The sequence below is a fragment of the Collinsella sp. TM04-29 genome (assembly GCF_003466565.1).
GTDB lineage: Bacteria > Actinomycetota > Coriobacteriia > Coriobacteriales > Coriobacteriaceae > Collinsella.
In genome coordinates, this window is sequence record NZ_QSPW01000001.1 from 375,753 (window position 1) to 1,228,892 (window position 853,140).

General features: G+C 59.3%; 748 protein-coding genes, 20 tRNA genes, 1 other RNA gene, 10 pseudogenes and 2 riboswitches. Of the genes and pseudogenes, 393 read left to right on the forward strand and 386 right to left on the reverse strand.

Features of this window, described 5'->3' with window-relative positions; genetic code table 11:
* Nucleotides 1–376: 376 nt before the first annotated feature.
* From rpsL to rpsJ, 4 genes are all read left to right on the forward strand, one after another.
* On the forward strand, nt 377–754 hold the full coding sequence (gene rpsL, locus DXD39_RS01670; RefSeq protein WP_006235012.1) for a 30S ribosomal protein S12: 378 nt from the start codon (nt 377–379) through the stop codon (nt 752–754).
* A gap of 73 nt (nt 755–827) precedes the next feature.
* Nucleotides 828–1,301, forward strand: a complete 474-nt coding sequence (gene rpsG, locus DXD39_RS01675) for a 30S ribosomal protein S7 (protein WP_006235013.1) — start codon at nt 828–830, stop codon at nt 1,299–1,301.
* Nucleotides 1,302–1,320: 19 nt separating this feature from the next.
* The gene (gene fusA, locus DXD39_RS01680; RefSeq protein WP_022094183.1) at nt 1,321–3,420 is read left to right on the forward strand and encodes an elongation factor G; all 2,100 of its coding nucleotides are present in this window, start codon (nt 1,321–1,323) and stop codon (nt 3,418–3,420) included.
* A gap of 60 nt (nt 3,421–3,480) precedes the next feature.
* A complete protein-coding gene (gene rpsJ, locus DXD39_RS01685) occupies nt 3,481–3,789 on the forward strand; it encodes a 30S ribosomal protein S10 (RefSeq protein ID WP_022094184.1) in 309 nt (102 codons plus the stop codon).
* 116 nt (nt 3,790–3,905) lie between these two features.
* Here the strand turns inward: rpsJ and DXD39_RS01690 are convergent, their stop codons facing one another.
* On the reverse strand, nt 3,906–4,682 hold the full coding sequence (locus DXD39_RS01690) for a biotin--[acetyl-CoA-carboxylase] ligase (RefSeq protein WP_117635351.1): 777 nt from the start codon (nt 4,680–4,682) through the stop codon (nt 3,906–3,908).
* 174 nt (nt 4,683–4,856) lie between these two features.
* On the opposite strand from DXD39_RS01690, the gene DXD39_RS01695 reads away from it, so the two are divergent.
* The 25 genes and pseudogenes from DXD39_RS01695 to rplX all read left to right on the forward strand — a co-directional run bounded on the left by DXD39_RS01695 (nt 4,857) and on the right by rplX (nt 23,499).
* Nucleotides 4,857–5,816, forward strand: coding sequence for a 3-oxoacyl-ACP synthase III family protein (locus DXD39_RS01695; protein ID WP_117802939.1), 960 nt, complete (start codon nt 4,857–4,859; stop codon nt 5,814–5,816).
* A 52-nt stretch (nt 5,817–5,868) separates the two neighbouring features.
* Nucleotides 5,869–6,105, forward strand: a complete 237-nt coding sequence (locus tag DXD39_RS01700; protein WP_006235019.1) for an acyl carrier protein — start codon at nt 5,869–5,871, stop codon at nt 6,103–6,105.
* A 2-nt stretch (nt 6,106–6,107) separates the two neighbouring features.
* Nucleotides 6,108–7,052, forward strand: coding sequence for an enoyl-[acyl-carrier-protein] reductase FabK (gene fabK / locus DXD39_RS01705; protein ID WP_117563768.1), 945 nt, complete (start codon nt 6,108–6,110; stop codon nt 7,050–7,052).
* Nucleotides 7,040–7,966 carry an ACP S-malonyltransferase gene (locus tag DXD39_RS01710; protein ID WP_117802940.1) on the forward strand — a complete coding sequence of 309 codons (927 nt, stop codon included), beginning with the start codon at nt 7,040–7,042 and terminating at the stop codon, nt 7,964–7,966. Before fabK ends, DXD39_RS01710 begins: the two co-directional genes overlap by 13 nt.
* A 30-nt stretch (nt 7,967–7,996) precedes the next feature.
* Entirely contained in the window at nt 7,997–8,770 is a 774-nt protein-coding gene (fabG, locus tag DXD39_RS01715) for a 3-oxoacyl-[acyl-carrier-protein] reductase (protein ID WP_117759506.1), read from the forward strand.
* Between the two features lie 39 nt (nt 8,771–8,809).
* On the forward strand, nt 8,810–10,057 hold the full coding sequence (gene fabF, locus DXD39_RS01720) for a beta-ketoacyl-ACP synthase II (protein WP_117802941.1): 1,248 nt from the start codon (nt 8,810–8,812) through the stop codon (nt 10,055–10,057).
* Nucleotides 10,058–10,060: 3 nt separating this feature from the next.
* Nucleotides 10,061–10,534 (forward strand): acetyl-CoA carboxylase biotin carboxyl carrier protein, encoded by a 474-nt coding sequence (gene accB / locus DXD39_RS01725; protein WP_117802942.1) that lies wholly within the window; start codon nt 10,061–10,063, stop codon nt 10,532–10,534.
* A 9-nt stretch (nt 10,535–10,543) separates the two neighbouring features.
* Nucleotides 10,544–10,966, forward strand: a complete 423-nt coding sequence (gene fabZ / locus DXD39_RS01730; protein ID WP_099432064.1) for a 3-hydroxyacyl-ACP dehydratase FabZ — start codon at nt 10,544–10,546, stop codon at nt 10,964–10,966.
* A 10-nt stretch (nt 10,967–10,976) separates the two neighbouring features.
* Nucleotides 10,977–12,320 carry an acetyl/propionyl/methylcrotonyl-CoA carboxylase subunit alpha gene (locus DXD39_RS01735; protein ID WP_117802943.1) on the forward strand — a complete coding sequence of 448 codons (1,344 nt, stop codon included), beginning with the start codon at nt 10,977–10,979 and terminating at the stop codon, nt 12,318–12,320.
* A complete protein-coding gene (gene accD, locus DXD39_RS01740) occupies nt 12,313–14,031 on the forward strand; it encodes an acetyl-CoA carboxylase, carboxyltransferase subunit beta (RefSeq protein WP_233541075.1) in 1,719 nt (572 codons plus the stop codon). The genes DXD39_RS01735 and accD overlap by 8 nt, the downstream gene beginning before the upstream one ends.
* A 40-nt stretch (nt 14,032–14,071) precedes the next feature.
* Nucleotides 14,072–15,286, forward strand: a complete 1,215-nt coding sequence (locus DXD39_RS01745) for a PTS fructose transporter subunit IIB (RefSeq protein ID WP_147347860.1) — start codon at nt 14,072–14,074, stop codon at nt 15,284–15,286.
* Nucleotides 15,287–15,436: 150 nt separating this feature from the next.
* Entirely contained in the window at nt 15,437–16,591 is a 1,155-nt protein-coding gene (locus DXD39_RS01750; protein ID WP_117802946.1) for a cation diffusion facilitator family transporter, read from the forward strand.
* Nucleotides 16,592–16,630: 39 nt separating this feature from the next.
* Entirely contained in the window at nt 16,631–17,251 is a 621-nt protein-coding gene (locus DXD39_RS01755; protein ID WP_117802947.1) for a histidine phosphatase family protein, read from the forward strand.
* Between the two features lie 459 nt (nt 17,252–17,710).
* Entirely contained in the window at nt 17,711–18,331 is a 621-nt protein-coding gene (gene rplC, locus DXD39_RS01760; protein ID WP_089572481.1) for a 50S ribosomal protein L3, read from the forward strand.
* Between the two features lie 46 nt (nt 18,332–18,377).
* Entirely contained in the window at nt 18,378–19,004 is a 627-nt protein-coding gene (gene rplD / locus DXD39_RS01765; RefSeq protein ID WP_006235032.1) for a 50S ribosomal protein L4, read from the forward strand.
* Nucleotides 19,005–19,292 carry a 50S ribosomal protein L23 gene (gene rplW / locus DXD39_RS01770; protein WP_022094197.1) on the forward strand — a complete coding sequence of 96 codons (288 nt, stop codon included), beginning with the start codon at nt 19,005–19,007 and terminating at the stop codon, nt 19,290–19,292.
* Nucleotides 19,293–19,471: 179 nt separating this feature from the next.
* Entirely contained in the window at nt 19,472–20,302 is an 831-nt protein-coding gene (rplB, locus tag DXD39_RS01775) for a 50S ribosomal protein L2 (RefSeq protein ID WP_117583062.1), read from the forward strand.
* Between the two features lie 32 nt (nt 20,303–20,334).
* Nucleotides 20,335–20,595, forward strand: coding sequence for a 30S ribosomal protein S19 (gene rpsS / locus DXD39_RS01780; protein WP_006235035.1), 261 nt, complete (start codon nt 20,335–20,337; stop codon nt 20,593–20,595).
* A 14-nt stretch (nt 20,596–20,609) separates the two neighbouring features.
* Nucleotides 20,610–20,981, forward strand: a complete 372-nt coding sequence (gene rplV, locus DXD39_RS01785; RefSeq protein WP_006235036.1) for a 50S ribosomal protein L22 — start codon at nt 20,610–20,612, stop codon at nt 20,979–20,981.
* A gap of 6 nt (nt 20,982–20,987) precedes the next feature.
* Nucleotides 20,988–21,698 carry a 30S ribosomal protein S3 gene (gene rpsC / locus DXD39_RS01790; protein ID WP_006235037.1) on the forward strand — a complete coding sequence of 237 codons (711 nt, stop codon included), beginning with the start codon at nt 20,988–20,990 and terminating at the stop codon, nt 21,696–21,698.
* Nucleotides 21,698–22,093: pseudogene (gene rplP / locus DXD39_RS01795) on the forward strand (50S ribosomal protein L16); the annotation flags it as partial. The gene rpsC and the pseudogene rplP, both read left to right, overlap by 1 nt.
* 107 nt (nt 22,094–22,200) lie before the next feature.
* A complete protein-coding gene (rpmC, locus tag DXD39_RS01800) occupies nt 22,201–22,416 on the forward strand; it encodes a 50S ribosomal protein L29 (protein ID WP_006235039.1) in 216 nt (71 codons plus the stop codon).
* Nucleotides 22,417–22,432: 16 nt separating this feature from the next.
* Nucleotides 22,433–22,693 carry a 30S ribosomal protein S17 gene (rpsQ, locus tag DXD39_RS01805; RefSeq protein ID WP_117802948.1) on the forward strand — a complete coding sequence of 87 codons (261 nt, stop codon included), beginning with the start codon at nt 22,433–22,435 and terminating at the stop codon, nt 22,691–22,693.
* Between the two features lie 118 nt (nt 22,694–22,811).
* Entirely contained in the window at nt 22,812–23,180 is a 369-nt protein-coding gene (gene rplN / locus DXD39_RS01810; RefSeq protein WP_006235041.1) for a 50S ribosomal protein L14, read from the forward strand.
* A gap of 13 nt (nt 23,181–23,193) precedes the next feature.
* Nucleotides 23,194–23,499 (forward strand): 50S ribosomal protein L24, encoded by a 306-nt coding sequence (gene rplX / locus DXD39_RS01815; protein ID WP_117802949.1) that lies wholly within the window; start codon nt 23,194–23,196, stop codon nt 23,497–23,499.
* Between the two features lie 768 nt (nt 23,500–24,267).
* Here the strand turns inward: rplX and DXD39_RS10290 are convergent.
* Nucleotides 24,268–24,369: an IS3 family transposase gene (locus DXD39_RS10290; RefSeq protein WP_233541117.1), complete on the reverse strand. Its 102-nt coding sequence runs from the start codon at nt 24,367–24,369 to the stop codon at nt 24,268–24,270.
* A 292-nt stretch (nt 24,370–24,661) separates the two neighbouring features.
* Nucleotides 24,662–24,769, reverse strand: a pseudogene (locus tag DXD39_RS10295) (hypothetical protein); the annotation flags it as partial.
* Here DXD39_RS10295 and DXD39_RS01825 point away from each other — a divergent pair.
* From DXD39_RS01825 to DXD39_RS01860, 8 genes are all read left to right on the forward strand, one after another.
* Nucleotides 24,726–25,043: a 5'-methylthioadenosine/S-adenosylhomocysteine nucleosidase gene (locus tag DXD39_RS01825; RefSeq protein ID WP_158555296.1), complete on the forward strand. Its 318-nt coding sequence runs from the start codon at nt 24,726–24,728 to the stop codon at nt 25,041–25,043. The pseudogene DXD39_RS10295 and the gene DXD39_RS01825 sit on opposite strands and share 44 nt — an antisense overlap.
* A gap of 226 nt (nt 25,044–25,269) precedes the next feature.
* Nucleotides 25,270–28,011, forward strand: a complete 2,742-nt coding sequence (locus tag DXD39_RS01830; RefSeq protein WP_117802950.1) for a PRD domain-containing protein — start codon at nt 25,270–25,272, stop codon at nt 28,009–28,011.
* A 123-nt stretch (nt 28,012–28,134) separates the two neighbouring features.
* Nucleotides 28,135–28,608 (forward strand): PTS sugar transporter subunit IIB, encoded by a 474-nt coding sequence (locus DXD39_RS01835; protein WP_117736586.1) that lies wholly within the window; start codon nt 28,135–28,137, stop codon nt 28,606–28,608.
* A gap of 9 nt (nt 28,609–28,617) precedes the next feature.
* Nucleotides 28,618–29,403 carry a PTS sugar transporter subunit IIC gene (locus tag DXD39_RS01840; protein WP_117563755.1) on the forward strand — a complete coding sequence of 262 codons (786 nt, stop codon included), beginning with the start codon at nt 28,618–28,620 and terminating at the stop codon, nt 29,401–29,403.
* Between the two features lie 2 nt (nt 29,404–29,405).
* The gene (locus tag DXD39_RS01845) at nt 29,406–30,239 is read left to right on the forward strand and encodes a PTS system mannose/fructose/sorbose family transporter subunit IID (RefSeq protein WP_117563754.1); all 834 of its coding nucleotides are present in this window, start codon (nt 29,406–29,408) and stop codon (nt 30,237–30,239) included.
* A gap of 26 nt (nt 30,240–30,265) precedes the next feature.
* The gene (locus DXD39_RS01850) at nt 30,266–30,664 is read left to right on the forward strand and encodes a PTS sugar transporter subunit IIA (RefSeq protein WP_117629220.1); all 399 of its coding nucleotides are present in this window, start codon (nt 30,266–30,268) and stop codon (nt 30,662–30,664) included.
* 12 nt (nt 30,665–30,676) lie between these two features.
* Entirely contained in the window at nt 30,677–31,801 is a 1,125-nt protein-coding gene (locus tag DXD39_RS01855; RefSeq protein WP_172676343.1) for a glycoside hydrolase family 172 protein, read from the forward strand.
* 79 nt (nt 31,802–31,880) lie between these two features.
* A complete protein-coding gene (locus DXD39_RS01860; RefSeq protein WP_197032763.1) occupies nt 31,881–32,765 on the forward strand; it encodes an ROK family protein in 885 nt (294 codons plus the stop codon).
* Nucleotides 32,766–32,880: 115 nt separating this feature from the next.
* Here the strand turns inward: DXD39_RS01860 and DXD39_RS01865 are convergent, their stop codons facing one another.
* A complete protein-coding gene (locus DXD39_RS01865; protein ID WP_117839653.1) occupies nt 32,881–33,123 on the reverse strand; it encodes a hypothetical protein in 243 nt (80 codons plus the stop codon).
* Between the two features lie 626 nt (nt 33,124–33,749).
* Here DXD39_RS01865 and DXD39_RS01870 point away from each other — a divergent pair.
* Nucleotides 33,750–34,829: a Gfo/Idh/MocA family protein gene (locus DXD39_RS01870; protein WP_117802952.1), complete on the forward strand. Its 1,080-nt coding sequence runs from the start codon at nt 33,750–33,752 to the stop codon at nt 34,827–34,829.
* Nucleotides 34,830–34,832: 3 nt separating this feature from the next.
* The gene (locus DXD39_RS01875) at nt 34,833–35,579 is read left to right on the forward strand and encodes a DeoR/GlpR family DNA-binding transcription regulator (RefSeq protein ID WP_117802953.1); all 747 of its coding nucleotides are present in this window, start codon (nt 34,833–34,835) and stop codon (nt 35,577–35,579) included.
* A 395-nt stretch (nt 35,580–35,974) separates the two neighbouring features.
* On the opposite strand, the gene DXD39_RS01880 is transcribed toward DXD39_RS01875, so the two are convergent.
* Both DXD39_RS01880 and DXD39_RS01885 read right to left on the reverse strand, forming a co-directional pair.
* Nucleotides 35,975–36,634, reverse strand: a complete 660-nt coding sequence (locus tag DXD39_RS01880) for an RluA family pseudouridine synthase (RefSeq protein ID WP_233541076.1) — start codon at nt 36,632–36,634, stop codon at nt 35,975–35,977.
* Between the two features lie 15 nt (nt 36,635–36,649).
* The gene (locus DXD39_RS01885) at nt 36,650–39,145 is read right to left on the reverse strand and encodes a U32 family peptidase (protein WP_117802955.1); all 2,496 of its coding nucleotides are present in this window, start codon (nt 39,143–39,145) and stop codon (nt 36,650–36,652) included.
* A gap of 298 nt (nt 39,146–39,443) precedes the next feature.
* On the opposite strand from DXD39_RS01885, the gene DXD39_RS01890 reads away from it, so the two are divergent.
* Nucleotides 39,444–39,821, forward strand: a complete 378-nt coding sequence (locus tag DXD39_RS01890) for a RidA family protein (protein ID WP_117802956.1) — start codon at nt 39,444–39,446, stop codon at nt 39,819–39,821.
* 112 nt (nt 39,822–39,933) lie between these two features.
* Here DXD39_RS01890 and DXD39_RS01895 read toward each other — a convergent pair whose 3' ends face one another.
* Nucleotides 39,934–40,590, reverse strand: a complete 657-nt coding sequence (locus tag DXD39_RS01895; RefSeq protein ID WP_233541077.1) for a transcriptional regulator — start codon at nt 40,588–40,590, stop codon at nt 39,934–39,936.
* Nucleotides 40,591–40,942: 352 nt separating this feature from the next.
* On the opposite strand from DXD39_RS01895, the gene DXD39_RS01900 reads away from it, so the two are divergent.
* The 5 genes from DXD39_RS01900 to xdh all read left to right on the forward strand — a co-directional run bounded on the left by DXD39_RS01900 (nt 40,943) and on the right by xdh (nt 50,317).
* Entirely contained in the window at nt 40,943–42,337 is a 1,395-nt protein-coding gene (locus DXD39_RS01900) for a uracil-xanthine permease family protein (protein ID WP_055252519.1), read from the forward strand.
* Nucleotides 42,338–42,532: 195 nt separating this feature from the next.
* Nucleotides 42,533–43,888 carry a putative aminohydrolase SsnA gene (gene ssnA, locus DXD39_RS01905; protein WP_117802957.1) on the forward strand — a complete coding sequence of 452 codons (1,356 nt, stop codon included), beginning with the start codon at nt 42,533–42,535 and terminating at the stop codon, nt 43,886–43,888.
* A 148-nt stretch (nt 43,889–44,036) separates the two neighbouring features.
* On the forward strand, nt 44,037–47,036 hold the full coding sequence (gene ygfK, locus DXD39_RS01910) for a putative selenate reductase subunit YgfK (RefSeq protein WP_117802958.1): 3,000 nt from the start codon (nt 44,037–44,039) through the stop codon (nt 47,034–47,036).
* 11 nt (nt 47,037–47,047) lie between these two features.
* A complete protein-coding gene (locus DXD39_RS01915) occupies nt 47,048–47,527 on the forward strand; it encodes a 4Fe-4S binding protein (protein ID WP_117802959.1) in 480 nt (159 codons plus the stop codon).
* A 12-nt stretch (nt 47,528–47,539) separates the two neighbouring features.
* Nucleotides 47,540–50,317 (forward strand): selenium-dependent xanthine dehydrogenase, encoded by a 2,778-nt coding sequence (gene xdh, locus DXD39_RS01920; RefSeq protein WP_117802960.1) that lies wholly within the window; start codon nt 47,540–47,542, stop codon nt 50,315–50,317.
* 715 nt (nt 50,318–51,032) lie between these two features.
* On the opposite strand, the gene DXD39_RS01925 is transcribed toward xdh, so the two are convergent.
* Nucleotides 51,033–52,031, reverse strand: a complete 999-nt coding sequence (locus DXD39_RS01925; protein WP_117757090.1) for a hypothetical protein — start codon at nt 52,029–52,031, stop codon at nt 51,033–51,035.
* 842 nt (nt 52,032–52,873) lie between these two features.
* Here DXD39_RS01925 and DXD39_RS01930 point away from each other — a divergent pair.
* From DXD39_RS01930 to DXD39_RS01940, 3 genes are all read left to right on the forward strand, one after another.
* Nucleotides 52,874–53,485, forward strand: coding sequence for an ATP-binding protein (locus DXD39_RS01930; protein ID WP_233541078.1), 612 nt, complete (start codon nt 52,874–52,876; stop codon nt 53,483–53,485).
* Between the two features lie 462 nt (nt 53,486–53,947).
* The gene (locus tag DXD39_RS01935; protein ID WP_158565391.1) at nt 53,948–54,682 is read left to right on the forward strand and encodes a 3'-5' exonuclease; all 735 of its coding nucleotides are present in this window, start codon (nt 53,948–53,950) and stop codon (nt 54,680–54,682) included.
* A 363-nt stretch (nt 54,683–55,045) separates the two neighbouring features.
* Nucleotides 55,046–56,356, forward strand: coding sequence for a hypothetical protein (locus DXD39_RS01940; RefSeq protein WP_117802962.1), 1,311 nt, complete (start codon nt 55,046–55,048; stop codon nt 56,354–56,356).
* A gap of 29 nt (nt 56,357–56,385) precedes the next feature.
* On the opposite strand, the gene DXD39_RS01945 is transcribed toward DXD39_RS01940, so the two are convergent.
* From DXD39_RS01945 to DXD39_RS02025, 16 genes are all read right to left on the reverse strand, one after another.
* Nucleotides 56,386–58,089, reverse strand: a complete 1,704-nt coding sequence (locus DXD39_RS01945) for a DUF262 domain-containing protein (protein WP_117802963.1) — start codon at nt 58,087–58,089, stop codon at nt 56,386–56,388.
* Nucleotides 58,090–58,356: 267 nt separating this feature from the next.
* Complete coding sequence (locus DXD39_RS01950) at nt 58,357–58,659, reverse strand: hypothetical protein (protein ID WP_117802964.1); 303 nt, start codon at nt 58,657–58,659, stop codon at nt 58,357–58,359.
* The gene (locus DXD39_RS01955; protein WP_158565393.1) at nt 58,643–59,158 is read right to left on the reverse strand and encodes a hypothetical protein; all 516 of its coding nucleotides are present in this window, start codon (nt 59,156–59,158) and stop codon (nt 58,643–58,645) included. Before DXD39_RS01955 ends, DXD39_RS01950 begins: the two co-directional genes overlap by 17 nt.
* A 496-nt stretch (nt 59,159–59,654) precedes the next feature.
* Nucleotides 59,655–60,932: a tyrosine-type recombinase/integrase gene (locus tag DXD39_RS01960; protein ID WP_071441245.1), complete on the reverse strand. Its 1,278-nt coding sequence runs from the start codon at nt 60,930–60,932 to the stop codon at nt 59,655–59,657.
* Nucleotides 60,933–61,011: 79 nt separating this feature from the next.
* A complete protein-coding gene (locus DXD39_RS01965; RefSeq protein ID WP_009296579.1) occupies nt 61,012–61,215 on the reverse strand; it encodes an excisionase in 204 nt (67 codons plus the stop codon).
* A gap of 433 nt (nt 61,216–61,648) precedes the next feature.
* Complete coding sequence (locus DXD39_RS01975; protein ID WP_004611627.1) at nt 61,649–61,891, reverse strand: helix-turn-helix domain-containing protein; 243 nt, start codon at nt 61,889–61,891, stop codon at nt 61,649–61,651.
* 6 nt (nt 61,892–61,897) lie between these two features.
* On the reverse strand, nt 61,898–62,329 hold the full coding sequence (locus tag DXD39_RS01980) for a sigma-70 family RNA polymerase sigma factor (RefSeq protein WP_015554803.1): 432 nt from the start codon (nt 62,327–62,329) through the stop codon (nt 61,898–61,900).
* 563 nt (nt 62,330–62,892) lie between these two features.
* Complete coding sequence (locus tag DXD39_RS01985; RefSeq protein ID WP_071441246.1) at nt 62,893–63,150, reverse strand: sugar ABC transporter permease; 258 nt, start codon at nt 63,148–63,150, stop codon at nt 62,893–62,895.
* 574 nt (nt 63,151–63,724) lie between these two features.
* On the reverse strand, nt 63,725–64,348 hold the full coding sequence (locus DXD39_RS01990) for a VanZ family protein (RefSeq protein WP_025580950.1): 624 nt from the start codon (nt 64,346–64,348) through the stop codon (nt 63,725–63,727).
* An 80-nt stretch (nt 64,349–64,428) separates the two neighbouring features.
* On the reverse strand, nt 64,429–64,608 hold the full coding sequence (locus DXD39_RS01995; RefSeq protein WP_074021989.1) for a cysteine-rich KTR domain-containing protein: 180 nt from the start codon (nt 64,606–64,608) through the stop codon (nt 64,429–64,431).
* A gap of 128 nt (nt 64,609–64,736) precedes the next feature.
* Nucleotides 64,737–65,387 carry an ABC-2 transporter permease gene (locus DXD39_RS02000; protein ID WP_015542934.1) on the reverse strand — a complete coding sequence of 217 codons (651 nt, stop codon included), beginning with the start codon at nt 65,385–65,387 and terminating at the stop codon, nt 64,737–64,739.
* On the reverse strand, nt 65,380–66,240 hold the full coding sequence (locus tag DXD39_RS02005) for an ABC transporter ATP-binding protein (protein WP_004611597.1): 861 nt from the start codon (nt 66,238–66,240) through the stop codon (nt 65,380–65,382). The genes DXD39_RS02000 and DXD39_RS02005 overlap by 8 nt, the downstream gene beginning before the upstream one ends.
* Nucleotides 66,233–66,616 (reverse strand): GntR family transcriptional regulator, encoded by a 384-nt coding sequence (locus DXD39_RS02010; RefSeq protein WP_015564335.1) that lies wholly within the window; start codon nt 66,614–66,616, stop codon nt 66,233–66,235. Before DXD39_RS02010 ends, DXD39_RS02005 begins: the two co-directional genes overlap by 8 nt.
* Nucleotides 66,564–68,117, reverse strand: coding sequence for a hypothetical protein (locus tag DXD39_RS02015; RefSeq protein WP_117802966.1), 1,554 nt, complete (start codon nt 68,115–68,117; stop codon nt 66,564–66,566). The genes DXD39_RS02010 and DXD39_RS02015 overlap by 53 nt, the downstream gene beginning before the upstream one ends.
* Nucleotides 68,118–68,119: 2 nt before the next feature.
* Nucleotides 68,120–71,182: a type III restriction-modification system endonuclease gene (locus tag DXD39_RS02020; protein WP_117802967.1), complete on the reverse strand. Its 3,063-nt coding sequence runs from the start codon at nt 71,180–71,182 to the stop codon at nt 68,120–68,122.
* 1 nt (nt 71,183) lies between these two features.
* Nucleotides 71,184–71,834: a hypothetical protein gene (locus DXD39_RS02025; RefSeq protein ID WP_199572099.1), complete on the reverse strand. Its 651-nt coding sequence runs from the start codon at nt 71,832–71,834 to the stop codon at nt 71,184–71,186.
* Nucleotides 71,835–72,514: 680 nt separating this feature from the next.
* Here DXD39_RS02025 and DXD39_RS02035 point away from each other — a divergent pair.
* Together DXD39_RS02035 and DXD39_RS02040 are read left to right on the forward strand one after the other, a co-directional pair.
* Nucleotides 72,515–72,628 (forward strand): annotated as a pseudogene (locus DXD39_RS02035) (GTP-binding protein); the annotation flags it as partial.
* A gap of 84 nt (nt 72,629–72,712) precedes the next feature.
* Complete coding sequence (locus tag DXD39_RS02040; protein ID WP_117802968.1) at nt 72,713–73,207, forward strand: nucleotidyltransferase domain-containing protein; 495 nt, start codon at nt 72,713–72,715, stop codon at nt 73,205–73,207.
* Nucleotides 73,208–73,278: 71 nt separating this feature from the next.
* Here the strand turns inward: DXD39_RS02040 and DXD39_RS02045 are convergent, their stop codons facing one another.
* Nucleotides 73,279–74,361, reverse strand: a complete 1,083-nt coding sequence (locus DXD39_RS02045; RefSeq protein ID WP_158565395.1) for an IS1595 family transposase — start codon at nt 74,359–74,361, stop codon at nt 73,279–73,281.
* Nucleotides 74,362–74,436: 75 nt separating this feature from the next.
* On the opposite strand from DXD39_RS02045, the gene tet(W) reads away from it, so the two are divergent.
* Together tet(W) and DXD39_RS02055 are read left to right on the forward strand one after the other, a co-directional pair.
* Nucleotides 74,437–76,272, forward strand: coding sequence for a tetracycline resistance ribosomal protection protein Tet(W) (gene tet(W) / locus DXD39_RS02050; protein ID WP_369832121.1), 1,836 nt, complete (start codon nt 74,437–74,439; stop codon nt 76,270–76,272).
* Between the two features lie 107 nt (nt 76,273–76,379).
* Nucleotides 76,380–76,979 (forward strand): annotated as a pseudogene (locus DXD39_RS02055) (DUF4368 domain-containing protein); the annotation flags it as partial.
* Nucleotides 76,980–77,032: 53 nt separating this feature from the next.
* On the opposite strand, the gene DXD39_RS02060 reads toward DXD39_RS02055, so the two are convergent.
* From DXD39_RS02060 to DXD39_RS02085, 6 genes are all read right to left on the reverse strand, one after another.
* Complete coding sequence (locus DXD39_RS02060; RefSeq protein ID WP_197702168.1) at nt 77,033–78,268, reverse strand: site-specific DNA-methyltransferase; 1,236 nt, start codon at nt 78,266–78,268, stop codon at nt 77,033–77,035.
* 11 nt (nt 78,269–78,279) lie between these two features.
* Nucleotides 78,280–79,074: a hypothetical protein gene (locus DXD39_RS02065; RefSeq protein ID WP_033499420.1), complete on the reverse strand. Its 795-nt coding sequence runs from the start codon at nt 79,072–79,074 to the stop codon at nt 78,280–78,282.
* Nucleotides 79,058–79,840, reverse strand: coding sequence for a DUF4391 domain-containing protein (locus DXD39_RS02070; RefSeq protein WP_033499419.1), 783 nt, complete (start codon nt 79,838–79,840; stop codon nt 79,058–79,060). Before DXD39_RS02070 ends, DXD39_RS02065 begins: the two co-directional genes overlap by 17 nt.
* Entirely contained in the window at nt 79,837–83,082 is a 3,246-nt protein-coding gene (locus DXD39_RS02075; protein WP_117802970.1) for a helicase-related protein, read from the reverse strand. Before DXD39_RS02075 ends, DXD39_RS02070 begins: the two co-directional genes overlap by 4 nt.
* 4 nt (nt 83,083–83,086) lie before the next feature.
* Nucleotides 83,087–83,299 (reverse strand): YlcI/YnfO family protein, encoded by a 213-nt coding sequence (locus tag DXD39_RS02080; protein ID WP_233541079.1) that lies wholly within the window; start codon nt 83,297–83,299, stop codon nt 83,087–83,089.
* A 180-nt stretch (nt 83,300–83,479) separates the two neighbouring features.
* Nucleotides 83,480–83,902, reverse strand: coding sequence for a hypothetical protein (locus DXD39_RS02085; RefSeq protein ID WP_117802972.1), 423 nt, complete (start codon nt 83,900–83,902; stop codon nt 83,480–83,482).
* Between the two features lie 8 nt (nt 83,903–83,910).
* A riboswitch (SAM riboswitch) is annotated at nt 83,911–84,001 on the reverse strand.
* Between the two features lie 268 nt (nt 84,002–84,269).
* On the opposite strand from DXD39_RS02085, the gene DXD39_RS02090 reads away from it, so the two are divergent.
* The gene (locus tag DXD39_RS02090) at nt 84,270–85,592 is read left to right on the forward strand and encodes an ATP-binding protein (protein ID WP_117802973.1); all 1,323 of its coding nucleotides are present in this window, start codon (nt 84,270–84,272) and stop codon (nt 85,590–85,592) included.
* A 37-nt stretch (nt 85,593–85,629) separates the two neighbouring features.
* On the opposite strand, the gene DXD39_RS02095 is transcribed toward DXD39_RS02090, so the two are convergent.
* Both DXD39_RS02095 and DXD39_RS02100 read right to left on the reverse strand, forming a co-directional pair.
* The gene (locus tag DXD39_RS02095) at nt 85,630–86,613 is read right to left on the reverse strand and encodes a hypothetical protein (RefSeq protein ID WP_117802974.1); all 984 of its coding nucleotides are present in this window, start codon (nt 86,611–86,613) and stop codon (nt 85,630–85,632) included.
* 122 nt (nt 86,614–86,735) lie between these two features.
* Nucleotides 86,736–87,389: a transcriptional regulator gene (locus DXD39_RS02100; protein WP_117802975.1), complete on the reverse strand. Its 654-nt coding sequence runs from the start codon at nt 87,387–87,389 to the stop codon at nt 86,736–86,738.
* A gap of 277 nt (nt 87,390–87,666) precedes the next feature.
* On the opposite strand from DXD39_RS02100, the gene dpaL reads away from it, so the two are divergent.
* From dpaL to hydA, 5 genes are all read left to right on the forward strand, one after another.
* Entirely contained in the window at nt 87,667–88,881 is a 1,215-nt protein-coding gene (dpaL, locus tag DXD39_RS02105; RefSeq protein ID WP_117802976.1) for a diaminopropionate ammonia-lyase, read from the forward strand.
* A 232-nt stretch (nt 88,882–89,113) separates the two neighbouring features.
* On the forward strand, nt 89,114–90,499 hold the full coding sequence (locus DXD39_RS02110) for a YgeY family selenium metabolism-linked hydrolase (RefSeq protein WP_099432046.1): 1,386 nt from the start codon (nt 89,114–89,116) through the stop codon (nt 90,497–90,499).
* 201 nt (nt 90,500–90,700) lie between these two features.
* Nucleotides 90,701–91,903, forward strand: a complete 1,203-nt coding sequence (gene ygeW, locus DXD39_RS02115) for a knotted carbamoyltransferase YgeW (RefSeq protein ID WP_055252229.1) — start codon at nt 90,701–90,703, stop codon at nt 91,901–91,903.
* Between the two features lie 150 nt (nt 91,904–92,053).
* Nucleotides 92,054–92,668, forward strand: a complete 615-nt coding sequence (locus tag DXD39_RS02120) for a nucleotidyltransferase family protein (protein ID WP_158565397.1) — start codon at nt 92,054–92,056, stop codon at nt 92,666–92,668.
* A 9-nt stretch (nt 92,669–92,677) separates the two neighbouring features.
* Complete coding sequence (gene hydA / locus DXD39_RS02125; RefSeq protein WP_117802978.1) at nt 92,678–94,045, forward strand: dihydropyrimidinase; 1,368 nt, start codon at nt 92,678–92,680, stop codon at nt 94,043–94,045.
* A gap of 79 nt (nt 94,046–94,124) precedes the next feature.
* On the opposite strand, the gene yqeC is transcribed toward hydA, so the two are convergent.
* A complete protein-coding gene (gene yqeC, locus DXD39_RS02130; protein ID WP_117802979.1) occupies nt 94,125–94,862 on the reverse strand; it encodes a selenium cofactor biosynthesis protein YqeC in 738 nt (245 codons plus the stop codon).
* Nucleotides 94,863–94,964: 102 nt separating this feature from the next.
* Here yqeC and yqeB point away from each other — a divergent pair, with 102 nt between their 5' ends.
* The 23 genes from yqeB (at nt 94,965) to DXD39_RS02245 (ending at nt 109,551) form a co-directional block, all read left to right on the forward strand.
* Nucleotides 94,965–95,759, forward strand: coding sequence for a selenium-dependent molybdenum cofactor biosynthesis protein YqeB (yqeB, locus tag DXD39_RS02135; protein WP_117802980.1), 795 nt, complete (start codon nt 94,965–94,967; stop codon nt 95,757–95,759).
* Nucleotides 95,760–95,768: 9 nt separating this feature from the next.
* The gene (locus DXD39_RS02140) at nt 95,769–96,812 is read left to right on the forward strand and encodes an XdhC family protein (RefSeq protein WP_117802981.1); all 1,044 of its coding nucleotides are present in this window, start codon (nt 95,769–95,771) and stop codon (nt 96,810–96,812) included.
* A gap of 325 nt (nt 96,813–97,137) precedes the next feature.
* Nucleotides 97,138–97,695 carry a 50S ribosomal protein L5 gene (gene rplE, locus DXD39_RS02145; protein ID WP_006235260.1) on the forward strand — a complete coding sequence of 186 codons (558 nt, stop codon included), beginning with the start codon at nt 97,138–97,140 and terminating at the stop codon, nt 97,693–97,695.
* A gap of 79 nt (nt 97,696–97,774) precedes the next feature.
* Nucleotides 97,775–97,960, forward strand: a complete 186-nt coding sequence (locus DXD39_RS02150; RefSeq protein ID WP_022094280.1) for a type Z 30S ribosomal protein S14 — start codon at nt 97,775–97,777, stop codon at nt 97,958–97,960.
* 119 nt (nt 97,961–98,079) lie between these two features.
* On the forward strand, nt 98,080–98,478 hold the full coding sequence (rpsH, locus tag DXD39_RS02155; protein ID WP_006235262.1) for a 30S ribosomal protein S8: 399 nt from the start codon (nt 98,080–98,082) through the stop codon (nt 98,476–98,478).
* A 33-nt stretch (nt 98,479–98,511) separates the two neighbouring features.
* The gene (rplF, locus tag DXD39_RS02160) at nt 98,512–99,048 is read left to right on the forward strand and encodes a 50S ribosomal protein L6 (RefSeq protein ID WP_117564182.1); all 537 of its coding nucleotides are present in this window, start codon (nt 98,512–98,514) and stop codon (nt 99,046–99,048) included.
* Between the two features lie 75 nt (nt 99,049–99,123).
* Nucleotides 99,124–99,492: a 50S ribosomal protein L18 gene (gene rplR, locus DXD39_RS02165; protein WP_006235264.1), complete on the forward strand. Its 369-nt coding sequence runs from the start codon at nt 99,124–99,126 to the stop codon at nt 99,490–99,492.
* Nucleotides 99,493–99,506: 14 nt separating this feature from the next.
* Nucleotides 99,507–100,031, forward strand: a complete 525-nt coding sequence (rpsE, locus tag DXD39_RS02170) for a 30S ribosomal protein S5 (protein WP_055252236.1) — start codon at nt 99,507–99,509, stop codon at nt 100,029–100,031.
* Between the two features lie 2 nt (nt 100,032–100,033).
* Nucleotides 100,034–100,216, forward strand: coding sequence for a 50S ribosomal protein L30 (gene rpmD / locus DXD39_RS02175; RefSeq protein ID WP_006235266.1), 183 nt, complete (start codon nt 100,034–100,036; stop codon nt 100,214–100,216).
* A 3-nt stretch (nt 100,217–100,219) separates the two neighbouring features.
* The gene (rplO, locus tag DXD39_RS02180; RefSeq protein ID WP_006235267.1) at nt 100,220–100,669 is read left to right on the forward strand and encodes a 50S ribosomal protein L15; all 450 of its coding nucleotides are present in this window, start codon (nt 100,220–100,222) and stop codon (nt 100,667–100,669) included.
* The gene (secY, locus tag DXD39_RS02185) at nt 100,663–101,949 is read left to right on the forward strand and encodes a preprotein translocase subunit SecY (RefSeq protein ID WP_089573561.1); all 1,287 of its coding nucleotides are present in this window, start codon (nt 100,663–100,665) and stop codon (nt 101,947–101,949) included. The genes rplO and secY overlap by 7 nt, the downstream gene beginning before the upstream one ends.
* 18 nt (nt 101,950–101,967) lie before the next feature.
* Nucleotides 101,968–102,594, forward strand: a complete 627-nt coding sequence (locus DXD39_RS02190) for an adenylate kinase (protein WP_055252238.1) — start codon at nt 101,968–101,970, stop codon at nt 102,592–102,594.
* Nucleotides 102,591–103,379: a type I methionyl aminopeptidase gene (gene map / locus DXD39_RS02195; protein ID WP_006235270.1), complete on the forward strand. Its 789-nt coding sequence runs from the start codon at nt 102,591–102,593 to the stop codon at nt 103,377–103,379. Before DXD39_RS02190 ends, map begins: the two co-directional genes overlap by 4 nt.
* Nucleotides 103,380–103,483: 104 nt before the next feature.
* Complete coding sequence (gene infA, locus DXD39_RS02200) at nt 103,484–103,702, forward strand: translation initiation factor IF-1 (RefSeq protein ID WP_035137443.1); 219 nt, start codon at nt 103,484–103,486, stop codon at nt 103,700–103,702.
* 150 nt (nt 103,703–103,852) lie between these two features.
* A complete protein-coding gene (rpmJ, locus tag DXD39_RS02205) occupies nt 103,853–103,966 on the forward strand; it encodes a 50S ribosomal protein L36 (protein WP_006363204.1) in 114 nt (37 codons plus the stop codon).
* 14 nt (nt 103,967–103,980) lie between these two features.
* On the forward strand, nt 103,981–104,355 hold the full coding sequence (gene rpsM / locus DXD39_RS02210) for a 30S ribosomal protein S13 (protein WP_022094275.1): 375 nt from the start codon (nt 103,981–103,983) through the stop codon (nt 104,353–104,355).
* 14 nt (nt 104,356–104,369) lie between these two features.
* Complete coding sequence (rpsK, locus tag DXD39_RS02215; RefSeq protein WP_006235274.1) at nt 104,370–104,774, forward strand: 30S ribosomal protein S11; 405 nt, start codon at nt 104,370–104,372, stop codon at nt 104,772–104,774.
* A gap of 19 nt (nt 104,775–104,793) precedes the next feature.
* Entirely contained in the window at nt 104,794–105,390 is a 597-nt protein-coding gene (rpsD, locus tag DXD39_RS02220; RefSeq protein WP_006235275.1) for a 30S ribosomal protein S4, read from the forward strand.
* A gap of 32 nt (nt 105,391–105,422) precedes the next feature.
* Nucleotides 105,423–106,364, forward strand: a complete 942-nt coding sequence (locus DXD39_RS02225; protein WP_117802982.1) for a DNA-directed RNA polymerase subunit alpha — start codon at nt 105,423–105,425, stop codon at nt 106,362–106,364.
* A 30-nt stretch (nt 106,365–106,394) separates the two neighbouring features.
* Nucleotides 106,395–106,862 carry a 50S ribosomal protein L17 gene (rplQ, locus tag DXD39_RS02230; RefSeq protein WP_006235277.1) on the forward strand — a complete coding sequence of 156 codons (468 nt, stop codon included), beginning with the start codon at nt 106,395–106,397 and terminating at the stop codon, nt 106,860–106,862.
* 92 nt (nt 106,863–106,954) lie between these two features.
* Nucleotides 106,955–107,779 carry a tRNA pseudouridine(38-40) synthase TruA gene (truA, locus tag DXD39_RS02235; protein WP_117802983.1) on the forward strand — a complete coding sequence of 275 codons (825 nt, stop codon included), beginning with the start codon at nt 106,955–106,957 and terminating at the stop codon, nt 107,777–107,779.
* 203 nt (nt 107,780–107,982) lie between these two features.
* Complete coding sequence (locus DXD39_RS02240) at nt 107,983–108,981, forward strand: glycosyltransferase family A protein (protein ID WP_147347863.1); 999 nt, start codon at nt 107,983–107,985, stop codon at nt 108,979–108,981.
* A gap of 132 nt (nt 108,982–109,113) precedes the next feature.
* Nucleotides 109,114–109,551: an arginine repressor gene (locus DXD39_RS02245; RefSeq protein WP_006235280.1), complete on the forward strand. Its 438-nt coding sequence runs from the start codon at nt 109,114–109,116 to the stop codon at nt 109,549–109,551.
* 184 nt (nt 109,552–109,735) lie between these two features.
* Here DXD39_RS02245 and DXD39_RS02250 read toward each other — a convergent pair whose 3' ends face one another.
* Complete coding sequence (locus DXD39_RS02250) at nt 109,736–111,928, reverse strand: transglycosylase domain-containing protein (RefSeq protein ID WP_117802985.1); 2,193 nt, start codon at nt 111,926–111,928, stop codon at nt 109,736–109,738.
* A 162-nt stretch (nt 111,929–112,090) separates the two neighbouring features.
* Here DXD39_RS02250 and DXD39_RS02255 point away from each other — a divergent pair, with 162 nt between their 5' ends.
* From DXD39_RS02255 to DXD39_RS02270, 4 genes are all read left to right on the forward strand, one after another.
* Nucleotides 112,091–114,067 carry a U32 family peptidase gene (locus DXD39_RS02255; protein ID WP_158565399.1) on the forward strand — a complete coding sequence of 659 codons (1,977 nt, stop codon included), beginning with the start codon at nt 112,091–112,093 and terminating at the stop codon, nt 114,065–114,067.
* A gap of 97 nt (nt 114,068–114,164) precedes the next feature.
* Nucleotides 114,165–115,376, forward strand: coding sequence for a tyrosine--tRNA ligase (tyrS, locus tag DXD39_RS02260; RefSeq protein WP_035137437.1), 1,212 nt, complete (start codon nt 114,165–114,167; stop codon nt 115,374–115,376).
* A 222-nt stretch (nt 115,377–115,598) separates the two neighbouring features.
* A complete protein-coding gene (locus DXD39_RS02265; RefSeq protein ID WP_117773365.1) occupies nt 115,599–117,419 on the forward strand; it encodes an adenine deaminase in 1,821 nt (606 codons plus the stop codon).
* A gap of 209 nt (nt 117,420–117,628) precedes the next feature.
* The gene (locus DXD39_RS02270) at nt 117,629–118,423 is read left to right on the forward strand and encodes a Cof-type HAD-IIB family hydrolase (protein WP_117802986.1); all 795 of its coding nucleotides are present in this window, start codon (nt 117,629–117,631) and stop codon (nt 118,421–118,423) included.
* Nucleotides 118,424–118,539: 116 nt separating this feature from the next.
* On the opposite strand, the gene DXD39_RS02275 is transcribed toward DXD39_RS02270, so the two are convergent.
* From DXD39_RS02275 to DXD39_RS02300, 6 genes are all read right to left on the reverse strand, one after another.
* On the reverse strand, nt 118,540–119,382 hold the full coding sequence (locus DXD39_RS02275) for a Cof-type HAD-IIB family hydrolase (protein ID WP_117802987.1): 843 nt from the start codon (nt 119,380–119,382) through the stop codon (nt 118,540–118,542).
* 87 nt (nt 119,383–119,469) lie between these two features.
* Complete coding sequence (locus tag DXD39_RS02280) at nt 119,470–120,888, reverse strand: citrate synthase (protein WP_117802988.1); 1,419 nt, start codon at nt 120,886–120,888, stop codon at nt 119,470–119,472.
* A gap of 77 nt (nt 120,889–120,965) precedes the next feature.
* A complete protein-coding gene (locus tag DXD39_RS02285) occupies nt 120,966–121,253 on the reverse strand; it encodes an ACT domain-containing protein (RefSeq protein WP_006235289.1) in 288 nt (95 codons plus the stop codon).
* A 396-nt stretch (nt 121,254–121,649) separates the two neighbouring features.
* Entirely contained in the window at nt 121,650–122,357 is a 708-nt protein-coding gene (locus DXD39_RS02290) for a site-specific integrase (RefSeq protein WP_255413113.1), read from the reverse strand.
* An 18-nt stretch (nt 122,358–122,375) separates the two neighbouring features.
* Complete coding sequence (locus DXD39_RS02295; protein WP_006235292.1) at nt 122,376–122,627, reverse strand: helix-turn-helix transcriptional regulator; 252 nt, start codon at nt 122,625–122,627, stop codon at nt 122,376–122,378.
* A gap of 9 nt (nt 122,628–122,636) precedes the next feature.
* Complete coding sequence (locus tag DXD39_RS02300) at nt 122,637–123,149, reverse strand: DUF2975 domain-containing protein (protein WP_006235293.1); 513 nt, start codon at nt 123,147–123,149, stop codon at nt 122,637–122,639.
* Nucleotides 123,150–123,700: 551 nt separating this feature from the next.
* Here DXD39_RS02300 and DXD39_RS02310 point away from each other — a divergent pair.
* The 19 genes from DXD39_RS02310 to DXD39_RS02400 all read left to right on the forward strand — a co-directional run bounded on the left by DXD39_RS02310 (nt 123,701) and on the right by DXD39_RS02400 (nt 147,949).
* Nucleotides 123,701–125,923 carry a hypothetical protein gene (locus tag DXD39_RS02310; RefSeq protein WP_147347865.1) on the forward strand — a complete coding sequence of 741 codons (2,223 nt, stop codon included), beginning with the start codon at nt 123,701–123,703 and terminating at the stop codon, nt 125,921–125,923.
* A gap of 5 nt (nt 125,924–125,928) precedes the next feature.
* Nucleotides 125,929–126,669 carry an ATP-binding cassette domain-containing protein gene (locus DXD39_RS02315; protein ID WP_158565401.1) on the forward strand — a complete coding sequence of 247 codons (741 nt, stop codon included), beginning with the start codon at nt 125,929–125,931 and terminating at the stop codon, nt 126,667–126,669.
* Nucleotides 126,670–126,948: 279 nt separating this feature from the next.
* Complete coding sequence (locus tag DXD39_RS02320) at nt 126,949–128,631, forward strand: ATP-binding cassette domain-containing protein (RefSeq protein WP_158565403.1); 1,683 nt, start codon at nt 126,949–126,951, stop codon at nt 128,629–128,631.
* A gap of 186 nt (nt 128,632–128,817) precedes the next feature.
* A complete protein-coding gene (gene rpmE, locus DXD39_RS02325) occupies nt 128,818–129,243 on the forward strand; it encodes a 50S ribosomal protein L31 (RefSeq protein ID WP_006235303.1) in 426 nt (141 codons plus the stop codon).
* 308 nt (nt 129,244–129,551) lie between these two features.
* Nucleotides 129,552–132,359 carry a preprotein translocase subunit SecA gene (secA, locus tag DXD39_RS02330; RefSeq protein WP_117802992.1) on the forward strand — a complete coding sequence of 936 codons (2,808 nt, stop codon included), beginning with the start codon at nt 129,552–129,554 and terminating at the stop codon, nt 132,357–132,359.
* Nucleotides 132,359–133,507: a peptide chain release factor 2 gene (gene prfB, locus DXD39_RS02335; protein ID WP_117802993.1), complete on the forward strand. Its 1,149-nt coding sequence runs from the start codon at nt 132,359–132,361 to the stop codon at nt 133,505–133,507. Before secA ends, prfB begins: the two co-directional genes overlap by 1 nt.
* A gap of 166 nt (nt 133,508–133,673) precedes the next feature.
* Nucleotides 133,674–134,564, forward strand: a complete 891-nt coding sequence (locus DXD39_RS02340; protein ID WP_117641060.1) for a YitT family protein — start codon at nt 133,674–133,676, stop codon at nt 134,562–134,564.
* Nucleotides 134,565–134,771: 207 nt separating this feature from the next.
* On the forward strand, nt 134,772–135,602 hold the full coding sequence (locus tag DXD39_RS02345) for a transketolase (RefSeq protein WP_117802994.1): 831 nt from the start codon (nt 134,772–134,774) through the stop codon (nt 135,600–135,602).
* A 1-nt stretch (nt 135,603) separates the two neighbouring features.
* Nucleotides 135,604–136,587, forward strand: a complete 984-nt coding sequence (locus DXD39_RS02350) for a transketolase family protein (protein WP_117802995.1) — start codon at nt 135,604–135,606, stop codon at nt 136,585–136,587.
* Nucleotides 136,588–136,995: 408 nt separating this feature from the next.
* Nucleotides 136,996–138,216 carry a cell division ATP-binding protein FtsE gene (ftsE, locus tag DXD39_RS02355; RefSeq protein ID WP_117735981.1) on the forward strand — a complete coding sequence of 407 codons (1,221 nt, stop codon included), beginning with the start codon at nt 136,996–136,998 and terminating at the stop codon, nt 138,214–138,216.
* Nucleotides 138,203–139,123, forward strand: a complete 921-nt coding sequence (gene ftsX, locus DXD39_RS02360; protein WP_117735980.1) for a permease-like cell division protein FtsX — start codon at nt 138,203–138,205, stop codon at nt 139,121–139,123. The genes ftsE and ftsX overlap by 14 nt, the downstream gene beginning before the upstream one ends.
* A 123-nt stretch (nt 139,124–139,246) precedes the next feature.
* Nucleotides 139,247–141,382 carry a ribonuclease R family protein gene (locus tag DXD39_RS02365; protein WP_117802996.1) on the forward strand — a complete coding sequence of 712 codons (2,136 nt, stop codon included), beginning with the start codon at nt 139,247–139,249 and terminating at the stop codon, nt 141,380–141,382.
* Between the two features lie 174 nt (nt 141,383–141,556).
* A complete protein-coding gene (locus DXD39_RS02370) occupies nt 141,557–142,162 on the forward strand; it encodes a recombinase family protein (protein WP_117802997.1) in 606 nt (201 codons plus the stop codon).
* 120 nt (nt 142,163–142,282) lie between these two features.
* Complete coding sequence (locus DXD39_RS02375; RefSeq protein WP_147348095.1) at nt 142,283–142,849, forward strand: VanZ family protein; 567 nt, start codon at nt 142,283–142,285, stop codon at nt 142,847–142,849.
* 204 nt (nt 142,850–143,053) lie between these two features.
* Entirely contained in the window at nt 143,054–143,905 is an 852-nt protein-coding gene (locus tag DXD39_RS02380; RefSeq protein ID WP_117802999.1) for a MurR/RpiR family transcriptional regulator, read from the forward strand.
* Between the two features lie 10 nt (nt 143,906–143,915).
* On the forward strand, nt 143,916–144,839 hold the full coding sequence (gene murQ, locus DXD39_RS02385) for an N-acetylmuramic acid 6-phosphate etherase (protein WP_117803394.1): 924 nt from the start codon (nt 143,916–143,918) through the stop codon (nt 144,837–144,839).
* A 57-nt stretch (nt 144,840–144,896) separates the two neighbouring features.
* Entirely contained in the window at nt 144,897–146,327 is a 1,431-nt protein-coding gene (locus DXD39_RS02390) for a PTS transporter subunit EIIC (protein WP_117803000.1), read from the forward strand.
* A 117-nt stretch (nt 146,328–146,444) separates the two neighbouring features.
* Complete coding sequence (locus DXD39_RS02395) at nt 146,445–147,497, forward strand: MupG family TIM beta-alpha barrel fold protein (RefSeq protein WP_117803001.1); 1,053 nt, start codon at nt 146,445–146,447, stop codon at nt 147,495–147,497.
* Between the two features lie 92 nt (nt 147,498–147,589).
* Entirely contained in the window at nt 147,590–147,949 is a 360-nt protein-coding gene (locus tag DXD39_RS02400) for an arsenate reductase family protein (RefSeq protein WP_117803002.1), read from the forward strand.
* Nucleotides 147,950–148,021: 72 nt separating this feature from the next.
* On the opposite strand, the gene DXD39_RS02405 is transcribed toward DXD39_RS02400, so the two are convergent.
* Nucleotides 148,022–148,432: a hypothetical protein gene (locus tag DXD39_RS02405; protein ID WP_117629499.1), complete on the reverse strand. Its 411-nt coding sequence runs from the start codon at nt 148,430–148,432 to the stop codon at nt 148,022–148,024.
* 276 nt (nt 148,433–148,708) lie between these two features.
* On the opposite strand from DXD39_RS02405, the gene DXD39_RS02410 reads away from it, so the two are divergent.
* From DXD39_RS02410 to DXD39_RS02435, 6 genes are all read left to right on the forward strand, one after another.
* Nucleotides 148,709–148,782, forward strand: a tRNA-Gln gene (locus DXD39_RS02410).
* Between the two features lie 17 nt (nt 148,783–148,799).
* Nucleotides 148,800–148,876, forward strand: a tRNA-Glu gene (locus tag DXD39_RS02415).
* A 97-nt stretch (nt 148,877–148,973) separates the two neighbouring features.
* Nucleotides 148,974–149,891, forward strand: a complete 918-nt coding sequence (locus tag DXD39_RS02420) for a hypothetical protein (protein ID WP_117803003.1) — start codon at nt 148,974–148,976, stop codon at nt 149,889–149,891.
* The gene (gene smpB / locus DXD39_RS02425) at nt 149,881–150,351 is read left to right on the forward strand and encodes an SsrA-binding protein SmpB (protein WP_006235325.1); all 471 of its coding nucleotides are present in this window, start codon (nt 149,881–149,883) and stop codon (nt 150,349–150,351) included. The genes DXD39_RS02420 and smpB overlap by 11 nt, the downstream gene beginning before the upstream one ends.
* A 155-nt stretch (nt 150,352–150,506) precedes the next feature.
* The gene (locus DXD39_RS02430) at nt 150,507–151,010 is read left to right on the forward strand and encodes a flavin reductase family protein (RefSeq protein ID WP_117803004.1); all 504 of its coding nucleotides are present in this window, start codon (nt 150,507–150,509) and stop codon (nt 151,008–151,010) included.
* Between the two features lie 88 nt (nt 151,011–151,098).
* Nucleotides 151,099–151,242: a rubredoxin-like domain-containing protein gene (locus DXD39_RS02435; protein WP_006235327.1), complete on the forward strand. Its 144-nt coding sequence runs from the start codon at nt 151,099–151,101 to the stop codon at nt 151,240–151,242.
* 467 nt (nt 151,243–151,709) lie between these two features.
* Here DXD39_RS02435 and DXD39_RS02440 read toward each other — a convergent pair whose 3' ends face one another.
* On the reverse strand, nt 151,710–152,981 hold the full coding sequence (locus DXD39_RS02440; protein WP_233541082.1) for an Nramp family divalent metal transporter: 1,272 nt from the start codon (nt 152,979–152,981) through the stop codon (nt 151,710–151,712).
* A gap of 508 nt (nt 152,982–153,489) precedes the next feature.
* Here DXD39_RS02440 and gltB point away from each other — a divergent pair.
* The 5 genes from gltB (at nt 153,490) to DXD39_RS02465 (ending at nt 163,940) form a co-directional block, all read left to right on the forward strand.
* The gene (gene gltB, locus DXD39_RS02445) at nt 153,490–158,187 is read left to right on the forward strand and encodes a glutamate synthase large subunit (RefSeq protein WP_117803006.1); all 4,698 of its coding nucleotides are present in this window, start codon (nt 153,490–153,492) and stop codon (nt 158,185–158,187) included.
* A 5-nt stretch (nt 158,188–158,192) separates the two neighbouring features.
* Complete coding sequence (locus DXD39_RS02450; RefSeq protein WP_117803007.1) at nt 158,193–159,674, forward strand: glutamate synthase subunit beta; 1,482 nt, start codon at nt 158,193–158,195, stop codon at nt 159,672–159,674.
* 352 nt (nt 159,675–160,026) lie between these two features.
* Nucleotides 160,027–160,734: a hypothetical protein gene (locus DXD39_RS02455; RefSeq protein ID WP_147347866.1), complete on the forward strand. Its 708-nt coding sequence runs from the start codon at nt 160,027–160,029 to the stop codon at nt 160,732–160,734.
* 351 nt (nt 160,735–161,085) lie between these two features.
* Nucleotides 161,086–162,162, forward strand: coding sequence for a hypothetical protein (locus DXD39_RS02460; protein ID WP_117803009.1), 1,077 nt, complete (start codon nt 161,086–161,088; stop codon nt 162,160–162,162).
* Nucleotides 162,163–162,569: 407 nt separating this feature from the next.
* Complete coding sequence (locus tag DXD39_RS02465; protein ID WP_117803010.1) at nt 162,570–163,940, forward strand: amidohydrolase family protein; 1,371 nt, start codon at nt 162,570–162,572, stop codon at nt 163,938–163,940.
* Nucleotides 163,941–164,048: 108 nt separating this feature from the next.
* On the opposite strand, the gene DXD39_RS02470 is transcribed toward DXD39_RS02465, so the two are convergent.
* The 4 genes from DXD39_RS02470 to DXD39_RS02485 all read right to left on the reverse strand — a co-directional run bounded on the left by DXD39_RS02470 (nt 164,049) and on the right by DXD39_RS02485 (nt 167,698).
* Nucleotides 164,049–164,510 (reverse strand): hypothetical protein, encoded by a 462-nt coding sequence (locus DXD39_RS02470; RefSeq protein ID WP_233541083.1) that lies wholly within the window; start codon nt 164,508–164,510, stop codon nt 164,049–164,051.
* Between the two features lie 158 nt (nt 164,511–164,668).
* The gene (locus DXD39_RS02475; protein WP_117629570.1) at nt 164,669–164,941 is read right to left on the reverse strand and encodes a metal-sensing transcriptional repressor; all 273 of its coding nucleotides are present in this window, start codon (nt 164,939–164,941) and stop codon (nt 164,669–164,671) included.
* A 48-nt stretch (nt 164,942–164,989) separates the two neighbouring features.
* Nucleotides 164,990–165,211, reverse strand: a complete 222-nt coding sequence (locus tag DXD39_RS02480; RefSeq protein ID WP_006235338.1) for a heavy-metal-associated domain-containing protein — start codon at nt 165,209–165,211, stop codon at nt 164,990–164,992.
* A 147-nt stretch (nt 165,212–165,358) separates the two neighbouring features.
* On the reverse strand, nt 165,359–167,698 hold the full coding sequence (locus DXD39_RS02485; RefSeq protein WP_117803011.1) for a cation-translocating P-type ATPase: 2,340 nt from the start codon (nt 167,696–167,698) through the stop codon (nt 165,359–165,361).
* 560 nt (nt 167,699–168,258) lie between these two features.
* Here DXD39_RS02485 and DXD39_RS02490 point away from each other — a divergent pair.
* From DXD39_RS02490 to DXD39_RS02540, 11 genes are all read left to right on the forward strand, one after another.
* The gene (locus DXD39_RS02490) at nt 168,259–170,523 is read left to right on the forward strand and encodes a DEAD/DEAH box helicase (protein ID WP_117803012.1); all 2,265 of its coding nucleotides are present in this window, start codon (nt 168,259–168,261) and stop codon (nt 170,521–170,523) included.
* 335 nt (nt 170,524–170,858) lie between these two features.
* Nucleotides 170,859–171,371: a PTS glucose transporter subunit IIA gene (locus DXD39_RS02495; protein ID WP_158549076.1), complete on the forward strand. Its 513-nt coding sequence runs from the start codon at nt 170,859–170,861 to the stop codon at nt 171,369–171,371.
* Nucleotides 171,372–171,389: 18 nt separating this feature from the next.
* Nucleotides 171,390–172,244 (forward strand): PRD domain-containing protein, encoded by an 855-nt coding sequence (locus DXD39_RS02500; RefSeq protein ID WP_233544294.1) that lies wholly within the window; start codon nt 171,390–171,392, stop codon nt 172,242–172,244.
* Nucleotides 172,245–172,343: 99 nt separating this feature from the next.
* Nucleotides 172,344–173,960 (forward strand): PTS transporter subunit EIIC, encoded by a 1,617-nt coding sequence (locus DXD39_RS02505; RefSeq protein WP_117803013.1) that lies wholly within the window; start codon nt 172,344–172,346, stop codon nt 173,958–173,960.
* Between the two features lie 3 nt (nt 173,961–173,963).
* A complete protein-coding gene (locus DXD39_RS02510) occupies nt 173,964–175,346 on the forward strand; it encodes a 6-phospho-alpha-glucosidase (protein WP_117803014.1) in 1,383 nt (460 codons plus the stop codon).
* A 256-nt stretch (nt 175,347–175,602) separates the two neighbouring features.
* Complete coding sequence (locus DXD39_RS02515; protein ID WP_117803015.1) at nt 175,603–177,435, forward strand: NAD(P)-binding protein; 1,833 nt, start codon at nt 175,603–175,605, stop codon at nt 177,433–177,435.
* Between the two features lie 50 nt (nt 177,436–177,485).
* Nucleotides 177,486–179,240 carry a [FeFe] hydrogenase, group A gene (locus DXD39_RS02520; RefSeq protein ID WP_117803396.1) on the forward strand — a complete coding sequence of 585 codons (1,755 nt, stop codon included), beginning with the start codon at nt 177,486–177,488 and terminating at the stop codon, nt 179,238–179,240.
* 2 nt (nt 179,241–179,242) lie between these two features.
* Complete coding sequence (locus tag DXD39_RS02525) at nt 179,243–180,298, forward strand: ABC transporter substrate-binding protein (protein ID WP_117803016.1); 1,056 nt, start codon at nt 179,243–179,245, stop codon at nt 180,296–180,298.
* A gap of 24 nt (nt 180,299–180,322) precedes the next feature.
* The gene (locus tag DXD39_RS02530) at nt 180,323–181,681 is read left to right on the forward strand and encodes an ATP-binding cassette domain-containing protein (RefSeq protein ID WP_117803017.1); all 1,359 of its coding nucleotides are present in this window, start codon (nt 180,323–180,325) and stop codon (nt 181,679–181,681) included.
* Nucleotides 181,682–181,896: 215 nt separating this feature from the next.
* Entirely contained in the window at nt 181,897–182,097 is a 201-nt protein-coding gene (locus tag DXD39_RS02535; protein ID WP_117583961.1) for a hypothetical protein, read from the forward strand.
* A gap of 83 nt (nt 182,098–182,180) precedes the next feature.
* Nucleotides 182,181–183,092, forward strand: a complete 912-nt coding sequence (locus DXD39_RS02540) for a CPBP family intramembrane glutamic endopeptidase (RefSeq protein ID WP_158565405.1) — start codon at nt 182,181–182,183, stop codon at nt 183,090–183,092.
* On the opposite strand, the gene DXD39_RS02545 is transcribed toward DXD39_RS02540, so the two are convergent.
* Nucleotides 183,089–185,227 (reverse strand): YgiQ family radical SAM protein, encoded by a 2,139-nt coding sequence (locus tag DXD39_RS02545; RefSeq protein WP_233541085.1) that lies wholly within the window; start codon nt 185,225–185,227, stop codon nt 183,089–183,091. The two genes, DXD39_RS02540 and DXD39_RS02545, sit on opposite strands and share 4 nt — an antisense overlap.
* Nucleotides 185,228–185,480: 253 nt before the next feature.
* Here DXD39_RS02545 and DXD39_RS02550 point away from each other — a divergent pair, with 253 nt between their 5' ends.
* The gene (locus DXD39_RS02550; RefSeq protein WP_117803020.1) at nt 185,481–186,200 is read left to right on the forward strand and encodes a YoaK family protein; all 720 of its coding nucleotides are present in this window, start codon (nt 185,481–185,483) and stop codon (nt 186,198–186,200) included.
* A 79-nt stretch (nt 186,201–186,279) separates the two neighbouring features.
* Here the strand turns inward: DXD39_RS02550 and DXD39_RS02555 are convergent, their stop codons facing one another.
* Nucleotides 186,280–186,816: a hypothetical protein gene (locus tag DXD39_RS02555; protein WP_117757906.1), complete on the reverse strand. Its 537-nt coding sequence runs from the start codon at nt 186,814–186,816 to the stop codon at nt 186,280–186,282.
* A gap of 415 nt (nt 186,817–187,231) precedes the next feature.
* On the opposite strand from DXD39_RS02555, the gene fucO reads away from it, so the two are divergent.
* From fucO to DXD39_RS02570, 3 genes are all read left to right on the forward strand, one after another.
* Nucleotides 187,232–188,398 carry a lactaldehyde reductase gene (gene fucO / locus DXD39_RS02560; protein ID WP_022094861.1) on the forward strand — a complete coding sequence of 389 codons (1,167 nt, stop codon included), beginning with the start codon at nt 187,232–187,234 and terminating at the stop codon, nt 188,396–188,398.
* A 274-nt stretch (nt 188,399–188,672) separates the two neighbouring features.
* Nucleotides 188,673–189,692 (forward strand): M42 family metallopeptidase, encoded by a 1,020-nt coding sequence (locus DXD39_RS02565; RefSeq protein ID WP_117803397.1) that lies wholly within the window; start codon nt 188,673–188,675, stop codon nt 189,690–189,692.
* A gap of 138 nt (nt 189,693–189,830) precedes the next feature.
* Nucleotides 189,831–191,204 carry a DNA-binding protein gene (locus DXD39_RS02570; RefSeq protein WP_117803021.1) on the forward strand — a complete coding sequence of 458 codons (1,374 nt, stop codon included), beginning with the start codon at nt 189,831–189,833 and terminating at the stop codon, nt 191,202–191,204.
* Nucleotides 191,205–191,212: 8 nt separating this feature from the next.
* On the opposite strand, the pseudogene mnmA reads toward DXD39_RS02570, so the two are convergent.
* A pseudogene (mnmA, locus tag DXD39_RS02575) lies at nt 191,213–192,316 on the reverse strand (tRNA 2-thiouridine(34) synthase MnmA); the annotation flags it as partial.
* A gap of 178 nt (nt 192,317–192,494) precedes the next feature.
* Nucleotides 192,495–193,433, reverse strand: a complete 939-nt coding sequence (cysK, locus tag DXD39_RS02580; protein WP_117803023.1) for a cysteine synthase A — start codon at nt 193,431–193,433, stop codon at nt 192,495–192,497.
* A 253-nt stretch (nt 193,434–193,686) separates the two neighbouring features.
* Here cysK and DXD39_RS02585 point away from each other — a divergent pair, with 253 nt between their 5' ends.
* The gene (locus DXD39_RS02585; protein WP_117803024.1) at nt 193,687–194,115 is read left to right on the forward strand and encodes an Rrf2 family transcriptional regulator; all 429 of its coding nucleotides are present in this window, start codon (nt 193,687–193,689) and stop codon (nt 194,113–194,115) included.
* 135 nt (nt 194,116–194,250) lie between these two features.
* Here DXD39_RS02585 and DXD39_RS02590 read toward each other — a convergent pair whose 3' ends face one another.
* Complete coding sequence (locus tag DXD39_RS02590; RefSeq protein ID WP_022094856.1) at nt 194,251–194,616, reverse strand: phage holin family protein; 366 nt, start codon at nt 194,614–194,616, stop codon at nt 194,251–194,253.
* A gap of 324 nt (nt 194,617–194,940) precedes the next feature.
* Here DXD39_RS02590 and DXD39_RS02595 point away from each other — a divergent pair, with 324 nt between their 5' ends.
* The 12 genes from DXD39_RS02595 (at nt 194,941) to DXD39_RS02650 (ending at nt 217,699) form a co-directional block, all read left to right on the forward strand.
* Nucleotides 194,941–195,240, forward strand: a complete 300-nt coding sequence (locus tag DXD39_RS02595) for a YerC/YecD family TrpR-related protein (RefSeq protein WP_022094855.1) — start codon at nt 194,941–194,943, stop codon at nt 195,238–195,240.
* 157 nt (nt 195,241–195,397) lie between these two features.
* Nucleotides 195,398–198,496, forward strand: a complete 3,099-nt coding sequence (locus DXD39_RS02600) for a PD-(D/E)XK nuclease family protein (RefSeq protein WP_117803025.1) — start codon at nt 195,398–195,400, stop codon at nt 198,494–198,496.
* 3 nt (nt 198,497–198,499) lie between these two features.
* Complete coding sequence (locus tag DXD39_RS02605) at nt 198,500–202,135, forward strand: exodeoxyribonuclease V subunit beta (protein ID WP_117803026.1); 3,636 nt, start codon at nt 198,500–198,502, stop codon at nt 202,133–202,135.
* 174 nt (nt 202,136–202,309) lie between these two features.
* Nucleotides 202,310–206,113: a DNA polymerase III subunit alpha gene (gene dnaE / locus DXD39_RS02610; protein WP_117803027.1), complete on the forward strand. Its 3,804-nt coding sequence runs from the start codon at nt 202,310–202,312 to the stop codon at nt 206,111–206,113.
* 38 nt (nt 206,114–206,151) lie between these two features.
* Nucleotides 206,152–209,616, forward strand: a complete 3,465-nt coding sequence (locus DXD39_RS02615; RefSeq protein WP_117803028.1) for a DEAD/DEAH box helicase — start codon at nt 206,152–206,154, stop codon at nt 209,614–209,616.
* A 150-nt stretch (nt 209,617–209,766) separates the two neighbouring features.
* Nucleotides 209,767–210,129 (forward strand): desulfoferrodoxin family protein, encoded by a 363-nt coding sequence (locus tag DXD39_RS02620; protein WP_117803029.1) that lies wholly within the window; start codon nt 209,767–209,769, stop codon nt 210,127–210,129.
* Nucleotides 210,130–210,246: 117 nt separating this feature from the next.
* A complete protein-coding gene (locus tag DXD39_RS02625) occupies nt 210,247–212,232 on the forward strand; it encodes a hypothetical protein (RefSeq protein WP_117803030.1) in 1,986 nt (661 codons plus the stop codon).
* 280 nt (nt 212,233–212,512) lie between these two features.
* Nucleotides 212,513–213,034 (forward strand): crossover junction endodeoxyribonuclease RuvC, encoded by a 522-nt coding sequence (gene ruvC / locus DXD39_RS02630; RefSeq protein WP_035137351.1) that lies wholly within the window; start codon nt 212,513–212,515, stop codon nt 213,032–213,034.
* Nucleotides 213,034–213,654, forward strand: coding sequence for a Holliday junction branch migration protein RuvA (gene ruvA, locus DXD39_RS02635; protein ID WP_055310211.1), 621 nt, complete (start codon nt 213,034–213,036; stop codon nt 213,652–213,654). Before ruvC ends, ruvA begins: the two co-directional genes overlap by 1 nt.
* The gene (gene ruvB, locus DXD39_RS02640; RefSeq protein WP_022095140.1) at nt 213,654–214,721 is read left to right on the forward strand and encodes a Holliday junction branch migration DNA helicase RuvB; all 1,068 of its coding nucleotides are present in this window, start codon (nt 213,654–213,656) and stop codon (nt 214,719–214,721) included. The genes ruvA and ruvB overlap by 1 nt, the downstream gene beginning before the upstream one ends.
* Before the next feature lie 144 nt (nt 214,722–214,865).
* Nucleotides 214,866–216,533, forward strand: a complete 1,668-nt coding sequence (locus DXD39_RS02645) for a formate--tetrahydrofolate ligase (RefSeq protein WP_117803031.1) — start codon at nt 214,866–214,868, stop codon at nt 216,531–216,533.
* A gap of 176 nt (nt 216,534–216,709) precedes the next feature.
* The gene (locus DXD39_RS02650) at nt 216,710–217,699 is read left to right on the forward strand and encodes a hypothetical protein (protein ID WP_117803032.1); all 990 of its coding nucleotides are present in this window, start codon (nt 216,710–216,712) and stop codon (nt 217,697–217,699) included.
* 12 nt (nt 217,700–217,711) lie between these two features.
* Here the strand turns inward: DXD39_RS02650 and DXD39_RS02655 are convergent, their stop codons facing one another.
* On the reverse strand, nt 217,712–218,893 hold the full coding sequence (locus DXD39_RS02655) for a cation diffusion facilitator family transporter (protein ID WP_117803033.1): 1,182 nt from the start codon (nt 218,891–218,893) through the stop codon (nt 217,712–217,714).
* Nucleotides 218,894–219,110: 217 nt separating this feature from the next.
* Here DXD39_RS02655 and DXD39_RS02660 point away from each other — a divergent pair, with 217 nt between their 5' ends.
* Complete coding sequence (locus DXD39_RS02660; protein WP_117803034.1) at nt 219,111–220,094, forward strand: hypothetical protein; 984 nt, start codon at nt 219,111–219,113, stop codon at nt 220,092–220,094.
* A 47-nt stretch (nt 220,095–220,141) separates the two neighbouring features.
* Here DXD39_RS02660 and DXD39_RS02665 read toward each other — a convergent pair whose 3' ends face one another.
* From DXD39_RS02665 to DXD39_RS02695, 6 genes are all read right to left on the reverse strand, one after another.
* Nucleotides 220,142–221,788 (reverse strand): recombinase family protein, encoded by a 1,647-nt coding sequence (locus DXD39_RS02665; protein WP_199572093.1) that lies wholly within the window; start codon nt 221,786–221,788, stop codon nt 220,142–220,144.
* 80 nt (nt 221,789–221,868) lie between these two features.
* Nucleotides 221,869–222,171, reverse strand: coding sequence for a hypothetical protein (locus DXD39_RS02670; protein WP_033121834.1), 303 nt, complete (start codon nt 222,169–222,171; stop codon nt 221,869–221,871).
* Nucleotides 222,172–222,189: 18 nt separating this feature from the next.
* Nucleotides 222,190–223,479 carry a plasmid recombination protein gene (locus DXD39_RS02675; RefSeq protein ID WP_117803035.1) on the reverse strand — a complete coding sequence of 430 codons (1,290 nt, stop codon included), beginning with the start codon at nt 223,477–223,479 and terminating at the stop codon, nt 222,190–222,192.
* Nucleotides 223,480–223,827: 348 nt separating this feature from the next.
* Nucleotides 223,828–224,043: an LLM class flavin-dependent oxidoreductase gene (locus tag DXD39_RS02680; protein WP_117803036.1), complete on the reverse strand. Its 216-nt coding sequence runs from the start codon at nt 224,041–224,043 to the stop codon at nt 223,828–223,830.
* 399 nt (nt 224,044–224,442) lie between these two features.
* Nucleotides 224,443–225,816, reverse strand: a complete 1,374-nt coding sequence (locus DXD39_RS02690; protein ID WP_117803038.1) for a phage/plasmid primase, P4 family — start codon at nt 225,814–225,816, stop codon at nt 224,443–224,445.
* Nucleotides 225,791–226,411, reverse strand: a complete 621-nt coding sequence (locus tag DXD39_RS02695) for a CHC2 zinc finger domain-containing protein (RefSeq protein WP_117803039.1) — start codon at nt 226,409–226,411, stop codon at nt 225,791–225,793. The genes DXD39_RS02690 and DXD39_RS02695 overlap by 26 nt, the downstream gene beginning before the upstream one ends.
* A gap of 221 nt (nt 226,412–226,632) precedes the next feature.
* Here DXD39_RS02695 and DXD39_RS02700 point away from each other — a divergent pair, with 221 nt between their 5' ends.
* The 7 genes from DXD39_RS02700 to DXD39_RS02730 all read left to right on the forward strand — a co-directional run bounded on the left by DXD39_RS02700 (nt 226,633) and on the right by DXD39_RS02730 (nt 234,584).
* Complete coding sequence (locus DXD39_RS02700) at nt 226,633–227,736, forward strand: DUF6076 domain-containing protein (protein WP_117803040.1); 1,104 nt, start codon at nt 226,633–226,635, stop codon at nt 227,734–227,736.
* Nucleotides 227,737–227,761: 25 nt separating this feature from the next.
* The gene (locus tag DXD39_RS02705) at nt 227,762–228,706 is read left to right on the forward strand and encodes a DUF3658 domain-containing protein (protein ID WP_110442444.1); all 945 of its coding nucleotides are present in this window, start codon (nt 227,762–227,764) and stop codon (nt 228,704–228,706) included.
* A 64-nt stretch (nt 228,707–228,770) separates the two neighbouring features.
* Nucleotides 228,771–229,958, forward strand: coding sequence for a hypothetical protein (locus DXD39_RS02710; protein ID WP_033121506.1), 1,188 nt, complete (start codon nt 228,771–228,773; stop codon nt 229,956–229,958).
* A 77-nt stretch (nt 229,959–230,035) separates the two neighbouring features.
* The gene (locus tag DXD39_RS02715) at nt 230,036–230,803 is read left to right on the forward strand and encodes an ABC transporter ATP-binding protein (RefSeq protein WP_033121505.1); all 768 of its coding nucleotides are present in this window, start codon (nt 230,036–230,038) and stop codon (nt 230,801–230,803) included.
* A complete protein-coding gene (locus tag DXD39_RS02720; RefSeq protein ID WP_055228677.1) occupies nt 230,793–232,865 on the forward strand; it encodes an ABC transporter permease in 2,073 nt (690 codons plus the stop codon). The genes DXD39_RS02715 and DXD39_RS02720 overlap by 11 nt, the downstream gene beginning before the upstream one ends.
* A gap of 19 nt (nt 232,866–232,884) precedes the next feature.
* Complete coding sequence (locus DXD39_RS02725) at nt 232,885–233,562, forward strand: response regulator transcription factor (protein WP_055228678.1); 678 nt, start codon at nt 232,885–232,887, stop codon at nt 233,560–233,562.
* Nucleotides 233,559–234,584 (forward strand): HAMP domain-containing sensor histidine kinase, encoded by a 1,026-nt coding sequence (locus tag DXD39_RS02730; protein WP_055228679.1) that lies wholly within the window; start codon nt 233,559–233,561, stop codon nt 234,582–234,584. Before DXD39_RS02725 ends, DXD39_RS02730 begins: the two co-directional genes overlap by 4 nt.
* Nucleotides 234,585–234,633: 49 nt before the next feature.
* On the opposite strand, the gene DXD39_RS02735 is transcribed toward DXD39_RS02730, so the two are convergent.
* The gene (locus tag DXD39_RS02735) at nt 234,634–234,882 is read right to left on the reverse strand and encodes a DUF6061 family protein (protein WP_033121501.1); all 249 of its coding nucleotides are present in this window, start codon (nt 234,880–234,882) and stop codon (nt 234,634–234,636) included.
* 158 nt (nt 234,883–235,040) lie between these two features.
* Here DXD39_RS02735 and DXD39_RS02740 point away from each other — a divergent pair, with 158 nt between their 5' ends.
* From DXD39_RS02740 to DXD39_RS10400, 3 genes are all read left to right on the forward strand, one after another.
* Nucleotides 235,041–235,388, forward strand: a complete 348-nt coding sequence (locus DXD39_RS02740) for a hypothetical protein (RefSeq protein WP_117803041.1) — start codon at nt 235,041–235,043, stop codon at nt 235,386–235,388.
* A gap of 116 nt (nt 235,389–235,504) precedes the next feature.
* Nucleotides 235,505–235,876 (forward strand): hypothetical protein, encoded by a 372-nt coding sequence (locus tag DXD39_RS10220; protein WP_147348094.1) that lies wholly within the window; start codon nt 235,505–235,507, stop codon nt 235,874–235,876.
* On the forward strand, nt 235,803–235,973 hold the full coding sequence (locus tag DXD39_RS10400) for an SHOCT domain-containing protein (RefSeq protein ID WP_117735942.1): 171 nt from the start codon (nt 235,803–235,805) through the stop codon (nt 235,971–235,973). Before DXD39_RS10220 ends, DXD39_RS10400 begins: the two co-directional genes overlap by 74 nt.
* A 513-nt stretch (nt 235,974–236,486) precedes the next feature.
* Here the strand turns inward: DXD39_RS10400 and DXD39_RS02750 are convergent.
* The 4 genes from DXD39_RS02750 to DXD39_RS10405 form a co-directional block, all read right to left on the reverse strand.
* Nucleotides 236,487–236,708 carry a hypothetical protein gene (locus DXD39_RS02750; RefSeq protein WP_055250924.1) on the reverse strand — a complete coding sequence of 74 codons (222 nt, stop codon included), beginning with the start codon at nt 236,706–236,708 and terminating at the stop codon, nt 236,487–236,489.
* Nucleotides 236,709–236,740: 32 nt separating this feature from the next.
* On the reverse strand, nt 236,741–237,529 hold the full coding sequence (locus DXD39_RS02755) for an ADP-ribosylglycohydrolase family protein (RefSeq protein ID WP_117803042.1): 789 nt from the start codon (nt 237,527–237,529) through the stop codon (nt 236,741–236,743).
* A 143-nt stretch (nt 237,530–237,672) separates the two neighbouring features.
* A complete protein-coding gene (locus tag DXD39_RS02760) occupies nt 237,673–238,125 on the reverse strand; it encodes a helix-turn-helix domain-containing protein (RefSeq protein ID WP_117803043.1) in 453 nt (150 codons plus the stop codon).
* A gap of 45 nt (nt 238,126–238,170) precedes the next feature.
* A complete protein-coding gene (locus DXD39_RS10405) occupies nt 238,171–238,341 on the reverse strand; it encodes a type II toxin-antitoxin system HicA family toxin (RefSeq protein ID WP_084591772.1) in 171 nt (56 codons plus the stop codon).
* Between the two features lie 243 nt (nt 238,342–238,584).
* On the opposite strand from DXD39_RS10405, the gene DXD39_RS02770 reads away from it, so the two are divergent.
* A complete protein-coding gene (locus DXD39_RS02770) occupies nt 238,585–238,854 on the forward strand; it encodes a hypothetical protein (RefSeq protein WP_117803044.1) in 270 nt (89 codons plus the stop codon).
* Between the two features lie 94 nt (nt 238,855–238,948).
* On the opposite strand, the gene DXD39_RS02775 is transcribed toward DXD39_RS02770, so the two are convergent.
* Both DXD39_RS02775 and DXD39_RS02780 read right to left on the reverse strand, forming a co-directional pair.
* Nucleotides 238,949–239,539, reverse strand: coding sequence for a hypothetical protein (locus DXD39_RS02775; RefSeq protein WP_117803045.1), 591 nt, complete (start codon nt 239,537–239,539; stop codon nt 238,949–238,951).
* Nucleotides 239,540–239,782: 243 nt separating this feature from the next.
* A complete protein-coding gene (locus DXD39_RS02780) occupies nt 239,783–240,382 on the reverse strand; it encodes a hypothetical protein (protein ID WP_147347870.1) in 600 nt (199 codons plus the stop codon).
* Between the two features lie 377 nt (nt 240,383–240,759).
* Here DXD39_RS02780 and DXD39_RS02785 point away from each other — a divergent pair, with 377 nt between their 5' ends.
* The 7 genes from DXD39_RS02785 (at nt 240,760) to DXD39_RS02815 (ending at nt 250,933) form a co-directional block, all read left to right on the forward strand.
* Nucleotides 240,760–241,392, forward strand: coding sequence for a cyclodeaminase/cyclohydrolase family protein (locus DXD39_RS02785; protein WP_158565407.1), 633 nt, complete (start codon nt 240,760–240,762; stop codon nt 241,390–241,392).
* Nucleotides 241,393–241,394: 2 nt separating this feature from the next.
* Nucleotides 241,395–242,249 carry a bifunctional 5,10-methylenetetrahydrofolate dehydrogenase/5,10-methenyltetrahydrofolate cyclohydrolase gene (locus DXD39_RS02790; protein ID WP_117803048.1) on the forward strand — a complete coding sequence of 285 codons (855 nt, stop codon included), beginning with the start codon at nt 241,395–241,397 and terminating at the stop codon, nt 242,247–242,249.
* A 99-nt stretch (nt 242,250–242,348) separates the two neighbouring features.
* Entirely contained in the window at nt 242,349–243,872 is a 1,524-nt protein-coding gene (locus tag DXD39_RS02795) for a C69 family dipeptidase (RefSeq protein WP_117803049.1), read from the forward strand.
* 99 nt (nt 243,873–243,971) lie between these two features.
* Nucleotides 243,972–244,388, forward strand: a complete 417-nt coding sequence (locus DXD39_RS02800; RefSeq protein WP_117803050.1) for a hypothetical protein — start codon at nt 243,972–243,974, stop codon at nt 244,386–244,388.
* 8 nt (nt 244,389–244,396) lie between these two features.
* Nucleotides 244,397–246,160, forward strand: a complete 1,764-nt coding sequence (locus DXD39_RS02805; protein WP_117734461.1) for an AarF/ABC1/UbiB kinase family protein — start codon at nt 244,397–244,399, stop codon at nt 246,158–246,160.
* A gap of 432 nt (nt 246,161–246,592) precedes the next feature.
* A complete protein-coding gene (locus tag DXD39_RS02810; RefSeq protein WP_158565409.1) occupies nt 246,593–250,015 on the forward strand; it encodes a DUF4430 domain-containing protein in 3,423 nt (1,140 codons plus the stop codon).
* Nucleotides 250,016–250,024: 9 nt separating this feature from the next.
* Nucleotides 250,025–250,933 carry a DUF4430 domain-containing protein gene (locus DXD39_RS02815; RefSeq protein WP_233541086.1) on the forward strand — a complete coding sequence of 303 codons (909 nt, stop codon included), beginning with the start codon at nt 250,025–250,027 and terminating at the stop codon, nt 250,931–250,933.
* Between the two features lie 159 nt (nt 250,934–251,092).
* On the opposite strand, the gene DXD39_RS02820 is transcribed toward DXD39_RS02815, so the two are convergent.
* The 3 genes from DXD39_RS02820 to DXD39_RS02830 all read right to left on the reverse strand — a co-directional run bounded on the left by DXD39_RS02820 (nt 251,093) and on the right by DXD39_RS02830 (nt 254,110).
* Nucleotides 251,093–251,500, reverse strand: coding sequence for a GtrA family protein (locus DXD39_RS02820; protein ID WP_022095123.1), 408 nt, complete (start codon nt 251,498–251,500; stop codon nt 251,093–251,095).
* 219 nt (nt 251,501–251,719) lie between these two features.
* Nucleotides 251,720–252,115, reverse strand: a complete 396-nt coding sequence (locus DXD39_RS02825) for a GtrA family protein (protein WP_117786421.1) — start codon at nt 252,113–252,115, stop codon at nt 251,720–251,722.
* A 78-nt stretch (nt 252,116–252,193) separates the two neighbouring features.
* Entirely contained in the window at nt 252,194–254,110 is a 1,917-nt protein-coding gene (locus DXD39_RS02830) for a fructose-1,6-bisphosphatase (RefSeq protein ID WP_117803052.1), read from the reverse strand.
* A gap of 320 nt (nt 254,111–254,430) precedes the next feature.
* Between DXD39_RS02830 and DXD39_RS02835 the strand changes: the two genes are divergently transcribed.
* Nucleotides 254,431–255,321: a DegV family protein gene (locus DXD39_RS02835; protein ID WP_117803053.1), complete on the forward strand. Its 891-nt coding sequence runs from the start codon at nt 254,431–254,433 to the stop codon at nt 255,319–255,321.
* 107 nt (nt 255,322–255,428) lie between these two features.
* Here the strand turns inward: DXD39_RS02835 and DXD39_RS02840 are convergent, their stop codons facing one another.
* Nucleotides 255,429–256,520, reverse strand: a complete 1,092-nt coding sequence (locus DXD39_RS02840; RefSeq protein ID WP_117803054.1) for a hypothetical protein — start codon at nt 256,518–256,520, stop codon at nt 255,429–255,431.
* 191 nt (nt 256,521–256,711) lie between these two features.
* On the opposite strand from DXD39_RS02840, the gene DXD39_RS10120 reads away from it, so the two are divergent.
* A complete protein-coding gene (locus DXD39_RS10120; protein ID WP_158565411.1) occupies nt 256,712–256,882 on the forward strand; it encodes a hypothetical protein in 171 nt (56 codons plus the stop codon).
* Between the two features lie 24 nt (nt 256,883–256,906).
* On the opposite strand, the gene DXD39_RS02845 is transcribed toward DXD39_RS10120, so the two are convergent.
* Together DXD39_RS02845 and DXD39_RS02850 are read right to left on the reverse strand one after the other, a co-directional pair.
* The gene (locus tag DXD39_RS02845) at nt 256,907–258,010 is read right to left on the reverse strand and encodes an RsmB/NOP family class I SAM-dependent RNA methyltransferase (protein ID WP_117803055.1); all 1,104 of its coding nucleotides are present in this window, start codon (nt 258,008–258,010) and stop codon (nt 256,907–256,909) included.
* 59 nt (nt 258,011–258,069) lie between these two features.
* Nucleotides 258,070–260,220, reverse strand: a complete 2,151-nt coding sequence (locus DXD39_RS02850; protein WP_117803056.1) for a methionine--tRNA ligase — start codon at nt 260,218–260,220, stop codon at nt 258,070–258,072.
* A gap of 132 nt (nt 260,221–260,352) precedes the next feature.
* Between DXD39_RS02850 and DXD39_RS02855 the strand changes: the two genes are divergently transcribed.
* From DXD39_RS02855 to queA, 3 genes are all read left to right on the forward strand, one after another.
* Nucleotides 260,353–260,922, forward strand: a complete 570-nt coding sequence (locus DXD39_RS02855; RefSeq protein ID WP_117803057.1) for a DUF3267 domain-containing protein — start codon at nt 260,353–260,355, stop codon at nt 260,920–260,922.
* A gap of 62 nt (nt 260,923–260,984) precedes the next feature.
* On the forward strand, nt 260,985–261,560 hold the full coding sequence (locus tag DXD39_RS02860) for an epoxyqueuosine reductase QueH (RefSeq protein ID WP_117803058.1): 576 nt from the start codon (nt 260,985–260,987) through the stop codon (nt 261,558–261,560).
* 70 nt (nt 261,561–261,630) lie between these two features.
* Nucleotides 261,631–262,842 carry a tRNA preQ1(34) S-adenosylmethionine ribosyltransferase-isomerase QueA gene (gene queA, locus DXD39_RS02865; RefSeq protein ID WP_117803059.1) on the forward strand — a complete coding sequence of 404 codons (1,212 nt, stop codon included), beginning with the start codon at nt 261,631–261,633 and terminating at the stop codon, nt 262,840–262,842.
* A gap of 332 nt (nt 262,843–263,174) precedes the next feature.
* On the opposite strand, the gene DXD39_RS02870 is transcribed toward queA, so the two are convergent.
* On the reverse strand, nt 263,175–264,938 hold the full coding sequence (locus DXD39_RS02870) for a hypothetical protein (protein WP_117803060.1): 1,764 nt from the start codon (nt 264,936–264,938) through the stop codon (nt 263,175–263,177).
* Nucleotides 264,939–265,232: 294 nt separating this feature from the next.
* On the opposite strand from DXD39_RS02870, the gene DXD39_RS02875 reads away from it, so the two are divergent.
* The 5 genes from DXD39_RS02875 to DXD39_RS02895 all read left to right on the forward strand — a co-directional run bounded on the left by DXD39_RS02875 (nt 265,233) and on the right by DXD39_RS02895 (nt 269,306).
* Nucleotides 265,233–266,033: an SDR family NAD(P)-dependent oxidoreductase gene (locus tag DXD39_RS02875; protein WP_006235414.1), complete on the forward strand. Its 801-nt coding sequence runs from the start codon at nt 265,233–265,235 to the stop codon at nt 266,031–266,033.
* A gap of 436 nt (nt 266,034–266,469) precedes the next feature.
* The gene (tgt, locus tag DXD39_RS02880) at nt 266,470–267,609 is read left to right on the forward strand and encodes a tRNA guanosine(34) transglycosylase Tgt (RefSeq protein WP_055250876.1); all 1,140 of its coding nucleotides are present in this window, start codon (nt 266,470–266,472) and stop codon (nt 267,607–267,609) included.
* 214 nt (nt 267,610–267,823) lie between these two features.
* Nucleotides 267,824–268,582 carry a TIGR00730 family Rossman fold protein gene (locus tag DXD39_RS02885; protein WP_117639724.1) on the forward strand — a complete coding sequence of 253 codons (759 nt, stop codon included), beginning with the start codon at nt 267,824–267,826 and terminating at the stop codon, nt 268,580–268,582.
* 113 nt (nt 268,583–268,695) lie between these two features.
* Nucleotides 268,696–268,995, forward strand: a complete 300-nt coding sequence (locus DXD39_RS02890) for a type II toxin-antitoxin system RelB/DinJ family antitoxin (RefSeq protein ID WP_055250873.1) — start codon at nt 268,696–268,698, stop codon at nt 268,993–268,995.
* A 2-nt stretch (nt 268,996–268,997) separates the two neighbouring features.
* Nucleotides 268,998–269,306, forward strand: a complete 309-nt coding sequence (locus DXD39_RS02895; protein WP_055250871.1) for a type II toxin-antitoxin system YafQ family toxin — start codon at nt 268,998–269,000, stop codon at nt 269,304–269,306.
* Between the two features lie 93 nt (nt 269,307–269,399).
* On the opposite strand, the gene DXD39_RS02900 is transcribed toward DXD39_RS02895, so the two are convergent.
* Nucleotides 269,400–270,260: a DegV family protein gene (locus DXD39_RS02900; RefSeq protein ID WP_117803061.1), complete on the reverse strand. Its 861-nt coding sequence runs from the start codon at nt 270,258–270,260 to the stop codon at nt 269,400–269,402.
* A gap of 156 nt (nt 270,261–270,416) precedes the next feature.
* On the opposite strand from DXD39_RS02900, the gene DXD39_RS02905 reads away from it, so the two are divergent.
* The 9 genes from DXD39_RS02905 (at nt 270,417) to DXD39_RS02945 (ending at nt 279,979) form a co-directional block, all read left to right on the forward strand.
* Nucleotides 270,417–271,079: an HAD hydrolase-like protein gene (locus DXD39_RS02905; RefSeq protein ID WP_117803062.1), complete on the forward strand. Its 663-nt coding sequence runs from the start codon at nt 270,417–270,419 to the stop codon at nt 271,077–271,079.
* A 54-nt stretch (nt 271,080–271,133) separates the two neighbouring features.
* Nucleotides 271,134–272,570, forward strand: coding sequence for a M20 family metallopeptidase (locus DXD39_RS02910; protein WP_117803063.1), 1,437 nt, complete (start codon nt 271,134–271,136; stop codon nt 272,568–272,570).
* A 319-nt stretch (nt 272,571–272,889) separates the two neighbouring features.
* Nucleotides 272,890–273,828, forward strand: a complete 939-nt coding sequence (locus DXD39_RS02915) for a phosphate ABC transporter substrate-binding protein (RefSeq protein ID WP_117629065.1) — start codon at nt 272,890–272,892, stop codon at nt 273,826–273,828.
* 25 nt (nt 273,829–273,853) lie between these two features.
* Entirely contained in the window at nt 273,854–274,762 is a 909-nt protein-coding gene (gene pstC, locus DXD39_RS02920; RefSeq protein ID WP_117803064.1) for a phosphate ABC transporter permease subunit PstC, read from the forward strand.
* The gene (gene pstA, locus DXD39_RS02925) at nt 274,755–275,681 is read left to right on the forward strand and encodes a phosphate ABC transporter permease PstA (RefSeq protein ID WP_117803065.1); all 927 of its coding nucleotides are present in this window, start codon (nt 274,755–274,757) and stop codon (nt 275,679–275,681) included. The genes pstC (DXD39_RS02920) and pstA (DXD39_RS02925) overlap by 8 nt, the downstream gene beginning before the upstream one ends.
* Entirely contained in the window at nt 275,678–276,550 is an 873-nt protein-coding gene (pstB, locus tag DXD39_RS02930) for a phosphate ABC transporter ATP-binding protein PstB (RefSeq protein WP_117803066.1), read from the forward strand. The genes pstA (DXD39_RS02925) and pstB (DXD39_RS02930) overlap by 4 nt, the downstream gene beginning before the upstream one ends.
* 205 nt (nt 276,551–276,755) lie before the next feature.
* Nucleotides 276,756–278,615, forward strand: coding sequence for an ABC-F family ATP-binding cassette domain-containing protein (locus DXD39_RS02935; RefSeq protein WP_117803067.1), 1,860 nt, complete (start codon nt 276,756–276,758; stop codon nt 278,613–278,615).
* Nucleotides 278,616–278,621: 6 nt separating this feature from the next.
* On the forward strand, nt 278,622–279,392 hold the full coding sequence (locus tag DXD39_RS02940) for a Cof-type HAD-IIB family hydrolase (RefSeq protein WP_117803068.1): 771 nt from the start codon (nt 278,622–278,624) through the stop codon (nt 279,390–279,392).
* A 209-nt stretch (nt 279,393–279,601) separates the two neighbouring features.
* Entirely contained in the window at nt 279,602–279,979 is a 378-nt protein-coding gene (locus DXD39_RS02945; protein ID WP_117735915.1) for a metal-dependent transcriptional regulator, read from the forward strand.
* A gap of 222 nt (nt 279,980–280,201) precedes the next feature.
* Here DXD39_RS02945 and DXD39_RS02950 read toward each other — a convergent pair whose 3' ends face one another.
* The 5 genes from DXD39_RS02950 to DXD39_RS02970 all read right to left on the reverse strand — a co-directional run bounded on the left by DXD39_RS02950 (nt 280,202) and on the right by DXD39_RS02970 (nt 285,829).
* Nucleotides 280,202–282,154 (reverse strand): heavy metal translocating P-type ATPase, encoded by a 1,953-nt coding sequence (locus DXD39_RS02950; protein ID WP_199572090.1) that lies wholly within the window; start codon nt 282,152–282,154, stop codon nt 280,202–280,204.
* Between the two features lie 99 nt (nt 282,155–282,253).
* Nucleotides 282,254–282,472: a cation transporter gene (locus DXD39_RS02955; RefSeq protein ID WP_055252067.1), complete on the reverse strand. Its 219-nt coding sequence runs from the start codon at nt 282,470–282,472 to the stop codon at nt 282,254–282,256.
* Nucleotides 282,473–282,535: 63 nt separating this feature from the next.
* A complete protein-coding gene (locus tag DXD39_RS02960; protein ID WP_233541087.1) occupies nt 282,536–282,901 on the reverse strand; it encodes a helix-turn-helix transcriptional regulator in 366 nt (121 codons plus the stop codon).
* Nucleotides 282,902–283,320: 419 nt separating this feature from the next.
* Entirely contained in the window at nt 283,321–284,511 is a 1,191-nt protein-coding gene (locus tag DXD39_RS02965; RefSeq protein WP_117803069.1) for a hypothetical protein, read from the reverse strand.
* 349 nt (nt 284,512–284,860) lie between these two features.
* On the reverse strand, nt 284,861–285,829 hold the full coding sequence (locus DXD39_RS02970) for a 3'-5' exonuclease (RefSeq protein ID WP_117766893.1): 969 nt from the start codon (nt 285,827–285,829) through the stop codon (nt 284,861–284,863).
* 171 nt (nt 285,830–286,000) lie between these two features.
* Here DXD39_RS02970 and DXD39_RS02975 point away from each other — a divergent pair, with 171 nt between their 5' ends.
* Nucleotides 286,001–287,089, forward strand: a complete 1,089-nt coding sequence (locus tag DXD39_RS02975) for a putative manganese transporter (RefSeq protein WP_117803070.1) — start codon at nt 286,001–286,003, stop codon at nt 287,087–287,089.
* Between the two features lie 164 nt (nt 287,090–287,253).
* Here the strand turns inward: DXD39_RS02975 and DXD39_RS02980 are convergent, their stop codons facing one another.
* Nucleotides 287,254–287,736 carry a DUF188 domain-containing protein gene (locus DXD39_RS02980; protein WP_117803071.1) on the reverse strand — a complete coding sequence of 161 codons (483 nt, stop codon included), beginning with the start codon at nt 287,734–287,736 and terminating at the stop codon, nt 287,254–287,256.
* A complete protein-coding gene (locus DXD39_RS02985; protein WP_117773002.1) occupies nt 287,737–288,339 on the reverse strand; it encodes an HdeD family acid-resistance protein in 603 nt (200 codons plus the stop codon).
* A gap of 234 nt (nt 288,340–288,573) precedes the next feature.
* Between DXD39_RS02985 and DXD39_RS02990 the strand changes: the two genes are divergently transcribed.
* The 3 genes from DXD39_RS02990 (at nt 288,574) to DXD39_RS03000 (ending at nt 290,523) form a co-directional block, all read left to right on the forward strand.
* Complete coding sequence (locus DXD39_RS02990; RefSeq protein ID WP_158563751.1) at nt 288,574–289,245, forward strand: nitroreductase family protein; 672 nt, start codon at nt 288,574–288,576, stop codon at nt 289,243–289,245.
* An 82-nt stretch (nt 289,246–289,327) separates the two neighbouring features.
* Nucleotides 289,328–289,870, forward strand: coding sequence for a histidine phosphatase family protein (locus tag DXD39_RS02995; protein ID WP_055252053.1), 543 nt, complete (start codon nt 289,328–289,330; stop codon nt 289,868–289,870).
* A gap of 17 nt (nt 289,871–289,887) precedes the next feature.
* Entirely contained in the window at nt 289,888–290,523 is a 636-nt protein-coding gene (locus tag DXD39_RS03000; RefSeq protein ID WP_117803072.1) for a histidine phosphatase family protein, read from the forward strand.
* A gap of 128 nt (nt 290,524–290,651) precedes the next feature.
* Here the strand turns inward: DXD39_RS03000 and DXD39_RS03005 are convergent, their stop codons facing one another.
* Nucleotides 290,652–291,335 (reverse strand): DUF1015 family protein, encoded by a 684-nt coding sequence (locus tag DXD39_RS03005; RefSeq protein ID WP_117803073.1) that lies wholly within the window; start codon nt 291,333–291,335, stop codon nt 290,652–290,654.
* A 39-nt stretch (nt 291,336–291,374) separates the two neighbouring features.
* Complete coding sequence (locus DXD39_RS03010) at nt 291,375–292,595, reverse strand: M20 family metallopeptidase (protein WP_117803074.1); 1,221 nt, start codon at nt 292,593–292,595, stop codon at nt 291,375–291,377.
* A 751-nt stretch (nt 292,596–293,346) separates the two neighbouring features.
* Between DXD39_RS03010 and DXD39_RS10125 the strand changes: the two genes are divergently transcribed.
* On the forward strand, nt 293,347–293,799 hold the full coding sequence (locus tag DXD39_RS10125; RefSeq protein WP_147348092.1) for a hypothetical protein: 453 nt from the start codon (nt 293,347–293,349) through the stop codon (nt 293,797–293,799).
* A 347-nt stretch (nt 293,800–294,146) separates the two neighbouring features.
* Here DXD39_RS10125 and DXD39_RS03020 read toward each other — a convergent pair whose 3' ends face one another.
* From DXD39_RS03020 to DXD39_RS03030, 3 genes are all read right to left on the reverse strand, one after another.
* Nucleotides 294,147–295,310 carry a phosphoglycerate dehydrogenase gene (locus DXD39_RS03020; RefSeq protein ID WP_117803076.1) on the reverse strand — a complete coding sequence of 388 codons (1,164 nt, stop codon included), beginning with the start codon at nt 295,308–295,310 and terminating at the stop codon, nt 294,147–294,149.
* Between the two features lie 72 nt (nt 295,311–295,382).
* Nucleotides 295,383–296,507, reverse strand: coding sequence for a 3-phosphoserine/phosphohydroxythreonine transaminase (serC, locus tag DXD39_RS03025; protein WP_117803077.1), 1,125 nt, complete (start codon nt 296,505–296,507; stop codon nt 295,383–295,385).
* Nucleotides 296,508–296,733: 226 nt separating this feature from the next.
* A complete protein-coding gene (locus tag DXD39_RS03030; RefSeq protein ID WP_117803078.1) occupies nt 296,734–298,335 on the reverse strand; it encodes a potassium/proton antiporter in 1,602 nt (533 codons plus the stop codon).
* Here DXD39_RS03030 and DXD39_RS03035 point away from each other — a divergent pair.
* Both DXD39_RS03035 and DXD39_RS03040 read left to right on the forward strand, forming a co-directional pair.
* Entirely contained in the window at nt 298,334–298,519 is a 186-nt protein-coding gene (locus tag DXD39_RS03035) for a hypothetical protein (RefSeq protein ID WP_117803079.1), read from the forward strand. The genes DXD39_RS03030 and DXD39_RS03035 overlap by 2 nt on opposite strands.
* A 69-nt stretch (nt 298,520–298,588) precedes the next feature.
* Nucleotides 298,589–299,428 carry a metallophosphoesterase family protein gene (locus tag DXD39_RS03040; RefSeq protein ID WP_117803080.1) on the forward strand — a complete coding sequence of 280 codons (840 nt, stop codon included), beginning with the start codon at nt 298,589–298,591 and terminating at the stop codon, nt 299,426–299,428.
* 195 nt (nt 299,429–299,623) lie between these two features.
* On the opposite strand, the gene DXD39_RS03045 is transcribed toward DXD39_RS03040, so the two are convergent.
* On the reverse strand, nt 299,624–301,198 hold the full coding sequence (locus DXD39_RS03045; RefSeq protein WP_233541088.1) for a lipopolysaccharide biosynthesis protein: 1,575 nt from the start codon (nt 301,196–301,198) through the stop codon (nt 299,624–299,626).
* A 378-nt stretch (nt 301,199–301,576) separates the two neighbouring features.
* Between DXD39_RS03045 and pckA the strand changes: the two genes are divergently transcribed.
* The 5 genes from pckA to DXD39_RS03070 all read left to right on the forward strand — a co-directional run bounded on the left by pckA (nt 301,577) and on the right by DXD39_RS03070 (nt 306,188).
* Complete coding sequence (gene pckA, locus DXD39_RS03050) at nt 301,577–303,247, forward strand: phosphoenolpyruvate carboxykinase (ATP) (protein ID WP_199572088.1); 1,671 nt, start codon at nt 301,577–301,579, stop codon at nt 303,245–303,247.
* 224 nt (nt 303,248–303,471) lie between these two features.
* Nucleotides 303,472–304,191: a B3/4 domain-containing protein gene (locus DXD39_RS03055; RefSeq protein ID WP_117803081.1), complete on the forward strand. Its 720-nt coding sequence runs from the start codon at nt 303,472–303,474 to the stop codon at nt 304,189–304,191.
* Nucleotides 304,192–304,364: 173 nt separating this feature from the next.
* The gene (locus tag DXD39_RS03060) at nt 304,365–304,814 is read left to right on the forward strand and encodes a MarR family winged helix-turn-helix transcriptional regulator (protein WP_117803082.1); all 450 of its coding nucleotides are present in this window, start codon (nt 304,365–304,367) and stop codon (nt 304,812–304,814) included.
* 119 nt (nt 304,815–304,933) lie between these two features.
* The gene (locus DXD39_RS03065) at nt 304,934–305,788 is read left to right on the forward strand and encodes a DegV family protein (protein WP_117641033.1); all 855 of its coding nucleotides are present in this window, start codon (nt 304,934–304,936) and stop codon (nt 305,786–305,788) included.
* A gap of 79 nt (nt 305,789–305,867) precedes the next feature.
* Complete coding sequence (locus tag DXD39_RS03070) at nt 305,868–306,188, forward strand: MGMT family protein (RefSeq protein WP_089572047.1); 321 nt, start codon at nt 305,868–305,870, stop codon at nt 306,186–306,188.
* Nucleotides 306,189–306,523: 335 nt separating this feature from the next.
* On the opposite strand, the gene trpS is transcribed toward DXD39_RS03070, so the two are convergent.
* Nucleotides 306,524–307,573, reverse strand: coding sequence for a tryptophan--tRNA ligase (gene trpS, locus DXD39_RS03075; protein ID WP_117800442.1), 1,050 nt, complete (start codon nt 307,571–307,573; stop codon nt 306,524–306,526).
* Between the two features lie 161 nt (nt 307,574–307,734).
* A complete protein-coding gene (locus tag DXD39_RS03080; RefSeq protein WP_117803083.1) occupies nt 307,735–308,934 on the reverse strand; it encodes an MraY family glycosyltransferase in 1,200 nt (399 codons plus the stop codon).
* 525 nt (nt 308,935–309,459) lie between these two features.
* Here DXD39_RS03080 and DXD39_RS03085 point away from each other — a divergent pair.
* The 5 genes from DXD39_RS03085 to proB all read left to right on the forward strand — a co-directional run bounded on the left by DXD39_RS03085 (nt 309,460) and on the right by proB (nt 313,924).
* Nucleotides 309,460–310,398, forward strand: a complete 939-nt coding sequence (locus DXD39_RS03085) for a radical SAM protein (protein WP_117803084.1) — start codon at nt 309,460–309,462, stop codon at nt 310,396–310,398.
* A gap of 151 nt (nt 310,399–310,549) precedes the next feature.
* Nucleotides 310,550–310,622 (forward strand) — tRNA-Ala (locus DXD39_RS03090).
* Nucleotides 310,623–310,686: 64 nt separating this feature from the next.
* A complete protein-coding gene (locus DXD39_RS03095) occupies nt 310,687–311,127 on the forward strand; it encodes a hypothetical protein (protein ID WP_117803085.1) in 441 nt (146 codons plus the stop codon).
* 84 nt (nt 311,128–311,211) lie between these two features.
* Nucleotides 311,212–312,717 (forward strand): nicotinate phosphoribosyltransferase, encoded by a 1,506-nt coding sequence (locus DXD39_RS03100; RefSeq protein ID WP_117583751.1) that lies wholly within the window; start codon nt 311,212–311,214, stop codon nt 312,715–312,717.
* Nucleotides 312,718–312,796: 79 nt separating this feature from the next.
* On the forward strand, nt 312,797–313,924 hold the full coding sequence (gene proB, locus DXD39_RS03105; RefSeq protein WP_117803086.1) for a glutamate 5-kinase: 1,128 nt from the start codon (nt 312,797–312,799) through the stop codon (nt 313,922–313,924).
* A gap of 314 nt (nt 313,925–314,238) precedes the next feature.
* On the opposite strand, the gene DXD39_RS03110 is transcribed toward proB, so the two are convergent.
* On the reverse strand, nt 314,239–315,657 hold the full coding sequence (locus tag DXD39_RS03110; RefSeq protein WP_117803087.1) for an alpha/beta fold hydrolase: 1,419 nt from the start codon (nt 315,655–315,657) through the stop codon (nt 314,239–314,241).
* Nucleotides 315,658–315,769: 112 nt separating this feature from the next.
* Here DXD39_RS03110 and DXD39_RS03115 point away from each other — a divergent pair, with 112 nt between their 5' ends.
* The gene (locus tag DXD39_RS03115; RefSeq protein WP_117803088.1) at nt 315,770–317,056 is read left to right on the forward strand and encodes a glutamate-5-semialdehyde dehydrogenase; all 1,287 of its coding nucleotides are present in this window, start codon (nt 315,770–315,772) and stop codon (nt 317,054–317,056) included.
* A gap of 70 nt (nt 317,057–317,126) precedes the next feature.
* Here DXD39_RS03115 and DXD39_RS03120 read toward each other — a convergent pair whose 3' ends face one another.
* Together DXD39_RS03120 and DXD39_RS03125 are read right to left on the reverse strand one after the other, a co-directional pair.
* Nucleotides 317,127–317,726 carry an HD domain-containing protein gene (locus DXD39_RS03120; RefSeq protein ID WP_089572031.1) on the reverse strand — a complete coding sequence of 200 codons (600 nt, stop codon included), beginning with the start codon at nt 317,724–317,726 and terminating at the stop codon, nt 317,127–317,129.
* A 117-nt stretch (nt 317,727–317,843) separates the two neighbouring features.
* A complete protein-coding gene (locus tag DXD39_RS03125) occupies nt 317,844–318,329 on the reverse strand; it encodes a CarD family transcriptional regulator (protein ID WP_089572030.1) in 486 nt (161 codons plus the stop codon).
* A gap of 342 nt (nt 318,330–318,671) precedes the next feature.
* On the opposite strand from DXD39_RS03125, the gene argS reads away from it, so the two are divergent.
* The 4 genes from argS (at nt 318,672) to DXD39_RS03145 (ending at nt 325,772) form a co-directional block, all read left to right on the forward strand.
* Nucleotides 318,672–320,525: an arginine--tRNA ligase gene (argS, locus tag DXD39_RS03130; protein ID WP_006235481.1), complete on the forward strand. Its 1,854-nt coding sequence runs from the start codon at nt 318,672–318,674 to the stop codon at nt 320,523–320,525.
* Nucleotides 320,526–321,054: 529 nt separating this feature from the next.
* Nucleotides 321,055–323,601, forward strand: a complete 2,547-nt coding sequence (gene rho / locus DXD39_RS03135) for a transcription termination factor Rho (RefSeq protein ID WP_233541089.1) — start codon at nt 321,055–321,057, stop codon at nt 323,599–323,601.
* A gap of 313 nt (nt 323,602–323,914) precedes the next feature.
* Complete coding sequence (locus tag DXD39_RS03140; protein WP_117803089.1) at nt 323,915–325,315, forward strand: hypothetical protein; 1,401 nt, start codon at nt 323,915–323,917, stop codon at nt 325,313–325,315.
* Nucleotides 325,316–325,322: 7 nt separating this feature from the next.
* Nucleotides 325,323–325,772: a VanZ family protein gene (locus DXD39_RS03145; RefSeq protein WP_117803090.1), complete on the forward strand. Its 450-nt coding sequence runs from the start codon at nt 325,323–325,325 to the stop codon at nt 325,770–325,772.
* A 114-nt stretch (nt 325,773–325,886) separates the two neighbouring features.
* On the opposite strand, the pseudogene DXD39_RS03150 reads toward DXD39_RS03145, so the two are convergent.
* Nucleotides 325,887–326,777, reverse strand: a pseudogene (locus DXD39_RS03150) (ROK family protein).
* 141 nt (nt 326,778–326,918) lie between these two features.
* Nucleotides 326,919–328,100: a pyridoxal phosphate-dependent aminotransferase gene (locus DXD39_RS03155; RefSeq protein ID WP_117803091.1), complete on the reverse strand. Its 1,182-nt coding sequence runs from the start codon at nt 328,098–328,100 to the stop codon at nt 326,919–326,921.
* Between the two features lie 166 nt (nt 328,101–328,266).
* Between DXD39_RS03155 and DXD39_RS03160 the strand changes: the two genes are divergently transcribed.
* The 3 genes from DXD39_RS03160 to DXD39_RS03170 all read left to right on the forward strand — a co-directional run bounded on the left by DXD39_RS03160 (nt 328,267) and on the right by DXD39_RS03170 (nt 328,557).
* A tRNA-His gene (locus DXD39_RS03160) sits at nt 328,267–328,343 on the forward strand.
* Between the two features lie 22 nt (nt 328,344–328,365).
* Nucleotides 328,366–328,441, forward strand: a tRNA-Lys gene (locus tag DXD39_RS03165).
* Between the two features lie 43 nt (nt 328,442–328,484).
* Nucleotides 328,485–328,557: transfer RNA gene (locus tag DXD39_RS03170), tRNA-Lys, on the forward strand.
* 374 nt (nt 328,558–328,931) lie between these two features.
* On the opposite strand, the gene DXD39_RS10230 is transcribed toward DXD39_RS03170, so the two are convergent.
* The 4 genes from DXD39_RS10230 to DXD39_RS03190 form a co-directional block, all read right to left on the reverse strand.
* Nucleotides 328,932–329,210: a BRO family protein gene (locus tag DXD39_RS10230; RefSeq protein WP_199572084.1), complete on the reverse strand. Its 279-nt coding sequence runs from the start codon at nt 329,208–329,210 to the stop codon at nt 328,932–328,934.
* A 161-nt stretch (nt 329,211–329,371) separates the two neighbouring features.
* The gene (locus DXD39_RS03180) at nt 329,372–330,898 is read right to left on the reverse strand and encodes an FAD-dependent oxidoreductase (protein ID WP_117803092.1); all 1,527 of its coding nucleotides are present in this window, start codon (nt 330,896–330,898) and stop codon (nt 329,372–329,374) included.
* Between the two features lie 256 nt (nt 330,899–331,154).
* Nucleotides 331,155–332,159 carry a GGGtGRT protein gene (locus tag DXD39_RS03185; RefSeq protein ID WP_117563906.1) on the reverse strand — a complete coding sequence of 335 codons (1,005 nt, stop codon included), beginning with the start codon at nt 332,157–332,159 and terminating at the stop codon, nt 331,155–331,157.
* Nucleotides 332,160–332,177: 18 nt separating this feature from the next.
* Nucleotides 332,178–332,912: an iron-sulfur cluster assembly scaffold protein gene (locus DXD39_RS03190; protein WP_006235554.1), complete on the reverse strand. Its 735-nt coding sequence runs from the start codon at nt 332,910–332,912 to the stop codon at nt 332,178–332,180.
* Between the two features lie 403 nt (nt 332,913–333,315).
* Here DXD39_RS03190 and DXD39_RS03195 point away from each other — a divergent pair, with 403 nt between their 5' ends.
* A complete protein-coding gene (locus DXD39_RS03195) occupies nt 333,316–334,128 on the forward strand; it encodes a transposase (protein WP_117803093.1) in 813 nt (270 codons plus the stop codon).
* Between the two features lie 658 nt (nt 334,129–334,786).
* Here DXD39_RS03195 and sufU read toward each other — a convergent pair.
* The 5 genes from sufU to sufC are packed head-to-tail and all read right to left on the reverse strand — an operon-like array spanning nt 334,787 to nt 340,032.
* Nucleotides 334,787–335,221: a Fe-S cluster assembly sulfur transfer protein SufU gene (gene sufU, locus DXD39_RS03200; RefSeq protein ID WP_117766943.1), complete on the reverse strand. Its 435-nt coding sequence runs from the start codon at nt 335,219–335,221 to the stop codon at nt 334,787–334,789.
* The gene (locus tag DXD39_RS03205) at nt 335,214–336,539 is read right to left on the reverse strand and encodes an aminotransferase class V-fold PLP-dependent enzyme (RefSeq protein WP_199572082.1); all 1,326 of its coding nucleotides are present in this window, start codon (nt 336,537–336,539) and stop codon (nt 335,214–335,216) included. The genes sufU and DXD39_RS03205 overlap by 8 nt, the downstream gene beginning before the upstream one ends.
* On the reverse strand, nt 336,536–337,807 hold the full coding sequence (locus tag DXD39_RS03210) for a SufD family Fe-S cluster assembly protein (RefSeq protein ID WP_117803094.1): 1,272 nt from the start codon (nt 337,805–337,807) through the stop codon (nt 336,536–336,538). Before DXD39_RS03210 ends, DXD39_RS03205 begins: the two co-directional genes overlap by 4 nt.
* Nucleotides 337,807–339,219, reverse strand: coding sequence for a Fe-S cluster assembly protein SufB (gene sufB, locus DXD39_RS03215; protein WP_022094821.1), 1,413 nt, complete (start codon nt 339,217–339,219; stop codon nt 337,807–337,809). Before sufB ends, DXD39_RS03210 begins: the two co-directional genes overlap by 1 nt.
* Nucleotides 339,220–339,231: 12 nt before the next feature.
* The gene (gene sufC, locus DXD39_RS03220; protein ID WP_117638112.1) at nt 339,232–340,032 is read right to left on the reverse strand and encodes a Fe-S cluster assembly ATPase SufC; all 801 of its coding nucleotides are present in this window, start codon (nt 340,030–340,032) and stop codon (nt 339,232–339,234) included.
* Between the two features lie 224 nt (nt 340,033–340,256).
* Between sufC and DXD39_RS03225 the strand changes: the two genes are divergently transcribed.
* The 5 genes from DXD39_RS03225 (at nt 340,257) to DXD39_RS03245 (ending at nt 345,291) form a co-directional block, all read left to right on the forward strand.
* The gene (locus DXD39_RS03225) at nt 340,257–340,688 is read left to right on the forward strand and encodes an Rrf2 family transcriptional regulator (protein WP_099431873.1); all 432 of its coding nucleotides are present in this window, start codon (nt 340,257–340,259) and stop codon (nt 340,686–340,688) included.
* An 8-nt stretch (nt 340,689–340,696) separates the two neighbouring features.
* The gene (locus DXD39_RS03230) at nt 340,697–340,984 is read left to right on the forward strand and encodes a nucleotidyltransferase family protein (RefSeq protein WP_089572006.1); all 288 of its coding nucleotides are present in this window, start codon (nt 340,697–340,699) and stop codon (nt 340,982–340,984) included.
* Nucleotides 340,971–341,390 (forward strand): HI0074 family nucleotidyltransferase substrate-binding subunit, encoded by a 420-nt coding sequence (locus tag DXD39_RS03235; protein WP_089572004.1) that lies wholly within the window; start codon nt 340,971–340,973, stop codon nt 341,388–341,390. The genes DXD39_RS03230 and DXD39_RS03235 overlap by 14 nt, the downstream gene beginning before the upstream one ends.
* Before the next feature lie 128 nt (nt 341,391–341,518).
* Nucleotides 341,519–343,291 carry a hypothetical protein gene (locus tag DXD39_RS03240; protein ID WP_117803095.1) on the forward strand — a complete coding sequence of 591 codons (1,773 nt, stop codon included), beginning with the start codon at nt 341,519–341,521 and terminating at the stop codon, nt 343,289–343,291.
* 101 nt (nt 343,292–343,392) lie between these two features.
* A complete protein-coding gene (locus DXD39_RS03245) occupies nt 343,393–345,291 on the forward strand; it encodes an AAA family ATPase (RefSeq protein ID WP_117803096.1) in 1,899 nt (632 codons plus the stop codon).
* Between the two features lie 20 nt (nt 345,292–345,311).
* Here the strand turns inward: DXD39_RS03245 and DXD39_RS03250 are convergent, their stop codons facing one another.
* On the reverse strand, nt 345,312–346,331 hold the full coding sequence (locus DXD39_RS03250) for a glycosyltransferase (RefSeq protein ID WP_117803097.1): 1,020 nt from the start codon (nt 346,329–346,331) through the stop codon (nt 345,312–345,314).
* A gap of 237 nt (nt 346,332–346,568) precedes the next feature.
* Between DXD39_RS03250 and DXD39_RS03255 the strand changes: the two genes are divergently transcribed.
* The gene (locus DXD39_RS03255; protein WP_117803098.1) at nt 346,569–347,909 is read left to right on the forward strand and encodes a hypothetical protein; all 1,341 of its coding nucleotides are present in this window, start codon (nt 346,569–346,571) and stop codon (nt 347,907–347,909) included.
* Here the strand turns inward: DXD39_RS03255 and DXD39_RS03260 are convergent.
* Both DXD39_RS03260 and DXD39_RS03265 read right to left on the reverse strand, forming a co-directional pair.
* On the reverse strand, nt 347,906–349,051 hold the full coding sequence (locus DXD39_RS03260) for an acyltransferase (RefSeq protein WP_117803099.1): 1,146 nt from the start codon (nt 349,049–349,051) through the stop codon (nt 347,906–347,908). The genes DXD39_RS03255 and DXD39_RS03260 overlap by 4 nt on opposite strands.
* 4 nt (nt 349,052–349,055) lie before the next feature.
* Nucleotides 349,056–350,156 carry a glycosyltransferase gene (locus DXD39_RS03265; RefSeq protein ID WP_117803100.1) on the reverse strand — a complete coding sequence of 367 codons (1,101 nt, stop codon included), beginning with the start codon at nt 350,154–350,156 and terminating at the stop codon, nt 349,056–349,058.
* Nucleotides 350,157–350,256: 100 nt separating this feature from the next.
* Here DXD39_RS03265 and DXD39_RS03270 point away from each other — a divergent pair, with 100 nt between their 5' ends.
* The 14 genes from DXD39_RS03270 (at nt 350,257) to DXD39_RS10075 (ending at nt 367,527) form a co-directional block, all read left to right on the forward strand.
* Nucleotides 350,257–351,126 carry a SatD family protein gene (locus DXD39_RS03270; protein WP_117803101.1) on the forward strand — a complete coding sequence of 290 codons (870 nt, stop codon included), beginning with the start codon at nt 350,257–350,259 and terminating at the stop codon, nt 351,124–351,126.
* Nucleotides 351,123–351,869 (forward strand): DUF3307 domain-containing protein, encoded by a 747-nt coding sequence (locus DXD39_RS03275; RefSeq protein WP_117803102.1) that lies wholly within the window; start codon nt 351,123–351,125, stop codon nt 351,867–351,869. The genes DXD39_RS03270 and DXD39_RS03275 overlap by 4 nt, the downstream gene beginning before the upstream one ends.
* Nucleotides 351,870–351,995: 126 nt before the next feature.
* Complete coding sequence (locus tag DXD39_RS03280) at nt 351,996–352,991, forward strand: FRG domain-containing protein (protein WP_117803103.1); 996 nt, start codon at nt 351,996–351,998, stop codon at nt 352,989–352,991.
* A 242-nt stretch (nt 352,992–353,233) separates the two neighbouring features.
* Nucleotides 353,234–356,173: an N-acetylmuramoyl-L-alanine amidase gene (locus DXD39_RS03285; protein WP_117803104.1), complete on the forward strand. Its 2,940-nt coding sequence runs from the start codon at nt 353,234–353,236 to the stop codon at nt 356,171–356,173.
* Between the two features lie 12 nt (nt 356,174–356,185).
* Nucleotides 356,186–357,388, forward strand: coding sequence for a lipopolysaccharide biosynthesis protein (locus DXD39_RS03290; RefSeq protein WP_147347874.1), 1,203 nt, complete (start codon nt 356,186–356,188; stop codon nt 357,386–357,388).
* Nucleotides 357,389–357,398: 10 nt separating this feature from the next.
* Nucleotides 357,399–358,463: a galactofuranosyltransferase gene (locus DXD39_RS10070; protein WP_147347875.1), complete on the forward strand. Its 1,065-nt coding sequence runs from the start codon at nt 357,399–357,401 to the stop codon at nt 358,461–358,463.
* Between the two features lie 17 nt (nt 358,464–358,480).
* Nucleotides 358,481–359,536 carry a polysaccharide biosynthesis protein gene (locus DXD39_RS03300; RefSeq protein ID WP_199572080.1) on the forward strand — a complete coding sequence of 352 codons (1,056 nt, stop codon included), beginning with the start codon at nt 358,481–358,483 and terminating at the stop codon, nt 359,534–359,536.
* A 1-nt stretch (nt 359,537) separates the two neighbouring features.
* Nucleotides 359,538–360,755, forward strand: coding sequence for an NAD-dependent epimerase/dehydratase family protein (locus DXD39_RS03305; protein WP_117803107.1), 1,218 nt, complete (start codon nt 359,538–359,540; stop codon nt 360,753–360,755).
* A gap of 55 nt (nt 360,756–360,810) precedes the next feature.
* Nucleotides 360,811–361,887 (forward strand): glycosyltransferase, encoded by a 1,077-nt coding sequence (locus DXD39_RS03310; RefSeq protein ID WP_147347877.1) that lies wholly within the window; start codon nt 360,811–360,813, stop codon nt 361,885–361,887.
* Between the two features lie 53 nt (nt 361,888–361,940).
* Nucleotides 361,941–363,107 (forward strand): non-hydrolyzing UDP-N-acetylglucosamine 2-epimerase, encoded by a 1,167-nt coding sequence (gene wecB, locus DXD39_RS03315; protein WP_117803109.1) that lies wholly within the window; start codon nt 361,941–361,943, stop codon nt 363,105–363,107.
* A complete protein-coding gene (locus DXD39_RS03320) occupies nt 363,089–364,345 on the forward strand; it encodes a glycosyltransferase family 4 protein (protein WP_147347878.1) in 1,257 nt (418 codons plus the stop codon). Before wecB ends, DXD39_RS03320 begins: the two co-directional genes overlap by 19 nt.
* 24 nt (nt 364,346–364,369) lie before the next feature.
* Complete coding sequence (locus tag DXD39_RS03325) at nt 364,370–365,071, forward strand: glycosyltransferase family 2 protein (protein ID WP_117803111.1); 702 nt, start codon at nt 364,370–364,372, stop codon at nt 365,069–365,071.
* Nucleotides 365,072–365,078: 7 nt separating this feature from the next.
* A complete protein-coding gene (locus DXD39_RS03330) occupies nt 365,079–365,435 on the forward strand; it encodes a DUF2304 domain-containing protein (RefSeq protein WP_117803112.1) in 357 nt (118 codons plus the stop codon).
* 49 nt (nt 365,436–365,484) lie between these two features.
* A complete protein-coding gene (locus DXD39_RS10075; protein ID WP_147347879.1) occupies nt 365,485–367,527 on the forward strand; it encodes a DUF6541 family protein in 2,043 nt (680 codons plus the stop codon).
* Nucleotides 367,528–367,770: 243 nt separating this feature from the next.
* On the opposite strand, the gene DXD39_RS03335 is transcribed toward DXD39_RS10075, so the two are convergent.
* Both DXD39_RS03335 and DXD39_RS03340 read right to left on the reverse strand, forming a co-directional pair.
* Nucleotides 367,771–368,133, reverse strand: coding sequence for a transposase (locus tag DXD39_RS03335; protein ID WP_233541092.1), 363 nt, complete (start codon nt 368,131–368,133; stop codon nt 367,771–367,773).
* Nucleotides 368,134–368,298: 165 nt separating this feature from the next.
* Complete coding sequence (locus DXD39_RS03340) at nt 368,299–370,170, reverse strand: glycosyltransferase (RefSeq protein ID WP_117803113.1); 1,872 nt, start codon at nt 370,168–370,170, stop codon at nt 368,299–368,301.
* 268 nt (nt 370,171–370,438) lie between these two features.
* On the opposite strand from DXD39_RS03340, the gene DXD39_RS03345 reads away from it, so the two are divergent.
* Nucleotides 370,439–372,184, forward strand: a complete 1,746-nt coding sequence (locus DXD39_RS03345; RefSeq protein WP_255415036.1) for a hypothetical protein — start codon at nt 370,439–370,441, stop codon at nt 372,182–372,184.
* A 31-nt stretch (nt 372,185–372,215) separates the two neighbouring features.
* On the opposite strand, the gene DXD39_RS03350 is transcribed toward DXD39_RS03345, so the two are convergent.
* Nucleotides 372,216–373,145, reverse strand: a complete 930-nt coding sequence (locus DXD39_RS03350; RefSeq protein WP_117803115.1) for a glycosyltransferase family 2 protein — start codon at nt 373,143–373,145, stop codon at nt 372,216–372,218.
* Between the two features lie 161 nt (nt 373,146–373,306).
* On the opposite strand from DXD39_RS03350, the gene DXD39_RS03355 reads away from it, so the two are divergent.
* The 8 genes and pseudogenes from DXD39_RS03355 to DXD39_RS03390 all read left to right on the forward strand — a co-directional run bounded on the left by DXD39_RS03355 (nt 373,307) and on the right by DXD39_RS03390 (nt 382,076).
* Nucleotides 373,307–374,152 carry an ABC transporter permease gene (locus DXD39_RS03355; protein WP_233541093.1) on the forward strand — a complete coding sequence of 282 codons (846 nt, stop codon included), beginning with the start codon at nt 373,307–373,309 and terminating at the stop codon, nt 374,150–374,152.
* A gap of 12 nt (nt 374,153–374,164) precedes the next feature.
* A pseudogene (locus tag DXD39_RS03360) lies at nt 374,165–374,929 on the forward strand (ABC transporter ATP-binding protein); the annotation flags it as partial.
* Between the two features lie 591 nt (nt 374,930–375,520).
* Nucleotides 375,521–375,597, forward strand: a tRNA-Arg gene (locus tag DXD39_RS03365).
* Nucleotides 375,598–375,711: 114 nt separating this feature from the next.
* Nucleotides 375,712–376,941, forward strand: a complete 1,230-nt coding sequence (locus DXD39_RS03370) for a polysaccharide pyruvyl transferase family protein (RefSeq protein ID WP_117803117.1) — start codon at nt 375,712–375,714, stop codon at nt 376,939–376,941.
* A 24-nt stretch (nt 376,942–376,965) separates the two neighbouring features.
* Entirely contained in the window at nt 376,966–377,877 is a 912-nt protein-coding gene (locus DXD39_RS03375; RefSeq protein WP_117803118.1) for an S-layer homology domain-containing protein, read from the forward strand.
* Nucleotides 377,878–378,015: 138 nt separating this feature from the next.
* The gene (locus tag DXD39_RS03380) at nt 378,016–378,408 is read left to right on the forward strand and encodes a hypothetical protein (RefSeq protein WP_117803119.1); all 393 of its coding nucleotides are present in this window, start codon (nt 378,016–378,018) and stop codon (nt 378,406–378,408) included.
* Nucleotides 378,405–380,396 carry an S-layer homology domain-containing protein gene (locus tag DXD39_RS03385; RefSeq protein ID WP_147347881.1) on the forward strand — a complete coding sequence of 664 codons (1,992 nt, stop codon included), beginning with the start codon at nt 378,405–378,407 and terminating at the stop codon, nt 380,394–380,396. Before DXD39_RS03380 ends, DXD39_RS03385 begins: the two co-directional genes overlap by 4 nt.
* Before the next feature lie 243 nt (nt 380,397–380,639).
* A complete protein-coding gene (locus DXD39_RS03390; RefSeq protein ID WP_117803121.1) occupies nt 380,640–382,076 on the forward strand; it encodes an O-antigen ligase in 1,437 nt (478 codons plus the stop codon).
* A gap of 67 nt (nt 382,077–382,143) precedes the next feature.
* Here DXD39_RS03390 and DXD39_RS10130 read toward each other — a convergent pair whose 3' ends face one another.
* The 10 genes from DXD39_RS10130 to aroF all read right to left on the reverse strand — a co-directional run bounded on the left by DXD39_RS10130 (nt 382,144) and on the right by aroF (nt 392,165).
* A complete protein-coding gene (locus DXD39_RS10130; protein WP_117803122.1) occupies nt 382,144–382,362 on the reverse strand; it encodes a hypothetical protein in 219 nt (72 codons plus the stop codon).
* A gap of 46 nt (nt 382,363–382,408) precedes the next feature.
* Entirely contained in the window at nt 382,409–383,533 is a 1,125-nt protein-coding gene (gene glf / locus DXD39_RS03400; protein WP_117803123.1) for a UDP-galactopyranose mutase, read from the reverse strand.
* Between the two features lie 78 nt (nt 383,534–383,611).
* The gene (gene aroQ, locus DXD39_RS03405) at nt 383,612–384,049 is read right to left on the reverse strand and encodes a type II 3-dehydroquinate dehydratase (RefSeq protein WP_117803124.1); all 438 of its coding nucleotides are present in this window, start codon (nt 384,047–384,049) and stop codon (nt 383,612–383,614) included.
* A gap of 99 nt (nt 384,050–384,148) precedes the next feature.
* Nucleotides 384,149–385,387 (reverse strand): shikimate kinase, encoded by a 1,239-nt coding sequence (locus DXD39_RS03410; protein ID WP_117803125.1) that lies wholly within the window; start codon nt 385,385–385,387, stop codon nt 384,149–384,151.
* Nucleotides 385,388–386,533: a prephenate dehydratase gene (pheA, locus tag DXD39_RS03415; RefSeq protein ID WP_117803126.1), complete on the reverse strand. Its 1,146-nt coding sequence runs from the start codon at nt 386,531–386,533 to the stop codon at nt 385,388–385,390.
* Nucleotides 386,534–386,669: 136 nt separating this feature from the next.
* Nucleotides 386,670–387,767 (reverse strand): chorismate synthase, encoded by a 1,098-nt coding sequence (aroC, locus tag DXD39_RS03420; RefSeq protein ID WP_117803127.1) that lies wholly within the window; start codon nt 387,765–387,767, stop codon nt 386,670–386,672.
* A 1-nt stretch (nt 387,768) separates the two neighbouring features.
* A complete protein-coding gene (aroA, locus tag DXD39_RS03425) occupies nt 387,769–389,088 on the reverse strand; it encodes a 3-phosphoshikimate 1-carboxyvinyltransferase (RefSeq protein ID WP_117803128.1) in 1,320 nt (439 codons plus the stop codon).
* Complete coding sequence (aroB, locus tag DXD39_RS03430) at nt 389,082–390,188, reverse strand: 3-dehydroquinate synthase (protein WP_117803129.1); 1,107 nt, start codon at nt 390,186–390,188, stop codon at nt 389,082–389,084. The genes aroA and aroB overlap by 7 nt, the downstream gene beginning before the upstream one ends.
* Nucleotides 390,189–390,224: 36 nt before the next feature.
* Nucleotides 390,225–391,139 (reverse strand): prephenate dehydrogenase/arogenate dehydrogenase family protein, encoded by a 915-nt coding sequence (locus DXD39_RS03435; RefSeq protein WP_117803130.1) that lies wholly within the window; start codon nt 391,137–391,139, stop codon nt 390,225–390,227.
* 3 nt (nt 391,140–391,142) lie between these two features.
* Nucleotides 391,143–392,165, reverse strand: a complete 1,023-nt coding sequence (gene aroF, locus DXD39_RS03440) for a 3-deoxy-7-phosphoheptulonate synthase (protein WP_117803131.1) — start codon at nt 392,163–392,165, stop codon at nt 391,143–391,145.
* Nucleotides 392,166–392,369: 204 nt separating this feature from the next.
* Between aroF and DXD39_RS03445 the strand changes: the two genes are divergently transcribed.
* From DXD39_RS03445 to rsfS, 19 genes are all read left to right on the forward strand, one after another.
* Nucleotides 392,370–392,446, forward strand: a tRNA-Arg gene (locus DXD39_RS03445).
* A gap of 76 nt (nt 392,447–392,522) precedes the next feature.
* Nucleotides 392,523–395,240 carry an HAD-IC family P-type ATPase gene (locus DXD39_RS03450; RefSeq protein ID WP_117803132.1) on the forward strand — a complete coding sequence of 906 codons (2,718 nt, stop codon included), beginning with the start codon at nt 392,523–392,525 and terminating at the stop codon, nt 395,238–395,240.
* A gap of 103 nt (nt 395,241–395,343) precedes the next feature.
* Nucleotides 395,344–396,486, forward strand: coding sequence for a zinc ribbon domain-containing protein (locus DXD39_RS03455; protein ID WP_158565415.1), 1,143 nt, complete (start codon nt 395,344–395,346; stop codon nt 396,484–396,486).
* Between the two features lie 107 nt (nt 396,487–396,593).
* Nucleotides 396,594–397,136 (forward strand): peptidylprolyl isomerase, encoded by a 543-nt coding sequence (locus tag DXD39_RS03460; RefSeq protein ID WP_117803134.1) that lies wholly within the window; start codon nt 396,594–396,596, stop codon nt 397,134–397,136.
* Nucleotides 397,137–397,147: 11 nt separating this feature from the next.
* Entirely contained in the window at nt 397,148–398,452 is a 1,305-nt protein-coding gene (locus tag DXD39_RS03465) for a tetratricopeptide repeat protein (RefSeq protein WP_229065279.1), read from the forward strand.
* A 127-nt stretch (nt 398,453–398,579) separates the two neighbouring features.
* The gene (locus DXD39_RS03470; RefSeq protein ID WP_006236061.1) at nt 398,580–399,611 is read left to right on the forward strand and encodes a rod shape-determining protein; all 1,032 of its coding nucleotides are present in this window, start codon (nt 398,580–398,582) and stop codon (nt 399,609–399,611) included.
* A gap of 78 nt (nt 399,612–399,689) precedes the next feature.
* On the forward strand, nt 399,690–400,631 hold the full coding sequence (mreC, locus tag DXD39_RS03475; RefSeq protein WP_117742706.1) for a rod shape-determining protein MreC: 942 nt from the start codon (nt 399,690–399,692) through the stop codon (nt 400,629–400,631).
* 11 nt (nt 400,632–400,642) lie between these two features.
* Nucleotides 400,643–401,209 carry a hypothetical protein gene (locus tag DXD39_RS03480; RefSeq protein ID WP_117735138.1) on the forward strand — a complete coding sequence of 189 codons (567 nt, stop codon included), beginning with the start codon at nt 400,643–400,645 and terminating at the stop codon, nt 401,207–401,209.
* A gap of 13 nt (nt 401,210–401,222) precedes the next feature.
* Entirely contained in the window at nt 401,223–403,292 is a 2,070-nt protein-coding gene (gene mrdA, locus DXD39_RS03485) for a penicillin-binding protein 2 (RefSeq protein ID WP_117803135.1), read from the forward strand.
* 9 nt (nt 403,293–403,301) lie between these two features.
* Nucleotides 403,302–404,528: an FtsW/RodA/SpoVE family cell cycle protein gene (locus DXD39_RS03490; RefSeq protein ID WP_117803136.1), complete on the forward strand. Its 1,227-nt coding sequence runs from the start codon at nt 403,302–403,304 to the stop codon at nt 404,526–404,528.
* An 18-nt stretch (nt 404,529–404,546) separates the two neighbouring features.
* On the forward strand, nt 404,547–405,476 hold the full coding sequence (locus DXD39_RS03495) for a YcjF family protein (RefSeq protein WP_117803137.1): 930 nt from the start codon (nt 404,547–404,549) through the stop codon (nt 405,474–405,476).
* A 10-nt stretch (nt 405,477–405,486) separates the two neighbouring features.
* Nucleotides 405,487–407,364 carry a TIGR03960 family B12-binding radical SAM protein gene (locus tag DXD39_RS03500; protein ID WP_117803138.1) on the forward strand — a complete coding sequence of 626 codons (1,878 nt, stop codon included), beginning with the start codon at nt 405,487–405,489 and terminating at the stop codon, nt 407,362–407,364.
* The gene (locus DXD39_RS03505) at nt 407,361–408,173 is read left to right on the forward strand and encodes a TIGR03936 family radical SAM-associated protein (RefSeq protein ID WP_117803139.1); all 813 of its coding nucleotides are present in this window, start codon (nt 407,361–407,363) and stop codon (nt 408,171–408,173) included. The genes DXD39_RS03500 and DXD39_RS03505 overlap by 4 nt, the downstream gene beginning before the upstream one ends.
* Before the next feature lie 67 nt (nt 408,174–408,240).
* Nucleotides 408,241–408,615, forward strand: coding sequence for a 50S ribosomal protein L21 (rplU, locus tag DXD39_RS03510; RefSeq protein ID WP_035138585.1), 375 nt, complete (start codon nt 408,241–408,243; stop codon nt 408,613–408,615).
* Nucleotides 408,616–408,648: 33 nt separating this feature from the next.
* Nucleotides 408,649–408,906, forward strand: coding sequence for a 50S ribosomal protein L27 (rpmA, locus tag DXD39_RS03515; protein ID WP_006236075.1), 258 nt, complete (start codon nt 408,649–408,651; stop codon nt 408,904–408,906).
* Nucleotides 408,907–408,990: 84 nt separating this feature from the next.
* On the forward strand, nt 408,991–410,457 hold the full coding sequence (gene obgE, locus DXD39_RS03520) for a GTPase ObgE (RefSeq protein ID WP_199572078.1): 1,467 nt from the start codon (nt 408,991–408,993) through the stop codon (nt 410,455–410,457).
* 3 nt (nt 410,458–410,460) lie between these two features.
* A complete protein-coding gene (gene nadD / locus DXD39_RS03525; protein WP_117803141.1) occupies nt 410,461–411,138 on the forward strand; it encodes a nicotinate-nucleotide adenylyltransferase in 678 nt (225 codons plus the stop codon).
* A gap of 86 nt (nt 411,139–411,224) precedes the next feature.
* Nucleotides 411,225–411,758, forward strand: coding sequence for a bis(5'-nucleosyl)-tetraphosphatase (symmetrical) YqeK (gene yqeK, locus DXD39_RS03530; RefSeq protein ID WP_192924102.1), 534 nt, complete (start codon nt 411,225–411,227; stop codon nt 411,756–411,758).
* A 28-nt stretch (nt 411,759–411,786) separates the two neighbouring features.
* On the forward strand, nt 411,787–412,242 hold the full coding sequence (rsfS, locus tag DXD39_RS03535) for a ribosome silencing factor (protein ID WP_117803142.1): 456 nt from the start codon (nt 411,787–411,789) through the stop codon (nt 412,240–412,242).
* Between the two features lie 99 nt (nt 412,243–412,341).
* Here rsfS and dinB read toward each other — a convergent pair whose 3' ends face one another.
* Nucleotides 412,342–413,595, reverse strand: a complete 1,254-nt coding sequence (dinB, locus tag DXD39_RS03540; RefSeq protein WP_199572076.1) for a DNA polymerase IV — start codon at nt 413,593–413,595, stop codon at nt 412,342–412,344.
* 201 nt (nt 413,596–413,796) lie between these two features.
* Between dinB and rpsP the strand changes: the two genes are divergently transcribed.
* The 26 genes from rpsP to DXD39_RS03670 all read left to right on the forward strand — a co-directional run bounded on the left by rpsP (nt 413,797) and on the right by DXD39_RS03670 (nt 440,480).
* Entirely contained in the window at nt 413,797–414,138 is a 342-nt protein-coding gene (gene rpsP / locus DXD39_RS03545; RefSeq protein ID WP_022094749.1) for a 30S ribosomal protein S16, read from the forward strand.
* Nucleotides 414,139–414,180: 42 nt separating this feature from the next.
* Nucleotides 414,181–414,426: a KH domain-containing protein gene (locus tag DXD39_RS03550; protein WP_171021534.1), complete on the forward strand. Its 246-nt coding sequence runs from the start codon at nt 414,181–414,183 to the stop codon at nt 414,424–414,426.
* 34 nt (nt 414,427–414,460) lie between these two features.
* Nucleotides 414,461–414,952, forward strand: coding sequence for a ribosome maturation factor RimM (gene rimM / locus DXD39_RS03555; protein ID WP_226812527.1), 492 nt, complete (start codon nt 414,461–414,463; stop codon nt 414,950–414,952).
* 10 nt (nt 414,953–414,962) lie between these two features.
* Nucleotides 414,963–415,721 carry a tRNA (guanosine(37)-N1)-methyltransferase TrmD gene (gene trmD / locus DXD39_RS03560; protein WP_117803144.1) on the forward strand — a complete coding sequence of 253 codons (759 nt, stop codon included), beginning with the start codon at nt 414,963–414,965 and terminating at the stop codon, nt 415,719–415,721.
* 2 nt (nt 415,722–415,723) lie between these two features.
* The gene (lepB, locus tag DXD39_RS03565; protein ID WP_055250011.1) at nt 415,724–416,287 is read left to right on the forward strand and encodes a signal peptidase I; all 564 of its coding nucleotides are present in this window, start codon (nt 415,724–415,726) and stop codon (nt 416,285–416,287) included.
* Between the two features lie 59 nt (nt 416,288–416,346).
* Nucleotides 416,347–417,258 (forward strand): glycine--tRNA ligase subunit alpha, encoded by a 912-nt coding sequence (locus DXD39_RS03570; protein WP_006236091.1) that lies wholly within the window; start codon nt 416,347–416,349, stop codon nt 417,256–417,258.
* Nucleotides 417,259–417,261: 3 nt separating this feature from the next.
* Nucleotides 417,262–419,358, forward strand: coding sequence for a glycine--tRNA ligase subunit beta (gene glyS / locus DXD39_RS03575; protein ID WP_117803145.1), 2,097 nt, complete (start codon nt 417,262–417,264; stop codon nt 419,356–419,358).
* Between the two features lie 34 nt (nt 419,359–419,392).
* The gene (locus DXD39_RS03580; protein WP_117803146.1) at nt 419,393–420,268 is read left to right on the forward strand and encodes a pyruvate, water dikinase regulatory protein; all 876 of its coding nucleotides are present in this window, start codon (nt 419,393–419,395) and stop codon (nt 420,266–420,268) included.
* 297 nt (nt 420,269–420,565) lie between these two features.
* A complete protein-coding gene (gene ppdK / locus DXD39_RS03585; RefSeq protein ID WP_117803147.1) occupies nt 420,566–423,316 on the forward strand; it encodes a pyruvate, phosphate dikinase in 2,751 nt (916 codons plus the stop codon).
* Between the two features lie 209 nt (nt 423,317–423,525).
* Nucleotides 423,526–423,867 carry a 50S ribosomal protein L19 gene (gene rplS, locus DXD39_RS03590; RefSeq protein WP_006236098.1) on the forward strand — a complete coding sequence of 114 codons (342 nt, stop codon included), beginning with the start codon at nt 423,526–423,528 and terminating at the stop codon, nt 423,865–423,867.
* A 93-nt stretch (nt 423,868–423,960) separates the two neighbouring features.
* On the forward strand, nt 423,961–424,749 hold the full coding sequence (locus DXD39_RS03595; RefSeq protein WP_117639929.1) for a ribonuclease HII: 789 nt from the start codon (nt 423,961–423,963) through the stop codon (nt 424,747–424,749).
* Between the two features lie 189 nt (nt 424,750–424,938).
* Nucleotides 424,939–425,424 (forward strand): YraN family protein, encoded by a 486-nt coding sequence (locus DXD39_RS03600; protein ID WP_117735157.1) that lies wholly within the window; start codon nt 424,939–424,941, stop codon nt 425,422–425,424.
* Complete coding sequence (locus DXD39_RS03605; protein WP_117803148.1) at nt 425,424–426,947, forward strand: YifB family Mg chelatase-like AAA ATPase; 1,524 nt, start codon at nt 425,424–425,426, stop codon at nt 426,945–426,947. Before DXD39_RS03600 ends, DXD39_RS03605 begins: the two co-directional genes overlap by 1 nt.
* Nucleotides 426,947–427,879 carry a DNA-processing protein DprA gene (locus DXD39_RS03610; RefSeq protein ID WP_117803406.1) on the forward strand — a complete coding sequence of 311 codons (933 nt, stop codon included), beginning with the start codon at nt 426,947–426,949 and terminating at the stop codon, nt 427,877–427,879. Before DXD39_RS03605 ends, DXD39_RS03610 begins: the two co-directional genes overlap by 1 nt.
* A 14-nt stretch (nt 427,880–427,893) precedes the next feature.
* A complete protein-coding gene (gene trmFO, locus DXD39_RS03615; protein WP_117803149.1) occupies nt 427,894–429,231 on the forward strand; it encodes a methylenetetrahydrofolate--tRNA-(uracil(54)-C(5))-methyltransferase (FADH(2)-oxidizing) TrmFO in 1,338 nt (445 codons plus the stop codon).
* Between the two features lie 8 nt (nt 429,232–429,239).
* Nucleotides 429,240–430,148 (forward strand): tyrosine recombinase, encoded by a 909-nt coding sequence (locus DXD39_RS03620; protein WP_369832331.1) that lies wholly within the window; start codon nt 429,240–429,242, stop codon nt 430,146–430,148.
* A 219-nt stretch (nt 430,149–430,367) separates the two neighbouring features.
* Nucleotides 430,368–431,096: a 30S ribosomal protein S2 gene (rpsB, locus tag DXD39_RS03625; RefSeq protein ID WP_117803151.1), complete on the forward strand. Its 729-nt coding sequence runs from the start codon at nt 430,368–430,370 to the stop codon at nt 431,094–431,096.
* A gap of 45 nt (nt 431,097–431,141) precedes the next feature.
* Nucleotides 431,142–432,011: a translation elongation factor Ts gene (gene tsf / locus DXD39_RS03630; protein ID WP_022094736.1), complete on the forward strand. Its 870-nt coding sequence runs from the start codon at nt 431,142–431,144 to the stop codon at nt 432,009–432,011.
* Between the two features lie 117 nt (nt 432,012–432,128).
* Nucleotides 432,129–432,851 carry a UMP kinase gene (pyrH, locus tag DXD39_RS03635; protein ID WP_040359955.1) on the forward strand — a complete coding sequence of 241 codons (723 nt, stop codon included), beginning with the start codon at nt 432,129–432,131 and terminating at the stop codon, nt 432,849–432,851.
* Nucleotides 432,852–432,853: 2 nt separating this feature from the next.
* On the forward strand, nt 432,854–433,390 hold the full coding sequence (gene frr / locus DXD39_RS03640) for a ribosome recycling factor (RefSeq protein ID WP_006236112.1): 537 nt from the start codon (nt 432,854–432,856) through the stop codon (nt 433,388–433,390).
* A gap of 1 nt (nt 433,391) precedes the next feature.
* A complete protein-coding gene (locus DXD39_RS03645) occupies nt 433,392–434,186 on the forward strand; it encodes an isoprenyl transferase (RefSeq protein WP_117803152.1) in 795 nt (264 codons plus the stop codon).
* Between the two features lie 2 nt (nt 434,187–434,188).
* Complete coding sequence (locus DXD39_RS03650) at nt 434,189–435,088, forward strand: phosphatidate cytidylyltransferase (RefSeq protein WP_231500749.1); 900 nt, start codon at nt 434,189–434,191, stop codon at nt 435,086–435,088.
* Nucleotides 435,088–436,275, forward strand: coding sequence for a 1-deoxy-D-xylulose-5-phosphate reductoisomerase (gene dxr, locus DXD39_RS03655; protein WP_117803153.1), 1,188 nt, complete (start codon nt 435,088–435,090; stop codon nt 436,273–436,275). Before DXD39_RS03650 ends, dxr begins: the two co-directional genes overlap by 1 nt.
* 25 nt (nt 436,276–436,300) lie before the next feature.
* Nucleotides 436,301–437,662: an RIP metalloprotease gene (locus DXD39_RS03660; protein WP_117803154.1), complete on the forward strand. Its 1,362-nt coding sequence runs from the start codon at nt 436,301–436,303 to the stop codon at nt 437,660–437,662.
* A 31-nt stretch (nt 437,663–437,693) separates the two neighbouring features.
* Entirely contained in the window at nt 437,694–438,758 is a 1,065-nt protein-coding gene (gene ispG, locus DXD39_RS03665; protein WP_233541095.1) for a flavodoxin-dependent (E)-4-hydroxy-3-methylbut-2-enyl-diphosphate synthase, read from the forward strand.
* Nucleotides 438,759–440,480: a proline--tRNA ligase gene (locus DXD39_RS03670; RefSeq protein ID WP_233502546.1), complete on the forward strand. Its 1,722-nt coding sequence runs from the start codon at nt 438,759–438,761 to the stop codon at nt 440,478–440,480.
* 176 nt (nt 440,481–440,656) lie between these two features.
* On the opposite strand, the gene DXD39_RS03675 is transcribed toward DXD39_RS03670, so the two are convergent.
* The 3 genes from DXD39_RS03675 to rpmB form a co-directional block, all read right to left on the reverse strand.
* A complete protein-coding gene (locus DXD39_RS03675; RefSeq protein WP_006236119.1) occupies nt 440,657–441,421 on the reverse strand; it encodes an aminoglycoside phosphotransferase family protein in 765 nt (254 codons plus the stop codon).
* Between the two features lie 88 nt (nt 441,422–441,509).
* Nucleotides 441,510–444,158, reverse strand: a complete 2,649-nt coding sequence (gene adhE, locus DXD39_RS03680) for a bifunctional acetaldehyde-CoA/alcohol dehydrogenase (RefSeq protein WP_117758530.1) — start codon at nt 444,156–444,158, stop codon at nt 441,510–441,512.
* Between the two features lie 523 nt (nt 444,159–444,681).
* Nucleotides 444,682–444,870: a 50S ribosomal protein L28 gene (gene rpmB / locus DXD39_RS03685; protein WP_022094725.1), complete on the reverse strand. Its 189-nt coding sequence runs from the start codon at nt 444,868–444,870 to the stop codon at nt 444,682–444,684.
* A 451-nt stretch (nt 444,871–445,321) separates the two neighbouring features.
* On the opposite strand from rpmB, the gene pyrR reads away from it, so the two are divergent.
* The 42 genes from pyrR to hflX all read left to right on the forward strand — a co-directional run bounded on the left by pyrR (nt 445,322) and on the right by hflX (nt 491,113).
* Nucleotides 445,322–445,906, forward strand: coding sequence for a bifunctional pyr operon transcriptional regulator/uracil phosphoribosyltransferase PyrR (pyrR, locus tag DXD39_RS03690; protein ID WP_117654814.1), 585 nt, complete (start codon nt 445,322–445,324; stop codon nt 445,904–445,906).
* Between the two features lie 4 nt (nt 445,907–445,910).
* A complete protein-coding gene (locus DXD39_RS03695; RefSeq protein ID WP_035138537.1) occupies nt 445,911–446,855 on the forward strand; it encodes an aspartate carbamoyltransferase catalytic subunit in 945 nt (314 codons plus the stop codon).
* A complete protein-coding gene (locus tag DXD39_RS03700; RefSeq protein WP_117803156.1) occupies nt 446,839–448,128 on the forward strand; it encodes a dihydroorotase in 1,290 nt (429 codons plus the stop codon). The genes DXD39_RS03695 and DXD39_RS03700 overlap by 17 nt, the downstream gene beginning before the upstream one ends.
* 116 nt (nt 448,129–448,244) lie before the next feature.
* Nucleotides 448,245–449,012: a dihydroorotate dehydrogenase electron transfer subunit gene (locus DXD39_RS03705; protein ID WP_117637284.1), complete on the forward strand. Its 768-nt coding sequence runs from the start codon at nt 448,245–448,247 to the stop codon at nt 449,010–449,012.
* A gap of 14 nt (nt 449,013–449,026) precedes the next feature.
* Entirely contained in the window at nt 449,027–449,935 is a 909-nt protein-coding gene (locus tag DXD39_RS03710; RefSeq protein ID WP_006236128.1) for a dihydroorotate dehydrogenase, read from the forward strand.
* Entirely contained in the window at nt 449,929–450,645 is a 717-nt protein-coding gene (pyrF, locus tag DXD39_RS03715) for an orotidine-5'-phosphate decarboxylase (RefSeq protein ID WP_117803157.1), read from the forward strand. The genes DXD39_RS03710 and pyrF overlap by 7 nt, the downstream gene beginning before the upstream one ends.
* A 239-nt stretch (nt 450,646–450,884) precedes the next feature.
* Nucleotides 450,885–451,193 carry an integration host factor, actinobacterial type gene (mihF, locus tag DXD39_RS03720; RefSeq protein WP_006236130.1) on the forward strand — a complete coding sequence of 103 codons (309 nt, stop codon included), beginning with the start codon at nt 450,885–450,887 and terminating at the stop codon, nt 451,191–451,193.
* Entirely contained in the window at nt 451,194–451,763 is a 570-nt protein-coding gene (gmk, locus tag DXD39_RS03725) for a guanylate kinase (RefSeq protein ID WP_099431806.1), read from the forward strand.
* Nucleotides 451,764–451,768: 5 nt separating this feature from the next.
* Complete coding sequence (locus tag DXD39_RS03730) at nt 451,769–452,050, forward strand: DNA-directed RNA polymerase subunit omega (RefSeq protein ID WP_035138532.1); 282 nt, start codon at nt 451,769–451,771, stop codon at nt 452,048–452,050.
* The gene (thiI, locus tag DXD39_RS03735) at nt 452,051–453,295 is read left to right on the forward strand and encodes a tRNA uracil 4-sulfurtransferase ThiI (RefSeq protein ID WP_117758525.1); all 1,245 of its coding nucleotides are present in this window, start codon (nt 452,051–452,053) and stop codon (nt 453,293–453,295) included. It begins immediately after the preceding gene.
* Between the two features lie 213 nt (nt 453,296–453,508).
* The gene (locus DXD39_RS03740; protein ID WP_117564273.1) at nt 453,509–454,222 is read left to right on the forward strand and encodes a ComEA family DNA-binding protein; all 714 of its coding nucleotides are present in this window, start codon (nt 453,509–453,511) and stop codon (nt 454,220–454,222) included.
* Nucleotides 454,219–456,522, forward strand: coding sequence for a DNA internalization-related competence protein ComEC/Rec2 (locus DXD39_RS03745; protein WP_117803158.1), 2,304 nt, complete (start codon nt 454,219–454,221; stop codon nt 456,520–456,522). Before DXD39_RS03740 ends, DXD39_RS03745 begins: the two co-directional genes overlap by 4 nt.
* 79 nt (nt 456,523–456,601) lie before the next feature.
* Entirely contained in the window at nt 456,602–457,564 is a 963-nt protein-coding gene (gene holA, locus DXD39_RS03750) for a DNA polymerase III subunit delta (RefSeq protein WP_117803159.1), read from the forward strand.
* A gap of 133 nt (nt 457,565–457,697) precedes the next feature.
* Nucleotides 457,698–457,964, forward strand: coding sequence for a 30S ribosomal protein S20 (rpsT, locus tag DXD39_RS03755; RefSeq protein ID WP_117803160.1), 267 nt, complete (start codon nt 457,698–457,700; stop codon nt 457,962–457,964).
* Between the two features lie 96 nt (nt 457,965–458,060).
* Entirely contained in the window at nt 458,061–459,872 is a 1,812-nt protein-coding gene (gene lepA, locus DXD39_RS03760) for a translation elongation factor 4 (RefSeq protein ID WP_089573391.1), read from the forward strand.
* A gap of 4 nt (nt 459,873–459,876) precedes the next feature.
* Nucleotides 459,877–460,920 (forward strand): tRNA dihydrouridine synthase DusB, encoded by a 1,044-nt coding sequence (gene dusB, locus DXD39_RS03765; RefSeq protein ID WP_117803161.1) that lies wholly within the window; start codon nt 459,877–459,879, stop codon nt 460,918–460,920.
* A 2-nt stretch (nt 460,921–460,922) separates the two neighbouring features.
* Nucleotides 460,923–462,155 (forward strand): radical SAM family heme chaperone HemW, encoded by a 1,233-nt coding sequence (gene hemW / locus DXD39_RS03770; protein WP_117776230.1) that lies wholly within the window; start codon nt 460,923–460,925, stop codon nt 462,153–462,155.
* A gap of 58 nt (nt 462,156–462,213) precedes the next feature.
* Nucleotides 462,214–463,317 (forward strand): DnaJ domain-containing protein, encoded by a 1,104-nt coding sequence (locus DXD39_RS03775; RefSeq protein WP_187362361.1) that lies wholly within the window; start codon nt 462,214–462,216, stop codon nt 463,315–463,317.
* An 81-nt stretch (nt 463,318–463,398) separates the two neighbouring features.
* On the forward strand, nt 463,399–464,547 hold the full coding sequence (dnaJ, locus tag DXD39_RS03780) for a molecular chaperone DnaJ (RefSeq protein ID WP_117803162.1): 1,149 nt from the start codon (nt 463,399–463,401) through the stop codon (nt 464,545–464,547).
* 9 nt (nt 464,548–464,556) lie between these two features.
* A complete protein-coding gene (locus DXD39_RS03785; protein WP_117803163.1) occupies nt 464,557–465,849 on the forward strand; it encodes a MiaB/RimO family radical SAM methylthiotransferase in 1,293 nt (430 codons plus the stop codon).
* Entirely contained in the window at nt 465,830–466,816 is a 987-nt protein-coding gene (locus DXD39_RS03790; RefSeq protein WP_117803164.1) for a PhoH family protein, read from the forward strand. Before DXD39_RS03785 ends, DXD39_RS03790 begins: the two co-directional genes overlap by 20 nt.
* The gene (ybeY, locus tag DXD39_RS03795; protein WP_117654802.1) at nt 466,813–467,322 is read left to right on the forward strand and encodes an rRNA maturation RNase YbeY; all 510 of its coding nucleotides are present in this window, start codon (nt 466,813–466,815) and stop codon (nt 467,320–467,322) included. Before DXD39_RS03790 ends, ybeY begins: the two co-directional genes overlap by 4 nt.
* A gap of 9 nt (nt 467,323–467,331) precedes the next feature.
* Nucleotides 467,332–467,709, forward strand: coding sequence for a diacylglycerol kinase family protein (locus DXD39_RS03800; RefSeq protein WP_117639888.1), 378 nt, complete (start codon nt 467,332–467,334; stop codon nt 467,707–467,709).
* A 12-nt stretch (nt 467,710–467,721) separates the two neighbouring features.
* Nucleotides 467,722–468,789, forward strand: a complete 1,068-nt coding sequence (era, locus tag DXD39_RS03805) for a GTPase Era (protein WP_199572074.1) — start codon at nt 467,722–467,724, stop codon at nt 468,787–468,789.
* 15 nt (nt 468,790–468,804) lie between these two features.
* Complete coding sequence (gene recO, locus DXD39_RS03810; protein WP_117803165.1) at nt 468,805–469,554, forward strand: DNA repair protein RecO; 750 nt, start codon at nt 468,805–468,807, stop codon at nt 469,552–469,554.
* A gap of 138 nt (nt 469,555–469,692) precedes the next feature.
* Nucleotides 469,693–469,971 (forward strand): 30S ribosomal protein S15, encoded by a 279-nt coding sequence (gene rpsO, locus DXD39_RS03815; RefSeq protein ID WP_099431792.1) that lies wholly within the window; start codon nt 469,693–469,695, stop codon nt 469,969–469,971.
* A gap of 149 nt (nt 469,972–470,120) precedes the next feature.
* Nucleotides 470,121–472,367, forward strand: a complete 2,247-nt coding sequence (locus tag DXD39_RS03820) for a polyribonucleotide nucleotidyltransferase (RefSeq protein ID WP_089573382.1) — start codon at nt 470,121–470,123, stop codon at nt 472,365–472,367.
* A gap of 653 nt (nt 472,368–473,020) precedes the next feature.
* A complete protein-coding gene (locus tag DXD39_RS03825) occupies nt 473,021–474,691 on the forward strand; it encodes a ribonuclease J (protein ID WP_117803166.1) in 1,671 nt (556 codons plus the stop codon).
* 1 nt (nt 474,692) lies between these two features.
* On the forward strand, nt 474,693–477,470 hold the full coding sequence (locus tag DXD39_RS03830; RefSeq protein WP_233541096.1) for a DNA translocase FtsK: 2,778 nt from the start codon (nt 474,693–474,695) through the stop codon (nt 477,468–477,470).
* On the forward strand, nt 477,470–478,981 hold the full coding sequence (locus DXD39_RS03835) for a RodZ family helix-turn-helix domain-containing protein (RefSeq protein ID WP_117803167.1): 1,512 nt from the start codon (nt 477,470–477,472) through the stop codon (nt 478,979–478,981). The genes DXD39_RS03830 and DXD39_RS03835 overlap by 1 nt, the downstream gene beginning before the upstream one ends.
* A gap of 26 nt (nt 478,982–479,007) precedes the next feature.
* Nucleotides 479,008–479,505: a YajQ family cyclic di-GMP-binding protein gene (locus tag DXD39_RS03840; RefSeq protein WP_022094699.1), complete on the forward strand. Its 498-nt coding sequence runs from the start codon at nt 479,008–479,010 to the stop codon at nt 479,503–479,505.
* 27 nt (nt 479,506–479,532) lie between these two features.
* Complete coding sequence (gene rimO / locus DXD39_RS03845) at nt 479,533–480,882, forward strand: 30S ribosomal protein S12 methylthiotransferase RimO (RefSeq protein ID WP_117803168.1); 1,350 nt, start codon at nt 479,533–479,535, stop codon at nt 480,880–480,882.
* 99 nt (nt 480,883–480,981) lie between these two features.
* Complete coding sequence (gene pgsA / locus DXD39_RS03850) at nt 480,982–481,530, forward strand: CDP-diacylglycerol--glycerol-3-phosphate 3-phosphatidyltransferase (RefSeq protein WP_233541118.1); 549 nt, start codon at nt 480,982–480,984, stop codon at nt 481,528–481,530.
* A 12-nt stretch (nt 481,531–481,542) separates the two neighbouring features.
* Nucleotides 481,543–482,073 carry a CinA family protein gene (locus DXD39_RS03855; RefSeq protein ID WP_117803170.1) on the forward strand — a complete coding sequence of 177 codons (531 nt, stop codon included), beginning with the start codon at nt 481,543–481,545 and terminating at the stop codon, nt 482,071–482,073.
* A gap of 257 nt (nt 482,074–482,330) precedes the next feature.
* On the forward strand, nt 482,331–483,479 hold the full coding sequence (gene recA, locus DXD39_RS03860; protein WP_022094695.1) for a recombinase RecA: 1,149 nt from the start codon (nt 482,331–482,333) through the stop codon (nt 483,477–483,479).
* Between the two features lie 11 nt (nt 483,480–483,490).
* A complete protein-coding gene (locus DXD39_RS03865; RefSeq protein WP_117564289.1) occupies nt 483,491–484,183 on the forward strand; it encodes a regulatory protein RecX in 693 nt (230 codons plus the stop codon).
* 257 nt (nt 484,184–484,440) lie between these two features.
* Nucleotides 484,441–485,991 carry a ribonuclease Y gene (gene rny / locus DXD39_RS03870; protein WP_117803171.1) on the forward strand — a complete coding sequence of 517 codons (1,551 nt, stop codon included), beginning with the start codon at nt 484,441–484,443 and terminating at the stop codon, nt 485,989–485,991.
* Between the two features lies 1 nt (nt 485,992).
* On the forward strand, nt 485,993–487,078 hold the full coding sequence (locus DXD39_RS03875; protein ID WP_006235981.1) for an ATP-binding protein: 1,086 nt from the start codon (nt 485,993–485,995) through the stop codon (nt 487,076–487,078).
* A gap of 74 nt (nt 487,079–487,152) precedes the next feature.
* A complete protein-coding gene (locus tag DXD39_RS03880; RefSeq protein ID WP_006235982.1) occupies nt 487,153–487,470 on the forward strand; it encodes a stage V sporulation protein S in 318 nt (105 codons plus the stop codon).
* 45 nt (nt 487,471–487,515) lie between these two features.
* The gene (miaB, locus tag DXD39_RS03885; protein ID WP_117803172.1) at nt 487,516–488,886 is read left to right on the forward strand and encodes a tRNA (N6-isopentenyl adenosine(37)-C2)-methylthiotransferase MiaB; all 1,371 of its coding nucleotides are present in this window, start codon (nt 487,516–487,518) and stop codon (nt 488,884–488,886) included.
* Complete coding sequence (gene miaA / locus DXD39_RS03890) at nt 488,886–489,824, forward strand: tRNA (adenosine(37)-N6)-dimethylallyltransferase MiaA (protein WP_117803173.1); 939 nt, start codon at nt 488,886–488,888, stop codon at nt 489,822–489,824. The genes miaB and miaA overlap by 1 nt, the downstream gene beginning before the upstream one ends.
* Nucleotides 489,824–491,113, forward strand: coding sequence for a GTPase HflX (gene hflX, locus DXD39_RS03895; RefSeq protein ID WP_117803174.1), 1,290 nt, complete (start codon nt 489,824–489,826; stop codon nt 491,111–491,113). Before miaA ends, hflX begins: the two co-directional genes overlap by 1 nt.
* Here the strand turns inward: hflX and DXD39_RS03900 are convergent.
* Together DXD39_RS03900 and lexA are read right to left on the reverse strand one after the other, a co-directional pair.
* Nucleotides 491,098–491,802 (reverse strand): heparan-alpha-glucosaminide N-acetyltransferase, encoded by a 705-nt coding sequence (locus DXD39_RS03900; protein WP_117790399.1) that lies wholly within the window; start codon nt 491,800–491,802, stop codon nt 491,098–491,100. The genes hflX and DXD39_RS03900 overlap by 16 nt on opposite strands.
* Nucleotides 491,802–492,467, reverse strand: coding sequence for a transcriptional repressor LexA (gene lexA, locus DXD39_RS03905; RefSeq protein ID WP_006235988.1), 666 nt, complete (start codon nt 492,465–492,467; stop codon nt 491,802–491,804). The genes DXD39_RS03900 and lexA overlap by 1 nt, the downstream gene beginning before the upstream one ends.
* A 142-nt stretch (nt 492,468–492,609) precedes the next feature.
* Between lexA and DXD39_RS03910 the strand changes: the two genes are divergently transcribed.
* Genes DXD39_RS03910 through dut form a run of 3 tightly spaced genes read left to right on the forward strand, consistent with a single transcriptional unit; the run spans nt 492,610 to nt 494,002 of the window.
* On the forward strand, nt 492,610–493,059 hold the full coding sequence (locus DXD39_RS03910) for a LysM peptidoglycan-binding domain-containing protein (protein ID WP_158565417.1): 450 nt from the start codon (nt 492,610–492,612) through the stop codon (nt 493,057–493,059).
* A 51-nt stretch (nt 493,060–493,110) separates the two neighbouring features.
* Nucleotides 493,111–493,554, forward strand: coding sequence for a transcriptional regulator NrdR (gene nrdR, locus DXD39_RS03915; RefSeq protein WP_022093781.1), 444 nt, complete (start codon nt 493,111–493,113; stop codon nt 493,552–493,554).
* A gap of 4 nt (nt 493,555–493,558) precedes the next feature.
* Nucleotides 493,559–494,002 (forward strand): dUTP diphosphatase, encoded by a 444-nt coding sequence (gene dut / locus DXD39_RS03920; protein WP_117803176.1) that lies wholly within the window; start codon nt 493,559–493,561, stop codon nt 494,000–494,002.
* Nucleotides 494,003–494,396: 394 nt separating this feature from the next.
* On the opposite strand, the gene DXD39_RS03925 is transcribed toward dut, so the two are convergent.
* A complete protein-coding gene (locus DXD39_RS03925) occupies nt 494,397–495,698 on the reverse strand; it encodes a glycosyltransferase (protein ID WP_117803177.1) in 1,302 nt (433 codons plus the stop codon).
* Between the two features lie 118 nt (nt 495,699–495,816).
* Between DXD39_RS03925 and DXD39_RS03930 the strand changes: the two genes are divergently transcribed.
* A complete protein-coding gene (locus tag DXD39_RS03930) occupies nt 495,817–496,755 on the forward strand; it encodes an NAD(P)/FAD-dependent oxidoreductase (protein ID WP_117803178.1) in 939 nt (312 codons plus the stop codon).
* 154 nt (nt 496,756–496,909) lie between these two features.
* A complete protein-coding gene (locus tag DXD39_RS03935; protein WP_199572072.1) occupies nt 496,910–497,521 on the forward strand; it encodes a DUF1836 domain-containing protein in 612 nt (203 codons plus the stop codon).
* 73 nt (nt 497,522–497,594) lie between these two features.
* Here DXD39_RS03935 and DXD39_RS03940 read toward each other — a convergent pair whose 3' ends face one another.
* The 6 genes from DXD39_RS03940 to DXD39_RS03965 all read right to left on the reverse strand — a co-directional run bounded on the left by DXD39_RS03940 (nt 497,595) and on the right by DXD39_RS03965 (nt 502,443).
* Complete coding sequence (locus DXD39_RS03940) at nt 497,595–498,461, reverse strand: DegV family protein (protein ID WP_117803179.1); 867 nt, start codon at nt 498,459–498,461, stop codon at nt 497,595–497,597.
* Nucleotides 498,462–498,627: 166 nt separating this feature from the next.
* Entirely contained in the window at nt 498,628–499,725 is a 1,098-nt protein-coding gene (locus tag DXD39_RS03945; RefSeq protein ID WP_199576482.1) for an NlpC/P60 family protein, read from the reverse strand.
* Nucleotides 499,726–499,784: 59 nt separating this feature from the next.
* Nucleotides 499,785–500,315, reverse strand: a complete 531-nt coding sequence (locus tag DXD39_RS03950; protein WP_117803181.1) for an adenine phosphoribosyltransferase — start codon at nt 500,313–500,315, stop codon at nt 499,785–499,787.
* Between the two features lie 40 nt (nt 500,316–500,355).
* Nucleotides 500,356–501,234: a MerR family transcriptional regulator gene (locus tag DXD39_RS03955; RefSeq protein ID WP_117757797.1), complete on the reverse strand. Its 879-nt coding sequence runs from the start codon at nt 501,232–501,234 to the stop codon at nt 500,356–500,358.
* Between the two features lie 3 nt (nt 501,235–501,237).
* Nucleotides 501,238–501,672, reverse strand: a complete 435-nt coding sequence (locus DXD39_RS03960; RefSeq protein ID WP_006236002.1) for an FHA domain-containing protein — start codon at nt 501,670–501,672, stop codon at nt 501,238–501,240.
* A gap of 66 nt (nt 501,673–501,738) precedes the next feature.
* A complete protein-coding gene (locus tag DXD39_RS03965; RefSeq protein WP_089573364.1) occupies nt 501,739–502,443 on the reverse strand; it encodes a CDP-alcohol phosphatidyltransferase family protein in 705 nt (234 codons plus the stop codon).
* 396 nt (nt 502,444–502,839) lie between these two features.
* Here DXD39_RS03965 and DXD39_RS03970 point away from each other — a divergent pair, with 396 nt between their 5' ends.
* Genes DXD39_RS03970 through DXD39_RS03995 form a run of 6 tightly spaced genes read left to right on the forward strand, consistent with a single transcriptional unit; the run spans nt 502,840 to nt 507,675 of the window.
* Nucleotides 502,840–503,568 (forward strand): lantibiotic protection ABC transporter ATP-binding protein, encoded by a 729-nt coding sequence (locus DXD39_RS03970; RefSeq protein ID WP_117803182.1) that lies wholly within the window; start codon nt 502,840–502,842, stop codon nt 503,566–503,568.
* The gene (locus DXD39_RS03975; protein ID WP_117803183.1) at nt 503,565–504,335 is read left to right on the forward strand and encodes a hypothetical protein; all 771 of its coding nucleotides are present in this window, start codon (nt 503,565–503,567) and stop codon (nt 504,333–504,335) included. The genes DXD39_RS03970 and DXD39_RS03975 overlap by 4 nt, the downstream gene beginning before the upstream one ends.
* Nucleotides 504,335–505,150 (forward strand): lantibiotic ABC transporter permease, encoded by an 816-nt coding sequence (locus DXD39_RS03980; RefSeq protein ID WP_117803184.1) that lies wholly within the window; start codon nt 504,335–504,337, stop codon nt 505,148–505,150. Before DXD39_RS03975 ends, DXD39_RS03980 begins: the two co-directional genes overlap by 1 nt.
* Nucleotides 505,143–505,556, forward strand: coding sequence for a hypothetical protein (locus DXD39_RS03985; protein ID WP_117803185.1), 414 nt, complete (start codon nt 505,143–505,145; stop codon nt 505,554–505,556). The genes DXD39_RS03980 and DXD39_RS03985 overlap by 8 nt, the downstream gene beginning before the upstream one ends.
* Before the next feature lie 32 nt (nt 505,557–505,588).
* Nucleotides 505,589–506,251, forward strand: a complete 663-nt coding sequence (locus DXD39_RS03990) for a response regulator transcription factor (RefSeq protein WP_117803186.1) — start codon at nt 505,589–505,591, stop codon at nt 506,249–506,251.
* A 26-nt stretch (nt 506,252–506,277) separates the two neighbouring features.
* Nucleotides 506,278–507,675: a sensor histidine kinase KdpD gene (locus DXD39_RS03995; protein WP_117803187.1), complete on the forward strand. Its 1,398-nt coding sequence runs from the start codon at nt 506,278–506,280 to the stop codon at nt 507,673–507,675.
* Between the two features lie 606 nt (nt 507,676–508,281).
* Here DXD39_RS03995 and DXD39_RS04000 read toward each other — a convergent pair.
* The 30 genes from DXD39_RS04000 to DXD39_RS04145 all read right to left on the reverse strand — a co-directional run bounded on the left by DXD39_RS04000 (nt 508,282) and on the right by DXD39_RS04145 (nt 532,333).
* Nucleotides 508,282–508,358 (reverse strand) — tRNA-Pro (locus DXD39_RS04000).
* An 80-nt stretch (nt 508,359–508,438) separates the two neighbouring features.
* Entirely contained in the window at nt 508,439–509,653 is a 1,215-nt protein-coding gene (gene coaBC / locus DXD39_RS04005; protein ID WP_233541097.1) for a bifunctional phosphopantothenoylcysteine decarboxylase/phosphopantothenate--cysteine ligase CoaBC, read from the reverse strand.
* A gap of 2 nt (nt 509,654–509,655) precedes the next feature.
* Entirely contained in the window at nt 509,656–510,375 is a 720-nt protein-coding gene (locus tag DXD39_RS04010; protein WP_117803188.1) for a zinc ribbon domain-containing protein, read from the reverse strand.
* Nucleotides 510,372–511,181, reverse strand: a complete 810-nt coding sequence (locus DXD39_RS04015) for a Nif3-like dinuclear metal center hexameric protein (protein WP_117803189.1) — start codon at nt 511,179–511,181, stop codon at nt 510,372–510,374. The genes DXD39_RS04010 and DXD39_RS04015 overlap by 4 nt, the downstream gene beginning before the upstream one ends.
* Nucleotides 511,178–512,356, reverse strand: coding sequence for a cysteine desulfurase family protein (locus DXD39_RS04020; protein WP_117803190.1), 1,179 nt, complete (start codon nt 512,354–512,356; stop codon nt 511,178–511,180). Before DXD39_RS04020 ends, DXD39_RS04015 begins: the two co-directional genes overlap by 4 nt.
* A 6-nt stretch (nt 512,357–512,362) precedes the next feature.
* The gene (gene rpe / locus DXD39_RS04025; RefSeq protein ID WP_117803191.1) at nt 512,363–513,034 is read right to left on the reverse strand and encodes a ribulose-phosphate 3-epimerase; all 672 of its coding nucleotides are present in this window, start codon (nt 513,032–513,034) and stop codon (nt 512,363–512,365) included.
* Nucleotides 513,035–513,052: 18 nt separating this feature from the next.
* The gene (locus tag DXD39_RS04030; RefSeq protein ID WP_117803192.1) at nt 513,053–514,060 is read right to left on the reverse strand and encodes an NAD(P)H-dependent glycerol-3-phosphate dehydrogenase; all 1,008 of its coding nucleotides are present in this window, start codon (nt 514,058–514,060) and stop codon (nt 513,053–513,055) included.
* Nucleotides 514,061–514,069: 9 nt separating this feature from the next.
* Nucleotides 514,070–514,753: a glycerol-3-phosphate 1-O-acyltransferase PlsY gene (gene plsY, locus DXD39_RS04035; protein WP_117803193.1), complete on the reverse strand. Its 684-nt coding sequence runs from the start codon at nt 514,751–514,753 to the stop codon at nt 514,070–514,072.
* Nucleotides 514,746–516,080, reverse strand: a complete 1,335-nt coding sequence (gene der, locus DXD39_RS04040; RefSeq protein ID WP_117803194.1) for a ribosome biogenesis GTPase Der — start codon at nt 516,078–516,080, stop codon at nt 514,746–514,748. The genes plsY and der overlap by 8 nt, the downstream gene beginning before the upstream one ends.
* 10 nt (nt 516,081–516,090) lie before the next feature.
* Nucleotides 516,091–517,533 (reverse strand): DUF512 domain-containing protein, encoded by a 1,443-nt coding sequence (locus DXD39_RS04045; RefSeq protein ID WP_117803195.1) that lies wholly within the window; start codon nt 517,531–517,533, stop codon nt 516,091–516,093.
* Nucleotides 517,534–517,535: 2 nt separating this feature from the next.
* Nucleotides 517,536–518,432 (reverse strand): 4-hydroxy-3-methylbut-2-enyl diphosphate reductase, encoded by an 897-nt coding sequence (locus tag DXD39_RS04050; protein ID WP_117803196.1) that lies wholly within the window; start codon nt 518,430–518,432, stop codon nt 517,536–517,538.
* Nucleotides 518,433–518,434: 2 nt separating this feature from the next.
* A complete protein-coding gene (locus DXD39_RS04055) occupies nt 518,435–519,163 on the reverse strand; it encodes a lysophospholipid acyltransferase family protein (protein WP_117803197.1) in 729 nt (242 codons plus the stop codon).
* A 3-nt stretch (nt 519,164–519,166) separates the two neighbouring features.
* Nucleotides 519,167–519,853 (reverse strand): (d)CMP kinase, encoded by a 687-nt coding sequence (cmk, locus tag DXD39_RS04060; RefSeq protein WP_117803198.1) that lies wholly within the window; start codon nt 519,851–519,853, stop codon nt 519,167–519,169.
* A 66-nt stretch (nt 519,854–519,919) separates the two neighbouring features.
* A complete protein-coding gene (locus DXD39_RS04065; protein WP_117803199.1) occupies nt 519,920–520,894 on the reverse strand; it encodes a pseudouridine synthase in 975 nt (324 codons plus the stop codon).
* Nucleotides 520,881–521,609: an SMC-Scp complex subunit ScpB gene (gene scpB / locus DXD39_RS04070; RefSeq protein ID WP_117803200.1), complete on the reverse strand. Its 729-nt coding sequence runs from the start codon at nt 521,607–521,609 to the stop codon at nt 520,881–520,883. The genes DXD39_RS04065 and scpB overlap by 14 nt, the downstream gene beginning before the upstream one ends.
* Nucleotides 521,610–521,620: 11 nt before the next feature.
* A complete protein-coding gene (locus tag DXD39_RS04075; RefSeq protein WP_055287411.1) occupies nt 521,621–522,433 on the reverse strand; it encodes a ScpA family protein in 813 nt (270 codons plus the stop codon).
* 84 nt (nt 522,434–522,517) lie between these two features.
* Nucleotides 522,518–523,201 (reverse strand): site-2 protease family protein, encoded by a 684-nt coding sequence (locus tag DXD39_RS04080; protein WP_117583159.1) that lies wholly within the window; start codon nt 523,199–523,201, stop codon nt 522,518–522,520.
* 9 nt (nt 523,202–523,210) lie between these two features.
* On the reverse strand, nt 523,211–523,507 hold the full coding sequence (locus DXD39_RS04085) for a hypothetical protein (protein ID WP_233502368.1): 297 nt from the start codon (nt 523,505–523,507) through the stop codon (nt 523,211–523,213).
* Entirely contained in the window at nt 523,494–525,527 is a 2,034-nt protein-coding gene (locus DXD39_RS04090) for an ABC-F family ATP-binding cassette domain-containing protein (protein WP_117803201.1), read from the reverse strand. The genes DXD39_RS04085 and DXD39_RS04090 overlap by 14 nt, the downstream gene beginning before the upstream one ends.
* A gap of 75 nt (nt 525,528–525,602) precedes the next feature.
* A tRNA-Ala gene (locus DXD39_RS04095) sits at nt 525,603–525,675 on the reverse strand.
* Between the two features lie 371 nt (nt 525,676–526,046).
* Nucleotides 526,047–527,204, reverse strand: coding sequence for a hypothetical protein (locus DXD39_RS04100; RefSeq protein ID WP_117803202.1), 1,158 nt, complete (start codon nt 527,202–527,204; stop codon nt 526,047–526,049).
* Between the two features lie 382 nt (nt 527,205–527,586).
* Nucleotides 527,587–527,661: transfer RNA gene (locus DXD39_RS04105), tRNA-Val, on the reverse strand.
* A 240-nt stretch (nt 527,662–527,901) separates the two neighbouring features.
* The gene (locus DXD39_RS04110) at nt 527,902–528,414 is read right to left on the reverse strand and encodes a Fic family protein (protein WP_158565419.1); all 513 of its coding nucleotides are present in this window, start codon (nt 528,412–528,414) and stop codon (nt 527,902–527,904) included.
* The gene (locus DXD39_RS04115) at nt 528,414–528,599 is read right to left on the reverse strand and encodes a hypothetical protein (RefSeq protein ID WP_117803204.1); all 186 of its coding nucleotides are present in this window, start codon (nt 528,597–528,599) and stop codon (nt 528,414–528,416) included. Before DXD39_RS04115 ends, DXD39_RS04110 begins: the two co-directional genes overlap by 1 nt.
* Before the next feature lie 11 nt (nt 528,600–528,610).
* A complete protein-coding gene (locus DXD39_RS04120; RefSeq protein ID WP_117803205.1) occupies nt 528,611–529,300 on the reverse strand; it encodes a helix-turn-helix domain-containing protein in 690 nt (229 codons plus the stop codon).
* Nucleotides 529,281–529,949, reverse strand: coding sequence for a DUF3990 domain-containing protein (locus tag DXD39_RS04125; protein WP_117803206.1), 669 nt, complete (start codon nt 529,947–529,949; stop codon nt 529,281–529,283). Before DXD39_RS04125 ends, DXD39_RS04120 begins: the two co-directional genes overlap by 20 nt.
* Before the next feature lie 197 nt (nt 529,950–530,146).
* Nucleotides 530,147–530,407, reverse strand: a complete 261-nt coding sequence (locus DXD39_RS04130) for a nucleotidyltransferase family protein (protein WP_117803207.1) — start codon at nt 530,405–530,407, stop codon at nt 530,147–530,149.
* A 53-nt stretch (nt 530,408–530,460) separates the two neighbouring features.
* Nucleotides 530,461–530,739, reverse strand: coding sequence for a DUF4160 domain-containing protein (locus DXD39_RS10410; protein ID WP_117803208.1), 279 nt, complete (start codon nt 530,737–530,739; stop codon nt 530,461–530,463).
* The gene (locus DXD39_RS04140) at nt 530,739–531,005 is read right to left on the reverse strand and encodes a hypothetical protein (RefSeq protein ID WP_117803209.1); all 267 of its coding nucleotides are present in this window, start codon (nt 531,003–531,005) and stop codon (nt 530,739–530,741) included. The genes DXD39_RS10410 and DXD39_RS04140 overlap by 1 nt, the downstream gene beginning before the upstream one ends.
* 239 nt (nt 531,006–531,244) lie before the next feature.
* Nucleotides 531,245–532,333 (reverse strand): hypothetical protein, encoded by a 1,089-nt coding sequence (locus tag DXD39_RS04145; RefSeq protein ID WP_117803210.1) that lies wholly within the window; start codon nt 532,331–532,333, stop codon nt 531,245–531,247.
* 365 nt (nt 532,334–532,698) lie between these two features.
* On the opposite strand from DXD39_RS04145, the gene DXD39_RS04150 reads away from it, so the two are divergent.
* Nucleotides 532,699–533,805 (forward strand): AbiH family protein, encoded by a 1,107-nt coding sequence (locus DXD39_RS04150; RefSeq protein WP_117757183.1) that lies wholly within the window; start codon nt 532,699–532,701, stop codon nt 533,803–533,805.
* A gap of 200 nt (nt 533,806–534,005) precedes the next feature.
* On the opposite strand, the gene DXD39_RS04155 is transcribed toward DXD39_RS04150, so the two are convergent.
* From DXD39_RS04155 to DXD39_RS04165, 3 genes are all read right to left on the reverse strand, one after another.
* Nucleotides 534,006–534,284: a hypothetical protein gene (locus DXD39_RS04155; protein ID WP_199572070.1), complete on the reverse strand. Its 279-nt coding sequence runs from the start codon at nt 534,282–534,284 to the stop codon at nt 534,006–534,008.
* Nucleotides 534,285–534,505: 221 nt separating this feature from the next.
* Complete coding sequence (locus DXD39_RS04160; RefSeq protein ID WP_117757184.1) at nt 534,506–535,459, reverse strand: hypothetical protein; 954 nt, start codon at nt 535,457–535,459, stop codon at nt 534,506–534,508.
* The gene (locus tag DXD39_RS04165) at nt 535,452–535,916 is read right to left on the reverse strand and encodes a Panacea domain-containing protein (protein ID WP_117803211.1); all 465 of its coding nucleotides are present in this window, start codon (nt 535,914–535,916) and stop codon (nt 535,452–535,454) included. The genes DXD39_RS04160 and DXD39_RS04165 overlap by 8 nt, the downstream gene beginning before the upstream one ends.
* Before the next feature lie 346 nt (nt 535,917–536,262).
* Between DXD39_RS04165 and DXD39_RS04175 the strand changes: the two genes are divergently transcribed.
* Both DXD39_RS04175 and DXD39_RS10135 read left to right on the forward strand, forming a co-directional pair.
* A complete protein-coding gene (locus DXD39_RS04175) occupies nt 536,263–536,553 on the forward strand; it encodes a transposase (RefSeq protein ID WP_117803213.1) in 291 nt (96 codons plus the stop codon).
* Between the two features lie 12 nt (nt 536,554–536,565).
* Complete coding sequence (locus DXD39_RS10135) at nt 536,566–536,730, forward strand: hypothetical protein (RefSeq protein WP_158565421.1); 165 nt, start codon at nt 536,566–536,568, stop codon at nt 536,728–536,730.
* Between the two features lie 546 nt (nt 536,731–537,276).
* On the opposite strand, the gene DXD39_RS04180 is transcribed toward DXD39_RS10135, so the two are convergent.
* Together DXD39_RS04180 and DXD39_RS04185 are read right to left on the reverse strand one after the other, a co-directional pair.
* Complete coding sequence (locus DXD39_RS04180) at nt 537,277–539,583, reverse strand: S8 family peptidase (RefSeq protein ID WP_117803214.1); 2,307 nt, start codon at nt 539,581–539,583, stop codon at nt 537,277–537,279.
* A gap of 3 nt (nt 539,584–539,586) precedes the next feature.
* Nucleotides 539,587–540,684: an ATP-binding protein gene (locus tag DXD39_RS04185; RefSeq protein ID WP_158558733.1), complete on the reverse strand. Its 1,098-nt coding sequence runs from the start codon at nt 540,682–540,684 to the stop codon at nt 539,587–539,589.
* Between the two features lie 293 nt (nt 540,685–540,977).
* Here DXD39_RS04185 and DXD39_RS04190 point away from each other — a divergent pair, with 293 nt between their 5' ends.
* From DXD39_RS04190 to DXD39_RS04200, 4 genes are all read left to right on the forward strand, one after another.
* Nucleotides 540,978–541,178: a hypothetical protein gene (locus DXD39_RS04190; protein ID WP_117803216.1), complete on the forward strand. Its 201-nt coding sequence runs from the start codon at nt 540,978–540,980 to the stop codon at nt 541,176–541,178.
* Between the two features lie 28 nt (nt 541,179–541,206).
* On the forward strand, nt 541,207–541,377 hold the full coding sequence (locus tag DXD39_RS10140; protein ID WP_158564989.1) for a hypothetical protein: 171 nt from the start codon (nt 541,207–541,209) through the stop codon (nt 541,375–541,377).
* 68 nt (nt 541,378–541,445) lie between these two features.
* Entirely contained in the window at nt 541,446–542,582 is a 1,137-nt protein-coding gene (locus DXD39_RS04195) for an IS110 family transposase (protein WP_255413569.1), read from the forward strand.
* 332 nt (nt 542,583–542,914) lie between these two features.
* Nucleotides 542,915–543,529 carry a hypothetical protein gene (locus tag DXD39_RS04200; RefSeq protein WP_117803218.1) on the forward strand — a complete coding sequence of 205 codons (615 nt, stop codon included), beginning with the start codon at nt 542,915–542,917 and terminating at the stop codon, nt 543,527–543,529.
* A gap of 106 nt (nt 543,530–543,635) precedes the next feature.
* On the opposite strand, the gene DXD39_RS04205 is transcribed toward DXD39_RS04200, so the two are convergent.
* The 19 genes from DXD39_RS04205 to DXD39_RS04300 form a co-directional block, all read right to left on the reverse strand.
* Nucleotides 543,636–543,935: a hypothetical protein gene (locus DXD39_RS04205; RefSeq protein ID WP_117803219.1), complete on the reverse strand. Its 300-nt coding sequence runs from the start codon at nt 543,933–543,935 to the stop codon at nt 543,636–543,638.
* A gap of 587 nt (nt 543,936–544,522) precedes the next feature.
* Entirely contained in the window at nt 544,523–545,782 is a 1,260-nt protein-coding gene (locus tag DXD39_RS04215) for a nucleotide sugar dehydrogenase (RefSeq protein ID WP_117803221.1), read from the reverse strand.
* A 71-nt stretch (nt 545,783–545,853) separates the two neighbouring features.
* On the reverse strand, nt 545,854–546,873 hold the full coding sequence (rfbB, locus tag DXD39_RS04220) for a dTDP-glucose 4,6-dehydratase (RefSeq protein WP_117803222.1): 1,020 nt from the start codon (nt 546,871–546,873) through the stop codon (nt 545,854–545,856).
* A gap of 2 nt (nt 546,874–546,875) precedes the next feature.
* Nucleotides 546,876–547,763, reverse strand: coding sequence for a glucose-1-phosphate thymidylyltransferase RfbA (gene rfbA, locus DXD39_RS04225; protein WP_117803223.1), 888 nt, complete (start codon nt 547,761–547,763; stop codon nt 546,876–546,878).
* A gap of 178 nt (nt 547,764–547,941) precedes the next feature.
* Nucleotides 547,942–548,940 carry an NAD(P)-dependent oxidoreductase gene (locus DXD39_RS04230; protein WP_117803224.1) on the reverse strand — a complete coding sequence of 333 codons (999 nt, stop codon included), beginning with the start codon at nt 548,938–548,940 and terminating at the stop codon, nt 547,942–547,944.
* A gap of 2 nt (nt 548,941–548,942) precedes the next feature.
* Nucleotides 548,943–550,154: an acetyl-CoA carboxylase biotin carboxylase subunit family protein gene (locus DXD39_RS04235; RefSeq protein WP_117803225.1), complete on the reverse strand. Its 1,212-nt coding sequence runs from the start codon at nt 550,152–550,154 to the stop codon at nt 548,943–548,945.
* Nucleotides 550,151–551,290: a DegT/DnrJ/EryC1/StrS aminotransferase family protein gene (locus DXD39_RS04240; protein WP_117803226.1), complete on the reverse strand. Its 1,140-nt coding sequence runs from the start codon at nt 551,288–551,290 to the stop codon at nt 550,151–550,153. The genes DXD39_RS04235 and DXD39_RS04240 overlap by 4 nt, the downstream gene beginning before the upstream one ends.
* A 75-nt stretch (nt 551,291–551,365) precedes the next feature.
* Nucleotides 551,366–552,838, reverse strand: coding sequence for a lipopolysaccharide biosynthesis protein (locus DXD39_RS04245; RefSeq protein ID WP_117803227.1), 1,473 nt, complete (start codon nt 552,836–552,838; stop codon nt 551,366–551,368).
* Complete coding sequence (locus DXD39_RS04250) at nt 552,828–553,958, reverse strand: glycosyltransferase (RefSeq protein ID WP_117803228.1); 1,131 nt, start codon at nt 553,956–553,958, stop codon at nt 552,828–552,830. The genes DXD39_RS04245 and DXD39_RS04250 overlap by 11 nt, the downstream gene beginning before the upstream one ends.
* The gene (locus tag DXD39_RS04255; protein WP_158565425.1) at nt 553,879–554,967 is read right to left on the reverse strand and encodes an EpsG family protein; all 1,089 of its coding nucleotides are present in this window, start codon (nt 554,965–554,967) and stop codon (nt 553,879–553,881) included. The genes DXD39_RS04250 and DXD39_RS04255 overlap by 80 nt, the downstream gene beginning before the upstream one ends.
* A gap of 1 nt (nt 554,968) precedes the next feature.
* Complete coding sequence (locus DXD39_RS04260; RefSeq protein WP_117776506.1) at nt 554,969–555,742, reverse strand: glycosyltransferase family A protein; 774 nt, start codon at nt 555,740–555,742, stop codon at nt 554,969–554,971.
* Nucleotides 555,743–555,753: 11 nt separating this feature from the next.
* Entirely contained in the window at nt 555,754–556,539 is a 786-nt protein-coding gene (locus tag DXD39_RS04265) for a glycosyltransferase family 2 protein (RefSeq protein ID WP_117803230.1), read from the reverse strand.
* Nucleotides 556,539–557,207 (reverse strand): sugar transferase, encoded by a 669-nt coding sequence (locus DXD39_RS04270; RefSeq protein ID WP_117803231.1) that lies wholly within the window; start codon nt 557,205–557,207, stop codon nt 556,539–556,541. The genes DXD39_RS04265 and DXD39_RS04270 overlap by 1 nt, the downstream gene beginning before the upstream one ends.
* 40 nt (nt 557,208–557,247) lie before the next feature.
* On the reverse strand, nt 557,248–558,501 hold the full coding sequence (locus DXD39_RS04275) for a DegT/DnrJ/EryC1/StrS aminotransferase family protein (RefSeq protein ID WP_117803232.1): 1,254 nt from the start codon (nt 558,499–558,501) through the stop codon (nt 557,248–557,250).
* A gap of 15 nt (nt 558,502–558,516) precedes the next feature.
* Entirely contained in the window at nt 558,517–560,181 is a 1,665-nt protein-coding gene (locus tag DXD39_RS04280; protein ID WP_233541100.1) for a nucleoside-diphosphate sugar epimerase/dehydratase, read from the reverse strand.
* Nucleotides 560,182–560,477: 296 nt separating this feature from the next.
* Nucleotides 560,478–561,023: an antiterminator LoaP gene (gene loaP / locus DXD39_RS04285; protein WP_233541101.1), complete on the reverse strand. Its 546-nt coding sequence runs from the start codon at nt 561,021–561,023 to the stop codon at nt 560,478–560,480.
* Between the two features lie 786 nt (nt 561,024–561,809).
* Nucleotides 561,810–561,885 (reverse strand) — tRNA-Ala (locus tag DXD39_RS04290).
* Nucleotides 561,886–561,955: 70 nt separating this feature from the next.
* Nucleotides 561,956–562,597 (reverse strand): thiamine diphosphokinase, encoded by a 642-nt coding sequence (locus DXD39_RS04295; protein ID WP_117803234.1) that lies wholly within the window; start codon nt 562,595–562,597, stop codon nt 561,956–561,958.
* A gap of 9 nt (nt 562,598–562,606) precedes the next feature.
* Nucleotides 562,607–563,296, reverse strand: a complete 690-nt coding sequence (locus DXD39_RS04300; protein ID WP_117803235.1) for an HAD family phosphatase — start codon at nt 563,294–563,296, stop codon at nt 562,607–562,609.
* A 331-nt stretch (nt 563,297–563,627) separates the two neighbouring features.
* Here DXD39_RS04300 and glgB point away from each other — a divergent pair, with 331 nt between their 5' ends.
* The 7 genes from glgB (at nt 563,628) to DXD39_RS04335 (ending at nt 577,060) form a co-directional block, all read left to right on the forward strand.
* On the forward strand, nt 563,628–565,898 hold the full coding sequence (gene glgB, locus DXD39_RS04305; protein WP_117803236.1) for a 1,4-alpha-glucan branching protein GlgB: 2,271 nt from the start codon (nt 563,628–563,630) through the stop codon (nt 565,896–565,898).
* 93 nt (nt 565,899–565,991) lie between these two features.
* Nucleotides 565,992–568,418 (forward strand): glycogen/starch/alpha-glucan phosphorylase, encoded by a 2,427-nt coding sequence (locus DXD39_RS04310; protein ID WP_117803237.1) that lies wholly within the window; start codon nt 565,992–565,994, stop codon nt 568,416–568,418.
* 106 nt (nt 568,419–568,524) lie between these two features.
* A complete protein-coding gene (locus tag DXD39_RS04315) occupies nt 568,525–569,673 on the forward strand; it encodes a glucose-1-phosphate adenylyltransferase (protein WP_035138263.1) in 1,149 nt (382 codons plus the stop codon).
* Between the two features lie 4 nt (nt 569,674–569,677).
* The gene (glgD, locus tag DXD39_RS04320) at nt 569,678–570,805 is read left to right on the forward strand and encodes a glucose-1-phosphate adenylyltransferase subunit GlgD (RefSeq protein WP_099431724.1); all 1,128 of its coding nucleotides are present in this window, start codon (nt 569,678–569,680) and stop codon (nt 570,803–570,805) included.
* 90 nt (nt 570,806–570,895) lie between these two features.
* Nucleotides 570,896–573,223 (forward strand): glycogen synthase GlgA, encoded by a 2,328-nt coding sequence (gene glgA, locus DXD39_RS04325; protein ID WP_199572068.1) that lies wholly within the window; start codon nt 570,896–570,898, stop codon nt 573,221–573,223.
* Between the two features lie 215 nt (nt 573,224–573,438).
* Nucleotides 573,439–576,735: a 4-alpha-glucanotransferase gene (locus tag DXD39_RS04330; protein WP_117803238.1), complete on the forward strand. Its 3,297-nt coding sequence runs from the start codon at nt 573,439–573,441 to the stop codon at nt 576,733–576,735.
* 88 nt (nt 576,736–576,823) lie between these two features.
* Nucleotides 576,824–577,060 (forward strand): FmdB family zinc ribbon protein, encoded by a 237-nt coding sequence (locus tag DXD39_RS04335; protein WP_117803239.1) that lies wholly within the window; start codon nt 576,824–576,826, stop codon nt 577,058–577,060.
* A 277-nt stretch (nt 577,061–577,337) separates the two neighbouring features.
* Here DXD39_RS04335 and DXD39_RS04340 read toward each other — a convergent pair whose 3' ends face one another.
* The 5 genes from DXD39_RS04340 to gltX form a co-directional block, all read right to left on the reverse strand.
* The gene (locus DXD39_RS04340) at nt 577,338–578,738 is read right to left on the reverse strand and encodes an RsmB/NOP family class I SAM-dependent RNA methyltransferase (RefSeq protein WP_117803240.1); all 1,401 of its coding nucleotides are present in this window, start codon (nt 578,736–578,738) and stop codon (nt 577,338–577,340) included.
* Entirely contained in the window at nt 578,735–579,655 is a 921-nt protein-coding gene (gene fmt, locus DXD39_RS04345; protein WP_117803241.1) for a methionyl-tRNA formyltransferase, read from the reverse strand. The genes DXD39_RS04340 and fmt overlap by 4 nt, the downstream gene beginning before the upstream one ends.
* A 329-nt stretch (nt 579,656–579,984) precedes the next feature.
* Nucleotides 579,985–580,521 carry a peptide deformylase gene (gene def / locus DXD39_RS04350; RefSeq protein ID WP_117803242.1) on the reverse strand — a complete coding sequence of 179 codons (537 nt, stop codon included), beginning with the start codon at nt 580,519–580,521 and terminating at the stop codon, nt 579,985–579,987.
* 18 nt (nt 580,522–580,539) lie between these two features.
* A complete protein-coding gene (gene priA / locus DXD39_RS04355) occupies nt 580,540–582,993 on the reverse strand; it encodes a primosomal protein N' (RefSeq protein ID WP_117803243.1) in 2,454 nt (817 codons plus the stop codon).
* Between the two features lie 211 nt (nt 582,994–583,204).
* A complete protein-coding gene (gene gltX / locus DXD39_RS04360; RefSeq protein WP_117803244.1) occupies nt 583,205–584,680 on the reverse strand; it encodes a glutamate--tRNA ligase in 1,476 nt (491 codons plus the stop codon).
* Between the two features lie 284 nt (nt 584,681–584,964).
* Here gltX and metK point away from each other — a divergent pair, with 284 nt between their 5' ends.
* The 6 genes from metK to DXD39_RS04390 all read left to right on the forward strand — a co-directional run bounded on the left by metK (nt 584,965) and on the right by DXD39_RS04390 (nt 593,608).
* The gene (gene metK / locus DXD39_RS04365; protein WP_117803245.1) at nt 584,965–586,245 is read left to right on the forward strand and encodes a methionine adenosyltransferase; all 1,281 of its coding nucleotides are present in this window, start codon (nt 584,965–584,967) and stop codon (nt 586,243–586,245) included.
* Between the two features lie 343 nt (nt 586,246–586,588).
* Nucleotides 586,589–588,196, forward strand: a complete 1,608-nt coding sequence (gene sdaAA / locus DXD39_RS04370) for an L-serine ammonia-lyase, iron-sulfur-dependent, subunit alpha (RefSeq protein WP_117803246.1) — start codon at nt 586,589–586,591, stop codon at nt 588,194–588,196.
* 149 nt (nt 588,197–588,345) lie between these two features.
* Nucleotides 588,346–590,070, forward strand: a complete 1,725-nt coding sequence (locus DXD39_RS04375; protein ID WP_158565427.1) for a L,D-transpeptidase — start codon at nt 588,346–588,348, stop codon at nt 590,068–590,070.
* Between the two features lie 132 nt (nt 590,071–590,202).
* Nucleotides 590,203–591,624, forward strand: a complete 1,422-nt coding sequence (locus DXD39_RS04380) for an efflux RND transporter periplasmic adaptor subunit (RefSeq protein ID WP_158565429.1) — start codon at nt 590,203–590,205, stop codon at nt 591,622–591,624.
* Nucleotides 591,624–592,397, forward strand: a complete 774-nt coding sequence (locus DXD39_RS04385; RefSeq protein WP_117776489.1) for an ABC transporter ATP-binding protein — start codon at nt 591,624–591,626, stop codon at nt 592,395–592,397. Before DXD39_RS04380 ends, DXD39_RS04385 begins: the two co-directional genes overlap by 1 nt.
* On the forward strand, nt 592,394–593,608 hold the full coding sequence (locus tag DXD39_RS04390; protein ID WP_117776488.1) for an ABC transporter permease: 1,215 nt from the start codon (nt 592,394–592,396) through the stop codon (nt 593,606–593,608). The genes DXD39_RS04385 and DXD39_RS04390 overlap by 4 nt, the downstream gene beginning before the upstream one ends.
* A gap of 212 nt (nt 593,609–593,820) precedes the next feature.
* Here the strand turns inward: DXD39_RS04390 and cobK are convergent, their stop codons facing one another.
* The 17 genes from cobK to cobM are packed head-to-tail and all read right to left on the reverse strand — an operon-like array spanning nt 593,821 to nt 610,230.
* The gene (gene cobK / locus DXD39_RS04395) at nt 593,821–594,576 is read right to left on the reverse strand and encodes a precorrin-6A reductase (RefSeq protein WP_117803249.1); all 756 of its coding nucleotides are present in this window, start codon (nt 594,574–594,576) and stop codon (nt 593,821–593,823) included.
* The gene (locus DXD39_RS10235; protein ID WP_117860054.1) at nt 594,573–595,214 is read right to left on the reverse strand and encodes a precorrin-8X methylmutase; all 642 of its coding nucleotides are present in this window, start codon (nt 595,212–595,214) and stop codon (nt 594,573–594,575) included. The genes cobK and DXD39_RS10235 overlap by 4 nt, the downstream gene beginning before the upstream one ends.
* A complete protein-coding gene (locus tag DXD39_RS10240) occupies nt 595,215–595,730 on the reverse strand; it encodes a cob(I)yrinic acid a,c-diamide adenosyltransferase (protein WP_117860052.1) in 516 nt (171 codons plus the stop codon).
* The gene (locus DXD39_RS04405; RefSeq protein WP_233541102.1) at nt 595,727–597,226 is read right to left on the reverse strand and encodes a cobyric acid synthase; all 1,500 of its coding nucleotides are present in this window, start codon (nt 597,224–597,226) and stop codon (nt 595,727–595,729) included. The genes DXD39_RS10240 and DXD39_RS04405 overlap by 4 nt, the downstream gene beginning before the upstream one ends.
* Nucleotides 597,219–598,442, reverse strand: a complete 1,224-nt coding sequence (locus DXD39_RS04410; protein ID WP_158565431.1) for a histidinol-phosphate transaminase — start codon at nt 598,440–598,442, stop codon at nt 597,219–597,221. The genes DXD39_RS04405 and DXD39_RS04410 overlap by 8 nt, the downstream gene beginning before the upstream one ends.
* On the reverse strand, nt 598,439–599,413 hold the full coding sequence (cbiB, locus tag DXD39_RS04415) for an adenosylcobinamide-phosphate synthase CbiB (RefSeq protein ID WP_117803252.1): 975 nt from the start codon (nt 599,411–599,413) through the stop codon (nt 598,439–598,441). Before cbiB ends, DXD39_RS04410 begins: the two co-directional genes overlap by 4 nt.
* Nucleotides 599,413–600,414 (reverse strand): histidine phosphatase family protein, encoded by a 1,002-nt coding sequence (locus DXD39_RS04420; RefSeq protein WP_117803253.1) that lies wholly within the window; start codon nt 600,412–600,414, stop codon nt 599,413–599,415. The genes cbiB and DXD39_RS04420 overlap by 1 nt, the downstream gene beginning before the upstream one ends.
* The gene (cobS, locus tag DXD39_RS04425; protein WP_089571795.1) at nt 600,411–601,178 is read right to left on the reverse strand and encodes an adenosylcobinamide-GDP ribazoletransferase; all 768 of its coding nucleotides are present in this window, start codon (nt 601,176–601,178) and stop codon (nt 600,411–600,413) included. Before cobS ends, DXD39_RS04420 begins: the two co-directional genes overlap by 4 nt.
* On the reverse strand, nt 601,175–601,723 hold the full coding sequence (locus DXD39_RS04430; RefSeq protein WP_117803254.1) for a bifunctional adenosylcobinamide kinase/adenosylcobinamide-phosphate guanylyltransferase: 549 nt from the start codon (nt 601,721–601,723) through the stop codon (nt 601,175–601,177). The genes cobS and DXD39_RS04430 overlap by 4 nt, the downstream gene beginning before the upstream one ends.
* Nucleotides 601,720–602,862 (reverse strand): nicotinate-nucleotide--dimethylbenzimidazole phosphoribosyltransferase, encoded by a 1,143-nt coding sequence (locus tag DXD39_RS04435; RefSeq protein ID WP_117803255.1) that lies wholly within the window; start codon nt 602,860–602,862, stop codon nt 601,720–601,722. Before DXD39_RS04435 ends, DXD39_RS04430 begins: the two co-directional genes overlap by 4 nt.
* Entirely contained in the window at nt 602,855–604,237 is a 1,383-nt protein-coding gene (locus DXD39_RS04440) for a cobyrinate a,c-diamide synthase (RefSeq protein WP_233541103.1), read from the reverse strand. Before DXD39_RS04440 ends, DXD39_RS04435 begins: the two co-directional genes overlap by 8 nt.
* Entirely contained in the window at nt 604,234–605,706 is a 1,473-nt protein-coding gene (gene cbiE, locus DXD39_RS04445; RefSeq protein WP_117803256.1) for a precorrin-6y C5,15-methyltransferase (decarboxylating) subunit CbiE, read from the reverse strand. Before cbiE ends, DXD39_RS04440 begins: the two co-directional genes overlap by 4 nt.
* Nucleotides 605,694–606,437: a precorrin-3B C(17)-methyltransferase gene (gene cobJ / locus DXD39_RS04450; RefSeq protein WP_117803257.1), complete on the reverse strand. Its 744-nt coding sequence runs from the start codon at nt 606,435–606,437 to the stop codon at nt 605,694–605,696. Before cobJ ends, cbiE begins: the two co-directional genes overlap by 13 nt.
* Nucleotides 606,437–607,570, reverse strand: coding sequence for a cobalt-precorrin 5A hydrolase (locus DXD39_RS04455; protein ID WP_117803258.1), 1,134 nt, complete (start codon nt 607,568–607,570; stop codon nt 606,437–606,439). Before DXD39_RS04455 ends, cobJ begins: the two co-directional genes overlap by 1 nt.
* Nucleotides 607,571–608,260, reverse strand: coding sequence for a precorrin-2 C(20)-methyltransferase (cobI, locus tag DXD39_RS04460; RefSeq protein WP_117803259.1), 690 nt, complete (start codon nt 608,258–608,260; stop codon nt 607,571–607,573).
* Nucleotides 608,253–609,437, reverse strand: a complete 1,185-nt coding sequence (gene cbiD, locus DXD39_RS04465; RefSeq protein ID WP_233541104.1) for a cobalt-precorrin-5B (C(1))-methyltransferase CbiD — start codon at nt 609,435–609,437, stop codon at nt 608,253–608,255. Before cbiD ends, cobI begins: the two co-directional genes overlap by 8 nt.
* 1 nt (nt 609,438) lies before the next feature.
* The gene (cobM, locus tag DXD39_RS04470) at nt 609,439–610,230 is read right to left on the reverse strand and encodes a precorrin-4 C(11)-methyltransferase (protein WP_117803260.1); all 792 of its coding nucleotides are present in this window, start codon (nt 610,228–610,230) and stop codon (nt 609,439–609,441) included.
* A gap of 458 nt (nt 610,231–610,688) precedes the next feature.
* Here cobM and DXD39_RS04475 point away from each other — a divergent pair, with 458 nt between their 5' ends.
* From DXD39_RS04475 to DXD39_RS10300, 6 genes and pseudogenes are all read left to right on the forward strand, one after another.
* The gene (locus DXD39_RS04475) at nt 610,689–611,615 is read left to right on the forward strand and encodes a sirohydrochlorin cobaltochelatase (protein WP_117803261.1); all 927 of its coding nucleotides are present in this window, start codon (nt 610,689–610,691) and stop codon (nt 611,613–611,615) included.
* 145 nt (nt 611,616–611,760) lie between these two features.
* Nucleotides 611,761–612,294 carry a hypothetical protein gene (locus DXD39_RS04480; RefSeq protein WP_117803262.1) on the forward strand — a complete coding sequence of 178 codons (534 nt, stop codon included), beginning with the start codon at nt 611,761–611,763 and terminating at the stop codon, nt 612,292–612,294.
* Nucleotides 612,295–612,298: 4 nt separating this feature from the next.
* Nucleotides 612,299–613,870: an ABC transporter substrate-binding protein gene (locus DXD39_RS04485; protein ID WP_118256071.1), complete on the forward strand. Its 1,572-nt coding sequence runs from the start codon at nt 612,299–612,301 to the stop codon at nt 613,868–613,870.
* Between the two features lie 22 nt (nt 613,871–613,892).
* Complete coding sequence (locus DXD39_RS04490; RefSeq protein WP_117716073.1) at nt 613,893–614,915, forward strand: iron ABC transporter permease; 1,023 nt, start codon at nt 613,893–613,895, stop codon at nt 614,913–614,915.
* Nucleotides 614,916–616,232 carry an ABC transporter ATP-binding protein gene (locus tag DXD39_RS04495; protein ID WP_117803264.1) on the forward strand — a complete coding sequence of 439 codons (1,317 nt, stop codon included), beginning with the start codon at nt 614,916–614,918 and terminating at the stop codon, nt 616,230–616,232.
* A 29-nt stretch (nt 616,233–616,261) separates the two neighbouring features.
* Nucleotides 616,262–616,438, forward strand: a pseudogene (locus tag DXD39_RS10300) (IS3 family transposase); the annotation flags it as partial.
* Nucleotides 616,439–616,489: 51 nt separating this feature from the next.
* Here the strand turns inward: DXD39_RS10300 and DXD39_RS04505 are convergent.
* The 10 genes from DXD39_RS04505 to DXD39_RS04550 form a co-directional block, all read right to left on the reverse strand.
* Nucleotides 616,490–617,101 carry a TetR/AcrR family transcriptional regulator gene (locus DXD39_RS04505; protein ID WP_158565433.1) on the reverse strand — a complete coding sequence of 204 codons (612 nt, stop codon included), beginning with the start codon at nt 617,099–617,101 and terminating at the stop codon, nt 616,490–616,492.
* A gap of 116 nt (nt 617,102–617,217) precedes the next feature.
* Complete coding sequence (locus tag DXD39_RS04510) at nt 617,218–618,525, reverse strand: lysylphosphatidylglycerol synthase transmembrane domain-containing protein (protein WP_055250433.1); 1,308 nt, start codon at nt 618,523–618,525, stop codon at nt 617,218–617,220.
* 150 nt (nt 618,526–618,675) lie between these two features.
* Nucleotides 618,676–618,752 (reverse strand) — tRNA-Glu (locus tag DXD39_RS04515).
* A gap of 22 nt (nt 618,753–618,774) precedes the next feature.
* Nucleotides 618,775–618,851: transfer RNA gene (locus DXD39_RS04520), tRNA-Glu, on the reverse strand.
* Nucleotides 618,852–618,978: 127 nt separating this feature from the next.
* Nucleotides 618,979–620,373 (reverse strand): CCA tRNA nucleotidyltransferase, encoded by a 1,395-nt coding sequence (locus DXD39_RS04525; protein WP_117765644.1) that lies wholly within the window; start codon nt 620,371–620,373, stop codon nt 618,979–618,981.
* Nucleotides 620,374–620,537: 164 nt separating this feature from the next.
* Nucleotides 620,538–621,470 carry a 1-phosphofructokinase family hexose kinase gene (locus DXD39_RS04530; protein WP_117803265.1) on the reverse strand — a complete coding sequence of 311 codons (933 nt, stop codon included), beginning with the start codon at nt 621,468–621,470 and terminating at the stop codon, nt 620,538–620,540.
* Nucleotides 621,471–621,659: 189 nt separating this feature from the next.
* Entirely contained in the window at nt 621,660–622,592 is a 933-nt protein-coding gene (locus DXD39_RS04535) for a 1-phosphofructokinase family hexose kinase (protein WP_055250439.1), read from the reverse strand.
* A gap of 74 nt (nt 622,593–622,666) precedes the next feature.
* Nucleotides 622,667–624,370, reverse strand: a complete 1,704-nt coding sequence (gene ptsP / locus DXD39_RS04540; RefSeq protein ID WP_055250441.1) for a phosphoenolpyruvate--protein phosphotransferase — start codon at nt 624,368–624,370, stop codon at nt 622,667–622,669.
* 133 nt (nt 624,371–624,503) lie between these two features.
* Nucleotides 624,504–624,767 (reverse strand): HPr family phosphocarrier protein, encoded by a 264-nt coding sequence (locus tag DXD39_RS04545; RefSeq protein ID WP_022094575.1) that lies wholly within the window; start codon nt 624,765–624,767, stop codon nt 624,504–624,506.
* A gap of 507 nt (nt 624,768–625,274) precedes the next feature.
* Nucleotides 625,275–627,278 carry a fructose-specific PTS transporter subunit EIIC gene (locus tag DXD39_RS04550; RefSeq protein ID WP_117803266.1) on the reverse strand — a complete coding sequence of 668 codons (2,004 nt, stop codon included), beginning with the start codon at nt 627,276–627,278 and terminating at the stop codon, nt 625,275–625,277.
* 272 nt (nt 627,279–627,550) lie between these two features.
* Between DXD39_RS04550 and DXD39_RS04555 the strand changes: the two genes are divergently transcribed.
* Nucleotides 627,551–628,408: a MurR/RpiR family transcriptional regulator gene (locus tag DXD39_RS04555; protein ID WP_117806188.1), complete on the forward strand. Its 858-nt coding sequence runs from the start codon at nt 627,551–627,553 to the stop codon at nt 628,406–628,408.
* Between the two features lie 59 nt (nt 628,409–628,467).
* Here DXD39_RS04555 and DXD39_RS04560 read toward each other — a convergent pair whose 3' ends face one another.
* From DXD39_RS04560 to DXD39_RS04655, 18 genes and pseudogenes are all read right to left on the reverse strand, one after another.
* Nucleotides 628,468–630,096 (reverse strand): DNA repair protein RecN, encoded by a 1,629-nt coding sequence (locus DXD39_RS04560; protein WP_117803267.1) that lies wholly within the window; start codon nt 630,094–630,096, stop codon nt 628,468–628,470.
* The gene (locus DXD39_RS04565) at nt 630,086–630,946 is read right to left on the reverse strand and encodes an NAD(+)/NADH kinase (protein WP_117635157.1); all 861 of its coding nucleotides are present in this window, start codon (nt 630,944–630,946) and stop codon (nt 630,086–630,088) included. Before DXD39_RS04565 ends, DXD39_RS04560 begins: the two co-directional genes overlap by 11 nt.
* Entirely contained in the window at nt 630,943–631,746 is an 804-nt protein-coding gene (locus tag DXD39_RS04570; RefSeq protein ID WP_233541121.1) for a TlyA family RNA methyltransferase, read from the reverse strand. The genes DXD39_RS04565 and DXD39_RS04570 overlap by 4 nt, the downstream gene beginning before the upstream one ends.
* A gap of 35 nt (nt 631,747–631,781) precedes the next feature.
* Entirely contained in the window at nt 631,782–632,021 is a 240-nt protein-coding gene (locus DXD39_RS04575; protein ID WP_006233978.1) for an exodeoxyribonuclease VII small subunit, read from the reverse strand.
* A gap of 2 nt (nt 632,022–632,023) precedes the next feature.
* Nucleotides 632,024–632,611: a transcription antitermination factor NusB gene (gene nusB, locus DXD39_RS04580; protein ID WP_117803269.1), complete on the reverse strand. Its 588-nt coding sequence runs from the start codon at nt 632,609–632,611 to the stop codon at nt 632,024–632,026.
* A gap of 3 nt (nt 632,612–632,614) precedes the next feature.
* Nucleotides 632,615–632,977 (reverse strand): Asp23/Gls24 family envelope stress response protein, encoded by a 363-nt coding sequence (locus DXD39_RS04585; RefSeq protein ID WP_035138197.1) that lies wholly within the window; start codon nt 632,975–632,977, stop codon nt 632,615–632,617.
* Between the two features lie 24 nt (nt 632,978–633,001).
* A complete protein-coding gene (efp, locus tag DXD39_RS04590) occupies nt 633,002–633,565 on the reverse strand; it encodes an elongation factor P (protein ID WP_117757241.1) in 564 nt (187 codons plus the stop codon).
* A 160-nt stretch (nt 633,566–633,725) separates the two neighbouring features.
* Nucleotides 633,726–634,856, reverse strand: coding sequence for a Xaa-Pro peptidase family protein (locus tag DXD39_RS04595; RefSeq protein ID WP_117803270.1), 1,131 nt, complete (start codon nt 634,854–634,856; stop codon nt 633,726–633,728).
* A 132-nt stretch (nt 634,857–634,988) separates the two neighbouring features.
* Entirely contained in the window at nt 634,989–636,098 is a 1,110-nt protein-coding gene (locus DXD39_RS04600) for a hypothetical protein (protein ID WP_117803271.1), read from the reverse strand.
* The gene (locus DXD39_RS04605; RefSeq protein ID WP_117736305.1) at nt 636,095–636,628 is read right to left on the reverse strand and encodes a shikimate kinase; all 534 of its coding nucleotides are present in this window, start codon (nt 636,626–636,628) and stop codon (nt 636,095–636,097) included. The genes DXD39_RS04600 and DXD39_RS04605 overlap by 4 nt, the downstream gene beginning before the upstream one ends.
* An 8-nt stretch (nt 636,629–636,636) precedes the next feature.
* Entirely contained in the window at nt 636,637–637,134 is a 498-nt protein-coding gene (locus tag DXD39_RS04610; RefSeq protein ID WP_099431674.1) for a YqeG family HAD IIIA-type phosphatase, read from the reverse strand.
* Nucleotide 637,135: 1 nt separating this feature from the next.
* Nucleotides 637,136–638,569 carry an endolytic transglycosylase MltG gene (mltG, locus tag DXD39_RS04615; protein ID WP_231500808.1) on the reverse strand — a complete coding sequence of 478 codons (1,434 nt, stop codon included), beginning with the start codon at nt 638,567–638,569 and terminating at the stop codon, nt 637,136–637,138.
* On the reverse strand, nt 638,562–638,990 hold the full coding sequence (ruvX, locus tag DXD39_RS04620; protein ID WP_035138185.1) for a Holliday junction resolvase RuvX: 429 nt from the start codon (nt 638,988–638,990) through the stop codon (nt 638,562–638,564). Before ruvX ends, mltG begins: the two co-directional genes overlap by 8 nt.
* 17 nt (nt 638,991–639,007) lie before the next feature.
* The gene (gene alaS / locus DXD39_RS04625; RefSeq protein WP_117803272.1) at nt 639,008–641,665 is read right to left on the reverse strand and encodes an alanine--tRNA ligase; all 2,658 of its coding nucleotides are present in this window, start codon (nt 641,663–641,665) and stop codon (nt 639,008–639,010) included.
* Nucleotides 641,666–641,816: 151 nt separating this feature from the next.
* A pseudogene (locus tag DXD39_RS10380) lies at nt 641,817–641,930 on the reverse strand (topoisomerase DNA-binding C4 zinc finger domain-containing protein); the annotation flags it as partial.
* A 169-nt stretch (nt 641,931–642,099) separates the two neighbouring features.
* Complete coding sequence (gene erm(B), locus DXD39_RS04640) at nt 642,100–642,837, reverse strand: 23S rRNA (adenine(2058)-N(6))-methyltransferase Erm(B) (RefSeq protein WP_117803273.1); 738 nt, start codon at nt 642,835–642,837, stop codon at nt 642,100–642,102.
* Between the two features lie 124 nt (nt 642,838–642,961).
* Nucleotides 642,962–643,045, reverse strand: a complete 84-nt coding sequence (locus tag DXD39_RS04645; RefSeq protein WP_001865637.1) for a 23S rRNA methyltransferase attenuation leader peptide — start codon at nt 643,043–643,045, stop codon at nt 642,962–642,964.
* Nucleotides 643,046–643,117: 72 nt separating this feature from the next.
* Nucleotides 643,118–643,510 (reverse strand): hypothetical protein, encoded by a 393-nt coding sequence (locus DXD39_RS04655; RefSeq protein WP_233541105.1) that lies wholly within the window; start codon nt 643,508–643,510, stop codon nt 643,118–643,120.
* A 391-nt stretch (nt 643,511–643,901) separates the two neighbouring features.
* On the opposite strand from DXD39_RS04655, the gene DXD39_RS04660 reads away from it, so the two are divergent.
* The gene (locus DXD39_RS04660) at nt 643,902–644,141 is read left to right on the forward strand and encodes a hypothetical protein (RefSeq protein WP_117803274.1); all 240 of its coding nucleotides are present in this window, start codon (nt 643,902–643,904) and stop codon (nt 644,139–644,141) included.
* 9 nt (nt 644,142–644,150) lie between these two features.
* On the opposite strand, the gene DXD39_RS04665 is transcribed toward DXD39_RS04660, so the two are convergent.
* The 11 genes from DXD39_RS04665 to ileS all read right to left on the reverse strand — a co-directional run bounded on the left by DXD39_RS04665 (nt 644,151) and on the right by ileS (nt 656,592).
* Nucleotides 644,151–645,560, reverse strand: a complete 1,410-nt coding sequence (locus tag DXD39_RS04665; protein WP_117803275.1) for an AI-2E family transporter — start codon at nt 645,558–645,560, stop codon at nt 644,151–644,153.
* Entirely contained in the window at nt 645,557–646,348 is a 792-nt protein-coding gene (locus tag DXD39_RS04670; RefSeq protein WP_117583446.1) for an RNA polymerase sigma factor SigF, read from the reverse strand. The genes DXD39_RS04665 and DXD39_RS04670 overlap by 4 nt, the downstream gene beginning before the upstream one ends.
* Before the next feature lies 1 nt (nt 646,349).
* Entirely contained in the window at nt 646,350–646,727 is a 378-nt protein-coding gene (locus DXD39_RS04675) for an ATP-binding protein (RefSeq protein WP_117583445.1), read from the reverse strand.
* Complete coding sequence (locus tag DXD39_RS04680; RefSeq protein WP_117803276.1) at nt 646,720–647,310, reverse strand: hypothetical protein; 591 nt, start codon at nt 647,308–647,310, stop codon at nt 646,720–646,722. The genes DXD39_RS04675 and DXD39_RS04680 overlap by 8 nt, the downstream gene beginning before the upstream one ends.
* Nucleotides 647,311–647,410: 100 nt before the next feature.
* Nucleotides 647,411–648,760 carry a replication-associated recombination protein A gene (locus tag DXD39_RS04685; RefSeq protein ID WP_199572064.1) on the reverse strand — a complete coding sequence of 450 codons (1,350 nt, stop codon included), beginning with the start codon at nt 648,758–648,760 and terminating at the stop codon, nt 647,411–647,413.
* A gap of 60 nt (nt 648,761–648,820) precedes the next feature.
* Nucleotides 648,821–650,068 (reverse strand): deoxyguanosinetriphosphate triphosphohydrolase family protein, encoded by a 1,248-nt coding sequence (locus DXD39_RS04690; protein WP_117803278.1) that lies wholly within the window; start codon nt 650,066–650,068, stop codon nt 648,821–648,823.
* A 31-nt stretch (nt 650,069–650,099) separates the two neighbouring features.
* Nucleotides 650,100–650,522, reverse strand: a complete 423-nt coding sequence (locus DXD39_RS04695; RefSeq protein ID WP_117803279.1) for a prepilin peptidase — start codon at nt 650,520–650,522, stop codon at nt 650,100–650,102.
* 81 nt (nt 650,523–650,603) lie between these two features.
* Nucleotides 650,604–651,899, reverse strand: coding sequence for a glycosyltransferase family 2 protein (locus tag DXD39_RS04700; protein ID WP_117803280.1), 1,296 nt, complete (start codon nt 651,897–651,899; stop codon nt 650,604–650,606).
* Between the two features lie 82 nt (nt 651,900–651,981).
* Complete coding sequence (locus tag DXD39_RS04705) at nt 651,982–652,995, reverse strand: RluA family pseudouridine synthase (RefSeq protein ID WP_117803281.1); 1,014 nt, start codon at nt 652,993–652,995, stop codon at nt 651,982–651,984.
* On the reverse strand, nt 652,995–653,522 hold the full coding sequence (gene lspA, locus DXD39_RS04710) for a signal peptidase II (protein ID WP_233541106.1): 528 nt from the start codon (nt 653,520–653,522) through the stop codon (nt 652,995–652,997). The genes DXD39_RS04705 and lspA overlap by 1 nt, the downstream gene beginning before the upstream one ends.
* 292 nt (nt 653,523–653,814) lie before the next feature.
* Nucleotides 653,815–656,592: an isoleucine--tRNA ligase gene (ileS, locus tag DXD39_RS04715; protein ID WP_369832119.1), complete on the reverse strand. Its 2,778-nt coding sequence runs from the start codon at nt 656,590–656,592 to the stop codon at nt 653,815–653,817.
* 510 nt (nt 656,593–657,102) lie between these two features.
* Here ileS and DXD39_RS04720 point away from each other — a divergent pair.
* Nucleotides 657,103–658,185: an iron-containing alcohol dehydrogenase family protein gene (locus DXD39_RS04720; RefSeq protein ID WP_117803283.1), complete on the forward strand. Its 1,083-nt coding sequence runs from the start codon at nt 657,103–657,105 to the stop codon at nt 658,183–658,185.
* A gap of 515 nt (nt 658,186–658,700) precedes the next feature.
* Nucleotides 658,701–659,303, forward strand: coding sequence for a Type 1 glutamine amidotransferase-like domain-containing protein (locus DXD39_RS04725; protein WP_117803284.1), 603 nt, complete (start codon nt 658,701–658,703; stop codon nt 659,301–659,303).
* A 551-nt stretch (nt 659,304–659,854) separates the two neighbouring features.
* Here DXD39_RS04725 and DXD39_RS04735 read toward each other — a convergent pair.
* Nucleotides 659,855–660,316: a DUF523 domain-containing protein gene (locus DXD39_RS04735; protein WP_117800959.1), complete on the reverse strand. Its 462-nt coding sequence runs from the start codon at nt 660,314–660,316 to the stop codon at nt 659,855–659,857.
* Between the two features lie 81 nt (nt 660,317–660,397).
* A complete protein-coding gene (gene ftsH / locus DXD39_RS04740; RefSeq protein ID WP_199572061.1) occupies nt 660,398–662,290 on the reverse strand; it encodes an ATP-dependent zinc metalloprotease FtsH in 1,893 nt (630 codons plus the stop codon).
* A 92-nt stretch (nt 662,291–662,382) separates the two neighbouring features.
* Between ftsH and DXD39_RS04745 the strand changes: the two genes are divergently transcribed.
* Nucleotides 662,383–662,868, forward strand: coding sequence for a cob(I)yrinic acid a,c-diamide adenosyltransferase (locus DXD39_RS04745; protein ID WP_117803286.1), 486 nt, complete (start codon nt 662,383–662,385; stop codon nt 662,866–662,868).
* 32 nt (nt 662,869–662,900) lie between these two features.
* On the opposite strand, the gene DXD39_RS04750 is transcribed toward DXD39_RS04745, so the two are convergent.
* The 4 genes from DXD39_RS04750 to thyA all read right to left on the reverse strand — a co-directional run bounded on the left by DXD39_RS04750 (nt 662,901) and on the right by thyA (nt 666,776).
* Nucleotides 662,901–664,250 (reverse strand): MATE family efflux transporter, encoded by a 1,350-nt coding sequence (locus DXD39_RS04750; protein ID WP_117803287.1) that lies wholly within the window; start codon nt 664,248–664,250, stop codon nt 662,901–662,903.
* A 125-nt stretch (nt 664,251–664,375) separates the two neighbouring features.
* Nucleotides 664,376–665,290, reverse strand: coding sequence for an RNA methyltransferase (locus DXD39_RS04755; protein ID WP_117803288.1), 915 nt, complete (start codon nt 665,288–665,290; stop codon nt 664,376–664,378).
* Between the two features lie 109 nt (nt 665,291–665,399).
* Nucleotides 665,400–665,918, reverse strand: a complete 519-nt coding sequence (locus DXD39_RS04760) for a dihydrofolate reductase (RefSeq protein WP_117803289.1) — start codon at nt 665,916–665,918, stop codon at nt 665,400–665,402.
* A gap of 9 nt (nt 665,919–665,927) precedes the next feature.
* Entirely contained in the window at nt 665,928–666,776 is an 849-nt protein-coding gene (thyA, locus tag DXD39_RS04765) for a thymidylate synthase (RefSeq protein WP_117803290.1), read from the reverse strand.
* A gap of 166 nt (nt 666,777–666,942) precedes the next feature.
* On the opposite strand from thyA, the gene DXD39_RS04770 reads away from it, so the two are divergent.
* Entirely contained in the window at nt 666,943–667,707 is a 765-nt protein-coding gene (locus DXD39_RS04770; RefSeq protein ID WP_117803291.1) for a DUF134 domain-containing protein, read from the forward strand.
* Nucleotides 667,708–667,827: 120 nt separating this feature from the next.
* On the opposite strand, the gene ffh is transcribed toward DXD39_RS04770, so the two are convergent.
* The 27 genes from ffh to DXD39_RS04905 form a co-directional block, all read right to left on the reverse strand.
* Nucleotides 667,828–669,303, reverse strand: a complete 1,476-nt coding sequence (gene ffh, locus DXD39_RS04775; RefSeq protein ID WP_117629292.1) for a signal recognition particle protein — start codon at nt 669,301–669,303, stop codon at nt 667,828–667,830.
* Nucleotides 669,304–669,313: 10 nt separating this feature from the next.
* The gene (ftsY, locus tag DXD39_RS04780) at nt 669,314–670,231 is read right to left on the reverse strand and encodes a signal recognition particle-docking protein FtsY (protein WP_089571706.1); all 918 of its coding nucleotides are present in this window, start codon (nt 670,229–670,231) and stop codon (nt 669,314–669,316) included.
* On the reverse strand, nt 670,231–673,767 hold the full coding sequence (gene smc, locus DXD39_RS04785; RefSeq protein WP_117803292.1) for a chromosome segregation protein SMC: 3,537 nt from the start codon (nt 673,765–673,767) through the stop codon (nt 670,231–670,233). The genes ftsY and smc overlap by 1 nt, the downstream gene beginning before the upstream one ends.
* Nucleotides 673,768–673,777: 10 nt before the next feature.
* A complete protein-coding gene (gene rnc, locus DXD39_RS04790) occupies nt 673,778–674,503 on the reverse strand; it encodes a ribonuclease III (protein ID WP_117637759.1) in 726 nt (241 codons plus the stop codon).
* A gap of 3 nt (nt 674,504–674,506) precedes the next feature.
* Nucleotides 674,507–674,749: an acyl carrier protein gene (locus tag DXD39_RS04795; protein ID WP_117635126.1), complete on the reverse strand. Its 243-nt coding sequence runs from the start codon at nt 674,747–674,749 to the stop codon at nt 674,507–674,509.
* Between the two features lie 124 nt (nt 674,750–674,873).
* Nucleotides 674,874–675,893, reverse strand: a complete 1,020-nt coding sequence (gene plsX / locus DXD39_RS04800; protein WP_117803293.1) for a phosphate acyltransferase PlsX — start codon at nt 675,891–675,893, stop codon at nt 674,874–674,876.
* Nucleotides 675,894–675,980: 87 nt separating this feature from the next.
* Nucleotides 675,981–676,160: a 50S ribosomal protein L32 gene (gene rpmF / locus DXD39_RS04805; RefSeq protein ID WP_022094017.1), complete on the reverse strand. Its 180-nt coding sequence runs from the start codon at nt 676,158–676,160 to the stop codon at nt 675,981–675,983.
* A 64-nt stretch (nt 676,161–676,224) separates the two neighbouring features.
* Complete coding sequence (locus DXD39_RS04810) at nt 676,225–676,779, reverse strand: DUF177 domain-containing protein (RefSeq protein ID WP_117803294.1); 555 nt, start codon at nt 676,777–676,779, stop codon at nt 676,225–676,227.
* A complete protein-coding gene (locus tag DXD39_RS04815; protein WP_040358176.1) occupies nt 676,779–677,276 on the reverse strand; it encodes an ATPase in 498 nt (165 codons plus the stop codon). Before DXD39_RS04815 ends, DXD39_RS04810 begins: the two co-directional genes overlap by 1 nt.
* A gap of 68 nt (nt 677,277–677,344) precedes the next feature.
* A complete protein-coding gene (gene coaD / locus DXD39_RS04820; protein ID WP_117716044.1) occupies nt 677,345–677,842 on the reverse strand; it encodes a pantetheine-phosphate adenylyltransferase in 498 nt (165 codons plus the stop codon).
* Nucleotides 677,835–678,491: a 16S rRNA (guanine(966)-N(2))-methyltransferase RsmD gene (rsmD, locus tag DXD39_RS04825; protein ID WP_117765711.1), complete on the reverse strand. Its 657-nt coding sequence runs from the start codon at nt 678,489–678,491 to the stop codon at nt 677,835–677,837. Before rsmD ends, coaD begins: the two co-directional genes overlap by 8 nt.
* Nucleotides 678,488–680,665 (reverse strand): ATP-dependent DNA helicase RecG, encoded by a 2,178-nt coding sequence (gene recG / locus DXD39_RS04830; RefSeq protein ID WP_117803295.1) that lies wholly within the window; start codon nt 680,663–680,665, stop codon nt 678,488–678,490. The genes rsmD and recG overlap by 4 nt, the downstream gene beginning before the upstream one ends.
* A gap of 10 nt (nt 680,666–680,675) precedes the next feature.
* Nucleotides 680,676–682,337, reverse strand: a complete 1,662-nt coding sequence (locus DXD39_RS04835; RefSeq protein ID WP_006234030.1) for a DAK2 domain-containing protein — start codon at nt 682,335–682,337, stop codon at nt 680,676–680,678.
* Between the two features lie 27 nt (nt 682,338–682,364).
* Entirely contained in the window at nt 682,365–682,754 is a 390-nt protein-coding gene (locus DXD39_RS04840) for an Asp23/Gls24 family envelope stress response protein (RefSeq protein ID WP_187361832.1), read from the reverse strand.
* Between the two features lie 161 nt (nt 682,755–682,915).
* Nucleotides 682,916–682,990, reverse strand: a tRNA-Asn gene (locus DXD39_RS04845).
* A gap of 33 nt (nt 682,991–683,023) precedes the next feature.
* Nucleotides 683,024–683,098 (reverse strand) — tRNA-Asn (locus DXD39_RS04850).
* A 187-nt stretch (nt 683,099–683,285) separates the two neighbouring features.
* Nucleotides 683,286–684,635 (reverse strand): RNA polymerase sigma factor RpoD, encoded by a 1,350-nt coding sequence (gene rpoD / locus DXD39_RS04855; RefSeq protein ID WP_117798136.1) that lies wholly within the window; start codon nt 684,633–684,635, stop codon nt 683,286–683,288.
* A 110-nt stretch (nt 684,636–684,745) separates the two neighbouring features.
* Nucleotides 684,746–686,854 (reverse strand): DNA primase, encoded by a 2,109-nt coding sequence (gene dnaG, locus DXD39_RS04860; RefSeq protein WP_117803296.1) that lies wholly within the window; start codon nt 686,852–686,854, stop codon nt 684,746–684,748.
* Nucleotides 686,847–687,854: a riboflavin biosynthesis protein RibF gene (gene ribF, locus DXD39_RS04865; RefSeq protein WP_233541107.1), complete on the reverse strand. Its 1,008-nt coding sequence runs from the start codon at nt 687,852–687,854 to the stop codon at nt 686,847–686,849. The genes dnaG and ribF overlap by 8 nt, the downstream gene beginning before the upstream one ends.
* Nucleotides 687,851–688,783, reverse strand: coding sequence for a tRNA pseudouridine(55) synthase TruB (gene truB / locus DXD39_RS04870; RefSeq protein WP_117803297.1), 933 nt, complete (start codon nt 688,781–688,783; stop codon nt 687,851–687,853). The genes ribF and truB overlap by 4 nt, the downstream gene beginning before the upstream one ends.
* A gap of 15 nt (nt 688,784–688,798) precedes the next feature.
* Nucleotides 688,799–689,842: a bifunctional oligoribonuclease/PAP phosphatase NrnA gene (locus tag DXD39_RS04875; RefSeq protein WP_099431635.1), complete on the reverse strand. Its 1,044-nt coding sequence runs from the start codon at nt 689,840–689,842 to the stop codon at nt 688,799–688,801.
* Entirely contained in the window at nt 689,835–690,245 is a 411-nt protein-coding gene (gene rbfA / locus DXD39_RS04880; RefSeq protein ID WP_117803298.1) for a 30S ribosome-binding factor RbfA, read from the reverse strand. The genes DXD39_RS04875 and rbfA overlap by 8 nt, the downstream gene beginning before the upstream one ends.
* A gap of 11 nt (nt 690,246–690,256) precedes the next feature.
* The gene (gene infB / locus DXD39_RS04885) at nt 690,257–692,971 is read right to left on the reverse strand and encodes a translation initiation factor IF-2 (RefSeq protein ID WP_117803299.1); all 2,715 of its coding nucleotides are present in this window, start codon (nt 692,969–692,971) and stop codon (nt 690,257–690,259) included.
* 91 nt (nt 692,972–693,062) lie between these two features.
* Nucleotides 693,063–694,310 (reverse strand): transcription termination factor NusA, encoded by a 1,248-nt coding sequence (gene nusA, locus DXD39_RS04890; protein ID WP_022094169.1) that lies wholly within the window; start codon nt 694,308–694,310, stop codon nt 693,063–693,065.
* 1 nt (nt 694,311) lies between these two features.
* Nucleotides 694,312–694,806: a ribosome maturation factor RimP gene (gene rimP / locus DXD39_RS04895; protein WP_117803300.1), complete on the reverse strand. Its 495-nt coding sequence runs from the start codon at nt 694,804–694,806 to the stop codon at nt 694,312–694,314.
* Nucleotides 694,807–695,063: 257 nt separating this feature from the next.
* Entirely contained in the window at nt 695,064–697,640 is a 2,577-nt protein-coding gene (gene leuS / locus DXD39_RS04900) for a leucine--tRNA ligase (protein ID WP_117803301.1), read from the reverse strand.
* Between the two features lie 258 nt (nt 697,641–697,898).
* A complete protein-coding gene (locus DXD39_RS04905; protein ID WP_117803302.1) occupies nt 697,899–699,410 on the reverse strand; it encodes an IMP dehydrogenase in 1,512 nt (503 codons plus the stop codon).
* Nucleotides 699,411–699,603: 193 nt separating this feature from the next.
* On the opposite strand from DXD39_RS04905, the gene DXD39_RS04910 reads away from it, so the two are divergent.
* Nucleotides 699,604–699,951 carry a winged helix-turn-helix domain-containing protein gene (locus tag DXD39_RS04910; protein WP_117803303.1) on the forward strand — a complete coding sequence of 116 codons (348 nt, stop codon included), beginning with the start codon at nt 699,604–699,606 and terminating at the stop codon, nt 699,949–699,951.
* Nucleotides 699,952–700,176: 225 nt separating this feature from the next.
* Here DXD39_RS04910 and DXD39_RS04915 read toward each other — a convergent pair whose 3' ends face one another.
* The 8 genes from DXD39_RS04915 to DXD39_RS04950 form a co-directional block, all read right to left on the reverse strand.
* Complete coding sequence (locus tag DXD39_RS04915; protein ID WP_158565435.1) at nt 700,177–701,169, reverse strand: PLP-dependent transferase; 993 nt, start codon at nt 701,167–701,169, stop codon at nt 700,177–700,179.
* A gap of 147 nt (nt 701,170–701,316) precedes the next feature.
* Nucleotides 701,317–701,823 carry a hypothetical protein gene (locus DXD39_RS04920; protein ID WP_117765733.1) on the reverse strand — a complete coding sequence of 169 codons (507 nt, stop codon included), beginning with the start codon at nt 701,821–701,823 and terminating at the stop codon, nt 701,317–701,319.
* A 99-nt stretch (nt 701,824–701,922) separates the two neighbouring features.
* The gene (locus tag DXD39_RS10365; RefSeq protein ID WP_255413223.1) at nt 701,923–702,048 is read right to left on the reverse strand and encodes a hypothetical protein; all 126 of its coding nucleotides are present in this window, start codon (nt 702,046–702,048) and stop codon (nt 701,923–701,925) included.
* Between the two features lie 110 nt (nt 702,049–702,158).
* Nucleotides 702,159–702,611 carry a hypothetical protein gene (locus DXD39_RS04925; RefSeq protein ID WP_117765735.1) on the reverse strand — a complete coding sequence of 151 codons (453 nt, stop codon included), beginning with the start codon at nt 702,609–702,611 and terminating at the stop codon, nt 702,159–702,161.
* Complete coding sequence (locus DXD39_RS04930) at nt 702,608–702,997, reverse strand: helix-turn-helix transcriptional regulator (protein ID WP_117758172.1); 390 nt, start codon at nt 702,995–702,997, stop codon at nt 702,608–702,610. Before DXD39_RS04930 ends, DXD39_RS04925 begins: the two co-directional genes overlap by 4 nt.
* Nucleotides 702,998–704,123: 1,126 nt before the next feature.
* The gene (locus DXD39_RS04935; RefSeq protein WP_158565437.1) at nt 704,124–705,479 is read right to left on the reverse strand and encodes an SIR2 family protein; all 1,356 of its coding nucleotides are present in this window, start codon (nt 705,477–705,479) and stop codon (nt 704,124–704,126) included.
* A gap of 747 nt (nt 705,480–706,226) precedes the next feature.
* On the reverse strand, nt 706,227–707,636 hold the full coding sequence (locus DXD39_RS04940; RefSeq protein ID WP_117803305.1) for a hypothetical protein: 1,410 nt from the start codon (nt 707,634–707,636) through the stop codon (nt 706,227–706,229).
* Between the two features lie 483 nt (nt 707,637–708,119).
* Nucleotides 708,120–708,938 carry a hypothetical protein gene (locus DXD39_RS04950; protein ID WP_117635105.1) on the reverse strand — a complete coding sequence of 273 codons (819 nt, stop codon included), beginning with the start codon at nt 708,936–708,938 and terminating at the stop codon, nt 708,120–708,122.
* Nucleotides 708,939–709,146: 208 nt separating this feature from the next.
* On the opposite strand from DXD39_RS04950, the gene DXD39_RS10370 reads away from it, so the two are divergent.
* On the forward strand, nt 709,147–709,278 hold the full coding sequence (locus DXD39_RS10370; protein WP_255413169.1) for a hypothetical protein: 132 nt from the start codon (nt 709,147–709,149) through the stop codon (nt 709,276–709,278).
* 224 nt (nt 709,279–709,502) lie between these two features.
* On the opposite strand, the gene DXD39_RS04955 is transcribed toward DXD39_RS10370, so the two are convergent.
* The gene (locus DXD39_RS04955; protein WP_117803306.1) at nt 709,503–710,957 is read right to left on the reverse strand and encodes a reverse transcriptase domain-containing protein; all 1,455 of its coding nucleotides are present in this window, start codon (nt 710,955–710,957) and stop codon (nt 709,503–709,505) included.
* Between the two features lie 770 nt (nt 710,958–711,727).
* Here DXD39_RS04955 and DXD39_RS04960 point away from each other — a divergent pair.
* From DXD39_RS04960 to DXD39_RS04970, 3 genes are all read left to right on the forward strand, one after another.
* On the forward strand, nt 711,728–712,978 hold the full coding sequence (locus DXD39_RS04960) for a transglutaminase domain-containing protein (RefSeq protein ID WP_117803307.1): 1,251 nt from the start codon (nt 711,728–711,730) through the stop codon (nt 712,976–712,978).
* A 164-nt stretch (nt 712,979–713,142) separates the two neighbouring features.
* The gene (locus DXD39_RS04965) at nt 713,143–713,340 is read left to right on the forward strand and encodes a hypothetical protein (protein ID WP_117803308.1); all 198 of its coding nucleotides are present in this window, start codon (nt 713,143–713,145) and stop codon (nt 713,338–713,340) included.
* 60 nt (nt 713,341–713,400) lie between these two features.
* Complete coding sequence (locus DXD39_RS04970) at nt 713,401–713,646, forward strand: hypothetical protein (protein ID WP_117803309.1); 246 nt, start codon at nt 713,401–713,403, stop codon at nt 713,644–713,646.
* A 98-nt stretch (nt 713,647–713,744) separates the two neighbouring features.
* On the opposite strand, the gene DXD39_RS04975 is transcribed toward DXD39_RS04970, so the two are convergent.
* The 6 genes from DXD39_RS04975 to DXD39_RS04990 all read right to left on the reverse strand — a co-directional run bounded on the left by DXD39_RS04975 (nt 713,745) and on the right by DXD39_RS04990 (nt 719,356).
* Nucleotides 713,745–714,263: a hypothetical protein gene (locus DXD39_RS04975; RefSeq protein ID WP_117803310.1), complete on the reverse strand. Its 519-nt coding sequence runs from the start codon at nt 714,261–714,263 to the stop codon at nt 713,745–713,747.
* An 81-nt stretch (nt 714,264–714,344) separates the two neighbouring features.
* A complete protein-coding gene (locus tag DXD39_RS10080) occupies nt 714,345–714,794 on the reverse strand; it encodes a hypothetical protein (RefSeq protein WP_147348089.1) in 450 nt (149 codons plus the stop codon).
* Nucleotides 714,795–714,961: 167 nt separating this feature from the next.
* Entirely contained in the window at nt 714,962–715,108 is a 147-nt protein-coding gene (locus DXD39_RS10145) for a hypothetical protein (protein WP_158565439.1), read from the reverse strand.
* A gap of 147 nt (nt 715,109–715,255) precedes the next feature.
* Entirely contained in the window at nt 715,256–715,960 is a 705-nt protein-coding gene (locus DXD39_RS04980; protein ID WP_117803311.1) for a hypothetical protein, read from the reverse strand.
* A 1,307-nt stretch (nt 715,961–717,267) separates the two neighbouring features.
* Nucleotides 717,268–718,158, reverse strand: a complete 891-nt coding sequence (locus DXD39_RS04985) for a hypothetical protein (protein ID WP_158565441.1) — start codon at nt 718,156–718,158, stop codon at nt 717,268–717,270.
* A gap of 151 nt (nt 718,159–718,309) precedes the next feature.
* A complete protein-coding gene (locus DXD39_RS04990) occupies nt 718,310–719,356 on the reverse strand; it encodes a hypothetical protein (RefSeq protein ID WP_117803313.1) in 1,047 nt (348 codons plus the stop codon).
* Between the two features lie 201 nt (nt 719,357–719,557).
* Here DXD39_RS04990 and DXD39_RS04995 point away from each other — a divergent pair, with 201 nt between their 5' ends.
* The 3 genes from DXD39_RS04995 (at nt 719,558) to DXD39_RS05005 (ending at nt 721,409) form a co-directional block, all read left to right on the forward strand.
* On the forward strand, nt 719,558–719,812 hold the full coding sequence (locus DXD39_RS04995; RefSeq protein WP_117803314.1) for a hypothetical protein: 255 nt from the start codon (nt 719,558–719,560) through the stop codon (nt 719,810–719,812).
* Between the two features lie 138 nt (nt 719,813–719,950).
* Nucleotides 719,951–720,229, forward strand: a complete 279-nt coding sequence (locus DXD39_RS05000; RefSeq protein ID WP_117803315.1) for a hypothetical protein — start codon at nt 719,951–719,953, stop codon at nt 720,227–720,229.
* A gap of 79 nt (nt 720,230–720,308) precedes the next feature.
* Nucleotides 720,309–721,409, forward strand: coding sequence for an ImmA/IrrE family metallo-endopeptidase (locus DXD39_RS05005; protein ID WP_117803316.1), 1,101 nt, complete (start codon nt 720,309–720,311; stop codon nt 721,407–721,409).
* Nucleotides 721,410–721,844: 435 nt separating this feature from the next.
* Here the strand turns inward: DXD39_RS05005 and DXD39_RS05010 are convergent, their stop codons facing one another.
* The 18 genes from DXD39_RS05010 to DXD39_RS05095 form a co-directional block, all read right to left on the reverse strand.
* Complete coding sequence (locus DXD39_RS05010; RefSeq protein ID WP_199572059.1) at nt 721,845–722,090, reverse strand: type II toxin-antitoxin system YafQ family toxin; 246 nt, start codon at nt 722,088–722,090, stop codon at nt 721,845–721,847.
* Between the two features lie 3 nt (nt 722,091–722,093).
* A complete protein-coding gene (locus tag DXD39_RS05015; RefSeq protein ID WP_199572057.1) occupies nt 722,094–722,372 on the reverse strand; it encodes a type II toxin-antitoxin system RelB/DinJ family antitoxin in 279 nt (92 codons plus the stop codon).
* Nucleotides 722,373–722,415: 43 nt separating this feature from the next.
* Nucleotides 722,416–723,711, reverse strand: a complete 1,296-nt coding sequence (locus tag DXD39_RS05020) for a hypothetical protein (RefSeq protein WP_147347887.1) — start codon at nt 723,709–723,711, stop codon at nt 722,416–722,418.
* Nucleotide 723,712: 1 nt separating this feature from the next.
* Nucleotides 723,713–723,946 (reverse strand): RhuM family protein, encoded by a 234-nt coding sequence (gene rhuM / locus DXD39_RS10415; RefSeq protein ID WP_082437733.1) that lies wholly within the window; start codon nt 723,944–723,946, stop codon nt 723,713–723,715.
* A 411-nt stretch (nt 723,947–724,357) separates the two neighbouring features.
* The gene (locus tag DXD39_RS05030) at nt 724,358–725,821 is read right to left on the reverse strand and encodes a lipopolysaccharide biosynthesis protein (protein ID WP_055309539.1); all 1,464 of its coding nucleotides are present in this window, start codon (nt 725,819–725,821) and stop codon (nt 724,358–724,360) included.
* Between the two features lie 86 nt (nt 725,822–725,907).
* Nucleotides 725,908–727,167, reverse strand: a complete 1,260-nt coding sequence (locus tag DXD39_RS05035) for an O-antigen ligase (RefSeq protein WP_082437724.1) — start codon at nt 727,165–727,167, stop codon at nt 725,908–725,910.
* Nucleotides 727,168–727,218: 51 nt separating this feature from the next.
* A complete protein-coding gene (locus DXD39_RS05040) occupies nt 727,219–727,878 on the reverse strand; it encodes a DUF1919 domain-containing protein (RefSeq protein ID WP_055309541.1) in 660 nt (219 codons plus the stop codon).
* Entirely contained in the window at nt 727,875–728,942 is a 1,068-nt protein-coding gene (locus DXD39_RS05045; RefSeq protein ID WP_199576483.1) for a glycosyltransferase, read from the reverse strand. Before DXD39_RS05045 ends, DXD39_RS05040 begins: the two co-directional genes overlap by 4 nt.
* Nucleotides 728,943–729,036: 94 nt before the next feature.
* The gene (locus DXD39_RS05050; protein WP_055309543.1) at nt 729,037–729,894 is read right to left on the reverse strand and encodes an SDR family NAD(P)-dependent oxidoreductase; all 858 of its coding nucleotides are present in this window, start codon (nt 729,892–729,894) and stop codon (nt 729,037–729,039) included.
* An 8-nt stretch (nt 729,895–729,902) separates the two neighbouring features.
* Nucleotides 729,903–731,687, reverse strand: a complete 1,785-nt coding sequence (gene menD / locus DXD39_RS05055; protein WP_199576484.1) for a 2-succinyl-5-enolpyruvyl-6-hydroxy-3-cyclohexene-1-carboxylic-acid synthase — start codon at nt 731,685–731,687, stop codon at nt 729,903–729,905.
* Entirely contained in the window at nt 731,680–733,191 is a 1,512-nt protein-coding gene (locus DXD39_RS05060; protein ID WP_147347889.1) for an AAA family ATPase, read from the reverse strand. Before DXD39_RS05060 ends, menD begins: the two co-directional genes overlap by 8 nt.
* Before the next feature lie 55 nt (nt 733,192–733,246).
* Nucleotides 733,247–734,275 (reverse strand): hypothetical protein, encoded by a 1,029-nt coding sequence (locus DXD39_RS05065; protein ID WP_117803320.1) that lies wholly within the window; start codon nt 734,273–734,275, stop codon nt 733,247–733,249.
* A gap of 3 nt (nt 734,276–734,278) precedes the next feature.
* Complete coding sequence (locus tag DXD39_RS05070; protein WP_055309547.1) at nt 734,279–735,418, reverse strand: polysaccharide pyruvyl transferase family protein; 1,140 nt, start codon at nt 735,416–735,418, stop codon at nt 734,279–734,281.
* Nucleotides 735,415–736,227, reverse strand: coding sequence for a glycosyltransferase (locus DXD39_RS05075; protein WP_117803321.1), 813 nt, complete (start codon nt 736,225–736,227; stop codon nt 735,415–735,417). Before DXD39_RS05075 ends, DXD39_RS05070 begins: the two co-directional genes overlap by 4 nt.
* A 38-nt stretch (nt 736,228–736,265) precedes the next feature.
* Complete coding sequence (locus DXD39_RS05080) at nt 736,266–737,066, reverse strand: sugar transferase (protein ID WP_304485475.1); 801 nt, start codon at nt 737,064–737,066, stop codon at nt 736,266–736,268.
* An 82-nt stretch (nt 737,067–737,148) separates the two neighbouring features.
* Nucleotides 737,149–737,739 (reverse strand): hypothetical protein, encoded by a 591-nt coding sequence (locus tag DXD39_RS05085; protein ID WP_147347890.1) that lies wholly within the window; start codon nt 737,737–737,739, stop codon nt 737,149–737,151.
* A 324-nt stretch (nt 737,740–738,063) separates the two neighbouring features.
* Nucleotides 738,064–739,827: a threonine--tRNA ligase gene (gene thrS / locus DXD39_RS05090; protein WP_117803324.1), complete on the reverse strand. Its 1,764-nt coding sequence runs from the start codon at nt 739,825–739,827 to the stop codon at nt 738,064–738,066.
* A gap of 252 nt (nt 739,828–740,079) precedes the next feature.
* The gene (locus DXD39_RS05095; protein ID WP_089571655.1) at nt 740,080–740,511 is read right to left on the reverse strand and encodes a zinc ribbon domain-containing protein; all 432 of its coding nucleotides are present in this window, start codon (nt 740,509–740,511) and stop codon (nt 740,080–740,082) included.
* A gap of 787 nt (nt 740,512–741,298) precedes the next feature.
* On the opposite strand from DXD39_RS05095, the gene DXD39_RS05100 reads away from it, so the two are divergent.
* The 4 genes from DXD39_RS05100 (at nt 741,299) to DXD39_RS05115 (ending at nt 746,079) form a co-directional block, all read left to right on the forward strand.
* On the forward strand, nt 741,299–742,762 hold the full coding sequence (locus tag DXD39_RS05100; RefSeq protein WP_117803325.1) for an NAD(P)/FAD-dependent oxidoreductase: 1,464 nt from the start codon (nt 741,299–741,301) through the stop codon (nt 742,760–742,762).
* A gap of 1 nt (nt 742,763) precedes the next feature.
* Nucleotides 742,764–744,110: an NAD(P)/FAD-dependent oxidoreductase gene (locus DXD39_RS05105; RefSeq protein ID WP_117803326.1), complete on the forward strand. Its 1,347-nt coding sequence runs from the start codon at nt 742,764–742,766 to the stop codon at nt 744,108–744,110.
* Nucleotides 744,111–744,113: 3 nt separating this feature from the next.
* The gene (locus tag DXD39_RS05110; RefSeq protein WP_089571652.1) at nt 744,114–744,512 is read left to right on the forward strand and encodes a DUF1667 domain-containing protein; all 399 of its coding nucleotides are present in this window, start codon (nt 744,114–744,116) and stop codon (nt 744,510–744,512) included.
* 478 nt (nt 744,513–744,990) lie between these two features.
* Complete coding sequence (locus DXD39_RS05115; protein ID WP_199572053.1) at nt 744,991–746,079, forward strand: Xaa-Pro peptidase family protein; 1,089 nt, start codon at nt 744,991–744,993, stop codon at nt 746,077–746,079.
* 239 nt (nt 746,080–746,318) lie between these two features.
* On the opposite strand, the gene DXD39_RS05120 is transcribed toward DXD39_RS05115, so the two are convergent.
* The 29 genes from DXD39_RS05120 to glp all read right to left on the reverse strand — a co-directional run bounded on the left by DXD39_RS05120 (nt 746,319) and on the right by glp (nt 792,643).
* Complete coding sequence (locus DXD39_RS05120) at nt 746,319–747,662, reverse strand: folylpolyglutamate synthase/dihydrofolate synthase family protein (protein WP_117803327.1); 1,344 nt, start codon at nt 747,660–747,662, stop codon at nt 746,319–746,321.
* Between the two features lie 246 nt (nt 747,663–747,908).
* Nucleotides 747,909–750,605 (reverse strand): valine--tRNA ligase, encoded by a 2,697-nt coding sequence (locus DXD39_RS05125; RefSeq protein ID WP_117803328.1) that lies wholly within the window; start codon nt 750,603–750,605, stop codon nt 747,909–747,911.
* 287 nt (nt 750,606–750,892) lie between these two features.
* Nucleotides 750,893–752,305, reverse strand: a complete 1,413-nt coding sequence (clpX, locus tag DXD39_RS05130) for an ATP-dependent Clp protease ATP-binding subunit ClpX (protein ID WP_117803329.1) — start codon at nt 752,303–752,305, stop codon at nt 750,893–750,895.
* Nucleotide 752,306: 1 nt separating this feature from the next.
* Nucleotides 752,307–752,927: an ATP-dependent Clp protease proteolytic subunit gene (locus DXD39_RS05135; protein ID WP_022095182.1), complete on the reverse strand. Its 621-nt coding sequence runs from the start codon at nt 752,925–752,927 to the stop codon at nt 752,307–752,309.
* A gap of 162 nt (nt 752,928–753,089) precedes the next feature.
* Entirely contained in the window at nt 753,090–754,391 is a 1,302-nt protein-coding gene (gene tig, locus DXD39_RS05140; protein WP_233541108.1) for a trigger factor, read from the reverse strand.
* An 88-nt stretch (nt 754,392–754,479) separates the two neighbouring features.
* A tRNA-Leu gene (locus DXD39_RS05145) sits at nt 754,480–754,563 on the reverse strand.
* Between the two features lie 140 nt (nt 754,564–754,703).
* Nucleotides 754,704–757,535 carry a molybdopterin cofactor-binding domain-containing protein gene (locus DXD39_RS05150; RefSeq protein ID WP_117803331.1) on the reverse strand — a complete coding sequence of 944 codons (2,832 nt, stop codon included), beginning with the start codon at nt 757,533–757,535 and terminating at the stop codon, nt 754,704–754,706.
* Complete coding sequence (locus tag DXD39_RS05155) at nt 757,535–758,449, reverse strand: xanthine dehydrogenase family protein subunit M (RefSeq protein WP_117803332.1); 915 nt, start codon at nt 758,447–758,449, stop codon at nt 757,535–757,537. The genes DXD39_RS05150 and DXD39_RS05155 overlap by 1 nt, the downstream gene beginning before the upstream one ends.
* 140 nt (nt 758,450–758,589) lie before the next feature.
* Nucleotides 758,590–759,945 (reverse strand): NADP-specific glutamate dehydrogenase, encoded by a 1,356-nt coding sequence (gene gdhA / locus DXD39_RS05160; protein WP_117803333.1) that lies wholly within the window; start codon nt 759,943–759,945, stop codon nt 758,590–758,592.
* A 262-nt stretch (nt 759,946–760,207) separates the two neighbouring features.
* Nucleotides 760,208–760,304: transfer RNA gene (locus tag DXD39_RS10150), tRNA-Sec, on the reverse strand.
* A 214-nt stretch (nt 760,305–760,518) separates the two neighbouring features.
* Nucleotides 760,519–762,534 carry a selenocysteine-specific translation elongation factor gene (selB, locus tag DXD39_RS05165; RefSeq protein ID WP_147348088.1) on the reverse strand — a complete coding sequence of 672 codons (2,016 nt, stop codon included), beginning with the start codon at nt 762,532–762,534 and terminating at the stop codon, nt 760,519–760,521.
* Nucleotides 762,486–763,943: an L-seryl-tRNA(Sec) selenium transferase gene (gene selA / locus DXD39_RS05170; protein ID WP_158565443.1), complete on the reverse strand. Its 1,458-nt coding sequence runs from the start codon at nt 763,941–763,943 to the stop codon at nt 762,486–762,488. Before selA ends, selB begins: the two co-directional genes overlap by 49 nt.
* A gap of 186 nt (nt 763,944–764,129) precedes the next feature.
* Nucleotides 764,130–764,966: a formate/nitrite transporter family protein gene (locus DXD39_RS05175; RefSeq protein WP_117803336.1), complete on the reverse strand. Its 837-nt coding sequence runs from the start codon at nt 764,964–764,966 to the stop codon at nt 764,130–764,132.
* Between the two features lie 308 nt (nt 764,967–765,274).
* Nucleotides 765,275–765,348 (reverse strand) — tRNA-Gly (locus tag DXD39_RS05180).
* Nucleotides 765,349–765,354: 6 nt separating this feature from the next.
* A tRNA-Pro gene (locus tag DXD39_RS05185) sits at nt 765,355–765,431 on the reverse strand.
* A 91-nt stretch (nt 765,432–765,522) separates the two neighbouring features.
* Complete coding sequence (gene brnQ / locus DXD39_RS05190) at nt 765,523–766,881, reverse strand: branched-chain amino acid transport system II carrier protein (RefSeq protein ID WP_117736417.1); 1,359 nt, start codon at nt 766,879–766,881, stop codon at nt 765,523–765,525.
* A 119-nt stretch (nt 766,882–767,000) separates the two neighbouring features.
* Nucleotides 767,001–779,924, reverse strand: a complete 12,924-nt coding sequence (locus DXD39_RS10155; protein WP_158565445.1) for a leucine-rich repeat protein — start codon at nt 779,922–779,924, stop codon at nt 767,001–767,003.
* A gap of 126 nt (nt 779,925–780,050) precedes the next feature.
* Nucleotides 780,051–781,193, reverse strand: a complete 1,143-nt coding sequence (locus DXD39_RS05225) for an aminotransferase class V-fold PLP-dependent enzyme (protein ID WP_117803337.1) — start codon at nt 781,191–781,193, stop codon at nt 780,051–780,053.
* Nucleotides 781,190–781,441: a DUF3343 domain-containing protein gene (locus DXD39_RS05230; protein WP_117765837.1), complete on the reverse strand. Its 252-nt coding sequence runs from the start codon at nt 781,439–781,441 to the stop codon at nt 781,190–781,192. The genes DXD39_RS05225 and DXD39_RS05230 overlap by 4 nt, the downstream gene beginning before the upstream one ends.
* Before the next feature lie 19 nt (nt 781,442–781,460).
* Nucleotides 781,461–782,087 carry a sulfurtransferase-like selenium metabolism protein YedF gene (gene yedF / locus DXD39_RS05235; protein WP_117803338.1) on the reverse strand — a complete coding sequence of 209 codons (627 nt, stop codon included), beginning with the start codon at nt 782,085–782,087 and terminating at the stop codon, nt 781,461–781,463.
* A gap of 60 nt (nt 782,088–782,147) precedes the next feature.
* On the reverse strand, nt 782,148–783,197 hold the full coding sequence (gene selD, locus DXD39_RS05240) for a selenide, water dikinase SelD (RefSeq protein WP_117803339.1): 1,050 nt from the start codon (nt 783,195–783,197) through the stop codon (nt 782,148–782,150).
* Nucleotides 783,198–783,267: 70 nt separating this feature from the next.
* Nucleotides 783,268–784,032: an acyl-CoA dehydratase activase gene (locus tag DXD39_RS05245; protein WP_117803340.1), complete on the reverse strand. Its 765-nt coding sequence runs from the start codon at nt 784,030–784,032 to the stop codon at nt 783,268–783,270.
* A gap of 154 nt (nt 784,033–784,186) precedes the next feature.
* Nucleotides 784,187–785,350, reverse strand: coding sequence for a double-cubane-cluster-containing anaerobic reductase (locus DXD39_RS05250; RefSeq protein ID WP_117803341.1), 1,164 nt, complete (start codon nt 785,348–785,350; stop codon nt 784,187–784,189).
* 150 nt (nt 785,351–785,500) lie between these two features.
* Complete coding sequence (locus DXD39_RS05255; RefSeq protein WP_117803342.1) at nt 785,501–786,784, reverse strand: double-cubane-cluster-containing anaerobic reductase; 1,284 nt, start codon at nt 786,782–786,784, stop codon at nt 785,501–785,503.
* Between the two features lie 429 nt (nt 786,785–787,213).
* Nucleotides 787,214–788,284: a sulfate/molybdate ABC transporter ATP-binding protein gene (locus DXD39_RS05260; RefSeq protein ID WP_117803343.1), complete on the reverse strand. Its 1,071-nt coding sequence runs from the start codon at nt 788,282–788,284 to the stop codon at nt 787,214–787,216.
* A 3-nt stretch (nt 788,285–788,287) separates the two neighbouring features.
* The gene (modB, locus tag DXD39_RS05265) at nt 788,288–789,730 is read right to left on the reverse strand and encodes a molybdate ABC transporter permease subunit (RefSeq protein WP_233541109.1); all 1,443 of its coding nucleotides are present in this window, start codon (nt 789,728–789,730) and stop codon (nt 788,288–788,290) included.
* Between the two features lie 68 nt (nt 789,731–789,798).
* Nucleotides 789,799–790,671 (reverse strand): molybdate ABC transporter substrate-binding protein, encoded by an 873-nt coding sequence (modA, locus tag DXD39_RS05270; RefSeq protein WP_117803345.1) that lies wholly within the window; start codon nt 790,669–790,671, stop codon nt 789,799–789,801.
* Nucleotides 790,672–790,875: 204 nt separating this feature from the next.
* Nucleotides 790,876–791,355, reverse strand: a complete 480-nt coding sequence (locus DXD39_RS05275) for a molybdenum cofactor biosynthesis protein B (protein ID WP_117758703.1) — start codon at nt 791,353–791,355, stop codon at nt 790,876–790,878.
* Between the two features lie 10 nt (nt 791,356–791,365).
* The gene (gene glp, locus DXD39_RS05280; RefSeq protein ID WP_233541110.1) at nt 791,366–792,643 is read right to left on the reverse strand and encodes a gephyrin-like molybdotransferase Glp; all 1,278 of its coding nucleotides are present in this window, start codon (nt 792,641–792,643) and stop codon (nt 791,366–791,368) included.
* Between the two features lie 196 nt (nt 792,644–792,839).
* Here glp and DXD39_RS05285 point away from each other — a divergent pair, with 196 nt between their 5' ends.
* Both DXD39_RS05285 and DXD39_RS05290 read left to right on the forward strand, forming a co-directional pair.
* Nucleotides 792,840–794,261 carry a chloride channel protein gene (locus DXD39_RS05285; RefSeq protein WP_199572047.1) on the forward strand — a complete coding sequence of 474 codons (1,422 nt, stop codon included), beginning with the start codon at nt 792,840–792,842 and terminating at the stop codon, nt 794,259–794,261.
* A gap of 86 nt (nt 794,262–794,347) precedes the next feature.
* A complete protein-coding gene (locus DXD39_RS05290) occupies nt 794,348–795,310 on the forward strand; it encodes a diacylglycerol kinase family protein (RefSeq protein ID WP_117803346.1) in 963 nt (320 codons plus the stop codon).
* A gap of 21 nt (nt 795,311–795,331) precedes the next feature.
* On the opposite strand, the pseudogene DXD39_RS05295 reads toward DXD39_RS05290, so the two are convergent.
* The 4 genes and pseudogenes from DXD39_RS05295 to DXD39_RS05310 all read right to left on the reverse strand — a co-directional run.
* A pseudogene (locus tag DXD39_RS05295) lies at nt 795,332–795,640 on the reverse strand (peptide chain release factor-like protein); the annotation flags it as partial.
* Between the two features lie 153 nt (nt 795,641–795,793).
* Nucleotides 795,794–796,372, reverse strand: coding sequence for a xanthine phosphoribosyltransferase (locus DXD39_RS05300; RefSeq protein WP_117803347.1), 579 nt, complete (start codon nt 796,370–796,372; stop codon nt 795,794–795,796).
* A 158-nt stretch (nt 796,373–796,530) separates the two neighbouring features.
* Nucleotides 796,531–797,835 carry an MFS transporter gene (locus DXD39_RS05305; protein WP_117803348.1) on the reverse strand — a complete coding sequence of 435 codons (1,305 nt, stop codon included), beginning with the start codon at nt 797,833–797,835 and terminating at the stop codon, nt 796,531–796,533.
* Nucleotides 797,836–797,976: 141 nt separating this feature from the next.
* Complete coding sequence (locus DXD39_RS05310; RefSeq protein ID WP_117803349.1) at nt 797,977–799,260, reverse strand: O-acetylhomoserine aminocarboxypropyltransferase/cysteine synthase family protein; 1,284 nt, start codon at nt 799,258–799,260, stop codon at nt 797,977–797,979.
* A gap of 234 nt (nt 799,261–799,494) precedes the next feature.
* Between DXD39_RS05310 and DXD39_RS05315 the strand changes: the two genes are divergently transcribed.
* Nucleotides 799,495–799,941: a C-GCAxxG-C-C family protein gene (locus DXD39_RS05315; RefSeq protein WP_117635734.1), complete on the forward strand. Its 447-nt coding sequence runs from the start codon at nt 799,495–799,497 to the stop codon at nt 799,939–799,941.
* 67 nt (nt 799,942–800,008) lie between these two features.
* Here the strand turns inward: DXD39_RS05315 and DXD39_RS05320 are convergent, their stop codons facing one another.
* The 3 genes from DXD39_RS05320 to rpsA form a co-directional block, all read right to left on the reverse strand.
* Nucleotides 800,009–800,647, reverse strand: coding sequence for a YigZ family protein (locus DXD39_RS05320; RefSeq protein WP_199572043.1), 639 nt, complete (start codon nt 800,645–800,647; stop codon nt 800,009–800,011).
* 81 nt (nt 800,648–800,728) lie between these two features.
* An RNA gene (gene rnpB / locus DXD39_RS05325) (RNase P RNA component class A) lies at nt 800,729–801,090 on the reverse strand.
* A gap of 323 nt (nt 801,091–801,413) precedes the next feature.
* Entirely contained in the window at nt 801,414–802,580 is a 1,167-nt protein-coding gene (gene rpsA / locus DXD39_RS05330) for a 30S ribosomal protein S1 (RefSeq protein WP_022095232.1), read from the reverse strand.
* Nucleotides 802,581–802,895: 315 nt separating this feature from the next.
* On the opposite strand from rpsA, the gene DXD39_RS05335 reads away from it, so the two are divergent.
* Nucleotides 802,896–803,654, forward strand: a complete 759-nt coding sequence (locus DXD39_RS05335; RefSeq protein WP_117803351.1) for an HAD family hydrolase — start codon at nt 802,896–802,898, stop codon at nt 803,652–803,654.
* Here DXD39_RS05335 and DXD39_RS05340 read toward each other — a convergent pair.
* Complete coding sequence (locus DXD39_RS05340; protein WP_117803352.1) at nt 803,651–804,970, reverse strand: serine dehydratase subunit alpha family protein; 1,320 nt, start codon at nt 804,968–804,970, stop codon at nt 803,651–803,653. The genes DXD39_RS05335 and DXD39_RS05340 overlap by 4 nt on opposite strands.
* Nucleotides 804,971–805,242: 272 nt before the next feature.
* Between DXD39_RS05340 and rpiB (DXD39_RS05345) the strand changes: the two genes are divergently transcribed.
* The gene (gene rpiB / locus DXD39_RS05345; RefSeq protein WP_055251633.1) at nt 805,243–805,710 is read left to right on the forward strand and encodes a ribose 5-phosphate isomerase B; all 468 of its coding nucleotides are present in this window, start codon (nt 805,243–805,245) and stop codon (nt 805,708–805,710) included.
* A gap of 183 nt (nt 805,711–805,893) precedes the next feature.
* On the opposite strand, the gene ndk is transcribed toward rpiB (DXD39_RS05345), so the two are convergent.
* The 4 genes from ndk to DXD39_RS05360 all read right to left on the reverse strand — a co-directional run bounded on the left by ndk (nt 805,894) and on the right by DXD39_RS05360 (nt 809,862).
* A complete protein-coding gene (ndk, locus tag DXD39_RS05350; protein WP_055251725.1) occupies nt 805,894–806,298 on the reverse strand; it encodes a nucleoside-diphosphate kinase in 405 nt (134 codons plus the stop codon).
* Nucleotides 806,299–806,682: 384 nt separating this feature from the next.
* Nucleotides 806,683–808,113 (reverse strand): argininosuccinate lyase, encoded by a 1,431-nt coding sequence (argH, locus tag DXD39_RS05355; protein WP_117803353.1) that lies wholly within the window; start codon nt 808,111–808,113, stop codon nt 806,683–806,685.
* 118 nt (nt 808,114–808,231) lie between these two features.
* On the reverse strand, nt 808,232–808,402 hold the full coding sequence (locus DXD39_RS10160) for a hypothetical protein (protein ID WP_156058436.1): 171 nt from the start codon (nt 808,400–808,402) through the stop codon (nt 808,232–808,234).
* Between the two features lie 233 nt (nt 808,403–808,635).
* Nucleotides 808,636–809,862 (reverse strand): argininosuccinate synthase, encoded by a 1,227-nt coding sequence (locus tag DXD39_RS05360; RefSeq protein WP_035138001.1) that lies wholly within the window; start codon nt 809,860–809,862, stop codon nt 808,636–808,638.
* Nucleotides 809,863–809,998: 136 nt separating this feature from the next.
* Between DXD39_RS05360 and DXD39_RS10165 the strand changes: the two genes are divergently transcribed.
* Both DXD39_RS10165 and DXD39_RS05365 read left to right on the forward strand, forming a co-directional pair.
* Entirely contained in the window at nt 809,999–810,310 is a 312-nt protein-coding gene (locus DXD39_RS10165) for a hypothetical protein (RefSeq protein ID WP_147348087.1), read from the forward strand.
* A 106-nt stretch (nt 810,311–810,416) separates the two neighbouring features.
* Complete coding sequence (locus DXD39_RS05365) at nt 810,417–811,244, forward strand: Cof-type HAD-IIB family hydrolase (RefSeq protein ID WP_117800343.1); 828 nt, start codon at nt 810,417–810,419, stop codon at nt 811,242–811,244.
* Between the two features lie 153 nt (nt 811,245–811,397).
* Here DXD39_RS05365 and rpiB (DXD39_RS05370) read toward each other — a convergent pair whose 3' ends face one another.
* Both rpiB (DXD39_RS05370) and rpe (DXD39_RS05375) read right to left on the reverse strand, forming a co-directional pair.
* Nucleotides 811,398–811,862 (reverse strand): ribose 5-phosphate isomerase B, encoded by a 465-nt coding sequence (gene rpiB, locus DXD39_RS05370; RefSeq protein WP_117800344.1) that lies wholly within the window; start codon nt 811,860–811,862, stop codon nt 811,398–811,400.
* 68 nt (nt 811,863–811,930) lie between these two features.
* On the reverse strand, nt 811,931–812,584 hold the full coding sequence (rpe, locus tag DXD39_RS05375) for a ribulose-phosphate 3-epimerase (protein WP_117803354.1): 654 nt from the start codon (nt 812,582–812,584) through the stop codon (nt 811,931–811,933).
* A gap of 231 nt (nt 812,585–812,815) precedes the next feature.
* On the opposite strand from rpe (DXD39_RS05375), the gene DXD39_RS05380 reads away from it, so the two are divergent.
* A complete protein-coding gene (locus DXD39_RS05380; RefSeq protein WP_158565447.1) occupies nt 812,816–813,799 on the forward strand; it encodes a LacI family DNA-binding transcriptional regulator in 984 nt (327 codons plus the stop codon).
* 130 nt (nt 813,800–813,929) lie between these two features.
* Here the strand turns inward: DXD39_RS05380 and polA are convergent, their stop codons facing one another.
* On the reverse strand, nt 813,930–816,674 hold the full coding sequence (polA, locus tag DXD39_RS05385) for a DNA polymerase I (protein ID WP_117803356.1): 2,745 nt from the start codon (nt 816,672–816,674) through the stop codon (nt 813,930–813,932).
* A 166-nt stretch (nt 816,675–816,840) separates the two neighbouring features.
* Here polA and DXD39_RS05390 point away from each other — a divergent pair, with 166 nt between their 5' ends.
* Together DXD39_RS05390 and DXD39_RS05395 are read left to right on the forward strand one after the other, a co-directional pair.
* A complete protein-coding gene (locus DXD39_RS05390; protein ID WP_117655131.1) occupies nt 816,841–818,238 on the forward strand; it encodes an aminopeptidase in 1,398 nt (465 codons plus the stop codon).
* Between the two features lie 103 nt (nt 818,239–818,341).
* Nucleotides 818,342–819,151 carry a YaaA family protein gene (locus DXD39_RS05395; protein ID WP_117803357.1) on the forward strand — a complete coding sequence of 270 codons (810 nt, stop codon included), beginning with the start codon at nt 818,342–818,344 and terminating at the stop codon, nt 819,149–819,151.
* A gap of 23 nt (nt 819,152–819,174) precedes the next feature.
* Here the strand turns inward: DXD39_RS05395 and DXD39_RS05400 are convergent, their stop codons facing one another.
* The gene (locus tag DXD39_RS05400) at nt 819,175–819,696 is read right to left on the reverse strand and encodes a hypothetical protein (RefSeq protein WP_117803358.1); all 522 of its coding nucleotides are present in this window, start codon (nt 819,694–819,696) and stop codon (nt 819,175–819,177) included.
* A 62-nt stretch (nt 819,697–819,758) separates the two neighbouring features.
* Nucleotides 819,759–819,875, forward strand: a riboswitch (TPP riboswitch).
* Here DXD39_RS05400 and thiC point away from each other — a divergent pair.
* Entirely contained in the window at nt 819,867–821,201 is a 1,335-nt protein-coding gene (thiC, locus tag DXD39_RS05405) for a phosphomethylpyrimidine synthase ThiC (RefSeq protein ID WP_117803359.1), read from the forward strand. It overlaps the preceding riboswitch by 9 nt.
* A 180-nt stretch (nt 821,202–821,381) precedes the next feature.
* Nucleotides 821,382–822,212: a bifunctional hydroxymethylpyrimidine kinase/phosphomethylpyrimidine kinase gene (thiD, locus tag DXD39_RS05410; RefSeq protein WP_117803360.1), complete on the forward strand. Its 831-nt coding sequence runs from the start codon at nt 821,382–821,384 to the stop codon at nt 822,210–822,212.
* A 145-nt stretch (nt 822,213–822,357) separates the two neighbouring features.
* On the opposite strand, the gene DXD39_RS05415 is transcribed toward thiD, so the two are convergent.
* From DXD39_RS05415 to DXD39_RS05435, 5 genes are all read right to left on the reverse strand, one after another.
* Entirely contained in the window at nt 822,358–822,963 is a 606-nt protein-coding gene (locus tag DXD39_RS05415) for a pentapeptide repeat-containing protein (protein WP_233541111.1), read from the reverse strand.
* Nucleotides 822,964–823,048: 85 nt separating this feature from the next.
* Nucleotides 823,049–823,708, reverse strand: coding sequence for a GDSL-type esterase/lipase family protein (locus tag DXD39_RS05420; RefSeq protein ID WP_117803361.1), 660 nt, complete (start codon nt 823,706–823,708; stop codon nt 823,049–823,051).
* 78 nt (nt 823,709–823,786) lie between these two features.
* A complete protein-coding gene (locus DXD39_RS05425) occupies nt 823,787–824,917 on the reverse strand; it encodes a TIGR02452 family protein (protein WP_117803362.1) in 1,131 nt (376 codons plus the stop codon).
* A gap of 137 nt (nt 824,918–825,054) precedes the next feature.
* On the reverse strand, nt 825,055–825,750 hold the full coding sequence (locus tag DXD39_RS05430) for a Bax inhibitor-1 family protein (protein ID WP_117803363.1): 696 nt from the start codon (nt 825,748–825,750) through the stop codon (nt 825,055–825,057).
* Nucleotides 825,751–825,834: 84 nt separating this feature from the next.
* Entirely contained in the window at nt 825,835–826,173 is a 339-nt protein-coding gene (locus DXD39_RS05435) for a hypothetical protein (RefSeq protein ID WP_117758724.1), read from the reverse strand.
* A 249-nt stretch (nt 826,174–826,422) separates the two neighbouring features.
* Between DXD39_RS05435 and DXD39_RS05440 the strand changes: the two genes are divergently transcribed.
* The 3 genes from DXD39_RS05440 (at nt 826,423) to DXD39_RS05450 (ending at nt 828,978) form a co-directional block, all read left to right on the forward strand.
* Nucleotides 826,423–827,472 (forward strand): inorganic phosphate transporter, encoded by a 1,050-nt coding sequence (locus DXD39_RS05440; protein WP_117803364.1) that lies wholly within the window; start codon nt 826,423–826,425, stop codon nt 827,470–827,472.
* 67 nt (nt 827,473–827,539) lie between these two features.
* Complete coding sequence (locus DXD39_RS05445; protein WP_055251695.1) at nt 827,540–828,163, forward strand: DUF47 domain-containing protein; 624 nt, start codon at nt 827,540–827,542, stop codon at nt 828,161–828,163.
* Nucleotides 828,164–828,447: 284 nt separating this feature from the next.
* Nucleotides 828,448–828,978, forward strand: coding sequence for a nitroreductase family protein (locus DXD39_RS05450; protein WP_117803365.1), 531 nt, complete (start codon nt 828,448–828,450; stop codon nt 828,976–828,978).
* 165 nt (nt 828,979–829,143) lie between these two features.
* Here the strand turns inward: DXD39_RS05450 and DXD39_RS05455 are convergent, their stop codons facing one another.
* From DXD39_RS05455 to DXD39_RS05565, 23 genes are all read right to left on the reverse strand, one after another.
* Complete coding sequence (locus DXD39_RS05455) at nt 829,144–829,818, reverse strand: DivIVA domain-containing protein (protein WP_006234242.1); 675 nt, start codon at nt 829,816–829,818, stop codon at nt 829,144–829,146.
* Between the two features lie 61 nt (nt 829,819–829,879).
* The gene (locus DXD39_RS05460; RefSeq protein WP_369832332.1) at nt 829,880–830,167 is read right to left on the reverse strand and encodes a YggT family protein; all 288 of its coding nucleotides are present in this window, start codon (nt 830,165–830,167) and stop codon (nt 829,880–829,882) included.
* A gap of 15 nt (nt 830,168–830,182) precedes the next feature.
* Nucleotides 830,183–830,905 (reverse strand): cell division protein SepF, encoded by a 723-nt coding sequence (locus tag DXD39_RS05465; RefSeq protein ID WP_055251691.1) that lies wholly within the window; start codon nt 830,903–830,905, stop codon nt 830,183–830,185.
* A 60-nt stretch (nt 830,906–830,965) separates the two neighbouring features.
* On the reverse strand, nt 830,966–831,703 hold the full coding sequence (locus tag DXD39_RS05470; RefSeq protein WP_089571590.1) for a YggS family pyridoxal phosphate-dependent enzyme: 738 nt from the start codon (nt 831,701–831,703) through the stop codon (nt 830,966–830,968).
* A 119-nt stretch (nt 831,704–831,822) separates the two neighbouring features.
* Complete coding sequence (locus DXD39_RS05475) at nt 831,823–832,680, reverse strand: PhoU domain-containing protein (protein ID WP_055251687.1); 858 nt, start codon at nt 832,678–832,680, stop codon at nt 831,823–831,825.
* A gap of 92 nt (nt 832,681–832,772) precedes the next feature.
* Entirely contained in the window at nt 832,773–833,576 is an 804-nt protein-coding gene (pstB, locus tag DXD39_RS05480) for a phosphate ABC transporter ATP-binding protein PstB (RefSeq protein ID WP_089571588.1), read from the reverse strand.
* A 12-nt stretch (nt 833,577–833,588) separates the two neighbouring features.
* On the reverse strand, nt 833,589–834,494 hold the full coding sequence (gene pstA, locus DXD39_RS05485) for a phosphate ABC transporter permease PstA (protein WP_055251684.1): 906 nt from the start codon (nt 834,492–834,494) through the stop codon (nt 833,589–833,591).
* A 3-nt stretch (nt 834,495–834,497) separates the two neighbouring features.
* Complete coding sequence (pstC, locus tag DXD39_RS05490; RefSeq protein ID WP_117564650.1) at nt 834,498–835,424, reverse strand: phosphate ABC transporter permease subunit PstC; 927 nt, start codon at nt 835,422–835,424, stop codon at nt 834,498–834,500.
* A gap of 1 nt (nt 835,425) precedes the next feature.
* Entirely contained in the window at nt 835,426–836,262 is an 837-nt protein-coding gene (locus DXD39_RS05495) for a phosphate ABC transporter substrate-binding protein (RefSeq protein ID WP_117803367.1), read from the reverse strand.
* The gene (locus tag DXD39_RS05500; RefSeq protein ID WP_117803368.1) at nt 836,259–837,059 is read right to left on the reverse strand and encodes a polyphenol oxidase family protein; all 801 of its coding nucleotides are present in this window, start codon (nt 837,057–837,059) and stop codon (nt 836,259–836,261) included. Before DXD39_RS05500 ends, DXD39_RS05495 begins: the two co-directional genes overlap by 4 nt.
* A 211-nt stretch (nt 837,060–837,270) precedes the next feature.
* Nucleotides 837,271–838,425 (reverse strand): cell division protein FtsZ, encoded by a 1,155-nt coding sequence (gene ftsZ / locus DXD39_RS05505; RefSeq protein ID WP_055251674.1) that lies wholly within the window; start codon nt 838,423–838,425, stop codon nt 837,271–837,273.
* 199 nt (nt 838,426–838,624) lie between these two features.
* On the reverse strand, nt 838,625–839,662 hold the full coding sequence (locus DXD39_RS05510; protein ID WP_233541113.1) for a cell division protein FtsQ/DivIB: 1,038 nt from the start codon (nt 839,660–839,662) through the stop codon (nt 838,625–838,627).
* 175 nt (nt 839,663–839,837) lie between these two features.
* Complete coding sequence (gene murB / locus DXD39_RS05515) at nt 839,838–840,749, reverse strand: UDP-N-acetylmuramate dehydrogenase (protein ID WP_117803369.1); 912 nt, start codon at nt 840,747–840,749, stop codon at nt 839,838–839,840.
* 5 nt (nt 840,750–840,754) lie between these two features.
* Nucleotides 840,755–842,173, reverse strand: coding sequence for a UDP-N-acetylmuramate--L-alanine ligase (gene murC, locus DXD39_RS05520; protein ID WP_117803370.1), 1,419 nt, complete (start codon nt 842,171–842,173; stop codon nt 840,755–840,757).
* Between the two features lie 97 nt (nt 842,174–842,270).
* On the reverse strand, nt 842,271–843,386 hold the full coding sequence (murG, locus tag DXD39_RS05525) for an undecaprenyldiphospho-muramoylpentapeptide beta-N-acetylglucosaminyltransferase (RefSeq protein WP_089571582.1): 1,116 nt from the start codon (nt 843,384–843,386) through the stop codon (nt 842,271–842,273).
* Nucleotides 843,376–844,737, reverse strand: coding sequence for a putative lipid II flippase FtsW (gene ftsW / locus DXD39_RS05530; RefSeq protein WP_158565449.1), 1,362 nt, complete (start codon nt 844,735–844,737; stop codon nt 843,376–843,378). Before ftsW ends, murG begins: the two co-directional genes overlap by 11 nt.
* A 168-nt stretch (nt 844,738–844,905) precedes the next feature.
* Complete coding sequence (murD, locus tag DXD39_RS05535) at nt 844,906–846,312, reverse strand: UDP-N-acetylmuramoyl-L-alanine--D-glutamate ligase (protein ID WP_089571580.1); 1,407 nt, start codon at nt 846,310–846,312, stop codon at nt 844,906–844,908.
* 9 nt (nt 846,313–846,321) lie between these two features.
* The gene (mraY, locus tag DXD39_RS05540; protein WP_089571579.1) at nt 846,322–847,341 is read right to left on the reverse strand and encodes a phospho-N-acetylmuramoyl-pentapeptide-transferase; all 1,020 of its coding nucleotides are present in this window, start codon (nt 847,339–847,341) and stop codon (nt 846,322–846,324) included.
* Between the two features lie 3 nt (nt 847,342–847,344).
* Nucleotides 847,345–848,769: a UDP-N-acetylmuramoyl-tripeptide--D-alanyl-D-alanine ligase gene (murF, locus tag DXD39_RS05545; protein ID WP_117803372.1), complete on the reverse strand. Its 1,425-nt coding sequence runs from the start codon at nt 848,767–848,769 to the stop codon at nt 847,345–847,347.
* A gap of 127 nt (nt 848,770–848,896) precedes the next feature.
* On the reverse strand, nt 848,897–850,597 hold the full coding sequence (locus DXD39_RS05550; RefSeq protein WP_369832001.1) for a peptidoglycan D,D-transpeptidase FtsI family protein: 1,701 nt from the start codon (nt 850,595–850,597) through the stop codon (nt 848,897–848,899).
* Nucleotides 850,598–850,779: 182 nt separating this feature from the next.
* The gene (locus DXD39_RS05555; RefSeq protein WP_022094483.1) at nt 850,780–851,250 is read right to left on the reverse strand and encodes a hypothetical protein; all 471 of its coding nucleotides are present in this window, start codon (nt 851,248–851,250) and stop codon (nt 850,780–850,782) included.
* 90 nt (nt 851,251–851,340) lie between these two features.
* Nucleotides 851,341–852,306 (reverse strand): 16S rRNA (cytosine(1402)-N(4))-methyltransferase RsmH, encoded by a 966-nt coding sequence (rsmH, locus tag DXD39_RS05560; RefSeq protein WP_117803373.1) that lies wholly within the window; start codon nt 852,304–852,306, stop codon nt 851,341–851,343.
* Between the two features lie 20 nt (nt 852,307–852,326).
* Nucleotides 852,327–852,761, reverse strand: coding sequence for a division/cell wall cluster transcriptional repressor MraZ (locus DXD39_RS05565; protein ID WP_006234269.1), 435 nt, complete (start codon nt 852,759–852,761; stop codon nt 852,327–852,329).
* Nucleotides 852,762–853,140: the final 379 nt, after the last annotated feature.

Consider the following 853,140-nt stretch of genomic DNA (forward strand, 5'->3'; position numbering starts at 1 on the left):
TGGCAGGTAACGTTGCCCCGACGAGCACGTCGGATCCCCGGCCCGGGCGGCACAGGGGTTAAGTTTGTCGCGAGTTCCGCACGAGCCGGAGGCCACTTAATGTGGCCTCCGTGCGAGCCAGGACTGTAGAGCAGCAAACTTAACCCCTGTGCCGCCCGGGCCGGGGATCCGCCCCCGCGCACAGGAGGGGATTCCTTTTGTGTAGGCTTTGCGGAAATATAGCTATTTTGGGATACGCCCGGCGGCGTGGTCTGTTGACGACACAGCTAACGGCACGTATCCTATCGAACTGCGTGTTTCGTAGGGGGATGCTGACCCCTCGATTCAAGCCGTTGCACTTTACAGAAAGCTGGAATCATTCGAGAAGGAGTACGCTTTGCCTACTATTAACCAGCTGGTTCGCCAGGGCCGTCGTTCCGTGCCCAAGAAGTCCAAGAACGCTGCTCTGCAGCACAACTCCCAGAAGCGCGGCGTGTGCACCCGCGTCTTCACCACGAGCCCCAAGAAGCCGAACTCGGCTCTTCGTAAGGTTGCCCGTGTTCGCCTTGTCAACGGCATCGAAGTTACTGCTTACATCCCGGGTGAGGGCCACAACCTGCAGGAGCACTCCATCGTGCTCGTCCGCGGCGGTCGTGTCCGTGACCTCCCTGGTGTCCGTTATCACGTCATCCGTGGCGCCTACGACGCTGCTCCGGTCCAGAACCGTATGCAGGCCCGTTCCAAGTACGGTGCTAAGCGCCCCAAGGCTAAATAAGCCAGATAACGTTTTGATACTTTCGCCGTGTGCCGCCTAAGCGCCGCACGGTAGACACTTAAGGAGATTTCACATGCCGCGTCGTGCAGCAGCTAATCGTCGTGAGGTTCAGCCTGACGCCGTTTACAACAACCGCCTGGTGACTCAGCTCATCAACAAGGTCCTTCTTGACGGCAAGAAGGCCACCGCTGAGCGCATCGTTTACACCGCTTTCGAGATCGTTGCCGAGAAGTCCGAGGGCGGCGACGCTCTCGCTACCTTCAAGAAGGCTATGGACAACGTCAAGCCCACGCTCGAGGTTAAGCCCAAGCGTGTCGGTGGCGCTACCTATCAGGTCCCGATGGAGGTCAACTCCCGTCGTTCCACCGCTCTGGGCATCCGCTGGATCGTCAACTTCTCCCGCGCTCGCAAGGAGAAGACCATGGCCGAGCGTCTCGCCAACGAGATCCTCGACGCCTCCAACGGCCTGGGCGCTTCCGTCAAGAAGCGTGAGGACGTCTTCAAGATGGCCGAGGCCAACCGCGCGTTCTCTCACTATCGTTGGTAAGTTAAGGTAAGGAACTAACATGGCTAAGCCTAAGTACAAGCTTTCCGATACCCGTAACATCGGCATCATGGCTCACATCGATGCCGGTAAGACCACCACGACCGAGCGTATTCTTTACTACACCGGTAAGACCCACAAGATCGGTGAGGTCCATGAGGGCGCTGCCACCATGGACTGGATGGTTCAGGAGCAGGAGCGCGGCGTAACCATTACCTCCGCTGCTACCACGTGCTTCTGGAACAAGGACGGTAAGGACTACCGCATCCAGATCATCGACACCCCGGGCCACGTTGACTTCACCGCCGAGGTCGAGCGCTGCCTGCGCGTCCTCGATGGCGCTGTCGCCGTCTTCGACGCCGTTGCCGGCGTTCAGCCCCAGTCTGAGACCGTTTGGCGTCAGGCTTCTACCTTCAACGTTCCCCGCATCGCCTTCATCAACAAGTATGACCGCGTGGGCGCTGACTTCTTCAACGCTATCGAGACCATGAAGGATCGTCTCGACGCTAACGCCGTGGCCGCTCAGGTCCCGATGGGCGCCGAGGACAACTTCTGGGGCGTCATCGACCTGGTCACCATGACTGCATGGGACTTCAAGGCCGACGAGAAGGGCATGACCTACCCCGAGCCGATGGACGAGATCCCGGCTGAGTTCGCCGACATCGCTGCCACCAAGCGCGAGGAGCTCCTCGACGCTGCTGCCAGCTTTGACGACGAGCTCATGGAGAAGATCCTCATGGAGGAGGACTTCACCGTCGAGGAGCTCAAGGCTGCTCTGCGTAAGGGCGTTCTGGCCAACGAGCTCAACCTCGTCTTCGTGGGCTCCGCCTACAAGAACAAGGGCGTCCAGGAGCTGCTCGACGCTGTCGTCGACTACCTGCCCAGCCCGCTCGACGTTGAGGCCGTCACCGGTACCGATCCGGACACCGGCGAGGAGATCCAGCGTCATCCTTCCTTCGACGAGCCCTTCTCCGGCCTGGTCTTCAAGATCATGACCGACCCGTTCGTCGGTAAGCTCACCTACGTCCGCGTTTACTCCGGCCGCGCCGAGTCCGGCTCCTACGTTGTCAACGCTTCCAACGGTCAGCGCGAGCGCCTCGGCCGCATCCTCGAGATGAACGCCGCCGAGCGTATCGACCGTGACGACGCTGCCGCCGGCGACATCGTCGCTTGCGTCGGATTCAAGAACTCCACCACCGGTGACACCCTGTGCGCCGAGGGCAAGGAGATCGTCCTCGAGAAGATCGAGTTCGCTAAGCCCGTTATCGACGTTGCCATCGAGCCCAAGACCAAGGCCGAGCAGGACAAGATGTCCCTGGCTCTGACCAAGCTCGCCGAGGAGGACCCGACCTTCCAGGTGTCCACCAACCACGAGACCGGCCAGACCATCATCGCCGGCATGGGCGAGCTGCACCTCGAGATTATCGTCGACCGTCTGCTCCGCGAGTTCAAGGTTGACGCTAACGTTGGTAAGCCCCAGGTTGCCTACCGCGAGACCGCTGGTCACGACGTCGAGAAGGCTGAGGGCAAGTTCGTCCGTCAGTCCGGTGGTCGCGGTCAGTACGGCCACGCCGTCATCAAGCTCGAGAAGATGGAGGAGGGCTTCGGCTACGAGTTCGTCAACGCTATCGTCGGCGGCGTCGTGCCCAAGGAGTACATCCCGTCCATCGACAAGGGCATCCAGGAGGCCCTGAACACCGGTGTTATCGCCGGCTTCCCGGTCCTCGACGTTAAGGTCACCCTGTTCGACGGTTCTTACCACGAGGTCGACTCCTCCGAGGCCGCCTTTAAGATCGCCGGTTCCATGGCTATCAAGGACGCCCTCAAGAAGTCCGACCCGCAGCTGCTCGAGCCGATCATGGCTGTCGAGGTCGAGACCCCCGAGCAGTACATGGGCGACGTTATGGGCAACCTCTCCGGTCGCCGCGGCAAGATCGAGGGCATGGAGGATCGCAAGAACAGCAAGCTCATCCGTGCCAAGGTGCCGCTGGGCGAGATGTTCGGTTACGCTACCGACCTTCGCTCCCAGACCCAGGGCCGTGCATCCTACACGATGCAGTTCGACTCTTATGAGCCCGCGCCCAAGTCCATCGTGGACGAGGTCATGAGCAAGAACGCCTAAGTTCGAGCTCCCTGTTACGTAATCCGCGAGAGCATCTCTCGCACTCTTTGGAGGTTTAAGTTGGCTACCCAGAAGATCCGCATTCGCCTCAAGGGCTATGATCACGAGGTCGTCGATCAGTCCGCGAAGCTCATCGTCGAGACCGCTCAGAAGACCGGCGCTCGCGTTTCCGGTCCTGTCCCCCTGCCCACCGAGCGCAACCTGTACACGGTTATCCGCTCGCCGCACGTGAACAAGGACTCCCGTGAGCAGTTCGAGATGCGCACCCACAAGCGCCTCATCGACATCCTCGACCCCACCTCGGGCACCGTTGATTCGCTTATGCGTCTCGACCTCCCCGCTGGCGTCGACATCGACATCAAGCTCTAAGCGATATCGCTCATAGCTTAAAGGGCCCCGCTGCCGTTACGGTAGCGGGGCCCTTTTGTTTTGCATGATGGGTTTGGATCGCCGGGTAAGGCTGCCGAGCGGCTGGCTGTGGCGACCTACTCACTCAAGGGGCGCAATGACGCTTCCTCAAAATGGAAGGATCGCAAGCCGTCTTCTGTTTCGATGCACGCACGACCAAAGCCATCGACCGTTTTAAAGATGCCTCGCGCCAGCTCGTCACCGGCAGGGGAGCGGGCGATAACGTGCTTTCCAATCCAATTGAGGTGAGCGACATATTCGCCGTGGACGGGCGCGAGCGGTCCGGTGTTTTCTTCCATGGCGTTGAGGCGTTCTGCCCAGGCATCTATAGCGTCTATAACTGCGTGATAGACCTCATCGAGGAGCATGTCGACAGCTGGAACGTTCTCGTTAAGGTCCGAGAGACCGATTGCCGGCAGGCCGCCATCGGGCACCTCTTGGGGCGCATAGTTCACATTGACACCAATGCCACAGACGGCGAAAGGTTTGCCTTCGTTATCGCGTGCGGCCTCGACCAGAATGCCGCCGAGTTTGCGTCCACGCGCGACCAGGTCGTTGGGCCATTTGAGGCCAATCTCGTTTGCAAGACCCTGTTTTTCGAGCGCCTCGAGCACCGCTAGGCCGCTGACGGCAGCAAGACCAGAGTACTTCGCAGGATTAACGCATGGACGCAGGACAATCGAAAGCAATAGGTTGCCGGCGGTTGAATCCCACTTGTGGCCGCGCCGGCCGCGTCCTGCTGTCTGAGCCCGGGCGGCAAGTCCTGTGCCGTGCGGCGCTCCCTGTTTTCCTGCTTCGAGCAGGTCATCGTTGGTCGATCCGGTTACGTCGACTATCGTTAATTTGGCATCCATAACGGCTGCTACCTCCTTAATGAATAAGTGAATAACGCAATGGTGTCGAGAGAGACACAATGTGAAGCCTTTGTCGCATTTGGACAATTTAATGTTAACACGTTAACAACGACCGAAATGCGCTATCCTCTCTTGGTCGATGTAAACACGTCAACAACTCAAAGGAGGTTAGTGATGGGTTTCACGATTCTTGGAACAGGCTCGGCGCTTCCTAAGCGCAGTGTTTCCAATGACGAGCTGTCCGAGTTCCTCGATACCTCGGATGAGTGGATTTTTACCCGCACAGGTATTAAGAGTCGCCACGTCTGCACCACCGAGTCACTTGACGACCTTGCCGTAGCGGCGAGCGAGCGGGCACTTCAGGTGTCCGGAATCGACGCGAGCCAGTTGGATCTGATCGTCTGCTCGACGACGACGGGTGACCACCTTGTTCCCGCCGAGGCGTGTGCCGTTGCTGAGCGACTGGGCGCGACGTGCCCTGCCTTCGATGTCTCGGCTGCCTGCGCCGGCTTCGTATTTGCGCTCGATGTTGCCGAGGGCTATATCGCCCGAGGACGAGCCAAGCATGTGCTTGTCGTTGCCGCCGAGCAGATGACGCGCGCGCTCGACTGGACCGACCGCGCCACCTGTGTGCTCTTTGGCGATGGGGCAGGCGCCGCGGTGATTGAGGCTGGGGGAGACAGCCCCCTTGCCGTTGAGCTTTCGACGGCGCCCGACGTCGAGACGTTGTGCGTTCCCGGTCTGGTCGGCACCTCGCCGTTTAAGGCCTCCGCAGATAGCGAGAGCGTGCTGTCCATGAATGGCCGCCGCGTGTTCAAGTTCGGCGTCAACGCGATTTGCGACACGGTCCATAAGCTTGCGAGCGATGCGGGCATTTCGGTCGAGGACATCGACCATTTTGTATTCCATCAGGCTAACGAACGAATCCTGAGTCAGGCGGTCAAGCGCCTCGGTGTGCCAGACAAGCGCGTGGTTCGAACGCTGCGCGAGACCGGCAACATTTCGAGCGCATGCATTCCGCTTGCTCTCGATCGACTGGCAAATACCGGCGCGCTGCACACGGGCGACACCATCGCCCTCGTTGGATTTGGCGCCGGTCTGGATATAGGTGGCTATCTACTTCGTTGGAAGTAGTCGCACATAGGAAATAAAAACGCCCCTAGGGCACAAACAAAGGAGAACTACCATGGCAGATCAGAAGACCTTCGAGCGCGTTTGCGACGTGATCCGCGAGACCGCTGGTCTTGACGACGTCGAGATGAAGCCCGAGTCCACGCTCGAGGAGATTGGTCTCGACAGTCTGGGCACCGTCGAGATCCTCGTCGCCGTTGAGGACGAGTTTGGCATCCAGCTCGATACCGAGGAGAACCCCAAGACGGTCGGCGAGTTCGCCGATACGGTCGAGGCGGCATTGGAGAAGTAGAGATGCTCAAGACTCCTCTCTGCGATCTGCTCGGCATCGAAAAGCCCGTGTTCCAGGGCGGTATGGCCTGGATCGCCGACGCCTCGCTGGCGTCCGCAGTGTCCGAGGCGGGCGGCTTAGGGATTATCGCGGCCATGAACGCCGACGCCAACTGGCTGCGCGACCAGATTCATGAGCTGCGCGCCAGGACGGATAAGCCCTTTGGCGTCAACGTCATGCTCATGAGCCCGTTTGCCGACGAGGTCGCGCGGGTCGTGATTGACGAGCGGGTGCCGGTCGTCGTGACGGGTGCCGGCAATCCCACCAAGTACATGAAGGCGTGGAACGAGGCGGGCATCAAGGTCATCCCGGTCGTTGCCTCGGTGGCGCTGGCGCGCCTCGTGGCGCGTCGTGGAGCCACTGCCGTGGTTGCCGAGGGTACCGAATCAGGCGGCCATATTGGCGAGACCTCGACGATGGCACTGGTGCCGCAGGTTGTAGATGCGGTCGATATTCCCGTGGTTGCGGCTGGCGGTATCGCCGATGGCCGCGGCGTGGCGGCCGCCTTTATGCTGGGCGCCGCCGGCGTGCAGGTGGGTACGCGCTTTCTGATCGCAGATGAGTGCACCGTATCGGAGCAGTACAAGGAGATGGTCCTGAAGGCCAACGACACCTCGACGCGTGCGACCGGCCGCTCGACGGGACACCCGGTGCGTGCCCTCAAGAGCCCCTTCACCAACGCCTACGCCAAGAGCGAGGCGGCGGGCGTAAGCGTCGAGGAGCTCGGGGCCATGGGCACGGGCGCCCTTCGCAAGGCCGCCAAGGACGGCAATTACGAAGAGGGCTCGTTTTTGTGTGGACAGATTGCCGGCATGGTCAACGAGCGCCAAAGTGCACGTGAAATCGTTGACGACCTGGTCGATGGCGCCGAGCACGTCCTGAAGGGTGCGTGCGCATGGGTGGCGTAGCGTTTCTGTTTGCCGGGCAGGGCGCCCAGCACCCCGCGATGGGCGTCGACCTGATCGAGGCATCGCCGGCGGCCGCCGAGGTGTTCGCCATTGCCGACGAGGTGCGCCCGGGGACCAGTGAGCAGTGCCGAAGCGCCTCCAAGGAGGAACTCTCGCAGACCGAGAACACGCAGCCGTGCGTGTTCGTTCACGATCTGGCAGCGGCTGCCGCCCTGCGTGAGCGCGGCGTGGTACCTGCCGCCTGTGCGGGTTTTTCGCTTGGCGAGGTCGCCGCGCTCACCTTTGCGGGGGCGTTCGATACGCGAGCGGGCTTTGAGCTCGTGTGCGAGCGCGCGGCGCTGATGGCCGCGGCTGCCGAGCGCCATCCGGGCGGCATGCGCGCCGTCATCAAGCTCGATGCGGCGCAAGTCGAGAACCTGGCAAAACAGGCCGGCGAGGACTGCTGGCCGGTCAACTACAACAGTCCGCAGCAGACGGTTGTTGCCGGAGCGCCCGATGCGCTGCAGGAGCTCGACGTCCTAGTAAAAGAGGCTGGCGGCCGCGCTATGAAAGTCGCGGTGTCGGGCGCATTTCATAGCCCCTATATGGCCGAGGCGACTGAGGGGCTGGCGACGTATATCCAAGCCGGCCACGCGCCGTCACCGCTGCTGATTCCGGTCATGGCAAACATGACGGCGGCGCCCTATCCGGCGGACCCGCGAGCGGCATCGGATGTCTTGGCCAATCAGGTGAGTCATGCCGTTCGTTGGGTCGACACGCTGCATGCTCTGCAGAATCAGGGCATCGACACGTTTATTGAGGTCGGCCCTGGCAAAACGCTGTCCGGCTTGGTCAAGCGTACGTTGAGCGACGTTCGCGTGTATTCGTGCGAAACGGCAGAACAGGTCGCAGCTATTGCCAACGAGCTCGCATAGCCCATAGGGCTGTAACCCGAAAGGAATGACATGGGCAACTTGAACAACGGCGCGCTCGAGCGCATCGACTCGCGTCGCGTGGCGCTGGTCACGGGCGCCTCGCGCGGTATCGGTCGCGCTTGTGCCGTGGGCCTGGCGGAGGACGGCTTTGATATCGCCGTCATCTATGCCGGAAGCGTCGATGCGGCGCGTGAGACGTGCGAAGCCTGCGAGGCGGCTGGCGCCACGGCGCGCGCATATCAATGTGACGTGGCCGAGCCCGATGCCGTCAACGCGTGCGTGGAGACGGTCCTCAACGACTTTGGCTCCATTTGGGCGCTTGTCAACAACGCCGGCATCACCCGCGATGGCCTGCTCATGCGTATGGGCGACGATGCCTTCGACCGCGTGCTCGATGTCAATCTCAAGGGCACGTTCAACACGACGCGCGCGCTCACCAAGACCTTTATGCGTCAGCGCGGCGGTTGCGTCATCAACATGAGCTCGGTCGTGGGCCTAATGGGCAATGCCGGGCAAGCCAACTACGCTGCCTCCAAGGCGGGCGTGATAGGGCTTACCAAGGCGGTGGCACGCGAGCTTGCGCCCCGCGGCGTGAGGGTTAATGCGGTCGCTCCCGGGTTTGTCGAGACAGATATGACGGCAAAGCTCTCGGAGAAGGTGCGTGCGGCAACCGAGGAACAGATTCCCCTTAAGCGCATGGCACGCCCCGAGGAAGTGGCCGGCGTGGTGCGCTTTTTGGCGAGTGATGCGGCTGCCTACATTACGGGTGAGGTCGTGCGCGTCGACGGCGGAATGGCGATGTAGAAACCAGGGCCGAAGAACGGCTTGAATGAGGAGAGCATGATGGAACAGAGAGTTGCAATCACCGGCATCGGTGCCGTGTCGCCGCTTGGCAACACCGCGCTTGCCACCTGGGCGGCCATGTGTGCCGGGACCTGTGGCATCGGCCCGATTACGCACTTCGATACGGATGCGTTTGCCGTCAAGGTGGCGGCCGAGGTCAAGGGCTTTGACGGCAACGACTACTTTGGCAAGCACGATGCCAAGCACTTAGACCCCTGCGTTCAGTTTGCACTGGCGGCGTCGGACGAGGCCATGCACGATGCGGGCTTTGATGTCGAAGGCGCCATCGATCGCGAGCGCCTGGGCGTCTACGTGGGTTCAGGCGTGGGCGGCATGCAGACGCTTGTCGACAACGTCCATACGATTGCCGACCGTGGGCCCCGCCGCGCATCGCCTTACATGATTGCGATGATGATTCCCAATATGGCTTCGGGCAATATCGCGATCCGCCACAAGGCAAAAGGCCCGACCCTGCCCGTGGTGACCGCGTGCGCGACCTCGGCTCATGCCGTGGGCGAGGCGTTCCGCGCCATCAAGCATGGCTATGCCGATGCGATTCTCGCCGGCGGTGCCGAGGCGGCCATCATCCCCGATGCCGTTGCGGGCTTTACGTCCTGCCGTGCACTCACTACCAATCCCGATCCTGCGACGGCTTGTCGTCCGTTCGATGCGAATCGCGACGGCTTTGTGATGGGCGAGGGCGCCTGCGTGCTCGTGCTCGAGAGCATGGAACATGCGCAGGCGCGCGGTGCGCACATTTATGCCGAGGTCGTGGGCTACGGCAACACCGATGATGCCTATCACATCACGAGCCCCGATCCCGAGGCTGCCGGCATTGCCCGTGCGATATCGCTGGCGGTGGCCGAGGGCGACGTTAAGCCTTCCGAGGGCCTCTACATCAACGCTCACGGCACCTCGACTAAACTCAACGATTCGTCCGAGACGGCGGGCATTAAGCGTGCGCTCGGCGAGGACGCGGCGCGCGCGGCGCACGTCTCGTCGACCAAGTCGATGACCGGCCACATGATCGGTGCTACGGGTGCCATCGAGGTCATGGCCTGTGCCATGGCGCTCGAGCAGGGCGTGGTGCCCCCGACCATTAACTACCACACGCCCGATCCCGCCTGCGATCTTGACTACACGCCTAATCGAGCGGTTCGCGCCGACCTTACCTGGGCGCTTTCGACCAACCTGGGCTTTGGCGGGCACAACGCCGCCATTGCGCTGCGTAGATATACGAGGAGCTAGAGCATGGATTCCAAAAGACTTGCCGAGATAGCCGATGTTATGGAGGACCGCGGCCTCACGCGCGTACGTGTTGAGGAGCCCGATGGCACCGCGGTCGAGCTCGAGCGCGCGAGCGCCGCGCAGCCGGTTGCCGTGCCCATGCCCATGCCGAGCGCCATGGCCGCTCAAGTTGCAGCTCCCACAGTCGCGCCTGCCGCACCGGAACCTGCCGCGCAGGCACCTGCCGCCGCGTCGGAGCCTAAGGGCACCGAGGTGACTGCTCCCATGGTCGGCGTTTTCTATGCTGCCCCGGCGCCGGGCGACGAGCCGTTTGTGCACGTGGGCTCCAAGGTCAAAGCCGGCGAGACCCTCTGCATCATCGAGGCCATGAAGGTCCTCAACGAGGTGACGGCGGAGGCGGATGGCGAGGTGCTCGAGATCTGCGTGGCCGACGGCGACCTCGTGGAGTTTGGCAGCTGCCTCATGAGGATCGGATAGGTGATATCCATGAACAAAGAGGAGCTCAAGAAGCTGTTGCCGCATCGCGAGCCGATGCTTTTGCTCGACGAAGCCGAGCTGGTGGGCGACGAGGCCCACGGCAAGATCACGATTACGGGCGACGAGTACTTTTTGCAGGGGCATTTTCCGGGAAACCCGGTCGTTCCCGGCGTGATTCAGTGCGAGATGCTCGCCCAGAACTGCTGCGTACTGCTGATGGGCGATGAGGAGGCGCGCGGCGCGACGCCGTTCTACACGAGTCTGGACAAGGTGCGCTTTAAGCGTCCGGTGCGCCCGGGCGACACGGTGGATCTGGTGTGCTCCATCACGCGTGCGCGCGGGCCGTTCCGCTTTGCGACGGGTACTGCGAGCGTCAACGGTGAGGTGTGCTGCCGCGCCGATATGTCTTTTGCACTCATGCACGAAAGTTAAGGAAGGCTTCATGTTCGACAAAGTGCTCATCGCCAACCGCGGCGAAGTCGCGGTCCGTGTTATCCGCGCGTGCCGCGATATGGGCATCAAGACCGTCGCCGTATATTCCACGGCCGATGCGGACGCGCTACACGTGCAGCTTGCCGACGAGGCGTATTGCATCGGCGGCCCGCGTCTTGCCGAGAGCTACCTCAACGACGATGCTGTGCTCACCTGTGCCGTGAAGTCGGGGGCAAAGGCGATCCATCCTGGCTACGGTTTCTTTTCCGAGAAGGCGAGCTTCGTGCGCGACTGCGACAAGTACGGTCTGGCGTTTGTTGGTCCCTCGGCCGAGGTCATCGACAGCATGGGCGACAAGGATGCCGCACGTAGAACGGCTGCCGCGGCGGGCGTGCCCATCGTGCCGGGCTGCGATTTGCTCAAAAGCCCCGAGGAGGCGACGGCCGAGGCCGAGCGCATTGGCTGCCCCGTGCTTATTAAGGCGCGTGCAGGTGGTGGCGGTCGCGGCATTCGCAAGGTCGAGCGCGTGGAAGATGCGGCAAAGGCGTTCATCGAGGCGCGTGCCGAGGGCGAGGCCGTTTTTGGCGACGGCGAGTGCTACATGGAGAAGTTCGTCGCGCCGGCGCACCACGTTGAGGTGCAGATTATGGCCGATAAGCAGGGCCATGTGTTTTCGCTCGGCGAGCGCGAGTGCTCGGTGCAGCGCCGCAACCAAAAGCTGATCGAGGAGAGCCCCGCGCCGTGCCTCGACGGACGCGATGATATTCGCGCGCGCATGCACAAGGCCGCGCGCGACCTGGCTCGTGCCGTTGGCTATGAGGGCGCTGGCACCATCGAGTTTCTGTACTCGGACGACGGCAATTTCTACTTTATGGAAATGAACACGCGTTTGCAGGTTGAGCATCCGGTTACGGAGTTTGTGACCGATACCGACCTGGTTAAGTGGCAGCTGCGCGTGGCTGCCGGCCAGCCTCTGCCCTTTGAGCAGGAGGACATACCAGTCCGCAATCATGCCATGGAGTGCCGCATCAATGCCGAAACACCGGACTTCCTGCCGTCATGCGGAACGGTCACTGCGTTGCGTGTACCGGGTGGTCCGCGTGTGCGCTGGGATTCGGCCATGTTTACCGGTGCAAAAGTTCCGCCGTACTACGACTCCATGCTCGGCAAGCTCATCGTGTGTGCGCCCACGCGCGACGGCGCCATTCGCAAGATGCGCTCGGCCCTGGGCGAGCTCGTGATTGAGGGCGTAAGCGAAAACAGCGAGCTTCAGCTCGACGTGCTGGCAAACGACGAGTTCTTGTCGGGCATGTATCACACCGATCTGATGGGGCATCTCTATGCTGATGAATAGAAAAGCGAAGACGGTCAATGTCCTTGAGGGGCCGATAACCGAGTCGTGCGCCGAGTTTCCCGCGCGCCACGTGTTTATCAAGTGCCCGGAGTGCCGCCGCGTGATCGATGAGGCGCGCCTGCACGACAACCTCGAGGTCTGCCCTCGCTGCGGTAAACACTTTCGCGTGAGCGGTCGCGCGCGCATGCGCATGACGGTCGACGAGGGCACGTTTGAGGAGTGGGATGCCGAACTGGCGTCAGAGGACTTCCTCTCGTTTCCCGGTTATGCCGACAAGCTTAAGAGCGCTTGCGAACGTTCGGGCGAGCGCGATGCCGTTGTGTGCGGCAGGGGCAAAATCTGCGGCTGCGATACCGCGCTCTTCTTTATGGATGCCAACTTTATGATGGGCTCGATGGGTTCCGTGGTGGGCGAAAAGATCTGTCGCGTCTTTGAACGCGCGATCGAGCTGGGATTGCCGGTCGTCGGCTTTACCGTTTCGGGCGGTGCGCGCATGCAAGAGGGCGTGACATCGCTTATGCAGATGGCCAAGATTTCTGCGGCGGTTAGGCGCCACAGCGAGGCGGGCGGCCTGTATATCACGGTGCTCACCGATCCCACGACCGGAGGCGTAACCGCGAGCTTTGCCATGGAAGGCGACATTATCCTGGCCGAGCCCGATGCCCTGACGGCATTTGCCGGCCCGCGCGTGATCGAGCAGAACATGCACAAGCGTCTGCCCAAGGGATTCCAGCGCTCCGAGTTTTTGCTGGAGCACGGCTTTTGCGATGCCGTTGTTCCGCGTGGCGAGATTGCGCTCACGGTAGGCGAGCTGCTGGCGCTGCACGAAGGGCACGCGCCTGGCCTGGGGGCACCGCATGAAATCGTGCATGCGGGTCGCCGCGGCAAAAAGTTGGGACACTTGTTTAAGCGCTCGGCGGCACCAAAAACCGCGCTCGAGATTGTCAAGCAGACCCGCTCGGCAGATCGCGCCACGGCGGGTGAGATGGTCTCGCTGGGCCTGGATGGATTTGTGGAGCTGCACGGCGACCGTTACTTTGGCGACGACGCCGCTGTGGTGGCTGGCATTGGCTGGAAAGACGGACGCCCCGTAACGGTCATCGCCATCGAGCGCGGCACCACGACCAAAGAGCGCATGCGCCGCAACTTTGGCATGGCGCATCCCGAGGGCTACCGCAAAGCGCGTCGCCTGATGCGCCAGGCCGAAAAGTTTGGTCGACCGGTTCTGTGCCTGGTCGATACTTCGGGCGCGTTTTGCGGCATCGGTGCCGAGGAGCGCGGCCAGGGCGAGGCGATTGCCCAGAATCTCATGGAGATGAGCGGCCTTAAGACGCCGATTGTCTCGGTGGTGACAGGCGAGGGCGGCTCTGGTGGCGCGCTGGCGCTGTCCGTGGCCGACCGCATCCTGATGCTCTCGAGCTCGGCCTATTCGGTCGTGAGCCCCGAGGCCTGTGCGTCGATCCTGTGGAAGGATACCGAGCGCGCGAATGAGGCCGCCGAGGCGCTGAAGCTCACAGCCCCCGATCTGTTGGCACTCGGCATCATCGACGGCATTGTTGACGATAGGGGCCTGTCGCATGAGGAGATCGCCGGTGCCGTCATGTCCTCGGCATTTGATGCCTTCGATACGCTTGAGCAGCTCGACGACGCGACCCTCACGAACCTCCGCTACGAAAAGTACCGCGCAATCGGTCAGTACCGCACGATGTGACAAAGGGACAGTCCGCATGTCACATTGGGAAAGGCGTTCCATGCCACAAGTTTCTAACACCTCGTTTACAACGACGGTTTCATCAAACGCCATGGCCGTGGTGGACTATCTGTCCAAAAGCATGATGTCGGCTCTGCCGTTTATTGTCTGCGCGGCATTGTTCCGCACCGTCGCCGTCATTATGGGCGAAGGTATGCTGGGCCTGTGGTCTGCCGATTCCGAAATCTATCGCCTGTTCTACAGTTGGCTCTACAACGCCGGCTACTACTTTTTGCCCATTTATCTTGGTTGGGCGGCCGCCCGCCAGCTCGGTTGCTCGGAGCAGCTGGGTATGATGCTGGGCGGCGTATTGATTGCACCCGATCTGCTTAAGCTTGTCGATGCCGCATCGACGGCGGGGGCATCGATGACTTATGTGTATGGTCTGGTTCCCGCGCCGGTCAACGATTACACGACGACTGTTATTCCGGTTCTCATCTCGGTGCCCGTGCTGTGGCGAGTGGAGTGTTTCTTTCAGCGCATTATCCCCAAGGCCATGGCGTTTTCGTTCGTTCCGTTTGCGACCATGCTTGTCATGGTTCCGGTTTCGCTGTGTATCACGGCGCCGGCGGGCAGCTATCTGGGCATGCTGCTGGGCCAGCTTATGTTTATGCTTGGCAATTCCGGTGGCGTCGTGTCGCTGCTCACGCTCATGGGGCTTGCCGCGGGTTGGGAGTTCCTAAAGATCGCGGGCGTCAGCAACGTTGTCCTATCGCTCGCCTATGCGCAGTTTATGAGTGCGGGAACGGATTCGTGCATCCTGATCGCCGCGACGATGGCAACGTTTGCCGTTTGGGGCATGCCCTTTGGCGCGTCGCTCCGCGTTGCGGATAAGGACGAGAAGGCGCTCATGCTGGGCTATTCAATCTCGGGTGTTCTTGGCGGTGTAAGCGAGCCGGCGCTGTACGGTTGCGGCTTTAAATATGGCAGGTGCCTGACGTGCATGGCCATTGGCGGCGCCGTCGGAGGCCTTGTTGCAGCCGTGGGCCACGTTACGGCCTATACCATCGGCATGACGAATGTCCTCATGGTCATTGGCTTTGCCACGGGCGGCATCTCGAACCTGCTGTGGTGCTGCGCTGCCGGCGGTGTGGCATTTGCGGTGTCTGCGGCGCTGAGCTACTGCTTTGGCGTGGTGCCGGCGAAGGGGCAGGCGGCAGAAGACGGAGCCGATTCACCCGAAACCTCGAAGAGCGTGGCCGAAGCAAGCGCGTAAACCTGTGCGACACAAGGACGATTCCTTTGCCACATTCCAAGGCCGTGGTCCGTGTGGGCTGCGGCCTTTTTGTATCTGGAGGACAAAGTGGCTACACTACAATCCGTTTGAGCAATAGATATATAGGTAGTACCGTGGGGGCGGATATAGATGGTCGAGTGGATTGTTAAGCGTGCGCAGGGCGACCGTGCGCGCGTGGGCACGTTGACGGGCGTGGTGTGTATTCTCGCCAATGTGGCGCTATGTGCTGCGAAGGGTGCAATTGGCGTGCTGTCGGGATCGGTTTCGATCGTGGCGGACGCTATGAACAACTTATCCGACGCAAGCTCAAACATCGTGAGCGTGCTGGGCTTTAAGCTGGCGAGTAAGCCCGCCGACCCCGAGCATCCTTACGGCCACGGTCGCTACGAGTACCTCTCTGGTCTAGTCGTGGCGGCGCTCGTGCTGCTCATTGGCCTCGAACTGGTAAAGTCCTCGGTGGAGCGCATCATCCACCCCGAACCTGTCGAGTTCTCGCTTGCCCTGGTGGCAGTCCTTGCGCTTTCGATGGTCGTTAAGCTGTGGATGGCGGCCCTCAACCAAAAGCTCGGCGATCGTATTGAGTCCGAGACGCTGCATGCGACCGCTCAGGATTCCAAGAACGATGTCCTTGCCACAGGCACCGTGTTAGCGTGCGCAATTGTTTCGCAGGTGACGCACATCAATCTTGACGCATGGGTCGGCCTTGCCGTTGGCGCCTATATTGGCTGGAGCGGCTTTGAACTTATTCAAGATACGGTGAGCCCGCTTTTGGGCCAGGCGCCCGACCCCAAGTTGGTCAAGCACATTCGAGACAAGATCATGAGCTACCCCGGCGTCTTGGGCGTCCACGACCTGATGGTCCACGATTACGGCCCGGGCAGGAAGTTTGCGAGCGCTCACGCCGAGATGGCAGCCGAGACCAGCCCGCTGGAAAGTCACGACACGCTCGATAACATCGAGCAGTCGTTTAGGAACGAAGACGGTATGATCGTCACGCTCCATTACGACCCCATCGTGACCGACGATCCAAAGGTGGCGAGCATGCGTCTGCGCATCAACGCTATGGCTCAAGAGGTCGATAGCCGCCTCTCGATCCACGACCTACGCTGTGTTCCGGGCCCCACGCATACCAACGTGATCTTTGACTGCGCGCGGCCCTCGGATTTGACGATGAACGCCGAGGACCTAAAGAGCGCGTTGGCGAAACATGTCGAATCCGAATATCCCAAGTCGATTGCCAAGATCACGATCGACGAAGACTATGTCGGCCATACCCACGAGTAGGGCCGAGCCGATAAAGCAACTGATGCAGAAGGGGAGAGCATGAAGCGCCTATACCTACTCCGCCACGGTCAGACGGAGTTCAACGTCAAAAAGCTGGTCCAGGGCCGCTGCGATTCACCGTTGACCGACCTGGGCCGCAAACAAGCGGGAATGGCAGCCGCATGGCTCAAGGCCCACAACGTCGTTCCCGACAAAGTGGTCTCTTCGCCCTTAGGCCGAGCCATGGACACGGCAAGTCTCGTCGCAACCGAACTCCTCGGCCCGGATGCAGCAGTCGAGCCCTGCGAAGGCATCATCGAGCGCAGCTACGGCACCTTCGAAGAAGGCCCCCACGACGCCCTGCCCACCGACGTCTGGGACCCGGGCGAGGACCTGGTCCCCTTCGGAGGAGAAGGAAGCCGCGCACTGCAAGAACGCATGGTAGGTACCCTCACCAATCTCATGGGCGCCGAGGGCATCGAAACCCTCCTAGCAGTAAGCCACGGCAGCGCCAGCCGCCAATTCATCAAGGCTGCAGCCCCAGAGGGTTTCGAGCTCCCAGCAAAACTCCCCAATTGCGCCATCATGATTTTCGATTTTGATGATGCGCGAGAAGAGGACGATGCGCCCCAATGCAAGTTCACCTTGCAGCAAATTGTGGACCCCCAACAAAGTCATTAGCCTGAACGAGCAGAGTTAAGCAGACATCAACGTGGCGTTCCCAGTGTGCGGCGGAGGGGGCGGGCCTGAGACATATTAAGGTTGTCGCGAGTTCCGCACGAACAGGAGAGCACTTAATGTGCTCTCCGTCGTGAGCAGGACTGTAGAGCAGCAACCTTAATATGTCTCAGGCCCGCCCCCTCCGCCGCACACTGGGAACGTGCCACGCACTTTACCTGCGTAAACAATGTGAGTGAAATATGAATCTCGATGGATACGCCCGCAGCCGTGTATACTAAACAGCTGTGTGTAACCAGGGGAGTATTCTGGCTGGACAAAATGCCTGCTTAATAGGGTTGTCAGGTAGTCCGGGCGAAATACAAGGCTGGGGAGCACGTCGTGTAAGTAGTGGTCCTCTAGGGGCGTACGCTCGGTGGTGTACGCATTGTCCCAAGACCACGCGAGAGTTGGGATCATATCTTGATCAGCATGATTCTCGGCCGCAAGATTGGCATGACCCAGGTTTGGGACGAGAACGATAACGTCGTTCCCGTCACGGTCATCCAGGCTGGCCCCTGCGCTGTCTCGCAGGTTAAAACTCAGGCAACCGACGGCTATGACGCCGTCCAGATCGGTTTCGGCGACATCAAGGCCAAGAACGTGAACAAGCCCATGGCTGGTCACTTCGCCAAGGCTGGCGTCGAGCCTGTCCGCTTCCTTCGTGAGGTCCGCGTCGAGAACGGCGAGGAGCACAAGGTCGGCGAGGTCGTCACCGTCGCTGATTTCGCTGATGTCGAGAAGGTCGACGTCATCGGTACCTCCAAGGGTAAGGGCTTCCAGGGTCGCATCAAGCGCTGGGGTCAGCGCCGCGGTCCTATGACGCATGGTTCTCACTTCCAGCGTCACCCCGGTTCTATCGGTCAGTGCGCCTATCCTGCGCGCGTCCTCAAGGGCGTCAAGATGGCCGGTCACATGGGTAACGAGCGCGTTACCGTCAAGAACCTTTCCGTTGTCCGCATCGATGCCGAGCAGAACCTCATCTTGGTCAAGGGCGCTGTCCCGGGTGCCAAGAATGGTCTCGTCGCCATCCGTATGGCCTAAGGGCCCAGCCCATTTAGCCCAGCGTCATACCAAGGAGAACACTTAAATGGCAAAGTTTGAAGTAAAGAACAGCGAGGGCAAGAAGGTCGCCGAGGCCGAGCTCGCCGCTGAGGTGTACGGCATCGAGCCGAACATCCACGTTATGCACCACATCGTCAAGTGCCAGATGGCCTCTTGGCGTCAGGGCACCCAGTCTGCTAAGGGCCGCTCTGAGGTTTCCGGTGGCGGCAAGAAGCCTTGGCGTCAGAAGGGCACCGGTCGTGCCCGCCAGGGTTCCATCCGTGCTGCCCAGTGGCGTCACGGTGGCGTTGTCTTCGCCCCCAAGCCCCGTTCCTACGCTAAGCGTATGAACAACAAGGAGGTCAAGCTGGCTATGCGCTCCGCGCTGTCCGCCAAGCTGGCCGATGGCGAGCTCGTGCTCGTCGACGACTACGGCTTCGAGAAGCCTTCCACCAAGGCTGCCGTCGCCATGCTCAAGGCTCTCGGCCTTGAGGGCAAGCGTCTGACCATCATCGTTCGCGATGAGGACGTCAACGCCTACCTGTCGTTCCGCAACATTCCCAAGACGTTCATCATCACTGCCGACGAGGCCAACACCTACGATCTCGTCAACAACAACGCTGTGCTGATGCCCGCCGACATCGCCGCTCACTTCGGGGAGGTGCTTGCATAAATGACCGCCCACGAGATCATCATCCGTCCGATCGTGTCCGAGCGTTCCTTCTCCGGCATGGAGCTGAACAAGTACACGTTCGAGGTCGCCAAGGATGCTAACAAGTATCAGATCAAGGACGCTGTCGAGGAGATCTTCGGCGTCAAGGTCGTTCGCGTGAACACCCTGACGGTCAAGCCCAAGACCAAGCGCGTGCGCTATGTCGCTGGCAAGACCCGTTCTTGGAAGAAGGCCATCGTCACGCTGGCCGAGGGCGACACCATCGAGGTCTTTGGCAACCAGGCCTAAGACTCGCTGCTGTTGAGTGAGCTCATGCCTCCCAAATAGGGGAGGCGAGAGCTCAAGGTTTCGGGCGTATAAAATGGACACGCCCGGAACCGTGTATACGTCCGGTGTCATCGCACCCGAGGCAGAACCTCGAATCCCTGTCTGCGATGGCTAACGGATTCCTATTGAAAGGGATTGTAATGGCTGTAAAGCACCTTAAGCCGACCTCCGCTGGTAGGCGTTGGCAGACGATCTCCGATTTCTCTGAGATCACCTGCACCAAGCCCGAGAAGTCTCTTCTCGAGCCCCTGCCCAAGAAGGCCGGTCGTAACAACAACGGCCGCATCACCACCCGCCACCAGGGCGGCGGCGTGAAGCGTCGTTACCGCGTGATCGACTTCAAGCGCAACAAGGACGGCGTGCCCGCCAAGGTTGCCACGATCGAGTACGATCCGAACCGTTCCGCTCGCATCGCTCTGCTGCACTACGCTGACGGTGAGAAGCGCTACATCCTGGCCCCCAAGGGCCTCGAGGTCGGTCAGACCGTCATGTCCGGTTCTGACGCCGACATCAAGCCGGGCAACGCTCTGCCCCTCGCCGACATCCCCGTCGGTACGCTCATCCACGCCGTCGAGTTCCAGCCGGGCAAGGGCGCCGCTATCGCCCGTTCCGCCGGTAACTCCTGCCAGCTGATGGGTAAGGAGGGCAAGTACGCTATCGTCCGTATGCCTTCCTCCGAGATGCGCCGCATCCTCGTTACCTGCCGCGCCACCGTCGGTGAGGTCGGCAACGCCGATCACGCCAACATCGTCATCGGCAAGGCCGGCCGTAAACGTCACATGAATGTGCGCCCGACCGTCCGCGGTACCGTCATGAACCCTGTCGACCACCCGCACGGCGGTGGCGAGGGCAAGAACCACACCTCTGGTCGTCCCTCTGTTACCCCCTGGGGTAAGCCGACGAAGGGCCTTCGTACGCGCAAGAAGAAGAAGGTCTCGAACCAGCACATCATTCGTCGCCGTAAGAAGTAATTTCGGATACCGAGTTTTAGGAGAAAGCACTTATGAGCAGAAGTCTCAAAAAGGGCCCGTTCGTGGAGACTCGCCTTCTCTCGCGTATCACCGCGATGAACGAGGCTGGCAAGAAGGACGTCGTGAAGACCTGGTCCCGCGCGTCCACCATCTTCCCCGAGATGGTTGGTCACACCATCGCCGTCCACGACGGCCGCAAGCATGTGCCCGTGTATGTTACCGAGTCCATGGTTGGTCACAAGCTCGGCGAGTTTGCGCCGACTCGTACGTTCCGTGGCCACAAGGCCAAATAGGGGGTTAACCGTAAATGGCAACTAAGTCTATTGAAACTGAGGCCACCGAGGTTCGCGCCGTCGCTAAGTACGTGCGTGTTTCCCCCAGCAAGGCCCGCCTGGTGGTCGATCTGATCCGCCGCAAGCCTGTCGCTCAGGCCTTCGACATCCTCCACTTCTGCGACCGCGCCGTCGCCGTGGATGTCGAGAAGGTTCTCCGTTCCGCCGTTGCGAACGCCGAGAACAACAACGGTCTGCGTGCCGACAACCTGGTTGTCGCCGCTGCCTATGTTGACGAGGGTCCGACGCTTAAGCGCATCCGTCCCCGCGCCAAGGGTTCCGCTTCTCGCATTCTGAAGCGTACTTCCCACATCACCGTCGTCGTTGCTCCTCGAAAGGAGGCGTAAAGCTGTATGGGTCAGAAAGTCTACCCCACCGGCTTCCGTCTTGGCATCACCGAGAACTGGCGCTCCCGCTGGTTCGCAGAGAAGGATTACGCTAAGACCCTCGGTAACGATCTCGAGATCCGCAAGTACCTCGAGAAGCGTCTTTCCCGCGCAGCTGTCTCCCGCGTCGAGATCGAGCGCGCTGGCGACAAGGTGAAGGTCATCATCCTCACCGCTCGCCCCGGCGTTGTCATCGGTAAGAAGGGTGCCGAGATCGATACCCTCCGCACCGAGCTCGAGAAGGTCGCTGGCGTCTCCAAGGGCCAGCTCTCCGTCGACGTTGTCGAGATCAAGCGCCCCGAGCTCGACGCCAACCTCGTTGCTCAGTCCATCGCTGAGCAGCTCGAGGGCCGCGTTGCCTTCCGTCGCGCCATGCGCAAGGCTGTCCAGTCCGCCCGCAAGGCCGGCGCTAAGGGCATCCGTATCCAGTGCTCCGGTCGTCTCGGCGGCGCCGAGATGGGCCGTCGTGAGTGGTACCGTGAGGGTCGCGTGCCTCTGCACACCCTCCGTGCCAAGATCGACTACGGCACGGCTGTCGCCAGCACCACCATGGGCGCTTGCGGCGTGAAGGTCTGGATCTACCTGGGCGAGAAGCTCCCGGGCCAGCCTGTTCCCAACCCTGCACTCGAGGGCTCTTCCCGTCCTCGTCGTCGTAACTCCGAGAGGAGGGGTCAGTAGTGCTTGCCCCTAAGCGTATTCTTCACCGCAAGGTGCAGCGTGGCTCCATGAAGGGCCAGGCCAAGGGTAATACCGAGCTGCATTTCGGCGAGTTTGGTATCCAGGCTCTCGAGGCCCATTGGATCACCAACCGTCAGATCGAGGCCGCTCGTATTGCCATGACCCGCTACATGAAGCGTGGCGGTCGTGTCTACATCACGATCTTCCCCGATAAGCCCATCACCAAGAAGCCTGCCGAGACTCGCATGGGTTCTGGTAAGGGTAACCCCGAGGAGTGGGTGGCCGTCGTCAAGCCCGGCCGCATCATGTTCGAGGTCAAGGGCGTGCCCGAGGAGGTCGCTCGCGAGGCTCTGCGTCTTGCTCAGCACAAGCTCCCCATCAAGACCAAGATTGTGGTTGCCAAGAACGCTGAGCAGCGCATCGAGAAGGAAATGGCTGAGGAGGCCGCTCTCGAGGCCAAGTGGGCTGCTGAGGACGCCGCCGCCGCCAAGGAGGAGAACTAATGAAGCCCGCAGAGATTCGTGAGCTCTCGGACGCTCAGCTCGTTGAGAAGCTGAAGGAAATGCGCGCCGAGCTCTTTAACCTTCGTTTCCAGATGGCCACTAGCCAGCTGGACAACACCGCTCGCGTCAACACCGTGAAGAAGGACATCGCTCGCGTCCTCACGGAGCAGCGCGCCCGCGAGATCGCAGCGGAGAAGTCCGCTGTCGCCGAGTAGGACCTAAGGAGAGAACATGACTGATTCGCGTAACACGCGTAAGGTCCGTACGGGTGTCGTTACCTCCGTCTCCGGTGCCAAGACCATCGTTGTCACCGTCACCGAGCGCAAGCGTCACGCCAAGTACGGCAAGATGATGACCAGCTCCAAGAAGCTGCACGCTCACGACGAGGAGTGCACGGCTGGCGTGGGCGATACCGTCCGCGTTATGGAGACCCGTCCTATGTCCAAGATGAAGCGTTGGCGCCTCATCGAGGTCGTCGAGCGCGCTAAATAAGCAGTCGCTCTTACGACTTGTACGTTTCCGAAGATGTGCGTATGCCTGGCTTGCATACCACAGGCCGTATAAAGGCTGCGCACCTCTCTTCGGTTCTTAGTTCGGAGGAACATCTACCATGATTCAGATGCAAACCATGCTGAACGTCGCCGACAACTCCGGCGCTCGCAAGATTCGCTGCATCAAGGTGCTTGGCGGTTCCAAGCGTCGTTATGCAGGCATCGGCGATGTGTTCATCGGTGCTGTCCAGGAGGCTACCCCTGGCGCCAACGTCAAGAAGAAGGACGTTGTCCGTTGCGTCGTCGTTCGCACCGTTAAGGAGATCCGCCGCAAGGATGGCTCCTACATTCGCTTTGATGAGAACGCCTGCGTTGTCATCAACAACGATGGTTCGCCCGTCGGCACCCGTATCTTCGGGCCCGTCGCTCGCGAGCTTCGTGACAAGAAGTACATGAAGATCGTCTCGCTCGCTCCCGAGACCCTGTAGTTAGGGGAGATATATGTATATCAAGAAGGGCGATAAGGTCCAGGTTCTCTCTGGTAAGGATCGCGGCAAGCAGGGCGTCATCCTGCGTGCTTTCCCCGCCGAGAACAAGGTCGTTGTCGAGGGCGTTTCGGTCGTCAAGAAGGCCGTCAAGCCCAACGCTGCCAACCAGCAGGGCGGCATCGTTTCGCAGGAGGCTCCCATCGATGCCTCCAACGTCAATCTCGTCTGCCCCGAGTGCGGTAAGGTTACCCGCGTCGGTCACGAGAAGGACGGCAAGAACAAGCTGCGCGTCTGCAAGAAGTGCGGCCACAAGTTCTAAGCTGCCCGCAACATCAAGTTGCTAGCAAAGGCCCGGATGCCCCACGGCACCCGGGCCTTTTTCTATCCCCACTCGATGGATTCGGTTCTGCCGTCCCGTCATTCCGGTTGCCCCACTTTTCGGTGCCGTCTCGAATCGAGTGCCGCCAGGTGACACCCTGTCGTGTTTCGTCGGCTTCGGGGACAAAAGTCGGGACAACTCCAAAAACTATTTTCGAATTCAGGGCTTTGAGTTTTTGTTTTTGTCCCAAAGGGCGCGGCGGGATGCCTTTGGAGGCTCGATAGCGCCGAAAACGCCCGTTTTGAAACTCAAATGCCTTTTCGCGCGCAAGCCGCCAGCTGCAATAGGAAGTGAATCAACGCAGGCGGCTTTCAAGCAGTTTGCAAAACTGCAGGTCGCAGGTCTTCATTGCCAGTAGGAGAAATGAGTAGTCTCAGGTGGCTTGCCCATGAGTTGACGAACGGGATTTGAGATTACGCTGACGTCCGGAAACGCTTCGAGCACGGCGTTACGTTTTTGGGGTTTGGGCGTAGCCCCTGCACCCGCGAGCGCGGGCCTTAAGCCCGCCGAGAGGGTGACGCGTCGAAAACGAAAGGGAAAGAGAGAAGGGGCCGTCCCTATCATTCAGGTTGCGACCGAAGAAGACAAGGAGATCCCCTGAGCCTGAATGATGCCCCACAGACCGCGTCCGACCGAGCTCAAGCCGAGCTTTTCCTGACGTCCGCCTTCGCGGAGATGATGGCTGGATTGGCTATGGATTGGCAACACTTATTTGGACGATTCCGGGAGGGACGGCCCCGCCTCCCTGAACTCGACCGGCGACATGTAGCCCAGCGTCGAGTGGGTCCTGAAGTTGTTGTACCAGTGCACGTAATCCAAGAGCTTGGCTCGGAGCTCGCGCGTCCCTCCTCAGTCCTTCGGAGTGGCCGACGATCTCCCCGTTGCAGAGGTCGACGAGCAGGCAGACGTAGTTCCATGACGCCCCGACGCGCACGCAGGCCAAGTCGCTGCTTATATGGGTGCACGGCGCCCTGCCGCCGAAGCCGCGCGCGACGACGTTGGGCACGTCGGCCTCGTTGACCGTCCCGGGGTGCACCTTGAACCTCTTCCTGCCGTATGCGCCGGCCAGGCCGTTCTCCCTCATGATGCGGCAGACGCGGCGCCGGCTGACGGTAACGCCCGACCTCCCGGGCGACGCCTTGATCTTGCGCGATCCGTTCCGGCCCTTGCTGGCGGCGTGCGCCGCCGCGGCCGCCGTCGCCCCCGACATTAAGGTCCTCAAGGGCCGTGTCGTCTCCGGCGACCAGTTCGTCTCGCCCGCGGGACAGAAGGAGCGCATCCTCGCGACCTTCGGCGACCTGTGCTGCGAGATGGAGGGCTGCACCATCGCGCAGGCCGCCTATCTCAACGGCGTGCCCCTCGTCGTCGTGCGCGCTATCAGCGACAAGCCCTGCGCCGAGGGCCAGGTTGTCGACTACAACACCTTCGAGAAGAAGGCCGCCTGCGACTGCGCCCGCATCGCCGCACGCATGGTTAAGCTTTAGGCCCTGCGCACCGGGGCCCTTCTTTATGTTGGGACCCCGGCGCGCAGGGCCCTTTCCAAAGCGAAGTGTCGAGCCGAAGTGTTGAGCGTCGGCCCTGAATGTTCAATGGCCGTTGTTTTCTGCCCCTCAAGTGGTGGACTTTTCCTCGGAGCTGTTGATTCCCCCACGCGCCCCCTTCCGTTCTCTGTTCTCCCCTTATACTCCTTGTACGAGGAGGTAAGAAGTCATGGACAAGACCACACAGGACAGCTTGGCAAAGAAACCCGTCGACATGAGGGACAGGATTCTCGAGCATCTCGAGGCCCTCACCTCTGCCGTCTCACTCGACGACCTTGCCCGTCTGTCCACCTCCGACATCGCCGAGACGCTCATCATCTCCAGGAGCCTGGCGAGCCAGTACCTCAACGACCTTGTTCGCGCCGGCCTTGTGGTTAAGGTGGCGGGCAGGCCTGTCCGTTATTTTCATCGCCGCGCGTTCCAGAAGCGTTTTCAGGTAAAGCTCTCTGCAAGTGAGTACGCCTCGCTCGCCGACCTCATCCAGGCGACGGGAATCGCCGATCACCGCGACTTCGCGCGTGCCGTGGGCTTCGACCTGAGCCTCAGCTCCGTTGTCGAGCAGTGCAAGGCTGCGGTTCAGTACCCTCCGTTTGGCCTGCCCATCCTCTTGAGCGGCGGCGTGGGTGTCGGTAAGTCTTTCCTTTCTCGCCTTGTGTACGAGTACGGCAAGAACCAGGGCTTGCTGTCCCGCGACTCCTCCTATGTGCGCATCGACTGTGCCGGGGTCCCGGACGCCGCCTCGTTCAACGGGCTTCTTGACGAGTCGATCGCGAAATCGCACGGGGGTGTGGTCTTTGTCAACGGCATCGAGACACTCTCTCCCTCTGCGATGGAGCACTGCCTTGCGACGGCCCTCGGGCTCGATGCCTCCCAGGATGCGCCGCGCGCTCGCCTCGTTCTTTCGACGACGCTTTCCGCCGATGACCTGAAGGTTTCCTCGGCCTACAGCAAAATGCCCATCTGTGCCCGCGTCCCCTCACTCAAGGAGCGGACCCCCGAGGAGCGCGAGGATCTCATCTTGAGCTTCCTGCGCAGCGAGGGGTGCCGAATCGGTTCTGATGTGAAGATCAGCCGCGGCGCATACCGTTGCCTTGTGAACGCGGACTTTTCCGATAACATCGCCGGCTTGCGCGCCTGCGTGACGAACTGCTGCGCCAAAGCGTTCCTCAATCGCGAGGGCGACTACGTCGTCGTTCGCCCGTATCTTCTTCCCAGTGGGCTCCTCTCCTCCGCGCAGATCGATCAACAGCCCGACGATGGCGTTCTGATCGACGCGTCTCTGGATGCCGCCGAGAGCACAGGGCCGGTCGAGCAGGCGCTCGATGCCCTGTGCTCCCTCGATGAGCGATTCTGCGCCGGGGAGCTTTCTGTCTCCGAGCTCGTCTCGCAAGCTGTCTCCGCTGTGCGCGGCGTTGAGGATCACTTGATCTTCGGCCGCGGCGTTACCTCCTCGAGGTCGCGCGCCTTCGAGCGCGTCGTGGGCGCGGTCCTTGCCGACGCAGGCTCTTCTTATGGCATCGAGCTTTCGAGGAAGGTCGCTTTTCTACTGGCCCAGGAGATTTGCCTGCAGTTGTGGCCGGGCATCGGCCTGGCTAAGCGAAAGTCTGCCTGTGCGGAGCAAATCTCCCATCTCCTCGGTGCCGTGACCTCCGAATTGCCGTTTGCCTCGAGTGTCTCCGATCAGGTCGCCGCAGACGTGGAAGGGGCGCTTGGAATCTCGCTCGATCACTTCACGAAGACGCTTCTGACGCTGTGCGTCGCATCGGAGTCTCGCGATGCGAAGGCCCTTCGGACGCTCTGCGTCATCTTGTCCCACGGCTACTCAACGGCGACGAGCATCGCCGACGCGGCGAACCGTATGCTCGGCATGCATGTGTACGAGGCGGTCGACATGCCCTACGACCAGCAGCTGAAGGACATCGTCGGTCCGCTCCAGCGCCTCGTCGACCGCCATTCCTACTGCACCGGGGTCGTGTTCCTCGTCGACATGGGCTCCTTGGAGGAGGCCTATAAGGCCCTCGAAAACGTTACCGACTCCACTATCGGCGTGGTGAACAACGTCTCTACCGGTCTTGCGCTCGAGATCGGGGTCGGGCTGCTCGGCGGCAAGTCCGTCGCCGAGGTTCTTGGCGACGCGACCGCCGCGTGCGTGACGCACTGCAAGGTGATCGAGCGCGTCAACCGTGAGGACGCCATCGTCTTCTGCTCCGAGTCCGGGGTCGACGCCGCGGAAAGGATACGCCAGCTCGTCTCGCAGAGCCTCCCGCGCACCATAGGCGCGCGCCTGCTCACGAGGCCCTTCAAGCAGCTCGTCGCGAACGGGTCGAACGACGCCGTTTTCTCCGAGCACCGCGTCTGCGCCGTCATCGGCACGGGAGACCCCGGGGTCGCCTCCGTTCCCTTCGTCGCCCTCGAGGACATCATGTCGACGGCGTCCGCCTCTAAGGTTGATGCCGTGTTCGGCAGGTGGCTTGACGCTTCCGAGCTCTCTTCTTTCCACGAGAAGTTGCTCTCGAACATGACGCTGCAGAACGTCATCCGCTCCATCACCATCCTCGACCCGGAGCGGCTATTCCACGAGATCGAGAGCGCCGTGCACGAGCTTCAGCGCAGGACAGGCGAGAAGATCGGCAGCAACGCCATCATTGGGCTCTACGTCCACCTCTGCTGTCTCGTCGAGCGCCTTGTTACCAGAAACCCCATTGAGACCTACGTTGGCCAGGACCGCTTCGAGGAGGAACGCGCCGATTTCATCGAGTCCTTCAGGCAGAGCTTCTCGAGCATCTCGACGCGCTATCGCGTAGAGGTTCCCGTAAGCGAGATCGCATATGTCTTCGACTACATAAGCGTGAGCGCCGCCCCGGCGCGAGAAGAGCGCCTCGGCTCCTCGGACCTCCTGCTCGACGAGTGACCTTCCCCGCGCCGCCGCGAGCTGACCGCGCGTCCTCAATAATTCGATAACCCCTTGCCCCGCGCGAATCCGGATAGCGCCGAGGCAGTACCGAACGTAAAACTTCATTTGATAGGAGCAAACATGAGTGTTGTTATGGCACGAATCGACAATCGCCTGCTTCACGGCATCATCGTGACGCAGTGGGCCCCGGTGTCGGGCGCGACCCGAGTCATGGTCATCGACGACAAGGTCGCCGGCGACGAGGTCCTGAAGTCCACCATGAGGATGGCGCGCCCCGCGGGCATGGCCGTCTCGATCATCTCCGAGGAGACCGCGCTCAAGAACTTCGCGGCGGGCAAGTACGACCGCGAGAAGGTCTTTGTCATCGCCAAGGAGCCCGAGACGATCCTTCACCTGGTCGAGTCGGGCATCGAGCTCCCGTCGCTGATCGTCGGCGGCTCTCTTGTCAAGGAGGGCGGCGTCCAGCTCACCCAGCGCGCCTATGCCTCCGCCGAGAACGTCCAGAGCTACAAGGCGCTCATCGCCCGCGGCGTCAAGGTGACGGCACAGTTCGTGCCCGCCGACAAGCCCGTCTCCGTCGCCGACCTCATCTAAGGAGGGATCATGGTCAACTTCACTATCCTGCAGGTCGTCCTTTTGACCCTGCTGGCCTTCATCAAGCACGTGGACTACTACGGCATCCCGATGATCTTCGTCAACTATGCCGTCTTCTGGGGCCTTATCACCGGTGTCGTCATGGGCGACTGGCAGACCGGCCTCGTCATCGGCGGCACCATCCAGCTCATGCAGCTCGGCGTCGCGGGCTTCGGCGGCTCGTCGATTCCCGACTACGGCACGATGGCCATCATCGCCACAGCCTACGGCGTGACCCTGGGCGCGGACACGGGCCTCGCCATCGGCCTGCCGGTCGGCATGCTCGGCATCCAGCTCGACGTCATCGTCAAGATCCTCAACGGCTTCGTCGTCGAGAAGTCCCAGAAGTTCTGCGACGAGGGCAAGTTCAAGCAGATGAACGCCATCCTGTGGGTCTGCCCCGTGCTCTTCGGCCTGTGCGCCGCCCTGCCCGTCTTTGTCTCCGTGACCCTCGGCCAGCCCGCCGTCAACTGGCTCCTCGAGGTTATGCCCCAGTGGTTCCTTTCCGGCCTCACCCTCGCCGGCAAGATGCTCCCGGCCGTCGGAATCGCGATGCTGCTGCGTTACATGCCCACCGGCAAGTACTTCCAGTACCTGCTCGCCGGCTTCTTCCTCTCGGCCTTCCTGAACGTGCCCATCATCGGCGCCGCCATCGTCGGCTTTGCCCTCGCGATCGCGTTCTACCAGCGCGCCGAGAGGGACACCGAGCTCGCCGCCCACGCTTCCGCAGACGCCTTCATCGGAGAGGATGAGTAACCATGGAAAACGAGAACATCACCGCCGTCGCCAAGGGCAAGCCCTCCGGCTACAAGGTCACCAAGAAGGACCTGCGCAACGCGAACTGGCGCTGGCTCATGAGCGTGTGCACCTTCAACTACCAGACCCAGCAGGGCGCCTCAGTCGCCTACGCCCTCTCGCCGGTCCTGAGGAAGATCTACACGAACGACGAGGACTATAAGCAAGCGCTCAACAACCACTTCCGCTACTACAACACCCAGCCTTGGCTCGCCGCCATCATCCTTGGCGCCTGCGTGGCCATGGAGGAGCGCGACGGCCTAGCGGCGGCGGACGCCGTCCAAGACCTGAAGATCGGCACCATGGGACCGCTCGCCGGCGTCGGCGACTCCCTGCTCATGACCATGATCCCGACCATCATGGGCTCCATCGCCGCCTACATGGCCATCGAGGGCAACCCCGTGGGAGCCGGCATCTGGTTCGCGCTCATCCTGGCCATCTTCTGGGTCCGCATGCACGCCCTCGAGTTCGGCTACAAGCAGGGCGTGAAGCTCGTCACCGACTTCAGCGAGAAGCTTCCCAACCTCACTGCCGCCGCCTCCGTGCTCGGCCTCACCGTGGTCGGCTGCCTCATCGCCTCGGTCATCGGCGTCACCTGCCCGATTAGCTTCAGCTTCGGCGACGTCGCGATGGAGATTCAGCCGCTGCTCGACAAGATCCTGCCTGCCATGATCCCCGCCGCCATCACGGGAAGCGCGTATTACCTTCTTACCAAGAAGAACGCGAGCATGACGGCCCTCATCCTCGTGGTGATTGTCCTCGCGATGGTCGCCTCCGCCGCCGGCATCCTCGCTTAGCTTCGACCCAAGAGATTGGTGAATCAATGAGAAAGATAGTTGTGGCGAGCCATTCCCTTCTCGCCCAGGGCTTCAAGGACACCCTCGAGTTCCTTACGGGTAAGGGCGACGCCGTCAACGCCGTGTGCGCCTATGTGAACGACAACGGCGAGGGGCTCGACGCGGCGGTCGAGGCGGCTCTTTCGGGCACTGACGAGGTCGTCGTCCTTACCGACGCGTTCGGCGGTAGCGTGAACCAGCGCTTCTCCCGCTTCGCCTCCGACCGGATCCACGTGATCGCGGGTGTCAACCTCCCGCTCGCCATGACGGTCGCGCTCGCGCGCCCCGACGAGAAACTCGACTTCGATGCCCTCGTCAACGAGGCGCGCCAGCAGATCATCTACGTGAACGGTGTCAGTTCTGCCGAGTGCGACGACGACGAATAGAGGAGGTCAACGATGAGAGAGTTCCTTAAGGACGTGTGGATGCACGGCGGTGAGGAAAGCCGCGCCATCACCCCCGAGAACATCACGGGCGAGAAGGGCCGCGCCGCCATGTCGGCCAGCCACCTCGGCGTCGGCCGCAAGGGCTCGTGCTGCGTGCCCCTTGAGTCCGGCGAGACCATCACGCTCGCGGACATCGAGGGCCCCGGCATCATCCGCCACATCTGGATGACCGTCCCCGACAAGACCGCCGCCGGCAGCTTCGTCATGCGCGACCTCGTGCTGCGCTTCTACTGGGACGACGAGGAGACCCCCTCGGTCGAGTGCCCTGTCGGCGACTTCTTCTGCAACGGCTTCGGTGAGCGCGCCATCGTCAACTCAATGCCCATCTGCGTGAACCCGACGGGCGGCATGAACTGCTACTTCGAGATGCCCTTCAGGAAGCACGCCAAGGTCACGCTTACGAGCGAGCACCCCGGGTTCATTAAGTACATCTTCTACACGTTCAACTACGCGCTCACCGACGTGCCGGACGACGCCATGTACTTCCACGCCCGCTTTAACCGCGAGCGCAGCACCCGCAGGGGCGTCGACTACACCGTGCTCGACGGCGTGCGCGGCAAGGGCTACTACGTCGGCACCTACATGGCCCTGTGCGCCCTGGAGCGCTATTGGTGGGGCGAGGGCGAGATGAAGTTCTTCCTCGACGGCGACGAGGAGTTCCCCACGGTCACCTCGACGGGAGCCGAGGACTACTTCGGCGGTGCCTGGGCCTTCCTCGACAGGCCGCCCCACGCGCTGCCCGAGGCGCAGTGCTTCAACACGCTGTTCGCCGGCTACCCGTACCGCTCGACGCGCGACGCCACGCGCGATCGCTTCAGCGCGGGCAAGCCGAACCCGAATCCGATGCTCGCGACTAACGACGACGCGCTGCCCAGGCACGGCCTCTACAGGTGGCACCTTCCCGACCCGATCTCGTTCAAGGAGGACCTGCGCGTGACGTTCCAGGACCTCGGCAACGATGACATCAAGCTCTACGAGCGCGAGGACGACATCTCCACCGTCGCCTACTGGTACCAAAGCGAGCCGCACGCCGTGCTCGCCCCGTTTGCCGCAAGGCAGGACCGCGTGCCCAGGTAGGGTCGCCTCGAAACAAGCCAACGTTATGGGCGCCCGCGGTTGACCATGACTGCGGGCGTCCCTTTGTAAGGAGGATCACATGAGCGAAAAGCAAATGAGGCTCGGCGCCCTCGAAGCCGGCGGGACCAAGATGGTCTGTGCCGTGGTGTCCGGCGACGGCGAGGTCCTCGACCGTATGGAGACCCCGACGCTTACGCCCGCCAAGACCGTCCCGCAGATGATCGAGTGGTTCACCGCCCGCGATGTGGACGCGTTGGGCATCGGCGCCTTCGGCCCGACCTGCGTCGACCCCAACGACGAGCGCTACGGCTCCATCCTCCAGACGCCCAAGCTCGCGTGGCGAGGCCATGGTCTTCGCGCCGCGTTCGCCGACGCCCTCGGGATTCCGGTGGCCTACGACACGGACGTGAACGTTGCCTGCCTCGGCGAAGTGGTCTTCGGCTGCTGCAAGGGGCTCGAGGACGCCGTCTACGTGACCATCGGCACCGGCGTGGGCGCGGGCGTCATGTGCGCGGGCAGACTCCTTCACGGCATGCTGCACCCCGAGGCCGGTCACATGCTGGTAAGGACCCGTCCCACCGAGGAGGGACGCTGCGTCTGCCCGAGCCACGCGAGCTGTCTCGAGGGGCTCGCCTCCGGCCCCGCCATCGCCGCGCGCTGGGGAAAGCCCGCGGCCGAGCTCGCGGACAACGATGAGGTGTGGGCGCTCGAGGGGGATTATCTGGGGCAGATGTGCGCGAACCTCGTGCTCATGTACTCGCCTCGCCGCATCGTCCTCGGCGGCGGCGTGATGCACCAGGAGCAGCTCTACGGCATCGTCCGCAAGAAGACCCTCGAATATCTGGGTGGCTACATCCAGACCGCCGAGCTTAAGGACATGGAGAGCTACATCTGCGCCCCGGGCTGCGGCGGCGACCAAGGAATCCTCGGCGCGGCCGAGCTGGCAAGAAGGGCGCTCGCGTAACTTGCGCTCTCTCCGCCATACAACGCGTTAAGAAAAGACGAGCGCTTCTTGCCAATTGAGCGGCAAGAAGTGCTCGTCTTTTGCATTTGTTTTTGGGCAGGACGCCCCGCCTCCACTAGAGTCCCTGGACCGCCACACCCACGAGGTTTGGACCGGTGTGGACAAGAAGCGCGGGGCTGATGTCGGAGCGGACGACCTCCACCGCGTTGGCCACGCGCTCGCACAGGGCCTGCTCCATGCGGTCGTAGAGGTCGGCGTGGGCCGAGGTGCGGCTCGCGGCAAAGCGCACCTCGGGGTGCTTCTCGACGATGGCGGCGATGAGCTTGACCTCGGTGCGATGCGGTACTTGCACAGCCATTTCGTGTGCGCGAGGCTGTTGGCTTTCTGGGCCACAGCAATCACCTTCCCCCTAGTATGATGACCTGAACAATCCTCATGCTAGGGGGAAGGTTTTTGTCGCGTAGCGGAAATTGGCCTCCACCCGCTGAGCGGGTGGCTTTCTATGCCGCGCGTGCCGCGCGGCACGGACTAAAGTCCATGAATAAAAACGAGGAAGGCCACGTCCGGCCTCCCTCGCAAAGGGTCTCTGATTACTCCCACTCATTGGGGACAGACTTAAATGAGTGCTCTTGAAATGCCGGCGCCTGGGGACGTTCTTTTTCTGTCTGCAGTTTGGAACGTTCCTTTTCTGTCGGCAGTTTGGGACGGTCCTTAGAGCTGCAGCGCGCCATGAGCGACGAGGCGAAGCGGATCATCCTGTCTTTTGAGTTCTAAGCATAAGCCCCTGTCTCTGAGCAATGACCGGTTCGCATTTGTGCGTATTTGCGTGCGTGGGATTGCGTGAATATGCGTATAGATGCGCCGTTTACGGGATAAAAATGACCGTTTAGCGGTTAGATACGCAAAAACGCGCACAGAAGCGCGTGTTTGTGCGAATATAGAGCTGTCAGAAAGCAAGGCGTTCTATGACACAGGAGGCACATAATGGCAGATTCCAAGCAGGCTCCGCTCGACGCCGCGGCAGCCGCCAAAGCAGCGTTCGCTTCGGTCCAGGACAAGCCGTTCCCCGACGATATTTTTACGGCTCCCGAGCTCCATTGGGCCGTCATCGGTTGCGGCGTTATCGCCAACCAGATGGCTCAGTCCCTTGCTCTTGCCGGTCGCAAGCTTGCGGGCGTCGCCAACCGTACGCTGTCCAAGGCTCAGGCTTTTGCCGAGCAGTATGGCATCGAGAAGGTCTACGACACGGTTGAGGACCTCTACGCCGATCCTGGCATCGACGCCGTCTACATCACTACCCCGCACAACACTCATATCACCTATCTGCGCGCTGCCCTGGCAGCCGGCAAGCACGTGCTCTGCGAGAAGGCCATTACCCTCAATTCCGCTGAACTCGATGAGGCCCGTGCCATTGCCGCCGAGCACAACGTGGTCCTTATGGACGCTACCACGGTGCTCCACATGCCCTTGTATCAAGAGCTGCGTCGCCGCATGGATGCCGGCGAGTTCGGCCGCATGAACCTCGCTCAGCTCAACTTTGGTAGCTACAAGGAGTACGGCGACCTGACCAACCGTTTCTACAATCGCAACCTTGCCGGCGGTGCCATGCTCGATATTGGTGTGTATGCCCTGTCCGTCATGCGCCTGTTTATGGCGAGCCAGCCCGCCGAGGTCGTGTCTCTAGGCAACACCTGCGAGACTGGCGTCGATGTTGCGGGCGGCATCGTCTGCCGCAATGCCGAGCAGCAGCTGGGCGTCGTGAGCCTTACGCTTCACTCCAAGCAGCCCAAGCGCTCGGTCATTAGCTTCGACAAGTGCTATATCGAGGTCAACGATTATCCGCGTGCCGATCACGCGACCATCGTGTGGACTGCAGACGGTCACCGTGAGGAGGTCCACGCTGGCACCGAGGCATACGCTCTGTGCTACGAGATGGCCGACCTGGAGAGGGCCGTTGCCGGCGATGATTCGAAGCGTGAGCTGCTGGATTATGCTTCTGATGTTATGGAGCTGATGACCAAGCTACGCGCCGACTGGGGAGTCGTGTACCCCGAGGAGGAGTAAGCGATGCTAGCGGAAGATAGGCTCAACGCGATCGTGTCGATGGTTCAGCAGACCGGCTCGGTTACCGTGTCGGAGCTTGCCGAAGCCCTGGGCGTGACGGCGTCTACCATTCGGCGCGACCTGCAGACGCTCGACCGAGCACACCGTATCGCCAAGGTGCACGGAGGCGCGACAAGTCTGGAGCGCGCGCACGTGACGCGCGACCTAACGCTTAATGAGCGCAGCGACCTCCATAACGATGACAAGGAGCGTATCTGCGCCCGTGCGGCGGCGCTTGTGGAGCCTGAGAGCTTTGTATACATCGACTCGGGCTCGACGACGCTCAGGCTCATCGAGCATCTTCCCCACCTTGAAGATGTCACCTACGTGACCGATTCCGTGCTCCATGCTCAGCGCCTTGCTTTGCGGGGTATGCGTACCGTGGTGCTGGGCGGCGAGCTCAAACCCGAGACCGAGGCGCTCGTTGGCCCCGATGCCTTGGCAACCTTAGATCGCTACAACTTCAACTGTGGCTTTTGGGGCTCTAATGGCATCGCCGCCGAGCAGGGCTTCACGGCGCCCGATATCGAGGAGGCCCAAGTAAAGCGCATCTCGATGCGTCATACGGCCAAACGCTTCGTAATCTCGGACGCCAGCAAATTTGGCATGGTGGCGCCCGTCAAGTTTGCGGACTTCCGCGACGCAACGATTATTACCGCAGGCGAGGTCCCCGCCAAGTACCGGACAATGGACAACGTCGTCACGGTCTAGCGACGGGAAGGCCAAAACCACCACAAAGGGGACAGGCACCTTTGTGGTGGGTCAATGGAAAAGCGGCAACGACCATCCCGGGCGCTGCCACTTTTGTTGTCTACCGGTTTATCTAAATCTGTAACAACCAGACCGTTAAAAGCAGGCTAGATGTTACAGATCGAGATACTTACGAACCGCGCCGTCCCTTTGTCTCAATCTGTAACATCTGGGACTGATTTTGCCGAGTTACTGTTACAGATTGAGATTATTCCCTTGAGGGGATTCGAATGTCTCGATCTGTAACAGATGGACCGCAAAATGGGCTTTAGCTGTTACAGATCGAGATGTTTGGGAATCCGGCAGAGCCATCGCGGCAAAACCACCACAAAGGTGCCTGTCCCCATTGTGGTGGTTTAGGGCTCCCAGGGGCACGGGGCTTCGATGTGGATGTGCTCGCCGGTTACGGGATGCGTGAAGGACACGCTGTGGGCGTGGAGCATCAGGCCGCAGGGATGTGGCGTGCCGTAAAGGTCGTCGCCTACCAGGGGATGACGCTCGCTCGCCAGATGCACGCGAATCTGATGCTTGCGGCCGGTGAGTAACTCGACATCGATATACGAGCGCGTGGGCAGACCACGACGGCTCTTAAGACGCTTGAGCACCTTCACGCGCGTTTGAGACGGCTTGCCGCTGGCGCCGACGCGCATCTTTCGGCTGTCGTGCCGGTCGCGGGCGATGGGCTTGTCGATGAGCTTCTCGTTCCAGTCGATCTTGCCCTCGGCCAGCGCCAGATAGTGCTTTTCGAAGGCGTGGTCGATGATCATCTGGTCAAAGGCGGGCTGCGTCTGCTTGTCGAGCGAGAACAGCACCACGCCGGTGGTGTCGCGGTCCAGGCGGTTGAGCGGCTGCATGTCGGTCGCGGCAAAGCCGTCGCCCATCGCCAGCAGCAGGTCGCTGGCGTAGTCGGTGAGCGTGCGCTCGCCGGTGCCGTCACCGTGGACGATCATGCCGGCGGGCTTGTCGATGGCCATGAGCCAGGCGTCGCAGTAGAGGACTTGAGGTTCTTCGTTCACGTGTAAGCCTTTCGGTTAGCTAATTCCCACAAACATGCAGCCCGAGGTCGCCCCGCGTAGGCGGGCGGCGGGCTTGCGACTGGCATACGCTGCTTCGACGGCACGACGGACGCGGGCGACGGCACGGCCCACCTCATCCGTCTCGAGCAGCGTTCCGTCCACCATGAGACGACGCACGCCGGCATCGAGCAGCTGAGGGACCTGCGGCGTGAGGTCGATGGGGTAGGCGTCGTACAAGCGAGAGCGGCCGTGGATGTCGGTGCGCACCGGCATGACCTTTCCGTCGATATTCTTGAGCGAGAGCTTGCGGGCACGCAGGCGGCAATTGGCGCAATCGTGGATGCAGCCGTTGGCAACCTGCAGAATGCAATGCTCGCTTGTCATGACGCGCGGGCGGCCAAAGACGGTGATGCCCAGAGCCGCGGGCGCGGTGGCGCCGAGCGAGACAATCTCGTCGAGCGTGATCTCGGGCGAGAGCCAAAACGCACCGGCTCCGCGCTCGGCAAGCGCCTCCATGCAGGGCGTGTTGTGCACGGGCAGACAAGAGCGGACCTCCGCCGTGGCGCCGGCCTGCGAAGCTACGGCGAGCTCGGAGATATTGCCGACGGCGACGGTGGCTCCGGCATTGATCCAGGGATCGACGCGCTCGTGGTCAACGGCACGGCAGATCTCATCGAGCACGGGTACGATGCCCTGCTCAAACGTATCGGCGGGGGAGAGCTTGGCCGCATCGAGCGCGTCGGTGGTCATGTAGATGCGCGTTGCACCCTCCGCCCGCGCTGCCTCGGCGGCCTCGAGCGAGGTGACGGTGGCGCAGATCTGCGGCTCGTCGCGGTAGTGCTCGGGCGCGGGGCGGGAATCACTGGTGACAATCGCCGGCAGCTCGAGCGTTTTTGCGCGCTCCGCGTACGGCGCCAGAATGGCCTCTTCCAGCGCCTTGCAAGCGGCGGCGCGCACCTTATGTACGGCGGAGAAACCCATGCCACAGCCCTCATCGAGCGCCACCTCAAAGCTCGCAGCCTCAAAGGGAGAGGAACCCATGCGGCCGACGTGCTCAACCAGATCGGACGCCTCGACCGCACGGGTCTTGGCGGCTTCGACGGTGAAGCCCGTGGCGGTGGCGGTGAGCGCGGGGTCGTCACAGCAGGTGAGTGTGACAGTAAACGGCTTGCCCAGGCGCGCCACGACGGACACATCAACAGCGCGGCGGCGCAGCACATCGCGCTTGAGCGCGGCGCCGGCGGCGTCGATGGCACGCTGGCTGCGAATCACGCGGACGCGGCAGCCCTCGGGCATGCTACGGGGCACGCGACACTCGATAACATCGCCGGCAGCGGCATCATCGGCGGCAATGGTGGTCAGGAACTGGTCAAACTCGTTATCGTGGCGAAGCTCCAGCAGGTCGCCCTTGCCCACGGGCTCAAACAGCTCAATGCGGGCGATGGCGGCGCGGCGACGGCGGTCGTCGGGCTTGAGGCCGCGCACATCGCGGTTGGCCGGGCGGCTGCCCAGCACCGTGCCCACGATCTGTCCGCGGTTGTTGGAACGCTCATAGCTCATCATCTCGTCGCCCGAGGTGCCGTCCTGATAGGCGTGCGTAAAGTCGCGGTTAAAGCAGCGCTTGAGCTGGCGCTGGCGGGCGGCATCCTCATCCTTAGAGGTCGAAACATCGGCCAGCATATCGTCAATCTGATGACGATACACGTCGACGATGGAATACACGTAATCGGGAGCCTTCATGCGGCCCTCGAGCTTGAGCGATGCGGCGCCGGCGTCATACAGACGGCGAACAAGCTGCGAAGTGTTGGTGTCGCGCGGGCACAGCGCGCGCTCGCGACCGGCAGGGGAGAGCGCGCGGCCGTTCTCGTCGATCAGCTCGTAGGGCAGGCGGCAGGGCTGGGCGCACATGCCGCGGTTGGCCGAGCGGCCCGCCATGGCAAAGCTCGAAAGCAGGCACAGGCCCGAGTAGCAAAAGCAGATGGCACCGTGGCTAAAGACCTCGAGGTCGACATCGGGCGCGGCGTCGTGGATGGTGGCGATCTCGTCAATGGAGAGCTCGCGCGAGAGGGTCACGCGGTCGGCACCCTGCTCGCGGCACCAGATGGTTCCGCGGTCGTCATGGATGTTCGCCTGGGTCGAGATGTGTGTCTCGATGCCGGACATCGTGCGCTTGACCTCAAAGAACAGGCCCCAGTCTTGGATGATAAAGGCGTCGGCGCCCAGCGTGGAGCAGCGATGGATGAGTTGCAGCGCATCGCTCATCTCAGACTGCTTGATGACGATGTTGACCGTGACGTAGACGCGCGACCCGGCTAGATGCGCGGCGCGGCAGGCTTGCTCAAAGGCCTCGTCGGTAAAGTTGGTGGCCTTGCGGCGGGCGTTGAAGCTGCCCATGCCGCAGTAGATGGCGTCTGCCCCGGCAGCGAGTGCGGCGGCGAAGGGCTCGGGCCCTCCGGCGGGCGCCAAAAGCTCGGGTCTGCGGTTGGTGGTTCGACTGGCGGTTGCGGTCATATCCTGCCTTTCAAAATGCTCAGATACTTAAAAGTATAGTGGTGCCGTCGCGGCAGGCGATGCCCGTGCTCTAAGCGGGATAAAGTCTTCAGCAGCTTGGACTGGCTGCTTCACATGAGAACCGTTCAGCGGTCTGGGGAAACCGTTGGGCGATAAAATATTCTCGAAAGCTGATAATTATCTTGCATCGGGCAAACTCATCCCCTACTATCCCAATCAAGCGCGGTGTTCAGACCGAACTGTGCCTCCCGGTGTGAACGCCGCGCTCCCGTTCCCTTTTACTTGTAAGGAGAAAAACATGAGCAAGACCGTCGTGTCTTCCGATAACGCACCCGCGGCCATCGGCCCGTATTCCCCTGGTATCCAGACCGGCAACATGGTGTTCCTGTCCGGCCAGCTGGGCATCGATCCCGCAACTGGCAAGATGCCCGAGGGCGTCGCGGCCCAGGCCAAGCAGTCCCTTGCTAACGTCGAGGCCCTGCTGACCGCTGCCGGCGCCACCTTTGCCGATGTCGTCAAGACCACAGTCTACCTGGCTGACATTGCCGACTTCGCTGCCGTAAACGAGATCTACGCCTCCAAGTTCGAGGCCCCGTTCCCCGCGCGCAGCGCCTTCCAGGTTGCTGCCCTTCCGGCTGGCGGTCTGGTCGAGATCGAGGTCGTCGCCGCCCTCTAAGGCGTTGGCAACAACTAAACATGACATGCAAAAAGACCCTGCAGCGCGTGCGAGCTGCAGGGTCTTTTGTCAAGTGACGGATCGCTTATGGAGCCGCGCTCCATTTTGCTTGTTAGCCTTCCTTGCGAACTTTTTGTAGGTAGCGGTAGACGCTGGGCTCCGAGATGCCGAGTGCGGTCGCGGCGCAGGCAACAGCGCCCTTGAGCATAAAAACGCCGTTGCCGTTAAGGTGGCGAATAACGTCCACACGATCGGCCTGCCCGAGCGAGGCGACATCCTGCCCGCGGCTTTCGAGCAGCTCGGAAATACTGCGGTCGATGAGCTCCTGTGTAGACTCCGAAAGACTTTCAACCTCGATAGACGCGGGCTCCGCCTGCCTTGGCACAGCGTCGAAGCATGCCATGAGCTGCTGCGCCATGGCGTTGATGGAGCGCACGGTCGAGAGGTCGGTGTTGACGCAGAGCATACCGACGATCTCGTTATCCTCGCGGATAAAGTACGTCGCGGACTCCAGTGTCTTGCCACCGGCACCGCGCCCCTCGTAGCCCGTAATAAACGGCAGGTCGCGATACTTGGGGTCGTGCATGATCTTGAGCGCCAGATCGGTGGCGGGACCGCCGACCTTACGGCCGCTTACGATGCCGTTGCGAATATCGACGATGGCATGGTCGGGATCCGAGAAATCGTGCAGCACGATTTCGCTGTTTTTGCCGAGTGTCTGCTCAAGGAAATCGACCATCGGCAAAAAGCGACGTACGGTCTCGTTCACGGGCAACTCCTTGGGATGAAATCGGAAATGTTCATAACAATTTTTTCTCATGGTAACACGGTGTCTATTGACTCGCATATTCGCAGGTACATTGCGTAATACGGACGAGCGGTAGGAATTTGGCGGTAAACGGTCGACCAAAAGAAAAGTTAGATGTTATTTTGACAAGACACTTTCCTGACCTGCGGAAATGCATAATCCCAGCTCAAGAACAGTCTGATAACAAAAAATTATTATTGAGAATGAGAAAAATCTTTAATACGATATGCAACGAAGGCACAACCTCACCCCCGCACTGCGTCACAATAGAGCGTTAGATGCGAAAACAACTACTTCGAGGATTGGTGGTCAAATGGCCCAGGAGACGGTTACGAACGGCACTGAAGCCCTGTTCACTCGCGAAGGCATGCCGCCCGTTAAGGAAATGATCCCGTGTGCCCTTCAGCACGTACTGGCATCGTTTGCCGGCATCATTACCCCGGCGGTCATCATGGCCGGCGTCTACGGCTTTAATAGCCAGCAGAGCACCGACATCATTCAGGTTGCGCTCATTCTTTCGGCGATCGACACGGCCCTTCAGGCCTTCGCTCCCTTCCGCCGCATCGGCGGCGGCCTGCCCATCGTCATGGGCGTCTCGTTCGCGTTCCTGCCGGCCCTGCAGGCCATGGGTGCCTCGGGCTTTAGCTTTGGTGCGCTGCTGGGCGGCGAGATTGTCGGCGGTGCCGTCGCGGTCCTCTTTGGTCTGGCCTACAGCAAGATTAAGTGGCTGTTCCCGCCCGTCGTGACCGGTACGGTCATCTTCTCCATTGGCGTCTCTCTCTATCCCACGGCCGTCAAGTACATGGCCGGCGGTATGGGTACGCCGCTGTGGGGCACTCCGCAGGCCTGGTGCGTCGCTCTTATCACCTTCGCCGTGGTCTTTGCGCTCGCCAACTTTGGCAAGGGCACGCTCAAGCTGGGATCCGTGTTCTTTGGCATGATCGTTGGCATGATCGTTTCGATCCCCTTTGGCATGATCGACTTCTCCAGCGTCGCCACCGCTCAGGTCTTCGCCCTTCCCAAGCTCATGCCCTACGCGCTCGAGTTTGACCCCGAGGTCTGCATCACCCTCGCCGTCGTGTTCCCCATGGTTGCCATCCAGGTTATCGGCGACGTCTCCGCCGCCTGCCTGGGCTCCATCGACCGTATGCCCACCGAGCGCGAGCTCTCCGGCGCTATCGTGTCCCAGGGCCTCACCTCTATGGTCGGCGGCCTGCTGGGCGGTCTTCCCACCAGCGCCCTTGGCCAGAACGTGGGCATCATCTGCTCCAACAAGGTCGTCAACAAGTGGGTCTTTGTGATCATTGCGGCCGTCTTTGCCATCGCCGGTCTGTTCCCGCAGCTCTCTGCCGTCCTTTCCGCTATCCCGCAGCCCGTCATCGGCGGTGCTACCGTGGGCGTGTTTGGCACCATCACCATGAACGGCGTGCGCATGTTCACCCGCGAGGGCCTCACGCAGCGCACTACCACCATCGTCGGTACCTCCGTCGTCTTTGGCCTGGGTATCTGGATGGCCAGCGGTTGCCTTGCCGGTGAGGGTATGCCCGCCTGGGTGTCCACCGTCATCGGCTCCAATGCCGTAACCCCCACCGCCATCATGGCCATCGTCCTTAACCTGATTCTTCCGCAGACGCCGGTCGTGGCTCAGCACATCGATGCTGCCAAGGACGCTGCCGTGGATCTGGTCTTGCCCGAGAGCAAGAAGTAGCCAATTCGGTGCTATTCGTCGGCGGGCGCATCGCCTCGTCCGCCGACGTCATGCGGCGCCAAGCCGCACTTCAAAGGGTTTGTCCCTTTGGTGAAGCGTTGACGGGAGAGGGCCCGTTTCCGGTGTAGGCCGGCGCTTCGCACTCCGCCATGTCAGAGGTGTCAAACCCCGCCCCTGATGTTGAAGGGAGCATTCATGCTTCTGGTCGCTAACGGTTCCGTCTTTACTCGCAACGCTCAGACCCCGTTCATTCCCAACGGTGCGGTCGCCATTGACGGAGATACGATCGTCGAAGTGGGCCCCGAGTGCGAGCTCAAGGCCAAGTACCCGGATGCCGAGTACGTCGACGCCCAGGGCAACCTCATCATGCCCGGACTCATCAATTGCCACACCCACATCTACTCGGGTCTGGCCCGCGGCCTTGCCATTAAGGGCTGCAACCCCACCAACTTCCTGGAGAATCTTGAGCAGCAGTGGTGGAAGATCGACGACAACCTGACGCTCGACGGCACCAAGGCCAGCGCCTATGCCACGATTCTTGACTCCATCCGCGATGGCGTCACCACGATCTTCGATCACCATGCGAGCTTCTGCGAGATCCCGGGAAGCCTCTTTACCATTAAGGATGCAGCTCAGGAGCTGGGCATGCGTTCGTGCCTGTGCTACGAGGTCTCCGATCGCCGCGGCCAGGAAAAATGCGACCAGGCCATTGCCGAGAACGCCGAATTTGCCCAGTGGGCCGCCAAGGAGCGTCGCGATAACGACAACCACATGATCGCCGCCATGTTTGGCGGACATGCCACCTTTACGCTTTCGGACGAGACCATGGACAAGATGGCCGAGGCCAACAACGGTCTGACCGGCTTCCACATCCACGTGTGCGAGGGCATGAACGACGTGTGGGATTCCCGCCTCAACCGCGGCGGCATCAGCCCCGTCGAGCGCCTGCTGCAGCACAACCTGCTGGGTCCCGACACCATGCTGGGCCACTGCATCCACGTGACGCCTGCCGAGATGGATATCGTCAAGGAGTCCGGCACCTGGCTCGTCAACAACCCCGAATCCAATATGGGCAACGCCGTGGGCTGCGCCCCCGTGCTCGAGTTCTTCCGCCGCGGCATCCCCGTGTGCATGGGCACCGACGCCTACACCCACGATATGCTCGAGAGTCTCAAGGTCTTCCTGATCATTCAGCGCCACAACGCCGCTATGCCCAACGTGGGCTGGTGCGAGGCCATGACCATGCTGTTCGAGAACAACGCCAAGATGGCCAGCAAGTACTTCGATCGCAAGCTCGGTGTACTCGAGGCCGGCGCTGCCGCCGACGTCATCGTCATGGACTACAAGCCCTTTACGCCGCTGAGCGAGGAGAACATCGACGGCCACATGCTCTTTGGCATGATGGGCAAAAACTGCCGCACCACCATCATCAACGGCCGCGTCCTGTACAAGGATCGCGAGTTCGTTGGCATTGATGAGGACAAGATCAACGCGTGGACCATGGCTGAGTCCAAGAAGCTCTGGAGCACGCTCAACGATCGCGCCTACTAATTACAAGTAGATTCGCGCGCGTCGGATGTTTCGCCGCATCCGACGCGCGTATAGGCGACCTCCGCGGGGTCGCCGGCGCTGTGCTAGCGCTACACCGTATTTGCGCCCGCCGCGCGGTCTCGCCGGGCGTTACAGAGAGGAGCTCACTATGAGCGACATCATGAGGCCGATCCCGTTTTCGCAGCTGATGAACTGGATCATCGAGGAGCACAAGACCCAGGACGCCATCTTTGGCGTGCGCAAGATGGTCACGACCAACCAGGAGGGCGCGCTTCCCATTTTTGACGAGCGCATCGAGACCCCGTTTGGCCCGGCCGCCGGTCCCAACACGCAGCTTGCCCAGAACATCGTGGCATCCTACGTGGCAGGCTCCCGCTTCTTTGAGCTCAAGACCGTTCAGGTTATGGACGGCGAGGAGCTCTCCAAGTGTGTCAACAAGCCCTGCATCGTGGCACAGGACGAGTGCTACAACTGCGAGTGGTCGACCGAGCTCGAGGTTCCGCAGGCCTTTGCCGAGTACGTGAAGGCATGGTTCGCCTGCCACCTGATCGCTCGCGAGTACGGTCTGGGTAGCCCGGACGGCTTTGTCTTTAACATGTCCGTGGGCTATGACCTCGAGGGCATTAAGAGCCCCAAGGTCGATGCCTACATCGAGGGCATGAAGGACGCCAGCGGCTCCGACGTTTGGAACGAGTGCCGCACATGGGCGCTCGCCAACCTGGACAAGTTTGAGCATGTCGATGCCGCATTTGTCGAGTCCATCCCGGCGCGCGTCTCCAACTCCATCACCGAGTCCACGCTGCATGGCTGCCCGCCGGCGGAGATTGAGCGCATCGCGGCTTACCTCATCACCGAGAAGGGCCTCAACACCTACATCAAGTGCAACCCCACGCTGCTGGGCTATGAGTTTGCACGTCAGCGCCTCAACGAGCTGGGCTTTGACTACATCGTCTTCGACGATACGCACTTCCGCGAGGATCTGCAGTGGGTCGACGCCGTGCCCATGTTCGAGCGCCTGATCGCCCTGTGCGCCGAGCGCGGTCTTGAGTTTGGTGTCAAGCTGACCAACACCTTCCCCGTCGACGTGACGAGAAACGAGCTGCCCTCCACCGAGATGTACATGTCGGGCCGTTCGCTGTTCTCGCTGACCATCGAGGCTGCCCGCCGCATTACCGAGCAGTTCGATGGCAAGCTGCGCATCAGCTACTCCGGTGGTGCCACGGTCTACAACATCCGTGCCCTGTATGACGCCGGCATTTGGCCCGTCACCCTGGCGACCGACGTACTCAAGCCCGGTGGCTACGAGCGCTTTAGCCAGATGGCCGGCGAGTTTGCCAACCTGGATGGCAAGCCGTTCACGGGCGTCTCTCTCGAGGCCGTGACCGCGATCCAGACCGACTCGCTCACCAACCCGCTCTACAAGAAGCCGCTGCGCCCGCTGCCCGACCGCAAGGTCGCCGGCAAGAGCCCGCTTTCCGACTGCTTTACCACGCCTTGCCGTACGAGCTGCCCCATCCAGCAGGATATTCCCGCCTACCTGGCGGCTGTTGACGAGGGACGCTACGAGGACGCACTCAACATCATCATCGAGCGCAACGCCCTGCCGTTCATTACTGGCACCATCTGCCCACATCCCTGCGGCCGTGCCTGCGAGCGTGCATTCTACGAGCCCGAGGGCGCTCAGATTCGCGCTAGCAAGCTCAAGGCCGCCCGCGAGGCAATGACCGCCGTGCTGCCCAAGCTGCGCGCCCAGGCCATCGCCAACGACGGCGAGCACAATGTTGCCGTTATCGGCGGCGGCCCTGCCGGTCTGGCGACGGCGTTCTTCCTGACGCGCGCCGGCGTGCCCGTCACCATCTTCGAGGCCCGCGACTCGCTCGGCGGCGTGGTCCGTCACGTGATCCCCGAGTTCCGTATCGCCAGCGACGATATCTCCCACGATGCCGAGCTCTGCCTGGCCTTTGGCGCCAAGGTTCAGCTCAACGCCCGCGTGGAGTCCATTGACGAGCTCAAGGCCCAGGGCTTTACCGACGTGGTCGTGGCCACCGGTGCCTGGATGCCCGGCTCTGCGGGCCTGGGCGAGGGCGCCGAGCTCGATGTGCTGGAGTTCCTCGAGGCAGCCAAGAAGGGCGAGAAGCTCGAGCTGGGCGAGGACGTCGTGGTCATTGGCGCCGGCAACACCGCCATGGACGCCGCCCGCGTGGCCAAGCGCCTGGCCGGCGTGAAGAGCGTGCGCCTGGTGTATCGCCGCACCAAGAAGCAGATGCCCGCCGACGAGGAAGAGCTCGATCTTGCCCTTGCCGACGGCGTTGAGTTCTGCGAGCTGCTGGCGCCCAAGGCACTTAACGGCGCCGTGCTGACCTGCGACGTTATGGAGCTTGGCGAGCCGGATGCAAGCGGCCGTCGCAGCCCCGTCGCCACGGGCGAGACTGTTGAGCTTCCCGCCACCACGGTGATCTGCGCCGTGGGCGAGGGCATCGATGCCAGCCTGTACGATGCCGCGGGCGTCGAACACGACCGTCGCGGCCGTCTTGCCGCCACCTCCACCGGTGTTGAGGGCGTCTGGGCTGCGGGCGACTGTCGCCGCGGTCCCGCCACCGTGGTCGAGGCTATCGCCGACGCCGCCGAGGTCGCCCATGCCATTGCCGGCGTGGACTTTAACAAGTACGTCGACTGCAACGAGCAGGCCGGCCGCGAGGACACCTGCTACGAGCGCAAGGGGTCGCTATGCCGTGACAAGCGCAACTGCACCAAGACCCGCTGCCTGGGCTGCGGCTCGGTGTGCGAGGTCTGCTGCGATGTGTGCCCCAACCGCGCCAACGTGGCAATTAAGGTGCCGGGCCTGGCCAAGCATCAGGTCGTCCACATCGACGGCATGTGCAACGAGTGCGGCAACTGCGCCGTGTTCTGCCCCTACCAGGAGGGTCGTCCCTACAAGGACAAGCTCACCCTGTTCTGGAGCGATCAGGACATGGAGAACTCCGAGAACGAGGGCTTCCTGGCCGTGGACGAGGACCACTTTAAGGTCCGCGTCGCCGGCACGGTCCGCACCGTCTCGGTCGATGCCGTCAACACCGGTCTGCCCGAGGCCGTCCGCCTGACCATCAGGGCTGTGCGCGACAACTATCCGTACCTCCTTAAGAAATAGGCGAGTCTCTTATGGCCAAATCCATTCAACATAACGTGGCCTACGTTGCCTGCGGAAGCGGTTGCGCCTCCGCAGGCGGCGACGCCCGCTGCAGCGAAGGCTGCATTGGCTGTGGCGCCTGCGTCACGGCCTGCCCCTACGGTGCCATTGCGCTGGTCGATGGCATCGCCCGCGTGGACCGCTCAAAGTGCACGGGCTGTGGCCTGTGCGGCATGGCGTGCCCGCAGCGCGTGATTGCCTTTGTTCCCGGCTACCAGAACATTCTGGTGCGCTGCAACAACACCGACAAGGGCGCCATCGCCCGCAAGATCTGCGACACGAGCTGCATCGGTTGCGGCATGTGCGCCAAAAAATGCCCTGCCGGCGCTATCCGCATCGAGGACAACTGTGCCCACATCGACGGTGCGGACTGCCTGTCGTGCGGCATGTGCGCCGTCGTTTGCCCGCATGGCGCCATCCACGACCGCACCGGCATCGCCGCCGGCGTGTAGAAGGGAATCACCATGGCACAGGAATTCACTTTTACCGTTAACGGCGTCGAGCACACGACGACCCAAAACAAACCGCTGCTGCGCTACCTGCGCGACGACCTGCACATCCATTCCGCCAAGGACGGCTGCTCCGAGGGTGCTTGCGGCACCTGCACCATTCATGTGGACGGTGCGGCCGTCAAGGCCTGCGTGCTGACCACCGCCCTTGCCGCCGGCCGCAACATCGTGACTGTCGAGGGCCTGCCCGAGGACGTGCGCGAGGCCTTTGTGTACGCCTTTGGCGCCGTGGGCGCCGTGCAGTGCGGTTTTTGCATCCCCGGTATGGTCATGGCAGGCGCGGCGCTGATCGCCGAGGACCCCGAGCCCACCGAGGAGCAGATCAAGTACGCCATCCGCGGCAACGTCTGCCGCTGCACCGGCTACAAGAAGATTATTGAGGGCATTTCGCTGGCCGCTGCGGTGCTCCGCGGCGAAAAGCAGATCGACGAGGACCTGGAGCGCGGCGACGACTACGGCGTGGGCAAGCGCGCCTTCCGTATCGACGTGCGCAAGAAGGTGCTCGGCGAGGGCAAGTACCCCGATGACATCGACGAGCTCGATCAGCCGGGCCTGACCTATGCCAGCGCCGTGCGCTCCAAGTATCCGCGCGCCCGTGTGCTTTCCATCGACACCTCCAAGGCCGAGGCCCTGCCCGGTGTGGTGGGCATCCTGCGCGCCGAGGATGTGCCGGTCAACCAGGTCGGCCACCTTATCCAGGATTGGGACGTCATGATCGCCCAGGGCGATATCACCCGCTGCGTGGGCGATGCCATTGTGCTGGTGGTTGCCGAGGACGAGGCGACGCTCGAGAAGGCCAAGAAGCTCGTAAAGATCGATTACGAGCCGCTGGAGCCCGTGCGTAACATTGTCGAGGCCAGGGCTGCCGACGCCCCGCGCCTGCACGACAGTTTCTTTGCCTTTGGCAACACGGTGGAGCTCAAGGACAACGTGTGCCAGAGCCGTCACGTGACGCGCGGCGACGCCGCCAAGGCGCTGGCAGAGAGCGCGTTCACCGTGACGCAGCGCTTTACCACGCCCTTTACCGAGCATGCCTTCTTGGAGCCCGAGTGCGCCGTCGCCTTCCCGTACAAGAACGGCGTCAAGGTGCAGTCGACCGACCAGGGTGCCTACGATACGCGCAAAGAGTGCGCCCACATGTTTGGCTGGGATAGCGAACCCGAGCGTGTGGTCGTCGAGACCATGCTCGTGGGTGGCGGCTTTGGCGGTAAGGAGGACGTTTCGGTCCAGCACCTGGCCGCGCTCGCCGCATATAAGTTCCAGCGTCCTGTGAAGTGCAAGCTCACGCGTGCCGAGTCGCTCGCTTTCCATCCCAAGCGCCATGCCATGGACGGTACCTTTACGCTGGGTTGCGACGCCGAGGGCAACTTTACCGGCCTGGATTGCGAGATCAACTTTGACACCGGCGCCTACGCGTCGCTGTGCGGCCCGGTGCTCGAGCGCGCCTGTACGCATGCCGTCGGCCCCTACAAGTACCAGAACACCGACATTCGCGGCTTTGGCTACTACACCAACAACCCGCCCGCCGGCGCGTACCGAGGCTTTGGCGTTTGCCAGTCCGAGTTTGCGCTCGAGAGCCTGATCGACCTGCTGGCAGAGAAGGTTGGCCTGGATCCGTGGGAGATTCGCTACCGAAACGCCATCGAGCCGGGCGAGGTTCTGCCCAACGGTCAGATTGCCGACTGCTCCACGGCGCTTAAGGAGACGCTGCTCGAGGTCAAGGATGCCTACTACGCGCATCCCGGCCACGCCGGCATTGCCTGCGCCATGAAGAACGCCGGCGTGGGCGTGGGTCTACCCGATGCCGGCCGCTGCAAGATTCGCGTCGAGGATGGCCGCGCCGTGGTCTACGCCGCCACGTCCGACATCGGCCAGGGCTGCAACACGGTCTTTTTGCAGGACGTTGCCGAGGCCTGCGGTCTGCCGCTGAGCTGCATCGCCAACGGCGAGTGCTCCACCGAGAACGCTCCCGACTCCGGCACCACGTCTGGCTCGCGTCAAACGGTCGTGACCGGCGAGGCCGTGCGCGGCGCCGCCTTCCTGCTGCGCGATGCTATGGTTGGCATCGAGGCCGGCAAGCCTGCACCCGATGCTCCCGTGAGTGCGCACGGCGACGGCGTCAAGATCGAGTATGACGACGGTCGCGCCTACCAGCTGCGCACACAGGAACTCGTCGCCGGCCAGGGTATGCATCCTCAGGACCCTGCGGCCACCATCAAGGCGCTCGAGGGATGCGAGTTTGGCTACGTGTATCTGGAGCCGACCGACAAGCTGGGCGCCGATGTTCCCAACCCCAAGAGCCACATCTGCTACGGTTTTGCCACACATGTGGTCATTCTGGATGATGACGGTCGCGTGAGCGAGGTCTATGCCGCACACGATTCCGGCAAGGTGGTCAACCCCATCTCCATCCAGGGTCAGATCGAAGGCGGCGTGCTCATGGGTATGGGCTATGCGCTGACCGAGGACTGGCCGCTCAAGGACTGCGTACCCCAGGCAAGGTACGGCACGCTCGGACTGTTCCGTGCGCCCGAGATTCCGGATATCCACGCCATCTACGTGGAGAAGGACGAGCTGCTGCCCGTGGCATATGGCGGCAAGGGCATCGGCGAGATCGCAACGATCCCCACGGCGCCCGCCGTACAGAACGCCTATCGCGCATTTGACGGCAAGCTGCGTCCAAATCTGCCCATGGTGGATACGCCCTACAGCCGCGTCCGCAACCGCGGGTAGGGTAGGGCGCGGACGGTCATTGCTGACGGGCCGTTCGCGCTCAACATCAACTGCATAAGCTGTGCCTTTGGCTCCGGCTCCATCGCGAGCCGGAGCCTTTTGTTTGGAGCGGAAACTGCGACCCGGAATTGGCGCTCAGAATGGGATGCAGTTTCTGGATCGGCTCTCAGGCGGAAACTGCGACCCGGAATCGATGCTCAGAATGGGATGCGCTTTCCGGTAGAGCCTCTGGCGGAAAGCGTGTCCCGGAATTCGGCTCCAGAGTGGGACGCGCTTTCCGGTTGGAGCTTCAAACGGAAAGTGCGTCCCGGAATCCGCGCCTGGAATGGGACACACTTTCCGGAACAGCCCTCAACCGGAAACTGCGTCCCAGAATTTTGCTTCAGAGTGGGATGCCGTTTCCGGCTGAACCCTCTGGCGGAAAGTTCATCCCAGAATTGACGCTCGGAGTGGGACACGGTTTCCGGATCGGCCCTCAGCGGAAAATGTATCCCAGTTTGAGCGTCTATTCCGGGATGTAATTTCCGCTGGGCGTTCAACCGGAAAGCGTGTCCCGTTCTAGGCCTTGATTCCGGGATACGCTTTCCGCTAGGCATGCCATCTGGAAAGCGCGTCCCGTTTTGAGCACTCAGTCTGGGACATGGTTTCCGCGGGTGCTGCCAACCGGAAAGCGTGTCCCGGTTTGGTAGGCAGGCGGGCATAAGCTCGGTAGCCCCTACAGCTCAATATCGTTGAGCCATGTCGGCAGCGCGGTCTGCCGGATGCCTGCCGTCTGCAGCTTTTTCGCGAACATGCCTGCCGAACGGACTTCGTTCATGGTAAAGCGCAGCAAGGGATGACCGTAAAGCGATAGATGCGCCTCACGCTGTCGTTCGGCAACGAGCGCCTCGGCGGTGGTGCGTCCGGCCAGCATGGTCTGGTCGGTATATTTGATGAGCCCATCGAGTTCGCCCAGCGTGAGCTCCCTGGCTTGACGCTCCCAGGCAAAATCCGTTCGCATGCTTTCGGTCGAATCGAAGGGATCCGTCAGCTCGTATTGAAGTTGGTCGGGTGCAAAGCCGGTCTCGATCATGACGGCTCGGGCGACCGATTCCCCGCCGCTCTCGGCGCGGGCGTCGGCATATCGAAGCGTTGTGAGGGCGGTGCGAATCGCGCGACCATTGCGGGCAGTCGCTCGTTGCTCAACGGCCTCCATCAGCTGTTCCGGCGCAAGGCCGAGCTTTGAGATCGCCGAATCGGCAATGGGCATGCCGTCGGCAAAACCGGTCTGCAACAGACAATCCGTCACCGTTTGAATGGGCGGCGTTACCGATATGCCGGACAGGCGGATTGCTCCGACCGGCTCGATCTGATGCCGCTGAATATGCGCGCCCGGGCGAGCCGACGGCTTGGTGGCGCTGCAGACATGCACGACATTCAGGTGTCGCCACGAGACCTCGAGCCCCAGCAGACAGGCGGCCGAAAACGAGCAGAACGTCCAATCGGGGTGGATGATCGCAAGGGCGCGGAGGATTTCGCAATGGCGTTGCGCTCGGTTGAGTTCATTCCAGCGCGTTTTTCGCGCAAACAACCCCGGCATGGGCGAGACAACCGTGCCGCCGGTGCGCCGAAGGAGCGCTTTTCGGATCGCCGAGCTCGGGGGAATCAGACAGCGCCCCTCTTGTTCGGCTTGAGTGAGCAGTTGGTCGATGAGCTGGTCATTGCAATGGGTCATGAGCTACCGCCTCCTTTTGGGTAGCAAAAACGTATCAGCTGGAACTTGCCGCTCAGCTGACCAAAAGCTGACCAAAATCTAACCATGCAGGTAGATGACCTGCTTTTGGCGACATATTTCTTGTTTGAATCGGTGGGCGGTAATCGGCGACCGTGAACGGTAGCTAGATATGAAACCTTGGTAAGTTTAGGGACGTGTACTTTTTTAAAAAAGAGCATTCTATCTGCTGTTTTGTGTTTCTGGATCGCATGTTTGAAGGCATGTGATAAGGGCGGCGGACTGTCGCCTTGTATCTGCGGAAACTGTGACCAGGAATTGCCACTCGGAATGGGACGTGCTTTTCGGATCGCCCTTCAAGCGGAAACTACATCCCAGATTTCGGCTCCAAACCGGGATGTGCTTTCCCGGCGGCGTCTCTGGCGGAAATTGCACCCCGGAATGAGCGCTCAGAGTAGAACATGCTTTCCTAACGAAGCCGCATGCGGAAACTACGTCCCGGATTCGATGCTCAGGACGGGATGCCGTTTCCGATAGAGGCATGGGGTGGAAAGTCTCCCATTTCTAATGTTCAAGAAATGGGAGGCAGCTCATCGCGAGCTGGGCCTTTTGTTTGGAGCGGAGGCAGCATCCCGGAATTCGGACAATCCGGTGGTCAGGGGTTGAGCGAGCGTCGCGCTAAGGATGCCAAGCGTAAAACCTTCAATGAACATAGCGTAAAAACTACATCCGCAACGGCGTAAAAACTACATTGGAAGTAGCGTAAAATCCGCATTGAGAATGGCGTAATTTCGTATATCGCATGATCGCCCGAGCTTGCACACGGCCTTTTGCGAGCTCTTGCCATGAACGAGAGCCAGGCTGTCACGTACAAGACGCTCATAAAGGACGCCTCGTACGGTGAGGCGGGCCCCGATGAGAGGACCATCGCTTCGTACTTGGACCTCTTCAACAGGCTCAAGCTGACCGAGGACCTGTGCGGATGGGAGCCGCCCATGCGCTCGAAGGCCCGCGTTCGCGTGCGCCCCAAGCGCTACTTCTGTGACCCGTCACTTGCGGCGGCGTTGCTGGGGGCTACCCCTGAGCGGCTGCTTGGCGATATGCAAACGCTAGGGATGCTCTTTGAGAACCTCGTTCTGCGCGACGTGCGCGTGTTCCTTTCCACCTACGGCGGTGTCGACAACAGTGTCCATTATTTCCGAGATGAGAAGGGCCTTGAGGTCGATCTGATCGTTGAGCACGACGGGCGCTGGGGAGCCATCGAGGTCAAGCTGAGTGATGCGAAAGCAGACGATGGAGCGAGAAATCTCAAGGCGCTGGAGAGGAAAGTGCTCTCCAATCCTGCCGCCCAGAATGCCGCGCCGGCGTTTTTGGCGGTCGTGGTTGGAAAGGGGAGCATTGCCTACACACGCGACGACGGCGTGGCGGTGATCCCCATGGCGGCACTTGGGGCGTAGTGGTCTTGCGGGGCGTGCCGTGCTTCCTTTACCGAAAATCCATTTGGTAAACCAGATACTCGCGGATAGAATAAAGTCGACGGCAGCCCAAGGGTGATAGCTGGGCAGCGCCGTTACTTAGTTCAAGGGGTCAATGCCTTAACGGCGTCGACCCCTCTTGTTTTGCTTCGAATGCTGCTTGAGTGCCTCGGAAAGTTCGATAAGCGCCGTGAAGAGCGAGACCAAAGCAACCAAGAGCTCTACGAGCTCTGATGGGCCCGGGATGACCTCTGATTCAAGTCACCGGGCCTAAATCTTCTTCATGCATTTGAATAGAGCGGGCGACTCTCTTGGGGTCGTTTGCATGGCGTGTGCTTGGCGCATGGTATTGCGCCCCGCTTTCATGTCCGCACGGGCGCCTATCCTTACGGCAATGTAGCCGCCTATGTAGCAAGCGGCAGGCAACGGAGAAAGGCCCTAACCGTGTCAGCTGAAAAGACGCCGGGTATCTCGGCTATCGATACGACGAACTTTGCGCGCCAGATTGTGCTGGACTTTGAGTTTGCGCTGGTGCCAAAGCAACGCCAGCGCCGTGGGCTGCGCAATGAGATTATCGAGGTCGGCGCCGTCAAGCTCGATTACCACGGCAACGTTATGGGCGAGTTCTCGCAGTTTGTGCAGACGGAATTTACCGAAGGCGTTGCGTTTCCCGTCCGCGAGCTTACGGGGATATCGGCTGTGGACACCGCGATGGCCGATCCGCTCTATGTGGTGATCAAAAGGCTCAGCGATTGGATCGGCCGCTACTCCGCCCAGGTGGTCTGCTGGAGCGGGGCGGACCGTCGACAGCTTTTGACCGAGTGCCAGGCAAAGCACATCGATCTTTCCGCATTTCCTACGGACTGGGCCGACCTGCAGGCGTTTTACACCTCGATCATGGACGTGGGCAGCCACGGGTGCGTCTCTTTGAGTGACGCGGCGACGTGGTTTGGCATCGAGTTTGACGAGTCGACGGGCCACGCCCACAGCGTCCTAGCCGATGCGCGCGTGACTGCCAAGCTGCTCAAGCAAGTGATGGACGGGGACTACCGCGTGAGCCCGCGCGCTCAGGAGATCCGTCAACGGTGGGGGATGGGCGAGCAAGCCCAGACGTGCCTCTCCAGCAAGTGCCCCGAGCTGGGAGACCTGCTGCTGAAGCTGAAGGCAGAGGGGAGGTAGGCAGGGCTCCGGAATGAACTCTGACTCAAGTCATCGGGCCCAAATTCTTTTTGCACGCCATTTTCATGGGCTGAATAGTGCCGAGATTCAATCGCCGAAGGCGCTGTTAGTGGGCTTGCGGGGCCAGTTATCTTATTTGCCTGCCATTTCCATGCTGCCCTACCTGTAGGCTTAATTAGCTTTGGTCCCTCTCCGACATCAAGATGGACTTAACCCTGGTGTCAGGTATGGATACCGCTCTCGTTTGTTTGACCTTCGCCGCGCGCTCTGCCGCCACGAGAGCCGATGCGTTCTCCCGCCTTCTGACCTCGACGGCGGTGGGATAATAACCGCAACTACATCCGTCCCATTAGGAGCTGCCTCATGTCTTTCCTAGACCGCCTCTTCGGTACCGAAGAGGCCGATGAATCCGCCAATGACGTTGCCGCCATCGCGCTCGCACAGGAGCAAGCTCTCTCGAGGATATCCGAAAATGAGTTGGTGGCTCTCAAGGGTTCTGCAGTGAGGACCGCTAGGCTTCCTGTAGGAAGCAAGGCTGCTATCGCGGCAGATGCTCTCATACCGTTTGGCGCCAACGTCGCACAGGGCGTTAACGAGATCGGCATGGCGATGGTCAGGTTCCCAGAGGGCGTGGGCTGGGCGGACCTCTGCTCACGCAAGGCACCCGAATGGGATGGTTATAAGCTCCTTTCCAGTTTTGGCAGTGACGGTAAGTTCAACGAGATGGCTGGTATCAAGCAGGCTGGTCTTCAACCCGCTGCGGTGGCAAACCTTGCGCTTCAGGGTGCCGCGGTGGCGGTGGGCATGGCGTATATGAACCAGATAAACGAGAAACTTGACGGTCTTCAGTCCGGCATCGAGGCGATTCAGCGAGATATGCAGCGCGAGCGCGATGCCGAGCTCAAAGCGGCATATGACGCCCTTGATCGCCTTACTCTCAAGTGCCAGGAGTACGGCGCCAGCGCCGAGAAGCGTCAAGTCGCGCTGCAGATTATTGAGGACGCACAGCGTGAGGCAAACAAGGCGTGGAACTATGAACTCGAGTGCATGAAGGACTTTTCAGCCGAGGTGCGGGCAAGGAAGCGCCTCTCGGCGGAAAAGATAGCCGAGGAGGCGGAGAAGCTCTCCGCGATGGAAACGCGAGCCGCCGTGGCATTCCAGCTTTTCGTTATGGCTCAGCAGATAGGCATGCGTTTCGAGGGCGACTACACGAGGCAGAGAATTGAAACCGACGGGCAGATAACAAGACGGATGGCGGACGGGTTTTCTTCCGTTCGAGGGGAAGCGAGGCTCGCTCTTTCGGAGAAAATCTCCAAAGTGGGAGGAAAACCGCTCGCTATCGCTGAGCGCTCGGAAGACGACCGTGAGGTCGAGAATGTTGTCCTGGGGCTGCTCCGCAAAGCGGGAAAAAACGTGAACCGCCTCAACCCGATGCGCATGCGCGCTAAGGCGAAGGCGGACATCTCTGAGAAGCGCGCAAAGCTGCAGGATGTGGTCTCAAACGAAAACGTTGTCCGAGAAATTGCCGAACGAAATGAAGGGGAGCTCGAAACGATAAACTTCGCCTTCAATGAGGCTGACACGATTGTCATCGGACCCGACAACGCCACAATTTTCAAGGTGGTAGAGGAGAATGCCGAGACGGGCGATGATTCTGAGGAAGTGATTGTGTAGATATCTTCGAGATGGGGCGCATGTAGGGCTTAGCGCCAGACCTCCAACGCCTTGTCCGCAAGCCATTCTGCGCGTTCGGCGATGTCGTCCTCGTCCCAAGACTCTTTCTCCAAGGCGCCGGCCATTGTCGCAAGGCCGGCGGCGCAAAGGACAAGGCCGTCCTTGTTTCCCTTTCCTTGCTTCTTGGTGGTCCAATCGGCGTCACGGATGGAGGCGTTGAGCGAATTCGTGATGATGGCGAGGTTGCCGAGCGTGAGGAGTTTCTTGTCCCTTCGCGCCGCGGCCTCCTCGTCTAGGGCTCCCCATTTGTTGCGCCACTTCTTGGGCATCATGTGCTCGAGGGTGTACTGGTTGAACCCGAGTAGGGCCGTGCTGCTCATGCCCGGGCGTATGGCGCTTTCCAACAGATAGAGGACGCCCTTGGACTGGATGTTGTACAGGTGCGATTTCTCGAACGCCGTCCGAACCTCGTCATCGCTGGGCATGCACGTCGTCGCCTCGTCATTGGCTCCGAGAGCTTTCCTTAGTGCCTCCGCGTCCTTCACCTCGTTCAGGATCAACGAGGTGAACAGCTTGTTGTAGTTCTTCGTGGTCGCCTGAACCAGCATTCGGCGGACGATGTAGCTCTCAAGCAGGGCATAGACCTCAGACTCCTTGTTCGGAGACTCCGCGTTCTTGCGAACATAGAGCACGTATGGGATGAGCGTTGAGTTCTTGAGGCCGAATATCAGCACGTTCAGGCGCTTGACGCCGGGGGCGGAGGGGATGTCCGCGTCGCAGCAGCTTGGGTCAAAGGTGGACTCGAACACCTTGGCATACGCCTTCATGCTGTCGAGTATCTCGTCCTTGTCGCCGTTGCAGTACTTGCCGATGAAGTCCTTGTAGGACTGGAAGAGGTTAGACGTACGCGAATAGAAGAGCTTGTCCTCGGTCGTGACGCCGCGATTCTTGTCTTGAACCAGGATCTGGAGGAATGCGTCGAAGAACAGGTCGATGAGCGTGCGCTTGATGCGTCCGGTCACGACTTCCTGCTCCCAATACTCCCTCTTCTCCGCTGTGGGTTCGAAGACGTCTTCCCAGCACTCCTTGAACGCCTGCTCGTTCTCGCAGTTGAAGAAGTAGTTCTTGAGGAGCTCTGCCGTCGTCAGGCGCATCCCGAGCGAGTTGATGGTGTCGAATATCTGCTGCTCGTCCTCGCCTTCGGTGAGGTCGATGCAAACGAACTGGACATTCGACTTGATCGTGTTCCTGTCGATTTTCTTTGGGTCGATGTTCTTGAGGAAGTAATTGTAGGCAAGGATGATGGCCGAGGAGCCCTCGAGGGGCTTGCAGCTTGCGGCGCTGACGACCTTCTCGAAATCCTCCCGGTCGTACTTGCCATGTCTCAAGGCGACTTTGCCGGTTTCCAGGACGAAATCTCGCTCAAACAGCCTGTCGGCGTCGATTTTCGCGCAGAGTGCCTTGAAGAAGATGACCATGGTCGTGAGGCGCTGCTGGCCGTCGATGACGGTGCGAACCTCGGAGACCTCGGACCAGGTATTGCCGGAGGAGGCTTGCTTCAGAATGATGGAGCCAAGAAAATAGGGTCGCTTCGAGGCGGTGACGAACTCCATGTCGCCGAGGAAACGCTCCCATTGCTCTTCCCCCCAGACGTACGCCCTTTGGTAAAAGGGTATTTCGAGCAGGCGCGATCCGTTGAACACGCCACTTATCGTAGATTTTCCTGCATCCATCCTTAAAAACCTATCTATCCTTTGCGGTTATTGTTGGCGGGTCAATTTCGTCAATACACCGCTTTGCCTCTTAATGCTCCAGACCCTTAGCATCGGTAACGTTGAACGCAACCAACTCGGCTGCCGATGCCGACAACGCAAGTATCTTTGGAATGGGGAGAGCTTAACGTTTCATTCTTAGTGTTTCGAACCAAAGGCGGTTTCATCAACGCGCTTGAAAAAAACAGCTTTCTGTCATGTCTTCAGGCATGATGGAGTCAGGTTCTTTTAGTCAGGCATAGACTCTTCACTCGAAAGCTTGGTGACAGTTTCATCGGATGAATCGCTAATCTTATTAATGCCTTGAACTATATCTTCAATTAGTCCGCAAAAACCATCGAAGGCGCCAGGAGCAAGCTCACCAGAAGCACCACACTCAACCTTGTATTGGCAGCCTCGATGGAAATCGAGCGCCTTAAACAACTCCGTTGCCTTTATGTCATCCGCCAGCGGAAACACAGTGGGAGCGTTGCTTTCGACCTGCATCGAAATGCCGCCGCCAATGCCCTCAAGTTTAATCAATCGCTTCATATGCTCTCATCCTTTTGCGTATGGCCTCTTTGCCGCCGTCCATAATGTCGGCAACTTCTTCAAGAATCACCCCTGTGTCGTTCGACTCGAGACAACCAAAAGAAACATCTAAAGGTTTATCTGTCCCTTGCTTTAGAACGATTACATTATCAGCGTCCTGGTTGACTACGAGAAGAGGGCTGTGTGTGACAATGACGACCTGGGATCTAGAACGGAGGTCGTTAAAATAATCTGTTAGGTAGGAACTGACTCTATTGTTTGAGATGTTATCCTCCGGCTGATCGGCCATGAAGACAGATAGCGATGCCTGGGCGCTTGTAGCGTATCTGTAGTACGTTAACGACATCTCGCCAAGAGTATTTCCCATCTTTGCGCTTTCGACGTCCATAATTGTGTCGGTTACGCATTCCTGGGCTTTTATGAACTTATCGACCATGGCATCGAATGACGTTTCCCAAGGCTTTGCACAGCTTGGTATCGCGCTAGTTATATCTTCCACAGACTGGATTGAAAGCAGTTTGTCTATATTTTGGTACGCCTTGTTGAAGCATTGGAGGAAATCGCCCAAGAGGTCCGAAGAGTCGGAATACTTCGCACGCCGAACGAACTTAAATCCTTGACTCGGCTTTTGGGAAACTCCTGCGCCATTGTCTAGCACCGGAAAGACGGGCGGATTCTTTTCGACACTGCTTTGTTGGGCAAGCCAAACAACGTCGTCAACAAAAGAGCGCTTCGCCTTTTTATAAGCAGCCTTTTCGTTATCTTCTTCGCTGCTACGTTGTTCGGTTCGTTGATCGTAGGCCTTGATGGAGTTTGATATAATAATTTAATAGATTTCTAATTATCTCTTTAGATGTTCTTATATGCCGGTATAGCCCGTTACTTCGGGCTTTTCCGGCACTTTTCATATCGGAAGAACCTCACAAATCTTTTTATTACCCCTCATGTTTTCACTCTCAAAAGTAGTAAAAGTAGTAGTAAATTCTGCGTACTACTTATGCCGCCTTGGTTTCCTCGGCGTTTTCCGCCGCAGTTTCCGGCTTGGCCTCTGTGGTGGTTTTTGCCTTGGCTTGCAGCCGTTCCATTTCCTCCTGTGCGGAATGGAAAGTAGCGTGGGCGTAATAGTTCAGCGTCATTACAATGTTGGCGTGTCCCATGATGTACTGCAATGCTTTGGGGTTCATGCCCGCGTTTGCCATTCTGGTACAGAATGTATGCCGCATGGTGTGCGGCGTCATCACATCGGGCAGCGGCTCCTTGTGGCACTTGTTGTACTTCTTGGCAAGGCACTTGAACATGGCGTCATAGTTGACGGCGGTTTTGGGCAGGCCATCCCGGTTCAGGAACAGGAAGTCCTTATAACCATCAACCTTAATGCACCTGCCGTCCCTGCGCTTCTTCAACACGCGCTCAAACGCTTCATAGGCGGCTGCGCTCATCGGCACTTGACGGAATCCGCTTTCTGTTTTTGGCGCTTCGATATAGTAGCCGTCCTCGGTGCTTCTCAAAAGCTGGTGGTCTACATTCACAAAGCGCTTCTCAAAATTCAGGTCGGCTGGCGTCAGGCCGCAGAGTTCGGAAATACGAAGCCCGGTTTCCAGCAGGATCACCACCTCGTCATAATACTTGGCATAGACAGGATCGTTCTGCATGAAGTCCAAAAGCTCGTTTTCCTGTGTAGGGGTAAGCGGCACCTTTGGTACGGTATCGTCGTTGATAACCTCATTGATCTGGAAGTCAAAAGGATTCTTGCGGAGGCAATCGTCCTGTACGGCCATATAAAAGATGGCTTTTAAGGAACGCTTGCTGTTGCAGATGGTGTTGTAGGCAACGCCCTTTTCCTGCATACGCAAGGCCCATTCTTTTGCGTCGGACAGCTTCACGCTGTCAATGCTGGCCGCGCCCAGCTTATCTTCGGACAGAAGTTTCATTAACTGCTGGCGGCTCTTTTGGGTTCCTTTCCGCACATTCCCGCGCTGCCGGGTGTACTTTTCATAAAGCTGGCACACGGTCATTTTCTTGCCGATGGTGTCTATCCCGTCGTCAAGGTCTTTCTGTATCTGCTTGATCTTCTCGCGCAGGGAAAGACAGGGCCGTTTCCCGGCAGGTACTTTGTCGGTAGGTACTAACTTCCATGAGTAAACAAACTGGGTTTCTCCAAAGGTGTCAATGTATTTGTAAGCGTATCTTCCATCTGATCGCTGGCTCTCTCCAGACTTCAAAAGGCGGCCTTTGTTGTCCCGTCTTTTTTCATCTCGTTCTTTTCTTGGCATTTCGTCATGCTCCTTTCCATGACGGAAAGAGCCTTGACACGCTTATAACCTATTATAACACGAGCAAGGCCCTTTTTCACTATATTGTGTCAAGGGAATCAATAATTTTTTCAAACTGCTTCCGTTTGATCTGGATGCGGTTGCCGTTCAGGATCACCCAGCCAGCGGTGGGGTTTTCCTCGGCAAGCCGACGCAGTTTGTTTTCCCCGATCCGAAAATATTTAGACGCTTCCTCAATGGTGAGCGTGTATTTTTCCCAAATAGGCACATCGTTATTACTCATAACATGGCCCCCTTTCTTTTCAAAACAAAGGTTATTGTTGTGAAAGTGGGCAGAAAGTAACGGACGGCTGCTGGCACAGCTCCACGGGAATCTCACCCCTGCGTGGTTCTCACGCGGCCCTGCTCGTTGCCTGCGACGCTTCAAACGCTCGGACTACGACGGCAAGGGAGTATCATTGTCCTGTCTGCGCGTCGTCGCCCGCAGGCTGCCACACCTGCTTTACGGCCCGGTAAAATCGCTCCGCTTATCCCAATGAGGGAAAACCTCTTGGCGCACCTGCCGCCCGGCTCGGCGCAGACAGAATGTATCCGTCTGCCCTATGACGCGCCGCCATTGTCCTGCGGGCGTATTTGTCAAGGAGCAAAGGGGCCGCCGGGAAAACAGGCAGGCGGGGAAAGGGAAAGCCGCCTGTCTATGGCCGGGGCCTTAACCGTCAGTCGCCAATGGGACTAACGATGGAATGGATCAGCTTGATTTGCAATCGGCGCTTCATATACTCGTCAATGCAGATATGAGGCTGACCGCTGCCGTCATAGAGCGTCCGGGTACACAGCTTATTGATATAGCCGTCATAATGCTGCAAGACACGCTCCACGGCTTCGGCGTTACCGGCGCAGGCCGCGTCGATCACAAAATCAGGCAGAGGGCTTTTGCCCTTGTAACTGGATTGCTTCATCCGCGTTTAACCTCCCTCCGGCATGAACGCCATCAATTTTACACGCAGGTCTTTTAAGGTGCTTGTCCTGTGGCGCTGTACTGCGCTGCGGGACATTCCCATCAGGCGGCCAATTTCTTCGTCAGTCAAATCCAGAACAAAGCGGAGAATCAAAATACTCTGCTCGTCTTTTGGCAGGCTGGCAAACGCTTCGGCCACAAGCTCGTTGTCGATATGTAGGTCATAGCCATGCGAACTGAATGTAAAGCTGTCGCAGGAATACCGATCTACGGTCGAGAGCTTGTCCCAATCAGCCGGGGAAAGAGCGTCCAGCGACACTTCACGGTCGCGGCGGCACTTCATTTCCCGCAGATAATCTATCGCCTCATGGTACAGAACCAGCTTGCAGTAGCGGTCAAACTGGCCCCATTCACCGTATTTGCGGGGGATCGCTTCCATCTTCTCACCCCCTTTCTATGGGGGATGTGGTGGTTCTCTCCCTTTCCGCCAATAGAGCGAATGGAATCTCTCTGGCTGCCCGCTAAACGCCTCCTTTTTTCACTTTTTTGAAATTTCTTTTTGCGCCGGATAGCAGACCGCAGGAAATAACAAAATTCGCCCGGCAGATCAAAGACCCGCTGGGCGAAACAAAAAGCAATATGTTCTTTTCCTACATAGTATAGTACATACGCACAGCCGCTTGTCCCCGCTGCCGGGGGACGGCTTTTTTTGACAGGCTAACCCCTGTCGGAATTTGTCGAAGTAGTTTTCGTTGCATGGCGGCTCCCTCCTAAAGCCGCCATGCCAGAACACGGTGCAGGGGTCGTCGAAGCAAAAAGAAACGGCGGCCTTGATCTACTCAAAACCGCCGTATCCGTCAGTGATACAGGAAAGCGCACGAAATCCTCTGCCCGTCAGCGGTTTTTTTCTTTTCCCCGCTGTGGAGGCAGATGTTTGAATATGCAGGTATGTTTCATGCCGCAAAGGCCACAAAACATACCATGTTAGTCATTCAATTTGAATTAGAGTTCAATTCTTGCTTTCGATGGCTTATCTTCACAATAGATAACTTTAATCGTTGTTCCCTTGTCAGGGACTTTGTTTCCTGCGCCAATCCATTTTCGGCAGATGTAATCTTTGCCGTCTATCGTATATTTGACCTTGATAGTATGCGGAAAGGCTGCGCCATCCATCGCATGAACGCGGGCAGGTTTACGATTCACTTTTAACCACCATTGTTTTATAACTGAAATTACAGTTCCCATTGTTTCTTTTTCCATAAGTTATACCTCCAATGATATTTTTGATTGATGATACCTATTTTCTATTCAGCCTTTTCTTTGTTTGTAGTAAAAGCGGAACGCTGCTGCGCCGGTGGCCGCCAACTGTACCAGAATCAGCACAGCAAACAGACCGAAGCTCTCATAGTAGAACAGTTCATCCCAAAAATATAGTCTGTTCAAATGATGCCATTTATTGTATTCTAAATTTGTAGGTAAGCTGAACGGGTAACTTACCAAGGGATAGCGGCAACAGATGTCTATCTAACCATACTACCATTGAGATCGAAAAGTATGAATTGAAGAGTACAATAATAGGGTTGATTGAGGATCAACTTTTATTTTTTGTACCTTCATGTTAGAAGCCGTTGTGGACTATTACCTAAAAATAATAGATATAACACAAAGAGAATTATTCAATCTGTCCAAGCATAACAGGAAGGAAAAGATTGAAATTCCATAGGTAGTGGCTTCGTTGACGCGACTAAGTTCAATACGGAAAAATCGGTCTGCAGGTGTGTCAAACAGAAGACACTATTTTTTTATATCTGAGACCGATTGTTTCCGATACAATTTATGGAACATTCAGCACATCATGGACAAACCAAGTCTGAGCCGTGACCATAATGGCAAATGTGCAAATAGCAAAGAGAAGTACTTCAGCCACAGCATTGACACGGCTGGATTGAAGTTGCTTTTTCAGATTGGCAGGCAAGATTCTTGACAGCAGACAATAAACTAAAAATCCAATACAGGCTCCAGCGGTATTTGTCATCAAGTCATTGATGTCGGAAGAACCCCAGCCAAACATCTGGACAATTTCAACAGCCAAAGAAAACAGAAAGCCAGTCAATGCAACCGTCTTCATGTGATGATATTTCTTGTACAGCAGCGGCAGGAAAAATCCCAACGGGACAAACAGAATAATATTCAGAATGGTATCAATTGGCCCAGTTATCATACCGATAAATGGAGTCCAAGAAATGTTCGGGCGAAAGGTCATTGTGCTTGTAAAGCCGATGCCTGTGACGGTCAAAAGTCCGAATAAATAATAACCAAAAACAAACACTGCAGCGGTATGGAGAAAACTTTGTGTTCTCCCCAATTTTTTGAGCCACAAGAAATACAGTACGAAGACTGGAACCATAAACACATACCCACTAATTGAGCGGATGAGAATATCAGAAATTGGTATCATTATTATCTCCTTGTCAAATTCAAATTTATTGCCCATTCCAGCATTGAGCATTTTCTCATAAAGCAAACAGAATACTGTCATTAGTAACGACGGTATTCCCATAATGCTAATCGTAAGTCTAATTGTTCAATGTCGATTAGACATTCACTTTTACATTTTGGACAAAAGAGAGGAAAATTTTTAAGTACGGTATCTTCCCGAATTTTGTCGCGTGTTTTATTCCCGCAGACTGGGCAGCGGATGAACTCTGTTTTCTCCATATTGTTCACTCCGAATTGCGATCATTCTTTTTCTTATCCCGATATTTCCGTATGAGTTTATTACGGATAGGAACGCCAACACCAATCAAAAGCACAACTGCCAAAATTGTGAAATCCATACAATCACCTCACATTTCCTTATTCTTCATAACCCGAATGGACAAGAAGATTGAAACCGCATACATCACGACAATAGCAAAAACCGCAAGGAAAACGAGAAGTATCGGAGAAGATTCAACGACTGAAATAATTGAGTTCCCGATAGCTGGCATTTTAGAGAGAAGAAGTAAAGTCACCAAAAAACCGGCCACTGGAATATACATAAATACCCGTCCTTTGATTGAGCCGTACTTGTAATATCCCGGAATCTGGAACACGGTATAGAGTGCAAATAAGAATACTCCTGCAATAGCGGCAGTTACAATATCAAATACGCCAACTGTTTCACCCAGCACTTTCAAGACAAGCGGCTGTGCAATCAAAGAAATAATCAAGGAAAGAAGCCCCATTGCAAGGACAAAAACATAGCGTCCGATCACAAGCTCGCTTTTACGAACAGGTAAAATACCAAACAGACGATCCATGCTGTTTTTTTCTGTGATGGAAAAGGTATATCCCGTCGTCATGGCAATAAAGCACATAGCAAATGATACCCCTGTCAGCAAAGAACGATTGATTGCGGCAAACACAATCGGCAGGAGCAGGGTAAAGCAAATCGTCTTAAAATATGGTTTTACCAATGCAATATCTAATTTTGTGGATTTCAAAATATTACTCATAATCGTCACCTTTCTTGCTTGTAAACACTACAATTTCATCAATGGTGGCAGGATCAACGGTCAGGTTAGGGAAACCGCTAATATCTTCGGTTTTCATCAGAGCCTCAAATCCCGTAGGGAATGTACGAATACCAGCCGCCTTATTTTTCAGATCATCGGACAGTTCCTCAATTCCACCTTTTACAATGCGGAACATATCTACAAAATCATCTTTGCTGCCAGTAAAGTACAGCTCGCCATAACTGATGTAGGTAATATAATCGGCTGCACGCTCCAAATCGCCTGTGATATGGGTGGAGAACAAAACACTATGCTCGCCATCTTCAATATACTCTGAAAGAATTTTCAAAAGTTCATCTCTGGAAACCGGATCAAGTCCACTGGTCGGCTCGTCGAGGATCAGCAGCTTGGCGTCGTATGAAAACGCACAGGCAAGCATTAACTTCATCTGCATACCTTTGGAAAGTTCTTTTACCTTTTTGGTTGGTGCAATGTGAAATTTCCGTAACATATCCGCAAATTTCTGGCTGTCCCAATTTGGATAAAATACCGAAATGGATTTTTCAACCTGCGACACTTTCCAATCATCACTGAAATAATTTGTATCGAAAACAACGCCCAGCTCTGATTTTACTTTTTGTTCTTCTGCGATATTATCCAGCCCCATCACTTTGACTGTGCCACCGGTGCGCTTGAGCATATTCAAAATCAGTTTGATTGTCGTTGTTTTGCCAGAACCATTCGGGCCAATCAAGCCCATAATATATCCCTTTGGCAAAGTAAAGCTGATATTGTGAAGCTGAAAAGAATCAAAAGATTTTGAAAGATTCGTTACCTCTAAATAATTAGTCATCTGTTTTTACCTCCGTTAAAATGTCCAAAAGGCGATGTAATTCCTCTGTGGATAGATTTGCCATTCTTGCAGCTTTTATTGCTTCGGTGAGATTGTTTTCTACTTTGCAAATAAGCTGCTCCTTAATCAGTTCTGAACCAGACCCCATTACGAAACATCCACGCCCCTGCACATTTTTAACAAAGCCCTCTTGCTCTAATTCTGTGTATGCCTTTGTCACTGTTAAGACGCTGATCTTTAAGTCTTTGGCAAGTGTTCTAAGGGAGGGCAAAGTTTCTTCGGCTTGAAGCTCGCCAGATAAAATAGCCGCCTTGATCTGCTGTTTAATCTGCTCGTATATGGGGATGCCAGATACATTTGAAATAATCAGTTTCATTGCTACATCCTCCGTGTGTTTTAACTGTTATGCTGTTTATAATAACACCTTTAACCAACGCTTCCGAATTGACTTCCTCGAAGGAATCCTTGACTCTCGAGGATACGATTTCAAGCTGGCGCTTTGCCTCTTGCAGGTGTTTTATCTCTTCATCGGTGTAGTAGTTGGATCCCCTTCCAATTTCGGTGTCGATCTTGGTTGTGATGGTGGACAACGATTGGTTGGGTGCAGTCCATTTGTTTGTCACATTGGTGAAGTCTTCTGGGCAGGAAACGACGAATGAGTAAGTTGTACCTTCCAGGCTTGGCTGCAATGTAAGCGCAGATTCTCCGACAGCAGACATCTTCGTTGCAGCATTGATGTTTGCCGCAATTCTTGATTTCAGACTAGAAGAAAAATTGCGAACCGCATCTTCGAACGAGCTGTTAGAGACCTCCTCAAATAGACTGTCGTCGAACACCTTGCCGTTTTTGTTGTAATCACCTTGAAGCTGACCTTGCGAAACGAATTTAAGGTTTGCCTTATCCGGATGTCTGTTGCAGGAAAACTCAGTTCTGCTCTTGAGCGTTTTCACCCATTTTTGCTTCGGAGATTGCTCGGCCAGAAGTGTCAGCAGAGACGATTTACCTATTCCGTTTTCACCTATTATTACGTTAATCCCAGGACTCATTGGGATGGTAGCCCCACATAGCTTGATCTCAGAAATGTAATCGGGGCGCATGTCGTAGGCACCTGCCCGCAAGCGCGTATGCGGAGACGTAAGCGCCATCAGCAAGCCTTTGAAGGTTGGCAGCGCTCGCATTTTAGTGCAAAAGGCTTCCTTGGCTTCTGCCGCTTCATCATGCTTTGGATAGCAAGACCATTGATGGCAGTCGCTGCCAATCACCATCCGTGCCGGAAGCTCTAAATTGGAAAGCTCGCTTCGAAGGATCCCCTGGACAACGGGTTTGTTGTATTCAAGCGCGTCAATGTATCCGAACTTATAGGCGTTTAAACCATTGGTCGCTCTGCCGAGCGATCTCTTTTTCTGGCTGCCATTGAAGCCTGAATGCTGATGAGCAATCAGGATCGTATTCAGTTTTATCTGCTTAAGAAGCGCCTCGAATGATGGGATGTCGTAATAGCCGCCCTTATCTTTAATCAAGTTCTTTTCTATGGCCCTTTTGATACGAAGCCGATCATCAGCCGACTTCGCATCAAAAATCGTTATAACATGCGCGATGTCGCGATCTGGTTCGAACTTAACATCAAATTCAACGCCAGCAAGCAGGGACAGCCCGAGGTGGTCTGATTCGATTTTCGAATACAAAGCCTCATACAGCTGATCGTCGAAACGATTATGGTCGGTTATGGAGAACAACGTAATGTCGTTTTCCCTGAGCGCGGATAAAAGCACATGACTGTGCTCGCTATCGCATTCGCTAACCAAACCTTTCGGCTCTTTATATGCACTCGCTTTTGAGTGTATATGCAAGTCAACGTTAATGAGCTGATTAAGCATCTCTAAGCCTTCACCGCCTCGTACTGGTACGTTGTGCGCACGTTGTAGTGGAAGTCGTTTCCAAGATCAAGCGCCTCGAAATGCTTCTTGGCGCAGCCGATCTTGATCTTCTCCGCGTCGCGCAAGGCAGGCTCGCCGTTCTTGCCGCCCTTGGTCTCGGTCACGAAGTAAACACGGCGCTCGCCGTCGGACTCCTCGACATACGCCCAGTCGGGGTTGTAGCTGCCGAGCGGCGTGTCGATCTTGAACGCCGAAGGGAGCTTCGCGAACACGAGCACCTCCTCCTGCTTGTCGAGCGCCTCGGCAAAGGAACGCTCGACCCCTGCCGAGTCGTAGACCACGTAGTTGTACAGGCTCTTGCCAGCCATATCCGGCTTCCATGCGTTCTGCCCGAGATAGGCCGTGTAGTCGTCGAGCTCGAGGTCGCGCATGGTGTACCACTCGTCCTCGGGAAGGCGCACGTACTTGATGCCCTGGGCGATGAGGTCGTTCTTCACGCGGTTGATCTTGTCGCCGACCTGCGCGAGGAAGGTCGCGGGGTCGACCTCGAACTCGTCGAGGCGGCTGCAGCCCTCGAGAATCGCCTTGATGGTGCCGCGGGTGAGCCCGACGGCGTCCTGAAGTTCCGCGATCGGGTCGGGAAGATCGTATTTCACTTTGCCGGCAACGGAGACCACGGAGGTGCCCGTGCCCTCGGCGCTCACGCCCGCGTCGTCGATGCCCAGCGAGGCGCGCTCGCTCGTCACCTGGGGCGGGCGCACGGCGAGCATGCCGTCGACCGCCTCGATGGAGCGCTCGATGAGCTTGTCGGAGTCGACCTCCACCTGGAAGCGCGTGCGCTGGCGGATGCGGTCCCACAGGGCCTGGAACGCAGGGTCGAGTGTGACGTCCTTCTGCAGCTCGACCGAGACCTCCTTGGCCTTGTCGCGGATCTGGACCCTCTGGGACTTGTGGATGATGATCGCCTCGACCTGTTCCTTCGCCGGCTCGAGCTCGGCGGGAAGCTCGACCTTGCCCTCCTCGGCCGCGGCCTTCAGCTCGGGCGTCACCGCGCCCTTGCCGTCGACCATGCCGGTCGCGACGAGGTGGTCGAAGACCCGCTTCGACTTCTCGTAGCCCAGGCGCTCCTCGACGCCCTCTGGGCTCTTGACCGTGACCTTCGTGAAGCTCTCCGGCGTGATGACGCCGAACCTGAAGTCATCGGCCTCGAGCTCCTTCTGCAGGCCGTTGGCGAACTCGTCGTAGCTCTCGTTTGCAATGACGGTGAGCACGTTCGCCTCGGGGTCGTACAGGCGCTCGCCGTCCTGGTTCACGCACAGGCGCAGGCCGCGGCCGATCTTCTGGCGCTTGGTAAGGTTGTCCTTGGTCTCGACGAGCGTGCAGATCTGGAACACGTTGGGGTTGTCCCAGCCCTCCTTGAGCGCGGAGTGGCTGAAGACGAACGAGACGTCCTTGTCCGCGTCCTTGCCGTCCGGGAAGGAGATGAGCGTCTCCTTCTTCTGCATGATGAGCTCGAAGGCCCCGGCGTCGTCGGCGGTGCCGACGGCTCCCTTGGAGTCCTTGAACTTGCCCTTCTTGTCCTTGGCGAAGTATCCCTGGTGCACGGCGTGGGGGTCGCGCACCAGCGGGGCGCCGACGGCTTCGTAGCACTCGAGCCACGTGCCCTTGCCGATCCCCGCCGCCTTTGCGATGCGACGAGGCGCCTTCGAGTTCAGGGCACCTGCGTACTCCTCCTCAAACATCAGGGCGTACAGGCCGCCGTGGACTTCGGGCTCGTAGACGCGGTATCGGTCGACGCGGTCGATGGAGAAGAGCGAGAGCACCTTCACGCCGCGCGGCCACAGCTCGAACTGGCGGGCCAGGTGGTCCTCGATGGTGCGGCGGATCTGCGCGCGCTTGACGACCTCCTCGTTGACGTCGCCCAGCGCCTCGCCGAGCTCGAGCACCTCGCCGTTCTGGAACTCTATGAACTCGTCGCCCACTGCGGCGCCGATGTTGTTGACCACCCAGCCGCTCTCGTAGTCGCTGTTCTCGCCGCTCTTCTGGTAGAGGTCGTTGCCGGTCTTCACCGTGACGGCCTTGCGCTTCTGCGTGCCGTCGGCCTGGCGCACGTCGATGGACACCTTGGCGGAGAACGGGTCGGACTTGACGGACTCGAGCCTCACGTACGCGCCGTTGAGGTTCGCCTCGGCCTTGATCGAGTCCACGCAGATGCCCTTCACCAGGTGGCGCTCGAAGGCGTCGACCGGCGTGAGGCGGTAGATCATGTTGTAGGCCTGCTTGTGCGTGGCCGAGTAGCGCAGCACGAACAGCGGGTTCAGGCTCTTGATGGCGGCCTTGGCCTGCTTGGTGTTGTCGACGCTCTGGGGCTCGTCGATGATGACGACGGGCTTGCAGGCGCTCACGAGCTCGCGAGGGCTGAAGCCGCCGGTGAGCTTCTCGCTGGGACGGTGGAAGAGGTTGCCCTCCTTCGCGGTGCCATCCTTCTCGAGGCCCTTGTTGAACGCGTCGATGTTGATGACCATGACCTGGATGGAGCTCGACGTGGCGAAGTTACCCACCGGCCCCATGTCCTTCGAGTCGTACACGAAGTAGTCGAGCGGCGTGCGGTCGTAGAGCGTCTCGAAGTGCCTGCGGGTGGTCTGGAGGCTCTTGAGGACGCCCTCGCGGATGGCCACGCTCGGCACGACGATAACGAACTTGGTGATGCCGTAGCGGCGGTTTAGCTCGTAGATGGAGCGGATGTAGACGTAGGTCTTGCCGGTGCCGGTCTCCATCTCGACGGTGAAGTCTCGCAGGCGCCCATCGGTGAGGACGTCGGTTGCCGGGAGGCAGCCCTCCTCCTGCACGGCGTGCAGGTTGTCGAGGAGCTGGCCCGGCGCCACGCGAAGCTCGTTGCCGTGGCCGACCATGAGCTCGCCGATTGCCGTCTGGCCTTTGCGGCCGGAATCGGCGGAGAATACGCTGCCAATAAATTGTTGTCCGCGGAACAGGTCGCAGGTTGCTTCGATGGCCTCCAGCTGGTGCTGCTGGTCGGATGAGAACTTGAACTCGAGCGCCGCCATGCTAGACCGTCCTCAATTCGATCTCACAGCCCATGCGCTCGCCGGCGTGCTTGAAGATCTGCACGGCGTTGAGCTTGAGGGTGTCGTCGAGGACGGAATCGAGGATGAGAACGCGCCTGGGCTCCATGTCGGCGATGGCCTCGAGCGCCTCAATGGTGAGGCCTCGGGACATGCAGCAGACGAGCTCGTCGCAAGCGACGGACCAGATGGGATAGCCCGCGGCTTCAGACTTCTCGACGGGCAGCGTGAGCTCGAGGCCCCATTTGAGCATCATCTCGAAGACGATATCCATATCGGAGCGATCGGGCTTGACCACGTCGAAGAGGAGCTGACCGGGCTCGGGCTTCTCAATGCCGGACTCATCGAGCTCGAACACACGGAAGCCGATGTCGGGAAGCTGCTTGGGTCCCTCGCCAAGCTTGAGTTGACGGTTGGATTCCTCGAGCTCGGTTTTGATTTTGTCGCCTGCGCGGCGAATGCGTCCTTCGCCTATGTCGCAGAGAGTCTCATACCCGTCCTTGTAGGCGTCGCGTTTCGGGTCACAAGGCTCTGGAAGCTGGACAAGGATAAACTGATAGCGTTCATCTTTTCCGAGCTCCTGCAGGAACATGGCATGGGCGGTCGATGCTGAGCCTGAGAAAAAATCAAGCACAATATCACCCGTGCTTAAATGCTCATGTACGGTAAAGAAGCAAGCAACCGAAAACAATAGATAGACCGCCAGCACTACACTATTCCGAACCAAAGACCAAAAGATAAGCATTTTGAGAAAATCTAAACTTTTGGATTTTCCTACAATGCCGACTACGGCGGAATCCCTCCCACTCCTTATATATTTCTTTCTGTATACATTGAATTTGTATTTAGTAAAATGCAGACAACACCACGGATCGGCTTTTGGCTGGACAATTCCAACCAAACACCGCAGCAGACAGTAGAAACCATTCTGAACGTTAGGAAGCCGGTATGATTGTTACATATAAGGGGAAGAAAAATTTCTTTTAGATACTTGTTTTCCTAAAACTGATGTGATATAATAATTCAAGTCCAGAAAAGGAGTAAAAAATATGCGGCAAGGTATTCTTAAATAAAACTATAATCAAATAGTGGGAACAAAGGATTATGATAGTCCTTTTTGTAGGGGCTTAGTTTTTTGTACCCAATTTAAGAATACTTTTGCCTTATCAATTTTGACATATCCCCAAAAACAGCACTCACAAACAGGTGTATGCTGCATATGTGTATGTCCGCAAATTATCATCCCCAGTGGTAAAAGTATTTTACTGCTGGGGATTTTTATGCCCTTCGGGGCAGTAAAGGGAGGACAATCACATGAAAATAATCAATATTGGAATTCTTGCCCATGTAGACGCTGGAAAGACGACCTTGACGGAGAGCCTGCTATATGCCAGCGGAGCCATTTCAGAACCGGGGAGCGTCGAAAAAGCGTTGTGTTAGACCGCTTTGGATACTGGGACTTTTCCTATAATCTTTCTTGATTAAATAGCAGGCGAAAGCGAAGGAGCTCCTATGTTCACCAAGGATGATGCGTGTTGGATAATCGGCCTTTCCGCAGGTGCGGGCATTGGCGTATATCTTGATGGCGGCTGGGGCGTCGATGCGCTTGTCGGGCGTGAGACCAGGGCTCATAACGACATCGACCTGTTCGTTCAGCGCGGGGATTGCCAAAGGTTCGTGGATCTAATTGCTGATGAGGGGTTTTCCGAGGTGGCTGCATCTTTCACCACCGAAGATCACACGGTGTGGCAAGACGAGGCGGGGCGCATCGTCGACCTGCATTGCTTCGATTTCGCCGAGAATGGCGATATTCTGTTTCAGGGAGATCGTTTTCCCGGGGAGGTCTTTTCGGGGAGGGGGCGCATCGGCGAGGTGGAGGTGTCGTGCATCGACCCCGAAAGCCAGCTGTTGTTTCACTTGGGCTATCAGCATGACGAGCACGACGTCCACGATGTCATGCTCCTATGCCGTGAGTACGGTTTCGACGTTCCCGAAGAATATCGCTAGCTGTTGCTTTTTGCATCGGGGCACGACTTCAGCGCTTGCCGCAGATGCGCTGCGCCAGACCGCCCTGGACATCACGCCACGCCGTATATGGCCCTCCGCGCACGCGAGTCCCATTTCGCCTGCTTGATCCAGTACTCGTAGAACGGATAGGGGGTCACCTTGTACTGGCGCCAGGTCTTCTCGTACGTGCCGCGGGCCGCCTGCCTCACTATGAGCTCGGCGAGCTCGTCCGCGCTCCTGCGGACCTTGAAGCACCACGTCCACTTGAACCAGGCGAGGTAGTTCTCGAGGCGTCTCGTGGAGACGCCCCGGAACCTGCCGATGAAGCGCCTCATCTGGGAGTGGAGGCTGTTCACCCTGTTGATGGCGTGCTCCTCCCTCTTGCTGGCGATGTGCTCGCCGACGCCGAGGGCGGGCAGGACGCGGCGGTACACGTGCGCACGGTCCGTCGAGATTATCGCGCCGACCGCGAGCTTGTCGGCGAGCAGCTCCCTGGCTGCCGCCTCGTCGAGGCCGCCCCTCCCCGCGATCTCGTAGAAGATGTCGCCGGCGTCGTTGATGCCGGTGAGCACGCATATCCTCTCGTGCCCGTCGGTTCCCTGCGACCTCGCGCGGGGTCCTCTGGGCACGCCGGACTCCGACCTGGAGCGGTTCCCCTTGAAGCTCTCCCTGAAGAAGCACTCGTCGAGCTCGGCCCCGCCGCCGGCCTCCACGCGGAAGGCGGGCATGCGCTTGGCCATGGCCTCGAGCAGCCTGTGGCGCATGAAGAACGCCGTCTTGAGGCACACGCCGCACTTTTCCGCCGACTCGCGCAGCGGGAGCATGTCCACGTGGCACTCCGCGAACCTCATCCAGGCCGACCTGTCGAGCTTGGTGGTGGAGAAGATGCGCATGGTGGCGTCGGTGAAGGTCCTGGCGCACCCTCGGCAGAGGAACCGCTGACGGCCGCGCCCGTCTCGCCCCCTCTTCACGTAATGCGGGGAGCCGCACCAGGGGCAGGCTCTGTCGGGATCGTCTTCCGCCCCCTCGCTTGCCGCGAGGTCGAAAAGCTCCGCGTCTATCAGAGCCTTGAGCGATCTCAGGGCCCTGCTCTTCTCGGCAGCCGTCATCTGCGGGAGGAACTGCCTCGTCAGCTGGGTGAGCACGTCTTCCATTGCAACCTCCATCTCTCCTGATGATGGAATTGTCGCAACCGGGGCCCCGTCGCGTGTACTGCGTGCAGGACACTTATCCAAAGTGGTCTAACACAACGCGAAAAAGGGACAACGAGGACGGACACTATGTTTTTGGAGCGGCAGCGTGGGATTACCATTCAAGCGGCAGTCACTTCCTTCCAGTGGCACAGATGTAAAGTCAACATTGTGGATACGCCCGGCCACATGGATTTTTTGGCGGAGGTGTACCGCTCTTTGGCTGTTTTAGATGGGGCCATCTTGGTGATCTCCGCTAAAGATGGCGTGCAGGCCCAGACCCGTATTCTGTTCCATGCCCTGCGGAAAATGAACATTCCCACCGTTATCTTTATCAACAAGATCGACCAGGCTGGCGTTGATTTGCAGAGCGTGGTTCAGTCTGTTCGGGATAAGCTCTCCGCCGATATTATCATCAAGCAGACGGTGTCGCTGTCCCCGGAAATAGTCCTGGAGGAAAATACCGACATAGAAGCATGGGATGCGGTCATCGAAAATAACGATAAATTATTGGAAAAGTATATCGCAGGAGAACCAATCAGCCGGGAAAAACTTGTGCGGGAGGAACAGCGGCGGGTTCAAGACGCCTCCCTGTTCCCGGTCTATTATGGCAGCGCCAAAAAGGGCCTTGGCATTCAACCGTTGATGGATGCGGTGACAGGGCTGTTCCAACCGATTGGGGAACAGGGGAGCGCCGCCCTATGCGGCAGCGTTTTCAAGGTGGAGTATACAGATTGCGGCCAGCGGCGTGTCTATCTACGGCTATACAGCGGAACGCTGCGCCTGCGGGATACGGTGGCCCTGGCCGGGAGAGAAAAGCTGAAAATCACAGAGATGCGTATTCCATCCAAAGGGGAAATTGTTCGGACAGACACCGCTTATCCGGGTGAAATTGTTATCCTTCCCAGCGACAGCGTGAGGTTAAACGATGTATTAGGGGACCCAACCCGGCTCCCTCGTAAAAGGTGGCGTGAGGACCCCCTCCCCATGCTGCGGACGTCGATTGCGCCGAAAACGGCAGCGCAAAGAGAACGGCTGCTGGACGCTCTTACGCAACTTGCGGATACTGACCCGCTTTTGCGCTGCGAGGTGGATTCCATCACCCATGAGATCATTCTTTCTTTTTTGGGCCGGGTGCAGTTGGAGGTTGTTTCCGCTTTGCTGTCGGAAAAATACAAGCTTGAAACAGTGGTAAAGGAACCCACCGTCATTTATATGGAGCGGCCGCTCAAAGCAGCCAGCCACACCATCCATATCGAGGTGCCGCCCAACCCGTTTTGGGCATCCATCGGACTGTCTGTTACACCACTCCCGCTTGGCTCCGGTGTACAATACGAGAGCCGGGTTTCGCTGGGATACTTGAACCAGAGTTTTCAAAACGCTGTCAGGGATGGTATCCGTTACGGGCTGGAGCAGGGCTTGTTCGGCTGGAACGTAACGGACTGTAAGATTTGCTTTGAATACGGGCTTTATTACAGTCCGGTCAGCACGCCGGCGGACTTCCGCTCATTGGCCCCGATTGTATTGGAACAGGCATTGAAGGAATCAGGGACGCAACTGCTGGAACCTTATCTCTCCTTCACCCTCTATGCGCCCCGGGAATATCTTTCCAGGGCTTATCATGATGCACCGAAATACTGTGCCACCATCGAAACGGTCCAGGTAAAAAAGGATGAAGTTGTCTTTACTGGCGAGATTCCCGCCCGCTGTATACAGGCATACCGTACTGATCTGGCCTTTTACACCAACGGGCAGAGCGTATGCCTTACAGAACTGAAAGGGTATCAGGCCGCTGTCGGCAAGCCAGTCATCCAGCCCCGCCGTCCAAACAGCCGCCTGGACAAGGTGCGCTATATGTTTCAGAAGATAATGTAACGTCTTGCGCAATGCAAGCGTTCATTGCTGGCTATTGCGAAATATCATTGATAAAATCAGTATCAGAGAGGAGAAACTATTTTGAACCAGGAACAGACGAATAGAACCGCAAGCAGGACTGTTATATCTGCGGCAGCTACAAGAAGCGTACCCGTGACTGTACGGCACACTTTATCCGCACCGACCTTTTGACGGCGGGCGTGCTTTCCAATCTCCGGCAAGTGACGGAATACGCCGCCAGGCATGAGAGCCGCTTTGTAAAGCTGCTCATCCAGCAGAACGAAATCGGCGGCAAGAGAAAGACCGCCGCAGCCACGAAGCAGCTTGAACAGGCCCAGACACGCATTGCCGAAGTGAACCGCATTATCAAGCGGCTGTATGAGGACAATGTAAGCGGCAAAATCAGCGACGAGCGTTTCATGGAGCTGTCGGCGGACTATGAGCAGGAGCAGCGGGAACTGAAAGACCGGGCTGCCGCTTTGCAGGAGGAACTTTCCAAGTCGCAGGCCGCCACCGTCAACGCCGAGAAATTCATGGGGATTGTGAGAAAGCACCTTGCTTTTGAAGAATTGACCCCCACCCTCTTGCGGGAAATGATTGAGAAAATCGTCGTGCATGAGTGCAGCTATGACGAGAACGGCACCCGCAGGCAGGACATTGAGATTTATTACAGCTTTGTCGGCAAGATAGACTTGCCGGAAGCCTAACGCCTGACCTATCCGACACAGCCCTAAGTGCCGGATAGGAACGGCAAAATTTTTTACACTTCTATTACTTCTTTATCGCACATTAGCAGATTCGCAAGGGTTATCAGGCGCTGAAGTAGTTTCGTCGGTTTCGGTCCATCGAAATAGCCCTTTCCGTCAAATAGAGATACGAGCTCCTTGGCGCCTTCCTGGCTGTGACCCACTTCTTTGTAAAACATGATTGAAGTTGGAGCCATTCCATCATATTTGAGCTCTGTTAGGAAACGCTTGATGCAAGGGACGCTGTCGCCGTTTGGGCCAAACCAAATGCGGTTATCCTGGAGTCTCTCGCGAAACGCGTTTCGCGAGAGCCTCCAGCAGCGTCCTGCTGGAGGCTCTACAACACGCCCCGAGGGCGTTGTGATTGGATAGTCGGAATCTGGGCTGTAAGTCTTTACACTGAGGTCGCTTGGCTTCCAAACGCCTCGAGGGTCGTTGTCTGGATTCTTGTAGCGGGCGTTTGCCTCGTCTGTTCTCGGCAGGCGTCCAATCACAAAGCGCTCAATGGATTTGGCGTATACGAGAACATAATCATGGCTATTTGAAACGTATTTGGCGTCATTCTTGGGCGAGTAAGCTCGTTCCCAGATTAGCTGAGAAACGAAATTTGCCTCTCCGAACACCTCGTCACAGAGGATGCGCAAATTGCGGTCTTCGTTATCGTCAATCGAAATGAAAATGACGCCATCGTCGGTTAGGAGCTCTCGAGCCAGTCTCAACCTAGGGTACATCATCGAGCACCAGTCGCTATGGTAGCGGCCACTTGTGTCGGCGTTGGACTGGCCGGCGAGTCCCGCCTGCTCCTTATAGTTATCGACAGAGTTGCCGAAATTGTCCTTGTAGACAAAGTCGTGACCCGTGTTGTAGGGTGGGTCGATGTAGATCATCTTGACCTTGCCGTGGTAGCCGCGCTGTAGGAGCTTCAGCACCTCGAGATTGTCGCCTTCGATATAAATGTTGTCCGAGTCGAAGGACCCATCCTCTCCATCGCGGCTGCGGCTTTTCTCGATACGGGGACGCAAAGTAGCAGTGCTGGACATCTGCGACTGGCGGATGGCATCGGCCTTGCCGGGCCACGTGAACGCATAGCGCTCCAGGCCCTCGTCTACCTCGTCGCCAAGCTCCAGCCGCAGTTTGTCGAAGTCGATTCCGCTCTCGGAGAACACTTCGGGCATCAGCTCCTTGAGCTTATTCAGGCGGTCGTCAATAAGACTCTCCGATTCAAGAGTCATCTTTTCTATCTCGCCCATGAGGTCTCCTCCTAGGAAAGTTGAGATTTGATTAGTTGAACTATGTAGGGCATGGCGGCAATAAAAACGTCGGTGCCCTTGCCGGCAAGCCAGCTCAGGAGTTTGTCAAGCTTGCTGCCCCGTTTGCTTTTATCTTTTGTGTTGAGATCGCCCATCATCCCTTTGAGCAGCGTCTTCTCGTCATCGGAAAGCGTTGTCTCTGGCAATTTGTCAATCTGTTCAAAGGTTGCCTCTAACGTGACCTGTACGTTGCTCGTGGCGGATGCCGTGAGGCTGACGCTAGCGCCCTGCGCTTCGGCGATTTTCAGCTTACGGAGCTCCTCATCACGGAAATGCTTCAGTTTGTCGATACGTAGTTGCGTCTGTTCATCGTTGAAATCATTGCGATTGGAAGACCCATAGGAATAGGAGGCTAGTCCGTCCGTGTAGGAGTCGTAGCCCCTCGCGTTTGCGTAGACGTAGTCGATTGAGTCGTATACGGCTTTGAGCTCGTCGTCTTTCACGCCCTCTTCAAGAGCTTGCTCCAGTCTCCTGATATGCTGCGTTATAGTTGCGCAGAATGCGGCACCGAACGCTTTGTCGTCTGAGTCTTCCCGCTTTAGGCGCAGCTTCTGGAGAATCATCCCTAGGTCGCTTTTCGAGTAGCGAAATGAGCTTGAGGAATTGATATATTTTAAAGCCTCGGGGTTAGTGTAGTCGAGGTCGAAGACCTGCATGATTTCACGGCAGAGCGCATCAACATCCTCATCTGCAGCATCACTCAAAAGGCGCGCCGCTCGCAAAATATACTCATCTAGAACGGCCATTGCAGATCTCCTTTATCTCATCGGCGACCGCCCTCAGGCGTCGCTCCTCTTCCTTCATTTCCATCCTCAGCTTCGCGGACTCGTTGAGCGTTATGTCCTTCGACCGCCGCTGCTCCTTCAGCCGCTTGACGGAGGCTCCCATCTCATCGTAGCGCGACGTGAGGGCGATCAGCTTTTCCCGGTCTCGAGCGGGGCATACGGGGTAGAACCCCAGGCCGCCAATCGCGCGGGACAGCGCTACGGTGCGCGACAGGTCGACCAGGTACTCCCAGAGGTCGCCCTGCGAGAGCCGCCCGAATGCCAGCGCGCCTAGGAAGTCCGCGTATTCTGAACGGCCAGGATCGAACGCGCCCGTCGACTCGACTCGGTCGACGACCGTCGCGCCCTGCTCGGCCTGGCTCCTCCGCGTGAGGGCGACCGATATGCACGCGCAGCCGCCCGCCTCGACCAGGAGCACCGTCGGGTTCGGGAAGCACTTGTGCACGAGCTCCGCCACCTCGGCCACCGCCATGGTCCCGGCTGTCATCTCGCAACGGAGGAAGACGACGCTCTGCACGTTGCGCTCGTCGTCCTCGTACGGCGGGATGCGCGTCGTGGACTTCTGGACCGTGGCGAAGTGCTCGAGGCGCGCGACCTTGTCGAGCCTCTTCTGCTCGGTCTTGGTGAGCATGGCCTGCTTGACGAGCACCGTCTTGGGAATGCGGCGGCATCCCGCGAGCGCCGCTTCGGGCAGGCGCAGGATTCCGTTCCAGTCGATGCCGCTCATCGCAGCACCGCGAAACATACCAACGAGTAGTCGTTGAAGCCCATGACGGTGCCGCTGCCGACCTCTCCCAGGCTGAACAGGCTCTCGATGCCTTTGTCCTGCTGCGTTCCGGTGATGGCCGCAACGACATCGTCAAGCAGGTCGGTGTAGGCGTCCATCCTCGTCCCGTCGCGGGTCTCGCGGTTGAACTCGCGGCACAGCTTAGCGATGGGCTCGGGATGCCCAGAGCAGACGGCGCGCATGATGTCGAGCGCCGGCTTGGGCTGGGTGTGCTTCGTCATGACCTCGCCGTCGGCCGACACGTACACCACGTAGTACGGGAAGACAGGGTTCGTGTCCCTGGGATCGTTGCCCTCGTCGTTCTGCTTGAGGCAGAAGACCACGCCTGGCTTCACGTCGCTGCGAAGCTCGTCGGGGATGGGGGCCACGGCGTGCAGTCCCGCCGGCGAGTTCTCCAACGCGCCGGGATGCTCCTTGGCGTAGCGCTGGAGCTCCACGCGGAAGTCGTCGAAGGCGAAATCCGTGATCGAGATGCCGCCCGAGATGTCCTCGAGGTCGAGCACCTCGCTCTTGAGCTGCTGGAGCTGCCGGCGACGGTACTTGAGGTCGTTCATCTCTCCATTGCCCTTGGCCTCCAGCACGTTCTCCTCGCCGGTTGCCGACGCGTCGAGCAGCGCCATGCGCCCCTTCACGCGGCCCTCGAGCTGGATGTACTCGTCGAGCGCGATGTCCGGCCAGAAGTTGACCAGCTGGATCTGGGAGTTCTTCGATCCCAGGCGGTCGATGCGGCCGAAGCGCTGGATGATACGCACGGGGTTCCAGTGGATGTCGTAGTTCACCAGGCAGTCGCAGTCCTGCAGGTTCTGGCCCTCGGAGATGCAGTCCGTCGCGAAGACGACGTCGATCTCGCCGAGCTCCCGCTGGCTCTCCGGCAGCTCCTTTGAGACGGGAGAGAACCTCGCGAGGATGTTCTCGAAGGTGGTCCTGGGAAGCTTCAGCGAGTAGGTCCGGTTGGAGCTGCCCGCCACCTCGGCGCACTCGATTCCGAGCTCGCGCTTCAGCCAGGGCGCCAGCTGCTCGAAAAGGTACGCCGTCGTGTCGGCGAACGCGCTGAACACCAGCACCTTGCGGTTGCCGGGGTTGTACGGCTCGCTGACCTTGCCCGCGATGAAGTCGCGCAGCTTCACGAGCTTGGCGTCGCGCTCGGGCGTCACCGCGTCGGCATAGGTTAGCAGGGCCCGGAGCACCTGGATGTCGAAGTCGAGGTCCTGGCCCAGGCGCAGGGCGTCGACGTCTCGCAGGTCGACTCGCACCTTGCCGCCGGCCTCGAACTCCTCGGCATCGTCGTCGTCGAACCCGTCCTCGAGGCCCTCGGTGCCGTAGGCGACCCCCGACGCGTCGGCGTCGAGCCTCGCGCGCAGGTCGACGCAGCCGTCGAGGATTCGTCGCAGCGTGATGCGGAAGCTGTTCACGGAGGACTCCATGCGCTTGAGGACGTTGACGCGCATGAGGTTGGCCACCGCCGTCGTGCGGTGGACCTGGCTCTCGAAGTCCTTGCCCCACGTGTCCCCGTAGCGGTCCTCGTACTTGCGGCGCTGGTCGGCGCGCACGTAGGAGAGCACCTGGTACTGGGCGAACGTGAGCTGGGCGATCATGTCGTTGAGCACGGCAATCGGCGGCAGCTCGCCTTCTAGGTCAATGGGCGTCTGAAACGACAGGGGCGGCCGGCGCGCCGGGAAGGTACCGCTCGCGGCGCCGTAGTACTTCGTGATGTGCTTGCGGCTGCGCGCGATGGTCAGCACGTCGAGCAGCTTGAAGTAGTCGGCGTTCACCGCGTTCACGAAGCTCTCGGTCGTGCGCTCGGAGTCGGAGAGCTTGCTCCACTCGTTGAACCTCTGCTGGGCGACGCGCGTCACGTGGGTGATCGACGGGATGCCATCGGTATCGGCGAGGTACGCGTCGTCTCCCTCGGTGATGAGCTCGATCTGGTTTCGCAGGTCGAGCAGGCGGTTGTTCACCGGGGTGGCAGAGAGCATGAGCACCTTCGTGCGCTGGCCCGACTTGATGACGTCCTCGATGAGGCGCGTGTAGCGGTCGGTCTTGTCCGCGTCGGTGCTCTTGTTCCTGAAGTTGTGGCTCTCGTCGATGACGAGGAGGTCGAAGTGGCCCCAGCGCAGGTGCTCGAGGTCCACCTCGCCGCTCATGCCGTGGTAGCGCGACAGGTCGGTGTGGTTGAGCACCGTGTAGCTGAAGCGGTCGTCGGCCAGCGGGTTGCGGTCGTCGTTGTCCTGCGTCCACAGGGTCCAGTTGTCCCGCAGGCGCTTCGGGCACAGCACGAGGATGCGGTCGTTGCGCTCCTGGTAGTACTTCATGACGGCGAGCGCCTCGTAGGTCTTGCCCAGGCCCACCGAGTCGGCGATGATGCAGCCCTTGTACTTCTCCAGCTTGCGGATGGCGCCCACGACGGCGTCCTTCTGGAAGTCGTAGAGCTTGCTCCAGACCACGGACTCCTCGAACTTGAGGCCGGGGCGGATGCCGTTGTCCTCGTCGTCCTCCATGAAGTCGCGGAACAGGTGGTACAGGGTCAGGAAATAGATGAACTCGGGCGGGTTCTCGCGGTAGAGCGTCTCGACCTGGGCGGCCACCTGCGCGGTGACCTCCTCGACCATGGCAGGGTTGTCCCAGACCGACTCGAACATCATCTTGAGGCCAATAGCCTCTGTAGCGTTTTCGAAATGGCTCACGCAGGTCACGGTTCCCGGGCGGCGCTCGTAGCCGAGGCCCTCCTGGGTGAAGTTCGCGGCGGCGCCCATGAAGGCGTGGTCGTCGCCGGAAGGGTTCTCCACAACGTACGTGCCGCCCGGCTGGATGGCGCCGGACATCTTGGCGGACTTGAAGACGCCCTTCTCGCGGATCCACTCGGCGCATTCTCGGGCGAGCGCGCGCTGGTTGAGGTTGTTGCGCAGCGTGAGCTCGAGCCCCGAGCCGCCGACGCCGACCTCGCGCGCGCGGCGGGCTACCTCGAACTCGCGCGGCTCCTTCGAGTCGGCCATTCGCTTGATGAAGGTGGGCTCGCTGAACAGGAAACGCACCTCGTCGACCTTGGAGAGCTCCTCTTTGAGCTCCCCGTAGGCGAACACGGTGAAATAAGAGCTGATTATCGACAGCTTCGCGCCGTCGTCGATGGATTCGCCGAGGGCGTCTCCCAGGCGCTCGGCGCCGACGTTGTTTAGCGACTTCACGCCTCTATGCCCCCTTCTTCGCGAGCTCTTCGATCATGCAGGTGCGCACGAAGGCGGAGAAACTCATGCCCCGCAGGGCCGCCTCCTCCTTCGCCGCGTCACGCAGGGTGTCGGGGATGCGCAGGGTCACGGAGACTTGGTCGCCGTTCACCAGGAAGCTCCTGATCTCGGTCTCGTCGGGGCTGCTCTTGATGAGCTCCTTGTAGCTGTCGGGCATCTGCGCTCCCATCGCTCGAAATGCAATACAAATGCGTTTGCAGCATTATAGCGTTGCATTGCTGGCGACTGTTGAGGCGAATGGGTGAACGGCAATATGGTCAGGCGTGGAATCAAAGAGTCAGGCAGGGACAATCCTGCCAACAACCCTGTCGCGGTTTCGCGTGGCGGGTGCGTTCGTCTACGCACCCACGATCCCACGTGCCACGCTCAGCAGCTCGTACTCCCTTTGGCTCCACTGGTACAGCTCAGCAGTGTTGATGGCGTCGCGGCACAAGTCCAGGAATACCCCGGCGCCCTCGCAGAAGCACTCGCGGGCAAAGGCGCCGGATCCGTCTGCAGCGCACACGCCGTCGGCAAACAGCTTCCAGCTGGACGGCTCGCGCGAGTCATCTCCGAGCAGCTTGATCTGCAACACATGTGGATTGCCGGCAGCGCAGAGCTCTTCCTCGAGCTTCTCCACCGTAAAGCGCATCTGGTGGGAGAGACGGCTCTTGACCATGGCCGAGGCGTAGCCATTTGGCTTATCCAGAAGATGCATGTGATTCGGTTTGACAACCAGGTTGTGGAAGTTGCGCTCGCTGCGCACGGAGAAATTGTCCATACGGACTCCTTTCATCGATGTTGGCAGGGCCACCGTGCCTCTTGGCCGGTTGGCGTCGGGATCGTGGAGCCAACTCTCTACCCCGACTCTGGATAAAACGCGCCCGCTCCTTGCGGGCACGATGGAGTCTATCAGCGTGCGCGGACAGAAATCAAGCGCGCTTGCGAAATGACGCGCGGGCGGCGCTTGATTTCGCCGGCTGCTGCTAGGCTTAAATCCGAAAAAGTGTCGAAATCTCACGTGTAAAAGTACGGAAAAGTGTCGTAATACATACTTTAATACCTCGAAAAAGTGTCGAAATTAGCACCTAACAACCACGGAAAAGTGTATCCTAGTGCTAAAACAGCACGTAATAAGGGGTACGCTTATGCTGCAGAGAAAAGCGAAAGCACGGTTTGAATCTTGGCTTGCCTCGTCGCCTAACAAAGCTCTTTTGGTCAAGGGTGCCCGACAGGTGGGAAAGTCATATTTGGTCAACGTCTTTGCAAGCGGATCGTTCGAAAATGTCGTGACGTTCGACCTTATCGCCGACGCGTCCGTGCGCGATTCGTTTTTGGCGGCAAAAAGCGCGGATGACCTGCTTATGCGCATGTCCATCGCTGCGACGCAGCCGATGGTCGCCAACAAGACCGTTGTGGTTATCGACGAGGTGCAGCGATGCCCCAACGTGGTGACGTTTATCAAATACCTGGTCCAGCGCGGCGACTTTCGATACATCCTTACCGGATCGCTCCTTGGCGTTGAGCTCGAGGGCATCGATTCCCTGCCAGTGGGGTATGTCGAGCAGGTCCAGATGTACCCGCTCGACTTTGAGGAGTTTTGTTGGGCAAATGGCGTTGGTGCCAGCGTGTTTGACATGCTCAGGGGCTGTCTGAAGGATGAAGGGGAGCTCCCCGGCTACCTGTATGACCGCTTGCTCGATCTGTTCCATCAGTATGTGGTGGTGGGAGGCATGCCCGACGCGGTCAATTCCTTCTTGGCGACGCGCAATGTCGACGAGGTTCGAAACATCCACCGCGATCTTCACGCCCTGTATCGCGATGACATCGCAAAGTACGCTCCGCCCGAGTTACGCTTGGTTATTCGCGATATCTATGATTTGATTCCCAGCGAGGCCGGCTCCAAAAACAAGCGATTCAAGCTGTCATCGATTAACGGTGTCAAACGTTTTTCGCAGGTGACAGACCATTTTCTCTGGTTATCGGAGGCGGGTGTCGCGCTTCCCGTGTATAACGTAACGGCGCCCGTGGCACCCCTTTTATTGGGAGAGCAACGAAATCTGTTCAAGCTGTTTTACTTGGACACCGGAATGCTCATGTCGTCGTATTCCAAAAGGGTCGCCCAAGGCGTTTTTGATGGGGAGGCGGAAGACGCCTTTGGCATGAACATGGGGGCGGCGTTTGAGGGCTTCGTTGCCCAAGAGCTCAAAGCTCATGGATTCAGATTGCGCTACTTTACATCGAAAAAGGTTGGCGAGCTCGATTTTGTTGAGGAGACGCTCGATGGGGAAGTGTTTGCTATCGAGGTCAAATCGGGCAAGAGCTTTAAGTCCCATGCCGCGCTCGATAACGCACTGGCAACGAAGGGCTACGGAATCGATCGCGCCCTGGTACTTGCGGAATGCAATCTTCACCGCGATGGTGACGTGCTGTATCTGCCCATCTTTATGGCAGGGCTTTTGGAGCTGTAACGTGCCGCCGGCTCTTCCGGCCCTCCCTTAACCCTCGCTACTCGTCTCCGTCGTTGGGGTCGCCCTTGAGGGTGTTGATGTCCAGGTGCTGGTTGTCGTCCTCTTTTTGCTGGGTCTCCGACTCCGCTTGGGTGGGGCCGCGGAACAGCTGGAATCCCTCAAACGCAATGACGCCGAGCAGGGCAATGACAATGGCGATAAAGGCAACCTTGACTGCCTGCGGAAACTCCGAGAAACGCAGCGCCTTTTCCGCGGCGTGATAATCGGCGAAGCGCTCTTCGCCCGTGCTTTTGGTATACGCCGGCGCGGACGCGGCCTCCGGGTCATATTCCGGTGCAGGCGTGGCGGCGTACGGATCGTTGAGATAATCGCTCGATACGGTGCCATAATTCTCGGTCTCGATGCGACCGGTGTCAGCATGGCCATCGGAATAATCGGAATATGCTGCACTGCTCTCATAGTCCGCGGCGCTCGTGTTGGCGGCAAAAAGCGGGTTGACTGGAACGTCGAGCGCCGGCATGCCGGTAGAGGTCTCATCCAGATCGGCTGCAGCCCAGGAATCGTAGGCAACCTGATGGGCAACGGGCTCATCGAGCCTTGTGACCGGAGGCTTGCGTACCGCAGGAACAGGCAACTGCTGGGCGCTGTACATAACGGTGCTGTCGGCCGATTTGCCCTGCGTCGCTGCAGCGAGAAATGCCGCCGTCTCGGACGGGTCGCTTGCGGGGCGGGGGGCGGGCGTGGGCGCCGAAGCGGGTGCGGGCGTAGGCGCGGGCGTCGAAACAGGCGACTGCGCGGGAGTCGGCGCAGATCCGGGCTTAGGCGCAAGCGCGGGCTTTGCACTTGTCGGGCGAGTTCCGCCGCCCATGAGTTCCTCGGCGGTCCAGGGGCGGTCGCTCATCACGTCGTCCAGGCTCAACGCAAACAGATCGTCTTCGCCCTCGTCAAATGCGCGTTTCGCATGCCTGACGGCAGAAGCGGTGACTCCGCGGCCGTTGCGTGATGCGTTGCTCGACCCCATCTTGTCCCATCCTTTCGAAATACTCACATTCATCGATTATATGGAACTTGCCTTGCGGCCGACTCTCGGATTCGTGCATTCCAGAACTCGCGCTCAAAAGGGGAGAGGTGCAGGCGCGCTGACTATTTGTCGCCGGCGGCAGCCTTTGCCTCGTTGAGGTAGCTATAGAAGCTGTACTTAGAGATGCCAAAGAACTCGCAGGCGCGTTCGCTCGACTTGGAGATGAGAAAGGCGCCGCGACGGTCGAGGTAGCCAACGGCGCGAATGCGCTCGTCTTTGGTCATGAGCGCTGCGGGCTTGCCCACAAACTGTTCACACTCGCGTAGCAAGTCTTCGAGCAGGTCGCCGATGTTCTTGGTAATGGGCTCAGGCTCGGTGTAGTCCGTGCCGCCGGTGCCGGTAAAGGCATCGAGCGAGCGCTCAAAAGCCTTCATGAGCGTAATGTCAAAGTTAATGCCCAAAATGCCGACGGGCTTGCCTTCGTCGTTGCGGATAAAGATGGTCGAGGACTTGAGCAGCTTGCCATCGGCGGTTTTGGTGAGGTATGGTTCGCGGTCGTGCACGTCGGTGATGCCCTCGTGCATGGACTCAAACACAATATGGCTGGGGCCGTCACCCAGTTTGCGCCCACTGACGTGGCCATTTTCGATCACTACGATGGAGTGGTCCACGTCCTCGGTCTCCAGGTCGTGGACGACGACTTCGCAGTTGGGACCAAATTGGAGCGCTAAGCCGTGTGCAAGGCGCTTGTAAAACTCAATCTGTGCGGGGGTCATGGGTGCCTTCCTAAAAATTAGTTTGGGCACACTTTGCCATAAACCACACCTGTTCGCAAATATCGAAAGCGTCGCTGCGTTATGTGACCGTTCGGCGGCGAAAAGGTACCGATTACGGCAACAAACAATTTGTTTTGTTTTCCAATCAAAAAGTGTGATAGAACAGTGCTAACAAACTTTTTGTTTGGCATCCACATAAAAGTTCAGCCGCATGAACGGGAATGGGCTGGAACGCGTATGCGGGGGCCGGCAAGAGAGGACTTAAGGAGTTCACCGTATGGCCGATAAGATTCAGTGGGCGGGCAACACGATGCCCAAGAGCGATGATGAGCACTTGGGAATCATGAGCCTCGACCACGTGAAGAAGGCCCGCGCCTTCCACCAGTCGTTCCCCCAGTACACCGTCACTCCGCTTGCCCGCCTGGACGGCCAGGCCGCACGCCTTGGCCTGTCCAACCTGTGCGTTAAGGACGAGAGCTATCGCTTTGGCCTCAACGCCTTTAAGGTTCTGGGCGGCTCGTTTGCCATGGCCAACTACATTGCCGACGAGACCGGCAAGGACGTTGCCGAGTGCACCTTCGATTACCTGACCTCCGATCAGCTTGCCAAGGACTTTGGCCAGGCCACCTTCTTTACCGCCACCGACGGCAACCATGGCCGCGGCGTGGCATGGGCTGCCAACAAGCTGGGCCAGAAGGCCGTCGTGCACATGCCCAAGGGTTCCACCAAGCCTCGCTTCGATAACATCGCCGCCGAGGGCGCCACGGTGACCATCGAAGAGGTCAACTACGACGAGTGCGTGCGCATGGCCGCCGCCGAGGCCGACGCCTGCGAGCGCGGCGTTATCGTTCAGGACACCGCCTGGGAGGGCTACGAGAAGATCCCGTCTTGGATCATGGAGGGCTACGGCACCATGGCTTCTGAGGCAGCCGAGCAGCTGCGCGAGATGGCCATCAACCGCCCGACGCACGTCTTTGTCCAAGCCGGCGTGGGCTCGCTGGCCGGCGCCGTGGTGGGCTACTTCACCAATCTGTATCCCGATAACCCGCCCACCTTTGTCGTGGTCGAGTGCGCACCTGCCGCCTGCCTGTACAAGGGCGCTGCCGCCGGCGACGGCGACATGCGCATCGTGGACGGCGACATGCCCTCCATCATGGCCGGCCTGTGCTGCGGCGAGCCCAACATTCTGGGCTGGGATATCCTGCGCAACCACACCACCGCCTTCGTGTCCTGCCCCGACTGGGTCACCGCTCGTGGCATGCGCACCCTGGGCGCTCCCGAGAAGGGCGACCCGCGCGTCATCTCCGGCGAGTCCGGCGCGGTGACCACCGGCCTGGTCGAGACCCTCATGCTCGATCCCGAGTACGCCGAGCTCAAGGAGCTCATCGGCCTGGACAAGACAAGCTCCGTGCTCTGCTTCTCCACGGAAGGTGACACGGACCCGGATCAGTACCGTCGCATCGTCTGGGAGGGCGAGTACCCCACCTGCTAATTGTTGGGCGGCGCAACGCGCCGCGCCAAATTCCTATTAGACCCCCTATGTCCTGCAGATGTATGAACCCGGGAGGCGGAGCGATGCCTATTTGCTCCGTCGCGAGTTCCGCACGCAAAGGAAAGCACTTAATGTGCTTTCCGTCTTGCGCAGGACTGTCCGAGCAGCGGAGTAAATAGGCATCGCTCCGCCACCTCACAGGTAGATCCCTTCAAATGAAAGGTTAACTGTTATGACTAAGGAACTCGATTTCGACGCCATCAAGGCTGCTGCTGAGTCCCACCGTGCTGATATGACTCGCTTCCTGCGCGCCATGATTTCTCATCCCTCTGAGTCTTGCGAGGAGGGTGAGGTTGTCGCTTGCATCAAGGCCGAGATGGAGAGCCTTGGCTATGACGAGGTCAAGGTCGATGGCCTGGGCAACGTCATGGGCTTTATGGGCGAGGGCGACAAGATCATCGCCATCGACTCTCACATCGACACCGTCGGCATCGGCAACATCGAGAACTGGGATGCCGATCCCTATGAGGGCTACGAGACCGACGAGATCATCTATGGCCGCGGCGGCTCCGACCAGGAGGGTGGCATGGCTTCTGCTACCTACGCTGCCAAGATGATGAAGGACATGGGCCTCATCCCCGAGGGCTACAAGATCATGGTCGTCGGCACCGTCCAGGAAGAGGACTGCGACGGCATGTGCTGGCAGTACATCTACAACAAGGACGGCATTAAGCCCGAGTTCGTCATTTCCACCGAGCCCACCGACGGCGGCATCTATCGCGGTCACCGCGGCCGCATGGAGATCCGCGTCGACGTTCACGGCACCTCCTGCCACGGCTCCGCTCCCGACCGCGGCGACAACGCTATCTACAAGATGGCCGACATCATCGCCGACGTCCGCGCCCTCAACAACAACGGCTGCGACGAGTCGACCGACATCAAGGGCCTCGTCAAGATGCTCGACCCCAAGTACAACCCCGAGCACTTCGAGGACGCCCGCTTCCTGGGCCGCGGTACCTGCACCGTCAGCCAGATCTTCTACACCAGCCCCAGCCGCTGCGCCGTCGCCGACTCCTGCGCCATCTCCATCGACCGTCGCATGACCGCCGGCGAGACCTGGGAGTCCTGCCTGGACGAGATCCGCAACCTGCCGGCCGCCAAGAAGTACGGCGACGACGTGAAGGTCTCCATGTACATGTACGACCGTCCGTCCTGGACCGGCGAGGTCTACGAGACCGAGGCTTACTTCCCCACGTGGATCAACAAGGAGACCGCTCCGCACGTCAAGGCCCTCGTCGACGCTCACAAGGCCATGTTCGGTGACGAGCGCATCGGCTGCGAGCCCAGCATGGACAAGCGCACCGGTCGTCCGCTGTGCGACAAGTGGACCTTCTCCACGAACTGCGTTTCCATCCAGGGCCGCTACGGCATCCCCTGCGTCGGCTTTGGCCCGGGTGCCGAGTCTCAGGCTCACGCTCCCAACGAGGTCACCTACAAGGACGACCTGGTCACCGCTGCCGCCATGTATGTGGCTGCCCTGAACCTCTACGATCCGAGCCAGGCCGATGGCGACGCTACCGTGTTCCGCGCTGGTCTGACCAACAACAAGATCGACTAGTCCCATTCCTTGATCTTGTTGAGCCGGGGACAGCCTGTGTCCCCGGCACCCCCTGTTGACTTGGGGCCCGCGGTCGTTATCTCCCATGCTTCCTCAACGGTAGCGGGTCCTCGTCATAGCGCTCTGCATGTTCTAGCCACACGCGCATGCCGGAGCACATCTACTCATTGCGATCGTTTCATCTATGGAAAGGATATTTACATGGACGCCAAGTTTACCGAGCTCGTCGAGCAGCTGAACGGCCTCGATTTTAAGGGCATGTACGGCAGCGACTTCCTGCACACCTGGGATAAGACCACCGATGAGCTCAAGGCGCTCTACATCGTCGCCGATGCCCTGCGCGAGCTGCGTGAGAACAACGTTTCGTCCAAGATCTTCGACTCGGGCCTGGCCGTCTCCCTGTTCCGCGACAACTCCACCCGTACGCGCTTCTCCTTCTCTAAGGCCGCCAACCTGCTCGGCCTCGAGCTGCAGGACCTGGACGAGAAGAAGTCCCAGATCGCTCACGGCGAGACCGTCCGCGAGACCGCTACCATGATCTCCTTCATGGCCGACGTCATCGGCATCCGCGACGACATGTACATCGGCAAGGGCGACGCCTACATGGCCGAGGTCTCCGAGTCTGTCCAGCAGGCCTACGAGGACGGCGTTCTGGATCACCGTCCCACGCTCATCTCCCTGCAGTCCGACTCCGATCACCCCACGCAGTCCTCTGCCGACATGCTCTACCTCATCAACGAGTTTGGCGGTCTTGAGAACCTCAAGGGCAAGAAGGTTGCTGTCACCTGGGCCTATTCGCCCTCTTACGGCAAGCCGCTGTCCTGCCCGCAGTCGCTGATCAGCCTGCTGCCCCGCTTTGGCATGGACGTCACCCTGGCTCACCCCGAGGGCTACGACCTCATGCCCGAGGTCGTCGAGCGCGCCAAGGGCTATGCCGCCGAGTCCGGCACCACCTTTAAGCAGGTCAACACCATGGCCGAGGCCTTCGAGGGCGCCGACATCGTGATCCCCAAGAGCTGGGCTCCGTTTGCCGCCATGGAGAAGCGCACCAACCTGTACGCCGAGGGCGACGATGCCGGCATCGCCGCGCTCGAGAAGGAGCTGCTCGCCCAGAACGCTACGCATCAGGACTGGTGCTCCACGACCGAGCTCATGGAGAAGACTGCCAACGGCCAGGACACCATCTTTATGCATCCGCTGCCCGCCGACATCTCCGGTGTCTCCTGCGAGCACGGCGAGGTCAACGCCGACGTCTTCGACATGCACCGCGTGGGCATGTACAAGGAGGCCAGCTACAAGCCGTACGCCATCGCAGCCATGATGTTCCTGCAGAAGGTTGCCGATCCCGCCGCTACCCTCAAGGCCCTCGACGAGCGCAACACCGCCCGTTGGTTCCAGGCCTAAAGCTGGGTTGAGGTAAGCCATGTAAAGGGGGCGCTCTGCCAACCGGCGGGGTGCCCCTTTTTGCATCGTGGGCGTGCGGGATAAGCGCTTTCGATGTAGATGCCCCGCGACGCGAGTTATGGGTACGATGGTTTCAGGGGAGGTATCGCCATGAAACTTGGTTGCGTCATTATGGCTTCGGGCGAGGGCAAGCGGTTTGGCTCTAACAAGATGCTTGCCGATATCTATGGCAAGCCGCTGATTGCCTGGACTATCGATTCGGTTCCCCGGGGCTTTGACGTCGTGGTTTCCACGCGTTGGCCCGAGGTCGCTCAGATTTGCGAGGACAAGCATTGCCCGTGCGTGCTGCACGATGGCGAGCTGCGTAGCGAAAGCGTCCGTGCGGGCCTTTCGTGGGGGGTGAGTCGCGGCTGGAAGGGTTGCCTCTTTTTGCCGGGCGACCAGCCACTCGTGAGTTCGGATTCATTTGAGGCCATGGTTCGCGCGTTTGATGAGCGTGGCCGCAAGCATCCGGTGCGTCTTGCGTGCAACGGTGAGCCTTCGAGCCCGGTGCTCTTTCCGGCGGAACTGTTCGATGCACTTATGTGCCTTGAGGGCAAGGACGGCGGCGGTTCGATCCTCAAAGGTCGCGTCGACGTTGCGCTGGTCGAGGCGCGTGCGTACGAGTTGTGGGATGTCGACACCGCCAAGGGCCAGCGCCGTGTCTCGGAGCATATCGCGGCCTGCTCGTATTTTGATCGCGTGGCCAACTGCATCAATCAATAAGGAGCAATAATGATCATCATCAAAAACGGCGCGCTCGTGACGCCACAGGGGCTTCGTCGCGCCGACCTTGCCATGGAGGGCGACAAGATTGTGCGGATTGCCGCGGCAATCGAGCCGGGCGAGGGCGATACTGTCCAGGACGCCACCGACTGTTGGGTGTTCCCCGGCTTTATCGACGGCCACACGCACATGCAGTGCTGGACTGGCATGGATTGGACGGCCGATAGCTTTGAGACCGGTACGCGTGCGGCTGCCTGCGGCGGTACGACGACCATCGTGGACTACGCGACGGCCGATCGCGGCGTGACCATGCCCGATGCCCTTGCCGAGTGGCACCGGCGTGCCGATGGAACCTGCACGGCTAACTATGCTTTTCATATGGCACTCGCCGAGTGGAACGAGCGCAATCGCGCCGACCTTTCGGCCATGCGCGAGGCGGGCGTATCGTCGTTCAAGACCTACTTTGCCTACGATCATCTACGCCTGGACGATGCCGAGACGCTCGAGGTGCTGGAGGAGCTCAAGCGTATTGGCGGCATACTGTGCGTGCATTGCGAGAACGGCACGCTGGTGAATGAGCTGCAGAAGCGCGTGTACGAGCAGGGGATTCATGGACCCGAGGGCCATGCACTCAGCCGTCCGGATGTGTGCGAGGCCGAGGCCGTGAGCCGTCTGCTATATCTGGCGCACCTGGCCGGCGACGCACCGGTCAACGTGGTGCACCTTTCGACCAAGCTGGGGCTTGAGGCTATCCGTGCCGCCAAGGCGCGCGGGCAGAAGAACATCTATGTCGAGACCTGCCCTCAGTATCTGATGCTCGACGACACCTGCTATCTGGAGCAGGGAGAGGACGGCTTTGCGGGTGCCAAGTATGTGATGAGTCCGCCGCTGCGCCATGCTGGCGACCGTGCGGCTCTGCGCGAGGCGCTTGTGTCCGGCGAGATCGATACGATTGCGACCGACCACTGCAGCTTTAACCTGCACGGGCAAAAGGACCGCGGACGCGACGACTTCCGCGCGATTCCCAACGGCGGGCCCGGTGTGGAGCATCGCCCCGTTGCGATCGCTACGAGCTTTGAGGGACAGCTGGGTCCTGAGGATCTGTGCCGCTTGATGAGCGAGAACCCGGCGCGCGTCTTTGACATGTATCCGCGCAAGGGCTGTCTTGCCGAGGGCTCCGATGCCGACGTGTGCGTGTGGGATCCCAAGGCGCGTTGGACAATTAGTGCCGCGACACAGCATCAGGCTGTGGACTACACGCCGCTCGAGGGTTTTGAGGCACATGGCCGCGCCAAGGCTGTGTTTGTGAACGGCGTGCCGGCTGCACGCGACGGCGAGCCCACCGGAGCCCAACCCGGCCGCTACGTGCCCCGCTAACGGGAAGACCGCCGGGGTAGCTAATTTGGGAGATGATTTTTTGGGACGGGGTAGCAAAAAGAGCCCCGTCCCAAATTTGCTACCCCTGGAGGCTGGTGGCGATGAGGGGGCGGCCGAGGGCTGCCTCGAAGCAATCTGCCATCGTTGGATCGGCAAGCGTGTCGACTTGGTTGAGCATGATGCGGGCATTGTCGAGGTTCAGCATCTGCAGCTCGGCATTGAGCACCATGGCGACGCGCTCTGGGGTGGCAGCGTCGGTGGGCTCGCAGCCGCAGCGCTCGCAGAAGAGCTCGGGGCGGTGGACAACCTTGGCGACGGGCTTGCCCAGCCCTGAGGCGCCGACGACCCAGACAACGTTTGCCGTGGCGGCGGGAATTACCGGCTCCCAGGCGGCATGCGCCTTGAGCGGGAGTCGCTTGCTGCCATCTGCCTCGGCCAACACATAGTCAAAGCGCTGCGCCAGCTGGTCGAGCGGCTCGGCGGGGGCGGAGAGCTTGCCCGTCTGGGGGTTCAAGACGCCTGCCTGGCAGATGCTTCCGCGCACAAGGCCCGCGCAGGCCTCGCAGGTGCAGCCGGGGGCGTGTAAGGCACCTGGCTTCCAAGGTGCGGCGTCCAGGCGACGATTCGACCCGTCCCATGGCACGCCGGCAACGGGAAGCATATGCGTGGTGGTACAGAGGAGCACGCGGCCGCCAGCGCGCATGAGCTCAAGACCCAGCGTCTTGAGCAAGGTCGACTTGCCGCCGCTGCCGATAATCGCGGTAATGCCCGGCTCGATCCTGAGCGCCGAGGCAAGATTGCCGCTAACCGTTTCCATCTGTTCACCGCCGTATAATACTGTGATAATAAATAATCATCAGAGTAGCGGTCGAACCGCTTTTGCTCTGCTCAAACCGTAGCACAGGGAGGTGCCCCGGGAATGCTCGTTTATGTTCGCGGCGCCGGCGATATCGCCACGGGTGTCGCTGCCCGTTTGGTGCGCGCCGGCGTGTCGGTTGTCATGGCCGATATCGCGGTTCCCACGTGCATCCGCCGCACAATCAGTTTTTGCGAGGCCATTCGCCTGGGCGAGGTCCAGGTCGAGGGCATTCGCGCTCGCTTGGCACAGACGCCGGCTGAGGCGCTTGCGATTGCCGAGGCTGGAGACGTCGCCGTTGTGGTAGACCCCCAGGCCAAGATGATCGGCGAGCTGAAACCCGCGGCTGTGGTCGACGCGATTTTGGCTAAGCGCAACTTGGGCACCACGCGCGACATGGCGCCCGCCGTCATCGCCGTGGGGCCGGGCTTTACCGCGCCGGTTGACTGCGACGCCGTGGTCGAGACCATGCGCGGGCATTTTCTCGGCCGTGTCATTACCCAAGGTTCGCCCCAGCCTAACACGGGCGTGCCGGGCATTATCGCCGGCTATGGCAAGGAACGTGTTATCCACAGCCCCGCCGCCGGCGTGTTTCGGTCCGACCGCGCAATCGGCGACATCGTGAGCGCCGGAGACGTGATTGGCTACGCGGGCGATACGCCCATGTGCACGCAGATCGATGGCTGTCTGCGCGGGCTTTTGGCGAACGGCGTGCAGGTGACTGAGGGCTTTAAATGCGCCGATGTCGATCCGCGCGGCGACGCCAGCTACATCAACTATATTTCGGACAAGGCGACATCGGTCGGCGGCGGCGTGCTCGAGGCACTCGCTATGCTCACCGATGTCTTTAGAGGATAGAAGGCGGCAATGGAAAAGCTCGATGTTGTGAATGCGGCGCTTGCCGCCCTGCGTGCTGGCGAGACGTGCGAGCTCGTGGTCGTGGCCGGTACGGCGGGGTCATCACCACGCGGCGTGGGCGCCTGGATGGCCGTCTTTGCCGATGGCAGCCAAGTGGGCACCATCGGCGGCGGCAAGATTGAGCTTTTTGCGCTGGACGAGGCGCGCGAGCTGCTGGCCGCAGGGCAATCGCGTCTGGTCCGCTACACCATGGGCGGCGAGAACTCCGATACCGGCATGATCTGCGGCGGGGCCATCTGCCTGTGCTACCTGCATCTGGACTCGACCCAGGCACCGTTGTTCCAGTCGGTTGCCGACGTCTTGGCCTATCGGCGCATCGGCGACTTCGTCATCGACTTTGAGCCGTTTATCGCGAGCGCGCTCGAGGGCGATGTGGTTGAGTACCATGGCGAGACATCGCGCCATACCATTGCCGGCTGCCCCGAGCTTTCGCTGGTGGAGGAGGGGAGTAAGGTCACCTACACCAACGCCGCCTCCGAGATTCCCCCGGCGCACATCGAGACGCTCTGCCCCGAGGGCCTGACCTATATCTTTGGCTGCGGCCACGTGGGCGCTGCGACGGCGCGGGTGCTCACGGCGGCGGGCTTTGCCGTCGTGGCTTGCGACGACCGCCCCGGCACGCTGACCCCCGAATGGGTGCCCGGCGTCTACGACCGTCGTCTGGTCGATTATAAGAACCTGAGCGAGCTGTGCCCCATCGGCCCGCGCGACTTGGTGGTCGTCGCCACGGCGGGTCACAAGTCCGATATCGACGTGGTGATTCAGGCCATGCGCGCTAAACCCGCCTATCTGGGCTGCCTGGGCTCGCGCCGCAAGACCGCCTTTGTGCGCGCCCGCCTGGAGCAGGAGGGCTTCACGCAGGGCCAGATTGACGAGCTGCACCTGCCGATCGGTGTCGCCATCGAGGCCGAGGACCCCGAGGAGATCGCCATCTCCATCGCCGCCGAGATGATCCACCTGCGTCGCACCAAACTCGTCCCCCGCAAGCGCTAATCGCATCCCCATATATGAGTTGCGGTGAAATACGGACTGTTAAAGCCTGTTAAGCCGTCAAACGGTCCCTATTTCACCGCAACTGCCATTTTCCTCCGTCCCCTAGGGATCAATATGTGCGGGGGAGTTGTGGAGTTGTGCAGGCAGACGAGGTTTTTCTGGAAATACGCACCCAATGCGCGTATAGTACCGATTGTTTTGTCGGCTCCTGCTGCGTCGAGTCCAAACCGCGAAATGCCATGAGCGGCGCGGATGCAGCCAGGAGGCACGAGGACAACCCATCGTGGCCACGCCCCGTGCTTAAAACCCCAAGAAGGAGTGAACAATGGCAGAAGAGAAGTATGTGCCGCGTCTGAAGACCAAGTACAACAACGAGGTCAAGCAGCAGCTTCAGGACAAGTTCCAGTACGAGAACGTCATGATGATCCCCAAGTTTGAGAAGATCGTCGTGAACATGGGTGTCGGCGAGGCCGCTACCGATTCCAAGGCCATCGACGGTGCCGTGCGCGACCTGCGCGCCATCACCGGCCAGCAGCCGATGATCACCCGTGCCCGCAAGTCCATCGCTACCTTCCGCCTGCGCGCTGGTATGCCGATCGGCTGCAAGGTTACCCTGCGTGGCGACCGTATGTGGGAGTTCTTCGATCGTCTGACCTCCGTCGCGATTCCCCGTATCCGCGACTTCCGCGGCATCTCCGCCAAGAGCTTCGACGGCCGTGGTAACTTCTCCATGGGCGTCACCGAGCAGCTCATCTTCCCCGAGATCGACTTCGACTCCGTCGATCACCAGCGTGGTATGGACATCACTTTCGTGACCACCGCCAATACCGATGAGGAGGCCAAGGCCCTTCTGGACGCCTTCGGTTTCCCGTTCAAGAAATAGGTTCACCTGCCCTATGAGCGCCGTTCCCAGAAGGGGGCGGCGCTTGGGGCGAACAATACTCTATGTGAGGAGGATATAAGTGGCTAAGACATCGATGATCGTCAAGTGCAATCGCAAGCAGAAGTTCTCTACTCGTGAGTACACGCGCTGCCAGCGCTGCGGCCGTCCGCACTCTGTGTACCGCAAGTTCGGCCTGTGCCGTGTCTGCTTCCGCGAGCTTGCACTCAAGGGCGAGCTTCCCGGCGTTAAGAAGGCCAGCTGGTAAGTCACTACCAGCGTTTCAAGCATCCGTTTGGAACAGGGAAAACGCGCTAGTTAGGCTTTGCCGTTAAGGGCGGCGAAGAACCAAGAGCACGTGTTCATCAAGAACGAAGGAGAATCTGTATGAACCTTACAGACCCGATCGCAGATATGCTTACGCGCATCCGTAACGCTAACTCTGTGAACAAGGCCACGGTCTCCATGCCGAGCAGCAAGAAGCTCGTCGAGATCGCTCGTGTTCTGCACGAGGAGGGCTACATCGAGGGCTACGATGTCGAGGACACCGTTCCCCAGAAGACTCTGCACATCACGCTTAAGTATGGTCCCAAGAAGGCTAAGGTCATCAACGGCATCCGCCGCATTTCCAAGCCGGGCCTGCGTAAGTACACCGGCGTTGCCGACATGCCCCGCGTCCGCGGTGGCCTTGGTACCGCCATTATTTCCACCAGCCATGGCGTTATGACCGACCGCGATGCTCGCAAGCACAACGTCGGCGGCGAGATCATCGCTTACGTCTGGTAATTTGCTCGGTAGGTAGAAGGAAAGGAGATCACCGTGTCTCGTATCGGTAATAAGCCTGTCCAGATTCCCGCCGGAGTCGAAGTGGCAGTCAACGGCAACAACGTTGTCGTCAAGGGCCCCAAGGGCCAGCTCGAGCTCGATGTCTTTGAGAAGCTCGCTATCAACATCGAGGACAACGTCCTCACCGTTTCCCGTCCCGACGACGAGCGTGAGACCCGTGCCCGCCACGGCCTCACCCGTGCCCTCATCCACAACATGGTTGTTGGCGTTTCCGAGGGCTTCGAGAAGAAGCTCGAGCTCGCCGGCGTCGGTTACCGCGTGCAGCAGAAGGGCAAGAACCTCGAGTTCTCCCTGGGCTTCTCGCACCCCGTGATCGTCGAGGCTCCCGAGGGCATCACCTTCGAGGTTCCCGACAACACCCACGTGAACGTCAAGGGTATCAACAAGCAGCAGGTCGGTCAGATCGCCGCTGAGATCCGCGGCCATCGTCCTCCCGAGCCTTACAAGGGCAAGGGTATCCACTACGTTGGCGAGCACATCCGCCGCAAGCTGGGTAAGGCCGCCAAGTAGTCGTAACCGACTCACTCGCATAAGACCAGCACCCCGTCAGGTGCTGGCAAGATCAACCTTTTTAGGAGTTTACGTATGAACAAGCATAAGGCGAAGCTGGAAGGCCTCAAGCGTCGTCAGCGTCGTGTTCGCGGCAAGGTCTCGGGTACCTCCGAGCGTCCGCGTCTTCGCGTGACCCGTACTAACGCCAACATCTATGCCCAGATCATCGACGACAGCAAGGGCTCCAGCCTGACGCTCGTCTCTGCCTCGACCCTCGAGGCCGAGTTCAAGGGCACCCACACCTCGAACAAGGAGGCTGCGGAGAAGGTCGGTCAGCTCGTTGGCAAGCGTGCCATCGAGGCCGGCATCACCAAGGTCGCCTTCGATCGCGGTGGCCGTATCTACCATGGCCGCGTCAAGGCCCTCGCCGACGGTGCTCGTGCCGCCGGTCTCGAGTTCTAGGAGGTATGTAGCACATGGCTCGTAATCAGAAGCAGCAGCGCGAGGCCTCCGAGTTCGAGGAGCGCGTCGTTTACATCAACCGCGTGTCGAAGACCGTCAAGGGTGGTCGTCGCATGAGCCTCGTCGCTCTCGTCGTCGTTGGCGACGGCAAGGGCAACGTCGGCGTTGGCATGGGCAAGTCCGCTGAGGTGCCCCTGGCCATCTCCAAGGCGTCTCTCGATGCCAAGAAGAACATGTTCCACGTGCCGGTGACCGAGCAGGGCACCATCCCGCACGAGGTTCTCGGCCACTTTGGTGCCGGCCGCATCATCATCAAGCCCGCTGTCGAGGGTACCGGCGTTATCGCCGGCGGCGCTGTGCGTCCCCTCTTCGAGCTTGCTGGCATCAAGAACGTCCTGTCCAAGTCCCTCGGTACCGACAACGGCCTCAACATCATCAAGGCTGCCGTCGAGGGCCTCAAGGAGCTCTCCAGCCCTGAGGACGTCGCGGCTCGCCGTGGCCTGACGGTCTCCGAGATGTTCGTCGGTAAGGAGAACTAAGCATGGCTGACACCATCAAGATCAAGCAGGTCCGCAGCACCAACGGTTGCAAGCAGGACCAGGTCCGTACTGTCCGTGCCCTCGGTCTCCACAGGATCCGCGAGGTTCGCGAGATTGCTGACAACGAGTCCGTCCGCGGCATGATCTTCAAGGTCAAGCACCTTGTCGAGATTGTAGAGGAGTAGCAAATGCAGCTTCACGATCTTACTCCCGCGCCCGGTTCCACTAAGAACCGCAAGCGCGTCGGCCGTGGCAATTCTTCGGGTCACGGCACCACTTCTGGCCGCGGCCAGAAGGGCCAGGGTTCCCGCTCTGGCGGCACCAAGGGTGCCGGCTTCGAGGGTGGCCAGACTCCGCTGGCTATGCGCCTGCCCAAGCTTCCGGGCTTCCGCAACCCCCGTCGTATCGAGTACACCGCTGTTAACGTTGAGCGTCTCGAGCGTAAGTTCGAGGATGGCGCTGTGATCGACGGTGCCGCTCTTAAGGCCGCTCGCATCACCAAGAGCGAGTTCGAGCCCGTCAAGGTGCTCGGCAATGGTGAGCTCACCAAGAAGTTCACGGTCAAGGTCGACAAGGTCAGCGCTTCTGCGCAGGCCAAGATCGAGGCCGCCGGCGGAAAGGTCGAGCTGCCGTGCTAAATGGTCTTAAGAATGCTTTCCGCATCAAAGAATTGCGCGAAAAGATTCTTTTTACCATAGCTATGCTCGTCGTGTACCGCATTGGTGCGCACGTTCCTGTGCCCGGCATTCCCTTCCAGGGGATGCTGGGCCTTTTCTCGACCGATAACAATTCGGTCGCCGCAGGTGCTATGGCCCTCCTGAATCTTTTCTCTGGCGGCGCGTTGAGCTATGTGTCGGTGTTTTCGCTGGGCATCATGCCTTACATCACCAGCTCGATCATCCTCCAGATGCTCCAGGCCGTCGTGCCTTCCCTGCATGAGCTTGCCCGCGAGGGCGAGGTCGGTCAGACCAAGATTACGCAGTATTCGCGTTACCTCACCTTGGCTCTGGCAATCCTCAACTCCGTGGGTTACCTCTTCCTCTTTAAGAGCTTCGGCATCAGCTTTAATGGCGCCGGCGCTCCCGAGATTATCTTCGACCTCATGGTCGTCGGCACGCTCACTGCGGGCGCCATGCTGATCATGTGGATTGGTGAGCTCATCACCCAGCGCGGTATCGGCAATGGCATGTCGCTGATCATCTTTGCGAACATCATGGCCGGTCTGCCGCAGGCTATCTTCTCCAGCACCGAGGGCAATGCCGGTGGCATCATCACCATGGTGATCATCTGCGCCATCATCCTGCTGGTTATCCCGCTGATCGTTTTCCTTGAGCGCGGCCAGCGCCGCATTCCGGTCTCCTACGCCAAGCGCGTCGTGGGCCGTCGCATGATGGGTGGACAGACCACCTACCTGCCCATCAAGGTCAACACCGCGGGCGTCGTGCCGATCATCTTCGCTTCGGCGCTGCTGTACTTCCCGGCTCAGATTGCCGTGTTCTTCCCCGGCATCGGCTGGATTCAGGCAGTTGCCTCTGCGCTTTCGACCGGTTGGCTCAACTGGGTGCTTAACGTTGTCCTCATCGTGTTCTTCGCGTACTTCTACACCTCCATGGTGTTCAACCCCGATGACACGGCCGATAACCTTAAGAAGCAGGGCGGCTTTATTCCGGGCGTGCGTCCGGGTAGGGCTACCGCGGCCTACATCAAGAACGCGCTCAACAAGATTACGCTTCCCAGCGCTGTCTTTTTGGCGCTCATCGCCATCGTGCCTTCGATCATCTTCTCCTTCACGGGTAACCATCTGATCCAGGCATTTGGCGGCACGTCCATCCTCATCATGGTCGGCGTCGTGCTCGACACGGTCGATAAGCTCGAAGGCCAGATCAAGATGTATGATTACGATGGATTCTTTAAATAGGCTAGAGGAGGATTGCTCATGAACCTCGTATTGCTCGGAGCTCCGGGTGCCGGTAAGGGCACCGTCGCACAGGAGCTCGTCGCCGAGTTTGGCGTCGCTCACATTTCCACGGGCGACCTGCTGCGTGCTGCCGTCAAGGGTGGCACCGAGCTTGGTATTCAGGCTAAGAAGTACATGGACGCTGGCGAGCTCGTTCCCGACCAGCTCGTGATCGACCTTGTCAAGGAGCGCCTTGCCGCCGATGACGCCCAGCAGGGCTTCATCCTCGATGGCTTCCCGCGCAACACCGCCCAGGCTGTGACGCTCGATTCCGAGCTCTCCGCCATGGGTCGCGAGATCGACTGCGCCCTTCTGGTCGACGTGGCCCCCGAGGTCATCATCGATCGTCTGTCTTCGCGTCGCACCTGCCGCGCCTGCGGTTACACCGGCACCGCTGCCGATGCTACCTGCCCCAAGTGTGCCGGCGAGATGTATCAGCGCGACGACGACAAGCCCGAGACCATCAAGAACCGTCTCGACGTCTACGAGAAGTCCACGAGCCCGCTCGTCGACTACTATCGTGGCCAGGGTCTGCTCAAGTCGGTCAACGGTGACCAGGCTCGCGAGACCGTGTACGGGGATGTCAAAGAGGCTCTCGGTCTATGATCAAGATTAAGTCTGCAACGCAAATCGAGCAGATGAAGAAGGCAGGAGCGCTATCTAAGATGGCGCTCCGCCACGTTGGAGCCATGGTGCGCCCCGGCGTTTCGACTTTTGAGCTCGATCAGCTCGCGGAGCAGATTATCCGCATGCATGGCGGCACCCCGGCCTTTAAGGGTTACGGCGGGTTCCCGGGAACCATTTGCGCATCGATCAACGATGCCGTGGTCCACGGTATTCCCAACCCCGACATGATCCTGCGCGATGGCGATATCATTTCCATCGATACGGGAGCTGTTGTCGACGGTTGGGTCGGCGATAACGCTTGGACGTTTTTCGTTGGCACCCCAACGCCCGAGGCCAAGGCCCTGTGCGAGGTTACGCGCGATTGCCTTAAGGCTGCCATCGAGCAGGCTGTCCCCGGTAACCATATCGGGGATGTTGGTTATGCCGTTCAGTCTCTCGCCGAGTCTCACGGCTATGGCGTTCTTCGTGACTATGTTGGCCATGGCATTGGCCGCGTGATGCACGAGGACCCCAACGTTCCTAACTATGGAAAGAAGGGGAGGGGCGTTCGCCTCCAGGCCGGCATGGTCATTGCCATCGAGCCGATGGTTACGATGGGTTCCAACCATGTGAGCACGGGCTCCGACGGTTGGATTGTTACGACCAACGACCACCTGCCCGCCGCGCACTACGAGAACACCGTCGCCATTACCAATGACGGTCCGGTGATTCTCACCACGGATGCCCAAGGTGCTTGGTGTTCGCTCCAAGGCGGAGAAATGTAACAAGTCCCGCTTAGTTGTGGAGCCATTACGAAGATATTACGATACGTGCATGAGTATTGTAAAATTCTCAATCGCTGTCGTTTTCTAGAGAAAGATGATTGCTTGTGAAGAAGGAAGACGCAATTGAGCTCGAGGGTACGGTAAAGGAACCGCTGCCCAACGCCATGTTTAAGGTCGAGCTCGAGAACGGTCATTCGGTTCTGTGCAACATTTCTGGCAAGATCCGAATGAATTACATCCGTATTCTCCCCGGTGACAGGGTTGTCGTGGAGCTTTCCCCGTACGACCTGACCCGCGGCCGCATCACCTATCGCTACAAATAGCGGCACGCATACACGCACTCCATTTCCGGCTGCAGGCTTAGCTCAACCTACGGTCGGATTGTGTGTGAAGACCAGCCATAGTTTTAAACGCCTGCGGCTGGGCGAGTAGATAGTAGGGAAGTAGTTTGAGCGCTACCGAAAGGAAGAACGATGAAGGTACGTCCTTCGGTCAAGAAGATGTGCGATAAGTGCAAAATCATTAGGCGCCATGGCAAGGTCCTCGTCATTTGCGAGAACCCCCGTCATAAGCAGCGTCAGGGTTAAGAGAGGAGACTACGTTGGCCCGTATTAATGGTGTCGACCTCCCGCGTGAGAAGCGCGTTGAGATCGGTCTGACCTACATTTACGGCATCGGCCGCACCACTGCGACGAAGATCTGCGTCGAGTGCAACGTTAACGTGGATACGCGTGTTAAGGACCTCACCGAGGATGAGGTTAACGCCATCCGTGATTATATCGACAAGAACCAGATCATGGTTGAGGGCGACCTCCGCCGTGAGCGCAACCAGAACGTCAAGCGCCTTATGGACATCGGCTGCAACCGCGGCCTTCGTCACCGCAAGGGCCTCCCGGTCCGCGGCCAGCGCACCCACACTAACGCTCGTACCCGCAAGGGCCCGAAGCGTCAGATCGGTGCTAAGAAGAAGAAATAAGGAGCGCTAGATAGATGGCTACTGCTAAGAAGAACGTTCGCGCTGCCCGTCTGAAGCGCGCGGACCGTAAGAACATTTCCGTGGGCCAGGCTCACATTCGTTCTACGTTCAACAACACGATCGTTTCGATCACCGATCCCCAGGGCAACGTCATTTCCTGGAAGTCGGCTGGCCAGGTGGGCTTCAAGGGCTCCCGTAAGTCCACGCCGTTCGCTGCCCAGATGGCTGCCGAGGCTGCTGCCAAGCAGGCCATGGAGCACGGTATGAAGAAGGTTTCCGTCTTCGTCAAGGGCCCCGGCTCCGGTCGTGAGACCGCCATCCGCTCCCTCCAGGCTGCTGGCCTCGAGGTCTCGAGCATCCAGGACAAGACCCCCATTCCGCACAACGGCTGCCGCCCCAAGAAGCGTCGCCGCGTGTAACTGAAAGGATCGTATCAATATGGCAATCGACAGGACTCCTGTTCTTAAGCGCTGCCGTCAGCTCGGGATCGATCCCGCTGAGCTCGGTTACAGCAGCAAGAAGGAATCTATCCGTCAGCCCAAGCGCCGTCGCAAGGAATCTGAGTACGGCATGCAGCTGCGCGAGAAGCAGAAGGTCAAGTTCATCTATGGCGTTCTGGAGAAGCAGTTCCACGGCTACTTCAACAAGGCCCGTAAGATGAACGGCGTCACCGGTGAGAACCTCATGATCATCCTTGAGTCTCGCCTTGACAACGTCGTCTTCCGTCTTGGCTTCGCCCGCACCCGCAAAGAGGCTCGTCAGTCCGTCCGTCACGGTCACTTCACCGTGAACGGCAAGCGCGTGGATATTCCGTCCTACCGCGTCAAGGCCGGCGACGTCGTCGCTGTCGGCGAGAAGTTCCGTGACCTCCTCCCCATCAAGGAGGCTCTGATTTCCTCCGAGCGCTTTGAGGTCCCTGGCTGGCTCGAGGTCGATATCGAGAAGCTGTCTGGTAACGTGCTCGCTCTGCCGACGCGTGAGCAGATCAGCGGTGATATCAACGAGCAGCTCATCGTCGAGCTCTACTCTAAGTAGTCCATCCGGGCTGCTGAGGCTGGAGGTAATACATGTCAGAATTCATTAGGCCTCAGGTTCAGGTCGAAGAGATCAACGAGACGTCTGCTCGTGTCTCCGTCGAGCCGCTCGAGCGTGGTTACGGCGATACGCTGGGTAACTCCCTTCGTCGCGTTCTTCTGTCCTCGCTCGAGGGTGCCGCCGTCGAGGCTATTCAGATCGATGGTGCGCAGCACGAGTTCATGACCATCCCTAACATGGTCGAGGATGTCACCGACATCGTCCTGAATGTCAAGGGTCTTGTCTTCAGGGCTCTCGGCACGACCGACGAGGCGACCGCCACCATTTCTGTTGACGGCCCCTGCGAGGTCACCGGTGCGGACTTCTTTATTCCGTCCGAGTTTGAGCTGGTCAACCCCGAGCAGCACATCGCTACGCTTACCGAGGGTGGCCATCTCACCATGAGCATGCGCATCGGCTATGGCCGCGGCTATGTCTCTGGCGAGGCTAACAAGCGCGACAACGATCCCATCGGTGTGATCCACGTCGACTCGCTGTACTCGCCGGTTTCCCGTTGCGCCAAGCTCGTTGAGGCTTGTCGTGTCGGTCAGCACACCGACTACGACCGCCTTGTCCTCGAGATCGAGACCAACGGCTCCATCGCCCCGCGCGATGCCGTGGTCCAGGCTGCCAATATCATCAACCAGCATATGGCCGCCTTTATGAACCTTGCCGAGACCCCCGAGGTCGAGGAGGAGGCTTCGATCTTCGCTCCCGAGGTCACCAACGAGAACGCCGAGCTGGACAAGCAGATCGAGGATCTGGACCTTTCCGTCCGTTCCTACAACTGCCTTAAGCGCGCCAGCATTCACTCGGTCCGTCAACTCGTTGAGTTCTCGGAGAACGATCTGCTCAACATCCGTAACTTCGGTGTTAAGTCGATCGAGGAAGTGAAGGACAAGCTTGAGTCCATGGGCCTGAGCCTGAAGGCTTAATGCTTCGCATATTTGAGGAGAAACTAGACCATGCGTCACAACGTTAAGAAGGGCCTGAAGCTCGGCACCGATGCGAGCCACACCAAGGCCATGAAGAAGAGCCTTGCTAAGGCCCTCTTCGAGAACGACCGCATCAAGACCACCGAGACCCGCGCTAAGGCGCTGCGTTCGGTCGTCGATCCGATCATCACCTGGGCCAAGAAGGGCGACCTGCACTCTCGTCGTCTGGCTATCGCCAAGCTCGGCGATAAGCAGCTCGTTGCCGAGATCTTCGACAAGGCTGCTCAGGGCATGTGGCAGGACCGCAACGGCGGTTACACCCGCATCATGAAGCTCGGTAACCGTAAGGGCGACAACGCTCCCATCGTTATCATGGAGCTCGTCACCGAGCCTTGCACGCCTAAGGCCAAGAAGGCTGCTCCGGCCCCCAAGAAGGCCGCTGCTCCCAAGAAGGTCGAGGCCGTCGAGGAGGCTCCTGCTGAGGAGACCGCTGAGTAGACATTCCGTCTGCATAGGCTATATTCGAGGGGTACGTTCGCGTACCCCTCTTTTTTTGTCGCGATACCGTTGCTTGTTTGTTGGGAGCGCCCATGACCGCGCCGTTTGATTTCAATTCGATTTCCGAGCTTGACGCTACACTCGTATTTCGCGTGGCCTATGATGGCTCGTCGTATAGCGGATTTGCCGAGCAGCCGGGACAGACGACGGTTGCGGGTGAGCTACGTCGAGCCATCGAGACGCTGCTTCGCCGTCCGGTCAATCTGACGTGCGCTGGGCGTACCGATGCCGGCGTGCATGCCGTGGCCCAGTACATCAGCGTGCCCGTAACGGACGCTGAGCTCGCTTGTACGCGCCGTAGGTGGCTGCGGGCTATGGATGCCCTGCTGCCCAAAGATATCGCCATTAACGAGGTCTACAAGGCCCGTAAAGGCTTTTCTGCGCGTTTTGACGCGCGTTCCCGTACGTATACATACCGCATTGCTGATCGAGATGCGCGCCCTGTGCTGTCCCGCGGTGCCGTGTGGTGGCATCGCTATCCCTTGGATGTTGAGGCTATGTCTGCTGCCTGCCCCGCACTGCTGGGCGAGCAGGACTTTAAAAGCTTTTGCAAGGTCGCTTCGGCCGTTGGCAAGCCCACGCATCGCTGCGTGATGCGTGCCGAATTTGGCCATGAGGTTGCGTTTGGCGAGGACATCCTGACGTTCACCATCGAGGGCAATGCGTTTCTGCATTCGATGGTCCGTACGATCGTGGGCACGCTTGTCGAGATTGGCATGCATCGCCGTGAACCCGAGTGGATGCGCGAGGTTATCGATGCTTGCGACCGCACCGCTGCGGGCCCCACGGCTCCTGCCTGCGGCCTTACGTTTATGGGCGTGGATTACGATCCCGCCGAGCTTGTCGTGCTCGACTAGGGTAGGGCTCGACGTGTCGTGCGTCGACACCTGTCATCTGTGGGCTGCGCGTGTGCAACATCTGTTCTTGGCGTGCAATGCAACCGGTGTCTCATTGCTTTTATTGCCGGGGTGTACCATGAACCACGGTTTGATTCATTGCTGTCGAGAGGACGGATAATTTGGTTCGACGTGGCTCGCATCCGCGACTTTCGGTGATTCTTGTGGTAGAAGGTTCGCCCAGCTATGCGATGCGTGCGCTCGAGAGTATCCAGAACCAAGACCTCTACGATTTGCAGATTGTCGTTGTCTGTCGCGATGCTGCGCCCGGTGTGCGCCATTCGCTTCAAGTTGCTGCTGACAGGGACATCCATATTGATTTGATTGACGTCGAGGACGCGACGCGCGGCGCGTGTCTTCGTGCCGGTTTTGCTGCCTTGCGCGGCTCTCAAATCATCGCCATGAACGCCGATGAGTGGTTTGCTCCGCAATCCCTTTCCAAGATGGTCGATATCGCGTGCGATACTGCGGCAGACATAGTGTTCCCCACGGTGTCGCTCGACCGCTATGATGCACATCGAGAGCGCCATTCGCGCGTCTTGGATGCTACTCATATTTCCATTGATAGCAAATCTTCGATGGTGGCCGGGCTGCCCCAGTTGATTTTAGGCGGCTTGGTTGCTCAAGTCTCTGGCGTGATGTATAGCCGTCCGCTGTTTGAGGCATGCCTTTTGTGCGACAAGGCGTTTCGCACAGTTGGGTTTATGGCATGCGCGCTCTCGCAGGCGCAGCGCGTCTCCGGATGCGGCGACGCTTGTTTCCACGCGGTAGCGCCTAAGCTTACAGATGCCTTTGATCCCACCATGTATGCCAGGGTATCCGATGACACCCGAGCGCTCGACGAGCTTGCGGACTCACTCTCGGAAGCAGATAGCGGTGGTCGGCTCAAGCTGGCAAGCCAAAAGTTCTACTTTGTCGGACTGGTCGCCTGCATCGAGAATTTGTGTCTGAGCCCGCATGGGGTGTCGTCAATCGAGCGTTCCGCCCGCATGCGTGATATGCTCGAGGCGCCTCGAACCCGTCAGATGGTCGCCGCGCTCAAGGACAACCATCGGGGACTGGGTCTGTTGTTTGGGCCGATCGCTAGCGCCAAGCCCGCGCGCTGCGTGATGTGTACGCATCTGGTAGCTTTTCTTAACCGGACGGGCGCAAAAACCGCCTAAACGGCTCATTACGAAACAAACTTGCATAGAATTGTTTCGAAATGCGTTCTTATACACAAAAGCCTTCAAATAGCGTTAAACTATTCAATCACTGATTGATTGTCTCCGCCATCTTTTGGAGAGAGGGTTTGTATGGCTAAAAAACGCAATGGGCGCCAGGATGCCATTAGAGATATTGTGCGCAATAAGGATGTCCGCACGCAGCGCGTGCTGGTTGATGAGCTCCGTGCTATGGGCTTTGATTGCACGCAGGCGACTGTCTCTCGCGATATTGCCGACATGGGGCTGCGTAAGCTCCCTGAGGGCATCTATGTTCTGGCAGAGGACTTGCACCTGCAGCGTATGGTTTCCGAGCTCGTAACGGGCGTTCTGCGTACCGATAATCTGGTTATGATCAAGGCTCAGCCTGGCACGGCTTCCGGCATCGCCGCCGCCGTTGATGCGGCAGAGTTGCCCGATGTGCTTGGCTCGCTTGCCGGCAACGATACGATTTTGGTTATTGCCCAGACGGCCGAGGACGGCGAGCGTCTCGAGGCGCTGATCAATAAGCTGAGCAATTCTCGCAAGTAGGCGTGCGGGTCGTGCGCTCGGCATTGTGTGCGCTGACATAGTGGCTTGTAAGGGGTATCGACGTTGGTCGGTACCCCTTTTTGTTTGCCGGTATAAAGACCGCCCACCAGGTCGCTTCAAACTAAAAGGCCCCGAGCAGTTCAATAAGCTGCTCGGGGCCTTGTTGGCTTTAGTCGCGTACTTCTTAGCCGACCGTATCGTCAGGCGTGGGCGAGGGGTCGGGAGTGGGCGTAGGCGTAGGCGTGCCGCCATCGTCGCCGGTCGAACCACCAGTGGAGCCGCCCGTCGAGCCACCGGTCGTACCGGTGCCGCCGGTGGTGTCGCCGCCCGTGGTCTCGGTGGTCGTGGTCGTCGTGGTAGTCGTTGTGGTAGTTTCCTCTTCCTCTTCGTCCTTGTCCTTGTCGTCGTTCTCCGACTTCTTGGTGTTATTGGTGCCGTAGAACTTCCAGACGCTGTTGTTCTTGTAGGTGGGCGCCGTTCCGGTCGCAAACTCCTCGCGCTCGGTACCGGTCAGAACGGTGTTCATAAACCGCTTAAAGACAGGCAGGTTGGTGCTGTCGCCCAGCAGGTCCGTGCCGTACTTTTGGATGGGGATCTCGCCCGCGGAATAGCCGGTCCACAGGGCGCACGCCAGCTGCGGGGTATAGCCGCAGAACCACAGGTTGGTGGTGTTGTCGGTGGTGCCCGTCTTGCCGGCATAGGGCTGGTTGACACTCAGGGCGCCGGCAGCACCCGTACCGCTGCCCTTCATGACGCCGGACAGAACATCGGTGACCGCGGCGGCCTCGCCCTCGGTAAGCACCTGTGAGGGATTGTCGGTGTGCTGGTACAGCACCGAACCGGTACGAGAATCAATCTCGGTGATGGCGATCGGCTGGCGATAGTAGCCGCCGTTGGCAAACGTCGCGTAGGCGGCGGCCATCTCGAGTGGCGAGATCGAGCCGGTGCCGAGCGTCATGACGGGAACGTCCTCGATGTTGTCCTTGGCGGGGTCGATGCCGAGCTTTTTGACGAGCGAGATGATCTTGCTGTTGCCGACGGCTTCCGCCACCTGGATGTAGCCGGTGTTGGAGGAGTATGCCGTCGCCTGCTTAAGCGTGATGCTGCCGTAGCTCTGGTTGGCGTAATTTTGGACCTCGGTCGTGGTGCCCTTGGCCTTGAGCGGCGAGTTGCAGTTGAGGGTGACGTTGGGGTTCATGCCGTTTTGGATGGCAGTTGCCAGCGTAAAGGCCTTAAAGGTGGAGCCGACGGGACGCTTGGCCGTGGCATGGTTTACGTGGTTCTCGTCGGCGTTGTAGTCGTAGCCGCCCACCATGCACTTGATGTAGCCGGTCTTGGGGTCGACGACGACCATGCCCATGTCCAGGCCGTCAAGCGAGAGCGTGTCGAGCTGCTCGCGGACGGCATTCTCTGCCACCTGCTGCATCGTGGGGTCGATGGTGGTCTTGACGGTCAGGCCGCCCTTAAAGAGCACGTCGGTCGAGAACTCCTGCTCCAGCAGCTGCTTGACGTAGGAGACAAAGTAGGGCTGCGAGTATACGTCGACGCCGCTGCCCGAGATTTCGGTCACATTGAGGGTGATGGGCTCGGCCTGTGCGGCATCGTGCTCCTCCTGGGTGATGTGGCCCAGGCGCAGCATGTTGTCGAGAACCTTGTTGCGGCGAGACAGTGCCAGATCGGGATTGACCGTGGGGTCGTACTGCGAAGGCGAGTTGGGAAGGCCGATGAGTAGCGCGGCCTCGCTCAGGGTGAGGTCGGCGGCGCTCTTGGACAGATAGGTCTCGGCTGCGGCCTCGATGCCGTAGGCGCCGTGGCCGTAATAGATGGTGTTGAGGTACATCATGAGGATCTCGTCTTTGGAGTACATGTCCTCCATCTTGATGGCGATGTAGGCCTCGCGCACCTTACGCTCAATGGTCGAGTCGAATTGCTCCTCCTGCAGGATGGTGTTGCGCACAAGCTGCTGGGTGATCGTCGAGGCGCCTTCGTGCCCGCCGCCGAGGGTTGCCACCGCAGCACGCGCGATACCCCACAGGTCGATACCGCCGTGCTCGTAGAAGCGCTCGTCCTCGACGTCAACGGTGCCCTGCAGCACGTAGGGGGAGACCTCGTCCTTGGTGATAGACTTGCGGTTTTGCGTGTAGAAGCTCGCGATCTTGTTGCCGTTGCAGTCGACGATCTCGGTGGGCTCGCTCACCAGATACGCGTTGGCGTCGGTGTAGTCGGGCAGATCGGACAGCCAGCGGTTGACGTTGCCGACCATGCCGATGCCAAATGCCACGCCCGCAATCAGCAGAAAGCCCAAAAACGAGAGCAGGATTATGGGCAGAGCATGCGTCTTTGAACGGCTGCGTCCCTGTCGTTGGCGAGGACCCATATATTGACCTCCAGGTATGTCGTGCCGGACGGTGGATGTGCCGTCGGGGCAGGATGGACATAAGTTATTACACGATAAACCAAACGGGGCGCGCGAGGCCTCGTGTATGCTGGAAGACGGCATTTTTCAGAGTGAATGCATACCTTGGTAAGGAGTTTGCCGATGGCGATTCGGGCGATGGGGCCGAGCGGACAATACGAGACTGGATTGGATGCTGCCGGTGCGGCGCTGCCCGAGTTGCTGGCGCCGGCGGGCGGACTCGACCAGATGCTTGCGGCCATCGCCGCGGGCGCCGATGCCATCTATGCGGGGTTGGGCGGCTTTAACGCCCGTGTGGGCGCCCATGGCTTTACGGATGACGAGTTTGCGCGCGGCTGCGCCGTGGCGCATGCCCATGGCGTGCGTGTGTACGTGACGCTCAACGTGTTCGTGTTTGACGATGAGTTGTCCGACGCGGTGGCGTTGGGAGCTCATGCACTGGAGCTGGGCGCCGGTGCTCTGATTGTCGCCGATGCCGGGTTGGCCTGCGCGCTGCGCGCGGCGATTCCCGGGGTCGAGATTCACCTGTCCACGCAGGCGGGCGCTCATAGCGAGGGTGCCGTGCGGCTTGCCGCCGATGAGCTGGGGGTCGAGCGCGTGACGACGGCACGCGAGCTGACGGTCGACGAGATTGCGGCGCTATGTGCCACGGGCGTGCCCATCGAGGTATTCTGCCACGGTGCGATTTGCATCGGCTATTCGGGGGCGTGCGAGTTCTCGGCCTTGCGGCGTGGGCGCTCGGCGATGCGCGGCGACTGCACGCAGCCGTGCCGTCTGGCGTACGACCTAGTGGACGAGGCGGGGCAGAGTGTTGTTGCCGTCGAGGGGGACCGCCTGCTTTGTCCGCGTGACTATCTGGGTATCGCGCACCTGCCCGAGCTTGTTGCCGCCGGCGTGGCATCGCTCAAGATCGAGGGGCGCATGAAGAATCCCGATTACGTATTCAACGTGGTGAGGGTGTGGCGTCGGGCACTCGATATGCTGTGCGACGGCGCGTGGGACTCCGGTGCCGTGGAAGAGCTTGAACGCGAGCTGGGAAGGTCGTTTAACCGTGGGTTTACCGATGCTTACCTGCGGGGTCGTTCGGGTGCCGAGCTCATGAGCTTTGAGCGCGCGATCAACCAGGGCGTGCGCGTGGGCCACTTGGTGGCGGTGGGTCACGAAGAGGTGACGGTTGAGCTTGATGCCGCCGTGGCGGCGGGCGATACGCTCGAAATCCGATTTTACCCGGGTGCCGACGCGCGTCCCGATGTGCCCAAGCGCTGGCCACAGGTGCCTTGCCCCGTGGATGCCGCTGCGGGGGAGCGCATCGTCGTGCATTGCAAACGTAAGGTGGACGCGGGCTGCGAGGTCTATCTGATTCGCAGCGCCGGCGTGTTGGATCAGACGGCGGCGGTGTTGGAGCGCATGCGGGCCGAGGCGGATGCGATTGCGCCCGTTGCGCGTGCCGTTGAGGTGCTGCCCTTTGAGGGCGCTGCGGTGGATGGCGGTGCGTCGACGGAGTTGGTGGGGTCGGCGGGGCCGGCAAAGCGCGAGGATTTTGCTCGTATGGTCTTTGCCTGGGAGCTGATGGATGTGGGTCCGCGCGATGAGCGAGATCTGTCCGATACAACGGTGGTGCTCGACGAAGTGTGCCGCGCGGGCGACGCCGAGCGGACTCGGGCGCTTATGCAGCGTGCCGGGCGCGTCGTCTGCCGCAATCTGGGACAAGTGGCGATGGCCCGCGAGCTGGGCACAACGTTTGACGTGGCGGCGCCGGTGTTCTGTGCCAATCGGGCCACGCTTACCTGGCTGCGCGGACTCGGTGCGGGGCGGGTGTGCTTGTCGGCCGAGTTGCTCGGCAATGATGCGGAGCGTGTTGCCGAACTTGCCGCTTGCCCCGGTGTCTTGGGGCCTGTCGATGCCGACCGTCCCGAGCTCATGGTGTGCGAGCACTGCTTGCTGACTGCCGAGGGCGCCTGCGCCACGGATGCAACGGGGCAGGTCCGTTGCCGTGACTGCTCGCGCCGTCAGCAGGCGCGCTTTTTGGTCGAACGTGACGGCACGCGTTTGCCGGTCGTTATCGACGCGTGCGGCAGGACGAGGATTTTCCTGTCGTAGGTGCCGCGTCGCGCTGTTTTGGTTATTATTAGTGGGTTTATGAACTTCCAGCACCGCCGTATCCGGTGAGGGTGCTATAGCAAAAGGAGGATACCCAATGCTGTCTGTTGACGAGCAAATGCGTATCATCACCTCGGGTGCAGCGCAGATCGTCCCCGAGGCCGACCTTCGCAAGAAGCTTGAGAAGGGCGAGCCCCTCAACATCAAGCTCGGCGTCGATCCCACCAGCCCCGACCTGCACCTGGGCCATGCCGTGCCCCTGCGCAAGATGCGTCAGTTCCAGGACCTGGGCCACAACGTCACCCTTATCATCGGCAACGGCACTGCGCTGATCGGCGACCCCTCGGGCAAGAACTCCACCCGCCCGCAGCTTTCGCAGGAGCAGATCGAGGCCAACGCCGAGACCTACGTGAGCCAGGCCATGAAGATCCTGGACCCCGAGAAGACCACCATCGTGCACAACGGCGACTGGATCCTTTCGATGGACCTGGCCGGCCTGCTGCAGGTGTGCTCCAAGTTCACCGTCGCCCGCATCCTCGAGCGCGACGACTTTACCAAGCGCTACCAGTCCCAGACGCCGATTGCCCTGCACGAGTTCCTGTACCCTGTGATGCAGGCCTTCGACTCCGTGCAGATCAAGGCCGACGTCGAGATGGGCGGCACCGACCAGCTCTTTAACCTGCTCGCCGGCCGCGAGCTCATGGAGAAGATGGGCATGGAACCGCAGATCGCGCTCACCATGCCGCTGCTCGAGGGCACCGACGGCGTCCGTAAGATGTCCAAGTCCTACGGTAACTACATCGGCCTGACCGATGCTCCCAAGGATATGTTCGGCAAGACCATGTCCATCCCCGACGAGATGATTGGCAAGTACTATCGTCTGGCCAGTTCGCTCACCCCGGCCGAGGTCGACAAGATCGATGCCGCCCTGGCCGATGGCTCCGCCGACCCCTACGAGCTCAAGCGCGCTCTAGGCCGCGACCTGTGCGACACCTACCACGGTGCTGGCGCCGGCGACGAGGCTCAGGCCGAGTTCGACCGTGTGTTCAAGGAGGGCCAGCTTGCCGACTTCCCCGAGAAGCACGTTGAGCTGACCGTCAACGACGAGGGCCAGATTTACCTCGCTGGCCTGCTCAAGGACCTGGGCCTTTCGGCCAGCGCCGGTCAGGCCCGCCGCGACATCGACGGCGGCGGCGTCAAGATCAACGGCAAGGCTGTGGCTCCCAAGAGCTACAACATCGATCCGAGCGCCCTCAAGCTGGGCGACACCCTCTCCGTGGGCAAGCGCAAGGGCTTTAAGTTGGTCTAACGAGCGAGTTGACCTCACAAGTGCAATAAGGCCGCAGCCGGGAATCCCGACTGCGGCCTTTTTGGTTGCGACGATCCCTTGGGGACGGAGGGATCATTTGGCGGTGCCGTTAAGCGGAAGGGGTGTTAGCGGGACTTTCTTTTTGGCATACAATGGCTATTGGCTTGCTGCGGTGAAGGTCTGTCCGCTCCGCAGCTTTTTTCTACGGTTAAAGGAGTATGTATGTCCGTTGAGGTCATGAGGTCTGTGATCGATGCTGCCGAGGGGCGCGTGCCCGTCGACACGCTGTTTACCAATGCGCAGATCGTCGACGTGTATGGCCAGCGTGTGGCGCCCGGTAGCGTTGCCGTCAAGGACGGTGTGATCGTCGGCGTGCTCTACGATGGTCGCGACGATGCTGCTGGCACCTACGAGGCAACTGAGGTCATCGACTGCCAGGGTCGCTATCTCGCTCCCGGTTTTATTGACGGGCATTTGCATATCGAGTCCTCGAACATCCGTCCCGCCGAGTATGCTCGCATGGCCGCGACGCGCGGTACTACCACCGCCATTGCCGACAGCCACGAGATTGCCAATGTTGCCGGTCTCGACGGCTTGCGCTTTATGATCGAGGACGGCCGCCGCGCACCCATCTCCATCAAGTACATGATGCCTTCGTGCGTGCCCGCGCTGCCCGACGAGCAGGCCGGTGCCGTTATTTCGGCTGCCGATATGCAGGCGTTTTTTGCCGAGCATCCGGGCGATGTCTTTGGCCTGGGCGAAATGATGAACCTTCCGGGCGTTTTTATGGCCGATCCCGAGACCTGTGCTCGCATCGATGCCGCTAACCAGACGCCGTCCAAGCAAGTCGACGGTCATGCGCCGCTCGTTGCCGGCAAGGACCTCAATGCCTATGCCGCGGCGGGTATTATCGCCGACCACGAGTCGACGATTCCCGAGGAGGCGCTCGATAAACTGTCCCGCGGCATGTATGTGATGCTGCGCGAAGGTACGTGTAGCCACGACTTGGCCAACCTGTCGCCGATGCTGCTAGAGAATCCCGCGCGCGCCCGCCGCTGCTGCTTCGCGACCGACGACCGCGCCCCTTCCGATGCGCTTGCGACCGGCATGATCGACAATGCCTGCCGCGCGGCTATCGAGGCCGGCATCGACCCCGTGGTCGCTATCTCTATGGCGTCCCTCTCCACGGCCGAGGCGTTTGGCCTGGACCACGGTTGCCGCGACCCACACGAGCTGCGTGGTGCGATTGCCCCGGGCAAGCGTGCCGACCTGCTGGTGCTCAATGACCTGACGTTTGCCACGGCTCCGCATCGCGTGTATGCCGCCGGCGCGCTCGTGGCACAGGACGGCACTTTTGTGGGCGAGATTGCACCCGAGATGGCCGAGGTCGCGGCCCTTGCCGATGAGCTACGCGCCTCCGTTAAGCTGCCGAAGCTTTCGCTCGACGTATTCGACTATGCCTTTAAGCCGGGCGAGGCCGTGATTGACGTGGTGCCGGGCAAGGCCATCACGGGCATGGTTCGCCCCAAGAACACCGAGGGCCTGCGCCGCATTATGCTGATTGAGCGCCATGGCCGCGGCGTGTCGCTGCAGGCCGAGGGCGCCGACGGCGACGGCCCCGCTGGCCTGGGCCTGGTCGGCAAGCATATCGGTCGCGGCTGGGTGCGCGGCTTTACCATCACCGGTGGCGCCATTGCCTCCACGATCGGCCACGACTCGCACAACGTGTGCGTGGTGGGCGACAATGCGGCGGATATGATGGCTGCCGTTGAGGCCGTGGGCCAGGGCGGCCACGTGCTGGTGCGCAACGGCGAGGTCGTGGCGCGCATTCCGCTGGCGCTCGGCGGCCTGATGAGCGAGGGCGCTGCCGAAGACGTTGCGGCGCAGCACGACGACTTTATGGTCAAGGCGCGCGCCATGGGCATCGAGCCGCCGCTCGACCCCATCATGGGCATCATCTTCCTGCCCCTGCCGGTGATCCCGACGCTCCGCATCCGTCCCGAGGGCATGTTCGACGTCACAACCTTCACCTACGCCGACTAGTCATCAGGGACGTTCTTAAACGACTAGCCGTTGGGGACACTCTTTGGCGGGCTGCCTGACGTCGCGACCGTGGGGCCTCTGGCGCGCGTGAGCTATTTGCTAGGTCCATGTAACGTTTATAACTACGGGGTCTTATTCGAGCTCCCTTTGGGTACGGTGTTTTCAGATATACATCTGTTTTCACTACTAAGCCCGAAGGGAGCTTTTCTATGTTTAAACTGATTGCATCCGATATGGACGGCACACTGCTTGACGAAAACGGCCAGGTGCCTCCCGAGACCTACGAACTGATTCTGGCGCTACACGAGCATGGCGTGCATTTCGCCGCATCGTCAGGTCGTCGCTACGATCGCCTGTGCGAGTTCTTTGCGCCCGTTCGCGACAAGATGGACTTTGTCGCCGCTAACGGCGCCCAAGTCTACGCCGACGGTAAGATGGTAGACCGTGAGGTGTATTCCCACCTGGCGATTCGAAGGCTCGCCCAGGCCGTCGCGACGTTTCCCAATTTGCATCTTGCGCTCTTTGACCGAACCAAGTCCTTTTTGCTCGATGACGAGAGCAAGTTCGTGCGCGAGGTCGATAAGGACCTTCCCAATGCCGAACGCATTTGGGAGCTGCCCGATCCCAGCGTAAATATCATCAAGGCGAGTATCTTTTGCGATGACGGTGCCGTTATGGACAGCGCCTACGTACTACAGCGCGAACTTGGTCAGCTCTTTACTTTTGCGCCTTCGGGCAACGCGTGGATCGATGCCATGCAGCCTGGTGTGTCGAAGGCCTCGGGTATCGCGCAGCTCGCGGAGCATTACGGCATTGGTCGCGACGAGGTCATGGCGTTTGGCGACTCGATGAACGACTACGAGATCATTCGCTTTGTCGGCACGGGCTGCGCGATGGAAAACGCGCGCCCCGCGCTTAAGGCGGTGGCCGATTGCGTGGTGGGTTGTAACCGCGACCACGCCGTCCAGCAGGAGCTCCGTCGCGTGCTGGAGAGTCTCTCCTAATCCGGCAGATGGGGACGTTCCTTTTCTGCCGACAGTGGGGGACGGTCCTTGCAGCTTTTTGCGAAGAGTGTCCCCAGTGACTAGTCGTTTAAGAACGTCCAATGACTGACCAATGACTAGGCGAGGGCGGCCATGATGGTGCGGGCGACGCCGTCGTGGTCGTTGTCGTATTCGGTGATGGCGTCGGCGGCCTCGCGATCTTCGGGCTCGGCGTTGATCATGGCCATGCCATGGCCCGCTGCCTGCAGCATGGGGATGTCGTTGATGTTGTCGCCGAACGCCCAGGCGTCGGCGAGACGCTCGCCCAGATGCTCACACAGCCACGTGAGGGCCGTTCCCTTGGTGGCGCCTTCGCCCATAACCTCGATATTCATGGCGTACGAACGCGTGACCTCAATGCCTCCGAGCGTGTCGAGCGCCGCCGCGATGGCGTCGCGATCGGCGGGGTCGTGCCAGTACATAGCGATGCGTTCGAGCGTCTCGACCTCGTCGATCTTGCTGTCGATATTCATGTCGATCGGCGTTCGTGTGCGCTTGAGCGAAGCCGCGATGTGGGGGTCGCCGCCACAGAACTCATCCAGGCGCGTGTAGAGCGAGCGGGGGAGGAAGCACTGCCCATCCGCGAAGATATCGAAGGTCACATCGTGGCCGGCGGCGATGCGATGGACGCGATGGGCAATGCCGCGATCGAGCGGACGGCTCAAAATGCGCGTGGCGCGCGAGGCATCGTTGGGCACATCGTCGTCGAGCTGCCAGACGCTGGCGCCATTGGCGCAGACCGCGTAGTGCACGGCAGGATGGGCGAGGATGGGCTCAAAGACGCCCGACAGCGGACGCCCCGTGCACGGTACAAACTCAATGCTGCGACGTGCGAGCTCGTCGAGCATCGCCCAGGTGGCGTCGCCCATCTGCTTGTCGCTCGTCAACAGTGTTCCATCCATATCGGAAAAAACAATCATTCGATGCAGCCCTTTCTACTGGCATAAAAAGCGTGGCCGAGGGCGGTGATGCCCTGGCCACGCTCGAGTTCTATAACGGTCCGCGTCCTAGCGGTCGGCGATCGGCTTGTACTCCAGCGGCTCGATCACCGGACGATAGGCCGGGCGAATAATACGGTGCGCGCAGAAGAGCTCTTCCATGCGGTGTGCCGACCAGCCGGCCATGCGGGCGACGGCGAATAACGGCGTAAAAAGCGTTTCGGGCACGCCGAGCATCTTGTAGATAAAGCCTGTGTACAGGTCGATGTTGGCGCAGATGGGCTTGGTCATGCCGTGGTCGCGCATGACCTGGGGTGCCAGGCGCTCGATGCGCTCGATGAGTGCGAACTCTTCGCCCAAGTCCTTCTTGGCTGCCAGCGAGCGCGCGTAACGACGGCAGACCTCGGCGCGCGGGTCGCTGAGCGTATAGACGGCGTGGCCCATGCCGTAGATGAGGCCCGTGCCGTCGAAGGCCTGCTTGTCGAGGATCTTGCCCAGGTAGGCCGCGACTTCGTCCTCGTCCTCCCAGTTGGAGACATGCGCGCGGATGTCCTCGTGCATAGACACGACCTTGGCATTGGCACCACCGTGGCGCGGGCCCTTGAGCGAGCCGATAGCCGCGGCGTAGGCGGAATACGGGTCGGTGGCCGAAGACGACAGCACGCGGCAAGCGAAGGTGGAGTTGTTGCCGCCGCCGTGCTCGGCATGCAGCATGAGCATAACGTCGAGCAGCATCGCCTCATCGCGGGTGAACGCCATGCCGCCGCGCAGGACCTGTAGGATGGTCTCGGCGGTGGAGAGACCGGGCGTAGGGTGCGGCACGTGAACCTCGGAGCCGCGAAGCTTGGCGACCGAGGCCATGTGTGCGAAGGCGGCGATGCGCGGGAGACGTGCGAGCATGGAAATGGCGACGTCGATTTCGTGCTCGGGCGTGATCACGTCTGGTTCGGCATCGAAGGCGTAGAGCAGCAGTACGGCGCGCTGGAGCACGTTCATGATGCTCGACGATACCGTGGTCATAGGGAACTCTTTAACGTACTCGTCGCTCAGATGTCTAAAGGCGCCCAGGCGCTCGCAAAAGCCGTCGAGCTCTTCCTTGTTGGGCAGCGAACCCGTGATAAGCAGATAGGCGACTTCCTCGTAGCCATAGCGATTCTCGGCCTGGGCATTGTTGACCAGATCCTCGATGCTGTAGCCGCGAAGCGTGAGCTTGCCCTGATCGGGCACGACCTTTCCGTCGACCTTGTTGTAGCCGTGCACATCCGAGATACGAGTGAGACCCGCGACCACGCCCGAGCCGTCGGCATTGCGTAGGCCGCGCTTGACATTGTGCTCGACAAACAGGCCCTCGTCATAAGGGTCGGTCGGCAGGCCGTGGTAGAGGCTTTCGCTCTCAGACGAAATCTGGCGGCTTGCTTCGTAATCCAGAACCAGTCGGCTCAAGTGGTCATCGAAGCGGTAATAGATTTTCTTGGCGTCGTAGGCCATGCGCGCTCCTCTCCGGGCCGCATCGGGGTGGCCTGCATGGGCATGCGCGTGTCAGGCTATCCCCAGCGGCTTGTTCGCTACAGGCGGTACATAAAGTTAAAGACGTCCTCGCGCTGGATGGACACGTTGACGCCCGAAAGCTCGCCGGCCTCGGCCAGGGCCTTCTGCAGCTCGGCGAAATCGAGCTTGGACTCAGCGGTGTCGGCCAGCATGGTCATGGTGAAGATGTCCTCGATAATGGACTGCGTAATGTCGCGGATGTCGACGTTGGCCTCGCCCAGGACACGGGTGACGCCGGCGACGATGCCGGGGCGGTTCTTGCCAAGGACGGTGATGACGATACGGGAGGACGAGATCTCGGCCATGGGAAACCCTTTCGCGTGGTCGCGGCGCGCGCGGGGCGCTCCGCTACGGTACAGTGTTCATCATTGTACCTGTCTGGCGCAAAAAAGGCGCGCTCGCTGCGGCGTTACATGCCTGCAACATGAGCGTAAGGGGGAAGGCCGCACGGGGAAGAGCCGTCTGGCGCGTGTCCGGCTCGTGTTGGGTTGATTTCCGATCTCAGCCGAACACATTGAGCGGACAGGCCGTTCCCGCAGTCAGCCGAACGCCTCCGACGGCTGATTCCGAACTGGAAGCGGAGGGCATCCCCGCCCTTCGGTAGGGGATACCGCTCCGCGGCGCATGCCGCGGGCGGCGCCCCTATCGGACCACCGTGACCTCAGTTGGGATGGGCCCAGCACTGCCGCGTACTCGGTGAGCTAGAGCCAACTGTTCGTCTTCACGTCGCGTATGGCGATATTTCGGTCGTCCGGCTCGGTGATGCCGTAGCCGAACGCCTGGAGCGTCTCGATGGACTCCTGGATCCTCTGTTGGAACATGGGACCCGGATCGACCCTCGGCCCGAGGTGCCCGCGCCAAAGGCACGGCGTGGCGCGCAGCATGTTATGGATTTTGGAGATGGGCTCGATGTCGGCGTAGACGTTGAGCGTCGCCATGGCGTCCTTGTGGCCGAGGATCGATTGGAGCGCCTTGATATCGCCGCCTTGGCGGATCCACTGCGTTGCGAACGTGTGGCGAAGGCCGTGGAACGTGATCAGCTCGTCGTTGGTGCCCATGAGGCCGTTGGTCTCCGAGAACGTCTTGAACGCCCTGCGGATATAGCTTGTCGTCGCGAAGGTCGCGCCCGGCTCCGACAGGATGTAGCAGTCCCCGATCTCGACCGCCCCGGTAAGGCCGCGCAAGCGCAGCTTTCCGCAGTCGATCTCGTGGGTCTCCTTCAGGATGGGGAGTAGGCCGACCGGGTCGATGGGGATACCCCTGGCGTCATGGGTCTTGGTGTCCTTGATGAACGAACCCATTCCCTTCGCGTACGCCACCGAGTGTCTGATCGAGATCAGGCCCGTCTCGAAATCCACATCGCACCACCGAAGGCCGCAGACCTCGCCGATTCGCATCCCCGTGTGCAGGGCGAGTACGACCGCCCTCTAATCCTCGGCGGACCAATCGAGTCCGAACTCCTTTCGGGCATCCTCTTCGCTCATGACTTCGAGAAGGTCTCCGGGTTGGCAACGAAGGGCGAGGCATAGCTGCTCGAGTGTGTTGAAGCGAATGCCGCGAATATGCCCTTTTTTAATACGGGACAGGTTCACGGGCGTGGTTCCAATCCTTTCGGCAAGTTCGTTCGAGGAAATCTTTCGCTCGGCCATGATCTTGTCGAGGCGAACAATTACGGGCATGGCGTTTCCTTACGCAATCTCGTCGGAGTCGAGGTACAGCTCTCGGGCGTACAAGAAGAGCTGGGAAAGCATGAACAGGACGATGCCGAGAACCAGAGAGGTCCAATCGAATGATGAAGCGATCTCTTGGGCGCCGACGGCCCCCTCGCCGCCAAACATCGAAACGGAGGTTTTGAGTGAGCCGGCGTAGAGGCTGGTGGCAGCTTGAACAACGAAGAGAATGCCGAGCACCTTCAAGCATGTCGCAGACCCTTTCTTGAAGGGGTCTCCGCTCTTGATCGTCCACACGAGAACGGCGCTGAGGATGGTCGTAGCGATACCGATGACGGCAGGGACCAATGTCGAGATCGCAAGGGCTGGATACGCGGGGGAGTCTGCAATTACAGGGTTGTCGAGCACTTCGATTGCTGGCTTTAAGGAGAACGCCACTTGTGCGATGGCGGTGGCGCAAAGGGTCGCAGAGGCTATCGCACATGCGATGCGGAAGGAATGAAGCCGGGGAGTGCGATTGTCGGAACTCATAATAACCTCCGAAGAATTTAAAAAACTCAGGTTACTTTTTAACAGTTTATGTTAAATTGACTTTGCCGGCAAGTAATCACAGCATACTGCAACCGAAACCCCTCTAGATTGGAGAGGATTATGTTCAGTACTGTTAAGTCGTGTAAGCTCTTGGTTTTCCTCGGCCTCGCTCTTTGTCTGTTGCTGCCGGGAGCCCCCGCTTTTGCGGATACCCCGATGCCTCCTTCCCAGGAGAGCAGCCAGTGTGCCCTCGTTGAGCCCCTCGGGTATACGGACGACGTCGTCGATACCTACTGGAGCTACAGCTGTCCTCGCGGCGTAAGCGGGCACAGCATCTCGATGTTCAACATCTCTTACAAGACGATCTCCTACCGAAATGGCTATCGCCGATCCGCGCATCATAGGGATCCCGCCTCGCTGCAATGTGCTCCTGTGGTGTTCTTGGCACAACTGATAAATGGCAATTTGTCTATAGCACCTACTAGATGCGAGGAAGGGCCGAGCATTTTGTTCGGCCCCTCTGTTCCGACTGGATGAGGTTAAGGTTGGCGATGAATATGCTCAAAATCTCGAAGGCGATCTTTAGGTCGCTTCTCTCCTCCAGGTCGCTCTGTGTTGTCGTTGTTGCGTTGATGGTTCTTTGTGCTCTGCCCGTCTTCAGGAGCGCGGCTGGCATCGACGGACGGGTCGAATACCTCGAGTCGGGAATAACCCGTGTTGAGCAGGAATTGTCAGCATCCTATGCGGATGCGCTTGTGAATGCGGGGGAGGACGGTGTCTACACCTCTTCATCAAGCATGCCCGCGCTTCTGTACCCTCTTGCCGCGGGACGTCTTATCTTGGCACCGCTCTCTCCCCTACTTCCGTTTCTGCAGATATCGGATGGAGAGTACACCTATTATGACGGATCGAAGGAGTACTTGCTATGGGTCGCAACGGCCGTTGCCGTCTCGTTCCTTGCCGCGCGTCTTAACAAACGTGAAAAGCTCATCATCCAGGCACCGATGGGCGAGCTGGGTAGACTTGTTGCATCGAGCGTATGGGCGAGTGTTTTTGCAATGCTTGCCGTCCTCGCCATCAATCTTCCAGGGATAATCGCCGCGCTTGTGAAGAATGGCCCGGGCTCGCCGTTCTATCCGATAGGCTACATTCAATATGCGACTCCGGTTATCAAACCGGCTTGGCTGGTGTTCGCGCAGACGGCCATCTTGCAATTCTTGGTGGCAGCGTTCATCTCGCTTGTCGTTCACCTTGCCGTGAAGATTGCCAATAACCCTACGCTTGGAATCGTGTTCGTATGTGCCCTGATGGGGGTGACGATGGTTCCCGGGTATTACGGAAGATCCATCGCTTTACGTGAGTTCGCCCTGTTGAATCCCCTTACGTATGCGAACACTGAGTTGACCGTCGGCGCCTATAGCCCGTACCCGACAACGCAGATAGTGAATCTGCCTGGACTTTGCTTCGAGCGTGGCGCGATTGCCCTCGTATGCGCAATCGGGATCGAGGTGTTGGCAATTAGCCTGCTTTGCGTTGCTGGAAAGAGCGGCTGCGCGTGCCCGATATCCCCGATTTGTCTTGAGAGAGGTTCCTTCACTGCATCGAGAACGGCAACTCGTTCGAGCGCTTGTGCCTCCGCCGTTGCATACGTAAGAACGATGGGGAAACTGCTCCTGCGTTCTCCTACCCTCGCCGTATGCGCGATTGCAATGTCGACGACGATGCTGGCCCCGGCTCTGGTCGAGATGTTTCCTGACGCTGATAACGTTTCCGCTGTTCGGTATAGGGATGGGGAGCTCCGTTCAATAGATCGGTATCTAGAGCAGAACGCTGCGAATATGGACGTCGAGGGCAAAGCGGCCCTGGAAGACATGCGGGATGCTCTTTCGGGTTTCGTGTACGCGCCTATGCCTGCGGAGGGGTTTCGAAGCCTTGCGACGTACGAGCGCGCTCGAGGTGAGCTGGGCGCGGCAGATGCGACTCTCCTGCAATCGATCGGAATCGAGCCGGAGACTCCTTCTCGTGCGGAGGCGCGCGCCCTTCTGCTTGAGTCGATCGCGAGCTTGCCGGACCCCAAGGTTTACGAGTTAAGTACGAAGATGCCCCCATTAATCCTCCTTTCGTATCTCCAGGCAGCGCTTCCCTCCTTATTTTTGCTGTTGCCCGTGGTTGTCACATCGCTCGCGTGCGCCCACCTGCAGTGTCGTTCCCTTCTGGTTCTCCAGATCCCCGCAACAGCGCATGTGCGTTTTCTGACGGCTGTTGCGCTGGCTCTCCTGCTTGGCTTGGTGCTGCTTTTGGTGTCGATGGTTCCCGCTGTCGTTGTGTCCGTGATTAAGAACGGTGCGGGTGGATCGGAGTATCCCGTCGCTCTCATTCGGGCGGGAGCTTCGACAACGTCCATGGTGGGGGAGGCGGTGTTGTGCAGTATTCCGTTGCTGGTCATGGCATACGGCGTGATTTCCGTCGTCGCTGCGTTGACAGCAGCGATTAGCCGCAACCCCGTTGTCACCGGAATGGTTTGCGCGGTTCTCTTGGTGTTGGGTTCGTTGAGCGCTCATGTTGAAAGCGTGGGCATGGGCGTCGCGCTGCTGGCTCCATTCGCCTCGTTTGATCCCGCTTCCCAGGTGGGGACGATTGGGTTCCTTGGGCGAGGGACGAACGCGATGCCTTTTGGAGAGGTCGTCGGCGCATCGGGCGCTCTGCTGGTGGTCTTGGGCGCCGTATCTCCGTTGATGGTGCGCCTGAGTGTTCCAAAGATCGAAAGGGGATGATCTCGATGATTGACCTTCAAACGCTGACGATCTCTTATGGAAAGAAGGTGCTCGTAGATTCGGTGAACGCTGAGTTTGCCCCGGGTACGGTCTACGGTCTCGTCGCTCCGAACGGGCATGGAAAGACGACGTTGCTGCGTGCGATGGCAGGTTTGCCGGGTCCTCGCGTGGACGGGAGCATCGTTCTGGATGAGGTGCAGGGTACGGGTGCGAGAGAGGTCCGTTCTATGATCTTCTATGCACCTGGTGAGGGGACGCTGCTGTATCCCGGATTGCGTGCGGAAGATCACCTCAAGATGGTTTGCGATATGTGGCCGCATGCTCGCGATATCGAAGAGATAGTGGAACAAACGCAGATGGGCGAGTTCGCGAAGATGAGGATCCGCACTCTGAGCCAGGGCATGAAGCAGCAGCTTACCCTGGCGATTGCGTATGCGACGGGCGCGCGGTACCTTCTATTAGATGAGCCCATGAACGCGCTCGACCCCAGCAGGGTGGACTTGCATTCCGAGATTCTCAGGAAGCTGGCCGATTCTGGTACGTGCATCATCATGTCATCCCACATCTTGGATTCGGTCGATAGGCTGTGCGATGAGATTCTGTTTTTGAAGGATGGGAGGCTCATTAGAAGCATTCCGCAAGATGATGCTGCGCCGAAGTCTCCTGGATCCCATTTCGCAAAGCCTGCCGGACGCGCCGAGGGTGCGCTAAGCACGTATCGGCGACTCTACGAAAAGGGCGGGTAGAAATGCAAGTTAAAAATCTATGTGGCCAATGTGATACCGTTGAACCCGCGTATCGATACCGCTCAGCCATTCGCCTCGCCCCCATCGCACGCATCTTCATTCGGTCTGTCATTATTAATCTAACAATTCTTTGAGGAACGTAGGTGCTTCTAAATGTACTGTCGACTTCTTCTCAAACTAATCCTAAGAGACAAGGCCGTATGGATTTGTACGCTCGTGCTTGCTGCAGCCTTTTCCGTCCCCATTGCGTTCAATTCACCCATCTACGGGCCCTTCTTTATGAAGCAGGGCATGCAGGGCTTTGTCGACGCATTCAATACGCGCGCACCCCAGGCCAGCGGCACAGACCTATCGCCAGAGCAGCAAGCTGACGCGGAGCTTGCAAGATACGCGAACGCCGCCCTTGCCGCTCAAACCGACGCCGCCTTTCTCGATTCTGCCGAGAGCTACTACGCGCTCATGGACGAAGGCTTCCAATCCGGGTCCATCGTGGGAGACCGAGAGACCAATGACGCAGCGCTCGCATATTGCCGTGCCCTGAGCAGCTCCGGCATCACGGATATCCCGGCCTCCGCAAACGACCTGCCATTCCTTTCCTTCCTGCCTTACGCCGTTGCCACGGCGCCGTCTTTCCTTCCCTTCATCCCCTTCCTTCTCTCGTCGATACTCGTGCTCGGCGCCACAAGGCCCGGGACCCTGGCGGCGAAGGCGCCCGTGCCCAAATTCCGGCTCCTTATCCAGATCGTGTTTTCGATAATCGCCGCGGGGACCGCGATGCTCCTCGCCGGCCTCGCACCCGGGGGCATTTACGCCTTGGCCCTAAACGGCTTCGGGCAAATTGGGTACCCGATCGCCTTCTTCCATGACGGCGCGCTTGCCACCACGACCGCGGGAAACGTCTTCACGACCCTGCTTCTCGCGCTTCTTGCGGGCGGAACCTTGATATCCGTTTGCTCCGCCGTCCTATCGACCGCAACGAGGCGCGTCCTCGCGGGCCCCCTCACCTCCGCGCTGCTTGTCGCGGCCCCGGCATTCCCGTTACTGTCCGATTCGGCACTGGGGCATAACGCCGCGCTCAATCTCCTGCCGCTGGCCGTATTCTCGCCTATCGAGGCAACGGGTTACGTAGGATGCTTCCCGACAGAATTCATTGGCTCCGGTTCAGGCAGCGCATCGATGCTTGCCGTGGCCCTGGCATACGTCGCGGTCTTTTTTGCGGTCGGCGCCGTTGCGACACGTTCGCCCAAACAGCCTGGACCCGCGAAAAAGCGCCATGGGCTCGAGCTTCTGGACGCGAGCGTGGGATACGGAAGCACGACGATACTTTCAATCGGGTCGCTTTTCCTGAGCCCGGGAACGGCGGCGGGCCTCGTTGCTCCCAACGGCTCGGGGAAAACCACCCTTCTTGAAGCGCTGTCGGGCCAATTTCCCACCCGCATCCGCTCGGGAAGCCTGGCGGCAGACGGAATCAGCCAACGTCAATCAGCCGAATTTGCAGAACTCGTCTACCTGAGCTCTTCGGGCGGCACGGATCTCTATCCCACGCTATCAGCCCTCGAGCACCTTGCTTTCGTTAGGGAGGCGTGGAAATCGGCCGCCGACATCGACTCGCTCTGCAGCTCCCTCGGAATCTCCCCATATCTCGACAAGCCGACCCGTAAACTCTCGACAGGAATGAAGCAGCAGGTAAAGCTTGCCATGGCGATATCGACCGATTGCCCGTACCTTATCCTCGATGAACCGCTGAACGGCCTCGATCCGGGAAAGCGGAAAACCTCCTGCGACGCGATGCGCAGCGAGGTGGCGCGGGGACGAAGCGTGCTCATTTCAAGCCATCTGCTCGACGACCTGGCAGACCTTACCGACTCGTTCTACTTCATCGAGGCCGGCACGCTCGTGGAAAAGATCAAGTCGTCCTCGCAGACGCTCAAGCAGGAATACCTCGATACATACGAGAGATGAATGTGGGGGAGTGTTCGGATGAAGTTGATATTCAAGGGCCAGCTCATGTTGTGCTTAAAAGACCGTGAACCTTTTGTGGGACACGCGGCGCCGTGGTACCATAGCCGAGTTTGTTGTCTTGGTCGGAAACCAAGACGCCTTATGCGCTGATCGGTAACCAGCGCCTGACCAATAAGGAGTCCTACCATGAAGCAGGGTATCCATCCCCAGTATGTCGAGTGCACGGTGACGTGCTCCTGCGGCAACACCTTCAAGACGCACGCTACCGTGTCCGAGATGAAGGTCGAGCTTTGCAACGAGTGCCACCCGTTCTACACCGGCCAGCAGAAGTTCGTCGACACCGGTGGACGCGTCCAGCGCTTCGCCGACAAGTTCGGTGGCGCCGCTGCCGCCCAGCTCAAGAAGGCTGAGGAGGCCAAGGCTGCCAAGGCCGCCAAGGCTGCTGAGGCCGAGGCTGCTCGCAAGGCCGCCGCTGAGGCTAAGGCTGCCGAGAAGGCTAAGCGTGCCGCTAAGTTTGCCGAGGAGGCTGCCAAGCAGGCCGCCGAGGCTCCTGCAGAGGCTCCCGTCGAGGAGGCCGCTGCCGAGGCCGAGACCACCGAGGCTGCTGAGTAAATAGCTCGCCGAGAGAATCGCTCGCATTCATGGCATGAGGGCCGTGCATCCATTTGGGTGCGCGGCCCTTTTCTTTTTATTGGTGCAAGCTGACCTGTCCCCGTGGCACCAAATGGCAGAGAGACGGCGTTTGCTCAGATAAAACTTGCCAAAATAAACCTGTCCCATTGTGGCAGGTTGGTCATAGTTATTACGTGGCGGTCGAGGTCGACCGTATAGGCCGCGCCTTGTTTGGCTAAAGTACAATCATCTGTGTTTAACTCGCCCGCAGCTGCACGGCGTGGGCGATGGCCAAAAAGGAAAACCACATGGGATTCATGTCAAAGCTGCTGTCCTTTGGATCAGATAAGGACCTTAAGCGCTACTACAAGATCGTCGACCAGATCAACGGTCTTGAGCCCCAGTTTGAGAAGATGACCGAGGAGGAACTCCGCGGCCAGACCGATAAGTTCCGCGAGCGTTACGCCAACGGCGAGTCGCTTGACGACATGCTCCCCGAGGCCTTTGCCACCGTGCGTGAGGCTTCCAAGCGCACCATGGGTATGCGCCACTTTGACGTGCAGCTCATTGGCGCCATGGCACTGCACGAGGGCCACATCGCCGAGATGAAGACCGGCGAAGGTAAGACCCTCGTCTCCACGTTGGCTGGCTATCTCAACGCTATTGCCGGCAAGGGCGTGCACGTCGTTACTGTCAATGATTACCTTGCCAAGCGCGACTCCGAGTGGATGGGCCGCATCTATAAGTACCTGGGCATGACCGTCGGTCTGCTCCAGAACAACATGCCGCTCGAGCTCAAGCGCCCGGCCTACCAGGCCGACGTCACCTACGGCACCAACTCCGAGTTCGGCTTTGATTACCTGCGCGACAACATGGTTACCCGTCCCGAGCAGCGCGTGCAGCGCGGCCACAACTACGCCATCGTCGACGAGGTTGACTCCATCCTGATCGATGAGGCTCGCACCCCGCTGATCATCTCGGGCGCTGGCACCAAGTCCGCCAGTACCTACAAGGACTTCGCGCGTGCCGTGCGTGGCCTTGAGCGCGGCGAGGACGTGTCGCACGACATGCTTACCGCCACCGAGGACGTTGAACCCACGGGCGACTACGTCATGGACGAGGCCAAGCACACCATCGCTGCCACCGAGCGCGGTCTTAAGAAGATCGAGCGCCGCCTGGGTATCGATGACATCTATGCCGATCTCTCCGGCCAGCTGGTCAACCACCTGCAGCAGGCGCTGAAGGCCCAGTACATGTTCCACCGCGACAAGCAGTATGTGGTCACCAACGGCGAGGTCAAGATCGTCGACGAGTTCACCGGCCGCATTATGGAAGGCCGCCGTTACTCCGAGGGCCTGCACCAGGCCATCGAGGCCAAAGAGGGCGTGCTCGTGCGCGAGGAGAACCAGACGCTGGCGACCATCACCCTGCAGAACTACTTCCGCCTGTATGACAAGCTCTCCGGTATGACCGGTACGGCACTCACCGAGGACGCCGAGTTCCGCGAGATCTACAAGCTGCCCGTCGAGGTAATCCCCTCCAACAAGCCCGTGCAGCGCGTGGACCACGAGGACCTGGTCTACCGCACCATTCAGGCTAAGTACAACGCCGTTGCCGACGACGTTGAGCGTCGTCACGCTAAGGGCCAGCCGGTCCTGGTGGGTACCGTCTCCATCGAGAGCTCCGAGAAGCTGTCCGCCGCCCTCACGAAGCGCGGTATCGCGCACGAGGTCCTCAACGCCAAGCACCACGAGCGCGAGGCCCATATCGTTGCCCAGGCTGGTCGCTATGGCGCCGTGACCATCGCTACCAACATGGCCGGCCGCGGTACCGACATCTTGCTGGGCGGTAACCCCGACGAGCTGGTGCGCGAGCGCCTGGAGTACGAGGGCCTGACCATGGAGGACGTAACGCCCGAGCAGCTTGAGCAGTTTAACGCCGAGGCCAAGGAGACTTGCAAGGCCGAGCGCGAGCGCGTTCTTGCCGCCGGCGGCCTGACCGTTATCGGCACCGAGCGCCATGAGTCCCGCCGTATCGACAACCAGCTGCGCGGCCGTTCCGGCCGTCAGGGCGATCCGGGCGAGACCCAGTTCTACCTGTCGCTCGAGGACGATCTGATGCGTCTGTTTGGCGGCGACAAGATGGACCGCGTCTCCAAGATGATGGTCACGGCTGACATGGGCGACGATATGCCCATCCAGCACAAGATCATCTCCAAGGCTGTCGAGAGCGCCCAGCACAAGGTCGAGAGCATCAACTTCTCCATGCGTAAGAGCGTTCTTGAGTACGACGACGTCATGAACAAGCAGCGCCAGGTCATCTACGCCGAGCGCAATAAGATTCTGGACGGCAAGGATCTGACCGACCACATCACCGAGGTCATGCACGATACCGTGTACCGCTGCGTGCAGGAGTTCTGCACCAAGGACAGTCACGATGGCGAGCGCGACCTGGAGGGCCTGCGCAAGTGGGTTGTGGAGCTCACCGGCCACATCGATACGCCGAAGTTCCCCGACGAGGATTATGAGGCCCTAGCTGCCGATGTCCTGGCTTACGTAGAGAAGTGCTACAACATGAAAGCCGAGCGCTTGGGCGAGGACCTGATGCGCGAGCTCAACACCCAGGTCATGCTGCGCGTCATCGATACCCGCTGGATGAACTACCTGCAGGAGATGGACTACCTCAAGACCGGCATCGGCCTGCGCGGCTTTGGCCAGCGCGACCCGCTGGTCGAGTACAAGACCGAGGCCTACGGCGCGTTCCAGATACTCGTCGACACCATGTACGAGGATTACCTGCGCACGGTTCTGCGCATCGAGATCAAGGCTGCCCCGCGTGTCGTGGAGCACAAGGAGGAGCCCGCGCTCGAGGGTGCGCACTTCTCCGGTCCTGCCGAGGTCGATGGTGACAACGGCGACTCGGTGCTGCGCAAGCAGGCGCAGGTGCAGGCCCGCACGGCTGTCCAAGGCGGACCGGCTGCCGTCAACAACGGTGGCAAGGTGACGACCTACCGCAAGTCCGAGAGCGACGATCCGTACGTCAACGTGGGCCGCAACGACCCGTGCCCCTGCGGTAGCGGCAAGAAGTTTAAGTACTGCCACGGCAGGAATCGTTAATGGCTGAGGCTTTAGAGGTAACGCCCGCCGAGCTGGACGCGTTTGCGGACCGGCTCGGCGAGGTCGAGTCGTATCTCCACTTGGACGAAAAGCGCACGCGCGTGACCGAGCTCGAGGCCAAAAGCGTGGCCCCCGGCTTTTGGGACGACGCCGATGCCGCTCGCGCCACGATGGAGGAGATCGCGCGCACCAAGGAAGATATCGCTGCCGTGGACACCGCGCGCGGCGAGCTTTCCGATGCCCGCGCTGCGCTGGAGCTTGCCGAGGAGATGGGGGATGACCCCGACGCCGTCGCATTGCGCGAGGAGGCTGCCGCTACGGCAGAACGCCTGGCCCGCGCCATCGACGAGCTTGAGCTTGCGAGCTGGTTTACCGGGGAGTTCGACCATGGCGACGCGATTGTGACCATCAAGCCCGGGCAGGGTGGTTTGGAGGCCCAGGATTGGACCTTCATGCTCTTTAAGATGTACATGAAGTACTGCCAGCGCCGCGGTTGGAAGGTCACCATCAACGATTGCCCCGCGGCCGAGGTCATTGGCATTGATCGCGCGACCTTTACCGTCGAAGGCAAGGATGCTTTTGGCATGCTTCGCGCCGAGGCCGGTGTCCACCGCCTGGTGCGCATTAGCCCCACCGACGACAAGAAGCGCCGCCAGACCACGTTTGCCGGCGTCGAGGTCATTCCGGTGCTGCCCGACGATATCGATATCGAGATCAACCCCGACGACATCCGCGTCGACGTGTACCACGCAAGTGGCCCGGGTGGCCAGGGCGTAAACACCACCGACTCCGCCGTGCGCGTGACGCATTTCCCCAGCGGCATTGTGGTTACCTGCCAAAACGAGCGCAGCCAGATCCAGAACAAGGCCGCGTGCATGCAGATCCTCAAGGCTCGCCTGTACGAGATTGAGCTCGAGAAGCGTTCCGAGGCCCTGGACGAGATTCGCGGACCCAAGACCACGATTGGTTTTGGCAACCAGATCCGCAGCTACGTGCTCTACCCGTACCAGATGGTTAAGGACCTGCGTACGGGCGTGGAGACCAGCAACGTCGAGGCAGTTCTTGACGATGGCGACCTGGACCCGTTTGTTATTGGCTACCATCGCTGGGCCACTGGCAACGCTGACGCGGAGATCCCATCTGCATAAACCGCCCGGTTTATGTGGAAATGGATAAAACCCTCCGAGCAGGGTGGTTTTGTATCCAAAGCAAACCCTGCGCAGGGGTGGTTTTTGTTCGGCGAATCGGTAGAATCGAATACAGCAAGAAGTTCGAAGCGCATCCGTTTGGGTGCGCTTTTTTGAGGGAGGTAGCATGGCATATCGTCTGGACATCAAGCGCATTCTATCGATGAACTTCTTTCACGACCTGCCCCAGATTATGTTGGGGTGCGCTCTGGCCGCTATTGCGACCGACCTGTTTTTGATTCCCAACGGCCTTGCTGCCGGCGGTGTTACGGGCCTTGCCACCATTATCCAGGCGGTCGGCGCATCGCGCGGCATATCGCTTCCCGTTGGTATTCAGACGATCGTGATGAACGCCTTGCTGTTGCTGGTCGTTATGCGCGAGGGCGGCATGTTCTACGTGGTGCAGACCGCGACGGGCTTTGTGCTGCTGGGCTTCTTTACCGATCTGTTCGCCCCGTTTGTAGCACCTCTGGCGGATGCGGACCTGATGCTCCCTGCCATGTGGGGCGGCATTATTACAGGCATCGGTTACGGCATGGTGCTGCGCGCCGGCGCCAACACCGGCGGCTCGGACACGATTGGCCAAATCATCTCGCGTAATACCTCGCTGCCCGTGGGCTCGACCGTCATGGCGATCGATGTTGCCGTATGCGCGCTGTCGGCTCCGGTCTTTTCAGTCGAAAATGCACTATATGCAGGCCTTTCGATGGTCATTAGCGGCTACGTGATCGATGCCGTGGTCGATGGTGGCAACAAACGCCGTATGGTACTCATCATCTCGGACAAGTTCCCTGATATCGCTGCCGATATCATGTATGGCCTGGGTCGTGGTTGTACCAAGTTTAAGGCGACTGGCATGTATTCGGGTGCCGAGAAGCCGGTGATCATGGTCATCGTGAGCCGTCGAGAGCTCAATACCCTCAAGACGATCGTGCGCGAGCGCGATCCTCACGCCATTGTGACGGTCGCCGACGTTACGGAAGCTTTCGGCGAGGGATTCAAGGACATTAGCGCGTAGGGCCGACCGCGTCCCATCCAAAAGACGTTCACATTGATAAACCGTTTCATCAGCGGTTCTGCCTGCTCAATTGCTCAAATAATGATAAAAAGTCTGGTAAAGCCATCAGTTTCCAGCATAATGAAGGACGTACGTGCATCGCGGCTGGGTTGGGATTACCTTCGGTGCCGTGCGCATCTTGTCTAAAGAGGATGAAAGGAAGGCACAATGAGCGACGAAGAGCTCAAAAAGGTTGCCAACGAGGTAAGGAAGGGCATCGTCACCGGCGTGCACGCTGCCAAGTCCGGCCATCCGGGCGGTTCGCTCGGCGCTGCCGACATCATGACCTATCTGTACTTTGAGGAAATGAACGTCGACCCGGCCGATCCCCGCAAGGCCGACCGCGATCGCTTCGTGCTTTCCAAGGGTCACTGCGCGCCTGGTCTGTACGCCGTGCTCGCCGAGCGTGGGTTCTTCCCCAAGGAGGATCTTGAGACGCTGCGCCACATCGGCAGCCACCTGCAGGGCCATCCCAACATGAACGACACTCCGGGCGTCGACATGTCCACCGGCTCGCTCGGCCAGGGCATCTCCGCCGCCGTCGGGATGGCGCTCGCCGCCAAGCACTGGAGCGATACTTATCGCACGTACGCCCTGCTGGGCGATGGCGAGAGCGAGGAGGGCCAGGTCTGGGAGGCCGCCATGTTTGCCGGCAACCAGCAGCTCGACAACCTCTGTGTGATCGTCGACCACAACGGCCTGCAGATCGACGGTCCCGTCGAGGAGGTCAACGACCCCATGCCGCTCGCCGACAAGTTCCGCGCCTTTAAGTTCCACGTGGTGGAGCTTGCCGACGGCAACGATTTCGATCAGATCCGCGCCGCCTTTGCCGAGGCTCGCGCTACCAAGGGCCAGCCGACCGCCATTATCGCCGAGACCCTGAAGGGCAAGGGCGTGTCCTTTATGGAGAACCAGGTTGGTTGGCACGGCAAGGCCCCCAACGATGAACAGTTTGAGCAGGCCATGGCAGAGCTCACGGCCGCCGGAGAGGAGCTCTAGGATGGCAGACGTCAAGAAAATCGCCACGCGCGTAAGCTACGGCGAGGCCCTCGTCGAGCTCGCCAACGAGCACGATGACTTTGTGGTCCTCGACGCCGACCTGGCCGCCGCCACGCAGACCGGTAAGTTCAAGGCGGCCTGCCCCGACCGCTTCTTCGATGTGGGCATTGCCGAGAGCAACCTGATGGGCGTCGCCGCCGGTATCGCGACCACCGGTCGTGTTGCCTTCGCGAGTACCTTTGCCATGTTCGCTGCCGGTCGCGCCTTTGAGCAGGTTCGTAACTCCATCGGCTACCCGCACCTCAACGTTAAGATCGGTGCCACGCACGCCGGTATTTCGGTCGGCGAGGACGGCGCCACGCATCAGTGCTGCGAGGATATCGCCCTCATGCGCGTCATCCCCGGCATGACCGTGATCGTTCCCGCCGACGACGTCGAGGCCCGCGCCGTGACGCGCGCCGCCTACGAGTGCGACGGCCCGGTGTACATGCGCTTCGCCCGTTTGGCCTCGCCGATTATCAACGACCCCGAGACCTACAAGTTCGAGTTGGGTAAGGGCATTGTCATGCGCGAGGGCGCCGATGTGACCATCATCGCTTGCGGTCTGATGGTCGGCGAGGCCCTCGAGGCCGCCGAGCAGCTCGCTGCCGAGGGCATCGACGCCGAGGTCATCAACATGCACACCATCAAGCCCATCGACGCCGACCTGGTCGTCAAGAGCGCTACCAAGACCGGCCACGTCGTGACCGTCGAGGAGCACTCCGTGATCGGTGGTCTGGGCAGTGCCGTCGCCGACGTCCTGTGCGAGCAGTGCCCGACGCCGCTCAAGAAGATTGGCGTCAACGACACCTTCGGCGAGTCCGGCCCGGGTGCCGAGCTCCTGCACAAGTACGGCCTGGACGCCGCCGACATCGTGGCGACCACCAAGGAGTTCTTGGCAGAGAGCAACCACCGCTCAAATCGGCCACAAGCCAATAGCAAATAGACGTAGACAGGGACGCCCTCAAAAAGAGGACGCCCCTGTTTTTATATTTCAGCAAAATCAGTGCCGCATCAAGCAAGGCCTTCTTCGGGAAAAGGGCCCAGTACGGCAACGTGCAATTCAGCCCTCCCAACTTTGTATGTGCAGCACCCCAAGATCACGCGGCGACCCCATAGTAGCCACAGGCCGTGCACAGGGTTACCTCCCAAATCTTTCCGCAGGACGGAGGAGCCACCGCAGCGCGAAGCGCGCAGCGGGGGCTCCGACATGTCCGAGGACGATTTGGGAGGTAACCCTGTGCGCGGCCGGACAGATCCCAAAGCCCGCCATGCTTCTTATGTGCAGCAAAGGCAATCCTGCTAAAATACAAAGCGCTCATGTAGTTTAAACGCACGACGATAAGGAGCACCAGTGGGTAACCACTTCCGTACCTCCGGTGCGGGCGATGAAGCCCCCAAGACGCAGCCGAGCGTCGCGGGCAGTCGTTTCGCCACTCCGGATTCAGAGGATCAGCTGTTTAGCCCGATCCCCGCACAGCCGGCAGATCAGGCACAGCCGGCGGCAGATCCCTTTGCCTACAACCCCAACAACGATGTTGCGCTTTCCGGCACGGCTGGCTTTGAGCCCGTTCAGACGGTGACCGCCCGCGTGGCTCAGCCTCAGATGAGCGCCGCCACGCCGCAGCCTACCATGGCCGGCATCCCCGATCCTATGGCCCCTGCGGCTCCCGCGCCGCAGCCCGCGCAGTCCGGTCTTTTTGCCGGCATTCCCGACCCCACGCAGCCTGCGGCTCCCGTGGTCGAGCGCGATCAGGCGGCCGAGGTCGCAAGCCTCGACAACGCGCTCAACAACCCCGACTTCACGTCGGTGTTTGCGCCCGTCGACCCGCAGGCCAGCCGCAAAAAGATGGCCAAGCAGGCCGGTGTCGAGCCCGTCATCCTTATGGAGCACGTCACCAAGATCTATCCGGCGCAGCCCAACAAGCCCGCACTCGACGACATCAACATCGAAATCTATCCGGGCGAGTTCGTCTTTTTGGTCGGTCACTCCGGCTCGGGTAAGACCACGCTGCTGTCGACGCTCAACCGCGACGTCAAGCCCACAAGCGGTCGCATTTTGGTCGCCGGCCAGGATCTCATGAAGATCAAGAACCGCAAGGTTCCGTTCCTGCGTCGTCAGATTGGCGCCGTGTTCCAGGACTTTAAGCTCCTGCCGCAAAAGACCGCCTACGAAAACGTGGCGTTTGCCCTGCAGTGCATCGGCAAGCCCAAGGGCGTCATTCGCAGCCAGGTGCCCGAGGTGCTGCGTCTGGTCGGTCTGGCCGATCAGATGGACTCGCTGCCCGATCAGCTTTCCGGTGGCGAGCAGCAGCGCGTGGCTGTTGCCCGCGCTATGGTCAACCGCCCGCCGCTGCTTATCTGCGACGAGCCCACGGGCAACCTCGACCCGGCGATTTCGCTGGGCATCATGAAGCTGCTCGAGCGCATTAACCGCACCGGTACCACCGTGATCGTCGCTACGCACGACCGCGAGATGGTCGATAGCATGCACCGTCGCGTGATCGCCCTCGAGGGCGGCCACGTAATCCGCGACCAGGAGAGGGGAGGTTACGGCAACTATGGCACCAACTAACGTGGGCTACTCGCTCAAAGAGGCAATCAGCCACTTCTTCCGTAACTGGACCACCTCGCTCGGCGCCGTCATCACGATTTTCCTTTCGCTGTTTATCATCGGCCTGTTCATTATGGGTTCCGCGATGCTGAACTCCGTGATCGGCACCGTCGAGGATCAGGTCGTCATCAACGCCTTTATTAGCGATGACGCCGATCAGGCAGATGTTCAGGCCTTTGAGGCCGAGCTCAAGACGTGGAGCAACGTCAAGTCCGTGACGTACAAGGACAAGGACGACGCGCTGGCCGAGTACACGAGCAAGATGTCGGGTAACGCCGACGCTACCATGAGCGCGCTCGACGGTCAGAACCCGCTGCCGGCTTCGTATGCCATCGAGATGGACGATCCGTCCATGGTCGAGAGCACGGCCCAGAAGCTCAAGAAGAACGCCGATTTTCAGAAGATCGCGGACGACGGCGACGTTAACGCGAGCGTTCTGTACGGCCAGGAGGAAGTGAGCCGTCTGTTCCAGGTGACGAACTACATCCGTATCGCCGCTGTGGTGCTCGTCGGCCTGCTGACCTTTATCGCGTTCATCTTTATCAACAACACGATTCGCCTGTCCATTACGGCGCGTCGTCGTGAGATTGCGATCATGCGTCTGGTGGGCGCAAGCAACGGCTTCATTCGCGGGCCGTTCATTACCGAGGGCGTGCTGCAGGCCATCTTGGGCTCGCTGCTTTCCATCGGTGTGCTGGAGCTGCTGCGTAACCTGATGGTTCCGCGTCTGCAGGAGAGCATCGGCTGGATGTCGTTTGCGCTGCCGATGCAGTACTACCTGGTGACCTACGCCGCGCTGATTTTGGTCGGCGTCATTATCGGTCTCTTTGGTTCCGCCATCGCCATGCGCCGCTATCTGCGCGTGTAGGCGCTGCGGATATGCCGTCTGCAACGGGTCGTTCCTTTCCAGGGGCGGCCCGTTTTTTGTCCCCTAGGGATCATTTGGGTAGACTCTTGGGGTGTAAGCGGCCATCGATAGTAAGGAGGCGCCATGGGGCGCAATAACAAGCATAAGCGTGGAGCTCGCAATAAGCGCGGGCCGGTGCGCAGCGAGCGTCGCCCGAGTCTGACCGGACGCGTGCAGCTCCATGAGCATAGCGCCTATGTTGTAACCGAAAACGGCGACTACAAGGTCATGGGCCGCGGCAAGCGCGAGATTATGGACGGCGATACCGTTGCCGTAAGCATTAAGAACAGCCCGCATGGCGAGCGGCGCGCCGTAATTGAGGGCGTCGTTGAGCGTGCGGCCATTAGTGTGGTGGGCACGTACCAGACCGCCGGCCCGCTCGGGGTGATCGAGCCGCTTGATTCTCGCCTTAAGGCCGATTTCTTTATTCTGCCGGAGGACACCTCGGCGGAGCGCTTGGGTGTTCATCCGGGCGATGCGGTCGTCGCGCGCATTCTGACATATCCGACGCGTCTGGAATCGGGCACCGTGACGATTGAGCGCCGTATTGGCGGCGACGATGCGCCCGATTTGGGCGTTCAGTATGTGATGGCGCGCTATGGCTATACCGATACTTATCCCGAGGCCGCGCTAGCCGAGGCCGAGGCACTTTCGCTCGATGTGGCCTCGGCGCTTAAGGACCCGCTCCGCCGAGACCTGCGCGACCGCTTTGTCATTACGATTGACCCGGTCGACGCGCGCGACTTTGACGACGCCATCTCGCTGGAGCGCACGCCCGAGGGCGGCTACAAGCTGGGTGTCCATATTGCCGACGTTTCGCACTATGTTGCCTGGGACGGACATATCGACCTGGAAGCCCGCCATCGCACGACGTCGGTGTATCTTGCCGATCGCGTGTTGCCCATGTTGCCCGAGCGCCTGTCGAACGATTTGTGCTCGCTGCGTCCCGACGAGGACCGCTTGGCGTTTACCGTCGACATTGAGCTCGACGCGCAGGGTCGCGTGCGCCATTACGATCCCTATCCCAGTGTGATCCGCTCGCGCGTGCGCATGGACTACGACGGCGCCGAGGCGCTGCTGGTACGTGCCGGTGCGGTGGAGTATTCGGTGCTGGAGGGTGCCGCCGAGGATGTTGCCGCGGTTGAAGCCTCGCGCGAGGAAGCGCTCGAGCGCGGGCTTGCGTGCGAGGAAACCGCTCGCGGCTATAACGTCGACTTGGGGGATTTCCTCGTAGCTGCCAACGAGCTCGCCGAGCTTCGCCGTCGTATTCGTCGCGCACGCGGTTCGGTCGACTTTGATACGGCCGAGATCCGTGCGCTGTTGGATGAGGACGGTGTGCCCGTGCAGATCGTGGCCCGTGAGCGCTCGTGCGCCACGTCGCTGATTGAGGAAGCCATGCTGCTGGCCAACGAGTGCGTGGCGGAGTGGCTGGCCGACCGCGATATCGAGGCCTGCTATCGCGTACACGACGATCCCAGCCCCGACAGTCTGCACGGTGCCGCCGTGGCGCTGGCACAGCTGGGTATCATCGATGACCGTCGCTCGGCAGGCATTGCTCTGGGAAGCCCCGACGAGCTGCAGGCGGCGGTTGATGCCGCAGCCGGTACGGCCAACGCGCCGCTCGTCAACACGTTGCTACTGCGCAGTATGCAGCGCGCACTGTACAAGCCGCGCAACGAGGGTCACTTTGCACTTGCCGCGCCGTGCTATTGCCACTTTACGAGTCCCATTCGCCGCTATCCCGACCTGGTGGTGCATCGCGTACTCAAGCTGCAGCTGGCCTACGAGCAGCTGGGCGGCAAGGACGCCTTGGTGCGTACGCCGCGGCTGATCGGTAAGGGTCGCGAGTCCCTGCCGCGCATCTTGCCGCAAATCTGTCGCGCGTGCAGCGATGCCGAGCGTGCGGCCGACGCCGCCAGCCATGCGACGCAAAAGATCAAGATCGCCCAGTACTACGAGGACCGCCTGGGCGAGCGCTACGCCGGAACGATCTCGTGGGTCAGCAGCATGGGCCTCTTTGTGCGCCTTGATCTGACACAGGTTGAGGGTTTGGTTTCGATCAAGAGTCTGGGCAACGAGTGGTTCGAGTTTGATGAGGACGCGCTCACGCTCACGGGCGCCGACACGGGGACTCGCTACGAGTTGGGGCAACGCGTGATCATCGAGGTCTCGCGCGTCAACACCACGCGCGGGCACTTGGATTTTAGGCTTATTCATTAGCCGGAATTTGGTGATTCATAGAAAACGGGGCGGTCTTTTGGGGCCGCCTTTTTTGTGGCGCATCAATCGTCTTGCCGCTCGCGCGCTTGCGCCTTCCGCCTGCTATAGGGGAGATAAAACCTACCAAAATAAACCTGTCCCTTTTTGGGAGGTTTACGAGAGAGCGGGGATGAGATGGCAACGGTGTACGGGTATGCGCGGGTGAGCTCGCGTGATCAAAATCTGAATCGGCAGCTGGATGCGCTGGGCGCCTATGGCGTGGAACCGGCGAATATCTTTGCCGACCATGCGAGCGGCAAAGACTTCGATCGACCGCGGTATCGCGAGCTGCTGTGCGCGTTGGATTCCGGTGATGTGCTGGTGGTACTTTCCATTGATCGGCTGGGCCGTAACTACAGCGAGATCCTCGAGGAATGGCGGTGCATAACCAAAGAGCTCGGTGCCGCCATCGTGGTGCTGGACATGCCATTGCTCGACACGCGCTCCAGAGACTGTGGTGGGTCGGACGTGACGAGTGCGTTGATTGCCGATATTGTTTTGCAACTGCTGAGCTATGTGGCGCAGGTGGAGCGCGAGAACATTCACCGGCGCCAAGCCGAGGGCATTGCGGCGGCGCGAGCGCGCGGCGTGCGCTTTGGCCGGCCCCGCAAGCCCTGTCCCCCGCAATTCGAGCTGGTGCGCGATACCTACGAGGCGGGTGATATCACGCGGAGTCAGGCGGCAAAGCGGCTAGGCGTGTGCGTGGGGACGTTTGATCGCTGGATGCGCGAGATGGAGTAGGGGCGCCACGGTCCTTTGGCGCCCCGATTCGAACATTTTGGATTTCGCTACGGCGGCAACTGCATTTGGGGGTACACTCGCTGCTGCTCAAAAAATGACGGAGGTTAGCCCTTGGCGCGTGTGAAGCACATAGTCGGATGGATTTCGGTTGTCCTGCTGGCCGTGACGCTGGCAAGTATTTGGATGCTGACGGAGCAGAACGTGGAGCAGACGTCGTCGCTCAGCGAGTCCACTGCGCGCGCGGTGGAAGGACGGGCCGCGGACGTGCGGTCCGATGCCGCGCAGGAGTCCCAGGCGGGGGATGCCGCCGAGGGCGCGGATTCAACGATTGCCACCGTTCATCCCGACCCGCTTGCGCCCGTTCGGCTGTGGATGGGTGCCAACATTCGTCGCGTCGCACATACCGTTGAGTTCTTCTTTGTAGGACTGTTTGCCTCGTTGGCGGCGGTGTGCTTGGATAAGCGTGTGTCGCCCACTCGATTGCGGTGCGTGCCCCTCCTGGCCTTTTGCGCCGTCTGCTCTGTCGGTGACCAAGTGCACAAGATCTTTGTTCCTGGCCGTCATTTCGACATGATCGACCTGGGCTTCGATGCCGCGGGTTACGTTGTCGCCATGCTGTTGGTGCTGTTGGTCTCCGCATGGGTGCACCACGTGACACGCCCCATTGGCGCCCATGCGAGGCGCTAGCCGGTAACAAACCCGTTTCTGATAATGCGACCTTGTTGAATTATTTTGTGTCGCGCGTATTTCCGAGCGGTCGGATTTGAGGGGCGAGCGGTAGAACGCTCGCCCTTTGTGCGCCACGATGCGGCACAATGTACCGCAAAAGCTGTTTGTATCCGGTACGAATCGTTCGTTGGTCTTTAATTCTTCTCAACGGAGGTGTTTGAGATGGCAAACGGATTGCTTTTGCGGCTTCGCGAGCGTGAACTCAGCGCGAGCCCGGCGGAACGCAATGTCATCGCATATGTAAGCGCTCATCCGCATGAGGTGGTCGGGCTGTCCGTCCGCAGTCTTGCCGATGCCACGTTCTCCTCGCCCTCGAGCATTTTGCGTTTTTGCAAGCGTTTGGGTTTTGCGGGCTACAAGGAGTTCCAGCGCGAACTGATTGCTGAATTGGCGCTCTTGGGTGACAAGAAAGACGTTGCCCTCGAGGACATCTCCATGGATGACAGCGTCGAACGTATCGTGGGGAAGGTGATGAAAAGCAACGTGCGTACGATCGAAGCGACGGCGCGAACGCTCGATTACACCGTTTTGGAGCGATGCGCGGCCCATCTTAAGCGGGCACGCGCGGTCAATCTGTTCGGTATCGGTGCCTCTCGTTTGGTCGCGCACGATCTGGCGCAAAAGCTCATGCGTGTCGACAAAGAGTGCCATCTGTACGACGACTGGCATGATCAGCTCCTGTGTGCCAAGAACATGCATGAGGGCGATATGGCAATCGCCTTTAGCTACTCGGGCTTGACGCAAGAGGTGCTGGACTGCACTGCTGAGGCTCAACGTCACAACTGTCTCGTTGTGGCCGTTACCAAAGTAGATGGATCGTCCAAGCTTGCCACCATGGCCGATGCCGTGCTCGGCGTTGCTGCAAGCGAGCCCTTGGTCCGCAGCGGTGCCATGGCCTCGCGTATGGCCCAGCTTATGGTTGTCGATGCCCTGTACGCTGCTTACGTTGCCAGCGACTACGAGCGGGCGACGCATGTCATTAAGCAAAACTACATCGAGAAACAGGAAAGATGAGGTGAATGAAATGCTCGATTTAACAAAATTCACGACCGAACAGCGTAATCAAAGGTCAATGGACCTCGATACGATGACATCGCTGCAAATCGTCACGACGATGAATGATGAGGATCTTCGTGCCGTCCAGTCGGTCACGAAAGTGTTGCCCCAGGTTGCCACAGCAATCGACTGGGCTGCTGAGGCACTCGAGCGCGGCGGGCGCGTCTTTTACATGGGCGCAGGCACCAGCGGTCGTCTGGGCGTACTCGACGCTTCGGAGTGTCCGCCCACGTTTGGCGTGTCACCCGATCTGATCGTCGGGCTCATTGCCGGAGGCGAGACGACGTTTATCAAGGCCGTCGAAGGCGCCGAAGACAGCGAGGAGCTTGGCGTGAGCGACCTGCGGGAGCGTGGACTCTCGGATAAGGATCTTGTCGTTGGCCTGGCGGCAAGCGGTCGTACTCCCTATGTGGTGGGCGGCCTTGTGTACGCCAAAGCAACTGGGTGCAAGACCATCGCAATTGCCTGTAACCAAGGGTCGAAGATCGGGGAGAGCGCGGATCTTGCCATTGAGCCCGTGCCCGGTCCCGAGGTGCTGACCGGCTCAACGAGGCTCAAAGCGGGAACGGTCCAAAAGCTCATTCTCAATATGATTTCGACCGGTGCCATGGTCAAGATTGGCAAGGTGTACCAAAACCTGATGGTCGATGTACAGCAGACGAACGAGAAGTTGGTGGTGCGCGGCCAGAACATCGTGATGGAGGCGACCGGCTGCACGCGCGAGCGCGCTGTTCAGGCGCTTGCAGATGCCGGCGGCCACGTAAAAACCGCTATTGTCTCGGTGCTGCTGGACTGCGATGCCGAGCAGGCTGCGGTAGCTCTTGAGCGGGCGCGCGGCCATGTCCGTGCTGCGGTGAGGGGCCATGAGAAGAGCAATGCCGATGCCCAATAGGTGTGCGGCGTGAGCTGATATGACATCCAGACGAGATACCCAATACAAGGAGGAGTTATGACGAACAAAGAGCTGGCTCAAAAGCTGCTGGACCTTTTGGGCGGTAAAGACAACGTGCTCGCAAACGCGGCGTGCATGACGCGCCTGCGCGTGACCGTCAAAGACACGGGCAACGTCGACACGGAGGGCATTAAGGCACTCGACGGCGTGATGGGCCTGGTCGAGGACGACACGATGCAGATCGTGCTGGGTCCGGGCAAGGTGAATAAGGTGCTCGAGGAGTGCTCCAAGCTCACCGGCCTTGCGAAAGGCGTTGCCGACGAGAGCGTGGTTGACGCTGCGGCCACAAACAAGGCCGCGCAGAAGGCCAAATACGAGTCTAAGCCGGTTCAGGCCTTCCTCAAGAAGATTTCCAATGTCTTCGTCGCCCTGCTTCCCGGCATCATTGCGGCTGGTCTCATCAACGGTATCTGCAACGTCATTAACGTCTCGACGGCAGGCGCGCTTGCAGGCGAGTGGTGGTACCAGGGCATTCGTTCCATGGGCTGGGCCTTGTTTGCCTATCTGCCCATCTTGGTGGGCTATAACGCGGCACGTGAGTTTGGTGGCTCCGCTGCGCTGGGCGGCATCGCCGGCATGATGTGTATCGCCAACAGTGCTATGCCCCTGCTTGCGCCTGGTGCGGCTGATCCTGCCACTGCCATTCTGCTGCCGCTCACCAATGCGCAGTACAACCCCGCAGCGGGCGGCATGATCGCGGCTCTTATCGCTGGCGCATTTTTTGCCTGGATGGAGCGTCAGATTCGCAAGGTTATGCCCAACGTACTCGACACGTTCTTGTCCCCGCTGCTGGTGCTCATCATCGGCGCCTTTGCTCTGATGCTCGTCATCCAGCCGGTTGGCGCATGGCTGACGACTGCCATCTTTAGCGTTTTGACCTTTATCTTCGAGAAGCTGGGCGTCCTGGGCGGTTATATCCTGTCGGCAGGCTTCTTGCCGCTGGTTTCCGTCGGCCTGCATCAGGCGCTCACGCCGATCCACGCTATGCTCAACGATCCCGACGGCGCTACCAAGGGCATCAATTACCTGCTTCCCATCCTTATGATGGCTGGCGGCGGTCAGGTCGGTGCCGGTCTGGCGCTGTACTTTAAGACCAAGAACGTCAAGCTCAAGAAGTACGTCGCAGAGTCCATTCCCGTTGGAATCCTGGGTGTGGGCGAGCCTCTGATGTATGCTGTTACGCTGCCGCTCGTTCGTCCGTTTGTGACGGCCTGCCTGGGTGCCGGATTTGGCGGCGCGCTCGCGGCGCTGCTTCACATCGGCACGGTTTCTCAGGGCGTTTCCGGTCTGTTTGGCTTGCTGATCGTCGTTCCTGGCCAGCAGCTCGGCTACGTTGCCGCTATGCTGCTTGCCTATGCCGCCGGCTTTGTCCTGACGTGGTTCTTTGGCGTCGACGAGCAGAAGATCAACGAGTTCTTTGGCGAGTAGTTTGATATCGCGAGCCGTGTTGCTCAGGGCTCGCGGCGCGCGGCAGATTTCTTGATGCTATGGTTGTGCCGGCGGGGCTAACTGCTCCGCCGGCCTTTTTTAAAGGAGCGTTGTAGCGTGAAAACGGGTATTTCGATTTATCTTTCCAGCCCTCTGCAGGATATTGAGCGGACAATTGAGCGTGGTGCCGCGGCGGGTGCGCGCTATGCGTTCACCTCGCTGCATATTCCCGAGGATGGGGGAGCGGCATATGCCGATAAGGTCCGTCATGTGCTGTCGCTGCTTTCCGCCCGCGGCATTGCGCTCATTGCCGATGTGGGGCCTCGCACGTGCGATTTGCTCGGGCTTGAGCGCATCGAGGACCTGCGCGATCTGGGGTTGGAATACCTTCGTTTGGACTATGGCTTTAGCGCCCAGCGGGTCGCGGAGCTGTCCGGTGTATTTCGCATTGTGGTCAATGCATCGACGGTGAGTTCTGATGAAATCGCATCGTGGCGTGAGGCCGGTGCCGATGTGACTCGTTTTGCCGCCTGCCACAATTTTTACCCCAAGCCTTATACCGGTTTAGCTCTGGAGGACATTGCTCGGATGAATCTTCGTCTTGCGGCGCTTGGATTCGAAATCATGGCTTTTGTGCCGGGTGATGCTAACGTTCGCGGGCCGGTATTCGAGGGACTGCCGACGGTCGAGGCGCAGCGCGGTCGCGCGTCAAAGGTTGCCCTCAACATGCTTGAGCTTGCACATGGCGCCGATTGCGACATTGTGTTGGTCGGCGACCCCGATCTTTCCGATGCGGGCTGGGCGCAGTTTGCTCAAGTTTCCGCCGGATACGTGGACTTGCAATGCGAGCTTGAGCCCGGTTATGCCTATGTACGTGGGCAGATTCATCACGACCGGCCCGATTCGAGCACCCTCATCTTTAGGTCTCAGGAGTCGCGTACGACGCTTAAGCCGGATTCCGTGCCGACGGATGCCGGTGCCGGCCTGTTTCGAAAGGCGGGGTCGATCGCTGTGAGCAATAGCGGCTATGGGCGCTACGAAGGCGAGCTTGAGATTGCGCGGGTCGATCTTCCCGGTGACGAGCGCATGAACGTTGCGGGTCATATCACGCCCGAGGCAATGGAGCTGCTGCCGTTCATCAAACGCGGATTCGGGGTACGGTTCGTTTAGTGTGTGACCCGTGGGCTACAATTGGCCCATCATGCGAAGGCGCCTCGTGTGGCGTGTGCCTGCGTTGGCCGATCTATATTCGGAGGATTCCCATGACCGTACTGTTTGTTGAATATCCCAAGTGCTCGACCTGCAAGAAGGCCAAGGCATGGCTGGACGAACACGGGGTAGAGTATATCGACCGCGATATCGTTTTGGACAATCCCACGGACGATGAGCTTGCGACCTGGATTGCTCGTTCGGGGCTGCCGGTGCGGCGCTTCTTTAATTCGTCGGGCATGAAATATCGAGAGCTGGGCCTGAAGGCGCGTCTAGATGTGGGCATGACGGATCGGGAGTGCTACGAGCTGCTGGCGACCGACGGCATGCTGGTCAAGCGTCCGCTGTTGGTGGGCGACGACTTTGCGATTCCCGGCTTTAGGGAAGCAGCTTGGACCGAGGCGCTGCTGTAGCGGCTGCGGAAAGTGCGACCCGTTTTGAGCGCTCGGGGTGGGACGTGTTTTCCATCGGAGGGCTCGCTCGGCTCAATCCTTGAGCTGTGCCCATTCGTGCGGACCGTAGACCTTTACGTGCTTGTTGGGCTTGCCGCTCCAGTACTCCTCGTCCATAAAGGGCAGATATGCCTGAACACCGGGGCAGATAAAGGGAATCCGCTGCTGTTGCAGTCGCTCGCGTTGGCGCTGCTCCAGGTGCGCCTCGGATATGACAGTCGGCATACCGGACAGCTCGACGAGGCTTGCCTGGATTCGCTTAAGGTCGGGGAGTCCCGCGTGCCATGACATCCGCATGATCAAAAAGGATGCACGGCGGTATTTTGCCTGCATCACCGTGATGGCGGGGCGCAGGGTGGGATGGATTTTGTCCCGTTCGGGCCAAAGGTCAGCAGTGATCTCGAGGCCCAGGGTCTCCCATAGGTAATCAAGCTCTTCGTCCATGGCGCCTCGATATCTACGCGATCATTGATACTTCGATTGTGTTGTCTGGTGCTATCGTTTTCGCGGTAGAATCTGCCAACGGTTGACGGTTACCGCTCGCGGCGTTTTGTCCTTCGTGTACAGCGGTCGGCTTCACAGGTCCTTCACGGGTTGGACGAAATTAGGCCAATTTGACTGAATTTCAAAAAAGTCAAAATTGGGGCTTGCGTCATGGCGGGACTTCCCGTATATTTCTTTCTTGCGCAAAGGCACAGCCGAGCGCAGCGATGCAGTCATTGGGATGTCGTCTAATGGCAGGACAGCGGATTCTGGTTCCGTCAATGGGGGTTCGACTCCCTCCATCCCAGCCATTGCATTTGCTACATATGGCCCGTTCGTCTAGCGGTTTAGGACGCCGCCCTCTCAAGGCGGAGATCACCAGTTCGAATCTGGTACGGGCTACCAAAATTGAACGCCCGGGCCTCGTAAGAGACCCGGGTTTTGTGTATTGACTGATATTTAAGGCGCGCGTTGAGTCTGCCGCCCGGACCGAGGAGTTGTCATGGACCTGCCTATCAGCTTGGAAGACATCACGTATGCCGAGAACTATCTGGCGCAGGGCGACCTGGCTACGGCGACGCCGCTGCTGGAGCGTCTGGTGGAGCTCGCCGAGGAGTATATCGACGCTGAGTGCAAGACGGAAGAGAACCGTCAGTACTTTAGCTTCGATAGCAAGTTTGAGCGTCTGGCCTACCGTCGCGTGGAAAAGGATCCGCGCGAGCTGGTGCAGGTCGAGGTGCCCTTTGACCGCCTGTACTCCGACATGGCGTTTGCCTACATTCGCCAGCAGGATTATGTGAGTGCTCGGAATGCCCTGATGCAGGCCGTGCGTTGGGATCCCATGAACTGCAACTATCGCTTGGACTTGGCCGAGCTGTTCCGCGCGCTCGAGGACAAGCAGGAGTGGGCATCGCTCTCGTTCTCGGTGCTGGAGCGCGCGAGCGACGGTAAGTGCGCCGCACGCGCCTACACCAACTTGGGTCAGTACTTCTTGGAGCCCGAGACCGAGAACATTTCGGCTGCCGTGGGCTGCGCGCGTCTGGCGCTGCGCCTGGCGCCCAATGATGCGCATACGACGCGCCTGCTCAATAAGATCCATACCACCTATCCGGATGCCGCCGATGAGAGCGACGACCACGTGATGGGTGAGCTCGCCCTGCAGGGCGTGCCGACCTCACCTTCGGCCGAGATCGCCATCTGCCTGATCATGTGCGCGACCGATGCTGCAAGCGACGGCGACAAGCAGGAGGCTACGCGTCTGACGGTCCGTGCCCGCGACCTGGTGGGCGAGGAGGCATGCGCGGCGATCATTAAGCTGGTGCGCGAGAGCGACGCCGAGCTCAACGCCGAGCGCAAGGCTAAGCGCGAAGCTACGGGCAAGGGTTCCGATGGCGCCAAGGAGGCCGGCGATGCCCAGTAAGCGTGAACGCAAGCTCATTTCCAAGAATCGCTCGGCACATCACGAGTACTTTATCGATGAGACTTTTGAGTGCGGCATTGAACTGAGCGGCACCGAGGTCAAGTCGATTCGCGAGCGCGCCTGCCAGATCACCGATACCTTCGCGCTGATCCGCGGCGGTGAGTGCTGGCTCGTCGGCCTGCATATCCACCCTTATAGCCATGGTGGCGTGTGGAATCGCGATCCCGACCGTCGGCGTCGTCTGCTGCTGCATCGCAAGGAGATCGACTTTCTCGACGGCAAACTTCGCAACCGTGGTTATGCGCTGGTTCCGTTGGAGCTCTACTTTAATACCGACGGCCGCGTAAAGTTGCTGCTGGGCCTGGGCCGAGGCAAGAAGCTCTACGACAAGCGCGAGGACATGGCCAAGCGTGATGTCCAACGCGAAATCGATCGCGCGCTCAAGGAGCGTAATCGCTAGGAGCGAATTCTCCGGGAGGTGCTCTGCTGCGCCCGTCCCGTCTTCCTAACTGTTTTGACACATATGCCCCAAAGGCGGCGTCCGTTATGGGCGCCGCCTTTTTTGTGGGTACATACAACCATGAGGTTCGATTCCGGGTTAGGGGAGTGATCGTTATGGACAAAACTGCGTTCTTTACGATGCCGAGCGGGCTCTATGTGGTGAGTGCTGCGGCCGACGGGCTGCGTGCCGGCTGCGTCATCAACACCGCGGTGCAGGTGACGTCCATGCCGCCGCGCATCTCGGTTGCCGTGAACAAGGAAAATGTCACGTCTGGTGTTATCGCGTCTGCCAAGGCCTTTGCGCTGACCGTGATCGATCAGACGGCCGATATGCTCTACATTGGCAACTTTGGATTCCGTACCAGCAGCGACTATGACAAATTTGCCAAGTACGAGACGCGCGAGACCGCACTGGGCATGCCCTATGTTCCCGAGCATGCGGCGGCCTTGTTTAGCTGCCGTTTGATTGACACTGTTGACGTGGGCACACACCTGCTCTTTATTGGCGAGGTCGAGGATGCCGAGCGTCTGAGCGGCGAGACTCCGTTGACCTATGACTACTACCACAAGGTGCTGAAGGGCAAGACGCCGCCCAAGGCGTCTTCGTATCAAGGATAGAAATGGTGTAAAACTACTTGCATTATATTATTGAGAATATATACTAATAAGCAAGTACACCAGCAGTCACGTTCGAGAGGAGAACATCATGGCTGAGGAGAAGAAGACGTACAAGTTCGTGTGCACCGTTTGCGGTTACGAGGTTGAGGTCGACACGCCCGAGCTGCCCGAGGACTACGTGTGTCCGGTCTGCGGCGTCGGCCCCGATGAGTTTGAGCTCGTCGAGGAGTAACTCGTCGACATACGGCGAAAGCCGAACATAGCTCTGTCCAAGGGTCCCGATCGGATATTCCGGCCGGGGCCCTTTTCCTCCGTCTCCAAGGGATCACGGCTGCTGTTAGCCGATTCTGCCTGTCGTGAGTCCGGCCGACCGTTTGTCTCAATCTGTAACATCTAACGGCTCAAAACGGGTGTTCCTGTTACGGATTGAGACAAAAGGTTGGAGCTGAAGAAATGTCTCGATCTGTAACATCTAGAAGTGGAAATTGGGGCCACTTGTTACATATCGAGACAAACCAAAACCGTCCGGCAGAAGATCTCAATCTGTAACATCTAGCAGTGAAAACGGGGTCTACGTGTTACAGATTGAGACAAACGGAGCTGTCCCTCGGAATGATCTCGATCTGTAACATCTAGACATCAAAAGCGGGTCTTTCTGTTACAGATCGAGACGTTTGTCTGGGTAGGAGCCCCGCCCCATTACATCCCGGTCAACAGCACGACATCGAGAATCGTCACGATGGCACCGATCCCTACGAGCAGCGCGTTGAGCGGGCGCGAGTTGGCGTATTTGCCCATGACGCGGCGTGAGCTGGTGAGCCGTATGAGCACAAAGACCGTAATCGGCAGCTGAAGCGACAGCAGTGCCTGACTCCAGATGAGACCTTCAAAAGGATTTGGGACGACCAGGCACGTCGCCACAGCGCCGGCGAAACAGGCCGCCACCCCGATCGAGGAATGTCGGTCGTGGATGTCGTATTCCTCGTCGAACATGCCCGCGGTGATGGTTCCCGCCGCCATGCCCGCCGTCACACTACTCGAGAGGCCCGCAAACAGCAGCGCCACGGCAAAGATGGCCGAGCTCGCCGGGCCCAGAATGGGGGAGAGCGTGGCCGCTGCGACGGCGAGGTCGTCTACGACCATGCCGTGCGCAAAGAAGGTCGTTGCGGCCAGGATGACCATGGCCGAGTTGATTGCCCAGCCCACGCCCATCGAAAAGAGCGTGTCGAAGAGCTCGTAGCGCAGACGTTCTTCGATAACTTGCTCGCCTTGGCCTTCGAAGTGCATGGATTGGATGACCTCGGAGTGTAGAAAGAGGTTGTGGGGCATAACGACCGCACCCAGGACACTCACGATAATCGCGGCAGAGCCAGTGGGCATACTGGGCGTGATCCAGCTTGTGGCGGCTTGCGGCCAGTCGACCTTGACCAGTGCAAGCTCGGCCAAAAACGAGAGTCCTACCGCGCCTACGAAGGCGATGATCCAGCGTTCGGCACGCTTGTAGGAGTTCGTCATGAGCATCGTCATCGATACTGCCGCCACGATAACGCAGCCCGCACGCACGGGCAGCCCAAAGAGCATTTGAAGGGCGATCGCGCCGCCCAGGACCTCGGCCATGGCGGTGGCGATGGTCGCGAGATAGGCACTGCCGAGTACCGCGCGCCCAACGAAGCGGGGGAGGTGGCGTGTCGTGGCCTCGGCAAGACAGGCGCCCGTGGCGATACCCAGGTGTGCCGCGTTGTGCTGCAGCACAATGAGCATAATCGTGGACAGCGTGACGATCCACAGCAGCGCGTAGCCAAACTGCGAGCCCGCGGCCATATTGGAGGCCCAGTTGCCCGGGTCGATAAAGCCGACGGTCACGAGCAGCCCGGGGCCGATATTCCGTGCGATGTCGAGTCCTCCGTGACCACCGCTGCGTCGGGAGCCAAAGTGTTGTTTGAGATGGTTGATCATGGTGCGCTCCTGCATGTCGTTTGTTTGACGCCGCAAAGGATACCCGTTTTAGGCTCGAAAGTTAACCAAGACTAACAAAATTGCCGTATTTGAATGGGATGGTGAAAGGGGGCTGCCGAAATGTCTTGGTCTGTAACAACTAGGGATGGAAATTGGGCCTAGGTGTTACAGATCAAGACAGGAAGAAATGGTCCTATGGAAAATCTCGATCTGTAACAGTTGGCTGCAAAAACCGGCCCCTCGTGTTACAGGTTGAGACATTCGGAACCGTCTCTCGAAAACATCTCAATCTGTAACAGTAAGTCGTCGAAATTGGGTCTTCCTGTTACAGATTGAGATGTTTGAAGCGGTGAGCTTACAGGCCGAACTTGGGGTCCCTGCTGTCGCCCTTGAGGTCGGCGGTGTCCACTCGTAGGACGTGCGTTACGCGATTGTTTCGAAACGGGCGGGAAACACAATGGGCCGGCGATGCTCCTAGTATGCCTATTCAACTGACTGTCTAAATATCTAGGGGAGGATCGCGATGCAGGCAGATTCCGCTCAGCAGCAGGGCCTTTATCGCCCCGAATTCGACCACGATGCATGTGGCATCGGCGCGCTTGCCGATATCAACGGCGAGCGCCATCACCAGATTCTGGACGACGCGCTGTCCATTCTGGTCAACTTGGAGCACCGCGGCGGCACGGGACTCGAGAAGAATACCGGCGACGGCGCTGGAATCTTGTTCCAGGTTCCGCATCACTTTTTCCGTAAAGAGGCTCAAAAGTGCGGTCAGATTCTGCCGGCAGAGGGCAACTATGGCGTGGCCATGCTGTTCTTCCCGCAGGACGACAAGGGCGTAGAGGATGCCCGCCGCGTGTTTGAGGAGGGCTGCGCCGAGGCCGGCGTGCCGCTGCTCTTTTGGCGCGAGGTGCCGGTCGATCCGCACGATCTGGGCGAGACGGCCCGCGCCTGCATGCCTACCATCCTGCAGGCCTTTCTGGGTCGCCCCGACGACACGCCCGCCGGCGATGCCTTTGAGCGTCGCCTGTACGTGTGCCGCCGCACCATCGAGAAGAAGGCCGACGCCGAGTTTGCTCTGCACGACAAGATCTTCTATGTGTGCTCCATGAGCTCGCGCACTATTGTGTACAAGGGCATGCTGGTCGCCACGCAGATGCGCCGCTTCTTCATCGACCTCAACGACGCCGCCGTCAAGACGGCCGTGGCGCTCGTCCACTCGCGCTACTCCACCAATACCACGCCCAGCTGGGAGCGCGCGCACCCCAACCGCTTTATCATCCACAACGGCGAGATCAACACCCTCAAGGGTAACGTCAACTGGATCCGCGCCCGCGAGCCCAATCTGTATAGCCCCGTGCTGCAGCACGATCTTGAGCGCGTGATGCCCATCATCAACCGCGAGGGCTCCGATTCCGCGATTCTGGACAATGTGCTCGAGTTCCTGGTCATGAACGGCCGTCCGCTTACGCGTGCCGCATCCATGTTGCTGCCCGAGCCGTGGGACCACAACGACAGCCTGAGTGAGGAGCGCCGCGCCTACGACGCTTACCAGTCCATGCTCATGGAGCCGTGGGATGGCCCGGCGGCCATCGCCTTTACCGACGGCCGTACCCTGGGTGCCGCCCTCGACCGTAACGGCCTGCGTCCCGCCCGCTACTATGTGACGCGCGACGGTCGCTTTATGCTGGCAAGCGAGGTGGGCACCATCGAGGTGAGCTCCGAGAACATTCTGACGAGCGGTTGCCTGGGACCGGGCCAGATGCTCGAGGTCGATTTTGCCCGCGGCCGCGTGATCTACAACGATGAGCTGCGCGCCCGCTATGCCAAGGAAAAGCCCTACCGCGATTGGATTGCCGAGGAGACGCTAACCGTTGACGCGCTTGATGAGCCCGTTGCGGCAACGCCCGCCGAGGACGCCGAGGTGCCCGCCGCCGTGCGTATGGCCAAGCTCGGCTACCACTGGGATGACGTCGACGAGGTCGTGCGTCCCATGGCCCAGCAGGGCAAGGCCCCGCTCGCCTCGATGGGTATCGATGCGCCGCTGGCCTGCCTGTCCAAGAAGACGCGCTCGTTCTTCGATTACTTCTATCAGCTGTTTGCCCAGGTCACGAACCCGCCGATCGATGCCCTTCGCGAGCATATGGTCACCTCGACCACGCTCTACCTGGGCAACCACGGCAACCTGCTCGAGGACTCCCGTACGGCCTGTCAGCTGGTTCGCTTGGAGCGCCCGTTGCTCAACGAGGAGGAGTTCGAGCGTATCTGCGCCATCGACCGCGTGGGCTTTAAGACCCGCCGTTTCCGTGCCGTCTACCGCCGCGATGCCGGCGAGGGCGCGCTGCAGGCTGCGCTCAAGCAGCTTGCAGAGGACGTTGAGGCTGCGGTCCGCGACGGTGTGAACATCGTGGTGTTGAGCGATCGTGCCGCTGCGGGCGAGGTGCCCGTGCCGTCGCTGCTCGCCGTGGGCTGCGTGCACAACCACCTGATCCGCGCCGGCGTTCGTACCTTTGCCGACATCGTGGTGGAGTGCGGTGACGCCGTATCCCCGCACGACTTTGCGGCACTGGTGGGCTACTCCGCGAGCGGCATCTATCCGTACAACGCACATGCGTGCATCCGCGATCTGGCGGCACGCGGCGACCTGGACGTGACGGCCGAGCAGGGTATCGCCAACTACAACAAGGCCGCGACTGCCGGCATCGTTTCCATCATGTCCAAGATGGGCATCTCCACGGTGCAGAGCTACCATTCGGCGCAGATCTTCGAGGCCGTGGGCTTTACGCCGGAGTTCGTCAACGCGTACTTCGCCGGCACGGTGAGCCGTGTGGGCGGTATGGGCGTCGAGGACGTTGAGCGCGAGCAGAATGAGCGCTACGACGCCGCGCTTGCTATCCTTAAGAGCCCGGCTCCCGATCAGCTGCCCACGCTGGGTCTGACCAAGTGGCGCCCGCTCGGCGGCGAGGAACACCTCATCGACCCCCAGACCGTCCACCTGCTGCAGACCGCCTGCCGTGAGGACAGCTACGACACCTTTAAGGAGTACAGCGCTCGCCTGCACCGCACCGGCCGTGCCGTGCGCCTGCGCGACTTGCTCGACTTTAATGCCAGCGGCCGCACGCCGGTTTCGCTCGACGAGGTGGAGCCCGCGCTCAACATCGTCCGTCGCTTTAACACCGGCGCCATGTCGTACGGTTCCATCAGCAAAGAGGCACACGAGTGCATGGCCATCGCCATGAACCGCCTGCACGGCCGTTCCAACTCCGGCGAGGGCGGCGAGGACCCGCGTCGCGAGACCCCGCTAGCCAACGGCGACTCCAAGAACTCCGCCATCAAACAGGTGGCAAGCGCGCGCTTTGGCGTGACGAGCCGCTACCTGTGCAGTGCCTTCGAGATTCAGATCAAGATGGCCCAGGGCGCCAAGCCCGGCGAGGGTGGCCACCTGCCCGGCAAGAAAGTCTACCCCTGGATCGCCGAGGTTCGTCAGTCCACACCCGGCATCGGCCTGATCTCGCCTCCGCCGCATCACGACATTTACTCCATCGAGGATCTGGCAGAGCTGATCTTCGATCTTAAGAACGCCAACCCCGGCGCACGCGTGTCGGTCAAGCTGGTCAGCGAGGCCGGCGTCGGCACCATCGCCACCGGTGTGGCCAAGGGTGCTGCCGACAAGATCTTGATCAGCGGTCACAATGGCGGCTCGGGTGCCGCGGCGCGCGACTCTATCTGGCACGCCGGCCTGCCGCTGGAACTTGGCCTTGCCGAGGCCCAGCAGACGCTGCTGCAAAACGGCCTGCGCTCACGCGTGGTGCTCGAGGCCGACGGCAAGCTCATGGACGGCACCGATGTTGCCGTCGCCTGCCTGCTGGGTGCCGAGGAGTTTGGCTTTGCGACCATGCCGCTCATCTCCATGGGTTGCCTCATGCAGCGCGACTGCCAGCAGGACACCTGCCCGGCCGGCATCGCGACGCAAAACTGCCGCCTGCGTCGCGGCTTCCGCGGCAAGCCCGAGCACGTTGAGCACTTTATGCTCTTTGTTGCCGAGCAACTGCGCGAAGTCATGGCGAGCCTGGGCTTCCGCACCGTCGACGAGATGGTTGGCCATCCCGAGTGCTTGCGCCAGATTGAGGTCCCGGGCAACCGCAAGGCTAACCTGCTGGATCTGTCGCCCGTGCTGGCGAGCGCGACCTGTGAATTTGGTGCTCATATCCCGGGTGCCGACGGTCTCCACTTCCTGCCGCAGATGGCCGCGGACAGTGAGCTCGACAAGACGCTCGACTCCACGTTGTTTGTGCCCTATACGGCCGATGCCCGTGCGCACCTGCGTCCGATTCGCTTCCGCGCCGATATCGCCAACGTCAACCGCTGCGTGGGCACCATCCTGGGCAACGCGGTGACCAAGGCGCATCCCGAGGGCCTGCCCGCCGGCTCCATCACCATCGATTGCGATGGTTCGGCCGGTCAGAGCTTTGGCGCCTTCTTGCCGCGCGGCATTACGCTCAACGTGTGCGGCGATGCCAACGACTACTTTGGCAAGGGCCTTTCGGGCGGCGAGGTGTCGGTGCGCCCCAACCCGCATGCGACCTACAAGTTCGACGAGAACATCATCGTGGGCAACGTTGCGTTCTTTGGTGCCACGAGCGGCCGCGGCTTCATTAACGGTCTTGCCGGCCAGCGCTTTGGTGTGCGCAACTCCGGTGCCACCGTGGTGGTCGAGGGCTGCGGCAACCATGGCTGCGAGTACATGACGGGTGGTCTGGCGCTCGTCCTGGGCGAGGTCGGGCAGAACTTCGCCGCCGGCATGACGGGTGGCGTGGCCTATGTCTTTGACCAGTACGGCACGCTCGATGCCCGTGTGAACCACGAGAGCGTTGAGCTCAAGGCCCCGACGGCCGGCGAGCTGGCGCAGATTCGAGAACTCATCCAGGAGCACGTGGACGCGACGCAGAGCCCGCGCGGCATTAAGCTGCTCTATAGCTTCGACTCGATGAGCAAGCACTTTGTGAAGGTCATTCCGACCGAGTACGAGCGCGTGCTGGCGATTGTCGCCGCGGGCGAGGCTGCCGGCAAGACGCATGCGCAGGCCGAGGAGTTGGCGTTTGACATCGTGACCGGTCGCGCGAGTGCCGCGGATGTCACTCGCTTTGATGTCGCGGGTGGTGCGGCGGGCACTGCGCCCGTGGTTGCCAGCCCTGCTGCTTCGACCAAAAAGGAGGCGTAAGTGCCATGGGTAAGCCCGGTGCTTTTCTTGATATCGATCGCGTGGCCCACGAGCTTCGTCCCGTGGAGGAGCGCAGTCACGATTTCGACCCGCTGTACGTGGAGCTCGACGACGACGCGCGCCGCGCCCAGGCGAGCCGCTGCATGATGTGCGGCGTGGCATTTTGCCAGATGGGCGCGAGCTTTGGCAAGGCACGTCCGAGCGGTTGCCCGCTGCATAACCTGATTCCCGAGTGGAACGAGCTGGTGTACCGCGGCCGCTGGGACGAGGCTGCCGAGCGTCTGTCGCTCACCTCGCCCATGCCTGAGTTTACGAGTCGCGTGTGCCCGGCACTGTGCGAGGCCGCGTGCAACCTGGGCTCGGTCGACGGCCAGCCCACGACGATTCACGACAACGAGCGTGCGATCAGCGACCATGAGTGGGCCAACGGCGGTCCGCGTCGCTTTGAGCCGGCAGGGGAGGGCGCACCCACGGTTGCCGTGGTTGGTTCTGGACCGGCTGGTCTGGTGGCTGCATGGGAGCTTGCGCGTCGCGGCGCCCGCGTGACGGTGTTTGAGCGCGACGACCGCCCGGGCGGTCTGCTCATGTACGGCATTCCCAACATGAAGCTCGAGAAGTCCGTGGTCGAGCGTCGCGTGGCACTTATGCGCGAGCTGGGTATTGTGTTTGAGCTGGGTGCTGATGTGAATGACCCTGCGGTGGCGGCCAAGCTCAATGGCTTTGACGCCGTCGTGGTGGCTGCTGGTGCCCGCGCTCCGCGTGGGCTTTCGGCTGCGAACGTGGATGCTCCCGGCGTGGTGTATGCCGTGGACTACCTGACGGCTTCGACCGTCTCGGTGCTCGACGGCGGCGAGCCCGCGGTGAACGCGCGCGGCTTGGACGTCGTGGTCATTGGCGGTGGCGATACGGGCAACGACTGCGTAGGTACCGCGGTGCGCCAGGGTGCGCGCAGCGTGCGCCAGTTTGAGTTCTTGCCGGCTGCGCCCGATAAGCGCGCGGCAAGCAACCCCTGGCCGCAGTGGCCCAACGTTAAGAAGACCGACTACGGCCAGCAGGAGGCTATCGCTGCGATGGGTGGTGAGATGCGTGCCTGGGGCGTGGATACGCTCGAGGTGCTGCTGGACAAGAAGGGTGCGGCTGCGGGTCTGCGCGTGGTCGATCTGGACTGGTCGGCGGGAAAGCCCGAGCGCATCGCGGGTTCCGAGCGCGAGGTGCCGGCGCAGCTGGTGCTCATCGCCTGCGGCTTTACGGGCCCGGAGCACGGTGTGTTCGACGCCGTTGGCGTGTCTGTTGCCACCGCTGGTCGTCCGCTGCCGGTGATGGCTGCCGAGGGCTCGCACCTCGCGGCTCGCACGGAGGGTGTCGCCGCGGATGCCGCGCCGGTGTATGTGGCGGGTGATGCCCGCAACGGCAGCTCGCTCGTGGTGAACGCCATGGCCGATGCCCTGGCCTGCGCTGCCGAAGTCGCAGACGCGCTGGAGCTGTAAAGTAGTCATTTAAGAACGTCCCCAATGACTGGTCATTTTTGTCTAGTCGTTGGGGACACTCTTTGCGAGCGATTTGCTCGTTTGTCGACGTGTGGGTGCTCATTTGCCGACTTCTTGGGCTGTGGCCACCTGTTGTTTCTGTGGTGGCTGCGGGCATCTGGCTCAAAAGGGCGAGTTGGCTGTCTATGTTTACCTGCTGTTTTGTTGCGGTGTGCATTTTCGGTCAAGCTTTTCGTCAAGTGTTTGGTCAGCATCTGGTTTGCAGCCGGAGGCCTATTTTGCCCGCGCTAGTCGTGGCTGCCCACCCTCCTCGTAAGCTCAAATTGAGGTTCATCAGTTTGAGGAGGATGCCATGACTGACCACGCTTTAGATCGAGTGCAGCTGTCCGAAGCCGTCGGCAACGATATTGCCGACATGGCCCATTTTTGGATGCTGCGGAAGTTTCAGTTTCTGGAGCCGGCGCGCGAGCAGTTCGAGATTATCGTCGATCCGTGGCTCAGCTATTGCGAGGAACCTTCTCAAAACGAAATCATGGCCTACAACATGGCGTTTACCGATTGGCTGCTGTTTGAGCGCCCCTATCGCCATGGCAAGACGCTGCTCGAGCTATATGTTGACGAGCCGCCGGCATCGCTTTCGCCTGCCTCGCTCAAGCGGCTCGAGCAAGTGCACGACACACAGTATTTCTCGCGCTTTGGCATTTTGGACAAGGATCCTGCGACTGGTATGGTCGCGCTGAAGGACGCGCGCACCGACCGTCGCTTTGACGTCTACGACCCACATATCGTGCAAAAGGAGCACTGGAGCGACGGCGCGATTGCGGTGCGCCTCGCCTGCGTCGACGATGTCTGGCTTGCGGCGGGACAGCTCTACCTATATGACATTGCGCGCCTGAACGACACGGCGGTCGACGGGCCGGGCGCGGTGCATCCCGAGGATTTAGAGGACGGTTTCGACACCTCGCGCATCAGCTTCTTTTTACGCCTGGTCCGCGACATCATGGGCGCCCAGGGGCGGTACGTGAAGTCCCTCAACATCTACGAGCAGGAGTGGGAGTAGGGGATGTGGCTGGTGTCGCCTGCTGCCCTGACTTTGTCTCAATCTGTAACGTTTAGGGACAAAAAACCGGTCTATCTGTTACAGATCGAGACGAACGCTTGGGCGCCGCTGGTTTGTCTAAATCTGTAACGTTTGGGGCCTGGAGAACGTCTAACTGTTACAGACCGAGACGTTTGGCACCTGGTTGGGGGGATGTCTCAATCTGTAACATCTACAGGCCAAAACTCGACCTATCTGTTACAGATTGAGACAAAGGTTGGACGCACGACTGAAAATCTCGATCTGTAACAACTAGAGGCTCAAAGACTGTCTTCCTGTTACAGATCAAGACATTTTTCAGCGGAGGCAACGGTGACGATGGTCCTTTTGTCTGACGTGGTGGTGATGGAAGTGTCTAATACCGTTTTCAAACACAAGCATACGACTCGCAACACGTTGGCGCGGAACAGGATGCTCGCGCGGCTCACGGAGGCGACCGAGCAAGGTGCGCTGCTCGCAACGCATGACAATACCGAGCTCATGTGGTTGCGACGCCATGTTGGAACCGACGATATTGCGGAGCCCGAGCCGTACCTGTTCTGTTTTCAGCATGATTGGGATACGTTGACACCGGCAGAGCGAGCGCTGCGTACCATCAAAGGGCTTGCGGAGTTTCATCCCGATTGGGCGTTTTGGGGTTATGACGCGGCACTTTTGTGGGGTCTGGAGGTGCCGAATGATCTGCTCGGGCCGCGCTTTCTTGTTAAGACGGGTTGTTCAGTGACGTTGAGCAGCGGGTGCAGGTTGTTGCGTCCACAGATGGCGGGCGCGCTCGAGCGCGTTGATGGCGTGCGGGTGACGTCGTTTTGGCGCACGGTGGAGGATTGCCTGCTGCGTGCGCCGTTCTCCTACGGGTTGGCGATTGCCGATTCTGCACTGCGGGCGAAAGGTGTATCACGTGGGGATTTGTGCGAGCGCCTCCGCGCCGATTGCGAGGGCAGGCGCGGGTATCGCAGAGCGCAGGTGATCGCGTCATATGTGGACGGGCTGTCCGAAAACGGCGGCGAGTCTCGTTTTCGGGCGTTCTTTATTGCGTGCGGCTTTCCGGTTCCGGAGCTGCAGGTGGAGTTTCGCGACCCGCTCGATCCGAGCCAGGTGTTTCGGGTCGATTATTTCTGGAGACTCGAGGACGGGACATGTGTCATCGGCGAGCTCGACGGGAAGGGAAAGTATACCCTGCAGGATGGTGGGGATTGGGAGTCGGTCGACCCATTCGTGGCAGAACGTCAGCGAGAGTCCCATCTGACGATGCTCGGATATAAAGTACTGAGGTTTACGTTTGATGAGCTCAAGAATCCGGGGAAGCTGGCTGAAAAGATGAGACTGGCGGGCATTCCGCAGTGGGCCGATTTGGCTGAGGGATGGAAGCGCCAGTGGTATGGGCGCTAAGGGGTGCAACTGACGCGGAGGTGGTTGTTCCTGCCGAGTTTGTCTCAATCTGTAACAACAAGGGACCGTTTGGCCTCGTAACTGTTACAGATTGAGACGGAAGGTTGGCTACCGCTAAAAGATCTCAATCTGTAACATCTAGAGGCCGAAAACCTGTCTATCTGTTACAGATTGAGACAAAGGTTGGACGCGGTGCCGAAAGATCTCGATCTGTAACATTTGGAAGGTTAAAGACGGTTCACCTGTTACAGATCTAGACATTTCCCGGATGTCGCTGGGATGGGGCTGCAACGCATTCCATTCTCCGCATCTCCTCCTTTCTCCGTTAACCGATATGTCCGCAGCAATCCTGCCGAACTGGGTAATAATGGACAAATGTTGAAGTTTCTAAGGGGGAGGAGCTCGATATGGCGTCTGCTGATCGTCCCACGTTGTTTATCAATGCGACCGTTTTGGATGGCTCGGAGCATATGGAGCCGCAACCCGATATGGCCGTGACTGTTGAGCGCGGTGTCATCACCTGGATGGGGCCGAGTGCTGTGGCGCAGGCGCCTGCAGGTGCCGAGGTCATCGACCTGGCCGGCGCGTACCTCATGCCCGGTCTCATCAATATGCACGTGCACCTGTGCGGCTCGGGCAAGCCTGTCTCGGCCGGCGATGCGGGAGCGCTGATGAAGAAACTCGATAATCCCGTGGGCCGTGCCATCGTGCGCTGCATCCTCAAGGGCAGTGCCCAGCAGCAGCTGGCAAGCGGCGTGACCACAGTGCGCGGCGCGGGCGACCCGCTGTTTGCCGACATTGCCGTGCGCGACGCTATCGACGCCGGCAAGTATCAGGGTCCGCGCCTGGTAGCGCCGGGAACGGGCGTCACGGTGCCGGGCGGCCATGGCGCGGGCTTGTTCGCCCAGGTGGCCAACAGCCCCGTCGAGGCAGCCGAGCAGGTGCGAGACCTGTATGCGCGCGGCGCCGACGTCATTAAGCTGTTCGTAACGGGCGGTGTGTTCGATGCGACCGAGGTGGGCGAGCCGGGCGTGCTGCGTATGCCGGTGGAGGTTGCCGCGGCGGCGTGCAAGGCGGCGCACGAGGTGGGTCTGCCGGTTATGGCTCATGTCGAGAGCACCGAGGGCGTGAAGGCCGCGCTTGAGGCCGGGGTCGACACGATCGAGCACGGTGCCCCGATGACGCCCGAGATCCTGGAGCTGTATCGCGGCGCCGCGGGCACACAGCTCGAGGGACGCGCGCCGAGCGTGACCTGCACGATCAGCCCGGCGCTGCCGTTTGTATTGCTCGACCCGGAAAAGACCCATTCGACCGATACACAAAAGAAGAACGGCGACATCGTGTGCTCGGGCATCATCGAGAGCGCCCGTGCCGCACTGGAAGCTGGCATTAAGGTGGGCCTGGGCACGGACTCAAGCTGCCCGTTCGTGACGCAGTACGACATGTGGCGTGAGGTTGCCTATTTTGCCAAGTATGTCGGTGTGAGCAACGCCTTCGCGCTGCATACGGCTACGCAAGTCAACGCCGAGCTGCTGGGGCTGGGCGGCGAGACCGGTACGATCGAGTGCGGCAAGGCCGCCGATATCCTGGTGACGCGCAAGAATCCGCTCGATGACCTGTGCGCTCTGCGTGAGCCGACGCATGTGATGTGTCGCGGTGATCTGGTACGCAAGCTCAAGGTGAAGCGTATTCCCGAGGTGGACGCCGAGCTCGACGCGATTATGGCCATGCCTGCCGAAGCGCTGGCTGAGGAGCTGGCCCGCGACGGTGTGGCGTAAGCGCGCGATATGGCGATGCGACAAGGGGGGCAATCCTTTTGTCATAATTAGAAAAAGCCGAGGTCCCAGTGCGAGACCTCGGCTTTTATTTGTCCCATGGTATGGCGGCTAGGAGCGCGTCTCCATCTTGGCATGGCACTTGGGGCAGGTGACGCGGATCTTGCCCTTGCCCTTGGGGACGGACAGCATCTGACCGCAGTTAGGGCACTTAAGGTAGGCCGTGGTCTTGCGGCCCTTCCACATCTTCTTGGCCGTTCGCTTGGCGCGCTCAAAGTCTTCCTTGCTGGTGCCGGCCGCGCGCGAGGCGTTGGCAGCCGCGGCGCCGCCACCCAAGCTGGCGACGAACTTACCTAGGCCGGGGACGTTTGCGGTCGCCGTGACAAAGGCATCGTTCTCCTTGCGGCGCGCGTCGATGTTTTTGGACAGACCGCGCAGCACGCCGAGCGCGATCACGGCGATGGCGATCCAGCTGAGCCACTGGATACGGGCCATCGACCCGATCATCGCGATGATAATGCCTGCGAAGCCCAACACGACGGTGAGCTCATCGGCGCCGTTGCGACCCTTCATAAAGTCATTCATGCGAATTGCCTTTCGTTCGATATACTGCACGCCTTTATACCCGATTTAGAGCAAGGGGGACAGGTTAATCTGCGCCAGTGTGGTGCAAGCATACCTGTCCCCAGAACACCAAGACGGTGCAAAGAAGATTGTTCCCAATGCCCCAATTACTTGGAGAGCTTGTCGACGACGCGTTCAATCTCGGCAAGCTTGGCGGCCTTGAGCTCCTCGTCGCCCGATTCGATTGCCGAAGTCACGCAGCCTTCGATATGCGCCTTGAGCACGTCGGCGTTGATGCGCGCGAGGAGCGCCTGTGTGGCCATGAGCTGCGTAGAAATATCGACGCAGTAGCGGTCCTCATCGACCATCCGCAGGATGCCGTCGATCTGACCGCGTGCCGTCTTGAGCATGCGGGTCACCGATTTATGGTCTGCCATCATGGCGGGTCCTCGTTTCTGGTCGATGGGGTCGAATGCTTCTGGTAGCTGCTACGCGGCGGTCACGGACAGGGCGTGGAACTTCTCGCCGGCGCCCTCGACGGCGGCAGCGAGCTGCTCGGCGGTCACGGTGTCGGCGCACTCAACCTGGACGGTCTGGGTCTCGTGATCGGCGTCGGCGTCGGTCACGCCGGCAACGTTGAGCAACGCCGTCTCGACGGTGGCGTCGCAGTGGCCGCACATGAGGCCGGAAGTCTTGATTGTGTATCGCATCGGTATTCCTCTCTGTTGTGTCGGCTTTCCCAGGCACCCGACCTTGGCCTTCAAGCCGTCGCTCGCGTACCAAAGTACGCGTCGCTCCTCTTTCAGGTCAATCTCGGGCACCTGGAAAACCCGTTCTAAATGGACTTAAGGGTGAACCTATTTTGCCACTTTAGGCTTAAAGGTTCGTAGGCGCAGCGCATTGCTTACGACGCACACGCTCGACAGGCTCATGGCCGCGGCGCCGAACATCGGCGAGAGCTGCCAACCGGTGAGGGGGAAGAACACGCCTGCCGCCAGCGGAATGCCGATGCCGTTGTAGAACAGCGCCCAGAACAGGTCCTGCTTGATGTTGCGGATCGTGGCGCGCGAAAGCTCGATGGCGCGCGCAACATCCATGAGGTCGCTGCGCATGAGTACCACGTCGGCGCCCTCCTTGGCGATGTCGGCGCCGGTGCCGGTCGCAAGGCCCACGTCGGCGCGCGCCAGGGCGGGGGAGTCGTTGATGCCGTCGCCCACCATGGCGACCTTGCCGCCCGCATCCTGCAGTTCGCGCACGTGGCGTTCCTTGTCGGCGGGGAGGACGTCGGCGATGACCTGTTCGCTGGTGAGTCCCACGCGGCGGGCGATAGCCTCGGCCGTCACGCGGTTGTCGCCGGTGAGCATGCGCACGTCGACGCCGAGCTTGCGGAGCGCGGCGATGGCCCCGGCGCTCGTCTCTTTGACCTCGTCAGCCACGGCGATGGTGCCGACAAGCTCGCCGTTCTTGGCAAAGAACAGCGGTGTTTTGCCCTCGGCGGCAAATTGCTCGGTAAGACCCGCGGGCACGGTAACGCCCAACTCGTTCATCAGGCGTACGTTGCCGGCGGCGATGACATTCTGCCCCTCGCGCGCCGTTACGCCACGACCGGGCACGGCGGCAAAGTCCTCGACCATGCGCGCGACAATTCCGCGTGCCTCGCACTCGGCCATAATCGCCTCGGCCAGCGGGTGCTCGCTCGAGCGCTCCAACGCGGCGGCCAGCTTGAGCAGCGACTTTTCGCTCATGGCGGGCGAGCCGTCGGCGCGCACGGCAACCACAATGTCGGTCACGGCCGGCTTGCCGCGGGTGACGGTGCCGGTCTTATCGAGCACCACGGTGCCCACGTTGCGCAGATTCTCCAGCGCCTCGGCGCTCTTAAACAGAATGCCCATCTCGGCGCCCTTGCCGGTGCCCACCATAATGGCGACGGGCGTGGCCAGGCCGAGTGCGCACGGGCAGCTGATCACCAACACGGCCACGGCGGAGGTGAGCGCCTCGTTTATGCTGCCGGTCAGCGCCATCCATACCGCAAAGGTCACGGCCGAGATCACGAACACCACGGGCACAAACACGCCGGCGACCTTGTCGGCCAGGCGGGCGATGGGCGCCTTGGTGGCGTTGGCGTCCTCGACGAGCTGGATGATTTTGGCAAGCGACGTGTCGGCGCCCACGCGTGTGGCACGGAAGGTAAACGAACCGGTGCGGTTGACGGTGGCGGCGTTGACGGTGTCGCCGGCGGTCTTTTCCACGGGGATGGACTCGCCGGTGAGCGCACTCTCGTCCACGGCCGACGCGCCCTCGAGTACCACGCCGTCGACGGGGATAGACTCGCCGGGGCGCACGCGCAGGACCTGGCCGGGAAGGATACTGTCGACGTCCACCGTGGTCTCGGTGCTGTCATCGGCAACGACGGTCGCGGTCTTGGGCGCCAAGTCGATGAGCGCCTCGATGGCGCCGCCGGTCTTGGACTTGCTGCGCGTCTCGAGGTATTTGCCCACGGTGACGAGCGACAGAATCGTGCCCGCGCTCTCAAAATAGAGGTTGTCCATGCCCGTCATCATGGCCTCGTGCACCTGACCTGCGGCTAGCTGGTCGGCCATGATGAACATGGCGTAGAGCGACCAGGCAATGGAAGCGGTGGTGCCGACGGCGATGAGGGCGTCCATGGTGGGCGCGCCGTGCGCGAGCGACTTGAAGCCGTTGATAAAGTACGCGTCGTTGACGTAGACGATGGGGATGAGCAAGACGAGCTCGGTGAGGGCGAGCGTCATGCTGTGGGTGTGGTCGGTGAAGACGCCGGGCAGTGGCCAACCGAGCATGTGCCCCATGCCTATGTAGAACAGCGGGATGAGGAAGACGATTGAGACGATGAGGCGGGTGCGCATGGCAGAGGCGGCGGCCTCCAACTTTTTGGTCGGCGACTCCATATGGGCGGCGCCGGACCTGGCTTGCGTACTGCCGCTTTGGGCGGCGTCGGTGCCCGTGCTGACGGGTGAGGCCGAGTAGCCAGCGCGGTCGACGGCGGTGCAGATATCGTCGGGGGAGACCTGCGCAGGGTCGTAGTCCACCAGCATAGAGCCGGCGAGCAGATTGACCGCGACGCTCTCGACGCCGTCGAGCTTGCTCACGGCGCGGTCTACGTGCGCCTGGCAGGCGGCGCACGTCATGCCACCCACATCGAATTTATCTTGAGCCATGGCTTCTCCTTTCTGTAGTTTAGTGTTGGAATTGTTAACCAACCGATACTATACACCCATACCCCCTGGGGGTGTCTAGTAATAGTTGGAATGTATGACTTTTCATTACAGATGAGGGCGGCTGCTCAATCGTTGGCAGTCCCTGCCAAACATCTCAATCTGTAACATCTAGCAGGGAAAATGACCTCTAATTGTTATAGATCGAGATTTTGTTTTGCGAGGTTTGAGTTTGTCTCGATCTATAACAGCTGGACCGGTTTTTGCTGAGTATCTGTTACAGATTGAGACAATTGGCCCAGGTCCGCCCCGTCCGCCTCGTCATCTGTGGTTTACGTGGGGGCATACGGAGTGCGGGTATACTAACCGGCGGCGAATCTGCTCCATCGCTTAGAGCTGCTGCGTCTGGACGGCGCGTGATAGGGCTGCCAAAGCGATCGCCAGCGTGCTGAGCAACGTCCTCTCTGTGCGCACCTGTTTTTGTATGTATTAGCGCACTACCAAGCACGCCCGCGCGGCCGCATGCCGTGTCCATTGCGCGTGCAGATAAGGAACAACAACATATGCGTAATTCTGTATCCGACGTCACCGACGCCGAGATCCTGGACGAGACCCGTGAGGCCATGACCCAGGCTGCCTTCGATGCCGCCGATGAGGCCAATGCTGCCCAGGCCGTCGAGTCCGCTACCGAGAGCCTGCCCGCCTTTGACGAGCTGGGCCTTTCCGACGAGATGCTTCGTGCCATCGAGAACCTGGGCTACACGGCGCCGACGCCCGTGCAGGCCGGCTCGATCCCTGTGGTGCTCGAAGGCCGCGACCTGCTTGCCGCCGCTCAGACCGGCACCGGCAAGACGGCCGCCTTTTTGCTGCCGACCATGAACAATCTGGAGCACATCGCTCCGCCCAAACCCGTGCGTGAGCGCGGCGGCCGCAACCGCCGTCGCGGTGCCAAGAAGCCCGAGGGCAACGGCCGTGGCCCCGTGATGCTCGTCATCACCCCTACGCGCGAGCTTGCCCAGCAGATCGACGAGGTCGCGAGCAAAATCGCCGACGTCACGGGCCACGTTGCCGTGACTGTCGTGGGCGGCGTGAGCTACAAGCCGCAGACCGCGGCACTTAAGTACGGTTGCGATATCCTGGTTGCCACGCCGGGCCGTCTGGTCGATCTGATCGAGCAGGGCGCTTGCCACCTGGACGAGGTCAAGGTCCTGGTGCTCGACGAGGCCGACCGCATGCTCGACATGGGCTTTTTGCCCGCCGTCCGCCGCATTGTGCGCGAGACGCCGGCCGAGCGCCAGACGCTGCTGTTCTCGGCGACGCTCGACGAGGAGGCCGTGGGTGAGATCACCGACCTGGTGAGCGACCCGGCCCGCGTGGAGATCGCGCCCGCCACATCGACCGCCGACACCGTCGACCAGTTTGTGTTCCCGGTGTCCATCGAGGCCAAGAACAACTTGCTGTCCGAGTTCCTCAAGAAGGAGGGTCCGGAGCGCACCATCGTCTTTATGCGTACCAAGCATCGCGCCGACAGCTGCTGCCGTCGTCTGGAGCGTAAGGGCATCAAGGCCGCCGCGATTCACGGCAACCGCAGCCAGGCCCAGCGCGAGCGTGCCCTTTCGGCCTTCCGCGACGGCACCGTCGACGTGCTGGTGGCAACCGACGTGCTCGCCCGCGGCATCGACATTAGCGACGTGCGCTACGTTGTGAATTTTGACGTGCCGGCCGAGCCGACTGACTATATCCACCGCATTGGCCGTACGGGCCGCGCCGGCGAGCTGGGCTGGGCCATTACGTTTGTGACCGAGCAGGACGTGGACGAGTTCTACGAGATCGAGAAACTCATGGACAAGACGGCCGATATTTACGAAGCGGGCGACCTGCACGTGGGTCCCAACCCGCCCGCCGTTGACCCCGAGCGCGATCCTGCCGCCTTTAAGGTGAAGAAGAAGACCAAGCGCGGCAAGTCCAAGAGCAAGAAGAAACTCGAGCAAGCGCGTCGCGACGGCAAGCGCAACGGCGACGATTACGGCGATGTGGCCGGTCGTTCCAACCGCGGTCGCGATGAGCGTCGCGGCGACGGCGAGCGTCCGAGCCGTCCCAAGCGCGGCGGCAAGACCCGCGTGCGCGAGGGCGTTCAGGCTCGCGTGGACGAGGCTGTGGAGAGCGTGGCCCGCGAGGTAGCTGCCGAGGAGCGGGCCGGTGCTGTTGAGCAGGGACCGCGCGGCAACCGTGCCGAGCGTCGTGCCAAGCAGTTCCAGGGCGAGGCACACCGCCGTCGCCGTGAGGACGAGGACCGTGGCGGTCGTCGTCGTGTTGAGCGCGAGGACGAGGGCCGTGGTTCGCGCGGCGGCAAGCGCGGCTCGGGTGACCGTCGTCGCTCCGGTCGCGATGGCGAGCGCGGCGGGCGCGATGAGCGTCGCGGCGGCGAAGGCCGTGGTTCGGGTGACGAGCGTGGTACCCGCGGCGGCGAGTCCCGCGGCGGCAAGCGCTTTGACGAGCGCGGAGGCCGCGAGGGCGGCCGCGGTGGTGAGCGTCGCGAGGGCGCTCGTGGCAACGGTGGCCGCAGCGGCGCCGGTCGTTCGAATGAGTCGCGCGATTGTCGCGACCCGCGTGCCAGCCGCGATCGTCGCGATGACTGGCGCAACTACGACGACACCCGCGATGAGCGTCGTGGCGGCTATCGTGGCGGGCGTGGCGGCAACCAGGCCGGCTCCCGCGGCGGCCGTGCCGGCGGTCGCGATAATCGTGGCAGCTATGGCAACAGCCGTGGCGGCAAGCGCGGTGGCAGCTCCCGTCGCCCCGGCGACGGCGGCGGCAAGCGCAAGTAGCATACGCGTTGCGCGGTAAGGCGAGATGAGTTTGGGCCCCGAGCAGACTATGCTCGGGGCCCTTTTTGGTGCAAAGTAACCTGTCCCCAATGCACCAAACAAGAATCGTCCCCAAGTGCTGCCTAAATACCGTTTATCGGAGAATAAATACCGTTCACCGGTCATAATGATTGTTCTGGCTTTGGGCTTATCTACAATAGGTCCCGTAAAAAGAAATGCGGAAGGTTACCGAGTCCCTCGGACGTGGGCCTAACCAAAGTCTTTGAACGGGTGTGTCTCTATGGATGCATTCGCTTGATTTTGGTTGGGCTATATTTATGAAGGGACATGCCACCATGGGTTTCTTTTCTCGCCTGATGGGCGGTTCGGATGAGCAGAAGACTGCAGCTTCCGAGTTCGAAATCCTCGCTCCCGTTTCCGGCGAGCTTGTTCATCTAGAAAATACCAATGACCCCGCTTTTAGCAGCCGTGCCGTGGGCGATGGCGTTGCCGTGGTTCCCCAAGAGGGAACGGTGTGCGCTCCTGTTTCCGGTACCGTCGCGGCGCTGTTCCCGACCGAGCATGCACTGGGCATCATGTCCGACGACAGCTCTGCTCAGGTGATGCTGCATATCGGAATCGACACTGTTAAACTTGAGGGCAAGGGCTTCCATGCGCTTGTTGCCCAGGGTGACCATGTCGACGCGGGCCAGCCCCTCGTTGAGGTCGATTTTGACGCGGTCCGCGCCGCCGGCTTCGATCCCACGGTCTTCGTTATTGTATGCGAGCGTTCGGAGAACTCGACTCTTCGTGAGCATGCTTCCGGCCCTGTTGCTGTTAAAGAGCCTGTCGTCTGGCTTTCCGAGTAAATTCTTGTGGTGGGTACCGTGGTTATCAAGCGAGTTTTCAACAATAACGTCGCAATGGTCACTTCGGACGATGGCTCCGAGCTTATTGTCATCGGTCGAGGCCTCTGCTTTGGCCGTCATGCCGGCGACGCTATCGATGAAGCATCGGTCGAAAAGACCTATGCGCTGCAGGAGGGCACTTCTCAGGATTCGCGTACGATTGACCGCTTGGCACATCTTTTGGAGTCCATTCCCACCGTCAACCTCGTGATTGCCGAGGACATTGTTCAGATGCTCCGTCGAGAGCTCAATGTTGATGTCAACGACAAGATTCTCATTGCTCTTGCAGACCATATCAGCCTTGCTTTGGAGCGCGAGCGCAAGGGCGTCTCCTGCGAGAATCCGTTGCTGCTCGAGATCCAGCAGTTCTATCGCAAGGAGTATGCGCTTGCGGGCCGTGCGCTGCAGATTGTCAAGGAGTATATGGGCTTCCAGATGAGCGAAGAAGAGCAGGGTTTTATTACGCTGCATATCGTCAACGCCACCATGCCGCAACGCTCCGACCGTCTCATCATCTCGGTCCAGCTTGTTCGCGACGTGCTCGCGATTGTTTCCGAGCGCTATGCCACGACCCTCGATGACACCTCGCTGCCTTACGAACGTTTCGTTCGTCACCTGCAGTTTTTCGCGCAGCGAGCGCTCGATCCTGCGGCCGGGCAAATCAATGGTGACGCGCTGTTCCGAATCGATGAAACGGTGTACCCGTGCGCATTCTCGTGCGCGGACGCCATAGCCGCCCACTTGTCGTCTACCTATAACGTTGTCGTTACCAATGCCGAGAAGAGTTATCTCGCTTACCACATTGTTAACCTGCTTGGAGAACCTGGTCTCTAGGCATAACGTGCCCACACATCGATTGATATGAGGCAGGGCTTATGGCCTTGTCCAGGGCACATCTGTCTTAATTTGCGGAAAAGGAAGGGGAGTACCGCTATGACCGCAAAAAAGAAGTTCAATTTCAAAGCGCCGTTGGAGGTGTTCGCGAAGTCGATCGTTCAGCCGATGATGTATCTCTCGGTTGCCGGCATTCTGCTCATCGTGGGCATTATTCTGACCAACAAGACCATTTGCGCCTTGATCCCCGTACTGGGCTCCGGTCCGTTCCAGCTTGTGGGCGCCGTTGTCTATCAGTCGCTGATGTTTATCATCAACAATCTCTCGATTCTGTTCTGCGTGGGCATCGCCGGCGCCATGGCAAAGAAGAACAAGGGCCATGCTTCGCTGATCGCCCTGATGTCGTTCTTCCTGTTCCTGCAGGCTAACAACATCGTGCTCAACGCCACCGGCGCTCTTGCCGAAGCGAGCGGCATGCTCGGTCTTACCGGAACCGGCCAGAGCACCGTTATGGGCATTCAGGTGCTCGATACCGGCGTGTTTGGCGGCATCATTCTTGGTTGCATCACCGGTGCCGTGTTCAACAAGTACTCGAACAAGCAGTTCCCCATTGCTCTTTCGATGTTCTCGGGCGTTCGCTTCCCGTTCCTGATCATGATCATCATCTCCTGGATCATGGGCGCTGGCTTCTGCATCGTTTGGCCTCCGGTTCAGGGTGCCATCTCCTCCGTTGCCGGCATCATTAAGGAGTCGGGCAACATCGGTCTGTTCATCTACGGCATGCTCAACAAGCTGCTCGTTCCCACCGGTCTGCACCACCTCATCTACACCCCGTTCCAGTTCTCCGATGTGGGTGGCACCCTGACGCTGGGTGATCAGGTTATCGCCGGCGCCTATCCCATCCGTGTCGCCGAGATGGCAATGACGGGCCAGCCCTTCTCTGATAGCACCTACTTCAACAGCTACACCTTCAACAACCTGTGGCCCTACATCGGTATCGGTCTCGCCTTTATCTTCACCGCTTACAAGGGGAACAAGGATAAGACCAAGGCCGTTATCATCCCGCTGATCATCACCGCCGTGCTCTCCTGTGTCACCGAGCCCATGGACTTCCTCTTTGTCTTTGCCGCTCCCGTGCTCTTTGTCGTTCACTCGGTTCTTTCCGGTATCTTCCTGGTCCTGCTCAAGGTCCTCTCCGTGCCCGCTTCGACGGCAGGCGGCATCATCAACATCGTGGTTTCCAACCTGGTTCTTGGTGTCGATAAGACCAACTGGCCGATGATGCTCGTGCTCGGAGTCGTCAACGCCGCTCTGTACTTCTTCCTCTTCACCTTCCTTATCAAGAAGCTCAACCTCCACACGCCTGGTCGCGAGGAAGAGTCCGAGCTTGCTGAGTCCGTTGCCGAGGGCGAGGCCGCCGCGTCTGTCGCGGTGAAGCAGGGCGCTGTTGCCGCGGCCCCCGCAGAGGGCGTCGATGCAGGTATTGCCGACCTGGTCGCAGGTCTTGGCGGCAAGGACAACATCGAGGAGCTCGAGAACTGCTTTACACGTCTTCGCGTGAACGTTAAGAACCCGGACCTCATCGATGAGAACCTCATCAACCACGTGCCCAACAGCGGCATCAACCGCAACGGCAACAATATCCAGATCATCTTTGGCATGAAGGTCGCCGAGATGCGCGACAAGGTCGAAAACGCAATTGAGAAGGAGCAGTAAACAATGATCATTACTCTGTGTGGTGGCGGATCCACCTTTACCCCCGGCATCGTCAAGTCCATTGCCCTGCGCAAGGACGAGCTCGACGTTGACGAGATTCGTCTGTACGACATCAACGAGGAGCGCCAGCGCAAGATCGGCGTGCTCGTGGACTGGATTCTGCACGAGGACCTCGGCCTGGACATCAAGCTCACGGTGACCACCGACAAAAAGACGGCTTTTACCGACGCGAGCTTCGTGTTTGCCCAGATGCGCGTGGGCGGCTATGCCATGCGCGAGCAGGACGAGAAGATTCCGCTGCGTCACGGCTGCGTGGGTCAGGAGACCTGCGGTTGCGGCGGCCTTGCCTACGGCATGCGCACCATCTTCCCCATGGTCGAGCTGATCGATGACGTCGAGAAGTACGCCAAGAAGGACTACTGGATTCTCAACTACTCCAACCCTGCTGCCATCGTCTCCGAGGGCTGCCGTGTGCTGCGTCCCAACGCTCGCATCATCAACATCTGCGACATGCCGATCGCGATCATCGACGTGGTTTGCGCCGCACTCGATATCGACAAGAAGGATGTCGAGTACGATTACTTTGGCCTCAACCACTTTGGCTGGTTCACCTCGATTCGCCACAAGGGCGAGGAGGTGCTCCCGCAGCTGCGCGAGTACATCAAGGAGCACGAGATTCTGCTGCCCGATTCGTACCTCAAGGGCATGGGCTCGCTGATGTCCAAGAAGCCCGAGGAGGCCACTGACGAGCACCCCGAGCAGAACCGCCACACCAAGGGCAGCTGGTACTACGTCTGGAAGGGCGAGTACGAGATCATGGAGTGCTTCCCGGAGTACCTGCCTAACACGTATCTGAACTACTACCTGCAGCAGAAGGAGTTCGTCGAGCATTCCAACCCCGAGCGCACCCGTGCGAATGAGGTTGAGGAGACGCGCGAGAAGAACCTCTTCGACGGCATCGACCACTACGAGAAGACCGGCGAGATCGACGAGAGCACGTTCTATGCGGGCAGCCACGGCGACTGGATTGCCGACCTGGCTATCGCTCTGAAGAACGATACCAAGCAGCGCTTCCTGGTCATTTGCGAGAACAAGGGCGCTATCCCCAACATGCCCTACGACGCCATGGTCGAGCTGCCTGCCTACATTGGCAAGAACGGCCCTGAGGTCATCAGCCGCGACAACATTCCGCTGTTCCAGCAGGGTCTTATGATGCAGCAGCTGAACTCCGAGAAGCTCGTGGTCGAGGCCACGATCGAGGGTTCTTACGAGAAGGCGCTCAAGGCCTTTACGCTCAACAAGACCGTGCCTTCGATGAAGGTCGCCAAGGAGGTTCTCGACGACATGATCGAGGCCAACAAGGACTTCTGGCCCGAGCTTAAGTAAAAGCAACAGGGTCGCTGGCCGCATACCATGAGCAATGCCCCGTCCACGTGATTGCGTGGGCGGGGCATTGTCATTTGGTAACGCGTTTTATCAAATATGGCATTTATCTGCGGTAAAGGTGTTTAGCACCGCTGAGGGCCGCGTTTTATACCGCCTGCCGAACTGTGTTGTTGCCAAACAACTTATTAGGCCAGTGTGTTGCATGTAGCATTTTCGCCCGGCCTCGCCTCCGGGCTGCCATGTGAGAGGGGATCTTATGGCACGACTGCATGTAATGGAGCGCAGCCACGCCCAGGCCGTTATGGACGACCTGCATGATGCGCTTGGACGTCGTCTGGCGGTGAGCTCGCTTGCCCCGTGCCCCGTCGAGTTTACGGCGGCGCTCGTCAACCTGTGCTCCACCCAGAGCTGCGGCAAGTGCACACCCTGTCGTGTGGGCCTGAGCGCGCTGAGCGACCTGCTCGCCGACGTGCTCGAAGGACGCGCCGGCGATTCCACGCTCAACCTCATCGAGCGTACGGCCCGCACCATCTATCTTTCGAGCGATTGCGCCATCGGCTACGAGGCTGGTGCCATGGCGCTCACCGCCATTCGCGGCTTCCGCGACGACTTTGAGCACCACATCCGCGAGCATTCCTGCGGCTTTGATCGCGAGGCGCGCGTTCCGTGCGTCTCGGGCTGCCCGGCGCACGTCGACATCCCCGGGTACATCTCGCTCGTCGAGGCAGGCCGGTATGCCGACGCCGTCAAGGTCATCCGCAAGAACAACCCACTGCCGCTCGTCTGCGGCTTGGTGTGCGAGCATCCCTGCGAGATGCATTGCCGCCGCGGCATGGTCGACGACCCCATGAACATCCTCGCCCTCAAGCGTTTTGCCGTCGAGCATAGTGACCTCAACGACCACAAGCCGCATGTCGTGGACAATACCGGCAAGCGTGTCGCTGTGGTCGGCGGCGGCCCGGCTGGCCTCTCCTGCGCCTATTATCTGGCCGTGATGGGCCATAAGGTGACGATTTTTGAGCAGCGTCACCACCTGGGTGGCATGCTACGCTACGGTATCCCCAGTTATCGTCTGCCGCGTGAGCGCCTGCAGGCCGAGATTGACTGGATCTTGAGCGCCGGCATCGACGTTGAGCTCGATCACTCCGTCAACGGCGAGGAGCTTGCCCGCCTGCGTGACGAGTTCGATGCCGTCTACCTGGCCATCGGTGCCCATAGCGACAAGAAGCTCGGCCTTCCGGGCGAAGAGGCGCCCGGCGTGGAGTCGGCCGTCAAGATGCTGCGCGCCATCGGTGACGACGAGCTGCCCGACCTGAGCGGCCAGCGCGTGTGCGTCATCGGCGGCGGCAACGTGGCCATGGACGTGGCTCGCTCTGCCGTGCGCTGCGGTGCCGAAAAGGTGAGCATCGTCTACCGCCGCCGCATCTGCGATATGACGGCTCAGGACGCCGAGATTGCCGGTGCCCAGGCCGAGGGCTGCGAGGTGCTGGAGCTGACGGCGCCGCTCGCCATCGAGACGGGCGAGGACGGTCGCGTGAGCGGCCTGCGCGTGCAGCCGCAGATTATCGGCGAGCCCCGTCGCGGTCGTCCGGCCCCGCGTGCCGCCGCGACGCCCGAGCGCGTCATTCCCTGCGAGCGCGTGTTCGTGGCCATTGGCCAGGACATCGATTCCAAGCCGTTTGAGGACATGGGTATCGCCTGCAAGTGGGGCTGCGTCATCACCGACTCGGACGGCGCCGTGCCCAACTTCGATGGCCTCTTTAGCGGCGGCGACTGTCAGACCGGCCCCGCCACCGTTATCCGCGCCATCAACGCCGGCCGCGTGGCCTCGGCAAATATTGACCGTTATCTGGGCTTTGATCATAAGATCAAACTCGAAGTCGAGCTGCCGACCGTCCAGTTTAAGGGCAAGCACGAGTGCGGCCGCTGCGAGCTGGGCGAGCGTGAGGCCGGCGAGCGTATCCACGATTGGAATCTGGTCGAGCAAGGTCTTACCGAGCAGGAGGCGCGCCAGGAGGCGAGCCGCTGCCTGCGTTGCGATCACTTTGGCTTTGGCGCGTTCCGCGGAGGGAGGAACTTGGAATGGTAGAGCCCAACAAAACCACCGTCAGCGACAACACCGAAAACGGAGCGCACAACATGGTCAGGCTCATTATCGATAACTGCGAAGTCGTGGTGCCCGAGCACACCACGATCCTGGACGCAGCCAAGTCCGTCGGTATCCAGATTCCCACCCTGTGCTATCTGCGCGATCTGAACGAGATCGGCGGCTGCCGCGTGTGCGTGGTCGAGGTTGAGGGCTGCGACCAACTGGTTGCCGCCTGCAACAACTACGTGCTCGACGGCATGGTGGTCTACACCAACAGCCCCAAGGCGCGCGAGGCCCGTCGCACTAACGTTCAGCTGCTCCTGTCGCAGCACGACGCGCAGTGCGCGAGCTGCGTGCGCAGCGGCAACTGCAACCTGCAGACGATTGCCAACGACCTGGGCATTTTCTATCTGCCGTATCAAAAGCACCTGGCGCGCGAGGCGTGGGACTTCGACCTTCCCATCATTCGCGACAACGACAAGTGCATTAAATGCATGCGCTGCATCAAGGTGTGCGAGAGCGTCCAGGGCCTGGGGATTTGGGACCTGACCAACCGCGCCACGCATACCGCCGTGGGCACCCGCGGGCGTGCGCCGATCGGCAAGACCGATTGCGTCGCATGCGGCCAGTGCATCACGCATTGCCCGACGGGCGCGCTGCGCGAGCGCGACGACACCGAGACCGTGTTCGACGCTCTCGCCGATCCCAATAAGATCGTGCTGGTGCAGATTGCGCCGGCCGTGCGTAGCGCTTGGGGCGAGGAGCTTGGCATTCCGCGTGAGGAGGCCACCGTTGAGCGCCTGGCCTGCGCGCTGCGCCGCGTGGGCTTTGAGTACGTGTTCGATACCGATTTCTCGGCCGACCTCACCATTATGGAGGAGGGCTCCGAGCTGATCGAGCGCCTGGGCGCCGCCGCCAAGGGCGAGGGCTATAGCCGCGGCTGGCCCATGTTCACGAGCTGCTGCCCGGGCTGGGTGCGCTTTGTGAAGGCACGTTACCCCGAGTTTGTCGACAGCCTGTCCACGTCAAAGTCGCCGCAGCAGATGTTCGGCGCCATCGCCAAGACCTACTACGCCAAGGTGCTGGGCGTGGAGCCCGAGCGTCTGTTCGTGGTGTCCGTTATGCCGTGCACGGCCAAGAAGGCCGAGTGTGCGCTGCCGAGCATGATGGGCGAGGACGGTACGCCCGACGTTGACGTTGCGCTGACGGTACGCGAGATGGTGCGCATGATCCGCGCGAGCCACGTGAGCGTTGATACGCTGGTCGAGGAGCCGCTCGATACGCCGCTGGGCTTTGGCACGGGCGCAGGTGTGATCTTTGGCGCCACGGGCGGCGTGATGGAGGCCGCCGTGCGCTCGGCCTATTACCTGGTGACGGGCGAGAATCCCGACGCCGACTTCTTTACCGACGTGCGTGGCCTGGACGGCTGGAAGGAAGCCGTGGCCGATATCGATGGCACCAAGGTGCGCGTCGCCGTGGCGCACGGGCTGGGCAACGCCGCCCGCCTGCTCGACGCGATTCGCGCCGGCCGCGTGAGCTATGACTTCGTTGAGGTCATGGCGTGCCCGGGCGGCTGCGTCGGTGGCGGCGGCCAGCCCATCCATGACGGCTGCGAGCTGGCGGAAGAGCGCGGCCAGGTGCTCTGGGGCCTCGATGCGGCGGCCGACATTCGCTTCTCGCACGAGAACCCCGATGTTCAGGTATGCTATCGCGAGTTCTTGGGTGCGCCGCCCTCGCCGCTGGCCGAGGAATTGCTGCATACCGATCATCACGCATGGACGATGCCTAACGAGGGGACGTGCTAGCGATGCGCGCGTTTGATTTTGAAATGTCGCGCCGGGGGTTTGCCTCGGCGCTCGCCGCGGGCGCCCTGTCACTTGCGCTCGCGGGCTGTGGCGGCGGGGGTGCCGGTGCCGGGTCCGCCGCGGGCTCGGCTGCCACGGACGGCGCCGGTGCTGCCGCAGAGCCGGTCGAGGTGCACGTCGCCTCGCTCAAGGGGCCAACCTCGATTGGTCTGGTGCAGTTTATGGACCGGGCGGCCGATGGCGAGACGGACAATGAGTTCGACTTTGCGATCAATACTGCCGCCGATGAGATTGTGCCCAAGGTCATTCAGGGCGATATCGACATTGCCCTGGTGCCCGCCAACGTGGCGAGTGTGCTCTACAACAAGACCGAGGGCGCGGTGCAGGTCATCGACATCAACACGCTGGGCGTGCTGAATGTGGTGACGGGCGACGCGAGTGTGGCCTCGTTTGGCGATCTGGCGGGCCATACCGTCTATATGACGGGCAAGGGCACCACGCCGGAGTACGTCATGAACTACCTGCTGGAGCGCGCAGGCCTGACCGGCCAGGTGACGCTCGAGTTTAAGAGCGAGCCCACCGAGGTGCTGTCGGCCCTGCTTGCCGATTCGTCTGCCGTGGGCGTGCTGCCGGAGCCGTTCAAGACCGCTGCCATCGCCAAGAGCGAAGGCAAGCTGTCGGCGCCGGTGAGCCTGACCGATGCGTGGGACGAACTGGCGGGTGACACGGACTCCCGTTTGCTGACGGGCGTGACCGTGGTGCGCCGTGCCTTTGCCGAGGAACATCCCGAGGCCGTGGCGGAGTTCTTGAGCTGCCATGCGGCGAGCGTTAAGGCTGTCAATGCGGCGCCGGCAGACTGGGCGCAGGCCGTGGCCGATGCCGGCATCGTGGACAACGCCAAGATCGCCGAGAAGGCGATTCCCGGGTGCATGCTTGTCTGCCAGACGGGCAAGGATATGAAGGCGGCGCTTAGCGGGTATCTGCAGGTGCTGTCCGACGCGGACGCGAGCGCCGTGGGTGGTAAACTTCCGGCTGACGATTTCTACTACTTGGAGTAGCCCGTGCGTGCGTTTGCTCGACAAATGACAGAGCGTATGAAGGCGGTGGCGGCAGCAGGTGCCGTCGCCGCCTTTTGGCTTGCCGCGTGGATGCTGGTGGCGGCGCTGGTGGCGCAGCCGTTGATTTTGCCGGGGCCGGGCGCCGTCGTGGTGGCGTTGCTGCGACTGGTATGCGATGCCAGCACATGGGCGATTCTGGCAGGCTCGGGTGCGCGTATCTTGGGCGGGCTGGCGCTTGCCGCGGTGTGCGGCGGCGTACTGGCGGGAGTCTCGGTGCGATCGCTGACGTTTGCCCGCTTGGTGGCGCCGGCGCTTTCGTTTGTTAAGGCGACACCGGTTGCCTGCGTGGTGGTCCTGCTGCTCATTTGGTTGGGGTCGGCGCGCGTGAGCATTGCAGCGGTCTTTTTGATGGCTCTGCCGGGCGTGTATTTTTCGTTGGTCGAGGGCTTGATGCAAGCGGATAAACCGCTGGAGCAGATGTTTCGTCTGCATGGCGTGCGGGGCTGGCGACTGTTTTGTGCCCACACCTGGCGCGAAGTCCTGCCGTTTGTGCTTTCGTGTGCCCGCGCCGTGATTGGCATGAGCTGGAAGGCCGGTGTGGCGGCGGAGCTGATCGGCATGGCGACGGGCACCGTGGGCGAGCGCATCTATCAGGCGAAGCTTTTGATTGAGACTGCCGATTTGCTGGCCTGGACCGTGCTGGTTGTTATGGCTTCGTGGGCATGCGAGCGCGTGCTGGTGTGGCTGCTGCGGGCTTCGGGGCCAGCGGCGTGGCGTGCGGCGGTGCTGTCGCATGGACGCGGCTTGCACGGGCGTGCGGGCGGTTCTGCTGGCGGCGGGGTTGCGGCGGAGCTTGCGCTTGCTGCGGGCGATTGTGCGCCCTGGGCGCCGGCGCTCGACGGTCTGGTGCTCAACGTGCCCGCGGGCGGGCGTATCTGTGTGATGGGTGCTTCGGGCATGGGCAAGTCGACGCTGCTTTCGTTGGCAGCGGGGGAGTGCGCGCCGTGCTCGATGGTGTTTCAGGACGCGCGCTTGGTCGAGTCCGCCTCGGCGCTGGATAACGTGCTGGTGTGCGCCGATGCGCGTGCGGATGCTTCGAGCGCCGCGGCATTGCTGCGCCTGCTGGTGCCGGGAATCGATGTGAATGCGTGCATGGCCGAGCTTTCGGGCGGGCAACGCCGTCGCGTCGAGATTGCCCGCGCCCTGCTGTGCCCAGGCGATGCGGTGATTCTGGACGAGCCCTTTACCGGTCTAGATACCGCTGCGCGCGACGCATGCGCCGAGGTCGTGCTCGACTTGCTCGACGGTCGCATGCTGCTGCTCGCCACGCACGATGCCGCCGACGCTCAGGCTCTCGATATCTCTGACATCATCACGCTCTAAATACTAATTCAGCAACAAAATGATCCGTTTTCCTCCGTCCCCATGGGGTCGGCTGTGGTATTCTATCTGCGGGGTAATACTTAGGAATACCAAGTAATACCAACGCCGCAGAAACAAACTCCAGATGCGGGCCAATCGGGTTGCCTTCACAGCCCGTCGCCCAGCCGCGTGGCCCGCATCTATCCGCACCACCGTCGTTTCAAAAAGGAAGCGCCATGGCAGAACACATGACCCCGGTTGTCGCGAAGGTCTTGCCCGAGGAAAAGGCGGCCTTCGCGGCGGCAACCCAGCTCGTGGGCACCACACCGTCCAACGCCATCCGCATGTTTATCGCCGCGTTTAATCGCTGCGGCACCTTTCCGTTCGACATTTCGCCCAACGGGGCCTTTGGCACTGCGCCTGATTCTCATCAATAAGTGATCCGTTTTCCTCCATCCCCATGGGATCAGCTCTCTGCCGAGTTGTGGTAGAACTAGGGAACGGTTTTGAGGAGGTTGGCATGCTCAATGCGATGATTTGGGCGCTTGCCTGTTTTGGCGTCGTCGCTGCCGATATAGCCCTGAGCGTCGTTTTGTTCTCCGCCCTTGGCGTCGCATCGGTGTTCATGGGTTTTTCAATCGATGACCTCGACATTCAATTGCTTCAGGCCGTCGCGCAGACGGTATCGTTTTTGATGGCGCTGCTGTGGTGGCGTTATCTGTGGCCGCGCTCGTTTATGGTGCGCTGGCAGGGCGAGCGCCCGCTTGGCGGGGGAGCAGGCAAAGCATGGAGGCGCATCGCCTGCGTTATCGTGATCGGCCTTGCCCTGCAGGTGGTCGTTGGCTACGTGACCGACGCCGTGCTGTCGCTGTTGCCCGAGGCGGCGGCCGATTACAGCGAGCTTGTCGAGGAGACGGGCATGGGCGACACGAGCTATCTGGCCGTCCTGACCACGGTGCTCGGCGCTCCGTTTTGCGAGGAACTGCTGGTGCGCGGTATCATTTTTGAGTTTTCGCTCCGAGCGTTTAACCCGCAGTGCCGTCCGCTCTGGAAACGCCGGCGCCGCGCGAACGCGCAAGACGGCGCCATGGTGCCCTGGGCGGCCCCGAGTACCTGGGGCATCGCCGCGGCGATTGTGCTGCAGGCGGCAATCTTCGGCTTTATGCATATGAACTGGGTGCAGGGCTGCTACGCCGGCGCCGCCGGTCTGGTCTTTGGCTGGGTGCTCGTGACCACCGGAAAGCTCCGTTACACGATCCTGCTGCACTTTGCCTTTAATGCCGGGTCGTATCTCATGGGCCTGCTGTGGTTTGTGAACACGCCGCTCGACGTGATAATCACGGTCGCGATCGCCGGCGTGATCCTGGTGGAGGCAATGCGCTCGCTGCGCCAAGCGTGTGGGATGGACGCAGCGAGTGCACCACTTCGCTAGTTGCGGCGACCGCCTCCGTTGGCACCCTGACGCCCCTGAGCTGCGCGGTTGCGGCCTGCGGTGTTCTGCGCGCGCGACATGCCGCCGTGACCCTTGCTGCCCTTAGGCCCCTTGCCAGCGCCGGCGTCACCGTGCGGCTTGCCGCCCTTCTTGCCGGTGCCATGCCCACCGCCAGCAGACGTCTCGCCCGGGCGCGGCGGTACGGGACGGATCAGGCAATGCTTGGTGTAGCCGATCAGGTCACGACGCCCGGCTTTTTCCAGCGCCTCGCGCACGAGCTTGTAGTTCTCGGGCTTGCGATACTGGATGAGCGCGCGCTGCATGGCCTTCTCGTGCGGGTCGCGCGCTACATAGATCGGCTTCATGGTGCGCGGGTCCACGCCGGTGTAGTACATGCAGGTCGACATGGTGGACGGGGTGGGGTAGAAGTCCTGCACCTGCTCGGGCATGTAGCCCATGTCGCGCACGGCTTCGGCAAGGTCCACGGCTTCCTTCATCGTCGAGCCGGGGTGGCTCGAGATCAGATACGGCACTACGTACTGCTTGAGTCCGTATTCGCGGTTCAAGCGCTCAAATTTGCGACAGAACGCATCGTAGACGGCGCGGCTCGGCTTGCCCATCACGGAGAGCACCGCGTCGCTCACATGCTCGGGCGCCACGCGTAGCTGGCCCGAGACATGGTGCTCCAGCAGCTCGCGCAAAAACTCGTCCGAGGCATCGGCCATGGTGTAGTCAAAACGGATGCCGCTGCGGACGAAGACCTTCTTGACGCCCGGCAGCTGGCGCAGGTCGCGCAGCAGCTGCGTGTAGCCGCTCTCGTCGACCACCATGTTCTTGCACACGCTCGGCCATAGGCAGCGCTTGTTCTTGCACACGCCATGTTTGAGCTGCTTGTCGCAGGCCGGGCGGCTAAAGTTGGCCGTCGGTCCGCCCACATCGTTGATGTAGCCCTTAAACTCGGGGTCGTGTGTGAGCAGCTCGGCCTCGCGCATGATCGAGTCGTGGCTGCGCATCTGCAGCACGCGGCCCTGGTGGAAGGTCAGCGCGCAAAACGAGCACTCACCAAAGCACCCGCGGTTGGAGCTGATTGAAAACTTGATCTCGGCAAAAGCTGGCACGCCGCCCGCTGCGTCGTAATCGGGATGCCAATCGCGTGCGTAGGGGAGTTCGGCCACCTCGTCCATCTCGTCGGTGGTGAGCGTGGCCGACGGTGGGTTCTGCACCACATAGACGCTGTTGGGGTAGGGCTCTACCAGACGATGCCCGGTGATGGGGTCCATATTTTGCTGCTGCACGTTAAAGCTGCGGGCGTAGTTGAGCTTGTCAGCGGCAAGGTCGTCCCAGCTGGGCAGCAGGTCGTAGTCGTAGACCTCGTCGAGCGAACCCGTGCGGTAAACGGTGCCGTTGATATAGGTGATCTGATCGACGGGCAGCCCCGCGTCGAGCGCGTCGGCGATCTCGACAATCGCGTGCTCGCCCATGCCGTAGATGAGGATGTCGGCGCCCGAGTCGAGCAGCACCGAGCGCTTGAGCTTGTCCTGCCAGTAGTCGTAGTGGGCCAGGCGGCGCAGGCTCGCCTCGATGCCACCGATGATGATGGGGGCGTCCTTGAACGTCTGACGGATGAGATTGCCGTAGACCGTGACGGCACGGTTGGGGCGGTGACCTTCCTCGCCGCCGGGGGTATAGGCGTCGGTGTGGCGGCGGTGCTTGGTCACCGAATAGTGGTTGACCATGGAGTCCATGTTGCCGGCACTGACCAAAAAGCCCAGGCGCGGCTCACCGAGCACGGTGATGCTGGCGGGATCGGTCCAGTCGGGTTGGCAGATGATGCCCACTTTGTAGCCGTGCGCGTCGAGTACGCGGCTGATGATGGCCATACCAAAGCTAGGGTGGTCCACGTAGGCGTCGCCGCAGATGTAGACGAAGTCACACTGGTCCCAACCGCGCGCGTCCATATCGGCGCGGCTGACGGGGAGGAACTTATCGCGGCCCGGGCGCCAGGGACGGGCGGGCGCTGCCGGGGTATGAGCGGCGTGGCCGCCCTGGGCCTTGCCGCCGCGCTTTTGCTGCTGGCCCTGTTTGCCCTGCTGACTGCGCTGGTTATTCTGAGCGTGCTGAGGCTTTTTTGCCACGATCCCTCCCGGTGTTTGTATGCTGCACGTAATTGTAACCAGTCTTTTTGGGACGGGGCTAAAAAGACTGGTGGAGTACATGGGCTGGCGGATCGGCGTGTCGATGCGGATGCCGTTTGTTTCCAGACTGTGTATCCCCGTGTCGAAGGGGCCGTCTCGCGCGCACGCCATGTTGTCAATGGGTTACAGTATGAACGGCGGCTATGTTTCCGCCAACGCACGAGAGAGTCGTCAACAAGGAGGATGCACGACGATGCAGCGTGCCAAACAGATATCGGAGTCCATCGAACTGGGCATTATCCTGGCGCTCGCCGGCGGCTTTATGGATGTGTATTCGTACATTGGGCGCGACCATGTTTTCGCAAACGCGCAGACGGGCAACATCCTGCTTGTGGGCGTGAGCATCTCGGAGGGCAATTGGGCACTTGCGGGGCGCTACTTCTTCCCTGTGGTGTCGTTTGCCGTGGGCATTATGCTTGCCGACCTGGTACACGAGCGTTTTGGCAGCGTGATTCACTGGCGCCAGGTGACGGTGTTCTTTGAAGCCGTCATCTTGCTGGGCGTGAGTTTTATTCCCGGTGGCGATTTCAACCTGCTCGCCAACTGCCTTACCTCGTTTGCCTGCGGTATGCAGGTCGAGAGTTTCCGCAAGATTCATGGACACGGCATCGCCACGACCATGTGCATCGGCAACTTGCGCAACGCACTGCAAAACGTGGACGATTACATCATCACCCACAAGCGCGGCTTTTTGGAAAACGGCCTGCTGTACTTTGGCGTGATCTTCACCTTTGTGTTTGGCGCCGTGCTGGGCAACTGGTGCATCGAGCGCATGGGGCTGCACGCCATTGCGGTGGCGAGCATGCTGCTGTTTATCGCGTTTGCCATCATGTTTATCGATCGCGAACGCGACTTGCACAGGAAATGGGTCCGCATCGTAGCTGACTGGCAGACCACGAGTCTTAAGCGCTAAGGTGCATGTTCGTAACAACATTCAGGAGCCAGAAAAACTATCTAGCTCCTGAATGTTGTTACGAACTGCTTTTTGCGATTTATTCGAGATGCTCTTCAATCCGAGCCCTAAGAAGGGCAATGGCTGTAGGTATTCCAATTGCGGCGGCTAATTCGGCTTTATCCAAAACCTGTATGCTAAAGCACGATTGTTTATCACATTGAAGGACGATAACTGAAGATAGCTTCACTTCCTGTTGGCTGAATATATCGTAATCTCCAAATAGGAAGTTACCTTTTATTGCGTAATTCGGTATGTTCGTTACGCACTTCATCTCAAGTCTGTTTAGACCATAATCGAACACCGCAACTTCCTTGTGTTCGATGATGAGCGCAACCCTGGGCATGTTGCTAAAGCCACCGTCGACGACAGTGAAGAGTTTTTCATTCGCATCGTCATAAACGGTATATTTAAGACTCGATAGCTGTCCTAGTGGACCCGTGAACCCATGTCTTTTGATGTTGAGGTTGTCTCCCGCTGGGTTGATGAGAGCCAGAGTATGCGGATAAGGATTACCTTCAATTGAGATTCGATATTCGTTTGTAGCCGTCTTGCTCGATTTGGGACCAGTAGCCATCACGCGTCATCGCCTCGATCGAATTGGAACCGTCTTCTACTTCGTGCGGAGAATTGCGCTGTACGTTGCGGTACATGCAGCTGCAATAACCGCATGGGCAATTTCTAACAAAATGAATGACGCTATTTGCTGCATGCATTTTATTTACTATAAAGTATCCTTTTATAAACGTATTGTCAAACATATATTGCTAAAACAGAAACAATTTATAGACTGAGTTGGTCGTATTCTTTGGGCGATTGCTCCTATAATCTAGCCTTCGCTGCTGTCGGGAGGGAAGGACTGGGGCTCCGTTATTATGTTGAAACGCTTTAACACTTTTGACGTTCTCACGCGTTTTTTGTTTCAAAAGCGTTAGGATGGAACTTGTAGCGCGGGGCGTAATGGGTGCCCCGCACACGATGGGAGGCTATCAATGGCTAATCGTTTCGTTCTCAACACCATCTCTTATCATGGTTCCGGCGCCATCAAGGAGATCCCCGGCGAGCTCCAGCGTCGCGGCTACAAGAAGATCTTCGTCTGTTCCGACCCCGATCTGGTCAAGTTTGGCGTTACCGCTAAGGTGACCGACGAGCTCGACGCCGCCGGCATCGCTTGGAGCCTCTACTCCGAGATCAAGCCCAACCCCACTATCCAGAACGTCAAGGACGGCGTTGAGGCCTTCAAGGCCGCCGAGGCTGACGCTATCGTGACCATTGGTGGTGGCTCCTCCATGGATACCGCCAAGGCTATCGGCATCATCATCAACAACCCCGAGTTCGCCGATGTCCGCAGCCTCGAGGGCGTTGCTCCCACTAAGAACCACGCCGTATTCACCATCGCCGTGCCGACGACCGCCGGTACCGCTGCCGAGGTGACCATCAACTACGTCATCACCGACCCCGAGAAGGTCCGCAAGTTCGTGTGCGTCGACACCAACGACGCCCCCGAGGTCGCCGTCGTCGACCCTGACATGATGGCCTCCATGCCCGCCGGCCTTACCGCTTCCACTGGCATGGACGCTCTGACCCACGCCATCGAGGGCTACACCACCAAGGGCGCCTGGGAGCTCTCCGACATGTTCCACTTTGAGGCTATCAAGCTGATCAGCGAGAACCTGCGCGACTCCGTCGCCGAGGCCAAGTCCGGCCAGCCCGGCTCCGGCCGTGAGGGCATGGCTCTTGGTCAGTATGTCGCCGGCATGGGCTTCTCCAACGTTGGCCTGGGCATCGACCACGCCATGGCTCACACCCTGTCCGCTCACTACGACACCCCGCACGGCGTCGCTTGCGCCATGCTGCTGCCGATCGCCATGGAGTTCAACAAGCCGGTTTGCGCTGAGCGCCTGGCCAAGGTTGCCGTTGCCATGGGTGTTGACACCACGGGCATGAGCACCGACGAGGCTGCCGACGCCGCCATCGCCGCCGTCAAGCAGCTCTCCGCCGACGTGAACATCCCGCATGTCTGCGAGGCCATGAAGGCCGACGAGATCGAGGTCCTGGCCAAGGACGCCATGGCTGACGCCTGCTTCCCGGGCAACCCGCGCGAGGCGACGCTCGACGACGTCATCGAGCTCTTCAAGAAGATCTGCCCGGCTGCCTAACCTGGTTCGGCGGGCCCCGCCCGTTAGCCCCAGAATCGTCCTCGGACATGTCGGAGGCCCCGCTGCGCACTACGTGCGGCGGGGCCTCCTTCTGTCCTGCGGAAAGATTCTGGGGCTAACGGGCGGGGCCCGCCGGCTCGTTGTCGTGGCGGGCGCTGTTCGGAAGAGCTCGATGGGTCATCTCGCTGGGTAAATATTTGTGCGTGATGGTATCGTTGTTGGGGCTTTTACTGATTACGGGATGTTGACTTTGGAGTTGTGGATGGTGTCCCAAATGGATTCTACGCTTGGTTTTATTACTGACCAGTTGAAGGCGCTTACCTCGATTGCTTCGCCTACGGGCTATACCCGTGCGGCGACTGATTATCTGATGGAGACCCTGCGCGATATGGGCTTTGGCCCCGAGCGCTCCAATAAGGGCAATGTGCTTGTTGAGCTTGGTGGCGAGGGCGAGCCGCTCGTATTGGCGAGCCATGTCGATACCCTGGGCGCCATGGTGCGCTCCATCAAGGACAATGGTCGCTTGCGTCCCACGACGCTCGGCGGGCATCAGTGGTCTACGGCCGATGGCGAGAACTGCACCGTTTACACGCGCGATGGCAATGTCTACACGGGTGTGGTTCTCAACACCGAGCCTTCGGCGCATGTGGCCGATGAGCCGGTCAAGACCATCGAGAAGAACATGGAGATCCTGCTCGATGAGAATGTCGACAGCAAGGACGACGTACTTGAGCTGGGCATTCAGACTGGTGACATCATCGCTATGGATCCGCGCACCACGGTGACGGAGAGCGGCTACATCAAGAGTCGCTTCTTGGACGACAAACTGTCCGCGTCGATTCTGCTGGGCTTGGCGCGTGCCGTCGCCGCTGGCGAGGTGACGCTCTCGCGCAGGGTGTCACTGCTCTTTACCGTGTACGAGGAGGTCGGCCACGGCGGCGCCTTCGTGCCGGCCGATACGCGCGAGATGATCAGCGTTGACATGGGCTGCGTGGGCGACGATCTGGGTTGCACCGAGCGCATGGTGTCGATTTGCGCCAAGGATTCGGGCGGTCCGTACAACTACGACCTGGTGAGTGCACTGTCCAACATCGCGCGCGAGCTTGAGCTCGACTATGCCATCGACGTGTATCCGCATTACGGTTCGGACGTCGAGGCCACGCTCTCGGCCGGCTATGACATTCGCCACGGCCTGATCGGCCCCGGCGTGTATGCGAGCCACAACTATGAGCGCAGCCACATCGACGGCGTGCGTAACACCTACGAGCTGGTCCGCGCCTACGTTCAGCGCTAGGGGAGCAGCTTGCGACTCGGCTGACCAATCGCTAAGGCCCGATTTCTCGGGCCTTTTTTCGCTTTGGGTCGTTTAGCATTATGATGTCTGTAATCTATTAACTAAACGTGTAAATTACTTAACGAGGTGATGCGGTGTATGGATACGTTTGAGTACTTGTCTATGGGTGATGCTGCCCGCCTGTTGGGCGTTACGAAAGCCCGCATATCTCAACTTGCCGCATCGGGAACGCTCGCGTGCGATATTGTGGGCGGACGGAAGATGGTTGAGTATGATTCTGCGCTCGCTTATCAAAAGGTCCGCAAACGTGGACGCCGTCCTGCGGTCGATGTGGGGCGCAAGTTTACGCTGATGTCGGCCGACCATGAGGTCGCTCATGTCTCATTTGATCCGACGCGCGAGTTTCCCTTCGAAATCGCCGAGGTCCTCGATGCGCAACGAATGCCGTTTGGCACATGCTCGAGCTCTTCTCCAACGGTGAATAAGCGGGAGCTCAACGCGTGGTGGGGGCATCGGTCGGTGCCCGATGTTCGCCCTGGGCTTATCTCGCGCTACCGCGAGCTGGGAATTGTCAACGGCGTTGAGGTGCCGGTTCAGTGTCTGGGTCTCTCGCTTTCGGATTGCTATTGGCTGCGGCCGGCAGAATGCGACGGGCTCGAATGGCGAAACCTCAATTACTTCGAGAATGATTTTGAGCGATCGGCGCCCGAAGAGCGCTCGGGTTGGCTGGAAGGTATCGGTCTTAAAAATCCCGACAACACATCCGAGGGCGAGCTTCCTAAATCGTGGATGATCCGAAACGGCATTCGCGTTTTGGCTAAAGGGTGCGGGATGGACGATCAGCGTCCCTTTAACGAGGCGGTTGCAACGGCTCTGCATCGTCGCTTGCTTCCCAAGGGGGAGTTTGTTCCTTACACGGTTGAGCGCATGTTCGATGGCCCTGTGTGCTTGTGCGAGGATTTTCTTGACGGCCGCGAGGAATATGTTCCGGCTGTTTACGTTAAGAACGCCCTTGGCGGCCAGCGAGGAAGCTCGACGTACGACCGGTACTGCCGCTTTCTTGGTAAGCATGGAGCAGACGAGGCTGTCGTGAGAAGGTCTATGTCGCAGATGATCGTTTGCGATGCCCTTTTGGCCAACAGCGATCGCCATTGGCGAAACTTCGGTACCATCCGCAATGTCGATACCCTGGAGATAAGGCCTGCACCGCTGTTCGATAGCGGCAACTGTCTGTGGTATAACGTGCCAACTGTCGTGCTCGCAGCTGGGGAGTTTGGGTTTTCCGCTAAGCCGTTTGGGCCCGACCCTTCCGTCCAGTTGGCGCTTGCGGATTCGCTCGATTGGTTCGATTCATCGCGGCTCAACGGATTTGTTGATGAGGCGATCGAGATTCTTTCGCAGAGCGAATGGGCCACGGCGGAGGGTCGACTCGAGGCCATCCGCCGCGGCCTCGAGCGTCGCATAATCGAGGTTGGTGCCGCTGTTGAGGTACTTCGACACGTGCAGCGATAAACCCGCGGCTACTTAAGTGCGCCGGTCACCGTGCCGCCGCCCAAGACGACATCGCCACGGTAGATGACGACGGCCTGGCCGGGGGCGATAGCTCGCTGCGGCTCGTCAAAAGTCAGCAGCATTTGCCCATCGGTGCCACGCGTGAGGGTGGCCGTCTGATCCTTTTGGCGGTAGCGGTACTTGGCGCCCACGCGAATGCCGCCGGCGTCGAGCTCGGCCTCCATGCGTTCGGCCGGGGCGCTCCAGATCCAGTCGTTGGCCGTGAGCGCGGTGGCCGTCAGGTCCTCTGCCTCACCCAGATGTACGGTGTTGTCGGTGGTATCGACACCCGTTACGTACACGGGATGCGCCATCGCGACGCCCAGACCCTTGCGCTGACCGATGGTGTAGCGCAGCGCGCCGTTATGGCGTCCGACCACGCTGCCGTCGCGCCATACGATGTCGCCCGGCTCGACGGCATGTCCGCAGCGGCGCTCGATATAGCCCGCGTAGTCGCCGTCCGGGATAAAACAGATATCCTCGCTTTCGGCCTTCTTGGCGTTGGTAAAGCCCTGCTCGGCGGCTATGCGGCGCACGTCGCGCTCTTTGTCTAGGCCTGCCAGCGGAAAGATCGTGTGTGCCAGGCGTTCCTGCGTAAGCGAATACAAAAAGTAACTCTGGTCCTTTTTGGGATCTTCGCCGCGATGTAGCTGCCAGGTGCCGTCTGCCGCCTGGCTTGTTTTGGCGTAATGTCCCGTTGCGATGTAGTCGCAGCCCATGTCCAGCGCCGCATCGAGCAGCGCGCCAAACTTAATGTGGCGGTTGCAGATAATGCACGGATTGGGCGTCAGCCCCTCCTGGTAGGCGTTCACAAAGAGCTCGATAACGCTGTGGTCGAAGGTCTGCTGCAGGTCGAGCGCATGGTGCGGAATGCCTAGGCGCTCGGCGACGGCCTTCGCGTCGGCGATGTCGCGGTCGACCTTACTCATGCCCGTGACGGGATCGGGTGCGGGGCAGGTGAGGCGCATGGTGGCACCGACACATTCGTAACCCTGACTTTTGAGCAGATACGCGGTCACGCTGGAATCGACGCCGCCGCTCATGGCGACGAGCACGCGCTTATTGTGCATGGGGAGGTTCTCCTTGGTGGCATGTGGCCAAAAAAGAAAAGCGGCGCGGGAGGCTGGTTCCGCGCCGCAGACATTGTAGCAAGTTCGGGCGTCGTGTGGGACACCCTAACGAGATGGGCTCAGGCTGCCAGAAGAGAGGGAAGAACGGCGTGCCTTGGGCCTATCGACAAGTGACGGGCCCTTAGTCCTGGAAGAGCGCCGTGGACAGGTAGCGCTCGCCGGTGTCGGCGAGCAGCGCCACGATGGTCTTGCCCTCGTTCTCGGGGCGCTTGGCCAGCTGCAGTGCGGCCCACACGGCGGCACCGGACGAAATGCCCACGAGCACGCCCTCCTTGTGGCCCACGGCGCGGCCGGTGGCAAAGGCGTCCTCGTTCTCGACGGGGATGATCTCGTCGTAGACCTGGGTGTCGAGGACGTCGGGCACAAAGCCGGCGCCGATACCCTGGATCTTGTGCGGGCCTGCCTGGCCCTTGGAGAGCACCGGGGAGGTGGCGGGCTCGACGGCGACGACCTTAATCTCGGGGTTCTGCTCCTTGAGGAACTCGCCCACGCCGGTCACGGTGCCGCCGGTGCCAACGCCGGCGACGAAGATGTCGACCTTGCCGTCGGTGTCGTCCCAGATCTCGGGGCCAGTCGTGGCCTTGTGAATGGCCGGGTTCGCGGGGTTCACAAACTGGCCGGCGATGATGCTGTTGGGAGTCTCCTTCTGCAGCTCCTCCGCCTTGGCGATAGCGCCCTTCATGCCCTTGGAGCCGTCGGTGAGCACGAGCTGCGCACCGTATGCCTGCATCAGCTTGCGGCGCTCGACGGACATGGTCTCGGGCATAGTGATGATCACCTTGTAGCCGCGGGCCGCCGCCACCGAGGCGATGCCGACGCCGGTGTTGCCGCTCGTGGGCTCGATGATGGTGTAGTCGCCACCGCGCACGAGCTTGCCGGCCTTCTCGGCCTCGTCAATCATGTTCTTGGCGACGCGGTCTTTGACGGACCCGGCGGGGTTGAAGTATTCCAATTTGACGAGCACACGGGCCTTGAGGTCCTCGTCGGCCTCAAAGTGGGTGAGTTCCAGAAGCGGGGTGTGGCCGATAAGCTGATCGATGGACGTGTAAACCTTGCTCATGGTGAACCTCCAAAGTGTTCAAGTTGCTGGATGCCGTGTGGTTTCACGGTGCGTATGGCAGCTAAACCCATAAACCTTATAGGTTGTTCGTTTAGCTGCTGGCAAGCATAGTAGACAGTAAAGCCTAGTAACGCAATAGGAAATAGAAGATTATTGCAAGTCGATTAACCATCTTGACCGGAACGGGTATTTTCAAAGCCAATTTTTCGGCTAGAATTTCAACGGACTAAAAGACCGAAAGGCAGCACTAGATATGTTGGTTTCCACTAAGGGCAGGTACGCCCTGCGCGTTATGGTTGACCTGGCCGAGCACCAGGCGGCCGGTCGCATCCCGCTCAAAGAGATTGCGGCGCGACAGGGGATTTCCGAGAAATATCTCGAGAACATCTTGGCTACGCTCGTGCGCGCCAACATGCTCTCGGGCATGCGCGGCAAGGGTGGCGGCTATGTGCTCACGCGCCCGCCCGAGCAGTACACGGTGGGCGAAATCTTGCGCCTGACCGAGGGCAGTCTGGCGCCGGTCGCCTGCCTGGATGGCGACTGCAAGGGTTGCTCGCGATCTGATAAGTGTCCCACGCTCGACGTGTGGAAGAACCTGGACAAGCTCATCAACGATTACCTCGACGGCGTGACGCTCGACCAGCTCGTCGCCCCCAACGAAGGCTACGACTACATCATCTAACCCCACTTGCCATGTGGGGGCAGGGTGGGAATGGTAGATTTTCTTGCCCTTTGAGACTTGGCAAATTAGAAGGCCGCCCATTTTGCGATGGGCGGCCTTTGATTTGGTCCGATGCGTTTGTGCGTCGGGGGCGTTCTACTCTTCGGCAATACTATCGAGGATACTGCGCATGATGGACACTAGGATGCTGCCCATAAAGGCCGAGCCAAAGCCGGCGATGGAGATGCCGACGCCCAACAGGTTGACCGACAGGTAGCTGGCGAGCTCCAGCATAAAGCTGTTGAGCACGAGCTGGAAAATGCCGAGCGTAATGATCGTGAGCGGCAGCGAGATGACCGTGAGGAACGGTTTGACGAACGAATCGACGATGTTGAGGAACAGCCCCACAAAGGCAAAGCAGACCCAGGCCTCGGCAAAGCCGAAGGGTTGGATGCCGGGGACGAGGAACGTGGCGATCGCGATGGCGATCGAGGTGAAGAGCCAGTTAAGCATAAAGCGCATGGCGTGAATCCTTTCTTGCGCCGGGGTTGCTGGCGTCGCGTGAAGCGGCTTGCGGTGGCGACTTGGATGGTTGCGCGGGCACGCCGCGGTGTTTGGACGCCCATTGTCTCAAATATTCGTGGAGCTTACGTGCACATTCGGTTTCTAAACGGCGTTCGTCCTGAAAAACGCGCCGCTGACAGAGAGTCTTGTCGCTTTAGTTTGGTGGTGTGCTACACTGCTACGGGCAAAAGCCACAGGCGTTGCCCTATTGCATAGAACGGGCGAACGATGCCCGATGTTAGTATCAACTTCGATGCCTTTTGGCGGGTTTGGCGGTGATCGATGAATATCGAGAACATGTTTGACAAGCCTGATGTCAAGCAGCTGGTCCACGCATTTAGCCTCTTGGACGACGAGAAAGATATCCAAGCGTTTTTGACCGATATCTGCACGCCGCGCGAGATTTGCGATCTATCGCAGCGTCTGCAGGTCGCGCGTTATCTGGATGAGGGCGAGCCCTATGTTGAGGTTCAGGCCCGCACGGGCGCTTCGTCCACCACGGTGAGTCGTGTTTCCAAGGCGCTCAACGGCGAGTACGGTGGCTATCGCAAGATCCTCATCAAGCTGGAGGATGGCGAGTAGGCCAACGGCAACAAACGAATTGCGCAGAACCGTCCCTTCGGGGGCGGTTTTTTGATCCCTTGGGGACGGAGGAAATCTGTTGGCGTGGGGCAAATCTGTCCGCGTGGGCGGGTAGGATGGATGCATCGATTATTGCGAACGGTTTGAGTGGAGGACCATGCCTGTTCGAATCTATACCACCAATACCGGTACGGACTTGAGCGATGCCGAGGTGGCGTTGCTCGCCGACCTGGTCGCCCGCCACGGGCGTGCCGTTTTGCTGGTGCCTACGTTTGCCGAGCTCGATCTGTGCCGTCATGATGCGGCGGAAGCTGGGATTTCACTGGGTATCGATTACAAGACCCCTTCGTCGTGGCTCCGTTCGCTGTGGGAGCTTATGGGCGATGGCCGCAGCTTTGTGGATAACCTTCAGCGCCAGATGCTGTTCTCGGACATGATCGACCGCCGCGACGACGCTGCTCTGCAGCCGCTCTCGCGCAGCCAGGGCACGGTGCGCATGCTTGCGCGTATGGCCCGCGATGTGTTGCCGGGCGTGGCGGGGGCGGGCGACGAACGCTGCCGCGGCGACGTTTGCCAGCCAAAGCCCAAAAGCGACGCCGAGGCCCGTGTGTTCGAGCTTCTGTGCGCCTATGCGAGCGGTTTGGACCGCCGAGGCATGGTCGAGCCTTGCGAGGCGGCTGGCATGATGGCCGGTGCCCTGGCCGATAGCCTGCCGGGGTGCACCCGTGCCGTTTGCGTGCGCGGCGTCACGTCATTTACGTATAGCCTGCTCGAGCTGCTGTCCGCCGTGGCAAACAACGGGGGAGAGGTTGTCGTGCTGCTCGCCCGCGAGCAAGCGGCGATGCGTGAGGAGCTGGCCACGGCCCTTGATGCCTGCGGCGTGCTGTTTGAGGTTGCACCGCTGGATGAGGATGCCGGCGCTCCCGCGACTGCTCCAAAGTCCGTCGCACGTCCTGCCTTTGTGGAAGTCGCCGGGCCCCACGCCCGTGCCCGTGTCTATGCGGACGTCATCGATAAGATGGTGAAAGCGCACGAGGAGTCCAAGGTCAACGATGCCGCCTCCGCACCCGCCGATCCCGTGCGCGTGCTCGTGGTGTCCGCCCGGGCGCCCCAGCTGTTCGGCGAACTCGCTGCCCGTTTGGCGGCGCGTCACATTGCGGCCGAGACGACTGAGTTCACGGCGTTTTCCCAGTCCATCGCAGGTAGGCAGTTTACGGCGCTCGCCAACCTGATCGAGCGTATGAAGGCCGCCGACGAGGGCACCGCCTCCAAGACCGAGTGGTGGCCCGCCCCGGAGCTTACTGACTGGATCTACAGTCCGCTTTCAGGCGCCGATGCCGCCAGCGCGCGAACCTTCGATAAGAACATGCGACTGTCGCGCAGCAAGACCACTGCGGGCGTCAAGAGCCTGCTGCAGAGCGTGCAGGGCCAGGTGAGGGGCGCGCGCAAGGCGGCGAGCGACGAGAACTGGTTTAAGAACGTGCCGTGCGTGGTCTCGGACGTGTTCCAGGCGCTGTGGCGCGACAAGCCCGTGACGGCGCTCAAGGCCATGCTTGCCGTTGCCGAGGCACTGCCCGATCGCGCGCTTGGTGGTCTCGACGGTCAGGCCCGTCGCCAGGCGGAGGTGGCCCTGCTGCGCCACGCGATCGACATCCTTATGAACGATGCTCGCGCGCTCGACGTGTCGCAGGCCGCGACCGTGCCCGTGCTCGATGGCATTCGCACCAAGGTGGACAAGCGTAGCACCGCCTACGATTACGAGACCTACGAGGTTGACCGTGCGCCACGTGCCCAGGTTCGCTTTACTTCGCTTGCCGATGCGGCGGCCCTGCGCCCCGGTAGCTATGATGCCGTCCTGTTTGCCGATGTCGATCTGGACAGCTATCCGCTCTCGCATGAGGAGGGTCCGCTGGCCACGCTGACGGCGAGCCTTGGTCGCGAGGGCGTGACGCTTGAGCCCGCGGCCTTGCTGCGCGTGCGCTTTGGCCACGCGATGCAGGCGGCGCGCGGCCCGCTTGCGCTCGCCCGCGTGACGCACGATCGCCAGGCGCGCGAGTGCTATCCGGCTGCCGTGTGGACCGAGTTGCGGGCGCATGCCGAGGCCGCTGATGCTGCTAAGCCCACGCGCGTGGGCGAGGGCGATATCGTAAGGGACTTCGATCCCGCGGCAGGCGAAGGCCTCAAGCGCGAGCGCGTGACCTGTGAAGCCCCTCAGCATCTGAGTGCCGAGGCCGTGCCATATCTGGTCCTGCGCCGTCGCGATGGCGAGGGCGAGGACGCGCCGCTCGTGCCGCGCCTGACGTCCGCCTCGCAGATCGAGGCCTATTCCACCTGCCCGCTATGCTGGTTCGTGTCGTATCGCGTCAAGCCCCAGTCCATCGACGCGGGCTTTGGGAACATGGAGAAGGGCAACTTTGTTCACGACGTGCTGGAACACCTGCACGCCCGTCTGCCCCAGGAGGGCATGGAACGCGTGACGCCCGAGAACCTGCCACGTGCTCAGGAGCTGCTGCGCGAGGTCTTTGACGAGACCTTGGCCGAACATGCCTCCAAGCGTGGCAACGAGGGCCCGCTTGTGCCGCTCTCTCCGGTAGAGGAGCGGCAGGTGGCCGAGATTTTGCCGCAGCTGGAGGGCGTGCTTGCCTATGAAGCCGAGGCGCTGACCCCCTTTGCTCCGCGCTACCTGGAGTTTGCCTTTAACGATCTTAACGTTGAGTATGCCGGCTGGCCGCTCGGCGGGCGCATCGACCGTGTGGACGTGGATGCCGAGAAACGCGCCGTGGTGATCGACTATAAGCACCGCACGGGCGTTGAGGAGTTTAAACTCGCCGACCCTACGGTGCGCGACGAGGAATCGGGTGAGGCCGCCATCGACGACCCGCGGTGGCTACCGCCACATACCCAAACGCTCATCTACGCCCAGGCCATGCGCCGGGCGCTGGATCTGGATACCCGTGCGGCGCTCTATTTTTCGACCAAGGGCGGCAAACCGGCGCTGCGAGGCGCCGCGAGTGCCGAGCTGCTCGAGGAGGAACGTGGTGACGGCCGCATTCCGGGGCTTAAGAAGGGTTTTCCCGGCGAGGGCGGCAACATGGACTTCGATGCCCTGCTCGACCGCGTGGAGGCCGGTATCGCCGAGCGCCTGCATGAGCTCGAGGCGGGCGACGTCGCCGCTGTCGACCCGGCGTCGACGCAGGCCGCGCATGCGCGCTGCTCGTATAACCATGAAGGAACGTTTGTAAGGAGGGACGTGTAGACCATGGATCTTTCGACCTTGATGCCGCAACAGCTGCAGATCGTCAAGACGCTCGACCGTCCGCTGTTTGTCTCGGCGGGCGCCGGTTCGGGCAAGACCTTTACCCTCACGCGCCGCATCGTCTACGCGCTCTCGCCCGAATCCGGTCCGTTCGTTGAGCATCTGGACCAGGTGCTCGCCATCACCTTTACCAAAGATGCCGCGGCCGAGATTCGCGACCGCGTGCGCCGTGCGCTTATCGACGAGGGCATGGACGAGGAAGCACTGACCGTCGACGACGCGTGGATCTCGACCATTCACGGCATGTGCTCGCGTATCCTGCGCGCACACGCGTTGGAGCTGGGCATCGATCCCGAGTTCACGGTGCTCACCGATACCGACGAGCTCATGGATCAGGCTGTTGAGCATGTGTTGGGTCGCGCGACGGCGCCCGATGCCGCCCCCGAGCTCGCGGCATCGCTCAAGGCCCTCTACGCCTGGTATCCCATGGCGGGCGAGGGCGGTCCCTTTGGCGCCGGCACGACCGTCAAAGGCCTGGTGCGCGATCTGTTGGAGCTATCGAGCCAGCTGCCGGGCGGTATGGACGACGTGTGCGTGGCGCGCGGCCAGGCCGATACCTCGGCACTCGCCGATGCCTATCGCGCGGCGTTGGGCGCAAGCAAGGCCGCGACCGAGAAGGCACAGACGGCGCTCGATGCCATCGACGCGTTCGAGGCGAGCGGCAAGACCATGACCGATGCGGCGCGACTCATGATGTCGTGTACCATGCCTCGGGCGAGTAAGGCATTCCCTAAGGAGCAGGTGGAGCTGCTCAAGGCCGAGGCGGCCGATGCGTTTATCAATATCGTGCTTGCCTGCGGCGGCCCGGCGCTCGATGCGCTGGTGGGCCTGGCTCGCTCCGTCGAGGCCGAGTATCGCGCACTCAAGGCCGAGCAGTCCGCCCTCGATAACAACGACCTGCTGCGCATGGCCTATGAGGCGCTGCGCGATTACCCGGCCATTCGCGCCGCGTACGAGGGCCGCTTTAAGATGGTTATGATCGACGAGTTCCAGGACACCGACCAGATGCAGGTCGACCTGATCCGTTACCTGACCGGCGCGGGTGAGCGTGCGCTGTGTACCGTGGGCGATGCGCAGCAGTCCATCTATCGCTTTCGTGGGGCAGAGGTCGAGGTGTTCCGTCGCCAGGAGCGCAAGGTGGGCTCCTCTGCTGCGCCCGAGACCTCCGTCGCATCCGATGCCCCTGCCGGCGAGCTCGTCAAGCTCGTGCGCAACTTCCGCAGCCACGACGAGGTGCTGCGCTATGTGGCACGCGTCTTTGACGGCGATACCGGTGGTTTGATGCAGGGGTTCTTGGATCTTGAGCCGAGTGACGATCGCGAGGACAAGCTCGAGGCAAAGGCTTCGCGCCGCCAGGCGCTGCTCGTTGCCGGCGGCAGCACCCAGGAGCGAACGCAGGCGAAAGCTCGTGCGATTGCGGAGCGGTTCCAAGCGCTCGTTAAAGTGGGCCAGCCCCAGGGCGGCATGGTGCTGCTACTGGGCCGCATGACCAACGCCGACGTCTACGCCCAGGCCTTCCGCGACCAGGGGCTCGACTGCGTGATCGCAGGCGGTTCGGTCTTTGCCCAGGCTGCCGAGGTCCAAACGGTGCGTGCCCTGGTGTGCGCGCTTGCTAACCCGGCCGATACGGCGCAGGGTCTTATGCCGCTGCTGGCCTCACCGATGTTTGCGCTCGGCGCTCAGGAATTCCTGGCGCTGGCGACCAAGCTGGACGAGCAGACGGGGGAGACGTCGCGCCGCAACATCGATGCGGGCATCATGAGCGATTCCGATGTGCCCGGCTTGCAGGGCTTGCCACTGGTGACGCGCGCCCGCGAGGTGCTGCGCTATGCGCTGCGCCGCGTGGGACGTGATTCGTTCGCCAACATCGCGCGCGACGTGGTCAATGCTTCCGGCTGGTTCGTGCGACTGGCGAAGCGCGGCCCCGAGGGCAAGGCCATTGCCGCCAACGTGCTCAAGGCGCTCGATGCTGTGGTTGAGGCCGAGGCCGAGTTCGGTAACTCGCCGCGCTCCATTGCGCTGGCCTTTGACCGCTTCCTGGCGGGCAAGGAAGCCCCGGGCGCGCTCAACGAGGAGGGTGACGGCGCGGTACGCATCATGACCGTGCATGCATCCAAGGGTCTGGAGTATCCGGTCGTCGCGGTGTCCGAGTGTTTTGGCGTGCGCAAATCGTCCGGTGCGGCACAGATGGGCCGCGTCGACGGTGGGGTGCAAGTCGTGGCGCTGCCGGCTCGTTTTGATGGCGTTAAGCTTGCCGATGGGACCTTCGTGAAGGGCGATGACGTCAAAAAGCAGTTTGAACACGCGTTTAAGGGCAAGGGCACGTCACTGTGGTTGCCGCCAGAGCTCATGGAGGATGTCTGCGCGACGGGTTCTCCCGCCGAGGCATTTGCTCGCCTGCGCAACGACGACCTGCAGCTTTCGCTCGAGGAGCGGGCTCGTTTGCTCTATGTCGCCATGACGCGAGCGCGAGAGCTGGTGATCTTGGCGATGGATGCCGGCGTGAGCCGCGGCAAGCTGTGCGCGCCGACCTTCGACGTCGAGACCGATCTGACCTACGACGTGCTGCGCCGTATTCTGCCGACGGACGGCCTGGACATGCCACAGCTCGATGCCGACCGCCTGGTGTTCGACAGCTCCCAGCCGGGCGACTACGAGCTCATCTCGCTCGCGGACTTTACGTTTGGCGAGCAGGCGTTTGAGGCCAACGCTTCACTGGATGCCGAGGGTAGGCTCGTTCGCGGTGATGCGGAGGCGGAGGGTGCCGATGCTGCCGCCGATCGCCCGGTCGCGCCCGGCCCCGCCGACCCGTCGCCCGATTCGTTTGAACTCGTATATCCCCAGGCGGCGGGCGTGCGCATGGGCACGTGTCCGTTCCCGGCGCGTGATTCGTACAGCTATTCGTCGATTGCCGCGGCGCTGCATGCCGAGGCCGAAGACCGTGCCGCCGTGACGCGGGTGCCCATGGACGAGGCTGGCGACGATGCGGAGTCGGATGGTTCCGAGATGACGGATGCGGACGTGGCTGCTGTCGAGCCCGCCGGCAATCCCATGGCGCTGGGCTCGGCCTTCCATGCCGCCTGCCAGTGGCTGATCGAGATGGGTGCCGATACGCTGCCCGCTGAGCGTGCCGATGCGCTGGCGCGCCTGTGGTGCCTGACGCCGGATCAGCGCGAACGCTTCGACGTTGCCCTGGACCGCTGGCTCAAGTCGGCTGTTCGTGCCGACCTGCTCGCGTGGTCGTGCGTTCGCGCCGAGGTGCCGTTCTTTTCGCTGGGCTGCGAGGACGAGGACATCGCTCGCTACGGTGAATATGCCGAGGGCGCCATCGATGCGCTAGCGACCGACCCGGCGGATTCGTCGCGCGCGCTGGTCATCGACTACAAGACGGGCGGCACACCGGACGAGACGCCGGAACAGCTGCAGGAGAAGCACGCCCTGCAGGCGCGCGTCTACGCTGATGTTCTGCACAAGGCGGGCTTTGAGGTCGTGACCGTCAAGTTCGTCCGCGTGGAGCAGCCCGATCCAGCCATCTTCGTCGAACCCGCCGAACCTCAAGTAGTCACCTACAACTTCTAGCCCTCAATAACTTGCGGTGGAATATGGACTGTTTTGGCCAAAAAAGCCGCCAAACAGTCCGTATTTCACCGCAACTCAAGAGGAGCCGTGTTGGTTTGGCTAGGTTCGGGTGCTGTCCGTGCCGTGGGGTAAAATCGTTCAGTCAGAACACGAACCCGCATCGGAGCTCATCACATGGCATTCGTCCATCTGCACAATCACACTGTTTTCTCCATGCTCGACGGCGCAACCCGTATCCAGGATATGGTCAACCGTGCCGTTGAGCTTGGCATGCCCGCCGTGGCCATTACCGACCACGGCTACATGTATGGCGTGCCCGACCTAGCGCTGGCCTGTGACGCCGTTAACCACAACACGCCCGAGTACAAAACCTGGAGCCACGACAAGGCCTTCTTGGAAAAGGACCGTCGCGACGAGCTGGTGGAGCCCGATCCCGAGGCAAACCCGCGCGAGCATGCCCAGTATGTGAAGGACATGGCCATGTGGGACGAGAAGGGCAACATCGACGAGCTCAAGCCGCCCCTGGTCATCAAGCCCATCTTTGGCTGCGAGGTCTACTTTACGCCGGACGAGACGCTCGCCCGCGACCATAAGCCCGAGCTCTACCACATGATCCTTCTGGCCAAGGACCAGGAAGGCTACGTCAACCTGATGCAGACGGTTTCCGAGGCCGCCGTGCAGGGCTTTTACTATAAGCCGCGCGTGACGCTCGACAACCTGCGCCGCCACGCCAAGGGTATGATCTGCACGAGCGCCTGTATCGCGGGCATCATCCCCAAATACATCGACCGCGGTGACATGGAGGGCGCCATCAAGTGGGCCGAGACCTTCCGCGACACCTTTGACCCCGGCGACTTTTACATCGAGATCCAGGAACACGGCATCACCACCGACAACGGCCTGACCGACGAGCAGATGGACCGCACGCTCATCGATATCGCCAAGCAGGTGGGTGTCAAGGTCATCGCCACCAACGACTTCCACTACCTGCGTCGCGAGGACGCGCCCGTACAGGACGTCATTATGTGCATCGGCATGAACGCCAAGGTCGACGACCCCAACCGCATGCGCATGACCGGCTCGGAGTTCTATATGAAGACCGAGGAGGAGATGCGGGCGATGTTCCCGTATTGCCCCGAAGCCTGCGACAACACGCTCGAGATCGCCGACAAGTGCTACGTGGAGCTGGACTGGGACTCCATCATCCTGCCGCGCTTCCCGTTGCTCGATCCCGGCGAGACGCACGAGAGCCAGTTCCGCCGCGAGTGCGAGAAGGGCCTGCGCCAGCACTACGGTGACGACTGGGCCACGCGCGAGATCGGCGGCGTCAACATCAAAGAGCGCTTTGAGTACGAATACAAGGTCATCTGCGACAAGGGCTTTGCCGCCTACTTCTTGATCGTCGCCGAGTACGTGCAATGGGCTAAGGACAACGGCATCGGCGTCGGCCCCGGCCGTGGTTCTGCCGCCGGCGCTATCGTCGCCTACGCCATGAACATCACCGCGTTCGACCCGCTCGAGAACGGCCTGATGTTCGAGAGGTTCCTGTCTCCGCAGCGTACCGAGATGCCCGATATCGATATGGACTTCGACGATGAGCGGCGCCTCGAGGTCGTGGAGCACGTCCGCCAGCTCTACGGTCCCGAGAAGGTCACCCACGTCATCACCTACTCGACCATTAAGGCCAAGCAGGCCATCAACGACGCCGCGCGCGTTCTGGACTACCCGGTCTACATGGGCCAGCGCCTGTCCAAGATGGTCTCGAGCGACCCCAAGGTCAAGCTCAAGCAGGTGCTCGAAAAGCAACCCGGCAAAGAGGATCTGTTTAACCCCGATTTTGCCGAGGCATATAAAAAGGACGACGACGCCCGCCGCATCATCGACACGGCGCTCTCGATCGAGGGCCTCACCCGTGGCGAGGGCGTGCACGCGTGCGCCGTTCTGATCTGCCGCGACCCCGTCAACGAGCACGTGCCCACCAAGCTCGATACCAAGGGCGGCGTCGAGATTACCCAGTACGAGGGCCATACCGTCGCCGACATGGGCCTGCTCAAGATGGACTTCCTGGGCCTGCGCACGCTGACGGTTATCTCCAAGGCCAAGGCAAACATCAAAAAGAACTTTGGCATCGACATCAAAGAGGAAGAGATTCCCTTTGACGATCCCGAGATCTTTAAGCTCATGGGCTCCGGCCACACCGCCGGCGTCTTCCAGGTCGAGTCCGCCGGCATGACGGCCACGATCAAGAACATGAAGCCCACCGAGTACAAACACGTCGTGGCATTGATCGCCCTGTACCGCCCGGGCCCGCTGGGCGCCGGCATGGTCTCGTCCTACATCAACCGTATGAACGGCAAGGAGCCGGCCGTCTCCTACGACGACCGTCTGGACGACATCCTGGGCGAAACCTACGGCACCATGGTCTACCAGGAGCAGGTTATGCTCATCTCCGTCGAGATGTGCGGCTTCTCCAAGGGCGAATCGGACTCGCGTATCCGTAAGCCCGTGGCTAAGAAAAAGATCAAGCTGCTCACGTCGACGGTGCTGCACTGGGAGGATGGCTCGGACGAGACCACCTACGACCACTGGATGAACGGCGCTATCAAGAACAACTACACGCGCGAGGTCGCCCAGAAGATTTGGGACGATGTTCTCGAGTTCGCATCCTACGCCTTCAACAAGTCGCACTCCGCCGGCTACGCCATCCTGGTTATGCAGACGGCGTGGCTCAAGGCGCACTATCCGCACGAGTACATGGCGGCCGTTCTGACGTCCTACACGGGCAAGACCGACAAGATCGTGCACTACGTCTCGGCATGCCGTCACGACGGCATCCCCGTGCTTTCGCCAGATGTCAACGAGTCCGGTACCGAGTTCACGGCTACCAAGGAGGGCGTGCGCTTTGGTCTGGCCGGCATCCGCGGCGTGGGCACCGGCGTGGCGCAGGCGATTATCGCCGAGCGCGAGGCGGGCGGTCCGTTTAAGACGCTGCACGATTTTGTCGAGCGCGTGGACTCCAGCCAGGCAAACCGTCGCGTAATCGAATCGCTGATCAAGGCAGGCGCCTTCGACTCCACGGGGTATCCGCGTCGACAGATGATGCACTTTGTGGATAAGAACAACCCCGAGAACATCATCGACGCCGCGGTGAAGCGCCAGAAGGATCGCGCGAGCGGCCAGACCTCGTTCTTCGATATGTTTGGCGACGTTGAGGGCTCGGGCTTCGAGGTCAGCGTGCCCGATCCGGATGGCCAGGAATGGGACCGCCACCTCAAGCTGAGCCAGGAGAAAGAGGTTCTGGGCATCTATGTCTCGGACCACCCGCTGCGCCCGTTTGAGTATGCGCTAGCCAAGGCGCGCGACTTTTCGTTCTCGCAGATCGACACCGGCTACGAAGTTCAGAACCCCACGGGCGGCACCATCAACCAGGAGATTCCCGAGGGCAAGGCGCTGTGGTGGGCCGGCATGGTCTCGAGCGTGTCCAAGCGCGTGACCAAAAACGGCGACCCCATGGGTATCGTGCAGCTCGAGGACATGGAAGGCGAGGCCACCGTCGTGGTGTTCCCCAAGACCTACAAGGAGGCCGAGGGGTATCTGTACGGCGAGGTCGATCCCGAGACAGGCGCGCAGCTGTCCGACGCCTTTGTGCGCATTAAGGGCAAGCTCGAGCGCTCGGACCGCGGCGACCAGATCATCGCGCAGGAGATTGTGCCACTGGAGCTTAACGAGGAGAACAACAAGCCCAAGGTGTTTGAGGTCATGGTGCCCAACAGCCGCTTTAGCCAGGGCAATATGGCGCGTCTTGCCACGGTGCTCACCTCCAACCCGGGCGGCGACCGTGTGGAGATCTTTATCGAGCAGGTGGACGGGCGCGTGCTGCGTGCCGAGGTACCTGCCAAGGTCAACGCGCGCTCGATTCCGCTGCTGGCCGAGGCCAAGGCTATCGTTGGTAACCAAGGCAGAGTGACGGTGATCTAAGGGCGACCTTGCTGGTCCGCGCGAGATTGGAGGAAGTGATGGCGCAGGGGACGTTCGTGCAGGCGCTCCGGAAAGAGGCGGCGTTGAGCGGCACCTTTATGAAGGGGCGCTCGCTCATGCTTAACGGTGCCGTGCTGTCGATTGAGGACAGCGGCTCGCGCTTCTCCAAAAACGTGACGGTTGAGGGCTCGGTGCGCGGCTCGCGCGGCGACCTGTACAAGACGCACGTGGCGCTCGACATGGACGAGCACGAGGTGATCGACTACGACTGCGATTGCCCTGCTGCCTATCGCTACCCCGGCATGTGCAAGCACGCCATTGCCACAGCGCTGGCGTACCTGGACGCCAGCGGCATTGAGCCTGTTGAGGGGCTGCGCACACCGGTTCGCACGTTTACGGCGCAGCCGAAACAGCCCGCGCGCACCGCGCCCAAAGCGCCGGCCGTCAACCCCAACTTTCCCTTCCCGGCGCCCGTTCCCACGAGCCCCAGCCTCATGGCGGCGCTCTCCGATCTTTCGGACGCGCGCATGAATGAGCTGGCGAGCATGCGCCGCAAGCTTGCCGGTGCCGTCGATCCCGACGCCCCCAAAGCGGCGTTGGAGCCCTCGTTGGTGCCGTACTACAATCCGCTGTTCGCCGACCGCTTTAGCTGGGCGCTCGAGTTCCGCATTCGCTGCGGTTCGGTGTCCTACGTGGTCAAGGATATCGACGGCATGGCCGACGCCTATGTCCGAGGCGGCACCTTCTCGTACGGCAAGAAGCTCACGTTTGTCCATACGCCCGAAGCCTTCGAAGGCGTTTCGACAAAGCTGCTCAACCTTGTTGTGACGACAGTTGCCTATCTCGATGACATCACAAGCTCGCGTTCGGCGTCGTACGACTTTGCCCGCAACGGTTTTGTCGCCGAGCGTCAGTTGCCGCTGTCCGAGCATAGCATCGTATATGTGCTGGACCTGCTACGCGGCCAGACCATCTCTTTTGAGCCCGCCTGGTCGCGGGGGACGACGACGCATCGCACCTATGACGTGGCGGTTGAACTGCCTCCGGAAGGGGAGGACGAGGCGCTGTCTAAGCGCCCACCGCTCCTTGCCGCCAAAATCGCGCCGGCGGCCGGTGGCAGCTATGATCTGCGCCTGCCGGCCGATGCATACTGCTTTGCTTCGGACGACGTTGCCTATCTGGTCGACACCCGCCGTGCGCGCCGCACCGATGTGGCGTTTGCTCAGCACGCGGCGCCGTTCCTATCACGCTTGCTGCCCTGTCGCACGCCGGTCCATATTGCCGCCGAGCAGGTGGGCGAATTCTGCCGCATGGCACTGCCCATTTTGCGCGACTACACCGATCTTACCGCTCCCGCCGTGCTCGACACCGTGGCGCCCGAGCCGAGCTTTGCCATGGCGATCGGCGTCGACGATGGGCTCGTGACCTGCAAAATTACGGTTACCTACGGCGACTGGTCGGCAGATCTCTTTAGCCTGGGCGCTCCGGGCAGCCCCTTCGAAGAGCGGCGCCCGGGCGTGCCGCCGCGCGACGAGGTGGCAGAGTTTCGCGTTATGGACACGGTGGCCCTGTATTTCGACTTTTACGAGGGCGGCCTGGCATTTGAGGAACGCGATGACGAGAGCCTGTTCCACTTGCTGACCGAGGGCCTGTCCGCCCTGTCCGAGCTGGGCGAGGTCATGCTCAGCGACCGCCTGCGCCAGGTCTCGGTCCGCCCTGCGCCCAAGCTTTCGGTGCGTGCAACCGTCAAGAGTAACCTGCTCGACGTCGAACTGGGCGCGAGCGGCCTTTCGGCGGCAGACCTTGCCATCTACCTCGACTCCTACAAGCGTCACCAGACGTTTGCGCGTCTCACGTCGGGCGACATCATTCGCCTGGACGAGGGCGCCCGCGCCGCGTTTGGGCTTGCCGAGGACCTGGGGGTCGATGCTGTCGACCTGCTCGACGGCGTGTCGCTTCCCGCGTCGAGTACCCTGTTCGTCGACAGCATGCTCGCGCGCACGCCGGCGCTCGAAGCCGATCGCGACGCTGCGTTCCGTCGCACCGTCGAGCGCCTGGACACGCTCGGCAAGATGGACTTTACGGTGCCGGTCTCGCTCAAGGCCACACTGCGCGGCTACCAGGTCGACGGCTACCAGTGGCTCGGCTCGCTCGAGCACCTGGGCCTCGGCGGTATTTTGGCCGACGATATGGGCCTGGGCAAAACGCTGCAGATGATCGCGCATGTCCTGGCGCGCGTGGAGGCGGGGGATGCCAAGCCCACGCTCGTGGTGTGCCCTGCGTCGCTCGTGTACAACTGGACCGCCGAGCTGGAGCGCTTTGCCCCGTCGCTCGACGTGTGCGCCATCGTGGGCGCCAAGGCTCAACGCCGCGTGCAGATCGCTGGCGTGGCCGAGCATAACGTGGTCGTGACGTCATATGACCTCATGCGCCGCGATATCGACGAGTATGCCGAGCAGGACTTTACCCGCGTGGTGCTCGACGAGGCCCAGTACATTAAAAACCCGCTCACGCAGGTGGCGCGCGCCGCCAAGCGCCTGCCGGCCGGTGTGCGCTTTGCCCTGACGGGCACGCCCATCGAAAACCGCCTGTCCGAGCTCTGGAGCATTTTCGACTTTTTGATGCCGGGCCTGCTTGGCACGCGCGAGTCGTTTGCCAAGCGCTTCGAAAGCCCGGTCGAGCACGCCGAGGGTGACAGCGCCGCTCGCTTGCAAGCGCTCGTGTCGCCGTTTGTGCTGCGCCGCGTTAAGGAAGACGTGGTGGCCGACCTGCCCGAGAAGATCGAAGACACCGTCATGGCACAGCTCACCGGCGAGCAGCGCAAGCTCTACCTGGCCAACCAAGACCGTATCGCCCAGCAGGTGCAGCATCGCGAGGCATCCGAGTTTAAGAAAGACAAGCTCAAGGTGCTCGCCGAGCTCACCAAGCTGCGCCAGATCTGCTGCGACCCGCATCTACACTACGAGGACTACAAGGCAGGGAGCGCCAAGCTCGACGCTTGCATGGAGCTCGTGCACGGTGCGCTCGACGGCGGGCACCACATTCTACTGTTCAGCCAGTTCACGGGCATGCTCGATATCATTGGCAAGCGCCTGGCCAAGGAGGACATCGGCTTTCTTAAGCTCACGGGCGCTTCGTCCAAGGAGAGCCGCGCCAAGATGGTCGCGCAGTTCCAGGCGGGCGAGGTGCCGGTGTTTCTGATCTCGCTCAAGGCGGGCGGCGTGGGCCTCAACCTGACGGCGGCCGACGTGGTCATCCACTACGACCCGTGGTGGAACGTGGCCGCGCAGGACCAGGCGACCGACCGCGCGCACCGTATTGGCCAGCAACATACCGTGACCGTGTACAAGCTCATCGCCAAGGACACGATCGAGGAGCGCATCATGCAGATGCAAGAGTCCAAACGCGACCTGGTCAACAGCGTGCTCGGCGGCGACGGCATCTCCTCGGCGCTGTTTACCCGCGAGGATGTTCTGGCACTGCTCGGCGGCGACGGGCGCTAACCCGCTCGGGTGGGGCCGCCAGGGCGGATAGCGCACGTTGCCCCATCGTCCCCGCTCGTTATGTGTTCATTTGCGATGCCGTGGATGGTTCGCGCGCCTTTGGGCATAAGAAGCATCGAGAACATCGGCACATCAGCAAAGGAGAACATCATGGCGAAATTCTATAAGGACCCCGACGGCAAGCTCATTGCCGCCCTTGGCAACGACGTTGCAACCCCTGCCGGCTGCACGGAGCTGACCGCGAACACCGAGGACGCGGCGCACGAGAAGCACGTGCCCGTCGTTGAGAGCGAGCGCGACGGTCACGTGATCCGCGCACGCGTGGGCTCGGTCGAGCATCCTATGGTGCCCGAGCACTACATCGAGTGGATCGCCCTTGAGGCCGAGGGCCGTCTGGAGGTCCATTACCTCCAGCCCGGCATGAAGCCCGCGACGTTTTTTGCCGGCGGCTCCAAGACCGGCACCGTCTATGCCTATTGCAACCTGCATGGGCTGTGGTCCGCGACGTTCTAGGAGCGCGTCCCCGCTCGGGGTATCATAGCTAGCATATGCACATGCGAGCGCCGACTGCATCATGCGGCCGGCGCTTTTACTACGACAACGATGGTTTACGACGGAAAGGGCTGAGCCATGAAGCTCGCACTTGCACAGATCGATATGCGCCTGGGTGATATTGAGGGCATTTGCGGCCGCATCGAGGACCAGGCTCGTCTGGCCCACGAGCGCGGGGCACGCGTGCTGTGCGTGCCGGCTCCGCTCTTTATGGGCGCCATGCCCGGGGGCCTGGTGGGCACTGCCGACTTTGAGCACGACATGTTGACAGGCCTGACCGGTGTCGCCGAGCGTATCCAAGAACTCGATATGATCTGCATCGTGCCCGCGGCGGTTTCGTTTGAGGGCCAGCCCCTGCTCGACTACATGATGCTCAAGGACGGCCATGTGGTGCCGGCCCGTTCGAGCATTGCCCTGCAGCGTGGTGGGAACGGTGATGCCCGTTGGGCGCCGCCGGTCTTCGACGTGGACGGCGTGCGTATCGCCGTGATTTTCGACTTGGACCGCGAGCTCGAGATGCTGCCGACCGGCGTCGACCTCATCGCCTATTTTCAGTTCAACGCGTTTGACATGACCGACCGCGAGACGGCCGCCATTGCCGCCGTTCGCAGCGGTGCCTACCGCAAGATCGCATCTAAGCGCAGCGTGTGGTTTGCCTGCATGGCGCCGGTCGGTGCCTATGACGAGTCGGTGTATACCGGCGGATCGTTTGTGCTCGACGACTGCGGGCGCGTGGTGGCCCAGGCGCCGTGTTTTGAAGAGAGCCTGCTGGTTCAGGAGATCCAGCGCGGTGTGATGCTCGATGCCTTGGAGGACCACGAGCTGCCCGAGTTTCGCTCCGAGGAATGGCTGTGGCAGGCGCTGGTGCTCGCTGTGCGCGATAACGCCCGCGCCCGCGGTACGTCGCGCGCCGTGGTGGCGCTCGAGGGCGACTTGCCGTCGTCCCTGCTGGCGGCGCTTGCCGTCGACGCCCTGGGTCCGCGCAATGTGGTCGGCCTGGTGCTGGGACGCAACCGCATCTTTACGTCGGCGCAGGAGGAGGCCGAGGCTGCTCGCTGTGCCGCCGTTCGCGCCATTGCCGAGCGCCTGCATATTCGCACGGTTGAGCGCGATGCCCCGGATGCCGCGCGTGTGCTCGACCGCGATGTATCGGCGGGCGACGCCGAGCGCCTGCGCTCTCGCACGCTGGGCCTCATGCTGGAGGATACGGCGCTCGAGCTGGGGGCGATGGCGTTGAGCCCGCTGTCCAAAACTGAGTACGCGCTGGCGGCGCCCGCGCTTTGCGGTGGCTACCAGGGCGATTATGCGCCCTTTGGCGACGTATACCTGTCGACGCTCGAGTTTGTGGCGCGCGTACGCAACCGTACGTCTGCCGTGGTGCCGCAGGAGCTCGTGACACTCAACGCGGTGGAGGATTGCATGGAGCGCGTGCTGGCGCAAGCGCTCTCGACGCTTGATGGTCCGGTTGACATGCTCGACCGCGCGGCACAGCTGCTCGGCGGGCTTGAGCCGGGCGAGGTCGATGGCACGCTCGAGTCGCACGTCGACCGCAATCGTCCCTTCGACGACATTCCGATGGCCACCGGCAAGCCCGAGGCTTGCTCGCTGCTGCTGATGCTCGTGCGCCAGGGAGAGGCGGCTCGCCGCCAGCTGCCGACGGCGCCGATCGTCTCGGCCCGTTCGTTTGTCGAGCGCGCCTGGCCGTATATGCTCGCGTGGTCCGATCTTGGCCTGAGCGGTAAAGAGCGCATGACGGTCGATGCGCTGGCGCGCGCCGAGGTGAACCGCTTTGCCGACGAGGATACAAGCGAGCGCATGCGTGGCGAGATGATGGGCATACTGGGTGAGCTGTTGGGTATTTCGCCCGAGCAGATGGAGGAGCTGCGCTCCGAGGACGGCCAGCGCCGCCTGCACGAGGGTATGAAGAAGTTTGAGGGCGAGGTCCAGGACGCCATCGATAAGATGATGGGCGGCCAGGGTGGCCCGCAGGGTGGACCCCAGGGTGGCCCGATGCCGCATCCGCCGGTTGATCCCCGACAGTTCCCGTTCTTCTCGCAGAACTAAAAAGGTTACGCGGTTTTGCCAAACCGCGTAACGAGTCGACGCTGCGCGAGCCCCTGCCGGGCAATCTGCCGCTCAAACCGTCGCTTGCGTACAAAAGTACGCGGCGCTCCTCTTTCGCGACACCTTGCCACGGCAGGGACTCGCTCGCTGACTTATGCTCAACCTATGGTTCAACCTTGCTTGCTAGATGCGGCCGCTATTGTGTTATTCTAGAACAGACGTTCGTGAATGATGCGCGGGGCCTTGCCTTGCGCTTGGTAAAAGACGAGGGGAGGTTGGTTTGGTTATCTTGGGCATTGACCCCGGTTTGGCTCATACGGGTTGGGGGATTATCGAGGAGCGGCGTGGCGAGGTTCGCTGCCGTGCCTACGGCTGCATCGAGACCAGTGCCGGAAGTCCGCTCGCGGTGCGCCTGTCGCATATCGCCCGCGACCTCAAGGGTGTCGTGGAGCGTTATCGACCCGATACCGCTGCCATCGAGAGCATTTACTTTGGCGCCAACGTTCGCTCGGCCATCCCTACGGCGCATGCCCGCGGCGCTGCGCTTGTGGCGCTTTCGGAGTGCGCGCTCGAGATTGGCGAGTACACGCCTATGCAGATTAAGCAGGCTGTTGTGGGCACCGGAGCCGCAGATAAGCGGCAGGTCGCCTACATGGTGCGCACGCTCACGCAGCTCGATCACGACCCGCATCCTGACCATGCCGCCGATGCCCTGGCCTGCGCCATCTGCCACGTTAACCTCAGCCGTACCCGGGCGCTTACCGGCGGCGAGTTCTATCAACAGAGAGGAACCGGATACTGATGATCTCCCAGCTCCACGGAACGCTTGTCGAGGCCACGATGAGCTCTGCTGTCGTCGATGTGTCGGGCGTTGGCTTTGAGCTCGGCATCTCGGGCAGCACTGCGGCCACGTTGCCGACGCCCGGCGGCGAGGTCCGCCTCTACACGCGTATGCAGGTGCGCGAGGACGCCATGACACTTTTCGGTTTTTCCTCTAAGGATGAGCGCACGATGTTCGATCGGCTCGTGTCTGTCTCGGGCGTTGGCCCGCGCTTGGCGCTCGCCGTGCTTTCCACCTATACCGTGGGGCAATTGTATTCGCTGGTGATGGCCGAGGACGACAAGGGCATGGCCAAGGTGCCCGGTGTGGGCAAAAAGACAGCTCAGCGTCTGATCCTGGAGCTCAAGAGCACCTTTGCCAAGGACAAGGGCTTTGTGCCGGTCGACGTGATTCCCGGCCAGGTTGCGATGCCCGTGCCCGCTGCCGCTCCCTCGGCCATCGATGACGCCCGTGCGGCGCTCCTTTCCATGGGCTTTAGCCCGCAGGAGACCGATGTTGCCCTGAGCGGGTATGATGGGCAGAATATGCGTGTCGAGGATCTGCTCGGCGCGGCGCTTAAGCGACTCGGAATGGATGCGTGATGTGGGAAGCCGATGACTCTCAGGACCTGTGGGCGACGCCCGGCAACTCGCCGGCGGCATCCATGGCGCACGGCGAGCGCATGGTGGGCTCGGAGCTGACGGCCGAGGACCTCGATGTCGATCGCACTTTGCGCCCCCAGCGCCTGGACGATTACTGCGGCCAGGAGCATATCAAGCAGAGCCTGCGCGTGTTGATCGAAGCGGCGCAGAGCCGTGGCGAGACGCTCGACCACGTGATTTTCTCGGGTCCTCCGGGCCTGGGCAAGACCACGCTGGCCACCGTTATCGCCAACGAGCTGGGCGCTCAGATCAAGACGACGAGCGGCCCCGCTATTGCGCGCACCGGCGACCTGGCGGCCATCCTTACTAACTTGCAGCCGGGTGACGTGCTGTTTATCGACGAGATCCACCGCCTCAACCGTTCGGTCGAGGAGGTACTGTACCCCGCGATGGAGGACTTTGCCCTCGATATCGTGATTGGCAAGGGTCCGGCGGCGCGCTCGATTCGCCTGGATATTCCCAAGTTTACGTTGGTAGCGGCAACGACCCGCTCAGGCATGTTGACAGGCCCGTTGCGCGACCGCTTTGGCATTTCATATCGCCTGGATTACTACACGGTCGAGGAGCTCGCGCAGATTGTGACGCGCTCGGCGACTATCCTGGGCGTGACGATCGACCACCCCAGTGCACTCGAGATCGGCTCGCGTTCGCGCGGCACGCCACGTCTTGCCAACCGCCTGCTCAAGCGCGTGCGCGATTACGCACAGGTGCGCGGCAACGGTCCCATTGAGCTCGATATCTGCCGTCAGGCACTCGAGTTCTTTGAGATCGACGAGCTCGGTCTGGACTGGATGGATATTCGCATTTTGGAGACGCTCGCCAAGACGTTCTCCGGTCGTGCCGTGGGACTTACGACCCTTGCCAGCGCGGTGGGCGAGGACCCGGGCACGCTCGAGGATGTCTATGAGCCCTATCTGCTGCAGTGCGGGCTGATGATTCGTACACCGCAGGGCCGTCAGGCAACCCTTCGCACCTTTGAGCACCTGGGGATTGAACCTACCGTTTAGGGCGCTTTGTTTTGGCGGGCTGTTGGGCTATCGCTGGGCATCGGGTAAACATATCGCCGTTTGTCGGTTGCGGGTGTTTTACTATTGCACGCCCGTGCTATGCTGGATTGGTCTTTTTCTCATCCGGTAACGAAAGGACCGCCCATGCCTACTGACATCGAAATCGCACGTTCTGTTACGCCGCTGCCTATTACCGAGGTGGCCAAGAACGCCGGCGTCGACGTTAAGCACCTTATTCCGTACGGCTTCGACAAGGCTAAGGTCGATTATTCACTGCTCAACGAGCCGACTGATCACCAGGCCAAGCTCGTCCTCGTGACCGCTATCAACCCCACGCCCGCCGGCGAGGGTAAGACCACTACGACCATCGGTCTGGCCGATGGCCTGCGCCGTCGCGGTGTCAAGAGCGCCGTGGCCCTTCGTGAGCCTTCGCTCGGTCCCGTCTTCGGCGTCAAGGGCGGTGCCGCCGGCGGTGGCTGGGCGCAGGTCATCCCCATGGAGGACATCAACCTGCACTTTACTGGTGACTTCCATGCTATTGGTGCCGCCAACAACCTGCTGGCCGCCATGCTCGACAACCATATTCAGCAGGGCAACCAGCTCGGTATCGATGTTAAGCGCATCACCTGGAAGCGCGTTGTCGACATGAACGACCGTCAGCTGCGCCATGTCATCGACGGCATTGGCGGCAAGGCCCAGGGCGTGCCGCGCGAGGATGGCTTTGACATTACCGTTGCCTCCGAGGTCATGGCGATCCTGTGCCTGTCTACGAGCATCAACGATCTTAAGGAGCGCTTGGGCGAGATCGTTGTCGGCTACAGCTATGCCGGCGAGCCCGTCCGCGCACGCGACCTTAAGGCCCAGGGAGCTATGGCCGCACTGCTCAAGGATGCGCTCAAGCCCAATCTGGTGCAGACGCTTGAGGGTACGCCCGCGTTTGTCCACGGCGGTCCCTTCGCCAATATTGCCCACGGCTGCAACTCCATCATGGCCACGCGTATGGCTATGCGTTTTGGCGATGTCGCCATTACCGAGGCCGGTTTTGGTGCCGATCTGGGTGCCGAGAAATTCCTGGACATCAAGTGCCGCATGACGGGCGTTCGTCCCAACGCCGTCGTGGTCGTCGCGACCGCTCGCGCCCTTAAGTACAACGGCGGTGTTGCCAAGGCCGACCTCAACGAGGAGAACCTCGAGGCACTCAAGGCTGGCATGCCCAACCTGCTGCGTCATGTCGACAACATCCAGAACGTTTATGGTCTGCCCTGCGTGGTCGCCATCAACCGTTTCCCGACGGACACCGAGGCCGAGCTCGAGCTCATCGAGTCCGAGTGCCAGAAGCTGGGCGTCAATGTGAAGCTGTCCGAGGTCTGGGCCAAGGGCGGCGAGGGCGCACTCGAGCTGGCCGATGAGGTCATGCGCTTGGTTGAACAGCCGAGTGAGCTCAAGTTTGCCTACGAGGACGGCGCTGATGTCGCTGATGCCCTCGAGGCCGTTGCCACCAAGGTCTACCGCGCCGACGGCGTTGACTTTACGCCGGCCGCCAAGCGCCAGCTCGCCGAGCTGCGCGAGAACGGCTTTGGCAACCTGCCGGTGTGCGTCGCCAAGACGCAGTACAGCTTTAGCGACAACGCCAAGGCCCTGGGCGCTCCCGAGAACTTCCGCATCACCGTGCGTGAGCTCAAGGTTTCTGCCGGCGCCCACTTTGTGGTCGCGTTGACCGGCAGTGTTCTGACCATGCCGGGTCTGCCCAAGGTGCCCGCGGCCGAAAACATCGACGTCGACAACGACGGCAACATCACCGGCCTGTTCTAAGCTCGCTGCTCATAGCTGCTTGCCCGCCCCGCCGTGCTCACAAGGCACGGCGGGGCTTTTGTTTTCTAGTCGCGCTTGTCTTGTAGATACCGACGGCCTTTGCCCATCATAGGCTTTTGCGCGGGTAGAATGCATGCATAACTTGATGCTTACGGGCGACGGAAAGGAATCGTTGCATGGATCAGGACAAGACAACCGTGATGGGCGGCTACGGTTCCACGCAGGCTGGCGATAGCGCCGATGCGACCCGCGTTGTTCCCAACCCCGGTTATACCGACCCCGCCGCGACACAGCCTTCTGCCGAGCCCACCCGGGTTATGGGCTATGGCGACTCGGCGCAGGATTCTTACGCTGCATCTTCGCAAGGCCCCTATGGCAACGCAGCTCCGGACCCGTTTGATTACGCGCCGCAGGATTCTTATGCCGCCTCGACACCGAATCCCTATGATGACCTGCCGCAGAATCCTATTCCGCAGCCTCAGCAGACGACGTATATGCCTCGCACGGCGCAGCCTCGCTACGAGTCGCGCGAGCCGTATCGCGAGTACCCCAAGTCGATTCCGCAATATGGCGAGGACGAGGAGAAGAAGCCGTCGCGTTCGTCGAGCGTGATCAAGAAGATCCTCATCGTGCTGGCGATCTTCTTTGCGCTGTCGGTTGTGTTTGCCATTGTGTCGGGCATGCTCAACAAGCGAGGGAGTTCAACGGCCGATACCGCTGCCGAGCAAACCGAGTCCGCCTCGTCTAGCACCGTCGATCTGAGCGATATCCCGGGGCAGTACTGGTCCAACGCCAAGAAGCTCCTTAAGTCGCGCGGCGCCGATCTTTCGAATGCCGTGGTCCTGACTGATGATGGCTCAACGCCCGTCGTCGATGCCAACTGGATCGTTACTTCTGCTTACTATAACGACAGCGGCAACCTCGAAATTCAGCTCACGCACAAGAACAGCTCGGGCAAATCGTCCGACGGCCAAAGCGGTACCGACGGCTCGAGCTCCAATACGCTGGAGGACTTGAGCAACAAGGCACAGGAGCTTGGGGATAAGGCCCAAGAGCTGGGTGATACGGCTCAGAACCTGGGCGACACCGCTCAGAACTTGGGCGACATGGCGACGGATGCCTGGAACGCCCTACAAAACGGCATCTCGGGCGCGCAGGGAAACTAGCTGTTAAGCGGGCTACAGCTGCTCGGCCGGACGCTCGGGCGAGCTGAAGCCCGAATCAAATGTGACGACGCACGAGACGTTGGGCCGGCGCTCGTGCACGATGCGCGTGACGAGCTCCAGCAGCTCCTCGTCGGATATATCAAAGCCGTCGGGACGCACCAGGTCAAACGAAACGAACCCGTCGTGCTCGTGCAGGTCGTGGATGGAGAGTGCGGGGTCGATCTGCATGATGCCGCGCTTGACCCAGCCGCGCAAATCATCGCCGGTTGTCGCGATGGGGTCGCAGTGCAGCGTGATGTCAATGCCCATCTGGCGCTTGATGTCGTGCTCGATGGTGTCCAGGATCTCGTGATGTTCAAACGCGTCGCCCTCGCCGGGCATCTCCACGTGGGCGCTGGCAAACTGACGACCGGGGCCGTAGTCGTGCACCATCAGGTCGTGTGTGCCCAAGACCTGCGGATAGGACATGATCTTGTCGCGGATTGCCTGGACGAGCTTGGGGTCGGGCGCTTGCCCCAGCAACGGGCTGATGGCGTCGCGCACCAGGCCCATGCCACTGATGCAGATGAAGACGCCCACGCCCAGGCCCGCCCAGCCGTCGAGGTCAAAGCCGGTCGTCTGCGAAATAAGCGCTGCGGCCAGGACCGATCCCGAGGTGATGACGTCGTTTTTGGAGTCCTGTGCTGTGGCGATGAGTGTTTCGGAATCGATACGGTTGCCCAGCGCACGGTTGAATGCGGCCATCCAGAATTTGACGAGCATGGACAAGACGAGAGCGGCTAGGGAGACCAGCGTGTAGGCGGTGGGGGAGGGCTTGATGATCTTAGTGACCGACTCGAGAATCAGGTTGATGCCGACGGCGCAAACCAGGACGGCGACAAACAAGCCGGCTAGGTACTCGTAGCGGCCGTGGCCATAGGGGTGGCCTTCGTCTGCAGGGCGGCTGGCAAGGCGGAACCCGAGCAGGCTCACGATGTTGCTCGAGGCATCGGAGAGGTTGTTGAAAGCGTCGGCGATGAGGGAGACGGAGCCGGCGAGCAGGCCTGCGATGCCCTTGGCCAGGCACAGGGTGATGTTGAGGCCAATGCAGATGAGGCTTGCGGCGAAGCCCGCGTTGGTGCGGCAGGAGGCATCGACCGGCTCGCCCTCGCTGCCGGGAACAAGCGTATGTACCAGCCGATTTACAAATAGCATAGCGGTCGTCCTCACAATCATGTTTAAGGGGATAGTGTAGCTCGCACGGGGGCGCCGTGCACCGATGCTCAGAAAATGCAGCAATAGTCTGCCGGTGCTAACGAGCGAGCCTTCTCGTCTGCCTGGGTGGTCCATTTTGGGCCACATGGGTATGGGCATGTGCCTGTTTGCTCGACATACTTAATGTCGACAGCTTTGTGCAAAGGAGGACGTTTCCATGGACGAGATGTTTGCCATTAAATGTCAAAACTGCGGCGGCCCTATGTACTCGCACCAAGCTAAGCGCAGCTTTGAGTGCGCTTATTGCGGTGCGGTCATTCCGTGGCAGGCGGACGCCGGAGAGCCCAAGAGCGCTTTGGGCATTCGCCATACGCCGTTGACGGTGGTGGATGGACTGCTCAAGCTCACGCATGTGTCGCAACTCGAGCGCCCGGAGGACCCGGACTGGTATTTCTTCAATTCGCACTGGCGCAATCAGTCGGTTCTGGAACATCTGCTGTGGGAGGATCGCGGCACGGCGCAGGAGTTCCAAGAGGCCACGCATGTGAGCATTCCTTGCCCCTTCTGCGGAGCGTCCTTTGAGGGCGAGTCAACGCAGCGTGTGTTTGAGTGCCCGTCCTGCGGCAACAAGATCGGCATTGCCGACCTGTTCAAGCCGGGGACGTTTAGCAAGCGCCTGACCATGGGCGTTGGTGCGGAATATGTGCCCGAGCAGGGTATTCCCTGCGAGATAACGCCGCAGCAGGCGCGCGCCAATGCGCTTGAGCTGGTGCGCCGATATCCAGACGCCTTTGCCGGTCACGATGTGGAAGACGCGATTCAAAACGACATGATGCTCTTCTACTTCCCCATGGCGCTCGCGGACCTACGCATGATGGCGTCCTTCCCGGGCAAGGGCCTGAGCAGGGAGACCCTGGTGTACTACGAGGTGCTCGACTGGGCATATCCCAGGGCAAACTACCTGGACGTTCGCCTTATGGGCATTCTGGAGCCATGGGACTTTGCCAAGGTTGGGTCGTTCGACCCGGCCATGCAGGAAGGCGACTTCCGCGTTGTCTCCGTCGACGCGTCCACCAAGGACCAGGTGGTCATTGACAAGCTGGCGCTCGACATTGTCGGCAACGATGCCGAGACTTTCCTGGGACTCAATAAAAAGAGCATCCGCACCTGGGCGCGCAAGGCCCGCAAGCACAAGGCTTAATAGTGACAAGTAACTATTTTGTCGCAGAGAACGGTGTGACCCGAAGGTCACGCCGTTTTTCTGTGTTCATAGGTTGTTTGCGTGATGATAGGCTCGGAAATAACGGGAATATCTACATCGTCCACGAAGTTGAAGAAAATCTTCACTTTCTGCTTGCGCTTGCCGCTGGATTTGTCCGGGGCATAGACGATGATTTTCTTGATATACTCGTTCACGATGGTCTGTGTCAGCTCCTCCACATCCACATATTTCTGTGTCAGGGCGATAAAGGCATCCAGACCGTCGTTCATTTCTTCCCGCTGTTCCACCCATTCTTCGATAACTTCAATTTCGAGCTTTAACCGTTCCTGCTCCGCTTCATAGTCCGCAGACATCTTTCTGTATCTGTCCTGATTGAGATTTCCAAGAACATAGTCCTCGTACAGCCGGGCGATGATGACATCCAGATCGGCAAGGCGTTTCTTTGCCTGTTCCAGCTTCTTTTTGTCATCCCGGATGCTGCGCTCCTGGTCAGTCCTGCGGCATTGCAGCCATTCCTCCTGAAAACCGTCCACATCGCTTCGGATATACTCATTGACTGCCCGGATGCGTTCCAGAACGATTTCACGAAGCACATCTTCCCGGATATAGTGGGCAGTACAAGTACCACGGTTGCTCTTGTAGTTGTTGCAGACGTAGTGATCCTGCTTGCCCTCAAAGCTTTTGCTTGTGGCAAAGTGGAGCTTGCCGCCGCAATCGGCACAAAACAGAAGCCCGGAGAACAATCCCTGCCGTTCCGCTTTTGCGGGGCGGCGTTTGTTTTTCCTCAGTTCCTGCACCCTGTCAAACTGTGCCTGAGATACAATCGCTTCCTGTGTGTCCGGCAGATAAAACATATTCTCCGGCTCATTGGGAATCCGCTTTTTCAGCTTGTAGGACTTGGAATAAGTCTTGAAGTTGCAGGTACAGCCTGTGTACTCCTGCCGTTCCAAAATCCCTGCAATGGACTGGTTGCCCCAGTGGTACGGTCTTTCCGGCATCGGCTTTTTCTTTCGCTTGGCATAGAGTGCCTTTGCGGTCATAATCTGCTTTTCTTCCAGAATCCTTGCAATCTGCTCCGGGCCTTTGCCGTCAATGCAAAGGTCGAAGATGAGCTTGACTACCGGAGCCGCTTCTTCATCCAGAATCCAGTGATCCTTGTCCTCCGGGTCACAGCGGTATCCGTAGGGCGGTTTGCCCATGTGCTTCCCACTGGTTCCTCTCTGCCGCAAACTGACACGGACTTTCTTGCTGGTATCACGGGGATACCACTCGTTGAACAGATTACGGATTGCGGCGAAGCCCTCGCTGTCTCCCCGGTTGCTGTCTACGCCATCATTTATAGCGATAAAGCGGACATCATAACTCGGAAAGATAATATCCGTATATTGTCCAACAGTCAGATAGTCACGACCAAAGCGGCTGAGGTCTTTGACCAGCCAGCAGCCCACAAGCCCCTGCTTGACAAGCTCAAAGCCTTCCTGCACACCGGGACGATTGAAGTTCGTCCCCGTATAACCGTCATCCACCAGAATTTTCAGGTTTGTATACCCGTGGTCACGGGCATATCGGGTTAAATACTCTCTCTGATTTGCGATACTGTTACTCTCGCCTTCCTGGGCATCCTCGTTGCTCAGACGGCAATAGAGAATGGTAATTTTCTGCTGATCCAACATAATATCCTCCTTCGGTGGTTGGTCAGCCGACAGTACCGTTGTGCATATTGGAATTATATCATGCTTTTGTGTCGCAGTCATTAACAAATCACCCCCTTGTCAGAAAAAATGAGCCGTTTTACCTTGTCGGTAAGTGGCTCATTTCCATCACACTCCGTTTCAATCACATACCATGTGTTTCCGATCTTGCACTCAATGGTTTTGCAGAAAGAGGACTGTGCCGCTTCCCAACGCTTGCGGCATTCTTCCAGAAAATCAATAGGCGGCTCAAAAATCGGATCGAAGCAGGAGCAAATATCAATATAGCCGATGGCATCGTTGATTTCTTCCATCGGGGCATCTTCCATAATCATCTTGTTAATTTCATCTACGGTTTTCTTCATAGGCAAATAGTTCCTTTCTTAAATTTCCATGTCCTGTCCACGATTGCGGGCAGGGTGTTTGTGTTCATACAGTTCCTTTCCCCTGGCGAGGATGGCATTGATAAAAGCCCAGACCTTTTCAGATGCAATCTCAATCGCATCCAGGAAAGGCTGGGCTTTTTGTTTCAGCTCCTCATAGTCTTTGTTCAGTTTTTCAAAACGGTCTTTCCATATCTTTGCGTTTTTATCTGCCTGCTCGAATTTCTGCTTGTATTTCAGCTTCTCAGACTTTTCCGCAAAGCTGCTGACCGCATAATCCTTTAGCGTGCGGCACTCATCCGCCGTCATGGTAACATTTCCCGTAATGGGATTTTTCTTGCCCATCGACTCAATCTCATGTGCAGTCATAGCAACAGACTTAGCAGCCTGAGTTTCCTTTTTCAGAGCTTCCAGTTTCTTTTTCTGCTTCTCCGTGGCAGCTTTGGCATCCGCTAAGCTCTGCTCGGCCTGTGCCACCTGTCCGGTCACAGCTTCCAAACGCTGCTGTTCGGCCTGTACCTTGAACTGTGTCACCGTCAGATGTTCTTCGGTGCTGCCACATTCTCCACGCTCCACATCGGTATATCCGGCAGAGCGCATAGCATAAAAAAAGTCATCCTGCAACACACTGTAGGATGACTTCAAAATCTTTTTCCCTTTTGCGTTCAGCATTGGATTTCCCTCAGCATCCAAAACGGGCTTGGACTCCCATTTCTTACTGCGGCTGACCTGCATAATCATTTCTTTCACAGTTCCACGGAGGGCTTCATCTTTGCACCGCTTCGACCACAGGATTTGCTTTTCCACCACCGGAATATAAACCACATGGAGGTGGTAGTGATATACATCCTCGCCCAGAGCTTCAGACATTGCCCGGTTGCGTTCGTCAGCGTGCATGACGGCAGAGAGAATATACTGCTCACCGCCCACGATCTCCACGGCGGCTTTATAGGCATCGGCATAAAACTGTTTCGCAAATTCATAGCCGCCGTGGTTGTAGAAATAAGCGGAGTTCACATCGAAGATCAGCTCACCGCATTTGACGGCATCCGGTTTCAGACCTCTGGTGGAAATCACTCCGTCCTGTTCCATCTGCTCAAACATTTTTACATAATCGTCTGTGGGTGCTCTGAAATGAACATTCAGCGAAGTACGACCTGGTACGATGTCCTGATTGCTGTAGCTGTCCTTTTCACGCTCATTGTGTTCCTGTACCTTAGCCACATCTGCCGGGTTTCCCAAGTCCTGATTTCTGGCTACGGTACGGTCTATTCCATCATTTCTTGCCATGGATTTTTTGTCCTTTCTTTGGAATTTGCAGACAGCGGGGAGCTACGGAGAGGCACTTTTTCAAAGTGTAATAACCCACTATGACACTTTCATCCATACTGGCTGCAAAGTGCCGTGGGCTCTCCGAGGGCTCCTCCGGAGGGGGTATGCGGTCACTGCGGTGACCTCTGCTGACCAAGGCAAAATGTCTGCGCCTTTTCCCATGGTCAACCCGTCTGCATGAAGCTGTTCTGCAGAACATTTCATACAGACGGCGGCAGCGAAAACCGTATATTTCGCTGCCATCCATAGGCAGCACTGCGGTGTGCCTATGGGGACGGGAGATGCGAGGGGGCTGTTGCCGGGGCATTACTTCTCCCGTCTTTGCTGCCATACGATGTCGTATCCCAGCGCAGCGGCAAGCTCCAATACTTCCTTGTATCGGATACTTTCCCGCTGTAATTTTGCGGACAGGTTGGAAACGCTGTCGCTCCAACCGTATTCGTCTGAGAGCAGGTCAACTACTTCCTGCATGGTCATTCCGGCACGGATGATCTGTGCCTTTATTTCGTTGCGTACATTCATATTGAAAAATCCTCCATAATTCTGTTTGTGGTTCGGTGCAACCTCTGCACTCCAAAACGGAGCAGATACACCGAACAGCGAAAAACCTGCAATCTCTGAAATTCATTCAGAATTTCTTCCGTGATTTCCTGTCCATATATGACCATATCCCGCTTTTCTGTTTCGTGCGGTTTGATCTGGAATAGTGAAAACACCCATTGTTCCGTGAACAGGGTACACGGTTCAGAGAAGCACGATTTCGTGAAATGGTTTCGTCCTGCGGTCAAAAACTTTGCTGTTTCCATTACCATTGATTTTTAATGCCCGAAAACAGGTCAGCTTTGAAAGCTGCTGTTTCCTATAACGGAAGAAAACAGGGGTAAATGCTGCGTACATACGTACAGAGCATGACTGGCAAAATCAATCCCGCCAGTCCTCCGGTACGTACGTACACGGCGAAACATCGTAAAATCCATTTATATGAGGTCTTGCCACAGCTTCCACGCCCATAAAGCCCCACACCCGCCGTCCGGCAGAGTTGGTGATGTTGTTGCAATGCTCCAGATTGAATCTCCCGGCATTGGCAATCATGGCATCGCTGAAGCTACGGGCTTTCAGCGGTGCAAGGGAGTTTTCCTCACACCACATCCGGTAGATTTCATAGAAATCTTTAGAGCTGATGGAAGCATCCGCTTTCAATCGGATGTATCCCTCCGACTCCATGAAATCAAAGATATTGTTGTTGTCACGCTTGACCGCTTCCCGGTTTTTCCGGATACGGTCACTCTCCGTAAACTTAAAGTTGTTGGCAACAAGCCGCTGTAAGCCTTCAAATGCCCACAGGAAGATACCCTCGGCTTCAGCTTTCATCTTCTCTGCAAGGTCAGGATCATCGGCTCTGTCCATGGGCTTTTCTTTGGTGGTCAGCACAAGCTGTCTGCGGTAAAAACCATCGCTGCGATCATATAGGGCTTGCAGATCACCATTGCTGAATGCCAGCAACCGGGCAAACATCCAGCCCTGATAACTCTGCTTGCCCTTGCGTTCCAAGTCCATTTTGCCCTGTGCTGTCACGATGGATTTTACATAGTTGGTCTGGCGCAGAGCTTCCATCCGCATATCATCATCTACGCACAGCAGAATGTGCTCCAGATCGGCACGGGCGAAGCGGTTTTCAGAAATCTTGCCGATGCTGCCGTCTTTCATGTTCGTGCCAAAGATAGCAGAAAGCACAGCTCCGATTTGGGATTTGCCCTCGCCGCCATTGCCCTTAATCACCATCATACGCTGTCCCTTGTTGGAAGGAATCAGACAGTAGCCGATAAACTCCTGCAAAGTGGGGATGTCCTCCGCATGAAGCAGCCCATCCAGAAATTTTAGCCAGGACACAGGTGTAGGTGCATGAGGATTGTAAACAACAGGCAGACGGCTCCGCACGATAGCCGGTCTGCCCTCGGTAAATGTGCCGTTCAGCAGCAGCGTACCGTTGGACACATGGATGCGATCCTGTTCCGGCGGGAAGTCAGGCTCTTGCGCTTCCAGTTTCAGCACTTCCAGAATGTTGGTGATCTTCCGGGGGATATTGTTTACGGCACAGAATTTCAGCTTGTCGTAAATCTCCCCACGCAGAGGAAGATCGTCCGTCACTCGACCATCGGGCGTGAAAAAAGCTCCGTTTGCGAAGATGATCCTGCGCTCTTGCAGAAATTCTTCACAAAACAGAGCTTCGTTGATGTTCTGCCCGTCAAACCACATGGGCAAGTTCATATCAGGCGTTTTCCGGTTCTTCGCCATGGTGCGCCACCTCCTTTTTCTTTCGTGCGGTATACTCTTGCAGAAAAGCAATTTTGCCGTCCTGCATCAGCTTGTCCACCAATGCCACCCGTTCTTCCAGATCACCCACCGTCAGCACATCTGCCATATATTCGATATGGCAGTGCATCTGGCAGGCTTCCACAAAACGGTCATCCAGAGCATCTTCCGGTGTCTTGGGAGCATAGCGCACTTTCCAATCTTCCAACAGATGCAAATAATCCGTCAGCACCCGGAAGCACAGCATTTCATCCTCCCGGAACTGACGGATATAGGGACGCTTCGGCTTGACCATAGCTGCGGCAGTGGGCGGTTTCGGGTCAAGCCCGAAGTCCAAAGCCAGCTTTTGCGCTGCTTCATAACTGCTCAGATTGAACAGCCTTGCCACAAGGTCGATCACATCCCCTTTGGCTCCGCAGCCGAAGCAGAAGAAATAATCCTCGTTCAGCTTCAAGCTCGGATGCCTGTCATTGTGGAACGGGCAGCAAGCCATGCCGTTTCGGTTGACTTTCAGCCCGTAGTGTTCGGCGGCTTGCTTTACGCTGATTGCCACCTTGATGGTTTCATAGATTGTCATAGAAAACCTCCGTTCATAGTATTCAGAAAGCACGAAACACCCGCCGTGATTGGCAGGTGCTTCGCTCCGTCTACTATTGTTATGCCGGATTTTTCAAAAAACAGGCTAATCGGAGGACAACCCCGTTTCAAAAAACAGGACAACTTATGGATAGATGTAGATTTCTTTACATTAGCATGATAGAATTAAGAAAATGAAAAAACAGGACAGGAGGGGCAAGCATGAACCAAGAACTGATGACATTGGATTTTTGGCAGGATACGGTCATATATGAGGGAAAAACACTTCCTGTCGGCGCTCTTGCCTGTGATGCGCTGAATGTCCCTGCGGATACCATCGCAAAGATGAACGAGCAATGCGAGAAAATCAATCTGCTGCTTGGAATATTAAACGCCGGACAGGATGCTTCTGCACTCTGTCCTATTGCAACGGAAGCTGCTCTGACGATGCTTGATATTCTCAGTCAAACACCGCCGTTCTCCTATATGAATATCTCAAAGCACAGAGAACGGATTGAAAAAGTCTTTACTGTGGACAATGCGCTGAAATATGTGGAGTTTGCCATAAAAGCCGCAACCAATTCTTTGCAATTTGAAGAAATCCAGAACTTTACCGATGCGATGATGCTCCAACGCTATACCGCAGTTTTCGGGCATCTGGCATACTCCCTTGGGGAATACCAAACGGCCATGCTTGATTTTGCAGAAAAAACAGACGGCAACGAAGCAGACCGCACCGCAGAGGGTTTTGCAAAAATGTTCGGCAGCTATTTCCCGCCGGAGTTTTCCATCACGGAAGGCAATGCCTGGATGTCTACCCTGAACAATTCCGTTCAGTATGTATCCGTCATCCGTCACGGCGAAAAAGTTGCGAAGCTGGTCAAGCGGATGCACTATGTATCCTTTGTAGGGATGTTCCGGTCTGATCTTTTTGAGGGCTTATGTGTTGGTCATGCCCCGAAAAAATGCAAAATCTGCGGCAAGTGGTTCCTCACCACCAACGCAAGGCACACCAAATACTGCGGCGGCTATGCACCGGGGGACAAGCTGCACCGCACTTGCCGGCAGATCGGCAATCTAAAAGGCAGAGAACAGCGGGAACTTGCGGACGATCATCCGCTGAAACAGATTTATGAGAAGCGACTGAATACCATAAACCGCTATGTGAAGCGTGGCGCTCTGGACGCTGATCTTGCAGAGGTTATGAAAAAACTGGCGAAAGATAAGATGCTTCGGGCGCTGGGCAATGTCGCTTACGCCAAGGGTGATTATGAAAAAGAAATGGGACAGGCTGCGTTGAAGAAAGAAGCAATAAAAAGAATTTGAATTTAGCTAAGAGGTGAGCAACGTTATGTTAGAAGTAGTATTTAGCGACAGTGCCGCAGGGACTATGGCGGTTGCGATTGGACATAAGGGTTTTTTAGGCGGAGCAACCAGTGTAATTATCTCTGATGGGACAGTTTCAAAAGAAGAAATAGAAAAGTTCCAGCATCAAGCAGAAGAACGGGAGCGTTCTGGTTGGGAGAATGCTATACCGTTGGAAGGAAATCGTAAGGACATAGTTAATCTTCCGCTGGCATTGTCTGTGGGCAACATCTCCGAAGCAGGAATTTGTTTGGAGCGTGAGTCGGCATTATCTTTGCTACTAAGCATACTGCCCGATATGGCATCTGAAATCGTAACTGAACTTCTCAATACATCCCGAAAGAACTATGCTACACTACTGGAAAAAGCACAAAACGGAGAGCCGATTCGTGTTTGGGTCGGACGAGACCCAGATGATGTGTGCGGATTGTATTGGCTTCTGGAACAACTACGACCAATCGGCTTTGAAAAATTGGATATTACCATTGTGGAGCTTCCAATGTGGGAAACAAGACCAGATGGATGCATTGTCCAGTATAACGGTTGGGGAGAAGTTGAACCTTATCACTTGGGACGGATGGCATCTCTTGGGAAGAAGTTGCCAACAAATTACCTTCGTAGTTTGGCTAACCGCTGGAGAGAACTCCAACAGGAAAATTCTCCTCTTCGTGCTGTTATAAACGGCAAACTGGTCAGCGTATCAGAAACTCTGTATGATACATTTATTCTTCGAGAATTGGATACACTGGACGACGAGTTTAGGGAAAGCGTGCTTGTTGGACAGGTTCTTGGAAAGAATCAATTAGGGATCGGTGATGGGTGGATTGCTTTGCGTGTGGAACAATTTATCAAAGAGGGACTTCTGCTCCCAATCACAACTCCTGCACCAAATGCACCTATTTATCACCGTATGTTAAAGAAAATAAAGTAATAAATAACCCATTAGTTGATCACGGGATATTTATGAGTATTACTAAACTGGAAGGAGGTGCGCTATGCTAAATGATTTTTCGTGGAACATGACCGGATACATACCGAAGCACCAAGTTAATCCACACGGTGACGGCATCATCCCCTATGTGGCAGAGCGCATCTTCCAACTGGAACCGGAACCGCCAGCGGTGGACAGTCTGAATGAATATATCCTGTCTGCTTTGCGGGAAAAGAATTTGCTATATTTTTCGTTCTTTCTGCACCACTACGAAACGCAGCTCAACAAGCGCATCAAAGGCTTTCTCAGTGTGGACGGCGGCAATCTGTACGACACAGACCGATTTATCGATATAAAGATCTCCTGCCGGGAGCAAATGCTCCAAAAGCTGATGGACTATGATCCTGCCAAGGGTGCGGAGTATGCTACATACATCTATCCGTTCATCTGGGATTCTATGCTCCGTTTCCGCATGGGCGAAGAAAAATGGTCGGTATCCTCTCTGACCAATTACAAAATGGTGCGATCAATGGCGTGGCTGTACCATAACACCAAAGATGCGGTCAACCAGTTTTCCAAGAAGTATAACTGCGACCTTGCTCTTGCGGAAGAATATCTGAAAGTTGTCCGTGGAATCCGCAACCAGCAGCCGTTCTATATAACGGACGAGGACGGCGAGGAAACAGGCGAGGATATAGCCCTTGACGATAGCTGGAACTATACCGACATCCTCTGGAACGGCATACAAGCAGAAAAGGTACAGCGGGCATTTGAGAAGCTGAATTACCGGGAACAGACCTTGCTCGAAAAACGGTTAGCAATCTGTATGACCTGCGGGCGAGTTGGCTCATGGAAGAACCGCCCCACTTTTGAAGAATTGGCGATTATGTTTGAGGGCAGCACAGCCAGCGGTGCAGAGCGAGCCTACCGGAAAGCGGTGGACAAACTGACAGAACTGCTGGTTGCCGAAGGTGCGCTCCATGCTGTCCGGCTGAAACAGAAAACCAAAACCAAGCGCAAAAAGAAAATCGCCGCCGCAATCTACGAATATCAAGCAGACTGCGACGGCGAATGGGGCGAAATTTCAGTTGATTTTGAGAACGGCACAGCAGAGATTATCCGACTTGCTGATTGGGATACAATTAAAACGAACTGGTTTGCCAAGGAGGCGATCCGGTATATTTTATCATTGTCGCCTGATGCTCTTACAAAATATATGCTCGTCCCCCTTGAGCCGCCACTTATATCTTGAATCCTTACAACCACTGTAAGTGGTATTTGCTGTGTTCCCATGCTATCATTTTATTACAAATGATAGGAGGTATTCACATGAAACCCATTTTGAATATTGAAAATTTAACAAAAATCTATGGCAATGTGCCAAGTCAAACAAAGGCACTGAATGGGATCACCTTCCAGGTGATGCCGGGAGAGTTTCTCGGCATTATGGGAAGCAGCGGTTCCGGTAAATCCACACTGCTCAATTGTATTGCGACTGTGATTCAACCCACAGGTGGAAGCATTCAGGTGGAAGGCGATACTCTGCAATCCCTCAAGGGAAAGGCTCTTGCAGAGTACCGTGGCAAAAAAGTTGGTTATCTATTCCAGAACTTTGAATTGCTGGACAACCTGACTGGCAGGGAAAACATCCTGCTCCCGACTTCCTTGCATGGGGTATCCGAAGCAGAAAGCAGCCAGCGGCTGAAGCAGTTGGCTGACTATCTGGAAATCACTGATGTTCTGGATAAGTTTCCGTCCAAGATGTCCGGCGGCCAGCGTCAGCGTGTTGCGGCAGCAAGGGCTCTGATCTTACATCCCCAAATGATCCTTGCCGATGAACCGACGGGTGCGCTGGATTCTAAGAACGCAAGAAGTCTTATGGAGAAGCTGTCCGGCCTGAATCGTGACGAACAAGCTACGATCCTGATGGTAACCCATGATTCCAATGCCGCCAGCTTTTGCAAGCGCATTCTGTTCATCCAGGACGGCGTGATCTTTCATGAGCTTCGGCGTGGAGACGAAAGCCAGCAGGAGTTCTACGGGCGCATCCTGAAGGTGATGGCGCAACTGGGAGGGGGCAGCGCAAATGTTCTCTAATCTCATTCTTCGGAACAGCCACCGCAGCCGAAAGGAAAACGGTCTGTTTTTCAGCTCCCTGGTGATTTCTATTGTTGCCTTTTACATGATTCTTTCCATCTCCACTCAAGATGTGATGCTCTTTTTGCAGAAAATGGAGAGTGACGCAGTTGACAAACTCCTGCTTCTGATTCCTGCGTTTTATGGGATGACCCTCGGTATTCTGTTCTTTTTGATCTATTTTGCCTGCAAGTATCAGTTCGAGCGCAGACGGCATGAGTTTGGTGTTTATCTAATGTTGGGGATGCGTAGAAGTAAACTGTTTGGTATGCTTCTGGCGGAAGATTTCCTGACCAGTATTCTTGCCATGCTCATAGGCTTACCTGTGGCTGTGGTGCTTTCAGAAATTGTCAGTCTTGTCACCGCCAAGCTGGTAGGCATGGGGATCATCGGTCATCAGTTTTCTTTATCCTGGTCTGCAATTGAATGGACGCTGGCAGGATTTCTGGCAATTAAGCTGACGGCACTTCTGATTTTGAGTGGACGAATCAGCCGCCAGGAGATCGGTACTTTGCTATCCCAGCCAACGAACCGCCCCAAAAAGCAAATGCCATCTGTTATCTATGGACTGGCTGCTATATGCGGAAGTGTGATGTTGGCAGTGGCTTACTACATGGCGATTCAGGGAATTGCATGGACAAAGGTAAGTATGATGGGACTGACTTTGCTGTTGGGCATAGTTGGTACGATGCTGCTTTTCTATGGGATGCGTGCGCTGATTGCTTTGATTGTTAAGAAAGGAAAAGGAAATAAGCAGCTTCATGTATTTACCTTCCGGCAGATTCAGGAGAATGTTATTCATCAGTCAACCTCCATGGCCATCAGCTCCCTGCTGATTCTGGCGGCGCTGTGTTGTTTTGGTGCGGGCGTAGGAATTGCAGGAACGAATAGCCTGTCTTCTGGCCATGTAATCGACTATACTTTTGAAGATCATACTGCAGAAGATTCATCGCAGGTTCTTCCGAATATAAAGGCAGCCCTGAAAGAAAACGGTTTGGAAAATCAATTTTCAGAGCTTTTTGAAATGAGGGTTGGGCGTATTCGCACCACAGAAGATTATGATAATGCCTACAGCATGGACGCTGTTATGGACTCTCTTCGGAGCCTGCCCCAGTCGGAAGACCGGGATGTCCTTCTGAACAATCTTGGTTATGCCACATACCCATATTTGATTTGTTTATCGGACTATAATCGTTTGTTGGAATTGTCCGGCAAACCGGCTCTCCAATTAGGCGAAAAGGAGGCCGCTGTCTATATTGATACAGAGTTTACTACGGTAAGTCGTACCGCAATGCTGAACCAAGTATTGGCCGGACAGCCCAAGGTGGAACTGGATGGTAGTCCGATTCATCTTACAGGAGAGGTTCAGTCTGTGAATTTGGTCACGGACCGTTCTATAACCTTGTCCTTTGCATTGATTCTTCCGGATGAAGCATTCCTATATTATAGCCAGGGAATGTATGATACCTATGTCAATGCGGTGCTCAGTGAGCAGGCTCTGGATGGAAATAGCCTTATGACTGCATATTTGGATTTGAACGAGAAGCTGGACGAAACTGGCATTGAATATGAAAGCTATCTTCAGAATATAGGTCGTCAGCTTTTCTACACCATAGCATCCAGTTATATTACCCTCTATCTTGCGATTGTTTTCCTGGTAGTTGCCAACACCATCGTGGGTGTTCAGTTCCTGATGAGTCAGCAGAAAACCGGGCGCAGATACCAGACCCTGATCCGCCTGGGAGCTACTTACGAAACCCTTTGCCAGTCTGCTGGAAAGCAAATTACCTGGTTTATGGGACTTCCTGTATTGGTTGCGGCTGTCAGCAGTCTGTTTGGAGTCAGGGCGTTATTTACAGGGATACTCTCGTCCCGAACCCGTGGGACAGTGTCTGAAATGCTGCTTGTATCTGCTGCTATGATTTTACTACTTTGCGTGATAGAATATATTTATATGAGAGTGGTCAAGCGCTCCAGTGATCGGTATTTGCTGACACTGATGCAGCCGCAGAGAGAAGAATAATTTGGAAGGAGGTGCTGTCATGAAAAGAATTGCTGTTGTGGAAGATGAAGTCTATATGCGGGAAGAACTCTGCGATATGCTCCAAAAGGACGGCTATCTTGTGGAGGCAATTACCGAGTTTGAAGATGCCGCTCGGCTCTTGGCAGCCCTCCGCCCTGACCTTGTGATCTTAGACCTGAACTTGCCGGAGATCAGTGGCTTTCAAATCTGCCAGGAGCTAAAGAATAAAACTGCTATCCCCGTCCTGGTGCTGACTTCCAGAGATCAGGTAAAGGATGAACTGCAAGCGTTCCAGTTGGGTGCCGATGAATATTTGACGAAGCCGTGCAGAAAAGATCGACTTCTTGCCAGGGTATCCAATATTCTCAAAAGGTATGAAGGCCGTACCAATCTCATAGAGGGACCAGATTTCCTGTTAGACCAGCAGACCTACACGCTTTATATTCATAATACCTCTGTGGTGCTTCCAAAAAATCAGGGAAAACTGTTGGTCGCTCTTTTGTCCGGCGGCGATGCTCTGGTCACGACGGAGCAGCTTTGCATGGCACTATGGGGAACCACGGAATACATAGATGAAAATGCCTTGCAGGTTAACCTAACCCGGCTGAAAAAAACGATGTCCGCCCTTGAAATGAAGCAGCGAATCGTTGCAGTTCGAGGAATGGGCTACCGTTTGGAAGCGGAGGTGTCTCTATGAAGCAGCTTTGGCACATGATAGAACGGTACTACCCCTGGCTTCTGTTGCTGCTGGGCGTGGATTGCTTTTGCGCTGTCATTCTTTGGATTTCTGACATTCAGGTATTTCAAACCTTGATCGGGTTAGTAGTTCTGACGAGCATCCTTTTGTTTTCAGCGATTCTGTTTGTACTAAACAAGAGGGAGAACACCCACATGGAACTGTTCCGAGATTTCCTCAGTGATCCTACCATCTGCAATGAAGAACGGCTGCTCAGTGCCATTAGTCAGAAAGAAGGAGAATCTGTCCGATTTTTGGCTTCGGTTTTACGGGAATACAAAAACGAGAGTAACAATATGGCGGATGCCCTACGGGACTATGAAGAATACGTGGAGGGCTGGGCACATGAAGCGAAAACGCCCCTATCGTTGCTGACCATGCTCTTGGATAACCGGAACGATGAAATCTCTCCTTCCCTGCAAGCAAAGCTGGATTATGTCCGCAGTCAGCTTCAGGAGGATGTCACGCAGATGCTGTACTATGCCCGGTTGAAGAGCAGTACAAAGGATTACCGATTTGAGGATGTCAATTTGAATGACTGCTTGGGTGAAGTTCTGGAGGACTATGCCCCACTTCTTGAAGAGAAGCATTTTGTCATTCTCAACAAACTGCAATCTGAAACAGTCTATACAGACCGTAGAGGACTTCAGTTTATGTTGGGACAAATCGTTAGCAATGCCATCAAATATAGCAGCGATAGTCCCATGCTTACAATTTCCGTGATACATTCGGAGACTGCAGATATCCTTTCTGTTGAAGATAACGGCATTGGCGTAAAAAAATATAATCTGCCGTACATTTTTCAAAAGGGCTTTACCGGGGATTCTACTGACAGCAGAAAGAAGGCTACCGGTATGGGACTTTACCTGGTTAAGAAGATGGCCGACGATCTAAATCTTCATCTGGAAGCAGCTTCCCAGTGGGGAAAGAGCTTCAAGATTGTCATCTTCTTTCCTAAATTGAGATCCAACGGAGGGAAATAATATAAACAGAAAAACGCCCGCAGGATTTTCTCCTGCGGGCAGCGTGTTGTCAGCTATCCCAAGGCTTGTATTCTGTTACAGTTTTCAAATAGGTTTCGGGATCGCCGTTCAAGATAAGGTCTGCATACTCCAAAGGAGCGTTGTAGATCAAATAATCCAGCTCTGACCGCTGATACATATTGTCAGCAATCTCGTTCTCAACGACGATAGTGTCAATCGCAATCATACTGCCGTCGCTGAATTTCACTTCCACACAGCAATTATCCATATTGTAGGCACAAGATATTAAGGTTTTCATGGTATGTCCTCCATAATTCGTAATATAAAGCGAAAATCCCGTCTGACTTCCTGTTAGAAATCAGACGGGATTTGTCCGTATGCACCCCGGAAACCGTCAGCTAACAGTTGATAAGTAAATTAGTTCCTTATCACTGTTAAGCCAAGGACGGCCTGGTTATGGTGCCGGTCTACTTTGTCGATCGTCCCGCGTCGGATGGACGTAATGGCGAGCAGGTGCGCATTGCCGTGAACGGCCAGACGAGCCGCGCGGCGGCGGTGGTGTTTAGCGACAAGTGCGAGACGCATATTGTGGCGCCGCTCAATCCGAGCCTGCATCTGTCCGGCGAAAGCACCGTTCACGCCACGCCCGTCGAGGTCAAATACATCAAATCGCCATTCCTGTACCAAATTGTGCGCCGTGGAGGCGACGAGCAGCCACGTCAGGTGGCAGCGGCTGCCGAGGGTTCCTACCGAGAAGAAAAACCCAAGCGCAAGGGATTGTTCGCTGCGATCTTTGGGAAGTAGGGAAGCGGAGCCGGGGCGTCGGGCTGCATCGCAAGGTCATGAGACGAATTTAAGACTGCTGGGAACGTGCTACCATTGCCGATAGCCTTAATCTTGTAAGAAGCGGAGGCCAGATTATGGGTTTTGCGGATCAGCAGCTTCAGCTTCAGGTACCGTATTCTCCTGACGACACGTTTAATGCCTTGAAGGCAGCTATGGAAAAGCTGCCTAAAGTAAAAGTTGATAGTGCATCGCCCGCAACAAGAACAGTTGCAGCCGAGATTGGTATGAGCCTTTGGTCTTGGGGCGAAAATATCGGTATTTCGGTTGTTCCAGTTGAAGGCGGATCTGGCGTTACTGTCAAGTCGTCATCTAAGGTCAGGGCAAACGTATTAAACGGGGGCAAAAATGCAAAGAATATTGCCGAGATAGTCGATGCCCTATCGAAGGAGCTTGAGCGGTATCCGCAGGTTTCACAGACTATTGAGACGCTGGCGGATAGTGGTTGATGTAGTTGCAAGGCTTGAGAGGCTTGCAGCACTGCGTGAGAGTGGAGTACTTACCGAGGAAGAGTTTGCTGCAGAAAAGGCAAAAATCCTTTCGTAATCAGACACGATGGTTGGATTTGCATTCTATTATTGAACTTGTTTATACCAGGCTGAAAACATCGTGTGTAATAAAGGTGCGTAGTAGCCTCGTCTTGATTGGCGGATGTAAATAAACGGTGGAACGGCTGTAAAAGAGCCTTGCCACTGGGTAAAATCAGGATGTGCCGCGGAACCCGCTCCTCAGTCGGTCAACTTTGGAAGCGCGGGCAACGCAGGTACTATCGTCTAAAGGGCCGGGTGCGACCGGCCCTTTGCATGACTCCCTTCGCTATCCGTTACTGCTTATATTCCCGCCAGATCGAGTAGAGGTTCCGGACGATGCCGGTTACATACATCGAGAGGCGCAGGATTTCAAGAAACAAGTTCATAGGCTTCACCCCAATCGGAGATCGGAGCGTTGCCCGCAGGCGGATTCCGCGGCAGTCGTAATTCTACCTCACAGGCCGCGGCGGGAGACATCCTACCCGCCCCATGGCTTGGAGCAGTGTCGATCTAACGGGCAATCAAGCCTCTAGTTCTCTTTGAATTGAGCAAGCATCTGCCCGAAGAAGCTTAGTTCGGATGGCTCATAAATGATCGAACCGCCGTCCGCGGTCCTGTAGACCCCGCAGGGGAGGTAACGCCCGTCGGGGAGGACATAGAGGCTGGCTTCCTCCTTCAGTCCTACTGGAAATAGCGGAATCCCGTTTTCGTCCACTTGGAACTCGTCTATATTTGCGATCTTCCTCTCCATGATGCCTCCTGCCTTATTTCTTGAATGGCGCCTTAAAACAGGCAGCTCTCAATCAGCTCTTTGCCGCGCAGAGTGCCGATCCACTCCTGTGGGATGGCTTTGAGACCGTATGCCGTGCCGGCGAGGGCGCCGGCGACGGCTGCGGTGGTGTCGGTGTCGTCGCCTAGGTTGACGGCGGCAAGCACGCAATCTTCGTAGCTGTTAGTGTTGACGAAACACCAGGTGGCTGCCTTAAGCGTGTCGCGCACGAAGCCACCCGACCTGATCTCCTGCTCAGGCACGCCTTTCAGATGGAGCGCCCACGAGGGGAGCACGTCGTTCATCACATCCCTCATCAGCTCGACAAATATGATGCATGCGTCGGTCGACGTTCTGTGGGCGTGCGTAATCGCGGAGACCTTGCTGACCTCTTCGTCTGTCGCATCGGTGAACGCCAGGGGAGCGATGCGCATGAGCGATCCGTTGCCGTTGTCGCGCTCGCCGGAGCCTCCTTTGCCGGTGCGCAGGGCGCGGGCGGTCGTACCGCCGTAATCGAAAACGCCGTCGATCGTATACTCGCCACGGGCAATCCAGCTTACGAACTTGTCGCGCATGTCCGCGGTGTCGATGTGCCCGAGCTCCCTAATCGAGTCGCAGGTAGCAAGCGTCATAGATGTGTCGTCGCTCCAGGTGCCGGCGGGCTGCCCATGCGTGCCGTAGCCGATCATGTCCGTGCATTCGAACATGCCGCGTGGCCTGAACTCGTAGGGAACGCCCAGCGCGTCGCCGACGGCAAGCCCATAGATGCAGTCGCGCAGTGTCGTTTTCGGTCTGTCTGTCATGGGAAACACCTCTTGTACTTTGGATTGAGGATGCGCGGCTACCTGCGGTAATGTGTCCAGCCCAATTCGGGACGCAGTGAGTCCCGAATTGGGAGAGCTTTTCAGCTAATCTGACAAATGAAAAAACCAGCAACGCTATTGATTTATACAGCAATAGGGACCTCTTTTGGGCGTCCTGCCTTCGGTGCGTCGGCGAGTCGTGCCTCGATGGAAGCTTTGGACACCATGCGCTTGGTGCCATCCTTCCATGAATCCAACAGTCCTGCATTTATCAGTTGCGATACCCGTGCTGAGCTAACACCGAGCATACGCGCGGCATCCGCTGCAGTGACGGCGGGGATGTCGCCGAGTTCGCGACTGACGGCCACGGCGATAATCTTGCCACCGTGCTGCGGCTCGTGGCCAAAGTCCGGCGCAGGCAGGTCGACGCCGCCCATTAGGTGGTCATCGACCATGCATGCGAGAAAATCAGCGGCGCTTTCGACAGCGTCGTTTAGGTCGGATCCGAACGTTCCACCTCCGCCCAGCGAGCCACATGGCACAGCGTCGACAACGCCGTCCGAATCAAAGAACTCGAATTCCCATACGTAAACCATGTAAGACCTCCTTTAAAAAGTGATGCGAAATGTGATGAGGATGAGCTATCGAAGCCCTGCCTGCCTTAGGATTCTTTTGGCAATTTGATCCTCGATCTCTCGGTGGCGTTTTACGAGCACGAGCTTGTCGCCTTTGACGAACTTCTCGTGATTAGTGCCTCCTTTCGAGATGAAGCCGGCTTCTTCGAGGATACGGATCAATTCGCGTCTCTGCATCTCAGCCTCTTTCAATAACTATATATTAGCACTTCCTAAGGGTTTTAGGCTTAAATCTTAGCTATTGCTAATCCTTTGTTTTGCGGCGCCATCCTTGGATAACGGCTTATAAACCTTGTCGTATTAGTCTATTTGCTCGTGCGGACACGATTTTGGTGCTCTGCGCACGACTGCGAAAAGGGTTTGCGGTGGCTAAAATGTGACCCTAAGACAGTTTTAGCGAACCCCACGGGAGCGACGGGCATGGACAACAACACTTTGCTATTCCAGGACAAAGGTTCGGGCAGGTTTAAAGACGTCAAGATCAACCCTAACCGTATCGAGGTGCTCAAGAAGGGAACGTTTGGCGGCAAGCACACCGAGATCGTCTACCTTAAGGACATCACGGGGGTCAACAGGGTCAAGGGCCGCGACGTTTTCCTGCGCAGCAGGTTGTTGACTGCTTGTGTCTTTAGCCTCAGCAGTCACGCGAGGGCGCAGGAATTCGTCAACGTGCTCAATATGGTGATGTGACCGGGCGCTTTCGAACACAAAAAACCGGGATGCAAGGAGTCGCACCTTGCATCCCGGCTGAGCTAAAACGGCGCTGCTGCATGCCGTTGGAGCTTTAGCGCTTAATCTCGATATCGTCGAGCTTGACGTCCATGGCCTCGGTCTTTGCCTTGGCGATATCATCGGCAAACTCCAGAGACTTCATCATGGTCTCGACGGCGTCCTTGTGCTCCTCGACGTTGTCGATGCTCACGTAGACGCTGCCGCCGCCTGCTTCGGTGAAGTACTCGGTCGTCACGCCGCCCGAGTGTGTATAGGAAGCGTTGCGCCATGTCTTGCCGTTGTACTTGACGGGGTCATTTTCGGTCCACTCAAAGTTGGCCTTCCATTTGGCCTCGTAGTCGAACAGCTCGTCGGCGTTCTTGTCAGAGTCGAAGACAGGGATGAAGCGGTCGCTGGCGTGCTCGCTCTCGGTGAACTTAAACTGGGCCCTGTCGGCGGTGTCGCCTGCGACGTCGGTGATCTCGACGCCCTCGGGGACCTCGACCTTAAACCAAATGAAGTCGGTCCTCATATCCACGGCTGGCTTTTCTGCTCCGCCGCCACCACCACTGCCGGTAGCGCCGCTGCCACCGCAGCCCACCAGGGCAACTGCGGCAAAGAGACTCATGCAGAGGGTGAGAATCGCAAAGGCCTTCTTTTTCATGGTCGTGTCCTCCTCGATCTGTAACCGCCCATGGATTACCTGTCTTTACTGTACGCGCGAGCGGCTCGCTAGGGTGGGCCATGTGTCCCATTCTGGGGGCCGGATTTGCGCCGATAAGTGGCAATATATCCGGGCGTAAGGGAGGGTAGGGTCGATGCTGTCGACCCTACCCGGGGGCTGGGTGCCCGTTGTTTTAATGGGGCGCATGTGCACGGGTGCGCGTAGGCGCGTGCAGGTGTCCCGTTACTTGATCTCGATGCTCGAAATCTCGACTTCGCGTGCCTCGGAAACTGCCTCTGCCATGTCATCGGGGAACTCGATGGAGTTGAGGAGCGCCTCGGCTTCTTTCTTGTGCTGGTCGAAGTTCGAGATGAGGACGTAGACGCTTCCCGGCTCAACGTCGGTAAAGAGGAGGGTTGTGATGCCACTGTTGTCCTCGTACGTTCCGACGAGCCACGTCCTGCCGTTATACTCGACGGACCCGCCATCCTTCCACTGGAACGTATCCCCCTTCTTTTCCGCCTGGTCGGCGTGGGATTCCTCGGCAGTCAGCGCTTTTTTCCAAACGGGGATAAAACGATCGGCCGAGGCGTTCTCGTCTTCGGGGAAGGTGAGCTGGACCCTGTCGGCATTCTTGCCGGCGGAGTCGCTTACGCCGACGCCCTCGGGCATCTCGACCTTAAACCAGATAAAGTCGGTCTTCTTGGCGACGGGGACCTTTTCCTTGCTCTCGCTCTTGGAGGCGCTGCCGCCGCCCGATGCGCTCCCGCCGCAGCCGACAAGGGCAAACACGGCAAAGAGGGCGATGCAAAGGGAAAGGATCGATAGGGTCTTTTTCTTCATGGTGGCGTCCTCCTTGTCTGCCAGGGACATCGTGTGCCGCGGATCGCTGGGGCGGCGGTTACGCATGCACATGATGCCTTTGTTTGCTGTGCGGTTATTCCTCCATTCGTCGTCCGGTGTCGTGGCGAGCGTTGCCCCAACATAGGGCTCCTTACCTATATGTATGCCCCAGTTGCCGCTGCCCGGGAGTCTCGAAACGTGGGCCATGTGTCCCATGTTTGTGTCGCTGCCGCCTATCGTGTGCCATAGAAATCCGCGATGGCCAGGTGCGCTGACGCCCATGTGCTTATGGGCTAGACTTAGCACCATTATGTGATCGATGCGGTCGGTCGGCGGTTGCCGCTCGACCGATGTATATGACTTGAAGGTGCATGTGTATGAGCCAAGAGATGATGGACAAGACCTGCCGCGGGTTTGCCGAGGCGCTTGCCGCGCGCGAGCCGGTGCCCGGCGGCGGCAGCGCGAGCGCCTTTGTGGGTGCGCTGGGCGCCTCGCTGTGCGGGATGGTCGCGCGCTACGGCGCGACCAACCCCGCGCTTGCCGATCGCGTGGACGATTTGGAGCGTGCGTTTTCCCAGGCGGACGAGTTATCGCAGGAACTTGTTGGTTTGGTTGCCGAGGATGTTCGTGCGTACGGCCAGGTGTCTGCGGCATACGGTATTCCGCGCGATGATCCGGCTCGACCCGCGGCGATTCAAGATGCGTTGCACGTGGCGGCCATGCCTCCGTATCGAATCATGGATGCCTGCGGGCGCGCGCTGGCGCTGCTCGAGGACATGGCCGATAAGGGCTCGCGCCAGCTGCTGTCCGATGTGGCATGCGGCGCTGTGTTCTGCCGTTCCGCTATGCAGGGCGCGAGCTTGACGCTCTTTGCGAACACCACGTCTATGAAGGATCGCGCTCGTGCTGAGGAGCTCGAGACGGCGTGTGATGAGTTGCTCGACATGTGGTTGCCGCGCGCCGATGCGCTGGCGCGCCGCGCCGCCGACGCCGCAAGGAAGAGGGGATAGCCATGGCTGAACTGCTGAAGGGTGCCCCCGTTGCTCGCGCTTTGACTGAGGAACTTGCTGCTCGCTGCGTGGCTTTGCGCGAGCGCGGCGTTGTGCCGACGCTGGCTATCGTGCGCGTGGGTGAACGCGAGGACGACCTATCCTACGAGCGCGGTGCGCTCAAGCGCTGCGAAAAGGTTGGCATTGAGGCTCGCCGCGTTTTGCTTCCCGCCGATGTTTCGCAGGACGAGCTGTTGGCGGCCATCGAGGACATCAATTCCGACCCCGCTGTTCATGGCTGCCTGATGTTCCGCCCGCTGCCCGCCGGCCTTGACGAGGACGCGGTTGCCGCGGCACTCGATCCTGCCAAGGATGTTGACTCCATGACGCCGGCCTCGCTGCTTACCACGCTTTCGGGGCGAGGCGAGGGCTTTGCTCCTTGCACAGCCGAGGCCGTGCTGGCGTTGCTGGACCATTACGGCGTTGAGCTGGATGGGGCCAAGGTCGCGGTCGTTGGTCGGTCGCTGGTGATCGGTCGTCCCGTTGCCGCCATGCTTACGGCTCGCAATGCGACCGTGACGACGTGCCATACGCATACGCGCGACCTTGCTGCCGAGTGCCGTGCTGCCGACATTGTGGTTGCCGCCGTTGGACGCGCGCGTACGATTGGCGTGGATGCGGTTCGCGAGGGCCAGACGATCATCGATGTTGGCATTAATTGGGACGAGGCCGCTGGCAAGCTGGTCGGGGACGTCGATTTTGATGCTGCGGAGCCGGTTGTTAACGCCATCACGCCCGTGCCGGGCGGCGTGGGCGCTGTGACGACGGCGATCCTCGCCAAACACGTGATCGAGGCGGCCGAGCGCGCATCGAAATAGGTTTTTGACCACAAGGGCTGCCGAGGCCGTGGTTTCGCCCTTTTTGCGCCGAAGCGATACACTGTTGCCGTTTGATTTCTTCGCTCAAGGAGGATGCGCATGCCGTGCACAACGATTTTGGTTGGTAAGAACGCGAGCTACGACGGGTCGACGCTGGCCGCCCGCAATGAGGACTCGTCCAACGGGGTGTTTGAGCCCAAGCGCATGCGCGTGGTACATCCCGACGAGCAGCCGCGTGTCTACACGAGTGTCCTGAGCCACCTGACCGTTGAGCTGCCCGATAACCCCATGCGCTACACAAGCGTCCCCGACGTTGTCCCGGGTCATGGCATTTGGGCCGAGGCCGGCTTCAACGAGCTCAATGTTGGCATGTCCGCAACCGAGACGCTCACCACCAACGAGCGCGTTCGCGGCGCCGATCCGCTCGTCGACTACGTGCCCGCCAAGGGCAACGAGGGCGAGGACGGCTATGTTCCGGCGCGGCCTGGCGGTCTGGGTGAGGAGGACATGGTGACCCTGGTGCTGCCGTACGCCAAGTCTGCCCGCGACGGCGTGCGCATTCTGGGTGACCTGCTCGAGCGTTATGGCACCTACGAGAACAACGGCATCGCCTTTAGCGACGTGGACGAGATCTGGTGGCTCGAGACCATCGGCGGTCACCACTGGATCGCCAAGCGCGTGCCTGACGACGCCTATGTGACCATGCCCAACCAGCTGGGTATCGACAGCTTTGACCTGGATGACGCCGAGGGCGCCCAGGCCGATCACATGTGCTCCGCCGACCTGCGCGCTTGGATGGCCGAGTGGCATCTGGACCTGACGCTGGGCGTCGAGGGCGACGGTCCGGCCGCGGTCTTCAACCCGCGCGAGGCCTTTGGCTCGCACAGCGACAGCGACCACGTCTACAACACGCCGCGCGCCTGGTATATGCAGCGCTGCCTTAACCCCAGCGATGTGTGGGACGGTCCCGAGGCCGACTACACGCCCGAGAGCGACGATATTCCCTGGAGCCGCGTGCCCGAGCGCAAGGTGACCATCGAGGACATCAAGTACGTACTCTCGAGCCACTACCAGGGCACGGAGTACGACTGCTACGGCAGCAAGGGCACGCCCGCCACGCGTGGCGCCTATCGCCCCATCGGCATCAACCGCAACAGCCAGCTCGCTGTGCTGCAGCTGCGCCCCTATGCGCATCCGGCCTACCGCGCCGTGCAGTGGATGGCCTTTGGCTCCAACTCGTTTAACGCGCTGGTTCCGCTGTACGCCAACGTCGAGACCATGCCCGAGTACTTTGCCGACACGCAGGCTCGCGTGACGTCCGAAAACTTCTACTGGGCCAACCGCCTGATCGGCGCGCTGGCCGACGTCCGCTTCCATGAGTGCGGCCGCGCAGTCGAGGATTATCAGGAGAAGGTCGGCGGCATGGGCCACAAGCAGATTCATGACGTCGACGCTGCCGTAGCCGTTCTGCCCGAGGCCGAGGTGCCTGCCGAGCTTGCACGCGCCAACGAGGAGTTTGCCGAGCTCGTGCGCGTGGAGACCGATGCCCTGTTGGGCAAGGTGCTCTACACCACGAGCTGCGCCATGAAGAACTCTTTCGCGATGAACGACAACGTGAGATAGGGATTTCCCGTCGATCGAATAGCGCTTAAACGCTTTGTCGCTTTCACTCAATCTTGGGTACAAGAACGCCAATGCAGTTGTTTGTGATTGGAGACAACCATGGTTATGAAACTCGATCAGCTTGTTAACGGCGCCATCAACGTGGGCTTCGGCGCCGCCGCCGTTGCCGTCGAGGGCAGCAAGAAGGTTCTCGACGACCTTAACACCAAGGGCGAGCAGGTGCGCAAGGACGCAGGCGCCCCCGGTATCGCCCGCAGTGTGTCCGACATGTTCGAACAGGCCGGCGGTACCATCTCCGATCTGACCGAGCGCTTGGGCATGCAGGGCGAGACCGCGGCCCAGCGCGTGCTCGACGAGCTCATCCTTGCCCGCGTCCGCGTTATGACCGCTCCCGAGCGCACGGCCTTCCTGGCCCATGTGCGCGACATCGTCGATTCGGTCGAGGACAACGTGACCTCGGTGCCCGTCGAGTCCGTTGAGCCCGACGATGCGAAGGATACCGAAGAGGTCGAGTAGCAGCGCAGATGGCAGATTCCACCACCGATTACAACAATCTAGATCCCTTGGGTGACGAGGCGGCGGTTGTCGATGAGGTCGACGCCGCCGTCTCGGGCGCTCGCAAGAAGCCGCGCGCTGTCGATATGGTCCCCGAGGAGCCCGAGGCGATGGCGCCGGATGAGGAATACCAGCTCACGCCGGCGGGTCGCCGCGAGCGCATCGGGCAGATTGTTCGCCTGGTCAAAAAGTACCGCGTGTGGGATAACCTCACGCCGGTTCGTTTGCGCCGCCTGCTCGAGGAACTCGGCCCCATGTTCGTCAAGATGGGGCAGATTCTGGCCAACCGGTCCGAGATTCTGCCGCAACGCTTTTGCGACGAGCTGCGTCGTCTGCGCTCCGACGTGGAGCCTGTGCCGTACGAGGTCGTACTCAGTTGTCTGGAAGAAGAATACGGCCTGCGCCTGGGGGAGATGTTCGATGCGATCGACCCCAATCCGCTCGGTAGCGCGTCGCTCGCGCAAGTGCACCGCGCTCGTCTGGTGACGGGCGAGGACGTGGCCGTCAAGGTGCAGCGCCCCGGTGCGCAGCAGGTTATGGCGCAGGACATCGATATCATCCGCTCGGTGGTGCGTATCGTTTCCAAGTTCGTCAACACCGATCAATTCGTTGACCTGCACGGTGTAGTCGAGGAGTTGTGGACCTCATTTCGCGAGGAGACCAACTTTTTGGCCGAGGCCAAAAACCTCAACGACTTCTACGAGTTCCATAAGAGCGTCCATGGCGTGACGTGCCCTAAATCCTATCTGGACCTGTGCACCGAGCACGTGGTGGTCATGGATTACGTCGACGGCATTTCGATCGCCGATCCTGAACGCTTGGTGGCCGAGGGCTATGACTTGGAAAAGATCGGTGCCGCAATCGTCGAGGACTACTCGACGCAGGTGCTCGATGACGGCTTTTTCCATGCGGACCCGCATGCGGGAAACATCATTCTCAAGGACGGCATCGTTTACTTTATCGACTTGGGCATGGTCGGACGCATGTCGAGCCACGATCGCGGTATCGTCAAGGACATGATTTTCGCCGTGGCCGAGGGTGACGTGCCCAAGCTCAAGGATTCGCTCATGCGCTTCGCCGTGACGCGTGGCGACTCGGCCGAGCTCGATCATTCGGCCTTTTTGTCCGATTTGGACTTTATCGTCGCAGACTTTGCGGGCCTTGACCTGAAGGATCTGGATATCGGCGAGTTTTTGACCTCGCTGCTAAACCTGGCGCGCAAAAACGATGTTGAGCTGCCGAGCGTGGTAACGATGTTCGCGCGCGGCATGGTGACGCTCGAGGGTTTGCTGACCGAGTATATGCCCAACGTCAACATGATCCAGATCATCCAGACGCACATCAAAAACGAAAAAAGCACCTATGCGCGCGTGCGTGATATGGGACGCGATCTGGCCGCGAGCAGCTATCGCGCGGCAAAAGGCTCGCTCGAGGCGGCCGAGTATTTGGGCTTGGCTTCGCGTATGCTCACGCGCGGCCAGCTTAAGGTGAACACGCAGATCATGAGCAGCGATAAGGCGCTGCGACAGCTGGGCGGAATTATCGACCGCATGTCGATGGCTATCGTGATCGCCGGTCTGTTTATCGGTTCGTCGGTGGTGTACTACGCACGCATCGAGCCGGTTGTGTTTGGTATCCCGGTCATTGGCTTTATGGGCTACGTGAGCGCGCTGGTGCTGGCGCTTATGCTGGGCCGCAATATCTGGCTCAACAGTCACGGCGGCAAGCACTAGAGGCCGCGACCGTCACCGCATTTTCCTATCGCAAACAATAGCTTTTACCTTGGGCTTCGCCTGCGTGCGAGGCTCTTTTGCGTGATACCATTTTGACGGTAATAATCGATGGCCTAGATGGTGGTGCGGAGACGCATGAATGCGCGGTTTACCTGCGCGTTTGGGAGAATTGGGGTGCAAGTCCCCGGCTGTACCAGTAACCGTAATTCCTCTTGGCTCGGGATGTTCGCGTCGCAGATCGGACGACGTGCCCGAGTCGTTAAGGTTAAGTCGGATCGCCTCCCATCTTGCATGCGGCTGCGGCGTATTTCGCCGGTGTGCATAGGGCTCTGGAGGGAAGGGGGACCCCGATGGGGGAACTCGAACGCAACATGCGCGATGACGTGGGGCAGCCTCAAGGCAACGCTCCGAGTACAGACAATGGGGGGACAAATGGATATGTTTGAGGACGAGCGCGAGCGCGCCTCGTTGCATCGCCGTGGCGCGATTGCACGCGGTGTAGCCAAGCGCTGCCTGGTGGCATTCCTGGCCTTCGCGATGGCCTTTGGCACCACACCGGCTCAGCTGTGGGCCGAGGGCGCCGAGGGCATTGCCGAGGCTGTGGCTCAGGCTACGACGCCGAGTGAGGGCACGGGTGCCGCGGACGGTGCTGCCGACGGTGTCGTTTCTGAAACCGGCTCTAACGCGAGCGATGCGTCGGTTAACGATGGCGCTTCGGCGAATGTCGCAGATAGCAACGGCGTAGCGTCGGACGATTCTGCCGCAGTCGAGGCTCCTACTGCTTCGCCGGATTCATCCGAACAGAACGTCAAAAGTGTTGTAGCCGCTTCCGATGAGGCTGAATCTCAACCTACCGAAGCCGCAAGCCAAGAGGTCGCGGCCACGTGCTCCGTCGTCGGCACCGACGCCAAGGGCGCCCAGCAGACCTGGGCCGCCGCGCAGCAGATCGCTCTGAAGGAGGGCTCGACCGCGGCCGACCTCTCCGAGCAGCTCTTCAGGCAGGCCGGCCTCAAGGCCGACTACGACCCCAACGGCTCCTGGGGCTGGGCGCTCAACTCGATCACGTCGCCCTTCGACGCGGGCCGCACGCTCGCCTACGACCCGGCGACCGGCGCGTACTGGCAGCTGTTCGTCAACGGCAGCGCCTCCGCGGTCGGCGCCGGCGGCTACACGCTCAAGGACGGCGACTCTGTTGTCTGGTGCTACTCGAAGTACGGTGACCCCGCGCCCGCCAATCAGATTTCCGTTAGCTGCACCGTTGTCGGCCAGGACGCCTCGGGCGCTCAGCAGACATGGGCGCAGCCCACGACAGCTTTGGTGGAAGAGGGCGCGACCGCTGCTGATCTTTCCGAGCAGGCCTTTAAAAAGGCCGGCATTGGCGCCAAAACGGGGAAAGGCACGTACGGCTGGTATCTCGAGTCGCTGACTTCACCGTTCAACAAGACCGTGACGCTTTCGAGCGAGAAAGTTAACGAAAACACTTGGAAATTCTGGCAGTTCTTCGTTAACGGTCGGGCGGCCAATGTCGGCGCGGGCAATTACACACTCAAGGCCGGGGACAAGGTTACCTGGGTCTATGGCTTTGATGGAACCATGCCCGGCCAGGTTTCCGTTTCAATGGAGATCATCGGTAAGAAGGATGAGAAGGCGCAGCGCTGGACCGATCCTTCGACGCAGGTGTTTGTCGAGGGCACGACGATCAAGGACGCTTCCGCTGCCTACTTCGATGCCATTGGCATTGAGTCCAAGATGTACGACCAATTTGGTTATTGGGGTGTTCATAGTCTTGTCTCCCCGCTTGATGGCACCGAGCTGTCGGGTGCATGGTCGTTCTTTGTCAACGGCGTTCCCGGGCCTCAGCTCGATAGCGATTACGTGCTCAAGTCGGGCGACAAAATCGTCTGGGCTTACGCCCCTGGCGACACCGTTCCTAATCCCGATGAAGTCGTAATCGATCCGAGCGCTTCGCGCCCGACCGATTGGAAAGCCGACTGGAGTGGCAATTCCAATGCGGTGGTCAAGAACGTGTCCACGCCTACGGGCGCGCTGGCAAGCTCTTGGACGTTCGATTGGAGGGCCTACTCGGGTGCCGCGTATCCCAATGCGAGCGAGCCTATTGTCGTGAACGGCAACGTTTACCTTGCCGTGAACAAGCGTTTGCTTAAGATCGACGCCGAGTCGGGCAAGGTGCTTGCCGAGTCGAACCTTCAGACTGCGATTGGCTACACCACGCGTCCGATTTATACGAAAGGCTTGGTCATCGTCCCGCTCGACGGCGGTGCGGTCCAGGCTCTGACGGCCGATACGCTGACGACGGTTTGGGTCACTGACTCTGTGAGCAAATCTGCCCAGTCAAATTCCCAGTTGACGGTCGATGGCAACTATCTCTACGTTGGCACCGTTGATGTCGACTATGGAACGAGTACGTACAATAACGGTCATCTGACGCGTATTAATATACTGACCGGCGCTGTTTCTTGGCAGCATGTTAATGCTGATGAGGGCTACTACTGGACGAGCGCTACAGTGGGCGACGGCTATATTCTGGTTCCGACGAGTGCAGGTACCGTTGAGATGCTGAGCAAGTCGACGGGTGATGTGCTCGGCAGCGTTTCGGTTGGTGCCATCGTCAACTCCGGCTGTGTACTGTCCAAAGACGGCAAGCATGCCTATGTGATCTCGCGTGACGGCAAGCTCCACGTGCTGGCACTGTCGGACGCAAACGCAAGGGCCTCTTCGCGCATTTCCGAAGAACGCGTCATCGATCTTGGTCTTACGGGTTGTGCCTGCATGCCCACGCTGTATGGCAATAAGCTGATTGTCGGTGGCGAGGTTTCTGGCGGTTCGGCGCTGGCGATTGTCGACCTTGATAATGACTTTGCTACGACGTTGGTTTCGTCTGCCGATGGCTCCGTGCTTCCTGCCGGTGGCATTAAGGGCGCACCGCTCGTGAGTGTCCAGGCGGATGACACGTACGTTTATTTCACTGTCAACTATGGTGCGACTTCCGACTATGTGAACTACACCTCGGGCGGTGGCGTGTATCGCTACAAGATGGGTGACGCACAGGCGACCGGTGCGTTTAGCGCGGCGGGACACAACAATTACTGTGACTCGCCGATTGCCTGCGATGCCAAGGGTAACCTCTACTACATCAACGATTCCGGCACGCTTTTCAAGCTGAGTGGTGGCGTTAAGGTCTCGTTTGAGACTGGCGAGGGTTCTAAGGTCGACTTCCAGACTACGGCCGATGGCAAGCTGGTCAAGCCGGCCGATCCGACGCGCGATGGCTACACTTTCGGCGGTTGGTTCACCGATGAGGCTTGCACGCAGGCGTATGACTTCAGTACGCCGGTGACGGCCGATCTGACGCTGTATGCCAAGTGGACCAAGAATGCCGTTAACCCTGGCGGCAATGGCGGTTCTGGCACTAATGGTGGCAACGGTGGCGCTGGCAACGGTTCCGGTGCTGGCACGGGCACGGGTTCCGGCTCCGGCACGAAGGGCCAGCAGGCCGGCGGCGCTATCGCCCCGGGTCATAAGCCGACGACCAAGACGACGGTGTCGACCAAGACCGAGACCAAGGACAACAAGTCCGACAAGAAGGACACCGATAAGTCCGATAAGAAGGACGAGAAGAAGTCTGACAAGAAGTCTGACAAGAAGGACAACAAGTCCGACAAGAAGTCCGATTCCAAGTCCGATACGGGTGCTGCTTCCACGACCACTGCTAAGAAGTCCTCTAGTGCCTCCGAGCAGGAGACTGGCACCAACCCGCTCGCCATCGTTGGCATCGCCGCTGGCGTCATCGGTCTCGCCATCGTCGGTGTGTTCGTGTTCACCAAACGTCGGTAGGTGAGGGCTGTGTCCAATAAATCCAAGGACGCTGACCCCAAGCAACCAGATTCCTCGTTTATCCAGCTTGACGATGCAAAGCAAAAGGGCGCCGCTTCGGCGGCGTCCGCCCCTCGCTGCAAGGCGCTCCTCGGCGTTCTGACTGCCGCGTGCACCATTCTGATCGTCGTCTCGCTGGGTTTCGTCCATCCTTCCACAAGCGGTGCCTGGTCCATCGACTGGATCATTCAGACCGTGACGGGGGAGAGCGTCGTCGCGAAGGACGCCAAGGGGTCTGACTCGACTACGACTTCGGGCGAGGCCAGTTCCAAGGATTCCAAGTCATCGAATGACGCAAAAGATGAGTCCAAGCATTCTGATGAGTCCAAGTCCAAGGATGATTCCGAGTCTTCAAACAAGGAATCGGACAAGAACTCGGATAACAAGAAGTCCGAGGACCAGGACGGCAAGAAGTCTGGAGATAAATCCGCTGCCCAGAATAGGGGAGCCGGCGATACTTCCAATGCGTCTGGCGGTGCTTCTTCGGGCGGTGGCCAGTCGTCTGATGGAGCCTCCAGCTCTAATGGCGGCAGCGCTCCCTCGGGCGGACAGGGCGGTTCGCAGGAGTCCAGCTACGTAACGGTGACGGTTTCGGTCACATCGAGCGCTGTGGGCAATCCTGTGTCTTCTGGTGGCACCTTTACCTTTAACGAAGGCGCTAGCGTCTACGATGCCCTGTGCGCGTTGGGCCTTTCTGTCAACGCACACGGCTCATCGTTCGGCACGTATGTCTCCGCGATTGGTGGTTTGGCCGAGAAACAGTACGGCGGCACGAGCGGCTGGATGTACTCCGTCAACGGCACAACGCCTATGACGGCCTGCAGCAACTACGTTCTCTCCAACGGCGACAACGTGGTCTGGTATTACGTTACAGGCTAGAGGCCTCGACATAGCGCGCCAGACGGGCGGTTCGGACAAACATCCGGGCCGCCCGTTTTTCATGCGAATGGGATTGGGTTGCCGGGTCTCTCGGCAAACAAAAAACCGGTTGGAATGGGAATTCCAACCGGTTATACATTCAAGCAAATAGTGAATCGACTACGACCGTGCGCCCTCGAGGAAGAAGCGGCGGCTAAAGTAGTTGTACCAGGTGACCAAGAACGTGGCGATGGCTTTCATGGCCTGGTAGCCGATGCTCAAAAACGTGACGCCCACAAACATATACAGATCGTTGAGGCCCAAGCCAATCACCGACAGGATGGTGAAGATCGTGAACTCGCGCTTGCGGCTCATGCCCTCGCGATGGTCGAACACGTACTTCATGCTGAGCCAGTAGTTGACCACGACGGACGTGATGAACGAAACCGTGGTGCTCATCAAAAAGTCGAGGTGAAACAGCTCGACGAGCGCAATGAGCATACCCCAGTCGATGCCAAAGGAGATAAGACCCACGACAGCGAACTTGAGGAACTGCTTGGTATGAGGTTGTGCCAGTGCCTTGCGCACGTAATCACATCCAATGCGTTGATGAATCGAGCAGAGGATACTTTAGAGCTTTTGCAAGGGAAACGTAAGGTCTTTGCCAAGAACTATACGAACTCGCCAAATTATCAAGTGCTAATCCGCAAACGTTGAAAATTTGCCCGTAAACGAGCGGCACCCACGGACGATACTGCGCTGAGCGCGCGTCGTCCATGGGCGCCGTAATGCTGCAGGGGTGTCGAGCTATTTGGTCTCGTCGCCCTCCAGGAAGATCTTTCGGGTCACAAAGTTGTAGACCATGACAAGCGCGGTGGCGCAAATCTTGGCGATATTGGCTTCGAGCCCCAGGCCGGCGTTGAGCGCCAGCACGATACCGTCGTTGAGCACCAAACCGATCACGGACAGCACGACAAAGATAATGAACTCGCGGCGGCGGCTCATGCCCTCCTTGTGCGCAAACACGTACTTCATGCTGGCGACGTAGTTAAAGATGAGAGAGATGATAAAGCCGCTGGTGTTGGCGATTAGGATGTTGAGGCCCAGTCCGTAGTGGAGCAGATTCATAATGCCAAAGTCGATAACCGTGGCAATGACACCGACGACGCCAAACTTCATGATCTGCGCGAGGAGCTTTTGCATGGTACCTGCCTTAAGGTGGCGCCGAAGCGCCGCGGGGATGACAAACTCAGCAAGTTTAGCCAATCCCCGCGGGTGGTGCTAGGCGCGCTCCTCGATAGCACCGTTTCTATATGCATCGAGCAGTTGACGCAGGTCCTGGATTTGGCTGCGGATCTTGGCGCCAGTATCGGTGTCGCTCACCATGCGGCGACGGTCTGCTTGGTCAAAGCGGTTAGTCTCGCTCTCGATGTCGACATTGCGGGTAAGCGCCTCGGCAACCGTGGTAAAGGCTTGGTGCGACTTAAGGCGGCATCCGCGCGAACTCGAGATAAGTGTGTAGCCGGCGATGCCCGTTTTGGGGTGGTAGGCGCGGCAGAAACCGCCATCGATGACCAGCAGCTTGCCGTTGGCGCGGATGGGCTGCTCGCCCTTGGTGGTCTTGACGGGCGTATGGCCGTTGATGATGTGGCCCGTCGGCGAGCAGGCCATGGCAGCGACGTTGAACTCGCGCATGATATCGTCGCAAACGGACGAGGACGTGGTGAGCGTGTAGTACGGGTCCATCGGCTCGACCCACGTGCTCTTGTCGGCGATGTAGGCGCGCTCAAAGGTGCGTACCACGCGTCCGCTGGCAGGTGAGTTAAAGCCAATCCACAGGTACCACATCCAGTCGAGGGCGTCTCGGTCGCCCACGCGCCAGGCACGGCGTGCAATGTAATCGCAAAAGTCGAAGTAATCGCGGCCAGCGTGCCAGGTGCCCAGGCAGTTCATGCTGCTAAAGGTACCATCCTCGTTGAGCGGCACGCAGCCATGGAACAGCAGATTGCCGTTGGCGACCTTATACATCGAGCCGTGGGTGTAGAGGAAATCGATATGGCGATGCAGGTGGTCGGCGGTGACAAACTCGGACACGAGCTTGTCGATGATGTGTTGCTCCTGGAGCGTGAGCATGTAGGGGTCCGTCGGGTCGACGGTGGGGAAGTCGCTGGTCGTGAGCGGCCACACGCTGCCGTCGGCAAGCGTGACTGTGCCGGCGTCGTGATCGATTTTGTCGAGCAGCAGGCGGTTAGTCATGTCGAACTCGGGGTGGCGCTGGATAATCTGGCCCTCGAGCTTAAAGAGCAGGACGTTGATGGCTTTAATCAGCGGGCTGATGGACTCACCGGCGGTGTAGGTGGCATCGGCAAAGGCGACAAGCTCGCGCAGCGAGATGCCATAGTCGTTCTCGAGGATCTCGTAATTGTCGTAGCGCAGGTTGTTGCGCAGCACCGTGGCGATGCAGGCAGGCTCACCGGCCGCAGCGCCCATCCACAGTAGGTCGTGGTTACCCCACTGAATGTCGAGCGAATGGTAGGTGAGCAGGCGGTCCATAATCTTGGCAGCGCCGCCGCCACGGTCGAAGATATCGCCCACCAGGTGCAGGTGGTCGACGGCCAGGCGCTTGATGAGCGAGGCGAGCGACTCGATAAAGTCGTCGGCGCTTGCGGTCTCTAGGATGGACCCAACGATGCGCTCGTGATAGCGCACGCGATAGTTGTTCTCGTCCGGATGCGTGTGCAGCAACTCGTCGATGATGTAGGCGTAATCGCGCGGGATGGCCTTACGCACCTTGGAGCGCGTATAGCGGCTCGAAAGCGAGCGGGCAACCACAATGAGTTGGTCGAGCATGGTCTTGTACCAGGTGGGCGAGTCCTCGCGCTTGCTGCGGACCAGCTCGATCTTCTCGCGCGGGTAGTAGATGAGCGTGCACAGCTCGCCCTTTTCGTCAAAGGAAAGCGTGTCGCCAAAAATCTCGTCGACATGTTCGCGCACGACGCCCGAGCAGTTGTTGAGGATGTGCATAAAGGCTTCGTACTCGCCATGCACGTCGCTCATAAAATGCTCGGTGCCTTTGGGCAGGTTGAGAATGGCCGAGAGATTGATAATCTCGGTAAACGCGGATTGCTCGGTGGGAAATTGTCTCGACAACAGACGCAGATATTTAAAGTCTTGCGGATTGCGATCGAATGCGACCATGAAACACCTTCCGATATGGATGGTAAAACTGATAAAACAGCGTCAAGCGTTTACCAGTATGCGCCGGCTTTGTTTCGATTTTGCGCCGGCGGCTGAATTGTCGGCTGAACGGTTTGGTAAATCGATTTAGTTGAGGTAGATATGGCGGTTGAGTGGAGACGAAGCGGGTGATTTTGCCCACGTTGGCCCATGGCGGGGATGAGGATGTTCATGATAAAGATAATCAATACAAATGGTTCGCATTGGTAAATAGTGGACATTTGTATTGTATTTAGGCTTGCTGTGCGATAATTTGCACAGCAATACTTAAGGAGCCTCATATGAGTGATTTTGTCCTGACCTGTGAATCCGCCGCCGATCGAACCCGTGAGTTCTTTGCGTCGCGCAATATCCCTGTCGTGTGTTTTCATTACGAGATCGACGATGTTGTCTATACGGACGATCTGTATCAGTCGATTACGCCGGACGAGTTTTTTGCCCAGATTGCCGCGGGCGCCATGCCCAAGACGTCTCAGGTGAGCGTGGGTGAGTACGAGGAGTTTTGGGAGCCGTTTGTTGCCGAGGGTAAAGACGTGCTGCACCTGACGTTGTCGTCGGGTATTTCGGGCACGTATGGATCGGCCTGCGTTGCGGCACAGATGCTCGCGGATCGCTATCCTCAGGGCGGCAAGGTGCGCGTCATCGATTCGTTGGCGGCGTCTTCGGGCTTTGGCCTGCTGGCGGAATGTGCCGCCGACGTTCGCGATGGCGGCGCTTCGCTCGACGAGACGGCCGCTTGGATTGAGGAGCATAAACTCAACCTTCACCACTGGTTCTTCTCGACCGATCTGTCGAGCTACCTACGAGGCGGTCGCATTTCGGCCGCAAGCGCGATCATCGGCACGGCGCTTAAGATTTGCCCACTTATGACGGTCGATTGCGAAGGTGGGCTGTCGCCACGTGAGAAGATTCGCACTAAGAAGCGCGCGATTTCCGAGATGGCTAAGACCATGATGGCACACGTGCAGGACGGTGCGGAATATTCGGGTAAGTGCATCATGTCGCACTCGGCGTGCCGCGAGGATGCGGAGGCAGTTGCGGCGCTGATTGAGGAACAGGTTCCGCAGCTTAAAGGCAAGATCGAGATCAATAACATCGGTACTCTGATCGGTTCGCACACCGGACCTGGTACGGTGGCGCTCTTCTTTATGGGCGACAAGCGCGTGGATTAGCGTTCGTGCGCTGACTGTCAGTTTTAACAGCTGCGCTTGTCACTCCTGACATTCGAAAACAGAAAAGGCCCGTCCCGTTGTTTGCGGGGCGGGCCTTGCTGTTGCGGTTAGCGTTTCTTTCCGCGGAAGAAGAAGCCGTGCAGCGAGGGCTTGAGTCCGCGGTTGGCGCGACGTTCCTCGATATGATCGTGGATCGAAGCGACGCGCTCGATGACCTCGTCGGGAATCGGCACGTCGGGATTCATATTCTCGACCTGGCTGACCTCGGCGGCGGCGACCTGGTCGATAATGGGCACATCGTCGCGCGAGATGACAGGCGTGGCGTCTTCCTTCATCTTGCGGTAGCGCTGCATCATGTCGGTCTGCAGCTGCTGGGCCGAAGGCGGCGTCCAAATGATGGCGTTGGCGCCGGCGGCGATGGTCTCACGGATGCTCTCGGGCGTCTTGCCGCCCGGTGCGATGAGCGGCAGGTTGGGATAGTGCTCGCGCAGCTCGCGCAGGACCTGGGGCGTGTTCTTGCCGGCCGCGATGTTGAGGATCTTGGCTCCGGCGCGCACTTTGGCGTGAGCATCGTCGTCGCAACGTACGACCGTGGCGATGACGGGGATGTCGGCGATGTTGGTGATGTGCTCGATCATTTCGGCAGTGGCAGGGGAGTTGACCACACAGCCCGCCGCGCCCTGCATCTCGGAGACGGCTGCCATCTGTACGGAGCGCTTACCGGTCGTAGTTCCGCCGCCCACGCCTACAAAGACCGGGCACTCGGCAACGGTCAACAGCGCCTGCGTAATGGCCGGCTGTGGCGTGAAGGGGTAAACGGCAAAGACGGCATCGGCGTTGGAGTTGCGGATGACCGCGACGTCGGTGGTGTAGATAAGCGACTTGATGCGACGACCGAAGAGCGTAAAGCCGCTGGCCTCCTCGATCTCATCGGGCATGCGGAGAGCCGCCTTGCGCAGACGCCCGTCGATGGGCAGCGGCTCCATGGGCAAAAGGCCGTTGGGAGTTACGGCCACCTGGGGCTCGGTAAATTCGTCTGCAAGTTCTACCTCGGAGAAGTCGACCGAGGCGACAATGTCCTCGTGAACCTCGGCGGGAACATCGATGGGGGCTTGGTCGTTTGCCGTGACTGATGTGTCGAAGGAGCTGGTGCCGACAAAGGCGTCGACGCGCTCGTTTAGGTCGTTGAGGGTATCCATGGAGGCTCGATTCTATGTGATGACGGCCGGCAGGGTGCCGGCAGCATTGTACTTGCTAAATCGTTTGACGAGTTGATTTTTCCCCGCCGTGCCATCCGTTAGACCGAAGGGCCGGCGAACGTGAAGGAGCTGTGGTGGCGGGTATTGAGGTGCTATCTTGAAAGTCCCGTTTAAAAGAGAGGTGACGCGGAATGGAATTCACAGCAATGTTGGGCTCGATTGGCCTATGCGTGGGCGCAATCGTTGCCGCCGCGGTCATCTATTTTGTGGTTACGGCCATTAAGGGCAAAAGAGCCGAGCGCAAGGAACGCGAGGCGCTTAAGCAGCACCGTGACCAGCAGGACAAGCGCGCACGGGAATAGCTTGTTGAGTTTTGAATCCGTGCGCTAGCCGCGTTTTCGGACCAGGGCGATGTAGAAGCCCTCAAAGTCGCGGCTGGGCGGGATGGTGAGCGTGCCGGGCATGCCGTTGGTGATGGCCGATACCTGACCCGCGGCGATTGCCTCGGTGAGAGCGTTGGACTCGATGCGCGGCTCCTCGCCGGCATCCTGGGCGCGGCGTGCTTCGCTTTTGCTCGGCGTGCCGTCGAGGGGGATGAGCTCGCAGTCCATGTGCTTGTCGAGGGCCTCTTGCAGGGCGTCCTCGTTTTCCTGCGGCAAGATCGAACAAGTCGAATAGACGAGCGTTCCGCCCGGTTTGAGGGCTCCCATGGCGCGGTCCAGAAGTGCTCGCTGCGAGCGGGCGCACTTGCCGAGCAACTGCTCGGTGAGGCCGCGCAGGCTCTTTTCGTTGCCGCTGATGACGGTGCCCGTGCCGGTGCAGGGAGCGTCGAGCAGGATGCGGTCAAAGCGGAAGAATTCGTCGAGCTCGCGTGCGTCGATGCGCATGACGGGCACGTTTTTGGCGCCCTGGCGGTGGAGGTTGGACTCAAGCTTTTCGGCGCGGGGAATGCTCATCTCGCAGGCCGTGAGGTGTGCCTGGCCCTGGGTGAGGGCGGCGATCTGCGTCGTCTTGCCACCGGGGGCTGCGCACATGTCCAGGATGTCCTCGCCTGCCTGGGCGCCCAGGACCAACGGCGGCATCATGGACGACAGGCTTTGCAAGTAGATTTTGCCGTCGCGGTAGATGTCGAGGTCCCATAGGTCGGAAACCTGGGCCTCGGGCAGGATGAAAGCGTCCGGGTACCATGCGACGGGGCGGTGGGCGATGCCGGCTGCGTCGAGTGCGGCGGCGATGTCCTCGGCGGTCGCCTTGAGCGTGTTGGCGCGCAGCGTGACCGGGCGCGTGGCAGCGGCACCGAAGCCCTCGATCATGAGCTGAGCATCGGCGGGTGCATAGGCGCCGGCGACCGTGTCGACCATAAAGCGCGGCAGGTCGGCGGCGGAGTGTTGGGCGGCAAGCTGGTCGGAAAGCTCGGTAGCGGCAAACTGCCTAAGCTTGAGCTCGGCCTTGACCTGCTTTTTCTGCTTACGACGACGCGGCTTGGACATCCGTCTTTCCTTCCCGTCCCAAATAGACTACTTTCCGGGCACGCCGCTGCTGGCGTGCTTTAGTACTGGCTCTCGTGCTTGCTGAAGAAGTCGAAGCGCGGGGGCAGCGGCTTCACGCGGTGCTCGCCGGGCTTCTCGCCCAGGCTCTCCACAAACTCGTCCGTGGAGGCAAAGATGTTATCCCAACTAAAGAAGGCGACCGGATCGACGTCGAAGTACTCGCAGATGAGCTCACAGCCGGCCGGGACAATGCCGTGCATGAGCACGGTCGCCACGCGCAGCTCGGTAAAGGCGTCGACCAGGGCCTGCTTCATGGCGGCGTTTGCCGGCTCGCCCTCGAGCTTGTTGGCGGCCTTGGAGGCGTCGCTCCAGCGCTTGTTGGCGGCACGCAGGTAGTCGTCGCACACGGCGAGCGCGCGGTGCGTCTCGAACTTGTACATGGCTTGCTCAAAGGCGAGAGCTGCCTGCTCGGCGGCTTCGACCACGGTGGCGGAGGCGGCGCCGGCGGGGATGCAGCCGTTGCGATAGGGGCTCTCGTCGCCCTCTTTGATGGCGACGCCGTAGAAGCAGCTGCGGGCCAGGCGGTTGAAGACGCCGGTCAAAAGGGCGCTCTCCTTAAGGGCCGGATCGATAACGCGCTTGTCGTCGCAGGCACGTACCTCGTTGCCGTCCTTGTCCTTGCCGGTCACACGCGTGTCGTATGCCTTGGGACTAAAGCTCACCGGCTTCTCGGATAGGCCGAGCGACAGCCAGTGCGCGCGCATCTGCTCGCAGGTGTAGTGGTTGAGCAGGTCGTCTGCCGGCGGGGGAGGCGTCTGCGAGGACGAGCTCGCCTTTTTGCCCATGTAGAGCAGATGATAGCAGGCGCTGACGGTGCTCTGCGTAAGGTCCCAACCCAGGGCCTCCCACATGGCGGTTTGCGCGATGCAGTAGAAATAGATGTTGTCCTGACCGATGAACTGATAGATCTGCGCGTCGTCCGAGCACCACCAGTCGCGCCAATCGAGCGAGCTGTGCTGGTAGGTGGGCGCGGGGACCTGCGTGGAATCGGCGGCGGGCTCGCCCATGAGGGCGGCGTCCTGGGCGGCGACGCCCTCGGTTACACCGGCGGCCTTGGCATCGCGTGCGAGCACGGTGCGCGTATAGCTGATGGGCGCCCACAGGCTCTCGGGCCAGCACCAGCAGGTGACGTCGGAGACGCCATCGACCTCGGGCACCGGAACGCCCCAGTCGATGTTGCCGGTGATGCGGAAGGGCACGAGCGCCTTGCCGCTGCGGAAGCGCACGCCGCCGTTGGCGAGCACCGCGTGGGCGTCGTCGCGCTCTTTCCAGCTGGGGAAGGTGACGGTAAAGCTGCTCTTGTTGCCCTCGGGCTCCAGCACGGTGTGCTCGGGGAGCTGGTCCTCGACGGCATCGAAGGCCTCGCGGAACTTGTTCTGGATGTAGAGCTGAGCCGGCAGCAGCCACTCCTCCATGGTCTTGGAGACCACGGAGCGAACCTGCGGGTTCTGGGCGAGCTTGGCGGTGTAGGTCTTCATAAAGTCGAGGTAGGCCGGCAGGTCGAAGTAGAGGTTGTCGACCGGGCGCAGCTCGGGCACCTCGCCGGTGAGCTGGCTCTTGGGTGCGATAAGCTCCTCGGGCTCAAACTGGTGACCCAGGTCGCACTCGTCGGCATAGGCTTTCTCGGACTTGCAGCCCTGGATGGGGCAGCGGCCGATCACCTGGCGGCCGTTGAGGAATGTGCCGGCCTTGGCGTCGTAGAACTGCAGCGTGGAGCGCTTGGAGATGGTGCCCTGCTCGTGCAGGCGCTCGATAATCTCGGCGGTAACCTCGTTGTGAATCTGCGCAGCCGGCTCAAGGCCCGAGCCGCCGTAGATATCGCAGCTGATGTTGTAGTTGTTGAGGGTCGCGGCCTGGCGGGAGTGGTTGGACTCGACGTACTCGCTAATGGACTTGTCGTAGCCCTCGTTCTCCTTGAGCTTGCGGTAGCTCTCCATGATGGGCGAGCCGTAGCAGTCGGTGCCCGAGGTGAAGATGACGTTCTCGCGGCCCAGACGGTCGCGCAGGAAGCGGGCGAAGAAGTCGGCCGGGACAAAGACGCCACCAACGTGGCCAAAGTGAAGGCCCTTGTTGCCGTAGGGCTCGCCGGCGGTAACGATGGCGCGGCGAGGCCAGCTGGGACGGTCGTTCATGGAGTATTTGGATGCCATGGGACTCCTTCGCATATGGTGAGAGCGCGGCCGGGCGCAAGGCCTGGCGACGCGGTGGTCAATTCGTGCATATCGTTCGACATTATCGCACATGCGGACGGGTACGTGGCAGGGGCGCTATCCTAAGATGCTATGAATGAGATTTCCAACATACATGCGTTTGAGGACGAGGATTTTCTGCACGCCTGCTTTGTGTGGGGGATGGCAGTGCTTGGCGCATTTGTCGTGTGCCTGGTGCCGGTGTTTATGCTGCTGGGCGGGCCTGCAGACTTGGATGCTGCTGACGCGGGCGGCTGGACGGCGGTCTTGGGCTGGATAGTCGGCTTGGCGGTCGTTTCTGCTGCGTCGTTTGGTGTCCATGAGCTGGTGCACGCGGTGTTCTTTAAGCTGTTTGCGCCTGCTGGTGCTCGGGTGACCTTCGGAGCAAATCTCGAAACCTGCATGATTTACGCCTGCGCCGAGGGCGTGGTGTATTCACGCCGGCGGTATATGGCGATTTGCCTGGCGCCGACGGTTGTTTTGACGGCGGCGTTTGCCTTGGGCTTTGCGTTTTCGGGCTATCCGCTTCTGTGTTACCTGGCGGCTGGTCTGCACTTGTCGGGCTGTGTGGGCGACTGGTATTACGTGCGGACCATCCTGCTCGACCGTCGCATTGCCGCCTGCGAGGATACGTCCTTTGGCGTGCGCTTTTTCGCAAGGTAGTCTTTTTGGGATGATTTTTCTGGGACGGGGATTAAAAAATCTTTGCGGGGGAGGAGATCTTGATGAAGCCGTTGTTGTTGCACGCTTGCTGTGCGCCGTGCTCGCTTGAGCCGGTTCGCCTGCTGCGTGAGGAGGGGTTTGAGCCCACGATTTGCTGGACCAACCCCAATATTCAACCGCGCGATGAATGGCAGCGCCGCTTGGACGAGCTGCGTCGGTGGTGTGCCGATGGCGACATCGAGCTCATCGAGGCAGGGGAGGACCGCGATCGCTGGGAGACCGGCGTGGCACCGCTGGGTGCCGATCGGCCTCGTCGCTGTCGCGCGTGCTATGCCCTGCGCTTGGCCGAGGCATGCCGCGTGGCCCAGGAGCGCGGGTTTGAGTTTGTGGGCACGACGCTCGCCGTCTCGCCGTACCAGCTGTTCGATACCTGCAATGACGTGCTTGAGCGCTTGGCGGCGGCACATGGGCTCACCCCGGTGATTCGCGATTTTCGCCCGTATTACCCCGAGGCGACACGCCGTTCGCGCGAGCTTGGCATGTATCGGCAGAACTACTGTGGTTGCCGCTTCTCGGCCGTCGAGGCGGCCATGGACCGCGCCCGTATCCGCGACGAGCGCAAAGCCGCCAAAAAGTAGTTCACTTGGGACGTCAGCCTGCTAGGATGTAGAGCGGACTTTAGCTATATAAGGAGAATCCGACGTGTCTATGCGTACCGATGATTTTGACTATAACCTGCCCGAAGAGCTCATCGCCCAGGCGCCTGCCGAGCCGCGCGACTCCTGCCGCCTGCTGGTGGTTGATCGCAAAGGCTCCCAGGCGGGAACGCCGCTAGAACATGGCGGCACCGTCGAGCACCGCATCTTCCGTGACATCATCGACTATATCGAGCCGGGCGACGTGCTCGTCATCAACCAGACGCGCGTGATGCCGGCTCGCCTGATTGGCCGCAAGACGGGCTCGGGCGGCGTGGTCGAGACGCTGCTGCTCAAGCGCCGCGAGGATGTTGACCCGCTGGGTCACGTCTGGGAGTGCCTGGTCAAGCCGGGCAAGCGCCTGAAGCCCGGTGCTCAGATTGAGTATCGCGCCGGCGGCGCCCATGCGCCCGAGGGGGCTCCCGTGGTGCTGACGGCCGAGGTCGTCGACTTTGTCACCGATAGCCGCGGTGGCCGTCTGGTGCGCTTTGAGCCGGCCGGTTGCAATGCCGCCGGCGACCCGCGCACGCTCGACGAGGCCATCCATGCTGCCGGCCACGTGCCGCTGCCGCCTTACATTACCGATTACGAGGGCGATCCCGAGAAGTACCAGACCGTCTACGCCATGAAGGAGGAGCACTCGGCTGCCGCTCCTACGGCGGGTCTGCACTTTACCCCCGAGCTCATGGCCGCTATCGAGGCCAAGGGCGCGAAGTTTGCCGCCGTCGAGCTCGAGGTGGGTATTGATACCTTCCGTCTGGTGGAGGAGGACGACCCCACGCAGCACGTCATGCACACCGAGCGCTACCACGTGTCACAGGAGGTTGTCGACGCCGTGCATAAGGCGAAGGCCGAGGGGCACCGCGTGATCGCCGTCGGCACCACCGCAGTACGCTCGCTCGAGAGCGCCTTTGACGCTGAGGCACCGGTGTCTGATCCGGCCGTGACGGCGCGCTATTTTGAGGGCCGCGAGGATGGGGCCGACACGCTCGGCCGCGGCGACATCGTGGTGCGCGAGAACGCGACGACGCAGCTCTACCTCATGCCCGGCTCGACCTATCACGTGGTCGACGCGCTGATCACGAACTTCCACGTGCCGCGCTCCACGCTCATGATGCTCGTGAGCGCACTTGCCACCCGCGACCAGATCATGGATGCCTATGCCGCCGCCATCGAGGAGCGCTACCGTTTCTTCAGCTTTGGCGACGCCATGCTCATTTTGTAGGTTACGGCGTTTTACAAACGCCGTAACCGGCCGACGCTGCAAACCCCCCTAAGCGGCAATCTGACGTTCAATCGTCGGGCATGACCAGAAGGTCAATGCCCTCCTCTTTCACGTCACCTTGCTCGCTTAGGGGCGTTTTCGCTGACTTCGCCAAAGCATCGGCAGGTACTCATTGGGGACGTACTTAAATGAGTGCCTGCAGAATGAGAGTGGATAATCTCCCGTTTTTGGCCTGCTTGGGGGCTCAAAGTGGGAGATTATCCACTCTCGTCATTGGGCTAGTCGTTGGGGACGTTCTTGTTTGACTAGTCGTTTAAGAACGTCCCCAATGACTACTTGCTTGCGAACAGCCAGGCTAGGATGATCGCCAGGATTGCGGCGACGATGCAGACGATGGCGCCGGTGAATTTGATGCGTGAGTCGCGGGTACGTTCGCGCACCGCGTCCTCGGTGGCCTCGAGCTGGGCGACTTCTCGCTCGGTCTCGGCGTGTTCGGCTTTGTCTCGGGCCAAGGATCCTGCAAGCGACTCAGTGATCTCTGGGTGGTCGTGCACTTCGGTCGCCTGTTCGATGATCGACTGCGCATGTGCGGCATCTGCTTGGGCGTTGGCGATGCTCTGCTCCTGGTCGCGGCGTGCCTTGTCCTCGGCAGTGATCTTCTCGCGCAGTTCGCGCTGACGAGTCGCGGCGGCTGTCTTCGCCGTCTGCAGCTCGTCGCGCGCGGCATCGGCTTCGGTCGTCACGGCTTGGTGCGCGCGTTTTGCGTCGGCGATAGGGGCTTGAGCCTGCTCGACGGCCTGCTCGGCTGCGGCAAGCGAGTGCTCAAGGTCGGCGGTGATGCGCGGGACATCTTCTTCGGCTTTACGCAGGGCATCTGCCGTGTCGGAAATCTGCATCGAGAGCTCGCTGGTGCGCACCGTATAGTTGGCGGGATTTGCCGAGGGATTGCGTTGCAGCTCGGCATACTCATGGCGCAGCGTCTCGAGCTGGGCGCGCGTGGCGTCGACGGTTTGTTGTGCGGCCGCAATGCCGGCGTCTCGCTCGGCCTTCACCTTGTCGCGGATGCGCTTGGAATCCTCAAGACGTCGAACGAGGCGGTTGCCGGTCTCGCGAGAGCTCGCCTCGCGGGCCTCCACGGCGTCGAGCGCGGCCTTCAGGCGGAGCTCAGTCGCGTCATCCTCTGTCTTCATTTGTTCGAGCTGACCCTTGAGCTCTGTCGCTTTGGAGGCGTGGGCATCACGATCAATCTCGGCGGCCGCTGCAGTCTTTTGGGCCGTGGCAATCGCCTGGCACTGGTCGGCGACGATCTGGTCGTAGCGGCCTGCGATATCCTGGCGCGTCTCGAGTTCCTCGGCCTGATCGGCAATGCGCTGCTCAAGTTCGGCCAGGTGGGCGCGGGCATCGGCAAGTGCCTTTTTCGCGGCGTTCATCTCGCGCATGGCCGAGGCACCCTGGGCGATAAAGGTGCCCACGGCGTTCGCAGTGTTCGAGACAGCGGTCCCCAGATCGCGGCTCGCGGCGGAGGAGTGCGGGGCGGTCGGGCGAGCGGTGTCGGCAGCGTCCGCATCGGCAGTCTGCGGCACGGCGATATTGCCGGTACCGCCTTCGATCACAGAAAAGCCTGCTGCGTGCGGGTCGACCGCATCGGTGCCAATCGTGGGATGCTCGAGCTGCAGAAACGAGGGCATGGTGCTGCCCTGGTCGGCAACCGGAGTCTCGCCGGGTACGAAGGTCGAGGCTGCCTCGGCGGCCTCCTCTTCCTCGGCGTCAACGTCAGCGTCGGCCACGGCGTCTTTCATCGCTTTGACGGCATCCATCATGGAGTCCATGACGGCGTCGAGCTCTTCTTCCGAAGAAACCTCGATAGGGCCCGCAGCTTGCGGAGCAGCATCCTGTACGGGGCGGTCGTCCTGAGCGGGCGCATCGTCGTTTTGCTCGTCTGCATCTTCGGCGCCAGGGGTTTCCGCCGTAGCGCTTTCGTCCAAGAATGGGCCGTCGAGGTCAATATCATCGCAGGTCACAGCGTCGGCATCTGCAGTGACGTCTGCGGAATCATCAATATGCTGTTGAGTCTGGGGGTCCAGCTCGTCTGTCATAGGCATGTGCTCCTCATCGTTGTTTGTCACCCTATGATAAAGTCTCGCGCCGACATCCCGCGCGCTGCAGCAAAGTTTCAAAACGTGTTCGATGGCTCGCGTCGATAGCAAAAACTCGGCCACTTTATCCAGTTTGTACTTGACATTCCCTTCGCCGAAAGACGTTGCGCCGTTCGCCTGCCATGGGCTTTATTTTTCACTTGAACCCGCTAAAGTTGCATTTCAGCTTTTGGCGCGTGAAGTTGGATGCGCGCAGTCGACGGGCAGGCCCGTCGCGATTTGAAAGGACTTTATATGGGACTTTTCACTGGTAAGACCGTGATCGTCACCGGCGGCGGCAAGGCCACGCTCAAGGACGGCTCCGCTGGCTCCATCGGCTACGGTATCGATATCGCTTTTGCCAAGGAGGGCGCAAACCTCGTCATTACCGGCCGCAACGTTGCCAAGCTCGAGGCTGCCAAGGAATCCCTCGAGGCCGAGTACGGCGTCAAGGTTCTGCCTGTTCAGGCCGATGTCTCGGCTGGTCAGGACAACGAGGCCGTCGTCCAGAACGTCATCGACAAGGCCATTGAGGAGTTCGGCCGCATCGACGCCGTCGTCAACAATGCTCAGGCCAGCGCTTCGGGCGTGACGATCGCCGATCACACCATGGACCAGTTCAACCTCGCCATTTACTCCGGTCTGTATGCCACCTACCTGTACATGCAGAAGGCCTACCCGCACCTGAAGGAGACCAAGGGCTCCGTGGTCAACTTTGCTTCGGGCGCCGGCCTGTTTGGCAACTATGGTCAGTGCAGCTATGCCGCCGCCAAGGAGGGCATCCGTGGTCTGACTCGCGTTGCCGCCAACGAGTGGGGCAAGGACGGCATCAACGTCAATATCGTTTGCCCGCTTGCTTGGACCGCCGCGCTCGAGAACTTCCAGGATGCCTATCCCGAGGCGTTCAAGGCCAACGTCCACATGCCGCCGGCGGGTCACTACGGCGACGTCGAGAAGGAAATCGGCCGCGTCGTCGTTCAGCTCTGCGGTCCCGACTTTAAGTATATGAACGGCGAGACCGTCACCCTCGAGGGTGGCATGGGCCAGCGTCCTTAGGGGTTCCGCCGTTCTACCGAACGGCGGACCGGCCGACGCTGCGCGGGCCGCATTTGGACAATCTGCCGTTCAATTTCAAGGGCGCGACCAGAAGGTCAGCGCCCTTTCATTTCACGGCACCTTGTCTCAAATGCGACCCGCTCGCTGACGTTGCCAAAATATCGGCGTTGCCGTGGCTGGTAAATAGCTCCACTCATCGGGGACGTACTTAAATGAGTGCCCGCAGAATGAAAGTGGATAATCTCCCGTTTTTGGGCTGTGCTTTGGGCAAAAGTGGGAGATTATCCACGCTCATCCGGTAAGCGTCCAAAAATCCACGCTCATTTGCCGTGTCCCTGCCGTATCCTCCTCGCACCAGTTTCTGTCGAGTCGGTGCTTCTTGCGGGTTGCCCGTATAATGGTTTGCGTATGAACCGCAACCAAGGAGTTCCAGTTTATGGACCAGAACCTTTTTAAATTCGACCTGATTGCCGAGGATCCGACGACGCACGCGCGCGCCGGCGTACTGCACACCCCGCACGGCGACATCGAGACGCCGATCTTTATGCCCGTGGGCACCAAGGCAAACGTCAAGGGCATTCCTACCGAGACTGTCAAGAAGCTCGGCGCCCAGATCGTGCTCGCCAATACCTATCATCTGTCCATGCGTCCCGGCGAGGATACCATCGCCGAGCTGGGCGGCCTGCACAAGTTCATGAACTGGCACGGCCCCATCCTCACCGACTCGGGCGGTTTCCAGGTCTTCAGCCACAACGATGCCGTCAAGCTCACCGATGAGGGCGTGCGCTTTATCGTCAACGATTACGACGGCCGCCACGTGTTTTGGACGCCCGAGGACAACATGGAAATCGCCATGAAACTCGGCTCCGATATCTGCATGCAGCTCGACCAGTGCCCGGGCTATCCCGCCACGCGCGCCTACGTTGAGCGCGCCGTTGAGCTGTCGAGCATGTGGGCCGAGCGCTGCTATAAGGCGCATACCCGCGATGACCAGGCGCTCTTTGGCATCGTTCAGGGCGGCATGCACCTGGATCTGCGCCTGCGTTCGCTGCGCCATCTGGAGGAGTGCGGCGACTTCCCGGGCTATGGTATCGGTGGCTATTCGGTGGGCGAGGATCACGAGACCATGTTCGAGACCCTGGCGCCGCTCGTGAGCGAGTACATGCCCAAGCATAAGCCGCGCTACCTGATGGGTGTCGGCAACCCCACCACGCTCGTACGCGGCGTGGGCGTGGGCATCGACATGTTCGACTGTGTGCTGCCGACGCGCACCGGCCGCATGGGTACGGCGTTCTCCAGTGAAGGTCGCCTTAACTTCCGCAACGCGCGCTTTGCGCACGACGACGGCCCCATCGACCCCACCTGCACCTGCCCGGTGTGCACGGGCGGCTACAGCCGCGCGCTCATCCGTCACATGGTCACGCAGAAGGAGATGCTCGGCGGTATTCTGCTGTCGATGCACAACATCTACTACCTGCTCAACCTTATGCAGCGCGCCCGCCAGGCCATTATCGAGGGCCGCTACGGAGCGTTTGTGAGTGACTGGATGAACAGCCCTGCGGCGGTGGACTACTAAGAGCGGCGCGGGCGCTTGCAAAGCGCGGGCAACGGCAAGGGACGAGCGCCGGCCGGTCATCACGTTCGCTAACACCGTCTGCGCGACCGATGACCGATAGCTTGCAAGCACTTGATGCATCGTGGGTACCATACCGAATAGTTGATGTTCGGGCGGGTGTTTGGCGCATGGCGTCGACCTCGCCCGTTTTTCTTTTTCTCGATAGGAGTAACCCATGATTAAGAATGAGAACGTCGAGGGCGAGCCTGCCTACGACGAGACGTACCGCCGCGGCCCCGTGGTCATGCGCGGCCCCATGATTCCTAAGGACAACACCTACGCCAACCTGCTGGCGCCCGAGGACTCGACCGACTGGCTGCATACCGACCCGTGGCGCGTGCTGCGCATTCAGGCAGAGTTTGTCGATGGTTTTGGCGCGCTTGCCGAGCTTGGTCCTGCAGTGACCATCTTCGGCAGCGCCCGCACGCCCAAGACCGATCCGCTCTACAAGGCGGCGCGCACGGTCGGCCGCAAGATCGCGCAACGTGGCGTGGCGGTCATCACCGGTGGCGGCCCCGGCATCATGGAAGCGGCCAACAGGGGAGCGGCGAGTGTCAATGGCAAGTCGGTCGGCTTGGGTATCGAGCTGCCGCACGAGCACGGGCTCAACAAATATGTGAACCTCGGTATGGACTTCCGTTACTTCTTTGTGCGCAAGACTATGTTCGTCAAATACAGCTCCGGCGCTATTGTGTTTCCCGGCGGGTTTGGCACGCTCGACGAGATGTTCGAGGTGCTCACGCTGGTGCAGACGCACAAGGTAAAGCGCATGCCGCTCGTACTGGTGGGCACCGAGTACTGGCAGGGTCTGTTCGACTGGCTCAACGGCCCGGTGATGGACGCCGGTATGATTAGCCCGCTCGATCCCGAGCTCGTGCACATCACCGACGACCTCAACGAAGCCGTCGACATTGCCCTGAGCGGGCTGATGTAGATCAATCGTGCCCACGCGACATGAATACGCATGGCAATCTGATGTTATCTAACATCAGATTGCCATTTATATTGGGTATACTGGTGTAAAAGACGAGGGCGAGGAGGTCGCAAATGTCTACAGCAACAGTTAAGCCTACGACGGTTCGAATCGAAGAGGGGCTCAAGGAGCAGGCGACTGAGTTCTTGGATTCGGTCGGCCTCAGCCTCAATTCCTATCTCAATCTTGCCGTTCGGCAGCTGGTAAATCAGCGAAAGATTCCTTTTGAGATTGTAGGAAGGGCGGAGGTGCCCAACGAGGTGACGAGGCGCGCCATGGTGATCGCCGAGGCTCATGAGCTGGGGATTTTGCCGGACGATAGCCTGTCATTCAATAACGCTGATGAGCTTATGTCATTCCTCGATGAGGAATAGCGATGTTCGAGATTAAAGTCGAGGCTCAATTTAAGGTGGACTACAAACGAACGATGCGCATGCATCCGCAGCTAAAAAGTGAGTTTAAAGCGGCGGTTGCAGAGCTTGTGGCTCATGGGTCACTTCCGGCGGAGTATGGCGCCCACGAGCTCTCAAACCCGGGCGGAAACTACAACGGCCACATCGATTTCCACCTATCCGATGGCTTGGTCGATGTGGTCGTTCTTTATCTTCCCCATAAGACTAACCCAGTGATTAGGCTGGTGAGAATGGGCACTCATCAGGAACTGTTTCAGGGTCCGCTGGGCTGATCGCCGATTTCTAAGTTGCGGTGGAATAGGGATTGATTGGCGGCTAATAAGCCAAAAACAGTCCCTATTCCACCGCAAGAGGTAAAGGTGCCCCTAGTGGATGGGCTGGTAGCGGGGGCAGTAGCTGATGGCGATGGCATCGACGCCTACGTGGGTGGCGATGGTGCAGCCGATGGGGCCAGTGCCGGCGTCTACGTAGTCCTGGCCCGCGAGCGCCTCGTTGACAAGTTCCTGCTCCTCGGCGGCGCCGGTCGTGAGCACGCGCACGCTTGAGCCCGGGTGCTCGTCCAAAAACGCGAGGCAATCTGCCATGGTGTTGGCGACGATGCGCTTGGCGCCGCGGCCCTTTTTGATTGCCTTGATCTCGCCCGATTTCCACTCCGGCGAAACGGCCAGGCGAATGTTGAGCATCTGCGTCAGCTGGCCGGCGAGCTTGGGGGCGCGGCCGTTTTTGACCAGGTTCTCGAGCGTGCGGGGAATCAGCAGCAGGTGGGCGTCGGGCAGCGTCGCGCGGATCTGCGCCTCGGTCTCGTCCAAGCTGCGGCCGTCCTCGCGCATGGCAAGCGCGTACTCCACCAGCAGGCCCTCGGCGCCCGAGCCGGTGCGCGAATCGATGCAGCGCACGTCGAGCTCGTGGGTCTCGGCGACCAGGCATGCGTTGGAATAGCAGGCGGACCACTCGCTGCACAGCGAGATAAAGATCGCGCTGTCGTGGCCATCGGCGCGTACGCGGTCAAACAGCGCCTTGAACTCGCCGGCGCTCGGCTGCGAGGTGTGCGGCAGCTGCTCGGAGCCGGCCATGCGGGCGACGTATTCCTCGGCGGTAATCTGCACCTGGTCGAGCAGGTCCTCGCCCTCGATAATCACATGCAGCGGAATCACGTAAATGCCGAGCTCTTGGGCACGGGCGGGGGAGATGTCCGATGTGGAGTCGGTTATGATGGCAAAAGACATAATTGCACCTTTCGTTGGGGCGCGGCAGCGCCGCCTTCTGAAAGCAAAGTGCGACAAGTATAGTGGAGTTGCTCTACATTGCTAGGTTCAATTGTTGAATAGTCAACAGTTTGAAGCGGTGATGTGGAAATCATCAACTGGGGAAGAAGGGTGCCGATGGCGGCATTGCAACTTTGCGAGCGGCCGGTTGTGCTGTTCGATTTTGACGGCACGGTGGCCGATACGGGTCGGGCAGTGATGACCTCGACGCGCAAGACGCTGGCTGCGCGCGGGTTTTCGGAGACGCAGACGGGTGATCTGCGCCGCATGATCGGGCCGCCCCTGTGGAAGAGCTTTCACGACTTTTACGGCTTTTCCCGCGAGGAGTCGCTTGTGGTGGCCGATGAGTACCGCGCCTTTTTTGATGAACTGGGACCGGAGGAGTATCCCGTGTTCAATGGGGTCCCCGAGCTGCTGGATGGGTTGGTCGCCCAAGGCAAACGTATGGCCGTGGCGACGTCGCGCATGGAGGCCAAGTGCATCGACATGGTGCATGAGCTCGGGCTCTCTCAGTTTGAGGCGGTGATTGGCATGAATCCGCCGCAGGGACGCGAGACCAAGGCCGATTCGGTCCGCGATGCCCTGGCGGCGCTCGGCGCGACGGCCGACGATGCCGTGATGATCGGCGATCGCTTTAACGATGTGGAGGGCGCGCACGCAATGGGCGTGCCGTGCATCGGCATCTATTCGGGCGCGGCGGCGCCGGGCGAGCACGAGGCGGCGGGTGCCGATGCGGTGGTGCACTCGGTGGCCGAGCTTGCTAAACTTTTCGCTATCTAATGACGTAATGTGAGGGGCGAGCGCGCTCGCCGCTCATTGGTAAGGAGGTCGTCCATGAATCAGGTGGAGCAGAGCGTCGCCGAGTATGTCGACGAGGTCTGGGAAGATGTCGTCGCCGATATCGAGCAGCTGGTGAGCTATCCGTCCGTGGCAGTTTCTGCCGATGCAGAGCCCGGCGCGCCGTTTGGCCGCCCGGTCCGTGACGCGCTCGACTGTGCGCTCGGCATCGCGCAGAAGCTCGGCTATCAGACGAGCGACGACGAGGGCTATGTGGGCATTGCCGATATTCCTGGCCGCGGCGACAAGCAGCTCGCGACCATCTGCCACGTGGACGTGGTGCCCGCCGGCCCGGGCTGGAACACCGACCCGTTTGCGATGGAGCGTCGCGAGGGCTGGCTGCTCGGCCGCGGCGTTATCGACGACAAGGGTCCGGCGGTGCTGTCGCTCTACGCCGGCGCCTATCTGCTCAAGCACGGCATTGTTCCGCGCTACACCTTCCGCGCACTGCTGGGCTGCGATGAGGAAGTGGGCATGTCCGACGTTCACCATTATCTGGAGAACCACGCGAACCCCGACTTTCTGTTTACGCCCGATGCCGAGTTCCCGGTCTGTAATGCCGAGAAGGGCCAGTTTGGGGCGACATTTGTGAGCTCCAAGATCGACGGCGGGCGCATTGTGTCCTGGAGCGGTGCCGAGGCGAGCAACGCCATTCCGTCGCAGTCTATCTGCGAGCTTGCGATTGCCGCCGATGAGCTGCCGGCGCCGGTCGAGAACGGCGACCGCCTGGAGATCACGGCGCTCGATAACGGGCATGCGCAGATTTTCGCCCACGGCATTGGCGGTCATGCCTCGATGCCAGAGGGAACGATCAACGCCGTCGGGCTGATCGTGTCGTATCTGCGCGAGGCCGAGGACGCGTTTGGTGCACGCGACGAGCGCCTGCTGACGCCTGCCGAGCACGAGTTCGTCAAGTTCCTGGCCTTTGTGCATGCGGACGCCTATGGTCGCGGCCTGGGTATCGATGCGACGAGTCCGGCGTTTGGCCCGCTTACCTGCAACGCTGGCGTCATCCGCGTGGCGGATGGCCATATTGAGCAGGTCATCGACGTGCGCTTCCCCGACAGCACGAGTGCCGATACCATCCGCGAGCAGCTCGATCCGCTCGTGGGCCGTTTTGGCGTGACGTGCCGTGTGGGTCGTGCGAAGGTGCCGTTCTCGGTCTCTGCCGACGATCCGGCCGTGAAGGCGCTTATTGATACCTATAACGAGTTTACGGGCAAGCATGCTGAGCCCTTTGCCATGGGCGGCGGCACGTACGCACGCAACTTTGCCCGCGCCGTCTCGTTTGGCCCCGAGGAGACCGGTCTGGAGCTGCCCGAGTGGGGCGGCCAGATGCACGGTCCCAACGAGTGCGCCAACGAGGAACAGCTCAAGCAGGCGCTCAAGATTTATATCGTGGTGATCTTACGTTTGAACGAGCTTGAGCTTTAAGGCTGCGGCGTTTTAACAACTTAGCACCCCTTTCGTCCGGGCTTTTTAAGTTGCGGTGGAATAGTTCCTAGAATGGGCCATTTGATGGCCAAGCAGGAACTATTTCACCGCAACTTTGTTTTTATTGGTGTAAAAGGCGGGTCATGCTTGGTGGCGGGTTTGTTATTCGTTTGTAAAGCCGAGCCGCGCTTGCGGTAAGGGTCTATCAGATGCCCGTAATAAAGCGCAGCTGACGCGGGCGCTGCCCGATCGAGACCGTATCTTTCCAAACAGCAAAGCGGGCAGGGTGCCCGCGAGTCGCTTGTATGAAAGGAAGATCATGCTCGATCAGGCTTATTCTCGTCGTCAGTTCCTCGGCCTCGCTGGTGGTCTTGCCAGCATCGTCGGCCTCGGTCTCGTTGGTTGCGGCGGCGCAGGCGCAACCGACGCCGCCGACAAGGGTAGCGCCGCTGCTGCCGAGTCCGTCTCGGGCGAGGTAACCTACGACGGCGCCTCCTCGTTCCAGGCTCTCGTCGAGGCTGCTGCCGAGAAGTTTATGGATGCCAACCCCGACGTCTCCGTCTCCGGTTCGGGCAACGGTTCGGGCAAGGGCCTGACCGCTGTCGCCGCCGGCACCGTCACCATCGGTAATTCCGATGTCTTCGCCGAGACCAAGCTCGAGGCCGATCAGGTCAAGAACCTCGTCGATCACGAGGTCGCCGTCGTGGGCATGGGCCCCGTCGTCTCCAAGAACGTGACAGTCGACGACCTGACCCTCGAGCAGCTCAAGGGCATCTTCTCCGGCCAGATCACCAACTGGAAGGAGGTCGGCGGCGACGACGCCAAGATCGTCGTTCTCAACCGCAAGGCCGGCTCCGGCACCCGCGCCACCTTCGAGGCCGCCGTCTTTGGCGACGAGGCCGTCGACTTTAAGGGCGACGCCGAGCTCGACAAGTCCGGCGATGTCCAGACTCAGATGGGCAGCACCGACAACGCCATCTCCTACCTTGACTTCTCGCACTTCGATGACTCCAAGTTCAACGCCATCATGGTCGAGGGCGTCGAGCCCAAGAGCACAAACGTCACCGACGACTCCTTCAAGATCTGGGCGACCGAGCACATGTACTGTGCTAAGGACGCCGACGAGGCCACCAAGGCCTTCCTGGAGTTCATGCTTTCCGACGACGTCCAGGGCAAGCTCGTCGAGGAGCAGGGCTTTATTCCCGTTTCTGCCATGAAGGTCGTCAAGGACGCCAGTGGCAAGGTCTCCGCTAAATAAGTAATCGCCCCCGGAAAGGTTTGCAATGGCAAAACAGCTGCCAAAGCGCGAGCTTGAGAACGTGGGCCTGGGCGTCACGGGTGCGTGCGTAGCGCTCGTGACGCTTGTTGTTGCTGCGCTCATCTTTATGGTCGCCCAAAAGGGCCTCTCGGCTTTTTTCAAGGACGGCGTCTCGATCATCGAGTTTTTTATCGGTACCAAGTGGGACCTGGCCAACACGGCCGAAAACGGCCTGCCCTACACTGGCGCCCTGCCCCTGATCGTCACCTCGTTTGCGGTCATGGTGCTCTCCACGCTCATCGCGCTGCCCATCGCCATCGGCTCTGCCATCTTCGCGATCGAGATAAGCCCTAAGTTTGGCTCCAAGGTCTTTCAGCCGCTTATTGAGCTTTTGACCGGTATCCCCTCGGTCGTCTTTGGCCTGATCGGCTTTCACGTGGTCGTCGGCCTTATGAAGAGCGTTTTCCACGTGAGCACGGGCCTGGGCATCTTGCCCGGCGCCATCGTGCTGGCCGTCATGATCCTGCCGACGATGACCACCCTTTCGGTCGATGGCCTGCGCGCCGTGCCCGGCAGCTACCGCCAGGGCTCGCTCGCGCTGGGCTACACCCGCTGGCAGACCATCTGGCACGTGGTGCTCAAGTCCGCCATGCCGTCGCTTATGACCGCGGTCATCCTTGGTATGACCCGCGCCTTTGGCGAGACGCTTGCCGTGCGCATGGTCATCGGCGGTATCGAGGCCATGCCGACGTCGTTGCTGTCGCCGGCGTCGACCATCACCACCACGCTCACCACGTCCATGGCGGTCTATGCCGAGGGCTCGGCCCAAGACGACGTCCTGTGGGCACTTGGCCTGCTGCTGATGGGTATGAGCCTCATCTTCATCTTGATCATCCACCTTATCGGCCGCAAGGGGGCGAAGGCTCGTGGCTAGCACGCGCATCCACATCGACGAGGCAAGGCTCGGGCGCGTCCAAAAGCAGGACCGCATCGCCACGGGCGTGCTGACGGCGATCGTCGCCATCGTCATGCTCATCGTCGTCTCCATGGTGGCCTATATCCTGTTCGAGGGCATCTCGACGCTGTTCCAGCCGGGCTTTCTCACGCAGCCGTCGCGCGCCAACGGGACCCAGGGTGGCGTGCTCTACCAGCTGTTCGACTCGTTCTACCTGCTGCTGATCACTCTAGTCATCTCGGTGCCCATCAGCCTGGGCGGAGCGGTCTTCCTGGTTGAGTACGCGCCGAACGGCCCTATCCGCGACATCGCCTCCACCGCTATCGAGACCTTGTCCTCGCTGCCTTCCATCGTCGTCGGCATGTTCGGTTTTCTGGTGTTCTCGGTGCAGCTGGGCTGGAGGTACTCCATCATCTCCGGCGCCATCGCGCTCACCATGTTCAATATCCCCATTCTGGTGCGCGTGATCCAGCAGGCGCTCGAGGACGTGCCGCAGGCCCAGCGCGATGCGTGCCTGGCCATGGGCCTCACTCGCTGGGAGGCCACGCTGCACATCCTGATTCCCGAGGCCATGCCCGCCATCGTGACCGGCATCGTGCTTTCGGCCGGCCGTGTGTTTGGCGAGGCCGCGGCGTTGCTCTTTACCTCGGGCATGAGCTCGCCGGTTCGCCTGAACTTCTTGAGCTTTAACCTGTCGAGCCCCACCTGCGCCTGGAACGTGTTCCGTCCCGGTGAGTCGCTTGCCGTGCACATCTACAAGATCTATGGCGAGGGCAGCCCCGAGGCCCAGCAGATCGTCTGGGGCACCGCGGCGCTGCTGATGATCTGCGTGCTGCTGTTTAACGTAATCGCCCGTATCGTGGGCAAGCAACTGGCAAGGAGGATGACGGCCGAATGAGCGAGATGAATACAACGCCCGCAACCGAAGCGGCCACGTCCGAGACCCAGGACTTTCTGTCGAGCGTGGGACAAAGCGAAAAGCACGTGCGTGTGAGCGGCAAGGCCGTGAGCGACGAGGTCGTGCTCTCCACCAAGGACGTCAACGTGTACTATGGCGACCGCCATGCGCTACACGACACGTCGCTCGACTTTCACAAGGGCGAGATCACGGCGCTCATCGGGCCTTCGGGCTGCGGTAAGTCGACCTTCTTGCGCAGTCTCAACCTGATGAATCGCGAGATTCGCGGCTGCCGCGTGGAGGGCGAGATCAACTACCGCGGGCGCAATGTGAACACCAGGACCGAGAATACCTACGAGCTGCGTCGCTCCATTGGCATGGTGTTCCAGCAGCCCAACCCGTTCCGCAAGTCCATTCGCGACAACATCACGTTTGCGCTCAAGCGCCACGGTATCACTGACCGCGTCGAGCTCGACCGCATGGTCGAGGAGAGCTTGCGCGGCGCGGCGCTGTGGGACGAGGTCAAGGACAAGCTCGACAAGAGCGCTTATGCGCTTTCGGGTGGTCAACAGCAGCGCCTGTGCATCGCACGCACGCTGGCGCTCAACCCCGACGTGATCTTGTTCGACGAGCCCTGCTCGGCGCTCGACCCCATCTCGACGCTGGCGATCGAGGACCTTATGTCGTCGCTTGTGGCAGAGCGCGCCATCGTCATCGTGACGCACAACATGGAGCAGGCGTCGCGCGTGTCCAACCGCACGGCGTTCTTCTACATGGGCGATATGGTCGAGTACGACGAGACCGACGAGATTTTCCAACGGCCCAAGGATAAGAGGCTGAACGATTACCTCACCGGCATGTTCTCCTAGTCCGGGACATGCTTGAGGCCCGCGGCGGCCACGGTTGCCGCGGGACTGATTGGAGTGGCGGGTCATCTCTTGTGGGAGATGGCCCGCCTTTTTGCTCTACGACCGAAACGACCACCACAAAGGGGACAGGCGCCTTCGTGGTGGTTTGGGGTGGGGCTCGCTGCTATCATGGACAACGTTGAATTTCTACGAAGGAGCAGGGCATATGGCGATTCTTTTGGGATGCGATTCCGTCAGCCTAGAGTTTCCCACCAAGCATATTTTCGATAGCGTTACGCTCGGCGTGGGCGAGGGCGACCGTATTGGTATTGTCGGTAAAAACGGCGACGGTAAGTCGACGCTGCTGAGCGTGCTCGCCGGCACGTTGGAGCCCGACGACGGCCGCGTGACGCACCGCCGCGACACGACGATCGGTCTGCTCGGTCAAAAGGACAACCTGGTCGATACCGACACCGTGCATCATGCCGTCGTCGGTGACACGCCCGAATACGAGTGGGCCTCGAGCCCGCGTACGCGCCAGATTCTGGCTGGCCTTATTAGCGATGTGCCCTGGGAGGGCACGGTGGGCGAGCTTTCGGGCGGCCAGCGCCGTCGCGTGGACCTCGCGCGCCTGCTGATCGGCGACTATGACGTGCTCATGCTCGATGAGCCCACCAACCACCTGGACATGCGCACCATCAACTGGCTCGCGCGTCACTTAAAGGCCCGCTGGCAACGCGGTCAGGGCGCCATGCTCGTGGTCACGCACGACCGCTGGTTCTTGGACGAGGTCTGCACCAGCATGTGGGAGGTCCACGACGGCCAGGTCGATCCCTTCGAGGGCGGCTACTCGGCATACATCCTGCAGCGCGTGGAGCGCGACCGCATGGCCGCGGTTACCGAGGAGCGCCGTCGCAACATGGCGCGCAAGGAGCTTGCGTGGCTGAGCCGTGGCGCCCAGGCGCGCTCTACTAAGCCCAAGTTTCGCGTGGATGCCGCTCGCGAGCTGATCGCCGACGTGCCGCCCGTGCGCGACGAGCTGGAGCTCAAGCGCCTGGCGGTGAGCCGTCTGGGCAAGCAGGTTATCGATGTTATCGACGTGGATGCCGGCCATGCGGATACCGACGGCGCGCCCAAGCAGGTGCTCTCCGACGTGACCTGGCTCATCGGTGCGGGCGACCGCTATGGTCTTTTGGGCGAGAACGGCGCCGGCAAGTCCACGTTGCTCGACGTGATTCAGGGCAAGATCGCGCCCCTGCGCGGTCGCGTGAAGATTGGCCAGACGGTGCGCTTTGGCGTGCTGTCGCAGCAGCTCGAGGAACTCGAGCCCTACATGGGCGACACGATTCGCGAGGTGCTCAGCAACTATAAGAAGTACTACGTCATAGACGGCAAGGAGACTTCGCCCGAGAAGCTTTGCGAGCGTCTGGGCTTTTCGACGCAGCAGCTCTGGAGCCGCATCGGCGATCTTTCGGGCGGCCAGCGCCGCCGCCTGTCGCTGTTGCTGACGATCCTGGACGAACCCAACGTGCTCATCTTGGACGAGCCCGGCAACGACCTGGATACCGATATGCTGGCGATTGTCGAGGACCTGCTCGACGGCTGGCCCGGCACGCTGATTCTGGTGACGCACGACCGCTTTTTGATGGAGCGCGTGACTGACCAGCAGTGGGCGCTGCTCGATGGCCATCTGACGCATATGCCTGGCGGCGTCGACCAGTACCTGCGCCTGTGCAACGCCACCGCCGAGGGCGAGCCCGTGGGTGCACCGAGCGCCAAGACCGGCACGTTTGACACCGGTGCCGCGGCGGCTGCGGCCGAAAAGCCCAAGTCGAGCGGCCAGCCCAATGGCCTTTCCAACGCCGAACGCCAGAAGCTTCGCCGCGAGGTGAGCTCGCTCGAGCGCAAAATGGAGACGCAGCGCGCCCGCGTGGAGGAGGCCGAGGCCGCGATGGCTCAGGTCGACCCCACCAACTACACGGCGCTGGGCGAGCAGCAGGCAAAGATCGACGAGGCCCACGCCGCCATGGACGAGTTGGAGATGGCGTGGCTCGAGGCGAGCGAGAGGCTCGAGGGCGAGGAGTAGGCGAGGATGATCAAGGCCGCGTTTTTCGATATCGACGGCACGTTGCTGAGCTTTAAGACCCATCGGATTCCGGCGTCGGCGCAGCAGGTGCTCGACAGCTTTCATGAGCAGGGGATTGCGTGCGTGATTGCCACGGGTCGCCCGACCTATCAGATGCCCGATTGGCTGTTCGAATTGGGTTGGGATGCGTACATTACGCTCTCGGGCCAGCACTGCTTTGATGCCGAGGGGGTTTACCGCAGCTGCCCGATCGATCCGGACGACGTTGCGGTGATCGTGGACCAGGTGGCGCAGGGACGCTACGACTCGCTGTGTATGCAGGGCGAGAACTCGTTTGTGAACCGCCTGTCCGAGCGCGTGGTGACGGCCGGCAACAACGCGGGGATCGTCTACCACGAGGAACCGTTTGAGCGCGCCTTTGACGCACCGGTCTACCAGTTCTGCGCCTTTGTGGACCCGGCCGACGAGCATATCGTGACCGATGCGGTGTCGCATTCGCTCACTACGCGCTGGTGCGATCTGTTCTGCGACATTATTCCGGCAAACGGCGGCAAGGACCTGGGTGTGGCGGCGACGCTGGAGCGCCTGGGCATCGACGCGAGCGAGGCGATTGCCTTTGGCGACGGCGAGAACGACCTGTCGATGTTTGCCGCCGTGGGCACGAGCGTGGCCATGGGCAACGCGCAGGATACCGTGAAGGCCGTGGCGACCTACGTGACGACCGCCGTGGACGACGACGGCATCTACAACGCCGCCAAACACTTTGGCCTGCTGTAGCTGCGGATTCGGCATCTGGGGACGTTCCTTTTCTGCCGGCAGCTGGGGACACTCCTTGCGGGGCGTCCCCATTTTGTTTTCGTCCCGCATGTTTTGTGAAACACGGCTAACTTTTAGGCAAAGTAGTAAGACATGGGCAACTTTTGCGGTAAAGTAAATCAAGCAAAAGTATCCAAAGGCTAACTAGAAGCCATCGCGAAAGGCGGCCCATGGCCCTGCGTGAATCCGGAGAAGACTATCTCGAATCGATCTACGTTCTATCGGAACGTCAGGGCATCGTGCGCTCGATCGACGTTGCGGAGTACCTCGGCGTAACCAAGGCGAGCGTTTCCAAGGCCATGGCGACGTTGGAAAGCAACGGCTATGTCGAAATGGGCAAGCGCGACGTTCATCTGACGGAGCGTGGTCTGGAGGTCGCTCGCCAAATGTGGGAGCGTCACTGCTTTTTCGTGGGGCTGCTGGAGGATGCGGGTGTTTCGGCTGAGGTCGCGTCGCAAGAGGGCTGCCACATGGAGCACTGCCTGAGCGAGGAAAGCTTCGAGAAGCTGAGGGCGATGCTGGGACGGGACAGCGACCGGGACCAGTAGCCCCGCCAACCAAGTCCAACTCAGACAAGGAACCCCGCCAGCAAGCGATGCCCAAGAACCGCCAGCAACGTTACCGCAGGCCGGGACCGGGCTTGGTTTTTGAAAACACTCCGCAGCGCGAGGCCCGTCTTTCCGTTGCTCCGCAGGAGCAGGAAAGACGGGCCTCATGCGCGAGGACGTTTTCAAAACCAAGCCCGGTCCCGGCCGGAGGGACCACGAGCGCTACAGGTTCTTGACACCCATCGCGCGCATGGCGTTCAGGATGGCGATGATCGCCACGCCCACGTCGCCAAAGACGGCAAGCCACATATTGGCGATGCCCAGTGCCGCAAGCACCAGAATCAGCAGCTTAATGCCCAGCGCAAAGATGATGTTCTGCCAAACAATCGTCATGGTCTTGCGCGCCACGCGGATCGCGCGGGAAATGTTGGACGGCTTGTCGTCCATCAGTACCACGTCGGCGGCCTCGATCGCGGCGTCGGAGCCCATGGCGCCCATGGCAATGCCCACATCGGCGCGCGTAAGCACAGGCGCGTCGTTGATACCGTCGCCGACAAAGGCGAGCTTGCCCTTGCCACTTTCGGCCGCGAGTAGTGCCTCAACGCGCTCGACCTTGTCGCCCGGCAGGAGCTGCGCGTGGAACTCGTCGAGACCGAGTTGCTTGGCCACAGACGCTGCAACCTCCTCGCGGTCGCCCGTGAGCATGACGGTGCGGTTGATACCGGCGGCATGCAGGTCGCGAATCGTTTGCTCCGCATCGGCCTTAACGGTGTCTGCAATCACGATGTGGCCGGCGTACACGCCGTCAACGAGCACGTGGAGGATCGTGCCGACAACCTCGCAGTCCGGTGCTTCAACGCCGGCCGCGCCGAGCATCTTGGCGTTGCCAACGACGACGTGCTTGCCGTCGATGGTTGCCGTCACGCCGTGGCCCGCGTCGTTGGCGGAGTCGCTCACGCGCTTGGGGTCGACCTCGCCCTGGTAGGCGTCGCGCACGGACTGCGCGATGGGGTGATCGGAGAACGACTCAGCAAGGGCTACGACTTCGAGCAGCGACTGCTCGGTATAGCCAGCCTCGGGGTGCACCGCGACGACTGAGAACGTGCCGTTGGTGAGGGTGCCCGTTTTGTCGAAGACGATGGTGTCCACGTCGGCGAGCGTCTCGAGGTAGTTGGAGCCCTTGATGAGAACGCCCAGCTTGGACGCGCCGCCGATGCCGCCAAAGAAACTCAACGGTACGCTGATCACGAGGGCGCACGGGCAGCTGACGACCAGGAAGGTCAGGCCGCGCAGGATCCAATCGGACCAAGCGCCAGTCACCAGGCCGCCGCCAAGCGCGAGCACCGCGGCAGCGCCAGTGACGGCGGGGGTGTAGACGCGGGCAAAGCGCGTGATGAAGTTCTCGGTGCGCGCCTTCTTTTCGCTGGCATTCTCCACGAGCTCCAGAACACGCGCGACGGTTGACTCGCCAAAGGGCTTGGTGGTGCGCACGTGGATGAGGCCCGTCATGTTGATGCAACCGCTGATGATATCGTCGCCGGTCTTGGCCGGGCGGGGGACCGACTCGCCCGTGAGTGCGGCGGTGTCGAGCTGGGTTTCGCCCTCGACGATGACGCCGTCGATAGGCACGCGCTCGCCGGGCTTGACCACGATCACGGTGCCGACGGCGATGTCATCGGGAAAGACCTGTTCGAGTGTGCCGTCGGCTTGCTCGACGTTAGCGTAGTCGGGCGCGATGTTCATCATGGCACTGATCGACTTGCGGCTCTTGCCCACGGCGTATGCCTGGAACAACTCGCCGACCTGGTAGAACAGCATGACAGCGGCGCCTTCGGCCATGTGCGGGTCGGTGTCGGGGAAGAGCACCATGGCAAACGCGCCGATGGTCGCGACGGCCATGAGGAAGCTCTCGTCGAAGGCCTTGCCGCGGCGGATGTTATTGAATGCCTTTTGCAGTACGTCGTAGCCGGCAATCAAAAACGGCACGAGGAACAGCACAAAGCTGGCGTAGATGTTGCCGGGCTCCCCAAATGCGATAGTGAGGGCGCCGAGCTCGTCGAGGGCATAAACAACGGCAAAAATGCCCAGTGCTACCAGGATGCGGTTGCGCTTATGCTCAAGGGACTCTTTCTTCTTGCGCTTCTTCTTTTTCTTTTTGGGATCGGCGGCTGTCATGATTCAAACCTCTCATTTGAGTTTATGAACACTCGCTCATATAATTTCGCGAGCAAAGGCCGCGGCAAGCGCGGCCTCGCAGGTCAACGTATGCGCGGGTTAGAGAATGATCTCGCAGTCCGGCTCGGCGTCGGCGGTGAACTCAACGACGCGGTCCAGGACCTCGTCGAACTTGGCGTCGTCGGCCTCGAGCGTCAGCTTCTGGGTCATAAAGTTGACCGAAACGGACTTGACGCCATCGAGCTTAGCCAGCTCGTCCTGAAGTTCACGCGCGCAGTTGGCGCAATCGATCTCGTCGAGCTTGAACTGCTTTTTCATGGTGGGTTCCTTTCCCTGTGTTAGCGGTCTGGGTGCCGGCCGCGCTGATACCGTGGTTGATTGCTATTCGCAGATATGGCTCATGCCCTGGTTAAGCATGGTGTAGACGTGATCGTCGGCGAGCGAGTAGAGAATGTTGCGGCCGTCGCGGCGGAACTTGACCAGGTGCGACTGCTTAAGCGTGCGCAGCTGGTGCGACACCGCAGACTGCGAGGTTGCGGTCGCCTCGGCGATGTCGGCCACGCAGAGCTCGCGGCCCATGAGGGCATAGAGAATCTTGATGCGCGTGGTGTCGCTGAAGACCTTGAACAGGTCGGCAAGGTCGTAGAGAAGCTCCTCGTCGGGAAGGTCCTCGGGCGAGCAGGTGGTGGGGACGATCGGCTCGGTGGCCTCGATGCCAGTCTTTGTTTCATCAGCGTGGCCGCTCATTGCAATATCCTTTCATATGAACATGCGCTCATATAACTTACTTCCGATTATATGAGCGCATGTTCATATGTCAATGACGTTCAGGTAATTCGTCGCACAAAATGATGGGGAATAGTGGACGAGATTCCGGACTGAGCGGTTTTGATAGCCGATGCCGGGGTGGGTGCCCCCGCGCCGTGCAAAAATTGGAGTATTCTGCAACTATAGGGGGTCCGTTAATCTATTCCAGGCCAAATAAAGCCGCTCAAGAGTTATCCAAGGGCGGCAAACAGACAAGGTCTTCCTCAAATGTTGCCTAACGTTCTCGTTCGATAGCGTTTTTGTTTCTCATTTGGATTAACTTGTGGGTGCTGGAGGGCCGACCCTGCTGAATACTCGCAATTTTGCACATCACTAGGGTACCCACCTTGTTAGTCGGTCTAGCTTCCGGCCCCGAAGATTCTGCCCTCGGGCGCGAGGCTGCTTATTTGGGCAAATGATGGGCTGTCGGATTCGACAGTCTGCATGTCATCGATTGCCGGAACTTCATTTATTGTCGGGTCATCCAGCGCGATACCTTCGAGTGTTGCTTTTTCGAGGTCGATTCGTTGACGATCTTCGGAATCCTGGCGAAGCTGCTTCTGAATTCGCTTTTTCTCTTCTATAAACCTTCTGAGCACAAACTGTCTCAGGTCCTCTTGCATGATTTGAAAGTCTTTTGGCAGACGCGAGGGGCGTATGCCCTCTTTCCGTTGGATCGCCTCCATGACCCTAACGAAAGCGCTAGCATGCATAAAGGAATAACGACTGACGGTGATGATTCCGTATCCCATGGACGCAAGCGCATTCTTGCGCTCCTCATCGATGGCGCGGTCTTCTTCCGCGTCATGATAAAACCCGTTGTATTCAATGTCTGTGCGAGATTTCTTTAGATACGCATCCATAAAGAACTTATTGCGTCTCGTGAGATTCTTTGCGGCAGCGGTGACCTGCACCTCGTAATCGGTCTCAATTCCCTTAATACCAAGCCCTCCTTCGCTTTTGGGCAGCGTTAGCATCATGACAAAGGCCGTTTCCATAGGAGACCGGCATCCGTCGCGCACATATTGGATCGCCTTTCGGGCAAGGGCCAGACCGTCGCATCTGGTAATGGAATTAAAGAACTGTTTTAACCTCTCGGTCGAGGTGAGCGCGAAACGCTCGATATAGGAGGTGGAAGAGTCGGTTCCAAGGGAGTAAACGCCGCACAATTCAAAGTAGTACTCCACCAGTTCGCGAAAAGGGAGATAGGTGGCGGCCTGAAGTGCGCAAAGCTCAACGCCAACAATAAAGATGCCATCTTTGAGCTCTATAAAGCGTGAGTTCGAGAATCGTTTTGACGAAACGTGGCATTGACAGTTCAGTGCATAGCGCGCATTCCTGCGATCAAACACCATTACCTCGAGGCAATCATTTGCGTCGAGAGAAACATCGTGTTTGGTGAGCCATTCTGCGGCTGCGTCAAGGAGCGTTCCGGTGGGACATGATCCATAAATCGCGGCAGGGTTACAGGGCTCGGTGTCTTTCGCAGACGCCGAATGCGCGGCCTGGTAGACCGCTTTTGAAGTGGTATGTGACAATACGATACTCATGGTATATATCGTGTCAGCTAATGCCGTGTTGATGGCGCTGAGTGGGAAAGTCGTTTTAGGGGCCTAACCAAATGCTGTCCAAAAGCTTGACGCAATTATGGGTTGGCACGCCTAAAATCAATGTTATCGCAGCTTAGCTATAGCATATAAAAACTCAATTGCTGCACATTTGATATCGATGCATCACCATCCGACAACGAATTACGTGTCGGGAATTGGCCGAAATCGTTCAAAATGAGGGTTCAGAATTTGTGATGGCAGATCTATCTGTGGAACGTAGGGCGGCCCCGCTGCGGTGTTTCCCGCTGCGAGGCCGCTCGTGAGCAAGTAGTGTTTGTCGCAGGCGTTGCTATTTCGCGAATAGGTTCTTGAGGTTGAACTCGGCCTGTACCGTGCGGAGCATGAGGTCGGTGTCGTCCAGACCCAGATGCTGCTCGTTGGCGTCGGGCGCGAGGGTGCCGCGACGGCGTGCCCAGTTCTCGAGCGCGGCGGGGGCGGACTCGCGGGGGAGCGAGCGCACGTCGGCGTCCAGGCTGCGGCAGATCTGGCGCGAGTCGATGACGATGATCTTACCCGCGCGGCGTGCCTCGGCGTAACCGTCCAGGTGAATCTTGAACCAGCTGTCCTCAAAGGCGGCGTTATGCGCCATGTACGGGTACTTCTTCATAAGCTTGAGCAGCTGCTTTTGCAGCTCCTTGTTCTCGCGGAAGGGCGTTTTGCCGTCGATGTCGTCCCAAGTAATGTGGTGGATATTCGACAGCGGCACATCTTCGCCGCGGTAGATGTCGGGCAGGCCGCAGTAGTGTGCCTCGGCGTCATGCGGGACGGCGTCGCTGGTGAGCTCCATGATCTCCCAGCCCACGTTGATGATATAGCCGCGCTCGGGTGCACGTCCGGTGGTCTCGATGTCGATACCGAGCACGGTGCCCTGGATGGGCTTGCGGGCGTAGGCCACGCCGAGCGCGTCGCGGTCGCCGCGGATTTCGCGCATAACGGACGCGGCGGTGCGCTTTTGCATCTTGCCGATGGCGGCGCAGGTGTCGGCATCGGACAGGCCGCGCGAGAGCGTCGCGGGCGTCACGTTGCGCAGACGCGCCTCGCCAATCTGGTCGCACAGGTCGCGGTTGCGGTCGGCCAGGTCGCGCACGGTGGCAAAGTCGAAGCCGGGGTCGCCCTCGGCGGTAAAGTACTCGGTCTCGAGCACCTTGAGGGCCTCCTCGCCCTTCTGGCGCTCGGACTCCATGGCGCCGTGGTCGCCGTAGATAAACATGGGGATAAACGGCTGGCGCTCGTATTCGAGTGCTTGCGATACGTTCATATGCTACTCCTTGGACGGGCCGCGTTGTGCGGCTCGAGGTTACTGAGTTATGGCGAGATGATAGTTTACCATAGGCAACTATTGGCACCGCGCCCGGGACAACTACAATACCCTAGTTGACCGCTAGGACTTTTACAATGCTGCCGAAAGACACGAAAGGTTCCATCCGTCATGGATTTACTGATTGATATTCTGCTCGACGCCGGCAAGGACACGCTGTCGCTGCTGCCGTTTTTGTTGGTGACGTATCTTGCTCTCGAGACACTTGAGCACGTTGCGGGCGACCGCGTCAACGGCGCTATCAAGCGCGCCGGCGCTGCGGGTCCCGTGGTTGGCTCGCTGCTGGGCATGGTGCCGCAGTGCGGATTTTCGGCCATGGCAGCAACGCTGTACGCCGGCCGTGTCGTGACCTTGGGCACGTTGGTGGCGGTGTTCCTTTCGACCTCCGATGAGATGCTGCCGCTGTTGCTTGCCGAGCAGGTTCCCGTGCAGACTATGGCGATGCTTTTGGCTTCGAAAGCGCTGATCGCACTGGTCACGGGTTTTATCGTGGACGCTGCCATTCGCGGCCTGCGCCGTAACGCCCGCGCGCACGCGGCGATTCGCCGTACCGTGCTGGGAACCTCGGCCAACCCGGCCCACGTGAACTGCGCGCACGACGACCACAGCGGCGGTGACATCATCGACGAGGTGGCCGAGGCAGGCGTGAGCGCCGACCACATCCACGAGCTGTGCGAGCGCGACCATTGCGGTTGTGATGAAGACGAGGACGAGCACGAACACGGACATGGCCACGATCACGGTCATGAGGGCGAACATGAACACCATGATGGTCACGGTCACTCTCACTCCCACGAAGGGACGCCTGTCCTGTCGATCATCCGCAGTGCGATCTCGCACACCGTGCAGGTCTCGGTATTCATTTTTCTGGTGACGCTGATTCTGGTCGCCGTGCTCGAGACGTTCGGCGAGTCCGCGATCGAGCAGTTCCTGCGCGGCAACGAGACACTCGCTGTCCTGGGTTCGGCGCTTGTCGGGCTGATTCCCAATTGCTCGGCGAGCGTGGTCATTACACAGCTGTATCTGGAAGGCGCGCTGCAACTGGCGCCGATGCTCGCCGGCACGCTCATTTCCGCCGGCGTGGGTTATCTGGTGCTGTTCCGCACCAACCGCAGCGCCCGCGAAAATGCCGTGTTCCTGATCATGATGTACGTCATCGGCGCTGGCTGGGGCCTCATCCTCTCCGCCGTTGGCCTCTAAGTAGGCCTAAAAAATGGGCTTCAAATAGCCATGCTCAGCGCCTGCGCAATGCGGCGACGCATGGCATTTTGAAGCCCGTTTTTTGTTGAGCCATGGATTCCGAGCGCTCACACCGCTCAAAACAAAAAGGTAGATTTTAGGCATGTCTCAAAAATCTACCTTGGTTAGTGCAGCAACTCGGTGAGGTTGCGTTTAAAGCGGGCGCGGTCTTCGCTGGTAAATGCTGCCGGACCGAGAGTGCGTCCGCCGGCGCGGCGTACCTTCTTTTCCTCGTGGCGAATAAACAGCTGCATGTCGATAGTCGCCTTGTCGTACACGCGCCCGCGCACACCGATGGCGGCGGCATCGCGCCCGAGCACCATGCTCGCCAAGCCAATGTCCTGCGTCACGACCACGTCGCCCGCCTGCAGGCGTTCGACAATGGCAAAGTCGGCGCTGTCGGCGCCCACGCTCACGTCGAGCGTCGTGATCCAAAAGCCGCGTCGCGCGTGCTCGGCATCGCGCGGGTCGTCGCGGCGAATGTGCCGTTCCAGGTTTTGCGTGCTGTTGCCGGCGATAACAACGGCGACGCCCGCCCGCCGCGCGCAGTCAATCGACTCGCGCGTGACCGGGCAGGCGTCGGCATCAATAAAGAGCGTCTTTGGCATCTAGCGCACCAGTTTGCCAAACTGAATGGCGCGAACAATGAGCGTCACGCCAAACACCAGCAGCGCGGCACCGCTAAAGATGACGAGCATCTTGGCCGACCACAGCGGATAGATAAACACGAACATGCCGGCGATGATGGAAAGTGCGCCGCTCAGGATAGCGAGGGCGCGGTTGGACGAAAGCTCGGACTCCAGAATGGACATGACACCTTCGACAATCCAGCCAAAGCCGGCCACGATAACCACCATCGTGGTGAGCGTCGCGGTCGAGAAGGCCTGGTTGCGCAGGATTATGACGCCGCCCAAGATAATGAGTAGGTTGGAGATGATGCTCGTCACGCGCCAGCCGGTGGGCAGCAGCGGCTCAAAAATGGCAGTGAATAGTCTGATGGCAGCAGTGATTACAAAGTAAAAACCCAGGACAGTCGTCAAAAAGACGAGGGACTTGGCAGGTGCAAAAAGCAGCGCGATACCAGCAATGAGTGCTAAGACGCCCGTGATGGCGTAGATCCAGCGTACGGCCTTGACGGCTTTGCCCGCCATGCTTTTCTCGTCAAATCCAAACTGGCTCGATTTTTGATCATCGTTCTTAAAGATGCCCATAAGTCTCCTTTCCGTGCGGCGTAAGCCTTGATCGTTACAACCAGTATCCCCTAAGGGCGCTGACGTATGGGTCGGGGAGGGCGAAACGTAACCCAAAGGCCCCGAATTGTTTCCGTTGTTCCCCACGTCGCGATTTTCTATTCAACAGGTGTAGAACATTGCAGCCCTGTTCGTTATTGCCTACGTTTTAGGTTAGATTTTCCTAAGGACAATTGGCTTGTATTGGGGGTCCCTATGAACGAAGCAGTTCCCGAGGCACCGTCGAGTGTCGAATCGATGGCAAAGCAAGGTTGCGAAAAGCTTGGCCTGGACACGTTTGACGCGCTGGTCCGCCGCGCCCGTACGTGCCGCCGTTTTGACGAGTCCATGCGCGTGCCGCGCGAGTTTTTGCTCGAGCTGGCGGAACTGGCGCACCTGGCTCCCTGCGGCGCCAATGCTCAGCGTCTGCGTTTTCATGTGGTGAGCGGTGCCGAGGATTGCGCGCGTGTATTTGATGAGCTTGCATGGGCCGGCGCGCTTAAGGATTGGTCGGGTCCTGCCGAGGGCGAGCGTCCGACCGGCTACATCGCGATTCTTGCCGAGCGCGCTGTTCCGGGTAAGCCCGCCGCGCCCATCACCGAGGTCGACACGGGCATTGCCGCGCAGACGATGATGCTCGCCGCTCGCAGCGCCACGCCCGAGGTGGCAGCCTGCATGTTCAAGGCCTTTACGCCCCACGCGATCGATGCTATGGGGCTCGATAACGACAAGTATGAGCTCAAGCTGATCATGGCTTTTGGCGTGCCGGCCGAGACGCAGATGATCGATGCGATCGATTCCAACCCCGACGGCTCAATTAATTACTGGCGTGACGATGCGCAGGTGCACCACGTACCCAAGCGCCCGCTCGCCGACGTGCTGGTGTAGCTGAGCGTCACCGCGGCGTGATCAGACGGTAAACCACCACAAAGGTGCCTGTCCCCTTTGTGGTGGTACGAGGGGAGAGCGTGTGGCAGATCTGTATTTGGTGCGGCATGGGCAGACTGAGCTCAATGTGCAGAGCATTTTGCAGGGCTGGCACGATTCGCCGCTTACGGCGCGCGGGCGCGAGCAGGCGCTGACGGCGCGTACGGCGTTTGCGGCGCGTGGCGTGGCCTTTGATCATGTGTATTCCTCGCCGTTGGGCCGGGCGCGGCATACGGCCGAGCTTATCGTTGGCGAGGGCCGTTCCATTGAGCTGGTCGATGACCTGCGTGAGTGGCATTTTGGCTCGCTGGAGGGCACATCAAATCGCGAGATGCCGCCGCAGCCCTGGGGCGATTATCCGGTGGCCTTTGGCGGCGAGTCGGAAGTGCAGCTTCAGTCGCGCATGGTCGCGGCGCTGTCCCGTATTATGGCCCGGCCGCAGCACGACTGCGTGCTGGCGGTTTCCCACGGCTCAGCCTGCCAGGAGTTTCTTGAGTATGTGACTGGCGGGGGAGAGCTACCCGACAACGGTGCCGTGCTTCATTTTGGCTATTGCGACGGGGCGTTTTCGCTCTTGGGTTGGTAACGAACGAAAGGACCCCTATGAATAAAGATCTGTATCTGGTCCGTCATGGACAGACGATATACAACCTTAAGCGTATCATTCAGGGGTGGAGTGACTCGCCGCTTACGCAGTTGGGTTGCGACCAGGCGGCGCGCGCCGGCATGTTTTTACGTGCGCGCGGCATTGAGCCCGATCATGCCTACACCTCTACGCTTCATCGCACCGAGCAGACTATCGCCAACTTGTGGCCGGGCTTGGCGTACGAGCGCCTGGACGGCCTGCGTGAGTGGTTCTTTGGCGACTTTGAGGCCGAGCGCGTGATGCTTATGCCCGAGCGCCCGTGGCGCGACTTCTATCGGCAGTTTGGCGGCGAGGGCCAGATGCAGGTGCGCGAGCGCATGGTGACGACGCTGACCGATCTTATGCGACGCCCGGACCATTCGTGCGTGCTCGCGGTGAGCCACGGGTCGGCCATCAAGGAGTTTTTGGATCACGTGAAGGGCACGGAGGCCGACGAGCGCGAGCGCGTGCCGGGCAACTGCTCGGTGCTGCATTTCGTGTTTGACGATACGACCGATACGTTTGAACTGGTTGAGATCTTTACGCAGGAAGACTACGCGCGCGAGCTGGGGCTTGAGCCGCTCGTGGCTGCCGCGGGTCCGCAGCGCGGGTAGTTTGGGCGTGGCGGTGCGGGTCGCCGACTTACTTCTCGACGCAAAAGGGGCGGAGATGCATGTACCTGCTGCATCTCCGCCCCCTGTTTGTTGAGCTGCCGATTTTTGTGCTGGGCGGTCTGGTCTTGCTAGAACCGTGAGACCTGGTGAGTGAGCAGACCCGTCGGAACCTGCGGCGCGCTGCCGCTGACCTGCGCGGCGGGGAACAGCACGGCTACAGCAAAGTTGAACGGCTCTTTGCCAGAGTAGGCGCCGGCAGCGCGGGCCTCGTCGGCCAGAATCTGCGATGCCCCAGCCAGTGCGGCGACATAGGCGGAGTCACCGGCGAACACCGGGTCGGGCGCCTGATCGAGCATGGCACGGATGGCGGCAACGGCGTCCTCGCGCTTGACCTCCCACACGCGATGTGTGACGCCCGCGGGGTCGGTGACGGCGTAGAGCGACGCGCCCTCTTTGGCGGCGCCCAGGATGATATCCATGACGGGCGAGGCCTCGTAGGCGAGCGACACGGGGCGCGGCTGCACCTTGAGCTCGGCGATCGCGCGCGCGGCGGCGGCCACGTCGGCGCTGGCATCGCCCTTGCCGTCCGCAAGTACACTCGTCGGGCAGATCGCCACGACACCCGTCACGCGTCCCGGCTCGCCCGAGCATTCGTACACGTAATACGCCGCACCCGGGTCCTTGAGCATCAGGCCATCGGCAAGGGCTCCGCGCAGAGCATCGTTGCCGCTCAGGATGCTGCCCATTGCAGGCAGCGCCTCGAGTACGCGGTCCTGAGCCGGGCGGATGCAGGGAAACGGAAGTGCTTTCATGGGCGGTCCTAACGCACGAGTCGGTTTGTTCGCGGCTTATTATGCCCCAACTTGGCCGCTTGCGTCCCAGAGCACGTTATCGGCGAGCGCGATTAGCACCTGCTGACAACGAACGATATCGGCATGGGGCACATATTCGTTGGGCTTGTGTGCGAGCGCGAGCGACCCGGGACCGTAGCTCATGCAATTGCGGTTGCCTGTCTTGCCGGCAATGACGGCGGTGTCGGTGTAGCCGGTAAAGAAGCCGACGGTCGTGTCCGCGTCCGTCACGTCATCGGCGGCACGCTTGAGCGCTGCTAGAAGGGGAGGGTTCGGGTCGCGCTCGATGGCGGGGCGGTCGCCCGTCACGGTGTAGCTGCCATGGCAACCGGGAACGGCGGCTTCGGCGACGGCGATGGCCTGCTCTACCATGCGCGTCGCGGCGGCCGTATCGGTCGGCGGGGTCAGACGCATGTCGACCCAGACTTTGGCGCGGTCGGGCACGACATAGGGGCGATATCCGCCCTCGATTTGGCCAAACGTGATGGTCGAAGACCCCAGTTCATCGTGCGCGGGCAGCGCCACAAACACGCGACGGAGCGAACACACGACCTCGGCCATGGCGGCGACGGCATCCGCGCCCTTCCACGGCTGGCTCGCATGCGCCGTTACGCCAGCCATTTCAATCTCGAACCACGTGCGCCCCTTGTGCGCCACCTGAATCTGTCCGTCGGTGGGTTCGGTGTCCAGCACCCATTCACGCGAGCCGACCCAGCCGGCATCGATCGCGGCCTCTGAGCCGCGCATAAAGTCTTCCTCGTCGACCGAGCAGATGAGCGAAAAGCCGCGGCGGGGCAACGCGCCATCCGCCGCCACGCGCTCGAGCGTATGGATCAGTGCGGCAATAGCGCAGGCCAGGCCACCCTTCATATCGCAGGCACCGCGGCCATAGAGTTTATCGTCGCGCACAACCGCCCCAAGCGGTGCGATGTCTGCGTCCCAGCCATCGCCCAAGGTGACGGTATCCATGTGGCAGATATAGATCAGCCGCGGCTCGTCGCTTTGGCCCGGCACGGTGACTTTAAGGTTGCGGCGCCCGGGCAGCACTTCGAGCTCCTCAATCTGCACGGCATCGAGCGCAGAACTATCAAGTTGTGCCAGCTGCTGCTCAATGAGCCTCTTAATGAAGCGCTCAATTTCATCCTCATACGCGCCCGGGTCTGAGCTGTCGATCCGCACAAGCTCCTGCGCAAGCCGCCAGGCAAAGTCCTCATCAACCATATGCAACCTCACAATCAGTTTGCTTTCCAAACCGATTGTAAGCCTCCTGAGAGATCCGCGACGTGGGCGTGGCAGTATTTACCGTTCGCAGGCCGAGCCAGCGCGTTTGCCGTCCGAGCGGGTTCACAAGCGACGCAGCGGGTACGTACCCTTCATGGACGACATGCTGTGCGACATATCTTCCTTTCGGTATCACCGGATACCTCCACAGGTCTTGGCAATAATGCCGGACCTGCCCGATTCTGCGGACGATCCGCGCAGGGAGCACCTATGTGAGCATCCGCTCGTCACGCATTTCCTGGGCACCCCGTTACACGTGTTGGCGCAGGGCAGCTGCGGACGTAAGGGCGATCGCATTGTCAGGCATGTTTGGAACGGGGAGAGGCCGTTTGATTCCGTGCGGCAGACGGAGTTTGGCCTCGATGTTGCGTCCCCACTCTTTACCCTGCTGACTCTGGCTTCCTCGGTCTCAAACGAGCGTCTAATCATGTGCATGTATGAGATGTGCGGCACCTTTGCCGTGTGCAAGATTGCGCCTCAGGTAAAGTCGGCACTTGAGCAGGCATATGGGAGCCGATGGAGTGACGCACGGTCGGGCTGGGAAAACGTAAAGGATGTCTCGGGGAATCCAACGGACTTGTGGAAACGACCTCCCTTGATCGAGCTCTCTGAGCTTACAGAGTTCGTCGATAAGGTCCGGGGGCTCCGCGGCGCTAAAACGTTCATACGAGCCGCGAAATGCATTACGGGGGTGGCAGCATCGCCGCTCGAGGTCCAGGCTTCGATGCTGTTTGGCCTTACGAGGTTGCGCGGCGGCGAAGGGCTGAGCCTTACCAATAACGTTGAGATTCGTATGACGCGCAGCGCCCGCCTGATTTCGGGGCTTGATAGGCGCTATGCCGATATCCTGCTGGCAAATAAGGACGGCAGTCGAGAGTGTCTGGTTGAATGCCAAGGTAAAGCCATTCACGGATCCATTGAATCCAAGATCTCGGACTCCGATCGAACGACGGCCTTGCAAGCCATGGGATATCCCGTCGTTCTGATGACCTATGGTCAGCTGGCCGACTTCGATGCCTTCCGCGTGGTGATGGAGCTCATCATGTCCTATCTCGATGTGCCGCTGAAAGACAAGACGCCGCGACAGCAGGAGCTCGAACGGCGGCTTCGTGAGGAGATTTTTATCGATTGGGCAGGAATGTAGCCGCGCGGGTGGAAAACGGTCGCGCGGACTAGAGTTTTGGTCACAAAAAGACTTATATTTCGCCTTGGAGGGGCCTTAAAAATGCTATCTAGAATAAGTTGTTTCGGAAAATGGACAGTCAACTTACATTCGGCACATAGAGATCGATTTTTACCTACTAAAGTCCCTGATAAAGCTGTTTATCAAAGCGGGTGTGCTTAGCGACTTGAGCCTCACTATCGATTATCTGAAAAAACTTATTCTGGGTATCATTTTAAAGTCGTCCGGAACAACAAAATCGGCCCCCGTTTCGTGAAAACGGGGGCCGAATGGGCTTCATGGCCTGCCTGGCAGGCTTGGCACCGGCGCTATTTGATCACACGCACGCGATACATCGACGGAATCTGCTTGAGAGCCTCGATGGTGCTGCTGTCCAGGTGCTCGTCGGTGTCGAACATAGTGTAGGCGTTCTCGCCAGCGGACTCGTTGGTCATGCGCTGCACGTTGGCGTTGTCCTTGGCGAGAATGGCCGCGATCTGGCCGATCATGTTGGGCACGTTGGCATGCAGGCAGGCAATGCGGCTTGCGGCGCGCGCCTTGCCCATGCTGCAGGCGGGGTAGTTGACGCTGTGCGCGATGTTGCCGTTTTCCAGGTAATCCTTGAGCTCGCTGATGGCCATGTCGGCGCAGTTGGCCTCGGCCTCGCCGGTGCCGGCGCCCGAATGCGTGGTGATAAACGTGTTGGGCATCTTGACGGTCTTGGGCGTGGCAAAGTCGCAGCTAAACCAGCTGAGCTTGCCCGCGCGCAGGGCGGCGTCGACGGCGTCCTCGTCAATGATGGTCTCGCGCGCGTAGTTGATGAGCACGGCGTCCGGGGCCAGCAGGTCGATCTGCTCGGTGCTGATCATGCCGATGGTATCGGCCTTGCTGGGCACGTGCACGGTGAGGTAGTCGCAGCCGCGGCACAGATCCTCGAGCGTGCCCACGCGCTGCACCTCGCGGCTCAGCACCCACGCGTGCTCGACGGAAATGAACGGATCGTAGCCGTAAACGTCCATGCCCAGGTCGACACAGGCGTTGGCGACCTTGGAGCCTACGTTGCCCAGGCCGATGACGCCGATGCGCTTGCCCTTGAGCTCGCGGCCCACAAAGGCCTTCTTGGCCTTCTCGGCATCGACCTGGATCTCGGGGTCGTCGGCGTTGTTGCGCACCCAGTTCATCGACTGCACGACGCCGCGGCTCGAAAGCACCAGCATGCCCAGGACGAGCTCCTTGACGGCGTTGCTGTTGGCACCGGGGGAGTTAAAGACGACGACGCCCTTTCTGGCGTACTCCTCGACGGGGATGTTGTTGACGCCGGCGCCGCAGCGGGCGATGGCGCGGATGCCCTCGGGCAGCTCGTAGCCGTGCAGGTCGGTGGAGCGCATCAGGATAGCGTCGGCCTCCTCGGCGGTGCCCACAAACTCGTAGCCCTCGCCAAACTCGACTTTGCCGTCTTTAGTGATGTCGTCGATGGTCTTAATCTTACGCATGGAAAAACTCCTTAGCAGGTTTTGATCTAAGCAGGGTGGTTTGAAGTGGCTGGTCGGCCCGCGGGTTGCGGGCTAGTTAGATCGCGGACTCAAACTATGCTGCGCTTCGAAGTCCTTCATGTACGTGGCCAGTGCCTGCACGTCTTCCATGGTGACGGCGTTGTACACGCTGGCGCGCATGCCGCCGACGAGGCGATGACCCTTGACGTTTTGGATTTGGTGCTCTGCCGCGCCCGCAACGAAGGCCGCGTCGAGTTCGGCATCGCCGGTACGGAAGGTGACGTTGGCGATGGAGCGGCTATCGGCCTGCGCGGTGCCATGGAACAGCTCGCTGAGTTCGAGTAGATCATAGAGCAGGTTGGCCTTGGCCCAGTTGCGCTCGGCCATGGCGGCAAGTCCGCCGGTCTCCTCGACCCAGTGGAACACCTTGCCGCACACGTAGATGCCAAAGGTGTTGGGCGTGTTGAGCATGGAGCCCTTGGCGGTCTGGGTCTTAAGGTCCATGTACTGCGGCGTCTGCGCAAAGGCGGGGCCATCTGCGATGAGATCGTCGCGCACGATGACCACGGTCACGCCCGCGGCGCCGGCGTTTTTCTGAGCGCCGGCGTAGATGAGTCCGTAGCGCTCGACGTCGAGCGGCTGCGACAAAAAGCAGCTCGAGACATCGGCGACCAGCGGCACGTCGCCGCAATCGGGCAGCTCGTGGAACATGGTGCCGAAGATGGTGTTGTTCTGGCAGATGTAGACGTAGTCGAGCCCGTCGCCCGTGGCCTCGGCGGCAATGCGCGCGTTGACGTCGGCCATGGTGGGAATGCGGTCGAAATTGGTTTCCTCGGAGCTCGCGAGCAGCACCGCCTCGCCGTACTTGGCGGCCTCCTGGTACGCCTTGCTGGCGAAGTTGCCGGTCACGACGTAGCCGGCGCGGCCGCAGCGCATAAGGTTCATGGGGATGCCCGCAAACTGCAGCGTGGCGCCGCCCTGCAAAAACAGGACACGGTAGTTGTCGGGGATGCTCAGCAGGCGACGCAGGGTTGCCTCGGCGTCGTCGATGATCTGCTGGTACATACTAGATCGATGGCTCATCTCGAGCACGGACATGCCGCAGCCGCGGTAGTCCATCATCTCGTCGGCGATCTCGGCGAGCACGCTTGTGGGCAGTGCGGCCGGGCCAGCTGAGAAGTTGTGCACACGTGCCATCTTCTAGTTCCCCTCGTAGTCGTTTGAACGTTCGGGATACTTTAGCACAGTGGAGCGTCAGGCGCGACCGAATCACAGCAAAACCCGAGTGCGCCGCTATGATTTACAGGATGGTTACATGGGGGAGGGGTGCTTTACTCCTCGGGCAAATCCAAATCTGCGAGCGAAGGCATGAGGTTCTCTAGGCGCTTGATTTCTTCGTCGCAAATTAGCTAACCCCTGGCCGCTACGACGCGAGCGTGGCGATGACGGCTTCGTCGCCGGCGTATATTAGGGTGTTGCCATCGGGGATGATCGTCTGGCCTTCGCGCTTGAGCATCACCACAATAAACGGATGCTTGCCTTGCGGCACATCGCGCAGGCGCTGGCCGGCCAGGTGACCGTGGGACGTCACGGTGACCTCGCGCAGCGTAACCTCGGCACGCTCTTCGAACGTTGGGGCGGCCATCACCAGCAGATCGCCTTCCTGGATCACGGTGTCGCCATTGGGCAGTACCGGGTGCGCCCCGTCGCGCAGCACCAGGACCACGAGCATGTCGGTGGCGCTGCCAATGTCCGCGAGCGAGCATCCGGCAAACGGATGTCCAGCGCCCACCTTGAGCTTTACAAACGACATGCCGTCCTCGTCGCGGTAGTCGTTAAAGGTGCGGCGTACGTCGCCGGTCGCATCGATCATATCGAGCTTCTTCGCCACCGCCGGCAGCAGCGAGCCCTGCACCACGATGCTCGACACGGCAATCACAAACACCAGGTCAAATAGGTCGTGTCCGCCGGGAACGCCGGCCACCACGGCAAAGAGGCTAAAGACGACCGAAGCTGCTCCGCGCAGGCCCGCCCAGCTTATGAGCGCGACCTGGCGGGGGTTCGTCTTAAAGGGCGCCAGGAGCACGCCGACGGCGATGGGGCGGCTCACGAAGAGCATAAACGCCATGAGCGCCAGGCCAGGCAGCAGCATCTGCGGCAGGCGTGCGGGCGTTACGAGCAGGCCGAGTAAGAAGAAGATCGTCATCTCGGCCATCTCGGTGAGGGTGTCAAAGAAGTGCGCCAGCTCGACCTTGCCGGTGATGTCGCTCGCGCCCAGCACAATGCCGGCCAGGTACACGGCCAAAAATCCGTTGCCGCCCAGGTAGCTCGGCAGCGCGTAGGCGACGATGGCCACGGCGAACAAAAAGATGGTCTGCGCACCCTCGGCCGTTGCGTGTGCGCGTTCAATCAGGCGGCCCGCCGCCCAGCCGATGGCGAGGCCCAGGCCCACGCCCAGGATGATCTGCTTGGTCAGCAGTGCGGGAATGTTAATGTCGCCGCCGGCCGCGAGTGTGGCGAGCACGGCGGTGAGCATGTAGGCGACGGGGTCGTTGGAGCCCGATTCGACCTCGAGCAGCGAGTCAGTCCCGCCCCTCAGCGACAGGTTGTGCTCGCGCAGAACGCTAAAGACGCTCGCCGCGTCGGTGGATGCTACAACCGATCCCAGCAGCAGGCCGCCGATCCAGTCGAACCCCAGCGCGAAGTGGGCGAACACGCCGGTGATGCCGGCAGTGATGACGACGCCGAGCGTGCTCAGCAGCACCGCCGGCGCAGCGACGGGCTTGGCGCGGTCGATATTGGTGTTAAAGCCGCCGTAGAACATGATGAACAGCAGCGCCGTGCTGCAGACGGTTTCGGTGAGTGCGTAGTCGCTAAAGTCGATGTGCGCCGGGCCGTTGACGCCCAACAGCATGCCCAGCGCGATAAAAATGAGCAGGGTGGGGAAGGGGAGCTTTTTGCCGACGGGTTTGATGGTCAGGCACAAAATGATGACGAGGCCGATAAAGAGAAGGATCTGGTTCATGGATGGTGTCCGCTCCTGGGTGGTTGGCGTGGCACAGTCAGTTGTCTGCGGTTATTTGTACCCAAAGATGGTGGGTTTATGGGGTTGGATTGCGGGCGTGCGCGATATCGCCATAGACGGCTGCCGTCTTTGCCTCTGCTCGGAAACCCTTTCCAGCTTTATTGCAACGGAGTACAATGATTAACATTTAAGTTCAACTTGAAGTTTTAGTTGCGGCGCCGGGCTTCGGCCGCAATGCAAGGAGAGGCGTACCATGGCGATCTATGTGACATCTGATGCTCACGGGCATGTGCGTGCGCTTGACGAGGCCCTGTCTAAGATCTCGTTGACGTCCGACGACACGCTGTACGTGCTGGGCGACATGATCGATCGCGGGCCCGATCCGGTCGGCGTTATTAAGCTCGTGCGCTCGCTGCCCAACGCCCGTGTGCTCAAGGGCAATCACGAGCAGATCATGCTCGATGCCATCATTGGCCAGGATCCGCTCGATGCCGAGACCTGGGATATCAACGGTGGCTGGACGACGCGCGAGCAGCTTAACGACATGGAATTTGAGGCATACGAGGAGCTCGTGCGATGGATGGCCGCGCTGCCGCTCTACGCGGTGGCCGAGACCGAGGAGCGCCCGTATCTGCTGGTACATGCCGGAATCGAGATGAAGGCGGCGCGCGCGTTTTTGCTTGAGCATGGCGTCGATTGTGCCGATGGCGTCGGAGCGGTGGGTGCCGATCGCGAACTGCTGCAGCAGATGCTCGCGGTGCAGTCGTCCGATGACCTGCTGTGGATTCGTCACGGCTATTGGGATGCGCCGACCGGGCTGCTTTCTACCGAGGGTAAGGGCCCGGTCGTGGTGAGCGGTCACACGCCTACGGTATCGCTTGGGCGCTATTGCGAGGTCGGTGGTCTGGCGGGGCTCGATGAGGAATCGGGACGCGGGCAGATCGTGCGCCTGGGCGGCGAGGACACTGCCGGTGTGCCCGATCGCATCGACATCGACTGCGCCGCCGCCACCGGATCCGAGTTCGGCCGCGTGGGCATCCTGCGGCTCGATGATGGGGCGGAGTTCTACGCGAATATTCGCCCCGGGGAATAACCTTGTTTCGCCGTTCTACCGAACGGCGGTCACGTTGACGCTGCGCAGCCCCGAAGCACCCCATCTTGTCGCTCAAACCGTCGCTCGCGTACGGAAGTACGCGTCGCTCCTCTTTCGCGCCAACCTGGGGCACTTTGAGACTGCTCGCTGTCGGTGCCAAAACATCGACGTTTCTTTTCTTCAAATTGATTCGAATTAGGCGCCGTACGGGTTGCGGTCGCGTTCTATGCGCTGGCGAATGTGGGCGTATTCGATAATCAGCAGCACCAGGAGTAGGGCCATGATGGCTAGGTAGCTCACCACGGCGCCCATCAGACCCAGCAGGTTGATCAGGATCACCGGCAGCACTACGCTTACGGCGAAGCAGATCAGGTAGATTTTGGTGACGTCGCCGGCATGGCGCAGCACCGTGATGATGGCGTAGAGAAAGTCGATGGCCGCGGTGACGCCGCCGGCGACAACCATCAGCAGTGCCAGCGTGCGGTAGCGCTCAAAATTGAGGCCGTACATGAAGCTCATGAGGGGAATACCGGGACCTGCCATAAATGCGGCGCACACGCTGGTGATGACCACGATCAGTGCCATAACGGCAACAATAATCAGGTCAAAGCGACGACGCTTGCGAGGATTAGCCCAAATGCTCGACAAACGCAGGAGCTGCGGTTTATAGATAAATCCAATGCTCAACAAAATAGCCTGCGCCGGAAAGAACAGGGCATTAAAGTACAGCTGATACTTGTAGGCCAGCGTGCCTTCCATCACGAACTTGGGCATGCTCTCGATAAGGTTGAACAGGAACAGCGCGCCAAAAAGCGGGGCGCATTGGATAAACAGGTGACCGACCTCGCGCAGGCTCACGCGGCGCGATTTTTCGGTTTCGAGCAGGGCGAGCGGCGCGGTGACCAGAACGAGCGAGGCGATCGCGGTAACACCCATGGCCATGGCGGCGATGGGCATGCTGCGCGTGAGGAACAGTACCACGCTAAAGACCGCGATGACGCCGACGGATCGTAGCGTTTGGCTCATGCCGGCCAGGTAGAGTTTGTCGGCCTGCTGCAGGCGGCCCTCGTACACGTCGGCAATGCCGTCGATCACCTTATACAGGTAGACGCCCAGGCCGATTGTGGCCATCTGCGCATCGTAGCCGCGGGCGCTGCTGTATACCAGGCCGCATGCCAGCGCGAGCGCTCCGCAGATCCAGCGGTTGAGCTGGTAAGAGGCAAAGGACGTCTTTTCGTCGATGTCCGAGACCTGGAAATTGCGCACGCCGTAGTTGCACGCGATCATGATGAGCGTGCCGGTGACAAAGGCGATGGAGAACTTACCGGCTTCCTCGGCGCCCACGAGCTGCGTGGACACAATGGTGAGCAGGGGAAACGCGAAACCCCATACGGCGGTGCCCAGGGTATTCCAGAGATAGTCGCGACGGGTGGCGTGATCTTCGTACTCGGCTTCTTGCGTGGAGAAGCCGCCGCCGTAGACGGCTCCGAGCAGGCGGTTCCACCAGGCATTGACCATGCGGTGGATTGGGCCGGGTTGGCGATCGCGCTCACGGCGACGGCGTGTGGCCTGGCTGCTGTCGGGACCGCCGGCGTTACGCTGGCTTAGCTCTTGGATTCGTGCGAGCTCCTCGGCGGTGTGCGATGCGGGGAACAGGCCGTTCTCGATGCGTCCGCCCTGTCCGTGCGCCCCGCCCGATACGGTGGGGTCGGTGACGCCGCTGCGGCGGGCGATGGCGCGGCGGATGCTATCGAGGGGCGTGATGCTCAAGACGATTCCTTTCTATTGCTGTGCTCTAGTATAGCCGCGGTGGTATCGACTCGTGTTTTTGACCAGGTTGTTCATTGATTTCGGCGGCGCCATTCAGTAGTCGGCACTTAGGGACGTTCCTTATGTGCCGGCACTTTAGGAACGTCTCTAAGTGCTGGCATCCGGGGACACTCCTTGAATGTTGCCTGTTCAAGAGTGTCCCCAACGACTAGTCGTTTAAGAGCGTTCCCAATGACTAGGCCGCTTGCGTGCGATTTTTGACCGTTGGGCGGGCTTGCCGCCCTTGCCGCAAAAACGTTTTTGCATATCGGGTACAACGGGCTTTACGTGAGTAAAGTGCGCGTCGTGTCCACGTGTCGCGTTTTTAAAGGAGGCCCCATGCCTGGTGTTACCCCTGCAGATGTTTTGTCCAACTTTGGTATTACGCTGGTCGAAGATCCCGCCGAGAATCAGCCCCGTCTGCTGGTCGATCTACCCGCCGCGGAGCTCGTCGAGCACGCTATCCGCCGCGAAGAAGGCCGCATGGCATCCAACGGCGCGCTGGTGATCGAGACGGGGGAGCGTACCGGCCGTTCCCCCAATGACCGCTTTATCGTCGACACCCCCGATGTCCACGACAAGATTGCCTGGGGCGCCGTCAACCGCCCGCTGTCCGTCGAGAGCTATGAGGCCATCAAGGCCGGCATCGTCGACTATCTCAACGAGCGCGACGTGTTCGTCACCCGTGGCATGGCAGGCGCCGACCGCAACCACACGCGTCGACTGCTCGTTGCCTGCGAGCGTGCCAGCCAGGCACTCTTTATTAAGCAGATGCTCGCCCGCCCGCTCGCCCGCGAAATCGCGCGCACCGGCGAGCCCGACTTCTGCGTACTCGCAGCGCCCGGTTACCAGTGCGACCCTGCCATCAAGGGCCTCAACTCCAGCGCTGCCGTGGTCATCAACTTCCAGGAACGCGTGATTCTGGTCGCCGGCACCGGCTACTCCGGCGAGATCAAAAAGTCTATCTTCAGCGTTATGAATTATTTGCTGCCCGTCGAGGACGACGTGCTGCCCATGCACTGCTCGGCCAGCATGGATCCCGTCACGCACGAGACCGCCGTGTTCTTTGGCCTGTCCGGCACCGGCAAGACCACGCTTTCGGCCAATCCCACGCGCCTGCTGATCGGCGACGACGAGCACGGCTGGTCTGACATGGGCATCTTTAACATCGAGGGTGGCTGCTACGCCAAATGCGAGGGCCTGGACGCCTTCCACGAGCCCGAGATCTTCAACGCTGTCCGCTTTGGCGCGATCTGCGAAAACGTGGTGCTCGACGAGAACCGCAAGCCCAACTACGACGACATCTCGATCACGCACAACACGCGCGTGGCATACCCTGTGGAGCACATTCCCAACGCGTGGACCAAGGGCATGGGCACCACTCCAAGCGTCGTGTTGTTCCTGACCTGCGACGCCTTTGGCGTGTTGCCGCCCATCTCACGCCTGACGGCCGATGCCGCCATGTACCACTTCGTGACGGGCTTTACGGCCAAGATCCCCGGCACCGAGGTCGGCGTCACCGAGCCCACGCCCACGTTCTCTTCGCTGTTTGGCGAGCCGTTTATGCCGCTCGACCCCATGGTCTATGCCAAGATGCTCGGTGAGCGCATCGCCGACGGCCGCACGCGTGTGTACCTGGTCAACACCGGCTGGATTGGCGGCGGCTACGGCGTGGGCCATCGCATCGAGCTTGCCTACACGCGCGCCCTGGTGGCCCGCGCCCTCGACGGTACCATCGAGGACAGCGAATTCGTGCATGACGATATCTTTAACGTCGACATTCCCACCACGTGCCACGGCGTGCCCGACGGCATCCTGGTGCCGCGCCAGTACTGGCAGAGCACCGCGCGCTACGACGAGGCGGCGCACAACTTGGCCGTGATGTTCGAGGAGAACTTCGAGAAGAAGTACTCGCACCTGCCCGAGTCCGTGAAGGCCGCCGGTCCGCACGCTCAGGTGCACGCCGACGCCCGTCATCGCGGCCGCGGCCTGCTGGGACTCCGACACTAGCGTTGCTTCAGACCCAAAACCACCATAAAGGGGACAGGCACCTTTGTGGTGGTTTTACTCGCGCGGATGACTCGGGTTACAATACGCCTGACATATTGCCCCCTTCTCCGGATGGGGGCAGCGTAAGCGCTCTTGTGGCGGCACCGTAGGGCTTTGAAGGTGGCCGCTGTAAGAGCGCTTTTTGTTTAGACGCTCGCGTGGGGCGAATCGTGAAGGGAGCACGTATGAAGGGCTTTATTGCCGAGGATTCGTTTTGGGAGCTATTTCCGCAGGCGGCTGTCGGTGTTGTGGTCGTAAAGGGCATGAAGCCCGCGGCTCAGATTCCTCAAGAGGACGTTGATGCGATTGCCGCGTTGCTCGACCGCGCCAATATCGATGCGGAGCGTCACCTGACGAGTGATACCATCAGCGAGAATGCGCCGGTTAAGGCATGGCGCGAGGCATATCGCCTATTCAAGACCAAGAAGGGCGCGCGTTGCTCAATTGAGAACCTGCTCAAGCGCGTGCTCAAAGGCAAGCCGGTGGGCCACATTACGCCCGCGGTGGACATCTACAACACGGTGTCGCTGTCCTACGCGCTGCCCGTAGGCGGCGAGGATTTGCACGCGATTGAGGGAGACCTTTGCCTGAAGGTGACCGACGGTGGCGATTCATTTCTGCCGCTTGGCGAGGAGACAGATGACCCGACGCTTCCCGGCGAGCTCGCCTACATCGATGATGCGGGCGCCGTATGCCGCTGCTGGAACTGGCGCGATGGCGTTCGAACGGCGTTGTCCGATGATTCGGCCGATGCTTTCCTGGCGATTGAGTGCGTGGAGCCCGAGCGGATGGGGGATTGCCAGGCCGCGATCGATCGCTTAGCCGAGCTGCTCGAGCGCTATCTGGGAGCGACGGTTGTCGTTAAAACGCTTGTGACCCGCGACAATCCTTGCGTGGGGCTGTAGCGAAGTCTGCGGATCAAACTCGATGCCCCAAACCACCACAAAGGTGCCTGTCCCCTTTGTGGTGGTTTTTATGTTGATGGGTTAACAAATGGGATATTTGGGTACAGGTGTTACCTTGTGCGGCTAAGATGTTTACCCGTAAGCATTATGCAAGCGAAAGGCGGTCGTCTCCCATGCAGCAGAACGACGAGACACGTTTCGAGGACTTTGTCGGACTGATCAGCGGGCTCTACAAGGAGATCCAGCGTATCAAGACGTCCGAAGGCGCAAGGCTGGGCCTCAAGGGCTCCGACGTTATGTGCCTGTACTATCTTGAGCGCAGCAAGGACGGCCTGACTGGCGCCGACCTCGCCCGCATGGCCGGCGTTACCCGTGCCGCCGTTTCGCGCACACTGGCACATCTGGAGGAGGGCGGCTACGTCGAGGTTGACGACCCGGGTGATGCGGCCGTCAAGTATCGTGCTCCGGTGCGCCTGACTGCCCTGGGCGGCGAGAGCATGAGCGAGGCCGATCGCATCATTCGCGAGGTGCTCGATACCACCGGCAAGGCCATGGGCGTGGAGCAGCGCGAGCAGATGTATGCATCGCTGCGCACGATCCTCAACACCCTGCGCGAGATCTAGAGCCGCGCTGGCGCTAGCTTTCAGCCAAGAACTGCATCGTCCCGTTTGAGCGCGTACGCCGTGCCGGGACATTGCTGTCAAAATTCCCTGCGCGAGACCTGCGCAAGAAAGGATTCGTTATGTCCGTCCGCATTATTACCGATTCCGCAAGCGATATGTCGCCGGCGGAGCACCCCGCTCTGCGTGTTCTGCCGCTGTCCGTCACCTTTGGCACCGATGTGTATATGGATGGCGTCGACATCGATCACCAGCGCTTTTACGAGATGCTTGTGGAGCGCGATGAGCTGCCCAAGACCGGTCAGGTCAACCCGTACGCCTTTTCGCAGGCGATTGCCGAAGCGCGTGAGGCCGGCGATGAGGCCGTGATTATTACCGTGGGCGCCAAGCTCTCGGGCACCAACCAGAGTGCTCGTACGGCACTTGCCGAGGCGCCGGGCGGCGACATGTTCGTCGTGGACAGCAATAACGTGACCTTGGGCGAGCGCGTGCTGGTCGAGTATGCGCTGCGCCTGGTGGACGAGGGCCAGGGCGCGGCTCAGGTTGCGGCGGCTGTCGAGGCCGTGCGCGACCGCGTGGTCGTCATCGGCCTGCTCGAGACGTTGGAGTACCTGGTGCGCGGCGGTCGCCTGTCTGCTGCGGCCGGTGCCGTGGGTACGCTGCTCAACGTAAAGCCCGTGGTGGCTGCCGAGGACGGTCTGATCGTGCAGCTGGGCAAGGCGCGCGGTTCCAAGAACGGACGTAACCTGCTCAACCAGAAGGTCGAAAAGGCGGGCGGCATCGACTTTTCCATGCCGCTGGCGCTCGGCTATACGGGCCTTTCGGATGCGGTGCTCAAGAAGTATATCGAGGACAGCGCGGCACTGTGGGCTGGCCACACCGAGGGCGAACTGCCCGTTCACACCATCGGCGCCACCATCGGCACCCATGTAGGCCCCGGCGCCGTAGCCGTAGCCTTCTTCCAACCCGTTAACTAGCCCACCTGCCAAAACCACCACAAAGGGGACAGGCACCTTTGTGGTGGTTTATGCTATTCCGGGTGGAAGGGAGCGAGCAATGGCGTCTGAGGGCTTTTTTGAGCGGGTGTACGAGGTGGTCGAGCAGATTCCCGAGGGGATGGTCGCCACGTATGGTCAGGTGGCGCTGCTTGCTGGACGTCCACGAAGTGCGCGGTACGTGGGGTATGCCTTGCATGGCAATCCGCGCCCCGGCGAGATTCCCTGTCACCGCGTGGTGTTTGCCGATGGCCGCATATGCGATGGTTTTGCTTTTGGCGGTCCCGATGCTCAACGTGAGCTTTTGCTAGGGGAGGGTGTGGCGTTTAAGGACGACATGCACGTCGACTTGGCCGCCTGTCGCTGGCCTGCAGGGCTCTAGCGGCTCTGCCGTGGTCAAAACTACCACAAAGGTGCCTGTCTCCTTTGTGGTGGCTTTCCGTTGCAGGTTTACCTGGGCTAACTTATGGAGAAGGTGTGTTGGGGTAGTTTGACGCTAGAAAGTAAGCCACGGTGAACTATATTGGTTTCAGCAACGGAGCAGGCAATAGGCGATGAAAAAGCCTGCCCTGTTGAGTTTGATTCGCATTCCTCCCCTCTGTGCGATTCAACGGTGTACTTCGGGAACAGGCCCGCTGGCAACTATCTGCCAGCGGGCCTGTTCCTGTTTCGGTGAGGATTCAGCCTCACCGTCTATGTTGTGCGAAGGCGCTTTGCCTAGTACACCATGCCCATGGCGTCCCGAACCTCGGCCAAGGTCTGCTCGGCGATCTCGTTGGCGCGACGGTTGCCCTCGTGCAGGACGTCCTTCACATAGTCCAGATCGTTCTCGTAGCGCTGGCGACGCTCGCGGATCGGTGCGAAGTACTCGTTGACGGCCTCGGTCACGTACTTCTTGAGCTGGCCGGAGCCGCCCATGCCAATCTCCTCGGCAATCTCGAACTCGGAACGGCCGGTGCAGATGGCGGCCGTCGAAAGCAGGCCGGACACGCCGGGACGGTTCTCGGGATCGAACGTGATCATGCGCTCGGAATCGGTCTGGCTCTTCTTGATGCGCTTGGCCGTCTCCTCGGCGGTCATCGAGATGTTGATGGCGTTGCCGTAGCTCTTGCTCATCTTGCGACCGTCCAGACCGGGCAGCAGCGGGGTCTCGGACAGCAGTGCGTCGACCTCGGGGAACACCTTGCCGTAGCGGTTGTTAAAGCGTCGGGCGATGGTGCGGGTGAGCTCGATATGCGGCAGCTGGTCGCGGCCGACGGGCACCACATTGCCCTTGCAGAACAGGATGTCGCAGGCCTGGTGCACCGGGTAGGTGAGCAGAAGGCCGGTGAGCTCGTGGCCCGAGGCCTCCATCTCGGCCTTAACCGTGGGGTTGCGCGCCAGCTCGGCCTCGGACACCAGCGACAGGAACGGCAGCATGAGCTGGTTTGCGGCGGGCACGGCGGAGTGCGCGTAGATCATGGTCTTGTCGGGGTCGATACCGCAGGCAAGGTAGTCCATGACCATGTTGTACACGTTGTCCTGGATGTGCTCGGTCGTGTCGCGGTCAGTGATGACTTGGTAGTCGGCGATGAGCACGTTGGTCTTGGCGCCCATGTTCTGCAGCTCAACACGGCCCTTGAGGGTGCCGAAGTAGTGACCCAGGTGCAGACGGCCGGTGGGGCGGTCGCCGGTGAGCATGGTGAACTTCTCGGGCGTTTTGGCCAGGCCCTCGCGAATGGCGTTGCTCTTTTGCAGCGCGACTTCGTAGCTGTTCTCGTTTGGCATGATTGCTCCTAACGTATGTTCATGGGTCAAGATGATAACGCGTTTATTGGAGGGGCGGGTCGTAAGTAGGCGAGGGGCGGGAGAGCGGCGGCTTGTGCGATGGGCGCGGCGTGGCTGCACGTTTGGCCGGCGGCGTCTGGACGCATCCTCGGCAGCTTACCCTAGAGCTTGTGGTGGCGCTCTTCCTTACGTTCCTCGGCTGCCTGCTCCTCCTGCTTAAAGGCGGGATCGTCGGGGGTGACGAGCTCGTCCTCGTGCGTGCGCTTGTTGTAATGGTGGCGCAGCACGGGCTCAAACAGATGTAGATGCTTGGCAAAGGCCGCCGAGCCAATGGCGAGCACGGTAAAGATGAGCACGCGCATGGGCACCTCGACCTGGTTGATCGCGGCGGCGCCGGCCGAAAGCATAATGCACCAGGCATAGATGAGCAGCACAGCCTGCTTTTGGTTGTAGCCCTCTTGGATCAGGCGGTGGTGGATGTGGCCCTTGTCGGCCTGCCCGATGCTAATGTGGGCGCGCTTGCGGCGCACGATGGCGCTAAACGTGTCGATGATGGGCACGCCGGCAACGATGAGCGGGATGATAAGCGAGGTGAGCGCGGCGGTGCGGCTCACGTTGAGTAGCGAGATGGAGCCCAGCGCAAAGCCCAGAAGCAGCGACCCCGAGTCGCCCAAGAAGATGCTTGCGGGGTTGAAGTTGTAGCGCAAAAAGGCCAGACAGGCGCCAAAGAGCGCAATGGAGAGCGCGGCGGCGTCGATGCGGCCCGAGAGAACGGCCATCGAAAACATGGTGAACGACGCGATGCCGCAGATGCCCGTGGCTAAGCCGTCGAGGCCGTCGATGAGGTTAATGATGTTGGTGAATGCCACCAGATAGATCACGGTGATGGGGTAGGCGAGCCATCCGAGCATGATTTCGCCGGGGGCAAACGGGTTGACGATGACGCCGATGCGCAGGCCACCCACGCAGGCGATGAGCGCAGCGAGGATCTGTCCGGCCAGCTTTTGCTTGGGCTTGAGCTGGATGACGTCGTCGATAGCGCCGGTCGCAAAGATGACGGTAAAGGAGAGCGCCAGCATGGGATAGCTAATGTGAAGGCGCGGGTGCGGCACCAGGACGGGCGGCCAGCCTAGGTGCCAGGTGCCTAGGATTTGCACAATGCAGGCAACGACCAGGCCCAAAAACACCGCCGTTCCGCCCAAACGCGGGATGGGCTTGGTGTTGATGCGGCGCTTGGAAGGATAGTCGACGGCGTCGAGCTTAATTGCCAAGCGCTTGACCAGGGGCACCATGAGGAAGGTCGTGATAAAGGCCGCCGCTGCCACGCATAGGTACGGTATGTAGCTCGGGGATGAAGCCATGAATCTAAAAACCGCCAAGCGTCGAAGGGAAAGGTCAGAAGAACGCCATGCGCAAAGGGCATAGCCGAATCATGATACTCGACCAAGGGGGGTGCATGGAATTGCGCGCAGCGATAATCACGCGCTTACCAGATATTAGGGTATTGTCGATGGATTGTTGGGATGCCGGTGGGGATCCATATGGACTGTAATGGCGATTTTCGGCAAAAGAAAACCACCCCCCACGTTACGAAAATGAACCCACCTAAAACAGGTGGGTGCCCTCATCGACTGTTCCAGCGTCCTTAACAACGAAGGATACCTGTACTAGGTACGACTGTGTGGGCTCCCTAAATAAACGCGACGGTTCACCCAGTTGCTCCGCGGGGGGCGGAATACCTACATCATAAAGCGGCACTTTATCGATTCCAGTCTTGACATTACAAAAATCGTGTCGGACGATTACGGCGCCTTGGGCTCGAGCCGTCTGTGCGGTTGGTCCCTTTACGTTTGAGCTGCTGAATCGTTGTTTTGGAGCATGTTTTTATGCCGACGCCGTTGACCGAACTTTTTTCGCCCGCCTGCCATTTGTGTCCGCGTCGTTGCGGTGCGGTGCGCGACGAGGGTGCGCACGGCGTATGCGGTGCCGATGACACGCTCAAGGTGGCCCGCGCGGCGCTTCATATGTGGGAGGAGCCGCCTATCTCGGGCGAGGCCGGTTCGGGCACGATCTTCTTTAGCGGCTGCTCGCTCAAATGTATCTATTGTCAGAACCACGAGATCTCGACGGGCAATTTTGGGCTTGAGATTTCGCCCGAGCGCCTGGTCGAGATTATGCTGGAGCTGCAGGACCAAGGTGCCAATAACATCAATCTGGTGACGGCGACGCATTATGCTCACCTGCTGCCGGTCGCGATTGCCGCAGCTCGGGAGCGCGGACTGGTCATTCCAATCGTCTACAACACGAGCGGTTATGAGCGCGCGAGTGCCGTGGCGGCGCTCGGCGATTTGGTCGACGTGTGGCTTACCGACTTTAAGTATGCCAATGCGGCGCTTGCGCAGTCACTCTCTCATATTAAGGACTACCCGCGCGTGGCTGTGTCGGGTCTGGCCCAGATGGCGCGCGAGATTGAGCGCCGCGGGGGAGAGCTGGTAGACGGGGACGGGCTCATGAAGCGCGGCATAATCGTGCGTCATCTGGTGCTGCCGGGGCATGCGGACGATTCGTGCCGCGTGTTGGACCTGGTGTGGCAGACGGTGGGCGACGTGCCGATCTCGGTCATGAACCAGTACACGCCCAATGCCCTCATGCGCGAACAAGGCGGCGACCTGGCGCGCGCCGTGACGCGCGAGGAGTACGAGCAGGTGCTCGACCATGCCGACGACCTGGGCTTTACGACGATGTTTTGGCAAGAAGGCGGAGCGGTAGACGAGAGCTTCACCCCAGCCTTCGACACCACCGGCGTCCTCACCAGCGCAAAGTAGCACATTCGCCGATGATTTTTCTGGGACGGGGATTAAAAAATCATCGAGAGGATCGCCTGCTCGAAAAGTTGTCAAAATAGCCGCGTCCCAAAAAGACTGGGTATTGGGCGTTGACAGTTGGCGAGCCGTAGGTAAAATATCAACTTGTCTTGGGGACGTAGCTCAGTTGGGAGAGCGCTGCCGTCGCATGGCAGAGGCCGAGGGTTCGACTCCCTTCGTCTCCACCCTTGGATTTGATAAGCCGCTGACATTGTGTCGGCGGCTTTTTTTAAAAGAAAGGGCTGTACCATGGCCAAGCTTGAGTCCCAACCACTGTCTGCCGAGGAACGCGCCGAGTTGGAAGAGCTCCGCGCCGAGAAGGCCCGCCGCGAGGCCCAGGAAGAGGCACGTCGCGAGCGTGAGGAGCTGACCGCCCTGCGTGCCGAGCGTGCGAAGGCCGAGGAGGCCGCCGCGAACGTCGCCCCCGCGCCCAAGCCCGCCGCCGCGAAGCCCGCGCCCACCGCACCTAAACCTCAGCCTAAAAAGGTCGCTCGTTCCAAGTCCGTCGAGCCCAAGCCGAGCCGTGACGAGATGACCTTTGCCCAGCGCATGGTTACCTCCAAGGAGCCTACGGGCGAGAACGAGATCCCTGGCATGGCGCCGGCTCAAAAAATCATCATTGTCCTTGCCCTCATCGCGTTTGTCATCTTTATGGGCTACACGATCCTGACCAGCATGGGCCTGCTCTAGCCCATTCGCGCTGGGTGCCATGCCCGAACACTCTGCCCTTTTCCAACCCTCAACCTCTGCACAACGCATCCGAAAGGTCGCCCCATGGCTTTGACCGACATCTCGCATCCCACCGACATTGCAATGCTCACCGATCTGTACGAGCTCACTATGGCCCAGGGCCTGTGGGAGAGCGGTAAGGCCAATGAGCAGGGTTGTTTTACCGCGTTTTACCGCGACCATCCTTTTGGCAGCGCCTATGCCGTCATGTGCGGCACCGCCGAACTGCCCGAGCTGGTCGAGAATCTGCGCTTTACGCCCGAGGACATCGACTACCTCGCCTCGCTCCAGGCCCCGGCCGGCGGCGCGATGTTCAAGCCTGGATTCCTCGACTACCTGCGCGATTTTCGTGCGCATGTAAACATCGACGCCGTGCCCGAGGGCGAGCTCGTCTTTCCGCGCGAGCCCATGGTTCGCGTCACCGGCCCCGCGCTGGAGTGCCAGCTGCTTGAGACGGCGCTGCTCAACATCGTTGGGTTCCAGACGCTTGTCGCCACCAAGACGGCGCGCGTGGTGCTGGCGGCGGACGGCCGTCCCGTTGCCGAGTTTGGCCTGCGCCGCGCTCAGGGTCCCGATGGCGGCTTGGCCGTCGCGCGCGCGAGCTACGTTGCCGGCTGCTCCTCTACGTCCAATGTGCTCGCCGGCCGCCGCTACGGTATTCCCGTTTTTGGCACGCATGCGCACAGCTGGGTGATGAGCTTCGATTCCGAGCTCGAGGCCTTCCGCGCCTTTGCCAAGTCGAGCCCCAAGAACTGTACGCTGCTCATCGACACCTATGACGTGCGCGAGGGCTGTGAACATGCCATTACGGTTGCCAAGGAGATGGAAGCGGTGGGCGAGCGCCTGTCGGCCATTCGCATCGACTCCGGCGACCTCGCCAAGCTCTCTAAGTATGTGCGCGGCCGTTTTGATGCCGAGGGCCTGCCCTATGTGGGGATCTCGGTTTCTAACGATTTGGATGAGTACACGATTCAGTCGCTGCTCGACCAGGGCGCGCCCATCGACAGCTTTGGCGTGGGTACCAAGCTTGCGACCTGCTATGACCAGCCGGCGCTGGGCGGCGTGTACAAGCTTTCCGCCCGCCGTGCGAGCGAGGCAGATCCATGGACGCCGGTGGTCAAGCTCTCTGAGCAGCCATACAAGCGCACGATCCCGGGTGTGCAACGCGTGCGCCGTTATTACGACGGCTTTGGCGGCCCGGTCTGCGACATGATCTACGACGAGGACCATCTGGCGGGGGAGGGCGCCGCGCGCGGCAATACCCTTGTGGCCGTGAACGATGCCGCCCTGGTGACCGACGTGTCCGAACTCGAGTATCGCGAGCTGCTGGTGCCGATCGTGCGCGATGGCAGTGCGGTGGCTCCGCGTGAGAGCATCCAGGACGCGCGCGAGCGCTGTGCTTGGGCGCTCGACCATCTGGACGCAGCTTTCAAGCGCTTCCTGTACCCGCAGACCTATGTGGTGGGTATGGAGCAGGGCCTGGCTCAGGTGCGCGACGAGCTCGTGCGTAAGAACATGGCCGCGGCCTCTGCCTTTCCCTGGGCTCACTAATTCCTTGGGCGGTAGGGGCGAGTCACGCTTCCCTGGCCGCCGGCTCGGCCGTTCGCTGAACAGTTGATTGGTTTGACGTATGACGACTTCTTATAAAACGATGGTGGTAAAGATCGGTTCGTCCACGGTGGTGGGCGCCGACGGCAAGGTCAACCGCGCCTTTATCGGCGGGCTTGCCGACCAGGCCGCAGCGCTGCGCGAGCTTGGCTGGCGCCTGATCGTGGTGAGCTCGGGCGCCATTGCCTGCGGCTATCCCGTGCTGGGCTTCGACCGTAAGCCGGTCGGCGACCTGCCGAGCCTGCAGGCCTGCGCCTCGGCCGGTCAGTGCATCATCTCGTCGGCCTACGACGAGGAGTTCCATGCGCGCGACCTGCTCACCTCGCTCGTGCTGCTCACGCGTCACGACACGGCGCGCCGCACGTCCTACCTGCACGCGCGCGACGCCCTGCTTCGCCTGGTGGAGCTCGGCGTGGTGCCGGTCGTCAACGAGAACGATACCGTCACCGTCGATGAGATCAAGTTTGGCGACAACGACACGCTGGCGGCGCTTGTGAGCTGCCTGGTTTCTGCCGATCTGTGCGTGACGCTCTCGGACATCGATGGCCTCTACACCGCCAATCCGCATGAGGATCCGACGGCCGAGTTTATCCCGGTCGTGCATAAGATCGATGCCAAGATTATCGCCTCGGCGGGCGATTCTTCCACATCGGTGGGTACGGGCGGCATGATCACCAAGATTCGCGCGAGCCGCATTCTCATGACGGCGGGCATTCAAAGCGTGATTTGCTCGGGCGAGGAGCCCGATGCGCTTGTGCGTCTGGCCCGCGGCGAGAGCGTGGGTACGCTGTTCGATCCGCCAGCTGAGCGCCTGGACATCGCGCCGCGCAAGCTGTGGATCGCGCTGGGTGACAAGGCACATGGCTCGGTGACGGTCGATGATGGTGCTGCGAAGGCGCTGGTAAGCCGTGGCTCTTCCTTGCTTGCGGTGGGTATTCGCGAGGTCGATGGCGTGTTTTCCGAGGGCGATGTGCTCGACGTGTGCGACCCGAGCGGTATGGTCGTCGCCCGCGGTATCGCCGAGGCCGATTCGGACGTGCTGGAGCTTGCCGCCGGCCGCCGCCAGGACCAGATTGCCGGCAACCGTCTACTGGCAGACCTAGCCGAGAAGCCCGCGATCCATCGAGACAACTTGATTGTATTTGCTTAGGCCTCGACGCCGGGCGCCTTCGATCTGCAATGCACGTGGGGCGAAATTACCAGGGTAACTTTGCCCCGCCGCGCTTATGTCCGAGCTGGTCGCCACGAAAACGGCCCATCTACTACGTTTAATAGGCTATCGGTGACCATACCAAGAATTGCAAAAAGAAAACCGCAGGTAGAACGCCTGCGGTTTTCTTTATTTATGGCATCTGGTTGGGCCATGCGGGTGAAACGTAGTAGATGGGCCGCTTTCGTGGCGAAGGACATCATCCGGCACTTGGGGACGTTTCTATTGTGCCGGCAGGTGGGGACACTCCTTTGCTAGAAGATTCGGCGCAGGTCTCCACGGTTGAGGGCCTCGTCGAAGAGGTGCTTGAATACCACACTGCCGTGCAGGCCGTCGTGCTCGAACTCGTTGGTCACCCAGGCGTGCGAGTTGCCCACGCGGCTGAGCGTGTCGAGCTGCATGCCCGAGTCCACGTACATGTCATCGAAGTACACCGCGGCCTGCAGGGGCACCTCGTTGCACGCCAGGCGCTGCGGGTCGTAGATCTTGTCCCAGCTTGTGTCTTCCATAAGCAGATCCATGGCGGGCTTGAAGGGCTTGAGCTCGGGCATCTGCTCGAACATCCACGGGAACATGGCCTCGCCGGTAAACATGAGCGGGCGCGCGAGGGTGTCAAACTCGGCGCGGTGTGCCTTCTCTTCAGCCGCGGCCCAGCCAATGGGCATGGTGTCACCGTCGGCGTATATGAACTCCTGCAGCGTCCAGTACAGCGGATTCGTGCGCGTGTTGGTGCGCTCGAAGGCGCGCATCAAAAAGCTGTCGGATACCGAGGCGCCGCAGGTCAGCGCGCCGTCGCCGTCAACAAAAGCGTGATCGATAATCCAATGCATGCGCTCAAAGCTCGGCTTCATGCCAAAGTCGCTGCCCATGAGCTGTAGGCGCTCGACCGTCATCGGCGAGCCGTCGGGCAGCACGGGCTTCTGAGCCTCGAGCGCATCGGCCAGGGCTGCCACGCGCTCGACGTCGGCAGGGTAGCGGTCGTAATACTGCTGCGTCTTGGCGACCATGCGCGGGAAGGTGTGCGCGTAGACTTCGCTTGCGCTCGCCGGCACGTGGGGGATGCCGCCGCAGGTAAAGCTTGCCGCCACGCCCTCGGGGAAGAGCGACAGATAGCTCAGCGTCAAAAAGCCGCCGTAGCTCTGCCCGAGTGTGACCCAGGGCCTGCCGCCAAAGCCTACCAGGCGCAGGTACTCAAAATCGCGCACGATAGAGCTGGCGAGGTGACGCTTGAGGAAGTCCGCCTGCGAGCGTGCTGTATCGGCGCCGGCGGCCTCGGCGCGATCGCCCAAGGTGGCAATCGTGCGTCCGTCCACGCAGCTACTGCGTCCGGTGCCGCGCTGGTCGGGCAGGACCACGCGGAAGTGCTTGACGGCCTCTTCGATCCAGCCATCGCTTGTGGGCGACAGCGGACGCGGGCTCTCGCCGCCGGGGCCGCCCTGCAAAAACAGGAGCAGCGGCAGATCGTCGTTGATGCGGTCGGGCGCGCAAACCACGCGGTAGAAGAGCTTGATGCTCTCGGGCGCGCCGGCGATGGGCGCCGGCATAGCGCCGCGGCGCATGGTGCTGCCGACGGCCAGGAGCATCGGCTCCAGGCCGCGCCAGTCGAGGGGGACGTCGATGCTGTGGTCCTCGACGTAAAGGCCGGGGACGTGGTACGAAGTGATGAGGGCCATGTGAGTCTTCCGTTCGTTGCGGTGTTTCGGGTTGACCAATTCTACCGCCGTGGGCGAGGCCATGCGCAAATCGGCTACCATGGTTGCAAACTTCTAGGAGAAAGGGCCGCCCATGTCGGTCGATATAGCCACGTATGTCCACGATCTTGCCGTTGCCGCCAAGGCAGCGTCGGCCTCGCTTGCCACGGCGAGCGATGAACAGCGCCAGGAGGCCGTGCGCGCCATGGCCGCAGCGCTGCGCAACGGTATCGACTCCATCGTTGCCGCCAACGAGCTCGATATGTCCGCCGCGCGCGATGCGGGTACCTCGGCCGGACTGCTCGATCGTCTGCTGCTGACGCCCGAGCGCGTCGAGGGCATGGCCGCCGGCCTGGAAAAGCTCGCCGAGCTGCCCGATCCTGTGGGCCGCGTGCTCGACCACCGCGTGCTCGCAAGCGGCGTGGACCTCACCCGCGTGAGCGTGCCGTTGGGCCTGGTCGCCATGGTCTACGAGGCACGCCCCAACGTGACGGCCGACGCCGCGGGCATCTGCATCCGCACCGGCAACGCCTGTATTCTGCGCGGCGGCTCGCTGGCCTATCACTCGTGTGCCATGATTGCCGAGCTACTGGCCGATGCCCTCGAGGCCAAGGGCTTCCCGCGTGAGGCCGTCTCGATGATTGAGTCTACCGACCGCGAGGCAACCGGCGAGCTCATGAAGCTTCGCGGCATCGTCGATGTGCTCATTCCGCGTGGCGGTGCAGGCCTGATCCAGCGCTGCGTGCGTGAATCGCTTGTGCCGGTGATCGAGACGGGCACGGGCAATTGCCATATCTACGTGCATGAATCCGCCGACTTTGATAAGGCACTCAACATTATCGTTAATGCCAAGACCCAGCGCGTAGGCGTGTGCAATGCCGCCGAGTCGCTGCTGGTCGACCGTGCTGTGGCCGATGCGTTTTTGCCTGCGGTCGTTGCCGTGCTGCACGACCACGATGTGCTGATTCACGGCGATGAGGCCACGTGTGCCGCTTGCGTTGCCGCCGGTCTTGCCGAGGGCGATGCTTACGTCGCCGCGACTGAGGAGGACTGGGGCCGCGAGTATCTGGCGCTCGAGATGAGCGTGAAGGTCGTGGCAAACGAGGACGAGGCCATCGCGCACATCAACCGCTACGGCACGATGCACTCCGAGGCCATCGTTGCCGAGGACACGGATGCTTGCGAGCGCTTCCTGGACGCGGTCGATGCCTCGGCCGTGTACGCCAACGCCAGCACGCGCTTTACCGACGGCGGCGAGTTTGGCCTGGGCGCCGAGATCGGCATCTCGACCCAAAAGCTCCACGCCCGTGGCCCCTTTGCCGCCGAGGCCCTCACCACCTACAAATACAAGCTCCGCGGCACCGGCCAGGTCCGCCCCTAAACCCCTCGTAAACGAAAACCGCCACAAAGGTGCCTGTCCCCTTTGTGGCGGTTTTAGGTGGCGTGGGCGGTTAGGCCTGGAAGGTATCGCGGTCGGGGGCGAAGGACTGCATGGCCGCTATGGTGCGGTCAAAGAGCTCGGGGAGCTCCCAGCCCAACATCTCGGCGCCCTGCGAAATCACGTCGCGCGAGCAGCCGGCGGCAAAGCGCTTGTCCTTGAACTTCTTCTTGAGCGACTTGGTCGTAAAGTCCATGACGCTCTTGCTCGGGCGCATGATGACTGCAGCGCCGATCAGGCCGGTGAGCTCATCGCAGGCAAACAGGATCTTTTCCATCTGCAGCTCGGGTTTGGGCAGCGAGGTGTTGAAGTCCGACGTGTGCGTCTGGATGGCGCGAATGAGCTCGGGAGACGCACCTTCGCCCTCAAGAATCTCGGCAGCATAGATGGTGTGGTTCATGGGGTCGTCCTCATGCTCCTCCCAATCCAGGTCGTGCAGCAGACCGACGATGCCCCAAAACTCCTCGTTCTCGGGGTCGAACTCGCGCGCAAAGTAGCGCATAGTGCCCTCGACCGTCTCGCCATGGGTGATGTGGAACGGGTCCTTGTTGTGTTCGTTGAGCAGTTCGAACGCGCGGTCGCGGGTGATTCCGGCGGTAAGCGGCTCTGCCATAAGAGACTCCTTGTGCTCGTGGGTATCGATAAGAATGAATACTACTAGAACGACTAGAACGAAAAAACCACCACAAAGGTGCCTGTCCCCTTTGTGGTGGTTTTTGGCTCGGATGGGTTAGTTGAGGGCGGCTTGGGCTAGGCGGGCTTCGGCGGCCTCCTCGGTGACGCCCAATGCCACGGCGAACTCCTCGATGGAGCGGCGCTTGGCTTCCTTGAGTACACGCATATAGTAAGAGCTGGGCTTTTTATCGGCTTCCTCGGCCTGGCGAATGCGGTGCATCATGGTCTTTGCCACGCGGACCGTCTCGGGCGCGCCCAGCTTGAGCTGCTGCTTAAAGTGTGTCTCTTCAAGCGAGCTGTTGCGCTCGGTAAAGGTGTCGCACTCCAGCTCGTCATAGTGGCTCAGCAGATGCTCGGCATCTTGCTGAGAGATGGCGGCATGCAGACGGTCGGCCTGCGCCACGGGGTACATAAGGATCGTCTGCGCATGCCCCTGCTTGGCCTCGAGCAACAACATGGGCTGCGGCGTGTCGTCCCTAAAACCGACGACGGTGCAGACTCCCTGACCCGGATGAATGACGTGTTGACCGATTGAGAACATGCTACCTCCAACTTATACGAATTTACGTATGTCTAGAATAACACGCTGACGTGCGCAAATCCTCGCTTTATGCAGGAAAAGCACACAACTCTGATAGGTAAGAGTATTCGATAAAAGACACAGCTCATTCACACCTTTATGCATTTTCAACGCGTGCATAATCTGCAGGCAGACCGGCATCTTTGAGTGACTCCATACAAGCTGTAGTCAATTTTGTGCATATGCAATTTCGATTGGCTTTACCCTGCGACAGTGCCCCTCGCTTGTGATAGAGTGCTACAAACTCTGGCTTTTGCCCTACGAGTGACCAAGAGCTCGGGGGCTTTAACACAAGGAGGATCTATGCCCGAGAAGATTGAAGAGCTGGTACGCGCTGCGCTTGCTGCGGCCCAGGAGGCCGGCGACCTTTCCGCATTTGAACTTGACGATTGCGCTATCGAGCGACCGGCTGACACTTCTCATGGCGAGTGGACCTCTACCATGGCCCTGAAGTCCGCCAAGCTGGCCCACTGCGCCCCGCGCAAGATCGCCGAGGCCATCGTTGCCCATATGCCCGAGGATCCCGCGATCGAGAAGGTTGAGATCGCAGGCCCCGGTTTCATCAACTTCTACCTCTCCGTTGCCGTCAAGAATGCCATCTTTGGCGAGGCTCGCGAGAAGGGCATGGACTTCGCTAAGTCCAACGTCGGTGGTGGCCTGAAGACCCAGGTCGAGTTCGTTTCCGCCAACCCCGTCGGCCCCATGCACATCGGCCACGGCCGCTGGGCCGCGCTGGGCGACTCGCTCTGCCGTGTTATGGACCACGCCGGTTACGACATCCAGCGTGAGTTCTACATCAACGACCACGGCTCTCAGATGAACACCTTCGGCAACTCCATCAGCACGCGCTATATGCAGCTTGCCGACATCATCGCCAAGCAGGGCGTGGATATTGACGAGGCTCACAAGCTGCTGATCGCCGACCGCGACGCCTTTGTTGCCGACGAGAACGACGAGCACCCCGAGACCCATCCGTATCAGGACAACTTTGCCGAGACCTTGGGCAAGGACTCTTACGGCGGCGACTACATCATCGACGAGGCCGCCGAGTTCTGGCGCACCGACGGCGATAAGTGGGTCAACGCCGATCCTCAGGAGCGCATGGAGAGCTTCCGCGAGCGCGGCTATGTAAAGATGGTCGACAACATGCGCGACCTCTGCCACGCCGTCAACTGCGACTTTGATCGTTGGTACTCCGAGCGCTCGCTGTACGTGAAGGACACCGAGGGCGAGACCGCCGGCACCTCTGCCGTCGACCGCGCTTTTGAGAAGCTCGACAAGATGGGCTACCTCTACACCAAGGACGGCGCCCTGTGGTTCCGTTCCACCGACCTGGGCGACGACAAGGACCGCGTCCTGATCAAGTCCGACGGCGAGTACACCTACTTCGCCTCCGACGTCGCCTATCACTGGGATAAGTTCCAGCGCGTCGATCACGTCATCGACATCTGGGGCGCCGACCACCACGGTTACATCGAGCGCGTCCGCTGCGTCTGCGACGCTCTGGGTTACCCCGGCAAGTTCGAGGTTCTACTGGGCCAGCTCGTCAACCTGCTGCGTAACGGCAAGCCCGTCCGTATGTCCAAGCGCAAGGGCACCATGGTGACCCTGCAGGAGCTCGTCGACGAGGTCGGCTCCGATGCCGCTCGCTACACGCTCATCTCCAAGAGCTCCAACCAGATGGTCGACTTCGACATTGAGGCCGTTAAGAAGCGCGACAACTCCAACCCGGTCTATTACGTGCAGTACGCTCACGCTCGCGTCTGCTCCATCCTGCGCCGTGCCGCTGACGTAACGCCTGAGCAGGCCGACGAGATGGGCATGAAGGCCGTTGCCGCCAAGGCCATCGGTGAGAACGTCGATTACTCGCTGCTGACCGACCCGACCGAGCTCGCCCTTTCGCGCAAGCTCAATGAGCTTACCGACCTGATCGCCAGCTGCGCTCGCGATCGCGCCCCGTTCCGTCTGACGCACTTTGCCGAGGAGCTCGCCGGTGACTTCCACAGCTTCTACGCTGCCTGCCAGGTTCTGCCGAGCGAGGGCCGTCCCGTCGACCCCGAACTTTCGCGTGCCCGTCTGGCCGCTTGCGATGCCGTCCGCGTGACGCTCGCCCTGGTGCTCACCCTCGTTGGCGTTTCCGCGCCCGAGCAGATGTAACCTGCGGGTCATTTGACCGTGTAGGTTTGGTTTAACTGAGCCCTATAAGCCCGATCTCCCACGGAGGTCGGGCTTTTTTCGCAAATGCCGACGTATTGACGAATTTGGAACAGCTGGAAATACGAAACTATGCCGGTTTACTACGATGAATTGAGGAATTCTAACCACGCCGGCTTTTCGCAAAAAAGCGCAAGGCATCTACCTGCGGTTTTAGTTCAACATGTTTCGGAGTGGTCGCGGTTGAGAGATTCGTCGTAGTAAACCGCCATAGTTTTGGCGGAGGCAGTCTGATTTGTGGGTGGTAAACCAAAGAGTGTCCCTTTTGACTAGTCGTTTAAGAACGCCCCCAATGGCTAAGTTGCAGGTGGCGGCGGTTGTGTTACACTAACGCTGCGTAGTTGACGCAATCATCTCGATACAGATCAATGATGTCCGTCGTTTTGAACGGAACTAGACTGTTTAGCCGCCCTGAAGGTTTATGCAGGGAGCATGTGATCACAGGGCTTGAAAAGAAAGTTGAGCAAACACTGTGTCTGATCAACAGCAAGAAAACGAAATAACGACGACGCAGGCCGCTCCCGCTGCACCGGTTGCGTCGGACCAGGTCGCGGCGCCCGCGCAAGCCTCGGCTCCCGAGACGCCTAAGGCTGCTTCGACGCCTGCGCCTGCAACTGGTGAGGAGGCTGCTCCGGCAAAGCCCAAGCTCACGCGCCACACGGCCAAGCCTGCCGCTGACGGCGAGGAGGTCACCAAGCCCAAGCGCCGTACCACGCGCACGACGCGCGCCAAGCGCACCGTTGCAGCTGACTCCTCGGCGCCGATTTCCGATGAGGTCGCGCAGGCACGTGCGTTGGCGCAGATTAGCGAGGCTCAGGTGGTGCGCGCCCGCCGTCGTGCTGCCGAGCGCGAGGCCGCGGCTCTGACCGAGCTTGCAGCTCCGTCTGTGCCCGAGACGCCTGCCGCCATCGAGACCCCTGCCGCCGACCTGCCGACCGAGAAGCCGGCACTGCGCACACGCCGCCGCACGGCTGCTAAGGCCGAGCAAGTTGCGGAACAGGTAGCCCCCGAGCTCACTGAGGCTTCGGTCCGTTCCGCGGCAGGGGAGGGCACATTGCCTGTTGAGCCCGCTGTGCCTGTCGAGGCCAACGAAGTTCCCGTTGTCGATCCGGCTTTGCGCCCGCACCGTCGCGGTCGCAAGCCCAAGGCCTTTGTCGAGGCAGAGAAGGCCGCAGCAGCAGCCGCCGCCGCTCGGGATGCTGCGGCGACCGCCGAGTCTGCAACCGCTGCCGATGCACCCGTCCAGGATGCTACGACTTCCGAGGCCGCTCCCGCCGATGCCGAGCCCGCCGACGTCCGTCCCGGTCGCAGTCGTCGTACTGCTGCTAAGCGCACGTCCAAGGCCAAGGCTGCCAAGAAGGGTGCGTCCGAGGATTCTGCCGAGACGACCGCCGATGCGTCGACTGATGTCGCCAAGGCCCAGGACGTCGAACAGCCTGCGTCCGAGAAGCCCAAGCGCGGTCGTAAGAAGTCCGTTAAGGCCAAGGCGTCCGAGCAGCAGGATGTCGAAGCGCAGGTTGATTCTGGCGCCGAGGCCAATGACGCCGCCGCGGCCAATGTTGGCACCGCCGCAACCGATGGTGCCGCCCCCGCTGAGGGCGAAGACGGCACTCGTCCCAACCGTCGCCAGCACAAGCGCAACGACGAGCGCAACGAGCGTAAGGACGACCGCAACAACGACCGTCGCAACCGCCAGCGCGATCGCAAACAGCGCAACAAGGAGCGTAATGCCGCTCCCACCGAGCCCACGCTTTCGCGCGAGGAACTCGCGGCCATGAAGGTCGCTGAGCTGCGCGAGAAGGCTAAGGAGTTCGAGATCGAGACGACCGGCAAGAAGAAGGCCGAGCTCGTCGAGGAAATCTACGTCACCGCTGCGAAGGCCGAGGGCTTCCGCGACATCAAGGGCATTCTGCAGATTCGCCCGGACAGCTCCGGCATCATCCACGCCCATGGCTACATGAAGTCCAACGACGACGCCTTCGTGCCCGCCTACCTCATCCGCTCCGCGCGCCTGCGCACGGGCGACGTCATCGAGGGCTCGCTGCGTCCTTCGCGCGGCGGCGACAAGCGCGCCGGCCTCGCCAAAATCACGACCGTCAACGGTCTGGACCCCGAGCAGATTCGCAACCGTCCCAAGTTCGGCGACCTCACCCCGGTCTATCCCAACGAGCCGCTGCGCATGGAGCACGGCAAGGACTCTATTACCGGCCGCGCCATCGACATCGTGTCACCGATCGGCAAGGGCCAGCGCGGCCTGATCGTGTCCCCGCCCAAGGCCGGCAAGACCACGATCCTCAAGAAGATCTGCCAGTCTATCTCGATTAACAACCCCGAGGTGCACCTCATCTGCCTGCTCGTCGACGAGCGCCCCGAAGAGGTCACCGATATGCAGCGTTCCATCAAGGGCGAGGTTGTGGCGTCGACCTTCGATATGCCTGCCGACAACCACACCCGCGTGGCAGAGCTCGTCATCGAGCGCGCCAAGCGCATCGTAGAGCTGGGTGGCGACGTCGTGGTGGTGCTCGACTCCATCACGCGCCTCGCCCGCGCCTACAACTTGGCGGCGCCCGCCTCGGGCCGCATCCTTTCGGGCGGCGTCGATTCGGCGGCCCTATATCCGCCCAAGCGCTTCCTGGGCGCAGCCCGCAATATCGAGAACGGTGGCTCGCTCACCATCCTGGCCTCTGCCCTCATCGACACCGGTTCCAAGATGGACGAGGTCATCTTTGAGGAGTTCAAGGGCACCGGCAACATGGAGCTTAAGCTCGACCGCGACCTGGCCGACCGCCGCATCTTCCCGGCTATCGACCCCGTTGCCTCCGGTACGCGTAACGAGGATCTGTTGGTCGACGAGCAGATGCGTCCGTTTGTCTTTGGTCTACGTCGCATTCTTGCAGGCATGAACAACACCGAGCGTGCGGCCGCATCGTTTATCAAGGGTCTTAAGGGCACCAACACCAACCAGGAGTTCCTGGTGCGTTCGGCCAAAAAACACAGCGACTACGAGCAGACGTTCTAGGTTGTCATCTACGCGCAGCGATAGTCATCAATGCGATAAAGGGTCGGGGCTTTGAGCCTCGGCCCTTTTCTATAGCGCCGCTCCGCGCTTATTTTTGACCGTAAGACCGACGAGCAGCAGGTTTCCCGTTTCAATCCGACATCGTCGCTTGCAATCGGCAGGGCGGTTTCGCATAATAGCTTTTAAGCTTCGCGACGGAAAACGCAGATGAAACGAACCATATACCGTTGCTTTGGGGCATAGCCCCGCTTCATCTTCTCTCGCGCAGCCAACTGAATGATGCGATTTGGGTGCTGGAAGATGGGGAGAGCTCATGGCTTCTTCTGATGCAACACAACGAGCAGTCCTTGCCGGACTTTCCTGCGGGATCGGCCTTGCCGCCCCCGTGGTGATGTATGCCGCGACGCTGCCGTTCTCGTCGGTCAACGAGACGGTTGTCGCGGGCGCTGTTCCCTTTGCCGTCGGTGCGGTGGCGGGCGTGGGCATCTATGCCGCCTCGCTGGGTATCTCCGAGTACCGTGCGCAGCGTGAAGAGCGTCTGTTCCAGCCCGATGCCATGGGCGGTGCCGCCAATCTCAATCAGCATCAAAGCGAGTTCAAGACCGCCTCGATTCCAGCTCAGCAGCAGGATGCGACTCCATATGCTGCCGCTTCTGCTTCTCAGGCTCAGTCGGAGCAGTCTACCTCGGCATTCCTTTCCGGCCTGACTGGTGCGTTCCAGCGCCGTCATGCCGATGATGGTGTCCCTACCATCGCTCGAGCCGCAGATGCCATGGACGAGGCCGAGGCTTGGTCCATGATCGACAGTATGCTCGACGACGATTCGCCGGTGAGCTGCGACCCTGCACACTCGCGCGACGTCTATCAAGTCGCCATCGACGAGCTCACCAATGGCGGGCAGACCGGCTCCTTCAATCGCGACGACATCGCCGCCGCGGCACGCGCCGTGTCTGGCTCCCAGGCCGCCCCTGCGGGCAGCACGGCGGCTTTCGTGGCACTCGTTGCCAACGCGGCAGCCAATAACGCCTACAACGCTACCTCGGCGGACGCGAACGCTTCTGCCGACAATTCGTACGTTGATGAAGCCATGGCTGCGGACGAGGAGGCCGTTGCCGCCCGCCGTGCCGCCGAAAGCTCGCTGTGGGGCGCTCCTGCCCAGCAGCAGGCGGCCGAGGCTGCGCCGTACAATGCAAACCTCGCCAGCATGCCTATCATCTCCGGTGCCGCGGACATCGATCTCGATGACCTCGATGAGCCTGCAGCCATCACCGCATCGATTGATGCCCAAGATCGCATCGACACCGGCGACCTTCCGGACGCCTCGCTCGAGGTTGATGTCCCCATGGCCGATTACTCGGGCCACGAGGACATGTGGGCCGCCGCCATCGCGATTCTGGATGAGATTGACGAGCCTGCTCCTGTTGTAGCGCCCGCTCCCGTCGCTGCCCCTCAGCCTGCTGCCCCCGCCTATGTCGGCCGTCACAGCGCTGTGTTCCCCGAGGATACTGCCCGTATCTCGCGCGAGAGCATCGAGCGAGCCGAGGCTATTGCCGCCGGCATTATGGAAAATCGTCGTCACGAGCGCGTCAATCAGATCCTCGAGGAAGAGATCGAGCGCCTGCAGTCCTCTACCGCCAAGCGTACGGGCCGTGCCTATCTGAGCGTTATCGAGGGCGGTACCGCCAGCTTTGCGCCGCTCCGCGCGGAGGCATAACTTCTGCATGGTTAAGATCAATCAAAAATGGGCGGTCGTGACCTGCCTGATGGCGCTCTTGATCTGGGGCAATTCGCTGGTTCCTGGCTCGGGGTCGGGCTCGCTGAGCCTAACGGTCATGGAAGCTATCCGCGGTTTCCTGCACGGCGTGGGACTTCCATATGAATGGGTGACCAACTTTGTTGTTCGCAAGTGCGCGCATTTTTCCGAGTATATGGTGCTCGGCATCCTGGCTACGCACGCCTTTGATTTTGAGGGCCGGCGCACCTTTAACGTGTTGCTGCCCACGGCGGTGTTCCTGCTGCTGATTCCCTCGATCGACGAGACGATTCAGCTCTTTGTGCCGGGACGCGCCGGCATGATCACTGATGTGATGATCGACTGCTGTGGAGCGGCAACGGGCGTTGTGCTCCGATATCTCTTACGGTCGCTGATATGTGCCAAAAAAGCCGCCTAGGACGTATTGTTTGGTCCTAGGCGGCCTTTTTTATTTGAGGGCTTATATGAGGCGTGGTGGCGTCGTTTCGTAGGTCGGATTTGCCGGGCGCGCCACGCCCTGTGGGTTCATCTGCTACTGAAGCGCCTGTGCGCCCAGGGCCAGGCAGCCCATAACGCCCTGCTTGCCCTCGAGGCTGTTGTTGACGATGTAGTTATTGATGTCGTTGACCTCGGTCGTGACGATATAGCCGTTGAGCATCTCGGCACACTTTTTGCGTGCGAGCGGCACGATGGGAGTGTGGTCGGCCACGCCGCCGCCGACGATGATCTTTTGCGGCGCGTAGCACAGCGTGTAGGTCATGAGTGCCTGTGCCAGATAGCCGGCGAGCAGGTCCATGGCTTCCGGGTCATCAGCCATGTCTCCGGCGCTCTTGCCATCCCAGCGCTTTCTAACGCCGGGGCCGGCGATGAGGCCTTCGAGGCAGTTGTCATGGAAGGGGCAGGCGCTGTGCTCGCCAATGGTGTCGCGCGGGTCGCGCGTGACCAGGATGTGGCCAGCCTCGGGATGCATCATGCCGTGCACGAGCTTACCGCCCGAGAGCACGCCAGCGCCCACGCCGGTACCGATGGTCAGATACACCACGTCAGTGAGGCCCTGGGCGCAACCAAAGGTGACCTCGCCCAGGCAGGCGACGTTGACGTCGGTGTCGTAGCCGCAGGGAATATTGAGCTCGTTTTGGATGGTGCCCAGCAGGTCGAAGTAGCGCCATGCCGTTTTGGGCGTCTCCAGGATCTTGCCGTATTGGGGCGAGGCAGGGTTGACTGCGGTGGGGCCAAAGGCGCCGATGCCCAGCGCGGCGATGCCCTTGTCGGCAAGTCATGCGTTGACGGCCTCGACGGTCTCCTGCGGAGTCGTGGTCGCGATCTGCTCACGCTCCAGGACCGTGCTGTCCGCATAGCCCGTGGCGCAGACCATCTTGGTGCCGCCGGCCTCGAGCGCTCCGATAAGCTGCTGTTCTGCCATAGTATTCCTCTCTCCGGGATGAGTTGCTCCGTGACTAAAATATAGCGCTCTAAACCATTTAAGAAAGCGCTATAAAAAGAAGCCTCGCAACGCGGCGGGCGATGCGGGGCTTCTTTGGTTACTTTAGTTGCCGGGCCGTCCTTACCCGCGCGGGTTGATTTTATCACGTAGCGACTTGAGGTTCTCAAGCGCAGCGTTGAGCGTCTCGTCTCGCTTGGCAAAGTGGAAACGAATCAGATGGTTGACGGGCTCGCGGAAGAAGCTCGAGCCCGGAACGGCGCCCACGCCCACCTTGGAGGCCAAATCCTCGCAGAAGTCGAGGTCGCTGTCATAGCCAAACTCCGAGATATCCATCATCACGTAGTAGGCGCCCTGCGGCACGTTGTGCGTAAGGCCGATGCTGTCGAGTCCCTGACAGAACAGGTCGCGCTTGGCGGTGTAGAGGTCGAGGACCTCCTGGTAATAGCTGTCGTCGAAGTTGAGGGCGGTGACGACGGCTTCCTGCAGGGGAGCGGCGGCGCCTACGGTGAGGAAGTCGTGGACCTTCTTGATGCGCTCGGTGATCTGGGCTGGGGCAATGGTGTAGCCCAGACGCCAGCCGGTGATGGAGTACGTCTTAGACAGTGAGCTGCAGCTGATGGTGCGCTCAAACATGCCGGGCAGCGTGGCCATGTACACGTGCTCGTGGGGCGCGTAGACGATGTGTTCGTAGACTTCGTCGGTGATGCAGTAGGCGTCGTGCTTTTTGCAGAGGTCGGCGATAAAGGTGAGCTCCTCGCGGGTAAAGACCTTGCCGCAGGGGTTGGACGGGTTGCACAGGACGATCGCCTTGGGATCGTTGTCGCGGAAGGCTGCCTCGAGCGTCTCGCGGTCAAAGTCGAATGTGGGCGGGTTGAGCGGCACGTAGATGGGCTCGGCGCCCGAAAGGATCGTGTCGGCGCCGTAGTTTTCGTAGAACGGCGAGAAAATGACGACCTTGTCGCCGGGGTTCGTGACCGTCATCATGGCGGCCATCATGGCCTCGGTGGAGCCGCAAGTGACTACGATATTCTCGTTGGGGTTCACCGGCATGCCCATAAAGTGCTCCTGCTTGGCGGCGAGCGCCTCGCACATGGCCTGGGAGCCCCAGGTGATGGAGTACTGGTGGTAAAGCGGCTTGGGGTCGGCGGCGATGGTGCTCAGGCTATTGAGCAGCTGCGCCGGGGGATCGAAGTCAGGGAAGCCCTGCGAGAGATTGACAGCGCCGTACTTATTGGAGATGCGTGTCATGCGGCGGATGACCGAATCGGTAAACGTTGCCGTACGGTTGGAGAGTTCTTTCATGCCGGTCCTTTCGAGCATTTGCAGTGGGGCAAGTTTACTCCTATGAAACCGGTGGGAATTGCTCGAAACGCGCTTGAAAAACTCTTTTCAAAATTCTTGAAAATTGGGGCTTGCATCGCGTGGCGTTCCTTGCAATAATAGTCGAGCGCGAAGCGCACAGGACACGGTGGGTGTAGCTCAGCTGGCTAGAGCGACGGGTTGTGGTCCCGTAGGTCGAGGGTTCGAGTCCCTTTACCCACCCCAGTTCTTGCTTCGTGTTGATATCGGGTCGTTAGCTCAGTTGGTAGAGCAGGGGACTCTTAATCCCAAGGTCCAGGGTTCGACCCCCTGACGGCCCACCACACGATATCTCCTCTAAAGTCCGCCACAACGGACTTTAGCTTTGGGTCGTTAGCTCAGTTGGTAGAGCAGGGGACTCTTAATCCCAAGGTCCAGGGTTCGACCCCCTGACGGCCCACCCAAAGATGATTAAGACGGTCAACGAAGGTTGGCCGTCTTTTTTTGTTGACCTTTCATGGGGTCGAACCCGTCGGGGCGCGGAGCTGAGGAAATGCGTGAGCATTTACCAGCGCAGCGCGCAAGGCGCGAAGCGCCGCAGCGGCCGCCTGCAAAGCAGGCTGACCCCCTGACGGCCCACCAAAGCAAGTTAAGACGGTCAACGAAAGTTGGCCGTCTTTTTTGTTGACCTCGCTTGGGGTCGAACCCGAAAGGGCACAGCCGCTTTCACAGATCGAGTCTACCCTGGGGATCAGTAAAACCGGCGCGTCTGCACGGCGAAGTACGCCTGTGCGAGCGCGATTTCTTGCTTGTTTGAATCTCCGTTTTGGGCGATTAATAGCATGCATAGCGCGTAAGCTTGTAGTCTTTAACCGCGCGAGCGGCGACACCGGCAGTTATCATTTTCGTGGTGTCACGAAAATGGGAATCAACTGGAGTTTTGTTTGTTTCGCACGAGACTTTTGCCCTCTTAACAACTTCGGCGAAGTTCTCCCATCGAGTGTATCCCATGGGTTCCATTAAATCGCGTGCGAGCCAATACTCAACGCCGTCTTCCACATTGGCGTAGCTATCAAGTTCGACACGCCACTTCTCGATATCTCTACTGTCCATATCTCCTCCTCGCTGATCTATTGTCTATGCGCGCTTTGCCCGCTCTGTACTCAGAATAAGGATACGCTGCCGTGCGGACACGAATGGGCCCCGTGCCACTTCGAGGTCACGGGGCCCATAGATATCGATTAGTTGTGCTCTGCTCTAGATAGGTGTCCAGTTTAATTCGATCGATAGTGCGAACCCAGGCTTTCGGTCCGCTTGCGCATGGCTTTGACCATCTCCGTTGCCAGCTGATTCTGCGATTGCAGGCGGGCGAGGGCTGCGATCTCGCTGTCTTTGGCATGCGGCTTGCTCAGCGCCGTTGCCTCGTCTTTCAGGCTTTCAAGCTGTTGCAGGGCCTTGGATAGACCTGCTTCGGTCCTGTTGATCATGCAATAGGTACTCATCGTGTGCTTAAGGCTGTGTGTTAGGCGTTCGGCATCTGTTGTGGCAATGCCATACTGAGGGAGGGCGATATCCATCGGAGCGGCCGCCTCGGGAGCGTCCAGCGCTGCTTGGGCTGCCGATGCGCCCGCGATGCGCCCAAACACGATGCCGTTGGCGCTTGACAAGCCGCCGATGCGGTCGGCGCCGTGCATGCCGCCTGTTGCCTCACCGCAGGCGAAGAGGCCCTCAATGCCCGTGTACGCGGTCATGTCGATCTTGATACCGCCGTTAGCGGCGTGGGCATACATCGCAACGCGCATCTCGTCAGTCGGGGCGATGCCGTGCTCGTCTTGCAGCCAGGTGGCAAAGGTCTGCACAAACTCTGGGACATCCTCGCGAGGGAAGTCGTAGTGGAGTGCCAGGCCTTCGACACTTGTCTGATCGATGACGAGATCGATAGCGCGGGAGGCCAAGCGTGACGTGAAGGGACCATATCCAGAGCGCTGCTCGAGCAGGTCGTCCAGCTTGTCGTCGGCAATATCTACCGGCTGGTCTACATGTACGTAGCGCCAGGTTTTCTCGTTGAAGACCAGGTTGCGCTTGGGCTCGGTGAAGCCGGGCATCATCTGCACGAACTCTATATTAGTAAGTGTTGCGCCGTGCGCCAGCGCGATGGCCTGCGAGGAGCTGAGCACATCAGCCGACGTAAGGCTGCGCTCGAACAGGCCGCTTGTGCCACCGGCTGCGATGATCGTGGCCTTGGCGGCAAAGGGCACGATTCGATTTTCGGTGAGGTCGTAGAGCACGGTTCCGGTTATTCTGCCGTTCGTGTCCTCAACAAGGTCGATAAGCTCATGGCGGGGGAGCAGGCGAATGCCGAGCGACTCGATCCGGGCTGTCAGAGCGTCCTCAAGGGGTTTGCGGGTGAGGCCGCGCCACATGCGCGTCTTGTGGTCAAAGCAGGGGATAAACTGCTTTTGCTGGGCGCTCTCGGCGCTTTGCGGACGCTGGAGCTCAACGCCCAGGTCTTGCTCGAGCCATTCAATTGCCTGGGGAATGCCGTGGACAAACGTCTGGACAAGCTCGGGGTCGGCGACGCCGCCACCAACGGTCTGGATGGTGTCGATGAGGTCTTGTTCGTCGTCTTCGTTGACGGGTCCGATAAGCCCCAGACCCCAGGTTCCGGGGAAGAAGCTCGATCCGCTCATGGTCTTGCCGGCGCTTGCCACAGCGACGGCTGCACCCGTGCGTGCCGCTTCGATGGCGGCGCAAAGGCCCGCAATGCCAGATCCAATTACCAGTACATCAGTCGATTCCATCGGATTCCTTTCTCGTCCGGCGCATTGTCGCACGGGTGATCGGCAATGGGGCCGCAAAGACTCGGCAAATCGGTAAAGGGCACATATGGCAGGTGGGCGTCATGGACGCTCTGGCGCTCCGTCTCATCACATCTCGTATTTCGCCCCAACTGATATATCGGCATTAGCTACCCTGCGACAGCGCAAACAAAAAGAGCCGCTACCCGGGTGGGTAGCGGCTCTAAAGCTCAACTATATGAGCATCGCGCGGGCGCGATTAGGCCTTGAGGGCCTCCTCGACGGCGACAGCGCAGGCGACGGTGGCACCGACCATGGGGTTGTTGCCCATGCCGATGAGACCCATCATGTCGACGTGCGCAGGCACGGAGGAAGAACCGGCGAACTGGGCGTCGGAGTGCATGCGGCCCATGGTGTCGGTCATGCCGTAAGAGGCAGGGCCGGCGCCCATGTTGTCCGGGTGCAGGGTACGGCCAGTGCCGCCACCAGAAGCGACGGAGAAGTACTTCTTGCCAGCCTCGAGGCGCTCCTTCTTGTAGGTGCCAGCGACGGGGTGCTGGAAGCGCGTGGGGTTGGTGGAGTTACCGGTGATCGAGATGTCGACGTTCTCGTGCCACATGATGGCAACGCCCTCGCGGACGTCGTCGGAGCCGTAGCAGTTAACGGCAGCGCGGGGACCATCGGAGTAAGGGATGGTCTCGACGACCTTGAGCTCGCCCGTGTAGTAGTCGAACTGGGTCTTCACGTAGGTGAAGCCGTTGATGCGGGCGATGATCTGGGCGGCGTCCTTGCCCAGACCGTTCAGGATAACGCGCAGCGGCTTCTTGCGAGCCTTGTTGGCGTTCAGAGCCAGGCCGATAGCACCCTCAGCGGCAGCGAAGGACTCGTGGCCGGCCAGGAAGGCGAAGCACTCGGTGTCGTCGGAGAGCAGCATAGCGCCCAGGTTGCCGTGGCCCAGACCGACCTTGCGGTCCTCGGCGACGGAGCCGGGAACGGTGAAGGCCTGGATGCCCTCGCCGATGATGGCGGCAGCCTCAGAAGCAGTCTTGGCGCCACGCTTGACAGCGAGAGCGCAGCCGAGGGTGTAGGCCCACTCGGCGTTCTGGAAGGCGATGGACTGGGTGTTGTTGACGATCTCACGCGGGTTGAAGCCCTTGTCGGTGCAGATCTGCAGAGCTTCCTCGAGGGAGGCGATGTCGTTGTCGGCGAGGCACTTGTTGATCTTGTCAGCGCGGCGCTCGTAACCTTCGAACGTAACAGTCATAGTTATTTCCCTCCCTTTCTACTCGTGAACCGGGAACACGCTGGCGACGGAGTGAGTCTCCTCGTCGGTGCGCGGGTCGATGTACTTGGCAGCGTTCTCCCACTGACCATAGTGGCCCATAGCGCCAGCGATGGCCTCCTCGGGGGTCTTGCCGGCCTTGACGGCGTCGGTGAACTTGCCGAGGTTCAGGAACTCGAAAGCGATGATCTCGTTCTTGTCGTTGAGAGCCATGCGGGTGACGTAGCCCTGAGCGAGCTCGAGGTAACGAGCGCCCTTGGCCTTGGTGCCGAACATGGTGCCGACCTGAGAGCGAAGGCCCTTGCCGAGGTCGTCGAGGGAGGCGCCCACGGGCAGGCCGCCCTCGGAGAACGCGGTCTGGCTGCGGCCGTAAACGATCTGCAGGAAGATCTCGCGCATAGCAACGTTGATGGCGTCGCAGACGAGGTCGGTGTTGAGGGCCTCGAGGATGGTCTTACCGGGAAGGATCTCGGAAGCCATGGCGGCAGAGTGGGTCATGCCCGAGCAGCCGATGGTCTCAACGAGGGCCTCCTCGATGATGCCGTCCTTGACGTTCAGCGTGAGCTTGCAGGCGCCCTGCTGAGGTGCGCACCAACCCACACCGTGCGTAAGACCGGAGATGTCGGAAATCTCCTTAGCCTGGACCCACTTGCCCTCCTCGGGGATGGGTGCGGGGCCGTGGTATGCACCCTTGGCAACGGGGCACATGTTCTCCACTTCCTGTGAGTACTGCATGCCTCTCCTCTCTATCGTGTTGGCGTCCCGTCTGGGGGTCGTGGCTGGCGATTGCCGGGCGACCCTTCGAAAGGGACATGACATGCAGCCCCTATAATACCGCGAAATGCACGGAATATTCGGCGAACGGCTCAGTTTTCGTAGCGAGAAGTCCGGAAGTTTTAATTGAAACGGTTTAACTATATGTTCTGTGGTCGCGAACTTCCGTAGAGGGGGTTCGTCTTGGGCAAGCTTTTGGTCAGCTCTTGTATGCGTTGCGGGGTCTGACCTGTTGCAACGGTGCCGTTCGCCGCCCGTTTACTGCCTTTGGCCGCGCGAGTGTATTGTTTTGCGTGAATGTTTTGATGGCACGCTTCAATCGTGCTGTATTGGATGGCAATCAGATCCCGGCGAAGGGAGTGCCATGCAGCGCGTTTGGAGAACGGTTACCGGCTTTTACCATGTCTGTGCCCGCGGTGTGGGCAAGCAGCTCATCTTTGAGGGCGATGAAGACCGGTGGGAGTTTTTGGAGCTGATGCGCGAGTGCTGCCGCGAGGCGGGCGTGACGGTTATCGCCTGGTGCCTTATGGGCAATCACGTGCATCTGGTGCTTGCAGATTACGAGGACGCGATGAGCGCGGCGATGCACCGGCTGCTTTTGACGTACGCGCGGCGGTTCAATAAACGCACGGGGCGCACGGGTCATCTGTTCCAGAACCGTTTTGACCGGCGCTCGCTCGATACCGACTGGCAGGTGATGGAGGCTATTCGCTCCGTACACGCCGATCCACAGGAGGCGGGCGTTGGCCTAATCGAGCGTTATCCCTGGAGCAGCTTTGCGGAGCATCTGCGCGCTTACGACAGTGATGCGGCAGATGCCACGAGGGGATTTTCCGATCCTTCTTGCATGCTTGAGCTTTTTGGTTCTGCCGAGGCCTTTGCTGCCTATTCGCTTTCGACGCCCGAGGGCGGCGAGCCAACGCTGGGCGATATGAAAGAGACGGAGTGGGAACGCCACGCCTTTGCCGACAAGTTGGCGAAGAGCCTCGGGGTTCCGCTCCGCGGGGTTAAAGCCGCACCGCCGGCGCGGCGCGATACCGTTATTGTTGGATTACACGATGCCGGTTTCACGGTGCGCCAGATTGAGCGCTATACCGGGATTGGCAAAAGTACCGTCTCTCGTATTGTGCGTGCCCGCGCGCGGACGGCGATGCGGACTGGCGGAAACGTGATGTAGGGTCGCCTGTGCACCGCAGATGGGGTCGTCCATACGCCGCAACAAGCGTTCAAAAGCTTGGTGCGGTAACTGCACTTCTTAATATGCATAGAACAATCGCCATCTTGCATAAAATAAGGGCTCAGTCCGGGTTTGCCCGTGCCTACCCCCATCTGCGCCGTGCAAAAAACGGAGTTTTCAGCATCGCGGTACTGCCACTACCGTCGCAATTTTGCAACATACGGGCCCCGAAACTATTTATGTCTGCCGATGCACTCCCGAAGCTCATGTTTGCGCCCCTGAGACCACGATGCTTGTTCTAAAACGCACTATATATGCGCCTGGAGACGTTGATTAACGCTTTCGATGCGTATACACACAGCTTGGCGTGCTGAATACTCGCAAAAATGCACGCCGCTCCCTATGGGACCCGTCTGCAGCAGGCGCGAAGCGAATCGGAGCCCAGCTGGATGGGGCATGGGACGATGCTAGGCGTGCTCGTGGCCCTGCCGCAGGCCTTTGGTGCTGTGGAAAACGCCCGTGTTCGCGTCTGGCTGTGTGGTAAATGACAGACGGGGTGCCGGACGCGCGGACTTTGTGCGTTTGCGCTCATTAGAAAAAACAGAGCCGCCCGTATCGGGCGGCTCGGCAATCAAAAACCTTGGATTTGGGGCATACGCTACTGGTTTGCTTGCCCCTCGAGCATGCCGTCGAGGGTGCGCCAGGCGAGCTCGGCGCATTTGACGCGGGCGGGCATGTGCGAGATGTCCTGAAGCTGGGCGGCTTCGTCCAGGTCTTCCAAGTCCTCCTCGGAGAGCTTCTCGCCGCGGATCATGGCGAGGAAGAGTCCCGCCAAGCGACGTGCCTCCTCGACGGTCTCGCCGGTGATGAGGTCGGCCATGATGTCGGCACTGGCCTGGCTGATGGCGCAGCCGTGGCCGGTAAAGGAGGCCTCCTCGATCACGCCGTTCTCGACGCGCAACTGCAAGGTGAGCTCGTCTCCGCAGCTGGGGTTGATGCCGTCGTGCTCGTGCGTGGGAGCATCCATCTCGTACTTATAGTCGGGGTGCGAGTTGTGCTCCATAAATGTGGTGGAGGTGTAAAGGTTACCCATTGAACGTGCTCCAAACGTGATGCAGACCGGCGATGAACTTGTCGATGTCGGCCTTGTCGTTGTAGAAGGCCACGCTGGCGCGGCAGCAGGCAAGGTTCTCGACGCCCAGCCAGGTGAGCAGTGGCTGCGCGCAGTGGTGGCCGGCGCGGATGCAGACGCCGTCCATGTCCATGATGCTCGCGACGTCGTGCGGGTGGATGCCCTTGACGTTAAAGCTCACAACGCCGTGGTGGTTGTCCCAATAGATGGAGCCGATGATCTGGACAAAGTCGAGCTGCATGAGTTCGCCCATCAGATAGTGGACGAGTGCCTGCTCGCGGGTCTGGATGTTCTCGTAACCCACCGTGTTGACCAGGTAGTCGAGTGCCGCACCCGTGGCGAAGATGCCGGCGGCGTCCTGCGTACCCGCCTCGAACTTCTCGGGGACAGGAGCCCAGACGGCGTCCTGCTCGGTGACCGAATCGATCATCTCGCCGCCGGTTAGCATGGGCGGCATGGCGTTGAGCAGGTCCATCTTGCCCCACAGCACGCCGATGCCCATGGGGCCCATGGCCTTGTGCGCGCTAAAGGCAAAGAAGTCGGCGCCCAGATCGGCCACATTGACTGGCATGTGCGGCAGCGACTGTGCGCCGTCGACGACCAGATAGCCGCCGTACTTGTGCACGAGCTTGCCGAGGTTCTTGACCGGGTTCTCGACGCCCAGCACGTTGGAGACCTGTCCCACGGCTAGGATCTTGGTCTTGGGACCCACCTTGGCAAGAACCTCCTCGGTCGTGAGCTGGCCGGTCTTGGTGGGGTAGAGGTAGACGAGCTTGGCGCCGGTCTCACGGCAGACCTGCTGCCACGGAATCAGGTTGGAGTGGTGCTCCATGATAGTGATGACGACCTCGTCGCCCGGTTCGAGCACTGTGGGCGCAAAGCTCTTGGCGACCAGGTTGAGCGACTCGCTCGTGTTGCGGGTGAAGACGATCTCGTTGGCGTTGGGGGCGCCGATGACGTCGGCGATCTGTTGGCGCACCTTTGCGATGGCCTCGGTGGCCTCGACGGACAGCGAGTACAGGCCGCGCAGGGGGTTGGCGTTCAGGCGCTGGTAGAAGTCGCGCTCGGCATCGAGCACGCAGGCAGGGCGCTGCGCGGTTGCGGCGCTATCGAGGAACGCGATCTCGGGGTGCTGCTGGAACAGCGGGAACTGCGCCTTGTAGGGGTTGGTCTCGATGTCGATGGTAGGCCAGCCGCGCGAGGCCTCGTCACTGGCGTCGAGCTCCATAGGCTCCGGTGCGGTACAGGTGTCACATTTAACGTGCTCGGTATCGATCATGCGAGCTCCTCCTCAAAGTTGTCGATCAGGTTGTTGCCCAGGCGGACAACGGCGGCGCGGGTGCGCTCGTCGGTGGCGGAAAGCGCAGCGTCCTCCAGCTTAGCGCGGATGAACAGGTCCTCGGCTGCGTTTTGGTCAAGGCCGCGGCAGGCGAGGTAGAACAGCTGCTCGTCGCGGACGTGGCCGATGGTGGCGCCGTGGTTGCCGGCGACGTCGTCCTCGTCGCAGAGGATGACGGGAACGGTCTTGTTGTCGACGCCCTTGTTGGCCAGCAGCACGGTTTCGCGTTCGGTGCCGACGGCACCCTTGCAGCCGTGCACGAGGTCGATGGTGCCGCGGTAGACCTTCTTGGACGTGCCGGTCAGCACGCCGTTGGCGTCGATTTCGCACTCGGTCTTGCGACCGCGGTGGCGCAGCTCGTAGTTAAAGTCGCGCACCTGCTCGCGGGCGCCCAGGTAATCGGTATCGATCGTAACCTTGGCAGTGTCGCCCAGCAGGTCGCTGGCAAGGCCGGTGGCGCTGGCGCCGGCGCCCAGCACGGTATGCTGCACGTTGACGCGCGCGCCCTCGTCTAGGAACAGCCCGGTGTCGTCGAGCGAAATCCAGCTGTCGTCGAGCGTCTGCGTGCAGGTCACGTTGACGGTGGCGTACTCGTGGGCGCACACGCGTAGCACAGAGCCCACGACGCCCTCGCCCTCGGCGGGCGAGTCTAAGGCGATATGCAGGTCAAGCGTTGCCTGCGGGCGGGCGACGACGTCGATGGCGGCAATCGCAGCCGCCGCGTCGTCGCCGCTTACGCGCACGGTAACCGTGGCGTGCTGGTACGCAGGCATATCGATGACGATGCGCTTGGTAGCGTGCTCGGCCATGTAGGCGTATGCAGCCTCGCCCATGCCGGTTTCGAAGGCCTCGGCGGGGGAGAGCTCCTCTTCGAGCTTGATGGCGCCGACCTGGTAGACAGAGGTGGCGGGCACGTCGAGCTCGGTCTCGGGCGTGATACGGGCGCGGTCGGCGGCATCACCGGGGGCAGCGGTACGGCGCTCGGGGAAGCGCTCGGCCATGGCTTCCATGGCGGTGTCGAAGGCGTCGGCAGCACCGCGGAACTGCTCGTCCAAGCCCTCGACCTCGACGGCCTCGGCAGGAGCGACGGCAAGCTCGTCCGAAAGCTCAAGCTTAGTCTGGTTCATCTTGAGCCAACCCCAAGTGGCAGCCGGCATCGCATTGACCTGCTCAAGGGTGGTAGCAGCGGTGTTCGTGGTCTGTTTCATTATCCGATCGCTCCTTCCATCTCGAGCTTGATCAGGTTGTTCATCTCGACGGCGTACTCCAGCGGCAGCTCCTTGGAGACCGGGTTGGCAAAGCCGTTGACGATCATGGTGCGGGCCTCTTCCTCCGAGATGCCGCGGCTCATCAGGTAGAACACCTTGTCGTCGCCGATGCGTCCGATGGTGGCCTCGTGGCCGATATCGACGTTCTTGGCGCGGATGTCCATAGCGGGGATGGTGTCGGAGCGGCTCTGGTCATCGAGCATGAGCGACTGACAGCTCACGGTTGCCTTGGAGCCCTCGGCCTTGGGTGTCGCCACGATGGAGCTGCGGAAGGTCTGGATGCCGCCGCTCTTGGAGATGCCCTTGGTCTCGACGGTCGCCGAGGTCTCGGGCGCGTTGAGCACGACCTTGCAGCCGGTGTCGAGGTTCTGCCCGGCGCCGGCGAAGGTGATGCCGGTAAAGCTCGAGCGGGCGCGGCGGCCGTTGAGCACGCTCATGGGATAGAGGTAACCTACGTGGCTGCCGAAGGAGCCGCTGATCCATTCGATGTCGCCGTCCTCGTCCACGCGCGCACGCTTGGTGTTGAGGTTGTACATATTCTTGGACCAGTTCTCGATGGTCGAGTAGCGCAGGTGCGCACGCTTGCCCACAAAGAGCTCCACGGCGCCAGCGTGGAGGTTGGCCACGTTGTACTTGGGCGCGGAGCAACCCTCAATGAAGTGCAGGTCGGCATCGTCCTCGACGATGATGAGCGTGTGCTCAAACTGGCCGGCACCCTTGGCGTTGAGGCGGAAGTAGCTCTGCAGCGGGAAGTCGAGCTTGGTGCCCTTGGGCACGTAGACAAACGAGCCGCCCGACCATACGGCGCCGTGCAGGGCCGCAAACTTGTGGTCGGTGGGCGGGATGAGCGTCATAAACTTCTCGTGGATGAGCGGCTCCCACTGCGGATCGTGCAGGGCCTCCTCGATGCCGGAGTAGACGATACCCATCTTGGACGCCGTGTCCTGCATGTTGTGGTAGACCAGCTCGGAGTCGTACTGTGCGCCGACGCCCGCCAGATAGCTGCGCTCGGCCTCGGGGATGCCCAAGCGCTCAAAGGTGTTCTTGATGTCGTCGGGCACCGACTCCCAGTCGTGCTTTTGGTCGGTGTTGGGCTTGACGTAGGTGACGATGTTGTCCATGTCCAGGCCCTCGATGGAGGGGCCCCACGTCGGGTCGGGAAAACGGTTGAAGATCTCGAGGGACTTTAAGCGCAGGTCGAGCATCCACTGCGGCTCGTCCTTTTTGGCGCTGATCTCGCGCACGATGTCGGGCGTGATGCCGGCGTCGAGGCGCTCGAATCCCTCCTCGCCATAGGTGAAGTCGTAGAGGCTGCGGTCGATGTCCGCGACCTCGGTGCGGTTCTTGGTCATTGCGTCGCCCCTTTACGCCTGCTGCCCGGCAGCGGCGGCCTCGGCCTGGGCGCGCTGCTCGGCGGCCTCGCGCTCGAAGGTCTCAAAGCCGTTCTTGTCGATCCAGGGGATGAGCGAGGCGTCGTCCTCGCGCACGATGTGGCCCTTGACCATAACGTGGACACGGTCTACATCCAGGTGCTCCAGGATGCGCGTATTATGCGTGATGATGAGCATGGAACCGTCGCAGCTCTTGCGGTAGGCGTCCATGCCGTGGCTGACGGTGGAAAGCGCGTCGACGTCCAGGCCCGAGTCGGTCTCGTCGAGGATGGCGAGCTTGGGCTGCAGCAACAGGAGCTGGAGCATCTCGACCTTCTTCTTCTCGCCGCCCGAGAAGCCCACGCCTAGCTCGCGGTTGAGGTAGGCGGTATCCATGTTGAGCTCGGCCGCGAGCTCCTTGACGCGACGACGGAATTCCTTGCCCTTCATCTCCAGGCCGGGGCGGCCGGCGATGCTGGCGCGCAAAAAGCTCGACAGCGGCACGCCCGGGATCTCGACCGGGGCCTGGAAGCTCAGGAACAGGCCGGCGCGCGAGCGCTTGTCGGTGGTGAGCTCGGTGATGTCCTGGCCGTCAAAGACGATGCGGCCGTCGTTGACCGTGTAGACGGGGTCGCCCATGACCAGGTGGCCAAGGGTGGACTTGCCGGCGCCGTTGGGTCCCATCAGCACATGGGTCTCGCCGGCGGCGACGTTGAGGTTGACGTTGTGGAGGATGGTCTTCTCGTCCACGGAGGCGGTCAGACCTTCGATGGAAAGCAGCGGATTTGCGCTCATGCTGTCCCTCTCTGTATATGGTGTACTCATGGGTGTGCGAAACCCTAGGAATCTTCTCGGAATAAAGTTACTATGGGTTCGGCGTTAGTCAAGGGAAAACCCGACTAATCCACTCGACTTTTCAAATTCTGGGACAAAATAACCTGTTGTGTTTGTCCCACTCACTTAAGATTTGGGACAAACAAACCTGGTTATGTTGTCCCAGATGCGATGGGAGGGTAGGTATGCTCATTTCTTCTAAGGGCCGCTATGCCCTCCGACTGATGATCTATATCGCAGCGCTTGGTGACGCCGAGGGCAAGATCGCCCTGCGCGAGGTCGCCGACCGCGAGCGTATCTCGCAAAAGTATCTGGAACAGCTTGTGCGTCCGCTTATGAAGGCAGGCCTGCTTAAGAGCGTGCGCGGCAAGGGTGGCGGCTACATGATGGCCAAGGACCCGGCCGAGGTGCGTGCTGGCGACATCCTGCGCGCCGTCGAGGGCAGCACGGCTCCGGTGGCGTGCGATGGTATCGACAACAGCTGCGCCCGCAGCGATCTCTGCTCGACCGTCAAATTCTGGCGTGGTCTGGACGACGTGATCGAAAAGTACGTCGACGGCGTGACGTTGGCCGACCTGGCCGCCGTCCCCGAGATCAACTTTGACATTAAGCTGTAGGGCTGCAAATGACATCTCTCGACAAGGTGTATAAGCAAATTGAAGTTTTTGCTCGGGAATGTGACGCCGAGAAGGTTGTGCTGTTTGGTTCCCGCGCTCGAGGTGACAACTTGCCTAAGAGCGATATTGACATCGCCGTAGCAGGTTGCCGGGATTTCGGCCGGTTGTCATATTTGATCGAGGAGCGTCTTGATACTCTTTTAGATGTAGATGTCGTCAATCTCGACGAGTCCTTATCGCGTCAATTGCTCGATGAAATTGCCAGGGATGGTGTGATTCTGTATGAAAAAATATGAGAACTTTGTCAGCGCCTTGGCGAATCTTGAGGATGCGCCCAATCAGGATCTCAACAATGATTTTGTTCAGAGTGGTTTGATTAATAAGTTCAATCTTCAATTTGAACTGAGCTGGAAGCTCCTTAAGCGTCTGCTCGAGTATGAGGGCGCCACGCTTGCCGCGTCGGGGTCTCCTCGTGCCATCTTGAAGGAGTCCTACCGATTCTACGACTTTATTGATGAGGCGGCCTGGCTAGATATGCTCAAAGACCGCAATACGAACGTCCATATCTATGACAACAAGCTCGCTCAAGATTTGATTCAGCGCATCTTGAACGTATATATTCCCGCTTTTTGTCAGTTGAGGGACGGGCTGATGGAGCGATACGGCGAGCTTCTGATGGCGCCCGACGACCAGTTTGTTTAATTCCTTAAGATTTCGCGGAGGGTTGTTGCCGTTTGCCGAGCGGTTGTTGTGCAACAACGGGCGAGCTGCAATACTTAAATCTACCTTTGCAAACTGCACTTTAACTATACCAATGCAGGGAGGATCTTATGCAGCCCAAGCATTCTGCGATTGTCGCGGGCCTGACGCTGGCGCTTTCGTTTGGCGCCGTTTCCGCGCCGGCACCCGCCGCTGCCGAGGAGCCCACGCCGGGCGTTGCCTCGAATGCGACCGATATCGATAAGGGTCTCTATACCCAGCAGTCCTTCTCGGGCGTGCTGAGGTCGGTCCAGGGCGTTTCGTTTGTTAACGTGACCACCGAGATGAAGTACTTTACCAAGTACGAGAGCCATGGCAACTATAACCAGGGCTTTTCGTATGGCGACGGCTATAACGCGCTGGGCTATTACCAGTTCGACCGTCGATGGTCGCTCATTCCGTTTATGAAGCAGGCCTACAACTACAACCCCGAAAAATACAGCATGCTCAAGGATGCGATTGATCGCGGCAGCGAGATCTCCAACGCGAGCAATGCCATGTACGAGAACGGCCAGCTCACCGAGCTGGGCCATATCGCGCAAGATGCCTTCCAAGGTGCGTACAACACCGATCCTGTTGAGTTCTCAGCACTTCAAGATGCCTATGCGTACAACTCGTACTATGCGGTGACCGAGGCGTGGCTCAAGAGTGGCTTGGGCATTGATGTTTCGGGCCGCGCCGATTGCGTTAAGGGCATGGTGTGGAGTATCACCAACATGTGCGGCACCGGTGGTTGCAGGGACTTCTTCCGCTGGGCAAACCTTTCTAACAGTATGACCGACCGCGAGTTTGTGACGGCGCTCTCCAACAGCGTGGTCAATAACGTGGCGACCAAGTATTCGAGCCAGCCCCAGTATCATGAGGGCTGGAAGAATCGTTATAAGAATGAGCTGAAGGACTGCTTGGTTTATATCGCTGAGGACGAGGCTGCCGCCGCGACGCCCGTGCAGCCCGAGCCCTCGCCGGCGCCCTCGCCGACGCCTGATTCGAATGACGACTCGAGTGACGATGCCAATGATGACAGGATGGATGCGCCCTCGACCGATGCTGACGGTAATGGCTCTGCTGGTGGCACTACCAACGACGGCTCTACCTCGAACGGCTCCGATTCGAACGGCTCTGCTGCGGGCGATTCGTCTTCAAGCTCTGCCGGCAATACGGACAGCGCCGCTTCTGGTTCGACCGACGCTGACACCTCTAACTCATCCACCGGCTCGAGCGATTCGTCCGCTGACACCGACTCTAACAAAGGCTCTGGCTCTGCCGCAACCCCTGATTCCGATGTTTCCAAGGACAACTCGAATAAGGCACCGGACGCTCCCGTTGCTTCGCCGGACAAGAAGCCTTCTTTCTCCGTGCAGCTTGGTTCTACGCTGGGCTCTTCGCTGATGGCTGGTGTCAATAACGGCTCGACCCAGAACAAGGACAACTCTGATCAGGTTTCCACGGAAAAGACCGAGTCCGATAAGGGTTCTAGCTCTGATGAGAAGGGCGACAAGTCCGCTCAGGAGAAGGACGATGGCAAGAAGTCTGAATCTGAGGCGAAGGACGAGAACAAGGACAAGACCGAGGACGGAAAGCAGCAGGGCGAGGACAGCGGTAAGGGCAGCACCGACAACCAGGTCCAGGAGCAAAATGACTCCAAAACGGTGACCACCACGACCACGACGACTACAACGACCAAGTCCTCGGGCGGCAACATGCCCAAGACGGGCGATCTGATTGTGATGGCGAGCCTTGCCAGTGCAAGCTTGGCCACGCTGGGTGCCACGTCTATCGTAAGTGGTAAGCATAAGCTCGATCAGCAGAAGAAAACTTCTGGGGAGGACGGTTCGGAGGAGTAATCTTCCAGATCGTTTTCTATAAGAGTTTGGGACGGGGTCCGGTGCGGCGGCATCGGACCCCGTTTTTGTTGTGCAACGATTTGTTATGCCCCCTCGGGGGCATGTTGCTACCGTTGCCCGAAACGTTTACATGTCGATATTGTTGCGCTCTACCCGCTCGTTACAATGGGCATCGTGCTGCGTTAGAGGGAGAACTTACGGTGTCTGAACAGGCGAATTATGGTGTTGCTCATGCGTTTGGTGCACGGTTGCTCAATCATGCGGGTAACGCAGCTCTGCCGGTTGATATACACGACTTTTCCGATGCAATCAATCGGTGTTTACTCGTCGATAAGACTATGTTTATTGCCGATATATTGGACAGCGAAGCACCTGTTGCGCTTTGCTGTCGGCCCAAGGGTTTTGGCAAGAGCATGAATCTATCGATGCTCAAATGCTATTTGGAACGACCTGATCACCGGCGGCCGGATCGAAGCCCGTTCGTCGGCACTCAGATTTGGCAGGCGGGTGGCGGTCGCTATCGTGATGAGTACGCGTGTTATCCGGTCATCATGCTCGACTTTACAGCTGCCGCTTCGAGGTGCGGCGCTGATGCTGCTGCGGCTATTCGCAGCGCTGTCGTGCACGAGTGCGCCCGATTGCTTCCGCTGCTTGCCGCGCCTGATCTGTCAAGACGTGAGGTTCGTCTTATCGAGAGGACGGCGCGTGGGGTGGCCAGCGATAAGGAGATCGATGCGGCGCTTGGCGTGCTTATTAAGCTGCTCCGGACAGCTTTCGATGAGCAGGTTGTTTTCCTGATAGACGACTACGACGCGGTATGTCCAAAGCGTTTGGACGCTCAGGACGACGGTGGCGTGGATTCCCCAGAGCCGCTCATCCGAATGTTGTTCGACACCATTGCCGACGCCGGCGACTCGTTGCGATTGACGTGTCTTATGGGCGAGTGCCCCGGTCCTGCCGCGCTTGCGTTGTCCCAGCGTGGGGTTTCCTATCGGTCGGCGACGCCGCTGTCGAGTTGGTGTGATCGATGGTTCGGTTTTTCGGACGACGAAGTCCGGGTGCTGTTAGATCGCATCGGGCGCAACGGCTGTCTGGATGACGCGCGTGAGTGGCTCGAGGGCTATCTGTTTGGTGGTTTTTATTGCTCGAGCCCGGAGCGTGTGGTGGACTACGCACATCGCGGTTGCGTCGCTCCTGTTCGGGCAGATCTGTATGGTTACGCCGACCGTCTGAGCGCATGCATCGGTGACTGGAACCTCATACGCTTGTCCACATTGTTCGATTTGCTTGAGCCGCATGGGTTTATTGAGGCGCCAATACATGTGCATGCCGAGGAGGCCGATGCCGCCAAGCCCGAAGATATCTGGACTGCGCTGTATCTGTCTGGATTCCTTACGACGGACATGACGGGGCATTCGGAGGACGGCGCGTGCCTTCGTTCCCTGCGTCTGCCTAACAACGAAGTGCGTCAGGTACTCCGTCTTGTAATTCTGGAATGGTTTGAGTGCTCCGTTGAGGACGTTGGAGCTATCGACTCGTTCCATGACGGGCTATGTCGAGGAGACGAGGACGCTGTAAAGCAGGCTTTGAGCTGTGCTATCGGCGATCTAGGCATCGATGTGGGCCAATCAGATATGCCGACATCCTATCATCTGGCGCTGCAGGGGCTCTGCTTTGGCTTGCCGGGCTATGCCAATCCTGCTTCGAGGCGAAAGTGTGGCGCGGGTCGCTGGGACATCCAGGTTTTTCCTACGGGCACTGTGTTCGACGTAGCAGATACGATTGGCATGCTGGACGAGCGCCCGCTGATAACGATTAACTTGATGTACGACCCTGGCGTCGATGCCCTGGGCCTGGAACTGTTGGCGGTTCAGGCGCTGCTCGAAATCGAGCGCAACGGCATCGATGATATTCGCGTGCCACGCCCCGCCGTCGGGCGCATGCGTTGGGGCTTTGGCTTTGACGGGCAGCGTGTGTCCGTGGTGTGCCAGCGGTTATAGGGGATGGCGAAAGCCCTTTACTACTCCGCGTCCTTCAGGGGCGGCATGGGCTTCCAGTTGGGGTCCTTGACGATTTTGCGGGCGTCCTTCATGCCACGGCGCAGCGCCGGAATGCCGGTCTTAAAGCACTTGTCAACGGCGGCCAGACGAATGAACTCCTTGAAGAAGGTCGCGGCGTTGCCCAGACGGAACAGCATGGGGTGATAGTCGCCATAGATCTGCATGTAGCGGGCCAGATAACCGCGGTTGCGCATGATGTAGTAGCGGTTGGTGTCGCTCGTGGAGTTGAGCTGGCGCTTGCCGGCGATGTCCCAGTTGGAGACGGCGCGGGCGCGCTTGAGCACCACGTCGGCAACAACGGCGGCGGGGAAGTGCTGGCTGGCCACGTAGCCATAGCAGGCATCGTCGCCGTAGATGAAGAAGCGCGCATCGGGCAGGCCGATCTTGTCGACCACGCGGCGCGAGAACATGCCGCCTTCAAAGCACAGCTGGTTCATGGCGCGGTAGCCCTCGGGTCCCAGGTCCCACTTGGCGACAGGGTTGGGAATGCCGAGCGAAAGGATGAGTTGGTACTGCCAAAAGAAGGCGCCGCCGTCAAAGTCCAAGCGCGAACCCTGGATAACATCGTAGCGGTCGGTCCACTTGGCCAAGCGCTCGATGCCTTCGGGGATGACGAGCACGTCGTCGTCCATCACCCAGAACCACTGGGCGCCCAGGTCGTAGGCGCATTTAGTGCCGGCTGAGAAGCCGCCCGCACCGCCGCCGTTTTCGAGCTGCGGGGCGTAGATGACACGGTCGGTGCCGCCCTGTGCGTCGGGCTGCTCGGTGTCGATGCCCCACAGGTTGGCCAGGCGCTCGTTGAATGCGGTGCACATGGCCTCGGTCTCGCGCGAATTCTCGTTATCGACGATCACGATGCGCCAGGGCGCTGCCGTAAGCTCGGTCATGGAGTCGAACAAGTTGGCCAGGAGTTCCTGGCGCTTGTACGTAACGACGACAATGGCGAGCTTATCGATGGGAGCGGGAAGGGTTGAAGTCATGAACGAGAATATCCTTTCGCGTGGGCAGCGTATCGGCCCTGCGGAATTAACAACGTGTCCCATGGGACACGACTATTGTAAGCGTAGGCGGGCGCCCGCGGGTAATGTTCCGCTAATCACCAAGAACGTTTGCTACAAGCCTGGTTGACGTGTGGGCGTAGCGAGATTGCATGCGCGCATTGTGGTATTACATAGGTGCCGATTCCTGTGGACGCAATCTTTCTGTTTGGATGACCCGTGAATAAAACTCGTTTAACCTCCTTTGCCGATAGCCTCCCCATCAAGGCCATGTTGCTGTTTTTGGTTCTTCAGGTCGCATTTGTCTTGAGCAATACGGTGGCAAATTGTCTTCCGCGGTCCGTTATCGAGTCGCATGCGCAGGGTTCGGAGTCCTCGGCTCTGTTGTCTGACATGTATGTCTACGACCACCGTGTTGCAGCTGGTCCTGTTTGCTTTGATAACAATCGCTTTATCATTGAAGTCACACAGCAAAAGGACCAAGGTTCTCCGTTTAAGACGATGACTGTTGCCGAGATTGATGACGTTACGAAAGCCGGCGGGATTACGCATCAGCAGTACTACCGGTATTGGCATGGATGGCAGCTACTTACGAATGTCTGCCTGTATATTGGCGGTATCGATGTGGTCGTGGTGCCTGCGGCTGCTCTGGCGATTGTCGGCTCCGCTTGCGCTTACGTTGCCTTGCGGAAGCGGTTTTCAAAGCCAGTGACGTTGGGTTTCCTTGTAATCCTGTTGTTCTCGACCAATCTGTTTTTCAATTTTATCGGTGATCTACTGCTGTGCATCTCGTTCTTTGTGGCGCTCATCATGATGTCTTGTATGAGCCTTCGTTTGGAATCGGCTCCGAACGCACGGGCTTTTACAAGCCGCCTCGTCCTTTGGTCGATATCGACGGGCGCCGTGTTTTCGTTTCTTGACTTTTTAACGATTCCTGCCGCAGTTGTCGCCCTGCATTGCTTTTTCGCCTTCATTGCGCTCCCCGAGGGTGAGCGCCCCAAGCGCTGCGTCGTCACGATGATGCAGGCGCTCTTTGGGTTTGGGCTTTCGTTTGTGTTTACCTGGGCGATGAAATGGGTTGTCGCGGCATTTGTACTGGGTTGGAACGAGGTCTTTTCGAACGTTCTGGGCGAGATGGGCCTTTGGTCTGCGCATGGGGCTTCGTCACTGTTGCCCCAAGCTGACTGGCCTCAGATTTTGAAGGAGTTTTATTGCATGAGCCCGCAGCTGTTCGCCATTTGCTCAACTGCTGGTTATGCGATGATCTCGAACGTCGTTTGTCTTGTTTCGTTTGCTGCCGTATTGGTGATCTGGATTGCCGTATTCGTATGCTCAATACGGGGTGGCGCGCAAGACGGTCGCCGTCATAAGGTGTTGATCCAGTCGCTGCTCATGGTACTGCCTCTGGTGGTTGTTCTGGGTTATTTCGTTGTTATGCATGACCATGCGATCGTTCATATTCCGGTATTTGGCTGCAAGAACTGGGCGATTGTCTTTGCGATTCTATTTGTTTCGGGTGTAAGTGCACTTCGTGGCTTGCGGAGTCGGAAGGCCGCCTAGCTGCTCATGCGGGCCTTGATGGCCTCGACTACGGCTCTGCGTACGATATCCATGAGGAGCAGGGCAAGCGCGAGGCAAAGGCTCATAAGGATTCCGAGCAAAATGGCGCCGGCTGGATGAGGCTCTCCCGTTTGGATGCCTGTCGCCATGGTGTAGATTGCTTTGTCAAAGATGGGTCGCCAGACATTGCAGGTAAACGACTGTACGGCGTAGAAAGCGAGCGTTCCTGCGGCGAGGGACATGATTGTCTTGTCTGCAGCTGAGACTTCGTGGCGCGGCTGATGGAGCGCTGCGGCGGCAACGGATGCGGCGGCCAAGATAAAGGATATGACGGAAGTGGACTTGTAGGAGAGCTTCCAGAGCGCGTCGTATTGGCTGTTTGCCGATAGCAGAAGCTCGAGCGCGATGGTGACGGCAACGAGTCCGATGAGTGCGATCTTGGATTTTTGAGCGCCGGATGCGTTGCCGTGGCATTCGAGGACAAAGCGCATTTCTCCGGCTGCAATAAACGCGACCAGGTAAGTAACGGCGCTCATGAGCTTGTGCCACAAAACGATGCCGGCCGCTTTGTTTGCCGTCGCCGCGATGTAGCAGTTGATTCCAAATGTTGTGAGCACGAGGAGTGCTACGACAAACGGGGCCCTTATGCTGCCGATTTGCTGTCGTAACAACGCAATAACCGGGACGAGTAATACAGATGCCGCGTAGACCCAGATAAACTCGATGCCCAGCGTAAGCCAGCCAATCTCGTGCAGTGAGATTTCGGGCAGGGGATAGACGTACATCGAGACAAACAGACAAGCTGCGCAATAAAAGAGCGTGGGCAAGACGATCTTCTTGAGGCGCTCAAGTGATTTGAGCGTGAGGCCCCGCGCGGACGAACCGTTTTGGAGGGCGCGTACCGCCGAGGGAATAAGGAAGTACCCCGAGATCATAAAAAAGATCTCGTTGGCCCAACAGCCCAGCAGGTTAATGAATCCCGGTAGTCCCGAATAGGGGAAAGCCGCAAGCGATGCGTATTCCGGCACGCCGGTGCAGACGGCTTGGAAGGTCCATTGAAACGTGTGGAATATCGCAATCCCGGCGACCGCGACCAAGCGCAGCGCCTCGATGGAGGTATTTCTGCTTGCTTTGCTGCCCATCAGGCTATTTTCCAGCGCGTGCGTTGTACGAACCAAAGTGCGATGTGATCATTTTTAGAGTTTGCTTGGGCCCCTTGTTCCATACGTTATACAAGCCCTCTCCCACGAGGTCCTTGGCGTATGCGCAGTAGCTGATTTTAGGATTGGCAATGCCCATATACTCGGCATAGAGCCTTTTGGCCGCAGGGGTAACGCGAGGATTGGCAAATACCAGCTCTTGCGGCATGCGTTCGAACATCTTGTGGATGGCCCGCTCAATTTCGGGGTGACTGTCAATTCCTGTGTGCTCAATCATGATGCCCATATAGGTGAAGCCGCGTGTGATTTGCGGTGTCCAGACGGCGGGGTCGGTGACGTTGAGCCTCTCAAGAATATCGACCATGTCGTTCCAGCGATTAAACGGCATCAAGGGGTCACGCTTTGCCAGGGCGGCCGCCTTTTCGGGTGTTTCCTCGCGGTAGCAATAATACGGCTTGGGCCAGTAAGCGATGGCCTTTGCCTGGCAGAGCGTTTCGACGAGGAATGGATTGTCGGCCCAGCCCGCACCGGGGATTTCCTTAAACCAGATATTGTTTTGCATCAGGAAGTCGCGACGATAGATTGCCGTCCAAATGGACGGATGGTGGGCCAGCAGGTGTGGAGCGTCGTGAATGGTGAACGGTTGCCGAGGCGGTTTAATGCGACCGCGATATGCGCAATGTAGTTTGACCTCTTGGGGGGTATCGGGCTTGCGAATGATCCAATACGGGGTTTCAATAATATCGAGCTTGTTCGGATCGCCAAATTCGCGCTTGGCAAAGGCAAACATGTCGGAGTACATTCCGGGCTCGATCCAGTCATCGGGCTCGAGGATGGCAATCCAGTCGCCCTTTGCCTCGCGAATGCCCAGATTGCAGGTTGCGCCGTAACCCTGGTTTGCCTTATCAATCACTCGAACGCGTGAGTCGCGCGCAGCGAAATCTTCCATAATGGCGCGCGAGTTGTCGGTGGATCCGTCGTTGATGGCGAGGATTTCCAGTTCGATATTTTTTTCGTTTAATAGGCTGCCTATAGCCTGAGAAAGATACGGCTCGGCATTGTAAGTAGGCACGATTACGGTCAGCATTCAAACACTTTCTCTAGGCGACTTGGAAGAATTATACCCTATTGCAAAGCAACGATTTTGGTTGCATATGCTCTGAAGAAACTAAAACCGTTGCAAATGAATGAAAGCAACTAAATTAGTTGCTATAATCGCCATGAGGAAAGGAAGCCTGATGAACAATAGCTATTCGGCTCTCATGGTCGACATGAGGCATTCGAGATGTCTTTCGGACAGTAGAAGGCAAAGCGCGCAAGAAGATCTTGCGAACGCTATGGACTGCACAAACGAGCTGTTTAAAACTGAGCTCGAAATGCCGCTTATGTTTAGTGCGGGGGATGAATTGCAGGGTCTATTTCGTAGTACGGCTGGCGCATTCTTGGCATACAGATTTATTAAGATACTCGTCCAGACGGTTGATCTTAGGGGCGGTATTGGAGTGGGAGAATGGAAAACTCGGATGCAGTCCGCATTGTCGACGGAACAAGACGGGTCAGCATACCATCGTGCGCGTAGAGCAATTGCTGAGTCTGAAAAGGATAAGTACAGCGATTTAAAGATCATTGATGTTTCGGGCGTTTCGCGCGAGAAGGAACTGTGCGCGGCGGGTTGTCTAGAAATAATTGATCGCAGAAACGAGTCGCAGCGTAATTACTGTGAGGTTGTTGAATTACTGCGACCGCTTATGCTGCATGATGACAGAGACGCGACTTTGAGCAAAAGGTATGCTGAGCTAATCGAGGCGCGTATAGGCAAAAAGTACGGCGCTAAAAGCAATCCGAGCGATTGCGCGCCAGTGGCGTTGGGCAGCTCTCTCAACCTCAACGTAGATAGCATCAGGGCTAGTCATGTAGGGCTTGCGGGACAAATGGGTGTTGCGATGGGGAAGACGAGGCAGGGGCTCGAGAAAAGCCTTAGGCTCGCGAACGTTGTAAGAGAAAGAGAGCTGGCTGCTTTCGCCGTTCATTTCCTTAATGAAATGGAGCCGTCATGAGGGTGTTCGGGTGTTTCCTTCTATTCCACATGCTGTTCGATTTTTATTTTCAGACGAATAAGATGGCAGATAAGAAGGAAAGCAATAGAATTGCCCTTGGTCTGCACTGTTTAATTTACGCGGCCGGCGCCGCAGCAACAGTAGCTCTTCTGTTTGAGGCGAGTGTAGCCGCCACGGCTGCGTCCTTTACAGTATTTGCTCTTTCACACTGGTTTATCGATGGCAGCCTGAGAAGAAAGATTGCAGGGCTTGATCTCTCACCGGTTGGTAGTTTTTTGATCGATCAGATGCTGCATATTGTACTTTTGTTTATGTTGAGCGTTCTATGTTGTCACCTCTGGGTCATGCGGCCAATTGCTTCGAATCTCTTGGGCAACCGTGGAGCTGAGCTCTCTTGGGTTTCGACATTGTGCTTTTGCGGACGCCCCTGCAGCATCGCTATTGCCAAGGTCCTCCAATTTCTCCGAAACCCTGGTACGGAGCAGTCGGCGTGCACATCAAATGCACATTCAGGCAAGTGGATTGGAATATTTGAAAGACTGATTGTCGCGGCGCTTTCTCTGCTGAACCAATATTCGGCTATTGCATTTATTTTTACTGCAAAAAGTATCGCGCGCTTTAAACAGCTGGAAAGTGACAAGGATTTCGCTGAGGTTTATTTGCTGGGTTCATTGGCGAGCGTGTTTCTAGCAATGGCTTCTGCGGTCTTATTTATGTACTTGTTTAATAACGCTGGTTGCTGATGCTAATAAGGCCCCGTATGGGCATCGACTTGAGAGGTGGGCTACTTTCGATTGATGATCATCTCTTTATCCTAGGTGCATTCAGATTTGCATAATATGTTTGCCTGTATAAATTGAGTCTATTAAATGGGTTTTATCCATTTTAAGGAGTTGAAAATGACATCGGAATTAAATGGGGGTCATGTCAGACCAAATATTATTAAAAGTAACCTTACAATCTCTGGTGCACAGTTGGTCAAGAGCGAAACATATTATGCTGCTAGCCAAACGCTTGATATACCGATTTATGAAGTGTCTAGCATTCATGGTTTAAATCGTTTAATCGGTTATTCTAAATTTATGAATAAGGATGTTGGGAAAGTATTGTACCGAGGTCAAAATCGACTGTATGGAAGTCTGACCCCCTCCTTGATGCGCGGTAAGAAATACTCCGATAAGTGCCTGCATAACCTCAAGTCGCTTGTTAATAAAATAATGTTAGACTCGCTTCTGAATAAACAGTTCAATCTTCCTGCTGGTTGTAACTCAAATCGTTCTATTATTGAGGGGGCGCTGCAACACTACGGCATAAGCACTCGTTTTATTGATTTGGTTGACAATCATTGGACTGCTTTGTGGATGAGTTTATATGAGCCGGAAACTATTAAATCTAAAGAAACTTACACCCATTATAAAAGTCGGTATTTGGATAACTATGATTTGCTTTCAAACATTGCTAGAGGGGATAACGATCCAATAGGTTTCGGTTATTTGTTGATGGTGTGCGTGCCAGAAATTAAGTCTCCGATGGAAAACGGGCTTTATCGAGGCAGCGGGTTCGAATTGATAGATTTAAGAAGATCCCTTCCTTCTATCTTCCTTAGACCGCATGCGCAGCATGCCTATGTTCTGCGTAGAAGAGGACCCGATGACAATAACCCTAATTATTACGATGTGGCTTCACAGTTGATAGGCATAGCAAAAATACGATTGGACTATATCGCCAAATGGCTTGGGAACGGAGAGCTTCTTACTCAAAATAATCTATTCCCTCAACCATGCTTTGATCCTGGATATGAAATCTTGTTATCAAGAACAGATTTATTCGATTCGAAATTTGCAATGATTACAAAGTATGTTTAAACGGTCCCCCCGTTGCGCTCGAATTGCCATACAGTCGTGAGAACGAGGAAGTTCCACATATCGAGAAGGATTAGGATCAGGGAGGTCCCATGGCTGCTGTTGGAACGCTAACGTATATTTGGAGATCGATACATTGAGCGTCTTTAGGATCGTAAGTCCTTTCTCTATCAATTATTTAAATATAGGCTTGTTTAGTAGATAATCTACCACTAGTGATTATTCGGTTTGATTGAGGACGCGATATGAAAAAGGCTTTACGTCTTACAACCACTTTCTCTCTAGCTGCTCTTATGGCGTTTTCGTCATTGATAAGTCCTGTAGTTGCTGCCTATGGGTTGAGCGAGACGCAGCCTGTAAACGCCGTGACGGATGTGACCTCCACTGATGATGGAGTTGCCACTCGCGGTGATGATTCTAACGGAAGTGATGCCGCCGGCGATCAATCGCTGATTGGAGGCGATGTTGAGGTTCTCGACTCTGAAGGTCAGGATAAATCCGGGGGCTATTCTGAGGTCGAGCAGCATGCCGATTCGGTCGATTCTTCCTTCCAGTACGTTTATCTCGCATATCCGAGCCTCTCCTCTGGGACTGATCAAGTCATTGCCTTTGCTACGCCCAATGACAGTGATGTTCTTTCCTCTGCAACTCTTTATTATGTGAGTACTAATGGGGTCAGGGGCTCTGTTGACACGTCTGCCGCGGCTGGGAATTCTGCTGCTTTTATTTTTGGCGCGAACTTAAACGCAAATACTTATTTCCTCACTTCGATCTCCTATTCGCTGCAGGGTGATGAAGCAGAGCATGAGATTGATCTTTCCGGCCGAGATTATTCATTCACGGTTGTTGAGGCTTCTACGAGCTCCGAGGGCACATCTGTTTACTATGCAGATGAGGACGGAAATGCAGTCGAGGCTCAGACTATCCAGCAGGCACTGGAGTGTGCTGATTCGCCGGATGGCGTTTCTACCTATGCCGCACGTTCCGCGCGTAATGTTAGCGTAATCGCTCTCGACGCTGGCCACGGCGGGTCTGACCCCGGCGCGCAAGGTAATGGCAAAAGCGAGGCCGATCTTACCTGGAAGATTGTGGCGGCATGCAAGAATAAGCTTGAGGCATACGGTTTTAAGGTCGTTCTTGCTCGTGAACAATACGGCAATTACTCCGGTAATGATTTTCTTTATCGCGTCCAGCGTTGTATCGATCAGGGCGCGCAAGCTTTTGTGAGCTTTCATATCAATTCCGGTTCTTCCGCAGCTCATGGCGCCGAGGTTTACGCTCCCACCGCAAATGGTACAGACTATACACAGGTTTCTGTTGAGCTTGCCAATAAGGTTATGAATAACCTTGCTGCTATGGGGCTTTCGTACCGCGGTGTTTTTCAGATGCAAGTGGGAGATGAGTTTGCAGTAATCCGATGCGCCCGCGAGCAGGGGATCCCTGGCATCTTAATTGAGCATGGCTTTATTTCCAATTCCGGCGATGTCGCTAATTACTTTTCCGATGATGGTTGTCGTCGTCTTGGCGAGGCTGATGCCGCTGCTATTATTGCGCAGTTCCCAAAATCCAGCTGGTATTCGGGCTCTTTAACTGTCAAGAAGAATGCCAGGCATATTGATTTGGCTACAAAGTTTTCAGGGGGTAATCCGACTAACGCCTGCTATATGGTCAAGTCTTCTAGTGGTCGCGTCGATTGGGTTCAAGGATACGATCAGCACAATAATAGCTGGACTGGATCTTTCGATCTTGATGCAGAATACGGCGTATTTCAAGTCGAAGCATATGTTACATGTGATGGCGAGACCTTTAGAGTGGATTCTAAGTCGTTCGGAGATAATCGTGCCTCTACGAATGCTGCTATTAGCGGAAACATTGTTGACGTAACTTCATCTAATTGGGCAGTTGATCCGGACTATGTGTCGTATGAGGTCATTTCGCCTTCTGGCACGTCTTACTGGTTTTCGGGCTGTAAGTCTGGAAATGAATGGGGCTGCCAGTTTAACCTTGATGATTTAGATTCATTGTTTGGCAAGACGACCGTCCGACCGTGGTGCACGCTTAATGGCGCTTCAGCATTTCCATGTGGTTCTACAAATTATGAATTTGAACGCCCGGACGTGAGCCTGTCCCTCTCCGACGAGGGCGGCTCCCTGTCCGCCACCGCGTCCGGCCTCAAGCCCGCCCCCTCCAACGCCTGCCTGCAGGTCGTGGCGCCCTCCGGCGCCGAGCGCTGGTACCAGCTCTACCGCCAGGCGGACGGCTCCTGGACGGGCGCGGCGCCGGCGGCCGCCGACCTCGGCGAGTTCGGCGAGTACCGCGCGACCGTGTGGGCGACCTACGGCTCCAAGAGCCGCGGCTGGGCCACAGCCAAGGCCTCCGTCGCGCGCCCGGACGTGAGCCTGTCCCTCTCCGACGAGGGCGGCTCCCTGTCCGCCACCGCGTCCGGCCTCAAGCCCGCCCCCTCCAACGCCTGCCTGCAGGTCGTGGCGCCCTCCGGCGCCGAGCGCTGGTACCAGCTCTACCGCCAGGCGGACGGCTCCTGGACGGGCGCGGCGCCGGCGGCCGCCGACCTCGGCGAGCTCGGCGAGTACCGCGCGACCGTGTGGGCGACCTACGGCTCCAAGAGCCGCGGCTGGGCCTCGCGCTCCTGTTTAATAAAATCTGGCTTCCACAAAATAATGAGCTCAGGAACGTCTAATCAAGAGAAGATGGTATCTGCTTTTGTTCGGAGTGGGTTTAGTTTTCCTTCGAATGTTTACACGAAATTCGGCGCGGCATCTATAGAAGATTTTGTTTCTATAATTGCTGAAGAGGCTGCTTATGAAGGGGTTGACCCCTACGTCGTCTTTGCTCAGGCTATGGTGGAAACTGGGTGGTTAAAATTTGGAGGACAGGTCCAGCCTGACCAGTGTAATTTTGCTGGAATTGGAGCGCTTGACGGAGGAGCTTCTGGTGCATTCTTCAATTCGTTTGGGAATGACTCTGTTCGAATGGGGATAAGAGCGCAAGTTCAGCATCTAAAAGCGTATGCCTCATTTGGCCCTTTGAATAGAGAGTGCGTCGATCCTCGTTTTTATTTGGTAAAAAGGGGGTCTGCAACTACAGTAGGTGAGTTGAGCGGTAAATGGGCCTCCGACTTGGATTATGGCAACAAGATAAGTAAAGTCATTTTGTCTATTAAATAATCGTGGGTAATCATGCGATCTAGTACTTCTAACAATGTTATCTGGAATACGATTGGATCAATCGTTTATTTGGCTTGTCAATGGCTAACGACCGTTGCCGTTGTCCGAATTTCTTCAAATTATGAGTATGCGGGTTACCTGTCTCTTGCTATGTCATATAGCAATATTTTCATTCCGATTGCTCTTTATAAAATTAGGTCTTATCAGGTTTCTGATATCAATAATCAGTTTTCTTCTGGGCAGTATATCGGTTTTCGAATTGTAACCATTGCTGCGGGTTTTGGATTTGTATTTTTATATACAATCTTTACCTGCAGAAAAGAGGCAATAATAAGCGTGGTTTGTTACTGCCTTTATAAGGTAATTGAAGTCTTAGTTGATGTTTTCCATGGTATAGACCAAAAAGGTGGAAACATGATTTTTTGTGGCGTTTCGATGCTGCTGAGAGGACTTCTGTCATTGCTGGCGTTTTGTTTTATCTTAAAGCTGACAGATTCGATACCACTCTCCATTCTATCCATGTGTGCTGTTTGCGTTCCGGTTTTATTGTTGGATATATGTTGGGCGTCCAAATTCGATTCAGTCCTACCGGAATTCAACTTTGATGCAATAGGAGCATTGTTTTCAAGCTGTCTTCCTGCCGTGGTGGGTGTTGCGTGCTGTGCTTTGGTCACCTCTTCGTCGAGGCAGATATTGGCTTCAATTTTGGGTAATAGCATTTTAGGTATCTATTCCTCCGTGTGTTCTCCTGCTGCAATCGTGCAGGCGGGGGCGCTCAACGCTTATGCGCCCTTGCTTGTTGTCTTCGCGATGGCCGATTTGGAGAAGACGAGAAGGCACTTCAATCAATTATTAATTAAGGTGGCTGGCGTGACGGTTGTCATAGCTTTTGGTTGCATGCTTGGGTGTTTACTATTTGGACAATGGGCACTTGAACTTTTGTTTGGCTCAACAATCATTCGTTATTCATATTTGTTGTATGGCGCTGTTATCAGTTCGCTTGCGACTGCTTTGATTGGCGTGTTTTCTGATTTGACGATTGTTCGCCGTTCAATGAGTTCGAATCTGGCTGGTAATTTTATTGCATTGCTCCTCGTGGTTCCTTTTTCGTATCTCTTCATTAATAATCTCGGTGCAAATGGCGTTAGTGTTGCTATTTCTTTGGCGTATTTAATCGGGTGCCTAGTGATGCTTCCGTCACTTATCAGAAAGTAAGGACGTTGGTATGTTGTTTCATGTAACTGAGTCGGAGAGAAGTACTTCTGATCGAAAGAACGCCTCTATTAAGCCCCGTAGAGATGTTGTCCGCACTGTCGAACGGGTATTTTCATCTCGAGAACTGAAGTGCGAATTCGATCATCTGCGTCAAAATGCTAACCTAATTGATAAGATTATCTATCAGTTCTCAACTTATTCGATTTGGAACAGGGGCATTTCTAAGTTAGATCCTGAAGACTGTCTTCTTGTTAACTACCCTCCCGTCTATGGCTGTTTTTCATTTGGTCATGCAATTAAGAAAAGTAAGTGTCAAACAGTTCTGTTTTTACACGATCTGGAAGCATTGAGAGGTGGCGATTCATTCGTTTCCAGATTTCTAGAATCAATTATTAAGCATGAGGAAAAACTTGCTTTGGATAATTGTGATTATGTCATTTCGCATAATTCCGAAATGACAAAGGCAATTTCTCGTGTTTACGGGATTTCAACTAAAAAAATTATCGATCTTCAAATATTCGACTATTTAATTTCTAGCGATAAAGTGCCGAATAAGGCTTCTCTTGATAGGCCTGTCATTGTTGCGGGTAACTTAAGCCCAAGCAAAGCTGGCTATTTATCTTGTTTGCCTAAAGATGTTAATTTTAATTTGTATGGATCCAATTATCCCCTTGAGCAAAAATCCGTTTTTCCGAACTTGCACTATTTGGGATCCTATGATGTAGATGAACTGCCTTTTGTATTGGACGGTAGCTTTGGGCTTGTTTGGGATGGGCCTGACAGTGATTGCTGTTCTGGTTCGTTTGGCAATTATTTGAGAATCAACAATCCACATAAGACGTCTTTGTATCTTGCTTCGGGGTTCCCGGTTATTGTTTGGAAAGAGGCCGCTATTGCTCGGTTTGTTCTTGAAGAGGGCGTTGGCATCGCTGTTTCATCCTTAGACGAACTCAATTCCGTGCTTTCGGGTCTTACAGATGATGAATATTCAGACTTACTTAGGAATGTTGAACGCGTGTCGGCAAGACTTCGTCGTGGTTATTATACTGAAAAAGCGTTAAGTAACTGTTTTTAGATTAATTGAGGTTCCCAATGAGCATTTCTTCATTCAAAGACAAGACCCTCATGATCACGGGAGGCACCGGCTCGTTCGGCAACACCGTGCTCAAGCACTTCATGAACACCGACCTGGCCGAGATCCGCATCTTCTCGCGCGACGAGAAGAAGCAGGACGACATGCGCCACCGCCTGCAGGAGAGGTCCCCCGAGCTCGCCTCCAAGGTGCACTTCTTCATCGGCGACGTACGCAACGCCCAGAGCGTGCGCGACGCCATGCACGGCGTGGACTACATCTTCCACGCCGCCGCCTTGAAGCAGGTGCCCTCCTGCGAGTTCTTCCCCATGGAGGCCGTGCGCACCAACGTCATCGGCACGGACAACGTGCTGCACGCCGCGATAGACGAGGGCGTGGACCGCGTCGTGTGCCTGTCCACCGACAAGGCCGCATACCCCATCAACGCCATGGGCAAGTCCAAGGCCATGATGGAGTCCATCATCTACGCCAACGCCCGCAACGGCGCCGGCCGCACCACCATCTGCTGCACCCGCTACGGCAACGTCATGTGCTCGCGCGGCAGCGTCATCCCACTGTTCATCGACCGCATCCGCAAGGGCGAGCCGCTCACGGTCACCGACCCCAACATGACCCGCTTCCTCATGAACCTGGACGAGGCCGTCGACCTGGTGCAGTTCGCCTTCGAGCACGCCAACCCCGGCGACCTGTTCATCCAAAAGGCGCCGGCCTCCACGATCGGCGACCTCGCCGAGGCCGTGCAGGAGGTCTTCGGACACGTGGGCACCCAGGTGATCGGCACCCGCCACGGCGAGAAGCTCTTCGAGACCCTCATGACCCGCGAGGAGCGCCTGAGGGCCGAGGACATGGGCGGCTACTACCGCGTGGCCTGCGACTCGCGCGACCTCAACTACGACAAGTTCGTCGTGGACGGCGAGGTCGAGACCCAGGCCGACGAGTCCTACACCTCCCACAACACCGAGAGGCTCGACGTGGCCGGAACGATCGCCAAGATCAAGACCGCAGAGTACGTGCAGCTGGCACTCGAGGGCCGCGAGCACGAGGCGGTGCAGTAGGGTGCGCGTCCTCGTAACCGGTGCGAAGGGGTTCGTGGGCAGGAACCTCTGCTGCGCGCTGAAGAACATTCGCGACGGCAAGGACCGCCGTGCCAAATACCAGCAACTCCTTCCCCTCGAGGTCATGGAGTACGACGTGGACTCGGCGCCCGGTGAGCTGGAGGACTTCTGCTCCCGTGCCGACTTCGTCTTCAACCTGGCCGGCGTCAACCGCCCCGAGGACCAGGCGGAGTTCATGGAGGGCAACTTTGGGTTCGCCTCCACGCTGCTGGACACGTTGGAGCGCCACGGCAACAGATGCCCCGTCATGCTCTCCAGCTCCGCGCAGGCGAGCCTGTCGGGCCGCTTCGAGGGTTCGGTCTACGGCGAGTCCAAGCTCGCGGGGGAGGGCCTCTTCCGCGAGTACTCGGAGCGCACGGGGGCGCCCGTGCTCATCTACCGCTTCCCGAACCTCTACGGCAAGTGGTGCCGCCCGCGCTACAACTCCGCCGTGGCCACCTTCTGCGACGCCATCGCCAACGGCCGCCCCTACACCGTGAACGACCCCTCGGTGGAGCTGGAGCTCCTCTACATCGACGACCTGGTCGACGAGATGCTGGGGGCGCTGCTGGGCGAGGAGCACCGCTGCGGCTACGAGGGCCTCGAGAGGGTGGAGGGAGACGGGTTCTGCTACGTCCCTAACACCGACGTGAAGACACTGGGCGAGATCGTCTACCTGCTCGACAGCTTCCGAGACAGCCGCGAGACGCTCTCGGTGCCCGACCTTTCGGAGGGCTCCTTCTCCAAGAAGCTCTGGAGCACGTTTCTTTCCTACTACGAGCCGGGGCACTTTTCCTATGGCCTCAGGCCTAACACGGACGCGCGTGGCTCGTTCACCGAGTTCCTGCGCACGCCAGAGCGCGGTCAGGTCTCCATCAACGTGTCCAAGCCAGGCATCACCAAGGGAAACCACTGGCACATGAGCAAGTGGGAGAGGTTCCTGGTGGTCTCCGGCACCGCGTCGATCAAGTTGAGGAAAGTAGGGGAGGATGCCGAGGGGAACCCGTTCCCCGTCGACGAGTATATAGTTTCTGGGTCTGACATGCGCGCCGTGGAGATGATTCCCGGCTACACGCACTCCATAACCAACCTGTCCGACACCGAGGACCTCGTGACGGTCATGTGGGCAAACGAGCCCTTCGACCCCGAGGACCCCGATACTTTTTTCGAGGAAGTTTAGCTTGACGGTTTACGCTCATATAAACAGCGTTCCAGACGGATCTACGGGTAGGATTATGCTTGCTGAGCATAATTCTCTTCTGGAGAACGGCGAAGAGTCATATGCTTTTTGGGGTCGCAGAGCCAATAAGGATGTATTGAATGGTCGCCAATTTGGAACTATGATTAATTTTATTATGGATGTAATTGAGACTTTTATTGATGGAAAGTCTGGCTTTCATTCTCGCTTTCAAACTTATCGTTTAATTAAGGCTCTCGATAGCATTCGTCCGGATGTAGTTCATCTCCATAACCTTCATGGTTATTATTTAAATCTGCCTATTTTATTTCGGTGGTTGGCGAAAAATGAGTGCAAAGTGGAATGGACGCTTCACGATTGTTGGGCGTTTACGGGACATTGCGCTTATTTTTCATATGTTAATTGTAATCAATGGAAAGAGTCTTGCTGTTCCGTAGAGGCATGCCCCCAGTTAAAAACCTATCCGCCAACTTTCGCCCCTGACTCATCATGCAATTGGTGCTGGCGTGAAAAAAGACGGCTGTTTACTTCCTTGCCGGTTGACCGACTTAAGTTGATTGTTCCATCAAATTGGTTGGCAAATTTGGTTTCGGAATCTTTTCTATCGGGCTATCCCGTGGAAGTAAGGTACAATTCAATTGATAAAACTGTATTTAAGCCGACTCCAAGTGACTTCCGCAGTCATTTCGGAATCGGAAACCGTTTTATGATTCTTGGCGTTGCTAGTCCTTGGAGTGCTCGCAAGGGTCTTGATATTTTTGTCCGTCTTTCTCGTGAGCTTGACCCCAATCGCTATGTAGTTGTTCTTGTTGGTCTTAATGAGAGACAAAAGGTTCATGCGGGGGATAGAATACTGAGTCTTTCCAAGACTAGTAATGCAAGGGAACTTGCTGAAATATATTCCACTGCTGATGTATTTCTACACCCTGGTGTTGAAGAGACATTTGGCCTTACTGTTGCTGAGGCCCAGTCTTGCGGAACGAGGGCTCTTGTGATGGAGAATACCGCTTGTGCAGAAATCGCTGACGCTTCTTTGGGGACTGTTGTTCCTGCTGATTATGAGGCAATAAAGTCCTCTATTTTGGATATTTCAAGGCAGCAACCAATTAGCTAGTCCTTATGAATCTATTTGACTGTATAAATCATGGAAATCCATGGGAGAAAATAATGATTGAGTTCAAAGATGACGGCCGTCTGAAGCTCCTGATCATCGTGGGCACCCGGCCCGAGGTCATCCGCCTGTCCGAGGTCATCAAGAAGTGCCGCCGCCATTTCGACTGCCTGCTGGCTCACACCGGGCAGAACTACGACTACACGCTCAACGGCATCTTCTTCCGCGACCTGGAGCTCGCCGATCCGGATGTCTACCTGGACGCCGTGGGCGCCGACCTGGGCGAGACCGTGGGCAACATCATCGCCGCGAGTTACAAGCTGATGGTCCAGGTCCAGCCCGACGCGCTGCTGATCCTGGGCGACACCAACAGCTGCCTGTCCGCCATCGCGGCCAAGCGCCTGCACATCCCCATCTTCCACATGGAGGCGGGCAACCGCTGCAAGGACGAGTGCCTGCCCGAGGAGACCAACCGCCGCATCGTCGACGTGATCTCCGACGTAAACCTGGCCTACTCCGAGCACGCCCGTCGCTACCTCAAGGACACCGGCTGCGCCCCGGAGCGCACCTACGTCACGGGCTCGCCCATGGCCGAGGTCCTGCGAGCCAACCTGGACAAGATCGAGGCCTCGGACGTCCTGACCGAGCTCGGCCTTGAGCCCAGGCGCTACATGCTGCTCTCGGCCCACCGCGAGGAGAACATCGACACCGAGGCCAACTTCACGAGCCTGTTCACCGCCATCAACGCGCTGGCCGAGAAGTACGACATGCCGATCCTGTACTCCTGCCACCCGCGCTCCCGCAAGCGCCTGGAGGCCACCGGCTTCAAGCTCGACCCCCGCGTCCGCATGCACGAGCCCATGGGCTTCCACGACTACAACTGCCTGCAGATGAACGCCTTCGCCGTGGTGTCCGACTCCGGCACCCTGCCAGAGGAGTCCAGCTTCTTCGCGAGCGTCGGCCGCCCGTTCCCGGCTGTGTGCATCCGCACCTCCACCGAGCGCCCCGAGGCGCTTGACAAGGCCTGCTTCACGCTGGCCGGCATCAGCGAGCGCGGCCTGCTGCAGGCCGTCCGCACCGCCGTCGAGCTCGACGCCGAGGGGTCGCTGCCCGAGGCGCCCGTCCCCGACTACGCCGACGAGGCCGTCTCCACCAAGGTGGTCAAGATCATCCAGAGCTACACCGGCGTCGTGGACAAGATGGTGTGGAGGAAGATTGTTTAATGGCTTGCTCATGTGCTGGGAAAAAAATACTTGTCGTAACGCAGCATTTTTATCCAGAGACCTTTCGAGTCAATGACATCGTCAAAGGTTTTATTGAAGACGGTGCAAGTGTTGACGTCCTTTGCGGTATTCCAAATTATCCTTCAGGCGAATGGGCCGAAGGATATGGTTATTGCGGCCATCGTCACGATGATTACCATGGTGCGTCTGTCTTTCGGTCTGGTGAAATACGCCGAAAGGGAAACACTTCGGTCCGCATTTTCCTGAACTATATTAGCTGGCCGATTACTGCATCTCTCAAGGCATTGAGCCTCAAAAATAATTACGACGTTGTATTTTGCTATAACACAAGTCCTATTTTGATGATAATTCCGGCTAGGTTTGCTGCATGGCGAAATAAATGTCCTCTTGTCACGTATGTGTTGGATATTTGGCCTGAAAATTTGTATACCGTTATAAATGTCCAAAATAGCTTTCTGAGAGCTTTTGCCAAATCTTTTTGCGACAAGCAGTATGCCGTCTGTAATAAGCTGATTGCCTTGAGTGACTCTTTGGCTGACAACTTATTTCATAGGATTAAACCTTTGAATCCGGATGTTTTGATAAGTGTAATACCTCAGCACTGTGAGGAGGTTTACGAACAAAAGAGTGTTTCACAGGAGCTGAGGTCGCAATTTGGAAGTCAGTGTGTTTTCCTTTTTGCCGGATCAATAACTCCTGCACAGGGTCTTGACACAGTTATTGAGGCGTTCTCGTATGCAATCAAAAATAGTTCTGTTGAGATGAGACTGCTAATTCTTGGCGATGGCATGTCCAGAGCGGAATTGCAGAAGACCGTTGCAAATAAAGGACTGAGCGAGTTCATTTTGTTTATTGGGCGCGTAGATCCTGAAGTTGTGCCCATGTATTCAGATATTGCAACGGCAATGATTGCACCATTCGCCGACAATCCCGAGCTAGAGCTTACTATTCCGGCGAAGATTTCAAGTTGTATGGCGTCTTCGAAACCAATACTTGCTGTAATGCGCGGCGAAGGGGCCAATGCGGTCCGTTCTGCTAAATGCGGGTTTGTCTCCAATCCCTCAGATGTTAATGCGCTTGCTGCAAATATGGTAAAAATTGCCTCAATGAATAAAGATGCTACTGATGCTTTGGGATCCAATGGCTTCAATTATTATCGTGAGCATTTTTCGAGGCGTGTTTGTTTAGATAGAATAGAGCAAGTTCTATTTGATTAACCGCTCTTTGTATGGAGTTCATTGATGCTAACGGATCCACGAGTTTTGGTGATTATTCCCGCATATAACGAAGAGGCTAATATCGAGGCTGCTGTCGGTGCGGTAGTCGAAGCGGGATTTGATTACGTCGTTGTTAATGACGGCTCAAAAGACTCTACACTTGAAATATGTAAATCAAACGGTATTAATGTTCTAGATTTACCTCAGAATCTTGGTATTGGCGGTGCTGTTCAGGCTGGGCATAAATACGCTCGACGATACGGCTATGATGTTGACGTTCAGGTTGATGGCGACGGACAGCATGATCCCAAATATATATCTATGCTCGTTGAAGAGATTTCAAATGGCGCTGATTTGGTTATTGGGTCTCGGTTTTTATCTTTGCAAGATGGATTCAAGTCAACTCGACTCCGTAGAATGGGAATTAAATGGCTTTCTTTCTGGCTGCATCTATTTACTGGGCATATAATTACTGACCCAACTTCTGGTTTTCGCGCATCGGGTCCTAAAGCAATCAGCTTGTTCTGTGGGGACTATCCGGACGATTATCCAGAACCGGAATCTATTGCCACATCACTTAAAGCTGGTCTGACGGTAAGCGAGGTTCCAGTCAAAATGCGCGAGCGGCAAGGCGGTGTTTCTTCAATAGGCGGTATTTCTTCGATTTATTACATGGTAAAAGTGTCGCTTGCAATATCGATTGCTTGCTTGACTAAGCGAAATTAGGTTAATCATGAGCCTTGCACTTCGAATTGGGTCTTCTCTAATATTTTTTTCTTTGTTGCTTTACGTGTTCAATCTTGTTTCGAAGGGGAAGCTTCTTCTCAAGTACTCCTTGTTATGGATTTTTCTATGCTGTATCGCTCTTCTCTGCCTTTTGGCACCTAATTTGGTTTATCTAATTTCAGACTGGATTGGGTTTATTACGGCTTCTAACTTTGTTTTGGTAGTAGCTGTTGTTTTGCTTTTATTGATATGTCTTTCTTTGAGTATTGCGATTAGTCGTTTGGTTGTAGCTACGAAAAACCTTACTCAGCGTATCGCGCTTCTTGAAAAAGTTTTAGAGGATGCCTCAAGTCGATCAAATTGACAGTTTGTCAGGGGCAATAATCTAATGGTTTTAATCGAACTGGATTCTAATGATCAACTGGCTTTATTTTATTGTGGTGTCATTTGCGCTTACTGTTTCGTTGTATTTACCTGGTCTTATTTCTTTTTCAAAATTTGACATTCCAAATCATCTTCTTGTGGCGTTATCGCCTATTTTCTCTTTAATGGCGTTGTTTTTGGCGATGTTGCTATCCTATGTCGCACAAATATCCGTGCCCTGGTATTGGTATGTCCTTTTATTGGTGATGTTATCTTTTGTCTTTGCTATAAATAATCGTCGGTGTTTATTGCAGCGCATTAATAACGTTTCGGCAACTTCATTCTGTGTATTTGTCGTATATATGTTGGTCTCACTTATCTTGGTTGCTTGGATCTACCTTAAAAATCTTGATGGCCCGAGCTCTGTGATACCTTATTTTGATAACGCGTTTGCACTTTCCACAGTGCGATCCTTTAGCAATACCAAGTTATATGGCGTTTTGTTTAGCTCTTGTTATAGGGACAGTTCAGTTCTGTTTAATGGTACCAGCTACTATCCGACTGGTATGCACTCTATTGCGGCATTGCTCGTCGAGATATTTTCAATTTCTCCTAGTGAGGCTCTGAACATTATAATTTTTGTATCCCTATGTCCGATTTTATGCCTGTCTGTACGAAGCCTGATTTCGTCATGCTATCCAGAAGATAATGTTGCTCAGCTATCTGGCTGTGTTGTCTCATATTTTTTTGTTGCTTTTCCCTGGGGTCTAATTACATTTGGTTCGCTGTTGGCTAATCTTTTCAGCCTTGTTTTTGTGCCTGCGGCGATATCGTCTGCTATTATTCTTTCAGATCGGCTGGTAAACAGAAAAGGCAGCATTTCTCATGCCGCGATTGCCTTCATTCTCGCACTTATTCTTTTGGCTTTTACTCATCCTGGTTCCTTATTTACCGCTGGCGTAGTGATTGCTCCACTAATTGTCAAATCAGTCTATACGTGCTCTAAGTGCTCGGGTAAACAGAAATCGTGGCCCAGCCATTTATTTGTAGCGTGCATTGCGATATTAGCGGTGGTCACTGTTTGGGTTATTTGCTATTATTTGCCTCCGCTCCATGCGACCGTTTCATTTAATTGGCCAGCTTTCCAGTCTTTTGGTACTGCTGTTTCATCTTTTTTTACTCTGTCATTTTTTGATTTTCCTGCCCAGCTTCCAGTTTGCTTGCTAGTCCAGTTTGGTTTAATTTCATGTTTTCGTAGAAAAGACCAAAGCAATTGGCTCATCGCGTCTGCTATATTCGCGGGTGTTCTTTATATTGTTGATGTTTCAACGGATGGCTACTTAAAGCAATTGCTTACGGGTTTTTGGTATACAGATTCAAGAAGAATTGCTGCAATTGTTGTCATTTCGCTTATTCCCTTTGCTGCAAGAGGAATGTCTTTGCTATTTAGGCATCTATATCATTATGCTGCATCAAAACCTGATACCGGTATATCACCGCGCGTATATTCAGGTCTATGTATTTTATTACTTCTCGGATTTGCTTTTGGGCCGTCTCTCGTGGTGAACGGCTCGTTTACCCTGTCTTCTGCCTTTAGTTATTTAAGGTGCACGTTGAGTTCTATTAATGAGTTAAACGGCAAACCGTTTGTAAATGGTGCGGTTGAGACCTTGATGCTCGATAAAGATGAACTGTCGGCTGGTTCGAAAATTGCCGATATGCTTGATCGACAATATGTAGTATTGAATAACCCACTAGATGGCAGCTCTTTCTTCTACGGTCTTTTTAACGTTAATCTACTGTACAGGCAGTCCTCCGCACAGGACCCCTCGGATTCTTATACTCTTCTTCGCAAGCGTATTCATGAATACACGTCGAATCGAGCTGTAAAGCAAGAGGTTTTGGACAAGCATATTAGGTATGTTTTGCAATTAGATTCTGGTGTGAGTCCGTCAGACTCAAGTTCCTTTTACTGTGTTTATGATCCTGATTTTTGGTCAGGAATACAGTCAATAGATGCAGATACTCCTGGGTTCAAATTGATTTACAGCAAAGATGATATACGTTTATATGAATTAACTGATGTTTATTAGACGCGGGGTTTGTATCTGTATTTTCCGATAGCACGCTGCTTTGGTCTTAGGCAAGCATATCGGGCATAACGAAATTGCGACGCATTCTTTTCTTTGGGGGTAGGTATGGGCTTCCAGTTCGGCCCCATCCAGCACCGTCTCGGCCCTCGGACGGCACTTCTCGAGTATGATGGGTAGTGTCGAGAAAGTTGGTGTAAGGGCCCTTGCGGCCCCTGTGTCCGATATCCGGAATCAGTTGATATCCTAGGCCGCCTCCACGCTGTCGGCAAGTTCCAGGCTGGATTCGATCATCTTTCTGGCCGTCTTCTCCAGTTCCGCCCAGTCGTGCTCGCCCACGGCACCCATTCTGAACGCGGCGTCATGCATCTCGGCCATCTTCCTCTCCAAGAAGTAGCGCGAGCCGGACCATGTTTCGGCCTGGTCGCACATGACGGCGCCCACGAGCCTGAGCAGCGAACTCTCCGACGGGAAGACCTGCACCACGCGCGAGCGGCGCTTTATCTCCCTGTTGGCGCGCTCCTGCACGTTGTTGGTGCGCAGGCGCTTCCAGTGCGACGGCGGGAAGTCAAGGTACGCGAGCGCGTCGGGCTCCGCCTCCTTGAGCACCCTCGGCGCGCTTACACCAACATTTCCGACGCGATCGGACGCTACCAATAAAAAGGGCGCCGTGGCCCCTGCCGGCTACGGCGCACAGCATAGTATCAGCGATGAAGTTTCGCGATATTCTGTAATGCACAGGCGTGCAACTACTCAGTTGGCTTAGCCAACAAGTTAGATTCCAAGATACCTTTTCCAAAACTCGTCCGATGTAACGGTTGGCCTACTCTGAGAATAGGCTTCAGCAAGCTTTTTCTCACATTCCTTGAATTGTTTAACATCGGCTTTGTAGCGCTTAAGGAGCTTGGCGTACTCCTCGGTATCTTTTGTCCTAATACAGCCCATTCGGTTGTACCAGTCAATAACAATAATGTACCTTTTCCCTCGGATTGCTCCGGCGGGATATTCCCAACCGTGTACGGGGATGACTGCAAATCCAGAACCATCTCCTGTTAGAATTCTTTGCCTATTGTCGGTGATAAAATCGACAAATCTTTGCGAAATCGATCGTGGCTTGTCTCCAGCAATTAATTGTCTATCAATATTATCAATGGAAAAGCCTTCAATTCCTATCTTGCGAGCTTGTCTCTCTAGCTCGCTGAATGGAACCATTGCTTCCTTCTTCTTATTTGCCTCCATGAACGTTTTCTCGGCAATTCCGATTTCGCTATAGAAATCGGGTCCTTTCATGAAGTCCTCGAATGCATCAAGAACTAAGCTGGCATTTTTATAACCATACTTTTTGAGCTCGAGTCGAACGTTATTTTTTAATTCGTACATGAAATCAGAGTTTGTTCCGAATCCAGTGGTGAATTTGGCAATAAGCGTGTTCCTCGTTGTTTGGTAGCGCTCGACCGCCGCGTTGTATCTAACATGAAAACTTTCATGCCAGATGCAGATGCTGTTCATCGTCATAAAAGGTTTTTTGCATCGAACGCCGTATTCCGCATCGTCGCACCTAACAAAATAGGGAAGAGGCAATCCGTTTTCTTCTATAGCGCTCATCGGTATACAGCAATACCACCATGCCGCGTAGCGGGCGTTGGTGTCACGAATGTTTTTAGGGATTCTAAACGTCTCGTTGTAAACAATGTCTTCAAAACGGGATAGGTATAAGGGCGGTTTAGCGGGGGAGAAAGAGCCGAGAGGGGTCATATAGCCAGTGTCTTCCCACTGTTGATCAGCAATGCCGTAATTCAGCATTGCGCCGCTAATCATCGCTTCGTTATAGTCTTTGTTTACTATCCTTAGCAGGTTATAAGTTCTTTTGATGCTCTCTGGAGATACAGCTACGTCGTCGTCCATAAGCAGAACGTGCGTTGCTTTCGGTTTCTGCTCTTTGGCAAGAATCATCCCGTAAGTGAAGCCGCCTGCGCCGCCAACGTTCTGGTTAGGATGAATATGGACATGACCGTTTTCCAGGGCTGATGAATCGAGCGTTCTGCCATTATCTATTACGTGCATATTAAAGTGGTCGGCGATTGGGTCGGCGCTATCAAGGATTGCCGTTTTGACAAGCTCGATATTGGACTTAATGTACTGTTCTTTTTTGAAGGTTGTAGTAGCCAAAACAAGCTCAACGTCTTTTAGGGGCTGATCCGTCAAGACTGAGTAGTAGCTATTTCGAATTTGTACGGGTCCTGTAGTGCGAATGATAAAACCGACCAGAATTGTGTCATCGCTCGTTACCAGTTCGGTATCTAGAACAACAAAGGAGTCGGATTTCTCTATGCATCTTTTCGTGGCATCAAGAACAATTGGACATGATGAAAATCTATCAGAGGTTGTTTGCACCACCTCGCACGAAGCGCCCTTTAGTTCGAGGTGAAGATAATACTTTTGTGCGTTTGTATAAGTATTAAGTTTATTAATCGAAAGCGCGTTGAAATAAGTGCTGAAGTCAAATTCGCCTTCGCCGTTGAGTTCCCAGGCATCACTATCGGGAAGAAAGACAACGGGTTCAGTTGAACGACAATACAAAGAGGGATAATTGACTGCGCGTGCGCTGTGCTCCAAGAGTACATTTGCGAACTTCATCAGGGGCATTTAAATCTCCATTTCTTGTAAAGAATCTTGATTCATTATATAGATATACACGATGTTTCACATTATTCATAAGGTGCTGTAGATGACTGCAGGGGTGCGCGACTTACAGTCAATTTAGGCGATAATGTTATTGCTTGTATCTTCTCGAAGGTAAGTATGGGAGTTTATTTTGAAACTTAATTATAAGTTAGCCAACATAGTGTGCTGCGTTGATGACCACGCGATTTCCCACTCGGAGCTCTATTATCGGATTGAACGTGGCAGTATTGTGCGCTCCCTTCCCGGGAATCGCTTGCAGATTAACGGAACCGTTGACTTTATGACGTATGTCAACGGATTTTCCGCTTTGAAATGGAGTCAATACGCGCAGCTCGATGAGGTCTGTCTGAATTTGGTTCTTGATGGATCGGGACTTGTGCACATTTATGGCGTAGAACATGGGTCACTCGATCCAGTGCAAATTAAACAGGTTCCTTTTTCTCCTGAGACTGGATTGGGCTCGTTGGCCATTAGTGTCTGTCTGGAGAATTTTGACCTTATTGGGTTCTCTATATCCTCCGAGGAATCGACTACCGCGACTTTGGTTAAGGGCTGTTATGCCGCAACGGTGGATGGGGACGAGGTAAATCGTGTTGACCTCGCTTTGTCTACGACAACGTTTAAAAATGAGAGATATATCATTCCCAACATCGATCTTGTTAAAGAGGGTATCTCTAAAGAGGACGGTCCGATTCGCGACCACTTCCACATGTTTGTCGTCGACAATGGCCAGACGCTCGATTCTGCATTACTTTCCGATGAGCTGGTCACTGTTCTCCCGAATCCCAACACGGGGGGTTCGGGAGGATTCGCACGTGGAATGATGGCGGCTACTGAAACTCCTGATCAGTACACTCACATCATTTTGATGGATGACGATGTCTCTATTATGCCCGAGAGTTTGATCCGCACGTTCAATCTCCTCTCTCTTGCTAAAGGCAAGTATAAGGATGCCTTTATTAACGGCGCCATGCTCTCAATGGAGGACCCTACTCGTCAGTTTGAGGATGTCTCGTATGTGGCGACTACCGGTGCTTATCGTCGCGCAAAAGATGATCTGAATGTCGGCAAGCTGGCTGACATCCTCGAAAATGAACGCACGAACGTTGAAGTTGATCAGGCCTATGGGGCTTGGTGGTATAGCTGCATTCCGGTGAAGGCTATCGAAAAGAACGGCCTTCCCATGCCTTTCTTTATCCGCTGCGACGACGTTGAGTTTGGCATGCGCAATAAGCCTGTCTACATGACCATGAATTGCATTTGCGTGTGGCATGCAAGCTTTGAGGGGCGTTTCCGCGCTTCGGTTGACTGCTACCAGTACTTCCGCAACTTCTTCGCTATGATTGCTCTCGATGATTGTGCTGATGAGAAGATGTTTGTCCTTCGTATTCAGCGAGGGGTACGTCAGAACTTGCGCGATATGGACTATCAGGCTGCCGAGTTTATTCTCGATGGCTTTGAGGATTATCTGCGTGGCCCTGAGTATCTCCAGAAGCTCGATGGCGCCGCGACGATGATCGGCAAGGGTAGGTTAAACGAAAAGCTTATTCCTGTTTCCGAAATGGATCCAGAGCTTCTTCGCAAGGCTGGGGTTACGGAGCAAGTGCTCGCTAATGTTAATCTGGAATTCCATCCTTCGAAATTTATGAAGTATTGGAGATCTATTCCTTACGACAAGCACTATCTTCCCGATGCGCTGTTGCGCGGAAAGCCTGGCTATGCAGTTAAGAATGGCAGCTGTACGCTTGAAGGCAATTCGACGCGTTGCAAGACGCTGGTATTTCTTGATCCGACCCGCGAGAAGGGGTCGGTCCGCACGATGGATCGAGCGCGGTTCAAGAGTATTCGCCGCCGAGAGCACGAACTGATGGCGCGATATCGTAAAGAGGGCAAGAGCGTCAGGGGGGCATGGAAAGATGCCATGCCGTACATGACTTCGCGAGAGTTCTGGGAACAGTATTTAGGTCTGAAATAAGAAGAGGTCCGGATTAAGTCCGGACCTCTTCTTATTTTGAATAGGTTTTATAGGCTTGTAGCTCCCATTGTTTTCTTTCGACTTTTGCTACTGAGTCGAGGATTAGTCCCGTTGCTAGGCTCAACCCACACAGGAACATGAATGAGGCCGCAAGTATGGCCGTGGGGAAACGGGGGACTAAGCCGGTTTGGAAGTACTCCATAACAATTGGAATTCCGAGGGCAAGGCCTATGATGGCGAAGATGAGCGCTATAAGTGTAAAGAACTTGAGCGGACGATAGTCTTTAAAGAGCGTTCCAATCATTGCGATGACCTTGATGCCGTCGCTAACGGTGTTGAGCTTGGACTCGGAGCCTGCGGGCCGATCGCGATACTCCACCGGCACGTCTTTAATTCGCCAGCGGTGATCGACAGCGTGGATGGAGAGCTCGGTCTCAATCTGGAAGCCCTCGCTCAAAACGGGGAAGGTCTTGACGAAGGGTTTGCTCATGGCTCGGTAGCCGGTCATCACGTCGTCGAAGCTGTAGCCGTAAATCCACTTGATCATGGCGCGAACAAGATTATTGCCAAAGCCGTGGAAGGCCCTCTTGTTCTCTTCGGCATAGGTGCCGTTTGACAGGCGATCGCCAACGGTCATATCGGCTTCGCGGTTAAGGATGGGCTCGCAAAGCGCCTTTGCCGCCTCGGCGGGGTAAGTGTCGTCTCCATCAACCATTAGATAGCATTCAGCATCGACATCACGGAACATTTGGCGACATACGTTACCTTTGCCTTGTCTAGGCTCGTGACGCACCGTGGCCCCGTGCTGTTTTGCGACTTGCGAAGTGTCATCGGACGAGTTGTTGTCGTAAACATAGACAACTGCACCGGGCAGCTCTCGATGAAAATCGTCGACAACTTTGCCAATCGTCAACGCTTCGTTGTAACAGGGAATTATGACGGCGGTATTCGAATAGTCCATATAGGACCTCCTTTAATGACTTATCTGGTCGAAAGTATACCTATCGCCTTCCCCTTTGATTAGATATGGGTTAGTTCTCCAGATTTGTTGCGGTGAGTTATCGTCTACGTGGGAGGGCTATACTTTCCACTGTTATGTTTTACGAGACAAGGAGATGGTCCGTGGCTGACAACGTAGAGAGTCAGAAAGCGGTGGCTAAACCGGCCTCTCACGCTAAAAATGATTTTGAAAAGGACAAGTTCATTCTTAAGCAGCTTGTCACCAAAGATTTTAAGATTAAATATCGTCGCAGTGTTCTGGGTGTGGCATGGTCCGTGCTTAACCCGCTGCTGATGATGATTGTTATGTCGATCGTGTTTTCGACAATCTTCGCGCAAGGCCGTAATGGCTCTGTTACCCCCGAGTTGTATCCGCTTTACCTGATTGTCGGTAACGTAACGTTCTCCGTCATGTCCGAATCGACGAACCAGGCGCTGATGTCTATCATTTGGGCGTCCTCGTTGCTGAAGAAGGTCAAAGTGCATCGTTGGGTGTTCCCGGTGCAGAAGGTGTTGTTCTCGCTCGTCAACTTTTCCTTCTCTTTGGTTGCCGTCGCCCTTGTTATGCTCTTTTTCCGCGTGGCTCCTACTTGGCATTTAATTCTTCTGCCGGTTTGCCTGCTGTTGCTCATGTGCTTCTGTATGGGTTTGGGCATGATGCTGTCAGCATTGGCAGTCTTCTTCCGTGACGTTATGCATCTGTGGAGCGTTGTTATTACTGCTTGGATGTATTTGACGCCGATTTTCTGGACGACAGACTTTATCAGCCAAATGGCACATTGGATCCAGGTCCTTGTGGTTGTGAACCCCATGTACAACTACCTCCAGTTTATGCGTGATATCTTCCTGTTTAATACCGTGCCTTCTGCGCTTACCTTTTGGCTGTGTGTTGTTTGGGCTATTCTTGCTCTTGCTATTGGTTACGCCGTCTTTCACAAGACCGAGCACAAGTTTATCCTCTACATCTAAGGAGTGCTGCTCATGACTGAATCTGCTATTGATTACAGCAAGCAGCCCCTTGCTGTTGAGGTCAAAGATGTCACCATGATCTTTAACATGGCGTCTGAATCGCTTACGAACCTCAAAGAGTATTTCATTAAGCTTGCTAAGCACGAGCTGTTCTTTGAGGAGTTCCGTGCGCTTAAGCACATTTCGTTCGATGTGCATCGCGGTGAGGTCGTTGGCCTTGTTGGTACTAACGGCTCCGGCAAGTCTACGATGCTTAAGATCATCGCCGGCGTTTTGGAACCCAGCGAGGGCAAGGTTAAGGTTCACGGGAATATTGCGCCGCTTATCGAGCTTGGAGCGGGCTTTGACCCCGAGCTTACCGCGCGTGAGAACATATATCTGAACGGTGCGCTGCTTGGGTACACCAAGGAGTTTATCGATGTAAACTTTGATGGAATTATTGATTTTGCTGAACTCGATAATTTCGTCGACATGCCTCTGAAGAATTTCTCGTCGGGCATGATTGCACGCATCGCGTTTGCGATTGCCACTATAACTGAACCTGACATTTTGATTGTCGATGAAACACTCTCGGTCGGAGATGTCTTTTTTCAAGAGAAGTGCGAGCGTCGCATTCAGCATTTCATTGAGAGTGGTGACGTGACGGTTCTATTCGTGTCTCACTCTATGGAGCAAGTTGAACGCATTTGTCAGCGTGCGATATGGATTGAAAAAGGCGAGTTACGTATGGATGGCCCTGTTCGTACTGTATGTTCCGCTTATCATGATCAATTCAGCTTTGATTTTATTGATGTTGATCGGAATTCGAAATACGCCCAGGATATTAATTGGATGGTAGAAAAGAGAATTACAAGGGGATGGGCTATAGATAATACTCATCGAGAATTTAGGGGAAAGGAAAAGATTAAACGGCAGGATTTTGCTACTTTTGTCTTTAGACTTGTCAAAGAACTGGATCCCAATGTAAGAGACGGGGATAAAAATCAGTTTGTAAATCCTTTCTTGGACGTTGACATTTCTTCGCCTGGATCATTTGCGATTTATTGGCTTAAGAATGAAGGCTATTTGCCTGAGTTCGATGCTAAACGGGATTCCTTTTATGGCGACGAGCTCATGTCGAGCTCTGATGCCATAGAATGGCTGAGTTTATTGCAACGGCATTTTGGTTTCGGTGAGCTTATTGATTATGGAGTGAATTCTGCTCGTTTGTCGCGCGAAGAAGCTGCTCATTTGCTAAGGATTTTTCATGATTCAATTTCGCTCGGTGGCGTAACGGGATAATTACTCCGTTTGGTTCGTACCATTTTTCATGGTTGATTCGCTTTTTATATCTATCGCCATATAGTACTTTTGTTAGTATACATTCAGGCTCCATTAGCTCAGTTGGATAGAGCAGGGGACTTCTAATCCCAAGGTCGACGGTTCGAATCCGCCATGGAGCACCAGAGAAGAGTAGGCCGGGTCGCTTGCCCGGCCTTTTTGTATTGGGATCATTGACGTTTCTGGTCTGTCATCTGGTTTAAAATACTGTACACCAATTTATTTGAAGCGGAGGTTTGATGGGCTTATTAGGTTCTATTGGCCAAAAACTTATTTCTTTTGACCAGAGTCGTCAACCTCGACCCCAACGCAAGGCCTTATATTTGATTTGCGAGCCCGGATGGCCGAATTACGGTGATGAACTTATTGCCCGAGAATGGCTTCGGTATATTTCGAGTATTGATCCCGATCTTCCGGTCATTCTTGACTGTAATAGGCCGGGTTCCGCTGCAGCTATTTTGTACGGTATTCATAAGAATTTAGTCTGCGTTGACACTATTGCGCGCCTTACTTTCGAAAATGAATTTGTTAAAGGCAACCATAATCTCGAATCAGTTTCTGAGATAGCATTCGCTGTTAGGCGAGCGTTGGACTGGCAAGGAGGAAATCCCCACTACGCTAGTGGGGTCAAATTGCTTGAGGACGCTATCGCCGGCGTTCATTACTTGGGCGGCGGGTATTTAAATGGGACCTGGAAGCCTAATTTGGCGCGTTTGGAACTTGGGCGCTGGGCCACAGACCATGGAATTCCAGCTATTGCCACGGGTTTGGGGTTGATGCCGCTTTCGAAAGATGACCTATCGTATGTCAATGCTGCTTTTGAGAGCTTCGATTATGTTGGGGTTCGTGATGCTGATACTTATGATGCTCTTAATGGCGTTCGCAATCTACGCTTAGATGTTGATGACTGCTTTATCAACGGCTTGGAAGATTGCATCCAAACCGACGCAAGTGAATTGTTGCCAGAATATATGGTTTGTGTTCAGCATGAATTTTGTTGTGATTCGAGTTTGGTATTTGATGCGGTTGATCGTACGCTTAAAGCATGGGGGGTTAAACCTGGCATCGACCTTGTCGGGGTAGTCGAATGTAATCCCATTATAGACAGATACATATATGACTATTTGATTGGTCGAGGAAACAGCCTTCGTTTTTACTCTACCCTTGAGTTGCTTTCGGAAGGTCTGCCGGTGCGGTGTGATCAGAAGTGGATTTCATCTCGGTATCATCCACATCTCATTGCTTCTTCTTTTGGCTGTTCGGGTGCGTTTATTAATGTTGACGAAGAATACTACCCAATTAAGCAAAACGCTGTTTTAAGGATGGGCTCCCGATGGAATGAAATTTCACTCGAGAGCATCCCCGAGACTCCCGGTTTTGGTTTTGAAGATCTTGACAGTCGTAATAGATATAGAGATCGAATTCGAAGTAGTGTTTCTGATTTCTATAAACGAATTTTAGATTGTTAAATTAGTTGTTTAAGGAGGGTCCCTATGAATGAAATTGATTTCAATGCAGAACGAGGGTATTTTCGCGTTCTTTTATTACCATCAATTATAGTGCTAATAATTACTATTGCTATAGCAACGTCCTTAGCATTGGCGCCGAAAACTGCGTTTGCTGTTGATTTAAACCGAACGGTATATTGTTCAAGAACTGGTACGAAATATCATTATGTAATCGACTGTTCTGGTATGAAAAACCCCATATCAATGTCTCTTGGCGAAGCACGGAGCGAAGGTAGAACGCCTTGCTCGAATTGTGTGCACGATACTTCTGAAAATCCTGATGTCCCGGCAACCCCGTCTTATCATTTTTCAGATGTAAATCCTTCTACTCCACATGCGGAAGATATTTTATGGCTCTATCAAACAGGTATTTCGACTGGTTGGGACGAAGGAAATGGGGTTTATTCGTTTCGAGGCATGGATAGCGTGAAACGTCAAGATATGGCTGCTTTTTTGTATCGTCTTGCCGGTAGCCCTGATTTTTCGATAACTTCGAATAATGCAAGTTGCTTTTTCTCGGACGTAGACGAGTCAACCCCGCATTATAAGGAAATCATTTGGTTGGCAAGTTCGGGCATTTCTAGCGGGTGGACGGAGGCGGATGGCTCAAGAACTTTTCGCGGAATGGATTCAGTAAAAAGACAGGATATGGCTGCGTTTTTGAACCGCTTGTCCGTCTATCTCGGTCATCCTTATTACGGAGAGGGCGTAAACCCATTCATTGATGTTGTGGCTGATACCCCGCATCGTCATGAAGTGCTGTGGTTATCTCAATATGAAATTACCCAGGGATGGATTGAGGCTGACGGAACTCGCACATTTCGTGGCATGGATTCTGTGAAGAGGCAAGATATGGCTGCGTTTATGCATCGAATGAGCCTTCGCGAGCTTCTATAATTTGCGCGGTTTGCTGTAGCTTATTTCGGTTGCTTAACACGCTTACCGAAAATTGCCTAATCGGAAGTTCATATTCCTAATATATTTGATACTCTAGATTTGTTTTATTGGTGGGGGAAAGTGAAAAAAGGAGTTCCTATGAAAATTCGTTTGAGAATGGGCGTATATGGCCTTCTCGTTGGCCTCATCGCACTTTTCTTGGCACCCGTAGCATCTGAAGCATATACCGCCAAGGGCATTACCAATTCAAAGGGTCTTGTGTATGACGATGTCTATGGCGTGTCGAACGGCGCTGCTATCATGCGTAAGGGCGATCATATCGATTTGGTCGACTCGCTTGGAAATCTTCTCTTGGATACTGTTTCTGGTGTTGATACTCATATTTCAAATAGCGTCTACGGTGCCGGCTATCACTTCGACAAAGGCCTCGTTCCGCTGTCTTACGGAAACGATCAGAAAAATCCCAGAATAGTGGCTATTATGACATTAATAAGAAGAAAATTGTTGCCAATGCTGAAGCTGGTGATGTGACTGGTGAATTTTCACAGGATGCGACATTGTTTGCTAAAGCGATGGTTCAAAATCAATCTACTATGGTTACCTTATATAACACTAATTCTGGTACCAAGCTGAGCTCTTCGGTAATGCCTGTTTCATGTGAAAAATGTTATTTTAATTTTGGTTCAGACAATACTTGTCTTAACGTTAATTATTGCACTCGTGAAGAAGGTTCTGAAAATGTAGCTTGGAGTCAAGGCTATTTTAAGATTAATGACGGAGTTTTGGGTGAGTTTGTAGCTGATGAATCTCCCTCTTCAAGCAATTATTATCAAACTGGTTTCGATCGAAATGGAATTGCCTTCCTAGTCCGCTATATCTCTGGAAGCAGTACTGCTGACGGTCACGGCTCGAGGGTAGAAATTGAATACAAAGGGGCTGTAAAACATCTATATGATTGCAGCAGCTTCAAAATCGTTGGTGAATTCGTTTTCGTTCAGAAAAATGATCAATCAGGATGGAAGGAGGTTTATTCCTGCAATGGCGATCGTGCAGAATGGATTGAATCTTTATTCAGCAATAATTCGGATGCGCTGTATTTGAACACGGAGGGCTTTGATTCCTTTGACGGATCGCGGCGTTATGTTTACTTTGACACTAAGACGTCCAAGAGTGTTTTGTTTGACGCGGACGGTAGCGTGATAAAAGATAAACTTGTTCCCGGTTTTAGCGATAATTCAAACGCTTATTTATGCCCTGCTTACGACGGGTCATCTTCTAGTGGCTACGATTCGGCTCCAGCGATTGCCATTACGTCAAATGATGCTAAGTCTGGAGATTGGGTCGTCAGACTGTTGAATTTAGATGGTGATATTCTGTATGAAGATCATTGCAGTAAGAACGATTGTGGAGATATGGTTTCATATTGGGTATATCCTTCTTACCTTGATGGTTTCATTTCGATTCATAAATTCAACGAATCAAGCAGCGCAAAGCCGACGACATTTATCGATTTAGTCCATAAAAAGACTGTTGGTACACTTGATTCTTATGCTTTTATGCAGTTATGTGGCGGTAAGTTGATTGCTGGCGAAATGTCCCCCTCTTCACCAGTTTATTTGTTAACGTCTAATGGTCTCGACCGCTTTATGATTGGGACTAATGCCGTTTCAGTTTGCATGCAGAACGTTGAGTCATCAAGGTCTTATATTTCTCCAGGTTCTTTATATCATTCTTCTTGCGCTGCTTGGTGGGCTAAGGATAATAATGGTAAATGGGGCCTAATCAAGACCGATGGCACCGTCATTGTCCCGTTTGAATATGATGCTTACGAAGACCTTGATTTTGAAAATGAAAATCTCGCGCTTGTAAAGAAAGATGGTCTTTGGTGGTTCTTCGATACTTCAGAAAAGACCGAACAGGGTTCTGAGGGAAATATCAAGTTTGCTGATGTTGATAGTTCAACTCCTCATTCAGAGGATATTCATTGGCTTGCTAGTAGTGGAATATCTGAAGGTTGGCTTGAACAGAACGGTTCGCGTACTTTCCGTGGAATGGATAGCGTTAAGCGTCAGGACATGGCGGCATTTCTCTATCGTCTAGCCGGATCTCCCGTATTTGTTGCACCTGCAACTTCACCATTTATCGATGTGACTTCTTCCACACCCCACTATAAGGAGATTTGCTGGTTGGCGCAGACTGGAATCTCTACTGGATGGAAGGTATCCTCTGGTTATCAATTTAGGGGCATGGATAGCGTTAAGCGTCAGGATATGGCTGCTTTCCTTAAGCGTCTTTCGGATTACTTGAACAAGGGCGGTGTCGCTTCGAGCTCGAACCCGTTTTCTGACGTTAACGAGTCCACTCCTCACTATGAGGAAGTCCTTTGGCTTTCGGAGAATGGCGTATCAGAGGGTTGGGCTGAGGCCAATGGCACCCGAACCTTCCGTGGAATGTCGGATGTTGTTAGGCAGGATATGGCTGCCTTCTTGCATCGTATGGATGCAAATGGTCTCGTGTAAACCTTGCTGATTGGGTTGAACGGAGACTCCATCAGGGGTCTCCGTTTTTTATTTATATACGACGAGGTAATTGAATTGAATAAAAGAACTCAATGGACGCTATTGTGTTTACTCGGGGCTATTCTTTTACTCCAGGGGGGCTATAATTCTAGCATTTCTTTTATTGCTTCTTTTTTTCTGTTGTTTATTATCGTTATTGATCGCTCAAAATTCGAAATTCTAAATTTCCAAAGAAATATAAGCATGGCTGCCATGGTATTTCTTGGGCTTATATCTTCTTTTGCATGCGGTTATGGCTCTTACTCGCTTGCTCATCTTGCCCCTTATTGCATGTTCCTGTCTTCGTCATTTGTTTTTACTTCGGTTGATGATTTTGATTTCAATTACCTGATTGGGGGATTACGCTACATCTGTTTCATTTCTTCTGCAGCTGCTATTTTACTATTTTTTGTTTTCCCTTCTTTTTTTGGTTATGTTAGCGCTGGTCGTCTTCAGGCGTTTTTTCAATACGCTAATACCGCTGCCGTTTGGTTTGCGCTTTCATTTTTATTGCTGCTCGATAGTCCTTTGTTTACAAAAATTGATTGTCTAGTGCCATTTATTGCGCTTGTCCTGACGCGTTCGGTCGCCGTTGCCATATTGGTCGTTTTTGGCCTTATGATTTATTTGATATTGGAAAAGCGGTCTATGGCCTCATTTTTGCTCGCCGTGTTTGGGCTTGTCCTCATATTGTGTATTTATGACATGATGTCGGGGCGTATTGTGGAGTCGGTGCAGACATTTATTGAGCGAATTATTCAAATATACGATGGACTTAGATTGGCTGGGTCTAGCCCTTTTATCGGAATCGGCCCTGGTGCTTGGCGACAATCGTATCGATTCGTTCAAAGTGCGCAATACTCTGCCAATGTCATCCATTGTGGCTATCTTCAAATTCTGCTTGACGGTGGCATTTTCGCGCTTACTGCATTTTTATGGTTCTGTATCACGCGTATAATCTGCATATTTAAGGAGCGTAGCAATATTCCCCATAGCTCATTCTTGGTTGCTGGCATTGTTTTAATGCTGCTTCATTTTATGGTTGATATTGACATCCAATTCGGTTTCATTGATTTACTGTTAGTTCTGTTTTTGTCTCGCGGAAATGAAAAATATTCTATAAAAGAATTATCCTTCGGATTTACTAACTGGGCTAATAAAGGCTGCCTCCTCTTATGTCTTTCGATAATCTTCGGCCTTACGATCATTACATGTTATAGAAGCTATTTGATTGAAGTGGGAGATAGAGGTCCTTCGTGTTTTGAAAAAGACCCCGAAGTGACTGAGAATTATTTGCTCAGATTATGTGACGAGGGCGAATATGCCAGTGTTGTGGATACTGCTGATTCTTTACGCTTGCGAAGTGTAACTTCTGAGTTACAGCTATTAAAGATTGGTTCCTTATATTGCATGGATATGAGAGATGATGCGGAAGAATGTCTTCTTGAACTAATCGATATGCAGAAAAAGAACGTAGATCTATATAAAACAGCTACGGCATATTTTGACTATTATGGTATTTCAAATGAAGGTCGCATTCGGTTGACCAGAATAGAAAATCAAGCTAATGAAATGATTGAAAGGCCGCCTGCGTCTTACCTACGGAACCAGGTTCTGTATGAATGGACTCAGTTGAACTGATATCAAAATCAGCATTACTCCTATTTTTTAATTCAAAACTATAACTTTGTGATTTCATGCAAGGGTATTAATCGGTGCTCTCCGCATTTACCCTCAGTTCCCACTGCTTGCTGTCCACTTTGGCTACGGAGTCCAGGATAAAGCCCGTAGTGAGCGAGAGTCCGTACAGGAACATAAACGCTGCTGAAAGCATGGCGGTGTGGAAGAGCGGAACGAGTCCGGTGGCTAAGAGTTCCATAATGATGGGGATGCCCAAAGCCAGCCCGGTGCAGCATTCGCGCTGCACCGGGCATTCTGTTTGCTTATGGTGGCTAGCTAATGCGCCTTTGTCTCTACGCCTCAGTCGGCTCCACGCCCAGTTCGTTGCGGACAAGCTCGAAGGCCGCGGCGATGGCCTTGTCCATGTCGTAGTACTTGTAGCCGCCCAGGCGTCCGGCAAAGATCACGTCGCCTTCCTGCGCCGCCAGCTCCTCGTACTGCTTGTAGAGGGCCTCGTTCTTGGCATCGTTGATGGGGTAGTAGGGCTCGTCGCCGGGCTTCCAGTCCGCCGGGTACTCGCGCGTGATGACGGTCTTCTCCTGCGTGCCGAACTCGAAGTGCTTGTGCTCGATGATGCGCGTGTAGGGGACCTCGCGCTCGGTGTAGTTGACCACGGCAACGCCCTGGTGGTCCTGCTCGTCGAGCGTCTCGGTCTCAAAGCGCAGGCTACGGTACTCGAGCGTGCCCAGCTTAAAGTCGTAGAACGCGTCGATGGGGCCGCAGTAGATCGTCTTGGCGGCGATGTCGGGCTCGGCGGCGGCCAGCTCCTTGTACTCCACGCCGCAGCGCACCTCGACGCCCTCGAGCATGTTGGCGACCATCTTGGTGTAGCCGCCCATGGGGATGCCCTGGTAGCGGTCGTTGAAGTAGTTGTTGTCGTAGGTGAAGCGGCAGGGGAGGCGCTTGATGATGCTTGCGGGCAGGTCCTTGCAATCACGGCCCCACTGCTTCTCGGTGTAGCCCTTCACGAGCGTCTCGAAGATGTCGCGGCCGACGAGCGACAGCGCCTGCTCCTCGAGGTTCTGCGGCTCTCCGATGTTCTCGGCGGCCACCTGCTCGGCGATCTTGGTGCGGGCGTCTGCTGGCGTGACGACGCCCGGCCACATCTTGGCGAAGGTGTTCATGTTGAAGGGCATGTTGTACATGTTGCCGTGGAAGTTGGCTACCGGCGAGTTGACGTAGTTGTTGAACTCGGCGAAGCGGTTGACGTAGTCCCAGACGTCCTTCATGGAGGTGTGGAAGATGTGGGCGCCGTAACGGTGGACCTGGATGCCCTCGACGTCCTCGGTGTAGATGTTGCCGGCGATGTGGTCGCGGCGGTCGATGACCAGGACCGACTTGCCGGCGCGCTTGGCGGCGTTGGCGAAGACGGCGCCAGAGAGGCCGGCGCCGACGACTAGGTAATCGTACTGGGACATGGATATGCTCCTTTGTATGTCAATTGGACAGCTACTTAAGCTTTGGGACAAACAAACCTGATTATTTAGTCCCATGGATTAGTGTAGCAGATACTCTTTCAGCAGCTCCAACGCGTGGGCGTAGCCTTGGAGGCCTTCGCCAGTGATAGTGGCGAAGCAGGCTAGGCGTGCATAGCTCACCTGGCGGAAGTCCTCGCGCGTCTCTACGGCGCTGATGTGCACCTCGACGGCCGGGATGGCGACGGCTTTGAGCGCATCGAGGATCGCCACGCTCGTGTGCGTGTAGGCCGCCGGGTTGATGACGATGCCGTCGACCTTGCCGTAGGCCTCCTGGATCTTGTCGACGATGCTGCCCTCGTGGTTAGACTGGAAGACATCGACCTCGTCGAAGCCCTGTGCAGCGCCCGCTTCCTGGCAAATCTGCACTAAGCGGTCGTAGTTGTCGCTGCCATAGATGCCCGGCTCGCGAATGCCGAGCATGTTGAGGTTGGGGCCGTTGATGACGAGTGCTTTCATGGTTGCTTCCTTTGCGGTTGGTTGGCGTGGCTGGCCATGCGATCTTCGGCGTTTGCCCAGATAAAACCTGTCAAAATAAACCTGTCCCTTTTTGGCAGGTTAGAGGGTGTCGAGGAGGGCTTGGGCGGTGTTGGCGGCGCAATCGCGTGAGTCGATGATGTAGTCGGCCCAGGCGCGGTAGCGTGGCATGCGCTGCTTGGCCAGCTTGTCGATGCCATCGCGGGCGGTGATGGGGCGACCCTTGTGGGCGAGTTCGTCGAGCTTACGGTTGAGCATCACGATCTGGCTGTTCTGGTGCAGCAGCGGGTAGTTCTCGTCGCGTGTGACCACGCCGCCGCCGGTGGAGAGCACCAGGCCGCTGCGCTTGGAGATGTCGGCCAGCGCAGCCGTCTCCTGTTCGCGGAAGGCCGCCTCGCCGCGCTCGACGATAAAGTCGGCACAGGGCATGCCCAGACGCTCCTCGAGCGCGCGATCCAAGTCGATGTGCTCGCGACCCGTGAGCTGGGCGATCTGCTCGCCCACGCGGGTCTTGCCCGAGCCCGGCATGCCAATCAGCGCGATGTTCTGCTCGCGGCGGGACAGACGCTCCGTTACGTCCAAGATACGCTTGCGCGGGGTAGCTTGGCCGGTGTAACGCTCTACAGCCTGTGCCGCCTGGGCAACAAGCATGAGCAGGCCGCCGATGCAGGGGATGCCGCGGCGCTCGGCCTCGAGCATCAGACCCGTGCGGGCGGGGTTGTAGACAATGTCGATGACGCCCTCGAGCGCATCGAGGCCTTCGAGCGTGCAGGGAGCGTCGGGGCAGTGGGGGAACATACCGGCGGGCGTGCAGTTGACGAGCAGCGTTGCATCGGACTGCTGAGCGATGTTGCTGTAATTGACCTCGCTCGTGCGACCCACGGGTACGACGATGGCACCCAGATCTCCGAGCACCATACTGGCCGTAGTACCCGCGCCACCGGTGGCACCGAGCACGAGGGCCTTCTTGCCGGCAACCTCTACGCCCAACTCCTCAACTAGGCACTGAAAACCGAAATAGTCAGTGTTGTCACCGCGCAGGCGGCCGTCGGGCAAGCGTGTGATGGTGTTAACGTTGCCCATGCGCTCGGCCAGCGGGCTCAGCTCGTCCAGGTATTCCATGACGGCGCGTTTGTAGGGGATGGTCACGTTGGTGCCTTCCCATTCGTTACCCGTCATAAAAGCCTCAAGATCTTCGGGCTCGCGCTCAAATCGCACGTACTCAAGCCCAGCGAGCTCTTTGTAGATGGTCGGGGTGTAGCTGTGGCCCAGCACACGGCCCAGCACGCCGTAGGGACGGGTTGCGGCGGTATCGGTCATCTAGAGCACCTCCGTGTAGCTGCCAAAGTAGGTGAAGCTCTCGCACACGTCATCGATGGAGTCGAGCAAGTCGTCGAGGGCCTTGCTGCCAAATGGGCAGTCCAGATCAAAGTAGAACATAAACTCAAAGTCGCGGCCGGGGATAGGACGGCTCTCGAGCTTGATGAGGTTGATGTTGAGCGCATAGAAGCGCTCGAGCACGCGATAGAGGGCGCCCGGCTCGTTGGCTGTGGTGATCATGAGCGAGGTGCGGTTGGCGCCGGGGTAGACGCGCGGCTCGCGGCTGATGACGACGAAGCGTGTGTAGTTGTTGTCCGAGTCCTGAATGTTGGGCTCCAGCACCTCCAAGCCGTAGAGCGCCGCGCAACTGCGCGAGGCGATGGCGGCGACGTCGGTGCGCTCGGAGTTGGCGACCATCTCGGCCGACATGGCCGTGTTGAGATACTTGGTGGCGTGCAGGTCGTGCGCCTCGATAAAGCCGGCGCATTGCGCGATGGCCTGACCGTGGCTGTAGACCTCACGAACATCCTGCAGCTTGGTGCCGGGCTTGACGAGCAGGTTGTGGTCGATCTTGAGGCGCAGCGAGCGCACGATGTGGAAGTCGAACTGTGCGAGCAGGTCGTAGACCGCGTTGACCGAGCCCGCGGTGGAGTTTTCGATGGGCAGTACGCCAAACTCGCAGAATCCGTCGCGCACAGCGCGCATGACACCTTCGAAGGTGTCGAAGAACGCGATATCGGGCACGTCGAAGAGTTTGCACGCGGCGATCTGGCTGTAGGCGCCCTCAACGCCCTGGCAGGCGACGCTGGCAGTCTGGGGGAAGGGCGTGTCGAAGGCCTCGGCAGTGGCGTGGGCCTTTTGCGAGACCGTGATGCCCTTGAGTTCGTTGATATAGCGCTGCTGCTCGGCCTTGCTCATGCTCATGAGGAGGCGGAACAGCGCGATGGTCTGCGCCTCGTAGCGCTCGGGCGCGCGACCGGCAAGGTTGTTGAGCTTGGAGCGCTCGCGGGCGGGGTCAAAGACGGCCTTGCCCATCTCGATCTTTGATTTGGCGACCTCGGTGGCAATGTCCATGCGCTCGACAAAGCTGTTGAGGAGCGTGGTGTCGATGCCATCGATGGTCTGGCGGATGTCAGCAAGGTCCATAGGGACCCCTTTCACGTGTCGGTGATTTTTCTGGGACGGGGATTAAAAAATCATTGTGTACTTAATGATTTTTTAATCCCCGTCCCAGAAAAATCACTGGGTGGGCGTGGGGGCCGGAGTTAGCCCCCAGAGATTTTTAGAGCTGGGCGGCGTCCTCGAGGAGGGCGTCCCAGATCGCGAGGGCGGCGGCTGCCTCGGCTACGGGGACGGCGCGCGGGACGATGCAGGGATCGTGGCGGCCGTGGACCGAGAGCTCGGCATTTTCCATAGCGTCCATGTCCACCGTCTGCTGCTCGCGGCCAATCGAGGGCGTCGGCTTTACGGCCATGCGCCACATGACGGGCGCTCCGGTCGAAATACCGCCCAGGATGCCGCCGGCGTTATTGGACTCGACCTCGATCTCGCCGGTCTCGGCATCGATGCGATACGGATCGTTGTTCTCGCTGCCGCGCATGGCGGCCACGGCAAAGCCCATGCCAAACTCCATGCCCTTTACGGCGGGAATCCCGAACGCGATTTGAGCGATGCGGTTCTCGATGCCATCGAACATGGGGTCGCCGATGCCCGCGGGAAGCCCGTAAATGCCGCACTCCACGATGCCGCCGATGCTGTCGAGTTCGTCGCGCGCGGCTAGGATCTCCTCGCGCATGCGGCCGGCTGCGGCGGCGTCAATGCACGGCAGATCGTTCGTAAGGATCGCCTTGCGGTCGGCCTCGCGATAGACCATATCGTCCATCGGCAGGTCGGAGATGCCGCCGATCTGCGCGACGTGCGCCATGACCTGAATGCCGCGGGCCTCGAGTGCCTGCAGCGCAATGCCGCCGGCGATGCACAGGGGTGCTGTTAGGCGGCCGGAGAAATGCCCGCCACCAGCGACATCGTGCATGTTGTGATACTTCACACGCGCCGGGTAATCGGCATGTCCCGGACGGGGCTTGCGGCGCAGTTCGGAGTAATCCTTGGAGCGCGTGTTGGTGTTCTCGATAATCGCGGCGATGGGCGCGCCGGTGGTATGTCCATCGACAACACCGGCGATGATGTGGACGGCATCGGCCTCGCGACGCTTGGTCGCGGTCTCGTCGCGACCGGGGGCGCGACGGTCGAGGAAGGCCTGCAGCTTCTCCTGGTCCACGGCGATGCCCGCCGGGATGCCATCGAGCGAGCAGCCGATAGCGGGGGAGTGCGACTGGCCGAAGATGCTTAAGTGCAAGACGTTGCCAAAGGTCGAGGACATGTTATTCCTCCTCGAGTGTGACCTTGCCGCCCAGCAGGCGGTAGTGGTCGAAGAAATCGGGATAGGACTTGTTGACCGCTTCGGCGCCGTGAATCACGACCTCGCCGGTGGCACGGCTCGCGGCAATGGCGGCCATCATGGCGATTCGGTGGTCGTTGTGCGAATCGACCTCGCCGCCGGTAAAGGCATCGACACCCTTGATGATGAGGTCATCGCCGGCAATGCGCACCTGCGCGCCCAATGCGGTGAGCTCGCGGGTGGTGGTGACCAAGCGGTCGGATTCCTTGATGCGCAGACGGGCGCAATCGCGGATGAATGTGCGGCCTTGCGCCAGCGATGCCACGGCCGAGATGACGGGCACCAGGTCGGGGATGTCGTGGGCACTCATCTCAAAGCCGGCGAGCTTGTCGGACTGCACGGTGGCGGCGTTGGTGGAGCGCACGATGCGGGCGCCAAAGCGCGAAAGCGCGGCGAGCACGTTTCGGTCGCCCTGCGCGGAGCTCAGGGATACGCCCTCGACGGTGATGGGGTCGGTGCCGATAGCACCGGCGCACAGCCAAAAGGCGGCGTTGGACCAGTCGCCCTCGACGGCTACGCTGCCGGGCGTGCGGTACGAGCCGCTGCTCACGCGGAAGTTCGTGACCTCGGGCTGGCCGTCCTTGGCGGGGATGCGCTCGACGTTGACCTCGACGCCGAAGGCCTTCATGGCCTGGATCGTCAGGTTGATGTAGGGGCGGCTCTCGATAAGGCCGCATACCTGCACGCAGGAGGGCTGAGCGAGCAACGGGGCTGCCAGCAGCAGGCCCGAGATGTACTGCGAGCTCACGTTGCCCGGCAGCACAAAGGTGCCTGGGCGCATGCGTCCGCTCGTCTTGAGCGGAAAACCGCCCAGACCCTGTAGGTCGCAGCCGGCGGCGATGATCTCGTCCGAGAGCGGGGAGAGCGGGCGGGCGCCCAGGCGGCCCTGGCCTACGAAGGTGGCATCCGCACCCAGCGCGCAGGCGACAGGCAGCATAAAGCGCAGCGTGGAGCCACTTTCACCGCAATCGAGCGTGCCGCCGGCAAGGGCCTTGAGCAGGCCAAACTCAACACTCTTCATGGTGGGGTGGACCTGGAAGCCGTCCTCGACGGTCTCGATGCGAGCACCCAGGGCCGTAAGGCAACGCACCGTGGCCTCGATGTCGGCGCAGGTAGTGTTGCAGGTGACGTGCGTCTCGCCGTTGGCAAGCGCAGCGCAGATGATGAGGCGATGCGCCATCGACTTGGACGCGATGGCGGGAACGGTGCCCTTGAGCGGGGACGGGGTGATGCGGGCTAGCATGCGGATGCGTCTCCCTTCTGGTCGAGGCCCTCGGCAATGAGTTCGTGGAAAGTGGAAAGCGGCGTGCGGTCGATGCTGCAGCGGCCAATGCCGTGCGGAATCACCAGGTCGATGGTGTCGCCCGCGCGCTTCTTGTCGTGGAGCGCCTCGGCAAAGACGGCATCGGCGGAAAGCTCGCAGCGGGTCTTGAGGCCATGGCGGGCGCAGAGCTCCTCAATACGACCGGGCAGTGCGGCATCGCAGACGCCGTGCAGGGCCGCGGCGCGCGTGATGATGCCCATGCCGATCGACACGCAGTTGCCGTGTCCGAGCTCAAAGTGCTCGCAGGCCTCGACGGCGTGTCCAGCGCTGTGCCCAAAGTTAAGCAGCTTGCGCTGGTTGGTCTCGCGCTCGTCGGCAACGACCACGGCGCGTTTGATATCGATATTGCGGGCGATGATGAGCGCCACGCGGGCGACATCGCGGTTAAGCAGCTCCAGCGTGAGCGGGGTCTTCTCGAGCTCGGTGAAGAGTTCCGGATCGGCGATCACGGCGTGTTTGACGACCTCACCGCATCCGTCGGCGAATTGCTCGGGCGTGAGGGTGGCAAGGCATCCAACATCGGCGATAACAACACTCGGCTGCCAGAAGGCGCCCGCGAGGTTTTTACCGGCAGCCAGGTCGATGGCGGTCTTGCCGCCCACCGACGAATCCACCATGGCGAGCAGACTCGTGGGGATCTGCACAAACTTACAGCCGCGCATGTAGGTGGCGGCCACAAAGCCGGCCACGTCGCCCACGACGCCGCCGCCGAGCGCCACGATCACGTCGGAGCGCGAAAGCTCATGCTCGGCCACAAACTCCAAGATGTTGATGTAGGTCTCTGCGCGCTTGTGTGCCTCGCCGGCCTCGAAGGTGTAGATGCTTACCTCGTAGCCTGACGCCTCCAGGCTCTGTTTGACAGGCATCTGGTAGAGCGGACCCACGTTGGTGTCCGTCACGATGACGGCGCGAGTGCCTCCGGCGGTGGCGCGAGCGAGCGGTCCTGCCTGCTCCAGCAAAAACGTGCCCACGTGGACCTGGTAGGGGCGTGCGGTGTCGATATCGATGGTAATCGCCATAAGCTTCGGTCCTTTCGACCTGGCGTGATAGGTGGTCTAGTGGGAGGCCTCGTCGTCGAGTGCGCGCTTAATGCGGTCGCCCTCGGCAAGGAGATTCTCCAGATAGCGCTGGTCGCTGTCCTTGAGTGCACGGCTGTAGGCGCCAAGCGACTCGATCAGATGGTCGATCTCGAAGGCGAGTGCGTCGGCGTCGTCGATCATGAGCTCGGACCACATTTGCGGGTTGAGGTGCGCCACGCGGGTGAGATCGCGGTAGCTACCGGCCGAAAAACCGTGGTGAACTTGGGCGGTCGGGCTTTTGACGTAGGCGTTTGATACCACGTGCGCGAGCTGGCTCGTAAAGGCGATGACGCGGTCGTGTTCGGCAGCGCTGGTCACGCTGAACTTGCCAAAGCCCAAGGGGCGTACCATCTCGCGCACCTGGCCCAAAAGTTCCAGCTTGAGCGCATCGTCCACCGCGGGCGGCACGAGCACGAGCGGCGCGCCCTGGAACAGGTCGGCGCGGGAGTGCGCGTAGCCCGAGAACTGGGTGCCCGCCATGGGGTGCGCGCCCACAAAGTAAAAGCCGTGCTCGCGGGCAAGCTCAAAGGCGCGCTCGCACACAATGCCCTTGACGCCCACGGTGTCGATCACCACGGGACCCATGATGGCGTCGGTGTCGGTGGCGTCGGCGAGCGCCTGGGCGTGCGCCTCGAGCCACTCGATGCAGGCCTCGGGGTAGCAAGCCAGGACGATGATGTCGCATTCGCCGAGCGTCTCGTCGTTGAGCTCTCCGGCGACAGTGCCCATGCTGGCGGCCGTCATGACGTCGTCATCGGGGTCCCAGGCCAGCACGCGGACGCCCGCCTGCGCATAGCCGCGGGCAAAGCTGCCGCCAATGAGGCCCAGGCCCACGACGCCGGCGCACTTGGGGCCACCCTGGTTAACGCGCGCGTTTCTCACCGTACCCATGGGTTACTCCATGGTCTCTTGGCAGACGACCTCGCGGATGGCGTGGATGCGGCGCATGGTGTCGTCGAACTGGTCGGGGGTGAGGGCCTGGGCGCCGTCGGACCAAGCGCGGCTGGGCTCGTCGTGGACCTCGATCTCCAGACCGTTGGCGCCGCAGGCAGTCGCGGCGAGCGCCATGGGCTCAACGTAGCGGGTGTAACCGGTGGCGTGGCTGGGGTCGGCGACGACGGGCAGGTGTGACAGATGGTGCAGCACCGGCACGGCGTTAAGGTCGAAGGTGTTGCGAGTACGGGTTTCGAAAGTGCGGATGCCGCGTTCGCACAGGATAACGTTGTCGTTGCCCTCGCTCATGATGTACTCGGCTGCCATAAGCAGCTCGTCGACGGTGCCGGACATGCCGCGCTTGAGCAGGATCGGGGTCTTGGTCTTGCCGACCTCCTTGAGCAGGGGGAAGTTCTGTGCGTTGCGGGCGCCGATCTGCATGACGTCGATTTTCTTGTCCAGGAAGACCTGCACGTCGCGCGGGTCCATGATCTCGGTGACGATCGGCATGTCGAGCTCGGCAGACGCCTCGCACAGCAGGTCCAGGCCAGCAGGGCCCATGCCCTGGTAGGCGTACGGGGAAGTGCGGGGCTTGTAGGCGCCGCCGCGCAGCATCGTGGCACCGGCGGCCTTCACGCGGCGGGCGATGCGGATGAGGTTCTCGCCCTCGACGGAGCACGGGCCGGCGATGACCTGGAACTGATCGCCGCCTACATGTACGCCGTGGCCGCAGTCGATGACGGAGTCCTCGGGGTGGAACTTGCGGTTGGCGCGCTTGAACGGCTCGGAGACGCGCTGCACGCGCTCGACGACATCCATGGACTCGAGCAGGAACGGGTCGATCTTGGTCGTATCGCCCACCAGGCCGATGATCGTCTCGTTCTCGCCGCGCGAGACATCGGTCTTCAGGCCCTTTTTCTCAATCCAGCTGACGATATGGCTGACGGCCTCGTCGCTGGCGCTCTCTTTTAAAATTGCAATCATGGTGTGCCTCTCACCTCGATGGATAACCCTTGCAAAAACGGCCCGCATCGCGAGCCGTGTACATATGGTGCATGAGAGTTTATACTATCTGACTCGCTTTTGCCTTCTAAAGTGGGCCGTTGAGCCGCGTCTTCCTCGGAATTGCAAAGCTTTTTCTTTTATTTTGATAGCCCGTGGTGCACTTGGGTATAATGCCAAGCGTTGGCCCTATTAGCTCAGGGGATTAGAGCGTCTGCCTCCGGAGCAGAAGGCCGTTGGTTCGAATCCAACATGGGGCACCATCGAACGTGAGACCGTCCGAACCTCGCATGGTCCGGGCGGTTTTTCTTATACCGACGCGACGTGATGGGACGTGGTATGGCAGCAACGGATATCGAGCGCGGACTCTCGACCGCCGAGGTCGAGGAGCGCATCGCCGCCGGTAAGATCAACCGCAACATGGAGCTCAAGACCAAGTCGGTCAAGGAGCTCATCATCGAGAACCTCTGCACGCTGTTCAATTTGATCAACGTGATCTTGGCGTTCCTGGTCATTTTGACCGGTTCGTTTAAGAATCTGACGTTCCTGTTCGTGGTGTTCCTCAATACCGCTATTGGCGTCATTCAGTCCATGCGTTCCAAAAAGATGGTCGATAAGCTCACGCTGCTGACCTCCAAGAAGGCCATCGCGGTGCGCGACGGCTCCGAGGTGGAGCTCGACCTGGACCAGATCGTGCTCGACGACATCATCCGCCTGGGGCGCGGCGACCAGATCCCCGCTGACGCCGTGGTGGTTTCGGGCGAGGCGCTCGTGAACGAGAGCCTGCTGACGGGCGAGAGCGATCTTATTAAGAAACAGCCCGGTTCCGAGCTCATGAGCGGCAGCTTTATCGACTCGGGTCTGCTGCGCGCCCGCGTGATCCATGTCGGCGCCGACAACTACGTGGCCAAAATTAATAACGAGGCCAAGTACGTCAAAAAGGTCAATTCCGAGATCATGAACGCGCTTAACGCCATCGTGCGCTTTGCGAGCATCATCATGATCCCGCTCGGTTTGGCGTTGTTTGCCTCGAGCGTGAGCGAGCTGTGGGATGCCGCGGGAACCCTAGGCAATAGCGCGCTTTCGTGGTGCTTCTCCGAGCTGTTGGCTGGTCATGTGCCTTCGTCGGCGCTGCTGTCCACGGTGGGCGCCCTGCTGGGCATGATCCCGCAAGGGCTGGTGCTGCTGACCTCGTCGGTGCTCGCCATCGCCACGGTGCGCCTGGCCCGCCGCAAGGTACTCGCGCAGCAGCTCTACTGCATTGAGACGCTCGCGCGCGTCGACGTGCTGTGCCTGGACAAGACGGGCACCATCACGTCGGGCCGCATGGAGGTCGAGGGTACCTATCCGCTGCCGGTCGAGGGTATGGGTGCGGGGGAGGGCGACGCCGCCGTTCCCGTCGATACCACGGTGCTCGATTTTGCTCTGGCTAACGTCGCACGTGCGACCTCGGCCGATGCCAACGAGACCTGCCAGGCGCTGCTCAACTACTACGCCGACCGCCCGGTCGAGGTGTCTGAGCCGCTGTCGGTCATTCCGTTCTCGTCGTCCAAAAAGTGGAGCGGTGCCTCGTTTGCGCAGGGCTCCTATGTGATGGGCGCGGCGCAATTTGTGCTTTCAGAGCGCGCCTTTTCGCAGGTCGAGAACCGCGTGGCCGAACTTGCCGACACCTGCCGCGTGCTTGTGGTGGCCTGCGTGGACGGCTTTACGCCCGATGGCGATATGGTGGGCGAGGCAGAGCCCGTGGGCTTTGTGACCATTCGCGACGAGATCCGCACCTCGGCCGCCGAGACCATCGGGTACTTTAACGAGCAGGGCGTGACCCTCAACGTGATCAGTGGCGACGACCCGCGTACGGTGTCGTCGATTGCGCGCGTGGTGGGCGTGCCGGGGGCGGACGCTTATGTGGACGCCACGACGCTCGATACGCCGGCCAAGCTCGATGCCGCAGTGGACCGCTACCATGTCTTTGGTCGTGTGACCCCGCAGCAGAAGCGCGAGCTCGTGCAGGCACTCAAGCGCCGCGAGCACACCGTGGCCATGACGGGCGACGGCGTTAACGATGTGCTAGCGCTCAAGGAGGCTGACTGCTCCGTCGCCATGGCGGCTGGCTCCGACGCCGCGCGTAACGTGGCCGAGATCGTACTCGTCGACAACGACTTTGCCTCGATGCCCGCCGTGGTGGCCGAGGGCCGTCGCTCCATCAACAACCTGCAGCGCTCCGCGGCGCTGTTCCTGACCAAAACGCTGTTCTCGATGGGCTTGGCGGCGCTGTGCATCGCGCTGCCGCCGTACCCCTTCGAGCCCATCCAGATGACGCTCATTAACTTCTTCTGTATTGGCGCGCCGGGCTTTGTGTTGGGCCTGGAGCCCAACAATGCTCGCGTGAAGGGATCGTTCCTGACGAACGTGCTCAAGCGGGCACTGCCGGCGTCGATTGCGGTCATTTTGGCTGCGGCGCTCGATATCTTTGTGGCGCGGGTGTTTGGCTTTAGCCAGCTCACGCTGTCTACGATGTGCCTGCTTACGTCGTGCGCGGCGAGCGTCAGCCTGATCTGGCGCATCTCGCAGCCTCTCACGCCCTTACGTGTGGTGCTCTTTGTGTTTGTAGTCGCCGGCATCCTGGTGGGCGTTATCGGATTCCCGGAGCTGCTGTCTATTGCCAACCTGACAATGGGCCAGATGGTTATCTTGGCTGCCGTCGTGGTCTTTACCTGCTCGGTGTTTTTTAAGCTCGCCACGATGATGGATTCGCTCAAGCCGCGTCGTCGTCATGCCGCAACTGGTTTTGGCCGTGGTGTTCGCGTCCGCCTGGGTCGCGGTGGTGGCAAGGTGAGCTCGACGGGTTCGACGGCGGAGCGTTTTGCCAAGCGCGTCGCCGCCGACATGGCGCAGCGCCGCGAAGCTCGCACCGTTCGTGAGGCCGAGGCCCGCGCACTCGAGGGCGTGGCCCAGGCCCAGCCCAAGAAAAAGAAGCCCACGGGCGCCAAGCGCTCCCGCGTAACCAAGTCCGCCCAAGGCATCAAAGTTTCGATGCCAAGCAAAAAGAAGAAGTAGCTACGCGCCCTGGCGATGTTGAATTGGTGCCTTGCTCCTGTGGGGCCGTGGCGATGTTATGCTCTAACCTCGATTGTTTGAATTGCTTCGAAAAGAGGATGCCGTGATCTGCCCGCATTGCCTAAAGACCATCGAGGACGGCGCCTCGTTCTGCCCCTACTGCAACGCCTATGTGGGTCCGGGCGATGGTCCCGAGCACACCGAGTTCGTGTTCTGCGAGGGCTGCGGTGCCCGTCTTTCTTCGCATGATCGTACGTGCCCCAAATGCGGACGCCCCGCTCCGGGTATCCTCTCCGAGGACGCGGCAGCATCCGACCTGGCAGCGGGCCGCACGGCGGGCTTTCCGCGCCTAACGCAAGAGCAGATCGATACCGAGGTGCCGCATGCGCCGGCCTCTGCCGCTGCGGTGCTTTCAGACGCCGCCGACCCCAATGAGACCTGCGTGCTGCCGGCTTTCGATAAGGATTTCGGTATCCCCAAGGTCGATATTCCCATGCCCGTTTCCCTGCATAACGATGCTCAAAAACCCAAGCGCAAGGTGCACCCCGACGAGGACGCCTATCACAAGCACAAGCGTCATATTCCCAAGCCGTTCATTATCATCGCGGTCCTTGCCGTCGTGTGCGGCGGTGCCTATTGGTTCGTGACGACCGATCCCATGGGTGTTATGCCCGGCTTCTACGACCAGTTTGGCCAAGCTGCACAAACCACCTTCCCCACGCGCCAAAAGGGCGAGGCGACTGAGGACGATACCAAGCAGGACGATTCTGCCGAGGTGGTCCAAGAAGAAACCGTGCTCACCGATGATCAGCTCTATACCAGGCTCGACGGTCTGTACCAGACCATCGTGTCCTATGCTGACGAGGACCAGATCGGCGAGGTCATCGATTCCTTTAACAACGGCTATCTCCGAACGCCGCTGTCCACCCGTCAGGAGCTGTCGCAGAGTGCTTACGCCCTGCGCGACCAGATTAAAAAGACGCAAGATGAGCTCAACAACCTGAAAGTACAGGACGATACGGTCTATGCGGACGACATCGCCCACTTAAAGCAGCTTGCCGAGTGGATGTATGAGCGCGTTGACGTGATCTGCCAGAGCTGGGATATCTCGCTGGCCATTCCCGATGGCGAGTCGATGAGCTCCCACCAAAGCGAGATCCTGGCGCCCATCGCGCAGGGCGGCAACAGCGCGCTGAATCAGTACGACGCCAACGTGGGCTCCTGGAAGCCGCAGCAGCATTCCTAAAATTAGTTCGCCATAGTCGGCATAACCTACGTGCGCAATTGATGTAAGCCCATGCTTATTGCTACAATTCGTACAAATATGCTTTAAACGCACGAGGAGGGAACCACATGTTTGGTTTTAAGAAAGAGCTCTACACGCCCGAGTATCAGCTTGTCGGCGACGAGTGCGCCGTAATCGAGACGTCGAAGGGTACCATCAAGGTCAAGTTTACCGGCGAGGGCGCTCCCATTCATGTCGCGAACTTCTGCGAGCTTTCCACGATGGGTTTCTATGATGGCCTTAAGTTCCATCGCTATGTGCCCGGTTTTGTCATCCAGGGCGGCGACCCCAATACCCGCGACATGTCCGGCGCCGACGTCGCTGCCGGTCTTGAGGGCCCCGACGGCATGCCCGGTACCGGTGGCCCCGGCTACTGCATCAAGGGCGAGTTTGCCACTAATCCGCGCAACAGCCATGTCGATGGCGCCCTTGCCATGGCACGCTCCATGGACCCCGATTCCGCGGGTTCGCAGTTCTACTTCTGCTTGGGCGCCCAGCATAACCTCGATTCCGGTTACACCGTCTTTGGTACCACGGTTGAGGGTCTCGATGTGATTTCGCAGCTGCGTGCCGGCGACGAGATCGTCCATGTCGAGATCGTTCACGAGTAAAGGGGACTTCCTTGAATAGCCAGCTGATCCAACAGGGCCGCGCCGCTTACCGCGCGGGTGATTTTTCCGCTGCAGCCCAGATGCTTGGGGCGGCAAAGACTCCCGATGAGATTATGGGCGAGGCCGATCACCTTCGTGGCAACGCCTTGATGCACCTGGGCATGTATGCCGAGGCCGCCGAGGCCTATGCCGCCGCCCTCAACGACGGCACCTACGGCAAGCGCGGCGCGCTGCTCACCAACCGCGGCAAGGCGCTCGCCGCCGTGGGCGACTACACGACGGCCGCCCAGGCGTTCTCTGCTGCTACGCAGGATGCTTCCTATGCCACGCCGTTTAAGGCCTATCTGGGCCTGGGTAACGCGCTGTTCCAGTCGGGCGACTATGCCAACGCGGGTACTGCCTTCCGTCAGGCCGCCATCGACGGCGCCAATCCGGCTCCTGCCGCCGCACTCGGCGAGCTCGGTCGTTGCTTCATTAAGCTCGGCCGTCCGGCGGATGCCGTGGAGACCTACCGCACGGCTATCGACTTTGCCGGCCCCCGCGACGACACGCGTGCGCTCAACGCCGGCATGGGTCAGGCGCTTTCTGCCGCCGGCCGTCCCTCCGACGCACTCGACGCCTTTAACGCCGCTACTGCCGATGGCATCTACCAGCTCACCTCCGAGCAGGCCGACGAGCTTGCCCGCGTGCACGATTCGCTTGCCGCGCTGTCTGCCCAAACGGCTATGGCCACGGCTCCGGCGCCCGCGATGGACGCTCCTGCCGTCGATCCGCTCGATCCTACGGGCGCGACCGGTCAGTTTATGCCTGATCCCTCGGACACCGGCTTCTTTACGCTGTCCGAGTCTGAGATGGTCCAGCAGGACCGTCAGGACCGCAAGCAGGCCAAGGTTCGTCGTCGCCATCGCCACACGGGTCTCAAAGTCTTCATCGTGCTGCTTCTGCTCATTTTGATCGCCGCGGGCGGTCTGGGCTTTGCCTATACGCGCGGCTTTGGCTTCCCCTCGCAGGAGTCGGTTATCACCGATCTGTTCCAGGCTGCTGGCGACGGTGACACCGCAAAGGCCGAGTCTTGTCTGGCCTCGAGCCTGTCCGAGGACGCTAAGTCGATGATCATCTCCTCGATTCCGCAGGGTGCCACCGTGTCCGTCGAGGGCATGGATCAGTCCATGACCGAGACGACCGCCAAGGTGAAGGCATCGCTGTCCAAGGGCGGCGAGCAGGAGTACACCGTCAAATTCGTGCGCTCCGACAACCATATCGGCTGGGCCGTTTCCTCGCTCGATATGGATTTCTCGGCTGCTGACAACCAGTAGTGACCTTATGGGATTTAGCTTTGCCCGGCGCTTCACCGCAAGTGAGGTGCCGGGCTTGCGCTAGTATGATGAGCTAGTAGTTTTCCAGCAATCATCCAACACATCAGGAGTTGCGTTGTTTTCTTTGATGGATATGTTCTTCGGTAGCTATGCGGGCGATCTTGCCATCGACCTTGGCACCGCCAATACGCTTGTCTCCGTGCGCGGCAAGGGCATCGTCATTCGCGAGCCCTCTGTTGTTGCCATCGACAAGAACGACGAGCGCATCCTGGCGGTCGGTATCGAGGCAAAGCGCATGCTCGGCCGTACGCCCGGCAACATCGTGGCCGTTCGTCCCCTGAAGGACGGCGTCATCGCCGACTTCGATGTTACCGAGGCCATGCTTCGCTATTTTATCGACAAGGCGTCCGAGAAGCGCTATCCGTGGACCCCGCGTCCACGTGTTGTCGTCTGCGTTCCCTCCGGCGTCACATCGGTCGAGAAGCGTGCTGTCTTTGAGGCCACGATCCAGGCTGGCGCTCGCCAGGCCTACCTGATCGAAGAGCCTATGGCTGCCGCTATCGGCGCCGACCTGCCTGTCGAGGAACCCACCGGCTCCATGGTCATCGACATCGGCGGAGGTACCACCGAGGTTGCCGTTATCGCCATGGGCGGCATCGTCGTTTCGCAGTCCATCCGTATTGCCGGTGACGAGTTCGACCAGGCCATCCTCACGCACGTTCGCGATGCCTACAACCTGGCCATCGGCGAGCGTACGGCAGAGGACATCAAGATCAAGGTCGGCTCCGCCGTGCCACTCAAGGACGAGCTCGATGTCGAGGTCAACGGCCGCGACGTGATCACCGGTCTGCCCAAGACCGTGCGCATCGAGAGCGAGGAGATTCGTCGCGCACTCAACAAGCCGCTCGACGAGATGGCCAAGGCCGTCAAGGACGCACTCGACGCTACGCCTCCCGATCTTGCCTCGGACCTTATGTACTACGGCATTTTGCTGACCGGTGGCGGCGCGCTGCTGCGCGGTCTCGACGTGCGCCTACGCGATGAGACCGGCGTTTCGGTCAACGTTAGCCCCACGGCGCTCGATAACGTCGTTAACGGCTGTGCCCGTGTGCTCGAGGCCAATGCGTTTGATGGCGGCTTCGTCCAGACCAATGCTTAATTTCCAAAAGGTGGATTCCATTTGGCACGATCTTCGGGTTTCTCCACAAATCTGAATACCAAGCGACAATCAACGGGTATGCGCCCGTTGATTGTTTTCAGCCTGATTTCGGTGTTGCTGCTCACGTTTTACATCCGTGAGGGCGAGGCGGGGCCGATTCATGCCGTGCGCTCGGGTGTGACGACGATTACCTCGCCGATACGCTTTGTGGGCTCGGCTGTGGCGGCTCCCTTCAATGCGATTGGCAACGTGTTCTCTAACCTTACGGCGTCGCAGGACACGCTCGACGAGCTTAAGAAGCAAAATGAGGAGCTGACCTCTAAGGTCGCCGAGCTCTCCGAGGCCCAAAAGACTGCTGAGCGTCTGGAGGGGCTGGTCGGCCTGCAGTCTACCTACAACCTCAAATCGACCGCAGCTCGTATCGTTGGTGCTTCGGGCGATGCCTGGACTTCGACCGTAACCATCGACAAGGGTTCTGCCGACGGGCTTTCCATCAACATGCCTGTGACGAGTTCGGCCGGTGTTATCGGACAGATCATCGAAGTTTCGGCCAAGACATCGACCGTGCGCCTGATTGGCGACGAGAACTCGGGCGTGTCCGCCATGGTGCAGGACACGCGCGCCCAGGGCATGCTGCAGGGTCAGGCTGACGGCACGCTGCGTCTTGAGTACGTGAGCGTCGACTCCGATGTTAAGGTTGGCGACATCATCGTTACTTCTGGCATCGGTGGCGTTTTCCCCAAGGGCCTTCCGCTCGGCACCGTCTCGTCGGTTGAGAAATCTGCAAACGACGTGTACTACACCATTGTGGTGCGCGCTCAGACAACGGCCGAGAACAACGAGGAAGTGCTGGTCATTACCTCGCTGACTGACGAACAGTCGGCCTCGGATGAGGATGTGAGCACGGCCAACAGCACGCCGCAGGGAACGTCGCGCGATGCTGCGACCAAGACGAAGGACGAGAGCTCGGATGACAGTTCCGACACGTCCGAGACGACCGATTCCGGCTCGAGCGAATAGGGGGCATGTCCATGGATTTACACGAGCAGGGGATGAGCTCCCGCACGTTTGTAATCGCCGCCATCGTGTGCGTGCTGCTGCAGGCAGGCCTCGCACCGCAGATCTCCATTGCGGGCGGTCGCGTCAACTTTATGATTATTCTTGTGTGCCTGAGTGTGTTCTCGGGCGACCCGACCCGTGCCGTCGCGTGCGGTTTTTGCAGCGGCTTGTTCTATGACCTGTCCGCTGCCGTGCCGGTGGGCGTTATGTCGCTCCTGCTGACCGTGGGTTCTTTTGCCCTGGTGCACAGCGCCGCTGGTCAGACGGGCGGTACCCCGAGTGCGCGCGGCATCACGGTGGGCACCTTCGCGCTCGTCATTAATGTGATTTACAGCATCATCTTGCTGTTTATGGGTTTGGAGACGAGCTTTGTCGTGGCGATCTTCGGCCATGCGCTGCCGTCTTCGATCCTGACGGGTCTGGTTGCCATTCCATTTTTGATGTCCGGCGTCGTGCCGCAGTCCGGCTATGGATTCTCCGCGCGTGGCGGACGCCAGACGGGTATGCGCTTTAAGCCCAAGACCCGCAAGCTCAAATAGGGGAGGCCCGTAGATGTCTTCCCAGATGACGGTTATTATCGCCGGTATCGTGCTGGTCGTGGCCATCGTGGTCGCGCTGGTCATCATGCGTCGGGGCGATTCCCGTTTTACCTACGATACGCAGCATGGAACGGCCCCGCGCGCCACCGAGGGCGAGGGCAATACCGCGGCGACCGCCTTTAAGGGCCGCTTTTCCATCCTCACCGCGGGTGTGGGCGCGATGTTTGCGGCGCTTGCCGTCAAGCTGTGGGGCATGCAGATGGTCTCGTCGGACTATTACGAGAAGCAAGCTAATAGCAATCAGACTCGCACCGTTACCACACCCGCTGTGCGCGGCCGCATCCTCGACCGCAATGGTGTGGCGCTTGTCCAGAACCGTCCCTCACTTGCTGTCGTGGCCTACCGCGACCTTGCCGAAGATGAGGTTCTGGTTCGCCATCTTGCCAACGTGCTTGGAATGCCTTACGTGGCGGTCCTTCGCAATATTCAGGACAATACAGAGGGCGCTCAGAGCCTGCATACCATCGCGACGGACGTCCGTCGTTCCACGGTTGCCTATATTCAGGAGCATGCCGGCGAGTTCCCGGGCGTCAAGATTGCCGAGCGTACCGAGCGCCAGTATCCATATGGCGAGACGGCATGCCATATCTTGGGCTATACCGGCACCATTACCTCCGAGCAGCTCGAGGCCCAGAATAAGAAAACCTCTGGCGATGATGATGCTTCTGCTGGCAAGATTACGTACCAGTCGGGCGATATCGTGGGCCAGGCGGGCGTTGAGAGCTACTACGAAAACCTGCTGCAGGGCATTCGTGGCGAGCAGACCGTCAAGGTCGATGCCTCGGGCAATGTGACCGGTCAGGCCGGCGCCGTGCCCGCGAAGGCCGGCTCCGACATTAAGCTCACGCTCGACCTTAAGATCCAACAGGCCTGTGAGACGGCGCTGGCGAGCGCTATCGAGCTTGCCAAGACCACTGGCTACAGCAATGCCGGCAACGGCGCCGTGGTGTGTCTCGATCCCAACAATGGCGAGATCCTGGGCATGGCGAGCGAGCCCAAGTTCGATCCGTCCGTCTTTATCGGCGGCGTCTCAAATGACGTGTGGACCGAGCTCAATGATGACAAGGGTTCGCACCCGCTGCTCAACCGCGCCATTAGCGGACAGTACATGTCGGCCTCGACCATCAAGCCGCTCTCGGCACTGGCCGGTCTTGAGTTTGGAACTTACACGTCGGGGCAGACGACCAACTGCACGGGCTATTGGACGGGTCTGGGCAAGTCGTGGGGCAAGTACTGCTGGCTGCATTCCGGCCACGGCACCATGACGCTGCAGTCGGGTATCGCCAACTCGTGCGACCCCGTCTTCTACGACATGGGCAAGGCGTTCTTTTATGACGAGAAACATTCCGAGGGCCTGCAGGAGGTCTTTCGTCGCTGGGGCCTAGGCAAGACCTGCGGTATCGATCTGCCGAGTGAGGGCGCGGGCCGTATTCCCGATGCCGAGTGGAAAGAGTCGTACTTCACCGACGCATCTGCCGAGGACCGCAAGTGGAATGCCGGCGATATGACCAACATTGCCATCGGCCAGGGCGACATCCTGGTGACGCCCCTGCAGATGGCGTGCGCCTATATGGGTCTTGCCAACGGCGGTAAACAGTACGTGCCTCACGTGTTTTTATCTGCCGTGTCGCGCGATGGCGACGGCGATGCCTATAAGTACAACGGCAAGGGCAAGAAGAAGCGCCTGGAGGCCAAGATCAACAGCGATTCGGATTTGGCTCTTGTTCGCAACGGCATGCACGACGTGATTTACACGGCATCGACGTCCCTGGCGGCTCACTTTGGCACCCTGACGCCGCAGGTATACGGCAAGTCGGGCACGGGCGAGAAAAGCGGCGAGGACGAATACGCGTGGTTCTGCGCCTATGCACCGGCCGATGATCCCAAGTATGTCATCGCTACTGTCCTGGAGCAGGGCGGCGGTGGCTCAGATACCGCGATGCATGTCGTGCGCGACGTGCTCGGCGTGATTTATGACGAGCCCGATACCTCTTCGGCCTCGGGCGATTCTTCGGTTCGATAGGAGGTTGCGATGGATTTTTCTCCGGCGGATCTGTTCCGTTCAACCAAGACCGGCTCTCGCAGCAGCCTGGACCGCGTCAACAAGCAACTTTCGGCCTCGCGCGGCACGTTTCGCCAAAAGGTGCATATCGGTGTGCTCGTGGCTACAGTGGCGCTCGTCGCCTACGGTGCCATTATTATCTGGTCGGCTTCGCAGTTTAAGGCCGATGCCTCGTTCTCACGCCATCTGCTGGGAATTGGCATCGGAGCGGTGCTGGCGGTGCTGGTCTGGCGTACCGACCTGCGCGGCATTTCCAATTTCTCGACGGCGTTGCTCGTCATCGACCTGATCGTGATCTTCTCGCCCAAGATTCCGGGTCTGTCCTATACGGGCGGTCTGGGCATGACGGGCTGGATCAAGATTCCCGGTATCGGCTTGACATTCCAGCCGGTTGAGCTTGCCAAGCTCATCACCATCTTCTTTATTGCTACGCTTGGCTCGCAGTATAACGGCCGCATCGATACCGTTCGCGACTACGTCAAGCTCTGTGGCATGCTGTCTATTCCGTTTTTGGCCGTCGTTGCCATGGGCGACCTGGGCTCGGGCCTGGTCGTGTTGGTCTCGGGTGCCATCGTCATCTGCATGAGCGGTGCACGCCGCGAATGGGTGCTGTCGACCCTGGCCCTGCTCGTGGGCCTGGTGGCCCTCGTCCTGGCGCTCGATTCGGTCTTTGATTCGTTGCTCGGCCACGATGTGCTCATCAAGCAGTATCAGATGAACCGTCTGACGGTCTTTATCGACCCCGATAATGCCGATTCGGACGATGCCTACAACCTGCAGCAGTCGCTTATCGCCGTTGGCTCGGGCGGCTTCTTTGGTAAGGGTTTGGGCCATGCGACGCAGTCGGTCGGCGGCTTTCTGCCTGAGTTCCACACCGACTTCGTCTTCGCCTTCCTGTCCGAGACCTTTGGCTTTTGCGGTTCCTTTTTGCTCCTGTGCCTCTACGTGCTGCTGATCTTTTCGACGATTCGCGTCGCCTTTAAGTGTGAGTCGCTGTTCTTGCGCCTATCGTGTGTGGGCATCGTTGGCATGTGGGCGTTCCAGACCTTCGAAAACATCGGCATGTGCATTGGCATGATGCCGATTACCGGTATTCCGCTACCGTTTATTAGCTTCGGTTCGTCTTCGATGATGATTCAGCTGCTGACGGTGGGTATCGTACAATCCATATGGCGGCATCGTTCGGGCGCCGCGTAACCGCTGGAGGGGTTTGCTATGAAAATTCCCGTAGATAAGCTGACCCGCGCTTTTAAGATGGGCGCGTCCGTTAAGAAGGATTCCGATACGCCGGTGCGCGTCTCGGTCTATTTGGATTCGTCCGCCTCGCGCTTTCTGGCCGAGACGGTGCGTGACGCCTTTGTGCCGCAGACGACCTCGGGCATTGTGCGCGTCGAGCGTTTGGGGGAGGAGCGAATTGCTCCAAAGACCGATACCGATGTGGTACTGGTGCTCTCGTGTGGCTCCGACCGCTTGGAGAGTGCCGTGCAGGAGCTCGTGATCGCCGGCGCGCCCGTGTGCGTGCTTGCCGAGTCTGCTGTGGAGGTGCCGTTTATCGAGGAGTCCACGCCTATGCTCGGCGTGGTAGCGGCAACCGATAAGACGTATCTGCTCGAGACGCTTGCCCGCTGGATTCTCGATCGCACCGACAAGGAAACGGCTTTTGCGGCGAACTTTGCCTTCATGCGCATCGCGGCGGCCAATCGTATCATCACCTCGTGCGCGCTCACCAATATGGCGACCGGTGCGCTGGTGTTTTTGCCGGGCGCCGATTATCCCGTGATGGCGCTGGCGCAGGTGGGCATGCTCTTTGAGCTCGCTGCCGTCTTTGGACGCGGCATTAAGCCTGAGCGCGGCTACGAGGTCGCGGGCGTGCTTGCCGGCGGTCTTGTGATCCGCGCGGTCACCCGCGCGCTCGTCAAGCAGACGCCACATATTGGGTTTGCCGTCAAGGCGCTTACTGCCGCCGCGGGCACCTATGGCATGGGCCGTGCGCTCGTTTCGCTCTACGAGCGCGATGTCGACTACAGCCGTGCCAACGAGGTGGTCACTGCCACGTTCTCCCGCGTTCGCGATCTGGTGACCACGGTCGCGGGCGCTACCCGTCCTATGGCGTCCTACGAGGACGCATCCGATCTCGCTGCTTAGGGGTTTTCCGTTGCGCGTTCCGTATCAAGACTGTTTTCATTTAATTGAGCCGCTGCTCGCCAAGGTCGAAAAGCCGAGTCGCTATATCGATCACGAGTGGGGCACGCTTTCAAAGGCCGATGCCGACTACCGTTGCTGCCTGATCTACCCGGATGTGTACGAGGTCGGTCTGCCCAACCAGGGTATCGCCATCCTCTACAACATCCTTAACCAGGCCGAGGGCATCTCCTGCGAGCGTGGCTATGTGCCGTGGCCCGATATGGGTGACGCCATGCGCGAGGCGGGTATTCCGCTGCTGTCGCTCGAGGGTGCCGCCCCCGTCGCTTCGTTTGATATCGTCGGTCTGCATGTGCCGCACGAGATGGCGGTGACGAACTTCCTCGAGGCACTCGACCTCGCTGGCATTCCGCTGTTAGCGGCCGACCGAGGTGAAGACGACCCCATCATCATCGCCGGCGGCCCCTCGGTGTACAACCCCGAGCCGTACGCGGCCTTCTTCGATGCCATCCTCATCGGCGAGGGCGAGGAATCGCTGCTCGAGACCTGCCAGCTGCATCGCCGCCTGCGCGACGAAGGAGTCCCGCGCGCGCAGATTGTTGAGCAGCTTGCATCCATTGCCGGCAACTACGTGCCGTCGCTCTATGAGGTTCGTCACGACGAGCCCTGCTCGCTGCATGGCTACACCGTGCCGCGCGAGGGCAAGGATGCGCCGACCGTGGTCTACAAACGCGTCGTCGAGGATTTCGGCGCCACGAATCCGCTGTCGCAGTCGTGCGTGCCCTATGCGCAGCTGGTTCACGATCGCCTGTCTATCGAGATTCTGCGCGGCTGCGCCCGCGGCTGTCGTTTTTGCCAGGCCGGCATGACGTATCGCCCGGTGCGCGAGCGCTCGGCCGACCAGATCGTCTCGTCGGTGATTCAGGGTCTGGAAAAGACCGGCTATGACGAGGTGTCGCTGACCTCGCTCTCCACGACCGACCACTCCTGCATTCGCGACGTGCTCGGCAGGCTCAACCGTCGCCTGGAGGATACGGGTATTCGCGTGTCTATTCCGTCGCAGCGCCTGGATTCGTTTGGCGTGGATATGGCCGAGTCGGTCGCCGGCGAAAAGAAGGGCGGCCTGACGTTCGCACCCGAGGCCGGCAGCCAGCGCATGCGCGACATCATTAACAAGAACGTGACCGAGGAGGACCTGGACCGTGCGGCCAAGGCGGCCTTCGAGGCCGGCTGGAACCGCATGAAGCTCTACTTTATGATGGGCCTTCCCGGCGAGCGCGACGAGGACATCGTGGCCATCGCCAATCTGGCCGATCACGTGCTGGAGCTCGGTCGTTCCGTGGTGCCCAAGGCTCGTCGCGGCTCGATCTCGGTGTCCATCTCGGTTTCGGTCTTTATCCCCAAGGCTGCCACGCCGTTCCAGTGGTGCCCGCAGCTCGACTACGACGACGTCAAGCGTCGCCAGAAGCTGCTTATCACGAGCGTTCGCAACCGTGCCGTCCGCGTGCATTACCACGATGCCGAGACCTCGCTCATCGAGGCCGCTCTGTCCCGCGCCGGTCGTGACATGACGCCCGTCATCATCGATGCTTGGCGCGCGGGCTCTCGCTTTGACGCCTGGGTAGAGCATTTCTCGCTCGATAACTGGAAGGAGGCTGCTGCCAAAAACGGCATCGACCTCAATGAGCTCGTGCACCTGCCCTACGAGTTGGACTGGCGCCTGCCGTGGGAGCACGTGAGCCCCGGCTGCACGCGCGGCTTCCTCGAGCGCGAGTACCGTCGCTCGCTCGAGGGTGTCACGACTCCCGACTGCACCCGCACGTCGTGCACCGGCTGCGGAATCTGCCCCACGCTCCACGCCAAGAATGTATTGATGGGTGATCGCGCATGAGTGAGCGCCTGACCGAAAACCCCACGCTCTTTAGGCTTCGTGTTCGCTATGGCAAGCGCGATCGCCTTAAGTACCTGGGCCATCTCGAAGTAATCCATACCATTGAGCGCATCGTGCGCCGTGCGGGACTTCCCTATGCCGTCACGCAGGGCTTCTCTCCGCACATGCGCGTGGGCTTCTCTTCGGCGTTACCGGTGGGTACGTCGTCGACCTGCGAGTGGTATGACCTGTTTATGACCGAGTTCGTGGCGCTCGACGAGGCGTTTGGGCGCCTGGCTGCGGCGTCTCCGGCCGATCTGGCGCCCATCGAGGCGGCGTATATCGACGTGCGCACGCCGGCGTTGACGGCGCAACTCACGCGTCTGTCGTATCGCATCGACCTGCACTTGGATCCCGAGGCGCCCGTAAGCGCCGACGAGGTGCGTCGTGCGATCGACACGCTGCGCGCGGACCATGGCATCGACTACGCGCGCGGCAAAAAGAGCAAGCGCTTGGATTTGGATCACACGCTCGTGGGCTATGAGCTCACGGCGGGGGAGCGCCCGGACCATTTGGTGCTCATGCTCGACACCCATGCCGACAACGAGGGCTCCATGCGTCCGGAAATTTTGCTTTCTGCTGCTGATGTTTTGTTGCAGGGCTTGACCCCGGGCGTGGATGCACCTATTGTTTCCACCGGTATGCAAGACCTCGTGACCATCTGCTCCTACGATGTCGAGCGTCAGAATCAAGCATGCGAGGACGACGAGGGCCGACTCGTCAGCCCCATACCTGTGCGAACTTGTGGATTTGCTCCACATACTCGTTGACGGGGGTATTTTCGCCTGCTACTATATTCGGCTGTTGCACTAACTGATGCATGAAGGGCAAGTAAACATGTACGCAATCGTTAACACGGGCGGCAAGCAGTACAAGGTCGCCACCGACGATGTCATCACCGTCGAGAAGATCGAGGGCAATGAGGGCGACAAGGTCACCCTGCCGGTCATCTTCCTCAACGATGGTAAGAAGATCGTCACCGATCCCGACAAGCTGGCCAAGGCCAAGGTTACCGCTCAGATCGTTGAGCAGTTCAAGGGCGAGAAGCAGCTGGTCTTCAAGTTCCACAAGCGTAAGCGCTATCGTCGTCTGAAGGGTCACCGTCAGCAGCTCACCAAGCTGAAGATCGTGAAGGTCCAGGCTACGTCCCGCGCCAAGAAGGCTGTCAAGGCAGAGGCCGAGGCTGTTGCCGAGGCTCCCGTCGCCGAGTAGATTACACTCGTAACGAAAGAGTAGGTATACACAATGGCACACAAAAAAGGACTCGGTTCCTCCCGTAATGGCCGTGACTCCCGCGGTCAGCGCCTTGGCACGAAGCGCTATGCCGGCCAGACGGTAACCACGGGCACGATTCTCGTCCGTCAGCACGGCACGCACATCCACCCGGGTGAGAACGTTGGCCGTGGCAAGGACGACACGCTGTTCGCGCTGGTCGACGGTACCGTTGAGTTCCACAAGGGTATCAAGCACAGGGTCAGCGTACGCCCGCTCGCGAACGCGTAATTCACCCTTCATAGAGCACATATGTGGGAGGCACTTGAGTTTTAGGATTCAAGGGTCTCCCTCTTTTTGTAGGAGGCGATTCTGTTGTCACAGTTCACCGATATCAGCCGCATTAACGTGTGCGGCGGCGACGGCGGAGCCGGATGCATGTCGTTTAGGCGCGAGGCATTTGTCCCCAAGGGCGGCCCCGATGGCGGCGACGGCGGTCGTGGCGGCAATGTCGTCATCCAGGCCGATGCTCAGCTGTCTTCGCTGATCGATTACCGCTTTAAGCATCACTTCCGCGCCGAGCGCGGCACGCACGGGCAGGGTGCCCGTCGTAACGGTAAGAGCGGCGAGGACCTTATTCTCAAGGTTCCCATGGGTACCGTGGTGCGCGAGCTCGACCCCGAGACGCAGACCCCGATGTTCGAGATTGCCGACTTGGTGCATGATGGCGAGCGCGTCGTTGTGGCGCCCGGCGGTGCCGGCGGTCTGGGCAATACGCACTTTGTGACGTCGGTGCGCCGCGCGCCCGCATTCGCCCAGCTGGGCGAGCCGGCCGAGGAGCACTGGATTGAGCTCGAGATGAAGCTCATGGCTGATGCCGCGCTCGTGGGTTTCCCCTCGGTGGGTAAGTCCTCGCTCATTGCGCGCATGAGTGCCGCCCGACCCAAGATCGCCGACTATCCGTTTACCACGCTCGTGCCGAACCTCGGCATGGTGCGTGCCGGTGAGTATTCTTACGTCGTTGCCGACGTTCCTGGTTTGATCGAGGGCGCGAGCGAGGGCAAGGGCTTGGGCCACCAGTTCCTGCGCCACATCGAGCGTACGGCGCTCATCATGCATGTCGTCGACATGACGGGCGGTTTTGAGGATCGCGACCCGGTTGAGGATTACCGCATCATCAACCGTGAGCTCGAGCAGTATGGCGCCGAGCTTTCGGAGCGTCCGCAGATCGTCGTCGCCAACAAGTGCGATGCGCCGGGCACGGCCGACAAGATTGCCGACCTTAAGCGCGCCGCGCTCGACGATGGACATATGTTCTTTGCCGTGTCCGCCGTGACGGGCGCCGGCCTCAACACGCTGATGCTTGCCGTGGGCGAGCAGGTAGCTAAGCTGCGCGCCGAGCTGGCGGTCTTCGATGAGCCTGTCGATCTTCGCGACGAAGAGTGGGAGCGCCGCCGTCTGCAGCGCGAGAAGCGTTTCCGCATTGTCCAGGAAGAGCCCGGTGCCTTCCGTGTGGTCGGTCGTGCCATCGAGCGCATGGTCATCCAGACCGACTGGGAAAACGAGGAAGCCGTCATCTACCTGCAGCACAAGTTTGCGCGTATGGGTGTTGACGACGCGCTCGAGAAGGCCGGTTGCCATGCGGGCGACGAGGTCCGCATTTGCCAGCGTGCCTTTGACTTTGAGGGCGCTGAGGACTTCTCGGAGTACGAGGAGCTCGAGGATGCTGGCGAGGACGTTGCCGTTGAGGCCATTGACGTGGCCGATGCTGCGGATGAGGGCGTCGAGGTTGTCGATGTGGCGGATGCCGCGGACGATGCCGAGACCTCGGAGGGCGAGTAAGCCATGTCGCTGCGCGGTGGAATCGGTTTGCCCGAGCTGCCCATAAAAGAGGGCAAAGAGTTTCGGCTTGGCATTATGGGCGGCACATTCGACCCGATTCATTACGGGCACCTGGTGACTGCCGAGCAGGCGCGCGAGTCGCTCGACTTGGACGCTGTACTCTTTATGCCGGCGGGCTTTCCCGCCTTTAAGCTTGACAAACCGGTGACGCCTGCCGAGGACCGTTATGCCATGACCGTCCTCGCCACCGCCGCGAACCCGGCCTTTTTGGCGAGCCGGTTCGAGATTGACCGTCCGGGCGTAACCTATACGGCCGATACGCTTCATGCCCTTCGCGACTTTTACCCGCCGCAGGTAAAGCTCTACTTTATTACGGGCGCCGACGCGATTATCGATATTGTGACCTGGCATGATGCCGAGCGAATCGCTGAGCTTGCTACCTTTATTGCGGCGACGCGACCGGGTTTTGATATCGATACGGCGCGTGCCCGAATCAAAGAGTCGGGGCTGCCGTTCGATGTGCGCTATATTCAGATTCCGGCGCTGGCGATCAGCTCGACGAACATTCGTAAGCGAGTTGCCCGCGGCATGAGCGTGCGCTATCTTACGAGCGAGTCCGTGCTCGGCTACATTCGCAAGCGCAGGCTATATGCCGATTTGGGCCAAGAAGATTTTGAGTGATGGGGGCTACGTTGTCGGTAGAGGATCAGTTTGAGGGCGATGAGCGCGCGCTGCTCAAGCGCATTCAAGAACTGCTCGATGTTCGCATGAAAGATAAGCGCAAGCGCTATGTGCATTCGCTGGGTGTTGCCGAGACCGCACTTCATCTGGCCGAGGTCTACGGCGTTGACCGCTTTGATGCGGCTGCCGCCGGCTTAATTCACGATTGGGACAAGGTTCTTTCCGATGACGAGCTCGTGGCCCGCGCGCTTCACTATGGCATCAAGGTTGCCGGCTCTCCTTCCGCTGCGACGCCGCTTTTGCATGGCCCTGTTGCCGCCTATGAGCTTCCGCAGCTTTTTCCCGAGCTGTCGCCGGCTGTTTTCCAGGCTGTCGACCGTCACACCGTGGGTGCCTGCGACATGACGCCGCTCGATATGGTGGTCTTTGTGGCAGATGCCATCGAGCCCAACCGTCACGGCGACTATGCCCATGCGCTGCGCAAGATGGTGGGGGAGTCGACGCTTGACGAGTTGTTCTTCTCCTGTTTTGCGCAGGGTCTGGTCTATGTGATCCAGTCCGGGCGCTATCTTTATCCCACGGCTATTACGATTTACAACCATTACGCCCAGCTGCGCTAGCTCGGGTGTGTCTAGAAAGAGGTATTCCATGGCCGACGAGACCATGACTGACGAGCAGATTCTTGAAGGTGTGGAGCACAAGAGTTTCGTTGCCACGTCCGACCGCACCGCCGCCTCGCTGTCCGCGAGCGGTGTCGCCGCCGAGGATGTCGCCCGCGCCGCCGCGCAGGCCGCCTACGACAAGAAGGGCGATGACGTGCAGGTGCTCGACCTGACCGAGCTTTCCGACGTGTGTGACTACTTTGTGCTTGCCACCGGTACCAACAACCGCCAGGTCGATTCGATCGTCGACGAGATCGAGGAGAAGGTCGCCGAGGCTTGCGGCGAGCATCCGTTCTCCATCGAGGGCCGCGAGCAGAAGACCTGGATGCTCATGGACTACGGCTCGGTTGTCGTCCACGTCTTCACTCCCGAAGCCCGCGACTTCTACCGCCTAGAAAAGCTCTGGGGTGACGCCCCCCAGCTCCCCCTCAATCTCCTCTAGTAGCTCATTTGATACGGGGATTTTTAGCTAGCTTCGCGCATTTCGCCGGGCAGTTGCGGTTTTCCGCACCTGCCCGGCTTTCTTTTTGCCTAAAGGCGGTTAATCGTTGAAGCGGGATTGGCGGCCGAAGGATAGGGCGGTGTCGCCGAATTTGTCTCGGACGGCGTCGATGGCGACGGAGAGGTCGCGTCGGTCGCTGGATTGGGCCCCGCGGCCATCGACTTCGCAGAACAGGTCGGTTTGGATACCGCCTTGGTGGTTGAAGTCGCTCATTCCGATACCTGCCAGACGCACGTGCATGCCTTCTTGCCAGATATTGTCGAGCAGCTCGAGCGCCACGGCAACAAAGATATTCTCGTCATCGGTGGGGTGTGGAAGTCGACGCTGTGCCGTACGCCCGCTGCCATACGAATACTTAAGCTTGAGCGTCACCGTGGCGCCCGTTAGTCCCTGACGGCGCAGACGGCGTCCCACTGACTCTCCCAACAGCGCAATCGCCGCTTCGATGTCCCCACGCTCAGTCAAATCTTTCGCAAAGGTGCGCTCATTGCTCACCGATTTAACCTCGCGTTCCTCGTCCAGACTCGTGACTTCGGAAACCTCGAGTCCCAGCGCACGCTGGCGCATGCGTTCGCCGTTGACGCCAAAAATAGAGGCCAAGGTGGATTCCGGTGCACGTGATAGCTCGCCGAGGGTGTAGATGCGCATGCGGCGCAGTCGCTCCTCGGCTGAGCGTCCGATGCCGCTCATGGCAGACACCGGCAGCGCGGCCAAAAAGCGCTGCTCGGTTCCGGGGCGCACGATGGTCAGCCCAAACGGCTTATCCCGCTCGCTTGCGATCTTTGCAACCGTCTTGTTGCAGCCCACGCCGATGGAGCACGTCACTCCCAGCGCTGCCACGCGGTCGCTTATACGCCGCGCAACCAGCAGTGGGTCTTCGGGCGCAAAGCGACCCGGTGTGATATCGATAAAGGCTTCGTCGATGGATACGCGCTCAACGCGCGGGGTCTCGTCGGCGAGAATCGCCATGACCTGCGCGCTCACCTCGCGGTAGCGATCAAAGTGCCCGTGCGTCCAAATGGCTTGCGGGCACAAGCGCCGCGCCTCGGCCGAGGCCATGGCAGAGTGCACGCCAAAGCGACGTGCCTCATACGAACACGTGGACACGACGCCACGCGAATCGGCGTCTCCGCCCACGATGAGCGGCTTTCCGCGCCATTCGGGATGATCGAGCATTTCCACGCTCGCAAAAAACGCATCGAGGTCCATCAGGCCCACTGCCGGACCCGTCCAGGGAGGCGGCGTGACGCCCATGGCATCCTCATAACCGTATGTATGTTCGCGTCTTTCCATGTCATGAGTATACCGCGCAGCTCATGTGGGGTGCGTGTATGTGCTTGCAAATCCCGAATTCTTGTCTAAGATATGGATTTGCCCTCGACTACACCGAAGAAGTTGGTCTCACGGACTTCACCTGCCCGCGTCGATGGCGTATTATGTTCAACTGTTTGTTTGTAGTTGCAGCCTAAAGCTGCTTGGTTGGAGGAGTTTCCTTTGGCAGTCAAGATTCGCCTTGCTCGTCACGGCGCTAAGAAGCGTCCGTACTACCGTGTCGTCGTCGCCGATTCCCGCGCCCCGCGTGACGGTCGTATCATCGAGGAGGTTGGCCGCTACAACCCGATGACCGCCCCCAAGACCATCAACCTCGACCTCGAGAAGATCGCCGACTGGCAGTCCAAGGGCGCTCAGCTCACCGACGCCGTCGCCGCTCTGGTCAAGGCCGCCAACGAGGGCGAGAAGACCGAGACCGTCGTCAAGAAGTCCAAGAAGCAGCTCGCCAAAGAGGCCGAGGCCGCTAAGGCTGCCGCTGAGGCCGCTGAGGGCGCCGAGGAGTAAATCGTGCCTGAGGTTGACGCTGCACAGCTCGAGGGTGAGGCAATGCTCTCAGATCGCATCGCCGATCTCGTCGAATATCTCGTTGTTCAGATCGTCGACGACCCGGATTCCGTGAGCCTTGAGGTCATCGATGGTGACGACGCCTCTACGATTGAGGTTTCGGTCGCCGAGGATGACGTCGCCAAGGTCATCGGCCGTCGTGGCCGTACCATCAAGGCCATTCGCACGCTCGCCCGTGCACTGGCCGCTCGCCTCGACACTGCTGTCGAGGTAGAGGTTCTGGGCTAGGACCTTGAGGTCCCAGTACAAAAACATCGCCCGTGTGGTCAAGCCGCACGGAAGGAAGGGGGAGGTCCTCGCGCAGCCGCTGCGGGGGCTTCCTTCTGTATTAGAGCCGGGTATGCGCGTCGCCCTGACGCCGCCGGCGCTCAAGCGCGACCGCTTTTGCACGGTCGTGTCCGTCACCGATACGGGCGATGGCGATCTGGTCTCGTTTGAGGGCATTGACGACTTGACGGCCGCCGAGGGCATCACGGGATGCTATGTGCTGGCAAATCGTGACGACTTTGAGCTCGATTCGCTCGACGCCGCCTATACCGACCTGATGGGTCGCGAGGTGGTCGACGAGCGCTTCGGTTCGCTCGGCACGATTGTCGAGATCATGTCGACGCCTGCCAACGATGTTTGGGTTGTCGAGGGTGATCGGTACGGCGAGGTACTGATTCCCGTGATCGAGCAGGTTGTGCTCGATCTTCCCGACACAGGAACAATTTCCGTCCACGTTATGGACGGCCTGATCGATATGGACAAGTAGGGAGGACAACATGCTGATTGAGACCCTTTCGGTCTTTCCCGAGATGTTTGAGCCCGTCATGTCCACATCGATTTTGGGCCGCGCCCGCAAGGCCGGCCTTTTTGATTTTAAGGCGTATAACCTGCGCGACTGGACGCACGACCGCCATCGTACCGTCGATGACGAGCCGTACGGCGGCGGGCAGGGCATGCTCATGAAGGTCGAGCCTATTGCCGAGGCCATCGAGGCTATTAGCTCCGAGGGTCCTAAGCCCACCGTGGTGTTTTTTACCCCCTGTGGCGAGCCCTTTACACAGCATGTGGCCGAGCGCCTGCTCAAAAGCGAGCGCTTGCTGTTTGTGTGCAGCCGTTACGAGGGTGTCGACGAGCGTGCCTATGCGTATGCCGACGAGCGCCTGTCGATTGGCGATTACGTGCTCACGGGCGGCGAGCTTCCCGCTATGGTCGTTGCCGATGCCGTCGTACGCCTGATTCCCGGCGCCCTTGGTGACGAGATGAGCAACGTCGACGAGTCGTTCTCGACCGCCGAGGACGGAGGCCTGCTCGAGTATGCGCAGTACACTCGCCCTGCTGAATTCAACGGCGAGGGCGTGCCGCCGGTGCTCGTGAGCGGTGACCATGCCAAGGTCGATGCCTGGCGCCGTAAGAATTCAATCGAGCGCACCTGCCGCTGGCGTCCCGACCTGATCGAGACGGCACGGCTTACGCCCCAGGAGCGCACATACGCGCAGGAGATTCTGGACGCTTCGTATTCGCAGGGCGAGGAGTGAGAATGGTTCCATCGCAGCATTCCGCGTTGAGGGGCGCTTTTGAGTGGGTCGCGGTCATCGCGATCGCGCTCGTGGCCACCTTCCTGATCCGCACCTTTGTGGTCGAGCCCTTTGTGGTGCCCACCGGCTCCATGGAGGACACGATCGAGATTGGCGACCAGATTCTGGCACAAAAGGTGAGCCTCGAGCTCGGTCAGCCCGTCAAACAGGGTGATATCGTGGTGTTCCACAACCCCGATGCCACTTCCGAGCATGATGTTCTTGTCAAGCGTGTTATTGCCACGGCCGGCCAGACGGTCGACCTGCAGGACGGCAAGGTGGTCGTTGACGGCCAAGCGCTCGACGAGGACTATACGACGGGCATGAGCTGGCCGCTTTCGGTCCAAGCGCCTGGCGCCCAGGTGAGTTATCCCTACACCGTTCCCGACGGGTGCGTGTGGGTGATGGGCGACAACCGCGAAAACTCTGCCGACTCGCGCTACTTTGGTCCCGTCGATCGCTCTGATTTGATCGCTGTGGCGCTTGTGCGCTACTGGCCGCTCAACCGCATCGGCGCTATCGACTAAAAACCGCTATAGTACAGTACCTAACCGTGTAATCGTTTCGACGAGGGGATATTAGAGGCATGAACGCTTCATCGCTTTCCTTCCAAGACATCATCCTGCGCCTCCAGCAGTACTGGGGCGAGCAGGGCTGCGTCATTATGCAGCCCTATGACTCCGAGGTCGGTGCCGGTACCTTCCATACCGCGACCACGCTGCGCTCGCTCGGTCCCGCCGAATGGCGCACCTGCTATGCGCAGCCCTGCCGCCGTCCCGCCGACGGCCGCTACGGCGAGAACCCTAACCGCATGCAGCACTACTATCAGTTCCAGGTGCTCATTAAGCCCTCGCCGGTTAATGCTCAGGAGCTTTACCTGGGGTCTCTTGCTGCCATTGGCCTGGACCCCAACGACCATGACGTCCGTTTTGTCGAGGACGACTGGGAGAGCCCGACGCTCGGCGCCTGGGGCCTTGGCTGGGAGGTCTGGCTCAACGGCATGGAGGTCACGCAGTTCACGTACTTCCAGCAGGTGGGCGGTATCGAGGTCGACCCCGTGCCCGTCGAGATCACCTATGGCCTGGAGCGTATCGCCATGTACGCTCAGGGCGTCAACTCGGTCTACGATCTGGTGTGGAGTTATCTGCCCGACGGCACGCCCATGACCTACGGCGACGTGTTCCTCGAGAACGAGCGCGAGTTCAGTGCCTATAACTTTGAGGTCGCCAACGTCGAGATGATGCGTCAGAAGTTTGACGACTACGAGGCCGAGTGCCATTCCTGCCTGGAGCGCAAGCTGCCGTTGCCGGCGTACGACTGTGTCATGAAGTGCAGCCACGCCTTCAACCTGCTCGATGCCCGCGGCGCCCTGTCCGCGGTCGAGCGTGCCAACTACATCCTGCGCGTCCGCGCCGTCGCCAAGGCGTGCTGCGAGGCCTACATGGCCGAGGTCGCCGGAGTCAACGAGAATGCCGACCAGGAAGGCGAGGTGGCGTAAGCCATGGCAGACGCTAAGGATTTCCTGTTTGAGATCGGTACGGAGGAAATGCCCTCTGCACCGCTGAATAATGCCGTCAAGCAGCTTGGCACCATGATCGCCAAGGGCCTCGATGAGGCCGGTCTGGCCCATGGCGAGGTCCGCGTGATCTCGAGCCCGCGTCGCCTGGCTGCGCTCGTTGCCGACGTCGCCACCGCGACCGATGAGGTTCACGAGGTCAAGCGTGGCCCTGCGGCCAACATCGCCTTCGACGCTGACGGTAACGCCACCAAGGCCGCCCAGGGCTTCGCCCGCAAGTGCGGTGTGGCTGCCGAGGATCTGGTCCGTCGCGAGGACACCGACGGCCGTGAGTACGTCTTTGCCGAGAAGAATATCCCTTCCGCACCGGCTACGCCGATTCTGACCGCTCTGTGCGAGAAGACCATCGCCGGCCTGCAGTGGCCCAACTACCGCTCTCAGCGCTGGGGCCACGAGCCCGCGACCTTTGTTCGTCCGGTCCGTTGGATCTGCTGCCTTCTGGGCGAGGATGTTGTGCCCGTGTCGTTTGCCGACGTGACGAGTGGCAACACCACGCGTGGCCATCGCGTGCTTGGCCCCGGTGACCATGTGGTCGCCAGCCCCGCTGTTTACGAGCAGGTGCTCGAGGATGCCGGCGTGCTTTCTGCCGAGCGCCGTCGCGAGGCGATTCTCGCCGGTATCGCCGAGGTCGAGGCCGCTCGCCCCGGCTGCCATGTCGATACGCCCAAGAAGGTCTTTGAGGAGGTCATTAACCTCTGCGAGTGGCCGACGGTGCTCGTCGGTACTTTCGACGAGGAGTTCCTCAAGGTCCCGCACGAGATTATCTGCGAGTCCATGCTCACCAACCAGCGCTACTTCCCGATCTATGACGGCGAGGGCAAGCTGACGCGTGAGTTCGTGGTCGTCTCCAACAGCAAGCCCGAGAACGCCGAGCGAGTGATCGACGGTAACGAGCGCGTCGTGCGCGCCCGTCTGGACGACGCTAAGTTCTTCTACGAGGAGGACCTGAAGATCTCCCTCGACGAGTTCCGTGAGCGTCTGTCCAAGGTTGCCTTCCAGGAGAAGCTCGGTAGCGTGCTCGCCAAGTCCGAGCGCATCGAGCAGCTCGCGCTCGCTATCGCCCGCGAGGCTCACCTGGGCGCCCATCTTGCCGCCGACGCTGCTCGCGCCGCACACCTGTGCAAGGCAGACCTGGTGTCCAACGCCGTCGTCGAGTTCACGAGCCAGCAGGGCGTGATGGGCGGTTATTACGCGAACGCGATGGGGGAGAACGACGAGGTCGCCCATGCTATTCGCGATCACTATCGTCCCCGTTTTGCCGGTGACGAGCTGCCCGAGGGCACAGCTGGCTGCATCGTGGCCTGCGCCGACAAGCTCGATACCATCGCCGGTATCTTTGCCATCGGCGAGCCCCCGACCGGCTCCTCCGACCCCTACGCGCTGCGTCGTGCCGCTATCGGCATTATCAACATCCTGCGCGACCGTCTGCCGATCGACCCCACGTCGCTCATCGACTTTGCCCTCGAACTCTACAGTGAGCAGGGCATTGAGTTCGACGCCGCCGAGGTCGCCCAGCAGGTTCGTGACTTCTTCCATGGCCGCCTGGTGAGCATGGCCCGCGACGAAAAGATTCCGGCCGATACCGTCGCCGCCGTCTCCGCGGTGCACATCATCGCCCCGTCCGTCTTCTTCGCCCGCTGCGCCGCCCTCGACGAGGCCCGCAAGAACGACGCTGAGACGTTCGACAACCTGGCGACCGCCTATGCCCGCGCCGCGCATATCTCCAAGCCCGAGCTGGGTGCGGAGTATGACCGCAGCCTGATGGGCGAGGTCGAGCTTGCGCTCGCCGACGCCTCCGAGGCTGCTCAGACCGCCGTCGATGCCGCCCTTGCTGCCGAGGACTACCCGACCGCATTTGCCGCCCTCGCCGCCCTGCGCGCGCCCATCGACCGTTTCTTCGATGAGGTCATGGTCATGGACAAGGACGAGCTGCTTCGCGATAATCGCCTTAAGCTGCTCAACCGCTTCGAGGCCGTTTTCTCCGGCATTGCCAACATCGGTGAGCTTGCCCGCAAAAAGTAAGCCAGCCTGCGCATAAGCGCAAAAGGAGCCCCGCATGGATTGCCCGGTCACCGCTCGTCCCACCGTTATCGTTATCTCCGACTCGCTCGGCGATACCGCTTGTGAGGTGGTGCTTGCGGCGTCCGGGCAATTTGATGAAGGGGCTTTTCGCGTTTTGCGCCTGCCCAAGGTGACCTCCGTTGAGCAGGTCAAGTCATTTGTGGGGCCGCGCGTCGATGCCGACCATCGCGATGTCGCCGTGTTCCATACCATTGTCGATCCGGCGCTTCGCGCCCGCGTGCTCGATTACCTGGGTATGCTGCATATCCGTTCGGTCGACCTGATCGGCCCGACGCTTGCCGTGCTGTCGTCGCTCATCGGTGTGCCGCCCAAGTGCGTTGCGGGCGTGATTCACAAGACCGATGACCGCTATTTCCATCGTATCGAGGCCATGGAGTATTTCGTTGAGCACGATGACGGGCGCGGTTGCGACGATCTGTCGGGTGCCGATATCGTGCTGCTGGGTGTGTCGCGTACATCCAAGACGCCGCTGTCGATGTATTTAGCCTATCAGGGCTACAAGGTCGCCAATGTCCCACTGGCGCATGGCATGGAGCCGCCGAAGTCGATTTACGAGGTTGACCCGATGCGGTTGTTTGGTCTGATCTCGACCGTCGATGTGATTTCCGAAATTCGCGATAGTCGCTTGGGCGATGACTACGCCCGTGCCGTTGCCGGCTCCTATGCCGAGCCCGAGAGTGTGCGCAGCGAGCTTGAGGAAGCCCGTGCCCTCATGAAGCGCCTAGGCTGCTTTGTGGTGCGTACCGATGGCAAGGCCATCGAGGAAAGCGCTGCCGAGATCATTAGCCACTTGGAGGAAATCCAAGATGCCCGTGCCCGCCGCGCCGCCCGCCGAGCCCAGCAAAGCTAGCTTATTGGGGTAGCTAAAAATGCCCGTCTCTAAAAGACTACCTAAAAATAATGCACGATTTTGGTAAAGCGATTTAGCAATAAACTAGCATTTGACCTGCAAGCATCTTGCATTGGTATCTTCATAAGGTAACCAACTTTACCTACCGTTTACCGCCATATTTACCACGTTTACCAACCCCCGCGCCCTCTGCGCAAGCCCGCCCAAAACCCGCCGTATAGTACCCTCACGGCTCGCATTCGGCGGGTCGATTCGTTACCACGGTCGTGCGCGTAAGTGCATGGAAGGGGAAGTATCGTGAGCGATTGCAAGAGGGTTTACCGTTTTGGAACCGACGCCCAGGGCACCTGTGTCACTGAGGGCGACAAATCCATGAACTTCGTGCTTGGCGGCAAAGGCGCAAACCTTGCCGAGATGAGCCGCATCGGTCTGCCGGTTCCCGGTGGCTTTACCATTACCTGCCAGACTTGCGTCGAGTACTCCGGTGCCGGCAATGTGTGGCCCGAGGGCGCACTCGATGAGATCGTTGCCGCTGAGGCGGACCTCGAGGCCCGTTGCGGCAAGAAACTCGGCGATGCCTCCGATCCGCTGCTCGTGTCGGTTCGCTCGGGCGCTCCGTTCTCCATGCCCGGCATGATGGACACGGTCCTCAACCTGGGCCTCAACGACGATTCCGTCCGGGGCCTTATCGCCCAGACGCAAAACCCGCGTTTTGCCTGGGACAGCTACCGTCGCTTTATCCAGATGTTCTCCAACGTCGTCATGGGCGTCGACGCCGACCTATTCGAGAACGCCCTGACCCAGGCCCGCCTGGTCGCCGGCGTTCGTGTCGATTCCGAGCTTTCGGCCGAGGACCTGCAGGAGCTTGTCGAGACGTTCAAGGGTATTTTCTCCGATAACGTCGAGGCGACCCTGTATCCCGAGCTTGAGGTTGCCGACGGCAAGCCCGTCTTCCCGCATGATCCGGAGCTCCAGTTGCGCCTTGCCATCCAGGCCGTCTTTGGCAGCTGGATGAACGAGCGCGCCTGCATCTACCGCAAGCAGCACGGCATTTCCGACGAGCTCGGCACCGCCGTCAACGTCCAGGCCATGGCCTTTGGCAACAAGGGCGAGACCTCTGCGACCGGCGTCGCCTTTACGCGCAACCCGGCCGACGGCACCAAGGAGTTCTATGGCGACTTTTTGGTGAATGCCCAGGGCGAGGACGTCGTCGCCGGCATCCGAAACACCGAGCCCATCGCCGACCTCAAGACCACCTCGGGCCTCGAGTCCGCAGGCGAGGAGCTCGAGCGCGTGTTCCTGACGCTCGAGGATCATTACCGCGATATGTGCGATATCGAGTTTACCATCGAGCAGGGCAAGCTCTGGATGCTCCAGACCCGCGTGGGCAAGCGCACCGCCACTGCCGCCCTGCGCATTGCTATCGAAATGGTCGAGGAGGGCCTCATCACCCGCGAGGAGGCTGTGAGCCGCATCGATCCCGCGCAGCTCGACCAGCTCCTGCACCCGCAGTTCGACGCCTCCAAGAAGTACGAGGCCCTGGCCAGCGGCCTTAACGCCAGCCCTGGTGCCGCCGTGGGCGAGGTCGTGTTCTCGAGTGATGACGCCGTCGCGCGCGCCAACGAGGGCCACAAGGTCATTCTGGTCCGCTGGGAGACCAACCCCGACGACCTGAAGGGCATGGTCGCCGCCGAGGGCATCCTGACCAGCCACGGTGGCAAGACGAGCCATGCCGCCGTTATCGCCCGCGGCATGGGTACGCCCTGCGTTTGCGGCGTTGAGCGCTTCCACATTGACGCGGCAGAGAAGGTCGTGCGCATCGAGGGCAGCGACCGCGTGCTGCGCGAGGGCGATGTCATCTCCATCGACGGCACCCAGGGTATCGTCGTCGACGGCGCGGTTGACCTGGTCTCTGCAGAGCTCACCGGCGACCTGGACACCATCCTGTCTTGGGCCGATGAGATCCGTTTGGACGAGACCGACGGTCACGCCAACCACGTGCGCGTCAACGCCGACAACCCCGAGGATGCCGAGCTCGCGCTCGAGTTTGGCGCCGAGGCCATCGGTCTATGCCGCACCGAGCACATGTTCCTGGGCGATCGCAAGAACATCATCCAGAGCTTTATCCTGTCTGACGATGAGGCCGTGAAGCAGCAGGCCCTGGCCGACTTGCTCAAGGTTCAGACCGAGGACTTCCTGGCGATGTTCAAGACCATGTCCGGTCGCGATGTGGTCGTCCGCCTGCTCGATCCGCCGCTTCATGAGTTCCTTGATAATCCTCGCGAGCTCGAGGTCGCCATCACCAAGAAGGAGGCCGCCGGCGCTCCCGAGGAGGAGCTCACTGCCCTGCGCGCCCGCCTGCGTCGCATCGACGGCATGGTCGAGTCCAACCCCATGCTGGGCTTGCGCGGCGTGCGCCTGTCCGTCGTCTTTGGCGATCTGCCGCTCATGCAGGTTCGCGCCGTCGCCACGGCCGCTGCCCGCCTTATCAAGGAGGGTGTCGACCCGCGCCCCGAGATCATGGTTCCGCTCGTTTCCATCACGGCCGAGCATGTCCAGACCCGCGAGGTCATTGAGCGCGTAATCGCCGAGGTTTCCGCCGAAGAGGGCGTCGGGCTCAATATTCCCGTGGGCACGATGCTCGAGCTGCCGCGTGCCTGCATGGTCGCTGACGAGATCGCCCATCATGCCGACTTCTTCTGCTTTGGCACCAACGACCTCACCCAGACGACCTTTGGCTTCTCGCGCGATGACGCCGAGGCCAAGTTCATCCCGCTGTACATGCATAAAAAGATCCTGAAAGACAACCCCTTCGAGACCATCGACGCGGCGGTGCTGGAGCTCGTGCGCCTGGCCGTCGAGAAGGGCCGCGCCACCAATCCCGACATGCACTTTGGCGTGTGCGGCGAGCACGGCGGCGACCCCAAGTCCATCAAGGGCCTGTTTAACGTGGCCGACGTGGACTACGTGTCCTGCTCGCCCTATCGCGTGCCCCTCGCGCGCCTGGCTGCCGCTCAGGCCAAGCTCGAGGCCAAGCGCAACGCCTAACGTTTTGGGTGTAGACGCCTAGTGTAGCCCCCCTCATGCCGCCCGTCTCATTCGCGAGGCGGGCGGTTATCATGTGCGGGTTTTGTCTTTTTGTCTGCGTAAAAAATTGTTCTTGCAGCAGAAACCCGCGCGTGTATACTCGAATACGTTTGTTCAACTACGTGCCGGCCAAGATGGTACGGCACCTCTAGAAGAGTAAGGAATTGCACATGGATTACATCCGCGCAATCGAGCGTCAGCAGATCCGCGAGGACATTCCTCAGGTTCGCGTCGCCGACAACGTCAAGGTTCACTACCGCATTAAGGAAGGCGACCGCGAGCGCATTCAGGTCTTCCAGGGCGACGTCATCCGCATGGCCGGCGCCGGTGCCCGCGAGACCTTCACCGTCCGCAAGATGTCCTTCGGTGTCGGTGTTGAGCGTACCTTCCCGCTTCACAGCCCCAAGATCGCCAAGCTCGAGGTCGTTCGTCATGGTCGCGTCCGTCGCGCCAAGCTGTACTACCTCCGCGACAAGGTGGGCAAGGCTGCTCGCATCCCCGAGAAGCGCTAAGAAGATCGCAGCGTCTGTCCACTCGTTTGGACACAAGGGTCACCTTCGGGTGGCCCTTCTTTTTATCTGATTTGCATGCAAGGAGGGCCTGGTATGGCCAATATGACGAGCTCGGTTTCGGCATCGCAGGTTGCCGGTGAGTTGGCGAGCGCTACGTTTGAGGAGATCCCCGCCCTCGTGGAGCATTATCGCGAGGACCCGCGCCAGCAGGTGATCAAGGCTTGCGAGCGTGCTCTTAAGCGCCATGCCAAGGAACTTGCCGAGCGCGAGCGCGTCAATGACATGTACGAGCTTATGCATGAGCTTGGCGGCGATGGGGTAGTCGTTGGTGTCGACGAGGTAGGTCGCGGATCGGTGGCCGGTCCTTTGACGGTATGCGCCGTCTGCCTTCCTATGGAGCCGCGCGTCTGGGGCATCAACGATTCCAAAAAGCTCACGCCGGCGCGCCGCGAGTTGCTCTCAGTGAAGATTGCCGAGGTGGCGACGGCAATTGGTTTTTGCCATATCGCGCCTAAGGATATCGATGAGATGGGCATGGCCCGCGCCATTCGAGCCGCTGTCGCGGGCGCCGTGGCCGATACGGGGCTCGAGCCCGATTGCGTGCTTATGGACGGTAACCCCTTGGGCGCCGTTCCCAACGAGCGCGACGTGGTGAAGGGCGATGCCAAGATCGCCTGTATCGCCGCGGCGTCCATCATGGCCAAGGTCACGCGTGATGAGATGATGGTCGAGTACGATGCCGAGTATCCCGAGTACCATTTGGCCGAATCGAAAGGCTACGCAAGCCCCGAGCACATCGAGGCCATTCGCAAACATGGACTTTGTCCACTGCACCGCGTGAGCTTTTGCGGAAACTTTCTGCAGACTGAGCGCCTTTTCTAGGTCAATTGTGGAGACAGGGACCTCAGGGGTTTTATAAACCTGCTGGTAGCGGGCCGTATGCAACACCATTGCTGCGAACGGCCCGTTTTTTGACGGCATTTGGTCAGCTTTTGGTTTGCTTCCGGTACTTACCCGCATGAAAGGTGCCCTCATCATCGGGGCAATGCAGCGTGCGGGAAAGGAGACCCCATGAGTGCCGCAAGCAAAAAGAGCAAGACGCAGCAACTCAAGGAGCGTTGGGAAAACGGCGAGCTCGACTGTGGGGCGATGACGCCCGAGTTAATCAAGGGACTCAGTCCCCGCGAGCTGGGCATGCTGGGCGAGCTGATCACCATCGACTACTTTAACGAGCGCGGCTACACCTTGCTGGAGCAGGGTTATCGTTGCACCGAGGGCGAGGCCGATCTGGTGCTGCTCGATGAGCTCGACGATGTCGTGGTGATGGCCGAGGTCAAGACCAGACGCGTTGCACTGGATTGCAGCACGCGGGTCTTTCCCGAGGAGGCCGTGGACGCTCAAAAGCAACGCCGCTACCGCCGCATCGCAAGTTGCTATCTCATGGAGCATTATCCGCTCAAGGCGATTCGCTTCGATGCCGTGGGTGTCACCATTCGTGGCGGGCATATCGCTGAGATCGAGCATCAGTACAACGCGTTCGATTGGCAGGTGTCGTGATGGCGTTCGAGACGTTTGCCGTTCACGCGGCCTGCATCCGTGGCGTCGAGGCGATTCACGTCACGGTCGAGGTCTCGCTTGCCGGTGGTGTTCCGGGCATCCAAATGCTCGGCATTCCGAGTATGGAGGTGATGGAGTCACGCGGTCGTATTCGCTGCGCGATGCGCTCCGCCGGGTTCGAGATCCCACGCTCGGGCATTACGGTCAACCTAGCGCCCGGCGATATTCGCAAGACCGGTAGCGGCTTTGATCTGCCCATCGCCATCGCGGTTCTGGCGGCCGATGGGCAGATTCCCCGTGACAACCTCGATCGCTGCCTTATCGCCGGCGAGCTCGGCTTGGACGGTACGGTGCTTCCCGTCAAGGGCGAGGTGGCGTTTCAGTTATTGGCGCGTGATATGGGGCTGTCCTTTATCGCCGGCAGGTCCGATCAGCATGTGCCGCTTGCGGGCGTGGATTGCGGATTTATCGATCATTTGTCTCAGCTTGCCCATGGCATGGGCGATGCCGCGCGGCACTACTTGGATTCTGAAGTGCTCGAGGCGACCTTTGAGCCCGAACTCGACTATGCCGACGTACTGGGGCAGGAGGTCGCCAAGCGCGGCATGGCACTGGCGGCAGCGGGTGAGCTTGGTTTGCTTATGATCGGGTCCCCGGGATCGGGCAAGACGATGCTCGCGCGTCGTATGACCGGCATCCTGCCCGAGCTTTCCGTTGAGGATCAACAGGAGGCGCTGTGCATCCATTCGGTTTTGGGTGAGAACATTGATGGTTTGTTGGCGGGGCACCGGCCCTTCCGCAGTCCCCATCACAGTATTTCGACCGCAGGTCTTATCGGCGGTGGGCGCCCGGTGCACCCGGGTGAGATCAGCCTTGCTCATGGCGGCGTGCTCTTTTTGGACGAGCTTGCTGAGTTTCCCACGGGTGTGCTGCAGACGCTGCGTCAGCCCATCGAACGCGGCTATGTGAGGATCGTGCGCGTCGACGGGGCCTTTACCTTCCCGTCGCGCTTTCAGCTGCTGGCTGCGAGCAATCCCTGCCCCTGCGGTTTTTTGGGCGATCGCGAGGTACCGTGTCGCTGCTCAGCGGCGATGGTCGAGCGCTATCGGTCTAAACTGCGCGGTCCTTTGGCCGACCGTATCGACATGATGATCGATGTGATCCGTCCCGACCCCCAAGTGATTATCGAGGGTGCGGAGGGTATGTCGTCTGCCGAGTTACGTGACTACGTTGTGCGCGGTCGCGCTTTTCGCGCCTGGCGCGAATCCCGTATGGACGATGCGGATGCCGAGGCCGAGGATGACGAGACACGGTCCATTGACGGCGTCGTTTCGACCTTTGAGCTCGATGATGCGGCGGAGAAGTGTGTGCTCGGCCTGTCGAAGCGCACACATCTCACGGGTCGCGGCATCGTGCGACTGGTGCGTATCGCGCGTACAATCGCCGACGTCGCCGAGAGCGAGCAAGTGACGCAGGACCACGTGCTCGAGGCAGCGATGTACCAGGGAAGGAGGGACCAATGATGGCCGAGGGGACCTACGAGCTGCATCCAGGTGATGCGTTGTATCCCGAGACCGTTTTGGAGCTTTCTGATGTAACCCAGACGCTCTATGTGCGCGGCAACCCCGAGGTGCTTTCGACGCCCGCGCTCTCCATCATCGGCGCGCGTAAGGCCTCGCCGTATGGTCTTGCCGTGGCAGAGCTTGCGGCAAAGGTGGCGGTCGAGGCGGGAGTGACGGTAGTTTCGGGTGGCGCGGTCGGTTGTGACCAGGCCTCGGGTTGGGCTGCGGTCAACGCCGGCGGCAAACACGTCGTGGTGCTGGGGACGGGCGCCGACGTGGTCTACCCGCGTTCGAGCGCGGGGCTTATTATGCGCACGCTCGATACGGGTGGCGCGGTCGTGTCGATCTCTCCGTGGGGCATGGGTCCGCGCAAGTTTGCCTTTCCGCGCCGCAATCGCGTGATCGCGGCCCTGTCGCAAGCCCTCTTTGTTTCCGAGGCGGGTATGCCTTCCGGGACGTTTTCTACAGCCGAGGCTGCTATGGATTTGGGGCGCGAACTTCTTGCCGTGCCGGGGTCGATCCTATCGCCCGAGTCGCGTGGCACGAATTACCTCATTGCGAACGGTGCCTGCTGCATCATCGACGAGGAATCTATCGAGATGGCTATCTCACGCATCTACGGCACCCTGCGCTACTCGCGCCCCGATGCTCCCGGCATTGCCGACCTGGATCCAACACAGCAGACCGTGATGCATGCGCTCATCGCCTCTCCGCTCAAGGTCGACGACATCGCGGCGCTCGTCTCGCTCGATGCTGTCGGCGTACTCAAACTCTTGGGTTCGCTTGAACTCGAGGGCCTTATCGAGCGCATGATGGATGGAAGGTATGCGCCCTCCAAGTTTGCCCTTCACGCCCAGACGCCCTTCGGTCACAATGGAAAACGTGTCAATTAGAAAGGTGTTTGCAGATGCAGTTCGATCAGGTGACGGTTATCGGTGGCGGTCTGGCGGGTTCGGAATGCGCGATCCAGCTGGCAGACCGCGGTTTTGCCGTTAGGCTGTGCGAGATGCGCCCCCAGGTTAGCTCCCCGGCTCACCATACCGATCACTTGGCAGAGCTCGTCTGCTCCAATTCGTTTAAGTCGACCCGTCCGGATTCCGCGGCTGGTTTGCTGAAGGCCGAGCTTAAGCGCATGGGTTCAGTCCTGCTCGATTGCGCCCATCGCGCGGCTGTTCCCGCCGGCGGTGCCCTGGCGGTCGACCGCGTCAAGTTTTCCGAGCTTGTCGAGGCCGAGGTTGCCGCCCGTCCCAATATCGAGGTCGTGCACGGCGAGGTCACGCAGATTCCCGAGGGCCACGTGGTCATTGCCGCGGGCCCGCTGTGTTCACCGGCGCTGAGCGAAGAGGTCATGAAGCTCGTCGGCGGCGACGCCCTTGCGTTCTTCGATGCCGCGGCGCCGATCGTCGATGCCTCCACGCTCGATATGGACGTGCTGTTCTCGCAGTCGCGCTACGAGGAGCAGGGGAGCGGCGACTATCTCAACGCTCCGCTCAACAAGGAGGAGTACGAGGCCTTTATCGAGGCACTTACCACGGCCGACCGCGTGGTGCTCAAAGACTTTGAGGGCGGCGATCTGTTCCAGGCCTGCCAACCTGCCGAGGAAGTTGCGCGCACCGGCAAGGACGCCATTCGCTTTGGCGCCATGAAGCCCGTCGGCCTCACCGACCCGCGTACCGGACGTCGCCCCTGGGCGGCGATTCAGCTGCGTGCCGAGAACAAGGAGAAGACCGCCTATAACCTGGTGGGCTTCCAGACAAACCTGACCTTTGGCGAGCAGAAGCGCGTCTTCCATATGGTGCCGGGCCTGGGGAACGCTGAGTTCTTCCGCTACGGTGTCATGCATCGCAATACCTTTGTCGACGCCCCGCACGTGCTCGATGGCACCTTTGCCGTGCCCGGTACCGGCGTGCGCCTGGCCGGTCAGATCACCGGCACCGAGGGGTACATGGAAGCCGTGGCGACCGGTCTGCTCGCGGCGCTCAACACCTATGCCGAGGCTATCGGTGTCGCGGGCGTCGAGTTGCCGCGCGTGGGCGCCCTGGGTGCGCTCGTGGGCTATGCGACCGATCCTGCCACCGTGGGCTATCAGCCTATGCATGTCAACTTTGGCCTGGTGCCGCCACTCGAGGATGGTAAGCGCCGCAGCAAGCGCGACCGCTACCAGGCCTATGCGGACCGTGCGCTCGAGGCCCTTGATGCCTATCTGGCCACTCGTCCTGATCTGTTTGGAGGCGACCGGTCATAGCCTTTGACCTGTACGACACCGTCGACTCGTTTATCGCCTATATCTCACGTGTCGAGGGACTTTCTCCCAACACGGTGACGGCCTACGGCTCGAGGCTGGAGCGCTTTGCTGCCTGGTGCGAGCGCGAGGATATCGATGCTTTCGCTGCCGACGTGCGCACCATTCGTCGCTATCTTGCCGAGCTTTCGCGTGAGCAGGTGGCTCCCCGAACGCTTGCGGCGCATCTTTCGGCTATCCGATCGCTCTATCGATGGATGGCTGCCGAGGGGGTCGTGGAGGGCGATGTGGTCTCGGCAATTTCCTCGCCCAAGCTCCCGCGCGATCTACCCGGTGTGCTGACGACCCAACAGGTGGAGGCGCTGCTCAAGACGCCTGATACCTCAACACCCGCGGGACTGCGCGATGCGGCGATGCTCGAGCTGCTCTATGCCTCGGGCGCCCGTATCTCTGAGCTCGCAGCACTCAATGTGGAGTCCATTGCGTGGTCCGAACGCACGCTGCGCCTGTGGGGCAAGGGGAGCAAAGAACGTATCGTCCCTCTGTATCGTCGTGCGCTCGAGGCGACGCGTCTCTATATTGAGGAGGGGCGGCCGGAGTTGCTCGCTCAGGCAAAGCGCCGTGACCCCACTACCGGGCCGCATCCGCTGCTTATATCGGCGCGCGGTAATCACATGAGTGCCGCCATGCTCAGGCGGCGGTTCCATACTCTGGCGACACTCGCCGGCATTCCGGCCGACATCGCCCCGCATGCGATGCGCCATACCTTTGCGACCGACTTGCTCGAGGGCGGTGCGGACCTGCGCTCGGTTCAAGAGCTGCTGGGTCATGCGAGCCTGTCCACGACGCAGATCTACACGCACCTCACGCCCGATCGGCTCAAACGTGCCGTGGCTCAAGCCCATCCCCGAGGCGAATAGTGGCTGGGACGTCCCGCGCCGCACTCAGGTGTGTGGTTTTGATTGCGGGTTGGCACGAAGATGCATTCCTGCTATCATTCATCGGGTTGCTTCACGGCAACATGTTTTTATCACGCACGCGCGGCTACTTCATACCGTGGTGCCCGGGCTTTGGTAGCACATGTCCGGGTTGGTTTTGGAGGATGACCCCGCGCGGAGGCAAACCACAGGAGGTTTAACATGGCTACCAAGATTAATATCCGCACCCTGCTCGAGGCCGGCTGCCACTTCGGTCACCAGACCCGTCGCTGGAACCCCAAGATGAAGCCGTTCATCTTCGGTGAGCGCAACGGCATCTACATCCTCGACCTCAAGCAGGCCATCCTCGACGCCGACCAGGCCTACACCTTCGTCAAGAACGTCGCCAAGGGTGGCAACGTGCTGTTCGTCGGCACCAAGAAGCAGGCTCAGGAGGCCGTCAAGAACGCTGCTGAGCGCGCTAATATGCCCTACATCAACCAGCGTTGGCTTGGCGGTATGCTGACCAACTTCGTCACCATCCGCTCCCGCATCAACCGCATGGAGGAGCTCGAGGCCATGGTCGAGGACGGCCGCATGGCAGTGCTCCCCAAGAAGGAGCAGGCTGTGCTCGGCAAGGAGCTCACCAAGCTCCAGACCAACCTCGGTGGCGCCCGCGACATGAAGGGTCTGCCCCAGGCTCTCTTCGTCATCGACACTAAGCGCGAGGAGAACGCCATCAAGGAGGCTCAGCGCCTGAACATCCCCGTCGTCGCTCTGATCGACACCAACTCCGATCCCGACGAGGTCGAGTACGGCATCCCCTGCAACGATGACGCTATCTCCGCTGTCACCCTTATGTGCGAGCTCATGGCTGACGCCTGCCTCGCTGGCTCCGGTAAGGAGCAGGTCTCCGAGGCCGAGATGGCCGCTGAGCCCAAGGCCGAGTAAATCAGTCTTAGTTAATTCTTTTTCATCTCTTTGAAAGGAACCACAATGGCCCAGATTACCGCCGCTATGGTCAAGCAGCTCCGCGAGATGACCGACTCCCCGATGATGGAGTGCAAGAAGGCTCTCGTCGAGGCTGACGGCGACATGGACGCCGCTGTCGACGTTCTGCGTAAGAACGGCCTTGCCAAGGCTGCCAAGAAGGCTGGCCGTGAGACCAACGAGGGCGCTGTCGCCGCGTTCGTCTCCGAGGATGGCAAGACCGGCGCTCTGCTCGAGCTCTCCTGCGAGACCGACTTCGTTGGCTCCAACGCCAAGTTCACCGGCTTTGCTTCTAAGGTCGCTGAGGTTGTCGCTACCACCGAGCCTGCTGACGTCGACGCTCTGCTCGAGAAGCCGATGGGCGAGGAGACCGTTTCCTCCGAGCTCACCGAGATGATTCACATCATGGGCGAGAACATGAAGATCTCCCGCTTCGCTGCCCGCAAGGCCGAGAACGGCGCGCTCGCTTCTTACATCCACATGGGTGGTAAGATCGGCGTCCTCGTCGAGTTCGCCTTCGAGAAGGCCGAGACCGCTCAGGCTGAGTCCTTCAAGACCTTCGCTCACGACGTTGCCCTTCAGGTTGCCGCCGTCGCCCCGATCTGCGCTACCCGCGATCAGGTTCCGGCCGAGACCGTCGAGCACGAGAAGCAGATCTACATGGCCCAGGCTGCCGAGTCCGGCAAGCCCGAGGCTATCCAGGAGAAGATGGCTGTTGGCCGTCTGGAGAAGTTCTACAAGCAGTCCGTGCTCACCGAGCAGGAGTTCATCAAGGACAGCTCCCTCACCATCAAGAAGTACGCTGAGCAGGTCTCCAAGGAGCTCGGCGACACCATTACCGTCGTTGCCTTTGACCGTCTGGTCCGTGGCGAGTAAATAAGCTCTTGTAGCTGGTAATGAGCAGGCTGTGGGTTTTACTCACAGCCTGCTTTTTCATGGCTCTTATCAGAGCCTTTGATATCATATTGAGAGTCTAATTAAAGGAGGATCGCTTTGTCCGACATCCGATATAAACGCGTGCTTCTTAAGCTTTCCGGCGAAGCACTGATGGGCGACGGCCAATATGGCATTGACCCCAAGGTTACCGACCATCTTGCCAAGCAGGTCAAGGAGCTGCTCGCCGTTGGCCATGAGGTCGGCGTCGTTGTCGGCGGCGGCAATATTTTCCGCGGCATGGCAGGCGCTGCCGGTGGCATGGAGCGTGCTCAGGCCGACTACATGGGCATGCTGGCAACCGTTATGAACGCGCTCGCCCTGCAGGATGCCTTCGAGCATAACGATGTTCCCTGCCGCGTGATGAGCGCTATCCAGATGAACGAGATCTGCGAGCCCTATATTCGCCGTCGCGCTATCAACCACCTTTCCAAGGGCAACGTTGTTATTTTTGCCGCCGGTTCGGGTAATCCGTACTTTACGACCGACACCGCCGCGGCTCTTCGTGCGTGCGAGATCGGCGCCGAGATTCTGATTAAAGCCACCAAGGTTGACGGCATCTACGACAAGGATCCCGTCAAGTGCGCCGATGCCGTCCGTTTTGACAAGATTACTTATCACGAGGTTCTCGTTCGCGGCCTGCAGGTTATGGATTCCACAGCTACGGCCCTGTGCCAGGATAACCGTATGCCTATTTTGGTCCTCAACATCGATGGCGAGGACACCGTCAAACGCGCGCTCGCGGGTGAGCCCGTCGGCACGCTCGTCTATCAGGAGGATTAAGCATGGCAGAGAACATCACCGCCCATATGGACAAGTCGCTCGAGTCCCTCAAGCATAACTTCTCCAAGGTCCGTACCGGTCGCGCCAACGCCAACATTCTGTCCGACATCACCGTCGATTATTACGGTGTCCCCACGCCGGTCACGCAGGTTGCCGCCGTCAAGACCCCCGAGGCTCACATGCTGCTCATCGAGCCGTGGGACAAGGCCCTCATCAACGCTATCGTCAAGGCCATCGGCGCTTCCGATCTGGGTATTACCCCCAACTCCGATGGCACCGTCGTTCGTCTTCCGTTCCCGGCTCCCACTGAGGAGCGCCGTCGCGAGCTTGTCAAGGAGTGCCGCGAGTACGCCGAGCAGGCCAAGGTGTCTATCCGTAACATCCGTCGCGACTTCAACAACAAGCTCGAGCGCGATGAGGAGCTCACCGAGGACGATGTCCGTCGCGAGCAGGCCAAGGTCCAGAAGCACACCGATGAGTATGTCGCCAAGGTTGAGGAGCTTCTGAAGGAAAAAGAAGCCGAGGTCATGGAGATCTAAGGTGCAATACGACGAGCATAAACTGGTCGAGTACTTTGCCGACGCCCCTGTGGGCGTCGGTTTTTCCGACCTTGACCTCAATAACATTCCGCACCATATCTCGTGCATCATGGACGGCAACGGTCGTTGGGCCACATCGCGCGGTCTTGCACGCACCGAGGGCCACAAGGCGGGTATCGTCTCCCTTCGCGAGATTATTACCGCCTGCGTGCGTCTGGGCGTCGACGTGCTTTCGGCCTATGCGTTTTCTACCGAAAACTGGAACCGCCCGCAGCATGAGGTCAACGTCTTGATGCACCTGTTTGCCAAGACGTTTATCGACGAGCTGCCGCTTCTGAAGCGCGAAAACGTGCGCGTTGTCTTTTTGGGCGACATTTCCGCGCTGCCCAAGAAGACCCGCGACGTTTTTGAACGCGGTCTTGCCGAGTGCGCCGATCACACCGGTATGACGCTGGCGCTTGCCGTCAACTACGGCGCGCGTGCCGAGATTACCCGCGCTGTCCGTCAGATTGCACTCGACGCTGCCGCCGGTAAGATCGATCCTGCCGCAATTGATGACGACATGGTGGCTTCCCACCTCTATACCGCCGGCCTTCCCGATCCTGAGCTTGTGATTCGCACCTCTGGTGAGCTGCGCCTTTCGAACTATCTGCTGTGGCAGGTGGCTTATTCCGAATTCTACGTCACCGATACCTATTGGCCCGACTTTGATCGTTGGGGCCTTGTCGACGCCATTTTGGCCTATCAGGGCCGTGACCGTAGGTTTGGTGGTCTGAGCAAGACCGAGGAGGCTTAATCGTGTCCGATCGTCCCAAGGCATCTGCTCCCAAGACGCCTGTGCGCAAAGCTGCCACTGCGGGAGCGCCTGCAGCGAAGAGCGGCACCGGTTCGTGGCTGGCGGGCTTTATTACCCGTGCCGCCGCCGGTATCGTCTATGCCGTTGTCTTTATCCTGTGCCTGGTTTTGGGTATCGTGCCCACGGCCATCTTTGTTTCTGTCATGAGCGGTCTGTGCTGCTATGAGTTTTTCCGTATGACAAGGCTCGATGGCAAGATGGCTAACGAGCGCATGGGTATCGCTGCCGCCGTACTCTTTCCGCTGTCGGCGTTGGGCGATTCGATGTTGCTGAATGCCCTGCTTTTTGCCTTGATGCTCGCTGTGGGCATTTGGTATGTCTGGTCGCCGCGTACCCGCATCTCTGATGTGGCCGTGACGCTCATGGGTCCCATCTACACTGGCTTTATGCTGTCGGCTATCGTGCTGCTGCGCGATGCCGTGCCCGGTTTTGCCGGCGCCCTGCTTTCAGTGGGCGTTTGCGCGTCCCTTTGGGTCTCCGATTCGTTTGCCTACATCGTGGGCAGCCGTATCGGCAAGCACAAGATGGTTCCCAAGATCTCTCCCAAAAAGAGCTGGGAGGGGTTTGCCGGCGGCATCTTGGGCTCGGTTTTGATTTGGCTCATCCTGTGGGCGACGCACTTCTACAAGCTCAGCCTGCCCTATGCGCTGCTGTGCGGCGTGGTCGTGTCCATTCTGGGCGTTATCGGCGACCTTATCGAGTCGCGCATCAAGCGCGGTGTGGGCGTCAAAGATTCCGGCAACCTTATCCCGGGCCACGGCGGAATGCTCGATCGTAGCGATTCGCTTATCTTCGGCTGCATCACCGCGCAGCTGTTGCTGATGATCGGAGGCGTGCTGTAATGTCCTTCCAGACGACGTATGGCTCCGATGGACGTCTCCGCGTTGCCATCCTGGGCTGTACAGGCTCTATCGGCACCCAGGCGCTCGATGTGTGCCGCCAGCATGCCGATCGCCTGCAGGTGACGGCGCTGTCCGTTAACTCCAGTACCTCTGAGCTCGTTGCCACTGCCCGTGAGTTCTCGGTTCCGGCGGTTGCCGTGGCCGATGCCGCTCATGTCGATGACGCCGTGCTGCAGGAGTTGCCCGAGGGAACGAAGCTCGGCGTTGGCGCGCAGGCGGTTTGCGAGCTCGCGCGTCGCGACGATGTCGACTGCGTGCTCGTCGCTATTGTGGGCGCCGCCGGTCTCGAGGCGAGCCATGCGGCCTTGACCTCGAATAAGCGCCTTGCCCTTGCCAACAAGGAGTCCCTCGTCGTCGGTGGCGACTTGCTTATGCCGTTGGCACAACCGGGCCAGCTTATTCCGGTCGACTCTGAGCATTCCGCCATCTACCAGTGCTATCTGGGGGAGAACCCGCGCGAGGCCCACTGCATTTGGCTCACCTGCTCGGGCGGTCCGTTCTTTGGCCGCACGCGCGACGAGCTCGATCGCGTGACGCGTGCCGATGCCCTCGCGCATCCCACGTGGGCCATGGGTGCCAAGATCACCATTGACTCAGCCACCCTCATGAACAAGGGCCTGGAGCGCATTGAGGCCATGCATCTGTTTAACTGCGACCTCGATTTCATTAACGTGGTCGTGCAGCGTCAGTCCAAGATTCACTCTATGGTCGAGTTCGCCGACGGCTCCGTGATGGCGCATCTCGGTGCATCCGACATGCGTATTCCCATCCAGTTCGCGTTCTCGTATCCCGAGCGTTGGGATACCCCGGCGCCTCGTATCGATTTCCGCGAGCTGGGGCAGCTCACGTTTGATGCTGCCGACATGGATACCTTCCGCTGTCTGGCACTGGCCGAGCGTGCCGGCAAGACGGGCGGCACCATGCCGTGCGTGCTCAATGCCGCCAACGAGGTTGCCGTCGATGCCTTCCTGCACGATGGCTGCAGCTTTACCGATATCGATCGCATTGTGGAATCCTGCATGGACGCCCACGATATGCAGGCGGTCGATTCGTTTGAGCAGCTTCGCGACATCGATGCGTGGGCGCGTGAAAAGGCTGCGCAGGTGCTCGCCGCAACCCGTTCCTAACCCATAAGGATTGCTTTTTCGTTTTATGGATACTGTTCTGAGCGTTCTCTCATCGGTCTTTTGGGGCCTGCTGGTGCTTTCCGTCCTCGTGTTTTTGCACGAGGGCGGCCACTTTTTGGCGGCGCGTGCCTGCGGCGTCCGTGTGACCGAGTTCTTTTTGGGTCTGCCGTGCCGCTTTGACATCCATTACACGTCGCGTCGCATTGGAACCAAGTTTGGCGTGACCCCGCTGCTGCTGGGTGGCTACGCTGCCATCTGCGGTATGGATCCGACCGATGTTTCGTGCGCCGATCGCGTGCTCGCGGCTATCTATCGTCATGGTCGCGTGACCGTGGCCGACCTTGCTGTCGAGCTCGAGCTTTCCGAGGAGGTTGTGCTCGAGGCATGCGCCCTTTTGCTGGGCTGGGGCTCCATCGCGCCCTGGTATGAGGAAGGGGAGAAGCCCTCGCCGAGCTACTATCCCACCAAATATCAGACGTTGCCGCGAGACACGGCAGGCTATACCACCTTTGATGGTCGCCGTTTCGATCGCGAACATGCGACTGCCGAGGGCGATGTGTGGGAGCTGCCGTTCGGCGAGGCCGAGTTCCTTGCGCAAGAGCGCTCGCACACCTATTTGGGCCAGGGCTTTGTCAAGCGTGCCTTTATGCTGCTTGCGGGCATTATCGTCAATATCCTGACGGGTTTTTTGCTCCTTATGAGCATCTATTCCATCGCAGGTGTCACCGTGCCGGTGGATACCAATGTGATTGGCCAGGTTGACGAAGGCTCGATTGCCGCCTCGGCGGGAATCGAGGGCGGCGACGCGATTCTTTCGGTCGACGGAGTATCGTGCTCTACCTGGATGGACGTTTACGATGCCATCGGCAAGGCTGCCGGTAAGGACGATATCGCCATTGAGTACGAGCGTGACGGCAAGCAGCATTCGACCACGGTTGCGCTCAAAGAGGACGATCGCCTAGGTGTGTATGCCTCTACGCAGGTGGTCCGTTTAGACCCCATCACGTCGGCTCGCCTGTCGTTCTCCTATGTTGTGCAGACAGCGGAGGGCGTGATGCGCCTGCTCCAGCCGCAGCATACGATGGAGATTCTCGATCAGTCCTCTTCGATCGTGGGTATTAGCGTTATGTCCTCACAGGCTGCTGCTGCCGGCCCTGCCACGTTCCTTTCGTTTGCCGCCCTCATTTCATTCTCGCTTGGCTTTATGAACCTGCTGCCCATCCCGCCACTCGATGGCGGCAAGCTAGTCATCGAGATCATTCAGAAGATTGCGGGCCGCGAGCTTCCGCTCAAGGTCCAGACGATTGTGAGCTATGTGGGCATCGCGCTCTTTGCGCTGCTGTTTGTCTATATGCTTCGTTCCGACATCCTTCGATTTATTCTGTAGGGGAGTGTTTGGATTGTCTTTATCCCATCCTTTGCCTCGCGAGCTGACGCGCCCCGTGCATGTGGGCGGCGTGCAGATCGGTGGCGGCGTGCCGGTGGTGGTCCAATCTATGACCTGCACCGATACCGCTGATGCCCAGGCAACGCTTGCGCAAGTGTGCGCGTTGGCGCAGGCTGGCTGCGATATCGTGCGCGTGAGCGTGCCTACCGAGGCTGCGCTCGAGGGCTTTCGCACGATTTGTGCCGAGTCTCCGGTACCAATCGTCGCCGATATCCATTTTAACCATAAGCTTGCCATTGGCGCTGTCGAGGCTGGTGCCTCTAAGCTGCGCATCAACCCCGGCAATATCGGCGATTGGGCTAAGGTCGATGCCGTCATCGATGCCGCGGGTGCCGCGGGCTGCGCGATTCGCATTGGCGTGAACGCGGGCTCGCTTGAGCAAGATATTGCCGAGCGCGACGACCTCACGCAGCCCGAAAAGCTCGTGATGTCGAGCGAACGCTTTGTGCGGCACTTTGAGGACCGTGGGTTTACCAACATCGTGCTATCCGCCAAGGCCCATAGCGTACAGACGACACTTGATACCTATCGCGCCCTGTCGCGCGAGATACCGCATGTTCCGCTCCACCTGGGCGTGACGGAGGCGGGGACCAAGCTTCAGGGCACCATCAAGAGCTCTGTAGGCTTGGGTATCTTGCTTTCCGAAGGCATCGGTGACACCATGCGTGTGTCGCTCACGGCCGATCCGGTTGAGGAGCCGCCGGTCGCCTGGGGAATTCTACAGTCGCTGGGCCTGCGTCGCCGTGGTCCCGAGATCGTCTCGTGCCCCACGTGCGCCCGCTGCCAGGTTAACCTGATTCCCATCGCCGAGGAGGTCACTGAGCGGCTTAAGAACTATTCCGCGCCGCTTTCGATCGCCGTGATGGGATGTGCGGTCAACGGCCCCGGAGAGGCATCTGACGCCGACCTGGGTGTTGCCTGCGGACGTGGTCAGGGCCTGCTCTTTTCGCATGGCCAGATCATTGGTAAAGTAGCTGAGGATCAAATTGTCGACGCGCTTATGGCCGAGGTCGACAAACTTATTGAGGAGAAATAAATGACCCGAGCAATGTATATGTCTAAGCTCTATGCGCCGACGCTCAAAGAGGATCCGGCGGACGCTGAGCTCGCCAGCCACCGCCTGCTGCTCCGTGCCGGCATGATCCGCAAGGAGGCCGCCGGTCTGTATTCCTACCTGCCGCTCGCATGGCGCTCGATTCGCAAGATTGAGAACATCGTGCGCGACGAGATGGACGCCGCCGGCGCCCAGGAGCTTATGATGCCCATTATGGTCGACGCCGAGTTGTGGCGTGAGTCCGGCCGTATCGATGCCTATGGCAAGGAGCTTGTGCGCTTTGACGACCGTCATGGTCGCGAGTTTGTGCTGGGCCCCACGCACGAGGAGACCGTCACGGCCCTGGTGCGCAACGAGCTGCGCTCCTATAAGCAGCTGCCAGTGAACCTCTATCACATCCAGGATAAGTTCCGCGACGAGTTCCGTCCCCGTTTTGGCCTGATGCGCGGTCGCGAGTTCATCATGAAGGATGCCTACAGCTTCTCCGCCACGCAGGAGAGCTTGCAGGAGGAGTATGACAAGATGAAGCAGGCCTACGCTAACATTTGCGAGCGCTGCTACATCAAGGCCTTGCCCGTCGTTGCCGACTCCGGCGAGATCGGTGGCGATACCTCCGTCGAGTACATGGCTTTGGCCGACGCCGGCGAGGCTTCTCTCGTCTATTGCGATGACTGCGGTTTTGCCGCCGATGATGAGGCTGCAAGCACCAAGGTCGTCGTGACTGAGGGTCCCGGTGACGGTACGCTTACCAAGGTCGAGACTCCGGGCATGGGCACCATTGAGGCCGTTGCTAAGTTCTTTGGGTTCCCCGAGAACGGCACGCGCAAGTCCCTGGCGCTCATCGATGCCGAGGGCAAGCCCGTCGTGGCCATCGTCCCGGGCGATCATGAGCTCAACGACTGCAAGGCCGAGCATGTCTTTGGCAAGGGTTATCGCATGATGACGGACGAGGAGCTTCAGACCTACGGTCTGCACAAGGGCTTTATCGGACCGGTTAACTTGCCCGAGGGCATCCGTCTGGTGTGCGACGAGAGCCTGCGCGAGTCCAAGCAGTGGGCCTGCGGTGCCAACGAGGTCGATTATCACTTTACCGGTGCCTGCCCCGAGCGCGACTTTACCGTCGATGAGTGGGCAGATCTGGTCACCGTCGTTGCCGGCGATCCCTGCCCGCACTGCGGCAAGCCGCTCTCTGCTGCTCGCGGCATCGAGGTCTCGCAGGTCTTCCAGCTGGGTACCAAGTATTCCGAGGCCATGGGCGCCACCTTTATGGACGAGGACGGCAAGGAGAAGCCGCTTATCATGGGTTGCTACGGCGTGGGCGTGTCCCGCTCGCTTGCTGCCGTCGTGGAGCAGCACAACGACGAGCACGGTATCGTCTGGCCGGTTTCCGTTGCCCCGTACGAGGTCGCTGTGATTCCGCTCGATCCCAAGAAGGAGGAGTGCGCAACCGTCTGCGACCAAATCGTCGAGGGCTTATGCGCCGAGGGTATCGAGGTCGTCGTCGACGACCGTGACGAGCGTCCCGGCTTTAAGTTTGCCGATAACGACCTTATGGGATTCCCGTACCAGGTGGTGCTTGGCAAGCGTGGCCTTAAGAATGGCACCGTTGAGCTCAAGGACCGTGCCACGGGCGAGCGCGAGGACGTGGCGATTGACGAGGTCGTCGCCAAGGTTGCCGAGCTTGTTAAGGCGGCCCGCCGTTAATCGACGTTTCTGCTATTAGATGTAATTGCGGGACTGCTCCGTATCTCTCTTAGGAAGAGATGCGGAGCAGTCTATTTTGTTGCGTGAATAAACTCGATGGGTAAAGGAAAACCCCACAGCCCATATGAGCTGCGGGGTTTTCTTGTGCCTCCGATGCGAAATAAATCGCTCAGATATTACTGATAATCGACGACGTCGATCCAGTTCTTCAGGAACTCATCGTTCACGTTGCGCTTACGAGCGAGCTCGGAAGCGGCGACGATGCTCGTCCACTGACGCACGACCTGCATGGGCATGTCGGCGCGGTCGCAGTAGAGCTCCAGGTAGGCCTCGGCCTGATCCTTGCTGTTGAGGGCGAAGAGCAGGTAGGTGGTGGCAACGTCGGCAGCAGGGGAGCCCTGGGTGGCGTGTGCCCAGTCGCACACATAGAGCTGGCCGTCGTCGCCGACGATGACGTTGGAGGGGTTGAAGTCGCCGTGGCAGACCTTGAACTCCTTGGTCATGCCGTCCAGACGCTCCTGAAGGTTGTAGCGCGTGGTGGCATTGAGCTGATCAAGGCTGTCGATCATGCGGGCGAACTTGTCGCGCTGACGGTTGAGCAGCGGGGAGGTGTAGCCGTGGATCTCGATTTGGAGGTCGACGAACATCTCGAGATACTCACCAAAGCGCTGGGGCTCGGCAGTCATCTTCTCGGCAAGGGTGGTGCCCGGAACCTTCTCGGTCACGAGCGCCCAGCCGTTGGCGTTCTCGAGCTGGGAAACCTCGAGAGCCTTGGGGCTGCGGATGCCGCACTCATTGATGCGGGCAAGATTCAAAGCCTCGTTGAACACGTCGGAGACAGGCTTGGTCTCGTTAAAGACCTTGACAATCTTGTCGCCCAGGTCGTAAACGACCTTGTTGCCACGGCGGACGAGCTCGGTCTTGGAATCGGGTAGCAGCATGGTTGCATCCTTTCAACGATGCGATAGAAGCGACGGCGGGGGTGTGTGAAACACCCGTGCACCCCCGCCGTTAAAAACCGTGCTAAAACTAGCAGACGGCGTAGTCCTGAGGCTCGCGGCCGTAGTAGGCGTCCAGGTAGAGCTCCTTGATCTCGCTCATGAGCGGGTAGCGCGGGTTAGCGCCGGTGCACTGGTCGTTGAATGCCTGCTCGGTCATCTCGTCGAGGGTGTCGAGGAAGTACTGCTCGTCAACACCGTAGTCGGCGATGGTCTTCTTGACACCGATGAAGTCCTTGAGCTCCTCGAGCTTCGTGATGAAGTTCTCGAAGACCTCCTTGTCGTCCTTGCCCTCGATGCCGCAGTACTTGGCCATCTCGGCGTAGTTGTGCAGCGCGTTGGGGTAAGGATACTGGGAGAACGTGCCCATCTTGACGGGAGCCTCGGCGGCGTTGTAGCGCATAACGCGGGTCAGGATGACGGCGTTGGCGAGGCCGTGGGGCAGGTGATGGAAGGCGCCGAGCTTGTGAGCCATGGAGTGGTTGAGGCCCAGGAAGGCGTTGGCGAAGGCCATGCCGGCCATGCAGGAGGCGTTGTGCATCTCCTCGCGGGCGTGCGGGTCCTTGGCGCCGTTCGTGAAGCTGGAGGGCAGGTTCTCGAAGACGAGCTTAGCAGCGCGCTCGGAGAGGCCCTTGGTGTAGTCGGAAGCCATGATGGAGACGTAGGACTCGATGGCGTGGGTCATGACGTCGATGCCGGAGGCAGCGGTCAGGCCGCGCGGGGCGGTCATGCAGTTGTCGGCGTCGACGATAGCCATGTTGGGGAGCAGCGCGTAGTCGGCGAGCGGCCACTTGATGCCGGTCTCCTTGTCGGTGATGATGGCGAACGGCGTGCACTCGGAGCCGGTACCCGAAGAGGTCGGGACGGCGACGAAGTAGGCCTTCTTGCCCATCTCGGGGAAAGTGAAGATACGCTTGCGGATGTCCATGAAGTCCATGGCCATGTCCTCAAACTTGCACTCGGGGTGCTCGTACATCATCCACATGATCTTGCCGGCGTCCATAGCGGAGCCACCGCCGACGGCGATGATCACGTCAGGCTCAAAGAGAGCCATCTGCTTGGCGCCGCGACGTGCGCACTGCAGCGACGGATCGGGCTCGACGTCGTAGAAGCAGTCGTGGGCGATGCCCATCTCGTCGAGCTTGGCCTCGATGGCGCGGGTGTTGCCATTCTTGAAGAGGAACTGGTCGGTGACGATGAAGGCGCGCTTCTTGCCCATGACGGTACCGAGCTCGTCGAGGGCGACGGGCGTGGAACCTTTCTTGAAGTAGACCTTCTCGGGAGCGCGGAACCACAGCATGTTCTCACGGCGCTCGGCCACAGTCTTAACGTTGATCAAGTGCTTCACCCCAACGTTCTCGGAGACGGAGTTGCCGCCCCAGGAGCCGCAGCCCAGGGTCAGAGACGGCTTCATGCCAAAGTTGTACAGATCACCGATGCCGCCGTGCGAGGACGGGGTGTTGATGACGATACGGCAGGCCTTCATGACGTGCTCGAACAGACTGATCTTCTCGGCCTGGGCGGGGTGCACGTACAGAGAGGCGGTGTGGCCCGGGCCACCGGCGAGCACCAGGTGCTCGGCCTTGTCGACGGCCTCCTGGAAGTCCTTGGCGTGATACATGGCCAGGACCGGGGAGAGCTTCTCGTGGGAGAACTCCTCCTTGGCGGGGTCGGTGGAGGTGACCTCGGCGATCAGGATCTTGGTCTTGGCGGGAACCTCGATGCCGGCGAGCTCGGCGATCTTGGCGGCAGCCATGCCGGGAATGCGGTGATCGAGGGCGCCGTTCTTGAACATGGCGGCACGCAGGGCCTCCATCTCGGCACCCTGCTTGACGAAGTAGCAGCCGCGCTTCTGGAACTCGGCCTTAACCTGGTCATAGATGGTGTCGATGACGGTCACGGACTGCTCGGAAGCGCAGATCATGCCGTTGTCGAAGGTCTTGGAGTGGATGATGGAGTTGACGGCGAGCAGCACGTCGGCGGTGTCGTCGATGATGACCGGGGTGTTACCGGCGCCAACGCCCAGGGCGGGCTTGCCCGAGGAGTAGGCGGCCTTGACCATGCCCGGGCCACCGGTGGCGAGGATGATGTCGACGTCGCGCATGACCATGTTGGTCAGCTCGATGGAGGGGACATCGACCCAGCCGATGATGCCCTCGGGGGCGCCGGCCTTGACGGCGGCGTCGAGCACGAGCTTGGCGGCGGCGATGGTGCACTTGGCGGCTGCCGGGTGCGGGGAGATGATGATGCCGTTGCGGGTCTTCAGGCTGATCAGCGTCTTGAAGATCGCAGTGGAGGTGGGGTTGGTCGTCGGGATGACGGCGCCCACGATGCCGATGGGCTCGGCGATCTTGGTGATGCCGTAGGCCTCGTCGCGCTCCAGGACACCACAGGTCTTGGTGTTCTTGTAAGCGTTGTAGATGTACTCTGCGGCGTAGTGGTTCTTGATGACCTTGTCCTCAAGAACGCCGCGGCCGGTCTCCTCGATGGCCATCTTCGCCAACGGGATACGAGCCTTGTTGGCGGCCATGGCGGCCTCATAGAAGATCTTGTCGACCTGCTCCTGCGTGTACGTAGCAAAAAGCGCCTGGGCCTCTCGCATCTGAGCGAGCTTAGCCTCAAGCGCCTCTACGTTGTCCACAATTGCGGGAGTAGTGTTTTCCGGTGACTTTTTCACCATTTGTGTCTCCTTGCGATCGGAGATTTACCCTACGTCTTGCATGATAGCAAGAAATTATTCGGCGAACGGTAAGATTCCCGTAAAAGGCATACTAAAACGCTTCAATCAACTGAAACGTTTCAACTATAACTTTTAACTTCCCGTTTGCCGCATCGCCCCACTCATTGGGGACAGACTTATATGAGTATTTCAATGGGAAAACGGGGAGAACGGGGCACCTGTTTGACAATCGCTATTCGCGGGTCGCGGTCGAGTCGGACACGCAGGCGGTCCAGTTGCTCGATTATATCCATCTCAATCCTGTGAAAGGCGCGCTCGACTCGCTCGATGCGTACCGCTGGTCAAGCTTCAAGGCATATCAGCTGGGCTATGATTCCTTTGACATCTGTAAACACTCATGTAAGTCTGTCCCCAATGAGTGCAAAAAGGCGCCCTCCGTGGGGGAGGACGCCTTTGGTAAGTTCTATATGAACGCGAGGTCTTTGACCCGGAGAGTCCGAGGTACTTGTTGGTAAGACCTTATTTAGGAGCGCGCAACCTTGCCGGACTTGAGGCAGGTGGAGCAAACGTTCATCTTGCGACGGTGACCATCGACGACGACGTAAACGCGCTGGATGTTGGGGCGGAACTTACGGTTGGTGACGCGGTGAGAGTGGCTGATGGAGCGACCGGCAACGGGGTGCTTACCGCAAACTTCGCAAACTTTGGACATAACTGACCCTCCTTGGGCGACAAACGAACATGTCGCGTTAACAAACAAGCCTGAACTATAGCACAGAAGCAGCTCCCTGTGCGTAATCTACACAGAGATATTCCTCTTTTGGCGATAGTGCTCACGCCACGGCCCTGGACGTAGATCCGATTTGCGTGCAGCAGAGGGGATTATGCCAGCTCGTGCGTGCGTTTTCAAGCTCGTCCCACAAATATATATAGGTTTATGGAGCATTGGGCTCCGTTTACGGATTGTTCTGTATTTATGCTCGCAATTAAGCTCGAGGTTGGCTACACTATCCCTTGACCATTAAAGGGGTACGAGATACCCACATGGAATTACATAGCTGCCAAAGAGCAGCCCTTCCTGTGGGTGTCTGGTCCGCTTTAAGCGGTCGGGCATCTATTTTTTTGACTGTGTCAGCAGTCAAGACATGTGAGGAAGGAGATCGATGGGCACGACTTCCCCCAAGGCGGTCATCATGGACGAGACCGCCGTCAATCGAGCGATGACCCGCATCGCGCACGAGATCCTCGAGCGCAACGAGGGCTGTGAAGACCTCGCTCTGGTCGGCATCGTCACGCGCGGCGACCTTCTGGCAAAGAAGCTCGCCGAGGAGATCAAGGAGATCGAGGGCGTCGACGTTCCGCTCGGCAGCCTGGACATCAGCTTCTACCGCGATGACTATGCGACCAATTTCGCTCCCGCGATCCACGCTACCAACATTCCCTTCAGCGTCGACGGCAAGCGCGTCGTGCTGGTGGACGACATCCTGTATACGGGCCGTACTATCCGCGCCGCTCTGGACGCCGTTATGGACCTGGGCCGTCCGAGCCGCATCGAGCTGGCAGTTCTCGTTGACCGCGGTCACCGTGAGCTCCCCATCTCGCCGGACTTTGTCGGCAAGAACGTTCCCTCGTCGCATGAGGAGAACGTGCACCTATATATGAAGGAAGTAGACGGCCGCACCGCTGTCGAGATTAACGACGTCGCGCCGGGTTCCCACGTGGGCTCCGCGCCGCTGGGAGGTGAGTAGTACCGTGGCGTTCAACCATAAGCACCTGATCGACATTACCGAGTACTCCGAAGAGGACATCAAGCTCATCCTCGAGACCGCCAAGGCGTTCTCCGAGGTCAACGAGCGTGCGATCAAGAAGGTCCCCACGCTCAAGGGCAAGACCATCGTCAACATGTTCAACGAGCCCTCGACGCGCACCCGCAGCTCCTTCGAACTCGCCGAGAAGCGTCTTTCGGCCGACAGCCTCAACTTTGGCGGCTCCTCGACCTCCACGGTCAAGGGTGAGAGCCTCGTCGACACCGTCGAGACCCTCAACGCCTACAAGATCGACTGCATCGTCGTGCGCGATAAGCACGCCGGTGCTCCCTACATCGTCACGCAGAACTCGCCCGCGAGCGTTATCTGCGCCGGCGACGGCAAGCACAACCATCCCACGCAGGCCCTGCTCGACCTGTACACCATCTGGGAGCACAAGGGTGACTTCCACGGTCTGAAGGTCGCCGTCGTCGGCGATATCGCGCACTCCCGCGTCTGCGGCTCGCTGATCCCTGCCCTTAAGATTATGGGCTGCGAGACCTACGCCGTCGCCCCCGGCACGCTGCTGCCGCCGGCGCCCGAGGTTCTGGGCTGCGACCACGTGACGAGCGACCTCGATTCCGTCCTGCCCGAGCTGGACGTCGTCTATATGCTGCGCGTGCAGCAGGAGCGCCTCGAGGGTGCCCCGTTCCCGACCATTCGCGAGTACCACAAGCTCTTCGGTCTGACCAAGGACCGCGAGAAGCTCATGAAGCCCGACGCGATCATCTGTCACCCGGGCCCCATCAACCGCGGCGTCGAGTTCGACTCCTATATGGCCGACCACCCGCAACGCTCCGTCATCCTGGAGCAGGTCTACGCCGGTATCTGCGTGCGTATGGCTATCCTGTATCTGCTGCTTGGAGGTGCCGATAATGGCCTTGCTTCTTAAGAATGCCCACGTCGTCGACCCGTCCGTCGAGCTTGACGGTGTCGTTGACGTCCTGATTGACGGCGATAAGATCGCCGAGGTCGGCGAGAATCTCGCCGTCGAGGGAGCCGAGGCCCGCGACCTTTCCGGCAAGTACCTCGTCCCCGGCCTGGTGGATATGCACGTTCACCTTCGCGAGCCTGGCTACGAGGTCAAAGAGGACATCGAGAGCGGCACCCGCGCTGCTGCCAAGGGCGGCTTCACCGGCGTGTGCGCCATGCCCAACACCGACCCCGTTACCGATAACGGAACCGTCGTTGAGTTCGTCAAGTCCCGCGCTGCCGAGGTCGGCCACTGCCGCGTCTATCCTTCTGGTGCTATGACTCGCGGCCTTAAGGGCGAGGCTATGTCCGAGATGGGCGATATGGTCGCCCACGGCGCCGTCGCCTTCACCGATGACGGTCGCGGCGTGCAGGGTGCGGGCATGCTCCGTCGCTGCATGGACTACGGCAAGATGTTCGGCAAGGTCTTTATGAGCCACTGCCAGGACGAGGATCTGGTCGGTCACGGCCAGATCAACGAGGGCAAGGTCTCGACCCGTCTGGCCCTCGAGGGTTGGCCGGCCGCCGGCGAGGAGCTTCAGATTGCCCGCGACATCGAGATTGCCAAGCTGACCGGTGCCAAGCTGCACATCCAGCACATCTCCACCGCTCATGGCCTGGAGCTCGTGCGTGCCGGTAAGGCTGCCGGTGTCCAGGTGACCTGCGAGGCCACCCCGCACCACATGTTCCTGACCGAGAACGACCTGGACGAGACCTACAACACCTCGCTCAAGGTCAATCCGCCGCTGCGCACCGACGAGGATGCCGAGGCCATCCGTCAGGGTGTTATCGACGGTACCGTCGACGCTATCGTTACCGACCACGCTCCCCACACCCCGTGGGAGAAGGCCCGCGAGTTCGAGCTCGCGCCCTTTGGAATGATTGGCCTCGAGACTTCGCTGTCGCTCGTGCTCACTGAGCTGGTCAACACGGGCAAGATGAGCGTGAGCCGCATGGTCGAGCTCATGGCCATCAAGCCGCGTGAGATTCTGGGCCTCGATCAGGTTCAGGTCAAGGCGGGCTCTGTCGCCGACCTGACCGTGTTCGACCCCTCCGCAACCTGGACGGTTGGCGAGGACGGTTACGAGTCGCGCGCCGAGAACTCCGGTTTTGCCGGCCGCACGCTCACCGGTCGTGCCACCGATGTATTTGTCGGTGGCAAGCAGACGCTCGCCGACGGCTGCATCTGCTAGCATAGCCTTATCGCTTTTGTGCGCGGCGCCCTTGCGGTGCCGCGCTTTCTGTTCGTTTAGACCATGCAACCGCATGGGGGATTGGAGCGTCTATGCCCACACCTTCCACTGCACGCATGCACGACTTCGAGGTCGTCTCGAACCGGGAGATCGCCGACGGCATCTTCTCGCTCGTCATCTCGGCCCCCAAGCTTGCAAGTGCGCTCAAGCCCGGTCAGTTTGTGAACATCGCCGTCCCCGGCGATGCGTCTTCTCTGCTTCGTGTGCCCTTGAGTTTCTACCGCGCCGACGCCGAGGCCGGCACCGTCGAGCTGTGGTACGCCGCCGTGGGCGACGATACCCGCCGTTTGTCCCAGATGGGCCCTGGCTCCACCTCTAACCTGTTGGGCCCCGGTGGCCGTGGCTGGATGGTACCCGAGGGCACCAGGAAGGCACTGCTCGTCGCCGGTGGCATCGGCGTTCCGCCTGTGCTGTGTCTTGCCGGCATGCTTGCCGAGCAGGGTGTTGATGTGGACGTGTGCCTGGGCTTTGGCACCGCTTCCAAAGTCGTGGGTGTCGATGAGTTCCGTGCGCTGGGCGCCACGGTTAACGTGTGCACCGACGACGGTTCGCTCGGCACGCACGGTTTTTGCACCGATCCTGCCGCCGAGCTGCTTGGCGAGGGCGGCTACGACTACGTGGCCAGCTGCGGTCCCGCCGTCATGATGAAGAAGGTCGCCGCCGCAGCCGCCGAGGCCGGTGCGTACTGCGAGGTGTCGCTCGAGCGCATGATGAGCTGTGGCTTTGGCGCCTGCAACACCTGCAATGTCGAGACGGTCGACGGTATGAAGGGCGCCTGTATGTGCGGCCCTGTGTTCGATGCTTCCAAGGTGGTGGTCTTCTAGTGGGTACCGTGAACATGGCCGTCGATTTCGGCGGCGTCAAGATGCAGAACCCCATCAACACCGCAGCCGGTACCTTTGGCTACGGTTGGCAGTTCCAGAACTTCTTTGATGTTTCCCAGCTGGGCGCCATCACCACCAAGGGTTGCGCTGCCGAGCCCTGGCCCGGCAATCCCGCGCCTCGCATGGCCGAGATCCCGGGCGGCATGATCAACTCCGTGGGCCTTCAGAACCCCGGCGTGGCCGCCTTTGCCCGTGAGTCCGGTCCTTGGCTCGAACAGCTGTCCAAGGACGGCTGCCAGGTCATCTGTCAGGTTGCCGGCCACTCCGTTGACGAGTTTGTCCGCGCACTCGAGATGTATGTCGAGCTGTGCCCCTGGGCTGCCGGCTACGAGATCAACGTGAGCTGCCCTAATATTGCCGCCGGCGGTGCCGCCATGGGATCAACGCCCGAGGGCGCCTCTTCCGTTATGGCTGCCTGCCGCAAGGTGACCGATAAGCCGCTGTTCGTAAAGATGGCTCCGGTCAACGTTGCCGAGATTGCCAAGGCTCTCGAGGCCGCCGGCGCCGACGGCCTTTCGGTCATCAACTCCATCCAGGGCATGGCCATCGACGTTCATACCCGCAAGTCCCGCGTGGCCAAGCCCAAGGGCGGCCTTTCGGGCCCGCTGTGCCACCACATCGCCGTGCGCATGGTCTGGGAGGTTGCCCAGGCCGTCGATATCCCCATCAACGGTGTCGGCGGTGTCATGACTGGCGAGGATGCGGCTGAGTTTATCCTGGCCGGCGCCACCTGCGTGTCGGTCGGCATGGCCAACTTCGTCGATCCGTGTGCTTCGCTTAAGATCGCGCATGAGCTCGAGGCCTGGGCCGAGTCCCAGGGCGTAAAGGACATCAACGAGCTGGTGGGTGCTTTCGAATGCTAGAGAATGATGCCCGCGACTGTGTTATCGTCGCCCTCGACTGCGACCGTGAGCGCGCGCTCGAGCTCGCCCACGAGCTTTCGGGCCATGCCGCCTGGCTCAAGGTCGGCATGACGCTCTATTACGCTGAGGGTCCCCAGATCGTCAAGACCTTTAAGGACCTTGACTTTAAGGTCTTCCTCGACCTTAAGTTCCATGACATTCCGCATCAGGTGCGCGGCGCTGCCCGCTCGGCCTCGCTTGCCGGTGCCGACCTGCTTTCGGTCCACGGCCTGGGCTCGGGTGCTATGCTCGCTGCCTGCCGCGAGGGTGCCGAGGAGGCGCGTGAGGACCGCGCCAAACTCGTCGCCATCACCGTGCTCACGAGCATGAATCAGGATGCCTTGAGCGAGATCGGCGTCGAGTCGCCCGTGGCCGAGGAGGCCGCCCGCTTGGCAAAGCTTGCTCAGGCCAACGGCATCGATGGCATCGTGTGCTCACCGATGGAGGCTCACGACATGCGTGAGCTGCTGGGTCCTGATGCCCTGATCGTGACTCCGGGTGTGCGTCCGGTGGGTGCCGCCCTTGGCGACCAGTCCCGCGTGGCGACGCCTTCCCAGGCTATCGAGCGTGGCGCAAGCCACATTGTGGTGGGCCGTCCCATCACCGGTGCCGACGATCCGGTTGCCGCCTTTGACGCCATCGTCGCCGAGCTGGTCGAAAACGTCGCGTAAAAGATTCCCCTAAGTCACCACTTTTGGGTCTCATTAGCACAAAATAGCCCCTGTGCCTGCGTAAACTTTCCCATCCTTTGTGTGGAATCGCAGGTCAGGGGCTTAACTTTGGGCGCAGTATATTGCACTTTTTGCGGGTATCGTCTAACCTATGGAGCCGCGATTAGGCATTTTGTACGTTCTACGTGCTAAAATGCCAATTATTGAATCAGATATAACCCAACTATTTGGAGGTACGAATGGCACTCCCTCAGCTTACCGACGAGCAGCGCAAGCAGGCTCTTGAGAAGGCTGCTGCCGCACGTCACGCCCGCGCTGAGCTTCGCGAGCAGATCAAGAAGGGCGAGAAGTCCCTCGAGTCCGTGCTCAACTCCGATGACCCCATCGCTTCCCGCATGAAGGTTTCCACCCTCATCGAGTCTCTCCCCGGTTATGGCAAGGCCAAGGCCGCCAAGATCATGGAGGAGCTCGGTATCTCCGCTACTCGTCGCGTCCAGGGCCTCGGCGTCCGTCAGCGCGAGCAGCTCCTCGAGCAGCTGACCAAATAAGTGAGCGCTCAGGATTCCAAGCTCTTTGTGATTTCTGGACCGTCAGGCGCAGGCAAGGGTACGCTCGTCACTCGTGTGCGCGAGCGCCGCTCGAACCTGGGTCTGACGGTTTCGGCTACCACGCGAGCACCACGCAAAGGTGAGGTCGACGGCGTCAACTACTTTTTTCTGACGCGCGAGGAGTTCGACCGCCGCGTGGCAAACGGTGAGTTTGTTGAGTGGGCCGAGGTCCACGGTAACTGCTACGGCACGTTGGTGAGCGAGGTCACATCCAAGCTCGCCTCGGGCTCGTCTCTGATTTTGGAGATCGATGTCCAGGGCGCCCTGCAGGTGAAGGAGCGTTTCCCCGAGGCCGTGCTGATCTTTATCAAGCCGCCTTCGCTTGAGGTGCTCCGCGAGCGTCTAGTCGGTCGCGGTACCGAGACGCCCGAGACGATTGAGCTGCGTATGGCAAACGCCGCCGATGAGCTTGCCCTTGCCGACCGCTACGACGACGTCGTGGTGAATGACGATCTCGACCGCGCGACCGATGAGCTCGTTCGCGTTCTCGATATGCATGAAAGGATCTGAGGTCCGTGTCCGTTGTAAAGCCTTGCATTGACGATCTTCTGGAGAAGACCGATCACAACCGCTTCCTGCTCGCTTCGCTTGCCTCCAAGCGCGCCTGCGACATCAATAGCATGCTGCGTGGCCAGCACAACCGCGTGCTTGCCGTCCAGGATGTCGATGACATCACCATTGGGCTTTCCGGTGCCGATACCATCTCGATGGCTATGGACGAGATTGTCGACGGTGACATCTCTTACGACGAGGCTCGTTACGAGAAGGCGCTTGGCCACAAGGTTGCTGAAGCCTAAATGGCGGCTCGCGTCTGCCTGGTCCACTATCACGAGGTTGGACTGAAGGGCAAGAACCGCGCACATTTTGAGCATATCCTCATGGATAACATCAAGGCGGCCTTGGCCGCCTTTTCCGTGAACGCCGTGTCTCGAATTTCCGGTTATATCCTCGTGACCTTTAACGAGCATCAGGCCGACGAGGCGGCGCGTGTCATTCGCACCGTTCCCGGCGTTGCCCGTGTGTCTTTGGCGTATCACACCAACCGCGACCCGCAGGAGTACTGCGCCGCCGCCGTGAAGGCGCTGCGCGAGTTTGGTTCCTTCGATTCGTTTAAGGTGCACGCCAAGCGCTCCAATACCGACTATGAGCTCACCTCGATTGATATCAATCGTCAGGTGGGCGAGGTACTGTGTGAGGCCTTCCCCGATAAAAAGGTTCAAATGCACGACCCCGATGCGATGGTGCACGTACTGGTGGTCCAGGGTAGCGTTTACGTGTACGCGCGCTCCGAGCGCGGCGTGGGCGGTCTGCCGGTGGGTTCTGCCGGCAAGGTCGTGACGCTGCTGTCGTCGGGTATCGATTCTCCGGTGGCGACCTGGATGCTCGCGCGTCGCGGCGCGGTGTGCGTGCCGGTGCATTTCTCCGGTCGTCCGCAGACGCCTGATACGAGCGAGTATTTGGTGCAGGACATCATCCGTGCGCTTGAGCCGGGTGTCCAGATCGGCCGCCTGTACGTGGTGCCGTTTGGCGACTGCCAGCGTGAGATTTCGGTCACCTGCCCCAGCAACCTGCGTGTGATCATGTATCGTCGCATTATGTATTCGGTTGCCGAGCGCATTGCGCACATCGAGGGCGCCAAGGCCATCGTTACGGGCGAATCGCTTGGGCAGGTTGCCTCCCAAACGCTTGAGAACATCATGGCCGTCAACGAGGCCGTGAAGATCCCCGTGTTCCGTCCTCTCATCGGTTCGGACAAGCAGGAGATCATCGCGCGTGCTGAGGAGATCGGTACGTTCGATATCTCGACTGAGGCCGCTCCCGACTGCTGCACGCTGTTTATGCCGCGCCGACCCGAGACGCACGCTAAACTCGATGCCGTGCATGAGGCCTGGGAGTTGTTCGATCATGAGGAGATGATCGAGCGCCTGCTCAAGCAGACCGAGTACATCGACTTCGAGAGCAACACGTATAAGGCCCCTAAGACCTTAAAACGCAAACATTCGGAGCTTGCTCCGCGTGAGATTTACCAAGATTACGAGTAAATTTGTGCATAGACCGACGATGCGCCTGCATCGTCGGTCTTTTGCTATCTGGGCATTTTGCGGCTAAGCGTTCATTTGCTGACGTGTGCCTGAATAAATGGACAGATTTGTGCAAGGTTTTGGTCGGTTTTTGGTTTGACCGCAAAAACCGGTTTTGGGGCGTGGCTGTTGTGGAGCTCCTTTCCTGACACGATGGTGTTGGGAGGTTTTGCTATGGCGCAGCGCGAACAACACGAACGAGTCAAAAAGATGGACCGCTGGGCGGGCAAACTGCTCGGTCATAAGGCAGTGGTGATGGCGATACTGGTCGTCATTGCGATGGCGAGTGGGCTGGCGATGGCGAACCTTGGCGGCGGTGCCGGCGGTGTGTCGTTTGAGCGCACTGATGGTTCGGGCACGTTAGTGGAGCCGGGATCCGGCGATGCTTCGAGCGGAAAGACATCCGAAGGCTCTTCGCCTAAGGCGTCTGCCGCGGCAGAGGTCTATGTCGATGTTGATGGCGCCGTGGTGTCACCCGGTGTATATCGCCTCAAAGACGGGGCGCGGGTGGCTCAGGCGATTGATGCCGCCGGCGGGCTGGCGCCCGAAGCAGACGTTACGGGGCTTAATCGTGCATCCAAGGTCACTGATGGACAAAAAATTCACGTTCCAACGGTAGGGGAGCAGCAGGCGTCCATTGCGGAAGCCGGTGTTGATGGTGGGACTTCCGCATCGTCGGGCGTTAGTGGCGCAACAGGCCTAGTAAACATCAATACGGCAAGCGCAGAAGAGCTGCAGACGCTTTCGGGCATCGGCCCCTCCATGGCCCAGTCGATTATCGATGAGCGGACAAAGAACGGTGCTTTCGCCTCGGTTGACGATCTGATGCGTGTGTCGGGAATCGGCGAGAAGAAGCTTGCCAAAATCAAAGATTGCATCTGCGTATGAGCGCGACCGAGCGCGAGCACGTGATGCCTCCGCGACCCCTGATTCCGTGGACGATGGCCCTGTGTGCCGGCATGTGCGTGAGCTGCGCCTTGGTGCTCAGCATAGTCGCTGATGCGCTGCTGAGGGAGCGGGCGACGGCGGTCGGGCCGCTATGGGCCATTCCCGTTGCGGCAGCGGTTTTCGTTGTGCTGGCTCACTCTTGTGCGCGGCTTGCCCCTTTGAAGCGGTGGCTGTATGCCGCGTCCGCCGGTCTCGTGGCGGGAGCGGTCGTCTCGGCGTGGTGGGCTGTGGGTGTGCTCAGCGCCTCGAAGGCGCTCGACGGTCGAGCGGCAAGCGGCCTCGAGTTTGTCGTGCAGGGTGATCCATCCATAAACGACGACGTGTATTCCTATACCTGCGAGGCACGCGCGGACGGTAAGAACTTGGCAACGGTTCGCCTATCGTGTGATCGTGAGCTCAAGGTCGGGGCGCACGTGCGTGTTATCGGTCGCGTTTCACGTTTTGAGAACGATGCGTATGGACGATCGCGCGCGCTCCGAGGCGAGGTGCGCAAGGTTAAAGCCGTTCGGATTTTGTCCGTCGATGAGGGCTCTCCGGGGCCGCTGCTTCGGCTGCGAAATGGGCTGCTTGTGTCCATTGCGCCTGCGACCGAACCGGCGCGTGCGCTCATAGCCGGTGTCGTCTGCGGTCGTTCGGCCGAGCTGCGCGCCCAGCCGGCGGGCGACTGGTTTTCGGTGACGGGAACGGCGCATCTTATCGCCGTCTCGGGCAGCCATTTGGCTATCGTGGGGTTTTTAATCGAGGGTTTATTGCAAAAGACTCGGTGCTCACGTGGTCTTCAGCGGGCGATACTGGCGATAACGCTTGTGGGCTACGCTACCTTTACGGGCGCGTCTCCCTCGGCCGTGCGCGCGTGCTGCATGGTGTTCGCGACGCTTGTCGTAAACGGCGCGGGGCGTCGCCGGCACGGTGCATCGGCACTCTTCGTAACCATGTCCATCTTTGTTCTACTGCGGCCGACGGTGCTGTTCGAGATGGGCTTTCAGCTTTCATGTGCCAGCGTCTTTGCCATCCTGTGCTTTTGCCCCTATGCGACCTACGCTTTGGGTGAGCTGGGTGTGCCATCGGGCATTGCCAGCATGCTTTCCGTCACGCTGTGCTCGCAGTTGGCGACGCTCCCCATTACCATTCCTGCCTTCGGTACGTTCTCGCTCATTGCTCCGCTGGCAAATGCGGTCATCGGTCCGGTGGTGAGCGTACTGCTTGCTGTGTCGATCGTGCTGGTTCCCTTTTCGCTCGTGGCACCGTTGCGGACTTGGGTGCTCGCTGTGCCCATGATTGCCGCCCGTTGCGCGCTATTCTTCGAGCAGCTGTTTGCCGCCGTGCCGGGTGCATCCGTGAGTGTGCCGCCCGATAGCATGTGGATTTACCTAGCGCCGTGTTTGCTGGCGGCTCTGCTGGTCAGGTGGCCGCGTCCCCGTGCACGTCCTATGGCGGTGGGGCTTGCATGTCTGGTGCTCTTGGCTGCGATTCCGTACGTCTACTGGGATCGATTCGCTCCGCCTTCGGTGACGGTGCTCGATGTGGGCCAGGCCGATGCGATTCTTATCCGCCAGGGCGGCGCAGTAGCGCTCGTCGACTGCGGGCTCGACGAGCGCGTGGTGGCGGCTTTGGTTCGCAATAACGTGCACCATATCGATGCCGTCTTTGTGACGCATTGGGATGAGGATCACTGGGGTGGTCTTCCCGATGTGCTCGAACAGTTTTCGGTTGGAACGATTGCCGTTGCGGCGGATGCGCTGGAGGATGCTCCTGCCGAGGTATTGAACCGACCTGGCGTGGAGTATCGGCAGGTGCGCCGTGGGGATACGGTCGATATCGGCTCATTTTGCGCCCGCGTGATGTGGCCATTCGAGTCCGTGGATGGCGAGGGAAATGAGGATTCGCTTGTCCTGCTGCTCTCTTATGTTCAGAAAGGCAAGGGCCTGCGTCTGCTCCTCACCGGTGATGCCGAGCTCGACCAAGAACGGGAATTCGTGCAGGAGGTGGGGGATATCGATGTCCTTAAACTTGGGCATCACGGCTCTAAGGTTTCAGTCGACGGTGAGTTACTGGACGTCCTGAAGCCCGAGCTTTCCCTCGCGAGCGCGGGCGAGGGGAATCGATACGGCCATCCGTCCGATGCCTGCATCGATGCCGTTAAGGAAGCGGGCGGCGTGTTCGCGTGCACTATCGAACACGGCGACATTACCGTCACGCCGACTGCGAATGGCTTTGCGATGCGATGCCAGCGATCGTGACGACCGTCGTTGGCGTGTGGTGGGCCCCTGGGCTAGAATGGCACGGAGCGAATACGAAGGCCTGCGGGAGGGGAGCGCAATGTCCGAAACCGGTCTGCTGCCGGCATATCTGATCGTCGGTACCGACGGCGTCAAGCGCGATCACGCCGTCTCGCGTATGAAAGCGCGTCTGGAAAAGTCGGGTATGGTCGAGTTCAACCTCGACGAGCGCGACATGACCAAGGATCCCGATATCGAGTCCATTATCGGATCGCTTAACACCTTTCCGATGGGCAGCGAGTTTCGCCTGGTAATCCTTGACGGCTGTTCAAAGCTCGCCAAGGCGGTCTCGGTGCCGCTCGTTGAGTATCTGGCAAGTCCCAGCCCCACAACGGTCTGTCTCATCATCGCCGACTCGCTTGCCAAGAACACGCGCCTGTATAAAGCGATCGCCAAGATCGACAAGAAGGCGGTGATCGATTGCTCCGGCACCAAGCGCTGGGAGCTACCGCGCCGTGTGCAGCAGATGGCGACGCAGCACGGCAAGTCGATCTCGACGGCGGCCGCCGAGGAACTCGTCTCGCGTTCGGGTGAAAACACTCGCATGCTCGATAACGACTTGGCTAAGCTTGCCCAGATGGTCGAGGCGCCCCAGATTGAGCTTGCCGACGTTGAGCGCTGGATTGTACGTACGGCCGAGGTTCAACCCTGGGACTTTCTCAATGCGGTCTCGGCCCGTGACATGCGACGCTCGCTCGAGCTCTTCAATCTACTGCCCGCCAAGAGCTACGTGTGGACTTACACATTGCTGTGCGGCCGCATCCGCGAGCTTATCGTTGCCAAGGCGCTCGATGCGCGCGGACAGGGTCGTGAGCTGGCCGCAACACTTAAGCTCCAGTCCTGGCAGGTCAAGAATCACCTGACCTGGGCACGTCGCTTTTCGATGGCAGAGCTCGTTGCCGCGCTCGAGAGCGCGGTCGATGTGGAGCTCGCGCTGAAGGGTTCGGCCGATTCTCAGACCGCGCTTTTGCTCTGGATTACGAACATCTTGAGAAAATCGTGATGATACCTGCCTATTTGACAAATTCGTTCTATCCCTTTGAGGGGGAGCGTGCTATAGTAGGCGCTTGCATGACCTCACCGTGTCTCAGAGGTGTCATACATTTTTTGCAAGGAACTCGAAAGGAACTCCAGAAGTGGCAAACATCAAGTCTCAGAAGAAGCGTATCCGCACCAATGAGGCAGCTCGCATGCGTAACAAGGCTGTCAAGTCCGAGCTCAAGACGCTGACCAAGCACGTCCAGTCCGCCGTCGCCGAGGGCGACGTCGAGAAGGCCCAGGCTGCCCTCAAGACCGTCACCAAGCGTCTCGACATGGCTGCCGCCAAGCATGTTATCCACAAGAACCAGGCTTCCAACCGCAAGTCCGGTCTTGCCAAGCTCGTGAACGGCATCAACGCCTAAGTTGTAAATTTCACACCACACAGATTACGCGCATAAATGGAGCCTGTTTTATGGAACAGGCTCCATTTTTTGTACCGCTCGGGTAAGATAGTCCGCATGAATACTTCAATTGACATTTCCCACATCCGCAACTTCTCAATCGTTGCGCACATCGACCATGGCAAGTCCACGATCAGCGATCGCATCCTCGAGCTCACCCATACCGTCGACGAACGCGACATGGAGTCGCAGCTGCTCGACACCATGGATATCGAGCGCGAGCGCGGCATCACGATCAAGTCCAATGCCGTTCGCGTGTCCTATGACGCCGACGATGGCGAGACGTATCAGTTCAATCTGATCGATACGCCGGGCCACGTTGACTTTACCTATGAGGTCTCGCGCTCGCTGGCAGCCTGTGAGGGCGCGGTGCTCGTTGTCGACGCCACGCAGGGCGTCGAGGCGCAGACTGTCTCCAACGCGACGCTCGCCATGAACGCCAATCTGGACATTGTGCCGGCCATCAACAAGATCGACCTGCCCTCTGCCCATCCCGATGAGGTTAAGACCGAGATCGAGGATGACCTGGCGATTCCCGCCGATGATGCCGTGTGTGTCTCGGGCAAGACCGGCGAGGGCATCCATGATCTGCTGGAGTCCATTGTCTTTTTGATCTCTCCGCCCAAGGGCGATGCGAACGCGCCGCTCAAGGCACTCATTCTGGATTCGTACTTCGACGAGTATCGTGGCGTCGTCGCCACGGTGCGCGTCTTTGACGGTTCCATCAAAAAGGGCGATACCCTGCGCATGATGCAGGCAGAGGGCGACTTTTTGGTCGACGGCGTGGGTGTCAAGCGTCCTGCCGAGACCCCGGTTGACGCGCTGACGGTTGGCGAGGTCGGCTATGTGGTCACGGGCCTGAAGGACCCCGAGGCCGTTCGCGTGGGCGACACCCTTACCTGGGCGTCGAACCCCTGCCCCGAGCCGCTTCCGGGTTACCGCGAGGCCAAGCCCATGGTCTATACGGGCCTGTTCCCAATCGATAACAAGGACTACGAGAACCTGCGTGACGCGCTCGATAAGCTGCACGTTAACGACCCATCGTTGGTGTGGGAGCCCGAGACCTCGGTGGCGCTCGGCTTTGGCTTCCGCGTGGGCTTCTTGGGCCTGCTACACATGGAAGTCGTCAAGGAACGCCTGGAGCGCGAATTCAACCTGGACCTCATTGCCACGAGCCCCTCGGTCGACTATCACGTCTACAAGACCGACGGCGAGATGATCGATGTCCGCAGTCCGCAGGACCTTCCCGAGGCCACCCGCATCGATCGTATTGAGGAACCCTACCTCAAGGCAAAGATCATCTGCCCGCCTGAGTACACGGGTGCCGTCATGCAGCTCGCCATTGAGCACCGCGGCGTCACGACCGACATGATCCACCTGACGAGCAAATCGGTCGAGATGCGCTTTGATATGCCGCTCGCCGAGCTCATCTTGGACTTCTTCGATCAGCTCAAGAGCCGCACCAAGGGTTACGCCTCGCTCGACTATGAGTTCAACGAATATCGCCCCTCTGAGCTCGTCAAGCTCGACATCCTGCTTTCGGGCGACGAGGTGGACGCGCTTTCGTTTATCGTCCATAAGGACAAGGCATATGGCCTGGCCCGTGGCCTGTGCGACAAGCTCAAGGAGATCATCCCGCGTCAGCTGTTCGAGGTGCCCATCCAGGGTGCTATCGGCAACAAGATCATCGCCCGTTCCACCGTCAAGGCCCGTCGCAAGGACGTTCTTGCTAAGTGCTACGGCGGCGATATCTCGCGTAAGCGCAAGCTGCTCGAGAAGCAGAAAGAGGGCAAGAAGCGTATGAAGGCCATCGGATCGGTCGAGGTCCCGCAGGAGGCCTTTATGGCGATCCTCAAGGTGGACGAGTAGGTCTATGGCTCTTTCCGAATATAGTCTGCGGCTGCTGGGCGCCTATGCCGAGCAGCCGTTCCTTATGGCTCCCATGGCGGGCGTGACCGACCCTGCCTATCGCATCATGTGTCGCCGCCGCGGTGCCAACCTTGCCTACAGCGAGATGGTGAGCGTGGCAGGCCTTGCCTATGCCAGTAATAAGACGTGGCGCCTGGTGCTACCGGCCGACGAGGAGCAGCAGATTTGCGTGCAGCTCTTTGGCTCCAAGCCCGATCAGTTTGCGAGCGCCGTCGCCGCCGTCGAGGAGCGCGTTGGCGATCGCCTGTCGCTCATCGATATCAATATGGCATGTCCCGCCCGCAAGGTCGTTACCAAGGGCGAGGGCTCGGCGCTCATGCGCACGCCCGACCTGGCCGAGAAGATCGTCGAGGCCACGGTTGGCGCGGCGCACGTGCCCGTGACCGTCAAGATTCGCAAGGGCTTTTATGCCGAGGACCGCAATGCCGCGACATTTGCCCAGATGCTTGAGAGTGCAGGGGCTGCCGCAGTCGCCGTGCATGGTCGTTGCGCCACGCAGCTCTACACGGGCCAGGCCGATTGGTCGGTCGTCGATGAGGTCGCAGATGCCGTTGAGATTCCCGTGATCGGTTCGGGTGATGTGTTCACCGCCGAGGATGCCGCGGTGCATCTGCGAAACTCGGGTGCCAGCGCGGTGTTTATCGCGCGCGGCATCTACGGGAACCCGTGGGTGTTTGGCGATGCTCGCGCTCTTGCGCTCGATGGCACACCGGTGCCGGCGCGCAGCTCTGTCGAGCGCCTGGACGCCCTGCGTGAGCACCTAACGCTGACGCATGAGCTCCTGCCGCTCATGTCGCGTGCCCGTACGTACGCAAGCTGGTACTTAAAAGGCATGCCCCATGCCGCCGCTTGGCGTGCCCATGTGGTGCGCTGCTCCACGTATGAGGAGTTTATGGCGCTGGTCGATGATATCGAGCGCGACGTGGTGCTCTGTGAGGCTGCCCTTGCCGCCGGCGAATCGGTGCCCCCTCATCCGCTGGAGGCTTAAGGGTGGCCGTTACCGCGCTGTACGTGCACGTGCCGTTCTGTGCCCAAAAGTGCCGCTACTGCGACTTCGACTCGCGCAGCTTTGCTTCGTGTGATTTGGATGCCGCGCTCGATTCCTATTTTGAGCAGTTGTTCGCGCGTCTCGATGCTTTTGGCAAGGCTGGGGCCCTCGACCAGATCCGCACCGTCTATGTTGGCGGCGGCACGCCGTCGCTGGCGGGGGAGCGCCTGGTGGAGCTGGCGCGGCGTATTCGTGCGTGGTGCGCCCCCGTTGAGTTTACCTGCGAGGCCAATCCCGAGTCGCTGACCGCCGAGCTTGCTACTGCGCTTGCCAAGGTTGGTGTCACACGCGTTTCTCTGGGCGTGCAAACGCTCGATAACACCGAACTTACCGCCATCGGCCGCATTCACGATGCCGATCGGGCGCTCGCCGCCATCGCGACGGTCAAGGACGCTGGGCTTGACGTGTCGTGCGACCTTATGTGCGGACTTCCCGGGCAGACCGCAGCGAGTTGGAAGCGTACGCTCGAGGGCGTGCTGGCGGCGGTTCCGCATCATGTGTCGGTTTACCCGCTCACGCTCGAGGTGGGGACGCCCCTCTATCGCATGGCGTGCCGTGACGAGTCGCTCGAGCCCGACGAGGATTTTCAGGCCGCCTGCATGGACGTGGCGCGCGAGCTCCTGGGTGCCGCCGGCTATCACCCGTATGAGGTGGCGAGCTACGCGCTCGACGGCCATGAATGCGCCCATAACATTGCCTACTGGACCGGACGGGGCTACCTGGGCCTGGGCCGTTCTGCCGCCGGTATGCTTGATACTGGGGATTTCGACCGTCTTGCAGGTTTGTTCCCCGGCGTGTCTGCTCGAGGCGACGCGTACCGTGTGCGTTTGGTTCAGCGCGACGATGACGCGACGTCGTTTGAGGCCGAATACCTGTCGCAGCGAGAGGCTGCGGCCGAAGACCTGATGCTCGCTTGTCGCATGACGCGCGGTATTGCGTCCGACCTGTTGGTTCGCGCGGCTCGTGTCATCCCGGCCGATGAGCTGACAGCCGCTTGTGATCGCGCGCTCGAATTGGGTCTTGCCACTTGGGTGCCCGAGACGCTCGGGGTCCATGAGGGACCCTTTACTTCGGCAGATGTCGTCGCGGGCCATGTTCGAGCTCGTTTAGCACCGACACACTTGGGCTGGCTCGATGGAAATGTTCTGTTCGAGCTGTTTTGGGATCTAGCTTAGGCCGCTCGGGTAGAATTACCGGAATATATACGCTGCTGTGAGCAGGAGGTTGCCGCGCATGGCGACGATGAACGAAAAAGATTACTACGAGATTCTAGGTGTCTCCAAGGACGCCACCTCGCGTGATATTCAAAAGGCCTTCCAGCAAAAGGCCCGTAAGCTCCATCCGGACGTCAACAAAGAGCCGGATGCCGAGGAAAAGTTTAAAGAGGTTTCCGAGGCCTACGCCGTGCTTTCGGATGAGCAAAAACGTGCGCGCTACGATGCCATGCGTTCTGGCAATCCCTTTGCCGGTGCCCCTACGGCTTCGCCCTATGGTGGCGGCTATGCCGGCAACACGGGCTATGGCAATCCCTTTGAGGGCGGCTTTCCTTTTGGCGGTGCCTGGGGCCAGCAGCGTCGCGGCCAGGCTGCCTACAATCCCGAGAACGGCGCCAACGTGGTCGTCGATATCAAACTGGACGCCAAGGAGGCCAAGGACGGTGCCCGCAAGACCGTCCGCTATACGCGCTTCGATACCTGTGGTCACTGCGGCGGCTCGGGTTCTGTCTCCTCCGAGCATGCCCATACCTGCCCGAGCTGCGGTGGCCGCGGGCACATCGACGTCGACTTGTCCTTCCTGTTTGGTGCGGGCACGTTCCAGTCGGTCTGCCCCGAGTGCGGCGGTTCCGGTAAGGTCGTGGCCGACCCCTGCCCCGATTGCGGTGGCAGCGGTCGTACTCGCGTAACCTCCGAGCAGACGATTGAGTTTCCTGCCGGCACGCACGATGGCGACGAGGTCCGCATTAGCGGCATGGGTCACGCCGGCACTAACGGTGCCGCTGGCGGTGATCTAGTCGGCCGTGCCCATGTCGAGTCCGAGCGCTTGGAAGGCAAAGCTCGTACCGGTTTTTACCTGATGGGCATCGTGGCGCCGTTTTTGGTACTCTCGGCCATCTCGGGCGTGTTCTCGGCCTTTGCCGTGATGTGCTTTATTCCGTTTACCATGGGCCTGTTCATGGTGCTTTCGGACGGCGTGCTTCATCGCAGCCTGCTGTGGTGGAAGCGCGGTGCGATGCAGTTTGCCAACGGTTTTGCCAATGGCTTCATGTTCGCGCTCGTGTCGGTTTGGTTCGCGAGCTGCTCGCAACGGGCCATGCTTTCGCCTTACGGAATGCAATAACATCAAACCCTCTGTTTGCGGTTGGCCCAGCTTGGGTATAGGACGCACTGTGACAATAATGAAAGTCGGAAGGATTCGGTCGTGTCGGAAAATAGGGATTACTACGAGGTACTTGGCGTCGACAAGGATGCCGACGCGCGGACGATTAAGCGCGCGTTTCTAAAGAAGGCCCGTACCGTACACCCGGACGTTTCGGACGACCCCGAGGCCGAGGCCAAGTTCAAGGAGCTCAACGAGGCCTATTCCGTTCTTTCCGATGAGCAGAAGCGTGCTAACTACGACCGTTACGGCACTGCCGACGGCCCTGGTGGTTCGGGCTACGTCGATATCAACGATATCTTTGGTGGTATGGGCATGGACGACTTGTTCTCGTCGTTTTTTGGCGGCGGTGCCGGCGGTGGCGCCCGCAGCCGTCGCGAGCGTCGTCGCGGTCGTGACATGGCCATCTCGCTTTCGGTGACGCTCGAGGAGGCGGCGCTCGGCTGCAAAAAGACAATCAGCTATGACCGCCTTGCTCCTTGCGAGGACTGCAATGGCACCGGTAGGGCAGAGGGCGCACAGGAAAAGCAGTGCGGCCGCTGCCACGGCACGGGCTATGTCACGACGGTTCAGCGATCGTTTTTGGGCCAGGTTCAGTCTTCCTCGCCTTGCCCCGACTGCCACGGCGAGGGCACGGTTATCGACCATCCCTGCGAGACCTGTGGCGGTCAGGGCCGCACGCCTTCGCACGAAAAGATCGACATCGATATTCCCGCCGGTGTTTTGACCGGTCGCCAGCTGCGCGTGAGTGGTTTTGGCGAGGCCGGCCTTCGCGGCGAGCCTTCGGGTGACCTGATTGTCAACGTGCGCGTTGCCGACCATGAGCGCTTTAAGCGCAACGGTGACGACCTGTACTTGGTGAGCGATATCTCGATTGCGCAGGCTGCGCTCGGCTGCGAGATCGAGGTCGAGGGCATTATGCCCGCCGAGGTCGTTAAGGTGACGGTTCCCGCCGGCGCCCAGTACGGCGACACCGTGAGCGTCAATAATTACGGCATGCCGCGCATTGGCGGTGGCGGTTCGCGTGGCCGCCTGATCGTGCAACTGCGCGTGGTCGTTCCCACCAATCTTTCCAATAAGCAACGCGAGCTGCTCCGTGCTTTTGCCGATGAGATGGGCGATGACGTCGCTTCCGGTAAGAAGTCGGTGACCGACCGTATCAAGAGTGCCCTCGACGATATCCTCGATTAAGGAGCCCGCGTGCTCGCACCCCATATTTCCGTCGTCAACCTCGGCTGCCGTGTCAACCGGGTTGAGTCTGACCGTATCACTGCCGATCTTATGCGCCTGGGCTTTGCTATGGTGGAGCCCCAGGATGCCGATCTGATCGTCATTAACACCTGTGCCGTTACGGGCGAGGCCGAGGCCAAGACACGTAAGGCCGTCCGTCATGCGCTGGCCCATCCAAACGAGCCTTATGTGCTCGTGACCGGTTGCGTGGTCAATTTGCATCCCGAGGAGCTGTTGGAGCTTTCGGATCGCGTGATCGCCGAGCCGTCCAAGATCGATGTCGCCGAACGTGTCTGCGAGGTGCTGGGCGTTGAGTCCGATAGCGTTCCCGCCTGCAGCGATGACGAGGTGGTCGATGCGCTCGGTCGCTCTCGCCTGGGCGTGAAGATCCAGGACGGCTGCAACCATCGCTGCACCTATTGCATTGTGTGGAAGGCGCGCGGCCCCGAGCGCTCCGTGCCCGTCGAGTCCGTGCTTGAGCGAGTTCGCGAGGCCCAGGAGGCCGGCGTGCCCGAGGTGGTGCTGACCGGTGTGAACCTGGGTGCCTACGATGGCAAGAGCGCGACCGACGAGCATGTCGAAATCGATGAGCTGCTCGAGGCCATCATGGAGCGCACGACTATTGCGCATGTGCGCATTTCCTCGGTCGAACCCATGGATATCTCTGAGCGCCTGCTTAAGGTTATGGCGCGCTATCCGCAGCGTATCGCCCCGTTTTTGCACCTGCCCGTGCAGTCCGGCTGTACGGCGACGCTGCATCGCATGGGTCGTCCCTATAGTGCGGAGGCCTTTGAGGACACGGTGCGTATGATTCGCGCCAACTTGCCCCAGGCGTCTCTTTCGTGCGATGTCATCGTCGGTTTTCCTGGTGAGACGGACGAGGAGTTCGAGGAGTCGCTGGCGCTGTGCCGCCGTGTGGGTTTCTCGCGTATGCACGTGTTCCGCTATAGCAAGCGTCCCGGTACCCTTGCTGCCGACATGCCCGACCAGGTGCCGCCCGAGGTTATGGCCGAGCGCAGCCGTCGTATGCGAGACACGGCGCAGGAGCTCGCTATTGCCGATGCTCGTCGTCGCGTGGGCACTGTCGAGCGTGCCGTGCTCGAGTATGGTGACAGCCTGACGCTCGGTTCGTTCCATCATGCCCGTCTTGACGATACCTGTGGACTTACAGCCCCGTGCCTGCTCGATGTTGCTATCATCGGAGTCGATGATTCCGGCTTGGTCCATGCGCGCAGGGAGGTCCATGGAAGCCTCGAAGATTAGACTTACCGTTCCCGAGGGAATTGATCCCTCGTGCGTTTTGGGCGCCGGCGACGGCGTCCTTCGTGCACTCGAGAGCTTGGTTCGCGCCCATGTGGTCGCCCGTGGCGATAGCATCGCCGTGAGCGGTGACCCGGACGAGGTCGAGCTCGTGGCTCGCTTTTTCGAACATGCTTTTCGCGAGGCGGCGGCCGGTCGTACCCTGTCTGCCGACGATGTCTCTCGCTGCATGGCCGTCTTGCGCGACGGTGAGCACGAGGCTACGTCGCTTCGCGATGACGTGCTGCTTTCGTATCGCGGCCGCGTCATTCGCCCCAAGACGCTCGGGCAAAAGCGCTATGTGGATGCCATCCGCTCGCATACCATCACGTTTGGCCTGGGTCCAGCCGGTACCGGTAAGACTTATCTGGCCATGGCGCTCGCCGTTGCCGCGCTCAAGCGCCACGAGGTGGGCCGTTTGATCTTGACGCGTCCGGTTGTCGAAGCAGGGGAGAACCTGGGCTTTTTGCCCGGCACCCTCGAGGAAAAGATCGATCCGTACATGCGTCCGCTCTACGACGCCCTTTTTGACATGATGGATCGCGAGCGCACCGATGAGCTTATGGAGCGCGGCGTGATCGAGATCGCCCCGCTTGCCTATATGCGCGGTCGTACGCTGAGCGATGCCTTCGTGGTGCTCGACGAAGCGCAAAATACCACGCCCGAGCAGATGAAGATGTTCCTGACACGACTTGGATTCAACTCCAAGTTCGTGATTACCGGCGACCTCAGCCAGCGCGACCTGGTGGGTCGTCGTGGCGGCTTGGCGGATGTCGAGAAGATTTTGGGCCGTGTCGACGATGTGGCATTTTCTCACCTCGAGCGTGCCGACGTGGTGCGTCATGCCCTGGTGGGTCGTATCGTCGAGGCATATGATGCTTATGATGACGTGCGTGAGCAGCGCTCGCGCGACCGAAAGGAGTCCCGTTGAGTGTATTGATCAGCAACGATGCCGAGCTCGATACGCTGCTCGACGCGCAAGAGGTGGAGCACATCTGCGAGGTCGTGCTTGCCGCCGAGGGCGTTGAGCGTGAAGTTGAGATTTCCCTTTCGTATGTCGACGAGGACGAGATGCACGAGCTCAACCACGAGTGGCGCGGTATCGACCGCACCACCGATGTGCTCTCGTTTGAGTGCGATTCGGCCTTTGACGATGACATTCCCGCCGATGAGACGCTCGAGCTCGGCGATATTATCTTGGCCCCGCAGGTTATTGCCCGTCAGGCCCCCGGTTTTGGCAATAGTCCCGCTGATGAGTGCCGTCTGATGCTCGTACACGGAATGCTGCACCTGCTGGGCTATGACCACATCGAGGACGACGAGGCCGAGGTCATGGAGGCCCGCGAGGACGCCATCCTGCGCGATCTGGCGCTCGAGCGCGGCGAGGACCCCAAGCTAGTCCACGTCGGCCCCATCACCAACCATGCCCACGACTAGGAGCCGTCTATGATTCCCGGATCGAACAAGGACCATCCGTCCTTTTTAAAGTCGTTTTCTTACGCCATGGAGGGCTTCGTCACCGCCGTCAAGACCGAGCGCAACATTAAGGTCATGCTCGTGGCGGGCGTGTGCACCGTCATTGCCGGCTGCATCGTGGGGCTCGACATTGCCGAGTGGGCCACGATTATCATCTGTTGTGGCCTGGTGATTCACGGCGAGCTGTGCAACACCGCTATGGAGGCTATCGTCGACCTAGCGACCCAGGAGCTCCATCCGCTGGCCAAGCGTGCGAAGGACATCGCCGCCGCCTCTGTATACGTTCTTTCCATCACCGCCGCGATTGTGGGCGTGCTGGTATTTGCCCACGCGCTCGGCTTTATTTAGAAAGGGATTCCCATGTCCGACAATATGCAGTCTACCGATGAGATTTTGGACGACGAGTCCCTGGATGCTAAGGCGACCGAGGATTGCGATGAGGTCGAGGAGTTCGACCCGTTTGAGGGCATGAGCGACGAGGAGCTCGACGCCCTGTGCGACGAGGACGACAGCCTCGCGGGCTTTGGCGACGTTGAGCCCGGTTTCCGCAGTGGCTTCGTGGCCTTGGTCGGCCGCCCCAACGCCGGTAAGTCAACGCTGCTCAACGCCTGCTATGGCAAAAAGGTCGCCATCACCTCGCCGGTGGCCCAGACGACCCGCCGTCGCATGCGCGCCGTCGTCAACCGCCCCGGCTACCAGCTGGTCTTTGTCGATACCCCGGGTATCCACAAGCCCAAGGACGGTCTAGGGTCCGAGCTCAACAAGAGCGCGCTGTTCGAGCTGAACGATGTCGATGTTGTCGCGTTTTTGATTGATGCCACTAAACCGATCGGCAGGGGAGACGCTTGGGTTGCCGAGCGTGTCAAGAATGCCCGTTCCAAGAAGGTCCTGGTGCTCACCAAGGCCGATGAAGCCGACCCCGCACAGGTCATGGAGCAGCTTAAGGCCGCCCACGAGCTTATGGAATATGACGACGAGATCGTGACGTCGTCGGTCAAGAACTTTAACGTCGATGCCTTCATCGAGACCGTTGCGCACTTTTTGCCCGAGGGTCCGCGTTGGTTCCCCGAGGACATGGGTACCGACGCTTCCGATGAGACGCTCGTTGCCGAGTTTGTGCGCGAGAAGGTCTTGCGCCGCACCCGTGATGAGATCCCGCACTCCGTGGGCGTGATTTGCGATGCGCTTAAGCAGACCAAGAAGGTGCTGCGCGTGCACGCCACCATTTACGTCGAGCGCGAGGGCCAAAAGGGCATCATCATCGGCAAGGGCGGCGAGATGATCAAACATATCGGCATCGACGCCCGTCGCGACCTTGAGCGCATCTTTGGCACCCAGGTCTTTTTGGAGCTGGACGTGAAGGTCAAGGCCGGCTGGCGTGACGACGAGGCCCAGATTCGCCGCTTTGGCTATAACGCCGAGGATTAGGGACACGCGGCGCGAATGGCAGGTTCTCGTACATATCGCACGAAAGTGCTCGTGCTCGATAAGACGAAGCTCAAAGAGACGGACCTGATCCTGACGATGCTTGACGAGCGGGGTCGGCAGGTTCGTGCCGTGGCAAAGGGCGCCCGCAAACCCGGCGGACGCCTGGCTGCGCGCTGCGAGATGTTCTGTACCGTTGATCTGCTGCTTGCGCATGGACGGTCGCTCGACGTGGTTTCCCAGGCCGAGCTTATGGAGGCGCCGCTCGGCGCTGCTCCCGATTACGAGATGACATGCGCCGCAAGCGCGATCGCCGAGGTCGCGCGCGTGTGCTCGTTCGAGGACGCCGAGGACCCGTTTACCTTTGCCATAACGCAGCGAGCGCTTGCCCTGGTGGGCAGCGGGCTCGACGCGGCGCATATGGATCTACTTGTGGCGGCATATGTCTTTAAGCTGCTGTCGCACGTTGGCTATCGACCCGATTTTTCGGCCTGCGTGCTGTGCGGAGACCCCATGCTGTCGTATTTTTCGCCCCAGGCGGGCGGTCTCATGTGCGGGTCGTGCGCGTCGAGCGTTCCGGGTGCTGAGCTGGTGTCGACCGGTGAGGTCGCGTGGCTGCGCGCCCTCATGTCCATGACCTTCGATGTGCTTATGACCGAGAGGATCGACCCCCATACAGCAGTTTTTTTGCTCGGGCTTTCGCATGTGTGGGCGGCGACGCATACCGACCAGCGCCTCCGTGCGATGGAATTCATGTTGGGTCGGTGATGATGCGCATGGGCGGTCTGCTTGTGGTAACATACCGACCTGTTGGTACCTCGACCTTGGTTGCTCGCTCCACCGGCGGCTTCCCAGTCCGAGGCGAATCGAGTCGCCCGTGGGCGACGCAAAACGAAAGGTGAAACAATGACTGTTTCCAAAGAGCGCAAGGCGGAGCTGACTGCCCAGTTCGGTAACACCCCGGTCGATACCGGCAACCCCAAGGTTCAGGTCGCCATCCTGACCGAGCGCATCAAGGAGCTGACCGAGCACATGAAGTCCCACCAGAAGGACTTCCACACCCGTCGTGGCCTGCTCATGCTCGTCGGCCGTCGTCGTCGTCTTCTCTCCTACATCAAGAAGAACGACATCGTCGAGTATCGTGAGCTCATCAAGGCTCTGGGCATCCGCGACAACATCCAGTAGGATTTGTACATGCAAGGAGCGTCCTGCGCAGCGGGGCGCTCTTTTTGTGTAAGGGCGTGAACAATCACGCTCTGAAGCGTGGCGGGGGCAGGGGGCCCGCGTCACATGAGGAGCCTGCAGGCAAGGGGCCTGCGGGGTAAAGGAGAACAATGACACTCGTATCCAAGACCTTTGAGCTGTACGGCAAGACCTACACCTTTGAGTCGGGCGAGCTTGCCAAGCAGGCCACCGGCGCCTGCCTGGTCAAGCAGGGCGACACCACGATGCTCGACACCGTGGTTGTCTCCAAGGAGCGCAAGAACTACGACTTTTTCCCGCTGACCGTCGACTTCAACGAGAAGATGTACGCAGCCGGCCGCATCCCGGGTGGCTACCTCAAGCGTGAGGGCCGTCCCAGCGAGAAGGCCACGCTCACCGCGCGCATGATCGACCGTCCGATTCGCCCGAGCTTCCCGGACGGCTTCCGCAACGAGGTGCACATCGTCGCTACCTCGCTCGTCGCCGACCAGGTCAACCCCTTTGACGTCATCAACGTCATGGGTGCTTCCCTGGCCATGACGCTCGGCGGCGTGCCCTTCGAGGGCCCGCTTGCCTGCGTGCGCATCGGCCGCAACGTGGAGACCGGCGAGTTTATCGTTAACCCCACCTATGAGGAGCGCGAGAACTCCGATCTGGACCTGGAGCTGGGCGGCTCTGCCGACTTCATCTCGATGGTCGAGGCCGGCGCCGAGGAGATCTCCGAGGACGACATGCTCGCCGCCATGAAGTTTGGCCAGGAAGCCCTTGCCGCCTTCTGCCAGGCCCAGGACGAGTTCGTTGCCGAGTGGGAGCAGGTCAATGGCGCCATCGTCAAGAAGGAGTACCCGCTCGACCAGCCCGTCGAGGAGGTCCAGGAGCGCATCTTCGCCCACTACGACGAGATGGCCGCCGCCCTTCGCGACGCCGACAAGCTCTCCCGTATCGGTAAGGTCGAGGCTCTGAAGGAGTCCATCCGTGCCGAGTTCACCGAGGAGGAGCAGGCCGCTTGGGAGCGCGAGATCCCCGTGGCGCTCAAGAAGCTCGAGAAGAAGGCTATGCGTACCATGGTCGTCGAGACCGGCGAGCGCGTCGACGGCCGTGCCGCCGATGAGATTCGCCCCATCATGGTGAAGGATAACTACCTGCCGCTCGTTCACGGCTCCGGTCTGTTCCAGCGTGGCCAGACCCAGGTGCTTTCCGTCCTGTCGCTCGGTATGCTCAACGAGGGCCAGCGTCTGGATACCATCGAGCCCACCGAGGGCAAGCGCTATATGCACCACTACAACTTCCCGCCGTTCTGCACCGGCGAGACCGGTCGCATGGGCAGCCCCAAGCGCCGCGAGATCGGCCACGGCAACCTGGCCGAGCGCGCTCTGCTTCCGGTGCTTCCCGACGAGAACGAGTTCCCCTACGCCATCCGCGTGGTCTCCGAGGTCATGGAGTCCAACGGCTCCTCTTCGATGGCTTCGACCTGCGGCTCCACGCTCGCCCTTATGGACGGCGGCGTGCCCATTAAACGCCCGGTCTCCGGTATCGCCATGGGCCTGATCCAGGAGGAGGGCAAGACCGTGGTCCTGTCCGACATCCAGGGTCTCGAGGACTTCCTTGGCGACATGGACTTTAAGGTCACTGGCACCACCGAGGGCATTACCGCTCTGCAGATGGACAACAAGGCCACCGGCCTTACCTTCGACATCCTGGCCCGCGCCCTGCAGCAGGCCAAGGAGGGCCGCGCCTTCATCCTGCAGAAGATGCTCGATGTGATCCCCGAGCCGCGCCACACCACGCGCAGCACCGCTCCGCGTATCGTCTCCATCCAGGTTCCGACCGATAAGATCCGTGACGTCATCGGTTCCGGCGGCAAGGTCATCCGCGGCATCCAGGACGAGACCGGCGCCTCGGTCGACATCCAGGAGGACGGCACCGTCTTTGTCGGCGGCACCGGCGAGTCCGTCGATCAGGCTGTCGAGCGTATCAAGCTTATCATCAAGGTTCCCGAGCCGGGCGAGGAGTACACCGGTCGCGTGGTCTCCATCCAGCCCTTCGGCGCCTTCGTCAACCTGCTGCCTGGTAAGGACGGCCTGCTGCACATCTCCCGCGTCGCCAAGGGCCGCGTGGAGAAGGTCGAGGACGTCCTCAACGTCGGCGACGAGGTCAAGGTCGTCGTTATCGAGGTCGACGATCGCGGCAAGATCTCGCTCGATCGTCTTGACAAGCCTGAGGCTCCGGCTCGCGCCGAGGGTTCCTCCGAGGGCGACGGCGAGCACTTCCAGCGCCGTGAGCGTCCGCGTCGCGAGCGCTCCGAGCGCAGCGACCGTCCGCGCCGTCCCGGCGACAACGGAGGCCGCAAGCCCCGCCGTCACCACGACGCCGAGTAACAGCCGCACATAAGCAGCTCAACAAGGGCGACTCCGGACAGGGGTCGCCCTTTTGCTGTTCCCGGCGGGGGCCGCGGGTAAAGTTTCCTGCTCTACAGTCCTGCTCGCACGGAGAGCACATTAAGTGCTCTCCGGCTCGTGCGGAACTCGCGATAAACTTTACCCGCGGCCCCCGCCGGGAACAGCAAAAGGGCCGGTGGGTGATGCTTGCGATTTTGTCAGATGGTCTATTCAGTTTTCTTTTTTCCTGAATTGTCGATACTTTCTCTTCCGGTATATCCTCAGATAAAACCGCCCAAAATAGACTTGTCCCTTTTTGACAGGTCTGGGGCCATCGGGGGCCGGGGCGGGTTAAGTTTGTCGCGAGTTCCGCACGCAAAGGAAAGCACTTAATGTGCTTTCCGTCTTGCGCAGGACTGTAGAGCAGCAAACTTAACCCGCCCCGGCCCCCGATGGCTCCAGACCGGCGGGATAGACCGGTTCAGATGGGGCTTTGATGCATGGGTGGTCTGTTGTTGTGCAAATGGGTATCATACTGTGGTTATTGCATCGACTCTGCGATGCATGTTTGTACGTTCCCGGCGGTCGGTTTGCCAGAAGCGCCCCGTCGGTTGTTCCAGACCCGTTTCGAAGAAAGGAAACCACACTAACCTATGGCAGCTAAAAAATCATCTCCCTTGAAGATCATCCCGCTTGGCGGCCTTGACGGCATCGGCAAGAACATGACGGTCTTCGAGTGCGGCGACGACATGGTGCTCGTCGACGCCGGCCTCATGTTCCCGGATGACTCCCAGCCTGGTATCGACCTGGTGCTTCCCGACTACACCTATGTTTTGGAGAACGAGGAGAAGCTCCGCGGTATCGTCGTCACTCACGGCCACGAGGACCACACCGGTTCGCTTCCGTATCTGCTGCAGGACCTCAACAATAAGGTGCCCATCTTCTCGAGCAAGCTGACGCTTGGCTTTATCGAGGGCAAGCTTTCTGAGTTCCGCATCCGCGCACCCAAGTTCCGCGAGGTCAAGGGCGGCAGCCATGTCAACCTCGGCGGCATCTCGCTCGACTTCTTCTCGATGACGCACTCCATCCCCGGCGCTCTGGGCGTGTTCATCCGCACCAATCAGGGCACCGTTATGCACACCGGCGACTTTAAGCTCGACCAGACGCCCATCGATGGCGTTACGCCCGACTATGCCGCTATCAGCCGCTTTGCCAAGCAGGGCATCGACCTGCTGCTTTCCGACTCCACCAATGCCACGGTTCCCGGCTTTACCAAGTCCGAGGCCGAGGTTGGTCCCAACCTGCTGCACGCCATCAAGAACGCCCCGGGTCGCGTGTTCGTCGCATCGTTCTCGAGCCACATCCATCGTTTGCAGCAGATCTGCGATGCCGCCCGCAAGTGCGGCCGTAAGGTCGTTGTGACCGGTCGCTCCATGCTCACGAACACCCGCGTGGCGCGCGAGCTCGGTTACCTCAACATCGATGACGCCGATATCATCGATGCCTTCGATATTGATAACCTGCCCGATGACAAGATCGTCGTCATGTGCACTGGTTCGCAGGGCGAGCCGCTGTCGGCCCTGTCCCGCATGGCCAATGGCGAGCACAAGACGCTCTCCATCCACGAGGGCGATACCGTTATCCTCTCGGCAACTCCCGTTCCTGGCAACGAGAAGGCCGTCCAGCAGGTCGTCAACAGCCTGGCCAAGCTCGGCTGCGACGTGTGGGATAAGAACCGCGCTCTCGTCCACGTCTCGGGTCACGGTAGCCAGGAGGAGCTCAAGCTTCTGATGGCCATGGCCAAGCCTACGTACTTTATGCCGGTCCACGGCGAGGCCGTGCATCTGCGCGCCCATGCCCAGCTGGCCCGCAAGATGGGTCTCAAGGACGATCATATCTTTATCCTCGATAACGGTGACACGCTCGAGATGCGCGGCGGTATCGTCAAGCGCGGTACGCCCGTCGAGTCCGGCGTCGTCTACGTCGACGGCCTGCGTATCGGCGATACCGACCCCATCGTCCTGCGCGATCGCCAGAAGCTCGCCAACGACGGTATGGTCACGGCCGTTGCCATCGTCTCCCTCAAACACAAGAAGATCGAGGCCATCGAGTTCTCGGGCCGCGGCGTCTCGTTTGCCATCGACGACCAGTTCTCCGAGGATGTCTCCGCGTCCATTATGAAGACGATCGAGAAGGGTAAGTTTAGCTTTACCAGCAGCGGTTCCGATGCCATTCGCAAGGCCGTGCGCGATTCGCTCTCTAACTTTATCTGGAGCCGTACGCGCACCCGTCCGATGATCATCCCGGTCGTCATGGAGGTTTAGTTTGGCGCGCGGATCTGCACAAAACGCCAAAGGCAATAAGGCCAATAACCAACCGGCATCTGTTAAGGGTGCCGGTTCCCATCTGCGTGCCAATAAGGGCCACGAGTCCGAGTTTGATGAGTTTGAGCCCTTGGTCGAGCCTTCGGCCAATCGCGATATCGCCGGTGTGGTCATCGCCGTTTTGGCGATCGCGTCCTTCATTGCCGTGATCTCTCCGGCAACAGCGCCCGTGACGGCTGCGGTTGCCGGTTTCTACCACCTGGGCTTTGGTCTGGGCGCCTACGTGCTGCCGATCGTCATCTTGCTGTTTGCCGCCACGCTCTTTTTGGGTGAGGACTCGCCGCTCAACGTGCGCTCTGTTGCGGGCGGCGCCTTGGTCTTTATCGCCGTCGTCTCCATTCTTTCGTTGATGGTGCCGGGTACGAGCGATTCGTGCGACCTTATGTTTACGCCGCAGAACCTTTCCGTGTCGGGCGGCTACATTGGCGCCTTTATCGCAAGTGCCTTGCAAAATGCCCTGGGTAAACCTATCGCCATGGTTGTCTTGCTGGGGCTTGTCGTCGTTGGTTTGGTCATTATCGGCTTTTCGGTGGGTGGCGTTTTGCGCTCCGCACGCGATCGCGCTGCCGATTTTGCCGAGCGTCGACGTGCCGATGTCAATGCGAGCCCGTGGGGCGATGAAGAGGCCCTGTCTGTTCCCGGCGTTGCTCGTCCGCACCTGAGCATTCTGCGCCAGAAGGGGACTGACGCCGCGGTGACCACGGTCATGGGTGGCGATGTCGACCCGGTTTTGGATGACGACGAGGACGATGACCCGTTTGTCGACGTATCCGAGTCGGTTGAAGCCGAGCGGGCCAAGACCACGCTGTTGCCGCGCCGCCATGCCAAGAAGGGCAAGTCTGCGCCTAAGCTCAATACGAGTGAGCCCGACCCGTCTTGGTCCGATAGCGAGATTGAGCTCACCGAGGGCGATGACGAGGACGACGAGGCTCCGATTGAGACCGCAAAGACAACTTTGCTGCCGCGTCGCCATGCAAAGCGCGGCCAGGTAACCGGCCAGCTTTCGATGGAAGACGACCCCGATAAGATCGACGAGTCCGAGCCGCCGTTTGCCGTGAATCCCGTCTCGGCCGCACCTCAGATTCCCGACTTCCTGAAGCATCCCAAGGTTGCCGATGCGCCTGCCACGAGTGCTATCGAATCGGCTGCGGCTCGTGATGGGGGAGTGGACGACGGCGCCGCAGATAACGAGGGCGAAGAGGAGGACGGCCTCAAGCTTCCGCCGCTCGAAATCCTGCATGCCAACCCGCAGTCGGCTTCCGCCGCGTCTTCGGACAAGGAGCTGGAGCAGACCGCTGAGTCACTGCAATCCACCTTGCTTGAGTTTGGCCGCAGTGCCCGCGTGGTCGGCTGGATCGCCGGCCCCACGGTGACGACCTTTAAGCTGCAGCCCGGTGAGGGCGAGCGTGTGAGCAAAATCTCGAGCCTCGAGGACGATATCGCGCTTTCGCTCGCTGCCCAGTCGGTGCGTATCTTTGCCCCGATCCCCGGCACCTCGCTCGTGGGCATCGAGATTCCCAACCGCAAGCGCCAGAACGTCAATCTGGGCGACGTGCTGCCCTATGTGAAGGGCGGTCCGCTCGAGCTCGCCATCGGCCGCGACGCCGAGGGCACGCCGGTTGTCGCCGACCTCGCCAGGATGCCTCACCTGTTGATTGCCGGTACGACCGGTTCTGGTAAGTCGGTGATGATCAACTCCATCATCACGACCTTGCTCATGCGCGCCCTTCCCGAGGACGTTCGCCTGATTATGGTCGACCCCAAGCGCGTCGAGCTTGCGGGCTATAACGGTCTTCCGCATCTCTATGTGCCCGTGGTGACCGAGCCTAAGCAGGCCGCGAGCGCTCTGCAATGGGCTGTGTCCGAGATGGAGCGTCGCCTGAAGGTCTTCGAGCGTCTCAACGTACGTAAGATCTCGACCTACAACGAAAAGCAGGCTGCTGGCGAGTTTGAGCATTACGACAACCCGCCGCAAAAGATGCCCTACCTGGTCATTATCATTGACGAGCTCTCTGACCTGATGATGGTCGCCGGTAAGGATGTCGAGGCCTCGATCGTGCGTATTGCACAGCTGGGCCGTGCCGCCGGTATTCATCTTATCGTGGCCACGCAGCGCCCCAGCTCCAACGTGGTGACGGGCCTCATCAAGGCTAACATCACCAACCGCATCGCCTTTAACGTCGCCACGGGCATCGACTCGCGCGTCATCATCGACCAGATGGGCGCCGAGAAGCTCACCGGTTTGGGCGACATGTTGTTCTCCAAGGTCGACTGGGGCAAGCCCCGCCGTATCCAGGGCTGCTTTGTCTCGGATGATGAGATCAACGAGATTGTCGAGTTCGTCAAGTCGCAGAGCGAGCCCGACTACCACGAGGAGATTCTGTCCGCCGTGGCGCCCGCTTCCATGTCCATGGCTGGTGGCGGCGGCATTGTCCGCACCGGAGTCGCCGAGCCGCAAGACGATGATCCGCTCATTTGGGAAGCCGCCCATATTGTGGTGGAATCGCAGCTTGGCTCCACATCTGGCCTGCAACGTCGTCTGAAGGTTGGCTATGCGCGTGCCGGGCGTATTATGGACATGCTGGAAGAAAAGGGTGTCGTCGGCCCGCCCGACGGTTCTAAGCCGCGCGAGGTCCTGTTGGACGAGGAGGGGCTTGCCGCGCTGGAATCTGTCGACGCCGAGATGGCACGTGAAGATCGTGAGTTTGGAGGATTCTGATGGCTGCACGCTTTGGTGACATGCTGCTCGAGCAGCGTCGCCGAATGGGCCTTTCCATTCAGCAGGTCGCCAACACCATCAAAATCAGGCCGCAGATCATCGAGTTTTTCGAGACCGGTAACTTTGCTTCGATGCCGCCGCGCGGCTATGCGCAGGGCATGATTTCGAGCTATGCTCGCTTTTTGGGCCTCAATCCGCGCGAGGTCGTCAATGCCTACTTTGACGAACTGATGGCATACGAACGCGAGACGTCGCAGCAGGGCGGTCGTTTCCAGGACGCCGCCGGCTACGTCAATTCGCGTTCCTCTGTCGATAACGGGCGCTTCCTGATGGTTCAGGGCGGTCGTTCGACTCGCTATGGACAGCGTCCTCAGCAGGCCGGTTATATTACCGAGACGGGTTCGGGCGAGGAGATTCGCTCGCAGCGTGACCGGTTCCGCAGTACGCCGATGCCCGAGGACCGTGCACTTCCCGCTGCCCGCGGCGTGGCGCGTGACCCTCGTGCCGGCTACGGCGACGGCGGCTATTCCGATCGCGGTCACCGTGGTATCTCTGCCGGTCGTGCTCGCGGCGGCTATGCGGACGCCGATACCACGCAGGTGACGCCGCGTCTTCGCTCTCAATCACAGCCGTGTGGCCAGCGCCCTTCGGCTCCGCGTTCGGGCCAGCGTGGCTATCAAGGCCGCGGTGAACTTGCGCCCCGCTCGGGTCAGCGCGGCCTTCAGGGCCAGGGTGGCTATCGTGGCCGTTCCGATAGCAATCGTGGTCGTATGCCTCAGGGAGGCGGCCGCAGCAGTTCCAGTCGTGGACGCGGCGGATCTCGTACTCCTCAAAACAACGGGCTCGATCCGCGTATCGTCTACGCTGGCGTCGGTGCCGTGGCGTTGCTGCTGATCGTGCTCATCGTGGTACTTCTGCGCGGCTGCGCATCTTCGACGCCCGAAACCACGCCCGAGACGCCTGCTGCTACCAAGACGACGACCAAGAAGTCTTCTAAGAAGACCGAAACGGTCGACGAGGACGAAGACACCGATGAGGCGACGGATGAGTCGACCGGTTCGGACGCCACCAAGACGACGGCTAAAAAGGAAGAGAACGAGGCAACGAAGGTCAAGGTCTCCGTTGCCAAGGGAAAGACCGCGTGGATTGAGGTCAAGGTCGACGGAAAGTCGGTCTATGGCGCCCAGGCGACTGGCCCCTTTGAGCAGGAGTACACGCCCGAGTCCTCGATCGAGATCACCACGTCCAAGCCTTCCGATGTCACCGTTACCAAGAACGGCGAAAAGGTCCGTTACGATACCAAGACCTCGGGCGTGGCGCGTGTGACGATCACCGTTCCCAAGAAGGAGACGACTGGTTCCGAGAATGGTGAAAGTTCTGATGGTACCGACACCACCGATGGTGCCGACACCACCGACGGCACCGATGCCCAGTCCACGGATGGCGCCGATACCGCAACTGACGGCCAGACGCCCACCGATTCTACCGACTATTCGTACGATAGCTACTAAGCCGCTCGTACGCGAAAGGAAACATCATGGCTAAAGATTCCAGCTTCGACGTCGTGTCCGAGGTCAACATGCAAGAGGTCGACAATGCCTTCCAGCAAACCACGCGCGAGATTTCCCAGCGCTATGACCTGAAGGATTCCGGCGCCACGATCGAGCTTTCGAAGGGCGACAAGCTCTTTACGATCAACGCCCCGGCCGACTTTGTCTCCAAGCAGATTATCGACGTGCTGAGCTCCAAGCTCATCAAGCGCGGCATCGACCTCAAGGCTGTCTCGTGGGATGCTCCGCAGGCGGCATCGGGCGGCACCGTGCGCGTGCTCGGCCATATCGTCGAGGGTATCGACCAGGCGACCGCCAAGAAGATCAACAAGGACATCAAGGACCAAAAGCTCAAGGTCAAGGTGACTATCGAGGCCGACAAGCTGCGTGTTTCCTCTGCTTCGAAGGACGCGTTGCAGACCGTGATCCAGTTCCTGCGCGACCAGGACTACGGCCAGCCGCTGCAGTTCACCAACTACCGCTAATATCATTCGAAAGGACTGCTCTCCAACATGGATACACCGTTGGGCTCCGTGCTCTACATCACCCTCGGGTGCGCTAAGAACGAGGTTGACACCGACCGCATGCGTTCTCTTTTGACCGCCGCGGGCTACGAGGAGGCATTCGACCCACAGGATGCCGATATCGCCATCGTCAATACATGCTCGTTCCTCGCCTCCGCAACGTCCGAGAGCATCGAGACCACGCTCGAGCTCGCCAACGAGGTTCAGGACGGCGTTCGTTCTTGTCCCATCGTCATGTGCGGCTGTGTGCCGTCGCGCTATGGCGACGACCTGCCTGACGAGCTGCCCGAGGTCGCTGCCTTTGTGAAGGCCGACGAGGAGGACGGCATCGTGGCGGTCATCGATGGCGTGCTGGGTGTCGAGCGTGAGATCGCCGCCTATATTCCGCAGGTCAAGCGCACTGTCGAGGGCGCTGTCGCCTACGTCAAGATTTCCGATGGCTGCAACCGCTTCTGCAGCTTCTGCATGATCCCCTATATTCGCGGTCGCTATCATTCGCGCAATGCCGAGAGCATTATCTCCGAGGTACGCGACCTGGTTGCCGGCGGTGTGCGAGAGATCGTGCTGATCGGCCAGGACACGGGTATTTGGGGCACCGACTTTGCCGACGAAGACGTCACCGATGGCTCGCCGCGCAATCTGGCGCAGCTGCTGCGCGCCGTCGCCGAGGCCGTGCGTCCGCAGAACGTCTGGGTCCGTGTGCTCTACCTGCAGCCCGAGGGCATGACCGACGAGCTTATCGATACGATTCGCGATACGCCCGAGGTGCTGCCTTATATCGATATCCCCGTGCAGCACTGCGACGCGCGCATCCTCAAGGCTATGTGCCGTTCTGGTTCGCGCCAGGAGCTCGAGGACCTGTTCCGCGATCTGCGTGAGCGTATCCCCGGCATCGTGATCCGTTCCACGGCCATGGTCGGCTTCCCGACCGAGACCGACGACGAGTTCCGCGACCTTATCGACTTTATGGACACCGTCGGCTTTGACTACACGAGTGTCTTTGCCTACTCGCAGGAGGAGGGCAGCCTGGCCGCTAAGATGGAGGGTCAGGTCGATGAGGAGGTCAAGCTCGAGCGCGCCCAGGAGGCCATGGACCTGGCCGAGTCGCTCGGTTTTGCCGCCACCGCCGCACATGTGGGCGAGCGCGCCCAGGTGATTGTCGACGGCATCGAGGAGACCGAGGACGGCGCCGAGCTGATCGGCCATGCTTGGTTCCAAGCGCCCGATTCCGATGGCGCGGTGCACTTGGACGCCAGCGAGGCGTCCGTGGGCGATATTCTGACGGTCGAGTTTACCGATAGCTTCTGCTATGAGCTTATCGGTCATGTTGTGGAGTAGGAGAGCATCGTGGCAAACGAGAGCAATAAGGAACTGACGAGTGTTTGGACGCCCGCCAACATCGTGACGTGTGTGCGCATCGTCTTTATCCCGGTGTTCATGATCGTGTCGGCGCTTTCTCACACGAGTGTTGCCGGTACAGATTGGAGCACCTTCGACGGCCCGCTCGCCGCTGCAGCCTTCATTCTGTATGTTATCCTGTCGTGCACCGATAAGGTCGACGGTTATCTGGCGCGTTCGCGCAATGAGATTACCGACTTCGGTAAATTCTTGGACCCCATTGCCGACAAGCTGCTCGTGTTCTCGGCCTTGCTGCTGTTCTTGGACTTTGGCGCCGTGTCGGTTTGGTCCGTGTTCATCATCTTGTTCCGCGAGCTGTTGGTAAGTGCCCTGCGCATGGTTGCGAGTGCCGCCGGCGTGGTCGTTGCCGCCGATAAGCTTGGCAAGTACAAGACGGCGACCACGATGGTCTCCATCTGCGGTTACCTGTGCGTCTTTGCGATGGCCGGCTTGCACCTTGGCCCGCTGATGCTGACGCTCGGCATCTACTCGGTGTCGCGCTTCCTGTACGCCGTTGCCGTTGTCCTGACCGTTATCTCGGGCGCCCAGTACTTCTGGAACTGCCGCAAGATCGTCTTTTCGGTCTAGGTTCTGGTGGGTATGACGGACTCTTTTGAGCAGATTTCCGCACATAACGAGGAGCTGGCGCGTCATATTGTCGAGCGCGCGAGCGCTCGGGGCGTGACGGTTTCGACGGCTGAGTCGCTGACGGCAGGTATGATCGCCTCGACGATTGCCGATATCCCGGGCGCCTCGGCGGTGCTGCGTGGCGGTGCGGTGACCTACTGCGATGAGATCAAGCATCGCGTTTTGGGTGTTGATCAGGAGACGCTCGACCGCTATACCGCGGTGTCGCATCAGACCGCGCGCGAGATGGCGGCGGGTTCGCTGGAGCTGTACCAGAGCGATATTGCCGTGAGCGCAACGGGTTATGCCGGCCCCGGCGGCGGCACTGAGGACGATCCGGCTGGCACTTTCTATATTGGCTGGGCGTATCGCGCGGCTGATGGGGAAGTGCCGGTCGTGGACTCTGTGCGCTGCCACTATGAGGGCGACCGTTCGCGTGTTCGTGCCCATGCGGTCGCGGAGGCATTGGGACGCATTGCCCTTGTGCTCAACTCTATGGAATAGACGTGTTTTCAGGGGCCTTAGGGCCCCTTAATTGTGGAGATAGGGACCTTAGGCTCATTTGGCGTTTGTGCTGGTTGTAGACGTAATTTTGCCTGCCTTGTTCATATTTGGTCCTTTGTGGTCAAGCATTTGGTCAGTGTTTGGTCGGCGTTTGGTTGGGTTTTGGAAAGGTCGGCTGCATATGATTTATCTGAACGGTTGACCACGAACAGCCGTTCGTTTATTATCGATGCAGGTTGTTAAGAGGAGGGCTTTTCATGGCCAAGAATTCAGGTCCCGTACGTACCGTTCATGCTCGCACGACGGGTAAAGAGCGCGATGAGATGATCGCCACCACCAAGGCCGAGATCGAGAAGAAATTCGGCCAGGGTTCCATCATGAGGTACGGCGACGGTGGCCCCGAGCTCGAGGTCGAGGCCATCCCTACGGGCGCTCTGGCACTCGATGCCGCTCTGGGTATCGGCGGTGTGCCGCGCGGCCGAATCGTCGAGATCTACGGTCCCGAGTCCTCCGGTAAGACGACGCTTTCGCTCGAGATCCTGGCCGAGGCCCAGGCAATGGGTGGCGTGGTGGCATTTATCGATGCCGAGCACGCGCTCGATCCCACGTATGCCGCGCGCATTGGCGTGGATATCGACGAGGTACTGATTTCCCAGCCTGATACGGGTGAGCAGGCGCTCGAGATTGTTGACATGCTCGTGCGTTCCGGCGCCATCGATGCCATCGTCGTCGACTCCGTCGCCGCGCTGACCCCGCGTGCCGAGATCGAGGGAGAGATCGGCGATACCACGGTCGGTTTGCAAGCTCGCCTGATGAGTCAGGCGCTCCGCAAGCTCGCCGGCTCGCTGTCCAAGTCCAACACGACATGCATCTTCATTAACCAGCTGCGAGAGAAGATCGGCGTCATGTTCGGCAACCCCGAGACCACGACGGGCGGCCGCGCCCTTAAGTTCTTCTCTTCGGTGCGTATCGACATTCGCCGCATCGATAGCATTAAGCTCAAGGATGAGGTTATCGGTAACCGCGTGCGTGCCAAGGTCGTTAAGAACAAGGTGGCAGCTCCGTTCCGTTCTGCTGAGTTCGACATCATGTACGGTACGGGCATCTCTAAGGAGGGCTCGATTCTGGACATGGCTGTCGAGTGCGGCATTTGCAAGAAGATGGGCTCCTGGTTTGCCTATGGCGAGGACAAGCTCGGCAACGGTCGCGAGGCCGCCAAGGCGTTCCTGCGCGAACACCCCGATTGCGCCGACGAGATTGAGCATAAGGTCCGCCTTGCCTGCGGGCTTGAGTTTGATGACGATGCTCCGTCCGAGGTCGAGCTGACCGATCAGCCTGCGCCTGAGGAGTTTGACGAGCTTTACGCCATCGATGGTTCCGCCATGCTCGATGATGACGACGAGTAGCGGTTACGCTCATGTCGTATACGGTGACCGAGGCCACGGTCGTCTTTCCCGATAAGAAGGCGGCCTCCTCTTTCTCGAGCGGGTATGCGTCCAAAAAGCCTTGCGCACATATCGATTGTGAGCTTGAGGGCGGTTTTGAGCGGTCCATTTGGATTCCCGTGCGGGTCGCGCGCCTGTATGTCAAAAATCGCCCCGATCTTCCCTGTGATTGGGATAACTTTCGTGAAGCGGTGCAGCTCATCGAGCGTAAATGTGCACTTACCATGGTGACCGAGATGCTATCGCGACGCGACCATGCGACGGGTGAGGTCTGTGACAAGTTGGCACGCTACGGCTTTCGCCAGCCCGCGATCGATTTCGCCGTCGAGCGCGCCACCGAGTATCGCTTTTTAGACGAGAACCGCTTTTGCTCGTACTTTATCGAGGAACGCAAGCGGCGCGGTTGGGGACAGCGTAAAATCGAGACCGAGCTCAAGCGCCGTCATGTCGTGCTCGATGACATTCCCGGTTATCCGGAGGATTATTTTGCCGTCGAAGACGATTTGGCGCGTGCGTCAGCCTTGCTCGCCAAGCGGCGTGTTCCAGAGACGCGCGGATTCGAAAAACTGGTTCGGTTTTTGATGGGTAAGGGCTTCTCGTATCACATCGCCGCCGATGCCGTTAAGGCACGTCTCGATGCCGAACGTGAGGAATGTGCGGTTTAGGCGTATGCGTTTTGTGGCCCTGCCGTTCACCGCGTTTTAGCCGCCGTGCTGGAGCCATTTATTTGACAGTTGTTGTGGTTCAACGTACGATAAACACTGTCATTTGCTTTGTGATATGTGCTCATCTGTGATGAGTTTGTTTATATGTTTATCTGTATCCGACCCGCATAAGCTGCGCCCATATTACTCAAATGTCGCGAGCCGTTCGTAAGGACGGTTCGCTTTGTTGTGTAACGAATCCATAAAAAGGAGTGAGCATGCCTATCATCGCAGCGCTCGTTGGCATCATTTTGGGTGCCATCGCCGCCATTGCCTACATGCGCACCGCCAAGCAGGGTAGTCTTCACGAGGCCGACGAAAAAATCCAGTCGGCACACGCACAGGCTGAGTCCCTGATCGGTGATGCTAAGCGTCAGGCCGAGACCCTCAAAAAAGAGGCTCTGCTCGAGGCTAAAGAGGAGATCATCAAGAACAAGCAGGCCGCCGAGGCCGAGGACAAGCAGCGTAAGAACGAGATTCGTACGCTCGAGAACCGCGTGATGCAGCGCGAGGAATCCCTCGATCGCCGCAACGACGCTCTCGACAAGCGCGAGCATCAGCTGTCCAGCCAGGCCGGTCAGGTCGAGAAGCGCTCCCGTGAGCTCGAGGAGCTCTGCGCAAAGCAGACCTCCGAGCTCGAGCGTATCGCCGACCTTACCCGCGAGGACGCCCACAAGGAGCTCCTCAATAAGGTTCGCGGCGAGGTCACCCACGAGGCCGCCACGATCATTCGCGAGTCCGAGCAGCAGGTTCGCGCCGAGTGCCACAAGACCGCCCAGGAAATTCTGTCTCTGGCGATTCAGCGCTGCGCTGCCGACCACACTGCCGAGGTCACCGTTACCTCCGTGCACATTCCCTCTGATGACCTCAAGGGCCGTATCATCGGTCGCGAGGGTCGCAACATCCGGACCTTCGAGCAGGTTTCCGGCGTCAACCTCGTGATCGACGACACGCCCGAGACCGTCGTTCTTTCGAGCTTCGACCCGGTCCGTCGTGAGACCGCCCGTGTCGCCCTCGAGAACCTCATCGCCGACGGCCGCATTCACCCTGCCCGTATCGAGGAGATGTATCACAAGGCCGCCGACCTGGTTCAGCAGCGCGTGCGCGAGGCTGGCGAGCAGGCTGCCTTCGATACCGGCATCCACGACCTGCACCCCGAGATCGTCAAGACCCTTGGTGCCCTGCGCTACCGTACCTCGTTTGGTCAGAACGTACTTCAGCACTCCCTCGAGGTCTCTGATCTGTGCGGCGTGATGGCTTCCGAGCTTGGCCTGGACGTTGTGACTGCCAAGCGCGCTGGCCTGCTGCACGACCTGGGCAAGGCAATCGACCATGACGTCGAGGGCCCGCATGCCGTCATCGGCGCCGAGCTGGCCCGCCGTTATGGCGAGAAGCCCGTTATCGTCCACGCTATCGAGGCTCACCATGCCGATGTCGACCCCAACACGGTGCTCGATGTCCTGGTGCAGGCCGCCGATGCTGTCTCTGCCTCTCGCCCCGGTGCCCGTCGCGAGTCTGCCGAGAACTACATCAAGCGTCTTGAGAAGCTCGAGGAGATCGCCAACTCCCATGACGGCGTCGAGCGCACCTATGCCATGCAGGCTGGTCGCGAGGTCCACGTCATGGTTCAGCCGGACAAGATCTCCGATGCCCAGTCCACGGTCCTGGCTCACGATATCGCCCATCAGATCGAGGAAGAGATGGAGTATCCCGGTCAGGTGCGCGTCGTCGTGATTCGCGAGAGCCGCGCTGTCGATATCGCTAAATAACATGAGCGACGCGAACGAGCTCATCTCATTTATCGCGTCGATGTCGGGGGAGGGCAACCTTCGCGTCGAGGAGAACCTTGGCGAGGGGTATGTCCGCCTCCGCGTTTCGGAGGCCGAGCGGCGCCAGGCAAAGCACGACATTCAGCATGTCGAGGATATCGTCATCGAAATGCTCCGTAATGCTCGCGATGCCGGCGCCGACAAGGTCTATCTCGCCACGACCAAGGAAGACGGCGTCCGCACGCTTGTCTTTCTGGATAACGGTTCGGGCGTTCCGCAGGATATGCAAGAGCGAATCTTTGATGCCCGCGTTACCTCCAAGCTCGAGAGCATGAAGATGGACCGTTGGGGCGTTCACGGTCGTGGCATGGCATTGTTTTCGATCAAGCAGAACACCGATGAGGCCCGTGTGGTCACGTCCGGCGTCGATCTTGGTTCAGCCTTCAAGGTGAGCGTTGCGGCCGACCGCCTCAGTGAGCGTGCCGATCAGTCCAGCTGGCCCCAGGCCGTCAAGGATGAGGACGGACGTTATGTCTGCGCTCGCGGTCCACATAATATTATTCGCGCTGCTTGTGAGTTTGCGCTCGAGGAGTTGCGTGGTTGCGATGTCTATCTTGGTTCTCCGTCTGAGATTGCCGCGACCCTTTATGCTCAGGCGTCAAGTCGGCTCGATACGTCTCGTCTCCTGTTCATTGATGACGAGAGCGAGCTTCCGGTTGTCGATCGTTTAGGCCTTGCTTCTGATGCCGAGGACTTTATCCGTATTTGTTCGGGTTTGGGTCTTGAGATGTCCGAGCGCACGGCCCATCGCATTTTGGCAGGGCAGATTAAGCCCGTTCGCGGTGTGACCGCGCGTCTGCTGCGCGAGCGTGATTCGTCCTCGCATGCGCCGGCTCCTGTCGATCTCGCGAAGGATCGTCGCGGGCTACGTATTGCCAAGGATGACATGGCACAGTTTTCGCGCGCTGTGGAACGCGACTTTAATGACCTTGCCGCCCGGTACTATCTCAACCTTTGCGGCGACCCAAAGATCCGTGTTTCGCGTGATCGAATCACCGTGACCTTTGATCTTGCCAAAGAGGAATAGTGCCTTTACCGAGTCCACTCGGTACGATACAGTTATTGCAGTTAAAACGTACTTTTAAATGCAGGAGTTTCTTCATGGATTGCCTGAAGGTATCAAGCAAATCATCGCCCGCGTCCGTTGCCGGCGCCATCGCCGGCATGGTCAAGGATGGTGTACCCGTCAACATCCAGTGTGTCGGCGCCGGTGCCGTCAACCAGGCCATTAAGGCCGTTGCTATCGCGCGCGGTTTTTTGATTCCAACCGGTTTTGATATTTCCTGCGCGCCCGTGTTCTCCGACATCCTCATTAACGGGGAGTCGCGCACGGCCATCCGCCTTTCTATCTACGTTCACCAGATCAATCGAGCTGCTATGGATAACGTCGTCATGGATGATGTTAAGCCTGTGGCATAGCTTCTGCTTGCCTCGTTTCGCTCCCCATCGTTAGGACTTATGCACATGGACCAGCGTTCCGTACGCGATATTCTTGCCGGTAAAACCTACTTTATCCGCACCTTTGGCTGCCAGATGAATCAGCACGACTCCGAGCGTGTGAGCGGTCTGCTTGATTCGTATGGCTGCCTCATGGCGCTCGATCCCGCGCATGCCGATATCGTTGTCTTCATGACGTGCTGCGTGCGCGAGGCCGCCGATACTCGCCTGTACGGTCAGTGCAATTCCTGCAAAAGCCTGCCGCCTTCGCCTTCGGGCAAGCGCGTGGTTGCCGTTGGCGGTTGCATCGCGCAGCGCGATGGTGAGGGCCTGCTCACCAACGTCGATAACGTCAATGTCATCTTTGGTACGCATTCCATCGCACATGTGGCCGAGCTCATTGCCGAGGCGTTCCTGGACGGCAAGCGTCATATCCGCACCAATGAGCATGAGGATACGGATGCCATGAGCATGCCGTGGCATCGCGAGACCCAGTATCACGCCTGGGTGCCTATCATGACGGGCTGCAATAATTTCTGCACCTATTGCATCGTGCCGTACGTGCGCGGTCGCGAAAAGAGCCGCCCCTTCGAGGAAATTGTCGATGAGCTGACCGGTTTGGTGCGCCAGGGCGTGCGTGAGATTACACTGCTGGGCCAAAACGTTAACTCATATGGTCGCGATCTGTTTGGCAAGCCGCGTTTTGCCGATTTGCTGCGTGCCGTGGGCGATACGGGCGTGGAGCGTATCTTCTTTACGTCTTCGCATCCCAAGGATCTGCTGCCCGAGACCATCGACGCCATGGCCGAGACATCTGCCGTTATGCCGCAACTGCACCTGGCCGTCCAGTCAGGTTCGACGCGGATCCTCAAAGAGATGAATCGTCGTTATACACGCGAGGACTATCTGGGCCTGGTCGATCGCATTCGCAACCGCATGCCCGATATCGCGCTCTCGACCGACATTATCGTTGGCTTCCCGGGCGAGACTGAAGAAGACTTTGAGCAGACGCTCTCACTTGCCGAGACGGTCCGCTATGCTCAGGCCTATACCTTCATCTATTCCAAGCGCGCCGGTACTCCGGCCGCCGAAATTGACGATCCTACGCCGCATGAGGTTATTCTTGAGCGTTTCAACCGCCTGGTTAAGGTTATCGAGACCACGGCACACGAGTATAACCAGGGCGAGCTTCATACTGTGGTTCCGGCGCTCATTGAGGGAACGAGTAAAAAGAACGACGCGGTCCTGCTGGGCAAGAGTCCCAAGAATCAGACCGTGCATGCGCCTATCCCCGAGGGTTACAGCATCGATCAGCTTGTTGGTAGGATCGTTGATGTTGACGTTGACGTTGCCAAGACCTGGTATTTGTCCGGCTCCGTTGTGGGCGAGCCGCGCTAATGGTTTCTCCCGGGGCAGGTCTTTCCGCCGTTGCGATCGTCGGTCCGACGGCGGTTGGTAAGAGTGATGTTGCCGACCGTTTGGCAGCTCGTCTTTCGTCCGAAGTGCTGTCGTGCGATGCGATGCAAATCTATCGCGGCATGGACATCGGTACCGCAAAGATGGTGCCCGATGAGTGCACGGCGCCGCTGCGTCTCGTCGACATTGTAGAGCCGGGTGTGGCATATTCTGCTGCGCTTTATCAGGCTGACGCTCGCGCGCATGTTGAACGTCTCCTTGGTTCGGGTTGCCTGCCGGTTTTTTGCGGAGGTACGGGGCTGTATCTCAAGGCTGCCCTCGATGAGATGGACTTTCCCTCGGGTGAACTTGAGGACGATCGCCGTGCGGGCTATCAGGAGCTTTTCGAGCGTATTGGCGAGGAAGAGCTGCATGCCCTGCTTGCCGAGCGCGATCCAGAATCGGCTGCTGTTATTCATCCCCATAACGTGCGGCGTGTGATTCGCGCGCTTGAGATGCATGATGATGGCGTCTCCTATGCGCAGCAAAAGTCGCAGTTTAGTGTTCCGCACGAGCATTATCATGCCCTATGGTTTGGTCTGACGCGTAATCGCGAGGTGCTCTACGAGCGCATTAACCTGCGCGTCGATCTGATGTTTGAGCAGGGTCTTGTCGATGAGGTCCGCGGTCTTATGGGCCAGGGGCTGGGTGATGCCCTGACGTCGATGCAGGCAATTGGCTATAAAGAGATCATCGATGCTTTCAATGGCGTGATGAGCATGGATGAGGCTCGCGAACTCATTAAGATGCGTTCGCGTCGTTATGCCAAGCGTCAGCTTTCGTGGTTTAAGCGTGATGACCGTATCGCGTGGTTTGATATGGATGAATGTACGATCGATGAGGTCGTTGAGGATATCCTGCATCGTATTGAGGCTGCCTAATGGCCCGTTTCCCCCTTGTTCCCACGGCACCCGAGCCCGAGCGTGCCATTTTAGTTGGTGTTGAGTGGTGCGACAATGCATGGCCGCTCGATCGCTCGCTTGATGAGCTGGAGCGTCTTGCCCACACAGCTGGTGCCCGGTGCGTGGCACGCTTGTCGCAGCGTTTGGTAAAGCCGTATCCTAAATCGTTTATCGGTTCCGGTAAGGTTGAAGAGCTGTGCGGCCTGGTGCATCGCATGGATGCCGATGTCGTTATTTTTGACGACGACCTGACCCCCTCGCAGCAATCCTATTTGGAGAAAGCCGTGGGCGAGCCGGTAAAGATTATCGATCGTACAGCACTGATCCTAGATATCTTTGGCCTGCATGCTCAGACGCGTGAGGGACGCCTGCAGGTACAGCTGGCACAGCTTCAATATTTGTTGCCTCGCCTGCGTGGCATGTGGAGCCATCTCGCCAAGGAGCAGACGCGCGGCGGCATCGGCTCACGTTTTGGTCAGGGCGAAAGTCAGCTCGAGGTCGACCGTCGCCTCATTCGTAATAAGATCGCTGCGCTTCGTCGTGAGCTCAAGCAGGTTGAACAGCGTCGCGATGTTCAATCCAAGAACCGCATTGAGTCACCGGCGTTTCGCGTCGCGTTAGCCGGTTATACCAATGCCGGTAAATCGACGTTGCTCAATCGTCTGACCGGCTCTACGGTACTTTCGCAGGACAAGCTGTTTGCTACGCTCGACCCGACGACGCGTTCGTATCGCCTGCCCGGCGGTCGCGGCATGACGATTACCGATACCGTCGGCTTTATTCAAAAGCTGCCCCATGGTCTGGTCGATGCCTTTAAATCGACGCTGTCCGAGGTTTTGGGTGCCGATCTAATTCTCAAAGTCGTAGATGCGTCTGACGAGGACTATGAGCGGCAGCTGGAGGCTGTCGACCGCGTGCTTGATGAGATCGGCGCCGGAGAGCGTTTAACGCTGACCGTATTCAATAAAATCGATCTTCTCGATAGCGTTGATCGATTGAGTTTCCGTCGTCGCTATCCGGAAGCCGTTCTGTTCTCGGCCCAAACGGGCGAGGGGCTCGACGATCTCGTTGATCGCATTGCTCGCGAGGCAGCTGCCACCGATGTGTTGCTTTCCGCTGATATTCCGTATCGCGAGGGCGCTCTCATCACGCTGGTGCATGAGCAGGGAACCCTTCTGCATGAGGAATATCTCGAGGACGGTGTTCGCATTGTGGCGAAGTTGCCGGCTCGTATTGCACCGCGGCTCGAGCGTTATCGCACCGAGTAGACGAGCTCCAAAATGCCCAGAATGATGGGCTGATGCAGCAGATAAAAGGGGAGTGCGTGACGTCCAAGGCCGGCGAGCACCGGCAGGGGGTTGGCGTAGGCCCAGCTGGGGACGGTCTTATCGATTCCCTGCGCTATGTGTGCGGCGAAGTATCCTGCAAGATACATAAAGATAAACGGGATGATGGGGTAGTAATCACCTGAGACAAACCCAGGGCTCGGAAATCCCAGCCACGCCAGGTAGGGGACAGGGTAGATCGTTTTGGGGATGCTCCAGGTGAGGGCGAACAACACAAGGCATAGGGGCATGCCCCATCTCGCCGTTATCTTCTTAAGGACGGGATCGGTCAACGCCACGATGCCGGTGCATGCGGCCATGCAGTAGATGATGCCAAAATTAACCGAATCGTCGAATGAGACAAGTGTTGTTGCCAACCAGACAACGAGTGCTGCTAAGGCGTATTTGGCGGCACGTTTGATATTGTTGCGCGAAAGAGTGCACATCCAACCCGCGATAAACAAAAATACCCAGCTGATGCTGGCGCGCCAGACGTCTTGAAAGACAGTCTGGGTAAACCAAGGCATATCCCAGCCGTACAGGTAGGCGAGATCATAGCAAGCGTGAAAACCTGCCATAGAAATCATCGTAAACCCGCGGACGGTATCAAAGATGGTTATGCGTTTTTGCATTACGAGAACCGGCGCATCAAGCCGACGACTTTGCCCAGGATAACGGGATTCGTTGCATAGATAGGTTCCATGGTGTCGTTCTCGGGCTGCAAGCGCACACGCCCCTGCTCCTTGTAGAACGTCTTGACGGTCGCCGAACCATCAATCATGGCCACGACAATTTCGCCGTTCATGGCACTCTTTTGTTCACGGACGATGATGTAATCGCCATTGAAGATGCCGACATTGATCATTGAGCTCCCATGCACCTCAAGGATAAAGGAACCCTGATCAGTGGCGATTTCGGTCGGGATAGTAAACGTGTCTTCGATATTCTGCTCGGCCAGAATGGGAATCCCAGCCGCGACGCGACCAACGAGCGGTAGCGAGACCGTTCCGCGAGGTGCGGTGGGCTCGTCAGATTTGGAAATTGAGACAGAGGAACCATCCTCGTTAAAGAGTTCCAGGGCGCGCGGCTTGGTGGCATCGCGCTTGAGTAGCCCGCGCGCCTCCAGGGCAGAGAGATGGGCGTGCACGGTGCTGGGGGAGGAAAGGCCCACGGCAGAAGCCATCTCGCGCACGCTGGGCGGATAACCCTTCTCCTGCTGATATTCCTTGATGAAGTCGTAAATTTGCTGCTGACGCTTGGTAATTTTGCGAGCCATCAGGGCATCCTCTCTACCCATGTCAAACAAATGTTCGAATTTTGCTTGACAGGAACAACTGTTCGAAGATAATAATAACCGAACATTCGTTCTCGCGCTAGACATTTTTGTCCGCGCGGCTTGATAAAACTGTTCTCAGCAAAACACGCGAGAGGAGAACATGATGAACGCAACGAATATGGTCCAGGGAAACCTCGCCCTTAAGCTCGAGACGCCTGCAGAACCCACTTTTACGGTTGTTCAGGGTGGCCGCTCCGGCTTTCAGCCTTTGACCGTAAAGCCTGCGCGCAATCAGCAGGCTGTAGTCGCGCCGGCCCGCGTTGCCCTGAAGGTTCCGACGATTGTCGCCGTCGCCGTTGCGCTTACGCTCTTCTTTGTCCTCGCTATGTCGGTCTTTAGCGCTCGTCACGCCGCGTATGCCGAGTCCGTTTCCAACATTACCTACGAGACCATTCGCGTTCAGCCTGGCGATTCTCTTTGGTCGCTTGCCGAAGAATATCCAATCGAAGGCCTTTCCACGCAAGAGACTTCCGACATGATCCGTAGCGTCAATCATCTGGAGCATGGTTCGCTCGCCGCCGGTGCGCATCTTAAGGTTCCTGCTCGTTCGTAATCATTATCGCGCTGCGCATGGTACCCTTGTTATCGTTTAAGAGGAGGTACCATGCGCTGTCCCAAATGCGGCAAGGCACATACCCGCGTCGTTGATTCCCGTATGCAGGAGTCAAATAACACCATTAAGCGCCGTCGCGAATGTTGCTCGTGTAACTACCGCTTTACAACGTTTGAGCGATGCGAGGACCCTATCGAGGTCATTAAGTCAGATGGAACTAAGCAGCGGTTCGATCGCAATAAGCTTCTTGTCGGCTTGATGCGCGCCACCATCAAGCGCGATATCGACACTAAGAAGCTCAATGAGATTATCGATGACATCGAGGTCGAGCTTCGCTCTCGCACGCTGACGGCCGTCACGTCCCATGAGTTGGGTGACATGGTGCTCAAGCGCTTGGCCAAGATCGACAAGGTTGCGTACATCCGTTTTGCCTCGGTCTACCGCGATTTCAAAGACGTCGATGAATTTCTGCAAGAGCTCGACAAGCTAAGGTGATTCCATGTCCAACATTACCGTCAACATAAAGCGTCTCGACCCCACCCTCGAGCTTCCCAAATACGCCCATCCCACCGATGCCGGCTTGGATTTGCGCTCCAACGAGGACTGCGTCCTGAAGCCCTTCGAACGCCGTCTGGTCTCTACTGGGCTGGCCATCGCCCTGCCCGACGGCTACGCCGGCTTCGTCCAGCCCCGCAGCGGCTTGGCCATCAAGCAGGGCCTGTCTATAGTCAACACGCCGGGCCTCATTGACGCCCACTACCGAGGAGAACTCAAGGTTATCCTTATCAACCTGGATCCCACCAACGACATCCAAATCAACAAAGGCGACCGCATCGCCCAGCTCGTCATCCAAGAAGTCCCCACGGTCAACCTCGTAGAAGTAGAAGAACTAGACAAAACCGACCGAGGCAAAGGAGGCTTCGGCTCCAGCGGCGTCGCCTAGGGACGCTCTTATCCCTCCCGCCCGCCTCTCACACATATCATTCCATGCTCAAACATTCTCGCGTCGCTTCGCTCGCTGCGAAACTGCGCGTGGAACGATATAGGTAAGCCCCGGGCGGGCGGCTACTCGCTTGAAACAATATTTACTTTTCTAGTAAGTCGATGCGATGAAGGGACGCCTCCTTTGTCGCATCGACTTACTGTATTTATATTTTCTGGTTCCCCTTTGCAGATTCTACTGGTGGGGAATCTGGTATAGCCGCTGGTACGTTAACGCAGCTTACCTGCGGGAGGCCCCTATATATCGTCCCGCGCGCAGTTTCGCAGCGAAGCGAGAATGTTTGAGCACGGGATGATATATAGGGGCCTCCCGCAGGCAAGCGGACATAAAGACGCTAGCGGATATGCGCGGGTTTTCCGCCCCAGTAGAAGCGGCAAAAGGCTCTTTTGCGCTTTTGGGGTTTGCCTACGAGCTCCATGGTTGCGATGGCTATGTCTTCGGCTGCGTGGGGGCGGCGTAGAACTTCGCCGTTGATGAGTAGCGCTTTGAGTGATTCGGGATGGTCGTGCAGGTGGCGCAGGGTTACGATGAGTTCTCGTGCGGTGGTGACATGCATACTGGCGCCCATGCCGGTGAGCATCGTGGTGTTGGCCTTTTCCTGGCCATAGGACTTGCCCAGCAGGATCATCGGCAGATGCGCGCACAGGCACTCGGTGACGGTGAGTCCGCCCGATTTGAGAATTGCCAGGTCGCAGCCGTGCATGAGGGCCGCCATGTCGTCCACGTAGTCCAGAACCGTAACGTTTTCGAGCTTCATGGCGTCGAAGAGCGTCTTGAGGCGGTCGGCGTATTCCTCATCCTTGCCCGGCAAAAAGACAAAATGCATGTCCTCAAAGCTGCGTAGGAAGGGGAGGGTCTGGTCCATCGCCGCGCGAAAGCGGACGTACGGTTGAGGTAAACTGGCGCCGGCCATAACCAGCACGACGGTCTTGTCGGTGGGGAGGTTGAACTTGGCTAGCTCTTCCTCGCGATCGTAATCCGTGTCGAATCCGGCGCGAATAGGAATGCCGGTAATGCGAATCTTTGCCTCGGGCACCTTGCGCGGACGCAGCGTTTCGGACATAAATTCGTTGGCAACACAGAATAGATCGGTGTCCTTGTGGGGCCACCAGCCCTCGACTTCGTAGTCGGTCGGTACGCAGATGACTGGATAATCGATACCCGTAATTATGCGGGCACCCACGGCAACATTGGCTGCTGTGATGTGCGTTGCGACCACGGCTATGGGCCTGCGGCTACGAATATATTCGTTGAAGGCGGGGAACATGATTCGCGACCATGCCGTGCCGCCACCCCAGAGAAGATGTCCCGTAAGTGTATATCTCCAGGTCAGGTCGTAAATGGGGCGCGTGGCTCCCGTAAAAGAAGCCGCGGTCTTATTACCGTCGAATTTAATACGTCCAAAATCAAGGATATCGAGCACTTCAATCTCAACATCCTCGGGGATGCCATTGGTGCCGCGGATGAGGTCGAAAGCCTGCGCAATCGCATTTGCGGCGGCCTTATGGCCCGAGCCAACGGAGGCGTGCACGATGGTCACGAGAGGTTTTTGCTGAGCCAGGAGCGTGGTTTGCTCCGATTGAGGAGTGCTGTGCGTGAGCAGGGGAGCGTCGTCACTCGTCTGCGCCTGATCCATCGATAACTCCCCTTCAGCTTTGTAATACGGTTTTATCATTGTAGTGCATGAGTGTCACGTTCACGTAAATTTGGGTACGAGCGCAAAGAACGACAACGTTTCGACGAAAGGACGCTTCATGACTACCGATAAGCCGATCGATGTTGCGATTATCGGTGGCGGCCCCGCGGGCTATGCTGCCGCCATTTATGCTGCGCGTGCCAACCTGACGACGACCGTGATTGAGCAGGGCATGTCGGGAGGGCAGATCGCCACAACCAATGAGGTCGAGAACTATCCGGGTTTCCCGCTCCTGAGTGGCGCCGAACTCGGCGAGCGTTTTCAGCAGCATGCAGAGGGCCTGGGAGCACAGGTTACATGGAGCATGGTTACGGGTATCGATTACGATGCCGATGCAGCGTTGTTTACGGTACATCACGATATGGGCGATACGCTGGCCTCGAGCGTTATCGCTTGCATGGGTGCCACGCCGCGTCCGGCAGGTTTCGCAGGCGAGGATACGTATCGCGGTCGTGGCGTTTCATATTGCGCAACATGTGACGGCATGTTCTTCCGCGGCAAACAGGTCTTTGTAATCGGTGGTGGCAATTCGGCATGCGAAGAGGCGCTGTTCCTGTCAGACATTGCCACCAGCGTGACCATCGTGCTGCGCCGCGACCAGTTTCGTGCGCCTGATGGTGTTGTTCAGAAAGTACTCGAAAAGGACAATATTACAGTTAGGTACCAAACTAGTATTGTGGAGCTCTCGGGCGAAGCAATGCCAACGACGATCACCTTTAAGGACAATGCATCCGGTGAGACTCATACCGAGTCATTTGAACCTGGCTCGTTTGGCATCTTTGTCTTTACGGGGATGCTGCCGCATACCGAGCTGGTTGAGCATCTAGTCGATCTGGCTCCTGACGGCGGCATTGTCACCGACGATTCGATGGCCACCCGTACGCCCGGCTTATTCGCAGCCGGCGATATCCGTTCCAAGCGTTTACGCCAGGTTGTGACCGCTGTTTCGGACGGAGCCATAGCGGCAACGAGCGCATACGCGTTTCTCCGTGGATAAGTACGATAATATATCTTATGTAAGGTTGCTATCTTTACACAAAGTGGTTGGACGATGCATCAATGTGTTGTCCAACCACTTTTACTTGCCGGCTATGTGGTATGCAAAACTAGATAACCTAGAATACAATATAGTAAATGAACGGAGGACCTTTATGAACCACGTTAAACACGTTATTCCGATGTCCGATTCGTCGGTCAGTATTAAGCCTGAGGATATTCAGCCCACGGTGCTGCCCGATGCATTTATTCAGTCCGAAATCGTGTGCAAACTCAATACGTTGAGTCTGTCGCGCTATGACCAGTTGCCCAATGTGACGCTCTATCGCGACCAGGTTATTGAGTATGTTGCGCTGTGGATGGAGCCGCTGTCCATTTGCGTTGAGCAGCCCGTCATTACGCCATCGATGATCAACAACTACGTTAAGGTCGGCCTGGTGCCTGCTCCGGTTAAAAAGCAATATGGCCGCGAGCAGATTGCCCGCCTGATCGCTATCTGCCTCTTTAAGCAGGTGTTACCTATTGCTGCGGTGCAGGCACTCTTTAACATTCAGCGTTTGAGCTACGATGCCCCGACGGCCTTCGATTATGTGGTCGATCAGCTCGAGGCATCGATTCGTTCGGCGTTTTCCGTCGAGCAGGCGCCGGTTCCCGATACGGCGCATCAGGTAACGCGTGAGTCGCTGCTTGTGCGCAGTGCGGTTTCATCCTTCGTTTCGAAGGCGTACCTGATGAGCTATCTAAAGTTTAATGGGTTTAATAGCTAGCCAACGTATATAACGGGCGGAACAAAGGGCCATCTGTCACTTTGTCCCGCCCGTATTTTTGCTTGGTTGGACGTTATTGGCCCGAAGCCACGCCCATGCCGTAGCCGATGATGAGGCCGTGCATCTCGGCGTAATAGGAATCTAGCCCGTTACAGGGCATGATGATAGTCTTGGAGCCGGGCCAATGCTCGACTATGCGGTCAGTAAGCGTATGGGCTCCAGCTTCGTTCTCAACGTGATCGATGACGACCTCGCCGCCCGTAAAACCCTCGGCTTCCATGGTATCGATGATCTTGTTGAGCATCTTCTTTTCGCCACGCGTGTGACCGACGAGTTCGATTTTACCGGCCTCACTCGCCGTGCCCAAAATGCGGATATTGAGCTTGTTGGCAATGACGCCGGCTGCCTTAGGGATACGTCCGGCTTTGGCCAGGTTTTCGTAATTGCACAAGCTGAAGAGGATTTTGCTGTTCTGTTCAAGGCTATCGAAGTATGCGCAAGCGTCCTCGAATGAGACATCCGGATTGCTTGCAAGATAGCGGTCGAACAGCAAGAAAATGAGGTCCATTTTGCCGCCAGCTGCGCGCGAATTGACTAGATGAATCTGCCGGTCGGGCTCCTCGGCAAGAACCATATCGCGAGCCGTGGCTGCCGCATTGTAGCTGCCCGACACGCCCTCAGAGATTGGCATGCAGATGGTCTTGTCTGCCAATTTGAAGAGCTCGGCCCACTCCCCTACGCTGGGACAAGCGCTCGAAGAAGCGTTCGTCTCCGCCTGAACAGCGCAGTTGAGCTCATGAACATCGAGCGAAAGGTCATCGATGAATTCACGCTCCCCCACTCGAATTTTGAGGGGCGCAAATGCAAAGGTGGTATGGGGCGCGGTCGGTTGCCAATCGCGGAGGTTGCAGCTTGAATCGGAGATAAGTGCCCAGCTCATAGAGGGTCCTTTCTAATTGTTCCTCAACAATTATAGCCATCTTGCAAACTGAATGTACGGCTATCTAGTTTTGAATACTAGATAGCCGTACAAGATTAGAGAAAAAAAGAATGGACCTCGCGACTTAAAGCCACGAGGTCCACATTCACACGCTGTGTAAGATGACTTAGTAACGCACGAAGATATAGTTGTTGTTCATGCCGGCGGCAACGGAGCTGATGATAACACCCGTGTTGTAGTCGGAAGCATGAATCATCTGACCACCACCGATGTAAATGCCGGTGTGGTACGAATTGACAACAACGTCACCGGGCTGCGGATCAGACACACGCGTCCAGCCCATAAAGGTACCCGTGGTGCCGAGGCGGCAATAGCGACCAGTGAGGCAATAGCTAACAAAACCAGAGCAGTCGAAGCTGTTCGGGCCAATTCCGCCCCAGGAATAAGCGCAACCAAGCTTGCTGTATGCACGCGAGACAACAGAACCGCCATCGACGGACTGGCTCGGAGCAGAAGGCGTCGGAGCCGGAGCAGGCGTGGAGGGCTGCGGCGTCGGAGCGGGTGTCGGCGTAGGAGCCGGAGTGTTGCCGCCCTGGTTGTTATTGCTGGTCTGGCCACCGTTGTTGGTGTTCTCGGTCGTACCGGCAGTCTCGTTGCTCACCGTGGCCTTCTCGGCGGTGCTAGCGTTGATGCCGGCCTGCAGTGCGGCATTGGCCTCGGCCTCGGCGGCAAGCTCGGCCTGCAGCTGCGAATCCAGGGAATTTACGACGTTCTGGGCTTCAGCCTGCTGAGCATTAAGCTCGTCGACCTTCTTTTGCGTGGCGGCGACGTTCTTCTCCTGCTCGGCCTGCTTATCGGTGAGCTGCTGCTTAAGCTCCTTTACCTCTTGAATGGTCTGAGCCTGCTTATCGGAAACTTTGCCGTAGTAGAACAGACGGTTGAGCATATCGCTCAGATCATCGACACCCGTCAGAACCTGAAGCAGGCTCAGACCGCCGGTTTTGTACTCGCCGGCGACATAGGTCGAGAGCTTGGCCTGACCATCGGCGATCTCCTGCTGCTTTTGCGTGATCTCGCCGGCAGTCTGATCGAGCGCCTGCGTCTGCGTGGCAAGCTCATCGTAAATCTGCTGGGTTTGGGTGCCGATCTGCTCGAGTTTCGTACGAGCAGCGGCAAGGTCGGATGCGGTATCGGCGTAGGCAGGAGCCGCGAGGCCCAAGCCCAAAACACAAGCGAGGGTTGCCGTAGCAGCGCAGCGTGCCATGTTTTTGTGCGTGTTTGCTGTGCGCATGTAGCTTCCTTTCCAGTAACTAAGGGTAACGGCTAGTCCACCGTCACCAGGCTAAAGAGCTCCACATCATCATCAGACGGCGTGAGCTTCTCGCGCGGGTTGAGAAACGCAAGCTCAAGGATACAACCGTAACCGACAAGCTTTGCGCCCATATCTCGCACCAGTTTACCTGTTGCCTCGACGGTTCCGCCCGTCGCGACCAAGTCGTCCAGAATCAACACGGTATCTTTAGAGCTGATAGCGTCGGCATGGATTTCAATGGAATCCGTTCCGTACTCGAGCTCGTAGCTCTGGCTTACGGTCTCGCGCGGCAGCTTGCCCGGTTTACGTGCAGGAACAAAGCCGGCGCCAAGGGCTACAGCCACCGGTACGCCAACCATAAAGCCACGGGCCTCGGGACCCACGACCTTGGTGATTCCCATGCCGGCAAAGTGCTCGGCGAGGGCATCGGTCATGGCTTTGAGCGCCTCGGGGTTGTCAAAGAGCGGCGTGATGTCTTTAAAGATGACTCCGGGCTCGGGATAGTCGGGGATGTCGACGATTTGAGATTCGAAGTCGTACATTGCATGACCTTTCAATGGGTTGCCGGATAAGCGGTAGCTGTTATTTGCCCGCGGTGACAGTGTCGGATTGCGAAGGGGCGACAACCTTGAGCGGCTTTACGAGAGAATCCTCGTGTGAAGCCGGCGCGGCAGTTTCTTCGTTTTTGGCCTTGGTGGACTCGGAGCGAGCGATTTCCTCATCGAGTGCATCGATATCGGCATCCTCGACCACGGCGTTGAGCGACTCAAAAACGCGGTTTTTGAGCAACGCGGTGTGCACGCCTTCCGTCAGGTCGTGAAGCTTCTTAAACGCACGCTCGAGCTTGGCGTCGCGCTCGTCATCGGAGGTGTCCATGCCGAGCATGCTCACGAGCACCTGCTCAAACATCGAGGACTCGCGGTTGGCGGAAGACACGTACTGACGCAGGTTGCGGGGCTCGATATGGAAGCGTGACAGCTCGGAGCAGTAGCGGATGATTGGAAAATCGCGACCATCGACGAGCTCACGATTCTGCGGACTCTTGATGATGCGAATGAGGTCGTTCTCGGCGAGCGAGCGGATAAACGAAATCTCGACGCCCAGCATATCGGGAATGGTCTCAATGGGATGCAGCTTTTGCTTAGTCTCCTTGGGCTCCGTCTTGAGCGGAACATCGGACAGCAAGCCCACCTCGTAAGCGAGCGTTGACAGGTCCGTGGCGTTTTCCAAGCGCTGCTTAATCACGTTGAGCGGCATGTAGCGGGTCTTCTGCAAATGCAGGATGACCTCCAGGCGATCAACGTCCTCCTTAGAGTATTGACGGTATCCCTTAGGCGTACGATGAGGGGTAATGAGCCCCTCATCTTCTAGAAATCTAATTTTTGAGTTCGAAAGATCGGGGTATGCGCCTCGAAGTAGGTTGACGACTTGGCCGATACTCAGATAGTTGCGTTCGGCCATGCCCTACTCACCGGTTTCGATGCGCTCCGGCGTGCTCTCGTGGTAGATGAGCGTAAACGTACCGATCTGGACGGAAGAACCGTCGTGCAGCGGGGCTGCATTGACGATGGCACCGTCGACCCAGGTGCCATTGAGCGAGCCCAAGTCCTCGATGCGAGCGCCGAGGCCCTCGCGGATAATGCGCGCGTGGCTGCGCGATACGGTCATGTCATTGAGGAAGATGCCGTTCGCAGGATCGCGGCCGATGGTGGTCACGTCGTCCTCGAGCTCAAAGGCGGCACCAGTCTGCGGACCCTTGACGATGGACAGAACGGGGGCGGTGATGCGCACGTTGGCCATGAGGTCGGGAACGGTGACGTCGCTTGAAGGCACGCGGAATACGCAGGTAGCGTCAGCAGTCTTATCATTCTGAGGCATATTGTTAACCATGTTGTCCATGACAACCCCTAACTTATCGCGGACGTGCCGCAAATAATGAACCGTACGTAATCATACCCCAACGAATCAGTCTTCGATTTCAGGGTTCAGAAAGTCGATGTCCTCGTCCTCGGGATGCGCGAGAGCCTGTTTAATGGCCACTCCGCCCTTAATGGAATAGATGACAGCCGTGAGCATGGAGAAGATCACGCCGCCGTACACAAAGAAGATGCCGAGGGGCACCGAGCTTCCGTTGAGGCCCGGGAAGGCCGTAAGGGTTGAAGGTAAAAGATGCAGGCCGTCAATAACGGGGAACCCGAGCAGCATGAGCGAGAAGCCGGTCATGAGCAGTGCAGTGGCAATCTTTCCGGGAAAGACGACATCGATGGGGCGACGGTGATAATGACGAACGATAAGCGTGCCGATGCCCAGATAGATGTCGCGGCCAATAATGAGCACGCAGACCCAGATGGGCAGCTCTCCGCGGACCACCAGCCCAAGTACGCCGGTGAACAGCAGCGCACGGTCGCAGATGGGGTCCATGACCTTGCCGAGCCACGAGACCGTCTTGGTCATGCGGGCGATCTGACCGTCCATCCAGTCGGTAGAGGCGGCAACGGCGTAGATAACGATGGCGATGACGCGGTTGTTATCCGTCACAAACAGGTACAGAAATACCAGAGTGAGGATCAGGCGCGTAAAGGTGATGAAATTGGAGATCGTAAAGATCTTATTCGACGGGTAATCGGAAGTGCCGATAAGCTCCTTTTTGATCTTCTTTTTGATGCCCACAGGACTCCCCCGCTGGTTAACGACAAAACTTTCGCTACTATACCCGTTCCGGCGATGTCTATCCAGCGTAAGCATAGAGAGTCCAGACATGAGGAAGGCGCTTTTGGGCGGCGGTGGATTTCACATTCGTGTACATCAGCCTCCAAACATGCCGAAAAATGTCGGTTTTGGAGGGTGATGTACACGTTTTGATTCGGTGATTACATCGATCGGGAAAGTTGTTGCCTTAAGCAAATTAATCATGATGTGCGGGTCGAGAAGGGTTGGCGCCAAAAGAACCCAACGGCCGTTATGGCTTCGTTAGAAACGCGCCCCACCATGGATGGTGAACCCGAAAGGTAAGGCGCGCGGGCACGGTGACTCGGCCCGCGCTCCCGGAAGAGAAAGGATAAACCCATGGGTTACATGCTCGAGACGCGTGGGCTCACCAAGCGCTTCGGCCGCGGCGACCAGGCGCAGGACGCCGTGGCCGACGTGAGCCTTCATATCCGCGAGGGCGAGGTGTACGGGCTGCTCGGTCCCAACGGCGCCGGCAAGTCGACAACGCTCAAGATGATCTGCGGGATGCTGCGGCCGACGGCCGGGGAGATCCTCTTTGCCGGGCACGCCTGGCGCCGCGAGGACCTCTACGCAATCGGCAGCCTCATCGAGGAGGCGCCGCTCTACCCCAACCTCACCGCGCGCGAGAACCTGCGCGTGCGCACCACGCTGCTGGGCCTTCCCGAGAGCCGCATAGATGAGGTACTCGCCGCCGTGGACCTCGCGGACACCGGGAAGAAGCGCGCCGGGCGCTTCTCGATGGGCATGCGGCAGCGCCTGGGGCTCGCGCTGGCGCTGATCGCCCGGCCACGCCTGCTCGTGCTCGACGAGCCCACCAACGGCCTCGACCCCATCGGCATCGAGGAGCTGCGCGCCCAGATCCGCGGCTTCGCGGCGGCGGGTACGACGGTGATCGTCTCGAGCCACATTCTCTCCGAGGTGCAGCAGATGGCGGACACCATCGGCATCATCTGCGGGGGGCACCTCGCCTACGAGGATGCGCTTCGGCCCGGGCAGGACCTCGAGGAACTCTTCATGAGCTTCTGCCGGGAAGGGCGACGAGCGCGCGGGGAGGTTGCGGCATGATGGGCGAGAAAGGCTGCCTGCTCGCGGGCCTGCGCGCCGAGGCCCTGAAGTCGCGCCACGCGGCGCCGGTTCGCCTGGCCGTGCTCATGGCGCTGCCGATGCCGCTGCTCGGCGCGATGCCCTACCGGGGCGTGCAGATATTCAGCGCATGGAACTACTGGTACGCGCTCTTCCTGCCCGTGTCTCTCTCGCTCGTGGTGGCGTGCGTCGCGCGGGCGGACGCTCGCACGCGGATGCGGGGGCTTTTAGGCCTGGGCTTCCCGCTCGGGCGCGCCTGGTGGGCCAAGGCGCTCTGGTGCCTCGCGCTCTGCACGCTCTCGAACCTCGTGGTCTTCGGCATCTACCTCGCGGGATCGGCGTTCTCCTCGCAGGGCCTCACGGCCGCGGGTACGCTCACGATGCTCTTCTGCGCGCTCGTCAACACGGTGACCGCGGCGTGGATGATCCCCGCAGGGCTCTTTCTCACGGTGCGGCTCGGCATGCTCGCGGGCATCTTCTGCCCGCTCGTCGCGCAGCTCGTGGGTGGGTTCGCCTGGTCGTTGGTGCCGTTGCCGCAGCTCTTTCCGCCGTCGGCGAGCATGGTCATCCCCACGAGCTTCATCCCCGTGCTGCCGAGCGGCGAGCCACTCGCGGCGGACATGGCGCTCGGCGGGGCGCTCGCGGCGGATGGCATGCTCACGCTGGCGGGCCTTGCGGTCTGCGCGCTCGCGTTCGCCGCGCTCACGGCGGCGGGCGCGGCCTGGTTCGCGCGCTCCGAGGAGAGGTGATGGCCGTGACGCGACTCTCCGACCCGACGCCGCGCATGACTCTCTCGCGGGCCCTGCTCTCCGAGGCCCTGCGCCTGGCACGCTCCCCGCTCACGGCGGTGCACCTCGTCTGCGGCCTGGCAGCCGGTCTTGCCTGCGGCGAGTACTTCTCCGTAGCCCGATGGGACCCGGCGCTGGGCGCGGACGCCTACGCCCAGTTCCTCGGCGCCCTCATGCCGCTCATGTCCGCCATCGTCTGCGGGCTCGCCGTGGACGAGGAGCGCGCTGCCGGGCGCCTCGCCAACTTTACGGCGGTCCCCTCGCGCGGGCGCGCCGTCGCGGCGAAGCTGCTCGCCCTTGCGGCGCTCGGCGCCGCCGCGCTGGCCGTGGCGCTCGGCGTGTTCGGGGCCGTGCTCGCCATTGCCGGGCGCCTGCCGCTCGGGCCCGCTCCGCTTGCGGCCGCGTGGGCGGGCATCGTGCTGGGCAGCCTGCCCCTCTACGCGCTGTGGCTCGGCGTGGCCCTGCGCCTCGGCCGCAACGCCGCCATCGGCGCCGGCGCTGCGGGGGTGCTCCTCGCGTTCTTCTCGGTGGGCGGACTTGCGCACGGCCTCATGACCGGCGAGCTCACCGGTGCCCTGGCGACGCCCCTGAGCTGGGTGCCGCTCGCCTGGCCCGCTCGCCTGGGGTCGCTCGGGGTGGAGGCCTTTATCGACGCCGCGCGTGCGGCGAGCCCTCTCCTCACGACTGCGCTCGCAGGCCTCGTGCTCACCCTGGCAGCCGACGCCGTCCTTCTCGCCTGGTTCTGCCGCTTCGAGGACGGGAGGGTAGATGCGTAGAAAGCCGCTCGCCGCTGTGCTCGTCCTCCTCTCCGCAGCGCTCGTCCTGGGCGGGAATGCCCTGCTCGACGCCGGCTGGGGGTCGGCGCTGCGCTCGATCGCCGACCGCGTGCTGCCCAACCCTGAGATCGCCATGTGGGCGCCCGCGCCCGAGCCCGGCAGCCACGTGAGCTCCTTCGCCGACGCCACCGGGGCGGGGGCAAACTACGTCTACCTGGTGGACGCGGCGGACGACAGAGGCGATGTCAGAGAGCTCCAGCTCATCTTCTTCGGGCGGGAGTCGAACGGCGAGGGCTGGCTCGAGATCGAGGCGCGCGGCGGCTCGGGCGTGCGCTACCGCGTGTGCGACGCGGCCGAGGCAACCGTGGCTGCGCGCAGGGCTCTAGACCGCTGGGCGCGGCGCTAGTACAATTCCGACGAGAGTTTCAGGAGGTCAACATGGCGAGGATACTGGCAGTGGATGATGAACGGGCGATCCTCGACGCGCTCGCGCGCGTCCTCGGCCGCGACGGCCATGAGGTCGTCAGGGCGGCGGACCCGACGGCGGTCCCGGGGATGGACCTCTCGCGCTTCGACCTCGTGCTCTGCGACGTCATGATGCCGGGGCTCGACGGCTTCGAGCTCGTGCGGCAGATCCGCCCGGACTTCGACGGGCCCATCGTCTTCCTGACCGCGCGCGTGGCCGAAGAGGATGCCGTGACCGCCTACGGCCTGGGCGCCGACGACTACGTCCGCAAGCCCTTCGGGGCCGCGGAACTGCGCGCCAAGGTCGCGGCCCATCTACGCCGTGAGCGTCGGCCGCGCTCGCACGCCCTCTCCTTCGGGGAGGTGCGGATCGACCTCGGGGCGCGCGACCTCTCCGTGGGCGGCGAGGCCGTGCCGCTCACGCCCACCGAGTACGCCATCTGCGAGTATCTCGCCCGCCACCCCGGGCAGGTCATGAGCCGCGCGCAGATACGCGAGGCGGTGCTCGGCTGGGAGAGCGACGCCGACGACGCGGCCATATCCATGCAGGTCAGCCGCGCGCGGAGGAAACTCTCCGAGGCCGGCGCCGATCCAATCGCGACCGTCTGGGGGATGGGGTACAAGTGGCAGCTCTGAGGATCGGGGCGCGAGGTCGCGGGGGCATGCCGCTCTCCTTCGTCATCGCGCGCTACTTCGCCTACGCGTTCGCGGCGGTCGCCACGGCGTGGCTCGCCTCGTTCATGGTGCTCTCCGTGGCGATCAACGCGGGCTTCGTCTACGAGGCAAGCTGGGGGCCGGCCAATGCGCGCGAGGTCGCGGAGGGCCTGGCACGCGACGGCGTCTGCGGGCAGCAGGACGTGCCGACGGCCTACCGCTACCTCATCCTGAACAAGGACGGATACGTGCTGATGACAGACCTCGAGGGCACGCGGCTCGAGGATGCGACGGAAATGGCCAGTACGGCACTCGCCGCGGATCCGGGCACAGTGGAGATCGAGGGCGGGGGCTCGGGCCTCACCTACGCTGCGTTCCCGCTCAAGGGCGGCGGGGCCTGCGCACTCGTCAGCGAGTACCTGCCGCAGTGGGTCTCGCGCGATCTCGCCAGCCTGCTTCCCAACCCGCAGAACCTCATGCTCGTCGGCGCCGCTGTGGGAAGCGCGCTCGCGCTCGCGCTCGTGGCGCGCCGTGCGAGCCGCGTGATCTCGCGCAAGATGGCGCCGCTCGCGGAGGCGGCGGGGCGCGTCGGCGCGGGGGAGCTCGACTTCGCGGTCGGCAGCACCAACGTGCGCGAGGTGAACGACGTCCTCGCCGCGATGGACGCCATGCGGGCCTCCCTCGCCGAGTCGCTCGAGGCCCGCTGGGCCGCGGAGCGGGGGCAGCGCGAGCAGATGACGTCGATCGCCCACGACCTCAAGACGCCGCTTACTGTGCTGCGCGCCAACGCCGACTTCGTGGCGGAGGAGCTGGAAGACGAGAAAGACGCCGACCTCGCGGCCGCCGCGCGCGACATAGCCGGCAGTGTCGAAAGGCTCGACGACTACGTGCGCCTGCTCATCGAGGCCTCGCGCGGGTCCGGCGGGGCGGAGAGGGCCCCCATGCGGCCGGCCGAGCTCTGCGAACAGGTCCTCGCCGAGGCCGCCCAGATCGCCCGGGCGCGAGGCGTGACGCTCAACACGGCCACGGGCCCCGCTGTCGCGGGCGCGCCCGAGGCCGCGCTCGACCGAACCGCCCTGGCGCGAGCCGCCGCGAACCTCGTGGCCAACGCCGCCGAGCACGCGCGCTCGCGCGTGGCGGTCTCCTGCGACGTCGCGGGCGGACACCTCGTCATCGAGGTGGCCGACGACGGACCGGGCTTTTCTCCCGCCGCCCTCGAACGCGGCTGCGAGCGCCTCTTCACAGACGACTCGTCCCGCTCCTCGCGCGACGGAGGCCGCCACTACGGGCTCGGCCTCCACGTCGCCTCCGAGGCCGCGAGCGCCCACGGGGGCTCCGTCTCGCTCGCCAACAGCCCCTCGGGCGGCGCGGTGGTCACCATCGCGGTCCCCCTGTGCGGGATCTGACGATTTCCTCGATGTCTACCTCGACTGCGATATGTCGCTCGCCGAGGCCGCGACGAGATGGTGTTGCGACTGCCCCATTTGGTGCTTCTAGCTCAAATTTGATCTGATGTAAGGCCCGTGCAATCCTGCATGGGCCTTTCTTTTGGCAATTGCTCGACCGATTCGTGGCTTGAAACACAAATTATCGAGTTAAGGAGACATGGGGTCACACAGCGGCTCTCAGAGCGCCCGCCGCACTCCCCCGCCATTACCCTGCGGCGTCCTCGTATAGAGCCCATCCCGCTTGGCGTTTCGTTGCAACAGCCCACTTGTCCACCGATCAAGTGAACTACTGGAATAAATACAGCGACATGTTTGTCCGTTATAGTCGCTATATCTGTGTTAATCGCCGCGATAAATACAGCCTGTACTCGGCTGCATACCAGCTACGCGTATGTAGATTCATATCGCGTTAATAAATCGGCTCAAGCGCGTGCAAAACGCGCAAGTAGCCGCAAAAGGCGATTATCGCGTAGGTAGATTTTTGGCACCCTGTTGCTTAATCAAAATTAAGCAATTGCTTAAAACAAAAAAGGTCAGGCACTAGGTGCCTGACCTGCAAACTTCTGGTCGGGACGACTGGATTCGAACCAGCGACCCCTTGACCCCCAGTCAAGTGCGCTACCAAGCTGCGCCACGTCCCGAAGCTTTTGTTTGTTGCTCTGCTCTCGCTCGCAACAAGGAGTATATTAACCCGAAACTTTAGACTTGTGCAAGAACTTTTTTATAAATTTTGAAGCAAGTCCAAAATTGTATCTGCGAGCTGGGGTTTTGTTAGAACGGGAAGTTCTTTCGTACCTGTTGTGCTCACAATCCAGGCCTTGTTAGTGTCGGTTCCAAAGCCTGAATCGGCGCGCGAGACATCGTTGGCGATAATTACATCGCAACCCTTGCGGGGAAGTTTGCGCTGCGCGTACTCCACGACGTTATCGGTCTCTGCCGCAAATCCGATCACGCATCGCTCTCCCTTTTGGCACGAAAGCTCGGCCAAAATATCAACCGTCTCGACTAGTTCGATGCGATCCAGGCGCTCGTTGGCCTTTTTGAGCTTGTGGTTGGCAGGGGCCGCGGGGGTGTAGTCGGCGACGGCCGCAGCGCAAATGGCAGCGTCGGCCGTCTGGAAGGCGTTTAACGCCGCCTGCAGCATCTCTGCGGCGGTCTGCACGCGCACGCACTTTACGCCGCGAGGAATATCGAGCGATGTCGGTCCCAGCACGAGCGTGACGGCGGCACCGCGACGTGCGGCCTCCCCCGCCAGGGCGATACCCATCTTGCCCGAAGAACGGTTGCCAATGAAGCGCACCGGGTCGATCGGCTCGTGCGTGGGGCCGGCGGTGATGACGATGCGCTTGCCCGTCAGGTCTTGCGGCACGGGGTTGAGCACCTCACAGACAGCCTCGACGACGTCCTCGGGCTCGCTCATGCGTCCCGTGTCCACGTCGCCGCAGGCAAGGTAACCGCTACCCGGACCCACAACATTGACACCGCGCTCGCGCAGCGTGGCCATGTTGGCCTGCGTGGCCGGTGCCTTCCACATGCCATTGTTCATGGCCGGTGCGATCACGATGGGGCGCGGCGTGGCAAGCAGCGTGGTGGAGATGAGGTCGTCGGCGATGCCGTTGGCCATCTTAGCGATGATGTTGGCCGTCGCGGGCGCCACGACCACCACGTCGGGCTCCTGCGCCAGCGAGATATGGTGGATGGGGTCGGAGGGGTCGTCGAATAGGCCCACGGCAACGGGCTCATTGGTGAGTGCGCGGAAGGTGAGCGGCCCCACGAACTCCGTGGCGTGCTCGCTCATGACGACCTTGACGTGCGCGCCGCGCTTTTGCAGCAGGCGCACGATATTGCACGACTTATAGGCGGCGATCCCGCCGGTAATGCCCAGCAGGATCGTTTTTCCCTCAAGTTGCATTGAATTGTTGGATGCCGCCGTCATCGCTAGGCTTCCTTGCTCGGGAGCACCAGGATGCGGTGGCAGTACGGACAGTGCGTAATCTCGCTACCGTCGTGGTTGAGGTCGCTCATGGACGATGCCTGCAGCGCGGTGTGGCAGACCGTGGGGATGTTGCCCTGGATGGTCTCGACGGCCAAGCCGCGGAACTGCTTGAGCAGACGCTCGTAGTCGGTGAGCACGTCGGCCGGCAGCGTGGCGGCAAGAGCGGTGCGCTCCTTAGTGGCGGCTTCGATCTGAGCCTGCAGGTCGGCAGCCTTGGCGCGGGCGGCCTTGGTATCGGCCTTCACGCCCTCCTCGAACTTGGCGATGATGGCCTGCGCGCGGGTCTCGCGGTCGAGCGCCTCTTTGTGGGCGACAACGACATCCTTGCGGGTGTGCTCAATCTTGTCCAGACGTTTGGCCAGGGTGGCGAGTTCATTCTCCAGGTCCTGAACCTCGCGGTAGTCGGAGCCGTCGACGTGGCGCTTCTTGGCAGCATCGATGGCGTTGTTGGTCTGAATCTCGGTGGTGTTGAGATCGTCGAGCTCAATATCCAGATCCTTGCGCTGGGCGTAGAGCTTGGTCATCTCGGACTTGAGCTTCACATAGGTCTTGCGCTTGGAAGCGAGCTCCTTAAGCTCCGGCATATTGGCAAGTTCGCTCTTGTTGCGGGCGAGCTCCAAATCGATCTGTTGCAGCTTGAGTAGCGTAGCGCCGGCGCTCATAAGTTCTCTCCTTTTGTCACAGTCCACCATTGGCAAGGGTTCAGTATTTTAATCGCATGACGGGGGTCGACCCCGGCGTCAACTGCAGAGTTCATCAATATATCAACGAACGGCTCCTCAGAGCGGTCGTGACCGAGCAAGATCACCGGCAGCCCGCGCAAGGCAAGGTCTTGCGCCACGTGGTAGCCCGCCTCGCCCGTCACGACAACATCTGCGCCCGCGGCGATAGCGGGCTCTCCAAAGTCGCCCAGGGAGCCGCCCAAAATGGCGACGGTGCGGCACGGGTGATCGGCTTCGCCCCACACGCGCGGGTCGCTGCCGAAGGCCGTGGCAGCACGGGTGGCAAGATCGCGCAGCGTGCACGGGTCGTTGAGCGTTGCAAGCGCACCCAGGCCGGTGGTCTCGGGGTCGTCCACGTGCTCCAGCGAGCTCATGGGCTCAGCGCCCAACAACTCACTCAGGCGAACGCGCGCTTCGTGCGATCGGTCCAGGTTGGTGTGAAGCGAGATGATGCTCACGCCGCAACGAGCTGCCTCGTACAACGCAGCGCTGCATTGGGGACGCGATACATCCGCCGGGCAAAACGCCTCGGGAGCCTTGATATAGATGGGATGATGCGTCAGCAGCACGTTGGCGCCGGCCTCGAGAGCGCGGTGCACGTTATCCTCGGTCGCGTCGAGTGCGCAGGCAACACTGGTGATCTCGGCAGCGGGATCTCCCACAGATAGCCCTACATGATCCCAGCCCTCGGCGTCCGCTTTGGGGTAGCGCGCCAGCAGCGCACGTTCAAGCTCGGATAGGATCATGCGGCACCTACGATCGAGAGCAGCGTCTGGGCGAACTCATCCAGGTCGACAGGATTCACGCGGTCATCAAACGAGATGCGCAGTGCGCCCAGCGCCTGCTCGCGACCAATGCCCATGGCGCTGAGCACGTGGCTCGGGTCCATGTTGCCGCTCGAGCAAGCTGATCCGGCCGAAACCTCAAAGCCGGCGGCGTCGAGCTTAATGATGAGCTCCTCGGAGTCCATGCCGTCGACGTAGATTGAAACCATACCCGGCAGACGATCGGCCTGCGCGTAGTCGCCCATCGTGGCGTGAATGCGCGGGTGGGCCGTAAGCGTGGCGTAGAGCTTGTCGGATAAGGCCTGCAGCGTTGAGCGCTCCTGGGCAACATTCGGCAACAGCGCGGAAGCGGCAGCGGCAAAAGCCAGCTGCGCGCGCAGGTCCTGCGTGCCGGCGCGACGACCGGCTTCCTGCCCGCCGCCAAAGATGCGGGGGCGCAACGGCGTGCGGGTCTTAACGTAGAGCGCGCCGGATGCCACGGGGCCGCCAATCTTGTGCGCGGCAACGGTCATGGCGTCAACGCCCAACTCGTGCACATCGAGCGGAATATGCAGATACCCCTGGATGGCATCGGTGTGGAACAGGGCACCCGTGGCGTGCGCGGCGGCGGCAAGCTCGCGGATGGGTTGCACCACACCGGTCTCGTTGTTGGCGACCATAATGCTCACGAGCGCTACGTCGTCGCCCAACAAGTCGCTCAGCGCAGCGGGCTCTATGTAGCCCGCGCGGCAGGGCTGCACCAGGTCGACGGTAAAGCCGGCAGCACGCAGCAGCGGCAGATTGTCCAGAATCGAATCGTGCTCGATGGCCGAAACGATGACACGATCGCGCTTGCGGTCGCGCTGCCGAGCGCCCTCGGCAAGACCGAGGAGCGCCAGCTGGTTGGCCTCGGTGCCGCCGTTGGTCAGTACAATCTCGGACGGGCGGACGCGTGCGCCAAAGCTGCGGGCGATCTCGCGACGTGCGGCCTCCAGACGCGCAGCGGCCTTGCGGCCGAGCGAATGCAGCGAGTTGGGGTTGACGCCGGCAAGCTCGTTGTCGTCGTACTCGCGCTGCGCAAGGAGCGCCTCGGCGCGCATGGGCGTCGAGGCGGCATAGTCAAGATTCACGGGTATGCGGTTTTGACCTGCGGTCATAAGGGTTTATGCCTCCTGTGCGGCCTCGTTGCCCAGCTTCTGCAGCAGCGCAACCTCGGCGGCGGGATCTTCGGACTTAAATACGGCGGAGCCGGCTACGAGCACGTTGGCACCGGCCTTGACGACCTCGGCGATGTTCTTGGAAGAGATACCGCCGTCGACCTCGATCAGGGGCGACACGCCGTGGCGCTCGCACATGGCCTTGAGCTCGTGCAGTTTGGTAATGGTACCGGGAATAAAGCTCTGGCCGCCAAAGCCGGGGTTCACGCTCATGAGCAGCACCATGTCGACGACGTCGATGATGCTCTCGAGCACGCAGACGGGCGTTGCGGGGTTGAGCACCACGCCGGCCTTGACGCCGCGCTGTTGCAGGTGCGTGAGCGTGCGGTGCAGGTGCGTAGAGGCCTCGTAGTGGACGGTGATCATATCGGCACCGGCGTCGGCATACCAATCGACGGTCTCGTCGGGGTTCGACACCATGAGGTGCGCATCGACCGGCACGTTGGTGGAGCGCTTGACGGCCTTGAGGATGTCAACGCCAAAGGTGAGGTTACCGGTAAAGTGACCGTCCATAACGTCAAAGTGCACGTAGTCGGCGCCGGCGATCTTGTCGAGTTCGCCCTTGAGGTTGGCCATATCGGCCGAGAGGACGGACGGAGCGATTTTGATGGAACCCATGGTAGTAGCCTTTCTGCGCTAGTCGGTGAGTCCGTAGAACTCTTGCGATGGGACGCGGTCGGTGAGAATTTCGAGCGCCCTATCCAAAGTAACACCGTTGTAGAGCGTTTGCTCCACGGCAAAGGTGAGCGGAATGTCTACGCCCAGTGAACGGGCGAGCTCGCTGACGCTACGGGCCGCAACGGCACCCTCGACCACCATATGCGTGCGTGCCTGGTACTCTTCGAGCGACACGCCATGAGCGAACTCGTAGCCAAAGGTACGGTTGCGCGAATGCTCCGAGGTACAGGTGGCGATGAGGTCGCCCATGCCGGCGAGTCCCATGCAGGTTATGGCCTGTCCGCCGCGTGCGTGCACCAGTCGACTGATCTCGGCCAGGCCGCGCGTCATGATAAGGGCGAGCGTGTTGTCGCCCGCGCCAGTGCCGGCGGAGATGCCGCACACGATGGCGATGACGTTTTTCATGGCGCCGCAGACCTCGACACCGGTCATGTCCTGCGACAGGTAGATGCGGAATGCCGTGGACAGGAGCAGGTCCTTAAAGGTCTCCCCTATCTGCGGATCTTCGCTGGCAATGACGGCGGCAGAAAGTCCGCCACGGCAGATTTCCTCAGCATGGTTGGGGCCCGAGAGGGCAGCCACGCGCCGCTCGTTGCCGATTTCGCTGGCAATGACCTCGCTCATAAGCAGGCCGGACTCTGGCTCAATGCCCTTGGTGAGGCACAGCACCGGGGTGTCGGCGGCAATAAACGGCGCCGCCTGGTGACATACACTTCGCAGATGCGTCGAAGGCACGGCGAAGATGATGGCCTCGACACCGTCGAGCGCCTGCGCCAGCTCCGTCGTGGCGACAACGTTGTCGGGCAGCTTGTAGCCCACCAGATACCGGGGGTTGCAGTGCTCGCCGTTGATGCCGGCGGCCGTCTGCTCGCTATGGGCCCACATGGTCACGCGCTCGGCTCGCGCAGCGGCAAGGCCGGCGACGGCGGTTCCCCAGGAGCCGGAGCCAATCAGCGCAACATTCATGACTCTCTCCTACTTATCGTCGGGCTCGGTGACGCGCTTGGTAAACGAGAGCTTGGACTCCTTACCGGCCATGAGCTTTTGGATATTCGAGCGATGGGCCCACACCACGGTGATGCCGATCATCGCCATGCAAAACTTGAGACCCAGGCTGCTGTACGGAAAGACCGCGCAGGCAGCGATAGGAAGACCGATGGCGGCGGCAAGCGAGCCCACCGACACGTACTTGGTGATGGCGACGGCCACGATAAACATGCCCAGCAGCGACAGACCAATGGGCCAGTACCAGGCAAGAATCACGCCCAAGCCTACGGCGATACCCTTGCCGCCATGGAAGTTGAGGTAGGGAGAAAAGATGTGTCCCCACACGGCTGCCAGGCAAATGACACCGAGCATCCAGTCGCCGGGGGCTCCAGGCGCCATGATGTTCGGCGGAAAACCATAGCCCAGATCGGCGATGAGCGGACGGGCGATAAGGACGCAGATGGCGCCCTTAAGGCAGTCGAGCAGCAGCGTGAGCGCGGCCACCTTGGGGCCGGCCACGCGCAGCGCGTTGGTGGTGCCGATGTTGCCGGAACCCGCCTTGCGAATGTCCGTGTGGTTGAACACGCGGCCCAGGATCAGGCCAAACGGAATCGCCCCGATAAAGAACGAGACCACGGCGCAGATGGCGGTCAGCAGAATCGGATTATGCATCCTTTTGTTCCTTCTTCCTAAAGAAGAGTCGAATGGGCGTGCCGGCAAAATCGAAAGTCGAGCGCATGCGGTTCTCCACGTAGCGCTGGTAGGTGTCGTTGACCAGGTCGCTGTGGTTGACGAAGAACGTGAACGTCGGCGGGTTGATGCCCGTCTGAGTCACGTAGTGCATGCGCAGGCGGCGCTTGCCGTCCACCACGGTGTGGCCGAACTCGCGCAGGTCGGTGAGGAAGGTGTTGAGGCGCGAGGTGGTGATCTTTTGCGAGCGCGTCTTCTCGGCGGCGTCGACCATCGCCCAGATCTTCTCGACGCTGCGGCCGGTGAGAGCAGAGATGCGCAGGTACTGGGCCCAGGGAGCCATAACGCCCAGACGGCGGTCGACGGTCTCCATGCAGGCCTCGCGCTTGCGGTCGTCGTCGAGCAGGTCCCACTTGTTGAGCAGCACCACGATGGCGCAGCCGCGCTCGATGGCCAAGCCCATGACCTTCTGGTCCTGCTCGGTGACGCCCACAGAGGCGTCGACGACGAGCAGTGCCACGTCGGCGCGATCGATGGCGCGCAGGCCGCGGACCATCGAGTAGTACTCGATGTTCTCGTACACGGTGCTCTTCTTGCGAATACCCGCGGTGTCGACCATGCGGTAGTGCTTGCCGTTGCGCTCCACGACGGTGTCGATGGCGTCGCGCGTCGTGCCGGCAATGTTGGACACGATGGAGCGGTCGGCACCTAGGATGCGGTTGAACAGCGAGGACTTACCGGCGTTGGGGCGGCCGATGATGGCCACGTTCAGCGCATCGGGGAACTCGTCGGCGACTTCGTCCTCTTCCTCCGGAAGCAGGGCCACGATATCGTCGAGCAGGTCGCCCGTGCCGTGGCCGTGCAGGGCCGAGAGCGGCGTGGGCTCGCCGATGCCGAGCGAATAGAACTCCCAGATACTGTCGTTCTCGCGATCGGGGTTGTCGAGCTTGTTCACCAGCAGAAAGACCGGCTTGTCGCAGCGCTTGAGCATGCGGGCGACCGACTCGTCCTCCTCGGTGACACCGGTGCGGCCGTCGACCACAAACAGGATGACGGCGGCTTCCTCGGCGGCGGCGAGCGCCTGGTCGCGGATGGACGTTGCAAAGACGTCATCGCTCTTGAGCGGCTCGATGCCGCCCGTGTCGACGATGGTGAACTCGCGGCCGTTCCAATCGGCCGTGTGATACGAGCGGTCGCGCGTGACGCCGCGGGACTCGTGGACGATGGCGTCCGAGGTCTGGGCCAGGCGGTTAACGAGCGTGGACTTGCCCACGTTGGGGCGTCCGACGACGGCGACGATAGGTTTCATCTGCTCTCCTTTAATGGGTAGGGTCAGTGGAAATGTTAGAGTCCGCGGACACAATGCCAAGGATATGCTCCAGGGTATCGAGCAACTCATGCGGCATGGTCGACACCACATGAACCTCGGCACCGCGACTGGTAAGGCTTGCGAGTAAATCGTCACGATGATACTCGTCAAGCGTCATGCCGTCAGCGTTGAACATGAGCTTAGGCACAAAGAGCATAACCCCCGACAGGTCTTGGGGCAGCTGCTCCAGAATGTCACACGCGACGATGAGGCCGGTCACGTCCACGTTGCCGCCAAAGTAGCGGTTCTTGATGGCCGTGACAGTGCCGGCGAGTCCCTGGGGCGACTCCACAAAGCGGGCCACCGTGTCGCGTGCGCTGGCACCCGAGAGGCACAGCAGGTGCTGGCTGCGGGCGGCGATGGCCTCGCGGACGCGGGCCAGTCGCTCGGCATCGGTAGCCAGCACGTCGTCGGTCTCGTCCAGATACGAGCGGATCATGCCGATGCCGTCGTAGTACTGCGGGTAACCGTCGTAAAAGTCTGCCTCGGGAGGATCGATGCCGGCGTCCAGATAGAACTCGTCGCTCATCTGGAAGGTGTGGCGGCCAAAGCGCTCATAGGCGCGGTCCTGGTAGGGACGGATCATGGCAATGGTCTCGCGCGCTAGCTCGGGCTTGTCGCTGTAGGACCAGCTAAAACGGTTCTGATGCTTGGTAAAACCGAGCGGCACAATGCCCAGGCTTGTGATTTGCTCGTGCTCCTCGCAAAAGCGCAGGGTCTTTTCCAGCTCCTCGCCGTCGTTCATGCCGGGGCACAACACGATCTGCGCGTGAATCTCGATGCCGGCGGCCATGATGGTCTCGAGTACGTCCATGCCTCGCTGGGCGTTGCGGCCCATCATACGACGGCGGACGTCGGGGCTCACAGCGTGGACCGACACGTTCATGGGACTCATGTTGCGCTGGATGACGTTTTGCACGTCCTCGTCGGTGAGGTTCGTAAGCGTGACAAAGTTGCCTTGCAAAAAGCTTAGGCGATAGTCGTCGTCGCGAATATAGAGCGTGGAGCGGCCGCCCTTGGGGAGCATGGTCATAAAGCAGAACACGCAGGCGTTGACGCAGGTACGCATGCCGTCGAAGATGGGGCCATCGAACTCCAAACCCCAATCCTCGCCGGGAAAGCGGTCGAGCTCGACGGGGGTGACGGTGCCGTCGCGCGGGTCGAAAACCTCGAGCTCGACGGTATCATCGTCGGCCTCCCAGAGCCACACGATCATGTCGGTAAGCTGCTCACCGTTGACCGTGAGCACGCGCATGCCCGGCTCGATACCCACATCCCACGCGGGCGATTCGGGACGCACGTTCTTGACGAGCGCGCCCTCACCCGGCTCGGGGTCGCGGCTGCGCCCGTAATCGGCCACCTCGGCGGCGTATGCGGGTACGGTCTGGTCCATGGTTAGCGGCAAAGCTCCTTGATGCGCGTGACGGCGCGTTCGATGTGTTCTTGCGGGGTGGAGGCTCCGGCGGTGATGCCGATGTGGTGAGCGTCGGCAAACCACGCGGCCTGGAGCTCGGAAGCTTCCTCGATGTGATGCGTGTGCTCGCAGGCATCGGCACAAATCTGCGCCAGGCGACGCGTGTTGCCCGAATTTTTGCCTCCCACGACGACCATGCAATCACAGCGGTTGGCAAGGGTTGCGGCTGCCTGCTGGCGCTCGCTCGTGGCGGCGCAGATCGTGTTGATCACGCGCAGCTCCTGCACGCGCGGGGTGATGGAGGCCACAACCTCGGCCAGGTTCTGCGCGGTCTGGGTGGTCTGCACAACCAAGCCTACCTTGCCCTTGAGCGGCAGTGCGTCCGCATCGGCGGCGCAACTCACGACTTGAGCGTCATCACCAGCGTGGCCCAGAATGCCCTCGACCTCGGGGTGGCCCGGCTCGCCAACGACGATTACGCGGTAGCCCTCGCGCACCAGGCGCTCGGCCGCCACATGGACCTTCTTCACGTAGGGGCAGGTGGCGTCGACTACGGTAAGGTCACGCTCGCGAGCGGCCTCGATCACCTGCGGCACCACGCCGTGGGCGCGGATGATCACGGTGCCCGAAGCGGCGTCGTCCAAGGTGTCTGCCAGACCAACGCCTGCCTCGGCGAGCTCGCGCACCACGATGGGGTTATGGATGAGCGGACCCAGGGTGTGGATCTGAGCGTTCTCCCCCGCCTGCGGGGCGGCCGCCAGGGCCATATCGAGCGCGCGCTGCACGCCGTAGCAGGTGCCCGCGTGGGCAGCGATCTCGATGGTGGGGACGACCTCCTCTGCGGCGGCCGCAGCGGTATTCATGACGTTCTCACCCATGGCTAGAACCTGCCCGGGTGCTCGGCGCACAGGTCGTCGCGCATGGCGTAGACGCGACTCATGGCCTCGGACTCAAACCAGGCCAGGCGCTCCTTGCGCTTGAGCTCGGCCGGAGCATCGGATAGCGAGATGGCCTTGCCGGCGCGGATCCAGCACTTCTTGGGGCGCATGAGCTTTTTGCCTTTAGGAGTGATATCGGACCAGCCACAAATGGCGAGCGGGTTGACGGGCGCCTTGCCCATCTGGGCGATGAGCGCAAAGCCGCCGTGGACCTCGGGCTTGATATCGCGCGAGCGGATGCGCGTGCCCTCGGGGAAGATCAGGACGTCCTCGCCGCGCTGCAGCGCATGCTGGGCGGCGCGCAGGCACTTCATATCGGCAGTACCACGCTCCACGGGGATGCCGCCAACGCGGCTAAAGGCCCAGCGCACAATCTTGCTCTTGGCGAACTCGGATTTAAAGATGGGACGAATGCGGCGGCCCCCAAAGAACAGCGCCGTCTCCACGGCCAAGAGCTCGGCCATCGAGGTGTGGTTGCAGATGACCACGCTGCCGCGGCCGTCCTGGCGCTCAAACAGCAGGTCGGCATCCTCGACCTTCCAACGCCACATGAGCTTGGAGAAGGCCCACAGGATGGCCATGACCACGGCGACGGTGCCGCGGATGAGCGCGGGGAACTCGGCGTAGGGGGCGTTGTAGTAATCCTCGGGCGTCTGCTTAAACAGGCGCATGGGCTACCTCCTTTGGTTGATGAGGTCCTCGATAATGCGGACGACCTCGTCGATGGTGTGGGCGGTGGAGTCGACGTGCACGGCGTCCTCGGCGGGAATGAGCGGTGCGACCTCGCGGCTGCTGTCGAGCTTATCGCGCTGCCTGAGGGCGTCGAGGGTCTCGTCGACCTCGGCCTCGAGCTGCTCTTCGGTAAGCGGCTGGGCGTCGTTTTGATGGCGCTGCAGCACGCGACGACGGGCACGCTCGCGCGGGTCGGCGGTCAGGAAGACCTTGACCTGCGCGTTGGGGAACACGACGGTGCCGATGTCGCGACCCTCGGCGACGATGTCGCGGTCCTCGGCGGCGCGGCGCTGGTGGATGAGCATGGCGGCGCGTACGCCCGGGTAGGCCGAGACCTTGGACACGTTGGCATCGACCTGCGGGGTGCGAATGGCGGCCGATGCGTCCGCGCCGTCGATGGTCAGACGCGTGTCCTCGCCGGTGCCGTTGGTAAAGCGGATCTCGATCTGTTCGGCGAGGGCATCGATGGCCGCCTCGTCGTCCAGGTCGATACCGCGGTCGAGCGCGGCGAAGGTGACGGCGCGATACATGGCGCCCGTGTCGAGCTTGTTAAAGCCCAGCTGGCGGGCGATCTCTTTGGCGATGGTGGACTTGCCGGAACCGGCGGGTCCGTCGATGGCGACGATCATGCAATGCTTCCTTTCGGTGGTTGACGTGCTGGTATGGGACGCGGACGCTGCTTACTGGCGGACTGACTAGCCCGTGTAGCGCTCGCGGTAGGTGTTGCGCTTGGGCGCGGAGCCGTGGCTGCCGTGGTGGCGCGTGCGGCTTGCGGTGTTGGTCGCGGGCGCGGCAGCGCGCTTGGAGGCGGTCTGCTTGGGCGGAATGCCGCCGGCCTTGAGGATCTGCACCTCGCGGTCGGTGAGCTCGCGCCACGACCCCTTGGCCACGTCCTTGAGTTCCAGGCCGGCAAAGTTGCAGCGATGCAGGCGGATCACCGGATGGTGAATCTTGCTCAGCATGCGCTTGACCTGGTTTTTGCGCCCCTCGCGGATGATGACCTCCACGGCGGTGGTGCCGGGCTTGACGCCTTGCGGAGCCACGGCCTCTGCCTCGCGCGCGTTGATGACGCGGCAGATCGCCGGCTGGCACAGGCCGTCGTCGAGTTCGATGCCGCGGCGGAGTGGTTCTAAGTCGCGATCGGTCAGGTGGCCGTCCACGAGCGCCTGGTAGGTCTTATAGACATGCTTGCTGGGGTGCAGCAGATCCTGCGACAGGTCGCCATCGGTGGTAAAGAGCAAAAGGCCTGTGGTGTCTCGGTCCAGGCGGCCCACCGGGAATAGTCCCGGAAAGCGGTCGCGGGGGACCAGGTCGGCCACGCAAGGGCGCTCCTGCGGGTCGCTCATGGTGGTGAGGTAGCCGGTCGGCTTGTAGAGCATCAAGTACACGGCGCCCTGGTTGAGCTTGACGGGCATGCCGTCGACCTCGATATGGTCGCGGTCGACGTCGACCTTGGTGCCCAGTTCGGTCGCGACCTGGCCGTTGACGGTCACGCGGCCGGCAGTCATCAGGTCTTCCGACCCGCGGCGGCTCGCCACGCCCGCGCGCGCCAAAAAGCGCTGCAGGCGCATGGTGTGCGGATAGACGGGCTGGGCGTCGGACTCGTGCGTATCCGCGTTGGGTACCGCAGCGCCGGCGCGCGTCTCCCCTACTTCGTTAATCCTCGTCATGCAAATCCTCCGAGGTCTCGTCGACGACCAGGGTCTCCAAGTCCTCGATTGCCTCAACATCGTCAACATCGGTATCGAGCAGTTCGCGCTCCTCGTCCAGGTCCTCGGCCTGCTCCTCGAGCGTGGACTGAATGCTGCGGCCGCTCAGGCGTTCGCGGATAAACTGACGCGACTGCTCGTCGGGGGCAAACTGCTCCAGGTCGGGCAGGTCGCGGGTGGAGCGCAGACCGAACTTTTCCAAGAAGGCGTTGGTCGTGCCGTAGATGATGGCCTGACTGCGCTGGGGGTCGCGTCCGAGCTCGCGCACCAGACCTTTGTCCACGAGCGACGCGATGACGCCGTCAGAATTGACGCCGCGGATGCCTTTGACCACCTCGCGCGTCACGGGCTGGTGGTATGCGATGACGGCCAGTGTTTCGAGCGCCGCCTGCGACAGCTTTTGCGTGTCCCAGCTCAGCACATAGGCCTCGACCACGTCGTGGTAGGCGGGATGCGTAAACAGGCGCCAGCCGCCGGCGACCTCGCGCAGCTGAAAGCCACGGTTGGCCTCCTCGTACTCAACCTTGAGTTCGGCGAGCAGCGATGCGCACTCGCCGGGGGCGATATCCAGCGCACCTGCCAGCGCGGGCGCGCTCACCGGGTCGCTCGACACCAGCAGCAGCGCCTCGAGGGCGCCTTTGAGGCTGTTTGCCTCCAGCGTGGAAAGGGTTGACATGGTTGCAGCTCCTATTCGGTGAGCTCGGGGCCCTCGCCAGGCACGTATGCCTCGGCGCCCTCGACGCGGTTGATTTGAATGGTTCCAAAGATCTCGTCCTGGCTCAGCGTGAGCGAGCCACGCTTGGCGAGCTCCAGCATGGCCAAAAAGGTGACGACGAGTTGCTCGGTCGTGGCGTCGCCGTCCAACAGCTCGCGGAAGGTGCAGGTCTGGTGCGCCATGGTAAAGCGGTCGACTGAGGCCACGGTCAGGTCGAGCGGCACGCGATGCGGTGCCACGTGCTCGGCCTCCAGCAAGAAGGTCTGTCGCTTGCCGTCCAGGTCGGCACAGATGACGGCCAGACCGCGCAGGGTGATGCCGGCCAGGTAGTCGGGCATGAGCCCCAGGAACTCGGGGTCGGGGCCGGCCACACGCGGATGCATGCGGCTTTCGGCCTGCATGCGGGCACCGAGGGCCGCAGCCGCGCCCTTAAACTGCTTGTAAGCGATCAGGCGCTGAATCAGGACCTCGCGCAGGGCATCGCCGTCGAGCGCGCTGAGTTCCTCGAGGTCTTCGTCGAACTCGTCATCGTCGTCATCTACTTTGCGCGGGGCCTCCTGCGGCACCAGCGAGGCAGCCTTGATGTCCAAAAGGGTTGCCGCGACTAGCAAAAAGTCGCTCGCCACGTCCAGGTCCAGCGCCTCGATGCGCTCGGCCTCGGCAAGGTACTGCTCGGCCACCTCGCTGATCGAGATAGCGCCGATATCGACTTTTTGGCGGGTAACCAGCTGCAGCAGCAGGTCGAACGGTCCGCTGTAGACCTGCGTCGACACGCGATACGACATCTTCGACCTCCTTTGACGGCGCCTTCGCGGCGCGGTTTGGGTGCATGTTGCGACCGATTTGCACGGTCGATTTGTAAGTTTACCCTAGATACCGGCGATTGCGAAGGTGAGCAGCTGCTCTGCCAGCGGATACACGGTAACGTCGAAATACCGGCCGATCACGTCGATGCCGGTCCACATGGGCAGCAGGTACAACACCAAGATGAGGATGGGCATGGCGTATTGCTGCAGGCGGTAGTAGCTGGCGAGCGCCTTGCCTTTGAGGAACGGCACGATGATCGACGAGCCGTCGAGCGGCGGGATCGGGATGAGATTGAAGAACGCGAGTGACAGGTTGACCACGATGAACGTGGCACCGAAGTTCATGATCTGTGACGCCACGGCAAAGGACATGCTGGTGTAGAGGTTGCCGTACGCTGCGTGCATGAGGGCGGCCGCGAGGCACGCGAGTGCGATGTTCGACGCGGGGCCGGCTGCGCTCACCAGGACCTCGTCGCGCTTGGGGTGTTTGAGGTTGTTGAGGTAGACGGGTACGGGTTTGGCGAAGGCGAACACCGGGCCGCCGGCGGCAAGCATGAGCAGCGGCAGGATGATGGTGCCAAACGGGTCGATATGGTTGAGCGGGTTGAGTGAGACGCGTCCGCGCGAACGGGCCGTCTTATCGCCGAGTGCCCAGGCCGCGGCGGCGTGCGCGCTCTCGTGGATCACGATGCCCACGATGACGGCGACGGCGCTGGCGAGTAGGTTCATGAGGTAGCTGCTGGACATGGCGCCCCACTAGCGGACGCGGCGCGAGGCGCGCGTGAGCAGATAGTCGATCGCAAACAGGATCACGGCGACGATGGCGTAATCCAGGCGGAACACACCGCCAAAAGGCGACGTGATGACGCCGTAGCCGGCGATGGCGCTCGGCAGCGCGCGCGAAAGCTCAACGACAAAGCCTACGATCTGCAGCTTGGCGGTCAGGCCGCTAAAGCACAGCAGCACGGTCATCGCGCTCATAAAGATGCCGCAGATGCGACAGGCGATGGCGATGATGCTCATCGCCACGGCAGCGGCCTTACGAGAGTTCACGCGCGGTCTCCTCTTCGATCTGGGTGGAAAGCTCCAGCCATTCGTCCTCGAGCTTGGGCAGCTCTTGCTTAAGGCCGTTATATTCCCCCAGCGCGGCGTTGAACTTGTCTTGATCGGCATAAAGCTCTTCGCTTGCCATCAATTCCATAAGCTCGTCATAGCGGGCGCGCTTTTTGTCGAGCTCCGTCTCGATCTTCTTGAGCTGGTTACGCACGCCCTTGAGCTTTTTGTTGAGCGCAGCGCGGGCTTGGGCCTCGGCGCGCTTTTGCTCCTTGGTCTTTTTGCCCTCGGCAGGCTTGGGGGCGGCGACGGGGGTGTCGGCCTGGGCGGCGCTGGCCTTGGTGGACTTGGTCGTGGCCGGCGCGCTCTCCGTGGACGCCTCGGCGGCGGCGCGGGCTGCGAGGTCCTCGCGCTTGTAGAGATAGTAGTCGTAGTCGCCGTCGTAGACCGTGACTTGGCCGTCGCGGATGTCGATGACGCGGTTGGCCACGGCGCGCACCAGGTGTTCGTCGTGGCTGATCAGCACGATGGTGCCGGGGAAGTTTTGCAGGGCGTTCTCGAGCATGTCCACCGAGTCGATGTCTAGGTGGTTGGTGGGCTCGTCCAGGCACAGGAGCGCCTCGGGGGCCACGAGCATCTTGGCCAGGGCCAGACGCGCTTTTTCGCCGCCGGAGAGGACGCGAACCTGCTTCTCGATGGAATCGTTGTCGCTAAACAGGAAGGCGCCCAGTAGGCTGCGCTGCTGTGGCACGGTCCACTTGGGCGTGACGGTGTCGATCTCTTGCAGGACGGTATTGGACTCGGTCATGCCCTCGAGTGCGTGCTGGGCGTAGTAGGCCACGCCCACGTTGGTGCCAAGGTCCCGGGTGCCGGTGGTGGGCGGCTCCAGGCCGGCGAGGATCTTCATGAGCGTGGACTTGCCGGCGCCGTTGGGGCCGACGAGCGCCACGTGCTCGCCGCGGTAGAGCTTGAGGTCGATATCGCTGTAGATGTGCTTGTCGCCGTAGGACTTGGATACGCCCTCGAGGCCGACGACCATGTCGCCCGAGCGCGGCGGGTCGGGGAACTTAAAGTCGATGTGCTTGTGGCCCTCGGGCAGGATGACGAGCTCCTTTTTGATCTGCTCGATCTTGCGGATGCGCTCCTGGGCCTGGGCGGCCTTGGTGGGCTTATAGCGGAACTTGTCTACGAAGACCTGCATGTGGGCGATGTCGCGCTCCTGGGCGGCACGCTTTGCGCGCATCTGCTCCAGGTTGTCCTCGCGCTGCTTGAGGTAGCTGCTGTAGTTGCCGGTGTAGGTGGTTACGCGGCGGTTCTCGAGCGCGGCGACGTGGTCGACGCAGGCGTCCATAAACGCGCGGTCGTGGCTGACGATGAGCACAGCGCCGTCATAGTTGGCGATAAAGCCGCGCAGCCACTGGACGCTCTCGAGGTCCAGGTGGTTGGTGGGCTCGTCCAGAAGCAGCAGGTCGGGGTGACGCAGGAAGAGCTTTGCCAGCGCAATACGCATCTGCCAGCCGCCGGAGAACTCGGAGCACGGGCGTTCAAAGTCGGTGACCTTAAAGCCCAGGCCGGACAGGATCTTGCGGGCGTTGCTCTCGAGCTCGTAGCCGCCCAGGTGCTCAAAGCGGTCTTGGACCTGGCCGTACTCGTTGAGAAGCGCGTCGACGTCCTTGCCCTGCTCGGAGAGCTCGGTGATCTGGGCCTGCAGCTCGTTGGCGCGCTCGCCCATGCGGCGGATTTCCTTGGCGGCGGCCATGACCTCGGCAAGGATGGTAGTGTCTTTTTGCTCCAGGTTGGTTTCCTGCTCTAGGTAGCCTACCTGGCAGTCCTTGGCGTACTGGACCTGGCCGGCATCGGGGCTGTCGATGCCCATGATGATTTTGAGCATGGTGGTTTTGCCGGCGCCGTTGGGTCCCACGAGCGCAAAGCGCTCGCCGGGGTTGATCTGGAAGGACGCGCCGCTAAAGAGGACGCGCGCGCCGAAGCTTTTTTCGATTTTGTCGACCAGGAGGATCATGGTGCCGCCTTTGACCTTGTGTGCCTATATGAAAAAAGGCCCCAACTTGCGTTGGAGCCTCATTCAATGCTCGGGTGGAGACGAGGGGAATCGAACCCCTGACCTCTTGACTGCCAGTCAAGCGCTCTCCCAGCTGAGCTACGCCCCCGTGCGAAAAAGTACTATACGGGAACTCGGACGACGATGCAAGGACAATTTTGGAAAATATTCTGCGGCGCGCGGAACGGGCACGAGGCCGAAGAGACACGCGATGCCCGGAATTGCCCGCGGGGCGCGCCCCGCGGGCGGCGGCGTGGCCGCCGGTGGTTTCAAAACCATGCCGGTTTACGGGGCCGGGCCGGGAACCCCCGAGCGTGCCGTATTCGGTAAAATCAAAACCGCAGGTAGACGACTTGCGCATTCAGTGAAATGCAAGGTATGGACGGCCGGTCCGAGTCCAGCCCCGTAATCCGGCATAGTTTTGAAATGACACTGATTCACTGGCAGGCAAACTAGGTCGTTCTAGCACCTTGTCGCCGACTAATTTCCGATTTCCAACCAGTTGCACAAAACATTTGCTCGCAGTCGCGTCTCGGCGCACTTCATTGCCTCGGATTTGGCTTTATATCGAATCCCCAAACGACTGCAGACGCTTTTGACTATGGTATCTAGTTGCTTTTTATCGTTAAGCATATCGTGGGTTACCAGGAACACGTCGAAACCCATGCTCTGGAGCGCAGTCATGCGCTCCGCATCGTGATCAAGTACCGCGCCTGAGCCATGGATGACCTCACCTTGGATCTCGATAATTACTGCCTTCATTAGCATTGGGTTTACAATCTCGATGTCGCCGTAGCAAACCTTTTGACCTGCGATGCTTTGGGCTGCCACGGATAGAGGGGTTAAATCGTTGAGGTACACGTATCTGAATCCTGAACCACCTAGACGCCGAGAGCGACTTAGGAGCAGGACCCCCGCGACCTCGAGTGGAGACGCAGCAATGCCGATAACCTTCTGAGCGGCATCATAAAACTGCTTTCCCCACATTTGACTTTTGACCTTGTCGGCGAATCGATACAGGTCGCTCAGTTCGATAAGCGGCTTTCTCATCCATAGAGAAGTGCCTTTGAGTTTCGTAACCTCTCTTCCATCCTCACGCTTGCTCGATTGGCCTTCATTATCTGGGTCCTTTATGGTTGCGCGAGCGTAAACTCGTTTCCAAGGAACCTCGTCTTCGCCTTCTCCAAGTTCGAACAGATCCTGCGTGCTGGTATTGCGATTCTCCTCTCCCGCTATTTTTAACTGCATGTCGGCAGCGGGAGCCGGCTCGAAAACAGAAAACCAGCCGCAGAGCTCGTACATAGCTAGCACCAGATCTATTTGGGACACAAAGCGTGTCATAGTAAATAACGTGTTAAGCGGATTGGTGACACTAAAACCTAAATGAGTGTCGATTGTTGTGCCGGCATCCGATGCCCCCTCCCAGCGAATGGTGGAGCGCAATCCCGAGTGGTGATTACAACAACCTGGCGAAGCAACGGCGATAATCGGGGCCTTGAGGACTTCGGTTATGAAAGGGGCTTGGGACAGGGCTCGCCAGCCGTCTTCGGAATTGGGCAGGCGCGGGTAGAGGTCGCGAACCTGCGGTGGGCAGCGCCAGTAGCGGAATGCGGTGTTTGCGCAGACGATTTCGTCCATTTGCGTCTCCCCTGGTATCGGCCATATGCCGTGCGGATTACGAACATCGCCGATTATCTACTGGGGCATCATGCGGGTAAGTACCGGAAGCTGACCAAACGCTGACCAAAAGCTTGACGAGTTGTGTAAAAAAACGTTGTGAGATAGAAATCCGCTGGAAGGCACCCTGGTTGTGTGGTCCCTGTCTTCACATTTGCGCATGAATCACATGGGGATTTCAATGAAAATACGCATGCGTTTTATACAAAACATGCAATGACGTCAGCAAAAAAGGTTGTGATAAAAAATTATGCCTTAGACGACTACGATTTATTTTTGGTGTAAGTTTAGGTGTCAAAAAGAAAAAGGCCAGAGACTTAACATCTCTGACCTACGCTTTTGATGGTGGGCGATACAAGATTCGAACTTGTGACCCCATCCGTGTGAAGGATATGCTCTACCCCTGAGCCAATCGCCCGTCGCCTTTCGGCAAAAGAGATACTATCATAGCCGCGCGTGGTTTACCAAGAACTTTTTGCCTCCGATTTTAAATTCGTGGGTGCAAGCCAAGCAAAAGTAAGCAAAGCAATCGGCAAAACCGCAGCCAAACCACCATTTACCGCTTTATCCACGAAGTCTCGGGGCGGCAGCGCAGGGTGCTGGGGATATCCATGTGGTGTCCAATCAATTCAATTACCGGCGTGCGGATGCTTTGATTCTATACGTGCGACGGGTCGCCCGTGCCCGCAACGCAACCGCGGAGCAGCTCTTCGGCGAGGTCGGCGCAAGATCGGTTTCCGGAAACGAGGTCCTGGATCCAAGCGTAGTACTGGTTGTCTTTTGCCTCCGGGCTGTCGGACAGCACGACCGGACTGCTGACGAGCCTTAGAACGGACAACGCAAAGACAAGGCTGGTGCGTTTGTTGCAGTCCTCAAAGATTTGGTCCTTGACCATGTGCTCGGCCACGTAGGTGGCCTGGTCAAAGATGTCTGCGAAGCGATCGGTTGGCGATTGGCCGAATATCGTACAGAATGCACCCGCAAGCACGGACTCGATGCGTCCAAGCTCAAGCGCGGCCCGGTCGCCTGTAGCGTCGGTCGTATAGCAGCGCCCGACCGACATCAGCGTGCTGTGTAGGCGCATCACGGCCGCGGCCATAGCTTCGAGCGAACCGGCATCATCGAGCACGAGCGGCGCTAACGGATGCGCGCCTCGCTGCGTAGTCGCCATCATGAGTTCTCCAAGAGTCTGAGCGCGTTGGGCATGGCAGCGATGGTTAACTCAACTGCATGGTCGATCGACATAAAGCCGTCGAGCGAAATCGGTAATGTTGAATTTGCCTCGTGCGCTACTGAGTAATCTTCTTGAGTAGCGCGACCAGTGCCGTCATCTGGCTGAACATGACTCCAAAGCATGTGCGTCTCCTTTATAGCTTCGTAGATGGAAAAGACTGCGAGTCGTACTCCAGAACGATCGGTTGCCAGATGAGGTCTTCAATACTGCAGTCGAGGGTGTTTGCGAGCGCCAATGCCGAGGAGACCGAGGCGCGGCGTAGGTCGAGCTGGTTCTGCTCGTAGAGTTGTATGGCGCGAAGTTTAACCCCCGATTGGGCGGCGAGCTGTTTTTGCGTTAGGCCGGCCGCCTTTCGTGCCGCTTTGAGGCCCCTTTTGTCTGCCTGGGCGTTGTTCCATTTATCAATGACAATCTGGGCGAATTTGTCTTCGGAGGCCTCGTGGAGCGGTTGGTACGAGCCGATAATCCAATCGAGCGGAGCGACTTCGAGTAGCTCATTAAAGCCCAGGCTGCACATCCATTGCGCATAGGCCAAAACCCAGCCCGCCCAATACTGAGGCGAACGGTCGAACGAATAGGTCTCCCTGCATTCGACGGGGGTCAGTCCCGCATGTGCGATAATATCGCGCGCGAGCTCGTCGCCCGCCATGCCGCAGACGACGCGAGGTATACCGCGCTCAAACTGTTTCATCTCAAAAGCGTTCGACAGGATCGCCGTCAACTCGGCTGGAGTCAGCCCTTGGTCACAGAGGGCAAAATCGACTGCCTCGCCCAGCGTTCTCATGGCATCCTCGAGATACATCTCACTGTAGGCGTGGGTCATCGCCCGTCATCCCCTCTCGAATGATATCGACGATACGGATTCCCTCAAATGGATTTTCGGCAAGTAGCTCCCGATACTGTGCCCTTGCCGCTTTATCTCGCTCCTTGGCCAATGGACCATACAAAGCTTGCGGCGCACGTTCAAATCCAGCAAAACGAATGCTCTTAAACGCGCGCTCGCTTTTGAGCACAATCTGCTCTCCCAAGTTGCCGAGCCTCATAGATCGACCAAGCTGATCGACGGTAATCGTATTGTTCACAAAAGCTCTGGCATAGCTAAAGTACGAGTCGTCCGCGCGCCATCCCCTTATTACGTCGCAAGTGCTAGTATCAGGTAGAAAATGATCGTGGAGATATTCGCACGCCCCCACGGCAATAGCGGTGTCCTTGCGAAAAGAACGATGTTCTACAAGCAACGCTATCCAATGCAGAACTGAATATTGCGGCGATAGCAGGTCGAGTTCCTTGAGATTGGCCATATCGAGTTCATAGCGATTCGCAAAGCCATCGGCATCACGCGAACATGCCCATTCCCTTGCAAGGTCGAGGCTCTCTGTGCAATAGAATCCCTGTCCATAGTCGTTATGGACTTTCCCCAGGCCAAGCTGGGGAGTCTCAATAATTTTCTGAGAACCATGCCACAGTTCCACGCGAGTCTCCTAACAGGTATCTCTCTAGCGATAGTATAGCAAACTATCGCTAGAGAGATACCTGTATTCAAAGAGCAAAAGGGTGTATGGAACCGAGTTTGAGTTCAATACTGGCTTCTAAGACTCGCCGAGCCCGGAAGTATGCGGCAAAATTAAGACTTGCTGATAACGCCGGAGCACACTAACGCCTCAGCCTGCTACAGCACTTCATAGATGCGCACCTCATCCTGTTCGATGCTTTTGCGGAAGGCCGGGCGCATGTGCTCTGGTGGGTTGGTGACGATATCAACCTTTCGCCCAAGTTCCTTTTCGAGCTCATGGGAGAGTTCGTAAAGCGTGCCGAACGTCATGGTGTTGCCGCAGACTAGGCGCAAGTCAATATCGCTATCAGGCGTTTGCTCGCCTCGGGCAAACGAACCAAATAAAAATGCCTCGCTGACGTCGTATTGAACCAGCATGCGGGAGGCCGCAGATGATATGTAGCAAGTGAAACCATGTCTCAATTGGGCGTTTAACAGTAGAACGTCAGCGAATCATCACCAAAGGTTTCACACCACTTGTCACATATGAATTGATGATTCATGGTGATTAGTTTTGAAAGATCCCTGAGATCCTTAGCCGGAATCTTGCTCTCGTTGTTGGCAAGTTTGCATCCGCCGTCTTTCGTCAGCCAAAACTTGGTCGAATTAGCAGCCGCCCTCTTTACACCTACGTGTATGTGAATTGGTTCTCCGTTTTCCGCAATCCAAAAGAACAGAACGTACTGCCCAAAAATAAGAACTCGAGGCATTATGCCACCGCCGGTCCGGCTTTTTGGCGTTCGGCGAGCTCGAAGATAAACGGGGCGTTTGATCTAACAAATTCGGTCAAGAAATTGAGGTCATCAGCAGTAAATCCTTCGACGTTGAACCATTTGACCGCAGGCAAGAAGCATTCCGCATGGTTAAAGCCAAAGTCAACCGGGCGCTCGACGGCCACGCGAACGGTTCCGTCTTCTCTTGTCTCTGAGTAGGCAAATTGGGTGCCATCATCAAGCTGAACATAGCTCCAAAACATGACTACCTCCTTAGTGTTTATATTCGAGTATAAGGAGCAGGCTAGACTTAACGCGGCGTGAATTAAATTATTCCTATAAGACACGAACTCTGACAGCTGGCCTTGTCCAGAAGTGGTGGGGGCCGAGTTCTGCCGACCAGAACCCGGTTTTGCGCTTTCGCGACCTGCGGTTTTATTAACAGAATTTGACTTGCGCTCGGCGGGCTCCGGTTTTCCCGCACATCCGGAAATCGGGAGCATCAGCAACGGCGCGCAGCTTTAAGAACCGCTGTTCCCAGCACGAACAGCAAGCCGGACACGGCGATCCAGTTGTTGTCGCTGGTTTTGGGAAGTGATGAGGAGGTCGCGGTGGCGGCCTTGGGCCTGGAGGTCTTGGCGGCCGTGTTGTTAGTCACTGTTGTCGTGGTCACCGTCTTAGTCGCGGCCGCGGGCTTCAGTGTGGGATTCGTCGACGGATCCGCGGCTGGCTCGCCGGTAGCAGGGTCAGTGTCAGGGGCGGACGGACCATCGCCCGGCACATCGGGCCCACCGGTCTCCCCCGCCGACGCCGTGACATCCACAGGCTCGATCGTCACATTCGCTGCCACGGATCCGTCAGCATCCACCACGCCGCCTTCGCCAAAGGCCCCGTCCGCAGGCGCCACAAAGCGCGCGGATGCAAGCGACCCGCCCAGGCAGGCGACGCCGCCATCGGGGCCCGACGCATCCAGCCAGGACGCATCGACGGTAAGCCGCCCGGCCGCGCCGCCGCCGGCAGTCCCGCCCAGCAGACACACGCCATAGGCGCGCACGCCCGCCCCGGAGCCCGCGCCCGCGGCGACAACTCGTCCACCGCCGCGAACGGCAAGACCGTCCGCGATCACGCCGGCCACCCGCGCATCCGCGATGCCGGCGCCGTCGGCCCGCACGTCAACCTTGCAGCCGTCCACCGCGAGCGTCCCCGACACGTAGATTCCGCACTGCGAGCCCGTGGCCACCAGCGACCCGGTGCCGCGGAGCGTCAGATCGCCCCACACTTCCATGCCGCACCGCGAGATGTCCACGTCGGGCGCGCTCGTCTCGATAACAGTGTTCTGCCCGGTCAGTGTCACCACCAGGTCGTCGTCCGCACCGATGGCCTCGCCCGCGTAGCCGTTTAGCTCCAGATGGTCGGCATCGGTCCAGGCCCACCCGGGGCCCGACACGCCCGGCTCGTAGTACGTGGCGCCCGCAATGAACAGGCTGTCCGCGCCCGCGGCATAAGAAGGCCCGCCCAGCAAAACGCATAGGCAGGCCATGGCAGTAAACAGGATGTAATGACGGCTGGAGTGGAACGCGGCAGCAAACATAACCGCTCCGATCTTCGCAAGAGCCATTGGAAACTGCGCCAGAAAACTACCTGGTAGCAGCAGTTATTAGTGTAGCGAGATCAGGCGAGTGGCGAACGAATTAGCTGTAAACGAACCCCAAAATTAGGTGTAAATCGTTTTGCCAGTCGGTGAAAGGAAGATTCACGTTAGGCAAATATGCCGACCGCTGATTCCAAAATTAGCAGCACAGGGAAATTGACAATATCAAGTTACCAAAACCTTTCCTCAATGACGCCCCATGTCGTGTCCTCGCAAGTTGGATACCGTTGTCGCAACACCTTAGTAATCGGGTAAATAGTTGAGAAGCTATTCACGGAGTTCACTACGATTGAAGGATTTAAATAATGCACCAACTAATAATTCTTGGAAATGGATTCGACTTGACCTGCGGACTGAAGTCAAAGTTCTCAGATTTTTATCGCAATAGGATGAACGCAGCATGCTCAATTGAATCGATCCCTAAGGACGAAAGAAATGTCTGGGATGTCATTCTTTCTGAAATCGGTGAAAACGACCCATTGTGGTGCAATATAGAAAGCCTTATTTCAGCGTATGTGTTCCATGATGACGACTTGGGTTCAAGATTGGACCACATGTATGAGCAACTGGTGTGGACAATTGATCCGTCAAAACCAAATCGTTCTGAACATCCAGATAACGCCGTATACAATTACGTTTCAACTAGTCTGGGTAAGGAAAACGTTTCCCAGGATGAGCTCACCCATTTCCTTCTAACCTCACTAAAAGATTACGAGCACATCTTTGCGAGCTATCTAGAAAAACAAGTCGATAATAACAATAAATACAGGGAAAAGGCTGTGGAGTATTATGCAGCCATTCGCAATGCCTGCATTAATAAGGCCCAGCAAAAGAACTATGAAACATCTATCTTAAACTTTAACTATACAACCCCATTAAAATCGGAAGATCAGCAGCTGGGAATTGTTGCTGCCCGGAATATTCATGGCTCACTGGACAAAACGGACACAATATTTGGCATTGACGGAAAAGACGTCGCTGAAGACCATCCGGCGGTGCCGTTTACAAAAACATATAGGCTTATGTCATTAGTGCCATACGAAAGCGAAACTGCAAAACTCTGCGACAGCAATACCCGTTTCATCAAGATATTCGGACACTCGCTTTCTCGGGCTGACTATTCCTACTTCCAATCGATTTTTGACACCGTCAATCTATACGGTGGAGTTACTAAGCTTGTATTTCTATACAAAAAATATCCAAACAAGTCAGATAAAACAGTTGATGAGCAGGCAATTCGAGAAGATCTGTACTCACGCATATCGCATCTTCTGTATGAGTATGGAAGCACACTCGACAATAAAGACCATGGAAAGAATCTCATGCATAAACTTCTTCTAGAGCAAAGGTTGCTCATTAAAGACGTTGACGAGAATATATCAGTCTTACCTTCCAATATATATTTGCTTTAACACCTAATCCAGATTCGGCTCCCTGAGGTGGTAATTGAAGAGTAGGACCGGAGAACGTACGTATATCTATAAAAGCGTAATCAAAGGCTAATGGGACTTGTTTAACCAAAAGAGGGTGTATCGGTTTGCGCCGATACACCCTCTTTTCAATAATTGGATTTATGCACAAGGACAGAGTCGCCGCAGCCGTCAGCTCTCCCCTATTCCCTCTTAAACAGATCCCTCGTGTACACCTTGTCCGCCACGTCCGTGAGCTCGTCGCTCCAGCGGTTGGCGACGATCACGTCGCAGCCGGCCTTGAAGGCCTCCAGGTCGTGGGTCACCTCGGAGCCGAAGAACTCCGGCGCGTCCAGCGTGGGCTCGTAGACCACCACGGGCACGCCCTTGGCCTTCACGCGCTTCATGACGCCCTGGATGGAGCTCGCAATCCTAGCCTTGTCCTCCTGCTCGGCCTCGAGCTTGCAGGTCTTGTTGTCCACCGTCTCGGGCTTCCAGCGCGAGCGTTCGGGCCACGCGGCGAGCTTCGCCTGCCTCTGGGTTCTGCTCGCAACGCGCTCGTGGCAGTATGTCTCGTGACGCGGGTTCGCCAGCGGCTCGTCGGCGTCCAAGCGTCACCTCCAATCAATCGCGCCCCGCCGCGAAAAGCGGGGAGCCGCCCCGGAGGGCGGCCCTGATTAGTCGTAGGTGTTTCCGCTTCCTGCTAGTTGTAAGCTGGCATAGGGATGAAGAATCTCGCGAAGACCGCGGCGGCGAGGAAGACGAGGGCGATGAAGTTTGCGATCTTCACGATCTTGGCCAGGTCAGGGCATTCAACTCTGGTCACCTTTCCCAGGAACGAGAGCAGGATCGCTATCGTGTCGAATAGGAATACTCCTATCACTGTCGCCATCGCGCATAGCCTGTAGATGCTCGCCCTGTCGATGCTCTGCAGGATGGATGAGGAGAAGGTCAGGCCCGCGACGAAGGCGACGACGATGCCGGTGAACACGCCGAGGACGGACACGTTTTCACGCTGCGCCTCTCTCTTTTCCTCCTCAATTCGCTTCAGCGAGTCATCTTCCAGACGTTTGATTTCGCTTTCCGTCTTTTCCTGCTGCTCTTTGATTTGCTCGTCGAGTTGCGTGCTCCTTTCCTCGAAGGAGCACATCATCTTCATCTGCTCCGTGTAGTGGAGTAGGCGCGTCTTCTCAAGCTCGATGTGGTCGCACAGCTTACGTACACTATCGGCCTGCTCCGAGCGGGGTCGGTCTTCCAGCATGCTTGTCAGGACCTTGCCCATGTTGTCGGCCAAGCGGCTTACGGGGTATGGGACGTTCGTCGGGTCGAGCTCGCAATCCTTGTAGTCAAACACGACGTTGCAGACGTCCGAGTATCTATGGCGGAACTTCACCTGCCCGCCGTACAGCTTTTCGAAGAAGGCCTTGACGTCGGCGATGTTTTCATCCGAGAGGGAGAGGCCTGGGTCGTCGGACGCTAAGGTTTCCAGAAGTTTGGTCAGCGCATCCCTTTTCTGTGTCTCATCGGAGTCCGCCTCGACGTCGGGAACAATGAGCATCGATTTCTCAAGATAGTCGCCGTTTGCGGCTTGGAGAACGCTCGTCAGAATCTCAAGGGCTCTTTTCATGCCGGCGGGCACTTCTTGATTCTCAGCCATTCTGGTCCGCCTTTGCGGCCGCGACGATGAGACCGTTTGGGATGATTCCCTTGTCTTGTCCGCGCCTATTGTAGACCTCATCCCACGGGGACCCCTTCGCATGGGAGACCCGTACGAGGTTCCAGGGAGAAAGTCCTCGCAGTTTTTCGATGATGGTGTTGATGAAATCTTCCTGCTCGTCGTTCTCGAAGCGGACTGCGTCAGGGAAAATCATCTTTATGGGCGAACCGCCGAACTCGGAGAACTTGACGTATACGTCGCGGATGACCGGGCCGTACTGCCATGCCTCGAACGTGTCGTCGAACAGGGGCGAGTCGTACCCCTTGATGAAAGTTAGTTGCAAGAAGTACAGCATCTTCTGTAGCTGTAGGTTGCTGACCGGCTTGTTGTCTTTATAGCATTTGTCAACTACGTATTTGGCGATTCCCATGGCGGTGTAGCTTGCGGTCGTGTTCATAATCTCCTCCTTTTGCCCATCATACCAGTGATGTGCTTCCCATCTGCGCGTATCGCGATAAAAGCATCTCAGCTCGCCCGGACAAAAAACGGACGGCCCGGACGGCCCCTCCAACGGGGGGGGGTTCGGTCTCGGACGCGCCCCCTAGTCTTCCACGGCCCCGGCACCAGGACGACCGGCACGAGCGGCAGAAACGCCACGAGCACGAGCGCCGTGACCGCAATGCCCAACGCCCATTTCACGTCTTCGCCCATCACTTCACATCCTTCCGCTCGAACCTGCAGAAGCGCCCACATGCGGCCAAGGTCGCTACCGCGTATCTCGCGGTCGCAGCACCCCCCCGCTGATGGCGCGGGCGCGCTCCCTGTACACGCCGTCCACGCGTGCCGCTGCGGCGAGCCTGGTTCTGCAGTCGGCGAGCCCGGACTCGAGCTCCCAGCTCGTCACCGATCAGATCGGGGGGGTCTGCCCCAAGGCCGCCGAGGTGCTCGAGAAGGCCGAGGCCGACGCCCTGGGCTACCTGGACTTCCCCTGCGAGCACCACGTCAGCCTGCGCACCAAGAATGTGCAGGAGCGCACCGACCGCGAGCTCAAGCGCCGCAGCCGCGTCATACAGGTGTTCCCGAGCAGGAAGTAGCCCATCAGGATGATGGGCGCCGTGTTCGCCGAGATGGACAAGGAGTGGGTCGGCCGCCGCTGGTTCAACGACGACTCCATCGGCAGGGCCGTCGAGGGCGCCGTCGCCGAGCACGTGGCCAGGTTCATCGCGCTCGTCGTGGCCGACAGCCCGATTCCCGGCGGGAAGGCGGCGTGACATACGCTAGGATGACGGCATTCTAGGCGATTCTCGGTTCCTCGGGTCGACTCCGGCTACCCTTGAGAACCGAGACCTACACCAACGATCGCGACACTACCGCACGCTTCGTGCCATCTGGATTGTTTTGGAAAAGAAAACGCCTCATGCTAGGCGCGTACAGGCTCTTCGTGTCAACGTGTATCAGCCTACCATGGAGCGGCGTTGCAGTGCGGCATGGAACGGCGTAGCAAAACTGATGCAATAATCAGCGAATAATCACAAGACCGGAATGGGGCCATGGCGACCTTCTTCAAAGGAGAAGGCCGCCATGGCAAGTCGAAATTCAACTCAGGGATTACTGAGCTCTTCGGAGAGAGTTCACATTCCGAAGACCTAAAGTATCAGTTCGTTAATGTGACCCTTGGAAACTTTCAAGAGTTGTTCAACGCGGTAGACAGATTGCTCGACGAGAGAGGCATCGTTCTGTCTGCCTATTATTATCCTATTGCTTTGTATGTAGCAGGACGGCCATCAGGCAATTATGCACGATGGCCGTCCATTCTATTAACTCCGTGCCTCAAGACGCGGCTCAATCCTGAGCTTGATTGGCTGCAAGTTGCGATACTCCTGGAGCGTACTGTTGTAAAGACTGCCATTGTAGCCTGGAGCATCGACCGTCACGACCGCATAGTAACGAGTGAGCGCATCGGGATCGTTATTATTACGGAATAAGGATTGGAGCGTCAGCTTCGGGTCATACAATGAGCTTGATTTCATGCGCTGTGTCCTGCTAATGACACTGTCCCACTTCATATCGTTGGCTCGTAACTCTGACTCTTCCCAGTACTTCTTTGCAGGCTTGCTCACCGGCAAGGTTGATGAGGTGTAGCCCTGCAGTTCAAGTTCAGCTGCCTTGATGCGCCCCTCCTCGGTGGCGAGATTCACCGTATGCCTATAGCTTGTACCTTTGAGCGAGTACGTGTATTTGTTGGCATGAGGAATGAGGGTATCTACTATGCAGCTTGAGGTGTATGCATCCGAATCATTGGGATTCGTTTCGCAGACTGCAACGATGGTCCAGCTGATTGTGATAAGCCCCTTCGCCGACTCGATGCCGGGGGCAAATATCGGCAGCGAGACAAGCTGCTTAGGTCTGAGCATGCCTTGATATAGCGTGGTGACGCGGTTGTCGTCACAGCTCAGACAACTCGATGGATCATCTGGAGCAATGCCGAAACCGTACTCTTCTCGAACAAAGCTATCACTGTGCTTCGAATTGTGGAGGACCAGAGCCCGGGCGAGATGCTGTGAGATATCCTCGCTTCGCGACATCATTCTGCCAAGCTTGTGGACGAGTAAAGGAGATGCAAAGCTGGTACCCGCGCTTGCGCCTAAAGCATTTCCGCTTGAGGCAACCACCACGAATGGCTTGTTGATGTCCCCTCCATACTCAAGGAGGTCGGGCTTGATTTTGGCACCCTCTCTTCCCGGACCAACACAGCTATACGGAGCGCGTGCCTTCGTACCATCAGGCAATATACAAAACGCGCCAACTCCGATGCCGTTGACCAGATCCGCTGGTGACTGCACACGATTATCTGGGCTTGGCAAATCGCCGTCATTGCCGGCCGCAATGCAAAAGAGGGGCGGCTCGGCATCGCGGTTGTACGACAGCACATCAAGCGCATAAGTGAAGCGGCTGATGTCATCGTCGAGAATGGGGCCAGCGGGGCCAAATGAGAGATTATACAGTTGGATGTCAGGATTATGCCCGACTACGTACTCGATAGCGTCGATCGACTCGTAGAGGTCAATGTCGATGGGATCGCTCGGTGGCAGCACTCGAAAGCTCTCAACCTTCACCTCGGGCGCAGGAAGGACGTCACCAGCTCCCTTACCAGAAAGCTCGCCATGCAGCACGGCTCCGCATACACCCGTTCCATGGTCGATGCCGTCTTGGTCGGGCAGCGATGCAACGGCATCATGCGCATTGACATAGCCGGAGAGGAGCGGGACATTGGGATTGCATCCACCATCGAAGACGCCGACGGTTACAGGTGGGACATTCTGGGCCGCAGCAACCTGCGGTGCTGGTGCGCTCATCGCGCTCCGTATCGGCTCGAAGGCGATTCTTCCCATCGGGTGAACCGTGCGCAGCGGGTTGATTCTCGCTGCTGCCATAGTAGCTTCCCTGCTCAACTGTGCGGCGATGAATGTAACGCCGTCTTTGTATGACCGTACCTCGATTTCGTCACGACCGAGTCCTGCTGCCTTGCAGAACAGGTCTACGGCATCCTCGGCGCTTTCTTGGAGCGGATGAAGCACGGCTTCGACCAGGCCCTCTTTCCATTCCGCATCGAAGCCAAGTATCTTTTCGCCCGGCTCAAGCAGGTCGAAGGAACGGATGGACATTACCTCGTTGCGCCATGCGTCCGATTCGTTTGACCCGGTGCGAAGCGCGTTTTCAAAATCGGCAAGACCCTTTGAGGTCGTGCGCAGGAAGTAGAGCTTTGCGAACTCGAGCTGCTCTCCTGCATCTTCGTCATTACTGTTCTTCTGAGGTTGCACGTTGCCTGTCTTGTATCTCCTGCCGCCGATGACTTGCAACTCGTCCGAAGAGGTGAGCACCGACGAGGGTGCATAGGACTTTGCTTCGAACTTGGGCTCCATACGTATACAGACCACCTTTTCCTCGAGGTAGGAATCAGGGTCGGTCTGCATCTGCCTGGACACAGCGCCGATATTAGCAAGGAGGCGGTTCCTAGCCTCTTCGTACTCGTGTGGCCGTGGCTTGGAACCTCCACCGGTTTTCTTCTGAACTGGCTGAGCATATGATTCGCCGTGAGCAAGGATTGGCAGCGGGTCGGACATGGCTTATGCCTCCTTCATGTAGCGGGAGACCGTCGAGGCGCCGACTCCGACGATCCGCGCAATGTCTCGCACGGTAAGGGCTGGGTTAATTTCTCTGAGTTTTATGCACGCCTCACTCTTCTCCTGCTTCGTTTGAGGTTTGCATTTGGAGTACAGCTCGCTCAGAGAAATGATCTCTATGCTCTCGCCCGGATTCATCACTGATTGGCGCTTAATGTGCTCGCAAAGCTTGCAAATGTCTGCGGCGCTCATGCCCGCGCTCTTCTCGACCATGAGGAAGAGCATCTCTTGCGAGAGCGTGAAGCGGTCGCTGGGCAAGTGTCTCTCGAAGAGTCGCATGCGTTCGTTCTCCTCGGGAAGCGGCACCTCTATAACTCTGTCGAAGCGCCGCCAAATCGCCCTATCCAACAACTCCGGATGATTTGTAGCTGCAAGCACGATGCTGCCCTTAGGGCATGTCTCGATTTCTTTGAGAAGAACGTTCACTAGGCGCTTCAATTCGCCGAGGTCACCCTCGTCATCACGCCGCTTCGCAATTGCGTCGAACTCGTCCAGGAAGAGCACCGCAGGCTGTGCGCGGACATAGTCGAAGACGCTCTTGATGTTTTGTCCGGATCGACCGAGATAGCTGGATATCGAAGTTGCGAGGTCGAGCGTTATGAGCGGAAGAGCGAGCTTGTATGCAAGCCAGTTGGCCGCGTATGTCTTACCCACGCCCGGAGCGCCAATGAAGAGGATACTGTTCGAGGGTTCGATCCCATCCTCGAAAAACCGCTGAATCAGACCTCTTTCCTTGAGAAAGTCGGCAAGCTCTTTTGTGGTTGCAGCATCAAGAATGGGGTCCGGTAGCTCGATTGGCTCTATGAACTCTACGAGAGAGAAGCGGGTCTCTCGGTCGATCGGTAGCGGGTTTATCTCGGCTGCACGGGTAGCCTCGCTTCTCATGTCAGATGCTGCAAGCGCCCCAGCGATCTCCGAAGCGAGATCAGGACGATCACGTCTCAGCTTGCGGGACACCGTGAGCGAGACTGACTCTACGAGTCTTCTGTCATTCTCTAAACAGGCTCTCACCAGCCTAGGTATGTAGTCTATTGCCTCCATATACCATTTCCTCTCTATTGCGGAAATTTGGAACATGCTTAGGATAGCAGATTTACAGCTGCTACCTTATAGATTGTGCTAAAGCTTTGAGCTCTTCGAAAGTGGCACAATACTAAATGTGATTTAGTTCGAGTTGACTACGCTCTTGTGACAGAGAAATACCCTGCTCCTAACATGCATTCGGGCGGGCTCCTGCCTGCGTGATTCACGAAAGTGGTTCCCATGAAGGAGGACACCGATGTGGGCAGGCGACGGAGACGCAGCAGCACCCGCAAGGGTAAACAGACGAACAAGTGCAGCATGCGGAAGAAGAAGTTGCCGCCACCGACGATGGCCCCGACGAGTTCAAGGTCCTTCTCGCCAAGCAAGAGGTACGTATCAAGGAGCTTGAGGGCCAGGTGGCCGAGGCCGCCAAGACCGCAGAGGCAGCCGATGCCCTACGCGGCGTGATCGAGCAGGTGAAGGCCCGGGCGGCAGACGAGCGCGCAGAGTAGGAGCTGCGGCTGGCAGGCCGTACGCAATGTGAAGGCGGCCAAGGCGCTGCCGGACGGCCACGACGGCGACGCCTCTGTGTTCAAGGAGGTGAAGCCTTGGCTGTTCTATGGCGGCAAGGCTGGCGGTGTCCAGGGCGGCACGACCGGGCTTTCCAACGCGGGGGTGGCAACCGACGAGAAGCGGCTCAACAAGCACTAGCGCGAGGTCGCCTTACTCGTGGAATTGGGAGGATTCAACATGGCTGACAACAGCATTGTCAGTGCCGACTGAATTTACCCACATGGGGCTACAAACAACTTGCGGAGGAAATCGGCGACCCGTCGGGCTGCATGGCGGTAGGCATGGAGGGGACGACGTCGTATGGCGCCGGTCTATGCTCCTACCTCATGGAACGCGGCTATGACGTCTTCGAAGTACTTCGCCCCAAGAGGGAAAAGAGGCGAGTCGGAGAGGGCAAAACCGATGGCATCGACGCCGAGCACGCCGCCCGCGCGGTGGCTGCCGGAAAGGGCATAGTGCCGAAGTCCCACAACGAGTGGGTTGAGGGCTTGCGCGCCCTTACGGTGGCGAGATCCATACACGTCAACACCATGACCAGCGTATCCAACGCCATAGGCTCCCTCTTGGTGTCGGCCCCGGAGCGGGTCAGGACCAAATACCGGCCGCTCAAGGGAGCGAGCCTGTACAGGAAACTGGGGTCTTGCCGCCCGAATGCGGAAGACGACGTCGCCGGGCCGCTGCTTGCGTCCCTGAGGGCGCTCGCCAGGACCTGGCTGGAGCTCGATGAGAAAGCAGGCCAATTGGAGGGCGCCATGCATCGGCTCATCGAGGCCAATGCGCCAGCCCTCTTGCAGGTGAAGGGGTGCGGCACCGTCAACGCCGCGGAACTCGCGATCGCCGCGGGCGACAACCCGGAGCGCATCCCGAGCGAGGCAAGTTTCGCTTCGATCTGCGGCGTGTCCCCCATTCCCGCCTCCAGCGGAAAGACCGACAGGCACAGGCTCAACCGCGGCGGGAACAGGCAGGCCAATAAAGCTCTCCACATGATTGCCGTAAGCAGGATGAGCGGGGACGAGAGAACGCTCGCCTACATGGCAAAGCGCAAGTCCGACGGCAAGACGAAGCGAGAGGCCATGCGCTGCCTAAAGAGATTCATAGCCAGGGAGGTTTACTCGACGTTGCGGCACCCCATGAGGCTGAAGTACGCCCGGGGCGAGGAACTTGCGGCGATGAGAAAATCGCTCAGCCTGACCCAGCAGCAGATTGCCCGAGAGCTTAACGTGCCGAATGTAAGACTCAGCGAAATAGAAAGAGACATATGCCCCCACGAGGAAATCAGACGCGAATACGACCGCTACCTGAATGCCAAAATGTCGGCCAGTAAAGGACTTGACAGCCCATAGGAGCGTCATTCGGGACGCTACCCTGTAAGTGACACGTCGGACTCCCTGGTGGAGTGGCGGTTGCGCGGCCCGGAGGGCATGGGCGGGTGCGCCACTCGCTCTCCAGCCAGGAACACCTCGACCGTCGACTCGGTCACCCTGATGTTGACCTCCCTTCCGACGAGCAGGTGGCTCACCGAGCAGCAGTTCCACCTGTAGGAGACACACACGACCTTGAGGCGTTCAAGAGGGGTGCCACGTGATTGTCACCAAACGTTGGGCAACGAGCTCGCGGACGTTGCGGACAAGGTGTAGACTCGCAATTTGTTTAAGAGACTAGAAGGGAAGGCCTTGTGCAACATCTCGCATTCCTCTTAGCCGACAGTGCCGATACTCTCATTGGCGGGTTCATAGGCTTCTTTAGCAGCTTTGTAATTATGCTCATTACAAGGTGGCTTGATCGCAAGGGAAAGCTTAGAATTTACGCTAAACGCACGGTCGTTGACAATAAGAAGAGATGGGGATTTCACGAGGACGGCGGGCAATCTTTGCTTGTTGTGCCGCTCAAGCTCGAGTTCCAGAACACGACGGGACGTTCGCGGGTGGTCCGAAACGTCGATGTTGTTCCCTACAGGAACGGCAAGGAAGTCGCTAAAACTGTGCAAATCGAATACACAGAGAAAAAGCGAGCTGCGGGGGAAAAGGTTACTGAAGTGACAACTTCAGAGTATGGCGAGGAGGATGCCCATAACTCGTATTCTTTCACGCTGCCTCCCAACAGCATCGTGAACAAGAAGTGCCTTTTCTGCCTAAAGCATGAAAACGTGCCCGATTTCGACGAGCTCAGACTCGATTACTTTAACGAGCGTGACAGGCGCATATCACTGCACATCGACGAAATCGCCGGGGATTGGAAGCCGCGCGTGTTCGAGCCCGACCTCGATTGGGTGCTGCTCAAGAAGCGGTAGCAGCAAATAAAGATGGACTTGGTTTTGGAGCGCCCGAGAATTTTTCGGATGCTCCATTGTTTGACGGCGGGCTTCATGAAGTGGCCCCGTGTGGGGGCGACAGCGTTTACGGCGCGTCCGCGCGAAGCTGTGTTGTTCTCGAAGACCCTTTAATTTGGCCACAGCGCCTGCCGCCCGGAGCCGCCACACGCAGGTGCTTGCCCGTCGAGGGTTGGGCCGCGAGCGCGGCCCGTGCTTCGTTGGCAAGGGCACGCGCCACCTCGTCTTTATCAACGGCCTCCTTGCCGACGACCAGACCCATGACGCGTTGCAGGAACGCGACCTGGGCTCCCGCTATGAACCCGTATTCGCCGGCATTGGCCCCCACGATCACGAAGTCGCGCGTCACAGCGTCGAAGCTTTTCACGAGGATGCGGCGCGCGCGAGGAGACGGTCAGCACGTCGTAGTAGGAGTCCCCCGAAAGCGCGGCCCTCGCCATAATCACGAAGCGCTCAGTCGCAATTCTGTTGATTGGCTTCTCGGGGTGCTTCTTGATGCGGTCGCTGGAGAAGTAGCCCAGGGGGATGTCGCTAACGGGCCCGTCGCTGTTGGCGAACGCGGCCACATTGACCGTCTTGCGCCTGAAGAGGGTCTCGAGGGCCTTGGTGAGGAGCTCGGCGATGGCAAGCATGGCGCGGCCTCCCTACGGACGACGGAGATTGAATTGGGGTTTTGATGCCCGGCTATGATAGCGCTGCCCTCCCGTTCCGAGTGTCAGCTTTCGATGCCCAGACGGCCATATTCCGCGAGCATAACATGCCAAAATAATCATTGACATATACATTTTGATAAATACTATTGCGCCAACGACCGGTAAGGCACCCGCTGTCATGGAAAGTGGCGTCGCGACGAACGAATGATATGCACAACGCCTCCATGGCTTGCCCTAAACAAGAAAGGCCCCCAGCCACCGCGTGGTGGCTGGGGGCCTCTTATCGCTCCGAGAAAGCTCGCTAGTCGCGCTTGAAGAGATCGCGCGTGTACACCTTATCCGCCACGTCCGCGAGCTCGTCGCTCCAGCGGTTGGCCACGATGATGGAGCACTCACGCTTGAAGGTCTCAAGGTCATGGGTGACCTCGCTGCCGAAGAAGTCCTCAGCGTCCAACGTGGGCTCGTAGACCACCACGGGCACGCCCTTGGCCTTCACGCGCTTCATGACGCCCTGGATGGAGCTCGCGCGGAAGTTGTCGGAGTTCGACTTCATCGTCAGGCGGTAGACGCCCACGACCGGCTTCTCCTTGCCGGCGTACACGCGGTCCCACACCATCTGCAGCACCTCGTCTGCCACGAAGTCCTTGCGGGTGCGGTTGGCATCCACGATGGCCTCGATCAGGTTCTGAGGCACGTCCTTGTAGTTGGCCAGCAGCTGTTTGGTGTCCTTGGGCAGGCAGTAGCCGCCGTAGCCGAAGCTGGGGTTGTTGTAGTGGCTGCCGATGCGTGGCTCCAGGCACACGCCGTCGATGACGTCGCGGGTGTTGAGGCCGCGGACCTCGCAGTAGGTGTCGAGCTCGTTGAAGTAGGCCACGCGCAGCGCCAGGTAGGTGTTGGCGAAGAGCTTGACGGCCTCGGCCTCGGTGGTGCCCAACACGAGCTCGGGGATGCCGACAGTTCCGTCGGCGTTCACGCGCTCCAACTCAGCGGGCTCCGCCCCTTGGGCGAGCAGGCGTGCAAAGCGCTCGGCAGCCGCGACGGCGTTGGCATCCTCCTTGGGCGCGCCAACCACAATACGGGACGGATGCAGGTTGTCGTAGAGCGCCTTGCTCTCGCGTAGGAACTCGGGGCTGAAGAAGATCTTGCTGTCGCCCAGCCTATCGCGAAGACCCGCGGTGTAGCCGACGGGAATCGTCGACTTGATGACAATCCAGGCATCCGGGTTCACCGAGCGCACAGCGGCGATGGCAGCCTCGACGGAGGAAGTATCAAAGAAGTTCTTATCGGAGTCGTAGTTGGTGGGCGTGGCGATTACGGCGTAGTCGGCGCCCGTATAGGCCTCGGCCACGTCGACAGTGGCGTGCAGGTCGAGCTCGCGCTCCCCCGCCTTGGCCTTTGTCAGGAAGCGCTCAATCTCGTCATCCTGGATGGGCGATATGTAGTTGTTGATCTTCTCGACCTTTTCGGGCACGATATCCAGCGCGTGCACCTCGTTGTGCTGCGAAAGCAGGACGGCAAGCGACAGGCCGACGTAGCCGGTACCGGCGACAGCAATCTTCATGTCATTCTCCAGTTTCTTAAATATAGTTGCGCACCCATTGCTACTGGGCGCAAAGAAATTGTGCAGCGTAGCTACTGCCCCTGTGCCCTATACCTGGCCTCGGTGGCCTCCTTAGCCGGGCGCCACCAGGACTCGTTGGCGACGTACCAGTCAATGGTGGACTTCAGGCCCTCGGCGAAGTCGGTGTGCGCAGGCCTCCAGCCGAGCTCGCGCTGGAGCTTCGTGCTGTCGATGGCGTAGCGGCGGTCGTGGCCGGGACGGTCGGCGACCCAGTCGAAGTCCTCGGGGTCGCGACCCATAACCTCGAGGATCATGCGCAGGACCGTGATGTTATTCTTCTCGCCATTTGCACCGATGAGGTAGGTCTCCCCCGTGCGGCCCTTGGTCAGGATGTCCCAGACGGCCGATGAGTGGTCCTCGGTGTGGATCCAGTCGCGGACGTTCTCGCCGCGGCCGTAGAGCTTGGGGCGGACGCCGTCGATGATGTTGGTGATCTGCCTGGGGATGAACTTCTCCACGTGCTGGTAGGGGCCGTAGTTGTTGGAGCAGTTGGAGATCGTGGTGCGCAGGCCGTAGGTGCGGGTCCATGCGCGCACGAGCATGTCGGAGCTGGCCTTGGTCGAGCTGTACGGCGAGGACGGGTGGTACGGCGTCTCCTCGGTGAACTTCGCCGGGTCGTCGAGCGCCAGGTCGCCGTAGACCTCGTCGGTGGAGACGTGGTGGTAGCGGACGCCGTACTTCCTCACGGCCTCCAGCAGGCGGAAGGTGCCCTCCACGTTGGTGCGCAGGAAGGGCTCCGGGTCGGCGATGGAGTTGTCGTTGTGGCTCTCGGCGGCGTAGTGGACGATGGCGTCGTGGCCCGGGACGAGCCTGTCCAGCAGCCCGGCGTCGCAGATGTCGCCCACGACGAGCTCCACGCGGTCAGAAGGCAAGCCCGCGATGTTCTCGGGGTTGCCGGCGTAGGTCAGCTTGTCCAGGACGGTCACGTGCACTTCGGGGTGGTTGCCCACGACGTAGTGGACGAAGTTGCTGCCGATGAAGCCGCAGCCGCCCGTGACGATGATGTTCTTGGGTTCAAAAATCTCAGACATATTTACCCCCTCTTTGCCTCGTTTGCGACACTCAAAAGATACTTTCCATACGCAGTCTTCTTCAGTGCTTCGCCCAGTTCGTGCAACTGATCATGGTCGATGAAACCACGGCGATAAGCGATTTCTTCCAGGCACGCAATGTAATAACCCTGGCGGCTCTGCACGGCCTCCACGTACTCGGCGGCCTTCAAAAGACCTTCGGGCGTGCCCGTATCCAGCCACGCCATGCCTCGGCCCATCAGCTCGACCGACAGTTGACCTTGCTCTAGATAGGCATTGTTGATGCTCGTGATCTCCAGCTCGCCGCGCGCGCTTGGTTTAACGTTGGCCGCGATGTCGGAAACTTGTCCATCATAGAAATACAGACCCGGTACTGCGTAGTTAGACTTTGGGACCTTGGGCTTTTCCTCGATGCCAACCACACGGTGATTCTGATCGAACTCAACCACACCGAAGGCTCTGGCGTCCTGTACGGGGTAGCCGAACACTACGGCCCCGCCATGGTGCTCCACTTTCTCCTTTGCCCGCGTGAGCACGCGAGTGAGATCCTGTCCATGGAACATGTTGTCACCCAGAACCAGCGCACACGGCTCGCCGGCAAGAAAGTCTCGCCCGATGGTAAAAGCTTCGGCTAAGCCGCGAGGCTCGGCCTGTTCGGCGTATTCCAATCGCATGCCCAACTCGGCGCCGTCGCCGAGAAGCTCCTCGAACGCTGGCAGGTCACGTGGCGTCGAGATGACAAGCACCTCGCGAATTCCTGCGAGCATCAATACGCTCAAAGGGTAGTACACAAGCGGTTTATCGTAAATTGGCAGAAGCTGTTTACTAAGGGCTTTAGTAATCGGATGCAGTCGAGTGCCGGACCCACCTGCAAGAATTATGCCTTTCAACGTTTTCCCTTCAGCGGCAGTCGAGATAAAGTGCGCATTGCTGCTCAAGTCACTTTTGGCTGCTTGGACAAATAATATTTCGGTCGTAAATCTCTTAGGAGTCTGATACCGTTCTTGCTAATTTCCGTGATTGGATTCAGTGTTCGGTTCAGATTTAGCTTTGGTGATGGCTTTGGTTCTATCTCAGATCTTTAAACCTATTGAGAGCCATTTCAGCCTTGAAGTCTTCGAGAAAGTCTAAGAAGTCATATTTCGGCTCGTAGCCTAATAGCTCACGACAGTTTTCGATATCCATTACATAAGAAGGACCGCTTGGCATTTCCGGACGATAGGCAATCTTTGATTCAACGCCTTCTGGATTGAATACCTTCGCGATACCGCGAATCCAGTCCTCGTTTGAAGTTCCAATACCGGTACCCACATTAAAGAAGCCGCCGTCAACGTTCTCTACGGTCACAGCTTTACGTAAGAGCTGACAGAAGTCCTTGACGTTTACAACATCTTTGGCGCGAGTGGGATCGCCCCAGATTTCAAGCGTTTCTCCTGCCATGGCTCGATCCATCAGCAATCGATATCCAAGTGTCCGACGCACGCCATCGACGTTATATGTCTTGTCGGGGGTAAATGCGTAGACAGTGGGAAGCCTAAACACAAAGCCTTTTAATCCGTACTCAGCCTGATAATGCTTGATCAAATCAACGGCGAAGCATTTGGAAAGAGCATAGACGGTGTGATCGCCAGTCATAATAATATTGCGATCATCGTAAGGATGAATTACGGGGTTTTCCGGAGTAACGGAACCCAGCACATCGGATATAGTCTGAGCATAAAGAATGCGATCAGCACCTGACTTACGGCAATACTCGAGTACGTTAAGGGCTCCACGGCTGTTTACGTCAATATAATCGGAAGGGTTATAGCCGCTCATATATGCTGGCAGTAAACCAGCGAGAAGAATCACCGCATGGACGCCCTCTTGGGGGAGCTGCTCTAGAGTAGAAGCATCGGACATATCTACACTTGTATAACCAATGTTGTATCGATTGAAAAAATTCGTCTCTCTACGACCGGCGGCAAACACCTCATATTCATCTGCAGGCAGGTGATTTACTAGATCTTCGGTAAGGTATGCACCAGTGTTGCCGGTTGCACCGATTACTACAATCCTCTTTTGCACGGCTAGCTCACCTTCGCCCTCATGAACTCACTCGGCTCGGCGCGAAATGCATCAAGCTCGGCTTGCGTGTCGAACCTAAGGAATACCGATCCGAATGCGTGATTTGCCGCTGTGAACGCCTCGACTTTGGCGCCGGGCTCAATCCACAGCTGCTCTTCGGCAAGATGCGAAGCGGCAAAACCAGATGCATATTCCATACCAGCAAATACACCGCCATGATCAGAGTGGAGCATTTGCTGATACCAGAAGCCGTCATAAACGGGCATCGAAAGATTGCCAACAGGTTCGCCGAGCGCAGCCTTCACCGCCGCCATGACAAGATCGGTCTTTCCGTCGGTGGCATATTTGAGCATCTCGCACAGTCGATTGCCGCCGCCGCGCGGAGAGCTCTCCATAATGTAGGCTTTGCCATCGGTTGCCACGCGAGTCTCTATGTTAAATACGCCGTCACGAAGGCCCAACAGATCAGCCAATCGCTGCAATTCCGAGACAAGCTCTTTTTGTGCCCACGCTGGCAATGATGCTGGCATTGCATACGCAGCTGGCGTGTAGGGATTTGGAACGGAGGGATCGAACAACTGCGAGGTAAAGCTTACACACGAGAACTTTCCGCCGCTAACGAATCCATCGGCATCGGACGAATCTCCCTCCTTTTCCAAAAATTGTTCGACGATACAGCGCCCATCACGCGAAAACTCGAGAGCGTACTCAACCGCTGCCTTAAGATCCTCAGGACCATCCACGCGAGAGCAGCCCTTCGATCCAGCCGAATCAACCGGTTTGGCAATCACGGGATAAGCAATCGAATCGGCTTCATTCATGGCCTCGTCGGCAGAGCGATAGATATGAAGCTCGGGACAATTAAAGCCATTATCACGAAGGAAGGCGCGGTAGCGCTCTTTATCTTGAAGTATGCTAACTGCCTCATAGCTTCCCTGGAACGGCAGCCCCAGTTTCTCGGCAGCATATGACGCGGACACCACACCCGGGTCTGCTGCAAACGACATAATTCCGTCCGCCTTGCATTTTTTAGCGGCGGCAAGAACAGCCTCGTTATCGATGATGCTTGCATTGATGTAGTCATCCGAAAAGGCATGTGCATAGTTATGCGGCAAATAATCGCAAGTAACAACCTTTGCGCCCAACTCATGCGCTGCCTTAATAACTGGCAGTGCATAACGTGCCCCACCAAGAAGGAGAAGTGTCTTACTCATCGGTTTCCCTTTCCTGCATCCAGAACCGTATTGCAGATGCGGTCAACGTCTTCCAATGCCAAATCGGCGTACATGGGAAGCGTGATCACCTGGGACGCCGCCTTCTTCGCCACAGGGGTGCGGTCGCTGGAGTACACGCTTCTGTAGCAAGCGTAATCGTTGACCAACGGATAGAAGTATTTGCGTGCGCCGACGCCAACCTTGTCCAGGGTATCGAAAACGTCATCGCGCGTGGCGCCGAAGACACTCGGATCGAACAGCACTGGAAGGTACGCATAGTTGTGGCGGATGTTATTGGCGGGACGGAAAACGGTCACGCCGGCCGTGCCTTCAAGGTTGTCCCAATAACGCTCAGCAACGGCCTTGCGCTTGCCAATCTCGGCGTCCAGGTGACGAAGATTGCAGACGCCCATCGCCGCGCAGAACTCATTCATCTTGGCGTTGCCACCGACGTACTCGACGTCCTCGGGTCCCGTGATGCCGAAGTTCTTCCATTGGTTGAGCAGCGGATACAGATCCTCGTCCTTGAAACAGACGCAACCGCCTTCGATGGTGTTGAATACCTTGGTCGCATGGAAGCTGAACATGGCTGCATCGCCGAAAGTCGCCGCGCTATCGCTGCTTCCGTCTTCGTTCACGCGCTCGACGCCGAAGGCATGGGCGGCATCATAGATGACCTTAAGCCCGTGACGGTCAGCGATCTCCTGGATGGCATCAACATCGCAAAGATTGCCGTATACATGCACAGGCACGATGGCGCAGGTGCGCGGGGTGATTAATCGCTCGATGCTTTCGGGATCCAACGTTAGATTCACGGGATTCACGTCGGCAAATACGGGAGTAAGTCCCTTTCGCACGATAGCGTGAGTGGTCGAGGCAAAGGTGAACGGTGTAGTGATGACCTCTCCGCCGGTCGGAAGAGCCATGGCCTCGAGGATGCACTCTAGGGCATTGTGACCATTCGTGAACAGAGCAAGGTTGTCGATCCCCAAACGCTCCTTGAGGTCCGCCTCGAGCTTCTTATGCTCAACACCCATATTGGTAAGCCAATGGCTTTCCCATAGAGGTGCGACCTCTTCAAAGTATTCCTCCATAGGAGGCATGGATGATCGTGTGACAAGAATGCGGTTACCCATATCAGGTACCTTCCCTTCGCTATGCAGCTTTCAAAGAACGATGACTAAAGTAACTAGAATTAATTCAAGGTGACGTTAGCGACGCCTTGTTCCTAAAAAGTCCCTTACAGTTTTAATGAGATAATCAAGTGTTTCGAGTTTGAAAACCCAAGCAATCCCTAGATAAACCAACGCCATTACGGTGATGTTAATAAATATTCTCAGAGCCGATGAAGTTACGAATGAGCCACACAACAAAGCGGCTATTCCTGAAACTGCTGAGATGCCAAATGCCGGAGCAATGTCACGCAATTGTTCAATATATGAGTAGCCAATAACTTTCTTGTTCGGATAGGCGTTGACGAAAGTAGAGAAAATGCCACTTATCATGTACATGCCAACCATCAGATGGATGTCATGCAAAATAAAGGCGGCAAATAAAATGAAGCAGATTCCGTATCCCTTTTTGATTAATTCTAATTTCAGAAATAAATCAGAGCGACCCATGCCATTTAGCGCTTGTAAATTCGTTGTATGAATCGGCAAAAGCGCATAGACGAAACAATACATTTGCAAAAAGGGAACACAGGGTAGCCATTTGGCTCCGAGAAGAATTCCCACAATGGGTTCTGCGGCAACAGCAAACAAAGTCATCGAGGGGACGATAAAAAATGTTGAGGTCTTTAGCGCTCTACGCACTAGGCGCTTAACATACGCTACGTCATCTTGAACGCGTGAGACCGCCGACAGCATCACAGGTTGTATAGCACCATCAAGCATGGATCCAAGTGCCTGCGGATATTTCTTTCCCTGAGATACCAATCCAAGACTCGAAGCACTAAATTGTTTCCCGATAATTAAGTCAGAAAGCGATTGGTAACCTTGATCTAATACACCAGAGACAAGCAATTTCCACCCAAATGAAAAGAGCTCACGAGCCCGCTTAGAGTTAAAGACGAGACGCGGTCGCCAATCGACTTGCGCTGCCATAAAAAAGCAATTGCACGTCTGATAACTGAGTTGCTGTAAAACAAGCGCCCATAATTCGGCTCCAAATACTGCTGAAATTACACCAATTGAACCAGACAGCACGGAAGACGCAATTGCGGCGTTAAAGACAATGCGAAACTTCAGCTCTCGCTGAACAATGGCAATTTGGACCGCGTTATAAGCATTGATAATCAAGATCAATGCAAGTGCACGTAACGGCCATATGATAGCGTCCATTTGGTAGAAAGAAGCAATCGAGGGCGCCGCGAAAAAAACGCATAAATATAGGGCTGCTGAAACCGTCAAACTGATCCAATAGACGGTCGAACAATCGCTGTCATCCATTTTCGGACTCTGAACCAAAGCCGTGTTAAGTCCAGATTGTACAAATATATTGCCTACATTTACAAAAACAAGCATGATCGCCAAAGCGCCAAACAACTCCGGCGCAAGCAACCGAGCCATTACGATTTGAACTGCAAGCTCAACAAACGCTCGTGAGCCTCTCTCGGTTATTTTCCAAAATAAAGACTTAATTGCGCCACGCTTAATGTCAGTTGAGGCCAATTTATTTTCCATTCTTAGAAAGTCGATTTAAATATAGGGTCTTAGCAAGGTACGGAAATACAGCAGACAGGATAACGGCAACCTTTTTTTCCCATCGCAAGTTTTGAAGATTCTGCCAATCGTTATTCAAAAGAGATGAAATGGATCCATTCCCACAAAAGTAAACTTGGGCCATGTATCCAGCAGCCTGTTCTTGGCAGAAAGTACCATAAGCCCCCCTTGTATACGCATCAAAAGCCTCAAATACCCGAACCATAGTTTCTGCATGGACCGAAAGCCTATCAAGAGACCCTTGTCGAAACAGCCAATCGCTCATACTGGAAGTTGTACCTCGGCGATAACATGACATCATGTCATCAAAATAATAAACCGGCCCCAGATTTCCAAAAAAGAGAAGCATCGGGACATCCCCTACCGGGCACAACTGTTTAAACTCGGGAGGATATTTAATATAGTCATGCCATACATCAGCTCTAATAAAATAAGAACTTGTTTGAAATGCATACTCTTTATTCAATGGTATGAAAGTTGACCTATCAATAGGGCCAGTTTCCAAATGGAAACGAGGAAAGAATGTGTTTAGATTGTCACCCTCGTTAGTAACCTCCATAACCTTGTGAACGCAAAGGCAACATTCATGGTGTTTTTCTAGAGCGTCAAATTGTTTCTGAAGCTTTCTGTTATCAGCCCAATAATCGTCACCTTCACACATGGCAATATAGTCACCCTCAATTAAAGGCTCAATATACTCTTTGACAATTGGAACCCCCTTACTGTATTGATTTTCGTTTTGTAAAACCAGCTTTATTTTTGTGGGATATCGAGCCTGATAATCCCTAAGAATTGCTTGAGTTGAATCGGTCGACGCATCATCGTGAACAATTATCTCGAAATCAAAATTAACTTCTTGCATCAAAAAGGAATTGATTGCACGTTCTATATACTGTTCATGGTTGAAAGCCAAGCAATAAATTGATACGCGGGGTTTAACTTTTCTGCAAGAGCAGTCGTCAAGAACGGTTCCCGACCATTTACTGGAAAACATGCACACCTCAAACTGTAAAGTGAAACCATAGCGATTCATAAGGGAGAATGCCCTGTCCATTTCCGGATAGAGCAGTAAACAAAACATAGAGGCTCAACAGCCATATCATGCGTTCATACTCCGCATTACCAATATCCTTTTGCGCTCGAGCAAGATATGAAAGGGAGACGACATCGAATATCGAAAAGAAATATCCGATCCTCTCCATATAATCAAATAAATAGCCAATGATCGAAATTGCTAGGCCAACTATGGTAAAGATAACAGTGGCTTTACCTTGCACATCAAAACGTTGAAAAAGCTTGTGCTTAGAGAGACCAATGAACAAAACGAGTAACTTGAGAATTGTCATTAGACCAATTTTAATATCGTTCGATTCAAAGTATTTCGCATAGTCTGTCAAATAACCTGTATTAATTAAAATAATAGGCGCTGCTATTACGCAAACAGGCATAACTAGGCTGACACAAGAAAGCACCGTTCGAGAAGAATAGGACATCTCGTCTTTAATAAAATAGAGAGCACATAGCAGCAAAATCGCAATCAGAGACGATCTATGAATTCCAACTGCGAATAATAGAAACGCTAAAAACAGCCAAACTTTATGGGTAAAGATATATCTAGAGCCCCAGAAGACAAGGGCAATCGCTAATAACTGTCTCGCAATATTTAGTTCAACTGGAATAAAAAAGGAATAAAAGAGTCCGAACGAAAGGCTTAAATTGATTTGTTCTTTAAAATCCCAGAGACGAAGTAGAATCAATAAGTTCGTTGCAAATGAAACAATGAAATTAAATAAGTAAAACCCATTTTCCATTCGAAATAAAGACATTCCATAAACATATACCGTGTCGTACCAACTTGCGGTTATGTTTGGTCCGTATTGTATGGTCTCAGTGTAGTATCTTAAGTAGTTAACGGTATCAATGCCGACCTTTTCAGTTCTTAGACCGAAAAACAAAGCTAAAACACAGGCTATGAATACAAGTAATTTTTTTCTATCGCTGGCTTGCGCCTCATTGGCGAAAACAATTCCAATAATAAATACGAGAAAATATATAAGAGATCCGAGTGGATAGTTAGCAATGGCGCCCACGTTACATGCTCCGCCCGTTATTTAACATAATTTTTAGCGCTTTTAACCGAGAAACAGTAAATTCATTACCGTGCCTAATTACGTCTTGTAAACACAACAATTTCCATTTACGGCTATCGATTAAAGAAAAGAGCAAAGATTGATCGCGAAGATATTTTTCATTCTTACCCTGTTCCCACGTTGACTCTCGCTCTTCAGTCAAACAAGCTATGTAATCTGGTACCGCAATGATGCGTAGCTTCTTTTTTAGGCAATCAGCCAGGAAGAGCGTGTCCTCACCATGAGAATGATCAGTTCCCCCACCAAAACAAAGATTGAAGAACACGCCGTTTGTCCGAATCGAATCTAATCTGATAGCCATTCTCGCCGCACCGTAGCGCATAAAATTAAAAAATCCAACCGTAAATTTCTTCTTATTAATAAAACGATGCGGTATTGGCTCTTCTAAGTTAAAAATAATGACATCGGCATTAGGGTTTTCTTTAAAAGCACGTAAAACTATTTCTTCATATCCATCAAGATAGACCATATCATCGTCAGCAATGAGACAATACTCCGCAGTAGCTCTCATCAGGGCATTATTACGGTTAAGACCTACGCCACGTTCATTAAAATTCAAAACTTTAATACAATGTTCGTTCGCATTAAAGTCATAAATCCTATTTTCGTCACATTGATTGGCGACAATTGCGTCTGTCTGAATATTCATTTTATCTATAAGCGACTCAGGATTACAATCCAAAGCCGCAATAAGCACCTCAACGCGATCGCTCATCTTGGCTCCCGTCAAAAGGAATGAACATATCTAATCTTCTTGTAAAAAGAACAAGCAATATTTAATGCTGTATGACATAGAGCTGTAGCCTTGAAGCATCCTCTGCTATTCCAAAGTTTATATAAATGTTTGGCCTGGATTAATTTTGACGTCCCATGCGAAATGGAAGAAGATCTCACGCGGTAACGACCGAGCACTTCTGGTAAAAGCAAACAATCGGCAACATCAATTACATTCAACCACATGGCGTAGTCATTGTGCTTCTTAAGATTTGCGATTTGCACAACGCCAACGATATGCGCGTCATACATAACCGTTAAACACCCGGGCCAGCAGTAACAACGCATACCAGCCCTGTCGATACGAGCAGGCCCGCTAAAACTCTTTTGAAGCGGCCTGCCTTTCTCGTCAACAGTCTCATACTTTGTATAGGAAAACCCGCACCGATTATCCCTCATAAAGGAAAGCTGCTTCGCTAACTTTTCCTTATCCCATAGGTCATCGCTGTCAAGAAATGCAATCCAATCACCCTTGGCCTCTCGTAGTGCACGATTTCTTGAATAAGCCGCGCCGGAGTTTTGCTTATTTTGAAAAACGTGGATTCGAGAATCACCACGAGCGATTTCGTTTGCGATTGAAATTGTCTTGTCGGTAGAACAGTCATCAACAATCAAGAGCTCCCAATCACCGTAAGTTTGAGACTGAACGCTCCTGATGCTTTCTTCAATGAAAGGTTCAGAGTTATATGCCGGCATTACAATTGAAACAAGACCGAAGTTGCTGCAAGCAGTGGTCATTACTTCACGCTCATTTCAGAAATCAATTGTTTTGCCTGAATCTGGAGAGCATCATATTTGTTACGAGACACTCTTCCTACTGAAAGTAGGTAATCGCCTAAATCAGCTGCCGTGGCCATGCCTTCCTCGGTTATTCCTTCCTGTTTGACGAAAGCCTTTAAAATCGTTTTAAAGAAAATCGAAATATCTTCACTTAACGAAATCTGATCGATGTACTTCAAGTCGTATGCGAGCTTTTCGTCCCATGCGATGGCGTTTCGTCCGTTAATCTGGGCGAGGCCTGAGAGGCCTGGTCTTACTATGTGGCGCTTTCTCTGCTCGGGTGTCATAAATACCATATCCCGAACAAGTTGTGGCCTTGGGCCAATGATCGACATATCGCCCTTCACGATGTTGAAGACTTCAGGCAGTTCATCGAGACTTGTTGCACGAAGCGCTTTACCAAACTTGGTAAGGCGTACTTTATCAGGAAGCAACTTGCCATTCTCATCACGTTCGTTCGTCATCGTTCGAAACTTATATAGTTCGAAAATCTTTTCACCGCGACCAGGCCGTGGCTGTTTGAACAACACGGGCCCGCCAAGTTTGACGCGTACGAGAGCGGCCACGATGGCAAGTACCCACCAAAATAGCGCCAAGAGAAGACAGGACAGAGTGACGTCAATCATCCTCTTGCCATAGCGCTGATAGAATGTCTCGTTACCAAGCCTACTCAAAACAACGCCTAATCACTTCGATGATTACGTCCTGCTGCTCGGGAGTCATCTTATTGTCGGAGGGCAGGCAGAGACCACGATGGAAGATGTCAGCGCCCACATCCAAAGGCAAGCCATCTGCGCCCGTTGCACCGCCGGAAATATACGCATTGGTCTTAGCTCGGCCATTGCCCTCGCGCGTTACGAAAGCATTCATACGATAAATAGGCTGCATATGCATGGGTTTCCAGATGGGGCGGCCCTCGGCGTTAATGGCAGCAATAGCCTCAAGGATCTCGGTGGGGCAGCTCTTTCCAGGGTCGCTTACGTAAAGCGCCTCACTCTCGCCACGAACCTGTTTGCACATCGCATCGGGATCAATCAGCATGCAAGAAAGCCAGAAGTTAGGCTCACAAACGTTAGGGTCATAGGGGTTCATGCTCACCGGCAGACCCTTGAAGCCCTTTTTGTAACGCATGTAAATAGCCTTCTTTTGGGCAATATGCTCCTCCAGATACGGAATCTGGCCACGCACGACACCGGCAATTACATTGCTCATGCGATAGTTATAGCCAAGCTCCTCATGCTGGTACCAGGGAGCGGCTTCGCGCGACTGGGTCGACCATTTGCGAGTTTTATCGGCTGCCCCTTTACTATCAGTTAAAAGCATGCCACCAGCGGAACCGGTAATGATCTTATTGCCGTTAAAGCTAATGGCGCTAATGTCACCAAACGTGCCGGTCTGACGACCCTTATACGTGGCACCAAGTGACTCAGCAGCATCCTCAACAAGGACGGCCCCGTGCGCATCGCAAATTGAACGAAGCTCTTCGACTTTGCCAGGCGTTCCGTATAGATGCGCCGCCACAACGACCTTTGCAGTCGGATGCAGTTCGAAGGCCTTTTCAAGAGCGACGGGATCCATATTCCAAGTGTCTCGCTCGGTATCGATAAATACAGGGACACCGCCCTCGTAAACAACTGGGTTCACCGTTGCGTCGAACGTCATATCGCTGCAAAGGACCTCATCACCGGGCTTAATTCCAGCAAGCTTCATGGCAAGATGCAAGGCAGAAGTACCACAAGAAAGGGCAACGGCAAAGCCGCAACCAATCTTCTCGGCCATTTGGCGCTCGACTTCGTTGATATTCTCCCCTACGGTCGACATCCAGTTGGTCTCATATGCCTCGGTAATGTATTTAAGCTCATCGCCGTGCATGGTCGGCGAGCTTAGCCAAACTTTATTCTCGAAGGGTTTAATGTCCATCTTGGCTCCTTATCCCTAATCGTTAAACTGCGGATGATACGTAGGTACAACCTCGGCGAGAACAGACTTAACCGTATCGTTATCTTTATCGAGGCAGTCATGAAGCTTCGCAAGTTTGTCTTTGATCTCTTCCATCTTGTCGGCTTCGGCTGTGGAAATGCGAATCTCGGAATGCTCGGTAGGCAGGAGCTGCTCGTTGTCCATAAGAAGCTCCTCATACATCTTTTCGCCAGGACGCAGGCCGACTTCTTTGATCTGGATATCCTTGCCAGGCTTAAGACCGCTCAGCGTAATAAGGTTGATGGCAAGGTCGTAGATCTTGACCGGCTCACCCATGTCCAGTACAAAAATCTCGCCGCCATGCGCTAAAGCTCCGGCAGTAATGACAAGCTTGCTGGCCTCCGGGATGGTCATGAAGTAACGCGTGATGTCCTTGTGCGTAATGGTGATAGGGCCACCCTCACGAAGCTGGCGCTTAAACAGCGGGATGACCGATCCGTGACTACCCAGAACATTGCCAAAGCGAACAGCCGTAAAGACGGTCTTACTGTTGGCCGCGTAATACTGAACGATCATCTCGTCCATACGCTTGGTGGCACCCATTACGTTCGTGGGATTAACGGCCTTATCGGTAGAAATCTGCACATAGTGGCTGCACTGGTACTTGTCGGCAAGGCGTACAACATTAAGCGTGCCAAAGACGTTATTCTCGATTGCCTCGCGGGCGTTGTGTTCCATAAGAGGAACGTGCTTGTGGGCTGCAGCGTGGAAAACAACTTGAGGATGGTACTTCTCAAAGACCTTGGTAATCGCTGGAAGATGCGTAATGGAGCCGATATAGACTTGAATATCAGTGCCTTGATCATGAGCGGTCTTGATGATGTCGTGATACAGCTCGTAGGTAGTATTCTCGTAAATGTCGAACAACACGATTTGCGCAGGCTTTGCCGGAAGCAGCTGACGTACAAGCTCTGAGCCAATAGATCCGCCGCCGCCCGTGACCAAAATGCGCTTACCGGTAACGTAGCCCATCTGGTTAAGGTCAAGCGACTTCTCCTCGCGAGAAAGTAAGTCGCTAATCTCGACCTCACGAAGGGCAACCCTGCCTACACCATCCTGCGGAATATCGCGGACATTGGGGAGCGTGAGGACCCTAAGACCTGTTTTCATGCACAGGTCGTAAATACGCTGACGTTCTTCATGCGTAGCGCTCGGAATTGCCACGACAATCTGTTCTGCTTCACAATCGTGCGCAATAGTAGGGATATCGGCACAAGTACCGCAGACCTTAACGTCATGGATACGCTGATTTTGCTTATTGGGATCATCGTCAACAACGGCAACCGGATCACCGATCATATCGGGATCTCCGTTGAGCATACGTTTGATGGAAAGAGAGCCGGTCTCCCCTGCTCCTACGATGAGCGTACGCGGGAGATGCGCATCGGAATTGCTTTTGAAGCGCCAGATCTGGCTACCATAAATAGCACGAATGGCAAAGCGTCCGCCACCGCAAATAATGAGGATGACAGCCCATGCCATAACGTCCTCACGAAGGGTCATGCCCTTGCCAAAAAACACGTTAAAGATAACGTCGCCAATTACTGATCCTACCGTTACGGCTGCAACAATACGTCCAGCCTCGGAAATGCTCGCATAGCGCCACAAGCTGCTATACATATGAAAGAACCAAAAGACGACAACGTTAACAAGCGCAAGTACAAGAATAGCCGGGCATGCGCCGGCTGCTCCGCCGAGAGTCGCCCAATGCTGCGTACCCCACGATGCAATAAACACGGCAATAAAAGTTGCAGCAATGTCATATGCCATCAACATATACGGCTCGAAGGCGCTCAGCTTCCCCTTTTGCTTTGCGCTCTTAGATTCGGTGTTCAAGATCCGCTCTTCTCTCTCCCTATTAATCCCGTTATCCCCGCCCGGGGATCCCCTTTGCCCCTTTGAGCAGCCGCCCGCAGTTAGGCGATTGCCTTTTTAAGGTTTCGCATTGCGCGCTGCTCGTTTGAAAGCACCGCGAGGCCAACGCGGGTGGTTACGCGTCGGCCGCACATGTCGAGCTCCAAATAAGCAGTGCTCTTGCGTCTGTTAATGGTTTTGATGAGGCCTTCGTGGCCCAGCAGCGGGCCTGCCGTTACTACGACCTGGTCACCGTCTTTTAGGGCCTCGCTCATGGGCACTACGCGGTCTCCCCTATGCGTAAAGCCGCCAATAAGTTGGACCTCTTCTATTGCCAGCGGCACAAACTGACCGTCCTGGGATAACACCCGGGCAAAGTCGTCCATGCGCAGCAGATACTGTTGCACGGTGCGGGGGTCTGCCGTATCGCAGATAAGATAACCGGGAAAGAGCGGCTTGGTCGTACAGACCCATTCGCCGTGTACTTTGATCTCGGTTTGAAATTGGGGATAAAAGAGCTCCTGCATGGCGCTCGCCGGCACCATACGCTCGATGCGCTCGCGCATTACGTCTTCGCGACCGTTAATGACCTGGATCACATACCACACGAGCACCACCCCCTTGCTGTCTTACGTGTGGCTCACGGGGTTTGGGCATGGCTTCGCCAGGGCGCTTGTGCGCGGAGGCGCTCCATATTCAAACCCTGAGCCCAGTTAGACAAGCACGTGGCTCTGCCCCACCGTGAACGGTATGTATGAGTGCAGTTGCTAGAGACGCGGACGTGTATCGCAAAAATGACCGCGACTCCAGCTGGCTGCGTGCGAACCAGTCAAGCGGGTACAAAACTGGACCGCACGCAAACAGCTGAAGAACTGCTGTGGTTTGCCGTAGCAGTTCATTGCACCGTCTAACGCAAACTTAAAAGCAGCCGCAAAAGCAAGTGAAAATCGCGCATGGCAATCGATATTGGAGCTCATGGTTTTTCTAACACCGCCGTTACGACCGGATGCTGATCAACCCCGTGCTATGTGGCCTGTTAGAGCCGTGAGCACAGTTGAACTCATGTAACGTTAGGTATCCTAGCACAAGCTGGTAGCGAAACTGATTTGGGTTGCGTTGGACAACATATCGTTCATTTGGCGTGCTTAAGGGGGTTGTTTTTGGATGTTGTTCACGTTGGCGCAGGATATTGGGGTGCGAGCGGTGATTAAGGGCGATCCTGAAGCGCAAATGGAACGGCGAGCTGCACTGATAATCACGTTTGTCTAACAAACTATGTACAGACATGGGAAATAAATTGTGCAACTTTTTGTTGGTGTGGGTGGGGTTTGTGGCGCGAGGTATTTTGGCATGAAAAAAGGCCTTCGGGATTCCGAAAGCCTTTGCATTCACGATGGTGGAGACGAGGGGGATCGAACCCCTGACCTCTTGACTGCCAGTCAAGCGCTCTCCCAGCTGAGCTACGCCCCCGTGACGACGAGATACTATAGGGGAAGTTGGCTCGACGTGCAAGGACTTTTTTGGGTCAGACTTTAAATGCCTAATGATATAGGTAAGCGATGGCGGTGCCGGTGTGGACTTGGATCGTGGCTGTTGATCTGACGACGTTGCTGATGCCCGTATCCGCCAAGAGTCCTAGCGGGGAATGGTTTAGCTCCCACTCTAAGCCGAGTTCGCTAACCACGGTGTTGGGGGCGATGGCGATGATGGAGAACGTCTTGCCTTCGGCGCCTTCAATAGTCCAGGATTCGCCTCCGTGCAGGATGCGGGCCGTGGTCTCCTCCTCGGCAATCCAGACGGGGGCGTCCGCATAGCTTGCCAGTAGCCCTAACACGGACAGGGCCATGTCGGGACGGCCGCCCGTAGCGCAAGTCGCAACCACTTCGGCACCTGGCCAGCGACGGCGGACGGAATCGAGCGCCAGCGCAAGATCGGTATAGTCCTTGTACGGGTCGTGGCGCTCAACTTCAAAGTCGGTGGCGGCATCGATCAGCGCGCGGCCCGCATCGCTCACCGTGTCGGCATCCCCCACATATACGTCGCAGCCCAGACCGGCGCCCAGCAGCACGTCGAGTCCGCGGTCCACGGCGACAACGTGATCGCACTCCCCCGCTAGCCTACGCAACAAATCCGCACTCGCCACCACGGGCGAGCCGCAGACCACTAATACCTTAAAAGCCACAGCCCTCGCCTAGCCCTCAAACTCAAGAACGCGGGCCAGGTCCAGCTCTTCATAGCTATCGATGAAGATATCGCAGTTGGCACGCACCTCGTCGCGCTCCATACGGCCGTGCGGGTCATAAATGCCCACGCGTTTAAATCCAGCGGTGCCAGAGCTCTTAAGGCCAAAGACGGCGTCCTCAAACACCCATGCGCGCTCAAACTTGTGCCCATGGCGCTCCTCCAGACGGCGCAGCGCCAGCTCGTATACGTCGGGGAACTGTTTGGAGCGTCCCGCCTCACCCGTCGTGGTAACAAACTCCATGTACGCGTCGAGTCCGGCTCCCGCTAGCGCAGACTTAACCAGCTCGGCCGGCGTGGACGTGGCAACGCACAAGGCAATACCGGCCGCCTTCGCCTGCTCCAAAAACGTCAGCAGACCCTCGCGTGGCGGCACCTTAGAGTAGCCATCGATCAGGATGTCGCTCAGCTCGCGATACAGCTCTTCGCCATTCGCGCCAATGTCCCAGGTGTCGTGGTAGGCCTGGCACTCGTCCTCGAGCGACAAATGCTCAAACTGGGCAAAATCGTCGACCGTCACGTCGACTCCGTGGCGGTGCAATAACTCGGGCTGGGCATAGGCCCAAACGGGGGTGCTATTAACCAGTGTGCCGTCGCAATCGAAAATAAAAGCAACGTTGGGGGCGGCGGTCTGGGACATAAACGAACCTTTCGATGTCAAAGGGTAAACAACCTGCTAAAAACGTTTTACCAAACGTCAAACTAACAATCTTGAAACCCTAATTGGTAAAACTGTCAAGAGTTTTACCATCGCAATTCTGCCAGTGGTCTAAACATGGCGCTCGCCGATTAAACACCGCCGCAAATCCACTTTTCTCCATAAAAGTAACGAACAGGTGTTATCGTATTTCGTGCCGAAAGTTCCACCGAGCACGCGAGGTGGAACGAATCATAGAACTATCGCCGTCCCCTCGATTCGTGCAGCCTTGGACCTTTCGCATCTAGTCACCAAGGCAACACGCTGCCGCGTCATGATGGGATCAAACGTGAGCGATACAAAGCTAAAGCCAGCAACCAAAAAGCCTGCTACCCGTAAAGCCGCCCCGCACGCACCGGAGCTCTCTAAGGACGATGTCTACCTGTTTGGCATTGGCATGTGGGAGCGCAGCTGGGAAAAGATGGGCGCGCACCCCGACACGCAGAACCGTACGCGCGGTTGGCGCTTTTGCGTTTGGGCGCCCGACGTAAAGAGCGTCCATGTCATTGGCGAATTTAACGACTGGAATGAGGAAGCCAACCCGCTGGTGCCCGTGCATACGAGCGCTATTTGGGAAGGCTTTATTCCTGGTGCCGAGCAGGGCCAGCTCTATAAGTATCTCATCGAGACCAACGAGGGCGAGAAGCTCTACAAGGCCGATCCGTATGCCTTTAAGGCCGAGTGCCCTCCGGGTACCGCGAGCGTGCTGTGGACCCTCGACGGCTATAAGTGGAACGACGCCGCATGGCTCAAGCGCCGCGCCGGCCACAACCACATGTCGCAGCCGCTGAACATCTACGAGGTGCATATTGGCTCGTGGAAGCGCCACGGCGATGCGCCGCAGGGCGATCCAGACGAGTACGGCAACTATCCTGGCCCCATGGATCCCTTCCCCGCGCAGCGCGGCGAGTTCTATACCTACGACGACCTGTCGGTGGAGCTCGTGGACTACGTGCGCGACATGGGCTACACGCATATCGAGGTCATGCCGCTCATGGAGCATCCCTTCGATGGCTCCTGGGGCTACCAGACGACCGGCTACTATGCCGCCACGTCGCGTTATGGCAACCCGCAGCAACTCATGCACTTTATCGATGCATGCCACGAGGCGGGCATTGGCGTGATCATGGACTGGGTGCCCGGCGGTTTTTGCGCCGACGCCCACGGCCTTGCCACCTTTAACGGCCATATGCTGTTTGAGCACGAGATTCACCCCAACTGGGGCACGCACAAGTTCGACTTCGCCCGTGGCGAGGTCCGCTCCTTCTTGGTCTCCAACGTGCTGTACTGGCTCGAGAACTTCCACGTGGACGGCATTCGCATGGACGGCGTGTCCAGCATGCTGTACCTCAACTTTGGCATCGACGATCCCGGCCAAAAGAAGTTCAACAAGTACGGTACCGAGGAGGACCTGGACGCCAGCGCGTTTATCCGTCAGGTCAACTGCGCCGTGGAGGCACACTTCCCTGACGTGATGATGATGGCCGAGGAGTCCACCGCGTGGCCGCTCGTGACCTATCCGCCGCAGGACGGCGGCCTGGGCTTCCACTACAAGTGGGACATGGGTTGGATGAACGACACCCTGCACTACATGCAGACCGATTTTCCGTGGCGCCCCGGCAACCACGGCCTGCTCACGTTTTCCATCATGTACGCCTTTACCGAGAACTTCATCTGCCCGCTGAGCCACGACGAGGTCGTACACGGCAAGTGCTCGCTGATCGGCCGCATGCCGGGCGACTGGTGGCGCCAATTTGCCGGCCTGCGCACGCTGGCCTTCTACCAGATGACGCATCCCGGTGCCAAGCTCAACTTTATGGGCAACGAGATCGGCCAGTTTATTGAGTGGCGCTACTACGAGTCCATCCAGTGGTTCCTGACCGAGGAGTACGAGACCCACCGTCATCATCAGGCGTTTATCAAGGCACTCAACCACCTGTACACCGCCGAGCCCGCCCTGTACGAGCGCGGCTACACCGACGACGGCTTTACCTGGATCGATGCGGACAACTCCAAGCAGTCCATCGTGAGCTTTGTGCGTCAGGGCGAGGACGTCGACGACGATCTGGTGATCCTGATCAACTTTGACCCGGCGAGCTACGAGAGTTTCCGCGTGGGCGTGCCGCGCGAGGGCGACTGGGAGGTCATCTTTGACTCTGACCGTCCCGAGTTTGGCGGCAGCGGTTATGCCGGCGAAGAGCCCTACACCTGCTCGAGCGAGCCCTATCCCTGGAACGGGCAGATGGACTCCATTGAGATTAAGGTGCCCGGTCTGGCAGGCGTGGTGCTTAAGCGCCGCGGTCCCAGCAGCTATAAGCCGCCCGTGGTCGAGGAGCCCAAGGCTGCGCCCAAAAAGCGTATGTCTTCGGTGAAGCCCAAGCCTGCGGCTGCTAAGAAGGCTCCGGCTAAGGCCAAGGCTACGACGACCAAGGCCAAGGCTGCCGCAAAGCCCGCTGCTAAGGCCGCAGCCAAGAAACCGGCTGCCAAAAAGGCCGCTACCAAGGCCAAGTCTGCTTCTGTTAAGCCGTCTGCCAAGGATGCGTAACAAAACCGTTACAGCTGTAATTACCCGCCCCGACGAGGCGTAGGATACAAGTCATAACCGTTCCGGGAGAAACATCCCCGGGGGAAGGAACGTATGAATAAGATCTTCGACAACAAGCAGGAGTTTACCGAGCTCTATCGCGATGCCGTCATGAGCATTAGCGGCAAGAGCGTCGAGGCCGCCAGTGACCTCGACCGCTTTAACGCCCTAGCCAAGCTCGTGGCCGAGAAGGCGCGCACCGTTGCCACCAAGAGTGACGCCCGCGTCACCGCCGAGGGCAAGAAGCGCGTGTACTACTTCTCGATCGAGTTTTTGATTGGCCGCCTGCTCGACAACTACCTGCTCAACTTTGGCGTGCGCGACATGGTCGCCGAGGCGCTCGACGACATGGGCTTCGACCTGTCCGTCATCGAGAACCAGGAGCCCGATCCGGCTCTGGGCAACGGTGGTCTGGGCCGTCTGGCCGCGTGCTTCCTGGATTCCATGGCAGCCGAGGGCATTGCCGGCTATGGCAACGGCATGCGCTACCGCTACGGCCTGTTTAAGCAGGAGATCGTCAATGGCAGTCAGGTCGAGGCCACCGACGAGTGGCTCACCCACGGCTATCCCTGGGAAGTCCGTCGTCAGGACAAGGCCGTGACCATCAAGTTTGGTGGCCATGTCGAGGGCTTTGAGGAGAACGGCCGCACGTTCTACCGCACGGTGGACACGCAGGACATCCTGGCCGTTCCTTATGACATCCCCGTTGTGGGCTATGCCGGCGAGACCGTCAACAAGCTGCGCGTCTGGGCCGCCGAGCCGGTCGAGGAGCACTTCGATCTGGAGGCCTTCAACCGCGGCGACTACGCCTTGGCCGATGCCGAGCGCGCCGAGGCCGAGGCCATCAGCGCCATCCTCTACCCCAACGATGCCGGCGAGCACGGCCGTCTGCTGCGCCTGAAGCAGGAATACCTGTTTGTCTCGGCCGGTATCTACAGCCTGCTCGACACCTTTGAGAAGGAGCACGGCGAGAACTGGGAGCTGCTGCCGCAGTTTGTGGCCATCCACACCAACGACACGCACCCCGCCATGTGCGGCCCCGAGCTCATGCGTATCCTCATCGACGAGAAGAAGCTCGAGTGGGATGACGCCTGGAACATCGTGACGCAGGTCGTGAGCTATACCAACCACACCATCCTGCCCGAGGCCCTGGAAAAGTGGCCCATCGGCACGTTCTCCAAGCTCCTGCCCCGCGTGTACCAGATCATCGACGAGATCAGCCGTCGTTGGCACGAGTCGTTCGACACCACGCAGGAGGGCTGGCAGGAGCGTCTGCGCCAGACCGCCATTCTGTGGGACGGCGAGATTCGCATGGCCAACCTGTCCGTGATCTGCAGCCATAGCGTCAACGGCGTGGCCAAGATCCACTCCGACATCATCAAGAACATCGTGCTCAAGGACTTCTATGCCTTGACGCCCGAGAAGTTCAACAACAAGACCAACGGCATCTCGCACCGTCGTTTCTTTGCCGAGGCCAACCCCACCTACGCCAAGCTCGTAACCGAGGCCATTGGCGATGGCTGGCTCAAGGACGCCTTTGAGTTAGAGAAGCTCAAGGAGTTTAAGGACGACACCGAGTTCCTGAAGGCCGTGGGTGCCTCCAAGCGCGCCAACAAGGAGCGCCTGGCCGCCTACGTTAAGGCCGAGACCGGTCTGGTCATTGACCCCAACACCGTCTTCGATGTTCAGGTTAAGCGCTTCCACGCCTACAAGCGCCAGCTCATGAACATCATGAAGGTGATGGACATCTACAACCGTCGCATCGCCGATCCCAACTTCCACGTGACGCCGACGACCTTCATATTTAGCGGCAAGGCTGCCTCGAGCTACACCTTTGCCAAGGAGACTATCCGCCTCATTAACTCCGTGGCCGACGTCATCAACAACGACCCGCGCGTCAACGAGGTCATGAAGGTCTGCTTTATCCCCAACTTCCGTGTGAGCAACGCCCAGCTCATCTACCCCGCTGCCGAGATCTCGGAGCAGATCTCCACGGCCGGCAAAGAGGCCTCGGGCACGTCCAACATGAAGCTCATGATGAACGGCGCCATTACGCTGGGCACCCTCGACGGCGCCAACATCGAGATCGCCGACCTGGCCGGCCGCGAGAACGAGGCCATCTTTGGCCTGACCGCACCCGAGGTCGAGCAGCTCTGGGCATCCAACAGTTACTTTGCGTGGGATACGCTCAACGGTGACCGTGAGCGCCTGGGCCGCGTGATGGACGAGCTCAAGGACAACACCTTTGCGGGTCTTTCGGGCAACTTCGAGAGCATCTACAACGAGCTCATGAACAACAACGACCCCGACCTGGTTATGGCGGACTTCCGCAGCTACGTGGATGCATGGGAGAAGCTCACGAAAAGCTACGGCGACCAGGAGACCTGGAACCGCAAGGCCCTGCTCAACACCGCCTCCTCCGGCTGGTTCTCGAGCGACCGCACCATTCGCGAGTACCGCGACGAGATCTGGCACGCGTAAAGGCGCGCGAGCTCCCTTTGCCGCACGGCATTACTCGACGGGCGCGACCGAGCGCCGCGCCCGTCGCTAATGGGTTTAGGAACATCGATGACAGAAGGAGAAATCGATGAGTAAGAAAGAATGCATCGCGATGCTCCTCGCAGGAGGACAGGGCAGCCGATTGGGGGCACTCACCCAAAAGATCGCAAAACCGGCGGTTAGCTTTGGTGGCAAGTTCCGCATTATCGACTTTTCGCTGTCCAACTGCTCCAACTCGGGCATCGACACGGTGGGCGTTCTGACGCAGTACCGTCCCTACCTGCTGCATGCCTACGTGGGCTCCGGCGAGGCGTGGGATCTGGACAGCCGCGACGGCGGTGTGTCGATCCTGCCGCCGTACGAGACGCAGACCGGTGGCGCCTGGTATGCGGGCACGGCCGACGCCATTACGCAGAACCTCGACTACATCAAGGCCAACGACCCCAAGTACGTCCTGATTCTTTCGGGCGATCACCTGTATCGCATGGACTACCGCAAGATGCTCAAGACGCACATTGAGAACAACGCCGACCTCACGGTAAGCGTTATGCCCGTGCCGTGGGAGGAGGCCAGCCGCTTTGGTATCCTGACCACCGACCCCGAGGACGGCCGCATCACCAAGTTCACCGAGAAGCCCGAGAAGCCCGATTCGAACCTTGCGTCCATGGGCATCTACATCTTCTCGGCCGACGTGCTGATCGAGGCGCTCGAAGAGGACGCTCTGGACCAGCGCTCGAGTCACGACTTTGGCAAGGACATCATCCCCAAGCTGCTCGGCGAGAACAAGCGCCTGTACAGCTACGAGTTCCACGGCTTTTGGAAGGACGTCGGCACCATCGCCAGCTTCCATGAGACCTCGATGGACCTGCTGGGTAACAACCCCGAGTTCGATCTGTTCGACAAGAACTTCCCCATCATGTCCAACATCACCACGCGTCCGCCGCACTACATTGGCCCGGACGGCCGCCTGGACGACTGCCTGGTCTCCAACGGCTGCAAGATCTACGGCACCGCTCGCCACTCGATCCTTTCGACCGATGTCATCATCGAGGAGCGCGCCGTGGTCGAGGACTCCGTGCTGCTGCCGGGTGCGCACGTTAAGAGCGGCGCGCACATCTGCCGCGCTATTTTGGGCGAGAACTCCACGGTCGAAGAGGGCGTGAAGCTCGGCTCTGTCGATACCACCAAGGATACGGCCGTCGTTGGAAATGACGTCGTTATCGGGAAGGGGGAATGATCCGATGATCAATCGCAAGGCCATCGGTTACATCACCGCTAACTACTCTTCGACCTACGGCAGCGTGCTGCTCAAGGATCGCCCCATCGCGTCCGTTCCGTTTTTGGGCCGCTACCGCCTGATCGACTTCCCGCTGTCCAACATGATGAATGCCGGCATTAAGACCGTCGGCGTCGTCATGCCGGGCAACTACCGCTCGCTGATCGACCACGTGGGCTCTGGCAAGGACTGGGGCCTGGACCGCAAGAAGGGCGGCCTGTTCATGGTGCCCGGCAACGCGTATGGCACCACCAAGGGCGGCATGCGCTTCCTGCTGCGCGACATCATCTCCAACAAGACGCTGTTCCAGCGCTCGGAGAAGCCCTATGTCGTGATGATGGGCACCAACATCATCTTTAACATGGACCTCAACACCATCATCGAGGCGCACGAGAACTCTGGCGCCCAGATGACCGTGGTGTACTGCAAGGCCACGCGCAACGTCGATGACGAGACCAAGCTCGAGATTAACGAGAACGGCCGCCTGACGGGCGTGAGCGCCGGCGTCGTGTACGGCGACAACGCCTCCATGGACTGCTGCATCGTCAACCGCGAGACGCTGCTCGAGATCATCGACCACTACCAGGCCGCCGACTATCTGGACCTGCTCGAGGCACTCCAGGGCGACTTTGGCAACATCGACGTGTGCAGCTACGAGTACAAGGGCGAGGTCGTGGGCGTGTTTAGCGAGAAGTCGCTGTATCGCCGCAGCATGGACCTGCTCGACCAGACCGTCGCCGACCAGCTCTTCGATCCCGAGCGCCCGATCCTGACCAAGGCTCACGACGTGCCTCCTTCGCGCTATGCGACCGGCAGCCACGCGTGCAACTCGATCATCTCAGCCGGCTGCATCATCAAGGGCACCGTGCGCAATTCGATCCTGTCGCGTGGCGTCGTGGTCGAGGAGGGCGCCTCGGTGACCAACTCGATCATCAACCAGAGCTGCATCATCAAGAGCGGCGCCCGCGTCGAGAACGCCATTCTGGACAAGAACAACGTGGTTCCCACCAACACCGAGCTTCGCGGCACGCCCGAGAACATCCTGGTGCTGGGCAAGGCTCCGTTAACTTCTGACACCACCATCGTACGTTAACGTTGGCACCGCAACATCGCTCGTAACATGTAGAATAGCCGCCCGGTTAGCGCCAGGCGGCTATTCTCGAATTGCAACATGGGAGACAATATGGCTGATTCCAGCAAAAAGATGCAGATCGTGTTTGCCTCGGCCGAGTGCGCACCGTTTGTAAAGACCGGTGGCCTGGGTGACGTGGCAGGTTCGCTGCCTGCGGCGCTTGTGCGCGCCGGCGCCGAAGTTATCGTGATGGTGCCCAAGTACGCCACCATCAAGGATGAGTACAAGGCACAGATGGAGCACTTCTCCGATTTTTACGTGAGCCTGGGCTGGCGCAATGAGTACTGCGGGCTCGAGAAGATCGAGCACGACGGCGTCACCTATATGTTCATCGACAACGAGCGCTACTTTGCGCGCGACTATCCGTACGGCTTCTTTGATGACGGCGAGCGCTTTGCGTTTTTCTCCAAGGCCATCACCGAGAGCCTGCAGCACCTGCCGACCGGTTTTGAGTGTGACATCCTGCACTGCAATGACTGGCAGACGGCACTGGCGCCCGTGTTCTTGCGCGAGTTCTACCAGGGCCTGCCGCTGTACGACCGCGTCAAGACCGTGTTCTCGATCCACAACGTGGCGTTCCAGGGCCAGTTTAGCGACACTGTGATGGAAGACATCCTGGGCGTGGCGCATATTCCTGCGGCCGCCTCGCAGCTGCGTTGCGACGCCTGCAGCATCAACTACATGCTGGGCGCGCTGCGCTATGCCGATGCCATCACCACGGTGAGCCCCACCTATGCCAACGAGATCCAGACGCCCGAGTTTGGCGAGGGCCTGGACGGCGTGCTGCGCGAGCGCTCCTATGCGCTGCAGGGCATCCTCAACGGCATTGACGTGGCGGGCTTTGACCCGGCGACCGACAAGCGCATTGCCGCCAACTACACGGTTGACGACCGCGCGGGCAAGGCCGTGTGCAAGGCCAAGCTGCAGGAAGAGCTGGGGCTCGAGGTTCGCGACGACCGTCCGCTCATGGTGATGGTCACGCGCCTGACGCGCCAGAAGGGCATGGACCTGGTCATGTACGCGCTCGACCGCATTCTGGCCGGCGGCGTGCAGGTGGCGGTGCTGGGCACCGGCGACCGCGACTACGAGGACGGCCTGCGCTACTTCCAGGACAAGTACCCCGGCACCATGGCCGCGCGCATCGAGTTCGATCCTGCGCTGTCGCAGCGCATGTATGCTGCCGCCGACATGTTCCTGATGCCGTCGAAGTTTGAGCCCTGCGGCCTGTCGCAGATCATTGCCATGCGCTACGGCACCCTGCCTATCGTGCGCGAGACCGGTGGTCTGAAGGACACTGTGATTCCGTATAACGAGTTTACCGGCGAGGGCACGGGATTCTCGTTTAGTAACTTTAACGGCGACGAGATGGGCGACGCCGTGTTCCGCGCGGCGCGTCTGTTCTGGGATAACCGCGACGCCTGGAACCAGCTGGTAACGCAGGCCATGAGCCAGGACTTTAGCTGGACGCGCTCGGCCGACAAGTATCTGGACCTGTACTTCTTTATGCATCCGGAGATTGAGCGGCCGGCGGCTGTTGTCGACGAGCCTGAGGCTGTTGCTGAGCCGGTGGCCGCTGAGGAGCCCAAGGCCGAAGAGAAGCCGGTTGAGGCTGAGCCCGCAAAGGCCGAGCCTAAGGTGAAGGCTGAGGTTGCTCTTGAGGCAGAGGACGAGGTCAAGCCCGCTGCAAAGCCCGCAGCTAAGAACACCACGACCCGCAAGACGACCACTAAGAAGGCTACGACGACCAAAGCTGCCGCGACTAAAACAACGGCTGCCAAGACAACGACCACGCGCAAGCGCACGACCGCCGCTGCCAAGAAGGCCGCCGAGGCCGAGGCTGCTCCCGAGGTAAAGGCCGAGGTCGCTGAGGCCAAACCGGCCGCCAAGGCTCCGGCAAAGACCGCTGCCAAAAAGACGACCACGACTGCCAAGAAGGCAACAGCTGCCAAGAAGACCACGGCAACGAAGTCGACGGCCGCCAAGGCTACTGCGACCAAGGTCGCTCCGAAGGCTGCCGCAAAGCCCGCCGTCAAGGTCGAGGAGACGCCTGCCGAGCCCAAGGCCGAAGCAGCTGTCGAGGCCGAGCCGACCGCCAAGACCACCACGCGCAAGCGCACGACGACGGCCAAGAAGACCACGGCAAAGGCTGCCGCTCCTAAGGCAGAGGCTATGCCCGCCGCCGTCAAAGAGGAGACCAAGCCCGAGCCGGCACCGAGGGCCGCCGAGGTCAAGGCTAAGACCAAGGCTGCCCCGAAGGCGGAGGCTAAGCCCGAGCCTGCCAAGGAGACCCCGGTCTCCCCTGCCGCTCCGACCGAGAATAAGGCTCCGACTAAGAAGACTTCCGTCCGCAAGGCAACGGCCACCCGCAAGCGCCGCTAATCCAGACGATCCAAAACCTCATCAAACCCTAAGCAAGGGGCGCTCCAACCGGGCGCCCCTTCTCTATAGATAGTTGGTAAAACGATTTTCTAGGACAACCGTTCGCCGATGGTAAACGGATGTTGTTTATACAGCCTATGTACAACAGATATACTTACATCCTGTGCGTAAAGCCATGGCCCGCAGGCCGTGATTCTATTGAACTGGACCGTATTATGAGATTGATACACAACAGCCGTCTGCCGCAGTTTCGCACTCCGTTTGGCGCTGTGACCACAGGAACTTCCGTTTCGCTGTCGGTAATTTTGGAGGATGCCGACCCCAACCAGGCAACGCTTACGCTGCGAACCTGGGTCGATGAGATCGGGGAAACTCTGTATCCCATGACGCACGAGGGCGACGGCATCTTTACCGCCGAGCTGGAGTGCACCGAGCCCTGTCTTATCTGGTACAGCTTTATCTGCAATATCGAGGGCCAGCCCGAGGTTCGTCTGGGCGCACCGCAGGGCCGCACCGGCGGCGAGGGCGTAACCTACGACTACGCCGAGGTGCCGTCCTTCCAGATTACCGTCTATAAGCACCGCGAGAACCGCCCTGCCTGGTACGAGCGCGGCATGGTGTACCAGATCTTCCCCGACCGCTATGCCCGCGACGAAAACTGGCGCGAGCGCACGCTGGCCGAAGTCGAAAAACCGCGCAACGGAATCCAGCGCCGCATGATCGAGGACTGGAACGAGCCGCCCGTGTACGAGCGCGCCGAAGACGGCTCCATCAAAACCTGGGACTTCTACGGCGGGTCGCTCAAGGGCATCCAGGAAGACCTGCCTCGCATCGCCGAGCTGGGCTTTACAGCCATCTACCTCAACCCCATTTTTGAAGCCGCGAGCAACCACCGCTACGACACGGCCGACTACACCAAGATCGACCCGATCCTGGGCACCGAGCAGGACTTTACCGAGCTGTGCCAGGCAGCCGAGAAGCTGGGCATCTCCATCATCCTGGACGGCGTCTTTAACCATACGGGTGACGACTCCATCTATTTCAACCGCTACGGCAACTACCCCGGCGTGGGCGCGTGGCAGAGCGAGGACTCGCCGTGGCGCGATGCGTTTTATTTCCACGAGGACGGCTCGTACGACTGCTGGTGGGGCGTGGGCAACATGCCCGCCATCAATGAGAGCTCCGAGCTGGTACGCGAGCGGCTTCTGGGCAAGGACGGCGTGATCCGTAAATGGCTACGTGCCGGCGCTCATGGCTGGCGCCTGGACGTCGCTGACGAGCTTTCCGACGACTTCCTGGCCGAGATCAAGAAGGCCGTACTTGCCGAGAAGCCTGATGCACTGTTGCTCGGCGAAGTCTGGGAAGACGCCTCCAACAAGATCAGCTACGGCCATCTGCGTCGCTACCTACAGGGCTCCGAGTTGGACTCTGCTATGGATTACCCCTTCCGCGACATGGTCATCGGCTTTTTGATGGGCTACAAGAACGCCTACCAGGCAGCCGAGGAAATCGAAACCCTGCGCGAGAACTATCCCCGTGAGGCCCTATCCTGCGCACTTAATCTGCTTTCGAGCCACGACCGTCCGCGCATTATCTCGGTGCTCGGCGGCGGCCCCGACGAGTCGCAGCTGCCCGAGTGCGAGCGCAGCAAATGGCGCCTGGACGAGAACTCGATGGGCCTGGCCAAGAGCCGTTTTTGGCTCGCCACGCTCATGCAGATGACCTTCCCCGGCGTGCCTTCGATCTACTACGGCGACGAATACGGCCTGGAGGGTCTAACCGATCCGGGCAACCGCCGCACCCTGCCGACCAAGGACCAACTGCACGACTTCGACACGCTGGCTATTGTCAAAAACGCCTCCGCCGTACGCCGCGCACTGCCGTTTATGATCGACGGCGAGATCAAGGCCTTCGCGCTCAACGACGAGGTGCTGGCATACAACCGCACGGGCAGGGATGGCGAGTCCGCGACGGTTATCATTAACCGTAGTCTGCGCAATTCGCACCGCGTGACGATTCCGGCGCTCGACGAATGCGCGAGTGACGTGATCAGCGGTCACGAGTGCGAGATCCACAACGGCACGGTCACGCTCGATTTGTATCCGCTGGGCTCGTCGATCATCTATCACCATGCCGAGCAGCGCCTGCAGGAGCCGCTCGATCACGGCGCGGGCGTTGTGTGCCATATCACCTCGGTACCGACCGATGACGGCAAGCCCGGTACGATCGGCGCACCCACGCGTCGCTTTATCGACCATCTGGCCGCTATGGGCATGCGCTACTGGCAGGTCCTGCCTGTCAACCCGACGGACTTCTTCCGCTCCCCTTACGCCGGTCCTTCGGCCTTTGCAGGTAATATCGACCTGCTGCCCGAAAGCCACGAGGAGCTGGCGGCCGACTTTGAAACTTGGAAGGCCCGTGGCGGCGAGGATGCCGATCCGCTGTACACCGCGTTTAAACATCGCAATGCCGATTGGCTCGAGAAGTACTGCGTCTACATGGCCGTCAAGAAATACTTTGAGGGCGAGTCGCGCCACGATTGGCCGGCAGATGTTGCGCGCTACAACGAGCACCTGATTGACGACAAGCGCTTCCACGACGATGCCGAGCTTCAGGCGTACATGCAGTACCGCTTTGACCTAGCCTGGTGCGAGCTCATGAACTACGCGCACAAGAAGGGCATCGAGGTCATCGGCGATATTCCTATGTACGTGTCCGACGATTCGGCAGATGCGTGGAGCGAACCCGAGAACTTCTGGCTATCCGATACCGGCAAGGCAATCGAGATCTCCGGTGCGCCGCCCGACAACTTTGCGCCCGAGGGTCAGGTGTGGGGCAACCCGACGTTCCGCTGGGACCACATGAAGCAGAACGGCTATAGCTGGTGGATGGATCGCCTACGTCGTGCGTTCTCACTTTACGACCGCGTGCGTCTGGATCACTTCTTGGGCTTCCACAGCTACTTCAGTATCCCCGCTGGCAAGGCTTGCGCCGAAGGTCGCTGGCTGGCGGGACCGGGCAAGGACCTGTTTCAGACCGCCTATGACGAGCTGGGTCCGCTCAACTTTATTGCCGAGGACCTGGGCTATTTGACGCCCGGCGTTCGCGCCATGGCCTCGACCTGCGGCTTCCCCGGCATGGACGTGCTGGAGTTTGGCGACTACGACGTCCGTTGCGGCGTGCACCCTACGCCAGGAAAGATCCTGTATACCTCGACGCACGACACGTCGACGCTCGCGGGTTGGTGTACGCGTTCCTTTGCGGGCGGCGACGAACCGAGCGGTGTTGAGGTGGCGGCCAAGCTGATGAGCGATGCGCTGGCAAGCGACGCTCCCCTGGTGATGATGCCGCTGCAGGATGTCCTGGGGCTGGGCGACGACGCGCGCATGAACGTACCGGGCGTGGCCACGGGCAACTGGACCTGGCAGGCTGACGAGGCCGACGTTGCGGCCGCCGAGGGCAAAACCGCACAGCTCCTGCGCAACACGCATAGATTCTGGGGCGAAGCGTGATAAAACGCCCGATATAGGGTACAGTTACAGACGTTTGAATTTTTGCGGGCAGAGTAATCTGCCCGCTTTGTGCTGAAAAGGAAGTATTATGGCGCGCTACGATTACAAGTGCTCGAGCTGCGGCAACGTGTTTGAGGTTGAGCATCCTATGTCCGAGACTCCCGAGGTCGTGTGCCCCAGCTGCGGCGCTCCGGCCGCCAAGACGTTCTCGGCCAGCGGTATTAAATTTGAGGGCAGCGGCTTCTACAACACCGACCAGCGAAGCGGCGGCTCCAGCACCAGCGCCACCAGCGGCTGCTGCGCCAACTGCCCACACAACCACTAACAGGCAAGTAGCCCCGCTCCCAAATTGACTACTCTGGAGTTGCGCCACGAAAGCGGCCCATTTACTACGTTTGACCCGTATTGGTCGAGCATAGCAGCGTATTTGCAAAAACGGCAAGCCGTCTACCTGCGGTTTTGATTTCACAAAATTCGGCATGGATGAGGACAGCCGGTTTAACGTAGTAAATAACCGCATTTCATGGCGAACGGATCGAAGAGGCACAAAGTAGCTAAAATAGTCCCGTCCCAAATTAGCTGATTTGGGACGGGACTTCGATTTACTGGCGGACCAGCCTGGCGCAGAAGTGGCCGTCGTAGGAGTCGGCGTTTACGGGGACGCTTTGGAAGAGGCCACGGTCGTTTTGACGGACGGCTACCAGCTTCTTGGCCTGCTCGAAATCGGGGAGCTGCAGAATCTGGGCTTCGGAGAGCGGCGCCACGGTAAAGCCGGCGCCCTCGGGAGAAGCAAGGAAGGCATCCACGACCTGCGTGTTCTCTTCATCAAAAACCGAGCAGGTGGCATAGATAAGCTCACCGCCGGCAGCCACGCGCGCGGCGGCTTCCTTGAGCATCGTCAGCTGCAGGCGGGGCAGCTCAGTCGTAACGTCGTTCTCGGTAAGACGCCACGGAATCTCGGGGTGGCGGCGCATGGTGCCAGTGCCAGAACACGGTGCATCGATAAAGACCGTGTCGAACAGGGCAGGCTCGCCGAGCATCGCGTCAAAGGACGTAAGCACCTCATTGAGCTCGCAGGCATCGCCTGACACCGTACGAACACCCGAGATACCCGCCTTATGCAGGCGCGCGAGATTCAGATCGCACTTACGATCGTGCAGATCGAGCGCGGTATGCTGACGGTCATAGCCGGCGCGCTTGGCCTGGCACATCATCACATAGGTCTTGGTGCCACGACCGGCGCCGATCTCCAAGCAGCGCCCGGGACGGGTCGCCGCGGTCGCAATAAGCTGGGCATTGAGGTCCGAGGCCACAGCCGCAGCGCGCTCAAACACACCCGATGCAACCGTGGCCTGCGCATCAACCGGGGCATGGCAGCCCGGGAAGACAGGTGCGACGAGCTGCGAGATATACGGATCGGGCTTGGTCGCAAAGGCGTTCTCATGCAGGGCCAGCGGCGCGGGGGCCAGATTGCCGGCAAAGTTAAGCGCACCCTCTGGCGTGTCAAACGATGCTATAATGCGAGCGCACAGCCATCGCGGCAAGCCCATCAGGCGAGACAGGCGAACCAAGCGTCGCTCAGACTCATCCACATCGGACGCAGTAGCAAAGTCCTCAACATTGTCCGCAACCTTATGCAATACAGCATTGGCTAAGCCAGCGGCGGACTTAGCACCACTGCGAACGAGCTCAACTCCCTGACTTACGGCAACGCGGCCCGGCGTATGCAGATAGAGCATCTCGAAGGCCGAGATACGAAGCGCCATGCGAACACGCGGCGCAACCTTTTTGGGCTTATCGAGAAACTGATCGAGCAACTCGTCCAAAATACCCTGCGTGGCGGCAACACCGAGCGCCAGGCGAGCGGCAAACGCAGAATCGCGCTGGTCAATGGCCTTGGCCGATGCGCGAGAGGACAGCACGTCGCGCGCATACATGCCGCGGCGATCGGCCTCCATCAGCACATCGAGCGCAAGCTTGCGCGCGGGAGACAGCTTGCTCATGACAATACACCCCACGAAAGATCGGCACCCTGCAAGCCAGAAGCCCAAGCAGAAGCAGTCATAGCACGCTTGCCATCAGGCTTAACCTCGAGCAACTCGACCGAGCCATCGAAAAGGCCCAGGTAAACATGCTTGGCCTGAACGGCGACGAGCCCCTCACCAAGCGACACATCAGCCGGCGCAGCATCGAGCACGCGCACGGTCTTGCCGGCAATCACGCAACGAGCAGGCGCGGTATCGGAAGAGGCCAGCACATGACGCGCGCAATCGAGCGCCGCCATGTGCGGATCCAAGCGCATCTCCTGCTTAGAAATCTTGGCAGCATGGGTGACGAGCGCCTCATCCTGTTCGATCCACACGGCGGTGCCATCGGCAAGAGAAGGAAGCGTATCGGCAAGCAGTTTGCCGCCGAGCTCAGCGAGCTCCATAGTCAGCGCCTCGGCATGCTTACCGGCAACCGACGTGGAAGTCTGAGCACAATAAGCACCAGTATCCACGCCATGCCCAATGCGCATGATAGAAACGCCAGCAACCTCATCACCAGCGAGAATCGCACGCTGAATAGGAGCAGCCCCACGCCAACGAGGCAGCAAGGACGCATGAACATTCACAATACCAAGCGGCGCTATATGCAGCACCTCATCAGGCAAAATGCAACCATAGGCAGCCACACAGAAAATATCAGCCTGCGCAGCCTGGAGCGCCGCAACAACCTCGGGCGTCATACGACTGGCCTCAACAACCGGCAACCCCAGCTCAAGCGCCTTGGCCTTAACAGGAGAAGGCTCAAGCTTCTTACCACGCCCACGAACAGCATCGGGACGAGTAATAACAAGCGCAATCTCGTTCCCAGCCTCAACAAGCGAAGTCAGCGAAGGCACAGCAAAATCAGGCGTACCCATAAACACAATACGCATATAAGTTTGTCTCCTCTCAATAACGAGCCGAGACGGCTACAAAAGAAGCGTTCCAGGCCGCATGCGCGCCCAGCCGCAAGAACAATTCAACAAGAACAAATATACCCAAAAACAAAGAAAGAGCCGCATGAAAGCAGCTCCCTCTCAACAAAGTCCTATCAGCAAAGACGCCCATCCCTGGCCCAACGGCACCCGGGCGAAACGAGCCAGAACAACGCAGTCCCCGGTGCTGAGCGCCCACATATCGTCCCGCGCGCAGTTTCGCAGCGAAGCGAGAATGTTTGAGCACGGGATGATATGTGGGCGCTCAGCACCGGGGACGGTGAGACCTACTCAGTCTCGCCCGGTCGAGCGCCGCGGGCCAGGGCGTCCTGGTACTCCTTGACGGCCTTGAGCCTCTGCATAGGCTTCAGTCGCTCGAACATAGTGTTGCCATGCAGGTGATCGATCTCATGCTGCAGGCACACGCAGAACAGGTCGCCCGTAGCCTCGTAGCGAATCAGGTTTGCGTCCAAGTCGTACGCCTCGACGACGACATGGTCGGGACGCTCGATCTCGCAGCTAATGCCAGGGATGGACAGGCAGCCCTCGCTAAACGGCACAAGATGGTCGCTCTGCTCCACGATCACGGGGTTGATGAGCACGTACGGGTCATAGTCGTTCTTGTCGGTGTAGTCGCAGTCGATGGTGACGAGCTGGATGAGCTCACCGATCTGCGGGGCAGCAAGGCCGCAACCGCCGTTGTCGAACATCATCTTCTTCATCTTCTCGGCAAGCGCCTCGATCGCCGGGGTGATCTCCTCGATGACGGCGCACTCCTGGCGCAGACGAGGGTCGGGCGACAGTACGATTCCGTTGGCTTCCATGGCCATCCTTTCGGGTTGTTACATCAAATCATAAGCGTCGACGTCAACGCTCACGCTCACGCCGCGCACGGAGCCCACCTCTTTGAGGCAGGCGTCGATATCATCAGAAACATGGTACCCCACGGGCGACTTCACAAGCAGATGGAAGCGGTAACGGTCCTTGGCTCTCTCGATTACACACGAAGCCGGACCCAGCACCTGCGGCACGGCACTCCCCGCCCGCAAAAAATCGGGCGCGGCGGCATGCCAGCGGCGCTTAAGAAGCTTTGCGATACGCCCGATGTAGTCCTGCGCGTCGTCTCGGTTCGCCGACCACACCAAGATGTTGACCAGGCGCACAAACGGCGGGTACAGCGCGTCGCGACGCTGGTCCAGGTCGTAGTCGGTAAAGATCGAGCGATCGTGCTCGGCGACGGCGCGAATGACCGGATCCTCGGGCAGATACGTCTGGATGATGACCTCGCCAGGGCGATCGCCGCGACCGGCGCGACCGGCGACCTGCTCAAGCAAATCGTAGGCGCGCTCCCCTGCGCGGAAATCCGGCAGCTTGAGGGCGAAGTCAGCATTGACCACACCCACGAGCGTGACCTCGGGAAAGTCAAGGCCTTTGGCGATCATCTGGGTGCCCAGCAACACGGCGCAATCGGCAGCATCGAACTGCTCGAGCAGCTTTTTGTGCGCATCCTTGCCGCGCGTGGAATCGGCATCCATGCGGATGATGGCGACGTCCTCGGGCAGCATCTGGTGCAGTGCGTCCTCGATCTGCTGCGTGCCCAGCCCCATTTTTGCCAGGTAGCGACTGCCACATTTGGGGCAACGACTCGTGGGCGCGGGATACGGCTGCACGCGCCAGGAGGATCCGCATGTGTGACATTGCAGCGTGTGCGTGCGCTCGTGATACGTAAGCGCGGTGGAGCAGTGGTTGCAGGTGGGAACGCAGCCGCACTCGCGACACATCAGGAACGGCGCAAAGCCACGGCGGTTATGCAGCAGCACGGCCTTCTCGCGGTGCTCTACAACGCGCTCCAAACCTTCCATCAGCGGTTTAGAGAACATTGAACGGCTACCGTGCGAAAACTCGCGGCGCAGGTCGGCAATGCGGACCTCGGGCAGCACGGCGTGTCCCGGGCGCTCGGGCATCTCGACGCGCGTCCAAGTGGTGCCGTTATACGTTCCACGGCGGCAGTGGTCGAGGGCCTCGGCCGAGGGCGTGGCGGAGCCCAACACGAGCGGGCAGCGGTAGCGCCGCGCCATCTCGGCCGCCACCTCGCGCGCGTGGTAGCGCGGACTGGACCCCTGCTTGTAGCTGGTCTCGTGCTCCTCGTCAATGATGATGAGGCCCAGGTCGCCAAGCGGGCAAAAGAGCGCCGAACGTGCGCCGACGACCACGCGGGCCGCACCGCTGGCAACCATATCCCACTGGTCCAGGCGCTCGCCGGCCGAAAGCCGCGAATGGAACACGGCGACCGTCTCGCCAAAGCGCGAACGGAAGCGGCCGACGGTCTGGGCCGTCAGCGAAATCTCGGGCACCAGCACGCAGGCCGAGCGACCGGCTGCGAGCACGCGCTCGATGGCGGAGAGGTAAACCTCGGTTTTGCCGGAGCCGGTGACGCCGTCGACCAGCACCACGTCGCCATGAGCGTCCAGACGGGCGCGCTCAATCTGCGCGAGTGCCTGTTGCTGGCCACTGGTAAGGGAGACCGGCGCTTTGCCGCTTGCCGAGGACAGCGTGGTCTGCTCGCCGCAGCCACGCCAGGCGCGGCGCTCTTCCACCACCACAACGCCGCGTTTTTCGAGCGCCTTGATGGTCGCCGACATGCTGTTATAGAGAAGGTTGAGGTCGCGCGTCGTGACCGGTCCGCACTGGAGCGCCTCGATGAGTTGGCGCTGGCGGACCGCGGTCTTGGGTGGCGTGTAGTCAAAGCCTTCGGGCGTAAGCATCACCCAGCGGTTTTGGATGGGTTTGACGGCTGGACGTTCAACCGTCCACACGCCGTCGTCGCCCTTGACCACACGCGGGCTGCCGCCCGGTGGCAAAAACAGGCGCAGGCACTCGGAAAGCGTCGCGACATACTCGCGGCTCATCCAGCGCGCAATGCGTGCAGCCTCGGCGGTAAAGAGCGGTTTGCTGAGGATGGCTTCGACAGGCTTGATGCGCGAAAGGTCAAGGGCGTTGTTGCCTTGCAGGTCGCCCAGCTCGGGCGCAATATCGACGATGTAGCCTGCGGCGGCACGGTTGCCAAAGTGGACCAGGACCGTCGATCCGACCTGGGCCTCGTTGGCAAGGGACTCGGGAATGCCGTAGGCGAATGGCTCGGACAGCGCTCGGGTAGGAATGTCGAGAACCACGCTCGCGTAGGCAGCGATGGGCTCAGGTGCAGGCTTAGGCTGAGCCGAGGCAGCGGCAGGCATGAGCTTCACCAGAGCCTCCTCCGGTTCCGGTGAACCAAACAGCGACAGTTGTTGAGCCATACACCACCTCTAACGAACGGACCTGAAAGGGGTGGGACAAAATAATCAGTGGTGTTTGTCCCATGGCCGATACGAGTGTCGAGCTTGTTGCGTCGCTCGAACACGGGACAAACACCACTGATTATTTTGTCCCAGCAACCCACTCATCGGTACAGAAACAAGAGCCCCGCTCGGGGTGAACGGGGCTCGAATACATACGTTTGCGCAGCTGCTACAGCGCCATCGTGCGGGCGCGGTCGATGCGTGCCAGGCAGTCATCGCAGCCGACGAGCGCCATGGTCTCGCCCAGCGGAGGGCTCACCATGTTGCCGCAAACGGCGACGCGCACGGCCTGGAACACCACGCGCTTCTTGAGGTCCATCTGCTCGGGCAGCGGCTCAAGCGCGGCGTCGATGTTCGCGGCTGTCCACTCGTCCACGCCCTCGAGCGCGGCCTTGGCGGCGTCCAGGATGGCGCCCATGCCTTCCTTGGCCAGGCCCTTGTTAACGGATTTCTCATCATACTCGAGCGTCTCGGCCGTAGCAAAGATGGGAGCGGCGACGGTCACGGCGTCGGCTGGCATCTTGGTGCGCGGCTTGACGATGGCAGCGAGTGCGTCAATCCAGTCCTCGCCGTACTCGACGTTGCCCTCGATGAGACCCGCCTCGTGCAGCTCGGGGACCATGATCTCGTCGGCAAACTGGGCATCGGACATGCCGTTGATGTACTCGGCATTGACCCAGTCGAGCTTCTTGGGGTCGAAGGTCGCCGGGTTCTTGGAGATGCGGTCGAGTGAGAACTTGCTGGCCAGGACATCGCGCGGGATGATCGTGGTCTCGCCGTCAAGCGACCAGCCGAGCAGCGCCAGATAGTTGACGAAAGCGTCGGACAGGTAGCCGGCGTCGCGGTACTCCTCTACTGAGGTGGCGCCGTGGCGCTTGGAGAGCTTCTTGCCGTCGGCGCCCAGAATCATGGAGATGTGGGCGAACGTGGGCACGGGCGCGCCGAGGGCCTCGTAGACCATGACCTGGCGCGGGGTGTTGGAGAGGTGGTCGTCGCCGCGGATGACATGGGTGATCTTCATCATGGCGTCGTCGACGACGGTCGCAAAGTTGTACGTGGGCGTGCCATCGGAGCGGAAGATGACAAAGTCGTCGAGCTCCTTGGCGTCGAAGGTCACCTCGCCGTGAACGGCGTCGTGGATGACGACGTCGCCGCGGTCCTCGGGCACCTTGATGCGCAGGACGTAGGACTCGCCGGCCTCGATGCGACGGCGGGCCTCCTCGGGATCAAGGTCGCGGCAACGGCGCTGATAGCCCTGGAAGGGGTCCTTGCGCTCCTGCGCGGCCTTGCGATCGGCGTCGAGCTGCTCCTTGGTGCAGAAGCAGGGATAGGCCTTGCCCTCGTCCCAAAGCTTCTGGGCGGCCTGCTTGTACAGGTCCAGGCGCTCGGTCTGGGCGTAGGGGCCAAAATCGCCGCCCACCTCGGGACCCTCGTCCCAGTCCAGGCCCAGCCAACGCATGGCGCGCAGGATAATCTGCGTGTTCTCGTCGGTAGAGCGGGTGGGGTCGGTGTCGTCGATGCGCAGGATGAACGTGCCGCCGTTTGCACGGGCGAAAGCCCAGTTATAGATAGCGGTGCGGGCGCCACCGATGTGCAGCTTGCCCGTCGGTGAGGGTGCAAAGCGGACGCGAACGTCTGATGCCATGGAAATCTCCTCGATTGCAGGATGGATGTCTAACCGCATTAGTATAAAGCAACAATGCCCACCTCCGCACAAAGGGCACCGACCCACTCATTGGGGACAGACTTAAATGATCAGTCTTTGGGCAACCTGTCGGCACTTAGGTAAGGCTGATCATTAAAGTCTGTCCCCAATGAGTAGGTGCGGAAAGGGTGTGAATGTTTGATTTACGCGCTATGATGTGCCCTTGCATAGAGAGCCCGGCGGAATGGTAACGGTCGCCGGGACACGTTTTTGAAAGGACAATCATGTCAGAAGAACTTCGTTCCATCCCACCCCAACACGGGTCCTTTGTTTTTACGTCGGAGTCGGTGACCGAAGGTCATCCCGATAAGATCGCTGACCGGATCAGCGACGCCGTCCTCGACGCAATCCTCGCCAAAGAAATAGAGCTGCAGGAGCAGGGCTACATCGCCCCCAACGGCGTGCCCGCCAACGTGGAGAACGTCCGCTGCGCCTGCGAGACCCTCGTGACCACCGGCACCGTCATCGTCGCCGGCGAGATTCGCACCCAGGCCTACGTCGACGTACAGGAAATCGCCCGCGGCGTCATCCGCCGCATTGGCTACAACCGCGCCAAGTTCGGTTTTGACTGCGACACCTGCGGCGTTATGAGCCTCATCCACGAGCAGTCGCCCGATATCGCCCAGGGCGTTGACGAGTCCTTCGAGACCCAGACCGGCGCTACCACCGACCCGATCGACCTGATCGGCGCCGGCGACCAGGGCATGATGTTCGGTTATGCCTCCAACGAGACCAAGACCCTCATGCCCATGCCGCACTACCTGGCAAGCCGCCTGGCCGAGCGCCTGGCCGCCGTGCGTCACGACGGTACCCTCGCCTATCTGCGTCCCGACGGCAAGACCCAGGTCACCGTGCGCTACGAGGAAGGCAAGCCCGTCGAGGTCACGACCATCGTCATCTCCACGCAGCACGCCGCCGAGATTGAGGACATGGGCAAGATCAAGGCCGACCTCATCGAGCATGTCATTACCCCGGTCATGGCCGCCGAGAACATGCCGTGGGACAACGCGGACATCTACGTGAACCCCACCGGTCGCTTTGTTGTGGGCGGCCCCATGGGCGACACGGGCCTCACCGGCCGCAAGATCATCGTCGACACCTATGGCGGCTACGGCCGTCACGGCGGCGGCGCCTTTAGCGGCAAGGACTGCACCAAGGTTGACCGCTCCGCCGCGTATGCCGCGCGCTGGGTCGCCAAGAACGTGGTCGCCGCCGGTCTGGCCGAACGATGCGAAGTCGAGCTTGCCTACGCCATCGGCGTTTCCAAGCCCCTCTCAATCATGGTCGACACCTTCGGTACCGCGCATGTTGCCGAGGACAAGATCGTCGAGGCCGTAGAGAAGACCTTCGACCTGCGCCCGGGCGCAATCATCCGCGACCTAGACCTGCGTCGCCCCATCTACGAAAAGACGGCAGCCTACGGTCACTTCGGCCGCGAAGACGCCGACTTCACCTGGGAGAATACCGACCGAGTCGAAGAACTCAAAGCAGCCTGCGGACTTTAAGCTAACGGCAAAAGCTACAGCCAAGAAACAACGCACCAAAAGAAGTACCGGCTCCAACCGGTACTTCTTTTTTATTTAAAGGTGGTGAAGATGAGCCGACCTGGGACATGGAATAGGTCATAGGCCTATAAATTTCGCAGCAGAGCGACTCCAACCATGTATCCTAAGTTCCGAGGGCTTTAGTATTTGGTCGATCGCGAGTTCCGCACGAGCCGGAGGCCACTTAATGTGGCCTCCGTGCGAGCAGGACTGTCCGAGCAGGCGACCAAATACTAAAGCCCTCGGAACGGCGGGACAGAGTATGCCCCGTCCCTCGGAACGACGGGATAGAACAGGAGCGCATATGGCAGGCAAGCCGCAAACACTAGCTACGACCTCGGCATTCGAGATCTTGGGGCCCGTCATGGTCGGCCCCAGCTCATCGCACACCGCCGGCGCCCTGCGCTGCGCACAAGTTGCCGCCAGCCTGCTGGAAGGCCGCATCACCAAAGTCACCTTTGGCCTGTGGAACTCCTTCGCCCACACCTACCGCGGCCACGGCACCGACCGCGCTCTCGTCGCGGGCATTCTGGGCCTCGACACCGATGACGAGAACATCAAGCAGGCCTTTAACCTCGCACGTGAGCAGGGCCTCGAATATCACTTTGACATCAAGGGCGACGACGCCTCCATCCACCCCAACACCGTCGACATCGATATGGTCGACGCCACGGGCGCCACGGCGCAGGTCCGCGGCGAGAGCTTGGGCGGCGGCAAGATGCGCATCAGCCGCATTAACGGCGTCGGCGTCGACATCTCGGGCATGTATTCCACGCTCTTCGTGGCGCACCAGGACGTCCCCGGCGTGCTCGCAGCGCTCACCAACCTGCTCGCCTACGCCCATGTGAACATCGCCTTCTGCCGCACCTACCGCACCGAAGTGGGCGGCCAGGCCTACTCCGTCTTTGAGACCGACGGCGCCCCCGACGACACCGTCGTCCCCATGCTCCGCAAGCTCGACAATGTCGATTACGCGACCTTTATCGAACTCCCCGGTTCTGCCTCGTCGCTCTCCCCCGGCGTCTCGGCAAAGGAAATCTTCGACGACGGCGAGCAGCTGCTCGATGCGTGCGAGGAACTGGGGCTCAACATCGGCGCCGTCATGGCCGTGCGCGAGGCACGTCTGACCGGCGAGGCACACGCTATCGCCGCCATGCGCCGCGTACTCGACGTCATGCGCGAAGAGACCACAGCCCCCATTTCCAATCCACAGCGCTCGCTCGGCGGCCTCATCGGCGGCGAGGCAAAGCTTGTCGATGCCACCAGCCGAAACGATCTGAGCATAAGCCTGATGGGCGCCGTCCAGACCGACGCCGTGGCCCGCGCCATGGCCGTGCTCGAGCGCTCCGCCACCATGGGCGTGATCGTCGCAGCTCCGACGGCAGGATCCGCGGGCGTTGTGCCCGGCTGCGTGCTAGCGCTCGCAGACCATCTGCAGCTGGACGACGAGCAGGTCATGGATGCCCTTTATTGTGCCGCCGCCATCGGCCTCAACCTCACCACGAGCGCCTGCGTTGCCGGCGCCGAGGGCGGCTGTCAGGCCGAGGTCGGAAGTGCGGCCGCCATGGCCGCCGCCGCACTGGTGCAGATGCTCGGCGGCACACCCGAGCAGGCGCTCGATGCCAGTTCCATCGCGCTGAGTAATCTGCTGGGCTTGGTCTGCGACCCGGTGGGCGGCCTCGTGGAGGTGCCGTGCCAAAACCGCAATGCCATCGGCGTGGCCGCGGCATTTAGCTCGGCGCAGCTTGCACTTGCCGGCATTAAGAGCCTGGTGCCGTTTGATCAGATGGCACACGTCATGCTCTCGGTGGGCCACGCGTTGCCGGCCACGCTGCGCGAGACGGCAAAGGGCGGCATCGCGCAGGCTCCGGCCGCACTTTCAGCCTGTGCAAAATGCGGTGTGTGCGGATAGCGACAAAGAACGACTCGAAGGTGGGACAAATGTCCCATCTCTTTTGAATGCCACCGTTTCCATACCACAATCAACTAGGTAATCGCTATAATGCAAGCCCAGTAAAAATACGATGAGCCGCAAGGCGAAATTCGAAGGATATGCACACGATGTCGCAAAACGATCGAACTCAACTGATTCCCGATCCGCAGCAGCCAAGCAGGCACACCGGCGGCGTTCAGTCGCCGCGTCCTATCGCGCCGAGCCACGGTCAGCAACGTGGTGCGGCAAACGCTTCGCAACGCCCGAACCAGCAGCGCCAGCAACGTCAGCAGCGCCAGGCAAACGGCAATACGCCCAAGCAGCCCCCCAAGCACGGTCGAGGCGATCGCGGCCCCGCGCGCAAACCCACCGGGAACAATAAGTCGGGCAAAAAGACGACGCTCTTTGTCCTCCTGGGTCTTATCGTCATTGTCTATATCGTAGGCGTCGTAGCGTTTTCGCAGGTAGCCTACCCCAACACCACCATCGCCGGCGTCGACGTCTCGTTCTCCAACGCTTCGTCTGCCGCCACCAAGGTCAACTCGGCGTGGAAGCACTATAAGCTCACCGTGGCGGGCGATGACTTTAGCTGGACCTATCAGCCCGAGTCCGATGAGCCCATCGTCGACGGCGAAGCTGCCGCAAAAGAGATCATCAACCACAACGAAGCCTTTGTATGGCCGGTCCGCCTTATGGAATCCTTAAGTGGCAAGACCAAAACAACCGCTACCTCCAACGAAGTCGATCTTGATCAAGACGTCGACCTGTCCATGCTCTCCGATACCTTTGACCAAAAGCAGTTTGAGAAGGATCTGGGCACCGCCATCGATGAGTTTAACGAGGGCCGTTCGGGCACGTTCGAGGCCAATAGCTCCTATGACGAGCAGGCCGGCAAGTTTACCGTCGAGAAGGCACGCTCCAACGAAAAACTCAACCGCGAGCATATCATTAAGTATGCCGAGCTCGAGCTTGCCTCGCTGGCCGAGACCGTAGATCTTTCCAAGCTCGGCAACGATGCCTATGAGCCGCTTAATGGAACGCTGACCGATGATCAGATTCAGTCCGCATGCAATGCCGCCAACAACTTCTTGGGCGTCAACGTGACCCTCAAGCTCAACGGCGAGGATGCCGGAAAGGTTGATGGCAGCTCCGTGTTGCAGTGGATCAGCTTTGCCGATCCTGCCAACCCCACGCTCGATACGTCGCAAATCAGCAGCTGGGCAGCCGAGCTCGCGAACGGCTTTAATACCGTGGGCTCCACTCGCTGGTGGACGCGCGCCGATGGCAAGCAGTGTGCCGTCGAAGGCGGTGACTTTGGTTGGTCCATTGACAGCAGCTCGCTCGCCAAGCAGGTCGAGGACGCCATTAACAACAAGCAGACCGGCGAAATCGAGATCAAGTACTCCCAGAAGGCCGACACCTTTACAGCAAAGGGAGAGCCCGACTGGAAGGCGTATATCGACGTCGATCTGTCCGAGCAGCACGCGCGCTACTATGACGAGAACGGTAATATCGTTTGGGAGGCCAACTTTATTTCTGGCAAGCCGGGAGAGGACGCCACCCCCGAGGGCGTATGGCAGATCAACAGCAACAATGGCGCCAGCAAGCTTATCGGTGCCAAGGACCCCGAGACCGGCAAGCCCAAATACGAGAGCCCGGTCAGCTATTGGATGCCGTTCGAGGGCAATATGGTCGGATTCCACGACGCCACCTGGCAAAACGACAAGAGCTTCGATAATGCCGAGTCGTACAAGTGGTGCGGCAGCCACGGTTGCATCAACCTGCGCCTGGCCGATGCAAAGGCACTTCACGACTGCATCAAAGTCGGCCTGTGCGTGGTTGTCCACTCGTAGTGCAACGCGCGCATTAATACAACGTGGAACCGCTGCAAACAATCTAACAGTTCCGAAAGAAACCGTCCTATGCGCCCATCCCAACCGATGGGCGCATATACTTATCGAGGTTCTATCTATAAAGGAGACGCTATGCCGAATGTCCCCACGATCGCCCCGGGCCCGGATGATACCGAGCACACGCCCGAAGGTGCCACCGAAACGATTCCTCTGATTACAAACGTACATGCCGACAAGCAGAGCGAACGCACGAACGATACGGCCGAGATTTCCGATGAAGAGGCGTACGCCAAGCTCAAGGCAAAACGTGCCGACCGTCGACGCAAAAAGCTGATTCGACGCGGTATTGCCGTCGGCGTCGTAGGTGCCATCGCGCTCATTGCCATTGTCGCAACCCTGGTTATCAATGCGCAGCCACAGGGCGCTAGCGAGCCGGTAACCGACATGGTGACCGAGGGCACGTTTAGCACAACGGTCGAGGCGAAAGGCCAGCTCAAACCCATTTCGTCCTCAGTGGTCTCCCCTTCTGTCGACGGCACGGTCGATTCGATCAACGTGCAGGCGGGCCAATCCGTCAACGAGGGCGACGTGCTCATGACCATTAAAAACGACGAGCTCGATCGTAACGTTGCCGAGGCGCAGCGTGCAGTTGCAGCCGCTCAAGAAGACCTCGCCAACGCGCAGAAAGCCGCAGCTGCCGCGCAGGCCAACCCAACGACGGACGTCGACGGAGGTTCCGCAGCGGCTGGCATCTCCGCCGCATCAGCGGACACGAACGCCGTATCGGCCGCTCAGCGCAGTCTCGCATCGGCCCAGGCAAACCTCGATCAGGCGAACGCCAAGGCCGCCAGCCGAACGGTCACGGCCCCGAGCTCGGGCAGCATCGTGGAGCTCAACGCCAAGGTGGGCGCCACGGTAACAGGCGGAATGATCATGGGCGAAAGCGATACGAGCGGCGGCAAGCAGTGCATGCAGATCGCCGACCTGTCCAAGATGAAGGTGACGGTTCAGGTAGGCGAAAAGGATATCGCCAAAATTGCCGTGGGCCAAAGCGCCAACGTGACCTATCCCGCGTTTCCCGATATCGTGAGCCAGGGCACCGTCACGGCTATCGCCTCGGTTGCAAACTCTGACTCCGGCTCCGGTAGCGGCGGCAGCGTGACCTTTAACGTCGACATCCTCATCGAAGCACCCGACAGTCGCCTCAAGCCGGGTATGACTGCCGAGGTCTCGGTAGTGACCGAGAAGCTCGACGACGTGGTTATGGTGCCGACGATGGCACTCATGACCGAAGATGGCGAACACTATTACGTCAACGTGGCAACCGATGACGAGGGCAAGCAAACCCGTCGCGTGAAAGTGAACGTCGTGACGCAAAACGATAACGAAGCCGTAGTCGGCAAGACGCAGGTCAAGCGCGACGACCAGGGCAACGAAATCAACCCAGACGTCCCGGTTACCAAGCTACGCGACGGCGACACCATCGTGACGGATACCGGCACAGGCATGACGGCAGACGGCGGCGACAATACGTCTGCCGACGAGGGCATGTAATGCGTCCCGTCATCGACATCCGCAACGTGCACCGCATCTTCGAGAGCGAGGCCGGCTGCGCCCATATTCTGCACAACGTGAGCCTGGCGGTTGATCCCGGCGAGTTCGTCGCCATCACCGGCCCCTCGGGCTCAGGCAAGTCGACGCTCATGAACATCCTGGGCTGCCTGGACAAACCAACGGCGGGCGACTATTACCTGCAAGGGCTCAACGTCGCCGAACTCGACGATGATGAGCTCACCGAGGTGCGCGCGCTGAGCATTGGCTTTGTCTTTCAAAGCTTCAACCTGCTGCCGCGCCTGTCGGTTATCGAAAACGTCATGCTGCCGCTGGCCTACACCAACGTGCCCCGAAGCCAGCGCGAAATGCGCGCCGTGCACGCGCTGCAGGCTGTCACGCTGCCCGTCGACCACTGGGACCACCGCATATCCGAGCTCTCGGGCGGTCAGATGCAGCGCGTCGCCATCGCGCGCGCCCTTGTCAACGATCCACCCATCATTTTGGCCGACGAGCCGACGGGCAACCTGGACTCCGCCACGGGAGCGCTCGTCATGGAAACCTTCCACAAGCTCCAGGAGCGCGGCAAAACCATCGTGCTTATCACACACGACCCCGGCATCGCCGCCGAGGCCGACCGTGCCGTGACCATCCGCGACGGTCGCATTCACGACGGCGCGTATATTCCGCATGCACCGCGGACCCTACGCAGCGCCATAGATAGCCTGCCCATGATTTCCGCCTCCGCCAACCCGCCGAAAGGAGTGATGACATGAGCGCCCGCGATCTTATCCAGGAAGCCCTTCACTCGCTCGAGGCCAACAAGGGTCGCAGCCTGCTCACCATCCTGGGCATTGTCATCGGCATCGCCTCGGTTATCGCCATGACTTCGCTCATCGGCGGCATCCAAAACAGCTTGGTCAACAGCTTGGGCCTCAACGCAGCTCGCATGGTTCAGATCTATTCGTCCCAAGAACTCTCTGATTCTGACGTCCAGAAGCTTAAAAAACTGGTACCGCAGATAGAACAGATCGGCATTGTCAACAGCGCGTATACCGAGTACAAGATCGGCGATAAAAGCTATACCGTCATGGCACAGGGTGTCGATAGCGACATGCTCGACGCCGTGGGTGCCAGTAAGCTCGTTGTGGGGCGCACCTACACCGATGTCGAGTCAAAGGCAGGCTCGCGCGTGGCGCTCATCAGCCGCGGCGGCGCCGATCAGCTTTACGGCAACGAACAGGATGCGCTGGGAAAAACCATCAAAGTGTCCAACGGCGAGGTGCAGATTGTAGGCGTGATTGATGGCGGCAGCGACTCCATGGGCTCGCTCACGCTGTATATGCCACGCGAAACCATCTCCGGCCTGTTTGGCGACGAGAATCCTTCATTCCCCAGCGTGACGGCACTTGCCGCCGAGGGCACGGACATGGATGAGCTCTGCAAAAACATCGAGTCCAAGGTGCGCGCGATGAAGGGCATCTCGGAGGACGATGAGTACGACAGCGTATCGGCGACCTCCATGAAAAGCGCCATCGATGCACTCAACTCCTTTATGGGCGCATTCTCGCTCATCATGGGTGCTGTCGCCAGTATCTCGCTGCTTGTCGGCGGGATCGGCATTATGAATATGATGCTCACCAACGTGACCGAGCGAATCCGCGAGATCGGTATTCGCCGTGCCCTGGGCGCCAGTCGTCGCGATATCACCGCGCAGTTTTTGGCCGAGTCCTCGGCGCTGTGCGTCACCGGTGGCCTGCTGGGTGTCCTGATTGGCTATCTGCTGGCCTGGGGCCTCGCGATGTTTGCCGCAGGATCAGGGGTTCTCAGCGAGCTCGGTGCCAGCGGGCAGATCACACCGAGCTATTCAATCGCCACGGTGCTGCTGGCCTTCGCCGTCTCCGTCGGCATCGGCGTAATCTTTGGCTTCTACCCCGCCCGCCGAGCCGCCAAGCTCGACCCGGTGGAGTGCCTACGCTACCAGTAAGCCACCACCGACAAGTTGCGGTGAATTAGGGACTGAAATATGCTATCTAGCAGAAAAAACAGACACTATTTCACCGCAACTCATTGAAGGGCTGTTTGCGCCAGTTCCGGGCGTCGTCCTCGAGCTACTGGCGGATGACGGGCTTGTACGGGTCGAGCTTGCTCGGGGCGCTCCTCCTCGCGGGCGGGAGGGCGCGCAGGCGCTGCGAGCGCCTAGCGCGCGAACTCCCGTAAGAGCGCGTCTTCCACTTCCCGAAGCGAAAGGGCCCCGCTTCCCTCGGCGGGACGGGTGACCACGATGCAGCGCGCTCCCACGTCGCGCGCGGCGGCGAGCTTCTCGGCCGTGCCGCCTACGGTTCCCGAGTCCTTAGTCACAAGCCACTGGGCGCCCACCTGCCGAAGCATCGCCTCGTTGAGCTCGCGGGTGAAGGGCCCCTGCATGCCGATGACGTGCGACGGCGAAAACCCCGCGTCGATGCACTTCGTTATAGCACCGGGCAGCGGGAGCACACGCACAAAGAAGCGTTCCGCGAAATCGGCGACGCGCGTGTAGGGAGCAAGCTCCTTGCTCCCCGTCGTGAGAAGCGCGCGACCCGGGTTCTCGGAGAGAAAGCGCGCCGCGCAGGCGATCGACGCGACCGGCACGACGCCTTTGGGCAGCGCCTCGACCGGGCGCGCAAGGCGCAGGCATCGTGCACCCACGGCGAGCGAAGCGGCCCGGATGTTGCCGCTTGCGAGCGTAGCGAAGGGGTGCGTGGCGTCGACAACGATGTACGCGCCGGAAAGCTCGCGCTCCATGTCGGCATCGTCGAGCCTGCCCGCATGCACCTCGATGCCCGGAAGCTCGCCCAAAAGCTCGCCTCCGTACTCGGTTGCCGCGTAGGCACGGGCGGGGATGCCCACCCCGCTCGCCCATTCGCACAGAAGGCGGCCCTCGGTGGTCCCGGCGAAGATGCGCAGCGCCGTCACTTCGGGCCGCCTGTGCGCGTGATCTGGTAGAGTAGCGCGTTCATAATGGCGGCCGCCACGGTCGAGCCGCCCTTGCGACCCCTCGCGACGATGGCCGGCACGCGTCGCGCGAGTAGCTCCTCTTTCGCCTCGACCACGTTCACAAACCCGACCGGCACCCCAACGACGAGAGCGGGCGCGATCTTCCCCGCGTCCATGAGCTCGGCGAGGCGCAGAAGTGCTGTGGGAGCGTTGCCGACGGCCACGATGAGCGGACCCTCGATGCCGCAAGCTTTGTCCATGCTCGCAACGGCGCGAGTCGTGCCCGCGGCGCGCGCAGCCGCGGCGACATCAGGGTCGGCCATGAAGCACACGGCCTTGCAGCCGAGCTTCGCGAGCGCGGGCTTGCTTATGCCTGCGAGCGCCATGTTCGTGTCGGTGAGCACCGTGGCCCCTGCGCGCAGTGCGTCGAGCGCACAGTGCACGGCGTCATGGGTGAACACGAGGGAATCGGCGTACGAGAAGTCGGCAGTGGTATGGATGACGCGCTTCACGACGGGCTCTTCGAACGGCGGGAACGTGCGGCCGCCGAGCTCTTCGGTGATGATCTCGAAGCTGCGCCGCTCGATGTCGCCAGGCGCCATCTCCTTGGAATCCATCTAGTACTCCACTCCTTCTCTTGCACATATCCCCTGAGCGTAGGGGTGTTTCTCGCACCGCATCTCGGTTATGTAGTCGGCCTTCTCCACGATCTTGCGGGAAGGCGCGCGCCCGGTGAGCACTACTTCGACGCCGAGCGCGGACATATCGAGTGCGCGATCCACAAGCGCCTCGTCGACAAGCCCCTTCGAAAGCGCGTCGAGCGCCTCGTCGAGCACGAGCAGTCCCTCTTGCGCGCACTCGAGCTCGACGAGCGCGGAAGCGAGGTTCCCATCGTGCAGCTCGCACGTCGCGGCAAGTTCTTCCGACGTCATCGACCAGGTAAACTTGTCCGACGCCTTCCCCGCGAACACGGGCACGCCGAAATGCTCAGCGAGCAGGCGCACCTCCCCGCTTTCGCCGTCTTTCAGGAACTGTACGACGACGACGCGGCGGCCTGCAGCGAGCATGCGAAGGGCGAGGCCCATCGCCGCCGTGGTCTTGCCTTTGCCGTCGCCATGATACACGTGGATCATACGCCCTCCTCGATAATGCGGTAGACATACTCCATGTCGAGCGCCCCGCGCACGACGTCGGCCAGGCGGTCGAACTCGCGCGCACGGTGATCGGCCGCGGACGCCGCGCCCGCGTCACCCACGACGCTCTCGGGCAGGCCGCGCATGCGCGCGAGCGAGCGCGCGAGGGCGAGCGCCACCCCCGGTTCGTCGAACAGGCCGTGGAGATAGGTTCCGAACACGTTACCGCAGGCCGCGCCTTCCGGTTTGCCGCCAATCGTGCCCGCAGGGGCGCAGGAGACGGTCGTTTCGCCGTCGTGAATCTCGTACCCGCGCGCCATCATGCCGTTCCACACCGAGAACGCGCCTTGGGCGCCCGTGATGCGCAGTGCCGACTGGGCGAGGCGCTTTTCCTCCTTGAAAACCGTACTTGCAGGGATGAGCCCGAGCCCGCGCGCGGTACCAGCGCCTTCCCTGCCGTGCGGGTCGGAAAGCTCGTCTCCCAAAAGCTGGTAGCCTCCGCATATGCCGAGCACCGGCGTGCCCGCGCCCGAAAGCGCGCGTACACAGGCTCCGATGCCGCTAGCCGCAAGCCAACGCGCGTCGTCGAGCGTAGTCTTCGAGCCGGGAAGCACCACCAGGTCGGGTCGGCCCAGATCGGTCGTCGAGGAAACGTAGCGCACGCCCACGCCGGGCACGCGCGAAAGCGGGTCGAAGTCGGTGAAGTTCGACAGATGCGGAAGACGCACGACGGCGACGTCGATGACGCCGCGCGCCTCGCGGGCAGATAGGCGCGGCGCGAGCGAGTCCTCGTCGTCCAGGTCAAGCGTGAGATACGGCACGACCCCCACGACGGGAACCCCGCACATCTTCTCGAGCGGGGCCAAACCCGGGCGCAGGATTTCCACATCGCCGCGGAACTTGTTCACCACAAGCCCCCGCAAAAGCGCGCGGTCCTCGGGCGCAAGGAGCGCGACCGTGCCGTAGAGCTGGGCAAATACCCCGCCCGGGTCGATGTCGCCCGCAAGCAGCACGGGGGAGGACACGGCGCGCGCGAGCCCCATGTTGACGATGTCATTTTCGGCAAGGTTGATTTCGGCGGGGCTGCCGGCGCCCTCGATGACGATGACGTCGTTTTCCTCCGCGAGCGAATCGAACGCCTCCAAAATCTGCGGCATGAGCGCCTTCTTTCGCGCGAAGTAGTCCCTCGCAGCGAAGGCTCCCTGCGCCTTGCCGGCCACGATGAGCTGGCTTCGGTGGCCGCTTTCGGGCTTGAGCAGGATGGGGTTCATGCGCACGTCGGGCGCGATGCCGCACGCCTCGGCCTGCATGATCTGGGCGCGCCCCATCTCGAGCCCGTCGGCCGTGACGCCGCTGTTGAGTGCCATGTTCTGGCTCTTGAAAGGAGTCACGCGCAGGCCGTCCTGCGAAAGTACGCGGCACAGCCCCGCCGCGAGCAGGCTCTTCCCCGCGTTCGACATGGTGCCCTGGATCATGATGGGCTTGGCCCTACCCACGGGTATCGACCTCCTTCGCCAAGCCTCGGCCATCCGCGCCCGCCATAGCGCCGCTGAAAGAAGCGCCGCCCCGTTCGTCGGGTTCGCCTTCGCCCGATGCGTCTTCCGCCCGAAGCGCACGGCCGAACGCCATCGCAAGCCGGGCGTTCTCCTTGCGCGTGCGCACCGCGACGCGGCACCAGAAACGGGACAGTACCGAAAACGAGTCGCACGTGCGGACCAAAACCCCCTGATCATACAGGCGCTCGGGGATGTCTTTCGCCGGCGTGCGGACTAAAAGGAAGTTCGCATCCGACGGCACGACGGAAAGCCCGAGCGAGGAGAGCTCGTGGGAAAGCCACGCTCGCTCGCCCTCCAATACATCGCGCGTGCGCGAGACGTATTCGACGTCTTCCAGGGCGGCGATGCCCGCGGCCTCGGCGACCGAAGAGACGGGCCACGCCTGCCCCGCCCGGCGAATCCCCTCGATGAGTTGGGCGTTTCCGCTGATCAGATATCCCAACCGCAACCCCGCCATTCCGTAGAGCTTGGTGAACGCGGAGAGCACGGCCACATGGCGCGAACACGCGGCGCGTGCGGCCACGCTCCTTTCGCGGGCGTCGGGCGCAAATCCGAGGAAGCACTCGTCCACGACGAGCAGCGCGCCCACCTGCTCGCAGCGGCAGGCCGCGGCATCGATCACACGGGGGTCGACGAGGCGCCCCGTCGGGTTGTTCGGATTGCAGAGGTACGCCACGTCTCCCGGCCCCTCGATCGCGCGGGCGAAGGAGGCGGGCACGTCGAAGTCGTCCGCTTCGGAGAGCGGGAACTCCTGCACGCATGCGCCGTAGTACGATGCCGCCTCCGCATATTCAGAGAACGTCGGCGCGCACACGACGATGCGTTTCGGGCGCACCGCCGCGGCGAGCCGCCAGATGATGTCGGACGCGCCCGCGCCGCAGACGATAGTATCTTCGGGAATGCCCTGGTCGCGCGCTAGGGCGCGAACGAGGGCGAGGCTTTCCCTATCGGGGTAGGCGTCGATTCGAGAAAGCGCCTTGCAAGCTGCGGCGACGGCGCGCGGCGAGGGGCCTGCCGGATTCACGTTCACCGAGAAGTCAATGAGGTCGGAGGCACCCCCTTCGCAAGCGATGCCGAGCGATTGCGCGCTGCCCCCATGCGTGCGGGCGCGCAGGATTCCCCCGGCAGCCCGGGGCGCGGCGTGGTCTTTCCTCATGCCATCGCCCCCACGGCGAGCACGACCGCCGCGCGCGCGGCGCCGAAGACGACGAGCGCGCATACGGACGCGGCGAGCATGAGCCTTGTCGCCCGGGCGATGTCGCCCCACTCGATTTCGCAGGACGCGTCGCCTATCGTCGGTTTCTCAACGAGCTTGCCGAAATACACCGCGGGTCCTGCCAGGCGCAGTCCGAGCGCACCCGCGCACGCCGACTCGGTCTGCGCCGCGTTCGGGCTCGCATGGCGACGCCTGTCGCGGCGCCAGATGCGCGCCGCCCCGCGCGCGTCGAGCCCGACGATCGGGCACACGGCGATCATGAGCAGGGCCGATAACCGCGAGGGAATCCAGTTCACCGCATCGTCGAGGCGCGCCGAGGCGCAGCCGAAGTCGATGTAGCGCTCGTTTTTGTAGCCCACCATGCTGTCGAGCGTGTTCACCGCCTTGTACGCCATGCCCAAGGGCGCACCCCCGATCATAAGGTAGAAAAGCGGCGCGATGACACCGTCGCTCGCGTTCTCCGCCACCGTTTCCACGGCGGCGCGCGCGACGCCCTGCTCGTCGAGAACAGACGTGTCACGTCCCACGATGAGCCCGACGGCTTCGCGCGCCGCGACAAGTCCGCCCTTCGAGAACGCGCGGGCAACGGCCAGGCTCTGGCGGCGCAGCTCGCATGCCGCGAGAATCTGATAGCTCGCCCATGCCTCGGCCACGAAGCGCAAGCCGGAGTGAACCATGCCGCAAAGATGCAGGATTCCCCAGGTCAAAAGCCCACACGCAAGCGGAAGCGCCACGGCGAGCACAAGCCCTGCGGCGCGCGTGCCCGCGGACGTTTGCGGGAATGCGCCCCGCAGGCGGCCTTCGGCCCACGTGATCGCGCGCCCCATGGCGACGACGGGATGGGGAAGCCAGCGCGGGTCGCCGAAGGCAAGGTCGGCCGCGAACCCGGCGGCGACGGCAAGAATCGTCATCACCGGGCATCGCCCCCCGAAGCGGGGCGAACGTCGCGAAGGCAGCGCCCATCCCAAGTGGCGGCCCATGCGCCGCCCGGCTCGGTATGCACGTCGAAGTATCCCATTTTCGGGACAGCTAACTCGGAGAGCAGCGCTTTCACGGTACCCGCGTGAACGACGAAGACGGCGCGCCCACTCCCCTGGGCACGCTCCGATTTGCACGCCTCCCGAAACGCCGCGACGACGCGGCGGGTGAAATCGCTCTTGCCCTCGCCATGCGGGCAGCGCGTCTCGCACCAGGAGTCTACCCAGGCGCGGTAGCGCGCATCCTCTTTAAGCTCGGCGGCGCTTCGTCCCTCGAAGTCGCCGAAATCCATCTCGCGCAGACCGGGGCACGCCATAAGCTCCGCGTTCGGGAAGAGGATGCGCGCCGTCTGGTCGGTGCGGGCCATGCCGCTCGTGATAACACGGAACACGACACGATAGCATGCGAGGTCGCGCAAAGCGCGCTCGCCCGCGCTCGACAGGGGCTCGTCGGTGCCCGCCCCGCTGTAGCGATGGTCTTCCGTGCCCGCCGTGGCACCATGGCGCACGAAGACGACTTCCAAAGGCGCGCCCGCGCCCTGCGTCCCTCGAGGCGCATCATCAAGGTTTCCCTTGATGACCTGGGGAATCCCGCACGTCATGCGCACGACGACGTCGGCGCGCGCAGCGAGCGCGCATCCCAGGCGCCCCGCGCGCTCGCGCCATTGGGCGTCTTCCGCACGCATGGGGACGACCCCCGAGCCGACCAAGGACAGAATCACTGCGTCGAAGCCGATCAGCCGCTCGAGCGCCCGGTCAGCGTCGAGCGCGCGTACGAGTTCCTCAGCACGGTATGCGACGCGGCCGGCAAAAGCCGCGGGCACGCCGCCCTCCGCAAACTGCGCCGCGTCGACGAAATCGTCCGCCGCGAACCCGAGCTTTTCGCGCACGAAGGTCCTCTTCCCGGAATGCGCGCCGCCTACCACGAGCATCATAGGAGCATGCCCCCCGCCACCAGCATGGCAAGCATCGCGAGCTCGGCCCATTGCAGAAACCATCCGGCCAAATCCCCCGTCACCCCGCCGAAGCGGGACAGGGCAACATGGCGGTACCACGCGAGCGCCAAAAGCCCCGCCACCGCCATAAGGGCGCCGACGGCCTGAGCGCACGCGACCATCCCTGCAGCCGAAGCCGCAGCGAAAGCGCAAAGCGGCACGACGATCGCCGCGCGCTTCTTCGCAGGCGAGAGCCCCGCGGCCATGCCGTCCGCCCGCGCGGCAGGCCAGCATTCAACGGCGAGTCCCGAAAGCGCGCGGGAGAACACGAGCGAGCACAGAAGCGCGAGGAACGCCCCCGCCGTAAGCGGCAGCGCGGTGAACAGGGAAAACTGCAGAATAAGGTACACAACAACACCGATAACCCCGAAGGCGCCCGCCCGCGGATCGTGCATGATCTCGAGCTTTCGCTCGCGCGGGGCCCAACTTGCAAGCGCATCGGAGGTGTCGCAGAGCCCGTCTAGGTGGATGCCTCCCGTCACCGCCACAGGCAGCGCCACGAGCACGGCCGCGACGATGGTCGCGGGCACGCCGAGCAGGTTCGCAACGTGTCCCCACGCCGTCATGAGGAACCCTTCCGCAAGGCCCACCAGGGGAAACGCGGCAAGCGCATGGGTTGACCCGAAATCGGTCCAGGCCGATTTCGGGACGGGGATGCGCGAGAACGTTCCGAACGCCGCGCCGATTGCCTCTGCTATCTTCACCTTGTAGGTCCTTCACCTTTCATCCACACGGGAATCCCGCATACCACTTCGACTGCGCGGTCGGCCAGCGCCGCCACGCCCGCGTTCACGCGCGCGAGCGCGCGCCTCCATGCCTCGGTCCCTTCATCGTAGCGCATCTCATCGGCGAACACGTCGACGGTGACCACCACCGTATACGCAGCGGCCTGAGCGAGCCGTTCGATGCCTCCGAGCACCTCGCGCGCCGCAGCGTCGGGGTCACGTGGGGACAAGCCGCCTTCCGCGAAAAGCTCGTTCGCAACCAGGTTGCCCACGTCCTCCAAAAGAATCGTGCAGCCGCGCGGAAGGCCGGACACTGCGGCGCCCACGTCACGCGTTCGCTCGAGGGTGGAAAACCCCTTGCCCTCGCGCAGCGCCCGATGGCGCGCGATGCGGCGGGCGCCCTCTTCCCCGAAGGGCTCCATCGTTGCCAGATACACGCGGGGGCCGTCGTGCCCGAGGCACAGGGACTCGGCGTAGGCGCTCTTGCCGCTCGCGGCGGCGCCGATGACGAGCGTCACCGTCATTTCCCGGCCTCGAAATGCTCGTAAGCAGCCATGCCAGTCGCCGTGAACGTCTTCCCATCCCGGTACACGCGCAGCGCCGAATCCAGAAGGGGGAGATACGCCATGGCGCCCGCGCCCTCGCCCAAGTGCATGCCTGCGTCGAGGGGCGCCTTTATGCCGAGCTCGCGAAGGAGCTCCCGGCTTGCGGGTTCGCTTGATGCGTGGGTGCCCACGAGGTAGCCCAAGGCGTTGGGGCACAGGCGCGCCGCGCACAGGGCCGCCGTGCAGGATATGACCCCGTCGAGGAGCGCCGGCGCCTTCGAGACCGCGGCCCCCAGGTAGAAGCCGCACATCGCAGCGATGTCGAAGCCGCCCACCTTCGAGAGCACGTCGATCGGGTCGGCGGGATCGGGCGAGTTCGCGTCGATAGCGCGCTCGACCACGTCGCGCTTGCGCGCGAGCGAGGCGTCCGAGAGCCCCGCGCCACGCCCGACAAGGCTCCGCGCGTCCGCCCGGATGAGCACTGCGGCCACCGCCGCCGAGGTGGTCGTGTTGCCGATGCCCATCTCGCCCGCGGCGAGAAGGCGCACGCCGGCGCGGGCAAGCCCGCACGCGACGGCGATTCCGACCTCGATCGCGCGCACGGCCCCATCGCGAGACATAGCGGAGCCGAGAGCGATGTTGCCGCTCCCCCGCCGCACGTTCGCGCGCACCATGCGCGCGTCTTCTATGCCCCGGGCCATACCCACGTCGACGGGCACGACCTCGGCACCCGCGAACGCCGCCATGCGGCAGGCGCTCGCGGCCCCCTCGCACATGTTGCGCGCGACGGCTCGCGTCACATCTTGCCCGCTTTGCGACACGCCTTCGGCAACGACCCCGTTGTCGGAGAAGAATACCGCGAGCGCACGGGGAAACTCGGCCACCTCGGCGCTCCCCTGAGCTGCGGCGATACACGCGACGGCGTCTTCAAAGTCGCCCAATCCCCCCAAGGGGTGCGCGATGGAGTCCCACGCGGCGTACGCGGCGGCACGGGCGCACTCGTCTGCGGGCGCGATCCGGGAAAGCGCGGCTTCGAGCACGGCGCCCGGCGCCGACGAGAACGCGCGCTCGACTTCCTCGCGGATGCAGGCAAGCGCGGTTTCGGTTGCTTCAGCCATGCCGCCTCCTCCCTGCGAACGACGCTGCGGCAGACGCGAACGCGCGCGCAACGTCGGGGTTCGCAGGATAGTACACATGCGGGAAGCCCGCCACCAGGGACGGGGTGGTCGTCATGCACGGCCAGCCCTTGTCGCGCCGGGGCTTCTGCGCCCAAAAGTCGCCGCCCGGGCAGGTGGACTGCCAGTAGTGGAACTCGTGCGCGCGGATGCGTGTGCCGCGCGGCCCGTAGAGCCCGTCGCGTTGGGAAGTAAGCTCCACGTACCCGAAATGGGACAGCCTTCCCCCGTTCTCGCTTGCGCCCTCAAGGGCGCCCGCAACAGGCCAGCGCCGCCCCTCGCTATCGGCGATTTCGCGCTGCAGGTACAGAAACCCACCGCATTCGGCGACCGTCGGCATGCCGGATTCCACCGCGCGCCGCACCGCCTCGCGCATCGGCGCGTTCTCGGAGAGCTGCCGCGCATGGAGCTCCGGGTAGCCGCCCCCCAGATAGAGGGCGCTTGTCCCCCGGGGCAACTCGCTATCACACAGGGGGCTGAAAAAGGCCAGCTCGCAACCCAGATCCTCGAGCGCGCGCAGGTTCTCCTCGTAGTAGAACGAGAACGCCTCGTCACGCGCAACGGCGACGATGAGCCGCGCTCCCGCGATCGGCTCCAACCGGTAAGGTTCCTCGCGGATATCGGGTGCCGTCGCCGCTATTTCGAGCAAGCGGTCGACGTCGACGCTCTTTTCCACCAGCTCGGCCATCTTGTCGATGCGCGCGGAGAGCTGCTCGACCTCGTCGGCGGTCACAAGCCCCAGATGCCGGCTTTCGAGCGAGAACGCCTCGTCGGCGGGGATATTCCCCAAAACCGCGACGCCCGTGTGCTTCTCGATCGCAGGCGCCGCGTAGGCGCAGGCAGCGGCGCTCGTCTTGTTCAGCACGACGCCGCGCACGTTCGCACAAGGCAGGAACTCGGCGATGCCGCGGATTACGGCGGCGAGCGATAAAGACGCCCCGCGCCCGTTCGCCACTAAAACGACCGGCGTTTCCGTGTCGCACGCAACCTGATAGCTGCTCGCGTCGGCCACGCCGGGTGCCATGCCGTCATAGAAGCCCATGACCCCCTCGAGCACCGCGACATCCGCGCCCGCGGCGCCGCGTGCGAGCAGGGCGCGCAGCGTCGGGGCGTCGGTGAAGAAGCCGTCTAAATTGCCCGAGCGCGCACCCACGACGCGGCGATGAAAGAGCGGGTCAATGTAGTCGGGGCCGCATTTGAAGGCCGCGCATGCAAGGCCGCGGCGCGCGAGCGCGCGCAGGAGCGCGCACGTTACGACCGTCTTGCCGCCCCCGCTCGAGGGCGCAGCGACCATGAAGCGCGGGATGGACGTGCTCACCGGGCGCCGCCTTCCCCACCTGCGGCGCTGCAGTTAGCAAGCGAGACCACCTCAACGGATGGGTTCCCCTCGACAGAGAGGTCCTCCCCGACAGGCGACTCAGCAAGCGCGCCGACTTCGGCAAGCTCCTCGGCATCCGCGCCCGCACCACGCGCGCCGACGAGGAACACGGGGTTTTGCGCCTTCATAAGATGGTGCGAGCCTACAGCCTCGGCACGGGCGGCCGACACCTGGCACGCCTCGAACCCCTTAAAGCGCGAACCCGAGAGGAGCGCGCACGCCTCGGTGAGCGTCTCAACGGTGACGCATGGCACGCACAGGCGAACCTGCGAGTTCTTCTCGAGCGCCGCCTCCACGATGGAGGGAAGCTCGCCCGCGCTCCCGCCGACGAACACGGCGTCGGGGACGGGCAGTTTCGCGAGCGCTTCAGGGGCGACACCGGGGACCGCATGCACGTTGCCGCACCCGAATGCATCAGCGTTCTCTCGGATGAGCCGCACGCCGGCCGCGTTGCGCTCGACCGCCCATACCGACCCCGCTCGCGCGACGAGCGCCGCCTCGATCGAAACGCTCCCCGTGCCGGCGCCGACATCCCACACGGTGTCGGTCGCGGTAAGGCGCAGCTTCGCGAGCGCGACGGCGCGCACCTCCTGCTTGGTCATGGGAACGTCGCCGCGGATGAAGAGCTCGTCGGGAATGCCCGAGGAAGCGTACGGCCAGCGGGAGCTCGCGGCGCGGGATGCGCCCGCAGAGTCCGCCGCGAAAGAAGCCGCCGCGGGCGCAGACGCGCCGGCCGGGGCCTCGGAGGCTGCGCTAGAGCCCGCAGGCGAACCGGCGCAGCCTGCGAACTCGATAAGCATCACGTTCAAGTCGTCGAACGTCTGACCTGCGATTTCACTTGCGGTCGCGCAGGTGATGCGCTCGTCGGGGTACGACAGACGCTCGGCCACCGTCACGCGTGCGTCCCCGAAGCCCGCCTGCACAAGCTCGCCCGAAAGCCGCGAGGGGTCTTCCCCGCCCGACGTGGCGAGGAAGAGCTCACCTGCGCGCTCGGCCTCGGCCACGATGTCGCACGCCACGCCGTGAGCGCTCGCGAAGCGCCAATCCTGCCATGGACGCGCGAGGCGCGCGGCGAGATACGACGCTGAGCTTATGCCGGGAATGACGCGCACGTCCACCCGCGCGTCGCCGGAGAGCGCCTCCACCAGGCGGCGCGCGCCGCTGAACAGCCCCACATCGCCCGTCATCACGACCACGGCGCGCTGCCACGACGCCGCATCGGTGAGAGCGGCGACGATGTCCGCCGTCTTCACGAGCTCGCATCTCACCACGTCGGGCGGCACGTCGATGCCGACAAGCGCGCGATGAGCGCCGATGACCACGTCGGCGATGTCGATCGCGTCGAGCGCCGCGCGCGTGAGCAAGTCGGGGTTTCCGGGCCCCGCCCCGATGATCGTTACCTTTCGCATGGAATCTCCCGATACCCGCGCGGCGTGACCATACGGCCGTCTACGCGCTTCGTGTCCGCGTTGCCGACGAACACGGTGGTGAACATGTCGGCGTCGAACTCCCCCAGCTCGGAGAGCCTGCACATGCCCGACTGCTGCCCCTCGCGCCCGATGTTGCGTACCCAGCCGCAGAGCGTGTCGGGGGCCTTCCATTCGAGCATAATCTTCGCCGCGCGCGAGAGCCTGTCGGCGCGCTTTCTGCTGCGCGGGTTGTACAAACAGATGCAGAAGTCGGCGCTCGCCACGGCGGCGAGCCTGCGCTCGATGACCTCCCACGGCGTGAGCAGGTCGGAGAGCGACACGACCGCGAAGTCGTGGGCAAGCGGGGCGCCGAGCACCGCCGACCCGCTCTGAGCCGCGGTGGCCCCGGCGATAACTTCCACGTCTACATCGGGGTAGTCCTCCGCAAGCTCCAGCACGGGGCTCGCCATGCCGTACACGCCCGCGTCACCGCTGCACACGAGCGCCACGGCTTCTCCGCTCTGCGCGCGCGAAAGCGCCAGGCGGCACCGTTCGACCTCGTGCATCATCGGCGTCGCGAGATGCGCCGCGTCGGGCACGGCGGCGAGCGCGAGCTCCACGTATTTCGTGTACCCCACAACGATGTCGGCCGCCTCGAGCGCGCGCCGAGCCGCAATCGTCATGCCGTCGGGGCCGCCCGGGCCGATCCCCACCACGAAGAGCTTTCCCATCACCGCTCCTTAAACGAAAGTTCGATAGTTACCTTGGAAAACGCGACGGTCACGCCGCCGTGAGCGAGCTTCGGGAAGATAAGTTTGCCCCCGCCCGCGAGCGCCGCGCGCTCGCACACATTGTCGACCCCCACCGTCGCACGCACGAAATCAGATGGCGAAACGCTGCCTTCGACCTGCGACAACTCCTCTGCGGAATACGTCGCAAGCGGGATATTGCGCGCGCGGCAGAAGGCGAGCAGACCCTCCTCGTGCGCCTTCACGTCGATCGTCGCCGCCTCGCGCACGGCCGAAGGCGAGATGCCCGCCTGCCCGCACGCGAGAAGAAACGCCTCCCCGATCGCTTCGGCGCACGCACCGCGACGGCACCCTATGCCCGCAACGATGCAGGGCACGACAAGGCGAAGCGACTCGGGCGCAGGCGCCTGCGCCCGCACGCCCGCCGGCTTCCCCGTCACACCGGCGGGTACGACCTCGCCCGTTGTCTCCGCCGCGCGAACGGACGCACCCGCATTCGCGCCAGCGAACGGCGACACGACGATATCGGCCCGAGCGCGGTCGGACGCAATGTCAACCCCCTCAGGCGGCTGTCCCGAAATCGGCATGTCGGAATAGAGCGCCACGCGCCCGCCCGAAAGCAGCCGCGCCGACACTCGCTTGATGGCCTCGGGATTCGAAACGGCGAGCCCCGCACAGCGCGCCCACGTATCCACCGCCCACACGCCGCGGACGTCGGTCGCCGTGGTGATGACGGGGATGGCCCCTGCCGCGCGTGCCACAGTTTGCGCAAGCTCGTTCGCACCGCCCAAATGCCCCGACAAAAGCGGGACGGCAAAGCGCCCCGCCTCGTCGATCGCCACAACCGCGGAATCGCTTGCCTTCGAGGCGACATGCGGCGCGATCGCCCGCACGGCGATGCCCGCCGCGCCCACGAACAGGAGCGCGTCCGACGCTTCCCACGCGAGCTCCGTCCATGCGCGAAGGTCGGCCTTCCCCTCGCCGAACCCGCGCGAAACGGAAACGTCCCAGCCAGGGTCATCTTCACCTGTCTGCGCGCAATCGGAAAGCGCGCGTGCGGTGCGCTCCGCCAACGCATATCCCCTCTCAGTGAACGCTATGCAGGAAACCCTCATCTAGCGCACCACCATCGTCGAGAAGTAGCTGCCCCGATCGGGCACATCGTCGACCGAGCGGTACACGCGCTCGCCCGGAAGCCCACAGTCCTCTACGAGCTCGGCACCGTCGAAGGCGCCCTCCTCGCGAAGGATGCACTTCGTGTCCGCAAGCGAGCGGCGCGCCTTCATGACCACCTTCGTCCCCGGCCAGCTGATTGCGCGGCGCACGTCGTCGTAGCCGCCGGGCACGATGTGCAGAGGCGACGACATCTCGGGCGTGAGGTCGCGCTCGAGCGCCGCGGCGACCGCGCAGAAGCTCGGCACGCCGGGAATGGCGCGCGCCTCGAACCCGCGGGCGCGCACGTCGGGCGCTATGCGCTGGAAGGTGGCGTAGATGCTCGGGTCCCCCAGGTTCAGCAGCGCGACGTCGCGGACCGCATCCAGGTGCGCGACAAGCTCGCGAACAAGCGAGGCATGCTCGGCCGTGCGGCGCTCGGCGTCGCGCGTCATCGAGAATCGCACGGGGATCACCGTCTTGCTTGTAAGGTCGACGGCGCCGCGCACGATGTCGAGCGCGACCATGGCCCCGTCCGCCGTCTGCGGTGCGGCGATGACCGGACACGATTCGATTGTGCGGACGGCCTTGATCGTGAGCAGCTCGGGGTCGCCAGGCCCCGTGCCCACCCCGTACAGCACGCCTTTACTCATACGTAGCCCCCAATTCCCCGATAACTGCATCGGCGCCCGACGTGCGGAAAAGCTCTCGGCGCTCGGCGTCGAACACGACCGCGGCGATGTCGCATGCGCCCGCCGCGCGGCGGCGCAACCTGTCATCGATTGCCGCAGCGAGCGAGGCGCGCGCAGCGTCCCCCACGCCGGCGGCCTCGATTACCTCGAGCGCCGCCGTGGTCGTGACCGACGACATGATCTCGCGCACGGTCTTCGCGCCAGCGCCGGCCAAGGCCGCGTGGGCGGCCAGAATCTCCGCGCGGCAGTCGGCGGTACGCGAATGGGTGTCCATGATGCCGCCCGCGACCTTCACTAGCTTGCCGATGTGTCCCACAAGAAGGACATTGGTAAATCCCTCGCGAACGCAGCAATCAATCGCATCGCCCACAAAGTTGGAGATGAAGACCACCGGCGCACCGTTTAGGTGGAAATGCCCCGAGATGAACTGCCCGCCGTAGTTGCCGGGCGTGAGCACGACTCCGCGCCGCCCCATAGCCGCATGCTGCCGGATCTCGAGCTCGATGCTGTCGCGCAAGGCAGCGAGGCTGCGCGGCTCGACGATGCCCGTCGTGCCCAGGATGGAGATGCCGTCCTCTATCCCCAGGTGCGGGTTGAAGGTCTTTTCGGCAAGGGCAACACCCTCGGGTACCGAAATCGTCACAGCAATATTTCCAGAAAAGCCGTGCGCGGCGCACACCTCGCGCACCGCCGAAGTGATCATCGCGCGCGGCGTCGCGTTGATGGCGGCCGCCCCCACCGGCTGCTCGAGCCCGGGCAACGTCACGCGCCCCACGCCCACGCCGCCATCGACGGAAACTTCCGATTCGCGCGCGGGCACGCCCTTGCTGCCCGCAGCGCCCGTGCCCGGCCCCGCATGTTCCACGAGCGCGTACACGAGCACGCCGTCGGTCACATCGGCATCGTCGCCTGCGTCCTTTCGCACGGCGCACTGGGCGCACCCCTCGCCGATGCATACGTCGACCACGTCCGTCTCGACGGGCAGCCCGCCGGGGGTGACGATCGACACGCGGCCCACGGTCTTTCGTGACAAGAGCATCTCGCAGGCCGCCTTCGCCGCGAGAGCGGCGCAGCTCCCCGTGGTGTAGCCGCAGCGCAGGCGGGTCGTCCCGGTATATATGTAGTGCTCGAAGGCCACGCTAGCTGCTCGCCTTTCGATACCCCGTGGCAAACGAAGGGTCGTAAAGCTTGCTGCGCTCGTACGACTCCGCTTGCGCGCCGTTGTGCGCAAGCCCGCCACGAGCTCCGAGCACGCGGCCCACCACCACGAGCGCCGTGCGGTCGATGCCCTCTCGCGCGCCCGCATCGGCGAGCGTGCCCACTGTGCAGCGCACCACGCGCTCCTCAGGCCAGGTCGCCTTGAACACGAGCGCCGCCGGCTCGTCGGAGCTGCGGCCCGCGCCCAAAAGCTCGGCGGAAAGCTCGGCGAGCATACCCGAGCTCAGGAAGATGACCATAGTCGAGCCGCTTTCCGCCATGGTGCGCATGCCCTCGCCCGCGGGCATGGGGGTACGTCCGGAAAGCCGCGTGATCACGACCGACTGGCTGATTCCCGGCAGCGTGTATTCCTGGCGAAGCGCCGCCGCGGCACCGCAAAAGCTCGACACGCCGGGCACCAACTCGTAGTCCACGCCGCGCGCGTCGAGCGCGTCCATCTGCTCCTGGATGGCGCCGTACAGGCACGGGTCGCCCGTGTGCAGGCGCACCACTTCCTCGCCCCGCGCATCTGCCGCGCACATCACGTCGAGCACTTCCTCCAAGGTCATGTGCGCGCTGTCGTAGACGACGCAGGATTCCTTGCACTCGGCGAGCAGCTCGGGATTCACAAGGCTTCCCGCCCAAACGACTACGTCGGCCGCGCGCAGAAGGCGCGCCCCGCGCAGCGTGATAAGGTCGGCGGCGCCCGAGCCTGCGCCAACGATATGAATCATCCGAGCCTTCCCTTCCCGTTTCTCATCGCAACCGTTTACGCCGCCATTCGCGCAGCGGGCAAAACACGGCGCCTGCGGCAGCAATCGGCGCAAATACGCAGGCAGGAGGCGCAATGCCGCCCGCGCTGGCTTTGACACGTTCACAAGTGCCCACTATCATAGTAAAAGTTTCGGCAACGAGCATATGACAATCGGATAAAAGGAAATGACCGGCGCGGCGCCTGCACAGCCCGCGCTGGCTTGCGGAGGGAACCAGGTGGGAATCCTGGGCAAGGGACATTACTGTATAGGACGCGCGGGCGAACCGCCTCGCGCCCCAAGCCAGACTGCTTCGCCTTTTCCTCACGGCATCGCCGTGGCGTTAGCTCCTTGTGAACCCCGAGGGGTGCGCTTTTCTTTCGCTTGTGCCGACAAGCAACTGTCGCCGGGGGACCGGCAAACCGAGGAAAGGAAAAACCATGTCCGACCAGATGTCACGCCGCGGCTTCATGGGCGCCGCAGCAACCGGAGCCGTCGCGCTCGCCGGAGTCGCGCTCGCGGGCTGCTCCAACACCTCCGCGAGTTCCGAGAAATCTAGTGAAAAGGAGAAGGCCGCGAAGCCGGTCATCCTCGTCACGAGCTTCGGCACGAGCTACAACGACTCGCGCCACATCACCATCGGCGCCATCGAAGACGCTATCCGCGAGAAGTACTGGCAGGACTACGACATCCGCCGCGCCTTCACCGCGCAGATCATCATCGACAAGCTGAAGAAGCGCGACGGCATCACGATCGACAACATGACCGAGGCGCTTGACCGCTGCGTGGAAGACGGCGTGAAGGAAATCGTCGTGCAGCCGACGCATCTCATGGCTGGCCTGGAATACGCCGACGTGAAAGACGAACTCGACAAGTACGCCGACAAGTTCGACAAGATCTCGCTCGGCGACCCGCTGCTCACCTCCGACGACGACTACAAAAAGGTGGCCGCAGCCATTAAGGAGAACATGGCGTCCTTCGACGACGGCGAGACGGCGCTGTGCCTCATGGGCCACGGCACCGAAGCCGATTCCAACGCCGACTATGCCAAGATGCAGGAAGTGTTCAAGAACGAGGGTTTGACGCAGTTCTTCGTCGGCACCGTCGAGGCTGAACCGACCTGCGAGGATGTTATCGCCTCCGCGAGCGCCGCAGGCTACAAGAAGGCCGTGCTCGCGCCGTTCATGGTGGTCGCGGGTGACCACGCGAACAACGACATGGCAGACGAGACCGACCCCGACAGCTGGGCTGCGAAGTTCGTGGCCGCCGGCTTCGAAGTGACGTGCCTGCTCCAGGGTCTGGGACAGAACGTCGCGGTCGACGACATCTACGTCTCGCACGTGGACGACGCCATCGCCAAGCTGTAAACTCGCCGCGCACGGGGGCGCCGGTCGCGTCCCCGTGCAACGGGCATGCGCCTTTCCCCGACTGACGACGCATGCCCGTTGCATTCGCATCCCGACCGCCCACCGCACGGCACGGGCGGTCGAAGCGATTGAAAGGAACCCCTCCATGTTGAAGAAAACCCTCGTCTTCGCCCTGTCGGCGGCGCTTTGCGCGTTCTCGCTCGCCGGCTGCGCCGGAAATTCAATCGACAGCGCAAAGGCAAGCGATGCCGATTCCCAGGAAAAGACCGAACAGGCGGCCGATGCGCCCGCGGGCGCAAGCGCTGCCCCCATCACCGCCGACAAGGTGGCCGACGGCACCTATCCAATCACCGTAGATTCCAGCTCGAACATGTTCAGGATCGTGGACGCCCAGCTCATCGTGGAAAACGGCTCCATGCACTGCGTGATGACGCTTTCCGGCACGGGCTACGGCAAGCTCTTCATGGGCACGGGCGACGAGGCTGCCGCCGCGAGCGAGGCCGACTTCATCCCCTATGTGGAAAACACGGAAGGCAAGTACACCTACGACGTGCCCGTTGATGCGCTCGACGAGGACACCGCCTGTGCCGCGTGGAGTATTAGAAAAGAGCAGTGGTACGACCGCACACTTGTGTTCGAATCCGCCGGCGTCGATCTGCGCGCCGACGCACTGAAGTAACGCCATGCGGTCGATTCTTCCCAAGGGGGAAAACAGGAAGCTCCACAGCATCGCGGCGCGCGCGATCGCCTGCGTTCTCGTCGCCCTGCTCGCGCTTCCCTTCGCGGGGTGCAGTGCGAGCCCGAACGCGACCGGTGGCACGGCGGGCTCTCAGGAATACACGGTGAGCGTCTCGCTTTCCGGCGGGTCAGGGCGCGCAAGCATCGCCTCACCCACCACAATTGTGAAGGATGGCGACACCTACACCGCGACCATCACCTGGTCGAGTTCGAACTACGACAAGATGACCGTCGACGGCGTGGACTACGCGCCCGTAAACGACGGCGGCAACTCCACGTTCGAGATACCCGTCACGCTCGACGAGGACATCGCCGTGTCGGCCGAGACCGTCGCCATGTCGACGCCGCACACCATCGACTACACGCTCCACTTCGACTCATCCACCATGAAGGAGAAATCGGGCGACGATGCAAGCGGCGGCTCCCCTGCGGGAACGGCTTCAAGCGCCGCGGCCGACTTCCACAACGCCGATTTGGGCTGCGGCTGGGAGCCGACGGGAGCGCTTCAGCTTGAATACGCCGAGCACTTCACTGTCGACGAGTTCGAAGGCGGCCTGCGGCTTATCTGCGTTTCGAACGGGGAGCGCTTCCTCGTGGTGCCGCAAGATGCGAAGGTACCTGATGGGTTAAGCTCCGACATCGCGGTCATAAGGCGCCCCGCCGACAAGGTGTACCTCGTGTCGTCGGCGACGATGTGCCTGGTCGACGCGCTCGATGCGAACGACAATATCTTAATGTCGGGCACGAAAGCCGACGATTGCTCGGTCGCGGGCTTCAAAAGCGCGCTCGGAAGTGGGGCGATCGCCTACGGCGGCAAGTACAGCGCGCCCGACTACGAGCGAATATCGGCCTCGGGCTGCACGCTCGCCATCGAGAACACCATGATCAACCACACGCCCGATGTGAAGGAAAAGCTGCAGAAGCTCGGGCTCGTCGTGCTCACCGAACAGTCGTCGAGCGAGCCCAAAGCACTCGGGCGCGTCGAGTGGATTAAGCTTTTCGGCGTCCTGTTCGACAAGGAAGACGAGGCCACGCACCTGTTCAACGAGCAGAAGGCCCGCGTCGAGCAAACGTCGGGGCTCGCGTCGTCAGGTAAAACCGTGGCGTATTTCTACATTAACTCGAACGGGGCCGCCGTCACGCGGCGGGCGGGCGACTACGTGGCGCAGATGATCGAGCTTGCAGGCGGCAGCTACGCGCTCGATGACGCGCAGACGGCGTCGACGTCAGGTTCGTCAGTAACGCTCGAAATGGAGCGCTTCTACGCGACAGCGAAGGATGCCGACATCATCGTCTACAACGGCACCATCGACGAATCGGTTGCCACCTTGAACGACTTCGTAGGCAAAAACGCGCTATTGTCGCAGTTCAAAGCCGTGAAGAACGGCAACGTCTGGGTCACAAGCGCCGACATGTACCAGCAGATGACTTCTACCGCCGACATTATCGACGAGCTGCACGGGGCGTTCACCGGCGATGACGCGAGCGACTTCCATTATCTGAGGAAGCTCGGCTAGCACCATGAGAAGCCGACTTTCCATGGCATACGACGAATCGGGGCGCGCCGCGCGGTGTCGCGTCGTGACGGCGCTGCTCGCTGTTGCCCTCATCGTGCTCGTCGGGACCAACCTGTGCATCGGGAGCGTGCTCGTGCCCGCAGACCACATCCCCGGCATCCTTTCGGGCGGCGCGGCCAATTCCATGGAAAGCCAGGTCATCTGGGAGATTCGACTGCCGCGCGTACTTTCAGCCGTGCTTCTCGGCGGGGCACTTTCGCTCTCCGGGTTCCTGCTGCAGACGTTTTTCAACAACCCCATCGCCGACCCGTTCATCTTAGGCGTCTCCTCGGGCGCAAAGTTCGTCGTCGCGCTTACGATGATCGTACTTCTGGGCGCAAACCAGGCCATGTCCTCGCCGGCCATGGTGGCCGCAGCGTTTCTGGGCTCGCTTATCACCATCGGTTTCGTGCTCCTCATTGCACGGCGCATAAGTTCCATGGCCATGCTCATCGTGGCGGGCGTCATGGTGGGATACATCTGCTCGGCGGCGACGAACTTCCTCATCGCCTTCGCCGACGACCAGTCCATCGTGAACCTGCACAACTGGTCTTTGGGTAGCTTCTCGGGTTCGAGCTGGGACGACGTCGCGGTCATCACGGTCGTGGTGATCACCGTAAGCGCATGCGTATTCGCGATATCGAAGCCCCTTTCCGCCTTCCAGCTGGGAGAGGCCTACGCGAAAAGCGTCGGCGTGAACGTCGCACGCTTCCGCGTGGCGCTCGTCCTTCTAGCGAGCATGCTCTCCGCCTGCGTGACCGCGTTCGCTGGTCCGGTGTCGTTCGTAGGCATTGCGGTTCCGCATCTCGTGAAGTCGGCGCTAAAGTCGTCGAAGCCCATCCGCGTGATTCCTGCGTGCTTCTTGGGAGGCGCCATCTTCTGCGCGGGCTGCGATTTGATCGCGCGCACACTGTTCTCTCCCGTCGAACTTTCCATCAGCGCTGTCACCGCCATCTTCGGCGCGCCGGTGGTTATCGCGCTCATGTTGAAGAAGCGGGTGAGGTAGATGGGAGAATTCGCGCCGCGGCCCAAAACGCTCGGAGGGGACATTCCATGCTTAGACAGTCCTGAGCTCGCACGAAAGCGCCAGAAGGCACTTTCGGCTCGTGCGAAACTGCGCGAGGAACGCCTCCTCCGAGCGGAGCCGAACCTCGAAACTCCGGTCGAAACGCAGGCTGACGGAGCGCCGCTTTTCCGCATAAGCGACCTGGCGGCGGGCTACGACAAGAAGGTCGTAGTCGAAGGCGTCGATCTGGAGGTTCGCGCGGGCGATGTCGTGGCGCTCATCGGGCCTAACGGCTCGGGCAAGTCGACCATCTTGAAAACCATCACACGCCATCTGGCACCGCTTGCCGGCGCGGTCGAGCTCGACGGGCGGGAGATTTCCCGATGGAAGACGGCGGAGTTCGCAAGGAACCTTGCCGTTATGCTGACAGATCGCCCCCGGACCGAGCTCCTCACCTGCCGCGATATCGTAGAGGCGGGAAGACATCCCTACACCGGGCGAATGGGCGCACTCTCGCCTAACGACCATAGTCGGGTCGACGAGGCCATGAAAACCGCACATATGGAAGAGCTCGCCGAGTGCGACTTCATGCAGATAAGCGACGGGCAACGCCAGCGCGTCATGCTCGCACGCGCCATCGCACAGGATCCGCGTGTGCTCGTGCTCGACGAGCCCACGTCGTATCTCGATATCCGCTACCAGATCGACCTGCTGCGAATACTTCGCCACCTTGCGAAATCGCGGAATGTGGCTGTCATCATGTCCATCCACGAACTCGAGCTCGCGCAGAAAAGTGCCGACAAGGTGATTTGCGTGAAGGACGGCCGGGTCTTCCGCGCCGGCGCACCCGAGGACATATTCACGCGCGAGACGATTGGCGAGCTCTACGGCCTTCAACATGGCACCTTCAACGAGCGCTTCGGCAGCGTGGAAATTGGACGCCCGCACGGCGATGCGCACACGTTCGTCATCGCCGGCGCAGGTACGGGGTCGGCTGTGTTTCGCCAGCTCATCCGGCAGGGCAAGGCGTTCTACACGGGCGTTCTGCACGAAGGGGACATCGACTGCGAGCTCGCGCGCGACCTGGCGGCGGAATGCGTGGCCGAGCGCGCCTTCGAGCCGATCGGGGATAGAACCATAGCCCGCGCCAAAGAGCTCCTCGTCCACTGCGCGCGCCTTATCGTGTGTCCCGCCGCCTTCGGCACCATAAACGCCCGCAACGCAGAGCTCGTCGAGTTCGCACGCTCGCACGGTATCGAGGTCATGCGAGCGTGCGAAGGCACATCGGAGGATTCCCAATTGGGGTGGAAAGGATAAACTGGACTTTCTTTTAAGGATCCTCAGGCTACAGCTCCTACGCCGGCGAGGTCTACAAGGCGCCGGAGAACCTCGTAAACAGGAATTTCCACGCCGACGAGCCCAACCTGCTGTGGCTCACCGACATCACCGAGTTCAGGCTCCCGGGCGGCGAGAAGGTCTACCTGAGCCCGGTCATCGACTGCTTCGGCGGGATGCTCGTCGCCTGATCGATCGGGCTGCACCCCGACAAGCGCCTCGCGAACTCGAGCCTGCGCCTAATCCAAGCGAGATTCCAGACTCGACAGGCCATTGAGAGTCAGGTCGTTGGCGACCTCCGAGACGCGCTCGATAGGAACCGAGTCGTCAGACAGCGCCCACGTGCGATAGATTCCGATAATACCCGACAGCAAAAACGCCAGATAGTAGTCGAACATCTCGTCCTTGAGACCGTGGGGCAGCAGATCGCGCTCGGCAATCTCGTGCTCGAGCGGCGCACGAAGACGAGCCATAAAATCATCGAGCGGAATGTTCTCGATCAGCTGACGATTGAGCACCAGGTTGTTGCACAGCGCCTCGTTAACGGTTTTAAAGAAGGTCGCCGCCGCGCCCAGGGCGCGCTCGTTGGTGTCACCGTCCATGGAAGCAAGCGTTTTCTCGACCGAGTCGACAATCATCTCCACCACATCGACGGCAATGGCATCGAGCAAGCCATCAACCGTACCAAAGTGCACGTAGAAGGTTTTACGGTCGACATTGGCCTCGCGCGCGATGGCACTCACCGTAATGTCTGCCAGCGGCTTTTCCATGAGCAAGCGCTCAAAAGCGGAAAGGATGGCATTGCGGCTGCGAACGATACGGCGATCAATACGCGGTTTACTGGTGGCCATGGGTGTGTCCCTTCGATATGCGAGCATTCATCAACAGATGAGAGATAATCTACGTAAGAGGATTATCCCCCATACAGCTCAAATATGCCCCGCATCATGAAGAACGCACGACTGCCCTACCGCGACTTAGGGTGCTTCTTCTTATTGAGCGCCGACGGAGATACGCGGATACCGTCGCCCGTCTGGCGCACATAGGCTTTATGAGCCGGCTTAGCGGTCCCAGAAGCCTTCTGAGCGTGCTTCCTGGGATCAACGGTAACAGCATTCGTGGGGTGCGGCTTAGTGGGCGCAGAGGGCGTCTGAGGCTCGCGGCCGAGCTTGCGCATCACGCGATCCCAGCGCGCATGGATGCTCTCGTTGTGGGCGCTCTTAAGGCCCAGCAGGGGCGCAGCCAAAATGGTCGGCGCGATAAACGTAATGAGACGCCACAGCAGATAGCCGGCGGTCGAAGCCGACCCAAAGAAATGACCCAAGAACAAAGCAAAGCCGCCCTCAGCGCCACCAGTTCCACCGGGCAAGGGAACCGCAGAGCTCAGCAGCTGGACAAAGGCGCTCGCGGCCATGACCGAGAAAAAGTCGACCTCGTGGTGGCCAAAGGCGAGCATCAGAAAATACGGCACCAGATAGAAAAACGCGAGCTGCAGCATGGTGATAAACACGGTGAGCAGCATGGAAGAAAAATGTCCGGCCGAAAGCTTGAACTTCTCGGAGAAGGAGTAGATCTCGCCATCGACAAACGAGCGCCATCCATCGATCTTAGTGGCCGAGACACCTATGCGCTCGAGCCAATTGATGATGCAATGGGCGACGCGCGTGACGGTCTTAGGCATGAGCGCGACGGCGAAGATGCCGAGCAGGATGCAGCAGTGACCGCCAAAACTAAAGACGCACAGCAGCGTCATGTCGCCATAGCGCTCGGCAAAAAACGGCATGCGAGCAAGCAATAGGATAGCGCCCCAGGCAACGAGGCCAAACTGATACACAATAAATCGGGTGAACTGCGTGGCACCCGCTTCGCCCACGTTTTGGCCCGCTTTGGTCAGGCGGTAGATCTGGGCAGGCGTAGAGCCCATCATCATGGGCGTCAGGTTGCCAAAAAAGATGCCACTCGCCTCGACCGAGATCAGGTCGCGAATGCCGACGGGTGAATTGGGGTCGAGCCAGACGGCGATCGCATAGGCCACAATGCCAAAGAACAGATACATAAACATGCAAAGACACGCGACAACGAGCCAGGGCGCCTGGACGCTCGACATAGCAGCCCAGAACTGCCCCATCTGCCCGGTTACCACCAGATAGACGATATAACCCACCAGCACAACGCCGATAAAGATTGCGCCGCGGCGTGCGCTCTTATTGTCATCGCCGCCCGAGGCCTCAACCTCGACCTGGGGCTTGGACGTATGCTGAGAGGACTCCGTCATGAGACTCCTTCTAACAGTCAAAATATCTTGGTTATTGTACCCGTAAGGGCCATAAGCAGAACGCAAAGCTCTTGTTCAAACGGGAATGACAGACAGTTGTTTGATAATAAAAAACCCGGCCTTCCGTGGAAAGACCGGGTATCAGATGCGTGGTAGCCCGTACCAGATTCGAACTGGTGATCTCCGCCTTGAGAGGGCGGCGTCCTAAACCGCTAGACGAACGGGCCATAGGCCTCGGCAGAAAAGAAGTGGTAGCCCGTACCAGATTCGAACTGGTGATCTCCGCCTTGAGAGGGCGGCGTCCTAAACCGCTAGACGAACGGGCCACATGACATCTGCACTGCCGTGCTGCGAGGAAATATATTACGGGACAAAAAACATCAGCGCAAGAAGAAATTCCAAATTGCCGAAAAATTGTCGACAGGTTATGGAACGCGCAGGTCAACTAATTAGCTAATTCAAGTTGAGATGAACCAAAAGGGTTTCGCGATCGTTGGGGATGTTGTCCTCGATAACGGCTTCGAGGGCGGCGTTGAGTAGCTGGCCTAGCTCGGGCCCCGGCTTCACACCGGCACGAATCAAGTCGCCGCCGTTGATAGCAAGCATCTTGAGCGAATAGGGCTCCCCCGCCTCCAACAAATCATGGGCGAGTGAGCGCATCTCTTCGATCGTCTCGACGTAATAGAAGCACGACGGCGCCTTGCCCAGCGTGTCGGCACGCTTAAGGTCCATAAGCTCGTCCATCAGGCGCGGCGTATCAACGCCCTCGCCCGAAAGCAAGCGCATCATATTGAGCAGGCAGGAGCGCTCGGGGCGCAGCGGCTTGTCGTGGTACTTAATGAGCAGGCACACGTCGCGGACCAAGTCGTGCGAAAGCGCCAAGCGATCCATGATGGCGCGCGCCTTCTTGGCCCCGAGCTCGGGGTGACCGTAAAAGTGGCCGCTGCCCGCATGGTCGACCGTAAAGCAATCGGGCTTGGAAACGTCGTGCAAAAACGCCGCCCACATTAGGCTCATTGAGGGTGTAAAGCCGTCGCACAGCGCCAACTCCCCCGCCACCGTCAGCACACGGGCGATATGCTCGTAAACGTTAAACGCATGATAGACGCTGCGCTGATCAAACCCGCGACCCGCTGCCAACTCGGGCACGGCGGCGCAGATGAGCTCGGGGTAGCGCAGCATGGCGTCTCCCCCGTGGCCGGTCGAAAGGATACCCTCGAGCTCAATGCCCACGCGCTCGCGCGCCACAGCATCGAGCAGCGGCGCGCACTCGGCAAGCGCCTGTTTAGTCTTAGGCTCGATCATAAAATCCAGACGGCAGGCAAAACGCACCGCGCGCAGCATGCGAAGCGCGTCCTCGTTAAAACGACGCTTGGGATCTCCAACGGCGCGGATGAGCTTGCGGTCTAGGTCGCCCTGACCATCGTAGCGGTCGACAAGACCACGCTCGGGATGCCAGGCCATAGCGTTAACGGTAAAGTCACGACGCGCCAGATCGTCCTCAAGCGACGCCGCACGCTCCACACTCTGGGGATGGCGGCCGTCGGTGTAAAAGCCGTCTAGGCGGTAGGTGGTGACCTCAATGCGCTCATCATCGCAAATAGCCGTGATGCCGCCAAATTTTATGCCCGACTCAACCACGGCAATATCAGCCGCTTCGAGCGCCTCTTTGGACTCCTGCCACAGGCCGCTGCAGCACATGTCAACATCGTGGCTGGGGCGTCCCATCAGGGCATCACGTACCCAACCGCCCACGTACCAAGCCTCAAGACCTGCTGCCTCAAGCGCACGCAGGACACGGATAGAGGCATCGGTCGGCTGCGTACCGTTGAGCGAAACATTGCACATGCCTATGGCCTCCTGCGACTATCAAATTGGCTATCGATTGCGTCTGCAAGAAGTCTAGCAAGAAACAGCCTCCACTGCACACGCAAGTCCGATAAACAAAAACGCATCCGTCCTGGTCTAAGACGGATGCGAAATAATTAAACTATTCAGGCAAGGTGCCGGAACTAGCAAACCTGACGGATTGCAATACCCTTCTGATACTCATCGACCTTGGCAAAATCGCCCAGACCCGGGCACTCGACCACGTTGGCGCCGGTGGCCATCGAGAGGCGCAGGGCATCCTCGACGCGCTCGGGGGCGTCGTGCCACACGGAAAGGAAGGCGGCCAGCGAGGAGTCGCCCGCGCAGACGGTCGACAGCAGCTTGACGTCGAAGGTGCGGTTGGCAAACCAGATGTGCTCGCCGTTGGAGAAGTACGCGCCGTCGCCGCCGAGCGTCAGCAGTACATTCTTAGCGCCCTTGGCGTGCAGCTCGGCCATGGCGCCCTTGACGGACTCGTCGTCGCCACCGCTCACCTTAATGCCAAAGATGTCGAGCAGCTCGTCGTCGTTAGGCTTAATGAGGAGCGGCTCCATAGCAATGAGGTCGGCCAACTGATGGCTCGAGATATCGAGCACGAACTCGGCGCCCTTCGCCTTCACGCGACGCAGGACCTCTGCCAGGAAGCCATCGGAGGTGTTGGGGGGCAGCGAGCCGCTGATAACCAGGCAGGTCATGTCATCGAGCGAATCGATAAGCTCAAACATCTCCTGCTCGTTGGCAGCGTTGATGGCGGCACCGGCATTGACCATGTTGTACTCGGTGTCGGGACCGGCGTTGAGGAACACGTTGACACGCGTGATGCCGTCAGTCCACACGGGCTTGACGGGCACGCCCAGGGCCTCGGCGCCCTTAACGATATACTCACCCGAGAAGCCGGCGAAGAAGCCCAGGATCGTGGTGTCGACGCCGTAGTGGTCGAGCGTAAACGAAACGTTGAGACCCTTGCCGTTGGGGGTGTAGACAGCGTTACGGGTGCGGGTAACGGTGTTGGCGGTCAGACCATCGCAGGAGATGTTGTAGTCAATAGCGGGATTTGCAGTAAGCGTGTAAATCATGAATGTTCCTTTCACGAAGTAACGTGTTAATGAAAGTATATTCCACGCTTCGGCAAAAGGCTACAACAACTCGGTGAACGGTGTGGAAGCGATGAAGTACGGCAGGACACCTCTCCACCATGGCGGAACAAAAAAGGCGCCCCGGCCGAAACCGGAGCGCCGCATGCGCACGAATATGTCGCGTTTCGCTTACTTGCGATCGAGCTTGCGGACAGCAACGCGCTTGCTGTACTCGTCGACGTGACCAAAGTCGCCGATGCCGACGGACTCAGCAACGTTGGCGCCGGTGGCCATAGCGAGCTTCATGGCCTCCTCGACGTTGTCGCGATCCCTGTACCACTTGTGCAGGAACGCAGCGAGGGTGCAGTCGCCGGCGCAGACGGAAGAGACAAGCTTGATGTTGAACTCACGCTTGGCATACCAGATGTCCTCGCCGTTGGAGAAGTAAGCGTCACCGCGGCTACCACGGGTGAGCAGCACGTTCTGGACGCCGGCCTCGTGAGCCAGCTTCATGGCAACGCGGACCTCGTCGTCGGTGTCGACCGGCACGCCGAAGATAGCCTTCATCTCGTGATGGTTCGGCTTAATGAGCAGCGGCTTCTTGTGAGCGAGCTCCTTGAGCTTGTCGGAGGACAGGTCCAAGACGACGTCGGCGCCACGGGCCTGAGCGTGCTCCATGACCTGAGCCAGGAAGTCGGGCGTAGCTTTGGGAGGCACGGAGCCGGAGACGATCAGGCACTCAAGGTCGCCCGCGGTGTCCAGGATGTTGTAGAGCTCCTCCTGGTGCTGCGGCGTGATCGGAGCACCGGGGTTCAGGATGCCGTACTCGTGCTGGCCATCGTTGACGTAGGTGTTGATGCGCGTGATACCGTCGGTCCAGACCGGGCGGCAGAGGCAACCCAGGTTCATGACCTCCTCGACGATGAACTTGCCCGTGAAGCCGGCGAAGAAACCGAGCGCGACGGTGTCGACGCCCATCTTCTTAAAGGCGAAGGACACGTCGAGGCCCTTGCCGTTAGCCGTGTAGCTGGCCGAGCCGGTGCGGACGTTCTCGTCGGGCTCGAGCGGAGAGCTCGAAACCGTCATGTCGACAGCCGGGTTAGCGGTTAGCGTGTAGAACATTTACAGTACCCCCTGTATATGTGAGGGCCGCGTGGCCGGCCCATTCCAACCACGCGGTTACCTCTGATACCAAATTAGCGAGCTGCGGACTCGAGCAGTGCCTTGACCTCGGCAGCGGTGTTGCAGGCGAGCGCCTTCTCGGCGAGCTCGTCGCACTCGGCCTTGGTCCACTGGCTGATGGTCTTGCGGGCGCGCAGGATGGACGGAGCGCTCATCGAGAACTCCTCCAGGCCCCAGCTGATCAGCAGCGGCTCGAGCAACGGATCGGCAGCGGCCTCGCCGCACATACCGACCATGATGCCGGCCTTCACGCCGCTCTCAATGATATTCTTGAGCGAGCGGAGCACGGCGGGATAGTAAACCTGGTACAGGTTGGAGATGGTGTCGTTGCCACGGTCGGCGCACATGGTGTAGCCGATCAGGTCGTTGGTGCCGATGGAGAAGAAGTCGGCGACCTCGGCCAGGCGGTCAGCGAGCAGCGAGGCTGCAGGCGTCTCGACCATGATGCCGACCTCGATGTTCTCGTTGAACTTGCGACCCTCTTCGGTCAGCTCGGTCTTGCACTGCTCGACGAGCTCCTTGACAGCCAAGACTTCCTCGACGCAGGTGACGAGCGGGATCATAATCTTGACGTCACCGAAGGCGCTGGCGCGCAGCAGGGCGCGGAGCTGGACCTTGTACTGGTCGGGGTTGGCCAGGCAGTAACGCACGGCGCGGAAGCCCATGAAGGGGTTCTCTTCCTTGACCATGTGCAGGTACGGAATCTCCTTGTCGCCACCCACATCGAGCGTGCGGATGATGACTGGAGCGCCCTTGAGCGCGCTGGCGACCTTACGGTAGGCGTTGAACTGCTCCTCCTCGGAAGGAAGCTCAGCAGAGTCCATGAACAGGAACTCGGAACGGAACAGGCCGATAGCCTCGGCGTCGTGATCGAGCGCGTTGGGCACGTCATCGGGGTTGCCGATGTTGCAGGCAATGATCTTCTTGATGCCGTCGGCAGTCACGGACGGCTTGCCGCGGAAGGCCTCGAGAGCCGCCTTCTCGGCAGCGAAAGCCTCGGCCTTGGCAGTGTAAGCGGCGAGCGTCTCCTCATCGGGATCGGCCTCGACGATACCCTTGCCGCCGTCGACGACAACGGTCATGCCGTTGCGCAGTGCGGTGCAGCTGTTGGAAACCGAAAGGACAGCAGGGATCTCGAGGGCGCGCGCAATGATTGCGGAGTGCGACGTGCGGCCACCAGTCTCGGTGACGATACCGGCAACGTGCGCCTTATCGATCGTGGCGGTCATGGACGGCGTGAGGTCGTGCACGACAACGACGGTGTTCTCGGGCAGGACGGAAAGGTCGACGACCTCCTTGCCCAGCAGCTCGGCCAGAATACCGGTGCGGATGTCGGCGATGTCGGCCGCGCGCAGACGGAACATCTCATCGTCCATGGACAGGAACATGTTCTCGAACATGGTCGAGGTGTCCATGAGCGCCTGCTCGGCGCAGGTGCCGCCGTCAATGGCGGCGTTGATGGCGTCGGTCATGCCCGGATCCTGAGCCAGGACAATGTGTCCGCTCATGATCTCGGCCTCGGCCTCGCCCACCGTCTCCTTCATGTGATCGGCCTGAGCCTGGGTCTTCTCGCAGAAGACCGAAAGAGCGGTCTGATAGCGCTCCTTCTCTGCTGCCGAATCAGCAACCTCGTGCGGCTCAAACGTCAAGTCGGGATCGACGGCGACCATGACGGTGCCGATACCGATGCCCTCGGAAGCGTTGACTCCCTGATACATTCCCATTCCTCTCTCCGTGTCATGTGATAAAGCGTTTTGCCATATCCATGACAAAAGAGCGCAGCTACCTTAAGACAGGTCACTGCGCCCCCAAATATGAACTTAGTTGTTCAACATGCGACCCGTTTGAGTTCTACTCGCCAAGACCGCTCTTGATGAGCTCGATGGCAGCAGCCAGAGCCTCGGCCTCGTCGGCGCCGTCGCACTTGACCTCGACCTCGGTGCCGCAGGGGATACCAGCAGCCATGAGGGCCATCGGGGACTTGCCGTTGACCTCCTTCTCGGGGGTGACGACCGTCACGTCACAGGCGTACTTGCCCATGGTGGAGGCGAACAGACCAGCCGGACGCATGTGCAGACCCTGAGGATTAACGAGGGTAGCCTTCTCAGAAACCATAGTTGACTCCTTTTTTGTGTTTAACCCCTGTCATGCATGTGGCAGGAGTCAGATTCACGACGTTGTTTATATTAACTCACATCAAACGGTTTTTCATTGTGTTTCGCACGAATTGTTGGACAGATGTCGTTCGCTGTCCGCTCGCCTGCCGGGCGGGGCGGTTAAGTTTGCTGCTCTACAGTCCTGCGCAAGACGGAAAGCACATTAAGTGCTTTCCTTTGCGTGCGGAACTCGCGACAAACTTAACCGCCCCGCCCGGCAGGCGAGCTGCGGGAACATGCTTCCGTCCAAGAAATATCGTGCAAAAGGAATTCTGGCTGAATTATTGTTCGCGTGGGTGATTCAGTCGATGAGGGCTATTTATGCCCTGTTGGGGACTAAGGAGTGTCCCGGGGTGCCGGCAGGAAAGGAACATCCCTGAGTGCCGGGTGGTATGAAAAAAGGCGAGGACCCGTAGGGAGTCCTCGCCTTTGTTACAGGGGGCGATGTTATTCGCGTACTGTGGAATTAGACCAGGCGGGCGTTGATCGTCTTGGCGATCTCGGCGGCGTCGGTGGAACCCTTGACGGTGGCACGGAAGTCCTCGTCCATGAGCGCCTCGGCGACCTTGGACAGGATCTTGAGGTGCGTGGTGCCAGCCTGTGCACCAGGGATGAGCAGAGCGATGGCCACGTTGACGGGAGCGCCGTCCATGGTATCCCAACCGGTCACGCCGGACTCGTCCTTAACGACGATGACGGCAGCCTCGGTAATGGCGTCGGACTTGGCATGCGGGATGGCGAAGCCCTCCATCATGCCCGTGGTGCCCTCGGCCTCGCGGGCCAGGAAGGCGTTCATCACGGCGTCGGCGTCGCTGGCGATACCGGCCTTGACAGCCTGGTTGGAAACGAAGCTCAGAGCCTCGTCACGAGAAGCGAAGTCCTCGGCGACAAAGACATTCTCGACCTTCACGAAGTCGGCAGCCTCGGCCTTAGGGGGCTCAACGGCAGCAGTCTCGGAAGCCTCAACCGGCTTGGCTACAGGAGCGGCCTTCTGATTCTTCTCGAAGTCGTACTTCTTGAAGGCCACGAACAGGATGCCACCGATCACAGCGCCGATGAGGATCGAGAGGACCCACAGCGGACCGTTCTCGACAACGGGCAGGACCAGGAAGCCACCGTGAGGCGCCGGATCGTGAACGTTGAACATAATGGTCAGGATCGAAGCGATGGAGGAACCGAGCATCATGATGGGCATGACCGGCCAGATGTTCTTGGTCATGAACGGAATGGCGCCCTCGGTGATGTGGGTGCAACCAAGAATGAGGTTGACGATACCGGCGTCGTGATCCTCCTGGCTGAAGTACTTCTTGCCGACAACGACAGCGAAGGTGGTGATCAGCGGCGGAACAATGCAGGCGGCAGAGACGGCAGCCATGAAGTTGGTGCCAAAGTTGTAGGTATCGGTGCCAACGCCGGCAGCCAGTGCCTCGGTGAGCATAGCAGTACCGGTGACGTAAGCAGCCTTGTTGACCGGGCCACCCATGTCAAAGGCGCACATGCAGCCGATGGCAAGACCCAGGACAACGGCGCCAGAGGCGGACAGGCCCTTGAGGAAATCCATCATGGCGGTGTTGATGGCAGCCATGGGGCCCGAAATGCCGAGCATGACCAGGCCGACGATAGCCGTCGAGAACAGCGGGTACAGGAAGATAGCCTTGAGGCCGTCCAGGTTCTTGGGCAGACCGGCAAAGACCTTCTCGAGCAGCAGGATGACATAGCCAGCGAGGAAGCCGCCGACGATGCCGCCCAGGAAGCCGAAGCCCACGCCGGCGCCACCGGCGTCGATCATGCCGGTCTCGGCGTTAACAGGCAGGCCCTGAATGGCGATCATACCGGCAACAAAACCAGGGACGAGCGCCGGGCGCTTACCGATAGACTCGGCGATGTAGGCAGAAAGCACGGGAACCATGAGGTTCATGGCGATGCCGCCGATGATCTTCAGCATAGCGGCGAAGGTGTTGTAGTCGGCAGCCGTCGAATCGAAGGACGTAATGCCCCACAGGAACGAGACGGCGGTCAGGACACCACCGGCAACGACGAAGACCAGCATATGGCTGACGCCGTTCATAAGGTGCTTGTAGATGACGTGACCGATGGACTCCTTCTCCTCGGCCTCGTCCTCGACATCGGCAGCGGCTGCAACCGTGTTGTCGCCCTTGGCGGCGAGCGCGCGGTCAATCAGCTTACCGGCGGCCTCAACGGACAGGGCCTTGGAAACACCAACGGAAACCATGGGCTTGCCGGCGAAACGCTCAGCCTGGACATCCTTATCGGCTGCGACGACGACGGCCTTGGCACCGGTGATCTCGCTCTTGGTGAGCTCGTTCTCGACACCGACCTGGCCATGGGTCTCGACCTTAATAGTCAGACCTCGCTCGGCAGCTGCCTTCTCCAGTGCCTCCTTCGCCATGAAGGTGTGCGCAATGCCGGTCGGGCAACCGGTGGCGGCGATGATGTCAAACTTAGCCATGTGTCCCTCCTTTTTAAGTTTTGCGCCCGCAGGCGCTCCCCTACACGCGCGTCCTTGCGCGCTTTTCCACAACTGAAAGATACCAACCTACCGTCCGCGTGAGAAGAGACAAGGCGCAATTCTCCGGTGAAAGGTTCTTTCATAACCGTAAACGGTAGGTGAAAGTTTACCATCAACACTTGAAACGGCAAGGTGTATCTTGTAATTGAAAATCCCCCTATACTATGACATTACAAAACGAGTCCGATTTTCATGCCAACCAGGAGCCATCCATGACCGATAGTAGCAAGAGCGCACTTTCCCTCATTAGTACCCATCAGGGATACAGCGAGTCCGAGCAGCGTATTGTCGACTATATATTGGAGCACCAGTCCGAGGCGCCACGCCTCACGGCGGCTCAGCTCTCGCGCGCCGCCGCCACGTCCGAGGCGACCGTTTCGCGCTTCTGCCGCAAGCTTGGCTTTGGCAGCTTCCGCAGCTTTCAGTTTTCGTTGGCGAGGGATTTGGAAAGCCAGCGCAACGAGGGCCTGACTGACGAAGTCTCGCTCGACAATATGGAGCAGAGCCTTAAGAACATCCTGGCTGCCAAGGTGAGCGAGCTTAATGCGACCATCGACGGGATCGACCACGATACGTTGGCGGCTGTTGTGCATGCCCTTAAGCATGCAGGAGTTATTGAGTTTGCGGCTGTGGGCAATACGAACGCGGTCGCGCTCGATGCGACGTTTAAGTTTTCGCAGCTGGGCCTGCGCTGCATGGCGAGCACCATTAGCGAGACATCAATCGGCTTTGCGCTCACGTTGCGCCCGGGTGACGTCATCGTGCTCATCTCAAACTCCGGCAAGTCGCGCCGACTGAATCGCATGGCAAAAGCGGCTCGCGACTGCGGTGCCACCGTAGTCGTCATCAGCAGCGACAGCAAGTCTCCACTCGCGCGCCTGGCAGACTACACTTTTAATACCGTCAACCACGAGGCGCTGCTGACGACGGGTGACTTTGCGTTCTCCAAGATCAGCGCCACGATGATCATCGAAGTTATCTACAACTTCCTGCTGCCCGAGATTGAAGACGCTCGCGAACATATCAGCTACTACGAGGAGCTCATCCAGCCGGACAAGGTCGTTGAGTAAAACGCGTAGTGGGACAAAAATTTCAGTCTATTTTGTCCCACCAACACCGCTGATACGACCTAGCCTCGAACTTCTTCGAGCATCTGCTTTGCGTGGGCCAAGCTTGCCTCGGACTGATCGCCGCTGAGCATGCGGGCGATCTCGGCGGTACGCGCTTCGCCGGTTACCTCGTCCAAATGCGTCTGGGGAACATCGCCCGGCTCCTTGCTGACAACATAATGCTTGTCGGCCATGACGGCGACTTGCGCCAAGTGGGTTACGACAATCACTTGATGCGTAGCGGCAAGATCGGCCAGCACACCAGCAAGAGCACGAGCCGTGGAGCCGCCGACACCGGCATCGACCTCGTCAAATACCAGTGTGTCGACGCCGTCAGCATTACCCAAGACCACTTTGCTCGCCAGCATAACGCGGCTGAGCTCGCCGCCCGACGCAATGCGGCGCAGGGGTCGCGGCGTCAAGCCGGCACCGCTGCGATACAAAAGCTCGTAGCTCGAAGGACCCGCCGGCGTCCACTCGGCGCGCGGAAGATCACGCGACTCCCAAACGAGCTCGGCGCCGCCCATCTCCAAGCGTGCCATCTGACGACCAACCTCGTGGCAGAAGCGCGGGGCAGCCGTATTGCGAGCGCGCTTAAGCGCCTTGGCAGCGGCAAACAACTCGCGCTCGGCAGCACCAAGTGATTCACGCGCCTTTTTGATCTGTTCATCGCCATCATCGACCAAGGACAGCAGCTCTTGCGAGCGATCGCGCATGGCAAAAACATCGTCCATGGTGGGACCCCACTGACGCAACAGGCCCTTGAGGTCGGAATACCGCTCACGCATGCGAGCGAGCTCGCGCGGGTCGAAGGCGACGCCATCGCGATAGGCACGAAGCTCGTTCGCGCTATCCTCAAGGGAGATACAGGCATCCGAAAGCGCATCAGCAATGTCGCCCAGTTTGCGATCGACGGTAGCCATACGGGAAAGCTCTGCCACGGCGCTGTTCACGGCATCGAGCGCTCCCCCTTCGGCGACAAGCGATGCATGGGCATCGTTAGCTGTGGCAACCAGAACCTCGGCATGTTCGGAGCGCGGCAGCAGTTCCTCGAGTTCCTCATACTCGCCCGGCTTGGGGTCGACCGCGCCGATGCGCTCGAGGGCAAAGCGAGCCTCCTCGACACGGCTCCCCTGCGCACGCGAGGCTTCCTCCACACGGCGAAGCTCCTTGGCGGCGTCACGCGAAGCCTTAAAACAGGCGCGATACTTCTCGAGCGCCTCATGCGCTGCGCGTCCAGCCCAGGCATCGACCATGGCAACATGATGCGCCGGATCGAGAAGGCGCTGGTGCTCATGCTGGCCGCACAGATCCATCATCACGCCGACGCGCTCGGAAAGCTCGCGCACACTGGCGATGCGGCCATCGATCCTGACGCGACTGCGGCCTTCGGCAGAAAGGCTGCGCTGCACGGTGAAACCCTCCGAGTCGTGCGGGCCATCGAACAAGCGCGCCTCGACGCTGGCAAGCTCCTCTCCCTCGCGCACCGTCGACGAATCTGCACGCTCGCCCAATATGAGCTTGAGCGCCGAAAGCAGAGCGGTCTTACCGGCACCAGTCTCGCCGGTTAGGACAGTCAGGCCAGCACTCGGAACCAACGTCGCCTCGCGAATGAGTGCAATGTTAGAAACCTGCAGCTCATCGATCATGACGCACTCCGTAGAACACGCGGCTCACCGAGTTATAGAAGCTCTCGGGGCCGTAATCCAGCAGCAGCACATCGCCGGGACCACGACGCACGGCCACGCTCTCGACCGTGCCATCGCAGGTAATAAACTGCCCGTCGATGGCAATCGCCGGCACGCTCGGGCGATCATCGGACATAAAGATCTCGACGACATCACTCGGCGAGGTCAAAAAAGCGCGAGCCTGAATGGTATGCGGAGCGATGGGCACACAGACCATACCCGTGTAATCGGGGCTGACAATGGGGCCGCCGGCGGAAAGCGCGTAGCCGGTGGAGCCGGTCGCCGTCGAAACAACGACACCGTCGCCGCGAAGGCGGTCGATATGATGGCCGGACACCGTGATGTCAAATTCGACCATATCGGACAGGGGGCCGCGCGTAAGTGCCATATCGTTGAGGGCAAACGTGCGCACGACATCCTTCGCGCCGTCTTCGCGCACGGACACAATATCCGCGGCGATGGTGGCGCGGCGGCTCACGTGGAGCTCGCCGGACAGAGCATCGCTCACAACCTGCAGAATGTCGCGCTCCTCGGGGCTCGCAGCAGTTAAAAAGCCCAGGTGACCATAGGAAAGACCAAGGATAGGAATCTCGCGATGGTTGAGGATGCGGGCAGCGCGCAGCAACGTACCGTCGCCGCCGAGCGTAATGACCAGATCTGAGCCATCAATATCAGGCGTGCTTTGAATCTTCGATCGCTGGTCGGCAGCCCATGCGACCTCGTAGCCCTGGCGCGAAAGCCAAAGCTCGAGCATCAGGCCGCTCTCGACCGCCTCTTGCTTGTAGTAATTGGGAACCAGAAAGACCTTCATAGCGTTGCAGCTTTCTCGCTCAAAGCCGATACCTGGGGTTGCAGCTCATCGTCGGTGCGTTCACCAGGGGCAAACCTTGTGCCGTACAGGAAAAACTCAACGTTGCCCTTAGCGCCATGGATGGGCGACACGCACACGTCAAGCGGGAACAGGCCCTTGGCGGCAAAAAGCTCAATCGCCGCCACGAGCGTATCGCGGCGGACGGCGGGGTCGGTCACGATACCGCGCTCGCCCACCAGCGCAGCCGGCGCCTCAAACTGGGGCTTTACGAGCGTGCAGAACGAACCCGAAGGCTTCAGGCACGCCAGCACGGCGTCGATGATATTCGCGATGCCGGTAAACGAGACATCACATACAGCCAGGTCGATGGCACCGGCATAGCCAAGCTCAGGCAGCTGCGTCACGTTTGTGCGCTCATGCAGCGTCACGCGATCATCCTGACGCAACGACCAATCGAACTGGGCGCGACCCACGTCCACCGAGACAACGGTCGCAGCTCCGCGCTTGAGCAGGCAATCGGTAAAGCCGCCGGTAGAGCAGCCCACATCCAGACAGCTAAGGCCCGTCGGATTGATGCCAAACGCATCAAGCGCGCCTTCGAGCTTAAGACCGCCGCGGCCAACATAGGGAATGCGCCCCTTCACGTGCAGTGGCAGACCCGGAATCACCTTAAGGCCCGGCGAAGTCAAGCGCTCGCCGCCACTCGAGACCAATCCGGCCATAAGAGTGCGAAGGGCATCCGCGCGATCGGCGCAGATGCCCTGTGAAATCAGTTCGTCATCAAGACGCACGCGTTTCATGAATGCCATCAACCATTCGTATCCGGAGATGCGGCCTAGCTATCCTGGGATTCGTTTGCCGCATCCTCATCGTATTCCTGCTCGAGCTTATCGGCCTCACGCGGCGTCAGCTCAAACTTGTCGACCATATCGACCGCGCGGGAGCCCAGCTCAATCGCTTCGTCAAACAGATCGAGTGAACGCTCCAAGGACGTATCCTTGGAGCGAACGGTAGCGATGATCTGGTCCAGACGGTCCGAGATCTCGTCAAAGTTGCGGACAGAACCCTCTGGCATGGCTACTCCTCGACGGAGTCGGCCTCGACGGCCTCAGCAGCGTCCACATCCTCGGCAAGTACACCGGCGGTAGCCTGAGCGGCAGCGACCTTGGCGGCAGCCTCGGCAGCCTGGGCCTCCTCGCGAGCGCGATCCTCGGCCAGCAGCTCCTGGTACAGGTCCTCACCCGGCAGCTCCTCGCTGCGAGCGATCTTGCCCAGCACGCCGTTGACGAACGACGCGGACTGGTCGGTCCCATAGGCCTTGGCAAGCTCAACGGCCTCGTTGATCACGATGGCGTCCGAGACCTCTTCGTCGGTGAGGAAGCGCATCTCGTAGACGGCGATACGCAGCAGATTGCGGTCGGCGCCGGGCATGCGCATAAGATCCCAGTTTTTGGCAACGGAACGCAGAGCGCAGTCGATGCGGTCGATATGCTCGTAAGCACCGCGGCACAGCTCCAGCGCATAGGGGTCGAGGGGACCCTTCGAGATCAGGAAATCGCCCTCGAGGACGCGCTCGAGCGGGCTGTCCGTGGCCTCGGCCTGGAACAGCAGCTGCAGCGCCTGACTGCGGGCAAGCGTGCGCCCGCGATAAACCTTAAGGCTCAAAGGTTACTCCTTGGGGAAAACGAGGCCGTCGATGCAAACGTCAACGCGCTCGACCTCAACGCCAACCTGGGCATCGATGGCGGCGACCACGGCAGCGCGAACGGCCTCGGCGAGTTTCTTGAACGGATAGCCAAAGAACACCACAACGCGCACGGTAAGTGCGAGCTTGTCGCCGATGACCTCGGCCTCGACCGCCGGCTCGGAAGCCGGGGCCTTGGACGAGAGCATCATGGAGACAAGGTTGGTGGCAAGGTCCTTGACGCCAACGGAGGCGATGCCCTCGACATCCGACACGGCGCGCGAGACGATGGCGGTCAGAACATCGGGCGAAATGCCGATGCCGTCAATCTTGATTTCCTGGGGCATGAGTCCTCCTAGAAGAGTTGGTTGCTAGACGCGGGAGACGAACTTGCCGTCGCGGGTGTCAACCTTGATGACCTCGCCCTCGTTGAGGTACATGGGGACCTGGATGACGGCGCCGGTGTCGATCGTGGCCGGCTTGGTGGAACCCTGGACGGTGTCGCCCTTAAAGCCCGGGTCGGTCTGGACGATGGTGGTCTCGATGAACATCGGCGGGGTCACGCCCATGAGCTCATCGTCGGCGAAGAGCAGCTGGCAAATGTCGTTCTCGCGCAGCCACTTGGAGTTCTCGCCCACCATGTCCTCGGGAACAGGAACCTGCTCATAGGTCTCATTGTCCATGAAAATGTAGTCGGTGCCATCGTTGTAGAGGTACTGGAACTCACGGGTGGTGAGCATAACGCTCTCGAACTTGGTGCCGGCGTTGCAGGTGTTCTCGACGACGCGGCCGCTCTTGATGTCGCGGGTCTTGTAGCGCACAAACGCGCCGCCCTTGCCCGGCTTGACATGCTGGAACTCGACGATGGTGTAGACCTTGTCCTTGATACGGAGACCGAGGCCGTTCTTGAAGTCGGCGGTAGAAATGGTAGGCATAGCGACCTTTCTTGTTATGGGCAGAACGCACAAGCGTCCAAATTACATACGACAGAAATTATACACTTGCAGACGGCGCCTGCGGAGAGCGCATAAAAAGAGAACGCGGGGCGTCCGGATCGATTCGGACGCCCCGCCCCAAACTATCTACCGAAGTAGACTAGCAGTCGATAACGTGCAGGTCGTGCGGGGTCTTGGTGAAGGGCTCGTAGCCGTTCTCGGTGACAACGCCGTAGTCCTCCAGGCGCACGCCGCCCACGCCGGGCAGGTAGACGCCGGGCTCCATGGTGACAACCGAGCCGATCTCGATGGTGTTCTTGCTACGGTTGAAGTTGGGCAGCTCGTGGATGTCGATACCAACGCCGTGGCCCAAGCCATGGTTGTAGTAATCGCCATAGCCGGCATCGCCGATGATCTTCTTGGAAAGCTTGAAAATGTCGTTGCCCTCAACGCCCGGATGGATGGCGGCGACGCACTCCTCGTGTGTACGGCGCACGAGCGCGTACAGGTCGAGCTGCTCCTGGGTAGGCTCGCCCATCACGACGGTGCGTGTCATGTCGGAGCGGTAATCACAGTAGCCCGCGCCGTAATCCATAAGAACGAAATCGCCCTTCTCGATCACGCGGTCGCTCGGCACGGCATGCGGGTTGGCGGTGTTGGGACCACTCGCCACGATGGAGCCGAAGGCAAGGCTATCGGCGCCGTTGGCGAACATAAAGTTCTCGAGCTCGTTGCGAACCTGCTTCTCGGTCATGCCGGGCTTAATAAAGCCGAGCATATGCTGGAAGGCGGCATCGGTGATCGACTGCGCATGGCACATGAGCTCGAGCTCCTCGGCGTCCTTGATGGCGCGCATCTTGCGAATGTCGTCATGCATCAGCGGCAGCATGCAGGCGACGGAACGATCCTCCAGACCACGCTGAATGCCCTGGTAGAAGTTGATCTGCATGTCGTCCTCGACAGCGCAGACACGGCACTTGTTAGCCGCGATCTTGCCGGCGACCCAACCGGGGATGGTGCCCTCGTCCATGTCGTAGACCCAGGGGCTGCCGGCGGACGTGTTCTCCTCAAAGCTGTTGAGATAGCGTGAGTCGGTATGGAACAGGCACTGGTCGGCCGTAATAAATGCAGCGTGCGGGAACTCGAAGGTGTAGTCGAAGACGCCCTTCACGCCCGTGAGCCAACGAAGGTTGGCCTCGTCGCGCACGACGATAGCGTCGTAGCCGCGCTCAGCCATCAGGGCACGGACACGCTCGATACGACCGGCAGGACCGGCAGCAAACTCAGACATGCAGATTCCTTTCTTATTGTCCTCATAAAAGCGGGACGGGCCTCGATCGAAAGATGGAATCGCGCGCGATTCGCAACCGATTGGAAACCCGCCCCTCAACATGATACGAAAGACGATGTATGTCAATAAATCCTAGAGAAGTTCTTTGCGAGAAGCCAAGTATGCGTGAGCATGGCGGTCGAGAACCTCGTCCTCAACGCTCGTTAGACGAATGGCGCCGAGCGCCGCGGGCAGCGGCAACATGCTGCGGTTCGAGCGAACAAACTGCTGCCTGCGGAACTCCTCGATATATGCGGCAGGCTCCAGATCGAAGGCAAGCTCCTCGATACCAAAGTCCTCCAGGCAGTCATCGACCTCAAAGACGTAATCGATATCAAAGTCGCAGGCATCATGTGCTAGGCGCGCCTCAAAGCGCATCCCCTCGGACAGCAGCTGGTAGGCAGGAACCTGCACCGCGGCTTTGCCCAGGCAGACGCGCAGAGTACGCTCCCCCGTCTTGCCAAAGTCTAGAGCGTGGCGGGCGCTGGGATTCGTAGCCATCAGTACGTCCTTACGGGCAGTCTGAGACCACTGAACGGCATTGACGAGCGCGACCTCCTCGCCCGCGAGAATCTCGGGGACGGTCTCGGTAAACTGATTCCAGCGGGACTTGCTGCTCGAAAGCATGGTGCCAACAAGTACCACATAGCCAAGTTTGAGGTCATCGGGGTCCGCCTCGCGAACAAGATCAAGGTCACACACGACCAACCCCGGCTCGGGACGGAACGCGATAGCGGGAAGCGCATGCGCCGACGAGGCAACGAGCGGCCTCATGGTCGTCGCGACCGTGAGCATGGCGTCAAACGTCGTCGGCAGCAAGGCGCACTCGGTGCGACCGCACCACTGATTGGCACACCAACAAACGACCGAGCAGGTCGCCGTGTCACCGACAGCGACAACGAGATCGTCGCAGGTAATGCCGTTAGCCGACAGGGCGCCAAAGACGGTATCGGCATCGGCCAGCGTAGCACCGGCAGGAGAAACCTCGAGGACGAGCAGCGACACGGCAAAACCGGCGTCGACCAGCGCATGCTCGACGACCTCGCCAAAACGCTCGGATGTAGCGTCGTTCCAAACCACCATCGCGCGCTTAGGCTTGCCCACGGCCGAGGCAAACATGCGCGACAGCTCCTCGAACGCGCCCAATCCAACGCGGACATCGACACTGCGGTTTTGGAAATTGATAAGTTGACGGCGAATCATAGCAGTCCACGCTCCAAAAGCATCTCGGCACAAAGGTAGGAAACGTCCTCGAAGGACTTGTTGCGAATATCAAGGGTAATATCGGCGGCCTGGCGATACAGCGGACGGCGATGCTCAAACAGGCGCGCAGCGTGCTCGGGCGAGCGGAAATCGGGCCGGGTATCGGAGCGGCGAATCTGGCGCAACGAGTCCTCAAAGTCGCCTTCGAGGTACACGCATATACCCATCTCATGCATCAGCTCAATGTTCACCGGCGTCTCGACGATGCCACCCCCGCACGACACCAGCAGGCTGCGCTCGCTTTGAAGCGAACGGAGTGCCGAGGTCTCAAGCTCGCGAAAACGATCCTCGCCCTCGGTCTCAAATATCTCGGTAACCGACTTGCCACATCGACGCACAACCAAACGATCGGTATCGATAAAACGCCGCTTGAACATAGTGCCGACGTTGCGCGCGAGCGTCGATTTGCCCGCGCCCAAAAAGCCGATAAAGAAGATATGGTCGCAGCCGTGTTTGATGTGCTGAGACATGGCGAAACCTATTCCTCGCAGGGAAGGTCGCGCAGGGCCCGGCGCTCAAAGATACGGAAGATCTGCGTGTACCACAGGTCCTGGGTTGCCTGCGGCTTGACCAGAATAGTGTCAACGCCGGCAAAGTTACCGCTCCACACGTCCGTGTACAGCTGATCGCCGATCAGCACCGCCTCGTCTGCCGTGGCGCCAAGGCGCTTAAGACCCGCCTTCAAGGCAAACGGGGCGGGCTTCATGGCGTGGCTGATGGCCTCGAGTCCCAGCTCGCGTGCAGAGCTCATGACCTGATCGCGATGCCAGTTGTTGGACACCATGCACAGCTTAAAGCCTTTGGCGCGGGCGGTATCGAGCCAAGCGGAAACCGCGGCGGGAACCTGCTCGGTGTCGCGCGGAACCAGAGTGTTATCGCGATCGAGCAGAATGGCGCGTTTGCCGTCGGCCCACAGGGTATCAAGGTCGATGCGATCGACCGAGGCAACGTATCGTTTGGGGCTAAAAATCCTCATGCTAATTCCAAGACAGTTGATGCTCTTCGTAGGTTTGCGAGAAGTACTCCTCGTCCTGCGTAATGTAGAAATACAGGTCATCGGAGTCGGTTGGCTCAAGCGTGGCCTTGAGTGCCTCGAGCGACGGAGAGCAGATGGGCGTGGGTGGCAGGCCCTCGTGCTTATAGGTGTTATACGGGCTATCGCTCTGCAGGTCGTCGGCGGTAACCTCGCCACCGGTGACATACATCATGGTCGCATCGCTGTTGAGATAGCGCAGACCGTCGAGCTTGCCGGCAAGGCGGTTGTAGAAGACCGAGGCCACGTGTGCACGTTGATCGGCGTTGAGGCCCTCGCGCTCAACGATAGAGGCCAAGTTGACGATGTCGTAGTCGGACATCTCCACACCGTAGCGCTCCTTGATCTTGGCTTCGCAGCTCGCAAAGTCAAGCGACTTGTACTCGGTCTTAAACTGATCGAGCATGGCGCGAATCACGTCATCGGCCGTCGGCGAATCACCCAACGAATAGGTCTTGGGGAACAAAAAACCCTCGAGCGAGTCGTTGGCGGCGCCCTTAAGGAAGCTATAGTCGTCCACGTAGTTGGAGGCCTTGGCCTGGTTGAGGAAGTCTTCCTTAGAGATGCTGTCGTAGGCCTGGGCCACGCGGTCGGCGACTTGATCGACTGTCAGACCCTCAGGGATAGTCAGCGCATTGGAGCCCGCGTTGGGGCCTTCCATGAGCTGCTGAACAACCTTGGTCGCATCCATGAGTGTGGTGAACGAGTAGGTGCCAGGCTTAAGCGACATATCGGCGTTAAGCTTTTTCACCGCCGCGTAGTAATCCTTGGGATTTTCGACGATATGGTTCTCGGAGAGAATCGAGGCGATCGTATCGCCCGAAGCACCGTCGGGAATGGTCACCGTAACTTGCTGGCCAGCAGCGACTTTCGCATCCTCACCGGCAAAGAAGCCCTTAACGGCAGGTACGACAAAGAAAGCGATAGTAGCAAGCGCGATTACGGCCACCACAACGCCGATGATCATAGGAACCGGAGAACTCTTCTTTTGAGCACCGCGACGAGCATGCGTGTTGTAGCTCGAGCGAGTCGCCGGAGCAACGCCATGCGACCCGCGAGCGTGATGCGAATGCGATTGGGGGGCCTGCGTTCGCTGGGTAGGTGCCTGTTGCTTAAAGCGAGCACCGCCTGCAGGCTGAGCCGAACGAGCAGTGGGCTGCTGAGCCGCGTGAGAAGCCGGATACTGAACCGAACGAGCAGAAGGCTGCTGACCCGTCCGTTGAACAGGTTGGGCCGAACGAGAGGAGGACTGCACCGGGCGCGCGGCAGACTGAGCTGCGCGCTGGGTCGGCTGTGCCGGACGCTGGCCAGGCTGGGCAGGGCGCGACGCCGACTGACGTGTACAATTCGGCTGGCGCGGATCGGAAGCGCTAGGCATGCGAAACCTCCTCGTTTTTACGATCAAGCCACGTCTGCAAAAACAGGCTGGCGGCAATCATGTCAATCTTGCCCCTCATCTGCTTTTCGTTGAGGCCCTGCTCGCGCAGGATACGCTTTGCCTCTTGCGAGGACAGGCGCTCGTCCTCAAACTCCAACGGAAGATCGAGCTCGTCGGCAATCTTTTGCGCAACAGCGGCAACGCGCTCGGCCTGGGGACCGGGCTCACCGGCCATGGTCAGGGGACGCCCACTTACCAGGATATCGGGCTCATAGTCCTCAACCAGGTAGCGGAACGTCTTGGCCATACCGGTGACCTCTGCAGCCGGGAGCACCTTGACAGGCATCGCCATCTTGCCATCACGGCTCGAGACGGCGATGCCGATCCTGGTCTCCCCTATGTCCAGCGCAAGCGCGACCACAGCGACTACCTAGATTCTTAGGCGCCGAGCGCGGTCTTAGCGGCCGCGAGGGCATCGGCGATGCCGGCGGCGTTCTTGCCACCGGCCTGGGCCATGTTGGGACGGCCGCCACCGCGACCGTCGACCAGGCCCGCGATCTGCTTGATCACGTTACCGGCGTGGAAACCGGCCTTGACGGCGTCATCGGAGCCGGCGGCAAGCAGGGCCGGGGTGCCCTTCTCGGTCACGCTGGCGACGACGCAGGCGACAGGGCCGACGACCTTCTGGTGCACGGTATCCCACACGTTGCGCAGGTCGGCAGCCTCAAGGCGCTGAAGCTCGGCAACAACGAGCTTATAGCCATTCAGCTCAACAGCACCGTCGATGGCGCTGGAAATGGCATCGGAGGAGCCACCGGTGAGCGCCTTCTTGAGCTTGCTGGACGTCTCGCGCAGCTCGGCCTGCAGGTTCTCCACGCGGGCGGGAACCTCTTCGACGCGGCACTTGAGCGCAGCGGCAGCGGCGTCGACGAGCGCCAGACGGTCGGCCATGTAGTCGAGGGCACCCTTAGAGGTCACGGCCTCGATACGGCGGACGTTGGAGCCCGTAGAGGACTCGGAAATGATCTTGAACAGGCCGATCTCGGCGGTGTTGGCGGCATGGGTGCCACCGCAGAGCTCACGGGAGAACGGATGGTCCTCGGCGCCCACCGAGACGACGCGGACGACATCGCCATACTTCTCGCCAAACAGGGCGACAGCACCGGCAGCCTTGGCCTCGTCAATGCCCATGACGCGGGTCACGACCGGCTTGGAAGCGAAAATCTGCTGGTTGACTAGATCCTCGACAGCCTTGAGCTGCTCGGAGGACAGGGCCTCGAAGTGCGTGAAGTCAAAGCGCAGGTGCTCGGGCGTCACCAGCGATCCGGCCTGGGAGACGTGCTCGCCCAGGACCTGCTTAAGCGCGGCGTCGAGCAGGTGGGTGGCGGTATGGTTGCGGCGCAGGAAACCACGGCGCTCGGCATCGAGCGCCGCGGTCAGGGTGGCACCGACGGTCAGTGTGCCCTCGGCAACGTGCGCGACATGGGCATACAGGCCATTGTGGTTCTTGGTATCGGAAACGGTCAGAACAACGCCCTCGTCGACAAGCTTGCCAGCATCGCCCTGCTGGCCACCCATCTCGGCGTAGAACGGGGTGCGGTCAAGCACGACCTCGACGTTCTCGCCGGCGTCAACGGACTCGACGGACTCGCCATTGCGAACGAGGGCGACAACCTTGGCGCCATCGATAACGTCGTTGTCATAGCCGTCGAACTCCGTCGCGGCGACCTTGTCGGAAAGCTCGACCCAAACGTCGTTGAAGCTGCCCCAGGCATCGCCCTTGGCGTTGGCGCGGGCGCGGGCCTTCTGGTCCTCCATGCAAGCGGTAAAGCCATCCATATCGACGTCGTGACCGGCAGCGCCGGCAATCTCGACAGTCAGGTCAATGGGGAAACCAAAGGTGTCGTGAAGCTTAAAGGCAACGTCGCCCGGAAGAACGGCGCCGTCGGCGAGCGCGGCCAGGGCCTCGTCCAGGTAAACGCGGCCGTTGTCGAGCGTCGTGGAGAAACGCTCCTCCTCGGAGGCGACGATGCCCTTAACGAGCGCGACGTTCTTGAGCAGCTCGGGATAGGCATCGCCCATCTGAGCGTTGACCTCGTCGATGAACTTGGTCAGGAAGGCGCCCTCGATGCCCAGTAGGCGGCCGTGGAACACGGCACGACGGAGCAGACGACGCAAAACGTACTCGCGTCCCTCGTTACCGGGAAGGATGCCATCCGAGATCATAAAGTCGACGGCACGGGAGTGGTCGGCGATGATGCGCAGGGAGCGACTGGCGCCGGAGTAATCGTCGGCGTCATAGGTCTTGCCGCTGATCTCCTCACCGAGCTTGATGAGGTGCTGCATCAGATCACCGTCGTAGTTAGCGGTCTTGTGCTGCATGATAGCGGCCATGCGCTCCAGACCCATACCCGTATCGAGGTTGCGGTGCGGCAGCTCCGGCATGGAGCCGTCCTCCTGGCGGTCGTACTGGGTAAACACGAGGTTCCAGAACTCAAGGAAGCGGTCGCAGTCGCAGCCGGGCTTGCAGTCGGGGCTGCCGCAACCGACCTCTTCGCCCATGTCAAAGTAGATCTCGGAGCACGGACCGCAGGGACCGGTGGGGCCAGCGGCCCAGAAGTTATCGTCCTCGCCCAGACGCGAGATGTGATCCTCGTCAACGCCCAGGGAGCGCCACACGTCATGGGTCTCGTCGTCCTCGGTAAAGACGGTGAAGTACAGGCGGTCGAGCGGCAGCTTGAACTCCTTGGTGATGAGCTCAAAGGCCCAAGTGCAGGCCTGCTGCTTGGAGACGCCGCCAAAGGAAAAGTCGCCGAGCATCTCAAAGAAGGACAGATGACGGCCGTCCTCGCCAATGCAGTCGATGTCGTTGGTGCGAACGCACTTCTGACAGGAGATCGCGCCGATCTCCTTCATGGTCTTCTTACCCTGGTAGTACTCCTTAAACTGGTTCATGCCGGCGTTGGCGAGCAGCAGCGAAGGATCGTCGGGAACGAGGGACGAAGAAGGATAGAGCTTAAGACCGCGCTCCTCAAAGAAGTTGAGGAACTTAGAGCGAATCTCGGCCGTAGTCATTGACGGGTAGTCAGCACTCATAGAGGGAATCTCCTCGGTTTCACATCGAAACAGTTCAAACGTAACGATATTACCATCCCACTGCGCCTGTGCAAAAAAGAGGGCCGCCAAACAGCGACCCTCCAGCGAAAGTGCATGTTATTTAGGACTAAGCAATCCTATGAAAAAAATGTTTCTTTCTAAAATGTTCAGCTAAAGTAAACTTACATTCAGGATAATTTGAACAACCATAAAACGATTTTTTTAATACAATATTGTTGCCACACTTAGGACATTTTCCTACAAGGGGTCCCGAGCGCTTAGTGGGAATTTGCACCCCTTATCGATACAAATTCCCCGTAGGCGCTAGGGACCTCTTTAGCTTCTTGGAAGCTGTCAGTAGTATATCTAATAATTTATCTCCATTCCCTTTAGTAACGTGTAACTTTCCAAATTTAAAAAAGCGACTCATAGAATTATTTCCTCCCGTTAAATAATAGATAACTATTAAAAATAGACAATACTTGCTCATAAGTAACGGTACTTAAATTGTTTACTTTGGCGTGTTTCATTGCTTGATGAAACTGATTTTTAGTAAACAGTTGACGATATTCTCGATTGACCCATTTTGAAACAAAGTACGTATATAGCTTCCAATATTTATCTGGAACATCTGTGGTATGGCGGGTAAGTTTTATTAAGACACTGTTTACTTTTGGTTTAGGATGAAAGCATTCCGCTGGCAGCTTAAGCAATTGCTGAATCGAGACTTGAGTGTGCAAGAGCAACCCTAGTGTTCGGTGAATATCCAAGGTACGCTTGTAGAATCCTTCTTCAACAATCAGATAGATGTCAGACACATGGCTTTCAAAAACCACTTTTTTAATAATTTGTGTGCTTAAATGGTAAGGAATACTCCCAACAATTTTATACCTCTGTTTGTTAGGGAATTGAAACTGTAGAATATCTTGGTGAATTAAAGTGACACGAGTGTTCAGTTTTAATTTTTCTGACGATAAGTTGAATAGATGACTGTCTAATTCAATAGACGTTACCTGTTTACTTATTTTAGCCAGTTTCGTCGTTAAATGCCCTTTACCTGTTCCAATTTCGTAAACGGTATCGGTTTCTTTTAAATTCAATTGTTTTATTATTTGGTTGAGTACTTTTTCACTCGTTAAAAAGTTTTGAGAATATTTTATATTTTTGTTCATGTAATCACTCCTGAAGTGATTACATCTGTAAATAAATACATAAGTTAAACGATTTGTTTGTAATTTTAGTTATCTGTTTAAAAAGTCATAAGATTAGTCACTGGTAGGAATTAATCTAACGTATTTATTTATCTGTGTAATCACTGTTTTTAGTCTGTTTCAAAACAGTAGATGTTTTATCTACATTACGCATTTGGAATACCAACATGACGAATCCCTCCTTCTTAATTACAAATTTTTAGCATCTAATTTAACTTCAATTCCTATTATACACAAAATTTTAAGATAAATCAATAGCTGTTGTTAAAATATCGCTTGCTGAAATAGTTTCTTTTTCCGTGTGAATATCAAAATCAATAAAGAAGGTATTGATTTGTCTTAAATTGTTTTCAGAATGTCCTTTAGTGTATGAACGGTTTTCGTCTGCATACGTACCATAACGATAAACGTTTGGTGTCCAATGCGTAAATGTATCTTGATTTTCGTGAATCGCTTCTTCGGAAGTCAGAACAACGCCACGTCCGCCAATCATGCTTTTTTTTGAGCGATACGCAAAAATAGCCCCTTTACTTTTACCTGGCTTGGTAGTGATTGAGCGAATTTTACTATTTTTAAATTTGTGCTTTAACAAGCCGTCATGAAGCACAGTTTCTACAACAAAAGGGATATTCATTCAGCTGTTCTCCTTTCTTACGAAAATTAATTAGTTAGAAGCTACGATCAAAGTTGAATCACAACAAAAAAGGCAATCAACTAAGTTTTTCTTAATTGATTGCCTGGTATCTTCTTAAAGACTTGAAATCCCCTCAAAAACCCGATATAATGGGTTTACAGATATTTAAGTATCTGATTAATAAAGTAATTAAATACTTTACCAAATTTTGGGTCTCGACTTCTTTAATTGATTGGTGGTAATCAATTAAGGCTCGCAGTTAAAGTTTCTCAGGCTTTAACTGGTCGTGGCTCTTTTTTTGTATTCTTTATTCAGTTCGTTGTTTCGTTATATCTAGTATATCGCTTTTTAAAAAAAATACTATATAAGAATCATCCGGAAGGAGCGGCCGATGAATACCAAACGATTTATCCTGAATGCACTTCTGGTTGTAGCACTTTTAGCGCTCTTGGCCTTCTCCCACTGGTATTCAAACCAACCAGCATTTGGCTACGTATTATATGCAGTAATGTCCGGAGATAAGGCCTGTTGCCCTCTGCGCGCAATTGACGTTCTCTATTTCTATGTAGCCGGCCCCTTATCAATCGCTTTGCTCTTGTTTCTTGTCTTTTACAACATCAAAAAACGCTAACAGGGCCTCTTAGGAATCCGAATCATCCATGGAGCCGTCGATGCCGGTTTTGGTGTCGTCGTCCGTATTGGAATCGTCGTCCTTGGCGAAGGGGTTCTTGAAGAAACCCGTCGCGTCGGGCTGAAGACCCGAGAGCTTGATCCATGAATTATCGAGCTCGGGCTTGGGCATGGCCTTGGCCTCGGGCGCGGTCTCATTGCCGATGAGCTCGGACTCATAGATGAACGTGTCATCGCCAAGCGCGTCATAGGCGGCGACCGGGTTGCCCTCGGCATCGCGATACGGCGTACCCTTAAACACGGCGCCTTCGTAGGCAACGAGCTGGCGGCCGGTCTCGTTTTCGAAGTAGTACACGAAGATACCCTTGAGGGCCGCGCACAGCGGGATGGCGATAACCATGCCGATGGGGCCCATAAGCGCCGAGCCAATAACCAGGGCCGTGAGGCTCATGATGGGATGCACCTGTACCGAGCTCTGCATGACCTTAGGCGAAATGACGTTATCGGTGACATTTTGTGCCACCATGGTCACAACCAGGGTCCACAACGCCAGCATCGGGCTAAACATGAAACCGAGCACCGTGGCAATCGCCGCGCTCACCCAGGGACCGACAACCGGGACCAAGTGCATGATGCCGGTAAAGATGGCCATGAGCGCCGCATACGGATGCCCAATGATCGTAAAGCCGATAAAGGCAAGGATACCACCGCAGATGGACGTCACGACCATGCCACGCATGTAACCGCCGACTGAGCGCGAAAGAATCGCGACCATAAAGCGGTACGAGGTCTCCTTTTCCTGACCGATGATGGTGCAGACCTCGTGGTGCATACGGGGATAATCGCAGGCAAGCCAATAGGCAAGCACCAGACCCAAAAAGATCACGAACAGCTGTGAGGCCGTGTTGGTGATAAGCGGAAACACGCCGCGGCCGAGCTCGGCGGCAATCTGTGAGACATATTTGGACGCCACCGTAACGAGCGAAGAAAGGTTATCGTCCAGGTACTCCTTGACCGGCGTGTTGTTGAGCGTCTTGGCGCGCGAGATCATCTCATTAAGGTCGCCACCCGCAACACGTAGCTGCTCAGGCAGGCGGCTCAAGACTTCCATGATCTGACCAAAGAGAATCGGCGACAGGATACAGACGACACCGACGAGCACGGCTACGACCACAATGAGCGCGATGAGCGAGCCGATGCCACGGCCCACCCCATGATGCTCGAGCCAGTTGGTGATCGGCGACATCACAAAGGCAATAATGGAGCCGACGGCCAAAAACTCAATAACCGGCGCCAGAATCCCCATGAGGTTAAAGATGACGGCAGCGATCACGATGCAGCCGACGACGGCCCAAATGCGCAGCGTCAGAATGCGGGTGTCGCGCAGCACGCGATCGGTTTGTTGGGGGTGTTCACTCATGAACGAACCATTACTCCGTCGGGGTCAATCTTGTCCTGAATCTTCTTAAGCGTACGGCGCAGCAGACGCGAAACCTGCACCTGGGAGATGCCCAGCTTCTTAGCGATCTCGATCTGGGTCATGCCCTTCACAAAGCGCAGCTCGATCACCTCGCGCTCGCGCGGCGAGAAATCGCGAATGGCCTCCTCAATCACCAGGCGGTCATCGGTAAAGTCGAGCTCGTTGTCGTCGTCGGCGTAGCGATCGAGAATCGAAGGCGCATCGTCGGAATCGGACGCACCGGGGGCCTCGATGGGTACCGAAGTGTAGGCCGAGGACGATTCCATAGCTTCGAGCACCTCGTCGACGGTCACGTCCAGATATTCAGCGATTTCCTCAACCTTAGGAGAACGCTGCAGCTCGTTGGTGAGCTTGTCGGTGGCCTGGTTAACCTTGGCCGAGAGCTCCTGTAGACGACGCGGCACGCGCACGCTCCAGCCCTTGTCGCGGAAGTGGCGCTTAATCTCTCCCAGAATAGTAGGTGTCGCGAACGTGGTGAACTCGAGCCCGCGCTCAGGGTCAAAACGGTCGATAGCCTTGAGCAAGCCCAGATAGCCGACCTGCAAAAGGTCATCGAGCGGCTCACCGCGGTTCTTAAACTTGTTGGCAAGAAACCTTACCAGGTTCATGTGGGACATGACGAGTTGCTCGCGGGCATCCGGATCACCGGTCTCCTTGTAGCGACGAAACAACTCGCGGGTTTTCTCCTTGTCCCAAGCGGTCTTACCGCTCCGGGAACGTTCGGTCATATTAGATATCCGCCTTGAGGTCGAGGGAAAGCGTCAGGGGCGCCGCGGTCTTTTCGTAGGAATCGCACACGCTTGCAAGAATGAGTTCGGCATACACGGCAGCCTGGTCATCCTCATCGACAGTCGCCTGATCGCCAAAGGTAAAGGTCATTCCCACATGAGATTCGTCGACATCGAATGTGATCGAGATATCGTCGCAGTCGACCGCGGTGCACCCAAAGATGAAGGCCTCCTCGGCAGCCATGCGAATATCCTCGATGCGATCGACGGACATAGAGCACAGGGCGCCGACGTTGGCGGCCGTCATGCGCACCAAGCGCGCGAAACGCGGATCACCGGCAACGCTCAGCGTAATGGGGCAGGTTGTTTCGCTACTCATCGCAGGACTCCTCGGAGGTCTCGGCGGGCGTATAGGTGTAATACTGAGCAGGCTTGGCTGCGGGCTTCCGAGCCGTATCTGCACCATCGGCGGCCTCGTCCTCAGCCTCACCAATCAGAACGCGCTCGGTAGGCTGTTCGGCCTCGGCGGCAGCGGCGAGCTTGCGATCGGCGTCGGCTGCAGGAGCCTTCACCTTGTTAAATAGTTTCTGCACGGCACCGGCCGCAGAGTCGGTCACGCTCGACACGGCATTGCTGGCCTCGGCCACACTGCCCGTGACCTCAGAGATGTCGCGAACGACCGCCTCAACCTCAACAAGGTTGGACGTCAGGGCGTCAACGGCAGTCTTGCTCGATTTGAGGAGCGGCTCCACCTGGGCAAGTGCCGGTGTAAGCTCGTCAACGGCGCCATCGAGCTTTGCCACCACGGGCTGTGCCTCGGCGAGCGTGTTGTTGAGGTCGCTCACCGTCTGGTCGAGCGAATCAACGACGGTGCGCGTCTTGCGCAGCGTGAGCGCGAGCTCGATAACAGCCCACACGCCGGCAACGGCAAGTAGCACCAAGGCGATTTGAATGGGACTCATACAAGCCTCCCAAATGAATCGAAAAACAGACGCTCTTCATGGTACCCCAAAGGGGACCGAACATGCCAAGTGTGAGATCGTGGGACAAAATAATCAGCAGCTACTTCGGAGCATTCCCGCTACGGTCGCGCTCGCTTTGCTCTACGCGCCACTCTTCCCAGCCGCGGCCGGCAGGCTGCCAAAACGCACCGCGCTCCAGCCCCTCGGGCAAATAGCGCTGATCGACCCAGCCTTCGGGATAATCATGCGGATACTTGTACACACCGTACTCATCGCTGCCCGGGCGATGGCGATCGCGCAGGTAGCTGGGCACCTCGCGAAGACCACTGCTGTGGATATCGGCCAGCGCCGCATCGATCGAGGCCTCGCACGCATTAGACTTAGGCGCCAGGCACACATAGAGCGCAGCCTGTGCCAGGTTGATGCGACACTCGGGATAGCCAATGACCTCGGCAGATGTAAATGCGGCATGTGCCACCAGCAGCGCCTGTGGATCGGCATTGCCAACATCCTCGGAAGCCTGAATCATGATGCGTCGGGCGATAAACTTGGGATCCTCCCCCGCATCGATCATGCGCGCAAGCCAGTAGATCGTGGCATCGGGGTCGCTACCGCGCATAGACTTGATGAACGCGCTGATAATGTCATAGTGCATGTCGCCGTTTTTGTCATACGAAAAACCTCGGCGTGGATTGGCAATCTTAACGTCATCCACGGTGATGGGATAACGCTTCCCCGCCGCCGGCACTGGCGTTCCCTCGGTATCGGGACGCGTGACGGCAATCTCGCTCGCAAGCTCAAGGGTCGTCAGAGCCGAGCGCGCATCACCCGCGGCCAGCGTGCAAATGGTCTTGACGGTATCCTCATCGGCCGAGAACTTACCGTTTAAACCCTGCGGTGCCTCGAGCGCACGCTCAATGAGCGTGGCGATATCCTCGTCTTTCAAGTGCTCAAGCTCTACCACGCGCCCACGCGACAACAGCGCGGAGTTGACCTCGAAGTACGGATTCTCGGTCGTGGCGCCAATCATAATGACGGTACGGTTCTCAACGGCATGCAGCAGGGCATCCTGCTGTGACTTCGAAAAACGGTGGATCTCGTCGATGAACAAGATGGTACGGCGGTCATACGTATTCAGGCGCGTCTTTGCCTCGTCGATCACGCGACGCAGGTCCTTTACGGTGCCCGTCACGGCGCTGACCTCGACAAACTCGCTCTTGGTATGGTTAGCGATAATGTGAGCCAGCGTCGTCTTGCCCGTACCGGCCGGCCCGTACAGTATCACACTCGATAGCACGTCATGCTCGATTGCGGCACGCAACCACGAGCCCTTACCGACGGCCTTTTGCTGGCCCACATACTCGTCGAGCGAATTGGGGCGCATGCGCACCGCAAGCGGCGCATTCTGAAAGGAACGCTCACGCGTCGAAGCAGAAAAAAGGTCGTCCATAGCCATCCCGTACATCAATCAAAAATGTTTTCAACGAACAGTATACCGGAAAGATACGAACTACCGTTCGTTAATATAGGTACGATGCGGAAACTCCAGACCAGGGAATAGCTTGCTCGTCAGCTCGCAGAAATAGCCGTCCGTCATGCTCGCGATGTAATCCACCACCGCTTGATCCTTGTCCTCCTGCCAGGCATACGTACGATCGTAGTAGGAAAGCTGCTGCTCGATGCGCGAAATATGATGCTTAAAGATGTACGAGGACTCGTCGCCTTTATCAAGATCTTGCAGGCAGCGGTCGTAGAGCTTTTCGAATGCCTCGCGCAGCTCCGCCTCGGAATCGCCCTCGATACCGCCCTTGCTGTAGATCTTCTCGTAGTTCTCGCGCTTGGCTCGGCGGATCTCTTCAAACAAGTCCTCGCTCATCTCGATACGAGGCTTGCCGTAGCTATGCTCGACGATATCGATGGAAGCATGCGTGAGGATCCAGCTGTTGTAGGCGCCGCCCCGACCATCGTCAAAAGCGTCGGGGTCGAGCAGGCCCGCCGCAATGGCGTCCTGACGATCGCGACCGACGTAGGCGAGGATATCCGAGATACGCACCACGCAGCCCTCAAGCGTCATGGGGCGCAGGTGCTCAACCGCACTATAGCCCGTGGCGATACAGTCCTCAACCGTCCGGTCGAACTGGCCAAAGGATACCATGTGTGACAGCTCAAACACGCGCTGCTCGTACTCGCCGTTATGGCACAACACGCCATCGAGCGTCTGGAGCGACACGTTGCGGCCATACAGCGCATCGAGCACGCGTACCGACTGCACGTTATGGAAAAAGAAGCGGCCGGTACGCTCGTGATAGATATCGTTGAGAAAGCGCTCACCGGCATGGCCGAAAGGCGTGTGTCCCAAGTCATGGCCCAGGCCAATCGCCTCGATCAGATCGCAGTTGAGACCTAGGGCGCGACCGATATCGCGAGCGATGCGCGAGACAAGCTGCACATGCAGACCGCGGCGCGACAGGTCATCGTTGCTGCGGAAGCTAAAGACCTGCGTTTTGCCTGCATAACGCGTGTACGCCGGAAGATGAAGAATCTTTTCGGTATCGCGCATAAACGCCGGACGCATAAGCGTGCCTTTGTCGACAGCGCGATCAATACGACGAATGACCTGATCATCGTTGCAGCGATAGGGGTTGACATAGCCCGAAGCACGATCGGCAGAAATGCGCTCGACAAGTTCGGGCGACAACGCCGAGGGAATACGGTCCATGCGCGCCTTAATGACGGCCGTTTCTTGATTAGTTGCCATGGCATGCTCCTTAAGAAGGATGCGCAATCGGTTACAATGTGCAGCCCACGACCTCGATTATGGCAAAAATCGGCACCAAAAACGGGAGCAATGGCAGGGAGCGCGATTTTGTGAAGAGGCAGGAGAGGGCAAGGACCAGGAGCGCGACGGCAAATGCCGCGATGCCGCCCATAGGGTTGAGCGTGCAAAGCGCGAAGAGCGCCTTGGCGTCCCCCATGCCGATACCTGGGGTGTGGCGAACACAACGCCAGAGTGACTCAGTAAGCACGAGGACAAGGTAGACAATAACCGCAAGACCGGCGTGGTCAAGCGCCGTGTTAACGCCCCTGTCGAGCCAAACGCCTGCAAACGCCGCCACCGCACACGCGGCCGCAAGCTCATTGGGAAACCGCCGCTCACGGAGATCAGTCACCGCACCGGCAAAGATGCATATCCAAAAAGGGATATAGACCATCGAGTACCTCCTCGAGCTGCATCGCAAAAGCAAAAACCACCACAAAGGTGCCTATCCCCTTTGTGGTGGTTTTGGTGGTGATTATTTGGCGCCTTGCATGACCTCGTCGAGGGTAACGTTGACGGCGTGTTGCGTCGGGACCCAATCGACCTTGAGGAACAGTGCAGCCACCGTGATGGGGATATAGCTGAACATAAAGATCGGGAAGGTAAACAGGTTGGTCACCAGACGCCACTTTTGCGCGCAATGAATGTGCTTGTACTCGAAGACGGTCGTAAGGAGCGCCATGGTAAAGAACGTCTGATACATCATGGCAAAAGTCATAATGAGCGAAGCGGCACACGCCTGCATCTCGACCTCGGTGGCCAAGAAGCCGTGCGAAAGACCACCTACAATGAGGAAGGTCGCATTGGCGAGCATCGAGATGAGCGATAGCAGCATACCCGGGGCGATCGTCATGAACATGTCGTAGGCGGCAAAACGATGATAGCGGAAAGTCGATTTGACCAGGTGCTTACCGTAGGTAAAGAACACCTGGTAGAAGCCCTTAGTCCAACGCATGCGCTGCTTCCAAGAAGCCTTGAACGTCACGGGCTGTTCGTCAAAAAACTCCGCCGGTGCATAACCGATGCGAATACCGTGAATGGCGCAGAACGTGGTGAACTGAATGTCCTCAGTCAGCGTGTGGAACTGCCAGCCGTGCATACCCTCGATCACGCTGGCAGAAATGAGGTAGCCCGAACCCGAGACAGCGCAGGACGTCTTGCAAATATTACGCGCGTTGTTGAGGAAACGGGCCTCGCGCAGATACCACGTGGCGTTGGCCGAAGAGATCCACGAACTACCGAAGTTCTTAGAGTTGCGGTAGCTGGTGACCACATGAAAACCCTGGTCAAAAGCGTCGTTCATCTTGGAAACGTAATCACGGGAAATGACGTTATCGGCATCGAAAATAAAATAGCCCTCAAAGGTGTCGGGATACTCGTTGAGAATGCGATCGAAGCCAAAGTCCATGACCCAGCTCTTGCCCTTACGAGCAAGGTCATTGCGCTCATAGACAATGGCGCCGGCCTCGCGCGCAAGCTCCGCCGTGTTGTCGGTGCAGGCATCGGCGACCACGAAGACCTCGATAAGCTCGGACGGATAATCCTGATCCTTGATGGAGCGCACGAGGTTGGCAATTACGGCCTCCTCGTTATGCGCCGCGATAAAGAAGGCGTAGCGGTGGCGTTTTTTGGCCTTGGGAGGCGCGACCTCGCCACGAAAGGCACCGATGATAAAGAAGACCACCTGGTACAAAAAGCAGACCGTGAACAGCGTAAAGACAATCTGGTTGAAGATCACGATGGGTGTGTTGATTTGTAAAAAGGCGAGCATGCAGGCTCCCGGGAACGCGTAACGTAGACAACCGTATATCTTACCGCAGGCTTACCGAGTTCAAGAAACAACCTAATACTGGCTAGGCTTCGAGCAGACCGAGCTGCGGGACGATTTCGGCGCCAGCGGCAGTGCGACCGAACGAACGCGGGGCCAGATCATCCAAAACCGCCGCAAGATCCCACGGTAGCTCGTCACGGCACTCAATGCGTTCCCCCGTCACGGGATGATCGAACGCCACGCGCCATGAATGCAGGAACTGCCTGGTCAGACCCTGATCGGCACGTACATCGCACTTGCCGTAGAGCGGGTCGCCCACACAGGCGTGGTTGATATGGCGCATGTGTACGCGAATCTGATGCGTGCGGCCGGTAAACAGGTGACACTCGACGAGCGTATAGCCGTCGTCGAAACGCGTGGTATCAAAGCGCTCAAGGACCTTAAAGGTCGTGATGGCCTGGCGTGCAAAAGGATCATCGGAAACCGCCATCTTCACGCGGTCGCGCGTCGATCGGGCAATTCCAGTGTTGATGGTACCCTCGTCCATGGCGATGTACCCGTGGACGAGGGTAATATAGCGACGGTCGAGCGTGCGCGTGCGTATAAGATTTTGAAGCGCTCGCTGGGTATCGTCGTCTTTTGCCGCGAGCATAAGGCCCGAGGTATCGCGATCCAAACGATGCACGATACCGGGGCGGTCCTCGCCCTGCACGGTACCAAGATGCTCGATGCCGCAGTGGTAGACCAAGGCGTTCGCCAGGGTGCCGCTCTCGTGGCCATGGGCTGGATGGCACACCAGGCCGCGCTGCTTAGAGAGCACGATGAGATAGTCGTCCTCATAGCGAATATCGAGAGGAATGGCCTCGGGAATCACATCGGCCGGGTCGTGCGGCTCGGGCAGGTCGACCGAGATGCGGTCGCCGGAGCGCACGGCATACTTTTTGGAAAGGCAGGTCTCGCCGTTGACGACGACGGCGCCGCCCTCAATCAGATGCGCGCAGGCAGAACGTGTGGGACAGCCGTCGTTGGCACCCAGATAGGCGTCGAGACGCTGACCGACAGCGTCGTCGGCAACAAGAATATGGATGTCGGCCATTAGCGCTCATTCCTTTCGCGAATCTTGCGGGCACGCTCCCCACGCTGCTTGGCCTTACGTTTGGCCCGGGCCTCGTCACGGGCGTTGAGCTCGGCGGTCGCATCGACCTCACGAGCGGCAGGGCTCAAGAACATGTAGCCGATGAGCGCCAGCACGACACCGACCGTAATACCGATATCGGCAACGTTAAAGACAGGGAAATCAATGAAGGTGGTGGCAATAAAATCGGTCACGAACCCAAAGGCGAGACGGTCGATTGCATTGCCGATAGCGCCGCCCGCAACCATAGCCATGCCAACAACTTCTAGGCGAGCGAGCTGAGGCGCACGAACCAGGTACACTGCGATAGCAATGATGACGACAAGTGCCAGCACAGCAAATGCTACGCCATGACCCTCGCCCATACTAAAGGCAGCTCCGATATTGCGGACAAACAGAAAGTCAATCACACCAGGAATAACGGTCATATGCAGAGCATCGCCCACGACACGAACCGCAAGCTTAGTCAGCTGGTCAACAAGCAGCACAACGAACGCCACCCCACCAGCAACACCCAACCGCCAACGCAAAGGCGGCGTCATATCCGCACCACGACCCAAAGAAATCCCCTACCCTCAAATAATCAAATTCCGTTTAACGCAAATTACCATCTTATATTGCCACACGTTGAGCGCACGACACATTCGCTAACGTCAGAGAAATAACCAGCATAAAAGAAAGCGGCATTCCGGATAACGGAATGTCGCTTTTCTTCAGCGGAGCAAATGGGCCGAAGGCGCCTAAATTCTCCCTATAACTAAAATGCCGAGTTACCGTGCCTTAAAGGGCATTCGCGCAGCGCTTGCAAATGTGAGCGTGACCGTTGTACTCACCGACGGTGGTGCGGTAGTTCCAGCAACGGTCGCAGCACTCACCCTCGGCGGCCTCGATGGCAACGGAGAGCTCCTCACCCTGGGTCAGCTCAACATCGGAGACGATGTAGAACTCGGCCAGGTCGACCGCCTTGTCGCCGGTCAGCAGCGCGTACATCTCGGCGGGAACGACCGCTTTGACGCGGACCTGCTGGCTCTTAGTGAAGGTGCCGGCGGAGCGGGCATCCTCAAGGGCCTTGGTCACGGCGCTACGGAGCTCGAGTGATGCCTCGAGCACGCCCTCGAACCCATTGGCCTCGTCGACCGTGATGGGCGACTTGTACCAATCGAGCAGCGCGGCGTACTTCTGGTGATCGACGCAGCCGGCAGGCGCATAGGCCATGGCCTCGTCGACCGTGTAGGACAGGATCGGCTGCAGGTCGCGCATGAGCATCGAGAAGAGCTCGGCGAGCACGGTTTGGGCGCTGCGGCGCTCGAGCGAGCCGGGCTTGTCGCAGTACAGACGGTCCTTCAGGGCGTCGAGGTACACGTTGGAGAGCTCGGTAACCACGAAGTCGTAGAGCGCACGGTAAGCGCGCGGGAACTCGTAGCTGGCGTAGGCGTCGTCAACCTCGGCCTGGACCTGGGTCAGGCGGGCAACCATGAGCTTGTCGAGCGGCAGCAGGTCGGCAAAGGCGACGCCGTCGGTCTCGGGCTCAAACTGACCCTCGAGCTCGGAGAGCAGAAAACGCAGCGTGTTGCGGAAACGACGGTAGGCATCGGACGTACGAGCGAGAATCTCGTGGTCAATGGAGACGTCGGAGCTGGTGTCGACGGAGGCAACCCACAGACGGATGATGTCGGCGCCCATCTCGTCGCAGACCTTGTTGGGGTCGATGACGTTGCCGAGCGACTTGGACATCTTACGGCCCTGGCCGTCGAGGGTGAAGCCCTGCGAGACGACCGCCTTGTACGGAGCGTGGCCGTTGGCGCCCACCGAGGTGAGCAGCGAGCTCTGGAACCAACCGCGGTGCTGGTCGGAGCCCTCAAGGTACACATCCGCCGGATACTCCAGTTCGGGACGGTACTCGCAGACGGCCTTCCAGGAGACGCCGGAATCCCACCACACGTCGAGGATGTCCTTATCGGCCTTGAGGTGATGGCCGCCGCACTTGGGGCAGACGCAGGCCTCGCCCAGGTAGCTCTCGGGAGCATCGGTAAACCAGGCGTCGGAGCCCTTCTCGTGGAAGAGCTTGATGACGGCGTCGAGTGTGACGTCGTTCATGACCTTCTCGCCGCAGTCGGCGCAGGTGTAGCTGGGGATCGGCACACCCCAGTTACGCTGACGGCTGATGCACCAGTCGGGACGCTGCTCGACCATGGCGTCAATACGGTTGGCGGCATGGGCCGGATACCACGTGACGTTCTCGCGGACCTCCTTGCCAGCCTGCTCGCGCAGACCGGTCTTGTCCATCGAGACAAACCACTGGTCGGTAGCACGGAAGAGCACCGGGTGCTTGCAGCGCCAGCAGTGCGGATAGCTGTGCGTGATCTTCTTCTCGAGGACCAGGGTGCCGTGCTCGCGCAGGAACTCGATGATGTGCGGGTTGGCCTCATCGGTGTCCATACCGCTGAAGGGACCACCGGTGCCAAACTCCTCGCCGGTGTAGAACTTGCCGTCGTCATCGACCGGCATGCAGATGTCGGTGATGCCCTCCTTGAGGCAGGCGAAGTAGTCATCGACGCCGTGGCCGGGCGAGTTGTGGACGATACCGGTACCGTCATCGACACCGACGTAATCGGCCAGCAGCGCCACGCCCTCGACACCATCAAAGATCGGCTGCTTGTAGTGGATGTGGTGGAAGGTCTCGGCGGGAACCACATAGGGCTTGCCGTCGACCATCACCGGGGTGTACTCCCAGCCAAACTCCTCGCAGCACTTGGGAGCCAGGTCCTCGAGCATGACCTCGGCGCGGCCGTCGTGCTCAACGGCAACGTAGGCGGCGCCGGGCTTGAGGGAAACGGCCTGGTCGGAAGGGATGGTCCACGGGGTGGTCGTCCAGATGATGAAGTCGACCGGGCCGTCGAAGTCCTCGAGGCCGGCGGGCTTGGAGGTCATCTCAAAGCGCACGAAGATGGACGGGCTCGTCTCGTCGGAGTACTCGATCTCGGCCTCGGCCAGCGCGGTGTGGCAGTGCTTGCACCAGTGAACCGGCTTGTGGCCGCGATAGATCATGCCCTTATCGAACATGGCCTTAAAGACCTCGATATCAGCGGCGTCATGCTGGTGATAGAGCGTCAGATACGGGTTGTCCCAATCACCGAGCACGCCCAGGCGACGGAAACCGGCCTTCTGGAGCTCGATGTTCTCGACAGCGAACTTATTGCAAAGCTCGCGGATCTTGGCCGTGGAGGTCTGGTTGAACTTCTCGGTGCCGAGCTTCTCCTCGACCTTGTGCTCAATCGGCTGACCGTGGCAGTCCCAACCGGGGACAAAGGGGACCTCATAGCCCTGCATCATCCAGTAACGGTTGATCATGTCCTTGGAGATCTTATTCATGGCGTGGCCGATGTGGATCGGGCCGTTGGCGTACGGAGGGCCGTCGTGCAGCACGAACTTCTTGTGACCCTCGTTCTTCTTCAGAACCTGCTCGTAGACCTTGTTGTCCTGCCAGTCCTTGAGTCGCTTGGGCTCGGACTTGGAAAGACCGGCACGCATGGGAAATCCGGTTTTAGGCAGATTCATCGTCTGCTTGTACTCGTTTGCCACGGTACCCCTTTCATGTCATGGGCGCGCACGCCCTCTGGGCACCAAAAAAGCGCCCGTCCCTACAAGCTGGGACGAAGCGCCACAAAACGGGCTGTGCGCCCGCAAAAGCTCTTCGCTTAACCACCCAGCTTAGATGCCCTCGCCCGCGTATTTGCGCGCTCGCATCCGTTACTCGGCTGGTCTGTATCGACGACCATCTCGGCGATGTCTACTAAGACGAACCTGCGCGGCACGTCCGTTGGGACCGCAGCTCCGGGGTGATTTTCATCGGTCGCATGCACGGGTTCTCAGCGCTCCCCGCTCTCTGTAGCATGCGGACGGCCGACTACTCGTCCCCATCAACGCTTATGCGCTGTATGGTAGCACGGTCAACGCCGGCGAAAAACCCTCAACATCGGTTTCATACTTTAGAAACTTCTCGCGGTCGCAAGCACTCACTTGGAGCAAAATACCTGAAAGCACTTTATCGAACGAAAGAAGGCCGCTATGCGCACGCTTGGAATGAGCGACTACACCGTCGGCGAGGACTGCTTTGACGAGCTGCCCGCCGCACTGGCAGAGTACGGAGCGACCAAGGTCGCCATCATTGGCGGCAAGCGAGCCCTGGCTGCGGCGCTGCCGGGTATCGCGGCGGCGCTGGCAGGCACCGATGTCGAGATTCTGGAGACGCGCGTCTACGGCACCAACAGTACGCGCACCAATATCGCCAAGGTCGTGAACTCCCCCGCCTGCCAAGAGGCCGACGTGCTCATCGCATGCGGTGGCGGCAAGGCGCTCGACACCGTCAAAACGGCGGCCATCGAGCTCAAGAAGATCGTCTTTACGGTACCGACGATTTGCTCCAATTGCTCGGCCGCGACCGCCATTGCCGTTGTCTACAACGACGACGGCTCGCTCGAGGGCTATTCGTACCCCAACCGCCCCGCGCACATTTTCATCAACCCCAAGATCATCGCCGAGGCACCGGCGGAATACTTCTGGGCCGGCGTGGGCGATGCCTTGTCCAAGCAGCCCGAGGTCGAGTACGCCACGAGCGCCGGTAACCTGGAGCACACCGCCGGGCTTGGCCTGGCGCTCGCACACACCTGCTCCGAGCCGCTGTTTACCTATGGCGTGCGGGGTCTTGAGGACGTCCGCCAGGACCTATCCTCCGAGGCCGTCAAGCAAATCGCGCTCGATATCGTGGTCAACACAGGCTATGTCTCCAACCTGACCAACCAAAACGATTACTACTACAACTCGAGCGTGGCGCATGCGTTCTACAACGCCACGTGCAGCACTCCGCGCGAGGGCACCTACCTGCACGGCGAGGTCGTGAGCCTGGGTGTGCTCGTGCTTTTTGCCTACACGGGCGACACCGAGAACCTTGAGCGCTACGCCGCCTTTAACAAGCAGATGGGGCTGCCCGTAACGCTTGAGCAGGTCGGGCTTTCCGTGGCCGATATCCCCGCCCTGTGTGAATACGCGCACGCCACCAACGAATGGAAGCAGGGAAACCCCGAGCCCTTCACCGACGAAAAGTTCGCCGCCGCCATCAAGGCCGCCAACGCCTACGGCCACACGCTCTAGGCCCAGCCCAAAACCACCACAAAGGGGACAGGCACCTTTTGTGGTGGTTTTTTATTGCTCCACCATTCAGTTCGTACTCGAACCCGGTTCTTTACGAGAAAGGGTTCGGATACGTTTTTTGTTTATCGGAAATTCTACGGAAGGACTACTCGGAACGGTAAACAGGAACGAACAAAGGCAGGGTATCATCGTGGTGATGGTATCCTGCCTTTTGTTTTGCGGGATCAAGGTCGCTTTGTGCGAACTTGATCGCCACTTATATGGCGCATTGATGGCAATTGCTTCGTACGTACATACCGGGAGCCTGTACACCCCTGGCAAGGCGTAACACACTAGACTTTGTTCCAAAGTCCGTGTGCTAAGAGGGCAGGCCCCTTAGAATTCCTGTGGAGTGTGTACGCACGTACGCTGGAAAACGGCAAAATTTCGCTATATCAGGGCGTTCTTCCATTGGAGAGTATGGTATACACGGCTTAGTTCAACAAATTAGAATTTATATATAAAGGAGAATAGTGATGAAACTGTTTTTATGTTCTCACTTTTCAAGTGTAGGAAGTCTGATAAAGGAAGAAATTGAAAATAAAAAAGTCGCATTTATTCCAACAGCTTCGCTGCGTGAAGGCTACACCGGTTATGTCGGCTCGGCTCGAAAATTATTCAAAAAGTTGGGAGCAATCGTAACTGAAATTGATATTTCAACGGAGGCTTATTCAACGATACAGTCTCTTTTTGAAGATGCGGATGTGATCTATTTTACCGGCGGAAATTCTTTTTTCCTTATAGACCAGCTCCGTAAAACGGGAACGGATGAGCTGTTGAAGAAAGAATTGGCAAAGGGAAAACTGATGATTGGTGAATCGGCAGGTGCGATTGTATGCGCTCCAAGCATCCAATATATCGAGCAAATGGATGAAATGCCGGAGGACTACTCACAAGAAGATGATTCAGGGCTTTATTTGATTGATTTCTATGTTCTTCCGCATTATCTCACAGCACCATTTAAGAAAGTTACCGAGAAAATAATGGCTGAGTTTTCGGATTTGAATCTATGCCCAATTAACAACCGTCAGGGAATTGTAATTGATGGTGAAGGTTCAAAGGTAATTTGCAAAGACTAATTTGAAAATTCCAGTTAGCTGTACTCGTTCCTAGCAGGGTTTGGGGCAGGCACGCCCCAACAAGAAGCTGTCCCAAAGGGGCAAGAATGGGGACTGCGGATGATTTCATGGACCGTCACGCGGCCCTTCCCAGCGCGGAGCGGAACTCAGCCGGCGTGCGGCCACCGAGCGCATCGCTGCGCCTCTCCGTATTATATCGACCGATCCAGCCCCCGAGCTCCTCGATGAAGCGGGCGGGGGGTCCAGTCCGACCAGTCCCGGCCGTGCCAGAACTCCTTCTTGAGCAGGCCGAAGAAGCCCTCCATCGCCGCGTTGTCCGGGCTGCAGCCCTTTGCGGACTGGATTGGCTACACTGATGTGGACAGTTCCGGGAGGGGCGCAAGAGACGGGAAGGCCGCGTGCGCGTTCCTGCGCGAGGGCCGCGGGGAGGGGCTGCCTGGGTACGGCGCCTGTCAACTCGGTCTACGTCTTTGATGACCGGGTCGTACTCAATATCAACTTCACGGATGATGCCAAAACGGTCACCCGTGAGGAAGTGCTGGGTTCGAGTGCTATGGACAATGCTCCAGCATGCTGGGATCGAACTCGCTAGCCGGAATCACACGGTACCCGTGACGCAGCAACAGATCGACGAAAACGCCGTTGCCCGCTGTAAGGGTGCCGCTGAATGTTCCGTCGTAGATGCGGCCCGCGCCGCACGAGGGACTACGGTCCTGCAAGATGCACGCAGCGATCTCGGACGGGCCGCCAAAGTGCTCGCACATATCGAGCGCGCGTTGGGCACCATGGCGAAACTCGCGATCAACCGACACGCCCTCGCGGGTGCGAACCTCACAGCCCACGATCTCGGACGGGTCGCGCGGCGTGGGCAGACCGCCAAAAACCTCGGGGCATACGAGGAGCACCTCGGTCCCCGTACGCTCGCAAGCCTCGACCAACGCGCGGTGGTAATTGTCGAGCCCGTTATACTTGCAGCTCTCGCCCATCAAACAGGCGCTTACCACGATCTTCATTTCCATCCCTCTCAAGCAAAACGCCCCATTTGAGAAAGCTGCTCAAATGGGGCGTCGGCGTTTACTGGCTCGGCCGCGGCTTTACTGCTGCTTTGGCATCAGTGGATTCTCGCGCGTGAGGAGATTCATGAACTCCTCGCCCGTGATCGTCTCCTTCTTGTACAGATAACGAGCCAGCTCATGGAGCTTAAACTTGTTCTCCTTGAGGATCTGCAGGGCGCGGTCGTGCGCATCCTCAATCAGCTTGGCGACGATCGCGTCGACGCGCTCGGCCGTACCGGGGGCACAGGTGAGCGACGTGTCCTGGTTGAGGTAGGCATTCTGAACGGTACCGAGCGCCATCATGCCAAACTCTTCGGACATACCAAAGCGCGTCACCATGTTGCGGGCGAGCTTGGTGGCCTGCTCGATATCGTTGGCGGCGCCGGTCGTCATCTCGCCAAAGATAAGCTCCTCGGCTGCACGGCCACCGCAATAGACAGCGAGCTTGTCCAGGACTTCCTGGCGCGTGGTCAGGAAGCGCTCATCCTCCTCGACCTGCATGGTGTAGCCCAGAGCACCGCTCGTACGCGGCACGATGGTGATCTTGGTAACCGGCGCAGAACCCTTCTGGCGGGCGGCAACGATGGCATGGCCGATCTCGTGATAGGACACGACCTGTTTCTCGTGGTCGGACAGAACCGTGGACTTACGCTGCTGGCCGGCGATGACGACCTCCACCGACTCCTCAAAGTCATCCTGAGTCGCGCGCTTGCGACCCTCGCGGACGGCACGCAGCGCGCCCTCGTTGATGATATTGGCCAGGTCGGCGCCCGAGGCACCGGGCGTGGCGCGGGCAATCGCGGTCAGGTCGATCGGCGGCTGCGTCTTCACGCTCTTGGCATGCAGCTCAAGAATGTTCTTACGTCCGGTCAGGTCGGGCAGCTCAACGGGGATGCGGCGGTCAAAACGACCGGGGCGCAACAGGGCGGGATCGAGGCTGTCGGGACGGTTGGTTGCGGCAAGCACAACGATACCCTTGTGGTTATCGAAGCCGTCCATCTCGGTCAGCAGCTGGTTGAGCGTCTGCTCGCGCTCGTCGTTGCCGCTAAAGCCACCGCCGTCACGCTTCTTACCGATGGTATCGATCTCATCGATAAAGACGATACACGGGGCCTTTTCCTTGGCCTGCTTAAACAGATCGCGCACCTTGGCAGCGCCACGGCCGACGAACATCTCGACGAACTCAGAACCAGAAATACTAAAGAACGGAACACCAGCTTCGCCGGCCACAGCCTTGGCAAGCAGGGTCTTACCAGTGCCCGGAGGGCCCACAAGAAGAGCGCCGCGCGGCAGCTTGGCGCCGATCTCCTCGTAGCGCTGCGGCTTCTCCAGAAAGTCGACGACCTCCTTGAGGGACTCCTTGGCCTCTTCCTGGCCGGCGACGTCCTTAAAGGTCACGCCCACGTCCTTGGAGGCGATCACGCGCGCGCCGGACTTACCCAATCCGCCGCCGCCAAAACCACCGCCGCCAAAGTTCATCGACGGGCCGTCATCGCCCATAGCCTTCTTCATGCGGCGGTTGAGCCACCAGCCAATCAGGAAGAAAATCGCCATGGGAAGAATGAGCGTAATCAGGTAGTAGGTCATCAGGCCCGAGCTCTTGTCGGGAACGACCGACTCCAGCGAAGCGCCAGACTCAAGCACGCGATCGGTAAAGCCCGCGTCATTCGGCACACCGGTCGTCTTGTAGGCGATGTTCTCGTCCTCGCCCTTTTTAGTGTAATAAATCGTGTAATCGTCAGTGTTGTACTCGACCTTGTCGACGCTCTTCTTATCAAGCGCTTTGACAAACGTCGAGTAATCGGTCTTCGTAATCTGCTGCGTGTGACCGATGTTGGGGAACAGAACGGTCGAGAGCACGAGGTAGACGACGAAGGCGATGAGCACGTAGAGAATCATATTCCGTCTACGTTTGTTGTCATCCATCTCCATCTGCTTGAACTCCATCTACTGGGGTTGATAATGCTTTCTAGAATACCCAACCCGAGCGACGATAAACCGACGCCGGGCACGAAAGGACAGAGATGGCATCACTGGAAGTCGGCAAGGTTCAGATCTACACGGGCGACGGCAAGGGCAAGACGACGGCTGCGCTGGGGCTTGCACTGCGCGCCAGGGGCTATGGACTTAACGTGCTTATGCTGCAGTTTGCCAAGAAGCTGCACTGCGCCGAGCATGATGCGGCGCCCCGTTTAGGTCTGCGCATCGTACAAGCCGACCGCGACACGCCCGAAGCCTGTGCCGCACAGATCATGGAGCTGGCGCGCGAGCAGATATCACAGGTCGACGTTCTGATTTTGGATGAACTCGGCGAGGCCATGCGACGGGGCTTTGTAACGCGCGAAGATGTCGAAGCGTTGATCGCGATGAAACCAACCACCACGGAGCTCGTGCTCACCGGCCGCGGCCTGCTGCCCCTCGCCGACCTTGCCGACCTAGTTACCGAAATGCGCCCCGTCAAACACTACTTCGACGAAGGCCTCCTAGCCCGCCAAGGCATCGAATACTAATTGATCCGAAAGGGACGGAGGAAAACGGATCATTAGGCGGTGGCGCGGCCGAGCCAGTTGCCGCTGTGGTGGTAGATGGTAAACATCGTGGCCGTGATGAGCCAGGTTACGGGGTAAACCAGCAGCAGGTGCTCAAGCGACGGATCGAACGGCATAATCGCAAACACCCAGATCACCCTGAGCACGACGGTGCCAAAAATCGTGAGCATCATAGGCTGGAAGCTCACGCCAGCGCCGCGGATGGAGCCGGACGCGTTTTCGATAATCGAGAAGATCGCGTAGAACGGCGCGATGAAATGAAGAATCGTCGTGGTGTAGGCCGAAATCGAAGCATCGTCGACAAACAGACGCGACAACGGACCCGAGAACACCAGTAGCACGGCAGACAGGCCACCAATGAGCATAAACGACAGCACAAGCGACGTATGGTAGCCCTTGCGCATGCGCTCGTAGTTGCGCGCGCCAAAGTTCTGTGCCGAGAACGTGGTGATCGAAACGCCAAGCGCCTCGGTAACCATCCAGACAATGCCATCCAAACGGCCCGAAAGACCCCACGCCGTGGTGACATCGGCACCAAACGAGTTGACCGACACCTGAATCAAAACGTTGGAAATCGAATACGCAGCAGACTGAAAGCCAAGCGGCAGACCACACGAGATCATGCTCTTACAAATGCCAGGATCAATGCAGAGTTTGGACAGTGAAAGCCGCCACGCACCCGGAGCGTGCATCATACGAATCACGATCATCGTGGCGTTGGAGCAAATGGTCAGCGCCACCGCGATGCCGCAGCCCAGAGCCTCCATATGAAGCACGGCAACGAAGATGACATCCAGCACCGCATTAACAAGGCAGCCGGAAGCAATGATCACAGCAGGACCGCGTGTGTCGCCCACGGCGCGCAGCAGCGCCGTTCCCATATTGAGCAGCAGCGCCGCAAACATGGCGGCAAAGTAGCAACGGGCATACGCCACACCCTCGGCCAGCAGCTCATGCGGTGTATTCATCAGCACAAGCATCGGCTCGACAAACACCATGCCCAGAATGGAAATGACAATGCCGCCCACCAGCGCGAGCGTCATGGCCGTATGGACCGATCGGCTCAAGCGCTCGTCATCGTGCTGACCAAAAAACTGGCCGGTAATAACGGCACATCCAGCACCAACACCGACGCAAAAACCAATGCAGAGCTCCGTAAGCACCATCGTGGCCTGAATGCCACCCAGCGCAAGCTTGCCGCCAAACTGACCGACGATATAGGTACCGATAAGCGTGTATGCCTGCTGAAAGAACGAACTAAAGAAGATGGGGACGCACAGCGACAGCAGCTGCTGCCAAATAACGCCCTGCGTTACATCGATAGCCGTAGATTTCTTAGCCACACGCCCTCCCCACCAGCGTACGTCAAACAACAAAACGGCACTTTAAAACGAAAGCCAAAACCAGCTTAGCACCGACCGACGTCGGCCGAAACGTCCCGAACCAGAGCCCGGTGCGAAATATCTGCCTAGTGATACAGCCCCGGCTGGTAGTGGTACTCGTTGCTCACATGCGGGCACAGTTGCCAAAAGGCGACGGCACTCGCAGCGGCAACGTTGAGTGAATCGACCCCGTGCGCCATCGGAATGCGCGCGGCTCGGTCGCAGCCGGCAATGGTCTTGGTGCCCAAGCCGGCACCCTCGGTACCCATAAAGATCGCTAGGCGGTCAATCTCCTGCAGCACGGGATCGTCCAGCGACACCGAATCATCCGTCAACGCCATGGCGGCACACGAAAAGCCGGCATCGTGCAGCGCCGCCAGTCCATCATGCGGCCATACGCGCGCCTCGCTGCCAATGCGCGTCCAGGGCACCTGGAACACCGTGCCCATGCTCACGCGGGCCGAGCGACGGTACAGCGGGTCACAGCAAGTGGGGCTCACCAAAATGCCATCGACGTTCAGCGCAGCCGCCGAGCGGAAAATCGCGCCGACATTGGTGTGGTCGACAATGCCCTCGAGCACGCACACGCGCACCGGGCGCTCACCCGCCGCCTCGACGACGCCACTCAAGAACTCGGCTACCGGAATCTGGCGTGGACGACGGAATGCCGCGAGCGCACCGCGCGTCACGTTAAAACCCGTCAGCTGCTCCATGAGCTCCATGGAGGCAACGAACACCGGGGCCGGACCCGCGCCCTCGCGCACAACCAGGCGCTCAAACAGCGGCATCATCTGATCGAGCCAGCGTTCGCCCAAAAGAAAGCTCACCGGCTCGTATCCGGCACGCACCGCACGCTCGATGACCTTGGCGCTCTCGGCGATAAAAATGCCCTTCTGCGGCTCCAGCACGCAGCGAAGCTCACGCTCGGTCAGTCGCACGTAGGCATCGAGCCGCTCGTCCTCGAGCGAATCGATTCGCAGCACCTCAACGGCATCAGTCATAGCAGCCAGCCCGCACCCTTCTTTACAGCACATCTATACCAAACGAGGCGACGCTAAGCGCCGCCCCTCAATCATTCCAACCCGATAATACCGTGGGCAAATAGGAGATTTACGCCTCAACGCGACGATACGTCACGAACTCATAATCGAGGCCTTCGTCACCCTCGCCCGCAGCAATCGTGGCAACCCCTTCGCGCCGCGCAACTTCCCACGCGGGATCGGCGTCCAAGTCGGGAAAGTACGTGTCCACGGGATGGACGCAGTGGTCATGCGTGACCTCGGCCTCCACGCAGTACGGCAAAAACTGCCGATAGACATCGCCGCCGCCGATCACCCAGGCAACGGGCTCATCGGCAACCGCGGCGAGCGCCTCGCCGATACTATGCACCACGTCGACACCTTCGGGCGAAAAATCCTCGTCGCGCGTGAGCACGATATTGCGACGATTCTTGAGCGGCCGTGCGCCGGGAAAACTCAGCAGGGTCTTGCGCCCCATAATAACCGGGCAACCTTTGGTGCACGCCACAAAATGACGCATGTCGGCACGGTTGGACACCACCATGTCGCCCTCGCACCCAATACCCCAGTCATCGCACACGGCGACAATGGCAGAAAGCTTACACGTCATGCGCGTCACCTACACCGCAATGGGGATGTTCTTGACCTGCGGGCCGTGCTCATAGCCCTCGACAATCAGGTCGTTGGTCGTAAACGCATAGAAGTCATGCACATCGGGGCTAAGCGTTACCTTAGGCGCGGCAAACTGCGGACGCTCGATAAGCTCCCGGACGATATCGACATGACGGTCGTAAATGTGGGCATCGGCAATCACATGCAGCAACTCGCCGGGAATCATATCGACCGACTGCGCGACCATCATCAGCAAAATGGCGTACTGGCACACATTCCAGTTGTTCGCAGCCAAAATGTCCTGGCTGCGCTGGTTGAGAATCATGTTGAGCGTCGGTTTATCATCCTGCGGGCGCTGCGTCACGTTATACGTCACGCTGTAGGCGCACGGATACAGGTGCATCTCGGACAGGTCGCTAAACACGTAGGTATTCGTCATAATGCGGCGGCTGTACGGCGTATTCTTGAGGTCGTACAGCACGCGATCCATCTGATCGAAGTCACCCTCGGCATAATGGCTCTTCTGCCCAATCTGATACCCGTAGGCCTTGCCGATGGAGCCGGTCTCGTCGGCCCACTCATCCCAAATATGACTGTTGAGGTCATGCACGTTATTGGACTTCTTTTGATAGATCCATAGGATCTCATCCATGGCAGATTTGAGGGCCGTGCGACGCAGGGTAAGCGCCGGAAACTCCTCACGCAGGTCGTAGCGGGCCGTGACGCCAAAGTTTTTAATGGTATAGGCAGGGGTGCCGTCCTCCCACACCGGGCGGACCTTTTGGCCCTCGGTGGTGGTGCCATGGTCCAGAATATCGCGGCACATGGTTACAAACTGTTGATCAGCCTTGCTCATTGACCCTCCTGTCAGTTGCCTATAAGCGAGATTCATTGTAGCCCAGGCACATGCGGCCCCACAGCCCAAACATAAGCCCACAATTTCTGGCATATGCCAGAAATTCATTGCATAAATCTGCGCGTTCGCTATTCTATTGTTGACATATGTCAGATAAGGAGAGCACATGGCAGGAAGACGCGAAAAACTGCGCCGCGTCGGGATCATCCCCGAATACCGCGGCTTTACCCCTGACGGCCTAGCCAGCGGAGACGCCATCGACATGACGGTCGACGAACTCGAGGCGCTGCGCCTGTGCGACCTGGAAGGCCTTAACCAAGAGGCAGTCGCACAGCAGATGGGTATCGCGCGCGCCACGGTGGCGGCTATTTGCAGCCGCGCGCATCGCAAGGTGGCAAACGCGTTGGTCAATGGTCGGGCGCTCATCATCGAAGGCGGCAATATTGCGTACTCCCCCATTACCACGGCAACGGCCGTATGGCCAGCAAAGGAGGTCGACACCATGAGGGTGGCAACCACGTACGACAACGGCAACATCTTTATGCACTTTGGCCGCAGCGAGCAGTTCAAGATCTACGACATTCAGGATGGCAAGGTACTCAACGAGCAGGTCGTGGGCACCGACGGCACCGGCCACGGTGCCCTTGCGGGCCTGCTCGCCAACGGTGGCGTGGACACGCTCATCTGCGGCGGCATCGGCGGTGGCGCCATCAACGCGCTTGCCCAAGCCGGCATCACAGTATACGCAGGTGCCCAGGGCAGCTGCGACGCTTGCGTCGAGGCCCTCATTGCCGGCACGCTCGCGCAGACCGGCGAGGCCACCTGCGACTGCCATGGCCACGGCCACGACCACACTCACGAGCATGGCGATTCCTGCAGCTGCCACGGCCATCACGAGCACGAGGGCCACGAGGGCTGCGGCTGCCACTAACGGCACGGCACCGCGAGCTCGGGGCGCGATACTGAACGCAATCCAACAATCAAAGCCAACAACAAAGGCCACCCGGTAGCTTCCGAGTGGCCTTTGCCATATCAAGCTGGAATTACAGCTCTATTTCTTATTACGCATCTGCGCTTCCATCTGGCGCAGCAGCTCCATATCGGACTTGGGACCGCCCGTACCCAGGCCGCCCATGCTGCCCAGACCCATAGCGTCCAGGCCAGGGATATTGGGCATGCGCATCTTCTTGCCCTTCTTGCCCTTTTTGCCCTTCTTGCCGCCGGCCTGCGCCTGATTGGCCATCGTGCGCATGCGTCCCATCATCTTGTTCATCTCGCCCCACTGCTTCATAAGGCTGTTGACCTCGGTGGGGGTCACGCCGGCGCCCTTGGCAATGCGGGCGCGACGCTGGCCGTTGATGATGGAGGGGCGCAGGCGTTCCTCCTTGGTCATCGACATAATGATGGCCTCGTTCTTGTCGAAGATGCCCTCGTCCAAGTTGCCGCCCATCTGGTTGAGCGCGCGCTGGCCACCGGGGAGCATGCCGAGAATGCCCTTCATGCCGCCCATCTTCTTAACGGCTTTCATCTGGTCGAGCATGTCGTTCATGGTAAAGCCCTCGCGCAGCATGCGCTCGGCGGCCTCGAGCTGCTCGGCATCGGCGGCCTCCTGGGCCTTCTCGATGATGCCGACGACGTCGCCCATGCCCAAGATTCGCTTGGCCATACGGTCGGGGTAGAACGGCTCCAGCGAATCGGGCTTCTCGCCCATGCTCACGAACTTGATGGGCTTGCCGGTCACCTGGCGCACGGAAAGCGCGCCGCCACCACGGGCATCGCCGTCGAGCTTGGAGATGATCACGCCGTCAAAGTCGGTGCGCTCGGCGAAGGTCGAGACGACGTTGACGATATCCTGGCCGGTCATGGCATCGACGACCATCAGCACCTGATCGGGCTTGACGGCCTTCTTGATGTCCACGGCTTCCTGCATCATCTGCTCGTCGATCTGCAAACGACCGGCGGTATCGACGATGACCACGTCACGCAGGTGGTCGACGGCCTCCTGAATAGCGCCCTTGGCGATGTCGACCGGGTGTGCACCGTCGCCGCGGAAGACCGGCACGCCGATCTCTCCGCCAAGCGTGGCTAGCTGGTCGGCTGCGGCGGGACGGTAGACGTCGCACGCGGCGAGCAGCGGCGAGCGGCCCTGCTTCTTGAGCAGGTAGGCCAGCTTTACGGCCGCCGTGGTCTTACCGGAGCCCTGCAGGCCCACGAGCATGATGACATTAGGAATGCGGTTACTAAAAACGAGCTTACTCTCGGTGGAGCCGAGCATCTCGGTAAGCTCGTCGAGCACGATCTTGACGACGTTTTGCGCCGGCGACAGCGACTCCATGACCTCGGCGGTCATGCAGCGCTCCTTGGTCTTGGCGACGAACTCCTTGACAACCTTAAAGTTGACGTCGGCCTCGAGCAACGCCATGCGAATGTCGCGCATGGCCGAGGTGATGTCGGCCTCGGTCAGCTTACCCTTGCCGCGCAGGCGGTCAAATGTGTCATTGAGGCGATCGCTCAGAGAATCAAACACTAGTCACTCCTTAATTGGACTCGCCCACCAGGGCGCGGCAGAAATCTTTGGCATTGAACTCCTGTAGGTCATCGACCTGCTCGCCCACGCCCACGCGCAGAATCGGGAGCTTGAGCTTCTCGGCCACGGCCATGGCGATGCCGCCCTTTGCCGTACCGTCGAGCTTCGTCATGATGATACCGTCCAGACCCAGCGCCTCGTTAAACTCGAGCGCCTGGTTCAGACCGTTCTGGCCGGTGGCGGCATCGATCACGAGCACGACCGAGACGGGCATGGGGCCGGCGGCCATATTGGCGGCGCGCTTACGCGTCACGTTAACCACCTTGGCAAGCTCGCGCATGAGCTCGGGGCTCGTGTGCAGGCGGCCGGCGGTGTCGATCAGCACCAGGTCGCTGCCGCGCTTATCGGCCTCATCGAGCACGTCGTAGCAAACACTTGCCGGGTCGGAGCCGCGATCGCGCTTGATGACGGGGACGCCGGCGCGCTGACCCCACACATCGAGCTGCTCGATGGCGGCGGCGCGGAAGGTATCGGCAGAACCGATCACGACATTCTTGCCGCGGGCGGCCATGGCGCTCGCGATCTTGCCGACCGTCGTGGTCTTGCCGGCGCCGTTAATGCCTACAAACAGCACGCAGCTCGGCGTGTCGGAGAACGGATCGCGCTCGGCGGGCACAAAATGCTGCTCGAGCTGCTCAGCCAGGGCACGACGGAGCTGCGGGGCGGTCTTGAGGTTCTTCTTGGCGGCCGTCTCGCGCAGGTCATCGGAGACCTGAATGGCGACCTCGGCACCCATGTCACCCATAACGAGGGTGTCCTCAAGGTCCTCCCAAAAGTCCTCGTCGACCTCGCCGCCAAAGTAGAAGACCTCGTTGAGGGCCTCGCGGCTGCGCTCAAGTCCGCGCGAGAGAGCGTCAAAGAATCCCATTATGCATTCACGACCTTTCCGGTTTCGCGATCGAGTTTTTGCGAGACGACGCGACTGACGCCGTCGGCTTGCATCGAGACACCGTAGAGAACGTCAGCATCCTCCATAGTACGGCGCTGATGCGAAATGACCAAGAGCTGCGTATCGGAACGCAACACGTCGAGCGCGCCGATGAGCTTGGACAGGTTGGCGTCGTCAAGTGCCGCCTCGACCTCGTCCAGCACATAGAACGGCACCGTGCGCGTGCGGTACACGGCAAAGAGCAGGGCGAGTGCCGTCAGACTCTTCTCGCCGCCAGACATGAGCATCATCTTGGTGATGCGCTTGCCGCGCGGCTGCGCCACGACCTCGATACCCGTCTCGGCCGGATGCTCAGGATCGGTCATCTCCAGATGAGCCTGGCCACCCGGGAACAGCATAGCGAAGATCTCGCGGAAGTTCGCGTCGACCTTCTCAAACGTCACAAGGAACGCCTTGCGCATCTTGCGATCAATAGCCACCGCGATCTTGGTGAGCGCCTTACGCGCGCTCTCCAGATCGGCCAGCTGCCCCTCGATGTAATCGGCGCGGCGCTTGAGCTGCTCGTACTCCTCCATGGCAACTTGGTTCACGGGACCAAGGTTGTTGATCTGGCGCACAAGCTGGTTGAGCTCGCGCTCGGCGGCATCGCGGTCCGTGGGCGCGGGAAGCATGAGCGCTTCCTCGAGTACCGTGTTGCCATCGGCGGTAATGGCCTTAATGGCGGCCTCTACCTGCACCTCGAGCTTGCCACGCGCGACCTTAAACTCGTTTTGCGTGGCGGTGGCAGTATCGACCTTCTCCTTAGCGCGGGCAACCTCTGCCTTGGCATCCTCGATGGTCTTCTTGAGCGAAGCGGAGTCCGCCTCCTCCAGAGAGGCCTGGTCACGCAGACGCGCTGCCCAATCCGACGCGCGCTCCAGCAGGGCCGAATAGCGCTCGTGCATGGGATCGACGCGCAGGCGCAGCAGCTCGAGTGAGCGCGAGGCCTGGCGTGTTCCGCGGATACGGCGGTCGATGCCCTCCAGGCGATGCTCCAGATCGGGTACTCGGCCCTTCAGAGAACGAAGGCGCTCGCTCGTCTGGGCCAGGCGGACCTTGGCATCAGCAAGCTTACCGGCGGCCTCGGAATCGTCACGGCGAACGCGGTCGAGTTCGTCGTTGGCTTCGGCAATCTGAAGGCCAAGATCGCTTGCCTGCGCTCGGGCCTCGTCACGCGAGCGGGTGAGCTCGTCCACGCGCGGGCGCGCAGCGCGAACGGCCTCGGCGGCCTGCTCGCGGCGCTTGGAGATGCGCACGCGCTCGACCTCGGCGTTGTTGGCGCTTTGCTCCAGGCGGCCAATCTCGGAGAGCAGCGAGCGGCGCTCGCCCTCAAGACGGGCGATCTCGCCGGCGGCATCGCCCTCAGCGGCACGCGCCTCTTCGACGGCCGCATTGGCCTCGACGACCTGATCCGAAACATGCTCAAACACAGCAGCCAGATCGGGTTCCAGGCCCTCCAGCTCGCGAATGCGACGCTTGCGCTCCAAAGCACCCGAAGCCTCGCCGGCGTCGAGCCCCACACGCACCAGGCCGCCGCAGGCGACGCGGGCACCATCGGGGGTCACGTAAATCACGCCGTCAACGACCGGCGCCGACAGCGCGGCAGCAAGATCGTCCACGACGTAATAACCGCCGAGCAGCGCCTCGACAACCGGGCCATAGCCGGCGCGTACGGACAGGCGATCGACCAGGCGGGAACCGGCAGCGCCCTTAGCGGCAGCAGAGGCGCTCACACCGCGCGCGACCAGCAGCGCCTCGCCCGAGGCCTTCTTCTGGTCCAGAGCGGCACGACCGGCACGCTCAAGCGCGGACGCATCGTCGAACAGCAGCGCATCGATATCGCCGGCGAGCAATTGCTCAACCAGGCCCTCAAGCTCACGCGGGGCCTCGAGCACGTCGCCCAGACGACCCGAGACATCGTCGCCCAGCGCACCCATCAGACGGCTCACCAGCGGCGAGCTGTCAGCCATGCGGGCATCGAGCTTCTTTTGGCTGGCAAGCTCCGAGCGCACCTCGGACAGTTTGTTGCGCGCCTCGCTCTCGCGGGCACGCAGGTCCTTAAGGGCTGCACGGGCGACCTCGGTAGCCTCGCGAGCATCAATCTGGGCTTGACGGGCCTGATCAAGTGCACTGTCGAGCTCCTCGGCGCGGTCGCGACGGCTCTCGAGTGAGGCCGTGACTTCCTCGAGCTGCTCGTCGATCTGCTCCAGGCGTGAGGCGTACATGTTGTCCTCGACCTCGGCGTTGCTCAGCGAGTCCTTCACCTTGGCGAGTTCGAGCGCCGCGTTATCGGCCACACGCTGCGCATCGCGTTGCTCACGCGTAAGCTGCGAAATCTGATTGTCGAGCGCAACGCGACGCTCGTGGAGCTCGGCGGCGGCAGGTCCGGCGGCGTCAACGTCCTCCTGGGCCTGCATGTGCGCGCCGGTCACTTCCTCAAGCTGCGCACGTGCATCCTCGAGCTCCTCTACCACGCGACGACGCTGATGCTCGGAGCTCGAAATCTGCCCGCGCATGTCGGACAGGCGCGACACCATGTTGTGGCCCTTTTCCTCGAGCAGACGCATATCGGAGTTAATGCGACCGACCACATCTTGCATATGGCGGCGCTGCTCGCCCAGATCGCCCACAAACAGGCCCTTTTCCTCGAGCATGACCTGGAGCTTCTCGAGCTCGCGCTCCTTTTCGCCCATGCGGTACTGCGCAAGCTCCAGCTCGGCGGCGCCTTCCTTGGAGCGGCTCTCCAGGTCGTTCCACTGCGACTGCAGCGAACGCAGCTCGTCGACGGCTAGCATCTGCGTAAGCTCGTTCGCGCGCGAGGACAGCTCTTTGTACTTGCGCGCACGATCGACCTGACGCTCCAGCGGTCGCAGCTGACGGGCAATTTCCTTATTGATGTCGCGGGCACGCGTCAGGTGCTCGTCCATCGACTTAATCTTTTTGAGCGCACGCTCCTTGCGGCGCTTGTGCTTGGAGATGCCGGCGGCCTCCTCGATGAGGGCACGGCGCTCCTCGGGGCGGCTCTGCAAAATGGCATCGAGCTTGCCCTGGCTGATGATGGAATGCGTATCCTTGCCCAGGCCCGAATCGTGCAGGATGTCCTGAATGTCCATCAGGCGGCACGGACTCGAGTTGATGAGGTACTCGCTTTCGCCCGAGCGATACATGCGCCGGGTGATGGCGACCTCGTCAAAGTCGACGGGCAGCAAATGGTCCGAGTTATCGAGCACCAGCGTGACCTCGGCGACACCCACCGGCTTACGCGCCGACGAGCCCGAGAAGATAACGTCCTCCATGGCCTGGCCGCGCAGCTGCTTGGCGCTCTGCTCACCCAGGACCCACAGAATCGAGTCAGAGATGTTCGATTTTCCCGAGCCGTTGGGACCGACGATGACGGTCAGGCCCGGCTCAAACGTCATATGGGCGCGGTCGGCAAACGACTTGAACCCTTTGAGCGTGAGGGACTTGAGATACACGGTTCCTCGCTTAAACAGGCTTCTTGTTGAGAATCACGCCGTTGGTGGTGTAGCCCATGCGGTCAAGTGCCTCGAGTGCAGCGGCTCCCTCGGCTTCCTTCTTTGAGGAGCCGGAGCCGCGACCCTGGCGAATACCATCGATCAACACCACGGCGGTAAAGGTGGGCGCATGCGCCGGGCCCTCGGAGCCAACGAGCTTATACGCCGGGGGTTCGTGACCGTCGGCTTGCACGCACTCCTGCAAGAACGATTTGGGGTTCGCGGGGTGCTCGGCACGCTCGGAAGCCAAATGCGGCTTAAGCGTACGGTGGATAAACTCCGCTGCGGCATCCCAGCCGGCGTCCAGGTACAGCGCGCCCACGAGCGACTCGTAGACGTTCTCGAGCGCCGAATGCAGGCCGCGTGCACCGGTACCGGTCTCGGAGGCACCAAAGATGATGATGTCGTCGATGCCCAACTCGTGAGAAACCTCGGACAGCGTGGCGCCCGAGACAAGCGACACCTTCAGGCGCGTGAGCTTGCCCTCGTCAAACTCCGGATAGGACTCAAAGAGCGAACGAGCGACGACGGCGCCCAAAATGGAATCGCCCAAGAACTCAAGGCGCTCATAGCTGGCAGAAACCGGCTGGCCCTCGACTGCCGAGGGATGCGTAAGCGCCGCGCGCAGCAGTACCTTATTATTGAACTCGTGGCCCAGGATTTCCTGGGCACGCGTAAGTCGTTCAGACAAAGCCAAGACCTAGGCCTCCCTGGCGTGTTCGATCGCGTCGACGGCGTCGGCGACAGAGTTGAGCGAGAGCAGAGTCTCGTCATCGATCTCGAGGTTGAACTCGTCCTCGATAGCCGTAACCAGCTGCAGGCGCTCGAGCGAGTTGGCATCGAGATCGTCAAAGGTGGTCTCATCGCTAATTTCGGCAACATCGACGCCCAGAACGTCAGCAGCGACCTCGGCGATCTTGTCGAAGATTTCGGAGCGGTCCATAGCGCTTCCTCTCATAGTGAATGAATACCAAAAGAATGGTACCGCCCGGGCGGTACCAAGACACGGTTCTGATTCTACCCCACGAAGCAGGCCGCGAGGCACATAACAGCGCTCTAACTCGCTCTTACAAAACGATGCCGTCCATGGAGTTGGCGACGTTCTCGACCAGCCCCGCGCGCACGGCTTCGGCCGCCGCGAGCGTACCGTTTTTAACAGCCTCGACCGAGGTGGCGCCATGGCCGATTAGGACCACGCCACGCAGGCCCAAAAGAATCGCACCGCCCTTGGCATCACCAGAGAGCTTGGCCTTAATCTCGCGCATCTGCTTTTTGATGAGCAGCGCGGCGATCTTGGTGCCGAGCGAGGCCATAAAGGCACCCTTGAGTTCCTGCAGCAAAAACTTGGCAGCGCCCTCGGTGGCCTTGAGCGCAATATTGCCCGACATGCCATCGGCAACGACGACATCGAAATTGCCCGAGGTGAGGTCGGTGCCTTCGCAGTTGCCCACAAAGCCGGGAACGGCGGCTTTCATGGCCGGGAAGCAGGCCTTGGTAAAGTTGGAACCCTTCTCGTCCTCGGTGCCATTGGCAAGCAGGCCCACGCGGGGATGCTCGATGCCCAGGACGACGCGGGCATAGGCGCTACCCATCTGGGCAAAACGCACCATGTCATCGACCTCGACATCGGGGTTGGCGCCCATATCGCACAGCACCGTCAGACCGCCGGCGCGATTGGGCAGCGCATTGGTCAGACAGGGACGCACCGGCTGCTTCTTGCCTTCGGCCATATATCTAAACGGCGTCACATAGGCGGTGGCGGCAGCGGTCATGGCACCGGTCGAGCCGGCGGAGAAGAACGCGTCCGCGTTGCCCTTTTTGATGGCGCGGCAGGCAAGCACGATCGACGATTTACGCTTGGTCATCACGGCGCGAATGGGATCGTCATCCATGGCGATAACGTCGGGTGCCTCAAGAGCCTCAACACGTGCATGGGAAGCAGCAAAGGGATTGACGATTTCAGCGGGGCCAGCTGCCAAGACCTCGATATCGGGATCGGCGGCAAGCGCAGCCTCGATACCATCGAGAACAACCTGAGGTTTCTCGTCTCCGCCCACAACGTCTACACAAACGCGAACGTTACTCATATACATGCTCCTTATACAAAAATGGCCGACTCATTGAGCCGGCCATTGTGGTTCCATTTGGAACGGCATCGCATCCAGAGTATACCGTTACTCGGTAACGATAACCTCGCGGTCCTTGTAGAAACCGCAGCTGGGGCACACGTGGTGCGGAAGCTTGACAGCGCCGCAACGGGGGCACGTGGACTGAGCCGCAGCCGAAATCTTCATGTTGGCGGAACGACGGGTGTGAGTGCGGATACGACCCTGCTTTTGTTTAGGTACGGGCATAGTGACCTTCCTTATGAACTATCCAGTGTGGCGATTACGCGCAAGTAGCGATACTACCACAGTTTTACTCATCGAGCGTGAGATTCTTCAATGCTGCAAATGGATTTTCCGTGGCAGCAGCCCATTCTGCCTCTGCCTGGGCGGCGCAATCGCATTGCTCGACGTTGAGATTGCAACCGCAAGTGGGACACAGACCGCGGCAATCGGGCTTGCAGAGCACCACAAACGGCGTGTCCATAACGACCGCGTCATTGATGGGCTCACCCAGATCGACGATGCGGTCCTCACCCAGGAGCTCGTAGCCGTCCTCGTAGGCCTCGGGATCCTCGGGCTCCTCAAAGAGGTAGAACTCCTCGATCTCGCCGGCGATATCAAACGAGGCGGGCTCCAGGCAACGGTCGCACTCGCCGGTGGCGTGCGCGCGGACCATGCCCGTGAGCAAGACACCGGTACCGGCATTGGTAAAGACAACGTCGTAGTCGATGCCGTCCTGTAGCTGGTACTCCTTCTCGCCCACCATGTAGGTGGCGACATCGACCTTACCGGTCAGCGGATACGAATCTCCGGGAAACTCGAGCTGCTCGGAAAGATCGACGGTAACGCTCGGGAACTCAGCCATTACCACTGACCATTCTGTTGGGCGGCACCCTCGTTGAGCTGCTGACGGCAACGGGTAACGGTGCCGGTCAGGCTCTTGAGGTTTTCCTCCAGGTGCGTAAAGACCTGCTCTGCGTAGTCCTCGGCAGCGTAACGCGTCTCGCGCTCGTACTGCTGGGCACGATCGCGGATGTCGTCAGCCTGCTGCTGCGCTAAGCGGACGATCTCCTGCTCACCGGCAATGGTGAGGGCCTGCTGCTGAGCGTCGGCGATGATGGAATCGGCCTGGGCGGCGGCGGAAGCCATAAGCTCCTCGCGCTCCTTAAGGATACGGCGGGACTTCTGCCACTCCTCGGGATAGCTCATGCGGATCTCGTCGAGGATGTTGAAGAACACGTCGGCGTCGATGACCTTGAACTGAGCGTTCTTGCCGAAAGGCGGCTTGGCTTCCTCGATCAGCCCTTCGAGCTCATCGACCAAGCTGACGATCCTATCGCCAGGAAAATTCTCGCCCGGCATCCGGTCTCCTTTCATAGGTAACATATCATCGTGCTAGTTTACCACATGCCACCAGGCAATAAAAAACGTCACGAAAAGCGATGTCTGAGCGCTTCGACCACGTTGGGCGGGACAAACGTCGATACATCGCTGCCGAGCGAGGCGATCTGGCGAACGACCGAGCTCGAGATATAGCCGTACTGCGGCGCACTCATGACAAAGATAGACTCCAGCTCGTTATCTAAGCGATAGTTGAGGTCTGCCTGCTGCAGCTCGTACTCAAAGTCGGTCATGGCGCGCAGGCCCTTGACCACAGCCCCCGCCCCCTGCTCGCGAGCGAAGTCGACCAAGAGGCCGGTAAAGGGCAGGACCTCGACGCCGTCGATATCACCGAGCGCCTCACGAGCCAGCGCCACGCGCTCATCCAGCATAAACGTGGTGCCCACACCGTTTTTACCCTGCGACTCGGCGACAGCGACGATCACGCTGGGAAAGATGCGGCGGGCGCGGCGGATGACATCGATATGGCCAAACGTGATGGGATCGAAGGTGCCCGGGACGATCACGCGGTTGATGGTGTCACTCATGGGCGTTCTCCTGAACCGTCATGGCATCGGTGTTGTGAGCATCGGTGCCGGCGCAATCTTCCTCACCATCGTCATCGCCGACCCAACGAAGCAGGTCGACCGAGGTAATGCCGTAGCGCTTCTCGCGCACGATCTCAAAGCCTGCCGGATGCGCGCCCGCATCGGCGGCGGCATGCTCAAACAGGGCATAAGCGCCAGGTGCAAGCAGACCCTGCTGAGCCAGGTTCTGCAACAGTATCTCGACCGGCTCGGCACCAAAAGCATAGGGCGGGTCGAGCAGGACCAGATCAAAGGGGCCGCCCGGCACACGACCGCGCGAGGCGCTCGCCAGCATGTCGCCCGTTACCACGCGCCAACGCGCACGGTCACGGCAGAGCGACTCGATATTCTTGGTAATGAGCCGCGCGGCATTCCGATCGATCTCGAACGTCGTGAGTGAGCGGGCACCACGTGAGAGCATCTCTAACCCTAAGGCACCGGAGCCGCCAAAAGCGTCCAGCACGCGGACCTCGTCCAGATCGAAGTCGAATGCCGACATGACCATAGATGCGCATGCCTCGCGCACGCGATCGGTCGTGGGGCGGGTGACATCGCGACCACGGGGCTCCTCGATCTTACGACCGCGCCATTCGCCGCCGATGATTCTCATCCTCCGCTGACCTCCTTAAAAATGTGTCGATATCGCATGGCGACCGCATCGCGCAGGGGGCGCGTCGCCACGGAGTCAAGGTTGCAAGCATACCGCAAGAGCTCAACCGCGTCCAAATGGGCCCACTCGATCAGCTCCTCGTCGGCATCCAGGTCGACAAAGCGCAGGGTCACTCCGCCATGCTGGCGGTACCCCAGGATTTCGCCCTCGTGGCGCAGACGCAGGTCCATCTGGGCGAGCGTAAAGCCATCCGAGGTTTTTTCGAGCGATTGCAGGCGATCTTGTGCTGCCGAAGCGCCGCCGTTGCCCTTGGAGTGCGTCATGACCAGGCACGTGCCCGACACGCTGCCACGGCCCACGCGACCGCGCAGCTGGTGCAGCGCCGCCAAACCAAAGCGCTCGCCGTTCTCGATGACCATGACGGTGGCGTTAGGCACGTCGACGCCCACCTCGACCACCGTAGTCGAGACGAGCACGTCAATCTCGCCACGCTTAAAGGCATCGATAACCTGGTCCTTCTCCCCCGCTGGCATGCGGCCGTGAAGGCGCTCGATGGCAAGACCCGGCAACGCCAGACGCAGGCGATCGAGCTCGGTCGCCGTATCGTGCAGCGGCACGGGGACCGTCACGCGGCCCTCGCCGTCGCGGACGATACCGGGCACGTCCTCCAGATCATCGGCCGAGTCACTCGGCTCCACGAGCGGGCAAATCACGTAGGCCTGCTGACCCTTTTCATGCGCCTCGCGGATGGCGCCATAGGCAAGGTCGCGACTCGACTCGGTAAGCACGCGTGTCGTCACGCCAGCGCCAGGGACGGGCCGATGGCGGATGATACTCGTGTCCAGATCGCCGTAGACCGAAAGCGCCAGCGTACGCGGGATGGGCGTTGCCGTCATAACGAGCAGATCGGCACCGGGGCCCTTCGCGCGCAAGGCATTGCGTTGGCCGACGCCAAACCGGTGCTGCTCATCGATGACTACGAGCGACAGATACTTAAACGCCACGTTATCCGAAAGGACCGCATGGGTTCCAAAGAGGACGTCGAGCTCTCCGGATTCCAGCTGTGCATGGATGCGCTCGCGCTCTGCGGCCGGCGTGGCACCCGTCAGAAGCGCCCAAGACATGCCGGCCTGCGAGAGCAGAGGGCCGGTCTTATCGGCATATTGACGCGCCAGCACGCCCGTGGGCGCCATAACGCAGGCCTGTGTGCCGCTATCGGCAGCCACAGCCAGCGCGCAGGCGGCAACGGCGGTCTTACCGGTACCGACATCGCCCAGCAGCAGGCGGTTCATCACGCGCCCGCCATCGCACATATCGCGCAGGATGTCTTGGAACGCGGCCTCCTGCTCGTCGCTCAGCGAAAACGGCAGGGCCTGCTTGAGCGCGGCCAGGTGCTCGCCCGCGGCGTGGGCGTAGGGAGCGACTTCGACCAAGCCACCGTCGTTGCGCAGGCGCAGCGCCAGCTGCAGGTAGAGGCACTCCTCGTAGGCAAGCCGTGCGCGCGCGATATCGCGCTCAGCCATGCTCGAGGGAAAGTGGATCGATCGAAGGGCACGGGCATGGCTCATCAGGCGACGTTTAACGCGTAAGCGTGCCGGAATGGGATCAAAGGGATTGCCGACGACCTCGAGCGCGCCACTTACGATACGGCGCATCCATGCCTGACTCACGCCGTCACTCACGTAATGGACCGGCAGGATAGTGCCCGCGGCGCGCCCTTCCTCAAGCTTTTCAAAGTGCGGCGAGGCCATCTGCTTAAAACCGTAGGCAAACTCGACCTTGCCCATCACGGCCAGGCGGTCGCCCTGCTTAAGCTGCTGGGCAATCCAAGGCTGACGGAAAAAGGCGACCTGCAGCACGCCCGTCTCGTCAACGAGTGAGACCTCGGTCACCTGCATGCGCGGACGCGGCTTCTTTTGAACGATACGGTCGACCGTGGCGATGATGGTGCACACGGTACCGATGGGCGCCATCTCGATGGACCAGGAGCGCGTAAAGTCCAGGTATCGATGAGGGATATGGAGAAGGAGGTCCCCCACCGTCCGAATTCCCAGACGGCGAAGGGCCTCCTCACGTTTACCCGAAACATATTTGAGTCGCGCGATATCCTCGTCGAGCGCATTGCTCTGGGCAAAGCGATCCGAGACGCGCGGCACGGAGCAGAGCTCGGACATGGGCAGATGCCTACTCGATCGAGAAGATCACGGGATAGAGCGGCTGCTCGCCACGATGGGCGTCGATCTCCAGGTCGGGCTGAGCCTCCTCGATAGCGTCGACGATCTCCTGGAAGGCCTCGTCGGACAGCTCCTCGCCGGCCAGAATCGTCAGCGCGTCGCCCTCCTCTTCCTCCTGCATGCGGTTGATGCAATCGAGCGTGACCTGCTTCACGTCGGAGCCGACCACATCGATGGAGCCGGCAATGATGCCCATGACGTCACCGGAGTGAATTGGCGAACCGTCGGAGGCGCTGGAGTCGCGCACGGCGCGGGTGACCTCGCCATCGCGGACCTCGCTGATGGCGTCGACCATAGCGGCGACGGCATCCTCGAGCTCGGAATCGGGCAGGACCGCGAACAGCGCGGAGAAGGCCTGCGGAACGGTCTTGGTGGGAACGACGGCGACCTTCTTGTCGGTGCAGGCTGAGGCAGCGGCCTCAGCGGCCATGCGGATGTTGCCGTTGTTGGGCAGGATGATGACCGAGGTCGCGTTGACCTGGTCAACAGCACCCAGCAGGTCTGCAGTCGAGGGGTTCATGGTCTGACCACCCGACACGATCACGTCGACGCCGAGGGACTTGAGGATGTCGGCCTCGCCGGAACCGGCGGCAACGGCGACAAAGCCCAGGGCCTTCGCGGGCTCGGCGGCCTTCTCCTGATCCTCGTGGATCTTGGCGGTACGGTCGTGGGCCTCCATCTCCATATTATGGATAAAGACCTCATAGATCTGACCAAGCTGCAGCATGTGCTCGAGCACCAGGTTGGGGGTGTTGGAGTGCACGTGGATCTTGTAATCGGGGTAGGCGCCCACGAGTAGCTCACAGTCGCCCATGGAACCCAGGAACTTAAGGCACTCATCCTCGTCAAACGGGGCGTCGGCCTTAAAGAGGAACTCGTTGCAGTAGCGGAACTCCGAGCCCTCCCAATCGTCGTTGGCCTCGATCTCAACGCGGCCAAGAGCGGCATCGCGTGCAGAGCCAGCGGAATCGAACGTAGCGGAGAAATCCTCGACAACGGTGCTGCGACCAAGTGCTGCAGCCACAAAGTTCTCCAGGAAGATGGCAAAGCCGAAGGCGCCGGAGTCGACCACGCCGTTCTCTTTGAGGACGGGCAGCAGGTCGGGCGTGCGTGCGACGGACTGGTAGGCCTCGACGACGATAGCGTCGAGCGCATCCTCGGCCGAGAACTTCTTCTTTTCGCACTCGTCGGCCTTGGTCGAGACATCGCGCAGCACCGTGAGGATCGTGCCCTCGATGGGCTTGCGGACGGCCTGGAAGGCCACCTTGACGGCACGACGGAAGGCGAAGGCGATGTTGGCGGACGTAATGGGCTCGTCGGCGGAGACAAGGCCCTCGGCCACGCCGCGCAGGATCTGCGAGGTAATGACGCCGGAGTTACCGCGGGCGCCCATCAGGGAGCCGTGGGTGATGGCGCCGGCAATGGCCTCCATGTCGGCATCGGCGGGAAGGGCGGAGAGCTCCTTGGTCACCGAGGCGAGCGTGAGCGACATGTTGGTGCCGGTGTCGCCGTCGGGCACGGGGAAGACGTTGAGCTTGTTGATCTCCTCGGCCTTGTCGGAAACGGCAGCCGCAGCGATCGGAAAACAGGTGCGAATGGTCTTTGCAATCATGGGTATTTGAATCTCCGTTTTCGGATGCTAGTTCAGACGGCTCTTGAGCGCGTCGATATGGATGCCGATCTTAAGGCTGGCGGGATCGATCTGGGCGATCTCCTGCAGGGTGAAGGCAACGGAGCTCGAAAGATTGTGGCAGACGGACTTCATGTTGACGCCGTTCTCGAGCACGACGTGAAGATCGACCGTAAGGCCGTTCTCGTCGGCGGAGACAAGCACGCCCTTGCGGAGGCGCTGACCGGCAAGCAGGCGCACGCTCTCGGCGCCTTGGAGCTGCTCAGCCATACCGACAACGCCATAGCACGTCATCGCGGCATAACCGGCAATATCGGCAATAACGTCGTTCGAGACGCTCAGGCTGCCGTTAATGGTCTCAGACACAAGAATCTCCTTATCTGGTGCTCGCGGCACCATCTCGTGGGAGCAATCATTGCAATATTCTACAACGAGCGCGCCATGTTGAGGTGGTGGGTCGCGGGATTACATCCTCGACACGAAATGTTGATATGGTAACGTTCGCGCCAGGCGATCGCGGTATGAAAAAACCCGCCGCATAAGCGACGGGTTTTACAACCTGGCTCCCCGGGTAGGACTCGAACCTACAACAGCGCGGTTAACAGCCGCGTGCTCTACCATTGAGCTACCGAGGAATTTAAAAGCCCAACGGAATGGGCTGAAAATTCTGGCTCCCCGGGTAGGACTCGAACCTACAACAGCGCGGTTAACAGCCGCGTGCTCTACCATTGAGCTACCGAGGAATAGGTGCGTGCTCTCAAGCAACGAAGTTTATTATACGGACGAATCAGCTCAGGGCAAGAACTTTTTTAAGAAATTTTCCGCCTAGTCGTTGGGGACGTTCTTAAACGACTAGTCATTCAAGAACGTCCCTAACGACTACATGAAAGCGCCCCCAAGCGGATGTGCTTGAGGGCGCCTCTTGCTTGACTAGCTTTCGATATAGTCCTTCAGCTTGCTCGAGCGGCTCGGGTGGCGAAGCTTGGCCAGGGTCTTGGACTCGATCTGGCGGATGCGCTCGCGCGTGACGCCAAACTCGCGGCCGACTTCCTCGAGCGTACGGGGATGTCCGTCGACAAGGCCAAAGCGCAGCTCGATAACCTTGCGCTCACGATCGGCAAGCGAGTCGAGCACCTGGGTGAGCTGCTCCTGCAGCATGGAGAAGCTGGCCGCATCGGGCGGAACGATGGCCTGGGAGTCCTCGATGAAGTCGCCCAGCTGGGAATCCTCTTCCTCGCCGATGGGGGTCTCGAGCGACACGGGCTCCTGCGAGATCTTCTGGATCTCGCGGACGCGGTCGGCGCTCATGTCCATCTCGGCACCGATCTCCTCGGGGGTCGGGTCGCGGCCCAGGTCCTGAAGGAGCTGACGCTGCACGCGGACGAGCTTGTTGATGGTCTCGACCATGTGCACGGGAATACGGATGGTACGGGCCTGGTCGGCGATAGCGCGCGTAATGGCCTGACGAATCCACCACGTGGCGTACGTGGAGAACTTAAAGCCCTTCTGGTAGTCGAACTTCTCGACGGCGCGAATCAGACCGAGGTTACCCTCCTGGATCAGGTCCAGGAACAGCATGCCGCGGCCAACATAGCGCTTGGCGATGGAGACGACCAGACGCAGGTTTGCGCTGATGAGAGCCTGCTTGGCCTCGAGGCCGACATTCTCGATACGGGTCAGACGGCGCATCTCGGCACGCGTGAGCTCGAGCTCGCCCGCCTCGGCAGCCTCGAGCTTCTCGGTGGCCTCGAGACCGGCCTCGATCTTCATGGCCAGATCGACCTCTTCGGAGGCGGTCAACAGGTCGACCTTGCCGATCTCCTTGAGGTACATACGGACCGGATCGCCGGTCAGCATCACCGTGGAGGCATCGATGCCACGCACGCGGGAGCGTGAACGGGACGTGCGCACGGTGCGCTTCTTCTTGCTCTTGGAAGAACCCATCTCGGCGTCGGCCTGACGGGCCATCTTGAGCTCATGATCGTCGAGCGAGCCGGAATCGTGCTCGTCGTCGTCATCGAAATCGTCGGTATCGGTATCGTTATCGTCATCGTCGACGTCCATGGGGGCGTCGTCGTTACCGCTCGCGGAGATAATCTGGATGCCGCTGTTGCGCAGCGCGGAATACACCGCGGTGAGCTGCTCGTCAGAAACATCGATATCCTTCAGGGCGACCTGAATCTCGTCCTCGGTTACCGAAGTCCTGTTTGAGCCGTTGCCCATGAGCTTTGCAACGTAGGATTCCAGCCCAGTACCCGTGCTCTCAGTCTTTTTTGGCACAGATTCTCCCTTCATAGTCCACAGGACTCAATACTTTAGCACACACATCGACGTCTATACCCAAAAAGAGGACTGGATATAGGCGAGAATACGCTGGTTGACCACAACATCTAGGCTTGTTCGGTGCCCGCGGTCTCCAGACCGATCAAACGGAACGGGTCCGCCACGCCGCCGATAGACTTTTGCAGCTCGCGTTGACGCTGCGAATCCTGCGCGGCCTGCACGGTCAGCGCGCGACGGGCCTCATCATCGAGCGAACGGTCCTGGCGCAGCTTGGCCTGTGCGGCACGCATGCGGCGCTTGATGGTGTAGAGCTCGAGCGTATCAAGCATAAACACGATGTTCGTCTCGGTGGGGTGCTTGCTCGTCGCCGAGATGCGCCCGGAACTCACAAGCGTTGCCGCCTCGGGACACACCGAGCGCGCCGCATCCATGCAGACCGCAGGATCGGTACCCGGGGGCGTCGCCAGTACGGCCCATGCGATGGACTCGTGGCGCGGGTCGACCCACTCGATGGAGCAGATGCGATCGGCATACGTGCGGAACAGGTCGGGGTAGCTCGTAAGCATCGTCAACAGCTCGCGCTCCCCTGCCAAGGACTTGCGCTCAAGATCGGTCAGAACCATCGGCGCCGCCGCAGCCGATGCGCCCGAACCGTCAGCCACAGGCACAGCACCCATACCATCAGGCACATCGATTGGCGGCAGATCGTCGACGACCTCCACGGGCGCGGCACCGTAGGCATCGAGTGGGACGTAGTCGTACGGCTCTTCCTCGACCGGCGCGGACACCGACGGCGTCGCGCCCGATGCCCAAGCACCACGAGATGTCCCCTGCGAACCAGACGACCGACCGCCCGCGCTACCAGATCGCTCGGCTTGCGCCCGCTGGCGTTCATAGTTCTGCTCACGGCGACGCTCCGCATCCTCGCGTTTAGCGACATCGCGAAACACACGGCCCGAACTCGCGCGCACCGTCTCCAAATCCAAACCCAGCAGATCGGCAATCTGGATAAAGTACGTATCGATCATATAGCTGTCACGAAGCGGATAGATGAGCGTGAGTGCATCCTCCAGCGCCTTGGCGCGACCGCCCGGCGTGGTGATGTCGCTCGACTCCTGCAGCGAACGGTACACGAAGTCCATAAGCGGCTCGGCGGCGTCAATGCGTTTCTGCAGCTCCTCTCCGCCGTGGGCCGTGATGAACTCCATGGGATCGTTGCCGTCAGGCAGCACCACGCAGCGCAGATCCATCGAATCCTGCTCGATAAACTGAATCGCGCGACGGGCGGCCTTCTGGCCCGCGGCATCGCCGTCAAACATATACACGATGCGCTTGGCAAAGCGGGTGAGCGTCTTGACGTGATGCTCCGTGAGCGCGGTGCCCAGCGTAGCGACAACGTTTTTAATCCCCGCCTCCCAACAGGCGATGCAGTCGGTATAGCCCTCTACCACGATGGCGGTATCCTGCGCGACGATAAACTCCTTGGCCCAATTAAAGCCGTAGAGGTTTCGCTTTTTATGAAACACGCTCGTCTCGGCGGTGTTGAGGTACTTGGGTTGGCCGTCACCCATGATGCGACCGCCAAAGGCGATGTTGTGACCCTGCTCGTCAAAGATGGGGAACATCACGCGGTCGTAGAAGCGGTCGGCAAGCTGCCCGCGCCCTCGACTCACGGCAACGTTGGCGTCGATCATCTCCTGCGGGGTAAAACCCGCCTGGGACAGGTGCGACACCAGCGCGTTGCGGCCCGGTGCAAAGCCCAGGCAGTAGCGGCGGCAGACGTCGCCACCCATGCCGCGGCTGGCAAAGTACTCACGTGGACGGCCATCCTTACCGCGCATAAGCATGGTGTGGTAGAACTGGGCGGTCTCGGCACACAGATCGTAGATGCGGGCACGCTTGGTACCGCGCTCGCGGCGATCTCCGGTGTCGTGCAGCTCAATACCTGCACGATCGGCCAAATAACGGATTGACTCGGGAAAGCTCAGGTTCTCGCGCTTCATGATATAGGTGAAGACGTCGCCACCCTCGCCGCAGCCAAAGCAATGCCACACCTGCGTGGCGGGAATAATGTGGAAGGACGGAGTCTTTTCGCCATGAAAGGGGCAGCAGCCCCAAAACTCATGGCCGCGGGGCTTGAGCTCAACCGTTTCCTGCACGATGGCAACTAGGTCGGACGCAGCGCGTACCTGGTCTTTTTCCTCATCGCTAATCACGGATGCTCACCCCCTGCTCACCCAAGTTGTGACGAATGTCCTCGATATTACCCTCGACGGTCGCAATCAACTCATCCAGCGAATCGAACACACGCGAGGGACGCAGCCAGCGCGTAAACGCCAGCGAAACGGAAGCGCCGTACAGGTCGCCCGTATAACCAATTAAGTTAGCCTCGAGATGCGATGAAGCGGCATCGTCGGCATACGTCGGCGGCAGGCCGACGTTAACGGCAGCAGGCCATACGGTGTCATCAACGAGCACCAGGCCCTCATACACGCCATCGGCAGGCACCTGAATGCCGTCGGGAACCTGCAGGTTAGCCGTGGGAAAGCCCATGTCAGAACCCTCGTGACGGCCACGAATAACACCGCCACGCAGCATATACGGGCGGCCGAGCAACTCAGCAGCAAGCTCCACATGGCCCTGTCCCAGCTCATGACGAATGCGGGTGGCGCAAATGGCCTCCCCGCCCTCGCAAAGCAGGTCGTGCCCGTATACGTCAACGCCGCGCTCGGCACCCCAGGTGCGCATCTCGTCAACACCAGAAGCACCGCCACGACCCAGCCTAAAGTCGCTGCCAACGCGAATCGATCGAATGTCGACCAGACGCGACACCAGCGAGAGAAAATCAACATGGTCAAGCGCCGCAACCTCAGGCGTAAAGGGAACGGCCACCACCGCATCGACCCCGGTCTGAGCCAAGGCATGTAGACGGTCGGCCGTCGTCATCAATTTTTGAGCGGGCGAAGGACTCACCACAACGTCCGGATCGGGATCGAAAGTGACCACGACCGCCTTGCAATCATGGGCGCGCGCATCGCTAACAAGCGCCGCAATGAGCTCCTGGTGTCCACGGTGAACGCCGTCGAACACGCCGATGGCAATCGATGCGGCACCCAAGTGCTCGCACTCATCAAACGTATCGGCAGCAACGATGCGAGCCTCGTCCGACTCGCCCTCGAAAAAGATACGCGCGAGCTCGCGAGCGGACAACATCATCGAACACCGCCGATTGCCTGCGGAAACACGTGCTCCATGACAAAGCGGCCACTCTCAATGCGGGCGAGCGCCTTGAGTCCCCCATCGAGCACCAACGCAAAAGGCGACTTCGAGGTATCGAAATCGGCAAGCGCACGCTCAACGGGAATGCGTCGGCCGCAGAGCAGATCGTCGGCAAGATTGCCCGGCAAGTCAACACGCGTGGCGCCCAGGGCCGCAATGGGATCCAGGGCAAAGCCAGCCGCGGACTCGGGAGAAAGCTCCTCGACCGCATGACAAGCGCCAATGGAAACAACACCGGAGGCCGTGCGGCGCAGCGCGGAAATGTGCGCGGCGCTCTCGCAGGCGCGGCCCAAATCGCGAGCGAGCGCACGGATATAGGTGCCCTTGCTCACCGAGAACGCCACGGTCCACACACACGTATCACCTTCGCCGCCCACGGCGATCAGGTCGGCGGCATAGACCTCGACAGGGCGCGGAGGTAGGTCCACCGCATTGCCCTCGCGAGCAGACTTGTAGGCGCGAACGCCATTGACCGAGATAGCCGAAAACGCCGGCGGCACCTGCATCTGCGGACCCAGCATGGCCGCCAAGCGCTCACGGGCATAGGCAGGATCGCGCAGCTCGTTGGCAATAGCCACCGTGCGGACCGCCTCGCCCTCCGCATCATCGGTATTGGTCTCGGCGCCAAACGAGATGTCGGCGACATAGCTTTTGGTATCGAGGGTTAGCATGCCCAGCAAACGAGTAGCCTGGCCAACACCCACCACCATGACACCCGATGCCATGGGGTCGAGCGTGCCGGCATGGCCGACGCGACGCTCATGGAGGGCGCGCCGACATTGCGAGACCACATCGTGGGACGTGCAGCCCACCGGCTTATCGACGGCGAGCAGCATATTCAGTTGAGAAGGCGTACGACGAGCCATGTACCATCCAAAAAGTTAAAGCTCGACGGTCACCGAAGCGGGATCCTCCCCTACCAGTTCGGCCAGCATGGGAAGTGCCACAGTGAGCGTCTCGAGAATCGTTCCGTTGTTGGAGAAACCAGCGGCAGCGGGATGTCCGCCTCCGCCAAAGGCAGCAGCGATCTCGGACACGTTGAGGTCGCCCTTGGAGCGCAGGTTGCCGCGCACCTTGGTATCGCCCTCAATGCCCTTCAGGAACAGGCAGACTTCGACGCCCATCACCGAGCGAACCACATCGACCAGGCCGTCGCACTCATCCGAGGTGACACCGCAAGCCTCAAGGTCACTCTGGTACGCGTAACTATACGCGACGCGCCCGTGGGCCACCGTCTTGATGCGGCCCATAACGATGGACTTGAGGTGCAAAAACTCAACGCGCATGCTCTGGTAGACCTCGAGTGCCACACGCGCCGGATCGGCACCGTGGGCAACCAGACGCGAGGCTGCATGGAACGCGGCGGCATCGGCGTTTTGGTACTGAAAACGGCCGGTATCGGTAACCAAGCCACACAGCAGGCAGGTCGCAACGCCATCACGTGCGACAATGCCGCAATTGTCCAAGAAGCGGTCGATGATCATGGCGCAGGCTGCAGCTTCGACGCGCCTCAGGCTGAGCTCGGCAAACTCCTCGCGCGCCGGATGGTGATCGAAGCACACCACATGCTTGGAGCGACGAAGCACCTCGGCGGAATTATTGAGACGCTCGACGACCGGCACGTCCACCGAGATGAACAGGTCCGGATTGCCGGTATACGCAGATGCCGGTACCAGGCGATCGGAGCCTTCCATAAAGCGGTAGATACGCGGAACCGGATCATCGTCTGCCAGCAGCAGGGCAATGTCCTTGTTGGGGAAAAACTTCATGAGTGAAAGGCCCAGACCCAAAACGGAGCCCAAGGCATCGCCATCGGGAGAAGTATGTCCCGAAATCGCAATGGAGGACGCACCCTCGATGAGCTCGAGGATGCGTCGCTGAATATCTGCAGACTCGCACGAGGCGAGGTCGGCGGAATTAGTCATCTAAAGCTGCCTCCTGGGCGGCATCCGCTATCGGATAGCCGTCCTCGTCCTTTTCGATCGCAAGCGTGGCGGGAACGTTTTCCAGCGCACGCGTGATGCGCTCGGCCTCATCGGTCGAGCGATCGATGCGAAAATCGAGCTCGGGCGTGACACGCCAATCGAGCGAGCGAGCCAACAGGCTGCGAATACGGCCCTTGGCGCTTGCGAGCGCCTCCATGACCTCGTCGTAGCGGCTCGCATCGCACGACACGTACACGCGCGCGAACGAACGGTCCACCGCGACCTCGACCGCGGTCAAAGTAACCAGGTCGAGACGCGGATCGGAAAACTCAAAGAGCAGGATATAACCAAGCTTCTCGCGAAGCTGCTCGCCCAGACGGCGGGTTGCCTGCGTTTGCTTCATAGCGCTACCCCCTACTCGGTACGGGCAACCTGGTCGATGCGGTAACCCTCGATCTGGTCGCCGGGCTTGATGTCCTGGAAGTTCTCCAGGCCAATGCCGCCCTCGGAACCGCTCTTGAGGCTCTTGGCCTCGTCCTTGTAGTGACGCATTGAGGCGATCTTGCCGTTGAAGACCACGATGCCGTCGCGCACCAGACGCACGGAATCGGTCGCGGCGATCTCGCCCTCTTCGACGCGGACACCGGCGGCGATACCGACTTTGGGCACCTTGAAGGTGTCCAGGACGGTCGCGGTACCCGTGGAGACCTCGACCTCGGTGGGCTTGAGCATGCCGATACGGGCAGCGTCGAGCTCCTCGAGGCACTTGTAGATGACGTCGTAGCAACGGATCTCGACGCCCTCGCGCTCGGCGGCGGAACGCGCCTTACCGTCGGGGCGGACGCCAAAGCCGATGATGATGGCGTTGGAGGCGTCGGCCAGGACGACGTCGGTCTCGTTGATGGCACCAACGGCGGAGTGGATCGTGTTGATGCGAACCTCGGACTGATCCATCTTGTCGAGCGAGTCCTGAAGGGCCTCGATGGAACCCTGGACGTCGGCCTTGATGATCAGGTTGAGCTCCTTGACCTCGGCGTCGGCAATGGTCTCAAAGAGGTTCTCGAGCGTGACGTGCTTGACGCGGCTCTGCTCCTCGATACGGGCCTTGAGCGAACGCTCGTCCGCAAGGGCACGAGCCTCGCGCTCGTCCTCGAACACGCGGAACTCGTCACCGGCGTTGGGTACGGACTGCAGACCCAGGATCTCGACGGCGTCGGAGGGACCGGCCTCGGTGACGGCGTTGCCCTTGGGGTCGAGCATGGCGCGGACGCGGCCGTAGGTAAGGCCGGCGACCAGCGTATCGCCCACGTGCAGGGTACCGCGGGTCACGAGCACCGTGGCAACCGAGCCGCGGCCCTTGTCGAGCTTAGCCTCGAGGACGTTGCCCGAAGCGAACGTATCGGGGTTGGCCTTGAGCTCGAGCACGTCGGCCTGGAGCAGGACGGTCTCGAGCAGGTCGTCGATACCGATCTTCTGCTTGGCCGAGATGTTGACGAACATGTTCTGTCCGCCCCACTCCTCGGGGATGATGCCGTACTCGGTGAGCTCCTGGCGCACGCGGTCGGGGTTGGCACCCGGCTTATCGATCTTGTTGACGGCGACGACGATGGGAACACCGGCGGCCTTGGCGTGGTTGATCGACTCGATGGTCTGGGGCATGACGCCGTCGTCGGCAGCCACGATCAGAATGACGATGTCGGTCACCTTGGCGCCGCGGGCACGCATGGCCGTAAAGGTGGCGTGGCCGGGGGTGTCGATGAAGGTGATCTTGCGGTCATTGATCATGACCTGCGAAGCGCCGATGGCCTGCGTAATGCCGCCCGCCTCGCCGGCAGCGACGCCGGTGTGACGGATGGCGTCGAGCAGGCTCGTCTTGCCGTGGTCGACGTGGCCCATGACGGTGACGACCGGGGCGCGCGGCTTAAGGTCGGCGGGATCGTCGTAGAACGAGAAGGTGTTCTCCTCCTCGGGGGTGATGATCTTGATCTGACGGCCCAAGTCGTCGGCAACGAGCTCGACAAGGTCGTCGGACATGGACTGCGTCATGGTAAGCGGCGTACCCAGCAGGAACAGGCGCTTGATGATGTCGTTGGCCGGAACATCGAGCGCCTCGGCGAGCTCCTGGACGGTAACGCCCTGGGAGACCTTGATGGCGTCGAGGTCCTCGGGGTTCACGCCCTGGGCCAGCGCCTCCTCAATCTTGCGCTCTTCCTGAGCCTTTGCGGCCTCGCGCTCGCGCTTCTCCTTACGCTTTTTGCGACGACCAGTGGACTCGCGAGAGGCCTCCTCGACGGCGGCACGAGCCTCCTCGAGCACCTTCTCGCGGCTGTACTCCTCGGCCTCGCGAGCCATGCGGCTGTAGTGGTCCTCTTCGTTGTTGTGACCGCCCTTGCGCTTCTTGCCCTTGCCCTGCTTGTCGGGGTTGGGGAAGTCCATACCGGCAGCGACGTTGTTGCTGGCATTGGTGCGATGGCTGTGCGGGCGGTTCTCGGAGGCATTGCGCTCGGAGTTGTTATCGGAGGCGTTGCGATCGTTACGACGGCCACCGCGACGGTCGTTGTTGCCGCCACGACGGTTGCCGCGCTCGGCAGCGCGCTCGGCCTTGGCCTTCTGCTCGGCGTCCTTCTTCTCCTTGAGCACGGTCTCCTGTGCGGCGATCTGGTCAAGCAGAGAGCGGAAACGCGAACCGGAGTCGGAAGCGGGAACGGCGCGGCGCTGGGCCTCGCGGGCAGCCTCCTCCTTCTCGCGAGCAAGACGCTCCTGCTCGGCCTTCTTCTTGGCCTCGGCCTCGGCACGGGCGGCCTCCTCGGCAGCCTGGGCGGCGGCGAACTGACGGCGCTCCTCCTCGCGTGCCTTCTCGGCGGCGATGCGCTCGCGCTCGGCCTCGGCAGCGCGTGCTGCCTCCTCGGCGGCAGCGGCCTGCTCCTCGGCCTGCTTGGCGGCCTCGACTTCCTGGGCGCGGGCCTCGATCACCGAGGCGAGCTGCTTGCGGACCATGGCGACGTAAGCGTCCTCCAGGGCGGAGGAAGCGGACTTAGCGGGAATCTTCATTTCGGCGAGATGACCCATCAGTTCCTTAGAGGTCATGCCGAACTCTTTGGCCAGGGTGGACACACGGACTTTTGCCATATGACTTCACCTACCCTTTCTGGCACCTTGGGTGCCTAGAGACTGAACGAGCGTGGGGTATGCGCTGGGACCTGCCCGGCGCGACCGCGCGCTAGATCAGGTCCTCCGCATCATCGAAGGCGTCGGTGTCGTGGACACCGCAGAAACGGGAGCCGGGACGGGCCTGGTTGCGGCACTGGATGCCGTCCTCGGACACGAACTCGCAGCGACGGACGTCCTCGTCCTCCTCGTCACCGATCAGGTCGGCGGCGGGCTCCTCGTGAACGGGAACGTTCTTGAGGATGTCGGCGGCAAGCGTCTCGGACTTGATGTCGATGTGCCAGCCGGTCAGGCGCGCGGCGAGGCGGGCGTTCTGGCCCTCCTTGCCGATGGCGAGGGACAGCTGGTCGTCGGGGACGATGACGCCGGCGTAGGCCTTCTCCTCGTCAATGAGGACGCGGGTGACCTTAGCGGGCGACAGGGCGTTGGCGACGTAGACGGCAGGATCGGCATCCCACAGGATGACGTCGACGCGCTCGCCACGGAGCTCGCCCACGACAGCGCGAACACGGCTGCCCTTGGGGCCGACGCAGGCGCCCACGGGATCCAGGCGGTCGTCGAGCGAGTGGACGGCAACCTTGGAACGCTGGCCGGGCTCGCGGGCGATCGACTTGATCTGGACGGTGCCCTCATAGATCTCGGGCACCTCCTGCTCAAACAGACGACGCATGAGCTCGGGGTGGGTACGGGAGATGACAATCGGCGGACGGCTGTGCTCGCCACGAACCGGCTGCAGGTTGGAGTTGGGGTCGCGAACGTCGATGATTACGGCCTTGATATGCTGGTTGTGCAGGTAGCGCTCACCCATCGGGCGCTCGTTGCGCTCGTTCTCGTAACGGCGCTGATCGAAGTGCGGCAGCTCGGCCTCGACGCCCTCACGAATCTTGACGATCGTGAAGTCGGGCGTGGACTGCAGCACGGTGCCGCTGATGAGGTCACCGATGCGGCCGGAGAACTCCTCGTAGATCTGCTCGCGGGCGGAGTTGCGCACGATGGCATTGATCTCGGCCTTGGCGTGCTGGGCGGCGATGCGGCTCGTGTTCTTGGGGGTGACGTCGATCTCCTCGAACTCGGTGAAGTTGCCCTCCTCGTCCATGGAATCGTCGATCGGCTCCAGGCGGTAGACGTAGATCTTGCCGGTGGTGCGGTCGATGGTCACCTTGGCGCCCCACTCAAGATGCAGGATCTCGGCATAGCTCTTGGCGAGCGACTGCTCCAGGCGGTCGATCAGGTAGAGCTGGTCGATGTGCTTCTCCTGGCAAAGCTCCATCAGGGCGGACATCATGTCGGATGCTGCCATCTTACTTTCCTTCCTTCGCGGGCTTGAAGTCGTAGGTGGGCTTCAACTTGCACTTTTTAACATCAGAGAAATCGAGGGTGACGGACTCGCCGTCCTCGAGCTCGAGGGTCACGTCGGTCTCGGTCGCAGCCGCAATCTTGCCGGCGTACTTGCGACGGCCCTCGGAGGCGGTGGAGGTGAGCTCACAGTTCTCGCCCACAAAGCGGGCAAAGTCGCGCGGACGGCGCAGCGGGCGCGCCATGCCCGGGCTCGACACCTCAAGCGTATAGCTCGAAGAGATAGGGTCGAGCTCCTCAATCACATCGCCGACCCACTTGGTGTTGGCCGTGACGTCATTGAGCGACAGGCTCTGACCCTCGGCACCCTCGATACGCACACGCACGCAGGGGGCCTTGGTGGCACCCACGAGCTCGACGTCGACGATGTCGACATCGTGCTGGGGGGCAAGGGCCTCGAGCGCGTCGATGATCGCCTGCTCGGTCTTAGTCTTGACCATTGCGGCACCTCCATCCATACAAAAAAGAAGCGGGGCCGAAACCCCACTTCTTTCAATTACAACTTCATTTGCAAGCAAACTATACCAATACCTGCACAAACGTGCAACCACAACACAAACCCGCAGGTCAGCGTGAGCACAGGTTCTCCACAAGAAATGGATAATTGGGTGTTGTCGCAAGTGTCCTTAACCAAAAAGAGGGGCGACTCCCTACGGAATCGCCCCTCGCTTTTTGATGTCAGCTTTACGCGCAGAGCTTATTTGACCACCAGGTTAACCAGCTTGCCGGGCACGCAGATGGCCTTGACGACCGTCTTGCCCTCAAGCCACTTGGCAACGGCTTCCTCAGCGGCAGCCTGCATCTCCTCGTTGGAGGCGTCGCGGGCGACGTCGATGCGGCCGCGGACCTTGCCGAGCACCTGTACGACGATCTGCACCGTGTCCTCAACGGACTCGGCCAGGTCGAACTCGGGCCAGGCGGCGGTGTAGGCATTGCCCTCACAGCCGAGCGCCTCATGCCACAGCTCGTCGGCCCAGAACGGGCAGATGGGAGCAAGGACGCTCACGATGTCCTTGGCCACTCCATAGCACAGGGCCTTGTCGCGGGTGGCACCCTCGGTGGCGTTGAGGTAGGCGCTCGCCGCGTTGACGAGCTCCATGACGGCCGAGATGGCGGTGTTGAACTGGCCGCGATCGAAGTCCTCGGTGCACTTGGCGATGGTCCGGTGACGCTCGCGATAGAGCTTCATCGCAACCTCGTCGAGCGCGGACTTGTCGAAGGCCACGTTGGCGTCGCCGGACTGGACGAGCTGCCACACGATACGCCAGGCGCGCTTGATGAAGCGGTTGGCGCCCTCAACGGCCTTGGGATCCCAGTCGAAGTCCTTCTCGGGCGGGGCGATAAACAGGATCGCCAGACGCATGGTGTCGGCGCCGTAGGGCTCGATGACCGAGCTCGGGGGCACGACATTGCCCTTGGACTTGGACATGGTGTCGCCGTTCTCGTCCTTGACCATGCCCTGACACAGCAGGTTGGTGAAGGGCTCGTCCACACTCAGCAGGCCCAGGTCGCGCAGCGCCTTGGTAAAGAAGCGGCTGTAGAGCAGGTGCAGGATGGCGTGCTCGATGCCGCCGATGTAGTTATCGACGGGCATCCAACGGTCGGCGGCCTCGCGGGAGAAGGGCAGCTCGGTGTTGTGCGGGTCGGTATAGCGCAGGTAATACCAGCTGGAGCAGGTAAAGGTGTCCATGGTATCGGTCTCGCGCTTGGCCGGGCGGCCGCAGACCGGGCAGGTGGTCTCGTAGAAGTCCTTGCACTCGGCGAGGGTCTCGCCGGCGCCCAGGTCCAGGTTCTCGGGCAGCGTCACCGGCAGTTGATCCTCGGGCACGGGCACGATGCCGCAGTGCTCGCAGTGGATGGCCGGGATGGGATTGCCCCAATAGCGCTGGCGGCTGATGAGCCAGTCGCGCAGGCGGAACTCGACCTTGCGACGGCCGCAGCCCATGGCCTCGAGGTCGGCCACGATCGCAGCCTCGCCCTCGGAGTGCTTGCCGCCGCGCATGCCGGTGTACTTGCCGGACTGGACGAGCGTGCCCTCGGCAGCGTGGGCGCAATCCCAGTCGACAGTCTCGGCATGGAAGGTGTCGATGGTCTCGCCGCTCGCCTCGACGGCAGCGCGATCCTCATCGTCCAGGATGATCGGCACGATCGGCAGGTCGTACTTGCGGGCGAACTCAAAGTCGCGCTGGTCGCCGCAGGGAACGGCCATGACGGCACCGGTGCCGTAGTCGGCAACGACATAGTCAGCAACCCACACGGGGATCTTCTCGCCGTTGACGGGGTTTACCACGTAGCGGCCCGTAAAGGCGCCGTGCTTCTCGAGGGTACCCTGGGCGCGCTCGACGGCAGAGATATGCTTGGAGTCCTCGACAATCTTGGTGACGGCCTCCTCGTACTGAGTGCCCTCGACGAGCTCGTGCAGACGAGCGTACTCGGGAGACAGGACAAAGAAGGAAACGCCAAAGAGCGTGTCGGCGCGCGTGGTGAAGACGGTGATCTTGCCCTCGTCGCCTTCGATGGGCTCGCCATCGGCGTCGCACAGGGTAAAGTCGACCTCGGCGCCCTCGGAGCGGCCGATCCAGTTGGCCTGCATCTGCTTGACGCGCTCGGGCCAGCCGGGGAGCTTCTCCAGGTCATCGAGCAGCTCCTGGGAGTAGTCGGTGATCTTGTAGTACCACTGCTCGAGGTCACGCTTCTCGGGCTCGGTGCCGCAACGCCAGCACTTGCCCTCGGTTACCTGCTCGTTGGCCAAAACGGTCTTGCAGGTGGGGCACCAGTTGACCGGGTTCTTCTTGCGGTAGACCAGACCCTTTTCCCACATCTTTTCAAAGATCCACTGACCCCAACGATAGTAGTCGGGGCTGCAGGTCTTAACGGTACGATCCAGATCGTAGGAGAAGCCCATGCGCCTCATCGTGGCGAGCGCCTGGTCCATGTTCTTATACGTCCAGGCGGCAGCCTGCGTATTGTGCTTGATGGCAGCGTTCTCGGCGGGCAGGCCGAAGGCGTCAAAGCCGATGGGGTGCAGCACGTCGTAGCCGCGCATGCGGGCCTGACGGGCCATGGCATCGCCGATGGTGTAGTTGCGCGCGTGGCCCATGTGCAGGTCGCCCGACGGATACGGGAACATTTCGAGCACGTACTTCTTGGGCTTGCTGGCGTCGGTGTCGACGGCAAAGAGGTTGGAGTCCTCCCAGGCCTTCATCCACTTGGACTCAATGGCCTGCGCGTCGTAAGCAGGGATCTCATCCTTATGATCTGTGCAATCGCACATATCAGCTCCTTTAATCTTGCTGGGGTCGGACGGCTTAGCTTTATTCGCTACTGCGGACAGTCCTGCGCAAGACGAAGAGCACATTAAGTGCTCTTCTTTGCGTGCGGAACTTGTAGCGAACAAAGCTAAGCCGCCCGACCCTAAGGTTGACTCGACTGATAATAGCAAATACGACAAGCGAGATGCCTGCGACTTGCAGGCATCTCGCTTTATCTAAATAACGTGGTTGAGGCTCAACCTTTATGTGCAGGTCTTATCTTATCGATACGTTACGCTCTGTTGGGAGTCCTTGACTACGACGTCGTGGGCTCCGCCTTCGACGATCGAGGTCGAGGAGACCAGGGTCAGGCGCGCCTTTTCCTGGAGCTCGGGAATCGAGAGGGCGCCGCAGTTGCACATCGTGGACTTGACCTTGTAGAGCGTGCCGCCCACGCCGTCCTTGAGGGAACCGGCATAGGGAACGTAGGAGTCGACGCCCTCGACGAAGCTGAGCTTCGCGGCGCCACCCAGATCGTAGCGCTGCCAGTTGCGGGCACGCGCAGAACCCTCGCCCCAGTACTCCTTCATGTACTGGCCGTTCACATTGACGCGCTCGGTCGGGCTCTCGTCAAAGCGAGCGAAGTATCGACCCAGCATCATAAAGTCGGCACCCATCGCAAGGGCGAGCGTCATGTGGTAGTCGTAGACGATACCGCCGTCGGAGCACACGGGCACGTAAACACCGGTCTCCTCGTAGTACTCGTCACGGGCGCGGCAGACGTCGATCAACGCGGTGGCCTGGCCACGACCGATACCCTTGGTCTCGCGGGTAATGCAGATGGAACCGCCGCCGATACCAACCTTAATGAAGTCGGCACCGCAGTCGGCCAGGAAGCGGAAGCCCTCGGCGTCGACAACGTTACCGGCACCAACCTTGACGTCCTCGCCGTAGTTGGCGCGGATCCACTCGATGGTGCGCTTCTGCCACTCACTGAAGCCCTCGGAGGAGTCGATGCACAGGACATCGGCACCGGCCTCGATGAGCAGCGGCACGCGCTCGGCATAGTCGCGGGTGTTGATACCGGCGCCGACCATATAGCGCTTGTCGTTATCGAGCAGCTCGTTGGGGTTGGTCTTGTGGCTATCGTAGTCCTTGCGGAAGACGATGCCCATGAGGTGATCGTTGTCATCGACGATCGGCAGGGCGTTGAGCTTGTTGTCCCAGATGACGTCGTTGGCAACCTTGAGGCTGATGTTCTTGTCGCCCACGATGAGCTGCTCACGCGGGGTCATGAACTCGGAGACCTTCTTCTGGTGGTCATCGCGGCTGGGACGATAGTCACGGCTGGTGACGATGCCCAGGAGCTTGCCCTTGGGAGTGCCATCGTCGGTGACCGGCATGGTAGAGTGGCCGGTCTTCTCCTTGAGCTCGATGACCTGCTCCATGGTCATGTCGGGGGTCAGCGTGGAATCGGACTGAACGAAACCAGCCTTGTGATCCTTGACGGCCTTGACCATAGCAGCCTCGGACTCGGGGGTCTGAGAACCGTAAATGAAGGACAGGCCACCCTCGGTAGCGAGCGCGACGCCCATGTCGACGCCCGAGACGGACTGCATGATGGCGGAAACCATGGGGATGTTCAGGGTGATTGCCGGCTTCTCACCGCGCTTGAAGCGGGTTAGCGGCGTCTTAAGAGAGACGTTGTTGGGGATGCACTGCGAGGACGAGTAACCAGGAACCAGCAGATACTCCGAAAACGTGTGGGACTCACCGGGAAAGAACGTAGCCATGTTTCTCCTTTTTCCATGCGACCGGCCGGCTGCAGGCCTCGTAGGACCCAGCCCAACCTTGGGCGCCCAATACTGGCCAAGTATCTTAACGCACTTTGACTGCTACAATGCATGATTTAAGAAGAGCACACGAGGGCTTGACGCAGGCTTTGCGTTTGCCCAGCAAACACTTTAGCGGGAAGACGTGGAGCACATGGAGTACAAGACAACGGCAAAGTTGGTCATTCAAGCGTGCGACAAGGATCTGCCGGGCGTGTTCGGCCACGGCTGCGTCTTGCTGCTGCAGGGTATTGCCCGCGAGCACTCGCTCAACCGCGCCGCCAAAAGCATGGGCATGGCGTATTCCAAGGCCTGGCGCATCGTGAACGAGGCCGAAGGTCAGCTGGGATGCAAACTCATCGAGCGCGACGGCGCCCGCGGATCATCGCTCACCCCCGCCGGCGAGCGAGCCATAGCGGTCTACGAGGAGCTGCAGGCCGACATCAACAACGTCATCGCCTCAAAAGCCGACGACCTCATCGCCAGCATCAATGCAGAGTAGTCCTTTTGGGACTGAATTGTTGTCCACCGTGCCCTCGGATTGAGGCTCATGCCACAAAACGGGCCCATCTACTACGTTTAGCTGAATACCCTCGACCATACCGGACATTATGAAAATAAAACCGCTGGTAGACAGCTTGGCAATTTTCGAAATAGGCGGGTATGGTCGACCCCTATGGCTTAAACGTAGTAAATAGGCCGTTTTCGTGACACACACCCCGATTAGTTACTTTCGGAGCGCGTTGTCCAGGGTGGACGCTACAACCAGGGGGTCGTCGGTACCGGCGAAGAGGCGAATGGTGCTCCCCTGCTTGCCGCGCGGAGCAGAGAGTCGCGTCGTTGCGCCGCCGGCGGGCGATGTGCGAAACTCCCCCGGCAAAGCATCGAACAAATCGCCCGCACTGCGCTCGATAAGGTCAAACTCAACTGCCGGACCAAAGCCGTGCTCGAGGATTCCAGTTGCAACCGCATGGTCGGGATGCGAGCTCAGTCCAGGATAGCGCACGGCGTGCACCATCTCATTGGCAGCCAAGTACTCGGCCAGCGCACGTGCGCGGTCGAAATGTGCCTGCATGCGGGCATCGAGCGAGTCCAGCCCGCGCTCCAGCACACCGGCCTCATCAGCAGGCAAATCAAGTTTGACCAAGCCACGGCCCTCAAGCAGAGCATGCGCGCACTCGGCAGCAGCATCCACACGATGGCGCTTGAGCTGCGAGCGCGCGACCGATATGGCAACCAACTTGTGCGGAGCCTCACCGGCGCACACGCGGTCAAGTGCCTCGAGCGACAGCACGGCACCCAAGCGCAACGGATCGCACCCAAAGACACCAGCCACGGTGTTATCCACCACGAGCAGCGCATGAGCCTCACGCGCGGCACGTCCTAACGCGCGCAGATCGGGCACGCGCAATCCAAACCCGCCAATAGAGTTGACGAACCACCACAGGTGCGGCCCCTCGACCTCAAACGAAGCATCAAAGCCCTCGGACGCAGCAGTAAACGCCGCAACCGACGGCTCCTCCACCATAGCCACGTCGCAGCACTCAAAGCCGCGCGCAAACGCATCGGCAAAGTCATCGGCAAACGCAACCAGGCGATCGCCGGGACGTACAATCCCCAACAGAGACAGCGCCGCCGGCACATGCGGCGCTGCAGCAAGACGCGCCTCACGCGCGCCGGCCCTTGCAGCCCAGGCCTCTTCTAGCTGCTGTACGTCCACGCGGCACCGTCCCTTCATAAGCAAAAAACCCACGATGCGGGTGTTCCCCGCATCGTGGGCAACGGCTGCAGTATAGCGCCGATAGGCGACGAAACGCCTAGATGCTGAGCGTGTGATAGGTCACGCTCGCACCCGGAGCGTCAACGGTCACGCCATAGGCCTCGGGTGGCCAAAAGCGTCTGCAACGTCGAGCATCTCAAAGTTGGCATCCCAGCTGTCAAAGATACGATGCACCAACACCGCGAGTTCCTCGGCACACAGCAGGGGAAACGGCGCATCTGCCGCACCCTGAAGCGCGACCGACCCGCCCGAGCATGCCTCGAACAACGGCATCAAAAATGGGTCGGTTAATGCCGGCGATGCGGTATACAGATACGGCACGCGCAGGACTTTGGCTTGGATGCCGTCGCGCGATGCATAGTAACGGCACAGGTCGTTGGCAGCGCGGGCGATAATGCCCTTGCCCGTCTGGGCCCCACTGGCGGCCGTGGCGTCGTCGTCACATCCGCCAGTGGTGCCCTCTGCACCCGCGGGCCCCGCAATAAACAGCAGCTGCACATTGCGTCCCATACAGGCACGAAACACCGAGCGCAGCAGCCCAATGTCGCCAAAAGTCACGGTATGCGGGGTGAGGTAGGTAGAAAGGTAGACCACGCGCTCAAATTCGTAGGCCTGGTCCAGGTGCTGGAGGAGCTCTTTCCACGAAGCATGGGGCGACGACTCATCGCGGCGCGCGTCCTGCGCGGCTACGACCTACACATGGTCGCCGGGGAACGCCTTGGAGCAAAAGTCATCGTCAACATATGCGGTGTTGCCAACAACCAGCACTTCCACGGCGTTCCCCCTCCCCAAAAATCTACTTTTGCCATAGTCAAACATGCGTATTGTACGCTGTAAAAGCGAGCCAAGGCGCCTTTAAGGCTGTTTTAAGAACTTTTTAGAGGATGTGAGAGCGGCAACTCATTCGACTTAGATTCATCGAGGAAATGCTATTCGCTCTGAAAAGGCACATCGCAATCTGCTGACAGCTCTGCAGGGAGAATGGCAGGCAATGTAAGCGCTCCCATGGGTGAAAGTCCAGTAACAACCATCAAATAGCTCTTTGCATGGGCATATGCCATCGAAATAGCATTTGAAAGAAGGTAGTGACGCGCCTCGTCATCGGGAGAGTTCATTGGCATTTGCGCTGAAACCGAGATGGATACTGTAACGCCAGCGTGCATCTTCTCCTGTGCACCTTCGTCTCTGTCAAGGAGGCTGCCAATTACGCACATCTTTAGACTTGCGCGTGCATCATTACCTTTTTTCGAAAGATGGACATCTTGGTAGCTAACGTCAACTTTTAATTCCATGTTATCCGAGGGCGAATCCTCGATATGGAAATCGGAGTCAACGACGAACAAATGAACGACTTGAATCGGAGCAATAAAATCCCCACTCATGCTGCCAAACCTCCGGAAATCATCTCGAGATTCACATGCGAGGACGGACGCTCGTTCCTAAAAGACCATTGCTCTCGCACGAAATTGTTGGATGAAAGAAACGGTAGCTCTTTAGAATAGCTAACGGTAACCTTAGGAACGATATTGATACCCAAAGCAAGCTCGAACCTAGCGATCGTCTTCAGCGTCATATTGGGCTGAGAATTCAACAGCTTCGAAAGCGACTGAAGGCTCACGCCCATACGCTTTGCCAAATCGCTTTTGCTTAAACCCAGACGCTTCATCTCGCGATGAACAATAAACTCGATATCTAGCGCGTGTTCATAAGCGCGTGTTTCGCTGGTTTCTGTATCGGCGTAAAAATCAGATAAATCTACTTTATTCATTGTGTTCTCCGTTTCGAAAGCCAAGTATAAAAGTCAAGGCTCAGATTCCAGAAGTTGACGTGCTATTCTGGCCGATCATTGTTCGAGCGGTTAATTTCCGCTTAGGGTCTGACAACATTTTCTGGAATTGAGAGTTGTCGGGAGAAGCCGTCAATTCCCAAAACGGTCGACCCTTGAGGTCTCTATATTCGACAAGATCATATCCTTCTGCCAAAGGGCACCTCCCATTTCTAGATGAACTTAACTTATAGGTTAAGTTCATCCATTTAAATACATATAACGAGGTCCAGACAAGATTCCTCTGCCCCAATCGATAAACAAACCAGTCGAGCTTATGCAAAATCCGGAAGTGTGCGGCATATTCTAGACACGTCAACCACACTGGATAGTGGCAACGCTTCTACCTGCGGGTTCTTTTCATGAAAAGGACGATGTGCTCGAGGGTTCCAAAATTTGCCGCATGCTTCCGTCGGGCGTTTCCGGAAGTGCGGTGAAAAACCGAGATCGACAGACCAGACCCCTGTTTTAGCCTTCCGCGACCTGCGGTTTTGTTGCCGAAATTCGGTTTATGCTCGGAGGTTTCCGATTTTTCCCCGCACTTCCGAAAAGCACCCTTAAACCGCGCGTCCCGAAGCGGAAAACCGCCGGATATTTGTTCTCCCCAAATGAGATCCTTGTTTTGCCTGGCCGAATCTTACATCCAAACAAAAAAAGAGGACCGACGCATCAACCCTCTTCAGGTGTCGCCCGAAGGCTTCCAGCGCAATTGATTTAATTCTAATCGATATCACTTGTTTGACCACGATCACGTCAACCAGTAGAAGCCGCCCATGCTCGATCATTCCATTGCCGGGATGGTGCTTGGCTAGTACGTCACACATTGCATACATGAAAAAAGGGCAACACTCTCAATTTGAAAGCGTCACCCTTAAAGCTCCCAAAGAGCTTTTGTATTGCAGGAAGATACTCTACACTATCTTCCCTTGATTGGCGGGTCGAAACAGACACCATTGTGATTTCAAGCAGAAAGCGTTATATTAAGTATGCATTTGCACGTGGTGTTCGCACTATACGCTCAGATGCCATAGTTTACAAAGATGGCCTTCTTCATAGACGCTAGGTGGGATTACTCACTAGTAGCCGATATGTCGAAGGCCTTCTTGTACTTAAGGAAATCATACATTCTAATAAGCCGTTTCAGCTCGCTATTACCGTGGATTATCTTGCGATCGTCCATGATGAGCGCCCTCAGATATTCAAGCAACTTATTTAGATCGATCTCATCTTCTTCAAGTAGCACAAGCTTTTTAAATGCTTCCTCAAAGCCTTCGTTAGCTATAACAGACTGAACCGAGTGTCTAATTCCCGAATGATGATAGCTACCTTTTGCCTTTCGTAGGCTGTTGTTTAGAAAAGCATCTAAATCCTTCTTCTCATCTATTTCCTTTAGCATCCTTGGATTAAGAACTTCCCCTGAATACGCGCTTAAATACTTATACATGGGCAAACCACCCGAGTTAGAAGCAAGCAGCGAAGGAAGGTATTCCTCGACGGCAAGCTTAGGAGCAACATGTTCGTCATCAAACACAACATCACGATATAGAAGTTCGGCTTTGACCATATGCCCGTGCCCTAAAGAAGCATTCGCAACACCGATACCCAGCACAAGATGCTGTCCCTCCGGAAGTCTCTCGAGGTCGCTAAAACTCGCTTCAACTACCAGAGAGTCATTCGGATCGCCCTCATCAGCCAAGGCGTAGATGCTCCTGCGAAGCTCACGAATGATCCTGGGCGAGAAGGAGCATTTGGATTGTCCAATTGCTTCATACACTGCACCAAAATCGTTCGTCCTAATCTCGGTCATGCTTATCTCGCCAATACCTGGAAAGGTAAACGAATGAGTTGAGGTTGCGTTTTCTCCCCTAGTAAGGAAGATAAAGCGCTTTCTAAGCAACGCAAGATTGTTAGAACCGAGGCAGCGCGAAATCGACATGAGGATAGCTTGGATATCGGGGTCGTTAAGGGAATAACCGATAAAAATAATTGGGTATTCCATAAAAATAGTTAACAACTTGGCAGCCAAGTAATCCTGTGTTTCGGCGAGTTTTGCGTAATCTGCCTCCTCAAGAACCATAGATTCAGGATTATCCATAGAACCGTGGATCTTATAGATTTCACCCATTTCAAAAGTTCTGTGAAAGACGAGATCGTCTTGGCCAACAAAAACTTTAAACTCGGGAAATAGCGACTCCAGGAGACAGTCATAGTTGGTTGTTATAACTCCAGAGATACGCCGCCTGCCAACCTCTCTCAAGATATCAAGCTCATGCGTCATATATTCAGGTTTGAACGAGGATAACCTCTCGGCCGCCATGATCTTTAAAATAGATTTACGCTGACGAATGTCCTCTACATGATCGTTTCTAAAAGAAGCGAAGCGAGGGTCCTCAAGAACAGCTATGCGCATATCCTTATCAAGCATCGTCGCGGCAGAGGGCAATGCGCTATTGTCAGACTCATCTGGACAACGTGCCAGGTACGAGTCAAGCCGAAAGGGATCATCGGAAAGACGGGAACAGAGGTGCCTTAACAAACCAACCCAATCGTCGGTACCCATGTATCTACGGGAAAAGCCCGAGCCGACGAATAAATATGGGCTACGCCCCACCCCATTTATCAAACGTACAACGCTTTCTACAATGTCATCTCTTCCGACTTCCATCTAGCGCCTCCAAACAAGCTACTTCCATAAGTATAGAACATATGTTTGGATTTTACTAGAATTGCAAGACTTCATCGGAGACAAAGCTGCTCGACAATTGAAAATTCGAACCGCACAGGTGACCCAATATTCAGCAGTGTTCCGACGAGCAAATATTCATTTCGCGCCTCAGGCAATCTAGCGCAGCGGCATCAGTTAGAACGCCATGACTCTCTAGGAGTTCGATAAGTTGAGCGAAAGTCTAAAATTCCATCGCCAAAGTAACTCCTAAAATCAAAGGGCCGTTGCCGATAACAACCAAACAACGACCCTCCTTTGTCATCGCCTCACGTAGAGCCCACGACAACTGCATCACTAACTGGATGTTAACCTAGATGCGCAGTAATTGCGCATCCAAAAAAGTTAATCATGTAGCAAATACTCTTCGCGTTGAAACTAATGCGAAGCATTTTCGCGTCCGTGCACGAGAATGCGCAATCAATATGCGGAAAGGCAAAGATGATTCACCTAGCTAACAACCATCCAGTCACTACCGACAGTACTCGAAATCTTCGAGGAATCGCCGATGCACACGATGGTCGCCGAAGCGCCGGGCACATACTTGGCCTCAAGAACGGAAACACCTTGCTCCTTAAGCCTTAAGGTCGTCTCGGTTATCTGGGTTTTATTCACATCATTTTTGCTGACCAGTTTAACGCCATTGCCATCATTTTCATTCAGGCAGGATACAACCGTATTGTAATCGGCCCAATAACAGTACTCCCCAGAAAGCCATCCAAGCTCAGTGGCGCATATCGATCCAGTCGCAGAAACCGTCTTTGGAAGCAATCCGTAGCGCTGCCTTTCCTCAAATTCAAGAACATCGCAAAATACGCGATTAGCATTAAGTAATCTCGTTCCACAATAGTCCCCGTAAAACGGCGCAAAATGATTGCGGATAGTCCGCGACAACATACAGTAATCGTAGGTGTAGTAACACTTGAAGATTCGTAGGGCGTCTCCCCCTGCCCCTTCGGCAGAACGGGCGAATTCAACAAGAAACTGGTCCCACATGCGCTCAATATAGGGAATTGCGAGTTTAACGCTATCCATATCAGACAAAGGAGCATCGCTCGTCTGCTGCATTATTCCAGTGGTTTTTGCCAAATGGAAATGAGCTGCCATGCGCTCGATCGTTCGGATAAACTCGGGCCGATTCCCGTCCTCAATCGCCATAATTGCAAAGAAAACACTTCTCAACAGAAGATCACTTGAAAATCGCTGAGGTAAGAGATCGCCATATTCGCGCTCGTATGAGAAGAGCCTGGCCTCACCCGTATCGATTGAAGAGTAACCAAATACGGAGTCCGAAGGAACGACATATGATGGAGCGGCATTTGAGTACACACGGCTAAACTTAATTTGATAACGCTTAAAAAAGGTTGAAATCCAAAAGGTCACAACACCAAATAATGCCAGCTCAAACTCAAAGGCAATACTCGAAGTATCAAGCACATCTAGCCCCTGGCCTCCGAGATAGCCATCGATAACAAAGTGATCGAATGCGACGGACAGCAAAAGAGACATGAACGCCTCGAATGAGAAAGGAAGAGTCCGGTACCGCAATTTACCCCTTGCATGCTTGATTACCCCAAGAAACAACCAATAGAAAAGGGTAGGCATGTATCGCAGCGAAGGACCTGGAACTGAAAACGCATCGCAAATCGCAGCCATAATAAACACCGAGAGCTGGCAACAAATTGTTGGAGCGAGAATTCGGTAGGCAACGTTCAGCCTGCCCGACTCATCGGAGGGATACAGTTCTTCGACGGTGTATTGCCCTCCGATCGCCAAGGGCCCAGCAAAGCGGACAAGCTGAACGCTCGACAAACCGATAAAGACATAAAAGACAATCCAATGAATAGTGACCGATTCCACCTGTAAACAATCTCCTCAGGTCATACGCTTGCGATTAATTGTAGATAGACAGAATTGAACAGGAAGCAACAATATTTGAAACTGTTGTTTTGCGCACCCCGGATCAACCAACATACCCCAGAAAGGTCGCTGATGTTGACTGGGGTTCCCGTAAAACCCCAACAAAAAATGTGCGGAGTGCCGGCCTGAAACTGCCTTCGGACCCTATTGGCTGCACACCGAGAAGCTCCGCTATGAAACGCCCCCTTTACCACCCGCTCTGTGCGACCGCGTGCACGTCCATGGTCAACGCGACGATGCCTATGGCAGCCATTGCAGAGGGGGTTCAGCCTCAGAAGGCCGCCGAGCAGCAGGCGCAAGCCGTGAGGTCGAGCTCAGCGTTGCTTTTGAATGCAGAAAAACGAGTCCGAACGCAGCGGCGTCCGGTCCTCTTGGCAGGTCCCATCTTGGGTTGATGTCCACAAAACTAGCCCTTGCGGTCGGTTAAACAAGTTTCAACAGCCTTTGATACTCTCCGGGATCACGCATACGCATAATATCCATGTATGTTCTGCTTTTTGCGACCATGATATCGTCGAACTTGGATAGGCCGTGCCCGCTCGCTCTTGTGACAACCATGCGGTCGTCGCAAAAATATGAAAGGAAGGTGTCCTTGCCGGGATGGTGTATCCGTCGGACGTCGAGCACGTTCCGGAAGTCATAGTAAAGTGCGGCGTTGGCGGTTTCCTCAAGTTCAGGCAGTCTGTCGATGCCTTCAAAGCGGCAAGGATAAATTAGCAGCAAGTTTTTCGAATGACTGATTGAGCGAAGAAGTCCTCGGGCCTCACGGTCTTCTTCGCTCAATTGTTTATTACTCTCAGTTTTTAGAAGCTCGTCAAGCTTGGCGAGGCTGTAATCCCTGAGAATTGCATGCAGGCGTAAGCCTCTCTGTTCTTTTACATGACTTCTGCAAAGTTGTTCTAAAGTTATTCCGCGGTCTGAAACTCGCCTTGACGAAGTGAGACTTACGGCGCGCATCATGGATTTTCCGAAGATGAGCTTGAAATCTAACTGATACGCGTCTGATACCGCATCACACTCCCCATTTGCCTCGGATACGGGCGCATGAAACTCCGCACCTCTGGTCAGTTCCTTGAAAGCGTTAGAGTGGTTGATGAGCTCGCGCGTCCATTCCTCGTATGTATATAACGGACGCCCAGAATAGTCTTGCATGAGGTCCTTAACAAACAATTCTGGGGTAATCATTGCGGATTTAAGTCTCTCGGCTCCGGGAACGGCTTCAATAAGCCTCTTATCTATCACTGTGGCCTCCTCTTTGCGGTAGTTTTACGGATGTTGACGGAAGCCGTTCCAGCAGGGTACGCCAAAGTTGGCCGAGCGAGCGGCCCGTCCTGGCTCGGAAGGGTCCGTGCCTTCGCCTAGAATACGCGCACCATGGCGCGTTCAGGCCGCTTTCGGGGTTATCCTGGCCGTTTCCATGGCAACCTCGCGCTACTTCTCGGAGAGGAAGATGGCCGAGTTGCACGACGCGGCGCTGCGAAGGGGAGCATCGTGCTGTCATGACTGGGCCGAGCTGGAAAAGACTGCCGGGAAGATGGTCGAATCCAGCCTTGAGCTTGCCGACAGAGTGGAGTCGGCCTAGGATATCGATAGATTCCGGATCCTGGACACAGGGGCCAAGGAGTCCATTACACCAACTTTCGCGACACTACCGTTCTTGTCATATCATTCTGATGTTCGGCTCGAGTTTCAGAGACATCGTGCCACGACGACGTGAGGGCACATCAATTATTACCTAGTGATCGGAATTGGCCGATATCGATTAAGTATTTATGGCTATGAATGATCTGGCGTTAAAACTATCGTCTACCGAGCACTCAAGCGTTTAATCTTCCTGTAAATCTTAGACTCATCGGGGGCAATCGGATCATTGGGAAACGCCTTTTGGGCTCTCGCTACGTAGGAAAGAAAGTTCCCGTAGCGGAAAAATGCAGAAGAGTCGGAGCCAGCCGATGGGCACAACCCTCTCCCCTTAATACCAAGCGGCGAATAATGTTGATACAGAGCGGAGACGCGCTTTTTTGATGCGTGCCTTCCCTCCCCCTGATTAGAACGCGCAATCGCACTGGCTGCCTCACGGAGACGCTTATGGTACCTTCCAACCGTAGACTGTCGAAGTCTTACAACGCGCCCGTCAAAGTCAAACCCCAAGAAGCTAACTTTCTGTGCCGGATGTGCACCGGAGTACGAAAGGACCTTACCCGTACGAACGCTTTCAAAATCAAGCTGAGCAACCCCGCTGCTATCAACCCGGAACGCTTTGGTTTTCTCAGGCTGCAGTTTAACGGAATCAACATCGGTCATTAGATTGATTGCCTCTACAAGTGCATCAAAGCCAGATTTTGGAACGGCAACAATAAAGTCATCGCAATAACGAAGATACAAGCCACCAACCCGTTCAACGGCAAGCCTGACTTTCATATCGATATCGGCCATATAGATGTTAGCGAGCACTCCACTTGCAGCAAGACCCTGAGGAATGCCGAGATCAATACCCGTTCGCCGCCACGGCCTGGTGATGACTTTACTTTTGTTTGCAAGAAACTCAGACTTTGGCAAGATAACATCCAGCTTGTTAAGTTCGCGAATAGACTTGAACCGAAGATCGATAGCCGCATCACTAATCGTTTTCTCCCGAGCAGGATCGATTACTGGCCATGGCAATTCATGTCGAGCAGCCAAATCACCAATAGGCCAGCACGAATAGCGGAGGATATTTTTAATGACTTGATAGTGATCGTCCGGCAAGCGTCCACTGGGAAACAACGAACGCAACGACGCCATTAGATGGACATGGTTTAAGTTGTCGAAGAAGCTCTCGAAATCACCCGTAAGCACAAAAGCCGAATCTTGCACACGCATATAGTCGAATGCCTTTTTAGCTGAGGAAATATTGCTACCAGCAGTTACGGCGCCGTCTGATGAAAGCGAAGAGCGGTACGCTACGGCAACCTCATCAAACTCTTCGGCAATAGCCTTCTTGTTATATAAGTCCGACCACAGATAAGAGTAGTACTGGAAGACGCGGTGATCGAAATGCGAGGCATAAGCGATATTACGAACCTTGCAGCTTCGCTTGCCTCCACGATACCGAACAGTAATGATCTCGTTGGAAATTAAAGGGTAGAGCGCGTGATTGGAAACGTACTCTGAATCTAAAATCTTGGCCTGAACTTCGGCAAAAGAGACCCTATGATCGAAATGGGCATATGAACTTTTGGAACTATATCGAGGAATACGAGTGATATCGAACTCGACCAAAATACCCCCAAATAAATCAACCTGTCCGGATCAACAAGCGGCGGCTAACCCTCCCCGGACAGGCTAATCAAAGGCGCAGCAAGTGCAACCAACGCTTTCGCGGCCACCTAAAACAATGCTTGCCTATGCGATACTAGACGAAAGCGAGGAATTGGTACTTATGACCATCGAGGCTCTTATCCAGCTAGCAGCAGGCAACGCTGGTGTCAATGTTGCGAACGTCGGAATTTCGTCGTTTGCGATATTGACGGCAGTAGCGTACCCCATCGCCAGTTCGCGATGGGCACCAAGCTTTATTCCCCATTCTTGCTTTGCTTAAACAGGTTATAAGAAATCGGCTCATGCAGTTAACAGCGCCTTGATGCACACCCAATTGTCTTGACGGCGGTCGCATCGAAAATGCCGATGCGTCTCTACGGATACAAGCGCCTCCTCATCTAATGCATGCACACGGTCCGCGAGACAAAATCGCCGACAACACCGTGAAAATCCCGATATGCATAATCTAGAAGTTTGGATGCACAGACAGGTGGAGTGGCATTGTTCAGCATGGCCGCTTCGCACTCCTCGCCGACGGGTGCATCGCCGAGGGCGAAGACATCAGCGCACAGCGAGGCAGAGGACCAACTCCTCCCCCTCCCCAACATTCCCCAGAAAGTTCCCTGATGTTGACTGGGGTTCCCGTAAAATAATCCCCAACAAAATATGTGCGGAGTGCTGGCCTGGAGCTGCCTTCGGACCCTGTTGGCTGCTCACCGAGAGGCTCCGCTATGAAACGACCCCTTTACTACCTGCTCTGCGCGATCGCGTGCGCGTCCATGGTCAGCGCGACGATGCCCATGGCAGCCATTGCGGAAGCCATCCAGCCTCAGGAAACCGTCGAGCAGCAGGCGCAAGCCGCCATCACGAGCAGCGACGCAGGCAAGTCTGAAGATGGCACCAACACAAATGCGACAGCAGATACCGTAGAGGACAGCACCGCAACATCCACTGACACCAGCGTCATCAACACTGAAAGCGCTGACGCCGCCACCACCGCAACCGACACCCCCACCCCATCCCTCCACGCCCAAGCCACCGGCACGCCCGAGGCGATCTCCGCCGCGGCAGAAACCACCTACGCCCACTCCGCCACGGCAAGCCAAAACGGCGTCACCTTCACCGTCTCGTGGAACGACGCCCCCGCGGACACCGCGACGACCTTCCACGTAACCCAAGCCAACGGCTCGTCCCAGGCCAAGGCGCGCATGGACGTGCCCACCTATTGGGACGGCGGCAGCCAGGAAAGCGTCTGCGACCCGTCGCGCCAGGCATGGGCCAGCTACTACAGCCTGGGCACCACGGGCCACGACTTTACCTTTGACTTCACGGCATCGGGCACGTACCGCATCTACTTCTACTTTATGGACAACGACAGAAACGACCCCCAAAACGACAAGGGGATCTACTACCTGCGCACCACGGCGGAGGTAACCGTAAACGACGCCGCCCGCCCAAGCGTCACGCAGATCGTCAACGACGCCGTGGCCCAGTGCAGGCAAGAGGCAAACGGCTCGGAATACGACATGGCGCTGTGGCTCCACGACTGGACGCTCGACCAGCTGGAGTACGACCACAGCCTCAACTGGTGCTCAGCCGAAAGCGGCCTCACGCGCCACCAGGGCACCTGCGAGAGCTACCAGCGCATCTACTCCAAGCTCCTTGACGCCGCGGGCATCGCCAACGGCCGCATCACCGGCAACGGCCACACCTGGAACGCCGTAAAAATTGACGGCAAATGGTGCCAGATGGACTTAACCTGGGACGACACCAACGACAACTGGTACGGAGACCTGGAGCAACACCTTGCCGTTGCGCGTGCGGTCTACTCCAGTCCCCCGTGCTCCTGCTCGATGAATGCACATCGGTCCTCGACCCCAAGACCGAGTGAGAAATGCTGGGCCGCATGCGAAATCTCGGCCGCACCGTCATCATCGTCACGCACAGGCCTACCGCGCTGGAGGTTTACGATCGAGTTGTAAGCCTTGAACCCAAATGAGGAGTGGATCGCTGCGGTTGTTTTCGACAGCGCTCTCGCCATACTCATTGATGCGCGAGACACAAGGTGACTCAATCCCGCACGATGGTATTTGACGGATAGCCGAATATATGGGTCGTAAATCAAGCCCCGAAAGGAGGTAAAGATATGTACGAGACGACTCAGCACTATTTGGACTCACTGCTTGCAATCGCGTTCCCGAACGGCCAGGCCTTTGTTGAGCGCCAGGACTTGCCTTTGGCAAAAAGGCTTATAGACCTCGGTTTGGCAGTAAATCGAATTGAGTATGCTGACTGCAGCGGAAACCGCTGGATTTGGTTGAACAAGTCGGCAATGAGGCTCTAAGTCGAGACGCAAATTGCTCAAGGCTCAATGAATAGCGGCTCGTCGTGAGTATTTGCTCGCATGAGCATTGCCGAATATCGCGAAACAGCACCGCCGTTATTGCGCTTGGGCACCGGGGCCGACATGGATCCCGCTGCCCATTTATTGCTGACATTCGACGCCGCGGCGCTACCGCATGTTGGTCTCGCCCATGACGACCTGCTCGGCGAGCCGTTCTTCGTTAAGCAGGCGCCAGGGTGCCGCCCTTACACCAACATTTTCGACGCGAGCATCATTTTAGGAAAGAGCCTGGCCCCATATCGTTAGAGCCAATCCCGATTTAGCCTCTTGAAAATGTCCCGACCGAATTAAAATAGGCAGAAAAGAGTTCCATTCACTTCGCACTGAAGCAAGACGTATAAGTACTAATGTTTGTCCCGAGATGGCCTTTTTGCCTTCGAACCACTGCCGAACTGCTTGATCTTATTGGCGCAAAGCTCTGTTAGGGGCTCGCCGATTGCTGCTTTGTAATTGAAACCAAGAAGTTGCATGGTTCGAAGGGTATCAGCGGAAATAAGCTGACGAAACTGGTCAAACGCCATCGCCGTTGCGCTAGGCGAAGATGGTTCTTCACCGTCCGATTGCATTGAAACAAATATCTCCAATACACGAGCTATGGTGGCATCAAGGCTCTGAATGTCGTCGTCGCTAATCTGAACACGCTCAAGCTCAGCCTTATACGCTTGAGCGATTCTTAAAGCCTCAGAGCGCTCTTCAAGAAGTTCATCGACGAGCTCATCATATGCGGCGCGCACTGAGGCGGCGTCCTTATCTCCCTTAATTGCTTTAACCTTTGTCGCTACAGCAGAGGCCGTACCTTTTGCCGCAAGAACAGCAAGAGAACTTCCAAGATCGACTAAAGCCTGCGTTGTATATGGATCCATAGCCCACCTTTCATTGTTTAAACGCTAGCCTTAAATTGGTATAAGGGTAGCGCAGCATTCATAGCGTAAGAATAGATGCCGTCAACTGTTTTGATGCGGCACAACCAAATCAAAATCAATGGGAAGACCGAGTTCATAGTGGTTAAACGGCGACACATCAAGCTCATCAAGAGTACCGTTTCCGCGACGGACCCATGATTTTCCCTTTGCACACACACAGGCAATCTCGACCAGCGGATGTCGATGCATTCCGTAGAAGCCGCCCATATCGATAGATACCGAATGAAGTCCCGGAGGAATCAAATCGAGTATTTTCCTGTATTGATATGGGGATTCCAAATCCTCACCCTTGCAGCACCCCGCTCCATGGGTGACGACAATTGTCGCAACCACCTCATATACGGGAAGATCGCTGTCGTTGCGAATTACGATACGCGCATCACCCGTAGGATCTCTTTCAAGCCATGCAGCAATCGAAGATGGCTGCGCTAACTTCTCGGCCGTTTTCAGGCGCTTGTCATCTGTATTCATATGCCTTGTGTCGCGCCAAACAACATATATCGTTAGACAAAGTGTGACAGCGGCGCAAAACGCCTGAATGCCAGTATAGAGGACAGTCATGATGCGCGATCTTCCACGAAATCGATTATTACCAGCCCAGCATAATCGCCGATAAGCAAAGCCAAGCAAACCGGCAATCACTCATTAATCAGCTTGACGTTGCTCAGCAAAACGGGAATACCGTTGCCGGCGTATCCTTTAGTGCTGTAAACCCTAAACTCAAGCCAATCATATTCAGATAAATCAATTTCACCTGACGGAATATCAGTTGGTGCAGAATTCATCGTAATGTGATCTTTTTGCCAAATCACTTTTGATTCGGATCCGTCAACAGAACCCCTTAATTCAAATCTTGCCTCATAGTTCTTCAGACTAGTCGTATTTTCTAGGTATTCAACAGCAATTGTGCCATTCAGTGAACGGTATTTCTTTCAATTATAAAATGAAATAACAGAAGGAGAATCAGCATTATAAGGACGGCCAACCCAAGTATCGTCACTTGAATAACTATTGCCAGCAGTGTCTTTTTGGGAACCTTCAATCAGCTCAAAACAATTGGAAGAAGCAACCGTAAGAGAGGTCGACGCCACTTCGGAAACACCTTCGAGCTCATCCAATAGGTCATTGATTCTTGCCGAATCTTTCACAATCTTCGAAGCAGCCTTCAAAACGCTTTTTGCATCATCATACTTTTTTGATGAGACCAGCTCGTTAGCCTTGGCTAAAATCTCATCAGTGTAGGCAGAAGAGTACTCTGCAAAAGCAACAGCACAGTCTCCAGATTTCTTAGAAGCCTTTGACAGCGAAGTCAAGGCTTCCTCATGTTTACCGGAATCCCAGGCAGCGGTAGCGTCAGCAAGAACCTGTTTACCCGCTTCCACATCCTTGAGGGCATTGAGTTCCGCCTCGGCGTTAGCATAATCCCTATAAGCGCTTTCGAGGGCTTCGTTAAGGCTCATGCTTTCTTCCACGGAATCAAAGCGCTTAGACAACTCGCCAACCATCACAGACTGACCATGCAACTCGCCAAGATACGCCGACAGGAGGCACGGTATTATTGCAAGCAAGAGATTAAAAATAATCGGATGATTGGCATAAAATCGAGACTCTTTAGTGCTGGAATCTTTATCAGCCATTATCTCTCCTAGTGCAAAACAAACAATATGAATACAGCACCCCTCGAAGCATAAATAATCTGGCCACTGTTTCAAACGATAACAGTGTGCCGACCCATCCAATCAGCCAGACGAGTTGACAGTCAACCTACTACTTCTGGCATGTTTTAGAACCCTATTGCTCAGCAGCATGACAACCCCCAATAATCAGTCAACCAGATTGAAAGGTCAACGACCGGATTAAACGTCATGCTCCAGGCAGTGAACGACTGAAGTAATAGTAAACCCTGACATTTTTAAAGTGAGCATCGGCCTATTAATATTCGCCGAACGGTAGAGAGTCGTTCAACCTCCTACCGATTGCTATTACCACTGACTAGCAACGCTGGCCTCATTATCTAGAGTACCGGCAGCATCGCAATCTAACCACAATCCATCAAGCAAATAAGCACGGCAGGATGGAGAGCAAATGAGCCGAATCCGATTATTTCAGAAATTACTGAGCTGAATGAGCAGGTAGTCAGCCTGCTCTCAATGGCCCGAAAAACTCAAAACAGCAGCCAGCGAAACCGATCACCTCTTAAATTGAGCTAACAGTCACTTACCGGAAGTAGCGCCCTGGTTGTTATAGACGGAAACATCTACTTGAAAACCAGTAGAAGAAAGGCTGGTTTAACAGTTGTTCATTAGTCTGGCCGCCCTTCTTTGCCTCAAACGCCGATGAGCTGCCCACTGAGATCAGTGAGCAGGAAAACAGTTGCCTCAAGAAAATCTGACCCAATCGAGGTACAAGCCAGAAGCACTTCGGTCTCAGATAAAATTCAAAATGATCAAACTGTCAACGTTTTTACCAATGAAAATCTACCAGCGGTAGATACATGCTATCCACCGAAAAATCATGCTGAGAAATCCTGTTTCACGTTCGAAAGCAACCGCCACCATCTATTATTAGCACAAGATAAAGGCACGATTTCAATCAAGGAAGGCGCCCGGAGACCTTAACTTTTTTGGCATATGGCACAAAACAAGTGTCATTCAAAAAGCTGATAGGAAAACGGGCCCCAATCAACCGAAAACCCGCTGGGTGTTACAGGAAACGCCAAGAAGGCAGCCCAGCAAATGGCCCACTACTAGAAAGGATGATCATGTACGCAGTTATCACTCGCACACGCTATAGATAAATAGTGGAGGAAAATATGGAAGAAGAAGTCGAGGGTATTCCATATAACCATTAGTTAGCAGACGTTAAAGTTCGTGAGTCAGGCCACACAATATGTTTTCAGTTTCAGCTCCAGTCATGAACTGGAGCTATTTTTATCCGTCCATTGCTAATTGTTGTTCTTGAATATACCGAAGATTATTGAGCCCAGTTTAGAAACAGTTGACGGCCCCTGAACCTTTAGTCCGATCTCTTTATTTATTTCATAGCCTCTATCAATTTTTAACTGATAGGTCTGAACCCCACGATCGATCTCACGCTCACGTTTGCCCCATACTTCCATTAGTTTAGTTATATGGGTATAGCTGAAATTTCCTACTTCCCTGCCATTGTTTACGGAACACAAAAAGGGGAAGACATAATTAACGGCTTTGAAGAAAGGCCTATGAAACGACGGGTATAGAACTTCCTCATTAACCAATCCGCTATTAACCATTAACGACAGCTGCTCCAGATAATTCGATAGCTCCGTAAGCGTTTTATTAAAGAGTGAAGCAAACATATCGCTATCAATGCGAGATCGATCGATGGGCGCATAAACGTCTGGATATAATTCTGCAAGCTTAAAGTACTCACCGGTTGCCTTTTCAAGGTTATCTATGTTTGCCAAATAAGACGATAAACCCTGCTTAATAGCCGAGCTTGAAATACCAGCTATGGCTATTATTTCTTTTTCGGAAAACGACCGCAGAGAATGAACCGATAAGCTCATAACGGCTTGAGCATAAATTGGAACCTCAGAAGAAACGAAGCTGAACAACTTCATTCCGGGCAGCACCTCGGCTCTAAAGGTGTCAGCAAAATTTATCGACCATTCAGAGGCTTTTATATATCTGTCGTTACGTAATTGCTTAACAGATAGCCGATACGAAACGAAAGCAGCAATGAGAGCACCGGCAGTCGCACAATCTGCCAATGTGCTCAATTCGTTTGAATAAGCTCCTAATAACCCCTGAAGCACAGCGTTCCCTATCAAAGTGACGGCTCCATACGAAGCCAACTAATCTGCATTGATTTAACGCCATGCACCAGTCAATGAGCGTATTCTGATTTTACTTCAGTTTTCCCATGTCGATCACGAGCGCGCCTCTTTCATAAACAAGGAAAGACAAAATGAGCAGCGGAAACACTCAAACAGAGTCAATCAGGTACTAATTTGTGTAAGATTGGTCGTCAATCATAGTCTTTCTGCCCAGGCATTCTAGCTCGGCAACATGGAGCCCGTTTTCTTCCTTCTTGATTTTCAACTCGAACGATTGCATATACCTGAAGCCCAGACAATCATAGAAAGCAATTCCCAGTTCATACTCCCCGATCGCAGAATCAGTTTGCGTATCTATGAAAATACCAAGGTAAAAACTCTCCCCATGATCAAGCGTCAAGGATCTAACGCCTCGCCAAACCGCACCTTTGCGATTAACGCCGACCTTTACATTGTTGGCGCAACCAGGGCCGACGTTCTTGAACCTCAATGGAACATAAATTGTCGGATTGGGTGTTGCGAGGCTAAGGCCCTCTATTGATTCAGATAGATAACTATGTGTAACACGCTTCCGCTGCTCACTGGTAAGACCGTCTTTATACTCAATTGTATTTCCAATTAGCACGTAGGTATCGCGTTCTTCAGCCTCATAATACTCTTTGGATTCGCTATTAGACCCCGCATCAGAGGAAGCAGATTCTTCAGGATCGCCTTCGCATTGCGGAAGATCTGATAGCCAGCCTTTCCTGTTTTTCTGCGTCAGCATAATCATTGAGAAATATGGAGCGGCGCTCATCCTGCTCTGCGTCCGTTGTTGATCCCAAGCATCAACGATACCGTAAACAATGCCCAAAAGGGCAATAAACGCTGCCCCCATGGTCCCACAGTAGCCAAGCATCTCGCCGGCACTCCACGGTGTTCTAATAACGACTTGTTGCGCGTCAACTGAATACAGGAACGCTATAACAAGTGGTGGAAGAAAGATAATGACCAGACTAGCTATAAATAGATTGGCAGTCTTCTTACTAAAGGCAAAGGTTTTGCCTAGCCGTTTCTTAAAGCCTTCCTTCATCTTGCCTCCCGATAGAAAATAGGATGCCGCGAAAAGCACCAATATGCAGCCAAAGAATACGCCCACAGAAAGCAATTGTAAGCGCAGCATATATGCCAACAATTCACCACTATCAAAAAGCTTCATCAGGCAGCAGATTGCCATTTGAACGCCCCCAAACAAGCAAAGTGAAGTTGGAATCATTCACAGAAGAGGAGGGGGCGCTATCGACCGAAACCCAAAAGCCGCCGAACGCCAAAACAGGATCGCCGAATAGAGGTCATTAATCCAAACCGTAAAGCTACTTGCTAACTACATTTTCTAGACCTAGAATTAGGTTTAGAAAATGTAGTTGATTGGAGATAGATGTTTGCTCAACAGCTTGACAGTTTAACGCCAAAGGGCCACCAACGACCTTGCTTTGCAAGCCCTTCTGATGTGCATCCGGATCTTTCCGAAGAGATGTTCAGGAAAGCACTGGAGTATGCACGAGACACCACGACCGTCTTGGATAACGGCTTCCTTCCCCCAACGGCGCGGGGCACCTTTATGTATCACAACACAATTGCCAAAATTTGTGAGTTGATGGCGGAAAAGGGTTGGAAGTCGGAGAGCGTTTAAAACCTACCTTATACGATCTCCGCAGACGCTAGCGTCAAGATTACCGTTGCCACAGGCGACGCCTCAACTGGCAAAAAAGGAGGATTTGGCCCAAAGCTAAAAGAGAAGGGCAAGACACCGTCAGTCGTAGACGGTCAAATGACCCTATTCGATCCTGATAATTACGCCGTGGATCAACAAGAAGGGAAATTGTGGTACCTGGTAATCTATGTGGACTATTGTCATCAAGAGATCCGCATGGAGCTCTCAAAGCCAGTCTTCGACAAAAACAACCAAGTCAAAGATTGGAGAAGCCGCATCATCATGAATCCCATTCCGCTGCAGGACGTCCAGATTTCGCTCCCGCCCGACGAAGAGGTGCCGACCATCAACATTTCGCCTGTTGAACCGAGTGAACCCGATTTGGCGGTTGGATAATAGCCAAAGCGTTCATGCGGACCCCCATATCATTAGAAATGACAACCGCTTTGAACCCACTATACGAATGAGGAAGTAAATGGAAGGCACACGCCTAACTCTTGCGCGAAAATTGAGAGGCTTTTCGAAAAAAGAGCTAGCTGAGCTTGTAAAGGTCACGCCCAAGTCTATCGCCGACTACGAAAACGACGCTACTAATCCGAGTTCTGAAATCGAGCAGCGCTTGATGCAAGCACTGCGTTTTCCCGAAGCATTTTTTAATTTACATACAACGGAGCCCATGCCAGAAAAGGCTATTTCATTTAGAGCAAGAACTAAACTCAAAAGAAGTCAAAAAGACATTGCAACCGCCGAGGCAACGCTTGCAACGGAACTATCCGACTGGTGCAACACCAAGTTCAACCTACCAAAAACAGACGTCCCCACCATAGAAGGCGTAGGCCCCGTTCTCGCGGCAGAAATGCTTCGTAAAGAATGGAAAATGGGAGAAGGCGCTATCCCAAATTTGCTAGCCCTCCTCGAGAGCCACGGTATCCGTATTTTCTTTGCCGGAGAAATCGGAAACGAAGTTGACGCCTTTTCATACTGGGAGCCAAGAACCGAATGTCCATATGTGTTTCTCACGACTTCAAAGAGTGGTGAGCGACGCAGGATGGATGCGGCTCACGAACTCGGACATCTAGTGATGCATCGAAATCTCGACATGGGAACTTCGGCTACAAAAGAAATCGAGGCCGAGGCGAACAGGTTCGCCTCGGCATTCCTAATGCCCAAATCGACTATGCTGAAATATACGCCCAGAGGCTTCAGTCTGCGGGATGCAGTAGCCCATAAAAAGCAATGGAAGGTATCTGTAGCAGCATTTATCTTTAGATCACACGACATTGGCCTGCTCACGGATTGGCAGTATCACAATCTTTTCAAGCAGTTAAGCGCGGCAGGATGGAGAACGGATGAGCCCAACGCGATAATTCCAGAACAGTCTGAGGTAAATAAGCAGGTCATCACCCTGCTCTCGAAGATGCCGCAAAAACTTAGTACAGCAACCAATGAAACTGCATTGCCCCTTGAGCTGTGCTATCAGCTGCTTACCGGAACAAGTGCGCAAGTTGTACTAGGTGGGAAAACGCCCACAAGCAAAACATGTAGACGAAAGGCCGATCTAACAGTGGTTCAGTAATCCAAGAGCGATCGCGTTGACGCGCTTCCGCACGGTCGAATACAGGCTGGATGCAGAGGAGGGGCTGCGGCACATCCGAGCCGAGTTCTCGGGGCCGAACGCCCCCTACAAGCAGACAGCCGCTACGGCACTACTGGATAATCTACTAGGCACTACTGAGTAATTTACTGGGTAGTGCCCAAGCGCGAGTTGGCAAGTCCGCCGAAGCCCAGAGAAACGGCTCCGAAGAATGAAGCGCCTTGCCGAAAAGGGGCTTCTCGAATGGGTCGGATTAAACCGGCACGACCCAGGACAGTACTATCGAACAAGTGGCGGGAGGTAAGTGCCTGCCCGCTACTGCTCGCGGTATTTATGCAGATTGGGAAACCGCCGCATTGCAAAGGACGGATTGGACTGAAGACGCCCTCAATCGAGCAGTTCCGTATGGCTTCCCAGTCACGTTGCCGTCAGCGTCAGCCTGTCGCCCTCGACGCGGCATATCAGAAGCCAGCCGGGGGCGAGGTGGCATTCCCTATGCCCCTTGTAGTTGCTGACGAGCTCATGGTCGTGAAGTTGCGCGGGAAGCTCCTCTTCTGGTTGGAGCGTCTCGAGCACATTCTCAAGCACCCGCATGTTACGGCCCTGCTTCTTCGCCCGCTTGTAGTCCTTCTTGAATTTGGCAGTGAACTCGAGCTTCAGCATGGGCTAGTTCTCATCGAGGGCGGCGATCATGTCGGATACCGTGTCGTACGGCCCGCTCACGCGGCCCGCCGCAGCGTCATCCATAGCGGCAAGGGTCTCGGCATTGAACCCGTAGGAGTTGGAGGGGTCGAAGGGAAAGCCGCCGCGCCTGTTGAACGCGGAGACGAACATGCGCAGGGCGTTGCTCGGGGAAGTACCGATGCTATCGCACGTTTCGAGGAATGCCCGCTTCTCATCGGGGCGCAGCTTCGTGGACACCGGCTCCATCGTCCGTGTGGCCATTGTTCCTCCTTGGTTTACTTGGTATTTCAGAGTTAACCATATTTTATGACTCCCGGCGTGCGTAAATACAAGAGTAGCGGCGTGTGACACCTAGAAGCGCAGCTCCCAGCAGGAATAGCGCCAGGGAGGCGGCGATCCAGCTGCTGTCGGCAGTCTTGGGGAGCGTGGCGGTGGCAGCGTCAGCGTTCTTGGCATTGGATGGCGTGGACGCCGCGGTCTTGATCGCTGTCGTTTTGGTCGTCGCGGTCGTCTTGGGCGTCGTAGACGCGGGCTTTAGGACGGGATCCGTTGCGGACCCGGCACCGGGCCGCTCAACGGCGGGGCCGGCACCGCCGGCCGGCTCGCCGGCGCCACCGGGCACCTCGCGCCCGTCGGTCTCCCCCGCCGGCGCCGTGGCGCCCTGGGGCTCGACCACCACATGCGGCGCCATGGCCCCGGAGGCATCCACCACGCCGCCGGCACCGAAGGCCCCGCCCGCAGGCGCCACGAACCGCGCGGACACGAGCGACCCGCCCGTGCATGCAACGCCGCCATCGGCACCGGTCGCATCGAGCCGCGAGACATCGACGGAAAGCCCGCGCCCGGCCGAGCCGTCGCCGGCGCCCGCGTCCTGCAGGTACACACCGAAAGCCTGTACGCCGGCGGCGGGCGCGGCACCGGCGGCGACGACGCGCCCGCCGCCGCGCACGGCCATACGTGCGGCGATCACGCCTGCCACGGCCTCGTCCGTGACGGTTGCCCCGTTCGCCCGGGCATCGACGGCGCAGCCGTCCACCGCGAGCGCCCGCGAGACGTGGATCGCGCACTGCGAGCCCGAAGCCGCCAAAGAGCCGGTGCCGCGGAGCGTCAGGCTGCCCCACACCTCCATGCAGCACTGCGTGATGTCCGCATCGGGCGCATGCGACTCGACCACCGAGTTGCGCCCGGCAAGCGTCACGACCAGGTCGCCGTCGGCGCCGATGGCGTCGCCCGTGTAGCCGTTGAGCTCCAGATGGTCGGCATCGGTCCAGGCCCAGCCGGGGCCCGACACGCCGGGCCCGTAGTACGTCGCGCCCGCGATGAACAGGCTCTCCGCGCCCGCGGCATAGGAAGGCCCGCCCAGAGAACGCATAGGCAGGCCATGGCGACGATCGCGATGTGATGACGGCTGGTGTGGAACTCGGCAGCAAACATACCCGCTCCGATCTTCGCAGGAGCCAATAGAACGTGCACCAGAAAATGCCCTGGTAGCAGCAGTTATCAGTTTAGCGAGATCAATGCGGGAGCAAAGGAAAATCGCGTAGGCAATGTCCACAATTAGGCGTAAATCGTTTTGCCAGTCGGTGAAAGGAATGGTCAACTTACACGCCCTGCCGAGACTTCACGCGGTAGCCAACCGAAATGATAATGTCGAGGTCGTAGTGCTCGACCCGACGCCCGACCGTCCTTGTGCCCCCGTTTTGAACTAGTGCAAAAAATGCACTAGTTGGAATGTGATCACGCCGGAAATGTTGGCGTAAACGCGCCGACGGCCAACCATTAAACGCAAGCGGTCTTTGTCGATTCTCAGAACCGCGTTTGTGGTTATTCCAGATTCTAGGACGAGGGCCGCTCTTCGTTGAACGGGCGCTGGGGCGTCACCCTTACACCAATATTTTCGACGCGGTCGCACTCGGGCATGTCGGGCAATTAGAGCCAATGAGCGTAGTAAATGGCAACAGTAATACATCTCGGCTTTGCGTTAACAACCGGGTAGTACCCCTCGCACTCCAGAACTAAACGAGTATCGTTATCGCATTCGAGCCCACGGCTTTCAAGAATAGTAATCTGCTCGGTAATAGATTTAAATAGCTTATCCGTATGGGCCCCTTAAACGCGAAAACCGCCTTTCGGCGGTTCCCACGGACCAAGCCGGACGTACCGTCGCAAGGCCTCATCACAGCAATCACTTTAAAGGAGAACTCAGGGGCCATCAATCCGATAGCACGAATCTCCCAAATCAGCCTTTATTTCAACTTGGCCGTAATTGTCTCCAGAAGCGTCATAAGAACTCTACGAGTTACCGCACCATATCTGCGCCATGTCAAGCAAACCTCAATAGCAAACAACAGCAAGCCGGCGACTAACCCGGCCGATGCTGGGAGAATGGATACCAACACCACCTGTACGATCACGGCTGCTACCAAAGCTGCCTGCAAGGCAACCTCATAATCTAGTCTCATGAATCTTCGGCTATCCACCATGCGGACCACTGCATTAGCGACCTGTCCCGCCAAAGTAGCCAAAGGCACTCCCCAAATCCCAAAACTGCCACCGAGGCAAAACGCAAGGACAACATTCACCGCCGCGCCTGCAACAGATGAAACAAATAGAGCGCCAGTGCGCTCCGCAGCCGTATAGAACGCTTCGAAGAATACCGAGATGCAACCGATAAGCGCTGCAAGCATAAGAATGGGAACTATATGCCAACCCTCATAAAAGTCACCCTTGAGGAGCAAACGCGCAAGCGGCTCGGTAAGGGCAATGACTAGCGAGCTCCCACACACGACAAAGGATAAAAATAGGCCGAACACCTTGGAAAAATAGGAGCCATCATTCTCGCCGTCCATCTCCTTCGCCGCCGATATCTGCCAAGCCTGACGAAAAATGGACGACATGAAGTTAACCAGAGAGGGAAATTTACTTGCCGCAGTGTAGACGCCGGCAGCAACCGAACCCTGAAATGCAAGGATGACGTAACGGCCAAAGATATTTAAAAACCACCAAGCAAGTTGATTCGGCAGCATCGGCAGGCTATACGCAAGCATTCGCATCAGGAGACGCCTATTGGGCAATTTGCCAAGACAACGCCATATTTTGCAAGACACAAACAAGTAACAGGCCGAGCAACAGTTACCGAGCACAAGTGCGAGAACATACCCGCTTACGCCACCATCAAACAAGACAAGGAAAACAACGTCAAAAAGAAGTAAGAAAAGGGCGTTGAGAACGCCAGACGCGGCGAAGCGAGTGACCTCACCTGACCCGCGGGCAAACTGAGCAAGCAGCATTCTCACGGAAACTGCAAGAACGAGGATATAGCAACCCCATGCCTGATCGTACGAGAAGAACGTAAAGGCAACTCCCGACACCAATGCGCCCACAGGAATTGTCACCAGAAGAACGAGAAGCCCTCCCCCGAGCAGCTCTTCCTTCGGAGCGTCCTTCTCCATGAGAAAACGAAAGACAGACTCATAGATTGCCAGGCAAAACAGCGGATACAAGAAATCTGAGAGATTGTTCACAAGCTCGGCAACGCCATAATCGGACGTAGCCATATAAGAAGTGTAAAGCGGCAGCAACAGCAGCTGAATCAGCTTCACAAGGGCATTTCCAATAGTAAATATGAGCGTATTCGAGGCGAGAGATCGGTATTTGCCCGCGTTGCTCCGGGCGTCTTTGATAATTGCACTAGGCTCTTCGTTTGCCATATATGCACCCCTATAATTAGTTGATTAAACCGAAAGTGTTTAAGCTAGACAAAACCACTTCGCTCGGGCAGGCGAAGGCTGATGTCTCAACGTTCCGAGAGCAAACCTTTCATGCTATGTTCTTGATTGCATGAAAGATAATCTGCCAATACGTAAAAAATAATGAGGAATAGCCACAGCGCCACTGTTCGTTCGGCACCAACGATGAGCCAACATACAACGATACCCGGACATAGGGCCAAGGGTGTATAGCCCTTCCCTTGAAGCAAACCTCTGAAAATGCGGATAAGCACTGAAAAGAACAGCAGCAGGCCAATCAAACCGAAATCAACTAAAAAATCAGTAATCGTGCCATGAGTTGTAGTTGACGTCTCCACGACGCCCCAGTCCTCCGCACTGAAATAATTATAATTACCCACACCAAAGCCAAATAGCGGCCTACTCATCCAACGTTGTACAGCTTTCACCCACAGTTCAACGCGAAATTGGTTTGACCCATCATTGTAGCTGTTCTTAAAAAAACGATTAAACATCCAATCGCCCATAAAGCGATTAATTAGAAACAGGGCAACGGCAACGAGCACAAAAACTAATACCGTAGTAGAAAGCTTGCCGGTTCTCTCACTACAGACAAACGCAATGTAGCCGAAAGCAATAACCAAGACAATACAAAGAAGCCCGCTTCTTGATCCAGTTAACATAACTGATGCCAGGCCGAAAGATATGAGAATGAAGTACAGAATCTTCACCCGCACATTGCTACTATAAACTACCAGTAAAAAGGCACAGCTAATCTGAACGACCAACAAAAGCGCAAAAAAGTTTGCATCGATCATGTGCCCCGTAAGACTCACTGGATACACACGTCCTGCATAAAAACCGTTTTCAACCCATGTCTTTAGTTCAAGGAATGCAGACGCAAACGTGGAAAGTGCCACTGATTTCAGCAGGAAGGTTATCTCTCGAGGACTCCACCTCCGGGAGATTGCGTGAGCAAAGAACCAGATAATGGCGAGGAACATTAAGGCACGGATTAACGATCTGCTGGTAATCATCTCAGATGCAATTGCAAGTGTCACTAAGTTGCCTATGCCCATGATTATAAGGTACGAAACAATAAGACCGATCGCATGACGAGAATACGCAGCCCTCTCTTTCGAGAAAAAGGCAGCGAACACCATTAGACCCAAACAGAAATAAGCAGATTGGAATGTAAAGGAATTATCCCCACAAACCAAAATGAAATAGGGAAGCAGGGCAACCGCCCACACTGCAGGCGAATATCCTCGCTTTGAAACAGAGCCCGTTGGATTAAGCAAATGCGCAGCAGAAACTACGGCGCTCATAAGTCACCGCCGTTTCCTCGCGATTTAAATACCAAGATTAACAAGTTAAAGCTAGCCAATAAGATACCTTTCGGGTTCGCCATTAAGCCATTCCTCCAAGTCAATGTACCGAGAGTAATAGTCCGTATCATTGAGGACCCCTCCCCGCTCGTTATAGCCGGGAAAGTGCACAGCACACGCGAGCTCGGGCCTTAGCGAAGCGGTGAAGCAGAGCTTGTTTCTGAAGGGAATGGCATCGAAGGCCCTGAGGTCCCCTTCTGTGCAGCAGTTCATCTGGCTGAATTTGATGAAGACGTTATCCCAGTTGATTCGTTTGCAGCGGCGGGCCCACTTCTCTGCGGCTTCCTCCGGGGAGGGATAGTGCAGGAACACGACCTCAATGTCATCGAGTCGGGCGACGGGCTTGCCGAGCTCGCCCTTCTCGCGCAGCTGGTCGGCATATTGTGATTCCCGGGCGTCGATGAACTCAAGCGGCACGGAAGTGTAGTATCTGAGCCTTGAGGCGAACTTCACGTAGTCGCTCGCGAAGAAGTAGAGGCCGGCGGTTGGACTGCTATAGGGAAGCCCGTAACGCCGATACACCGACCCGGCCCAGCAGTTGTTCGAGAAGATGCTGAAGTCAGTGCGGACGAGCTTCTCCCTTCTGCCCTTGGCGAGCAATGGATTCGTCTTATCACCGATTTTTCTTGAGATCCTGCTTACGTAGCTCATCGGCTCAACAGCCTTTCGTAGTACTCCATAAGCCGCGCGGCGTTTGCCTCGGCAGAGTACCCCGCAGCCTCAAGTCTGATAGGGGCCTCCGGGTGCCTGCCGCCCTCGATCGCCGCCTTGAGTGCCCTCGCCCAGTCGGCCAGCGGCGCGTCGAGAGCCGTGAACGAACCGGTCCCGGCGATGTCGGTCTCGGCCGGCACGCCGGTCGAGTACACGCACGGCAGCCCCGCCGCCTGTGCCTCCACGGCCGAAACGGGAAGGCCCTCGTAGAGCGACGGCATGAAGAACACGTCGAAGAGCGAGTAGAACCGCTGCGCATCCTCGCGGATACCAGGCAAGTGCACCCGGTCGGCGAAGTCCAGCTCGCTCGCCCGCTCGACCAGCGAGTCGCGCACAGTGGTCGCGCCGTTTATCTCTCCCCCGAGGACCACGAGGTGCGCCTCGGGAACCTCGTGCAGCAGCGCCGCGAACGCCTCGACGGCGAACGCGTAGTTCTTCTGCGGCACCATGCGCCCGACGCACCCCACGACTGGCTCGCCCGCAACGATGCCAAGCTCGCCGCGCAGCTCGGCCGCCGCACTCGAGTCGTAGGCGTAGTCCGCGAGCGGGATGCCGTTCCTCATGAGCGTGAACGGGGCTCTGCCGAAGAGAAAACGGCCCGCCTCCTCCGAGCAGGCCATGTTATCGGTGGCATAGCGCTTCCCGACAGCGTTGAGGGGCACATTACGCAGACGATGTAGTGCATTGTCGGAACTGCTGTTGAGATGGCTGTGCAGCACGCGATGCTCAATCCCCACACGTTTTGCCTCGCGCAAGACGCAGAACGCCGAGTTGGGCATATGGCAGTGCACGACGTCGTAGCTCGCGCCGTACTCTGATATGACAGCATGGACCTCGCGGATGAACCGTCTGAAATCATGGCCGGCATAGTCCACGCGGTAGATGCGATGCCCGAGTGCCTCGAGCTCCTCGTCGAAGCGCTTCTCGTGGTGCGGCACGCCATCGTCCTGAGCGTGGTGGAGGATATCGTAGTGGACGCGCGACTCGTCGCTTGCGACCGTCATGTTGTAGACGAAACGCGACACCCCTGCCGACCTATTTAGGGACGGCAGCACCTGGAGCACCCGTATTTGCTTTCCTTGTTTCAAATCTACTTCCTTAAAGTTCGAATGTCGCGTCAGCATCGTCAAAGGTCACCACGCCGCTGCCGCCGCACATGCGCACCGTGTCGCCCACGGTCGAGCGCGAGGCGTCGGAGAGCAGCGTCACGACCATACTCGCGATCTCCTCAGGGGTGACGTAGCGCCCGATGGGGCTGTTCGGCTTCATGACGTTGCCCGCATCGCCCTCGATGAGCATCCCAGTGGCAGTGGGGCCAGGGGCGATGGCGTTCACCACGATGCCGTTGGGGCTGAGCATCTTGGCCGAGCCCTCCACGAGACCGCGCAGCGCCCACTTTGTGCACGAGTAGGCGTTCGTGGCAGGGCGGTAGGCGGAGGAGGAGGTGACGAAGCAGATGTTGCCTCGGACTCCGCCCGCAACCATGCGCCGGGCGACCTCTTGCGTGAGGAAGTAGGTGCCACGGAGGTTTGCGCCGACCACCTCGTCGAAGTCCTCAACGGATGTCCTGCCAAAGGGCGCGCCCTTGAGCACGCCAGCGTTGTTCACGAGGGCGTCGACGGGCCTGGGCGCAGCCGCGTAGGCCGCGTCAACCTGCACGGCCATCCCCTCGGCATCCGCGAGGTCGAGCAATGCCGGGCGGGCATGCGAGCCAAGTCGGGCGCAGGCCTCCTCGGCGCGAGAGAGGCTACGCGAGGTAACCACGACGTCTGCCCCGGCGCGCAGGCACGCTTCGGCGGTCGCGAGCCCTATGCCCGACGTGCCGCCCGTGACGAGCACGCACCTCCCCGCGAGGAGCTCGCTCCCACCTCGCAGCGTCTGCTCAACGCGCACGGGGCGCCCGAGGTTGGAGAGGACGAAGCGCCCGGCGCGCTTGGCCTTTGCCTTGAGTCCCACGTTGCCCCCTATCCCAGCTTGACGCCGAACTTGCCGGCGATCTTAACTGCCGTCTCTTTGCCAATTGTTTTTTTCACGATGTCCTTGGCCGCGCGGGTAGCGTCGGAAACAGCATCGTGCGGTCGAGAGAGGTCGTAGAAGTCGTAGATGTCCTTAGAGTCCTCGCTCATCTCGGAGAAGCACTCGAGGAGCACGGGCCTGTCAGACTCTTCCGCCATGAACTCCGGAAGGGCAGCCTCGAACGATGCCTTGTCGTCCGCTCTGAGGTATTTGAACCCGCACGACCCGGCCCAGGGGCCGGCGACGGCGTTGTGCCTGGCAGCGGTGTGCAGGTCGCTCGACGCGTTCTGCCAGATGCCGTTGTAGTAGAACTCCTCGCCACCGTGGTTGTTGCAGAGCAGGATGCGCACGTTCGGGCCGACATGCCTGATGCGCAGGGAGTTCATGTCGTAGAAGAACGCGAGGTCGCCGGTGACGAGGAAGGCGAGGCCCTCGGTCGCCTGGGACTGCCCCATGAGCGACGACATGCAGCCGTCAATGCCGTGCGTGCCGATGTTTGCAAAGACGCGGATGTCGGGCTGCAGCTCGAAGAAGTTCGTTATGCGGATGGAGTCGTTGATGCTGAGGTGAAGCACGGAACCCGATGGGACTCGCTCGACGACGTTTTTTATCGCATAGATGTTGCCCCACCCGAAGTCGGGGTGCACGACGGAGGCCGCGTACGCCGCAATGGCGTCGTGGTAGGCCAGATCGTTTGACGCCTTCTCGCCCGCCAAATCGCTCATGCGGCGGAAGAAGAACTCCGGCGAGCACTCGAATACCGTGGTTATACATCCGAAAGCGTCGCAGACGACGCCACCCTCGTCGATGAGCCAATGCTCGACGCCTGACTTCGAGCCGCGCAGCATCTCCTTGAGCCCCTGCATGATGTTCCCGCCATAGCTGATGACGATCTCGGGGGCGAACTCAGCGAACTTCTTCGGCGTGACATAACGGCTGTCGAAGCAGACGGATGTGTTTACGGCACCCTCGACTAGCGCGTTGGACATGTACTCGACCGCTATGGCGCTGTTGAACCGCCCGAAGAACTCCCCCAGGGCCTCCTTGAGACCGTCTGTGGGCTGACCCTGTCCGCAGGCCACGAGGACGCGCGAGCAAGACCGGAGCCTCGCTGCGCGGGCAAGCCATTCCGCATCGGGGGACTCGTGCTCGACGCGAGCGATCCTCCTGACCTTAGGGAGCTCGGAGGTTGTAAAGGATGTGCTGTACCAGCGCGATGGAACGTTGACCTGGACCGGGCCGCCCCCGTGGTGGTCGAGCTCGAGCAGGGCCTCGTTGACGAGCCGCCAGCAGTGGCGGAAATCACCGTCGTCGCGGACGATAGGCAGATTCACCGACTTCCGGACGTGTCGGTCGTACATACCAACCTGGTCGATCATCTGATCCTCGAGCTGGCCAAGCTTCGCCGGGTCGCGGTCGCTCGTGAGCACGACGAGCGGGACGTTCTGGTAGAAGGCCTCTGCCACCGGAGGCCAGTAGTTGCAGGTCGCGGTGGACGAGGTGCAGGAGATGACGACCGGCTCGCCCGCCTGCTGAGCGAGGCCGAGGGCGAAATAGCCCGCGCTGCGCTCGTCAACGACCGAGTAGCACTCGAACCAGGGGTCCTCCTCAACGGAATGGACGAAGGGGAGGTTGCGCGACCCTGCCGAGAGCACGCACTTCCGGATGCCGTACTCCTTGAGCAGGGCGATGATTATTTGGTATGACTTGAGTTCGGTGTACACGTCACTCACTCCAATCTGTGTCGGGTGCTGTTTTATCGTAGGGTGACGATTCGGACGGGTCTTCTACCGGGAGAAGGGAGACTACCTGGCGCACGACCTCACGGTCTATCTCCCTAAGGGACCATTTCTCCAGTTGGAAATCTGCTATGGTTACGCTCTCGCCGATGGGCTCGACATCTACGCCCAGCCTCTCGGCATACTGGGCAGTTTTCTCCCGCGCGAGGCGGACAACGTGCTCGCGCTTCTCCTCCACGGTCGGAGGCACGAATTCGCAGATAAGGTCAAAGCGCGTTAGTAGTTCGGGCGCGATCCTCTCTTGCAGCTCCTTCTCGTCTTTCACGTTCGATGTGAACACGACAACATAGCCGTCCATGTCGTGCTCCACGCCCATTCGATCGGTGTAGGCCCCATCCTCAAGCAGCTCCAAGAAGAAAGCCCTCACGTCTTGTTTGGTTTTCTCGAACTCATCGCAGAGGAGCACCTTCGCCTTGGCCTTCTCGACCTTGTCGTTGAGCTCTCCGCCCTCGCAGCCCACATAGCCGGAGGGGCTCCCGATGAGGCTGTTGAGAGAATCCTGCGAGCTGTACGCCTCGAAGTTAATCTTCGCAAGATAACGCTCTCCATCCGAGACCAACTCGCTAAGTACGCGTGCGGTCTCGGTCTTACCGATGCCGCTGCCTCCGAAAAGGAACATCGAGAAAATCCGCTGATCCCCCAGCGCATGCGCTAGTCTAAAATTAGTGAGGCGCTCATGAAGGTAGCACTTAAAGTTGGCGTGTCCCGTGAGCCTCTCATCGAACTCGGCCATAGTCCTAACGAACTCTCCGTCATTGAGGTCGCAAACGGAACGAGGTCCTTCCATTCCCGTCGTCATCTCTTTGGGACATTCGGAAAGCAAATCCGCCACGTCGCGGATCTCGTCGAAAAGCGACGGGAAGTTCTCAAACACCTTTGCGGAGCGGGCCTCGCTCACGAGGAAATGAGGGACGTTTGGCGCCGAAGCGAGAGGCTCTATGGATAGAAGCCTCGCGTCGGCGAGAGCCGCCTCGGAGGTGAGGTCGATGAACACCTCTATCTCGGAGTTCTCGAGCGCCGCAGAGAACTCCGAGGTCCTCTGGGAAAGTCCTTGGAGCGTAAAGACCTGATAACCGGAGCCATCGGATGCGAGCCGCGCGAGGCGGTCATACTCAGCTCTGTTAGAGAACGTGTAGAGCGGACAGCGCCTGGGCGCGAAACGACACCCCCTCTCCTCGGCCACCAAGGGCAACGCCGCCTCGAAGAGCAGCGGAAAGGTGTCAATCGCCGACTGTGCGAGCGAGTCACGGATGAGCAGGAAAGCCTCACCGTCTGCACAGGAGAGAGTCTCCTCGACGTTGAGCATAAGGTGCTGGTTTGCCGGTAGAAGTGCCACGACGTAAGACAGGTCGGAATAGAGGCGTCCCCCCTCAAAGAAAGCAGCCTTTGTGCCTCCCGTGACGTCAAACGGGACATATGAGTAGCCCTTCGACTCCAAACGGAGGGTCTCCTCGCGACATTCCTTGCCCGAGCGATAAGTATGTAGCGTAAGGCTATCCACAGAGCATCGCCTTCAGTCGGGCGAAGAAGCAAGGCTTCGCTTCCCCGGAGTCGGAAAGAACGACACCCGCGTCATCGGGGGAACCTCCGGCCACCGACGTGCCTCTGCCGGCCAGCTCATCCGCAGCCAAATCCTCGCCGACGGAATCCGCCACCTTGACGTCTTGGACAATCGCTATGAGATCGATGTAGTGGACTGGGCCGAGGAATCCCTGCGAGGCCTCTTTGGCTGACTGCTTCGACTCCGGAGCGGGCAATGCACTCTTGATGACACGGTCTTCCCCTTCAGCGCCCTGGCTCAACCCCTTTCGTTGCAGGTCTCCGAACGTCGTGTTAGTCAGCACATCCACGTCGACGAGACCCTTATAGACACCGATGAGACTGACCTCGCCGAGGAGCAGATCGCGCATCCTGTACTTGCTCTCGAACTCGTTATCGTTCTCCGAGGGTATCTTGATTGCGAGCCATACGGGATCGTCTGTTCCGGGGAGCTTCTCCATTGCCGTGAGGACATATGCGTAGTCCTCCAGCATTGAGGAGACGATGTTGTTGACGTCTACGCCCTCGACCCTCATGCCCTTCAGCGCGTCGTGCCTCAGAACCTGCATCTGGGTAATCTCCTCCCAGTTGCAGGGCCAGAGCCTGACGCCATCCACGCGGACGAGGTCGCCGGGGGCGCAGTTCTGGATATTTGCGCACGAGGGCAGCATTTTAGCCCGCTCGAGGATGAGCTTGAGGTACGTCGACTTAGTGTGCTTCACCTCGTAGGTGTCCGCCACCTTAAAAGACTCGCTGTCGCTCAAGGTCGTCCCGAGACTCGCCCCCACGGTCGCCTTCAGGGCGGCAAGGTTTGTAGAAGCGTCCCCCTTCAACTCGGTTTTTAGAGTGTCGGAAGCCTCGGCGGTCGTCTCGACACTACTGCTCTTGCGGACCACGTTATCCATGGTCATGCAGAGTTCTATCGCCTTGGGATAGTTGAGGTAGTAGATTATGAAGTTGAGATCGTCGTTGCTCAGCGCCATGCCTCACTCCACGAACTCGGTCGGAAGCGCACCGCGCAAGAAGCATAGCGCCCGTTCGCGCTCACGCGCCAGGGCGATACGAGCTTGCGCGAAGTCTATATCCCCAGCCGCGAGGGCAACGTCGCGATAGTCCGAAAGAAGCCGGCCCTCCAGCCCGGTCATGGCAAGGAGGTTTCCGATGCGCCCTGAGAAGCGCTCCGGGGCAATCGCCACAAAGGGCTTCTCCAGGTTGACGGAGAACGCCGTGCCGTGGAAGGAGTCGGTGACCACAATCGAGGCATTAAGGAAGAGCGAGAGAAAGCGCCCGACGCTCGGGCACACGACGGCCTCCTCACCCCGACGACGCTCGTGGACCCCATAGGCGGGGCGCAGAACCCTGAGCCCCGCCGCAGCAGCGACGTCCTGCACGTACGCGTCGAACTCGGGGTTGCGGTTAAGCTGGTACACGAGCAGGTATGGGAAATCGGGCACCCAGCCGTCAGAGAGGGCCCCCCACTCGGGACGGCCGAGCATGAGCGTGGGATCCACGACGGGGACGGCACCGGGCACTCCGATGGAGTCGAGAAGCTCCGCCGCCTCGGGCTCGCGGACCGAGATGGCGTCGTAGCGCAGCAGCGCCTCGCGCATGAGGGGCTTCTCCCAATCGTCGAGCGTCGACTTGCCGATGCTGGCGGCATAGGCGATCTTCTCGGCGCCCTCTGGAGCATAGGAGAGGTAAAATGCTCGCTCGAACCCACAGTTCCACGTGCTGTTCCACACTTGGTCGCTGCCCGTAACGTAGACGTCGGCCCTGGGAGGATCGGCCTCGAGCTCCTCCGCCGAGTAGTACTTGCGCGGCGTGAGGTTCAGCATCTCGCGCCTGAACGCGTCGAGCGGGGCGCGACGGCGCGCGACCATGCGTGAAACGGGAACGCGAGCGAGCGACTTGACACCCGGCAACCCCAAGATGGGAAGCTTCTTGGCAAGCTGTCCGTTAAGTGCGCGCTCGGTCTCGTTCTCCGGGATCGCATCGTGTCGGTAGTAGTCGACCACTGTGGGTGCGACTCCCAGCGACTCGAAGACGCGCTGCGTCGCATAGGTCTGCAGGCAAGAGCCATAGTTCGGCGAGTTGTGGAGAGTGATAATTGCTGCAGTCGCGGTCACTCCGCATCTCCCCCTTTCCGGAGAATCCTTGTGTATACGAGCCCGCGAAGGGCGTTGGGCATGAGGCAGACAACTGCCTGGGGAACAAACGAGATGAAGTAGTCGGCAGCGCTGAAATACCCACATGCCAGCTGCGCCCGCTTGAAGCGCCGCGCGTGCGACAGATAGCCTCGACCTCCTCTGCGAGCGTAGAAGTCTGGGCTCACGCGCATTGCCACAAGGGCCTCGTGCACGTTGGCCGCACGGCAGCCCGAGGCAAGCATCCGGTTGAAGAGATCCCAGTCTTCGAAGTAGGGGAAGTCGGCGTTGTAACTCCCAGCGGCGAGCACCTTCGAGCGCCGGAAGGTCATGGGCGGGTGCCGGAAGGGGTTGCGGCGCTTGGAATAGGCGACGATCTCGTCGTGGGTTATGGGCAGGTCCGTCGTTGCCACGGGCTTGTCCCAGGCCTCGATAAACTCCGTCACATTGCTGCCCACCATGTCGAGTCCCTGCTCGGACATGAGAGCAAGCTGGCGCTCCATGCGCCCCGAAAGGGCGTGGTCATCGGTGTCCATGCGGGCTATGACCTCATTTGAGCACGCCTCAATGCCCCGGGCAAGCGCGTAGCCGAGGCCTCTGTTCTCGGGGTAGGAAACGAAACTGAACAGGCCGTGGTTGGCCGCGTCGTACTCGGAGAGGACGTCCTCGAGCTCGTCAGTCAGCGGGCCGTCCTTCACGACGACGACCTCCGCCGGGGGCACCGTCTGGTCGAGCATCGAGTCCAGCGCCTCGCGCAGGTACTCTGCGCGCTCCTTGGCATAGAGACTCATGAGCACGCTGTAGGGAGGGAAAGTCTGGGAATCCGTACCTACCTCCCCGTCTTGTTCTTGCCGAACATCACAGAGAAGGTCTTGAAGAAGACCCGCCAGTCGGCCTTGAGGTTCGCGCCGCGCGCGTAGGCGAGCTCGAACTCCTGGCGCAGGCCGTTCTCGAAGGTCGCGAGGTTGCGCGGGCCCGACTGCCAGGCACCGGTGATGCCCTGGGGGACGGCAAGAACCTGCACTTGCTGCTCGTGTGTGAAATTCCCGAGCTCCTCGTAGGTGATGGCCCGGGGCCCGATTACGGATAGCTGCCCCACAAGCACGTTGAAGAACTGGGGCAGCTCGTCCAGGGACGTCTTACGCAGGACGCGGCCTAGCTTGGTGATTCGGGGATCGTTTGTGACCTTGCGCTCGCGGTGCCACTCCTCAATCTGTGCCGGCGTGAGGTACTTCTCCACGTCGTCGGCATCGGCGACCATGGAGCGGAACTTGAGCACGTGGATGGGGCGGCCGAAGCGCCCCGCACGCTCGTGCGCGTAGAGGGGAGCGCCCTTAGTGTCCGCCGCGATGAATGCGCAGAGCACCGCACCGGGGATGAGCCCCACGGCACAGACGCAGAAACTGAGGCCTATGTCGAAGGTGCGCTTCACGAAGCGATAACCGAACGACCTCGTGTCGAGCGCACGGGACTCTGCGGCGAACTCGCGCGAGCCCGGGAGGCTCACCGTCCCCGTGTCTACCTCAGCGCCGACCCCAGCACCCGCCCCGTCCTCGCGCCGGTCCATGGTCTGAGCAATGAGCGCCGCGCCTTCGGGCGCATTGCTCTCTGTTATTTCTTTAGCAGCCACAGTCATACTTACGTCCCTGTCCCCCAGAAATCCCCCAGTCGATGAATTCAAATTGCGAATGAATTGCCGGCGCAACGTCCCCTTACGTTTTGCTGGGTACGTCCAGCGGAAGCAGCTCCCTAAAAGCGGAGTCGCCTTCGCCCACGTCTACCAGGCACCAGCGCTTATGACGGTCGACCTTCTTTACACGGGCCTCTTGCCCTACCAAGGGCCCTTGCTCTATGTGCAGCACGCCGTCTTCTATGCGGGCGACGCTGTTGCGCACCACGCCGTTGTCGTCGAGCACGCTGCGGTACCAGTCCTGCGCATCGTCCGGCATGGGCGCATAGGCCCGCTCCCTGCTGCCGGCAATGCGACAGCCAAAGCTCAACTGGGCCAAAGCCTTGTCGAGCAGGGCGGCATCGCGCGTGGCGACGAAGAAGTATTCCTTGTACATGGGTTTGGTTTGGAGCGACCAGGCGCCGTCCCGCTTAAACCAGAACTCCTTTTGCATCACAAAAGCGTCCTGCATCAGCTCGTGCGGGATAATGCAGCGGACCTTTTCACAGATCTCGCGCTCTTTACCGTTGGGGGTGTGGACCAGATACCAGCGGACGCGGCCGTGCTGGCTGTTTGTGGTGGCGCCACTAAAGGCACCGGGCAGCTGCTCTTGGCGCCGCATTGTCTGTTCCATATTCTCGCCCCCTTCCTTGCTCCGCGACACACGCGGATGCAGGGGCGTTAAGAACAGGCTTCTCGCTCGCAGCTAGGCGCAGTCGCAAAAGTACAGGTTTTTGTATCTTTCGACGTTGCTCATTATACGAGCAAACTGCCCGCGTTTTCCCAGATTGCACAAAATGCGCCGCGAATGGGTGCATCTCCATACGCCTCTACAAAAACCTGTACCTTTTTGCACAACAAAAAAGCCGCTCTAACCAGCGGCTTTTCTTCTATAGACAACAAAAAAGGCGACCGCCCTATGGGACGATCGCCTTTGTTAATTCTTGTATTGTTTGTGCTAGGCGCGGGTCTTGATCTCCTCGAGCACCTTGGCAACGAACTCGTCAACGCTCATCTGAACGGTCTCGTTGGAACGATCGCGGACGGAGATGTTGCCGGCCTCGACCTCTTTCTCCCCCAGAATGAGCATATAGGGCACGCGGTCGATGCTGCGGGCCTCGCGGATCTTGTAGCCGATCTTCTCGTCGCGGTCGTCGCAGACCACGCGAATGCCGGCCTCCTCCAGCTTGGCGCACACCTCGTGAGCGTAGTCGCGGCTCTTCTCGGAGACGGGAAGCGCCTTGACCTGCACGGGAGCCAGCCAGGTAGGGAACTTGCCCGCAAAGTGCTCAATCAGAATACCGATGAAGCGCTCGATGGAGCCAAAGCAAACGCGGTGAAGCATGATGGGGCGCTTCTTGGTGCCGTCGGCGTCCACGTACTCCAGGTCAAAGTTGAGCGGCATCTGGAAGTCGAGCTGGACGGTACCGCACTGCCAGGTACGGCCGAGCGAGTCCTCCAGGTGGAAGTCGATCTTGGGGCCGTAGAAGGCGCCGTCGCCCTCGTTGACCTCGTAGTCCATGCCCAGCTTCTCCAGAGCGGTGCGCAGGCCCTCCTCGGCGCGAGCCCAGTCCTCGTCCGAACCCATGGAGTCCTCGGGGCGGGTGGAAAGCTCAACGTGGTACTTAAAGCCAAACTTCTGGTACACGGAGTCGATAAGGTTGACCACGCCCACGATCTCGTCGGTCAGCTGGTCGGGACGCACAAACAGATGAGCATCGTCCTGGTTAAAGCAGCGCACGCGGAACAGGCCGTGCAGGGCGCCGCGCAGCTCGTGGCGGTGCACCAGGCCAATCTCGCCGGCGCGAATGGGCAGCTCACGGTAAGAGTGAGGCTTGGAGGCGTACACCAGCACGCCGCCCGGGCAGTTCATGGGCTTAATGCAGTACTCTTCGTCGTCGATGACGGTGGAGTACATGTTGTCCTTGTAGTGGTCCCAGTGGCCCGAGGTCTTCCACAGCTGCTTGTTCATGATAAGCGGCGTGGAGATCTCCACGTAACCGGCCTTGTGGTGGATCTCGCGCCAGTAGTCCAGCAGCGTGTTCTTAAGAATCATGCCATTAGGCAGGAAGAACGGGAAGCCGGGGGCCTCGTCGCGCATCATAAAGAGGTCCATCTCGCGGCCGATCTTGCGGTGGTCGCGCTTCTTGGCCTCCTCCAACATGTGCATGTGCTCGTCGAGCTCTTCCTTGGTGGCAAAGGCGACGCCGTTGATGCGGGTGAGCATCTTGTTGTCCTTGTCGCCCTTCCAGTAGGCGCCCGAGACGCCGGTGAGCTTAAAGGCCTTCAGCGCCTTGGTGTAGCAGATGTGGGGGCCGACGCACATGTCGATGTAGTCGCCCTGCTGGTAGAAGGTGATGCGGGCGTCGTCGTCCAGGTCGCCGATGTGCTCGACCTTGTACTTCTCGCCGCGCTCCTCCATAAGGGCGATGGCCTCGGCGCGGGGCTTCTCGTACACGGTGAACTTGAGGTTCTCCTTGACGATCTTCTTCATCTCGGCCTCGATCGCAGGGAAGTCGTCCTCGCTGATCTTGACGCCCTCGGGCAGGTCGACGTCGTAGTAGAAGCCGTTGTCGGTCGCGGGGCCGTAGGCAAAGTCGGCCTGGGGGTACAGGCGCTTGATGGCCTGCGCCATGATATGCGCGGCAGAGTGGCGGATGACGTGCGTGACCTCGTCCTGCGGGAGCTCGGCCACCGAACCGTCATTGTAGAGTGCCTTCATGGGTATGTTTTCTCCTCTCGGATGCCTGATGCAAGTGCGTGCGATGCGCTCGGCGTTTTAACTTGCATCATTATAGGCAGGTTGCCTTGGTATACAAGCGCCCGCCGCACCTTAATGGCACGGCGGGCGATTTTCTACGCATGCTTCATCGTGTGGGGGCGGGGTGTGGGGCGCGCGTGGCTTGCGGCGCGCCCGTGGCTTGCGCGGGACGCGCGGTGCCCGTGGCTTGCGGCCGGCCCGGCGATGGATGCGTTACTGGATGCGAGTTCGGCAGTAGGGGCAGACCTTCCAGTGCGCATCGAGCGGGCGATGGCAGCTGGGGCACACGTTGCGAACCTGGGTGTCGCACACCGGGCAGACCACAAAGTCCTTCTCGATGGGGGCACCGCACTGCGGGCAGGTGCCGTACTGGGCAAGCTGGCGCTCGCGCAGGGCCATGTCCAGCTCCTGCTCCTCGCGGTCGGCCGCATAGGAGTGCGGGCGCAGGACCAGGTAGGCGATGAGGCCCACAAACGGGATGAGGGCGATGATGCCCCATGCCACGTAGGCGCTGGCGCCGCGGCGGCGAGCGTCGATGAACACATAGACGACCGACAGCACATACAGGGCGATGATGAAGCCGACGAAGGCATAGATGACGCCCATAAGCTGCGGCGACATGAGCTCGTTGATGTATTTGGACATTGAGGTGTACCTTTCGGAATATTTACAGTCCGGTCAAGTTTACCACGGGGTTTGTTTATATGGGACCACGGCTGGGTACGGGGCTGGCGCGGACACAAACATCTCAATCTGTAACAGGTGGGAGCGGAATCCGGGTCTAGGTGTTACAGATCGAGACACAGGGGTCCCTCCCCGATTTCAATCTCGATCTGTAACAGTTACTCGGCAAAATCGGGTCCAAATGTTACAGATCGAGACAAAACATCCCCTCGCTGGCTGCAATCTCGATCTGTAACAACTGAGGCCGAATTTCCTCTCTTACTGTTACAGATCGAGACATTCAAAATCCGTCGGAAGGTTTGTCTCAATCTGTAACATCTAGAACCCAAATCCTCAGCTAACTGTTACAGATCGAGACAAAGAAAACCGTCCACACCGAATGTCTCAATCTGTAACAGTTACTCAGCAAATACAGTCCCAGATGTTACAGATTTAGACAAACCATTCTCTCCCCGACTTAAATCTCGAACTGTAACATCTGGAACCCAAAAACAGTTCTTACTGTTACAGATCGAGAAGAACGTGCGCCTGTGGACTCAACATCTCAATCTGTAACAGGTAACGGCGCAGACCGCGAGGTTGGGCGGGAAGATCTCGCGTTCTAACGTGGCCGGCATCCGTGCTGAGCCGGCCCACGCCTGCCGTTGGCGGATGCAGTGGGGCTGTTCGCCGCATTGCCGCTGCACTGGGGGTCTGCAGACCGTAGGATAGTCCTATTGACAGCCTGTCAACTCGTCTGGGAGGCACTGTGACAGAAACGTTTGATATCACGGTTGTGGGCGCGGGCATCACCGGGTGTGCCATTGCGCGGCAACTCGCGCGCTATGACCTGACCATTTGCGTGGTCGAGGCGGCCAACGATGTCGCCCTAGGCGCATCGAAGGCCAACGGCGGCCTGGTACACGCCGGCTACGATCCGGCGCCGGGCACTGTAAAGGCGCAGGTCAACGCCCGCGGCTGCGAGCTATATGGCACGTGGGCCCAGGAGCTTGGATTTTTGTTCCGCCGCACCGGGTCGATGGTGCTGGGGTTTAACGACGAAGACCGCGCACACCTAGAGAAGCTGCGCCAGAATGGCCTGGCCAACGGCGTGCCCGAGTTGTCGATTATCGGCACCGAGCGCATCCGCGAGCTGGAACCACGCGCGAGTGCAGAGGCGACGTGCGCGCTGTGGTGTCCCTCCACTGGCTTTGTGGATCCGTTTGAGATCGCCATCGCTGCGCTGGAGAACGCCGTGGCCAACGGCGTGACGTTTATTCGGTCGGCTCCGGTGGAAGCAATTGAGGTTGCCGGCGGCGACGCTACCGACGGGGCTGCGCGCTTTACGCTGGTGACGCCTGTCGGCGATGTGCGCTGCCGCTATCTGATCAACGCCGCGGGCAACGGTGCAGCGGACATCTCGCATATGGCGGGCGCCGAGGAGTTCCAGATGGTCTGGCGCCAGGGCAACATCGTGGTGCTGGACAAGGAGCCGCGCGCGCTCATGCCGCTCTACCCCGTGCCCACGCCGGTGTCGAAGGGCGTTATCGTGACGGGCACCGTGCACGGCAACACCGTGATCACCGCGACGGCTGCCGTGCGCGAGCCGGGCGACACGCAGACCTATGCGAGCGATGTGAACGCGCTGCTGAGCGGCGCGCGCAAGCTGGTGCCCGATCTGGATACGCGCCGCGTGGTGCGCGCATTTGCCGGCGGGCGTCCGGTCATTCAGGGTACGAACGACTTCTTTATTGGGCAGTCAGCCGTGGTGCCGGGGCTTTTCCAGGCGGCGGGCATTCAGTCGCCGGGTGTGGCAAGCGCACCGGCCATTGCCGAGCGCATGGAGCTTGTGATGCGTGAGGCGGGCGTGGAACCGCACGAGCGGGCGGACTGGAACCCAATTCGCCGAGCGCCGGACGACTTTGACCGCGCACCGCTGGCGCGCAAGGAGGAGCTGATCGAGTCCGATCCCGCGTGGGGACAGATTGTTTGCCGCTGCGAGACGGTGCCCGAGGCCGAGATTGTGGCCGCGATTCGACGCCAACCGGGCGCGGTTTCGGTCGAGGGCGTCAAGCGCCGCTGTCGTGCCGGCATGGGTCGGTGCCAGAGCGGCTTTTGCCAGAGCCGTGTGGTGACGATTCTTGCCCGCGAGCTGGGCTGCGACCCCAGCGAGGTATTACTGGAGGACGCCGGCTCCTGGCTGGTCGAGGGGCCTTTGAAGGGGGTGCGCTAGGATGGCGGAATTCAAATCGAACGCGATTGATTGCGGCGTCGTGGAAGCCGTACAAACGCGAGCCTTCGACGTGGTCGTTATCGGCGGCGGACCTGCCGGCATGGCTGCCGCGCTGGCCGCGCATAAGGCCGGAGCGCGCGTGGCCATCGTGGAGCGCGAGCAGCACCTGGGTGGAATCCTCCGCCAGTGCATCCACCCCGGCTTTGGCCTGTCGCACTTTAAACAGGAGCTCACCGGTCCCGAGTACGCGCAGCGCTTTATCGACAAGGTGCACGCAACCGACATTGCGCTGTTCCTAAACAGCATGGTGCTTGGGATTGATTCAGGCGAGCCTGCGGAAGACACCGCGGTCCATACCGTCACGCTCATGAGCCCCGCCGGCATGCTGCAGCTCACCGGACGGGCGGTCGTCCTTGCCATGGGGTGCCGCGAGCGCACCCGCAGCGAGATCAAGATCCCCGGCAGCCGTCCCGCCGGTGTGTTTACGGCAGGCCTGGCGCAGCGATACATCAATATCGAGAACCTCAAACCCGGCTCGCGCGCCGTCATTTTGGGTTCGGGCGATATCGGGCTGATCATGGCACGTCGCTGCACGCTCGAGGGGATTTCGGTCGAGGGCGTGTACGAGCTCATGCCGTACGCCAACGGTCTGCGCCGCAACGTCAAGAACTGCCTGGACGACTTTGGCGTTCCGCTACATCTGTCCACCACGGTAACGCGCGTGATCGGGCATGACCGCCTGGAAGCCGTGGAGGTGAGCCAAGTCGACGAACGCCTAGCGCCCATTCCGGGGACCGAGCGCATTATTCCGTGCGACACGCTGCTGCTTTCGGTGGGCTTGATTCCCGAGAACGAGCTTTCGGTTGCCGCGGGCGTAGAGCTTGACCCGCGCACGCGCGGCGCCGTGGTGGACCAGAGTCTGCAGACGGGCGTACCAGGCATCTTTGCCTGCGGCAACGTGCTGCACGTGCACGACCTGGCCGACAACGTAACGACCGAGTCCGAGAGAGCTGGCGCAGCTGCGGCGGCGTACGCGCTGGGAACCGGCGCGGGCGCCGTTCCGGACTGCGAGCTCACCGTCTCCCCTGCTGGCATTGCGGGATACGCACTGCCGGGACGCATTACGGCTGCGGCGCTCACCAAGCTGAACTTCCGCGTGCGCCGACCGGTCGACGCCGCCCGCGTGCGTATTCTGGCAGGCGACGAGGAACTGCTTGCAGGCAAGGTCCGCGCGTTTATGCCGAGCGTTATGGAAAGCTTCCCGCTGCCGGCAAAGGTCATCAAACAAGCGCTCGACCTGGGTGCCAGCGAGATTGTCCTATCCGTCGATCCCGTCGAGGAGGCATAGACTATGAGCACGAATGCAATCGAGACGCTGCAGTTCAACTGCACCACTTGCCCATCCGAGTGCCTCCTGACCGTGGAGGTCGAGCGCAGCGCAGACGGCGCCGTGGTAGAGGTACGCTCCGTAACCGGCAACAGCTGCCCGCGCGGTGATAAGTTTGCACATCAGGAGCTCACCTGTCCCATGCGCGTGCTTACCACGACCGTGGCCGTATCCGGCGGCGACGAGGCGCTGCTGCCCGTGCGCACGGCCGAAACCATCCCGCTCGAACTCCACGCCCAGGCGATGGACCTCATCCGCGGCCTAGAGGTCAAAGCCCCCATCCGCATGAGCGATGTAGTCCTCCCCAACCTCCTAGACACCGGTACCGACCTCATCGCCAGCATGGACATCGACCCTGCCTAAGCAGTTAATTTGGGACGGGGCTCTTTTAGCTACCCCGCCATCCACCCCGCCCCTCCTCAATTGCGGTGAAATAGTTCCTGATTTCCGCCAAAACCCCGGCATCCAGGAACTATTCCACCGCAACTTGCCTTGGGATCGATATTTAGATTGTGCCTACTTTAGTGCCATTTCAAAACTATGCCGGATTACGGGGCTGATTCGGAGACCCCCATCCATACCGGCATTTTTCGATTTTTGATAAGCCGTCTACCTGCGGTTTTAATTTCGCAATTTTTCCAATGGTCAAGTAATACAGGTCCAGCCCCGTAATCCGCCATAGTTTTGAAAGCAGCCCATTTGGGATGGGCCTCTTTTGACAACTTTTACTGCTTGATAGGCTGGTCATGCCAAGGAGTGCCCCGAAGTGCCGGCATAAAAGGAACGTCCCTTTCTGCCAGGCATGGGATACCATGGTGGCAACCTAGCGAAAGGACGATGTATGGCACATGTCGATGATCAGCGCGTGGCGCACGTGCTCGATGCGCTCGAGGCTCAGCACCCCGGCGCGCAGCTGCTCGTAAACGACCCGTGGTCGATTTATTACCTGACCGGCTTTTATGCCGATATGTTCGAGCGTTTTTGCGGCGTGCTGCTCGTACGCGGTAGAGAGCCCGTAATCTTGGTCAACGCACTGCATCAGCTGCCCGAGTACGATAACGCCCGTGTCGCCTACCACACCGATACCGACGTCGTGGCCGACGCCATCGCGCGCGAGATCGATCCGACCAAACCGCTCGGCATCGACACCGTTATGCGCTCCGGCTTTTTGATGCCGCTCATGGAGCGCCACGCCGCCAGCAAGTTTTTCCTGGGCGACTTTGCCGTCACCGCCGCGCGCACCCACAAGGACGCCACCGAGCAGGAGCTTATGCGCGTGTCCTCGGCCGCTAACGACGCTGTGATGGCCGACGCCATCAAGCTCGTCCACGAGGGCGTGACGGAACGCGAGATTGCCGACCAGATGCTTGGTCTGTATCGCAAGCACGACTGCGAGGGCTTTAGCTTTTCGCCGATCGTGAGCTTTGGCGCCAATGCCGGAGACCCGCATCACGAGCCCGACGATACCGTACTCAAGCGCGGCGACGTGGTGCTGTTCGATATTGGCGGACGCCGCCGCAACTACTGCTCGGATATGACGCGCACGTTCTTTTGGGGCGAGCCGGACGAGGAGACGGCGCGCATCTATGACATCGTGCGCCGCGCCAACGAGGCCGCCGAGGCACTCATCGCACCGGGCGTGCGCATGTGCGACCTGGACCGCGCCGCGCGCGACGTGATTGAGGATGCGGGCTATGGGCAGTACTTTACGCACCGCCTGGGTCACTCAATCGGTCTGCAAGACCACGAGCCGGGCGACGTCTCGCTCGTCAACGAGCAGGTCGTAGAGCCTGGCATGACGTTCTCTATCGAGCCGGGAATCTACCTCCCCGGCCGTACCGGCGTCCGCATCGAGGACTTGGCCCTGGTTACCGAGTCCGGCGTCGAGATTCTCAACGCCTATCCCCACGGGGCCAAGCGCCTAGACTAGCCAATGTGACAAAGGGCCAGTCCCTTTGTCACATTCCGATTAGGCTGCGCACAAATGCGGCCTATCTACTACGTTTGACCCGCATGGGTCGACCATACCCGTGTTTTTGCAAAATCGGCAAGCCGTCTACCTGCGGTTTTAATTTCGCATTTCATGGTGTGGTCGAGGGTAGTCGATAAAACGTAGTAGATAGGCCCATTTTGTGGCGAGCGGCCCAAATTAGCTGTCCGCAGGATGAGCTAGCGCAGCAGGCCGGCCACTTCGCCGGCTAGGGTGATGGTACCGGCTGCTACGAAAGGCTCGCCCGCGGCATCGAAGGCGGCGAGAGCCTCGGATACACTAGGGTACACACCTGCGAGCTTATCGGCGTCCACAAGACCAGCGAGCTCCTCTGCCGGCAGGGCGCGATCGGAATCGGTCTGCGTCACGACCACGCGCGGGAAGGCCGGAATCAGCACGTCAACGATACCCGCCACATCCTTGTCGGCCAGCGCGGCGCACAGCAATGTGGGGCGGTTTTCCACGCACGGATCAATCTCGTCCAGTGCGCTCACAAAGTTCTCGCAGCTCTGGGGGTTATGGCAGGCATCAATCAGCTTGAGCGGATCGGTTTCCAGTACATCAAAGCGACCCGGCGTGGGGCAACCCATAAGCGAGGCATCGAGCTTGTCGTGGTCGAGCTCGCGGCCCAGATAACCCTCGCACAGCATAATCGCGCACGCAGCATTCTGCGGCTGATACGCCGGCTTGACCATGCTCGACGTATAGATCGCACGCGGCGTGGTGCAGCTAAACTCCACCGTATCGCCCACGTGGGCCGGCACCTTAGTCGTGGAGTGGCTCACCACGAGCGGCACGATGTCGCAATCGCGGCAGCGGGCATCCATGACGCGCTGAACACTCGGCTCATGCGTGCCCTCGCCCAGCACAACCAGGCGTCCGGGCTTAATGACCGCGGCCTTCTCCCCTGAAATGGCCTCGAGCGTGTCGCCCAAAATGCGCGTGTGGTCGAGCCCGATGCCCGTAATAGCAACGGCAACGGGATCGGTCGCACTCGTGGCGTCCCAACGACCGCCCATACCGACCTCGAGCACGGCGACGTCCACGCGAGCCTCGGCAAACACCACGAGCGCAGCGGCCGTCAACAGGTCAAACGGCGTGATGGTATAGGCGCGCTCCCCCGCCGCCACACGGCGTGCATTCACGCGATGTCCCGCCTCGACAGCTGCCGAAACGCCACGGGCAAAGGCGTCATCGCTCACGACGCGGCCATCGACCTCCATGCGCTCGGGATAGCGAACAAGCTGCGGCGACGTATACAGTGCGCACTTGAGTCCCTCGCCGCGAAGGATGGCAGCCGAAAAACGCGTAGTCGAAGTCTTGCCATTGGTACCGGCAACCTGAATGCAATCAAAATACTCATCCGGACGCCCCAGCTCATCGAGCATATCGACAACCGTCTCAAGCAGAGGCCCAGCATCCCCAGAGATCCGCCCCGTATCAGCAGCAAGTCCCACAGCCTCACCAAACGAAAGCAAATCAAACTCAAAAGGAACGGTATACAAGCCAGAACGCTTAGGCATTTTTAGAACCGCCATTCATAGAAAAATAAAACAGTATAGGTTGAGGATAGTCAGCGAAAACGCCTCTGATGAGCCAAGGTGCCGTGAAACAAGGGCGCATAGGGCTTATGCCCATGCGCCCGAAGTTGAACGGCAGATTGGCCATCAGAGGCGTTTGCAGCGTCGAGTCAGCCGCCGTTCGTTAGAACGGCGGAATAGGTGTCCGCAGTAGCGAGCAAAGCGTCGGGACGCGCCCCAGAGTAAACCTTACGAGAAGTCAGCAACCTGAGCAGTCAGCGCCGCCAGGATCTCCTTGAGCTCAGCTGCACGGTCCCTCTTCTTCTGGACCACCGCGGGCGCGGCCTTGGCCACAAAGCCCTCGTTGGCGAGCGTCTTCTCGCAGCCGGCGAGCTCCTTCTGGGCCGCGGCAATCTCTTTCTCCAGGCGCGCCTTCTCGGCCGAAAGGTCAACCTTGCCCTCGAGAACCACAAAGACCTCGACGCCGCTGTCGACCACGGCAATGCTCGCCGCCGGCTTCTCAACGTCAGTGCCCATAACCAGCGAAGCCGTGTTGGCCAGCGGCTCAATCGTGGAGCGCAGGCTCTCGAGCTTCTCGATGTCCTCGGCACCGGCGCGCACGACCACGTCGAGCTCCGCCTTGGGGCTTAAGCGATAACGCGAACGCGTGGCGCGGGCGGCGGAAACGACGGTACGGCACAGCTCAAACGCGCGCTCGGCGGGCTCGTCGACGTACTTGGCGTAGTCGGCGGGCTCGGGCCACTTGGCGATCATGAGCGCCTCGGCGCGATCCACGTTGCCCTCGGCATCCAGGTCGAGCACGCTCGCCGGCATGTTGTCCCAGATCTCCTCGGTGACAAACGGCATGAGCGGGTGCATCAGGCGAATGGAGGTATCGAGCACAAAGATCAGGTTGCGCTGCGCCTGCAGACGGCCCTCGCCCTTCAGGCGGGCCTTGGTGACCTCGACGTACCAGTCGCAGACCTCGTTCCAGAAGAACTGCTGCACGCCGCGGGCCATATCGCCAAAGGTGTACTTCTCGATGCCCTCGGTGACCATCTTTACGGCCTTGGCCAGACGGCTGAACATCCAGGCGTCTGCCGGCGTCTCCACGACGGGCTCGCCGGGCATGTAGCCCTCCATGTTCATAAGCAGGAAGCGGCTGGCGTTCCAGATCTTGGTCACAAACGACTTGGCCTGCTCGGTGCGCGGGCTGTCGATAAGCTTCTTGGTCTTCTTGTCGATGTTCGCGTCGAACTTGACGTCCTGGTTGTTGGTGCACAGCGTAAGCAGGTTGTAGCGCATGGCGTCGGCTCCGTACATGCCGATGAGGTCCATGGGGTCAACGCCGTTGCCCTTGGACTTGGACATGCGGCTGCCGTCCTTGGCCAAGATCGTCGGGTAAATGACGACGTCCTTAAACGGCACCTCGTCCAAGAAGTACAGCGAGCTCATGACCATGCGGGCGACCCACAGCGCGATGATGTCGCGTGCGGTGACGAGCGCCGTCGTGGGGTGATGGCCCTCGAGCAGCTCCGGCTTTTGCGGCCAGCCCTGCGTGGCGAAGGTCCACAGCTGCGAGCTGAACCAGGTGTCCAGCACGTTCTCGTCCTGATGCACGTGATGGCCGCCGCACTTGGGACACACATCGGTGTCCTCGGTCAGGGCGTCCTCCCAGCCGCAGTCCTCGCAGTAGAACACGGGGATGCGATGGCCCCACCACAGCTGGCGCGAGATGCACCAGTCCTTGAGGTTCTCCATCCAGGTGGTGTAGGTCTGCGTCCAGCGCGCGGGGTGGAAGGTGACCTTGCCGGAGTTGACGGCGTCGAGCGCCGGTCCCTTGAGCTTGTCGACGGCCACGAACCACTGCTCGGACAGCCACGGCTCCAGGGCGGAGTCGCAACGGTAGCAGTGCATGACGGAGTGGTCGAGGTCCTCGACGTGATCGAGCAGGCCGTGCTCGTCGAACCACTTGATGACGGCCTCGCGGCACTCGTCGCGGTTCATGCCGGTGAACTCACCGTAGCCCTCGACGACCACCGCGTGCTCGTCAAAGATATTAATCTGCGGCAGGTCGTGGGCCTGACCCATGGCGTAGTCGTTGGGGTCGTGTGCCGGGGTGACCTTAACAAAGCCGGAACCAAAGTTGGCGTCGACGTGCCAATCCTCAAAAATGGGGATCTCGCGGTCGACGATGGGGAGCTTGACGGTCTTACCCACGAAGGCGGCCTTCTCGGGATCCTTCGGGGAGACGGCGACGCCCGTGTCGCCGAGCATGGTCTCGGGGCGCGTGGTGGCGACGACGATGTAGTCCTGGCCGTTGACCGGCTCGGTCAGCGGGTAGCGCAGGTGCCACAAGTGGCCCTTCTCGTCCTTGTACTCGGCCTCGTCGTCCGAGATAGCGGTGGTGCAGTTGGGGCACCAGTTGACGATGCGCTTGCCACGATAGATCAGACCGTCGTGGTACCAGTCGCAGAAGACCTTACGCACAGCCTGGGCGTAATCCTCGTCCATGGTGAAGCGCTCGTTGTCGAAGTCGACGGAGCAGCCCATACGCTTGATCTGCTCGACAATGATGCCGCCGTACTCGTGGGTCCAATCCCAGCAGGCGTCGACAAACTTGTCGCGGCCAATCTCCAGGCGGCTGATGCCCTCGCTCTTGAGCTTTTTGTCGACCTTAGTCTGCGTGGCGATACCGGCGTGATCGGTACCCAGCACCCAGCGCGTGGACTTGCCGCGCATGCGGGCCATACGAATGATGGCGTCCTGGATGGAGTCGTCGGTGGCGTGACCCATGTGGAGCTTGCCGGTCACGTTGGGAGGCGGAATGGTGACGGTGCAGTCGCCCACACCCTCACGGCGCTTGTAGTAGCCGCCGTCGAGCCACTTCTGCAGGATCGCCGGCTCGTTGGTCGACGGATCGTAGTTCTTGGGCATCTCTTCCATATATCTCTCCCTTGCCCGTCGGGGAGGAATGTAGGCCCGATTTTCGCTCGGTCAGGTCCTGGGCTCGCTCGAAGACCACATTAAGTGGTCTTCGGCTCGTGCGGAATCTACGAAAATCGGGCCTACATTCCTCCCCTTAGGTATCGATTACTTCAGTCTGAATTGACTTTGCCGAGGCTTAAACAAACACACAGAATAGCACAGGTAGTTGGGGTTATTGCGTATATATAAAATAGCCTCCGACCGCGGGTGGTCGGAGGCTATCGACAAAAACGTTTTGACAGGTTTTAGCCGTAGATGCGCTGGGGCTGCTCTTCGCCCTTTACGGAGGCTTCGGTTACGACGACCTTGGTGACGCCTTCCTCACTGGGCAGGTCGAACATCGTCTGCTGCAGCACGTCCTCGCAGATGGCGCGCAGGCCGCGGGCGCCGGTCTTGCGGGCGAGCGCCATGCGGGCGATCTCGTGCAGGGCCGCGTCCTCAAACTCAAGATCGACATCCTCGAGCTGGAACATCTTGCGGTACTGGCGCACCACGGCGTTCTTGGGCTCGGTCAGGATCGACACCAGGTCGTCCTCATCGAGCGCCTGCGTCTGGGTGACGACGGGCGTACGGCCCACGAACTCGGGGATCATGCCAAAGGCGTTGAGGTCCTGCGGGAGCACCTGGCGCAGCAGGTCGTTCTCGTCGACCGAGGTGGGGCCGGCGATCTCGGAGTTAAAGCCCACGCCCTTGTTGCCCACGCGATCGGCAATGATCTTGTCCAGACCCACAAAGGCACCGCCGCAGATGAACAGGATGTTCGTCGTGTCGATCTGCAGCAGCTCCTGCTGGGGATGCTTGCGGCCGCCGGTGGGCGGAACGCTTGCCACCGTGCCCTCAAGAATCTTCAGCAGTGCCTGCTGAACGCCCTCGCCCGAAACATCGCGGGTGATGGAGAGGTTCTCTGCCTTGCGGGCGATCTTGTCGATCTCGTCCACATAGATAATACCGACCTGTGCACGCTCAATGTCGCCATCAGCGGCGTTGATGAGCTTGAGCAGGATGTTCTCCACGTCCTCGCCCACGTAACCAGCCTCGGTAAGCGCGGTGGCGTCGGCGATAGCAAACGGCACCTCGAGGATGCGCGCGAGCGTCTGGGCCAGCAGCGTCTTACCGGTACCGGTGGGACCGAGCAGCAAAATGTTGGACTTGGCGAGCTCCACCTCGTCCATATCGTCGTCAAACTGGCCGCCCATACCCGAGGCTTCGTCAAAGGCGGACACCGCGGCGCCGCCCTCGATCACGCGTCGGTAGTGGTTGTACACGGCCACCGACATGGCGCGCTTGGCGTCCTCCTGGCCCATAACATAGGCCGAAAGCTCATCATAGATCTCGTGCGGCGTCGGCACGTGCGTGATGACCTGACGGTCGTCCTCGAGCTCAAAGCCCTCGGCCTCGGGATCCACAGCGGGCTGAGACGCGGCCTGGCCGTGATCATTGAGGAAGCCCGGCAGCTTGCCGTTGCGGGCAGCATCCATAAAGTCCGAAGCCAGCGACTCCTCCAGGATCTCGGAGCAGGCGGCAACGCACTCGTCGCAGATAAAGATATTGGTCGGGCCCTTTACAAGGCGGCGAACCTGCCCCTGCTCTTTTCCGCAGAAGGAGCAGCGGATGGGGTTGCCGCTCTCGTCGAAGTTATCCTGCATGTTACCGGCCATCCTAGGCGTCCTTCGCGGCGAGGTCGCGCGAGGTGACAATGCGGTCGATCAGACCGTAGTCGAGGGCCTCGGCAGCGGTCAGGTAGTTGTCGCGCTCGGTGTCGGCCTGGACCTTCTCGATTGGCTGGCCCGAGGCATCGGACAGAATCTGGTTGAGCTCGCGACGGGTCTTCTTGATCTCCTCGGCCACGATCTCGATCTCGGTCTGCTGGCCCTGCGCACCTCCGCTGGGCTGGTGAATCATGACCTTGGAGTGCGGCAGGCAGAAGCGCTTGCCCTTGGCGCCGGCCGAAAGCAGCACGGCGGCCATGGACGCGGCCATACCGACGCAGATGGTGGAGACCTGCGGCTTAATGAAGTTCATGGTGTCCAGAATCGCCAGGCCGGAGTATACCTCGCCACCGGGCGAATTGATGTAGAGCGAGATATCCTTCTCGGCATCCTGGCTCTCAAGATGCAGCAGCTGGGCAACGACCAGGTTGGCGCTGACGGAGTTGATCTCCTCGCCCAAGAAGATAATGCGGTCGTTGAGCAGGCGCGAATAGATATCGTAGCTGCGCTCGCCGCGCGGCGTCTGCTCGATAACGTATGGCACGAGGGCGGAATCGAACTTAGCGATCATACGCATCTCCATTTCTCTTACGGACCAATAGTGGTTCTAGACAAACGTACGGTGCCCGCATGCTATGCATTGGCTGGCACCGTACGAAGCAACCGGATAACCGGCTTATAACTTTACCCCATCACGAGCGCACGCAAGCGCTCGTGGGCAAGGTGGCGAGAATTACTCGGCGTCCTTGGCGGTCTCGTCGACCTCGGTCACCTTGGCATTCTCGACCAGGTGATCGACGGCCTTGGAGCGACGGATGGACTCACGGACGGCAGGCATGCGGCCATCGGCGATGAACTCGGCCTTGGAAGCCTCGACGTCCTTGACGCCGGCCTTCTCGAACTCGGCGTTGATGTCGTCCTCGGTGACCTCGATCTTGAGCTCGCGGGCGAGGGCGTCCAGAGCCAGGGACTCACGGGCAACGTCGTTGGCCTGCTTATGCAGGTCGCCGATGAACTGCTCCATGGTCAGACCGGAAGCGGGCAGCCAGGTGTCCAGGGTCATGCCGCGGGCAGCAAGGTTGGACAGGAAGTTCTGGCCAAGCTCCTCAAAGACGGACTGCTCGTAGTCGGCGTCCATCTCGTCGAGCTGCAGACGCTCGGCGAGAGCGGAGACGCAACGGTTCTCCTTCTCGGCCGGCAGGCGGGAAGCCTTGTCCTGCTCGATCTCGATCTTGATGGCGTCGCGCATGGCGTCGATGCTGTCGAAGCCGAAGTCGGACTTGACAAGCTCGTCGGTGAGCTCGGGGGTGTTGCGGACCTTGATGCCCTTGACGGTGACCTCGACGGTGTGGGTCTCGGCCTCCTCGTCCTCCTCGACCTCGTCGGTCCAGGTGACGGTCTTGACGTCGTCAACGTTAGCGCCGATCAGGGCCTCGTTGAACTCCTTGGGATTGCTGTCGCTACCGGCGATGAGCATGCGGCCCTCGGCGGCGAAGTTGTCGGCGTTCTCGACGGCCTTGAGGTCGACGGTGACGTAGTCCTCGGCCTCGACGGCGCGACCCTCGACGTCCTCGAAGGTGGCGCGGTAGTTGAGGAGCATCTCGACCTGGTTGTTAATCTCGGACTCGGTGACCTCCGCGGGAGGCATCTCGATCTCGACGGCGTCGAAGGAGGAGAGCTCGGCAGCAGGACGCAGGGAGAACTCGACGGTGTAGGTGTAGTCCTCGTGATCCTTGGCGAGGTCGAGCTCCTTGTAGTCACCGCTCTTGGTGGGGACGATGTCCAGCTCGTTGAGGACGGCGGGCTCGTTGGCGGCGATCAGGTCGTTGGTGGCCTGAGCGAGGGTAGCCTCGGCGCCAAGAGCGGAATCGATGACCGGACGGGGAGCCTTGCCGGCACGGAAGCCCGGGAAGCGGTACTTCTTGGCGGTGTCCTTGTAGGCCTTCTTGATCGCGGCGTCGACGTCGGCGGCCGGGATGGTGACCGTAGCGGTGAGCTTGGCGTCCTTGACGTCAGAAGCGGTGATGTTCAACACGTTCCTCCTCATACTGCCCAGCTTATCTGAGGTGCTGGTACCTTTATGCAACAAAGAGTCGCGACGGCCGAAGCCGACGCAGATGCGTTGGTGCGGGCGAAAGGACTCGAACCTTCACGGGAATCCCACCAGAACCTAAATCTGGCGCGTCTACCAATTCCGCCACGCCCGCATGAGCGCACAGACTAGGAATGATAGCAGATACGAACGACAAGCGCACGCACACGTTTTACAGGCTCACGACCTCACCACGAGTGCGAAAGGCGGGGCGAGTTGCCCCGCCCCGCCCATTACGACTTGTTCGCCGACCCGCTACTCCCCCAGCAGGGCCTTCTCGGGCGTGATCGGCAGCGAGCGGACCTGATGGCCGGTCGCGTGCGCCACGGCCGAGGCAACGGCGGCGAGCGGCGTGTTGATGACGACCTCGCCGATCGACTTGGCGCCAAACGGACCCGTCGGCTCGTAGCTCGGCTCAAAGGCCACGCGAATGCTGCCGATATCCAGGCGCGTAGGCAGCTTGTAGCTCATAAAGTTGCCGGTGCGCAGGCGACCGCGGTCGTCATGCTCGACGATCTCGTAGAGCGCGTGACCGATGCCCTGGGCAATGCCGCCCTCGGCCTGGACGCGCGCGAGCGCCTCGTTGATCACGGTGCCGCAATCGACGGCCGCGGCGTAATCCACCACGGTCACCTTGCCGGTTGCCTTGTCGACCTCGACCTCGGCAATGCCGGCCATAAACGGCGGGGGCGAAACGGGCAGGCTGGCAGAGGCATGCGAGGTCAGCGCGTCGCCGCCCTCGATGTTCTTAACGCACAGGTTGGCAAAGTCGCGCAGCGTGAGGTAGCGGTTCTGCTCGCGCGCGGCACGCTCGTCGGACAGGCGCACGTACTGGCCGTCGAAGACCACGTCGGCGGCGTCCACGTCCCACATCTGGGCGGCCTTGGCGCAAATCTTCTGGCGTAGCTCGGTCGCGGCGTTCTTGGCTGCCAGGCCCGTCACGTACGTACCCGAGCTCGCGTACGAGCCGGCGTCGAACGGCGACACGTCGGTGTCCACGCCGCGCACCACGATCAACGAGCTCTCCACGCCCAGCTCCTCGGCGGCAATCTGCGCCAGGATCGTGTCGACGCCCATACCGTTATCGGTGGCGCCGGTGCCGATGGTAATGAAGCCGTCCTCTTCCAGGCGCATGTCGATGCCGGCGATGTCCACGTTAGAGATGCCCGAGCCCTGCATGGTGAGCGCGCAGCCCAGGGCACGCACGCGGTCGCCCAGGTCGACGGCCAGCGGCTTGTCGCGCCAACCGATCATGTCCATCGCGCGCAGCAGGCAGCGGTCGAGCGCGCAGGCGTTGAGCTTCTCGTTGTAGTACTGCGGCATGACCTCGCCCTCGTGCACCATGTTCTTAAGGCGCAGGTCGGCGGGGTCCATGTGCAGCATGTCGGCAAGCTCGTTGACGGCGCTCTCCACGGCAAACTGGCCCTGGGTGGCACCGTAGCCGCGATACGCGCCGCCGCGGTTGGTGTTGGTGTAGACGGCGTCCCACCTAAAGCGGCTCGCCTTCACATGGTTGTAGATCGGCAGGCTCTTGTGGCCCGAAAGGCCGATCGTTGTGGTAGCGTGCTCGCCGTACGCGCCGGCGTTGGACAGCGTGTGCAGATCAATAGCCGTGATGGTGCCGTCGTTCATGGCGCCCAGCTTAACGGTCATCTGCATCTGGTGGCGCGAGTTGCCCGCAGTGATGGTCTCCTCGCGGGTGTAGCAGCAGTAGCTCGGACGGCCGGTCTGCTGGGTGACGAACGCCACGAAGATCTCGCAGCAGCCCGTCTGCTTGGAGCCAAAGCCGCCGCCGATGCGCGGCTTAATGACCTGCACCTGCGACTGCGGAATGTCGAGCGACTGCGCGACCATGCGGCGCACGTGGAAGGGCACCTGCGTCGAGGTGGTCACCGAGATGCGGCCGAAGGCGTCGGTCGTCGCAAAGGCGCGGAAGGTTTCCATGGGCGCGGTCTGCGTGGCCTGGCTGGTGTAAGTGCGCTCAAAGACGATGTCGCTCTGGGCGAAGGCCTCGTCCAGATCGCCATAATCGCTGGTACCGCTGCACACCAGGTTGCGCGGAACATCGCCGCCCTGCGGGAACATAAAGGTCACGTCGCCCTCGGGGTGGACCACGATGTCGTTATCGAGCGCCTGGGTAAAGTCGAGCAGGGGCTCGAGCACCTCGTAGTCGACCTTGATGAGCTTGAGCGCCTTATCGGCGGCCTCCTCGGTCTCGGCGGCGACGATCGCCACCTCTTCGTTTTGGTAACGGACGAGGTTTTCGAGAATCAGACGGTCGTAGGGACTCGGCTGCGGATAGCTCTGGCCGGCAATGGTAAAACGGCGCTTGGGAACGTCCTCGTAGGTGTAGACGCCCACCACGCCGGGCACCTTCAGGGCGCGCGACGTATCGATGGAGCGGATCTTGGCGCGGGCATAGGGGCTGCGCTTGAGTTTGACGATGAGCGCACCGGCGGGCACCATATCGCCGGTGTAGACCGGACGACCCTCGAGCAGGGCCTTCGAGTCCTTCTTGGGCTGCTTGTGGGTGATCTGCTTGTATGAGACGCCGTCGGAGCTCGTGTCGTTGACGGGCAGCTCGGGCATCTCGAAGCCCACCTGTACGCCAGACTCGTTGAGGAAGCGGACGATGGCGCGCAGCTGGCTCTCGTAGCCGCTGCAGCGGCAGAGGTTGCCGGCCAGCTGGCGCGAGAGCTCCTCGCGCGTGGCGACGAGGCTCGGGTCCTCCTTGGCGGCGCGGGCGAGCGCCAGCACGTTCATGATGAGGCCGGGGGCGCAAAAACCGCACTGCTCGGCGCCTTCGGCGGCCATGGCGTGGGCGAGCGCCTCGGACTCGGCCTTGAGGCCCTCGAGCGTGGTAACCGAGCGGCCCTCGACACGCGCGGCGGGAACCGAGCAGCTCAGCACCGGGTCGCCGTCGAGCCACACCGTGCACAGGCCGCAGTTGGTGGTTTCGCAGGCGCAGCGCACCGACGCGCAACCCTGCTCGCGCAGCAGTACAAAGAGCATGGTGTCGGGGGCAATCTGAACCTTGACCTTGCGGCCGTTGAGCGTAAAGGAAAGATCGATGAGTTTGGCAGCCATTAGCGCACCTCGCTAGAATCGACGCCGGGCACGCGGCGGCAGGAATACTCGTCCGTGGCAAACTTGGGGACCTGAACGGTCTCGAGCTCGCGGGCAAGCGCGGCCGAAAGCTCGATGCCGGCGGCGCGGCGCACGGCCTGGACGGCGAGCGGGGCCGAGATGCGGCGGCGGTAGTCGGCCGAGCCCCACATGTTGGTGCCGTAGCTCAGGGCACGCACGGACGCGGCCAGGGCGCGCAGCTCGTCCTCGGAAGGCTGCTCGCTGGTGAGGCCACACGCCTCGCCCTGCAGCAGGGTTGCGCGCAGCGGGCGGGCGCCCACGGTGACGTGCCAGGAGCCGTCCCACCAAGCGGCGGTGACGTTCAGCGAGGGGAAGTCGGTCGCGGCCTTGCGCACGGCCTCGTAGCTCGCACGGTACTCGTGCTTGACGACCACAACATGCTCGATCACGTCGCGCACGTAGCCCATGTTCACAAACTCAGCCAGCGGCACGCGGCCGGCACCCGTCAGCTCAACGTACGAGTCGAGCGCTAAAAAGGCCGAAAGCACGTCCGAGAAGCCAAAGCGGCCGTAGATGCTGCCGCCCACCGTGGCGGTATTGCGCAGCTGCACGCCCACGATGTCGTGGACGGCAAACTCAAAGACATTGTTGACAAGCGAATTGAGCCCGGCATGACGCTCGAGCTGGCGCAGGGTGCACATGGCACCGATGCGAAACTCGGTCTCGGTCTCCTCGATCTGATCGAGTCCGCAGGCCGAAAGGTCAATCGCCGTCGCCACGCGACGCAAACCAAGGCGCATCCAGATGCCGCCGCCCACAATCTTGTTGTTGCGGTTTTTCTGCAAGAGCTCATAGGCTTCGGCCGCGTTTCCAACACGGACGTAGGTACCGAACTTGAGCACGTTCTCCCCCATCTCTTTACTTGTCCAGTACCTCTTAGTGTACCAAACGAGGGCGCACGACCCTCACCGCCATAGAAAAAGGCTCCCGGCAGGAATTGCCGGGAGCCTTAGACGCATCAGCTGGTGCTGTACGGAGCTATGTCGAGCTGAATTTAGCAGACGCCCTGGGCGAGCATTGCGTCGGCGACCTTCAGGAAGCCGGCGATGTTGGCGCCCATGACGAAGTTGCCCTCCTGGCCATACTCCTTGGCGGTGTCGTCCACGTTGTGGAACATGCCGCGCATGAGCTGCTCGAGCTTGCCGTCGACCTCCTCGAAGGTCCAGGACAGGTGCTCGGCGTTCTGGCTCATCTCCAGGCCGGACACGAGCACGCCGCCGGCGTTGGCAGCCTTACCGGGCATAAAGGCGACGCCGTTCTCCTGGAAGTAGGTCGTGGCCTCGATGGTCGTGGGCATGTTCGCGCCCTCGCCGACCACCTTGCAGCCGTTGGCGACGAGCGCCTGGGCGTCCTCGAGCAGCAGCGTGTTCTCGCGAGCGCAGGGCAGCGCGATGTCGCAGGGCAGCTGCCACACGCCGCGGCCGTCGCCCTCGTGCCACGTGGCATTGGGCTTCTCGTCGACGTACATAGCGAGCGTGACGCCCTTGTCGTGGCCAGAGCGCTTCTTGTTATAGACATGCTCGAGCACGGTGTAGTCGATGCCGTCGGGGTCCTCGACCCAGCCGTGGGTGTCGGAGCAGGCCAGCACCTTGCCGCCGAGCTGGGCGACCTTCTGGACCGCGTAGATGGCGACGTTACCGGAGCCGTGAACGACGACGTTCTTGCCCTCGAAGGACTCGCCGCGGCTCTTGAGGTACTCGTCCACAAAGTAGACCAGACCGTAGCCGGTGGCCTCGGTACGGGCGAGCGAGCCGCCAAAGGAGAGGCCCTTGCCGGTAAGGACGCCGGTCCACTCGTTGGTCAGGCGCTTGTACTGACCGAACATGTAGGCAACCTCGCGGCCGCCAACGCCCAGGTCGCCGGCGGGAACGTCGGTATTGGGGCCAATATGGCGATAGAGCTCGGTCATGAAGGACTGGCAGAAGTGCATGATCTCGTTGTTGGACTTGCCCTTGGGGTCAAAGTCGGAACCGCCCTTGCCGCCGCCCATGGGAAGGGTGGTCAGGCTGTTCTTGAGGATCTGCTCCAAGCCCAGGAACTTGAGCATACCCAGGGTGACCGTCGGGTTAAAGCGCAGACCGCCCTTGTAGGGTCCAATGGCAGAGTTGAACTCGACACGATAGCCGCGGTTGACCTGGACCTTGCCCTGGTCATCGACCCAGGGAACACGGAACATGACGATGCGCTCGGGCTCGACGAGGCGCTCCAGCAGGGCGGCCTCCTCGTACTCGGGGTGGGCGTCGAGCGCCGGCTGAATGGTGCCGAGGATCTCGGTCGCGGCCTGGATGAACTCAGGCTGCTCGGGATAGCGGGCCTTGAGCTCTTCGAGAACTTTCTGCGTGTAGCTCATGCTTCCTCCAATTGATGGAAAAGAAAGGTGTCGTTCGCGGCGCCCCATGCGCCGTGAGCTTTATCGAGTATGGATAATATCGCACTGTTGCAGCAAAGTTTCGCATAAGCCGACGAGCAGATGTTTCGTTTTGATTACGATGCAGGTAGAAGCGTTTTTGAGCACCCGACGTACAAATCGCGTGTTTCGAAGCTGTTTCGTCCACATGGTCCATACCACCACAAAGAGGACAGGCACCTTTGTGGTGGTTGGCAGGATGCGTTGGCGGGAACGTATGTGAATCGAACACATCCAAGACGTTTTGCACGCCTCACAACGGTTTTGAGGACCGCGGGGCCCACCGGAGCCCATCCGTTCCCAAACGTGGCGGTATTTTACCAAACGCGCAGTGTCGCGCCACGAAAACGGCCCATCTACTACGTTTAACCAGCAAGGGTTAGCCATACCCACTTTTTCGTAACATCGGCAAGTCATCTACCTGCGGTTTTGTTTTTGCGGTTTTTGAAATGGTCGAGGGTAGTCACTTAAACGTAGTAGATAGGCAGGTTTTGTGGCGAGCGGCGATTCGGAGCCCTAGCGAAGCGATCTGAGGCCGCCGGCCTCTTTGTCGAGCACCGTAAAACGCACCGCATCCAGATGCTCCAGGATGCTGATGGCACGCTTGCGCGACACGCCCAGGGCCTCACGCAGCACGCTCGTGGTGGCAGCACCGCCGGCAGCCTCGATAGCGGCGGCAACAAGCTCGTGCGCATGAGCATCCGCGGCGGCGGACAGGGCAACGTCGCGTTCGATCTTAACGATCGCGCGGTTGAGCGAAAGCTCGCGCAGGGCACGCGTCATGGTGTCGCGATCGAGCTGCAGACGCTCACCCACCTCGGGCAGCGTCGCCGCACCGAGACCCGCCTCGTCGAGGGCGGCCACGATGCGCTGGCTCGCCTCGCGCACCACACGTATCGCCGCAGCGGCAGAGTGCGGGTCGAACACCTCGGCACCGTCGACGGTGCACACGCCGCGCGCACAGCCCTCGAGAACGAGCGCGGACGCGACGTCTTCGCCCGCTGTCGGCCAGGCGGCATGCGCGACCTCGCCCGGCGTGAAACCCGTCTGCTTGGGCGCGGCCCCGTGCATGGCGGCCAGCGTGACGGAGAGCGTGGCGAGGGCGGCATCGAGCACAGCGGGGGCGGCATAGAGCTCCTCGGTCGAGCGCTCGGCACGAAGCGCCACGGCGTCACCCGAGGAAACCGCCCCGTGCAGGAGCGCAGCCGCCTCGGCACCCGAAAGATCGAGAGCACGGGCTGCGGCCGCGGCAGACACGGGCAGGCGCTGCAGCCCCAACCATGCGGCAACGGCGGCGGCGCGGTCGTCGGCATCCAGGGCCCCGAGCAGCGCGCACTCGCCCGCGGAGAGGACGCGCGAGCGGCGACACCGCGAAAGAAGAACACGACCGCCGCCGATAAGCACCACCGGCGAGAACGCGAGCACAATGAGGCCGTCGCCCGATCGCACGGGAAGGCGCTCCTCCAGACGGACCTGCACGATGCGGGTCTCGCCAGCCTCAATAGGACCCTCACCCTCCATGAGCATGATTCGGCCGAGGACCTCCGCCGTGCCCGCCATCACATGCACGCGCGTACCGGACTCGAAGGGCGCGGGCTTGGTGCCCTCGCGCCCCAGATACGTGAAGCGGGCGATGAGCCTGAGCGTCGAGCCCTCGGCACCAGACCCGCAGAGGACCTCGCCACGCGGAAGGTCGCCCGCACCGTCGCCCACGATGTTGAGCGCCGCGCGCTGTCCGGGCAACGCCCGAGGAGTATCACCATGCACCTGAATCGCGCGCACGCGGCAGCGCACGTCCGCGGGACATGAGACGAGCTCGTCGCCCACCGCTACGGGGGCATCGTGAAGCGTGCCCGTGACGACCGTCCCGGATCCCTTGATGGTGAAGCAGCGGTCGATGGGCAGGCGCGGGGCCAGACCGGGGCGCACCGGGCGGGATGCGGCATCGGCCAGGAAAGAGTCGATGGCGGCATCGAGGGCAAGGCGAACGTCCTCGATGCCCACGCCCGTGCGCGAGGAAACAGGCACCACGGGCGCATCGGCAAAGACGGTATCGCTGAGGAAGTCCATCACGTCGAGCTCGGCGAGCTCCGCCGTCTCGTCATCGGCCAGATCGCGCATCGTGAGCGCCACCACGAGGTGCCTCACGCCCAACAGCTCCAACACGTACACGTGCTCTCGCGTCTGCGGCATCACGCCCTCAACGGCAGAAACCACCAGCAACGCAACGCCCACGCCGGTGGCACCCTGTACCATCGCGCGCAGGTAGTGCGCATGCCCGGGCACGTCGACCAAGCCGACAAGCTTGCCGCTCGGCAGCGCCAGCTCGCCAAAACCGAGCTCCGTGGTCATGCCGCGGCGCCGCTCGACCTCCAGGCGGTCGGGATTTTTGCCGGTCAGCGCCTCGATAAGGACCGACTTTCCGTGGTCGACGTGTCCTGCCGTTCCAACGACAACGGGACACTCGACAAGCTCGCGCGCACTCATCGATGCAAACCCGCCCGCACGGCATCGGTCAACGCGGACGCGCACAGATCAAGGTCGGTATCGTGCAAAAGCGTGCGAACGTCAAACAGTACCTGACCATGCTGCACGCGCGTCACGACCGGCGTATCGGACTCCTGTACCATAGCGCGCTTTAGGCCATCGGCGGACAGGCGCCCATCGACGGGGCAAACGGCAACGCAAAAAGTTGGGAGCTCGACGGTCGGCAGCGACCCGCCGCCCGGGGCAGAGGCGCCCTCGACAACCTGCAGCTCCACCGCCTCCTCGAACTGAGAGTCGCGAAGCTTGCGCAGCATGCGGTCGTGCAGGCGCTTGGCCTGACGATCAAGCGGAACCGGCGCGCCGGAAAGCATGTTGAGCACCGGGATCTCACGATGTGCCGTATCGGGACCGGCCACATACAGACGCAGGGTGGCCTCGAGCGCCGCGAGTGTGAGCTTGCCGGGACGAAGCGCGCGCATGAGCGGATGCGAAGCGCAGGCGGCGATTACTTGGGCGCTACCGAGAATAATGCCCGCCTGCGAGGCGCCGAGCAGCTTGTCGCCCGAGCACGAGACGACGTCAACGCCGGCGCCAAGAGACACGGACGTGGGCCTCTCCCCCGCATCGGCGAGTACCCCATCTGCAAGCAAAGCGCCTGAGCCTTGGTCCTCGTAAAGCAACAGGCCATGTTCATGCGCCAGCGCAGAAAGCTCCGCCACGGAAACCTCCTCGTGGAAGCCCTCGATACGGTAGTTGGAAGGATGGACTTTGAGGATCATCGCCGTGTTGGGCGTGATGGCGTTTCGATAATCATCCAGATGTGTGCGGTTGGTAGAGCCAACCTCGACAAGCTTGGCACCCGAAGCCGCCATGATGTCGGGGATGCGGAAGCTGCCGCCCACCTCGACAAGCTCGCCGCGGCTCACGATGACCTCTTTGCCGAAGGCATGCGCGGCAAGCACCAACAGCACCGCGGCGGCATTGTTGTTGACAACTAAGGCGTCCTGCGCCCCCGTGAGCGTGCGCAGCAGACGCGCGGCATGCTCTTTGCGGCCCCCGCGAGCGCAGGTTGAGACGTCATACTCAAGCGTGCTGTAGCCTCGGGCGACATCGGTCACCGCCTGCACCGCCGCGGGAGCGAGCGGAGCGCGGCCCAGATTGGTGTGAATCACAACGCCCGTCGCGTTGACGGCAGGGCGCAGGGTCGGCAGCGACAGGCGATGGGTCCGCTGCTCAATTGCCAAGGCGAGCTCGCGCTTGTTCCTTGCAGGGGCGCCGGAGCGAATCGCCGCGCGCTCGGCATCGAGCTCGGCGTCAATCGCCTCGCGTACCATCGTGTCGCCTGCATCGCCAGCAGCCTTCATGACCGGCCACTCGGCAAGCAGCTCGTGAACGGCGGGAATGGAACGCAGGCGGCCGCGCACCTCGGCAGACATGGATTCGCAGTCGCTCATGAAAAGCCTTTCGACATGTTCAATAAAAAGCTGGTCCCCCGCGATCGTCATCGGGCAAATAAATACCGGCGCGCACGCAAAAGGGACAGGTCCATTATGGCAGCTCGTGACAAGACGTCGAAGCGCCTCGTCTAAAACCTGCCAAAATAAACCTGTCCCTTTTTGGTCGGTTATGGCTTGGTGGCTTTAGGCCTCCTTATTGGCGTAGATAAACCAGTAGCCCAGCGCCACGATCAGGGCGCCACCCACGATATTGCCCAGCGTGGCGACCGTAAGGTTGAGCGCCAACCCGGCAGCGTTGAGGGCATCGGCGCCAGCGACATCGGCTCCATAGCCGCAGGAGTGCATCAAAATACCCATGGGCAAAAAGTACATGTTGGCAACGCAGTGCTCAAAACCGCAGGCCACAAAGGCGGCAATGGGCAGCAAAATGCCCACGACCTTATCGACCACGGTCTTGCCGGCAGTGCCGATCCATACGGCCAGGCAGACAAAGATGTTGCACAGAATGCCGCGGAAGAAGATGGTAACGGCGTCGATCGTAACCTTACCGGCGGCGACGCTCACCATGGCGTTGGCGACGGCCTCGCCGTTGAGCTTGTAAATAGCTGCCATGTAAATCAAAAAGACAACGAAGAGGGCGCCGGCAAAATTGCCGATCCACACAATAGCCCAAGCCTTGAGCATCTGGACGAGCGTGATCTTGTTGCTCTTAAGCGCGCAGACCATAAGCGAGTTGCCGGTAAACAGTTCCGCGCCGCAAATGAGCACGAGCACCAGTCCCAGGCAAAAAGCAAGACCGCCCACGAAGCGCTGGGCGCCCCAGCAAAGCGTGGGATCGCTCAGAAAGACCGTGAAGAACAGGCCGCCGAAGGCGATGAACGCGCCGGCGAACATGGCGAGCAAAAAGGCCTTCGAGACCGGCAGGTTGGCCTTGGTAACGCCTGCGGCCTCGGTCTTCGCCTCGATCGCGGCGGGCGCCAGGCAATCGGAGGTGGGGTATTCTGCCTTACTCTGTGCCATGGAAATCACTTCTTTCTTACGATTCGGGACAAACGCTCCTGGTTCATTTGCCCTGCGAGGTCGGACGGTATAAAAAATAAACGCGAGCCAAATTAGCATATTGGCCTGCGATTATATAGCTTGGAGCGGGCGACGGGAAGTCCAAGGATTTGCTTCGCTGCGGGCCTTCGGCCCTTGCGTGCTGCGCTGGAAATGCTCACGCATTTTCTCAGCTCCGCACCCTGGCGGGTTCGATTCCCGTCGCCCGGCGCGTAAACGAAAACAGCTCTGATCCCCAAAGGAAACCAAAGCCGTTAAAACAATTCTTATGGAGCGGGCGACGGGAATCGAACCCGCGTCATCAGCTTGGAAGGCTGGGGTTCTACCATTGAACTACGCCCGCAAGATATGGTCGGGACGACAGGATTTGAACCTGCGACATCCTGCTCCCAAAGCAGGCGCGCTACCAAACTGCGCCACGTCCCGAAGGTGTTGAGCAGCTAAGGTCTAAACCTTGCGTGTCCCAAAGCGAAGGAAATTATAGGGGAGACTCCCCGCCTGTGCAAGCGACGATACCCTAGCTCCTCGAATGTACGACAAACCGACTGTGGAGCAGGCCGATCACAAACGCCACCACGGCAACCGGCGCCCACGCGGCTCCAATGTCTGCCAGCGGCAGCGCATCGAACGGCAGCCACGCGCCCGTAAAGAACGCATCGCGGACCGAGGTAATCACGCTCTGCACCGCGACAACGCCGCCGACCCAGACCCACACCTGCGGATGAGCGTCGCAAAAGCCGTGCACCAGGCCCATCAGTACCAGCACGATGGCAACGGGATACAAGGCGTTGAGCATGGGCACCGAGAACATAAGAATCACGTCGAGGCCCACGTTGGAGAGCACGCACGAAAACGCTGCGAACACAAAGGCGAGAACCGCAAAGGGACGGCGCATGGCCTCCTCAGAGGCCTCCGCTCCCCCTTCGACCACATACGTCTCGCAGAAGTAACGCGAGCAGCAGCTGATGAGGCCGATGCACACGTTCATGCAGGCGAGGAAGAAGATGGCGAAGACCACGACCGTGCCGGCAAGCCCAAAATGCATGGAGGCCGAACGGGCGAGGATGGCGGCGCCGTTGGTAGCGTCGGGCATCACGGTGCCGAGCTGCATACCGGCAAGTCCCAAGCCGCAGTAGATGATGGCCATGAGCACGCCGGCGATCACGCCGGATCGCGAAATCTCGAAGGCCACGCGCTTGTCATCGGTAACGCCCAGCTCGTGGATGGTCTCGGCGATGATGATGCCAAAGGCGAGCGACGCGAGCAGGTCCATGGTCTGGTAGCCGGTCAAAAAGCCCTGCACGGCAGCACCGGCATCATAGGGAGCCTGCGGCGCGGCGGCGGGGCCCAGCGGCGAGACCATGGCGGCACCCACGACCAATACGATAAGGGCAATGAGCGCGGGGCCCGTAATGCGGCCGAGCACGCGTGTGATGACGCCCGGGCGCAGCGTGAGCGCAAACGCGACGACGAAGAAGCCGACGGCAAACACCAGGCGCGCCGTGCCGAGCGAGACGCCCTCGGGCAACAGCGGCACCAGCATCTCGAAGGCCGTGGAACTCGTACGCGGAATGGCCAGGCACGGGCCAATGGCCAGATACACCGCCGCGACAAAGAACTCGCCAAACTTGGGGTGCACGCGGCCAGCAAGCTCGCGCGCCGTTCCGGCAAGCGCCACGGCGATAAAGCCCATGACGGGCAGGCCGATGGCGGCAATCAGAAAGCCGAACATGGCGACCGGCGTGGCGGAACCTGCCTGCAGCGCCAGCAGCGGCGGAATAATGAGGTTGCCGGCGCCAAAGAGCATCGAGAACAGAGCGATGCCGACGGTGACGACATGGTCGGAGCGCAGACCGCGCGGAGCGGATGAAGCCATGGGACCACCTTTCGAGTCAAAAACAAAAACGGGACGGGCAAAAGACCCGTCCCGCAAGTATATACGCTTTAGCAGACTAAATCGCGCAAAGCTTCAATCTAGCCGCCCCTTTTGAGCCGTTACGCGTCCGAGCGACGGCGACGCAGCAGCTCGAGTCCCAGCGCGACAAGCGCAACGGCGCCTGCAGCGACAGCGACGGCCAATGGCGCACGATCGCCCGTGTCGGCGAGCTGCTGAGCGCTCGACTTGGAAGATTCCTTCTTGCCGGAGTTTTCCGCGCCCGAAGCCTTTGCCTTATCAGCTGCGGAGTCATCCGAACTACCGGGTTTTGTCGGATCCTTTGAATCCGGCTGGTCGGAATCGGGCGTTCCGGGCTTTTCCGGCTCTGGCTTGCTCGGGTTGTCAGGCTCAGGCTTATCCGGGTTATCCGGGTCCGGCTTGTCCGGCTGATCAGGCTCCGGTTTGTCGGGCTCAGGCTTGCCCGGATCAGGCTGGTCAGGCTCGGGCTTGTCCGGGTCCGGCTTGTCCGGATCGGGTCCATCGGGCTTGTCCGGATCGGGAACCACCGGGTCCGGGTCGACAGGCTCCTGCTTCTTCTTCACCGTCAGCGTACCGGGCTCAACCGTGACATCGAAGTTCGGGTCGGCGACCGTCGCCCCGATCTGGTACTCGCCCGCCGGGGAACTCTCATCGGCGACGCAGGAGTACTCGACCTTCACGCCCGAGGTATCAGCCGAGCTCTTTAGGCTCGAGGTAAAGGCGGGATTCATCTCTCCCTCGAAGCGTTCAACATCGTCGACCTTTACCTTAAGCTTCGCCGGTGAAATCTTGAACTTGCGCGAGGCGGCGCTGATATACCCGTCGCTTCGCAGCGTGGCAACGGCGCGATACGTGCCGGCATCGGTCGGGGCCTCACTCGACGAATAGTGCGTGCCGCCCGTCCCGTAGTACCTAACCCTCAGGTCACCTTCGCAGGCCTTGGGAACCCCCGTGACCTTGGGCGCTTGAGCATCACCGCTATAGACGAAGTTGCCGCCCTCAAATGCAAGCTCGACCCGCTTCGCCTGAACGACTAGAACAAAGTGCGCGGTCACGGTCTTGCCCTGAGCATCCTTGCACGTGATGTCAAAGGTAGACACTCCGACCTTGGACGGGGTGCCCGAGAGCGTCAAACCGCCCGCTGTGCGGGTAAGCTTAAACCCGTCGGGGAGCTTAGCGTCGTCCCACGTGTACTCATACGGAGCTTCGCCACCCGCGGCGCCCGAAATCGTCGCGCGATACGTGCTATGCGCACGTGCGACCGGCAGCAGACCGCCGTTGAACACAAGGGCATCCCGGGGCACAACGGAAACGACGGCACGATCGCTTTCCACCTGCGTCTCGGTACCAAGGTAGCGCTGGGTGACGCGGCAGAAATACTCGCCGGCGCAATCGTCATCGAGGCCCTCGATGAGGAGCGTCTCCCCCGTCTCGCCCTCGAGCGCCACGGCCTCGCCGCCCACCATGTGGAACCATTGATAGGACAGTTCGACATCAGCGGCGGAACCCGTGGACGAGGACGCGTGGTCGAGGACGCCCTTGCCCGCCTCGGCAGCAACCGAGAGCACGACAGCATCGCTCTCGTGGGCGCTCGCATCCTGCGGCTGGGCGATCACCTTCGGAGCGTCCGCCTTCACGAACTCGAACGTGACCTCCTGCGACGCGGTGACGCTACTCAACGTGACCTCGTACGCCCCGCCCTCATAGTCGGAGATATCGAGATCGATGGCCTTGTCCGAGCCGGCTTCCGTGACCGTCACCAGCTCGAGGTAGCAGCCCTCGTCGGGCGTCGCCGAGAGCGTCACGTCGCCGCCCGCATCAACGGTGACGGAAGCGTTGTCGACCGAACCGTTGACCGCCTTTGCCGTCACCTCAATGCGCTCGGGCTTGTCCGGGTTATCGGGCTCGGGGTTATCAGGGTCGGGATTATCGGGATCCGGCTTGGGGCCCGGATCAGGATTATCAGGTTCAGGGTTAGGATCCGGGTCGGGGTTGGGACCAGGATCAGGCTGATCGGGATCCGGGTTGTCCGGATCAGGATTGTCCGGGTCCGGAACCACCGGGTCTGGATCGACGGGCTCCTGCTTCTTTTTCACCGTCAGCGTTCCGGGCACGACCTCGACATCGAAGTTCGGGTCGGTGACCGTCGCGCCGATCTGGTACTCGCCAGCAGGAGAGCTCTCATCGGCATCGCAGGAATACTCGACCTTCACACCCGAAGTGTCAACCGCACCCTCCAGGCGCGAGGTAAACGCTGGGTTCGCCTCTCCCTCGAAGCGCTCGGCGTCGTCAACCTTCACCTTGAGCTTTGCCGGAGCGATCTCGAACTGGCAGGTAGCGGCACCGATGTAGCCGTGGCTGCGCAGCGTGACGACAGCGCGGTACGTGCCGGCATCGGTCGGGGCCTCCGTCGAGGAATATTGCGTGCTTCCGGTACCGAAGTACCAGACCCTAAGGTCGCCCTTGCAGACCTTAGGAGCACCGGAAACTTCGGGCGCCTGCGACGCGCCATTAAAGGTAAAGTCGCTATCCGTGAACGATAGCTTTACGTGCTTTGCCTGGACAACAAGCGCAAAGCGGGCGGTCATGGCCTCGCCACGAGCATCCCTGCACGTGATATCAAAGGCGGAAACGCCCGTCTTGGACGGGATGCCCGAGAGCGTCAGACCGCCCGGTGTACGGGAAAGCTTGAATCCGTCGGGGAGCTTCGTCTCATCCCATGCGTACTCGTACGGAGCCTTGCCGCCCGCGGCCCCGGCAATCGTTGCGAGGTACGTGCCGTGCGCGCTCGCTGCCGGCAGCAGGTCGCCGTTAAACACAAGGGTGTCCCACGGCACGACGGAAACGGCGGCACAATCACTGTCCGCTTGCTTCTCAGTACCAAGGTAGCGTTGAGTGATGCGGCAGAAGTACTCGCCGGCTTTCTCGTCATCGAGGTCCGCGAGCGAGAGCGTCTCCCCCGTCTCGCCATCGAGCGCCACGGCCTTGCCATTCGCCATGCGGAACCACTGGTAGGAAAGCTCAACCTCGGCAGCGCAACCCGTGGACGAGGCCGCGTGGTCGGCGACGTTCTTGCCTGCCTCGGCAGCGACCGAGAGCGCGACGGTATCGCCCTCGTGGACGCTCACGTCCTTCGCCTGCGCGACCACACGCGGAGCGTCCGCCTTCGCAAACTCGAACGTGACCTCCTGCGATGCGGTGACATCGTTCAGCGTGACCTCGTACGCCCCGCCCTTGTAATCAGAAATGTCGAGGTCAACGGTCGCATCCGAGCCGGCCTGCACGACCGTCACGCGCTCGAGGTAGCAGCCCTCGTCGGGCGTCGCCGAGAGGATCGCGTCCCCGCCCTCAACAACCGAAACCAAAGCATTGTTGACCGAACCGTTGACTGCCTTCGCCGTCACCTTGTAGTGCTCGGGCTTCTTCTTGACCGTCAGCGTGCCGGGGTCGACCGCGACATCAAAGTTCGGATCGGCGACCGCCGCGTCGATCTGGTACTCACCCGCTGGCGATTTCTTATTCGCCGAGCAGAAGTACGTGACCTTTACGTCCGAGGTGTCGCAACGGCTCACCAAGCTGGAAGTAAACTCGGGATTCTCCTGGCCCTCAAAGCGTTCGGCATCGTCGACCTTCACCAGCAGCTGAGCCGGCGCAACAGCAACCGTCAGTTCAACGTCTTCGGCAGCAAGATAGTTACGCGAGGCAGCGGCATGGGCGACAACACGCGCCGTACCGGCGGCCTTCACCGTCGCACAGCGTCCCTTAATCGAAACCGGGCTCGCATCGTCATCGGAATCAACCAGCTCAAAGCTCACGGGAGTCTGGGCAACGTTGTTAAACACAATGGGGTCTCCACCGTAAACACCCGAATAGCTCGTCGTTCCCGTAATGACCTGGCTTGCCTTTGCAATCGAGAACTCGGCGGACTTTTTACCCTGATAGTTGGGGTCAGTCACCTTAACCGTGACGCGGTAGTTGCCACTGTCGTACGGCTCCAGCGCCGTCGGACCATAGGACGTTCCATCTATACCTCGATAGGCAACGGAATAGGCAGACGTATCAAGACCGGCAACCGCAACCGCCGCACCGTGTCGTGCGCCATCGTATGTCACATCAGCCGTCTCGATCGAAATATCGACCGGGGCCTTCTCGATCGTGAAGTCACAGGAGGCATTACCGACATATCCCTTGGCATCGAGCGTCGCCACCGCACGATACGTGCCGGCATCCACCGGCGCCTGATCCGACGAGTAATGTGTGTCACCCGTGCCAACATAGGTCAGTTTGACATCGTCCTCGCAACCCTCGGGCACGCCCGAGAGCTCCGGGGCCTGCGCCGTCGCGTTGTAGGTAAAGGTCTGGCCCTCAAATGCAAGCGGGGCTTTCTTCGCCTTCACGAGCAGCACGAAGTGCGCATCGCACTTGTTGCCCAGGTCATCAGTGCACCTAATCTTGAAGCGACACGCACCCGTGGCCGCAGGCACGCCCGAGAGCACCAAGGCGCCCGATCCGTCATCTGCCAGCGTCAGCTGCATGCCCTCAGGAACCTCAACATCATCCAAGTTGTACGCATACGGCGCCTTGCCGCCCATAGCGCCGGCAATCTGCGCGCGGTATTCATCGTGAGCGGTCGCCACCGGCAGCACGCGCCCGTTAAACACAAGTGCTTCTCGGGGCACGATGGATACCTTCGCATGTTCGGTATCCGTCTTTGCCACCGTGCCTAGGTAGTTCTGCGTAATGCGGCAGAAGTACTCGCCTTCGCCGTCGCTGTCGAGCTGGGCGATCGAAAGAGTCTCCCCCGTCTCGCTCTTCAGCGCCACCGCCTTGCCGCCATCGTCAGACACGCGATACCACTGGTAGCTCAGCTTGACGTCTGCAGCGGATCCAGAAGACACGGCCGCATGGACGCGAACGTTGCGCCCCGCCTCGGCGACGACCGAAAGCTCAACCGGATCGCCCTCGTAAGCACTCGCATCCCGCGGCTGAGCGAGCACCTCCGGAGCCGCAGCCTTCTCGAATTCAAACGTGACCTTTTGCTGAGCACTCACGCCACTCAGTGTGACCTCGTACGCCCCACCCTTATAGTCAGAAATATCAAGGTCATAGGCATTGCCGGCCGAACCGTCATCACCTGCCTCTTCGGCAACGGTCACGCGCGTCAGGTAGCAGCCCTCATCGGGCGTCGCCGAAAGCGTCACCTTACCATCCGTAGCGTCCAAAGCAGACTCCGAATCAACCGATCCGTTGACCGCTCGGGCCGTCACCTTGTACTTAGGCGCCTCCGCAAAGCGCGCCTCGACGGTCATGTTGTCCTCGGGGACAAACGTCCAGGTAGCATCCGTGCTCAGCGGCTCATCGCCCAACGACCCGTCATCATTGCGCGCATACCACCCATCGAACACATACCCCGCATCGGAAACGGCAGTCAGGGTCGTGGACTCACCGTTCTCGACTTCGTTGGTCACGGCATAGCCCAGAGATTCGTCCTCGGAGGAGCCCTCGACGTGTCCGCCCTGACGCGGATCAACCGCCGTAACCGACATCGTCGCCCGTTCATAAACGGCCGTAAAGGTTCGGTTGCCAAACACCACGCGGTTAATGACCGGCGTAAAGCCAACGGGCATGCCGTTCTCATCGACCCAGTATTTAAACTTCCAACCCTTATGCGGCACGGTAAACATAATCGCCGCGGAGTGGTAGGAGCCACCCGTACCGAGCGCTACCATCGAAAAGCCAGCATCCTTAGGATACGTAGCGACCTGAACATCGCAGCCCGTCTCGTAGAACACGGCCGTAAGCTGCCTATTCTCCTTTGCGGTACCGATATAGAACGCGCTGTAGCTCACCGTGACACCCGCATCGTCGACCCAATGCGAGAAGTGGTACTTCTTCCACGGAATCGCGATGGCCATAAACATGTCGCCCCTGTCGTAGGACCTGCTGCCGGCAGGAATGCCGTCGATCAGAAGGGCCGTACCGCGGAAGATGGACGAGCCAGTGACGGTAATGGTCACCTGTCCATCGGATTCGAACTGCGCGTAGTACGTTATGTCTTGCGTGGCGGTCACATCGAGGGTCGTCGCGGTCTCGACAATCGAGGTGCCCTCCTTATCGGTGCTCCAGCCCACAAAGCGATAGCCCATACCGGCAACAGCGGACAGTTCCACCTGGTCGCCCACGGCAAAGCTACCGCTGCCCGTAACACGGCAGCCCCTGTTCGAAGCCTTGTCCTTCACCACGACCTCGCCCGTAACGGTCACCTCGTACGGATCGGCAAACACGGCCTGGAGCTCCAACGTATCGTCCTCGAGCCCCTCGACCATGTCCTTGTCGAGCTTAACCCAGCAATGGGCGTCGCAGCTCAGCAGCAACTTGTTGCCCTCGGCATCCAGGACATACCAACCGACAAATCGCTTGGTACCCATAGGCGTAGCGTTGAGTTCGACCGTATCACCGAATTGATAGGAGCCCTCGCCGCTCAGGGTGCTAACGCTATCGTCACTCGCGCTCAAAACGACCTGATAGGACTTAGGCGTAAAGGTCGCCGTATAGGTGGCGTCACCCGCGACCTTAACGGTATAGTCGGCGTTCTCGCTGACTGTCTCGCCCTTGTCGTCCGTCCAACCCGCAAACGAATACCCGGTGTTGGCGATCGCACGAAGCGTTGCGCGGTCGCCAGCCTCATAGCCACCAAAGCCGCTCACGGCTCCGCCCTCGGCAGGCGAAGCAACGGTATGCACGACATACGAACCCGACGCAAAGACGGCATAGAGCGACGTATCCTCACGCACGGCAAATCGATAGGTTTTCTTGGAGCTCACGCATGTGCCGTTACGGAACCAGCCCACAAAAGCCGTATCCTCGGCGGCGACCGCACGCACGGTTGCGACCTGTCCAGCGGCATACGCCCCCGCGCCCTCGACCGTGCCCATGCTCTCCTCGCACGAGACGTCCACCGTATATTGTTTTGCCGAGAACACGGCCTGAAGCGTCGTGTCAGACGTCGGCACCACGTGATAGGTGCTGTCACGGCTTACCACGGCGCCCGAAGCATCGGCCCAATACTCAAACGCATAGCCCGAAAGCGCATGCGCGGTCAGCGTGGCGGCATGCCCCGCCTCAACGGTACCCGTGCCCTCGGCCCAGCCGGCGACACTCGATTCGACCAGCGAACCGGTGCCGGAATCGACTACCGTCGTGGCGTCGACTTCATAGCTTTTTGCCATAAAGCGAGCGATGTGCACATGGCTGCGCTCCTGGTGGCAGGTGAACTCCGCATCGGCAGACTCAAACGTGCCGTCTGCCGTATACCAACCAGTAAAGACATAACCGGGATTGGGCGTTGCCTTAAGGGCAACCTCCGCGCCGCGGTCCGCAAGAACGCGGCTCGCCTTGACGGTGCCGCCCTCCGCAGGATCAGCGAGGGGCACGCAGACGGTATCGATAGGCACAAAGCCCGCGGTAATAACGCAGTGCCCGGTTTTACCGCGAGCCTTCGCAACCAACGAGGTCTCGTGCTTAAGGCTCTTCAGGCGGCCATTGACGTACCAACCCCAGAACAAAAAGCCAGGATGGGCCTTGGCCGTCAAATGAAGGGTTTCCCCTAATTTGAACGTATCGGTCGTAGGCTTCACCACGGTCCCATTGCACGTCACGGTACCGCCGAGCCATGAATCGGCGGTGACGATGACCTCGGGCTTTGAGTCGGTAAAAATCGCGGTATAGGTATCGCTCTTGGTGACCTTGACGACCAGCTCGGCGGTGTCGTACTCCCTACCGGAGTCATCCTTCCAATGGTCAAAACGATAGCCGTCGTTGGCCTTTGCCTTGAGCATCACTGTATCGCCGTAGCCACAGGTAACAGAAGATGCGCCAGGATGCCCCTCGATCTCAACGGCACCGCGCTCCACAAAGGTCTTTTTTGCCTTCGCCGTCACGGTATACGTGTTTTCCTCAAACACCGCACGCACCGTGCATTCCACGTCCTCGGGATAGAACTCAAGGTAGCTGGGGTCGGTGCCCAAAAGCAGGTCCGTCTTGGCGTCGTACCAGCCCTTAAAGGTAAATTGTTTGCTCGCCTCGGCCGTGAGCTCAATGCTCAGCGTGGCAGGCTCGCCCTTCATGCAGTAGCCCTCGCCGTGCACCAAATATTTGCCCGCCATGGCCGCGGCCGGCTCAACGACAACGTCCACCTTGCAGGCACGCGTAAACTTTGCCTGGATCACGCAGTCGGTAATGGGCTCAAAGGTATAGGAGCGCTCGCTCGAAACCAGCGTCGAGGTGGCATCCGAGCCGCCGTTGCTCAGATACCAACCGTCGAAGATATAGCCCTCGGATGGGGTGGCCTCCGCGGTCACGCGCTCGCCTTCGGGAACCTCGAGTACCATGCCAGCAGTCTCACCGCGCTTCAGCGTAACGGTACCGCCCTCGAGCGGGTCGGCCTCGGCACGCACAGTATGCGCATCCCTGCCGTCCATTACAGCCTCGATCCGGGCATTCCCGTTAACGCGGTATTCGCAAACTTCCTGCTTGTTGGCAATCGTGATACCCTGCGCATCGGTTTCTCGCCACTCTACAAAGCGGTACGTCTTCTCCGGATTGTCGGGGCGCACCTTGGGCCGCATCGTAAACGTGAGAATGTCCCCATCCTTCGCGCGAACCTTGCCATCCACGACCGGCACACCATCGCACAGCACCTCGGCGCTGTCGAAGGGATCGGTATTCACTAGGATGGTCTTGTCCGCCTTGCGGAAGCGCGCAACCAGATGGCGGTCGACCTCGGCCTTGAAGATATACGTGCGCTCGGGCGAAACCTCGATGCCGTCCTCAAACCATCCCACAAAGGCATAGTCGGGACCCTCGCTCGCAGTGACCATAGCCTGATCGCCACGGGTGATGCTCTGCTTTACAGGGCTTGCGGTGCAGCCCGTCGAAAAATCGGCCTGAATGCCATCGGCTTCGGCAACTGCCGTGACCTCGACTTTTTTCTCAAAGACGGCCGTCATCTTTACAACCTCGGGCGTCAGGTCCGTGATCGTCATCGTCTTGAGAGGAGATGTCGAGACCTCGACGCCGTTCTCTTTCCAACATACGAAGCGATAGCCGGGATTGGCGACAGCCTCGAGCGTGGCGACCGTCCCCTCATAGTGGATACCGCCTCCGGTAACGGCACCGCCCACCTCGGGCTGCGCGGTGGCAATAATCTCAATCTTATGGTCGCCATGAGGCTTGGGCTTCTTGTGGTCGTCGATGATGTCCTTAATCTCCTTGAGCACCTTGGTGCCCACAGCGGCAACATCCTCAATGTTGTCGGCCATACCGATCTCAATCACCGCGTCGGCCGCGATGGGGTCGACAGTCTCGCCCAGGCCATACATGGTGGCGAGAACGGCCGCAGCCGTAATCGCGGCGATGAGCGCGGCCTTCAGCGCCGCGAGTGACTCGTCGGGGTCAGTCGCCTCGCGGAAATGCGCGGTGTACTGCACATCTCCCTCGAGCACAAACGTGTAGGACGGACCATCGTCGCCGGTAAAGACAACGTTGCCGAGGGCATCGGTCGCGTAGTCAAACACATAGCCAGGCATTGGCACCGCCACGACCGTTACGCGCGACCCGATGCCGTACAGACCGGTGGAAAGGAACTGCCCGAGCGGCTGCCCGTTCTCATCGACCCCATCCACACTCAGCACAACGCTCGCCTGCGGAGCGCAGTATCGCGGAGTGATCTCGATCCTAGCGTCAGTCTTGTCCTCGGACACAATCGCGTCCGCCTTGTCCACCGTATAGGTAAAGTCGAGCTGATCGCTCGCGGCGAACGCATCATCGCCCTCGCCCAGATACCAGCCCAGGAACAGGGCGTTATCCGTGACGGCAGAAACCTCAACCGTCTCGCCGGCATTGCGATAGCAGTTTTGGGCGGTAACACTCAGGTGCGCATAGTCCTGCGACGAATCGGTCGCCTGCGCATCGTTGACATGCACCGCATAGTCCTTGAGCTTAAAGCGAGCCTCCAGGGACAGATCCTTATCCGGCGTAAACGTGTAGACCGGCTCCCTGGAGATGTACTTGCCGGACTCGGTGTCATACCAACCCTTAAACGTGATGTTGTCGTTGAGCATCCCCAAAGCACCGGCATCGAGCGTGACCTCGGCGCCCGCATCGATCGTCGTCGCGCCGGAAACATCGGGCAGCTCAACGCCGTCCATCAGTTTGCGTTCGCCTTTATCGATCGTTTGAGCATAGGAGATCTGGAACGACGTCGGCTCAGGCTTCTTGAGCCGTAGCGTGCCCTTGGTCTGGGTTTCAAAATGCGAATAGCCGTCGTCATACACGAGCTTTACGGGCTGTCCGTCCATCGACTCATCGAAGACGTCACCGTCGCAGGGGGTGGCCGTAAGGTACTCGCCGAGCTCTTCCTGTATGAGCGCCTCGTAGTTCCAAATCGATACCGTATGCGGGTAATCGAGCTCAACGCTCATGCCCTCGAGCGAAATGGTCTCCCCCGTCTCGTAGGTCATGTTGTTGGGGTCGCGTGAGATCTCAACGTTCTCGAGCACCTTGCCCACCGGGACGGGCAGGCAGCCGTTGCACCTCTCCCAAACAGCTTTGGGATGCCCGTTAGCATACTTCGGAATCATCCTGGCAGGGACCATGACGGTCATGTTGTATTTGGGGAACGTGTCGGTGTTAATGAGCACCGCATGGTTGCACCCAAAGAACACGGTCTCGAGATTGGTACTGCCAAACGCCTTTTCCGGCAACTCCTCGATCTTGGAGTTATATGGCAGCGTCAGTCCGCCGCTCAAGTCGGTGCCGTAGAAGCAGGTGTGGCCAAGCGTTTCGACCGTTGTGTTGCTCTCGAGCCCTGTGGTAGCAAGGTTCGAGCAAAACCTGAACGCGCAAACGCCAATCGATGTAATGGAGGCATTCTTGTCCAGGCCGGTATCGGTCAGAGCCTTGCAGCCTTCGTAGGCTCTGTCGGGAATCGATGTGAGGCCGATAACCTTGTCGAGCCCCGTGGACACCAGTCCACTCTCGGCAAACGCGGCGTCGCCCATCGAGCCAATGGTAGTAGTCTCGCTGATGTTCAGGCTCGCAAGCGACTTGCAGCCATAGAATGCCTCTTTCCCGATGGTGCCGATGGTCATACCGGAAAGGCTGATATCGGTGAGATTCGGGCAGTTATAGAAGGCGTGCAATCCGATTTTGGAAATGGAAGTGTTCTCAAAGCGCACTGAACGCAGATTGGTAGAGTCGGCACAGAGCTGTGCGTCGACTTCATCCACCCCGTAATCGACAATCAAATTCGTTACCATTCGACCGTCGACGGAGTTCTCGCGCGGGCTGTTCTCATCGATTTCTACTGTAAGATTTCCGTTTGCGTCGCACGGATACAGATAGTAGTTGGGCATGAGCTTGGCATACTCGTAGGCCGCCTGCTGCAGGTTGCCCTTGCTGTACGCGACAAGGCGCGTGTAGCCATCGTCGTACACGAGCTGTATAGGTTCTCCGTCCATCGACTCGTCGAAGACATCACCATCGCAGGGGGTCGCCGTAAGGTATTCGCCGAGTTCTTCCTTTATGAGCGCTTCGTAGTCGCTATCCATCGTCGAATGAGGATATTGAAATGTGACACTCATGCCCTCGAGCGAGATCTTTTCCCCCGGCTGATAGGCCATCTTGTCGGGATCACGCGAGATCTCAATCTTTTGGAGCATCTTGCCTACGGGGACGGGCAGGCTACCATTACAGCTCTCCCAAACCTCTTTAGGGTGGCCGCTTTCGTATTGCGAAACCATCTTGGCAGGGACCATGACAGTCATGTATTGCTTGGGAAACGTGGTGGAATTAATGAGCACCACATGGTCGCACCCAAGGTACACGGTTTCGAGCTTAGAGCCATAGAACGCACGGCTCGGCAGTTCCTCGATTTTGGAATAAAGGGGCAGCGTCAGCCCGCCGCTCATATTGGTCCCGGAGAAGCAACCTTCGCGGAGCGTCTTGATCGTCGTATTGCTCTCAAGTCCGGTCGTCGCAAGGCGGGAGCAGTTTTTGAACGCATTAACGCCGATTGACGTGATGGATGTGTTCCCGCCCAGACCGGTATCGGTCAGAGCGCTGCAGGCATTATAAGCGTTCTCAGGAATCGAACTGAGACCAACGACCTTGTCGAGACCCGTAGACCGCAGCCCGCTCCAGGCAAACGCGGCATCGCCCATAGAGCCGATGGTAGCAACGTCATTAATGTTCAGGCTCGTAAGCGATCCGCACCCAGAAAAGGCCCCTGTTCCGATACTTCCAATGGTCATACCGGAAAAGCTGATATCGGCGAGATTGGAGCACCCAGAAAAGGCGTGTAGTCCAATTGAAGAAATAGAGCTGTTCTCAAAACGCACCGAACGCAGATTGGAGGAATACTCACAAATATATCCGGGGACCCCATCCACTCCGTAATCAACGATCAGATTGGTTACCAATTTACCATCGACAGAGTTCTCATACGGGTCGTTTCCATCGATCTCTACCGTAACGTTTCCGCTTGCATCACACGGATACACATAGCCGTTCGGCATAAGCTTGGCATACTCATAGACCGTTGGGTCCTCATACACGAGGGAATCGACTTCGCTGTCATCGGACGAGGGTTCCGCCGTAGCAGCCAAGCTCTTTGCAGCATCGGAGTTGGTCGCGGAGCTCGAAAGGTCTTGGGCCAAGCTCGACGTGGAAGTGCTGGTATCCGAGCTGGACGATTCGTCCTGAGCGTTATTCGTTTGGTCGGAAGTTGTGGATGAGCTGCCCTCGCTCGAAGACGACGCGTTATCGACCGCATCGACATCAGCGTCAGAGCTCGAGTCGGTCTCTTGGGCCTCGCTCTCGACGGCGACCGCCCCGGCATCATCGGCATAGGCCGCGCGGGGCGCAAGGGGTATCGAGGTCACGACCATCGCAACCGAAAGATAGACAACCAAAAACCTATAGAGGGCAGCAGTGATCCTGTTCATAGGAACCTTCCCGCAATTCGCAAAGATACAGAGTCCCAGTGTGGGCCATCATTTCACATTACCCTGTATAAGCGACAATGCGGGAAGGTAGCGTAAACGGTTTATCTAAGGGCGCAAAAGGTTGGTCTAATCGCAGCTCAAATCGCGCAGAGCCTCAATCGCCATGTTGACTTCCTCGGCCGTGTTGAAGTAACCAAACGAGAAGCGAACTACGCCCTGGCGCTCGGTTCCCAGCGCACGGTGCATGAGTGGGGCGCAATGGGCACCGGGGCGCGTCGCAATCCCCCACCCCTGCATGAGCGCGTCCGAGATCTCGGCAGAGTCGATATCACCCACGTTGAGTGAGACGATCGCCGAGCGCGACGGCTGGTCAAAGGCGCCGTAGAGCTTGATCTCCGGGATTTCGCGCACGCCAGCGAGAAAGCGATCCGCCAGTGCTCGCTCATGCGCCGCAATCGCCTCGACTCCGCTTTGCGCCTCGATAAAGTCGAGACCTGCGGAAAGTCCCGCGATGCCGTGGCCGTTGAGCGTGCCCGCCTCCAGGCGCGTAGGCCACTCAAGCGGCTGCAGCGCAGCGAAACTGTGTACGCCCGTACCGCCCATAGCCCAGGGCGCCACGTCGACGCCCTCCGCCACGGCCAGGCCGCCGGTCCCCTGCGGACCCATGAGCCCCTTGTGGCCGGTAAAGCACACAATGTCGAGCCCCATACCAGCCATATCGATCTTCGCCGTGCCGGCAGACTGCGAAGCGTCGACGATCACCAACGCACCGGCTGCATGGGCCATGGCAGCCACGCGCGCAATGTCGACCGCGTTGCCGGTCACATTGGAGGCGTGCGTCACCACCACAGCACGCGTGCCCGGCGTGACCAACCGCTCGAGCTCGTCGTAGTCGAGCACGCCGTTCGCGTCGCAGCCCGCATGCTCAACGGTCACGCCCTGCTCTGCCGCCAGGCGGTTGAGCGGACGCAGCACGGAGTTGTGCTCGAGCACCGTTGTGACCACGCGGTCGCCGGGGCGCACCACGCCATTGATGACGGTGTTGAGCGCCGCGGTGGAGTTGGGCGTAAAACAAACATGGTCAGCACGCGGGCAGCCCAGCAAGCGCGCAAGCTTGGCGCGACAGCCGTGGATGGTACGCGCCGCGTCGAGCGCACCCGACGTGGCGCCACGCCCGGCATTGCCAAGCGAGCACATCGCCTGCGTCACGGCATCGATGACCGCCTGCGGCTTGTGCATGGTCGTCGCCGCGTTATCCAGGTAGATCATCGCACGACCTCCCACATATCAATCACGGTATAGCCCTCGGTGGGAACGCCCGCCGCGGCAAGCTCGCTGCGCAGCAGCTCCTCATCGGCAGGCAACGCCTTCCACGCCAGACCGCAGCCGGCAGCGACCTCCCCGGGCACGGGAATCGTTCGCCCAGGAAGGCCGCGCTCAATGCACAGGGACTCGCAGCCCATGGCGGCCGCCGTGGTGGGAAACGTGATGACAAGCGCCGGGCGCTTCTCCCTCATGGCAACTCCAACCAATACGCTACGGGCGCACGACGCGCACGGCCTGCTCCATCTTCTCCACGATCACGTACATGTTGGTGACCTCGCCCACCGCAAGCTGGTCTTTAATGCCATAGTGGTCGAGGCAGGTACCGCAGGTGAGAATCTCGACACCCTGCTCCGCCAGGCCCTTCAGGTCATCGAGCACCGGCGAGCCTTCGACGGTGAGCTTGGCGCCGCCGTTGTAGAACAGCATGGTCGCGGGCAGCTCCTCCTGCTGCGTCACGGCGAAGATAAACGCCTTCATGAGCTTGTGGCCCAGCTCGTCGTCGCCACGGCCCATGCAATCGGTGTAGACGGAAATGACGAGCTTGCCCTTGCCGGCGCTGGCGTCGCAGAAAGCGGCACCGTCCTGCTCGGGGTCTGCAACGGCCACGGCACCGGCGGTCGCGACAGTCACGTGCCACTCGGCGTCCGAAATCTTCTCGACCGAGGCCGTGCAGCCCTTCTCCTGCGCCATCTTGGAGATGTTCTTGACGGCGGTCTCGTTGTCGACCGAGGTCACGACGGCGCCCTCGCCATCAAGCTGTTTGAGTGCCTTAAGCGTCTTGACGACGGGCAGCGGGCAGGCATCGCCCATGGCATTGACTTCAATTTTGGTAGACATAGCAAATCCTTTCGAAAGAACCGTTCTAGAGAACGGTAAACAGTTACATAAACGTGCGGGCTAGCGAACAACGTGGACGGCAGGACCGCCCGGCTCCGCCTCGCACACGCGACCGACAACGGCGGCAACGCGCCCCTCGGCATCCAGGCGACGCGCAAGCTCAACCACATCCGCCGCGGGCGCCGCGATGAGCAAACCACCCGAGGTCTGCGGATCGTACAGCGCATCTAACATACCCGGCTCCAGGTCCTCGTCGGCAGCCACACGCGGGCCAAAGAAGTCCTGGTTGCGGTAGGAACCCGCGGGGATAATGCCCAGACGTGCCATGTCGAGCACCTGATCAAAGAGCGGCACCGCCCCCGACGTAAGCTCGATCTGCACACCCGAGCCCTCGGCCATCTCGCACGCGTGCCCGATCAAGCCAAAACCCGTGACATCGGTGCAGCCGTGAAGCTCAAGTCCCTCGGCCAGACGAATCGGCGCCTCGTTGAGGGTGCGCATCGAGTCAAACATGGCTGCGGCCTCGTCCTGCTCGATGAGCTCGCCCTTAATGGCCGTGGTGATGATGCCCGAGCCGACCGCCTTGGTCAGCAGCAGAACATCGCCCACGTGCGCGCCGCTGTTGGCGAGCATGCGGTCGAGCGCGACAAAGCCGCTCACGGACAGGCCATACTTGGGCTCGTCGTCGTTGATGGTATGACCGCCCGCGATGGAGCAGCCGGCCTCGACGCACTTGTCGGCGCCACCCGCCAGAATCTGCCCGGCAACCTCAACGCCCAGGCAATTGGGAATGCAGAGCAAGTTCATGGCATGGCTCGGCCGCCCGCCCATGGCGTAGATGTCCGACAGCGAGTTGGCCGCGGCGATCTGGCCGAACAGATAGGGATCGTCGACCATCGGCGGGAAGAAGTCGATGGACTGCACGAGACCCAAGTTCTCGCCAACGCGGAAAACGCTCGCATCGTCGGAGGTATCGAACCCCACGAGCAGGTTGTCGTTATGCACATTGGGTAAGTCGCCCAGGACCTGGGCGAGGGCTCCGGGAGCCAACTTAGCGGCTCAACCGCTCGCGGCAGTCATAGACGTGAGCTTAATCTGATCGTCAGCCATCGATACCTCCTCTCATCGGTCAATCATTTTCTCCCAGTATACGCATGAATGCGAGCCTGCAGCGGATGCATTAATTGAGCGCCTGTGCGTGAATCGCCGCACCGATGGCACCGGCAAAGCGGGCCTGGGGCGAGGTGGTGACCGGCGACCCCAGCAGCGCTGCCAGCCGCTCCACCACGAAGGCGTTCTCGCACAGGCCACCGGTCAGGTAGTACGGGGCGCCCGCGGCCTGCCCGGCCATGGTCGCCACGCGCGAGACCACGCTATCGATCACGCCACGCGCAATGTTCTCGCGCGGCTCACCGCGACCGATCAGGCTGATAACCTCGCTTTCGGCAAACACCGTGCACATGCTGCTGATCTTGGTAGGCTCGCCGGTGCGGGCGAGGTCTGCCATCTGCTGCTGGGAAATGCCTAGGCGGTCGGCCATGATCTCCAAAAAGCGCCCCGTGCCGGCGGCGCACTTGTCGTTCATGGCAAACTTGGCCACGCGGCCACTTTTAAGCTGAATGACCTTGGTGTCCTGGCCGCCCACATCGATCACGGTGCCATGGTCGCCAAACAGACGCACGGCACCGGTGCCGTGGCAGGTGATCTCGGTCACAACCTTGTGCGCATAGGGCACGGCAACACGGCCGTATCCAGTCGCGACCACGCGTACGTCGTCGGCCGCCACGTCGTAGCCGGCAGCGGCAAGCTCACAGCGCAGACGCTCCCCCGCATCGACCGACGAATACCCGGTTGGCTGCACGCACGTCCACGCCACCGAACCCTCTCCATCGACCACAGCGGCCTTAGCCGCCGTAGACCCGATATCGATCCCGATACCTATCATGGCTCTCTCCTCATCAAAACATCAAGGACAGCGGCGCGCTCAGGCGCCTTAGCTCTAGGTTTCTCAGGTGCCGGAGGTTGCCCAGAAAGAGGAGCGCAGCGTACTTTGGTACGCAAGCGACGGTTTGAGGGGCAAGATCCGGTGCCTGAGGAAGCTAGAGCGTCTCAATAAAGGCGGCGATGCGCGTCTCTATCTGGCCCATGTCGCCGTTGCTGTAGTCGGTCTCGATCTTCATATACGGAATACCCGCACCCTCGACGGCCTCCTGCATGCGTGCACTCTCCACGTTAAAGGTGTGGCACGCCTGGAGCACGCTCTCCACTACGCCATCGACGTGATACTTCTTGCACATGGCCAGCGTGTTCTCCATACGACCGTCGTTGGGCGTCATAACCGAGCAGTTGATATCCAGGTAGCGGTCGGCGATCGCACGCAGGATGTCGGGCGCATCCGGGTCGACCATCATGGCCGCCGTGCGCTCACCCGAGCAGTCATCCATACACACGACCACGCCGCCGTTGGACTCGATGGTGCGACCGATCTTGTTGATCACGCCGCCCACGGGGCAGCCGGTGATCAGGATGCGCTTGGCATCCGCCGCAACCGGGCGCTCACCCGCGTCGTAGGCCTCGCGCAGCTTGGCAACCTTTTGCTCCAGTTGCTGCGTATAGGCCTCGATATCAAAGCTGAACGTACCGGCGAACATGGTGCTCATCAGGTCGACGCCGCTCATGGCCGCCGGCTGGTTGGCCTGCAGCGCAAACATCTCGAGCTGAGCCGCACGCAAACGGTTGCGACGACGGACGGCAGCGTGCAGGTCATCGTCGGTAATCGTGATGCCGTAGAAGCCCTCGAGTTCCTCCTTGAGCAGGCGGCACTCCTCGTACCAGCCCTCGCGCTCGTAGGCGCGGTCGCGACCCTGCGGAAGATGCAGAATGTGCGTGCGCTTAAGCTCGTTTAAGAGCTCGTACATCTTCTTCTTGCCGTCGCAGGTGGTCTCACCGATGATCATGTCGCTAAAGTACGTAAACGGGCACTTTTGCGAGTAGGCAAAGCCGTACGTCGATTTGATGAGCGGACACAGATTTGCCGGCAGCACTTTCTCGGCCTCGGGGATCACCTCATCGGACGTACCGCACAGAGCGACACTTGCGGCCCCCGCGGCATCGATAATCTCGAGCGGCGTATAGCTGCACAAAAAGCCGACCAGGCGATTGCCCGCCTGCTTATAATCCTTAACGCGAATAAACGCGGCCTTGCGCTGCTCGTTGAACTCCTCAAACGTGCTGGGCAACGGCTGCTCAATATTTTCCGACATATAACTCCTAAACCTTTTAACCAACCAAGGAAGCGGCTTTCCCAGGTGCCCGAGGTTGCCGTGAAAGAGGCGCGCCGCGTACTTTCGCACGCAAGCGACGGTTTGAACGGCAAGATCGGGTGCCTGGGAAAGCCGCCGGGACGGATAGCCCTAAATGGTTTCCAAGAAGGCCTCGATCCTGGTTTGCAGTTGGCCTGCATCCTCACCGGCGTAGTCGGTCGTGATGTGCATAAACGGAATGTCGGCTTCCTCGGCGGCCTTCTCGACCTGGAAGGACTCCATCTCATAGAGCGTGCAGAACTGCAGCGCCACGTCCACGATGCCGTCGGCATGCAGGTCCTTGGCCATCTGGACAATGTCCTTCATACGCTGGTCGTTGGGCGTAAAGACGGCGCAGTTGATCTTAAAGTAGCGCTCGGCGATGGCATCGAGCATCTCGTCCACCGTCTCACCGGACTCGTCGACCAGGTCCCTGTAGTAGCGCGAGCCCGTGCAGGACTCCTCGCCTACCACAACGCCGCCGGCTTTCTCGATGAGGTTGAACAGCTTCCAGTTGGGCACGGCCATGGGCGTGCCGGTGTACAGAATGCGCTTGGTCCCCTTGGGCGCCACGCCCTCGCCGGTCTCGACACGCTGCTCGCACTCAGCCGCCATATCGTTAATGGCTCCAGTCAGACGTGGCGTGTCGTCCATAAAGGCGGCCTGAACGGTCAGCAGGCTGTCAAGACCGCTGATGGGCGCCGGGTCGGCAGCGCGCGTGGCAGCGAGGCGCTGCAGGGCGCGACGCTTCTCATTGACGGCGCGGATGGCGGCCTTCAGACGCTCAGGCGTAATCGTGACGCCGCACTCTTCCTCGATCTTGGCGGCGAGCTTCTTGACCTCGGCCTTCCAGGTCACGAGCGTCGACTCGTCGTGTACGTTGGGAATATCCATGACGTACATGTTCTTTTGCGTGGCAAAAAACTCGTAGGCTTTCTTCTTGCCATCGCAGGTGTTCTCGCCTACCACCAAGTCACTCGACTCAATGTAGGGGCAGACCTCGCCCAGCTTAAATCCGGCAAAGCTCTTGATAAGCGGACAAGTGTTGCGCGGCAAGTGCTCCTCGACCTTGTCCGTTGCCCAATCGGCACCCGAGCACAGACCAACGGGAATGCCGTCACAGGCAAGCACGATCTCCTCGGGCACGTAGACGCAGAACGAGCCCACGATCTTGGTGGCCTCGCCAGCCTCCTTCTTGTCGAGCATCTCCTTAATGCGGCCACTATGGATGTTGGTGGCCACAAAGTCCAGGTAGGACGTGGACTTGGGGCGATTGTTCTGCGTCAGGAACATGTCGCCGTACATCTGGCCCACGGCGCCCAGCAGCATATCGTGGTCGGCAAGATTCATGCCGAGGCTCTCCCACATCGGATGGAAATCGAATTCTTCAGCCATGGCGGTTCCCCTCTCGAACCAAAAACGGATAACAGCGGTATCGATGCACGACGGGCGGCGATTGCCCTGCCGTGCTCAAACCCGGAATTTTGGGGAACCTGCTTTGCGGTTGACTATTTAGTTGTGCGTCGTCTCTCCCGGAGCCGTGAACATACCTGCTCATATGCGGCTCCGAGCGATATATAGGGCACGCGCGGCAACGCGGCAAATGTATGTCGTCTGCGGCATGTGCGCACCCTCCTTTACAAGTTGAGGTCAACTATATCAACGGTCATCGACCATGCGAACACCGTTGACATTCGTACGACAGCGTCGTGTGCCGCCTTTAATAAATTATTATCCTGATTGATAAGAGTTTGTCATCTCTCATTCGACGAACGGCAAAAACAAAGCCGCCGAGGCTTATATCCCCGACGGCATTACCCGGCGCTATCGACAAACCAAATGAATCCTGCTCGCATCAAAATGCATGCGCAAGGTCTCCCCCGCCTGCGCCAACTCCTCTACAGACACGCTCACCTTGTTGACCTTCCACTGCAGACGCGTGGGTGCATCAACACATGGCACGTCCAACAGCACCAGCCGCTCAAAACGCGAATCACTCACACGGGCCACGTGCAAATCGTAGCTGTTGCGGCCCCGCTCGGCACGATTGTCAACATGGAAGTAACTTGCGCGAATCCCCAGGTACGCCACATCATCGGGAACCTCGCGTCCCACGTTAAAGGTCATGCCCCAGTCGAGGGCCTCAACCTCTTCGTCGCCGATCTTGCGCGCACGGCTCGTGTTCTTGCAGCCCGTCAGGCGCAGTGCCGCCAACGTCTGCGGGCGGCGGACCACGTCCTCGACAGAGCCGATCTCCTCAACATGCCCGTCGTGCATCACGCAAATGCGCTCGCACAGGCGGCATGCCTCGTCAATATCGTGGCTCACGTAGAGCACGGTACGGTTACAGACGTCGAACAGGTCGAGCATGTTCTGCTCAAGCGCGCTCTTGAGATACGCGTCGAGCGCGCTCATGGGCTCGTCGAACATAAAAATGCCCGGGTGTGCCGCCACCATGCGAGCAAGCGCCACACGCTGCTGCTGGCCGCCCGAGAGGCGCGCGGGATAACGGTCGGCAAAGTCGGCCAGTCCAAAGATGCCCAGGTAGCGCTCGGCAAGTTGCCTGCGCGCTGCGGCGTCACCTGCACCCTCAACGCCGGCGCACACGTTATCGGCCACCGTCATATTAGGGAACAGCTGATAGTTTTGAAACATCAGGGCGCTTTTTCGCTCCTGGGGCGAAAGGTTGATGCCCGCCGCAGAGTCAAAGAAGGTCACGCCGTTGACGACGATCTTTCCCTCGTCGGGCGTCTCCACACCGGCAATGCAGCGCAGCGTGCAGCTCTTGCCACAGCCCGAGGCGCCCAGCAGCGCCACACGCTCCTCGCCGGCCTCAAGCTGCATGTCGAGCATAAACCCGGGATAGCGTTTTTTGATTTCCAAAACGAGCGACATAGCTTATCGACCTCCCTGCGGTGCTGCGTCGTCGCGCATAAGCTCGGCCAGCGCCTCGCGATCGATGCGCAAGGCATCGCCGCCGACCGGGTCGAGCGAATCGGTCTGGCTGCCCAGCCGCTTGGCCTGCTTGCGCTCCGCACGGGAGAGACCACGCTCGCGATACTTTTGCGAATGCGCCGTGTACATGTTGATGAACAGGATTACCAGGAAACTAAACACGATCACGACGACGACCCAAAAGAGGGCCACCGAGGTGTTGCCGCCCATCCACTCAAAGTAGATGGCGATGGGAATGGTCTGCGTAATACCGGCGTAGTTGCCCGCAAAGAACAGGGTGCAGCCAAACTCTCCCATCGCGCGGGCAAAGGCGAGCACCGTGCCGGCGGCAATCGAGGGCCAGCCGAGCGGCATCATGAGCTTGGTAAAGATGCGACACTCGGACCATCCCAAGGTTCGCGCGGCGTCGAGCATCTGCGTGTCGAGGCTCTCGAAGGCTCCGAGTGCCGTGCGGTAGACCAGCGGAAACGACACAACGACGGCCGAAATGACCGCCGCCGGCCACGTAAAGACAATCGAGATGCCGTGCGCGATGAGCCACTGGCCCACCCCGGTCGAGCGGCCAAACAGCATGAGGAGCAGAAAGCCACAAACCGTGGGCGGCAGCACCATAGGAATCGTAAAGACCGAATCGAGCAGGCCCTTGATGCGACTCGAGGTACCCATAGTCTTCCACGCGGCGAACAGGCCCAGCGCAAAGGAGATCAGCAGGGCAAGGCCACTCGTTTTAACGGACACCCAAAACGGGCGATAGTCGATGTCGCCCAAAAAGGAAGCCAGAGAGGTCAAGGGGCCCTGCTCATCCCGCAACGCGACAGACGACGCCTCTACCATTTGAGCGCTATCAAGCCAACGCGCGCCGCCCTTGGCATCACCCGAGGCTGATGCAATCACCACATAGCGGTCCCCATCCGCACCACGCGCATCAAAGCCATAGGTATACCCGCCGGCATCAAACGTTGTTTCCGCCGTGACATACCAAGGAAGATCCACGTCCCCTAGCTGCGCACCTCCCATGCAGTTTGCGCTGTCGAGCTCACAGACAAGGGCCTTGAGACCCGATACGCACTCGTTGTCCTGCGGATCCAATCCATACTTCTCGACTGCCTTGGGCGATATCCACACCACAACGCGATCGGCAGCGGGCGCCACCACAAGGTCCACGTCCTCGTCAACGGGAAACCGGTAGCCCTCAGGCTGGCCCTCCATGGCACGAGCGGTCCCCTTGGCCAACCGCTCAAAACCCTCGATCCCATAGGAAAGCCCATGAGCGGTCGCAGCAACCTGGGCCCCGTCCTCAGCGTCCCCAGCAACCGCAAATCCCGGCACCCAGCAAAGCGCGAGGGTCAAAGCACAGGCGACAAGCATGCGGAATCTTTTAAGCACGAAAAGCTCCAAGCGAATACAAGGACGGAGTGAAACACAAAACGATGGAATTATCGCGCCAAGCCGCACTACTCGGAAAGCTCAAAGCCGTACTTAGCCCAAATCTTCTGCGCCTTCTTGTTGGTCAGACAGAAGTCGATGAACGCCTTGGCCTCGTCGGCGTGCTCGGAGCTCTCGGCAACGGCACCCGGGTACACGATGGGCTTGTGCGAATCCTCGGGGCACACGAAGGCCTCCTCGATGCCGTCGTAGCGGAAGATGTCAGAGCTGTAGACAAAACCGGCCACGCAGTCGCCTGTGGACACATAGGCGGCGGCGGTACCAACTTTGTCTGCCAGTGCGACCTTGCCGGCGATCTCGGGTGCGTACTCGCCATCATCACCCTCGGTACCGGTGTAGAGGCCCACGGAAGCCAGCGCTTGGTTAGCATACTTGCCGGCGGGAACGGTCTTGGCGTCGCCGATGGCGATCTTGCCGTCCAGGTTCGCAACGTCGGCGATGGCCTCGACCTTGGTATCGGAGCCCTCGGCGCGAATGATCACAAGGTCGTTGACGAACATATCCTCACGGGTGTCGGTGTCGACGAGCTCGGCGGCTTCGGCGTCATCCATGGTGCCCTTGGAAGCGGTGATGAGCACATCGGCCGTGGCGCCGGCACGCATCTGCTCGACGAGGTCGCCGGAGGCCTTAAACTGCGTGTCGGCAAAGGTGGTGCCGGTCTGCTCGGTGTAAAGCTCCTGAACCTCGGGCAGAGCCTTCTCGAGCGAGTTGGCGGCAAAGACCTGCAGCTCGACAGCTTTCTTGGAAGATGCCTTAGCAGAACCGGCATCTGATCCGGCCGGCTCGGACGTCTTGCTGCCCGAACAGCCGGCAAGACCAAGGCCGGCAGCGGCGACAGCAGAGAGCGAGACGAATCCGCGGCGAGAAACCATATCGAACATGTTCAACCCTTTCGAACGATACACCCGGGCACCTCGCCGCAGGCTTTATTCTGTAATTAGATTATACTTCGGTGCGAATAATGATTCTGAGAAATTATTCTTGTCTGAGAATATAGTTTCAGGCACGCCTACAGAATGCCGTCCCCTTGGGCGCAAATAATAGGCGGAGCAGCCGTTCAGGTCGCCCCGCCGCAGGTAAACCGCTTAGTTGGTATGTCCGCCGCCCGCTGTCATTTGGGCTGCATGCTCCAGCTGGTCCGCTATGGCCTCCCAGCTTTCGCGGGCGGCCTTCGTAGAACCGGGAAAGTTTACGACAAGTGTATGACCTCGTTGCATGCAAATAGCGCGCGAGAGCATAGCGCGGTGCGTCTTGGTCATGGAGTAGGCACGGATCGCCTCTGCAATACCCGGCACATCGCGCTCGCAAACGGCACGCGTCGCCTCGGGCGTCACATCGCGCATCGAAAGCCCCGTGCCGCCGCAGGTGAGCACGACATTGGCGTGGCACTCATCGGCGGCTTCCACAATGGCATCACCGATCTCGCTGACGTCGTCGCGCACAACCACATGTGAGGCGACCGTCCAGCCCTGCGCCTCGATAAGTTCCTCGAGTGCGGCTCCGGCCTCATCCTGGGCAAGATCGCGCGTGTCCGAACACGTCACGATCGATATCTTCAGCTCCATAGTATTCCTCCTACAACACGGCGCCCTCAGGCAGGTCGACGCGAACAATGTCCACGACATCGCCCACCTTGAGGTCGCACGGTCCTTCGTCAACACGCAACAGGCAGTTAGCCCGCTGCATCGTGCCGAGCAGCGCCGAATTCTGCGTCTTGGCCTCGGTCACCAACAGCTCACCGGTCTCGGGGTCACGCAAAACCGTGGCGCGATCGAAGAAGCGTCGGTCCTGGCGCTTCTTTACGCCGTGCGTCAATATCGCCTGCTGCACGGGACGCGTACCCTCGGCAAAGCCGCGCATCTTGCGGATCGCGGGGCGGGCGAGCATCTCAAAGCCCACATACGCCGCCGCGGGATTGCCCGAAAGCCCCAAATACGGCTTGCCCCCAAGCAGGCCAAACGTGATGGCTTTGCCGGGACGCATCGAGATGCGGTCGAAGAGCACCTCGCCCTCGCGCCGGACGAGCGCCGTCACATAGTCGTAATCGCCCGCCGAGGCACCGCCGCTCGTAATGACAAAATCGCACTCCTGCACGGCGCGATGCACGAGCTCGGCGATTGCCTGCTCATCATCGGGAGCGATGCCAAAGAACACCGGCTCGGCGCCGGCATCGAGTGCCTCGGCCATCAACGCCGACGAGTTGGAGTCGCGAATCTGCCCGCGCGCCGGCAGCTCACCCGGCGCGACCAGCTCCGTGCCCAGCGAGATAATGCCCACACGCGGCGCGGCATGCACCTTCACGCTCGCATACCCGGCGCTCGCCAGCAGGCCAGCGCCGGCCGGGGCCACAACCTCGCCGGCGTGCATCACAACATCGCCGACATGGGCCTCCTCGGCGGCAGAGCGAACGTTCTCCCCTACCTTGGCAGGCGCCGAGAAGCTCACGTGCGAGCCCTCGTTGCCGTCGCCGTCAAGCACCTCGACGATCTCGTATTTCACCACGGCATCGGCACCTTCGGGTACCGGCGCGCCCGTCATGATGCGGACCGTCTCGCCCACGCCGACCACGCCCTCAAAGACATGGCCCGCGGCCTCGTGTCCGACAACGTCGAGCGTCACCGGCGCCTCGCCAGATGCCTGCGCCAAGTCCGCCGAGCGCACGGCATATCCGTCCATAGCGCTGTTGGCAAACGGCGAAATGTCGATATCGGCCACCGCGTCCTCTGCCAAGGGAAGACCGGCGGCCTGCCACACGGGAATCTCGACAACTTCGGTGCGATTCACGTGCGACAAGACGATCGCCTGCGCGTCCTCCAACGGAATGAGTTTCTCAACCATATACACCTCTAGCATGCTGCGGCGCGCAACAAAAGCGCCGATTCTTTATGTTTCTCTCAGTATAATCCCTCGACGCGCGACCGCGACTTGGCCTGTACCCGCAAATACATCTGTCGGCCGCAAGCCGCGAAACAAAACCAAAACCAACCCACCGGCTCGTCGCGTTTACCGCGTTTTATAATGCTCGTGTTGCAACCCAAAAGAGGAACGTATGACTTTTACCGACAAACCCGAAAGCGCAAACGAGGCGCAGGATCATTCCCAGCCGCTCGACGACGGCGGCCTTTTCTCCCTTAACGACGTCATCATGGCAGGCAGGCAACAGCTCACCCGCTCCGAGCATCTCTTGGCTGCCGACACGCGCCGCAACGCCCGCAACCTACTCGCGAGCGCCAAGCTGCTCGTGCTCGTAGTTATCGTCTCGCTCGCCATGGGCGTTGCCGCTTGGGCGTTTTTGGCCTCGCTGAATATCGCGACCGACTATCGCGAGAGCCATGCGTGGATCTACGCCCTGCTCCCCGTCGTGGGCGTGGCCACCGCGTGGGTCTACAAGAACCACGGTCTCGCCGCCAAGCGCGGCAACAATTTGGTCATCGACTCCGCCCTGGGCACACGACTCATCCATGCGCGCATGGCCGTTCTCACCTTCGTCTGCTCCACGCTCACGCACCTAACGGGCGGGTCGGCCGGTCGCGAGGGAGCTGCGGTGCAGATTGGCGGCACCATCGCCAGCAACATCTCGAGCCTCGCCCACCTCAAAAAGCATGACCACCACGACCTCATGCTCGCCGGCATCTCGTCGGCCTTTGGCGCCGTATTCGGTTCGCCCCTTGCTGGAGCTTTCTTTGGCATGGAGATGTGCTTTATCGGCAAGATCGACTACACCGCGGGCATCTACTGCCTGGTCGCCTCGTTTACCGGCTACTTTACGTCGCTTGCCTTGGGAACCGAGTACGAGGCGAATGTCATCGCCAGCGTTCCCAACATGACACCACGGACGGTTGTCATCGTTGTTATCAGCGCCATTATCTTCGGCCTGACGGCACGCCTCTTTGCCTGGTCGGTTCGAACCGTCAAAAGCCTGTACGGTCGCTTTATCGCCAATTACCTCGTCCGCGCACTCATAGGCGCACTCGTGGTTTTGGCCGCCTATGCCCTCCTTGACGCCTGGAACTACGCCGGCCTTTCCACGTGGCTTTCCGGCGCCGGATTTGCAGGCAACACCACCCTGGCGGACGCAGCCATCAAGTTGGTCGTCACAGCGCTTACCCTGGGCGCGGGCTTCCAAGGCGGCGAGGTCACGCCCCTGTTTGGCATCGGTGCGGCACTCGGTGGCTGGATCGGTTGCCTTACCGGGCTTGACCCCAGTTTTCTGGCGGCTCTCGGCATGCTCGGCGTGTTCTGCTCCGGCCTCAACGTGCCCATCACCACCTGCATGATGGCTATCGACTTGTTCCATGGAACAGCCGCGGGCTTCTTTGTCATCGTCTCGTTTATTAGCTATCTCGTCGGCGGCCACCGTGGCGTGTACCCCGCCCAGCGCATCATCTCACCCAAGCGCCGTTCGCTTATTGTGGATGAGGGCGGTACGGTAGCGGATGCTATCGAGCGCCACAACGACCTGATAGAGTAGATGTAATAATCGCCGTGCAGCCACAATCGGGGGCAATTCGACCTGAGCGCGACCGCACTGTCATGCCACACGCCGGGAGTCGCCCCATGCACGCAACTGATTTTGGTCGCACGCTCATCATCGCCAACCCAGCCGCCCAGTCGGGTGCGGCGCGCGAGGTCGCTGAGCGCCTGCAGCGCTTTTTAGACATGACCGCGCGCTCATCCCAGTTTGACTTGGTACTGACCGAGCGCATGGGGCATGCCAAGGAACTTGCCGCACAGGCCCAGGGCTACCGCACCGTTATCGCTCTTGGCGGCGACGGCGTGATCCACGAGGTCGTCAATGGGCTTATGAAGCAAAAGCAGGACGCCCGCCCCGCCCTTGCCGTCCTGCCCGTGGGCTCCGGCAACGATTTTGCCCAAACGCTCGGTATCGACGATTTCTCCGGCAAGGATTTTGGCGCGCTGCTCACCTGCGAGCTGCAACGTCAGGACATCGGGCGCATTCGCTCATGGAGCCCTGCAAGCGGTAGCGGCGAGGCGACGGTCGAGTATTATGACCAGACGCTTTCGGTCGGTATCGACGCCGCCATCGGCCTGGGAACCACCGAGCTGCGCAAACAGACTGGCTTGACGGGCGCTCCGCTCTACACCCTCTCGGGCCTTGAGCAGTTTGGCCTACGCTATCGCAACTACCCCATGAAAGTCAGCTTTGACGGCGCGCCCGCCGAGCGCGTGCGGGCGATTATCATGGCGATTCAGCTGGGCCCCACCTATGGCTCGGGCTATCGCATCTGCCCCGATGCCGACCCCTGCGACGGCATACTCGATGTCTGCTACGCCTGCGGCCCCGTCCCCCGCGCCGTTGCCCTGCCTATGTTTCTTTCGGCCAAGGACGGCCACCACACCAAGTTGCCGCCGGTTCGTATGCGCCGCTGCCGCCATGCCGAGCTCACCTTCGAGCAGCCCGATTTCCCCATCCAGGCCGACGGCGAGCCCATTGTCGCCTCGCGCATCGAGGTTGACGTCCTCGGCAGCGCCCTCCAAGTTTGGCACCCCGCCCGCTAGCAAGGCCAGCGGGACAAACGGCTACTCGTCGCTGCCCGGCTTGCGACGGTTGGCCTTTTTAATGGCTTTGAAGTGCTTGTCATTAAGCCTGCGTTGGCGAGAGCGCTGGGGTACCTTGGTCTTTACGCGTCGGCGCGGTGGACGCCCGCGACGCTCAAGCTCAGCGCGCAGCTTACGCAGGCAGCTCGCGCGATTTTGGAACTGGCTGCGGCTCTCGCGCGCCGTCACGGTAATCCCTGTGGGCACGTGCTTCATGCGCACCGCCGAGTCCGTCGTGTTCACGCCTTGTCCGCCCGGACCCGTCGCGCGAAACACCTGAACCTCGCAATCGCGCGCCAACTCTTCGGCCGCCATCGCGGCATAGCGCGCATACTCACGCCATCCCATCTTGTTCTCATCCATATCAACACCTCCCCTCATAAAAAATGTGACAAAGGGAAAGTCCCTTTGTCACATCGCATACCAATCGCTTGTGTTGCGCGCTTAGGCGAAGGTGATCTCGCCGGTATCGCAGTCCATATCGGCGATACGGGCTAGGCTTTCAACGCGGAAGCCGCGCTCGCGGAGCTTATCGCCACCGCCCTGGAAGCCCTTCTCCACCGCAATGCCAATACCGGACACCTCGGCACCCGCAGCCTCGCAGATCTTGATAAGACCCTCGAGCGCGCAGCCGTTGGCCAAGAAGTCGTCGATGATCAGGACCTTGTCGCCCTCGGACAAGAAACGCTTGCCAACGATGACCGGGTACTCCTTCTGCTTGGTAAAGGAGTAGATGGTCGTGGCATACTGCTCGCCGTCGAGGTTAATGGACTGGGCCTTCTTGGCAAAGACCACCGGCACGCCGCCAAAGTGCTGGGCTGCAATGCAAGCCATACCAATGCCCGAAGCCTCAATCGTCAGGATCTTGTTGATCTCAACATTCTTGAACAGACGGGCCCACTCGGCGCCCATGTGGTCGAACAGCTCAACGTCGCACTGGTGGTTGAGGAAGGCATCAACCTTAAGGACGTTACCGGCCTTTACGATGCCGTCATGGCGAATACGATCCTCAAGCTCCTGCATGGCGCAACCCCTTCTCGCGGCAACGATACCGCGCGATTAATAAACGTTGTTCGATAGTCTACCACGGACCGACCCCCGCCTGTCCCACAAGCCGCATCGCACCACAAACCAGTCTTTTTGGGACGGCGCGAATACGTGGCAGGCAGCCTCCCAACACGCTAATGGCGGGCGCGCATCCTCACCAAACGCACCATGGCGAGCGCAAAACCCACAGCGGCCACAGCCATAAGCACGTAGAACACCGAGCGAAAACCGAATAGGAATACATCCGGACGGCCTGCAACGAAACTGGTTACGGCCTCGCCCATCGCCACGCTCATCTGCCCATACAGGATATGCGACGCCACCGTAATGCCGAATGCCATGCCAGCGTAGCGCGCCAAACTGCCCAAGCTGCCCGCAAAACCGAGCGCCTCGCGCGGGGCCGAACCCATATACAGGGAGTTGTTAGGGCTTTGGAAAATCGACGTACCGAGCGACATAAATGCGACGCAGCACACGATCACAAGGATGGAGGAATGCTCGTTGAGCGTGCTCACCGCAAAGAGACCGCACACGTACACACCCAGGCCGACCGCCGTGGGGCCCTCGCAGCCAACACGGTCCGAAACCGTACCCGAAAGCGGGCCGATAAAGGCATTCACCATCGGCAACGCCAAAAAGAGTAGTCCAGAGATGTCGGAACCAAAGCCGTGGGCGTCCTGAAAATAGAACGGCAGGATAAACTCGGATGCGCCAATACCAACGAACACGATGAGCATGCAGGCGAGGTTGATGGTGAAGGCCGAATTTGCAAAGCAGCGACGAGCAGCCTCGATCAGGGACATGGGGCGCTCGCCAGCCTCCGGCTTAACATGCGGCAGCGTATAGAGCCCCACGATAAACGAGATGACGCCAATGGGCAGGTTGATGAGGAAGATGCTCTCCCTGGGAAAGCTTGCCACCAGCATGCCGCCCAGCACGGGGCCACACATCATGCCGAGGGCCACGAAGGTCGCGAGAATACCCATGGCACGACCGCGCTCGCGCGCCGGAAACGACTCGGTGATGATACCCATGTTGTTAGCCATGGCCGCCGCGCAGCCGACGCCCTGCACAATGCGTGCCAGAATAAGAACTTCGAGCGAACTCGAAAGGCCGCAAAGCAGCGAGCCGGCCGTAAAAACGATTACGCCCAGCTGGAATACGCCCACCTTGCCGCGCACGTCGCCCAAGCGGCCAAACGGCAGCATAGCCACGCATGTCGCAAGCAGATACACCGAGCTTACCAGCTGAATGCGATCGAGGCCCACACCCAGCTCCTTTTGTATCACGGGCAGCGCCACGGTCACGACGGTCGAATCCAGACACACCATAAACGTCATGATGAGCACGGTAAACAGAATCGCCCACTTGTTCTTGCCATGGGTGTCGCCCTCAAGGGCAATGTGCTCGCGGCGCAGCTGCTCTGCAGTTTTCTCCATATCCATCCTTTCGAGTGGTGCAACGCAAAAACGGGGCCCCAATCGCCTGCGAACAGTCGCGATTGGGGTCCCGCCTACGGAATCGGAACTAAAGGTCGCCGAAGCTTTCTGCCAGCATCGGCGACTTGTGCGAACGCTAGCCTAGCACTGCTCGAGCGCCTGCTCAAGGTCGGCAATCAGATCGGCCGTGTCCTCGAGGCCGCACGACAGGCGCACCATGTCGGCGGAGATGCCGCAGGCGATGAGCTCCTCATCGTTCATTTGGCGATGCGTGGCGTTAGCGGGATGCAGGCAGCAGGTGCGGGCGTCTGCCACATGCGTGGCGATCTGGGCGAGCTTAAGGCTCTTCATAAAGGTCTCGGCCGCCGCGCGACCACCGTTAAAGCCAAAGCTCACGACGCCGCAGGTACCGTTGGGCATGTACTTCTGAGCCAGGTCATAGTACTTATCGCCCTCCAGGCCCGGATAGCTCACAAAGCGCACCTTGGGATGACTCTGCAGGAACTTGGCAACGGCCAGGCCGTTCTCACAATGACGCGGCATGCGTACATGCAGGCTCTCGAGCGAGCTGTTCAGGAAGAAGGCCGCCTGCGGGTTCTGCATGGGGCCGAGGTCGCGCATGAGCTGAGCGGTTGCCTTGGTAATGAAGGCACCCTCGCGACCGAACTTCTCGGCATAGGTCACGCCGTGATAGCTCTCGTCGGGCGTGGTGAGACCCGGGAACTTGTCTGCATGGGCCATCCAGTCAAACTGGCCGTGGTCGACGATCACGCCACCCAGGTAGGCCGCATGCCCATCCATGTACTTGGTGGTAGAGTGCGTGACGATGTCGGCGCCCCACTCAAAGGGACGGCACATCACGGGCGTCGGGAAGGTGTTGTCGACCATCAGCGGCACGCCGTGGTCATGCGCGGCCTTGGCAAAGCGCTCAATATCGAGCACGGCAAGGGCGGGGTTGGCAATCGTCTCGCCAAAGACGAGCTTGGTATTGGGCTTAAAGGCGGCCTCGAGCTCCTCATCGGTGCAGTCGGGGGCAACAAAGGTGCAGGTGACGCCCATACGACCCATGGTGTGGGCGAGCAGGTTGTAGGTACCGCCGTAGATGGCAGAGCTTGCGACCACGTGATCGCCGGCACCGGCAACGTTAAAGATCGCGAGGAAGTTCGCAGCCATGCCCGAGCTCGTGAGCATCGCCGCGGTACCACCCTCCATCTCGCAGATCTTGGCAGCGACCAGATCGCACGTGGGGTTCTGCAGGCGGCTGTAGAAGTAGCCCGACTCCTCCAGGTCAAACAGCTTGCCCATGTGCTCGGACGTGTCGTACTTCCACGTGGTGGACTGGTAGATGGGCACCTGGCGCGGCTCCGCATCGCCCGGATGATAGCCGCCCTGAACACATGTAGTTCCGATGGTCTGCTCGCTCATATCCAACTCCCTTACTTGGGTTTTGTTTTTATTCGGTTTACGATACCGCTACCCCGCACCCCTCTCAACCCATCCCGCCGATAGGTTATGGGACAAATTAATCATGTTTATTTGTCCCAAATCTTAAGAAAGTGTTCGATGGCGAAAAACAATGAGATATGCACTGCGGTCTCGATAAGCGAATGCGCCAGCAAGGGTACCATAGGCGGGTACACCGCAATCAAGGAGACACCGATGAAGCAGATTGATACCACTCAGCTCAACACTGCCACCTGCCAGGCTCAGGCTGCCGAATACCACGCCCGCGGCTTTAACTGCGCGCAGGCCGTCGCCTGCACGCTCGCGCCCGCCGTCGGGCTCGACCCCCAGGTCGCCTTTACCCTCACCGAGGGCTTTGGCGCCGGCATGGGCGGCATGACCGAAACTTGCGGTGCCATCTCGGGCGCCGTGGCCATCATGGGCTTTGTAATGAGCGATGGCATGGAAAACCCCAAGACCAAGGGCCAGACCTACAAACTGTCGCGCGAGATTGCCAAGCGCTTTGGCGAGAAGAACACGACGACCGTCTGCGGCACGCTCAAGGGCATCGGATCGGACAAGGGTCCGCTCCGCAGCTGTCCCGGTTGCATCGACGATGCCGTCGAAATCGCCTGTGATGTACTAAAGCAGCTCGCCGAGTAAACGGCAGCGACATAAAACGACGGTCGGTGTGCTTGGGATCCGTCCAAAAGCACGCCGGCCGTCGCCGTTAGAACTCGGCAAATTCGGGAGTGCTGACCTCAATCTCCTCGCGCCCCGCCATAAGCTCGCGCATCTTAGCGCAAAACGACTCCTGCTCCCCCGCCTTAAACACCAAATGAAGTGTCACGGCATCCGCGTACTCGGTATCCGAAACCTTGGCACCGGAATCCTGGGCCAAGCGAAGCACCTGCTCATACTGCGGATAGGCCACATGCACGTCAACAGGCACGACACTCGTCATCTCGACGATCTGCCCGGCCTCCTGAGCCGCGGCCACCGCCGCTTGCGTCGCCGCAGTATAGGCGCGAACCAGGCCGCCCGGCCCCAACAGCGTGCCGCCAAAATAGCGCGTCACTACGCAGCAAACATTTTTGAGCTCCGCACCGCGCAACACCTCGAGCGTCGGCATACCGCTCGTGCGGCTCGGCTCACCATCGTCGCTCTGGCGCTCGCGTCCATCGACCAAAATCCACGCGGGAACATTGTGTCGAGCGTCGTAATGACGTTTGCGAACCATCTCGATAAAGGCATTCGCCTCGTCCTCGGACACAATATGGACCAGCTGGGCAATAAACCGGCTCTTGCGGTCCACAAACTCGCCCGAAGCCTCAATATTCGATTGCAGAGTAAAATAGCTGTCCAACAAAGCCCCTCAACAAAATAAAGCGCAGCAACGAACAGCTTCAATAATACGGCAAAGGCCGTACCGATTGTCAGGGTAACAAAAATGCCAAGTGGGCCTGTAAGCCGGGTTCTGTCGTGAACGGTCATTTATCTTGTCTGCACGTTACCATGCAGCTCCACGCACGCTACCCGAACGCGGACCGGGCCGGCCCATAGCGTTCCTATTCGCGCTTGCTCCGGATGGGGCTTGCCAAGCTGCCGTGTTGCCACGACGCTGGTGGTCTCTTACACCACCGTTTCAGCTTTTCCCTTTACGCCTTGCGGCGCAGGTGGGAGTCTTCTTTTCTGCGGCGCTTTCCGTCGGATCACTCCGCCCGGCCGTTAGCCGGCATCCCGCCCTCTGGAGCCCGGACTTTCCTCACGCGTACTGCAAGCAGCACATCGCGCGACCGTCTGGCCCACTCAGCAGTGCAAGAGTGTAGCACACCGTTACCGCAGGCAATGGCACAACGCAAACGCTCGACACGATAAACCAAGAACCGCCATGCGCTACAATGGTCCTGTCGATGGGCCACGTCGTCAGTCGAGACGCGACCGCGCTCCGCACCCCTCCGTCTACTCGGTGTGTTCCCGCCTCCTCCCCGAGGCGGGATGTCGGCTTTTTTCATGCACCGACAATCCAATAGCCTGTGGACAGCCCGGCAGCATTGCGCATCTCGGCGCCAAATGCAAAAAGGGACCCGTCCATTACGGACGAATCCCTTAAAACAAGTGATCGTCAAACCGAATTACTCGGCGTCGGTCTCCTCGTCCTTCTTCTCGGAAGGCAGCGGGGTAACCTCGATCTCGACGCCCAGAGTCTCAGCAGCAGACTTCATGGACAGGGAGATACGACGACGGTCGAGATCGATCTCCATGACCTTGACCTGAACCTTGTCGCCCACGTGGGTGACCTGAGAAGGCTGATCGACGTGCTTGTTGGCCATCTCGGAGATGTGCACCAGGCCCTCGATGCCCTCGCCCAGGTCGACGAAAGCGCCGAACGGGACAAGCTTGGTCACAGTGCCCTCGACGATAGCGCCGACGGGGTACTTCTTGACCAGTGCGCGCCACGGATCCTCCGTGGTCTGCTTGAGACCCAGGGAGATGCGCTCGCGGTTGAGATCGACGTCGAGAACCTCGACCTCGACCTCCTGGCCGACCTTGACAACCTCGGAAGGATGGTTGACGTGGTTCCAAGAGAGCTCGGAGATGTGGATGAGGCCGTCGATACCGCCGAGGTCGACGAAGGCGCCGAAGTCGACGATGGAGGAAACGGTGCCCTGGAGACGCATGCCAGACTTGAGCTTGGACAGGATCTCGGAACGCTCGGCCTTACGGGACTCCTCGAGCACGACGCGACGGGAGAGGACAACGTTGTTGCGGTTGCGGTCCATCTCGATGACGCGGGCCTCGATGCGGGTGCCCATGTAGGAGGTGAGGTCCTTGACGCGACGGAGGTCGACGAGGGAAGCGGGCAGGAAGCCACGCAGGCCGATGTCGAGGATCAGGCCGCCCTTGACAACCTCGATAACCTCGCCCTCGACGTTCTCGCCGGAGTTGAACTTCTCCTCGATGCGGTTCCAAGCACGCTCGTACTCGGCACGCTTCTTGGACAGGACCAGACGACCGTCCTTGTCCTCCTTCTGGAGAACCAGAGCCTCGATGGGATCACCGAGTGCAACGATGTCTGCAGGGTTAGCGTCCTTGCGGATGGACAGCTCGCGGACCGGGATAACGCCCTCGGACTTGAATCCGATGTCAACGAGCACCTCGTCATGCTCGATCTTAACGACAGTGCCGTTAACGAGATCGCCCTCATCAAAGTCGGTAATCGTACCGTCGATGAGGTTGTTCATCTCCTCCTCGTTGACATCGTCAAGAGAGAAAATGGACGAGTTCTGAATCTCACTCAAAGGTGGACCCCTTTCGAACTACGGGGCCCCGATTGCTAGGACCTACAGAAGGGTGCGACAAGCACACAACGTTTAGGAACACTCGGGAGCCGACAGATACTAATGTGACGCTTATGCAATCACGTTCGTATAGGTTACGGGGAAATGAGTTCGATTTCAAGCGTGAACTGCGATTTTTTACTCGTGTGGAGACTTTTTCGTAATCTTATGAACACACGTCTCCGCAACTTGACGATAACCAGCCAGGCATTCGGCTTTGGGGTAAAGTATCCGGAGCCAACGATTCTAGATCGATTTTTCGAGAAAGGTGCCCGCGTGCTCAAAGCAGTCGTTTTCGATATGGACGAAACGCTTCTTAGCATCAACCTCAACGCGTTCATCCTTCGCTATTTTAAGGATGTCTCTTCGATGCTCGCGGATATCGGGCGCCGCAGCCGCGGTGGCACGATGGCACGCCTCGGCACCATCCTGGTCGACCTCAACGCCAATCGCCGCAGCGGCACGGACAACCGCACCAATCTTGAGTTTTACCAAGAAGAGGTCAAGCGCCGATGCGGGATTTGCCTCTCCGATCCCCTCATCTACGAGGCGTTTACCTACTACGACCGCGAAGTTCTTCCGTACAAGAATGACGAACTCATCAACGCCCATGCCATGCCGGGCGCACACGCCGCGCTCCAGGCCGTACAGGACGCAGGGCTGCGCTGCGCGCTCTTTACCAACCCCAGCTTTCCGCAGGGGGCCATCGAGTGCCGCATGGGTTGGGGCGACCTGGCCGACGCCCCCTTTGAGCTCGTCACGCACATGGGAAACGCCACCCGCTGCAAGCCTGATGCCACCTACTATCTAGAGCAGCTTCAGGTGATGGGGCTCGAACCGCACGAGGTCCTTATGGTGGGCAACGATCCCAAACGCGACTTCCCTAACCCCGCCTGCGGCATTCAGACTGCCTATGTAGGCCAGGGCAAGCCCAACCGAGTCACCTGGCGCGGAACCATGGAAGGCTTCGCCCGCGACTTTAACGCCGTAGTAGAAGCCTTCTACGAACACCAAGTAGCCGACGAACTGTCCTAGCACACTTGGGTTTTGCCGATCATGATGTTGAGGATCTCGACGTCGGTGTCCTTCATACCCACACGGCCCACGTAGCCCATGCTGGCAATCGTCTGCTCGACGGTATCCTGGATCAAACCCTCGCCGGCACGGAAGCCACGCCCCTGCATGGCCATGTCATGTCCCAGAATCGCCGCATCGACGGCAGCCGAAATCTTGGCGGCACAACTCGCCTTGGCACCGTCGCACACGATGCCGCCCACGTTACCGAGCGTATTCGAGACCGTCGCGCCAATCTGCTCGCGCGTGCCACCGCACAGCCAGGTAATCGCAGCGCCGGCGCCGCACGCGGCGCAGATAGCACCGCAAAACGCCGAGAGCGCACCAATATAGCTCTTGATATGCACGGCGATAAGATCGGACAGCATCACGGCGCGCACCAGGCGCTCGTGGTCGCAGCGCAGGTATTCGGCATACTCCATGACGGGCAAGGCGCAGGTAATGCCCTGATTGCCCGAGCCGCACACAATGGCGACCGGCAGCGCGCAGCCGTTCATACGGGCATCGGAGCCGGCGGCCGCACGCGCACGCGCACGGCAGGCGACGTCATCGGCACGAGCGCCCAGCAGCGTACGGCCCACCTCGGCGCCCCAAGCGTGCGCGAGGCCCTCGGCACTGATCGCGCCGTTCAGCTCAATCTGACGCTCGACGGCCGCGCGGGCATCCTCAATGTCGCCGGCCTCGATAAAGTCGATGATGGACTCGATCGACATGGGTGTGTCGGCCTTATCCGCCGCCCGCTCGGCCACCACGCGCTCGGCGCAGGCGGCACACTCCCCCGCCGACTTGCCGCATACCGGAATACCGTCGAGCGTATGGCACGTGACATTGGTGTGGTGATCGGTAATCTCGACGACCGCGGTATGGCCACCAGCCGTGGCAGTCACCTTGATGTAGAGGTTGGGCACGCCCTCGACGAGCGACACATCACAGTAGTCGGCGTCGACAAGCAGCTCAGTCACGCGAGCACGATCCGCATCGTCAACGCTCTCGAGCACCTCGAGCGCGCTCTTGGCGTCACCGCCCACCGCACCCAGCACGGCCGCGGCCTCAATACCGTGCATACCGCCCGAGTTGGGCACGGTCACGCTCTTAACGTTCTTGATGATGTTGCCCGAGCAGGCAACATCCATATGTTCGGGCTCGCAACCGAGCGTCTGGCTCGCCAGCGCCGCCGCATAGGCAACGGCAATGGGCTCGGTGCAGCCGAGCGCACAGACAAGCTCGCGGTTCAAAACATCGCAAAACGCGGCATCACGAAGGGAATCGGTAGGCATAGGTATCTCCTGCTTGCATAACGGGCTGGTCTCTCAAAAATAATTAGCTCTTCTATTTGATAACAATGCATCAAAAACCGCAACCATGGTTCCGGCGGACGGCGCTCAAGCACAAACTGGCGGCATTCATTCATGAAAAGCGGGTCTTGTTGCCTGCTAAAGCGTTTGACCAAAAAACGCCCGAGCGTTTACGCAAAAGTCGCGCTATCATGCAGTCGAACGCGGTAAACACCTTTAGCATTTGCGCCGCACAGACCAGAGAGGAACCATCCATGAAGATCGGTATCGGTAACGACCACGCCGCCGTCGAGCTCAAGAACATCATTTCCGAGCACCTGAAGGAGCGCGGCTGCGAGGTCGTGAACTTTGGCACCGACACCTCCGAGAGCTTTGACTACCCCATCGCCGGCTACAAGGTGGGTAAGGCCGTTGCCAACGGCGACGTCGACCTGGGCATCCTGATCTGCGGTACCGGCGTCGGGATCAGCCTGGCTGCCAACAAGGTCGAGGGCGTACGCGCCGTCGTATGCTCCGAGCCCTTCAGCGCCAAGCTCTCCCGCATGCACAACAACACCAACGTGCTCGCCTTTGGCGCCCGCGTCGTAGGCTCCGAGCTCGCTAAGATGATCGTCGACGAGTGGCTCGACGCCGAGTTCGAGGGCGGCCGCCACGAGCGTCGCGTCAACCTCCTCAACGAGATCGACCAGACCCGCGGTCTCAAGGTCGTCGACGAGGCCTAAAGACTTACAACGCCATACGCTAGCGACAGCCCCCGCCTGGAATGCACGCACATTCCAGGCGGGGGCTTTTTAGTAGATTTCTAGGCATGTCCCAAAAATCAGCTGGAATATAAAAGGGCGCCGCGGATGGAGTTCCGCGGCGCCCAAGCCACACGCTAACAGCTTTAAGGAGTCAAAGCTGGTTTAGCCAAAGAAGCGCTTGATCTCGATCTCGGCGTTCTCCAGGCAGTCGGAGCCGTGGATCACGTTGGCGTTGACATCGACAGCGAAGTCGCCGCGAATGGTGCCGGGCGCAGCATCAAGCGGGTTGGTAGCGCCCATAAGGGTGCGCATCTTGGAGACAGCGGAGAGACCGGAAACGACCATCTTGACGACCGGACCGCTCGTCATAAAGTCGCAGAGACCGCCAAAAAAGGGCTTGTCGGCCAGATGAGCGTAGTGCTCCTCGACGGTAGCGCGCTCGAGCGTGGTCATCTCCATGCGCTCGATGACAAGGCCGCTGCGCTCGATGCGAGCAACGATCTCGCCGATCTTGCGATCGCGCACCGCGTCGGGCTTAATCATGATGAAGGTCTTCTCGATAGCCATAAGGTAGCCTTTCAAGTAGGTTCGCGCGTGCCCAAGTCCCATTCCGGCACCCGCCCGGACTGCATCGTAACAGAGTTTTAGCTGCAGTTAAACAAAAAGCTGTTTATTGAAGCGCTACAATTTATTAAAGCGCTCCATATGTGTCACTTCTGTTTCGAAGCCTGATTAGAGTACCATCCGACCGCCCATCAACCGCATCGAACCGAGCGGACGGTCGGTTGCCGCCTGTGAACGTACCCCCTACACAACCTGCCCAAAGGTCCTACAGAAGTTCTCGACAAGCCCCTCCCCCATAGCAACAAAATACGGACGCCCGCATCAGCAGACGCCCGTAAAACAAAAACGATTTATCAATAAATGGACAATACGTCTTCAGCCAAACCTTTACTTTGCCCCGTGACCCATCTCGACAACCTTGGTTAGCGATCCAAACACGCCTTCGTCGGCCACGAGCTGCGCCTCGGCACGCTGCAGCTGCACGGCAACGGCGGCAGGGGCGGTACCGCCCTCGGTCGTGCGTGCGGCGACAATCGACGGGATGTCGAGCGCCTCGGTAATGTCGCGCTCAAAGAGCGGGCTTGCCTCCTGGAACACCTCAAACGGCAGGTCCTCAAGATTGCAGCCGTGCTTCTCACACATCAGGACCAGATGGCCCACCACGGCATGTGCCTCACGGAACGGCAGACCACGCTTAGCCAGGTAATCGGCAACATCGGTGGCGGCAAGATGCCCCACGCCGCACTCGCGCGCCATGGCATCCTCGTTGACGGTCCAGGTCGAAATCATTCCGGCCATAACGGACAGGCACTGCATGAGCGTGTGAGCGGTATCGAGCGCGCCCTCCTTGTCCTCCTGCAAGTCCTTGTTATAAGCAAGCGGCAGGCCCTTCATGGTCACGAGCAGCTGCACCAGGTTGCCGTACACGCGACCGCTCTTGCCGCGGATAAGCTCAGCAAAGTCGGGGTTCTTCTTCTGCGGCATGATAGACGAGCCGGTGGAGTAGGAGTCTGAAAGCGTGATAAAGCCAAATTCGGAGCTCGACCACAGCACGATCTCCTCGGAAAGACGCGACAGGTGCATCGCCATGACGGATCCGGCGTAATGCAGATCGAGCAGGAAATCACGGTCGGAAACCGCATCGAGCGAGTTGGGAATCACGCCCGCAAAGCCAAGTTCGGCAGCCGTCATCTGGCGATCGAGCGGATAGCTCGTACCGGCAAGCGCGGCAGCACCCAGCGGGCAGTTGTCGGCGGCATCAAAGGCGACCTTCAGGCGCGTAAAGTCGCGCGCGAACATCCAGGAATACGCCAGCAGATGATGCGAGAGCAGCACGGGCTGAGCGTGCTGCATATGCGTGTAGCCCGGCAGAATCACCTTGTCGTACTTCTTGGCCGCATCCACCAGCACATGGCGCAGCTCAAGATTGGCCTCCATGAGCTCCTTGGCCAGCGCCTTGACGCCCAGGCGCGTATCGGTCGCCACCTGGTCGTTGCGCGAACGCCCAGTATGCAAGCGCTTGCCAGCCTCGCCGATACGACGCGTCAGCTCGCTTTCGATGGACATATGAATGTCCTCGTCGTTGATATCAAAGGTGAAGTTGCCGGCATCGATATCCTGTTCGATTCCAGTCAGGCCCTCGGCAATCGCCTGCTCGTCCTCGGCGCTGATAATGCCCTGGGCCGCCAGCATCTTGGCATGTGCCTTAGATCCGGCGATATCCTGCTTATAGAGATGTTTGTCAACCGGCAACGACGCGCCAAACTCCTGCGTGACCTCGGCCACGCCTGCCTCAAAACGACCGCCCCAAAGAGCCATGGAACCGTCCCCTTTCATCAAATCCCAAAACAAGCGCCCAAAGCAATGCGCCCTGTCGCTAAAGCGATTTCTCAACCGCTAGTTTTGTATATTCCCCACCATGTGCGAGGCCCTATAGCTAATTTGCAAAGAAGTGACGCGCCATGCACTTGGCGCCCAACGTCTCCCTCCGAATGTTGCCCTGCGAACCATCGATCCAGGCCTTTAGGCTCATAGGAACGTCCTCGACCTTTGCAGCATCGAACTCGGGCGCGAGGGCAAGTAAAGCATGCGCGATAGCATTGAACATAATGGATACTCCCCATATATATAGGCGCAGGGCCGTCAAATTGATAGGAGGAGCCCCGCCGGACAACCCCGGCGGGGCTCGGACTCAGCCGCAGACGCGGCATCATATATGCGGGCGGAACGTAGGGGCCACCGATGTTAAGAAGTGTCAGCAAGCATAACGAAAGGTAGGGACCCCATGCGCCCGTTATGTATCACGCGGATGGGCCGCGCGGATACCAAAGGAAGGAGGCGCTAGGCCTGGGCGGCAGCAGAGCTGGGGCCCTGGACCTTAGCCCACGTCTTGAGCGACAGCGTATCGATCTCGATAAAGCCGGCGCTGGCCTTCTCGTCAAACGTAGTGTCGCGGTCGTAGGTAGCCAGACCGTAGTCATACAGGCTAAACGGGCTCTTGCGGCCGACGACATGGCAGTTGCCCTTAAAGAACTTCAGACGGACGGTGCCGGTCACGAACTTCTGGGTGTCGGCCATAAAGGCATCGAGCGCGTTTTTGAGCGGGCTGTACCACTGGCCGTTGTACACGGCGGTGGCCCAATCCTGCTCGAGCTTAATCTTGGTCTTGAGCAGGTCGCCCTCGACGCAGATGTCCTCGAGCGCCTTGTGGGCGGTGATGAGCGTCAGGGCGCCAGGAACCTCGTAGCACTCGCGACTCTTGAGGCCCACCAGACGATCCTCGACCAGGTCGAGACGGCCAAAGCCGTTGTCACCCGAAATCTTGTTGAGGGCGATGACGATCTCGGAGAGTTTCATCTTCTTGCCATCGACGGCGACGGGCTTGCCCGCCTCAAACTCAATCTCGGTGTAGGTCGGGGTGTCCGGCGTGTCCTCGGGGTTCTTGGTCATAACCCAGGCGTCGTCGAGCGGCTCGTTCCAGGGATCCTCCAGGTGACCGCACTCGATGGCGCGACCCCACAGGTTGTCGTCGATGGAATAGGGGTTGTCGTTGGCGCCCTCGGGAACCGGCACGTTGTGGGCGTGAGCATAGGCAACCTCATCGGGACGGCACTTCAGATCCCACTCGCGAACCGGGGCGATAACCTTAAGCTCGGGGTCGAGGGCCTTGACGGCAGCCTCAAAACGAACCTGGTCGTTACCCTTGCCGGTGCAGCCGTGGGCGACGTAGGTCGCGCCAAACTCGTGAGCGACCTCGACAAGCTTCTTGGCGAGCAGCGGGCGAGACAGCGCGGAGAGCAGCGGGTACTTGTTCTCGTACATGGAGTTTGCGGCGATGGCCTTAGTCAGGAACTCATCGGAGAACTCGTCGCGCAGGTCGAGCACCTGGCAATCGAGAACGCCCAGGTCAAGCGCCTTCTGCTTCTTGGCATCCAAGCCGGTCTCCTCCTGGCCCACGTTGCCGCAGACGCAAACGACATCGAGATTCTTCTCGTCCTGGAGCCACTTGACACATACGGATGTATCAAGACCACCGGAATATGCGAGAACGACTTTTTCCTTGCTCATGGCTGTTTCCTTTCGCCCTTGGTAGCTAGTTAGAACATCGGTCAGTTGCAAGTCATTTCGAGGTCAAAAAACCGTGCAATATCAGGTTAAATAGCAAAAAGCAGCACAGCATGCTCTAGAAACATGCGTTTATATCGTGCTAAAACCCAACGACCTCAAAATGACTCTGTTGGGGCATTTCACCCCATACGAACAGAGACGATTGTTATCGTCGTCGGGAAATTGCGCGCTGGCGTCGGATGGCATTATCTGCAGTGGTGATGATCTTTACGAACTGCATCTGCCTCTCCTTTCACCTATCGCCGGGCGCAATTCTAATATCGCAAACGGTACCTTTTCCTCGGTAAGCGGTGCTTTTGCCGTCTCCGTTTTCGATGGTCGCTATATTACGCTAAAGTGCCTGCTGTACAAGCGACAAATTCAAATTTCTGAAAAGTTTTTTCATTAGTTTGTGAATTGCAGTGCAAGTACGCACCATTCCTGCGAAAATACGCTCGATTACATAGCAGAGGGTCATTACGCCCGAAACAATCTGGAAACGGAAAGGAGCATTTATGCAGACTTATGAATCAGACGCTAACATCGGCAACATTAAACTCATCGCCGTCGACATGGACAAGACGCTGCTCACCGACGAGCGCGTGTTGCCGCAGGGTCTTGATGAGCGCCTGGACAAGCTCGCCGACGCCGGCATCGTATTCTGCCCCGCCAGCGGACGTCCAGCCCCCAAGCTCGAGGAGATGTTCGAGGGCATCAAGAACCGCCTCGCCTTTTGCCCCGACAACGGAGCCTGCGTCATCTATCGCGGCAACTATATCTATAAGAGCAACATCGATGTGGCGCTGTATCAGCAGGTCTTGAGCCGCGCCTCGGAGGATTCTCGCGCCGTCCCCGTCCTATGCTGCTACGACGAGTTCTACGTACTTGCCCGTGACCATCAATACCACGACGAACTCAGCGTCTACTACAACACGATCAACTACGTCGATAGCTTTGAGGGCATTGATATCGAGTCCAACAAGATTTCGATCTTCTTCCCCGCCTACGATGCCGAGCCCGCGTTTCGCGAGAACTACAGCCCCGAGTTCTCGGACAAGCTCTACGTCACCAACGCCGGGCGCGAGTGGATAGACTTTATGAACCTGGGCGTCGACAAGGGGTCGGGCGTCGCGCACCTGTGCGAGCAGCTGGGCATTGATATCGCTGATGCCGCCGCCGTGGGTGATACGTACAACGACATCCCCATGCTGGAGCGCGTCGGGCATAGCTTTATCGTGGATAATGCCGAGGAGCACATGAACGCGCACGCCAAATGGCGCATTCCGAGCAACAACGACGGGGGCGTACTGACACTCATCGACGCTATCCTGGCGGCACGTTAACGTTGCTCGTCGGACCTGGCCGGGCGAGTCGGGTCCTTGGGCTACTTGCTTGCCGCCTGGATGGCGTCTTGGTGCCTAGATACTTGGCTGAATTGTTTGAATTGAAAAGGGCTCGTCGTTGATACGAGCCCTTTTTCTGTACGGTCAATTTGGCTAGGCTTCAGCCGCTTCGAGCTGCTGCGTCTCTTTGATCTTGGCGATCATGTCGATGCGGCGCTGGTGACGACCGCCTTCGAACTTGGCGTCGAGCCATTCGTCCACGATCATCTTTGCGAGCTCGGAGCCCACCACGCGGGCACCGAAGGCCACGATGTTGGTGTTGTTGTGCTCGCGGCTGAGTTTGGCCGAATAGGGCTCGGAGCATACCACGGCACGCACGCCCTCAACCGCGTTGGCTGCCAGGCTGATGCCCACGCCCGTGCCACAGATAAGAACGCCCAGATCGCACTCCCCTGCCGCCACGGCGCAGCCGACCTTGTAGCCGCTGATGGGATAGTCAAAACGCTCGGTGGAGTTGGTGCCAAAGTCCACGACCTCGTAGCCGCGCTCCTCCAGGTGCTCCTTGATGATGTTCTTGAGCTCGACGGCCACGTGGTCGTTACCGATTGCGATCTTCATTTACAGGTTCCTTTCGATCGAGCCACATGGCTCTTTGCTATTAACTGACAGCCTCTGGCCTGCCGCGGTTAGTACTCCTCTCCCTGACGCAGCTTCTCAAGCGCTTCCGCATAGGTCATGTCCTTGCCAAACAATGCGCTCGTGCCCAAGATGAAGCCGTCGGCACCGATGGCCGAGAGTTCCTTGACGCGCGCGGGCGAGCAGGCGCCGTCGATCATGATCTTGAAGCCGTACTCATCCTTGAGAGCCGCAAGCTGTTCAATCTTCTTTTTAGTGAATTCGATAAACGCCTGCCCGGCAAAACCGGGATTGACCGTCATAACCATCACGTAGTCGCAGAGGTTGAGAATCTCCTCGAGCAGGGTCACCGCGGTATCGGGGTTGACGGCGATGCCCGCAGCGCAACCGAGCGCTTTGATGGCGGCGAGCGTCTTGACCACATAGCGCTCGGACTCGGGATGAATGTAGATGATATCAGCGCCCGCATCGGCAAAGAGGTCGATCTTGGCCGCCGGGTTCTCGATCATCAGATGCACGTCGACGAGCTTTTGCGTGGCAGCGCGCACGGCCTTGATGTCCTCGAGGCCCATCGCAAAGTTAGGTACAAAGCTACCGTCCATCACATCGCAGTGAAAGATATCGGCACCCGCGGAGTCGAGCTCACGCACCGTGTTGGCAAGCTCGCCGTAATCGGCGCACATCATACTGGGGCAGAGAAGCATAGATGATCCCTCACAAATTCGTCCAAGAGCGTCATTTGGTTAATCGTATAACCAGCTGAGAATCTACCAAATGCCAGTGTATGAATCGGTAAGCGGTAGTTATTCACTCCGTGAACGGTACCTAATTCATGGTTAATCGTATAATCAAGTGTTAACCAAATAGGACGTTATAATTGTTAACCAGCAGGCGTTAACCAAGCTGGAGGTCCCATGGCGCAAAAACAGCTCTCAATGAAAGAAATCGCCCAACTTGCCGGGGTCTCCGTAGCCACCGTGAGCCATGTGGTCAACAACGTTGGCCGTTTCTCCGAGGACACGCGCAAACGCGTGCAGGATGTTATCGACCAGTACGGTTACGTTACCAACCAGTCCGCCAAGACGCTTCGCCAAGCGCAGTCGCGCTCCATAGGCATGATCGTGCCCGATATATCCAACGACTTCTTTTCCAAGATCGCCTACCATGTAGAGCGCACGCTTGCGGCGCAGGGGTACTCTGTCTTTGTCTGCAACAGCGGCAACGATCCGCAGCGCGAGCGCGATTACTTCCATAGCCTTGCCAGCAAGCAGGCCGACGGCATCATATGCATCTCGGGCCTGCGTGAGCTCACGAACGACATCGTCACGCGCGGTATCCCCGTGGTCTGCATCGACCGCATGCCGCAGTCGGACCTCGCCATCCCCCACGTGGGGACCGATGACGAACGCGGCGCCTACCTGGCAACGAGCGCACTCATTGACCGCGACTGCAAAAACATCCTCACCATCTCGAGCTTTACCGCAGACTACGACCGCAACGACCGCCTCACGGGCTATATGCATGCGCTCGCCGATCATGGCCTGCCGCTTCGCCGCGAGTACATGGCCTACGTCACCGGCCAGCGTCCTAGCATGGACGAGGCTCAGGATATCGTTGCCGGAATGATCGATGCGGGCATGCCGCTCGACGGCATCTTTGCTACAAGCGACCATTCGGCCGCAGGAGCGCTGCGCGCCGTGCAGGCAGCAGGTCTCAACGTGCCCGGAGACATCAAGATCGTGGGCTACGATGACTCCATCTACTCAAAGCTCACCACGCCGCAGATCACCACGGTTCAGCGCCACCCCGAGCTCATGGCACAAGAGGGTTGCAAGGCGCTCCTCGACCTCATCGCAGGCCGCACCCCCGCCATGGAGACCGTGGCCCCCGTAGAGCTCGTGCGCCGCAGGAGCTGCTAACCGCACAGAAAGACGCCGCGGGACGCATCCAAGCCTGGAAACGTTCCGCGGCGTCGGCATTGGCGACCTGCGACCATCGGGCGGCCAGAAGCGTCGCACCCATGGTCATCGCCCGCAAGCTCGTCGCTCGCTACTTGGCCTCGGCCCAGGTTATGCCGGTGCTGGCTTCGGCGATTAGGGGGACGCGGAGGTCTACTACGTGTTCCATGACGTCGCGGACCATGGTGGTTAGGCGCTCGACTTCGTTGACGGGGCACTCAAAGTCCAGTTCGTCGTGTACCTGCAGGATCATGTGGGCGGCAAAGCCTTCTTCTTCCAAGCGACGGCTTACGCGGGCCATGGCGATCTTGATGATGTCGGCGGCGGTGCCCTGCATGGGGTGGTTCATGGCCGTGCGCTCACCAAAGCCGCGGAGCTGTGGGTTTTTGGCCTTGAGCTCGGGAATATGGCGTCTGCGGCCATACATGGTCTCGGCATAGCCCGTCTGCTTGGCTCGCGCCACCACATTGTCGAGGAACGTGCGCACGCCCGGGTAGGCCTCGTAGTAGCGATCGATCATATCGCGCGCCTCGGCCATCGAGATGTGCAGCGACTGCGACAGACCATAGGCCTGCTGACCGTACACGATGCCAAAGTTCACGGCCTTGGCGCGGCTACGCAGGTCGGGTGTCACCTCGGACACCGGCACGCCAAATACGCGCGCGGCCGTCTCGGCATGGAAGTCCTCGCCCTCGTTGAAGGCGCGCACCAGGTGCTCGTCACCCGAAAGATGCGCGAGCAGGCGCAGCTCGATCTGCGAGTAGTCCACCGCCAAAAAGACGCTGCCCTCGCCCGCCGAGAACGCCGTCTTGACGGTACGCCCCAGCTCCGAGCGCGTCGGAATGTTTTGCAGATTGGGGTCGCTCGAAGACAAACGCCCCGTCGCGGTGATGGTCTGGTTGTACGTGGTGTGCACACGCCCGTCACCACGGCGCAGCGGGCCCAGCGTGTCCAGATAGGTCGACTTAATCTTGGACTTCTCACGCCAGTCCAAAATCAGGCGCACGATCTCGTGGTCGCGGGCAAGGTCGCTCAGCACCTTGGCGTTGGTCGAATAGTAGCCGCGCTTGGTCTTTTTGAGGCCCTTGGTCGGAAGTCCCATAACATCAAACAGCACGTGCGAGAGTTGCATGGGGCTGCCGATGTTAAAGGTCTCGTCGCCGGCCAGGTCGCGAATGCTGCGCTCGACATCGGCAATCTGGGTCGCCAGGCCCTCGGACAGACTGTGCAGGCGGTCGGGGTCCACGAGCATGCCCGCGCGCTCCATCTTGGCAAGCACCGGCACGAGCGGCATCTCGATCCCATCGAACACGTTGGCGGCGTTCTCGCGGGCCATGCGGTCACGCAGCGGTGCAACCAGCGCCAGCGTCAAGGCCGCCGTGCGAGCGGCGGGCGCAGGAGCGTCCTCGCCAGCACCCTCTGCGCCGCGCGCCGCAGGCAGCGCCATCTGCAGATACGTATCGGCCAGATACACCTCGTCAAACTCGGAGCGGTCGGAATCCAACAGGTAGGCGGCAACAACGGTATCGAAGATGCGCGTGGAATCGACTGCCAGCGGATCCATGAGCTCGAGCTCAGAAGAATCGATGGGCGAAAGCTCATGCAGAAGCGCCTTCATATCCGGGCTCGCCACACGGCCTTCCATAAACAGACGCGCGAGCACGCCGGCAATCACGCCGTGGGCGAAGTTGAAGCCCTCAACCTCAGCCGCCGCACCACTGTCGCCCTCCTCGAGCGCAAACAGGCCCTTGGACGTCGCCAACCACAGCGTGCGCGTCAGCCCAAAGAGCGCGCCCTCTTCCTTGTCATCGTCCACCACGGCGGCGACCCACTCGCCGGCATCAATCACGCGGGAGACCTCAGCCGCAACGGCACCAAGCGCGCCAGCATCGCCGGCGGCTGCGCGCAAAACGGCGGGAATCTCAAACGTGCTGGCAGCTGCCCCGCCCTCGCCGCCGATCAGCGCCAAGAAACGGTTCTGCATGGCGGTGATACCAAGCGTGCCCAGCGCCGCGGAAACCTCATCGGCGGAAAACGCCGGGAAGGACGTCGCCTCAAAATCGAGCTCAACGGGTGCATCGGTGCGGATGGTCGCCACCTTACGGCTCAGCAGCGCGTCGTCGATGTGTGCGCGCAGGTTTTCTCCCATCTTGCCCTTAACCTCGTCAGCATGCGCGATGACCTCGTCAAGGCTGCCGTACTGCGCGATGAGCGCACTCGCCTTTTTGGGGCCGATGCCCGGTACGCCGGGAATGTTGTCCGACGTATCGCCCTTCAGACCGTAAAAATCGGGCACGAGCGCCGGCGTGATGCCGTGATACAGGTCGTCCACGCTCTCGGGCGTCATGATCGCCACGTCGGACAGGCCCTTGCGAGTCGAGACCACGTTGACGTGCTCGGTCACGAGCTGATACATGTCGCGGTCGCCGGTCACCAGCAGCATGTCGCAGCCGGCCTCCTCGCCCAGGCGCGCCATGGTTCCCAGGATATCGTCGCCTTCCCAGCCCTCGGACTGCAAAATGGGCACGTTGAGCGCGGCGAGCAGCTCCTTGATCATGGGGAACTGCGCGTGCAGGTCGGGGTCCATGGGCGGGCGCTGCGCCTTGTACTGCGGCAGCATCTCCATACGCACGCGCGGCTTGCCCTTGTCAAACGCCACGACAACGCCGTCGGGATTAAAGGCATCGATCATCTTGAGGAACATGTTCAGAAAACCAAAGATCGCGTTGGTGGGGCGACCGTCCGGCGCGTTCATGGTCGGCGGCACGGCGTGGAAGGCGCGATGCATGAGCGAGTTGCCGTCGATGACGGCAAAGGTACGGCGCTTTTCAGACATATTGAATACCTCGCTTTGGGCTGGGCACGGTTTGCTCACACCAGTTTACACGCTCCCCGCCCCGCGGCCACCGCACATCAGGCTTCCCTGCCGCCGCGGGCCCGCGCGTGATACGATGGCTCACGGTACATCAACCAGCACGATCGATCCGAAAGGAGCCTGCGTCATGGAGCGTCCCAGCGCATGGAAAAAGTACACGCCACAGCAGATCGAGGAGCTCGAGGAGCTTTGCCGCGGCTATAAGCAGTTTTTGAGTGAGAACAAGACCGAGCGCCTGTGCGTCAAGGCCGGTATCAAGATGGCCGAGGAGGCGGGCTACGTCAATCTGGAGACCGTGATCGCCGAGGGCCGCGCGCTCAAGGCCGGCGACAAGGTGTACGCCGCCAACCACGGCAAGGACCTCATGCTCGTCAACCTGGGCACCGCCCCGCTCGAGCAGGGCTTTAACATCCTGGGCGCCCACGTGGACTCGCCGCGCCTGGACCTCAAGCAGAACCCCGCCTTCGAGGCCGGCGACATGGCTTATCTCGACACGCACTACTATGGCGGCGTCAAGAGCTACCACTGGGTCGCTTCCCCGCTCGCACTCGTGGGCGTCATCTGCAAAAAGGACGGCACCACCGTCGACATCAACATCGGTGACAAGGCCGACGACCCGGTCTTTACCATCTCCGACCTGCTGATCCACCTCTCGAGCGAGCAGATGGCCAAGCCCGCCAAGGACGCCGTCGACGCCGAGATCCTCGACGTGATCGTGGGCGGCCGCCCCGTCAAGTTTGACGAGGACGACAAGGACGCTCCCAAGGAGCCCGTCAAGCAGATGTTCCTGGATATCCTCAAGGAGCAGTACGACGTCGAGGAGGAGGACTTCCTCTCCGCCGAGATCGAGGTCGTGCCCGCCGGCCCCGCCCGTGACATGGGCCTCGACCGCTCCATGATTCTGGGCTATGGCCACGACGACCGTGTCTGCGCCTATCCGTCCATGCTCGCCCAGATCAATGTGGCCAATGTGGAGCGCACGAGCATCACACTCATCGTCGACAAGGAGGAGATCGGTTCCGTGGGTGCCACCGGCATGACGAGCCGCTTCTTCGAGAACACCGTCGCCGAGATCATGACGCTCGCCGGCGAGGATAGCCCGCTGGCCCTGCGCCGCGCGCTCGCCCGCAGCCGCATGCTCTCCTCCGACGTGTCCGCCGGCTTCGACCCGGGCTACGCCGGCAAGTTCGAAACCAAGAACGCAGCCTTTATGGGTCGCGGCCTGTGCTTTAACAAGTACACGGGCAGCCGCGGCAAGGGCGGCTCTAACGACGCCGACGCCGAGTATGTGGCCCTCATCCGCGACATCATGGACGAGGCCGGCGTGGACTTCCAGACCTGCGAGCTCGGTCGCGTCAACGCGGGCGGCGGCGGCACCATCGCATACATCATGGCTAAGTACGGCATGAACGTCATCGACTCTGGCGTTGCCGTCCTGTCCATGCACGCCCTGTGGGAGGTCGCTAACAAGGCCGATATCTACGAGGCCTATCGCGGCTACAAGGCCTTCATCGAGCGCGCGTAACCAACCCTTCATCAGTTGCGGTGAAATACAGACTAACCTGGCCCATAAACGGCCAAAACAGACCGTATTCCACCGCAACTTCCTTTTTGGCAGAGGAGAGTCCATGCTGCAGGTCGTCATTTCGCCCGCCAAGCAGATGCGCGCGGCCCAAGATGCTTTTGAAGTCCTGGGCATTCCACCCTTTGCGCGCGAGACGGCTCGCCTCCACCGCGCACTGCTAGATATCGAGCGGAATGAAGGCAGCGACAGCCTGCAGGCGCTATGGAACGTGAGTGACAAACTGCTGGGGCCTTGCCTCAACACCCTGCATGAGTTCCGGCCCATCCTGAATAACGGCGATCTCGACAATCCCGCACTCGCCCGCCGCATCTCCCCTGCCATCATGTCCTATCACGGCATTCAGTACCAGAGCATGGCGCCCGAGGTGATGGATTCCGCGCAGCTCACATGGCTGCAAGACCATCTATGGATCCTCTCCGGCCTCTACGGGTGCGTTCGCCCCTTTCATGCCGTCGAACCGTATCGGCTGGAGATGGGCGCAAAGCTTGCCGTCGACGATACCCGAGACCTCTACGCGTTTTGGGGCGACAAGCTCGCACGGGCTATCGCCCCGGCAGGTTCAAACACCACGATCGTCAACCTCGCCAGCGTAGAGTATGCCAAAGCCGTTCTGCCCCACCTCGCGGGCGACGCCACGGCCGTCACATGCCTCTTTGGCGAGGGTATCCGCAACGGCAAGCCCATCCAACGGTCGACCGCCAGCAAAAAGGCGCGCGGCTCCATGGTGCGGTGGATGGCAGAAAACAAGCTCGAGGATGCAAGCGAACTTACCGCATTCAACATCGGCTATCGGCACATCCCCGAGCTTTCAGACAAAAACACCCTGGTTTTCATGAACGCGCAGGCACAATAGACCCGCCGTTTCCAAACACCCCGTTACTCCGCCAAGCCGTCGGCCTTTGCAATCTCGCTCGTCGAGCCATCTTGGTAGGTAATCTTAACGTGCTCTACGTCGGATACTTTGACGCCCGACGGGGGCTCCAGGCGCCATTCCGTCAGCGCGATATCCATCGTCGTGGGCACATCCCCTTGATCTTTGAGCTCGACCGTCAGCGTTTTGAGCGTCGCATCAAACGTCACGCGTTCGATTTCTTCGCCCGGAATGGATCCGCCACTCAGTTGCAATTGCACAAACTCGTCGCGCGGATACCAATAATCGCCCGGAACGGCGAGCGTATTGGCATTACCGCCAGTACTCCTCATCGTCATAATCGGTAGACTATCATCAGCCTCGAACTCCCATGCAGCGCCGCCGCGACCGCCAAGCGTCCAGATACAAAAGGCAATCACCAGCACGGCAAGCACCGCAAAACCAATCGCGACAAGGCCATGGTGCGCACGGCTTTCCTCGGCCGATACATCCCATTGTGTCTCTCGATATAGATGCTTGTCTTCCATGTTCGCCTCCCCACGGACATGCTCGTTGGCCCAATCGTACCCATTCAGGCTATACTTGAGCCCATGACATAACGGGGAGCTTGCAGGACAAGACGGCAGGCTGAGATTGGGCGCGCCCGCCCTGACCCGCAAACCTGATATGGGTAATGCCAACGAAGGGAGCCGTGCCAATGAGCACACAGACCGAGCCCAAGCTCGTCACGCAAATCGACTTCGCCCGCGCCGGGCAAATCACGCCGCAGATGAAAGAAGTCGCCGAGCGCGAGCATCGCGACCCCGAGTACATCCGCGAGCGCGTGGCCGACGGCCGCATCGCCATCCCCGCCAACATCGTGCATATCAAAAAGGGCATGCGCGCCTTTGGCGTCGGCGAGGGCCTTTCCACCAAGGTCAACGTCAACCTGGGCATCTCGGGCGATAAGGCCGATGCCGCCGAGGAGTGGAAGAAGGTCAAGATCGCCGAGGACTTTGGCGCCGACGCCATCATGGACCTCTCCAACTCGGGCAAGACGCGCCAGTTCCGCCAGCAGCTCATCGACGAGACGCCGCTCATGGTGGGCACGGTGCCGATGTACGACGCCATCGGCTACATGGAAAAGCCGCTGGTCAAGCTGACCAAGGACGACCTGCTCGAGGTCGTGCGCGCGCACGCCGAGGACGGCGTGGACTTTATGACCATCCACTGCGGCATCAACAAGTCGGTCATCAAGACCTTTAAGGAGACTGGCCGCCTCATGAACATCGTCAGCCGCGGCGGCTCGCTGCTGTTTGGTTGGATGGAGGTCACCGGTAACGAGAACCCCTTCTACGAGTTCTACGACGAGGTGCTCGAGATCTGCCACGAATACGACGTGACGATCTCGCTCGGCGACTCCTGCCGCCCGGGTTGTCTCTACGACTCCAACGACGCAACCGAGACCGCCGAGATGATCGAGCTGGGCAAGCTGTGCAAGCGCGCCTGGGCCGCCGGCGTCCAGGTTATGGTCGAAGGCCCGGGTCACATGGCGCTCGACGAGATCGCAGCCAACATGAAGCTGCAGAAGCGCCTGTGCCACAACGCCCCGTTCTATGTGCTGGGGCCGCTGGTGACCGATATCGGCGTAGGCTACGACCACATCACCGCCGCCATTGGTGGCGCCATCTCCGCCAGTTCCGGCGCCGACTTCCTGTGCTACGTGACACCGGCAGAGCACCTATGCCTGCCTAACGCCCAGGACGTGCTCGATGGCCTCATGGCCACCAAGATTGCCGCACACGCCGCCGACATCGCCAAGAAGGTACCGCACGCCCGTGACATGGACGACAAGATGGGCCAGGCACGCCGCAAGCTCGACTGGGACGCCATGTGGAAGTGCGCCCTCGACCCGGTCACCGGCAAGAAGCGCTACGAGGAATCCCCCGCCGCCACTGAGGGAACCTGCACCATGTGCGGCAAGATGTGCGCCGTCCGCACTGTCAACAAGGTGTTCGAGGGCACGACAATCGACCTCGGCATGGAGGACTAACTCGTCGCCACGATTGCTTTTGGAAGCACCGCGACGTCGACCGTTGTTGACGTGTGAACATTTGCTTACATTTGCGTAAAGATTGCATCGCCCGCCCGGGTTCGACATAGAGTCGGCCCGGGCATCTTTATAATGCTGGCTTAAAGACCCATTTGATTCCGACCGAACAAGGGAGCAAACATGGATCGCAGTAAGGTACCTGCCGTCCTGTCCATCGCAGGATCCGATTCCAGCGGTGGCGCCGGCATTCAGGCCGACATCAAGACCATCACGGCGCACCGCCTGTATGCCGAGACGGCCATCACCGCCATCACCGCACAAAACACGCTCGGTGTCACCGCCGTGCAGAATATCTCCCCTGATATCGTCGCTGCGCAGATCGACGCCGTATTTGACGATATCCGCCCCAGCGCCGTCAAGATCGGCATGGTTTCCTCTGCCGAGATTATCGAGGTTATCGCCGACCGCCTGAGCGCCCGGAACGCGACAAACGTGGTCGTCGACCCCGTCATGGTAGCCACCTCGGGCGCACGGCTGATTGCCGAAGATGCCGCCGAGGCGCTCACCCGCCGCCTGTTCCCACTTGCAACCGTCATCACGCCCAATATTCCCGAGGCCATGGCCCTGCTTGACTACGAGGTCGACTCCGAGCGCACACAGCAAAATGCTGCCATGCTCCTCACCCGCCGCTTTGGTTGCGCATCCCTCGTTAAGGGTGGGCATCTTGTCAACGAGGCCAACGATGTATTGGCCGAACCCGCGCCACTCGATGACGAGGGCAACCATCTGGGCGATCCGCTCACCACGTGGTTCCGCCACAAGCGCATCGAGACCGACAACACACACGGCACCGGCTGCACGCTTTCGTCCGCCATCGCCTGCGCGCTGGCCCAGGGCATGGATCTTGCCGATGCCGTCAACGCCGGCAAGGCATACCTGACAGGCGCTCTGGCCGCCGGCCTGAACATGGGCAAAGGCTCCGGCCCTGTCAACCACATGTGGCAGTACTAAATAGCCAGTAACCTGCCAAAAAGAGACAGGCTACCTTGCACCAAAAACCGTCGCAACATTCGATGAAAATCGTGCAAACGCGAAAAATCATCGGATGTTGCGACGGTTTGATTTTAGATAGCGGTCGAGCAAAGGGCCGGGGCGTCTAGTCGTCGGCGAGTTGAATTCCCAACAAACCCGAGAGTGCCAGCGCCTGCTCGGCATTGACCGTCAGGCCACGCAGCTCATGGTAATCGCCCGAAACAACGGGCGCTGCAAATGTACAGCGCGACACATCAACGCCGGAAAGCGACGTCTTGAACACATCAACACGCGTCAGGTCACAGCCATCCAGGCGTATCTGACCCAGCTTGGCACCCTGAAACGCAGCCTCTCTCAGACGTGTATCGCATGCTGTCATAGGGCCAATGCGTCCCTCCGAAAGGTTCGCATAGCTCAAATCGCACGATCCAAACGACACGCTCGACAGGCGCGCCTTGAGCAAGTTGAGTCCCGGTGCCGAGCAGTCAACGAAGTCGCAGCGGCTGAGCCAGCAGCCTTCCATGTTGCAGCGGATAAAGCGGCAACCGCGAAACACCACGTCGCGAAACGTCGAGCCGCTCCAGTCAACGCTATCGAACTCGCAAGATCGGAACACAACGCCATCGAAGGTCGCGCCGTTCGCCACGTCGTAGGCAAGATCCAAATCCTCAAAAGCGGTATTGGAGACGAGCTCATCGCCCTCGGCAAAGAGGTCGATGAGCTCGTCCATGCCCATATGGCAGCCAATCCGTTCGTTTACCCGGGCAAAACCACCACAAAGGTGCCTGTCCCCTTTGCGGTGGCTTGGGGCCGTGCTACTCACCGAGCATCTCTTTGAGCTTGGCTGCCACGGCGTGACCCAGGCTCTCGTGGCTTTCGGGCATCATATGCAGATAGTCGATATCGCCCGGCTCGGCAAACTCGGCGGCATTCAAAAAGTCGCAGCCAAACTGCTCGGCCACGTGCGCATAGTACTCGCCAAAATGCTCAGATGCCTCAACGGAATGCTCGTCAAAGTCGGTCATATACACATCGGCGATCTGCGGCTTGATCTTGATAGGAGCCATCAGCAGGATGCGTGGGCAGGGCGCGGCATCGGTCCAGGCAAACGCACGGACGGCGCGAATCAACGCCATGGCACCACGGGCGATATCGGAAGCTGTCACGCCAAAGACCGTCTTACAGTCGTTGGTGCCCAGCATGATCACAATGGCGTCCAGCGGCTTATGGGCCTCGAGCAGCATCGGAAGTGCGCGGATGCCGTTAAGATTGGTGTCCAGATGGCACATGTCGTCGCGTACCGTCGTGCGGCCGTTGAGGCCTTCTTCAATTACATGCCAGCCCTCGCCTAAGTCACGTTGGGCCACGCCGCACCAGCGCACATCCTGCGCATAGCGCACCGCGGTGCCGTCGCGCATGCCCGCCGGATCGTAACCATAGGTGTTGCTGTCGCCAAAGCATAGAACGTTTTTCATCGTAAGCCCCTCGCTCAGTAAAAAGCCGACGGAAGCAGCCTCTCCCGTCGGCTCGACCTATCTGTCAGCACGTACCGATTACAGGTACTTGCGCCAATCGTCCTCGTCCTCATCATCCTCGGTAGCAGCCTGGGCCTGCTCGGCGGCGCGAGCTGCCGCAGCGCGAGCGGCAACCTGGGCATAGGACTCCTCGTTGCGCTCGGGGAAGTTTGCCAGCACGTGCTCGAACTTGGCAAAATCCTCATCCCAGCGCGTAGAAGGCACGGCAAAGAAGACCTGCTTGACCTTGAAGTCGCCCGATGCGAGCTCCTTGCGGAAAATCTCGGCCACGGCCTCGGCATCAAAACCGTTGTTGTCGCAGCCCCAAGCGCCCAGTACGAGCTTCTCGCGATCCAGCTCGTCGCAGATGGCGAGCACAAAGCGGATACGGTCGCGCAGCGCGTCCAGCAGCGCATCGTCGCTCACGCGGTACTCCTGGCGTGCGCGCTTGGCATTGGGCGCGGCGGCCACGATGACATCGGCATACGCATGCACGTGGTTGCGGTCAAAACGCACCGCAGGCACTACCAGCGCACGGTTGCGGTAGAGCTCGCAGTTGATATTGCGGCGACGGTTCTCGCCATACCACTTGCGCTGCTTGTCGAGCACGTTGTACAGATACGAATCGGCGCAGAGCGTAGCCTCCTGGCCCAGATAGCCCTGGACGTAGCCGCCACCCGGGTTGGTGAACGAGGCAAAGGCGAGCACTGCCATGTCGCAAAACTGCGCATAGCCACGGCCGTTGTCCAGAATGGCCTGCGTGGCGGAGGCATCAAGCACGGTGACCTCGGGCAGGGTCGGAGCGGGCTCCTCGGCAGGCGCGGACTCGGTCTCTGCGGGTTCCTCGGCAGGCGCAGACTCGTCCGTGACCTCGGTCTCGACGGACGCAACCTCAGCGGCCTCGACCTCGGCGGACTCAGACTCCTCGGCAACCGGCTCCTCGGCAGCCGCAGCCGCTTGGGCCTTGGCCTTCATCGCCGCGACAAAGCCGGCAGGCATACCGTCGAATTCGCGAACGCCGGCAAGCGAGCGCTCGATATCCTTGGCACACGCCTCGGACACAGCCGCCACGTGGCGCTCGGCAGCCTTTGCGCGAGCCTCACGCTTGGGGTTGGGCTGTCCCGCGCGGTTGGGCCTGCGGTTACGGTTCCTGTTGTCGACATCTGCCATGAGTGGTCACCTTTCCTGTCGCTGCCGCTTTCGGTTTTTCCCATCCATGATACCCCGCCACGTACAAAAAAGACGGCCCCGAAGGACCGCCTTTCGCATTGATTTACGCACGCGGCGAGCACCGCTGCAACTCGCCGCTAGTCGCGACGACCAAGGATATTCAGGATACGCAGGAACACGTTGATGATATCCACGAACAGGTTGGACGCCATGAGCACGGCGTTGGGCAGCGTGGGCGGCACCGTCGTGGCCACATAGGTGTCGTAGCCAATAAAACCGGCGAACACCACGATCACGATCAGGTCGGTAATAGACTGCGAAACACCCATAAACATCAGCACGATCTCGACCAGGATCGTGGCAAGCAGAACGCCAAAACCGATGCCGTACACGCGCTGGAAGAACTTGGGGAAGGTCACGCCCAGCGCGCCAAAGACAAAGGTGATGGCGGCGGTGGCGATAAAGGCGGTGTTGATGGTGGGCAGGTCGTAGTTGGCAAGGCCAAACGACGCGGTCAGGCCAAAGGTGCTCGCAAAGATCACGTAACCCGTGAGCGACAGGCCCACAGACTGCTTGCCCGCGGCAGCCGACATCATGACAATGCCGACGATAGTCAAAATAAACGAGCCAAAGACCAGCGGCAAAGCGGCGCCGCTCATCATCATGCGGGCAAACGCCATGGTGCTCGTAAAGTAGGCGCCGGCGCCCATGGCGCAAAAGCCCAAAAAGATCAGGGCAGACATGACAAGGTTGTACGCGCGCGGCGACATCTCCTTGGCGCGGCTTGCGCCGCTCTCGACGGGGCCGTTCTGATAGCCCTGGATATCGTTCATAGGTTCGTCCTTTCAAAAAGCGCCACAAATAACGGCGCAGTAGCTGACAAGATTCCTGTCATTGTACCCGAACGCCGTGCGTCCTTACCTACGGCGCTCGCCCTCAAGCGTACGATCAAACGCCCAGACCCACCAACGCATCACGTGGGCCTGCGAGCCGTCCGGCCGTCCGCACGCCTGGTCCTCCAGATACAACTCGGTCGCATGCCCGCCAAAACGAACCTTATACGTTGCCGTACGAACACCGTGAACCGTTAAGCCAAAGCCCGTGGACGAGACAATCTCGTCAATTGTAAAGCAACGACCGTCGACCCAGCAGACGGTGACCGGCACGACTTGTCCGCCCGCGAGGATGCGAGCCACAACGTCCACATACTGCTTGTGCACGCGCCGAGTTTTGCCATCTGTCTGTCGATATTCCATGTCTCCTATTATCGAACGCATGTTTGCATATTGTAAAGCGAACAGACTGTGGTTTTGGAGTGTCGTAGCAATCGCACGTGTCCGCATGGCGTGATAGCAAAAAGAACACCCGCGGTCAACAGGGCTAATATTCAATTTTAGTGCCAAAAAATTACTTCTCCCATCAGAACTCGGCAAAGAAACCCGCAGGAGGTGATACGATTTATCATGTTTTTGTAACGTGCCTGCAAACTTCGAGAAAGCCCATATATGGACGTAACGTTCTCAACCTTCCTCGGCCAAATTGTGTCGAACCCAGTCCTTGCCGTCACCGTGATCCTCGCGTTGGGCGCCATCTTCGTCAACGGATGGACCGACGCGCCCAACGCCATCGCGACCTGCGTCACTACGCGTTGCATGCCCGCCCGCGCCGCCATTCTCATGAGCGCCGCATTCAACTTCCTCGGCGTGCTCATCATGACGCACTTTAACGCGAGCGTCGCCAATACCATCTCGCATATCGTTGACTTTGGCGGAAACAGCACCATGGCGCTCGCCTGCCTGTGCGCGGCCCTGTTCTCCATCGTCGTCTACGGCGCCACAGCATCGCGTTTCGGCATCCCCACCTCGCAAAGCCACAGCCTTATCGCCGGCCTGACCGGTGCCGCTATCGCCCTCGGCGGCGCGAGCAGCGTCAACGTCCACGAGTGGATGAAGGTCATCTACGGCCTGGCACTCTCCATCGGCCTGGGCTTTGTCATGGGCTGGGTCCTGTGCAAACTCGTCTCGATTCTTTTCGCCGCCGCCAACAGGCGACGTGCCAACGTCTTCTTTAAATACGCTCAGATTGCGAGCGCTGCGGCCATGAGCTTTATGCACGGCGCGCAGGATGGACAGAAGTTCATCGGCGTGCTCTTTTTAGGCGTAGCCTTCGCAAACGGCCAGACTAGCGTCGGCGATGCCGGCATCCCCATCTGGATTATGCTGCTGTGCTCGGCCACTATGGGTATCGGCACCAGCGTGGGCGGTGAGCGCATCATCAAGTCCGTTGGCCAGAGCATGGTCAAGCTCGAAAAGTACCAGGGCTTCTCCGCCGACCTGGCGGGTGCCGCGAACCTGCTGCTTGCCACCCTTACCGGCATCCCCGTGTCCTCCACGCACATCAAGACCTGCGCCATCATGGGCGTCGGTGCCGTCAAACGCCTCTCGGCCATCAACTTCGGCGTCGTCAAGGACATGATGTTCACCTGGTTCTTCACCTTCCCCGCCTGCGGACTCATCAGCTTTGTCATGGCCAAGCTGTTCATGATGTTCATCTAGTCAAACCGAACGTCCATCCGGACCGTAACACCTCGCCCACCCGTCTTCGCCTCGAAAGGACCCACTCATGGCAAAGAAACCCGATTCGTTCTACTTTGACAACTACGTCGCCTGCGCCGACCTCGCCGTCCAGGCCGCCGAGCTGCTTACCAAGATTTTCGAGAACTTCGATCCCGCAAAGATTCACGATATGCTCGACAAGATGCACGCGATCGAGCATGCGGCCGACAAGAAGCACCATGAGCTTGAGGACGCCCTGCTCACCGCCTTTATCACCCCGCTTGAGCGCGAGGATCTGGACCTGATGAGCTGCTCGCTCGACACCGTGCTCGACCGCATCGAGGGCGTCGTGCAGCGCGTCTACTTCACCAACATCCAGAGCATCCATCCCGATGCCATCGTGATCGCCCACAAGGTGACCGACGCCTGCCGCGCCATGAAGGACCTGATGGTCGAGCTGCCCAACTACCGCAAGTCCAAGACGCTGCGCGAGCTCGTCATCCAGATCAACACCATCGAGTCCGAGGCCGACGAGCTCTATATCAACGCCATGCGTAACCTGCACGTTAACGGCAAGGACCCGCTCGAGGTCATCGCTTGGCGTGACGTGTACGCCTTCCTGGAGTACTGCGCCGACTGCTGCGAGAATGTGGCCGATGTCGTGGATTCGATCGTCATGAAGAACAGTTAATTGGGGGTACGTGTCCCGGCGGCGAAGGGCCGGCCACGGTTTGCTTTCTCACTCCGGCTGCTTTGCAGAGTCGTTCGAAAGTAAACCGTGGCCGGCCCTTCGCCTTACGTACCACCATTGGGAACTTTGGCTGATAGTTGTAGCGCGATGGGGGGTTTGGCTGAAGGGACCTATGGTACCCGTTCGGACACTTTGGCCCTTGATGAGCGTTTGGCTGATTGCTGCTTTGGGTATTGTTTGGGTTACTTTGGGTTTGTTTGATTTTTAATTGTTGGAGGGCTTGTATGTCTTATTTGGATCTGGCTCGGTCTCGGTATTCTTGTCGCGAGTTTGAGAATCGTTCTGTTGAGCAGGCTGTGGTGGATGCCATTGTTGAGGCTGGGCGTATTGCTCCTTCTGCTTGTAATAATCATCCAGCCCGTGTGATGGTGCTGGATACGCCTGAGCTGTTGGAGAAGGCTGCTGCTTGTCAGCCTCGGTTTGCTCGTGATGGGTCTATCTTTGGAGCTCCGCTTGTCTTCCTTATTTGCAGCGTTACCGATGATGCTTGGGTACGCCCGTATGACCAGATGAATTCCAGTGAAATCGATACGTCCATCGTGTGTGATCAGATGATGATGGAGGCCACCGAGCAGGGCCTGGGAACGTGCTGGGTATGCCATTTTAAGCCTGAGGTGGCACAGGAGCAGTTCAATCTGCCCAAGGGCGTCTATCCCTATCACATGCTCGTCTGTGGCTATCCCGCCGACCACATCGCCGATCCCGAGCATCGCGAGGCCCGCACTATTCCCCTCTCCAACTTCCTCCTCAAGTAGTTTTTAGACATACCTTAAAATCTACCTTTTACCACGCGCCCTTCGCCGAGTTCTGTCCTATCGCATGCAGAGCTCGGCGTTTTGTTTCCCAACCCGTATACAGCCACAAAAAAGGAGCCCGCAGGTGCGAGCTCCTCTTAAGGACACTAGATTGTAGCTCTGATGCTAGTCCAGGTCGTCGGCGGCAAAGTTGTCGATCGGGGCGAAGGGATCGGCCACGGGGACAACCGGGTCAGCGACGGGCAGCGGCTCGGCGGGAACAGTCACCGCAGGAGAAGCGGCAGAACCGACCGGCGTGGAGGCCATGAGGTCGGCCGGGAAGGAGTTCTGGGCATCGTCCATGAAGTGCTGGATGAGCTTGAGATACTCTGCCTTGAACTCCTCACGGGAAGCCTTGAGACGATCGATTTCCTCGAGCTCGGCCTGCTTTTCGGTCAGAGCCTGGCGGATAACCTCGCGGGCCTTAGCGTCAGCCTCGTTGCGGATACGCTCAGCGTTCTCGTTGGCATCGTTGACGATGGTCTCAGCGGTCTGCTGGGCAGCGATCAGGGCAGCGGAAATCTGGCGCTCCTGAGCGGAGAAGTCAGGGGCGGGAGCAGCCACAGGGGCGGCAGGAACGGCCTGGGCGGTGGCATCCTGAGCCTGGGCAAGCTGAGCCTGTGCATCGGCAAGCTGCTGCTCGGTAGCAGTCAGACGACCCTTAAGGTCGACGATCTTAGCGAGCATAGCGTCAACCTCGGAGGACAGCGTCTCCAAGAAGACGTCGACCTCAGCAGGATCGTAGCCACGCTTGGCCTCAGAGAAAGTCTGAGCCTGGATGTCTGCAGGGGTAATAGCCATAACAAGTCTCCTTTTTCATCGCCTCGGCGCTACACGCCCGACGTAAGTTACAAAGTCAGTTCTATACGAGTATACCTATAAGAAGCTGCAGAACCAGCCTCTGCACCAACTGCAACGCAATAATCGCAACGACCGGCGAAAAATCAATACCGCCCATCGGCGGAATGAAACGACGGAACAGGTTGAGCCACGGACCGCACACGCTATCGAGCACCACAGCAATATCCTGAAGTAAACCACCCTGCTTCATGGGAATCCACGTCATAAAGCAGTAGACGACAATGAGCGTGGAATAGAAGTTGAACAGCGTGTTGACCAGCTGGACGATAGTGTAGATGTTGATGGGAATCTCCTCGTCTTGTCTTTACTTAAGGTAGCCGTCGGCACGAAGCTTCTTGAGATCGGAATCTTTGACCTCGCAACCGGCGGGCAGCACCATGAACACGCGGTCGCCTACCTCCTTGACCGTGGCGCCCAGACCGCAGGCAAAGCCGTAAGAGAAGTCCAAGACGCGCTTGGCAACTTCGGTGCGTACGCCCACAAAAATCAGTGCGACAGGCTGCTTGGTGCGAACGCGGCGCACCACGGTCTCCACGTCGTCATAGCTCTCGGGGCGCAGGACATAGGCCGGCAGCTGCGGCGTGGCGTTGATGATATTGCTCGCATAGGCCGAGGCATCGCTCGGTGCAGGCGCGGGTGCAGCGGCGGCACGGGCGCGGGTGTTCTCGGCGTAGCTCGACGGCGTGTCATAGGCACCAGGACGATAACCGCTCGCAACGCTGTCCTGCGAGCGCGAAGGCGGGTTATACGTCGTGGCATGGCGGGAGTCATCGCCGACCAGCTGACCGGAGCGCGTATACACGGCAACCGACTCAGCTTCACCGCGGCGCGTCTGACCAAGCAGGCCGTTGCTCGGCTCGTCTTGGGTGTAGAAGCCCTCGCCCGAAGCACCGCTGTAGCCGTTGCCCTGATAACTATCGTCATAGCCGTCATCGTAGCCGTAGTCGTCGTCCTGGCCATAACCCTGGTCGTAACCCTGCTGGCCGCCCAGGTGCATCTTATTTTTAATCTCGTCAAGGAAGCCCATGGTTGTGTCCTCTCGCGGTTTAGTGCAGGCGCCCCGATAATCAGTGCGCACTTCAGAGCCTTATTTTACTGCAAACTCCGGGCTAAATACTACCCTGCCCAGGCGAACGAGCGTAGAGCCCTCCTCAAGGGCAGGCTCAAAGTCCTCGCTCATGCCGCAGGAAAGCTCAGGCAGGTTCAAATCGGGATGCGCCGCCTCCAGCTCATCCCTCAGCTCACGAAGCCCCGCAAAGGTGCGGCGTGCCACATCCTTATTCCCCCGGGGCGCCATAGTCATAAGCCCCTGTACGCAAATTCCCTCAAGTTCCGCAAGCTCACCCGCGGCGGCGCGAATCTCATCGGGCGAAAAGCCTCCCTTCGACTCCTCACCACTCACATTGACCTCGATGAGCACACGCTGGGGGCCGGCGAGCTCGCCTGCCTCAATCTTGCGGACAGCACGGCTCGAGATCGCCTGTGCCAGATGCAGCGAACCCACCGAGTGAATCAGCTCGGCTGAGCCCAGCACCGCATTGATCTTATTGGTCTGCAGGTTGCCGATCATATCGAAGCGCACCTCGGGCAGCTCCGGATGCTCCGCCAGACCCGTGAGCTTGCGAACCAGCTCCTGCGGGCGGTTCTCGGCAAAATGGCGATACCCCGCCTGGATGGCGGCAACGGTCTCATCGACACCAACGGTCTTGGACACGGCAATGAGGCGCGCGGCGTCGTGGGGGCGGCCCGCGCGATCGAGCGCCGCATAAAAACGTTCCAGAATCTGCTCGCGGCGAGCGCGCATCAAGTCCAAATAGTTATCCATTGCCAATCGCCTCCGCTGACAGCCAAACAAGTAGTCCCATGCTAACGCAAGAGCGCGGCCCCGCATGTGCAAGGCCGCGCTCACTTAGGTATTTACAATCTTTCGACGAACGGGGTCACTTACTCCTCGTCGTCCTCGCCATCGTCCTCGTCCTCAAGATGATCGAGCAGGTAGCGAAGACCCTCGCTGACCTCGTTAGCGGGCACCTTGGCAACGTAGCGCGCGTCGACGGCGGGCCTCATGATAACACCCTCGCCCGAAGGCACGCGCATGCTCTCGAGCTCATCCTCGTCCACACGGGCGATATCGCCGGCGTTCATACGCTGACCAGTCAACAGGAAGGTCAGACGGCAAGCGGCATCGATGGAAATCGAAGCGATGCGATCGAGGTAGCGCGAAACCATGATAGCGCGGCGCAGGTCGTCATAGTTGCTGTCGTCGTCCATAAAGTCGCCCGTATCCATACGGTTAAAGGTGCGGAAGAACTTCTCGTAGGCGGCGTGCACCGGCTCGTCCTCGACGGCCAAGTTGCAGATGATGGACATGTCATTGGTGACGAGCGCAGAAAGCGAAGAGCCCAGCACCTGGTAAACAGCTTCGGCCTCGGCCTCAACCGTACCGACGAGCTCCTGGGGCAGCGAGATGTCGGCCTTGACCATGTGACGCGTGGCGCGGCAGATCTGGCGAACCTTATCGGTCATGCGCTGCAGGTTAAAGTCGACGTAGATAATCGTCTGCAGCAAGCGGAAGTCGGAGGCGACCGGCGACTGCGTGGCGATCAGGTTGTAGCACACGGCCTCCAAGTTGGCGCAGCGCGCGTCAATCGAAAGCGTGCGCTTCTTGGTCTTGGTGGCGAGCTTGCGGTCGTCGGTCACATAGGCCTTAACGGCATCGTGGAGGGCCAGATCGACGGCCTCGTAGATGCTCAGCATCTCGTGGCGGGCCTCGATGAGCTGACGGGAAAACAGTTTACGCATGGTTCACTCCAATCAGTTGGGTGCGGTCATGCCGCCCGCACAGTGAATACGCACCGGACCAGGTCCGATCGGCTTGGGACTAGTCGCACCGATCAGCCAAAGCGGCCGGTGATATAGTCTTCCGTCCGCGAGTCCACCGGGCTGGTGAAGATCGCGTCGGTTTGACCATACTCGATGAGCGTGGCGGGCTCGCCGGCAACTTCCTGCAAGAAGAATGCGGTGTAGTCGCTGATACGAGCTGCCTGCTGCATTGAATGCGTGACGATGATGATCGTCATCTCGGGCGCCAGCTCGGCCATCAGATCCTCGACCTTAGAGACGGATGTGGGATCGATGGCGGAGCAGGGCTCGTCCATCAGGAGAACATCGGGTTGCACCGCAAGCACGCGCGCGATGCACAGACGCTGCTGCTGACCGCCCGAGAGCGCCAAACCATCCTTGTTGAGCTGATTGGATACCTCTTTCCAGAGGTTGGCGCGCTTGAGCGATTCTTCCACGATGTCATCGAGGTCGCTTTTGCTAGTCACGCCCTGCAGACGAGGGCCAAAGGCGACATTCTCGTAGATGGATTTAGGAAACGGGTTGGGCTGCTGAAAGATCATGCCCACGCGACGACGGAGGTCGACCGGGTCGACGCCCTCGGCATAGATATCATTGCCGTCGAGCGTCATGGTGCCCTCGACGCGCGTACCCTCGATCAGATCATTCATGCGGTTGATGCAGCGCAAAAACGTCGACTTACCGCAGCCCGAAGGGCCAATGAAGGAGGTGATGGCGTTTTTGGCGATGTTGAGGTCGAGCCCCGTCAGCGCATGAAAGTCACCGTACCAAAAGTTGAAATCCTTGGCCGTAATGGCCGCTTGCTCCAGCGTGGGAGCGGACTGGTAAACGGACATGGGACTCCTTAACTAGCGACGCTTGCGCGACAGGAAGCGCGCAAACAGGTTGAAGGCCAGAATGATCACCATCAGCAAGAGCGCGGTGCCGTAGGCTGCGTTCATGTTGATGCCGTCGTTGGCAAGCAGGTACAGGTGAACCGTCATGGGGCGGCCGGAATCGAGCGGCGAGATAGGTAGATTGATGGCCTGGCCCATGGTGTAGAGCACCACGGCGGTCTCGCCAATGGCACGGCCGATGGCAAGGACAATGCCCGTGGCAATACGGCCAAAGGCAGAAGGAAGCACGATCTTGGAGACAACCTGCCACTTGGTGGCGCCCAGGCCATACGCGCCCCAACGGATATAGCGCGGAACGGCGCGAATGGCCTCTTCGGTGGTGCGCATGACGATGGGAAGCATCAAGAGCGCAAGCGCCAGAGCGGCCGAGACCATCGAAAGGCCCAGACCCATAGCCTCGACAAACAAGGCGTAGCCAAACAGGCCCATAACGATGGAGGGCACCGAGGCCAAAGCGTCAGCAGCGTAGCGAATGAGCTCGACGATCTTGCCCTGCTTGGCGTACTCGGCCAGATAGACGGCTGCCAGCACAGCGATCGGCGTGCAGATAAGCATGGCGAGCGCCGTCACATAGACGGTCGAGACGATCGTGGGCCAAATACCGCCCTCGGCGTTGACGCCCTGGGGCCAACCGAAGATAAAGTCGAGCGAGATGTGTGGCAGGCCGTTGATGACCACGTAGGCGATGATAGCGACCAGCACCAGCGTGGTGATGTATGCCGCGGCACGGAACACGCCAAGCATGATCTTGTTGGACAGGTCCTTGTTGATGCGGCCCTTCTTGCCGTGGGAAAGGGCACGCTTGATGCGCTCGCGCGATGAGGTCGTATCGACCGTCGTGTCAACGGAATCGGACATAGCCTACCCCCTCTTCTTCTTGGAAACCAGGCGGACGATGCCCACCAGCGTGGCGGAAATGATAAACAGGACCACGCCCATGCCGAACAGCGCCGAGCGATGCAGACCCGAGGAATAGCTCATGTCGAGCGCAATCTGGCTCGTGAGCGTCGAGATGGGGCTCGCAATGCTGTCGGGAATAACCGGGGCGTTACCCACGACCATGAGCACGGCCATGGTCTCGCCGATGGCACGGCCCATACCCAGCACGATGGCATCCACGATACCCAGCTTGGCGGCAGGTAACACGACCTTATAGATAGTCTGCCACTTGGTGGCGCCCATGGCATACGATGCCTCGCGAATGCCCATGGGAATGGAATTGAGAGCATCGATGGTAAGCGTCGTGATGGTGGGCACGATCATAATGGCGAGCACGAACCACGCCGTCAGCGCGCCAAAACCAAGACCGCCGGTCAGTTGTGCGATAAACGGGCGGATGATGATCATGCCAAAGAAGCCATAGATGATAGAAGGGATGCCGGCCAACAGGTCAACGGCAGGGCTGATGAGCTTGCGCACGCGCTTGCTGGCGATCTCGACCAGATACACGGCCGTGCCCACGCCTAGGGGCACACCCATGGCGAGCGCGCCGACGGTCACCAGACCCGAGCCGGCAAGCAGCGACACGATGCCGTAGTGACCCTCAGAGGGCGCCCACGTAAAGCTAAAGAAGTCCGCCAGACCGATGTCGGTAAAGACGGGCAGCGCCGAGTACGTGGTAAAGACAAAAATCAGGATGACGGTAACGACCGCCAAGAACGCGCAGGCAAAGAAGATCCACTGCAGCGCCTTCTCCTTGATATAGGTGCTGCGCGATACGAGCGCCAGCTCGCGCTTCTTGGGCGCCTGACCATTCTGCTCAGTCTGGGAGTTTTCCTGTGCTTCCATGCTACTCACTCCCCTTCTCGTCGTTGGTGACGGGGATAAAGCCCGCCTCGCGAATCTGCTTGTCCATCTTTTCGGACGTCACATAGTCGATGTAATCCTGCGCCTGCTGCGAAGGCGCACCCTTCACAAAGAAGTAAAGGTCGCGTGAGATGGGATAGCCGCCGCTCGCGACCGTCTTCTCGGACGCCTCAACATGATTGACCGAGACGGCCTTGACCGAGGTCTTGGCGTTGAGGCTATCGACGAAGCCCAGCGAAATGTAGCCAATGGCACCGCGCGAACGAGATACCACGTCGCGCACCTGGCCCGTGCCCGAAAGAACGGCGGAGCGGCGATCGAACGGGGTGCCATCCATCACGATGGTGCGGAAGGCTTCACGCGTGCCAGACGCCTCATCTCGGTTGATAACCTGAATCCTCAGGTCCTCGCCACCGACTTCTTTCCAGTTGGTGATCTTACCGGCATAGATATCGCGGAGCTGCTCGGTCGAGAGGTTATCGACGGGGTTGTCTTCGTTCACGATGACCGCGATACCGTCGTGGGCAATGACGATGGGAGTCAGGCCCAGATCCTGTTCGTCGGCATTGAGTCCACGGGAGGAGCTGGCGATATCGGCCGTGCCAGCGCTGACGGCTTCGATGCCAGCGGAAGAGCCCAAACCGGAAACGAGCACGTCGATGCCGGTCTCCTCCTTAAAGCCCTCTGCCGCAATTTCGGCGATAGGAAGGCAGGTCGTGGAGCCGGCCACGGTAATGGAAGAGGTAGAAGATCCCGAAGAACAGGCGCACAGCGTAAGCGTAAGCACAGCGGCGCTCAGGACCGATACGATCTTTCTCATAGCATCACGCCGATCGCAGCATGGCGCCCACAGGTGCCGCCCTCGTTACGGTAGGAATAAAAGCGGTCGTTCTGACGCACAGTCGAAAGCTGGGTATCCACGATATTATCCGCGTCCACACCGGCATCTACCAGCGCCTCACAAATGGCAGCGGAAAGATCGAGCATGCGAGAGATGCTCGCATCGATGCAAGAGAACTCGACGGCAAAGCGATCCATGAGTTCCTGGGATACCTCATATTCGTCAGCCAAGATATGGGGGCCGATATAGGCGGAAACGTCGCTCGCATCGCAGCCGGCAGCATCGCAAAGCGCCTGGCACGCCTTGGCAGAAATACGTGCAATCGTGCCCTTCCAACCGGAGTGCACCACGGCAAATCCGCCAGGGGCCACCAGCACCACGGGAACGCAGTCGGCAAAGCAGAGCAGCACGGGCACGTCATGGGCCGTACAGACGATGGCATCGCAGCCCTCGGCAATCTGCTCGCGAACAGCCTCAAGATCGTCGGCGCCGTTCGAAGTCACCGTAACGATATGGTCACCATGTACCTGATTGGGCACGAGCAGATTATGCTCGCACTCAGTGGCGCCCATCGCTTCGAGCGCTCGACGACGATTTTCTTGAACAGCAAAGGGGTCATCGCCTACATGCGAGCCCAGGTTGAGCGAGGAGTACGCATCTTCAGAAACGCCACCGGTGCGCTCGGTAAAGGCAAAGCGAACATCGGATGTCGCGCCCTCCACCAACGTAACTCCATCATGGTCGACACGCGAAACGTTGTCCGCACGTGCTGCCATACTAAAGCCTCCTAATAACACAAGTACCGCGGCATCGCCGCTACAGCCAGCGTTTATACGGCTGTCATACTTCCCTAAAAGGATACCCGCAGCGGTAGGGACCAAACGTAAAGGGAACGTAAGGAGATTGGAGGCTTTCGTTTACAAACGAGAAACAAAACGGGGTGCATCCAAATGGACACACCCCGTGCATGTCGTTGAGAAAAACGAACTAGAAGCTACCGCGCTTCAGGAAGTCGGGAAGCTCGAACTGGTCGTTGCCAAAGTTGGGCAGCTCGGTACCACCGACGTTGCGGGTCGGAGCGGCCTGAGCCGGGCTGGCAGCCGGAGCGGTGCGCTGCGGCTCAGCGGAGGCAGCGGCCTTGCTCTGAGACTGCTGAGCAGCAAAGAGCTCGTCCTGACGGTTGACGTTGGAATCGGAGAAGCCCGTAGCGATGACGGTGATACGCACCTGATCGCCCAGGGACTCGTCGACAACGGTACCGAAGATGATGTTGGCCTCGGGGTCGACGGCGTTGGCGACAACGTCGGCGGCGTCGCTGATCTCCTGGATGCCCAGGTCCTTGGAACCGGCGATGGAGAGCAGCACGCGCGTGGCACCATCGATGGAGCTCTCGAGCAGCGGGCTGGAGATGGCCTGCTGGGCAGCGTCGACGGCACGTGTATCCCCAGAAGAGGTACCGATACCCATCATGGCGGTACCGGCCTGCTTCATGATGGTCTTAACATCGGCGAAGTCCAGGTTGATGATACCGGGGACGGTGATGAGGTCGGTGATGCCCTGGGTGCCCTGGGAAAGGACGCCATCGGCAATCGCGAAGGCCTCGAGCATGGTGGTCTTCTTCTCGGCGATGTCGAGCAGCTTATCGTTAGGGATGACGATCATGGTGTCGACGCAATCGGAGAGGGTCTTGATGCCCTCCTCGGCGCTCTTCTTGCGCTTGCGGCCCTCGAAGGTGAAGGGCTTGGTCACGACGGCGACGGTCAGTGCGCCGACCTCGTTCATCGCGATATCGGCAACGATGGGAGCAGCGCCGGTACCGGTGCCACCGCCCTCACCGCAGGTGATAAACACCATGTCGGCGCCAGCGAGCGCCTCGGCAATGTCGTCGCGGGACTCATCGGCAGCCTTGCGGCCAACCTCGGGGTTGGCGCCGGCGCCCAGGCCGCGGGTAAGGTCGGTGCCGATGTGCACCTTGATATCGGCATCAGAGATCGCGAGTGCCTGAGCATCGGTGTTGATGGCAACAAACTCGACGCCGCGGATGCCCTCTTCGATCATTCGATTGACCGCGTTGGTACCGCCGCCGCCGACGCCGACCACCTTAATGACGGCAAGGTAGTTGTTGATCTCTGTCTCGTGCATGTCGGTCCTCCGAACAAAGGTTATAGCCATAGCATGGGTCGACCCCTGCGCACATTAACCTTCAGGTTGAAAGTAAATGCAAAGGTAAACCGTATTATGTTTGCACATTATGAACGTATCAGTCAAATAATTGACCGTGAAAACCAAACAAACCAGATAAACGGCGTGGTATGGCCCCTCAACAAAGCATCAACCAGCGCTACGAGGTCGGAGCATTCCTAAATGTGTAGTTGCCCGGAGAGCGCACATTGATATACGTTACGCCCTCTACCTGCGAAAGCAACTTGGTGACTACGCGTTCCTTCTTGGCGATATCGTCCGAATCGCCCAGCGACACCTCAATGCCGTTATTGAGGTTTGCCGAGATGGCTTCGACTGAAGGCGTGGAAATATCCTTGACTTGTCCCAAGAACTCGCTCGAAAAACCACGCACATAATCCAGGCCGGCCTTAACGGCTTTGGAGTTCACCGCCTGGCCGGAAACCGGAGCGACATCCGCCGAGACATCAGTCAACAACACCGCGCCATAATGCTTGGCGAGCGCCAGCGCGGCATCGATTCCGGTCAAGGTATTTGAGCCCTGCCCTGTCGTGATGACGTTGCCCTGGTCGTCCACTTCGACCGACGTCGACAGCGGGGCGATCCAGGTGTCATCGTCTCCGATAGCCCAGGCAAGGTCGTCGGAGCTGATATACGCAATGGCGATAACTTTACGCTCCGTCGGCGTGATGATAAGCGTATGGGGAAACTGGCGCTGGACATCCACGCCCGAAACCCACGGGTTCTGCTTGAGATCCTCGGTAATCTGGTCGGGATCGACGTTAAAAAGCGACGTTCCCTCGGGCAAGTCGATCAGCTGGATAGCATCGTGCTTCGTCACATGCTCGCTGCCTTGAATCTGAATATCAGTGGCAGTAAACAGTCCAGAGTTGATCACCACGATGGCAACGACGACGAGCACGGCCAAGACGGCCAGAACGCCGCCCACGATTTTGCCTTTGCCTGTAACGACAGAAGCGGCGTCTGATGTTTTATTTGCCATCGCCCCAAGTGAAGATAACGGGTTGAAACCTTTTTTACTCGAAGGCTTCTTGGCGGTAGCCGGCACCGATGTCAGCGAGCGCGGTTTCGATGCGCCCAGCGTGAGACCTGGACGCGCCGCTTTAGTTCCCGTCGAGGGCTTGGGAGCTGCCATGGGACGGGCAGGCTTGGCGCCCATAACAGGCTTTGACGTCATCGAGGGACGCGAGGACTTTTTTGCGGCCGGACGATTACCGAGCTGCGAGCCGACGACCGGACGACTGGTCTGTCGAGCATGCCCGACAGACTTAGAGTGCGCGACGGTATTGCGTTGAGGTTTGGCAGGCGCGCCGGAACGCCCTCCGGCGCGGCGGAAGGTGGGTTTCGATGCTCTAGAAGCCGAGGAATTTAACTTCCGGTCTGAGCTCGATGCCATACGCCTCCCTCACCTTTTCGTGCACATGTCTGATAACCGCGGCAACGTCATCGGCCGAGGCAGTTCCGTTATTAACGATAAAATTAGCGTGAACGGGCGAAACTTCCGCGCCGCCAATCGAAAAACCCTTTAATCCACAATCCTCGATAAGCTTGCCCACACTCGCATCGGGCGGGTTGCGAAAGACAGACCCGCAGGATGCGCGACCCATGGGCTGCGTACGCTTGCGCCTCGTCAGGTACCGCTCCATGCGCTCGCGAATGTCGGCCTTGGGCGCCGGTTTAAGCTTGAACACGCACTCGAGGATGATCTCATTGCGGGGAAGGCTACATTCGCGGTAGCCCCAAGTGATCTCGGACCCCGCATAATGCTTGATACCGGATGCCGGGTCAAACGTTACGACATCCTCAACCAGCGAGCCAATCCACTCGGTCCGTGTGCCGGCATTCATAGATATCGCACCGCCGACCGAACCAGGAATGCCAACGGCAAACTCAAGGCCCGAGAGGCTACGCGACAGGGCATCGTTGACCAGGCGCGCAAACATCACGCCCGCACCGACCGTCAGCGTACAACCGTCATCGGCAACAACCGTGCGCTGAAACTCACGTCCGAGCGAAATGACGGCACCGCGATAACCGCCATCGGCAACCAGCAGATTGGAGCCCTTGCCGATGATGACCCACGGCACCTGCTCGCGATCGAGCACCGCCACGGCGCGGCGGAGGGCATGATAGCTATGGCACGTCACAAAGAGGTCGGCCTTGCCGCCGATACGATAGCTCGTATGACGCGCAAGGCGCTCGTCCTCGATCACATCCGTGTCGATCATGCCCGAGAGCGCCATGACGGCGTTAAACAGACCCATTAGACTTAAGCGTCTTTCTTGGCAGTCAGATACTCAATGAACTCGGGACCGACGGTCGTAACGTCGCCGGCACCCATGGTGAGCAGCAGGTCGCCCTCGCCCACCATCTGCTTGAGCTCCTGATTGAGCTCAAGACGGCTGGAGCAGTACACGACCTCCTTGCCAGGATGCTTGGCGCGCACGGTATCGGCGAGCATCTTAGAGGTGACACCCGGAATGGGCATCTCGCCAGCCGAGAACACATCAATCAGCAGCAGTTTATCGGCATTGGCAAATGCATCGGCAAAGTCGTCGCACAGGGCCTGCAGGCGCGAATAGCGGTGCGGCTGGAACACGACATCGACGTGCTTGTAGCCCAGCGAGGAAGCGGCAGCAAGCGTCGCCTTGATCTCGGTGGGGTGATGGCCGTAATCATCGACCACGGTGATGCCATCGATATCGCCCACGTGGGTAAAGCGACGGCGGACGCCCTCAAAGCTCGAGAGCGCCTTGGCGGCGGCGTCGATGTCAAGGCCCAGGACATGGGCGACGGTGAGCACCGCCGTGGCGTTGAGCATGTTGTGGCGACCGGGGTTGCTCTTGATCTCCACAGCGTGCTCAGTGCCGTCCTCAAAGCGAACGATAAAGTCACTCTGGATGCCCTTGACATCCGGGTGCACGCAGACGATGTCGTTGCTCTCGGCAAAGCCGTAGGAAAGCACGTGACGGCCCGTCGACTTGGCGAGCTCGACCAGATGCGGGTCCTCGCCGCAGACGATGACGGTGCCGTCCTCGCCCACCAGGCTCATGAATTTGGCGAAAGTTGCCTCGATCTCCTCGATACCCGAGTAGTGATCGAGGTGGTCGGCCTCGACGTTGGTCACAATGACCACGTTGGGGTTCAGGAACAGGAAGGAGCTGTCGGACTCGTCGGCCTCGGCGACAAAGTAGTCGCCCGAGCCGTTCTTGCCGTTCGTGTCATAGCCCTCGACGATGCCGCCGATCAAGAAGCTCGGATCCAGACCCATGCGGTCGAGCATGGTGGCGCACATCGAAGACGTGGTGGTCTTGCCATGCGTGCCGGCAACAGCGACGGTGGTGTAGCCGTGGCCCAAAGCAGAGAGCATCTTGGCACGGGGCCACACGGGAATACCCAGCTCGCGAGCGCGCACGAGTTCAGGGTTGGACTCCGGAATAGCGGTGGACACAACAACCACGTCGGGCTTGACCTCGTCGATCGTGGCGGCCTCATGGCCCACATGCACCTTCACACCAGCGCGGGTAAGCTGGCGGATATAACGTGACGTCTTAAGGTCGGAGCCGGTAACGGCATAACCGCGCTCGTGCAGAACGAGGGCGATGCCGCTCATGCCGGCGCCGCCGATACCGATAAAGTGGGCGCTCTTAAACTCGGGCGCGGAGGTTGCAGTCTGGGAATCAGCCATGTGCTCGTGTACTCCTTGCGTAAACACTGCCTGTAACCCGTTAACTGTACCGCACCTACCGCATCAGCGCGAGGGCGACCGACGATATCCCGTCTAACTAACGCAAACCCTCTACCGCATCCGCCAGAAGAGCGGCGGCCCTATCCTGAGCCAGACCACGCGCCGCCTGACGCATGGCGTCGCGTGCCGCCGCGTCATCGACCAGGTGCAGCAGCTCATCGGCAAAGGCAGAACCGTCGATATCGGCATCGGCACAGAGCACGCCGGCCCCGGCGTCGACCAGATAACGGGCATTGGTGGTTTGGTGGTCGGCCGTCGCATGCGGGTACGGCACGAGCACCGAGGGCACGGCGAGCGCAGCGATCTCGGCCACGCTCGATGCGCCCGAACGCGATAGCACCAAATCGGCAGCAGCCAGCATGTCGCCCATGTTGTCGATGTAAGGCTGGACGCGGTAACGCTTCGCCTCCTCGGGCGTCAGCGCCAAAGCGCGCTCGGTTTCCTCAAAGCCGTCGGCACCCGTCGAATGCAACACATAGAGGTTCTTGCGCGAAAGCAGCTCGTTTTTGAGCGAAGCCACGCGCTCGTTGAGGTGCTGGGCGCCAAGTGAACCGCCAAAGACGAGCAGCAGCGTAGCGTCCTCGGGAACGCCAAGTGCCTTGCGGCCGCGAGCGCGATCGCCCTCGATCACCGAGCGACGTACGGGGTTGCCGGTCATGAGCACGTGGTCAGGGTCACCTTCGCGCTCAAAGACCGAACGCGCTGCCGGCACCGAGATGCACACGCGAGCGGCGTGGGAGTTCATCATCTTGTTGGCCAGGCCCGGAACAGAGTTCTGCTCATGCAGCAGATACGGAACGCCTGCGCCCTTGCACCACCCCAGCAACGGAACCTCGACATAGGCACCAAAACCGATGGCGGCATCGGGCTTGCCGACCTTTGAGAAATGACTGGCGAGCGCACGCTTGGCCTTGTTGACACGCCACAGCGAGGTCAGCGCCGTCCAAGGACGGGAGCGGTCGAAGCCCGTAACCGTAATGGGCACAAAATCAAACCCAGCCTCGGGGACCAGACGACCCTCGAGCTTGCGCGACTGGCCCACGAACACAACGTGGTGGCCACGGTCACGCAGCTCTTCGGCCAAGGCGAGCGCGGGGTTGATATGCCCTGCCGTGCCGCCGGCTGCAATAGCAACGGTCATCTTATCGGTCATGGTAGTCCCTTCGTACACGCGGTCCCTGGTCGTCGGTGCGCAAACGCGCCGACGGGTCCGAGTTCAAATCGATTCGATTATATCCGCCGCCCGCATTGCGAGGAGTTGGGCGCTGCGGACGACCTTGCGGCGCCGTTCGCTGACGCGGACGGGCTGCCGGCTCGGTCGCAGAGCCATCCAGAACGGTAAAGCCGTTACGCGAAGACCGCTCGCCGCGCACGTGGGGCACGCCGGCGGTACTCTCGTCCATAATGGCAAAGCTCTCGCGGCGACGGTCGTACTCATCGCGACGGGCGCTCTCGTACGAAACGCGTAGGATCAGACCGGCAAGCATAAGCGACACAATAATCGACGAACCGCCATAGCTAATAAACGGCAACGGTTTGCCCGTCATGGGAAACACGTTGAGGATGCCCAGCGCATTGATCAAAAACTGCACCGCGAGAATGACCGCAGAGCCAGACGCCATGAGCGCGCCCCGACGATCGGTCGCCTGCTCGGCAATGCGAAACGCCGAGTAGATCAGCATCGCAAACACCAAGAAGAACAGGACGGTTCCGACAAAACCGACTTCCTCGCCAATGATGGCCAGGATGTAGTCATTGTGCGCCTCGGGCAGATACGAGTACTTCATGGTTGAGTTGCCGATGCCACGGCCGAACAGACCGCCCGAGGCAAAGGCCATGATGGCAAGCGTGGCCTGATAGCCGTCACCATACTCGTCGGCCCAAGGTTTCAAGGCAACCTGAATACGCACCATACGGTATGGCTCTGCGACAAGCGCAATCACGATCACGAGAATGCCGAAGATTAGCACGCCGATGATAAATCTGGGGTCGAGACCCGCAAACAACGCCATGCACATGAGGGTCAACAGGATGATCAGGACGGTACCGAAATCGGGCTGGATAAAGATCAGAAAGAGCGAAATGCCCAGGTAGATGCCCATCTTGCGAAGGAATTCGTTGATGTTGCCACCGGGCGAAAAGAAGCGATCGAGCATGATGGCCGAATACGCAATGGCAAATGGCTTTAAAAACTCGGAAGGCTGGAACTGAATGCCGGCGATGTTGAGCCAGCGCGTGGCGCCACGGCTGCCGCTGCCCACCAAGAACACCAGAAACAGTAGCCCTATCATGCCTATGAGGAAGATCCTGAGCACATCCTCCCCAAACCAGCTGTCCGGCAAAACGCGCACGATGGCAATCAGCGCCAGAACACCGACCACGGCAAACGCAGCCTGTCGACCCAGAAAAAACGTCGCTGAGCCATTCTCGTGCAGCGCCTCGACCGAAGACGCCGAGTACACCATCAGCAGGCCAAAACACACCAAGATAAACAGACAGGCCATGAATATCAGACGGGGGCGCATGATGCGGGCGGGAACGCCGGCAATATAGCGTTCGCTAAACGACCGCCCGCCGCGACCGGAACGCGGTGTGCTACGCCGCGAGGAAGCACGGTCCGAGTCGGGCCTCCTCATACCTTGTCGGGGGCTCTCCTCTCTCACCGGCAACCCCTATTCCATTTGCGATTTCGCTGCAGCGGCAAGCTGGGCCACATAGTCCTTAAACACGCGGCCGCGCTCCTCATAGCCCGAGAACTCATCGAACGAAGAGCAGGCAGGAGAAAGTAAGATCACGTCGCCACGGCTCGACAGCGAACGGGCAACGTCCACGGCATCGCGTAGGTCATCCGCCTGGGCGATATCCACATCGCCATCGACATCGGCCTCGTCCATAGCGGCGGTGAAGCGCTCGCGCGCATCGCCAAAGCAGACGACCGAGCGCACGTTATCCATAACAACGCGCGCGAAGTCCGTGAGCGGCGTGCCCTTATCGTGGCCGCCGAGCAGCAAGATCACGTCGTCATCGGGAAATGCCGTCAGTGCCTTCTCGACCGCGTCGGTGTTGGTCGCCTTGGAATCGTTGACGTAGCGCACACCGTCAATCTCGCCGCACGGCTCCACGCGATGCTCGAGCGGCTGGAACGAGGCCAGACCGCGGCGGACACCATCGACATCGGCACCGACGGCCAGAGCAGCCGTGGCGGCACATAAGGCATTGATGACATTGTGATGGCCCGAGATCTTGAGCTCGGACGTGGCGACAAGCTGGGTCTCGACGCCCTTCAGGCGCACGACCATTTTGCCGTCGCGCACAAAGGCGGCGTCTGCACCCTCGGGCTCGTCAAAAGCGACCTTGCAGATGCGGCGACCCGGCGTATAGATGTACTCATCGAACTCGTGAATGCCGGCGTCTTCGACGTCGACAACCACCAGATCGTCATCGACCATATTGTCAAACAGCTTGATCTTGGCAAGCGCATAGTTCTTATGGCTCTTATGCCAGCCCAAGTGGTCGGGAGTGATGTTGAGCAGCACTGCCACGCGAGGGTGGAGCTCGGTGGTCGTAGCAATCTGATAGCTCGAGAGCTCAGCCACAAACCACTCGTTGTGGGCTCGGCCGTCAATCTCGTTGACCGGCGGCTCGCCGATGTTGCCGACAGCTACGCTGGCCTCGCCGGCAGCCTTGAGCAGATAATCAGTCAGCGACGTGGTGGTCGTCTTACCGTTGGTGCCCGTGATGGCAATCCAGTTATCGGGCGACAGGCGATAGGCAAACTCTGGCTCACCCATAATCTGAGCGGCATGTTCGCGCCCGGCCTTAAAGAAGCCCGAGAACTCCGAGATGCCCGGGCACGTCACGCATACGTCATAGGCGCCCTCGACCTGTTCGGTCCCATAGACAAACGACGCACCAGCAGCCTCGAGCGCACGCGTGGCGTCATTGGGCTCAGAGGTGCCGCCGCCATACACGGTAACGGCGCTTACGCGCTCGGGATGTGCCAGCGCCCAGCGGGCGACATCGAGACCGGATTTGCCCTGACCCAAAACGAGCAGGCTAAAGACATCAGCAAGAGGCATGAAAGACCACTATCCCAACTGGAAGAACAGAGCAAGGCCAACGGCACCAAAGGCCGCAGCGATAATCCAAAAACGGATGACGACCTTGGTCTCGGCCCAGCCCTTCTTTTCGAAATGATGATGGATGGGCGCCATAAGGAAGACGCGCTTGTGCGTAAAATGGAAGTAGACAACCTGAATCATGACCGACAGGGTCTCAACGATAAACAGGCCGCCGATGATGAGGGAGACGACCTCGGTGTTGGTCATGATGGACGTGCAGGCAAACGCGGCGCCCAGAGCAAGCGAGCCGGTATCGCCCATAAAGATGCTCGCCGGATAGCAGTTGAACCACAGAAAGCCCAAGCAGGCACCGGCACACGCGGTACAGAAGATGGACAGGTTCACGTCTCCGTGCAAAAACGCCATGGCAGCCATGGCGAGCATGGCGATCATGGAGGTGCCGCCAGCAAGACCGTCAAGGCCATCGGTCAGGTTCACGGCATTAGAAAGACCGGCAATCATCAGCCAGCAAAAGACAATATAGAGCCACGGGAACGAATAGCCGCAGATGGTGGTCGAAAGCACGCCAAGGTCGATCGTCAACCCACCGGGAAAACGAATCTCGGGGGCGACGCCGCACCAGTTGACGGCAAGTACCGTAAAGGTGACACAGATAATGGTTAGGCCGATCATCTTGGCATGAGGCGTCAGACCGAGCGAGCGCCCATGCGTAACGGAGGTCAGGTCGTCGATCAGGCCCAGCACGCCGGTCGCCAGCGTGGCGAGCAGTACGAGTACGAGCTCGGTGGTGAGCTTGCCCATCAGCAGGCAGGTCAGCGAGATCGCGACGAGGATGACAACGCCACCCATGGTGGGCGTTCCCTGCTTAACCAAATGACGCTTGGGGCCGTCGGCACGAACCTGCTGGCCGATACCCTCGACCTTGAGCAGCTTGATCCACCACGGCATGAGCAGCAGCGCAATGGCTGCGGCGATGCCAAGCCCCAAAAAAGCCTGATACGTTGGATACGAGGGATTGCCGAACATGGGCTAGCACACACCTTCCACAAAGCGGTCGAGCTCAACAAAGCGGGAACCCTTGACCAGTACAACATCATGTTTTTCAAGCGCGCCGCCCATGCGGTCGAGCACCTGCTGATAATCGGAGAACACCTGGATGCGGTCCTCGTCCATGCCCATCATGCGCGCGGCATCGGCCATAAGCTGGGCCAGCTCACCACCCACGCACGCCAGCATGTCGAGCTTCTTGGCGGCGGCATAGGCGCCCACGAGCTCATGCATGCGAGGAGCCTCATCGCCCATCTCGCCCATCTCGCCCAGGATCGCCATGCGAGACCCCGTGCATGAAAGCGAGCACAGCAGATCGAGGCCGGCTGCCATCGATTCGGCGCTGGCGTTATAGGAATCGTCGATGATGCGTGCACCGCTCTTGGCGCGCTTGATCTCCTGGCGGTGCCCGGTGATCGTAAGACCCCTAAAGGCAGCATCGATCTGCTCGGGCGTCACGCCCAGGCGATAGGCAACCGCGGCGGCCTTAACGGCATTAGGAACGGACTGCACGCCGGGGATGGCAAGCATGGTATCGATTGTCTCGCCCTGACCAAAATCGAGCGTAAAGACCGGACGGCCCTCGTCATCAACGCGAACGTCGCGGGCGCGGACCTCATCATCGTCAGAGACACCGGCCAGCATCACGTCGATACCAGCAGGCCGGGCGAACGTATCGCGAATGAACGGCGTAAAGTCGTCCTCACCGCCCAAAACCAGCAGCGGCAAATAGTCGCCGGCGGCGCACATGCCCTGTACAATCTCGGCCTTAGCGCGGGCGATGTTCTCGCGGCTGCCCAAAATGCCGATATGAGAGGTGCCGATCTTGCTCACGATGGCAAGGTTGGGATTGGCGGACTGGGACAGGCGCTCGATCTCGTGGAAATGGTTCATGCCCATCTCGAGCACCAGAACCTCGGTATCGGCCGGAGCGGAAAGCACCGTGAGCGGCATGCCGATCAGGTTATTGAAATTGCCCTTGGTGGCCCAGACACGATAGCGCTTGGCGAGCACAGCGGCGAGCACGTCCTTGGTCGTCGTCTTGCCGATGGAACCGGTAATGCCAACGACCAGGCAGCCAAGCTCCAGGCGATACGCATGCGCCAAACGCAGCAGAAACTCCTCGGGATCATCGGTCAGCAAGATGGCACAGCCCTTGTCCTGCGCCAGCGAGACCAGCTCGGCCTCGGGCTCACGCGTCATCACGACGGCGCCGGCACCCGACTGGACGGCACGGGAAGCAAAATCATTGCCGTCGACGTTTTCACCGGGAAAGGCGACGAAAATCGTCCCTTCCTCGACCTGGCGCGAGTCGATAACGCACCCGCGGCATACCCGATCGGCTTCTCCCGTCACGGTTCGGGCCCCTGTTGCGGCCGCGAGGTTGTTGACGGCGATCTCTATCATTGCAGCTCCCCTGTAAACCTAATAATGCTATCGGCGTATTGTATCCCAGCGCCGCGTATGCGTGGTGCAGGGCATGTGAACACCCCTCATATGGGACAACAAACCACGCCCCAAAGATTGTAACCCCCTACTTCGTGTGCGGGATACCCAGCACGTCGAGCGCGTTGGCCATAATGAACTGGAACGGAACCGCAGCGGCATCTGAGCCGCTCGGCGTTCCGTCGAGCGTGATATAGCACAGCACCTTGGGCGATTGTGCCGGTGCAAAGCCCATAAAGGACGACATGTAGTTCTCCTTGAGGTAGCCGCCGTTCTCGTCGGCACGTTCGGCCGTACCGGTCTTACCCGCCACGTCATAGCCGTCAACCGCGCCGCCAACGCCCGTTCCCTCCGACACGACCGTCTGCATGCACGATGTCACCTGGGATGCGGCATCCTCCGAAATCGCGCGCTCGCCTTCGCCCCAGTCCTTCTCGTCACCTTTGCTGGACTTATAGAAGTGCGGGGTCATCATCACGCCGCCGTTGGCGATGCCGCCCACGGCACGTGCGATCTCAATCGGCGAGACAGACAGCGCCTGTCCAAAGCTCATCGAGCCCAGCGTGGCGCCGTCATACTGGTCACGCTCCTTGACGATGCCCAGGCTCTCGCCCGGAAAATCGACACCAGAGCTGTGACCGATGCCCCACTTGTCCACATAGGCGGCAAAGTCGTCGGCACCGATCTTGCGCCCCACCAGGACAAAGCCTACGTTGGACGAACGGCGCATCATCTCGCGCACATCCATGGTCATGGCATAGTCGCGCTTGTCGGCATCGGTGACGGTATCGTCGCCCACCTTGATGCTCGCCGGCACCTCAAACGACGTACTCGACCGCACGACACCCAAGTCGAAGCCGGCGCCCGCCACGAGCGTCTTAAAGACCGAGCCGGGCTCGTAGGCGTCGGTGACCAGGCGCAGGTTCATATCCTCGGTCTTGGCGTTTTCCAAATTGGTCTGGTCGTAGGTCGGATACGAGCAGGCTGCCAAGATCTCGCCTGTCGTAGGATCGGTGACCAGCGCCGAGCCGTTCTTGGCCTTTGTCTTCTCGACAGCCTCTGCCAGGGCATCCTCGGCCGCACGCTGGATATTGACGTCGAGCGTCGTCACGATATCAACGCCGTCGACCGCAGCCACCTTTTTATAGGCACCGCCCGCGATATAGCTGCCGTCCCTCGCGCGCTCGCGTACGAGAGAACCGTTCGTGCCGGTCAGAAGCTTGTTGTATTGCTTTTCGAGACCCGTCAAGCCGTCGTTGTCTACATTCACTACACCCAGCACCTGCGATGCCAGATTGCCGTATGGATATACGCGCTTCATGGCCTGCTCAAAAAGCACGCCGGGCAGGTTCTTCTTCTCCAGCGCCGCAGCGTCGTCTTCGTCCACCTGGCGCTTGATATACACCCAGGTTCCATCGGACTCAACGAGCTTGCGGCAGGTCTTTTTATCGATTCCAGTTGCCTTGACCAGCGCCGACACCGTCTTGTCAACATCCTCGACAAGCTGGGGGTTCACGGCGATGTTGCGACATTCGACCGACGACGCCAGCACGTTACCGTTGCGGTCGTAGATGGTGCCACGTTTGGCATAGAGGGTCTGCGCAAGCAGGCGGCGCGCATCGGCACGCTCGCGCAGTTTATCGGCTTCGACAATTTGATAGTCGGCAAGGCGAAAGACGCCCAAGCCCAAGCCAAGCCCAATGAAGCCCATGACGGCTTTGCGGCGAGGCAGAGGCGTGCCCGTGAGCCATTCGGTCGACGAACTCTTGCGCGACCTGGTGTTATGCACTTGAGGGCCGCCCGAGCCGCGAAGTCGCGACGCCGGGTCGTTGCCACGGGACTGCCCGGCGTTGTAAGATTGCCGACCCGTTCCTTGATAACCAGAACGTCCCCGCGACGAGGGACGTCCAGAACCGCGGCCCCCATCGGAACCGCGGCGATAGTCATTTGTCATACTCAGCTACCGTCTTGCTACTGAGCGGTCGCGGTCGCGTTGGCGCCCGCGGCTGCATCCTGCGAAAAGTCAAGTGTAACGCTCTCGCTGGGCTCCACCATGCCATAAGCGCCCGCAAGGTCGCGAATACGCGTGTCGGCGCCATAGACCGAATGCATGACCTCCAGGTCGGAGCTCTCATCGGTCGCCTTTTCGAGCGTGTTGGTAAGCTCGGCGTTGCTGTTGAGCACCTGGGCCGTAACGCCGGCGAGCGCCACGCGGGCGACGCCGATCGTCATGAAGATGGCCGCAATGATGCAAAACGTTTTAAGAACGCTCATGAAAACCGGGCTTACCGCCTGGTTTGCCTGACGGCCCGCGCCCGTGTAGACATCAAAGCGCGGCGTGCGCTGCTCACGGGGAGCAACGGGGGCCTGCGGCGTCTCACGATAGGCGGGCATGGCGTTCATATCATAGGCGAGTGCTGCGCTTGAAGTGTTGTAGCCCATGATATGCCGCCTCCCATCCCGAGTACGTTGGTAGTGTGTTTAAGCTTCGTTTATGGTGCGAGCGGGAGGTCCAATATCACGCGGTCGCGCCTACAGACGCTGCGCCACGCGGATTTTGGCTGATCTCGCCCGAGGGTTGCGCTCAACCTCATCAGGCTGTGCAACCAAGGGTTTGCGGGTGATGACCTTGAGTATCGGCACGTTGCCGCACACGCACACCGGAATCTCCGGCGGACACGTGCACCCCTGGCTCATCTCCTTAAAGTGGTTCTTTACGATACGGTCCTCGAGCGAGTGATATGAGATGACGCAGATACGTCCGCTCGGGTTGAGCCACCTGGTGGCGGCATCAAGCCCTCGTTCGAGCACATCGAGCTCGTGATTGACCTCGATGCGAATGGCCTGGAAACTTTTCTTGGCCGGGTGTCCGCCATGCCGACGAGCGGCAGCCGGGATACCCGCCTTGATGATCTCGACAAATTGGCCGGTGGTTTCGATCGGTTCTTGCTCGCGGCGGCGCACGATCTCGCGCGCGATCTGCGAGGCGAACTTCTCTTCGCCGTAGACGCGTAGAATCCGGGCGAGGTCGTGTTCGTTATAGGTGTTGATGACCTCAGCTGCGTTTAAGGTGTTATTACCCGGATCCATCCGCATGTCCAATGGGGCGTCCTCGTTATACGAAAAGCCCCTTCCAGGGATATCGAGTTGCGGTGACGAAACGCCCAAATCGAACAGGAAGCCATCGACCCCGGGCACCTCGGCCGAGCAAAGCAGCTCGTCCAAGTCGCCGAAGTTGCCCTTCAGCAGCTGGTGCGGAACGCCGGGAACCTCGCGGTCCAGACGGGCGCCAGCGGCCTCGAGGGCCATGTCGTCCTGATCGACGCCGAGCAAAAGACCCGTCTCCCCCACCTGCGCGGCCATCTTTACCGAATGGCCGGCACCGCCAAGGGTGCAATCGCAGACAACGGAGCCGCTCTTTAGCCGCAGCGACTCAAGCACTTCGCCGAGCATGACAGGTTCATGCCGATATTCTTGTGTCAAGATCCCACGCTCCATCCGTTACCCGTGCCTTGCCCTTACGAGAAGAAGAGGTCCAGCAGGGCCTCATCGTCATCGTCCTCATCGGCCGCGGCGCGATCCCAAACCTCAAGGTGGTCGTAGTTGCCCACAACCGTGACCTCGCGGTCGAGGTTCGCCTGCTTGCGGAGAGACTCGGAAAGGCCGATACGACCGGCGCTGTCCACGTCCATCGACGTGGTGCGCTTGTTGATCGCCCTCATGAGCTTCTGGTCGTTGATGTCACGCGGGTTAAAGCCCTCGTGGCCCTCACGACCCGCGAAGAGTCCTTCGACCCACTTATCGAAGGCCTCGGCAGAGAACACGTACAGAGCATCGACATCCAGGGCTTTGAACACGCGAACGTGCTCTCCAAGCTCCTCGCGAAGGGGTGCAGGCAGGGACAGACGACCTTTTGCATCGAGATTGCGCTCGTATGCACCAGTCATTCCCATGTGCGCCCTCCCCTCGGTTACTCAGATGGCACGTACGCGGGGAACCACCCCGCCTGTCGACGTCATTAATAATATGGGGAACCGCCCCATTTTTCAACACCTTTCCCCACCCCTTCCCCCACCCCGCCCCACCACTCCACCCACCATATATTGCAAAACACCCCCAATCATATGTTCGAAAACACAATATGTTGTGTTTACAGCAACGGCGGGATGCCACCTGTGGCATCCCGCCTTTCAACCTCAACCTTCAAGTTGACCTTGAGGCGATTTTTACGTCCCTTTACACGCCGTTCACATCGCCCCCAAACTCCCCCACCCACGGCGCACACGGCCCACCACCGCGTCGGTGTCTGGCGAAAAATGAGACGGGGGCCCG

Bases quoted from the DNA above. Each gene is read 5' to 3' on its own strand.
- DXD39_RS05010 (WP_199572059.1), bottom strand. From the start codon at position 722,090: ATGCTGAAGCTCGAGTTCACTGCCAAATTCAAGAAGGACTACAAGCGG.
- DXD39_RS04835 (WP_006234030.1), bottom strand. From the start codon at position 682,337: ATGATTGCAAAGACCATTCGCACCTGTTTTCCGATCGCTGCGGCTGCC.
- DXD39_RS02760 (WP_117803043.1), bottom strand. From the start codon at position 238,125: ATGGTTTACGTATGGGAATTCGAGTTCTTTGATTCGGACGGCGTTGTC.
- rplW (WP_022094197.1), top strand. From the start codon at position 19,005: ATGACCGCCCACGAGATCATCATCCGTCCGATCGTGTCCGAGCGTTCC.
- DXD39_RS02935 (WP_117803067.1), top strand. From the start codon at position 276,756: ATGGCGATTCTTTTGGGATGCGATTCCGTCAGCCTAGAGTTTCCCACC.
- thiD (WP_117803360.1), top strand. From the start codon at position 821,382: ATGGATCGCAGTAAGGTACCTGCCGTCCTGTCCATCGCAGGATCCGAT.
- DXD39_RS05315 (WP_117635734.1), top strand. From the start codon at position 799,495: ATGAAGCAGATTGATACCACTCAGCTCAACACTGCCACCTGCCAGGCT.
- aroF (WP_117803131.1), bottom strand. From the start codon at position 392,165: ATGATTGCAATTTTAAAAGAGAGCGCCAGCGACGAGGCCGTCAGCCAT.
- DXD39_RS05400 (WP_117803358.1), bottom strand. From the start codon at position 819,696: ATGGAAGACAAGCATCTATATCGAGAGACACAATGGGATGTATCGGCC.
- DXD39_RS03945 (WP_199576482.1), bottom strand. From the start codon at position 499,725: ATGGCACGCTGCGCTGCTACGGCAACCCTCGCTTGTGTTTTGGGCTTG.
- sufU (WP_117766943.1), bottom strand. From the start codon at position 335,221: ATGGGTAACCTTTACACCTCCACCACATTTATGGAGCACAACTCGCAC.
- ygfK (WP_117802958.1), top strand. From the start codon at position 44,037: ATGAGCGACATCATGAGGCCGATCCCGTTTTCGCAGCTGATGAACTGG.
- rplD (WP_006235032.1), top strand. From the start codon at position 18,378: ATGGCAAAGTTTGAAGTAAAGAACAGCGAGGGCAAGAAGGTCGCCGAG.
- argS (WP_006235481.1), top strand. From the start codon at position 318,672: ATGCCCGAGAAGATTGAAGAGCTGGTACGCGCTGCGCTTGCTGCGGCC.
- DXD39_RS04670 (WP_117583446.1), bottom strand. From the start codon at position 646,348: ATGACCGAACGTTCCCGGAGCGGTAAGACCGCTTGGGACAAGGAGAAA.
- DXD39_RS03855 (WP_117803170.1), top strand. From the start codon at position 481,543: ATGACGGACTCTTTTGAGCAGATTTCCGCACATAACGAGGAGCTGGCG.
- era (WP_199572074.1), top strand. From the start codon at position 467,722: ATGTCCGACAATATGCAGTCTACCGATGAGATTTTGGACGACGAGTCC.
- murD (WP_089571580.1), bottom strand. From the start codon at position 846,312: ATGCCTCTTGCTGATGTCTTTAGCCTGCTCGTTTTGGGTCAGGGCAAA.
- serC (WP_117803077.1), bottom strand. From the start codon at position 296,507: ATGGCACGTGTGCACAACTTCTCAGCTGGCCCGGCCGCACTGCCCACA.
- DXD39_RS03030 (WP_117803078.1), bottom strand. From the start codon at position 298,335: ATGAACCAGATCCTTCTCTTTATCGGCCTCGTCATCATTTTGTGCCTG.
- cobM (WP_117803260.1), bottom strand. From the start codon at position 610,230: ATGATTCATATCGTTGGCGCAGGCTCGGGCGCCGCCGACCTTATCACG.
- DXD39_RS02015 (WP_117802966.1), bottom strand. From the start codon at position 68,117: ATGCTTAATCAGCTCATTAACGTTGACTTGCATATACACTCAAAAGCG.
- DXD39_RS10400 (WP_117735942.1), top strand. From the start codon at position 235,803: ATGCCCTATCGAAGGAGCTTGAGCGGTATCCGCAGGTTTCACAGACTA.
- DXD39_RS02350 (WP_117802995.1), top strand. From the start codon at position 135,604: ATGGCAGACGTCAAGAAAATCGCCACGCGCGTAAGCTACGGCGAGGCC.
- DXD39_RS02005 (WP_004611597.1), bottom strand. From the start codon at position 66,240: ATGACTAATTATTTAGAGGTAACGAATCTTTCAAAATCTTTTGATTCT.
- DXD39_RS01735 (WP_117802943.1), top strand. From the start codon at position 10,977: ATGTTCGACAAAGTGCTCATCGCCAACCGCGGCGAAGTCGCGGTCCGT.
- DXD39_RS03290 (WP_147347874.1), top strand. From the start codon at position 356,186: ATGCGATCTAGTACTTCTAACAATGTTATCTGGAATACGATTGGATCA.
- DXD39_RS03820 (WP_089573382.1), top strand. From the start codon at position 470,121: ATGACACTCGTATCCAAGACCTTTGAGCTGTACGGCAAGACCTACACC.
- lepA (WP_089573391.1), top strand. From the start codon at position 458,061: ATGAATACTTCAATTGACATTTCCCACATCCGCAACTTCTCAATCGTT.
- DXD39_RS02085 (WP_117802972.1), bottom strand. From the start codon at position 83,902: ATGGACAATTTCTCCGTGCGCAGCGAGCGCAACTTCCACAACCTGGTT.
- DXD39_RS05555 (WP_022094483.1), bottom strand. From the start codon at position 851,250: ATGGGCTACAACACTTCAAGCGCAGCACTCGCCTATGATATGAACGCC.
- DXD39_RS02720 (WP_055228677.1), top strand. From the start codon at position 230,793: ATGTTCTCTAATCTCATTCTTCGGAACAGCCACCGCAGCCGAAAGGAA.
- xdh (WP_117802960.1), top strand. From the start codon at position 47,540: ATGGCACAGGAATTCACTTTTACCGTTAACGGCGTCGAGCACACGACG.
- DXD39_RS02900 (WP_117803061.1), bottom strand. From the start codon at position 270,260: ATGTCTTTTGCCATCATAACCGACTCCACATCGGACATCTCCCCCGCC.
- DXD39_RS04435 (WP_117803255.1), bottom strand. From the start codon at position 602,862: ATGGCTGAAGCAACCGAAACCGCGCTTGCCTGCATCCGCGAGGAAGTC.
- DXD39_RS02860 (WP_117803058.1), top strand. From the start codon at position 260,985: ATGAAGCCGTTGTTGTTGCACGCTTGCTGTGCGCCGTGCTCGCTTGAG.
- rpmD (WP_006235266.1), top strand. From the start codon at position 100,034: ATGGCTGACACCATCAAGATCAAGCAGGTCCGCAGCACCAACGGTTGC.
- DXD39_RS10160 (WP_156058436.1), bottom strand. From the start codon at position 808,402: ATGTTCAATGCTATCGCGCATGCTTTACTTGCCCTCGCGCCCGAGTTC.
- DXD39_RS02790 (WP_117803048.1), top strand. From the start codon at position 241,395: ATGGCTGAACTGCTGAAGGGTGCCCCCGTTGCTCGCGCTTTGACTGAG.
- DXD39_RS03700 (WP_117803156.1), top strand. From the start codon at position 446,839: ATGGCCTTGCTTCTTAAGAATGCCCACGTCGTCGACCCGTCCGTCGAG.
- DXD39_RS04660 (WP_117803274.1), top strand. From the start codon at position 643,902: ATGAATACCAAACGATTTATCCTGAATGCACTTCTGGTTGTAGCACTT.
- DXD39_RS02080 (WP_233541079.1), bottom strand. From the start codon at position 83,299: ATGCCCGACAGCTACAAGGAGCTCATCAAGAGCAGCCCCGACGAGACC.
- DXD39_RS01750 (WP_117802946.1), top strand. From the start codon at position 15,437: ATGGTCGAGTGGATTGTTAAGCGTGCGCAGGGCGACCGTGCGCGCGTG.
- DXD39_RS04525 (WP_117765644.1), bottom strand. From the start codon at position 620,373: ATGTGCAATGTTTCGCTCAACGGTACGCAGCCGACCGATGCCTCTATC.
- DXD39_RS02950 (WP_199572090.1), bottom strand. From the start codon at position 282,154: ATGACAGCCGCCGATCCCAAAAAGAAAAAGAAGAAGCGCAAGAAGAAA.
- gdhA (WP_117803333.1), bottom strand. From the start codon at position 759,945: ATGAGCTACACGCAGAAAGTTCTCGAAGAGCTCAAGGCCCGCTATCCC.
- DXD39_RS03580 (WP_117803146.1), top strand. From the start codon at position 419,393: ATGGATTGCCCGGTCACCGCTCGTCCCACCGTTATCGTTATCTCCGAC.
- DXD39_RS05380 (WP_158565447.1), top strand. From the start codon at position 812,816: ATGAAAGAAATCGCCCAACTTGCCGGGGTCTCCGTAGCCACCGTGAGC.
- DXD39_RS02600 (WP_117803025.1), top strand. From the start codon at position 195,398: ATGCCTGTTCGAATCTATACCACCAATACCGGTACGGACTTGAGCGAT.
- DXD39_RS04535 (WP_055250439.1), bottom strand. From the start codon at position 622,592: ATGTTCTACACGCTAACCGCTAACCCGGCTGTCGACATGACGGTTTCG.
- DXD39_RS04965 (WP_117803308.1), top strand. From the start codon at position 713,143: ATGTACGAGACGACTCAGCACTATTTGGACTCACTGCTTGCAATCGCG.
- ftsZ (WP_055251674.1), bottom strand. From the start codon at position 838,425: ATGCACGAGACAGAGATCAACAACTACCTTGCCGTCATTAAGGTGGTC.
- DXD39_RS01945 (WP_117802963.1), bottom strand. From the start codon at position 58,089: ATGGATGCAGGAAAATCTACGATAAGTGGCGTGTTCAACGGATCGCGC.
- DXD39_RS03000 (WP_117803072.1), top strand. From the start codon at position 289,888: ATGAATAAAGATCTGTATCTGGTCCGTCATGGACAGACGATATACAAC.
- DXD39_RS04235 (WP_117803225.1), bottom strand. From the start codon at position 550,154: ATGAGTAAGACACTTCTCCTTCTTGGTGGGGCACGTTATGCACTGCCA.
- DXD39_RS05175 (WP_117803336.1), bottom strand. From the start codon at position 764,966: ATGGCACAGAGTAAGGCAGAATACCCCACCTCCGATTGCCTGGCGCCC.
- DXD39_RS10410 (WP_117803208.1), bottom strand. From the start codon at position 530,739: ATGCCTCGAGTTCTTATTTTTGGGCAGTACGTTCTGTTCTTTTGGATT.
- DXD39_RS05035 (WP_082437724.1), bottom strand. From the start codon at position 727,167: ATGAGCGCCGTAGTTTCTGCTGCGCATTTGCTTAATCCAACGGGCTCT.
- rpe (WP_117803354.1), bottom strand. From the start codon at position 812,584: ATGCTTCTCTGCCCCAGTATGATGTGCGCCGATTACGGCGAGCTTGCC.
- DXD39_RS02605 (WP_117803026.1), top strand. From the start codon at position 198,500: ATGGATCTTTCGACCTTGATGCCGCAACAGCTGCAGATCGTCAAGACG.
- DXD39_RS02715 (WP_033121505.1), top strand. From the start codon at position 230,036: ATGAAACCCATTTTGAATATTGAAAATTTAACAAAAATCTATGGCAAT.
- DXD39_RS04700 (WP_117803280.1), bottom strand. From the start codon at position 651,899: ATGCTCGCCTTTTTACAAATCAACACACCCATCGTGATCTTCAACCAG.
- DXD39_RS02650 (WP_117803032.1), top strand. From the start codon at position 216,710: ATGGATCAGGACAAGACAACCGTGATGGGCGGCTACGGTTCCACGCAG.
- rpsS (WP_006235035.1), top strand. From the start codon at position 20,335: ATGAGCAGAAGTCTCAAAAAGGGCCCGTTCGTGGAGACTCGCCTTCTC.
- DXD39_RS04690 (WP_117803278.1), bottom strand. From the start codon at position 650,068: ATGGCAACTAATCAAGAAACGGCCGTCATTAAGGCGCGCATGGACCGT.
- DXD39_RS02755 (WP_117803042.1), bottom strand. From the start codon at position 237,529: ATGACAGACAGACCGAAAACGACACTGCGCGACTGCATCTATGGGCTT.
- DXD39_RS01900 (WP_055252519.1), top strand. From the start codon at position 40,943: ATGGCCCAGGAGACGGTTACGAACGGCACTGAAGCCCTGTTCACTCGC.
- DXD39_RS02060 (WP_197702168.1), bottom strand. From the start codon at position 78,268: ATGGGCGAGATAGAAAAGATGACTCTTGAATCGGAGAGTCTTATTGAC.
- DXD39_RS04685 (WP_199572064.1), bottom strand. From the start codon at position 648,760: ATGGACGACCTTTTTTCTGCTTCGACGCGTGAGCGTTCCTTTCAGAAT.
- murB (WP_117803369.1), bottom strand. From the start codon at position 840,749: ATGGGTCTGTTTAACGCCGTCATGGCGCTCTCGGGCATGATCGACACG.
- pyrR (WP_117654814.1), top strand. From the start codon at position 445,322: ATGGGCACGACTTCCCCCAAGGCGGTCATCATGGACGAGACCGCCGTC.
- DXD39_RS02695 (WP_117803039.1), bottom strand. From the start codon at position 226,411: ATGACAATCTATGAAACCATCAAGGTGGCAATCAGCGTAAAGCAAGCC.
- DXD39_RS04570 (WP_233541121.1), bottom strand. From the start codon at position 631,746: ATGAAACGCGTGCGTCTTGATGACGAACTGATTTCACAGGGCATCTGC.
- DXD39_RS01710 (WP_117802940.1), top strand. From the start codon at position 7,040: ATGGGTGGCGTAGCGTTTCTGTTTGCCGGGCAGGGCGCCCAGCACCCC.
- murG (WP_089571582.1), bottom strand. From the start codon at position 843,386: ATGACCGATAAGATGACCGTTGCTATTGCAGCCGGCGGCACGGCAGGG.
- DXD39_RS02960 (WP_233541087.1), bottom strand. From the start codon at position 282,901: ATGAGCGGCCACGCTGATGAAACAAAGACTGGCATCGAGGCCACCGAG.
- DXD39_RS01745 (WP_147347860.1), top strand. From the start codon at position 14,072: ATGCCACAAGTTTCTAACACCTCGTTTACAACGACGGTTTCATCAAAC.
- murF (WP_117803372.1), bottom strand. From the start codon at position 848,769: ATGATAGAGATCGCCGTCAACAACCTCGCGGCCGCAACAGGGGCCCGA.
- nrdR (WP_022093781.1), top strand. From the start codon at position 493,111: ATGCGCTGTCCCAAATGCGGCAAGGCACATACCCGCGTCGTTGATTCC.
- DXD39_RS04150 (WP_117757183.1), top strand. From the start codon at position 532,699: ATGCACCAACTAATAATTCTTGGAAATGGATTCGACTTGACCTGCGGA.
- DXD39_RS05340 (WP_117803352.1), bottom strand. From the start codon at position 804,970: ATGCCTACCGATTCCCTTCGTGATGCCGCGTTTTGCGATGTTTTGAAC.
- DXD39_RS02990 (WP_158563751.1), top strand. From the start codon at position 288,574: ATGAACGAAGCAGTTCCCGAGGCACCGTCGAGTGTCGAATCGATGGCA.
- DXD39_RS03270 (WP_117803101.1), top strand. From the start codon at position 350,257: ATGAAAGCAACTAAATTAGTTGCTATAATCGCCATGAGGAAAGGAAGC.
- DXD39_RS01865 (WP_117839653.1), bottom strand. From the start codon at position 33,123: ATGGCTGTGCAAGTACCGCATCGCACCGAGGTCAAGCTCATCGCCGCC.
- DXD39_RS03065 (WP_117641033.1), top strand. From the start codon at position 304,934: ATGTCCGTCCGCATTATTACCGATTCCGCAAGCGATATGTCGCCGGCG.
- holA (WP_117803159.1), top strand. From the start codon at position 456,602: ATGTCCGAAACCGGTCTGCTGCCGGCATATCTGATCGTCGGTACCGAC.
- DXD39_RS10075 (WP_147347879.1), top strand. From the start codon at position 365,485: ATGATCAACTGGCTTTATTTTATTGTGGTGTCATTTGCGCTTACTGTT.
- DXD39_RS04875 (WP_099431635.1), bottom strand. From the start codon at position 689,842: ATGACTAATTCCGCCGACCTCGCCTCGTGCGAGTCTGCAGATATTCAG.
- miaB (WP_117803172.1), top strand. From the start codon at position 487,516: ATGGACCAGCGTTCCGTACGCGATATTCTTGCCGGTAAAACCTACTTT.
- DXD39_RS03940 (WP_117803179.1), bottom strand. From the start codon at position 498,461: ATGAGCTGGGCACTTATCTCCGATTCAAGCTGCAACCTCCGCGATTGG.
- glf (WP_117803123.1), bottom strand. From the start codon at position 383,533: ATGTCCCAGTACGATTACCTAGTCGTCGGCGCCGGCCTCTCTGGCGCC.
- DXD39_RS01840 (WP_117563755.1), top strand. From the start codon at position 28,618: ATGGTCAACTTCACTATCCTGCAGGTCGTCCTTTTGACCCTGCTGGCC.
- ygeW (WP_055252229.1), top strand. From the start codon at position 90,701: ATGGACGCCAAGTTTACCGAGCTCGTCGAGCAGCTGAACGGCCTCGAT.
- DXD39_RS03800 (WP_117639888.1), top strand. From the start codon at position 467,332: ATGATTCCCGGATCGAACAAGGACCATCCGTCCTTTTTAAAGTCGTTT.
- DXD39_RS10155 (WP_158565445.1), bottom strand. From the start codon at position 779,924: ATGAACAGGATCACTGCTGCCCTCTATAGGTTTTTGGTTGTCTATCTT.
- DXD39_RS05285 (WP_199572047.1), top strand. From the start codon at position 792,840: ATGACTTTTACCGACAAACCCGAAAGCGCAAACGAGGCGCAGGATCAT.
- rpe (WP_117803191.1), bottom strand. From the start codon at position 513,034: ATGGGTTCCATCAAAATCGCTCCGTCCGTCCTCTCGGCCGATATGGCC.
- rimO (WP_117803168.1), top strand. From the start codon at position 479,533: ATGGATACACCGTTGGGCTCCGTGCTCTACATCACCCTCGGGTGCGCT.
- DXD39_RS05115 (WP_199572053.1), top strand. From the start codon at position 744,991: ATGGCACATGTCGATGATCAGCGCGTGGCGCACGTGCTCGATGCGCTC.
- DXD39_RS03450 (WP_117803132.1), top strand. From the start codon at position 392,523: ATGGCAGCAACGGATATCGAGCGCGGACTCTCGACCGCCGAGGTCGAG.
- DXD39_RS05155 (WP_117803332.1), bottom strand. From the start codon at position 758,449: ATGGGGGAGAACGTGCTCAAGTTCGGTACCTACGTCCGTGTTGGAAAC.
- cbiE (WP_117803256.1), bottom strand. From the start codon at position 605,706: ATGCGAAAGGTAACGATCATCGGGGCGGGGCCCGGAAACCCCGACTTG.
- DXD39_RS04725 (WP_117803284.1), top strand. From the start codon at position 658,701: ATGAAACTGTTTTTATGTTCTCACTTTTCAAGTGTAGGAAGTCTGATA.
- DXD39_RS04735 (WP_117800959.1), bottom strand. From the start codon at position 660,316: ATGAAGATCGTGGTAAGCGCCTGTTTGATGGGCGAGAGCTGCAAGTAT.
- lepB (WP_055250011.1), top strand. From the start codon at position 415,724: ATGGTTCCATCGCAGCATTCCGCGTTGAGGGGCGCTTTTGAGTGGGTC.
- DXD39_RS04495 (WP_117803264.1), top strand. From the start codon at position 614,916: ATGGGAGAATTCGCGCCGCGGCCCAAAACGCTCGGAGGGGACATTCCA.
- DXD39_RS01985 (WP_071441246.1), bottom strand. From the start codon at position 63,150: ATGGAAAAAGAAACAATGGGAACTGTAATTTCAGTTATAAAACAATGG.
- glgB (WP_117803236.1), top strand. From the start codon at position 563,628: ATGATGGGATCAAACGTGAGCGATACAAAGCTAAAGCCAGCAACCAAA.
- dnaE (WP_117803027.1), top strand. From the start codon at position 202,310: ATGGCATTCGTCCATCTGCACAATCACACTGTTTTCTCCATGCTCGAC.
- DXD39_RS02540 (WP_158565405.1), top strand. From the start codon at position 182,181: ATGCTCAATGCGATGATTTGGGCGCTTGCCTGTTTTGGCGTCGTCGCT.
- ftsW (WP_158565449.1), bottom strand. From the start codon at position 844,737: ATGGCCTGTCTGTTTATCTTGGTGTGTTTTGGCCTGCTGATGGTGTAC.
- DXD39_RS01870 (WP_117802952.1), top strand. From the start codon at position 33,750: ATGGCAGATTCCAAGCAGGCTCCGCTCGACGCCGCGGCAGCCGCCAAA.
- DXD39_RS02270 (WP_117802986.1), top strand. From the start codon at position 117,629: ATGTTTAAACTGATTGCATCCGATATGGACGGCACACTGCTTGACGAA.
- DXD39_RS03265 (WP_117803100.1), bottom strand. From the start codon at position 350,156: ATGCTGACCGTAATCGTGCCTACTTACAATGCCGAGCCGTATCTTTCT.
- rpmA (WP_006236075.1), top strand. From the start codon at position 408,649: ATGGCACACAAAAAAGGACTCGGTTCCTCCCGTAATGGCCGTGACTCC.
- DXD39_RS02430 (WP_117803004.1), top strand. From the start codon at position 150,507: ATGGACAAAACTGCGTTCTTTACGATGCCGAGCGGGCTCTATGTGGTG.
- DXD39_RS02800 (WP_117803050.1), top strand. From the start codon at position 243,972: ATGGTTATGAAACTCGATCAGCTTGTTAACGGCGCCATCAACGTGGGC.
- mraY (WP_089571579.1), bottom strand. From the start codon at position 847,341: ATGTTCGGCAATCCCTCGTATCCAACGTATCAGGCTTTTTTGGGGCTT.
- DXD39_RS05030 (WP_055309539.1), bottom strand. From the start codon at position 725,821: ATGGCAAACGAAGAGCCTAGTGCAATTATCAAAGACGCCCGGAGCAAC.
- DXD39_RS03710 (WP_006236128.1), top strand. From the start codon at position 449,027: ATGGCCGTCGATTTCGGCGGCGTCAAGATGCAGAACCCCATCAACACC.
- mihF (WP_006236130.1), top strand. From the start codon at position 450,885: ATGGCACTCCCTCAGCTTACCGACGAGCAGCGCAAGCAGGCTCTTGAG.
- DXD39_RS02835 (WP_117803053.1), top strand. From the start codon at position 254,431: ATGAGTGATTTTGTCCTGACCTGTGAATCCGCCGCCGATCGAACCCGT.
- DXD39_RS04645 (WP_001865637.1), bottom strand. From the start codon at position 643,045: ATGTTGGTATTCCAAATGCGTAATGTAGATAAAACATCTACTGTTTTG.
- DXD39_RS02465 (WP_117803010.1), top strand. From the start codon at position 162,570: ATGGCGTCTGCTGATCGTCCCACGTTGTTTATCAATGCGACCGTTTTG.
- tyrS (WP_035137437.1), top strand. From the start codon at position 114,165: ATGCTGTCTGTTGACGAGCAAATGCGTATCATCACCTCGGGTGCAGCG.
- rpsQ (WP_117802948.1), top strand. From the start codon at position 22,433: ATGACTGATTCGCGTAACACGCGTAAGGTCCGTACGGGTGTCGTTACC.
- DXD39_RS04380 (WP_158565429.1), top strand. From the start codon at position 590,203: ATGCCGAATGTCCCCACGATCGCCCCGGGCCCGGATGATACCGAGCAC.
- hydA (WP_117802978.1), top strand. From the start codon at position 92,678: ATGATCATCATCAAAAACGGCGCGCTCGTGACGCCACAGGGGCTTCGT.
- DXD39_RS05045 (WP_199576483.1), bottom strand. From the start codon at position 728,942: ATGACGGTCGCAAGCGACGAGTCGCGCGTCCACTACGATATCCTCCAC.
- DXD39_RS05495 (WP_117803367.1), bottom strand. From the start codon at position 836,262: ATGAGAAAGATCGTATCGGTCCTGAGCGCCGCTGTGCTTACGCTTACG.
- DXD39_RS01925 (WP_117757090.1), bottom strand. From the start codon at position 52,031: ATGACCCATTGCAATGACCAGCTCATCGACCAACTGCTCACTCAAGCC.
- DXD39_RS04610 (WP_099431674.1), bottom strand. From the start codon at position 637,134: ATGAGGATTTTTAGCCCCAAACGATACGTTGCCTCGGTCGATCGCATC.
- DXD39_RS04260 (WP_117776506.1), bottom strand. From the start codon at position 555,742: ATGAGCGATCGCGTTGAGGTGCTTATTGCGGCTTTGGATTGTAATCCT.
- DXD39_RS03775 (WP_187362361.1), top strand. From the start codon at position 462,214: ATGGCGACGATGAACGAAAAAGATTACTACGAGATTCTAGGTGTCTCC.
- DXD39_RS02010 (WP_015564335.1), bottom strand. From the start codon at position 66,616: ATGAAACTGATTATTTCAAATGTATCTGGCATCCCCATATACGAGCAG.
- DXD39_RS04115 (WP_117803204.1), bottom strand. From the start codon at position 528,599: ATGCTTTGGAGTCATGTTCAGCCAGATGACGGCACTGGTCGCGCTACT.
- fucO (WP_022094861.1), top strand. From the start codon at position 187,232: ATGGCTAATCGTTTCGTTCTCAACACCATCTCTTATCATGGTTCCGGC.
- DXD39_RS02340 (WP_117641060.1), top strand. From the start codon at position 133,674: ATGGCATATCGTCTGGACATCAAGCGCATTCTATCGATGAACTTCTTT.
- DXD39_RS05415 (WP_233541111.1), bottom strand. From the start codon at position 822,963: ATGGACGAGCTCATCGACCTCTTTGCCGAGGGCGATGAGCTCGTCTCC.
- hflX (WP_117803174.1), top strand. From the start codon at position 489,824: ATGGCCCGTTTCCCCCTTGTTCCCACGGCACCCGAGCCCGAGCGTGCC.
- pckA (WP_199572088.1), top strand. From the start codon at position 301,577: ATGCCTGGTGTTACCCCTGCAGATGTTTTGTCCAACTTTGGTATTACG.
- dxr (WP_117803153.1), top strand. From the start codon at position 435,088: ATGTCCTTCCAGACGACGTATGGCTCCGATGGACGTCTCCGCGTTGCC.
- DXD39_RS03180 (WP_117803092.1), bottom strand. From the start codon at position 330,898: ATGGAATCGACTGATGTACTGGTAATTGGATCTGGCATTGCGGGCCTT.
- DXD39_RS04975 (WP_117803310.1), bottom strand. From the start codon at position 714,263: ATGGATCCATATACAACGCAGGCTTTAGTCGATCTTGGAAGTTCTCTT.
- DXD39_RS04840 (WP_187361832.1), bottom strand. From the start codon at position 682,754: ATGGTGCCGCGAGCACCAGATAAGGAGATTCTTGTGTCTGAGACCATT.
- DXD39_RS04810 (WP_117803294.1), bottom strand. From the start codon at position 676,779: ATGGCTGAGTTCCCGAGCGTTACCGTCGATCTTTCCGAGCAGCTCGAG.
- DXD39_RS02810 (WP_158565409.1), top strand. From the start codon at position 246,593: ATGGATATGTTTGAGGACGAGCGCGAGCGCGCCTCGTTGCATCGCCGT.
- DXD39_RS02475 (WP_117629570.1), bottom strand. From the start codon at position 164,941: ATGATGGCAGACCATAAATCGGTGACCCGCATGCTCAAGACGGCACGC.
- DXD39_RS05450 (WP_117803365.1), top strand. From the start codon at position 828,448: ATGTCTTATTTGGATCTGGCTCGGTCTCGGTATTCTTGTCGCGAGTTT.
- DXD39_RS05305 (WP_117803348.1), bottom strand. From the start codon at position 797,835: ATGGAGAAAACTGCAGAGCAGCTGCGCCGCGAGCACATTGCCCTTGAG.
- DXD39_RS03070 (WP_089572047.1), top strand. From the start codon at position 305,868: ATGGCGTCTGAGGGCTTTTTTGAGCGGGTGTACGAGGTGGTCGAGCAG.
- DXD39_RS04510 (WP_055250433.1), bottom strand. From the start codon at position 618,525: ATGACGGAGTCCTCTCAGCATACGTCCAAGCCCCAGGTCGAGGTTGAG.
- DXD39_RS03225 (WP_099431873.1), top strand. From the start codon at position 340,257: ATGCTCATTTCTTCTAAGGGCCGCTATGCCCTCCGACTGATGATCTAT.
- DXD39_RS03140 (WP_117803089.1), top strand. From the start codon at position 323,915: ATGGCTTCTTCTGATGCAACACAACGAGCAGTCCTTGCCGGACTTTCC.
- DXD39_RS05065 (WP_117803320.1), bottom strand. From the start codon at position 734,275: ATGGCGCTGAGCAACGACGATCTCAACTTCATAATCTACTACCTCAAC.
- DXD39_RS10070 (WP_147347875.1), top strand. From the start codon at position 357,399: ATGTTGTTTCATGTAACTGAGTCGGAGAGAAGTACTTCTGATCGAAAG.
- DXD39_RS02970 (WP_117766893.1), bottom strand. From the start codon at position 285,829: ATGAACGTATCGCAAGCACTCGAATACGAGCGCCAGCCGTTTATCCCC.
- DXD39_RS10120 (WP_158565411.1), top strand. From the start codon at position 256,712: ATGGAATTCACAGCAATGTTGGGCTCGATTGGCCTATGCGTGGGCGCA.
- DXD39_RS01965 (WP_009296579.1), bottom strand. From the start codon at position 61,215: ATGAGTAATAACGATGTGCCTATTTGGGAAAAATACACGCTCACCATT.
- truA (WP_117802983.1), top strand. From the start codon at position 106,955: ATGACCGCGCCGTTTGATTTCAATTCGATTTCCGAGCTTGACGCTACA.
- glyS (WP_117803145.1), top strand. From the start codon at position 417,262: ATGGCAGACGCTAAGGATTTCCTGTTTGAGATCGGTACGGAGGAAATG.
- glgD (WP_099431724.1), top strand. From the start codon at position 569,678: ATGATCAATCGCAAGGCCATCGGTTACATCACCGCTAACTACTCTTCG.
- DXD39_RS03840 (WP_022094699.1), top strand. From the start codon at position 479,008: ATGGCTAAAGATTCCAGCTTCGACGTCGTGTCCGAGGTCAACATGCAA.
- DXD39_RS03390 (WP_117803121.1), top strand. From the start codon at position 380,640: ATGGCTGCCATGGTATTTCTTGGGCTTATATCTTCTTTTGCATGCGGT.
- tgt (WP_055250876.1), top strand. From the start codon at position 266,470: ATGGACCAGAACCTTTTTAAATTCGACCTGATTGCCGAGGATCCGACG.
- DXD39_RS02965 (WP_117803069.1), bottom strand. From the start codon at position 284,511: ATGAGTATCGTATTGTCACATACCACTTCAAAAGCGGTCTACCAGGCC.
- DXD39_RS04475 (WP_117803261.1), top strand. From the start codon at position 610,689: ATGTCCGACCAGATGTCACGCCGCGGCTTCATGGGCGCCGCAGCAACC.
- DXD39_RS05440 (WP_117803364.1), top strand. From the start codon at position 826,423: ATGGACGTAACGTTCTCAACCTTCCTCGGCCAAATTGTGTCGAACCCA.
- pstB (WP_117803066.1), top strand. From the start codon at position 275,678: ATGAGCGAGATGAATACAACGCCCGCAACCGAAGCGGCCACGTCCGAG.
- accB (WP_117802942.1), top strand. From the start codon at position 10,061: ATGGATTCCAAAAGACTTGCCGAGATAGCCGATGTTATGGAGGACCGC.
- DXD39_RS05500 (WP_117803368.1), bottom strand. From the start codon at position 837,059: ATGGCAGCACGTGCGGACAACGTTTCGCGTGTCGACCATGATGGAGTT.
- DXD39_RS05255 (WP_117803342.1), bottom strand. From the start codon at position 786,784: ATGGCTGAAGAATTCGATTTCCATCCGATGTGGGAGAGCCTCGGCATG.
- DXD39_RS02850 (WP_117803056.1), bottom strand. From the start codon at position 260,220: ATGGCATCCAAATACTCCATGAACGACCGTCCCAGCTGGCCTCGCCGC.
- DXD39_RS04020 (WP_117803190.1), bottom strand. From the start codon at position 512,356: ATGACCGCAGGTCAAAACCGCATACCCGTGAATCTTGACTATGCCGCC.
- DXD39_RS04055 (WP_117803197.1), bottom strand. From the start codon at position 519,163: ATGCGCCTGTTTAAGCAGACGCCCGAGGATTACTACAACGCCCCCTAC.
- DXD39_RS03240 (WP_117803095.1), top strand. From the start codon at position 341,519: ATGCAGCCCAAGCATTCTGCGATTGTCGCGGGCCTGACGCTGGCGCTT.
- DXD39_RS05245 (WP_117803340.1), bottom strand. From the start codon at position 784,032: ATGATAGGTATCGGGATCGATATCGGGTCTACGGCGGCTAAGGCCGCT.
- DXD39_RS03595 (WP_117639929.1), top strand. From the start codon at position 423,961: ATGGCCAATATGACGAGCTCGGTTTCGGCATCGCAGGTTGCCGGTGAG.
- DXD39_RS04420 (WP_117803253.1), bottom strand. From the start codon at position 600,414: ATGATGCTCGTGGTAGGCGGCGCGCATTCCGGGAAGAGGACCTTCGTG.
- DXD39_RS04995 (WP_117803314.1), top strand. From the start codon at position 719,558: ATGTTTGCTCAACAGCTTGACAGTTTAACGCCAAAGGGCCACCAACGA.
- recO (WP_117803165.1), top strand. From the start codon at position 468,805: ATGGCAGGTTCTCGTACATATCGCACGAAAGTGCTCGTGCTCGATAAG.
- DXD39_RS02065 (WP_033499420.1), bottom strand. From the start codon at position 79,074: ATGGCCGTTCTAGATGAGTATATTTTGCGAGCGGCGCGCCTTTTGAGT.
- DXD39_RS04175 (WP_117803213.1), top strand. From the start codon at position 536,263: ATGGCGCGGGCGCGCTCCCTGTACACGCCGTCCACGCGTGCCGCTGCG.
- der (WP_117803194.1), bottom strand. From the start codon at position 516,080: ATGAAACCTATCGTCGCCGTCGTCGGACGCCCCAACGTGGGCAAGTCC.
- DXD39_RS03435 (WP_117803130.1), bottom strand. From the start codon at position 391,139: ATGGGTACGGTGAGAAACGCGCGCGTTAACCAGGGTGGCCCCAAGTGC.
- DXD39_RS01950 (WP_117802964.1), bottom strand. From the start codon at position 58,659: ATGAAGCGATTGATTAAACTTGAGGGCATTGGCGGCGGCATTTCGATG.
- DXD39_RS04595 (WP_117803270.1), bottom strand. From the start codon at position 634,856: ATGTCTGAGTTTGCTGCCGGTCCTGCCGGTCGTATCGAGCGTGTCCGT.
- DXD39_RS04550 (WP_117803266.1), bottom strand. From the start codon at position 627,278: ATGGCTAAGTTTGACATCATCGCCGCCACCGGTTGCCCGACCGGCATT.
- pstB (WP_089571588.1), bottom strand. From the start codon at position 833,576: ATGTCCGTTTACCAGTCCGCTCCCACGCTGGAGCAAGCGGCCATTACG.
- DXD39_RS03880 (WP_006235982.1), top strand. From the start codon at position 487,153: ATGGATTGCCTGAAGGTATCAAGCAAATCATCGCCCGCGTCCGTTGCC.
- DXD39_RS02895 (WP_055250871.1), top strand. From the start codon at position 268,998: ATGTTCGAGATTAAAGTCGAGGCTCAATTTAAGGTGGACTACAAACGA.
- DXD39_RS04100 (WP_117803202.1), bottom strand. From the start codon at position 527,204: ATGGACGAAATCGTCTGCGCAAACACCGCATTCCGCTACTGGCGCTGC.
- DXD39_RS02530 (WP_117803017.1), top strand. From the start codon at position 180,323: ATGACAGAGCGTATGAAGGCGGTGGCGGCAGCAGGTGCCGTCGCCGCC.
- dinB (WP_199572076.1), bottom strand. From the start codon at position 413,595: ATGGAAAGACGCGAACATACATACGGTTATGAGGATGCCATGGGCGTC.
- DXD39_RS03970 (WP_117803182.1), top strand. From the start codon at position 502,840: ATGGGTTACATGCTCGAGACGCGTGGGCTCACCAAGCGCTTCGGCCGC.
- DXD39_RS01850 (WP_117629220.1), top strand. From the start codon at position 30,266: ATGAGAAAGATAGTTGTGGCGAGCCATTCCCTTCTCGCCCAGGGCTTC.
- yqeC (WP_117802979.1), bottom strand. From the start codon at position 94,862: ATGGAAACGGTTAGCGGCAATCTTGCCTCGGCGCTCAGGATCGAGCCG.
- DXD39_RS02315 (WP_158565401.1), top strand. From the start codon at position 125,929: ATGATTGACCTTCAAACGCTGACGATCTCTTATGGAAAGAAGGTGCTC.
- DXD39_RS02380 (WP_117802999.1), top strand. From the start codon at position 143,054: ATGGCAAACGGATTGCTTTTGCGGCTTCGCGAGCGTGAACTCAGCGCG.
- DXD39_RS10370 (WP_255413169.1), top strand. From the start codon at position 709,147: ATGGCCGAGTTGCACGACGCGGCGCTGCGAAGGGGAGCATCGTGCTGT.
- DXD39_RS05085 (WP_147347890.1), bottom strand. From the start codon at position 737,739: ATGGAACAGACAATGCGGCGCCAAGAGCAGCTGCCCGGTGCCTTTAGT.
- thrS (WP_117803324.1), bottom strand. From the start codon at position 739,827: ATGAAGGCACTCTACAATGACGGTTCGGTGGCCGAGCTCCCGCAGGAC.
- DXD39_RS04180 (WP_117803214.1), bottom strand. From the start codon at position 539,583: ATGTCCGACCCGCTGCCAATCCTTGCTCACGGCGAATCATATGCTCAG.
- DXD39_RS05005 (WP_117803316.1), top strand. From the start codon at position 720,309: ATGGAAGGCACACGCCTAACTCTTGCGCGAAAATTGAGAGGCTTTTCG.
- DXD39_RS02295 (WP_006235292.1), bottom strand. From the start codon at position 122,627: ATGCCCGTAATTGTTCGCCTCGACAAGATCATGGCCGAGCGAAAGATT.
- DXD39_RS02830 (WP_117803052.1), bottom strand. From the start codon at position 254,110: ATGGTCGCATTCGATCGCAATCCGCAAGACTTTAAATATCTGCGTCTG.
- DXD39_RS01930 (WP_233541078.1), top strand. From the start codon at position 52,874: ATGAACGAGAGCCAGGCTGTCACGTACAAGACGCTCATAAAGGACGCC.
- DXD39_RS02975 (WP_117803070.1), top strand. From the start codon at position 286,001: ATGGATTTACTGATTGATATTCTGCTCGACGCCGGCAAGGACACGCTG.
- rplS (WP_006236098.1), top strand. From the start codon at position 423,526: ATGGATTACATCCGCGCAATCGAGCGTCAGCAGATCCGCGAGGACATT.
- DXD39_RS03040 (WP_117803080.1), top strand. From the start codon at position 298,589: ATGGCGATCTATGTGACATCTGATGCTCACGGGCATGTGCGTGCGCTT.
- rplU (WP_035138585.1), top strand. From the start codon at position 408,241: ATGTACGCAATCGTTAACACGGGCGGCAAGCAGTACAAGGTCGCCACC.
- DXD39_RS03205 (WP_199572082.1), bottom strand. From the start codon at position 336,539: ATGATCGATACCGAGCACGTTAAATGTGACACCTGTACCGCACCGGAG.
- DXD39_RS02980 (WP_117803071.1), bottom strand. From the start codon at position 287,736: ATGCCAAAGACGCTCTTTATTGATGCCGACGCCTGCCCGGTCACGCGC.
- DXD39_RS02750 (WP_055250924.1), bottom strand. From the start codon at position 236,708: ATGGAGAGGAAGATCGCAAATATAGACGAGTTCCAAGTGGACGAAAAC.
- DXD39_RS01695 (WP_117802939.1), top strand. From the start codon at position 4,857: ATGGGTTTCACGATTCTTGGAACAGGCTCGGCGCTTCCTAAGCGCAGT.
- DXD39_RS05015 (WP_199572057.1), bottom strand. From the start codon at position 722,372: ATGGCCACACGGACGATGGAGCCGGTGTCCACGAAGCTGCGCCCCGAT.
- DXD39_RS04315 (WP_035138263.1), top strand. From the start codon at position 568,525: ATGAGTAAGAAAGAATGCATCGCGATGCTCCTCGCAGGAGGACAGGGC.
- DXD39_RS04330 (WP_117803238.1), top strand. From the start codon at position 573,439: ATGAGATTGATACACAACAGCCGTCTGCCGCAGTTTCGCACTCCGTTT.
- DXD39_RS04455 (WP_117803258.1), bottom strand. From the start codon at position 607,570: ATGAGGGTTTCCTGCATAGCGTTCACTGAGAGGGGATATGCGTTGGCG.
- DXD39_RS04185 (WP_158558733.1), bottom strand. From the start codon at position 540,684: ATGGAGGCAATAGACTACATACCTAGGCTGGTGAGAGCCTGTTTAGAG.
- DXD39_RS04755 (WP_117803288.1), bottom strand. From the start codon at position 665,290: ATGACTGATGCCGTTGAGGTGCTGCGAATCGATTCGCTCGAGGACGAG.
- DXD39_RS02420 (WP_117803003.1), top strand. From the start codon at position 148,974: ATGGACCTGCCTATCAGCTTGGAAGACATCACGTATGCCGAGAACTAT.
- DXD39_RS04215 (WP_117803221.1), bottom strand. From the start codon at position 545,782: ATGAAGATTGCTGTCGCCGGTACCGGCTACGTCGGCCTGTCGCTTGCC.
- DXD39_RS02520 (WP_117803396.1), top strand. From the start codon at position 177,486: ATGGTCAGGCTCATTATCGATAACTGCGAAGTCGTGGTGCCCGAGCAC.
- selA (WP_158565443.1), bottom strand. From the start codon at position 763,943: ATGAGCGACTGCGAATCCATGTCTGCCGAGGTGCGCGGCCGCCTGCGT.
- DXD39_RS02485 (WP_117803011.1), bottom strand. From the start codon at position 167,698: ATGGCTCAAGATAAATTCGATGTGGGTGGCATGACGTGCGCCGCCTGC.
- DXD39_RS04545 (WP_022094575.1), bottom strand. From the start codon at position 624,767: ATGGTTTCTGAGAAGGCTACCCTCGTTAATCCTCAGGGTCTGCACATG.
- DXD39_RS02370 (WP_117802997.1), top strand. From the start codon at position 141,557: ATGGCAACGGTGTACGGGTATGCGCGGGTGAGCTCGCGTGATCAAAAT.
- DXD39_RS03120 (WP_089572031.1), bottom strand. From the start codon at position 317,726: ATGGCAGAGCCGCTTACCGCCGGAATCACCCGCGACCGCGCGTTCGAA.
- DXD39_RS03080 (WP_117803083.1), bottom strand. From the start codon at position 308,934: ATGGCTTCATCCCCGAGCTACATACCGTACCTATGCGTGGCAGCGGCG.
- DXD39_RS04760 (WP_117803289.1), bottom strand. From the start codon at position 665,918: ATGACGTGTAAGCTTTCTGCCATTGTCGCCGTGTGCGATGACTGGGGT.
- pyrF (WP_117803157.1), top strand. From the start codon at position 449,929: ATGCTAGAGAATGATGCCCGCGACTGTGTTATCGTCGCCCTCGACTGC.
- fabF (WP_117802941.1), top strand. From the start codon at position 8,810: ATGGAACAGAGAGTTGCAATCACCGGCATCGGTGCCGTGTCGCCGCTT.
- DXD39_RS05075 (WP_117803321.1), bottom strand. From the start codon at position 736,227: ATGAGTCTCTATGCCAAGGAGCGCGCAGAGTACCTGCGCGAGGCGCTG.
- smpB (WP_006235325.1), top strand. From the start codon at position 149,881: ATGCCCAGTAAGCGTGAACGCAAGCTCATTTCCAAGAATCGCTCGGCA.
- rbfA (WP_117803298.1), bottom strand. From the start codon at position 690,245: ATGAAGCAAACGCAGGCAACCCGCCGTCTGGGCGAGCAGCTTCGCGAG.
- rplB (WP_117583062.1), top strand. From the start codon at position 19,472: ATGGCTGTAAAGCACCTTAAGCCGACCTCCGCTGGTAGGCGTTGGCAG.
- DXD39_RS02890 (WP_055250873.1), top strand. From the start codon at position 268,696: ATGTCTACAGCAACAGTTAAGCCTACGACGGTTCGAATCGAAGAGGGG.
- DXD39_RS03370 (WP_117803117.1), top strand. From the start codon at position 375,712: ATGGGCTTATTAGGTTCTATTGGCCAAAAACTTATTTCTTTTGACCAG.
- DXD39_RS03480 (WP_117735138.1), top strand. From the start codon at position 400,643: ATGGATTTACACGAGCAGGGGATGAGCTCCCGCACGTTTGTAATCGCC.
- DXD39_RS02620 (WP_117803029.1), top strand. From the start codon at position 209,767: ATGGCGAAATTCTATAAGGACCCCGACGGCAAGCTCATTGCCGCCCTT.
- gltB (WP_117803006.1), top strand. From the start codon at position 153,490: ATGCAGGCAGATTCCGCTCAGCAGCAGGGCCTTTATCGCCCCGAATTC.
- DXD39_RS02110 (WP_099432046.1), top strand. From the start codon at position 89,114: ATGACTAAGGAACTCGATTTCGACGCCATCAAGGCTGCTGCTGAGTCC.
- DXD39_RS04340 (WP_117803240.1), bottom strand. From the start codon at position 578,738: ATGAGCAAGCTGTCTCCCGCGCGCAAGCTTGCGCTCGATGTGCTGATG.
- DXD39_RS02140 (WP_117802981.1), top strand. From the start codon at position 95,769: ATGGAAAAGCTCGATGTTGTGAATGCGGCGCTTGCCGCCCTGCGTGCT.
- rpsE (WP_055252236.1), top strand. From the start codon at position 99,507: ATGGCTCGTAATCAGAAGCAGCAGCGCGAGGCCTCCGAGTTCGAGGAG.
- DXD39_RS03245 (WP_117803096.1), top strand. From the start codon at position 343,393: ATGTTGCTACCGTTGCCCGAAACGTTTACATGTCGATATTGTTGCGCT.
- DXD39_RS03115 (WP_117803088.1), top strand. From the start codon at position 315,770: ATGTCGGTCGATATAGCCACGTATGTCCACGATCTTGCCGTTGCCGCC.
- DXD39_RS02795 (WP_117803049.1), top strand. From the start codon at position 242,349: ATGCCGTGCACAACGATTTTGGTTGGTAAGAACGCGAGCTACGACGGG.
- ftsY (WP_089571706.1), bottom strand. From the start codon at position 670,231: ATGGGATTCTTTGACGCTCTCTCGCGCGGACTTGAGCGCAGCCGCGAG.
- DXD39_RS04555 (WP_117806188.1), top strand. From the start codon at position 627,551: ATGACCGATAGTAGCAAGAGCGCACTTTCCCTCATTAGTACCCATCAG.
- DXD39_RS03235 (WP_089572004.1), top strand. From the start codon at position 340,971: ATGAAAAAATATGAGAACTTTGTCAGCGCCTTGGCGAATCTTGAGGAT.
- rpmC (WP_006235039.1), top strand. From the start codon at position 22,201: ATGAAGCCCGCAGAGATTCGTGAGCTCTCGGACGCTCAGCTCGTTGAG.
- scpB (WP_117803200.1), bottom strand. From the start codon at position 521,609: ATGTCAACCCTTTCCACGCTGGAGGCAAACAGCCTCAAAGGCGCCCTC.
- ribF (WP_233541107.1), bottom strand. From the start codon at position 687,854: ATGATGTTGTCCGCTCGCGAGCTCGCGCGTATCTTTTTCGAGGGCGAG.
- DXD39_RS05105 (WP_117803326.1), top strand. From the start codon at position 742,764: ATGGCGGAATTCAAATCGAACGCGATTGATTGCGGCGTCGTGGAAGCC.
- DXD39_RS04030 (WP_117803192.1), bottom strand. From the start codon at position 514,060: ATGAATGTTGCGCTGATTGGCTCCGGCTCCTGGGGAACCGCCGTCGCC.
- DXD39_RS02000 (WP_015542934.1), bottom strand. From the start codon at position 65,387: ATGAGTAATATTTTGAAATCCACAAAATTAGATATTGCATTGGTAAAA.
- cmk (WP_117803198.1), bottom strand. From the start codon at position 519,853: ATGATCGTCGCCATCGACGGACCCGCCGGTTCCGGCAAGTCCACCATC.
- DXD39_RS04695 (WP_117803279.1), bottom strand. From the start codon at position 650,522: ATGGTCTATATCCCTTTTTGGATATGCATCTTTGCCGGTGCGGTGACT.
- DXD39_RS03955 (WP_117757797.1), bottom strand. From the start codon at position 501,234: ATGGCCGAACGCAACTATCTGAGTATCGGCCAAGTCGTCAACCTACTT.
- DXD39_RS02645 (WP_117803031.1), top strand. From the start codon at position 214,866: ATGCCTACTGACATCGAAATCGCACGTTCTGTTACGCCGCTGCCTATT.
- DXD39_RS02525 (WP_117803016.1), top strand. From the start codon at position 179,243: ATGCGCGCGTTTGATTTTGAAATGTCGCGCCGGGGGTTTGCCTCGGCG.
- DXD39_RS02730 (WP_055228679.1), top strand. From the start codon at position 233,559: ATGAAGCAGCTTTGGCACATGATAGAACGGTACTACCCCTGGCTTCTG.
- DXD39_RS04530 (WP_117803265.1), bottom strand. From the start codon at position 621,470: ATGATTTACACGCTTACTGCAAATCCCGCTATTGACTACAACATCTCC.
- DXD39_RS03910 (WP_158565417.1), top strand. From the start codon at position 492,610: ATGAACGCAACGAATATGGTCCAGGGAAACCTCGCCCTTAAGCTCGAG.
- DXD39_RS05465 (WP_055251691.1), bottom strand. From the start codon at position 830,905: ATGGGCTTCCTTGACGAGATTAAAAATAAGATGCACCTGGGCGGCCAG.
- DXD39_RS04275 (WP_117803232.1), bottom strand. From the start codon at position 558,501: ATGGACATTAAACCCTTCGAGAATAAAGTTTGGCTAAGCTCGCCGACC.
- rimP (WP_117803300.1), bottom strand. From the start codon at position 694,806: ATGGTCAAGACTAAGACCGAGCAGGCGATCATCGACGCGCTCGAGGCC.
- DXD39_RS03930 (WP_117803178.1), top strand. From the start codon at position 495,817: ATGACTACCGATAAGCCGATCGATGTTGCGATTATCGGTGGCGGCCCC.
- coaBC (WP_233541097.1), bottom strand. From the start codon at position 509,653: ATGACGGCGGCATCCAACAATTCAATGCAACTTGAGGGAAAAACGATC.
- DXD39_RS10405 (WP_084591772.1), bottom strand. From the start codon at position 238,341: ATGCAGAGACGCGAATTGATCCGTATCCTCGAAGAAGCCGGCTTCATC.
- DXD39_RS02400 (WP_117803002.1), top strand. From the start codon at position 147,590: ATGACCGTACTGTTTGTTGAATATCCCAAGTGCTCGACCTGCAAGAAG.
- DXD39_RS01875 (WP_117802953.1), top strand. From the start codon at position 34,833: ATGCTAGCGGAAGATAGGCTCAACGCGATCGTGTCGATGGTTCAGCAG.
- secA (WP_117802992.1), top strand. From the start codon at position 129,552: ATGGGATTCATGTCAAAGCTGCTGTCCTTTGGATCAGATAAGGACCTT.
- DXD39_RS05455 (WP_006234242.1), bottom strand. From the start codon at position 829,818: ATGGCTATTACCCCTGCAGACATCCAGGCTCAGACTTTCTCTGAGGCC.
- DXD39_RS03705 (WP_117637284.1), top strand. From the start codon at position 448,245: ATGCACGACTTCGAGGTCGTCTCGAACCGGGAGATCGCCGACGGCATC.
- DXD39_RS05260 (WP_117803343.1), bottom strand. From the start codon at position 788,284: ATGTCGCTCGTTTTGGAAATCAAAAAACGCTATCCCGGGTTTATGCTC.
- DXD39_RS04705 (WP_117803281.1), bottom strand. From the start codon at position 652,995: ATGGCCGACATCCATATTCTTGTTGCCGACGACGCTGTCGGTCAGCGT.
- rfbB (WP_117803222.1), bottom strand. From the start codon at position 546,873: ATGTCTGAGATTTTTGAACCCAAGAACATCATCGTCACGGGCGGCTGC.
- DXD39_RS02710 (WP_033121506.1), top strand. From the start codon at position 228,771: ATGCTAAATGATTTTTCGTGGAACATGACCGGATACATACCGAAGCAC.
- DXD39_RS04080 (WP_117583159.1), bottom strand. From the start codon at position 523,201: ATGTCCAGCAGCTACCTCATGAACCTACTCGCCAGCGCCGTCGCCGTC.
- DXD39_RS02670 (WP_033121834.1), bottom strand. From the start codon at position 222,171: ATGAAGAAAACCGTAGATGAAATTAACAAGATGATTATGGAAGATGCC.
- DXD39_RS03790 (WP_117803164.1), top strand. From the start codon at position 465,830: ATGGAAGCCTCGAAGATTAGACTTACCGTTCCCGAGGGAATTGATCCC.
- rpmF (WP_022094017.1), bottom strand. From the start codon at position 676,160: ATGCCCGTACCTAAACAAAAGCAGGGTCGTATCCGCACTCACACCCGT.
- DXD39_RS01835 (WP_117736586.1), top strand. From the start codon at position 28,135: ATGAGTGTTGTTATGGCACGAATCGACAATCGCCTGCTTCACGGCATC.
- map (WP_006235270.1), top strand. From the start codon at position 102,591: ATGATCAAGATTAAGTCTGCAACGCAAATCGAGCAGATGAAGAAGGCA.
- DXD39_RS05135 (WP_022095182.1), bottom strand. From the start codon at position 752,927: ATGATCGCTAAGTTCGATTCCGCCCTCGTGCCATACGTTATCGAGCAG.
- rplR (WP_006235264.1), top strand. From the start codon at position 99,124: ATGAACAAGCATAAGGCGAAGCTGGAAGGCCTCAAGCGTCGTCAGCGT.
- ftsX (WP_117735980.1), top strand. From the start codon at position 138,203: ATGGCACCAACTAACGTGGGCTACTCGCTCAAAGAGGCAATCAGCCAC.
- rpsO (WP_099431792.1), top strand. From the start codon at position 469,693: ATGACTGTTTCCAAAGAGCGCAAGGCGGAGCTGACTGCCCAGTTCGGT.
- DXD39_RS01830 (WP_117802950.1), top strand. From the start codon at position 25,270: ATGGACAAGACCACACAGGACAGCTTGGCAAAGAAACCCGTCGACATG.
- glp (WP_233541110.1), bottom strand. From the start codon at position 792,643: ATGCTAGAGGTGTATATGGTTGAGAAACTCATTCCGTTGGAGGACGCG.
- DXD39_RS02070 (WP_033499419.1), bottom strand. From the start codon at position 79,840: ATGAGCGGCATCGACTGGAACGGAATCCTGCGCCTGCCCGAAGCGGCG.
- pstA (WP_055251684.1), bottom strand. From the start codon at position 834,494: ATGTCCGATTCCGTTGACACGACGGTCGATACGACCTCATCGCGCGAG.
- pgsA (WP_233541118.1), top strand. From the start codon at position 480,982: ATGATCGTGTCGGCGCTTTCTCACACGAGTGTTGCCGGTACAGATTGG.
- DXD39_RS02440 (WP_233541082.1), bottom strand. From the start codon at position 152,981: ATGCAGGAGCGCACCATGATCAACCATCTCAAACAACACTTTGGCTCC.
- rpsH (WP_006235262.1), top strand. From the start codon at position 98,080: ATGAACCTTACAGACCCGATCGCAGATATGCTTACGCGCATCCGTAAC.
- DXD39_RS03925 (WP_117803177.1), bottom strand. From the start codon at position 495,698: ATGGATCAGGCGCAGACGAGTGACGACGCTCCCCTGCTCACGCACAGC.
- DXD39_RS01915 (WP_117802959.1), top strand. From the start codon at position 47,048: ATGGCCAAATCCATTCAACATAACGTGGCCTACGTTGCCTGCGGAAGC.
- DXD39_RS04010 (WP_117803188.1), bottom strand. From the start codon at position 510,375: ATGAGCGCCGGCGCTACGCTACTCAAGCTGCAACAGATCGATTTGGAG.
- DXD39_RS02365 (WP_117802996.1), top strand. From the start codon at position 139,247: ATGGGGCGCAATAACAAGCATAAGCGTGGAGCTCGCAATAAGCGCGGG.
- DXD39_RS04480 (WP_117803262.1), top strand. From the start codon at position 611,761: ATGTTGAAGAAAACCCTCGTCTTCGCCCTGTCGGCGGCGCTTTGCGCG.
- DXD39_RS02320 (WP_158565403.1), top strand. From the start codon at position 126,949: ATGAAGCAGGGCATGCAGGGCTTTGTCGACGCATTCAATACGCGCGCA.
- DXD39_RS05510 (WP_233541113.1), bottom strand. From the start codon at position 839,662: ATGACGTCAAAGCCTGTTATGGGCGCCAAGCCTGCCCGTCCCATGGCA.
- DXD39_RS05120 (WP_117803327.1), bottom strand. From the start codon at position 747,662: ATGCCTAAGCGTTCTGGCTTGTATACCGTTCCTTTTGAGTTTGATTTG.
- DXD39_RS02095 (WP_117802974.1), bottom strand. From the start codon at position 86,613: ATGGGGTCGAGCAACGCATCACGCAACGGCCGCGGAGTCACCGCTTCT.
- DXD39_RS03190 (WP_006235554.1), bottom strand. From the start codon at position 332,912: ATGCAGTACTCACAGGAAGTGGAGAACATGTGCCCCGTTGCCAAGGGT.
- DXD39_RS02045 (WP_158565395.1), bottom strand. From the start codon at position 74,361: ATGGAAGACGTGCTCACCCAGCTGACGAGGCAGTTCCTCCCGCAGATG.
- DXD39_RS02510 (WP_117803014.1), top strand. From the start codon at position 173,964: ATGATCATTACTCTGTGTGGTGGCGGATCCACCTTTACCCCCGGCATC.
- DXD39_RS03095 (WP_117803085.1), top strand. From the start codon at position 310,687: ATGGCCAAGCTTGAGTCCCAACCACTGTCTGCCGAGGAACGCGCCGAG.
- DXD39_RS04240 (WP_117803226.1), bottom strand. From the start codon at position 551,290: ATGGGTAACCGCATTCTTGTCACACGATCATCCATGCCTCCTATGGAG.
- DXD39_RS04925 (WP_117765735.1), bottom strand. From the start codon at position 702,611: ATGAGTGGGGATTTTATTGCTCCGATTCAAGTCGTTCATTTGTTCGTC.
- DXD39_RS04250 (WP_117803228.1), bottom strand. From the start codon at position 553,958: ATGTTTTGTTTACTGCTCTATCCGGAAATGGACAGGGCATTCTCCCTT.
- DXD39_RS04490 (WP_117716073.1), top strand. From the start codon at position 613,893: ATGGCATACGACGAATCGGGGCGCGCCGCGCGGTGTCGCGTCGTGACG.
- DXD39_RS02740 (WP_117803041.1), top strand. From the start codon at position 235,041: ATGGTGCCGGTCTACTTTGTCGATCGTCCCGCGTCGGATGGACGTAAT.
- ndk (WP_055251725.1), bottom strand. From the start codon at position 806,298: ATGGCTATCGAGAAGACCTTCATCATGATTAAGCCCGACGCGGTGCGC.
- DXD39_RS01855 (WP_172676343.1), top strand. From the start codon at position 30,677: ATGAGAGAGTTCCTTAAGGACGTGTGGATGCACGGCGGTGAGGAAAGC.
- DXD39_RS04815 (WP_040358176.1), bottom strand. From the start codon at position 677,276: ATGCCGGGCGAGAATTTTCCTGGCGATAGGATCGTCAGCTTGGTCGAT.
- DXD39_RS04385 (WP_117776489.1), top strand. From the start codon at position 591,624: ATGCGTCCCGTCATCGACATCCGCAACGTGCACCGCATCTTCGAGAGC.
- gltX (WP_117803244.1), bottom strand. From the start codon at position 584,680: ATGGCATCAGACGTTCGCGTCCGCTTTGCACCCTCACCGACGGGCAAG.
- DXD39_RS04430 (WP_117803254.1), bottom strand. From the start codon at position 601,723: ATGACGGTGACGCTCGTCATCGGCGCCGCCGCGAGCGGCAAGAGCGCC.
- DXD39_RS03990 (WP_117803186.1), top strand. From the start codon at position 505,589: ATGGCGAGGATACTGGCAGTGGATGATGAACGGGCGATCCTCGACGCG.
- tsf (WP_022094736.1), top strand. From the start codon at position 431,142: ATGGCCCAGATTACCGCCGCTATGGTCAAGCAGCTCCGCGAGATGACC.
- DXD39_RS10365 (WP_255413223.1), bottom strand. From the start codon at position 702,048: ATGTTTGACTATGGCAAAAGTAGATTTTTGGGGAGGGGGAACGCCGTG.
- cbiB (WP_117803252.1), bottom strand. From the start codon at position 599,413: ATGACGATTCTTGCCGTCGCCGCCGGGTTCGCGGCCGACCTTGCCTTC.
- DXD39_RS01885 (WP_117802955.1), bottom strand. From the start codon at position 39,145: ATGACCGCAACCGCCAGTCGAACCACCAACCGCAGACCCGAGCTTTTG.
- DXD39_RS02690 (WP_117803038.1), bottom strand. From the start codon at position 225,816: ATGGCGAAGAACCGGAAAACGCCTGATATGAACTTGCCCATGTGGTTT.
- argH (WP_117803353.1), bottom strand. From the start codon at position 808,113: ATGGCTCTTTGGGGCGGTCGTTTTGAGGCAGGCGTGGCCGAGGTCACG.
- polA (WP_117803356.1), bottom strand. From the start codon at position 816,674: ATGTCTGAAAAGCGCCGTACCTTTGCCGTCATCGACGGCAACTCGCTC.
- DXD39_RS05470 (WP_089571590.1), bottom strand. From the start codon at position 831,703: ATGGATAACTATTTGGACTTGATGCGCGCTCGCCGCGAGCAGATTCTG.
- DXD39_RS04390 (WP_117776488.1), top strand. From the start codon at position 592,394: ATGAGCGCCCGCGATCTTATCCAGGAAGCCCTTCACTCGCTCGAGGCC.
- DXD39_RS05310 (WP_117803349.1), bottom strand. From the start codon at position 799,260: ATGAGCGAGCAGACCATCGGAACTACATGTGTTCAGGGCGGCTATCAT.
- DXD39_RS04075 (WP_055287411.1), bottom strand. From the start codon at position 522,433: ATGTCGTATCGCGTGTCGACGCAGGTCTACAGCGGACCGTTCGACCTG.
- DXD39_RS01940 (WP_117802962.1), top strand. From the start codon at position 55,046: ATGTCTTTCCTAGACCGCCTCTTCGGTACCGAAGAGGCCGATGAATCC.
- DXD39_RS03675 (WP_006236119.1), bottom strand. From the start codon at position 441,421: ATGCTGCTACCCGATTCCAAGACCGAGCTCGTCCGCCGTGGCAACAAG.
- DXD39_RS03935 (WP_199572072.1), top strand. From the start codon at position 496,910: ATGAACCACGTTAAACACGTTATTCCGATGTCCGATTCGTCGGTCAGT.
- frr (WP_006236112.1), top strand. From the start codon at position 432,854: ATGGCAGAGAACATCACCGCCCATATGGACAAGTCGCTCGAGTCCCTC.
- DXD39_RS02615 (WP_117803028.1), top strand. From the start codon at position 206,152: ATGGCGCAGGGGACGTTCGTGCAGGCGCTCCGGAAAGAGGCGGCGTTG.
- DXD39_RS02300 (WP_006235293.1), bottom strand. From the start codon at position 123,149: ATGAGTTCCGACAATCGCACTCCCCGGCTTCATTCCTTCCGCATCGCA.
- DXD39_RS10080 (WP_147348089.1), bottom strand. From the start codon at position 714,794: ATGAATACAGATGACAAGCGCCTGAAAACGGCCGAGAAGTTAGCGCAG.
- DXD39_RS04565 (WP_117635157.1), bottom strand. From the start codon at position 630,946: ATGAAGGTCTTTCTGGTTCCCAATTACTACAAGCAAGAGGCGGTCGAG.
- DXD39_RS04245 (WP_117803227.1), bottom strand. From the start codon at position 552,838: ATGGAAAATAAATTGGCCTCAACTGACATTAAGCGTGGCGCAATTAAG.
- DXD39_RS02910 (WP_117803063.1), top strand. From the start codon at position 271,134: ATGAATCAGGTGGAGCAGAGCGTCGCCGAGTATGTCGACGAGGTCTGG.
- modA (WP_117803345.1), bottom strand. From the start codon at position 790,671: ATGTTCGATATGGTTTCTCGCCGCGGATTCGTCTCGCTCTCTGCTGTC.
- DXD39_RS02435 (WP_006235327.1), top strand. From the start codon at position 151,099: ATGGCTGAGGAGAAGAAGACGTACAAGTTCGTGTGCACCGTTTGCGGT.
- DXD39_RS05225 (WP_117803337.1), bottom strand. From the start codon at position 781,193: ATGATCTACCTGGATAACGCGGCGACGACCATGCACAAGCCGCAGGCG.
- metK (WP_117803245.1), top strand. From the start codon at position 584,965: ATGTCAGAAGAACTTCGTTCCATCCCACCCCAACACGGGTCCTTTGTT.
- DXD39_RS02675 (WP_117803035.1), bottom strand. From the start codon at position 223,479: ATGGCAAGAAATGATGGAATAGACCGTACCGTAGCCAGAAATCAGGAC.
- DXD39_RS10220 (WP_147348094.1), top strand. From the start codon at position 235,505: ATGGGTTTTGCGGATCAGCAGCTTCAGCTTCAGGTACCGTATTCTCCT.
- rpsC (WP_006235037.1), top strand. From the start codon at position 20,988: ATGGGTCAGAAAGTCTACCCCACCGGCTTCCGTCTTGGCATCACCGAG.
- DXD39_RS04110 (WP_158565419.1), bottom strand. From the start codon at position 528,414: ATGGCGACTACGCAGCGAGGCGCGCATCCGTTAGCGCCGCTCGTGCTC.
- DXD39_RS04990 (WP_117803313.1), bottom strand. From the start codon at position 719,356: ATGGCAATCTGCTGCCTGATGAAGCTTTTTGATAGTGGTGAATTGTTG.
- DXD39_RS04270 (WP_117803231.1), bottom strand. From the start codon at position 557,207: ATGATTGACGTCACTCTGTCCTGTCTTCTCTTGGCGCTATTTTGGTGG.
- DXD39_RS02805 (WP_117734461.1), top strand. From the start codon at position 244,397: ATGGCAGATTCCACCACCGATTACAACAATCTAGATCCCTTGGGTGAC.
- DXD39_RS01975 (WP_004611627.1), bottom strand. From the start codon at position 61,891: ATGAAGCAATCCAGTTACAAGGGCAAAAGCCCTCTGCCTGATTTTGTG.
- DXD39_RS04165 (WP_117803211.1), bottom strand. From the start codon at position 535,916: ATGAACACGACCGCAAGCTACACCGCCATGGGAATCGCCAAATACGTA.
- proB (WP_117803086.1), top strand. From the start codon at position 312,797: ATGACGACTTCTTATAAAACGATGGTGGTAAAGATCGGTTCGTCCACG.
- DXD39_RS03210 (WP_117803094.1), bottom strand. From the start codon at position 337,807: ATGAAACAGACCACGAACACCGCTGCTACCACCCTTGAGCAGGTCAAT.
- mrdA (WP_117803135.1), top strand. From the start codon at position 401,223: ATGTCTTCCCAGATGACGGTTATTATCGCCGGTATCGTGCTGGTCGTG.
- pstC (WP_117564650.1), bottom strand. From the start codon at position 835,424: ATGGAAGCACAGGAAAACTCCCAGACTGAGCAGAATGGTCAGGCGCCC.
- DXD39_RS02255 (WP_158565399.1), top strand. From the start codon at position 112,091: ATGGCGATTCGGGCGATGGGGCCGAGCGGACAATACGAGACTGGATTG.
- DXD39_RS04300 (WP_117803235.1), bottom strand. From the start codon at position 563,296: ATGTCCCAGACCGCCGCCCCCAACGTTGCTTTTATTTTCGATTGCGAC.
- DXD39_RS03110 (WP_117803087.1), bottom strand. From the start codon at position 315,657: ATGGCCCTCATCACTTCGTACCACGTCCCCGGCCTTTACGTCGAGGAC.
- DXD39_RS02245 (WP_006235280.1), top strand. From the start codon at position 109,114: ATGGCTAAAAAACGCAATGGGCGCCAGGATGCCATTAGAGATATTGTG.
- DXD39_RS05420 (WP_117803361.1), bottom strand. From the start codon at position 823,708: ATGAAAAACGTTCTATGCTTTGGCGACAGCAACACCTATGGTTACGAT.
- DXD39_RS02120 (WP_158565397.1), top strand. From the start codon at position 92,054: ATGAAACTTGGTTGCGTCATTATGGCTTCGGGCGAGGGCAAGCGGTTT.
- DXD39_RS03055 (WP_117803081.1), top strand. From the start codon at position 303,472: ATGAAGGGCTTTATTGCCGAGGATTCGTTTTGGGAGCTATTTCCGCAG.
- DXD39_RS05390 (WP_117655131.1), top strand. From the start codon at position 816,841: ATGGAGCGTCCCAGCGCATGGAAAAAGTACACGCCACAGCAGATCGAG.
- rplO (WP_006235267.1), top strand. From the start codon at position 100,220: ATGCAGCTTCACGATCTTACTCCCGCGCCCGGTTCCACTAAGAACCGC.
- DXD39_RS02905 (WP_117803062.1), top strand. From the start codon at position 270,417: ATGGCGGCATTGCAACTTTGCGAGCGGCCGGTTGTGCTGTTCGATTTT.
- DXD39_RS03960 (WP_006236002.1), bottom strand. From the start codon at position 501,672: ATGGACAACATGGTTAACAATATGCCTCAGAATGATAAGACTGCTGAC.
- DXD39_RS04280 (WP_233541100.1), bottom strand. From the start codon at position 560,181: ATGTATAGCAGCTTGTGGCGCTATGCGAGCATTTCCGAGGCTGGACGT.
- murQ (WP_117803394.1), top strand. From the start codon at position 143,916: ATGCTCGATTTAACAAAATTCACGACCGAACAGCGTAATCAAAGGTCA.
- cobI (WP_117803259.1), bottom strand. From the start codon at position 608,260: ATGAGTAAAGGCGTGCTGTACGGGGTGGGCACGGGGCCTGGCGACCCC.
- DXD39_RS02945 (WP_117735915.1), top strand. From the start codon at position 279,602: ATGGCCCTGCGTGAATCCGGAGAAGACTATCTCGAATCGATCTACGTT.
- clpX (WP_117803329.1), bottom strand. From the start codon at position 752,305: ATGGCCGGTAACATGCAGGATAACTTCGACGAGAGCGGCAACCCCATC.
- DXD39_RS04090 (WP_117803201.1), bottom strand. From the start codon at position 525,527: ATGATCCTCCTGGTCGACAAAATCGAAAAAAGCTTCGGCGCGCGCGTC.
- DXD39_RS02250 (WP_117802985.1), bottom strand. From the start codon at position 111,928: ATGGGTCCTCGCCAACGACAGGGACGCAGCCGTTCAAAGACGCATGCT.
- DXD39_RS04485 (WP_118256071.1), top strand. From the start codon at position 612,299: ATGCGGTCGATTCTTCCCAAGGGGGAAAACAGGAAGCTCCACAGCATC.
- DXD39_RS04680 (WP_117803276.1), bottom strand. From the start codon at position 647,310: ATGAGTCCCATTCAAATCGCCTTGGTGCTACTTGCCGTTGCCGGCGTG.
- DXD39_RS03825 (WP_117803166.1), top strand. From the start codon at position 473,021: ATGGCAGCTAAAAAATCATCTCCCTTGAAGATCATCCCGCTTGGCGGC.
- DXD39_RS02665 (WP_199572093.1), bottom strand. From the start codon at position 221,788: ATGTTGGATCAGCAGAAAATTACCATTCTCTATTGCCGTCTGAGCAAC.
- DXD39_RS03995 (WP_117803187.1), top strand. From the start codon at position 506,278: ATGCCGCTCTCCTTCGTCATCGCGCGCTACTTCGCCTACGCGTTCGCG.
- rpsD (WP_006235275.1), top strand. From the start codon at position 104,794: ATGGCAATCGACAGGACTCCTGTTCTTAAGCGCTGCCGTCAGCTCGGG.
- DXD39_RS04130 (WP_117803207.1), bottom strand. From the start codon at position 530,407: ATGCTGGTTCAATACGACGTCAGCGAGGCATTTTTATTTGGTTCGTTT.
- rpmE (WP_006235303.1), top strand. From the start codon at position 128,818: ATGAAGCAGGGTATCCATCCCCAGTATGTCGAGTGCACGGTGACGTGC.
- fusA (WP_022094183.1), top strand. From the start codon at position 1,321: ATGGCTAAGCCTAAGTACAAGCTTTCCGATACCCGTAACATCGGCATC.
- yedF (WP_117803338.1), bottom strand. From the start codon at position 782,087: ATGTCTACCAAAATTGAAGTCAATGCCATGGGCGATGCCTGCCCGCTG.
- DXD39_RS03125 (WP_089572030.1), bottom strand. From the start codon at position 318,329: ATGTTCTCAATCGGTCAACACGTCATTCATCCGGGTCAGGGAGTCTGC.
- DXD39_RS03490 (WP_117803136.1), top strand. From the start codon at position 403,302: ATGGATTTTTCTCCGGCGGATCTGTTCCGTTCAACCAAGACCGGCTCT.
- DXD39_RS03280 (WP_117803103.1), top strand. From the start codon at position 351,996: ATGGGTTTTATCCATTTTAAGGAGTTGAAAATGACATCGGAATTAAAT.
- DXD39_RS04970 (WP_117803309.1), top strand. From the start codon at position 713,401: ATGAGCATTGCCGAATATCGCGAAACAGCACCGCCGTTATTGCGCTTG.
- DXD39_RS05300 (WP_117803347.1), bottom strand. From the start codon at position 796,372: ATGCAGGAGCTTGAGGATCGTATTCGCCATGACGGCATCGTAAAGGCC.
- DXD39_RS02100 (WP_117802975.1), bottom strand. From the start codon at position 87,389: ATGACCCCCGCACAGATTGAGTTTTACAAGCGCCTTGCACACGGCTTA.
- ruvB (WP_022095140.1), top strand. From the start codon at position 213,654: ATGTGGGAAGCCGATGACTCTCAGGACCTGTGGGCGACGCCCGGCAAC.
- DXD39_RS04655 (WP_233541105.1), bottom strand. From the start codon at position 643,510: ATGAATATCCCTTTTGTTGTAGAAACTGTGCTTCATGACGGCTTGTTA.
- DXD39_RS03745 (WP_117803158.1), top strand. From the start codon at position 454,219: ATGAGCGCGACCGAGCGCGAGCACGTGATGCCTCCGCGACCCCTGATT.
- DXD39_RS03865 (WP_117564289.1), top strand. From the start codon at position 483,491: ATGTCGTATACGGTGACCGAGGCCACGGTCGTCTTTCCCGATAAGAAG.
- DXD39_RS02550 (WP_117803020.1), top strand. From the start codon at position 185,481: ATGCAGCGTGCCAAACAGATATCGGAGTCCATCGAACTGGGCATTATC.
- DXD39_RS02310 (WP_147347865.1), top strand. From the start codon at position 123,701: ATGAATATGCTCAAAATCTCGAAGGCGATCTTTAGGTCGCTTCTCTCC.
- DXD39_RS02700 (WP_117803040.1), top strand. From the start codon at position 226,633: ATGAACCAAGAACTGATGACATTGGATTTTTGGCAGGATACGGTCATA.
- DXD39_RS05430 (WP_117803363.1), bottom strand. From the start codon at position 825,750: ATGAACGATATCCAGGGCTATCAGAACGGCCCCGTCGAGAGCGGCGCA.
- DXD39_RS03410 (WP_117803125.1), bottom strand. From the start codon at position 385,387: ATGACCGATACCGCCGCAACCCGTCCCTACGGCGTGCTGGGCCGTGTG.
- DXD39_RS02490 (WP_117803012.1), top strand. From the start codon at position 168,259: ATGCGTAATTCTGTATCCGACGTCACCGACGCCGAGATCCTGGACGAG.
- DXD39_RS02785 (WP_158565407.1), top strand. From the start codon at position 240,760: ATGAGCCAAGAGATGATGGACAAGACCTGCCGCGGGTTTGCCGAGGCG.
- DXD39_RS02285 (WP_006235289.1), bottom strand. From the start codon at position 121,253: ATGGCCGAGATCTCGTCCTCCCGTATCGTCATCACCGTCCTTGGCAAG.
- DXD39_RS04585 (WP_035138197.1), bottom strand. From the start codon at position 632,977: ATGCCCCAGGAAATCAAGATTGACGGCATCGGCATTTCGCCCGATGTT.
- DXD39_RS02595 (WP_022094855.1), top strand. From the start codon at position 194,941: ATGAATATCGAGAACATGTTTGACAAGCCTGATGTCAAGCAGCTGGTC.
- ftsH (WP_199572061.1), bottom strand. From the start codon at position 662,290: ATGGAGATGGATGACAACAAACGTAGACGGAATATGATTCTCTACGTG.
- thiI (WP_117758525.1), top strand. From the start codon at position 452,051: ATGGCGGCTCGCGTCTGCCTGGTCCACTATCACGAGGTTGGACTGAAG.
- pheA (WP_117803126.1), bottom strand. From the start codon at position 386,533: ATGGACCTTGCTGACATCCGCCAGACCATCGATGGCATCGACACCACG.
- DXD39_RS04050 (WP_117803196.1), bottom strand. From the start codon at position 518,432: ATGGGTGAGAACGTCATGAATACCGCTGCGGCCGCCGCAGAGGAGGTC.
- lexA (WP_006235988.1), bottom strand. From the start codon at position 492,467: ATGGGTAGAGAGGATGCCCTGATGGCTCGCAAAATTACCAAGCGTCAG.
- DXD39_RS05040 (WP_055309541.1), bottom strand. From the start codon at position 727,878: ATGAGCTACGTAAGCAGGATCTCAAGAAAAATCGGTGATAAGACGAAT.
- rpiB (WP_055251633.1), top strand. From the start codon at position 805,243: ATGAAGATCGGTATCGGTAACGACCACGCCGCCGTCGAGCTCAAGAAC.
- DXD39_RS03310 (WP_147347877.1), top strand. From the start codon at position 360,811: ATGCTTGCTGAGCATAATTCTCTTCTGGAGAACGGCGAAGAGTCATAT.
- thiC (WP_117803359.1), top strand. From the start codon at position 819,867: ATGAGCACACAGACCGAGCCCAAGCTCGTCACGCAAATCGACTTCGCC.
- DXD39_RS04665 (WP_117803275.1), bottom strand. From the start codon at position 645,560: ATGAGTGAACACCCCCAACAAACCGATCGCGTGCTGCGCGACACCCGC.
- DXD39_RS03460 (WP_117803134.1), top strand. From the start codon at position 396,594: ATGTTTGGTTTTAAGAAAGAGCTCTACACGCCCGAGTATCAGCTTGTC.
- DXD39_RS05445 (WP_055251695.1), top strand. From the start codon at position 827,540: ATGGCAAAGAAACCCGATTCGTTCTACTTTGACAACTACGTCGCCTGC.
- plsX (WP_117803293.1), bottom strand. From the start codon at position 675,893: ATGAGTAACGTTCGCGTTTGTGTAGACGTTGTGGGCGGAGACGAGAAA.
- DXD39_RS03670 (WP_233502546.1), top strand. From the start codon at position 438,759: ATGACCCGAGCAATGTATATGTCTAAGCTCTATGCGCCGACGCTCAAA.
- DXD39_RS04930 (WP_117758172.1), bottom strand. From the start codon at position 702,997: ATGAATAAAGTAGATTTATCTGATTTTTACGCCGATACAGAAACCAGC.
- DXD39_RS04745 (WP_117803286.1), top strand. From the start codon at position 662,383: ATGGCATCACTGGAAGTCGGCAAGGTTCAGATCTACACGGGCGACGGC.
- DXD39_RS01755 (WP_117802947.1), top strand. From the start codon at position 16,631: ATGAAGCGCCTATACCTACTCCGCCACGGTCAGACGGAGTTCAACGTC.
- mreC (WP_117742706.1), top strand. From the start codon at position 399,690: ATGCGCCCGTTGATTGTTTTCAGCCTGATTTCGGTGTTGCTGCTCACG.
- rpmB (WP_022094725.1), bottom strand. From the start codon at position 444,870: ATGTCCAAAGTTTGCGAAGTTTGCGGTAAGCACCCCGTTGCCGGTCGC.
- DXD39_RS04605 (WP_117736305.1), bottom strand. From the start codon at position 636,628: ATGTCTCAGCACATCAAACACGGCTGCGACCATATCTTCTTTATCGGC.
- infB (WP_117803299.1), bottom strand. From the start codon at position 692,971: ATGGCAAAAGTCCGTGTGTCCACCCTGGCCAAAGAGTTCGGCATGACC.
- DXD39_RS04960 (WP_117803307.1), top strand. From the start codon at position 711,728: ATGAAACGACCCCTTTACTACCTGCTCTGCGCGATCGCGTGCGCGTCC.
- DXD39_RS02870 (WP_117803060.1), bottom strand. From the start codon at position 264,938: ATGACAGACGAGCTGGACCCCCAGACTCAACAGCATATTGATGATTCC.
- DXD39_RS03035 (WP_117803079.1), top strand. From the start codon at position 298,334: ATGGATGGTGTCCGCTCCTGGGTGGTTGGCGTGGCACAGTCAGTTGTC.
- rsmH (WP_117803373.1), bottom strand. From the start codon at position 852,306: ATGGAGCGTGGGATCTTGACACAAGAATATCGGCATGAACCTGTCATG.
- DXD39_RS05095 (WP_089571655.1), bottom strand. From the start codon at position 740,511: ATGTCCAAATACATCAACGAGCTCATGTCGCCGCAGCTTATGGGCGTC.
- DXD39_RS03330 (WP_117803112.1), top strand. From the start codon at position 365,079: ATGAGCCTTGCACTTCGAATTGGGTCTTCTCTAATATTTTTTTCTTTG.
- DXD39_RS05435 (WP_117758724.1), bottom strand. From the start codon at position 826,173: ATGGAATATCGACAGACAGATGGCAAAACTCGGCGCGTGCACAAGCAG.
- DXD39_RS03985 (WP_117803185.1), top strand. From the start codon at position 505,143: ATGCGTAGAAAGCCGCTCGCCGCTGTGCTCGTCCTCCTCTCCGCAGCG.
- rpmJ (WP_006363204.1), top strand. From the start codon at position 103,853: ATGAAGGTACGTCCTTCGGTCAAGAAGATGTGCGATAAGTGCAAAATC.
- DXD39_RS04335 (WP_117803239.1), top strand. From the start codon at position 576,824: ATGGCGCGCTACGATTACAAGTGCTCGAGCTGCGGCAACGTGTTTGAG.
- DXD39_RS02680 (WP_117803036.1), bottom strand. From the start codon at position 224,043: ATGAATGTACGCAACGAAATAAAGGCACAGATCATCCGTGCCGGAATG.
- DXD39_RS02570 (WP_117803021.1), top strand. From the start codon at position 189,831: ATGGATACGTTTGAGTACTTGTCTATGGGTGATGCTGCCCGCCTGTTG.
- DXD39_RS03060 (WP_117803082.1), top strand. From the start codon at position 304,365: ATGCAGCAGAACGACGAGACACGTTTCGAGGACTTTGTCGGACTGATC.
- DXD39_RS02585 (WP_117803024.1), top strand. From the start codon at position 193,687: ATGTTGGTTTCCACTAAGGGCAGGTACGCCCTGCGCGTTATGGTTGAC.
- DXD39_RS02735 (WP_033121501.1), bottom strand. From the start codon at position 234,882: ATGAAAACCTTAATATCTTGTGCCTACAATATGGATAATTGCTGTGTG.
- DXD39_RS04720 (WP_117803283.1), top strand. From the start codon at position 657,103: ATGCGCACGCTTGGAATGAGCGACTACACCGTCGGCGAGGACTGCTTT.
- DXD39_RS02590 (WP_022094856.1), bottom strand. From the start codon at position 194,616: ATGCGCTTTATGCTTAACTGGCTCTTCACCTCGATCGCCATCGCGATC.
- DXD39_RS04935 (WP_158565437.1), bottom strand. From the start codon at position 705,479: ATGCTTGATAAGGATATGCGCATAGCTGTTCTTGAGGACCCTCGCTTC.
- DXD39_RS04265 (WP_117803230.1), bottom strand. From the start codon at position 556,539: ATGACCACTGCTTGCAGCAACTTCGGTCTTGTTTCAATTGTAATGCCG.
- DXD39_RS03835 (WP_117803167.1), top strand. From the start codon at position 477,470: ATGGCTGCACGCTTTGGTGACATGCTGCTCGAGCAGCGTCGCCGAATG.
- DXD39_RS03260 (WP_117803099.1), bottom strand. From the start codon at position 349,051: ATGGGCAGCAAAGCAAGCAGAAATACCTCCATCGAGGCGCTGCGCTTG.
- yqeB (WP_117802980.1), top strand. From the start codon at position 94,965: ATGCTCGTTTATGTTCGCGGCGCCGGCGATATCGCCACGGGTGTCGCT.
- def (WP_117803242.1), bottom strand. From the start codon at position 580,521: ATGGAAGCCAACGGAATCGTACTGTCGCCCGACCCTCGTCTGCGCCAG.
- DXD39_RS05150 (WP_117803331.1), bottom strand. From the start codon at position 757,535: ATGGCTGCCAAACTCATCGATCTTTCCTTTACGCTCAACGGCCGCAAG.
- DXD39_RS02625 (WP_117803030.1), top strand. From the start codon at position 210,247: ATGAAGCTCGCACTTGCACAGATCGATATGCGCCTGGGTGATATTGAG.
- DXD39_RS02705 (WP_110442444.1), top strand. From the start codon at position 227,762: ATGTTAGAAGTAGTATTTAGCGACAGTGCCGCAGGGACTATGGCGGTT.
- DXD39_RS03350 (WP_117803115.1), bottom strand. From the start codon at position 373,145: ATGGACTATTCGAATACCGCCGTCATAATTCCCTGTTACAACGAAGCG.
- dut (WP_117803176.1), top strand. From the start codon at position 493,559: ATGTCCAACATTACCGTCAACATAAAGCGTCTCGACCCCACCCTCGAG.
- dusB (WP_117803161.1), top strand. From the start codon at position 459,877: ATGGCTCTTTCCGAATATAGTCTGCGGCTGCTGGGCGCCTATGCCGAG.
- DXD39_RS03285 (WP_117803104.1), top strand. From the start codon at position 353,234: ATGAAAAAGGCTTTACGTCTTACAACCACTTTCTCTCTAGCTGCTCTT.
- DXD39_RS04120 (WP_117803205.1), bottom strand. From the start codon at position 529,300: ATGACCCACGCCTACAGTGAGATGTATCTCGAGGATGCCATGAGAACG.
- sufB (WP_022094821.1), bottom strand. From the start codon at position 339,219: ATGACCAAGAACCGCACCGAGGTCGCGGACATCGACCGCAGCCTCTAC.
- coaD (WP_117716044.1), bottom strand. From the start codon at position 677,842: ATGAGTGACACCATCAACCGCGTGATCGTCCCGGGCACCTTCGATCCC.
- DXD39_RS02225 (WP_117802982.1), top strand. From the start codon at position 105,423: ATGTCAGAATTCATTAGGCCTCAGGTTCAGGTCGAAGAGATCAACGAG.
- DXD39_RS05110 (WP_089571652.1), top strand. From the start codon at position 744,114: ATGAGCACGAATGCAATCGAGACGCTGCAGTTCAACTGCACCACTTGC.
- DXD39_RS03980 (WP_117803184.1), top strand. From the start codon at position 504,335: ATGGCCGTGACGCGACTCTCCGACCCGACGCCGCGCATGACTCTCTCG.
- DXD39_RS04795 (WP_117635126.1), bottom strand. From the start codon at position 674,749: ATGGACCGCTCCGAAATCTTCGACAAGATCGCCGAGGTCGCTGCTGAC.
- DXD39_RS02040 (WP_117802968.1), top strand. From the start codon at position 72,713: ATGTTCACCAAGGATGATGCGTGTTGGATAATCGGCCTTTCCGCAGGT.
- plsY (WP_117803193.1), bottom strand. From the start codon at position 514,753: ATGCATAATCCGATTCTGCTGACCGCCATCTGCGCCGTGGTCTCGTTC.
- DXD39_RS03495 (WP_117803137.1), top strand. From the start codon at position 404,547: ATGAAAATTCCCGTAGATAAGCTGACCCGCGCTTTTAAGATGGGCGCG.
- rplX (WP_117802949.1), top strand. From the start codon at position 23,194: ATGTATATCAAGAAGGGCGATAAGGTCCAGGTTCTCTCTGGTAAGGAT.
- DXD39_RS04980 (WP_117803311.1), bottom strand. From the start codon at position 715,960: ATGGCTGATAAAGATTCCAGCACTAAAGAGTCTCGATTTTATGCCAAT.
- DXD39_RS05250 (WP_117803341.1), bottom strand. From the start codon at position 785,350: ATGTCGGAAAATATTGAGCAGCCGTTGCCCAGCACGTTTGAGGAGTTC.
- DXD39_RS05360 (WP_035138001.1), bottom strand. From the start codon at position 809,862: ATGAGCAAGGAAAAAGTCGTTCTCGCATATTCCGGTGGTCTTGATACA.
- DXD39_RS02090 (WP_117802973.1), top strand. From the start codon at position 84,270: ATGCTGCAGAGAAAAGCGAAAGCACGGTTTGAATCTTGGCTTGCCTCG.
- trmFO (WP_117803149.1), top strand. From the start codon at position 427,894: ATGCAGTTCGATCAGGTGACGGTTATCGGTGGCGGTCTGGCGGGTTCG.
- DXD39_RS02470 (WP_233541083.1), bottom strand. From the start codon at position 164,510: ATGAAGGGTCGCAACGGCGCCGATGAGCTCACCGTCGTGTTGGGCTTC.
- trpS (WP_117800442.1), bottom strand. From the start codon at position 307,573: ATGCCAAACGAGAACAGCTACGAAGTCGCGCTGCAAAAGAGCAACGCC.
- ptsP (WP_055250441.1), bottom strand. From the start codon at position 624,370: ATGTATCAGGGAGTCAACGCTTCCGAGGGCATCGGTATCGGCACCGTC.
- DXD39_RS03610 (WP_117803406.1), top strand. From the start codon at position 426,947: ATGGCCGAGGGGACCTACGAGCTGCATCCAGGTGATGCGTTGTATCCC.
- DXD39_RS04905 (WP_117803302.1), bottom strand. From the start codon at position 699,410: ATGGCTACGTTCTTTCCCGGTGAGTCCCACACGTTTTCGGAGTATCTG.
- DXD39_RS03660 (WP_117803154.1), top strand. From the start codon at position 436,301: ATGGATACTGTTCTGAGCGTTCTCTCATCGGTCTTTTGGGGCCTGCTG.
- DXD39_RS03570 (WP_006236091.1), top strand. From the start codon at position 416,347: ATGAACGCTTCATCGCTTTCCTTCCAAGACATCATCCTGCGCCTCCAG.
- ssnA (WP_117802957.1), top strand. From the start codon at position 42,533: ATGCTTCTGGTCGCTAACGGTTCCGTCTTTACTCGCAACGCTCAGACC.
- DXD39_RS10230 (WP_199572084.1), bottom strand. From the start codon at position 329,210: ATGGACAGTAGAGATATCGAGAAGTGGCGTGTCGAACTTGATAGCTAC.
- DXD39_RS02855 (WP_117803057.1), top strand. From the start codon at position 260,353: ATGAATGAGATTTCCAACATACATGCGTTTGAGGACGAGGATTTTCTG.
- DXD39_RS05475 (WP_055251687.1), bottom strand. From the start codon at position 832,680: ATGCGTAAACTGTTTTCCCGTCAGCTCATCGAGGCCCGCCACGAGATG.
- DXD39_RS03300 (WP_199572080.1), top strand. From the start codon at position 358,481: ATGAGCATTTCTTCATTCAAAGACAAGACCCTCATGATCACGGGAGGC.
- DXD39_RS02780 (WP_147347870.1), bottom strand. From the start codon at position 240,382: ATGAAGAAAAAGACCCTATCGATCCTTTCCCTTTGCATCGCCCTCTTT.
- DXD39_RS02455 (WP_147347866.1), top strand. From the start codon at position 160,027: ATGACTGACCACGCTTTAGATCGAGTGCAGCTGTCCGAAGCCGTCGGC.
- DXD39_RS02660 (WP_117803034.1), top strand. From the start codon at position 219,111: ATGGACGAGATGTTTGCCATTAAATGTCAAAACTGCGGCGGCCCTATG.
- DXD39_RS03605 (WP_117803148.1), top strand. From the start codon at position 425,424: ATGGCGTTCGAGACGTTTGCCGTTCACGCGGCCTGCATCCGTGGCGTC.
- mltG (WP_231500808.1), bottom strand. From the start codon at position 638,569: ATGCCTAGCGCTTCCGATCCGCGCCAGCCGAATTGTACACGTCAGTCG.
- rsfS (WP_117803142.1), top strand. From the start codon at position 411,787: ATGGCCGACGAGACCATGACTGACGAGCAGATTCTTGAAGGTGTGGAG.
- alaS (WP_117803272.1), bottom strand. From the start codon at position 641,665: ATGAGTGCTGACTACCCGTCAATGACTACGGCCGAGATTCGCTCTAAG.
- DXD39_RS05125 (WP_117803328.1), bottom strand. From the start codon at position 750,605: ATGGAAGAGATGCCCAAGAACTACGATCCGTCGACCAACGAGCCGGCG.
- DXD39_RS05395 (WP_117803357.1), top strand. From the start codon at position 818,342: ATGCTGCAGGTCGTCATTTCGCCCGCCAAGCAGATGCGCGCGGCCCAA.
- DXD39_RS03325 (WP_117803111.1), top strand. From the start codon at position 364,370: ATGCTAACGGATCCACGAGTTTTGGTGATTATTCCCGCATATAACGAA.
- DXD39_RS05230 (WP_117765837.1), bottom strand. From the start codon at position 781,441: ATGAGGGAGAAGCGCCCGGCGCTTGTCATCACGTTTCCCACCACGGCG.
- rplV (WP_006235036.1), top strand. From the start codon at position 20,610: ATGGCAACTAAGTCTATTGAAACTGAGGCCACCGAGGTTCGCGCCGTC.
- DXD39_RS01960 (WP_071441245.1), bottom strand. From the start codon at position 60,932: ATGCCAAGAAAAGAACGAGATGAAAAAAGACGGGACAACAAAGGCCGC.
- DXD39_RS03145 (WP_117803090.1), top strand. From the start codon at position 325,323: ATGGTTAAGATCAATCAAAAATGGGCGGTCGTGACCTGCCTGATGGCG.
- DXD39_RS03275 (WP_117803102.1), top strand. From the start codon at position 351,123: ATGAGGGTGTTCGGGTGTTTCCTTCTATTCCACATGCTGTTCGATTTT.
- DXD39_RS03380 (WP_117803119.1), top strand. From the start codon at position 378,016: ATGAAAATTCGTTTGAGAATGGGCGTATATGGCCTTCTCGTTGGCCTC.
- DXD39_RS01995 (WP_074021989.1), bottom strand. From the start codon at position 64,608: ATGGAGAAAACAGAGTTCATCCGCTGCCCAGTCTGCGGGAATAAAACA.
- DXD39_RS02555 (WP_117757906.1), bottom strand. From the start codon at position 186,816: ATGGCTACTGGTCCCAAATCGAGCAAGACGGCTACAAACGAATATCGA.
- DXD39_RS01990 (WP_025580950.1), bottom strand. From the start codon at position 64,348: ATGATACCAATTTCTGATATTCTCATCCGCTCAATTAGTGGGTATGTG.
- rpiB (WP_117800344.1), bottom strand. From the start codon at position 811,862: ATGAAGATCGCAATCGGTAACGACCACGTGGCCGTCGAGCTCAAGAAC.
- queA (WP_117803059.1), top strand. From the start codon at position 261,631: ATGCGTACCGATGATTTTGACTATAACCTGCCCGAAGAGCTCATCGCC.
- aroA (WP_117803128.1), bottom strand. From the start codon at position 389,088: ATGCTAGCCCGCATCACCCCGTCCCCGCTCAAGGGCACCGTTCCCGCC.
- rpsB (WP_117803151.1), top strand. From the start codon at position 430,368: ATGGCTACCAAGATTAATATCCGCACCCTGCTCGAGGCCGGCTGCCAC.
- DXD39_RS10240 (WP_117860052.1), bottom strand. From the start codon at position 595,730: ATGATCCACGTGTATCATGGCGACGGCAAAGGCAAGACCACGGCGGCG.
- DXD39_RS02505 (WP_117803013.1), top strand. From the start codon at position 172,344: ATGACCGCAAAAAAGAAGTTCAATTTCAAAGCGCCGTTGGAGGTGTTC.
- rpsG (WP_006235013.1), top strand. From the start codon at position 828: ATGCCGCGTCGTGCAGCAGCTAATCGTCGTGAGGTTCAGCCTGACGCC.
- DXD39_RS02915 (WP_117629065.1), top strand. From the start codon at position 272,890: ATGCTCGATCAGGCTTATTCTCGTCGTCAGTTCCTCGGCCTCGCTGGT.
- DXD39_RS02495 (WP_158549076.1), top strand. From the start codon at position 170,859: ATGGGTTTCTTTTCTCGCCTGATGGGCGGTTCGGATGAGCAGAAGACT.
- DXD39_RS10145 (WP_158565439.1), bottom strand. From the start codon at position 715,108: ATGAATTCTGCACCAACTGATATTCCGTCAGGTGAAATTGATTTATCT.
- DXD39_RS05565 (WP_006234269.1), bottom strand. From the start codon at position 852,761: ATGGGAATGACTGGTGCATACGAGCGCAATCTCGATGCAAAAGGTCGT.
- DXD39_RS02280 (WP_117802988.1), bottom strand. From the start codon at position 120,888: ATGGCCTACGACGCCAAGAAAATCTATTACCGCTTCGATGACCACTTG.
- DXD39_RS02265 (WP_117773365.1), top strand. From the start codon at position 115,599: ATGTCCGTTGAGGTCATGAGGTCTGTGATCGATGCTGCCGAGGGGCGC.
- aroB (WP_117803129.1), bottom strand. From the start codon at position 390,188: ATGGCGATTACCATCGATATCGACACCGCACGCCCCTACCAGGTCCAC.
- DXD39_RS03155 (WP_117803091.1), bottom strand. From the start codon at position 328,100: ATGAAAGAACTCTCCAACCGTACGGCAACGTTTACCGATTCGGTCATC.
- efp (WP_117757241.1), bottom strand. From the start codon at position 633,565: ATGCCTACCATTTCTACCGCCGACTTCAAGAACGGCCTCGGTCTCCGT.
- DXD39_RS04145 (WP_117803210.1), bottom strand. From the start codon at position 532,333: ATGTTTGCTGCCGCGTTCCACTCCAGCCGTCATTACATCCTGTTTACT.
- DXD39_RS02825 (WP_117786421.1), bottom strand. From the start codon at position 252,115: ATGCAAAAGCTCCTCGCGCAGATCATGAAGTTTGGCGTCGTCGGTGTC.
- DXD39_RS02840 (WP_117803054.1), bottom strand. From the start codon at position 256,520: ATGGATACCCTCAACGACCTAAACGAGCGCGTCGACGCCTTTGTCGGC.
- DXD39_RS04015 (WP_117803189.1), bottom strand. From the start codon at position 511,181: ATGATCCTATCCGAGCTTGAACGTGCGCTGCTGGCGCGCTACCCCAAA.
- DXD39_RS04310 (WP_117803237.1), top strand. From the start codon at position 565,992: ATGAATAAGATCTTCGACAACAAGCAGGAGTTTACCGAGCTCTATCGC.
- DXD39_RS05000 (WP_117803315.1), top strand. From the start codon at position 719,951: ATGACCCTATTCGATCCTGATAATTACGCCGTGGATCAACAAGAAGGG.
- DXD39_RS03185 (WP_117563906.1), bottom strand. From the start codon at position 332,159: ATGACTGTTACGTTCGAAGGTTACGAGCGCCGCGCTGACAAGATCAAC.
- DXD39_RS05365 (WP_117800343.1), top strand. From the start codon at position 810,417: ATGCAGACTTATGAATCAGACGCTAACATCGGCAACATTAAACTCATC.
- fabK (WP_117563768.1), top strand. From the start codon at position 6,108: ATGCTCAAGACTCCTCTCTGCGATCTGCTCGGCATCGAAAAGCCCGTG.
- DXD39_RS03250 (WP_117803097.1), bottom strand. From the start codon at position 346,331: ATGACTTCAACCCTTCCCGCTCCCATCGATAAGCTCGCCATTGTCGTC.
- DXD39_RS04560 (WP_117803267.1), bottom strand. From the start codon at position 630,096: ATGATCGATGAGCTGCAGGTTTCTAACATTGCACTCATTCGCGAGGCG.
- DXD39_RS01845 (WP_117563754.1), top strand. From the start codon at position 29,406: ATGGAAAACGAGAACATCACCGCCGTCGCCAAGGGCAAGCCCTCCGGC.
- prfB (WP_117802993.1), top strand. From the start codon at position 132,359: ATGGCTGAGGCTTTAGAGGTAACGCCCGCCGAGCTGGACGCGTTTGCG.
- fmt (WP_117803241.1), bottom strand. From the start codon at position 579,655: ATGCGTATTGTGTTTATGGGTACGCCTGATTTTGCTGTGCCTTCGCTG.
- DXD39_RS05290 (WP_117803346.1), top strand. From the start codon at position 794,348: ATGCACGCAACTGATTTTGGTCGCACGCTCATCATCGCCAACCCAGCC.
- sdaAA (WP_117803246.1), top strand. From the start codon at position 586,589: ATGGCAGGCAAGCCGCAAACACTAGCTACGACCTCGGCATTCGAGATC.
- nusA (WP_022094169.1), bottom strand. From the start codon at position 694,310: ATGGCAGCATCCGACATGATGTCCGCCCTGATGGAGCTTTGCCAGGAG.
- aroC (WP_117803127.1), bottom strand. From the start codon at position 387,767: ATGTCCTCGACCTTTGGCAACGTCTTGCACTTAAGCATCTTCGGCCAG.
- rny (WP_117803171.1), top strand. From the start codon at position 484,441: ATGCCTATCATCGCAGCGCTCGTTGGCATCATTTTGGGTGCCATCGCC.
- DXD39_RS03600 (WP_117735157.1), top strand. From the start codon at position 424,939: ATGAGTGCCGCAAGCAAAAAGAGCAAGACGCAGCAACTCAAGGAGCGT.
- DXD39_RS04505 (WP_158565433.1), bottom strand. From the start codon at position 617,101: ATGGCCACCAGTAAACCGCGTATTGATCGCCGTATCGTTCGCAGCCGC.
- yqeK (WP_192924102.1), top strand. From the start codon at position 411,225: ATGAAAGATAAGCGCAAGCGCTATGTGCATTCGCTGGGTGTTGCCGAG.
- DXD39_RS03900 (WP_117790399.1), bottom strand. From the start codon at position 491,802: ATGCAAAAACGCATAACCATCTTTGATACCGTCCGCGGGTTTACGATG.
- DXD39_RS02985 (WP_117773002.1), bottom strand. From the start codon at position 288,339: ATGGGCATCTTTAAGAACGATGATCAAAAATCGAGCCAGTTTGGATTT.
- nadD (WP_117803141.1), top strand. From the start codon at position 410,461: ATGTCGCTGCGCGGTGGAATCGGTTTGCCCGAGCTGCCCATAAAAGAG.
- accD (WP_233541075.1), top strand. From the start codon at position 12,313: ATGAATAGAAAAGCGAAGACGGTCAATGTCCTTGAGGGGCCGATAACC.
- truB (WP_117803297.1), bottom strand. From the start codon at position 688,783: ATGGCTCGTCGTACGCCTTCTCAACTGAATATGCTGCTCGCCGTCGAT.
- DXD39_RS02775 (WP_117803045.1), bottom strand. From the start codon at position 239,539: ATGAAAAAGAAGGCCTTTGCGATTCTCACCCTCTGCATGAGTCTCTTT.
- DXD39_RS01890 (WP_117802956.1), top strand. From the start codon at position 39,444: ATGAGCAAGACCGTCGTGTCTTCCGATAACGCACCCGCGGCCATCGGC.
- DXD39_RS02940 (WP_117803068.1), top strand. From the start codon at position 278,622: ATGATCAAGGCCGCGTTTTTCGATATCGACGGCACGTTGCTGAGCTTT.
- DXD39_RS03085 (WP_117803084.1), top strand. From the start codon at position 309,460: ATGCCGACGCCGTTGACCGAACTTTTTTCGCCCGCCTGCCATTTGTGT.
- DXD39_RS02480 (WP_006235338.1), bottom strand. From the start codon at position 165,211: ATGCGATACACAATCAAGACTTCCGGCCTCATGTGCGGCCACTGCGAC.
- DXD39_RS02725 (WP_055228678.1), top strand. From the start codon at position 232,885: ATGAAAAGAATTGCTGTTGTGGAAGATGAAGTCTATATGCGGGAAGAA.
- rplQ (WP_006235277.1), top strand. From the start codon at position 106,395: ATGCGTCACAACGTTAAGAAGGGCCTGAAGCTCGGCACCGATGCGAGC.
- cobJ (WP_117803257.1), bottom strand. From the start codon at position 606,437: ATGGGAAAGCTCTTCGTGGTGGGGATCGGCCCGGGCGGCCCCGACGGC.
- DXD39_RS02345 (WP_117802994.1), top strand. From the start codon at position 134,772: ATGAGCGACGAAGAGCTCAAAAAGGTTGCCAACGAGGTAAGGAAGGGC.
- DXD39_RS03195 (WP_117803093.1), top strand. From the start codon at position 333,316: ATGCAGCGCGTTTGGAGAACGGTTACCGGCTTTTACCATGTCTGTGCC.
- DXD39_RS03375 (WP_117803118.1), top strand. From the start codon at position 376,966: ATGAATGAAATTGATTTCAATGCAGAACGAGGGTATTTTCGCGTTCTT.
- DXD39_RS03505 (WP_117803139.1), top strand. From the start codon at position 407,361: ATGAGTGAGCGCCTGACCGAAAACCCCACGCTCTTTAGGCTTCGTGTT.
- aroQ (WP_117803124.1), bottom strand. From the start codon at position 384,049: ATGAAAGCACTCGTCATCAACGGCCCCAACCTCAACATGCTCGGCATT.
- DXD39_RS04600 (WP_117803271.1), bottom strand. From the start codon at position 636,098: ATGATTCGCCGTCAACTTATCAATTTCCAAAACCGCAGTGTCGATGTC.
- DXD39_RS03020 (WP_117803076.1), bottom strand. From the start codon at position 295,310: ATGCGTAAGATTAAGACCATCGACGACATCACTAAAGACGGCAAAGTC.
- DXD39_RS01980 (WP_015554803.1), bottom strand. From the start codon at position 62,329: ATGGAAGCGATCCCCCGCAAATACGGTGAATGGGGCCAGTTTGACCGC.
- DXD39_RS04140 (WP_117803209.1), bottom strand. From the start codon at position 531,005: ATGTTTTGGAGCTATGTTCAGCTTGATGATGGCACCCAATTTGCCTAC.
- DXD39_RS05425 (WP_117803362.1), bottom strand. From the start codon at position 824,917: ATGGCAGATGTCGACAACAGGAACCGTAACCGCAGGCCCAACCGCGCG.
- fabG (WP_117759506.1), top strand. From the start codon at position 7,997: ATGGGCAACTTGAACAACGGCGCGCTCGAGCGCATCGACTCGCGTCGC.
- cysK (WP_117803023.1), bottom strand. From the start codon at position 193,433: ATGAGCAAGGTTTACACGTCCATCGATCAGCTTATCGGCCACACCCCG.
- DXD39_RS04910 (WP_117803303.1), top strand. From the start codon at position 699,604: ATGGAGTACAAGACAACGGCAAAGTTGGTCATTCAAGCGTGCGACAAG.
- DXD39_RS03470 (WP_006236061.1), top strand. From the start codon at position 398,580: ATGGATATGTTCTTCGGTAGCTATGCGGGCGATCTTGCCATCGACCTT.
- sufC (WP_117638112.1), bottom strand. From the start codon at position 340,032: ATGAGCGCAAATCCGCTGCTTTCCATCGAAGGTCTGACCGCCTCCGTG.
- DXD39_RS04065 (WP_117803199.1), bottom strand. From the start codon at position 520,894: ATGACGAGGATTAACGAAGTAGGGGAGACGCGCGCCGGCGCTGCGGTA.
- DXD39_RS02565 (WP_117803397.1), top strand. From the start codon at position 188,673: ATGGATTCTACGCTTGGTTTTATTACTGACCAGTTGAAGGCGCTTACC.
- miaA (WP_117803173.1), top strand. From the start codon at position 488,886: ATGGTTTCTCCCGGGGCAGGTCTTTCCGCCGTTGCGATCGTCGGTCCG.
- DXD39_RS02190 (WP_055252238.1), top strand. From the start codon at position 101,968: ATGAACCTCGTATTGCTCGGAGCTCCGGGTGCCGGTAAGGGCACCGTC.
- DXD39_RS02955 (WP_055252067.1), bottom strand. From the start codon at position 282,472: ATGAAAAAGCAGTTCAAGCTCGACGAGATCGATTGCGCCAACTGCGCG.
- rsmD (WP_117765711.1), bottom strand. From the start codon at position 678,491: ATGAGAATCATCGGCGGCGAATGGCGCGGTCGTAAGATCGAGGAGCCC.
- rplE (WP_006235260.1), top strand. From the start codon at position 97,138: ATGGCAGAAGAGAAGTATGTGCCGCGTCTGAAGACCAAGTACAACAAC.
- DXD39_RS04045 (WP_117803195.1), bottom strand. From the start codon at position 517,533: ATGGACCAGACCGTACCCGCATACGCCGCCGAGGTGGCCGATTACGGG.
- DXD39_RS02275 (WP_117802987.1), bottom strand. From the start codon at position 119,382: ATGATTGTTTTTTCCGATATGGATGGAACACTGTTGACGAGCGACAAG.
- DXD39_RS03950 (WP_117803181.1), bottom strand. From the start codon at position 500,315: ATGTACGACTTCGAATCTCAAATCGTCGACATCCCCGACTATCCCGAG.
- DXD39_RS02515 (WP_117803015.1), top strand. From the start codon at position 175,603: ATGGCACGACTGCATGTAATGGAGCGCAGCCACGCCCAGGCCGTTATG.
- leuS (WP_117803301.1), bottom strand. From the start codon at position 697,640: ATGTGCGATTGCACAGATCATAAGGATGAGATCCCTGCTTACGACGCG.
- DXD39_RS03550 (WP_171021534.1), top strand. From the start codon at position 414,181: ATGCTCTCAGATCGCATCGCCGATCTCGTCGAATATCTCGTTGTTCAG.
- dpaL (WP_117802976.1), top strand. From the start codon at position 87,667: ATGGCCGATAAGATTCAGTGGGCGGGCAACACGATGCCCAAGAGCGAT.
- DXD39_RS04410 (WP_158565431.1), bottom strand. From the start codon at position 598,442: ATGAGGAAAGACCACGCCGCGCCCCGGGCTGCCGGGGGAATCCTGCGC.
- trmD (WP_117803144.1), top strand. From the start codon at position 414,963: ATGCTGATTGAGACCCTTTCGGTCTTTCCCGAGATGTTTGAGCCCGTC.
- DXD39_RS02535 (WP_117583961.1), top strand. From the start codon at position 181,897: ATGGCAGAACACATGACCCCGGTTGTCGCGAAGGTCTTGCCCGAGGAA.
- ruvA (WP_055310211.1), top strand. From the start codon at position 213,034: ATGATCTCCCAGCTCCACGGAACGCTTGTCGAGGCCACGATGAGCTCT.
- DXD39_RS01690 (WP_117635351.1), bottom strand. From the start codon at position 4,682: ATGGATGCCAAATTAACGATAGTCGACGTAACCGGATCGACCAACGAT.
- DXD39_RS03875 (WP_006235981.1), top strand. From the start codon at position 485,993: ATGAGCGACGCGAACGAGCTCATCTCATTTATCGCGTCGATGTCGGGG.
- DXD39_RS02875 (WP_006235414.1), top strand. From the start codon at position 265,233: ATGGGACTTTTCACTGGTAAGACCGTGATCGTCACCGGCGGCGGCAAG.
- DXD39_RS02885 (WP_117639724.1), top strand. From the start codon at position 267,824: ATGATTAAGAATGAGAACGTCGAGGGCGAGCCTGCCTACGACGAGACG.
- DXD39_RS10235 (WP_117860054.1), bottom strand. From the start codon at position 595,214: ATGGATTCCAAGGAGATGGCGCCTGGCGACATCGAGCGGCGCAGCTTC.
- adhE (WP_117758530.1), bottom strand. From the start codon at position 444,158: ATGGTGAAAAAGTCACCGGAAAACACTACTCCCGCAATTGTGGACAAC.
- DXD39_RS03975 (WP_117803183.1), top strand. From the start codon at position 503,565: ATGATGGGCGAGAAAGGCTGCCTGCTCGCGGGCCTGCGCGCCGAGGCC.
- DXD39_RS01860 (WP_197032763.1), top strand. From the start codon at position 31,881: ATGAGCGAAAAGCAAATGAGGCTCGGCGCCCTCGAAGCCGGCGGGACC.
- DXD39_RS05275 (WP_117758703.1), bottom strand. From the start codon at position 791,355: ATGGAGCTGAAGATATCGATCGTGACGTGTTCGGACACGCGCGATCTT.
- DXD39_RS04375 (WP_158565427.1), top strand. From the start codon at position 588,346: ATGTCGCAAAACGATCGAACTCAACTGATTCCCGATCCGCAGCAGCCA.
- DXD39_RS03340 (WP_117803113.1), bottom strand. From the start codon at position 370,170: ATGCCCCTGATGAAGTTCGCAAATGTACTCTTGGAGCACAGCGCACGC.
- thyA (WP_117803290.1), bottom strand. From the start codon at position 666,776: ATGAGCAAGGCTGATCAACAGTTTGTAACCATGTGCCGCGATATTCTG.
- ileS (WP_369832119.1), bottom strand. From the start codon at position 656,592: ATGAATCTGCCTAAAACCGGATTTCCCATGCGTGCCGGTCTTTCCAAG.
- DXD39_RS02390 (WP_117803000.1), top strand. From the start codon at position 144,897: ATGACGAACAAAGAGCTGGCTCAAAAGCTGCTGGACCTTTTGGGCGGT.
- DXD39_RS02770 (WP_117803044.1), top strand. From the start codon at position 238,585: ATGGACAACAACACTTTGCTATTCCAGGACAAAGGTTCGGGCAGGTTT.
- DXD39_RS02845 (WP_117803055.1), bottom strand. From the start codon at position 258,010: ATGTCCAAGCCGCGTCGTCGTAAGCAGAAAAAGCAGGTCAAGGCCGAG.
- DXD39_RS04575 (WP_006233978.1), bottom strand. From the start codon at position 632,021: ATGCCAGAGGGTTCTGTCCGCAACTTTGACGAGATCTCGGACCGTCTG.
- DXD39_RS01700 (WP_006235019.1), top strand. From the start codon at position 5,869: ATGGCAGATCAGAAGACCTTCGAGCGCGTTTGCGACGTGATCCGCGAG.
- DXD39_RS04160 (WP_117757184.1), bottom strand. From the start codon at position 535,459: ATGGCTGAGAATCAAGAAGTGCCCGCCGGCATGAAAAGAGCCCTTGAG.
- rpsK (WP_006235274.1), top strand. From the start codon at position 104,370: ATGGCTACTGCTAAGAAGAACGTTCGCGCTGCCCGTCTGAAGCGCGCG.
- DXD39_RS04770 (WP_117803291.1), top strand. From the start codon at position 666,943: ATGGCAGGAAGACGCGAAAAACTGCGCCGCGTCGGGATCATCCCCGAA.
- wecB (WP_117803109.1), top strand. From the start codon at position 361,941: ATGATTGAGTTCAAAGATGACGGCCGTCTGAAGCTCCTGATCATCGTG.
- DXD39_RS02020 (WP_117802967.1), bottom strand. From the start codon at position 71,182: ATGGCGGCGCTCGAGTTCAAGTTCTCATCCGACCAGCAGCACCAGCTG.
- DXD39_RS04675 (WP_117583445.1), bottom strand. From the start codon at position 646,727: ATGAGTAGCGAAACAACCTGCCCCATTACGCTGAGCGTTGCCGGTGAT.
- DXD39_RS03230 (WP_089572006.1), top strand. From the start codon at position 340,697: ATGACATCTCTCGACAAGGTGTATAAGCAAATTGAAGTTTTTGCTCGG.
- brnQ (WP_117736417.1), bottom strand. From the start codon at position 766,881: ATGGCTTCATCCGCTCCGCGCGGTCTGCGCTCCGACCATGTCGTCACC.
- DXD39_RS10135 (WP_158565421.1), top strand. From the start codon at position 536,566: ATGGGCGCCGTGTTCGCCGAGATGGACAAGGAGTGGGTCGGCCGCCGC.
- DXD39_RS02450 (WP_117803007.1), top strand. From the start codon at position 158,193: ATGGGTAAGCCCGGTGCTTTTCTTGATATCGATCGCGTGGCCCACGAG.
- DXD39_RS03100 (WP_117583751.1), top strand. From the start codon at position 311,212: ATGGCTTTGACCGACATCTCGCATCCCACCGACATTGCAATGCTCACC.
- fabZ (WP_099432064.1), top strand. From the start codon at position 10,544: ATGAACAAAGAGGAGCTCAAGAAGCTGTTGCCGCATCGCGAGCCGATG.
- DXD39_RS03005 (WP_117803073.1), bottom strand. From the start codon at position 291,335: ATGAAAGCACTTCCGTTTCCCTGCATCCGCCCGGCTCAGGACCGCGTA.
- DXD39_RS03010 (WP_117803074.1), bottom strand. From the start codon at position 292,595: ATGGTTGATGAGGACTTTGCCTGGCGGCTTGCGCAGGAGCTTGTGCGG.
- murC (WP_117803370.1), bottom strand. From the start codon at position 842,173: ATGGCTGATTCCCAGACTGCAACCTCCGCGCCCGAGTTTAAGAGCGCC.
- priA (WP_117803243.1), bottom strand. From the start codon at position 582,993: ATGGCTCAACAACTGTCGCTGTTTGGTTCACCGGAACCGGAGGAGGCT.
- rplN (WP_006235041.1), top strand. From the start codon at position 22,812: ATGATTCAGATGCAAACCATGCTGAACGTCGCCGACAACTCCGGCGCT.
- recG (WP_117803295.1), bottom strand. From the start codon at position 680,665: ATGTCCGAGCTCTGCTCCGTGCCGCGCGTCTCGGATCGCTTTGCCCAG.
- DXD39_RS03740 (WP_117564273.1), top strand. From the start codon at position 453,509: ATGGCGCAGCGCGAACAACACGAACGAGTCAAAAAGATGGACCGCTGG.
- DXD39_RS02405 (WP_117629499.1), bottom strand. From the start codon at position 148,432: ATGGACGAAGAGCTTGATTACCTATGGGAGACCCTGGGCCTCGAGATC.
- DXD39_RS02655 (WP_117803033.1), bottom strand. From the start codon at position 218,893: ATGCTATTTGTAAATCGGCTGGTACATACGCTTGTTCCCGGCAGCGAG.
- recA (WP_022094695.1), top strand. From the start codon at position 482,331: ATGGCCAAGAATTCAGGTCCCGTACGTACCGTTCATGCTCGCACGACG.
- pstC (WP_117803064.1), top strand. From the start codon at position 273,854: ATGGCAAAACAGCTGCCAAAGCGCGAGCTTGAGAACGTGGGCCTGGGC.
- glgA (WP_199572068.1), top strand. From the start codon at position 570,896: ATGGCTGATTCCAGCAAAAAGATGCAGATCGTGTTTGCCTCGGCCGAG.